This window comes from Wenyingzhuangia heitensis, from assembly GCF_011762155.1.
GTDB lineage: Bacteria > Bacteroidota > Bacteroidia > Flavobacteriales > Flavobacteriaceae > Wenyingzhuangia > Wenyingzhuangia heitensis.
In genome coordinates, this window is sequence record NZ_JAASQL010000001.1 from 403,701 (window position 1) to 1,326,446 (window position 922,746).

Annotated in this window: 776 protein-coding genes, 14 tRNA genes, 7 pseudogenes and 1 riboswitch (2 of these 798 running past the window's edge); of the genes and pseudogenes, 442 read left to right on the forward strand and 355 right to left on the reverse strand. The window is 31.6% G+C overall.

What is annotated here, in order from left to right; all coding sequences use genetic code 11:
- The 12 genes from FHR24_RS01695 to FHR24_RS01750 form a co-directional block, all read left to right on the forward strand.
- Positions 1-910: the 3' end of a TonB-dependent receptor gene (locus tag FHR24_RS01695; RefSeq protein WP_243846487.1), read on the forward strand. 2,360 nt of this gene lie to the left of the window's left edge; only the last 910 of its 3,270 coding nucleotides appear in the window; its start codon lies off the left edge, out of view; the stop codon is at positions 908-910.
- A gap of 11 nt (positions 911-921) precedes the next feature.
- Positions 922-2,391 (forward strand): RagB/SusD family nutrient uptake outer membrane protein, encoded by a 1,470-nt coding sequence (locus FHR24_RS01700; RefSeq protein ID WP_167182956.1) that lies wholly within the window; start codon positions 922-924, stop codon positions 2,389-2,391.
- A gap of 54 nt (positions 2,392-2,445) precedes the next feature.
- Positions 2,446-3,129 carry an RNA polymerase sigma factor gene (locus FHR24_RS01705; RefSeq protein WP_167182959.1) on the forward strand — a complete coding sequence of 228 codons (684 nt, stop codon included), beginning with the start codon at positions 2,446-2,448 and terminating at the stop codon, positions 3,127-3,129.
- A 153-nt stretch (positions 3,130-3,282) separates the two neighbouring features.
- Positions 3,283-3,936 (forward strand): RNA polymerase sigma factor, encoded by a 654-nt coding sequence (locus FHR24_RS01710; RefSeq protein WP_167182962.1) that lies wholly within the window; start codon positions 3,283-3,285, stop codon positions 3,934-3,936.
- A 136-nt stretch (positions 3,937-4,072) separates the two neighbouring features.
- Positions 4,073-5,257: a FecR family protein gene (locus FHR24_RS01715; protein ID WP_167182965.1), complete on the forward strand. Its 1,185-nt coding sequence runs from the start codon at positions 4,073-4,075 to the stop codon at positions 5,255-5,257.
- Positions 5,258-5,385: 128 nt separating this feature from the next.
- Entirely contained in the window at positions 5,386-8,754 is a 3,369-nt protein-coding gene (locus FHR24_RS01720) for a TonB-dependent receptor (protein WP_167182980.1), read from the forward strand.
- Positions 8,755-8,769: 15 nt separating this feature from the next.
- Complete coding sequence (locus FHR24_RS01725) at positions 8,770-10,269, forward strand: RagB/SusD family nutrient uptake outer membrane protein (RefSeq protein ID WP_167182983.1); 1,500 nt, start codon at positions 8,770-8,772, stop codon at positions 10,267-10,269.
- A gap of 182 nt (positions 10,270-10,451) precedes the next feature.
- Complete coding sequence (locus FHR24_RS01730; protein ID WP_167182986.1) at positions 10,452-11,528, forward strand: FecR family protein; 1,077 nt, start codon at positions 10,452-10,454, stop codon at positions 11,526-11,528.
- Between the two features lie 131 nt (positions 11,529-11,659).
- The gene (locus tag FHR24_RS01735; RefSeq protein WP_167182989.1) at positions 11,660-15,013 is read left to right on the forward strand and encodes a TonB-dependent receptor; all 3,354 of its coding nucleotides are present in this window, start codon (positions 11,660-11,662) and stop codon (positions 15,011-15,013) included.
- An 11-nt stretch (positions 15,014-15,024) separates the two neighbouring features.
- Entirely contained in the window at positions 15,025-16,509 is a 1,485-nt protein-coding gene (locus FHR24_RS01740) for a RagB/SusD family nutrient uptake outer membrane protein (RefSeq protein WP_167182992.1), read from the forward strand.
- A 252-nt stretch (positions 16,510-16,761) separates the two neighbouring features.
- On the forward strand, positions 16,762-19,908 hold the full coding sequence (locus FHR24_RS01745) for a TonB-dependent receptor (RefSeq protein ID WP_167182995.1): 3,147 nt from the start codon (positions 16,762-16,764) through the stop codon (positions 19,906-19,908).
- Positions 19,909-19,937: 29 nt separating this feature from the next.
- A complete protein-coding gene (locus FHR24_RS01750) occupies positions 19,938-20,981 on the forward strand; it encodes an alkaline phosphatase D family protein (protein WP_167182998.1) in 1,044 nt (347 codons plus the stop codon).
- An 86-nt stretch (positions 20,982-21,067) separates the two neighbouring features.
- On the opposite strand, the gene FHR24_RS01755 is transcribed toward FHR24_RS01750, so the two are convergent.
- On the reverse strand, positions 21,068-21,682 hold the full coding sequence (locus FHR24_RS01755; protein WP_167183001.1) for a Crp/Fnr family transcriptional regulator: 615 nt from the start codon (positions 21,680-21,682) through the stop codon (positions 21,068-21,070).
- Between the two features lie 159 nt (positions 21,683-21,841).
- Between FHR24_RS01755 and FHR24_RS01760 the strand changes: the two genes are divergently transcribed.
- The 7 genes from FHR24_RS01760 to FHR24_RS01790 all read left to right on the forward strand — a co-directional run bounded on the left by FHR24_RS01760 (position 21,842) and on the right by FHR24_RS01790 (position 35,653).
- Complete coding sequence (locus FHR24_RS01760; protein WP_167183004.1) at positions 21,842-25,726, forward strand: hybrid sensor histidine kinase/response regulator transcription factor; 3,885 nt, start codon at positions 21,842-21,844, stop codon at positions 25,724-25,726.
- Positions 25,727-25,883: 157 nt separating this feature from the next.
- Complete coding sequence (locus FHR24_RS01765; RefSeq protein WP_208412270.1) at positions 25,884-26,945, forward strand: 6-bladed beta-propeller; 1,062 nt, start codon at positions 25,884-25,886, stop codon at positions 26,943-26,945.
- Positions 26,946-26,950: 5 nt separating this feature from the next.
- Positions 26,951-29,263, forward strand: coding sequence for a PSD1 and planctomycete cytochrome C domain-containing protein (locus FHR24_RS01770; protein ID WP_167183007.1), 2,313 nt, complete (start codon positions 26,951-26,953; stop codon positions 29,261-29,263).
- A gap of 6 nt (positions 29,264-29,269) precedes the next feature.
- Entirely contained in the window at positions 29,270-30,724 is a 1,455-nt protein-coding gene (locus tag FHR24_RS01775; protein ID WP_167183010.1) for a DUF1501 domain-containing protein, read from the forward strand.
- Positions 30,725-30,726: 2 nt separating this feature from the next.
- Positions 30,727-32,820 carry a c-type cytochrome domain-containing protein gene (locus FHR24_RS01780; protein ID WP_167183013.1) on the forward strand — a complete coding sequence of 698 codons (2,094 nt, stop codon included), beginning with the start codon at positions 30,727-30,729 and terminating at the stop codon, positions 32,818-32,820.
- 99 nt (positions 32,821-32,919) lie between these two features.
- Complete coding sequence (locus FHR24_RS01785) at positions 32,920-34,080, forward strand: carboxypeptidase-like regulatory domain-containing protein (RefSeq protein ID WP_167183017.1); 1,161 nt, start codon at positions 32,920-32,922, stop codon at positions 34,078-34,080.
- Between the two features lie 175 nt (positions 34,081-34,255).
- Positions 34,256-35,653: a transcriptional regulator gene (locus tag FHR24_RS01790; protein WP_167183019.1), complete on the forward strand. Its 1,398-nt coding sequence runs from the start codon at positions 34,256-34,258 to the stop codon at positions 35,651-35,653.
- Between the two features lie 238 nt (positions 35,654-35,891).
- Here the strand turns inward: FHR24_RS01790 and FHR24_RS01795 are convergent, their stop codons facing one another.
- Both FHR24_RS01795 and FHR24_RS01800 read right to left on the reverse strand, forming a co-directional pair.
- Positions 35,892-38,471, reverse strand: a complete 2,580-nt coding sequence (locus FHR24_RS01795; protein ID WP_167183022.1) for a glycoside hydrolase family 3 C-terminal domain-containing protein — start codon at positions 38,469-38,471, stop codon at positions 35,892-35,894.
- 131 nt (positions 38,472-38,602) lie between these two features.
- Positions 38,603-39,370, reverse strand: a complete 768-nt coding sequence (locus tag FHR24_RS01800) for a TatD family hydrolase (RefSeq protein ID WP_167186875.1) — start codon at positions 39,368-39,370, stop codon at positions 38,603-38,605.
- A 410-nt stretch (positions 39,371-39,780) separates the two neighbouring features.
- Here FHR24_RS01800 and FHR24_RS01805 point away from each other — a divergent pair, with 410 nt between their 5' ends.
- Positions 39,781-40,770: a glycoside hydrolase family 113 gene (locus FHR24_RS01805; RefSeq protein WP_167183025.1), complete on the forward strand. Its 990-nt coding sequence runs from the start codon at positions 39,781-39,783 to the stop codon at positions 40,768-40,770.
- 1 nt (position 40,771) lies between these two features.
- Here the strand turns inward: FHR24_RS01805 and FHR24_RS01810 are convergent, their stop codons facing one another.
- From FHR24_RS01810 to FHR24_RS01840, 7 genes are all read right to left on the reverse strand, one after another.
- Positions 40,772-42,064, reverse strand: a complete 1,293-nt coding sequence (locus tag FHR24_RS01810; protein ID WP_167183027.1) for a voltage-gated chloride channel family protein — start codon at positions 42,062-42,064, stop codon at positions 40,772-40,774.
- Between the two features lie 9 nt (positions 42,065-42,073).
- A complete protein-coding gene (locus tag FHR24_RS01815; protein ID WP_167183029.1) occupies positions 42,074-42,586 on the reverse strand; it encodes a DUF3575 domain-containing protein in 513 nt (170 codons plus the stop codon).
- A 57-nt stretch (positions 42,587-42,643) separates the two neighbouring features.
- A complete protein-coding gene (locus FHR24_RS01820) occupies positions 42,644-45,985 on the reverse strand; it encodes a hypothetical protein (protein ID WP_167183030.1) in 3,342 nt (1,113 codons plus the stop codon).
- 131 nt (positions 45,986-46,116) lie between these two features.
- Positions 46,117-47,094: a polyprenyl synthetase family protein gene (locus FHR24_RS01825; protein WP_167183032.1), complete on the reverse strand. Its 978-nt coding sequence runs from the start codon at positions 47,092-47,094 to the stop codon at positions 46,117-46,119.
- Between the two features lie 43 nt (positions 47,095-47,137).
- Positions 47,138-47,629, reverse strand: coding sequence for a 5-(carboxyamino)imidazole ribonucleotide mutase (gene purE / locus FHR24_RS01830; RefSeq protein ID WP_167183034.1), 492 nt, complete (start codon positions 47,627-47,629; stop codon positions 47,138-47,140).
- Between the two features lie 34 nt (positions 47,630-47,663).
- A complete protein-coding gene (locus tag FHR24_RS01835) occupies positions 47,664-48,812 on the reverse strand; it encodes a 5-(carboxyamino)imidazole ribonucleotide synthase (RefSeq protein WP_167183036.1) in 1,149 nt (382 codons plus the stop codon).
- 49 nt (positions 48,813-48,861) lie between these two features.
- A complete protein-coding gene (locus FHR24_RS01840) occupies positions 48,862-49,314 on the reverse strand; it encodes a hypothetical protein (protein ID WP_167183038.1) in 453 nt (150 codons plus the stop codon).
- A gap of 133 nt (positions 49,315-49,447) precedes the next feature.
- On the opposite strand from FHR24_RS01840, the gene greA reads away from it, so the two are divergent.
- On the forward strand, positions 49,448-49,921 hold the full coding sequence (greA, locus tag FHR24_RS01845; RefSeq protein WP_167183040.1) for a transcription elongation factor GreA: 474 nt from the start codon (positions 49,448-49,450) through the stop codon (positions 49,919-49,921).
- Positions 49,922-50,104: 183 nt separating this feature from the next.
- Positions 50,105-51,169, forward strand: coding sequence for a UDP-N-acetylglucosamine--N-acetylmuramyl-(pentapeptide) pyrophosphoryl-undecaprenol N-acetylglucosamine transferase (locus FHR24_RS01850; protein ID WP_167183043.1), 1,065 nt, complete (start codon positions 50,105-50,107; stop codon positions 51,167-51,169).
- On the opposite strand, the gene FHR24_RS01855 is transcribed toward FHR24_RS01850, so the two are convergent.
- Together FHR24_RS01855 and FHR24_RS01860 are read right to left on the reverse strand one after the other, a co-directional pair.
- Positions 51,150-52,184 carry a sensor histidine kinase gene (locus FHR24_RS01855; RefSeq protein ID WP_167183046.1) on the reverse strand — a complete coding sequence of 345 codons (1,035 nt, stop codon included), beginning with the start codon at positions 52,182-52,184 and terminating at the stop codon, positions 51,150-51,152. The genes FHR24_RS01850 and FHR24_RS01855 overlap by 20 nt on opposite strands.
- Positions 52,174-52,866, reverse strand: coding sequence for a response regulator transcription factor (locus FHR24_RS01860; RefSeq protein WP_167183049.1), 693 nt, complete (start codon positions 52,864-52,866; stop codon positions 52,174-52,176). Before FHR24_RS01860 ends, FHR24_RS01855 begins: the two co-directional genes overlap by 11 nt.
- A gap of 203 nt (positions 52,867-53,069) precedes the next feature.
- Between FHR24_RS01860 and FHR24_RS01865 the strand changes: the two genes are divergently transcribed.
- The 4 genes from FHR24_RS01865 to FHR24_RS01880 all read left to right on the forward strand — a co-directional run bounded on the left by FHR24_RS01865 (position 53,070) and on the right by FHR24_RS01880 (position 58,546).
- A complete protein-coding gene (locus FHR24_RS01865) occupies positions 53,070-55,853 on the forward strand; it encodes a TonB-dependent receptor (protein ID WP_167183052.1) in 2,784 nt (927 codons plus the stop codon).
- A gap of 191 nt (positions 55,854-56,044) precedes the next feature.
- Positions 56,045-57,145, forward strand: coding sequence for a hypothetical protein (locus FHR24_RS01870; protein ID WP_167183054.1), 1,101 nt, complete (start codon positions 56,045-56,047; stop codon positions 57,143-57,145).
- 118 nt (positions 57,146-57,263) lie between these two features.
- Positions 57,264-57,968, forward strand: coding sequence for a 3'-5' exonuclease (locus tag FHR24_RS01875; protein ID WP_167183057.1), 705 nt, complete (start codon positions 57,264-57,266; stop codon positions 57,966-57,968).
- A 191-nt stretch (positions 57,969-58,159) separates the two neighbouring features.
- A complete protein-coding gene (locus FHR24_RS01880) occupies positions 58,160-58,546 on the forward strand; it encodes an HIT family protein (RefSeq protein WP_167183060.1) in 387 nt (128 codons plus the stop codon).
- 58 nt (positions 58,547-58,604) lie between these two features.
- Here FHR24_RS01880 and FHR24_RS01885 read toward each other — a convergent pair whose 3' ends face one another.
- Genes FHR24_RS01885 through mutS form a run of 4 tightly spaced genes read right to left on the reverse strand, consistent with a single transcriptional unit; the run spans position 58,605 to position 63,404 of the window.
- Complete coding sequence (locus FHR24_RS01885; protein WP_243846488.1) at positions 58,605-59,714, reverse strand: sensor histidine kinase; 1,110 nt, start codon at positions 59,712-59,714, stop codon at positions 58,605-58,607.
- 35 nt (positions 59,715-59,749) lie between these two features.
- The gene (locus FHR24_RS01890; protein ID WP_167183063.1) at positions 59,750-60,211 is read right to left on the reverse strand and encodes an RNA methyltransferase; all 462 of its coding nucleotides are present in this window, start codon (positions 60,209-60,211) and stop codon (positions 59,750-59,752) included.
- Entirely contained in the window at positions 60,201-60,821 is a 621-nt protein-coding gene (locus FHR24_RS01895; protein WP_167183065.1) for a trimeric intracellular cation channel family protein, read from the reverse strand. Before FHR24_RS01895 ends, FHR24_RS01890 begins: the two co-directional genes overlap by 11 nt.
- Positions 60,822-60,827: 6 nt before the next feature.
- The gene (gene mutS / locus FHR24_RS01900) at positions 60,828-63,404 is read right to left on the reverse strand and encodes a DNA mismatch repair protein MutS (protein WP_208412310.1); all 2,577 of its coding nucleotides are present in this window, start codon (positions 63,402-63,404) and stop codon (positions 60,828-60,830) included.
- A 184-nt stretch (positions 63,405-63,588) separates the two neighbouring features.
- Here mutS and FHR24_RS01905 point away from each other — a divergent pair, with 184 nt between their 5' ends.
- Together FHR24_RS01905 and FHR24_RS01910 are read left to right on the forward strand one after the other, a co-directional pair.
- The gene (locus FHR24_RS01905) at positions 63,589-64,119 is read left to right on the forward strand and encodes an RNA methyltransferase (RefSeq protein WP_167183071.1); all 531 of its coding nucleotides are present in this window, start codon (positions 63,589-63,591) and stop codon (positions 64,117-64,119) included.
- Positions 64,120-64,151: 32 nt separating this feature from the next.
- Positions 64,152-64,889: an SGNH/GDSL hydrolase family protein gene (locus FHR24_RS01910; RefSeq protein ID WP_167183073.1), complete on the forward strand. Its 738-nt coding sequence runs from the start codon at positions 64,152-64,154 to the stop codon at positions 64,887-64,889.
- Here FHR24_RS01910 and FHR24_RS01915 read toward each other — a convergent pair.
- The 4 genes and pseudogenes from FHR24_RS01915 to FHR24_RS01930 all read right to left on the reverse strand — a co-directional run bounded on the left by FHR24_RS01915 (position 64,886) and on the right by FHR24_RS01930 (position 67,727).
- Positions 64,886-66,142 (reverse strand): outer membrane beta-barrel protein, encoded by a 1,257-nt coding sequence (locus FHR24_RS01915; protein ID WP_167183075.1) that lies wholly within the window; start codon positions 66,140-66,142, stop codon positions 64,886-64,888. The two genes, FHR24_RS01910 and FHR24_RS01915, sit on opposite strands and share 4 nt — an antisense overlap.
- A 2-nt stretch (positions 66,143-66,144) precedes the next feature.
- A pseudogene (locus FHR24_RS01920) lies at positions 66,145-66,686 on the reverse strand (RNA polymerase sigma factor).
- A 39-nt stretch (positions 66,687-66,725) separates the two neighbouring features.
- Positions 66,726-67,157 (reverse strand): hypothetical protein, encoded by a 432-nt coding sequence (locus FHR24_RS01925; RefSeq protein ID WP_167183077.1) that lies wholly within the window; start codon positions 67,155-67,157, stop codon positions 66,726-66,728.
- A 93-nt stretch (positions 67,158-67,250) separates the two neighbouring features.
- Entirely contained in the window at positions 67,251-67,727 is a 477-nt protein-coding gene (locus tag FHR24_RS01930) for a hypothetical protein (protein WP_167183079.1), read from the reverse strand.
- Between the two features lie 76 nt (positions 67,728-67,803).
- Here FHR24_RS01930 and FHR24_RS01935 point away from each other — a divergent pair, with 76 nt between their 5' ends.
- Positions 67,804-68,301, forward strand: a complete 498-nt coding sequence (locus tag FHR24_RS01935) for a DUF456 domain-containing protein (RefSeq protein ID WP_167183081.1) — start codon at positions 67,804-67,806, stop codon at positions 68,299-68,301.
- A 154-nt stretch (positions 68,302-68,455) separates the two neighbouring features.
- Here the strand turns inward: FHR24_RS01935 and FHR24_RS01940 are convergent, their stop codons facing one another.
- From FHR24_RS01940 to mfd, 6 genes are all read right to left on the reverse strand, one after another.
- A complete protein-coding gene (locus FHR24_RS01940) occupies positions 68,456-69,748 on the reverse strand; it encodes an aminopeptidase P family protein (RefSeq protein WP_167183083.1) in 1,293 nt (430 codons plus the stop codon).
- A 59-nt stretch (positions 69,749-69,807) separates the two neighbouring features.
- Entirely contained in the window at positions 69,808-70,524 is a 717-nt protein-coding gene (locus tag FHR24_RS01945; RefSeq protein ID WP_208412271.1) for a GNA1162 family protein, read from the reverse strand.
- Positions 70,511-70,879, reverse strand: coding sequence for a DUF4810 domain-containing protein (locus FHR24_RS01950; RefSeq protein WP_167183084.1), 369 nt, complete (start codon positions 70,877-70,879; stop codon positions 70,511-70,513). Before FHR24_RS01950 ends, FHR24_RS01945 begins: the two co-directional genes overlap by 14 nt.
- A 13-nt stretch (positions 70,880-70,892) precedes the next feature.
- Positions 70,893-71,258: a hypothetical protein gene (locus FHR24_RS01955; RefSeq protein WP_167183086.1), complete on the reverse strand. Its 366-nt coding sequence runs from the start codon at positions 71,256-71,258 to the stop codon at positions 70,893-70,895.
- Between the two features lie 6 nt (positions 71,259-71,264).
- Positions 71,265-72,197, reverse strand: coding sequence for a CsgG/HfaB family protein (locus FHR24_RS01960; protein ID WP_167183088.1), 933 nt, complete (start codon positions 72,195-72,197; stop codon positions 71,265-71,267).
- A 72-nt stretch (positions 72,198-72,269) separates the two neighbouring features.
- Positions 72,270-75,602, reverse strand: coding sequence for a transcription-repair coupling factor (mfd, locus tag FHR24_RS01965; RefSeq protein ID WP_167183091.1), 3,333 nt, complete (start codon positions 75,600-75,602; stop codon positions 72,270-72,272).
- Positions 75,603-75,739: 137 nt separating this feature from the next.
- Between mfd and FHR24_RS01970 the strand changes: the two genes are divergently transcribed.
- From FHR24_RS01970 to FHR24_RS01985, 4 genes are all read left to right on the forward strand, one after another.
- Positions 75,740-76,570, forward strand: a complete 831-nt coding sequence (locus FHR24_RS01970; RefSeq protein ID WP_167183094.1) for a helix-turn-helix transcriptional regulator — start codon at positions 75,740-75,742, stop codon at positions 76,568-76,570.
- Between the two features lie 113 nt (positions 76,571-76,683).
- Positions 76,684-77,052, forward strand: a complete 369-nt coding sequence (locus tag FHR24_RS01975; RefSeq protein WP_167183096.1) for a hypothetical protein — start codon at positions 76,684-76,686, stop codon at positions 77,050-77,052.
- Positions 77,053-77,206: 154 nt separating this feature from the next.
- Positions 77,207-77,584, forward strand: coding sequence for a SpoIIAA family protein (locus FHR24_RS01980; protein ID WP_167183099.1), 378 nt, complete (start codon positions 77,207-77,209; stop codon positions 77,582-77,584).
- Between the two features lie 122 nt (positions 77,585-77,706).
- Positions 77,707-78,495 (forward strand): alpha/beta fold hydrolase, encoded by a 789-nt coding sequence (locus FHR24_RS01985; protein WP_167183102.1) that lies wholly within the window; start codon positions 77,707-77,709, stop codon positions 78,493-78,495.
- A 36-nt stretch (positions 78,496-78,531) separates the two neighbouring features.
- Here FHR24_RS01985 and FHR24_RS01990 read toward each other — a convergent pair whose 3' ends face one another.
- On the reverse strand, positions 78,532-79,191 hold the full coding sequence (locus tag FHR24_RS01990) for a 3-keto-disaccharide hydrolase (RefSeq protein WP_167183104.1): 660 nt from the start codon (positions 79,189-79,191) through the stop codon (positions 78,532-78,534).
- Positions 79,192-79,276: 85 nt separating this feature from the next.
- Here FHR24_RS01990 and FHR24_RS01995 point away from each other — a divergent pair, with 85 nt between their 5' ends.
- Positions 79,277-80,545 (forward strand): ABC transporter ATP-binding protein, encoded by a 1,269-nt coding sequence (locus tag FHR24_RS01995; protein ID WP_167183107.1) that lies wholly within the window; start codon positions 79,277-79,279, stop codon positions 80,543-80,545.
- Between the two features lie 124 nt (positions 80,546-80,669).
- Here FHR24_RS01995 and thiL read toward each other — a convergent pair whose 3' ends face one another.
- Positions 80,670-81,734: a thiamine-phosphate kinase gene (thiL, locus tag FHR24_RS02000; RefSeq protein ID WP_167183110.1), complete on the reverse strand. Its 1,065-nt coding sequence runs from the start codon at positions 81,732-81,734 to the stop codon at positions 80,670-80,672.
- A gap of 191 nt (positions 81,735-81,925) precedes the next feature.
- On the opposite strand from thiL, the gene FHR24_RS02005 reads away from it, so the two are divergent.
- The 6 genes from FHR24_RS02005 to FHR24_RS02030 all read left to right on the forward strand — a co-directional run bounded on the left by FHR24_RS02005 (position 81,926) and on the right by FHR24_RS02030 (position 88,337).
- Positions 81,926-82,255: a HesB/IscA family protein gene (locus tag FHR24_RS02005; RefSeq protein ID WP_167183113.1), complete on the forward strand. Its 330-nt coding sequence runs from the start codon at positions 81,926-81,928 to the stop codon at positions 82,253-82,255.
- A gap of 92 nt (positions 82,256-82,347) precedes the next feature.
- On the forward strand, positions 82,348-83,796 hold the full coding sequence (gene sufB / locus FHR24_RS02010) for a Fe-S cluster assembly protein SufB (protein WP_167183116.1): 1,449 nt from the start codon (positions 82,348-82,350) through the stop codon (positions 83,794-83,796).
- A 152-nt stretch (positions 83,797-83,948) separates the two neighbouring features.
- A complete protein-coding gene (gene sufC / locus FHR24_RS02015) occupies positions 83,949-84,689 on the forward strand; it encodes a Fe-S cluster assembly ATPase SufC (RefSeq protein ID WP_167183118.1) in 741 nt (246 codons plus the stop codon).
- A gap of 66 nt (positions 84,690-84,755) precedes the next feature.
- Positions 84,756-86,066: a Fe-S cluster assembly protein SufD gene (gene sufD, locus FHR24_RS02020; RefSeq protein WP_167183120.1), complete on the forward strand. Its 1,311-nt coding sequence runs from the start codon at positions 84,756-84,758 to the stop codon at positions 86,064-86,066.
- 93 nt (positions 86,067-86,159) lie between these two features.
- Positions 86,160-87,377: a NupC/NupG family nucleoside CNT transporter gene (locus FHR24_RS02025; protein WP_167183122.1), complete on the forward strand. Its 1,218-nt coding sequence runs from the start codon at positions 86,160-86,162 to the stop codon at positions 87,375-87,377.
- Positions 87,378-87,473: 96 nt separating this feature from the next.
- Entirely contained in the window at positions 87,474-88,337 is an 864-nt protein-coding gene (locus tag FHR24_RS02030) for a hypothetical protein (RefSeq protein WP_167183124.1), read from the forward strand.
- Positions 88,338-88,417: 80 nt separating this feature from the next.
- Here the strand turns inward: FHR24_RS02030 and rpmA are convergent, their stop codons facing one another.
- Positions 88,418-88,690 (reverse strand): 50S ribosomal protein L27, encoded by a 273-nt coding sequence (gene rpmA, locus FHR24_RS02035; protein ID WP_167183126.1) that lies wholly within the window; start codon positions 88,688-88,690, stop codon positions 88,418-88,420.
- A 58-nt stretch (positions 88,691-88,748) separates the two neighbouring features.
- Positions 88,749-89,057, reverse strand: a pseudogene (gene rplU, locus FHR24_RS02040) (50S ribosomal protein L21); the annotation flags it as partial.
- A 261-nt stretch (positions 89,058-89,318) separates the two neighbouring features.
- Between rplU and FHR24_RS02045 the strand changes: the two are divergent.
- Complete coding sequence (locus FHR24_RS02045; protein WP_167183130.1) at positions 89,319-89,777, forward strand: heavy-metal-associated domain-containing protein; 459 nt, start codon at positions 89,319-89,321, stop codon at positions 89,775-89,777.
- A 101-nt stretch (positions 89,778-89,878) separates the two neighbouring features.
- Complete coding sequence (locus tag FHR24_RS02050) at positions 89,879-90,913, forward strand: COX15/CtaA family protein (protein WP_167183133.1); 1,035 nt, start codon at positions 89,879-89,881, stop codon at positions 90,911-90,913.
- Here the strand turns inward: FHR24_RS02050 and gldD are convergent.
- Genes gldD through mutY form a run of 4 tightly spaced genes read right to left on the reverse strand, consistent with a single transcriptional unit; the run spans position 90,910 to position 94,272 of the window.
- Positions 90,910-91,458: a gliding motility lipoprotein GldD gene (gene gldD, locus FHR24_RS02055; RefSeq protein WP_167183136.1), complete on the reverse strand. Its 549-nt coding sequence runs from the start codon at positions 91,456-91,458 to the stop codon at positions 90,910-90,912. The two genes, FHR24_RS02050 and gldD, sit on opposite strands and share 4 nt — an antisense overlap.
- A gap of 14 nt (positions 91,459-91,472) precedes the next feature.
- A complete protein-coding gene (gene gldE, locus FHR24_RS02060) occupies positions 91,473-92,783 on the reverse strand; it encodes a gliding motility-associated protein GldE (RefSeq protein WP_167183139.1) in 1,311 nt (436 codons plus the stop codon).
- 11 nt (positions 92,784-92,794) lie between these two features.
- Positions 92,795-93,202, reverse strand: a complete 408-nt coding sequence (locus tag FHR24_RS02065; protein WP_167183142.1) for a single-stranded DNA-binding protein — start codon at positions 93,200-93,202, stop codon at positions 92,795-92,797.
- A gap of 35 nt (positions 93,203-93,237) precedes the next feature.
- Positions 93,238-94,272 (reverse strand): A/G-specific adenine glycosylase, encoded by a 1,035-nt coding sequence (mutY, locus tag FHR24_RS02070; protein WP_167183145.1) that lies wholly within the window; start codon positions 94,270-94,272, stop codon positions 93,238-93,240.
- 136 nt (positions 94,273-94,408) lie between these two features.
- Here mutY and FHR24_RS02075 point away from each other — a divergent pair, with 136 nt between their 5' ends.
- Both FHR24_RS02075 and FHR24_RS02080 read left to right on the forward strand, forming a co-directional pair.
- Positions 94,409-94,699, forward strand: a complete 291-nt coding sequence (locus FHR24_RS02075) for an HU family DNA-binding protein (RefSeq protein ID WP_010136136.1) — start codon at positions 94,409-94,411, stop codon at positions 94,697-94,699.
- A 297-nt stretch (positions 94,700-94,996) separates the two neighbouring features.
- Positions 94,997-96,526, forward strand: a complete 1,530-nt coding sequence (locus FHR24_RS02080; RefSeq protein ID WP_167183147.1) for an Rne/Rng family ribonuclease — start codon at positions 94,997-94,999, stop codon at positions 96,524-96,526.
- A gap of 49 nt (positions 96,527-96,575) precedes the next feature.
- Here FHR24_RS02080 and FHR24_RS02085 read toward each other — a convergent pair whose 3' ends face one another.
- Positions 96,576-98,801: a patatin-like phospholipase family protein gene (locus FHR24_RS02085; protein ID WP_167183150.1), complete on the reverse strand. Its 2,226-nt coding sequence runs from the start codon at positions 98,799-98,801 to the stop codon at positions 96,576-96,578.
- Positions 98,802-98,813: 12 nt separating this feature from the next.
- Positions 98,814-100,607 carry an excinuclease ABC subunit UvrC gene (gene uvrC, locus FHR24_RS02090; protein WP_167183153.1) on the reverse strand — a complete coding sequence of 598 codons (1,794 nt, stop codon included), beginning with the start codon at positions 100,605-100,607 and terminating at the stop codon, positions 98,814-98,816.
- A gap of 256 nt (positions 100,608-100,863) precedes the next feature.
- On the opposite strand from uvrC, the gene tyrS reads away from it, so the two are divergent.
- Entirely contained in the window at positions 100,864-102,162 is a 1,299-nt protein-coding gene (tyrS, locus tag FHR24_RS02095) for a tyrosine--tRNA ligase (RefSeq protein ID WP_167183156.1), read from the forward strand.
- Positions 102,163-102,231: 69 nt separating this feature from the next.
- On the opposite strand, the gene FHR24_RS02100 is transcribed toward tyrS, so the two are convergent.
- Together FHR24_RS02100 and FHR24_RS02105 are read right to left on the reverse strand one after the other, a co-directional pair.
- On the reverse strand, positions 102,232-102,675 hold the full coding sequence (locus FHR24_RS02100; RefSeq protein WP_167183159.1) for a YHS domain-containing (seleno)protein: 444 nt from the start codon (positions 102,673-102,675) through the stop codon (positions 102,232-102,234).
- A 70-nt stretch (positions 102,676-102,745) separates the two neighbouring features.
- Complete coding sequence (locus tag FHR24_RS02105) at positions 102,746-103,720, reverse strand: acyl transferase (protein ID WP_167183162.1); 975 nt, start codon at positions 103,718-103,720, stop codon at positions 102,746-102,748.
- Positions 103,721-103,801: 81 nt separating this feature from the next.
- On the opposite strand from FHR24_RS02105, the gene FHR24_RS02110 reads away from it, so the two are divergent.
- On the forward strand, positions 103,802-104,683 hold the full coding sequence (locus FHR24_RS02110) for a septum formation inhibitor Maf (RefSeq protein ID WP_167183165.1): 882 nt from the start codon (positions 103,802-103,804) through the stop codon (positions 104,681-104,683).
- 115 nt (positions 104,684-104,798) lie between these two features.
- Here the strand turns inward: FHR24_RS02110 and FHR24_RS02115 are convergent, their stop codons facing one another.
- Together FHR24_RS02115 and purN are read right to left on the reverse strand one after the other, a co-directional pair.
- Positions 104,799-105,437 (reverse strand): ribonuclease H1 domain-containing protein, encoded by a 639-nt coding sequence (locus tag FHR24_RS02115; protein ID WP_167183168.1) that lies wholly within the window; start codon positions 105,435-105,437, stop codon positions 104,799-104,801.
- A gap of 7 nt (positions 105,438-105,444) precedes the next feature.
- On the reverse strand, positions 105,445-106,008 hold the full coding sequence (purN, locus tag FHR24_RS02120) for a phosphoribosylglycinamide formyltransferase (RefSeq protein ID WP_167183172.1): 564 nt from the start codon (positions 106,006-106,008) through the stop codon (positions 105,445-105,447).
- Between the two features lie 180 nt (positions 106,009-106,188).
- Between purN and FHR24_RS02125 the strand changes: the two genes are divergently transcribed.
- From FHR24_RS02125 to pyk, 5 genes are all read left to right on the forward strand, one after another.
- Positions 106,189-106,422, forward strand: a complete 234-nt coding sequence (locus tag FHR24_RS02125; RefSeq protein ID WP_068828135.1) for an acyl carrier protein — start codon at positions 106,189-106,191, stop codon at positions 106,420-106,422.
- 18 nt (positions 106,423-106,440) lie between these two features.
- Positions 106,441-107,694, forward strand: a complete 1,254-nt coding sequence (gene fabF, locus FHR24_RS02130; RefSeq protein ID WP_167183175.1) for a beta-ketoacyl-ACP synthase II — start codon at positions 106,441-106,443, stop codon at positions 107,692-107,694.
- Positions 107,695-107,699: 5 nt separating this feature from the next.
- The gene (rnc, locus tag FHR24_RS02135; protein WP_167183178.1) at positions 107,700-108,440 is read left to right on the forward strand and encodes a ribonuclease III; all 741 of its coding nucleotides are present in this window, start codon (positions 107,700-107,702) and stop codon (positions 108,438-108,440) included.
- A gap of 92 nt (positions 108,441-108,532) precedes the next feature.
- A complete protein-coding gene (locus FHR24_RS02140; RefSeq protein ID WP_167183180.1) occupies positions 108,533-109,018 on the forward strand; it encodes an IPExxxVDY family protein in 486 nt (161 codons plus the stop codon).
- Between the two features lie 3 nt (positions 109,019-109,021).
- Positions 109,022-110,479, forward strand: a complete 1,458-nt coding sequence (gene pyk, locus FHR24_RS02145) for a pyruvate kinase (protein ID WP_167183183.1) — start codon at positions 109,022-109,024, stop codon at positions 110,477-110,479.
- A 58-nt stretch (positions 110,480-110,537) separates the two neighbouring features.
- Here pyk and FHR24_RS02150 read toward each other — a convergent pair whose 3' ends face one another.
- From FHR24_RS02150 to FHR24_RS02165, 4 genes are all read right to left on the reverse strand, one after another.
- Complete coding sequence (locus FHR24_RS02150; RefSeq protein WP_167183186.1) at positions 110,538-111,326, reverse strand: energy transducer TonB; 789 nt, start codon at positions 111,324-111,326, stop codon at positions 110,538-110,540.
- A gap of 101 nt (positions 111,327-111,427) precedes the next feature.
- Positions 111,428-112,978: a glucose-6-phosphate isomerase gene (pgi, locus tag FHR24_RS02155; RefSeq protein ID WP_167183188.1), complete on the reverse strand. Its 1,551-nt coding sequence runs from the start codon at positions 112,976-112,978 to the stop codon at positions 111,428-111,430.
- A 17-nt stretch (positions 112,979-112,995) separates the two neighbouring features.
- Positions 112,996-114,231 carry a peptidoglycan DD-metalloendopeptidase family protein gene (locus FHR24_RS02160; protein ID WP_167183191.1) on the reverse strand — a complete coding sequence of 412 codons (1,236 nt, stop codon included), beginning with the start codon at positions 114,229-114,231 and terminating at the stop codon, positions 112,996-112,998.
- Between the two features lie 48 nt (positions 114,232-114,279).
- Positions 114,280-115,032, reverse strand: a complete 753-nt coding sequence (locus FHR24_RS02165; protein WP_167183194.1) for a DUF3108 domain-containing protein — start codon at positions 115,030-115,032, stop codon at positions 114,280-114,282.
- A 107-nt stretch (positions 115,033-115,139) separates the two neighbouring features.
- Between FHR24_RS02165 and FHR24_RS02170 the strand changes: the two genes are divergently transcribed.
- From FHR24_RS02170 to FHR24_RS02195, 6 genes are all read left to right on the forward strand, one after another.
- Positions 115,140-116,393, forward strand: a complete 1,254-nt coding sequence (locus FHR24_RS02170) for a 3-deoxy-D-manno-octulosonic acid transferase (RefSeq protein WP_167183197.1) — start codon at positions 115,140-115,142, stop codon at positions 116,391-116,393.
- On the forward strand, positions 116,383-116,787 hold the full coding sequence (locus FHR24_RS02175) for a hypothetical protein (RefSeq protein ID WP_167183200.1): 405 nt from the start codon (positions 116,383-116,385) through the stop codon (positions 116,785-116,787). Before FHR24_RS02170 ends, FHR24_RS02175 begins: the two co-directional genes overlap by 11 nt.
- A 76-nt stretch (positions 116,788-116,863) precedes the next feature.
- Positions 116,864-120,583, forward strand: a complete 3,720-nt coding sequence (locus tag FHR24_RS02180; RefSeq protein WP_167183203.1) for an AraC family transcriptional regulator — start codon at positions 116,864-116,866, stop codon at positions 120,581-120,583.
- 175 nt (positions 120,584-120,758) lie between these two features.
- The gene (locus FHR24_RS02185) at positions 120,759-123,836 is read left to right on the forward strand and encodes a SusC/RagA family TonB-linked outer membrane protein (RefSeq protein ID WP_167183206.1); all 3,078 of its coding nucleotides are present in this window, start codon (positions 120,759-120,761) and stop codon (positions 123,834-123,836) included.
- 21 nt (positions 123,837-123,857) lie between these two features.
- Positions 123,858-125,447 (forward strand): RagB/SusD family nutrient uptake outer membrane protein, encoded by a 1,590-nt coding sequence (locus FHR24_RS02190; protein ID WP_167183208.1) that lies wholly within the window; start codon positions 123,858-123,860, stop codon positions 125,445-125,447.
- Positions 125,448-125,513: 66 nt separating this feature from the next.
- Positions 125,514-127,313: an alkaline phosphatase gene (locus FHR24_RS02195; RefSeq protein ID WP_167183211.1), complete on the forward strand. Its 1,800-nt coding sequence runs from the start codon at positions 125,514-125,516 to the stop codon at positions 127,311-127,313.
- 76 nt (positions 127,314-127,389) lie between these two features.
- Here the strand turns inward: FHR24_RS02195 and FHR24_RS02200 are convergent, their stop codons facing one another.
- From FHR24_RS02200 to FHR24_RS02210, 3 genes are all read right to left on the reverse strand, one after another.
- Positions 127,390-128,082 carry a haloacid dehalogenase type II gene (locus FHR24_RS02200; RefSeq protein WP_167183214.1) on the reverse strand — a complete coding sequence of 231 codons (693 nt, stop codon included), beginning with the start codon at positions 128,080-128,082 and terminating at the stop codon, positions 127,390-127,392.
- A 63-nt stretch (positions 128,083-128,145) separates the two neighbouring features.
- On the reverse strand, positions 128,146-128,700 hold the full coding sequence (locus tag FHR24_RS02205) for a carboxymuconolactone decarboxylase family protein (RefSeq protein WP_167183217.1): 555 nt from the start codon (positions 128,698-128,700) through the stop codon (positions 128,146-128,148).
- Between the two features lie 75 nt (positions 128,701-128,775).
- Positions 128,776-129,339 carry a TetR/AcrR family transcriptional regulator gene (locus FHR24_RS02210; protein WP_167183220.1) on the reverse strand — a complete coding sequence of 188 codons (564 nt, stop codon included), beginning with the start codon at positions 129,337-129,339 and terminating at the stop codon, positions 128,776-128,778.
- A gap of 322 nt (positions 129,340-129,661) precedes the next feature.
- Between FHR24_RS02210 and FHR24_RS02215 the strand changes: the two genes are divergently transcribed.
- The 14 genes from FHR24_RS02215 (at position 129,662) to FHR24_RS02280 (ending at position 151,182) form a co-directional block, all read left to right on the forward strand.
- Complete coding sequence (locus FHR24_RS02215) at positions 129,662-131,926, forward strand: NADP-dependent malic enzyme (RefSeq protein ID WP_167183223.1); 2,265 nt, start codon at positions 129,662-129,664, stop codon at positions 131,924-131,926.
- A 5-nt stretch (positions 131,927-131,931) separates the two neighbouring features.
- Complete coding sequence (ruvA, locus tag FHR24_RS02220) at positions 131,932-132,513, forward strand: Holliday junction branch migration protein RuvA (RefSeq protein ID WP_167183226.1); 582 nt, start codon at positions 131,932-131,934, stop codon at positions 132,511-132,513.
- Between the two features lie 5 nt (positions 132,514-132,518).
- Entirely contained in the window at positions 132,519-139,541 is a 7,023-nt protein-coding gene (gene sov / locus FHR24_RS02225; protein WP_167183229.1) for a T9SS outer membrane translocon Sov/SprA, read from the forward strand.
- Between the two features lie 11 nt (positions 139,542-139,552).
- The gene (gcvH, locus tag FHR24_RS02230; protein WP_167183232.1) at positions 139,553-139,933 is read left to right on the forward strand and encodes a glycine cleavage system protein GcvH; all 381 of its coding nucleotides are present in this window, start codon (positions 139,553-139,555) and stop codon (positions 139,931-139,933) included.
- Positions 139,899-140,285 (forward strand): VanZ family protein, encoded by a 387-nt coding sequence (locus FHR24_RS02235; RefSeq protein ID WP_167183235.1) that lies wholly within the window; start codon positions 139,899-139,901, stop codon positions 140,283-140,285. Before gcvH ends, FHR24_RS02235 begins: the two co-directional genes overlap by 35 nt.
- A gap of 50 nt (positions 140,286-140,335) precedes the next feature.
- Entirely contained in the window at positions 140,336-141,067 is a 732-nt protein-coding gene (locus FHR24_RS02240; protein WP_167183238.1) for an energy transducer TonB, read from the forward strand.
- A 323-nt stretch (positions 141,068-141,390) separates the two neighbouring features.
- Entirely contained in the window at positions 141,391-142,422 is a 1,032-nt protein-coding gene (gene trhO / locus FHR24_RS02245; RefSeq protein ID WP_167183241.1) for an oxygen-dependent tRNA uridine(34) hydroxylase TrhO, read from the forward strand.
- A gap of 171 nt (positions 142,423-142,593) precedes the next feature.
- Positions 142,594-144,129, forward strand: a complete 1,536-nt coding sequence (locus FHR24_RS02250) for a PSP1 domain-containing protein (protein WP_167183244.1) — start codon at positions 142,594-142,596, stop codon at positions 144,127-144,129.
- Positions 144,122-144,604, forward strand: coding sequence for a gliding motility lipoprotein GldH (locus FHR24_RS02255; protein WP_167183246.1), 483 nt, complete (start codon positions 144,122-144,124; stop codon positions 144,602-144,604). The genes FHR24_RS02250 and FHR24_RS02255 overlap by 8 nt, the downstream gene beginning before the upstream one ends.
- A gap of 12 nt (positions 144,605-144,616) precedes the next feature.
- The gene (locus FHR24_RS02260; protein WP_167183249.1) at positions 144,617-146,908 is read left to right on the forward strand and encodes a transglycosylase domain-containing protein; all 2,292 of its coding nucleotides are present in this window, start codon (positions 144,617-144,619) and stop codon (positions 146,906-146,908) included.
- Between the two features lie 11 nt (positions 146,909-146,919).
- Positions 146,920-147,684 carry an exodeoxyribonuclease III gene (locus tag FHR24_RS02265; RefSeq protein ID WP_167183252.1) on the forward strand — a complete coding sequence of 255 codons (765 nt, stop codon included), beginning with the start codon at positions 146,920-146,922 and terminating at the stop codon, positions 147,682-147,684.
- Positions 147,685-147,693: 9 nt separating this feature from the next.
- The gene (locus tag FHR24_RS02270; protein ID WP_167183255.1) at positions 147,694-148,641 is read left to right on the forward strand and encodes an OmpA/MotB family protein; all 948 of its coding nucleotides are present in this window, start codon (positions 147,694-147,696) and stop codon (positions 148,639-148,641) included.
- A gap of 19 nt (positions 148,642-148,660) precedes the next feature.
- Positions 148,661-150,166 (forward strand): transglycosylase SLT domain-containing protein, encoded by a 1,506-nt coding sequence (locus tag FHR24_RS02275; protein ID WP_167183258.1) that lies wholly within the window; start codon positions 148,661-148,663, stop codon positions 150,164-150,166.
- A 5-nt stretch (positions 150,167-150,171) separates the two neighbouring features.
- Complete coding sequence (locus FHR24_RS02280; RefSeq protein WP_167183262.1) at positions 150,172-151,182, forward strand: DUF4837 family protein; 1,011 nt, start codon at positions 150,172-150,174, stop codon at positions 151,180-151,182.
- Here the strand turns inward: FHR24_RS02280 and FHR24_RS02285 are convergent.
- Complete coding sequence (locus FHR24_RS02285; protein ID WP_167183265.1) at positions 151,172-152,110, reverse strand: ABC transporter ATP-binding protein; 939 nt, start codon at positions 152,108-152,110, stop codon at positions 151,172-151,174. The two genes, FHR24_RS02280 and FHR24_RS02285, sit on opposite strands and share 11 nt — an antisense overlap.
- A gap of 141 nt (positions 152,111-152,251) precedes the next feature.
- Between FHR24_RS02285 and FHR24_RS02290 the strand changes: the two genes are divergently transcribed.
- A complete protein-coding gene (locus FHR24_RS02290) occupies positions 152,252-153,613 on the forward strand; it encodes a hypothetical protein (RefSeq protein ID WP_167183268.1) in 1,362 nt (453 codons plus the stop codon).
- Between the two features lie 68 nt (positions 153,614-153,681).
- Here FHR24_RS02290 and trxA read toward each other — a convergent pair whose 3' ends face one another.
- Positions 153,682-154,041, reverse strand: coding sequence for a thioredoxin (trxA, locus tag FHR24_RS02295; RefSeq protein WP_167183272.1), 360 nt, complete (start codon positions 154,039-154,041; stop codon positions 153,682-153,684).
- Positions 154,042-154,286: 245 nt separating this feature from the next.
- Positions 154,287-156,374 (reverse strand): glutamine--tRNA ligase/YqeY domain fusion protein, encoded by a 2,088-nt coding sequence (locus tag FHR24_RS02300; RefSeq protein ID WP_167183275.1) that lies wholly within the window; start codon positions 156,372-156,374, stop codon positions 154,287-154,289.
- Positions 156,375-156,606: 232 nt separating this feature from the next.
- Between FHR24_RS02300 and FHR24_RS02305 the strand changes: the two genes are divergently transcribed.
- The 33 genes and pseudogenes from FHR24_RS02305 (at position 156,607) to FHR24_RS02470 (ending at position 189,603) form a co-directional block, all read left to right on the forward strand.
- Positions 156,607-157,074, forward strand: coding sequence for a (2Fe-2S)-binding protein (locus tag FHR24_RS02305; RefSeq protein WP_167183278.1), 468 nt, complete (start codon positions 156,607-156,609; stop codon positions 157,072-157,074).
- Positions 157,075-159,213, forward strand: coding sequence for a xanthine dehydrogenase family protein molybdopterin-binding subunit (locus tag FHR24_RS02310; RefSeq protein ID WP_167183281.1), 2,139 nt, complete (start codon positions 157,075-157,077; stop codon positions 159,211-159,213). It begins immediately after the preceding gene.
- A gap of 7 nt (positions 159,214-159,220) precedes the next feature.
- Complete coding sequence (locus FHR24_RS02315; protein WP_167183284.1) at positions 159,221-160,198, forward strand: XdhC family protein; 978 nt, start codon at positions 159,221-159,223, stop codon at positions 160,196-160,198.
- A gap of 31 nt (positions 160,199-160,229) precedes the next feature.
- The gene (locus FHR24_RS02320; RefSeq protein WP_167183287.1) at positions 160,230-160,835 is read left to right on the forward strand and encodes a nucleotidyltransferase family protein; all 606 of its coding nucleotides are present in this window, start codon (positions 160,230-160,232) and stop codon (positions 160,833-160,835) included.
- Positions 160,836-160,859: 24 nt separating this feature from the next.
- On the forward strand, positions 160,860-161,216 hold the full coding sequence (folB, locus tag FHR24_RS02325) for a dihydroneopterin aldolase (protein ID WP_167183290.1): 357 nt from the start codon (positions 160,860-160,862) through the stop codon (positions 161,214-161,216).
- A gap of 69 nt (positions 161,217-161,285) precedes the next feature.
- A tRNA-Cys gene (locus FHR24_RS02330) sits at positions 161,286-161,356 on the forward strand.
- Between the two features lie 265 nt (positions 161,357-161,621).
- Entirely contained in the window at positions 161,622-162,416 is a 795-nt protein-coding gene (locus FHR24_RS02335) for an HAD-IIB family hydrolase (protein ID WP_167183293.1), read from the forward strand.
- A complete protein-coding gene (locus FHR24_RS02340; protein ID WP_167183296.1) occupies positions 162,409-163,560 on the forward strand; it encodes a glycerate kinase type-2 family protein in 1,152 nt (383 codons plus the stop codon). The genes FHR24_RS02335 and FHR24_RS02340 overlap by 8 nt, the downstream gene beginning before the upstream one ends.
- An 8-nt stretch (positions 163,561-163,568) precedes the next feature.
- Positions 163,569-164,780 carry a glycosyltransferase family protein gene (locus FHR24_RS02345; RefSeq protein WP_167183299.1) on the forward strand — a complete coding sequence of 404 codons (1,212 nt, stop codon included), beginning with the start codon at positions 163,569-163,571 and terminating at the stop codon, positions 164,778-164,780.
- On the forward strand, positions 164,780-166,504 hold the full coding sequence (locus tag FHR24_RS02350) for a sugar phosphorylase (RefSeq protein WP_167183302.1): 1,725 nt from the start codon (positions 164,780-164,782) through the stop codon (positions 166,502-166,504). Before FHR24_RS02345 ends, FHR24_RS02350 begins: the two co-directional genes overlap by 1 nt.
- 84 nt (positions 166,505-166,588) lie before the next feature.
- Complete coding sequence (locus tag FHR24_RS02355; protein ID WP_167183305.1) at positions 166,589-167,452, forward strand: MBL fold metallo-hydrolase; 864 nt, start codon at positions 166,589-166,591, stop codon at positions 167,450-167,452.
- Complete coding sequence (locus FHR24_RS02360) at positions 167,449-169,107, forward strand: S8 family peptidase (protein ID WP_167183308.1); 1,659 nt, start codon at positions 167,449-167,451, stop codon at positions 169,105-169,107. Before FHR24_RS02355 ends, FHR24_RS02360 begins: the two co-directional genes overlap by 4 nt.
- Before the next feature lie 61 nt (positions 169,108-169,168).
- Positions 169,169-170,995, forward strand: coding sequence for a M1 family metallopeptidase (locus FHR24_RS02365; protein WP_167183311.1), 1,827 nt, complete (start codon positions 169,169-169,171; stop codon positions 170,993-170,995).
- Between the two features lie 49 nt (positions 170,996-171,044).
- Positions 171,045-171,998 carry an NAD(P)H-dependent flavin oxidoreductase gene (locus FHR24_RS02370; RefSeq protein WP_167183314.1) on the forward strand — a complete coding sequence of 318 codons (954 nt, stop codon included), beginning with the start codon at positions 171,045-171,047 and terminating at the stop codon, positions 171,996-171,998.
- A 72-nt stretch (positions 171,999-172,070) separates the two neighbouring features.
- Positions 172,071-174,218 carry a type IX secretion system periplasmic lipoprotein PorW/SprE gene (gene porW, locus FHR24_RS02375; protein WP_208412272.1) on the forward strand — a complete coding sequence of 716 codons (2,148 nt, stop codon included), beginning with the start codon at positions 172,071-172,073 and terminating at the stop codon, positions 174,216-174,218.
- 30 nt (positions 174,219-174,248) lie between these two features.
- The gene (locus FHR24_RS02380) at positions 174,249-174,695 is read left to right on the forward strand and encodes a bactofilin family protein (protein WP_167183320.1); all 447 of its coding nucleotides are present in this window, start codon (positions 174,249-174,251) and stop codon (positions 174,693-174,695) included.
- A 34-nt stretch (positions 174,696-174,729) separates the two neighbouring features.
- A complete protein-coding gene (locus tag FHR24_RS15770) occupies positions 174,730-174,876 on the forward strand; it encodes an AtpZ/AtpI family protein (protein WP_394352391.1) in 147 nt (48 codons plus the stop codon).
- Between the two features lie 4 nt (positions 174,877-174,880).
- The gene (locus FHR24_RS02390) at positions 174,881-175,294 is read left to right on the forward strand and encodes a DUF6168 family protein (protein WP_167183325.1); all 414 of its coding nucleotides are present in this window, start codon (positions 174,881-174,883) and stop codon (positions 175,292-175,294) included.
- Positions 175,295-175,395: 101 nt separating this feature from the next.
- Positions 175,396-176,553 (forward strand): F0F1 ATP synthase subunit A, encoded by a 1,158-nt coding sequence (gene atpB, locus FHR24_RS02395; RefSeq protein WP_243846490.1) that lies wholly within the window; start codon positions 175,396-175,398, stop codon positions 176,551-176,553.
- A gap of 41 nt (positions 176,554-176,594) precedes the next feature.
- The gene (locus tag FHR24_RS02400; protein ID WP_167183328.1) at positions 176,595-176,783 is read left to right on the forward strand and encodes an ATP synthase F0 subunit C; all 189 of its coding nucleotides are present in this window, start codon (positions 176,595-176,597) and stop codon (positions 176,781-176,783) included.
- Between the two features lie 98 nt (positions 176,784-176,881).
- Entirely contained in the window at positions 176,882-177,382 is a 501-nt protein-coding gene (locus FHR24_RS02405) for a F0F1 ATP synthase subunit B (RefSeq protein ID WP_167183331.1), read from the forward strand.
- Between the two features lie 8 nt (positions 177,383-177,390).
- Entirely contained in the window at positions 177,391-177,945 is a 555-nt protein-coding gene (gene atpH / locus FHR24_RS02410; protein ID WP_167183334.1) for an ATP synthase F1 subunit delta, read from the forward strand.
- A 26-nt stretch (positions 177,946-177,971) separates the two neighbouring features.
- Positions 177,972-179,546, forward strand: coding sequence for a F0F1 ATP synthase subunit alpha (gene atpA, locus FHR24_RS02415; RefSeq protein WP_167183337.1), 1,575 nt, complete (start codon positions 177,972-177,974; stop codon positions 179,544-179,546).
- A gap of 101 nt (positions 179,547-179,647) precedes the next feature.
- On the forward strand, positions 179,648-180,508 hold the full coding sequence (atpG, locus tag FHR24_RS02420) for an ATP synthase F1 subunit gamma (protein WP_167183341.1): 861 nt from the start codon (positions 179,648-179,650) through the stop codon (positions 180,506-180,508).
- Between the two features lie 377 nt (positions 180,509-180,885).
- Positions 180,886-181,488, forward strand: coding sequence for a phage tail protein (locus FHR24_RS02425; protein ID WP_167183344.1), 603 nt, complete (start codon positions 180,886-180,888; stop codon positions 181,486-181,488).
- Positions 181,489-181,572: 84 nt separating this feature from the next.
- Entirely contained in the window at positions 181,573-182,454 is an 882-nt protein-coding gene (locus FHR24_RS02430; RefSeq protein WP_167183347.1) for a T9SS type A sorting domain-containing protein, read from the forward strand.
- A 95-nt stretch (positions 182,455-182,549) separates the two neighbouring features.
- Positions 182,550-183,275 carry a metallophosphoesterase gene (locus FHR24_RS02435; RefSeq protein ID WP_167183350.1) on the forward strand — a complete coding sequence of 242 codons (726 nt, stop codon included), beginning with the start codon at positions 182,550-182,552 and terminating at the stop codon, positions 183,273-183,275.
- Between the two features lie 75 nt (positions 183,276-183,350).
- Positions 183,351-183,560: a DUF6341 family protein gene (locus FHR24_RS02440; protein ID WP_167183353.1), complete on the forward strand. Its 210-nt coding sequence runs from the start codon at positions 183,351-183,353 to the stop codon at positions 183,558-183,560.
- 9 nt (positions 183,561-183,569) lie between these two features.
- Positions 183,570-184,241 carry a tRNA (guanosine(46)-N7)-methyltransferase TrmB gene (gene trmB, locus FHR24_RS02445; RefSeq protein ID WP_167183356.1) on the forward strand — a complete coding sequence of 224 codons (672 nt, stop codon included), beginning with the start codon at positions 183,570-183,572 and terminating at the stop codon, positions 184,239-184,241.
- A 48-nt stretch (positions 184,242-184,289) separates the two neighbouring features.
- Positions 184,290-184,622: an MGMT family protein gene (locus tag FHR24_RS02450; RefSeq protein WP_167183359.1), complete on the forward strand. Its 333-nt coding sequence runs from the start codon at positions 184,290-184,292 to the stop codon at positions 184,620-184,622.
- A 156-nt stretch (positions 184,623-184,778) separates the two neighbouring features.
- A pseudogene (locus FHR24_RS15630) lies at positions 184,779-186,023 on the forward strand (DUF4331 family protein).
- A gap of 84 nt (positions 186,024-186,107) precedes the next feature.
- The gene (locus FHR24_RS02465; protein ID WP_167183367.1) at positions 186,108-187,394 is read left to right on the forward strand and encodes a tetratricopeptide repeat protein; all 1,287 of its coding nucleotides are present in this window, start codon (positions 186,108-186,110) and stop codon (positions 187,392-187,394) included.
- 4 nt (positions 187,395-187,398) lie between these two features.
- Positions 187,399-189,603: a TonB-dependent receptor gene (locus tag FHR24_RS02470; protein ID WP_167183370.1), complete on the forward strand. Its 2,205-nt coding sequence runs from the start codon at positions 187,399-187,401 to the stop codon at positions 189,601-189,603.
- Positions 189,604-189,761: 158 nt separating this feature from the next.
- On the opposite strand, the gene FHR24_RS02475 is transcribed toward FHR24_RS02470, so the two are convergent.
- On the reverse strand, positions 189,762-190,568 hold the full coding sequence (locus FHR24_RS02475) for an anti-sigma factor (RefSeq protein WP_167183373.1): 807 nt from the start codon (positions 190,566-190,568) through the stop codon (positions 189,762-189,764).
- 4 nt (positions 190,569-190,572) lie between these two features.
- A complete protein-coding gene (locus tag FHR24_RS02480; RefSeq protein WP_167183376.1) occupies positions 190,573-191,103 on the reverse strand; it encodes an RNA polymerase sigma factor in 531 nt (176 codons plus the stop codon).
- A 167-nt stretch (positions 191,104-191,270) separates the two neighbouring features.
- Between FHR24_RS02480 and FHR24_RS02485 the strand changes: the two genes are divergently transcribed.
- Complete coding sequence (locus FHR24_RS02485) at positions 191,271-192,413, forward strand: Mrp/NBP35 family ATP-binding protein (RefSeq protein WP_167183379.1); 1,143 nt, start codon at positions 191,271-191,273, stop codon at positions 192,411-192,413.
- A 33-nt stretch (positions 192,414-192,446) separates the two neighbouring features.
- Positions 192,447-192,683 (forward strand): NifU family protein, encoded by a 237-nt coding sequence (locus FHR24_RS02490; RefSeq protein WP_167183381.1) that lies wholly within the window; start codon positions 192,447-192,449, stop codon positions 192,681-192,683.
- A 162-nt stretch (positions 192,684-192,845) separates the two neighbouring features.
- On the opposite strand, the gene FHR24_RS02495 is transcribed toward FHR24_RS02490, so the two are convergent.
- Together FHR24_RS02495 and FHR24_RS02500 are read right to left on the reverse strand one after the other, a co-directional pair.
- On the reverse strand, positions 192,846-194,711 hold the full coding sequence (locus FHR24_RS02495; protein ID WP_167183384.1) for an ABC-F family ATP-binding cassette domain-containing protein: 1,866 nt from the start codon (positions 194,709-194,711) through the stop codon (positions 192,846-192,848).
- 118 nt (positions 194,712-194,829) lie between these two features.
- On the reverse strand, positions 194,830-195,636 hold the full coding sequence (locus FHR24_RS02500) for a hypothetical protein (RefSeq protein WP_167183387.1): 807 nt from the start codon (positions 195,634-195,636) through the stop codon (positions 194,830-194,832).
- Positions 195,637-195,844: 208 nt separating this feature from the next.
- Here FHR24_RS02500 and FHR24_RS02505 point away from each other — a divergent pair, with 208 nt between their 5' ends.
- The 3 genes from FHR24_RS02505 to FHR24_RS02515 are packed head-to-tail and all read left to right on the forward strand — an operon-like array spanning position 195,845 to position 199,614.
- Positions 195,845-197,527 carry an ABC transporter ATP-binding protein gene (locus tag FHR24_RS02505; protein ID WP_167183390.1) on the forward strand — a complete coding sequence of 561 codons (1,683 nt, stop codon included), beginning with the start codon at positions 195,845-195,847 and terminating at the stop codon, positions 197,525-197,527.
- Positions 197,528-197,576: 49 nt separating this feature from the next.
- Positions 197,577-198,389 carry a DUF4292 domain-containing protein gene (locus FHR24_RS02510; protein ID WP_167183393.1) on the forward strand — a complete coding sequence of 271 codons (813 nt, stop codon included), beginning with the start codon at positions 197,577-197,579 and terminating at the stop codon, positions 198,387-198,389.
- Positions 198,382-199,614: a murein hydrolase activator EnvC family protein gene (locus FHR24_RS02515; protein WP_167183396.1), complete on the forward strand. Its 1,233-nt coding sequence runs from the start codon at positions 198,382-198,384 to the stop codon at positions 199,612-199,614. The genes FHR24_RS02510 and FHR24_RS02515 overlap by 8 nt, the downstream gene beginning before the upstream one ends.
- 1 nt (position 199,615) lies before the next feature.
- Here FHR24_RS02515 and FHR24_RS02520 read toward each other — a convergent pair whose 3' ends face one another.
- Positions 199,616-200,125 carry an acyl-CoA thioesterase gene (locus tag FHR24_RS02520; protein WP_167183399.1) on the reverse strand — a complete coding sequence of 170 codons (510 nt, stop codon included), beginning with the start codon at positions 200,123-200,125 and terminating at the stop codon, positions 199,616-199,618.
- Positions 200,126-200,174: 49 nt separating this feature from the next.
- Positions 200,175-201,065, reverse strand: a complete 891-nt coding sequence (locus tag FHR24_RS02525; RefSeq protein WP_167183402.1) for an SPOR domain-containing protein — start codon at positions 201,063-201,065, stop codon at positions 200,175-200,177.
- A 93-nt stretch (positions 201,066-201,158) separates the two neighbouring features.
- Here FHR24_RS02525 and dprA point away from each other — a divergent pair, with 93 nt between their 5' ends.
- Positions 201,159-202,262, forward strand: coding sequence for a DNA-processing protein DprA (dprA, locus tag FHR24_RS02530; protein WP_167183404.1), 1,104 nt, complete (start codon positions 201,159-201,161; stop codon positions 202,260-202,262).
- On the opposite strand, the gene FHR24_RS02535 is transcribed toward dprA, so the two are convergent.
- Genes FHR24_RS02535 through FHR24_RS02545 form a run of 3 tightly spaced genes read right to left on the reverse strand, consistent with a single transcriptional unit; the run spans position 202,249 to position 205,038 of the window.
- Positions 202,249-203,121, reverse strand: coding sequence for a DMT family transporter (locus FHR24_RS02535; protein ID WP_167183407.1), 873 nt, complete (start codon positions 203,119-203,121; stop codon positions 202,249-202,251). The genes dprA and FHR24_RS02535 overlap by 14 nt on opposite strands.
- Before the next feature lie 5 nt (positions 203,122-203,126).
- Positions 203,127-203,561 carry a dUTP diphosphatase gene (gene dut / locus FHR24_RS02540; protein WP_167183410.1) on the reverse strand — a complete coding sequence of 145 codons (435 nt, stop codon included), beginning with the start codon at positions 203,559-203,561 and terminating at the stop codon, positions 203,127-203,129.
- A 34-nt stretch (positions 203,562-203,595) separates the two neighbouring features.
- On the reverse strand, positions 203,596-205,038 hold the full coding sequence (locus FHR24_RS02545; protein ID WP_167183413.1) for an oligosaccharide flippase family protein: 1,443 nt from the start codon (positions 205,036-205,038) through the stop codon (positions 203,596-203,598).
- 61 nt (positions 205,039-205,099) lie between these two features.
- Between FHR24_RS02545 and FHR24_RS02550 the strand changes: the two genes are divergently transcribed.
- The 3 genes from FHR24_RS02550 to FHR24_RS02560 are packed head-to-tail and all read left to right on the forward strand — an operon-like array spanning position 205,100 to position 206,988.
- Positions 205,100-205,792, forward strand: a complete 693-nt coding sequence (locus FHR24_RS02550; protein ID WP_167183416.1) for a DUF6973 domain-containing protein — start codon at positions 205,100-205,102, stop codon at positions 205,790-205,792.
- On the forward strand, positions 205,789-206,217 hold the full coding sequence (locus tag FHR24_RS02555) for a hypothetical protein (RefSeq protein ID WP_167183419.1): 429 nt from the start codon (positions 205,789-205,791) through the stop codon (positions 206,215-206,217). The genes FHR24_RS02550 and FHR24_RS02555 overlap by 4 nt, the downstream gene beginning before the upstream one ends.
- A gap of 9 nt (positions 206,218-206,226) precedes the next feature.
- The gene (locus FHR24_RS02560; protein ID WP_167183422.1) at positions 206,227-206,988 is read left to right on the forward strand and encodes a lysophospholipid acyltransferase family protein; all 762 of its coding nucleotides are present in this window, start codon (positions 206,227-206,229) and stop codon (positions 206,986-206,988) included.
- A 131-nt stretch (positions 206,989-207,119) separates the two neighbouring features.
- On the opposite strand, the gene FHR24_RS02565 is transcribed toward FHR24_RS02560, so the two are convergent.
- Genes FHR24_RS02565 through FHR24_RS02575 form a run of 3 tightly spaced genes read right to left on the reverse strand, consistent with a single transcriptional unit; the run spans position 207,120 to position 210,580 of the window.
- Complete coding sequence (locus FHR24_RS02565) at positions 207,120-208,655, reverse strand: RagB/SusD family nutrient uptake outer membrane protein (RefSeq protein ID WP_167183425.1); 1,536 nt, start codon at positions 208,653-208,655, stop codon at positions 207,120-207,122.
- A 21-nt stretch (positions 208,656-208,676) separates the two neighbouring features.
- Positions 208,677-209,450: an amidohydrolase gene (locus tag FHR24_RS02570; RefSeq protein WP_167183428.1), complete on the reverse strand. Its 774-nt coding sequence runs from the start codon at positions 209,448-209,450 to the stop codon at positions 208,677-208,679.
- Positions 209,435-210,580 (reverse strand): methionine aminotransferase, encoded by a 1,146-nt coding sequence (locus tag FHR24_RS02575; protein WP_167183431.1) that lies wholly within the window; start codon positions 210,578-210,580, stop codon positions 209,435-209,437. Before FHR24_RS02575 ends, FHR24_RS02570 begins: the two co-directional genes overlap by 16 nt.
- Positions 210,581-210,697: 117 nt before the next feature.
- On the opposite strand from FHR24_RS02575, the gene FHR24_RS02580 reads away from it, so the two are divergent.
- Positions 210,698-211,693 (forward strand): NAD(P)H-dependent glycerol-3-phosphate dehydrogenase, encoded by a 996-nt coding sequence (locus tag FHR24_RS02580; RefSeq protein WP_167183433.1) that lies wholly within the window; start codon positions 210,698-210,700, stop codon positions 211,691-211,693.
- Between the two features lie 58 nt (positions 211,694-211,751).
- Here FHR24_RS02580 and FHR24_RS02585 read toward each other — a convergent pair whose 3' ends face one another.
- From FHR24_RS02585 to FHR24_RS02605, 5 genes are all read right to left on the reverse strand, one after another.
- On the reverse strand, positions 211,752-212,156 hold the full coding sequence (locus FHR24_RS02585; RefSeq protein ID WP_167183436.1) for a hypothetical protein: 405 nt from the start codon (positions 212,154-212,156) through the stop codon (positions 211,752-211,754).
- A 96-nt stretch (positions 212,157-212,252) separates the two neighbouring features.
- Positions 212,253-212,993, reverse strand: coding sequence for an SDR family NAD(P)-dependent oxidoreductase (locus FHR24_RS02590; RefSeq protein WP_167183439.1), 741 nt, complete (start codon positions 212,991-212,993; stop codon positions 212,253-212,255).
- Positions 212,994-213,067: 74 nt separating this feature from the next.
- Positions 213,068-213,634: a Crp/Fnr family transcriptional regulator gene (locus FHR24_RS02595; protein WP_167183442.1), complete on the reverse strand. Its 567-nt coding sequence runs from the start codon at positions 213,632-213,634 to the stop codon at positions 213,068-213,070.
- A gap of 49 nt (positions 213,635-213,683) precedes the next feature.
- The gene (pheS, locus tag FHR24_RS02600) at positions 213,684-214,703 is read right to left on the reverse strand and encodes a phenylalanine--tRNA ligase subunit alpha (protein WP_167183445.1); all 1,020 of its coding nucleotides are present in this window, start codon (positions 214,701-214,703) and stop codon (positions 213,684-213,686) included.
- Between the two features lie 119 nt (positions 214,704-214,822).
- Positions 214,823-216,127, reverse strand: a complete 1,305-nt coding sequence (locus FHR24_RS02605) for an HTTM domain-containing protein (protein WP_167183448.1) — start codon at positions 216,125-216,127, stop codon at positions 214,823-214,825.
- Between the two features lie 70 nt (positions 216,128-216,197).
- Here FHR24_RS02605 and gdhA point away from each other — a divergent pair, with 70 nt between their 5' ends.
- From gdhA to FHR24_RS02635, 6 genes are all read left to right on the forward strand, one after another.
- Positions 216,198-217,541, forward strand: a complete 1,344-nt coding sequence (gene gdhA, locus FHR24_RS02610; RefSeq protein ID WP_167183451.1) for an NADP-specific glutamate dehydrogenase — start codon at positions 216,198-216,200, stop codon at positions 217,539-217,541.
- A gap of 157 nt (positions 217,542-217,698) precedes the next feature.
- On the forward strand, positions 217,699-218,925 hold the full coding sequence (locus tag FHR24_RS02615; protein ID WP_167183454.1) for a T9SS type A sorting domain-containing protein: 1,227 nt from the start codon (positions 217,699-217,701) through the stop codon (positions 218,923-218,925).
- Positions 218,926-219,015: 90 nt separating this feature from the next.
- Positions 219,016-220,107 (forward strand): DNA polymerase IV, encoded by a 1,092-nt coding sequence (gene dinB, locus FHR24_RS02620; RefSeq protein WP_317166171.1) that lies wholly within the window; start codon positions 219,016-219,018, stop codon positions 220,105-220,107.
- 103 nt (positions 220,108-220,210) lie between these two features.
- Positions 220,211-221,860 carry a DUF1800 family protein gene (locus tag FHR24_RS02625; RefSeq protein WP_167183457.1) on the forward strand — a complete coding sequence of 550 codons (1,650 nt, stop codon included), beginning with the start codon at positions 220,211-220,213 and terminating at the stop codon, positions 221,858-221,860.
- Positions 221,861-221,872: 12 nt separating this feature from the next.
- On the forward strand, positions 221,873-223,510 hold the full coding sequence (locus FHR24_RS02630) for a DUF1501 domain-containing protein (RefSeq protein WP_167183460.1): 1,638 nt from the start codon (positions 221,873-221,875) through the stop codon (positions 223,508-223,510).
- A gap of 69 nt (positions 223,511-223,579) precedes the next feature.
- Positions 223,580-224,023, forward strand: coding sequence for a 3-oxoacyl-ACP synthase (locus FHR24_RS02635; protein ID WP_167183463.1), 444 nt, complete (start codon positions 223,580-223,582; stop codon positions 224,021-224,023).
- A gap of 64 nt (positions 224,024-224,087) precedes the next feature.
- On the opposite strand, the gene FHR24_RS02640 is transcribed toward FHR24_RS02635, so the two are convergent.
- Together FHR24_RS02640 and FHR24_RS02645 are read right to left on the reverse strand one after the other, a co-directional pair.
- On the reverse strand, positions 224,088-225,425 hold the full coding sequence (locus FHR24_RS02640) for a DEAD/DEAH box helicase (protein WP_167183466.1): 1,338 nt from the start codon (positions 225,423-225,425) through the stop codon (positions 224,088-224,090).
- 66 nt (positions 225,426-225,491) lie between these two features.
- Complete coding sequence (locus FHR24_RS02645; RefSeq protein ID WP_167183470.1) at positions 225,492-226,100, reverse strand: hypothetical protein; 609 nt, start codon at positions 226,098-226,100, stop codon at positions 225,492-225,494.
- 137 nt (positions 226,101-226,237) lie between these two features.
- Here FHR24_RS02645 and clpP point away from each other — a divergent pair, with 137 nt between their 5' ends.
- Together clpP and clpX are read left to right on the forward strand one after the other, a co-directional pair.
- On the forward strand, positions 226,238-226,897 hold the full coding sequence (gene clpP / locus FHR24_RS02650; RefSeq protein ID WP_167183473.1) for an ATP-dependent Clp endopeptidase proteolytic subunit ClpP: 660 nt from the start codon (positions 226,238-226,240) through the stop codon (positions 226,895-226,897).
- A gap of 36 nt (positions 226,898-226,933) precedes the next feature.
- Positions 226,934-228,166: an ATP-dependent Clp protease ATP-binding subunit ClpX gene (clpX, locus tag FHR24_RS02655; RefSeq protein WP_167183476.1), complete on the forward strand. Its 1,233-nt coding sequence runs from the start codon at positions 226,934-226,936 to the stop codon at positions 228,164-228,166.
- Between the two features lie 57 nt (positions 228,167-228,223).
- Here clpX and FHR24_RS02660 read toward each other — a convergent pair whose 3' ends face one another.
- Positions 228,224-229,336 carry an acyloxyacyl hydrolase gene (locus tag FHR24_RS02660; RefSeq protein WP_167183480.1) on the reverse strand — a complete coding sequence of 371 codons (1,113 nt, stop codon included), beginning with the start codon at positions 229,334-229,336 and terminating at the stop codon, positions 228,224-228,226.
- Between the two features lie 193 nt (positions 229,337-229,529).
- Between FHR24_RS02660 and FHR24_RS02665 the strand changes: the two genes are divergently transcribed.
- From FHR24_RS02665 to FHR24_RS02690, 6 genes are all read left to right on the forward strand, one after another.
- The gene (locus FHR24_RS02665) at positions 229,530-230,984 is read left to right on the forward strand and encodes a hypothetical protein (protein WP_167183483.1); all 1,455 of its coding nucleotides are present in this window, start codon (positions 229,530-229,532) and stop codon (positions 230,982-230,984) included.
- 140 nt (positions 230,985-231,124) lie between these two features.
- Positions 231,125-233,203 carry a DNA primase gene (dnaG, locus tag FHR24_RS02670; RefSeq protein WP_167183486.1) on the forward strand — a complete coding sequence of 693 codons (2,079 nt, stop codon included), beginning with the start codon at positions 231,125-231,127 and terminating at the stop codon, positions 233,201-233,203.
- Positions 233,204-233,272: 69 nt separating this feature from the next.
- Positions 233,273-233,734 (forward strand): mechanosensitive ion channel domain-containing protein, encoded by a 462-nt coding sequence (locus FHR24_RS02675; protein ID WP_243846491.1) that lies wholly within the window; start codon positions 233,273-233,275, stop codon positions 233,732-233,734.
- Between the two features lie 31 nt (positions 233,735-233,765).
- Complete coding sequence (locus tag FHR24_RS02680; RefSeq protein WP_167183492.1) at positions 233,766-234,875, forward strand: glycosyltransferase; 1,110 nt, start codon at positions 233,766-233,768, stop codon at positions 234,873-234,875.
- On the forward strand, positions 234,872-236,155 hold the full coding sequence (locus tag FHR24_RS02685; protein ID WP_167183494.1) for a polysaccharide deacetylase family protein: 1,284 nt from the start codon (positions 234,872-234,874) through the stop codon (positions 236,153-236,155). The genes FHR24_RS02680 and FHR24_RS02685 overlap by 4 nt, the downstream gene beginning before the upstream one ends.
- 6 nt (positions 236,156-236,161) lie before the next feature.
- Entirely contained in the window at positions 236,162-237,268 is a 1,107-nt protein-coding gene (locus FHR24_RS02690) for a glycosyltransferase family 4 protein (RefSeq protein ID WP_167183496.1), read from the forward strand.
- On the opposite strand, the gene FHR24_RS02695 is transcribed toward FHR24_RS02690, so the two are convergent.
- On the reverse strand, positions 237,265-237,954 hold the full coding sequence (locus FHR24_RS02695; protein ID WP_167183498.1) for a cell division ATP-binding protein FtsE: 690 nt from the start codon (positions 237,952-237,954) through the stop codon (positions 237,265-237,267). The two genes, FHR24_RS02690 and FHR24_RS02695, sit on opposite strands and share 4 nt — an antisense overlap.
- A 161-nt stretch (positions 237,955-238,115) precedes the next feature.
- Between FHR24_RS02695 and FHR24_RS02700 the strand changes: the two genes are divergently transcribed.
- From FHR24_RS02700 to FHR24_RS02715, 4 genes are read left to right on the forward strand one after another with little or no spacing between them, the layout of a single operon-like run.
- A complete protein-coding gene (locus FHR24_RS02700) occupies positions 238,116-241,142 on the forward strand; it encodes a tetratricopeptide repeat protein (RefSeq protein WP_167183500.1) in 3,027 nt (1,008 codons plus the stop codon).
- Between the two features lies 1 nt (position 241,143).
- Positions 241,144-242,820 carry a TonB-dependent receptor gene (locus FHR24_RS02705; protein ID WP_167183502.1) on the forward strand — a complete coding sequence of 559 codons (1,677 nt, stop codon included), beginning with the start codon at positions 241,144-241,146 and terminating at the stop codon, positions 242,818-242,820.
- A 2-nt stretch (positions 242,821-242,822) separates the two neighbouring features.
- Positions 242,823-244,166, forward strand: a complete 1,344-nt coding sequence (locus FHR24_RS02710; RefSeq protein ID WP_167183504.1) for a deoxyguanosinetriphosphate triphosphohydrolase — start codon at positions 242,823-242,825, stop codon at positions 244,164-244,166.
- Positions 244,167-244,205: 39 nt separating this feature from the next.
- Positions 244,206-246,935: a T9SS type A sorting domain-containing protein gene (locus tag FHR24_RS02715; protein ID WP_167183506.1), complete on the forward strand. Its 2,730-nt coding sequence runs from the start codon at positions 244,206-244,208 to the stop codon at positions 246,933-246,935.
- On the opposite strand, the gene FHR24_RS02720 is transcribed toward FHR24_RS02715, so the two are convergent.
- Both FHR24_RS02720 and FHR24_RS02725 read right to left on the reverse strand, forming a co-directional pair.
- On the reverse strand, positions 246,932-248,029 hold the full coding sequence (locus FHR24_RS02720; RefSeq protein ID WP_167183509.1) for a DUF3078 domain-containing protein: 1,098 nt from the start codon (positions 248,027-248,029) through the stop codon (positions 246,932-246,934). The genes FHR24_RS02715 and FHR24_RS02720 overlap by 4 nt on opposite strands.
- Positions 248,029-249,804: a 1-deoxy-D-xylulose-5-phosphate synthase gene (locus tag FHR24_RS02725; RefSeq protein ID WP_167183512.1), complete on the reverse strand. Its 1,776-nt coding sequence runs from the start codon at positions 249,802-249,804 to the stop codon at positions 248,029-248,031. Before FHR24_RS02725 ends, FHR24_RS02720 begins: the two co-directional genes overlap by 1 nt.
- Positions 249,805-249,891: 87 nt before the next feature.
- Here FHR24_RS02725 and FHR24_RS02730 point away from each other — a divergent pair, with 87 nt between their 5' ends.
- Positions 249,892-250,341 carry a nucleoside deaminase gene (locus FHR24_RS02730; RefSeq protein ID WP_167183515.1) on the forward strand — a complete coding sequence of 150 codons (450 nt, stop codon included), beginning with the start codon at positions 249,892-249,894 and terminating at the stop codon, positions 250,339-250,341.
- Position 250,342: 1 nt separating this feature from the next.
- Here the strand turns inward: FHR24_RS02730 and FHR24_RS02735 are convergent, their stop codons facing one another.
- A complete protein-coding gene (locus FHR24_RS02735) occupies positions 250,343-250,573 on the reverse strand; it encodes a hypothetical protein (RefSeq protein ID WP_167183518.1) in 231 nt (76 codons plus the stop codon).
- A 63-nt stretch (positions 250,574-250,636) separates the two neighbouring features.
- On the opposite strand from FHR24_RS02735, the gene glpQ reads away from it, so the two are divergent.
- Complete coding sequence (gene glpQ, locus FHR24_RS02740; RefSeq protein ID WP_208412273.1) at positions 250,637-251,647, forward strand: glycerophosphodiester phosphodiesterase; 1,011 nt, start codon at positions 250,637-250,639, stop codon at positions 251,645-251,647.
- Here the strand turns inward: glpQ and FHR24_RS02745 are convergent.
- The 6 genes from FHR24_RS02745 to FHR24_RS02770 form a co-directional block, all read right to left on the reverse strand.
- Positions 251,628-253,427, reverse strand: a complete 1,800-nt coding sequence (locus FHR24_RS02745; RefSeq protein WP_167183521.1) for a chloride channel protein — start codon at positions 253,425-253,427, stop codon at positions 251,628-251,630. The genes glpQ and FHR24_RS02745 overlap by 20 nt on opposite strands.
- A gap of 279 nt (positions 253,428-253,706) precedes the next feature.
- Entirely contained in the window at positions 253,707-254,225 is a 519-nt protein-coding gene (locus tag FHR24_RS02750) for a ferritin (RefSeq protein WP_167183524.1), read from the reverse strand.
- Between the two features lie 118 nt (positions 254,226-254,343).
- Complete coding sequence (gene aspS, locus FHR24_RS02755; protein ID WP_167183527.1) at positions 254,344-256,101, reverse strand: aspartate--tRNA ligase; 1,758 nt, start codon at positions 256,099-256,101, stop codon at positions 254,344-254,346.
- Positions 256,102-256,216: 115 nt separating this feature from the next.
- Entirely contained in the window at positions 256,217-256,630 is a 414-nt protein-coding gene (mscL, locus tag FHR24_RS02760; RefSeq protein WP_167183530.1) for a large-conductance mechanosensitive channel protein MscL, read from the reverse strand.
- Positions 256,631-256,671: 41 nt separating this feature from the next.
- A complete protein-coding gene (alr, locus tag FHR24_RS02765; RefSeq protein WP_167183533.1) occupies positions 256,672-257,778 on the reverse strand; it encodes an alanine racemase in 1,107 nt (368 codons plus the stop codon).
- A 1-nt stretch (position 257,779) separates the two neighbouring features.
- Entirely contained in the window at positions 257,780-258,358 is a 579-nt protein-coding gene (locus FHR24_RS02770; protein ID WP_167183536.1) for a thymidine kinase, read from the reverse strand.
- Between the two features lie 117 nt (positions 258,359-258,475).
- Here FHR24_RS02770 and FHR24_RS02775 point away from each other — a divergent pair, with 117 nt between their 5' ends.
- Positions 258,476-259,225, forward strand: coding sequence for a hypothetical protein (locus FHR24_RS02775; protein WP_167183539.1), 750 nt, complete (start codon positions 258,476-258,478; stop codon positions 259,223-259,225).
- A 1-nt stretch (position 259,226) separates the two neighbouring features.
- Positions 259,227-259,835, forward strand: a complete 609-nt coding sequence (locus tag FHR24_RS02780) for a DUF4254 domain-containing protein (RefSeq protein ID WP_167183542.1) — start codon at positions 259,227-259,229, stop codon at positions 259,833-259,835.
- 33 nt (positions 259,836-259,868) lie between these two features.
- On the opposite strand, the gene FHR24_RS02785 is transcribed toward FHR24_RS02780, so the two are convergent.
- On the reverse strand, positions 259,869-260,216 hold the full coding sequence (locus FHR24_RS02785; protein WP_167183545.1) for an arsenate reductase family protein: 348 nt from the start codon (positions 260,214-260,216) through the stop codon (positions 259,869-259,871).
- Positions 260,217-260,270: 54 nt separating this feature from the next.
- On the opposite strand from FHR24_RS02785, the gene FHR24_RS02790 reads away from it, so the two are divergent.
- Positions 260,271-260,735, forward strand: a complete 465-nt coding sequence (locus tag FHR24_RS02790; protein ID WP_167183548.1) for a DinB family protein — start codon at positions 260,271-260,273, stop codon at positions 260,733-260,735.
- Positions 260,736-260,751: 16 nt separating this feature from the next.
- On the opposite strand, the gene FHR24_RS02795 is transcribed toward FHR24_RS02790, so the two are convergent.
- The 3 genes from FHR24_RS02795 to FHR24_RS02805 are packed head-to-tail and all read right to left on the reverse strand — an operon-like array spanning position 260,752 to position 264,010.
- Entirely contained in the window at positions 260,752-261,651 is a 900-nt protein-coding gene (locus FHR24_RS02795) for a hypothetical protein (RefSeq protein WP_167183550.1), read from the reverse strand.
- A 57-nt stretch (positions 261,652-261,708) separates the two neighbouring features.
- Positions 261,709-263,289, reverse strand: a complete 1,581-nt coding sequence (locus tag FHR24_RS02800) for an Ig-like domain-containing protein (protein WP_167183553.1) — start codon at positions 263,287-263,289, stop codon at positions 261,709-261,711.
- 34 nt (positions 263,290-263,323) lie between these two features.
- Complete coding sequence (locus tag FHR24_RS02805) at positions 263,324-264,010, reverse strand: ComF family protein (protein WP_167183556.1); 687 nt, start codon at positions 264,008-264,010, stop codon at positions 263,324-263,326.
- Positions 264,011-264,078: 68 nt separating this feature from the next.
- Here FHR24_RS02805 and FHR24_RS02810 point away from each other — a divergent pair, with 68 nt between their 5' ends.
- A complete protein-coding gene (locus tag FHR24_RS02810) occupies positions 264,079-264,990 on the forward strand; it encodes a hypothetical protein (protein ID WP_167183559.1) in 912 nt (303 codons plus the stop codon).
- Between the two features lie 63 nt (positions 264,991-265,053).
- Positions 265,054-266,598, forward strand: coding sequence for a glycine--tRNA ligase (locus tag FHR24_RS02815; protein WP_167183562.1), 1,545 nt, complete (start codon positions 265,054-265,056; stop codon positions 266,596-266,598).
- Between the two features lie 84 nt (positions 266,599-266,682).
- On the opposite strand, the gene arsB is transcribed toward FHR24_RS02815, so the two are convergent.
- The 8 genes from arsB to FHR24_RS02855 all read right to left on the reverse strand — a co-directional run bounded on the left by arsB (position 266,683) and on the right by FHR24_RS02855 (position 274,683).
- Positions 266,683-267,732 carry an ACR3 family arsenite efflux transporter gene (gene arsB / locus FHR24_RS02820; RefSeq protein ID WP_167183565.1) on the reverse strand — a complete coding sequence of 350 codons (1,050 nt, stop codon included), beginning with the start codon at positions 267,730-267,732 and terminating at the stop codon, positions 266,683-266,685.
- A gap of 1 nt (position 267,733) precedes the next feature.
- The gene (locus FHR24_RS02825) at positions 267,734-268,366 is read right to left on the reverse strand and encodes an arsenate-mycothiol transferase ArsC (RefSeq protein ID WP_167183568.1); all 633 of its coding nucleotides are present in this window, start codon (positions 268,364-268,366) and stop codon (positions 267,734-267,736) included.
- A 25-nt stretch (positions 268,367-268,391) separates the two neighbouring features.
- Positions 268,392-268,859: a DUF6428 family protein gene (locus tag FHR24_RS02830; protein ID WP_167183571.1), complete on the reverse strand. Its 468-nt coding sequence runs from the start codon at positions 268,857-268,859 to the stop codon at positions 268,392-268,394.
- A 45-nt stretch (positions 268,860-268,904) separates the two neighbouring features.
- Positions 268,905-269,234, reverse strand: a complete 330-nt coding sequence (locus FHR24_RS02835; protein WP_167183575.1) for an ArsR/SmtB family transcription factor — start codon at positions 269,232-269,234, stop codon at positions 268,905-268,907.
- Positions 269,235-269,320: 86 nt separating this feature from the next.
- Complete coding sequence (locus FHR24_RS02840) at positions 269,321-269,917, reverse strand: lipoprotein signal peptidase (protein ID WP_167183578.1); 597 nt, start codon at positions 269,915-269,917, stop codon at positions 269,321-269,323.
- A 79-nt stretch (positions 269,918-269,996) separates the two neighbouring features.
- A complete protein-coding gene (locus FHR24_RS02845) occupies positions 269,997-270,383 on the reverse strand; it encodes a TraR/DksA family transcriptional regulator (protein WP_167183581.1) in 387 nt (128 codons plus the stop codon).
- A 5-nt stretch (positions 270,384-270,388) separates the two neighbouring features.
- Positions 270,389-273,793, reverse strand: a complete 3,405-nt coding sequence (gene ileS / locus FHR24_RS02850; RefSeq protein WP_167183584.1) for an isoleucine--tRNA ligase — start codon at positions 273,791-273,793, stop codon at positions 270,389-270,391.
- Between the two features lie 146 nt (positions 273,794-273,939).
- Positions 273,940-274,683: a TerB family tellurite resistance protein gene (locus tag FHR24_RS02855; protein ID WP_167183586.1), complete on the reverse strand. Its 744-nt coding sequence runs from the start codon at positions 274,681-274,683 to the stop codon at positions 273,940-273,942.
- Between the two features lie 216 nt (positions 274,684-274,899).
- On the opposite strand from FHR24_RS02855, the gene FHR24_RS02860 reads away from it, so the two are divergent.
- On the forward strand, positions 274,900-275,313 hold the full coding sequence (locus tag FHR24_RS02860; RefSeq protein ID WP_167183589.1) for a BrxA/BrxB family bacilliredoxin: 414 nt from the start codon (positions 274,900-274,902) through the stop codon (positions 275,311-275,313).
- 77 nt (positions 275,314-275,390) lie between these two features.
- Here FHR24_RS02860 and FHR24_RS02865 read toward each other — a convergent pair whose 3' ends face one another.
- The gene (locus FHR24_RS02865) at positions 275,391-276,929 is read right to left on the reverse strand and encodes a hypothetical protein (protein WP_167183592.1); all 1,539 of its coding nucleotides are present in this window, start codon (positions 276,927-276,929) and stop codon (positions 275,391-275,393) included.
- A 241-nt stretch (positions 276,930-277,170) separates the two neighbouring features.
- Here FHR24_RS02865 and FHR24_RS02870 point away from each other — a divergent pair.
- Positions 277,171-277,342 (forward strand): annotated as a pseudogene (locus FHR24_RS02870) (BrxA/BrxB family bacilliredoxin); the annotation flags it as partial.
- Between the two features lie 489 nt (positions 277,343-277,831).
- Here FHR24_RS02870 and FHR24_RS02875 read toward each other — a convergent pair.
- The 3 genes from FHR24_RS02875 to FHR24_RS02885 are packed head-to-tail and all read right to left on the reverse strand — an operon-like array spanning position 277,832 to position 279,915.
- Positions 277,832-278,521, reverse strand: coding sequence for an RluA family pseudouridine synthase (locus FHR24_RS02875; RefSeq protein ID WP_167183595.1), 690 nt, complete (start codon positions 278,519-278,521; stop codon positions 277,832-277,834).
- 12 nt (positions 278,522-278,533) lie between these two features.
- Positions 278,534-279,148, reverse strand: a complete 615-nt coding sequence (yihA, locus tag FHR24_RS02880; protein WP_167183598.1) for a ribosome biogenesis GTP-binding protein YihA/YsxC — start codon at positions 279,146-279,148, stop codon at positions 278,534-278,536.
- On the reverse strand, positions 279,148-279,915 hold the full coding sequence (locus FHR24_RS02885) for an alpha/beta fold hydrolase (RefSeq protein WP_167183601.1): 768 nt from the start codon (positions 279,913-279,915) through the stop codon (positions 279,148-279,150). Before FHR24_RS02885 ends, yihA begins: the two co-directional genes overlap by 1 nt.
- A gap of 221 nt (positions 279,916-280,136) precedes the next feature.
- Between FHR24_RS02885 and mraZ the strand changes: the two genes are divergently transcribed.
- The 14 genes from mraZ (at position 280,137) to FHR24_RS02955 (ending at position 296,294) form a co-directional block, all read left to right on the forward strand.
- Positions 280,137-280,610, forward strand: a complete 474-nt coding sequence (gene mraZ, locus FHR24_RS02890; RefSeq protein ID WP_167183604.1) for a division/cell wall cluster transcriptional repressor MraZ — start codon at positions 280,137-280,139, stop codon at positions 280,608-280,610.
- Positions 280,597-281,499: a 16S rRNA (cytosine(1402)-N(4))-methyltransferase RsmH gene (gene rsmH, locus FHR24_RS02895; protein WP_167183607.1), complete on the forward strand. Its 903-nt coding sequence runs from the start codon at positions 280,597-280,599 to the stop codon at positions 281,497-281,499. Before mraZ ends, rsmH begins: the two co-directional genes overlap by 14 nt.
- Complete coding sequence (locus FHR24_RS02900) at positions 281,496-281,822, forward strand: FtsL-like putative cell division protein (RefSeq protein ID WP_167183610.1); 327 nt, start codon at positions 281,496-281,498, stop codon at positions 281,820-281,822. Before rsmH ends, FHR24_RS02900 begins: the two co-directional genes overlap by 4 nt.
- A 7-nt stretch (positions 281,823-281,829) precedes the next feature.
- On the forward strand, positions 281,830-283,824 hold the full coding sequence (locus FHR24_RS02905) for a penicillin-binding protein (protein WP_167183613.1): 1,995 nt from the start codon (positions 281,830-281,832) through the stop codon (positions 283,822-283,824).
- A gap of 1 nt (position 283,825) precedes the next feature.
- Positions 283,826-285,292 carry a UDP-N-acetylmuramoyl-L-alanyl-D-glutamate--2,6-diaminopimelate ligase gene (locus tag FHR24_RS02910; protein ID WP_167183616.1) on the forward strand — a complete coding sequence of 489 codons (1,467 nt, stop codon included), beginning with the start codon at positions 283,826-283,828 and terminating at the stop codon, positions 285,290-285,292.
- The gene (gene mraY / locus FHR24_RS02915; protein WP_167183619.1) at positions 285,292-286,506 is read left to right on the forward strand and encodes a phospho-N-acetylmuramoyl-pentapeptide-transferase; all 1,215 of its coding nucleotides are present in this window, start codon (positions 285,292-285,294) and stop codon (positions 286,504-286,506) included. The genes FHR24_RS02910 and mraY overlap by 1 nt, the downstream gene beginning before the upstream one ends.
- Positions 286,507-287,841, forward strand: a complete 1,335-nt coding sequence (gene murD / locus FHR24_RS02920; protein WP_167183622.1) for a UDP-N-acetylmuramoyl-L-alanine--D-glutamate ligase — start codon at positions 286,507-286,509, stop codon at positions 287,839-287,841.
- Positions 287,842-287,853: 12 nt separating this feature from the next.
- Positions 287,854-289,062, forward strand: a complete 1,209-nt coding sequence (locus tag FHR24_RS02925) for an FtsW/RodA/SpoVE family cell cycle protein (RefSeq protein ID WP_167186893.1) — start codon at positions 287,854-287,856, stop codon at positions 289,060-289,062.
- Between the two features lie 6 nt (positions 289,063-289,068).
- Positions 289,069-290,166: an undecaprenyldiphospho-muramoylpentapeptide beta-N-acetylglucosaminyltransferase gene (murG, locus tag FHR24_RS02930; protein WP_167183625.1), complete on the forward strand. Its 1,098-nt coding sequence runs from the start codon at positions 289,069-289,071 to the stop codon at positions 290,164-290,166.
- Positions 290,157-291,503: a UDP-N-acetylmuramate--L-alanine ligase gene (murC, locus tag FHR24_RS02935; protein ID WP_167183628.1), complete on the forward strand. Its 1,347-nt coding sequence runs from the start codon at positions 290,157-290,159 to the stop codon at positions 291,501-291,503. The genes murG and murC overlap by 10 nt, the downstream gene beginning before the upstream one ends.
- A gap of 83 nt (positions 291,504-291,586) precedes the next feature.
- Entirely contained in the window at positions 291,587-292,216 is a 630-nt protein-coding gene (locus FHR24_RS02940) for a cell division protein FtsQ/DivIB (protein ID WP_167183631.1), read from the forward strand.
- Between the two features lie 6 nt (positions 292,217-292,222).
- The gene (gene ftsA, locus FHR24_RS02945) at positions 292,223-293,581 is read left to right on the forward strand and encodes a cell division protein FtsA (RefSeq protein ID WP_167183634.1); all 1,359 of its coding nucleotides are present in this window, start codon (positions 292,223-292,225) and stop codon (positions 293,579-293,581) included.
- Between the two features lie 25 nt (positions 293,582-293,606).
- The gene (gene ftsZ / locus FHR24_RS02950) at positions 293,607-295,754 is read left to right on the forward strand and encodes a cell division protein FtsZ (RefSeq protein ID WP_167183637.1); all 2,148 of its coding nucleotides are present in this window, start codon (positions 293,607-293,609) and stop codon (positions 295,752-295,754) included.
- A 90-nt stretch (positions 295,755-295,844) separates the two neighbouring features.
- Positions 295,845-296,294 carry a GatB/YqeY domain-containing protein gene (locus FHR24_RS02955; protein WP_167183640.1) on the forward strand — a complete coding sequence of 150 codons (450 nt, stop codon included), beginning with the start codon at positions 295,845-295,847 and terminating at the stop codon, positions 296,292-296,294.
- 62 nt (positions 296,295-296,356) lie between these two features.
- Here the strand turns inward: FHR24_RS02955 and FHR24_RS02960 are convergent, their stop codons facing one another.
- Both FHR24_RS02960 and FHR24_RS02965 read right to left on the reverse strand, forming a co-directional pair.
- The gene (locus FHR24_RS02960; protein WP_167183643.1) at positions 296,357-296,758 is read right to left on the reverse strand and encodes an acyl-CoA thioesterase; all 402 of its coding nucleotides are present in this window, start codon (positions 296,756-296,758) and stop codon (positions 296,357-296,359) included.
- Positions 296,759-296,845: 87 nt separating this feature from the next.
- Positions 296,846-297,892, reverse strand: a complete 1,047-nt coding sequence (locus tag FHR24_RS02965) for a LacI family DNA-binding transcriptional regulator (RefSeq protein WP_167183646.1) — start codon at positions 297,890-297,892, stop codon at positions 296,846-296,848.
- Positions 297,893-298,006: 114 nt separating this feature from the next.
- On the opposite strand from FHR24_RS02965, the gene FHR24_RS02970 reads away from it, so the two are divergent.
- Positions 298,007-299,050, forward strand: a complete 1,044-nt coding sequence (locus FHR24_RS02970) for an NAD(P)/FAD-dependent oxidoreductase (RefSeq protein WP_167183649.1) — start codon at positions 298,007-298,009, stop codon at positions 299,048-299,050.
- Between the two features lie 57 nt (positions 299,051-299,107).
- Positions 299,108-299,467, forward strand: coding sequence for an SPOR domain-containing protein (locus FHR24_RS02975; protein WP_167183651.1), 360 nt, complete (start codon positions 299,108-299,110; stop codon positions 299,465-299,467).
- On the opposite strand, the gene FHR24_RS02980 is transcribed toward FHR24_RS02975, so the two are convergent.
- On the reverse strand, positions 299,462-299,851 hold the full coding sequence (locus FHR24_RS02980) for a DUF983 domain-containing protein (protein ID WP_167183653.1): 390 nt from the start codon (positions 299,849-299,851) through the stop codon (positions 299,462-299,464). The genes FHR24_RS02975 and FHR24_RS02980 overlap by 6 nt on opposite strands.
- 119 nt (positions 299,852-299,970) lie before the next feature.
- Between FHR24_RS02980 and FHR24_RS02985 the strand changes: the two genes are divergently transcribed.
- The 4 genes from FHR24_RS02985 to FHR24_RS03000 all read left to right on the forward strand — a co-directional run bounded on the left by FHR24_RS02985 (position 299,971) and on the right by FHR24_RS03000 (position 305,169).
- Positions 299,971-301,890 (forward strand): ABC-F family ATP-binding cassette domain-containing protein, encoded by a 1,920-nt coding sequence (locus tag FHR24_RS02985; protein ID WP_167183655.1) that lies wholly within the window; start codon positions 299,971-299,973, stop codon positions 301,888-301,890.
- Between the two features lie 146 nt (positions 301,891-302,036).
- Positions 302,037-302,954 (forward strand): 1-aminocyclopropane-1-carboxylate deaminase/D-cysteine desulfhydrase, encoded by a 918-nt coding sequence (locus FHR24_RS02990; protein ID WP_167183657.1) that lies wholly within the window; start codon positions 302,037-302,039, stop codon positions 302,952-302,954.
- A complete protein-coding gene (locus FHR24_RS02995; RefSeq protein ID WP_167183659.1) occupies positions 302,951-303,985 on the forward strand; it encodes a glucosaminidase domain-containing protein in 1,035 nt (344 codons plus the stop codon). Before FHR24_RS02990 ends, FHR24_RS02995 begins: the two co-directional genes overlap by 4 nt.
- A gap of 227 nt (positions 303,986-304,212) precedes the next feature.
- Positions 304,213-305,169 (forward strand): hypothetical protein, encoded by a 957-nt coding sequence (locus FHR24_RS03000; protein ID WP_167183661.1) that lies wholly within the window; start codon positions 304,213-304,215, stop codon positions 305,167-305,169.
- A gap of 57 nt (positions 305,170-305,226) precedes the next feature.
- Here FHR24_RS03000 and FHR24_RS03005 read toward each other — a convergent pair whose 3' ends face one another.
- Positions 305,227-305,673, reverse strand: a complete 447-nt coding sequence (locus FHR24_RS03005) for a hypothetical protein (protein WP_167183664.1) — start codon at positions 305,671-305,673, stop codon at positions 305,227-305,229.
- A gap of 133 nt (positions 305,674-305,806) precedes the next feature.
- Between FHR24_RS03005 and FHR24_RS03010 the strand changes: the two genes are divergently transcribed.
- The 19 genes from FHR24_RS03010 (at position 305,807) to FHR24_RS03100 (ending at position 328,041) form a co-directional block, all read left to right on the forward strand.
- Positions 305,807-307,843: a YgiQ family radical SAM protein gene (locus tag FHR24_RS03010; RefSeq protein ID WP_167183667.1), complete on the forward strand. Its 2,037-nt coding sequence runs from the start codon at positions 305,807-305,809 to the stop codon at positions 307,841-307,843.
- A gap of 263 nt (positions 307,844-308,106) precedes the next feature.
- The gene (locus FHR24_RS03015) at positions 308,107-309,723 is read left to right on the forward strand and encodes a mechanosensitive ion channel family protein (RefSeq protein ID WP_167183670.1); all 1,617 of its coding nucleotides are present in this window, start codon (positions 308,107-308,109) and stop codon (positions 309,721-309,723) included.
- A 440-nt stretch (positions 309,724-310,163) separates the two neighbouring features.
- Positions 310,164-310,778 carry a GNAT family N-acetyltransferase gene (locus tag FHR24_RS03020; protein ID WP_167183673.1) on the forward strand — a complete coding sequence of 205 codons (615 nt, stop codon included), beginning with the start codon at positions 310,164-310,166 and terminating at the stop codon, positions 310,776-310,778.
- A 191-nt stretch (positions 310,779-310,969) separates the two neighbouring features.
- Positions 310,970-312,166 carry an argininosuccinate synthase gene (locus FHR24_RS03025; RefSeq protein WP_167183676.1) on the forward strand — a complete coding sequence of 399 codons (1,197 nt, stop codon included), beginning with the start codon at positions 310,970-310,972 and terminating at the stop codon, positions 312,164-312,166.
- A gap of 74 nt (positions 312,167-312,240) precedes the next feature.
- Positions 312,241-313,218: an N-acetyl-gamma-glutamyl-phosphate reductase gene (argC, locus tag FHR24_RS03030; RefSeq protein ID WP_167183679.1), complete on the forward strand. Its 978-nt coding sequence runs from the start codon at positions 312,241-312,243 to the stop codon at positions 313,216-313,218.
- An 87-nt stretch (positions 313,219-313,305) separates the two neighbouring features.
- Entirely contained in the window at positions 313,306-314,433 is a 1,128-nt protein-coding gene (locus FHR24_RS03035; protein ID WP_167183682.1) for an aspartate aminotransferase family protein, read from the forward strand.
- A 187-nt stretch (positions 314,434-314,620) separates the two neighbouring features.
- Positions 314,621-315,580: an N-acetylornithine carbamoyltransferase gene (locus tag FHR24_RS03040; protein ID WP_167183684.1), complete on the forward strand. Its 960-nt coding sequence runs from the start codon at positions 314,621-314,623 to the stop codon at positions 315,578-315,580.
- A 114-nt stretch (positions 315,581-315,694) separates the two neighbouring features.
- Positions 315,695-316,477, forward strand: coding sequence for an acetylglutamate kinase (gene argB / locus FHR24_RS03045; protein WP_167183686.1), 783 nt, complete (start codon positions 315,695-315,697; stop codon positions 316,475-316,477).
- Positions 316,478-317,472: 995 nt separating this feature from the next.
- Positions 317,473-318,534 (forward strand): M20 family metallo-hydrolase, encoded by a 1,062-nt coding sequence (locus FHR24_RS03050; RefSeq protein WP_167183689.1) that lies wholly within the window; start codon positions 317,473-317,475, stop codon positions 318,532-318,534.
- A gap of 60 nt (positions 318,535-318,594) precedes the next feature.
- The gene (argH, locus tag FHR24_RS03055; protein WP_167183692.1) at positions 318,595-319,875 is read left to right on the forward strand and encodes an argininosuccinate lyase; all 1,281 of its coding nucleotides are present in this window, start codon (positions 318,595-318,597) and stop codon (positions 319,873-319,875) included.
- Positions 319,876-320,062: 187 nt separating this feature from the next.
- Positions 320,063-321,097, forward strand: coding sequence for a helix-turn-helix domain-containing protein (locus tag FHR24_RS03060; protein WP_167183694.1), 1,035 nt, complete (start codon positions 320,063-320,065; stop codon positions 321,095-321,097).
- 80 nt (positions 321,098-321,177) lie between these two features.
- Entirely contained in the window at positions 321,178-322,503 is a 1,326-nt protein-coding gene (locus tag FHR24_RS03065; protein ID WP_167183697.1) for a sensor histidine kinase, read from the forward strand.
- Positions 322,500-323,141 carry a response regulator gene (locus FHR24_RS03070; RefSeq protein WP_167183700.1) on the forward strand — a complete coding sequence of 214 codons (642 nt, stop codon included), beginning with the start codon at positions 322,500-322,502 and terminating at the stop codon, positions 323,139-323,141. Before FHR24_RS03065 ends, FHR24_RS03070 begins: the two co-directional genes overlap by 4 nt.
- Before the next feature lie 142 nt (positions 323,142-323,283).
- Positions 323,284-324,033 (forward strand): hypothetical protein, encoded by a 750-nt coding sequence (locus FHR24_RS03075; protein ID WP_167183703.1) that lies wholly within the window; start codon positions 323,284-323,286, stop codon positions 324,031-324,033.
- A 13-nt stretch (positions 324,034-324,046) separates the two neighbouring features.
- Positions 324,047-324,493, forward strand: a complete 447-nt coding sequence (locus FHR24_RS03080; RefSeq protein WP_167183706.1) for a hypothetical protein — start codon at positions 324,047-324,049, stop codon at positions 324,491-324,493.
- Between the two features lie 6 nt (positions 324,494-324,499).
- A complete protein-coding gene (locus tag FHR24_RS03085) occupies positions 324,500-325,306 on the forward strand; it encodes a hypothetical protein (RefSeq protein WP_167183709.1) in 807 nt (268 codons plus the stop codon).
- An 18-nt stretch (positions 325,307-325,324) separates the two neighbouring features.
- Positions 325,325-326,380 carry a hypothetical protein gene (locus FHR24_RS03090; protein WP_167183712.1) on the forward strand — a complete coding sequence of 352 codons (1,056 nt, stop codon included), beginning with the start codon at positions 325,325-325,327 and terminating at the stop codon, positions 326,378-326,380.
- Positions 326,381-326,401: 21 nt separating this feature from the next.
- Complete coding sequence (locus tag FHR24_RS03095; protein WP_167183715.1) at positions 326,402-326,560, forward strand: AraC family transcriptional regulator; 159 nt, start codon at positions 326,402-326,404, stop codon at positions 326,558-326,560.
- A gap of 101 nt (positions 326,561-326,661) precedes the next feature.
- Positions 326,662-328,041 carry an NHL repeat-containing protein gene (locus FHR24_RS03100; RefSeq protein ID WP_167183718.1) on the forward strand — a complete coding sequence of 460 codons (1,380 nt, stop codon included), beginning with the start codon at positions 326,662-326,664 and terminating at the stop codon, positions 328,039-328,041.
- 138 nt (positions 328,042-328,179) lie between these two features.
- On the opposite strand, the gene FHR24_RS03105 is transcribed toward FHR24_RS03100, so the two are convergent.
- The 3 genes from FHR24_RS03105 to FHR24_RS03115 form a co-directional block, all read right to left on the reverse strand.
- Positions 328,180-328,389 carry a CDGSH iron-sulfur domain-containing protein gene (locus tag FHR24_RS03105; protein WP_167183720.1) on the reverse strand — a complete coding sequence of 70 codons (210 nt, stop codon included), beginning with the start codon at positions 328,387-328,389 and terminating at the stop codon, positions 328,180-328,182.
- A gap of 62 nt (positions 328,390-328,451) precedes the next feature.
- Entirely contained in the window at positions 328,452-328,673 is a 222-nt protein-coding gene (locus FHR24_RS03110; protein WP_167183723.1) for a CDGSH iron-sulfur domain-containing protein, read from the reverse strand.
- Positions 328,673-329,671, reverse strand: a complete 999-nt coding sequence (locus tag FHR24_RS03115; protein ID WP_167183726.1) for a Gfo/Idh/MocA family protein — start codon at positions 329,669-329,671, stop codon at positions 328,673-328,675. Before FHR24_RS03115 ends, FHR24_RS03110 begins: the two co-directional genes overlap by 1 nt.
- A 144-nt stretch (positions 329,672-329,815) precedes the next feature.
- Here FHR24_RS03115 and FHR24_RS03120 point away from each other — a divergent pair, with 144 nt between their 5' ends.
- The 4 genes from FHR24_RS03120 to FHR24_RS03135 all read left to right on the forward strand — a co-directional run bounded on the left by FHR24_RS03120 (position 329,816) and on the right by FHR24_RS03135 (position 333,287).
- Positions 329,816-330,367: a YbhB/YbcL family Raf kinase inhibitor-like protein gene (locus tag FHR24_RS03120; protein WP_167183729.1), complete on the forward strand. Its 552-nt coding sequence runs from the start codon at positions 329,816-329,818 to the stop codon at positions 330,365-330,367.
- A gap of 131 nt (positions 330,368-330,498) precedes the next feature.
- The gene (locus FHR24_RS03125) at positions 330,499-331,302 is read left to right on the forward strand and encodes a sce7726 family protein (protein ID WP_208412275.1); all 804 of its coding nucleotides are present in this window, start codon (positions 330,499-330,501) and stop codon (positions 331,300-331,302) included.
- A complete protein-coding gene (locus tag FHR24_RS03130) occupies positions 331,284-332,231 on the forward strand; it encodes a sce7725 family protein (RefSeq protein WP_167183735.1) in 948 nt (315 codons plus the stop codon). Before FHR24_RS03125 ends, FHR24_RS03130 begins: the two co-directional genes overlap by 19 nt.
- Before the next feature lie 3 nt (positions 332,232-332,234).
- Positions 332,235-333,287: an RES domain-containing protein gene (locus tag FHR24_RS03135; protein WP_167183738.1), complete on the forward strand. Its 1,053-nt coding sequence runs from the start codon at positions 332,235-332,237 to the stop codon at positions 333,285-333,287.
- Positions 333,288-333,352: 65 nt separating this feature from the next.
- Here the strand turns inward: FHR24_RS03135 and lpdA are convergent, their stop codons facing one another.
- From lpdA to FHR24_RS03200, 13 genes are all read right to left on the reverse strand, one after another.
- The gene (gene lpdA, locus FHR24_RS03140; RefSeq protein ID WP_167183741.1) at positions 333,353-334,756 is read right to left on the reverse strand and encodes a dihydrolipoyl dehydrogenase; all 1,404 of its coding nucleotides are present in this window, start codon (positions 334,754-334,756) and stop codon (positions 333,353-333,355) included.
- A 109-nt stretch (positions 334,757-334,865) separates the two neighbouring features.
- Positions 334,866-335,336, reverse strand: a complete 471-nt coding sequence (locus tag FHR24_RS03145) for a CPBP family intramembrane glutamic endopeptidase (protein WP_167183744.1) — start codon at positions 335,334-335,336, stop codon at positions 334,866-334,868.
- 184 nt (positions 335,337-335,520) lie between these two features.
- Positions 335,521-335,949 (reverse strand): DUF6146 family protein, encoded by a 429-nt coding sequence (locus tag FHR24_RS03150; RefSeq protein ID WP_167183747.1) that lies wholly within the window; start codon positions 335,947-335,949, stop codon positions 335,521-335,523.
- A 71-nt stretch (positions 335,950-336,020) separates the two neighbouring features.
- Positions 336,021-336,797: a DUF2490 domain-containing protein gene (locus FHR24_RS03155; RefSeq protein ID WP_167183750.1), complete on the reverse strand. Its 777-nt coding sequence runs from the start codon at positions 336,795-336,797 to the stop codon at positions 336,021-336,023.
- A gap of 5 nt (positions 336,798-336,802) precedes the next feature.
- Positions 336,803-337,246, reverse strand: a complete 444-nt coding sequence (locus FHR24_RS03160) for a PepSY-like domain-containing protein (RefSeq protein WP_167183753.1) — start codon at positions 337,244-337,246, stop codon at positions 336,803-336,805.
- A gap of 65 nt (positions 337,247-337,311) precedes the next feature.
- A complete protein-coding gene (gene porY, locus FHR24_RS03165) occupies positions 337,312-338,598 on the reverse strand; it encodes a PorY family sensor histidine kinase (protein ID WP_167183756.1) in 1,287 nt (428 codons plus the stop codon).
- Positions 338,585-339,271 (reverse strand): response regulator transcription factor, encoded by a 687-nt coding sequence (locus FHR24_RS03170; protein ID WP_167183759.1) that lies wholly within the window; start codon positions 339,269-339,271, stop codon positions 338,585-338,587. Before FHR24_RS03170 ends, porY begins: the two co-directional genes overlap by 14 nt.
- Before the next feature lie 136 nt (positions 339,272-339,407).
- On the reverse strand, positions 339,408-341,453 hold the full coding sequence (locus FHR24_RS03175; protein WP_167183762.1) for a M3 family metallopeptidase: 2,046 nt from the start codon (positions 341,451-341,453) through the stop codon (positions 339,408-339,410).
- A gap of 6 nt (positions 341,454-341,459) precedes the next feature.
- Positions 341,460-342,821, reverse strand: coding sequence for a DUF58 domain-containing protein (locus tag FHR24_RS03180; protein ID WP_167183765.1), 1,362 nt, complete (start codon positions 342,819-342,821; stop codon positions 341,460-341,462).
- 4 nt (positions 342,822-342,825) lie between these two features.
- Positions 342,826-343,800, reverse strand: a complete 975-nt coding sequence (locus tag FHR24_RS03185; RefSeq protein WP_167183768.1) for an AAA family ATPase — start codon at positions 343,798-343,800, stop codon at positions 342,826-342,828.
- Positions 343,788-345,029 carry a hypothetical protein gene (locus FHR24_RS03190; RefSeq protein ID WP_167183772.1) on the reverse strand — a complete coding sequence of 414 codons (1,242 nt, stop codon included), beginning with the start codon at positions 345,027-345,029 and terminating at the stop codon, positions 343,788-343,790. Before FHR24_RS03190 ends, FHR24_RS03185 begins: the two co-directional genes overlap by 13 nt.
- Positions 345,029-345,721 carry a hypothetical protein gene (locus FHR24_RS03195; protein ID WP_167183776.1) on the reverse strand — a complete coding sequence of 231 codons (693 nt, stop codon included), beginning with the start codon at positions 345,719-345,721 and terminating at the stop codon, positions 345,029-345,031. The genes FHR24_RS03190 and FHR24_RS03195 overlap by 1 nt, the downstream gene beginning before the upstream one ends.
- Entirely contained in the window at positions 345,718-346,695 is a 978-nt protein-coding gene (locus FHR24_RS03200; RefSeq protein ID WP_167183777.1) for a stage II sporulation protein M, read from the reverse strand. Before FHR24_RS03200 ends, FHR24_RS03195 begins: the two co-directional genes overlap by 4 nt.
- A 23-nt stretch (positions 346,696-346,718) precedes the next feature.
- On the opposite strand from FHR24_RS03200, the gene FHR24_RS03205 reads away from it, so the two are divergent.
- Complete coding sequence (locus tag FHR24_RS03205) at positions 346,719-347,468, forward strand: RDD family protein (RefSeq protein ID WP_167183779.1); 750 nt, start codon at positions 346,719-346,721, stop codon at positions 347,466-347,468.
- Between the two features lie 50 nt (positions 347,469-347,518).
- On the opposite strand, the gene FHR24_RS03210 is transcribed toward FHR24_RS03205, so the two are convergent.
- Complete coding sequence (locus FHR24_RS03210) at positions 347,519-347,908, reverse strand: DUF805 domain-containing protein (RefSeq protein WP_167183781.1); 390 nt, start codon at positions 347,906-347,908, stop codon at positions 347,519-347,521.
- A gap of 287 nt (positions 347,909-348,195) precedes the next feature.
- Here FHR24_RS03210 and FHR24_RS03215 point away from each other — a divergent pair, with 287 nt between their 5' ends.
- The 7 genes from FHR24_RS03215 to trpA all read left to right on the forward strand — a co-directional run bounded on the left by FHR24_RS03215 (position 348,196) and on the right by trpA (position 354,944).
- Entirely contained in the window at positions 348,196-349,590 is a 1,395-nt protein-coding gene (locus FHR24_RS03215) for an anthranilate synthase component I family protein (protein ID WP_167183783.1), read from the forward strand.
- A gap of 88 nt (positions 349,591-349,678) precedes the next feature.
- The gene (locus tag FHR24_RS03220) at positions 349,679-350,266 is read left to right on the forward strand and encodes an anthranilate synthase component II (RefSeq protein ID WP_167183785.1); all 588 of its coding nucleotides are present in this window, start codon (positions 349,679-349,681) and stop codon (positions 350,264-350,266) included.
- A 24-nt stretch (positions 350,267-350,290) separates the two neighbouring features.
- On the forward strand, positions 350,291-351,280 hold the full coding sequence (trpD, locus tag FHR24_RS03225) for an anthranilate phosphoribosyltransferase (protein ID WP_167183787.1): 990 nt from the start codon (positions 350,291-350,293) through the stop codon (positions 351,278-351,280).
- A 53-nt stretch (positions 351,281-351,333) separates the two neighbouring features.
- Positions 351,334-352,116: an indole-3-glycerol phosphate synthase TrpC gene (gene trpC / locus FHR24_RS03230; RefSeq protein WP_167183789.1), complete on the forward strand. Its 783-nt coding sequence runs from the start codon at positions 351,334-351,336 to the stop codon at positions 352,114-352,116.
- A 77-nt stretch (positions 352,117-352,193) separates the two neighbouring features.
- Entirely contained in the window at positions 352,194-352,811 is a 618-nt protein-coding gene (locus tag FHR24_RS03235) for a phosphoribosylanthranilate isomerase (protein WP_449441502.1), read from the forward strand.
- Positions 352,812-352,981: 170 nt separating this feature from the next.
- A complete protein-coding gene (gene trpB, locus FHR24_RS03240) occupies positions 352,982-354,187 on the forward strand; it encodes a tryptophan synthase subunit beta (RefSeq protein ID WP_167183793.1) in 1,206 nt (401 codons plus the stop codon).
- Positions 354,180-354,944, forward strand: a complete 765-nt coding sequence (trpA, locus tag FHR24_RS03245; RefSeq protein ID WP_167183795.1) for a tryptophan synthase subunit alpha — start codon at positions 354,180-354,182, stop codon at positions 354,942-354,944. The genes trpB and trpA overlap by 8 nt, the downstream gene beginning before the upstream one ends.
- Before the next feature lie 74 nt (positions 354,945-355,018).
- On the opposite strand, the gene FHR24_RS03250 is transcribed toward trpA, so the two are convergent.
- The 6 genes from FHR24_RS03250 to FHR24_RS03275 all read right to left on the reverse strand — a co-directional run bounded on the left by FHR24_RS03250 (position 355,019) and on the right by FHR24_RS03275 (position 360,721).
- On the reverse strand, positions 355,019-355,645 hold the full coding sequence (locus FHR24_RS03250) for a carbonic anhydrase (protein ID WP_167183797.1): 627 nt from the start codon (positions 355,643-355,645) through the stop codon (positions 355,019-355,021).
- 135 nt (positions 355,646-355,780) lie between these two features.
- A complete protein-coding gene (locus FHR24_RS03255) occupies positions 355,781-356,410 on the reverse strand; it encodes a carbonic anhydrase family protein (protein WP_167183799.1) in 630 nt (209 codons plus the stop codon).
- Between the two features lie 64 nt (positions 356,411-356,474).
- On the reverse strand, positions 356,475-357,992 hold the full coding sequence (locus FHR24_RS03260) for a SulP family inorganic anion transporter (RefSeq protein WP_167183801.1): 1,518 nt from the start codon (positions 357,990-357,992) through the stop codon (positions 356,475-356,477).
- 98 nt (positions 357,993-358,090) lie between these two features.
- A complete protein-coding gene (locus tag FHR24_RS03265) occupies positions 358,091-358,423 on the reverse strand; it encodes a hypothetical protein (protein ID WP_167183803.1) in 333 nt (110 codons plus the stop codon).
- A 12-nt stretch (positions 358,424-358,435) separates the two neighbouring features.
- Positions 358,436-359,710: a serine--tRNA ligase gene (gene serS / locus FHR24_RS03270; protein WP_167183805.1), complete on the reverse strand. Its 1,275-nt coding sequence runs from the start codon at positions 359,708-359,710 to the stop codon at positions 358,436-358,438.
- Between the two features lie 63 nt (positions 359,711-359,773).
- Positions 359,774-360,721: a bifunctional riboflavin kinase/FAD synthetase gene (locus tag FHR24_RS03275; RefSeq protein WP_167183807.1), complete on the reverse strand. Its 948-nt coding sequence runs from the start codon at positions 360,719-360,721 to the stop codon at positions 359,774-359,776.
- 156 nt (positions 360,722-360,877) lie between these two features.
- Here FHR24_RS03275 and FHR24_RS03280 point away from each other — a divergent pair, with 156 nt between their 5' ends.
- From FHR24_RS03280 to FHR24_RS03295, 4 genes are all read left to right on the forward strand, one after another.
- A complete protein-coding gene (locus FHR24_RS03280; protein ID WP_167183810.1) occupies positions 360,878-363,808 on the forward strand; it encodes a TonB-dependent receptor plug domain-containing protein in 2,931 nt (976 codons plus the stop codon).
- Between the two features lie 175 nt (positions 363,809-363,983).
- Positions 363,984-365,492: a F0F1 ATP synthase subunit beta gene (gene atpD, locus FHR24_RS03285; RefSeq protein WP_167183813.1), complete on the forward strand. Its 1,509-nt coding sequence runs from the start codon at positions 363,984-363,986 to the stop codon at positions 365,490-365,492.
- A gap of 98 nt (positions 365,493-365,590) precedes the next feature.
- A complete protein-coding gene (locus FHR24_RS03290; protein WP_167183816.1) occupies positions 365,591-365,884 on the forward strand; it encodes a FoF1 ATP synthase subunit delta/epsilon in 294 nt (97 codons plus the stop codon).
- Between the two features lie 397 nt (positions 365,885-366,281).
- Positions 366,282-367,883: an OmpA family protein gene (locus tag FHR24_RS03295; RefSeq protein WP_167183819.1), complete on the forward strand. Its 1,602-nt coding sequence runs from the start codon at positions 366,282-366,284 to the stop codon at positions 367,881-367,883.
- 426 nt (positions 367,884-368,309) lie between these two features.
- Here FHR24_RS03295 and FHR24_RS03300 read toward each other — a convergent pair whose 3' ends face one another.
- From FHR24_RS03300 to FHR24_RS03330, 7 genes are all read right to left on the reverse strand, one after another.
- Complete coding sequence (locus FHR24_RS03300; RefSeq protein ID WP_167183822.1) at positions 368,310-369,479, reverse strand: class I SAM-dependent methyltransferase; 1,170 nt, start codon at positions 369,477-369,479, stop codon at positions 368,310-368,312.
- Between the two features lies 1 nt (position 369,480).
- A complete protein-coding gene (locus tag FHR24_RS03305) occupies positions 369,481-370,563 on the reverse strand; it encodes an AI-2E family transporter (RefSeq protein WP_167183825.1) in 1,083 nt (360 codons plus the stop codon).
- Positions 370,544-371,143, reverse strand: a complete 600-nt coding sequence (locus FHR24_RS03310) for an acyl carrier protein phosphodiesterase (RefSeq protein ID WP_167183828.1) — start codon at positions 371,141-371,143, stop codon at positions 370,544-370,546. The genes FHR24_RS03305 and FHR24_RS03310 overlap by 20 nt, the downstream gene beginning before the upstream one ends.
- A gap of 85 nt (positions 371,144-371,228) precedes the next feature.
- Complete coding sequence (gene dnaN, locus FHR24_RS03315; protein WP_167183831.1) at positions 371,229-372,347, reverse strand: DNA polymerase III subunit beta; 1,119 nt, start codon at positions 372,345-372,347, stop codon at positions 371,229-371,231.
- Positions 372,348-372,460: 113 nt separating this feature from the next.
- Complete coding sequence (gene gldG, locus FHR24_RS03320) at positions 372,461-374,089, reverse strand: gliding motility-associated ABC transporter substrate-binding protein GldG (protein WP_167183833.1); 1,629 nt, start codon at positions 374,087-374,089, stop codon at positions 372,461-372,463.
- On the reverse strand, positions 374,082-374,801 hold the full coding sequence (locus tag FHR24_RS03325; protein WP_167183835.1) for an ABC transporter permease subunit: 720 nt from the start codon (positions 374,799-374,801) through the stop codon (positions 374,082-374,084). Before FHR24_RS03325 ends, gldG begins: the two co-directional genes overlap by 8 nt.
- A 16-nt stretch (positions 374,802-374,817) precedes the next feature.
- A complete protein-coding gene (locus FHR24_RS03330) occupies positions 374,818-375,642 on the reverse strand; it encodes an SAM hydrolase/SAM-dependent halogenase family protein (RefSeq protein WP_167183837.1) in 825 nt (274 codons plus the stop codon).
- Positions 375,643-375,750: 108 nt separating this feature from the next.
- Between FHR24_RS03330 and FHR24_RS03335 the strand changes: the two genes are divergently transcribed.
- The gene (locus FHR24_RS03335; RefSeq protein ID WP_167183839.1) at positions 375,751-376,698 is read left to right on the forward strand and encodes a PhoH family protein; all 948 of its coding nucleotides are present in this window, start codon (positions 375,751-375,753) and stop codon (positions 376,696-376,698) included.
- Positions 376,699-376,812: 114 nt separating this feature from the next.
- Positions 376,813-377,760, forward strand: coding sequence for a phosphoribosylaminoimidazolesuccinocarboxamide synthase (locus FHR24_RS03340; protein ID WP_167183841.1), 948 nt, complete (start codon positions 376,813-376,815; stop codon positions 377,758-377,760).
- A gap of 64 nt (positions 377,761-377,824) precedes the next feature.
- Here the strand turns inward: FHR24_RS03340 and FHR24_RS03345 are convergent, their stop codons facing one another.
- The 3 genes from FHR24_RS03345 to FHR24_RS03355 all read right to left on the reverse strand — a co-directional run bounded on the left by FHR24_RS03345 (position 377,825) and on the right by FHR24_RS03355 (position 382,188).
- Entirely contained in the window at positions 377,825-380,410 is a 2,586-nt protein-coding gene (locus FHR24_RS03345; RefSeq protein ID WP_167183843.1) for a T9SS type A sorting domain-containing protein, read from the reverse strand.
- A gap of 141 nt (positions 380,411-380,551) precedes the next feature.
- Positions 380,552-381,421: a hypothetical protein gene (locus FHR24_RS03350; protein WP_167183844.1), complete on the reverse strand. Its 870-nt coding sequence runs from the start codon at positions 381,419-381,421 to the stop codon at positions 380,552-380,554.
- Between the two features lie 23 nt (positions 381,422-381,444).
- Positions 381,445-382,188, reverse strand: coding sequence for a hypothetical protein (locus FHR24_RS03355; protein ID WP_167183847.1), 744 nt, complete (start codon positions 382,186-382,188; stop codon positions 381,445-381,447).
- A gap of 225 nt (positions 382,189-382,413) precedes the next feature.
- On the opposite strand from FHR24_RS03355, the gene FHR24_RS03360 reads away from it, so the two are divergent.
- A complete protein-coding gene (locus FHR24_RS03360) occupies positions 382,414-383,970 on the forward strand; it encodes a helix-turn-helix domain-containing protein (RefSeq protein WP_167183850.1) in 1,557 nt (518 codons plus the stop codon).
- 39 nt (positions 383,971-384,009) lie between these two features.
- Here the strand turns inward: FHR24_RS03360 and FHR24_RS03365 are convergent, their stop codons facing one another.
- Positions 384,010-384,654: an NAD(P)H-binding protein gene (locus FHR24_RS03365; protein WP_167183853.1), complete on the reverse strand. Its 645-nt coding sequence runs from the start codon at positions 384,652-384,654 to the stop codon at positions 384,010-384,012.
- Between the two features lie 209 nt (positions 384,655-384,863).
- On the opposite strand from FHR24_RS03365, the gene FHR24_RS03370 reads away from it, so the two are divergent.
- Positions 384,864-385,703: a helix-turn-helix domain-containing protein gene (locus FHR24_RS03370; RefSeq protein ID WP_167183856.1), complete on the forward strand. Its 840-nt coding sequence runs from the start codon at positions 384,864-384,866 to the stop codon at positions 385,701-385,703.
- Here FHR24_RS03370 and FHR24_RS03375 read toward each other — a convergent pair.
- Positions 385,700-386,578 (reverse strand): bile acid:sodium symporter family protein, encoded by an 879-nt coding sequence (locus tag FHR24_RS03375; protein ID WP_167183859.1) that lies wholly within the window; start codon positions 386,576-386,578, stop codon positions 385,700-385,702. The two genes, FHR24_RS03370 and FHR24_RS03375, sit on opposite strands and share 4 nt — an antisense overlap.
- 166 nt (positions 386,579-386,744) lie before the next feature.
- Here FHR24_RS03375 and FHR24_RS03380 point away from each other — a divergent pair, with 166 nt between their 5' ends.
- Entirely contained in the window at positions 386,745-387,293 is a 549-nt protein-coding gene (locus FHR24_RS03380) for a carboxymuconolactone decarboxylase family protein (RefSeq protein WP_167183862.1), read from the forward strand.
- 109 nt (positions 387,294-387,402) lie between these two features.
- Positions 387,403-387,771: a hypothetical protein gene (locus FHR24_RS03385; protein WP_167183865.1), complete on the forward strand. Its 369-nt coding sequence runs from the start codon at positions 387,403-387,405 to the stop codon at positions 387,769-387,771.
- A 68-nt stretch (positions 387,772-387,839) separates the two neighbouring features.
- Here FHR24_RS03385 and FHR24_RS03390 read toward each other — a convergent pair whose 3' ends face one another.
- The 5 genes from FHR24_RS03390 to FHR24_RS03410 form a co-directional block, all read right to left on the reverse strand.
- Positions 387,840-388,559: an HvfC/BufC N-terminal domain-containing protein gene (locus FHR24_RS03390; RefSeq protein WP_167183867.1), complete on the reverse strand. Its 720-nt coding sequence runs from the start codon at positions 388,557-388,559 to the stop codon at positions 387,840-387,842.
- On the reverse strand, positions 388,546-389,376 hold the full coding sequence (locus FHR24_RS03395) for an HvfB family MNIO-type RiPP peptide maturase (protein WP_167183871.1): 831 nt from the start codon (positions 389,374-389,376) through the stop codon (positions 388,546-388,548). Before FHR24_RS03395 ends, FHR24_RS03390 begins: the two co-directional genes overlap by 14 nt.
- A gap of 68 nt (positions 389,377-389,444) precedes the next feature.
- The gene (locus tag FHR24_RS03400) at positions 389,445-389,870 is read right to left on the reverse strand and encodes a hypothetical protein (RefSeq protein ID WP_167183874.1); all 426 of its coding nucleotides are present in this window, start codon (positions 389,868-389,870) and stop codon (positions 389,445-389,447) included.
- A 21-nt stretch (positions 389,871-389,891) separates the two neighbouring features.
- On the reverse strand, positions 389,892-391,610 hold the full coding sequence (locus tag FHR24_RS03405) for a DUF255 domain-containing protein (RefSeq protein WP_167183877.1): 1,719 nt from the start codon (positions 391,608-391,610) through the stop codon (positions 389,892-389,894).
- A gap of 141 nt (positions 391,611-391,751) precedes the next feature.
- Positions 391,752-393,278, reverse strand: a complete 1,527-nt coding sequence (locus tag FHR24_RS03410; protein ID WP_167183880.1) for a carbon-nitrogen hydrolase family protein — start codon at positions 393,276-393,278, stop codon at positions 391,752-391,754.
- 218 nt (positions 393,279-393,496) lie between these two features.
- Here FHR24_RS03410 and rpoN point away from each other — a divergent pair, with 218 nt between their 5' ends.
- Together rpoN and FHR24_RS03420 are read left to right on the forward strand one after the other, a co-directional pair.
- Positions 393,497-394,951 carry an RNA polymerase factor sigma-54 gene (gene rpoN, locus FHR24_RS03415; protein WP_167183883.1) on the forward strand — a complete coding sequence of 485 codons (1,455 nt, stop codon included), beginning with the start codon at positions 393,497-393,499 and terminating at the stop codon, positions 394,949-394,951.
- 2 nt (positions 394,952-394,953) lie between these two features.
- Positions 394,954-395,553, forward strand: a complete 600-nt coding sequence (locus tag FHR24_RS03420) for a hypothetical protein (protein WP_167183886.1) — start codon at positions 394,954-394,956, stop codon at positions 395,551-395,553.
- Here the strand turns inward: FHR24_RS03420 and FHR24_RS03425 are convergent.
- Positions 395,548-396,222 carry a porin family protein gene (locus FHR24_RS03425; protein ID WP_167183889.1) on the reverse strand — a complete coding sequence of 225 codons (675 nt, stop codon included), beginning with the start codon at positions 396,220-396,222 and terminating at the stop codon, positions 395,548-395,550. The genes FHR24_RS03420 and FHR24_RS03425 overlap by 6 nt on opposite strands.
- Positions 396,223-396,867 carry a 16S rRNA (guanine(527)-N(7))-methyltransferase RsmG gene (gene rsmG / locus FHR24_RS03430; protein ID WP_167183892.1) on the reverse strand — a complete coding sequence of 215 codons (645 nt, stop codon included), beginning with the start codon at positions 396,865-396,867 and terminating at the stop codon, positions 396,223-396,225.
- A gap of 171 nt (positions 396,868-397,038) precedes the next feature.
- Between rsmG and FHR24_RS03435 the strand changes: the two genes are divergently transcribed.
- Positions 397,039-398,130, forward strand: coding sequence for a fatty acid desaturase family protein (locus FHR24_RS03435; protein ID WP_167183895.1), 1,092 nt, complete (start codon positions 397,039-397,041; stop codon positions 398,128-398,130).
- Positions 398,131-398,154: 24 nt separating this feature from the next.
- Positions 398,155-399,342: a pyridoxal phosphate-dependent aminotransferase gene (locus FHR24_RS03440; protein WP_208412276.1), complete on the forward strand. Its 1,188-nt coding sequence runs from the start codon at positions 398,155-398,157 to the stop codon at positions 399,340-399,342.
- 128 nt (positions 399,343-399,470) lie between these two features.
- Here FHR24_RS03440 and FHR24_RS03445 read toward each other — a convergent pair whose 3' ends face one another.
- From FHR24_RS03445 to FHR24_RS03460, 4 genes are all read right to left on the reverse strand, one after another.
- Positions 399,471-400,685, reverse strand: coding sequence for a porin (locus FHR24_RS03445; RefSeq protein ID WP_167183898.1), 1,215 nt, complete (start codon positions 400,683-400,685; stop codon positions 399,471-399,473).
- 176 nt (positions 400,686-400,861) lie between these two features.
- Positions 400,862-403,111, reverse strand: coding sequence for an inorganic phosphate transporter (locus tag FHR24_RS03450; RefSeq protein WP_167183901.1), 2,250 nt, complete (start codon positions 403,109-403,111; stop codon positions 400,862-400,864).
- Positions 403,112-403,229: 118 nt separating this feature from the next.
- The gene (gene tsaB / locus FHR24_RS03455) at positions 403,230-403,904 is read right to left on the reverse strand and encodes a tRNA (adenosine(37)-N6)-threonylcarbamoyltransferase complex dimerization subunit type 1 TsaB (protein ID WP_167183904.1); all 675 of its coding nucleotides are present in this window, start codon (positions 403,902-403,904) and stop codon (positions 403,230-403,232) included.
- Positions 403,905-403,947: 43 nt separating this feature from the next.
- Positions 403,948-404,997 (reverse strand): endonuclease/exonuclease/phosphatase family protein, encoded by a 1,050-nt coding sequence (locus FHR24_RS03460; protein ID WP_167183907.1) that lies wholly within the window; start codon positions 404,995-404,997, stop codon positions 403,948-403,950.
- Between the two features lie 55 nt (positions 404,998-405,052).
- Here FHR24_RS03460 and FHR24_RS03465 point away from each other — a divergent pair, with 55 nt between their 5' ends.
- From FHR24_RS03465 to FHR24_RS03475, 3 genes are all read left to right on the forward strand, one after another.
- Positions 405,053-407,611, forward strand: coding sequence for a porin family protein (locus FHR24_RS03465; protein ID WP_167183910.1), 2,559 nt, complete (start codon positions 405,053-405,055; stop codon positions 407,609-407,611).
- Positions 407,612-407,620: 9 nt separating this feature from the next.
- The gene (locus FHR24_RS03470; protein WP_167183913.1) at positions 407,621-409,537 is read left to right on the forward strand and encodes a DUF5689 domain-containing protein; all 1,917 of its coding nucleotides are present in this window, start codon (positions 407,621-407,623) and stop codon (positions 409,535-409,537) included.
- Between the two features lie 67 nt (positions 409,538-409,604).
- The gene (locus FHR24_RS03475) at positions 409,605-410,159 is read left to right on the forward strand and encodes a thioredoxin family protein (protein ID WP_167183916.1); all 555 of its coding nucleotides are present in this window, start codon (positions 409,605-409,607) and stop codon (positions 410,157-410,159) included.
- 66 nt (positions 410,160-410,225) lie between these two features.
- On the opposite strand, the gene FHR24_RS03480 is transcribed toward FHR24_RS03475, so the two are convergent.
- From FHR24_RS03480 to lepA, 5 genes are all read right to left on the reverse strand, one after another.
- Positions 410,226-412,622, reverse strand: coding sequence for a glycoside hydrolase family 31 protein (locus FHR24_RS03480; RefSeq protein ID WP_167183919.1), 2,397 nt, complete (start codon positions 412,620-412,622; stop codon positions 410,226-410,228).
- Positions 412,623-412,825: 203 nt separating this feature from the next.
- Positions 412,826-414,736, reverse strand: a complete 1,911-nt coding sequence (glgB, locus tag FHR24_RS03485) for a 1,4-alpha-glucan branching protein GlgB (protein ID WP_167183923.1) — start codon at positions 414,734-414,736, stop codon at positions 412,826-412,828.
- Positions 414,737-414,806: 70 nt separating this feature from the next.
- Entirely contained in the window at positions 414,807-416,078 is a 1,272-nt protein-coding gene (locus FHR24_RS03490) for a glucose-1-phosphate adenylyltransferase (RefSeq protein ID WP_167183926.1), read from the reverse strand.
- Between the two features lie 5 nt (positions 416,079-416,083).
- Complete coding sequence (locus FHR24_RS03495; RefSeq protein WP_167183929.1) at positions 416,084-417,502, reverse strand: glycogen synthase; 1,419 nt, start codon at positions 417,500-417,502, stop codon at positions 416,084-416,086.
- A gap of 169 nt (positions 417,503-417,671) precedes the next feature.
- A complete protein-coding gene (gene lepA / locus FHR24_RS03500) occupies positions 417,672-419,468 on the reverse strand; it encodes a translation elongation factor 4 (protein ID WP_167183932.1) in 1,797 nt (598 codons plus the stop codon).
- A 140-nt stretch (positions 419,469-419,608) separates the two neighbouring features.
- On the opposite strand from lepA, the gene FHR24_RS03505 reads away from it, so the two are divergent.
- From FHR24_RS03505 to FHR24_RS03545, 9 genes are all read left to right on the forward strand, one after another.
- A complete protein-coding gene (locus FHR24_RS03505; RefSeq protein WP_167183935.1) occupies positions 419,609-420,133 on the forward strand; it encodes a DUF2911 domain-containing protein in 525 nt (174 codons plus the stop codon).
- 154 nt (positions 420,134-420,287) lie between these two features.
- Positions 420,288-421,064 carry a T9SS type A sorting domain-containing protein gene (locus tag FHR24_RS03510; RefSeq protein ID WP_167183938.1) on the forward strand — a complete coding sequence of 259 codons (777 nt, stop codon included), beginning with the start codon at positions 420,288-420,290 and terminating at the stop codon, positions 421,062-421,064.
- Between the two features lie 167 nt (positions 421,065-421,231).
- On the forward strand, positions 421,232-424,273 hold the full coding sequence (locus FHR24_RS03515) for a leucine--tRNA ligase (RefSeq protein ID WP_167183941.1): 3,042 nt from the start codon (positions 421,232-421,234) through the stop codon (positions 424,271-424,273).
- 116 nt (positions 424,274-424,389) lie between these two features.
- Positions 424,390-425,835, forward strand: coding sequence for a sensor histidine kinase (locus FHR24_RS03520; protein ID WP_243846492.1), 1,446 nt, complete (start codon positions 424,390-424,392; stop codon positions 425,833-425,835).
- A 72-nt stretch (positions 425,836-425,907) separates the two neighbouring features.
- Complete coding sequence (locus FHR24_RS03525; RefSeq protein ID WP_167183944.1) at positions 425,908-427,443, forward strand: ThuA domain-containing protein; 1,536 nt, start codon at positions 425,908-425,910, stop codon at positions 427,441-427,443.
- Positions 427,444-427,509: 66 nt separating this feature from the next.
- The gene (locus FHR24_RS03530; protein WP_167183947.1) at positions 427,510-428,283 is read left to right on the forward strand and encodes an enoyl-CoA hydratase/isomerase family protein; all 774 of its coding nucleotides are present in this window, start codon (positions 427,510-427,512) and stop codon (positions 428,281-428,283) included.
- Between the two features lie 33 nt (positions 428,284-428,316).
- Positions 428,317-428,631 (forward strand): DUF4286 family protein, encoded by a 315-nt coding sequence (locus tag FHR24_RS03535; RefSeq protein WP_167183950.1) that lies wholly within the window; start codon positions 428,317-428,319, stop codon positions 428,629-428,631.
- A gap of 168 nt (positions 428,632-428,799) precedes the next feature.
- Positions 428,800-430,410: a sulfatase gene (locus FHR24_RS03540; protein WP_167183953.1), complete on the forward strand. Its 1,611-nt coding sequence runs from the start codon at positions 428,800-428,802 to the stop codon at positions 430,408-430,410.
- A gap of 143 nt (positions 430,411-430,553) precedes the next feature.
- Positions 430,554-430,805, forward strand: coding sequence for a hypothetical protein (locus FHR24_RS03545; protein WP_167183956.1), 252 nt, complete (start codon positions 430,554-430,556; stop codon positions 430,803-430,805).
- 149 nt (positions 430,806-430,954) lie between these two features.
- On the opposite strand, the gene FHR24_RS03550 is transcribed toward FHR24_RS03545, so the two are convergent.
- From FHR24_RS03550 to FHR24_RS03565, 4 genes are all read right to left on the reverse strand, one after another.
- A complete protein-coding gene (locus FHR24_RS03550; protein WP_167183959.1) occupies positions 430,955-432,634 on the reverse strand; it encodes a hypothetical protein in 1,680 nt (559 codons plus the stop codon).
- Positions 432,635-432,649: 15 nt separating this feature from the next.
- Positions 432,650-434,389: a RagB/SusD family nutrient uptake outer membrane protein gene (locus tag FHR24_RS03555; RefSeq protein WP_167183962.1), complete on the reverse strand. Its 1,740-nt coding sequence runs from the start codon at positions 434,387-434,389 to the stop codon at positions 432,650-432,652.
- A 12-nt stretch (positions 434,390-434,401) separates the two neighbouring features.
- Entirely contained in the window at positions 434,402-437,479 is a 3,078-nt protein-coding gene (locus FHR24_RS03560) for a SusC/RagA family TonB-linked outer membrane protein (RefSeq protein WP_243846493.1), read from the reverse strand.
- 835 nt (positions 437,480-438,314) lie between these two features.
- Positions 438,315-438,509, reverse strand: coding sequence for a hypothetical protein (locus FHR24_RS03565; RefSeq protein WP_167183965.1), 195 nt, complete (start codon positions 438,507-438,509; stop codon positions 438,315-438,317).
- Positions 438,510-439,012: 503 nt separating this feature from the next.
- Here FHR24_RS03565 and FHR24_RS03570 point away from each other — a divergent pair.
- Positions 439,013-440,302, forward strand: coding sequence for a T9SS type A sorting domain-containing protein (locus FHR24_RS03570; RefSeq protein ID WP_167183968.1), 1,290 nt, complete (start codon positions 439,013-439,015; stop codon positions 440,300-440,302).
- A 67-nt stretch (positions 440,303-440,369) separates the two neighbouring features.
- Here the strand turns inward: FHR24_RS03570 and ilvA are convergent, their stop codons facing one another.
- The 5 genes from ilvA to ilvD all read right to left on the reverse strand — a co-directional run bounded on the left by ilvA (position 440,370) and on the right by ilvD (position 447,312).
- Positions 440,370-441,611: a threonine ammonia-lyase IlvA gene (gene ilvA / locus FHR24_RS03575; RefSeq protein ID WP_167183971.1), complete on the reverse strand. Its 1,242-nt coding sequence runs from the start codon at positions 441,609-441,611 to the stop codon at positions 440,370-440,372.
- A 79-nt stretch (positions 441,612-441,690) separates the two neighbouring features.
- Complete coding sequence (ilvC, locus tag FHR24_RS03580) at positions 441,691-443,166, reverse strand: ketol-acid reductoisomerase (RefSeq protein WP_167183974.1); 1,476 nt, start codon at positions 443,164-443,166, stop codon at positions 441,691-441,693.
- A 118-nt stretch (positions 443,167-443,284) separates the two neighbouring features.
- Positions 443,285-443,809, reverse strand: coding sequence for an acetolactate synthase small subunit (gene ilvN, locus FHR24_RS03585; RefSeq protein ID WP_167183977.1), 525 nt, complete (start codon positions 443,807-443,809; stop codon positions 443,285-443,287).
- A gap of 44 nt (positions 443,810-443,853) precedes the next feature.
- Positions 443,854-445,551, reverse strand: a complete 1,698-nt coding sequence (gene ilvB, locus FHR24_RS03590) for a biosynthetic-type acetolactate synthase large subunit (RefSeq protein WP_167183981.1) — start codon at positions 445,549-445,551, stop codon at positions 443,854-443,856.
- 81 nt (positions 445,552-445,632) lie between these two features.
- Positions 445,633-447,312 (reverse strand): dihydroxy-acid dehydratase, encoded by a 1,680-nt coding sequence (ilvD, locus tag FHR24_RS03595; protein WP_167183984.1) that lies wholly within the window; start codon positions 447,310-447,312, stop codon positions 445,633-445,635.
- Positions 447,313-447,662: 350 nt separating this feature from the next.
- Between ilvD and FHR24_RS03600 the strand changes: the two genes are divergently transcribed.
- Entirely contained in the window at positions 447,663-448,952 is a 1,290-nt protein-coding gene (locus FHR24_RS03600) for a citrate synthase (protein ID WP_167183987.1), read from the forward strand.
- A gap of 128 nt (positions 448,953-449,080) precedes the next feature.
- Here FHR24_RS03600 and accD read toward each other — a convergent pair whose 3' ends face one another.
- The 3 genes from accD to tamL all read right to left on the reverse strand — a co-directional run bounded on the left by accD (position 449,081) and on the right by tamL (position 453,674).
- A complete protein-coding gene (gene accD / locus FHR24_RS03605) occupies positions 449,081-449,947 on the reverse strand; it encodes an acetyl-CoA carboxylase, carboxyltransferase subunit beta (RefSeq protein WP_167183990.1) in 867 nt (288 codons plus the stop codon).
- A gap of 103 nt (positions 449,948-450,050) precedes the next feature.
- Positions 450,051-451,118 carry a class II fructose-bisphosphate aldolase gene (gene fbaA, locus FHR24_RS03610; protein ID WP_167183992.1) on the reverse strand — a complete coding sequence of 356 codons (1,068 nt, stop codon included), beginning with the start codon at positions 451,116-451,118 and terminating at the stop codon, positions 450,051-450,053.
- A gap of 99 nt (positions 451,119-451,217) precedes the next feature.
- Entirely contained in the window at positions 451,218-453,674 is a 2,457-nt protein-coding gene (gene tamL / locus FHR24_RS03615) for a translocation and assembly module lipoprotein TamL (protein WP_167183996.1), read from the reverse strand.
- 132 nt (positions 453,675-453,806) lie between these two features.
- On the opposite strand from tamL, the gene FHR24_RS03620 reads away from it, so the two are divergent.
- Positions 453,807-454,550, forward strand: coding sequence for a TrmH family RNA methyltransferase (locus FHR24_RS03620; protein WP_167183999.1), 744 nt, complete (start codon positions 453,807-453,809; stop codon positions 454,548-454,550).
- Here the strand turns inward: FHR24_RS03620 and porT are convergent.
- The 5 genes from porT to FHR24_RS03645 form a co-directional block, all read right to left on the reverse strand.
- Entirely contained in the window at positions 454,531-455,178 is a 648-nt protein-coding gene (gene porT, locus FHR24_RS03625) for a type IX secretion/gliding motility protein PorT/SprT (RefSeq protein WP_167184002.1), read from the reverse strand. The two genes, FHR24_RS03620 and porT, sit on opposite strands and share 20 nt — an antisense overlap.
- Complete coding sequence (gene ubiE / locus FHR24_RS03630; RefSeq protein ID WP_167184005.1) at positions 455,178-455,906, reverse strand: bifunctional demethylmenaquinone methyltransferase/2-methoxy-6-polyprenyl-1,4-benzoquinol methylase UbiE; 729 nt, start codon at positions 455,904-455,906, stop codon at positions 455,178-455,180. Before ubiE ends, porT begins: the two co-directional genes overlap by 1 nt.
- A 9-nt stretch (positions 455,907-455,915) precedes the next feature.
- The gene (locus FHR24_RS03635) at positions 455,916-456,809 is read right to left on the reverse strand and encodes a NifU family protein (protein WP_167184008.1); all 894 of its coding nucleotides are present in this window, start codon (positions 456,807-456,809) and stop codon (positions 455,916-455,918) included.
- A gap of 96 nt (positions 456,810-456,905) precedes the next feature.
- Positions 456,906-458,306, reverse strand: a complete 1,401-nt coding sequence (locus tag FHR24_RS03640; protein WP_167184011.1) for an OmpP1/FadL family transporter — start codon at positions 458,304-458,306, stop codon at positions 456,906-456,908.
- 15 nt (positions 458,307-458,321) lie between these two features.
- On the reverse strand, positions 458,322-459,194 hold the full coding sequence (locus tag FHR24_RS03645; RefSeq protein ID WP_167184014.1) for a hypothetical protein: 873 nt from the start codon (positions 459,192-459,194) through the stop codon (positions 458,322-458,324).
- A 113-nt stretch (positions 459,195-459,307) separates the two neighbouring features.
- On the opposite strand from FHR24_RS03645, the gene proS reads away from it, so the two are divergent.
- The 46 genes from proS (at position 459,308) to FHR24_RS03875 (ending at position 505,897) form a co-directional block, all read left to right on the forward strand.
- A complete protein-coding gene (gene proS / locus FHR24_RS03650; RefSeq protein WP_167184017.1) occupies positions 459,308-460,786 on the forward strand; it encodes a proline--tRNA ligase in 1,479 nt (492 codons plus the stop codon).
- A 107-nt stretch (positions 460,787-460,893) separates the two neighbouring features.
- Positions 460,894-460,965, forward strand: a tRNA-Glu gene (locus tag FHR24_RS03655).
- A 32-nt stretch (positions 460,966-460,997) separates the two neighbouring features.
- A complete protein-coding gene (rpsT, locus tag FHR24_RS03660) occupies positions 460,998-461,249 on the forward strand; it encodes a 30S ribosomal protein S20 (RefSeq protein ID WP_167184020.1) in 252 nt (83 codons plus the stop codon).
- Positions 461,250-461,262: 13 nt separating this feature from the next.
- Positions 461,263-461,334 (forward strand) — tRNA-Glu (locus FHR24_RS03665).
- 88 nt (positions 461,335-461,422) lie between these two features.
- Positions 461,423-462,481, forward strand: a complete 1,059-nt coding sequence (locus tag FHR24_RS03670) for an anhydro-N-acetylmuramic acid kinase (protein WP_167184023.1) — start codon at positions 461,423-461,425, stop codon at positions 462,479-462,481.
- A gap of 225 nt (positions 462,482-462,706) precedes the next feature.
- Positions 462,707-464,173, forward strand: coding sequence for a sodium/proton antiporter NhaB (gene nhaB / locus FHR24_RS03675; RefSeq protein WP_167184026.1), 1,467 nt, complete (start codon positions 462,707-462,709; stop codon positions 464,171-464,173).
- A 108-nt stretch (positions 464,174-464,281) separates the two neighbouring features.
- Positions 464,282-464,965 (forward strand): MotA/TolQ/ExbB proton channel family protein, encoded by a 684-nt coding sequence (locus FHR24_RS03680; protein ID WP_167184029.1) that lies wholly within the window; start codon positions 464,282-464,284, stop codon positions 464,963-464,965.
- Positions 464,966-465,088: 123 nt separating this feature from the next.
- Positions 465,089-465,481 carry an ExbD/TolR family protein gene (locus FHR24_RS03685; protein ID WP_167184032.1) on the forward strand — a complete coding sequence of 131 codons (393 nt, stop codon included), beginning with the start codon at positions 465,089-465,091 and terminating at the stop codon, positions 465,479-465,481.
- Between the two features lie 4 nt (positions 465,482-465,485).
- Positions 465,486-466,319, forward strand: coding sequence for an energy transducer TonB (locus tag FHR24_RS03690; RefSeq protein WP_167184035.1), 834 nt, complete (start codon positions 465,486-465,488; stop codon positions 466,317-466,319).
- 2 nt (positions 466,320-466,321) lie between these two features.
- The gene (locus tag FHR24_RS03695; RefSeq protein ID WP_167184038.1) at positions 466,322-467,593 is read left to right on the forward strand and encodes a bifunctional folylpolyglutamate synthase/dihydrofolate synthase; all 1,272 of its coding nucleotides are present in this window, start codon (positions 466,322-466,324) and stop codon (positions 467,591-467,593) included.
- A 212-nt stretch (positions 467,594-467,805) separates the two neighbouring features.
- The gene (locus tag FHR24_RS03700) at positions 467,806-468,834 is read left to right on the forward strand and encodes an NAD-dependent epimerase (RefSeq protein WP_167184041.1); all 1,029 of its coding nucleotides are present in this window, start codon (positions 467,806-467,808) and stop codon (positions 468,832-468,834) included.
- 9 nt (positions 468,835-468,843) lie between these two features.
- Entirely contained in the window at positions 468,844-469,866 is a 1,023-nt protein-coding gene (locus FHR24_RS03705; protein ID WP_167184045.1) for a mannose-1-phosphate guanylyltransferase, read from the forward strand.
- Between the two features lie 57 nt (positions 469,867-469,923).
- Positions 469,924-470,001: transfer RNA gene (locus FHR24_RS03710), tRNA-Val, on the forward strand.
- A 31-nt stretch (positions 470,002-470,032) separates the two neighbouring features.
- A tRNA-Val gene (locus FHR24_RS03715) sits at positions 470,033-470,107 on the forward strand.
- A 110-nt stretch (positions 470,108-470,217) separates the two neighbouring features.
- Entirely contained in the window at positions 470,218-471,186 is a 969-nt protein-coding gene (locus FHR24_RS03720; RefSeq protein ID WP_167184048.1) for a Gfo/Idh/MocA family protein, read from the forward strand.
- A 66-nt stretch (positions 471,187-471,252) separates the two neighbouring features.
- Positions 471,253-472,536, forward strand: a complete 1,284-nt coding sequence (locus FHR24_RS03725; RefSeq protein ID WP_167184051.1) for a nucleotide sugar dehydrogenase — start codon at positions 471,253-471,255, stop codon at positions 472,534-472,536.
- Between the two features lie 86 nt (positions 472,537-472,622).
- The gene (locus FHR24_RS03730) at positions 472,623-473,948 is read left to right on the forward strand and encodes a UDP-glucose dehydrogenase family protein (RefSeq protein WP_167184054.1); all 1,326 of its coding nucleotides are present in this window, start codon (positions 472,623-472,625) and stop codon (positions 473,946-473,948) included.
- 93 nt (positions 473,949-474,041) lie between these two features.
- Positions 474,042-474,989 (forward strand): GDP-L-fucose synthase family protein, encoded by a 948-nt coding sequence (locus tag FHR24_RS03735; RefSeq protein ID WP_167184057.1) that lies wholly within the window; start codon positions 474,042-474,044, stop codon positions 474,987-474,989.
- A gap of 213 nt (positions 474,990-475,202) precedes the next feature.
- Complete coding sequence (gene gmd / locus FHR24_RS03740; protein ID WP_167184060.1) at positions 475,203-476,378, forward strand: GDP-mannose 4,6-dehydratase; 1,176 nt, start codon at positions 475,203-475,205, stop codon at positions 476,376-476,378.
- Between the two features lie 11 nt (positions 476,379-476,389).
- Positions 476,390-477,334 carry an ATP-grasp fold amidoligase family protein gene (locus tag FHR24_RS03745; RefSeq protein WP_167184063.1) on the forward strand — a complete coding sequence of 315 codons (945 nt, stop codon included), beginning with the start codon at positions 476,390-476,392 and terminating at the stop codon, positions 477,332-477,334.
- A gap of 2 nt (positions 477,335-477,336) precedes the next feature.
- On the forward strand, positions 477,337-478,752 hold the full coding sequence (locus FHR24_RS03750) for a lipopolysaccharide biosynthesis protein (protein WP_167184065.1): 1,416 nt from the start codon (positions 477,337-477,339) through the stop codon (positions 478,750-478,752).
- 2 nt (positions 478,753-478,754) lie between these two features.
- Positions 478,755-479,798 (forward strand): glycosyltransferase, encoded by a 1,044-nt coding sequence (locus tag FHR24_RS03755; protein ID WP_167184068.1) that lies wholly within the window; start codon positions 478,755-478,757, stop codon positions 479,796-479,798.
- Between the two features lie 2 nt (positions 479,799-479,800).
- Entirely contained in the window at positions 479,801-480,943 is a 1,143-nt protein-coding gene (locus FHR24_RS03760) for a glycosyltransferase (protein ID WP_167184071.1), read from the forward strand.
- A 2-nt stretch (positions 480,944-480,945) separates the two neighbouring features.
- Complete coding sequence (locus FHR24_RS03765; protein ID WP_167184074.1) at positions 480,946-482,124, forward strand: glycosyltransferase family protein; 1,179 nt, start codon at positions 480,946-480,948, stop codon at positions 482,122-482,124.
- Positions 482,125-483,234, forward strand: a complete 1,110-nt coding sequence (locus FHR24_RS03770; protein WP_167184077.1) for an EpsG family protein — start codon at positions 482,125-482,127, stop codon at positions 483,232-483,234.
- A 9-nt stretch (positions 483,235-483,243) separates the two neighbouring features.
- Entirely contained in the window at positions 483,244-484,359 is a 1,116-nt protein-coding gene (locus tag FHR24_RS03775; protein ID WP_208412277.1) for a glycosyltransferase, read from the forward strand.
- 12 nt (positions 484,360-484,371) lie between these two features.
- On the forward strand, positions 484,372-484,935 hold the full coding sequence (locus FHR24_RS03780; RefSeq protein WP_167184080.1) for an LbetaH domain-containing protein: 564 nt from the start codon (positions 484,372-484,374) through the stop codon (positions 484,933-484,935).
- A 1-nt stretch (position 484,936) separates the two neighbouring features.
- Positions 484,937-485,899, forward strand: coding sequence for an NAD-dependent epimerase/dehydratase family protein (locus FHR24_RS03785; protein ID WP_167184083.1), 963 nt, complete (start codon positions 484,937-484,939; stop codon positions 485,897-485,899).
- Positions 485,900-486,646: a glycosyltransferase family 2 protein gene (locus FHR24_RS03790; RefSeq protein WP_167184086.1), complete on the forward strand. Its 747-nt coding sequence runs from the start codon at positions 485,900-485,902 to the stop codon at positions 486,644-486,646.
- A gap of 4 nt (positions 486,647-486,650) precedes the next feature.
- On the forward strand, positions 486,651-487,580 hold the full coding sequence (locus FHR24_RS03795) for an NAD-dependent epimerase/dehydratase family protein (protein WP_167184089.1): 930 nt from the start codon (positions 486,651-486,653) through the stop codon (positions 487,578-487,580).
- Between the two features lie 115 nt (positions 487,581-487,695).
- Positions 487,696-488,040 carry a four helix bundle protein gene (locus FHR24_RS03800; protein WP_167184092.1) on the forward strand — a complete coding sequence of 115 codons (345 nt, stop codon included), beginning with the start codon at positions 487,696-487,698 and terminating at the stop codon, positions 488,038-488,040.
- Positions 488,041-488,152: 112 nt separating this feature from the next.
- On the forward strand, positions 488,153-489,109 hold the full coding sequence (locus tag FHR24_RS03805) for an MraY family glycosyltransferase (protein WP_167184095.1): 957 nt from the start codon (positions 488,153-488,155) through the stop codon (positions 489,107-489,109).
- Positions 489,110-490,342 (forward strand): oligosaccharide flippase family protein, encoded by a 1,233-nt coding sequence (locus FHR24_RS03810; protein ID WP_167184098.1) that lies wholly within the window; start codon positions 489,110-489,112, stop codon positions 490,340-490,342.
- Between the two features lies 1 nt (position 490,343).
- Positions 490,344-491,705 (forward strand): O-antigen polymerase, encoded by a 1,362-nt coding sequence (locus tag FHR24_RS03815; protein ID WP_167184101.1) that lies wholly within the window; start codon positions 490,344-490,346, stop codon positions 491,703-491,705.
- Between the two features lie 3 nt (positions 491,706-491,708).
- On the forward strand, positions 491,709-492,836 hold the full coding sequence (locus FHR24_RS03820) for a glycosyltransferase family 4 protein (RefSeq protein WP_167184105.1): 1,128 nt from the start codon (positions 491,709-491,711) through the stop codon (positions 492,834-492,836).
- A gap of 156 nt (positions 492,837-492,992) precedes the next feature.
- The gene (locus FHR24_RS03825; protein WP_167184108.1) at positions 492,993-494,882 is read left to right on the forward strand and encodes a polysaccharide biosynthesis protein; all 1,890 of its coding nucleotides are present in this window, start codon (positions 492,993-492,995) and stop codon (positions 494,880-494,882) included.
- 1 nt (position 494,883) lies between these two features.
- Positions 494,884-495,666 carry a polysaccharide biosynthesis/export family protein gene (locus FHR24_RS03830; RefSeq protein WP_167184111.1) on the forward strand — a complete coding sequence of 261 codons (783 nt, stop codon included), beginning with the start codon at positions 494,884-494,886 and terminating at the stop codon, positions 495,664-495,666.
- A gap of 12 nt (positions 495,667-495,678) precedes the next feature.
- Entirely contained in the window at positions 495,679-498,039 is a 2,361-nt protein-coding gene (locus FHR24_RS03835; protein WP_167184114.1) for a GumC family protein, read from the forward strand.
- A gap of 111 nt (positions 498,040-498,150) precedes the next feature.
- Positions 498,151-498,227: transfer RNA gene (locus FHR24_RS03840), tRNA-Thr, on the forward strand.
- 677 nt (positions 498,228-498,904) lie between these two features.
- Positions 498,905-499,720 carry a prephenate dehydratase gene (locus FHR24_RS03845; RefSeq protein ID WP_167184117.1) on the forward strand — a complete coding sequence of 272 codons (816 nt, stop codon included), beginning with the start codon at positions 498,905-498,907 and terminating at the stop codon, positions 499,718-499,720.
- 2 nt (positions 499,721-499,722) lie between these two features.
- Entirely contained in the window at positions 499,723-500,871 is a 1,149-nt protein-coding gene (locus FHR24_RS03850; protein ID WP_167186908.1) for a pyridoxal phosphate-dependent aminotransferase, read from the forward strand.
- Positions 500,872-500,910: 39 nt separating this feature from the next.
- Positions 500,911-501,759 (forward strand): prephenate dehydrogenase, encoded by an 849-nt coding sequence (locus FHR24_RS03855; RefSeq protein WP_167184120.1) that lies wholly within the window; start codon positions 500,911-500,913, stop codon positions 501,757-501,759.
- Between the two features lie 19 nt (positions 501,760-501,778).
- Positions 501,779-502,861 carry a bifunctional 3-deoxy-7-phosphoheptulonate synthase/chorismate mutase type II gene (locus FHR24_RS03860; RefSeq protein WP_167184123.1) on the forward strand — a complete coding sequence of 361 codons (1,083 nt, stop codon included), beginning with the start codon at positions 501,779-501,781 and terminating at the stop codon, positions 502,859-502,861.
- A 120-nt stretch (positions 502,862-502,981) separates the two neighbouring features.
- The gene (gene rsgA / locus FHR24_RS03865) at positions 502,982-503,920 is read left to right on the forward strand and encodes a ribosome small subunit-dependent GTPase A (RefSeq protein WP_167184126.1); all 939 of its coding nucleotides are present in this window, start codon (positions 502,982-502,984) and stop codon (positions 503,918-503,920) included.
- Positions 503,920-504,372 (forward strand): D-aminoacyl-tRNA deacylase, encoded by a 453-nt coding sequence (dtd, locus tag FHR24_RS03870; RefSeq protein WP_167184129.1) that lies wholly within the window; start codon positions 503,920-503,922, stop codon positions 504,370-504,372. Before rsgA ends, dtd begins: the two co-directional genes overlap by 1 nt.
- Before the next feature lies 1 nt (position 504,373).
- Positions 504,374-505,897 carry a hypothetical protein gene (locus FHR24_RS03875; protein ID WP_167184132.1) on the forward strand — a complete coding sequence of 508 codons (1,524 nt, stop codon included), beginning with the start codon at positions 504,374-504,376 and terminating at the stop codon, positions 505,895-505,897.
- A 6-nt stretch (positions 505,898-505,903) separates the two neighbouring features.
- Here the strand turns inward: FHR24_RS03875 and FHR24_RS03880 are convergent, their stop codons facing one another.
- Positions 505,904-507,865: a putative porin gene (locus FHR24_RS03880; RefSeq protein ID WP_208412279.1), complete on the reverse strand. Its 1,962-nt coding sequence runs from the start codon at positions 507,863-507,865 to the stop codon at positions 505,904-505,906.
- A 155-nt stretch (positions 507,866-508,020) separates the two neighbouring features.
- Between FHR24_RS03880 and FHR24_RS03885 the strand changes: the two genes are divergently transcribed.
- The gene (locus FHR24_RS03885) at positions 508,021-508,671 is read left to right on the forward strand and encodes a ribonuclease HII (protein ID WP_167184138.1); all 651 of its coding nucleotides are present in this window, start codon (positions 508,021-508,023) and stop codon (positions 508,669-508,671) included.
- On the opposite strand, the gene lipB is transcribed toward FHR24_RS03885, so the two are convergent.
- The gene (gene lipB, locus FHR24_RS03890) at positions 508,619-509,323 is read right to left on the reverse strand and encodes a lipoyl(octanoyl) transferase LipB (protein WP_167186911.1); all 705 of its coding nucleotides are present in this window, start codon (positions 509,321-509,323) and stop codon (positions 508,619-508,621) included. The genes FHR24_RS03885 and lipB overlap by 53 nt on opposite strands.
- Before the next feature lie 82 nt (positions 509,324-509,405).
- Here lipB and gldA point away from each other — a divergent pair, with 82 nt between their 5' ends.
- Positions 509,406-510,299, forward strand: coding sequence for a gliding motility-associated ABC transporter ATP-binding subunit GldA (gene gldA / locus FHR24_RS03895; RefSeq protein ID WP_167184141.1), 894 nt, complete (start codon positions 509,406-509,408; stop codon positions 510,297-510,299).
- Here gldA and FHR24_RS03900 read toward each other — a convergent pair.
- Positions 510,292-510,645, reverse strand: a complete 354-nt coding sequence (locus tag FHR24_RS03900) for a DUF4870 domain-containing protein (protein ID WP_167184144.1) — start codon at positions 510,643-510,645, stop codon at positions 510,292-510,294. The two genes, gldA and FHR24_RS03900, sit on opposite strands and share 8 nt — an antisense overlap.
- 55 nt (positions 510,646-510,700) lie before the next feature.
- Here FHR24_RS03900 and FHR24_RS03905 point away from each other — a divergent pair, with 55 nt between their 5' ends.
- A complete protein-coding gene (locus FHR24_RS03905; protein WP_167184147.1) occupies positions 510,701-511,168 on the forward strand; it encodes a DUF4442 domain-containing protein in 468 nt (155 codons plus the stop codon).
- Here FHR24_RS03905 and FHR24_RS03910 read toward each other — a convergent pair.
- From FHR24_RS03910 to FHR24_RS03960, 11 genes are all read right to left on the reverse strand, one after another.
- Positions 511,158-511,835 (reverse strand): DUF4369 domain-containing protein, encoded by a 678-nt coding sequence (locus FHR24_RS03910; protein WP_167184150.1) that lies wholly within the window; start codon positions 511,833-511,835, stop codon positions 511,158-511,160. The two genes, FHR24_RS03905 and FHR24_RS03910, sit on opposite strands and share 11 nt — an antisense overlap.
- Before the next feature lie 84 nt (positions 511,836-511,919).
- Entirely contained in the window at positions 511,920-513,605 is a 1,686-nt protein-coding gene (locus tag FHR24_RS03915) for a solute:sodium symporter family transporter (protein ID WP_167184153.1), read from the reverse strand.
- A gap of 153 nt (positions 513,606-513,758) precedes the next feature.
- The gene (locus FHR24_RS03920; protein WP_167184156.1) at positions 513,759-514,568 is read right to left on the reverse strand and encodes an HAD family hydrolase; all 810 of its coding nucleotides are present in this window, start codon (positions 514,566-514,568) and stop codon (positions 513,759-513,761) included.
- A 152-nt stretch (positions 514,569-514,720) separates the two neighbouring features.
- Entirely contained in the window at positions 514,721-516,631 is a 1,911-nt protein-coding gene (htpG, locus tag FHR24_RS03925; protein ID WP_167184159.1) for a molecular chaperone HtpG, read from the reverse strand.
- Between the two features lie 142 nt (positions 516,632-516,773).
- Positions 516,774-519,158: a TonB-dependent receptor domain-containing protein gene (locus FHR24_RS03930; protein WP_167184162.1), complete on the reverse strand. Its 2,385-nt coding sequence runs from the start codon at positions 519,156-519,158 to the stop codon at positions 516,774-516,776.
- Between the two features lie 21 nt (positions 519,159-519,179).
- A complete protein-coding gene (locus FHR24_RS03935; RefSeq protein WP_167184165.1) occupies positions 519,180-519,665 on the reverse strand; it encodes a dihydrofolate reductase in 486 nt (161 codons plus the stop codon).
- A gap of 62 nt (positions 519,666-519,727) precedes the next feature.
- Positions 519,728-520,699 (reverse strand): hypothetical protein, encoded by a 972-nt coding sequence (locus FHR24_RS03940; protein ID WP_167184167.1) that lies wholly within the window; start codon positions 520,697-520,699, stop codon positions 519,728-519,730.
- 74 nt (positions 520,700-520,773) lie between these two features.
- A complete protein-coding gene (locus FHR24_RS03945) occupies positions 520,774-521,598 on the reverse strand; it encodes a thymidylate synthase (RefSeq protein ID WP_167184170.1) in 825 nt (274 codons plus the stop codon).
- A gap of 93 nt (positions 521,599-521,691) precedes the next feature.
- Positions 521,692-522,324, reverse strand: a complete 633-nt coding sequence (locus FHR24_RS03950) for a bifunctional nuclease family protein (RefSeq protein ID WP_167184173.1) — start codon at positions 522,322-522,324, stop codon at positions 521,692-521,694.
- A gap of 17 nt (positions 522,325-522,341) precedes the next feature.
- Entirely contained in the window at positions 522,342-523,304 is a 963-nt protein-coding gene (locus FHR24_RS03955) for an electron transfer flavoprotein subunit alpha/FixB family protein (RefSeq protein ID WP_167184176.1), read from the reverse strand.
- A 46-nt stretch (positions 523,305-523,350) separates the two neighbouring features.
- Positions 523,351-524,097 carry an electron transfer flavoprotein subunit beta/FixA family protein gene (locus FHR24_RS03960; RefSeq protein ID WP_167184178.1) on the reverse strand — a complete coding sequence of 249 codons (747 nt, stop codon included), beginning with the start codon at positions 524,095-524,097 and terminating at the stop codon, positions 523,351-523,353.
- Positions 524,098-524,239: 142 nt separating this feature from the next.
- Here FHR24_RS03960 and FHR24_RS03965 point away from each other — a divergent pair, with 142 nt between their 5' ends.
- From FHR24_RS03965 to FHR24_RS03975, 3 genes are all read left to right on the forward strand, one after another.
- A complete protein-coding gene (locus tag FHR24_RS03965; protein WP_167184180.1) occupies positions 524,240-525,220 on the forward strand; it encodes a pyruvate dehydrogenase complex E1 component subunit beta in 981 nt (326 codons plus the stop codon).
- Between the two features lie 72 nt (positions 525,221-525,292).
- On the forward strand, positions 525,293-527,812 hold the full coding sequence (locus FHR24_RS03970) for a DUF5686 family protein (RefSeq protein WP_167184182.1): 2,520 nt from the start codon (positions 525,293-525,295) through the stop codon (positions 527,810-527,812).
- A 70-nt stretch (positions 527,813-527,882) separates the two neighbouring features.
- Positions 527,883-528,797 carry a manganese-dependent inorganic pyrophosphatase gene (locus tag FHR24_RS03975; RefSeq protein WP_167184184.1) on the forward strand — a complete coding sequence of 305 codons (915 nt, stop codon included), beginning with the start codon at positions 527,883-527,885 and terminating at the stop codon, positions 528,795-528,797.
- Between the two features lie 80 nt (positions 528,798-528,877).
- On the opposite strand, the gene FHR24_RS03980 is transcribed toward FHR24_RS03975, so the two are convergent.
- Positions 528,878-529,492 (reverse strand): deoxynucleoside kinase, encoded by a 615-nt coding sequence (locus tag FHR24_RS03980; RefSeq protein WP_167184186.1) that lies wholly within the window; start codon positions 529,490-529,492, stop codon positions 528,878-528,880.
- A 150-nt stretch (positions 529,493-529,642) separates the two neighbouring features.
- Here FHR24_RS03980 and FHR24_RS03985 point away from each other — a divergent pair, with 150 nt between their 5' ends.
- Entirely contained in the window at positions 529,643-531,133 is a 1,491-nt protein-coding gene (locus tag FHR24_RS03985) for a hypothetical protein (protein ID WP_167184188.1), read from the forward strand.
- 4 nt (positions 531,134-531,137) lie between these two features.
- Here FHR24_RS03985 and FHR24_RS03990 read toward each other — a convergent pair whose 3' ends face one another.
- From FHR24_RS03990 to metK, 4 genes are all read right to left on the reverse strand, one after another.
- The gene (locus tag FHR24_RS03990; protein WP_167184190.1) at positions 531,138-531,851 is read right to left on the reverse strand and encodes a hypothetical protein; all 714 of its coding nucleotides are present in this window, start codon (positions 531,849-531,851) and stop codon (positions 531,138-531,140) included.
- Positions 531,852-531,866: 15 nt separating this feature from the next.
- Positions 531,867-535,196 carry a proline dehydrogenase family protein gene (locus FHR24_RS03995; protein WP_167184193.1) on the reverse strand — a complete coding sequence of 1,110 codons (3,330 nt, stop codon included), beginning with the start codon at positions 535,194-535,196 and terminating at the stop codon, positions 531,867-531,869.
- Between the two features lie 178 nt (positions 535,197-535,374).
- A complete protein-coding gene (locus tag FHR24_RS04000) occupies positions 535,375-538,200 on the reverse strand; it encodes a hypothetical protein (protein ID WP_167184196.1) in 2,826 nt (941 codons plus the stop codon).
- 171 nt (positions 538,201-538,371) lie between these two features.
- Positions 538,372-539,625: a methionine adenosyltransferase gene (metK, locus tag FHR24_RS04005; protein WP_167184199.1), complete on the reverse strand. Its 1,254-nt coding sequence runs from the start codon at positions 539,623-539,625 to the stop codon at positions 538,372-538,374.
- A 307-nt stretch (positions 539,626-539,932) separates the two neighbouring features.
- Between metK and FHR24_RS04010 the strand changes: the two genes are divergently transcribed.
- A complete protein-coding gene (locus tag FHR24_RS04010; RefSeq protein WP_167184202.1) occupies positions 539,933-541,207 on the forward strand; it encodes an O-acetylhomoserine aminocarboxypropyltransferase/cysteine synthase family protein in 1,275 nt (424 codons plus the stop codon).
- Positions 541,208-541,271: 64 nt separating this feature from the next.
- Here the strand turns inward: FHR24_RS04010 and FHR24_RS04015 are convergent, their stop codons facing one another.
- Positions 541,272-542,030 (reverse strand): DUF6503 family protein, encoded by a 759-nt coding sequence (locus FHR24_RS04015; protein WP_167184204.1) that lies wholly within the window; start codon positions 542,028-542,030, stop codon positions 541,272-541,274.
- Positions 542,031-542,166: 136 nt separating this feature from the next.
- Between FHR24_RS04015 and FHR24_RS04020 the strand changes: the two genes are divergently transcribed.
- From FHR24_RS04020 to FHR24_RS04065, 10 genes are all read left to right on the forward strand, one after another.
- Positions 542,167-542,736, forward strand: a complete 570-nt coding sequence (locus FHR24_RS04020) for an RNA polymerase sigma factor (protein WP_208412280.1) — start codon at positions 542,167-542,169, stop codon at positions 542,734-542,736.
- Between the two features lie 147 nt (positions 542,737-542,883).
- Complete coding sequence (locus FHR24_RS04025; RefSeq protein WP_167184210.1) at positions 542,884-543,792, forward strand: FecR family protein; 909 nt, start codon at positions 542,884-542,886, stop codon at positions 543,790-543,792.
- A 78-nt stretch (positions 543,793-543,870) separates the two neighbouring features.
- Entirely contained in the window at positions 543,871-547,356 is a 3,486-nt protein-coding gene (locus FHR24_RS04030; RefSeq protein ID WP_167184213.1) for a SusC/RagA family TonB-linked outer membrane protein, read from the forward strand.
- A gap of 11 nt (positions 547,357-547,367) precedes the next feature.
- Positions 547,368-548,855 (forward strand): SusD/RagB family nutrient-binding outer membrane lipoprotein, encoded by a 1,488-nt coding sequence (locus FHR24_RS04035; RefSeq protein ID WP_167184214.1) that lies wholly within the window; start codon positions 547,368-547,370, stop codon positions 548,853-548,855.
- A gap of 7 nt (positions 548,856-548,862) precedes the next feature.
- Positions 548,863-550,275, forward strand: a complete 1,413-nt coding sequence (locus FHR24_RS04040; RefSeq protein WP_167184216.1) for a purple acid phosphatase family protein — start codon at positions 548,863-548,865, stop codon at positions 550,273-550,275.
- A gap of 82 nt (positions 550,276-550,357) precedes the next feature.
- Complete coding sequence (locus tag FHR24_RS04045; protein WP_167184218.1) at positions 550,358-551,224, forward strand: glycerophosphodiester phosphodiesterase family protein; 867 nt, start codon at positions 550,358-550,360, stop codon at positions 551,222-551,224.
- Positions 551,225-551,373: 149 nt separating this feature from the next.
- A riboswitch (SAM riboswitch) is annotated at positions 551,374-551,496 on the forward strand.
- Between the two features lie 105 nt (positions 551,497-551,601).
- Positions 551,602-552,576 carry an alpha/beta fold hydrolase gene (locus tag FHR24_RS04050; protein ID WP_167184220.1) on the forward strand — a complete coding sequence of 325 codons (975 nt, stop codon included), beginning with the start codon at positions 551,602-551,604 and terminating at the stop codon, positions 552,574-552,576.
- A gap of 42 nt (positions 552,577-552,618) precedes the next feature.
- A complete protein-coding gene (thrA, locus tag FHR24_RS04055) occupies positions 552,619-555,045 on the forward strand; it encodes a bifunctional aspartate kinase/homoserine dehydrogenase I (protein ID WP_167184222.1) in 2,427 nt (808 codons plus the stop codon).
- Positions 555,046-555,205: 160 nt separating this feature from the next.
- Positions 555,206-556,378, forward strand: a complete 1,173-nt coding sequence (locus FHR24_RS04060) for a trans-sulfuration enzyme family protein (protein WP_167184224.1) — start codon at positions 555,206-555,208, stop codon at positions 556,376-556,378.
- A 286-nt stretch (positions 556,379-556,664) separates the two neighbouring features.
- Positions 556,665-557,381, forward strand: coding sequence for a 3-ketoacyl-ACP reductase (locus FHR24_RS04065; protein WP_167184226.1), 717 nt, complete (start codon positions 556,665-556,667; stop codon positions 557,379-557,381).
- Between the two features lie 70 nt (positions 557,382-557,451).
- Here FHR24_RS04065 and FHR24_RS04070 read toward each other — a convergent pair whose 3' ends face one another.
- Positions 557,452-558,042 (reverse strand): DUF975 family protein, encoded by a 591-nt coding sequence (locus FHR24_RS04070; RefSeq protein ID WP_167184227.1) that lies wholly within the window; start codon positions 558,040-558,042, stop codon positions 557,452-557,454.
- Between the two features lie 130 nt (positions 558,043-558,172).
- Between FHR24_RS04070 and FHR24_RS04075 the strand changes: the two genes are divergently transcribed.
- Positions 558,173-559,285 (forward strand): DegT/DnrJ/EryC1/StrS family aminotransferase, encoded by a 1,113-nt coding sequence (locus FHR24_RS04075; protein WP_167184229.1) that lies wholly within the window; start codon positions 558,173-558,175, stop codon positions 559,283-559,285.
- Here the strand turns inward: FHR24_RS04075 and FHR24_RS04080 are convergent.
- From FHR24_RS04080 to FHR24_RS04185, 22 genes are all read right to left on the reverse strand, one after another.
- Positions 559,282-560,262, reverse strand: coding sequence for a magnesium and cobalt transport protein CorA (locus FHR24_RS04080; RefSeq protein ID WP_167184231.1), 981 nt, complete (start codon positions 560,260-560,262; stop codon positions 559,282-559,284). The genes FHR24_RS04075 and FHR24_RS04080 overlap by 4 nt on opposite strands.
- The gene (locus FHR24_RS04085) at positions 560,262-561,092 is read right to left on the reverse strand and encodes a mechanosensitive ion channel family protein (protein ID WP_167184233.1); all 831 of its coding nucleotides are present in this window, start codon (positions 561,090-561,092) and stop codon (positions 560,262-560,264) included. The genes FHR24_RS04080 and FHR24_RS04085 overlap by 1 nt, the downstream gene beginning before the upstream one ends.
- 63 nt (positions 561,093-561,155) lie before the next feature.
- Entirely contained in the window at positions 561,156-562,166 is a 1,011-nt protein-coding gene (moaA, locus tag FHR24_RS04090) for a GTP 3',8-cyclase MoaA (protein WP_167186914.1), read from the reverse strand.
- A gap of 52 nt (positions 562,167-562,218) precedes the next feature.
- Positions 562,219-563,127, reverse strand: a complete 909-nt coding sequence (moaCB, locus tag FHR24_RS04095) for a bifunctional molybdenum cofactor biosynthesis protein MoaC/MoaB (protein WP_167184235.1) — start codon at positions 563,125-563,127, stop codon at positions 562,219-562,221.
- Between the two features lie 27 nt (positions 563,128-563,154).
- Positions 563,155-563,517, reverse strand: a complete 363-nt coding sequence (locus FHR24_RS04100) for a four helix bundle protein (protein WP_167184237.1) — start codon at positions 563,515-563,517, stop codon at positions 563,155-563,157.
- Between the two features lie 40 nt (positions 563,518-563,557).
- Positions 563,558-563,992, reverse strand: a complete 435-nt coding sequence (locus FHR24_RS04105) for a molybdenum cofactor biosynthesis protein MoaE (protein ID WP_167184240.1) — start codon at positions 563,990-563,992, stop codon at positions 563,558-563,560.
- A gap of 39 nt (positions 563,993-564,031) precedes the next feature.
- Positions 564,032-564,274: a MoaD/ThiS family protein gene (locus FHR24_RS04110; RefSeq protein ID WP_167184242.1), complete on the reverse strand. Its 243-nt coding sequence runs from the start codon at positions 564,272-564,274 to the stop codon at positions 564,032-564,034.
- Positions 564,268-564,837: a molybdenum cofactor guanylyltransferase gene (gene mobA / locus FHR24_RS04115; protein WP_167184245.1), complete on the reverse strand. Its 570-nt coding sequence runs from the start codon at positions 564,835-564,837 to the stop codon at positions 564,268-564,270. Before mobA ends, FHR24_RS04110 begins: the two co-directional genes overlap by 7 nt.
- 12 nt (positions 564,838-564,849) lie before the next feature.
- Positions 564,850-566,043, reverse strand: a complete 1,194-nt coding sequence (locus FHR24_RS04120; protein WP_167184248.1) for a molybdopterin molybdotransferase MoeA — start codon at positions 566,041-566,043, stop codon at positions 564,850-564,852.
- Positions 566,044-566,083: 40 nt separating this feature from the next.
- A complete protein-coding gene (locus FHR24_RS04125; protein ID WP_167184251.1) occupies positions 566,084-567,520 on the reverse strand; it encodes a rubredoxin in 1,437 nt (478 codons plus the stop codon).
- 4 nt (positions 567,521-567,524) lie between these two features.
- Entirely contained in the window at positions 567,525-571,055 is a 3,531-nt protein-coding gene (locus FHR24_RS04130; RefSeq protein WP_167184254.1) for a nitrate reductase, read from the reverse strand.
- Between the two features lie 141 nt (positions 571,056-571,196).
- Positions 571,197-571,910, reverse strand: a complete 714-nt coding sequence (locus FHR24_RS04135) for a cytochrome c3 family protein (protein ID WP_167184257.1) — start codon at positions 571,908-571,910, stop codon at positions 571,197-571,199.
- A 2-nt stretch (positions 571,911-571,912) separates the two neighbouring features.
- Positions 571,913-572,938 (reverse strand): ferredoxin--NADP reductase, encoded by a 1,026-nt coding sequence (locus FHR24_RS04140; RefSeq protein ID WP_167184260.1) that lies wholly within the window; start codon positions 572,936-572,938, stop codon positions 571,913-571,915.
- A 17-nt stretch (positions 572,939-572,955) separates the two neighbouring features.
- Positions 572,956-573,435: a hypothetical protein gene (locus FHR24_RS04145; RefSeq protein ID WP_167184263.1), complete on the reverse strand. Its 480-nt coding sequence runs from the start codon at positions 573,433-573,435 to the stop codon at positions 572,956-572,958.
- Positions 573,436-573,443: 8 nt separating this feature from the next.
- On the reverse strand, positions 573,444-574,262 hold the full coding sequence (locus FHR24_RS04150; protein ID WP_167184267.1) for a c-type heme family protein: 819 nt from the start codon (positions 574,260-574,262) through the stop codon (positions 573,444-573,446).
- Positions 574,263-574,285: 23 nt separating this feature from the next.
- Complete coding sequence (locus FHR24_RS04155; RefSeq protein ID WP_208412282.1) at positions 574,286-574,771, reverse strand: globin family protein; 486 nt, start codon at positions 574,769-574,771, stop codon at positions 574,286-574,288.
- A gap of 234 nt (positions 574,772-575,005) precedes the next feature.
- Positions 575,006-576,196 carry a hypothetical protein gene (locus FHR24_RS04160; RefSeq protein WP_167184269.1) on the reverse strand — a complete coding sequence of 397 codons (1,191 nt, stop codon included), beginning with the start codon at positions 576,194-576,196 and terminating at the stop codon, positions 575,006-575,008.
- An 80-nt stretch (positions 576,197-576,276) separates the two neighbouring features.
- Complete coding sequence (locus tag FHR24_RS04165) at positions 576,277-577,089, reverse strand: ABC transporter ATP-binding protein (protein ID WP_167184272.1); 813 nt, start codon at positions 577,087-577,089, stop codon at positions 576,277-576,279.
- Between the two features lie 12 nt (positions 577,090-577,101).
- Positions 577,102-577,953 carry an ABC transporter ATP-binding protein gene (locus FHR24_RS04170; RefSeq protein WP_208412283.1) on the reverse strand — a complete coding sequence of 284 codons (852 nt, stop codon included), beginning with the start codon at positions 577,951-577,953 and terminating at the stop codon, positions 577,102-577,104.
- A gap of 20 nt (positions 577,954-577,973) precedes the next feature.
- Positions 577,974-579,071, reverse strand: a complete 1,098-nt coding sequence (locus FHR24_RS04175) for an ABC transporter permease (protein ID WP_167184275.1) — start codon at positions 579,069-579,071, stop codon at positions 577,974-577,976.
- Positions 579,072-579,172: 101 nt separating this feature from the next.
- Complete coding sequence (locus FHR24_RS04180; protein WP_167184278.1) at positions 579,173-580,546, reverse strand: CmpA/NrtA family ABC transporter substrate-binding protein; 1,374 nt, start codon at positions 580,544-580,546, stop codon at positions 579,173-579,175.
- 166 nt (positions 580,547-580,712) lie between these two features.
- Positions 580,713-581,426: a Crp/Fnr family transcriptional regulator gene (locus FHR24_RS04185; protein ID WP_167184281.1), complete on the reverse strand. Its 714-nt coding sequence runs from the start codon at positions 581,424-581,426 to the stop codon at positions 580,713-580,715.
- A 104-nt stretch (positions 581,427-581,530) separates the two neighbouring features.
- On the opposite strand from FHR24_RS04185, the gene nirB reads away from it, so the two are divergent.
- The 12 genes from nirB to FHR24_RS04245 all read left to right on the forward strand — a co-directional run bounded on the left by nirB (position 581,531) and on the right by FHR24_RS04245 (position 593,568).
- Complete coding sequence (gene nirB, locus FHR24_RS04190; protein ID WP_167184284.1) at positions 581,531-584,044, forward strand: nitrite reductase large subunit NirB; 2,514 nt, start codon at positions 581,531-581,533, stop codon at positions 584,042-584,044.
- A 50-nt stretch (positions 584,045-584,094) separates the two neighbouring features.
- Positions 584,095-584,469: a nitrite reductase small subunit NirD gene (gene nirD / locus FHR24_RS04195; protein WP_167184288.1), complete on the forward strand. Its 375-nt coding sequence runs from the start codon at positions 584,095-584,097 to the stop codon at positions 584,467-584,469.
- 131 nt (positions 584,470-584,600) lie between these two features.
- Positions 584,601-585,014 (forward strand): RrF2 family transcriptional regulator, encoded by a 414-nt coding sequence (locus FHR24_RS04200; protein ID WP_167184291.1) that lies wholly within the window; start codon positions 584,601-584,603, stop codon positions 585,012-585,014.
- A 2-nt stretch (positions 585,015-585,016) separates the two neighbouring features.
- Entirely contained in the window at positions 585,017-585,226 is a 210-nt protein-coding gene (locus FHR24_RS04205; RefSeq protein WP_167184293.1) for a putative signal transducing protein, read from the forward strand.
- A gap of 194 nt (positions 585,227-585,420) precedes the next feature.
- Entirely contained in the window at positions 585,421-585,684 is a 264-nt protein-coding gene (locus FHR24_RS04210) for a DUF2061 domain-containing protein (RefSeq protein ID WP_167184296.1), read from the forward strand.
- Positions 585,677-586,306: a phosphoadenosine phosphosulfate reductase domain-containing protein gene (locus FHR24_RS04215; RefSeq protein WP_167184298.1), complete on the forward strand. Its 630-nt coding sequence runs from the start codon at positions 585,677-585,679 to the stop codon at positions 586,304-586,306. The genes FHR24_RS04210 and FHR24_RS04215 overlap by 8 nt, the downstream gene beginning before the upstream one ends.
- A 129-nt stretch (positions 586,307-586,435) precedes the next feature.
- A complete protein-coding gene (cysD, locus tag FHR24_RS04220; RefSeq protein WP_167184301.1) occupies positions 586,436-587,335 on the forward strand; it encodes a sulfate adenylyltransferase subunit CysD in 900 nt (299 codons plus the stop codon).
- Positions 587,336-587,449: 114 nt separating this feature from the next.
- Positions 587,450-588,691, forward strand: coding sequence for a sulfate adenylyltransferase subunit 1 (locus FHR24_RS04225; protein ID WP_167184304.1), 1,242 nt, complete (start codon positions 587,450-587,452; stop codon positions 588,689-588,691).
- Between the two features lie 140 nt (positions 588,692-588,831).
- Positions 588,832-590,934 (forward strand): HEPN domain-containing protein, encoded by a 2,103-nt coding sequence (locus tag FHR24_RS04230; protein WP_167184307.1) that lies wholly within the window; start codon positions 588,832-588,834, stop codon positions 590,932-590,934.
- A 143-nt stretch (positions 590,935-591,077) separates the two neighbouring features.
- The gene (gene cobA / locus FHR24_RS04235) at positions 591,078-591,836 is read left to right on the forward strand and encodes a uroporphyrinogen-III C-methyltransferase (protein WP_167184310.1); all 759 of its coding nucleotides are present in this window, start codon (positions 591,078-591,080) and stop codon (positions 591,834-591,836) included.
- Positions 591,836-592,435 carry a precorrin-2 dehydrogenase/sirohydrochlorin ferrochelatase family protein gene (locus FHR24_RS04240; RefSeq protein ID WP_167184313.1) on the forward strand — a complete coding sequence of 200 codons (600 nt, stop codon included), beginning with the start codon at positions 591,836-591,838 and terminating at the stop codon, positions 592,433-592,435. Before cobA ends, FHR24_RS04240 begins: the two co-directional genes overlap by 1 nt.
- Positions 592,436-592,515: 80 nt before the next feature.
- Positions 592,516-593,568 carry an NAD(P)/FAD-dependent oxidoreductase gene (locus tag FHR24_RS04245; RefSeq protein ID WP_167184315.1) on the forward strand — a complete coding sequence of 351 codons (1,053 nt, stop codon included), beginning with the start codon at positions 592,516-592,518 and terminating at the stop codon, positions 593,566-593,568.
- Positions 593,569-593,631: 63 nt separating this feature from the next.
- Here FHR24_RS04245 and FHR24_RS04250 read toward each other — a convergent pair whose 3' ends face one another.
- Positions 593,632-594,210 carry an NAD(P)H-dependent oxidoreductase gene (locus FHR24_RS04250; protein ID WP_167184318.1) on the reverse strand — a complete coding sequence of 193 codons (579 nt, stop codon included), beginning with the start codon at positions 594,208-594,210 and terminating at the stop codon, positions 593,632-593,634.
- Between the two features lie 58 nt (positions 594,211-594,268).
- A complete protein-coding gene (locus FHR24_RS04255) occupies positions 594,269-594,835 on the reverse strand; it encodes a Crp/Fnr family transcriptional regulator (RefSeq protein ID WP_167184321.1) in 567 nt (188 codons plus the stop codon).
- Positions 594,836-594,967: 132 nt separating this feature from the next.
- Between FHR24_RS04255 and FHR24_RS04260 the strand changes: the two genes are divergently transcribed.
- Positions 594,968-595,294: a 2Fe-2S iron-sulfur cluster-binding protein gene (locus FHR24_RS04260; RefSeq protein ID WP_167184324.1), complete on the forward strand. Its 327-nt coding sequence runs from the start codon at positions 594,968-594,970 to the stop codon at positions 595,292-595,294.
- 183 nt (positions 595,295-595,477) lie between these two features.
- Complete coding sequence (gene dusB, locus FHR24_RS04265; RefSeq protein ID WP_167184327.1) at positions 595,478-596,488, forward strand: tRNA dihydrouridine synthase DusB; 1,011 nt, start codon at positions 595,478-595,480, stop codon at positions 596,486-596,488.
- Between the two features lie 121 nt (positions 596,489-596,609).
- On the opposite strand, the gene FHR24_RS04270 is transcribed toward dusB, so the two are convergent.
- Positions 596,610-597,806 carry an ABC transporter permease gene (locus FHR24_RS04270; RefSeq protein ID WP_167184330.1) on the reverse strand — a complete coding sequence of 399 codons (1,197 nt, stop codon included), beginning with the start codon at positions 597,804-597,806 and terminating at the stop codon, positions 596,610-596,612.
- A 4-nt stretch (positions 597,807-597,810) separates the two neighbouring features.
- On the reverse strand, positions 597,811-598,206 hold the full coding sequence (gene rbfA, locus FHR24_RS04275; protein WP_167184332.1) for a 30S ribosome-binding factor RbfA: 396 nt from the start codon (positions 598,204-598,206) through the stop codon (positions 597,811-597,813).
- 160 nt (positions 598,207-598,366) lie between these two features.
- Here rbfA and FHR24_RS04280 point away from each other — a divergent pair, with 160 nt between their 5' ends.
- The 5 genes from FHR24_RS04280 to FHR24_RS04300 all read left to right on the forward strand — a co-directional run bounded on the left by FHR24_RS04280 (position 598,367) and on the right by FHR24_RS04300 (position 602,426).
- Positions 598,367-599,245: a cell division protein FtsX gene (locus FHR24_RS04280; protein ID WP_167184335.1), complete on the forward strand. Its 879-nt coding sequence runs from the start codon at positions 598,367-598,369 to the stop codon at positions 599,243-599,245.
- A 4-nt stretch (positions 599,246-599,249) separates the two neighbouring features.
- The gene (locus FHR24_RS04285; protein ID WP_167184338.1) at positions 599,250-599,489 is read left to right on the forward strand and encodes a DUF3098 domain-containing protein; all 240 of its coding nucleotides are present in this window, start codon (positions 599,250-599,252) and stop codon (positions 599,487-599,489) included.
- 1 nt (position 599,490) lies between these two features.
- Positions 599,491-600,285 carry an undecaprenyl-diphosphate phosphatase gene (locus tag FHR24_RS04290; protein WP_167184341.1) on the forward strand — a complete coding sequence of 265 codons (795 nt, stop codon included), beginning with the start codon at positions 599,491-599,493 and terminating at the stop codon, positions 600,283-600,285.
- On the forward strand, positions 600,286-600,996 hold the full coding sequence (truB, locus tag FHR24_RS04295) for a tRNA pseudouridine(55) synthase TruB (RefSeq protein ID WP_167184344.1): 711 nt from the start codon (positions 600,286-600,288) through the stop codon (positions 600,994-600,996).
- Positions 600,997-601,091: 95 nt separating this feature from the next.
- On the forward strand, positions 601,092-602,426 hold the full coding sequence (locus FHR24_RS04300; RefSeq protein WP_167184347.1) for a hypothetical protein: 1,335 nt from the start codon (positions 601,092-601,094) through the stop codon (positions 602,424-602,426).
- A 3-nt stretch (positions 602,427-602,429) separates the two neighbouring features.
- Here the strand turns inward: FHR24_RS04300 and FHR24_RS04305 are convergent, their stop codons facing one another.
- Together FHR24_RS04305 and FHR24_RS04310 are read right to left on the reverse strand one after the other, a co-directional pair.
- Positions 602,430-602,906, reverse strand: coding sequence for an ABC transporter ATPase (locus FHR24_RS04305; RefSeq protein WP_167184350.1), 477 nt, complete (start codon positions 602,904-602,906; stop codon positions 602,430-602,432).
- A gap of 82 nt (positions 602,907-602,988) precedes the next feature.
- Complete coding sequence (locus FHR24_RS04310; RefSeq protein WP_167184353.1) at positions 602,989-603,597, reverse strand: thioredoxin family protein; 609 nt, start codon at positions 603,595-603,597, stop codon at positions 602,989-602,991.
- Positions 603,598-603,682: 85 nt separating this feature from the next.
- On the opposite strand from FHR24_RS04310, the gene FHR24_RS04315 reads away from it, so the two are divergent.
- On the forward strand, positions 603,683-604,240 hold the full coding sequence (locus FHR24_RS04315) for a hypothetical protein (protein WP_167184356.1): 558 nt from the start codon (positions 603,683-603,685) through the stop codon (positions 604,238-604,240).
- A 3-nt stretch (positions 604,241-604,243) separates the two neighbouring features.
- On the opposite strand, the gene FHR24_RS04320 is transcribed toward FHR24_RS04315, so the two are convergent.
- The 5 genes from FHR24_RS04320 to FHR24_RS04340 form a co-directional block, all read right to left on the reverse strand.
- Positions 604,244-604,729, reverse strand: a complete 486-nt coding sequence (locus FHR24_RS04320) for a regulatory protein RecX (RefSeq protein ID WP_167184358.1) — start codon at positions 604,727-604,729, stop codon at positions 604,244-604,246.
- 231 nt (positions 604,730-604,960) lie between these two features.
- The gene (locus tag FHR24_RS04325; protein WP_167184360.1) at positions 604,961-608,407 is read right to left on the reverse strand and encodes an efflux RND transporter permease subunit; all 3,447 of its coding nucleotides are present in this window, start codon (positions 608,405-608,407) and stop codon (positions 604,961-604,963) included.
- A gap of 6 nt (positions 608,408-608,413) precedes the next feature.
- The gene (locus FHR24_RS04330) at positions 608,414-609,550 is read right to left on the reverse strand and encodes an efflux RND transporter periplasmic adaptor subunit (protein ID WP_167184363.1); all 1,137 of its coding nucleotides are present in this window, start codon (positions 609,548-609,550) and stop codon (positions 608,414-608,416) included.
- A gap of 16 nt (positions 609,551-609,566) precedes the next feature.
- Positions 609,567-610,901, reverse strand: a complete 1,335-nt coding sequence (locus FHR24_RS04335) for a TolC family protein (protein WP_167184366.1) — start codon at positions 610,899-610,901, stop codon at positions 609,567-609,569.
- A 7-nt stretch (positions 610,902-610,908) separates the two neighbouring features.
- Positions 610,909-611,508 (reverse strand): TetR/AcrR family transcriptional regulator, encoded by a 600-nt coding sequence (locus FHR24_RS04340; RefSeq protein ID WP_167184369.1) that lies wholly within the window; start codon positions 611,506-611,508, stop codon positions 610,909-610,911.
- A 134-nt stretch (positions 611,509-611,642) separates the two neighbouring features.
- Here FHR24_RS04340 and FHR24_RS04345 point away from each other — a divergent pair, with 134 nt between their 5' ends.
- The 15 genes from FHR24_RS04345 to FHR24_RS04415 all read left to right on the forward strand — a co-directional run bounded on the left by FHR24_RS04345 (position 611,643) and on the right by FHR24_RS04415 (position 627,706).
- Entirely contained in the window at positions 611,643-612,614 is a 972-nt protein-coding gene (locus tag FHR24_RS04345; RefSeq protein WP_167184372.1) for a polyprenyl synthetase family protein, read from the forward strand.
- A gap of 61 nt (positions 612,615-612,675) precedes the next feature.
- A tRNA-Ile gene (locus FHR24_RS04350) sits at positions 612,676-612,749 on the forward strand.
- A gap of 164 nt (positions 612,750-612,913) precedes the next feature.
- Positions 612,914-613,738 carry a hypothetical protein gene (locus FHR24_RS04355; protein WP_167184375.1) on the forward strand — a complete coding sequence of 275 codons (825 nt, stop codon included), beginning with the start codon at positions 612,914-612,916 and terminating at the stop codon, positions 613,736-613,738.
- A 126-nt stretch (positions 613,739-613,864) separates the two neighbouring features.
- Positions 613,865-614,134 carry a helix-turn-helix domain-containing protein gene (locus FHR24_RS04360; protein WP_243846495.1) on the forward strand — a complete coding sequence of 90 codons (270 nt, stop codon included), beginning with the start codon at positions 613,865-613,867 and terminating at the stop codon, positions 614,132-614,134.
- A gap of 99 nt (positions 614,135-614,233) precedes the next feature.
- Entirely contained in the window at positions 614,234-615,412 is a 1,179-nt protein-coding gene (locus FHR24_RS04365; protein ID WP_167184381.1) for a VapE domain-containing protein, read from the forward strand.
- Between the two features lie 215 nt (positions 615,413-615,627).
- Complete coding sequence (locus FHR24_RS04370; RefSeq protein ID WP_167184383.1) at positions 615,628-616,476, forward strand: toprim domain-containing protein; 849 nt, start codon at positions 615,628-615,630, stop codon at positions 616,474-616,476.
- Between the two features lie 223 nt (positions 616,477-616,699).
- Positions 616,700-617,005, forward strand: coding sequence for a plasmid mobilization protein (locus FHR24_RS04375; RefSeq protein WP_167184386.1), 306 nt, complete (start codon positions 616,700-616,702; stop codon positions 617,003-617,005).
- Positions 616,983-618,491, forward strand: coding sequence for a relaxase/mobilization nuclease domain-containing protein (locus FHR24_RS04380; RefSeq protein ID WP_167184389.1), 1,509 nt, complete (start codon positions 616,983-616,985; stop codon positions 618,489-618,491). Before FHR24_RS04375 ends, FHR24_RS04380 begins: the two co-directional genes overlap by 23 nt.
- Positions 618,492-618,682: 191 nt before the next feature.
- Positions 618,683-618,859, forward strand: a complete 177-nt coding sequence (locus FHR24_RS04385; protein ID WP_167184392.1) for a hypothetical protein — start codon at positions 618,683-618,685, stop codon at positions 618,857-618,859.
- On the forward strand, positions 618,852-622,157 hold the full coding sequence (locus FHR24_RS04390) for a hypothetical protein (RefSeq protein WP_167184395.1): 3,306 nt from the start codon (positions 618,852-618,854) through the stop codon (positions 622,155-622,157). The genes FHR24_RS04385 and FHR24_RS04390 overlap by 8 nt, the downstream gene beginning before the upstream one ends.
- A 192-nt stretch (positions 622,158-622,349) precedes the next feature.
- Entirely contained in the window at positions 622,350-625,370 is a 3,021-nt protein-coding gene (locus FHR24_RS04395) for a reverse transcriptase domain-containing protein (protein ID WP_167184398.1), read from the forward strand.
- A gap of 376 nt (positions 625,371-625,746) precedes the next feature.
- Positions 625,747-626,043: a hypothetical protein gene (locus tag FHR24_RS04400; protein WP_167184401.1), complete on the forward strand. Its 297-nt coding sequence runs from the start codon at positions 625,747-625,749 to the stop codon at positions 626,041-626,043.
- Positions 626,044-626,045: 2 nt separating this feature from the next.
- On the forward strand, positions 626,046-626,528 hold the full coding sequence (locus FHR24_RS04405; RefSeq protein WP_167184404.1) for a hypothetical protein: 483 nt from the start codon (positions 626,046-626,048) through the stop codon (positions 626,526-626,528).
- On the forward strand, positions 626,528-627,079 hold the full coding sequence (locus tag FHR24_RS04410; RefSeq protein ID WP_167184408.1) for a hypothetical protein: 552 nt from the start codon (positions 626,528-626,530) through the stop codon (positions 627,077-627,079). The genes FHR24_RS04405 and FHR24_RS04410 overlap by 1 nt, the downstream gene beginning before the upstream one ends.
- Complete coding sequence (locus tag FHR24_RS04415) at positions 627,080-627,706, forward strand: metallophosphatase domain-containing protein (protein WP_167184411.1); 627 nt, start codon at positions 627,080-627,082, stop codon at positions 627,704-627,706.
- Between the two features lie 277 nt (positions 627,707-627,983).
- On the opposite strand, the gene FHR24_RS04420 is transcribed toward FHR24_RS04415, so the two are convergent.
- Complete coding sequence (locus FHR24_RS04420) at positions 627,984-629,210, reverse strand: site-specific integrase (protein WP_167184414.1); 1,227 nt, start codon at positions 629,208-629,210, stop codon at positions 627,984-627,986.
- Between the two features lie 311 nt (positions 629,211-629,521).
- A complete protein-coding gene (locus FHR24_RS04425; protein ID WP_167184417.1) occupies positions 629,522-630,625 on the reverse strand; it encodes a Fic family protein in 1,104 nt (367 codons plus the stop codon).
- Between the two features lie 427 nt (positions 630,626-631,052).
- Between FHR24_RS04425 and FHR24_RS04430 the strand changes: the two genes are divergently transcribed.
- Genes FHR24_RS04430 through FHR24_RS04440 form a run of 3 tightly spaced genes read left to right on the forward strand, consistent with a single transcriptional unit; the run spans position 631,053 to position 635,910 of the window.
- The gene (locus FHR24_RS04430; RefSeq protein ID WP_208412284.1) at positions 631,053-633,440 is read left to right on the forward strand and encodes a TonB-dependent receptor; all 2,388 of its coding nucleotides are present in this window, start codon (positions 631,053-631,055) and stop codon (positions 633,438-633,440) included.
- An 11-nt stretch (positions 633,441-633,451) separates the two neighbouring features.
- A complete protein-coding gene (locus tag FHR24_RS04435; RefSeq protein WP_167184420.1) occupies positions 633,452-634,681 on the forward strand; it encodes a DUF4374 domain-containing protein in 1,230 nt (409 codons plus the stop codon).
- Between the two features lie 59 nt (positions 634,682-634,740).
- Complete coding sequence (locus tag FHR24_RS04440; RefSeq protein WP_167184423.1) at positions 634,741-635,910, forward strand: PepSY-associated TM helix domain-containing protein; 1,170 nt, start codon at positions 634,741-634,743, stop codon at positions 635,908-635,910.
- A 1-nt stretch (position 635,911) separates the two neighbouring features.
- On the opposite strand, the gene FHR24_RS15710 is transcribed toward FHR24_RS04440, so the two are convergent.
- Positions 635,912-636,043, reverse strand: coding sequence for a hypothetical protein (locus tag FHR24_RS15710; protein ID WP_262886519.1), 132 nt, complete (start codon positions 636,041-636,043; stop codon positions 635,912-635,914).
- Between the two features lie 138 nt (positions 636,044-636,181).
- Between FHR24_RS15710 and FHR24_RS04445 the strand changes: the two genes are divergently transcribed.
- From FHR24_RS04445 to FHR24_RS04505, 13 genes and pseudogenes are all read left to right on the forward strand, one after another.
- Entirely contained in the window at positions 636,182-638,608 is a 2,427-nt protein-coding gene (locus tag FHR24_RS04445; RefSeq protein WP_167184425.1) for a TonB-dependent receptor, read from the forward strand.
- Positions 638,609-638,611: 3 nt separating this feature from the next.
- Positions 638,612-639,901, forward strand: a complete 1,290-nt coding sequence (locus FHR24_RS04450) for a PepSY-associated TM helix domain-containing protein (protein ID WP_167184428.1) — start codon at positions 638,612-638,614, stop codon at positions 639,899-639,901.
- Between the two features lie 264 nt (positions 639,902-640,165).
- A complete protein-coding gene (locus FHR24_RS04455; protein ID WP_167184431.1) occupies positions 640,166-641,758 on the forward strand; it encodes a type I restriction-modification system subunit M in 1,593 nt (530 codons plus the stop codon).
- The gene (locus tag FHR24_RS04460) at positions 641,751-643,169 is read left to right on the forward strand and encodes a restriction endonuclease subunit S (RefSeq protein ID WP_167184434.1); all 1,419 of its coding nucleotides are present in this window, start codon (positions 641,751-641,753) and stop codon (positions 643,167-643,169) included. Before FHR24_RS04455 ends, FHR24_RS04460 begins: the two co-directional genes overlap by 8 nt.
- 46 nt (positions 643,170-643,215) lie before the next feature.
- Positions 643,216-644,970 carry an ATP-dependent nuclease gene (locus tag FHR24_RS04465; RefSeq protein ID WP_167184437.1) on the forward strand — a complete coding sequence of 585 codons (1,755 nt, stop codon included), beginning with the start codon at positions 643,216-643,218 and terminating at the stop codon, positions 644,968-644,970.
- Positions 644,971-645,035: 65 nt separating this feature from the next.
- Entirely contained in the window at positions 645,036-645,761 is a 726-nt protein-coding gene (locus tag FHR24_RS04470) for a type IV toxin-antitoxin system AbiEi family antitoxin domain-containing protein (RefSeq protein ID WP_167184440.1), read from the forward strand.
- A gap of 7 nt (positions 645,762-645,768) precedes the next feature.
- On the forward strand, positions 645,769-647,277 hold the full coding sequence (locus FHR24_RS04475; protein WP_167184442.1) for an ATP-binding protein: 1,509 nt from the start codon (positions 645,769-645,771) through the stop codon (positions 647,275-647,277).
- 3 nt (positions 647,278-647,280) lie between these two features.
- The gene (locus tag FHR24_RS04480; RefSeq protein ID WP_167184445.1) at positions 647,281-650,433 is read left to right on the forward strand and encodes a type I restriction endonuclease subunit R; all 3,153 of its coding nucleotides are present in this window, start codon (positions 647,281-647,283) and stop codon (positions 650,431-650,433) included.
- 236 nt (positions 650,434-650,669) lie between these two features.
- Entirely contained in the window at positions 650,670-651,233 is a 564-nt protein-coding gene (locus FHR24_RS04485; RefSeq protein ID WP_167184448.1) for a Crp/Fnr family transcriptional regulator, read from the forward strand.
- Positions 651,234-651,403: 170 nt separating this feature from the next.
- Positions 651,404-651,793, forward strand: coding sequence for a RidA family protein (locus tag FHR24_RS04490; RefSeq protein WP_243846528.1), 390 nt, complete (start codon positions 651,404-651,406; stop codon positions 651,791-651,793).
- Between the two features lie 181 nt (positions 651,794-651,974).
- Positions 651,975-652,300: pseudogene (locus tag FHR24_RS04495) on the forward strand (transposase); the annotation flags it as partial.
- 225 nt (positions 652,301-652,525) lie between these two features.
- Positions 652,526-654,838: a TonB-dependent receptor gene (locus FHR24_RS04500; protein ID WP_167184453.1), complete on the forward strand. Its 2,313-nt coding sequence runs from the start codon at positions 652,526-652,528 to the stop codon at positions 654,836-654,838.
- Between the two features lie 21 nt (positions 654,839-654,859).
- The gene (locus FHR24_RS04505) at positions 654,860-656,074 is read left to right on the forward strand and encodes a DUF4374 domain-containing protein (RefSeq protein WP_167184456.1); all 1,215 of its coding nucleotides are present in this window, start codon (positions 654,860-654,862) and stop codon (positions 656,072-656,074) included.
- A gap of 78 nt (positions 656,075-656,152) precedes the next feature.
- Here FHR24_RS04505 and FHR24_RS04510 read toward each other — a convergent pair whose 3' ends face one another.
- The 4 genes from FHR24_RS04510 to FHR24_RS04525 are packed head-to-tail and all read right to left on the reverse strand — an operon-like array spanning position 656,153 to position 662,581.
- The gene (locus tag FHR24_RS04510) at positions 656,153-657,337 is read right to left on the reverse strand and encodes an MFS transporter (RefSeq protein WP_167184459.1); all 1,185 of its coding nucleotides are present in this window, start codon (positions 657,335-657,337) and stop codon (positions 656,153-656,155) included.
- A complete protein-coding gene (locus tag FHR24_RS04515; protein WP_167184462.1) occupies positions 657,330-658,658 on the reverse strand; it encodes a lysine N(6)-hydroxylase/L-ornithine N(5)-oxygenase family protein in 1,329 nt (442 codons plus the stop codon). Before FHR24_RS04515 ends, FHR24_RS04510 begins: the two co-directional genes overlap by 8 nt.
- 4 nt (positions 658,659-658,662) lie before the next feature.
- Positions 658,663-661,101 carry a GNAT family N-acetyltransferase gene (locus tag FHR24_RS04520; RefSeq protein WP_167184465.1) on the reverse strand — a complete coding sequence of 813 codons (2,439 nt, stop codon included), beginning with the start codon at positions 661,099-661,101 and terminating at the stop codon, positions 658,663-658,665.
- A complete protein-coding gene (locus FHR24_RS04525; protein WP_167184469.1) occupies positions 661,085-662,581 on the reverse strand; it encodes a pyridoxal phosphate-dependent decarboxylase family protein in 1,497 nt (498 codons plus the stop codon). Before FHR24_RS04525 ends, FHR24_RS04520 begins: the two co-directional genes overlap by 17 nt.
- Before the next feature lie 699 nt (positions 662,582-663,280).
- Here FHR24_RS04525 and FHR24_RS04530 point away from each other — a divergent pair.
- From FHR24_RS04530 to FHR24_RS04545, 4 genes are all read left to right on the forward strand, one after another.
- Positions 663,281-663,751: a hypothetical protein gene (locus FHR24_RS04530; RefSeq protein WP_167184472.1), complete on the forward strand. Its 471-nt coding sequence runs from the start codon at positions 663,281-663,283 to the stop codon at positions 663,749-663,751.
- A gap of 80 nt (positions 663,752-663,831) precedes the next feature.
- On the forward strand, positions 663,832-664,047 hold the full coding sequence (locus tag FHR24_RS04535) for a beta-barrel fold lipoprotein (RefSeq protein WP_167184475.1): 216 nt from the start codon (positions 663,832-663,834) through the stop codon (positions 664,045-664,047).
- Positions 664,023-664,316: a hypothetical protein gene (locus FHR24_RS04540; RefSeq protein WP_167184478.1), complete on the forward strand. Its 294-nt coding sequence runs from the start codon at positions 664,023-664,025 to the stop codon at positions 664,314-664,316. Before FHR24_RS04535 ends, FHR24_RS04540 begins: the two co-directional genes overlap by 25 nt.
- 47 nt (positions 664,317-664,363) lie before the next feature.
- Positions 664,364-664,936, forward strand: a complete 573-nt coding sequence (locus FHR24_RS04545; protein WP_167184481.1) for a hypothetical protein — start codon at positions 664,364-664,366, stop codon at positions 664,934-664,936.
- 138 nt (positions 664,937-665,074) lie between these two features.
- On the opposite strand, the gene FHR24_RS04550 is transcribed toward FHR24_RS04545, so the two are convergent.
- Both FHR24_RS04550 and FHR24_RS15640 read right to left on the reverse strand, forming a co-directional pair.
- Positions 665,075-666,064, reverse strand: coding sequence for a tyrosine-type recombinase/integrase (locus FHR24_RS04550; protein WP_243846529.1), 990 nt, complete (start codon positions 666,062-666,064; stop codon positions 665,075-665,077).
- A 48-nt stretch (positions 666,065-666,112) separates the two neighbouring features.
- Positions 666,113-666,235, reverse strand: a pseudogene (locus tag FHR24_RS15640) (site-specific integrase); the annotation flags it as partial.
- Positions 666,236-666,739: 504 nt separating this feature from the next.
- Between FHR24_RS15640 and FHR24_RS04555 the strand changes: the two are divergent.
- From FHR24_RS04555 to FHR24_RS04570, 4 genes are all read left to right on the forward strand, one after another.
- A complete protein-coding gene (locus FHR24_RS04555; protein WP_167184484.1) occupies positions 666,740-667,057 on the forward strand; it encodes an Hpt domain-containing protein in 318 nt (105 codons plus the stop codon).
- Between the two features lies 1 nt (position 667,058).
- Positions 667,059-667,784 carry a LytR/AlgR family response regulator transcription factor gene (locus tag FHR24_RS04560; RefSeq protein WP_167184487.1) on the forward strand — a complete coding sequence of 242 codons (726 nt, stop codon included), beginning with the start codon at positions 667,059-667,061 and terminating at the stop codon, positions 667,782-667,784.
- Positions 667,785-667,895: 111 nt separating this feature from the next.
- Positions 667,896-668,072, forward strand: coding sequence for a hypothetical protein (locus FHR24_RS04565; RefSeq protein WP_167184489.1), 177 nt, complete (start codon positions 667,896-667,898; stop codon positions 668,070-668,072).
- 211 nt (positions 668,073-668,283) lie between these two features.
- Positions 668,284-668,484: a hypothetical protein gene (locus tag FHR24_RS04570; protein ID WP_167184492.1), complete on the forward strand. Its 201-nt coding sequence runs from the start codon at positions 668,284-668,286 to the stop codon at positions 668,482-668,484.
- A gap of 37 nt (positions 668,485-668,521) precedes the next feature.
- Here the strand turns inward: FHR24_RS04570 and FHR24_RS04575 are convergent, their stop codons facing one another.
- A complete protein-coding gene (locus FHR24_RS04575) occupies positions 668,522-669,112 on the reverse strand; it encodes a riboflavin synthase (protein ID WP_167184495.1) in 591 nt (196 codons plus the stop codon).
- A 50-nt stretch (positions 669,113-669,162) separates the two neighbouring features.
- Between FHR24_RS04575 and pdxA the strand changes: the two genes are divergently transcribed.
- The 13 genes from pdxA to FHR24_RS04640 all read left to right on the forward strand — a co-directional run bounded on the left by pdxA (position 669,163) and on the right by FHR24_RS04640 (position 679,604).
- Positions 669,163-670,203, forward strand: a complete 1,041-nt coding sequence (pdxA, locus tag FHR24_RS04580) for a 4-hydroxythreonine-4-phosphate dehydrogenase PdxA (RefSeq protein ID WP_167184498.1) — start codon at positions 669,163-669,165, stop codon at positions 670,201-670,203.
- 69 nt (positions 670,204-670,272) lie between these two features.
- On the forward strand, positions 670,273-670,797 hold the full coding sequence (locus FHR24_RS04585) for a YceD family protein (protein WP_167184501.1): 525 nt from the start codon (positions 670,273-670,275) through the stop codon (positions 670,795-670,797).
- A gap of 12 nt (positions 670,798-670,809) precedes the next feature.
- Entirely contained in the window at positions 670,810-671,004 is a 195-nt protein-coding gene (gene rpmF, locus FHR24_RS04590) for a 50S ribosomal protein L32 (RefSeq protein ID WP_010135057.1), read from the forward strand.
- 169 nt (positions 671,005-671,173) lie between these two features.
- Complete coding sequence (locus tag FHR24_RS04595; RefSeq protein ID WP_167184504.1) at positions 671,174-672,169, forward strand: beta-ketoacyl-ACP synthase III; 996 nt, start codon at positions 671,174-671,176, stop codon at positions 672,167-672,169.
- Between the two features lie 45 nt (positions 672,170-672,214).
- Positions 672,215-672,697, forward strand: a complete 483-nt coding sequence (accB, locus tag FHR24_RS04600) for an acetyl-CoA carboxylase biotin carboxyl carrier protein (RefSeq protein ID WP_167184507.1) — start codon at positions 672,215-672,217, stop codon at positions 672,695-672,697.
- A 47-nt stretch (positions 672,698-672,744) separates the two neighbouring features.
- Positions 672,745-674,091 (forward strand): acetyl-CoA carboxylase biotin carboxylase subunit, encoded by a 1,347-nt coding sequence (gene accC, locus FHR24_RS04605; RefSeq protein ID WP_167184510.1) that lies wholly within the window; start codon positions 672,745-672,747, stop codon positions 674,089-674,091.
- A gap of 71 nt (positions 674,092-674,162) precedes the next feature.
- Positions 674,163-675,122: an asparaginase domain-containing protein gene (locus tag FHR24_RS04610; RefSeq protein WP_167184513.1), complete on the forward strand. Its 960-nt coding sequence runs from the start codon at positions 674,163-674,165 to the stop codon at positions 675,120-675,122.
- Positions 675,123-675,226: 104 nt separating this feature from the next.
- On the forward strand, positions 675,227-676,039 hold the full coding sequence (locus tag FHR24_RS04615; protein ID WP_167184516.1) for a MotA/TolQ/ExbB proton channel family protein: 813 nt from the start codon (positions 675,227-675,229) through the stop codon (positions 676,037-676,039).
- Positions 676,040-676,047: 8 nt separating this feature from the next.
- Positions 676,048-676,488, forward strand: a complete 441-nt coding sequence (locus FHR24_RS04620; RefSeq protein ID WP_167184519.1) for a hypothetical protein — start codon at positions 676,048-676,050, stop codon at positions 676,486-676,488.
- Between the two features lie 10 nt (positions 676,489-676,498).
- Positions 676,499-677,116, forward strand: coding sequence for an ExbD/TolR family protein (locus tag FHR24_RS04625; protein ID WP_167184522.1), 618 nt, complete (start codon positions 676,499-676,501; stop codon positions 677,114-677,116).
- Between the two features lie 7 nt (positions 677,117-677,123).
- Positions 677,124-677,597, forward strand: a complete 474-nt coding sequence (locus FHR24_RS04630) for an ExbD/TolR family protein (RefSeq protein ID WP_167184525.1) — start codon at positions 677,124-677,126, stop codon at positions 677,595-677,597.
- A gap of 159 nt (positions 677,598-677,756) precedes the next feature.
- Positions 677,757-679,049, forward strand: a complete 1,293-nt coding sequence (eno, locus tag FHR24_RS04635; protein ID WP_167184528.1) for a phosphopyruvate hydratase — start codon at positions 677,757-677,759, stop codon at positions 679,047-679,049.
- 75 nt (positions 679,050-679,124) lie between these two features.
- Positions 679,125-679,604, forward strand: a complete 480-nt coding sequence (locus tag FHR24_RS04640; protein WP_167184531.1) for a GNAT family N-acetyltransferase — start codon at positions 679,125-679,127, stop codon at positions 679,602-679,604.
- A gap of 22 nt (positions 679,605-679,626) precedes the next feature.
- On the opposite strand, the gene FHR24_RS04645 is transcribed toward FHR24_RS04640, so the two are convergent.
- From FHR24_RS04645 to FHR24_RS04720, 16 genes are all read right to left on the reverse strand, one after another.
- Entirely contained in the window at positions 679,627-680,256 is a 630-nt protein-coding gene (locus FHR24_RS04645; protein WP_243846498.1) for a 2OG-Fe(II) oxygenase, read from the reverse strand.
- 138 nt (positions 680,257-680,394) lie between these two features.
- The gene (locus FHR24_RS04650) at positions 680,395-681,003 is read right to left on the reverse strand and encodes a superoxide dismutase (RefSeq protein WP_167184534.1); all 609 of its coding nucleotides are present in this window, start codon (positions 681,001-681,003) and stop codon (positions 680,395-680,397) included.
- A gap of 86 nt (positions 681,004-681,089) precedes the next feature.
- A complete protein-coding gene (locus FHR24_RS04655) occupies positions 681,090-681,503 on the reverse strand; it encodes a DUF523 domain-containing protein (RefSeq protein WP_167184536.1) in 414 nt (137 codons plus the stop codon).
- Positions 681,500-682,837, reverse strand: coding sequence for a glycosyltransferase 87 family protein (locus tag FHR24_RS04660; protein ID WP_243846499.1), 1,338 nt, complete (start codon positions 682,835-682,837; stop codon positions 681,500-681,502). Before FHR24_RS04660 ends, FHR24_RS04655 begins: the two co-directional genes overlap by 4 nt.
- 48 nt (positions 682,838-682,885) lie before the next feature.
- Positions 682,886-684,502, reverse strand: a complete 1,617-nt coding sequence (locus tag FHR24_RS04665; protein WP_167184539.1) for a cellulose synthase family protein — start codon at positions 684,500-684,502, stop codon at positions 682,886-682,888.
- The gene (locus FHR24_RS04670) at positions 684,502-685,194 is read right to left on the reverse strand and encodes a glycosyltransferase family 2 protein (RefSeq protein WP_167184542.1); all 693 of its coding nucleotides are present in this window, start codon (positions 685,192-685,194) and stop codon (positions 684,502-684,504) included. Before FHR24_RS04670 ends, FHR24_RS04665 begins: the two co-directional genes overlap by 1 nt.
- Positions 685,187-686,053: a toxin-antitoxin system YwqK family antitoxin gene (locus FHR24_RS04675; protein WP_167184572.1), complete on the reverse strand. Its 867-nt coding sequence runs from the start codon at positions 686,051-686,053 to the stop codon at positions 685,187-685,189. The genes FHR24_RS04670 and FHR24_RS04675 overlap by 8 nt, the downstream gene beginning before the upstream one ends.
- Entirely contained in the window at positions 686,046-687,662 is a 1,617-nt protein-coding gene (locus tag FHR24_RS04680) for a 4Fe-4S binding protein (protein WP_167184575.1), read from the reverse strand. Before FHR24_RS04680 ends, FHR24_RS04675 begins: the two co-directional genes overlap by 8 nt.
- Positions 687,663-687,695: 33 nt before the next feature.
- On the reverse strand, positions 687,696-689,027 hold the full coding sequence (locus tag FHR24_RS04685; protein ID WP_167184578.1) for an NAD(P)/FAD-dependent oxidoreductase: 1,332 nt from the start codon (positions 689,025-689,027) through the stop codon (positions 687,696-687,698).
- A gap of 159 nt (positions 689,028-689,186) precedes the next feature.
- Positions 689,187-690,155 carry an arsenosugar biosynthesis arsenite methyltransferase ArsM gene (arsM, locus tag FHR24_RS04690; protein ID WP_167184581.1) on the reverse strand — a complete coding sequence of 323 codons (969 nt, stop codon included), beginning with the start codon at positions 690,153-690,155 and terminating at the stop codon, positions 689,187-689,189.
- A 1-nt stretch (position 690,156) separates the two neighbouring features.
- Positions 690,157-690,972, reverse strand: a complete 816-nt coding sequence (locus FHR24_RS04695) for a purine-nucleoside phosphorylase (protein ID WP_167184584.1) — start codon at positions 690,970-690,972, stop codon at positions 690,157-690,159.
- Between the two features lies 1 nt (position 690,973).
- Positions 690,974-691,582, reverse strand: a complete 609-nt coding sequence (locus FHR24_RS04700) for a TIGR04282 family arsenosugar biosynthesis glycosyltransferase (RefSeq protein WP_167184587.1) — start codon at positions 691,580-691,582, stop codon at positions 690,974-690,976.
- A 38-nt stretch (positions 691,583-691,620) separates the two neighbouring features.
- Positions 691,621-692,673: an arsenosugar biosynthesis radical SAM (seleno)protein ArsS gene (arsS, locus tag FHR24_RS04705; protein ID WP_167184590.1), complete on the reverse strand. Its 1,053-nt coding sequence runs from the start codon at positions 692,671-692,673 to the stop codon at positions 691,621-691,623.
- Positions 692,674-692,764: 91 nt separating this feature from the next.
- The gene (locus FHR24_RS04710) at positions 692,765-693,100 is read right to left on the reverse strand and encodes an arsenosugar biosynthesis-associated peroxidase-like protein (RefSeq protein ID WP_167184593.1); all 336 of its coding nucleotides are present in this window, start codon (positions 693,098-693,100) and stop codon (positions 692,765-692,767) included.
- Between the two features lie 4 nt (positions 693,101-693,104).
- Positions 693,105-693,815 carry a DUF547 domain-containing protein gene (locus tag FHR24_RS04715; RefSeq protein ID WP_167184596.1) on the reverse strand — a complete coding sequence of 237 codons (711 nt, stop codon included), beginning with the start codon at positions 693,813-693,815 and terminating at the stop codon, positions 693,105-693,107.
- Positions 693,816-693,864: 49 nt separating this feature from the next.
- Positions 693,865-694,560 carry a queuosine precursor transporter gene (locus FHR24_RS04720; protein WP_167184599.1) on the reverse strand — a complete coding sequence of 232 codons (696 nt, stop codon included), beginning with the start codon at positions 694,558-694,560 and terminating at the stop codon, positions 693,865-693,867.
- A 107-nt stretch (positions 694,561-694,667) separates the two neighbouring features.
- On the opposite strand from FHR24_RS04720, the gene fabD reads away from it, so the two are divergent.
- The gene (gene fabD / locus FHR24_RS04725) at positions 694,668-695,552 is read left to right on the forward strand and encodes an ACP S-malonyltransferase (RefSeq protein ID WP_167184602.1); all 885 of its coding nucleotides are present in this window, start codon (positions 694,668-694,670) and stop codon (positions 695,550-695,552) included.
- A 55-nt stretch (positions 695,553-695,607) separates the two neighbouring features.
- On the opposite strand, the gene FHR24_RS04730 is transcribed toward fabD, so the two are convergent.
- The 5 genes from FHR24_RS04730 to FHR24_RS04750 form a co-directional block, all read right to left on the reverse strand.
- Positions 695,608-696,111 (reverse strand): cupin domain-containing protein, encoded by a 504-nt coding sequence (locus FHR24_RS04730; protein WP_167184605.1) that lies wholly within the window; start codon positions 696,109-696,111, stop codon positions 695,608-695,610.
- Between the two features lie 6 nt (positions 696,112-696,117).
- A complete protein-coding gene (locus FHR24_RS04735) occupies positions 696,118-696,576 on the reverse strand; it encodes an AraC family transcriptional regulator (RefSeq protein WP_167184608.1) in 459 nt (152 codons plus the stop codon).
- Positions 696,577-696,582: 6 nt separating this feature from the next.
- Complete coding sequence (locus FHR24_RS04740; RefSeq protein WP_167184611.1) at positions 696,583-696,996, reverse strand: MFS transporter; 414 nt, start codon at positions 696,994-696,996, stop codon at positions 696,583-696,585.
- A gap of 76 nt (positions 696,997-697,072) precedes the next feature.
- On the reverse strand, positions 697,073-698,086 hold the full coding sequence (gene galE / locus FHR24_RS04745) for a UDP-glucose 4-epimerase GalE (protein WP_167184614.1): 1,014 nt from the start codon (positions 698,084-698,086) through the stop codon (positions 697,073-697,075).
- A 1-nt stretch (position 698,087) separates the two neighbouring features.
- Positions 698,088-699,224 carry a DegT/DnrJ/EryC1/StrS family aminotransferase gene (locus FHR24_RS04750; protein WP_167184618.1) on the reverse strand — a complete coding sequence of 379 codons (1,137 nt, stop codon included), beginning with the start codon at positions 699,222-699,224 and terminating at the stop codon, positions 698,088-698,090.
- Positions 699,225-699,329: 105 nt separating this feature from the next.
- Between FHR24_RS04750 and FHR24_RS04755 the strand changes: the two genes are divergently transcribed.
- Both FHR24_RS04755 and FHR24_RS04760 read left to right on the forward strand, forming a co-directional pair.
- Positions 699,330-701,693 carry a penicillin acylase family protein gene (locus FHR24_RS04755; RefSeq protein WP_167184621.1) on the forward strand — a complete coding sequence of 788 codons (2,364 nt, stop codon included), beginning with the start codon at positions 699,330-699,332 and terminating at the stop codon, positions 701,691-701,693.
- A 7-nt stretch (positions 701,694-701,700) separates the two neighbouring features.
- Positions 701,701-702,693 carry an SMP-30/gluconolactonase/LRE family protein gene (locus tag FHR24_RS04760; protein ID WP_167184624.1) on the forward strand — a complete coding sequence of 331 codons (993 nt, stop codon included), beginning with the start codon at positions 701,701-701,703 and terminating at the stop codon, positions 702,691-702,693.
- Positions 702,694-702,744: 51 nt separating this feature from the next.
- Here FHR24_RS04760 and cysM read toward each other — a convergent pair whose 3' ends face one another.
- The 8 genes from cysM to panB all read right to left on the reverse strand — a co-directional run bounded on the left by cysM (position 702,745) and on the right by panB (position 709,534).
- On the reverse strand, positions 702,745-703,629 hold the full coding sequence (gene cysM / locus FHR24_RS04765) for a cysteine synthase CysM (protein ID WP_208412285.1): 885 nt from the start codon (positions 703,627-703,629) through the stop codon (positions 702,745-702,747).
- A gap of 7 nt (positions 703,630-703,636) precedes the next feature.
- Positions 703,637-704,464, reverse strand: coding sequence for a phosphatase PAP2 family protein (locus FHR24_RS04770; RefSeq protein WP_167184627.1), 828 nt, complete (start codon positions 704,462-704,464; stop codon positions 703,637-703,639).
- A 2-nt stretch (positions 704,465-704,466) separates the two neighbouring features.
- Entirely contained in the window at positions 704,467-705,309 is an 843-nt protein-coding gene (locus FHR24_RS04775) for a phosphatase PAP2 family protein (protein WP_167184632.1), read from the reverse strand.
- Positions 705,310-705,315: 6 nt separating this feature from the next.
- The gene (gene epsC, locus FHR24_RS04780; RefSeq protein WP_167184636.1) at positions 705,316-706,092 is read right to left on the reverse strand and encodes a serine O-acetyltransferase EpsC; all 777 of its coding nucleotides are present in this window, start codon (positions 706,090-706,092) and stop codon (positions 705,316-705,318) included.
- 30 nt (positions 706,093-706,122) lie between these two features.
- The gene (locus FHR24_RS04785) at positions 706,123-707,073 is read right to left on the reverse strand and encodes a 2-hydroxyacid dehydrogenase (protein WP_167184640.1); all 951 of its coding nucleotides are present in this window, start codon (positions 707,071-707,073) and stop codon (positions 706,123-706,125) included.
- A 64-nt stretch (positions 707,074-707,137) separates the two neighbouring features.
- Entirely contained in the window at positions 707,138-708,013 is an 876-nt protein-coding gene (locus FHR24_RS04790) for a hypothetical protein (RefSeq protein ID WP_167184643.1), read from the reverse strand.
- A gap of 165 nt (positions 708,014-708,178) precedes the next feature.
- Positions 708,179-708,676 (reverse strand): hypothetical protein, encoded by a 498-nt coding sequence (locus FHR24_RS04795; protein ID WP_167184646.1) that lies wholly within the window; start codon positions 708,674-708,676, stop codon positions 708,179-708,181.
- Between the two features lie 39 nt (positions 708,677-708,715).
- Positions 708,716-709,534, reverse strand: a complete 819-nt coding sequence (gene panB, locus FHR24_RS04800) for a 3-methyl-2-oxobutanoate hydroxymethyltransferase (RefSeq protein WP_167184649.1) — start codon at positions 709,532-709,534, stop codon at positions 708,716-708,718.
- Between the two features lie 159 nt (positions 709,535-709,693).
- On the opposite strand from panB, the gene FHR24_RS04805 reads away from it, so the two are divergent.
- The 4 genes from FHR24_RS04805 (at position 709,694) to recJ (ending at position 712,994) form a co-directional block, all read left to right on the forward strand.
- Positions 709,694-710,266, forward strand: coding sequence for a sigma-70 family RNA polymerase sigma factor (locus FHR24_RS04805; RefSeq protein ID WP_167184652.1), 573 nt, complete (start codon positions 709,694-709,696; stop codon positions 710,264-710,266).
- Between the two features lie 8 nt (positions 710,267-710,274).
- Entirely contained in the window at positions 710,275-710,541 is a 267-nt protein-coding gene (locus FHR24_RS04810) for a hypothetical protein (protein WP_167184655.1), read from the forward strand.
- 1 nt (position 710,542) lies between these two features.
- The gene (locus tag FHR24_RS04815) at positions 710,543-711,184 is read left to right on the forward strand and encodes an O-methyltransferase (protein ID WP_167184658.1); all 642 of its coding nucleotides are present in this window, start codon (positions 710,543-710,545) and stop codon (positions 711,182-711,184) included.
- Between the two features lie 85 nt (positions 711,185-711,269).
- Positions 711,270-712,994, forward strand: a complete 1,725-nt coding sequence (recJ, locus tag FHR24_RS04820; protein ID WP_167184661.1) for a single-stranded-DNA-specific exonuclease RecJ — start codon at positions 711,270-711,272, stop codon at positions 712,992-712,994.
- A gap of 53 nt (positions 712,995-713,047) precedes the next feature.
- Here recJ and FHR24_RS04825 read toward each other — a convergent pair whose 3' ends face one another.
- Positions 713,048-716,704: a metallophosphoesterase gene (locus FHR24_RS04825; protein WP_167184664.1), complete on the reverse strand. Its 3,657-nt coding sequence runs from the start codon at positions 716,702-716,704 to the stop codon at positions 713,048-713,050.
- A gap of 72 nt (positions 716,705-716,776) precedes the next feature.
- Between FHR24_RS04825 and FHR24_RS04830 the strand changes: the two genes are divergently transcribed.
- On the forward strand, positions 716,777-717,988 hold the full coding sequence (locus tag FHR24_RS04830) for a Pycsar system effector family protein (RefSeq protein ID WP_167184667.1): 1,212 nt from the start codon (positions 716,777-716,779) through the stop codon (positions 717,986-717,988).
- Here FHR24_RS04830 and FHR24_RS04835 read toward each other — a convergent pair.
- The 8 genes from FHR24_RS04835 to FHR24_RS04870 form a co-directional block, all read right to left on the reverse strand.
- Positions 717,985-720,363, reverse strand: coding sequence for a GAF domain-containing protein (locus tag FHR24_RS04835; RefSeq protein WP_167184671.1), 2,379 nt, complete (start codon positions 720,361-720,363; stop codon positions 717,985-717,987). The genes FHR24_RS04830 and FHR24_RS04835 overlap by 4 nt on opposite strands.
- Positions 720,364-720,431: 68 nt before the next feature.
- The gene (gene der, locus FHR24_RS04840; protein WP_167184674.1) at positions 720,432-721,748 is read right to left on the reverse strand and encodes a ribosome biogenesis GTPase Der; all 1,317 of its coding nucleotides are present in this window, start codon (positions 721,746-721,748) and stop codon (positions 720,432-720,434) included.
- Between the two features lie 67 nt (positions 721,749-721,815).
- On the reverse strand, positions 721,816-722,394 hold the full coding sequence (locus FHR24_RS04845; protein ID WP_167184677.1) for a Crp/Fnr family transcriptional regulator: 579 nt from the start codon (positions 722,392-722,394) through the stop codon (positions 721,816-721,818).
- A 116-nt stretch (positions 722,395-722,510) separates the two neighbouring features.
- Complete coding sequence (locus tag FHR24_RS04850; protein ID WP_167184680.1) at positions 722,511-723,098, reverse strand: Crp/Fnr family transcriptional regulator; 588 nt, start codon at positions 723,096-723,098, stop codon at positions 722,511-722,513.
- A gap of 117 nt (positions 723,099-723,215) precedes the next feature.
- A complete protein-coding gene (locus FHR24_RS04855) occupies positions 723,216-724,466 on the reverse strand; it encodes a glutamate-5-semialdehyde dehydrogenase (protein WP_167184684.1) in 1,251 nt (416 codons plus the stop codon).
- Position 724,467: 1 nt separating this feature from the next.
- Positions 724,468-725,544 carry a glutamate 5-kinase gene (proB, locus tag FHR24_RS04860; RefSeq protein WP_167184687.1) on the reverse strand — a complete coding sequence of 359 codons (1,077 nt, stop codon included), beginning with the start codon at positions 725,542-725,544 and terminating at the stop codon, positions 724,468-724,470.
- Between the two features lie 182 nt (positions 725,545-725,726).
- Positions 725,727-726,920 (reverse strand): DUF1501 domain-containing protein, encoded by a 1,194-nt coding sequence (locus FHR24_RS04865; protein ID WP_167184690.1) that lies wholly within the window; start codon positions 726,918-726,920, stop codon positions 725,727-725,729.
- Positions 726,921-726,932: 12 nt separating this feature from the next.
- A complete protein-coding gene (locus FHR24_RS04870; protein ID WP_167184693.1) occupies positions 726,933-728,303 on the reverse strand; it encodes a DUF1800 domain-containing protein in 1,371 nt (456 codons plus the stop codon).
- Positions 728,304-728,578: 275 nt separating this feature from the next.
- Here FHR24_RS04870 and FHR24_RS04875 point away from each other — a divergent pair.
- From FHR24_RS04875 to FHR24_RS04890, 4 genes are all read left to right on the forward strand, one after another.
- Positions 728,579-728,651 (forward strand) — tRNA-Met (locus tag FHR24_RS04875).
- A gap of 325 nt (positions 728,652-728,976) precedes the next feature.
- A complete protein-coding gene (locus FHR24_RS04880) occupies positions 728,977-732,066 on the forward strand; it encodes a SusC/RagA family TonB-linked outer membrane protein (protein ID WP_167184696.1) in 3,090 nt (1,029 codons plus the stop codon).
- 30 nt (positions 732,067-732,096) lie between these two features.
- Entirely contained in the window at positions 732,097-733,929 is a 1,833-nt protein-coding gene (locus tag FHR24_RS04885) for a RagB/SusD family nutrient uptake outer membrane protein (protein WP_167184699.1), read from the forward strand.
- Between the two features lie 41 nt (positions 733,930-733,970).
- A complete protein-coding gene (locus FHR24_RS04890) occupies positions 733,971-735,590 on the forward strand; it encodes a hypothetical protein (RefSeq protein ID WP_167184702.1) in 1,620 nt (539 codons plus the stop codon).
- Positions 735,591-736,085: 495 nt separating this feature from the next.
- On the opposite strand, the gene FHR24_RS04895 is transcribed toward FHR24_RS04890, so the two are convergent.
- Complete coding sequence (locus FHR24_RS04895; protein ID WP_167184705.1) at positions 736,086-740,309, reverse strand: hybrid sensor histidine kinase/response regulator transcription factor; 4,224 nt, start codon at positions 740,307-740,309, stop codon at positions 736,086-736,088.
- 198 nt (positions 740,310-740,507) lie between these two features.
- On the opposite strand from FHR24_RS04895, the pseudogene FHR24_RS15645 reads away from it, so the two are divergent.
- Both FHR24_RS15645 and nrdD read left to right on the forward strand, forming a co-directional pair.
- Positions 740,508-740,849: pseudogene (locus FHR24_RS15645) on the forward strand (4Fe-4S cluster-binding domain-containing protein); the annotation flags it as partial.
- A 63-nt stretch (positions 740,850-740,912) separates the two neighbouring features.
- Positions 740,913-742,742, forward strand: a complete 1,830-nt coding sequence (gene nrdD, locus FHR24_RS04900) for an anaerobic ribonucleoside-triphosphate reductase (RefSeq protein ID WP_317166188.1) — start codon at positions 740,913-740,915, stop codon at positions 742,740-742,742.
- Positions 742,743-742,814: 72 nt separating this feature from the next.
- Here nrdD and FHR24_RS04905 read toward each other — a convergent pair whose 3' ends face one another.
- Positions 742,815-743,261 carry an RrF2 family transcriptional regulator gene (locus FHR24_RS04905; protein WP_167184711.1) on the reverse strand — a complete coding sequence of 149 codons (447 nt, stop codon included), beginning with the start codon at positions 743,259-743,261 and terminating at the stop codon, positions 742,815-742,817.
- 130 nt (positions 743,262-743,391) lie between these two features.
- Here FHR24_RS04905 and FHR24_RS04910 point away from each other — a divergent pair.
- Positions 743,392-743,464, forward strand: a tRNA-Met gene (locus FHR24_RS04910).
- Positions 743,465-743,575: 111 nt separating this feature from the next.
- Here FHR24_RS04910 and FHR24_RS04915 read toward each other — a convergent pair.
- The 3 genes from FHR24_RS04915 to FHR24_RS04925 form a co-directional block, all read right to left on the reverse strand.
- Positions 743,576-746,209 carry a TonB-dependent receptor gene (locus FHR24_RS04915; RefSeq protein ID WP_167184714.1) on the reverse strand — a complete coding sequence of 878 codons (2,634 nt, stop codon included), beginning with the start codon at positions 746,207-746,209 and terminating at the stop codon, positions 743,576-743,578.
- A gap of 90 nt (positions 746,210-746,299) precedes the next feature.
- A complete protein-coding gene (locus tag FHR24_RS04920; protein ID WP_167184717.1) occupies positions 746,300-747,262 on the reverse strand; it encodes a MauE/DoxX family redox-associated membrane protein in 963 nt (320 codons plus the stop codon).
- A gap of 4 nt (positions 747,263-747,266) precedes the next feature.
- Complete coding sequence (locus FHR24_RS04925; protein ID WP_167184720.1) at positions 747,267-747,803, reverse strand: DUF1599 domain-containing protein; 537 nt, start codon at positions 747,801-747,803, stop codon at positions 747,267-747,269.
- A gap of 90 nt (positions 747,804-747,893) precedes the next feature.
- On the opposite strand from FHR24_RS04925, the gene folP reads away from it, so the two are divergent.
- Positions 747,894-748,733, forward strand: a complete 840-nt coding sequence (folP, locus tag FHR24_RS04930; protein WP_243846500.1) for a dihydropteroate synthase — start codon at positions 747,894-747,896, stop codon at positions 748,731-748,733.
- Here the strand turns inward: folP and FHR24_RS04935 are convergent.
- The 5 genes from FHR24_RS04935 to pyrR form a co-directional block, all read right to left on the reverse strand.
- Positions 748,730-749,308: an HPP family protein gene (locus FHR24_RS04935; RefSeq protein WP_167184725.1), complete on the reverse strand. Its 579-nt coding sequence runs from the start codon at positions 749,306-749,308 to the stop codon at positions 748,730-748,732. The genes folP and FHR24_RS04935 overlap by 4 nt on opposite strands.
- Positions 749,309-749,420: 112 nt before the next feature.
- Positions 749,421-750,335, reverse strand: coding sequence for a ribonuclease Z (locus FHR24_RS04940; protein WP_167184730.1), 915 nt, complete (start codon positions 750,333-750,335; stop codon positions 749,421-749,423).
- Position 750,336: 1 nt separating this feature from the next.
- Complete coding sequence (locus FHR24_RS04945; RefSeq protein WP_167184733.1) at positions 750,337-750,663, reverse strand: hypothetical protein; 327 nt, start codon at positions 750,661-750,663, stop codon at positions 750,337-750,339.
- 5 nt (positions 750,664-750,668) lie between these two features.
- Positions 750,669-751,598, reverse strand: a complete 930-nt coding sequence (locus FHR24_RS04950) for an aspartate carbamoyltransferase catalytic subunit (protein ID WP_167184736.1) — start codon at positions 751,596-751,598, stop codon at positions 750,669-750,671.
- On the reverse strand, positions 751,599-752,147 hold the full coding sequence (pyrR, locus tag FHR24_RS04955; protein ID WP_167184739.1) for a bifunctional pyr operon transcriptional regulator/uracil phosphoribosyltransferase PyrR: 549 nt from the start codon (positions 752,145-752,147) through the stop codon (positions 751,599-751,601).
- Between the two features lie 173 nt (positions 752,148-752,320).
- Here pyrR and FHR24_RS04960 point away from each other — a divergent pair, with 173 nt between their 5' ends.
- The 8 genes from FHR24_RS04960 to FHR24_RS04995 all read left to right on the forward strand — a co-directional run bounded on the left by FHR24_RS04960 (position 752,321) and on the right by FHR24_RS04995 (position 760,671).
- A complete protein-coding gene (locus tag FHR24_RS04960) occupies positions 752,321-753,661 on the forward strand; it encodes a tetratricopeptide repeat protein (RefSeq protein WP_243846501.1) in 1,341 nt (446 codons plus the stop codon).
- A gap of 32 nt (positions 753,662-753,693) precedes the next feature.
- On the forward strand, positions 753,694-754,617 hold the full coding sequence (locus FHR24_RS04965) for a DUF368 domain-containing protein (RefSeq protein ID WP_167184746.1): 924 nt from the start codon (positions 753,694-753,696) through the stop codon (positions 754,615-754,617).
- Positions 754,618-754,619: 2 nt separating this feature from the next.
- Positions 754,620-755,624 (forward strand): DUF368 domain-containing protein, encoded by a 1,005-nt coding sequence (locus tag FHR24_RS04970; RefSeq protein ID WP_167184750.1) that lies wholly within the window; start codon positions 754,620-754,622, stop codon positions 755,622-755,624.
- A 2-nt stretch (positions 755,625-755,626) separates the two neighbouring features.
- On the forward strand, positions 755,627-756,370 hold the full coding sequence (locus FHR24_RS04975) for a shikimate dehydrogenase family protein (RefSeq protein WP_167184753.1): 744 nt from the start codon (positions 755,627-755,629) through the stop codon (positions 756,368-756,370).
- Between the two features lie 95 nt (positions 756,371-756,465).
- Positions 756,466-756,855, forward strand: a complete 390-nt coding sequence (locus FHR24_RS04980; RefSeq protein ID WP_167184756.1) for a hypothetical protein — start codon at positions 756,466-756,468, stop codon at positions 756,853-756,855.
- A gap of 22 nt (positions 756,856-756,877) precedes the next feature.
- Positions 756,878-757,465: a penicillin-binding protein activator LpoB gene (locus FHR24_RS04985; RefSeq protein ID WP_167184759.1), complete on the forward strand. Its 588-nt coding sequence runs from the start codon at positions 756,878-756,880 to the stop codon at positions 757,463-757,465.
- A 65-nt stretch (positions 757,466-757,530) separates the two neighbouring features.
- Complete coding sequence (locus tag FHR24_RS04990) at positions 757,531-758,922, forward strand: COG3014 family protein (protein WP_167184761.1); 1,392 nt, start codon at positions 757,531-757,533, stop codon at positions 758,920-758,922.
- A gap of 42 nt (positions 758,923-758,964) precedes the next feature.
- Positions 758,965-760,671 (forward strand): DUF349 domain-containing protein, encoded by a 1,707-nt coding sequence (locus tag FHR24_RS04995; RefSeq protein WP_167184764.1) that lies wholly within the window; start codon positions 758,965-758,967, stop codon positions 760,669-760,671.
- Between the two features lie 33 nt (positions 760,672-760,704).
- On the opposite strand, the gene FHR24_RS05000 is transcribed toward FHR24_RS04995, so the two are convergent.
- From FHR24_RS05000 to FHR24_RS05050, 11 genes are all read right to left on the reverse strand, one after another.
- Positions 760,705-761,283, reverse strand: coding sequence for a Crp/Fnr family transcriptional regulator (locus tag FHR24_RS05000; protein ID WP_167184768.1), 579 nt, complete (start codon positions 761,281-761,283; stop codon positions 760,705-760,707).
- A gap of 66 nt (positions 761,284-761,349) precedes the next feature.
- A complete protein-coding gene (locus FHR24_RS05005; RefSeq protein WP_167184771.1) occupies positions 761,350-761,664 on the reverse strand; it encodes a DUF6122 family protein in 315 nt (104 codons plus the stop codon).
- On the reverse strand, positions 761,651-762,283 hold the full coding sequence (locus FHR24_RS05010; protein ID WP_167184774.1) for a WbqC family protein: 633 nt from the start codon (positions 762,281-762,283) through the stop codon (positions 761,651-761,653). The genes FHR24_RS05005 and FHR24_RS05010 overlap by 14 nt, the downstream gene beginning before the upstream one ends.
- 1 nt (position 762,284) lies before the next feature.
- Entirely contained in the window at positions 762,285-763,838 is a 1,554-nt protein-coding gene (gene lepB, locus FHR24_RS05015; protein ID WP_167184777.1) for a signal peptidase I, read from the reverse strand.
- Positions 763,839-763,854: 16 nt separating this feature from the next.
- Entirely contained in the window at positions 763,855-764,556 is a 702-nt protein-coding gene (gene dapB, locus FHR24_RS05020; protein ID WP_167184780.1) for a 4-hydroxy-tetrahydrodipicolinate reductase, read from the reverse strand.
- 2 nt (positions 764,557-764,558) lie between these two features.
- Entirely contained in the window at positions 764,559-765,131 is a 573-nt protein-coding gene (locus tag FHR24_RS05025) for a DUF5683 domain-containing protein (protein WP_208412286.1), read from the reverse strand.
- A 36-nt stretch (positions 765,132-765,167) separates the two neighbouring features.
- On the reverse strand, positions 765,168-765,746 hold the full coding sequence (locus tag FHR24_RS05030; protein ID WP_167184783.1) for a DUF5683 domain-containing protein: 579 nt from the start codon (positions 765,744-765,746) through the stop codon (positions 765,168-765,170).
- Complete coding sequence (locus FHR24_RS05035; protein WP_167184786.1) at positions 765,739-766,632, reverse strand: ParB/RepB/Spo0J family partition protein; 894 nt, start codon at positions 766,630-766,632, stop codon at positions 765,739-765,741. The genes FHR24_RS05030 and FHR24_RS05035 overlap by 8 nt, the downstream gene beginning before the upstream one ends.
- Before the next feature lie 4 nt (positions 766,633-766,636).
- Positions 766,637-767,398 (reverse strand): ParA family protein, encoded by a 762-nt coding sequence (locus tag FHR24_RS05040; protein ID WP_167184789.1) that lies wholly within the window; start codon positions 767,396-767,398, stop codon positions 766,637-766,639.
- A gap of 118 nt (positions 767,399-767,516) precedes the next feature.
- Positions 767,517-768,974 (reverse strand): aminoacyl-histidine dipeptidase, encoded by a 1,458-nt coding sequence (locus tag FHR24_RS05045; RefSeq protein ID WP_167184792.1) that lies wholly within the window; start codon positions 768,972-768,974, stop codon positions 767,517-767,519.
- A complete protein-coding gene (locus FHR24_RS05050; protein WP_167184795.1) occupies positions 768,974-769,603 on the reverse strand; it encodes an NAD(P)H-dependent oxidoreductase in 630 nt (209 codons plus the stop codon). Before FHR24_RS05050 ends, FHR24_RS05045 begins: the two co-directional genes overlap by 1 nt.
- Positions 769,604-769,680: 77 nt before the next feature.
- Here FHR24_RS05050 and FHR24_RS05055 point away from each other — a divergent pair, with 77 nt between their 5' ends.
- Positions 769,681-770,973, forward strand: coding sequence for a DUF2851 family protein (locus FHR24_RS05055; RefSeq protein WP_167184798.1), 1,293 nt, complete (start codon positions 769,681-769,683; stop codon positions 770,971-770,973).
- Here FHR24_RS05055 and FHR24_RS05060 read toward each other — a convergent pair.
- The 6 genes from FHR24_RS05060 to FHR24_RS05085 form a co-directional block, all read right to left on the reverse strand.
- The gene (locus tag FHR24_RS05060) at positions 770,960-771,772 is read right to left on the reverse strand and encodes a metallophosphoesterase (protein ID WP_167184800.1); all 813 of its coding nucleotides are present in this window, start codon (positions 771,770-771,772) and stop codon (positions 770,960-770,962) included. The genes FHR24_RS05055 and FHR24_RS05060 overlap by 14 nt on opposite strands.
- Positions 771,773-771,813: 41 nt before the next feature.
- Complete coding sequence (locus tag FHR24_RS05065) at positions 771,814-774,270, reverse strand: alpha-ketoacid dehydrogenase subunit alpha/beta (RefSeq protein WP_167184803.1); 2,457 nt, start codon at positions 774,268-774,270, stop codon at positions 771,814-771,816.
- Between the two features lie 83 nt (positions 774,271-774,353).
- Entirely contained in the window at positions 774,354-777,092 is a 2,739-nt protein-coding gene (locus tag FHR24_RS05070) for a M1 family metallopeptidase (RefSeq protein WP_167184805.1), read from the reverse strand.
- Positions 777,093-777,160: 68 nt separating this feature from the next.
- The gene (locus FHR24_RS05075) at positions 777,161-777,883 is read right to left on the reverse strand and encodes an LOG family protein (RefSeq protein ID WP_167184808.1); all 723 of its coding nucleotides are present in this window, start codon (positions 777,881-777,883) and stop codon (positions 777,161-777,163) included.
- Positions 777,884-777,936: 53 nt separating this feature from the next.
- Entirely contained in the window at positions 777,937-780,756 is a 2,820-nt protein-coding gene (gene uvrA, locus FHR24_RS05080) for an excinuclease ABC subunit UvrA (RefSeq protein WP_167184811.1), read from the reverse strand.
- Positions 780,757-780,828: 72 nt separating this feature from the next.
- The gene (locus FHR24_RS05085) at positions 780,829-781,425 is read right to left on the reverse strand and encodes an NAD(P)H-dependent oxidoreductase (protein WP_167184814.1); all 597 of its coding nucleotides are present in this window, start codon (positions 781,423-781,425) and stop codon (positions 780,829-780,831) included.
- A 94-nt stretch (positions 781,426-781,519) separates the two neighbouring features.
- On the opposite strand from FHR24_RS05085, the gene FHR24_RS05090 reads away from it, so the two are divergent.
- On the forward strand, positions 781,520-782,419 hold the full coding sequence (locus tag FHR24_RS05090; RefSeq protein ID WP_167184817.1) for a LysR family transcriptional regulator: 900 nt from the start codon (positions 781,520-781,522) through the stop codon (positions 782,417-782,419).
- 66 nt (positions 782,420-782,485) lie between these two features.
- On the opposite strand, the gene FHR24_RS05095 is transcribed toward FHR24_RS05090, so the two are convergent.
- The 8 genes from FHR24_RS05095 to FHR24_RS05130 all read right to left on the reverse strand — a co-directional run bounded on the left by FHR24_RS05095 (position 782,486) and on the right by FHR24_RS05130 (position 792,592).
- Positions 782,486-782,782 carry a hypothetical protein gene (locus tag FHR24_RS05095; RefSeq protein WP_167184820.1) on the reverse strand — a complete coding sequence of 99 codons (297 nt, stop codon included), beginning with the start codon at positions 782,780-782,782 and terminating at the stop codon, positions 782,486-782,488.
- A 116-nt stretch (positions 782,783-782,898) separates the two neighbouring features.
- A complete protein-coding gene (locus tag FHR24_RS05100) occupies positions 782,899-783,498 on the reverse strand; it encodes an alpha-ketoglutarate-dependent dioxygenase AlkB family protein (RefSeq protein ID WP_167184823.1) in 600 nt (199 codons plus the stop codon).
- Positions 783,498-784,334: a methylated-DNA--[protein]-cysteine S-methyltransferase gene (locus FHR24_RS05105; RefSeq protein ID WP_167184826.1), complete on the reverse strand. Its 837-nt coding sequence runs from the start codon at positions 784,332-784,334 to the stop codon at positions 783,498-783,500. The genes FHR24_RS05100 and FHR24_RS05105 overlap by 1 nt, the downstream gene beginning before the upstream one ends.
- A 96-nt stretch (positions 784,335-784,430) precedes the next feature.
- Positions 784,431-785,150 carry an N-formylglutamate amidohydrolase gene (locus FHR24_RS05110; protein ID WP_167184828.1) on the reverse strand — a complete coding sequence of 240 codons (720 nt, stop codon included), beginning with the start codon at positions 785,148-785,150 and terminating at the stop codon, positions 784,431-784,433.
- A gap of 3 nt (positions 785,151-785,153) precedes the next feature.
- On the reverse strand, positions 785,154-786,380 hold the full coding sequence (locus FHR24_RS05115; protein WP_167184829.1) for a glutamate-cysteine ligase family protein: 1,227 nt from the start codon (positions 786,378-786,380) through the stop codon (positions 785,154-785,156).
- A 1-nt stretch (position 786,381) separates the two neighbouring features.
- On the reverse strand, positions 786,382-787,830 hold the full coding sequence (locus FHR24_RS05120) for a RimK family protein (RefSeq protein WP_167184831.1): 1,449 nt from the start codon (positions 787,828-787,830) through the stop codon (positions 786,382-786,384).
- Positions 787,831-787,930: 100 nt separating this feature from the next.
- Positions 787,931-789,130, reverse strand: a complete 1,200-nt coding sequence (locus FHR24_RS05125; protein ID WP_167184833.1) for a hybrid sensor histidine kinase/response regulator — start codon at positions 789,128-789,130, stop codon at positions 787,931-787,933.
- Positions 789,131-789,166: 36 nt separating this feature from the next.
- Positions 789,167-792,592 (reverse strand): ATP-binding protein, encoded by a 3,426-nt coding sequence (locus tag FHR24_RS05130; RefSeq protein ID WP_167184835.1) that lies wholly within the window; start codon positions 792,590-792,592, stop codon positions 789,167-789,169.
- A 165-nt stretch (positions 792,593-792,757) separates the two neighbouring features.
- Here FHR24_RS05130 and FHR24_RS05135 point away from each other — a divergent pair, with 165 nt between their 5' ends.
- On the forward strand, positions 792,758-793,120 hold the full coding sequence (locus tag FHR24_RS05135; protein WP_167184837.1) for a methylglyoxal synthase: 363 nt from the start codon (positions 792,758-792,760) through the stop codon (positions 793,118-793,120).
- Between the two features lie 96 nt (positions 793,121-793,216).
- On the opposite strand, the gene FHR24_RS05140 is transcribed toward FHR24_RS05135, so the two are convergent.
- From FHR24_RS05140 to truA, 5 genes are all read right to left on the reverse strand, one after another.
- Positions 793,217-794,086 carry a LamG domain-containing protein gene (locus FHR24_RS05140; RefSeq protein WP_167184839.1) on the reverse strand — a complete coding sequence of 290 codons (870 nt, stop codon included), beginning with the start codon at positions 794,084-794,086 and terminating at the stop codon, positions 793,217-793,219.
- A gap of 125 nt (positions 794,087-794,211) precedes the next feature.
- On the reverse strand, positions 794,212-796,482 hold the full coding sequence (locus FHR24_RS05145) for a transglycosylase domain-containing protein (protein ID WP_167184842.1): 2,271 nt from the start codon (positions 796,480-796,482) through the stop codon (positions 794,212-794,214).
- A gap of 9 nt (positions 796,483-796,491) precedes the next feature.
- On the reverse strand, positions 796,492-796,872 hold the full coding sequence (locus FHR24_RS05150) for a RidA family protein (RefSeq protein WP_167184845.1): 381 nt from the start codon (positions 796,870-796,872) through the stop codon (positions 796,492-796,494).
- Positions 796,873-796,875: 3 nt separating this feature from the next.
- Positions 796,876-798,645, reverse strand: a complete 1,770-nt coding sequence (locus FHR24_RS05155; RefSeq protein ID WP_167184848.1) for an ABC transporter ATP-binding protein — start codon at positions 798,643-798,645, stop codon at positions 796,876-796,878.
- Positions 798,632-799,384 (reverse strand): tRNA pseudouridine(38-40) synthase TruA, encoded by a 753-nt coding sequence (gene truA, locus FHR24_RS05160; RefSeq protein WP_167184851.1) that lies wholly within the window; start codon positions 799,382-799,384, stop codon positions 798,632-798,634. Before truA ends, FHR24_RS05155 begins: the two co-directional genes overlap by 14 nt.
- A 226-nt stretch (positions 799,385-799,610) precedes the next feature.
- Between truA and FHR24_RS05165 the strand changes: the two genes are divergently transcribed.
- Positions 799,611-800,189, forward strand: a complete 579-nt coding sequence (locus FHR24_RS05165; RefSeq protein WP_167184854.1) for a Crp/Fnr family transcriptional regulator — start codon at positions 799,611-799,613, stop codon at positions 800,187-800,189.
- Here FHR24_RS05165 and FHR24_RS05170 read toward each other — a convergent pair.
- Positions 800,186-800,800, reverse strand: coding sequence for a hypothetical protein (locus FHR24_RS05170; RefSeq protein ID WP_167184857.1), 615 nt, complete (start codon positions 800,798-800,800; stop codon positions 800,186-800,188). The two genes, FHR24_RS05165 and FHR24_RS05170, sit on opposite strands and share 4 nt — an antisense overlap.
- A gap of 170 nt (positions 800,801-800,970) precedes the next feature.
- Here FHR24_RS05170 and FHR24_RS05175 point away from each other — a divergent pair, with 170 nt between their 5' ends.
- Entirely contained in the window at positions 800,971-801,465 is a 495-nt protein-coding gene (locus FHR24_RS05175; RefSeq protein ID WP_167184861.1) for a metallophosphoesterase family protein, read from the forward strand.
- Here the strand turns inward: FHR24_RS05175 and FHR24_RS05180 are convergent.
- Together FHR24_RS05180 and FHR24_RS05185 are read right to left on the reverse strand one after the other, a co-directional pair.
- Entirely contained in the window at positions 801,462-803,237 is a 1,776-nt protein-coding gene (locus FHR24_RS05180; RefSeq protein ID WP_167184864.1) for an AMP-dependent synthetase/ligase, read from the reverse strand. The two genes, FHR24_RS05175 and FHR24_RS05180, sit on opposite strands and share 4 nt — an antisense overlap.
- A gap of 56 nt (positions 803,238-803,293) precedes the next feature.
- On the reverse strand, positions 803,294-804,238 hold the full coding sequence (locus tag FHR24_RS05185) for a LysR substrate-binding domain-containing protein (RefSeq protein WP_167184867.1): 945 nt from the start codon (positions 804,236-804,238) through the stop codon (positions 803,294-803,296).
- A 116-nt stretch (positions 804,239-804,354) separates the two neighbouring features.
- Between FHR24_RS05185 and FHR24_RS05190 the strand changes: the two genes are divergently transcribed.
- On the forward strand, positions 804,355-804,825 hold the full coding sequence (locus tag FHR24_RS05190; RefSeq protein ID WP_167184870.1) for a Dps family protein: 471 nt from the start codon (positions 804,355-804,357) through the stop codon (positions 804,823-804,825).
- 74 nt (positions 804,826-804,899) lie between these two features.
- Here FHR24_RS05190 and FHR24_RS05195 read toward each other — a convergent pair whose 3' ends face one another.
- The 6 genes from FHR24_RS05195 to FHR24_RS05220 all read right to left on the reverse strand — a co-directional run bounded on the left by FHR24_RS05195 (position 804,900) and on the right by FHR24_RS05220 (position 808,952).
- Complete coding sequence (locus tag FHR24_RS05195) at positions 804,900-805,871, reverse strand: transketolase family protein (RefSeq protein WP_167184873.1); 972 nt, start codon at positions 805,869-805,871, stop codon at positions 804,900-804,902.
- 64 nt (positions 805,872-805,935) lie between these two features.
- A complete protein-coding gene (locus tag FHR24_RS05200) occupies positions 805,936-806,511 on the reverse strand; it encodes a Maf family nucleotide pyrophosphatase (protein ID WP_167184876.1) in 576 nt (191 codons plus the stop codon).
- Between the two features lie 10 nt (positions 806,512-806,521).
- Positions 806,522-807,370 (reverse strand): geranylgeranylglycerol-phosphate geranylgeranyltransferase, encoded by an 849-nt coding sequence (locus FHR24_RS05205; RefSeq protein ID WP_167184879.1) that lies wholly within the window; start codon positions 807,368-807,370, stop codon positions 806,522-806,524.
- Positions 807,370-807,825 carry an SsrA-binding protein SmpB gene (gene smpB / locus FHR24_RS05210; protein WP_167184882.1) on the reverse strand — a complete coding sequence of 152 codons (456 nt, stop codon included), beginning with the start codon at positions 807,823-807,825 and terminating at the stop codon, positions 807,370-807,372. The genes FHR24_RS05205 and smpB overlap by 1 nt, the downstream gene beginning before the upstream one ends.
- 9 nt (positions 807,826-807,834) lie before the next feature.
- Positions 807,835-808,275, reverse strand: a complete 441-nt coding sequence (locus FHR24_RS05215) for an outer membrane insertion C- signal (RefSeq protein ID WP_167184885.1) — start codon at positions 808,273-808,275, stop codon at positions 807,835-807,837.
- Between the two features lie 38 nt (positions 808,276-808,313).
- Positions 808,314-808,952 (reverse strand): nitroreductase family protein, encoded by a 639-nt coding sequence (locus tag FHR24_RS05220; protein ID WP_167184888.1) that lies wholly within the window; start codon positions 808,950-808,952, stop codon positions 808,314-808,316.
- 264 nt (positions 808,953-809,216) lie between these two features.
- Between FHR24_RS05220 and FHR24_RS05225 the strand changes: the two genes are divergently transcribed.
- Entirely contained in the window at positions 809,217-810,605 is a 1,389-nt protein-coding gene (locus FHR24_RS05225; protein ID WP_167184890.1) for an MFS transporter, read from the forward strand.
- Positions 810,606-811,209: 604 nt separating this feature from the next.
- Positions 811,210-812,841: an ABC-F family ATP-binding cassette domain-containing protein gene (locus tag FHR24_RS05230; protein WP_167184893.1), complete on the forward strand. Its 1,632-nt coding sequence runs from the start codon at positions 811,210-811,212 to the stop codon at positions 812,839-812,841.
- Positions 812,842-812,903: 62 nt separating this feature from the next.
- Here the strand turns inward: FHR24_RS05230 and FHR24_RS05235 are convergent, their stop codons facing one another.
- From FHR24_RS05235 to clpB, 10 genes are all read right to left on the reverse strand, one after another.
- The gene (locus FHR24_RS05235) at positions 812,904-818,210 is read right to left on the reverse strand and encodes a GEVED domain-containing protein (protein ID WP_167184896.1); all 5,307 of its coding nucleotides are present in this window, start codon (positions 818,208-818,210) and stop codon (positions 812,904-812,906) included.
- A 351-nt stretch (positions 818,211-818,561) separates the two neighbouring features.
- A complete protein-coding gene (locus tag FHR24_RS05240; protein ID WP_167184899.1) occupies positions 818,562-820,064 on the reverse strand; it encodes a flotillin family protein in 1,503 nt (500 codons plus the stop codon).
- A 4-nt stretch (positions 820,065-820,068) separates the two neighbouring features.
- On the reverse strand, positions 820,069-820,635 hold the full coding sequence (locus FHR24_RS05245) for a serine protease (RefSeq protein WP_167184902.1): 567 nt from the start codon (positions 820,633-820,635) through the stop codon (positions 820,069-820,071).
- 212 nt (positions 820,636-820,847) lie between these two features.
- Positions 820,848-823,100 carry an FdhF/YdeP family oxidoreductase gene (locus FHR24_RS05250; protein WP_167184905.1) on the reverse strand — a complete coding sequence of 751 codons (2,253 nt, stop codon included), beginning with the start codon at positions 823,098-823,100 and terminating at the stop codon, positions 820,848-820,850.
- Between the two features lie 208 nt (positions 823,101-823,308).
- On the reverse strand, positions 823,309-825,183 hold the full coding sequence (locus tag FHR24_RS05255; protein WP_167184908.1) for a hypothetical protein: 1,875 nt from the start codon (positions 825,181-825,183) through the stop codon (positions 823,309-823,311).
- Positions 825,184-825,203: 20 nt separating this feature from the next.
- Positions 825,204-826,403, reverse strand: a complete 1,200-nt coding sequence (locus tag FHR24_RS05260; RefSeq protein ID WP_167184911.1) for a hypothetical protein — start codon at positions 826,401-826,403, stop codon at positions 825,204-825,206.
- 504 nt (positions 826,404-826,907) lie between these two features.
- A complete protein-coding gene (locus FHR24_RS05265) occupies positions 826,908-827,969 on the reverse strand; it encodes a flavin monoamine oxidase family protein (protein WP_167184914.1) in 1,062 nt (353 codons plus the stop codon).
- Positions 827,970-828,076: 107 nt separating this feature from the next.
- Positions 828,077-828,715, reverse strand: a complete 639-nt coding sequence (locus FHR24_RS05270) for a peroxiredoxin (RefSeq protein ID WP_167184917.1) — start codon at positions 828,713-828,715, stop codon at positions 828,077-828,079.
- A gap of 22 nt (positions 828,716-828,737) precedes the next feature.
- Positions 828,738-829,073 (reverse strand): gamma-glutamylcyclotransferase family protein, encoded by a 336-nt coding sequence (locus tag FHR24_RS05275; RefSeq protein WP_167184920.1) that lies wholly within the window; start codon positions 829,071-829,073, stop codon positions 828,738-828,740.
- Between the two features lie 105 nt (positions 829,074-829,178).
- Positions 829,179-831,767, reverse strand: a complete 2,589-nt coding sequence (gene clpB / locus FHR24_RS05280; protein WP_167184922.1) for an ATP-dependent chaperone ClpB — start codon at positions 831,765-831,767, stop codon at positions 829,179-829,181.
- Between the two features lie 250 nt (positions 831,768-832,017).
- Between clpB and ytxJ the strand changes: the two genes are divergently transcribed.
- Entirely contained in the window at positions 832,018-832,389 is a 372-nt protein-coding gene (gene ytxJ / locus FHR24_RS05285; RefSeq protein WP_167184925.1) for a bacillithiol system redox-active protein YtxJ, read from the forward strand.
- Positions 832,390-832,509: 120 nt separating this feature from the next.
- On the forward strand, positions 832,510-832,881 hold the full coding sequence (locus FHR24_RS05290) for a toxin-antitoxin system YwqK family antitoxin (protein ID WP_167184928.1): 372 nt from the start codon (positions 832,510-832,512) through the stop codon (positions 832,879-832,881).
- Positions 832,882-832,927: 46 nt separating this feature from the next.
- On the opposite strand, the gene FHR24_RS05295 is transcribed toward FHR24_RS05290, so the two are convergent.
- From FHR24_RS05295 to FHR24_RS05305, 3 genes are all read right to left on the reverse strand, one after another.
- Positions 832,928-833,131: a hypothetical protein gene (locus FHR24_RS05295; RefSeq protein WP_167184931.1), complete on the reverse strand. Its 204-nt coding sequence runs from the start codon at positions 833,129-833,131 to the stop codon at positions 832,928-832,930.
- A gap of 101 nt (positions 833,132-833,232) precedes the next feature.
- On the reverse strand, positions 833,233-834,033 hold the full coding sequence (locus tag FHR24_RS05300) for a Cof-type HAD-IIB family hydrolase (RefSeq protein ID WP_167184934.1): 801 nt from the start codon (positions 834,031-834,033) through the stop codon (positions 833,233-833,235).
- Between the two features lie 19 nt (positions 834,034-834,052).
- Positions 834,053-835,216, reverse strand: a complete 1,164-nt coding sequence (locus FHR24_RS05305) for a hypothetical protein (RefSeq protein WP_167184937.1) — start codon at positions 835,214-835,216, stop codon at positions 834,053-834,055.
- A gap of 249 nt (positions 835,217-835,465) precedes the next feature.
- On the opposite strand from FHR24_RS05305, the gene glyA reads away from it, so the two are divergent.
- Both glyA and FHR24_RS05315 read left to right on the forward strand, forming a co-directional pair.
- Positions 835,466-836,740 (forward strand): serine hydroxymethyltransferase, encoded by a 1,275-nt coding sequence (glyA, locus tag FHR24_RS05310; protein WP_167184940.1) that lies wholly within the window; start codon positions 835,466-835,468, stop codon positions 836,738-836,740.
- Between the two features lie 110 nt (positions 836,741-836,850).
- Complete coding sequence (locus FHR24_RS05315; RefSeq protein ID WP_243846502.1) at positions 836,851-837,978, forward strand: MBL fold metallo-hydrolase; 1,128 nt, start codon at positions 836,851-836,853, stop codon at positions 837,976-837,978.
- 83 nt (positions 837,979-838,061) lie between these two features.
- On the opposite strand, the gene FHR24_RS05320 is transcribed toward FHR24_RS05315, so the two are convergent.
- The 4 genes from FHR24_RS05320 to FHR24_RS05335 form a co-directional block, all read right to left on the reverse strand.
- Positions 838,062-841,142: a VPS10 domain-containing protein gene (locus FHR24_RS05320; protein ID WP_167184944.1), complete on the reverse strand. Its 3,081-nt coding sequence runs from the start codon at positions 841,140-841,142 to the stop codon at positions 838,062-838,064.
- A gap of 218 nt (positions 841,143-841,360) precedes the next feature.
- A complete protein-coding gene (locus tag FHR24_RS05325) occupies positions 841,361-841,528 on the reverse strand; it encodes a hypothetical protein (RefSeq protein ID WP_167184947.1) in 168 nt (55 codons plus the stop codon).
- A 60-nt stretch (positions 841,529-841,588) separates the two neighbouring features.
- Positions 841,589-841,750: a hypothetical protein gene (locus tag FHR24_RS05330; protein WP_167184950.1), complete on the reverse strand. Its 162-nt coding sequence runs from the start codon at positions 841,748-841,750 to the stop codon at positions 841,589-841,591.
- A gap of 50 nt (positions 841,751-841,800) precedes the next feature.
- Positions 841,801-841,995, reverse strand: a complete 195-nt coding sequence (locus FHR24_RS05335) for a hypothetical protein (RefSeq protein ID WP_167184953.1) — start codon at positions 841,993-841,995, stop codon at positions 841,801-841,803.
- A 195-nt stretch (positions 841,996-842,190) separates the two neighbouring features.
- Here FHR24_RS05335 and FHR24_RS05340 point away from each other — a divergent pair, with 195 nt between their 5' ends.
- Positions 842,191-842,817: a Crp/Fnr family transcriptional regulator gene (locus FHR24_RS05340; protein ID WP_167184956.1), complete on the forward strand. Its 627-nt coding sequence runs from the start codon at positions 842,191-842,193 to the stop codon at positions 842,815-842,817.
- 58 nt (positions 842,818-842,875) lie between these two features.
- On the opposite strand, the gene serB is transcribed toward FHR24_RS05340, so the two are convergent.
- Complete coding sequence (gene serB / locus FHR24_RS05345) at positions 842,876-844,105, reverse strand: phosphoserine phosphatase SerB (RefSeq protein WP_167184959.1); 1,230 nt, start codon at positions 844,103-844,105, stop codon at positions 842,876-842,878.
- Positions 844,106-844,251: 146 nt separating this feature from the next.
- Here serB and FHR24_RS05350 point away from each other — a divergent pair, with 146 nt between their 5' ends.
- The 11 genes from FHR24_RS05350 (at position 844,252) to bglX (ending at position 866,487) form a co-directional block, all read left to right on the forward strand.
- On the forward strand, positions 844,252-845,973 hold the full coding sequence (locus tag FHR24_RS05350) for a SulP family inorganic anion transporter (RefSeq protein ID WP_167184962.1): 1,722 nt from the start codon (positions 844,252-844,254) through the stop codon (positions 845,971-845,973).
- 68 nt (positions 845,974-846,041) lie between these two features.
- Positions 846,042-847,448, forward strand: a complete 1,407-nt coding sequence (locus FHR24_RS05355; RefSeq protein ID WP_167184965.1) for an MBL fold metallo-hydrolase — start codon at positions 846,042-846,044, stop codon at positions 847,446-847,448.
- A gap of 3 nt (positions 847,449-847,451) precedes the next feature.
- Complete coding sequence (locus FHR24_RS05360; RefSeq protein ID WP_167184968.1) at positions 847,452-847,832, forward strand: rhodanese-like domain-containing protein; 381 nt, start codon at positions 847,452-847,454, stop codon at positions 847,830-847,832.
- Between the two features lie 256 nt (positions 847,833-848,088).
- Complete coding sequence (locus FHR24_RS05365) at positions 848,089-850,548, forward strand: T9SS type A sorting domain-containing protein (RefSeq protein ID WP_167184971.1); 2,460 nt, start codon at positions 848,089-848,091, stop codon at positions 850,546-850,548.
- A gap of 331 nt (positions 850,549-850,879) precedes the next feature.
- On the forward strand, positions 850,880-853,357 hold the full coding sequence (locus FHR24_RS05370; protein ID WP_167184974.1) for a T9SS type A sorting domain-containing protein: 2,478 nt from the start codon (positions 850,880-850,882) through the stop codon (positions 853,355-853,357).
- A gap of 94 nt (positions 853,358-853,451) precedes the next feature.
- Entirely contained in the window at positions 853,452-856,235 is a 2,784-nt protein-coding gene (locus FHR24_RS05375; protein WP_167184977.1) for a helix-turn-helix and ligand-binding sensor domain-containing protein, read from the forward strand.
- Positions 856,236-856,594: 359 nt separating this feature from the next.
- Entirely contained in the window at positions 856,595-859,762 is a 3,168-nt protein-coding gene (locus FHR24_RS05380) for a SusC/RagA family TonB-linked outer membrane protein (RefSeq protein WP_167184981.1), read from the forward strand.
- 9 nt (positions 859,763-859,771) lie between these two features.
- Positions 859,772-861,343 (forward strand): RagB/SusD family nutrient uptake outer membrane protein, encoded by a 1,572-nt coding sequence (locus tag FHR24_RS05385; protein WP_167184984.1) that lies wholly within the window; start codon positions 859,772-859,774, stop codon positions 861,341-861,343.
- A gap of 43 nt (positions 861,344-861,386) precedes the next feature.
- The gene (locus FHR24_RS05390) at positions 861,387-862,841 is read left to right on the forward strand and encodes a hypothetical protein (RefSeq protein WP_167184988.1); all 1,455 of its coding nucleotides are present in this window, start codon (positions 861,387-861,389) and stop codon (positions 862,839-862,841) included.
- A 458-nt stretch (positions 862,842-863,299) separates the two neighbouring features.
- Positions 863,300-864,154, forward strand: a complete 855-nt coding sequence (locus FHR24_RS05395) for a glycoside hydrolase family 16 protein (RefSeq protein ID WP_167184991.1) — start codon at positions 863,300-863,302, stop codon at positions 864,152-864,154.
- Positions 864,155-864,207: 53 nt separating this feature from the next.
- Positions 864,208-866,487, forward strand: a complete 2,280-nt coding sequence (gene bglX / locus FHR24_RS05400) for a beta-glucosidase BglX (protein WP_167184994.1) — start codon at positions 864,208-864,210, stop codon at positions 866,485-866,487.
- Between the two features lie 38 nt (positions 866,488-866,525).
- Here bglX and FHR24_RS05405 read toward each other — a convergent pair whose 3' ends face one another.
- Both FHR24_RS05405 and FHR24_RS05410 read right to left on the reverse strand, forming a co-directional pair.
- Positions 866,526-868,208: an RluA family pseudouridine synthase gene (locus tag FHR24_RS05405; RefSeq protein ID WP_167184997.1), complete on the reverse strand. Its 1,683-nt coding sequence runs from the start codon at positions 868,206-868,208 to the stop codon at positions 866,526-866,528.
- Between the two features lie 38 nt (positions 868,209-868,246).
- On the reverse strand, positions 868,247-869,104 hold the full coding sequence (locus FHR24_RS05410; protein WP_167185000.1) for a sterol desaturase family protein: 858 nt from the start codon (positions 869,102-869,104) through the stop codon (positions 868,247-868,249).
- Positions 869,105-869,194: 90 nt separating this feature from the next.
- Between FHR24_RS05410 and FHR24_RS05415 the strand changes: the two genes are divergently transcribed.
- Positions 869,195-869,743 carry a YeeE/YedE family protein gene (locus FHR24_RS05415; protein WP_167185003.1) on the forward strand — a complete coding sequence of 183 codons (549 nt, stop codon included), beginning with the start codon at positions 869,195-869,197 and terminating at the stop codon, positions 869,741-869,743.
- Between the two features lie 10 nt (positions 869,744-869,753).
- The gene (locus tag FHR24_RS05420; protein WP_167185008.1) at positions 869,754-870,167 is read left to right on the forward strand and encodes a DUF6691 family protein; all 414 of its coding nucleotides are present in this window, start codon (positions 869,754-869,756) and stop codon (positions 870,165-870,167) included.
- Between the two features lie 52 nt (positions 870,168-870,219).
- Here FHR24_RS05420 and FHR24_RS05425 read toward each other — a convergent pair whose 3' ends face one another.
- Genes FHR24_RS05425 through FHR24_RS05435 form a run of 3 tightly spaced genes read right to left on the reverse strand, consistent with a single transcriptional unit; the run spans position 870,220 to position 872,657 of the window.
- Complete coding sequence (locus tag FHR24_RS05425) at positions 870,220-871,095, reverse strand: alpha/beta hydrolase (protein WP_243846503.1); 876 nt, start codon at positions 871,093-871,095, stop codon at positions 870,220-870,222.
- 1 nt (position 871,096) lies between these two features.
- Complete coding sequence (locus FHR24_RS05430) at positions 871,097-871,987, reverse strand: alpha/beta hydrolase (RefSeq protein WP_167185014.1); 891 nt, start codon at positions 871,985-871,987, stop codon at positions 871,097-871,099.
- Between the two features lie 4 nt (positions 871,988-871,991).
- Complete coding sequence (locus FHR24_RS05435; RefSeq protein WP_167185017.1) at positions 871,992-872,657, reverse strand: NUDIX hydrolase; 666 nt, start codon at positions 872,655-872,657, stop codon at positions 871,992-871,994.
- A 153-nt stretch (positions 872,658-872,810) separates the two neighbouring features.
- On the opposite strand from FHR24_RS05435, the gene FHR24_RS05440 reads away from it, so the two are divergent.
- The 4 genes from FHR24_RS05440 (at position 872,811) to fsa (ending at position 877,813) form a co-directional block, all read left to right on the forward strand.
- Positions 872,811-874,298, forward strand: a complete 1,488-nt coding sequence (locus tag FHR24_RS05440) for a xylulokinase (protein WP_167185020.1) — start codon at positions 872,811-872,813, stop codon at positions 874,296-874,298.
- Positions 874,299-874,308: 10 nt separating this feature from the next.
- Positions 874,309-875,640: a xylose isomerase gene (gene xylA, locus FHR24_RS05445; protein WP_167185023.1), complete on the forward strand. Its 1,332-nt coding sequence runs from the start codon at positions 874,309-874,311 to the stop codon at positions 875,638-875,640.
- Between the two features lie 75 nt (positions 875,641-875,715).
- Positions 875,716-877,137, forward strand: a complete 1,422-nt coding sequence (gene xylE, locus FHR24_RS05450; RefSeq protein WP_167185026.1) for a D-xylose transporter XylE — start codon at positions 875,716-875,718, stop codon at positions 877,135-877,137.
- Positions 877,138-877,162: 25 nt separating this feature from the next.
- Positions 877,163-877,813 (forward strand): fructose-6-phosphate aldolase, encoded by a 651-nt coding sequence (gene fsa, locus FHR24_RS05455; protein ID WP_167185029.1) that lies wholly within the window; start codon positions 877,163-877,165, stop codon positions 877,811-877,813.
- A gap of 93 nt (positions 877,814-877,906) precedes the next feature.
- Here the strand turns inward: fsa and rlmF are convergent, their stop codons facing one another.
- From rlmF to FHR24_RS05480, 5 genes are all read right to left on the reverse strand, one after another.
- Positions 877,907-878,752 carry a 23S rRNA (adenine(1618)-N(6))-methyltransferase RlmF gene (gene rlmF / locus FHR24_RS05460; protein ID WP_167185033.1) on the reverse strand — a complete coding sequence of 282 codons (846 nt, stop codon included), beginning with the start codon at positions 878,750-878,752 and terminating at the stop codon, positions 877,907-877,909.
- A gap of 145 nt (positions 878,753-878,897) precedes the next feature.
- On the reverse strand, positions 878,898-879,719 hold the full coding sequence (locus FHR24_RS05465; RefSeq protein WP_167185035.1) for a DUF1853 family protein: 822 nt from the start codon (positions 879,717-879,719) through the stop codon (positions 878,898-878,900).
- A 123-nt stretch (positions 879,720-879,842) separates the two neighbouring features.
- Complete coding sequence (locus FHR24_RS05470; RefSeq protein WP_167185038.1) at positions 879,843-880,529, reverse strand: SIR2 family NAD-dependent protein deacylase; 687 nt, start codon at positions 880,527-880,529, stop codon at positions 879,843-879,845.
- A gap of 7 nt (positions 880,530-880,536) precedes the next feature.
- Positions 880,537-881,703 carry a cation:proton antiporter gene (locus tag FHR24_RS05475; protein WP_167185041.1) on the reverse strand — a complete coding sequence of 389 codons (1,167 nt, stop codon included), beginning with the start codon at positions 881,701-881,703 and terminating at the stop codon, positions 880,537-880,539.
- A 78-nt stretch (positions 881,704-881,781) separates the two neighbouring features.
- Positions 881,782-882,792, reverse strand: coding sequence for a helix-turn-helix domain-containing protein (locus FHR24_RS05480; protein WP_167185044.1), 1,011 nt, complete (start codon positions 882,790-882,792; stop codon positions 881,782-881,784).
- A 106-nt stretch (positions 882,793-882,898) separates the two neighbouring features.
- On the opposite strand from FHR24_RS05480, the gene FHR24_RS05485 reads away from it, so the two are divergent.
- Together FHR24_RS05485 and FHR24_RS05490 are read left to right on the forward strand one after the other, a co-directional pair.
- Complete coding sequence (locus FHR24_RS05485) at positions 882,899-885,265, forward strand: TonB-dependent receptor (RefSeq protein ID WP_167185047.1); 2,367 nt, start codon at positions 882,899-882,901, stop codon at positions 885,263-885,265.
- Between the two features lie 73 nt (positions 885,266-885,338).
- Entirely contained in the window at positions 885,339-886,394 is a 1,056-nt protein-coding gene (locus FHR24_RS05490; protein WP_167185050.1) for an alpha/beta hydrolase, read from the forward strand.
- 39 nt (positions 886,395-886,433) lie between these two features.
- Here FHR24_RS05490 and FHR24_RS05495 read toward each other — a convergent pair whose 3' ends face one another.
- Positions 886,434-888,548, reverse strand: coding sequence for a helix-hairpin-helix domain-containing protein (locus FHR24_RS05495; RefSeq protein WP_167185053.1), 2,115 nt, complete (start codon positions 888,546-888,548; stop codon positions 886,434-886,436).
- Between the two features lie 111 nt (positions 888,549-888,659).
- Between FHR24_RS05495 and FHR24_RS05500 the strand changes: the two genes are divergently transcribed.
- The 25 genes from FHR24_RS05500 (at position 888,660) to FHR24_RS05620 (ending at position 910,419) form a co-directional block, all read left to right on the forward strand.
- Entirely contained in the window at positions 888,660-888,887 is a 228-nt protein-coding gene (locus tag FHR24_RS05500; RefSeq protein WP_167185057.1) for a PspC domain-containing protein, read from the forward strand.
- A gap of 6 nt (positions 888,888-888,893) precedes the next feature.
- Entirely contained in the window at positions 888,894-889,886 is a 993-nt protein-coding gene (locus FHR24_RS05505) for a potassium channel family protein (RefSeq protein WP_167185060.1), read from the forward strand.
- 4 nt (positions 889,887-889,890) lie between these two features.
- Positions 889,891-891,489 (forward strand): alanine/glycine:cation symporter family protein, encoded by a 1,599-nt coding sequence (locus tag FHR24_RS05510; RefSeq protein ID WP_167185063.1) that lies wholly within the window; start codon positions 889,891-889,893, stop codon positions 891,487-891,489.
- A 17-nt stretch (positions 891,490-891,506) separates the two neighbouring features.
- Positions 891,507-892,358, forward strand: coding sequence for a ComEA family DNA-binding protein (locus FHR24_RS05515; protein ID WP_167185065.1), 852 nt, complete (start codon positions 891,507-891,509; stop codon positions 892,356-892,358).
- 22 nt (positions 892,359-892,380) lie between these two features.
- The gene (locus FHR24_RS05520) at positions 892,381-893,520 is read left to right on the forward strand and encodes an acyl-CoA dehydrogenase family protein (RefSeq protein WP_167185068.1); all 1,140 of its coding nucleotides are present in this window, start codon (positions 892,381-892,383) and stop codon (positions 893,518-893,520) included.
- Between the two features lie 96 nt (positions 893,521-893,616).
- Positions 893,617-893,814, forward strand: a complete 198-nt coding sequence (gene rpsU / locus FHR24_RS05525) for a 30S ribosomal protein S21 (RefSeq protein WP_167185071.1) — start codon at positions 893,617-893,619, stop codon at positions 893,812-893,814.
- 77 nt (positions 893,815-893,891) lie between these two features.
- On the forward strand, positions 893,892-894,788 hold the full coding sequence (locus FHR24_RS05530; RefSeq protein ID WP_167185074.1) for a tyrosine-type recombinase/integrase: 897 nt from the start codon (positions 893,892-893,894) through the stop codon (positions 894,786-894,788).
- Between the two features lie 5 nt (positions 894,789-894,793).
- Positions 894,794-895,099, forward strand: coding sequence for a ribosome hibernation-promoting factor, HPF/YfiA family (gene hpf, locus FHR24_RS05535; protein WP_167185077.1), 306 nt, complete (start codon positions 894,794-894,796; stop codon positions 895,097-895,099).
- Between the two features lie 107 nt (positions 895,100-895,206).
- Positions 895,207-895,280: transfer RNA gene (locus FHR24_RS05540), tRNA-Thr, on the forward strand.
- Positions 895,281-895,316: 36 nt separating this feature from the next.
- Positions 895,317-895,398 (forward strand) — tRNA-Tyr (locus FHR24_RS05545).
- 51 nt (positions 895,399-895,449) lie between these two features.
- Positions 895,450-895,522: transfer RNA gene (locus FHR24_RS05550), tRNA-Gly, on the forward strand.
- Positions 895,523-895,537: 15 nt separating this feature from the next.
- Positions 895,538-895,610: transfer RNA gene (locus FHR24_RS05555), tRNA-Thr, on the forward strand.
- Positions 895,611-895,684: 74 nt separating this feature from the next.
- Entirely contained in the window at positions 895,685-896,869 is a 1,185-nt protein-coding gene (gene tuf / locus FHR24_RS05560; protein WP_167185080.1) for an elongation factor Tu, read from the forward strand.
- A 46-nt stretch (positions 896,870-896,915) separates the two neighbouring features.
- Positions 896,916-896,988 (forward strand) — tRNA-Trp (locus FHR24_RS05565).
- Between the two features lie 128 nt (positions 896,989-897,116).
- Positions 897,117-897,308 carry a preprotein translocase subunit SecE gene (secE, locus tag FHR24_RS05570; protein WP_167185083.1) on the forward strand — a complete coding sequence of 64 codons (192 nt, stop codon included), beginning with the start codon at positions 897,117-897,119 and terminating at the stop codon, positions 897,306-897,308.
- 9 nt (positions 897,309-897,317) lie between these two features.
- Positions 897,318-897,872, forward strand: a complete 555-nt coding sequence (gene nusG / locus FHR24_RS05575) for a transcription termination/antitermination protein NusG (RefSeq protein ID WP_167185086.1) — start codon at positions 897,318-897,320, stop codon at positions 897,870-897,872.
- A gap of 80 nt (positions 897,873-897,952) precedes the next feature.
- Entirely contained in the window at positions 897,953-898,390 is a 438-nt protein-coding gene (gene rplK / locus FHR24_RS05580; RefSeq protein ID WP_167185091.1) for a 50S ribosomal protein L11, read from the forward strand.
- Positions 898,391-898,408: 18 nt separating this feature from the next.
- Complete coding sequence (gene rplA / locus FHR24_RS05585) at positions 898,409-899,098, forward strand: 50S ribosomal protein L1 (protein ID WP_167185093.1); 690 nt, start codon at positions 898,409-898,411, stop codon at positions 899,096-899,098.
- A 23-nt stretch (positions 899,099-899,121) separates the two neighbouring features.
- Positions 899,122-899,658, forward strand: a complete 537-nt coding sequence (rplJ, locus tag FHR24_RS05590) for a 50S ribosomal protein L10 (protein WP_167185096.1) — start codon at positions 899,122-899,124, stop codon at positions 899,656-899,658.
- A gap of 64 nt (positions 899,659-899,722) precedes the next feature.
- On the forward strand, positions 899,723-900,091 hold the full coding sequence (rplL, locus tag FHR24_RS05595; protein WP_167185099.1) for a 50S ribosomal protein L7/L12: 369 nt from the start codon (positions 899,723-899,725) through the stop codon (positions 900,089-900,091).
- Between the two features lie 152 nt (positions 900,092-900,243).
- Positions 900,244-904,056, forward strand: a complete 3,813-nt coding sequence (gene rpoB, locus FHR24_RS05600; RefSeq protein WP_167185102.1) for a DNA-directed RNA polymerase subunit beta — start codon at positions 900,244-900,246, stop codon at positions 904,054-904,056.
- A gap of 88 nt (positions 904,057-904,144) precedes the next feature.
- Positions 904,145-908,437, forward strand: a complete 4,293-nt coding sequence (rpoC, locus tag FHR24_RS05605; RefSeq protein ID WP_167185106.1) for a DNA-directed RNA polymerase subunit beta' — start codon at positions 904,145-904,147, stop codon at positions 908,435-908,437.
- Between the two features lie 100 nt (positions 908,438-908,537).
- On the forward strand, positions 908,538-908,849 hold the full coding sequence (locus FHR24_RS05610) for a DUF3467 domain-containing protein (protein ID WP_167185109.1): 312 nt from the start codon (positions 908,538-908,540) through the stop codon (positions 908,847-908,849).
- Positions 908,836-909,375 carry a phosphatase PAP2 family protein gene (locus FHR24_RS05615; protein WP_243846504.1) on the forward strand — a complete coding sequence of 180 codons (540 nt, stop codon included), beginning with the start codon at positions 908,836-908,838 and terminating at the stop codon, positions 909,373-909,375. The genes FHR24_RS05610 and FHR24_RS05615 overlap by 14 nt, the downstream gene beginning before the upstream one ends.
- A 6-nt stretch (positions 909,376-909,381) precedes the next feature.
- Complete coding sequence (locus FHR24_RS05620) at positions 909,382-910,419, forward strand: glycoside hydrolase family 5 protein (RefSeq protein WP_167185112.1); 1,038 nt, start codon at positions 909,382-909,384, stop codon at positions 910,417-910,419.
- Here FHR24_RS05620 and FHR24_RS05625 read toward each other — a convergent pair.
- From FHR24_RS05625 to FHR24_RS05655, 7 genes are all read right to left on the reverse strand, one after another.
- Positions 910,399-911,949: a hypothetical protein gene (locus tag FHR24_RS05625; RefSeq protein WP_167185115.1), complete on the reverse strand. Its 1,551-nt coding sequence runs from the start codon at positions 911,947-911,949 to the stop codon at positions 910,399-910,401. The two genes, FHR24_RS05620 and FHR24_RS05625, sit on opposite strands and share 21 nt — an antisense overlap.
- Positions 911,949-913,805 (reverse strand): glycosyltransferase family 2 protein, encoded by a 1,857-nt coding sequence (locus FHR24_RS05630; RefSeq protein WP_167185118.1) that lies wholly within the window; start codon positions 913,803-913,805, stop codon positions 911,949-911,951. The genes FHR24_RS05625 and FHR24_RS05630 overlap by 1 nt, the downstream gene beginning before the upstream one ends.
- A gap of 6 nt (positions 913,806-913,811) precedes the next feature.
- Positions 913,812-914,633 (reverse strand): hypothetical protein, encoded by an 822-nt coding sequence (locus tag FHR24_RS05635; protein ID WP_167185121.1) that lies wholly within the window; start codon positions 914,631-914,633, stop codon positions 913,812-913,814.
- Positions 914,623-916,668, reverse strand: a complete 2,046-nt coding sequence (locus FHR24_RS05640) for a cellulose biosynthesis cyclic di-GMP-binding regulatory protein BcsB (RefSeq protein ID WP_167185125.1) — start codon at positions 916,666-916,668, stop codon at positions 914,623-914,625. Before FHR24_RS05640 ends, FHR24_RS05635 begins: the two co-directional genes overlap by 11 nt.
- Positions 916,669-916,670: 2 nt before the next feature.
- A complete protein-coding gene (locus tag FHR24_RS05645; protein ID WP_167185128.1) occupies positions 916,671-917,954 on the reverse strand; it encodes a hypothetical protein in 1,284 nt (427 codons plus the stop codon).
- Positions 917,955-918,269: 315 nt separating this feature from the next.
- Positions 918,270-920,159 carry a membrane protein insertase YidC gene (yidC, locus tag FHR24_RS05650; protein ID WP_167185130.1) on the reverse strand — a complete coding sequence of 630 codons (1,890 nt, stop codon included), beginning with the start codon at positions 920,157-920,159 and terminating at the stop codon, positions 918,270-918,272.
- 66 nt (positions 920,160-920,225) lie between these two features.
- Positions 920,226-921,842, reverse strand: coding sequence for a CTP synthase (locus FHR24_RS05655; RefSeq protein WP_167185134.1), 1,617 nt, complete (start codon positions 921,840-921,842; stop codon positions 920,226-920,228).
- Positions 921,843-922,145: 303 nt separating this feature from the next.
- Here FHR24_RS05655 and rpmH point away from each other — a divergent pair, with 303 nt between their 5' ends.
- The gene (rpmH, locus tag FHR24_RS05660) at positions 922,146-922,304 is read left to right on the forward strand and encodes a 50S ribosomal protein L34 (protein WP_167185137.1); all 159 of its coding nucleotides are present in this window, start codon (positions 922,146-922,148) and stop codon (positions 922,302-922,304) included.
- A 122-nt stretch (positions 922,305-922,426) separates the two neighbouring features.
- Positions 922,427-922,746: the 5' portion of a carbamoyl-phosphate synthase large subunit gene (gene carB / locus FHR24_RS05665; RefSeq protein ID WP_167185140.1), read on the forward strand. It continues 2,536 nt past the right edge of the window; 320 of the gene's 2,856 nt are visible here — the first part of the coding sequence; the start codon lies at positions 922,427-922,429; the stop codon falls past the right edge of the window.

Consider the following 922,746-nt stretch of genomic DNA (forward strand, 5'->3'; position numbering starts at 1 on the left):
GCCAGTATTACAAACTTCAGGTAATCAGCAAAATGGATTTGCAAATGCGGGTAATATAGAGAACAAAGGGTTAGAATTAACAGCTAATTATAAAAAAACAATCAACGATTTTTCTTTTAGTGTAGGGGGAAACATTGCGTTTATCAAAAATAAGGTATTAAAGCTAGCGAATGATGGAATTCTAACATCAGGGCAACAAGCTAAAGATTTTAACCGTACAGAGGTAGGGCAACCTATCGCTTCTTTTTATGGTTATGAAATGATTGGAATTTTTCAAAACCAAGATGAGGTAGACAATAGTGCGATACTTCCTAACACACAACCGGGTGATGTTAAGTATAGAGATTTAAACGAAGACGGAGTGATTGATGACGATGATAGAAAATACATCGGTTCTCCATTTGCAGATTTTACTTATGGATTAAATCTAGATATGTCTTATAAGCAATTTGATTTTTCTGCATTTTTTCAAGGAAGCCAAGGAAATAAAATTTTTAATAGAAGTATTTATTGGTTAGAAGGAGATTTAGGTTCTAATTTATCTACAAACATGTTAAACAGATGGACTGGAGAAGGAACTTCTAACTCTGTACCAAGAGCAACATTTAAAAATGTAGGTGTAAATATGCCTTTATCCTCAAGTAGATATGTTCAAGATGGTTCTTATTTAAGATTAAAAAATATAGAACTAGGATATACGATTCCAAAAGATCTAACAGAAAAAATAGCAGTTAGTAAATTAAGATTATACGTTGCTGCTCAAAACTTAATCACTTTTACCCAATACAATGGCTTAGATCCAGAGGTAGGTGTAGATGCCGCATCTAATGATCCTTTAGATATTGGAATTGATAGAGGACGTTACCCTTCTACAAGAACCATTTCTGTGGGAGCTAATATTAACTTTTAAAAAATAAGATAATGATAGTAGATAATAAAATGATAAAATACATTAAAAATTGCTGTTTGTTACTTGCCTTAAGTTTGGTGTCTTGTAGTGATTATTTAGAGGAAAATATATATGGAGAACCTCTTTTAGAAAGTTTTTACAAAACTCCTGTAGATGCAGAGCAAGCTGTAATAGCAGCTTATACTCCTATGAGAGAAATGTATGGAAGAGAAAATTTTGGAGCCTCTACCTCTAACGATTTGTTGTTTGGAGACATTGGTACTGATGATATTTTAAAGGGTGGAGCAAGAGCTAGCGATGGTGCTCAGTTGTACGAAAAAGAATTGTACAACCTAACATCTTCAAATGCATCAGCAGAAAATATTTGGAAAATAAATTTTAAGGGAATTTACTTCTCAAATTTAGTACTAGAAAAAGTACCAAATATTGTTTTTGAAGATGAAGTAAGAAAAAAAGAAATTATAGCAGAAGCGTATTTTTTAAGGGCTTACTATTATTTTGATTTGGTGAATACGTTTGGAGGAGTTCCTTTAATTACAGAGCCTTTAGAAGTAGGAGAGTATAATGTGCCTAGAACTACACAAGATGCTATTTATACATTGATAGAAGATGATTTAAAAGCAGCAATACCCAATTTACCATCAAGATTTGATAAAGGAGCTGATTACTTAGGTCATGCCGATAAAGGAGCTGCATTGGGGTTAATGATGCGTGTGTCTTTGTATCAAAATAAAATGGGACAGGTTAAAACTTATGGAGATCAGTTGTTTTCATTGTCTTATGAATTAGAAGATGATTACAGTTCTATTTTTAATTCTGTAGGAGAATGGGGGTCAGGTTCTATATTTGAAGTGAATTACACTACAAGTGCTGATAATTTAGGGGGAAGAATGCCTCATATGATGGCACCAAGGAGTAAAGGAGGAATTGGTTTTGGACAAGTAAAAGAGGATTTAAGAAATGAGTTTGAAGTAAATGATCCTAGATTAGATGCTTCTTTTTACAACGTAACAGGAGGTTATGGAACTGAATGGTTTGTTAAAAAATATGCAATAGCTCCTTATACAGATTATGCAAAACCATCTGTAGGAGGAAAAGGGAACACAGCAAATAATATTAGAATTATAAGATTGTCAGATGCTTATTTAATGTATGCAGAGGCTATTTATAATACAGATCCTACAACCGCTGTAACGTATGTAAACAAAGTTAGAAAACGTGCTAGAGGTACAAATCCAGTTACGGTTGTGCCAGATTTAGCAGCAACACTTAGTGGACAACCTTTGTTAGATGCCATATATCACGAAAGACGTGTAGAATTAGCGGGAGAAGGTTTTAGGTTTCATGATTTAATTAGAACAAATAGAGCAGAAACAATTTTAGCTTCTTTAGGATTTCAAAAAAACAAACATGAAATAATGCCAATTCCATTGTCACAAATATCCTTATCACAAGGAGTATTAACCCAAAATAATTATTAAAATATAGTTTTTAATTTAGTTAGTTTTTAAAACCCGATCAGTAAAAAATACTGATTGGGTTTTTTTGTTACCTTAGCTTACGGCTTTTTTACTACTTTTTTAAAAGCACTTAATTCTAAAATAAATCACGAATTGCAAAACAACAAATCATCAAAACCTTCTATAGATCAAAATCAATTGTGGTTAGATTTTGTAAAAGGAGATAGCAATGCCTTAGGTAAGCTGTATGATTTGTATATAGATAATTTAGTTGGGTACGGAATTAAAATTTGTGGAGATAAGTCTTATACAATGGACTGTATACACGATCTTTTTGTGGATCTGTACAAATATCAAAGTAAGCTAAGTACTACTAGCGATGTGCAATTTTATTTATACTTAGCTTTAAAAAGGAAAATAAATAAAAAGTACAAAAAAAAGGAAGTCTTTTTAGATCCAGAAGCGTATCAAAAAGTGGTCTATACTAAAGAATATACAAAGTCTAATGAGGAGTCTATTATAGATAGAGAAGCTTATGAAGAAAAAATATTGAATCTAGAGAATGCTGTGTCTAAACTTACCAAAACACAGCAAAAAGGAATTTCCCTAAGGTTTAAAGAAGAAAAATCTTACGAGGAAATAGCTCAAGCTTTACAGGTCTCTGTAGCCTCTGCCAGAACCATTGTTTACAGGGCTATAAAAGCTTTAAGGGAGTCTTCATTACCGATTGTGTTGTTGTTAATTTTATCATTGTTGTAGTTTTTATAAACGCTATATATTGTAAAACTAGTTTGTTGTTTAGAAGTGACAACAAACTAGTTTTTGATATTTTTTTTATTAAATAGTTAAATCAACTTGTCTTTTTTCTAACTTTATTCAAAAAAATCTTATCATATTAAGTAATTGTCAAAAATGGGAGATTTAAAAAAAACAGCTTTGGAAAGCTTTCCTTCTAATAAATTTGAAAGAAAATCTTTAATGTATAATAAGGTTGATGGTGATTTAGCTTTATGGCAAGAGTTTCAATTAGGAAGTGAAGTTGCATTTGCAAAAATTTATAAAGACAATGTTGATAAGCTGTATGGTTATGGTTTAAAGATTATTTATGATAAAAACACTGTAAAAGATGCAATTCAAGATCTTTTTATAGATTTGTGGGATACCAAAGAAAAATTATCTGCAGTAAAGTCTATCAAAGCATATTTGTATACGAGTTTAAGAAGAAAGCTCATTAAAGAACATACAAAACATAAAAAAAGGTATAGTACCAATAGAGATATTGAATCTATAGAAAATGAATTAGAGTTTGTAGAATTTAGTTTGGTAGAAAAAAAACTTTTTGATTCTGAAAGAAAATCTTTAAAAGAAGGTTTAGATTCTTTAAAACCTCAGCAAAGAGAAATTATTTATTTAAAATATTACAGTCGTCTTAGTTATCAGGAAATTATGGAAATTATGTCTTTAGATAAAAAGCAGGCATACAATTTACTATCTAGAACATTAAAATCTTTAAAAGATATTTTACTGTTTTTTGTTTTGTTTTTTGTTTGCTATATGTTTAGTTAAGTGGCTGTTTTGTTGTGTTTTTAGTGTGTGTATGGGGTTTTAAATGATTTTTTGAAAAAAAAATCATTTTTTTTATGAGTAAAATATAAAAAAACATCTCTTTGTTAATATAGGCACAAAACTATTCCGTTAATAAATGAAGTACAATAACTATTCCATAGAAGATTTTGCAAGCGATACTTATTTTCAAATATGGGTATTTGAGGGTGATTTAATGGCTAATAAGTTTTGGTCAGATTGGATGGTGAGTCATCCAGAGAAAAAAGAAATAATTGCAGATGCTCGTAAGTTAGTTTTACTAATGGGACATGATGAAGATAAACTATCAAAAGAAGATTTTGATAAAATGTGGAAGTATATTGTTTTGCAAAGGGATCTTAAAAAAGTAGAGCCTAAAAATCATAAATCTTTTTTATTAAAAATAGCAGCTGTATTTGTAGGGCTTTTTACATTAAGCTACGCGGTTTATTACTTTAAGCCTTTTCTAAATAAAGAACAACTAGTTGCAAATGTTGATACAGAGGCTAGAATAACTTTAGAGTTAGAAGATGGTAGTGTTGTGTATTTAGATGAAATGAATTCTGAAACAATAAATAATAAAACGAAGGCTATTGCGAGCAATAGTAATAGTTTGTCTTATAAGAGTACTAAAAATAATGAGGTAGAAAAATTGGTTTACAATAAAATTACAGTACCCTACGGAAAAAAATTTGAGTTAGAATTGTCGGATGGTTCTCGTGTTACTTTAAATGCAGGAACTCAACTAAAATATCCAATTCGATTTTTAAAAGATCAACCTAGAAATGTGTATTTAGAAGGAGAAGCTTTTTTTGAAGTGGCTAAAGACAAAAAAAATGCTTTTACCGTTGTTACTGATAAAATGAATACACGAGTATATGGAACTAAGTTTAATGTTTCCTGTTATAAAAATGAAAATAAAATAGCTACAGTTTTGGTAGAAGGTAGCGTGGGTGTTTATAAAAAAAATGGAGGGGATAAAAACAAGCCTCTTCTTATTAAACCGGGCTACAAAGCTTTGTATAGTGAAAAAAATATAGAAGTTACCAAGGTTGATATTTCTAAATATATTGCATGGACTCACAATGAAATGGTCTTTTTAAATGATTCTTTTGATGTTATTATAAAAAGATTAGAAAGAAAATACAATGTTAAAATTCAAAATGAATACAGTCTTTTAAGTGCAAAAAAATTCACAGGAGTTTTTAAAGATGAATCGTTAGAATCAATATTAAAAATATTTAAAGAGCACACACCATTTAATTATAAAGTAGAAAAAAATACAGTAACAATAACTAAGTAAATTATTAACTAATTAAATATTAAAGTAATAAATGAGTCCGTAAAAAATAAAGAATCGAAAGGTGCTCGAACACCTTTCGATAGAAAAAAGATTTAAGTCCGATTAATAAACAAAAATCATTCAAAATTATGAAAAAAAAATACAATTTAAGAGGGCATTGTCATGCCTTTTTAAAATTCGATTTGAAAATGAAATTCTCCCTTCTTTTTTTATTAATAACCATATTTCAAATACAAGCAAAAACAAGTTACTCTCAAGGTAAAAAAATTACTATTGAAGAAAAATCAGCAACTATTTTACAAGTAATAAAAAAAATAGAAAAGACAACTGATTACAACTTTTTTTATAGTAAAGAAGAGATTGATATGGCTAGTAAAGTAACCATATTCGCTTATGATGAAGCTATTGAAAAGGTTTTAAGTAAAGTTTTTTTAAATACGGAGATCAATTTTAAAGTTTTAGAAAAACAAATTGTTCTGACAAAAAAGAAATTGATAAAAAACGTCTTAGCCCAAGAAATAAGTATAAAAGGAAATGTAACTGATGAGTTTGGAATGCCTGTACCAGGAGCCAATGTAGTTGTAAAAGGTACAACTAAAGGGACTATTACAGATTTTGATGGGAACTTTCAGTTAACCATAAGCGATACTAATGCAATATTGGTTTTTTCTTATGTAGGTTATAAAGACAAAGAAGTAGCTGTAAATAATCAAACAGTTGTAAATGTTGTCTTACAACAAGATGTTAGTGAGCTAGAGTCTGTGGTATTGGTAGGATACGGAAAAGAAAGTAGAAATGAGGTAACAGGAGCCGTAATGAGTATAAAATCGGATGATGTTGTAACACAAGGAACAAATACAATTACAAGATCTTTACAGGGTAAAGTAGCTGGTGTGCAAGTAGAGTCTGCTGGAGGAAATCCTGGGTCTGGGATGAGAATTTTAATTAGAGGAACGGGTTCTTTAGGTAATAATGATCCATTGTACATTGTAGATGGAGTACAGGTTTCAGATATTAATAATATTGCTCCTACAGACATTGCTTCTATGAATATTTTGAAAGATGCATCTGCAGCAGCAATTTATGGGTCTAGAGCAGCAAATGGAGTCGTTATAATTACAACAAAATCAGGAAAAAAAGGAGAAACTAAAATTAATCTAACGGCTTATACAGGGGTTCAAAAAGTAACTAAAAAATTAGATGTTTTAAATGCTGAACAGTGGGCTAATGTTAACAACTTAGCGCACACAAACGCTGGCTTAGCTACACTAAATTTAGCACAAAATCCTAATAGTTTAGGAAAAGGTACAGATTGGCAGAATGAAATTTATAGAATAGCACCAACTCAAAATTATAGTTTAAATATAAGTGGAGGAGGTGAAAACTACAATTATAGTTTGTCAGGAAGTTATTTAACACAAAAAGGAATTGTAATTAATACAGATTACAATAGAGCAAATTTAAGGTTTAAATCAGAAGTCACAAAAGGAAGGTTTAAGATTGGAGAAACTGTTATAATTTCTAATGGAAAAACTACAGGTGTTTTAGATGGTTGGGGACAAGGACAAGGTGGTAATTCAGCAGGATCTGCCGCCAAAATGATTCCAGTATTTAATGTACATGATACAAATGCAATTGGTGGTTTTGCAGGTGCAGAAGGTCCTGTTGTTACGGTCATAAATCCTGTAGCACAATCAAGCTTGATAAAACCAGAAGAAACTGAAAAAAGAACAGTAATTAATGCATATTTAGAAGCCTCAATAATAAAAGGATTAACCTATAAGTTTAATGTAGGTTATACAAATGAGAATACTTACAATTACTACTATGTACCACCCTATGAAATAGGTACGTTCTTTACCAATTTAGATGCAGATTTAAAAGAGACAAGAAATGAAACAAACACTGCATTGTTAGAACATACACTAGCGTACGAAACTAAAGTAGGAAAAAGTAGCATAAAAGGTTTATTAGGGTACACATATCAAAATACAAAGTTTAGAGGTTTGTTTGGGTCAAAAAGCGGTATGCCAGAAGGAGTAAAGGTGTTAGATGCAGGAACAACTAATATCCAATCAGGAAGTAATGCGAATGAAAATGTATTAATCTCTTATTTTGGAAGATTAATGTATGCTTATGATAATAGATATGTGGTAACGGGTATTTTACGTAGAGATGGTTCTTCAAGATTTGGAAAAAGTAATAGATATGGATATTTTCCATCTTTATCAGGAGCGTGGAATATTTCTAACGAAGACTTTTTTAATAAAAAAGGTGCTTTAAATAGTGCTAAATTTAGAGTGAGTTATGGTGTCTTAGGAAGTCAAAATTTTGCGAATTACACATATAGTCCTGTAATTAACTTAAATGCAAATTATGTAATGGGGCAAAATCAACAATTGTGGCCTGGAGCAATTCAAACAGCATTTGCCTCTCCAGATATTAAATGGGAAGTATCTAAAACATTAAACTTTGGTACAGATGTTGGCTTCTTTGATAACAAATTAAAAGTAATTGCAGATTATTTTATAAAAAAGAACTCAGATATTATTCTAAGAGTTCCAATTCCGTTATCAACAGGAGCTAGTGGGAGCAGCCCTTATGTGAATGCGGGTAACATTACAAATAAAGGGGTAGAAATATCAGCTTCATTTGCCAATACCGTAAATGATTTCAGTTATGAATTTAATGGATCTATTACAGCTATTAAAAATAGGGTAGATAATTTAGGTACAGGAACACAGCAAATATTTGGAGGAACAGCAACTATACATGATGCTCAAACAACCATTACGCAAGCAGGAGGTCCTGTAGGTGCTTTTCACCTAATTAAAGAAGAGGGGCTGTTTCAAACGCAACAAGAAATAGATAACTATACCAAAGATGGGAATTTAATTCAGCCAAATGCAAAACCAGGAGATATTAAATTTCAAGATTATAATAACGATGGTAAAATAGACCAAAACGATAGACAGTATTTAGGAAGTCCAACTCCTGATTTTTCTTTTGGTTTTGGTGGGAATTTTGCTTGGAAAGGTTTTGATATGAAATTATATTTTCAAGGAACTCATGGAAATAAAATTTACAATGGTTTAAGACAAGATTTAGAGGGAATGGATGCTGAATATAATTATGCAACATCTACTTTAAATGCATGGACTCCTACCAATACAAATACAAGTATGCCAAGGGCAGTCATAAATGATCCTAACAGAAATGACCAAACATCTAGCAGGTTTTTAGAAGATGGTTCTTATCTAAGATTTAAAACATTTCAATTAGGATATAGCTTTTCCGATTCTGTTTTAAAAAATTTAGGATTGAATAATTTAAGATTGTACGTAAGTGCCGATAATATTTTTACAATAACTAAATACAAAGGCTTTAATCCAGATTTAGGAGGTACAGGTTCTGTATTGGATAGAGGAGTAGATTTTGGATCGTTAGCTTATCCATTATCAAGTACTTTTTTAACAGGAGTTCAATTGTCATTTTAATTAAAAACCAAATAGATGAAAAATTATATATATATAGTAGCGTTTGTCATGTTATTAGGGGCATGTACAGATGAATTAGAGCAGATAAATCCAAATGTAATTACACAAGATAATTTTTGGGAAACAGAGGATGACGTTTTATTAGGGCTAGCAGCTACCTACAAAACTTTTAAAAGTAAAAACACAGGTCTTTATAATAATAATGGAATGCCTATAATGAATGGACGTGGAGATGATTTTTACATCCGTAATGATGTAGCAGATTTTTATAAGTTATCTACGTTTGTTAATGCTTCAACAAATGCTAAGGTAACTAATACTTTTGAAGGGTTTTATATGGGGGTTTTTAGGGCGAACCAAATTATAGAGAATATACCTAATATTGAAGGGCTTGATGATTTAGAAAAAAAAACTTATATAGCAGAGGCTAAGTTTTTACGAGCCTTAAATTATTTTTATTTGGTTATTAACTTTGGAGATGTGGCCATTGTTACTAATTTGCCAACGTCTAAAGATGATTATTTTAAAAAACAAAGTCCAGAGGCCGAAGTTTGGATTCAAATAGAAAATGATTTTAAAGATGCCAAAGAAGGGTTACCTGTTTCTTATTCTTCGGATTGGTTAGGTAGGGCTACTAAAGGTGCTGCTATAGGTTTTTTAGGGAAAACATATTTATTTCAAGAAAAATGGGAAGAAGCAGAAAATGAATTTTCAATATTAATAGATGCAAATGGAAATTCAAAAGCTCCATACGCTTATGATTTATTAGCAGATTATGAACAGAATTTTGAAAAAGAATATGATAACAATATGGAATCATTATTCGAAATTCAATTTCAGAATGTAGGAGGTACAAATATTGGTCAGAACGAGAATGCAAATGAATCTCAAGGTAGTGTTTCAGGACAATTTTTTGCTCCTGCAGAAGTAGGAGGGTGGTTTGAAGGTTTTCCTACCAATAAAATGTTTGATGAATTTCAATTGGAAAAAACGGTTACAAATGATTTTGATCCACGAATGTATGCATCTATAATGTGGGATTATCCTGGAGCAGTTTTTTATAATAAACCATTTTCAGAATTTACTTTGCAATTTGGTTATAGTTCTATGATAAAAAAATATCAAAATTGGCAGGACAGTAATGAAGGAATTAAAATTTCTGAAATTAATGAAAAAGCTCTACGTTTTTCTGATATCTTGTTAATGCAGGCAGAAGCAGTAACTATGCAGAATAAAGAAAATGAAGCTTATCCTTATGTGACCAGAGTTAGGGATAGAGCCAATTTAGCACCTTTAGCTGTTGGAAAAACAAAAACAGAAATGATGGAAGAAATTAGACATCAAAGAATGATTGAGTTTTTTAGAGAAGGACAGCGTTTTTACGATTTAAAAAGATGGGGGCTTTTAGAGCAGGAAATTCTAGACAGTGATAAAGTGGGTAAAGAGTTTTATAACAGCTCTAAAGAGTATTTTCCTATTCCTCAAAATGAAATTAACACCAATCTTAATTGGTAGAATAGAGTAGTAGTTTAGTTAGTTTTTACCCGTTTAGTAATTGTAATTACTAAACGGGTTTTTCATTATTATAAAAAAAAAGTTATTTTTTTTGTCTATATCACAATAGGTTTGTGCTTTTGGTATATATAAGTCATGTTTTGTGTTGTTTTAAATAACATGATATTATTCAAAATATAGATATGAAAGAGTCAAACAAATATAAAGAACAGCTAATTTCTGAAATAGAAAAGCAGTTGTTAAAGAAAAGGATTTTTACTTCAATTAGAAGATTAAAAATTAAAAAACAAGTGTATCGTTGGGGCATAGCTGCTTCTGTAGCAGTGTTAATAGGAACGGGTTTCTATTTGCAAAATAAAGTGGCAACCGATAATAGCACTCAAAAATTGGCAATACTTTCTAATGCCGAAAATATTCTACCAACAGACAAAACAACCTTAATTCTAGAAAAAGGAAAAGATCTTATAATTGATGGTGATAGTAGTTCTATAGCTTATTCTAATACAGGAGAAGAGGTAAGTATTGCCAATCAAAGAACGGTTGTTCAAGAAAAAACTAAGACAACAAATAAAGAAAAATTAAACACACTTGTAGTTCCTTACGGAAAAAGAACAGAGTTGCTACTTTCTGATGGTAGTAAGGTGTGGTTAAACTCAGGGTCTAAACTAATTTATCCTGTACAATTTAACGATGCAAAAAGAGAGGTTTACTTAATCGGAGAAGCTGTTTTTGATGTAAGTCATGATGCCAATCGTCCGTTTAAAGTATTGTCTAAAAATCAGGAAATAGAAGTTTTAGGAACCGTGTTTAACGTAAGCAGTTACCCAGATGATAACATAAACTTTGTGGTGCTTAAAGAAGGAAGTGTAAAAGTATCTCATGAAAATACAGACAAAGGTTTTTTTGCTCCTAAAAAGAAAAGCATGATTATAAAACCAGGTACTATGAGTAAAATACATGTACAAACAGGTAAAGTAATTGCTAAAGAGGTAAATGTGCAACAATATTTTGCATGGAAAGAAGGACTGTTAATTCTTAAAAAGAACAGACTACACTATATCATAAAAAAACTAGCAAGATATTATAACATCAAAATAGAGTTAGAAGATAAGTTAATTGGTCAAGAAACTTTTTCGGGAGCTTTAAACTTATCAGATAGTTTAGAAGAGGTTTTAGATATTTTAAATAAAAGTATCAATACGCATTATAAAGTTACAGATACCAATACCATAAAATTAATGTTTAACCCAAAAAAATAAAAAATGAAATAAAACGAACTAAAAGTACTAACCAAAAAAAGAATCCAGAAGATGCGGGAACATCCTCTGGAAGTTGAATAGCATATCGTTTATACAACGATAGTATTACTAATTAATTGAAAATTAAAATTATGAATAAAATCTTTTATCGACTAGATAAACAGCATGAAAGTATGTTTACTAGTGTCGAATGGAAAATTATGAGAGTATTTATATTATTTATTGTAATTGGCTTAGGGTCTGTGTATGCAAACATTCCTTACTCTCAAGAAAAAATTGACTTAGATGTTAAAAACATTTCGCTAGAAAATCTTTTTAAAGAAATTCAGGGCAAGAGTAAATATGTCTTTTTCTACAAAGATGAAATTATAGATGAGAATGTTAAAATTACTCTACAGTTAAAAAATGCTGAGTTGCAAGAGGTTTTAAATCAGTCTTTTAAAAAAACAAACCTAGACTATGTAGTTGCCGATAGACAGGTAATTGTAAAAGAAAAAGAAATTGTAAAAGTAAAACTAGATCAACAACAAGTAGCCATTAAAGGTACCGTAACCGATGAGTTTGGAATGCCAATCCCTGGAGCCAATGTTGTGGTTAAAGGAACCACCAAAGGAACCATTACCGATTTTGATGGAAATTATCAGTTAAATATTAGTGATAAGAATGCAATATTGGTTTTTTCTTACGTAGGTTATAAAGACAAAGAAGTAGCTGTAGATAACCAAACCGTAGTAAATGTTGTTTTACAGCAAGATGTAAGCGAGCTAGATGCTGTGGTAATGGTAGGTTATGGATCTGTAAAAAAATCGGATGTTACGGGTGCGGTTGCCTCTGTTTCAACTGAAGAAATTAGTAAAACACAAAACACTTCTATTGCACAAGCTATACAAGGTAGAGCAGCAGGGGTTACAGTTTCTAAAACCTCAGGAGCACCAGGAGCTAATCCAACAGTTAGAATTAGAGGAGTAGGAACGGTAAACAATGCAGATCCTTTGTATGTGGTAGATGGAATTCCGATCAATGATATTTCTAGTATTAATATGGAGGATGCAAAATCTATAGAGGTTTTAAAAGATGCATCTGCTACTGCTATTTACGGATCTAGAGGTGCAAATGGAGTGGTTTTAATAACAACCAAAACAGGTAAAAAAGGAGCACCTACCATTAGTTATAGAACCTATGTAGGAGTTCAGAACAGAATAGACAATTTGGATGTGTTAAACGCAGAACAATGGGCTACAATGTATAATGAAGGTTTGGCCAATGATGGAAGTCCTTTAGATCCTGACTTGCTAAATCCATCATCTTTAACTTCTCAGAATTGGAAAGATTTAGCTTATAGAACAGGAATTCAGCAAAACCATCAGCTGTCATTTTCTGGAGGTACAGATAAATCTAGTTACTACGTTTCTTTTGGATATATAGATCAAAAAGGAGTTGTAAAAGAATCTTCTTATGAGAGAACTAATTTTAGAGTGAATAATACCTATCAAATAAAACCTAAGGTTAAAATAGGTCATAATATTCAATATGCCAATGCAAAAAAAGAATCCGTACAAGAGTTTGGAAACTCAACAAGTAGGGCAGCCTTTTTAGGGTATTTAAATGATCCTGTATCTCCTATATACAATGCAGATGGTTCTTATGCAGCCTCTCAATACAACTCCATTGTAGGAAACCCTTTAGCTTTAATTGAGTATGGAACAACTCCAACAACAAACGAAAGCTTTTTAGGAAACCTATTTTTAGAGGCGGATATTGTAAAAGGATTAACGTTTAAGTCTAACTTAGGTTTACAGATAAATAATACCAAAGTAGACAGGTTTGTGCCTGCTTATTTTGTTTCTGGAGTTGCAAATGCCCCTTTAAGTACGTATACTTTAAACAGGAATGAGAATAGAGTTTTTATCTTATCAAATACATTAAACTACAATACTACCATTGCAAAAAAACACAATGTTAATGTCTTGTTAGGACAAGAAATTCAAGAGTTGAACTCTAACAATGTAAACACAAGTCGTAACGGAATTCCAGAAAGTGTTGCCAATCCTACGTTAGAAGCAGGAGATGTGTCTACAGCTGCTGCAACAGGAACCATTTCAGAATCTAAGTTATTATCATTCTTCGGAAGATTTAATTACAACTACGATGATCGTTATTTAATAACGGGTACTTACAGAATGGATGGATCTTCTCGTTTTGGAGCTAATAACCGATGGGCACAGTTCCCTTCTTTAGCATTAGGGTGGAATATTCATAAAGAAGATTTTTATGACATTGATTTTATGAATCAATTAAAATTTCGTGCAGGTTGGGGAGAAACAGGAAATCAAAACATTCCAAATACAGCCATCTACAATACATTAAATATCGGAACAAATTATGTGTACGGATCGGATCAAGCTACTTCTTTAGGAGTTGCTCCTTTAACTCCAGGAAATGCTGATTTAAAATGGGAAACTACCATTACTAAAAACATAGGTTTAGATTTTGCTTTTTTGAATAACTCAATCACATTTACAGCAGATTATTTTATAAAGAATACTACAGATATGTTAATGCCTACTCCTATTTTAATTTCATCAGGATATATTAATAGTCCTTATACAAATGCGGGTGATATTGAAAATAAGGGATTAGAGTTTACTGCAAATTACAAGAAAATAATCAATGATTTTTCTTTTAACGTAGGAGGAAACATCTCTTTTATTAAAAACAAGGTAGTAAAATTAGCTACAGACGGAAGTATTATTCAAACAGGAACGGCTCAAAGTGGGTTGAACAATTTAAGTAGAACCGAGGCAGGACATTCGTTAGCTTCTTTTTATGGATATGAAATGATTGGTTTGTTCCAAAATCAAGATGAAATAGATAATTATGCAAGTTTGCCTAATGTTCAACCAGGAGATGTTAAGTATAGAGATGTAAATAATGATGGTGTAATTGATGATGATGACAGAAAGTATATAGGTTCTCCGTTACCAAAATTTACGTACGGAATTAATTTAGACATGAATTACAAACAATTTGATTTTACAGCCTTTTTTCAGGGAAGCTATGGAAACAAAATATTTAATGCGAGTGATTATGATTTAAAAGGAGATTTATCTACAAACTTAAACACAAGTATGCTAAATAGATGGACGGGAGAGGGAACATCAAACTCCATTCCTAGAGCTACATTTACCAATTTATCAAGCAACTCTATTGTATCAAGTAGATTTGTACAAGACGGTTCTTATTTACGATTAAAAAATGTTCAATTAGGATATTCTTTACCTAAATCTTTTTTAAAGAAAACGTCTATTACCAAGTTACGTATGTATGCTTCAGCTCAAAACTTAATCACCTTTACAGATTATGATGGTTTAGATCCCGAAGTAGGTGTAGATGGATCAACGGGTAGTCCTTTAGATATCGGGATTGATAGAGGTAGATATCCTTCTGTGAGAACACTTTCTTTAGGATTTGATATTAACTTTTAAAAATGACGAAGATGAAAAAAATAGATATTAGAAATAAAAGGAGTTTATCTTGTTTAGTAATTGTTTTATTACTGACGGTTACATCATGTAGTGATGATTACTTAGATGTAGATGCTTATGGTAAACCTGTAACAGAAAATTTTTACAAGACTCCAGAAGATATGGATCAAGCGTTAGGAGCTGCTTATTATCCAATGAGTGAACAGTATACATCGTATCAACAAGTTTGGTCTTCAGATTTGTTTATGGGAGATATAGGAACAGATGACCATTTAAAAGGAGGCCTTAAGTTAGGAGATGTTCCTTTTTTATTACAAAAGCAACAATTTAACCTAACTCCCTCTAATCCTTATTTAGAAGCTAGATGGAGAATACAGTTTAATGGAATTTTATATGCCAATTTAATTTTAGATAAAATAGATGCGGTTGAGTTTGACGATGCTGAAAGAAAAAAAGAACTTAAAGCAGAGGCTTATTTCTTACGAGCTTACTATTATTTTTATTTGGTGAATTTTTATGGAGGAGTTCCGTTGTACGACACAGCTTTATCATTTGATGAAGTGAACCTTGCAAGAGCAACTGAAGAAGAAACGTATGCTTTTATAGAAGAAGATCTTAAAAAAGCAATACAAGATTTACCTTCTAGATTTGATAAAGGAAGTGAGTATTTAGGGCATGCAGATAAAGGAGCAGCCTTAGGTTTAATGATGCGTGTTTCTTTGTACCAAAACAAAATGGATCAGGTAAAAACTTATGGAGAACAATTGTTTATGATCCCTTATGATTTGGTTGATTTAACGTCAATTTTTCAGCCAGAAGGTGAGTGGAATACTGAATCTATTTTTGAGATTAATTATTCTTCTAACACAAGTAAATTAGGAACTAGTGTGCCTAAGCAAATGATGCCAAGAACTCCAGAGGATAAAGGATTTGGTTTTTCACAAATTAAGGAGGACTTAATTAATGCTTATGAGACAGGAGATCCTAGATTAGATGCTTACTATTATTCAATTTCAGACTCTAGTATATATGGTACAGGTTGGTACAACAGAAAATATTCTTGGGCTCCTTTTAGCAACTATCAAAAGCCAACGGTAGGAGGGCTTTTAAATAGTGAGGAAAATGTTCGTGTAATAAGATTGGCTGATGCTTATTTAATGTATGCAGAGGCTATTTATACCACAAACCCAACAACGGCTATAGAGTATGTAAATAGAGTTAGAACACGAGCTAGAGAAAATGGAGGAGCAGGAAATTTAATCCCAGCAGATTTACCATTAACCTTAACAGGAGATACTTTGCGTGATGCTATTTACAAAGAAAGACGTTTAGAATTAGCGGGAGAAGGTTTAAGGTTTTACGATTTGTTAAGAACAGGAAGAGCAAGCACTGTGTTAAGTGGTTTAGGATTTCAGTCTGGCAAAAATGAGGTAATGCCTATACCTTATTCACAAATCCAATTGTCTAAAGGTGTGTTAACACAAAATAATTATTAGAAAATAGTAGTAGTTTTTATAGTTTAGTTAGTTTCTTAAGCTCAATCAAATTTAAAAATTTGGTTGGGCTTAAGTGTTTTTATAGAGTCGTTTACGTGGGTTTTTTGCCTTTTTAACAAGCGCTCGTTTCAGGTTTTTAATGTTATAAAAACCTAAATAGAACGTTAAGTTTGGCAAGGTGTTAAATATTAACATCCGGTTTGTTTAGATGATAAATAGTTTTGTCGCATCAAAACAAACAAACACATTAAAATGAAAACTTTTAAAATTATTACGGTCTTAGTTGCAGTACTCTTTGGAACTGTAAAGACGTATTCACAATCGACCAATGCATCGATCAAAGGTAAATTTACCGATGCTACTGGGGATCCTTTAATGGGAGTTACCGTTCTTATAGAAAACACTTCTACAGGTTTTAAAACCGCAACGAGCTCTAACATGGAGGGGGATTTTATTTTACAACAGTTGCCATTAGGAGGTCCTTATGTTTTTAATGCTTCTTATATTGGTTTTACCAGTGTAACTCGTAACGATTTGGAATTAAATCAAAATGATGAGATTACCTTAAAAATTAAGATGGAAGAAAACATCAACAATTTAGAAGCGGTAGTTTTAAAAAGTGATGGAATTTCTAAACGTATCAAACAATTAGGAGCTTCTACAAAAATTAGCAGTCAGCAAATTAAAAACCTACCTGCAGAAGGAAGAAACTTTACAAGATTAACTAGCTTGTCTCCATTACAAGGAGGAGGTTCCTTAAACTTAGGAGGTCAAAGAAGTACGTCTACCAACGTAACTATAGATGGTGCCAATGCAAGAAATACCTTAACTGCGGGAGAGGTAGGTAGAGGACCCTTTACCATTTCTCAAGAAGCCATTAGAGAATTTGAAGTTTCTACCAACGATTATACAGTAACTCAAGGTCGTCAGAGTGGAGGTTCTTTAAACGCAGTAACCAAATCGGGTACTAACGAGTTTCATGGGAGTGCATTTTCTTATTACAGAGCAGATGCTTTACAGAGTAAGTACAACATTAGAGGACAAGATAGAACAGCAGATTTTTATACTTTACAAACAGGTGTAAGCTTAGGAGGTCCTATTATTAAAGATAAATTGCACTTTTTTGCAACGTACGAAAGACAAGATGCTGGTAGTCCTGTAACAATTGCAGACATTCAGTCTGAAGATGATGAAAATAATTATGGAATTACTCAAGAAAACTTAGATAGATTTTTAGACATTGCTAGAACGCAATATGGAGTGAGTAACGAGCAACAAGTAGGTCAGTTTGATAGAGAAACGACAGCAAACAACTTATTTGTAAGGTTAGATTGGCAAATTAATGACAAGCACACTTTAACGCTTAGAAACTTGTTTAACAAGTACAGTAGTCCTATGAATACTAGTGACAATTCTGATTTTGAAATAGCAGAAACTTGGTCTGATTTTGAATCACATGAAAACAGTACTTTGTTGTCTTTGCGTTCTAAATTTTCAAAAGATGTAACTAACGAATTTAAATTGCAATATCAACATGCAGAACGTGGATATTTACCAAGTTCTCAGTTACCAAGTGCTAACATTCCACGTGCTATTGTAGATGTAACATCAGACTTGCCAAACGGAAACACAAGATCTAGAACTGTTCAATTAGGAGGACAACGTTATTCCCCAGAAACTAACTTAGAGAAACAAGTTCACATTGCCAATACCACTTACTTAAATAAAGATAAAGTAAACTTTACGTTTGGAACAGATAACACAATTACTTATTTAGAAACTTTATTGTCTAACGAGCAAAACGGTCGTTTCTTTTTTGATTCTTTAGATGATTTTGAAAACGGTGTCGCAAGTCGTTATGCTAGAGAAGTACCTTTAAACGGTGTTGCTCCAGTGGTAGAACAGACTGTGTATGATTTGTCTTTGTTTGCAGAAGCAGATTTTAACATTCATAAAGATGTAAACGTAATTGCAGGTTTGCGTTGGGATGCAACTATTTTTTCAGAAGCAGGAGAATTTAATCCCGTGGTATATGAAGAGTTAGGTATTAGAACAGACAACCAACCAACGGATTTTAACAACATTCAGCCAAGGTTACAGTTTACTTGGAATGTTAACGGAAATGACAAAGATATTTTAAAGCTTGGAGGAGGAGTTTTTTCTTCACAACCCCATTATTATGCACAAGTAAACAACATTCAAAATAGCGGAATGTTGTTAGGAGCTATTGATGTATCAGGAGCAAATGTACCAACACCAGATTTTGAAGCTTATAGACAAAATCCATCAACAGTACCAGGAGTACCAGCAGGTGAAACTCCATTTTCTACGATTAATGCAGTGAGTGATGATTTTGAAGTGCCAACTACTTACAAAGCCAACTTAAACTATACACACTTTTTTGACAACGGTATGTTTTTAGGAGTAAATGCTTTGTTAAGCCACACTACAAACAATTATACATATCAAGAAGCCAACTTAAAGGAGCAACCTGAATTTACAACTCCAGAAGGAAGAGATGTTTTTGTACCCGCAAATACCATCGGTGCAAACGGAAGTATAGACTGGAAAAACTCTAGAAAGTCGGATAAGGTAGGTAGAGCTTTGTTATTAACATCTGATGGGATTTTAGATCAAACAGCTTTAATTATTAATGGAGGAGCAGAAATAGGAAAAGATGGATATGTAAATGCAAGTGTAACTTTTAACAAAACCAAAGACAATTCTTCTTATAACTGTTGTGTAGCCAATACATCTACTTTTTTACCTGTAAAGGGAGATCCTAGAGATTTAAATTACGGATATTCTGACAATCATTTTGATACCAAAGTAATTGTTAACGGAGCAACGCCAACTTGGCAAGGGTTTAAATTAGGAGTTACAGCTATTGGTACAGGAGGATCTAGATATTCTTTTAAGGTAGATAACACAACAAGTGTGAATGGAGATTACAACTTAAGTAATGATATTGCTTATATCTATGATCCTAAAGACCCAAATACTCCAGCAGAAATTGTAGAAGCTTACAATCAAATTTTAAATGATCCTGAAACACCAAAAGAATACAAAGAGTATTTAAAGAATAGCTACGGAGGATTTGCAGAAAGAAACGGAGGTAAAAATCCATTCTATTTTACGGTAGATGTACGTTTGACCAAAGATATTAAATTGTACAAAAAACACAACTTACAATTGTCTGCAGACGTATTTAACTTTGCGAATTTGTTAAATAAAGATTGGGGAGTAAGTCACAATTATGGTAATAGAGAATTGATGAAAGTAAATGGATTTAACCAAGCAACAAACTCTTACTCTTATGATGTGCAAACTGGGGCTGGTACAGAGCCAATAGGAGGTACACCTTGGAGATTACAAATTGGAGCTAAGTACTCTTTCTAATTTATTAAATCATTAAAAAAACAAATAAAATGAAAAAAAATATACTTGTATTACTGTTTGCAGTTTCTATTGTATCCTGTAAAAGCACAAATAATTCAAAGAACAGTTCATCAGAGAATTCAATAGAACGTCCAGAAACTACAACTAGTGATTTTACATTAACGTTTGGATCGTGTAATAAATCTAATAAAACCAATGTTTTGTGGGATGATGTAGTCAGCTTAAATCCGGATGTATGGATTTGGGGAGGAGACAATATTTATGGAGATTCTGAGGACATGAACAAAATAAAATCTGATTACGAATTGCAACACCAACAAAATGGATATGCAGAAGTAGTAAAAAGCACCAAGGTGATTGGTACTTGGGACGATCATGATTTTGGGAAAAATGATGCGGGTGTAGAATTTCCTAAAAAGAAAGAAAGCCAACAATTGATGTTAGACTTTTTTGGAGTAGCTAAAAATTCTCCTAGAAGAACACAAGAAGGGGTGTATTATTCAGAAATTTTTAAAACAAACAAAGGAAGTATCAATGTAATTTTATTAGATACTCGTTATTTTAGAACGGGAATCTCAAAGGCTGAAATTAACGGTTCTCAAGAAGGAAGAACTTTATTAGGAGTTGAACAATGGGAATGGTTACAAAATGAGTTACACAATTCTAACGCAGATTTTAATGTAATTGTAAGTAGTATTCAGACTATTGCCAAAGATCATCCTTATGAAAAATGGGCAAACTTTCCGAATGATAGAGAAAAGTTGTTAAACATGATTGCAACATCAAAAGCAAACAATGTAATCTTGTTATCTGGAGATCGTCATATTTCTGAGTTCTCTAAGTTGGAGCGTGAAGGAATTGCTTATCCATTAATTGATTTTACTTCTAGTGGATTGACTCATGCAAGTTTTAACTTTAAAGGAGAGCCTAATACGTTAAGAGAAGGAGAAGTGGTACACACACTTAGTTTTGGTGTTTTAGAATTTGACTTTGATCATAAAAAAGTAACCATGCAAATGCGTGGAGATCATAACGAGGTTCAACAAGAAATTGTGCAAGTATATCCGTTATAAAAATTATATAAAATAAGTTTTAGATTTTTTCAAGTTTTTTAAATTAAAAGGGCATTTCAATTACTGAAATGCCCTTTTTTAATTAATTACAATTTTTCAAGAGCGTTGGCAATCGATTGTCTTGTGGTTCCTATTAAATCTCCTAGGTCTTTTTGAGTTAACAAATCAAACAAAGTATATTCATCTCCCACGTAATCGTGAACTTTGTCATCAAAATAAGTTTTAAGATAACGTAGTTTCTCTAAGGTTCCTTTTTCGTTAGACATTTTTACTTTTTTCTCTGCATTACACCAACGCTTTACTAAATAACGGATAAACCAATCGGTAAGTATCGGGTCCTCAACAATGGCTTTTTTGATAAAATCTATGTCATATACTCTAATTTTACAATCTATAATGGTTTTAGAGTATTCGTAAAATTGTTTGTTTTGTAGGTATTCAAAATTCCCAAAAAAATCTTTGTCACCAATTACTTCATAAATAAAAGGTTTTCCGTCTTGGCTATAAGTTCCAAGTTTTACAGCACCTCTTACAATTTCGTATATTTTTCTAGATCTATAAATGGCTTTGTATACATGGTTACCTTTTAAAATGATAGTTTCGGTAACATAAGTATCTATATCTGGATAGTTTTCTTTTAAATGTTCGTAAACATTAAAGTTGGCAAACTTTTTAATAGTGGCAGAATGTAAATTGATCATGTTTTTTTGTGTAAATAGGAAGCACAATTTATTTGTTTTATATTACCTGTAGCTTAGTTTAATATTAAAGCTATAATATGTTTTGTGTAAAAAAACAGGAATTACATAATCCTATTTTTTAATTTATATTTACAAATCAACCTTTCTTTGAGCTAACTAATGAAAAAACAATTCTTTTTACTTTTTATAATTTTTTGTTTTTCTTTTAAAGGAAATTCTCAGGTTACCCATAAAAATTATAAAATTACTCGTTTTGAATTGCCAACTCAAACAAGAACGACAGATATTTTACAAGATAAATATGGCTTTGTATGGATAGCTACTATAAATGGATTATGGAGGTATGATGGAGGTAGTTTTAAAAGTTATGTAAAGAACGAGTTGGATGAGACTAGTATTACAGACAATCATATTTCTTGTTTGTTTGAAGATTCTAAAGGAGATTTATGGGTAGGGACTTACGGAGGAGGTTTGTTAAAATATAGCAGAGAGTGCGATTGTTTTGAGCGTTTTATTCAGGATGCAAACAATCCAAAAAGTCTTAGTTTTAACGAGATTAAACTAGTTTTTGAAACTTCTGACGGTTATTTTTTTGTGGGAACCGATGGTGGAGGTCTAAATTTATTTAATAGAGAAACCAAAGAATTTACGTATTACCAGCACAATCCAAAGGATAAAAATTCTTTAAGCCATAACAATGTGTTGTCTTTAGAAGAAAGTAAAAAAGGAGAGTTAATTATTGGTACTTGGAGAGGGTTGAATAAACTGAATTATAAAACAGGAAAAATTACAAGACTTTTGTCCCAAGACAAAAGTTATCATTTTATAAAAAAACACAATAAGTTGTACCTGTTTCAAAACGGTAGTTTAAAAGAATTAAATGCAAATAATCACCAATTAAAAAAAATTAAACCCACTATTTCTGGAGTAAAAGATGCTGCTATAGATAAGGATTTTAACTTATGGCTTATTCACAAAGATAATGTGCTTATTACAGATTCGTATTCTAATCCTCAAAAAGAAATTTCTTTAGAGCAGGTTTTTAAAACTCCGTATTATTTACATAAAATAGCGATTTGTAAAGAAACAGAGAATATGTGGTTGTTAGATTACCGAGGATGGTTTTTTAAAGTGGAAAAAAATCCCGTTATTTTTAAACCTTTTTTAAACGTAGGATCTAATTTTAAAATCCATCAAACCAAAAAAAATTACTGGGTTGTAAAATGGAAAACTGTTTTTGTTTATGACAAAGAATCTTTAAAACTTGTTAAAAAAATTCCGGATTTTGGAAACAACTTACTTGTAGATTATTCTCTAGATACTAAAAGTATTTGGGCAGCAGATGATAATTTTTATTATAATTTTTCATCAGAAGGAGAACTTTTGCTTAAAAAGTCTAGAAACTCTAACGGAACTTATGCCTTAAAATATACGAGCAATCACAAGTTGTGGGTAGGAGAAATTTTAGGAGCAAAAATGTATGATCTTACTAATTTTAAAGAAACTGAATTTAAAAGTGATCCTGAAAATAAAAAAGGAATAGGGTATTTTCATAGATCAAGAGTTATTTTAGAAGACAGCAATCAACAAGTATGGCTAGGAACTAATGGAGATGGTTTAAAAAAATATTTGCCTAAAACCCATACGTTCAAACATTACAGGCATAAAATAGGAGACGTACAAACGTTAAGCAACAATTTTATCAATACACTTTACGAAGATAAAAATCAAGTTTTGTGGATTGGGACAGCTTCTGGGTTGTGCAAGTTAAATTTAAAAAACAATCAAATAACACAATACAATAAAGGAGTATTAAAAGACAAAATTATAAATATTATTGTTCAAGATGTAGATGAAAATTTATGGATTGGAACGACTGATGGTTTGATTAAATTTAATGAAACTAAAAACGAAGTCAGAATTATTAACGAGCAAGATGGGTTGATTTCTAACCATATACTTAACTCAGGAATGTTGTTAAGTAACGGGAATATTGTAATGTCTACCAGTAAAGGAGCAATGGTTTTTAACCCTAAACGGGTAAAATCTAGTTCTGTAGAACCCCTTGTTTATTTGTCTAAGTTGTGGGTTAATAATCAGTTAGTCAAATCAAACAGTAATTATATAAAAGAAAATATTGAGACTGTAAACTTGTTAAATCTAGATTATACAGATGATAAGTTTGAAATTGAATTTCAGGTAATTCACTTTAGCAACAACCAAAGATGTAATTATGCCTATAAACTAGAAGGGTACGATACCGATTGGACTATTGTAAACAAAAATTCTAGAGCAACCTATACCAATATTCCGTCTGGAAAATATACTTTTTTGGTAAAGGCAAGTAATGAAGATGGTGTTTGGAATGATAAAATAAAAGAATTAAAAATTACGGTAGCTCCTCCTTTTTGGGATTTACTTTGGGTTCGTGTTTTAGGAATTATTCTCTTTTTTGTGTTGTTGATAATAGTTGTAAAATGGTTTATCAACAAAGAAAAAACAAGATCTAAGTTTGAAATAGAAAAAGAACGCATTCGTCAGTTTGAAGAAGTAGCACAAATGAAACTACGATTTTTCACCAATGTTTCTCACGAACTCCGCACACCGTTAACGCTAATTACAGCTCCGTTAAATAAGTTTTCAGAAAAAGGAATTCTTCCAGATAACAAGGTGCTACAAATGATGAACAGAAACAGCAATAGGTTGTTAGAACTCATCAACCAAATATTAGATTTTAGAAAACTAGAAAACAAACAGCAACTAAAAATTACCGAAGTAAAAGACGAACTATTGTTTCAGAATATTTATGATGCTTATGTGTATTGGGCTAAAGAAAAACACATCACTTTTAAAAAAGAAATCAAAAAACAGCAAGTCTCTTCTGTCTTTTTTGATGTAGACGTAGTTCAAAAAATTACATCAAACTTAATATCTAATGCCTTAAAATATACTCCTGATTACGGAAAAGTAATCTTTAAAATTTGTTATCAACAATCAAATAAAAACTTAGAAGAAGAAATTAATTTGGTGCTAGAAGTTATAGATAATGGACAGGGGATTGAAGAGAAGTATCAGCAAAAAGTATTTGAAAGGTATTTTCAATTAGATCAAGATGATCATAAAATTCACGGTTCTGGAATTGGTTTGTCTTTGTGTGCCGAGTTAGTTGCTTTACACGGAGGAACTATTTCTTTAGAAAGCAAGGTAAATCAGGGTTCTCATTTTAAAGTAGAAATTCCTGTGGGTAAAATATTGGCAACAGCTTCTAAAAAGACAGAAGATATTCCATTAGAAACAGAAATAGACAAAGAGGTAGTTTTGGTGATAGAAGATCATCAGGATATTAGAGAATATTTGTGTGCCGAGCTAGAAACCGATTATAAAGTTATTGCGGCTAAAGATGGTAAAGAAGGTTTGTTAAAAGCTACAGAACACATTCCTAATATGATTATTAGCGATGTAATGATGCCGTCTGTAAACGGAATTCAATTGGCACAACAATTAAAAACAAACGATTTAACATCTCACATTCCTATTTTGTTTTTAACCGCCAAAACCGGAATGGACAACAAATTATTAGGACTTAGTTCTGGTGGGCATGATTATATAGAAAAGCCTTTTAACATTACAGAAGTGTTGTTAAAGGTTAAAAATATTTTAAAAGCCAGACAAGATTTAATTGTTAAAAACCCAGAAATTATTTCTAAAAATGATGAGGTGGCTCAAGATCATTTTTTAATAAAAGTAAACACTTTAATAGATAAAAATTTAGAAAACACAGATTTTAATATCGATGTTTTGTGTGGAGAATTGGCTGTAAGTCGATCTCAATTGTATCGTAAAATTCAATCCTTAACAGGAAAATCCATCATAGAATACATTAATTTTTACAAACTTTCGGTGGCTTTGGAATTGTTAAAACAAGGAGAGTTAAACGTAAAACAAGTTGCCTTTTCTGTAGGTTTTGATGATAGTAGATACTTTAGTAGAGTCTTTAAAAATCAATTTGGAAATCCGCCTTCATTTTATATACCTAAAAACTAATCTATTGTATATTGAGTAAAATACTTCCGTATAAAATATATTTATCTCAATAAAACAAGGGTGTTTGTGTAAAAAATGCACCTATTTAAACAATATGTCCACAAGTTTGTAATGCTTTGTGATTAAGTTTGAGAACATAATTTCACTCAAATTTATCATGGACAACAGTCGTAGACAATTTATAAAAAACACCACTTTGTTGGGAGTAGGTTTGGCCGCTACCTCTTCTTACGGATTAACCATTATCAACCATAAATCCAAGTTATCAGAAACTATTATTGGGCATGGAGATTTTAAATATCGTGTGCATAAAGAATGGGGAAATTTAAACCCGTTAAATACTCCGGTTAAAAATTGTCACGAAATGGTTATGGATTCCAAAGGGAGATTGATTATGATTACAGACCATGTACAAAACAATATTATTGTGTACGATAAATCTGGAAAGTTATTAACCTCTTGGACTCATAAAATGTATCGTGGTCATGGGCTTTCTATTTTTAATGAAGGTGGAGAAGATGTTTTGTTTATTACAGACAACAGTGGAAAAATTATAAAAACAACCATTGATGGAAAGGTAATTATGGAATTGCCAAATCCAAAAGAAATAGGGATTTATACTGATAAGCAAAAATACACACCTACCGAAACTGCCGTAGCTCCCAATGGAGATATTTATGTGGCAGACGGTTATGGTTCTGATTTTATTCTTCAGTTTGATAAAAATGGAGAATTCATCAGAAAGTTTGGAGGAAAAGGACATCAAGATGAAAAACTAAACAACGCACATGGTGTGGCTATAGATGCTAGAGATCCAAACAATATTACCTTATTGTGTACTTCTAGAGTGCAAAATTCTTTTAAACGTTTTACACTAGATGGAAAATATTTAGAAACCATTTTCTTACCAGGAGCTTATGTTTGTCGTCCTGTTATTGATGATGAAAATTTATATTCAGGAGCATGTTGGTCTAGACTTAAATATTTAGAAAGAGTTCCCAATTCTGGTTTTGTCACCATTTTAGACAAAAACAACAAAGTTGTATCTAACCCAGGAGGAACCAAACCCAAATACAAGCACGGAGAATTGCAGCTAATGTTGCAAGAAACACCGTTGTTTAATCATTGCCATGATGTGTGTATAGACAATGATAAAAATATTTATGTATGTCAATGGAATGCAAACAAAACCTATCCGATCAAACTAGAAAGAGTATAACAGTTATGAAAAAATTAGTTTTCTTTTTTGGAATTATCGCATTGCTGATTTCTTGTAAAAAGCAGGTAGGTTATAGCAAATTGGCTCAAAAGAAAGTGCCCAAAGTGGTAGATTATAATTTTGATGTACGTCCTATTTTATCAGACAAATGTTTTAGTTGTCATGGACCCGATGCAAAAAAACGTTTTGCCGATTTAAGATTAGACACACAAGAGGGGGCGTATAGTACTTTAAAAAAAGATGCCAATTCTTTTGTAATTGTGCCAAATAAACCAGATAAATCTACGGTCTATCATAGAATTATTACACAAGACACTACTCAAATAATGCCTCCTTTAAATTCTAATTTAAAGTTGAGTGAGTATGAAAAAAAAATTGTTAAAAAATGGATAGAACAAGGTGCAAAATACGATACGCACTGGGGATTTAAAAAAGTAGAAAAACCAGCTTTGCCAGAGCTTGAAACTAAAGACTGGGCAAACAACGAAATAGATTATTTTGTTGCAAAAAAATTAGAAGACAACAACTTACAACCTAACAGTCAGGCAGACAAAGAGCGTTTGTTAAAACGTGTTGCTTTTGATATTACAGGGTTACCACCTAGTTTAGAAATGCAAAATCGTTTTTTAAACGATACGTCTAAAGATGCTTATGAAAAAATTGTAGATGAATTGTTGGCTAGTGAACATTATGGAGAAAAAATGGCTGGTCCTTGGATGGATGTGGCTCGTTATGCAGATTCTCACGGATATCAAGATGATGAATTAAGAACTATGTGGCCTTGGAGAGACTGGGTAATTTATGCGTTTAATAAAAATTATAGCTATAAAAAGTTTGTAACCTACCAATTGGCAGGAGATATGTTGCCTACAAAAAATGTAGAAGCTTTATTAGCATCTGGGTTTAATAGAAATCACAAATTAAATCAGGAAGGTGGAATTATTAAAGAAGAGGCTAGAATTGAAAACGTAACCGATAGAACCAATACGTTTGGAAAAGCATTTTTAGGGATGACTTTTGAATGTGCAAAATGTCACGATCATAAATACGATCCTATCTCTCAAAAAAACTATTTTGAAACTTTTGCCTTTTTTGATAAAGTTCCGTTTAGAGAAGGAAAAGGTTCTACTGTAGGTAAATTGTTTGCAGAAAAACCACTGTTAAAAATAACAGATTCATTAGTTAAAAATAAACTTTCTTTTATTAATAAAACACCTCAGGTAGATATAGAAGTAATGGTAATGAAAGATGTGCCAGAACTTAGAAAAACACAGTTGTTAAACAGAGGAGCATACGATGATAAAAGAGAGGTGGTAGAAAGCTCTACACCTAATGCTATTTTACCTTTTGACGAAACCAAATACCAACGAGATAGATTGGGATTAACAAAATGGTTGTTTGATGAAAATAACCCGTTAACAAGCAGAGTGTATGTAAACCGAATTTGGCAAGATATTTTTGGAAAAGGAATTGTAAAAACATCGGGAGATTTTGGAATGCAAGGAGAGTTACCTACACATGCCAATTTATTAAACTGGCTGTCTGCAGATTTTATGGAACACAATTGGGATATTAAATATTTGATTAAAAAAATAGTGACTTCTGCAACTTACAAACAATCATCAGTAATAACCAAAGAAAAATTAGCGATAGACCCAGACAATAAATTGTTGGCAAGAAGTAGTAGAAATAGATTTACTACAGAAATGATTCGTGATCATGTACTAGCTTCTAGCGGATTGCTGTATAGAGATATTGGAGGAAGAAGTGTACGTGTATATCAACCCGATGGACTCTGGGAGGTATCCACAGCAGGTAGAGGACATTTAACCTCTTATATACAAGACAAAGGAGATTTATTGTACAAAAGAGGTTTGTATGTTTTTGTAAAAAGAACCTCATTACCCCCTGTACAAACTGTTTTTGATGGTACTGCAAGAGATCAATGTGAGGTAAGAAGACTATCTACGTCTACACCTTTACAGGCTTTAATTAACTTAAATGACCCTACTATTTTAGAAGCTTCTAGAGTCTTGTCAGAAAAATTATCACAAGAAAAAGGAACTACTTCAGAAAAAATATTAAAAGCTTTTAGAACCATAGTTTGTAGAACTATAAAAAAAGAAGAAAAAGAAATTTTGGTAAATTATTTTGCAACACAACAAGATTATTTTAAAGAGCATCCAAACAAAGCAAAAGAGTTTATTGAAGTTGGAGAGTATCCTGCTTTAAAAAATAGAGATACGATACAAGTGGCTACTTTAATGCAAGTAATTCACACAATTTATAATATGGAAGAAACCATTGTTAAAAGTTAAACCATTATGGCTAAAGAATTTTTTGAACATCAGTTAAATATCAATAGAAGACATTTTTTATCTAAAGCAGCTTTGGGAATGGGAGGTTTGGCTTTGGGGTCTTTATTAGCACCCAAGCTCTTTACAGGGCAAAAAGAAGATATAAATGAAGTTCCTGTAGGGTTAAGACATTTTGCCCCAAAAGCAAAAAGAGTTATTTTCTTAGTACAAAATGGAGCTCCTTCTCAATTAGAAACCTTTGATTACAAACCCAAGCTAGAAGAAATGTTTGGGCAAAATTTACCAGATTCTGTTAGAGGGGAACAACGTTTAACGGGAATGACAGCCAATCAAAAAGAGTTTCCGTTAGTGGGGTCTCATTATAAATTTGATAGACATGGAAAAAGCGGAGCTTATGTAAGTGAACTGTTGCCTAACATAGCTAAAATTACAGACGATTTGTGTATTGTAAAAAGTATGCATACAGATGCTATTAATCACGATCCTGCTTTAACATTTTTACAAACAGGATCACAAGTAGGGAGTAGACCTAGTATGGGTTCTTGGTTAAGTTATGGCTTGGGAAGTGAGAATAAAAATTTACCCTCTTTTTGTGTGTTGCTATCCAAAGGAAAAGGAAATGGACAAGGGGTGTATTCTAAACTTTGGTCTAACGGGTTTTTAGACAGCACACACCAAGGAGTACAGTTAAGTGCTAGTGAAGATCCTATTTTGTATTTAAACAATCCTAAAGGGATGGATGGTCAAAACAGAAGAAAAATGTTAGATCATTTAGGACAGTTAAATGAGTTGAGTTACAAAGAGTTTGGTGATCCAGAAATTCATTCTAAAATTCAACAATATGAGTTGGCTTACCGTATGCAAACTGCTGTTCCAGAGGTTACAGACATTTCTAAAGAGCCAGAAAGTATTAAAGAATTGTATGGTGCTGATTGTAACATACCTGGAACCTATGCAGCAAATTGTTTGTTGGCTAGAAAGTTATCAGAATCTGGAGTTCGTTTTGTGCAGCTGTATCACCAAGGATGGGATCAACATAACAATTTAGTGGGAGCTATTAAAAATCAAGCAAAAGATGTAGACCAAGCTTCTGCTGCTTTAATTACCGACTTAAAACAACGTGGTTTGTTAGATGAAACCTTAGTCATTTGGGGAGGTGAGTTTGGAAGGACTAATTATTGTCAGGGAAAATTAACGCAAAAAAATTACGGAAGAGATCATCATCCAAGATGTTTTAGCATGTTTATGGCCGGTGGTGGTATTAAAGCGGGAACCGTATATGGTGAAACCGATGAATTAGGATATAATATTGTAGAAAACCCTGTTCATATTCACGATTTACATGCAACTATTATGCACTTAATGGGCTTAGATCATGAGCGATTAACGTATAAGCATTTAGGAAGAAGATTTAGATTGACAGATGTACACGGAAACGTGGTTAAAGATATTATTTCGTAAGGATGAAGAACAAAACAAAATATGTATTACAGTTATTGTTTGTATTACACGTGTTTTTAGGATTTTTATTAGTTTTTGAAAATGCTGTACAAGTGCCTTACTGGGTACAGCCTTTAGGAAGAATGCACCCTATTATATTGCATTTTCCGGTAGCTTTTATTGGTTTGTTGGTGTTGTTTACCTTCGCTAAAAAAAGCACTGAAAAGGAAACGTATCAGAAAATACATTATCAATTATTACTACTTACTGCTTTTACTACCGTAATCGCAACCATTATGGGGTTTTTACTTTCTTTAGAAGGGTATGAGTCAGACTTAATGCAATTGCACAAATGGTTAGGAGTTGCACTTAGTTTTTACATGTATTTGTTAGTTTCAATTTATTCTAAAAAAGTATACACACCTTTGTTATACATGGGTTTGGTATTGGTGGTTTTTGTTGGACATTATGGTGCTGGACTAACACACGGAAGTACTTTTATAACAGAGCCTTTACAGGTTGAAGAGGAGGTAAACGAAAATAGTTCTGTGTACGCAGCCCACATTCAGCCTATTTTAAACAATAAATGTAAAAGTTGTCACAATGCAGAAAAACCAAAAGGAGGTTTAGATGTAACGAGTATTGAGGCTATTAAAAAAGGAGGAAAGCACGGAGATTTGTGGTTAGCTCATCAGCCAGAAAAGAGTGTGTTTTTAAAAAGAGTTTTGTTGCCGTTATCTCATAAAAAACACATGGCTCCAGATGGGAAACCTCAGCTAACAAAAGAAGAAATAGGATTGATTTCTTTGTGGATTCATCAAGGGATTAATGATACAATTCGTTTAGCTGACTTAAAAGAAACAGACACTTTAAAACAATTGATTAAAACAAAGTGGACAACAAAAGAAACGACTCCTAGTTATGATTTTTCTTTTGCAGATGATCAAGTCATCAATCATTTAAGTACTTCTCCTTATATAAGTATTCATACAAAGTCTGTAAATTCTCCTGCTTTAGATATAACCGTTTATGGAGGTGCAGCGTATAACACTAAGTTTTTAGAGGATTTAATTCCTGTAAAAGAGCAAATGGTTTCTTTAAACACATCTAATTTGGCAGTTACAGATAAAGATGTAAGTGTAATAAAAGAATTTAAAAACTTAGAAGTTTTAATATTAAACAATACAAATATTACGAATAAGGCGATTGTTGATTTAAAAAGCTTAAAAAATTTAACCAAATTATCTGTTTGTGGAACTCAGCTAGATGGCAAAGCTATAGAGGATTTAAAAGACTTAAAAAGTTTAAATACATTGTGTATTTGGGGAACTAAAATCACTAAAAAAGACACTCAAAAATTATTGACATATTTACCTAATTTAAACATTGAAAGAGGAGTGAAAAATTCCGATAAAAAAGGGATTGTAGCTCCTCCTAAAATTATTGGGAAAGAAAACGTAAAACAAAACGGAGACGTAATTTATTTAAAACATTTAGATCACAACGCGATTGTTAAATACAGTTTAGGTAAGGAAGTAAACAAAGATTCTGAAACTTATAAAGATGGAATTGTTATTGATTTTAAAGATAAAAATGCAGTTGTTATAAAAGCAAGAGCCTATAAAGAAGGAAAAAATCCGAGTGATGAAATTAAATTTAAAGTCTTTAAAAACAGTATTAAGATAAATTCTTTAACCACTAATTTTCCTAATGAAATGGCCGATTACTTTGGAAATGGAGAAACATTACTTATAGATAATTATTTAGCACAAGGTACTGTTACAAATCAAGGGTGGGTTTCTTACCTTCCTAAAGAAACATTGGTTGCTGTTTTAGATGTAAAAGATAATACTCAAAAAATAAGCGAATTGGTTTTATACTGTGGTACATTTTATAGATTTAGGTTTAATTGTTTAAATGCTGTAAAAGTGTGGGGGAGTAATACTAAAGAAAATTGGAAATTGTTAGATAAGATCACCTATCCTGTTAAGAAAAAATTTGACAATCAGTTTCAGATAAGATTAAAGTTAAAGAATACAAATTATTCTTATTATAAAGTAGAGGTTGCTATTGGAAAATCTAAAAAATTATTTATTTCTCAGGCTTTTTTGTATTAAAATGTGGTTTTTGGTGTTTTATGTTTAATAAAACAGCGTTTGTGTTGTGATAATTGTTGTTTTAGCCTTAGTTTTGTAACTAAACTAAGGCTAAAACAAATGAAAACTAAATTATTAATACTATGGATACTTTTGTCGTGTTCTGTTTTTTCTCAAGAGAAGAAAATTGGAATTACAGGAAAAGTAGTTGACGGAACCGATTTTGGAGTTGCTTTTACTTCAGTAACTATTAGCTCTACCTATATTGGTACAGTTTGTAATGACGAGGGAGAATTTGGATTAATAGTATCGGAAAAACATATAAAAGATACGTTAGAAATTTCTACCATTGGATTTAAAACATTAAAAGTCCCTATTAAAGATTACTTAGCTCAGCAAGAAAAAAAGATTGTACTTAAAGAGGATGTGGTGAGTTTAGATGAGGTTCAAATTTTGTCACCAGAGAAGTATGTGGATCTAGCTAGAAAAGCCATCAAAAAAACAACACTAAGAAAAACACATCAGTTAAATATTTTATATCGTAGATTTTCTACAGAAAACCATACTTCTAGGTTTTTGGTAGAACATTATATTAAGGCTTTAGATAGAGGAATGGGTTCTTATCAGTTAGACAAAAAAGTGATTAGCGAGATTAGAAAGTCTGGAGATTACCGTTTTCTTAAAAAGAAACAAAGTTACCACGCCATAGATGTAATGATTAATAGACATCCTATTAGAACAGGTGAGTATAGAAATGGTTACGAATGGAAAAAGACAGGAGGAACTACCTACGATGGTGAGGACATTATAATTTTAGAAGGAAAGCATAAAAAAAATAAATGGAAAAAAATCACATTATATGTAGGGTTAGACAATTATGGAATTTATAAAATAGAAACTTCAGATTTAGATGCTGTTTATTTGTATAAAAAACATAAAAATGGAAAATTATTTTTAAGCTACCATAACAGAGAGTGGAAAAGTGATATGAGAATTACCGACGTACAGAAAAAGTTACTAAAGATTAACAAAAATAAAATTGAGGTTTCTTATAGGCACGAGGCTATGGTACTAAATATAGAAACCGATAGAAAGAAAATGGATGTAGAGGGTACCGCAATTGGTAACAAAGATATGGGGGATTATGAATTGCCCTACAACCCTGCTTTTTGGAAAGAATTAAACATGCCACCAGAATCTACTTTTTATAAAAAATCTGTAAAAGAGCTAGAATCTATATACAAAGTAAGCTTAGAGGATCAATATAAAAATGCAAATTAATACAAGTAAAAGCTGTCTGTTAAAGGCAGCTTTTTTAATTTAGGACTCTTTTATAAAACAAAATAAAATAGAGTTTACTCAGTAAATAGACATGTATAAAACATTTTTTATAATCATTTTTATCAGCTTATTTAGTCTGATTTCTTTTTCACAAGAAAGCAAACAAGATAGTTTGTTGAAAAAAATTGAGATAGATTTAAAATATTCTAAGCAATTAATAACCATAGCCAATTATCCAGAGGCTTATGATAAAATTTGGGATGCTTTAATTGCCTCAGATTCTTTAAAAAATCCTGTAATAAAGTACAAGGCTTATCAAAATCTGTCTTTGTTGTATTCTATTTTTTATAAAAATAAAAAAGCTATTTCGGCTATAGATTCTATGTTTTTGTACGCTTATAAAAGTAATGTCTTAAAAAATATTAATATAAAATCTGACTTATATTACACCGCAGCATTAACGTATAGAATGAACGAAAACTATTCGGAAGCTAAGCGAAATTTAGACATAAGTGAACATTTACTCGATTCTATAAACTCAACTTTTAACAGAAAAATTTATGTGTTAACAGAAAAAGCTCACATGTATACTTTAACCAATAAGTATGAGGAGTCTGAAAAAATATTAACTAAAATTTTAAAAGAAATTTCTGAGGGGCACAATTATGCCTCTATTATTTATTCTATGTTGGGAGATTTGTATGTTAAAAAAAATGAGAGCTTAAAGGCGTTAACGTTTTATAATAAAAGTCTAAAAATTATTTCAAAACAACACAAACGCATTGGTCTTCAGGTGAGTTTGTTAGAAAAAGCAGCTAAAATTAATCATCAGCTAGAGAATTATAAATTGGCTTACCAGCAAGTAAATGAGTCTAAGGTTTTGGGGGATAGTTTATTTGGAAGTCAAAGTATCCAAAACAAACAACTTTTTGAAATTAAAGATTCTTATAGAAATACCCTGGTAAAAAATAACAAAATTAAAAAAGAGCAAGAATTAAAATTGATAAAAGCAGAAAAAGAGAAATTGAATTTACAGTTAATTTTTTCTGTTGTTTTGGTTGTAATTACAATTTTGGTATCCTTTTTTGGAATCAGATTGACTCGAAAAAAAATGGTTGTAGAAAAAAAATTACTTACCGAAAGAGCCAACGCAGAACTTGAAATAAAGAAAAAAGAGTTGGCAGTTACAGCTTTACAGTTGATAGAAAAAGACAAACTGTTAGAAGAAATTAAAAAAGGATTAGAAGAAATTAAAAGAGACAAAGATGACACTTTTGTAGAACAGATAAAAAGTACGATTAACGTAAATTCTGCCAAAACATGGGAGGAGTTTGAGACTAGATTTATACAGGTAAATAACTCTTTTTACGAGTCTTTAGGACAAAAACATACCAATCTTAGTAGAAATGAATTAAAACTATGTGCTTTGGTAAAATTGAATTTCTCTACCAAAGAAATGTCACAGTTATTAGGAGTGTCTGCAGATAGTGTAAACAAAGCACGTTATAGATTACGAAAAAAATTAGAGCTAAAAAGAGATGATAATTTGGTTACCTATATCAATAGTATTTAAGCATCTCGACTCGATGCCTCGATTTAAAATTAACATTTCGGGTGTTCGAGCGGAGTTGAGAACCTAAATATTTCTTATTACAAAAAGTTTTAATATCTAAAAGAGCTGCATCTTTTCCAAAATATAGGGCTTACTCCATAAGATAAATCACATAAAAAAACCTCAGACAATTCTATATTGTCTGAGGTTTGTCTTTTAGTTATAAATACACGAATATATGTATAAATAAATCTCTGGATTATTTAGAGGTATCTATAATTTTAGAAATCACAAATGGCTTCACCTTTCCAGGAGGAATTATCTTAATAGATTCATGCTCTACAGTACCACTTCTTGTTTTAATTCTTAAACGCACTGGCTGACCATATTCTGGAGGAATAGGAATTTTAATAGCAAGGTTACGTTGTTTGTTTAAAATAGTATAGGTTCCAATAGAATTTCCAGACATAAAGGTTTCTATCACTGCTTCTTTAGTTGCAAATTTAAAGTTTAGTTCAGCATTCCAAGTATTTACATAAAAACCAGGATCAACAAATGTAATCTCATATTCTATCCATTTAGAAGTGTCTTCTTCTTTAATGTTAGTTGTGTTTTTATTAGCTTGATTTTTATATAAGTAGTCCCAGCTTCTTCCGTGTTTGTTCACATCAAAATTATAGAACGCACTTTTTTGTCCTACTTTAATTTCTGGAATAGCTCCTGCTTTAACCTGAATGGTTTTTGTAGTGCTAATATTGTCACTAGAGTTTCCAACCAAAATTTCAAAAGTTCCTTTTTCTACCTTTAGTTTTCCTTTTTTAGAATTGTAGTAAGCAAATGCTTCGTAAGGTATTTTAATTTCTACTTTGTTAGATTTTCCTGGAGCTACAGACACACGTTTAAAACCTTTTAAAGCTTTTATAGGTGTTTTTTTAGAGCTTTTTAAGTTTCTAATGTATACTTGAACTACTTCATCTCCATTTACAGCTCCTGTATTTGTTACATTTGCTGTTACAGTAATAAACTCATCAGCTTTTAATTTTTTCTTATCTATAGCAATAGCATCAATTTTAAATTGAGTGTAACTTAATCCATATCCAAAAGGGTATAAAGGCTCTCCTTTAAAATACATATAAGTTCTGTTACCTCCAGCAATTTTATAATTGTGAAAATCAGGTAAATCGTTGTCAGATTGGTACCAGGTAGCATTTAATTTTCCACCAGGGTTTACATCACCAAATAATACTTTAGCCAACGCAGTTCCTTGCTCTTGTCCGTTTGGCCAAGCACATACAATTCCGGGTATGTTTTTTTGTTCCCAAGTAATAGCAGTAGGTCCACTAGGAACTAAAACTAAAATCACATTTTTATTTACTGCTTGTACCGCTTTAATTAATTTGTGTTGATTTCCTGGTAGTTTTATAGAGGTTCTATCTGTGTTTTCGGTAGAGGTGGTCTCATCATTACCAACTACTAAAATTACTTGTTCCGATTTTTTAGCAAGCTCTACAGCTTCGGCAATTTTTTTAGCATCGTCGTCCTTTGCAGTTACCTCACAACCTTGAGCAAAACTTACAGTAGCATTGGTATAAGCTTTTATTCCGTCTAACGGACTAATTTTACTTTTAGGATGTCCAGAATATATTCCCATCCAACATCTGTTGGCAAAAGGACCAATCATAGCAATGCTTTGGATGTCCTTTTTTAAAGGAAGTACCTTTTCGTTTTTTAACAAAACAATAGACTCTTCTGCGGCTTTTAAAGCCAATGCTTTGTGGGTGTCACACTCTAAAACACTTTCAGGGATTTTAGAATATGGGTTTAGTTTAGCATCGTCAAAATCACCTGTCATAAAACGCAATCTTAACAATCTACTTACAGCAATGTCTAGGTCTTTTTCGGTAAGTAAACCTTGTTCTAGTGCCTTTGGTAAAGCATTTACCATTGGAGCATTTCTTACGTTGTTTCTAAAACATTCTTGATCTACTCCTGCTTTAATAGCCATGGCAGCTGCTTCGGGTTGCGTTTTTGCATATTTCATACGTTTTTCTAATCCTTGTACGGCTGCCCAATCTGCAATTACATACCCTTTAAAACCCCATTCGTTACGCAAAACACCGTTTACCAACCAATCGTGTGCAGAACAAGGAATTCCGTTCAATCCATTCAAAGCAGTCATAATTCCGGTAGCTTGTTCATCAACAATACAAGCTTTGTAAGCAGGAAAATAGTATTCATATAAATCCTTTTTTCCAATGTTAGAATGTATTATTTCTCTTTTAGTTTCAACATTATTAGCCACATAGTGTTTTACTGTAGTTACGGTTTTTACATAGTTAGGGTCGTTACCTTGCATTCCTCTAACATACATACGTGCTATTTCAGACATTAAAAAAGGATCTTCACTGTAACATTCTCCATTACGTCCCCATCTAGGATCACGAGCCATGTTAACGGTAGGAGAAAACATCATCACTTCTTTTTTACCCATGTTTTTTAAAGCTCTTGCTTCGTTAGAAATAGCAGTAGCTACATCAAACATTAAATCGGGGTTCCAGGTAGCACCCATGGCAATGTTTTGTGGAAACTGAGTAGCGTTCCAACCAATTATACCATGTAAAGCTTCTCCATACCATTCAAAAGATGGAATTCCTAATCTTTTAATTTCTGGAATTCTAGATCCGCAGTAACTAATTTTTTCTTCCAAAGTCATTTTAGAGATTAAATCTTCAACTCGGTCGTTTACATTTGCTTTTGGGTCTTTCCATGTTTGAGCATTGATGGTCAAAACACTTGTAAGAAAGTAAACAAAACAAATAATTGTCTTAAAATATTTCATAGAATAAATGTGTTAATAATTATTCTTTAAAAGTAGTTTTAAGTCTATAGAGAATTAAAAAAAGGGTATGGACATAATAAGGACAAGTCCTGTTTTAAAGGATTTGTGGTAGGTTTTAGGATAGAATTACATCAAACTCCAAAAACATCTTTGCTATTCTGTGTCGTAATTTCTGCAATTTCTGTTAAAGATTTTTGATAAATAGTAGCTAGTTTTTCGGCCACGTTTACCGTGTACATAGATTCGTTTCGTTTTCCTCTAAAAGGAGTAGGAGCTAAATAAGGTGCATCGGTTTCTAGTACAATATGTTGTAAAGGAATCTCCGTTAAAAATTTGTCTATTTTACCATTCTTAAAAGTAGATACTCCACCAATCCCTAATTTTAAATTGTAACCAATGGCTTTTTTAGCATCTTCTAAAGTTCCCGTAAAACAATGAAAAATCCCGAATAACTTTTCTGATTTTTCTTCTTCTAAAATTTCAAAAACTTCAGTAAAAGCATTTCTACAATGTATGTTAATTGGCAGGCCTAGTTCTTTTGCCCATTGCACTTGGGTTTTAAAGGCTTCTTTTTGTTGATGGATGTAAGTAGCATCCCAATACAAATCAATACCAATTTCTCCCACAGCCACAAACTTTCCTGTTTCTAACCATTCTCTAGCAATGGCAAGTTCTTCTTTATAGTTTTCTTTAATGTGAGTAGGGTGTACACCCATCATTAAATGTACATTTTCAGGAAAAGCCTCAGACACTTTAAACATACTTTGGGTGTATTCAGAATCTACAGACGGAATAAACATACGTTCTACACCCGCATCAATCGCTCGCTGAATCATGTCATTTCTGTCTTCATCAAATTGTTCGCTATTTAAATGGGTGTGGGTGTCTGTAAAAATCATCAATCTAAAGTTTGGCACAAATATAAGTATCCATTTGTTTTTAGCGGTATGCTTAAAACGAAATAAGTGTTGAGAACGATTTTTATCATAAAAAGCATTCCCCTTCGCAGTACTTCTCGATACACCAATTGTTTTCACGTTGTTACAACAATCGTCACTCGAAGTGACATTTCTTATTGTCACTTCAAGCAGCGACAGCATATCAAGAATTCTTATTGTCACTTCGAGTAATTTTGAGAAGCAAAGCGCAACAAAATTGTATCGAGAAGTAGTTGTTTTAAAAACACATTTGTTACTTCAAATAATTTAAGGGCACAATAAATTGGATTAAGAAGTATATCTTCTTTTTCAACAAGAAAGACACTATATTAGATAACACTATTTTATAAAAAACACATTTCATAAAAATCATGAACCTCTTTAAAAAGCATCTCTTTCTAATTCTTGCATTATTCACATTAGTGTCATGTTCTCAGCAAAAAATAAACGGAGTTAGTTTGGTGTCGCCTCCAAAACCTGTAGATGAATTGGCAATGTCTGGTGTAAAAAAGATCAATGCCAATTGGGTGGCAATTATTCCTTTTGCGTTTTGTAATAATAGTTCCCCAAATGTATATTACAATCAAAACCGTCAATGGTGGGGAGAAAAATCAGAAGGAGTTTTAGGATTGATTCACCTAGCCAAACAACAAGGATTAAAAGTGTTTTTAAAACCTCATGTTTGGTATCGTAAAAGTTGGATTGGAGATTTTACGTTAGAAAAAGAACAAGATTGGAAAACTTGGGAAAAAGAATACACTGCCTATATTGTAAGCTTTGCAAAAATGGCTCAGGAACAGCAAGTAGATTTGTTTTGTGTGGGAACAGAATTAAAGCAAGTCACTTTACAAAGACCGTTCTTCTTTAAAAAATTAATCAACAAAGTAAGGCAAGTGTATAAAGGGAACATTACCTATGCTGCCAATTGGGACAATGTAGAGGCAATAAACTTTTGGAGAGATTTAGATTATATAGGAGTAGATGCATATTACTCTTTGTCTGATAAAAAACAACCTACTATAGATGAGTTGCTTGCAGCTTGGCAACCCATAAAACAAGAATTACATCAACTAAGTAAAACCAATAACAAACCTATTTTGTTTACAGAATATGGTTTTGAAAGTTCTGATTATAACACCAAAGAAACTTGGGGGAGTAACGGTAAATATGCGATAAATCAGCAAGCACAAGCAAATGCTTATCAATCTTTGTACAACTCTTTTTATAATGAAAATTGGTTTGCAGGAGGGTTTTTATGGAAATGGCACCTAACAGAAAGAACAATGAGGAATAAAGACAAAGCGTTTACACCACAAGGAAAAAAAGTAGCAAAAATTATAAGAAAGCAATTTAAAAAATAAACTAATCTCTATGTATTTTTCCTAGTAAACTACCTTCTTCAGTTGTGTATTTATTGGTTTTAGAGGTTCCAACTATTTGTGAGGTGTAAATTCCTGTGTGACCCGAAAATACATAAGCAGTTACACAAGCAATGGCTATATAAACTCCGCTATCCATTCCAAACAATTCAATTCCCATTAAGGTACAAGCAATAGGGGTGTTGGTAGCTCCAGAAAACACGGCTACAAAACCCATTCCGGCCAACAAACCAATAGGCAAAGGAAAAAAGAAAGCCATAGCACTACCCAAAGTAGCCCCAATAAAAAATAAAGGAGTTACCTCTCCACCCTTAAAACCAAAGGCAATACAAAAAGTGGTTAAAATTAGTTTTAGGGCAAAATCGTAGCCATTCATACTTGTGGTAAAAGACTCTAAAATGGTAGGGATTCCTAATCCTATGTATTTAGTTCCTATAAAATAAACCAATATAGCAATTGCAAATCCACCTACAACAGGTCTAAGTGGTGGGTATTTTATGTGTTTAGAAAATTGTGCAAAAAAGTGAACACCTTTTGAAAAAAAAGTGCTGACGATTCCAAAAATAATTCCAGCAAGTACACACCAAAAAAAGTTAATAAGGGTAAGTTTAGGAACCAAATTAACAATATAATTTGTATGTGGTACATGTAAGTAATGTGCTACTTCTCTTGATACAGAATTAGACACAACCGCCACTAACAAACAAGGTAAAATGGCATTATATTTAATTTTACCAATTAACAAAACTTCTAAAGCAAACACTGCACCAGCTAGCGGAGTTCCAAACAAACCTGCAAAACCACTACTAATACCCATTAAGATGATAATTCGTCTGTCGTGTTTGTTCATTTTTAACCAGCCCGAAAATTGATCGGCAATGGCACCACCAATTTGTACAGCGGTTCCTTCACGTCCTACAGAAGCTCCAAACAAATGGGAGACTACGGTTCCTATAAAAATAAGTGGAGCCATTTTAAAGGGAATAATATCTTTAGGAATGTTTAATTCTTCTAACAATTGATTGTTTCCTTTGGCAACAGATTGTCCGTAATAATGGTACAAAAGACCTACAATTAAACCACCAATAGGCAATAACCAAATAATGACTTTGTGTGCTTCTCTATAATTTGTAGACCAATTTAAAGAAGCTAATAAAGCAGCAGAAGCCACACCTACCAACGCACCAATAACCAAAGACAACACCAACCATTTTAAAAATTCTTTTAGAATAGTTGGGTATTCAGAGATGGAATATTGTTTGCGTATAACATTCATAATTGGAATTTAGAATTGTTTTCCTACACTAATTCCAAATCTTGGCACAAATTGACGAGATACTTTAGCGTTGAATAAATTTCTACCTATACCAGCGTTAAATTCAAAAACATATCCGTTTTTAGACACGTGCTTGGCACCAGCTCCTAGTCCTAAGGCAAAGTCAGAATAGTTTTTAGATTCTTCTACAACAAGACCGTTTTCTGTTTTTTCATCGGTTTCACCAAAATTTAAGCTACCAAACAATTCTCCAAAAACATCAAAACCATTGCTAGTAGTTATGTATTGACGAAAGTATGGAGTGATTTGAAAATCTTCGTTATATCTAAACTTAGTGTCTTTGTCTTCAAAGTTTATAAAGACAGACAAACCAATAGAAGCCTCATCATTTAGTTGTTTTTCATAAGATACATCCAAAGTTCTCATGACCAAAATATCTAATAAATCTAGTTTTATTTGACTGTTTTGAGCGTTTGCACCCATCGCAATAAACAAGGTAAAAATGAATACTATTTTTTTCATACTAATTTGTGTTTTACACCCCAAAAATAGGGCATTTCTATGAGCTTGCCTAATGTTTTAAAAGTTAGCTCTTAATTGTACACTACCTACGTGAATAGTGTTGGTACTTGTATTTTTTCGTCCATTGTAATTTATACTTAGGTCTAACAATTGTGTTAGTTTTCTCTGAATAATTAAAGACCATGTATAGTTTCTATTAGGTTCTAAACCTTCTAAAATTCTGTAAGATGCAGGGGTGTTAATAGCTCCTTTATAGTTGTTTTCTATAATGTTAATACTTGCTAAAACAGATCCTTTACCTAGGTTGTTATAATTGTAATTCAATCCAAAATCATGACTTATTAACGCTTCTTCTCCTATTTTATTTTTTTCGTTTCTGTAGGTGTAAGTTGCTTTTAAGGTAGAAAATTCATCTTTTAAAAAATCAACAGAGGGATTTAACGTATAGGAAGCAAGATTAAAATTTCTGCTGCTATAAGATTGGCTTGTGTTTTCAATATTTTTAGTTCTTAACACCGTTCCTAGCACCCAAGAACTCTGTGTGTTGTGTTGAAAGTTTAATTCGTGAGATTCTTGTGTTGCTGTTTCAATATCTGATGAGGTATTTTGTGTGTTTTGATTGTTTTGGTACGTGTAGGTAGTGCTGTAATTTTGCAAACCTCTGTTAAAATAGAAACTAGTAAATACGTTTTGTTGCAGGGCTACTACATTTTTATTGTTTGTGTTAAAAGGATTTATGTTAAAAGCTTTTCCTTGTTTTAATTGATCTTTATTGATAAGTATACTTGACTGATTGGAAAAATGAGATAACAATTGTAACCATTTAGAGGTATGATTTTGGTATTGCATAAAATTGATAAAAATAGATTGACTTAGTTTTGCTTTTTGAGTGGCAACCCTGTTGGTGTTGGGCAAAATTACTCTTAAATAATTTGCCTGATCTGTAAATTGAGCAACTTCAAATTCATCAAAATCTTTTTTCCCGTTGTTGTTTAAATCTCCCAGGTAATAATAATATCCTTGACCGGGTTCTGTTTCTATGTAGGTAAAATTTTGTTGTAACGTATTTCCAGAACTGGTTTCATAAACCGTTGATAAACGGATAATATCTTTAAATAATTGTTGGTTATAAAGTGTTCTTGCATTCATAATATCAACATCTTCAAAAAAGAGATGATTTACTTTTCTGTAATTGATAAAGGTGTGTAGTGAGGCCTGTTTGTTTTTTATAATTTGACTTTCTATGCTGTAGTTGTGCGTGTTTTGTACTCGCTCGAGTCGATTTGTTTTTACACTGTCTATTTTTACCAAAGAATAGCTAAATTTAGTGTATACTTTTGTAGAGTCTCCCACACCAAAATCTGCTCCTATGGCACTATATTTCTGACTCTGTATAGAATCTAATAGTTGAGTTTTTTTGTTTTTTTGATGATTGTTTTCATAATCTAACAAACCAGTTACCCATATTTTTTTTAAACGATACTTTAAAGAAGAATGGTGTCTAATAAACGTTCCTTTTTCTAAGATGTTTTTACTATTAACAAAACTGTTTTCTGTTTTTAAACTCAATTTTTTTACAGAGTTAAAGGTGTTCAATGCATTTTTTAAACCCGTAAAATCAGCACCAAAACTTAGGTATTCATTGTTTAACACAAACTGATGTTGTTCGTCTTTTTGTAGGGTAAAAGCATTTCTTAAATAAGATTGATTTCCTAAAAAATTAGGAGTCAAATTTACGTCTATATTCCAATCTCTATTAAATTCAGCATTGTACAAACCTTCTATGTTGTTAAAGTTTTTTTGCACAAAATCTACATCAAGTAAATTATAGCTTTTCCAATCTTTGTCGCTTATTTGTTGTTGCCAAGCTAAGGTGGTTGCAATTCCTTTGTTTTGCTTGTCATCTATAGTAGAAAACAAATTTTGATCGTTATCACTATAGGCTAATTCTGCATTTATAAATGACTTTTTATTAATTTTATAAGAGGTGTTTACCACCGCCATTTGTGTTTTGGTAGGAGCAAATAACTGTGTAATTGGGCTGTAATTACCTTGAGAAATTCCGTTTATAGGAGCAATATACTCATAAATAGAACCTGTCGCAACGGTTTCACTAAGTATATAATCTCCTTGATTATTGCCCACAAAACTAAAAATCACATTGTATAGTGTTTCGTTTTCATTGCTACTTTGTATAAAATTACCGTCTTCATTTTTTAGATATTGAATTCTATTTTCGTCGTAATTACTTGTTTGTGCGCTAGGAGCCACCATATTGGCAGGATTGTTACCTGCTTGCTGTAGTGTTTGTTTTTGAACATCACTTAAATTTTGCTGAATGGGTTGGTTTTTTACATCGTTCTCATTGTAAAAATAAGTTCCAATACTAAATTTTTCGGTTTCATATTTTACACCATCATGTGTTACAAATCGGTTGTAGTTCTGATCGCTATACTGATAATCTACAATAATTCTTTGTGACGAGTTAATGGGGAAAGTGGGGTTAAAAGTTATTTCTGATAAATTGTAATCTATAGTATAATCGTACTGTTCTCCTCTTTTAAGGGTAACACCGTTTACGTAGATAGTTTCGCTGTTAGATATAATAACAATGTTTTGTTCTCCGTTAACTCCTAATAACCTGTAGGGTCCTTGGTTTCCTTCTTGCGTGGTAATGTTTTGAGTGTTAAATCGTCCTTTTGCCAATGCTCCAGAAGCGGTAATGGTTGTTTTTTGATCTCCATTGTCTAATACAACATCTAACTTAGCTCCGTTAATCTTTTTGGTAAAATTTAAAAAGTAACTGTCATGATTGGTTAAATCTACATCTCCTGCTTTTAAATTCCAGGTGTCTGTAAACAATTCAATAAACACTCTATCAAATTCGTTGATGTTTTGTGATACTCCGTTTTCTTGAATGGGTACATTAGAGTCTTTAATGCTGGCTCTAATCTTTAAGTTTTCTGATAGGTTTCCTGTGATTTGTAAATCCAATCCAGAATTTAATACAGATCCTTGATTGTTTCCCACTGTAATTCCTCTAGTAATGTTTCCGTAAGTGTTAATACCTCCAAAAAAATCTTTTTTGCTGTATTCTTTTTTTAAAGAATAGGTTTGAGCTTGTGGAGTTGCTTTAGAAATGATTAATTTTTTGTCAAAAGGACTGTAGGTTTGTGTTAAAAATGTAGGGTAGTTAAAATAGCTTACTGTTATTTGTTGAGGTTGTTGCGTGTTAAAAAACAATTGTCCCTTAGCGTAGTTAACATTGTATTTATTGGATGAAATAAGTTGACCTTTTTGATTTTTAATTTCAAAATTAACGGGACTTATGGCAACGTTTTCTAGCTGAATGGTGTCTTTACTAGTTGTCAGTCTTTTAGATACACGGTTTTTGTTCACTATTTGCCCATAGGAGCTATAGAAACAAGTAAAAATAAGAAGTAAGTATACTACTTTCATTCGCTAACAAACGTGTGTAGAACTAATTTAGTGAATGATCTTTTAAAAAGGATAGTTATTAAGTGGAATGGTTATTTTTTACGTTCTACTACGTAATCAATCATGGTTTGTAAAGATTCCTTGTATTCTGATTCTGGATACGTGTTTAATATTTCTAATGCTAAGTTTTTGTACTCGTGCATTTTGGTAATAGTGTATTCTAGTCCGTTATTGTCTTTTACAAACTGAATAACTTCTTTAACTCTTTTTTTATCGGTGTTGTGATTTTTAACAGAATTGATGATCCATTTTCTATCCTTATCGCTACAGTTGTTTAAGGTATAAATTAAAGGAAGTGTCATTTTTTGTTCTTTAATGTCAATTCCTGTAGGTTTTCCTATTTGTTCGTCAGAGTAATCAAACAAATCATCTTTTATCTGGAAAGCAATTCCAATATACTCTCCAAAGGTTCTCATTCTTTCTACCTCTTCCTTTGCTGCTCCTACGGATGCTGCTCCAATACCACAGCAAGCTGCAATTAAGGTAGCTGTTTTTTGTCTGATAATTTCAAAATAAACCTCCTCGGTAATGTCTAAACGTCTGGCTTTTTCTATTTGTAAAAGCTCTCCTTCACTCATTTCTCTTACCGCAATAGAAATCAGTTTTAAAATATCAAAATCATCATTATCTATGCTAAGTAACAATCCTTTAGATAATAAAAAATCACCTACTAAAACAGCAATTTTATTTTTCCAAAGCGCATTGATCGAAAAGAATCCTCTGCGTTTGTTACTATCATCCACAACATCATCGTGTACTAAAGTAGCTGTGTGAATCAATTCAATAATAGAAGCGCCACGATAGGTACGTTCGTTAAAATTTCCATTAGAAACCATTTTGGCGACTAAAAAAACAAACATAGGTCGCATTTGTTTTCCTTTTCTGCGAACAATGTAATGGGTAATACGATTTAACAACGGCACTTTGGTTGCCATGGCTTCTTTGAATTTGTTTTCAAAGGCAGCCATTTCTTGATGTATGGGTTGTTGAATACGTTCTGTTATTTTCATTCCTAATGGATCAGTTTAGAGCTATAAACTTACTTAAAAAAGTTTATTGTTGAGCAGCTTTTACACGTTCTGCAGCTTCTATTACTTTAGTTTTTAAACTTTCTTTATAAGCAACAATTATATCTAATACAGTGCTGTTTGTTGCTCCAATAATTTGAGCTGCTAAAATTCCAGCATTTTTAGCTCCGTTTAAAGCTACAGTAGCTACAGGAACTCCCCCTGGCATTTGTAAAATAGAAAGTACAGAATCCCAACCATCTATAGAATTGCTAGATTTTACGGGTACTCCAATAACGGGTAACGGACTCATACTAGCTACCATTCCTGGTAAGTGAGCAGCACCACCAGCACCAGCAATAATTACAGAAATTCCTCTTTTGTGTGCGTTGTTAGAAAAATCTACTAATTTTTCTGGAGTTCTATGTGCAGATACAATATCTACTTCTGTTTCAATTTCAAATTCTTTTAAAATATCTATGGCTTGTTGCATAATTGGTAAATCTGAATCAGATCCCATAACGATAGCTACTTTCATAATTTTATTTTTATATAGATTTAGTTAAAGAGGTTTATTTGCTAATTACTTTAACAGTATTTTTTACCAATTCTGCTGTTTTACGAGCCACATTAATATCTTTATTCACAATGGTAACGTGTCCCATTTTACGGAAAGGTTTGGTTATTTTTTTACCGTATAAGTGTGGGGTTACTCCGTCTATTTTTAAAATGTCTTCTATTTTTTCGTAGACTACTTCACCTTCATATCCTTCGGCACCTACTAAGTTTACCATAATACCTGCTAATTTGCTATCGGTATTTCCTAAAGGTAAATTTAAAACAGTACGCAAGTGTTGTTCAAATTGACTGGTGTGAGATGCCTCAATACTATAATGCCCACTATTGTGTGTTCTTGGTGCAACTTCGTTTATAATGATGTCATCATTTTCTGTTTGAAACATTTCTACTGCTAATAAACCAACATGTTTAAAAGCATCGGCAACATCCATCGCTACTCTACGAGCTTTGGCGGCAACAGCATCACTAATACGGGCAGGACAAATTACATATTCTACTTGATTGGCTTCAGGATGAAATTCCATTTCTACCACAGGATATGTTTTTACTTTTCCGTTAGCATTTCTGGCTACAATTACAGCCAATTCGTTTTTAAACGGAATTAAATCTTCTGTAATACATTCTGTATCTGGCAAGTTGTTGATGTCTGCAACAGAACGAACAATTTTTACTCCCATTCCGTCGTATCCAAATTGTGCAGATTTCCATACAAAAGGAAAGTCTGTTAAGTTGGCTGCTTTTAATTCTGATAGAGAATTAAAACGTTGATGTGGAGAAGTTGGAATCTTATTTTTTTTGTAAAAATCTTTTTGTTTTCCTTTGTGTTGAATGGTTTCTATAACACTAGGTTGTGGGTATACTTTTACACCTTCTTGTTCTAATTGGTAAAGTGCTTTAATGTTTACGTGCTCTATTTCTATGGTAAGCACATCTACTTTTTTACCAAATTTATAGACATCGTTATAGTCTAATAAATTTCCTATAAAAAACTCGTTACAATAAGGGGCACAAGGAGCATCTTTAGAACTGTCTAATATGCAGGTGTGTACATCAAATTTTTGAGTTTCTGCTAAAAGCATTCTTCCTAATTGACCTCCACCAAGTACTCCTAATTTAAAGTTAGAAGAAAAATAATTTTCCATGTAAGTGTATTTGGTCGCAAAAGTACAAATAAAAGCGTTAATCTACCTTTTAAAAATTGGTGATTCTAACAGATCCATTTTCTAAAAAGGCACTATATTCTCTTAAATAATAGGTTTTTTCGCTATCACCTTCTCCTATAGTTACTCCAGTTATCTGTTGTGTAAAAGTAATATCATCATTAGCACAATTGGCACAAGACATTTCACCTGTTCCATTTTCAATGGTCATAGGAACTTGGCATTCATTTGGGTTTACGTATGGACATCCCAGATCAAATGCTCTAAATGTATTCCCGTCAATATTAAAAACTATAACGCCCATAAATCCTTGTCCAGCTTCTATATGATAATTCCCTATTCCAGATAGAGATATAAAAGAGGGGGTTGAGATACTAAAATTTACATTTGTATTGGGCACCATTGTGTTTTGTTGGTTAAAACCTTGGTTGGTGCAAGCTGTAAGTATTAAAAGAGTAAAAAAGAAAATGATATTTTTAATCATGGGGATATTTTCTATAAAATTTAGGAGGTAAAGATACAGAAATTTTTAGCTATCAATAATTTCTTTATATTTGTATAGGTCTCATTTCCAAAAGTGGTAATGAGATTTTTTGTGTTATAAAAATTTAGAGAAGATGAGCGAAGTATCATATTATTCAGAAGAAGGACTTAAAAAACTAAAGGGAGAGTTAGAATTTTTAGAGCAAGTAGAACGTCCTAGGGTAACTAACGAAATTGCAGAAGCAAGAGATAAAGGAGATTTAAGTGAAAATGCAGAATACCACGCAGCCAAAGAAGAGCAGTCTTTGTTGGAATTTAAAATAGCTAAATTAAAAAACGTGGTTGCAAATGCTCGTGTATTAGATGAGTCTCAGTTAGATACTTCTAAAATTTTAATACATTCTAAGGTAAAGCTTAAGAATATTGCCAATGGTATGGAGTTTAATTATCAGTTAGTAGCAGATTCGGAAACGGATATTCGCAATGGTAAGCTATCAGTAAATTCTCCTATAGGAAAAGGTTTATTAGGGTACAAGAAAGGTGAGGTTGCTGAAATTCAGGCTCCAAATGGAGTAATGAAATTTGAAATTATTGAAATTTCTAGATAGATTTCTAACGAAATTAAGAATTACTTAGGTTCTTAAAAACAGAGTTTTTAAGTCTATGTACAATAAAAATTAAGAGCATAAATTATTTTTTATGCTCTTAATTTTTATCTTTTTTTAAACAAAAAACAGCTATACAAATAAAGAAAGTTAAGTAATCATGTTTTTCTTTTTGTATTTTTAAATATGCAAAATCAAAAGGTTCCTAACAGAGTTATAGTGGCTCCATTAAATTGGGGGTGGGGACATGCAACACGTTGTATTCCTATTATAAAAGAACTTATAAATTTAGGGATTAAGCCTGTAGTGGCATCTGATGGTCAGGCTCTTGTTTTTTTGCAAAAAGAATTTCCAGAGATTGAATTTTTAGAACTACCGTCCTATAACATTCGTTATGGAAAACAGTTTAAATGGTCTATGTTTTTAAATATTCCTGCTATTTTAAGAGGGGTTTACAAAGAACATCAAGCGATTAAGGTATATATAAAAGCTCATAAAAATTCTTTGTTAGGTATGATATCAGACAATAGATTAGGGGTTTTTTCTAAACATCTTCCTTCGGTTTATATAACTCATCAATTAAGTGTTAAAGCGGGTGTAGGCTCTTTTTTTGTAAATAAATTCCATCATTATTTTATTAAAAAACATAAGGAATGTTGGGTTCCGGATGAAGAGAATAGTCTTTTGTCTGGAGCTTTGTCTAGATCTTTAAAAATTAAGATTCATTATATAGGAGTATTGTCGCGGTTTAAAAAACAAGAAATTCCTGTTGCGTATGAGTTGCTGATATTATTGTCTGGAATTGAATATCAAAGAAATGAATTAGAGTTAAAAATAAATAAGGCTTTATTGACTTATAAAAAACCTGTTTTGGTAGTTAGGGGAACTTTTGAACCATGTAAATATATGTATCCTAAAAATTGTACCGTGGTTAATTATTTACTGTCTAAAGATTTAGAAACGGCATTAAATAGTAGTCGTAGGGTTGTGTCTAGATCTGGTTACAGTTCGGTAATGGATTTGGCTACATTAAACAAAGAGGTTTTGTTTGTGCCTACTCCGGGGCAAACTGAGCAAGAGTATTTGGCTAGTTATTTAAAAGAAAGTGGATTGGCTAGTTTTTGTACTCAAAAGGAATTTGATGTTGAATTTTTACAATATAAAAAAACTGCTCAGTGGCCTGTGTTAACATCCAATGAGCAGTCTTTGTCTCTATGTATAAAAACTTTTTTTAACCTTTCTCTAGTGTAAAGTAAAAAGTGGAACCCTGTCCAATGGTGCTTTCAACATCTATAGTTTGCTCGTGTGCTTCTATAATATGTTTTACAATAGACAACCCTAAACCAGATCCTCCTTGGTCTCTAGACCTACTTTTTTCTACTCTATAAAAACGTTCAAACAAACGTTCTACATCTTCTTGTTTTACGCCTTCACCATTATCGGTTACGTTAATGGCTATTTTTTCATCATCTACATATTCTATAGAAACAATGGTGGTTCCTCCTATTTTTCCGTATTTAATAGAGTTCATAACTAAGTTGATTAGTACTTGTTCTATTTTGGCTTCATCTGCCAATACAAATTCAGGAATGTCGTAAAATTTATCAAGCCTTAATTTAATACTTCGCTTTTTAGCTTGCATTTCTAACAAATCAAACACTTTTTGAATAACTTTGATAATGTTAAACGTGTCTATTTTAAGTTTTAAATCGTTGGTTTCTAGTTTTGTAATCATGTCTAGGTCACCTACAATTTCACTTAATCTTGTGATGGCTAAGTTGGCTCTTTTTAAATATTTTTCTCTAATTTCTACATCTTCGGCAGCTCCCTCTATTAGTGTAAGTAAATAGCCTTGTACGGTAAATAAAGGAGTCTTAAGTTCGTGAGCTACGTTTCCTAAAAAGTCTCGTCTATAGTTTTCTCTAAAATTAAGTTTTTTAATTTCTTGTTTCTTTTTATAGGTATACTTTAAAATATCTCTAGCTAAAAAATCAAACTCATCAGCATTAATATTCGCGATTCTTCTTTTTTTAAGAGAGGTTACTTGTTTGTATATTTTATCTATTCTAAAGTTTATGTAGGTTTCTACTCCGTTGTTTATTATAATAATAAGGACTACAAAAAGTACAGCCGATAGAATTATAAAAACTTTGGTAGGGAGTATTACGTCTGTAAAGTACATAAACATTAATAGTACTACGTTTATACAACCAATAAGTATAAGTACGATGGCTATAGAAAAAAAGAAAAAGTTTTTAATCTTCATTTAATATAAACTTATATCCAACACCTTTAACTGTTTTAAAGTGATCGTCTCCAATTTTTTCTCTTAATTTTCTAATGTGAACATCAATAGTTCTATCTCCTACAACCACATCACTACCCCAAACTTTTTTCATAATGTTTTCACGGTTAAAAACTTTACCGGGTTTAGATGTTAACAAAGAAAACAATTCAAACTCTTTACGAGGTAAAATAATCTTCTCGTTGTCTTTAATCACTAAGTATTCGTCTCTATCTATAACAATACCTCCTAAATCGGTTGTGTTGTTGCTTTCTCCATCTTCTTTTAATCTTCTTAATAAAGATTTAATCTTGCTGGTTAAAACTTTAGGTTTAATTGGTTTGGTAATGTAGTCATCTGCCCCTGCATCAAACCCAGCTACCTGGCTATAATCTTCTCCTCTGGCAGTAAAGAAAGAGATAATTACATTCCCTAATTCTGGAATTTCTCTAATTTTTTCACAAGCTTCAACACCGTCCATTTCTGGCATCATTACATCTAATAAAATTAAGTGTGGTTGTATCTTTTTTGCTTGACTTACAGCTTCTAAGCCGTTGCTTGCTGTGTATATATCGTATCCTTCTTTTTTAAGGTTGTAACCTACAATTTCTAAAATATCTGGTTCATCGTCTACCAAAAGAATTTTAATCTGATTTTTCTCCATTATGTCTTGAATTAGTCGGTGCAAATTTATGATTTTCTAATATACAAAAGAGTTTCTTAACAATGATTTAATACTGTGGCGTAGTTAACATAATATACAAAACCTCTTAACGCTATGTTAACACAAAGGTAATGGTAGCTTAGGCTCTTTAAGGTATTTATTATAGATTTTTGCACCGCTTTTAAACAAATATAGCATTGATAATGAGAAATTTATTAGTTACATTTTTTACTTTAATGACCGTGTTTACGTACGCACAGTCTAAAGGGACAATTTCAGGATTAGTACAAGACAAAGATATGGACTTGGAGCCATTACCATTTGTAAGTGTTTATGTAGAAGGTAATACAAGTTTAGGTACTACTACAGACTTTGATGGAGTTTACCGTTTGCAATTAAAACCTGGTGTCTATACCGTGGTTTATGATTTTGTTGGTTACAAATCTGTAAAAAAACAAATAGTTGTTAAAGGAGGAGCTTCTCAAAAAATTACGGTTGTTATGGAATCTGTTGCCGATGCTTTAGATGCAGTGGTTTTAACGGCTGTTACTAACAAACAGAGTGAGGCAGCGTTAGTAGATGTTCAAAGAGAAGCTGTTGAAATTGTTACTGCAATTGGATCAGATGAAATGTCAAAAAAAGGTGTAAGCGATGTGGCTGCTGCAGTTACTAAGGCAGCAGGAGTTACTAAGCAAGAAGGAGGTTCTGGTAGTATCTTTGTTAGAGGTTTAGGGGATCGTTATAACGTTACTACTTTAAACGGATTACCACTACCGTCTAATAATCCATCTAATAAAAATATAAGTTTAGATATCTTTTCTACTGACATTGTTGAATATGTAGGGATTAGCAAAACATTTGAATCTCAAAATTATGCTGATTTTGGAGGTGCAAATATTGATATCAATTCAAAAAAATTCTCAGGAAGCCCTTATGTGAAATTAGGATTAGGAGCTGGAGTAAATTCAAATGTTTTAGGAGAAAGTTCTTTTTATTTACAAGATGGACCAAGTTATTTTGGTTTTGCTACAGGTGAAGCATCTTCTACTCCTTTTAATCCGAGTAGCTATGGAACAAGTTGGGATAGAAAAAAATCAACAAATAATGTGTTAAACAATAGTTTGTCTCTTTCAGGTGGTAGAAAATTTGACTTAGGAAATGCTGGTAAAATAAGTGCTTTTTTAACAGCTTCATTTGATAATGATAGTAAGTTTATTGAAGGTATTAGTAGAAGCAGTGTAACTGCTCAAGGGGATAAAAATTCAGATTTTTATAAAAAAGCTTATAAATATAGTACCAACTCTACTTTAATGGGTACGGCTGATTATAAAATAAACTCAACAAACTCTATTTTGTTTACAACATTGTTTTTGAATTCTTCATCGCAGCAATATGCAGAGTACCAGGGTGAAAATCAAAATTTTGATGGTGGGGCTCCTGGGGCAAATGATTTAAGTGGTTTTATTAAGAGAAGTACTTTTGATAAAACTCAATTAATAGTAAATCAGTTAGTAGGTAAACACAATGTTAATGATCAATTGGATGTTAATTGGGCTTTAGGATATAGTCTTTTAAATAATGAAATTCCAGATCGTATGCAGAATACTTTTATTCCTGCAAGAGATGGTTCTGATGATTATACTTTTTTCTCGAATGGTGGAATTAACAATCACCGTTACTACCAGAACTTAGATGAAAATGAATTTTCTAGTAATATAGCTGTTTCATATCGTTTTAGTAAAGATGAAGACGATGCGTATAAAGGAAAAATAACTTTAGGGTATGCAAATAGATTTAAGTCAGTAGAGTTTAATTCAAACCAATATTCTTTTCAACCATTGAATGATAGATATGTGTTTTCAGAAGATCTAATTCATAATGTAGATCAAATTTTTGAAGCAACTCCTTTTTCTACATCAGCAGGTGATAAAGTTAGTCTGTTGGAACAAGAGTATAGCGGTGATCTATTTGTAAACTCTATATTTACAAATTTACAATATAAATTATCAAAAAAATTAACAGCTATCTTAGGAGTAAGATTTGAGTCTGTAAATCAAAACGTGTCTTTTTCAAACTCCACAATACCAGATGGAGATGAATCTGAATTTAATGCTTTTAAGGTTTTACCTAGTTTGATTTCTAAATATAAAATTAACGATAAACAAAACGTGAAATTAGCATTTAGTCAAACTTATACTTTACCTCAGTTTAAAGAAAAAGTAGCTTTGCCTTATGAAGAGGTAACTCAAGTTTATCAAGGGAATCCTGATTTATATGAGTCTACTAATTATAACTTAGACTTAGGATGGGAGCTGTTCCCTGGTAATGCAGAGTTGTTATCTGTGACCACTTTTGGTAAAATAATTCAAAATCCTATTAATGAGGTTTTTGTGAATTCTGCATCGGGAGATATTAGTTATGTAAATAGTGGAGAGCAAGCGTTAGCTGTTGGTGTTGAGCTTGAGTTAAAGAAAAATATTTTTGTTATTGAGAGTAAAGATATGTTGCAAACAAAGTTATCTTATGGTTTAAATGCTTCATATATATATACGGATCAAGATTTGGATGCAGACAAAGTAAGTAGTGAAAATGATTTTGGAGCAAGTTTTACGTTTGAGAATTCTAAGTTAGCGGGTGCTTCTGATATTTTAGCAAATGCTGATGTTAGTTTTTTTCAAGAGTTTTCTGACAATAAAGACATAACAGCAACGGTTTCTTATTCTTATTTTTCAGATAAATTGGCCGTAATTGGAACTAGAAATAGAGGTAATTATATTGATAAAGCTGTAAATAAATTAGATTTTATTGCAAAAGCAAGTTTATCAAAACAATTAAAACTAGGACTTTCTTTTAAGAATATTTTAAATCCTAAATATGAAAGAATACAGGCACAAAGTGAGGTAGAGGGTAGAAATAACCCAGATGTAGTTATTAGCTCATATAAGCTAGGGTCTAGTTTAAGCGTCTCTTTAGGGTATACATTCTAATAGGAAAGTAAATCTTAAACTAAAAAGCCATACTTATAAAATAAGTATGGCTTTTTAGTTAACAAAAAGTTCACAAATCAAAAGTATACTTAACAAGAACTTAATAAGTTCTTAACTTATTAAAATAAACAGTTGTTCTTTCTTTGTATCAACAAAATTTGAAACAAAAACATAACAAAATTTTTATTAAAATGAAAAAATCAATTTTATCAATTTTAGCAATTGCTACTTTAGTTTTTACAAGTTGTTCAAGTGACAATGGAGATGATAACAAAAAGAGTTCTTTTGTGTTAACAGCTAGTGATTTAAAAGGGGATATTACAGATGGAACTGTAACTTTAAAAGCTTCTGATGAATATACGTTAACAGGAGCCTTAGTTGTTAGATCTGGTGCTTCTTTAAAAATTCCTGCAGGAACTACTATTAAGTCTTCTGCTACTGCAAGTGCACAATCTTTATATATTGCTGTTGAAAGAGGAGCTAAAATCTTTATCGAAGGAGAAGCAAATAATCCAGTGGTAATGACTTCAGGTAAATCGTCTCCATCTCAAAGTGACTGGGGAGGATTAGTAATTTGTGGTGATGGAATAACAAATGTAGGAACTGATGCTACTTCTGAAGTTGCAAGTTTAAAGTATGGAGGAGCTAATAATAACGATTCTTCAGGATCTATAGAGTTCTTAAAGATTTCTTACACAGGAGCTAATAACGGTTCTGATAAAGAATTTAATGGAGTTTCTTTCTTTGCTGTTGGTTCTGGAACTGTAGTAGAAAACATATACACTTTTGAAAGTGGAGATGATGGAATCGAATTCTTTGGAGGTGCTGTAGCTGCAACTAACTTAAGAATTGAAAACTCTTATGATGATTCTTTAGATTTTGCTGATGGATTTGTAGGTTCTGTAACTAATGTATACATCAAAGGTGTTACTAAAGCTGGAATTGAAGGTTCTAACAATGGAGAAGATACTGCTGCTTTACCATTAACAGATGCTAAAATTAGTAATGTATCAATTATTAAAGGAGAAGGTTTTGGAGCATCTGAACAAGCAATTAACTTAAAAGAAGGTACTGGTAAACAAGCTTACACTAACTTATTTGCTGAAGGTACTGCTAGTTTTGCTAAAATTTCTAGTGATAGTAATACTACTGCAAGAATTGCAGCTGGAGATGTAAAAGTTAACGGAAGTGCGTTTGTTTCAGCAAATAATACTATTGCTGATTATGTTTCAACTGAAACTGGAGCTGGAAACGGAGCTACTGTACCAACTTGGGCTACTAAAATTCAATAATTTTTTATGATTGTTTAAATCAATCTAAAATATAAAACCCCACCTTTATGAGGTGGGGTTTTTGCATTTTGTCTGTTTTTGTCTTGGTCAATAAAATTGTATTTTTAAAAGAAAAAAGATGAATACAAAAATTGAAAAAGAAAATATTCTGTTCTTAGATATAGAAACAGTGCCTTTATATGCTACTTTTAACCAAGCACCCGAACTAGAACAAGAATTATTTGCTGCCAAAACAACTTACAAAAGAGGAGAAGAATATACTCCCGAAGAGTTTTACGATCGAGCAGGTATTTGGGCAGAGTTTGGTAAAATAGTCTGTATCTCGGTTGGCTATTTTGTAAACCAGCAATTAAGAATCACCTCATTTGCATCAGACAACGAAAAGGAATTGCTTACCGAGTTTAAAAATTTATTAGAAAGCTATTTTAACAAGCCTAATCATATTTTGTGTGGTCATAATGCCAAAGAGTTTGATTTTCCTTTTATAGCGCGTAGAATGATTATTTTAGACATTGCTTTGCCTAACTCATTAAACCTTGCAGGAAAAAAACCATGGGAAATACCACATTTAGATACGTTGGAAATGTGGAAGTTTGGAGATTACAAACATTATACATCCTTAAAACTATTAACTTATATTTTAGGAGTTCCCAGTCCCAAAGGAGATATAGATGGTAGCCAAGTAGGAAACGTATATTACAACGACAAAGACTTGCCAAGAATTGTACGCTATTGCGAACAAGATGTTTTGGCACTAGCTAGGGTGTATTTAAGGTTTACGCATGACAAAGTTGTTACCGATGAAGATGTTGTTTTTGTTTAGTACTTGTATTAAGGTTAAGTTTGATGATTTTATTTTTTGCGATAAATAATAACTAAATTTTATCAATATGCTTATCTTCATTTTTTATTTAGTGCTACCTGATTTCTTGTTTTTTAAGATTTAAACAAATAATAAAATCTAAATAAATTAGAGGTGTAGAACTTGGTCATTATAGATTTAATATTAAAGACATGAGTATTTTTACAAAGATTATTAAAGGGGAAATTCCCTCTTATAAAATTGCAGAAAACGAAGATTTTTTTGTGTTTCTAGACATCAACCCAAATGCAGAAGGACATACGTTGGTAGTTCCTAAACAAGAAGTAGATAAGCTGTTTGACTTGGATGATGAATTGTACGCAAAACTATTTAACTATTCTAAAACCATTGCAGCGGCTATAGAAAAAGCAGTGCCTTGTAACAGAGTAGGTTTATCTGTAATAGGCTTGGAGGTTCCGCACGTACATGTGCACTTAGTACCTTTAAACCAAATGGCAGATGCCACTTTTGAAAAAAAAGTAAAATTAACCGAAGAAGAATTTAAAGCATTGGCAGTAAAAATTGCAAGTTATTTGTAATTCTTAAATCCTGCTTTAGAATATATAAAACCTCCATCATTTTATGATGGAGGTTTTGTTATTTAGGAATCTTAATTAAAAAAGTGGTTCCTGTGTGTTTTTGAGACTGCTTTACAAATACTTTTCCATTGTGATATTTGGTAATAATTCTTTTGGTTAAAGAAAGTCCCAATCCCCAACCACGTTCTTTGGTGGTAAAGCCAGGTTCGAATATTTTTTTCTGCAAGTTTTTTGGAATTCCTTTTCCTGTATCTGTAATTAAAATTTGTATTTCGTTAGAAGTATCTCGTAACTGAATGTCTATGTTTCCTTTACCAGACATGGCATCAATAGCGTTTTTAATAATGTTTTCTAACACCCATCCAAATAAGTCTTTGTTTAGTTTTACAGATAGTTTATTGTTTGGTTTGTTGTAGTTAAAAACTACATTTTTAGAGCTTCTAGATTTAAAATAAGCAATAGTATCTTCTATAATTAAAGATGGATTGTGGATGTTTAGAATAGGTTCTGATCCTATTTTAGAAAATCTATTAGCAATAATATTTAAATGTTCTACATCTTTCTGAATTTCATCTACGTAGGTTTGATCAATGTTTTCGCTTCTAAGAATTTCTACCCAGCCTAATAGAGAAGAAAGGGGAGTTCCTATTTGGTGTGCTGTTTCCTTAGCCATACCACTCCATAGCTTGTTTTTATCAGAAATAGACGAAGCATTAAATACATTGTAAATAATTAAAAGAAAAATAACAAAGATAAAAGCCAGTGCTAGTGGGTAAAATCTTAATCTGTTTAAAATCTCAGAATTGGAATAATAGATATACTGATTTTTATCTTTAGAGATGTTTATTTCTATAGGGAGATGAACTTTTTTCATTTCCTCTAATCGTTTAGAAAGAACTTTTTGTTTGTTATTTTCTTTATAAGGAATGTTTTGGTCTAATAAAATGGTGCCTTCAACATCGGTAACAATCATAGGAATAGAATTGTTGTTTTCTATAATTTTTACCAATAAGCTAATATCTTCATTGTTGGTGGCTTTGTTAAACTGCACATAAGCTTCTGCCAATATTTCCATTTTAATTTCTTCCTGCTTTTGAAAGCTATTAAAAAAGATATAGGTGTACCATAAAATAACGCTAATTATTCCAGTGGCAAGAACCAAAAGCATTTGCTTTGATTTTATAAATTGAAAAACAAGTTTCATTATAGGTTTATAGGTGTTTTAGCTCCTCTATCATACATAACAATGCTCCCAGCAACAGCTACATTTAGGCTTAAGGTTGATTTAAATTTAACTAAAAAATGTGATTTATCAATAGCTTCTTTAGACAAACCGTGATCCTCAGCACCTAATAAATAAACGCATCTTTTTGGATGCTCAAACGTTTCTAACGGAACCGATTTTTCATCTAATTCTACACCTACAAGTACAGCGCTTTTAGGAATGTGTTTGTAAAACTCTTCAAAACTATCATAATGAAAATAAGGCATGGCACCAACAGCTTTGTGCGTATCACAAGCTTGTTTAGCGTATCGATTGCCAATGGTGTAAATAAAACTAGCCCCCATGTTTTGAGCAGATCTCCATAAAACCCCCAAATTTTCGGGAGTTTTTCCGTTGTATATTCCAATACCAAAATATCCTTGTTCTAAATTATTGATCATGTTTTTTTTTGTAAATAGTGGGTAACGATACTTTAAAATATACAGCTGCTAATCTAATTAGAATGGTAAAAATAACAGGAATAATTTGTGAGTATGGATTGGGTATATTTAATTTAAGTAATAATAAATAAAGAAATCCTCCTAAAATACTAGCGGTGGCATAAATTTCTTTTTTAAAAATAACGGGAATTCTATTTACCATTACATCACGTAAAACTCCACCAAAAACACCTGTTACAGTTCCTAATAAAATACAAATAGAATTATCTAATTGGTTTTGTAAGCCAATTTGCACACCTGTTATGGTAAATAAACCCAGACCTAAAGCATCGTAAAAAAACATAGGTTTAGAAAAAAAATCTAATCTATTTTTTAAGACCATAGCCAAAATAGCACCTGCAAGTACGGCATAAAGCATAGAGGTGTTGTAGAGCCAAAAAACTTCTTTGGCTAATAAAATATCTCTTAAAGTTCCTCCTCCAACAGCCGTAATAAAAGCAACAATTAAGACTCCAAAAGGGTCTAATCTTTTTTTAATGGCAATTAATGCCCCCGAAATGGCAAAAACAAAAGATCCAGAAACGTTTATGTATTCAATAATAGTGATCATTTAAGTTTATTTACCAGTTAACATTCGTTTAATTTCGTTTAATTTCATCAACGCTTCTACAGGAGTTAAGTTATTAATGTCTGTGGCTAAAATTTCTTCTTTAATACCGTCTAACAAGGGGTCGTCTAATTGAAAAAAGCTCAATTGAAAATCTTCTTCTTGAGTTGCGTTTTCTATTTTTGCTTTGTTGTTTTCTAGTCCGTGACTTTTCTCCAATTGTGTTAGCATTTTGTTGGCTCTGTGAATTACCGCTTGTGGCATTCCGGCTAGTTTTGCTACATGAATACCAAAACTATGCTCACTACCTCCTGGGGTTAATTTACGCAAGAAAATAACTTTGTCTTTTAGTTCTTTTACAGAAACATTAAAGTTTTTGATTCTAGCAAAGGTGCTAGACATATCGTTTAGTTCGTGATAATGTGTGGCGAATAATGTTTTTGCCTGACTAGGGTGTTCGTGTAAATATTCTGCAATAGCCCATGCAATAGAAATTCCATCATAGGTACTGGTTCCTCTACCAATTTCGTCTAATAAAATCAAACTTCGTTCGGATACGTTGTTTAGAATACTAGCGGTTTCGTTCATTTCTACCATAAAAGTAGATTCTCCCATAGAAATGTTATCACTAGCTCCTACACGTGTAAATATTTTGTCAACCACACCAATTCTGGCTTGTTGTGCAGGTACATAACTCCCCATTTGTGCTAACAAAACAATCAATGCTGTTTGTCTTAATATGGCCGATTTACCCGACATGTTAGGTCCGGTAATCATAATAATTTGTTGCTGATTTCTGTTTAAAACAATATCATTGGCAATGTATTCTTCTCCAAAAGCCAGTTGTTTTTCTATTACAGGATGACGACCGTTTTTAATTTCTATTTCGGTAGTTTCATCAATACTAGGTCTTACGTAACTATTATTAATTGCTAAGGTGGCAAAACCACACAAACAATCTAACTGAGCAATTAAATTTGCGTTTAGCTGAATGGGTTGTATGTAGTCTGTTAAAAACTGGATTAATTTAGAAAATAATTGTTGTTCTAATTGTGCAATTTTTTCTTCGGCTCCTAAAATTTTAGTTTCATATTCTTTTAATTCTTCGGTAATGTAACGTTCTGCATTTACCAAGGTTTGTTTACGAATCCAATCATCTGGAACTTTGTCTTTATGGGTGTTTCTAACTTCTATATAATAACCAAAAACGTTGTTAAATGCTATTTTTAAGGTTGTAATTCCGGTACGTTCTATTTCTCTTTTTAGTAAATTGTCTAAATACTGTTTTCCCGAATTAGAAATGTTTCTTAATTCGTCTAATTCATCAGAAACACCTGTAGCAATTGCATTCCCTTTGTTAATGCTTACGGGAGCATCGTTTACTAAAGTAGTGGCAATTTTTTGTCTAAGTAAAGTACAATCTTGTAATTGTTCTCCAATGGCTTTTAAAGTGATGTTATCGCTTTCTTCTGCTGCTTTTTTGATGGGAATAATAGCATCTAAAGATTGTTTTAAGTAGGTTACTTCTCTAGGGTTTATTTTTCCGGTAGCTACTTTAGAGATTAAACGTTCTATGTCGCTAATTTGCTTAATTTGATATTCGGTAGTTTTGTAAAATTCATCGTGATTCATAAAGTAATTCACTACTTCATGTCTCTTGGTAATTTGAGTCGCTTCTTTTAAAGGCAAAGCCAACCAGCGTTTTAGCAAACGAGCTCCCATAGGAGAGTTGGTTTGGTCTATAATGCTTAAAAGAGTGACAGCGTTTTCGTTGGTAGAATGATACAATTCTAAGTTACGAATGGTAAAACGATCCATCCAAACGTAATCATTTTCATGTACGCGTTGAATACTTGTAATATGGTTTAGTTGATTGTGTTGTGTTTCTGATAAATAATATAAAATCGCTCCAGAAGAAATTACTCCTTCTGACAAGTTTTCTACTCCATATCCTTTTAAAGAATTTACTTTAAAGTGATTCAATAAATTTTCGGTGGCAAATTCTATCTGAAAAACCCAATCGTCTAAATAAAAAGTATGAAATCTATCTCCAAACGTATCTTTAAATATTACTTTGTTTTTCTTTTCGACTAAAATTTCGCTAGGGGCAAAGTTTTGTAATAATTTATCAATGTAGCTTTCATCTCCCTGAGCCGCTAAAAATTCTCCTGTAGAAATATCTAAAAAAGAAACTCCCATGTTTTTTTTTCCAAAATGTACAGCCGCTAAAAAATTGTTGTTTTTAGACTGTAGTACTTCATCATTTAAGGCTACTCCTGGGGTAACCAATTCTGTAACACCACGTTTTACAATAGTTTTGGTCATTTTAGGATCCTCTAACTGGTCGCAAATAGCCACACGTAAGCCCGATTTTACCAATTTAGGTAAATAAGTATTTAAAGAATGATGTGGGAATCCTGCCAAAGCTGTTTCAGAATCGCTGCCTGCACCACGCTTGGTTAGGGTAATATTTAAAACTTGTGCGGCTTTAATGGCATCGGTACCAAAAGTTTCGTAAAAGTCACCAACTCTAAACAACAACATAGCATCTGGGTATTTTGTTTTAATACCGTTGTATTGCTTCATTAAAGGAGTCTCTTTTTTTACTTTGGTTTTAGCCACAATGATGATTTTTTTGGATTCTTAGCGAAATTAAATTTTTTAAAGAAACTGATGAAAGATACACGTAAAAGTTATTAAGGTTCTATTGACAATTTGTACAATTTTATCAGAAATTACCCTAATTTTGAAACTTCTTAAATTTAAAGCAATGCGTAAACTTAAAAACAGCGAATTAAATAGATTAGATGTAGAAGCTTTTAAAACGACTAAAAAAACACCTTTGATTGTTGTTTTAGACAATATTAGAAGTTTAAATAATATTGGATCTGTATTTAGAACTAGCGATGCCTTTGCGATTGAAAAAATTTATTTATGTGGAATTACGGCAATCCCTCCTAATAAAGAAATTCATAAAACAGCTTTGGGTGCTACGGAATCTGTTGCGTGGGAATATGTAGAAGACACATTAAGTTTGATTGAAAAATTAAAAGCAGACGGAATTGTAACTGCGGCTATAGAGCAAGCAGAAAACAGTGTAAAACTGCAAGATTTTACTGTTAATTCTACAGAAAAGTATGCTATTGTAATGGGTAACGAGGTAAAAGGAGTACAGCAAGAAGTAATAAATGCTTGTGATTATTGCATAGAAATTCCTCAATTTGGAACCAAACATTCTTTAAATATATCGGTAACTACAGGGGTTGTACTTTGGGATTTGTTTAAACAGTTTCAGTTTTAAAACCTTTTTGCTGTTTTATTCGTACCTAAGGTATGAGAAAATATATTTACTTTTTAGCGATAGGTTGTTCTTTGTGTTTGTTTGGATGTGATAAAGAATCTAACGAAATAGATGTTTTAATAGAAAATCCAATAGAGCCTGAGAGTCCAATAGATATTGAGGAGAATTCTGATTTTATTTATAAACTCCTTTCTTTAGGAGATAGCTATACCATTGGAGAAAGTGTGTGTACAACTTGCCGTTTTCCGGAGCAATTAAAGTCTAAAATAGAAGAAAATAGCAATGCAACGGTAAATTTAAAAATAATTGCCAGAACTGGCTGGACCACTACAGATTTAAAAAGCAATATAAATTTAAGCCTTGCAACAGATTACGATTTTGTAACCTTGTTGATTGGGGTGAATAATCAGTTTCAGGGAATTGATTTTGAAGTGTATAAACAAGAATTTCCTGAGTTAGTACATATAGCAATAAAAGCAGCAAAAGGGAATATAAATAATTTGGTGGTGGTTTCTATACCCGATTATGCATTTACTCCATTTGGAGGAGGAGATGTTACTATTACAAAAGAAATAGAAAAATACAATCAGTTTGCGAAAGCGTATTGTTTAAACAATAATATTGAGTTTTTAAACATTACAGATATTACACAGCAAGGATTTAGTCAGCCAAGTTTAGTTGCGAGTGATGGATTACATCCGTCAGAGTTGGCTTATCAAAAAGTAATAGAAAGGTTGTATCCGTTGTTTTTACAAAAAGTTACAAACTAAAATTTGTAGTTGATTCCTGAAGAAACTCCCAGTAAATAAGGATTGTTGTTAGAGCTGTTAAATGTTTGTGTCTGAATTTTTAGAGAAGGAGCAAGATTTAAAAACCATTTTTTCGAAAAATGATATTCAAAATCAGTTCCAATATTAAAACTAAAATTAAGACTGTTTAAGTTGTTGGCTTCTCCTTCAGATAAAATAAATTGATCTTGTTGAACCTCTACTTTATTTTCTGTTAAAAACAACGTACTAAGTCCGCCCACTGCATAAATGGTAAATTTACGAGCTTCAATAAGTTTAAAGTCAATTTCTACAGGAATTTCTATATAGCCAATAGTTTGTTTTAGTTCGCTGTTGGGATTATTTACAAAACTAAGTGCCGATAAATTCTCAGAGTCAGAAGACCTACTTTCTTCTAATAAAGGAGTACCATCTCTGGAGATTTGTTGTGTAGAGTTTGCAAAAGAAGAGTTTGCCTGAATTCCAGAAACTAAATTTCCGGAGGTAGTTTGTAGTAGGTTAATTCTATGAATTCCTGTTTTTATTCTTAATTTGTCAGAAGCATTGTAAGCAATGTTAAGACCAAAAGCGGTAGACATTTCTCCTGTTTTTTCGGCATTGTCTAATCTTGAATCTACAGGAGAATCGTTAGAAAATGCACCGTAGTAATATTGAGAAATCACAGGAGCAATGCTCCATCCCTTTTTTGTTGATTTTTGTTTTTTAATGCTTTTAATTGTTTTTTCTTCTAATTTTTTTTTGGGGACTAAAATAGTTTTGTTTTGTAAATTAGTAGTAAGTACCTTTTTTGGTTTGCTGTTTTTGCTATGTGGATTGGTTTCTGTTTTTTGATTGAAAGCGATGGTGTTATCTAATTTTTGTAGCTTGGCATTTTTGCTACTAGTCACTGTTTTCTTTTTAAAAGATTGATGTTTAACTTTTTTTTTTGTTTTTTGTAAAAAGGCTAAGGTGTTGGTATTCAGTAATGAATCTTTTTTGGTAGATAAAGGAGTGCTAGCTTGTTTTAAATAAGCGTGATTGTAAATAGGTTGTGTTGCGTTTTGTTTTATAATAAAAAAGCCTAAAAGTAGTAATGCCGCAATGGCTCCAGAGGTCCAGTACCAAACAAATCCTTTAGTAGCGTTTTGTTGAGCTACTAAAGAACCTTCAATTTTAGACCATACAGCAGCACTAGGATTTATTTCTAAATCCCTTAGCTTTTCTTGATACAACCTTTCTATGTTTTTAGGTTCCATACTTAAAAATTGTTTTGATTTTGTTGTGCTCCATTTTCGAGTTCTTTCTTTAGAATTGCTTTAGCTCTAGACAAATTAGATTTAGAGGTTCCTACAGAAATAGCTAACATGTTGGCTATTTCTTTATGAGAATATCCATCTAAAACATAGAGGTTAAAAACCAATCTGTGTATCTATTGGGTAGTTTTTGAATACTTTGTAGAAGTGTTTCTAAATCTAAGTTGTCATCATTTATTTCTACAGTTATTTCGTCCTTAATTTCCTCATTTATCAAAGGAAAAACTTTGTCTTTTCTGTATTTTTCTAGAGCTGTATTTATTACAATTCTTTTCATCCATCCTTCAAAAGATCCTTGGTGTTTAAATTGGTCTATTTTTTGTAAAATAGTTAAAAACCCATCATGCAAATTATCTTCTGCCTCTTGTTTGTTATTTGAGTATTTATAGGATACAGCATAAAGTTTAGCAGCAAATAATTTGTACAAACTAGCTTGGGCTTTGGAGTTGTTTTGCTGACACTGCTTTATGATTTTTTTTAAATGCATGTTTAGTTGCTGGCTAAGTAGTTTTTTTAATTCTAAAACTTATTCTACTTCACCTTCCTCAATAACTCTTACAATTTTTTCCTCATAAATGGATTCGTTGTCATCATTTACCCCTTTGTAAAGTTTAAAAATATAATCCTCTTTTTGATTGGCAGTTATTTTATAAACTTGTTCCTCTTCTATTGTAGCCTGATTACAATTAGAGTCTTCATCAACATAAGCAACTATAGCCATAGTTTTTATAGAGTCATTCTCTTTATTAGCTACATAATACAGGTTGTTATAATAGTAACAGCTGTTGGGTAAAGTGTATTTTAAGGTAATATCATATTGTTCGTTGTAGTTTAAACTGTCTGGAATAATTAGTTCATCCACAGAAATGTATTCGTGATGAAAATTTGGTAATTCCTGATCGTTGGAACAAGACACAAGACTATAAAATAGTAGGGATACAATTAATAAATGTTTCATAAGTAACGTGTTTTTAAAATTCTCTTACCCCATAGATGTTAAAAAGATAAAAAGGTTGCTTGTAAAATTTTAAAAAAAAATATGGATAAAAAATTAATGGGATTGTATAACTAGCGGTAGCGTGTAAGTACTTGTAATTGGAATTCCTCTTTTTTGAGCAGGAGCAATACTAGGTAATTCATGAATAATTTCTTGAATATTGATAGACAACTTAGGAAACACAAGTAAAAGAGAATCTTTGGCTTTAATGCGATTAAAAATAAATTGTCCTTTTTGATTAATGCTAAAATGAATAAAAACAGTGTCTATGATATTTTTGTCTGTTTTGAAATGTAGATTTTGAACACGTTGATTGATTTTTTTATACATTGTTTTTTCAAAGCAAATTTTATTTTCTTCAAAACTTAACAAAGCTTCGCAGTCTTTAAATTGAGGGAACTGATCTACTTGAGTAAAATCGATAGGATCTTGTTTTTCCACATTCCCTTTACATAAAATAGAGGCTACTGAGCATATTTTCTGGCAAGAGAAAAGAGATAGGGTTAAAAGAATGGCAATCAGTTTGTTCATAGTGTAAACCTGTGTCGGGTCAAAAATACATTTTTTTAGGAAGATTGCTGTATATTGCTTTAAAAGAAAGGCTTTTATGGATTATATATTGTTGTTTTTTGGTTTTGTATTGGTCGTTGGAGGGATTATTGGTTCCTTTTTGCCAATTGTACCAGGTCCTCCTACAGGTTGGTTGGGTTTATTACTATTAAATTTAACAGATAAAATAACTGCTGATTGGACATTTTTAGGGATAACGTTTACAGTTGCTTTGGTTGTTTTTATGTTAGATTATGTGATTCCGGCTATAACCACTAAAAAATTTGGAGGAAGTAAATATGGAGTTTGGGGTTCTACTATTGGTTTAATTGTAGGCTTACTGTTTACTCCAGTAGGAATGATTTTAGGTTTGTTCCTGGGTGCTTTTATAGGAGAACTCATTAATGATACTAAGGATGTAAAAAAAGCAATAAAAGCTTCTTTAGGTTCTGTGTTAGGTTTCTTTTTATCTACCGGAATTAAATTTGTAGTAAGTCTGGTGTTTTTAGGGTATTTTATAAAAATAGTGATAGCATATAAAACCAGCTTCTTTTAAAGATGAGTACAAACAAAAAAAGCAACCCGTAAAAGGGAAGCTTTCCATTGGTAATTAAACCTAAAACTACAAATGTAGTTCTACAACAACAGTACAAATGTACTTTAAAAAAAATCAATATAAAAATTACCGTATTTAATATGCAAAGTAATTTTTAACAATTCATAATTTCTTCAATTTCTTCAACCTCAATAGGGATGTTAGCCATTAAATTAATAGGATCTCCATTTTTTTGAACGACAATATCATCTTCTAAACGAATTCCCAATTTTTCTTTAGGAATGTAAATTCCAGGTTCTACGGTTAGCACCATGTTCGTTTTCATTTCGTTTTCAAAATTACCGTAATCATGGGTGTCTAAACCTAAATGATGAGAGGTGCCATGCATAAAGTATTTTTTATAAGCAGGTTTTTCTTTGGTTTGGTTTTGAAGATCTACTTTGTTTAATAGTTTTAAAGTAATTAGTTCAGCAGTCATTAATTCTCCAACTTCTGTATTATAATCTTTCCATTGTAGGCCTTCTCTAATTATTTTTGTAGCCTGATTTTTTACATTTAAAACAGCTTGGTACACTGCTTTTTGTCTGTCTGTAAAACGACCGTTAGCGGGAATCGTTCTTGTTAAATCGCTAGAGTAATTTGCGTATTCCGCAGCAACATCCATTAAAATTAAGTCGCCACTTTTACATTGTTTGTTGTTTTCTATATAATGTAATACACAAGCACTGTAACCAGAAGCTACAATAGGGGTGTAGGCAAATCCTTTAGAACGATTTCTCAAAAATTCGTGCATCAATTCGGCTTCAATTTCATATTCCCACACGTTGGGTTTTACAAAATTTAAAACACGCTGAAATCCCTTTTGGGTAATGTTACAAGCGTGTTGAATTAAGGCAATTTCTATGTCTGATTTTATGCCTCTTAATTGAAATAAAATATCAAAAGAAGAAAGGTAATTGTGTCTTGGGTAATCGTTTTTTAATGTTGCAATAAATCGATCTTCACGAGTTTGCATGTATCTTGGTGCTCTCTTATGATGATTTTCATTAATATAAATGTTTTTTGCTGTAGGAATTAACTCTTTTAAAACCGTTTCCATTTCATCAAGCCAATAGACTGTAGCAATTCCAGAAACATGGGTTGCTTGTTGCTTGCTTAACTTTTCACCCTCCCAAATGGCAATTAATTCACTTGTTTCTTTTACAAACAAAATTTCTTTGTGGTTTGGGTTTATAGCGTTAGGAAATAAAACCAATACAGATTCTTCTTGATCTACTCCGCTTAAATAAAACAAATCTCTATGCTGATGAAATGGCAATGTGCTGTCTGCACCCGTTACAAAAATATCGTTAGCATTAAAAAACGCAATGGAATTTGGTTCCATTTTTTCAGTAAAACGTTTTCTGTTTTCTATAAATAATTGTGGGTTGATTGGATGGTATTTCATAAAAGTAAAGGTAAAATAAAAGCACAAAAAAACCTCTTCGGTAAGGAAGAGGTTTTTTGTTAAAATGAATTTTGTTTACGTTTGTAATCAAGAGGAATAGTTTTACTTTGATTGTCTTTAACAGTAACTTGTTCACTGCCGTCTTTTAGATAATTGTAATGATACTTTCCTTTAGGTAAACTTTCTAAAGTATAAAGGTTTGTTGCTCTAGCTACGTTCACATATTTTGTTTTAGAAGTGTTTATTGCAGTAGCGGCAATGCTTATTAAAGCACCCGCTAATCCACCTCCGCTAACATTTATTGATGTGTTAACAGAAATATCTCCTCTTCTATGATAAAGAATATTAGAATTTTTTGAAGATTTAATTGTGTATTCTATATCAACATTAATCTTACCTCCAATATGATTTTTTTTCCAGTCATGGATCGTTGTAAACAATATTAAATCAGCACCAAAAGATTCTTTAAAAATGCTTAAATCATCTCTATCTACAAATAACTCAGAATCATAAGCACTTTCTTTTTTTAAAACGTCCATCATTAAAAACTGAGGAAAAACATAATAACCGTCCTCTGCAATTTCATGGTTAAGAGTGCTGTAGAAATATTCTTTAGCTTCTACATGAGTAGATTTGTTAATAGGCGGCATTATAAGTACACTAACTGCTTTTTCGTTGTATAGGTCTTTATATGCTTCAGACTTTAAGTTAGTTGCAGCACAACTTGATAAAATAATTACACTAATAAATATGTATAAATATTTAACTATTTTCATCTTCTAATTTTTTTAATATTCTGTCAATAAATAATTTAGATTCTGGATATAATACTATCTCCTGCTTAAACATTTTAATTGCATCCTCTCTATTTCCTTTTTTTAGTAAAAAATAGCCGTAATCAGCACATATACCAGGAGCAACTTTAGATTTAATATCTCTTTTAAATCTAGGTGTTCCTTCAATTAACTCTTTAAGTGTAGCTTCAAATTTGGCTAAGGATTCTTCGTCTAAACTTTTTAAATAATCATAACTGTTCTGGTCATAATTATTCCATATGTAAAGATTCTTAGGAGTAGTACATGAAGCTATTAAAAGGGGTATAATCCCTATATAAAATAGTTTTTTTAGCATTTTTTATTTTTATTTATGGTAACACAATTGTTCTAACCTCTTGATTGTTTAAAAAAAGGATTTTTTCATATATTTTCTTTTCTTGATAAAAAACGGATATTTTGCTTTTTCCTGTAGGGACTGAAAAAACTTTCCCTTTAGATGCTTTTTTTAGTTTTTCTTTTTCAATCTTCTCGTCAGGGATTTCATCTCCTCTATTATAGGGTTTTGCATAAAAGGTATCTCCATTATTTATTTTAACATCAACTACCTGATAATTGGTGGTAGTTTCTTTAAAAACCAAAAAAGATTGATTTTCAATTCCTTTGGAAGATGTTACCGAATAGGTAGAACAACCAACAGCTAACACGGCTACTATTATTAACAATAATTTTTTCATAACATTTTATTTAATCTCTAAAACTTCATAAGTATTCAATAGGTCTTTGTTTATTGAACCTGAAACTAAGTTTACAATTGAAAATTCGCCTTCAGATTCACCTCCAGTAAAAGTAACTTCTATTTCGGCAACTTTTTTTCCAGGTAATTGAATCATTAAACCAGTTTGTGGATTTTTTAATTTTTTTCCAATAGAATTCACATTAAACCTCATTCCAGCTTTCAAATTCTGGCTTTTCCCACCAGAAATAATAATCCCGTTTTCATCATAAGAAAGTATGTATGATTTCCAAGGTCTGTCAGAGCAATTATTAATTATGTTTTCTACTAATTTTGAAATTGCTGTAGAAATAGCTTTATCTGCTAAAGAAGAATCATATCCTGCATGTTTCCCTAGGCCCATTACGTTTTTTGTGGTGGTTGATGCCTCTCCTTTTGCCTCTTCAGAGTAAATTATTTGTCCTGTACTTGCATCAATAAGTCTTAGACTGACTCCAGCTTCTACTATTTGAGATTTTGAATTCGAAAAAACATCAACATCTCCTATGTGCTTCCTACCATATTCAGTAACTGAACCTACTATTATGTAATCTGCCCCAATTTTCTGGAAATTTTGATTGTATTCATTTTCCTTTAAAACTAAATCTAAACTTTCTCTTTCCAAGAGAATAAACTTTCCGCTAGATGTTAGTTTGGTGCTTAATATATCTAAAGCTTGTTTTCCTATTGGATCGTTTTTTTTATCATAAAACAAACCTTTAGCATATTGGGTTTCGTTAGAGAAACGAGCGATAGCTACTTTTCGTTTTAAAAATTGTTGATCTATATTATTGAGTTCTACTGATTGCTGTGCGTTAATAGCAGGAGTTTGTATTATTTTTTGAGACGTGTTACAGCTTATAATTATTAGAAAGCATATTGAGTAAAATATCTTTTTCATTTAATAGTTTTTAATTATGCCGAAAAATAATTAAAACTGATAAATAACAAACCTGTGTCATTACTCAGTTTTTTATATATTCCTCAACACTTCTAAAGCTTTCTTAATACTATCAATTCTAATAAAAGTAATTAGCAATTTAAGACCTGTTTTAGTTTCTTTCTCTTTCATAACACACATTTTAGAGTTGTTTTGCACATATTTTAAAACATTGGTAAAGGCTTGTGTGGTGTAATATTCGCTTTGTTGATTGGAGACAAAATACCCAATCATGCGTTTTTGCTTTAAGACCAATTTCTCAATTCCTAATTTTTTAGCCAACCATTTTATTCTCACAGAGTCTAACAAATCTACAACCTGAGTTGGTATTTCTCCAAAACGGTCTGTTAAGTGTTTTTCAAATTCTTGTAGTTGAATTTCTTCGGTTAATTCTCCTAGTTTTTTGTACAAGGTCAATCGTTCTGAAATGGAGTTTACATAATCATCTGGGAATAAAATTTCAAAATCGGTGTCTATTTGTATGTCAGACACAAATTCTTTTTCTCCTTTTTCTTCCTCGTTGTACAAGTCTTTAAACTCGTTTTCTTTTAATTCTTTAACAGCTTCTTCTAATATTTTTTGATACGTATCAAAACCAATGTCTGTAATAAATCCGCTTTGTTCTCCTCCTAATAAATCTCCTGCTCCACGAATTTCTAAATCCTTCATAGCAATATTAATTCCGCTACCTAACTCGCTAAACATTTCTAAGGCTTGTATACGTTTACGGGCATCTTCGGTCATCATATGGTAAGGCGGACATATAAAATAACAAAATGCTTTTTTGTTAGAACGACCTACACGACCACGCATTTGGTGTAAATCAGACAATCCAAAGTTATTGGCATGGTTGATAAAAATGGTATTGGCATTAGGAACATCTAATCCAGATTCTATAATAGTGGTGGCTACTAAAATGTCAAAAGCACCTTCCATAAAGTTTACCATTACTTCTTCTAGCTTTCTACCTTCTAACTGCCCGTGTCCAATTCCAATTTTTGCATCTGGAACCAAACGTTGTAGCATTCCGGCTACTTCTTTAATATTGTCTACTCGGTTGTGAATAAAGAAAATTTGACCTCCTCTAGAAATTTCATACATCACGGCATCTCTAATAGTTTCTTCGCTAAAACTAATTACGTTTGTTTCTATGGGATGGCGATTAGGTGGTGGAGTTGCAATTACCGATAAATCTCTAGCAGCCATTAAGCTAAATTGTAGCGTACGTGGAATTGGAGTTGCGGTAAGTGTTAATGTATCTACATTTTCTTTAATGGTTTTTAGTTTGTCTTTTGCGGCAACACCAAATTTTTGTTCTTCATCTATAATTAACAAACCAAGATCTTTGTATTTAATTTTATCAGAAACTAATTGATGTGTTCCTATAATAATATCTAACCTACCTTCAGCCAAATCTTCGGTAATAATTCGTTTTTGTTTAGCCGTTTTAAAACGGTTAAGGTAGTTGATGTTTACGGGTAAATCTTCCAGTCTTTTTTTAAAAGATTTAAAGTGTTGAAATGCTAAAATAGTGGTAGGGACTAGAACAGCTACTTGCTTGCTATTGTCTACCGCTTTAAAGGCTGCACGTATGGCAACTTCTGTTTTTCCAAAACCAACATCTCCACAAACCAATCGATCCATAGGTTTATCACTTTCCATGTCTGCTTTTACATCTTGGGTAGCGGTAAATTGATCTGGAGTGTCTTCGTACATAAAACTAGCTTCTAGTTCATGTTGTAAATAACTGTCAGGATCGTATCTAAATCCTATTTGGTTTTTACGTTTTGCGTACAACTGAATCAAATCAAACGCAATTTGTTTTACTCTAGTTTTGGCTTTTTGTTTGGCTTTTTTCCATGCAGGAGAACCTAGCTTGTGTACTTTAGGTTCCTTACCATCTTTACCAGTAAATTTTGATATTTTATGAAGTGAGTGAATGCTGATGTACAATACATCTGCATCTCCGTAAATTAGCTTAATCGCTTCTTGTTTTTTTCCGTTAACGTCAATTTTTTGAAGTCCACCAAATTTTCCTATACCGTGATCTATATGCGTTACAAAATCTCCAATTTCTAAATTGTTAATTTCTTGTAGGGTAACGGCTTGTTTTTTGGCAAAACCATTTTTTAGTTGAAATTTGTTATAGCGTTCAAAAATTTGATGATCTGTATAACAAGCTATTTTATGTTGATGATCTACAAAGCCTTGGTGAATTTGAAATACAATAGTTTCATATTCTATTTCTTGCTCATGTTCACTCTCGTTAAAAATATCATGAAAACGTTGCGCTTGTTTTTCGCTAGCACAAAATAAATAATTAGTATATCCTTTTGTGGTGTTTTGTTGTAGGTTTTCTATTAATAAATTAAAGTGTTTGTTAAAAGAGGGTTGTGGTTCTGTTTGTCCGTTAATAGAGGTGGTATTACTACTGTTCTGAATAGAAATTCTATTGTAGCCTTTTAGTTGTTCTTTTATTTGAATTCCATCTAAAAATAACTCGCTAGGTAAGGTGTGGTTTAGGGTTGCTGATAAGTTTTGAAAACGAGTACTTGCTTTTTCAAACAAAGTATTTAGGTCGTTTAAAAGAATGTCCATATTGTTGGTAAAAACAATACTGTTGTTGGGTATAAATTTTAAAAAGGATTCTCTTTTTTCAGAAAACTGTTTGTTTTCCACATTGGGCATTATGTGAATTTTGTTTGGTTTTCCTGTAGATAGTTGACTTTCTACATCAAAGGTTCTAATGCTGTCAATTTCATCTCCAAAAAACTCTAAACGATAAGGTTCATCATTGGCAAAAGAAAATACATCTACAATTCCACCACGAACTGCAAATTCACCTGGTTCTGTAACAAAATCAACTCTGTTAAATTTGTACTCAAACAATACCTCATTAATAAAATCTATGCTAAATTCATCTCCTGTAGTAATTTTAAAAGTGTTGCTGTTTAGGTCTTTTTTTGTAACCACTTTTTCAAACAAAGCGTTTGGGTAGGTTACAATTATAGAGGTTTTTTTTCTAGAGTTTAATCGGTTTAAAACCTCTGCACGCATTAATACATTGGCATTGTCTACATCTTCTATTTCATAAGGTCTTCGGTACGACCCTGGATAAAATAATACATCTTTGTCATTAATTAAACGCTCTAAATCATTTAGGTGATAAGCAGCAGTTTCTTTATCGTCAAAAATAAGCAAGAAGGTTTTGTCTGTTTGTTTAAAACTTTCTGAAATAAGAAAAGATAAGGAAGCACCATTAAATTTGGTTAATATATGAACGTCTTTTTCTTTAGCAACCTGATCAATAAGTTGTTGAGTAGTACTTGCGTTTTGATATTTTTCTAAGATAGATTGAATTTTCAAGACCGAAATATTTTTTGACAAATGTAGCGTTCTATAGCATTTAATAAAAATAGAATTAGAGTTCTAATCATAATTAAAAGATTTTTTGTTTGTAAATAATAAAAGGAGTTATAAATTTAAGATTCTTAAAAAATACAATGTTAGATAAAAACTACAATCATACGATTGCTTATGTAAGCACTATTAAAAACGTATTACTAGAGCAAGAATTATTACGCTGTAATACTAGTGTTTTAAAATTGTCGAGTCTTGCAGATCGGACTCATGATTGGGAAGTTTTGCCTGATGTAATTATTTTTGATGATGTGCATTTGGATAATTGGAAGGATGAATGGGAGTGCGTAAAGCAAAGTAGTTTGTTAAAAGCGATCCCTTGTTTGTTGCTAACAAATTTTACAAAAGAAGAGCAGGGGCTAATTAATTTTTTAAAAGATGGACTTTATGGTTATGTTTTTAATTCTAAAATAACTTTGTTAGTTCCTTTGTGTACGTCTGCTATAGTACAAGGGCAAAAAATAAAAAATGAACAATTAAAAGTAAATGAATTAAATAGGGTTTTAAGCACCAATTATTTAGTAATAGATGCTAAGAATACATTGTTGGATGATATTAAAAAAAAAATAGACAAGTTTATAGATAGTGAAAAACAAATGTTGCTTTCTGATGTGAAAGAATTATCTAGAAAAATTGATCAAAAAATTAAAAAAGAATATCACTATCAACTGTTTAAAATTCATTTTGAAGAAGTCCATCCTCTTTTTTATAAAAAACTATTAAAAATTGATCATACACTAACAGATTATAACCTAAAATTTTTAGCTTTTTTAAAAATGGGATTTAATAATAATGAAATCTCTTTCTTGTTAAATATATCTATAGCTGCAGTAAAAAAAACAATTCAAAGAATAAAGCCTAAATTAAAATTAAAAGGCAAAGATTCTATTAGAGAATTTGTGTTTGGCTTATAGAATTGTGTTAGGGAGACATTTGGGATACATTAGTAAAACTCTTAATTAAAGAAATAAAATTTTATTCAAAAAAAACTAGCTTTATACTATTAAGTGTAAATTAATATGTGCTGTTGGGAGAAGAAGTATCGTGGAGAGTTAAAAACAATAATAAGTTTCTAAAAGTAGATTTTTCTAATGTTAAAAGCGATGTAGCTGCAGTTTTGGTGGCAAAAAACGCTTTTAATTCCTGTATACCTTGTGAAAATAAAACTGTACGAGCTTTGGTAGTTGTAAATGGTGGTCAAATTACTCCAATGGCTATGCGAGAGATAATGGAGATGGGAAAAAATGTTCAAGACAAATTAAAAAAATCTGCTATTGTAGGAGTTGTCGGAATGTTGTCTCTGTTATTTAGAATTTACATGTCTTATACAGGTAGTAAACTCCGTTTTTTTACAGATGAGAGTGCTGCTTTAGAATATATTTTATCAGACAATTAAAATACCAATACAAAATATCTACCCCTATTTATTATGGTATTTGTGCCCAGTCTATTTTTGTAGATTGGGCTTTTTTTATAGGTTCACTATTAATATTTTTGTAAACTAAGCAAGTTTGTCCTAGGATGAAAAGGGTTTAGAATTATAAATTATTATGATTGATTACAAAGATTATTCTTATTGGGCGGTTTATAACAATGTAAAATATTTGTTAATAGATTTTAGAAATGTTACTGATGATGATTTGGGAATTCGTATTTTAAATAATGCTTATGATAAATGCTCGACTAGTCCTGATAAGAGTGTGATTATTTTAGGATTGGTTAAAGGAGCAAGATTAACTCCTTCTGCATTGCGAAAATTAATAAAAACAGGTGTTGATGTTCAGCCAAAAATAAAAAAATCTGCAGTTGTTGGTGCTGTAGGAATCATACCCTTGTTGTTTCGTGTATATATATCTTATACAGGAAGTAAAGTAAAGTTTTTTACAAGTGAGGAGGCTGCTCTAAATTATCTGTTATCAAGAACTTAAAAGTGATAATAAGATGGTTGTTAAGAGTGTTTGTCTTTTATTCTGTTTATTCAGTTACTACCTAGGCCTAATCTATTGATAGCTTATTTTTTTTATAGGTCTACTATTAATATTTTTGTAGTATGAGCACATTTATTACCTACAAAAATACTCCAATACACTATACCCAATCTGGTAAAGGAACTACAATTGTTTTATTACATGGTTTTTTAGAAAATGTTACTATGTGGCAAAGTTTAGAAAAGATATTAAACATTAAATTTAGAGTAGTTTGTATAGATTTATTGGGGCACGGACAAACAGAAAGTTTAGGTTATGTGCACACAATGACAGAAATGGCAGAGGCTGTAAAAGCAGTGTTGGATGTGTTAAATATCCGTAGATCTTTTTTTGTGGGGCATTCTATGGGTGGTTATGTGGCTTTGGCTTTTGCCGATATGTATCCCGATAATGTAAAAGGGTTGGTGTTGTTAAATTCAACTGCCAGACCAGATTCCGAAGAGAAAAAAATTGGGAGAGATAGAGCTATTGCTGTGGTAAAAGAAAATCACAAATCTTTTATTAGAACTTCTATTCCTATGTTGTTTCGTTCTAAGTGTAGAAAAATTTATGCAGATGAAATTGCAAAGGTTAAAAAAGAAGCTTTAAAAACATCAAGACAAGGTATTATAGCGGCTTTGGAAGGAATGAAGCTTAGATTGGATAGAGAGGTTCTATTGCATTTTGGACCGTATCCATCGTTGTTAATTTTAGGAAAAAAAGATCCCGTATTAAATTATAATGATTTGATAGAGCAAACACATAGCGCAAAAACGGAATTGATAGAATTAGAGAACGGGCATATGAGTTTGATAGAAGATAAAGAAAAGGCAGAGCAAGCTATTTTAAACTTTGTAAAAACTCACCTTTAATTTTTTTTGATGAGCTTTCACAAAATTTATAGGTTATTACAATTCAACTATCTGTAAGTTTTTCCATTGTACAGTTAGGTGTTCTTTAGTTCCTAATTTATTTTTAGAAATAGCATGTACTTGCAAACCAATATGACCTTTTGGGTGTGATTTATAAGCTTCTTCATCGGTTAAATCTTCTATAAGATGACCGTTAATATACGTTTTAATTTGAGCTCCTTTGGCTATTATTTTGTATTGGTTCCATTTTTCAATCTTAAAGTAATTGTGGGGATTTCTGTTTTGTGATCTCCAACCATTTCCCATAGACTCTCCATAAACATAACCAGAAACCCCATCTTTAGATTCTATTTCTACCTGAGGTCCATAAAATCTCCCTGCTGCTAATTTCCCTTCAGAAGTTTCTCTTTGTCTAGATCTAATCTGAACTCCAGAATTTAAAGCTGCATCTACTTTTACTTCAAAAGTTAATTTAAAATCACCATAGGTTTTTTTAGTAGCTAAAAAAGTATTAGGACTCTGTAATGCGGTGTGCCCTGTTATAATTCCGTCTTTGGTGGTATAGGTTGCTTTTCCTCCTTCAATAGTAAAATCATTTAAGTTTTTTTGATTGTAGAAAGGTGTTCGTTTTTGCGCAAAAAAAACGGTGTTGATGCTAAGGCATAAAAGAATGTATAGAGCAGTTCTATTTTTCATAAAATTTAGAAATTTAATTTGGTTGTTAAAATAAGATAATATTTGATAGTTTGTATCTTTAAAAATAATTTAGACTGTATAGCATATGAATCACATTGCCGTTTTTAATAAATCTACAGGGCAAACTAATTTTATTAAAAATTTATTAGCTGGGAATGAGCAGAATCTATTTCCTGAATTTAAGAATAAGAAAGGAGCTTTATTTAGTTCTTCTGTATTAGAAAAATACATTAAAGAGGAATTGCATCATGATGATTTTACGTTGACAAGTAATTGTGTAGACGGGAATGGAAATATAAGGAGTTTAACTTCTTTTTCTAGCGGTCAACAAAAAAAAATGTTATTAGATTTTTTGATTAAAAATTCTGACAATCATAAAGTTGATTTTTTAGTGTTAGACAAACCTTATGATTGTTTAGATGTAGAAAAACAAGCGGAATTATCTGAGTATTTAATCGAAATTTCAAAAACAATAACTTTAGTTCAGGTCTTTAAAATTAGAGATGAGGTTCTTCCTTTTATTGGTGAAGTTTATTTAGTAGCTGATGAATGTATTGAGTTTAAAGGAGATTTAAAAAAATACGATAGTTATTTTTTTAAGCAGCAAAAACCATATCAATTTAAAGGAGATCTTCCTGGCGGTCTGCACAAAATTGAAGTCACAAATCCGTTGGTAAAATTTACGGATGTAAATATTTTTTATGAGCAAACAAGACAAATAGTAAACAATATTAATTGGGAAATTAACAAAGGAGAGTTTTGGCATTTAAAAGGACCTAACGGAGCAGGAAAAACAAGTTTATTAACCATGATTACAGGTGACAATCCCAAAGCTTTTGGAGAAAATATTATCTTGTTTGGTAAATTAAAAGGAAGTGGAGAAACTGTTTGGGATCTTAAAAAAAAGATAGGTTATTTTTCTCCTAGTTTAACTCAGTTTTTTGGGAAATTATTTACGGTTCAGCACATGGTGTTGTCTGGTTTTTACGATTCTGTAGGGTTGTATGAAACGCCCACGGGGCATCAAATTAACGAAGCAGATAAGTGGTTAGATTTGGTAGGTTTAAAAGATAAAAAACAACATTATTTTGTGCGTTTGTCTCCAGAATTACAACGAATTGTATTAATTATTCGTGCTATGGTAAAACAACCTCCTTTGCTTATTTTAGATGAACCTACAAATGAGCTAGATGATTATGCAACGGCAATGTTAACGGCTTTTATCAACAAAATTCATAAAGAAACCAATACCGCTATTTTATATGTTTCTCATAGAATTTTACAAGGTTTGCAACCGGATAAAATATATCAATTAATTCCTACTGAAAATGGTTCTGTAGGAAAAGTACTTTAAGCCATTAAAAAAAGAAACCCTTTAGCTTAGTTAGACTAAAGGGTTTTGCTATAGCAATTGCTATAGATATGTTTTCATAGTTATTGTTAGGACACTGTTTTATGCAACAGGTCACAAAAAAAAACTATTCTTCTTTGTCTTTATCCAGTAATGCATTCCAACCTTGTGCTGTTAACGGTACAGATTGATTGGCACCACGAGTTATCAAATTCATTCCGCTATTTGCATCTGTCATATGACCAATTACAGTTAAATGCGGATTTCCTTTAATTTTGTCAAAATCACTTTGTGTAATGGTAAATAGCAACTCGTAATCTTCACCCCCGCTTAGCGCTACAGTTGTACTGTTTAAATCAAACTCTTCACAAACAGAAATTACTTGTGGGTCTAAAGGAATTTTTTCTTCGTATAAATTACACCCTACTTTAGATTGCTTACAAAGGTGTATGATTTCAGAAGATAAGCCATCAGAAATATCTATCATAGAAGTAGGTACAACATCTAAGTCGCTTAAAATTCTAACAATATCTTTTCTGGCTTCAGGTTTTAGCTGTCTTTCAATTAAATACGTATAAGCATCTAAGTCTGGTTGATTGTTTGGGTCAACTTCAAAAACTTGTTTTTCACGTTCTAATACCTGAAAACCTAAATATGCAGCTCCTAAATCTCCAGAAACTACCAGTAAATCATTTTCTTTAGCGGTATTTCTATACGTTATTTTTTTAGCATCAGAATGACCAATAGCAGTTACGCTAATTAGTAAACCGGTGGTAGATGATGTGGTGTCTCCACCAATCAAATCAATGTTATATTTTTCGCAAGCCAATAAAATTCCGCTATACAATTCTTCTACGGCTTCTAAAGGAAATCGGTTAGACAGAGCAATAGATACAGTAATTTGAGAAGCATCAGCATTCATAGCATATACGTCAGATAAATTCACCATAACAGCCTTGTATCCTAAATGTTTTAAAGGCATATAGGATAAGTTAAAATGAACACCTTCTACCAATAAATCTGTAGTTATTAAGGTTTTTAATCCGTTAGCATCCAATACCGCACAATCATCTCCTACTGCTTTTACTGTAGAGGTGTGGTTTATTTTAAAATGTTCGGTTAAGTGTTCAATCAATCCAAATTCACCCAAACTAGCGATGTCTGTTTTTTGTGGAGTTTTATCTTCTAACATTTGCTCTTACTTTGAAAGGTTTATGTATTAAAACTACTAATAGTTTATAAAGAACATTAATAGCGGTTGCAAAGATACATTTTACATTGATGAAGTCTATGGTGTAATAAATATTATTAATCAAGGCATATGATAAAAATCAGTTTTAAATTGGTAAATTTGCAGACGTTTATATTTAAACTAATAAAGTTATGATAAAAGTATCAGACATAGCAAAAAAAAAGGTAGTAGAATTAATGACCGATGATGGTTATGATGCTATCAATGATTTTGTAAGAGTAGGAGTAAAGAGTGGTGGTTGTTCTGGATTATCGTATGATTTAAAATTTGATAAAGAAGAACAAGAAGGAGATAAAGTTTTTGTAGACAATGGAGTAAAATTAATTGTTGATAAAAAAAGCTTTTTGTACCTAGTTGGAACTACTTTAGAGTATTCTGGAGGATTAAATGGAACAGGATTTGTTTTTAACAACCCTAATGCCAATAGAACTTGTGGATGCGGAGAGAGTTTCTCTTTGTAAACGCTGAACACTAAAATATTTAGAAAAAAGTGAAATAAGATAAATTTGAGAAAGTCTTAAATTTTGACGATTAAATCTTTAATTACGAAGTAATGAGTAAATATACTGAAGACGATTTAAGAGAAGAGTTAAAAACCCAAGAGTATGAATATGGATTCTATACTTATTTGGATGCTGAAACTTTTCCTAAAGGATTAAATGAAGATGTAATTCGTGCTATTTCTGCAAAAAAGGAAGAGCCAGAATGGATGACGGAATGGAGATTAGATGCTTTTCGTAAGTGGGAAGCTATGGAAGAGCCAGAGTGGGCTAACGTAACTTATGAAAAACCAAATTTTCAAGAAATTAGTTACTATTCTGCACCTAAAAAAGCAGACCCTAATAAAAGCTTAGATGATGTAGATCCTGAGTTGTTAGAAATGTATAGAAAATTAGGGATTTCTGTAGATGAACAGAAAAAACTACAAAACGTTGCTGTAGACATTGTTGTAGATTCAGTTTCTGTAGCTACTACATTTAAAAAGACTTTAAACGAAAAAGGAATTATTTTTTGTCCAATTTCTGAAGCGATAAAAGAGCATCCAGAATTGGTAAAGAAATACATGGGTTCTGTAGTTCCTAAAACAGATAACTTTTATGCAGCCTTAAATTCAGCTGTTTTTACAGATGGATCTTTTTGTTACATTCCAAAAGGAGTTACTTGTCCTATGGAATTGTCTACTTATTTTCGTATTAACGAAGGAGGAACAGGGCAATTTGAACGTACTTTGGTAGTTGCTGATGAAGGTTCTTTTGTTAGTTATTTAGAAGGATGTACTGCACCAAGTAGAGATGAAAATCAATTGCACGCAGCGGTAGTTGAGTTAGTAGCTATGGACGATGCAGAGATTAAATATTCTACAGTTCAAAACTGGTTTCCAGGAGATAAGAATGGAAAAGGAGGAGTGTTTAACTTTGTAACTAAGCGAGCGGTTTGTGAAACCAATGCAAAAGTGTCTTGGACACAAGTAGAAACAGGTTCTGCCGTAACATGGAAATATCCTTCTTGTATTTTAAAAGGAGATAATTCTACAGGTGAATTTTATTCTATTGCAGTTACTAATAATTATCAGCAAGCAGATACAGGTACTAAAATGATACACTTAGGTAAAAATACCAAGAGTACTATTATTTCTAAGGGTATTTCTGCAGGTCATTCTCACAACAGTTACCGTGGTTTGGTTAAGGTAAATTCTAAAGCCGAAAATGCTCGTAACTTTTCACAATGTGATTCTTTATTAATGGGAGATTTGTGTGGAGCACATACGTTTCCTTATATAGAGGTTAAAAATAAATCGGCACAAATAGAACACGAGGCTACAACAAGTAAAATTGGAGAAGATCAATTATTCTATTGTAACCAAAGAGGAATTGATACAGAAAAAGCCATTGCATTAATTGTAAACGGGTTTAGTAAAGATGTACTAAATAAATTACCAATGGAATTTGCTGTAGAAGCACAAAAATTATTAGAAATCAGTTTAGAAGGATCGGTAGGATAAACCGAATATTTTTTGTTAGGTGTTTTTCTTTAATAGTATAAACTATAGAAAAAAGTCATAAAGATGGATATCACTATCAAGAAACAAAAACTGATAAGAAGGGAACCAAAACATATCAAGTAGAAAAATTTCAAAAGCCAAAAGCTAGAATAATGTTAAAGATTGAAAATTTACACGCAAAAGTAGAAGATAACGATATTTTAAAGGGATTAAATATTGAAGTAAAAGCAGGAGAGGTTCATGCAATTATGGGACCTAATGGTGCCGGAAAAAGTACGTTAGCTTCTGTAGTAGCAGGAAATGAAAATTACGAAGTTACGGAAGGAACAATTTCTTTAGAAGGAGAAGATTTAGAAGATTTGTCTCCAGACGAAAGAGCTCACAAAGGTGTTTTCTTGTCATTCCAATACCCAGTAGAAATTCCGGGAGTATCTGTAACTAACTTTATCAAAACAGCTATCAATGCTAAAAGAAAAGCAAATGGTTTACAAGATATGCCAGCTGGAGAAATGTTAAAGATGATTAGAGAAAAATCTGCTTTATTAGAAATTAAAAAAGATTTCTTATCTCGTTCTTTAAACGAAGGGTTTTCTGGAGGTGAAAAGAAACGTAACGAGATTTTTCAAATGGCAATGTTAGAACCAAAACTAGCTATTTTAGATGAAACAGATTCTGGATTAGATATTGATGCTTTGCGTATTGTAGCTAACGGAGTTAACAAGTTAAAATCTAAAGACAATGCTGTAATTGTAATTACGCACTATCAACGTTTGTTAGACTACATAGTTCCAGATTTTGTACATGTTTTAGCAGATGGAAAAATCATTAAATCTGGTGGTAAAGAATTAGCTTTAGAGTTAGAAGAAAAAGGATACGATTGGTTGGTAAAATAGTATTGGTAAAATATAAAGAGATAAATTTCTCTCATCATTTTTTACAAATCACTTAAAACTTATAAAATGAGTTTACAAGATAAATTAGCAGCAGCATTTAAAGGAGATTCTAAAAATGCAACTGTAGAAAATTATAAAAAAGAAGCTTTTGAAGCCTTTTCTCAAAAAGGATTTCCTACAACTAAAGACGAAGAGTGGAAATACACTAGTTTAAGAAGTGTGTTAAAAAACGAATACGGAATTGAGTCTGCTAAGGCAACAAATATTACTCAAGACAGTATTACTCCATTTTTAGTAGCAGGTTTAGATTCTTACAAATTGGTTTTTGTAGATGGAGTCTTTCAAGCTTCGTTGTCAGATTCTATAGAAGAAGTTTCTGTAAAATTATTGTCAGAAGCTATTGAAGATGCTTCTTATCAAGAAATTTTTAAAAACAAATACAATACGCTAGCAAAAGGATTTACAAGTTTAACAGACTTAAACACTGCTTTTACTACAGAGGGTGTTGTAATTCAGGTTGCTAAAAGCAAAGCTGTTTCTAAACCTATAGAGTTAATTTATTTAGCTTCAGGAGAAACATCAGCAATGTTGTTACAGCCTAGAAATTTAATCACAGTTGGAGAAAATGCTGAGGTTAAATTTATAGAACGTCATCAGTCTGTTGCCAATGTAGCTACATTTAACAATGTAGTAACGGAGGTTTTTGTTGCAAAAAACGGAATTTTTGATTTGTATAAAATCCAAAATGACAAAGACGATGCTTCTTTAGTAGATGCAACTTTTGTCGCTCAAGAAAGAGATACAGTTGCTTCTGTGTATACATTTTCTTTTGGGGGAAATATAACAAGAAATAATTTGTCGTTTTATCAAAATGGACCTGGGTGTGATTCTATTTTAAATGGAGTTACAATTTTAGAGGGTAGTCAATTGGTAGACAGTCATACATTAGTGGCTCACAAGTCTCCAGATTGTCAATCTAATGAGACTTATAAAGGTGTTTACGGAGGAAAGTCTACAGGAGTTTTTAACGGAAAGGTAATTGTAGATCAAGCAGCACAAAGAATTAATGCGTATCAACAAAATGATTCTGTGTTAATTTCAGATGATGCAACAATCAATTCTAAACCCCAGTTAGAAATTTTTGCAGATGATGTAAAATGTTCTCACGGATGTACTATTGGGCAGTTAGACAAATCAGCTTTGTTTTATATGCAGCAAAGAGGTATTCCTGCTAAAGAGGCAGAAGCATTGTTAATGTTTGCTTTTTGTTCTGATGCGATTAAAGATGTAAAAATACCAGCGCTTAAAATAAAAATTAATCAAATGGTAGCAGATAAATTAAAAGTAAATATTCAATTTGATGAAATAGCTGAATAATCCTTTTAAAATTTAATAATTTAATAATCCCCTCAAGCAATTGAGGGGATTATTTTTTTAAGAAAATACTTACCTTGTCTGTTTAACTATTTTATGGAAAGATTTATAGGGGTAATAGGAATTATAGTTTTGTTGTTGATCGCTTTTTTATTAAGTAACAATCGAAAAAAAATTAATTATGGTATTGTTCTTAAGGGCTTTGGTCTTCAATTAATATTTGCACTTGTCATATTAAAAACACCAATAGGACTTCCGTTTTTTAAGTATTTTGACGTGGCTATTAATAAACTTTTGTCGTATGCAGATAAAGGAGGTGATTTTTTGTTCGCTTCTTTTGTAACAGGGCAGGTAGAGTCCCCTATTATTAACTTTGCAGTACGAGTTTTACCTACAATTATTTTCTTTTCTGCTTTTATGAGCTTACTCTATCATTTAGGAATTATGCAGTTTCTTATTAAAGGGATTTCTAAATTTGTACAAAAAGTATTAGGAACTAGTGGAGGAGAAACATTAAGCGTAGTTGGTAGTATTTTTGTTGGGCAAACAGAGGCTCCTTTGTTAGTGAAACCTTTTGTGAAGTCTATGACAAAATCGGAACTAATGACGGTAATGGTAGGTGGTTTTGCAACTGTAGCGGGGGGTGTAATGGCTATTTATGTAAAAATGCTAACGCATATACCTGGTATTGCAGGACATTTAATGGCGGCCTCTATTATGAGTGCTCCTGCTGCTATTATGATTGCTAAAATCATATGCCCAGAAACTGAAAAATCACTAACAACAGGTGCTGTTGTTCTAAAAGATGAAAAAAAGGATTGTAATGCAGTTGAGGCTGTTGCAGATGGTGCTATAGATGGTTTAAAACTAGCGGCTAATATTGCAGCTATGTTAATTGCTATTGTGGGTATGGTTGCTTTAGTAGATGGATTGTTAAGTTTAATAGACTTATCTCTGTCTCAGTTGTTAGGTTATATCTTTAAGCCATTGGCTTATCTAATGGGGGTTTCTTGGGATGAAGCTGGAGTTTTCGGAACTTTATTAGGTGAGAAAATTGCCTTAACGGAATTAATAGCTTACAAAGATTTAGGGGAAATGGTAAAAAATAATCAGATGTCGGCAAGAACAGCACAAATAGCAAGTTATGCCTTGTGTGGATTTGCCAATTTTGCTTCTATCGGAATTCAAATAGGGGGTATAGCTGGTATTGCACCTAATCAAAAAGGAAAGGTTGCTAAGCTTGCTTTTAAAGCTATGATTGGTGGTGCTTTGGCTAGTTGGATTACTGCTTGCATTGCAGGAATTATTTTATAAAAAAAATATTTTTTGTATGTTTCTATAAGATTGAATTAAAGTTAAGGTTTTGTTTCTTAGTGATTTATAGTTGAATTGTATTCAAAAATTTAAACTATGAAAAAGATTATTCAATTTTTAGTATTCGTATGCTCCAGTTTTATTTATGCTCAATCTTCTGGTGATATACTTTTTATTGGCTTTAATGCTGATGGTGAGAAAGATTTAGCAATCGTTGTATTAAAAGATTTAGGAGCAAACACAATTATTTATTTTACAGATAGTGAACCCAATATTTCAGGTGATGGAAATTCTGATACTGAAGGGATATTAAGGTGGGATACAGGGCTATCTTTAATTCCTGCAGGAACTGTTGTTGTTTTTACAGATGTAGATAGTGCTTCAAATCCTAGTTTTGGTAGTTCCATTGGGAATTTGACTGTTACAGATGCTGGTTTTAATATTGCTACTAGTGGAGATGCTGTATATGCAACATATGGTGATCCAGGAAATAATATGGTAACTACGTGGATTGCCGGTATTCAAAATAATAATGAAGGTTTGGAAGCTAATTTTTCTGCAACTGGATTGAGTATTACTAGTAACTTTGTTGTTATTGATAATACAGCTAGTAAAGATGGGGGTGCTTATTCTGGAGTAAGAACGAACAAAACAGTTAGTGAGTACAAAACATTAATCGTTGATGAAGAAAATTGGACTACAATGACTGATAGTACTGATGATCTTCTTCCGTTTAATAGTACTTCTTTTACCTTTCCTACTTTAGGATTAAATAATTTAACATCTAATAAAGTTATATTCTCTAATGTTTCTGGTCAAATTGTTGTGAATAAAGGTAATGTTGTTGATATTATTAATTTAATGGGACAGAAAGTTCATAACATACATTTGGTTTCTGGTGTCTATTTTGTAACAGTTAATATAAATGATGTTGTGGTGAGATATAAAGTGTTTATGTAATTTATAGACTGATTTTATATCATAAAAAAACCGAACACAAATTGTGTTCGGTTTTTTTATGATATAAACTTTGTTTACTACTATGCTTCAGCTTCTAAATGAACTGGAGTAATAGAAACATAAGATTTGTTGTTTCTTTTCTTTTGGAATTCTACAATTCCATCAACTTTTGCATGTAAAGTATGATCTTTTCCCATGTAAACGTTTTCACCTGGATTGTGAGTAGTACCTCTTTGACGTACTAAAATGTTTCCAGCTAAAGCAGCTTGACCACCAAAAATCTTTACACCTAATCGTTTCGATTCTGATTCTCTACCGTTCTTCGAACTTCCGACACCTTTCTTATGAGCCATAATATTGTGTTTTTAAGGTTATTTTTTCTTTAATAATTTAATTTAGACAGTCAAATTAAGCGTTAATAGCTTCAATTTGGATTTCAGTTAAATACTGACGGTGTCCGTTTTTCTTTTTGTAACCTTTTCTTCTTTTTTTCTTGAAAACGATTACCTTATCACCTTTTAAGTGACCTAAAACTTTAGCTTTCACTGAAGCTCCTTCTATAGCTGGGGCGCCAATAGTAACATCTCCACCATTGTCTACTAATAAAACGTTGTCAAAAGAAACTGAATCTCCTTCTTCGTTTTGCAAACGGTGAACGTATACTTTTTGGTCTTGCGCTACTTTAAACTGCTGCCCTGCTATCTCTACAATTGCGTACATACTTAAATAATTTAAAATGCTTGTTAATAAAATGGACGCAAATATACATATTATTTTTCAACAAAAGTGTTGTGAGTGATGTTTTTTTAATTATTTATGGGCTTGATTATAATATAGTTATCAGCTTGTTTTTAAATTTGAAAATTGTTGAAAACTAATACAAAGCACAAAGTAGTTAGTTGTGTTAATTAATCTGTGTGAAAATGTATTAAAGATGATTTGATAGTTTTGTATATTTGAATTGAATATAAATTAGAAATTATGAAAATTATAAGAGTTGTATTTATTGCTTTACTAGCTGTTAACTTGATAGGATGTAAGCCATCTATAAAAGAAAAGCAAACAACGGAAACCCAAGAAATCGATTTACCAGCTAAACTATTAACGGTTAGTCTTGATATTAAAGGGATGACTTGCGAAATAGGGTGTGCAAAAACTATAGAATCCAAAATATCTAAATTAGAAGGAGTAACAGAATCTAAGGTGAATTTTGAAGAAAAGAAAGGAATTTTTGTTTTTGATGCTAATAAAACATCAAAAGAAAAAATTATAAGTACTATTAATAATTTGATAGATGGGAAAATGTATTCTGCAACAGATTCTAAAGAAAGAGCGGTATGTTCTAAAGAATGTGCAGAAAAATGTAAGCATAAAGAAGATCAAAAATGTATAAAAGCTTGTGCTGAGAAGTGTGAGGAAGCTAAAAAAGAAACTAAGTAAGGTTTTCTTAAACAAGAAATAATTCAAATTAAAAGAATTAATAAAAGCTACTCTATGTGAGTAGCTTTTTTTGTATAATTTTGTTCAGCAAATATATATTTATGAATAAATCACTCATTAAAACAATTAATGTAGCTATTGTGTCCGTTTATTTAATTTTTCTTGCAGGTTCTGTTGTAAGAATGACTGGGTCTGGAATGGGGTGTCCAGATTGGCCTAAGTGTTTTGGTTATTACATTCCTCCAACTTCTCAAGATCAACTAGAGTGGAAAGGTGACACGGAGTTTAAAAAAGGAGCAATCATTATTCATAACGAGGCTTTGTATGTTGCTAAAAGTACTATTACCACAGATAATGATTTTAAGGAACATAATTGGGAGGTTTATACCAAGCACGAATATGCAGAGTTTAACGTTTATCATACTTATACAGAGTATATAAACAGGCTTAGTTCTGTTGTTGCAGGTTTTGTTTTTTTGGTTCTTTTGTGGAAAGTTACTTTTAATAAAAATAAAATAAGAGGGGTTGCTTTGTTAACATATTTAGCTTTTGTAGGGATGTTATTTGAAGCTTGGTTAGGAAAAGTGGTGGTTGATAGTTATTTAACACCTTATATAATTACAATTCATATGATTGGTGGTTTGTTGATTATTGGGCTTTTATTAAGAGCTAAGTTTTTAATCAGTTCTAAAAATTTATCTTTTGTTTATAAATACAATAAAACATTTCATTGGTTGTTGTTTAGTTTGTTGTTAATGATGATTGTTCAGATTTTATTGGGAACTCAAGTAAGACAATTTGTAGATGAGCAAGTGAAAGAATATGGTTTTGAGCAAAAGGAGTTTAGATTGTTAGATCCTAATTTTAACTTTTATTTTCATAGATCGTTTACTATTGTAGTGGTGTTGGTGAGTTCTTTTATATTCTGGTTGAATCAAAAATATATTTTAGGATACAAACAGGTGAGGTGGATATTGGCTTTTTTATTTTTTGAAGCTTTTACGGGTATACTAATGTATTATGTGCATTTTCCTTTTGGAACACAAGCCATCCATTTGCTTTCTGGAGCTTTATTGTTTGGGGTAATTATTTACAGTCTTTTTATATCTTATAGATTAAAAAGATTTGACTCTTAGTTTGTCCACTCTAAGGTTTCTATAATTTGTTGAATGTCTTTTTTAACAAAATTTATTGATGGTAAAATAGAATCATAGTTAGGCCTTATATTAAAGTATAAAGATCCACTAATAAAGTGTTTTACAGAATCTGTAGCTTGAAATTGAATTGGAGAGGCTACATTTCCTGTAATTTGAAACAACCGAGCGTATACTCTTTTTTGTTTGTTTTCAAAAGGATAGACCTCAATATGATCTGCAATTAAAGTGTGTTTGTAAGTAAGTTTTTCTGCATCTAAAACAAGTTGTTTTAGATTGTTGTTTACTGTTTGATATGTAATATTAATATCTGCCTTTAGTTGTGGGTAATGTATGTTTGACCAACTTTTATTTTCTATTGTATAAACAGCATTTTTTGATGTTTTAAATTGAAAGGGAAGGCCTGGTTCTGTTTTTTGATAGGTAGGTTTGGGATAATTTAAACTTAAATAAGCGTTTGGTTTTGGAATTGGATTTTGTTTGCAGCAAATACAACATAATACCAAGATAATTGCAAAATATTTCATGGGAAGTTTAGGGTTTAAAGAATGGCTACTTTAATTTGCTTAATTCTTTTTCTTTCTATGGCCTCTACCGTAAAAACTAAATTTTGGTAATTTACTTTTTCAAATTTACGAGGAAACTTACCTGATAATTCTAAAATTAATCCAGCTAAGGTTTCGGATTCTCCTTTGTCTTTTTCAAAACCTACTTCATCTAAACTAAGAACTTTACAGAAATCTTTTAAATTTATTTTTCCGTCAAATACATAATTATTATCGTCAATTTTAGAGTAAGATAAATCGTCATCGTCAAACTCATCGCTAATATCTCCTACAATTTCTTCTATTACATCCTCTAGAGTAACCAGTCCGCTTGTTCCTCCATATTCATCAACAACAATGGCTAGGTGATTTTTTCTTTCCTGAAAAGCAGTCAATAAATCATCTAGTTTTTTGTTTTCGGGCACAAAAAAAGGTTCTCTAACTAGGGCGAGCCAATTGAATGTTTTTTTGTGTAAGTGAGGTAGTAAATCTTTGGCATAAATTACACCTACAATTTCGTCAATATTATTATCATATACAGGGTTTCTAGAGAAACCTTTGTCTGTTATAATTTCTAAAACTTCGGTAAAATTGGCTCTTTTAGAAATGGCACAAATATCCATTCTAGGATTCATAATTTGTACAGTTTCTGTGTTTCCAAAATTTACAATTCCTTCTAAAATATTTTTTTGTTCTGCGGTAGTGTCTCGTTCGTTGGTAAGTTCTAGTGCTTGAGATAAGTCATCAACAGAAAAATTACTTTTACTACTACGTAATTGTTTTTCAATTACATTAGATAATGCGGTTAAGGGACCACTAATAAAAATAAAAAGCTTTCCTAAAATTAAGAGTACAGGACTCATTAACAGGGCAAAACTTTTGGCATTTCTGTTTGCATACACTTTAGGTAGTACTTCTCCAAAAATAAGAATTACAAAAGTGATAAGAATTACCTCTATAAAGAAACGAATATCTAACGTAAAATAATAAAGATCTAGGTTAATGCTTAGTCCTCCAAAAAACACATCACCTAAAGAAGCAAAAAGTAATACAATTAAAATGTTGATAGCATTGTTGGCTACTAAAATATTTGCAAGCAGTCTTTTGGGTCTGGAAATTAGCTGGGTTACTTTTTTAGAATTATTGGTTCCTGATGCTTCAATTTCATCTAATTCTATTTTTGTAAGTGAAAAAAAGGCAACTTCGGATCCAGAAATTAGGGCAGAACAAAGTAATAAACAAAGGGTGAATAAACAATTAATAATTGTTTCTAGTTGAAATCCGGTATTGTATATGGGCTCAGGCAATGGTTTGTGAATTAAAAGGGTAAATCATCAATAATTCCGTTGGGATTCTGTTTTTCAGAATTAGAATTAGTGTTTTTTTGTTCTGATTTTGGAGATAAAAAATTCATTTCTTGAACGTGAATTTCGTAAGTTGTTTTTTTAACACCTTCTAGCTCCCATTCGCGAGATTTAATTTTTCCTTCGCAATAAACTTTATCTCCTTTGGTTAAATGTTTTTCACATATTTCTGCAAGTTTATTTTTTACAACAATATTGTGCCACTCTACAGTGGTTGTTCTTTCGCCAGTGGTTTTGTTGGTGTATGTTTCGTTGGTTGCTAAAGAAAACCTAGCAATAGATCCACCACCCTCAAAGTAATGAATTTTCACATCATCTCCTAAGTGACCAATGAGCATAACTTTGTTAAGTGTACCAGCCATAATTAATTTATTAATAGATCAAAAATAATGAAAATTTATTTGGTTTTGTAGCTATCTAAAAATTTGTGTATCAGTTTAGGAACCGCAAAATTATCTATGTTTTCCCAATGTACACTGTTGGTTTGACTTATGTTTTGGGTGTCTACAATCCAGAATTGTGTAAATAAATGTTGATGAGATAGCTTATGTACCCAAGGTTCTGGATTAAAAAGCTTTATTGTAGATGTGTTGTAGTCTTTTAGTAATGGTTTTTTTATCAACTCTTTTTGAGTCGCAATTTCATCAAATTCTAACAAGGGAAACTGATATAAGTTTTGCCAAATACCACTACCTGTTCTTTTTTCAAGTATTGTTTGTTCTCCATTGGTAAAAACAATAAAGTTTAAATATCTATTTTTAATTTTAATCTTTTTTTCTTTAACAGGTAGGCTGCTAATCATGTTTTTTGCTTTGGCCAAACAACCGTTTTCTAACGGACAATTTTCGCAATTAGGGTTTTGAGGTTTGCAAACCATAGATCCAAAATCCATAATAGCCTGGTTGTATTCTTTTGGGTTCGCATTTATGATTAATTCTTGTGCTAATTCTTTAAAATATTTAATTCCTTTAGATGAGTTGATGGGGATGTCTATGTTAAAGTATCTAGACAAAACTCTATATACATTTCCATCAACAACTGCAGTTTTTTCATTAAAACAAATAGATGCAATAGCTGATGCTGTATAATCTCCCACACCTTTTAGCTTGATAATTTCTTTATATGTGGTAGGAAATTTTCCGTCAAGTTCATTACAAATGTATTTTGCCGAAAAATGTAAATTTCTGGCTCTGGAATAATATCCCAAACCTTGCCAATTTTTTAAAACATTATCTTCTTTTGCGTTTGCAAGATCTAAAACGGTTGGATAATGGTTTGTAAAGGTGTTGTAATAAGACAATCCTTGCTGAATTCTGGTTTGTTGTAAAATAATTTCTGAAAGCCAAACAAAGTACGGATTTGATGATTTTCGCCATGGTAAATCTCGTTTGTTGTTTAAGTACCACATTTCTAGTGTCTTATAAAATTCCATATATTTGTGCTTAGGAATGCAAACTTACAGAAAACTTAGTGTAAAATTTGATGGTTAATCTTTTTAGAATTAATTAATTATCCTATCTTTGCATCCTCAATTTTTTTCTAGAATAATATTAAAAAAGTAATAAGAAATGACGAAAGCGGATTTAGTAACGACAATTGCAGATAAATCAGGGATTGAAAAGGCTGATGTTTTAGCAACTGTTGAGGCGTTTATGGATGAAGTGAAAAATGCTTTAGAAAACGGTGATAATGTTTACTTAAGAGGATTTGGTAGTTTTGTTATCAAGACTAGAGCTGAAAAAACAGGTAGAAACATTTCTAAGAATACAACAATTAAAATTCCAGCACATAACATACCAGCATTTAAACCTGCTAAAACGTTTACAGAGGGAGTTAAAGCAAAAGTAGAAGTAAAGTAATTTACGGAAAGAACAACAAATAGATTATTAACTATCTCCAATAAAGGAGACTTTAAAATTATACATTATGCCAAGCGGTAAAAAAAGAAAAAGAGCTAAGATCTCTACGCACAAACGTAAAAAAAGATCAAGAGCAAACAGACATAAGAAAAAGTAAGTTTTAACAACTTACTTTTTCTTGTTTTTTATGGTTTCGTAAAAACCATAACACGTTCATTGACATTTAAGACATTAGTCTTAATTATCAATATACTTATTTTTAATCATGTTATTTAGGTAACATTTAAACAAATCAGGATGAAATTAGAATTAATAATTCGTTCAAATTCTTCTGATATTGATTTTGCATTACTTAGAGATGGTAGATTAATTGAGTTAAATAATGAATCTAACGATAATAAAATATCGGTAGGTGATATATTTTTAGCTAAAGCAGGAAAAGTGTTAAAAGGATTAAATGCATCTTTTGTTAACGTAGGTTACGAAAAAGATGGCTTTTTGCATTATCATGATTTAGGAGCTCAGGTAAACTCTCTAAATAGTTTTTTAAAGAAAGTAAGTACAGGTAATTACAAAGATTTTACGTTAAGCAAATTTCAATTTGAAAAAGATATTGACAAAGGAGGCAGTATTGACAAGGTTTTAAAACCAAAGCAAAACATTCTTGTTCAAATTGTAAAAGAACCCATATCTACCAAAGGACCACGAATTAGTTCTGAGTTGTCCATAGCTGGAAGATATTTAGTATTAGTCCCGTTTTCTAACAGAGTGTCTGTTTCTCAAAAGATTGAAGATCCAAAAGAAAAAGACAGGCTTAAGAAGCTGGCAAAAAGTATCAAACCCAAAGGGTTTGGACTAATTCTGCGCACAGTTGCACAGGGAAAAAAAGTTGCAGAATTAGACAAAGATTTACAAAACTCATTACAACGATGGGTAGATATGTGTGAGCGTATTCCAAATACAAACACACCTACCAAAGTTTTAAGTGAGTTAAACAGAGCATCTTCTATACTAAGAGATGTTTTAAATGATTCTTTTACAGATATTGTTGTTGATGATGAACAATTAGCAACAGAAATAAGAGATTACATTGAAGAGATAGATCCTGCAAAAGTGAGTATCGTTAAAGATTACGACGGTAACACTCCAATATTTGAAAAATACGGAATTGAAAGACAGATTAAATCTGCATTTGGAGAGACTGTATCAATGAGTAAAGGTGCTTATTTGGTTATAGAACATACCGAAGCCCTTCATGTAGTTGATGTGAATAGCGGAAACAGATCTAACAAAGCCAATACACAGCAAGACACGGCTCTTGAGGTAAACTTAATTGCAGCAACGGAAATTGCACGCCAATTGCGATTAAGAGACATGGGTGGAATTATAGTGGTTGATTTTATTGATATGAATACCAATGAAAACAGACAAAAGCTATATGAACATCTTAAAAATGAAATGGCTACGGATAGAACCAAACACAAAATATTACCTCCAAGTAAGTTTGGTTTAGTGCAAATTACTCGTCAACGTGTTCGTCCAGAAACAAACATTAAAACACGAGAACCTAATCCGAATAAAAACGGAGAAGTAGAAGCACCAATAGTGCTGGTTAGTAAGATAGATTTCGAACTAAGAAAAATCTTATCAACAAAAAAACGTAACGAAAAAATCTTTTTACATGTACATCCTTTTGTTGCTGCTTATTTAAGAAAAAGACTATGCTCTCAACAGAGAGTTTGGTTTAAAGAGCACAAAAAATGGATAAAAATAGTACCAAGAGATGCTTATATGTATTTACAATATAAGTTTTCTTTTAAACAGTAAAATCATATCAATAAAGCCCAATCAGTTATACTGATTGGGCTTTTTTTTGTTAAAACCAAAAACCAGCACTAAAGTAAATGGCACTAAATTTTTTGTTTTCTGGTGACCAAGAGTATTTAAGGTCTATTGGGCCTAGAAAAGTATCAGAACTAACTCCAATTGCATATCCTGTATTTGCGTTGGTAAAAAAAGGTTTATGCTCTAAAAACTCGATAACATCATCTGCAATTAAAGCATAGTTGGCTATAAAACTTACATAGTTTTTTTTGTAAAATCTATAGCGTAAAGAGCCCGTAGTTTTTAAAAACGAGTTGGCTTCTAATTCTGAAAATCCATACCCGTAAAAGGGGATAAAGTTGTTAATATAATTTTCTCCGTAACCTCCTAGAGAATAGTTAAAGTTATCAAGCTCTCTATGGGTAATACTTACAGCTCCATCTCCTTGAGCAAAAAAGGAAAGACGATCGGATAAAGTCCATCTACCTTCCATTAAAATTCTTAATTGAGAAAAAGGTCTAAAGTCATTGCCAAAATCTGTAGAGGATAAAAATGTTCTCCACGTTGCGTTGATTAAAACCCCTTGATCAGGAAAACTTTTTTTATCGTAGGTGTCTGCTTCAATTTTAGCTAAAAGATTTAAGTAATGACTGTCATCAAAAAATGTTCTAGAATCGTCTTTAACAGAAGCAAAATTATTGGTAAAAGATCTAATATGTTTGTGTTCTATTCCCAAAGAAAGCGCATACATATTTTTGTAATTTGCTTGGGTATATATGTAGTTGGTAAAATCTTCGTATTCAAAGTTTATTTGATTTACACCAATAAAACTATTGCTTTTAATAGTGGTTTCAAATTGATTAAATCTGGAAAGTATTCCATAACCTAAAAAATGCCCGTTGTCTATAAAATAATTAACAGCGTATCTGGTGTTGTCACCAAAAGCTAAATCGGCAGAAAGAACATCGTTGTTTAATAACAAGTGTTTGTGTGTGTAGTTTACCAATCCAGATAGATTATATAAAGGGTCGTAATGTATTCCTAGTTTTAAAAATCTAGAGTCTGGGTTTTCTGTTAATCTAATGTCTAAATCTACTACAGAATCATTTTCTTTAAAATTGTAATAAATACTTTTAAAGTTGTTTGATGTAGTTGCGTAGTTAATGTTTTGATTGAATTGTTTTAGACTTATTTTTTTATTTTTTTTAAAGTCTAGTTTTCCTCTAATGTATCTTCTAGTGTAGTTTTTTGCTCCAGAAATAGTATAGTTGTTTATCTCATATTCTTTAGAGTCTGGAATAATTTTAGAAGCAAGAGTTGTCTGGTTTTTTTGTTGACTAGCTAGTTTTTTTAGTTCCTCTATTTTTTCTTTTGCTGCTTTGTAACCCGCATCAATAATGGCTCTTTTTTTGTCAAAATCAATAATTTCAAACTCGGTAACTTCAGGATGAACATAGAGCTCTATTTTTTGAAGTTCTGCATATTCATTACCATACAACTGAAAGTTGATAATTTGATCAATCACTTTTAGAGCAGAATCTATATTTTGTTGCTTTTTTAAATTTCCTTGTACATCTACACCAATTACATAATCTACTTTTTTGGTTCTCATTAAGTCTACAGGAAAATTATTAGCAATTCCTCCATCTATTAACATAACAGAGTCTAGCTGACTTGGATTTAGTAAAGTAGGTAAAGATGCGCTAGATCTTACGGCTAACGCTAGGGATCCTGTATTTAATTCTACCTGTTTTCCTGTTTCTATATTGGTGGCTATACAAAAGAAAGGAATTGGTAGTTTTGAGAAATCAGTAATGTGATCTACATGATGAAATAATTCACTTAGAGTGTTGTATGTGTTTTGTCCTTTAGAGAGTGCAATAGGCAATCCTAACTTAAAGCCTTTAATAGGTAGAGAAAGTAAATATTTTTCGTTGTTTTTTTTATCAAAAAAAGAATTGTATTTCCTATCAATTTTGTCAGTCAACATTTTTTCAAAATCAATAGCCATTATAATAGAGTCTACTTGGCTAGCTGTGTAACCAGATGCGTATAAAGCACCTACGGCAGCACCCATACTAGTACCTCCAATATAATCTACTTGTAAATTGGCTTCTTCTATGGCTTTTAAAACACCAATATGTGCAAAACCCTTAGCACCACCACCGCTAAAAACCAATCCAATTTTTTTGGGAGTTTTAAGGGTATCAATTTCTTTTTGTTGACTAAAAACAAAAGAATGAATGAGTATAAAAAGAAGAAGAATTTTCTTTAACATAACAGGACTAAGTTACTCATTTTTATGGTAGAAATTATGTAATTTTTTGGCTCTAGCATTGCCTAAAACACTACTTAATTGCTCTACTGTTGCAGATTTTATTCTTTTGACAGATTTAAAATATTGCAATAAACTTTCTACACTTTGTTTTCCAATTCCAGGAATGGTTTCTAATTCTGAATTTAAAGCTGTATTACTTCGTCTGTTTCGGTGATGTGTAATTCCAAATCTATGTGCTTCGTTTCTTAGTTGTTGTAAAATTTTAAGTGTTTCCGATTTTTTGTCTAAATACAACGGAATAGGGTCGTCTGGAAAAAACAATTCTTCTAGCCTTTTAGCAATTCCAATAATGGCAATTTTGTTTCGCAATCCTAAAAGATCTAAACTTTTTAAGGCAGATGATAATTGTCCCTTTCCACCATCAATTAAAATTAGTTGAGGCAATGGCTGGTCTTCATCTAACAAGCGTTTGTAACGCCTATAGACGGCTTCTTCCATAGATGCAAAATCATCGGGACCTTCTACGGTTTTGATGTTAAAATGACGGTAATCTTTTTTACTTGGTTTTCCATCCCTAAAAACCACACAAGCTGCTACGGGGTGAGTTCCTTGAATGTTAGAGTTGTCAAAACATTCAATATGTTTAGGTTCTGCACTTAAGCGTAAATCCAATTTCATTTGAGCCATAATACGTTTGGTATGCCTTTCTGGATCTATAATTTGTACTTGCTTAAACTGTTCCTGTCGGTAATATTTTGCATTACGGATAGACAATTCTACCACACGTAATTTATCTCCTTGTTTAGGAACGGTTACTTTTATATTTTCTCCTACGTTGACTTTAAACGGAACTAAAATTTCTGGACTTATAGAATTGAATCGTTCACGTAATTCAACAATAGCTAGTTCTAACAATTCTTTATCGCTCTCGTCTAATTTTTTCTTCATCTCTATGGTGTGAGATTGAATAATAGATCCGTTAGATATTTTAAAGAAATTTACATAGCCAGCTGTTTCGTCAGATAAAATAGAAAACACATCCACGTTATTAATAGTAGGATTTACAATGGTAGATTTTGCCTGATAATTAGACAATAAGTCCATTTTTTCTTTAATTTTTTGAGCCTCTTCAAATTCCATGTTTTCTGCAAAACGATGCATCATTTGATGAAAAGCAACCAAAGATTGTTTAAAGTTTCCTTTAATAATATTCCTAATGGCTGTTATTTGAGTGTTGTAAGCGCTTTCAGTTTGTAAACCTTCGCAAGGACCTTTGCATTTTTTAATATGATAATCTAAGCAAACTTTAAACTTTCCTGTGTTGATGTTTTCATGACTTAAATCGAACATACAACTACGGATTTGATAGAGTTCTTTAATTAAATCTAACAAAGCATAAGCGGTTTTTACACTAGTGTAAGGGCCAAAATATTCAGATCCATCACGAATCATTTTTCTGGTGACAAATATTCTAGGAAAACGTTCTTTTTTAATACAAATCCACGGATACGTTTTGTCGTCTTTTAACAATACGTTGTATTTGGGTTTGTACTTTTTTATTAAGTTGTTTTCTAAAAGTAGTGCATCCGTTTCGGTAGCGACTACAATATGTTTGATGTCTACAATTTTAGAAACCAAAACCCGTGTTTTACCATCGTCATGTGTTTTGGTAAAATAACTACTCACCCTTTTTTTTAAGTTGATGGCTTTACCCACATAAATAATGGTTCCTTCCTTATCAAAGTATTGGTATACTCCAGGGGTAGAGGGTAGAACGGCTAGTTTAAGTTTGATATCATCTTTCACAGGGTAAATTTAAGGATTTATGAGGAGTTAAGTAACGAAGAGTTGTAGAAGTTATTGTAGTTAAGAATTTAAGGAGTGAAGAAGAAATTCTTTTTTGCATTAGGGATTGCAGTGGCATCCTTTTGTGTTTGAGAAAACCAAAAGATACAACGGAAAGCCCGACCCTGAATTTGTTTCAGGGAAATGCCCACGTAAAAATTAAGGTCATGTTGTTATTTGTAAATTGAAAAAGTATCTTTGCTCAAAATTTTTAGAAATGACTTACAACTTTGTAGAAGAATTAAAGTGGAGAGGAATGATGCACGACATTATGCCTGGGACTGAAGAGCAATTGGCAGAAGAAGTAACTGCAGGATATATTGGTTTTGATCCTACGGCAGATTCTTTACATATTGGAAGTTTAATTCCGATTATTGTATTGATGCATTTTCAGAAAGCAGGGCACAAGCCGATTGCTTTAATTGGTGGTGCAACTGGTATGATTGGAGATCCGTCTGGAAAATCTGCAGAACGTAATATGTTAGATGAGCAATCTTTGGCAGTTAATGTTGCTGGAATTAAAGGTCAGTTAGAGCGTTTTTTAGATTTTAATACCAAAGGAGAAAATGCAGCGGAATTGGTGAACAATTACGACTGGATGAAAGATTTTACTTTGTTAGATTTTGTTCGTGATATTGGAAAGCACTTAACAGTGAACTATATGATGGCTAAAGATTCTGTAAAAAAACGTTTTACAGGAGAAGATGGTGCTGATGGAATGAGTTTTACAGAGTTTACTTACCAATTGTTTCAAGGATATGATTTTGTGCACTTGTACAAAACTATGAATTGTAAATTACAAATGGGAGGTTCTGACCAATGGGGTAATATTACTACAGGAACAGAATTGGTAAGACGTACAGCGCAAGGAAAAGCGTATGCTATGACTTGCCCGTTAATTACGAAGGCTGATGGAACCAAATTTGGGAAATCTGAAGGAGGAAATATTTGGTTGGATAAAAACAGAACATCGGCATATAAATTTTACCAATATTGGTTAAATTCATCGGATGAAGATTCTGAAAACTTTATTAAGAAGTTCACCTTCTTATCTAAAGAAGAAATAGAAGCGTTAATTAAGGAACATAACGAAGCTCCACATTTACGTTTGTTGCAAAAGAAATTGGCTGAGGAAGTGACGGTAATGGTGCATTCTCAAGAAGATTTAGATAAGGCTTTAAAAGCATCGTCTATTTTATTTGGAAAATCTACTTCAGAAGATTTAAAATCTTTAGATGAGCAGACCTTCTTAGATGTATTTGAAGGAGTGCCACAAGCAGAAGTTACCAAAGCTGATTTGGATGAAGGTTTGGATATGATTGGTGCTTTGGCAGCAAAAACTAATTTCTTAAACTCTAATTCTGATGCCAGACGTGCGTTGAAAGAAAATGCAATATCTGTAAATAAAGAAAAAGTAAAAGAAGATTACAAAATTACCGAAGCAGATTTAATTGCGGGTGCTTATGTATTGTTACAAAGAGGAAAGAAAAATTATTACCTGCTACAAGTAGTTTAATATTTTTTTTAAGGTATAAAAAAAGCCTTTTGCATTTGCAAAAGGCTTTTTTGTGTTAATATATTAAGCTTATTCTTGATAAGACGACCAGTTTTTATCAGCTTGTTTTCTTAGTTTTTCAGGATTTTCTTCTGTCCATTTACTTAAAGTATTTGTTCCCCAAGAATTGTAGAACAAGTATAATTTTCCGTCTCTAATTTCAAAAGTCTTTGGATTGATGTCGTATTTAGTGTTGCTTTCTCCCAAGGCATAAGCGCACCAACCTCCGTATTGAGGAATATATTTTTTAGGATTCTTTTTAAAAGTTTCTAAATGCTGTTTGCTTACAAACTTAAATTTTGCACCATCGTGAGTGGTGGTGAATTCTTTTTCTCCCTCTTCAGCGTTGTTATCAAAATAAGAAACCACATCGTACCCTTCGGCAACATATCCTTTTTTAAGATTGTAATCTTTTTTTTGACCGTAAAAAACGGTAGTGATCAATAAGGTAAATAAAAAGGCTATCTGTTTCATAAATAGTGAGTTTTTGTTATGAAAGTGTAGTCGAATAGAAGTTTAAGAGATTACAAATGAGTTGGCTAACTTACTGTATCAACAAATTACAACCTCTAATGTCTGAGTTGTCAAATCTTCCTAAAACATCAAAAGTACCATCGTTATAAACTTTACCTAAATCTTGTGTTGCTATAAAAGAACAAGAGTTGTAGTTTGCCAAATCAATCACATTAATTCCTCCACTTTTTTCATTGGGTAATAAAGATAAGGCATCTTCGGTATCACGAATTAAAATTTTCATCCAAGGCGGACAGTTAAATTTTTGCGACTCATCAAAATAAGCCTGACTTAGCAATTCTGTCATTCCGTATTCTGAGTGAATTTTTTGCACTCCAAAACCTTTTTTAAGTTCTTCATGCAATTCTTCACGAATCATTTCTTTACGCTTTCCCTTCATTCCACCCGTTTCCATAACAACAGTGTGTTGTAACTCGCACGGATATTTCTCTATAAAATCTAATAAGGCAAAAGAAACACCAATTAGTAAGGTTTTTTTTTGTTGTTTTTCCTGCTCTTGTAGTTTGTCAAATAACTCTTTGTGGTTGTGTAAATAAAATCCGCTATTTGGGTTTTCAGATTTGTTGATAATATCTTCTACCATATAGATTAAAGAAGATCCTTTGCGTTCTAAATAAGAAGGTAATAATGCCAAAATGGTATATTCTGTAATATCTCCGTAAAACTGTTCAAAAGCGTTTAAATAGCTTTTTTCGTACAAAGAAATATTGGTTACAAAATGTTTGCTCTGACTGGTCCCTGTAGTTCCACTGCTTAAAAAAGTTTCTTGTATAGACTCACTACCACTAATAATTTGATGACTTTTAAAAAACTGAATAGGTAAAAAAGGAATCTCTTTAGGAGAAGTTATTTTTTTAGGATTGATATTTAAATACCCTATAAAATCTCTATAAACCTTACAATTCTTTGCCTGATGTTGAAAAACAGCAAGTGTTTGCTCATCAAAGCTTTGAGGTGTTGTTGCTAAAAAATCAAACTCTTCCATAGTATCAATTCTGCCACAAAAATAACTAAATTAGTGGTGTAACCTAAGTCAATTTGTCTCGACCTACTAAAAAACACAACTATGAAACATATTGTTTATTTATTCTTATTAATTGCAACTAATGTAGTTGCTCAAAAAACGGTAAAAACAAAAGTAAATCAACAGTTTAAAAATTATTGGTACAGTGGAAAGGCAGAAATAACTAGTTACATTTTAGAGCAAGAACGATATGGGGAAATTAGAAAAGGAGATGCGGTAACTATTTTTGTAACAGAACCTTTTTCTAAAAAACACAACACAAAAGCAGATCATCAAAATTCTAAAAACACAAGTGTATTAAAGCTAAACGCTACCAGAAAATTTAATACAGGAATTTACCCGTACTCTGTAATGACGAGTAGTTTTTTACCTGTTGATGAGCCTACGGCCTCGTTAAAAATTAGTTCATCAACGCAAGAATGGTGTGGGCATGAGTATATAGAGTTAAAAAATAATGATGAAGAGTTTGAAATAAACAATTCCTCTTATTTTCAAGGAGCTTCTTTTAAAAATAAAAAATTAACAAAAAATATTCTTTTAGAAGATGATATTTGGTCTAAAATAAGACTAACTCCCAATGCATTACCAAAAGGGGAATTTAAAATAATTCCAGGTTTTGTGTATTTAAGATTTTCTCACAATGAGGTAAAAGATTATCAGGCAGAAGCAAAAATTAGCAAAGGAGAAACAACTACAATATATAAATTAACGTATCCTACTTTAAACAGAGTTTTAAAAATAACTTTTGAAAACGCTTTTCCTTATAAAATAGTAGAATGGACAGATACTTATAAAAGTGGTTGGGGAGCTAAAGAAAAAATATTAACCACTAAAGCTACGTTAAAAAAGAGCATGAATGTCGCTTACTGGCAAAAAAACAGCAATGCTGATGTATATTTAAGAAAAGAATTGGGATTGGAATAATTTAGACAATCAGTGTAAATATGATTATGTATTGAATCCGCTCAATGACCTAAATTTTAAAGGCATTCGAGCAGAGTCGTGAACAAGCAATTCAAGAGGATGATAGATTCTTTTTCTATTTCCTCCCAAAATCAGCTGGAATTTCTCCCCAGACTTTGGTCTCCCATTTTAAAATAGGATTTTTAAATGTATTTTCTTGCAACCATTTTTCACCACGTTTGATCAAGTCAAACAGAAGTTTGTTTTCTGCAGAGGGCATTATTTTAGTTCTACATTGTTTGGCTTTAACCCAAGCAATGGCAGTTCTAGAATCTGAATAAATAGGCAATGTAGGTTGATTTATTTTTTGCAAATAAGCCAACCCATGCACCAAGGCTAAAAATTCGCCAATATTATTAGTCCCCTCTTTAAAAGGGCCCTGAATAAACAGTTGTTGTTTGGTTTTGGTATTTACACCTCTATATTCCATTAAGCCAGGGTTACCACTACAAGCAGCATCTACACTAATAGAAATTAAATTAGGTTGTCCTATTTTAGCTAATAACTCTTTGTCTATTACAGGTTTTTTGGTGTCTTTACCTTTGTATTCTTCATAAGTTTTGGTAAAAGCAATAGTGGCCTCTTCTTTAGAGGTAAAAGACTTATATTGTGCACCTTGGTAACCATCAATTTGTTTTTTACAGTCATTCCAACTGTTAAAAACACCTTTGGTTTTACCGTTCCACACTACATAGTATTTTTTACTTTTAGCCATAAATAACTTATTTATTAATTACTCCATCAATTACTTTAGGAAAATGTTCTTGTTCTAGTAAATGAATTTTAGCAGCAATGTCTTCTGCGGTATCTTCTGATGTTAAAGCAGTGGATGCCTGAAAAATAATAGCTCCTTCGTCATAATTTTCATTTACGTAATGAATGGTGATCCCGGTCTCTTTTTCATTATTCTCTTTTACAGCACGGTGTACGTGCATTCCGTACATTCCTTTTCCTCCATAATTGGGTAATAATGCGGGGTGTATGTTTATAATCTTATCAGGAAAAGCTTTGATAATGTTTTCAGGAACTTTTAATAAAAAACCTGCTAGAATAATAAAATCAGCTTCAACTTTTAATAAGTTTAAGAGGTCAACTTGCTCTTTCATCTCTTTATTAGAGAAAACTTTGCTCTTAATTCCGAGTTTTTTTGCTCTTTCTAGCACAAAAGCATCCTTTTTGTTGCTCAAAATGTAGGTGATTTTAACATTTTTATGGGTAGAAAAATACTGTGCAATGTTCTCTGCATTTGATCCAGATCCGGAAGCTAGAATGGCAATTTTAATCATGTTTTATTGACTTTAGAGAGGTTTTTAAATATCTTGATGTGTGTTAAGTGTGCAAAATCTTAGTACAAAGATGTGATAATTTTTTATATCTTAGTGAATATATTTTCCACAAACATTGTTCGCAGAAACAAAAGTTTTTTATTTTTGTCCCGGTTTTAAACTTAATTAAATAATAATATTATGTCAGACATTGCATCAAGAGTAAAAGCAATTATCGTTGATAAATTAGGAGTTGACGAAAACGAAGTAACTGCTGAGGCAAGCTTCACAAACGATTTAGGAGCAGATTCTTTAGATACTGTTGAATTAATTATGGAATTCGAAAAAGAATTTGATATTCAAATTCCAGACGATCAAGCTGAGAACATTGGTACAGTAGGTCAAGCAGTAAGCTTTATTGAAGCAGCAAAGTAATTAGAAAATTATCTATTTATGAAATTGAAACGAGTTGTAGTAACTGGACTTGGTGCATTGACACCAATCGGTAACAATATAGAAGAGTATTGGGATGGTTTAGTGAATGGGAAAAGCGGTGCTGCTCCTATAACACACTTTGATGCTGCCAAGTTCAAAACTCGTTTTGCATGCGAGGTGAAGAATTTTGATGTGAATGACTTTATTCACAGAAAAGAAGCTCGTAAAATGGATAAGTTTACGCAGTACGCGATGGTGGTTGCTGATGAAGCAATTGTAAACTCTAAGCTAGATGTAGAAAATGTAGATCCCGACAGAGTAGGTGTTATTTGGGGATGTGGAATTGGAGGAATTGATACTTTTGAACAACAAGTTGTTGAGTATGCAAATGGTGATGGAACACCAAAATTCAACCCGTTCTTTATTCCAAAAATGATTGCTGATATTGCACCAGGACACATATCTATAAAATATGGTTTTAGAGGGCCAAACTTTACAACAGTATCTGCATGTGCATCTTCTGCAAATGCAATTATAGATGCGTTAAACTATATTCGTTTAGGGCATGCTGATGTAATTGTTACTGGAGGTTCAGAAGCCTCTGTAACAGGAGCTGCTATGGGAGGATTTAATGCCTTGCATGCGTTGTCTCAAAGAAATGATGATCCTGCTACGGCATCTCGTCCATTTGACAAAGACCGTGACGGTTTTGTAATGGGTGAAGGTGGTGGAGCTCTTATTTTAGAAGAATATGAGCACGCTGTTGCCAGAGGAGCAAAAATATATTGTGAAGTTGCAGGAGGTGGTTTATCTGCTGATGCACATCACTTAACAGCACCACATCCAGAAGGATTGGGAGCAACCAAAGTAATGCAAAACTGTTTACAGAATGCTGGATTAACTCCAGAAGACGTAGATGCGATTAATATGCATGGGACATCAACACCTTTAGGAGATGTTGCTGAATTAAAAGCGGTTCAAAAAGTATTTGGAGAGCACGCTTATAACTTAAACATCAACTCAACAAAATCTATGACTGGTCACTTGTTAGGTGCTGCTGGAGCTATTGAAGCAATCGCTTCTGTATTGGCTATGGAGTACGGAGTGGTACCACCTACGATTAATCATGCTGTGTTAGATGAAAACATTGATCCAAAATTAAACTTAACAATTAACAAGGCTCAAAAGAGAGACGTTAAAGTTGCAATGAGTAATACTTTTGGATTTGGAGGGCACAATGCTTGTGTGTTGTTTAAAAAATTAGAAGCTTAAGACTTTTGAAGTTCTTTAAAAATATCAAAAAATCTCGTTCCACATCGGACGAGATTTTTTATACACAAATAAAAAAAATTATAGGGTTTGTTCCTAAAAATTTAGACCACTATAAAAGAGCTTTTACTCATACATCTTTACAGCTTAAAGATAAAGACGGGCATCCTGTTAATTTTGAAAGACTAGAATATTTAGGAGACTCTATGTTAGGTTCTATTATTGCCGCTTATTTGTTTAGTGAAGTACCTGAGGCTAACGAAGGATATTTAACACAAATGAGATCTAAAATAGTAAGCAGAGAACATTTAAATGAGTTGGGTAAAGATTTAGAATTGTTAGATTATTTAGATACTAGAATTTCAAAGTCTAAAATAGGAAACAATATTCATGGAAATTTATTTGAGGCTTTAATAGGAGCAATTTATTTAGATAGAGGCTATAATTATTGTGAAAAATTTATTACTAAAAAAGTAATAAATGCTTATGTAGATATACAAAAGCTTGAAGGAAAAATAACAAGTTATAAAGGAGTATTGATTGAATGGTCTCAAAAAATTAAACGAGATTTAAATTTTGAGATTTACGAAGATTCAGGAAATCAAAATGTAAAACATTTTAGTGTAAAACTATTTGTAGACAACAAAGTGGTGTCTAAAGGAAGAGCCACATCTAAAAAAAGAGCAGAAGAAATGGCTGCCAAAAGAGCTTACTTTGTGTTTCAATCTGAAATAGAAAAATTACTATAACGTTTGCGTTTTATTATTGTATAATTTAATTTTGATTGAATACTATTAACTAATTTCGTTCTTGTATTTTTACGTATAAATACGTAGTTTTTATGGCGGCTAATTTTTTAACATTCTGTGATTTTGATGAGCAAGATTACCAGTTAATCGCTGTTCATACCGTATTACAAGATTATAAACTAGCTTATTTGTTAAATAATGATTTAGGTTTTCATTTTAAGAGAACCGTTCCTGATTTGGATTATGTGATAGAGGGCAAGAAAGCTTTTTTTTCATCTTTTGAATATCAGGATAGTAAAAATTTAATAGACTGGTATTTAATCAAAAATAAGTTCAAAGTAAAAGCTCCAAAAGGCAATTCATTAGGATTGTTTCATACAGAAGAATCTTTTGCAAGTTCTTATGTATATTTACAGCCAGAAGTAAAAGAGGCTGATTTTGTGATAAAAGTACAAGGAGATATTTTAAGCACTAAGCTAAAACATCTTTTACAACAAATAAATAAATTAAATGGGGTGGTTACTGCGTATTCAGTAGACACTCATAAGTTAAACCATAAAGAATACTTAATTTTTTAAAATATGTCACAGACTAAAAAAACCAAAATTGTAGCTACATTAGGTCCTGCCTTAACGGGTAAGAAAGAAAAGCTAAGAGAATTGATGATTTCTGGAGTAAATGTATTCAGAATTAATTTTTCTCATGCAGATGAGGACGATGTTACAACTAATGTTAGATTAATTAGAGAATTAAACGAGGAATTAGATTTTAATGTTGCAATTTTAGCTGACTTACAAGGTCCAAAATTACGCGTTGGTGTAATGGCTGAAGGAGTTGAATTAGCTCCAGGTGATGTTTTTAACTTTACTACTGAAAAGGGTGAAGGAAATCAAGAAAAAGCTTTTATGACTTACCAACGTTTTCCAAAAGACGTAAAGGTTGGTGAGAAAATATTAGTAGATGATGGTAAATTATTGTTTGAAGTTACTGCTACTAATGGTATTGATTTAGTTACTACTAAAGTATTAAGAGGAGGTCCTTTAAAATCTAAAAAAGGAGTAAACTTACCTAACACAAATATCTCTTTACCTGCATTAACAGAAAAAGATATTAAAGATGCAAAATTTGCATTGAGCTTAAACGTAGATTGGATGGCTTTATCTTTTGTGCGTAACCCTGCAGATTTAGATGATATACATAAATTAATTGCAGAAAACTCTGATACTTCTGTATACAGAACTAGAGTAATCTCTAAAATTGAAAAGCCAGAAGCTTTAGAAAATATTGATGCTATTATAGCAAACACAGATGCTATTATGGTAGCTCGTGGAGATTTGGGTGTTGAAATTCCTATGTCTGAAGTACCATTGGCTCAAAAAATGTTAGTTAGAAAATGTAAAGAAGCTAAGATTCCTGTAGTAATTGCTACGCAAATGATGGAAACAATGATTGAAAACTCTGTGCCAACACGTGCTGAGGTAAATGACGTTGCAAACTCTATTATGGATGGTGCAGATGCAGTAATGTTATCTGGAGAAACTTCTGTTGGAGCGTTCCCAAACGAAGTAATTAAGGTGATGAGACAAATTATTTTAGATGTTGAAAACTCTAGTTTAATTGAAGTACCAAGAGAATCTCCAAAACCAGATACAGATTCTGATAGAGCTATTTCTAATGCTATTTGTCATCAAGCTGCTTTGGTTGCAGATGATATCAATGCAAAAGTAATTTCAACAATTACAAACTCTGGTTATACTGCTCAACAAATTTCTGCATTAAGACCAAAATCTCAAATTTTAGCATTCTCTTCAGACAGAAGAACTTTAGGGATGATGAATATTATGTGGGGGGTAAAAGGTAGATTTTACGAGCCAAACACTCCTTTCTCTACTGATATTATTAGAGATGTAAATAATATCGCTTTAGAAAGTGGATATTTACAAGAAGGGGATATTGTTGTAAACTTAACATCTACTCCAATTATGGAAAAAGGTGATGTGAATACATTACGTATTTCTAAAGTAGATTTAAGCAAATAAGAAATATATTCTTTTACTATATAAAAGCCCTGTTCTGTATAGAATAGGGCTTTCTTTTTTACTCTACTAAAAACCGAACAGGTAAGGTGTAAATTAAATTTACAGTTTTTCCATTTTGTTTTGCAGGTTTCATTTTGGGTAAATCACTGAGTACTTGCTTAATTTCTTTCTCCAATTCTGGATGTGTTTTAGTTGTTTTAATATCGGGGCTAACCTCCCCATTGTGATCTATAATAAACTGACAATCTATTTTTTGTAAGCCCACTAGGTTAAGCTTGCTAGCTAAATCAATATCAAAATTTTTCCCAAAGAATTTAGAGATCTTTTTACTAAAGCATTTTTTAGATTTTTCTCTGTCATACATATATTTTTCACAACCAGGATATACGGGAATGTTCTCTACGCTTACATAGTTTATAGTTTCGGGTTCATATTCTACTACATCATCAAAATATTCTATGTTTTTTAAATCTTCATTACTATTGGTGACGGATTTCTCTTCTTTAATCAGTGTAGTCTCTTTTACTTTTGTGTTGTTATCAACTTTTTTAACATGATTGGGATCTATAATTTTTGTAGACTTTTTTTGTTTTTCAACCTCAACAACAGGCTCTTTTAAAATAGGAGTTTCAAGCTTTTTAGGTTGTTTTTTAATCCTTTTAAATGCAATGGTTTTGGTATCATCTGTATTGTATTTAATTGTAATGTCAGATTCTTTTTTTATGGCAGCATAAGATTTATGCTCTAGAAAAGTATAAGTGATAAAAAGCGTTAAGACAAGTCCTAACAGCGTAAAGATTCCGCTGTAATGTTCTAGATTGGCTTTTGGATTTTTTTTTAGTTTCATGATCTAATCGTTTTGGTTACAAAAGTTTTACATCAATACAAGTGCCAAAAAAAAGCCTAACATTTGATTGTTAGGCTTTTATAAGATAGTGAATTCTTTTTTTATTTTAATAGCTTTTTTGCCATTTCTTTTCCTAATTCGACTCCAAACTGATCAAAGCTATAGATGTTCCAAATAATACCTTGTACAAATATTTTGTGTTCGTACATAGCAATCATTTTCCCTAAGCTATTAGGACTTAGTTTGTTTGCTGTAATACAATTACTAGGTCTGTTTCCTGTAAATACTTTAAAAGGTAATTCTACAGCGTTAGGAGCTACTCCGCTTTCTAAAACTTGTTCTTTAGTTTTTCCAAAACATAGTGCATCTTGCTGACCATAAAAGTTTGCCATTAATTTTTTATGATGATCTACTTTACCGTATAAAGATTCGTTAAATCCAATAAAATCACATGGAATTAATTTAGTACCCTGATGTACCAATTGCATAAAAGCATGTTGCATATTGGTTCCGGCAGCTCCCCAAATAATAGTTCCTGTTTGATAATCTACAGATTTACCGTTTCTGTCTACAGATTTACCGTTACTTTCCATAAACGCTTGTTGCAAGTAAGATGGCAACGTATTTAAATATTGTGTATATGGCAAAACAGCTTCACTTTCTGCTCCATAAAAGTTATTATACCAAATGCTTAATAAGGCCAAAACAACAGGAATGTTTTTATCAAAATCGGCTGTTTTAAAATGGTTGTCCATTTGATAAGCACCATTTAATAATTCAGCATAATTGTCATATCCTACAGATAAAGCAATAGACAAACCAACTGCAGACCATAAAGAAAAACGACCACCTACCCAGTTCCACATAGGGAACACGTTTTCTGATGCAATTCCAAATTCAGCAACTGCTTCTAAATTTGTAGAAACTGCAACAAAGTGTTTTGCTACGTCAGAATTGCTGGCTGTTTGTAAAAACCATTCTTTAAGAGTTACAGCATTACCTATGGTTTCTTGAGTTGTAAAAGTTTTAGACACAATTACAAATAAGGTAGTTTCTGGATTTAATTTTTTAATCACTTCAGAAACATGATCTCCATCAATGTTAGAAACAAAATGAGTGGTTAAATGGTTTTTGTAGTACTGCAATCCATCAACAACCATATTAGGTCCAAGGTCAGAACCTCCAATACCAATGTTTACAATATCTGTAATTGCTTTTCCTGTATATCCTTTCCAATTACCAGAAATTACTTTTTCTGTAAAAGCTTGGATGCTTTCTTTGGCTTTGATAACCTCTGGCATTACATTTTCTCCTTCAGAAATTACAGCGTTTCCACTATTGTTTCTTAAAGCAGTGTGTAGTACAGCTCTACCTTCTGTAGCATTTATAATTTCTCCGCCAAAATATTGTTCTATAGCATTAGACAATCCTGTTTCGTTGGCCAACGCTACTAACAAATCCATAGTTTCTTTAGAAACTCTATTTTTGGCATAGTTCAACTTTAAATCGTCTAAAGTAATGGTAAAGTTTGCATCACGATTTTTATCATTTGCAAATAATTCCTTTAGTTCTAAATCTTGAGCAGTTGTAAAATGTGCTTCTAATTTTTTCCAAGCATTGGTTGTGGTTGGGTTGATGTTTTGTAAAGACATTGTAGTATGTTTTTGGTTTAATAGGGTATGGCATCCAATTCTTTTTTAATTGGAGCTATATGAGTTAAATATTTTTGTTGAATTTCTTTCTTCATAGGTTTTGCGGCAGGAAGTTGTTCTTTTAAAGGATCTACTTGTCTATCGTTTTTCCAAAAACGGTAACATACGTGAGGTCCAGATGTATTTCCTGTCATTCCAACCCATCCAATAACATCACCTTGTTTAACGTAATCACCTACTTTTACGTTTCTTTTTTTCATGTGAAGGTATTGGGTTGTATAGGTGGCATTGTGTCTAATTTTAACGTAATTTCCATTTCCACCTCTGTACTTAGATTCAATAACTTTTCCGTTGGCAGTACTCATAATTGGACTTCCTACAGGGGCAGCAAAATCAGTTCCTAGGTGAGGCTTTATTCTACCATAAAAAGCAATTCTTCTTTTAAGGTTGTACTTAGAAGAAATTCGACTAAATTTTAAAGGAGCTTTTAAAAATGCTCTTCTTAAATTATTGGTTTCATCATCAAAATATTCCTCAATACCTGTTATAGAATCAGGTATATAGTTAAAGGCATAAAATGGTTTTCCTACATGTTCAAAATAGGCAGCTTTAATTCTACCAATTCCTACAGGTATAGTATCGTTAATGTATTTTTGTTCGAAAATAACTTTAAATCGATCGTTTTTTTGAAGTCTAAAAAAGTCAATGGTCCAAGCGTAAATATCAGACAAATCATTTGCAACAACAGGACTTATGTGTTTCTCGTCTAAAGATTGAGAAAGAGAGCTTGTAATAATTCCCGATGCTGTTTTTAATTGCGTAATAACTTTTTTCTTTACCGTTTTGGTGTAAATAGAGTCTCTAAAATCTACAATAGAATAATTTACCAAATCATGCTGATAAATAAATACCTGTGCTTTTTCGGTGGAATCTTTTGCTGCCAAAATGGTGTAGTTTTTACCCGCTCTTAGTCTTCTAACATCAAAGTCTGGTTTAATGGTGTTTGCTATTTCATATATTTTAGGTGTCCATACGTGATGTTCGTCTAAAATAGTTCCAAAAGTTTCTCCTCTTTTAATTTCGTTTTTTACAATTTTAAAATTCTCTAAACTGTAACCAAAAAACTTTTTAGAAACTTTAGGTTTTTTAACAATGGTAGGGGAATCACTCTGCTCACCGGATTTTTCTTCCTTAGATTGACAAGAATAAATAGTTAGTAAAATAAGGCTTAAAAGGGTGATTTTTTTTAACATTCTGTGTCTATATTTCTAGCTGCCAAAAGTACAATTATTTTATGAATTTTATTGAGCGTTAAAGGGATGTAATAAACCTTTGTACTCATCAATATCTGCTTTTAAAGAACCTACAGCCAAATCGGCTTGTATTCTTACAGGAATTCTGTTTTTATCTGCGGTAATCCATATGCTAAGGCTTTCCTTTTCTTTAAAAACTCTACCCGATTGTACCATGGGTCTAAAGACAAAACACTCAACGTCTCCAAACTTGGTTTTTAGGTTTTCTTTTCTAAGTTTTGTTAGCTTAAAAGGGAATTTTTTATGATCAAAAAACAAATTCATAGCAATAGATTCATCTACTTTTAAACTGTCGGGAACATTATTTCTTAAATAATAAAAAGCAGCAATCATATCTTGAACGTCTTTTGCTGCCACTCTTTTTTCTTTGTTGCGTTTATGATCTACAGTTAATACGCTATCTTTTTCAAAAAACAACTCTACATTTTTGGTGTATTTACCTTCTTTTATTTTTCTGATGGCTCTAGTTGGAAGTCCTGTTTTTTTATTAATAAAAGATTGATAATCATCTTCTACAGGAAAAACCCATCTAAGCATACCTGTTGTCCATCCTTTTCCAATTACATGCTCGTATTTTTGATTGTTTATAGTGGTCTCTTGTACTTGAATACTAGCATACCCTGCATTAATAATTCCGTAATGTATTCTAAATTTAATTTTTTCACCATCTTTATAAGCCCTGTTTTGTTGAGCGTTTACTACAAATCCAATAAAAAAAACAATATATATAAGTTGTTTCATATCTTTTTCTGTTTAGCTTCTGATAGATAATATCAAAAGACATTCCAAATTAAAAAATTAAACGTCAATATAGGTAAACACAATGCTAATTTTTTAGCTTTGCTGTTATGAGGTTTTTATACAATTTACTTATTATTATGGCTTCTTTTGTATTAAAAGGAGTTGCTTTTTTTAGCCCTAAAATCAAACTTTTTGTAGCGGGTAGAAAAAATGTTTTTGATGAAATTAAAATATCTATAGATGCTAAAAAACCTGTAGTTTGGATTCACGCAGCTTCTTTAGGAGAATTTGAGCAAGGGAGACCTGTAATTGAAGAAATAAAAAAGGAATATCCTAACTATCAAATTGTGTTGACTTTTTTTTCGCCGTCTGGTTATGAAATCAGAAAGGATTATGAATTAGTAACCACTATTTGTTATTTGCCAATGGATACTATTGGTAATGCTAAAAAGTTTTTAAAAATGGTGGAGCCAAAAGTTGCCATTTTTATAAAATATGAATTTTGGCCAAATTATTTAAACGAATTAGAGAAGCAAAACATTCCTGCTTTTTTGATTTCTGGAATTTTTAGAGAAGATCAATCGTTTTTTAAACCCTATGGTTTTTGGATGCGTAAACATTTGCAAACCATTCAGCATTTTTTTGTGCAAGATGATGTTTCTAAAACATTATTAAACTCAATAAATATTAATAAAGTTACCGTAGCAGGAGATACTCGCTTTGATAGGGTTCAAAAATTAGTAGAAGCTAATGAAAAATTACCGTTTGTAAACGACTTTAAAAACGAAGCTTATTTATTAGTAGCAGGTAGTACTTGGCCAGAAGATGAAGAACAATTGGTGAGCTACATAAACACAAAAGCATCAGACAAAGAAAAGTTTATTATTGCCCCACATAACGTTACAAAAGATGGAGTTTTAAAACTAAAAAATAGTCTTAAAAAAGAAGTGGTTTTGTATTCTGAAATGGGGAGTAAAGACATGAGCAACTATACTGTTTTTATAGTAGATACTATTGGAATTTTATCTAAAATATATGCATATGCAAATGTAGCTTATATTGGTGGAGGCTATACCAAAAGTGGAGTGCACAACACTTTAGAAGCAGCAACTTATGGATTGCCAATTGTTATTGGTCCTAATTTTAAAAAGTTTAAAGAGGTGCAAGATTTGGTTGCGTTAGAGGGTTGTGTAAGTGTTGCTAATGCTAATGAATTATCTAAAGTATTACAGATTATTTATCAAGATGCAGTAGTGAGGTTAAAAAAGTCAGGAATCACTAAAAATTATGTTGCTAAAAATTTAGGTGCTACTCAAAAAATAATGGATTCTTTATCAAAAATTTTAACGCATGAAAATTAAAATCATAGCCTTTTTATTGGCTCTTTTTTCGATGCTAATTTTTTCTGAAGGAGTTCTTTTTACAACCCTCTTTTATGTGCCTACTATTTTATGGATTTTTCCTTTTTATGTTTGGTTTTGGTTGTCTGCTTTTTATTTTAAAAATTCTTTTGGTAAACAGTTAAAGCTCTATCAAAAAATAGCAATCATTTTGCTGAATAGTTTTCTGTTATTTTCTTTTTTATACGTAGGGCTTCAGCTTTGGAAAATAAATACGGGAAATATTTTAATGTCGGATAATTCTATCTTTCAAATCAATTTAAAAAACATTTGGTTTTGGGTAATTTATCAATCTTATTTATTATTGTTTTTCTTTTCTACTTTTAAATTATTGGTTACTATAGATCAAAAATAATCATAAGAACTTAATGCTTACTTGATGTTAAAGTAATGCAATTGCTGTATTCTTGTCGGTCACTAACGACACGATTATGAAGTTCTGGATCTTTTTTTTATACTCTTTTGTTTCTTTTTTTGCTTTAGGTCAAGAAATTAAATTTAAAACATACACTACAAATCAAGGCTTATCAAACAATTCTATTTTAGATATAGAAAATGATGAAAATGGGGGGTTGTGGATTGCGACTTTAGATGGATTAAATTATTTTGATGGAAATGAATTTGTGGTTTATAAACATATTGTAAACGATAGTACTTCTATTGCAGGAAATTATATCTATGATATTAAAAAAGACAGTCAAGGTGCTATTTGGGTAAAAACTAGTCAGGGTAAAACGAGTAAGTACATTGGAAATGGATTGTTTAAAAATTTTAGTTTTAAAAACGAACCTATAAATTCAATAGGGTTGTCTACGTCTAACAACATTATAGCGTATACAAACAAAAGAACTTATGAATATTTAGACAATGTGTTTGTGGCAAAAAAAACAATTGCCCAAAAAAGTGATAATTACAACTCTTTTAGCAAAATTCTTTTAGAAAAATACCCCACTATTATAATTAACGATGTTTTAAAAGATAAAAAAGGAAATATATGGTTTGCCACCAGACGTAACGGTGTTTATATTATTCCAAACCATCACAATAATATTCAAAACAATCATATAGACCATTATATTGTTGATAAATACTCTCCTTATACTTTTAATAGCAATGAAGTAGATCGACTTCATTTAGACATGTTTAATAACGTGTGGTTGGGGCATAAAGATGGTGGTTTAAGTATGGCTTATAAAGACTCAGAGCTTATTTATTATGTAACTCCTCATCCTATAAAATACCCTCATTTACCCAATGAAACGATTAGAGCAATTACCAAAAAAAACAAAGGTCAATTGTGGTTGGGGTATTATAATAAAGGACTTTACTATTACAGTAATAAAACGGAATGTTATATAAAATACATTATTCCAGAAGCTAAAGACAATGTAAATTGGGAACGTATTAGAAGTTTATTTACAGCATCGGATGATAGTGTTTGGGCTGGATCTTATGCAGGTTTAATTCGTGTTTTTAGTAATGGGGAGTATGAATTACATAATGCAGAAACTATAAAAGAATTGCCTAATAATAGAAGTTATTCTATTTGCGAAGATGATTCCAAAAACCTATGGATTGGATGCTGGGGAGGAGTAGCAAAATTTAATTTGGTCAGAAATAAATTTGAAGTCTTTAAAGGTCAAGATACACTAAGCTCTTATCACATAAGAAATATTAAAATAGAAGGTGATGAGTTAATTTTAGCGACAGAATTTAATGGGGTTTTAGTGTTAAATACCAATAATGGAAGTCTCACAAAAATAAATACGAGTAAAGGAGTTTTAGACAATAGTATTTATTCTGTTTTAAAAGACAAAAACACCAATAATTATTGGATCGCTTCATTAGGTGGAATTACCATATACAATGCAGAAAAAGGGATTGTAAAAAACATAACAGAACAAAATGGTCTGTTTAGTCATATGGTATACGGTTTAATAGATGCAGAGGACAAGGTTTGGTTAAGTACTACCAAAGGTTTGGCATTTGTAGATAAAGCGACTTATCAAGTAACAACTATTAACCCCAATGAAGGTTGGCAAGCTCCTGAGTTTTCAGAAGGAGCGTATTATCAAGATCCAAAAGGGATGTTGTTCTTTGCAGGAGTAAATGGATTAAATTATTTTAATCCTAGTACAATTAGAGGAAAAGAATACAAGTCAAAAATTAAATTAAAAATAGACGATAATGAAAATTATGCAAAACAACTTGTAAAAAAACATAGCAATAATGACGTAAAAGTAAATGTAAGTACTATTACTTTTCCTAGTAGTCGTAAAGAGCAAATCTATTTTAAATTAGAGGGTTTTGATGTTGATTGGAGGTTGTTAGAAACACAAGTGATTGATTATCATGATTTACCTTCTGGAAATTATGAGTTTTATGTAAAATCTGTTAGAGATAATATTCCTAGTAATTCTTATTTTACACTAAAAATAGAGAAAGCGTTGTACGAAACTATAGGCTTTTATATCATAATTTCTTTACTATTTATGGTAACAGTAGTTGTTGTTTTTTGGATTAGAAATAAAAGTAATAAAAAGTTAAAAGAAAGATTAGAACAAAAAATAATAGACAGAACACAGGTTATAGAAAATCAAAAACAAGATTTATTAAAAGCAAATAAAGAATTAGACGAAAAAAACAAAGAAGTCTCTCATCAAAAAGAAAAACTATTGGAGTTACATAACAGTTTAAAAAATGAAGATTTTGAACTGGAAAAATTTAAATCTTTTGTGCTTTCAGAATTTCAAGAACCAGTATCCAAAATTATTAGAACTAGTGCCAAAATAGAAGGAGATACAAAGGCAAAAGAACAGATAATAAACCAAGCAACAAGCATGATTAATTTGTTGTCAGAATGGGATTATTTAGATCATGTAAAAGATTTGGGGGCTGTTAAAAATAGTATAGTAAACCTATTCCCTATTTTAAAAAACATTTTAGAAAATAATAAAAAATCGGCACAAAAAAATCAAGTCAACTTTATAAGCCATATAGACAAAGATATTACTTGGGTAGAAGTAGATGTTTTAAGAATAAGGTTGTTGATACAATATTTTTTAGGAGACCTTGTAAAGTATTCTGATAAAAAAAGCAAGTTAGATATAGCTTTTGTGTACCAAAACAATGCCTTAGAACTAAAGGTAATATCCAATAGCGAATTGTTAATCAGCAACTGGGATCATGTGGTTAGGTACAGTCCTTACTTTAAAGCGGTAAAAACCCTGTTAACAGATTTAAGTGGAGTTTTTAGTCTGCAAAAAGAGCAAGATTTTGTACTAAGTTTTAAAATTCCATTATTCAAAATGAATCCGGATTTTAAACAAACAGAAACTATTTCTTGGAAACACATGAACGATCAGGAATTGTTAAATAACGGAAAAAGAAATATTTTGGTGTTGTCTAATGATGAAAATGTAGACATTGTAAAGCAGTTATTAGAAGACAAACAAAGTAACTTAATATTCGAAAACTCAGTTTCGGATTTAATGTCTGCGATGCAACAAATTAATATTGATGTATTGGTATTGTACCAAACTCCTTTTACCAAACAATTAGTAGGCTTTTTTAACAAATTTAAATCTAAAGAAACCAAAAAGGAAAGCCCTTTTGTATATATATCCGAAGAAATAAGCTACACACTGCAAGAACAATCTGTAGAATATGGAATAGATGCTGTAATTCAATTGCCAGCAAGTGAGAGTTACATTAAGAAAAAAATAGCTGCACTTACACAACCTAAAGAGAATGTGGAAACTCATCAACTACAAAAAAATATTTTTCAAATTTTAACAGAAGATCAAGAGTTAGAAACAGGAAATGATAAGCTGATTAAAAAGAGTTTAGAAATTATAAAAAGGGAATTGTCCAACTCTAATTTTAATGTAGAAATGCTAATAGATCAACTGTCTATTTCTAGAGTAAAATGTTACCGTTTGTTTAAAGATATTTTAGGACAATCTCCGTCCGATGTAATTACATCTCTTAGATTTCAAAAAGCTGAATATTTGTTAAAGAACAAGAATCTAAATATTTCAGAAATTAGTTACGAATGTGGTTTTAATGACCCAAAGTATTTTGGAAAGTCCTTTAAAAAATATTTTGGTTTAAGTCCCAAAGCGTTTAAGAGTCAAAATGAAACCTTGTAAGGATTACCGTAGGATTACCTCAATGTTACCTAATTGTTAGTGTGCTAAAACACCTACTTTTTATAAGTTTTTAAAGGTGTTTTAGAAACAAAATTACCCTTTGGCCATACAAAATCACCCCTTATTCTTTAGTCCTAAAACTACTTTTGAAACAAATCATAAACTAAAATTTTAAATGAAAAAAGCTTATTTATTTTTGCTATTTGTAATAGGATGTATGTCGCATTCTATAGCGCAAGTAACTGTTAAAGGAACCGTGGTTTCTAAAGCAGATCAAATGCCAGTGCCAGGTGCATATATTGTACTTAAAGGTCAGGCAGGACAAGGAACAACAACTATTACTAATTTTGATGGACAATTTGTAATTCAATCAAAACAAAACAAAGGTGTTGTAGAAATATCTTCATTAGGGTACGAAACACAAATCATTAACTATGCAGGTGATCAAAAATTAGAGATTGTATTAGGTGATTTGGCTAGCGATTTAGATGAAATTGTATTAATTGGATACGGATCTTCTAAAAAAGGAGATTTAACATCTGCTATTGGAACGGCTAACAATGTAGGAACTATTACAAGTAGACCTGTTTCTAACTACAAAGATTTTTTACAAGGGAATATTGCAGGGGTAACTGTGTTAAGCTCTGGAGGAGATCCTACCAAAACAGCAGATATTAAAATTAGAGGTATTGGTACTTTTAATGGAGAATCTCCTTTGGTTGTTGTAGATGGAATACCTTACAATGGACCAGAAATTAATCCAAATGATATTAAATCTATTTCCGTTTTAAAAGATGCAGCTTCTGCGGCAATTTATGGAGCTCAAGCAGCATCAGGAGTTATTGTAATAGAAACAAAAAAAGGAAAAATAGGAAAACCAAGAATAGGAGTTAATTATTATACTGGAATTCAGACAGCAACTAATTTACCTACTCCATTAACGGCAAAACAACAAGCAGATGTTTACAATACAGCTGCGGACAATGCAGGGACACCAAGACAATCTGCTCACGATGCTAGTCAAAATCCTTATGGACAAGTAAACCGTACCAATTGGGTAGATGCTATTTTTAGAGATGCCAAAGTAAATAACATTAATGTTGATTTAAGTGGAGCCGGTAAAGATTTTAACTACTATACTTCTTTTGCATATAGAAATAGAGAAGGTTTGTTAGAAGGAACTAGTTCTGAAAATTACAACTTAAGAGTAAAGTCAGATTACAATTTAACAGATAAAATTACTATTGGAGAGAATGTTTATATGTCTAGAGATGAGGCTTATGGTACGGATACCGACAACCCATATTCAGGAACTATTATCAATGCAATTTACATGCCTTCTGCTTCTCCAACTCGTTATGCAGATGGAAGTTTTTCTGGAACAGCACCAGATACTGATGAATTAAGAGGTTTTGCAGGAGCATATGGTGATACTTACAATCCATTAGCGTTGTTGTTAAGACCAAACAAAAAATCACCTAGAACTTTTACAAGTATCAATGCGTATTTAAAGTACGATGTGTTAAAAGGTTTGTCTTTTAAAACCAATTATTTTTACTCTTATAGTCACGAAGAAAAGAAAGAGTTTTATGGAGTGGTTCCAGAACTAGGAAGAAGTAGTACTCAAAATTCTTTATTAGAAGAAAACAGAACCATAGGAAAGTGGATTTGGGACAACCAATTAACTTACGACGTAGCTTTTGGAAAACACAACATTAATGCAACAGCTATTTATTCTGCACAAAAAACAACTGGAGATTTTACATCTGTAAAAGGAACAGGGTTTTCATCAGAAGAAACGTACAACCAATATTTACAAAATGCAGAGGTAATTTTAAAACCTACCAACAGTCCTTTTCAAGATGCTTTAACATCTGCAATAGCTAGAGTAATGTACAACTACGGAAACAAATATTATGTATCTGCAAGTTACCGTAATGATGAATCATCAAGATTAGCAACAAAAAATCAATCAGATAACTTTAGCTCTGCTACTTTAGGGTGGAGATTGTCTAAAGAGTCTTTCTTTAATGTGGATGCAATTAACGATTTAAAATTAAGAGCATCATGGGGACAAATAGGAAATATAAAATCTGTAGACTATTATTCTTTTGATGTGCCAATTGCAAGTAGAAATATAGTGTTAGGAGACAATGCTTCTTATACATCTTCTGGTAGTTATGTTGCAAGAAACGGAAATCCAGATTTAAAATGGGAAAGAGTAGAGTCTTTAGATTTTGGTTTTGATGCTGCTTTATTAGATCATAGTCTAAATATTACGGTAGATTATTTTAAGAAAACGACCAAAGGGATGATTATTAAAGGTTTGGCAGATTTAAACCAAGGTATCAATCCTGCAGATGCAAATGGAGGACAAGTAAAAAACACAGGTTTTGAAGTGGCTGCAACTTATAAGAACAAGATTGGTGCTGTAAATTACCGAGTAAATGCAAACGCAACTTCTGTTAAAAATGAATTAGAAAATTTAAATGGATATGCAGGTATTGGACAAGTTACATATGATCATGGTGACAATGTAAGAGGAGTTTTAAAACCTTATCAAACTAGAGTAGGTGGAGAATTATATACGCCTTACTTAGTACCACATTTAGGAATTTTTCAAAACCAAGCAGAAATAGATGCGTATACCAAAGATGGAAACTTAATTCAGCCAAATGCAAAACCAGGAGATTTTAAATTTGGAGACACCAATAATGATGGTAAAATTTCTGAACAAGACAGAAAATACTACGATGCTTACCAACCTAAGTTAACCTATAATTTTGGATTGAATTTAGATTACAAAGGATTCGATTTAGGAATGATCTTTCAAGGAGTAGCAGGTGTTAAAGCTTTTAATGGGTATAAATACACAACATACAACGCTTCATTATCAGGATATAACTTAGATAATAGAGTCTTAAACGCATGGTCTCCAACAAACACAAATGCAAGTATTCCTGTGTTGTCTACAAAAGATGATAATAAAAACTTTGGGACAGCATCTAGCTGGTATTTAGAAGATGCTTCTTATCTAAGAATTAAAAACATCACTTTAGGATATACGTTTGATAAAAAAGTAATGGACAAAGTTGCAAAAGGATCTACGTTAAGACTTTATGTGTCTGGAGAGAACTTAGCCACTTTTACAGATTATTCTGGTCTAGACCCAGAAGTAGGAGGAAAAGGATTAGATGTTGCTAAATACCCAGTAGCAAGAACAGTGTCATTTGGTTTATTAATGTCATTATAATTTTAAAAAACTTAGAAAAAAATGAAAAATAAATATATAAAAATAGGAGTTGTTGCATTAGGACTAATGAGTTTTGGATTGACCTCTTGTTCAGATGATTTTACAAACTTAGCTCCAATAGGAGCTGTGTCTAATGAAAGTTTCTGGAAAACAGAAGCAGATGCAATAAAAGGTGCTAATGGTTTGTATGAATTAATGCACGATCAAGAAATGTTTGGTAGAGGTTTCTTTTGGTACATCAATGCATCAGATGATATGATTACAGGTCGTACCAAAGCTACTGCAGATGTGATTAAGAATTTTAATATTAATGGTAGTGAAGGGAGTTATACTTCTACTTGTTACGAAAAATGTTATAAAATTATTAGAAGAGCAAACGATGTTTTGTTAAATGTTTCTGACATGGAAATTAGCGAAACATTAAAGAACAGAGTATTAGGAGAGGCTTATTTTATGCGTGCTTTTGCGTACTTCTGGGTTGCACATACTTATGGTGATGATACAAACGGAGGAGTCCCTATTGTAACTGTAGATAATATGTTTGATGCAGGTGGAAGTTATGCAAGACCTGCTAGTGTAGAAGAAAACTATGCAATGATTATTGAAGATTTAAAAACAGCTGCGGATTTACTGCCTTTGTTTACAGAATATGGTGCAGAAGATTTTGGGAGACCTCACAAAGATGCTGCCTTGGCTTACATTGCCAAAACCAATTTATACTGGGCACAATACGATGCTAGTAAATATGCAGAAGTTGTTAAATATGCAGATTTGGTAACCAATTCTGGTTCTGGTAGAGCTTTGGTTGATACAGACAATCCTGCCACAGATTATAGAGAATTACACAGTCACTTAAACAACTGGGAAAGTGAATACATTTGGTCTGTAAACTCTGGAGTAGATAGAGGTAGTATTTTAACAGGAGTAATGTTAGAAAACAAAGGTTGGGGTAAATTTAACGGATGGGGATATTACACACCATCAGAAGGATTGTATAATGAGTTTGAAGCTGGAGATGTTAGAAAAGCCGTTACTATTTTAAGTTTTGGTGATGACTTTAGATATTTTGGAGAAGCTAAAAGGTACCAATCAGAGAATTCTTTATCGGGTTTTCAGTTTAACAAATACATGTATGAGTTTAGAGAAGCAGATGCTATTGGTAAAACAGTAAACACAAACGGAGACAACCCTACAACGGTTTACAATGTGCCGTTAATGCGTTATGCAGAAGTGTTGTTAATGAAAGCAGAAGCTTTAATTGCTGATGGTAAAAATGGAGATGCTCCTTTAAACTTAGTAAGACAAAGAGCTGGTTTGGCAGCAAAAACCAATGCTACTATAGATGATCTAAAACATGAAAGAAGAGTAGAATTGGCAGGAGAATTTGCTAATAGACACTTTGATTTGGTTCGTTGGGGAGATGCACAAGCGACCTACGCACAGCCAATTTACGGAAGAATTTATGATGACAGATCTAACCCAGATTCTCCATACACATCAAAAATTGTATGGCCAGCTAGAACATTTGATGCTAGCTATATGAATGTGTGGCCTATACCTACTAAGGTTATCAATTCTTCAGGAATTCCACAAAACAAAAACTGGAACTAAAAGCTTTGCTTTTTTATAAAATCGAAAAGGTGCTATTTTGGTAGCACCTTTTTTAAATATTTATTTATGTTATTATTTGTAAAAAGAAAATTCATACTAGTTGTTTTACTGCTAGTTACCGGTCTAGTAAATAGCCAAGACCACAAACATATTAGAATACAATCTCATAACGATTACCATCAAAAAACTCCATTTTGGACTGCTTTTACTAGTGGTTTAAATTTAATAGAAGCCGATGTGTTTTTAAAAAACGGACAATTGTTTGTAACGCATACAGAGGCAGAAATACGTAAAGAAAATACGTTAGAGGCTTTGTATTTAAGTCCCTTAAATCAAATAACAAGTAGTTCTGAAGATGTACACAAAGAGTTAACGTTAATGATTGATGTAAAATCGGAAGCGATTACAACTTTAGATGCGATTCAGACTTTGTTAAAAAAATATCCTCAAGTAATTCACCATCCATATGTTAAGTTTGTTATCTCAGGAAACAGGCCTAATTCAGATGTTTATCATACATATCCCGATTTTATTTCTTTTGATTATCATGAATTGGACACTTCGTTAGCGGCTAAAAATTTAGCAAAAGTAGACATGATTAGTGTTGATTTTAAAAAATATTCTGAATGGAATGGAAAAGGAAGATTAACACATACCGATTATGATAAAGTAACGGAAGTTATTAACAAGTCAGAAAAATTTAACAAACCTTTTCGTTTTTGGGGAACTCCAGATTCTAAAACAGCTTGGAGGGTTTTTTTAGAATTGGGAGTAAATGTCATCAATACAGATCAGCCTAAAAAATGTGCTACCTATGTTTCTAGTTTAAATCATAGAACGGTTCATGCAAAAATTTCCTCAAAAGTTTATCAACCTACTTATAAGTATGACAACGCTAAAGGAAAGGTTAAAAATATAATTTTGTTAATTGGAGATGGAAACGGATTGTCTCAAATATCATCTGCAACTCTAGCAAATAAAGGAGTATTAACGTTAACACAATTAAAACATATTGGGTTGATAAAAACCCAATCTGCGGATGATTTTACCACAGATTCTGCTGCTGCTGGAACCGCATTGGCAACAGGAGTAAAAACAAATAACAGAGCTATAGGTACTGATGTAAATGGAAATGCTTTAGAGAATATTACCGAGCTTTTACATAAAAAAGGATTTTCTACTGGGGTAATTACTACCGATGAAATTACAGGAGCAACTCCTTCTTCTTTTTATGCACACCAAAAAGATAGATCTCAAAAAAATGAAATAGCCAATGATTTGTTAAAGAGTAAATTAGATTTTTTTGCAGGAGGAGGATTAAAAACATTTAAAGATTTAGATGTAAAAAAATCATTTAGTATTCTAAATAATACAAGTGATTTAAATAAATCAAAAGCAAAAAGAGTAGGGTTGTTTTTGTCAGAGGGTGGAGTTTCTTCTATTATTTCGGGAAGAGGAAATATGCTGGCAGAAACGACTAAAGCAGGTTTGCAATTTTTAAAGCAAAAGAACAAACCGTTTTTTTTAATGGTAGAAGCTGCACAAATAGATAGTTTTGGTCATGCTAATAATACAGAGGGAATTGTATTAGAGGGAATAGATTTTGACAGAGCAATTACAGAAGCTATTCAATTTGCAGACAATAATAAGGGAACATTGGTAATTGTAACTGCAGATCATGAAACGTCAGGTTTTAGTGTGTCTAGCGGAAGTGTAGATGAACATAAAATAGAGGGGGGCTTTGTAACCCACGATCATACGGGGAGTATGGTGCCTGTTTTTTCTTACGGTACGGGTGCCGCAAATTTTATGGGTGTTTATGAAAACAATAAGGTTTTTGAAAAAATAATAAAGAGTTTAAAATAATTTTTTTGAGTTTTGTTTAAATAGTGTTAGCGACTCTAATTTTAATATTAGAGTCGCTATCTTTTTATATAAATAATTATTCTTTTTCTAGACTTGTTAGTTTTTCTGCAATTTTTAAAAGATCAGTCTGTACAATTTCTGGTCTTGGAGCTAGCGGATACATTTGCTGTCCGGGTCTAGCAATAAAAGAAGCTCTCCATCCTGCCCACATTGCACCTGCAACATCCCAACCGTGAGCAGCAATCATCATACAGTCTTTAGGTTGCACTCCTAGTTTTTTAGCAGCCCAATGATACACTTCGGTATCGGGTTTGTATTTTCCAAATTCTTGTACACTTAGTTTTTCATCAAAAAAATCTGTCAAACCTGCATTTTTAAACTGTGTTGCCATTCCATTACTAGAAGAATTGGTGAGAGCAACCATTTTATAACCTGCTTTTTTAAGCTTTGTTAAAGCTTGTTTTACTTCGGGGTGTGGAGGTAAATTGCTAAAGTTTTTCATCACTTCTTTTGCCTCTTTAGTATTTAATGTGATGTTGTTATTGGCAGCTACCATTTGCAAGGCTGCAGCTCCAATACTACTAAAATCTGTAAATTGTTTGCTGGCTGTGGTTGCTAAAGAATAGTGTAACATGGTGCTAAACCAGAGTGGAAGTAAATCTTCTCTACCTCCTAAAACGGTTCCTACACTTTTTTTCATGCTACTTAAATCTAATAGAGATTCATTTACATCAAAAAATAAAACTTTGGGTCTTTTGTTGTTTATCATTTTTTAGGTTTTTAGGTAAAATTAAAAAGGATTGTTTGTTAACAAACAATCCTTTTTAAATAATTATGAATTTTTAGACCAAGCAAATTTTTCAAAAGCTGCATCTACAGGAGTGTTAGCAATATGGTTGGTATAGTTACTAATTACTTTTTGAGACAGTCCTAAAATAATTTCTAATACTTGTCTTTCTCCGTATCCAGCAGCATAAAATGTTTCTAAATCTTCTTGAGTTACATGACCTCTGTTTCTCACAATAGTTAATGTCATGGTACGTAACGCTTCTAGTTTTGCATCAGCAAGAGGAGTTTCGTTACGTAAAGCATCAATAATTTCATCCTCTACTTTCATCATTTTTGCAATACCTGTATGTGCAGGTACACAGTAATGACAAGCGTGTTCTACATTAATGGTTTGCCAAACTACGGTTAACTCATCGTTGTTAAAAGAGGATGCAGCAAACAATTCGTGCAATACTTGGTATCCTTCTAAAATTCCAGGAGCACCTGCTAATACACCGTGCAAACCAGGAATCATTCCATACGCTTTTTGAGATTTTTCTAAAAAGGGTTTGCTTTCTTGTGGTGCAGATTCTGAATTGTGAACTTTTAATGTTGTCATAATGTTTGATTTTTTAATGAATTCTATTTTAAATTTAATATCTAAGCAAATGCTTAGTTTTGTTGTAAAAAAAAGTTACAGCTTTAAAAAAGTAACTTCTATAATGTTTTTTAATTGTTGTTGATTAAAAACTTTGGAGGCAATGGAAAGTCCTAAAAGACTGTTCATTAAATAATCCGCATGTTTTTCTATCGTTGTGTTTTCAATTAAGTCGTCTTGTTTTAGATTGCTTACAAACAAATCTCTAATTTCATTGGCAAAATTTTTCAATTCTACCATAATTGTAGCATCTGTCTCTTCTTTAATTTCGTTTACAGAGTTGGTCACCAAGCAACCTTTAAATAAAGAATCTTCTTTAGAGAATTCTAAAAAATCATAAAAATATTGTTCAATACCTGCAACTCCATTGTTAGACTTTTTTAATTTGTCTTTAATGCTGTTTACTTTGGTTTTGTAACATTTAATACTTTCTAAAAACACCCCTTGTTTGTTTTTAAAACTAGCGTAAATAGAAAACTGATTGATCCCCATTTCTTTTTCCAACATACGTACAGAAGTAGCTTCATAACCGTTCCTCCAAAAAAGCCCCATTGCTTTTTCAATCACTTCTTGTTCGTTATATTGTTTTTTACGTGCCATCGTTTTTAAATACATTACAAATCTAAGCAATAGCTTAGTAATAAAAAAATGATCGTTGATTTTTTGTGTTTACAATCAAATAATAGAAGAATATTCGACCAGCTAAAATATATGGTTTTCCAAAAATCATTACTTAAATAAGTAGTTGTTTTCTGTTTTTGATAAGATTTTCAATGAAATAAAAACAGTAGAAACGGATTCTGATTCCATTATTTGCAAAAAAAATCAGTAAAAGGCCATTTTGGTTTCGGTATTGTCAAAAAAAATCTATTCTTTTTGCTCAGTGGATACAAATGGTATCTTTGTTACATAATTATTGAATATGAGTTACACAAAAAAAGAATTAGAAGCTTTAGAATATCACGAAAAGCCACAGCCAGGTAAAATTAAAGTAGTACCTACCAAAAGGTATGCTACACAAAGAGACTTAGCGTTGGCTTATTCTCCAGGAGTTGCGGTACCTTGTTTGGCTATCGAAAAAAATCCAGAAGATGCGTATAAATACACTTCTAAAGGAAACTTAGTTGCTGTAATTTCTAACGGAACAGCTGTTTTAGGGTTAGGAAATATTGGTGCTTTGGCAGGGAAACCCGTAATGGAAGGTAAAGGTTTGTTGTTTAAAATTTTTGCTGATATTGATGTTTTTGATATTGAAGTAGATACAACAGATGTTGATAAATTTATAGAGACAGTTAAAATGATTGCTCCTACTTTTGGAGGTATAAATCTAGAAGATATTAAAGCTCCTGAAGCTTTTGAGATTGAAAGAAGATTAAAAGAGGAGTTAGATATTCCCGTAATGCATGATGATCAACACGGAACTGCAATTATTTCTGCTGCTGCGTTAAAAAATGCTGTGGAAATTGCAGAAAAAGACATTACTAAAGTAAGAGTAGTTGTAAATGGAGCAGGAGCAGCAGCCATATCTTGTACCAAGCTTTACAAAGCTTTAGGAGTAGCTCCAGAAAACATTTTAATGTGTGATAGTAAGGGAGTTATTAGCACGAAGCGTGAAGATTTAAATGAGCAAAAACAAGAATTTGCTGTAAATACAGAATTCACCACTTTAGAAGAAGCTATTAACGGAGCAGATGTGTTTATTGGTTTGTCTGTGGCAGGAGCTTTAACACCAGAAATGTTAAAGACCATGGCACCAGACCCAATTGTATTTGCTATGGCCAACCCAACACCTGAAATAGATTATGATGTTGCGGTTGCAACACGTAAAGATGTTATTATGGCTACAGGTCGTTCAGATTATCCTAACCAAGTAAATAACGTTTTAGGTTTTCCATTTATTTTTAGAGGAGCTTTAGATGTTAGAGCAACGGGAATTAATGAAGAAATGAAAATGGCAGCTGTACATGCTTTGGCAGATATGGCTAAAAAGAATGTTCCAGAGCAAGTAAACATTGTATACGGAGAAAAGAATTTACAATATGGAAGAGAATATATTATTCCTAAACCATTTGATCCTAGATTAATTCACGAATTGCCACCAGCAATTGCAAAAGCGGCAATGGATAGTGGTATTGCTAAAAAACCAATTAAAGATTGGGATGCATATACACAAGAACTAATGGAACGTTCTGGTTCTGGTAGTAAGTTTGAGCGTATGTTGGTTTCTCGTTCTCAAAAAGATCCTAAACGTGTTGTGTTTCCAGAAGCAGAACATTTAAATGTATTAAAAGCAGCTCAGATAGTTTCTGACGAGGGAATTGCAAGACCAATTTTACTAGGAAATGTAGAGTTGATTAAAGCTTTAAAAGAAGAAATTGGTTTTGAAGCTGAGGTGGAAATTATTGATCCTAAAAGCGATGAGTATGCAGACAAAGTAAATGTATATGCAGAAAAGTATTGGGCAAAACGTCAACGTAAAGGTATTCGTTTGTTAGATGCTCAAAAGCATATGATTACACGTAACTATTTTGCTGCCATGATGGTGAATGAAGGAGAGGCTGATGCCATGGTATCAGGATATTCTAGAAACTATCCATCTACTGTAAAACCAATTTTTGAAACGATTGGAAAAAGACCAGGAGCTTCAAGAATTGCAGCAGCCAATATAATGATTACTGAAAAAGGTCCTTTAATTTTTACGGATACAACAGTAAATATTGAGCCTAGTTCTGAAGTTTTAGCAAACATTGCAGAGTTGGCTAGTGGAATGGCAAAAATATTTGCAATTGAACCTCATATAGCCATGCTTTCTTATACGAACTTTGGAGGTGTAGAAAGTGCAGGAGTCGCTAAAGTACAAAAGGCAGTAGAAATTTTAAAGGCAGAAAGACCCGATTTAAATGTAGACGGACCAATACAAGCCGACTTTGCTTTGAATCATGATTTGTTAGAAAAACAGTTTTCTTTTTCTGATTTGGTTGGAAGTGAAACAAATACATTTATTTTTCCTAGTTTAGAGGCTGCAAATATTTCTTATAAAATGATTAAGGAATTAACAGATGCTACTTCAATTGGACCTGTATTAATGGGACTTAATAAGCCTGCACACGTAGTCCAGTTAGGTGCAAGTGTAGAAGAAATTGTAAACATTACTGCCGTTGCGGTAATAGATGCTCAAAATCAATAAAATAAATGATTACCCATTTAAAAGGTAAATTAGTTGAAAAAAATCCTACCTATGCCATTGTGGAATGCAGTGGTGTAGGTTATTTTTTAAATATATCCTTAAATACCTATTCTCAAATTCCAGACAGTGAGCTAGTCACTCTTTATACACAGTTAATTGTAAAAGAGGATTCGCATACTTTGTATGGATTTACCTCTACCTTAGAAAGAGAAATTTTTAAATTATTAATATCTGTTTCAGGTATAGGACCAAGTATTGCAAGAACCATGCTATCTTCTTTAACTACAGAAGAAATACAAAAAGCGTTGGTTACAGAAAATGTTGCGGTTATACAAGGGGTAAAAGGAATTGGGATAAAAACAGCTCAAAAAGTAATTATTGAGTTAAAAGATAAGATCGTAAAAACTTACGATATGGAAGAAACTTCTGCTTTGGTAAACAATAGTGCGAAAGAAGAAGCGTTATCTGCATTAGAAGTTTTAGGTTTTGTGAAAAGACAAGCAGAAAAAGTAGTAACTTCAATTTTAAAAGAAACACCTGATTTAAGTGTTGAAAAACTAATCAAACTAGCGCTAAAAAAACTATAACTAACTTGAGAAAGTATTTTCTAATAATTGTATTATTACTTTTTGTTGTACCTATTGGGTATGGTCAAGAAAAGGAAACTGATACGCTTAATTCAGTAGAAATACCTCGTACATTTTCGTTTGATAACAATACAGATGGGGTTTTGTATTTAAAAAATCCGACAGAAAAAAAAATAGAATACGATCCTACTATTGGTCGTTATATTGTTAGAGAAACGATAGGTAAATCTAGCTTTACAACTCCTACCTATTTAACAGAAGAGGAGTATAAAGAATATCGACTAAAACAAGACGTTCAAGATTATTTTAAAGCAAAAACTGCTGCTATAGAGGGTAGAAAAAAAGATGCAGAAGAGGCTCAAAAAGATTTGTTGCCTACTATGTATGTAAACAATAAGTTTTTTGAAACCTTGTTTGGAGGTACCGAAATTAAAATGGTACCACGTGGTTCTGTAACCATGCGCTTTGGTGTTTTATATCAAAATATAGAAAATCCATTGTTGTCTGAAGAAAACAGAAGTAGTTTTACACCCGAGTTCGATCAACAAATTAGAGCTAATTTATCGGCAAAAGTAGGAGAACGTTTAACGGCAGATATCAATTATGATACACAATCTACATTTTCATTTCAAAACCAATTAAAACTAGATTTTGAACCTGGAGAAGATGATTTGATTCGAAAATTAGAAGTAGGTAATATCAACATGGATATTAAAAATAACCTAATTACAGGATCACAAAGTTTGTTTGGAGTAAAAGCACAATTACAATTTGGAGCCACTACTGTAACAGGAGTTTTTTCGCAACAACAATCACAAGCTAAAAATATTATTGCAGAAGGAGGTTCTGCACTTACGGAGTTTGAATTAAGAACTACACAATATGATAATAATAGACACTTTTTTATAGCCCAATATTTTAGAAATAATTACAACACGGCTTTAGCAGAATTGCCTTTAATTAATTCGGCAGTACAAATTACCAAGTTAGAGGTTTGGGTAACCAACAGAAATACCAACACCCAAGATGTACGAAATATTGTTGGTTTGGTTGATTTAGGAGAATCTGGAACAGATAAGTATGACAACACACAATCTAATATTACCAACAATACAGTAACAGCAACTCCTGTAAATACTCAGTTTATTCCAGACAACAAAGCCAATAGTTTAAATCAATACATAGGGACTGATAAAACACAATTAAGAGAGGTAGAAAATGTTCCATCTGCATTATCAGGTTTTGAGCAAGGGAGAGAATATGCTGTTGTGGAAAATGCCAGAAAATTAAGTGCTAGCGAATTTACATACAATCAACAACTAGGATTTATTTCTTTAAACTCTAGATTAAATGATGGAGATGTGTTGGCTGTTGCTTTTGAATATACTTATAGAGGAGAAGCTTACAGAGTGGGAGAATTATCTACAGACGGGGTAGAAAGTGATAAAAATATAGTTGTAAAATTGATAAGGCCTCAGTTGATAAACACAGAAGATATTGTGTTTAATTTATTAATGAAGAACGTATATAGTATTGGAGCTTACAATTTAGAAAAAGAAGGCTTTCAGTTTAATTTATTGTATAGAGATGATGCGACTGGGCAGGCTACAAACAATTTGTTAGGATCTCAAGAAGATGATATTAAAACAAGAACTATTTTAAATTTAACCAATTTAGATAGGTTAGATGCTAATAATAATTTAACTAGAAATGTATTAAATAAAGGCTATGCCAAAGGAGATGGTTTTTTTGATTATATAGAAGGGTTAACGGTAAATTCAAATAACGGATCTATTATTTTTCCTGTTATAGAGCCTTTTGGTAGAGATTTAGAAAGTTTATTAACCAATCCATCAGATATAGATAAATACGTTTTTAACGAACTATATACCAAAACCGCATCGGTAGCCGAAAATGATTATCAGAAAAAAGATAAGTTTTTGGTACAGGGGCAATACACATCTAGCACAAGCGATGGAATTTCTTTAGGAGCGTTTAATGTGCCAAGAGGATCGGTTACGGTAACAGCGGGTGGAATTGTATTGGTAGAGGGAGTAGATTATACGGTGGATTATTTTGCGGGAAAAGTAAAAATCATCAACCCGTCTATAGAATCTTCTGGACAAGCAATTAATGTTTCTTTAGAAAATAATACCTTTTTTAATCAACAGCAAAAAACGTTTGTAGGAGTAGATGTAGAACATAAATTTAGCGATCAATTTGTATTGGGAGCTACTTATTTAAATATAAAAGAACAACCTATAAGTAATAAAGTTCAGTTGGGACAAGACCCGGTGAACAACTCCATGTACGGATTAAATTTAAATTATAGCTCTGAAGTTCCTGTACTAACAGATTGGGTAAATTATTTGCCAAATATAGATACAGATGCACCTTCTACTATTTCTGTTAGAGGAGACTTTGCGTATTTAAGACCTAACACACCATCTACTATAGATATTGGTGGAGAAGCAACTACATATTTAGATGATTTTGAAGGAGCTCAAATTCCTATCAACTTAGGAACGGCTCAAAATTGGTCTTTATCTAGTGCTCCTGTAAATTTTGATGGAAGAGATTTTGGAGCAAGTAATAATAATAGTGTAGAGTATGGTAAAAAGCGTGCAAAATTAGCTTGGTATACTATTGATCAATTGTTTTATACAGGTTCAAGTTTAAAACCTCAAAATATAGATCCAGATGAATTGTCTAGAGCTGAGGTAAGACCCGTGCAGAGTGAAGAATTATTCCCAGAAAGAAATTTAGATGTTACACAAAGAACCAACTTACAAACGTTTGATTTAAGTTATTATCCTAACGAGCGTGGTCCTTATAATTACACAGCTGTTACAAATCCATCGGAACCTAGTCAACTAACAAATCCATCAGAAAAATGGGCGGGAATTACAAGAGGAATGGTGGTTACAGATTTTCAGAGATCTAACATACAATATGTAGAATTCTGGATGCAAGATCCTTATGATAGTTATAGTATTAGTAATAATGAGGGAATTGTTACCAACTCTAATCCTGTTAACCAAAAAGGAACTGTTTATTTAAACTTGGGAAGTATTTCTGAAGATATTTTAAAAGACAATAGAAAAGTTTTTGAAAATGGATTGCCAGAAGATGGTACTACCTCAACTGGAATAGACCAAACTAATGTGGCTAATGTACCTACAGAAAAATCATTGTTATATGCCTTTGATCAGGGAGATGAAACAAGACGTAATCAAGATGTTGGGTATGATGGAATGAGTGATGCTGAGGAAAAAACCAGATTTCCAGATCTAGCTTCTTTAGAAGATCCATCATCAGATAATTTTCGTTTTTTTAGAAGTACAGAGCATGATAATAACAATGCCTCTATTTTAAAAAGATATAAAGATTATAACAACACACAAGGGAACTCTCCCACGGCTGCGTTAAGTACGGAGTCTTATCCTACATCGGCTACTAACAATCCAGATGTTGAAGATGCAGATAGAGATCAAACTATGAATACCATAGATTCTTATTGGCAGTATAAGGTAGATGTGTCTCAAAATAACTTAAATAAAACGACCAATGAGTTTATTGTTGACGAAAGAACTACGAGTGTTACTTTAGAAAATAATACAGAAAAACAGTTTAAATGGTATTTGTTTAGAGTTCCTATCAATTCTGGAGAATCTATTGGTGGAATTAATAGTTTTCAGTCCATTCGTTTTATGCGTATGTTTTTAACCGATTTTGAAATTCCGGTGACCTTGCGTTTTGCAGATTTTCAAATAGTGAGAGGAGATTGGAGAATTTACGATCAAATTATTGACGAGAACGATAATTTAACAGAAAGACCTACAGGAGCCACCGAAGATTTATTAGAGACAGGAACAGTAAACATAGAAGAGAATGAAAATAGAATCCCTGTTAACTACATATTACCACCCACTATTAGTAGAGAGGCTTTACAGGGAACTTCTAATGTATTGCAGCAAAATGAACAATCTTTAACAGTAACGGTAGATAAGCTACAACAAAACAGTACGGTTGGAGTTTATAAAAATATAAACGTAGATATGCGAATGTATAAGCGTTTAAAAATGTTTATACATGCAGAGGAATTGTTACAGAATACTGTATCTGATAAGGATTTAGTAGCAGTTATAAGATTAGGAAGTGATACCAATGACAACTATTATCAAATAGAAGTGCCGTTAAATGTTACAGATATTCCTAATTTTGGAGCAAGTAATGCCTTAAATGCTAGAGCTGTTTGGCCTGAAGAAAATGATTTAGATATATCATTATTAGATTTAACCAATGTAAAAATAGATAGAGATAAGGTAGGTCAGTCTGTGACTGAAATTTATCCAGAACAGTCAGCTATAGATAATTCTCAAACGGTTCTTAGAGTAAAAGGTAATCCAAATTTATCTAATGTTAGAACCATCTTTTTGGGAATTAAAAACGTGGATGCAACTCAAAAATCTGCAGAAATTTGGTTTAACGAATTAAGAATGTCTGGTTTTGATAATGAAGGTGGATGGGCTACAAAAATATCTGCCGATGCAACAATTGCAGACTTTGCTAAGGTTGCTGTAAATGGAGCATATCAATCTATTGGTTTTGGTAGCATAGATCAAAGTGTAAATGAAAGAAGTCAAGAAGAAATAAAAAGTTATAGTATAAACACAAGTGTGAATGTAGGGCAATTGTTACCAAATAATTGGAATGTAAGAATTCCTGTAAATTACACTGTTTCTGAAGAAATAAGAACTCCAAAATACGATCCAAAATACGAAGACGTTTTAGCAACAACAGCCAAAGAACAGGGAGTGGCTGCAGAAAGTATAGACATTACAACCAAGCGTAGGAGCATTAGTTTGATTAACGTAAAAAAGGAAAGGTCTGAGGTGAGCGAAAGAAAACCTCAGATTTATGACATAGAAAACTTTAGTGTATCCTATACATATAGCGATGCAACTAACGAAAGTTACGTGGTAGAAAAAGACATTAGTCAGAGCGTGAATGCTGCTGCTAATTATGCCTTTAAGTTTAAACAGATAGAAGTAAGACCTTTAGAAAACATTCCGTTTTTAAAGAGCAAGAGCTTAAGTTTGTTAAGAGATTTTAATTTTAATTTACTACCTACGGATATTGCTGTAAATAGTTCTATTAAAAGAAATTATAGTGAATACAAAACCAGAGATTTATTAGAAACAGCAGGGTTAGAAATTCCAACATTAAAGCAGCGTAATTTTATGTTTGATTGGGATTATAGAATTGGCTATAAATTAACAGATGCCATCAATTTAAGTTTTAACGCAAGCAATAATTATATTTACGATACGTTTGAGCAAGACGTACAAACAGAAGAAGAGTTAGATCAAATAGATTTGTATTCTAACTTTTTTAATGTAGGTAGACCCAATAATTATACTCAAAATATAACTGCTACCTATAAAATTCCAATAGATAAACTTCCGTTGTTAAGTTTTGTAAATGCGGATTATTCTTACACAGGTAATTTTAATTGGAGAGCTTCGTCACCAGATTTTGTTGAAAAAGTAGGGAATACAATTCAAAATGGAAATACACATAACGTATCTGCCAATTTAAATTTTTCTAAACTATATACAGAAATAGGACTGAAAAAATTATTTAGGTCATCGTCTGCTAAAAAGAAAATGCCAACACCAGGTAGGTCTAAGAAAAAATCGGGAACCGTTGGTGATTTTGTTTATGGAGTATTAAGTTCTATTAAAACAGGTAGATTTAGTTACAACAAAAATAGAAGTAGTTCTTTAGATGGATATAAACCAGAAATAGGCTTTTTAGGAAGAAATAAATACAACGGAAGTTATGCTCCAAGTTTAGGGTATGTGTTTGGTCAGCAAACAAATGTATTGCAAAACGCAGTAGAAAATGGTTGGCTGTTAGGTAGGTCTGGAGCAGAAGATGATGTGCTTTATAACAAAAATTACATGCAATCAGAATTGACCAGTTTAAGTTATGATATCACATTAAAACCAATTCAGGACTTAAATATCCAGTTAACAGGAAGTAGAAGTTATTCAGACACAGAGCAACAACAAATAGATTATGTTACAGGAAGTAGTAAAATAGAAAATTCTCAAATCAATAAATCGGGAAATTATAATATTTCATATTCATTAATAAAAACAGCAATGGGAAGTGATCCAGATGCTTTGTTTGATGAATTTGTAAGAAATAGAGCTAAAATAGTAACACAAATACATCCTGGTGGAGATTCTAATTCTGAACAAGCTTTAAATAGTCAAGAAGTGTTAATTCATTCCTTTTTAGCAGCTTATAGCGGAACAGATGTGGTAACCTCTGATAAAACTATTTTTAAGAAAATGCCAATTCCAAACTGGAACATTACTTATAGAGGTTTAATGCGATTGGATTTTATCAAAAAGAACTTTAGTAATTTCACACTATCACATGGTTATAACTCATCATATACCATTAGTAATTTTTCTAACAACTTAAATACAGATACGTCAAATCCTTATCAGTCAGATTTAATATACTCCGGAATTACCTTAATAGATGCGTTTTCTCCATTGATAAAATTAGATGTAAAATTTAAAAGTTCTCTATCGTTTAGAGGAACCATCAATACAAATAGAACATTATCTTTAAACTTAAATAACACTACTCTTTCCGAAATTACAGGAAATGAATATGTGTTTGGTCTGGGATACAGGTTTAAAGATGTGAAAATTAAAACTCGTTTTTTAAGAAAACAAAGAACTTTAAAAGGAGACATTAATATAAAAGCAGATGTGTCTTATAAAACAGATGTAACCAACGTAAGAAGTATAGATACTCAGACAAGTCAACCTGTGGGAGGACAAAATTTATTCGGACTTAAATTGGCAGCAGATTATAATTTAAGTCGTAATTTTACAGCATCCTTGTATTATGATCAAAATGTAGCTAGTTATGCAATATCAACATTGTATCCAAGGCAATCAATAAATGCAGGATTAAGTTTAGTATATAACCTAGGAAACTAAAAAAATAAAAGATGAATTTTCCAGAAGAATTAAAGTACACCAAAGATCACGAGTGGGTAAAAGTAGAAGGTGATGTAGTTGTAATTGGTATTACAGATTTTGCTCAAAGTGAATTGGGTGATATTGTTTATGTAGATGTAGATACCTTAGATGAAACAGTAGAAGAAAATGAAGTGTTTGGTTCTGTAGAAGCGGTAAAAACAGTTTCTGACTTATTTATGCCTATTAGTGGAGAGGTAATTGAGTTTAACCAAGGTTTAGAAGATGAACCAGAAGCTGTAAACGAAGATCCATATGGAAAAGGATGGATGATAAAAGTAAAAGCAGACAATATAGAAGATGCGCAAAATTTATTAGATGCTACAGCATATAAAAAACTTATTGGAGCGTAATAGCTTATTAGTAGCTATTGCAAGTAGTTTTCTAATATTGGTGTTAAGTTTAATAAGTATGGACGGAGTTCCAAACTTTAAATATAACAACACCGATAAGTTTGAACATGCATTTGCATATGCATTTATGTCATTTTTTTGGATGCTATCTTGTCAATTAGGCAAAATAAAATTAAGTTTTCTGCATTTAATTGTGATTATTATCCTGTATGGTATAATAATTGAAGTTTTACAAATGAGTATAACTGTAAGTAGAACAGGCGATTTGCTTGATGTTGTAGCGAATTCTATAGGAGTAATTTTAGGCTATGTTATTTTAAGATTACTTCGTCGTTTATATTTGCAAGTCTAATTCTAATTTCGTTATTTTAGCAAACTAAAATTCAATTGAACTGAATAAAAATGGAAGTTAAAAAGAATCCCAAATCTAATCTTGAAAATTTTAGTAAGGTATTTACTTTGCTGGGATTGGTTTTAGCGCTGTATATAGTCTACGTGGCTATTGAGCATAAAACCTACGACAGGGTTGTAGAAGAACTACAATCGGTAACCTTACAATCTGATGATGTGGAAGACATGGTCTTGACTCAAATCAAACCACCATCTGCACCGCCACCACCGCCACCGCCACCGCCGCCACCGCCGTCTCCGGAGAAATTTGAGAAGGTAGAGGATGACGTTGAAATTGAAGAAGTAGTGATACAAACTACGGAGGCAGAGGTAGACGACATTGTTGAAATTGAGCAAATTGAGTATAGTGATGAAGCCGAAGAGGTAACATACGAAGATGTACCTTTTGCAGCCATTCAAAATCCGGCAATTTTCCCAGGATGTGAAAAAGCAAAAGACAAGAAAGCTTGTTTTAGTGAAAAAGTAAATAAACACATTAGTAAGAATTTTGATACTGGTTTAGCTGATGAATTAGGACTTTCAGGAGTACAAAGATTAGCAGCCATGTTTAAAATTGATGTAAACGGAAAAGTTTCGGAAGTTAGAGTAAGATCTAAAAGTCCAGAATTGCAAAAAGAATTTGAGAAGGCTTTAAAGTCATTGCCTCAAATGGTTCCGGCAAGTCAAAACGGTAGAAAAGTAAACTTATTATTTGCATTACCTCTAGTATTTAGAGTTGAGTAGTAATAAAAAGCTTAAAAAATATTTAAAGAGTGTAGCAAGATTTGTTACACTCTTTTTTTGTTTTAACTATGAATTTAAATTTGGTGAAAATTATATTAAATAAGTATTCATGTTTTTTTATTTTGGCATGAGGTTTGCTCTTAGTATAAAAGATTTAAATTTAATTTAGATTATAGTTTTTCATAGTTTTAGTTTATAAACTCCTTGTAAAAGTTAGTTGCTTTTATAAGGAGTTTTGTTTTATATAGAATTGCGTACTACATTAAGTTGATAAGTATTTGCTATCTTTGCAAAATAATAATGTTTAACTAAATTGATATAGCATGCAACTGTATAATAAGTTAAGCGCAGAAGAACGTGCGCAACTAATTGATGAGGCGGGTAAAGACCGTTTAACTATTTCTTTTTACCAATATTATCATATTGGAAATCCTCAAGTTTTTAGAGATCACTTATTTATAGAGTGGGATAAAATAGATGTTTTAGGAAGGACCTATGTAGCAAAAGAAGGGATTAATGCCCAAGTTTCTGTTCCTGCAGATAGGTTTAACGAGTTTAAAGCACATTTAGATAGTATTTCATTTTTAAAAGATATAAGGTTAAATGTTGCTGTTGAACAAGACAATAAATCATTTTTAAAATTAAAAGTGAAGGTTAGGGATAAAATTGTAGCTGATGGTTTAAATGATAATCTGTTTGATGTAACTAATAAAGGAGTGCATTTAGATGCAGAAGAGTTTAATAAGTTATTAGCAGATCCTAATACTATTTGTGTGGATATGCGTAATCATTACGAAAGTGAAATTGGTCACTTTGATGGAGCTATTACTCCGGATGTAGACACCTTTAGAGATTCATTGGATATTATTGAAGAAGATTTAAAAGATCATAAAGAGGATAAAAACCTACTAATGTATTGTACAGGAGGAATCCGTTGCGAAAAAGCAAGTGCCTATTACAAATACAAAGGTTTTCAAAATGTATTTCAGTTAGAAGGAGGAATTATTGAATACACCCGTCAAGTAAACGAGAAAGGATTAGAAAATAAATTTAAAGGAAAGAACTTTGTTTTTGATCATAGAAAATCTGAAAGAATATCTGACGATGTAATTTCTAACTGTCACCAATGTGGAGAGTTTTGTGATACACATGTAAATTGTGCGAATGAAGCTTGCCACTTATTATTTATTCAGTGTGATGCTTGCAAAGAAAAAATGGAGGAATGTTGTTCTGATTCTTGTAAAGAAATAAACACATTGTCTTTTGAAGAACAAAAAGAATTGCGAAAAGGACAATCCAATAGCAACAAAATATTTAAAAAAGGACGTTCGGAAGTTTTAAAGTTTAAAAAATAAGAAGCTCTTTTCTAAAAGGTAAAATGTTTGATTTATGGATAGTCTAGTTTTGTGCTTTACTTTCTGTTATTTTAATTATATCTTTAAAAATTAATAGAAAAAAATTAGGCAAATACTAATTTTTGATGAATTACGAATCTTACACAATTGTGTGATAATATATAAAAATATATGAGCTGTACTAGTTGCTCAACTAAAGAAGGTGGTGTGCCAAATGGCTGTAAAAGCAATGGGAGTTGTGGTACCGGAAGTTGCGATAAATTAACTGTTTTTGATTGGCTATCTAATATGGAACTGCCAACAGGTCAAAAACCATTTGATATTGTAGAAATCCGTTTTAAAAACGGTAGAAAACATTTTTATAAAAACGAGAAAAATTTTCAACTTACTATAGGAGAAGTTGTTGCTGTAGAAGGGAATCCAGGACATGATATTGGAACCATTTCTTTAACAGGAGAATTGGTTAAAATTCAAATGAAAAAGAAAAAGGTAGAAATTGATAGCGAAGAAGTAAAAAAGATTTACAGAAAAGCGACCCTTAAAGATATTGAAACTTGGGAAGAAGCCAGAAATAGAGAAATTGAAACTCAAAAAAAAGGAAGAGAAATTATTATTAAGCTAGGTCTTAAAATGAAACTTTCGGATGTTGAGTATCAGGGAGATGGAAATAAAGCTACTTTTTATTATACAGCAGATGATCGAGTAGATTTTCGTCAATTAATTAGAGAATTGGCTTCGGCATTTTCTATTAGAGTAGAAATGAAACAAGTAGGGCTACGTCAAGAAGCAGCTCGTTTAGGAGGAGTAGGTTCTTGTGGTAGAGAGTTGTGTTGTTCTACTTGGCTAACAGATTTTAGAAAAGTAAATACAGCTGCAGCTAGATATCAACAACTTTCATTAAACCCACAAAAACTAGCAGGTCAATGTGGTAAATTAAAATGTTGTTTAAACTATGAGTTAGATACTTACTTAGATGCTTTAAAGAGTTTTCCTGCCCAAAACGTAGTTTTAAAAACAGAAAAAGGATTAGGGATTTTTATTAAAATGGATATTTTTAAAGAAGTATTATGGTATACTTATAAAGAAAATAAATCCAAATGGTTTAAATTAACTTTGGCTCAAGTTCAAGAAATTATTCAAGAAAACAAACAAGGAAATTCAGTTGATGGATTAGAAGAGTTTGATGCTGAGAATATTGAAGAAACTAAAATTGATTTTGAAAATGTTGTAGGTCAAGACAGTTTAACTCGTTTTGATGAACCAAAGCGTAAAAACAATAGAAGAAACAATCGTTCTAAAAATAAACCAAGAACTAATACAGCTCCACAAAAGCAGAACCCTACAGTTAAAACAAACACTACTAATACTCCCGAGGCAAAACAGCCTAGTAAAGAAGGAGGGAATAGACCTGTAAGAAAACCAAATAATAGAAGAAGACCTAACAAGCCAGATAGTAATAATCCTGCACAAAAAGCAAATCCAAATGCTAAAACTGTAGAGCAACAACCAGCTAAAGAAGGAGCTAATACAAATAAACCAAGGCCTAAAAGAAGACCTCAAAGACCAAAACCACAAAATAAACAAGGAGGGAGTCAGGATGGACAAGCGAAATCTGAAAACGGACAAGCAAACAAGCCTAGAAGAAGAAACAATAATAACAGAAGAAGACCAAACAAACCAAATAATGGGCCTGCTAAAAGTGAATAAACTTCTTTTTTGTGTTGTATTGATACTATCTATTTCTTGTGATCGTTATAAGAAATATGATTCTTATCAAACCCTAAAAAACGGAACTTGGCAAGCTAAAGATTCGGTAGTTTTTAAAGCAGATATAAAGGATACCATCCAATCACATCATGTGTTTTTAAATGTTCGTACAGACAATAATTATCAGTATAGAAATTTGTTTGTAATTTCTAAAGTTACTTTGCCTAGCAAAATTGTAATTCAAGATACATTGGAATATGAAATGGCAGATGCTTTTGGAAATTGGCTAGGAGATGGACTTACAGATGTTAAAAATAACAAACTGTTTTTTTTAGAAGATTACATTTTTCCCGAAAGAGGAACCTATCAATTTGAGTTTTTTCAGGCAATGAGAAAAAGAGGTGAAATTGATGGGGTTCCAAAGCTTTTTGGTGTTATAGATGTGGGATTAAGAATTGAAGAATCAACAAAATAAGACATAGAAATAATGAATAAGAAAAAAGAATCAAAACCCAATTACAAATCTTATGTAAAGATTTTTTGGGCACTGTTTTCATTTTCAGTATTAAGTGTGTTTGCCATATTTTTATTGGTAAATATGGGAGCTTTTGGAAAATTGCCCACGTTTGAAGAGTTAGAAAGTCCAGAAAAAAACTTTGCTACAGAAATTATTTCTTCAGACGGAGTTACACTAGGTAAGTATTACAAAGAAAACAGAACTCCTGTTAAGTTTCAAGATTTGCCACAAAACTTAGTAACAGCTTTAATTGCTACAGAAGACGAACGTTTTTATGAGCATTCTGGAATTGATTTTTACAGTTTGGCAAGAGCTATAGCCAAACTAGGTAGAGATGGTGGAGGAAGTACCATTACACAACAATTGGCAAAACAATTGTTTACAGAAAATTACGGGACTAGAAATATAGTGAAACGTGTTGGTCAAAAATTAAAAGAATGGGTAATTGCTGTTAAGTTAGAAAAACAATATACCAAGAACGAAATTATTACCATGTACCTTAACAAGTACGATTTTTTATACAACGCAATTGGTATTCGTTCAGCATCAAGAATATACTTTAACAAAGAGCCTAAAGAGCTAACGTTAGAAGAGTCTGCTATTTTGGTGGGAATGGCTAAAAATCCATCGTTATACAATCCTAGAAGATTTCCTACCAACGCTAAAAATAGAAGAGCAACTGTTTTTGGTCAATTAGAAAGAAATGGACTAATTACTGTAAAAGAAAAAGATTCATTAAATGATTTACCTATTAAAATTGATTATACTCCAGAAGGACATAGTGATGGATATGCGACTTATTTTAGAGAGTACTTAAGAGATTATTTAAAAAAGTGGATCAAACAAAACCCTAAGCCAGACGGAAGTTATTACAATATTTATAGAGATGGATTAAAGATTTTTGTAACCCTAGATTCTAAAATGCAGGCTTATGCAGAGCAAGCAGTTACAGAGCACATGTCTAACTTGCAACGTATCTTTTTTAAAGAACAAAAAAGAAATCCTACAGCTCCTTTTTACGACATTGATAAAAGCCAAGTAGAAGCCATTTTGTTTAGAGCTATTAGGACTAGTGATAGATATAAAACTTTAAAAGAGAAAGGATTGAGTAAAAAAGAGATCCTTATAAATTTTAAAGAAAAACGAAAAATGGAGGTTTTTGATTGGAAAAAAGGAAGTAAAGACACGGTAATGTCTCCTTATGATTCTATCAAATATTACAAATCATTTTTGCGTTCAGGGTTGTTAGCGGTAGAGCCACAAACAGGACATATAAAAGCTTGGGTAGGAGGTATCAATCACAAATACTTTAAATACGATCATGTAAAGCAAGGGAAACGTCAGGTAGGTTCTACTTTTAAACCTTTTGTATATGCATCAGCAATCAATCAATTTAGAATTTCTCCTTGCGAAAAATATCCAAATACACCCTTTACTATTCCAAAAGGAAAGTATGATTTGTTAGAAGATTGGACTCCTAAAAATGCAGGTGATGAGTACGGAGGAGAGTTAACGTTAAAACAAGCGTTGGCAAAATCTATAAACGTAATTACGGCAAGAATGATTGATAGAGTTGGGCCAGAAACCGTAGTTCAATTGGCAAAAAAATCTGGAATAACCTCAAATATACCACCATATCCATCTATAGCATTGGGAACAATAGATGCTAGTTTGTATGATATGGTTGGAGCTTATGCCATGTTTGCTAACAAAGGATTTAGAGTAAATCAGACTATGGTAATGCGTATTGAAGATAAAAACGGAAGTGTTTTACAACGTTTTGTTCCTCAGTCTGAAGAAGTAATGAGTGAAGAAGCTGCTTATGCAGTGTTGGATTTACTAAAAGGAGTAACTATGGAAGGATCTGGAGTAAGGCTACGTGGTAAATGGGGAAAATACCCAGAGAATGTTGCTACAGGATATCCATATCAATTTACCAATCCAATAGCAGGAAAAACAGGAACAACACAAAACCAATCTGATGGTTGGTTTATGGGAGTAGTGCCTAATTTAGCAGTAGGAGTTTGGACAGGAGGAGAAGAAAGATCTACACACTTTGCTGGAATTACCTATGGACAAGGAGCAAGTATGTCTTTACCTACATGGGCTTTATTTATGAAAAAATGTTATGCAGATGAATCTTTAAATATTAGTCAAGAAGATTTTGAACAACCCGAAGACTTTGGTATAGCAATTGATTGTAATTCGTCCGTTGATGAAGACGGAGAAAGCTCTTTAATAGAAACAAATCCTGACTTTTAAGAAACTTAGATATGAAAATTATATCCTATAATGTAAATGGAATTAGAGCTGCCTTAAAAAAAGGCTTTTTGGAATGGTTAGAAGTTGCCAACCCAGATATTTTATGCTTGCAAGAGACCAAAGCACACAAAGAACAATTAGATCTTAGTGTATTTGAAAACTTAGGATATAAATACAATTATTGGTTTTCGGCACAAAAAAAAGGATACAGTAGTGTAGCCATATTGTGTAAAGAAGAACCAAACCATGTGGAATACGGAACGGGAATAGAATCTATGGATTTTGAAGGTAGAAATTTACGTGTAGATTATGATACCTTTTCTGTAATGAGTTTGTATTTACCATCTGGAACCAACGATGCTCGTTTAGATTTTAAATTCACTTTTATGGATGAGTTTTTGGAATATGTAACGGAGTTGCGCAAAGAAGTTCCCAATTTAATTATTTGTGGAGATTATAATATTTGTCATACAGAAATAGATATTCACAATCCTAAACAGAACAAAAATACATCAGGATTTTTACCAGTAGAAAGAGAATGGCTAAGCAAATTTATAGACAGTGGTTTTATAGATAGTTTTAGACATTTTAACAAAGAACCACATCATTATTCTTGGTGGAGCTATAGAGCCAACTCTAGAAATAATAATAAAGGATGGAGGATTGATTACCATATGGTAACTCAAAATTTACAAGATAGATTAGAAAGAGCTTATATCTTGCCAGAAGCAAAACATTCAGACCATTGCCCAATAGTTGTAGAAATATCTAAATAAATTCATCAGATGAAAAAAATTTTATTTACCGTTTTAACTCTTACTGTTTTAACAAGTTGTGTAACCAAAAAACAGTTTACAGAATTATCAGATAAGTACGATAGATTAAGAGATACAAGTTCAGATTTAGTGACTCAAAATGATGAGTTAATCAAAGATAAATTTGGAATGTCCAAAGAGTTAAGAGATTTAAAACAAGAACAATTATATTACAACAATCAATCAAAAAAATTAAATGATGAGATTGATGCAATCATGGGTAGATATAATAAACTTCAAGAATCTTATGATGACTTGTCTACAAATAGTTCCTCAACAATTAACTCTAAAATAAACGAAAATCAAACACTTTTATCGGAGTTAGAAACTAAAGAAAATAAATTACTGCAAGAAGAAGCTAAATTGACAAAATTAAAAGCAGCTTTAGATTCTAGATCACAAAGAATTACCGATTTAGAGGCTTTAATTGCGAGTAAAGAAGCAGCAATGCAAAAATTAAAAAGTGCCATTAGTGAAGCCTTGGTTAGTTTTGAGGGTAAAGGATTAACTGTTGAAAATAGAGATGGAAAAATTTATGTTTCTATGGAAAACAAACTGTTATTCCAATCTGGTAGATGGGATGTAGGTGTAAACGGAAAACCTGCTGTAGTGGAATTGGCAAAAGTATTAGAAAAAAATCCTACCATTAATGTGTTGATTGAAGGACATACAGATAACGATCCTTACCATGGTGGTGTTATTAAAGATAACTGGGATTTATCTGTAAAAAGAGCGACTGCAATTGTTAGAATTTTACAAGATCAAAATGTATCTCCAAAGCAAATTACTGCTGCAGGTCGTAGTGAATATATTCCTGTTGCAGCGAATACAACAGATGCTGGGAAAGCCAAAAATAGAAGAATAGAAATAGTGTTATCTCCTAATTTAGATGAGGTTACAAAATTATTAAACGAGTAGTATTTTAATGGGTAGATTGATGAAGTTAGGTTTTGTAATAGTATTGTTAAGTAGTTCTGTATTTGCTCAAAAAGAGATAGATAGTTTGGCAAATGTCAATCAGGAGATAGCCGTAACGGTTCAAGAATATAAAGATGCTATTGCAAGTGAGGAAATAGAAAAAATAGACCGCCTTTGGATGGAGAACTTATATAAATCTTCTTTGTCAGACAGTTTATTTGAAAATTTAACGCCTGTAGAAGATGATCGTTTTTTATCAGAAGATTTATCTACAGATACATTAAAATATAGATTAACTCGTTTGAACGAGAAAACTCCTTTTCATATTGAATACAATATTGAGTTGGAAAGAATGATCAAAAGTTATTTAAAGTATAGAAAGAAATACTATCCACAAATGATGGCCAGAGCGGAATATTATTTTCCGTTTTTTGAAGAACAATTAGCTCAATACGAAATTCCGTTAGAAATTAAATACTTAGCCATTGTAGAATCTGCATTAAAACCTAGAGCAAAATCTAGAGTGGGAGCAACAGGGTTATGGCAGTTTATGTATCAAACGGGTAAAATGTTTAATTTAAAAGTAAGTTCTTATGTAGATGAAAGACAAGATCCTGTAAAATCTACAAAAGCAGCTTGTAAATATCTAGAACAGTTGTATCATAGTTTTAACGATTGGGATTTAGCATTGGCAGCTTATAATTCGGGTCCAGGAAATGTTTCTAAAGCTATTAGAAGATCTGGAAACAGAACTAATTATTGGAATATTAGACCTTTTTTACCAAAGGAAACAGCGGGTTACTTGCCTGCCTTTTATGCGACTATGTATATTTTTGAATATGCTAAAGAACACAATATTTATAAAGAACAACCTAGAATTCATCAATTTGAAGTTGATAGTATTCAGGTAAAACAATTGCTAACGTTTCAGCAAGTAAATGATATGGTGGGAACGGATATAGAATTGTTAGAATTTTTAAATCCATCATATAAGCTAAATATTGTGCCTTATGTGAAAGGTAGAAATTACAAATTAGCATTGCCTTTAAAAGATGCTTTGGCTTTTGTAGACAATGAAGATAAGGTGTATGAATATGCAACAGCTCAGGCAAATGAAAGAGAAAAACCATTGCCTCAGTATTTCGAAATGAGTCAACGTATACGTTACCGAGTAAAATCTGGAGATTATTTAGGATTAATAGCAGAGAGACATGGAGTTTATGTAAGAGATCTTAAAAAATGGAATACCTTAAGATCTACTAATTTAAAAGTGGGGCAGTACTTAACTATTTACCCTAAAAGATTAAACTACACGGTTGCCAAACCAAAACCTGTTAAAAAAATAACCAAAATAGAAGTTCCTAAAAAAGGAACAAAAACATATCATACGGTGGTAAATGGAGATAGCCTTTGGGATATTTCTAAAAAATACAATGTAACAGTTACAGCAGTAAGATCTTGGAATAATCTTTGGGGGAGTAATAATTTAAAACTAGGAAACCAATTGGTTATCTATGAAATGTAAACACTATGAAAAAAATAATTACTTTTTTAGCATTCGTTTTATTAATTGCCTGTGGAGGTAAAGAAGGAAAAGAAAAACAAGATAATAGTTATATGATTCCTGAATCTACGGGTAGAATTAATCATATTATTGTAGTTGTAGAACCTCAACATTGGAAAGGTAAAATCGGAAAAGCTTTTAAAGAGTTAATAGCAGAGCCTATGATAGGTTTGCCACAGCCCGAATTTCAATTTAACATATCTACCATTCCACCAAAAGCATTTAACAAAATGTTTCAGCATAGTAGAAATTTATTGGTGTTGCAATTATCCGATAAAGAAACTTTTAGAACCACAAAAGATAAGTATGCTAAACCACAAACTATTGTAGAATTAAAAGCAGCTACTGTTGATGAATTGGTTGCTTTAATAGCTTCTAAAGGTCCAGAAATGATTGATGTTTTTAAAAATGAAGATATTAAGACCATACAGAAAGAAAACAGAAAAAATAAAATTGCAACTAAAATAAAAGCCTTATCTGGTTTGGGAGTAAAAATGGATATTCCTAACAAGTATAGAGTGGTTATGGATACTCTAAATTCTTTTATGTGGATGAGAAGTCACATATCTGGAGGAATTGCCAATGGAGATCAAACCAATAATTTACTTGCTTATGAAGCACCTATGTTTGATGACAGCAAGCCTGTTTTAGAGCAGATAATCAAAAATAGAGATAGAGTTGGTAAAGCATACATTAGAGGTAATAATGTAGATAAAATGTACATGATTACCGAAGCTGCTAGAACTCCTGTAGTAAAAGAAATAAGAATAGATGGTAAAAAAGCTTATGAAACCCGAGGTACTTGGGAGGTGTTTGGAGCATTTAACGCAGGGCCGTTTTTAAACTATTCTATTATAGATAAAAAGAATAATAGAGTAGTGGTTGTAGAAGGTTTTAACTATGCTCCATCTGTAAACAAGCGTGATTTTATGTTTGAGTTAGAAGCAGTTTTAAAAACAACAACTATTAAAGACTAATATTTAGTAAAGTTCCTTTGGTATGTTCTTTATGGCTAGCTATAATTATTTGTTGCTGATGGAATTTTACTTCTATTAGATAAAAAGAACCTTTAAAATAACTGTTTAAAACGGTTGCTTTTAGATCTGATTTTTCTACAATTTTAAGCTGCTCAGGATACAGAACAGCAGTCCCTTTTTTCTGAATATTAAGTAGTTTGTATGGAATTTCATTCACTTCGTTAAAAAAGGAAGCAACATAAACCGAATTGGGGGTTTCATAAATTTCTTTTGGAGTTCCACTAGCAATAATGTTAGTATTTCTAATAATATGGATGGTGTCTGCAAAAGAAAGCGCATCTGTACTATCGTGAGTAGCAACAATACAAGATATTTTTTGTGCTTTTAAATAGGTAAACAAACGTCTTCTTAAATTGTTTTTTCTAAAATTATCAATATGACTAAAAGGTTCATCTAGTAATAAAATTTTAGGCTCTTTGGCTAAAACTCTGGCAATGGCAACACGTTGTTTTTGTCCGCCACTTAGGTTTTTTACTTTTGTATTGGCAAAATCGCTCATGTCTACCACCTCTAATAATTCTTTTACTCTGGCCTGTTTTTTTTCCTTGTAAATGTTAGATAAAAATTCACCTACATTTTCTGCAGCAGTGGTAAAAGGCATCAAACTAAAATCTTGAGCCAAATATTTCATAAACGGATGCCCTGGAATAATATTAAATTTAGGTCCCAATAATTTTTTATCCCCATAAAAAATAGTTCCTTCTTTAAGATCCATCAATCCATAAATGATTTCAAGCAAGGTGCTTTTTCCACAACCACTTTCTCCCAAAAGTGCTACATATTCTCCTTGCTTTACATTAAAATTGATATTTTTAAGTATCGATTTGCCTTTGGTGTAAGCATAAGAAACATTCTGAATAGCTAGCATATAAATAACTTTAGCTTGCAAATATAAGATTTCTAGTTCGACGGAATTCTAGAATAGAAAAAAGTGGAAACATAAAAATAACCTTGTGGTTATTATAATTTTTTTTAGTTTTAACATATGTTAAAACTAAACACGATAACTATGAAAACTACAATCAGAATTGTTTTATTAGCAATTATTTTTGTTCAATTTGGATATGCTCAAGATGAGTTTGAAAGTTCTTTTGATAAAGAAAATACTTTGGCAGCTAACCTTGGAGTTACTACCATTGGAGAACAAACGTTTATTGGATTTAGAGTCCAACCAGAATTTTCTATAGGTAAATTTGGATTAGGATTAGATGTTCCTTTGTTGTTTAATGCCGAAAATGGTGAACTAAGAACTGAGGAGTTTAATAATGGTGTTGGAGTATTAAGAATGGTTCGTTACTTGCGTTACGGGCAAAAGAAAAAAGATGCGGTGTATGTAAAACTAGGAGATATGACTGGGGAACAACTTGGTTTTGGTTCACTTGTGGGTAATTATAGCAATGCCATTTCTTTTGAAAGACGTAAGGTTGGTATTAGTGCTGATTTAATTTTTAAAAAGACAATTGGGTTAGAGGCTATATACAGTGATGTTAATTTTGATGGAACTCAAAAATTATTAGCCTTAAGACCTTATTACAAGCCCTTGGCAAAAACCAGTATTCCTATTTTAAAAACATTAGAGTTGGGAGTTAGTTATGTGTCTGATAAAGATAATTTTGAAGAAGATACAGAGGCAGGTGTTACTAGCACAACTACGTTTACAAGAGATGGAAATAGTGCTGTTGGAGTAGATGTTGGTGTCACTTTATTAAAAAATGCGTTGTTAAAATTAACCTGGGATGCACAATATGCTAAGCTACATGAAAACGATGCTTTGGCAGACAATGTTGTTAACAATCCTACAAATTATAATGGAACTACTTATGATGATGGTAGTGGATTTGCTACAGGAGTAGAAGCTCAATTTAGATTTGTAGCCAACGTGTTTCATTTAAATGCCAGAATAGAAAGACAATGGTATGGAGAAAACTACATTCCACAGTTTTTTAACTTTGCTTATGAAATTAACAAAGATGCTAGATTAACTGAATTGGTGGGAGCAGAAAAATCTCAAGGTATTTATGGTCGTTTAGGAAGTGAAATTTTAGGATTGGTAAAGATTGAAGGAGAATTAATTTTACCAGACGATTTAGAAAACAGTAATAGAGGAGCCATTGTTGGATTAAATTTACAAACCAAAGAAATTGCAAATTTTAGAGCTAGAGGTAAATATGTAAAAGGACAATTGTCTGATTTAGGAGATACTTTTAAATTTGATTCTAGAGCGTTGGCAAATATTTTAGTAACTTATAGAATTAATAAGTTTTTAGAAGCAGGTGTAGATTACCAATGGACCTATGCAGAAAAAGAGGATGGTACTTTTGGAACCGTAAATCAAGTTAGACCTTATGTAGGTGTCAATATTAAAATATAATACAAACATAAAATTCAAAAAAAAGCCTCACAACTGTGAGGCTTTTTTTGTTTTAATATTGTTGATGATTATTTTTCAACTTTTAACACAGTCTTTATCAATTCTTCAAATTGCTGCTTAGGCAAAGCACCTTGAGCCATTTGTGGTTTTTCTCCTTTAGGGCAAAATAACAAAGAAGGAATAGAGCGAATTCCAAATGCACCTGCCAATTCTTGTTCAGCTTCCGTGTCTACTTTGTAAATATTTATTTTACCATCGTATTCTTTTTCTAATTGTTCTAAAACAGGAGCAACTGCTTTACAAGGTCCACACCAGTCGGCATAAAAATCAATAATAGCAGGAACATCACCAGCAAATTCCCATTCTTGTGATTTTTCAAAATCAAATACTTTTTCTAAAAAATCTTGTTTTGTAATTGTTTGTATCATTGTTGTTGTTTTTAGGTTTTCTATTTCAAATTTACTTGTTATTAAGTCGATGATTAGTAACAAAAATTACAAAGCAATTGTCACTAGATAAATAGTTCTTACGTCTGTAAAAATTATTGAAATGCAATAAAAATAAATTTTGTATCGAGCAGGGAATTATAAACACAAGTCGTTTTCGACACTTATTTTACTAAATAAACTAGCACTGATAAATAGCTTTATCGGTGCTATTTTTTGTTTAAAGTTTATGTTAAAGCCTTTTCTATAATCTCTTTAATAAAAGGACTTTTTTCTTCGGCTAAAATAGTTTCTAGCAAGGTTTTGTTTTCTAGCAACAATTCAGCATCAGTAATGGTAATGTTAATAGCTTCTAGTTTTATAGAACCATTCTTCATCCCTAAAGATTTGGCTATAAAAGCTTTCTCTTCAGGAGATGTTATGCCTGTAAATTTAAGGGTTAATAAACCAGCCAATACATCTTTGTTGGCAATAGCATCGTTTAGTTTGGTAGCTAACACTTCTTTATTTACCTGTGTTGCCAAAGGTTCAATTTCTGATAGAATCGAATTTCTATCATCATTATTACGAGCTTTTAAATGTTTACCTGCTAAAACAATAATAGTATCATAAGAAGCATCGTTTGCAGGAGCAGCCGTTTTCTTTTCTTCTTTAGCCCAAGAATCTGTCAGTCCAACGGTACGGTTAAATATCAATTGGTTAGAAGTACTATTTGTATCTGCACAAAAATACCCTTTACGTTGAAATTGAAATCTGTCTCCTGGTTTAGACGTTAACAAACTTGGTTCAACTAAAGCAGTAATGGTTTTTAAAGAGTTTGGGTTGATAAATTGTTTAAAATCTATGTCTTTATGACTGTCAGGAGCTTCATCCTTAAACAAACGATCGTACAAACGCACTTGTGTTTTTACAGCGTGTTTACTACTTACCCAGTGAATGGTTCCTTTTACTCTACGTTGACTAGCTTCGGTTCCAGATCCAGATCTAGAGTCTAAATCGGCTGTACAATGAACAACAGTAATGTTTCCGTTTTCGTCTTTTTCAACCGAATCAGCTTTGATAATATATGCATTTTTTAAACGAACTTCTCCACCAATTTTTAATCTAAAGAATTTTTTATTGGCTTGTTCTCTAAAATCTTCTCTTTCTATAAACAGCTCTTTAGAAAAAGGAACTTCTCTTTCTCCTGCGGTTTCATCCTCAGGGTTGTTTTCTGCAATTAAGATTTCCTCTTTGTCAGCAGGATAATTATCAATTATCAATTTTATAGGATCTAAAACAGCCATTACACGTGGGGCTGTTTTATTTAATTCATCTTTAATACAAAACTCTAACAAAGCAACATCTGTTACGTTGTCTCTTTTAGAAATTCCGGCAATTTCGCTAAATTTTCTTATAGAATTAGGAGTATAACCTCTACGTCTTAGTCCAGAAATGGTAGGCATACGAGGATCATCCCATCCAGATACCATATTTTCTTGAACCAATTGTAGTAATTTACGTTTGCTCATTACGGTATAACTAATGTTTCTACGCGCAAATTCACGTTGTTTAGGCTGTGTGTTGTCAGTAGTAGCTACTTGTGCTAAATACCATTCGTATAAATCTCTATGACTCTTAAATTCTAATGTACACAAAGAGTGTGTAACTTGTTCTAAGTAATCAGATTCACCATGAGTCCAATCATACATAGGATAAATAACCCAATCGTTTCCAGTTCTGTGGTGAGCTTTTTTAAGCACACGATACATAATAGGATCACGCATATGCATGTTGTTATGCTGCATGTCTATTTTAGCACGTAAAATAGCTTCCCCTTCATTAAATCCACCATTCTTCATTTTTTCAAATAAAGCTAGATTTTCATCAATAGGAGTATCTCTGTAAGGACCCGCAACACCAGGCTCTGTAGGAGTTCCTTTTTGCTTGGCAATTTCTTCGGATGATTGTAAGTCTACATAAGCATTACCTGCTTTAATAATCTCTACAGTCCAATCATATAATTGTTGAAAATAGTCAGAAGAATACAATTCCTTATCCCACTTAAAACCTAACCAAGCTACATCACGCTTAATAGCATCAACATATTCTTGCTCTTCTTTGGCAGGGTTGGTGTCGTCAAAACGCAAGTTTACAGGAGCGTTGTATTTTTCTCCCAATCCAAAGTTTAAGCAAATAGAAGCAGCATGCCCAATGTGTAAATATCCATTTGGTTCTGGTGGAAAACGGAATCTAAGATTCTTTGGATCCAATCCATTAGCCAAATCTTCTTCTATAATTTGTTCTATAAAATTCAATGATTTTTTTTCTACCATTTCAACAAAAATAATCAGTTATTAAGTCTGCAAATTTACAGAAAACTGAACAAATACGATGATATTATAGTTTGAAGTTGAAATATGTTAAAAAGTTGTCTATATACGATTTATCTAAGAACATATGATTTTATAATTTAACCATCTGAGAATGTTGTATTGGTATTAAAATTGTTCTTTTAGTGATGAACGTTTAAAGGCATTCCATTTTATTAAATTTAAAACAACAATTATGCAATTTAAGTTAACAGTAAATAATAAAGTATATAAGGTTGATGTGGATCAAGACACTCCGCTACTTTGGGTGTTAAGAGACCATTTACATTTGGTTGGTACTAAATTTGGTTGTGGAATTGGTCAGTGTGGAGCGTGCTCTGTGCATCTAAATGGAACTGTTATTCGTAGTTGTTTGTTTCCTGTAATTGCGGTGGGTGATTCTAAAATTACCACTATAGAAGGTTTGTCTGATCAAAATAACCATCCTGTACAAATTGCATGGAGAGATATAGATGTACCACAATGTGGCTACTGTCAAGCAGGACAAATTATGGCAGCTTCTTCTTTTTTAGCAGAAAATAAAAACCCTACTAAAAATGAAATTAAAGATGCTATGCACGGAAATATTTGTAGATGTGCTACCTATAAAAGAATTGAAAAAGCGGTAGAAAAAGCTGTTGAAATCACTCAAAAAACTAAATAAATGAAAACATTAAAAAATAAAATGGACAGAAAAACCTTTATAAAGGTGTCTTTGCTTTCAGGAACAGGAATTATTTTTGGAGTTAATTATTTACAGGCAAGTGATATAAGTTCTAAAATGCCCAACGATCTAGAGTCTTTAAACTACAATAATTTTAATGCTTATATACAAATAGCCAACAATGGAATGGTGACTATTTATGCACCAAATCCAGAAATTGGGCAAGGTGTAAAAACATCTATGCCTATGATTGTGGCAGAAGAGTTAGATGTTGTTTGGGAAAATGTAAGTGTAAAACAAGCCAATTTGGATACTGCTAATTTTAAAAGGCAAGTAGCAGGAGGAAGTCAATCTATTCGTTATTCTTGGATGCATTTAAGAGAAGCAGGTGCCACGGCAAGACAAATGTTGATAAACGCTGCTGCTATAGAGTGGAATGTGAATGCGAGTGATTGTAAAACAAATAGTGGATTTGTAATTCATCCTAACGGAAAAAAAATAGGATATGGAGATTTGGTTGTAAAAGCAGCCAAATTAGAAGTGCCAACTAAAGTCACTTTAAAAGAACCAAAATACTTTAAAATTATAGGAAAACAAGCCAGGAATGTTGATAATTTTAAAATAACCCAAGGAGATTCTTTGTACGGAATGGATTATTTTGAAGAGGGAATGGTGTATGCTTCTATTATTCATCCGCCAGCATTTGGGCAAAAACTAATCAATATAGATGATTCGGAAGCTTTAAAAGTAAAAGGAGTTTTAGAGGTAATTCGTATTGGGAACAATATAGCTGTAATTGCAACCGATACTTGGGCTGCGTTTAAAGGTAAAAAGCAAGTAACCGCAACTTATGACGAGGTAAATAAAAAAGAAGATTCCAATTATTTTGATGCTCAAATGGACAAAGCTTTTGAGTCTGGGGAGTTTAAAAAAATAAGAGAAGATGGTAATGTCTTAGAGGCTTTTAGCAAAGCAGACAAAGTAGTAGAAAGAGTTTACGAAGCTCCTTTCTTAGCGCACAATACCATGGAGCCTATGAACTTTTTTGCTAACGTAACTCCTAGTAAAATTGAATTAAAAGGACCTATACAAACTCCAGAAGGAACAGCTAATCAGGTTGCTAGAATTTTAAAAAGAGAGGTGAGTGAGGTAACTTTAGAAATGTGTAGAATTGGTGGTGGTTTTGGTAGAAGATTAAAAGGAGATTATGTGATAGAAGCTGCATTAATTTCTGATAAAATTAAAAAACCGGTAAAATTAGTTTATACTAGAGAAGATGATATGACAGCAGGTTTGTATAGGCCTAAAGTAAAATATAAAATCAAGGCAGCTATAAAAAACGGAAAAGTTACAGGGTATCATTTACAAGAGGCTTCTGTAAATGCAACGGTTAATAAAATGCGAGCAGATTTTTTTCCATCAGGTGCTGTTGATAATTTATTAATAGAAACTCATAGAATAAAAAGTAAGGTAACTTGTTTTGCTTGGCGAGCTCCTATTTGTAATATATTGGCTTTTGCAGAACAAAGCTTTTTTGATGAATTAGCTATAGAATTAAATACTAGCCCTGTTCAATTACGATTAGATTTGTTGGAAAATGCTAAAAATCACAAGGATAAAAACATGCAATATTCTCCTGATAGAATGCAAGCGGTGATTAAAAAAGTAGTGGCGGATGCTAATTTTGGAACCTCTAAAAAAGGAGTATACCAAGGATTTAGTGCTTACTACAGTCACAATTCTCATGTAGCTCAAATTGCTGAGGTAGAAATTAAAGACCATCAACCTGTGGTAACCAAAGTATATTGTGCAGTAGATTGCGGAATTGTAGTGAATCCTTTAGGTGCACAAGCACAAGCAGAAGGTGGAATTATAGACGGAATAGGACATGCTATGTATAGCGAACAAATTGTAGAAAAGGGAGTGGCACAAAACACCAATTTTCATCAATATAGATTGATTCGTTTAAAAGAAGCTCCAGAAATTCACGTTTCATTTATAAAAAGTGATGAAGCTCCAACAGGTATGGGAGAGCCTACTTTACCACCAGCACCCGCTGCATTGGCAAATGCAATTTATGCAGCTACGGGAAATAGATTAAGAAAACATCCATTTGTAACCAATGGGTTAAATAGTTAGATATTTCATGACTCATGAATTTAAACAAATAATTACAGCTTATTCACAAGCAAAATCACTTTCTAAAAGTACAGTGTTAGCTACTTTAGTGTCGGTTAATGGTTCATCTTATAGAAAAGAAGGTGTGCGAATGTTAATTCACCAAAATCAACAAATTGTTGGAGCTGTAAGTGGTGGTTGTGTAGAAAAAGAAGTGGTTCGTCAATCAGAATCGGTATTTGCAACAGGCCAATCTAAGCTGATGAGTTATGATGGTCGTTACCGTTTAGGTTGTGAAGGAACGTTGTATTTGTTGTTAGAGAAATTAGAGATTGAAGATGAGGTGCTTGTTAAAATTCAAGAATCGTTTGTAAATAGAACATCTTTTGAATTGGTTACTTTTTATGGTGATGAATTTTCTGAAGAAGGAAGAACAATTATTCAGTTTGAAGACGAAGAATATCCAATATCAAACGTTAAAAAAGGAACTGATTTTTTTAATTGTTTTCGTCAAAAAATGGAACCTATATTTCAATTGTATATCATAGGTATAGAGCACGATGCAAACAGTTTAAGTCAGCAAGCTTCTTTTTTAGGTTGGGAAGTTACGGTTGTAAATACGGGTAAAATATTAAAATCTATTGATAAGTTTATTGGAACTAAAAAGATTATCAATTTGGAAGAAGAAAAAGAGATAGACTTGTTGATTGATGATGAAACGGCAATTGTATTGATGAATCATAATTATGCAAAAGATTTATTGTTTTTAAAAAGTATAAAAAACAAGAGGCCTGTGTATATAGGTTTGTTGGGAGCTAAAAAAAGAAAAGAGCAATTGTTAAATGCTTTAATTGAAGAGGATTTAGATGTTTCTGAAGAATTTTTAGCACTTATTCATGGCCCAACAGGATTGGATATAGGATCTGTAACTCCACAAGAAATTGCGGTTTCTATTGTTTCTGAGATTATTTTAACAATCAAAAAGAAATCAGTAAAATGTTTATAAAAAAGGAATACTTGTAACGTGTCTGTGTAAAATGATAGAAAATACGGCTTTTTTAATTTTGGCAGCAGGAGCTTCAAAAAGAATGGGAACTCCCAAGCAATTGTTGTCTTTTAAAACCGATGTTTTGTTAACCCATGCCATTAAGCAGGTGTTGCAAGTTTCTACAGAAAATGTATTTGTTGTGTTGGGAGCAAATTATAAATCTATCTTAAAAAAAATAAGAAGCCTTTCTGTTAATGTAATAGAACATAAAGAATGGGAAAAGGGAATTGGGAGTTCTATTGCTTTTGGAGTGTCTCAAATTCAACAAACAAATAAATACAAAAGAGTAATGCTCTTGTTGGCAGATCAGCCAAATATTAAAGCCGATGATCTTCAACAAATTTTAAGACATCATTTTAATAATAAAAATAAAATTACGGTAACAGCTTGTTATAATTACACGGGAGTTCCTGTTGTTTTTGAGCATTATTTTTTTAAAGAATTAACTTTGTTGTCTAGTGATAACGGAGCAAAATCAATATTGAAAAAATATGAATCTATTGTTTCTGATTTTTTAATAGAGAAAGAAATTGTGGATATAGATACTCCTGAGGATTATGATAAAATGTTAAAAAGTTTAAAACCTTTGTTATAGATTTGTGTTTCCAAAAGACAAGAAATGGGAATTATTAGAGTTCAGAATATTAGAATATACAGCAATCACGGATGTTTAGAAGAAGAAGCTAAAATTGGTTCTCACTACCGAGTAGATGTTGCTGTAAAAGCAGATTTAAGCACGTCTGCAATATCTGATAAATTAGCAGATACAGTAGATTATGTGCATATTAATAAAATAGTAGAAGAAGAGGTGTTGCAACGTTCAGAATTGTTAGAGCATGTGGTAGAAAGAGTGTTGGTAAGACTGCTAAAAGAAATTACATTAATTGAAGAAGCAACTGTGGCTTTGTCTAAATTAAATCCACCAATTGGAGGGGATGTAGCTGCGGTAACTATAGAAATGACAAAAAAAAGATAAGAGGTTAAAAAAAATAGAAAAGTGTATTGTAGAATGTACATTTTTATATAAATTTGCAATCCTAATTAGGGTGTTGTGGCCGAGTGGCTAGGCCCTGGTCTGCAAAACCAGTTACAGCGGTTCGAATCCGCTCGACACCTCTAAGTAAAACCATCACTTTTTAGTGATGGTTTTTTGTTTTTAGACCTATTTCTTAATGCGTTTTTTCTAGTTGAATAATAATAATGAATTGTCACGTTTACGCAAATCTCATTCTAAATCCTGTTTTTTGGCAGGACTAATTGTTTCATAATGTCTTAGCTTTATACTTTAAGTCAAGTCAAAAAGCAATTTTTTTGCTTTTAATAAGAATCTGGGACTGTTTTTTAAAATAGGATTCTTATTTAATGTTTTTGAACATCAATTATGAAGACAGTTATATTTACAGATTTAGACGGAACTTTTTTAAACCACGATGATTATTCTTTTGAGGCATCGTCAGAGGCTTTAGCGTGTATTTTTAAAAAAGAAATTCCGTTAATATTTACCACAAGTAAAACAAAAATAGAAGTTGAATTGTTGCAACAAAAAGTAGCTATTAAAGAACCTTTTATTGTAGAAAATGGAGCAGCTTTGTTTATTCCTAAAAACTACAAAGGGTTTGATTTTTCTTTTTTAACTGCCTTTGAAGATTATTATGTTCTACAATTAGGAGTTGCATATTCACAAGTTTTAAAATTTTACAATGCTTGTAAAAAGCAGTTTGGAATGTTGGGTTTTAGTGATATGACAGATGATGAGGTTGTAAAATATACAGGACTACCTCTAGAAAGTGCAAAATTATCTAAGATTAGAGATTTTACAGAACCTTTTGTTTTAAAGGAAGAAGCTGCGCTAGATATTTTGGAAAAACTAGCTTCAGAAAATGAATTAAAAATTACCAAAGGAGGACGATTTTATCATTTAATAGGAAAAAATCAAGACAAAGGGAAAGCGGTTGAAAAGTGCGCAGAAATTTTTGAGAAGATATACAAAGAAAAAGTAAAATCTATAGGATTGGGAGATGGACAAAACGATGTGCCCTTGCTAAATAGTGTAGATGTACCCATTGCCATTCAAAATCATAAAGGAGAATATATAAGTTTAACAAATTCCGATTTGCAGAAATCTAGTTTTAAAGGAGCTAAGGGTTGGAATGAAATGGTGCTAAAAAATGTATAAAAAAGAATTAGAAAAAATATATAACAAAGCTTTGCGAAAAGTAAAAGCAGTTTCTTTAATAAAAGACAACGTATCTGTTCTGGAAAATGTAATTACTCTTGTAGGGAATGATTATGTGCTTAACAACAATTCTCGTTTTTTTGTTTTTGGAGTAGGAAAAGCTGCTTTTGATATGGCAAAAGAATGCGAAGCTATTTTAAAAGATAAAATTGCAGGAGGAGTCGTTATTTCTACTTCTGTAGGAAAATTAAAATACGCAAAACACTTTACGTCTACGCATCCGTTAGTGTCTGATAAAAGTATAGAAGCAGCAGAAATGTTGATCAATGGAGTGTCGGAATTAACAGAGAATGATGTCTTTGTTTTCCTATTGTCTGGTGGAGCTTCTGCTATGATAGAAAAACCGATTAACGGATTAACTTTAGATGATTTTACTAAAATATCGGCAGCTCTTTTAACATCGGGAATAGATATAAAAGCTTTAAATACTGTTCGAAAATCAATTTCTGAAATCAAAGGAGGAAAACTAGCCAATTATATAAAAGCAAAAGGTGAAGTGTTGGTGTTGAGTGATGTAATTGGAGACGATTTACATACGATTGGTTCAGCACCAATGAACAATGGAAAGTTTCCACATCATATTATTGGGAATAATGAAATTGCTTTACAAGAAGCAAAAATGTATATGAACTCTAAGGTAGAAAAAACAGAAATTATAACAACTACTTTAGAAATGAGTTCAGAAAAAGCAACTGAATTTATATGTGATGAAATTAAAAAATACGATGAACAATACAATAGTTTTTGTTTGCTGTTTGGTGGTGAAACCACAACTGTGGTGACAGGAGATGGTTACGGAGGTAGAAATCAGGAATTAGCATTAAGATTATTGCTTAGTGATTGTATTAACCAAAAAATAACAGTTTTAAGTGCAGGTAGCGATGGTATTGATGGACGATCAAAAGCGACAGGTGCTTTTGTAGATTATGATATTTATGAATTGATAAAAAAGAAAAAACTAGATCCACAAGCATCCTTAAAAAATAGTGATAGCAATACTTTTTTTAAAGAATTAGGGTACGATTTTGTTACAGGAATATCGGGTACCAATGTGATGGATTTTATAATAATTATAAAAAAATAAAGAAAAGTATGGCAGATTTTTTTCAGAATGGAGTGATTACAACACTTCAAAACTTAGGAGATAGAACATTAGAAGATTTAGAAAGCGAATTAGAAGGTTTTAGCAAAAGAAGAGGAATGTTGTTAATGTTACCTGCACTGTATTCTGAGTTTGAAACTCCTGCAATGCACAATATTATAGAGGAGTTAAAAAGTGTAAAATATTTATATAAAATTATTTTAGGGTTAGATCAAGCTACAAAAGAGCAGTTTGAAGAGGTTAAGGAGCTAATGTCTGTTTTGCCTTGTAAAGTAGATGTTTTGTGGAACGATGGCCCTAAAATTCAAGAACTGTATGCCGATTTAACAGCAGAGGGGTTTCCAGGTTTACAAACGCCAGGAAAAGGAAGAAACGTTTGGACAATGATTGGTTATGCTTTGGCAGATAAAGATGCTTATGCCTTTGCGTTACACGATTGTGATATTGTAAATTACAGTAGAGAAATACCTGCTAGATTGTTTTACCCTATTGTACACCCTGCTTTAGATTTTGAATTTAACAAAGGATTTTACTCTAGAGTAACTAACAAACTACACGGTAGAGCAACTCGATTGTTGTATACACCTTTGGTGAATTCTTTAGCTAAAGTATACGGAGAAAGTAAATATTTAGATTATATGGGGAGTTTTAGATACTCATTGTCTGGAGAGTTTTCTTTTATAAGATCTTTAGCTAGAGGTATTGGGATTTCTCCTACTTGGGGGTTAGAAGTTTCTACGTTAAGTGAAGTGTATAAAAACACCTCTAACAAAAGAATTTGTCAAACGGAGATTATGGAAACCTATGAGCATAAACATCAAGATTTGGGAGATCAAGCTTCGGGTTCTGGAATTTATAAAATGTCTAAAGATATTGCCAAAACGTTGTTTAGAGTTTTAGCCCAAGAAGGGATTGTGTTTTCTGAAGCCTCTTTTAAAACTTTGTTGGCTACTTATTTTCAAGAATCTAGATTTGAGATTTCTAAATACAACGCTTTAAGTAAACTAAATGCATTAGAGTATACCAGAGAAAAAGAAATAAAAGCAGTAGAAGCTTTTCAGAATGCTATAAAAGAAGCTGCTTCTGAATTTTATGAAGATCCTATGGGAACACATTCGTTATCCTCATGGATTACCGTAAGATCTGTAATGCCAGACTTTTCTGAAAAATTTGTGAACTACGTTAAAAAAGACAATGAGTAATGAAACATATTTCCGACAAAGACCACACAATAAATAAGCGATTACATAAATTATATCCGCCAGAAGTAGCAGATAGAGCTGTAGATAGTATTATCGATTTAATTTTTAAATACAAATCTAGAATACAATCAAAACCGTATCAATTAAGCGAAAAAGATGTGATTTTAATTACCTACGGAGATCAGGTAAACAAAGATTATGAACCCTCTTTACAAACTTTAAAAGGGTTTATGGACAAGCATTTAAAAGGAATTATAAATTCGGTGCACATTTTGCCTTTTTACCCATACTCTTCTGATGACGGATTTTCTGTAGTGAATTACGGGGCGGTAGATCCTAAAATGGGTTCGTGGAGAGAAATTGAACAAATTAGTGGAGATTATAGATTAATGGTTGATGGAGTAATCAATCATATTTCTCAGTTTTCAGATTGGTTCAAAGCTTTTTTAGCAGATGATCCTTATTTTCAAGATTTTTTTACAGAAGTAGACCCTTCTGTAGATTTAAGCAAAGTGGTAAGACCCAGAGCATTGCCTTTGTTAAGCGAGTTTACAGATGCTAACGGAAAAATTAGACACGTTTGGACTACGTTTAGCAAAGATCAGGTTGATTTGAATTACAAAAGTCATCGGGTTTTAAGAAACGTATTAGATGCCCTGTTTTATTATGTAGAAAAAGGAGCAACGTTAATAAGATTAGATGCCATTGCTTTTATTTGGAAAGAAATAGGAACAGAATGTGTGCATTTAGAACAAACGCATGAGCTGATTCAGCTAATGAGAGAAGTGCTACATGAGGTAGCTCCAGAAGTAATTATAATTACCGAAACCAACGTACCGCATCACGAAAACGTATCTTATTTTGGTAGTGGATCAGATGAGGCTCAAATGGTGTATAATTTTGCATTGCCACCTTTATTGGTACATTCCATTTTAAATAAAAATACTGAAACGTTAATGGGCTGGGCAAAAACCTTAACCTTGCCTAGCGATAAAGTTTGCTTTTTTAATTTTACAGCCAGTCACGATGGAATAGGGTTAAGACCTGTAAAAGGAATTTTAACAGATGCTGAGGTAAATTATGTGGGTGATGTTGTGAAAAGTCACGGAGGATTGGTGTCTTACAAAACAGATGCTGATGGAAGTCAAAGTCCATATGAGCTAAATTGTAGTTATATGGATGCTTTAACTCACCCTGATGAAGAGGACGAAATTCGTTACAAACGTATGTTTTTAGCACAAGTAACGGTGTTAGCTATGCCAGGAGTTCCTGGGGTTTATTTTCATTCTTTGGTAGGTTCTAGAAATTATCATGATGGAGTAAAACACTCCGGAGTAAACAGAACTATTAATAGAGAAAAATACCATATAGATTGGTTAGAAAAAGAATTAGGAACTCAAGGATCTTTGTCTAAAAAAATGTTAGATAGTTATAAGCGTATCATCTCTATTCGTGTAAATGAACCTGCGTTCAATCCTTTTGGGAAATTTGAGTTTTTAGATTTAGGAACCTCACTTTTTGTGGTAGATCAACATTGTATGCATCAAAAAGAGAGAATTGTAGCCCTACATAACTTTTCGGACACAAATATTACTTGTGAATTGCCAGAAACGATAGCATTTCCGTTAACCAATATTTTAATATCTGGTTCAGAATCAAAAATAACAAGTTCTTCTATCACTTTAGAGCCTTTTCAAATACTTTGGTTAAAAGGAGAATTATAGTTTTTTTCTTTTTCTGTTATATTTTAATAAAATCAAACCTCTTTCTAAAGTCATTTTATATCTTTAATATCAAATTGATTTAAGATGACTTTATACCCAATAGAATCGGGAAACTTTAAGTTAGATGGAGGAGCTATGTTTGGTGTAGTACCTAAAGCTATTTGGCAACGAACCAATCCGGCAGATGCTACAAATAGAATAGATGTTGGAATGCGTTCTTTGTTGATAGAAGATGGAGAACGATTGATTTTAATTGATACCGGTTTAGGGGACAAACAAGATGACAAATTCTTTAGTCATATTAGCCCTTGGGGAGATTTTACCACAGATATTTCTTTAGCAAAATACGGTTTTCATAGAGATGATATTACCGATGTTTTTTTAACACACCTGCATTTTGACCATGTTGGTGGAGCTATTCAATGGAACAAAGACAGAACGTTTTTAGAACCGGCATTTAAAAATGCTACGTTTTGGTCCAATGCCAATCATTGGCAATGGGCTGTACAACCCAACGCAAGAGAAAAAGCTTCTTTTTTATCAGAAAACATAGTGCCAATAGAAGAAAGTGGGCAGTTAAAATTTGTGGCAATTAATGGTGAACAAAAATTACAAACATCAGAATTGGGGTTTGGCATATTTTTAGCAGATGGTCACACAGAAAAACAAATGATTCCGATGATTGATTACAAAGGAAAAAAAGTTGTTTTTATGGCAGATTTATTGCCAACAATAGGTCATGTTCCTTTGCCTTATGTAATGGGGTATGATACTAGGCCTTTGTTGACATTGTCGGAAAAAGAATTATTTTTGAAAGAAGCTGCAGATAATGAATACTTGCTGTTTATGCAGCACGATGCACATCATGAAATATGTACAGTCCATCAAACAGAAAAAGGAATAAGATTAAAAGAAACATATACATTTAAAGAAATATTTAATTCATGAAATTAACAAGATATACAGCCGTTGTAGCGTTAGGAGTATTTGTAGTAAGTTGTAGCTCTATTCATAATATTGCGATTCCAGAAGGGAAAAGTGCAGCCATAAACATACCTGCTAAAAAGGTTTTTGCAGAGCAAGAGTTAAACACATGGTCACATTCAGATTTAGCAACGGATTCTATTCCAGGTATGAGTATAGAAAAAGCCTATGAATTTTTACAAAATAAAAAATCAGTTCCTGTAATTGTAGCGGTTACAGATTCAGGATCCGATATTACTCATGAAGATTTAAAAAGCAAGGTTTGGGTAAACAAAAAAGAAATAGCTGGCAACGGTAAAGACGATGATAAAAATGGATTTATTGATGATGTTCATGGATGGAACTTTTTAGGGTCTACCTATGATGAGACTTTAGAGATTACTAGATTGTACAGATCTTTAAAACCTAAATACGAGGGAAAAACATCTGTAGATATTAAGAAAAAAGATACTGAGGCTTATTTGGCTTTTAAAGCCTTGGAAGAAGATTATGAAAATAATTTAGCCGAAGCTAAAAAAGGACAAGAGCAATATATGCAATATCAAGGTATGCTAAAAGATACGGATGTTGCGATGCAAAATTTAACAGGTAAAAAAGAATATACCTTAGAAGACATAAAAGGGGCTACTTCTACATTTGATTTGGTAAATTCTAAAAAAGAAATGGCTATCCGAATTTTAGAAAGCGGAAGTACTATTGAAGAGCAGATAGAGCAATTAGAACCTGCTGTAGAATATTATACTTCTAAAGTTAATACCTATTACAATTTAGAGTTTGATGGTAGAGCTGCATTAAATGATGATGCTTATTCTATGAAAACAAAAGTATACGGGGATAACAATGTAAAAGACCAGGCAGAAGATGAAATTCACGGAACACATGTTTCTGGGATTATTTTAGCTGATAGAAATAACAGTTTAGGAGTACAAGGAGTTGCCGAAAATGCTTTGTTAATGGCGGTAAGAGTTGTGCCAAACGGAGATGAATATGACAAAGATGTGGCTTTGGGAATTAGATATGCGGTAGACAATGGAGCAAAAGTAATTAATACAAGTTTTGGAAAAGGATATTCTCCAAATGCAGAATGGGTATATGATGCGATTAAATACGCAGCTAAAAACGATGTGTTGATTGTAAATGCAGCTGGAAATGATGCTCAGAATATTGACGAAAAAGCGAGCTATCCAAAAGATGTAGATGATGCAGAAGAAATTTCTGACAATTTTTTAACCATCGGTGCATTGACTCGTTTTTATGACGAAAAATTATTAGCAGATTTTACCAACTATGGTAAAAAGAGTGTAGATGTTTTTGCACCAGGACACGATATTTACAATACCGTTCCAGGGAATGAATACAAAAAATTAAGCGGAACATCAATGGCATCTCCTGCAACAGCGGGTGTAGCAGCATTAATTAGATCTTATTACCCAGAATTATCGGCAAGTCAAGTAAAACATATTATTATGAATTCGGGTACGTTGGTAAATATGGAGGTTTTATTGCCAGGAGGAGCAGGAAAAAAAGTAAAATTATCAGAGATTTCTAGAAGTGGGAGAATGGTAAATGCATACAATGCTGTAAAAATGGCAGAAGCAATTGTGAATCAAAAAAAGTAAGTAAAAAATTTATAAATTATATACCAGCCTTTTTTAGGCTGGTATTTTTATTTAAAAGATGATGAAAAAAATAATATTCTTTTTGGGAATGTTGTCAATTACAGTAAATGCACAGTACTGGCAACAAAAAACAGATTATAAAATGGATGTTGATATGGATGTAGAAACCTATCAATACAAAGGAAAACAGGAGATTACGTACAGAAATAATTCCCCAGAAACCATCACAAAAGTTTACTATCATTTGTATAACAATGCTTTTCAGCCAGGGAGTGCTATGGATGTAAAAATCCAAAATATGAAAGATCCAGATCCTAGAGTGATGATAAATATAGGGACTGAAGAGGCTCCAGTAAATAAAAGTAAAATAGCATTGCTAAAGCCAGAAGAGCAAGGGTTTATAAAAGTCTTAAAACTAACGCAAAAAGGAGAGCTTTTAAAATATTATGTAGAAGGAACGGTTTTAGAAGTAGCGTTGGCAAAACCTATAAAAGCAGGACGTAAAACCAGCTTAGAAATGGAGTTTGAAGGTCAAATTCCGTTACAAGTAAGAAGGTCTGGTAGAGATAATAAAGAAGGTGTGGCTTTGTCTATGACACAATGGTATCCAAAATTAGCTGCTTACGATCAAGAAGGATGGCATGCAAATCCGTACTTGGGAGCGGAGTTTTATGCAGATTGGGGAGATTATGAAGTAAATATCTCTATAGATAAAGAGTATACCATTGGAGGTTCTGGGTATTTGCAAAATCCGAATGAAGTAGGACATGGGTACGAAACATCTAAAGACAAATTAGAACAAAAAATAGAAAACGGAAAAATTACTTGGGAGTTTAAAGCACCAAATGTTCACGATTTTTCTTGGGCTGCAGATGCAGATTACAAACATTTAAAACATCAAGTAGCAAACGGACCCGAAGTTCATTTTTTATACAAAAACACACTAGATGGAGATAGAAAAGCCTCTTGGGAAAAATTACCTAAAGTTATGGATCAGTTGTTTGCTTTTTACAAAGAACAAGTAGGAGCTTATCCTTACAAACAATATACGGTAGTTCAAGGAGGAGACGGAGGTATGGAATATGCAATGTGTACTTTAATTACGGGAGATAGAGATTATAGAAGCTTGGTAGGTGTAGTTGCTCACGAATTGGCACATTCTTGGTTTCAGTTTTTATTAGCGAGTAACGAGACCAAACATGCTTGGATGGATGAAGGATTCACTACCTACATATCTACATTAATAGAGCATCAATTGTTTAATGATGATAAAGGTGCTTTTGAAAAAATGTATGCTAGTTATGTAAAGTTGATAGGATACGGAATAGAAGAACCTTTAACAACTTATGGTGATTCTTTTGATTATAATTATGGATATGGAGTGTCTTCTTATAACAAAGGAGCTTTGTTTCTAGATCAATTAGAATATATAATAGGAAAAGATGCATTAAAAAATACGTTAAGAAATTATTTTAAAGCCTATAGTTTTAAACATCCAACACCAGAAAACTTTATGAGAGTAGCAGAAAAAAGCTCAGGATTGGAATTGGATTGGTATTTAAATTATTGGACAGAGACGACGGCTACTATAGATTATGAAATTTTCCCTCCTTTAACAGATAAAATTACAATCCATAGAAAAGGAAAAATGCCTATGCCAATAGAAGTAACGGTAACTTATGAAGATGATAGTACAGAAGGATTTTACATTCCTTTGGATATTATGAGAGGTGAAAAAAAACAAGAAGTGACTGTTTTGGCAGATTGGTCTTGGATAAAACCTACCTATAGTTTTTCTGTTGCGAAACCAATAAAAAAAGTGGAGCTTGATCAAGATCATCAAATGGTAGATGTAAACAGAGAAAATAATGTGTGGAATAAAAATTAACATTCGTCAAATTAAAAGAGTACCTTAATCACCCACTAGAAACAATAAAATGCCTCAGTCAAAAACATTACAACAAATATTAAATATAGAGTTGCCTTTTTTGGTAGCTCCCATGTTTTTGGTGTCTAACACAGCTATGGTAATTGCAGCAATGCAAAAAGGAGGAGCAGGATGTATTCCGGCTTTAAATTACAGAAGAATTAGTGAATTAAAAGAGGCTATAAGAGAAATGAAAGCTCATAAACCTAGTCATGGGGCTTTTGGAATTAATATTATAGTAAACCCATCAAACTTAAAATACAGAGAACAATTAAAAGCATGTTGTGATGAAGGTGTAGATTTTATTATTACTTCATTAGGAAGTCCTAGAGAGGTGATTGTAAAAGCGAGAAGGGCTAAGATTAAAGTTTTTTGTGATGTAGTAAATTTAGAGCATGCAAAAAAAGCAGAGGCTTTGGGTTGTGATGCTTTAATTGCCGTAAATAACAGAGCCGGAGGACATAGAGGAGCATTAGATCCAGAGAGCTTAATTAAAGAGTTGGTTAGTAATACAAGTTTACCTGTAATATCTGCAGGAGGAATTGGATCTAAGCAAGACTTATATGAGGTGTTGTCTTATGGAGCGGCAGGAGCATCTATAGGGAGTCCATTTATAGCATCGGAAGAGTCTCAGGTTTCAGAAGCGTACAAAAGTGCATGTGTTTCTTATGGAGCCAAAGATATTGTAATGACTAAAAAAATATCGGGAACACCTTGTACGGTTATCAATACACCTTATGTACAAAAAGTAGGTTTGGATGAAACTTGGATAGAAAAAAAACTTCACAGATATCGTTTCTTGAAAAAGTGGATTAAGTTACTAAGATATTTAAAAGGAACACAAGATGTGGTTTGTTCTGCTAAAGAAGTTACTTATAAAAATGTTTGGGTTGCTGGCCCAAGTATTGAAGATACTCATAAAATTGAGCCTATTTCTAAAATTATAGATAGATTTATTCTGTAAGCACAATCCCTTTGCTATTAGAACGTTATATTTGTGACTTAAGAAAATTCATATTTTTAGACTTAAACTTTTGTGAAGCACTATTTTTTATACATATCTGCATTTCTTTTGTTGGCCTGTAGTACTCGTAAAGATAAATTTGTTAATAGACAATATCATGCTTTAGTTACAAAATACAACGTGGTTTACAACGGAAAACTGGCTTTTAAAAAAGGGTTAGAAAAAGTAGAAAACACCTATCAAGACAATTTTAATGAGATTCTTCCTATTGAGCCTTTTAGTTTTTACGCAGATCAAGAAGTAGATGGAGATGCCCAGCCTATTGGTCAAGTAGATTTTGAACGTGCTGAAGAAAAAGCGGTAAAAGCAATTCAGAAACATTCTATGTTAATAGGAGGAGAGGAGAGAAATTCTCAAATAGATGAGGCTTATTTATTATTGGCTAAATCTAGGTATTATACCAAAAGATTTGGACCTGCTTTAGAATCTTTTGAATACATTATAAAAAATTATCCAAGCGCTAGTTTAATTTACGAGACTGTAGTTTGGAGAGCTAAGGCAAATATCCATTTAGACAATGCTGATTTTGGTAAAAGAGCTTTAAAAAGATTGTTGACTTCTTCAAAAATATCTCCTAAAATAAGACAACAGGCTGAGGTGGGAGTAATTATGGCTTATCAAAAAACACCAGATAGTTTAGATCAAATAACAACCCATTTAGAAGCAGCTTTGGAAGCTTTAGATAAAGGAACTACAGCCTCTAGAGTTGCATTTACATTAGGTCAAGTTTATAGAAAACAAGGACAGATTGAAAAGTCTGATAAAGCTTTTGATAAGGTTATAAATACCCAAGGAGGATTGTATAAGTTTAAAGTGCAGGCTAGGTTAGAAAAAATCAACAATCATATAGAAGACTATACAACACAAGAGTTTTTAGATGAGGTTAATCACTTAATTAGTGTGACTAAAAATAGACCTTATTTAGGTGCTTTATTATATGAAAAAGGACTGATTTATCAAGCTTCAGATTCAATTATATTGGCAAAACAGTTTTTTACAGAATCTGTACAAAGTCCTAAAAGTGATGTAAGTCAGAAAGTGTTGAGTTATGAAAAATTAGGAGATTTATCGTATGACTTAAAAAAGTACGAATCAGCAAAATCGTACTACGATACTTTAATTAATGTTGCTCAAAATAAAAAATCTAGACGTGTAATTAGAATAAAAAGAAAATCTAGCAGTTTAGAAAAAATTGTAAACATTCAGAAAGAGGCAAAAGTGAATGATAGTTTGTTGAAAATAGCAAGCATGAACAATGTTGATTTAAACACTTACTTTGAAAATTACATTCAGAAAATACAAGAACAAGAAAAACAAACCAGACTAAGGGAATTAAAGCTATTGGCTGGTCAAAATAATATTGGATTTGCAGATAAAACAGATTGGTATTTTTACAATAGTACAGAAAGAATAAAAGGAAAGACTGCGTTTAAGGAAATGTGGAATTTAAATCTTAAAAAACAAAATTGGTACGCAGTATCTTTAGGGATTAAGAATGACGTAGATGAAGGAACAAAGCCTTTAGAAGAAGAAAAAACACCATCAGAAAATAAATATAAAGTAGCATTTTATACTAGTACAATAAATAGGGATCCACAGTTTTTAGATAGTATTACAAAAAGTAGAAATCTAAACTATTACGAATTAGGAAATGCATATTACAGTCAGTTAGCAGAAAACAATTTGGCAATAGAAAAATTAGAAACTTTAATTTTATTTGATCCTAAAAATGATTTAAAAATAGGAGCCTATTATAAATTGTATAAAATATATAAAGAATCTGATGATTTTACAAAGGCTAATTTGTACAAACAAAAATTGTTGCAAGAATACCCTAGTTCATCATTTACAAAATTGGCAAACAATAACAATGAAGTTGATGTAGCTAAAGAAGCAGCAGATTCTTATATTACTTGTTACGAGACTATTTATGAATTGTATAAGTTAAATTCTATAGAAGCTGCAAAAGAAGAAATAGATGTAGCGCTTATTAAATATGGAGAAACTGATTTGGCACCAAAATATGCTTTGTTAAATGCATATTTAATAGCAAAGCAACAGGGGAAAGAAGCCTTTGAAAAAGAATTGAAAGATTTAAGCTTTAGATATCCTAATTCTACTGAGGCAGAAAAAGCAAAAGAGCTATTAAATAAGAAATAATTAACTTTGAAAGAATAAATTTAAGAGGATATGTTTGGTTCAGACAAAAAGAAAGCACAGAGCATGCAAGAGAATTCAACAATGGAGAGAAATAGGATTTCAAAGAAATCAGTATTTAAAGGAAGTATTACTTCACAAGGAGATTTTAGAATTGATGGTACTGTTGAAGGAGATTTAACAACTACAGGAAAGGTGATAATTGGTCCTGATGGGAAAGTGTACGGAAAAGTAAGATGTGTAAATGCTGATATAGAAGGTTATTTTGAAGGACATTTAGAAGTTAAAAATTCTTTATGCTTAAAGCCGTCAGCAAAAGTGGCAGGTGATATTTTTATGGAAAGTTTAACCGTAGAGCCAGGAGCTATTTTTAATGCTAATTGTAGAATGTTAAGTACTATAAAAGAGTTAAACCCAGCAACAAGTGAACAACCAAAAGAAGCAAAAGAAAGAGAACACAACGTTTCGGAAATTTCTTAAATTTTCTGGAATCGGGGTACAGTTGGGGGTAATGATGTTTTTAGCATCTAAGCTAGGAAATTTAGTTGATGAATATTATCAATTTAAAAAACCATGGATTACTCTTTTGTTCATTATACTAGCTCTTGTTATTTTTGTGATGAATTTAATGAGGCAATTAAACAAACTTAATAACGAATAATTTAATGATTAAGAATCATACCAAAGGTTTTGCTATTTTAATAGTAATAAACCTTTTTGCATTTCTAGTGCACAGTTTTTTTAAAAACGACAATCTAATAGATCCGATAATTACGGTGGTTAATTTGCCAATCTCATATGGGGTTAATGCTGTCTTATCAATTTTATTATGCTCTAGCATATTGTTGTTAAGCAAAATATATGAAAGTCAAATAGGCTTTATTTTTTTAGGATTAAGTGTTGTAAAAATGCTTATTTTATACTTAGGATTAAATCCTACGAATAAATTAGGAGAGGTAAGCACACCAGATGCAATAGCATTCTTTGTTCCGTTTGGTTTAAATTTAATTATGGAGCAGATATTTATAGTAAAACTCTTAAAAATAAATGATTTAACTAAAAATTTTAAAAAGGATTAAACTTTTTGAATTTTGTGCAAAACAATGTTGAAAACTTCTATATATTTTAAATTATTGTTTACATTTGCACAAATTTTGAAACAATCCTTATTCACGAGAGAATGATAGTAAAATTGAACTTAAAGTTTTTAGTGGTGTTAATGTTAACATTAACAACGTTTACAAGTCAGGCAAACGATGATCAGCATCATGCAGATGCACACCAAACAGAAGCTGTACAGCATGAAAATGCTGAGCATGTTTCATCTCACAACTCTCACACTAGTGGAGCAAATGATGGAATTAGTACTCCAGAAGAGATTACTGCTTATTCTCAACATCACTTAGCAGATGCTCACGACTTTGTGTTTTTTTCTGATGAAAAAACAGGTCACCACTATGGATTTCCTTTACCAGTAATTTTGGTAGATAACGGATTGAAAATATTTATGTCTTCAGAATTTCACCACGGTGAAGCTGTAGTTAGCAAAGGAAACGCACACTATGTTTTACAACATGGAAAAGTATACAGTTCAGATGCTGAAGGTAATTTATTAGAAGATGAACACGGTCATCACGTACATCCTTTAGATATTTCTATTACTAAAAATGTATTGTCTATTTTAGTAATATCAATCTTAATGTTGTTGTTATTTATTAGCTTGGCTAATGGGTATAAAAAAGGACCAATTCCTACAGGTTTTGCTAGAGTTTTAGAGCCTTTAGTAGTTTTTGTAAGAGATGAAATAGCAAGACCTAATATTGGAGAAAAGAAATACCGTAAATTTATGGGATTCTTATTAACTGTATTCTTCTTTATTTGGATTACCAACTTATTAGGATTAACACCTTTAGGAATTAACGTAACAGGGAATATTGCAGTAACAGTTTGTTTGGCATTATTTACTTTCTTTATTGTTCAGTTTAGTGGAACAAAAGATTATTGGAAACACATATTTTGGATGCCAGGAGTACCGGTTCCAATGAAAATTGTATTAGCTCCTATTGAGATTTTAGGAATGTTTACAAAACCATTCTCATTATTAATTCGTTTGTTTGCAAATATTACTGCAGGTCACACCGTTGTAATGGGATTAATAGCTTTGGTTTACACAGGTAAAGCCATGTTAGGAACAGGTGGTAGTATTGGGGTATCGTTGTTATTAACGTTATTTATCAATGTTATCGAAATATTGGTTGCGTTTTTACAAGCCTACATTTTTACAATGTTATCATCATTGTTTATTGGTATGGCTGTAGAGGAACACGATCATCATTAAGAATAAATTTTTTGTTTAATTATTATAAATCAATTTAAGTTATGTACAATTTAGTAGGAGCAGGTTTAATCGTTATTGGAGCAGGTTTAGGTTTAGGTAAAATTGGTGGTTCAGCAATGGATGCTATTGCACGTCAACCAGAAGCAGCTAACAAGATTCAAACTGCAATGATTATTATTGGTGCATTATTAGAAGGTTTAGCATTTGGTGCTTTAATCTTAGGAAAATAATCACTAAGAAGATTTTAAAGACTATTTGTAACGGTTGGTTGCAAATAGTCTTTTTAAACAAAAAACAAAAAACAAACTATATTAAATATTTTACATAGATGGATAAGTTAATTAACGATTTTTCATTTGGTTTATTTTTCTGGGTAGCAATTATATTTGTTATCTTAATTGTTTTAATGCGTAAGTTTGCATGGAAACCTATTTTAGAAGCTTTAAACGAGAGAGAAGAAGGGATTTCTAATGCTTTAGAGGCAGCAGAAAATGCAAAGAAAGAATTACAAGCTTTAAATGCAGATAACGAAAGAATCTTAAAAGAAGCTAGAGCAGAAAGAGACACTATGTTAAAAGAAGCTCGTGAAATTAAAGACAAGATTGTTGCAGATGCAAAACAAGAAGCAAATGAGCAATCTGCAACTATTATTTCTAATGCAAAACAAGCGATTGAGGTAGAAAAACAAGCAGCATTGGCTGAGTTAAAATCTCAAATTGCAGGAATTTCTATTAGCATTGCAAAAAAGGTGATCAAAAGTGAATTAGCTTCTGAGAAAAGCCAATTAGAGTTGGTAGAAAAATCTTTAAAAGAAGTTACTTTAAACTAATATAAAGAATGAGTACAAGAGCAGCATTACGTTACGCAAAAGCGATCTTAAATCTTGCCAAAACTGATAATAGTGAATCAGCAGTATATGCAGATATGCAGTTGATAGAAGCTACAATTCAGGGAAGTAATGATTTAAAAGTGTTGTTAAAGAGTCCCATTATTAAAGTAAGCGATAAAGTGAATGCTTTAGAAGCTGTTTTTGGGAAACAAATTAACAACTACTCTTTAGGATTGATTAAGCTTTTAGCAAACAACAAACGATTAAACGTTTTAGAAGCAGTAGCAAGTGATTATCAAATTATTTATGACCACTTAAAATCTATTGAAGTTGCTAAAGTAACTACAGCTGTTCCTTTAACGGCAGCATTAGAAGCACAAGTTATTGCTAAAGTAAAAGAATTAACTGGACACGAAACAACACTAACAAACGATATAGATCCTGAAATTATAGGTGGATTTATTTTAAGAGTTGGAGACATTCAGTACGATGCTAGTATAGCAAAAAGTTTGAGAGAGTTAGAAAGAAGTTTTGACGATAGTCACTACGAAGCAAAAATTTAAAAAATTACATCAAATAATAAATAAAGATGGCAGCAATAAAACCAGCTGAAGTATCAGCAATTTTACAAGAGCAGCTAACGAATTTTGAAGCAACAGGTTCTTTAAATGAAGTTGGTACTGTATTACAAATTGGAGATGGTATTGCACGTGTATACGGATTAGCGAATGTGCAGTATGGAGAATTAGTAGAGTTTGAATCAGGTTTACAAGGAATTGTATTAAACTTAGAAGAAGATAATGCAGGTGTTGTATTATTAGGTGCTTCTTCAGAAGTTTCAGAAGGTTCTGTAGTAAAAAGAACTGAAAAAATTGCTTCTATCAAAGTAGGTGAAGGAATTGTAGGTCGTGTTGTTGATACCTTAGGGAATCCTATCGATGGTAAAGGACCAATTACAGGTGAAACTTTTGAAATGCCTTTAGAGCGTAAAGCTCCTGGGGTTATTTTTAGAGAGCCAGTAACAGAACCTTTACAAACAGGTATTAAATCTATTGATGCAATGATCCCTGTAGGTCGTGGTCAACGTGAGTTGATTATTGGTGACCGTCAAACAGGTAAATCTACAGTTGCTTTAGATACAATCTTAAATCAAAAAGAATTTTACGATGCTGGAGTACCCGTTTATTGTATTTATGTAGCTATCGGTCAAAAAGCTTCTACAGTTGCTTTAATTGTAAACTTATTAGAAGAAAAAGGAGCGTTAGCATACACTACTGTTGTAGCTGCAAGTGCTTCTGAGCCTGCTCCAATGCAAGTATATGCTCCGTTTGCAGGTGCTGCAATTGGTGAATACTTTAGAGATACTGGTAGACCCGCTTTAATTGTATTTGATGATTTATCTAAACAAGCTGTTGCTTACCGTGAGGTATCTTTATTATTAAGAAGACCACCGGGACGTGAAGCATACCCTGGAGATGTATTCTTTTTACATTCTAGATTGTTAGAACGTGCTGCAAAAGTGATCAACAACGATGAGATTGCTGCAAAAATGAACGATGTGCCAGCTTCATTAGTTGGGAAAATTAAAGGAGGTGGATCTTTAACTGCATTGCCAATTATTGAAACACAGGCAGGAGATGTATCAGCATATATTCCTACGAACGTAATTTCTATTACAGATGGTCAAATCTTCTTAGATGGAGATTTATTTAACTCTGGAGTTCGTCCTGCAATTAATGTTGGTATTTCTGTATCACGTGTAGGAGGTAACGCACAGGTTAAATCTATGAAAAAAGTATCAGGTACTTTAAAATTAGATCAAGCTCAGTTCCGTGAATTAGAAGCATTTGCTAAGTTTGGTTCTGATTTAGATTCAGCTACTTTATCTGTAATTGAAAAAGGACAACGTAACGTAGAAATTTTAAAGCAAGCTCAAAACGATCCTTATACAGTAGAAGATCAAATTGCAATTATTTATGCAGGAACTAAGAATTTATTAAAAGCAGTTCCTGTAAAAAAGGTGAAAGAATTTGAAGCTGACTATATTGATTTCTTAAACGCAAAACACAGAGATGTGTTAGATTCATTAAAGTCTGGTAAATTAGAGCAATCTTCTTTAGACGTTTTAGAAAGTGTAGCTGCAGAAATCTCAGCAAAATATTAATTAATAAAAAGTATCTAGTATAAAGTTGTAAAAACTTTGTACTAGATATATTATTATAAATAAGTCTTAGTACTTTGTACTAATTACTGAATACTATAAGAATGGCAAACTTAAAAGAAATTAGAAACAGAATTACTTCTATTGGTTCGACAATGAAAATTACGAGCGCAATGAAGATGGTATCTGCTGCAAAGTTAAAAAAAGCACAGGATGCAATTACTGCCATGCGACCATATGCTGATAAATTAACTGAATTGTTACAAAACTTAAGTGCTACTTTAGATAGTAACAATGGAGGTACCTATGCAGAGCAAAGAGAGGTTTCTAAAGTTTTATTGGTAGTAGTTTCTTCTAACAGAGGTTTGTGTGGAGGTTTTAATACATCTATTATCAAAAAAACAGATCGTGTTATTTCTGAAAAATACCAAGGAAAAGACATTACTCTATATACAATAGGTAAAAAAGCAAATGACATTTTATCTAAAAAGTACAATGTAATAAAAAATAACATTGAGATTTTTGATAATTTAACATTTGACAATGTTACTGTAATTGCAGAAGAGTTAATGGATTTATTCTCTAAAGGAGATTATGATAAAATAGAAATTGTATATAACGTGTTTAAAAATGCTGCAACTCAAGTAGCTACATTAGAACAATTTTTGCCAATACAACCTATAGAGATTGAAGGAAATACATCTGCAGATTATATTTTTGAACCTACTAAGGAAGAAATTGTAGAAGCATTGATCCCAAAATCTTTAAAAACTCAATTGTACAAAGCAATTAGAGATTCTTATGCAGCAGAACATGGTGCTCGTATGACAGCAATGCATAAAGCAACAGACAATGCAAAAGATTTAAGAAACGATTTATTGTTAACATACAACAAAGCTCGTCAAGCAGCAATTACAGGAGAAATCTTAGAAATTGTTGGTGGAGCAGAAGCTTTAAACAATTAAGCTGAGGCAACGAAGCTAAATTTACTATCTGCGAAGCTTTAAACAATTAAGCTAAATTTATAATATATAAAAACCGATAACATTAAGTTATCGGTTTTTTTGTGCCGTTTCTAGATGGATTTATTAAAATTCCTTTTCAAAAATTAACAAATTAAAGTTTTACTGTGTCTATACGCAGGTAGTAAATAAATATTATTTTATTAACATATGTTTGTTTTTTGTTTTTTACTTTTAGCATACTATGAAAAATAAAATTGTTCGTAATCTTTTACCAGTAGTTAAAAGTGAAACGGTTTTATTGAATGCTGAGTTTTAGAAAGTGTGATTTATTACACTTGAAAATTGAAACATTTATTAATAATAAAATTTTAATTACTATGGAACCATTTATTGGACAAATTATGATGTTTGGAGGGAACTTTGCTCCAAAATATTGGGCATTCTGCGATGGCCAAATATTATCAATCTCAGATCATCAAGCCTTATATTCACTTCTAGGTAATGCTTATGGAGGAGATGGTAGAACAACTTTTGCTTTACCAGATTTAAGAGGGAGAGTAACAGTACATCCTGGATCCGGCCCTGGTTTAACTACTAAAAAACTAGGACAAAGCGATGGTCTAGAGGCAACTGTTATTAACATAAACAATATGCCTAATCATAGTCATAATGCAAGCTTTACACAAACATCTGGAGAGGTGTCTGCAGTGGGATCCATTCCTGTAAACAATGAAGATGGTAATGCTGATTCTTCAGATCCTTCTTCTGGGGTATTTGCATATGCTAGTGGAGATATGTACACTTCAGAACCTGCAAATGCAAATAACCCAGGAAATATAAGTGTTACAGGAAGTGCTAAAGTTACAGGAAATGTAGTGGTAGATCCTCAAGGGAATCAAGAACCGTTTAATAACATGCAACCTTTCTTAGCAATTAATTACATTATTGCTCTAGAAGGAATTTACCCATCAAGAAGTTAAATTTTAGTTAATTGTTACAAAACGTAAAGTTAATTAGATTGCTCTGTGTTTTAAATTATATAATTTTGATAAAAAAATAATACTATGAAAAAAATTACTTATTTATTTTATTTACTACTGTCAATAAATGCTATTGCACAAGACAAAAATGGAAGTATAGATGCTGCCGGTGATATTATGGTTATTGCTTATGATAACAGTGGTGATGATGGACTTGCTTTTCTATTACTAGATGATGCACCAAATGGAACAGAGATCCGTTTTACAGATGAGGAGTGGGAAACAAATCAGTTTAATTCTCCTACAGGTGAGGGAGATTTATTGTGGTCTAACACAGGAGCTAAGATCAATGCAGGAACTGTAATTATTATAGATAATGCAAACGGGACAGGTATAACTGTTAATTTAGGAACTATTGTAGAAAGTGATTCTGGTTACACGCATTCTAATGGAGATCAGGTAATTGCATTTACAGGAACCAGATCAACTCCAGGTACTTTTTTAACCTTTCATGGAGATGAAAACAGTGTCACTGCCAATCCTCCTGAAGATGCAACGTTAGCAGGAACAGGTTTAACAGCAGGTGTTAATGCGCTGCCTCTACCAGATGCTGTTGGTTATTATACAGGAATTACAGACTTTAATGGTTCAATTACTGAAGTATCAGCAGCCATTGCAAACAGTTCTAATTGGACTATTTCGGCTTTTGCTTTTCCGACTAATGTACAAACAGAGTTTACTGGTACAGCTTTTGGCTCAACTTTAACCACTAGTAATTTAGATACTATAAAAACAAGTATTTCTGTTGTTGGAGATAAATTTGTAAGTAATGATGCTAGTTTAACTATACAGGTTTACAATACCCTAGGACAAAAAATAACTAACGAATCTTTGTCCAAAGGAATTTACATTTTAAGAATTATAAATACCAAAGGAGAAGTTGTTTCCTTAAAAAAAGCAATATAAAACAAATACATAATTATTATATATAAAACCGATAACATTAAGTTGTCGGTTTTTTTGTGCGTAATACCTATATTTAGACTTTAATTTTTTTAGAAATGGAAAGAACACTAGTTATTGGAGATGTACACGGAGGTTTTAAGGCTTTAGAACAAGTTTTAGAAAGAGCAAGCGTAACTACAAAAGATACACTTATCTTTTTAGGAGATTATGTAGATGGGTGGAGTGAAGCTTTTGAAGTATTGAATTTGTTAATCAGTTTAAAAGCATCACACAATTGTGTGTTTTTAAAAGGAAACCACGATGAGCTTTTTTACGATTGGCTAACAAAGGGTAAAGACAATCCCAATTGGTTGCACCATGGTGGGCAAGCTACTATAAACTCTTACAAAGACAGACCTTATAACTTTATTCAAATTCATACTCATTTTTTAGAAAACTTAGAAAACTATCATTTAGACTCTAAAAATAGATTGTTTTTACATGCAGGATTTACCAATGTAAAAGGAATAGAGCAAGAGCATTTTACCAAAATGTTTTATTGGGACAGATCTTTATGGGAAACTGCTTTGGCTTGTAGAAATTTAGATAAGAGTGATGAATTTTATCCTGAAAGGTTAACTATTTATTCAGAAGTATACATTGGTCACACTCCCTTGTCTAGAATAAATAAAGACAAACCCTATTGTGCAGCTGGAGTTTGGAATGTAGATACCGGAGCTGCTTTTACCAATCCGTTAACTATTATGGATGTAGATACCAAAGAATTTTGGCAAAGCGATGCGTTACCCACTTTATATCCAAATGAAAAAGGTAGAAATTAATATAAAAAAAGCTTTTCAGATTTTTAATCTGATTACTTTTATTACTTTTGCAAGGCTAATAAAAATATAACTATTATGACAGCATTAAACATCTTTAACACTATTGATGATTTATTTACAAACGGTTTGTTTGCACCCTTTAAAGCTTTACGTTTTAGTGGATCTTGGTGGGGATCAAACGCTTTAAACTTTGTATTTATAATTATAGGTTTGGTATACTTTGCTTATTGGATGAAAGAATCTAAAAGATTTAAAGATACAAATACAGAAGATTCATCAAAATAAGAAACTAGATTGGGAAGTAAAAATAAGTTAAAACGTTTTAATGAAAATGAAACGTTTGACAACGTAATACAGCCAACTAGAGAAGAAGTTGTATCAGGTTTTAAATATCAAGGAAAGTGGAATACATTCTTTAAAAACGACAATCCTATAGTTTTAGAACTAGGTTGTGGTAAAGGAGAATATACAGTTGCCTTGGCACAAAGAAACCCGAACGTTAATTATATTGGTATAGATATTAAAGGAGCTCGTTTTTGGAGAGGTGCCAAAACAGCTACCGAAGAAAACATGCCTAATGTAGCTTTTATTCGTACTCAAATAGAATTGGTTGATTATATTTTTGCTGAAAATGAAGTAAGTGAAATTTGGATTACTTTTCCAGATCCACAAATAAAGTACAAACGTACCAAACACCGTATGACAGGGAATGCTTTCTTAAAAAGATATCATAAGATATTAAATAACGAAGGAATTATGCATCTAAAAACTGATAGCGAGTTTATGCACGGCTATACCATCGGTTTGTTACACGGACAGGGTCAAGAAATTTTGTATGCAAACCACGATGTTTACAGACAAGAAGGAGCTCCTAAAGATGTAACCGAAGTACAAACTTATTACGAAAGTCAATACTTAGAAGTAGGTAAAGCCATTACCTATTTAAAGTTTAAATTAACATATTAAAAAAAACCTCTGTATACAGAGGTTTTTTTGTTTTATACATGATTCTTTTTGAGTTCAAATAATCAAGATTTTTTTAAGAGAGTACATCAAGTAGCTACACTAATACCCGTAGGTAGAGTAACTTCTTACGGAGCTATTGCTCAATACTTAGGAACAAAGTCATCTGCCAGAGTGGTAGGATGGGCAATGAATGCTGCACATGGCGATTTGTCTATTCCTGCACACAGAGTGGTAAATAGAGTAGGCTTATTAAGCGGAAAACATCATTTTGAAGGAACCAACTTAATGCAACAACTTTTAGAGAATGAGGGAGTAGTTGTAAAAGAGAACAAAATTCAAAATTTTAAAGAAATTTACTGGGATCCATGTAAAGAATTGTAAAAATAAAATTTTATATAAATAAATAACCCACTAGTAAACAGATGTTTATTGGTGGGTTTTGTTTTTTGTTAAAAAAAATAAAACTTTTTTAAAACCGTATAGAACTTTCTCTCGTACATAATTGTGTAAACGTTTTAATAACTAAAAAATACAATTATGAAGACAAGTAAAATTTTATTGGGGCTAGCAACTATAGCTTTAGTGTCTGGAGCAATTATAGCGGCAGACCATATTGATGCTCCAGACGTAAAAGGAGGTACAAGTGATATTACAGATTTTTATGCTTTTGAGGGAGCAAGTGCTAGCAATTTGGTTTTTGTAGCAAATGTGCAAGGATTAATTTCTCCAGAAAACTCAGCATCAGCAAAATTTGACAAAGATGTAATGGTAGAAATTAATATTGATACTGATGGGGATAATATTGAAGATTTAGTAATTCAGGCTGTGCCAAACGGAAATAACATGGATGTTTATGGACCTGCTGTGCCAAATGAAACTGGAGGAGTAAGTACTATGTTAGATGCTAAATTTAAAAGTAGTGTAGCCGTTACTACTTATGGAACTACACAAATTGCTGCAACTGTAAACGCAAGTTTGGTATCAGGAGTAAAAGCATTTGCAGGTTTAAGAGACGATCCTTTCTTTATGGATTTTGCTAAGTATACTGAAATTATTGGAGGAACAGCAACAAGTTTTGACAATCCAGGAGCAGATACTTTTGCAGAAAGCAATGTGTTATCTGTAGTAGTAGAAGTACCAAAAACTATGATTGGTGGTACAGGAACAATCAATACTTGGGTAACTACAAAAAGAAAACAATAATAACATTTAAAAATTAAGATTATGATACGCAAAATAACAACCATAGCATGTATGTTACTAATCGCAGCAGTTTCTGTAAACTGTTCTAACGATGATGACAATAACGATATTAAGAACGAAACGAAAGCAATGTACGTTTTAGAAGATCAAATGGGGAGGCCAGCTATAAACACAGTATTTGTAGCCACGGAAGACAAAGATGATTTTAACACAACCATTCCATCGGAGCAAGGAGCCAAATACGCAAGTAAGTTCAAAACAAATTTAGAAGCTTTAAGTCCGGCTTTTAATGAATCTACAGACACAAACGCTTTGGGGCAAGATGCAACAGCATTTACAACTTTATTAGCGACAGATGTATTAAATGTAAGTTTAGATGGTAAAACATCTTTTTACGATGGTAGTGATGGTACTTTATTAACTGGTAGAAACTTAACTGATGATGTAATTACTACAGAGTTATTATTAATTTTTGGAGGAGAAGACTTTGATGAAAACCCAACTTTATCTGATGACCATGTTGATGCAAATGATAAAGAGTTCTTGACTGAATTCCCTTATTTAGCTTCTCCTTGGTAAGCAGTTTTTTTAAAAATAAATAAATAAATGCTGGTTTGTCCAGCATTTATTTATCAATCATTCACTTTTTAATCCCCCTTTAAAATGAAGTATCTAAACAAAACAATAGCTATTGCTAGTATAGCTATACTAACCGTTTCTTGTTCAAAAAACAGCAACAACGTAGTACAACTAAAAGACATAAAAACATATTTAAGAGTTCAGCCAGATAAAGAACTGATTAAAACACAAAAAAACATTGCGTTCTGGAGTAGAAAACTAGAAGCAACTCCATCTCAATTTCCATACAAGGTTCAGTTAGCAGGTTTAGAAAATCAATTATTTTCTAAAACCGGATCTATAGAACATTTAAAAAATGCTGAATACTTTTTGCTAGATGCTATCAATAAAACAGGACATAAAAATTCTGGATATTTAAGAGCCTTAGCCAAAAACTACATTTCTCAACATCAGTTTAAAAAAGCATTAGACTTATTGCAAAAGGCAGAAGTAAATGGAGATAAAAAACAAGAAACAATTAAAATGTTGTTTGATGTAAATCTAGAATTAGGAAATGATGAAACAGCAGAAGCTTATCTAAGAAAAATAGAAAATAAACGTTCTTTTGATTATTTAATTAGAATTGCCAAATGGCAAGATCATATTGGTCATTTAGATGCTACCATTTCTTATATGGAAGAGGCATTGGCTGTGGTTACAGAAAAAGAATACAAAGGCTTAGAGTTGTGGTGTATTACCAATTTAGCTGATTATTACGGACATTACGGAGATATTCAAAAATCTTATGAATATTATTTAAAAGCTTTAGAATTAAACCCACATAATTATTACTCACTAAAAAAAATAGCATGGATTTCTTTTTCTAATGATAGAAATATACAAGAAGCCAAAGCAATTTTATCCTTTTTAGACAAAAACTATCAAGGAGTAGATGTAGATTTATTAGTTTATGAAATTGCTTTGTATGAAAATAATCAGGTAGAAAATAGTTATAATTCTTATTGGTCTCAAGTACAAAATTCGGCTTATGGAGATATGTATAATGCTTATAATTTTGATATTTTTGTACATCAAAAAAAATACGAACAAGCCTATCAAATTGCATTAAAAGAAGTAGAAAATAGACCTACAGTAAGTTCTTATTCTATGTTGGCATTAGCATTAACATATGTAGATAAACCATTGGTTGGATTGGAAATTATTAACACAAAAAATGTTTTAAAATCTTATGAGCCTTTGGTATTGTTAAGAGTGGCTAAAGTATACGAGCTTAATGGTAAAGCAGATAAAGTTGCTCCTATAAAACAAGAATTGCTAGGGGCATATTTTGAACTAGGGCCTGTAAAAATAATGGAAGTACAAAAATTGTAAAAGAATGAAAAATGTAATTTATATAGCATTGTTTTGGGTAACAAGTATTGCTGTGGGACAAACAGTAAAGGGAGTTGTTGCCAATCAAAATAAAACTCCTGTGGAGTATATGTTTGTGGTCAATCAAAAAACACAAGAACATGCACATACTAATTTTAAAGGAGAGTTTAGGTTAGCAAATACTTATGTTGGAGATACTATTATATTTCAAAAAATAGGATTTAACCCTAAAAAAATAGTATGTACTAGTGCAATTGTCAATGTACAAGTAACTACACAAAGCATTGCTTTAGAGCAAGTAGTATTAACTAGTGGAGTAAGTGCATCTAGCGTAATAACAGCAATAGATGTAGAAACAAATCCTGTGAAATCAGCACAAGAATTATTAACCAAAGTACCTGGTTTAATTATTGGTCAGCATGCAGGAGGTGGTAAGGCCGAACAAATTTTTTACAGAGGTTTTGATATAGATCACGGAACAGATTTACAGGTAAATGTAGACGGTTTACCTGTAAATATGGTGTCTCATGCACATGGACAAGGATACGCAGATCTGCATTTCGTAATTCCAGAAACCATTAAAAATTTAGATTTTAAAGCAGGGACTTACAATGCAAAACAAGGAAATTTTGCAACTACAGGAACGGTAAATATTAGTAGTAAAGAAAGGTTAAGTGATAATAGAATCAAGTTAGAAGTAGGAGATTTTAATTCTCAACGTTTGCTTTTTATGAATCAGTTTATCAATAAAACAAACGAATCTGCATATGTTGCTACCGAATACATTAAATCTGACGGACCTTTTGAAAGTCCTCAAAATTTTAAAAGATTTAACATAAACAGTAAATACATTAAAAGAATAGAAGATACGCAATTGGCTTTTACATTTTCTCATTTTGAAAGTAATTGGAATGCATCGGGACAAATACCCGAAAGGGCTGTAAATAACGGAAGTATTTCTCGTTTTGGAGCTATTGATGATACTGAAGGAGGAGAAACTGCAAGAACTAATATTGCTTTGGCAATTACCAATTCTTATTCAGATAATTCGGAATTAAAACACTTGTTATATTATACCAATTACCAATTTGATTTGTATTCTAATTTTACTTTTTTCTTAGAAAATCCTGTAGATGGAGATCAAATTCATCAAAAAGAAAACAGAGCTATTTTTGGGTATCAGTCAGATTATAAAAAGCAATTAAACATTGCAAATAAAGAAATTTTATTTTCTGCTGGGTTAGGAGTTAGAGCCGATAAAGTAAAAGATAATCAGTTGTCTAGTACCAAAAATAAAACAGAAATTTTAGAAAGAATTCAGTACGGAGATGTAAATGAAACAAACTTTTTTGGATACGTTAGTGGAGATATAGAGCTAGGAAAATGGAATATAATACCAGCTCTTAGAGTTGATTATTTTTCTTTCGGATACCAAGATTTTTTATCAACAGATAACAAACTAAAAGAACAGACTAGTGCTGTAGTAAGTCCAAAACTAAGCGTATTGTATACACCTGTAAATAGTTTTCAGGCTTATGTAAAATTAGGGCAAGGTTTTCATACCAACGACAGTCGTTTGGTGTTGAATTCTTTAGGAAATGACATTCCTAAAGCTTACACAACAGATGTTGGTTTTGTATGGAGAGCAGATCCTAAAGTTTTAATTGGATTGGGTGCTTGGGCAATGTATTCAGAACAAGAATTTGTATATGTAGGAGATGCTGGAGTGGTAGAGCCTAATGGAGCATCAGAAAGGGTGGGACTTTCTTTAAACACAAGATTGCAGCCTACACGTAACCTGTTTGTTAATTTTGATGCCAATTATACACATGCAAGATTTGCAAATGAACCTAATGGAGAAGATTACGTTCCCTTAGCTCCAAGCTTTACCTTAAAAGGAGGGATTACCTATAAAAAAGACAAAGGTTTTTACGGAGGGATAGACTTTTTACATTTAACGGATAGACCAGCAAATGAAGATAATTCTATTGTTGCTGATGGGTATACTTTAACCAATTTAAATGCAGGTTATAGATGGAATAAAGTAGAATTGGGAATTCAAATTCAGAATTTATTTGATGTAGAATGGAACGAAACTCAGTTTGCTACTGAATCTAAATTGGCAAACGAAACAAATTCAGTAGAAGAAATTCATTTTACTCCAGGTACACCATTGTTTGTTAAAAGTAGCATTACTTATAAATTTTAGTTGATTCATTTTTTGTTTAAGGTGAATGTTGGGCTATCTGGGGGGATAGCCCTTCTTTTATTTCTAGTGTATTTAAACAGAAAATATAGTTATGACATAAAATCAAAAAGACCCTCTATTTGTAGCGGGTCTTTTTGGTTTTATGTATTTGTAATTAGTTAAGATACATTTGTTAATCCAAGGGTATATAACTGTTCTAACGTTGGAGATTTACTACCACCAGCTGGTTCTAATGTAATTCCAAAAGCTTCAGATTTATTAGTATTACTTACTTTAATATATCTATTTCCTTTATTATAAGCATCCATCGTTCCTAAACTAGTTGGAGTTAATGGGTTTAAAGTTAAAGACCATAGTTGATATACTTTTCCTGCAGGTGCAGGAGGCAATCCGTTTAAATCTACATACATTTCGTTGGTGTTTTTATCCCAATAAACCTGTGCATAACTTTCTGGAGAAACTGTTTGACCAGCTAAATTTACTTTTAATGTTTCTGATGATGATAAAAACGCAATTACCTCATCTCTAGTCGTAAGGTCAATATTTTTTGCAATTAAATCACCTTGCAGCGTTGCCCTCTGCTCGTCTAAAATTTCGTTACCAGCAATTTGTTTGGTTAAATTTTTCTTTAAATCAGTATTGTTGGTGTATAGGCTAATAATTCCAATAGTTAGTAGTACACTAGCAGCCCAACCCATATAACTATACCATTTAATGGGGATTACTTTGGTTTGAGGTCCGTTAACAGCATTCATCAATTTAGTAAAAGGATATGCTTTTAAGGTTTCTTTTTTACTTAGTTCAGCCACCTTTATAACAGTGTATTCTATGTTTTTAATATGTTCTTTTAGTTCTGGATATTGCTGTATGTTGGCATACACCTCATAACTGTCTTCTCTGTTAAGGGTACCTGCCACATATAGTTCAAGTATTCCAGACTCTATATATTCATTTATATTTATCATAACCCTATCTATTAATACTTAATTTTAAACTGCTTAAACAACTTCTACTTCTTGTTTTTACGGTTCCTAACGGAATGTCTAACTCTTCAGAAGTTTCTTTTTGTGTATAACCTTTGTAAAAAATTAAGTCGATTATTTTTCTACACTTTTCAGACAGTTTTTTTACTTTGTCAATTAGTGTTTTTTCTTCGTCGCTAACCTCTCTGTCTTCTGGTTCTGATATATTTACGAAAATATCTATGCTTTGGTTCTTTTTCTGAAGTTTATAATCTTTAGACCTAGTTTTATCTATGGCTGCGTTTCTAGATATGTTTAACAACCAAGTAAAAAATCGACCACGTTTAGGTGAGTAACTTTCTATATTGTCCCAAACTTTTAAAAAAACTTCTTGCAACACATCTTTAGACAAATCTTCGTCTTGTAAAATAGTATCAATAACACCTAACATACTTTTGTTATACATTTCATATAATTTCTGGTAGGCAAGTACATCTTTCTCTTCCTGAAATTTTTTAACTAGATTGTCTATATCCATATAGAATTGTGTAAGAATTAGATGTTGAAATTAGTAAGAAAAAAGTAGCTAAGCTAACAAGAGTTACAAATATGTGTAAGATTTTAATTAAAAGCAGACAATAGGAGGTATGTTATTATAAATAAAGTGAAATAGCGTATCTTTACACACCAAATAAAAAGGGTAAAATGAGTATTACAAAATCAGATATAAAAGCAGTATTAGAAACCATTACAGCTCCTGGAGAGGGAAAAAGTTTGATGGAAAATAACAACGTTACCAACATTAATATTTTTGGTGATGAAGTTATGGTGGATGTTAACATTAGCAATCCAACATTACAAGCAAAAAAGAAAACCGAAACTGAAATTGAAAAAGCAATTGTAGCAAAATATTCAACGGCAAAAGTAAAGGTAAACTTAACAGTAGAAGCTAAAAAGAAGGAAGAAGCTCCTAAGTCAAATCCTAATTTAATTAAAGGAGAAAAAATTCCAGGAATCCAAAATATTATCGCCATTGCTTCAGGTAAAGGAGGAGTAGGGAAATCTACTGTAACGGCTAATATGGCGGTTACATTACAAAAAATGGGATTTAAAGTGGGAGTTTTAGATGCCGATGTATACGGTCCTTCTATGCATATTATGTTTGATGTTGCCAAAGCAAAACCTATTTCTGTAAATGTAGACGGACGATCTAAAATGAAGCCTGTTGAGAATTATGGAATTAAACTATTGTCTCTAGGTTTTTTTACCAATCCTAACGAAGCCGTCATTTGGAGAGGGCCAATGGCCTCTAAAGCATTAAATCAAATGATTTTTGATGCAGATTGGGGAGAACTAGACTTCTTGTTAATTGATTTACCACCAGGAACAGGAGATATTCACTTATCTATTGTGCAAGCTTTACCAATTACGGGAGCTGTGGTAGTTAGTACTCCACAAAATATTGCTTTAGCCGATGCTAAGAAAGGAGTGGCTATGTTTCAACAAAAAAACATCAATGTTCCTGTATTGGGAATTGTAGAGAATATGAGTTATTTTACTCCTGCAGAATTGCCAGAAAACAAATATTATATTTTTGGAGAAAACGGAGCTAAACACTTAGCAGAAGATATAGAAACTGCCTTTTTAGGAGAGGTTCCTTTGGTACAAAGTATTAGAGAAGCAGGAGACGTAGGTCACCCTGTAGCATTGCAAGAAGGAACACCACAAGAAGTAGCTTTTAAAGAAATTACTAAGAATATGGCAGCAGAGTTGGTAAAACGTAACAAAGATTTACCACCTACTGAAGTTGTTAAAATTACAACTATGAGCGGTTGTTCAACAAAATAATAATAGTATATTTAAGACTTAAATAAGTAAATGATGAACGCAGAAGAGTTACAACAAAATGTAGAAAATGCTTTAGATGAAATCCGTCCTTTTTTAGAATCTGATGGGGGAAATATATCTTTAGTATCTATTGAAGATAATATTGTGAAAGTAAAGTTAGAAGGTGCTTGTGTGGGTTGTAACGTAAATCAGATGACCTTAAAAAATGGAGTAGAAGCTACAGTTAAAAAACATGCTCCACAAATACAAAGTGTGATTGATATTAGCTAAAAGCTATATTCTTAATAAAAATAAAAAATCCCTAATTGAATTTTCAATTAGGGATTTTTTATTTAGTTCTCGACTCCGCTCGAACACCTTTAGTAACTAAGAGGCTTGTTATGGGGCATCGAGCGGAGTCGAGATGTATGTAATAATTTCTGAAGTATTATTTTACCCCTCTAATTTTTCACTCAATTCAAACCAACGCATTTCTTTAAACTCAATATCATCAATAATTTTTTGTAGTTCTAAAGATTTTTTATCAATAGCATCACCTTCTATTTTACCTTCAGCAAATTCTGCTTCTATCGCTTCTTTTTTACGGTTTAGTTTGGCAATATCGCTTTCTAGGTTAATGTATTCTTTGTTTTCAGAATAGCTTAGTTTGGCAGGTGTTTTTGTTTTTTCTTTAACAGCTTCAATTTTAGTAGGAACAATTTCTTGTTGTTCGCTGTTGTCAGAACTTTCATAAGCTCTAAAGTCTGAATAATTTCCAGGAAAGTTTTCAATCACTCCATTTCCTCTAAATACAAATAAAGAATCTACAATTTTATCCATAAAATAACGGTCGTGAGAGACTACAACTAAATTTCCAGGATAATCTAACATAAAACTTTCTAATACGTTTAGCGTTACAATGTCTAAATCGTTGGTCGGCTCATCTAAAATTAAAAAGTTAGGATTCTGAATTAAAACCGTACACAAGTACAAACGTTTACGTTCTCCTCCACTTAGTTTTTCTACAAAATCGTATTGTTTCTTTTTGTCGAACAAGAAACGTTCTAACAATTGACTTGCGGATATTTTATGTCCTTTGGCTAGCGGAATAAATTCACCAAATTCTTTAATAACCTCAATTACTTTTTGACCCTCTTTTACTTGTATTCCAGACTGATGGTAGTATCCAAACTTAATCGTTTCTCCTACTACTACTTTACCGGCATCTACAGGTGTATTTCCAGTTAATACATTTAAGAAAGAAGATTTACCTGTTCCGTTTTTACCAATAATTCCAATACGTTCTCCACGGTTAAAATTATAATCAAACTGATCTAACATGACCATGTCTTCCCAAGCTTTAGAAACTTTGTGAAATTCGACAATTTTGTTCCCTAAACGTTCCATGTTAATTTCTAACTGAACTTTGTGTTCAGATCTTCTTGCTCTGGCTTTTTCTTTAATTACATAAAAATCATCCTGACGAGATTTAGATTTAGTGGTACGTGCCTTTGGCTGTCGTCTCATCCAATCTAATTCTTTTTTAAATAAGTTTTTAGCTTTGGCTTGTACGGTTTGTTCAAGCTCTATACGTTCTTCTTTTTTTTCTAAATAATAAGAGTAGTTTCCTTTATAACTGTACAACTGTCCGTTGTCCATTTCTATAATTTCGTTACACACGCGTTCTAAAAAGTAACGGTCGTGAGTAACCATAAACAAGGTTATTTTTTCTTTGGCAAAGAAAGATTCTAACCACTCAATCATTTCTAAATCTAAGTGGTTGGTAGGCTCATCTAAAATTAAGACATCAGGTTTGCTAATTAAAACGGTAGCCAATGCCAAACGTTTACGTTGTCCTCCAGAAAGACCACTTACTTTAAGTTGTAGGTTTTCTAACTTTAGTTTGGTTAAAATTTGTTTGTATTGTGTTTCAAAATCCCATGCGTTGTATTGGTCCATCATGTCAAAAGCCAATTGATATCTTTCGGCATCATCTGGGTTTTCAATGGCTTTTTCGTATTCTTGTACAATTTTAAGCACCTTACTGTCCGATGCAAAAATTACTTCTTCTACGGTTTGATTTTCATCAAAAGCATCTTCTTGAGACAGATAAGAAACATGTAAGTCTTTACGGGTTACTACTTGTCCAGTATCCGGAATATCATTTCCTGCAATAATTTCTAACAAGCGGGTTTTACCAGTTCCGTTTTTGGCAACAAAAGCAATTTTTTGGTCTTTGTTAATTCCAAATGATAAGTTTTCAAACAATACGCGTTCTCCAAAAGCCTTGGAAACGTTTTCTATAGATAGATAATTCACACAAAAATATTTTGTGCAAAAGTAGGGGAATATATTGAGAGTTGTATTTGTTATTTTAGATATTAAATTATATCCAAATAACTTTTAGTATTAGTAGTTATTTTAAAATGAGGTAAGTTTACCATGCTTGTTGAAACGTTTTTTCGTGTATGTATAGATCTTTTACTAATTTATTGATTCCTGTATTTTTAAAAATATTCATCACTTTTTTGGGCCAAGTTTCTCTAAAGTTAAAAGAGTTAGGTCTACCACCAATGGTGTAAATAAATTTTTCGTTTAGTTTGGGGTCAAATAAAACATGAATTCCGTGTAAAGCTACTTGTTCATCTAACAAAGTCCGAGCTTCATTATAGGCTTTAATACGGCTAGTGTGAGAAATAAATCGGGATACAAAATCTTCTACATTTTTAAGATTTGCTTTGGTCATTTCATCAGGATGATTGATTAAAAACTCAAGATTTTGTGTCGTTCCTGCAATGCTATCAGGTCGATAATCTTTTTTTAAAGAAGGAGGTCTTTCTTCCCATACAATGTTGGCTTTAGGTATTTTTTTTAATCGACTTTTATCTAGAATAGGTGTTTGTGTGGTAATGTCTTTTGGCATGGTTAAGGCAGGTAATTCAGCATCACTACCTACAGCATTTAAACTTAAAAAGTTACCGGTAATTCTACCAATGTATCCATTTCCCCAACCAGATTCTAAAGAAATAATACTTAATACAGCAGCGGGGGGAACTTTGTGTTGTATACACAACTCTGTAACAGGTAATGCCAAACGTTGGTATAGCTTTGCTACATGGCTATATTTTCTATATCTGTAACCTGTAACTGATTTTTTGACAGGACCTACTGCTTTTTTTAGTTTAACAATTGGTGCTTTTTTAGGAACAGACGTTTTGTTTTTTTGTTGTGTGGTAAGATCCAAACAGAAAAAATAAAATAGGGCAAGTGCTCCAAAAATAAAAAAATATCTTTTACGGTTGTACATAGGTTGATTTAGTAACTATAAAATCAAATATATATAAATATTATTTGAGATAATTCTAGAGTTTGTCTTTTAAAAAATTAGAACTAGAATTAAAACCATCCACATAGTTTTGTTAATTTTAAAAATTCAATTCTTAATGCAAACCATGAATCCAATTCTTAGCATACATAATTTAAGTATCTCGTTTCAAAATCAGAATAAAGCGAATCGGGTAGTTCACAATGTGAGTTTTGAGATTATGCCCAATCAAATTGTGGGAGTCGTGGGAGAATCGGGAAGTGGAAAATCGGTAACTTCTATGGCTATAATGGGCTTGTTACCCAAGCAAATTTCTAAAGTAACGGGAACAGTTTTGTATCAGAAAATTTCTTTATTAGAGTTAGAAGCTAATCAACTAAGAAAAATTGTAGGAAAAGAGATTAGTATGATTTTTCAGGAACCGATGACCTCTTTAAATCCTAGTTTAACTTGTGGAGAACAGGTGTCAGAAGTGCTAGAAATCCATACCCAATTATCAACAAAAGAAATAGAAGCTGAGGTTTTACAGTTGTTTGAGAAAGTAAAATTACCTAGAGCAAAAAAAATGCTAAATCAATATCCGCATGAGCTGTCTGGAGGGCAAAAACAACGAGTAATGATTGCCATGGCTATTGCTTGTAAACCTAAGTTACTAATTGCTGATGAGCCCACAACAGCTTTAGATGTTAGAGTGCAAGATGAAATTGTATTGCTATTAAAAGAACTACAGCAAGAAACGGGAATGAGTATTTTGTTTATTACTCATGACTTGGCTTTAATAGCTGAAATAGCCAATAAGGTGGTGGTGATGCAAAAAGGGAAAGTGGTAGAGCAAGGCAATGTGGAACAAGTATTTTTACAGCCGAAAGAAATTTATACCAAAGCGTTAATTAATGCCAAACCAAAACTAAATGTCAGATTAAAAGAGTTGCCATCGGTAGCAAGTTATATAGATCATAATTTTAAAGAAGAGGTTTATTCTACAAAAGATAGAGCAGAATTTCATCAACAGATTTATAGCAAAAAACCATTGTTAGAAATTAAAAATTTAAAAACGTATTACACCTCTAAAAATAACTGGTTTGCTACACCCAATGTAGTAAAGGGAGTAGATGATGTTAGTTTTAAAGTTTACGAAGGAGAAACGGTGGGGTTGGTAGGAGAATCTGGTAGCGGAAAAAGTACCATAGGAAGAACTATTTTAGGATTAGAAAAAGCTACGGCAGGAGAAATTTGGTACAAAGGTGTAAACTTAATCACGCTTTCAAATTCGCAAAGAAAAAAATACAGACAAGAAATTCAGTTAATTTTTCAAGACCCCTATTCTTCTTTAAACCCAACTCTAAAAATAGGAGAGGCTATTTTGGAGCCGATGGTAAAACATAAGGTTTTGGAAAATAATACAAAACGAAAAGAATACATTTATCGGTTGTTAGAAAAAGTGGGTTTGGAAAAAGAACACTATTCTAGATATCCACATGAGTTTTCTGGAGGGCAAAGACAACGTGTAGGAATTGCTAGAGCATTAGCATTGCAGCCCAAATTAATTATATGTGACGAGTCTGTTTCTGCTCTAGATGTTTCTGTACAAGCACAGGTTTTAAACCTGTTAAACAAACTAAAAAAAGAATTTGATTTTACGTACTTATTTATTTCTCATGACCTCTCTATTGTTAAATTTATGTCCGATCAATTGATTGTTTTAAATCAAGGAAAAATAGAAGAAATTGGAGATGCAGATATTATTTACAATCAGCCACAAAAAGAATATACAAAAGCATTAATTGATGCCATTCCTAAAGGGATTTGATTCTGTGATTCCTACGAATAAATTGTATATTGCATCAAAAAATAAACGTATGCAGTTTAGGTTATTGGCAGTGTGTTTACTGCTTTTTTTGGTTTCTTGTAATTCTACGCAAACGCTAGAGCCTATTAAGGTTGACATACCTAGAATTAGAGAGTCTAAATTAATAAAGAAATATCAGGCAAATTCTTTTGAAGATTCTGGAATTAAAACAGTTAAGATTGATGCTAAAATGTCTTATAAAATTGGAGACTCTTCTCATAAATTAGGACTTAAATTTAGAATAGCCAAAGGAGAAAAAATCTGGATGAGTGCTGATTTTTTAGGAATTCCTGTGGTTAAAATGTTGATAGAAAAAGACAGTGTTCACTATTATAATAAATTTGATAAGACTTATTTTGAGGGATCTTTTGAGTTTATAAAAGAGTTAATTGGGGTAAATGTTAACTATGGAGTTCTAGAAAAACTATTTATGGGAGATATGATTTTAAACATAGCTTCTAAAAAATATAATGTAGATATTCATGACAATGCCTACTTTTTTTATGACACCAAAAATGAAGGTTATTATATAGAGGGTGCTTTGTATCCTTTTACCTTTAAAACAAAATCTCAAGTAATAGAACAAGTTTTAAGCCTGAATAAGTTTGCAGCCTATTACAAAACCCACCAAATGGTAAATGAGTTTTTGTTTCCTAAAGTTGTAGAGCTTCAGGCAAATAACAAAGGTAAGATAACCGTTATTTCTATGATTTATAAAGATGTAACTTTTGATGAAACGCTTTCTTTCCCATATAGAATTCCTAAGGATTGTGACAAAGAAATTCAGTTAAAATCTAAAAAAGAGACAAAAGTAGATGAGTAAAAAATTCTTCCTTTTTTTTAGTATTTTAATTTTAACCATTACTTTTTCTTTTGGACAATCTGCCAAACAAAAAGAGTTAGAAAAAAAAAGAGCACTGTTGCAACAAGAAATTGCAAGAGTAAATAAGTTGTTGTTTAGTACTCAAAAAGAAGGAAAAAACTTACTAAGTAATTTAGAAGACATCAATAAAAAAATTCAGGTACGAACAGATTTAATTAAAGCTATTACTGCAGAAGCTAATTATTTAGAACACCTGATTGTGAAAAATGAAAAAACTAGAAGAAAATTAGAAGAAGAGCTAGTTGCTCTAAAAAAGGATTATGCAGAAATGATTTTAAAATCTTATCAAAGTAAATCCGAACAAAGTAAATTGATGTTTTTATTATCTTCTGAAGATTTTTTTCAAGGATACAAACGTTTTAGGTATATGCAACAATATGCCAACTTTAGAAAAAAACAAGGAGACTCTATTGTTGCTAAAACAGAAAAAATTGCTGATTTAACCAGAGAATTACAAGGTCAAAAAAAGCAAAAAGAAACTTTAGTAACAAAACATAAAAGAGAGGCTGATAAAATAAAAACTGAACAAAAAAGTCAGGAGTTATTGGTTAAAAAAATTAAATCTAAAGAAAGAATTTATATTTCAGAGATTAAGAAAAAGCAACAGCAGGAAAGAGATATAGAAAAGGAAATTGAACGTGTAATTAGAGAAGCTATTGCGGCATCTAACAAATCTAAAAACCCTACTAGTAAGCCAGATGTAAATGCCAAGTCATCAGGTTTTGCGTTAACACCAGAAGGAAAGGCTTTGGCTACTCGTTTTGAAGAAAATAGAGGAAAGTTACCTTGGCCAGTAACCGAAGGAGTAGTGACTAGAAATTACGGAGTAATTCCACATCCTACTTTAAGTGGTATAAAAATAGATAGTAAGGGAATACATATTACGACTAAAAAAAACGCATCAGCTAGAGCAGTCTTTAAAGGGACGGTATTAGCAATACAATCTGTTAGTGGTCGTAATGCAGTGTATATACAACATGGTAATTACATTTCTTTGTATAATAACTTAGATAGAGTATATGTAACCAAAGGGCAAGAGGTAGTTTTAAAACAATCTTTAGGAACTGTATTTACAGATAAAGTAACAGGAAAAACAACTTTAAAATTCCAAATTTGGAAAGATACCAATAGACAAAATCCAACGTATTGGTTGGCTAGAATGTAAACTATTCAAACAAAGATTTTAACTCTAAAGCATCTTGGGGTTTTAACTTACCAGCCACCACTAAACTTAATTGTTTTCTTTGCAATGCATTTTTAAAACGCATTTTTTCTAATTTGGTTTCTGGGATTATTTCTGGAACTCTATGTGGTTTTCCATGTTCGTCTACAGCCACAAAAGTATAAATAGCCTCGTTTACTTTGGTGCGCTCTCCAGAGTTTCTGTCTTCTAAAAAAACATCGGCAATTACCTCCATAGAGGAGTTAAAAGCTCTAGAAACTTTAGCTTCAATAGTCATCATACTTCCTAATGGAATTACTTTACCAAAAGATACATTGTTTACTGAAACGGTAACACAAATAGAATTAGAATGTCTTTGGGCAGCAATACAACAAATTCTATCTACGCGTGCTAAAAGCTCTCCACCAAATAGACCGTTTAGGGCATTGGTGTCGCTAGGTAAAATAATATCGGTACTAATTGCTAAAGAGGCAGATGATGTTTTGGCTTTCATAAAATAATGAGTTATAAACTTAGGTAGGCCTAAATATAGGTTTTATAGTTTATTCATTCACAAATAACCAAGCATGTTTGTTGTCAACTTTTCTAATCTTGTTTAAAGTATTGATAGCTTCTCTTTTATTGTTAAAAGATTGGTAACTTACTTGTGTCAATCCCCATTTGTTTAAGCCAATAATACTAGATTTGTATCCTTTTTTGTTTAAAAGGCTTACTTTTTTTACAGCATTGGTTTCATCTTTAAAAGCACCTGCAATAATATGATACTTATAACGAACTGCTTCTACTTCTTTTTTCTCAACGTTTAATGTTATAGAAGGTAAAGGAGTTAGAATATTAAAAGATGCTTGCTGAATTTGATGAGTGATTTCTTGCTGAGCTACAATTTCTTGTTGATTGGCAAGGTTACTAATATAGGTGTTTGCTCCAATAAATAGACCTGTAGCAATTGCAGCTGCAGCTATATATTTTGTATAAGATTTTTTACGAATTACTTCTTGTTGTGGAGTGATAATTGTATTTCTTAAAACGTAATTCGCATCCACATCACTTAAACCAAAAGAAGAGGTTAGGTAATTTATTTTATCAATTGGTTCAAAAGATAATTGATTGTTGATAAAAGTAAATTGACCAATGTTTTGTAGTAAAAGGGGAGCGTTTTGTAAATCTTGCTTCCAATTTTCTACTGTTTTTTGAATAATTTGTACAGATTCATCATAAGTAACATTCAAAGACGTAGCAACATGATTAACCAATAAACCATCATTTTGTTGAAGGTTAACATTAAAAGAAATGTTTTTGCTAGGAGGTGTAAATATTTGATTTTCAGAATCTAATTGACTAGCCAAAGTGTTGCTAACAAATCCTCCAAAGTTGGGAACCATTACACACTCATATCTGTATAGTAAATCGCTTATGTATTTTGATAACTGCATAGCACAAAAATATCAAAAAAATAATTAGGTTCAAGACTAGATTTCTCTTTTTTGATAGAAACATTTTTGTAACTTATTAGAAAAATATTGCGTATGGATATTGAAGAGCTTCAATATGCTTTAGCACTACAAGATACCAAAGGTGTTGGAAGTGTTACTGCTAAAAAATTGATTGCTATATATGGTAGTGCTGTAGAATTATACAAAGCACATCAGCGAAAAGAGATTAGAGATAATGTTAACCAAAAAGTTTTTGATAGATTATTCCGTTCTACCTCTGTAGATAAAGCAAAAAAAGAAATTGATAGAGCTTTAAGTAGAGGAATTAATTGCATTTATTATAAAAGTAAAGAGTATCCAAAAGAGTTGTTAAACTGTTCCGATGCTCCCGTTATTCTATTTAAAGATGGGGATGATAATTGCAATGAATATAAAAGGGTTATAAGTGTAGTAGGAACAAGAAATATTACGTCTTATGGTAGGGATTTTTGTAAAGAATTATTATTGTCTTTAAAAGGATACAATCCTTTAATTGTAAGTGGTTATGCTTTTGGAATAGATATATGTGCACATTTAGAAGCGTTAGAAAATGGTTTGTCTACGTTAGCCGTAATGGCTCATGGTTTTGGATCTGTTTACCCTAAAGAACATAAAAAATATTACAGGGAAGTAAAGGAAAGTGGTGGGTTTTTGTCTGAATTTGGTTTTGATGAGCCGCCTTATAGAGAAAATTTTTTAAAGAGAAATAGAATTGTAGCAGGTATGAGTCAGGCAACAATAGTTGTAGAATCTGCTGCAAAAGGAGGTGCTTTGGTTACGGCAGATATAGCAAATTCTTATAATAAAGATGTTTTTGCTCTACCGGGTAGGTCTACAGATGTTTATAGCAAAGGATGTAATAATTTAATCAAACAACACAAAGCCGCTTTAATAACGTCTGGAGAAGATTTAATAGAACAGTTAGGTTGGATATCTAAAATAGATACTAGTGTAAAAGCAATTCAGCCTCAATTATTTTTAGATTTAGAAGGAGGCGAAAAAGAAGTGTACGAAATGTTAGAAATATCTTCTTTATATATGGATGAGATTTCTAGATTAAGTGGCATTCCAATTTACAAAATATCTAACATTGTTTTTCAGTTAGAAATAAAAGGATTGGTACAAGTGTTGCCTGGTAAAATGATTAAGAGGATTTAACTTTTTTAGAAATTAAACTCTCTAATATTACGGCAGAAACAATAATACTACCCCCAATTAAGGTGGAAATTGTAGGTTGTTCATTTAAGAATAAATAAGCTAATATTACTACATATACAGGTTGTATACAACTTAATAGTGAAGCCGTAGTTGCCGAAAAATATTTAAAAGTTTTTACATAATAAGTGTGACCAATAGCGGTAGTAAAAGCTCCTAGAAATATTAAATAGGGGAGTAGATTAGTGTAATGAGTAACCTTAAAGTCTAATAAGAATAAAAGAGGGCTTAATAAAAGAGCCACCCATCCATTTTGATAAAACATTAACATACTAGCATCGTAAGTAGCTACGTGTTTTTTCATTAAAATATTTCTTGTGGCAAAAAATACTGCAGAAATAATTCCAAAAAAGATTCCTAAACTAGTTTGATTTCCAAAGTTAAATTCAGGAGTTAGTACATAGAGCCCTAAAAGAACAACCAAGGCAAGTAATAAATGTTTTGGATTGAATTTTGTCTTTAAAATAAACGGTTCTAACAAGGTGGTGAAAATAGGGAATGTAAATAAAGAGATCACTCCCAGACCAGCTCCAGCTAGTTGAAGTGCATAAAAATAAGTAATCCAATGGCCTCCTTGTAAAATAGCACAAAAAATAAAAGAACCTGTGTCTTTTTTGTAATTATAAATAAGAGAGACTCCTTTAATTTTTACATAAATAGCAAGGGTGATAAATGCAAAAAAGCATCTGGACCAAATACCTATTTCAGGAGGTAGAGAGATATAGTTCCCTAAAGGAGCAGCACCCGCAATAATTATTAGAGCTATGTTTAGCTCTAGAATATTTTTAAGTTCTTTTTTCATGGAATTTATTTAGTACCTGTACTTCCAAATCCACCTGCTCCTCTATCAGTTGTATTTAGTTCATTTACCTCTAACCATTCAGCTTGCTTGTGCTTGGCAATTACCAATTGAGCAACTCGTTCACCATCTGTTACCTCAAAAATTTCGTTAGATAGATTTACTAAAATCACTCCAATTTCACCCCTGTAATCTGCATCTACAGTTCCAGGAGAGTTTAATACGGTAATTCCTTTTTTGGCAGCCAAACCACTTCTAGGTCTTACTTGCGCTTCGTACCCTTGTGGTAATGCAATAAATAAACCTGTTTTAACAATAGTTCGTTCTAAAGGTTTTAAAAAGATACTTTCGGTTATGTTTGCTTTTAGATCCAAACCAGCAGCTCCTGTGGTTTCATATTGTGGTAAAGCGTGTTTAGATTTATTGATGATTTGGACTTTCATACTAAAGAGATTTTGTGCAAAAGTAACTTTTTATTTAGCGGTTGACCAATCTTTGTTTTATGAATTTTTGTTGGCTAAAATATAAGAAGACTAGAGTGATAATAATAAATAAAGTATTGACCATAAAATCTCCTCTAAAAAAGTAAAAAGAGACAAAACTAAGTGCGGTTGTAAATAAAAACAATCCAATTATCTTAAATACTTGGTAAGGAGTTTTATAATGTTTTTGACCATATAGATAAGAAGTTATCATCATAACAGCATATACTCCAAAAGTAACCCATGCAGCTCCCATATAACCAAATATAGGTACCAGTGTGACTAAGCCTGTAATAGTTAAAACTCCTCCTAAAATCGAAAAATACATAGCGTATTTTGTTTGTCCTGTGTTTTTATACCAAACAGAAAGATTGTTGTATATACCTAACAATAAGTTCGCTAATAAAATAACAGGAACAATAGCTAAGGTTTCAAAATACTCAGGTTGTTTTAATAACAAACTAGCAAAAAAATCAATATAAGAAACTATGAATAAAACAATTAAAGAACCTAAAATGGTAAACCATTCTAAAATTAAGGCATAAGTTGTTTTTGCGTTTTTCTGTTTAGCAATATTAAAAAAGAAGGGCTCTGCACCTAGTTTAAATGCTGTAATAAATAAAGACATAAAAACTCCCAATTTATAAGTTCCTGCATAAGCACCCGCAATACTTTCATTTAAATATCTAGGGAGTATTAATTTGTCAAGATTCTCATTCGTTATATAAGCAATTCCAGCAATTAAAATAGGCCAGCTATAGTGTAACATTTTTTTTAATAATGTAAAATTTAACTGTATTCTAAAGGTTGAAAACAGAGGGAGTAATAGTATAAAAATAAATCCACTTGCAATTAAATTTGCTAAAAATATGTACCCCACCTGAGAAGAGTTATTGAATAAATTAAAGTTGTTTAGATAGCCATGCGTTGGTAAATACCACAAAAATAAAATGTTTAAAATGGCATATACAGTAATATTTAATGTTTTAAAAATAGCATAGTTAAGCGCTTTGTTTTTTACTCTTAAATAAGCAAAAGGAATTACCACAAGGGTATCTAACAAAGCTGTAATAATTAAGATTTTAAAATGACTGGTTTCGCTAAATTCTAATATGGGAGCAATAGTGTCTGCCAAAAAAAATAGTGGAGTTAATAAAAGGATGGCTACCAATGCTATTATAGAAAAAGTAGTGTTTAGTACTTGTGCTTTGTCCTTTTCTGCATTAAAAAACTTAAAAAATGTAGTCTCCATTCCAAAAGTAAGCAAAACATTAAAGTAAGCAGCCCAAACGTAATACTCGGTATTTGTATTAAAGTCGGCAGTGCTTGGTAAGATTTTTGTGTGTAGTGCCACAAGAAACACATTAATAGCTTTTGGTAAAACGGCAGCAATACCATAGACCAACGTATTTTTTATAAAAGATTTTAATGTGCTCAAATTATAAATTTATAGCACAAATATATTCTATTTTTGCAGAAAAAAATGAAAGCAAGAAGTTATGAAAGTTAAAATATTTAGATCTGTTTTATTGTTAGCACTTTTGTTTACAACGGTTGCTTCTAGTCAATCTTCTAAAAAAGCATTTAAAAAATTAAGTTCTGCAGAAAAGTGCTGGGTCATTTTTCATCCGTTTAAGGCTAAAAGGGCTTACAGGGTTACCAAAGAGGTGAAGCAAGTAGTAGATTCTATTTTACATACTCAGAACATGGGAAATCATCATGCTGGAAACCAATTAGATGCATTTAAACACGCGTTTTGGATGTGGAGTTTGGCAGAAGAAATAGGGTGGAGATCGGCTAAAAGTTTAGGAGATCAACATGAAAAAGGAAATTATCAATTTTTTAAAGAACACAAATTAGAAGATAGAACAACTCCAGACAAGGTAAGTGGAGACATGGATTTACACAACAATTCTATAGGAATTAAATTGTATAAATTGTACAAAAAGCAACATTTGTCTCAAAAAGAACGAATAGAAAAAGTAAAAGAAGCAGTACTGAGAGGTGAAATGAGAATGATTTATCAGACACATTCTGGTAAATATTTAAACGCTAATGGGTATTTAATACCCAAAAAAGAATATTACGGTGTTTGGGACAACGCAAAATGTTTGGTTCCATCAACCTCTATCTTTTTAATGGCTGATAATAAATCTAAATCATTAAATTTGCCACAAAACATTAAACAATGAGAACAGTACATTCAATTTTAGCAGCTTTTGTATTAATTGCCTTAGCTATGGTAGTTTTTAATGCTATAATGAGTTTAAAAAGAAATGAACAATTTAAAGCTGGAGACAGAAAATTAGGTTTAATCGCTTTAATTTTAACTCACACCCAGTTAATTATTGGTTTAATTACCTATTACGTTTCTCCTTGGTACACCTTATTAAAAGGGATTGGAATGGGAAATGCTATGAAAAATGCAGAGTTGCGTTTAATGAGTGTAGAGCATCCTTTAATGATGATTATTGCCATTGTATTAGTAACTGTTGGTTGGTCTAAGCATAAAAAAGCAACGGAAGATGTAGCAAAATATAAATCTTTTATTATTTTTTACGGATTGGCATTGTTGGTTATCTTGTCAAGAATTCCTTGGGGTCAGTGGTTTCAATAAACTAATTTTATGGCAAAGCATAAAAAAATGCCATTAGCTAAAAGTCTATTGGCATATCCTTTATCAGTATTATTTTATTTAATGTATACGTTGATTTTGTGCGTATTTCATCCTATTCAATGGATTGCTCTAAAACTAGGAGGATATAATACTCATAAAAAAGTAGTAGATGTGTTAAATTTTTGCTTGATAGCATCACTTTATATTTTAGGAACTCGTGTGAAATTTATCAATACGTATAAATTTGATACTTCAGTGCCTACTATTATAGTATCTAATCATCAAAGTTCTCACGAAATATCTCCATTAGGTTGGTTTTTTAGAGATTTACATCCAAAGTATGTTTCTAAAAAAGAATTAGGAAAAGGAATTCCTAGTGTTTCTTTTAATCTAAAACACGGAGGGTCTGCATTAATAGATAGAAAAGACGGAAGACAAGCACTATCTGCAATAGGTGCATTTGCAAAATATTTAGAAAAACATAAAAGAGCTGGAGTTATTTTTCCGGAAGGAACAAGAAGTCGAGACGGACAACCTAGACGTTTTTCTGAAAATGGATTGAAGGTTTTAACCAAATTTGCTCCATCAGCAACGGTAATACCAGTAACCATAAACAACTCTTGGAAATTGTGGGAATATGGTCAGTTTCCTATGAATATTGGTGTGAGAATGACAATAGAAGTTCATCAGCCTATAAAAGTTTCAGAGACTTCTTTTGATGAATTGTTTAAAGAGGTTGAGCAAAAAGTAAAGAGTAAAATTATTTCATAAGAAATTTATTAAGATCAATTTGAATGCTTTTAAGGTGCGAAAAAGTGTATCAAGGATTAGCTTAAAATTCAAATTGACGAAATTTAATATAAACATAAAAGAGCCTCTAGTTTTTAGAGGCTCTTTTGTGTTTAATAACCTATATTCTGTTTAGCATTTACATTTAATTCAATCTCAGATTTGGGTATGGGTAAAATTAGTTGATAATTTTCAATATTAAGTTCATCTATAGCTTTGTTAAAAGCTTTTAGAATGTAGAATCTGTTTCCGTCTAATTGTAGTTCATTCTGATATTGTTTAAAGATAGTTTTAGACAATTCACTCTTACTTATTGTTGGTGAAATAATAGGTTGCTGAGATCTGGTTCGTAATTTATCTAGGTATTCAATAGCCTTTGTAACGTTGTTTGTTTGATTGTAACATTCTGAAAGCATTAGCAAAACTTCGGAATATCTGGAAATGTTTAAGCTCTGAATGCTTAGGTTGTAGTTGTTGTTAAGTGAATTGATGATAGCTGAATTGGTGTTTGATGAACTAAAATTAAAACCATAGCTATAAAGCAGTTCAGAAGTTTTTGGAGTTTTAACAGAGTTAGATAAACTGTATTTGTTTTCGGATACTATTGTCTCTAGAATGTCAATAGTTTTCTGATATTCGTTTTGCATAAAATAGATTCTACTTAATAAAACTTTAGCAAAGTCTGTTGTTATTCTATTTTCTGATTTTGTAAAGTTAGAAGGTAAATATTGTATAGAAAACTCTAAGTCTTTAGTGATTTGTGCTGTAATTTCGTTAGTGTTTTTATATTCAAGCTCAGGAATATTAGTAATGGTCTTTAACAGCATAGGTCCGTTTCCAAACCAATTGATAATAGCTGAATAAGCATAAGCTCTTAAAGCATAGGCCTCAGCAAGTTTACTGTTTAGTTTGTTAGGGTGGTCTTTGTAAGTTAGAGCACTAACCTCTGCTAACCTATTAGCCCAATGGATTGTGCTATAGATACTTTGCCAAAATTTGTCTAAATCGATGTTGGTAGATTTGACTGTGTGACTGTTTAAATCGGTTTTGGAACCAAATGGTTTTTCCGTTATTTGATTTGTGTAAAAAGAGTCAAATAAAAATTGATATTGTAAAAATATAGGAAGTTCTTTAGTATAAATCTCGGTTAAGAGTGCTTCAATATCTTCATCTTCCATGTCAGATAGTGAGGTGTTAGAATATACAAGGACATCTTCTAACGTAATTGAGTCTAACAGCAAGCTGTCTTGGGTATTATTATTGGCTATAATTACCGCATTAAGTTTTGCAGATATTTTATGAATAGAGTCTTTTTGAATGGTGATAAGACCACTTTTGCTAGAGTATGTCTTATTACTTAAAGTATACTGTATAACAGCTGATTTTTGATTTACCACAGTGTTAAAAGAAACTATTTTATAATCTCCTTGTAATGTATCATTCGTTTCTAATAGTAAAGTATCGTTTGCTCTTACCACACTAAATAAATAAGTGTGGTCAATTGTTTTTTCTATAAAAAAATCAGTTCCTGATAGAACAAGGAGTTTTACCTCTGTTTCAGTTTCGTCTATTTTTGTGTTTAATTCTTCTTTAGTGCAACTAAGAGTAATTACTACAATTAAACACAGTGCTAAAAAATAACTTTTCATTCTCTTTTTAGCGTAAAACTATCAATTTTTAATTTCAAATTCATCTTTGTTTTCTAAAAATCTAAATTGGTTTCTAGCTTTGGTAATTGTTTCTTTGTAGAGTGTAATTTGCCTCATAACAGGTTGGTTTTTGCAATGAGTAAGTAATTCTCCCAAGGGGCCAATAACCTGAGAATCTCCTTGATACGTTAGATTGTTGCCATCAGTTCCTAATCTATTTACAGCCACCACATAGCACATGTTTTCTATGGCTCTTGCTGTTAAAAGTGAGTTCCATGCAAAGGCTCTTTTGGCAGGCCAATTGGCAACATAAACAGCAATTTCGTAATTGTCTGTATTACGAGACCAAACTGGAAATCGCAAATCGTAGCAAATAAAAGGTTTTATCTTAAAGGCCTTGTAGTTTATTGTTGTAAATGTGTTTCCAGCGGTGTACACATTGTCTTCTTTACCATAAGTAAATAAATGCTTTTTGTTGTAAATGGTTTCAATTCCGTTGGGAGTTACAAATACAAATCGGTTAAAATATTGGTTGTTTTCTTCTATACTTAAAGATCCGCAAATAGCACAGTTTAATTCTTTGGCTTTGGCAAGCATCCAAGAAACAGAAAGTCCATTCATAGGCTCTGCAATTTTGGTAGGCTCCATGCTAAAACCTGTGCTAAACATTTCAGGTAGCACAATTAAATCAGTAGTAATGTTAGCCAACTGTTTGTCTAAATAATCAATAGTTGCTTTGCTGTCCATCCAATTAATATCAGTTTGAACGAGCGTAATGTTTAGTTGATCTTGCATAATATTTCGGTAGCTTTTATAATGGTTTCATCTGTTTTAGCAAAACAGAATCTAAGAACTTTTTCGTCTAAATTATCAACGTTAAATACAGAAACAGGTATAGTGGCTATTTTAAATTCTTTGACCAATCTTTTGGCAAAATCCACATCGTTTTCTTGAGTAATTTTATCATATTTTAACAATTGAAAGTAGGTTCCTTTAGACGGGACATAAGTAAAGTTAGAGTTTTTAATTCCCTCTAGAAACAAATCTCTTTTGTTCTGGTAAAATTGATTCAAATATGAATAATTGCTTTCATCTTTAACAAACGTAGCAAATGCTTTTTGAGTGGGTGTGTTAATGCTGTATATATTAAATTCGTGTACTTTTATAAATTCATCCATTAAATATTTTGGGGCTGCGCAGTAACCAATTTTCCAACCTGTGTTGTGAAATGTTTTTCCAAAAGAAGCAATCACAAAACTTTGTGCTTTTAAAATGGGATATTTACAAGCACTTTGATGTGGGTGTCCATCATAAGTCATGTGCTCATAAACTTCATCACTAATTACAATAATATTGGTGTTGGTAATAAGGTATTGCAAAGCCATCATATCATTATTAGTAAACAAAGTACCTGTTGGGTTTAAAGGAGTGTTTAAAATAATCATTTTTGTTTTTGATGTTATTTTAGAAGCCACTTCTTGCCAATTCACTTTATAATCAGGATAGTTTAATTGAATCAATACAGGAAGACCACCGTTTAATTTTACCACGGGTTCGTAACTATCAAATGCAGGTTTAAAAATAATTACTTCATCATTTTTATTCACAAAACAGGTAATAGCATTAAACAAAGCTTCGGTTGCACCTGCGGTAATGGTAATTTCGTTTTGAGGATTGTAATTGGTTTGATATAAGTTTTCTATTTTCTGAGCAATCACTTCTCGCAATTCAATGTCTCCACGCATATGTGCGTACTGATTGTGTCCATTTGACATGGCTTGACTAACCAAATGTTGTAAAATTGTTGAGGTTTCAAAATTTGGAAAGCCCTGAGACAAATTAATGGCATTGTGTTTATTGGCTAAGCCACTCATGGTTGTAAAAATACTTTCTGGTAAATTGGGTAGTTTAGAATTGATAGTCAACGTACTAGTTTTTTATTTACGATAAAAATAAGCATTGATTTGTGATTTAAATGCAAATTAAGGGTTAATTCCATAGAGAAGTCTTATTTTTGAGCGAATTGAAAAGTTTGATTTTTAATGAAAAAAGATACTAAAGTAGCAGTTTTTGGAGGAGGTAGCTGGGCAACAGCTATTGTTAAAATGTTGTGCGAAAAAGTAGATTTAGTCGGTTGGTATATGCGTAATACCACTGCTATAGAGTATATTAAAGAACACAATCACAACCCAAATTATTTAACATCTGTAGAGTTTAGAACAGAGCAACTTTTTCTTTCTGAGGATATTAATGAGTTGGCTGCTTATGCAGATATTATCATTTTTGCCATTCCCTCTGCTTTTTTAAATACAGAGCTATCTAAATTAACAGTTTCTTTAGCTGATAAAATGGTGTTTTCTGCGATTAAAGGAATTGTGCCAGAAACAGGTTTAATTGTTGGGGAACATTTACATGAGAAGTTTGAAATTCCGTTTGACAATATAGGTGTAATTGCAGGTCCTTGTCATGCAGAAGAAGTGGCTATGGAGCGTTTATCTTACTTAACGGTTGCTTGTCAAGATGAGTCTAAAGCAAAAGATTTGGCAGATTGTTTAACGTCTGATTATATTTTTTGTAAAACATCTGATGATATTATAGGTACTGAATATGCAGCGATGCTAAAAAATATTTATGCCATTGCTGCAGGAATTGCACATGGTTTAGGGTATGGAGATAATTATCAGGCGGTTTTAATGTCTAACGCGGTTAGAGAAATGAAGCGTTATATTAGAAAAGTTCATAAAATGAAACGTAATATTAACAATTCTGCTTATTTAGGAGATTTGTTAGTTACAGGATATTCTACTTTTAGTAGAAACCGAATGTTTGGAAATATGATTGGTAAAGGATACACTGTAAAATCTGCCATGATGGAAATGAAAATGGTGGCTGAAGGTTATTATGCTGTAAAATCTGCTTATGAAATTAATCAGATAAATGGGGCTAGAACCCCTATTATAGATACTGTTTATAGTGTGGTTTACGAAGGAAAAAGTCCTAGAAAACACTTTAAAATGCTATCAGAAAAGTTAGATTAAAACAAAGACCGAAGAAGAAAAATTCATTTCCTTTTCGGTCTTTTTTCTTTATAAAGTTTTATTTACTAATAATCCCTTCTTTAGTTCCCATTTGTTTAATAACACGCAAAGCACCTTCTTTAATGGTGTTTTTTTCAAACTCAAACTTTTTTTCGTACATCGTGTTTCTTACAAAAAAAGTAGTATTAAAAAAATTGGTCAGTTTGAATAAATCAGGTTGAATCAATTCAATTTTAGCAAAAGATTTAGCAGGTAACTGTTTAAGTGTTTTACGCATTACAGAAGTTTCTATCAATTTATCTTCGTCATAACCTTTAGATACAATTAAAATCATTTCTAAATCTTCTTCTTTGTCGTTTATCAAATAAACATTCCAATCTTCACATTGAAACTCATCGTTGTATTCTTTTACAACGGCCATAAAAACGTTTTCTAATTCCGGAATTTGAATATCTTTTTTCATAAGTCTGATAAATTAATAAAGCAATACTTTATAAGTAAAATTGAAATGTAAAAATACTGAATATTAAAGTACTGCTTTTATAAAATAGATAGCTTTTTAATCAAAACCTCCCGATACCCCTATTTTTTGTCCTGTAATCCATTCTGAGTTATCCGAGCCCAAGAAAATTGCTGCATTTGCAGTGTCTTTAGTAGTTCCCAATCTTCCTAAGGGAATTTGATTTGTTATAAAATCTCCCATTTCAGATCCTTTAATCTTATTTCCTTCTGTGTGTGTAGGTCCTGGTAAAATAGCATTTACTCTAATTTTTTTTGGTGCTAATTCTTTTGCCAAAGTTGTTGTAATAGCATCCACAGCTCCTTTAGTCGCACTATATAAAACAGTCATGGGTGTTGCTTTAACAGTAGCAATAGAACTAATATTTATAATGCTTCCTCCGTTTGGATTGAAGTGATTTAAGGCTTGTTGACTGGTGAATAAAACACTTAATAGATTTGCGTTTATCTGTCTATAAAATTCATTTTCCTGAATCATTTCAAAAGGTTCAAAATGATAAACTCCAGCATTGTTTACTAGTATATCTATTTTTCCAAAATGCTTTTCGGTTTCAGATAATAATATTTTTATTTCGTCTATTTTAGAAACATCTGCTTTGATTGATTTAGCAATTCCGTTAGCAATTGTAATTTCATTAACTAAATTTTGCGCAGCCACTTCACCTGATAAATAGTTGACAATAACCTTTGCTCCATTTTTAGCATAACACCTTGCTATTTCTGCTCCTATTCCTTTTGAGGCTCCTGTAATAAGTGCAGTCTTTCCTTTTAAACTTTTCATCTATTTTGTTTTAATTATGATGGGATAAAACTAATAGAAGAAAAAAAGATAAGTTTTGCTATATGGCAAAAAAGCTATTTTTTAGATTTAATTCTGCTTAGTGTGTATTGTGAAATTCCTAAATGAAGTGCAATTTCGTTTTGAGAAACTTGCTGAATAATTTCGGGTTGACGTTGTCGTAGTTTCTTATATTTAGTTGTTGCATCATCAATAAGCATTTCTGATTTAAACTTCATTTTTTCGAGTAAAGCTCTTTCTTTTAAGATGCTGATTATTTTTGAAAAACTAAAAATTTCCTTTTCAAAATAATCATAATCAATATTGGTAATGGTAATTATTTCTGAAGGAATTAAAGAGATAATATCTTCTTCTGAATTAGTCTTGTTAGAAAAGCTGTCTATATCAACAGCAAAATGACCACTTGTAATAAAGTAAGGAATGTATGAATTTCCTTTCTCATCTGTTTTTACAACTTTAAAAATTCCACTTTTTACAAAGCTTAGTTTTTTACAAATTTTACCATTGTAACTATGGATTGTGTTTTTATCAATAGTCTGAATAAACAAACGTTCTCTTAACAAATTTATATCTTGATTTGTTAAGGGGTATACAGAATTAAAAAGAGCAATTAAGTGTTCCAAGAATTGATTGTATTAAAAAAGAGCTCATAAGGAGCTCTTTTGAATATTTTTAGTTGATACTTTTAAATTGTTCTAAGAAACGAACATCGTTTTCGTAAAACATTCTAATATCTGGAATTTGATATAACAACATCGCAATACGTTCTATTCCCATTCCAAAAGCGTAACCACTATATTTTGTAGGATCTATATTTGCGTTTTTTAATACGTTAGGGTCTACCATTCCACATCCCATAATTTCTAACCAACCTGTACCTTTGGTAATTTTATAGTCAGTTTCAGTTTCTAATCCCCAATAAATATCTACTTCTGCACTTGGTTCTGTAAAAGGAAAGTAAGATGGTCTTAAACGAATTTTAGATTTACCAAACATTTCTTGAGTAAAATATAAAAGTGTTTGTTTTAAATCGGCAAAAGAAACATCCGTATCAATATACAAGCCTTCTACTTGATGAAAAATACAGTGGGCACGAGCCGATATATCTTCATTTCTAAACACTCTACCTGGAGATAAAGTTCTAATAGGAGGAGTGTTATTTTCCATATATCTTGTTTGTACAGATGAAGTATGTGTACGTAACAAAATATCTGGGTTTTGTTCTATAAAAAACGTGTCTTGCATATCTCTTGCAGGATGGTATTCTGGCAAGTTTAATGCGGTAAAGTTATGCCAATCATCCTCTATTTCTGGACCTTCAGAAACGGTAAAACCAATTCTAGAAAACACATCAATAATTTGATTTTTTACAATAGAAATAGGATGACGAGAACCTAAACTTAAAGGTTCTGCAGGTCTTGTTAAATCGTTTAAACTGTTTTTGTTAAGATTTGCATCCTCTAAAACTTCTTTTAATTCGTTAACTTTTCCTTCGGCAGCATTTTTAAAAGTATTTAGTGCTTGACCAAATTCTTTTTTCTGATCGTTGGCAACATTTTTAAATTCAGTAAAAAGGTCATTTAAAATTCCTTTTTTACCAATGTATTTAATTCTAAATGCTTCAAGTTCCTCTTTAGTAGTGGCCTTAAAATCATTTACTTCACCAATCAGCTCTTTAACTTTATCTAACATAATTGTTATTCAGAAATTAGATTGCAAATTTAACAAACTATTTGGAGTAATGCTTTATTTGCATAGACTTTTATGCAAAAGCTAACAATTATGAATAGCGATGTTTTGGTTAGAAAAAATTACCATCCTTTAAAAGGAAGAATCCAAGGTTGATGTTTGAAATAATTCCATGAAGTATTTGCTAAATCAACGTTAGGATCTATAAATTGCTGTAGAGGTCTCCCGTTTAAGCTTTTTTTACTAACGGCATAAACGCGTATGTTGTTTCCTTTTTTTTGTGCCTCATGTTTTAAGTATTGAGCGTATTGCCAAATAACATCAGGATGTGTATTTAGCAATCTTTTTTGTTTACTTGTTAAAATATTAGGTCTATGGTAATAGGTACTGTTGTTTGTTGTGTTTACTATTTTGTAATGTATTGTTCCAGTGGCAGATCTTAACATCATTCTCCAGCTCATTTTATGACCTTGCTCTGTCCAAAACGTATTTCCTTTTATAAGATGTTGTCTAAGTGGTAAAAACAGTTGAATTAATACATAAATCAATATTAAATAGTTGATTTTGGAGTTGTTTAATTTAGTTTTTATCTCGTTAAAATATTCTTTTTTAGGGAAAAATAATTGTTGAATTCTTTTAGCAGGAAAAAAGAACAAAGCAAAAGAAATACTTAAATAAGGAAAAACACCTACTTGAAATACAATGGAATTAAAACTGTGAAAAAGAATTGAAATAAGGAGGCCTAAAATTCTAGTTCGTTTGTAAATAAGCAAGGGAATAATTAATAAATCATATAAAAAACCACCATAAGCAATCCCCATATAAAACCATTCTTGAGAAAAATATTTACCTATAATAGGAAAAGATGTTTTGGATTCTAGTACAATTTGTGGAAATGTACCATCCAGCCAATCTGGATATAATTTTGCAATGGCTCCAAAAAAGTAAACACAGCTTATCTGAAAAATTAATAAAAACTTACACCAATAAGGCATATAGTTTTTTAACAAAACTCTATTTTTTCTTACATCCAAAGAAGCATAATTATTAGCGGGTAACACACACATAATTAAACAAAGTAGAATCATTAAGTAATAATGATTGTTGTAAGAGATTTTATGAGATAAATAACAATAAGACCATAGAATAGTATAGGTAATTATAGAGAATTTATAAAAATATCCTAATAAAACTCCCAGTCCCATTATTCCCATAAATACATATAAATAATACATTCCCATTCCGTCTAACGGTTCAATCCATTCCAATCCTATGTAACTAAAATGAATAGTTGGTTCTATGTATGTTTTCTGAATCCATCCTGTAAAAATGGAACCCCAAGCCTCTAAAGTTAAGACCAAACCAAAAATAATTCTAAAAACAACTAAAGAGCTATTGTCTATTTTTTTTGATAGAAAAGATAACATAGATTGTAAGGTTTTTATGAGTAAATTGTACTAAACAAATATATTTTTATATTTAGTTAAAACTACAAAAATGGATAAAAGAGTTAAAGACTTTATGAATGAAGTAAAAACTAGAAATGGTCATGAGCCAGAGTTTTTACAAGCTGTACAAGAAGTTGCAGAGACTGTAATTCCTTATATATACGAGCATGATATTTATTTTGGAAAAAAAATACTTTCTAGAATAGCAGAACCCGAAAGACTAATTTCTTTTAGAGTTTCTTGGGTAGATGATTCTGGAGAAATACAAATAAACAGAGGATATAGAGTTCAAATGAATTCTGCCATTGGTCCTTACAAAGGTGGGTTGCGTTTTCACCCAACGGTAAACCAAAGTGTATTAAAGTTTTTAGCATTTGAACAAGTTTTTAAAAACTCACTAACCACATTGCCAATGGGAGGTGGTAAAGGAGGTTCTGATTTTGACCCTAAAGGAAAGTCAGATGATGAAATTATGCGTTTTTGCCATGCTTTTATGAGTGAATTATTTCGTCATATTGGTCATGATACAGATGTACCTGCTGGAGATATTGGAGTTGGAGCTAGAGAGGTGGGGTATTTGTTTGGAATGTATAAAAAACTAAAAAATGAATTTACAGGAGTGTTAACTGGAAAAGGACTGTCTTGGGGTGGTTCACAAATTAGACCGGAAGCAACAGGGTATGGAGCAGTGTATTTTGCAGAATCTATGCTTAAAACCATTGGGAAAAGTATTGATGAAAAGACAATTGTAATATCAGGTTCTGGAAACGTAGCGCAATACGCTGTTGAAAAATGTATTCAGTTAGGAGGTAAGGTAGTAACTATGTCAGATTCTTCAGGATATATATATGATAAGGATGGAATTACACAAGAAAAATTAAATTTTATCAAAGAGTTAAAAAATGTAAAGAGAGGAAGAATTTCTGAATATATAAAAGAATATACGACAGCGGAATATTTTGATGGAGAAAAACCATGGCAAGTAACTTGTCAGTTGGCTTTTCCTTGTGCAACACAAAATGAATTGTTAATACAAGATGCTGAATCTTTAGTAGGTAATGGGTGTATTTGTGTTACCGAAGGGGCTAATATGCCTTGTGATATTAATGCGGTGGAAGTTTTTCATAAAGCAAAAATTTTGTTTGCTCCAGGTAAAGCTTCTAATGCAGGTGGAGTAGCAACTTCTGGTTTGGAAATGACACAAAATGCATTGCGTTACAAATGGACAAGAGAAGAAGTAGATAACAAGTTGAAAGAAATTATGAAAGATATTCATGAGTCTTGTCAGCAGTATGGAGCTGAAAAAGATGGTTATATTAATTATGTAAAAGGAGCTAATATTGCTGGGTTTGTTAAAGTTGCAGATGCCATGTTAGCTCAAGGTGTGATTTAAATCTGTAAGCGCTGTAGTGGAAATGTATGGTTGTAAATGGTTTTAAATAAGCTAAATAGGTCTGTTTAAAACCATTTGTGTTTTGTTTAAAACCATATGAGAATATGTTTTTTTTAGTGTTTATGTAGTTTTAGGAAACTAATTAAATTTACAGAACATGATTAAAAAATTATCTTTAATGGTTGCTTTTGCAGCAACATTATTTTCGTACGGACAAGCAGCTGATACTGCTACTTTTACAAGAAGCACAACAGCTTCAGATATTAACAACTTGGTGATTTCTACCAATGGATTTTTTTTAGAGAAACAGTCTGATGGAATGGGAGGATTTACATATACCCCTGTTACTTATACTGTTACTTGTGTAACAGATTTTAGAACTTTAGGTGCAGGAAATGAACCAGAATATAAGAGCTCATGGTTTCCTATTAAAGACAACGTAGACCAAAGTGAGAATGCATTTGCAGCTCAAAATGGTTTAAAAACAGATAATGTTACAAGTACTAGTTTGGACATGAATCCAAATGATAGTAATAATATGACCTTAAGAACCAGAGTTTGGACTTATGATAAATTAGATGTTTTAACACCTGCTAAGGCTGTTGTAGGAACAGGATATTCTTTAAGAACTAGTGCAAATGCCGATACAGGTAATACTCTGACTATTGAAAAGTCTGGTATTCCTAATATTAATAATTTTGAAGTTGTAGCTGCTTATTATCCTGCAAATTATGTTGCTATTACCAATGAGCAGACAGCTTTTACAAGTGTTACTAGAGGAGAAACTTTTACAATGTCTTTTGATTATACGGCTAATACAAATATTTCAGGTTTAAGATATAGAATCTTATTAATTCACCCTGCAGGGGCTGATCCTGTAGCTGATCCTTATGCCAATGCAACTATTGATGATGTTACGGTACCAGATATTACAGTTACAGGTACAGAAGAAAACCAAACAGGAACAGTTACTTTTGACTTTCCAGCAGAAACAACATTAGGTGGATTAAATGTAGGAACAACTGCAGCAGACGGAGAAGGTAAACACAAATTAGATGGTGCTAATTATTACGGTTTACAAAAGTATAACGGAACAGGTTGGGATTTTATTTCTTATGGATTAGAATTTCCTGTGATTGAAGCAGCTACTTTGTCTGCGGGTAATTTTAACAAACAAGGTTTGGGTATTTACCAAGATTTAGAGAATGGAATTATTACAATTTCTGATGTATCGGGATTTGAAACTATTTATTTAAGAAATGTTTTAGGACAAAACGTTAGAACTTTTAAAGCTCAAAATAGATTAGACATTTCTTCATTGCCTTCAGGTATTTATTTTTTACAAACAAATACAGGATTAAGACAAAAAATTGTTAAAAACTAAAATGTAGTTTTTATTAAGTATATAAAACTCCTTTGGCTTTTCCAAAGGAGTTTTTTTTTTGATGTAAAAAGGAGTGTGTATCTTTAACAGGTGAAAACTTTAATATCTAAACATCGCAAAATTATTCATGTAGATATGGATGCTTTTTATGCATCTGTAGCACAGCTAGACAATCCTGAATTAAAAGGAAAACCAGTAGCTGTTGGTGGTGATGGTAGAAGAGGTGTGATTGCAGCAGCAAGTTATGAGGCAAGAAAGTTTGGAGTAAAATCTGCCATGGCAGGATCGTTGGCTAAAAAACTATGTCCCGACCTTATCTTTGTAACAACTGATTTTACACGATACAAAGAGATCTCAAATCAGGTTAGAGAAATTTTTTACGAGTACACAGATTTGGTAGAGCCTTTGTCTTTAGATGAGGCTTATTTAGATGTTACCATCAATAAAAAAAAGATGCAATCTGCTACTTTGATTGCTGAAGAAATAAGAAAGAAAATTTTTAAGAAAACAGGCTTAAACGCATCGGCCGGAATTGCCCCTAATAAGTTTGTAGCCAAAATAGCTTCGGATATAAACAAGCCTAATGGACAAAAAACCATCACACCAACTGAAGTAATTCCATTTTTAGAAACCTTGCAAATCCGTAAGTTTTATGGGGTAGGAAAAGTAACTACTCAAAAAATGTATCAATTGGGTATTTTTACTGGTGCAGATTTAAAAAATAAAACGTTTGTATTTTTAGAAGAACACTTTAAAAGTTCTGCGGAACATTACTATAATATCGTAAGAGGAATTCACAACAGTCCGGTTCGTTCATCTAGAACAAGAAAATCTATAGGTGCAGAACATACCTATTTAGAAAATCTAACATCAGAAGTTTATATTCTTAAAAAACTAGAAATCTTATCCATAGAAATAGAAAAGAGATTGTTAAAAGCCAATGTTAAAGGAAGAACTATTACCTTAAAAATAAAGTATAGTGATTTTACTCAAACTACTCGTAGTAAAACATTAGAGGGTTTTATTGATGGTCAATTGGATATTTTTAAGATAGTTAAAGAACTGTTGTTTCAAGAAAAGTTGGGTAATTCTGTTCGGCTTTTAGGAATCTCTATCAATAATTTAAACAATCAAGAGGTTGAAAAAAAACATCAATATATTCAGTTAAAGTTAGACTTTTAGCTTTTTTGTTGTTGATATGGTTTTTAAATGTCGTATAATTTGAGTATTTGTTATTTTATTTAGTTTTTGTTGTAGATTTATTAATCATCAGTAATTACTAATTATGAGTTCCATCCAACCTTTAGAGTCTGTATTAGGAAAAATAAGAGCCAAGCATCTTTTAAAAAGAGCATGCTATAATGTAACTAAATCTAGAATAGAAGAGTTTAGTGCTTACACTGTGGATCAAGCTTTGTATCAATTAACAAACACACATACCAAAAAATTAGAGCAACCTATTAATTACGAGACAGGTAACCCTTGGATTGATGAAGCAGAGGCAGATGCGGATAGTGTTGTGGCTTATAAGTTAATGGAAGGAACCATTGCTTGGTGGTTAGATGAGGCTAAAGAAGATAAAACGGTGCGATCTAGAATGGCTTACTTTCTGTTTAGTTTTTTATCTATAGATTCTGATGTTGCAAAGTTTAATAGAGGTGTTTTTTACGATTATTTACGATTGTTAGATAGGTATTGTTTGGGAGATATAAAGGAATTATTATATCAAATAACGATCACTAATTTAATGCTTCATTATTTAGATAATAATGAGAACACAAAGACAAACCCTAATGAAAATTATGCTAGAGAAGTGTTAGAGCTTTTTACCATTGGTAAAGGACCTGTTGCAGGTATAGGAGATTATACCCATTATACAGAAGATGATATTGTTACAGCTGCAAGATTGCTAACAGGTTGGGTTACTAATTACAATAAAAGAGATGTAACCAATCACGGAGGAGATAATGGAGGAATTCCTACAGGAAAACCAGTGAGTAATAAACACGATTTTACAGAGAAAAAATTTTCTACTCGTTTTGGAAATAGAGTTATAGCGGCTTATGATACTAATGGAAAAACAAATGCTCAGAAAGAAGCTAGAATGAAAGAGGAGTTGGTTGAATTTTTTGATATGATTTTTGATCAAGAAGAAACCGCTAAATATATATGTAGAAGAATGTATAGATACTTTGTGTCGGGTAAAATAACTACAGAAATAGAAAACGATATTATTATTCCTTTAGCAAATACGTTTAGAGTTAATTATAACTTGATAGAACCTATTACTCAGTTGTTAAAAAGTAAGCATTTTTACGATGAAGATGATGCTGAAATTGGTGATGAAATTATTGGAGGAATGATAAAATCTCCACTAGAACTAGCCTTACAAACATTAACATTGGTAAATTATCCTGTTCCAGATCCGGTGTCTGAAAGTGAATTCCATTATCTGTTTTTTTATCAAAGAGAATTGGTTAGAGATTTTTTGCAATTATCAAGTCAAAAACCATTTAGTCCACCTTCTGTAGCTGGTTTTCCTGCTATGTATGAAGCTCCTGTTTATGATAAATTTTGGTTCAATTCTACCACCATAATCCCACGATATAATTTAGGGCAATTGCTCTTAAATAAAAATCAAACAAAAGTAGATTTTAAAGTAACAAGATTTGTAGAAGAAAACATAAGCAATCCATCTGATGTTACGGTATTGATACCGGAACTGATAACGTTACTTTTTTCTAAAGCTGTTAACAATGATAGAATCAATTATTTTACCAATGAAATACTTTTAGATAACGGCTCCTTGTCTGCAGGAATGTGGACAAGAGAGTGGAATAACTATATGTCTACAGGAAACGATTTAGGAACAGAAGGAGCACTTGTTCCTTTGTTTAAGGCTTTGTTATGGTCTCAAGAGTATCAGACTAATTAAAGATAAGATGTCATGAATAGAAGAAAATTTTTACAATTATCAACACTAAGTTCTACAGGAGCTATGTTGCTAAACGGACATCAGGTAAATGCGTTTTCGCAAACAGATTTGGTAAACTCAATTCCAGCTTCTGTTGTTGATGGAAGAACTATAGTATTGGTTCAATTAACAGGAGGAAATGATGGATTAAATACTGTAATACCACAAAGCCAATATGATGAATATGCTAGATTAAGACCTACAATTCGATTGAAAGAATCTGGAACAGGAGCCGCTATCCCTTTAGATAGCAGTTTAGACGATGCTCAAAAATTATTAATTCATCCATCTTGTACAGGTTTAAAATCTTTGTATGATGAGGGGAAATTAAATGTGATTCATTCTGTAGGGTATCCTCAATTAAACAAATCTCACTTTGCATCAAGAGCCTTAATGTTTCAAGGTGGGGATGGAACTCCAGAAAATTCTACCAAAACAGATGGCTGGATGGCAAGATTTTTAAACTCTGCTTATGATTATACACAATATCAAGATCCGTTAGGAATCCAATTAGGAAGTCAAAAACCCTCTTTAGGATTTCAATCTAGTCATGAACATAAAGTAGATTTAAACTTAGCAGGACAAGATGTTTCTGGTTATTACAACGTAGTTTCTAATATAGGAAATCCAGTACCCGAAATTCCAGAATCAGATTATGGAGATGCATTGTCTTATATTTCTAATATAGAGAGTGGAATTAACACATATTCGCAGAGAATTAGCGAGGTTTTTAATTTGGGTTTGTCTAAAAGAAATGCAGAAAGTACAGTAAATTATCCGTCGAACAATAAATTAGCAGATCAATTAAAAACAGTTGCTACATTAATAAGAGGAGGTTCTAAAACCAAAGTGTTTTTAGTATCGTATGATGGGTTTGATACACATGGAAGTCAAGTGCAAAGTCAAACAGAAACACACAAGGGAAAGCACGCAGATTTGTTAAAATCAGTAGGAGATGCCCTTAAGTTTTTTCAGGACGATTTAAAAATGTTAGGGATTGAAGATAAAGTGGTTTCAGCAACGTTTACAGAGTTTGGTAGAAAGCCTGCTGAAAACGGAAATTTAGGAACGGATCACGGAAATTTAGGGCCTATGTTTGTAATTGGTAAACATGTAAAGGGAGGTGTAACAGGAACTAATTTAGATTTATCTGAAGTGACTGAACATTACGATCAAACTATAATGCAGCATGATTATAGGCAGGTGTTTACCAGTATTATTAGTGGGTATTTAGGAGCTACAGATAAAATATTAACAGATACAGAGTTTGGAGAATTTAGTGCTAAAAAATTAAATTTAATTGAAGAATCTCAAAAGACAGATGGTAGTTTGTCTGTAGATGATGTTTTAAAAGATAAATTAATATCACTATCCGAAAATCCGGTTTCTTCATCATTTACAATTAGTTATGTAAGTAGTAGGTTTTTTAGGGGTAAAATAGAATTAAAAAGTATAGCAGGAAGTTCTGTTTTTTCTTTGGTTCAAGATTTTGCTCCCCGACTTAATAGAGTTCCGGTAAATATTACCCATGTTGTTTCCGGAGTATACATATTGGTTTTGTATGACGAGGATCATCAAAGTTTTTACAGACAAAAAATCATTAAACAATAATGATTAGCTTTATGCGATACAAAAATCATCTTAATTTATAAGGTGGTTTTTTGTTGTAAATAGATCTATATGGATAAAAAGCAGTTGATCACATTGTGTTTAGATATTGTTAACGGCAAGTTATTGGATGTTCAAAATGCAATTGACGGGTATAAAATAGACTTAATGTCTGAAACTAAAAGTTCTGCAGGAGATAAGCATGAAACAGGTAGAGCAATGTTACAGTTAGAAATGGAAAAGCTAGGGCAACAACATCAGACTATATTGATGCAGAAAGAGGTTCTTTCTAAAATACAGGTAGCAGTGTCTACTAAAATTGCACTGGGGAGCTTGGTTGTTTTTAATGGTATTTATTATTTTATTGCTACTAGTATTGGACAAGTAAAGTATAGCAAAAAAACAGTGATGGTTGTGTCTGTAAATTCACCCATTGGGGTTTTGTTATTGGGAAAAGAAAAGGGAAGCAAATTGGTTTTTAATGGAAAACGGTTTGTTGTTCAAGACGTTTTGTAAATATTCAAAGGGGATCAAAATATTAAATTTTGATCCCCTTTGAGCGGTTTTATAAAGGACTTAATTATTTTTTGGGTCTTCTACGTTGAGGTTTTTTGTATTTTTTAGCTATTTCTCTACGATAGCTACCTCCTTGGTTTGTTTTGCTGTTCTTTTCAGATTTTTCGTGGAATGCAGGTCCAGGAGCAAATTCTTTAGATCCTAGTTTTTGATAAAGAGTAATGTCTTCTTTTTCAACTTCTTCTTCTAGTAATTTGCTTTCAATAAAAACTTCGTCAGGCATTCCGTATTTTGGAATTTCATAATCCATTAAGGTTTCTATTTCTTCTAGTATTTCAGCATTTTTTTCTGTAATAAAAGAAATTGCAAAACCTTCATTTTCTGCACGTCCTGTTCTACCAATTCGGTGCATATAAGCTTCTGCTTCTTTAGGCAGGTCAAAGTTAATTACGTGTGTAACTCCAGGAATATCCATTCCCCTAGACAATACATCGGTAGTAATTAAAACACGATGTTTTCCTTCTTTAAAGTTTTCTACAGAACGCAAACGGTAGTTTTGTGTTTTGTTAGAGTGAATTAAAGCAAAACTATCTTCAGGATATTCTGCCATACCTTGAATTTCATTAAAGACTAAATCTGCTAAATATTTATGCTTGATAAAAACCAAAACACGAGACATTTCCTCGTCTTCTTGTAATAAATGGTTTAATAAGTTTATTTTGGTGTAGAAGTTAGGCACTTCAAAGGCCATTTGCTCTATGTTTTCAAGTCTTGTTCCCGATGCTGCAGACTCTACATTAATTGGGTTTTGAAAAAACTCTCCAATCAATTCAGACACTTCATCGGTCATGGTTGCAGAAAATAAAATAGCTTGTTTCTTTTTAGGAACCAAATCAATAATGTCAATTAACTGTAGTCTAAAACCAAGGTTAAAAATTTCATCAACTTCATCAATTACTAATTTCTGAATAAACTTTAATTTTAACGCTCCAGCCATTCCTAAATCAATAACACGTCTAGGAGTAGATACTAAAATATCTAATCCGTTGTGAATCATTTCTTTTTGTTTGTTGATGTTAGCACCTCCGTAAATCCCTCCATATCTTACGTTTAAGTAAGTAGTTAGTTTGTCTAAAGCATCTAAAACTTGTACAACTAGTTCACGAGTAGGAACCACAATTAAGACTCTAGGGTGTTTTTGTTCCGAAAACGGCAACATGCGTAAAATAGGCATTAGGTAGGCAAAAGTTTTACCTGTTCCTGTTTGTGCAATACCAACAACATCTCTACCAGACATAATACACGGGAATGCATCTTGTTGTATTTTGGTAGGTTCAGTATAACCTAAATTGGCTATAGCGTTACGTAATTGGTTGTTAAGATTTAAATTTTCAAAAGACATAGTTCCTAAATTTCTAGCTGCAAAGATACGCAATCAAGACTAAGGAATAAGTTTATTGTAGAAAGCTTATTTTTCTTTCTTCCAATTCTTGTTCAATTCATCTTGTAGCTTTCGGCTTACTTCTTGAAAACGTTTTAAAGATGTTTTTTTATGGGTTTCAAATTCTGCTTCTACTCCTTTTAAGGCTGAAACAGCTTTGGTAGTAATACTTAAGTTTTGTTTGTATTTAAAAATAAAGAAACCTAATAGAATTAATAAGACACTATAAGTTATAGCAATTATAATAGTGAAAATAGATTTTTGCACAGGCAAACCAAAAACAGATCTGCTGTCTTTTAGATCAATAGCAGTAGCTAAATCTTGCTGAGTGTTTGCTAGTTCTTCTTTAAGTTTAGTAATTTCTAGATTGTTTGTTTTGATGGTTTTGACCTTGTCTGTAATAATGCTTTTTTGAGAACTTAAAGAATCTAAAACGTTTTGCTTTAATTTTTGGTATTTATTTATAGAGATTACCTTGTATTCTTGATATTTGGTAGAAGTTCTGTATAAATAATCAAATTGACTGGTCATGCTTTTGTCTACTTCTTCTGTAGTATCCTCTACTTCTGTGTTTGCATTTTGTGCATAGCAAATGGGAGTGATAATCAATAAGAAAAAATAAAATAAACTTTTCATAACTAGTTGTTTTAGATAAAGGGTTTTACAAAGGTAGTAATTTCATCAAATATAAGGCCAATTGACAAATTTATGGATATGTTAATTCAACTTTACTTTAGTATATTTACCTTTGTAACCTATAAGAACATATATATATGAATTACGGAAAGGAATTTGAAAAGTACGCTACTAAACATCACGGTATTAGTAGTACACATTACGATAAAATAGTTAGTTCTGTAACTCCATACATTATGGAAGAACGTCAGTTGAATATTACTCAAATGGATGTTTTTTCTCGTTTAATGATGGATAGAATTATCTTTTTAGGAACAGGAATTAACGATCAGGTAGCAAATATTATTCAAGCACAGTTATTGTTCTTAGAATCTGTAGATGCTACTAAAGATATTTCTATTTACATAAACTCACCAGGAGGTGGAGTGTATGCAGGATTAGGAATTTATGATACGATGCAGTTTATAAAGCCAGATGTAGCAACTATTTGTACAGGAATGGCAGCAAGTATGGGAGCTGTTTTAATGTGTGCAGGAGCAGAAGGAAAACGATCTGCGTTGCCACACTCTAGAGTTATGATTCACCAACCTTTAGGTGGAGCACAAGGGCAGGCTACAGATATGGAAATTACTGTAAGAGAAATCAACAAATTAAAACAAGAATTATACACAATTATCTCAAATCATTCTGGTCAATCTTTCGAAAAAGTTTCTGCGGATTCTGACAGAGATTACTGGATGAAAGCAGAAGAAGCTAAGGCTTACGGAATGGTAGATGAAATTCTTGCAAGAAAATAAAAGCCAAAGCAATTTAAAGCTTAAAGCATAAAAGAAATGTCAAAAGAAGGAATGGAGTGCTCGTTTTGTGGGCGTAAGAAGGAAGAAACAAACTTATTAATTGCAGGGGTTGATGCACATATTTGTGACAGCTGTGTAGCGCAGGCTCATGGAATTTTGTCTGAAGAAATTACCGAAGAATCTGGAGAAAAGAATTCTGATTTGGTTGTGAAAAAACCAAAGGAAATTAAAGAGTTTTTAGATCAGTATATTATTGGACAAGATCAAACTAAAAAAACCATGGCGGTTGCAGTTTACAATCATTACAAAAGATTAACGCAGCCAGACACATTAGAACAAGAAGTAGAAATAGAAAAAAGTAACATGATTTTGGTAGGAGATACCGGAACAGGAAAAACATTAATTGCAAAAACCATTGCAAAAATGTTAAATGTACCTTTTTCTATTGTAGATGCTACTGTACTAACTCAAGCAGGTTATGTAGGGGAAGATGTAGAGAGTATTTTAAGTAGATTGTTGCAGGCTGCAGATTATGATGTTGAAAGTGCAGAACGCGGAATTGTGTTTATTGATGAAATAGATAAAATTGCTCGTAAAGGAGACAATCCTTCTATTACTCGTGATGTTTCTGGAGAAGGAGTGCAACAAGCATTGCTTAAATTACTAGAAGGAACTGTTGTGAATGTAGCTCCTAAAGGAGGACGTAAACACCCTGATCAAAAATTTGTAGAGGTTAATACTAAAGATATTTTATTTATTGCAGGTGGAGCTTTTGCAGGAATTCAACGTAACATTAGCAAACGTTTAAACAGACAAGCTGTTGGTTTTGGAGCTTCTTTAAGTGAAGATAGAGTAGATGAAAAAAACTTGTTGAAATATATTATTCCAACAGATTTAAAGAATTTTGGATTGATTCCAGAAATTATAGGTCGTTTGCCTGTGTTAAGTTATATGAATCCATTAGATGCTACAGCGTTGCGTGCTATTTTAACAGAGCCTAAAAACTCGTTGATAAAACAATACACTAAGCTTTTTCAAATGGATGGTATAGAGTTTACCTTAACGGAAGAAGCGTTGGAATACATAGTAGAAAAAGCTATTGAATATAAATTGGGAGCAAGAGGATTACGTTCTTTATGTGAAGCAATTTTTACAGATGCTATGTTTGAAATGCCAAGTTCTGAAGAAACTTCATTTGAAGTTACTAAAGAGTATGCAGAAAGTAAATTAAGTAGAAATATGCTTACCCAATTAAAAGCGGTATCATAGTATACTACTTACAAAAAAATAAAAAGGGCTACAGTACTGTAGCCCTTTTTTGATGTCTTAAAATTTATAACCTAAACCAATTTCTGGATGATCTAGAATGTGAAATTTATGAGATTTTAAAGAAAGTCTAATAAATAATTTTTTGTAAAAGTTATAGGCTAGGTTAGCACTTGTGTAAAAATAATTTTTATCAACTTTATCATATAAAAAAACATAGGCTCCTTCTTGTAAAGAAATACTTAGTTTGTTATAGTTAAAAGATTGTGAAATATAAACTCCTGTTTGTAAGTTATCTAATAAAGAAGATTCCTTGTTTAAGTAGAGCAAGCTAGGTTTTACAGAGGGATCCCAATATATATTTGTTCCAATACCCAAACTAAACATTTTTGTTAAAGACCTTCTTAATTCTGTAGATAGTGAATGAACAATGTAGTATGATGAATTAAAATTACTTCTTTTTCCGCCAATTCCTAAATAAACAAGTAAGTCGTTATGTTTGCTGTGGGGTGGTGTAGGAGTCTGTTTTTTAGCAATTCTAGGCTGCAATACATAACTTAATCCGGCATAGGCGGTAATGTTGTTTAAACCTAAGTTTGGTTTTTTTGTATTACCGTTAGAAATATGATCAAAGGAAATACCACTGTTTAGTTCCATTCTTTTACTTATTAAATAAGTAATTCCTGTTCTTAGGTTTGTGTGAAAGTTGTAATGATTACTTGTTGCTGGATTTTCGGGATTTAAAACGGGATCTGTAATAGTATTTAAATAACTAAAACCCATTCCAATTCTACCAAATACAGAAAAATTGTTTTTAGAAAATAATTTAATTTTAATAAAAGGGACTACTGCAATTTCATGACCAAATACTTGATTGTTTCCTAGCGATGAATAAAACAAAGAAATTCCATATTCAGGATAATTATAGAGTTGTTCCCATTCATTATTTCCAATAGTCTCTTTTATGAGTCCTATTTCAAAAGCCTGAATCGTTTGATTGGTTATAGATCTTACAGGTTCTTCATCCATATTAGAGCCTACCTGAGCATTAAAAAAAACTTTAATATTTCCTATAGAAGTTTTCTGACCAAAGGAGGTAGAAATACATGAGAGATAGATGATAAATCCAAACGTACATAAAAAATAGTGAAGGAATACAGAACTTTTGCTCATGTTTATTTTATAAAAATAATCACAAAAATACATTATTATATTCGTCCTTTTATTTTAGGAACTAAGGAATTTTGTGACTTGTGTCTTAGAATATTTAAGGTAGCTTGTTTTAAAATAATGCTAAATTTTTTATTATTAGAACAATATTAATTAACAATTGTTTATTTTTAACGCATTAAACTATGAAAATGTTATGAAAAAAAACAAAATTAATCCGCTATTTTTAGTGGTATGTGTACTTGTGTGCCTTCAGGCCTGTAAGCCAAGTAAAAAAGAAGTCAAAAGTAATTATCAAAATGTAAAAATTAGTGTTTGTGACCCTGTAAGTAGTTGGTTTCCTCACTTAAACACAAAAGAACCATTAGAGGGGGTAACAAGTGTTTTTGCAACACCCCAAAAAGCAACTAATCTAGTTTTTCATCAATGGTCTTGGCAAAAATTTTTATGGTTAACCAAACCTACGTCAGTAACAGACAAGACTCCTCTTTTTTTAGAAAATAAAAATGAAATTATTCAAGTAACGGATTTAATGATGGATACTATCAATATTCCTGTAAATGCTAAAGTGGTTTTGTTTTATGATGAGCAAGCTTGTTCTAATGGAGTGTTGCAAACCAATTCAAAATTTAAGTCAGATACCAATACTAAAATAGATACTATTATGTATTCTATTTATTCAAGTAAAATTATGTTAGATGCTGCTAAAGTATTTAAAACTAAAATTTTAAAAGATTCTTTGTTTGATAATGATTTTGTGTTTCCTGTAGGTTCATTAGAGTTAAAGGTTTCTTGGGTAGCAACATCTGCTATTCCAAAAAGTCAATTGGGTGAATATTACACTACACAAGCTGCATATATTAAAGCAGATAAGACTTATGGCTATAAAGAAGTAGCAATGTTAGGAATGCATGTTGTGGGAGTTGTAGAAAATCATCCAGAATTTATATGGGCAACTTTTCAGCATAATGATTTAGCTCCTTTGTATGATTGGGAAGATGATATTGCAGAGGAAAGTTTTAATACATTACTTTACAAAGGAGATAAACCATCAACTTTGGATGGGATTACTTGGGATTCTAAAAAGAATAACGCATTAAAGCCTATAGCAGCATATGAATTATTTAAGTATGGAGTGCCAGTTAATAACGGAGGAGGTTTTATGGAAACATCACAAGAAGAACCATCTAATTTTAACAATATAAAAAGTATTAATATATGTGTGTCGGAAGCTTTTAAACGTCAAAATAACAACGATGTTTGGGCAAATTATTTTTACAATGGTTCTCTTTGGATTGATACAGATGAATACGCTACAACAAAAGAGCAGGCTAAGAAAATTGTAGAATTAGGAGATTCTATAGCTTCGGCTAAACCAGGGGCTTTGGCAAGAGGTTCTGTTAATTGTGCCAATGTTACTATGGAAACTTATACACAAACATTTGAGAATGAAATATCGGAGATAGCTGTAGATAATTTAGCCAATTGTTTTTCGTGTCACAGTGCAACAAACTTTTCAACAAAAGCAAATTCGCCCTTGTATCTAAGTCATTTGTTTGGAGGCTATTTAAAAGCAAGCCAAGGATTAACACCTGATGAAATTGAACAGTTGAAAGAAACAGAACATTTTTTAAAATTTGTTAAAAAATAGTATAATATTTTACTTGATGTAAAAGAGTCCTCTTGTCAATAAGAGGACTCTTTTTTGTGTTTAGAACTTCATTTTTTCCAGAGGTTTCAAAACCAAATACGATAATTTCTTTGTTATCTTTGTTAAAAAATAATTAGAAGTTGATATCTAGAGAAACCATAGATCTTGTTTTTGAAACCGCCCGTGTAGAGGAGGTAATTGGAGAGTTTGTAACTTTAAAAAAATCGGGAAGTAGTTACAAAGGATTGTCTCCTTTTGTAGATGAAAAATCTCCTTCTTTTATGGTATCTCCTGTAAAGGGAATTTGGAAAGATTTTAGTACAGGTAAAGGAGGAAATGCAATTTCTTTTTTAATGGAGCATGAACATTATTCGTATCCAGAAGCAATTCGTTACCTAGCGGATAAGTACAATATTGTTATTGAAGAGACAGAACAAACCAACGAGCAAAAAGAAGCTGCAGACGAACGTGAAAGTATGTATTTAGTGTCTAAATATGCACAAGACTATTTTCATAAAACCATGTTAAATACCCAGAAAGGAAAAGCAATTGGGTTAAGTTATTTTAAAGAACGTGGTTTTACTAGCGAAATGATAGAAACGTTTCAGTTAGGATATTGTTTAGATGATTGGACCGCGTTTACAGATACCGCTTTAAAAAACGGATATGATTTACAGTATTTAGAAAGCACAGGTTTGACCATAGTAAAAGAAGGAGGGAAACAATTTGATCGATTTAAAGGTCGTGTAATGTTTCCTATTCACAGTATGAGTGGTAGGGTGTTAGGGTTTGGGGGTAGGATTTTAACCAATGATAAAAAAGCAGCTAAATATTTAAACTCTCCAGAAAGTGATATTTACCACAAGAGTAGAATTTTATATGGATTGTATCAAGCTAAAAAAACAATATCTAAAGAAGATAACTGTTATTTAGTAGAGGGATATACAGATGTGATTTCTATGTATCAAAAAGGAATTACCAATGTTGTAGCTTCATCAGGGACGGCATTAACACCAGATCAAATACGGTTGGTAAAAAGATTAACTCCTAATATGACAGTTCTTTTTGATGGAGATGCTGCAGGGTTAAGAGCATCAGTCCGTGGTATAGATTTAATTTTGGAGCAGGGAATGAACGTAAAGGTAGTTACGTTTCCAGATGGTGATGATCCCGATTCTTTTTCTAAGAAAAAATCAACAGAAGAATTAAAAGAATACTTAGAAAATAATCAACAAGATTTTATCAGTTTTAAAGTTTCTTTATTACTAGAAGAGGCAAAAGATGATCCGATTAAGAAAGCTGGGTTAATTCGTGATATTGTAATGAGTATTTCTAAAATACCAGACAGTATTAAACAAGAAGTTTACATTCAAGAATGTTCTAGATTAATGGATATTTCGGAAACTGTTTTGTTTAATGAGTTGGCTCAAATGTTAGACAAGCACGCTAGAGATGCAGAGCGTAAGCCTAGTTCTACTAGACCTAAAATGACAATTGCTTCTTCTGCTAATAAATCTTCAAAATCATCCTCTGGAGGAGATATGCCAGACGATGCTGCTTTTAATGAAATGATGATGGCTCAAGAAGTAGGAATGAATACTTCTAAAGGGAAAACATCTGGACAAAAAGGAACGACTCCTAAAACGATTAATACCTTAGATTTGTATGAACGTGAAATTATTAAAATTTTATTGTTGTACGGAAATCACGAGGTAACTTTTGTAGATTGGGTAGAGGATCATGATAAAAGAGGAAAAGTAATTATGGTAAAAGAAGAGTATACCAATACGGTTGCTCATGAGTTGTATTTACAATTACAAGATGATGAAATAGAATTTACAAATCCTTTGTTTCAGAAAATATACAAAGAAATTACCTATCAAATTAGTGAAAAAGAAAAACTAGCGTTAGAGCGTTTGACGAGTCATGAAAATCAAGAAATAGCTCAAGAAGTAACCAATATTTTAATGGATGATGAGCATTATATTTTAAGTGATTGGGAGTCTAAAGAAATAGAAGTAACTCAAAAAACAGATGTGTTACAAAAATTAGTTCAAGATGCAATTCTAAACTTAAGAAGAGTTTTAATAGAATTAAAGGTGAAGGAATTAATGCAAGAGGTAAGTGTTGAAGAGAAAAGATTAGAAGCGTTACAGGATGTGATGAGTTATACGCAGCTAAAAACCTTACTGTTCGAAAAACTACATAGAGTATTATAAATTATAGAAATGGAAAATTTAAACGAATATAAATATCAATTATTACTAACGCTTGTTATAGTAATAGTAATGTCAACAATAATTTTTTCTATCAAAAGAGCTATTAAAAAATTTAGCTTTGTAAAAGCGATAGATGTAAACAGAAGGAAAATAATTTTTATTCTTACTTATCTAGTCGTCTATATTCTTTTTGGAGCTTTGTTAGCTGTTGTTTGGGGAGTAGATTTTAATAGGTTGTCTATTTTTATATCCTCTATATTAGCTGTTTTAGGAGTTGGTTTTTTTGCTCAATGGTCTTTGCTGTCTAATTTAACAGCAAGTGTTATTTTATTTTTTAATCATCCAGTAAGAATAGGAAGTAGAATTAGAATTTTAGATAAAGATTTTGAGCTTATTGGTGAAGTAAAAGACATTACAGGCTTCTATTTTTTTATGAAAACCGATAAGGGAGAAATTATTACATTTCCTAACTCTTTAATTATGCAAAAAGGAATAGAAATTTTAAAAGATGAAGAAAGTCCTCAAGCGTAATTTTAGTATATTTCCTTTTAAAATTATTTAATTGAAAACAATCATAGTTTCTGTAACAAATGACTTGGTAACCGATCAGCGAGTACATAAAGTTTGTACTACGTTACAAGAAATGGGCTTTTCAATTCACTTAGTAGGGAGAAAGTTAAAACAAAGTTTGCCTTTACAAAGATCCTATAAAACAACTAGAATGAAGCTGCTTTTTACCAAAGGTCCTTTGTTTTATGCAGAATATAATTTACGACTATTTATGTTGCTGTTGTTCGCAAAAAAAAATGTGTTATTGGCAAATGATTTAGATACATTATTTCCTAATTTTTTAGTTTCTAGATTAACAAACAAACCTATAGTTTACGATAGTCATGAGTTGTTTACAGAAGTGCCAGAATTAATTAATAGACCAAAAGTTCAAAAAATTTGGTTAACTATAGAGCAGTTTATCTTTCCAAAGCTAAAAGATGTTTTTACGGTAAATAGTTTAATTGCGACCATTTATAAAGACAGGTATAGTGTTTCTGTAAAAATATTAAGAAATATAGCTCCTATGTTTCGGTTCTCAGAAATAGATAAGGTTTTTGTAGAAAAAGTAAAAGGAACTTCTAAAATGATTATTCTACAAGGGGCAGGTATTAATGTTGATAGAGGTGGTGAAGAAGCTGTAGAAATGATGCGTTATTTAGATAATGTTGTTTTATATGTAATTGGTAGTGGTGATGTTTTTCCTATCCTTAAAGATTTAGTCAAAAAATACAAGCTAGAAAATAAAGTGTTTTTGTTAGGGAGAAGACCTTATGATGAGTTGATGCAATACACTAAAATAGCTGATTTAGGATTGTCTTTAGATAAAAATACTAATTTAAATTATGAGTATAGTTTGCCCAATAAAGTGTTTGATTACATTCAGGCAGAAACTCCTTTGTTAGTTTCTAACAGAAGGGTGGTTGCTAAATTAGTAGTCGATGAAAATATAGGAAAGGTAATTGACTACCATAGTCCTAAAATGATGGCAGATAAGGTTCAAGAAATGTTGTTTTCGGATGAGTATTTAACTTGGAAAGCAAATTTAAAAACAGCAGCCCAAAAATATAATTGGGAAAAAGAATCAAAAGTAATTAAAGAAGTCTATTCTAAATTTTTATGATACTAGTATATTCAGATAGTCTTAGCAGTAGACTTATATATATATTAAATGTAGTGTTTAAATATGTATTAGGGGTAAATTATAAAACTACGGTTTCTTTAATTGATTTTGAAAATTACAAAGGACCAAAAATTAATTATTCTAAAAAGAATCTAGAAAATAGTGTTAGAATAATTCCGGTAAAGTTTTTGTTTCAAAACTCAATTCAACAACAAAATCTAGATGTTAATTGGATTGATGAGGTTCCATATTTTTTTAAAACTAAAGACGGACAGTATGATGTTTTAGCATCGTGTTTTTGGATGATAACTAGATATGAAGAATATTTGCCCTTTACCCCAGATCATCATAATAGGTTTAAGGCAGAAGATAGTTTAGCCTATAAACAAGGTTTTTTAAAAATACCAGTAGTAAATGTTTGGGTTCAAGAACTACAACAAAAACTAAATATAGAATTTCCAAATTTTATATTTCCACAAAGGCATTTTTCTACCTTAAATACATTAGATATTGATACGGCTTATTTTTCTAAAGGAAAAGGCTTTTTTTATTTTGTAGGAGGGTTTTTAAAAGATATTATAAAAAAAAGAAAAGAAAATATAGAAGTTAAGTGGTCTTATTTAAAAACCCAAAAAGATGTTTATGATACGTATGATTTTATAGAATCGGTTTCTAAAAATATAAAAACCCACTACTTTTTTTTGTTAGGAAATAAATCAGAGTTTGATTCTAGTGTAAAGCATACTAGAAAATGTTTAAAAAAACTGATTCAACAAAAAGCTAAAAATCATTCAGTAGGAATACACCCTTCTTATGTGTCCAATCAAAAACCAGAGTTAATTTCTAAAGAAATAAAAAGGTTAGAGAAGCTTGTTGGAAATAAAATAACCAGTAGCAGACAGCATTTTTTAAAATTAGAGTTTCCTAAAACGTATGAGAATTTAATTAAAAATGGAGTTAGAGTAGATTATTCTATGGGATTTGCAAGTCAAGTAGGTTTTAGAGCAGGTATTTGTAATGCGTATCCGTTTTACAATCTAAAAACAGAAACCCAAGAGTCTTTTTGGATTGTTCCTTTTCAAGTAATGGATGGAACTTTAAATCAATATTTACAACTATCACCCAACAAAGCCATAGATGAAATTAAAGAACTAATTGATCAAGTTAAAAAAGTAGATGGTTTGTTTGTTTCCTTATGGCATAATTCGTCTTTGTCAGAAAAATTTGGTTGGCAGGGTTGGAGAAAAGTGTATCAAGAAATGTTACTTTTATTAAAATAAATATTGATGATTAAAACAATTCAAATTGTTTCTTTTGATGTGCCATACCCTCCTAACTACGGAGGGGTTATAGATGTTTTTTATAAGATAAAAGCATTTGAAAGTTTAGGGGTAGATGTAATTTTACACACATTTGAATATGGTAGAGGGCAACAAACTGAATTAGAAAAATACTGCAAAGAGGTTTATTATTATCCAAGAAAATCATTTTTAAAATCGTTTTTATCAACGACTCCATTTATTGTAAAAACTAGAGATAATATTTTACTGAAGCAGAGATTGCTTGGAAATAAATTCCCTGTTCTTTTTGAGGGGTTGCATTCTGTTTCGGGCTTAGAAAAATTAGTGAATGTTGGAGTTAAAACCATTGTGCGAGCTCATAATATAGAGCATAATTACTATAAAGGTTTGGCTAAAAGTGAGTCTAATTTCTTTAAAAAAGTTTTTTTTAAAATAGAAGCATATAAACTTAAAAATTATGAATCTATTTTAAATAAAGCAGATGTTGTTTTAAGTATATCTCCAATTGAGCAGGATTATTTTTTTAAAAAATATGGTTCTAAATCTAATTATATTCCTGTGTTTTTTCAATGTGAATTTAAGGATTTACAACCTGAACAAAATATTGTTTTGTGGCATGGAGACTTGAGAGTTAGTGATAATATAAAAGCTGCATTATTAGCAATTGAAGTTGTTAAAAATACCAAGTATAAATTAATAATAGCAAGTAGTACCGTTGGTAAAAAAATTAAACATGCTTGTAGGGAGTATGATAATGTTGAGTTAAATACTTTAAGGAAAGAAAATGAACTAGAAAGGTTATTGGCTTCTGCCAAAATAAATTTATTGTTCACATTTCAGGCAACAGGAATTAAATTAAAATTACTAAATGCGTTAACCAATAGTAGGTTTGTTATAGCCAATTCTAAAATGATAGAAAATACAGATTTAGAGAATTTATGCTTTAAGGCAGATACGATAGAGTCTGTTATAAAGGAACTAAATTTACTTGATAGTTCTTCATTTTTAAACGAAGATAGGGAAAAAAGAAAAACCGTCTTAAATACTTTTAAAGCAGAACACAATGCTCAAAAAATTATAGATCTTCTTTAACTATTTTGTTGTTGGTGGGCTACTTCAAACACCTCTCCGTTTTCTACTTTAAACGTACGTTGCGGATATTTTAAAATTAACGAATAATCGTGAGTTGCCATTAAGATGGTTTTTCCACTTTTGTGAATTTCATTCAACAACTCCATAACCTCCATAGATGTTTTAGGGTCTAGGTTTCCGGTAGGTTCATCCGCAATAATTAGTTCAGGGTCGTTTAACATAGCTCTGGCAATAGCGATACGTTGTTGTTCTCCTCCAGAAATTTGATATGGCATTTTATAGCCTTTTTCCTGCAAACCAACTTTTCCTAAAACTTCATTTATTTTGGTATCCATCAAAGTTTTGTCTTTCCACCCTGTGGCTTTTAATACAAAAAGTAAGTTGTCGTGTATACTACGATCATTTAATAATTTAAAATATTGAAACACAATTCCTATTTTTCGTCTTAAAAACGGAATTTGTTTTTCTTTTAAGCTAGGTAAATCAAAATCTACCACTTCACCCAAGCCGCTAGTCAAAGGTAAATCACCATAGAGTATTTTTAACAAACTACTCTTTCCACTTCCTGTTTTACCAATTAAGTAAAAGAATTCTCCAGGCATAATTTCAAAGTCCACGTTCTTTAAAATCAGAATATTGTCCTGAAAAATATTGGTATCTTTTAACTGTAAAACCGGTTGAGACATAATGATGATTGTTTTTACAAACATATTTAAAAATCTATGAAACTTAAAATAATCATCTAGATAAGAATTGAAATAGAGTCTTTCAAATAAATAGGCAATGTTTCCGTTAATTCACAGGGATATTATTTATTTTTAATCATTGAAAATTTAGGTCTAGATATATGAAGAAACAATTTTTGCTATCTTTAACAGTAGTGTTTACGGTGGCTTTATCCGGTATGGCACAAAACAGCTATCAATCAACATCGTCTTTAAAGTGGTATACAAAAGCAGTTCAGGCTTTTGATAACAACCATTATGCGTTGGCTAAAGAATATTTTAAAGAAGTTCAGGAGTTAGAAACTCAAGAAAGTATTGCTTTAGAAAAATATAAACTATTAACAGCGTTGGAATTAAATGAAAAAAATGCTGGAAAACACACAGAGTTGTATTTAAATAAACATCCAAACTCTATTGATAAAACAGCTTTAATTTTGGCTTTGTCTAATTATTATTTTGCCAACAAACAAAATGAAAAAGCATTAGAGTGGTTTCAAAAAATAGATGTTAAAGCATTAACCAATAAACAAGAAACCAATTACAATTACAAATTGGCTTTTGCCAATTACAAAACTAAAAATTACACAAAGGCTAAGGAATATTTGTTGCCTATTTCTAAAAGTGGAGCTTATCAAAACGAAGCACATTATTATTTAGGAAGCATTGGTGTACAAAACAAAGATTATGCATCTGCAAGTTTTCATTTTGATAAAATTAAAAACATCAAAAAATACCATAGAGAGGCTTCTTACCAATTGTTGATTGTCTCTTATCAGCAAAAAAAGTATGAAGAGGTAATTCGTTTAGGAGAACGTTATTACGAAGAAACCTCTGGAATAGAACAATCTGAAACTGCTAAAATTATAGGAGAATCGTATTTTTATTTAGGGAATTATAACAAAGCAATTGATTATTTAACGCAATACAAAGGAAGGCAAAGAAGATTAACAGAGGTTGATTATTACTTTTTAGGATATGCTTATTATAAGCTAAAAGAATATGACAAAGCGATTGAAAACTTTAATAAAATTACCGATGAAAAAAGTGGTGTTTCTCAAAATGCACATTACCATTTGGGAGATTGTTATTTAAAGAAGAATCAAAAAACACAAGCTTTAAATGCGTTTAAAAATGCATCAGAAATGGAGTTTGATGTTACTGTACAGCAAGATGCTTTTTTAAATTACGCAAAGTTAAGTTATGAGATAGGGAATCCTTACCAAAGTAGTTCTGAGGTGTTACAAGCTTTTGTAGATAAATATCCAAATGCAGAACAAGCAAGTGCTATAGAAGGATTAATTGTAAATGCATATTTACAATTAAAAGATTTTAAAGGAGCATTGGCTTATTACAATTCGCAAAGATTGGTGAAAGATGCTCAATATCAAGAATTATTGTTAGAAAGAGGTTTTGAATTGTATAACGAAAATAAAATACAAGAGGCATTATCTTATTTTTCAAAAGCATCAGAACTGTACAACAACAAAACAATAACCAATAGAGCATTGTTTTGGAAAGCAGAAATGTTGTCGGAATTAAACAACTATAAAGAAGCAGATTATTATTACACATCTTTTGTAAAAGAGACCAATAATAAAAAATTGTCTGAATATGCTGATGGAGTTTATGGCTTGGCTTATGCGTTATTTCATCAAAAAAAATACAACGATGCGTTGAATTATTTTACTGAATACACAAAGATATCTAACAATACAATCAAAAAGAGAAATGCAGTGTTAAGAATTGCAGATTGTCATTTTGTAAACAAAACATATTGGAGTGCTTTAGAAAATTACAATCAAGTAATTAAAGCCAACCAAAGTCAGGTAGATTATGCTATGCATCAAAAAGCATTGGCATATGGGTTTTTAGGCAAAAATGAGCAAAAGAAAGCAACGCTAAAAGAAATTCAGACCCAATTTACACGTTCGGCTTATTTAGACGATTCTTATTATCAGTTAGGAAACATGTTGGTAAATCAGAATAAAAACAAAGAAGCAATTGAGGTGTTTGACGAATTGATTAAAAAATATCCAAAGAGTCCGTTGGTCGTAAAAGCAAAACTTAAAAAAGGAATTGTGTTGTTTAATTCTAACGAGAATCAAGAGTCTGTTACCGTTTTAAGAGATTTAGTATCTAACTATCCAGGAACAGGAGAAGCGGTTCAGGCAGTAAAAATGGCAGAACAAGTTTATAAAGAAATGGACAAAGTAGATGAGTATGCTGCGTGGGTTAAAAAATTAGAATTTGTAAACATATCCGATCAAGATATTGATAGATCTATGTTTGAGGCTGCAGAGAACAAATATCTAGCAAATGATTTAAAAGCAGCCATTACAAGTTCTAAAAAATATTTAATCAATTTTCCTCAAGGTATTCATGCACTAACGGTTCACTTTTATTTGGCACAAGCCTATTTTAATTCAGGCAATAAAGAAAATGCCGTTCCAGAGTATAAAGAGGTTTTAAAAGTAAATGCAAATGAATATACAGAGGTTGCACTAAATAGATTATCTCAAATTTACTTAGAAAAAGAGGAGTGGGAGTTGGCAAGTACGTTGTTGCTACAAATAGAAACAGATGCTATTAATACTCAAAATGTAGTGTATGCTCAAAGTAATTTGATGAAGTTTTATTACAAAGAAAACAAATTTGCAAAGGCTTTAGATTATACTAAAAAGGTGTTAGGAAATAACAAAAGTTCTGAACAAGCAGTGGCAGATGCCTATGTTTATGGAGCTAGAAGCGCAATTGAATTAGATGATTTTACAAAGGCTAAAAACTACTATAAAGAACTAGAAAACATAGGGAAAGGGAGTGTAAAAGCAGAAGCAAATTATTACAAAGCATTTTTCTTAAACAAAGATAAAAGTTATCAAAAATCGAATGAGCAAATTCAGATTTTAGCTAGTAAATACCAGGCTTATAGATTTTGGGGAGTTAAAGGATTGTTGTTAATGGCACAAAATTTTCATGCATTAAAAGATGATTTTCAAGCTAATTTTATTTTAAATAATATTATTAGCAATGTAAAAGAATATGATGATTTGGTAGAAGAAGCAAAGGAGTTGTTACAAGAATACAAACCCCAAAATGCTGAAGAGGAATTAAAAGGAGAAACACAAAACAATGCTACAAACAACATTTAAGATGAAAAAGCAATGGATACTAATCGCTCTGTTTTTAGGAGCTGTACATATATATGCGCAAACAAAAGAAGACAATATTAAAAAAGAAGATGTAGTTGTAGAGTTCTCTTTTAACCCAACACTAACCGATGTATTTAAACTAAAAACGGTTCCAAACGGACAAGAAGAATTTGCCAAACAAAAAATTGAATATACGATTAATCCAAAGCAAGTTCCTTCAGATTTTGTGCCTATCACCAAACAAGCGGCTTATGTAAATATAGATGATCCTAAGCCTAAAAATTATAGAAGTTATTTATACGGAGCATTAGGTTTGTATGGAAATGGAGAAATTGAAGTAATGCTTAGGCCTAATGCCGTAAATGGATACACGTACGGAATAGATTTTTCTAGTTATAATAGTCAAAACGGAATAGATAATGAACGTGTAGATAACGGACAATGGAAATCTAATATTGATTTGTTTTTAGCAAAAAATAATAAAAAATACAATTGGAAAACCGAAGCTAATTTTGAAAGAAATAGAATTCATTGGTATGGTTTAGATGCCGGTATTCCAGAAGTAGATTATCAAAATCAAGATGTAGAACAAGTGTATAATTCACTAACTTTTTCTGGAATTATAGATTATAAAAATGCAAAAGTTAAAAGTTTATCACCCTCTATAAATTTCTTTTCTGATGGATTTGAAAGTTCTGAAATAGACCTTAATGTAGCTGCTGTTTTAAACAAATCGATGTTTAAAGATTATATAGAAGCTACCGTGAATTTTGAATATTTAAATGGAAGTTTTGGCCAAACGTATTTAGACAATACCAATATTAATTATAGCTTTTTTAACTTAGGAGTTACTCCCTCTTATAATTATCAAGCAGATAACTTTCAGTTAAATGTAGCATTGGGTTTATTTGTAAACTCTAATACAGAAGCATCAACCTCTAAATTCTGGATATTACCAAGTATTCAAGCAGATGTAAATCTAATCAAGGATATTATGATTTTACATGGAGGAATTAGAAGTAATTTAGATCAAAATAGTTACGAAAGCCTTGCAAGTAAAAATCCTTTTATAGCACCATCGGCAGTTATTAAAACAACGGCAACTCCTGTAGATGTATTTGTAGGTTTAGACGGAAAGTTAACCAAAACCATTTCTTATAGTACAGAAGCTAGTTATAAGCAGGTAAAAAACAAAGCCTTGTTTGTGCATTATAATAGTGAGGATACAGTAACTCAACCTTTTCAATTAGGAAATAGTTTTGCTGTAATTTATGATGATGTAAGTGTTTTTTCTTTAAAAGGAGCTATAGAAATGATGTTTTCTAAACAGCTAACAGGTGGAGTGTTGGCAACAGTTAACAGTTACAGTCCAGACGTGCAAGCAGAAGCTTGGAACTTGCCAAACATGACTATAGAAACCTATGCAAACTACACACATAATAAGTGGTTTGGACAAGTAGGAGTAAATATTATAGATGGTAGAGATGATTTGGTAGAAGGACAACCTACTAAATTAGATGGGTTTTTAGACCTAAATGTAAAAGGTGGATACAAAATTAACAAAAGATTAAATGCACATGTAAACATTTACAATTTGTTAGATAACAACTACCAATCTTACACAAATTATCAAGTTCAAGGGTTTCAGTTAGTAGCTGGACTTTCATTTAAATTTTAAACATGCACTGGGAACAATTATTATCACTTAAGAGAGCGGGAGATACCAACGGTAGATTTAGAAAAGACCAAGACGAAACAAGATTAGGATTTGAAGTAGATTTTGATAGAATTGTATTTTCATCAGCATTTAGAAGTTTGCAAGACAAAACACAAGTAATTCCATTATCGGATACTGATTTTGTACACACGCGTTTAACACATAGTATGGAGGTGTCTGTAGTAGGACGTTCTTTGGGAAGAGTGGTAGGGAAACAGTTGCTAGAAAAACATCCGTATTTAAAAGAATTAGGATATACTTTTAACGATTTTGGAGCCATTGTAGCAGCAGCAGCTTTGTCTCACGATATTGGAAATCCTCCTTTTGGACATAGTGGAGAAAAATCTATTGGAGAATATTTTAATTCAGGTGCTGGTCAAAAATACAAAGAAGATTTAAGCAAAAAAGAATGGCAAGATTTAATTGATTTTGAAGGAAATGCCAATGGATTTAAAATTCTAACGCAAGATGGTACTGGCGTAAAAGACGGACTTAGATTGTCTTATGCAACTCTAGGAACTTTTATGAAATACCCTAAAGAGTCTTTGCCTAAAAAAGCGACCAAACATATTGTAGACAAAAAGTTTGGTTTTTTTCAATCGGAAAAAGATAAGTTTAAAGACGTAGCAGAAACCTTAGGATTAAAAGTAATGAGATCGGGTGATGATATTGCTTATTACAGGCATCCGTTGGCTTATCTGGTAGAGGCTGCAGATGATATTTGCTATACTATTATAGATTTTGAGGATGGAATTAACTTAGGGTTGGTAGATGAAGAGTTTGCTTTAGAATATATGATTAAGTTAGTTCAAGATAAAATAGATACCAAAAAATACCATTCTTTAGGTTTAAAAAAAGACAGAGTTAGTTATTTAAGAGCTTTGGCAATTAGTACTTTAATAGAGCAAGCAGCAACTATTTTTATAGAAAATGAAGAAGCTATATTAAATGGAACTTTTGAGAAATCGTTATTAGACAAGTGCAAATACGAAGCGCAAATAAATGATATCATCAAATTAAGTGTAGATAAAATTTACAATAGTAGAAGTGTAATAGAAAAAGAAGTGGCGGGTTACAAGGTAATTGCAGATTTGTTAGATGTATTTATCAATGCTGTAAATCATTCTTACAACTCTAAAGCTTCTAATTATGACAAGCTAATTTTAATGATGTTACCGCAAGAATTTAAAAACCCATCAGATAGTTTATACGTACGTATTATGAATGTTTGTTCTTATATAGCAGGAATGTCAGACAGTTATGCTATTTTAGTTCATAAAAAAATTAGTGGGGTAATTGTGTCTTAACTTGTTTAAGTTACAATACACTCCAATAATACACTATCTATGAGAAAATTATTACGCTACTTATTTCCTTTTTTACTTTGTTTATTAGTTGTTATTGTACTTTATGATAAACTTCATGTTTCTAAAAAAGAATTTCAGGAGTTGGTTAAGAATCACCCTAGACAAGAACGGTTAAAGTTGACCAAAAGAGATAGAAAAAAAATGGGAATTCCTCCCAATAAGTATTTTGATCAGCAATATTTATTGGAGATGGATCCGGTGACAGGAAAAACATATCCAGAAAATTTAGAAGCTATAAGAACTCAAAACAAAGGAAATCAACGTTTTTCTGCCGTTCCTGGACAAAATGAAGAAATGGCTTGGGAAGAAAGGGGACCTAATAATATAGGAGGGAGAACAAGAGTTGTTTTTTACGACCCTAATGATGTTTCAGGAAAACGTGTTTTTGCAGGAGGAGTTTCAGGTGGTTTGTGGGTAAACAACGATATTTCTAACGTAAACTCTATGTGGGTTCAGGTAGGTATAGATGAAAATTTATCAGTTTCTTGTTATGCTATAGATCCTAACAATTCTAATACTTGGTATGTGGGTACTGGTGAAGCTTATACAGGTGATGATGGTGTGGGAAATGGAATTTGGATTACAACTAATGGGGGTAATACTTGGTCTAAGTTTTTAGGACCCGATTTAAGTGTGTCCGAAATACAAAGAGTGTATTATGTAAATCAAATTTTAACATGGAACAACAATGGTACTACAGAATTGTTTTTTTCTTTAGATGGGCAGTATGACGTGGATCCTGTAGGGTACCAAGCATCCGGCTGGTGGAAAGTAAATGGAAGTTCCATGAATAGAATTTCTTTTAATACGACAGACGATAGTCCTTCTCCCTATGTTTTTAGTGATGTAGAGGTAGCGGCTGATAATTCTATATGGGTAGCCACAAAAGACAACCTTTTTGGAGACGGAGGAGGAAAAGTTTTTAGAACAACAGATGGTGAAAACTTTACAGAAAAATATTCTTTTACAAATGGAGGTAGAGTAGAGTTGGCTGTTTCTAAACAAAATGCAAATACAATTTATGCTTTAGCCTCTACCAATAATAGTACAAGTGTAGATTTGGTAAAAACAACCAATGGTACTTTTTTTGAATCAATAGCTAGGCCTAATGATACGGATACAGAGATTTCTTCAAATGATTTTGCAAGAAATCAAGGGTTTTATAATTTAACACTAGAAGTAGATCCGACCAATGATGCTGTTTTGTATGCAGGAGGAATAGATTTGTTTCGTTCTATAAACTCAGGAACTACTTGGTCACAAATTTCTAAATGGTCCAATAATAATAATCTAAAGAATTTAAATGTTTCTCAGGTACATGCAGATCATCATGCTGTAACATTTAACCCTACAGACAATAACAAAGTTGTTTTTGCAAATGATGGAGGTATTTATTACAGCTCCAATGCAAGTATAGCTGCCAATAGTACAACAGCTATACAGAGTAGAAATAGTGGATATAATATTACTCAGTTTTATTCAGGGGCTATTAGTCAAGATAAAAACAACGAGATGTTGTTAGGGGGGGCACAAGATAACGGATCTTTACTAGGGTATACAAGTACAAGTCCTTTAAGCTTTAATGTAAATACAGGAACAAATACTTTTGTAGATATTTATGGAGGTGATGGTATTGAAACTTTTATTGACAAAGATGGAGCTTATTTAATAGTATCTTATGTATATAATGTTTATGCAGCTTATCCTATTCCTTTTGCTGATTCAGATGATTTAATTGAAATTTCTGACGATCAGGATTCTGGAAGTTTTGTGAATATTGCTGATTTAGATGATAATTTAGATATATTATACGCAGATGGAACTTCTGGTAGTAATGAAAAAATACATAGATATACGAACTTACTAGGGACTCCTCAAAAACAAACATTTACCAATTTTAATTTATTTGAATCTCCTACAGCCATAAAGGTATCTCCATATACAACCAACGCATCAACAGTATTTATAGGGACGGAAGGAGGAACTATTTTAAAAGTTACTAATTTTAATACAAGCAACCCTACTTGGGAAAATATTGATGCTAATGGTACTATTAATACAGGTTCTGTTTCTAGCATTGACTTTGGAGCGAATGAGAATGAAGTTCTAGTAACATTACATAACTATGGAGTTAATAATATTTATTACTCTTCTAATGGAGGGGAAACATGGTTGGAAAAAGATGGAGATTTTCCTGATATTCCTGTAAAGGCAATAAAGGTGAACCCTGGTGATAAAAATGAAGTAATTATAGGAACCAATGCAGGGGTTTGGAGAACAGCCAACTTTTTATCAGAAAGTCCAAGCTGGGTGCAGTCACAAAACGGAATGTCTAGTGTAAAAGTTACTAGCTTTAATATGCGTACTTCTGATAATACTGTATTAGCAGCTACTTATGGTAGAGGTTTGTTTACAGGTAGTTTTGGAGAATCGTTAGGTTTTACAGATAATAAAAGCTTAGAAAACAAAGTGATTTTAAATACAAATTTAATTGAAAATCAACTATTAGAGTTAGAATTGTCTGATATAGATGTTGTTTTTGATCTTTTTATTGTTACAATAAATGGAGATACGATAGCACAGCATAAAGTAAACCCAACAAATGGAAGTTTCCAAAGTATTTCGGTTCCTTTTCAAGCAGGTGTGTACTTGGTAAAAATTTATTGTGATGGAAAAAGCTTTACTAGAAAAATAGTAATAGCAAATTAGAAAGCATAAGTAACACCAACTCCTAAAATTTGTTTTAACTGTAGTTTAGGTCCTAGTAATGTTCCATCGGTTTGAAGTATTTTGGCATCGTCATCATACAATAAATGCGAGCTGATGGAAGAACTTATAAATTGATTGACTTTCATATCAATATTAATTTCTATGTCACTATCTACATTTCCAAACTTGTTTAAATAATCAGAGTAGAAAGAACTTTTTAAACCAAAATTGATGTTTTTCATAATAGGGGTTTTATATTCTATACGAATTAAAGTTCCAAATTCTGAATTGATATTTTGACCTGCTTTGATAATTTCACCTTGATCATTTTTAACCGCAGGTTCAACACCAAAAGCTCCTTTATCTGCCAGTTTTTGATCTAATACAAAAGTAACCTGATTGGTTAAAGGAGATAAATGAAATTTAAAGTTGTCATCTTCATCAGTATACACAGCACCTACTCCTAAACGCATTCTGGCAGGGGCAAAAAAGTTTGAAATGACAGTAGTTCTGTCGTTTCCTTTGTATCCTTTTCCAAATTGAGTGGTCAGGTTAAATTCACCAGAATAATACCACTTAGATTCAATCTCAGTTTTATATCCAATACTCGATTTTAAATCAATAACATCATCTGTTTTTTGAGAATATTCAGAACCGTTTTCCTTACTAATACCATACTTAAATAATACAGCGTTTTTCCAAAAGAGTTGTCCTTTTTTATAATTATAGTCTCCTTTAAAAGAAATAATTCCAGCAATGGTATTGTTTCCCCCTTTTGTCCAGTTTAAAAAAGAAGTTTGGGTAAGCAATAGCCCTGGTTTATGAGTTAGTTTCCAATAATTGGGTTTTACACTTTCTTTTAAGATTTGTTTTATAGTATCTCTTTTCTCGGTTTTGGCTACACGAATAGAGTCTTTTCTTTTTTTTGTAAAAACTTTTTTTATGGCAGTAATAGCTTTTGGTGTAGGGATTGTATCGTTATAAAAAGAGATAGTACTATAGCTTTTAAAACTAAAAAGAAGCGAAAACAATACGGTTATAAGAGTATTATTTTTGGTGGTTAAAAAACTAGAGAGATAATATATAATAGCCATTATAAGGTAGATAAAATTGTGTTTAAAATTGATGCTTCGTCAATTTTTGCTAATGTTTTTAATTCTTGTGTTTTGCCATGTTCTATAAAAGAATCTCCAATACCACACATTTTAACTTTTGTAGTGTAGTTGTTTTTCAATACAAACTCACCTATAGCAGATCCAAATCCACCATTAATAACTCCATCTTCATAGGTAAGTAGGGTATCGTATGTTCTGCAAATATCGTGCAATAATTTTATGTCTAACGGTTTAATAAACTGCATATTGTAATGTCCTACCTGTTCTTTTTTGTAAACAGGTAATTTATCTACGGCAAAATTAACAATATTCCCAAGGGTACCAATACTTAAGACTGCAGTTACTGTTCCTTTCTTAAGGGTTTTTGCCTTACCCATCTTAATTTTTTCAAAAGGTTGTTTCCAGTCTATTATTTCACCTATTCCTCTAGGGTATCTTATGGCAATGGGAAGATTTAGTCCTAGTTGAGCTGTATACATTATGTTTCTTAAATCTAACTCATTCATAGGAGCGTAAATAAGCAAATTGGGTATGCATCTTAAAAAGGCAATATCAAAAACTCCGTGATGTGTAGCTCCATCATTTCCAACCAAACCTGCCCTGTCTAAACAAAAAATAACAGGTAGTTTTTGAATAGCCACATCGTGAATTACTTGATCGTATGCTCTTTGTAAAAAGGTTGAATAAATATTACAAAAAGGAATCAATCCTTCTTTAGCCATTCCTGCTGCTAATGTAACTGCGTGTTGTTCTGCAATACCAACATCAAAAGCTCTGTTAGGCATTTTTGCAATCATATATTTTAGAGAACTTCCTGTGGGCATTGCGGGTGTAATTCCAACAATTTTATCATTTTGTTCTGCCAATTCTATCATGGTATGTCCAAAAACATCTTGATATTTTAGCGGACTATTTTCTGTTTTAATGGTGATTCTATCTCCTGTCTGTGCATCAAATTTACCAGGAGCATGGTAGGTAATTTGATCTTCTTCTGCTTTTTTTAAACCTTTTCCTTTGGTGGTAACAATATGTAGGAATTTTGGTCCCTCAACATTTTTCAATCTATTTAATTCGCTTATTAATTTAGATAAGTCATGTCCGTTTACAGGTCCCGAATAATCAAAATTTAAAGCTTCAAAAATATTATCTCTGTTAAGTTCTTTACCGTTTTTGGTTTGTGTTAAATAATCCTTTAATGCTCCAATACTAGGGTCAATACCAATAGCATTGTCATTTAAAACCACCAATAAATTGGCATTGGTAACTCCTGCGTGATTTAGGGCTTCAAAAGCCATTCCAGAAGCAATAGAAGCATCTCCAATAACTGCAATGTGTTGTTGTGTTTTGTTTCCCAGAATTTGAGCAGCCATTGCCATTCCCAAAGCAGCAGAAATGGAGGTTGAAGAATGTCCTGTTCCAAAAGCATCAAACTCACTTTCAAAAATATTAGGAAAACCAGAAATACCGTTTAAACGTCTATTAGTTTCAAAATTTTCTCTTCGTCCGGTTAGTATTTTATGACCATAAGCTTGGTGTCCTACATCCCAAATTAGTTTGTCTTTTGGAGCGTTAAAAACATAATGCAAAGCAATGGTTAGTTCTACAACTCCCAAACTTGCTCCCAAGTGACCTTCTTTGGTAGATACAATATTGATGATAAAATGTCTTAATTCCTGTGCTAATTGTTCTAGCTCTAGAATAGAAAGACCTTTTAAGTCTTGGGGAGAGTTTATGGTGTTTAGAATATTTTTCACGAGTACAAAATTACAATTTTGAGATTTATCCTTGTAATTTATCTGTTAATAAAGTAGTTTAGTTTTTTACATTTTAGTGTTGTTATTATGATGGATCCTTTTGATGATGAATTTTTTATGAAAAAAGCCCTGGACGAAGCCTATTTTGCCTTTGAAAAAGGAGAAGTTCCGGTAGGTGCAGTTATTGTAATGAACAATCAAATTATTGCTAGAGGACACAATTTAACAGAACAGTTAAATGATGTAACTGCTCACGCAGAAATGCAAGCTTTTACGGCAGCATCTAACTTTTTAGGGGGGAAATATTTACAAGAGTGTACCTTGTATGTTACTTTAGAACCTTGCCAAATGTGTGCAGGTGCAAGTTATTGGACTCAAATAGGTAAAATTGTTTATGGTGCATCAGACATGCAAAGAGGCTATTCTAAGCTTAAAACTTTATTGCACCCAAAAACAAAAGCAATTTCTGGAGTTAGAGAAGACGAGTGTAGTCAGATTTTAAAAGATTTCTTTTTGTCTAAACGAAACAATAATTAAATTAATCTTCAATTCTACTAGCGTTAGGATCATTATGTTTTAAAGAATATTTGGTTAAATCTTTACCATTGTACCTGTGATAAATAAATAAAGGCATTAATACCAGTGTAAGAATTATCACTCCAAACCCTATAAATTTTGGGCTTTTAGGATTGTCTGTCAAAAATAAATAAGCACCAACGCTCCATAAAACAAAAACAATCGCCAATAATATTTTTAATAATATCTTCATATAGGTAATCTTATAATAGTTGTAAAATTAGCTAATTTGAGATAAATTTTTAGAATATTATTTATGAAGTTACCTATTAAAATTCACACTGTTTATTTTCTTATTTTAGGAGTGTTGTTATCATGTAAACAACCCGTAAAAAAATCTGATATGTTAATTATAGCACACCGAGGAGCTTCTGGTTATTTACCAGAACACACCTTGCCAGCCAAAGCATTGGCTTATGGTATGTTGCCCGATTTTATAGAACAAGATGTTGTCTTGTCTAAAGATAATGTTCCTGTAATAATACACGATATTCATTTAGAAACAACTACAAATGTTGCAGAGGTTTATGCAGATAGAGTTAGAGAAGACGGAAAATTTTATGTGATAGATTTTACCTGGGCAGAGTTGCAAACACTAAATGTGTCAGAAAGATTTAACACAAAAACCAAGCAAGCAATTTATAAAGATAGGTTTCCAATACATAAATCACATTTTAAACTGCATACCTTAGCTGATGAGATTGAATTGATTCAAGGCTTAAATAAATCAATGAGAAAAGATATTGGAGTTTATGTAGAAATTAAAGAGCCTCAATTTCATAGAAATGAAGGAAAAGATATTTCTAAAATAGTTTTAACTACGTTGTCTAATTACGGATATTCTACCCTAAAAGATAATTGTATATTACAGTGTTTTGATGCTGTAGAACTACAAAAAATTAGAAAGAAATACAATTCAAATTTATTTTTAGTACAGTTATTTGATTCCGAATATTATGAGGGTATCCATCAACAGATGAGTTTAGAAGCAATTGTAAATAATATTGCAAAATATGCTAATGGAATTGGACCTTCTTACAGAGAATTAATCAATAAGAAAATTAAAATTTCTGGTTTCGAGAATTTGGTAGATTATGCACATCAACAAAATTTAAAAGTACATGCTTTTACTTTTAGAGCTGATGCTTTAGGAGGCAAGTCTACCTTTAACGAAGTTTTTAAAATAGCAGAAGATTTAAATTTGGATGGGATTTTTACAGACCATCCAGACCAAGCAATTTCATATTTTAAGAAAAAGAATCACTAGCCATAATTAATTTTCGTCTATAAGAGTTCAACAATCTAGATTTAGAGATAAATCCAAGATATTTATCGTCTTTAATTACAGGTAAATTCCATGCAGATGTAATTTTAAATTTCTCCATAATCTCTTCCATAGAGTCATTGTCATAATCAATAACTTCTGCTGGAGTGATCATTAAATCGGATACGACGGTACATTCATACAATTCGGTATTAAACATAATAGGACGAATGTCATCCATGTGTAAAACTCCAATTAATTCTTTTTCGTGATTTACAACGGGAAAGTTATTTCTTTTGGATTTTACAATTGCCTTATGTACCAATTGACCTAAAGTCATATTTGGTTTTGTAATGATAAAATCTTTTTCAACCACTTTGTCAATATCCATCATCATTAACACATTTTTGTCTTTGTCATGTGTCATTAACTGCCCTTTTTTTGCTAATTCTGATGTGTATATGTTGTGTGGAATAAACTTTTTGGTGATTAAAAATGAAATAGATGATACAATCATTAAGGGGATAAACAAATCATATCCTCCTGTAATTTCTGCGATTAAAAAAATTGCCGTCAATGGAGCATGTAAAACACCTGCCATTAAACCAGCCATACCTACCATAGCAAAATTACTTTGCGATACAGAATGTGCCACAATTTTGGCATGATTTACAACGGTTGCCACTACGTATCCGGTTACACTTCCAATAAACAGAGTAGGAGCAAAAACTCCTCCAATTCCACCAGCACCAAAAGTAAGAGCCATTGCAATTACTTTAAAAATTATCAATCCTACTAAAAGACCAATAATCATCCAAATGGTATCTGCTTGTGTATTAAATATGTTGTTTTTTAGAATGTGAGAAGCATCTCCTCTAAGAACTGCGTTAATAGTTTCAAATCCTTCTCCAAATAAAGGTGGAATAAAATAAACAATCACACCAATTAAACTACCTCCTAATAATAATTTATACCAAGGGTTGTCAATTTTTTTAAAAAAATCGTGTGACCAAAAATAAACTTTGGTAAAGTAAATGGATATTAAAGAACATCCCAACCCTAAAATAATATAAAAGATTACATCATTTAAATGAAAACTATCTTTAATTTCAAAGTGTAATAAAACTTCATCACCTAAGAAAAAATAAGAAGTTAAAACAGCAGAAATAGAAGCCAGTAACAAAGGAATCATAGAGACCATTGTTAGTTCTAAACTAAAGATTTCTACAGCAAAAACAATAGCAGCAATAGGAGCTTTAAAAATAGAAGCCATGGCTCCTGCAGCAGCACAACCTACTAACAGTGTTCTAGATCTTTGGTCTAAATGAAACACTCTAGCAAAGTTAGATCCTAGGGCAGAACCTGTAGCAACGGTAGGTCCTTCTAATCCTACAGAACCCCCAAAACCAACGGTAAGAGGAGCAGTAATAACGGAAGCCCACATTTGGTAACGATGCATGATGGATTCCCTTTTAGAAATGGCATACAAAGTTGCGGGAATTCCATGCCCAATTTTTTTTCTAATTATATATTTTACAACTAATAGAGTAAGAGATAAACCTACAATTGGAAAGATAAAGTAAAACCCAATGTGTATGTCTTTGATGAATCCTGTTTTAAGAAATTCAAAAATAAAGTGAGTTAAGTTTTTAAGAGTAACAGCACCAATACCAGCTAACAAACCAACAATAGTACTTAATATATAAAGAAAGTTTTCTTGAGAAATATGTTTGTATTTCCAAATCAAAAACTGATTTAATAAACTCCTTTTTCTTTGAGGCATACCTATAATTTTTTCGGATGGCTAAGGTAGTGTTTATTAGTAGAATAAAATCAAACTAGCTTAAGCTTGTACAGGACATTTTTTACAATGGTCTTTGCCCTTTTTTTTATATTTTTTGCAACATTTTTTCTTTTTGTCTTTTGCCAAATAAGCAAAACAACATCCAGTGTATTCTGGTGTTACAACCTCTTTAGTTACCTTATTAAACATGATTTGCACTGATTAACTATCTTAAAATCAGTGCAAATATAATGTTTATTTTAAATAAATCTAAATTAACTATTCGTTTTTAGCATTTATTTCTGTTTGTGCAACAATACTTTCTATGTCTTTGTCAAATAAATAGGTACCACTTTTATCGTCCCCAATAATTTTTAATTTATCAAGTATGGTTCTTGCCAAAGCCTCTTCTTCGGCTTGCTCTGCTACATACCATTGTAAAAAGTTATGAACAGTGTAGTTTTTTTCTTCTAAGGTTTGAAATACCAAATGATTGATGCTTTCTGTTACAGTTTCTTCACTTTCTAAGAAAAAAGTAAAAAGTTCGTGTAAATCTTTAAAAGTATCTTTAGGAGCATCTAAGCTAGGAATACTCGCTTTACCTCCACGTTCGTTTACAAACTTTACTAGTTTTAGCATGTGAACTCTTTCTTCTTCAGATTGATTGTAAAAGAATCCTGCAACACCATTATACCCTATAACCTCTGCCCATGTTGCCATAGCTAAGTATTTCATAGATGCGTTTGCTTCTAATTGTATTTGTGTGTTTAAAGCACCTTCTATAGTTTCTGATAACATATTTTTTATTTTAGTTGTTTTTTTTAAAAAACTCTTTAAACAATTAAAAATCTTGTTAAAGAAGTAAATTGATTAAAGAGCTATGGTAAAATTAAGGAACTCTAAGCTGTATTACAACTTATGCCTTTGGAATGGTTACATTTATATTTAAATCAGATAAAACTTCTGCGGTAACTTCTGCAGGAGCATTGATCATTACGTCTCTACCAGAATTGTTTTTTGGAAATGCAATAAAATCTCTAATTGTTTCTTGTCCTCCTAATATGGCAACTAATCTATCTAGACCAAAAGCCAATCCCCCGTGTGGTGGTGCACCATATTCAAAAGCATTCATTAAGAAACCAAATTGTTCTTTTGCTTCTTCTGGAGTAAATCCTAAATGTTTAAACATTAAAGCCTGTGTTTCTTTGTCGTGAATTCTAATAGATCCTCCTCCAATCTCGTTTCCATTTAATACTAAGTCATAAGCATTGGCTCTTACTTTACCAGGATCTGTGTCTAATAAAGGCATGTCTTCTGGTTTTGGGCTTGTAAATGGGTGGTGCATTGCGTGGAATCTTTCAGATTCTTCATCCCATTCTAACAAAGGAAAATCTACAACCCACAAAGGAGCAAATTCGGTTGGTTTTCTTAAGCCTAAACGTTCCGCCAATTCCATACGTAATGCAGAAAGTTGTGCTCTTGTTTTGTTAGCAGGACCAGATAATACACAAATTAAATCTCCGGCTTTAGCTCCTGTCGCTTTTGCCCAAGCAGCTAAGTCTTCTTGATTGTAGAATTTGTCTACAGATGATTTAAAGGTTCCGTCTTCGTTACATTTTACATACACCATTCCTAACGCACCTACCTGAGGACGTTTTACCCATTCTATTAATTTGTCTATTTCTTTACGAGTGTAATTAGCAGCTCCTGGTACGGCAATACCTACCACCAATTCAGCATCGTTAAAAACTTTAAATTCTTTTTGTTGAGCTACACTGTTTAATTCTCCAAATTCCATTCCAAAACGGATGTCTGGTTTGTCATTACCATACGTTTTCATAGCATGTTCATAGGTCATTCTTGGAAAATCTCCTATGGTTATATTATTTACTTTTTGTAGTAAATGACGAGTCATACCTTCAAAAATATTTAAGATATCTTCTTGATCTACAAAAGCCAATTCACAGTCAATTTGTGTAAATTCGGGTTGTCTGTCTGCACGTAAATCTTCATCACGAAAACACTTTACGATTTGAAAGTATTTATCCATTCCACCTACCATTAACAATTGCTTAAAGGTTTGTGGAGATTGTGGCAATGCGTAAAATTCTCCTTGATTCATACGAGAAGGCACCACAAAGTCTCTAGCACCTTCTGGGGTTGATTTAATTAAATAAGGAGTTTCTACTTCTATAAAATCTTGATTAGATAAGTAATTACGTACTTCTTGTGCAACTTTACTTCTAAAGATTAAGTTATTTTTTACAGGGTTTCTTCTAATATCTAAATATCTGTATTTCATACGGATATCTTCACCACCATCAGTTTCATCTTCAATTGTAAAAGGAGGTAAGTTGGCTTCGTTAAGAATGATTAATTCTTTGACCAAAACTTCTATTTCTCCAGTTGGAATGTTTTTGTTTTTTGCTTCACGCTCGATAACAGTTCCTTTTACTTGAATCACAAATTCTCTACCTAACGTTTTTGCTTTGTCAAGAATTTCTTTTGCAGTTCTATCTTCGTCAAAAATAAGTTGAGTAATTCCATATCTATCACGTAAATCTACCCATACCATAAATCCTTTGTCTCTAGATTTTTGAACCCATCCGGCTAGAGTAACCTCTTGGTTTGCGTTTTCGATTCTTAATTCTCCGTTCGTGTGACTTCTATACATTTTAATACTTATTTTTAAAGTTGCAAATGTACTTTTTTAATTTGAGGTCTCTAAACAAAAAAAGCTATTCAATGTTAAATTGAATAGCTTTTAAGTTTTAGAAATGGATTAAGATTTATTTTTTAGCTAATAAATCTCTAATTTCTACTAATAAATCTTCTTGAGATGGTCCTTTAGGAGCTTCTACTTTTGGTTCTTCTTTTTTCTTAGTTTTTTCGTAAGCTTTTACAATCATGAAAATAACAAACCCAATAATTATAAAATCAATAATAGCCTGTACAAAGTTACCGTACGTCATAACGGCAGCACCAGCTTCTTGTGCTTCTTTAAATGTTTCATATTCTCCTGTTCCAAGAACAAAAAATAAATCGTTTACATTTTTACCTCCCATTAGCAATCCAACAACAGGCATAATAACGTCTTTTACCAAAGAACTTACAATAGCTTTAAAAGCACCACCAATAATTACTGCTGTAGCTAAGGCAACAATATCACCTTTCATTAAAAACGCTTTAAAATCTTTTAACATAATTTTTTATAATTTATAGTTTAGAATGACAATATAATAAATTAGTGTTTGATCTTTCTTTTTATTCGTTGAGAGATAGCGGTTAGTATTTCGTAGGAGATCGTATTGCAGATGGATGCAAACTGTTCTACCGTTTTTTGATTGTCAAAAATAATGACTGGATCTCCTTCTTTACAATTTATATGAGTAACATTCACTAAAATCATGTCCATGCAAACGTTTCCTGATGTGTATGCTTTTTGTCCGTTAATGGTAACATATCCTCTTCCGCAACCTAAGGGTCTAGAGAATCCATCAGCATGACCGATAGGAATTATAGCTATTTTTTCTTCTTTTTGAGCCGTGAAAGCTCTGTTGTAACTAACATTGTCTCCTTTTTGAACGACTCTGATTTGAGAAATAACAGATTTTAATGTAGCTACATTTTTAAGTTTATCGGTTTCTTTTGCATCATTTCCAAACCCGTACAAACCAATTCCTAGTCTAACCATATCAAAATGAGCGTTTTGGTAATTAATGACTCCAGAAGTATTACTCATATGAACCGTAAAAGAATTAGTTAATTTTAAGCGTAGTTGTGTAATAATATTATTAAAAGTAAAAATTTGTTTTTGAGTAAATTCTTGTTCATTTAAATCTTCGCTAGCTGCAATGTGAGAAAAAGCAGAGGCAACTTTAATGTTTTTATTGTGCTGAATTAAACCAATTAATTCGTCAAGTTCATCTCCATTAAACCCCAAACGATTTAAACCAGAGTTAAATTTTAAATGAATAGGATATTCTTTTAAATTTTGTTCTTTGGCAAATTCTAGAAACCTGTTTAATGTGTAAAGTGAGTAAATATTAGGTTCTAGATTATAGTCTATCAATAACTTATAATTATCAGGCTGTGCATGTAATACTAATATAGGCTTTGTAATGCTGTTTTCTCTTAATAAAATTCCTTCGTTTGCGTAGGCAACCCCAAAATAATCAACTCCTTCTTTTTCTAATTCACTGGCTATATTACTAGGTTCTAATCCGTAGGCAAAAGCTTTTACAACTGCCAATATTTTAGTATTGTTAGCTGTTTTGCCTTTTAAATATTGATAATTGTGTTTTAAAGCAGATAAATCAATTTCTAGTTCAGTTACATGTTTGTTTTCCATACTAACTGTTTTTTGCTTTGTAATAAGCAGCTCTGCTTAGTGGCTCGTAGGCTTCGTTTTCTCCCAGCATTACTTGTTTGTTGTTCGTTCCTTTTCTGTGACTATAGTGGGCTAGATTTCCTGTTTTTGTGCAAATAGCATGCACTTTAGTTACGTACTCTGCAGTAGCCATTAAATTAGGCATTGGTCCAAAAGGATTCCCTTTAAAGTCCATGTCTAAACCTGCTACAATTACTCTAATTCCTTTATTGGCCAAATCGTTACAAACACTTACAATCTCGTCGTCAAAAAACTGAGCTTCATCAATACCGACTACATCTACATCATTGGCTAGTAGACGAATATTTGCAGCAGCAGGGACAGGTGTAGATTGGATGTAGTTTTCGTTGTGAGAAACTACATTTTCTTCATCATATCTAGTATCTATAGCAGGTTTAAATATTTCTATTTTTTGCTTGGCAATTTGAGCACGTCTAAGTCTTCTGATTAGTTCTTCTGTTTTACCAGAGAACATAGATCCACAAATAACTTCAATCCAACCAAATTGCTCTTTATGGTTTACGGTGTTTTCAAGAAACATTTTGTAATTTTAACGGTGTTAGTATTTACCTAATATGCTTATTTTAGCAGCTAGATAAGTAGAACAAATTTATCAAATAAAAACGAACCTCTCGAACCTAAATTTATCAAAATAACAATGCAGAAAAAATTAGAAGGAGAATTAATGAGTTTGGCTCATAGTATTCTAAAATTAAGAAAAGGAGATGATGTTGTTTTGTTAAAAGACAAAGCATATCAAGTATACGAGAAACTAGCTGTTTTAGCGTATATAGAAGGATATGTAAAAGAGACACCGCAGAATATAAAAAGTGTAGAGGAGTTGGTAAACGAAACTTTTGAGAAGCCTAAAGAAACAGACGTAATTGTAGCAAAAGAGGTTGAGAAAAAATTGATAAAACAAATTGTTTCTGAAGAAGTTTATGTAGAAGAAACAATTACTGTAGAAGAAACTAAAGTAAATTTAGAAGAAGAGGAAATGGTTGAAAAAGAACCTGTAGATTTATTTTCTCCTGTTGATGTAGTTTCTGATTCATCTGAAAATTTAAAAAGTTCTTTAGCAAAGGAGTTTGAAAACACAGTTTCTTTAGATGTAGCTACTGATATTTTTGAAAATGCAGAAAGAATAGCTCCTAAAAAATCTATTAACGAAGCAATTATGCAACAAAAGAATTTGCAAATTGATTTAAATGATAGAATTGCATTTGTAAAAAACTTATTTGAAGATAGTCAAGAAGATTTTAATAGAGTAGTTTCGCAGTTAAATACAATGAGTTCTGAAAAAGAAGCGTTATCCTTCCTGAAAATGATAAAAAAGGATTATAATTGGGATGGAAAAGAAATTTATGAAGAACGATTCCTTTTGTTAATAGAAAGAAAATTTAATTAAGATGAGTTTAAAAGCACAAGATTTTAATAAAATATTTGATGCAGTGATAGCAAAATATCACGTAGTGGATGATGTAGATCAGCCGTTTGAAAATGTATATGAAGCAAGTACGTTAGAGCATTTATTATATAGAAAATGCTGGATAGATACAGTACAATGGCATTATGAAGATATTATTCGTTTGCCAGAAATTGATCCTATTGAAGCTTTGGCTTTAAAAAGAAGAATTGATGCTTCTAACCAAGACAGAACTGATATGGTGGAGTATGTAGATAGTTATTTTTTGCAAAAATATAATGATGTACAAGCTAAAGATAAGGCTAAGATAAATTCTGAAAGTCCTGCATGGGCAATTGATAGACTATCAATTTTGGCTTTAAAAATTTATCATATGAATGAAGAAGCAACTCGTAAATCTGCTTCGGAAAGTCATAAAGTCTCTTGTCAAAAAAAGTTAGCTATTTTATTGGAACAAAGAGTAGATTTGTCTACAGCTATTGATGATTTAATCAGAGATATAGAAAATGGTGATAAATACATGAAGGTTTACAAACAAATGAAAATGTATAATGACGATGAATTAAATCCGATGTTGTACAACAAGAAATAAAATAAAAAAACCGAGACAAGTGTCTCGGTTTTTTTATGCATTTTTTGCGATTAATTCTTCTACTGTTTTTTTGCTATTCCCAACAAAAATCTCATCATCTACAATAGCTACGGGTCTTTTTAAAAAAGTATATTCTGATAAAATTAACTCTTTGTATTCTGCTTCGGATATGTTTTTATCTTTCAATCCTTGTTCTTTGTAAAGTCTAGCTCTTTTATTAAATAAAGCTTCATAAGAATTGGTAAATGCATACATTTCTTGTAGTTGTTCTTTGTCTACAGGACTGCTTTTAATTTCTTGTATTTCAAATCCATCAAGGTTAATTTGTTTTAAAATTCTTTTACAAGTATCGCAAGTTTTTAAGTGGTATATTTTTTTCATAAGTGTATTGTCTGTTCTATCTTTACAAGCATCAAAAGTATAAAAAACAAACAAATGAGTATTACAAAACAAGTTGATGTTTTAATAAAAGGTAGAGCTTTAATGCTAAAAGCGGTAGGAGAATATTCTATAGAACAGGTAAATAAAATTCCAGAAGGTTTTTCTAATAATATTGGTTGGAATCTAGGACATTTAGTAGTTACTCAACAATTGTTGTGTTATAAAATGGCTGGGCAAAAAACAATTGTTTCTGATGAAATGATTGATAGATATAGAAAAGGAACTGCTCCTAATGGTTATATCATCAATCAAGAAGAATGGAATATGATTAAAGAGTTGTTTGTGTTGTTGCCTAATAAACTAGAAGACGATTATAAAAAAGGATTATTTACTTCTTATAATGAATATAAAACTAGTGTAAACGTATTATTAGATAGTATTGAAAAAGCTATTGATTTTAATAACTTTCACGAAGGGATACATTTAGGAGTATTGTTAAGTTTAAGAAAACTAGTTTGATAACTAGTTTTCTTTTTTAGAATAAATGATAAATAATACCTACACTAATTACGGTGTTGTAATCGTTAAACTTATCTCCATCAACTCCTTGTGAACTAAAAGAGTTACTGTCTTTTAAATCTGGATTTACGGCATCTATCCTGTCAGATAAATAATAGTTTATTTTCATTTCTGTAACCAAATCAACCTCTCTGCTTAGTTTGTATCTAGTTCCTATAGCTGCTGTTGCAGATAGTACTAAACCTTTAATACCTTTTACAGTTTCTCCAAGGATATAATTATCTGGAAATCCCCCAGATTTTGCAGAGGAACTACCCGCGTTATTAGTTAGTGCCTCTTGGTCGTAACTAGGTGTAGAGTTAACATAATTTGCTCCAAAACCTAAAGCAATGTATGGATTCATTTTGTTACGTTGTCTGTATTTGTTAAATCTGTGTAAATACGAAGTAATGTCTCTAAAATAAAACTCTAGTTGTGTTCCAAATGTAATAATAGAGGTTTTACTAGTTAATCTAGCTAATAATATGTTGTTAGGTGTTTTAGAGTAATCTTTCTCACCAGCAGTATTTGTTGTGTATAATAATTCTTTACCAGTTCCTACTCCATAGTTATTAAAAGATCCATATGAATACCCAAAATTGGATTTTAGGATTAATCTTTTAACAAAGATACTTGAGTCATACCTTCTAGGTAGTAAGTGTACTGAATGTGTTGCGTTTATACTAAGTCCGTTTATGGTAATAAGACCGTTCGCAGGTCCATTGGGTTCAAAATCTGCTTGAAAGTTAGAGAATCCAATATTTCCACCAATTTCATGTTGGTACAGAACCGTTTTTCTTTTCCTTCTATTCCATTGCGCGTTAACATCTGCATATGAAAGTGCTAGTATAACTATTAATAGGTAAATATTTTTCAATTCTATTGAATTTATCAGGGTTACGAGGTCAAAAGTATAAAAAAATATTGAGCTTTGTTAGTCTACTGAGATATTTTCGTTTATTTCTGAATTAGCCCTTAAATTGATGATTTTAGGAAAGTTATAGATGATTTCGGGTTGAGTTTGAGTGTTAAAATTACCGTTATCAAACTGATTGTTTTTGTTAAAATCTTTAATAATTCTGACACGATATTCTTTAGGTTCTAATTTTGTGAAGGAAATCTTAGTTGAACTGTTTGTTATTTGGGTTGACTTGTATTTTGACTTGGTGTTATACAATTCAACAATCAAATTAATATTATTAGGATTGCTAATATCTAAAATAATATCACCGTATTCTTCACTGTCTTGAGTACTGAAATTTATTTTTTTATAGTGGTTTTTAGTGTCAAAAAAATCGGTAAATGCATGATCTTTTAAAATTAATGAATAATTTTTGTTTGTTTCTCTCTCAAAATCTATCCATAATTGATGTTTTTTGTTGTCTGAGATTACTTTATAGCTTACCGGTATAGAATCACTTTCAAATAATTGAATACTATCGTTGTTTACAAAATTAACAGGGTTGTTGGTGCTGAATTTTAAAGAATCATTAGGATGTAAAACACTTTTAATTAGACTTTGTAATTCTAAAGAGTCCTTTTTTAGTTCTCTTAATTTATAAGTGTAGTTTTCTATCAAGGTGTCTTGTTCAACTTTTATGTATAAACTATCTGTAACCAATTCTTTAAACCAAATATATAAAGAGTCTTTTGTGGGTTGTTTGCTAATTAGATAATTGTTAGGAGTTGTTCCTTTAATTTGTATGGAAGGAATTTTGTTACCTTGATAACCAATAATTAATTGATTTCCTGATGTTTGTTTAGGGCTATATATTCTATTGTCCTTAAGTTCTTTAAATAAAATAAAATCAATGGAGTCTATAGGAGTGTTTAAGTCAATGGAGTGGTCTATAAAACCAATGCGTTCAATTCCTTTATCATATTTATAATTATTGTTTTTGTCTTCTAAAGCAATTACTTTATAATTGGCTTCTGATAAATTTTCTAATTGATAAATATTGCTTTTTAATGTATTCGTTAAATAGTTAGGTGTGTAATTTCCAATTAAAGTATCGTTTGCATTTTTATATGCCATAATACTAATGTTTTCAACTTCTTCTTCATCTAGTGGATCTATAATTTTTCCAGCCACACTTAAGGAGTCTAAAAAAGTACCTGTACTAAATACATAAGAAAATCGACCTAATTCATTTCCTTCATTATTATCTACTATGCTATTACCAAAGTTAATGGTATAGGTAGTATTTGGAGCTAAGCTATCTAAAAATTCAATAGTTATTTTTTTAGAAACACCAGATAAAGGTTTAATCTCAGGTTTTTTCTCCATAGGGGGAGAAATAATTAGTTGGGAGTTTAATTTTTCAAATTTGATGTATTCGTCAAACAAAATCACAATCTTTTGTTGTTTAAAAGAAGTGGTTTTGTTCATCGGTTTGGCAATAGCCATAACTGGTGGAATACTGTCTTTTGGACCCCCGTCGGGACTTCCCATTCTTGCACAACTTGATGTTTTTAGTGCTAAGATTACGATAATAAATACTAGTAGTTTTCTCATAATTTGTTTTACAAAGAAACTATTTTTTAACCTATTATACTACACAAGCTATCGTAATAATAGAGATGTTAACATTGTATGCCTTTTTTAAAGTGTTTATGCAGGCTAACAAAGTAGCACCTGTGGTTAAAACATCATCTACAATTAAAACATTCAAATAATTTAGATTGTGTTTGGGGTTTGCTTTAAAAATATGTTTTACACTATTGTGTCTTTCTTCTTTACTTTGTTTTGTTTGAGACTTGTTGTGAACAATTTTTAACAAACCATCAGGAATATATGTGGCGTTTAAAGACTTGGCTATGGTTTTACCAAATGTTTCTACTTGATTGTATCCTCTTAGTTTCTTTTTTTTAGGGTGTAATGGAACGGGTATTACCAAATCAATATTAGAAAATCTAGAGGTGTTTTGCAGTTCGTGAATTAAGGTTTTAGCAGCATCTGTACCAAAATTCTGGAGACCTCTATATTTTAAAGATTTTAATAAAGTTTGTATTGGGCTGTCTTTGTAGTAAAAATATAAAGAGCTGGCCTGATGGATTTCTACTCGTCCCCAAAATAATTTTTCTAATGGGTTGTTATTGTAATTTGTAAAATTGGTATGACTTAGTTGTAAACTACAAGGTAAACACAAGAATTTTTGATTTTTGTGAGTAATTGTTTTACAATGTAAACATCTATAGGGAACAAATAAATCTCTTAAATTTTTCAGAAGATTCATAGCTTTTATTCTAAAAATAAACAATATTTTTAAAATACTTTATGTGAACTTTTAAAATATATCACTCTATGAAAAAAAGTAAAGAAATAATTATAGTTGTTCTAGTATTAATTTTAATAGGAATTACGTTTTATGTCTATAAAATCAACAAAGAAAACAATAGTTACAAACAAGATATTTTAACTGAAAAAATAGCTTTAGAAAAAGACTTAGAATTAACGATCAAAGATTTAACAGCAAATCAGCAACAAAATATAGCTATTACTAAAGATTTTAATCAAGCCAATGATAAGTTAAAACGGATTAGAACACAGTTAGAGAAATCTAAAAAAGACGTAACAGATTTAAAAAATAAACTGTCAACTTCAGAAGAAAACAGTTTTGTGGCTTTGCAAACTTTAAGATCTGCTCTAGAAGGTGTTAAAGTAAATAATAAACTTTTGTTTAAAAGTTTAGACTCTATAAAAACGTTAAATGATAGTTTGATGGTTACTATTGCAGTAACCAAATCCGAATTAAATGCAGAAAAATTACAGAGTAAAGAATTGTCTTTAAAATTATCTGAGGCAACCAAGATTCAAATTGCTAAAGTTGAAGTTTTTGCAGTTGAAGAAAAAAAATCTGGAGAGTTTAAAACAACAAATCGTTATAAAAAAGCCAATGGAATTCAGGTAAACTATAATGTGTTAAACAATAAGGCTTTAATTAATTTAGAGTGTGATGTTTTTTATGTATTAAAAAATTCGGAAGGTCTAATTGTAAAATCAAACGGAGAGTTTTTATACAATGGAGTACTTAAAAAATTTACTGATGGAACTCGTTTAATTTTAAATGGAGAAACCATGCCTATTAGCGATATTATTTCTTTACAAAATGTTTCTTTGGATAAAGGAACGTATACTTTAGAGTTTTATAGTAATGATGGTTTGTTAGCTAAAGAGTCTATTGAGCTAAAAAGTGGTTTTTTAGGAGTTTTTTAAATAAAACAAGCAGTTTTTAGAACAGAATAATTATAATACAAAAAGCTTTTATATTTTTGCGCAATGGCAAAACAAGAAGATCAATTTAAGAAGGTTATTTCTCATGCTAAAGAGTACGGATACGTATTTCAATCTAGTGAGATTTATGATGGGTTGAGTGCAGTATATGATTACGCACAAAACGGGGTAGAATTAAAGAAAAATTTACGTGAGTACTGGTGGAAAGCCATGGTACAAATGCACGATAATATTGTAGGATTAGATGCTGCAATTTTTATGCATCCAACCACTTGGAAAGCTTCTGGCCATGTAGATGCCTTTAACGATCCTTTAATAGATAATAAAGATTCTAAAAAAAGATATAGAGCAGATGTTTTAATAGAAGACTACGTAGCTAAATATGATGATAAAATAGAAAAAGAAGTTAAAAAAGCAGAAAAACGTTTTGGAGACTCTTTTGATAAAGCACAATTTTTAGAGACCAACCCTAGAGTTTTAGATTACAAAGCAAAAGGGGCTGCAATTTTAGCAAGAATGGGATCTTCTTTGGAAAAAGAAGACCTAGCAGATGTAAAAGCTTTGATAGAGGAATTAGGAATTGCATGTCCTTTATCTGGTTCTAAAAACTGGACAGATGTTAAGCAGTTTAACTTAATGTTTGGTACCAAGTTAGGTGCCTCTGCAGAACATGCTACAGATTTATACTTACGTCCAGAAACGGCACAAGGTATTTTTGTGAATTTCTTGAACGTGCAAAAAACAGGAAGAATGAAAATTCCTTTTGGTATTGCACAAACCGGTAAAGCTTTCCGTAATGAGATTGTGGCTCGTCAGTTTATTTTTCGTCAACGTGAGTTTGAACAAATGGAAATGCAATTTTTTGTACGTCCTGGAACTCAAAAACAATGGTACGAGACTTGGAAAGAATCTCGTTTAAATTGGCATTTGTCTTTAGGGTTAGGAATGGATAATTACCGTTTTCACGATCATGATAAATTAGCGCATTATGCAGATGCTGCTGCAGATATTGAGTTTAAATTTCCATTTGGATTTAAAGAATTAGAAGGGATTCATTCTCGTACAGATTTCGATTTAAAAGCACATCAAGAACATTCGGGTAAAAAAATACAATATTTTGATAATGAAATCAATGAAAGCTATACACCATATGTAGTAGAAACTTCTGTTGGTTTAGATCGATTGTTTTTAGCTGTTTTTTCTAATTCTTTACAAGAAGAAACGTTAGAGGATGGAAGTTCTAGAACCGTATTAAAATTACCATCGGTAGTAGCTCCTTTTAAAGCGGCTATTTTACCATTGGTTAAAAAAGATGGATTACCAGAAATTGCCAAAGAAATTTTTGATTCTTTAAAGTTTGACTTTAACGTTACTTATGATGAAAAAGATGCAATTGGTAAACGTTACCGTCGTCAGGATGCAAACGGAACTCCATTTTGTATTGCCGTAGATTATGAAAGTAAAGAGGATAATATGGTAACCATTCGCCATAGAGATACTATGGAACAAAAACGTGTTGCTATTGCAGATTTAAAATCTATTATTGATGCAGAAGTAAACATGGGAGTTTGGTTAAACAAAGCAAAATAAGTTTACATAAAACGTATTTTTTAAATAATAAAAAAAGGTGAGCATTAGCTCACCTTTTTTTTATGGTCTCTATTTTTAAGTTGTTTAGCTTGTTATTTTTGGAAAATACTTTTTTCTTAACCAAAAAGAAACTTTAACCAATAAAATAAGAGCAGGTACCTCTACCAAAGGACCTATAACTCCTGCAAATGCCTGTCCTGAATTTAATCCGAAAACTGCAATAGCAACTGCAATTGCTAATTCAAAGTTGTTTCCTGCTGCTGTAAATGCAACGGAAGTTGTTTTGTCATAATCAGCACCTGTCGCTTTGGTAAAAAAGAATCCAATGATGAACATTAGTGTGAAGTAAATTAGTAAGGGAACTGCAATAATTAACACATCCATTGGTATTTCAACAATCAATTCTCCTTTTAAAGAAAACATGACTACAATGGTAAATAATAATGCAATTAAAGTCATAGGAGATACTGTTGGAATAAACTTAGTAGTATACCATTCCTCTCCTTTTAATTTTACAAAAATGAATCTACTGGCAATTCCTAACAAAAATGGCAGTCCTAAATAAATAGCAACACTTTCTGCAATAGTTCCTACAGATATATCTACAATGGCACCTTCAAACCCAAAATACGGAGGGAGTACGGTAATAAATAACCATGCATAAAAACTGTAGGCAAATACCTGAAAAATACTATTTAAAGCAACTAGTCCTGCACCGTATTCACTGCTACCATCAGCAAGATCGTTCCAAACCAATACCATAGCAATACAACGAGCCAAACCAATTAAAATCAATCCCACCATATATTCTGGGTAATCTCTTAAAAATGTAATTGCCAAAACAAACATTAATACTGGACCAATAATCCAGTTAAGAATTAATGAGATAGAAAGTATCTTAGTGTCTCTAAATACTTTTGGTAACAAAGAATAATCAACTTTAGCCAAAGGCGGATACATCATTAAAATCAATCCAATAGCAATGGGAATATTTGTTGTTCCGCTATTTAGCGAGTTGATAATATTTGGAAAACTTGGAAAGATATTTCCAATACCAACACCAATAGCCATGGCTATAAAAATCCAAAGGGTTAAGTTTTTGTCTAGAAAACTTAATTTTTTTGTTTGTGACATGTTATGATTGAATTTGTGAGAATACGTAAAACATTTCAGTTGCTATTTGCAAGCTTCTTTCGTTGTATTTTTCTGTTTGCTGTGGAGTATTATCAAAAGCCTTTGGATCTTCAAAAGTAATAGGAATACGTTTTTCTGCTCCGGCAATAAACGGACAACCTCCATCTGCTTGAGAACAGGTCATTATAGCTGCAAACTCTGATGTAGGGTTAAAAGTAGCATCTAACTTTTTAGAAAATCCAATAATTGGATGTTCGTTATTTGCATATTTAATACTGTAAATAGGATTGTCTGTTTCTGATATTTTCTCAATTTCAAAACCATTGTTCTGTAACGTTTCTGCTACTTTAGGAAAAAGAGCCGTACTTTCTGTACCACCAGAGTAACAAAATACATTTTTAATACCAAAATGAGCAGCAGCTGCTTGAGCCCAGACTTGAGATAAGTGACTTCTTCTGGAGTTGTGAGTGCAAATAAAATTGATACGAATGTCTTGTTTGTCGTTTGCTTTAGACTGAATAAAATCCACTAAAGGTTGTAATACTTCTTTACGTTCTGTTGTAATAGTCTTTGGTTGTAAACCTTTTAAGGTTTCTTCAATTTTAACAAATACATTTGGTTTTGTAGCGATCATTTTTTTTAGTTTTAAGATATTATAATTAACAGCAACCCCCTCCTGGTGTACAGCTAGATGCGTTACCTGCGGCTATAGGAGTTAATTTTTGTTCTGGTTCTGGAATTCCACAGCTGTCTTTTGCCAAACAGTCTGTTTGTTTAGAGGTTAATAAAAAGTTTGTACCGTTAAAGTCCAATCCAAATTTACCGATGGTTTCTGCTTGGTATTCTACTTCAATTTCTAAATCTTCTATTCCCAAAGCTTTTTCAGAAAGCTCAATAATGTTTAATAATTTTTCTGGGTGCAATCTGTGATCATAATCATCAGCATTCCAAAGTTGAAAGTTGGCAACCTCCTCTTTACGGATAGTTCCTCCACAATCAATAAAATTTTTGGTTACTTTTCCTACTTCAGTTACATGAAAGTGATTAGGAACCAATTCTCCGTTTGGCAATTCAAAAGCGATAGTTTCTAATCTGTTTAACTCTTTTTTTACTTGTGATAATTTCATAATATTTATATATTGCGTTTTTACGATTAATGAATTCAAATTTTTTTAACAGCAATTTTCTTTTGCGGTATCTTGATTTAAAAACTCAAACATAGTTTCCTTCATACCAGACCAATTTTTGCTGTCTATACAATAACAAACACTTGTTCCCTCAATGTTCCCTTTAATTAAACCTAAGTTTTTTAATTCTTTTAAATGTTGGGAGATAGTAGGTTGAGCCAATCCAATTTCATGTACTAAATCTCCACAAACACAAGAATTTATTTTAAACAAATGTTGTAGAATAGCAACTCTAGCAGGATGACCAAATGCTTTTGCAAAAAGAGCCAATTCATTTTGTTCATCTGTAAATATTTCTGATTTAATCAATCCCATGTTTAATTGTTTTGTATATTGCAATATTACGATTAATAATTAAACTGAAAGAAAAAAAGGTTTTAATTTTTTAAAGAATAAAGAGTTTATTTTTTTGGAAAAATAGTTTTACTAAAAAACAATAAAATCATAACACCAATAGAAATAGCTGAGTCTGCTATGTTAAAAATAGCATTAAAAAAAGTAAAGAATTTTCCTCCTAATCCAGGAACCCATTCAGGTAATATTCCTTGCCAAATAGGGAAGTATAACATGTCTACAACTTTACCATGAAAAAGAGTTCCGTAGGCTTGTGAAGTTGTGAAATTAGCAACTTGTCCGTAAGAATCATTAAAAATAATTCCGTAAAAAACAGAGTCGATTATGTTTCCTAAAGCCCCACAAAAAATTAAAGAAATAGAAATAATTAATAGGTTGTGACTTTTGTCTCTAATAGAATTACGCAACCAAATACCAATACCCACAATAGCACATAAGCGAAATAAGGTAAGAATAAGTTTTCCAGTTTTACCTCCTAACTCAGTTCCCCAAGCAGCTCCATTGTTTTCAATAAAATGAATTCTAAACCAATCAAAAACATAAATTTCTTCTCCTAATTGAAAATTTGTTTTAATGTATATTTTACTAATCTGATCTATTAACAAGACAAGTACAATTAATAAAATGGATTTTTTTGCGTTCATAGGAAATTTAAAAAGAAAAGTTTGCAACCGAAATTACAAACTTTTATTATATGGCAATGTAAAGAACAAGGTTCTTTTTTTATTTTCTTTCTGCGTTTTTGGCATCAATACTTAACGTAGCATGTGGCACCAATCTTAAACGTTGCTTTTGGATTAATTTTCCTGTAGCACGGCAAATTCCGTAGGTTTTATTTTCAATACGTAACAACGCATTTTTTAAATCACGAATAAACTTTTCTTGACGAATAGCCAACTGAACGTTTGCTTCTTTAGACATCGTTTCAGAACCTTCTTCAAACGCTTTAAATTGAGGAGAAGTATCGTCTGTATTGTTAGAACTTCCGTTTTTGTAAGAGCTTTGTAAGATCTCTAAATCTTTTTTAGCCTTCTCAATTTTATTTAAAATAATCTCTTTAAATTCTGCTAAATCAGCATCACTGTATACTACTTTTTCATCTGTTGCCATAACACTTAGATTTTATGTATAAATATTTTACTTTTAATATCGTCAAATTCAATTTCTAAACCATCTTTTAGTTCAGTTACAAATTCTAACTCGTTCGTTAATGTTTCGCTCTTGATATACTCTTTGTTAGAATCTACCGCTTTTTGTAAAGTTTCATTATGGGTAATAGATAACTTAATTTTATCAGTAACCTCTAAACCAGAATCTTTTCTTAAATTCTGAATTCTATTGACTAGTTCTCTAGCAACACCTTCATTTCTTAATTCATCAGATATAGTTACATCTAAGGCAACTGTTAAGCCTCCTTGATTTATAACCAACCAACCTTCAATATCTTGAGAGCTAATCTCTACTTCATTAAGCGTTAAATCTACTAAATTTTCTTCAATCTTAACAGTAATTTTACCTTCACGCTCCAATTTAGCGATGTCTTCTTGCGTAAATTTTTGAATTTCAGTACCTACCAATCTCATGTTTTTTCCAAAACGTGGTCCTAAAACTTTAAAATTAGGTTTGATATTCTTTACCAACACTCCAGAGGCATCGTCTAATAATTCAATATCTTTAATATTTACTTCTGATAAAATTAAATTTTTAACAGCTTCAATATCTTCTCTTTGCTGATTGTCTAGTACAGGAATCATGATTTTTTGTAACGGTTGACGTACTTTGATCATTTCCTTTTTACGTAAAGACAATACCATAGATGATATTTGTTGCGCTTTTTGCATTTTACGCTCTAAGTCACTGTCAATAGCAGTTTTATCTGCTTTTGAAAACTCGGCCAAATGTACAGATTCAAAAGTTTCTGTTTGTGTTGCTTTGGTTAAATCTTTGTAAAGATTATCCATAAAGAAAGGGGCTACAGGAGCTCCTAATTTAGCAACAGTTAACATACAAGTATAAAGTGTTTGGTAAGCGGATATTTTATCTGTTCCATAGTCGCCTTTCCAGAATCTTCTTCTGCTTAAACGTACAAACCAGTTAGATAAGTTTTCGGTTACAAAATTTTGAATTTCACGAGTAGCTTTGGTTGCTTCGTACTCGTTATAAAACTTATCAACTTTTAAAATTAACGTATTTAGTTCTGATAAAATCCAACGGTCAATTTCTGGTCTGTCTTCTAATTTAATATCTGCTTCAGCATATTTAAATCCATCAATATTAGCGTACAAAGTAAAGAAAGAATAGGTGTTGTATAAAGTTCCAAAGAATTTACGTCTCACTTCATCAATTCCATCTAAATCAAACTTAAGGTTGTCCCAAGGGTTTGCGTTAGAAATCATATACCAACGTGTCGCATCGGGTCCATATTGATCCATAGTTTCAAATGGGTTGATTCCGTTTCCTAAACGTTTAGACATTTTTTTACCATGCTTGTCTAAAACCAATCCGTTAGAAACTACATTTTTATAAGCTACATTGTCAAAAACCATGGTGCTAATTGCGTGTAGGGTATAAAACCATCCACGAGTTTGATCTACTCCTTCAGCAATAAAGTCAGCAGGATAGAACTCTCTATTGTCAATTAATTCCTTGTTTTCAAAAGGATAATGTTGTTGTGCATACGGCATAGCACCAGAATCAAACCAAACGTCAATAAGGTCTGCTTCACGCTTCATAGGTTGTCCTTTAGGAGAAACTAAGGTAATGGCATCTACTACATTTTTATGTAGATCGATGGTGTCATAATTTTCCTCAGACATATTTCCAGATTCAAAAGCATCAAAACTAGTTGGGTTTTCAATTCCGGCAACTCTTGCTTTTTCAATTTCTTGTTTTAATTCTTCTACAGAACTAATTAAAATTTCTTCCGTTCCGTCTTCGGTTCTCCAAATAGGTAATGGAATTCCCCAATAACGAGAACGAGATAGGTTCCAATCATTTGCATTTTTTAACCAGTTCCCAAAACGACCGGTTCCTGTAGATTCAGGTTTCCAATTAATGGTTTCGTTTAACTCGTGCATACGGTCTTTTACTTCCGTTACTTTTATAAACCAAGAATCTAAGGGATAGTATAAAATAGGTTTGTCTGTTCTCCAACAATGTGGATAACTGTGCTTGTATTTTTCTACAACAAACGCTTTGTTTTCTTCTTTTAACTGAATAGCAATTTCTACATCAATGGATCTTTCTGGAGCTTCACCATCGTTATAATATTCATTTTTCACATATTTTCCTGCATGAGGAGCTACGTGTTTTGTAAATTTTCCTTGCAAGTCTACCAACGGAACAGGGTTCTCATTGTCGTCCAAAACCAACATAGGTGGTACTTCTGGACTTGCATTTTTAGCTACAAAAGCATCATCTGCACCAAAAGTAGGAGCGGTGTGTACAATACCAGTACCATCTTCTGTAGTTACAAAATCTCCAGCAATCACTCTAAACGCATTTTCTGGATTTTCGTATGGCAATGCCCAAGGTAACAATTGTTCGTATTTAATTCCGACCAAATCTTTCCCTATAAAAGTTTCTCCAACTAAGAAAGGAATCTTTTTGTCTCCTTGTTTGTAGGCCTCTAATTCTTCTTTTGTTTCAACCTCAATAAACTTTTTTCCAAATTGTTTTCCAACTAAGTTTTTTGCTAATAAAACGTTGATAGATTCAAAGGTGTATTGATTGTAAGAACTTACCAATACATACTCTATTTTAGACCCCACTGTTAAAGCGGTGTTACTTGGTAAAGTCCAAGGAGTAGTTGTCCATGCTAATAAATGTACTTCTGCTAGAGTTTGTAAACTAGCGGGTAAGGTTTCTTTTATAGCTTTAAACTGAGCAACAATAGTAGTGTCTGTAACATCTTGGTACGCTCCCGGCTGATTAATTTCGTGAGAACTTAATCCTGTACCTGCTTTAGGAGAGTAAGGCTGAATAGTATACCCTTTATAGAGTAAATCCTTTTTGTAGATCTGACCTAACAACCACCAAACAGTTTCCATGTATTTAGACTTGTAGGTTACATATGGATCTTCCATATCTACCCAATAACCAATACGCTCTGTTAAGTCATTCCAAATATCTGTATATTTCATCACTGCTTTTTTACAAGCAATATTGTATTCTTCTATGGTAATTTTGGTTCCAATATCTTCTTTGGTAATTCCCAATTCCTTTTCAACACCTAATTCAACTGGTAGACCGTGCGTATCCCAACCTGCTTTACGTTGTACTTTAAAACCTTTCATAGTTTTAAAACGAGGGTATACATCTTTAATAGTTCTTCCTAAAACGTGGTGAATTCCTGGCAATCCGTTAGCCGATGGAGGTCCTTCAAAAAACACGTAGGGTTCTTGCCCTTCTCTAGCATCAATACTTTTCTGAAAGATGTTGTTTTCTTGCCAAAACTTTAATGTTTCTGCAGCAATATTTGTTAAACTTAAGCCTTTGTGTTCTTTAAAATTTGCACTCATGGTATTGGGTCTTCAATTTGGATTGCGAAAATACGGTTTTAATTGATGAATCACAATAGGATTTTTCCTTGTATTTGAGCTTTTTAAGCAATAAAAAAGGGATGTATTGTAACAATACATCCCTTTTAGTGGTTTGGAAGGATTAATTAAATTCCTCTTTCTTTTTTGATGGTTTCGTATGCTTCTTGAATTTTCTGAAATTTTTCTTGCGCTCCCTTTAAATGTTCTTCTCCTAAATGGGCTAACTTATCAGGATGATGTTCTTTGACCAATCTACGGTACGCTTTTTTAAGTTCATCATTAGTAGCTGTTTTTTCTACTTCTAATATTTGGTAAGCTGATTCAGAGTTATCATAAAACATCGCTTTTATAGAATTGAAATTTGCTTGGCTAATGTATAGATAGTTCGCAATAGACTGAATGGTTTGTATTTCAATATCGGCTACATGTCCATCAGATTTTGCAATGGCAAACAAGAAATGAATTAACTGAGAGCGAGATTCAGCTGTCATGTGATTTCTTATTTGTGTACAAACTTCTTGGGTAGATAAAGTGGTGTCGTTAATAATTCCTTTAAATAATTTAAAAGCATTATTCGCTCTGTCTTTTCCATACATCTGCACAAAATAAGTACGAACGTAATCTAATTCTTTTTGTAATATTTTCCCATCGGCTTTAATAACAATAGCAGCTAAAAAAAGCAAGCTAATTTCAAAATCTCCAGCCTGAGTTGTTTTGTTGGTGTAAGTATTGTTGTTGGTTTGAAATTCAGAATAATCAGAAGTAGCTCCTTTTAGAGCCGATACAATTAAGTAACCTAAGGCAGCACCAATAGGTCCACCGGCAGCCCATCCAATTCCTGCTCCAATCCAGCTTGCAAATTTTTTCATTTGTATGTTTTTGTATTAAAGTACTAAGTAAAACAAGAATCTTGCCTTAAATAGAATCGGAAGATTTGTCAGTGATACTACGTAGTACTAATTTTAATTTTTGTTAAGAATTGATAATGTGTCAGACTGTAAGGTTTTGGAATATTTATTGTCTAAATTTGCATATCGATTCTGAATTCAGAATTGTTATTATAGAATTTTAAAAAGTATATAGATATGTATCCACAAGAATTAACGGCTCCAATGGAAGCTCAATTAGTACAAGCAGGAGTAGAGGCTTTAAAATCTCCAGCAGATGTTGAATCATTTATTGCAAAAGAAGGAACTGCTTTAGTAGTAGTAAATTCAGTTTGTGGTTGTGCTGCAGGAACTGCAAGACCAGGAGTAATTGCTTCTTTACAAAATGCAAAATTACCAACAAGCTTAGGGACTGTATTTGCAGGAGTTGATGCTCCAGCAGTACAAAAGGCTAGAGAATTTATGATTCCTTTTCCTCCGTCTTCACCAGCGGTTGCATTGTTTAAAGATGGACAATTGGTACATATGTTAGAGCGTCATCACATTGAAGGGCATTCTGCTGAGGCAATTGCAGCAAACTTGTCTGGAGCTTATGATGAGTATTGTGCTTAATCTTTAGTTTTTTATCAAAATAAAACCCTCTAATGATTTGTCACTAGAGGGTTTTATTTTGATAGTAATAAGGGGTTCTAAAAGAAACTACCGCTTACAGTTCCAATTTGTCCAATTGCAGGGCTGTTGCATTTTGCAGGAGTATTGTGTAGGATGTTTGTTCCACTCCCTCCTGTAAAGCTTCCGTTGACTGTAATTTTGTAGTTTCCGTTTCCTACACCTTGGGTGTTGTCAAACTTTAAACCTAAAGCAGGTCCGTAGTACTCAAAACCGTTGGGCATACCTGTATTTGTAGGTCTTTTAATCGTATTTGTTATTGTGTTACAAGAGTAGAATTTTAAGAAACCTTGTTTTAATTTAGCTTTATTTCCAGAACCTTTGTTTGCTCTAACATTTCCAAAAGTAGCATTTTGAAAACTTCCATTTTTTAAGTTTCCTATTTGGTTTTTTATGTAAGGTGTTAAATTTCCGTTAATTGAAGCATCTGTAATTCTTATTGCCCATTGTGTTCCGTTAGCTCTTCTGTATGCGTTCCCAATAAATTTTTGATTGTTGGCTACTCCAGAAATTTGATTAGAAATAAAGTTTGTAAACTGAGTTCTTTGAGATGCAGTGTATGTTTTATTTTTATCAAATACTTCAATAAACCCATGTTCAATTCTTACAGCAAATGCACATCCTGTAGATGTGATTTTTTTTGCTGTAACTTTTCCGTTTTGAGTAAAGTGAGGAGATAGCATTAATGGACATATACCGTCTGTACAGGTAATATCGTCTGCAAATATTCTAAACATACCAAACTTTTTACTAGGGGTTTTGATAACATCATTTTTCATAGACCTGTCATCAGTCTCAAGTCTTAAAGTAACACCACCTTGGCAGTCTAAATCTTTAAATAAAATTTGATCTGCTGAGTATCCTTGAATTAAACCATATCCAGTATGTGCTCCTGTTTGTCTAATTTTTTGGATAATTCCTTGTTTGGCAAATGGTTGATTATCTTGATTTGCATTGGCAACATAATTTAATAAAATAGAAGCCAAAGAGGTTCTTCTGTCTTTAATAGTGAAGTTAAATAATTTAAAGTCAGTAACTCTTCCTATTCTTACTGCGGCCATGTTTTTGTTTAGGTTTGCTAGTGCAGATAAATCAATCGTAAATCCTCCTCCTACACCAGAAATACTAGTATTGGTAACTCTTGCTCCTTTGGCAGAGGTACCAATATTAAAAATACGTCTAACATTGTTGTTTGTAGGTTTTATAACAGTACCTGCTGCAATTTGTAAATGAATACCAGATTTTAAATTTACTTCACCCCAAGTATAGTTTTTACGAGGAATCTTAATTATTTTTTGTCCACTAGTATTTCTAATCAACGTGTTTAGTTGAGTACTTGTGGTTCCTGTAAAGTTTACACTTGCGTTACCAGTACCTGTAAAATACGAGTTAGTGTTGTATGCTCTAGGGGTTCCAAATTTGTCTTCAGTTCCAAGATCAAAACTTGTTTCTTTTAGGTTGTAAGTTTCTTGTTCTATTTCATTAGAGCAAGATAAGCCGGATGCTAAAATAAGTGCGAACCCAGCTGTTTTTAACTTTGTTTTTATTTGTGATTTCATTGACTTTTGGTTTAGTGAATACCTAAAAAAAAAAGGTCTTAACTAGTATTTTAGAGCTTTAATTTCTTTTGGTTTTCATTAGTTTATGGTTTAAAACTACGTGGTTTTATTGATAGTATTTTGTTTATGTTAAAACAAGGTTGTTTTTTGTAAGGATAATGTTGTTTTTATCTTGTTTAATTATGTTTTTGATAGTTTATGAGGGTGTTGTGCAGGGATTTGTTAATTTATTTAATGTGTGGCTGTTCAAAAAGCAAGTGAGTTTGTGATTTCTTTTCCTCCATCATCACTAGCGGTTACATTGTTTAAAGATGGTCAATTGATACATATGTTAGAGCGTGATCACATTGAGGGGGGCTGCTGAAGCAATTGCAGAAAACTTGTTTGGAGCTTATGATGATTACTGTGCTTAATATTTTGATATAAAATAAGATTTGAAAGCCTGATTTTGTATCAGGCTTTTTTATTTTTGGAGAAAAAAGTTATGAAAAGAAATGTCTTAATTGTTTCTTTTTGTTTAGTAACATTACTTGCTTTTGGGCAAAGCAATAAAAACAAAAAGAGAAATTTAAGTAAAAGTTTAAAAGAGAGTAAAGATGTTGTTTTGGTTTCTACTAATTTAGAAATAGGAGAAAATAGTTCTTTTTTATACATTAAAAGACACTATTGCTTATGTACCCAAACTAATTATACCTAGTTTATCGGTGTCTACTGATTTGAGTGATCATACTAAAAAGAAGAAGAAAAGAAAGAGAGAAAAGAAAAACAATAATTCTTGGTTTCATAATCAATTTCATCAGAATATGTTACAGCAACAGCAGTCTCATCATAATCAAGTGATGCAGCAACAAATACAAAGTGTTCAACGTAATGTAATGGGGATCCCTTAATTATTAGGAGTTTTAACTTTCACAAGCTTTCCAAATAACATCATTAGGAACTGGAGCTGTTAAAGTGATAGGCTCTTTTTTTACAGGATGAATAAAAGAAATTTTACGAGCGTGTAAATGAATACTTCCGTCTTTATTACTTCTTTTAGCACCGTATTTTAAATCTCCTTTAATGGTGCATCCTATAGAAGAAAGTTGAACTCTTATTTGGTGGTGCCTTCCTGTTTCTAGTTCAATTTTTAACAATTGAAAATTATTTAACTTTTTAAGAATTTGATAATGTAATATTGCGTGTTTTGCCCCTTGAGTAGTGGGTTGGCAAATATTAGATTTGTTGTTCTTTGGGTTTTTTATCAAATAATGAGATAAAGTCTGTTTTACAGGAATATCAATTTTGTTTACAACGGCCCAATAAGTTTTGTCTATTTTTTTATCTCTTAAAGCTTTGTTCAGTCGTTCTAAAGCTTTAGACGTTTTTGCGAAAATTACAATTCCAGATGTAGGTCTGTCTAGTCTGTGTACAACTCCTAAATAAACATTTCCGGGTTTGTTTTCATTCTCTTTTATGTATTCTTTAACAACATCGCTTAAAGGCTTGTCTCCTGTTTTATCTCCTTGTGTAATGTCTCCAGAACGCTTGTTGATGACAACAATATGATTGTCTTCAAAAAGAATTTGCAAGTTTTTTTTTGTAGAATGCATAACCAATGCTAGTTATAGGTTTCCTGCATAAAAATCATTATTGATGGTCTCAATAAAGTTTAAAATATCATTTTTACCATTTTTGTTGGCAGATGATGAAGTAAAATATGTAGGGAAATATTCAAATCTATCTTTTAACATAGCTGCTTCGTACTTGGCTATGTTTTGAGTAATTGCTTTTGGCTTTAGCTTGTCTGTTTTGGTAAAGATAATTGCAAAAGGAATTTCATTTTCTGCTAAAAATTCCATAAAATCTACATCAATTTTTTGTGGAGTATGACGAGAGTCTACCAATACAAATGTGCAAACTAATTCTTTGCGTTGTTTAAAATAATCGGTAATAAAACTTTGAAATTCTTTTTTAGTTGTTTTAGATACACGAGCATATCCATACCCTGGTAAATCGACCAAAAACCAATTTTTATTTATCTTAAAGTGATTGATTAATTGTGTTTTTCCTGGGGTACCCGAAGTTTTTGCAAGTTTATTTCTTCCTGTAAGCATATTAATTAAAGAAGATTTACCAACGTTAGATCTTCCAATAAAAGCGTATTCAGGAAGTTTTTCTGTAGGACATTTAGAGACCTCAGAATTACTTATAATAAATTCGGCAGATTTAATCTGCATTATTTTATGTTGTTTTTGTCAAACCAAGCATTTACTGTTTCGTTAAATAAAAGTGGATGTTCCATCATAGGGGCATGACCACATTTATCAATCCAAAATAATTCAGAATTTGGCATTAATTGATTGAATTCATTTGCTACGTCTGGTGGTGTAACATTGTCTTGTTTTCCCCAAACTAAACAAGTAGGCACTTTCATGTTTGGTAAGTCCTTAGCCATATTGTGTCTAATCGCACTTTTTGCCAAGGCTAAAATTCTAATCGCACAATTTCTATCGTTTACAATTTCAAATAAATCATCAACCATTTTTTTTGTAGCTGTTTTAGGGTCGTAAAATACTGCTTCTGTTTTGGCTTTAATATATTCATAATCCCCTCTTTTAGGGTAAGTGTCTCCCATTGCGTTTTCATACAATCCAGAGCTACCTGTAAGTACAAGAGAGTCTACCAATTCGGGGAATGCTTTTGTAATATACAAAGAAACATGACCACCTAATGAGTTCCCTAGTAAAGTAGCGTTAGGAACGTTTTTAAATTCCATAAAACTCTTTACAAACTTAGCTAAATTCTTAACGTTTGTCTTAATTATAGGTAATGTATATATAGGTAATTCAGGTACTAATACTCTGTATCCGTTTTTAGAAAAGTGTTTTACCACACCCGCAAAATCATCAAGAGTCCCCATTAAACCGTGTAAAACGATAATTGTCTTACCTTCTCCAGCTTCAATGTATTTAAACTCTCCCTCCGTTTTAACGTTATATTCCATGCTTATTTTCTAGGCTTAGGTTTGGCACAAATGTAAACTTTTTTTGACAAAAAAACACGAATTGTTAAATATAGCTGTTTTCTAGAAAATAGAGTTCTTAACTAGTTGATATTTAAAATGTAAGGATTTAGGTGCTTTGTGGGAAAACTTATCAACAATGTGGGGTAAAGTGGTAAAAAGTGGTAAAATATTTTATATTTTTGAAAAATAGAATAGAATAGGTGGAAGCATTAATAGGAACATACGAATGTAAAACAGACACGAAAGGTCGTGTGATGCTTGCTGCTGGGTTGAAAAAACAGTTGAAAGGTGTTGTGTATGAGGGGTTTGTGTTAAAGCGTTCTGTGTTTCAGCCTTGTTTGGAACTATATCCTATTAAAGAGTGGAACAAGGTAATGGGGCAAGTGGGGAAACTAAATCGTTTTGTAAAAAAGAACAATGATTTTATCCGATTGTTTACCGCGGGGGTTAAAAATGTTGAATTAGATGCTTCTGGTAGATTGTTATTGCCAAAAGATTTGTTGGCTTATTCTAAAATAAAAAAAGAAGTGGTGTTGTCATCGGCAGTGTCAATTATAGAGATATGGGATAAAGAATTGTATGAGAATGCAATCAATGGTGCTTTAGATGATTTTGCTGAATTGGCAGAACAAGTAATGGGCGGTTTAAATACAGAAGAAGATGAGTTATCATAATCCGGTGTTGTTAAAAGAAAGTGTAGATGCTTTAGAGATAAAGTCTGATGGAGTGTATGTGGATGTGACTTTTGGTGGCGGTGGTCATTCTAGGGAGATTTTGTCTCGTTTGGGTGAGAACGGAAAATTGTTTGCTTTTGATCAAGATCCTGATGCGCATGAAAATGCTTTGGATGATGAGCGTTTTACCTTAATTCCTCAGAATTTTAGATATATTCAGCGTTTTTTAAGGTTCTATGGGGCTAAAAAAGTAGATGGTGTTTTGGGTGATTTTGGAGTGTCTTCTCATCAGTTTGATCAAGCAGAAAGAGGATTTTCAACTCGTTTTAATGCGCAATTAGACATGCGTATGGATCAAAAAGCTGAAGTAAGTGCTTCTCATATTATAAACAAGTATTCTCAAGAAGATCTAGCAAACTTATTGTTTCAATACGGAGAGTTAAGAAATGGTAGAGCAATGGCTAAGGTAATTGTAGAGGCTAGGGTGGATAATAAAATAGAAACAAGCTTTGAGTTGAAGGAAGTGTTAGCTTCTTTTTTGCCAAAAGCTAAAGAGCATAAAATTTTAGCTCAAATATTTCAAGCCTTAAGAATAGAGGTGAATCAAGAATTAGAGGTGTTGAAAGAATTTTTAACTCAAATTCCAGATGTCTTAACAGAAGACGGAAGGTTGAGTGTGATCTCGTATCATTCTTTAGAAGATAGATTGGTGAAGAGATTTATTCAGAAAGGAATGTTTGAGGGAGAACCTGAAAAAGATTTTTATGGAAACTTTAGTGTGCCTATGGAAAAAGTAGGTGGTTTAATAGTGCCTACTAAAGAAGAAATTAAAATTAATAACAGGGCACGAAGCGCAAAATTAAGAATAGCAAAGCTTAAAAACGGATGATAGGAGTTGGTGAGTTTGTGTCAGGAATATTAAAGGGGGATTTTTTAGTTAAAAATGATTCTTTTAAAAACTGGAAAGTAATTTTTGTGGTTTTAGGAATGTCTATAGTTATGATTACGTGTGCACATAGTACTGATGAAAAGGTAATAAAAATAGCCTATTTAACTAAAAAAATAAGAGTACTAAAAGCTGAATATGTTGATAGCGCTACTAAGGTAACTCACTTAAGAATGGAGTCAACCATAAAAGAAAAAGTAGAAAACCAGGGGTTGGAGGCCTCAGAAGAACCTCCTGTAAAAATTGTTGTGAAAATACCTAAATAAAATAAAGTTGAGTACCACAAAAAAAAGCATTGTAGACAGATTGGGCTGGTTAGTAGTATTGCTAACTGTGCTTTTTGTTGTTTTAGCGGTACGTGTAGGTTTTATTCAATCTGTAGAGGGAGCTCGTTATCGTAAAATTTCTGCGCAACGTACTATTAAAACAGATACGGTTTTTGCTAACAGAGGAAATATTTACGCAACTAGTGGAGATTTGTTGGCGACAACCATGTCTAAATATACCGTAAGATTGGATTTGGTATCTGTTAAAAATGATGTATTTGAAAAAAACATCAATGCTTTAAGTGATTCATTATCTGTTTTGTTTGGAAAGCCATCATCTCATTACAACCAATATTTAAGAACAGCTAAAAGACGTAAAAATCGTTATTTGTTTTTGGCTAGAGATTTAGGGTATATAGATTATGCTAGGTTAAAAACGTTTCCAATTTTAAAATTAGGTCAATATAGAGGAGGGGTAATTACAGAGCAAAGAAACGTAAGAGCAAGACCTTTAGGGGAGATGGGGGTGAGAACCATTGGGTATGCAGATTATAGAGGAAATGTAGGAGTAGAAGGAGCTTATATAAAATATTTGAGAGAACAACACGGTTGGCGAAAAAAACAAAAAATTGCCAAAGGACAGTGGAAACCAATCAACGATAAAAATGAACAGGAGCCACAAGATGGAAGTGATGTCATTACAACGATTGATGTAAATATTCAAGATGTAGCTCATCATGCTTTGTTACAGCAATTAGAAACTTTTGAAGCAGATCATGGTTGTGTAGTGGTAATGGAGACCAAAACCGGTGAGGTTAGAGCCATTGCTAATTTAGGTAGAAATGGAGTTAACGGAGGATATTACGAGAAAAGAAATTACGCAATTTACGAAGCGCAAGAGCCAGGGTCTACCTTTAAGTTGGCTAGTTTGTTAGTTGGTTTAGAAGATAAAAAAGTGGATACAGGTGATGTAGTGGATACAGAAAAAGGAAGGATTAAAGTATATGGAAGAAGTATTATTGATTCTCATAGAGGTGGGTACGGAAAAATATCTTTGGCTAGAGCTATAGAGGTTTCTTCAAATGTTGGGATTGCTAAAATGGTGATGGAATCTTATAATAACAATCCTCAAAAATTTGTAGACGGAATTAATAAGTTAGGTTTTGGTAAAAAAATAGGAGTACCTATTAAAGGAGAAGGAAAACCATTTATTCCAGATCCTAAATATGTAAAAAGAGGAGATCCTAAAAGTTGGAATGGTCTTTCTTTGCCTTGGATGGCTTGGGGATATGGAGTAAAAGTTACAGCATTGCAGTTGATTACTTTTTACAACGCTATTGCAAATGATGGTGTAATGGTAAAGCCAAAGTTTATTAAAGAATTAAGAAATAACGGAGAAGTTGAAAAATCTTTTGACCCTGTAGTTTTAAATTCCAAAATAGCTTCCAAAGAAACAATAGATAAATTACAAGAAATTTTAAAAAATGTTGTCGTTAGAGGGACTGGAGAAAAATTATATTCTCCAAACTTTTCAATGGCAGGTAAAACAGGGACTTGTCAAACCGAGTACTGGACAGATAATACGCAGTATGTTTCTTCATTTGCAGGTTTTTTTCCAGCTGAAAATCCAAAGTATTCTTGCATTGTGGTGGTAAATAAACCTAATAAAAGAAAAGGTTATTATGGAGCAACCGTTGCAGCTCCTGTGTTTAAAGCAATTGCTCAGAAAATTTATACAAGCGAATTACAAGAGCAATCAGTTTTGTTAGACACTCCTGTTTTGGCTAGGGTAGAGGAGTCTAATCATCAGTTTCAAAAAGAAAATATAAGCACAGAAAATAAAATGCCAAACGTAAACGGTATGCCTGTTATGGATGCTGTTTCGGTGTTAGAGAATAAAGGATTAAAAGTGGCACTTAATGGAGATTTAGGTTTTGTTAAAAAACAATCTATAAGACAAGGGGTTGCTATTAAAAAAGGACAACAAGTAGTATTGTACTAAAATGGAATTAAATAAAATTTTACATAAGGTAAAAATAGAAGCTTCTAAAAACTGGAATCAACAGTTGTTGGGGGTCTCTGCTATTGCTTTTGATTCTAGAAAAGTAGTGAAAGATACTTTGTTTGTAGCTCAAAAAGGAGTGCATGTAGATGGGCATCAATATATAGAAAAAGCAATTTCTTTAGGAGCAAGTGTTATTGTTTGTGAGGAAATGCCTGAAATAATAAATAGGGTTACGGTGTTTATAGTTGTAAAAAATGCAAATATAGCCTTGGCTCAATTGGCTGCTAATTTTTATGAACATCCCTCAGAAAAAATAAAATTAGTAGGGGTTACAGGTACCAATGGTAAAACTACAGTAGCTAGTTTGTTGTGTCAATTGTTTCAGTTACTAGGTTATAAGACAGGGTTATTGTCTACGGTAAAAATTATTATAGATCAAGAAGTATTACCTGCTACACATACGACTCCAGATTCATTGGCGATCAATCAATTTATGGCTAAAATGGTAGCGGCTGGTGTAGAATATTGTTTTATGGAAGTAAGTTCTCACGGAATTCATCAGTCTAGAACCTACGGATTAGATTTTAATGGTGGAGTTTTTACCAATATCACACATGATCATTTAGATTATCATAAAACATTTAGTGAGTATAGAGATGTAAAAAAATCTTTTTTTGATGAGCTGTCTAAGCATGCATTTGCCATTACAAATCTAGATGACAAGAACGGAAATATAATGTTGCAAAATAGCAAGGCAACAAAAAAATCATATTCACAAAAAACGTTAGCAGATTATAAAGTAAAAATTCTTGAAAAAAGTTTTTCTGGAATGTTATTACAAATCAATAATCAAGAAGTTTGGGTGCAGTTAGTAGGTGGTTTTAATGCATCAAACCTAGTTGCTATATATGGAGTAGCGAAAGAGTTAGGTGTGGATGATTTGGAATTGTTAACGGGATTAAGTCAATTAAAAAGTGTAGATGGTCGTTTTCAATATCAAGTATCTAGTACGGGAATTGTAAGTGTGGTAGATTATGCACACACTCCAGATGCTTTAAAAAATATATTAAGTACGATTAAAGATGTAGCTCAGCCAGGAGTAAGTATTATTACGGTAGTAGGTTGTGGAGGTGATAGAGATAAAACCAAAAGACCTATAATGGCAGCGATTTCGGCAGAACTAAGTATGCAGGTTATTTTAACATCAGACAATCCAAGAACAGAAAATCCTATAACAATTTTAGAGGATATGGAGGCTGGTATTAAAGATGAGTATGCTTCTAAAGTTTTGGTAATTGAAGATAGAAGACAGGCAATAAAAACAGCTTGTAAGTTGGCAAAAAAGAACGATGTGGTTTTAGTGGCTGGAAAAGGACACGAAACCTATCAGGAAATTAACGGAGAGCGAACTTATTTTAATGATAAAGAAACACTAATAGAAACCTTTGAAATACTAAAGAAATAATGTTGTATTACTTATTCGATTTTTTAGAAAATGAATATCAATTAACCGGAGCTAGTTTGTTTCAGTTTATCACATTCCGTTCTGCGTTGGCATTTATGGTTTCATTATTACTGTCTACTATTTATGGTAAAAGATTAATCAACTATTTAAGAAAACAGCAAATAGGAGAAACTGTTAGAGATTTAGGTTTAGAAGGACAAGTGCAAAAAGCAGGTACACCTACTATGGGTGGACTTATTATTATTTTGGCAACCTTAATTCCGGTGTTTTTGTTTGCTAAGCTAGATAATATTTATGTAATTATTCTAATAATTACCACATTGTGGATGGGAGTTATTGGTTTTATTGATGATTATATTAAAGTCTTTAAAAAAGACAAAGAAGGACTAAAAGGAAAGTTTAAAGTTTTAGGTCAGGTTGGTTTAGGGTTGTTTGTAGGGGTTATGTTTTACTTCCATCCCTCAGTAACTATGAAATCTGAATTGCCATTTTCTGAAAAGATAGCCAATACACATTTGTTTGGAGAGGCTCATAAATCGGTAAAAACAACTATTCCTTTTTTAAAAGGAAATGAATTTGATTACACAGCCGTTTTAGGCTGGTTGGGTGATAATGCAGCAGATTATGCTTGGCTTATTTTTATACCTGTTGTAATCTTTATTGTAACTGGGGTTTCTAACGGAGCTAATTTAACAGACGGAATTGATGGTTTGGCTGCAGGAACATCTACTATTATTGTGGCTGTTTTAGGAGTCTTTGCTTGGGTGTCTGGTAACATTATTTTCTCAGATTATTTAAACGTAATGTACATTCCAAACTCTGGAGAAATGACCGTTTATATCAGTGCTTTTGCAGGTGGGTTGATAGGTTTTTTATGGTACAATACTTATCCTGCTCAAGTATTTATGGGAGATACGGGTAGTTTAACTATTGGTGGAATTATAGCGGTAATTGCTATTGCGGTTCGTAAAGAATTACTAATCCCTATTTTAGCAGGAATCTTTTTTGCAGAAAATTTATCTGTAGTCTTACAAGTTGGATGGTTTAAGTACACAAAAAAGAAATTTGGAGAAGGTAGAAGGATTTTTAAAATGGCTCCATTGCATCATCACTATCAAAAGAAAGGATATCACGAAAGTAAAATAGTAGCTAGGTTTTTAATTATAGGAATCTTGTTGGCAGTATTGTCTGTTGTTACATTAAAAATGAGATAAATGAAGAGAGTTGTTGTTCTAGGAGCAGGAGAGAGCGGTGTAGGGGCAGCCATTTTAGCTAAAAAGTTAGGAATGGATGTTTTTGTATCTGACAAATCTGTGATTAAAGAAAAATACTTAAAGCAATTAAAGAAAGAAGGAATTGCTTTTGAGTCTGGACAACATACACATGGTTTGATTTTGAATGCTAATGTGGTAGTGAAAAGCCCGGGAATTCCAGATCATATTCCATTTATAAAAAATATTAAAGAAGCCGGAATTTCAATCATCTCAGAAATTGAGTTTGCAGCACAGCATAGTACTGCTAAGGTAATTGGAATTACAGGTTCAAACGGAAAAACAACCACTACCATGCTAACGCATCACTTGTTAAAACAAGCAGGTTATAATGTTGGAATTGGTGGGAATATAGGAGAAAGTTATGCGGAGCAAGTAGCCAATCAAAATTTTGATAAATACGTATTGGAGTTAAGTAGTTTTCAGTTGGATGGAATTGAGTTATTTAGACCTCATATTGCCATGATAACAAATATAACTCCAGATCATTTGGATAGATATGAATATGATTTTGATAAATACATAGATTCAAAATTTAGAATAACCAAAAATCAAAAAGCATCTGATTATTTAATTTATGATGCCGATGACCCTGTGATTGTGGAGGGGATAAAAAAACACAGTCCAAAGGCTCAACTAGTGCCCTTCTCGTTACAAACAAAACAAGAATTTGGAGCTTATGTTGACCAAAAGGATATAGTCATTAATATTAGAAAAAAAGAATTAAGAATGAGCATTTCAAAATTATCATTACAAGGTAAACACAATACTAAAAATGCCATGGCAGCTACGTTAGCATCGCAATTGTTAAAAGCTAGAAAACAAACTATTTTAGAGTCTCTTGAGAATTTTGAGGGAGCAGAACATAGATTAGAACACGTATTAAAAGTAAACGGAGTAGAATATATTAACGATTCTAAAGCGACCAATGTAAATGCTACGTTTTATGCATTAGAGTGTATGAATAATCCAACTGTTTGGATTGTAGGTGGGGTGGATAAAGGAAACGATTATGCAGAGTTGTATCCCTTAGTAAGAGAAAAAGTAAAAGCAATTATTTGTTTGGGATTAGACAATACTAAAATTAAAGCTGCATTTGGTAGCATTGTAGATTTTATAGAGGAAGTAGAAAGTGCAGATGCTGCTGTAAAAATTGCTTACAAATTAGCAGATAAAGGAGAAACTGTATTACTATCTCCTGCTTGTGCTAGTTTTGATCTGTTTGAAAGTTATGAGGATAGAGGTCGTAAATTTAAAGATGCTGTAAGAAACTTATAAAAAATGAAGTTTATACGTTACATAAAATCATACATAAAAGGTGACCTATTTATATGGGCATTGGTTGCTGTATTGGCATTGTTTTCATTTATGCCTGTTTATAGTGCAAGTACCAATTTAGTATATGTAGCGGGAAATGGTACTACTATTGGTATTTTAATCAAGCATGCAGTGTTGCTGTTAATGGGGTTTGGAATTATGTTTTTTATTCATAGAGTTCCTTACCGATATTTTAGTGGAGTTTCTGTAGTTATGATTCCTATCGTAATTGTATTATTAATCGTAACACTAGCACAGGGGACCACAATTGGTGGAGCCAATGCAGCTAGATGGATTCGTATTCCAATAATTGGAGTTGGTTTTCAAACATCTACTTTGGCAGGTTTGGTGATTATGGTGTATACGGCCAGGTATTTGGCTAAAAACAAAGATGTAGATATCAGTTTTAAAGAAAGTTTGTTAAAGCTTTGGGTACCTATAGCCTTGGTGTTAATGTTTATTTTACCTGCCAATTTTTCAACCACGGCAATTGTTTTTTTAATGGTACTGATGGTTTGTTTTGTAGGCGGATATCCAATGAAGTATTTAGCAGGGATTGTAGGTGCTGGAGTTTTAGTATTGATGTTGTTTGTGTTAGCCGCAAAAGCTTTCCCAGGTTTAATGCCTAACAGAGTGGATACTTGGATAAGTAGAATAGATGCGTTTTCGGATTCGGAATCGAAAGAAGGATATCAGGTGGAAAATGCAAAAATAGCTATAGCCACAGGAGGTTTAACAGGAAAAGGACCTGGTAAAAGTGTTCAGAAAAATTTTTTACCGCAATCTTCTTCCGATTTTATTTTTGCCATTATTGTAGAGGAGTATGGGTTAATGGGGGCTTGTGTTGTTTTGCTGGCTTACTTTATGTTAACGTTTAGAATGTATGTAGCAACTAAAAAAGCAGGAACTGTTTTTGGAAAGCTGTTAGTGGTTGGAGTAGGATTTCCTATTGTGTTTCAGTCGGTGATTAATATGATGGTTGCAACCAATTTAGGGCCTGTAACAGGGCAAACTTTACCGCTAATAAGTAGTGGAGGGACTTCTATTTGGATGACCTGTTTAGCAGTAGGTATGGTGTTAAGTGTTACAGCTTCTGCAAATGTTACTGAAGAGGAATTAGGAGCGCAAAGTGAAGATCCGTTAGAGAGTTTATATCCAAATGAACAATTAGAAGAAGTATAACAGAATATGAGTAAAATAAAAAAAATATTAATTAGTGGAGGGGGAACAGGTGGTCACATCTATCCTGCCATAGCTATTGCTAACGAATTAAAAAATCGTTATCCCACGGCTGAATTTTTATTTGTTGGAGCTCAAGATAAAATGGAAATGGAAAAAGTTCCACAAGCAGGATATAAAATTAAAGGTTTGTGGATTGCAGGTTTGCAAAGAACTTTAAGTTTTAAAAATTTACTTTTTCCTATTAAATTAGTTCATAGTGTTTTAAAAGCAAAGGCTATTGTTCGTGCTTTTAAACCTGATATTACTATAGGAACAGGTGGTTTTGCAAGCGGTCCTACGTTATATGTAGCTGCTAAAAAAGGAATACCAACGTTAATACAAGAGCAAAATTCTTATGCAGGAATTACAAACAAATTATTGTCTAAAAAAGTAGATAAAGTTTGTGTTGCTTATGAAGGATTGGAAAGCTTTTTTCCTGCGAATAAAATAATTTTCACAGGGAATCCTGTAAGACAAGACTTATTAACCATTTCTTCTAAAAGAGAATTGGGAATTCAGCATTTTAATTTAGATACAGCTAAAAAAACATTGTTGGTTTTAGGTGGTAGTTTAGGGGCAAGAGCCATCAATCAAATTATAGAGACCAATTTAAGAGATTTGTTAAATAACGAGTTGCAAATTATTTGGCAAACAGGTAAGTTTTATATAGAAGAATATAAAAAACACAATAGTTTAAAAGGGGTGCAGACACATGCATACCTTTCGCAAATGGATTTGGCTTATGCTGCAGCCGATATAATTGTGTCAAGAGCAGGAGCAAGTTCAGTATCAGAATTATGTATTGTAGGAAAACCTGTACTGTTTATTCCGTCTCCTAATGTAGCAGAAGATCATCAGACAAAAAACGCAGCAGCTATTGTAAATAAAAATGCAGCTATTCTATTAAAAGAAACAGAAAAAGAACATTTTATGACTAAAATAAAATGTTTGCTTCAAAAAGAAGAAAAGACAAATCAATTGTCAGAAAATATAAAAGCATTGGCTAAGCCAGATGCAACAGTTAGAATTGTAGAAGAAATTGAAAAAATAGTCAAGTGGAATTAAAAGATATACAGAACATCTATTTTGTGGGGATTGGGGGTATTGGAATGAGTGCCATTGCTAGCTATTTTGTAAAAAACGGTAAGCAGGTAGCGGGTTATGACAAAACACCATCTTTAGTTACAGAAGCTTTAGAGGCACAAGGTGTGACTATTACTTTTGTAGATGATGTTGCTACTATTAACAAGACTTTTTTAAATGCAAAAGAAACGTTGGTGGTGTATACACCTGCAATTCCTAAAGACAGTAAGATATTGGCTTATTTTGAAGAGCACAATTTTACAGTAATAAAGCGTGCGGCTATTTTAGGAGAAATTACTAAAAATACTATTTGTTACGCAGTAGCAGGTACGCATGGTAAAACCACAACATCTTCTATATTAGGACATATTATGCATGTGTGTAATACGGGAGCAACTTCTTTTTTAGGAGGGATTACAGAGAATTACAATTCAAATCTAATTTTAGGAGGTGATAAAATATCGGTTGTAGAGGCAGATGAGTTTGATCGTTCGTTCTTGCAATTGTCTCCAAACGTAGCTTGTATCACTAATATGGATGCCGATCATTTAGATATTTATGGAGAAAAAGAAGCTTTAGAAACCTCTTTTAAAGAGTTTGCTGCCAAAGTAACAGATTTACTTATTGTAAAAAAAGGATTGCCTGTTGATGGTTTGACTTATGGTGTTGAAGAGGAGGCAGATTATCAGGCTTTAAACGTAAAAATAGAAAATGGATCTTTTGTGTTTGACGTGAAAACACCTAATGGTTTTGTAGAAAATGTAATTTTTCATTTGCCAGGAAGACACAATGTCTCTAATGCATTGGTATCTATTGCGATGGCAGAAAAACATGGGCTGTCTTTAGAAGATATAAAAGAATCTTTAGCAACATATAGTGGAGTTAAAAGACGATTTTCTTATAAAATAAAAGAACAAGATTTTGTGTTGATTGATGATTATGCTCATCACCCAACAGAAATAGCGGCTGTAGAAAGTGCGGTTAGAGAAATGTATCCAGGGCAAAAAATATTGGTGATTTTTCAGCCTCATTTATTTTCTAGAACACGCGATTTTATAGATGATTTTGCTAATAGTTTGTCAAAGTTTGATGAAGTAGTACTGTTAGATATTTATCCAGCAAGAGAATTGCCTATTCAAGGTGTAAATTCTACTTGGTTATTGGAGAAAATCAGTAATAATAACAGATCTTTGCAGGCCAAAAAAGAAGTAATAAATACAGTAAAAAACACAGATGCTACTGTGGTAGTTATGTTGGGGGCAGGAGATATAGGGGTGTTGGTAGAACAAGTAACCAAAGAATTATTATTAGCGCAATGAAAAAATATTTTGTTTACATAAAAACAGTTTTGCTTCTACTTATTGTAGGGCTTGTTTTGGGTTTTACATCCAAAAGAAATGCTATGCGATCTGTTTCTGATGTAGCAATTACGTTTAGTAATGAAGACAATTTATTCTTAACACATCAAATGGTTAATAACTTGTTAATACAAAAAGGTAAGCATGTTGAAAATCAACCTAAAACCTTAATAAATTTACAAGAACTAGAAAATCTAGTGCAGGCACACCCAATGGTCTCATCTGCACAGGTTTCTGTAGGAGTTATAGGAGATTTAAAAGTAAGTGTAAAGCAAAGAAAGCCGTTGGCAAGAATGTATAACACGCAGAATGTGGTTTATTTAGATGCTAAAGGTTTAGAAATGCCTTTGTCTAGCAATTATTCAGCAAGAGTTCCTGTTATCAATAATAAAAATGGTTTTATCAAACCAAAGGAAGTGTTTCCGTTAATTCAGAAAATTGACTCAGACGATTTTTTGAAAAAATTAGTGGTTTCAGTTCAAAAAGATAAAGAAGGATATTGGTTTCAAACTCGTTACAATCAACAAAAAGTATTGTTAGGAGATTTGAATAAAATAAATCAAAAATTAAAAAAACTAAAAGTGTTTTACAGCTATATGGAAAAAGATAGTTTGTCTAGCACGTTTAAAAAAATAGATTTACAGTACAACAATCAAGTTGTTTGCTCAAAATAAGTAAGGATGGAAAATAACCGTATTGCTATAGGATTAGATATTGGAACCACTAAAATTGCTGCCATGATTGGTCGTGAAAACGAGTATGGTAAAATTGAAGTTTTAGGTATAGGAAAAGCAAAAAGTCTAGGGGTAAAACGTGGTGTTGTTAATAATATTACACAAACAATTCAATCAATTCAGCAAGCCGTTGAAGAGGCCGAAAATGTTTCGGGATTAAAAATTGATACGGTTACTGTAGGTATTGCGGGACATCATATCAGAAGTATTCATCACAGTGATTATATTACTAGACCTGATGCAGAAGAGGTGATTGATGAACAGGATATAGAAAATTTAATAAACCAAGTACATAAATTGGTTATGTTGCCTGGTGAGGAAATTATTCATGTATTACCACAAGAATTTAAGATCGATAGTCAATCGGATGTTACAGAACCTATAGGAATGTACGGAGGTAGATTAGAAGCTAATTTTCATGTAGTTGTTGGACAAGTTTCTCAGATTAAAAATATAGGTAGATGTGTGACAAGTTCTGGTTTAGGATTGTCTGCCATTACGTTAGAACCTTTAGCATCTGCAGAAGCAGTGTTAAATGATGAGGAAAAAGAAGCAGGAGTTGCTTTGATAGATATAGGAGGCGGAACTACCGATTTGGCCATTTTTAAAGATGGAATTATTCGCCATACAGCTGTTATTCCTTTTGGAGGAAACGTAATTACAGAAGACATTAAAGAGGGTTTTTCTATTATAGAAAAACAGGCAGAATTGTTAAAAGTAAAATTTGGGTCTGCTTGGCCAGGAGAGAACAAAGACAATGAAATTGTATCAATTCCAGGACTAAGAGGTAGAGAGCCTAAAGAAATTACTTTAAAAAGTTTGTCTCAAGTAATTCACGCAAGAGTTACAGAAATTATAGAGCAAGTGTACTTAGAGATTAAAAACTATGGACATGACACTCAAAACGGAAAATTAATTGCAGGAATAGTGTTGACAGGAGGAGGGTCTCAGGTAAAACATTTAAAGCAATTGGTAGAATATATTACAGGAATGGATACAAGAATAGGGTATCCTAATGAGCATTTAGCAGGAGGGTCTGATGAAGCTTTGTCGAGTCCAATATTTGCAACCACAGTAGGTTTGTTAATGAAAGGATTGGAAAAGTTACCAGAAGAAACAAAAGAAGAAGTTGTAGAAACACCTGTGTTTGAAACAGTAGAGCCTAAGCAAGAAGAAGTAATAGAGGAGGAAGTTATTGAGGAGCCTAAGGTAACTGAACAAGAAAAAGAAGTGCCTAAAAAGAAAAAATCATGGTTAGATAAATTTACCTCTAACTTAAAAGATTTTTTAAACGAAGCAGAATAAAAATTGACCCATAAATCCCATAATTATGAGTGATACACCATTTAACAACGTGGCTTTTGATATGCCAAAATCTCAATCTAATTCTATTAAAGTAATAGGAGTTGGAGGAGGTGGAAGCAACGCAGTAAACCACATGTTTACCCAAGATATTAAAGGAGTAGATTTTGTGATCTGTAATACAGATGCACAAGCCCTACAAAATAGTCCTGTGCCTAATAAAATTCAATTAGGAGTTAGTTTAACTTCTGGGTTGGGGGCTGGAGCAAATCCAGATGTTGGAGAAAAAGCAGCAGAAGAAAGTATTGAAGAAATTAAAAAAGTACTGACTTCTCAAACAAAAATGGTATTTATTACTGCTGGTATGGGAGGTGGTACTGGTACAGGTGCAGCTCCAATTATTGCTGGTATTGCTAAAAAAATGGATATTTTAACGGTTGGGATTGTTACCATGCCGTTTCAGTTTGAAGGTAGAATGCGTTCTAAACAAGCGCAAAAAGGAGTTGATGAATTAAGAGATAATGTAGATTCTTTAATTGTTATTAATAACAACAAGCTAAGAGAGGTCTATGGTAATTTAGGTTTTAAAGCAGGTTTTTCTAAAGCTGATGAGGTTTTGTCTACAGCATCTAGAGGGATTGCAGAAGTAATTACACATCACTACAAACAAAATATAGATTTACACGATGCCAAAACAGTACTGTCTAACAGTGGTACTGCTATTATGGGGTCTGCAAAAGAAGTAGGAGAGGATAGAGCTCAAAATGCAATTAGAAAAGCATTAGATTCTCCGTTGCTGAATGATAACAAAATTAGAGGAGCCAAAAACGTATTGTTATTAATCGTTTCTGGAACTGAAGAGGTTACTTTGGATGAAATAGGAGAGATTAACGATTTTATTCAAGAGGAAGCAGGATACGAAGCCAACATTATTATGGGGGTGGGTGAAGATGATGATTTAGGAGATGCTATTGCTGTAACAGTTGTAGCTACTGGTTTTGCAATAGATCAACAAAGAGATATTACCAATACAGAGGTTAAAAAAGTATATCATACTTTAAATACAGAGCAAACGGCTCATTATAATTTTGAGGAAGAACAATCTGTGGTAAGACCAAGAATGACTCGTATTATTGACGAACCTATTGTAGAAGAAAAAAAGGTAGTTCATCAGTTGTTAGAAGAGGAAGAACCAGAAGTTTTTGCAGTTCCCAAAAAACAACTAGAAAAAGAATTGATTCCAACAACATCGGCAATAGAGCAAATAGATGTTGTTTTTGATGAGGTGAAACCCGTTGTAGAAAATATAATAGAGGAAGAAATATCTGAAGATGATTTTATTATTAATGATGTAACTCCAGATTTGTTTTCTGTAATAGAAGAAGAGCCAAAAGCAAAAGTAAATGTATTTGACTTGCCTGTAGAACAAGCTGTAGAGGTTAAAAACGAAGTAATTGATGTTTTTGATTTACCCGTTGTAGATGCAGAAGAAGTTAAGACTGAGGCCGTAGCAAAGGAAGTTGAAGAAGAGGTATTTAATATTTTTGAATTACCTGTTATAGATGCTGAAGAAATTGTATTTGAGAAAAAAGAAGAAGCTCCTAAAAGAACTGTTTTTGTATTAGAAGAAGAGGAAGAAGAAACAATTAATGAAATTAAAGTTGTTGAGGCTAAGAAAATTGAGCGTGAACCCGAGGTGAAAGTAGAAGCGACAGCAAACGGAGGTAAAAAGTACACGTTAGAAAATTTTGACATTCAACCTACAATAAGTAAGTCATCTTCTTTACAAATTGATAGAAAAGTGGCTGAGATTAAAGTAAATGAACCCGAAGAAATTAAATTTGAGGTAAGAGAAAAATCTGTAGCCAAAACAGAAGTAGAAGAAGATTGTGATGAGAAAGTATCTCCTTTAAATGTGACTATATCTGAATTGCAAAAGAGTGCAGAAAAGAGAAAGAGTACATTTAAAAAATACAGTCATCGTTTTAAAAATGCTGCTTTTAACGAAGATTTAATCGATGATATTGAAAAAGAGCCAGCTTATAAAAGATTAGGAGTAGAGTTGCATAGCAAGCAAGATGTTGATAAAATATCTAGAACTTCTATAGATGTGTCTAACGATAATGAAGTAACAATTAGAAAAAACAATTCTTTTTTACATGACAATGTAGATTAGTAAAACAGATAACAAGTACATGAAACCCAATCCTATTAGATTGGGTTTTTTTAATACTTTTGTATTTAAATCACCTAAAAATAGAATAAAATGAGTTTATCAAAAGATATTATGGTTAAAATGAAAGAAGCCATGAAAGCTAAAGATACTGTTGCATTAGAATCTTTAAGAGCAGTGAAATCTGCTATTTTATTAGCACAAACAGAAAACGGTGCTAAAGAAGAGTTAACAGAAGATACGGAGCTTAAAATTTTACAAAAATTGGTAAAACAACGTAAAGATTCGGCAGTTTTATATACTGAGCAAGGAAGAGCAGATTTAGCAGAGCCAGAATTGGCTCAGGCTGAAGTGATTTCTCAGTTTTTACCTGCGCAAATGACAGAAGATGAGTTGAAAGCTGCTTTGACAAAGTTGATTTCTGAAACAGGAGCTTCGTCTATAAAAGATATGGGAAGATTAATGGGAGTTGCCTCTAAAGAGTTTGCTGGTAAGGCAGATGGAAAAGCAATTTCAGTGGTAATTAAACAACTATTGTCTTAATAAAGAGGTAGTATGTTGCTATAAAAAAACCGACTCATATGAGTCGGTTTTTTTATGGGTTTTTAATTTGTACTTTCGGCTTTTAATCTGTCTTTTACAAATTCAATTTCTGTTTTTCCGTGTGGTTTGGGTTTGCCATCATCTCCTAGGTTTACCATAATAATATTATCAACTTTAATAATGGTTTCTCTAGTCATTTTATTTCTAACTTCGCAATTTAATACTAATGATGATTTTCCAAATTTAACAACTTCAATACCTATTTCTATAATATCACCTTGTTTGGCAGAACTTAAAAAATTAATTTCTGACATAAATTTGGTAACTACTTTGTTGTTTTCAAGTTGTATTATAGAATACAAAGCAGCTTCTTCATCAATCCAAGCTAATAATTTACCTCCAAATAAGGTTCCGTTGGCATTTAAATCTTCGGGTTTTACCCATTTTCTAGTGTGAAATCTCATAGGCTTTAATATTTGTTATAAAGGTACTATTTGGTGTAATAAATACCTATTAGAAATGATAGATTAAAACTGTTTAGGTATATGGATTTACTTATAGTTAAGTTTTAAGAAAGATTTGGTAGAGTTTCTCATAACCAAATCTGTTTTGATAATTTTAGTTTCGTAATCAGGGTTTTCTATATCTTCTTCAATTCTCTGAATTAAAAGTTTTGCAGCTTTAGCTCCCATTTTTTCTCCATGCTGGCTAATTGTAGTCATTTGCGGACTAGCATGTCTAGCTAAAATTCCGTTAGAAAATGCAATTACAGAAAAATTACCTGGAATACTGTATCCAAGTTTTTGAGCTACTTTTTGTATAGCAATACCTGTAGCTTCGTTTGTTGTAATTACCCCATCAATTTGGTTGTTTTCTAACATAGGAGTTAGTGCTCTTTCGTATTCTTTGTAGTTGATTTCTGTTAAATCAACCATAATATCTTTGTTTGCAGGAAGTTTAAATTCTTCCAAAGCTTTTAAATATCCTTTTTTCCTTTTTTTAGTACTTGTTAATTTATTGTTGGTAGATATAAAAGCAATGTTAGTACAGCCTGTGTTTTTTAAGTGTTCTACAGCATTAAAGGTTGCTTTATGATCTTTGATCATTACTTTGTCACAGTCTAGTTCTTTAGGAATTCTATCAAACATAACAATAGGAAAACCTTCATCTAACACATCTTGAAAATGAGAATATTCTTTGTTAATGCTTGTTTCTAAAGCAGGAGATATTATAAATCCATCAATACTACCATTAGATAGCATTTCTAAAATTTCTATTTCTTTACTTGTTTTTTCGTTAGAAACGCAAGTAATAATTTTGTAACCAAGTTCGTTTGCAACTTGTTCTATTCCATTAAAAACTTGTGCATAAATGTATTTAAGCATGTTAGGAATTAAAACGGCAATGGTTTTTGTTTTTTTGTTTTTTAAACTTAACGCATTAAAATTGGGTTTGTAATTAAACTCTTTGGCATATGCTTGAATACGTTTTTTGGTTGTCTCTGCTATTTCGTGACTGTCATTCAGTGCTTTAGAAACAGTAGAGATGGAAACGCTTAGCTCTTTAGCTATGTCTTTAATTGTAAGTTTTTTCTTCATAAAGTTTATATCGCAAAAAAATAGTGAGTTTGTAGATTCCGAAAGCAAATATACTCATAATTAATAAGTTGTATTTTAATATCTATCAATTTCTTAAAATTGTAAATTTGCAGCATGCAAGTAGATTATATTATTGTTGGTTTTGGTTTGGCTGGAATGGCTATGTCAAAAGAATTAGAAGATCACGGACATTCTTTTGTGGTGTTAGATAACGCTTCACAAGTTTCATCGCGAGTAGCGGCAGGAGTTTTTAATCCTGTAATTTTAAAACGATTTACGCCTGTGTGGAATGCCGATGAGCAATTGGATAATTTATTTCCTTTTTATACCGATATCAGTAAAAGATTAGGGGGGGAGTATCTTACTTTTTTTGAAACATTAAAGGTGTTTAAGTCTATAGAAGATCAGAACAATTGGTTTATGGCTTGCGATAATCCTTTGTTAGAAAAATACATGAATCCTAAAATTATTAAAGAGGAAGTAAACGGAATTCATTATTTTGAAGGCTTTGGACAGGTAAAAGGAACGGGACGAGTTTTGGTTACAAAAGTGTTAGATGATTATATAGATTATTTAAAAAATAAAGATCAGTTTTTAGAGATTCCTTTTCTACACGATGAATTAGAAATTAATCAGGATACAATTAATTATAAAGATATTACTGCCAAAAAAATAATTTTTGCCGAAGGATATGGTTTAAAAGAGAATCCCTTTTTTAATCATTTGCCATTAACAGGAACCAAAGGAGAAATGTTATTTATAAAAGCTCCCGAGTTAAAATTAACACAACAAATAAAATCAGCATTATTTGTATTGCCTGTAGGAGATGATATCTATTGGATTGGAGCAACTTTTAATTGGAACGACAAAACGTTAGATGCTACAGAAAAAGGAAAAGCAGAGCTGTTAGAAAAATTAAACACAATGATTGATGTTCCTTATCAAGTTATAAATCAGTTTGGGGGGATTAGACCTACCGTTAAAGATAGAAGACCTTTGGTAGGAAAACATTCAATACACAAAAACTTAATTGTATTCAACGGAATGGGAACTCGTGGAGTGATGATTGCTCCAACGGTTGCAAAACAACTATATCAATATTTGGAAAATAACAAATCGCTACCTAAAGAAATTGATATAGAAAGATTTAAATCATAAAGAGATTTTTATCTTTATACAAAAAAAAAGATGTTGTTAATTACACAAAAAATAATCATGAGGAGTTTCTTACTAGCAATTACTGTTTTTGTGATGAGTTGTTCTTCCAAAAAAGAAGAAACACCAGTTGCTAAAGTAAATGTTGCTGTGTCTAAAAAAGAGACTGTAAAAGAACAATTTATAGATACAGTTTTTTATGCTGTACAAATAGGTGCCTATAAGGACTTTAATGTTGAATTTAGTTCTGATATTATTAAAATTTCCGAAAACGGATTAAATCACTATGTATTAGGAAGTTTAAAAACGAAAAGTGAAGCGGATCGATTTTTAGAAATATTAATAGATTTAGGTGTTAAAGATGCTTTTGTTGTTAAGCTTAGCAATCATAAAATTGTTGAGAAATTTTATGAATTATAAAACTCTATCTTTTGGATCTTTAGCGTATTTAATAAATAAGTGAATCCAAATTACTCTAGATAATCTTAAGCTCCAAGGGGCTAATAAAAACAATCCTATAGCAATAGTTACTAGGCTTTCTCGCATAGTTAAACCAAAAAGCACAACACTAATTACATAAATAGCCACCGCTACAGCAACACTTAGTCCATACCCCACATACATAGCTCCGTAAAAAAAAGAAGGTTCCCTCATGTATTTTAAATTACAATTTGGGCAATGAGTTTTAGTTTGAGTGGTTTTTAAAACATTAAAAGAAAATTTGTTTTCAAAGAACTCACCTTCTCTACACTGTGGGCATTTAGATGTAAAAATGCTATATAGTTTGCTTTTATTTGTAGACATGGTCTATTTTATTTATGGTATTTTTGCAATGTATTTAGAATAAAACAAATGCAGTACAGGATCTAATATTACAACAAATATAGTTCCAATTTTACATATATAAGCAACAAAAGTTACATATGGTTAATGTTCACAATTTAACGGTTACATTTAATGGTACAGATCTTTTTTCGGGAATTACTTTTAAGTTAGAAAAAGGAAATAGAGTAGGTTTGGTAGGGAAAAATGGAGCAGGAAAATCTACTTTATTAAAGGTGTTATCTAAAGATATACCTAGCGATGGTGGTACTTTGGCCTTTGATAAAGATATACAAATAGGTTTTTTACGTCAGGATATAGATTTTATTCCAGGTAGAACTATTTTAGAAGAAGCCTATCAAGCCTTTGAAGAAATTAAGCAGATAGAAGTTGAATTAGAAAAAATTAACAATGAGTTAGCAGAAAGAACAGATTACGAAAGTGACTACTACGTAAACTTAATGCATGATTTAGAAGAAAAAACAACTCGTTACGAATTGTTAGGAGGATATAATTACCAAGGAGAAACCGAAAAAATATTACAAGGACTAGGTTTTAATAGAGAAGATTTTGGAAAGCTAACAGATACATTTTCTGGAGGATGGAGAATGCGTATTGAGTTGGCAAAACTATTATTACAACAAAACGATATTTTATTATTGGATGAACCAACCAACCACTTAGATATAGAGTCTATTATTTGGTTAGAAAATTTTTTAAGAGGATATGCAGGAGCTGTTGTGTTGGTTTCTCACGATAAAATGTTTTTAGACAATGTAACCAATAGAACCATAGAAATTTCTTTGGGACAAATTTACGATTACAAAAAACCGTATTCTCAGTTCTTATTGCTCAGAGATGAGATTCGTGAAAAGCAATTACAAGCTCAAAAAAATCAGGAAAAAGAAATAAAAGCAAAAGAGGAATTGATAGAGAGATTCCGCTACAAAGCAACCAAAGCTAATTTAGCACAATCGCTAATAAAACAGTTGGATAAAGTACAGCGTATAGAGGTAGACGGAGAAGACAATGCAGTAATGAATGTTCGTTTTCCGTTGTCCAAAGAGCCAGGGAAAATTGTGGTAGAGGCAGAAAATGTGTCTAAAAGTTACGGAAACAAACATGTGTTGGCTAATGTTGATATGATGATTGAGCGTGGTTCTAAAATTGCTTTTGTGGGGCAAAATGGACAGGGGAAATCTACTTTAGCAAAAATGATGGTAGGGGATACAGACTATAAGGGAAACTTAAAATTAGGACACAACGTAGAGATAGGATATTTTGCGCAAAATCAAGCAGAGCATTTAGATGGTGAAATTACCTTGTTAGAAACCATGGAAAATGCTGCGAATGATGGAAACCGAGCTAAAGTAAGAACAATGCTAGGTTCTTTTTTGTTTAGTGGAGATGATGCAGAAAAAAAAGTAAAAGTATTATCTGGAGGTGAAAGAAATAGATTGGCATTGTGTAAAATGTTATTGGAGCCATTTAATGTATTAATTATGGATGAGCCTACTAACCACTTAGATATTGCTTCTAAAAATGTGTTAAAAAAAGCCTTAGAAAACTTTGAAGGTACTCTGATTTTAGTTTCTCACGATAGAGATTTTTTACAAGGTTTAACCCAAAAAGTATTCTACTTTAAAGACAAGTTAATTAAAGAGTATTTAGGAGATTTAGATTATTTTTTAGAAGAACATAAGTTAGAAGATATGCGTGCTGCCGAAATGAAAACGGTGGTAGAAACGGAGAAACCAATAGAAAAAAAATCAGGAAGACTAAGTAGAGAGGAAGAAAAAGAACTTAAGAAAATTAAGAACAGATTTAGCAAGGTAGAAAGATCTATTGCTGATTTGGAAAATGAAATCAAAAAGATGGATGATCAGTTAGCAGAAAATTATGAAAAGCATGCTGCTGATGGGACTTTTTTTGAAAAATACCAAGCTAAAAAAGACGAGTTAGATAATTTAACAGAAGAATTGTTTGAGCTAGATGATGAAATATCGTCTAAAGAATCGTAAGCTTCTCGATACACCCTGAAACGAGTTTAGGGCACTCGAAGTGACAATGTGAAAATAATGTCAGGTCGAGTTTTTTATGAAGTGTAACGAAATAAAAAGTATCGAGAACTTGTTGATTGTTAAAAATACAATACAAAAAGTAATTAATGACATCAGAAAACATACAAATCATTTTACCTTTATTGCAAAAGCAAGAAGTAGAGCTGTATGTAAAAAGAGAAGATTTATTGCATCCTTTTATTTCTGGGAATAAATTCAGAAAATTAACATACAATCTACAAGAGGCTAAAAAACAAAAAAAAGAATACCTTCTTACTTTTGGAGGAGCATATTCCAATCATATTTTGGCAACGGCTGCTGCAGGAAAAGAATTTGGTTTTAAAACTGTGGGAGTGATTCGTGGAGAAGAACTAGAAATTGATTTGCAAAAAACATTTTCTAAAAATGCTACGTTAAAAAAAGCTAGTGAATTTGGAATGGAGTTTTTGTTTGTTTCTAGATCAGAATACAATCAAAAAAAAGAAATTACGTTTTTAGATAAGTTACAAATTAAATATCCCAATAGTTATTTGGTTCCAGAAGGAGGAACCAACTCTTTGGCAATAAAAGGCTGTGAAGAAATATTAACAACTAATGATACGCGTTTTACACATATTTGTTGCGCAATGGGAACAGGCGGTACGGTTACAGGTCTTATAAATAGTAGTTTAAAACATCAAAATATTTTAGTATTTCCATCGTTAAAAGGTAATTGGGTTGCGGATGAAATAAATAGTTTAAAACCTAACAAAAAAAATTGGAAGGTGATTTTAGATTATCATTTTGGAGGCTATGGAAAAGTATCCGATGAATTAATTACATTTATTAACCAGTTTAAAAAACAAACATCAATTCCTTTAGATCCTATTTATACAGGAAAAATGATGTTCGGTTTGTTAGATATGGTTCAACAAACTCAATTTAAAAAAGGAAGTAAAATTTTAGCAATACACACAGGTGGGCTTCAGGGAATTGAAGGGATGAATGTGTTGTTAAAACAAAAAAATAAAGAAATTATTCAATGAGAAAAATTATAGTTTGTGTGCTTACTTGTTTAGTGGTGGCTTGTGGTTCTAGTAAAAAAGTAACGGAAAACAGCAGTGCTAAAAATGTAAACACTCGTCAAGAAGTTATGGTAGAGCCTAGTAAAGAGGCTTTAAAAGAAGTGAAAAAAGCAGTTACAGAAACTAAAAAAGATGCGAATAGTTACTTAAACGAAACTACGCTGGCTTATGTAGAACACTATGCTCCGTTAGCTATGGACGAGATGAGGAAGTTTAAAATTCCGGCAAGTATTACGCTAGCTCAAGGTATTTTAGAATCTGGAAGCGGAAAAAGTCAACTATCAGCAAAATCTAACAATCATTTCGGAATAAAATGCCATACAGGTTGGAAAGGAGCAAAAGTATATCATGATGATGATGCAAAAGGAGAATGCTTTAGAAAATATCAGTTCCCGGCAACTTCTTATCAAGATCATTCTTTGTTTTTAACCACTCGCTTTAGATATGCAAGTTTATTTCGTTTAAAAAAAGATGATTATAAGGCTTGGGCAAAAGGTTTAAAAAAAGCAGGATATGCTACAGATCCAAAATATCCAGATAAACTGATTTCTTTTATAGAAAAATATGAGTTGTATAAGTATGATAGAATGGTGTTAAAAGGAAAGATAGACACGGATCATTTAACAGAAAAGGTAGAGGTTGCAGAGATTGTAAAAGATTTTAAAGAAGAGTCTAAAAGACGAAAAAAACTAAATAGAAAGGGAGTTCATACTGTAAAAGAGGATGATACTTTATATTCTATTTCTCAGAAATATGGAATTTCTATAGAAGAAATTAAGGTGCTAAATAACTTAGACAGTAATGTTATTCATCAAGGTGATGAGTTAAAGTTAAGAAGCGATGCTAAAAGAGATAGTTACCATATTGTAGAAAAAAAAGAAACCCTTTATTCTATATCTAAAGAATACGGTGTTACGGTAGAAGAATTAAAACAAATGAATGGTTTAAAAGACAATACACTGTCTATAGGTCAGGAGTTAAGAGTAGATTAAATATATACTGCTAGTTATTGTCTATTTTTTAAGATGTCTGTTGTTTAAAAATAAATTCTATTCAAAAACTCAACTAGATTAATTTCAAAATCATTTGTTGCACTTATTAATTGCTATATATGTAGTTAATGTGTGGTTAGAATTTAATCATGCGTGTTGTTAAAAGTTTAATTTTGATGTTAGTTTTATGGTATATTAATAATTAAACTAATCAAAAGCCGAAAAAAATGAGAATTAAACTACATCCGTTTGTGTATCTTATAATGTTTATTGTCTTGTTTAGTTGTGCATCAAATTCTGAAGATGAATTTGTACCACCGTCTAAAGTAGAAGAATGTGATAAGGTATGTGATGCTGGATTTACATTGAATGAAGAAACTTGCGAGTGTGAAGAAAATCCTGTTGAGGAATGTGATAAGGTCTGTGATGCTGGATTTACTTTGGATAAAGAAACTTGTGAGTGTGAAGAGATTCCGGATTTGACAGAAGGTATAAAATATGGAGATAATTACATTGTTTTTCAACCTGAAATTACCAAATCTAATTTAGATACATGGAAGCTAAGAACTATAGGAGGTGATGGGTATTATCCAGAAAATGTAAACGCGAATATAAAAGATACTGATTTGCCTGCAATAGAGAATAGTTACTTAGAATTTACAGGAAATAATCTAAATGGAGGAACTCCCACATCACCTTTAAAATACACGTTTGTGTGTCCTAAAACTACCAAATACCGATTGGTGATGAGAATGTTGCAACCCTTAGAATCTTGTACTATAGGGTCTAGTCATTGTGCAGATAACGGGTATGTTAAAGGAGATAAAAGAAATGACTGTTGGGTTAAGTTAGAAGGAGATTTTACTTCGGGAAACCATATTGTAACCGAGGACTTAAAGAAAACTAAAAAGTTTTGGGGTAGAGGAGTAAGAAAATGGGGATCTTGTCATATGATAGAAGCACACAATAAAGAAGGTAAAGGAGTTAATGCTAAGGCTCTGTATAATTTAAAAGAAGGAGAAGTGTATGCATTTACCATTGCCGGACGTGCCCAAGGTTGTAGTTTAGACTATGTAATGTTTTATGAAGAAACATTAGAAACATCTTTAAATTTAACTATAGAAAATCATACAGATATAGCACTTGAGTTTCCAGAAGTTTACAGACCTAATACCAATAAGTAACTAGGTTAATAGCAAAATAAAAGGTCGACTATTGAATAATAGTCGACCTTTTATTTTTTAAGCTTCTTTTTGATGGTGCTTTCTTTTAAATCCTTCTTTTCTAGCATGTCTCATTTTCATTTTATGATCGTGTTTCTTTTGCATTCTTGTCCAAGTTACATATTGGTCTTTGTCTAAAATGTCTTTCATTAATTTATTTAATTTAGCTTGTTCATCTAAGTGAGACATTGCTAAATTGTATTTTTCGTCAGAAGATAAATCTTTACGACTCTCTTTGTTTGCTTTTCTGTCAGCCATCTTTTTTTCCATTTCACGAACATTAACAGTTATAATAGGAGTAATTTTAGTTACTTGTTTTTCTGATAAGTCCAAAGCAACAGTCATTTTTTTAACCATTAATTGTGTTTTTTGTTCTGCTGTAAAATCATTTTTTAAATGATGTCTTTTTTGAGCACTAATAGAAAGTGTAATAAGAAGTGCGAATAATAAGCTTACTTGTTTCATAATAAAATATTTTTAATTGTTATACTACTTTGACCTACATAGTATTAAATAGTTTTTAAACTCTGTAATTATATTTAATAACTACTGTTTTGTAGTTTGGTGACATTTAACTTTTTCCCCGTATCTTTGCATTATGGAACAAGAGTTAAGATTATCAAGCTGGTTGCCAACCACTAAAAAAGAATGTAAAATTAGAGGTTGGGATGAATTAGATGTCATTCTATTTAGTGGAGATGCTTATGTAGATCATCCATCATTTGGACCTGCAGTTATTGGTCGTTTGTTAGAAAGCTACGGATTGCGTGTTGCTATTGTTCCACAGCCAAGTGTTAATGACAACCTACAGGATTTTGAAAAATTAGGAAAACCAAGACTGTTTTTTGGAGTTACGTCTGGTGTTATGGATTCTATGGTGAGTAATTATACTGCTAGCAAACGCAAAAGAGATAAAGATGCGTATACTCCTAACGGAGATATTGGTTTTAGACCTGATTATGCTACCATTGTATATTCCAAAATTTTAAAAGAAAAATACCCAGATACTCCAGTTTTAATAGGAGGGATAGAAGCTTCTTTAAGAAGAGTTACACATTACGATTTTTGGTCAGATAAATTAAAACCAAGTATTTTAAAAGAATCTGGAGCAGATATTTTAGTATACGGAATGGGAGAACAACCATTAAAAGAGATTGTTACTCTAATGCAAAAAGGAGTGCCTTTTAGTTCTTTAAGAACCATTAAACAAACCGCTTATTTGCAGTCTAAAAATGAGCCTTTACAAAAAAATAAAAATTGGGTTGATAAAAGACTAAGTTCTCACGAAGCTTGTTTGGCAGACAAAAAAACGTTTGCAGCCAATTTTAAAGTGGTAGAGCAAGAGTCTAATAAAACGTATGGAGGTAGAATTTTACAAAACATAGAAGAAGATGTTTTGGTGATCAATCCACCATACCCAACTATGTTGGAAAAAGAGATTGATGCTTCTTTTGATTTGCCTTATACACGTTTGCCACATCCTAAATACAACAAACGTGGACCAATCCCTGCGTTTGAAATGATTAAGTTCTCAATCAATACACACAGAGGGTGTTTTGGTGGATGTAGTTTTTGTACCATATCTGCACATCAAGGAAAGTTTATAGCAAGCAGAAGTAAAGAATCTATTTTAAAAGAAGTAGATCAGGTAGCAAATATGCCAGATTTTAAAGGGTATTTGTCAGATATTGGAGGTCCATCGGCCAACATGTATCAAATGAAAGGAAAGGTGCAAGAAATTTGCGACAAGTGTGTAGCTCCATCTTGTATTAATCCTGTTATTTGCTCTAATTTAGATACTTCACATGCGGCGATGACCGATTTATATCAGTCGGTAGATAAACATCCTAAAGTTAAAAAATCATTTATAGGGTCTGGGATTCGTTACGATATGTTAGTGCCAGATTTTAATAAAAATGCAGATCCAAAAGAATTAGAAGATTATACAGAAGAGGTAATTACCAATCATGTATCGGGTCGTTTAAAAGTAGCACCAGAGCATACATCAGACAAGGTGTTAAAGCTAATGCGTAAACCTTCATTTTCTAACTTTCACGATTTTAAAAAGATATTTGATAAAATCAACCTACGTAAAAAATTGAATTTACAGTTGATTCCTTATTTTATTTCAAGTCATCCTCAGTCTGAATTAGAAGACATGGCGAATATGGCTGCAGAAACTAAAGATATGGGATTTCAGTTAGAGCAAGTACAAGGATTCACACCCACTCCTATGACAGTAGCTACGGTTATTTACTATAGTGGTTACCATCCTTATACTTTAGAAAAAATGGACACCCCTAAAACGGCTCAAGAAAAAGAAGAACAACACCGTTTTTTCTTTTGGTATAAAAAAGAAAATCAAGCTTGGATTCGCAAATCTTTAACCAAAATAGGAAGGTCAGATTTGTTGAATAAATTATTGCCTACAGGAGGGAAAACAGGTTATAAAAAAGATTTTAAAGCTAAAAATACTTTTGATGATACCGTGGATGTACCAAAAGGAATTAGGACTAAAAACTCTAAGCCTACTAGAGGAAAAAGAAATCAGGATGGTTTTGTAAGTGTTTTAGACAAGAATAAAAAAACAGAAGAACCTTACAGAAAACGAAAACCTAAGAAAAGAAGAAGATAAAAAAAGTGCTTTGTGTAAAATACATAAAGCACTTTTTTTGATTTTTTTTTAAATTGAATTAAACCTTTTAAAACTGTTTTAGTCTTAATAGTGATTGCAAATTTTTTTGGTTAGTAAATTTGTAATTTTTTAATCATACTCAAGATAATTGATTAAAGATTTGGTTAGTTTAGGGCTCCTAGCATTATATGTTAGGAGCTTTTTTTTGTTTTAATAAAAAGCAAATAGCTATTTTTGAGTTTATAAAATTAGACTTGTTTATTATGAAAAAAATAGTACTGTTTTTGGTGTTGTTATCTGCATCATTATTTGGCCAAACATCCGATGATGTAAAAGTAGATTTATCGAGTCCTTATAAAACAATTTTTACACACTTACATTTTTTACAAGCGGATAGTTACGATGAAACCAAAGCTGCTCAAACAATTTATGGAGAGTCTGTAGAGAAATCTATAGAAATAGCTGTAAAAATTAAGCAGGTTTTAGATGGTAAAGGATTAAAGGTGGATATGAAATCTTTACCGACCAATTCAAAATATCAAGATACTATTTCTAAGGTAGAAATCAGAAATCAGTATATTTTGTTTCCTAAACAATTACCTGAAATTTATTTAGAAAAAATTAACGGGAAATGGTACTACAGTCAAGATACCAAAGAACAAATTTTTGCAGTTTACAAACAAGTTTTTCCTGTTGGTACAGAATTTATCAAAAGTATAATTCCTAACGTTGGTCATGAAACCTTTTTAACTATTGAGTTATGGCAGTATGTAGGAATCTTGTTTTTTATTGTTGTAGGAGTATTGTTGTTTTGGGTTTTAAATAAATTAATCTTTTTTATATTAAAAAGAATAGAAAGCTTTTTTATGCGTTTTGCACACGATTCTTTAAGTAAAACGTTAGATAAATTATCTAGACCTGCAGCTTTGTTAATTGTGTTTTATTTAATAGAGGTTTATATAGCCGTGTTACAATTTAATATAGATGTTAACTCTTTTTTAATTAAAGGTCTAGAAATAGGACAAATTGTTTTATGGATTTATGTTTTTTTAGAAATTGTAAGTGTACTTATAGAAGTGTATGTTTCTTATACGTCAAGAACCGAAAGTAAGTTAGATGATCAATTAGCACCTATTTTAAGCAGGTTGTTAAAAGTGATTGTTGTTTTTGTAGGGATTCTAAAAATGTTAACCATTTTTGGAGTAAATACAACAACAGTTATAGCAGGTGCATCTATAGGAGGTTTGGCCGTTGCGTTGGCATCACAAGATACAGTTAAGAATTTAATAGGTACGTTTATGATTTTCTTAGACAAACCTTTTCAAATTGGAGATTGGATAGAAGGTGGTGGTGTAGAAGGAACCGTAGAAGAGGTTGGTTTTAGATCTACCAGAATTAGAGCTGTAGATACATCTGTATACACAATTCCTAACAGTAAATTATCAGAAATTGTAATTAATAACAAGGGATTAAGACAATATAGAAGATACCAAACCAAATTAGGAATTAGATATGATACTCCTCCAGAGTTGATTGAAGCTTTTGTAATTGGAGTTCGGAAAATTATAGAGTTACATCCAGAGACATTAACAAAATCCTACAATGTTGAGTTTGTCGGTTTTGGAGATTCTGCTTTAGAAATTTTAGTAAATACATATTTCTTATCTTTAGAATGGGGGGTAGAACAATCTTCTAAGCACAGGTTACACATGACCATTTTAAAATTAGCTTCAGATTTAGGAGTAGATTTTGCATTTCCTTCTCAAACGGTGATGATTGAACAATTTCCGGAAAAGAAAGAGTTAAATGGAAGTTATGAAACAAATGCAGAAAAAATAAATCAAATTCTAAAAGATATAGAAAACGGCTTTGCTAATTAGATTGTTTTTTTGGTTTAAATTTACGGAATTAATAAAAAAATATATTTATATTTGAGTATGTTTGAAATAAATGAATTTTGTTTTGTTAAAGTCATTGTTTCGTAATTAATTGATTTAATTATATTCATGTTGATTATTTTTTCGCTGTTGAGCTGGTTACTCAACAGCGATTTTTTTTGCAATTGTTTTTTTAGGAATAGCAATGATTATTTTCTCTATATTAATTTATAATTGTATTTTTGCATCCTATTTTTATGAACAACTATGCATCAGGCAGTTAATATATTATTTTCATATGCTTCAGGTATTATTACCTGTAGTACTGCTATTGTGTTTATTCGTAGGCGACGAATTAGGGAATAGCCTGTTGTAACAGGGTATTCAAATCTTTTTAACACTAATTAATATCTAAATACGAAACCAAAAATTAAAACACAATAATGAAAATTATAACTGCTAACAAATCACATTTTAAATACGCTGACATTATTTGCGATACCATTGAGACCTCTGCAAGAGTAAGAGGAACAGGTATTGCAAAAAGAACCCCAGAGTATATTAAAAAGAAATTAGAAAGTGGTGATGCTGTTATTGCATTAGACGGAGTAAAGTTTGCAGGTTTTTGTTATATAGAAACGTGGGAAAATAAATCTTATGTTGTGCATTCTGGTTTAATTGTACATCCCGATTATAGAAATCAAGGATTGGCAAAAAGAATTAAATCTAAAATTTTTGAATACTCTAAAGAAAAATATCCAGAGGCTAAAATATTTGGAATTACAACTGGTTTGGCTGTAATGAAAATTAATTATGAGTTGGGATATAAGCCTGTTACTTTTTCAGAGCTTACTAGAGATGAGGCTTTTTGGAACGGATGTAGGTCTTGTAAAAACTTTGATATTTTAGAACGCAACGAGCGTAAAATGTGTTTGTGTACAGGTATGTTACATGATCCCAAAGAAGTGGAGCGTAAAAAAATAACCAAAGAACCAAGTTGGGAGTTTAAAGCAAAATTGGCCAAGTTAAAAGATAAAATCTTTCATAAAAAAGACTAGTTTTTGTTTAAAAAAATGAATTCTATTCAGGATTCGTGTTTTCAGTTGTTAATTTTTAATGTTTCATTCACATTCCGTATTTTTGCGGACTGAATATTAAATCATTACCATATAAGGTAGTTTTGGTTGTTAAGTATTGTTAGGATAAAAGTTCTTAACTATGCTTTAGCACCTTTTAAAATATAAATATCATGGATAAAGTAGTATTGGCATATAGTGGAGGTTTAGACACTTCGTATTGTGTAAAATATTTAATCAACGAGTTAAAGTTAGAAGTACATTCAGTTTTGGTAAATACAGGTGGTTTTACCAAAGAAGAATTAGCTACTGTTGAGAAAAAAGCTTACGAAATGGGAGTAACCTCTCACGAGAACAAAGATATTTTAGAAAAATACTATGACAAAGCCATTAAGTATATGGTATATGGAAACGTATTAAAAAATAATACCTATCCATTATCAGTATCGGCAGAACGTGTTTTTCAATCTATAGAAGTTGTAAAATACGCAAAGTCTATAGGGGCAAAATACATCGCACATGGTTCTACAGGAGCAGGAAATGACCAAGTTCGTTTTGATATGATTTTTCAAACCATTGCACCAGAAATAGAAATTATTACACCTATCCGTGATTTAAAATTATCTCGTCAAACAGAAATTGATTATCTAAAATCTCACGGAGTAGACATGAACTGGGAAAAATCTAAATATTCTGTAAATAAAGGGATTTGGGGAACATCAGTTGGTGGAGTAGAGACCTTAAAATCTCAAAAAGCATTACCTAGCGAAGCGTATCCAAGTCAATTACAACGTAACGATGAGGAAGAAGTAACTTTAACTTTTGAAAAAGGACAGTTAGTTGCTTTTAATGGAGTTAAAGATACTCCAGTAAACAATATTTTAAAGTTAGAAGCTATTGCAACTAAGTTTGCCATTGGTAGAGACATTCACGTGGGAGATACTATTGTTGGGATTAAAGGACGTGTTGGTTTTGAAGCTGCGGCTGCTACTGTGATTATTAAAGCACATCACTTATTAGAAAAACATACGTTGTCTAAAGCACAACAAATTACCAAAGAAGGTTTGGCTACTACTTACGGAACATTTTTTCACGATGGTCAGTATTTAGAACCTTTAATGCGTAACATAGAGCAGTTTTTAGAAGATTCTCAAAAAACGGTTTCGGGTGATGTATATGTAACGCTAAGACCTTATCACTTTATTGTAACAGGAATAGATTCTAAGTACGATTTAATGGCTTCTGGATTTGCAGATTACGGTGAAGAAAACAATGCTTGGTCTAGTCAAGATGCCAAAGGATTTATTAAGATATACGGAATGCAAAACAAAATCTTTTACCACGTAAATAAAGATTTGTTAGAGGCATAACAAATTAGTTGATGTTTAAAAGTTGTTAGGTGATCGAGCGTAGTCGAGATCATATAACTTTAAAAACTAAAAAAATGATAAAAACAGGAATAGTAGGAGGAGCTGGTTATACAGCAGGAGAGTTGATCAGATTGATTATGAATCATCCTGAGTTGACTTTAGATTTTGTGTACAGTACTTCTAATGCTGGAAATAAATTATATAAAGTTCACGCGGATTTATTGGGTGATACGGAACAAGATTTTACAGATACCATCAATCCTGATGTAGATGTATTGTTCTTGTGTTTAGGACACGGAAATTCAACAGCATTTTTACAAAATAATACATTTTCAGACAGTACAAAAATCATCGATTTAAGTAATGATTTCCGTTTGAATGCAGATGCAAATTTTGAAGGGAAAGATTTTGTATACGGATTGCCAGAAGTAAGTAAAGAAGAGATTAAAAAAGCAAAATACATTGCAAACCCTGGTTGTTTTGCTACTTGTATTCAGTTTGCCTTATTGCCATTAGCAAAAGCTAAAAAATTAGGAAACGATATTCACATCAACGCAACTACGGGAGCAACAGGAGCTGGAGTTTCTCCAACGGCTACGTCTCATTTTCCGTGGAGAGATAATAACTTTTCGGTGTACAAACCTTTTACACACCAACATTTAGGTGAAATTGGTGAGACTTTAGAAATGTTACAAGGTTCTAAGGCGGGTGATTTGTTCTTTATTCCAAATAGAGGAAATTTTAGTCGTGGAATTTTTGCATCAATTTACACCAAGTTTGACGGAACTTTAGAGGAGGCCAAAGAAATATATACTCAGTTTTATGCAGATGCACCTTTTGTACATATTACAGATGTGCCTGTAAGCATGAAACAAGTAGTGAACACAAACAAATGTGCCATTTCCTTAATCAAACACGGAGACAATTTGTTGATTTATTCAGCCATTGACAACTTGTTAAAAGGAGCTTCAGGACAAGCCATTCAGAACTTAAACTTAATGTATGGTTTTGAAGAAACGCTAGGACTGAACTTAAAAGGAAGTGCTTTTTAGCCACATCGTGGCATTTATAGATCATCGAGCGGAGTCGAGGTGATAAACGCTAATAGCTATTGCTAAAGGCCAAAAGCTAATAAAAAAATGAAATTATTTGACGTTTACCCATTATACAACGTAACTCCTGTAAAAGCAGAAGGGGCTTATGTTTGGGACAAAGAGGGAGATAAATATTTAGACTTGTATGGAGGTCACGGAGTGATTTCTATTGGTCATACACATCCACATTATAAGGCAACTTTAGAAAATCAATTAAGTAAAATTGCTTTCTATTCTAATGCGATTCAGAATCCATTACAACAAGAGTTGGCAGATAAACTTGGAGAATTGTCTGGTTGTGCAGATACGCATGAATTGTTTTTGTGTTCTACAGGAGCAGAAGCCAATGAAAATGCCATTAAAGTAGCTTCTTTTTACAATAAAAAGTCAAGAGTAATTGCTTTTAAAAATGGATTTCATGGACGTACTTCTGCAGCAGTTTCGGTAACAGACAATCCAAAAATTATTGCTCCGGTAAACGCACACAACCCTGTGACTATTTTACCGTTGAATGATGTTGAGTTGGTAAAATCTGAAATAGCTAAAGGCGATGTAACCGCTGTAATTGTGGAGCCTATTCAAGGAGTAGGAGGATTAGATCAGCCAACCACTGAGTTTTTACAAGCAGTAAGAAAAATCACCAAAGAAAATAACGTGTGTCTTATTTTAGATGAGGTTCAGTCTGGTTACGGACGTTCAGGAAAATTCTTTGCACACCAACACCACGGAGTTCAAGCAGATATTATTCCAATGGCAAAAGGAATGGGGAATGGTTTTCCTATTGGTGGAGTGTTAATCGCGAAGCATATTGAATCTTGGTACGGAATGTTAGGAACTACTTTTGGAGGTTCTCATTTAGCTTGTGCAGCAGGAATTGCAGTGCTTGATGTGATGAAGCAAGAAAATTTAATGCAAAATGTACAAGAAATCAACACTTATTTTAAAGAACAGGTTGCTGATTTACCAAATGTAAAACAAATTAAAGGACAAGGATTAATGCTTGGTTTAGAGTTGACTTACGAGGTTGCTGAACTACGTAAGAAATTAATCTACGATTATAAAATATTTACAGGAGGAGCTAGTAACAAAAACTTGTTACGTATTTTACCTCCTTTAAATGTAACTAAAACAGATATTGATGTGTTTATTAAAGCACTAAAAGAATTGTTGTAAAAGTCAGTTCTCGATACGATTTTTTATGTAACAATATTATTAAAATTTAAAAGTCACACTAAACTATTAGTGTGGCTTTTTTGATGAAGATTAGTTCGTATATCAAGTACTCGTTTTTCCATTTCAAATTCCGTAATTTTGAGATTCATTTATAGAATATTTTAAGATTCAAAGAATCCACATTTATATGAAACATTACACTTCCATCCACGATTTATCATCGATTAAAGAAACGGTAAAAGAAGCCATTGCTTTAAAAAAGAATCCATTACAAGACCAAGCTTTAGGGAAAAATAAAACTATTGGATTGTTGTTTTTTAACAACAGTTTAAGAACACGTTTAAGTACACAAAAGGCTGCGTTAAACTTAGGAATGGAACCTATTGTAATGAATTTTGGTGCCGAAGGTTGGCAGTTGGAATTTGAAGATGGTCGTATTATGGATCAAGGAAAATCCGAGCACGTAAAAGAAGCGGCTGAGGTAATTTCTCAATACTGCGATATTATTGCCATTCGTGCTTTTGCTGGTTTAGAAGACAAAGAAAAAGACGAAGCAGAAGAAGTATTGTCTGCTTTTATAAAATATGCTACGGTTCCTATTTTAAATATGGAGTCCTCGGTTGGGCATCCTTTACAAGCCTTGGCAGATGCCATTACGATTGAAGAATACAAACCTAAAAAAGAAAAATTAAAAGTAGTGTTGTCATGGGCACCACATCCACGTGCGTTGCCACATGCAGTAGGGAATTCTTTTGCAGAAATGATTTTGGCTCACGAAGATGATTTTGATTTTGTAATTACACATCCCAAAGGATATGAATTAAATCCGGAGAGAACTAAAGGAGCAACTATTGAATACGATCAGAAAAAAGCCTTTGAAGGTGCAGATTTTATTTATACTAAAAACTGGTCTTCTTATAACGATTACGGAAAAGTAGCCAATACAGATAGCTCTTGGACCATTACTGGAGATAAGATGGCAGTAACAGACAATGCAAAATTTATGCACTGTTTACCGGTTCGTAGAAATGTAATTGTGGCAGATGAGGTGATAGATTCTGAAAATTCTATTGTCATCAAACAAGCAAACAACAGAACCTATTCTGCGCAAATTGTATTAAAGAAAATATTAGAAAATTTAAAATAAGGTCATCGAGCGGAGTCGAGATGTTTTGTTCTCGACTCCGCTCGAACACCGAATTAATCTAATTTATTTCGAATGTTTTTCGAAATGAAGTCTAGGGAAATGTATTAAGAAAAGATGAGTAAACAAAAATTAACCATCGTAAAAGTAGGAGGAAACGTAATTAACAATCCAGAAGAATTGAAACGTTTTTTAACGGATTTTGCTACTTTAGAAGGAAATAAAATATTAGTTCACGGAGGAGGAAAACGTGCCACGCAATTGGCGGGTGATTTAGGAATTGAGGCTAAAATGATCAATGGTCGTAGAGTGACGGATGAAGCAACCATTGAAATTGTAACCATGGTTTATGCAGGCTTACTAAACAAAAACATTGTAGTTGCGTTACAAAGTGAAAATTGCAATGCTTTAGGATTGTCTGGTGCAGATGGAAATTCTATTCAGGCACATAAAAGAATTGTAGTTGATGTAGACTACGGTTTTGCAGGAGATGTAGATGGAATTAATGCAGGGAATATTGCAACGTTTATTAAAGGAGGAATGACTCCCGTTTTTTGTGCCATTACACACGATGGAAAAGGACAATTGTTAAACACAAACGCAGATACCATTGCAAGTACGATAGCTGTGGGAATGTCAACTTTATATGATGTTTCTTTAGTGTACACTTTTGAAAAAAACGGAGTGTTGACTTCTATTGATGATGATGACTCTGTGATTACGGATATCAACTCAGAAAAATATAGCCAGTTAAAAGCAGACGGAATTATTGCAGATGGAATGTTGCCAAAAATGGAAAATTGTTTCAATGCTTTGCAACAAGGAGTTTCAGAAGTAATTATAGGAAATCCAACGGTAATTAAAAATAAAGAACAGTTGTTTACAACTTTGACTTTATAAGATAATTTGTTCTTGACTCCACTCGAACACCTTTTGATAATGTTTAATATCAGTGGTAATCGAGCGGAGTCGAGATGTAAATAGTAGTTTGAAATAAAAGTTCTCGATACAAATTCAAACCACTACGTTAACTGAATTCACTCGAACTGACAAAGCAAATATAGAATGTCACTTCGAGTAATTTTGAGGAACGAAAAATTGTATCGAGAAGTATGTTAAATATATTATTGACTCCTAACGAATACCTAAGATCATCAATGGGAGTCGAGATGTAAATAGTAGTTTGAAATAAAAGTTCTCGATACAAATTCAAACCACTACGTTCATTGAATTTACTCGAACTGACAAAGCAAATATAGAATGTCACTTCGAGTAATTTTGAGGAACGAAAAATTGTATCGAGAAGTATGTTAAATATATTATTGACTCCTAACGAATACCTAAGATCATCAATGGGAGTCGCGATGAAAGTAGTTTGAAATAAAAAGTTCTCGATACAAATTCAAACCACTACGTTCATTGAATTTACTCGAACTGACAAAGCAAATATAGAATGTCACTTCGAGTAATTTTTGAGGAACGAAAAAAATGTATCGAGAAGTATGTTAAATATATTATTGACTCCTAACGAATACCTAAGATCATCAATGGGAGTCGCGATGTAAATAGTAGTTTGAAATAAAAGTCCTCGATACAAATTCAAACGACTACGTTAACTGAATTCACTCGAACTGACAAAACAAATATAGAATGTCACTTCAAGTAATTTTGAGGAACGAAAAATTGTATCGAGAAGTATGTTAAATATATTATTGACTCCTAACGAATACCTAAGATCATCAATGGGAGTCGCGATGAAAGTAGTTTGAAATAAAAAGTTCTCGATACAAATTCAAACCACTACGTTAACTGAATTCACTCGAACTGACAAAGCAAATATAGAATGTCACTTCGAGTAATTTTGAGGAACGAAAAATTGTATCGAGAAGTATATTATGATAGAAACACTACAAAAAGATGCATTAGCATTATTACAAACATTAATAACAACACAATCTTTTTCAAAAGAAGAAGAACCCACAGCAGAGATTTTATCGAATTGGTTGATAGAAAGAGGTGTTGAAGTTAAACGTGATTTGAATAATGTTTGGGCAACCAATAAATATTTTGCTGAAAGCAAACCAACGATTTTATTAAATTCTCATCACGATACAGTAAAACCAAACCAGGCATATACCCGTGATCCTTTTGAAGCAAAAATTGAAGGTGATAAATTATATGGACTAGGTTCTAACGATGCTGGAGGTTGTTTGGTAGGCTTACTATCGACATTTGTATACTTCTACGATAAAAAAGAGTTAAAATACAATTTTGTGATGGCTGCCACTGCTGAGGAAGAAATTTCCGGGGAAAACGGAATTGCTTATATGCAAAACATTATGCCTAAAATAGATGTAGCGATTGTGGGAGAACCTACCTTGTTAGATTTAGCCATTGCAGAAAAAGGTTTGGTGGTCTTTGATGGAAAAGTAACAGGTACTCCAGGGCATGCTGCACATATTCCAAATCATCAGAATCCAATATTTAAAGCGTTAAAGGATTTAGAGTGGATTAATTCTTACAAGTTTCCAAAAGTATCAGACTTTTTGGGAGAAGTAAAAATGACCGTTTCTCAAATCAATGCGGGAGCTCAACACAATGTCGTACCCTCAGAATTAACTTTTGTGGTAGACTGTAGGGTAACCGATCAATATACCAATGCAGAAATTGCTGAGATTATTGCTGTAAATACAGAATGTGAGGTAATTCCTCGTTCATTAAGATTAAACTCATCTTCTTTAGATCCAAATCACGAATTGGTAAAAGCAGGAATAGCTTTAGGAAAAAAGACTTATGGTTCTCCAACGTTGTCAGATCAATGTAGATTAACTTGTCAATCTGTAAAATTAGGGCCTGGAGATTCTTTACGCTCTCATTCAGCTGATGAATTTATATATGTAAAAGAAGTGTATGATGGAGTCTCTTTTTATATTGATTTACTATCAAAAGTGGTTTAACTTAACTTTTTACAATCAAACTCAAAAAACTATCTTTGCCATCACATAAAAACAACCATTATGAAACTTTGGGACAAAGGGTATGCAACCGACAAAAAGATTGACATTTTTACGGTAGGAAATGATAGAGAATTAGATTTACAATTGGCTAAGTACGATGTACTTGGAAACATTGCACAATCTAGAATGTTAAACTCTATTGGTACCATTACAGATACTGAGTTAGAAGGTTTGGTAGCCGAGTTAAACAATATTTTAAAAACGGTTGAAGATGGTACTTTTACTATTGAGGACTCTTTTGAAGATGTACATTCTAAGGTAGAGTGGTTGTTAACAGAAAAGTTAGGAGATGCTGGTAAAAAAATTCACACAGCACGTTCTCGTAACGATCAGGTTTTATTAGATGTGCATTTGTATTCTAAAGATGCTATTTTGGAATTAAAAGATTGGGCTAAAAAGTTGTTTGATTTGTTAATTGAATTGGCAGAGAAATATAAAAATCATTTATTACCTGGATATACACATTTACAAGTAGCCATGCCATCATCTTTTGGAATGTGGTTTTCTGCCTATGCAGAAAGTTTGATAGATGATGTATACTTTTTGGATGCTGCATATAAAGTGGCAGATCAAAATCCGTTGGGTTCTGCAGCAGGTTACGGCTCTTCTTTTCCTATTGATAGAGAAATGACAACTAAAGAATTAGGATTTGATACTTTAAAAGTAAATTCTGTAGCCGCACAAATGGGACGTGGTAAATTAGAAAAATCTATTTCTTTTGCCATTGCAAGTTTGTCTGCAACTTTGGCAAAAATGAGTATGGATATTTGTTTGTACATGTCTCAGAACTTTGGTTTTGTAACCTTTCCGGATGAATTAACGACAGGTTCTAGTATTATGCCACACAAAAAAAATCCAGATGTTTTTGAATTGATTCGTGGAAAATGTAACAAGTTACAAGCATTACCTTATGAATTAACATTGATTACAAATAATTTACCTAGTGGATATCATAGAGATTTACAGTTGGTAAAAGAAGGATTGATTCCGTCTGTATCTACTTTAAAATCTTGTTTAGATATGATGGTTTTCTCTTTAGAAAATATCATCATTACAGAAAATATTGTAGAGGATGATAAGTACAAATACATATTTAGTGTAGAAGAAGTAAACGCATTGGTACAAGCAGGAACTCCGTTTAGAGATGCTTATAAAATTGTAGGAGCTAAAATTCAGAATGGTGAGTTTAAACCAAATTTAAATGTAAATCATACACATATTGGTTCTGTAGGAAACCTTAGATTAGATTTAATTAAAGAAAAAATGGAGGCTAATTATTAGTCTATCTCATAATTGTTAAAAGCCACCTGTCGAAAGGTGGCTTTTTTATTTACTAAAAAATAATATTTTAGTATTTGCTAACAAACTTACTAGAGCAATGCTTTATTTAAATATTATAGTTTTTCTACAGGTCTTGTTCTTTTTTGGAATTTTATTTTTTAAAAATTCTAATTATTTAAACAAGATTTTGGCCGCAATTATTTTAATACCTGGCTTAAATTTTTTGTCTAATGCCTTAAATATAATTGGAGTATTGCCAACTAATTGCTTTGGTGTTTTATTTTTTACAACTCTTACTACTGCTTTGTTTTTTGCACCGTTGGTTTTTTATTACATACACTTAATGTGTGCCAAAACGTTAAAAAAGTGGTTTTTTCTATTTGGAATTACGGCCTGTATAGTACTTTATAATATATATCTTTCTGTTGATTTTTTTATGTTAAGCAATACAGAAAAAGACATCTATATAGAAGGATTAAAAAACGAAAACTTTCCGATAGGAGTTATAGTTTCTAATTTGATGTTTATACTTATGCAACAAATATATTTTACCGTTGCAGCTGTAAAAGTCTATAGGTTTAGGAGAGAATTAAAAAACGTTTTTTCTTATAAAAGCAATGTGAAAATAGAATTTACCCAAAAACTAATTGTTGTTATTTGGCTGTTAAATTTAGCGACATTAGTTCTATATGCAACTATTCCAATGCATATTGTAGAGTTTGTGGTATTACCATTTGTTTTATTTTTTATCAATAGCTTTTTAGTGTATTATGCTTTTCAAAATCAAGTGATTTTTGAAGAAAACACGTATACCACTTTTTTAAAAGATATTAAATTGATGAGTAAAGTAGCCAAAATAAAAACTACAGAAACTTCCGTAGAAAATTTAGGAGCTACAATTAAAGAATTTTTAACAACACATAAATCTTATTTACAAAAAGAATATACTGTTTTTGACTTGGCAAAAGACTTAAAAAAACCACAGAGAGTTGTCTCAAATACAATTAATAAAGAGATAGGAAAAAGCTTTTCTGATTTGATTAATGACTATCGTGTAGAAGAATCTAAATTTCTTTTGGTCGAAAAATCAAAAGATTTAACTATAGATGCAATTGCTGAACTTTCGGGATTTAAAAGTAGAGCAACTTTTTATAGAGCTTTTAAAGAAAGAACAAATTTAACACCTGTGCAATATGTAAAGCAGTTTAAATCTGTCTCATAATCCGTTTATGAGATATAAATAACCCTATAAACAAAAGGGGAGTGACCATTGTTAAATACATTTACACACAACTGTGTTTTATGGATTTTACAAAACTTCTTAGTCACCCTAACGAGAATGGAATATTAGAATTTGTACTAGGAATTTTATTTATTTTATCAATCTATCATTTGTTCTTGTTTTTTCAGAACAAAGACAAAGCTTACCTATATTATTCGTTATATACTTTTTTAACCATTTTTGGTTATGTCTGTTTGGCAAAAAACAATGTCACTGCATTAATAATAGCTCCTGTTAAAAATGAGTTAGCAAAGTTTGATGTCTATTCTAAATTTCTATACAATGCCATGTATTTTGTTTTTGCATTTGAGTTTGTAGGTGTTAGAAAAAAATCAAAAAAGTGGACACAATACATTTTTTATCCGTTAATTTTTATTGTAAGTGTGGGTACTATGGCTCAAATAGTCTCTTTAATAACGGATAACAACATTTATATTTTTAAGACTTTTCACGTCTTTTTTATACCCGCCATATTTGTTCCTACAATTATAGGTTATGTGGCTTTGTTTAAGTTTTCTTTTATAGGTAAGAACTATATAATTTGGGGTTCGTTTATTTTGTTTGTCAGTTCTATGACAGGGGTTTTGTTACATCATGTTTTAGGAGGAGATGAAACCAACGAAATACGATTTACTGTTTTTTATATAGGTTTAATCTTAGAAAACATCTGTTTTTCATTAGCTATTGGTTACAAACATAAATTGGTGTTAGAGCAAAATCAAAAGAGAGAGAAATCGTATTTGCAAAAAATGTTAAATAGTCAAGAGGAAGAAAGAATTCGTATTGCTAAAGAGTTACACGATGGAATTGTTCAAAAAATAGGAACTGTTATTTTATGTATGAGAAATAATGAAGCCGAGATATCTGAAGAAAAAATCAATAAAATAGCATCTGAATTAAGTATTGTAAATCAAGATTTAAGGAATGTTTCGCATAGAATGATGCCTAAAGCATTAACAGATTTAGGATTAAAATCTGCTTTAGAAGATTTGTTAGAGTCTAGTTTAGAGTATACAGGAATGACGTTTGAGTTTACGGAATTTAATATCACAGGAAGGTTTTCTGCCAAAATAGAACATAATTTATATAGAATGTCTCAAGAATTACTTCAGAATATTATCAAACATAGTCAAGCCAAAAGAGTGTCTTTTTTACTCATAAAAAATAAAAAAAATGTATTGTTAAAAGTAGAAGATGATGGAGTTGGTTTTAATGTTTTTAGCTTAAAACATGGTGTAGGTTTAGATAATATAAATACAAGAGCAGCTTTGTTACAGGGAACGGTAGAAGTGGAGTCTGCTAAAAATAAAGGAACTATTATAACTATTAAAATCCCGTTACAATGATAAAAGTGTTAGTAGCAGATGATCATCCTTTAATGGCACAAGGAATTAAAAATAGTCTACACACCGCTACAAATTTACAAGTAGTGGGAGTGGTGGCTAATGGTAAAGAAGCAATTGACTTTATAGAACAAAACAATGTAGATGTTTTATTGTTAGATATTGAAATGCCTAAAATGAACGGAATAGATTGTGCAAAATATATTTTAAAAAATAAATTACCTGCCCAAATTATAATGCTGTCTATGTATCAAGAAAAATCAATTATAAAAATGTTGTTTGAACTTGGTGTACATGGGTATTTGTTAAAAACGTCTACATCATCTGTTCTAATAGATGTAATTACAGAAGTGAGTTGTGGAGAAAGAATATTTGATCAAAATTTATCGAATCAAAAAACTCCAGAATCAGAAGTGTTATACAAAGCAAATCAGAATAAATTAATACTACAAGATCTTTCTAAAAGAGAATTAGAGGTGTTAAAAGAACTGTCCAAAGGGTTGACGAATAAAGAAGTTGGCGAGGTGTTGTTTATCAGCCCAAGAACCGTAGATACCCACAGAACTAATTTAATGAAAAAGTTAAAAGTACATAATGTAGCTGGACTTATTAGGTTTACCTACGAAATGGACTTGCACTAAATTACGGTAAACACCCTATTTACAATTTTTGTTTTATGTTTTTACTTTGATGAATAAAATGATTTCATCATGAAAAATATAAACTCTAAGGATCAAGAAATTATTATTTCAGGTCAAATTCTAGGAGTATAAAATTATAGCTATGATAAATAATTCTTGTACAAAACTAACCTTGCTACTGTTCTTATGTATTTCTTCATTAAAAACAAATGCACAATTGTCTAATTCTTTTTATGATGACAATTCAGTATGGCAGGTTTCTGCAATTTATGCCAAAGCAGAAAACACTTGGAGTGATAAAACTTATGATAGGTATGTGGCCATGTATTCTGCGGATTTATCATTTTATAAGTCAAATTTTAAAGCAGGAGGTTTTCAAAGAAGTTATCGCACTAAATTAAGCGATTTTGTGCCACAATTAATATCTCCACTGTTTAAAGAAAGTAGAGATCAATTGTTTAATAAATCCGGATTACCCGTGCTAACCAGTTTAATGGGCTGGTACAATTTTGGTTGGGCTGTCGTATCCAAAGATCATGTACAGTTTTCGGTAGGTGGCCATTTAGGAGGATATACACATGGTATTGAACTAGAGTCTCAAGATGAAAACAACATAGGTGATAGTTACCCTTTTTTATCTGGTGGTCCAGCGGTATTTTTAGACATAAACCTACTTTTTGGTTTAGAATTACATTATGAAGGGGCTTATGCTTTCTCATATATGTTAGATCCTGATAAAACTGTTCCCGATGGAGAAACTCCTACTTTTTTAAATCAAAATTTACAGTTGAGAAAAAATAGATGGTTTTTGTCTTTTGAATTGGTTAACGGATTGGTAGAAATAGGAAATAGTATTCAGCGTTCACAAATAGGAATAGGTGTTGGCTTTTAAAAATTTAATAAAAATGAAATACATTTTAAGAATAAGTTTAGTGTTCATATTAGGATTATCGTCATGTATTATGGAGCATGACAATGAACCAGAGTGCGGCGATAAAAACGGTAGAATTAGAGATGAATGTGCTAAAGTATCTAGTGATATAGATTCGTATAAAACAGATAGTGAGACTTATGAAACCATAAAATTAGTCTTCGTTTTAGGAACTGGAACCTATGATTTACTGCTAACAGATACAGATGAGTTAATTAAAAAGAACATTTATAAATCTAATGCTACATTAAGGTTTAGTGGTTTTGAATCTCAAACAAGTTTAACTATTTATATTTCAAAGGTAGATAGAACTAATGGACGAGTTATTTCAGGGAATTTTGAATTTAAGGGTACTTATGCAGAAAATTTTCAATCTACTCCAATAGAAATAAACGGAGAGTTTAATAATGTAAATTTTTAAAAATAAATGATAAAACTACACATTCAATTTTTATTGATCATAACTTTTCTTACTACAAATATATATTCACAAAGGGTTAATTATAAAGTAACGGCTGATGATCCAGATATTATATCTGAACGCTATATAAATGTTGATTTAGTTCCTTTAAGTATGAATTTTGACATTACAGAATTTTCTGTAGCATTAGGAGCTAGTGGATTTTGGAAACTTACAGACCAAATTAAAGCAGAAGGTTTGTTTAATGTTAATGTATTAAATCTTAACGGTAGTGGAGGTGTAAATACTGAGTTAGGTGTTTTTTACAGTTTAAAAAAAACTTATATAAAAGAGGATCTTGATATACTTTTAAAAAGTCGTTTAGTAAGTGGGGGTAGGGTAGAAAACACACTTTTAAATGTTAAAGGGACCTATAGGAATGAATATGGGGCAAGAGGTGGATTGTATCAAAAATCAGCAGGTTTTCTTATTGAAGATGGAGATATAGAATCAAACTATAGTTTGTTTGGAACTTACATTGGTTTTCAAAAAATTAAACAAGTTTTTGTGGAGATTGAGACTGATGGAAGAAAATATTCAAACAGTGGTAGAACAAGATATTATATAGACTTACTTCTAGTAGGAGGTCGTGTGTCAGACAATGCTTATACAGAAGATATTTCCTCTATTGGTTATAGAGGAGGATTTGAATGGATGCTTAGACCCCAAAAAGAAGGTTGGTTTAAGCAAGTATTTGGTGTAGAAATAGGTAAGAAACCTGTTACAGGTTGGTATATGACAATGAATTATAAAATAACAGTATTTAAAGAATAATATACAAAACGGTAAATTATGAAAAAATTAATAGCAATCCTTTTATTAGCAACCCTAAGCATTAATGCTCAAGATATAGGGAAAGTAAAAATTAAAAAAGAAAAATTTGGAACCTTCGGTCTACGTAATTTCAAAAAAGCTCCTAAACGTTTATTTATCAACTCTTTTAATGTTGGGGTAGAAATATTTAGAGAAAATTATGCTTTTAAAAGAAAAGGTAATTTTTTAAAAACAGGAAATGCAGAAGCAAATGCAGCTGTTGGAATTACAGGTCTTATAAAAGAAGATTTTCAAAGAGAAATAGACAGAGTTTATCAAGATTTTATACAAGATTTTAAAGACAAAGGCATAGAAATAATTACCGCTGAAGAAGTTAAAGGGCTAAAGTTTTTTGAAGGGTATGAATCTGCCAAAGGTCCTTATATCATCAATTCTAGTACGCCAGGAATATTAACAGGTTGCCCTACAGGACACACACAGTTTTACCAAGCTAAAAAAAGTGGTAAGGTTAAAAAAAGTTTTATGGGAGAAGGGTTTAAAAATCCTAAATTATCTGATGAATTAGAGGATGCTTTGGTATTAGATGTAAATCTTTATTTAATGTTTGCTTCAGCAAAAAGTAAAAAGGGAATTGTTTCTGCAAAATCTGAAATCTTAATAAACCCTAGGTTGGCAGATTCTGAAATGATTGTAAATAAGAAAAAGAAAACAAAATTAGGGATATTTGGTAGTGTAGGTTTTAAAGGAGCTGCTAAAACTTACCAGCTGGCCACAAATTATACCATAGGATCTGGAAAAAAAGGATTGTATTTTGAGGCTCAATATCAAAGTGTTCTTGATGAATCTATAGAAATAAATGGAATTTTAAAGAAACAAACCTTTAAAGCCAAAGCTTACCAAGATGTACAAATAGGAGAAAGAAATAGTTTTTTAGATGAATTAAAGGATGTTTCAGTGAAAAATGCAATTTGGTTAAATGTTGATAGCAAAAAATATGTAGAAGGAATGTATAACGCTTGTCATGCTTTTTTATCTGAAAATAACAAAGTTCTATTTGATAAAATGGAATTATAGTGTTTGGTTTTATGTGTTTTTTTGAAAAAAGAACATAGTAATGCAAAACACAAAGAATTAACCATAGATGCCATTTCTAAATTGTCTGGTTTTAAAAGCAGAACTACTTTTTATAGCGTATTTAAAAACAAGACAAATAAAACCGATGCAGTATATAAAAGGCTTCAAGATGTCTCATGAGCTGTTTATGAGATAAGTTAAGTGCTAATATAAATATAGAACAACTTTTAGCTCAATAGTTTTGTAAGTGAAATTATTGTTATAATTAAAACCTCAATAAAATGTTAAAATCAATCAAATTACTAAGTTTATTTTTACTCTTAATCTTATCCTCTTGTAGTAAAGAAGATTCAGCAATGGAAAGCGAATCACTTACTGATGCTCAAGAAGAGTTTATCGCTTTATTAAAAACAAATTACCCTACTCAGATAGTGAATTTTAATACAGATACCGCATTAATAGGTGGTCCTTTTGTAGAAAATCAAAAATTAACACTTACATTTTCTAGTTCAGGAATGTTGTTTATAGATACTGATCCTGATAAAAACGATGGAGATGAAATAGAACTACCTAGTTTTGATATTGATGGTAAGGAGTATGTATGGAAAGATACCTCAAGTGATTTGTCATACAGACTGTCTTTAAAAACAGATAATACTATTAATGAAGTGAATGTTTTTAAAACATCAAATAATAATTTTTATGCATCATTAAAAGAGGTTGTTAAAATAGATGAAATTGATATTAAAACGGGGTTAATAGGAGGTTCTATTTTAGATGGAGAATTAAATTTAAGTAAAACCGTATCTACTTTTGTAGGAAAAAAAGGTGTTGTAGGGTACTCAGATGGTATAGGTGAAGAAGCTTCATTTACAAACCCGTTAGGAATTACAACCGATGGAGATAATTTATATGTAGTAGAACAAGCAAAATCTACCACGCAGTTAAACTTTAACATAAGAAAAATAAATATAGAAACTAAAGAGGTAACTACACTTGTAACAATAGGGGGGGTACTGCCATCAACAACAGGTATTACAAATGATGGAACTTATATTTATATTGCTTCAAATAAATCAGTGACTAAAATAAAAATTTTAGATGGTACAGTAACTACCTTAGCTACTTTTGATGAATTTGTAAAAGGAGTAACTTTTTACAATAAAAAATTATACGTTACTAAAGAGGAAACCAGTACAATTTATGAAATGGATGCTAGTACAGGAACTTTTACAAAACATACTGTTATTGGTATTTCTACAAGATTAAATGGAATTACTACTGATGGTAATTTTTTATACGTTGCAAGTTCTGCTTCGGATTCCGTATATAAAATTGATATGACAACATATTCGGCAGTAACTCTTGGAACAGCTGGGCTTAATGTTGAGGCAGTTGCTACAGATGGTGTATATGTTTATACGGCAAGTCCTAGTTATGGAACTCTCAAGAAAATTAACATTGCAACAGGAGCAACTACACTTCTGTTTAATACTGTTGGATATGTGGATGGACCTTTTGTAGAAGGAAATTTTAGTCAACAAGGTAGTTTTGGTAATCCAACAGGTATTACTTCAGATGGGGAGAATTTATACATTTCAGAAGGAATGAGTCCGATACCAGGTGGAAACAAAAATAATGCGATTCGTAAAATAGAATAACACATAGGTATATAAGAATTCTATTTCTGAGGTTTTTAAACGCAGATATAAAGTAGCTATTTAATAGAGTAGTATATATTATAATGAATAAGAGAAAGAGTTAAAACTCCCAACTTATTTTTAAGTTGGGATTTTTTATTAGTTGGCATGTGAACCGTCACAATAAGGTTTGTTTTGGCTTTTTCCGCAACCACACAAAGCAACATCCCCATCTTTTTCTGCAGTAAAAAGAATTGGTTTTCCTCCACCTTTAGTTGCATGTGCACTATCGCAAAAAGGCATTACTTGTGAATGACCACAGGTACAGTATTTATACGTTTTTCCTTTTTTTAGTTCTATTACAGGCATAAATTTATTTGTTTTAGTTGTTGGTTAAAACTATATAAAAATGCTTTAAGATAGAATCTAAATTAGTGAGACCCGTCACAATAAGGAGCTGTTTTTGTACTGCCACAAGTACATAAAAATGTTTTTTCGTTTTGGGTTACTTTAAATAATAAGGGCTTATAGGTAGTTCCTTTATGAGTTCCATCACAATAAGGTTTGATTTCACTCTGGTTACAGGTACAATAAGCATAAGCTTTGTCTTTTATTAAATAACAAGCTTTGGGTGTGGGGATTGGTTTTTTCATTAGTGATTAATTTCTATCCATTTTTGCTCTTTTCCACTTTTAAATAATTGGTCTATCACAATCATATTATCCAAAGCATCTTGTAAAGATGTAGGAACTTCAGTATTGTTAAGAATGGCCAAAGAAAAAGCATCTCCTTGCAAGGTATATTGATTGCATTTTTTAAAAACAATTTCTTTGTGTTCTGAGGTGTTTGCAATTACAATTTTACTTTCATCATCTTTGGATGGAATAAAAGAATGTGGAATCTCAATCGCTCCTTCTGTTCCAATAATCTCTGCATATTCTCTTTTTAAAAGTTGTGTGGAGCACGTAAATGTAGCTGTTCCTTTAGGGAATTGTAAAATAGCAGAAACTAAATAATCTGTTTTAAGTACAGGATCGTAATTTATATTTGCGAGTACTTTTATAGGTTCTTCTTCAAACAAAAATCTAGAGAGTGAAACACAATAACATCCAACATCTAACAAGCTACCACCACCCACTTCTGGTTTATTTCTAATGTTTGTAGGGTCTACATTGTAATAAGTAAATGTGCTGTGAATATTTTTTAAATCACCAATAGTCCCTTTTTTAATGTGTTCTTTAACAACATTCCAACGCGGATGAAAGCGATACATAAATCCTTCCATCACTTTAAGTTTAGGATATTGTTGCGTTTGCTCTAACAATTGTTTGGCTTGTTTTGCATTTAAGCCGATGGGTTTTTCACACAAAACATGTTTGCCTGCTTTTAAAGCTTTTAAAATCCATTCTACATGCAAGTGATTGGGTAGCGGAATGTATACTGCTTCAATAGTAGGATCGTTTAACAATTCATCATAGCTTCCGTAAGCTGTACCAATGTTTAAGTCTTTGGCTATTTCTATTGCATTTTCAAGATTTCTAGAAGCAATTGCTTTGATTTCGGAATACGTTCCTAATTGCATGGCGGGTATTACTTTTTTAACAGCAATATTAGCGGTGCTTAAAACTCCCCAAGTTATTTTTTTAGACATAATGATGATCTTTTGTATAAATGAAACTAGTATAAAGGTAAAATTAAAAAAACGTTTTGGCAGGATCTACTTGTGATTATAAAACTACATTTTCTGTTTTTTAATGTTGAATTGTTAACTTTAACAAAACTAAAAATGAATCACATGAAAAATAAAAAGTATCAATTAAGTTTACTATTGTTAATGATAGCAAATACCTTATTCGCTCAAAAAACATTTACATTAAGTAGTAAAACAATTGGTGGTCAGGCTACGGTTACACAAGAGTTTAATGGTTTTGGATGCACAGGTAAAAATGAATCACCACAATTGTCTTGGGAAAATGCTCCCGAGGGAACTAAGAGTTTTGCAGTAACCATTTATGATAAAGATGCTCCTACCGGAAGTGGTTGGTGGCACTGGTTAGTATTTGATATTCCTACAGATATAAATGAATTGGTTAGCAATGCTGGAAATGTTTCTTTAAAATTAGCTCCTGAAAATTCCGTGCAAAGTATTACCAATTATGGAGTTTCTGGTTATGGAGGTCCTTGTCCGCCAAAAGGGCACGGATTGCATCAATATGTACTAACTGTTTATGCTTTAAAAACTGAAAAATTAGGACTTAAATCTACGACCAATCCAGCCATAGTTGGTTATAATATAAATGCCAATACCATAGCAAAAGCTAGTTTGGTTATGTATTACGAAAAGTAAAAACCATTAATGATTCTTGAACTTTTAAATTTTTGTAATTTTGTTGAATAATGATTATTGATAAAAATATAGAGTCTTTAAGGAGTTTGTCTCAATTGTTTTCAACTGCCAATTTTAAAAAAATTGTTAGAATGAAAGATTATGAGAATACTTTTTCTAGAATTGAAAAACACGTAAGATTTACTAAACATGTTACTAACCTTGAGTTGTTTGAAGGGGTCTATAATCAATTATTAACATCGTATAGAAATGAATATATATATAAAAATGTCTTAATTAATAAAAAGTTAATTCAGAAATATAGTTTAGAAAACACTATTGTTTTAGATGAATTTAAAATAGGAAATTCGATTGCGGATTTTGTGTTATTAAATGGAAATGCAAGGGTTTTTGAGATTAAAACAGAACTGGATAGTCTTAATAAATTGGAGAAACAGATTAATGATTATTATTCTTTTGCTACAGAGGTTTATATAGTAACAAGTTCTAAGCATATTCAAAAAATAGTTGAAGCTTATAAAGATTCTACTATTGGAATAATAGAATTAACTAAAAGAAATAGTTTAAAGGAAATTAAATCTGCTCAAAACTATTCAAAAGAGTTAGATTATTCGGTAATATTTAAATCTTTAAGAAAAAACGAGTATATTAATGTCTTGAAGGATAACTTCATAAAAATACCTAGTGTGCCAAATACTCTTTTTTTTAAGGAGTGCTATAGACTTTCAAGAAAAATTGATATCATTGATTTTCAAAGATCAGCAATCAAGGTATTAAAAGAAAGAAATATAAAGTGTCCAGAGTTATTAAAAGAAAAAAAAGTACCTGCTTTTTTAAAGCATATTTGTTATTCTTTAAATTTTTCTAAATTAGAATATGAGGAATTAAACTCCTTTCTAAATAAAACAAGTGTAAAATGTATTTCCCGTATTTAAGAGGTAAACAGTTTGAGTTGATAGCATTAAGAGAATTAGCACCGCTAATGTCAATTAATAGCAATAAGATATCACCAATAATTGAACCTGTAAAAGATTCGAGTACACTTAAATCTACACTAAAAAAATTAATCAAGTCACAGGTTAATTTTAACTATATTATAAATCCTAGAGTTGGTAGTTTACAAAACTCTCCTGATACTCCAGAAAGAATACTTAATATATTAAAAGAGCAGTTGGATGGTTACTCTAACTTTCAGTTAGCAGTTATAGTAGATAAACATACTGAACATAACTTATTGGTCATGTTAGATTTTCTTAATAATTTAAATCTTGATTATAAAGGAATTACTTTTATACATACTTCACAAATACAAGAAAGTTCTTTAGAATATTTAAACAAGCAAGTCAATATAAAATACAATGTTATCTATTTTGAAAAAACAAGTAGGAGATATTACAGAGAATTTAACAATGTGACTAGAGTTAGCTTAGATGACTATTTTGAAAAGTTAGATAGAAATTCAGATTATTTAAATACTATAGATGATGATTTTTCTGAAGAGTTTAAATATTATAAAACAGATGGGTTTATTGGATTTAGTGATTTTTTAACAATAGGAGATGTTTATTCTGAATCTGGTTTTTTACCTAGAGCGGTTGTTATTCATTTAACATATAGAGAAAATGATAAAATTAAAATTCGTCATTTTACTTCAGAGTCAAATCAAGACTCTTCAGATATTGGAGGAAAGTTTGCCGAAGCATTAGAAAAGTTAGTAACATGGTGTGAGCAAACTAACATTACAGAAACTCAAGGTATTAAAATATTTAAGGACTTATATAAGGATGGACATTTCCCTGGTTTAGGAAGCATTAAAAAAATATCGACAATTAATCATATTGAATTAATTATTAAGAATATTTAAAAAATGAATTGTTGTGTAAACTGTTTTACAAGTTCTTATTTAACTAACATTATTAAATCTAATAAAGAATTTGGTAATTGTGAGTTTTGTGGTTCTGTAGATGTAAACATATTTTCAACTAAAAGGCTATTGTATTTTTTTAGGAATATTATTAATTTGTATGAGGTTGATAAAGAGTCTAAAGTTTCTTTATGGGATTCAATAAATGAAGATTTTACTGTTTTAGAAGATAATTGTACAACTAACAGTGAGAAATTATTTAAATCAATTGTAATTGATGAGAGTGAAGAGTTTTCTGATTTAATGAGTAATAACGTTTCTTTTCGTTCAAAAAAGGTTTTAGATGTAAAGTCTAGTGAAATTCATACAATTTGGGATAGATTTAAAGAAGAAATAAAATTTAAAAATAGGTTTCATATAAATGAAGAGAACTTAATTAATCTAGAAGAATTAAGAATAATTTTTAAAGGAGAAACATTTAAAAAAACAATTGAAAAAGGAGAAAGTTTTTATAGATGTAGAATTTCAAGCAAAGTTGGATATAAGTGTGGAGAAATGTGGAATCCACCTAGTAAATTTGCTTCAAGTGGTAGAGCAAACCCCAAAGGTATTTCTTACTTATATTTAGGGAGTAATATTGAAACTACTCTGTATGAAACAAGGGCTAGTTTGTATGATTATGTAACCGTAGGAGAGTTTAGGTTAAAAGAAGATGTAAATATTTTAGATTTAAGAACACCAGAATATGATATAATTCCCTGGTCTGAAAACGATTCTTTAGAGTCATTTATTATATATGGGGTTTTTATTAAAACTTTACAAAAAGAAATATCGCTACCTATAAGAAAACAAGATAAAGAATTAGATTATATTCCAACTCAGTATATATCAGAATATATAAAGTCCTTAGGGTTTGATGGAGTAGAATATCAAAGTTCGTTAGATTCTTCTGGATACAATTTAGCTATATTCAATCCACAAAAATTTGAATGTATAAAAACGAATGTTTATGATATCCATAAAATAAGTTTAGATTACAAAGAAGTAAAAAATTAACCCATAAAAAATCCCTCTTGATATTTTTCAAGAGGGATTTTTTTATAAATAAGTGGTGGTAGCTATTATGCGTGTATTGCTCTGTCTCCAGTAGCAGCTAAACAAGCTTCTCTAATAGCTTCTGTATACGTTGGGTGTGCGTGAGACATTCTAGCAACATCTTCTGCAGATGCTCTAAATTCCATCGCAACTACAGCCTCTGCAATCATATCTGCAGCACGAGCACCAATCATGTGTACTCCTAAAATTTCATCAGTAGTAGCATCTGCTAATACCTTAATAACTCCATCAGTATCCATACTTGCTCTTGCTCTACCCAAAGCTCTCATGTTAAAAGAACCCGCTTTGTATGCAATTCCTTCTTCTTTTAATTGTTCTTCTGTTTTACCAACTGCAGCAACTTCTGGCCAAGTATAAACAACACCTGGAATTAAGTTGTAATTAATATGTGGTTTTTCACCTGCAATCAATTCAGCAACCATAGTTCCTTCTTCTTCTGCTTTGTGAGCCAACATGGCACCTTTAACTACATCACCAATAGCATAAATGTTTTCTATGTTGGTTTGTAAATGATCGTTGGTTTCTATTTGTCCTCTTTGAGTTGTTTTAATTCCGATATTATTCAATCCTAATCCTGTTGTAAAAGGAATACGACCTACAGAAATTAAAGAGTAATCTCCTTCAAAAACAACTTCTTCTCCTTTTTTGTTGTCAGCAGTAACTTTAACTCCATCACCGGTATTGGTTACAGAAGTTACTTTATGGCTTACAAAAAATTTAAGTCCTTGTTTTTTTAATGATTTTTGCAATTCTTTAGACAACATTGCATCCATTCCTGGAACAATTTTAGGCATGTATTCTATTACAGAAACTTCTGCACCTAATCGTTTGTAAACTTGTCCTAATTCCAATCCAATAACTCCACCACCAATCACGATTAAGTGTTTAGGTACTTCTTTTAATTTTAAAGCTTCGGTAGAGGTAATCACTCTTTCCTTATCAATATTGATAAAAGGTAAAGAACCAGGTTTAGATCCTGTAGCGATAATGGTTTTTGCAGATTCAATTTTTTCTACAGAACCATCATTTTTATGAATATTAATGTGAGTTGTGTCAAAAAATTCTCCACGACCTTCGTAAACATCAATTTTATTTTTGTCCATTAAAAAATCAATTCCAGAACAGGTTTGAGAAACTACTTCTGCTTTACGAGTAATCATTTGCTCAAAATTTAAAGAGACATTGTCTACACCAATTCCGTGTTTTTCAAAATGAGTTAAGGCATCGTGATAGTGGTGAGACGAATCTAATAAAGCTTTAGAAGGAATACATCCTACGTTTAAACAAGTACCTCCTAAAGTGCTGTACTTTTCTATAATAGCAGTTTTTAATCCTAATTGTGCGCAACGTATAGCTGCTACATATCCTCCGGGTCCAGAACCGATTACGGTTACATCGTACTTGTTCATGAAAATTGTTTTTTCTTGTGTGTAACAAAAGTAAATAAAACCAAGCTAGTGTTTTAGTCAAAAATCATCAAATAACGTTTTTCTGCTTTTTGTTGATTTTTTAAAAATATCAAATAGGAAACCCAATCATTTTACCCATACCCACGGTAAATAACCAAGATCCATAAATAAGATGTTCTACACTTACCCAGAACATAGATTTTGTTTTGTGGTAGGTGTAGGCAAAAATATAACCACCAATAAGCGTGATCAATAATACCAAAGGACTGTTAAACATTAAGTGTGCAATAGAAAATACCAGTGCGTTGGTGATAAAAAAAGTGTGTTTGTTTTTAAATAAAAATCGATAGCGTTTAAAGTAAAAAACTCTGTAAATAAACTCTTGCGGGAGCACTGAAAAAAAGGTGTAAATAAAAATCATTCTAACCCACAAAGTAGTTTGTGTTAGCACGGGTTTAAAAAGTAAATCTGCATCCATATACAAAACATATAAAACGGTAACAAAGGCAACCACTAACAAACGAAGAGTAGCGTTTAACCAAAAGCTTTTAGGTTTGATTTGTTTTCTTTTTTTAAACAAACTTTTTCTGTGTTTGTAACTTAAAAAAATGAGGTAACACAAAATAAAAGGAGCAAAGCTTAACCTAATTTTTAATGGAATGGAGTTGAGTCCTAAAAAAATAGGATAGAAAACAAATAAGAACGAAAATTCTATGATTCTTTTTTGAGTACGACTCGGTTGTTTGTAAGAGGCAATAAGTTTGCTAACCATTAGATAAGTTTTGACGATACTTTTGTTGGAAATAAACAAAGTAATTATACAACAGATAATTTACTTCGTATCCATAATTTATAGTAGAGTCGTAATTAATTTGCATAGTATACAAATCTCTGTAGGAAGCTGATGGATTGGAGGCTTTTATATTCCAATTGGTCACAAAAAGATTGTTTTTAATTTCTAAATAACCTTGAGAATAATAACCTCTTTGTTTGGCATTGCTCAATAACCAAGTATTAAAACCGGGATCTATAATAATAATTTTGTAATCAGCATCTTTGTTAACAATGGCAATGGTATCCGTAACACTAATGTCTTTTTGAGTCTGCTGAGGTTTGTTTTTAAGAGAACTACAGTGGAATGCAGTTACAATGAGAATTAGAAAAACAGAAATTTTTAAACAGTGAGATTTCATAAAAAATCATTTTACTTAAAAATACAAAAAAAGAGCTGTTTGATCTAACCAGACAAACAGCTCTTAATTTTTTAGATATGAAATAGATTGTTAAGCGTAATATCAATAGCTAAATAATGAGTGTCTTTAGAAAATTGTGTTCCTAATAAATTATTCATATAACCTATATTAAAGGTGGTTTTTTGTTTGGGGAATAACATCGAATAATATAAAGAAAATCTACTTTCGTGATATTCTAACGAACTCCATTTTTCAGTTTTACTTGTCGCAAATAACAATTCTGTAGTAAAAATTATCTTTTGTCTAGCGCTTAAAGATTTACTAAGCTTTCCTGCAATCCTAGATCTAAATTGAAATGATTCATGATAGGGAGTAAAATCACTATTATAAAACCAACGAAATTCAGGTCTATAGGTCAAAGAAAAATCTAATTGACGGATTTTTGTTAAATAAGAAAAACGTGCGTAAGTCCTTATTTCTTGCCTAGACAAAGATTTATCTCTATCATAAGGAGCAGTTAAATGGTAAAAATTTTGCCATCTATAACTCAAAGCTCCAGAATATTTCCAATGTTCTTTAAAATGATGACTAATTTCCTGATTTACAACATAAAGAGCACTTTTGTTAAAAGGGTTCGTGTCATCAATAGTACTAGAGGAACTGTGACCAATGTAAGTGGTTGAAGATGCTGTTTTACTCTTGTTTAGGTTTTGTTTAAGTCCCAATGCAAACCAACTAACGGTATTTACATCTTTACCCAAACCTGGAGGTGTAATTTGAGAAAAACAAGTTAGGTTTAAACAAAACAGAAAAAGAACGGTGGTTGTTTTAAAATTAAAATATTTCATTGTTTTTAATTTCTATTTTTACTTAAAATTTCTCCGTTTTGATCGATGACAATTTCCCAGTTATCTTTTAAAAGAGCGTTTACATCCATTTTGTAATGCGTTTTATTGTAGGCAACAACACGCTCTACATCGTTTATGTAATAACCTTTAAAATCAATATTGATTTTGTTCTGAATTTTTTCAGGCAATTCTTTTTTAGAAATATCTTCTTTGTGTTTTACAATTTCCCCAGTGGCACTATACCATATTTCATGGTCTTTATTCCAATTAGTTTCAAATTCTACTTCGTAATTGGTTCCTTTTCTTTCCCATTCTACATCCCTAGCTTTAGGATATTTAAGATTAAAATTGTTTAAAATAACAGAAGGAATTTCGCTAGTGAATAGATCTTGAGCTTGTGTAAAACCAAATGTTAATAGCGTTGTGGCAATTAATACTGAATGTTTCATTTTGTGTATGATTTTTAAATTATACAACAAAGAAATAACTGAATTATGGAAAGAATTGGGAATTGTTAACGAATGGTAAAGTTTATGTTAAAACAATGTGAGTTTTTTTTAAAAGAATAAACAATTGAAAAACCATATAAATCTGAAATTGCCTTTACAATAGCCAATCCTAAGCCAGAACCATCTGTTTTGTTAGTAGATTTATGAAAGCGATTAAAAATTTGATTAGCATCTAAAGATTTGTTTATACCTGTATTTTTTATGGTAAAAGAATTGGTGTCAATAAAGATTTCAATAGAGCCATTATTGGTATTATGAATAATAGCATTTTTAATTAAATTAGAAACAACAATATTGGCCAAAGCAATGTCTATTTCTATAGATAATTGAGCCGTTTCTTTACAAGAAATAGAAATGTTTTTATACGAAGAAAAATCCTGTAAATGCTCTAAAATGTCATGTGTAGTTTTGTTTATATTAACGACTTTGTTGTTAAAAAAATGTTTGTTGTCTATTTTAGACAATAGCAATAAAGATTTATTTAGTTGAACAAGTTTTTGGATGGTTTTAAAAACATCAGAAACCGTATTTGCTTGCTCTTTGTTAAGTTGTTCATCTTCTAACAGCAACTCTAATTTGTTGGTGGTAATAGCCAAGGGAGTCTGCAGCTCATGTGAGGCATTTCCTATAAATTGTTTTTGTTGTTCAAAAACTGCTAAATTTTGTTCAAGTAACGTATTTACAGCTTTTTGCAAATCCATAAACTCCTTTGTTTCTGTTGTTATTTTGGGGAGTTTTTGGGTGTTTCCTAATTTGTAAATTTTTAACTGATTTAAAAAACTATAAAAAGGATGCCATAATTTTTTAAGCATAATATTGTTAATTAATATAATACTTAAAACCAAAAATAAATAGAGTACCACAATGTCATACAGTAATTCTTTAATTAAATCGTCTTCTTCTACCATAGAGTTGGCAACGTTTAACAAATAGTAATTGTGGTCAATTTTAAAGGCAGTTGTTAGCATTCTAACAGGTTCAGACTCGGGTACTTCATCATCAAAATCTTGCATGTACAATAACGTGTCTTTGTACTGGTCTTTAATTGTAAAAGCTTCTTTTTTGTTTATTTTATGAATGGTGAAAAAACTTTCATCAAAGTAAGTTTTTGTTAAGATAGTAGGATCTTTTTTAGCATTCTGAATGATGATTCTTTTGTAGTTTTCTAAGCCTTCATCAATACTTTTTTTTATCTCTTGCAACATGTTTAAATAAAAAACAACTGCCCATAATGTAATAATAATAAGTATAGAGCCAGAAAGGTATTTAAGAGATTGATTAAGAAGCTTCATTTTCTACTATTTTATACCCTACTCCATAAACAGCTTCAAATTTTATTTGAGCATTAGATTCTTGTAGTTTTTTTCGGATGTTTTTTATTTGATAATAAATAAAATCAAAATTATCTGCTTGGTCTATATGGTCTCCCCACACGTGTTCTGCCAATGCTGTTTTGGTGATTAATCTGTTTTTATTAAGGTAAAAATAAGTAAGAATATCAAATTCCTTTCTGTTTAAAGGGATGTTTTTATCATCAACAGTAAGCAACCTTTCATCTAGATCTAATTGTGTGTTGCAAAACTGAAGAATGTTTTTCCCGTCTAAATTATTTCTGCGAAGTACAACTTTAATACGGGCATTTAATTCTGCCAAATGAAAAGGCTTTGTTAAATAATCATCGGCTCCTAATTCTAATCCTGTTAGCTTGTCTTCTAAAGAATCTTTTGCTGATATGATAATTACATGTTTGCCTTTTCCTGCTTTTTTTAATTGAGATAAAATATCTAATCCACTTCCGTTAGGCAACATAATGTCTAACAAAATACAATCGTAATTGTAGACAAATACCTTGTCTATAGCCGTATTGTAATCTGATGCAGTTTCTACCAAAAACTGTTCTTTTTCTAAAGAATTCTTAATGTTTTCTAGCAATTCAGGTTCGTCTTCAATAATTAAAATTTTCATGCTTTAAAGTTGATGTTGAAATCTGGAAAGAAATGGGAATTAGTTTATAAACTGTGAATTTAACTATTTTTAAAGTAAAAGAGCTGTTTGATCTAACCAGACAAACAGCTCTTTTAAATTTATACAAATGAATTTTTTACAACAATCCAGCTCTTTTTAGCAAAGCATCTGGTTTAGGTTCGTGACCTCTAAATTTTTTGTACAAGTCCATTGGGTTTTGTGTTCCTCCTTGGCTTAATACAAAGTCTTTAAATTTTGTAGCGGTATCTCTGTTAAAAATTCCAGTTTCTTTAAAATATTCAAAAGCATCTGCATCTAAAACTTCTGCCCATTTGTAAGAATAATATCCTGCTGAATACCCTCCTTGAAAAATGTGAGAAAATGCGGTGCTCATACAGTTTTCTGGAACATCAGGGTATAATTGTGTGCTTTTAAATGCTTCTGATTCAAATTCTTTTACACTTGTTATTACGTTGTCGCTGTCAAAACTATTCGGACTTAGTCCGTGCCATGCCATGTCTAAGATTCCAAAGCTTACTTGTCTAAAAGTTTGCAAACCTTCTAAGAAGTTAGAAGCCTTTTTAATTTTTAAAATTAATTCATTAGGAATTACTTTTCCTGTTTTGTAATGTTTGGCAAATAACTCTAAAGCTTCTTGTTCAAAACACCAGTTTTCCATTACCTGGCTAGGTAATTCTACAAAATCCCAAGAAACAGAAGTTCCCGATAAAGAAGGGTATGTCGTGTTGGCTAACATTCCGTGCAAGGCATGTCCAAACTCATGAAACAAAGTAGTAACCTCATTAAAAGTTAACAAGCTAGGCTTTGTTTCTGTAGGTTTGGTAAAGTTACAAACAATAGAAATGTGTGGTCTAGAATTTTGGTCGTCTAAAATCCACTGACTCTTGTATCCTGTTTTCCAAGCTCCATTTCTTTTTCCAGGTCTAGGATGAAAATCTGCATAATAAACGGCTATAAACTCTCCGTTTTCGTTGGTTACTTCGTAGGTTTTAACATCCTTATGATATTTTTCTATGTTGTTTACCTCTTTAAATAGCAATCCGTATAAGCGTTTTGCAATTTCAAAAGAGCCGTTGATAACATTTTCTAATTGAAAATAAGGTTTTAAAATTTCTTCGTCAAAATCAAATAATTCTTGTTTTAGTTTTTCGCTATAGTAAGAACCATCCCATTTTTGAAGTAAGTCAATTCCGTCTTTTTTTGCAAATTCGCTTAGTTGATTAAATTGCTCCGTTGCTTTAGGTTTTGCTTTTTGTAACATGTTCTCTAAAAATGATGTTACTTTTTCTGCGGACTCTGCCATACGCTCCTCTAGAACAAAATGAGCATGACTGTTATAACCTAATAATTGAGCTCTTTTAGCACGCAATTCAACTATTTTTAAAACAATTTTTTCGTTGTTGTATTTGTTGTCTTGAAATCCTTTTTTACCTGCTGCAATGGCTATTTTTTTTCTAAGTTCTCTATTATCTGCATAGGTAATAAAAGGAATATAACTAGGGAAATCTAAGGTGAAAACCCAACCTTCTTTGTTTTTTTCTTTTGCCGTTTGTGCGGCATCTTCTATAGTGCCTTCTGGCAATCCGCTTAAATCTTGCTCATTAGTAATGTGCAATTCAAAATTTTGAGTTTCTGCCAATACATTTTCTCCAAAAGTTAACGATAATTGAGAAAGTTCAGTATCTATAGCTCTTAATTTTTCTTTGTCAGCATCATTTAAATTGGCACCGTTTCTAGAAAATCCTTTGTATTTTTTTTCTAACAACATCAACTCTTCTGGCGTTAAGTCTAAAGATTTACGTTGGTTGTAAACCTCTTTTACACGATTAAATAGCGCTGTATTTAAACTAACATCGTTAGAAAAAGCGGTTAGAATAGGGGAAACCTTTTGTGCAATTTTTTGCATTTCATCATTGGTTTCTGCCGAATTTAAGTTGAAGAAAATAGAAGAAATTCTACTTAATTTTGCTCCCGAAAAATCTAAGGCTTTAATAGTGTTGTTAAAAGTAGGAGCATCGTTGTTGTTGGTAATATCATCAATCTCTTGTTTTGCTTCTTTAATACCTTGTTCAAAAGCAGGTAAATAATGTTCGTTTTTTATTTGCTCAAACGGAGCAGTTCCGTAAGGTGTGTTAAATTTTTGTAAAAGTGGGTTGGTCATAATATTTTAGATTAATCCTTTAGATTTAATTTCTATATACTTGTTAATAGTGTCTATGGTTAAGTTTTGGGGAGTTGTTAAAATAGAATTCACTCCGTATTTGCTTAGTTCTAAGATCATTAACTCTTTGTCGTAAATAAATTTTTCTGCAACAGTTTTCTGTATCACTTCTTGTTCTGTACTTACTGTTCTATTCGCAAGTTCCATAATTTCTGTGTTTTTAAAGAAAACAACAATTAGTAAGTGAGTTTTATTAATAGCTCTTAAATAATTCATTTGTCTTTCCAACGCATCCATACTATCAAAATTAGTATAGAGTAACAGTAAACTACGTTGTCTTATGTGTTGTTTAACAGCACTGTATAAAACACCAAAATCTGTTTCTTCGTAATTTGTTTTTACATTGTAGAGAGCTTCCAAAATCATACCCAATTGATGATTTCTTCTTTCTGCTGACACATAGTCATTTATGTTTTTAGAAAAAGAAAACAAACCTGCTTTGTCTTGTTTTTGGATCACAACATTGCTAACAATTAACGATGCGTTTATGGCATAATCTAAAAGACTTAATCCGTTAAAAGGCATTTTCATGGTTCTACCTCTGTCTATAAGCATGTATACGTTTTGTGCTTTTTCGTCTACAAACTGATTGACCATTAATTGATTTTTTTTGGCGGTAGCTTTCCAATTAATGTCTTTAATATTGTCTCCTTGTACGTATTCTTTTATTTGTTCAAACTCAAAAGAATTTCCTATTCGTCTTACTTTTTTGACCCCATAGGCAGAAGATAAACTGTTGATGGTTTTTAAATCGAATTGTTTTAGTTTTAAAAAGGAAGGATAAGTCTTGGTTGTTGTTTCTTTTTCTAAAGTATATTTTTTGGTGACTAAGTTTAAGATCGATTTTACAAAAACATGCGTGTTTCCAAAAAGATATTGCCCTCTTTGAGTAGGAACTAAATCGTAGGGAAAGATTTTGGTGCTTTGGCCTTCTATTTTAGCATTGATAGAAAAATTTCTTATTTGAAATTGTGCAGGAATCTCATCAATAATCTGAATAAAAACAGGAATGGTGTACTTGTTTTTTAACTCAATACGAATGATGTTTTTATCTCCGTTAGATAATTTTTCGGGAATTGTTCTAGTAACTTCAATTCCGTATCTGTTTTTAAAAAGAAGAAAAATATCAAAACAAACTACTCCAACAAATACAGCAAGCAGCAATTGACCAAAGAGAAATAGTTCTTTGATAAAAAAGCTAAGCACAAACAAAACCACATGTCCCAACAAAATGTAAAAAAACAAAGGGTTGAGGTAAATGCTTTGGTAAGCTTTTATTAGTTTGTTTATAATAGAGGATTTTGGCATAAAGTTAACTTGGTATTTCGGTAGATTGAATACTATCGTTAATAATTTGTGCAGCCGTAATTCCTTCCATTTCTCGTTCTGGAGTAACAATTACTCTATGTTGTAATACCGGAACTGCCACTTGTTTAATGTCTTCTGGCGTAACAAAATCTCTTCCGTTAATAGCAGCAAATGCTTTAGAGGCTTTTAACAAAGCAATAGAAGCTCTAGGCGATGCTCCCAAATACAAAAAGGAATTGCTACGTGTACTTACCACAATATCTGCAATGTATTGTATTAATTTAGGTTCTACAATTACTTGTTTTGTTAGTTGCTGATACGCGATAATTTGTTCTTTGCTAATGCTTGCGGTCACTGCATCTAACTTAGGTTGTGTGGCTTGATGTTCTCTATTTAGAATTTCAACTTCATCGGTAACGTTAGGATAGTCTACCGTAATTTTAAACAAAAAACGGTCTAATTGAGCCTCTGGTAAACGGTACGTTCCTTCTTGGTCTACAGGGTTTTGAGTGGCTACTACAAAATAAGGAGATTCCAGATCGTATTTAATTCCGTCTATGGTTACCTGTTGTTCTTCCATAACCTCAAACAAAGCAGCCTGTGTTTTTGCGGGAGCTCTGTTAATTTCATCAATTAAAATCAGGTTAGAAAAAATAGGCCCTTTTTTAAATTCAAATTCCGATTTTTTCAAATCAAAAATAGAAGTTCCTAATACATCCGATGGCATTAAATCTGGTGTAAACTGAATTCTTTGATAGCCAATAGCTAAGGTTTTTGCTAATAATTTTGCAGTTATTGTTTTGGCAACCCCAGGCACACCTTCTATAAGTACATGACCTTCACATAATAAAGCGGTTAATAACAAATTAACCATATCTTTTTGTCCCACAATTACTTTAGATATTTCTTGTTTAATGGTGGTTATTCCTTGGTGTAACTCCGTTAAATCTATACGGTTGCTAAATTCTAATTCTTCCATGCGTTTGTCTTTTTATTAAAGTCTTCTATTTCTTTATTTAATTTTTTTAATAAGGTAATAGATGAACTATTTCTTTGTTTAAGTACGTTTATAAAACGAATTAATTCTTTTGTTTTTTGTGCATCATACCCCGATTTTAGACTTAATTGTTTGGCCAGTTTTTCGTTGGTATTGTCTGTGATGATATTGTGTTTTTGACGAATGTTTTTGTAGAAAATATTTATTTTCTGTACAATCATAGGCTGAAAGTTGTCAGCCTCTTCGTAAAGTGTAGCAATGGTTTCTACAAAATCTAAACTGGTATTTCTAACCTTTGGGATTATCGGTATTATTTTTTGTTTTCTCTTGGCATTGATCAGAAGAAATAAAGCAATAGCCACCAAAATTAAAATCCATGCAAAGTATAATTCTTTTTGTTTTTTGATAAAACGCAAAGGACTGTTTGCTAAATCTGGGTCTCCTTTAAAATTGCTTTCAAAATAAATGGTTTGTGTGTTTGTATTTGCTGTTGTAACTTTTTTAGGCAAATAAGATAAAACCTGATTTATATAGTCCGTATTTGGTATTGCAAGCAAATGGTAATTGGTAAAAACATCAGGCTGTGTATAGAGGTAAAAAAATCCTTTTTTATAAGGTATTTCTATAAAGTTGCTAAAAGTATTCACCACACTGTCTTTGGTTGTATAGCTAACTTTTCCTAAAGATTTTACAGGGATACTGTCTTTAAAATAGGTTTGAGAGTATTTAAGTTTTGTAGCTATTTTTAGAGTGTCTGTAGTATTGTTTAGGTATAGTTTTAAATAAGGAGTATTGATGGAGTTTTTAGATTTTTTACTTTTTAAAATACCCAAACTATCCAATAAAGTTTTAGAAAATTCATTGGCACTTACAAAAGCAATATTTCCGTTACCAATAAATTTTAGTAGTTTTTTAGTAGATATTTTGTCCGGAAAAAAGCCCTCATCAATATTAATATAAATATTGTTTTGTTTCTTTTTTGTTAGTGGGTTTTGTTCCGTATACTCATAAAAAGTTTTTTTAATGGTCACTATTTTATGGTTTTTAAAAACAGCAGGTAGTTGTTTGTAAAACACTTCCAAATCAAACGGATTTGAGTTGCTTTCGTTGTACGTTTTCTCCCAAATTATTTTTTTGGGAGTAATACTATCTAGTATAATAACCAAGACTACAAGTACAATTCCTAGAATAATAAATCCTTTTTTCTTCATTATTTTAGTTGATTTAGTAATTGTTGGTAGCTAGATTCAATTTTTTCAAAAGCTTCTTTATCAATCATAAATTCACCATACCAAATATAATTGTAGTAGTAAGAAACACTTTTAAAGTTTTGAAAATAGGGAGTGTTTTCTGTTTCTAATTGGTAATCACTATTGGTTTTAAGGTTGCTTAACTCTATAATTTCTTGTTCTGATAATTTTTGCAATACCCATAAATAATAATACTTAACAGCCAATCTGTAATTATTGTTGTCTACAGATTCTTTGACCAAAAGATTAAAATCAGACAATTCAATTTCTTCTATTTCTGTTTGATAGGTTAGAGAGTTGTTTTTAGATTTTTTAAAAATCCAATTTCCTTCTTTGTAAAAAATCATACGAGCAATTATGTATATAGCTGCAATAATAATAAGTGTGTAAAACACCAATTTAACGTAGTAAAATTCTTTGCTATTAATGCCTAATAAGTTGTAGATACTGTATAAAAATTGAGCTAACCACATTTTTAGTTTTAAAAAAAACGGAGGTTCTTGATCTTGATAAATATAATCTTTAGAAGTAAAAGCTTCTTTGTAGTTGTCTGGAATTTTTCTTTCTACTCTAACAATGGTATCATTTGCTGCTTTCATCACAAAAACACAAACAAATAAAAATAGAGTTGTAATGCGTTGTGTTATTTTCATACTAAAGTAAAATCTGAAGTTACTTTTTTGGCAATTTTAAAAGGATAAATTAAAAAGTAATAAGCAATAATACTTAAGGTTCCTAAAATAATGACCAAAGCTAAAAAGGTGGGCATGCTATTTCCGTATCTAGACACAAAGCCTTCTAAAAAACCAGCAGCAATGGTAAAAGGAAATGTAGCAATCATAATTTTAATTCCGTTTCGCATTCCCTTTTTAAAAGAGTCTACTCTTGTTAAAGTGTTAGGAAATAAAATACTAGCTCCTAAAATTAAACCAACAGCACCTTCTATTACAATAGCAAAAATTTCCATAGCACCGTGAATCCAAATTCCTTTTATACTTTGTAATAAAACACCTTGTTCTGCAAAAAAGTACTGAAAAGCTCCTAGCATAATTCCGTTTTGTAACAATACATAAGCAGTTCCTATGCCTCCAGTAACTCCTAAAACAAATGCTTTTAAACCTACATATAAATTATTAAATGTAATTCCTATAAAACTTCCCCAGTTAGATCCCGATTTGTAAACAGCTGTAGGGTTTCCGTTTTTAATGTTTTCTAAAGTTTCGTTTACATACCCATCAGATAATATCAAACGTACAAAACTGTCATCGTAAATTGCAGAAATAAGCCCAATGGCTACAGACAAACCAAAAATAACAAACGAATAGTAAATGTATTTTTTATAACTGTAAAGTAATAAGGGAACATCAATCATAAAAAAGTGCAACAATCTGTTTTTATCTTCCTTTTTAGATTTGTATATTTTCTGAAAAGCTAAAATGGTTAAATGATTTAGATAGACTACTAATTTGCTTTTTTTGTAGTAGGTTTGAGCAAAAGCTAAATCGTTAATTAGATGCAAATAAAGTTTAGACAGTTCCTCTGGATGTGCAATGTTTTTTTCGTTGATTGCACTTTCAAAACGCAACCATTTTTCTTTATTTTGTTTAATAAATGCAATCTCTCTCATAGGGTATCAAATTACTAGATTTAATGGCAGAAATACAAATTACAACTACCCAAAATGTAAACTTAGATTTTAAAACGGCTGAGTTAAATCACAGGATTTTCGCTTGGTTTATAGATGTGATGATAAAATCTGCCTACATAGCAGTCTTGGCTTATATTTTATTTGGAATTTTAAAGCTAGGAAAATATATAAACTCACCAGATTATTGGTCGGTAATGGCGGTAGGAATTGTCTTTTTAATTCCTGTTATTTTTTACACACTAGCTCTAGAAACCTTATTAAATGGACAGACTATAGGTAAAAAAATTCTAAAGATTAAAGTTTTAAAAATAGATGGTTACCAAACTGGCTTTATAGATTTTTTTATAAGATGGGTAATGCGTATTGTAGATGTAAATATGTTTTCGGGTTTTTTAGCGTTAATTCTTATAGGAAGTACTAAAAAATCTCAACGTTTAGGAGGAATAGCCTCTGGAACCGCGGTAGTGAGTCTTAGGAATAAGATAGATATAAGTCACACTATTGTAGAAGAAAACATTCAAACAAATTATCAACCTACCTATTCTTCGGTTGTTAAATTATCAGACAATGATGTAAGAATTATTAAAGAACATTACCTAAGAGCCAAAGCTAAAAACGACCAAGAAATATTGTTAAAGCTTAAGGAAAAAATAATAGGAGTTACCAATCAACAACCCGTAGATAACCAAACTAGTATAGAATTTATAGATATAGTTATTAAAGATTATAACTACTACACACAAAACATGTAAATAAAAAAGCCTTTTTATTGTTTTATAAAGAGGCTTTTTTTAGGAGTTTTTTATACTTGTGCCACTCCAATATCGTCCAATTCATCGGTAGGGTTTTTAGGATCTACACCATATTGGTTAGGACCTTTGTCTCCTTCTTTGGCAAGTACTACAATAAGCCATATCATCCCAACTAAAGGGATCAATGCAATAAACATAAACCATCCACTTTTGTTAACATCATGTAGTCTTCTAATACTAACACCAATACCAGGTAATAATACAGCTAGTCCGTACATAGTAGCAATATACCCTATAATGCTATTTCCTGTAGTTAAAGCGATTCCTTGTAGTCCCCAACTAATAAGTATGTTAAATAAAAAGAACATCCAGTATTCTTTTCTTCTTGCTCTTCCATTAAAATCAGCGTACTGTTTTAAAACTTTTAAGTACCAATCCATTATTTATATCGTTTAAATTTATTGTGAAATTAGTAAAAAGCATCAAATATTAAGACTGTGATTTTTTGCAAGTACTCTTATATTTTTAAGAGATAAGAAATAGAATCTAAATTATTTGCAAATTCAAAAATCTATGCTAAATTTGTCTCAATGAAATTAGATATAAAAAATACTTGGTGGTGGCACTCTCTTAATTAATTAAGCGTGAGTATTATTGTGTATTTTTAATAAAATAAATATATAAAGGCTTATCTCACGATAAGCCTTTTTTTATAGCGTATAAACCTATGAACAAATTACAATTTAAGACAGTTATTAAGCAGCAGATGGCCGATACGGTTACTCCTGTTGGATTATACTTAAGATTTAGAGATCGTTTTGCAAACACCGTTTTGTTAGAAGGGTCAGATTATCATTCTAAAGAAGACAGTTACACATTTATAGGTGTAGATCCTTTGGTTCATATAAAAGCAGAAAACGATTCTTTAAGTTTAATTTATAGAGATGAGGTGTTAAGCAATGCTCCATTACAAAGAAACTTTCACGAGGTTTTTCAATATTATTCTGATTTAATTCAGACAGATTCTCCAGACCAATACAAAGCCTTTAACGGATTGTATGGATATACCACCTACGATGCTGTTCAGTATTTTGAAAATATCAAATTACAAGCTAAGCAAGCAGAATCTGCCATTCCTTTTTTACATTATAGTTTTTTTAGATACGTAATTGCTATCAATCATTTTAACGATGAAATGATTATTATAGAAAACGTGCCAGAGGGTGAAGAATCTAATATTGATGAGGTTGTTAGTATTGTAAACAATCCAACCTATCAAACACAAAGTTTTTCTTACGATGAAACTAGCGAAACATCTAGTTGTACAGATGAAGAGTTTAAAGAATACGTAAGAAAAGGAAAAGCGCACTGTAAACGTGGAGATGTTTTTCAGATAGTATTGTCTAGACAGTTTCAGCAAAAATACAAAGGAGATGATTTTAACTTGTACAGAGCATTACGCTCTATCAATCCATCCCCATATTTGTTTTATTTTGATTATGGTAGTTTCCGTTTGATGGGATCGTCACCAGAAGCACAAATTAAAGTACAAAAAGGAGTTGCAACAATCAACCCAATTGCAGGAACATTTAGAAGAACGGGAAATGCAAAAGAAGATCATTTATTAGGAGAACAATTATCTAATGATAAAAAAGAAACAGCAGAACATGTAATGTTGGTAGACTTAGCTCGTAACGATTTAAGTAAACATGCCGATAACGTGACTGTAGAGGTTTTTAAAGAAGTGCAATATTTTAGTCATGTAATTCACTTAGTATCTACTGTTGAAGGAAATATTAAAGGAAATCCATTAAAAATTGTAGGAGATACATTTCCCGCAGGAACTTTAAGTGGTGCTCCAAAGTACAAAGCCATGCAGCTAATAGATACTTATGAAGCTCAAAGCAGAGGTTTTTATGGTGGAGCAGTAGGTGTAATTGGTTTAACAGGAGAAGTAAATTTAGCCATTGCCATTCGTTCTTTTGTTAGTAAAAGCAATACGTTGTACTACCAAGCAGGTGCTGGTATTGTAATGGAATCTACAGAAGAAGGAGAGTTACAAGAAGTGAACAACAAATTAGCAGCATTAAAGAAAGCTTTGGTGTTGGCAGAAAAAATATAAATTAGTAATGAGTAGATAGTACAAAGTACAAAATTAGCGTAGCTACTGTACTTAATGCTTAATACTCAGTACTCAGTACTATACAAATATGAAAATATTAATATTAGATAATTACGATTCTTTTACCTACAACTTAGTGCATATGGTAGAAGAAATTACAGGAGAGACACCAGATGTTTTTAGAAACGATGAAATTCCTTTAGAGGTTGTTGGAGAGTACGATATTATTATGTTATCTCCAGGGCCAGGAGTTCCTGATGAAGCAGGAATTTTAAAAGAAGTAATTGCTGAGTATGCGGGTAAAAAACCAATTTTTGGAGTTTGTTTAGGCTTACAGGCAATTACCGAAGTATTTGGAGGTAAAATTATCAACATGGATAACGTGTTTCATGGAGTAGCTACCGAAATGAAAGTAATTGATGAAAATGCATTAATTTTTAAGCAATTGCCACAGTTTTTCTCAGCAGCCAGATATCATTCTTGGATTGCTGATCCTGCTACAATGCCTAGCGATTTAAAAGTAACCTGTGTAGATGAAGACGGTGGAGTAATGGCTATAGAACACAAAAAATTTAACATTACAGCTGTACAATTTCATCCAGAATCTATATTAACACCCGATGGTGAAATTATGGTTCGTGAATTTATAGAGAATGCAAAAAAGAACTTATCATAGTTTATAAAAGCTTAAAATAACAAGATGAAGAAAATATTAGCAAGATTATTTGAATTCGAAAAATTAAATCAACAAGAAGCAAAAGACATTTTAATTAGAATAGCGAATAAAGAATTTAACAATTCTCAAATAGCTTCTTTTTTAACCGTGTTTTTAATGCGACCTATTACTGTTGATGAATTGACAGGGTTTAGAGAAGCCTTGTTAGAATTGGCTCTAAAAGTAGATTTGTCAGAATTTAATACCATCGATTTGTGTGGAACGGGAGGAGACGGAAAAAACACGTTTAATATTTCTACATTAACTTCTTTTATAGTAGCAGGTACAGGTAATAAAGTTGCCAAACATGGGAATTACGGAGTGTCTTCAGCCTCCGGATCTTCAAATATGTTAGAGCATTTGGGGTATCAATTTACGAATAATGAGAGTGTTTTAAAAAATCAGTTAGACAAAGCTAATATTTGTTTTTTACATGCTCCTTTATTTCATCCTGCCATGGCTGCTGTTGGGCCAGTAAGAAAAGAAATGGGGGTAAAAACATTTTTTAACATACTAGGGCCTTTGGTAAACCCAAGTATGCCACAAAACCAATTGGTAGGTGTTTTTAATTTACAAGTAGGTAGACTTTATAAAAATATTTTAAGCAAAACATCAGAAAATTTTGCAGTAGTACATGCCTTAGATGGTTATGATGAAATATCATTAACAGGGCCTTTTAAAATTTATACCAAAGAAAATGAGGAGATTTTAAAACCAGCAGATTTTCATCTAGAACAAATTCAACAATCTGATATTTACGGTGGAAATTCAGTGCCAGAAGCGGCAGAGATTTTTATCAATATTTTAGATGGAAAAGGTACAGAAGCACAGAATAATGTGGTTTTAACCAATACCGCATTTGCGCTAAGAACTTTTGATCCTGCTAAATCTTTTAAAGAAGCTTTTGCACAAGCTCAAGATAGTTTAATGGGAGGTAAGGCAAAAGAAAGTTTAAAAACATTGATAGAATTATAATATAAATGTCAAAAGGCTAAAAGCAAATTGCCAAAGCCAAAAGCAAGAATAAAATGACCATATTAGAGAAAATAGTAGCCTACAAAAAGAAAGAAGTAGCAAAGATTAAAGCAGAGGTTGAGGTAAAGAAATTGGTAGAAAGTCCAAACTTTAAAAGAACACCTCTTTCTTTAAAAAAATCATTGTTAGAAATTGGATCTACAGGAATAATTGCAGAGTTTAAAAGACAATCTCCTTCTAAAGGAATTATAAACGATAAAGCAGATATTTTAGACGTAACCAACGGATATTTGGATGCCAATGTTGCTGCACAATCTATTTTAACAGATACACACTTTTTTGGGGGTACTATGGTAGATTTAATGAAAGCACGTAGCATAAACGAGGTAAAGCCAATTCTTAGAAAAGATTTTATTGTAGATGCTTTTCAAATTGTAGAAGCAAAAGCCATTGGAGCAGACGTTATTTTATTAATAGCTGCTTGTTTAACCAAAGAAGAATTAAAAAATTACGGTCAGTTAGCTACAGATTTGGGAATGGATGTATTGTATGAGATTCACACCCAAGAGGAGTTAGATAAAATTGATGCGAACGATAAAATCATTGGAATTAACAACAGAAACTTAAATACGTTTAAGGTAGATTTAGAGCACTCTATAGAGTTGGCTTCTAAAATTCCAGATACTTGTATCAAAGTTTCAGAAAGCGGAATTAGCGATCCTAAAATTATTATGGGATTAAAACAATATGGTTTTCAAGGGTTTTTAATTGGAGAAAACTTTATGAAAACAGACAATCCTGGTCAAGCTTGTAAAGAGTTTATTGGGCAAATGTAAATTTTAGTACAAAGTATAAGAATAGCGTGTCTACAGTGCTTACAACTTAATACTCTGTGTTTATTACTAGAAAAAGAATGAAAATCAAAGTTTGTGGAATGAAAATCGAGGAAAATATAAAAGCTGTAGCTGGATTACAACCAGACTATATGGGTTTTATATTTTATCCAAAATCGCCTAGAAATTTTAAAGGGGAGATTCCTGAGATTGATGAAAATATCAAAAAAACAGGAGTATTTGTAAATGCCTCTATTGATTTTATTTTAGAAAAAGTAAAAGAACATAGTTTTAAAGCCGTTCAGTTACATGGATCAGAGTCTGTAGCCTATTGTCAAGAATTAATAAGTCATGATTTAGATATTGAGTTATTTAAAGTCTTTTCAATTAAAGACGAATTTGATTTTTCTGTGCTAAAAAATTACGAACCTTTTGTAAATTACTTCTTGTTTGATACCAAGGGGAAAGATAAGGGAGGAAACGGTTATACGTTTGATTGGTCTGTACTAAAACAATATCCATCAACCAAACCATTTATTTTAAGTGGGGGTATTGGTGTTGATGAAATAGAAAAAGTAAAAGAAATTTTAAAAACAGATTTGCCTATTTATGCACTAGATATTAATAGCAAATTTGAAATTGAACCCGGTTTAAAAGACGTAGAGTTGTTGCAACAGTTTTTTAAGGAAATACACTAGGTTGTCGCATTTTAACTCCGCTTGATGACTAAGGGTAGCTTGAGAAATTAAGTGTTTGAGCGAGCTTGAGAACAAATGTAGATAGAAAATAAAAAAGATAGATTCGTTTTTTCGTGTCATGTTTAAATTGACAAACATTTACACGTATTAACAAATAAACATAAAATAAAATGTCAGAATTTCAAGTAGATAAAAACGGATATTACGGACAGTTTGGAGGGGCTTATATTCCTGAATTGTTATATCCTAATGTAAAAGAATTAGAAGATAATTATTTAGATATTATCAATTCTGATGCTTTTCAAAAAGAGTATTTGTATTTGTTAAAACAATATGTGGGGAGGCCTACACCGTTGTATTATGCTCCCAATTTATCAACTAAATATGGAGCTCACATTTATTTAAAAAGAGAAGATTTAAATCATACAGGAGCGCACAAGGTAAACAATACTATTGGCCAGATTTTAATAGCCAAACACTTAGGTAAAAAAAGAATTATAGCAGAAACAGGAGCGGGTCAACACGGTGTGGCTACGGCAACAGTTTGTGCGTTAATGAATTTGGAGTGTATTGTGTTTATGGGAGAGGTAGACATCAAACGTCAGGCTCCAAACGTAGCACGTATGAAAATGTTAGGAGCAAAAGTTGTGCCTGCAACTAGTGGTTCTAAAACGTTAAAAGATGCAACCAATGAAGCGATTCGTGATTGGATTCAGCATCCAGAAGAAACTTACTATTTAATAGGATCTGTGGTGGGGCCACATCCATATCCAGATATGGTAGCACGTTTACAAGCTATTATATCCGAAGAAATAAAATGGCAGTTAAAAGAGCAAACAGGAAAAGAAAACCCAGATACCATTATTGCATGTGTTGGAGGAGGCTCTAATGCTGCAGGAGCGTTTTATCATTATATGGATGATAAAGATGTTGATTTAGTAGCGGTAGAAGCTGCAGGTTTAGGGGTGAATTCAGGCGAAAGTGCAGCTACTTCTCAATTAGGTCAAGTAGGGGTTATTCATGGTTCTAAAACCATTTTAATGCAAGATGAGTACGGGCAAATAGTAGAGCCTTATTCAATTTCTGCGGGGTTAGATTATCCTGGAGTTGGACCTTTACATGCACATTTGTTTCAATCAAAAAGAGGAACTTTTTTAAATGCAACAGATCAAGAAGCGTTAGATGCTGCTTTTGAGTTGACAAAACTAGAAGGAATTATTCCAGCTTTAGAAACTTCACATGCACTGGCAGTTTTAGGAAAAATGAAATTAGATAAAGATCAAGTTGTTGTTATCAATTTATCGGGTAGAGGAGACAAAGATTTAGAAACATATATTACTGAATTGGATAAAAGAGAAGCTAGAGGAAATGAGTAAATTAACTAAACTATTCAAAGAGAAACCAAACAGATTGTGTTCTGTTTATTTTACATCAGGATATCCACAATTGAATGATACAGTAACTGTAATTAAAGGATTAGAGGCTGCCGGAGTAGATTTTCTAGAAGTAGGCTTGCCATATTCAGATCCTATGGCTGATGGTCCTACGATTCAGGAAAGCAGTTCTATTGCTTTAAAAAACGGAATCAATTTAGATGTTATTTTTAATCAATTAGAAACAATTAAAGAGGACGTAAATATTCCATTAATTGCCATGGGATATTTTAATCAAGTGGTTCGTTATGGAGCAGAAAGATTTTGTGAAAAATGTCAATTAGTAGGTATAGAAACGTTGGTTTTACCAGATATGCCTATGATTGAGTATGAAACTACCTACAAAGCATTGTTTGCTAAATACGGATTGTCTAACGTGTTTTTAATTACTCCACAAACATCTGAAGAGCGTATTAAAAAGATTGATGACATGACAGATGCTTTTATTTATGTAGTGGCATCATCATCTATTACAGGGGCAAAGGGTAGTATTTCTACAGCTCAAATAGATTATTTTAATAGAATTAAGTCGTACAATTTAAAAAGTACCTTAATTGCAGGTTTTGGTATTTCTAGCAGAGAAACATTTGATACGGTTTGCGAACATGTAAACGGAGCTATTATAGGTTCTGCATTTGTAAAACATGTAGGTGTTAATGGAGTTGATGAAATTGATGCTTTTGTAAAAGCTATTATCTAAAATGGATTAGATTAAACCATACAGAATAAACGTAAAACAAAACCCCAAGGAATATTTTTCTTGGGGTTTGTTTTTTAATCTAAATGATAGATTTGCATAATATCTTCTAGGTATTTTTCAAAATCTATTTTTAAATCGATTAGTTTTCCTGTATGAATATTAAAAACCCAACCATGTACTATTAAACCTCTGTCTCTAAATGCTTTTTGTACGGCAGCCGTTTTTATTAAATTAACACATTGTTCTTTAACATTTAATTCAACAAGTCTATTGTATCTTTTTTCTTCAGATTCTATAGCGTTAAGCTCTTTTGAGTGAATTCTATACACATCTCTAATGTTTCTTAACCAGGGATTTAAAATTCCTAAGTCGGAAGATTGCATTGCCGCTTTTACCCCTCCGCAACCATAATGTCCGCACACAACAACGTGCTTAACTTTAAGATGGTCTACGGCATAATTAATTACAGACATTGCATTTAAATCAATACTAATAACCATGTTGGCAATGTTTCTATGTACAAAAACTTCTCCAGGTTTAGCACCCATTAATTCTTCTGCGGTAGCACGACTGTCTGAGCAGCCTATGTATAAGAATTCTGGCGATTGACCCTTTGCTAATTTTTTAAAATAGTCTTTGTCAATAGATAATTTTTCTTGTATCCATTTTTCGTTATTATCAAATACTTTATGTAAATCCATGTTTGTTAACTTTTAGAGCTGTTTTAGTCAGGTTTAAATATGATAGAATTGAGTCTGATTAGCAATTGTAAGATAGTTATTATCATAAAAAAAAGAGGCCATTTGGCCTCTTTTTAAAACTCTTTAATTTGATACTTAATCTAAAAATGACACAGAGCCATCACTAACGTTGTACATCGCTCCAACAATCATAATTTCTCCTGCTTGCTCCATTGCAGACAGTACATCACTTTCGTTTCTAATTCTTTCAATAGTAAGTTCTACGTTTTTAGCAGAAACATTGTCTACAAATTCTAAATTTGAAGATTTTCTTAAGCTATCTTCTTTAGGTTCTGTTACTGAGTTTACAGCAGGTTTAATGTTGTTAAGCATTGCTGTTAGGTTTCCTAATTTAGCATTGTCACAAGCTCCTTTAATGGCTCCGCAACTTGTGTGACCTAGAACAACAACTAGTTTTGTTCCTGCTAATTTACACGCAAACTCCATAGAACCTAAAATGTCTTGGTTTACAAAGTTACCAGCAATTCTTATGCTAAAAATATCTCCTAATCCTTGGTCAAATACCAATTCTGCAGAAACTCTAGAATCTATACAGCTTAAGATGGTTGCAAAAGGAAATTGCCCTTCGCTAGTATCGTTAACTTGTTCTAGTAAGTTTCTGTGCGCTTTTAAATTATCTTGAAATCTTTGGTTTCCCTCTTGTAAAAATTGTAATGACTTTTCTGGAGTCATTGTAGACTGTGTTTCTTTTGTATGTGCTTTCATTTTTTATATTTTATATTGTTAGTGCTATAAATACGTATACTTATATACTATCATTGTTTTTTAATTACGATTTTATAACAGTTAAATGTGGTAGAGGTTTATCGTGCTTATGCAGGTTTGTATCTAAATCTATTAACGTTAATTCTATTTCTTTATTTGCTGCTTTAATGGCAAAATCTTGAATGATTTCAATAATATCCAAATGTATAAATTGTGTTTTAGTTGCATTGATGGTTACCTTACTTTTTTGAGGGATTTTGTCTAATACTTTTAAAACAGAAGCTTTGTTTAAAAAAGTAACATCTTCAGATAATTCAATATTATAAGATCCAGTATCTCCGTCTTTAGAGTGCTCCAAGAAATAGGGGATTTTGTAATTATTTCTTAAAATAATAAAAATAGCCACGGCAATACCTAAACCAATACCCATTAATAAATCGGTAGCTACAATACCCACAATAGTTACTACAAAGGGAATAAATTGATCTAATCCTTCTTGATACATTTTTTTAAAGGTAGAAGGGTTTGCTAATTTGTAACCTACAATTAATAGAATAGCGGCTAATGTTGCTAATGGAATTTTGTTAAGTAACGTAGGGATTAATAAAATACTAATAAGCAATAACAGTCCATGGAATATAGTCGCTGTTTTTGTTTGTCCACCTGCCTGTTGATTGGCAGAACTACGTACAATAACTTGTGTTACTGGCAAACCACCAATAAGACCTGCACACATATTTCCAACACCTTGTGCGATTAATTCTTTATTAGTAGATGTAGTTCTTTTCTTCGGGTCTTGCTTGTCTGATGCTTCTACACAAAGCAAAGTTTCTAAACTAGCTACAACAGCAATTACAATTGCTGTTTTGTAGACAGCAGCTGAGGTTAATCCTTTGGCAAAATCAGGAAAGGTAAAGTTGTTGAAAAATTCCTGAGGACTAGTTGCTACTGGAATTTTAACTAAAAAATCTGAACTAATAGGGAATACAAAAATTTGTAATAATATACCAACTGTAACCGCTAACAATGCACCAGGAATAATAGCCAAAAAGCTAATTTTTTGAATAAATTTTGTTTGCCAAATCAATAAAATAGCTAAAGAAATTGCGGTAATAATGGCTACGTTAAAGGTAATTCCTGTTTTAATAGCTTCAAAATTAGCAGCACCTAAAGCGTTAGGTATTTGTTTATAAAAAATTAAAATACCAATACCTGCTAACATTCCTTTAATTACTGATGAAGGAAAGTAATAGGCAATAATACCAGCTTTTAAAACTCCCATAAGTAATTGTAGCAATCCCGCCAAAATTACACTAACTAAAAATATTTCAAAACCACCAAGATCTGTTATTGCATTTAAAACAATAACGGCCAGTCCTGCTGCGGGTCCACTTACTCCTAAAGCAGAGTTACTAAGAGAACCTACAACAACACCTCCAATAATTCCACTAATAATTCCAGAGTATAAAGGAGCACCAGATGCTAAAGCAATTCCTAAACATAAAGGAAGTGCTACTAAAAAAACTACAATACTTGCAGGAAAATCTTTAGATAGATTTTTTTTAAAACTTGATAAATTCATATAGTTTCATTTAAAAATGGATAATAAATATACTGCCTAGTTTACATGTGTAATTAGACAATATAATAGTAACAACACTTAGACTGTTACTATGTTAATTAAACTAAAAATGAAAGATCGGGTGGTGGAGTATGAACCTTTAAGTAAGGTAGCGTAATTTTTAATGGAGAGTAAAAAATACAACTTAAACGAATAGAGTTGTAGTTCTCTTCTGACGAATCTTGAAAAGAGCTATATTTAGTATATACTTCTTTTCCTGCTTTAGATTCTTTTTCGTGAGATTCTTCTTCTAAAAGTTGTTGTGATGTTGTTTTTTTAGCCATGTCAATAGAATCAATGGCAGCTTTTAAAGAAGGAGCAAACACAACAGAAAAAACCATGCATAGCATTACCATGATGTTTAATAAGTTGTATTTCTGCTGTGTTTGCATTCTTTGTAAATATTAATTTATAAAATCAAATCCTGTATAAGGTACTAAAACTTCAGGTATTTTAATTCCGTCAGCCGTTTGATAGTTTTCTAAAATAGCAGCCAATACTCTTGGTAAAGCCAGGGAACTACCGTTCAAAGTATGTGCCAATGTGCTTTTACCCTCTGCGTTTTTATATCTTAGTTTTAAACGATTTGCTTGAAAAGTTTCAAAGTTAGATACAGAGCTGATTTCTAGCCATCTGTCTTGTCCTGCAGAAAATACTTCAAAGTCATACGTTAAGCTAGATGTAAAGCCTAAATCTCCTCCGCATAAATTTAAAATACGATAAGGTAACTCTAATTCGGCTAAAATCACTTTAATATGATCGACCATACCATCCAAAGCAGTAGCAGAACGGTCTGGGTGTTCTATTCTAATAATTTCTACTTTGTCAAACTGATGTAGTCTGTTTAAACCACGTACATGTGCTCCGTAAGAACCAGCTTCACGTCTAAAACATGGAGTGTAACCTGTTAAACAAATAGGAAAATCCTCTTCTTTTAAAAGTTCATCTCTAAAAATATTAGTCATTGGTACTTCTCCTGTAGGGATCAAGTATAAATCATCTATAGTAGAGTGATACATTTGTCCCTCTTTGTCGGGTAATTGACCTGTTCCCATTCCAGAAGCCTCATTTACCAAATGTGGTACTTGAGTTTCTTCGTAACCTGCAGCAGTATTTTTATCTAAAAAATAATTGATTAAAGCACGTTGCAAACGAGCACCCTTACCACGGTATACAGGAAAACCAGCTCCTGTAATTTTATTACCCAATTCAAAATCAATTAAATTGTATTTTTTAGCCAATTCCCAGTGTGGCAATTTGTTTTCGTTTAAAGTAGGAATGGTACCTTCTTCAAATATAGTTTCATTATCGTCTTCAGAACTTCCTGAAGGAACTATTTGATTCGGGATATTTGGGATGCTATATAGTAAATTTAATAAATTGCTTTCTGCAGTATTAAATTGTTCTTGTAATTCTTTGGATTCTGTTTTTAATTTTCCAGATTTCTCTTTTAATAAATTGGCTTTTTGAGTTTCTCCAGACTTATAAAGCATTCCAATTTCTTTATTTAAATTGTTGGAGGTTGCTAAAATGGTATCTAACTGAACTTGAACACTTCTTTTTAATTCGTCTGTAGCTAAAACATCATTAATAATAGCTTCTGCGTTTTTAAAGTTACGTTTAGCCAAACCAACTAATACGCTTTCTTTGTTTTCTCTAATAAAAGGGACTTGTAACATACCTGTGAAATTATTTGCGACAAAGTTAAACTTTCCGTTGAAACACAGAAATAATCTTAGTGTTTAAGATGTTTTGTTTTTTAACATTGATTGAATGTAGATTAGGCTGTTTTTTTTGTCTACAGCAAGTTGATTTTTAAGGTTTTGGATGGAGTGAAATTTTTCTTCATCTCTTAAAAAATGTAAAAATTCTATTCTAATGTCTTCTCCATATATATTAAAGTCAAAATTAAAAAGATGTGCTTCTATCGTTTTGTCTTTTCCGTTAACAGTAGGTCTATTGCCTATGTTTAACATTCCGTAATACAATTCATCTTTGTGAATGGCCTTAATTACATAAACCCCGTTTTTGGGAGTCAATTTGTAGGTTTCCGAAATTTCTATATTGGCGGTTGGGTAGCCTATCGTGTTTCCTAATTGTTGACCTTTTACAACAATACCGTTCACAAAAAAAGGTTTGGTTAGGTATTGGTTTGCAATTTCTATTTCTCCTGTTTGTAACGCTGTTCTAATTTTGGTAGAACTAACTGCGGTGTTGTTAATGTCTTGAGCCTTGATTTCTTTAATTTTAAAATCAAAAGTATGACTGTAGTCTGTTAGTTGGTCAAAATCCCCTTCTCTGTTTTTTCCAAATCTATGATCATAACCAATAACTAATTCTTTAACATTTAATTTGGTCACTAAAACATCTCTAACAAAATCAAAAGCTGTAAGGTTAGAAAAATCTCTATCAAAAGGCTGAATAACTAAATAGTCTAGGTCTGTGTTAGATAAAATAGCAATGCGTTCATCAATAGTGTTAATTAATCGAATAGAATTATCCGATTGCACCACCATTCTTGGATGAGGAAAAAAAGTAAGTAATACAGACTTTAGACCTTTTGATTTGGCAGCTTTAAATAGTTGATCTAAAATTTTTCTATGACCAACATGTACTCCATCAAAAGTCCCAATAGTAACAACTGTAGCTGTGTTTTCAGGAAAATTATTATAGTTGTGAATTACTTCCAATTGCTATGTATTTATTCACAAAAATAGGAATAGTATTTTTAAATAATTTGATGACAGCACAGAAATAATTAAGGAATTATATAAAAAACAAAACAATTTATTAGCATTTGTTTATTTTTTGTATTTTGTAGAGTGAACAACTATATTCTTATTTATATGAAAATCAAACTAACAACTATTTTTTTCGTTCTATTTAGCATAGGCCTTTATGCACAACATACCGTAGTGGTTAAAGGTCGGGTTCTAGATAAGCGAGATAAAGCCACAATTAACATGGCTACGGTCAAGGTTTTGGGAACTTCTTTGAATACAATTGTAGATGGTAATGGGGATTTTGTATTAGAATTAAAACAATCTCCTCCTATTAAGATTACAATACAGGCAATAGGCTATAAAGATTATAATTATGTAATTACAGCTAAAGAAGAGGAATTAACGGTTTTGTTAGAAGAGGACATCACAAGTTTAGATGCTATTGTATTATCGGCTTCTAGAACACCAGAACGTGTTTTTGAATCTCCAGTGTCTGTAGAAAGAATGGGCTTAACGGCAATAGAAAACACAACATCACCTAGCTTTTATGATGGATTAGAAAACATGAAAGGGGTAGATGTAAGCACAGGAGGGCTAACCTTTAAATCGATAAATACAAGAGGTTTTGCTGCTATAGGAAACACCCGTTTTGTACAGTTAGTAGATGGAATGGATAATTCTTCGCCAGGTTTAAACTTTCCGCTAGGGAATTTAATAGGATTAAATGAATTAGATGTGCAATCAGTAGAATTATTGCCAGGGGCTTCTTCGGCTCTGTATGGTGCCAATGCCTTTAATGGAATTATGTTTATGACAAGTAAAAGTCCTTTTACACACGAGGGAACAAGTGTTTACGGAAAAACAGGAGTGACCAATTCTGAAAACACAGGAGTGAATGAATTTGTAGATGTGGGGATTAGAGTTGCAAAAAAAATAAATGACAGATTTGCAATTAAGTTTACTTCTTCATTGCTAAAAGGAACCGATTGGTTTGCCTCCGATTCTAGGAATATAAATAAAGACGGAAAGGTTATAGACGGGAATCGTAGTAATACTTTAAACTATAATGGAATAAATATTTATGGAGATGAGTTTACAAATCCAACGGATGTTGGTTTTGGGTTTGCCTCTAGAACAGGATATGCAGAACAGGATTTAATCAATTCTGATACGGATAGTTTTAGAGCTTCCTTTTCAGCACATTTTAAACCCATCAAAAATAATGATGATACTGAAGTGATTTTGAGTAGTAAATTTGGTACAGGAAATACTATTTATCAAGGAGCAAGCAGGTACGCTTTAAGAAACTTTATTATGCACCAACATAAACTAGAAATTCAATCTAAGCATTTAATGATTAGAAGTTATGTAACTCTAGAAAATGCTGGAGACTCTTATGATATTCGTTTTGCGGGAGTTAACACTTTACGTGCAGAAAACTCTGCTGTAAAAGCATACAATCAAGTAAATGGAACAAGTTTGTCTGTAGATGAGTTGTGGTTTGGTACATACGGAAATGCTATGGCTGGAAACGTATCTGGTGTTTCTGGAGGAGATATTGTAGCTGCAAGAGCCGCTGCTGATGCTTCTTTTAGAACAGATCCTAATAGTGCTGAGTTTAGGGCTATCTTTAATTCAGTTATAAATAATTCAGATTTAACACAAGGAGCAAAGTTTGTAGATAGTTCTAAATTATGGCATTCTGATATTAATTATAATTTTAAAGAGTTGATAGATTTTGCAGAAGTACAAATAGGAGCTTCTGCACGTAGGTATGATTTAAATTCTGAGGGGACTATTTTTACAGATACAAAAACAGAAAATATTACTTATGATGAGTTTGGAATATATACACAACTACAAAGAAAGTTTTTAGAAGATAGGTTAAAATTAACAGGTTCCTTACGTTTTGACAAGGCTCAAAATTTTAATGGAAACTTTTCTCCAAGAGCTTCTGTTTCTTATAATGTAGATAGTGAAAGAAATCATAATATAAGAGCTTCTTTTCAAACAGGATTTAGAAATCCAACGACTCAAGATCAATATATTGGGCTGTATTTAGGAAATACCATCTTAATTGGTTCTGCAAACGACAATCCACAACGATATAATAGAGAATTTAGTGTAAGTTCACAAGCAGGACAGTTTGCAGCAGGCGGAACTAGTATAAATTTTAATGGGTTGCAAGGATATACAAATTCATTTACAAGGTCATCTGTAGAGCTTTTTGCAGATGAAGTGGAAAAAAGAGCTACAGAAATTGTGGTGAATTCAGGAGGAACTACCTCAGTTAGCGATGCGAAACAACAGGCAGCTGCAGAGAAATCAGGATTGTTAACACAATCTAATGTAGATTATATAGAGCCAGAGCAAGTAAAATCTTATGAGTTTGGGTATAGGGGTAGATTGTCAAAAAATACAGTTTTAGATTTTAGTGCATATTACAATCAATATAAAAACTTTATAGCCTTAATAACAACGGTGGCTCCTTTGTATGGTGATGTTTCGGCAGGTGTTACTTTGGCAGAATTACAAAGTTCTGATCCTATAAATAATTCAAAACTATTGTTAAATGCAATTTCAGAAGGAGAATATACTCCCACTACATTGTATTCTAATACAGATGCAGATGTAGCATCCTATGGTATAAATATTGGGATTGAAACCAAAATTATAGGGAATTATGATTTTGGAGTAAATTATGCATATGCAAAACAAGATTTTAATCAAGCAGATGATCCTGATTTTGAAACAGGGTTTAACACTCCAGAACATAAAGTAAAAATGTCTTTAGGCAATAAGGATATATATAAAGGACTCGGTTTTGGTTTAAATGTACGTTGGCAAGACAAGTTCTACTGGCAATCTAGTTTTGTAGATGCTCAAATTAATGCAAGAACGTTGGTAGATTTACAGTTTATGTACAATATTATTCACTGGAATTCTAAAATAAAAGTAGGGGGAGCAAATATATTTGGAAATGAATATGAATCTGCTCCAGGATCAGGAACAGTAGGTTCTCAATTTTATGGATCTTGGACCTATAATTTTTAAATTTTTCAAACTAATAGTCAGTAGATTGAATTAAATTACATTATAATTAAAAACACGTCTATTTTTTTATAAAATGAGTTGTGTGCAATGATAAAAAAATTATCTTTGCACACACTTAAATACGTGAAATCATTTAAGGAAAAACTAGAAATTAAATTCTTTTAATAGTATAAAAATGTCTAAAACAACAGGTAAAATCGCTCAAATTATTGGACCAGTAATTGATGTTGCTTTCGAAACTGGGACTAAGCTTCCAAAAATTTACGATTCTTTAATCATCAACCGAAAGGACGGTAAAGTATTAGTGTTAGAGGTTGAACAACACATTGGTGAAAATACAGTAAGATGTATTGCGATGGATTCTTCTGATGGATTGTCAAGAGGTCAAGAAGTAATAGTAACTGGTGAGCCAATTAAAGTTCCTGTTGGAAATAATATATATGGGCGTTTGTTTAACGTATCTGGAGATCCTATTGATGGATTGCAAGATTTACCAAAAGATGGTGCAAATGGATTGCCAATTCACCGTGCTGCTCCTAGATTTGAAGACTTATCTGTGTCTACAGAGGTTTTGTTTACAGGGATTAAAGTGATCGATTTAATTGAGCCTTACGCAAAAGGAGGTAAGATTGGATTGTTTGGTGGTGCTGGAGTAGGTAAAACAGTATTGATTCAGGAATTAATCAACAACATTGCAAAAGGTCACGGAGGTTTATCTGTGTTTGCAGGAGTTGGAGAAAGAACGCGTGAAGGAAATGACTTGATGCGTGAAATGATTGAAGCTGGAATTATTTCTTATGGAGAGGCTTTTGAGCACTCTATGGAAGAAGGTGGATGGGATCTTGAAAAGATTGACCACGAAAAAATGAAAGAATCTAAAGTAACGTTTGTATTTGGACAAATGAATGAACCACCAGGTGCACGTGCTCGTGTAGCTTTATCTGGTTTAACAATTGCTGAATATTTCCGTGACGGAGCTGGAGATGGACAAGGAAAAGACGTGTTATTCTTTGTTGATAATATTTTCCGTTTTACACAAGCAGGATCTGAAGTATCTGCTTTATTAGGACGTATGCCATCAGCAGTAGGATACCAACCAACATTAGCAACTGAAATGGGAGCTATGCAGGAACGTATTACATCTACAAAAACAGGATCTATTACATCTGTACAAGCAGTATATGTACCTGCAGATGATTTAACAGACCCTGCACCAGCAACAACGTTTGCTCACTTAGATGCAACTACAGTATTATCTCGTAAAATTGCAGAATTAGGTATTTACCCAGCGGTAGATCCATTAGATTCTACATCAAGAATTTTAACAGCAGAAATTTTAGGTAAAGATCACTATGACTGTGCTCAGAACGTAAAAGAGTTGTTACAACGTTATAAAGAATTACAAGATATTATTGCCATTTTAGGAATGGAAGAATTATCTGAAGAAGATAAATTAGTGGTTCACAGAGCACGTAGAGCACAACGTTTCTTGTCTCAACCTTTCCACGTTGCAGAGCAGTTTACAGGTATTCCAGGAGTATTAGTAGATGTTAAAGACACCATTAAAGGATTTAACATGATTATGAATGGAGAGTTAGATCAATATCCAGAAGCAGCTTTTAACTTAAAAGGATCAATTCAAGAAGCAATTGATGCAGGAGAGAAAATGTTAGCAGAAGCATAGTCAATAAATAATTTGCAACGAGCAATTAACAATATGTTTTAATTGACCATTTGTAAAGTATTGAACATTGCTAATTATTAATTGTTAATTGATAAAAAATGTATTTAGAAATAGTATCACCAGAAGCTGTATTGTTTTCATCAGAAGTAGATTCTGTATTAGTTCCTGGAGTGCAAGGAGAGTTTCAAATGTTGAATAATCACGCAGCTATCGTTTCTGTTTTAGGAAAAGGTATTGTTAAAATTCACGTACATACTCAAGAGCATTTAGAGTTTGATGAATTGTCTGGAATGGTAGAAACCGAAAATGATGATGATAAAATCTTAACACTAAAAATTAAGAGTGGAACTGTTGAAATGAAAGACAATAAAGTAACGATTTTAGCAGATTAAAACTCTCAAAATAAAATAATAAAAAACGCTATCTATATTCTAGATAGCGTTTTTTATTTTAGAAACTATATTATGAATTTTAGTAAAAATAAGCACACATCTTTATAGAAAAACGAATACCATAAAATGACTAGAATTAAAGCTGTTAACTTTTTTGCTTATGGAAATATTATTTTTAGAATGCTGTTATTTAATTAAATAATAGGTTTAATTGTGTTTTTAAAGAGAAAAAACCACTTAATTTATTATTAATGTTTTTTTATTGTTATTTATTAAGAATATATTAAAATTTTATATAAAAACTAACACTAGTTATTTTATATGGTTTAAATGATGTAATTTTGTGACACCTCCCCATACCCGTTTAATGTGTAGTTGATTGATAAATAAGGCAATGATGAGGTTTTTTTATGTTTTAGTATTTTTAGTAAGTTCTGTTTTTTCTCAAAAAAAGAACGACAATCTGTTGTATAGGTTACAAGAGTACAAGCTCCGAAACTTGCCTATAAATACATCTTCTATAGACTTTGGAGTTAATTTTTTTAATGATAGTACAATTATCTTTTCAAGTACGAAAGAAATTGATCCTTTAAAGAAACATAATAAAAATCCATATTTAGAATTATATCAGGCGAATATAAGTCCAGTCAATGAGATAAGAAGCTTAGAGAAATTCTCTATGGATCTTCATTCAGATTTTCATGAAGCTAATTTTGCTTTCACAAAAGATGGAAAATACGTTTATTTTACTAGTGGAGATCAAAATAAAGGAAAAGGGGTTAGAGAAATTAATCAAAAAAATATAGTTGAGCTTTTTGGAGCTGATATTTCTAATGGTGTAATTACAAATATTAAACTATTATACTTTAATAATAATAGATATTCAGTAGGTCATCCCTTTTTATCTAAAGATGAAAAAACATTGTATTTTATGTCTGATAGACCAGAAGGATATGGGGGTACTGATTTGTATAAAGTAGATATTTTAGGTTATAATAGATATGGTAATATTAAAAATTTAGGTCCAAAAATAAATAGTCCAGCCAATGAACTATACCCTTTTGTTGATGTTGACGATGTATTGTATTTTTCTTCTGATAAAGAAGGAGGTAAAGGTGGTTTGGATGTCTATGGTATTTCTTTAAAAGATACTCTACAGAATGTTTTTCATTTGCCAGCTCCTGTGAACTCTAATAAAGATGATTTTGCTTTTGTATTGTCTAAATCAAACTTAGGTTTTGTTTCTTCTAATAGAGAAGGTGGTTTAGGAGAGGATGATATTTATAAGTTAAAATTAAAATGGTTGCAATATATACAAGGTACTGTTGAAAATGTTGCTACAACAGAGCCTGTTTCAGATTCAAAAGTCTCTATTTATAAAAACAATCAAAAAGTAGATGAAATTATAACTGATTCTATAGGGCAATTCCAGTCAAATATTAAAGTAGGTGCTAATGAAACTTATATGGTAAAAGTAGAAAGGAGAAATCATTTGGCGGATTCTACTATAGTTAAAACTCCTGAAATTAGATACTTTTCAAACAATATAGCATTCAACTTAACAAGAACAGCACCAGATGAAATTGTAATTAAAGAAACGGTTAAAACAGATAAGAGTGTTGAAGAAAATGTAGTACCAGATTTAGAGTTTGAACCTATCTATTTTGACTTTGATAAATTTAATATTGACAAAGACTCTGAATTGGTTTTAGATAGTCTGGTTGATACTTTAAATAAATATCCAAACATTATGATTGAAGTCGATTCTTACACAGATGCAGAAGGTGAAGTATCATGGAATCAAATGCTATCTGATAAACGTGCTAAATCTACAACAGATTATCTAATTTTAAAAGGAATATCTGCAGATAGAATAAAAGCGACAGGACATGGAGAAAGTAAATTGATTAATAAATGTGGTGTAGGTATTATATGTACCAAAGCAGAAAAGAAACTAAATAGACGAACAGAGTTTAGAGTGGTTCTTATAGAAAAATAATAAATTTAAATAATTAAAAAATAAAAGAGGGATTCTAATTAAGAGTTCCTCTCTTATAATTTATATAAATGATGAACAATATTATTTTACTTAATTATGATATACATAGTTTAGTTTATCTTTTTTTAAAGACAATGTAATTCTGTTTGAAATCACATTTTATTAACATTTGTAGTGTTTTTTATTCTTAAATTTGATTGCTGAAAAGAAAAAAATACTAAGATGAAAAAAGACACGATTTATTTATCCTATGAAAATATTTGTGCAACAATTTTTACTATTGCAATTGTACTATTTATTTTTTTAATTAAAAATGAAGAAATTTATTCATTAAGAAAAAAAGACATAGTAAATAAGTTTGATAATAAAAGCTTAAAAAAATCAAATAAAGATTACAATATAGTTTTTAAGACAAAATAAGAGGTTTTACTTCTTACAAAGAAGAACAATTTGTTCTTCTTTTTTGTTGGTGGTAAAAAACAAATAAATATCTCCACCTTCTTTAATTCCTGTTTTTTTACGAATTGTAGCTACACTTTCTCTAAAGTTCCGAGTTGTAATATTGGCTTTTTTACTAGGTAGTTTTTTTAAGAGTTGTTTTTTGTTGTAAGGCAGTACCTCCACAATTTTAAAAGCTCTACCAGAAAAATCAATCAACTCATTAGAAGTGTATAAGTGAGAGTGCTTGTGTAGTTTTTTTATTTTAAAAACTTCAGAAACAGCCTCAAATCCACCAGACTTTAAAATAGCGCTATTGGGTTCGTAAATATATTTTAGTGGCTCAGATAGCTCCGTATTGTATTCTTTTTGATAAATAAAGTTAAAATGATCTATAGTGTTTTGAATGTTGACAGCGTTAATTTTAATAGTTCCTTGATATCCTTTTTCTACATGTACCAAAACTTCTTTAACTTCATTCTGTAGCGCAATAATAAAAACTTCTTTTACAAAGCTCAGTTCGTTTATACAGCTAGTAATGTCAATTAGAGGGGAGTTTTTAATGAGGATATTATGACTCTTTTCTACCAAAGCATCCAAATGTTTAGGAATGTTAGGCAAGCAATCTTGTAGTAAAAAAACTTTCCCTTTTACATTGTTTCTGCGAGATGGATCTACATAAATCCAATCGTAGGTTTTGTGGTTGTCTAAAATATATTGAACACCATCACCCTGAATACATTCTATGTTTTTAGTCCCTAATTCTTGTAGGTTGTGCTTTACAATTTTGGAAAGTTCTGAGTTTAACTCACAGTGTGTAACTTGTTTAAAATGTTTAGAAAACGAAACACAATCAATTCCGTAACCTCCAGTAATATCTATAATAGAATCCCCTTTTATTAAATTGCTTTTATAGTTTGCAGTTGCTTCGGATGAGGTTTGTTCTATGTTTAGTTTATTGGGGTAATAAATGTCTTTTGTTAAAAACCAAGTGGGGAGTTTTTTTTCACACTTCTTTTTTGCTTCTATTTGCTCTATAATCTCTATTGTAGAAATAGATGGAAATGGAGAGCCTTTTAAAACCAATTTAGTAATGTCGGTTTTAAGGTTTTGGTTGATGAAATCTTGGACTTCAGGTAAAAGAATAGAAGGATTCAAGTTAAAAATCTTTGGTTAGTAGTTTTACCGCTTTGTATTTGTTAAAAAATTCTTTTGCAATTACTTTAATAGCTGTGTATGCAGGAATAGAAACAACCATTCCGATGATTCCAAACAAGCTTCCAAAAATCATAATAACTAAGAAAATTTCTAGAGGATGTGATTTGACACTTTTTGAGAAAATTAAAGGCTGACTTACAAAATTATCAATTAATTGAGCCGCAAAATAACCTCCCATTATGTATAGAGTATTGGGTAAAATTTGTGTTTGAAAATCTAAATCTAAATTGTTAGTTGTTGCCAAAACAAACATTACAATTCCACCAATTAAAGGGCCTATGTAGGGGATTAAATTGAATAAGGCACATAGAAAAGCAATAATAATAGCGTTTTCAATGCTAAAAACACTAAGTACAATGCTGTAGATGGCAAACAAAACAGAGATTTGAATAATTAAACCAATAAAGTATCTAGACAATAAATCCTTAATAGTTTCTAAAGACCTAGCTGCGTGAAAAACATGTTCTTTTGGAATAAAGGCATAAGTTCCTCTGGACAGAATTTTAGCATCTAGCATAAAGAAAAAAGAGATAAATAATACTGAGAAAAGCCCCATGCTAAAAGATCCTATTTTACTTAAAATAACATTTAGAATATTAGGGATGTTTTTAAGACTAGGTAAAAAATCTATATTTTTTGTTTTTTCTAAAATATCAATATTATGAAACAGTAAATAATCATTTACTTCTGTGCTAAGTCTTTCTATGTTGCTTTTAAATTCATCAGAATTTAAAAGAGCTATATTCTCACTTTGTTTGCTAATTAATGGGGTAAAAGCATTAAAAATAAGAAAGGTAAATATGCTGTAAACAATAATAGAAATTAAAACAGCCAGCGTATTGTTTAATTTTAATTTTTGTGTTAAAAATTGTATCCCAGGTCTAGATATTAAAGCCAATACAGCAGATATAATTATATAAACTATGATAGTTTGTATCTGAATAAAAAACCACACTAAAGCTACAATACCAGTTAAAATAGCGATGGTTCTTAGTAGTCCGTTACTAATTGTTTTTGCGGTCATAATTTAGTAAGTATTGTTGGCTAAAAATCTGCAATTCTTCAAAAAAAGCAGTAAAATCTTGTTCAAAAATAGCGTAATTATTTTTAAGGTCTACAACAGCTTCATTCATCATAGAAATTCCTTTGGTTCTTACATTCATGTCGTGAAGAATACTAGTAATTCCAGGAATTGTTCGATACATATACAGCCAGTTTTGCTGAGTCATATAGGGAAGTAAATACTGTGTTTTTTCTGGTAAAATAGCGTAGTTGTCTTTAAGGGTTTGATACACTCCTTGACTAAAATTTTGCAAAGGAATTTCTGAATATAAGAGCCAATTTTTAGCTAGAAAATGATCGTAAATTAGGTCTATAATCACCCCTTTGTACAACCTGTATTTTGGGTCTAATCTTCTTTTGCTTTGTCTAAAAATAGAATGTTCATCTGTAAAGGTATCAATAGCTCTGTGCATTTTAATACCAAATTTAATGCCTTCAGAAAAATGATGAAATTTATTTCCTCGAATGCTATCTGCAATAAAATTACCGATCATAATTTCTTTATCAACACCTGCTAGATATAAGTGGGCAAGAAAATTCATAAACGGTAAGTTTTTATAAGTAAAGATAAATAAAAAGCGTTCCACAAAAAATGTGAAACGCTTTTTTTATATTGTTGAGAGAATGTTAGTTACTTAACATTACAGGCATTACTAACATGGTAATTTCTTCTCCTTCTTCGGTACCATCCGCTGGAGTTAAAATTCCGGCACGGTTAGGTAAAGACATTTCTAACTGTACGTTGTCTGATGATAAGTTGTTTAACATTTCTGTTAAAAAACGAGAGTTGAATCCAATTTCTAAATCATCGCCTTGATAGTCACAATTTAAACGTTCGTTGGCTTTGTTAGAAAAATCAATATCTTCTGCAGATATATTTAATTCTGTTCCTGCCATTTTTAGACGAATTTGATGTGTTGTTTTGCTAGAGAAAATAGATACACGCTTTGTAGAGTTTAAAAAAGAACCTCTAGAAATAGTTAATTTATTTGGGTTTTCTTTAGGAATTACCGCGTTGTAATTTGGGTATTTTCCATCAATTAGTCTACAGATTAAATCTACATTGTCAAACGTAAACTTAGCGTTAGATTCGTTATAAGATATAGATACTTCTGCATCCGATGTTGCTAAAATTCCTTTTAAAATGTTTAAAGGTTTTTTAGGCATAATAAACTCAGCAACTTCATCTGCTTGTACATCTGTTCTAGTGTATTTTACCAATTTGTGAGCATCTGTAGCAACAAACGTTAAATTGTCTGTTCCAAACTGAAAAAATACTCCACTCATTACAGGTCTCAAATCATCGTTACCTGTCGCAAATATGGTTTTAGAAATTGCGTTAGCCAATACATTTGCAGGCACTATTGTGTTGCTTGGGTTTTCTAAAGCGACTGCTTTAGGAAATTCGCTCCCATCAAAATAAGGCATTCCGTAGTTTCCTTGTTCCGATGTGATTTCTACTTCGTTACTTCCTTCAATCTTAAATGTTAAAGGTTGATTAGGCAACGTTTTTAAAGTATCTAACAATATTCTTGATGGAACAGCAATAGCTCCTTCACTGTCAGATTGTACTTCAATTGTAGTAGACATGGTAGTCTCTAAATCCGAAGCAGATATTTTTAGTTCGTTTTCGCTTAATTCAAATAAGAAATTATCTAAAATAGGTAAGGTATTACTTGTGCTAATAACACCACTTAGAACTTGCAATTGCTTTAACAACTGAGAGCTAGATACTATAAATTTCATAGGTTATGTTGTATGTAATTATACATTATTCGTGATAGCTAATATAGTATGAAAACGGAATGTTTACAACAAATGTTTTAAACATAATTAATCAAACTGTTAATAACCTTTGTTTAATATTTAGATTTTCTATAATAAAAAATAAGCACACCAAAAACGGCCACCATCACTAAAGGAATTAGGGTGTTTATCAACTGCCATTTGGTTTTTTCTTGAAGTGCTTTAGGCTGATTAATGGTGTCTAAAGTAATTTGTTTGGCTCGTAATTGTATCAATCCAGAATCGTTTAATAAATAGTGAATTGTGTTTATTAAAAACTCTTTATTTGCATAATACATATTGTTCCATTTGTCTAAACCTAACTCTAAAGGTTTTCCTTTGCTTATATGATTAGTGCTTATATCTCCATCAGCAATTACAACCATTTTTCCTTGGTGCCCGTTGCTAATAAAGTTGTTTTTATAAGGTTTGATCCTGTTTTTATAGGCTGATGAAAAATGACCTTCTAGCAATATTCCTAAAATTTTAGAACCTGAATTAAAAGAGGTAACGTCCGAACTTTGTGCAATACTAGCAAGCTCTACATAATTAGGTACCGCTGTTGTTTTGCTAAATGTAGAACTTTGTAATAAAATAGTTTTATGAATGTTGGTGTTTAGAGTGTCTATGCTATTTGTAAACTCTAATTTAACATCTCCAATATTTTTGTTAATTACGTGTTTGTTGTTTGTTTTTATGACTGGATAATAATCCCACAAAAATTCATCAAACTGAGTTTTGTTACCAACATTACCTACTGCTAAAGGAATTTTAGCAGCATATAAATCACGAACCAAATGTTTCTGAATTCGAATTCCATAATTAAATAAATAATCAGTTAAATTTAAATCACGTTGGTAAGCCAATACTTTTCCATTTTGCATTAAGCTGTCTTTTGGAGTGTGAACCATATCTAGCATCCAAAGAGATTTTCCTCCGTTAGTCGTAAATTGATCTAGGGTGAATTTTTCGGCTTCTGTAAACGCTTCTGTTGGTTTGCTAATAATTAACAAATCAAAATCCTGTAATTGTTTTAAGGTTTTTTGTGGTTGTTTGGTAACAGAATCTAACGTAAACGGAGCTAAAAAATAATTTTCTCCCAAAGTTTTTAAAAAGTCATATTGATAAATATCTTCTAACTCTCCATTTCCTTTAAGAATGGCAATTTTTTGTTTTTTGTGAGCTGTAACTTTCTGAATTCCGCTAGCAAAAGCAAATTCTAAATTCTGAATAGAGTTTTCTATTTGTGTGTTTTCATTATTAAAAGATGAGTTTTTTAACAAGTTAACAGCAGTGGTGTTTTTACCACATTTTACAATCGCCCAAGGAAAAATAATGCTTTCAGATACTTTTCCATCTTCTTGAACTGTTAATCTACTAGGGGTTAAACCTTGTTTTATTAGTTTTTCTTGATTGTTCTTTGGATCAATAAAACGGTAATGAATGTGTTGGTTTTTAGAGGTTATTTCTTTTAAAAAGTAATTTGTTTCTTTACTTAATCTTTCAAAATCAAAAGGCAAATCACCAGTTAAATAAACGTTGATGTAAATGTCTTTATTAAGGTTTTTTAAAAGTTGTTGGGTGGGAGTAGAAATAGAGTATTTCTGATCTTTGGTAAAATCCCATCTGTAACTAATTTGATGAATTAGGAATTGAGTAAGCCCAAACAAAGCAAGTAAAATAAGGTGTTTTTTCTTAATCATGGTCTAACTGTAGTTTGGTAAGTCCTAAAAATAGAAACGTAATGCTTAAAAAATAAAACACATCTGTAAGATCTATAACTCCGCGTGTTAAACTTTCAAAATGTTGAGGAATTCCAAAAGTATTCCATCCAAAATTAGAAGTTTCTGATAAGTTTTCTAAAGCAGAAAATACAAAATACAAAACTACATTAATTAATAAGCTAAGTATAAAAGCTGTAATGTTGTTTTTGGTGTAAATAGAGCTAAATAAACCAATAGAAATATAACTAGAGGCTAATAAAATTAAACCGATATAAGACGTAAAGGTGCTTCCTAGATCTATGTTTCCTAATGGGTTTCCTAATTGATAAGTACTGTAAACAAACAAAAGTGTTGGTAATAGAGCAATAATAAGAATGGTTAAATATCCCAAAAACTTACCCATTATAATTTTAAAATTAGAGATAGGTAATGTTTTTAAAATTTCTATAGTTCCATTGCTAAATTCATCAGCAAAACTTTTCATGGTAATTGCCGGAATCAAAAAAGCAAAAATCCAAGAGCTGTTATTAAAAAAAGCGTTAATATTAGCAAATCCAGTATAAATAATATTGCTATAGCCTTTAAATACCCAAAGTAGTAAAGCATTTATTACTAAAAAAGAGGCAATAATTAAATACCCTACAGGGTTGCTAAAAAACGATTGTAGTTCTTTATTAAAAATAGCTTTCATTAAGCGTTGTTCGTTTTTAAAATTCTATACTAATACTGCTTCTGTAATCTAAACCTAAAAGAGTAGAGGCACCACCAACAGTTTGCAAATTGCTTTTGTAAATGGCAATTTCTAAATAATTTCCAGAATTAAACAAAGCCATTTTGGTTCCTGGAGCATTTCTTTGGTGAGTTGGTAGTTCAAAATTAACAATATCACTGTATTTACTGTGAACTTTTTTAAAGGTATACCTACCTACAGAAATAACACAATCTCTTCCTTTACCAACAGTATTAAAAAGTTCTTTGGTAATATTTGTAATAACATTACCATAATTATCAATGTAAATAACAGACCCTAAAATTTTATTTTCAGAAATGGTTTGTGGTTGCAGTTCTACGGTCTTTTTAATTTCAGTCATTGGTTTTCCAATAACTTCTAAAGTTCCTCCTCTGGCAATATGACAAGCTACATTTACAAATACATCTAATACAGAAAAGCTAGTTTCTACCCGATCGTGAATGTTTATTTCTACTATTTTTGTAGGATTAATTTCCGAGGCAATTAAAGACATAATACCATTGTTAGGACAAACAAAATAATGATCGTCTAACAACAAAGCAATGTGTTTGTTTTCTGGAGTCATTTCAGAATCTACACCTATTATATGAATACTTCCTTTTGGAAAACTTCTGTATGCATTTTTTAAAATGTAAGCAGTTTCTGTAATGTTAAACGGAGATATTTCGTGAGAAATATCTACAATGGTTGTTTCTGGTAATAAATTATAAATGGCTCCTTTTACTGCCGACACAAAATGGTCTTTTCTTCCGAAATCAGTAGTTAGGGTGATGAATGCCATAAATGGAAATTATGTTAGCGTTTTTTGTGAATTATTCTAAGCAAATTTACAGAATTGTAAATGATAATTATGTACTTTGTAGCTGCAATTTATAAACAGATTTAAAGCTTGAACGAACGTTTAATTACCCTAGAGGAAATCAACCCAATAGACTTTTTTGGGCCTAATAATTCTCATGTCAATCTGATTAAATCTTATTATCCTAAATTAAAATTGGTGGTAAGAGGAAATCAAATAAAAGCATATGGAGAGGCTATTTTATTAGATGAATTTGAAAAAAGAATAGAAGTATTGGTAAATTATTTAGCTAAATACAATAAGCTAGATGAAACCAGTATAGAGCAACTCTTACTGTCTTCTCAAATAGAATTGCAAAAACAACGTGCTAAAGATGATGTATTGGTGCATGGTGTGGGAGGGAATTTAATAAAACCCCAAACAGACAACCAACGCAATATGGTAAAGGCAATGGCAACTAACGATATGTTGTTTGCTGTTGGGCCTGCAGGTACAGGAAAAACTTACACGGCCGTTGCAATGGCAGTTAGAGCTTTAAAAGAAAAAGAAGTTAAAAAAATAATTTTAACAAGACCAGCAGTAGAGTCTGGAGAAAACTTAGGTTTTTTACCTGGTGATATGAAAGAAAAGTTAGATCCGTATATGCAACCTTTATACGATGCTTTGCGTGATATGATTCCTGCAGAACGTTTGGCATCTCATATGGAAAAAGGAATCATACAAATTGCTCCTTTGGCTTTTATGCGTGGTAGAACGTTAGACAATGCTTTTGTGATTTTAGATGAAGCACAAAATACCACTCATAGTCAAATGAAAATGTTTTTGACGAGAATGGGAAAAAGAGCCAAGTTTGTGATTAATGGTGATCCAGGTCAAATAGATTTACCAAGAAAACAAGTATCCGGACTAAAAGAAGCTTTATTGGCTTTAAAAGAGGTAAAAGGAATTGCGCAAGTTCATTTAGACGGTAAAGATGTTATTCGTCACCGTTTGGTTAAAGAAATTATTACAGCCTATAAAAGTATAGAAATAGATTAAATAACTTTATAGAAGCGAGTAAGAACATCCTTGCTCTTTTTTATAAAGTCTAGATACTTGACTGTAGCTACTTCGGTCAAAAAAAAGTATTTTTGCAACAAATTAAATTCCCAGATGAGTAACACAATTAACGATACCAATTTTAATTTTCCTGGTCAAACAGCAATTTATAAAGGAAAAGTTCGTGAAGTTTATACTGTAAACAAAAAACTAGTAATGATTGCTTCAGACAGACTTTCTGCGTTTGATGTAATTATGCCAAAACAAATTCCTTATAAAGGGCAGATCTTAAATCAGATTGCAGCTAAAATGTTAGAAGCAACCAAAGATATTTGTCCAAACTGGGTATTGGGAACTCCAGATCCAAACGTAACTGTTGGGTACGCTTGCGAACCTTTTAAAGTAGAAATGGTAGTACGTGGTTATTGTACAGGGCATGCTTGGAGAACTTATGCTAGTGGAGAAAGAGTATTGTGTGGAATTACCATGCCAGAAGGAATGAAAGAGAATGATAAATTCCCAGCTCCAATTATTACTCCAACAACCAAGGCTGATTTAGGAGATCATGATGAAGATATTTCTAGAGAAGCAATTTTGGTAAATGGAATTGTATCAGAAGAAGATTACAAACAGTTAGAGGCTTATACATTGGCTTTGTTTGCAAAAGGAACAGAATTGGCTGCAGAAAGAGGGTTGATTTTAGTAGATACTAAATATGAGTTTGGAAAAACTTCGGAGGGTAAAATTGTGGTGATTGATGAAATTCATACGCCAGATTCTTCTCGTTATTTTTATGCAGATGGATATCAAGAAAGACAAGATAAAGGAGAGTCTCAAAAGCAATTGTCTAAAGAGTTTGTTCGTCAATGGTTGATAGAAAATGGTTTTCAAGGAAAAGAAGGGCAACAAATCCCTGAATTAACAGAAGAAAAAATAGAAGAAATCTCTAACAGATACATTGAATTGTACGAGCAAATTACAGGAGAGAATTTTGTAAAAGCAGACATATCTAATGTCTTAGAAAGAATAGACAAAAATGTTACTGACTTTTTAAAAGCCTAACTTTTGTTCAAAAAAAATAAAAGCCTCAAACAACTAGTTTGAGGCTTTTTTTAGAACCTGTTTTTTAGTTTTTAATCACTTTTAGTACCGTAGGTTTGTTACTTATAATTTTTACAAAATAAACTCCTGATGGTTGATTTTTTATACTTAACGGAATTTGACCATTTGTGATGGTACATGTTTTAGATTGAATTAATTGAGATTGTACATTGTAAATCTCTACAGGAACTTCTCCATTACTAACAGGAATTATTAGGTTAAATTCTCCGTGAGTTGGATTAGGGCTCGCTATTGTGTTGTTGTAATAATCTATAGATTTAATAGCAAGACCTTCACAATTTGGTTCCGAACTTATTTTAACTAAATCTCCTTGATTTACTTGAATATCAATAGAGGTTGATGAGGTTTCTAACACCAATTCATTATTTACAGAAATGCTATAAGGAGGTGTTCCGTTACTAATTTCAATATGATAAGTTCCGTTGCTTTTTAAAGAGGATTCTATGCTAATACTAGAGCTTTTTTCTATTCTAACCATAAAACATTGTTCATCGGTTTCTCCTTGCAAGGAGATACATAGGTTATAATTGTCAGGTTCAATATTTTCCAGTGTAATTTCTTTGGTAAAGGCAGTAGTTTGTCCGTTAAACGTTACGTTATAGTTTTTAGAAATATCTGCTGAAATAATAATTTTACCATTGTTTTCGTTGGGGCAGGTTTCTGAGTAAGAGGTAATCGTGAATTGTGAGTCAAAAATACTCCAAAGTGCATCCTCTCCTGTATCTTCAATAGCGTTGATACCTGCAGTCCATCTAGTTCCTCCACGTTCATAGGCACCAATATCTGGGTTTACCCCTTTATAGGGTTTTGTAAATCCAGAAATAATAGGAGCTTGGTCTATCAAATCACTTCCTGCTGCAGGCATAAAATTTTGATTGTCTGCATTCTCAAAAGGAGAAGTAGCAAAAATAGGACTGTTCTGAATGTCGAATTCGCTAGCTCCATTTCCTGTATGCCAAGTCCCATTACTAGCATAATTGTTGTATATTTTGTTATTAGATTGTGGATAACCATTTACCCAAGAATCCATAGCTGTTTGTGTATTCCAAATGGTATTGTGGTAAAAATCTAAATTTGTATTGTTCCAGTTTACCTGATAACCACTCCAAGATACATTCCAAACCACGTTATGGTGTACCGTATACCCCTTACTGTCGTTGTCTAAGTAAATACCAGCAGCCTTGGCAGGATCTCCCGCACTGTGTGAATAATCTGGAGCTGTAGCATCGTGAAACCAGTTGTGGTGAATTTCATTGTTTTTAAGATTATTGTTTCCTACAGTGTAAAAAACACCAGAATCGCTATTTATTTTTTGACTTGCAGAAACATCATTGTAAGCAATTTCACAGTTAGATCCTGCCACATACATTCCGTCTCTACCTGCGTTAAAAATAGTGTTTTTTAGAACTTTCATATTGTCCCCACTTGTTCTTATGGGAGATGCATGTATTCCTACATAATCTATATTGCTAATGGTGTTTCCTTCCACAGTACAATTGTCTGCAGCCCACCCAGAAATTACAATTCCACTAACAGAACTGTGGTTGATAGTACATCCTTTGATAAGTGTATTGTCTCCTAGAACTTCAATAGCCGCTTCTCCAACTTGTGCAGAGGTGTTGGTTAAATCATCATGTCCTTCGCTACCGTGTGTTATGGTACAGTTTAGAATTTGATTGTTATCTGCATTGTTGTTTATGGTGATACTTCCTCCAAAAATGTGGAGTCTTTCTAGTTTGATGTAATCCCCAGACAACTCAATAGCAATTTTTCGGGTTGCATATTCAACAGTGTCATCTGCAGGAATAGAACCATCAGCAGTTTGTAAATAGAGGGTGTTGGTGTTAGCATCATAATACCATTCTCTAGCATAATCCAAAGCCTCTAGTTTGTTAAATAAGTACATTTGTCCCCTCTTATTATTAGGATAATCTCTCCAAGTGGTAGGGTTGTGTATGCTAAAAGGCCATTTGTTAATGTCAACTTCAGTAAAATCTATTCTTGTGGTAGAACTAGAAGTAATCCCTCTTGTCCAACTTGCTCCAGAATGGGCTCCTAAATAATAAACCATACCACCAGACCAATCTATATTAGGAATATTATCAGCATTAAAATAAGTACCATTTCCATCTGTTACAGGGGTACAATCCACTGTCCAGCGATTGTTGTCTGTGTTGTTTGGCCATCTTGCCAAATCCATAAATTCTTGGTTATGATATACAGCACGAAATCTACTTGCAATAGACATGTTTATATTGGTTTTGTAAATATTACCATTGTGTAATTGCCAATTGTTTATTTTAGAGGTTGCTTTAATTTCTACATGTTCACCGTCAGCAGCTTTAAAGGTTAAGTAGTTGCTGGCAGTTCCGTTTTTAGTAATGTTAAATTCATCCTTATAAACTCCTGCTCTAATAATACATACATCACCTGCAGACATTACAGAAATGGCTTTGCTAAAAGTTTTATAGGGATTGGTGATAGAACCATTATTGCTATCGTTCCCGTTAGTAGCCACATAAATGTCTTTGGCAAAGCCTAAGGAGGTGAACAAGAAAGCAATAAATAGAAATTGTAGTTTTTTTATCATTACAAAATTATATTAAACAATGTGTTGCTAATTTATTGATTCATTGATGATTGTTGTAGTAGATATCTTGCTTTTTGTAGAACAAATAAACTATTTAAGGCGATTATTTGGTTTTATTCTTTTGTAAGGGTGTTGAATACTCTAGATTTTATCACCTAAAAATTTTTGAAATTTACTAGGACTTCCATCCGCATCACCAGTTAATAAGTAATAAATCATACCTGCATCCGAAATGTCAGCTCTTTTTTCTTTGTGTTTTTTCATACTTGTCCAAATCCATGCAATGTCTTTATTTGGGTGATTTTTTAACCAATCCCAAACCGACCAATCATGGTTAGAACTCCATCCTTCTGTGGGAATATTTTTCTTGTTTTGATCTTTGATTCGTTTAAATTTTAATTTATTTCCGCTCAAATTAATCACATCCTCAATCGTGTGATGATCGGGTCTTCTTAAATGATGATCATTGTAATTGCTGTGTGATAAAATATAGACATGAGACAAAGCTTCTGAATGTCCTTCTTTTATAGTTTGTTGAACGGCTTGGTACAAAAACTCAGAGGGACCCATGTTGATAAAAAACAAAGGGTTGTTTGGTGTTGATATTTCCAGTTGTTTTTTTAAATGAGTAATGGCTTCTTTTTTTTGAATTCCTACATCAAAAAATAGATTTGGGTTATAGTTCCATCTTTTTATAGACCCATCTACACCTTCTTTCATATAGTTTCTAACTGTGGTGTGTGGCGGAGAAGGCATAAAGTTGTTGTACGAAAAATGAACCAATTTATCTTGCAATTTTAGTTTAGCCAACATTGCCAAAGCAGCAGGAGTAGCTCCCCAATCGTCTGGATCTGCATAGTTATAAGTACCTGTGTATTCTAAATCGGGTTGCGCGTTTCCATCGGCACTACACGCAATTCTATTGTTGTTGTATTTTTTAAACTGTGCATTTGTTGTAAAAGACAGACAATATATAGATAGAATTACTAGTGGTAAAAAAAATGTTTTCATGAATGATATAAGTTAGGAGTAAATTAATCGCAAGTACTAGTTTCTGTTAAATCTTTAGATGTTTCTGCGACAACATCATTATCTAAGCCAGTAGATAAGATAATTTTATCTAGTTGAAAATGTTTAGATCGTGCGCAAATATTTAATGTGTATTCTCCTGCTTCCGGAAAATCAACGGTCATCCATGAGCTAGATTTTGGGTTGTGTAAATCGAGAGCACCCCCAAAGGCAAACTCACCATCTTTAGCACTTCTACTTACAAATTTTTCGTAATGTTCTAAGGTAACAGGTTGTTGATTAACATAGGCACGACCTAAATCTCCCGGAAAATAAATCCATACATCATTAGCTAAATCTCCAGAGGCTTCTTCGGGTGGTTGTCTCATAAACCATTTAACTCTATATCCTGCTTTTGCAGGTACATAAAATTTCACACTAATTTCGTGTGTTAAATTGGGACTATTGTAATTATTTGCTCCAGTATATTCAATGTATTTTCCTCCAGATGCTTTTTCATCTGCTACGACTCCCCATTTTCCTTGCAATTCAAAACTCTCTCCTTCTAAAATTAGCAATCCATCTTTTGTAGTAATATTACAAGCTGTTGGAGTTTCGTTATCACCATTATCGTCGTCATCATTGTCTTCGTTGTTTTCGTCAATTGGAGCTTCTTCTGTGGGAGGAATAAAATTGTCTTCAGAAGCATCATCGGTACAAGAAATTAATAAACTAAAAATTACGATTGGTAAAAAAAGAAGTTTTTTCATGGTTGTCTAGTGTTTTTTAAGTGTTGCTATGTTTAGTTAGAATATTTTATAATATTAAAAATGTAATATTTAGTTGTTTTTATTGCGATATTGTCACAAATCTATCATTTAGATTGGTAAAAAGTATTGTCTAGTACTATACAATAACTTTACAGTTGCTTTAGTTGTTTTAAATAGGAATATTATAATCCTTTAGAGTTTGTAAAATTGGTTACATTGCTTACTATGAAAAAAATATTTTGTTTATATGTTTTGGGGATTGTTTATTTCTTGAATAGTTATGGAGCAAATCTTGGTATTGTTAATGACTTTCAATTTATTGAAGAACAAAATAAGGATACGATAGCTCTTGGTAAAAACAACAAAACTGATCTGGTTCAATTCCATTTAGAAGCGGCTGATGTACATAAAAATAAAGGGATGTATGCGGTTGCTTATGAGCATTTGTGGGAAGCTTTACTATTAGCAAAAGCAGAAAATAATTATAGAGGAATAGCAGCAATTCATAACGAGCTAGGTATGTTGTATGGTATTTATAATAAAGAAGATAAGGCGATAGAACATAAGATATTAACGTTAAAATATATAAAGAAAGATACGGTAGAGGGGAGGCGTAAATCAAATAATTTAAGAAAAGCTTATTATAGTCTGGCAGTGCAGTATAGGAAGGCAAAAAACTATGATAAGAGTACTGTGTATTTAGATTCTTGTTTATACGTAGAAAGAAATATTCCTGATAGAATGGATCGTAATGCTTATGTTTTTGCAGAAAAAGGAAATTTACATTTGTTGCAAAATAATTTAAAAGAAGCCGAGCTTTTTTTAATAAGAGCAAAACAGTTGTTGGAAGAAGAAAATAGACATTATTTGGTTGTAGTGTATTCTTTTTTGGGTGATTTGTATACAAAAAAAAACGAGGTTACTAAGGCTCTTTATTACTATGAAAAAAGCCTGAATGCAATATTGGTTACAAATTCGCATACAGATTTAAAAACCGATATTTTGCAAAAAATAGCCTCTATTTATAAAAAACAAAATAAAGTTGATAAAGCCTATTACTACCTAGAACAATCTACTAAAATAGGAGATAGTTTATTTGGTATGCGAAACAAAAATAACAGTGATCTTTTTGAAATTAAAAATAAATACAAAGAGGCATTGGTAAAAAAAGATGCATATATAAATCAACAAGAAGATGTTATTGAAAAGAAAAAACAAATTCAGATCCGATTGATTTTTGCTATCGCAATTATTCTATTTATTTTAATTGTTTTGATATTACTTTTTTATCATAAAGCAAAGGTTAAAAGATTAAAAGCTGAAAAAGAAAAGGTTGCTTTAGAAATTAAGCACGACAAAGAAAAAATAAATGTTGTACTAGAGAGCAAGAGTAAAGAGTTAACCGTTTCTGCCTTACAACTAATAGAAAAAGATAAAAATATAGAAACTTTACTGGAGGCTTTAAAGTTAAATGCTCCCGACACTTATAGAAAAATACATAAAGAAATAGTAAGAGGAAATAAAGATTTATGGGAGAGTTTTAATTTGCGATTTACAGAGGTAAACACAGATTTTTACAAACGATTAAGAGATAAACATGATGAGCTAACACCAACAGAACAAAAACACTGTGCTTTAATTAAATTAAAATTTGATAGTAAAGAGATGGCTAAGCTACTTAATATATCTGTAAATAGTGTTCATATATCTAGACATAGAATTCGTAAAAAAATAGGCCTTGAAAGAGGAGAAGATTTAAGTAATTATATTTCTAGTATATAAAAATAACAGCCCAAGAGTTAACTCTTGGGCTGTTAATAATTATGAAAGCAAGCTCTGTATTGCTTTTTTTATTGGAGTTTCACCGCTGTGTAAAGTGATAACTTTGTGGTGTGTAGCTTTGTTGTTTAAAACTTCTAATAAGGTGCTAGCTACATCTTGTATAGAGTTTTCTCCTGGGTGTTTAATGTTCACTTCTATTTTTCCAGTTCCTTCCTTTTCTGTTAAGGCACTTGGTTGTACTATGGTATAGTTTAAACCACTATTTTTAACCAGCCATTCATCAGAATAATGTTTGGCTATATAATAATCTTTTAGTTGGTCAAAACCTTCTTGTTTCCATTTGTCTGTTTCTAAAGAGAATACAGAGCTAAGCATAATATATTGTTGTGCGTTTTTGTTTTTTGCAAGTTGCATGGTTTTAACAGCTCCATGTAAATCTATTTCTAATAAGTTTTGAGCTCTAGATCCAGCAACAAAATAGACAGCATCCAAAGTATTGGGAGTAATTTCTTGCATGTCTTTAAGTTCGCCTGTTAAATTTAAATTTATTTGAGTGTAATTTTTGTTTATAAAAAGCAGTTCATCTTGTCTAGTGGTTCCTATTACTTCATGTTGGTTGTCTAATAATTTTTCTGTTAAAATTTTACCAACTCTACCGCTTGCTCCTATTACTAATATTTTCATGTATCTGTTCTTTTAAAATTAAATAATAAATTTTTGTTAGAATAAATAATCCTATTTACTTTATAAATAAAGATTCAAAAAGGATACCAGAGCATAGGTGATTAAGTTGATTGTAATCAATCAATAAAAACTATTTTAATAGATAGGTTAAGGTAAAATGTTAACTCTCTTATTTTTTACGACCAAAAAAAAACGAAACTAAAACACAAATGGCACTACAAAATATTAATACTTATAGTTATAAAGATATTTTTTCTTTAAGTACCGTAAGCTTTGAAACTGCTTGTGTATTCAATCAGCCAGAACAGGTAGATACTTATAGTATTTATTGGATAAAAAAAGGAAGTGGTTTTTACAATATAGATTTTAAAAGATATGAGTTTAAAGATAATGTGTTGTTTTTTTTATCTCCAGGCCAAGTTTTTAATGTAGTATCTGAAAGTATAAAAGAAGCTTATAAAATTAGTTTTGTAAAAGATTTTTATTGCATTCAAACTCATGATAAAGCAGTAGCTTGTAATGGAGTTTTGTTTAATAATGTGTATGATACACCTTATGTAAAGCCTTGTGAAAAAGATACACAGAAACTAAGTTTTATCTTAGAAAGCCTAGAAGAAGAGTTTCAAAAAAATGAGGTTGCACAATATGATATGTTACAAGCTTATTTAAAACAATTTATTATACTATCTGTTAGAATTTTAAAAGAATTAACTCCTTTTAAAACCGATATAGAAACCAAGTTGTTTAAAGATTTTAGTTTACTTGTAGAGCAAAATTTTAAAAAAATGCATACGGTTTCTGAGTATGCAGAGCGTTTAGCTTTGTCTCCAAAATCATTGACTAAAAATTTTAAGAGAGTAGGAGCAGAATCTCCAAGTGATTTTATAAAAAACAGAATTGTACTAGAAGCTAAACGTCAATTAATTTATACAGATGTACCTGTTAAAGAAATAGCGTATAATTTAGGGTATAATGATGCCGCTTATTTTACTCGCTTTTTTACCAAGGCAGAAAACAAATCACCCTTACAGTTTAGAAAAGAATATTAACGTAAAGAAGCTTTTGTTTTGTTACGTTTGTTAATAATCCACATTAAAAGTGCACCTGTTATATACATCCAAATAGAGTAAGCAGCAGTGGGAATAGCCATTTCTATGTTGTTTAATACAGTGGTTGCTACAACAATACCTAGTGTTGCATTCTGAATTCCTCCGTCTACCCCTACAGAAATAGAATCTTTATCTTCTAGATTGAATAATTTTGGAATTAAAAAACCAAAACCAATAATACTAAGGTTTAACACAAGGGTTACTAGTCCTACAGCTTTTAGAGCGCTACTTACTTTCTCAAAATTAGAAGCTATAAGACCTATCAATATAAGAGCAAATATAATAGTAGAAGCAATTTTCATTGGTTTTATCATTTTAGAAGCAAAGGTGGGTTTGTATTTTAAAATTATCATACCTAAAGAAATAGGAATAATAGTGATGGTCGTAATTTGAAAAATAGTATGTGTAATTGGTAGTTGTATGTTAGACTCTGTTTGTGTGTTAAAATATGCTAGTGCAAAAGAAGTTAAAAGGTGGATAGATAAAATACCTGTAAAACTAGTAACGGCAGTTAATGTTACAGATAATGCTAAATTTCCGTTACATACTTGGGTGATAATGTTGCTGGTCGCCCCTCCTGGACAGGCTGCTAAAATAATAAGACCTACAGCTAATGTATCACTTAGGTTAAAAGCCAGAGCTAAAATAAAAGCAAGTAAGGGTAAAAGAATAATTTGATTAAAAAGACCAATAAGAACAGCTTTAGGTTGTTTAAAAATTAGGGTAAAATCTTTTAGAGTTAAAGACATTCCCATGCCTAACATAATAATAGAAAGAGATAAAGGTAAAAATACTTTTAGTAGTAAATCAGCCATATTGTAGAATATAATTAGGGGGTTATATTGTTACAAACTTAAGTTTTTTAAGGGGGACAGCAATCCAAGTGCTAGGAACTTTTGTCCATTTTTATAGGAAGGTATCGGTTGCATCTTTGTAGTGTCAATAAGACATAACAATATAACAACATAAAATATAAAAATTATGAGCACAAAAATTAAAACATTAAATCCGGAAACAACAACAGGAGAAGCAAAAGAATTATTTAATGCAGTAGAAAAAAAATTAGGGTTTATTCCTAATTTAATTAAAGTGTTTGGAAATTCTCCAGCTACATTAAAAAGTTATTTGTCTTTAGGTGAATTAACGGCAAGCGGAAACTTTAGTAATAAATTTAGAGAACAATTGGCTTTGGCAGTTGCAGAAGAAAACTCTTGTAATTACTGTTTGTCTGCACACACAGCTATTGGTAAATTAAATGGGCTAAGTAAAGAACAAATAATTGATAGTAGAAAAGGGCAAGCAGAAGATATTAAACAACAAGCTGGTTTGCAGTTTGCACAAGAAGTTACTGTTAAAAGAGGTGTTGTTTCTGTAGAGGCTTTACAGGCTGTAAAAGAAGCAGGTTATACTGATGAGGATATTTTAGAGATTGTATTAAATGTGGTGTCTAATACATTAACAAATTATGTGAATCATATTGCAGATACAGAAATTGATTTTCCTGTAGTAAAAGCTGGAGACTTAGTTTAAAAAAAATCAAGATGTCCAAGTGCTAGGAACCTTTGTCCATTTTTAAAGAAGGGAGTCCGTTGCATCTTTGTATCAGAATCAAAAATAAATCATTTAAAATAATTAGAACATGAAAAATTTAGTAGTAGGGTTGTTAGTTGTAGTAGGAGCTATATTTACAGCAAATGCGCAAAGTAAAGAAGTTAAAACAGTAGCTTTAGAGCAAACAAAAGGAGAGTTTACTCAAAAATCAATTACCTTATCAGAAGGGACTTATGTATTTGAAATCGCAAATCACAAAGTAGGAAAAGATGTAGGTTTTGTATTGGCTCCTAAAGGAAAAACAGACGAGGCAAATCATATTAAAAATGCTTACGTTACTTCGCTTGTAAAAAACAACACAACAGGGCATTCTAAAGAGGTGAAATTGGAAAAAGGAGAATATGTTTATTTCTGTCCTTTAAATCCAACTCCGCAATATACATTAGTAGTTAAGTAATTAGTTAGCTATGTTTAAGATGTAAAAAGCAGTAACAATTAATTTAGTTACTGCTTTTTTAAATAAAGTTAGCTAGTGAATATTAGTTTTGTAGATGTAGCCTTATTTATAAAGTCTAAAAAAGCTGTTTCAATAATTTCATCTTGGGCATATTTTTTTAAAATTTCTTTAATCTGAATATCTGTTAATGGTTTTTTTGATAAACATTCAATTACGTCAACAAAAGGAATAGAAAGGTTGGTAAATTGTACATTTCCTGTGTCTGGATCTCTATGCATACAAATAAAATAAGTTCCTTTGTCGTCTTTGGTTATTGTATTTGCATTTTTTAAATGGACAGGGTAATTTACCATCATCATATCCATTTCTGGATTTAACACATAGGTTTCAGGAGGTGCTTTATGGTGTGGAATGTCAGGCATCATAAAGACTTCTACTTCTAACCACTCAAAGGTTAATAAGTTTTCTAAAAAAGGATATTGCTTCGTTAGTATAAGTTCAGTTTCTAGAATGTAGTTTTTAAATTCTTCTGGCATCATCCATATTTGTGGACTTTGTATGTTGTAGTAGCTAAAAAACCGATGCACCAATAATTCCCAATCTTTGGGGTCTAGTAATTTTTGAGTAAGCGGGTATGCTGTTTCTAAACTATCTAACACGTTGTTAAAAACCAAACGTCTGTAATGGGTTAAGTTTTTTTGTACAGCACCCTCTATAGTTACAGAATTTCCTGTTCTACAATAAGTGGCTAATTTACTTTGGTGTTGATGTGTTTTAGCTAGTAACATGAGCTGTGTGTTTTAAACTATTTGTTTTAATATTTTGTAACTGACTCATTTCTTGTTGTAAAATTTCCAATTCTGGAATGTTAAAATCACGTTCTAACAATACAGGTACATCTCTATCTAATTGTTGCATGGCAAAACCAAATAAGTCGTAAACAGGGTCAATAATATTTTCTCCATGTGTGTCAATTATCAAATCTTCTGATACTTGAGTGTGACCTGCCATGTGTATGTATTTAACTCTTTCTAAATCTAAGTTTGCTAAAAACTCTTTAGCGTTGTACTGATGATTGAAACTATTTACATAAATATTGTTTACATCTAATAAAAGGTTGCAATCTGCTTCTTTAATAACGTTGTTAATAAACTCCAATTCTGTCATTTCTGCAGCAATAGGAGAGTAGTAACTCACTATTTCTATGGCAATTTTTCTTTCTAAAATATCTTGAGCCAAAGCAATGTTTTTGGCAACGTGTTTTACCGCATCAGCAGTAAAAGGGATGGGTAACAAATCAAACAAATGGGCATTGTCACATTTAGAAAAACTTAAATGTTCTGAATACTCCACGGTATTGGTATCGTCTAGAAATTTTTTGATTTGTTTTACAAAATCAACATCAATTCCTTCTGGACTTCCTACAGATAAAGATAGGCCGTGAGCAAAAAGAGGATGTTTTTCCAAAGCTTTGTCCAAAAGCTTTTTATAATACCCACCAACATTCATCCAGTTTTCTGGAGCCACTTCTATAAAAGAAGGTGTTAAAACGTTGTTGCTTGCAAAATCTTCTGCAAAGTCTTTTCTGTATCCTATTCCTACCATATTTTCTGATTTAAAATAGATGAGTCAAAATTATTTTGACTCATCTATAAAGTTATTAAGAGAGGTGCTTATTTTTTCTCACCACACTTTGCATCTTTCGCTTTTGCTTCACCACATTTAGCATCCTTTGCTTTTGCCTCTCCGCACTTTGCGTCTTTCGCTTTTGCTTCTCCACATTTAGCATCCTTTGCTTTTGCCTCTCCGCACTTTGCATCTTTCGCTTTTGCTTCTCCACACTTTGCATCTTTGGTCTTTTTCTCACCACATTTAGCATCTGTAGTTTTCTTTTCGCCACAAGCTCCTTGAATAGATTTTAATCCATCAACAGCAGAAGATAAAAGGTTTGTAGATGTTGATAATAATTGAGTACGTACTTGTCCTCCTGTTCCTAAATAGTCAACAGATAATGTTTTTGCAGTTGCATCTGTAGTTGATACTAAAGCTCCTGCAACTAAGGTTCCTGTTAATAATGAATTCTTTGTGAAATTTTTCATGTGATTTGATTTTAATGATTATTAATTATTTTTATAAAATTCTTTTTTGAGTTCCTCCTCCGAGTATATGGGTGTTGAGCAGTAGTTTGATGTACAACTAAACAGTACGTTTTCTTTAAAACTTTTAATTAGGTTTTGCTTTTCAGTAGGCAACTCATTTAGTTTTCCTACATAAACAAGACTGTAAAAAGGAGTTATACTTTGTAAGTAATAATTGAAATGGTTTCCCTTTTCTGTGTTTAAATACACATATTGATTGGGCTCTGTTGCCAGCTCCTTTTGTAGCAATAACAAAGATGCTTCTGAGTAGTAATTTTTAGCTAAAACATCTGCCGTTAAAAATTTATAAGTGTGCTTAGCAATGTTGATGTATTCCTTATTATGGGTATAATGTCCATACCAATTAAAAATTCTAGCTAGACTAATATTTTCTTCCTTTAAAGGTTGTGTTGTTAATCCGTTATTCCCTGTAAAGCTTATAAAAGATCCGTTTTGTAGTAAAAACTTATTTTTTAGTTGTAAACACAAGGCTTTTAATTCTTGTTTGGCTTTGGTGTTGTTGATGTCGTTTTTAATAAGATTGATGAAGAAATGAGCCATTGCGATTTGATCTTTTAAACTACTAACAGTACTCTGCTTACTTCCGTGTGTGTATAAACCATTTCTGTTTTTACGTTGGTACAAGCCGTTTTCTATCGTTTTAACCTTGTTTAAATATTTTTTGTTTTGAGTTCCGTTGTACATTCTTAACAAAGCGGAACCTATAGTTGCATTGTTGTCTGTAAACGTGTTCTTATCTATGTTAGGAATTCCTAACTTTCTTCTTTCAGTATTGTTTAAAGCAAAATATGCTCCTGCGTGTCTTCCTTGTATCAAATCTGCATCTTGCGCATTGCTGTACAATCCGTTTTTGTTAGCTAAAAATGTATCTATATAGTGAACAATGTTTTTTGCTTGTTTTAGCGAGTTTTCATCGTTGTAATAGGTGTAATGCTGTAAAAATATGTTGATATATCTGGCTTGAATAGATAGCAGTTTTTCAAAATGAACATGTTCCCAATCGTTGTGTGTGGAGTACTGATACATACCTCCCCAAACAGGATCACTTAATTTTTTAGCTCCTTTTACACTGTTTTTAATCCAAGTGTTTAGGGTTAGATTTTTACGATCTAACAAGGCTTTTTCAAACGTGGCATATTCAATATATTTTTGTGCTTGATTAAATCCGCCTACCTCAATATCTAAAGATTTTATAAAGTTGTTTTCTAAGGTTGCTACTAAATTATTATTTGTGTTTTTAGTATTATTGATGGTGGTTAAATCAACAGATGTTTGTTCAGGAGATGGATCTTTAATAATGGCTTTTAACAATCTTAAAAAGTTTTCTGGAGCCATATATCCTGCTCTTTTTACCACATCTTCTCCTTTTGCATTGATAAAAATGGTTGCAGGCCATCCGTAATCTTTATACCTGTTAGATAATTCTGGATTTGCATCTTGGTCAGCCTCAACAGTAATAAAGTGCTTGTTTATATAAGTAACAACCTCCTGGTTTGTGTAAGTGTTGTTTTTCATTACGTGGCACCAATGACACCAGTTTGCTTTTAAGTTTAGTAAAATAATTTTATTTTCTGCTTTGGCTCTTGTAAAAGTTGCAGCATTTAACTCCTGCCATTCTATTGTGTTGACAAAAGAAATGTGAAAGATGAATAAGAATAAAATGGTACTAAAAACCTTCATGGTGATTCCGTTTGCAATATCTACGAGAAAGAAATCAAGATGGTTTTGTTTTTTAAAAAAATATAGAATAAAAAAATCCGATAATTGTGAAATTATCGGATGAGTTATTGTAATACAGTGTTTTATGGTTGTTTGTCTTTTTTATTTTCTTTTCAATTCATACACATCTGTTCTTCTATCTTTTAAGTTTCTAACACTACCATGTTGATTTAGTTCCTTTAAAAGGCTCAAATCTACATCTGCAATTAAAATCATTTCTGTGTTAGGAGTGGCTTCTGCTTTAATTCCATTGCTAGGAAAAGCAAAATCACAAGGAGTAAACACCATAGATTGTGCGTATTGAATGTCCATGTTTTCTACATTAGGCAAGTTTCCTACACTACCCGCAATGGCAACGTAACATTCGTTTTCTATAGCTCTTGCTTGGGCACAATGTCTTACTCTAGAATATCCGTTTTGAGTATCTGTTAAGAAAGGAACAAATAAAATATCCATTCCGTCATCGGCTAATATTCTGCTTAATTCTGGAAATTCAGAATCGTAACAAATCAAAACTCCAACTTTACCACAATCGGTATCAAAGGTTTGTATTTTGTTTCCTCCTTGCATTCCCCAAACTTTTTCTTCATCTGGAGTTACGTGTATTTTTTCGTAACGTTCTATAGATCCATCACGTTTGCATAAATATCCAACATTGTACAATTTCTCGTCTCTAATTTCGGGCATACTACCCGTAATAATATTAATGTTGTAAGAAATAGACAATTCAGAAAATTTTTGAACAATTTCTTTGGTATGCTTAGCTAGTTCTCTAATAGCTTTAGCAACAGGTAAGTGATTGTTGCCTGCCATTAAAGGAGCGTTAAAAAATTCTGGAAACAAAGCAAAGTCCGAACGATATCCCGAAACAGCATCTATAAAATATTCAGCTTGTTTCATCATATCATCTAAACTATCATAAGGTCTCATTTGCCATTGGATCAATCCAATTCTAACAACTTCTTTGTTTTGAGTTGCAATTTTTTTAGGTTTTTGGTAGTAAATATTGTCCCATTCTAACAATACAGCAAAGTCGTTAGAACCTGCATCTCCCTCTAAATATCCTTTGATAATTTTAGAAGGATGAAAATCATTAGAAATCTGAAAGTTCAACACAGGATCGTGAATTTCTTTCATTTTTACTTTTTCTATATAAGCCTTAGGGCTTAATTTGTCAGCATATTTATGGTAATTGGGAATTCTACCTCCAAAAGCAATTCCTTTTAAGTTTAAGTTTTCACACAATTCTTTTCGGTAATCATACAAACGTCTCCCCAAACGTAAACCTCTAAATTCAGGTCTAATAAACACCTCAATACCATACAACATATCCCCTTTGTTGGTGTGGGAGTTAAACGTATAGTCTTCTGTAATTTCGCTGTATGTATGGTCGTCAGAAAACGTTTCGTAATCCACAATAATAGACAATGCACAACCTGCAATGTGTCCATTTACTTTAATTACAACCTGTCCTTCTTTAAATTTACTGATTAGTGTTTTTATATGGTGTTCATCCCAATAAGAGTTTTCAAGATCATGATAAACTTCTATCATGGCTTGTTTTAATTCTTGATAATCTTTAATATCAAGATATTTTAATTCAATAGTGTCTATTTCTTTAATGTCCATTTGTTAAATATACAATTCCATAAGCCTTAGGTGGCTAAGTGGAATTTCTTGATTAAAAGTAATTAATTTTTTGATGATTTTATCAATAAAAATAAAAATGTGGAAGAATATAGGAAAATATTTTTTAATTCGGCATAAAATTTGATTAGTGGATTGCTTGTTTCTAACAAATACTTTACTTACCTTAGTTTTATAGGTTATAAGAACACCCAATTCAGATGCTAAAACAAAGCTTAAATTTAAAATTATCTCAAAAATTATCTCCTCAACAAATTCAGTTGATGAAAATGATTCAATTGCCTACTCAAGCTTTTGAACAGAGACTAAAACAAGAGATTGAAGAAAATCCTGCTTTAGAGTCTGGAAAAGAAAAAGAAGAGGATTACGAAGATTCTTATGATGATTATGCAGAAGAAGGAAATGAATCTATTTCTGCCGATGATATTAATATAGATGAGTATTTAAGCGATGATGACATTCCTAGTTATAAACTGCAAGCCAATAATTATTCTGCCGATGATGAGGATAGAGATGTACCTTATGCAGGAGGATTAAGTTTTCACCAGTCGTTAATCAATCAGCTAAATACCTTTACGCTTTCTGATGAAGAGTATGCAATTGCAGAATTTTTAGTAGGAAGTATTAATGACAATGGATATTTAAGAAGAGAAACCTTAGATATTGTTGATGATTTAGCATTTACCCAAAATATTTTTACAGAAGAAGGTAAAGTAGAAGATATTTTATATGATGTGGTTCAGAAATTAGAACCCTTAGGAGTTGGAGCAAGAGATTTAAAAGAATGTTTAATTATTCAGCTAGAAGGAAAAAGACCAACTAGAGCTGTAGAATTGGCTATTCAAATATTAGATCAGGCATTTGACCCTTTTGTGAAAAAACACTACGAAAAGTTATTGCATAAGTTTGAAATTACACAAGACGAACTTAAAGAAGCAATTAAAGAAATAGAAAAATTAAACCCTAAACCCGGAAGTTCTATTGTAGGAAATTCTAAAATTGTAGAACAAATTGTTCCTGATTTTACCATTAGAGTTGCTGATGGGGAGGTAGAGTTGTTGTTAAATTCTAGAAATGCACCGGAACTGCATGTTTCTAGGGAATATAATAACATGTTAAAAGGATATCAAGAGGCAAAAACAAAAACCAAATCTCAAAAAGATGCTGTTTTGTTTATCAAGCAAAAGTTAGATTCTGCCAAATGGTTTATAGATGCTATTAAACAAAGGCAACAGACTTTAATGGTAACAATGAGTTGTATTATAGACATCCAAAGAGAATACTTGTTAACAGGGGATGAAAGCAAGTTAAGACCCATGATTTTAAAAGATGTTGCCGAGAAAATTAACATGGACATTTCTACAGTGTCTCGTGTTGCCAATAGTAAATATGCATCTACACCTTACGGAACTAAGTTGGTGAAAGAGTTTTTCTCAGAGTCAATGAAAAATGATCAGGGAGAAGATGTTTCTACAAGAGAAATTAAAAGTATTTTAAAAACAGTGGTGGCAGAAGAGGATAAGAAAAAACCGTTAACAGACGATAAATTATCGGCACATTTGAAAGAAAAAGGTTATTTAATAGCGCGTAGAACAGTCGCTAAATATAGAGAGCAATTAGATATTCCGGTTGCCCGATTAAGAAAAGAAATGTAAGTATGGATAAATTTTATAAAGTAATTTCATACATTCTTCATCCTGTTTTTTTACCATCTATAGCAACAGGTATTTATTTGTCAGTTTTACCATTGCCTTTATCATCTGCTCAAAAATATTTAGTCTTTTTTATTGTTTTAGGGAGTACTTTGGTAGTGCCTCTAGCTACTTTATTTTTATTAAGGTTGGTAGGGATTGTAAAAACCAATCAGGCAGAAACCATACAAGAAAGAAAAATTCCTGTTCTATTAATGATTGCAAATTATTTGTTTTTAGCGTATGCACTGCAAGAAATATGGCAATTGAGAGAGTTAATTATCTTGGCTTATGCTACCGCCGTGGGATTAATTGTAACTAGTTTTATGTTTTATACTAAAACAAAAATTAGCCTACATATGTTAGGGTTGGCCGGTTTGTTAGGCTTTACACTTATTTATGGGGAAAATTACGAATATGCTAATAAAACAATAGCGTTAATTGTGGCTTTGTTAGGGGGGCTGGCTACTGCCAGACTACAGCTAAAAGCCCATAATATTAAAGAAATCATATGGGGGATTTCCCTAGGATTATTATTGCCTATAGTGTTGAGCTACTTTTTATAGGATATAAAATAGCACTCCAATTTTTAATTGATTAAAGCTAAGTTTTTGGTCGTCAATAGTTCTTACAGAATCTTTAAAAGGAGATTTTAGATAGTATTTAAGATGAAGATTCCAGGTGCCTAAACCAATAGAGGTGTAAACGGTATAGTTAATTTTAGTTAAATCCTCTAAATCAGAATACGTCACGGTTTTTGATCCTACGTTAAATTCTGTTTTACTACTAATGTTATAAACAGCAGAAGCCCCAGTATAAATTCTCCAAAAGCTATTATTCGTAGGGGTTGAAGTTCTCCATCTAAACTCAAAAGGAATTTCTATATTATGGGATTGATATTTGTAGCTACTAAAATCATTGCTAATAGCATAATCAAAGTTAGTTCCGTTGGGAGTAGCGGTAATATTAGGTCTTAGAATGTCGTAACTATAGCCAATACCTATTCCTAAACCAATGTTTCTTTTTTTATTTAGAGGCATGTCTTTTATAAAACCTGCATCAAAACTATAAGGGACACCATTGTTGTTAATCCCCTTGTTGTAGGTAACGAAACTATTGTATTGTACTCCTATATATAGCTGATCTTCATAGTATTTTTCATCAGCATACAGTTTATCTTGAGCAGTCAAAATAAGAGGAGTGATGAAAAATAATATAAAAGAAAAAAGTTTCATTTAACGAGTGGGCTTAAATTTTAAAGGCAAATGGACTACTTTTTTGGTTTCAAAAAAGTCTTCTTCAAAATAGTTAGGCAAATCATATAGAGTAACACTCGCAAATTCTTTTAACTCCTCTGTTAAATCACCTCCTTTTAAATATAGAATTCCGTTTTTAAGTGTGTGGTTTTGTTTTTTTGCACATTTCTTTTTTACCCATTTTACAAAATCGGGCATGGCGGTTACGGCTCTACTTACCACAAAATCAAATTCACCTTTTACTTTTTCTGCTCGCATATGTTCTGCAGTTAAGTTGGTTAGTCCAATTCCTTCGGCAACTCCATTTACGACTTTAATTTTTTTACCAATAGAATCTACTAATAAAAACTCTGTTTCTGGAAATAAAATGGCTAGCGGTATTCCTGGGAATCCACCTCCTGTACCTACGTCTAAAATTCTAGCTCCGGGTTTAAAAGGTTGTACTTTTGCTATTCCTAAAGAATGCAATACGTGTCTAATGTATAACTCATCAATATCTTTTCTAGAAATTACGTTTATTTGAGCATTCCACTCTTTGTATAAACTTTCTAATTTGGTAAATTGAGCTATCTGATTTTCTGTTAAATCAGGAAAATATTTTAAAATTATATCTACTGTAATCATACAAGGCAAAAGTAATTTATTTCGTTTGAAAATGGATTAGGAATCTTATTATTTGATTAAATGTTCTTTACATATATTAGAAAAGCGTTTAAAACTTAAATTTCTTGTGTCAATATTAAATTATTGTGAATAAAAAATGGTTATTTTTGTAGACTGAATATATAAGAATAAATGCGACAAATAAGTTTTTCTAAAGATCAAAACAAATTGTTTTTTAAAACTCTAAATCAAAGAGTTAATAAATACTTTAGGGATAACAACCTAAAGCGCACAGGGAATTGGTTGCTTTATATCAAGGCCGTATTAATGTTTTCGTTACTGTTTGTGCCTTATTTTTTACTGTTGTTGGTTCCTATGAATACTATTATGCAAATTATTATGTGTGTAATTATGGGCTTAGGAATGGCTGGTGTAGGTATGAACGTGATGCACGATAGCAATCATGGTTCTTTTTCTAGTAAATGGTGGGTAAATCAGTTATTAGGAAACAGTATTTATATTTTGGCAGGGAATGTTTATAACTGGAAAGTACAACACAATTTATTACATCATACCTATACAAATATAGAAGGAGTTGATGAGGATATAGATATACAAGGAGTGATTAGATTGTCTAAACATGCAAAATGGAAACCGTTTCATAAATATCAAAAAGTTTATGCCTTTTTTTTATACGGATTGTTGACAATTCAATGGGCATTGGTGGTAGATTTTAGGCAAACTCCCAAATACATAAAGCATGGTCTAAGTGCAGAGGGAGAGTTGAATCCCAAAAAAGAATGGGCTTTACTAATCATGACAAAAATAGTGTATTATCTGTTTTGGTTGGTGTTACCAATGTTGGTGTTGCCTATAACTTGGTATGTATGGTTTATAGGTTTCTTTATAATGCATTATGTAGCAGGATTTATTTTAAGTGTTGTTTTTCAACTAGCTCACATTACAGATTCTGTTGAGGTAATATCGCCAGAAGAGTTAGAAAAAGAAGAAAGAAGTTGGGCGGCACATCAATTGTTAGAAACTGCAAATTTTGCTACCAAAAATAAGTTTGTTTCTTTCTTTTTAGGAGGTTTAAACTTTCAGATAGAACATCATATTTTTCCAACCATTTCACACGTACATTATAAAGATTTGGCAAAAATAGTAAAGAAAACAGCATCAGAATTTCAATTACCGTATTACGAATATGAAACAATGAAAGAAGCATTGTCAGCACATATCAATCAATTGATTATTTTAGGAAAACAACCCCAGTTGGGATAACAACTATATATACTTACAATTAAAATGGAACAACATTTATCAGACAGAATTACAGGTCTACCAGCATCTGCTACTTTAGCAATGGCTGCCAAAGCAAGAGAGTTAAAAGCAGCAGGAAAAGACATTATTAGTTTAAGTTTAGGAGAGCCAGACTTTAATACACCAGAATATATTAAAGATGCAGCTATACAAGCAATTAATGATAACTATAACTCTTACAGTCCTGTAGATGGTTATGCAGATTTAAAAGAAGCAATTTCTTTAAAATTTAAGAGAGATAATAATTTAGATTACAAACCAAGCCAAATTGTTGTTTCTACAGGAGCTAAACAGTCTTTAGCAAACATTACTCAAGTATTATTAAATCCAGGAGATGAGGTTTTATTACCTGCACCATATTGGGTTTCTTATTCGGCATTAGGTATTTTAGGAGGAGCTACTTACAAAGAAATTCCATCTACTATAGATACAGATTTTAAAATTACACCAGCACAATTAGAAGCTGCTATTACACCAAAAACAAAATTGGTTTTCTTTAACTCGCCAAACAACCCTAGTGGAACTGTTTATACAGAAGAAGATTACAAAGCATTGGCTGCAGTTTTAGAGAAATATCCAACTATTTTTATTATTTCTGATGAAATTTATGAGCACATTAACTATGGTACTCCAAACTTTAGTATTGCTTGTATTCCATCTATGTATGATAGAACAATTACCGTAAACGGATTGGCAAAAGCATTTGCAATGACTGGTTGGAGAATTGGTTACATTGGTGCTCCAGAGTGGATTGCGAAGGCTTGTACCAAAATGCAAGGGCAAATTACATCTGGAACAAACTGTATCGCTCAAAGAGCTGCTATTACAGCATTAACAGAGCCTGTTTCTAGAATTGGTTATATGGTAGAAGAGTTCCAAAAACGTAGAGATATGATGTTGGAATTATTAGGAGCTATTGAAGGATTTAAATTAAATGTTCCTAAAGGAGCTTTCTATATTTTCCCTGATGTATCTGCTTTCTTTGGAAAAACATTTAAAGGAAAGACTATTGAAACAGCAGCTGACTTTTCTATGTTGTTGTTAGAAGAAGCTAATGTAGCAACTGTGTCTGGAGAATCTTTTGGAGCTCCAACATGTATTCGTATTTCTTACGCAGCATCAGAAGCTCAATTAAAAGAAGCTGTGGCTAGAATTAAAGCAGTATTAGCTTAATAAGCACTTTTTTTAGCATATATAATAAAACCGCTCTTGTTCACAAGAGCGGTTTTTTGTTGTTAAGATATTTTAGGATATAGAAACTGTATATGTTTCTCAGGTAAGAACTTTGGTAGGTTTCTAACTTAAAAATGGACTTCAAATTGAAGTCTTAATTGTAGTCCTTCAGGCATGGAATCAACCGTTGTGTAACTTAAATCTGTTTGCACTTTTAATTTATGTCCTACAATATATTTTGAAACTCCTAAGGTATATTGCTCAGTGGTGTTTCCTATGCCTTTATAGTCTATTTGTGTGTATCTAGTAGCTATTTCGTAATTGTTATTAAATAAATAACCTGTAGCTAAATTGTATGCTTTTCCTGTTTTAACAGGATTTGTACCTATTGTAGTGTCATCAGCATTTCTGTATGCAAATTCTCCCATAGCGGAATAGCCATTGTGTTTATACATAAAATCAACAAAAGTTGTGTTTACATCTGTCATAGTAAACACGTGGTCTTCTGCACTACCACTATCATCAATTAAGTCTATAATACTACCTTGACTACCTCTTTGTCTAGAAGCTCTATCGTTATGGTTGTAGGTAGCACCGATAGCTAATTTTGGAATAGGCTCTCTTTTTAAATCACTTCCTTTATAGTCTCCTTTACTAATAAAAGCACCAAATGGTAAAACTTCTATTCTACTAGTGTATTGTTGTCCTCCAACATTTCCTGTGGTGATATTTCTTCCTTCTCCTTGGGTGATGGCAAAAATTTCTCTAATTAATAATTGTTTCCCTATAATGTGATTGTTTCTTAATTGAAACCCCATATCTCTGTCTAAGGTAAATTCTTTGTTTAGTAAAGATCTATCTACCAATTGCATATTTGCTGACGAAATAACACGTTCACGGTTACCAGGCAGTTTTGTTTGCCCAGCCCATAATTCTAAATTTTTATAGAAGTTCCATTTTAGAACGGCATCAAGAATTAGTTTAGAGCCTGACTTGGTGTACACTGAAGCAGATCCGACATCGTTGTTGGACATTCCCAATTCAATTTTGTATTTAACTTTTGGGGAAAGGACAAAACCATCAAACTTTAAACGGTACCTTCTTACTTTAGTGTCGGTTTTAAAATTGTTTTGAGTAAAATTAAATTGATTATTTATGTCTGTCTCTAAGCCAACAGAAGTAAGGTATTGCATTCTTAATCCTAACTTCATACTCCAGGTACTGTCTTTAGAGATCGTATTAAAAATTCCTTTACCAAAAGTGTTTTTTCCTATTTCTTGAGCGTTTAATTTTGCTATTGATAGGATTAGAGTAATCAGTATTACCGTATTCGCTTTATTCATATAAAAAGTAAATAAAGGAGCAAATGTATGTTAATTTAATGTTAACACAAAGAAGATAGTTTTTTTATAGAAAACTAATTTTACTGGGTTTTAAGTGTTGTGCATGATTAATTTAATGCAAAATAAAAGCCCTCTTAGTTTTACTAAGAGGGCTTTGTTAATGTATGTGTTACGTACTATTTTTCAATACCAGCAGTAATGTCGCTGTACAATTCAGACAGGTTGATTAAAGCGTTGACTAAATCTTTAGATTCCATAATAATACTCAAGTGTAAAGTTGTATTTTTAGCACTTGTTTCTACGGTTCTAATTCTATTAATTTGTTTTTCTATAGAGTCAGAAACATTATCTAATAAAGTTTGTTTTTTCTCTATAGTTGTAGAAATATTTTCAAATTCATGACTTTCTAGTATCTGAATAATTTCTTGTAAAACATCCTCTAAACCTTTCATGATAAACTTTAGATCTTTAATCTGTTCTTTGTTTAAAGGTTTATGATTGTTGTTTACGTGCTTGTAACTTACTTTAGATATGTAAGATATAGATTGAGAAATATCTTCTAAATATCCTAATACCATAATGTAAAACTGACTAGCTTCTACAGAGCTTTTTTCTAGAGATTTAATAAAATAGAAAACGTCATTTCTAAGTTGTTCAATTTCTTCGTTTAATTTGGTAACGTGTTTGTCGTTCTTTTTAAGCTTGTCTAAATTTTGATCGGCTAAGTTAACAACTACATTATTGTATAATTTTTGAACTCTATTTAATACTTGAACAATGTGTCCTGTACTTTCGTTAATAACACCGTTAATAGAGTTAATGTTGTCTTTTCTAATTATTTTTTTAGCAGCTAATTCTTTTTCTTTTTTAGAGTGATTTATGTAGTTTTTACCCATTAATAGTAAAACAACTAATAATAAAACAGCTACCATTACAGGTCCTCCTAAATTAATTAAAAAGGCTACAATTGCAGCAAAAGTAAAAGCTACCAAAGCGGTTAAAAACCATCCTCCAATAACACTTAAAACTCCTGCAATTCTATATACAGCACTTTCTCTTCCCCAAGCTCTATCGGCCAAAGAGGTACCCATTGCTACCATAAATGTTACATATGTGGTAGATAAAGGAAGTTTTAAAGAAGTCCCTACAGAAATTAAAATTCCTGCAACTACTAAGTTGATAGAAGCACGAATCATGTCAAAAGCAGGCACTTCAATGCTTTTTTCTTTAGATAAGTGTATTACCGGTCTTTCAAACCTAGTGTTTATATAGCTTTGAGTAGATTTAGGAATAAGAAAGTTAAAACCATTATTAATTAAGATACCAAATCTTACAACCCCTCTAGAAACTGGATTGGGTTGAAATTTTTCATGACCATCTCCTTGACGAGAAAGGTTGACTCCTGTTTCTATTACTTTTTTAGCTTTTTTAGAAAACCATAAGGTAATTACCATAATGGTTCCTGCTAAAATTAAAAGCATTGGATTGGCAGGTACTTTTTTAGCTAAAAACCCCATAGAAAATTCAGTATCTGGTACTCCAGATGCAGCCCAAGTTTCAAAAGAATTCCAAGCGGCAATAGGTACTCCTACAAAGTTTACCAAATCGTTTCCAGAGAATGCCATGGCTAAAGAAAAGGTTCCTACTCCAATAATAACTTTTAAAATATTTACTTTAAAAAGACTAATCAGTAATTGAGAAATTAAAGACCAAACTACAGCTCCAATTAATAGTATTTCTAAAGTATTTCCATCAATTAAATGTTCTATATCACCATAAAAAGGAGTTCCTTTTAATCCTTTCACAAAAATAAAATAGGTGATAGATGTAATTGCCAACCCTCCAAAAATAGCATTTACATAAGATTTTTTTTGATCTAATCTAAAGGTGTAAACAACTCTAGAGAAAAATTGCACGATAGCACCAACAGTAAAAGCAATAACGACGGATAGTAGTATTCCAAAAATAATTAAGACTGCCTTTTCGTGATTTATATAGCTCCAAATATCTGCAATAGATTGATTGTCGTTTTTAGAAATTTTAACCAAAGACATGGTAACAGCAGCACCTAAAAGTTCAAACACAATAGATACTGTGGTAGATGTTGGCATTCCTAAAGTGTTAAAAATATCTAATAATAATATGTCTGTAATCATTACAGCCATAAAAATGTACATAATTTCATTAAAATAAAATTGACTAGGTACAAAGATTCCTTTTCTGGCAACCTCCATCATTCCGCTAGACGTTACTGCTCCAATTAGAACTCCAACACTGGCAATAATCATGATGTTTTTAGGTGTAATAGCCTTAGAACCAATAGCCGAATTTAAAAAGTTAACTGCATCGTTACTAACACCCACAACCAAGTCAACAGCAGCTAAAACAGCTAGGGCAATAATCATTAAAAAATAAATGTTTTCCATCTTGTAACTTAAAAAAAATTTTGCTCGAAATTAGTGAAAAAAGAGCCCAACAAACGTTAATAAAATGTTACTAAATAACTTTTGTACAAAGTGTATTGTACTTGTTTTTAGAGTTTTGTTACTTCTTTTTTTGAGGAGTAACGATAAAATCTTTTAAATAAAAAGGTTCAAAATAAGCAGTGTCTTCAAATAAATTGTTATTGAACTGATTTTCGGATAGTTGTGACATTTCTTTTGCCGATGGGAATTTAGAAGCAATAAAATTTGCATTGTCATGTATTATAATTTCTTTACACTTTTCGGCACCATCACCTAAAAAATAAACAGGTTGATCGTTTAAAATTTCTTGAAATGAATTTTCGTCAATAATTTGAGCTTCAACAGCTCTCGTTTTTTGATAGTTTGTGTTGTATATAGCACTATATACTTCCAATCTTCTAGCATCAATCATAGGTACAACTACTCCGTGTTCTATGGTAATTGTTTTGGCTAAACATTTTAAAGTATCTACAGCTATTAATGGTAAGTTGGCAGCGTATGCTAATCCTTTTGCGGTTGAAACTCCTATTCTTAGTCCTGTATAAGAACCAGGTCCTTTTCCTACAGCTATGGCATCTAAGTTCGCTATTTTTAGATTTTGTTCTTTTAAAAGTTCTTCAATAAAAACATGAAGTTTTTCTGCATGAGAATAATCTCCGTTGTTCTCTTCTTTTAAAGCAATACAAATACCATCTTTAGAAAGCCCCACGGAGCAATTTTTGGTGGATGTTTCTATATTTAGAATAAAGGCCATACAAAATTAATTTTCTAACAAATATACTTTAGAAACTTAAGAATTATTCATTTTCTTTTAAAAGATAACTGTATACAGGATAATGGTCACTATAACCACCTAAGTAAGTTCCTCCTGAAAAACTTCTTTTAGGGCTTCCTTTGTATTTACCTGTTTGCAAAGTCATATAGGTAGGGTTGTAGATTCCTGCTTTGTAAAAACGAAAACTACTATAATCTTTTTTATGAGTGATAAAACTTTCGCTAAAAATAATCTGATCAAACAAAAATAAATCCCCTCTGTATACTAACGTATTAAATCCATCTTTAAACATTTTTTCAAAAGGATTATAGAGTTCCTGTTCTTTTAGTTTTTTCTTAGATATTTTGGTGTTTAGTACTTTTTTAAAACTTCTGTCTGTAGGGCTGTCATTAAAATCTCCCATTATAATTATTTTTGCTTTAGAATCTTCAATCTGTATTTTTTCTACATAATCTTTTACTCTTTTGGCAACACGTTCTCTTAAAATGCTACTCTTTTTAGCTCCACCTCTTCTAGATGGCCAGTGATTTACCAATACATGAATTTTATCATTTAACAAATAACCTGTAGACCATAAAATATCTCTAGTATAAACTTTATAGCCTTCTTTGTATAAATTGGCAGGAATGGCTTCGTTGTACAAAGGTTTGTAGGTGTCTTTATTGTATAACAAAGCAGTATCAATCCCTCTTTTATCAGGAGATTCGTAATGTACAATTCCGTAATTGTAATTGCTCAATGGAGGAGTGGCAATTAAATCTTCTACCACAGCTCTGTTTTCTACCTCTACAATACCTATTAAAGAAGGAGGTAAATTGTTTTGTTCTTTTCCTATTTCACACAGTATGTTAGAGAGTTTAGATAGCTTGTCTTTATAAATAAAAGTTCTATTAGATTTTATTTCCATCATAGGACTTAACTCGTCCATTTTGTTAGGATTGTCAATGGTATCAAATAAATTTTCTAAGTTGTAAAAAGCGATAGTTTGTACAATATAAGATTTTTGTGAATGGCAATTCTGATAAAAAATTAGAATGAGTAAGATAGTTATCTTGTTGGTATTTAGTCTCATAGTTTTTCTTTTTCAATTTTTTCTCTTAAATTAAGAAGAAAAAATTGAAAAAGAAATGTTACAAGCAATTATGACTTTGTACGCATGTGTTTTTGTATGCGAATTATATGCACAAGATTCTATTAAATCTTCTAAAGAGATAAAAGATGTTTTTAGTATTGTGAATTTGTCTGATGATGATTTAAATGATGAAAGTGGAGAGGTAGCTAATATTTCTGGAATTTTTTCTGCTTCGGATGATATTTATTTAAATACTATTGGTTTTGAGTTTCAAGGAGTGTATTACAATGCTAGAGGTTTAGGGGCTGATCAAGTTACCTTTCTGTTAAACGGAGTCAATCAAAATAGGTTGTATGATGATAGACCTGCTTGGAGTAATTGGGGAGGGGTAGATGGAATTTATAGAACGCAAGAATTAACGGAGCCTTTGGGAGCTTCGGAAAAAAGTTTTGGTAGAGCTTTGGGAGTTACTTCATTGTCAACAAGAGCATCTGTTTACAGAGCAGGAACTAGGGTTGCTTATGCTCGTTCAGACAGATCTTATCAAAATAAAGCCTCAGTAAATCATGCAGGAAGTTTGCCTAATAATTGGTTTTATGTGGTGTCTGCTAGTAGACGTTGGGGAAATGAAGGGTATAGAGAAGGAACTTTTTACGATGCCAATTCTTTAATGCTAAGTGTTGAGAAATATCTAAACAATTATCATAGTTTAAATGTTAGTTTATTATATACTCCCAATAGAAGAGGGGTTGCGGGATCTTATACTCAAGAGGTTTTTAATTTAAAAGACGATAGTTACAACGGAAATTGGGGATATCAAAACGGAAAAAAAAGAAATGCAAGAGTTAAAACTGTAGAGGAGCCTTTGTTGTTGTTTACCCACACGTATAAAAAATCGGATGTGTTTAGATGGGAAAACTCTTTGCTGTTACAAAAAGGAACCACGGGATATTCTAGAATAGATTACAACGGAGGTGCCAATCCAGATGCTGCTTATTATCAAAAACTACCTAGTTATTGGTTGTCTAGAAATACGGTTGATTTTGAAAACGTATACAGGTATCAGCAAGCATTTGTAAATGATGGTCAATTAGATTGGGATTTTTTATACGAAGCCAATGCAGAGAAAAATGCTGCAGGAGAAAATGCTGCCTACGTTTTGTATGATGACAAAAGAGACGAAAGTAGAATTCAGTTCAACTCTAATATTACTCAAAAAATTAACGAAGCTTGGCAGTTAAACGCAAGTGTGGATTATAGAAATACGGTATCAGAAAATTATGCAGAGGTACTAGACCTATTAGGAGGTAATGGTTATTTAGACGTGGCTAGTTTTACTTTGGTGCAAAGTGATTTAAACAATCCTAACCGAGTTGTTACAGAAGGAGATCGTTTTAAATACAACTACAAAGTAAATAGTAGCAATGTTAGTGGTTTTGTGCAAACCAAATGGAAAGGTAAAAAGGTAGAATTGTTACAAGCTTTAGGACTTTCTTATGCAACCCACCAAAGAGAAGGGGTGTACAATTACGAGAATTATACAGATGCAGAGGGATTGAGTAAAGAGGTAGATTTGTTGGCTTTTCAAGGAAAGATAAATGCTTTGTATAAGTTTTCGGGTCGTAATTTGGTAGATTTTAAATCGGCCTATATACAAAAATCACCTAGCGTAAAACAAGTGTTTCCTAATGCTAGAGTGAGCAATGCGACTTTAGATAATTTAGAAACCGAAAATTTATTCACCAACTCCCTAAGTTACATTCGCAGAGGTTTAAATTACAATATCAAACTTACAGGGTTTTACAATTTGCAAAGCAACGTAACAGAAACAGGTTTTTATTTTGCAGAAGGTTTTGGAACGGATGCAGATGATACAGAAACCAATGCGGGAGAATTGTTAGATGAAAATAGTTTGTTTGTACAAGAGGTGTTAAACGGAGCAAAAAAGAAATATATAGGACTAGAGCTAGGAACTTCTTATGATATAAGCTCATCTATTAAGCTAATAGGAGTTATGGGGATAGGCGATTATAGTTATGCAAACAATCCTAACCTTCTCTTTTTTACAGAAGATGATACTAGTGCTCAAAATTTAGGTTTTGTAAATGGAGAAAAAGATTTAGGAGCAGCAAACATCAAAGGAAAAAAATTATCATCGGGACCACAGCAAGCTTTTTCTTTAAAATTAGCTTATACAGATCCTAGTTATTGGAGAATTAATGTGAGTGTCAATCACTTTAGAAATAATTATGTAGACATTGCTCCTATAAGATATACCAGCAATTTTGTCAATGAAATTAATGGAGATCCTATAAAAAATTTAGATCAAAATTTAGTTTCGCTATTTAGAAAGCAAGAACAGTTAAAAAACTTTACTCTAGTTAATTTATCTGGAGGAAAATCTTGGCGATTAAATACAGGTTATTTAAGTGTGTTTTGGACTGTTCAAAATGTATTAGGAATAGATTATCAAACGGGTGGTTTTTCTAGTAGTAGAGCAGCTAATTATAGCGAACAATTAAATGAATACAATAGAGAAGAACCTCTTTTTGGAAGTCGATATTTTGTAGGGAACGGAAGAACTTTTTTTACGGGGATTTACTATTCTTTTTAAACTAACATCATGATAAAATATGCATACTTTTTAATAGGAATAATACTAGTGTCTTGTATTGATGATATGGATCATAATAAGATAGATACAACCATTCAGACTCCAGATATTAGTAACAAAACCGAAATTACTTTTCAGGAATTGTTTGATTTGCATAGCGATGCTATAGGGAAAGACACCATTGTAACAGGTTATGTAGTGTCATCAGATAAAGAAGGGAATTTTTACAAAGAAATTTACGTGCAAAATACTCCGGGTGTATCAGACTTAGGAACGGTTAACCCGAGAATGGGGATGAGAGTTCGTGTAGGATTGACCACCACTAGTACCAAGTATGCCAAAGGAAGAAAAATCATCGTCAACCTAGAGGGATTGAAAAAAACAACGAGTGATGATGTGTTAACTATAGGGCAGCCAAGCAATACCTATATTAAAGATATTATAGAGTTTGAACTGGATGCTCATATTTTTAAAACGGAAGATTTGGTAACTATTGAGCCCAAAACAGTATTGATTGAAAATTTAGCAAAAAAGGATTTAAATACATTTATTAAAATTGAAGATCTACATTTTGTACAAACAGACATAGGACTTCCGTATGCGGGGTTGCCTACGGATGATTATGATGGAAAAAGAACGCTGGTGTATTGTGAGCAATTTAGAAAAGATGAAATGATTTTAGAAACCAGTAATTTTGCAGATTTTGCTGAAAAAGAAATTCCAAATACGCAGTTAAACGCAACAGGTATTTATACCATTAATTTTGACAATGAGACTGTTTTGGTGTTGAATCAATTTAAGGATATAGAAGAAAATGGTACTTATATAGGTTGTAGTACAAGCAATCCTACTATTTTAATTACAGAAATTGCAGATCCTAAAAATGCATCTTTTTCTAGGTATGTAGAATTGTACAATGCAGAAAATACAGACATAGCTTTAGAGGGGTGGCAATTAAACAGATTTGTAAACGGAGGCACAGAATCTATAATCTCTTTAAACGGATTGACGATTCCAGCCAAAGGATTTGTAATTATTGCAAATGATGAAGAAAGTACCGAAACCAACTTAAATTTTGAGGATTCTTTTGGTTTTACTGCAGATTTGGTGGATAGTAGATTAGACGGAAATGGAGATGATGCCTATACATTAACCAATGAAACAGGAACGGTAGTTGATGTTTTTGGAGTTACCACAGAAGATGGTACGGACAGTAATTGGGAGTATGAAGATGGACGAGTTTATAGGAATATAGACGTTATACAACCAAATGAAGTGTTTACTATAGAGGAGTGGTCTGTGTTTAAAGACAACAAAAACGCACCGATAGATTTTAGTCCAAAGGAAAGAAAAGAGGATGAGGTTGCTTACGTTCCCGATGTAGTAGTCACAGAAACAGCTCCGTTGTTAATTACTGAAGTTGCAGATCCTAAAGAGGAAACCAAAGCGAGGTTTGTAGAAATATACAACCCAACGGATAATGAGGTGAGTTTGAAAGATTGGACATTGATTAGATACAATTATACAAGCACCAAAAACACAAAAGAGTTGGCTGCATTGCCCATATCGTTAACAGAGCTAACAATCCTTGCCAAAGGATTTGTGATTGTAACGAGAGATAAAGCGGTGTTTGCTAGTTATTTTGGGGCTACAGCAGATATAGAGGCTTCTAACTTAGATGGAAATGGAGATGATGCGTATGAATTAATAGATCCTTTTGATACGCTTATTGATGCGTATGGAGATGCTAATGCAGACGGTTCTAGTTCTATTTGGGAGTATACGGATGGAATAGCAATTAGAAAAAGAGAAATTGATGAGCCTAATTCAGAATCTATAGAATCAGAATGGGAAATTGTAAATGGAGATATGTGGTCGAAATTAGAATTTAATTATAATCCTAGAAAAAGGTGGATAGAAGAGTAATAAGAACGATTTATAGATTTTAGTCCAAAAAGGCGTTAGTTTTTTATCTTTGATAAAAAATGAAAGTATGGCATTAACACCTTCAAATAAATTAAGTAAAGGAACCAAAGCCCCCAATTTTACACTACCTAATGTAGTTACGGGGAATGCTGTTTCTTTAGAGGAGATAAAAGGAAAAAAAGGAACTGTAGTATTGTTTATCTGTAATCATTGCCCTTTTGTAATTCACATAAATCCGTTATTGGTTGCATTGGCAAATGAGTATCAGGCAAAGGGAATAGGTTTTGTGGCTATCAGTAGTAATGATGTAGAAAACTATCCACAAGATGCTCCTGATTTAATGAAAATTCATGCAGAGGAAAATAACTATTCTTTTCCGTATTTGTATGATGAAACTCAGCAAGTGGCAAAAGAATACGATGCTGCCTGCACTCCAGATGTATATGTATTTGATAAAGAATTGAAATTATATTATCACGGACAATTAGACAATTCTAGGCCTGGTAATGGAATTCCATCAACAGGAAATAATATTAAAAGCATATTAGAAAATCTAGGGCAAGCTAAGCTGTATTTGGGAGAAGAAAAACCAAGTGTAGGGTGTGGTATTAAGTGGAAGTAGTACAAGATAGGTTATAAAAAAACCGAGCAATATTGCTCGGTTTTTTAAGTTTATATCTTTTAAAAATTATCCAATAACTTGTATTTGGTTAAAATCTTTGGTTACTTCAAAAGTTCTGTGATTTAATTTAAGCTCTTCTAAACTAATCTCTTCGCTATCAACTTTAATAGTTTTAATATTAAAAGGTAATCCTATTAAATTAATTTTAAAGGTTTCATAACCTGTAATAAAAGTTCCAGATTTATGTTGCTTAATGGTCAATTTATCTTCTTTACCTGTTAATGTAAAATGTCTTAAAGAATATCTTCCTTTAGTGTAGTCATACCCATCATTAGCATCTTCAAAAACATCAGAAACTTCTTTTCCGTTTTTAAAGTAAACATCTAAAGTAAGTTGTTCAATTTCTATTTCACCAACATATTGTTGAACAGGCCATAGCGGAATTATAGCTCCTTCTTTTACAAAAATAGGCATGCTGTCTAGATTTGCATCTACCCATTTTTCATCACCTCCTTCAATTAACTCGTGAGTCCAGTAATTAAACCAGTTTCCTCTAGGGATATACATTCTACGACCTTTAGAGTTTGGTTCTCCAATAGGACACGCTAAAATGTGCTCCCCACAAAGAAATTCATCCGTTCTGTGGTGTGTTTGTGTATCTTCTTGATCGTATAAAATCAAAGATTTTAACATTGGAATTCCTTCTTCTATATACTTGTAAAAAGTAGTATATAAGTATGGTAACAATTGGTATCGTAGTTCAATAAATTTACGTACAACATCAGTTACCTCTTGACCAAATGTCCAAGGTTCTTGATCTCCGTGATCTCCAGAAGAATGCGTTCTACAAAATGGATGAAAGATTCCTAGCTGAATCCAACGAGCATACAATTCTCCATTTGGTTGTTGTGCAAATCCTCCAATATCCGATCCTACAAAAGAGAATCCAGACATAGCCATTCTTTGTGCTTGTACATTGGCAATCCATAAATGCTCCCAGGTAGCCATGTTGTCTCCTAACCAAGTAGAAGTGTAACGTTGAGTTCCAGAATAGGCAGAACGAGTAATAACAAAAGGTCTTAAAGGATAATTGTATTTTTTTAATCCCATATAAGTGGCCTTGGCCATTTGCATTCCGTACACGTTATGTGCTTTTCTATGAGAACATGGGTTTCCGTCATAATCATGTCTAACATCATTAGGGAAAGATTTACCTGGAACGTCCATTACAGCAGGTTCGTTCATGTCATTCCACACTCCTTTTACTCCAATATCTTCAATTAAACCTTGGAATAGTGTAGCCCACCACTCTCTAACTTCTTCTTTGGTAAAGTCTGGAAAGTAACATTCTCCAGGCCATACTTTTCCTTTCATATAAGGACCATCTGCTCTTCTACAGAAATAATCTTTTTCAAGTCCTTCTTTAAATACATCGTATTCTAAATCAATTTTAATACCCGGGTCAATAATAACCACGGTTTTAAATCCATCGTCAGACAATTCTTTCACCATTCTTTTTGGTTCTGGAAAATATTCTTTACTCCAAGTAAAACAACGGAAACCTTCCATGTAATCAATATCTAAATAGATGGCATCACAAGGTATTTTTAGATCTCTAAATTTTTGAGTAATTTCTTTTACGTTAGATTCTGGATAATAACTCCATTTACACTGATGGTAACCTAAAGCCCATAATGGTGGTAACTCTGGAGTACCTGTTAAGTTGGTGTAAGAAGCAACAACATCTTGCATTTTAGGTCCGTAAATAAAGTAGTAATTCATTTCACCACCTTCTGCCCAAAAACTAGTTACATTCCTCCTTTCAGAACAAAAATCAAAATGAGATCTAAAAGAGTTGTCAAAAAAGACACCGTATGCTTTTTTATTTTGAATGGCTGTATAAAAAGGAATAGCCTTGTAAATAGGGTCTGTGTAACGTCCAAAAGCATAAGAGTCTGTAGCCCAGTTTTGAAACCTACGTCCTTTTAAGTTGGTGTGTTCTGGTTTGTCTCCTAATCCATAAAAGCTTTCTCCGTTAGGAGAGTTTTTGGTCATTTTTACAATGTTACCTCCTAACTCATAGCTTTCTTCCCAGTGAAAACCTAATTCGTCTTCGCTAATTAAAGTTTGGTCAACAGCATCGTAAATACGTGTTTTAAGATCTGTTTTAGCGATGTAACATATAAGTTTAGAAGTAGTAATTATGTACTTTTCTAAATCTTCAGTAATCTCTAATTTATTGTAACCTCTTACTGCATCTTTTGATATTGCGTATGAAAAATCATTTTCAAACTTAGCACCAGTTGCGTATCTAAAACGGAACATACTATCTCTTAAGATAGTCATTTGTAAAATAACTCCGTTCTCACAGCTAAAATATAGAGTGTCAACATCCTTTTTGAAATCTATTATTTTAGCAGGGAATGCATTCCCTTTGTATTCTATTTGTTCGTTTAAAATCATAAATGTCAGTAGTTTATTTCTAGTTTGTACAATCGAAAATATAAAAAAAACTTTGGATAACCTTTACCCTATTTTTTTTTTGTGGATTCTTATTGTGTGCTTCTTTTTTTTTATTCATATCTCAGTAAATAAGCTTTATTACTGAGGTTTATATAATATTGATAAAGCCCTTAAAATTTGATTTTAAGGGCTTTGAGTTTGTGTTATTCAAATTTAAATACAATCATAGATAAAGGAGGTAAGGTTACTTCTGCAGAATAATCTTTCCAGTTCCAAGGTTTGTTAGAAATGGTGATTTTCTTGTTGTTTTTCACGTCACTTCCTCCATATTTTTTTAAGTCGGAATTAAAAATTTCTTTTAATTTTCCACTTTTATGTACTCCAATTAAGTAATTCTCTTGTGGAGTAGGTGTGTTATTGCAAACAATAACCAAATCGTTTTTAGAATCGTGACCTTTTCTAATGTAGCTTAAAATAGATTTTTCTCCATCTTCATGGTTGATCCATTCGAATCCTTCTTGAGAAAAACTTTTTTCAAATAATGCGGGAGTCTCTTTTAAAAATGTGTTTAAATCTTTCATATAGGTTTGTACACCTTTATGCCCCTTGTCTTCTAATAAATGCCAGTCTAGACTTTTAGCATAACTCCATTCATTTTCTTGACCAAATTCAGCTCCCATAAACAATAGGTTTCCTCCAGGATGAGAGTACATGTACCCATATAGTAAACGTAAGTTGGCTAATTTTTGCCACTTATCTCCAGGCATTCTATTTATGATAGAACCTTTACCGTATACAACCTCGTCATGAGATAATGGTAGCATGTATCTTTCTGTAAAAGCATAGGCCATGCTAAAAGTAATTTCGTTATGATGGTGTTTTCTGTATAAAGGATCTTTTTTAAAGTAGCCTAAAGTATCGTGCATCCAACCCATCATCCATTTCATACCAAAACCTAGACCTCCGTGTTCTACTTCTCTGGTTACTCCAGAAAAAGCAGTAGACTCTTCAGCAATAGTTTGTATTCCTGGAAAACTTTGATACACTTCTTGGTTGAAATCTTGTAAAAATGAAATAGCTTCTAAATTTTCATTACCTCCAAATTGGTTAGGCTCCCATTCACCATCTTCTCTAGAATAATCTAAATACAACATAGAGGCTACGGCATCTACACGTAAACCATCAATGTGGTATTTGTCTAGCCAAAAACAAGCATTAGAAATTAAAAATGAACGAACCTCGTTTCTTCCATAATTAAAAATTAAACTTTTCCAGTCTTTATGGTATCCTTTTCTTTTGTCGGGGTGTTCGTATAAATGAGATCCATCAAAAAAGCCTAAACCATGCGCATCTGATGGGAAGTGAGAAGGTACCCAGTCTAGAATTACTCCAATATCGTTTTTATGAAATTCGTCAATTAAATTCATGAATTCTTTAGGATGTCCAAATCTACAACTTGGTGCAAAATAACCTGTTAATTGGTATCCCCAAGATTGATCAAAAGGATATTCCATAATAGGCATAAACTCCACGTGTGTAAAGTTCATTTCTTTAACATATTTGACCAATTCGGTTGAAGCCTCCCAGTAACTTAAAGATCTATTGTCTTCTACATTTTTCATCCAAGACTCAAAATGAACTTCGTAAACAGAATAAGGCTTGTCTAGTCCGTTTTTGTCTTTTCTGTATTTCATCCAGTTGTCATCTTGCCACTCATAACCTTCTAAATCATAAGTAACAGATGCTGTTTTAGGCGGGTGTTCTGTGTGATAACCATAAGGGTCACATTTCTCTGTAACAATTCCATTGTTATTAGAGTGTATTTTGTATTTGTAAACTTCACCTGTTTTTACATGCGGAATAAAACCTTCCCATATACCAGAGCTATCCCATCTTACATTTAAAACATGTTCGCTATCATTCCAATAGTTAAAATCTCCAACAACAGAAATTCTGTTTGCAGTAGGTGCCCATACAGCAAAGTACATTCCATCTACACCATCTACTGTTGCAGGGTGGGCTCCAAATTTTTCGTACAATCTATAGTGTTTTCCTGATTTAAAGAGGTATATGTCAAAGTCTGTAAATAGACTATAAGGCTTTACATGATTCATGTGCTATGTATTATGAGTTTAAAAGGACACCCAAGTAGAAGTACTTGGGTGAACATGTGTGGTTTTGTAATTAAATAATGCTGGTACCACTTGGTACTACAACACCGTTTTTAATGACAACAATACCGTTTCTTACCGTGTATAAATCTGTTTCGGTGTCTTCTAAGTGGTCACCTCCGTTAATTTTAACATCGTTTCCTATAGAGGAGTTTTTATCTATAATACAGTTGTTGATATAACAACGTTCTCCAATTCCTTTTAAAGGGATGTTGTTGTAAACTTTATGAGCAATTTCTGTAGCTCCTTCATATTTGTCGTTCCCCATTACATAGCAGTTAGATATAGTGGTTCCAACACCAATTCTTGCACGAATACCTATAATGGTTCTTTGAATTCTACTAGCGTTTATAATTCCACCTTCTGCAATTAATGTTTTTTCTAGTGTGGTTCCAGATATTTTTGTAGGAGGTAAAAATCTTGGGCGAGTTAATACATTATTGTCGTTGTCAAACAAATCAAACTGAGGAATGTCGTCTGTTAAACCTAAGTTGGCTTCAAAAAAAGAACCAATAGTACCAATATCTGTCCAGTATCCTTCGTATTGATAGCTAACAACTTTATGTGTTTTTATAGTAGCAGGAATAATTTCTCCTCCAAAATCCATAGTTTCTTTGTCGCACATTAACTCTTTAAGTAAGCTGCGATTAAAAATATAGATCCCCATAGATGCTAAATAATCTCTTCCTTGAGATTTCATTTCATCAGTTACGTCAGATTTCCAGTCTTTTAATTCTTCATGAGCTGGTTTTTCTACAAAAGAAACAATGTTTTCGTTTTCGTCTGTTTTTAAAATTCCAAATCCAGTAGCATCATCAGCATTTACGGGTAAAGTTGCAATAGAGATTTCTGCATTGCTTTTTTCGTGATTTTTAACCATTTCGTTAAAATCCATTTGATACAATTGATCTCCAGATAAGATTAAAGCATAGTCCCATTCATATGCTAAAAAATGTTGCATAGATTGTCTTACAGCATCTGCAGTTCCTTGAAACCATCCATCATTTTCTGGGGTTTGTTCTGCTGCTAAAATATCTACAAAAGCACCTGAAAAGTTACCGAAAGTATAAGTGTTCTTAATATGCTTATTTAAAGATGCAGAATTGAACTGTGTTAATACGAAAATTCTATTAATTTCAGAATGTAAACAGTTAGAAATCGGTATATCTACTAACCTGTACTTTCCTGCTATAGGCACAGCTGGCTTAGACCTTGTAGATGTTAGGGGTTTTAATCTAGATCCTTGTCCTCCTCCTAAAATGATTCCTAATACTTTCTTCTTCATAATTATTATTGTGCTATAAGGTTATATAATTCGATATATTCATTTGCTGAGTTTTCCCATGAATTGTCAATTTTCATGATTTCTTTTCTAATACGTTTAAATTCTGCAGTATTGTTATATAATTTATTAGCTCTTGTAATAGCTAAAGCAACATCGTCTACGGTTACGTGTTCGTGTCTAATTCCAAAACCTCCTTTTTCGCCAATATCTTTTACGGTATCTTTTAGTCCTCCAGTAGTTCTTACTACAGGAATAGTCCCATATCTTAATGCGTATAATTGATTTAAACCACAAGGTTCAAAACGAGATGGCATAATTAAAAAATCGGCACCTGCATAAATTAGGTGAGACAACTCTTCGTCATAACCTATAAAGGTGTTGTATCTACCTTGGTATTTGTCTTTTAGTTCGTTTAATAAATATTCTGCATGAGGATCTCCAGAACCTAAAACCAATCCGTTTATATCATTAGCATCTAAGGCTCTGTCAAAAATACCCGCCATAATATCGGCTCCTTTTTGGTACACCAATCTACCTATAAAAGCAACCAAAGGCTTTTCTGGATCTAAATCAAACTTTTCGCAAATAAGTTGTTTGTTTGCTTTTTTTCCTGCTTCTACTGTTCTAACAGTAAAGTTTTTGGCAATCATTTTGTCTGAAGAAGGGTTCCAGACATCGGTATCAATACCATTTATAATTCCAACAGATTTTTCTCTTTCGGTATCAAATAACCAATCCAGTCCAGTGGCAGCATAAGGCAATTCATTCATGTAGTTTGGAGAAACAGTTGTGTATCTCCAACATGCTTTGATTGCTGCGGCCATAGGGTTTATAGCATAATCCCATTCTAAAACACCCGATTGTTCTAAATTGTATTCAGGTAAGTATTCTAGTTTTTCAAAAGAAAACTCTCCTTGGTATTGCGCATTGTGAATTGTGAAAACCGTAGGCACGCTTCGCATAGATTGATATTTTATGCACTGTGTTAGCATAAAAGGGATTAAACCTGTGTGATGGTCATGACAGTGGATCACTTTGGGTGCGTTTTCAAATTGTAAAATCCAATCTAAAACTACTTTCTGAAAAGCAATAAAACGTTCTGTGTCATCTTCGTAACCATATACATTTTCTCGGTCTAATAAACCTTCAATTTGTACTTGGTATAAATGATATCCTAGCTCTTTAAAACTATTTTCTACTCTGTATACTTTTGCTTTGTATTTATTCTTAGCTAAGCTTACTTTGCATCTAAAATCAGTTTTGTATTTAGTTTCTTTGGCATACTTGTTGTCATAAAAAGGCATAACAACTGCAGCTTCATATCCTAAATTGGTTTGATATTTAGGAAGTGCTCCTACTACGTCTGCAAGACCGCCTACTTTTGCTGCTGGATAACATTCGGCACTTACGTGTATTACTTTCATATTGATTGTTTTAATTCACCCCTTAAACTTAATAAAAATATTCGTTAACAAATATTAATACTAAGATAAATTGATAAAAAAACAGTAGGGTATGTACGGGTTGTTTAGGTGGTTTTAGGCAGGTTTTTAAGTAAAAAAAAACGACCTTACAGAGTAAGGTCGTTGGTTATTAGTCGTTTAGTTTTAAAACAGCCATAAAAGCTTCTTGTGGTATTTCTACATTACCAACTTGTCTCATGCGTTTTTTTCCTTTCTTTTGTTTTTCTAAAAGTTTACGTTTTCTAGAAATATCTCCTCCGTAACACTTAGCTGTTACATCTTTTCGTAAGGCTTTTGTGGTTTCTCTCGATATAATTTTTGCACCAATAGCAGCCTGAATTGGAATATCAAATTGTTGACGAGGAATTAATTCTTTTAATTTTTCACACATTTTTTTACCAATATGGTATGCGTTATCCGCATGCAATAAGGCAGAAAGTGCATCTACAGAGTCTCCGTTTAATAAAATATCTACTTTAACCAATTTAGAAGTTCTCATTCCAATTGGATAATAATCAAAAGAAGCATACCCTTTAGATACTGTTTTTAAACGATCGTAGAAGTCAAAAACAATTTCTGCTAGAGGCATATCAAAAATCAATTCAACTCTTTGTGGAGTTAAATAAGTTTGATTTACAATTTCTCCACGTTTTTCTATACATAATCCCATTACCTGTCCTACAAAGTCAGATTTTGTAATAATAGAAGCTTTAATATAAGGTTCTTCAACTCTGTCCATACTAGAAGGGTCTGGTAAGTCGGTTGGGTTGTTTACTAATATTTGTACGTCTGGATTTTTTTTGGTGTATGCAAAGTAGGATACGTTGGGAACTGTGGTGATTACAGTCATATCAAACTCACGTTCTAAACGCTCTTGAATAATTTCCATGTGTAACATTCCTAAAAATCCACAACGGAAACCAAAACCTAAGGCTGCAGAACTCTCTGGAGCAAAAACCAAAGAAGCATCATTTAATTGAAGTTTTTCCATAGAAGCTCTTAGTTCCTCGTAATCCTCAGTGTCTACAGGATAAATACCTGCATATACCATTGGTTTTACGTTTTCAAAACCTTCAATTTTACTTTCGGTAGGGTTTATAAGGCTTGTAATGGTATCTCCAACTTTTACTTCTGATGCCGTTTTAATACCTGTAATTAAGTATCCTACGTCTCCTGTTTTTATTTCTTGTTTAGGAGTTTGTTTTAAATTTAAAGTTCCTACCTCATCGGCAAAGTAATCTTTACCAGTAGCCATAAATTTAATTTTTTGACCTTTTTTTATAGAGCCATCAATAATTCTAAAATAAGTTTCTACACCTCTATATGAGTTGTAAACAGAATCAAAAATTAATGCTTTTAAAGGAGCTTCAGGATTTCCTATTGGAGCAGGAACTTTATCAATAATAGCTTTTAAAATATTATCTACACCAAAACCTGTTTTTCCACTTGCGTGAATTACATCTTCAAAATCACAACCTAGTAAATCTACAATATCATCAGTAACTTCTTCAGGATTGGCACTAGGTAGATCCACTTTGTTAAGAATGGGAATTATTTCTAAGTCGTTTTCTAAAGCTAAGTATAGGTTAGAAATAGTTTGAGCTTGTATGCTTTGTGCAGCATCTACAATTAACAGAGCACCCTCACAGGCAGCAATAGATCTAGATACTTCATAAGAAAAATCTACGTGTCCTGGTGTGTCAATTAAGTTTAAAATATAATCTTCACCTTCGTGTGTATAATTCATTTGAATGGCATGAGACTTAATGGTAATACCACGTTCTCTTTCCAAATCCATATTGTCTAATAATTGTGCTTGCTCTTCTCTTTGAGTAACAGCACCCGTAAAACTTAATAACCTGTCGGCTAATGTGCTTTTACCGTGATCAATATGTGCAATAATGCAAAAGTTTCTTATGTTCTTCATCTATCCTAATTACTAGCTTGTTCAACGCACAAATATAGGGTATTCAATCGGGATAATAATCGCATAAAATAAATTACTTATTTAAAGTAAGGACTGTTGTATATTAGCTACAAAATGTGAATTATTAAAAACAATAGTATATGAAAAAAGTAGTTGTATTCTTTGCAATGGTTTTATGTGGGTTTACCGTAAGTGCCCAAAATTTTAAAGGTTTAGATGTAAGTCCAATGGATGCAATCTCTTATCCGCTTAGCTATAAAACATCAGATAAAGTGGTGAAAATTATTTACAGTAGACCTCAGTTAAAAGGAAGAACTGTTGATGCTTTGGCTAAAAACGGAAAAGTTTGGAGAGTGGGGGCTAATGAGGCTACAGAGGTTATTTTTTATAATGATGTTGTTTTTGGTGGTAAAAAAGTAAAAGCAGGAACGTATTCTTTGTTTGCGATTCCTGATGAAAAAGAATGGACAATTATATTAAATAATGATCTAAATGTATGGGGAGCATATTCTTACAGTCAAGAAAAAGATGTATTAAGAGTAACAGCTAAAACCTCTAAAAATGAAGAAAGCATTGAGGCTTTTACCATGGCTTTTGATAAAGAAATGAATTTGTATATTGCTTGGGGGACTACGTTAGTTACGTTGCCTATGAGTGAAAAATAGATTAAAATATTTAAGATAAGTGTAAAAAACAGCAAATCATATGGTTTGCTGTTTTTTTTATGCCTATATAGTGTATTTTTTTGCTGCAATAGTGTGTTTTTAGAGGTGAGGTATTTGTTAATTTTGAAGTCTAACACTTTTAAACTATAATATTATGATTAAAAAATTACTTTTTACAGTAGCTTTAGCTACAATGACATTTGCTGCGAATGCACAATATTCTGAAGGTTTTGAAGGTGCGTCTCCAAATGTTGGTGCCCAAAACGCAGGGAGTACAGATAATATAGCTTATAGTGTGGTTAGTTATCCTAGTGGAACTACTGGGGGAGATAATTCCACTAAAGTTTTGGAGGTTGTAGAAGGTGTTGGAGCAAAGGCTTGGCATTTTGCTTTTATAACTCCGTCTCCTGCTTTTGATCCAGCCAACGGAAATTATGTTTCTTTAAATTTTATGCCAGGTGAACTTGGTGCAGGAACTTTTACTTTAGGTTTAAAAGAAGGTTCTAATGATACGCAAACCTTTAACGCAAGTTATAATGCAACAAGTACTACAGAATGGATTAAATTAGAGTTTGATATTTCTGGGTATATAGGGGGGAATGCAACTAGAATTGAGTTTGATCACGACAATGGAGTAACAGCAACAGTGCAACCAAGAACCTTGTATATTGATGCTGTCGTACAAACATCATCTCCGACACTTTCTTCAACAGTTACTAAAAAAGATATTTCTTCTAATATTTCTCCAAACCCAGTAAGTAATGTGTTAAACGTTGCTGTAGAAGGAGCAGAAACTTATAAATTAGTAAATGTTTTAGGACAAACCGTTTTAACACAAGCTGCAACAGGAACTATTAATGTCTCTGGTTTACCTGCTGGTGTTTATGTGTTGGTAACTGAAAAAGGAACCGCTAAAGTAATTGTTGAGTAAGTCTATATCAATAATTTTTTAATTTTTAAAAGAGACAGTCATTACAAAATGGCTGTCTTTTTTTATGGAATTCAACCACATAAAATCATCAGAACCCCTTTTCTAACTTTTTCTACGCTCAGTCAAACAAAACTCTTAAATTTGGCACTTTAATTCTAAGAACAATCATGGAGTATAATTTTAACGAGATAGAAGCCAAATGGCAAAAGTATTGGGCAGACAACCAAACTTTTAAAGCAGAAAACACTTCTGAAAAACCTAAGTTTTATGTATTGGATATGTTTCCGTATCCATCGGGAGCAGGGTTACATGTTGGACATCCGTTAGGGTATATTGCTTCAGATATTTTTGCACGTTACAAACGTCACAAGGGGTTTAATGTATTGCATCCGCAAGGGTATGATTCTTTTGGATTGCCGGCAGAGCAATATGCCATTCAAACAGGACAACATCCTGCTGTGACTACCGAAACGAATATCAATACCTATAGAAAACAATTAGATAAAATTGGTTTTTCTTTTGATTGGTCTCGAGAAATTAGAACCTCTACACCCGAATATTACAAGCACACACAATGGATTTTTACCGAATTATTCAACGCCTGGTATAATAAAGAAGCAGACAAAGCAGAAAAGATAGAAACTTTAGTGGCTTTGTTTGAAGCCAACGGAACAGCAAAGGTAAATGCCGTTTGTGACGAAGAAGTTGAACAGTTTACAGCTTTAGAATGGAACGCTTTCTCAAGCAAAGAACAAGAGCAAGTTTTAGCCCAATATAGATTGACGTATTTGTCCGAAACAGAAGTAAACTGGTGTGCAGCACTGGGAACGGTTTTGGCAAATGATGAAATCATCAACGGATTGTCAGAACGTGGAGGACATCCTGTAGAACGTAAAAAAATGATGCAATGGTCTATGCGTATTGCAGCTTATGCACAACGTTTGTTAGATGGATTAAACACCATTGATTGGCCACAGCCTTTAAAAGATTCTCAAACCAATTGGATTGGTCGTTCTCAAGGAGCATCGGTTACGTTTAACGTTGCTGGGTCTTTGAGCGGAGACGAGAAGCCAAAAACGATTGAAGTATTTACAACCAGACCCGATACCATTTTTGGAGTAACGTTTATGACTTTGGCTCCAGAACACGAGTTGGTGTCACAAATTGTAACAGATGAACAAAAGGAAACGGTAGAAGCGTATATAACAGCTACAGCAAAACGTTCTGAACGTGATAGAATGGCCGATGTAAAAACCATTTCTGGAGCGTTTACAGGAGCCTATGCCGTTCATCCATTTACTGGAGAAAACATTCCTATTTGGATTGGAGATTATGTATTGGCAAGTTATGGAACAGGAGCTGTAATGGCGGTTCCATGTGGAGATCAGCGTGATTATGATTTTGCCAAGCATTTTAATATTGAAATCAAAAATATTTTTGAAGGAATTGATGTTTCTGAAAAAGCTTGTGAAGATAAAACAGCTAAAATAGCCAATTCTGATTTCTTGTCTGGTTTGAACGTAAAGAAAGCAACCAAGCTGGCTATTTACGAACTAGAAAAGGCGGGTGTTGGACAAGGAAAAATAAACTATAGATTAAGAGATGCAGTGTTTAGCCGTCAACGTTATTGGGGAGAGCCTTTTCCTGTGTATTATAAAGATGGAATGCCTCAAATGATTGATGCAGCTCATTTACCAATTTTATTGCCAGAGGTAGAAAAGTATTTGCCAACAGAAGATGGTCAGCCTCCATTAGGAAATGCTGAGGTTTGGGCTTGGGATACAGAAACAAGTACTGTTGTTAGCAATGACAAAATAGATGACAAAACCGTATTTCCTTTAGAGCTAAACACCATGCCAGGTTGGGCAGGTTCTTCTTGGTACTTTAATCGTTATATGGATGCTAACAATCCAAACGAGTTTGCGAGTAAAGATGCATTGGACTATTGGAAAGAAGTGGATTTGTATTTAGGAGGATCGGAACACGCAACAGGTCATTTATTATATGCTCGTTTTTGGCAAAAGTTTTTGTTCGATTTGAATTATGTTCCTGTTGATGAGTTTGCTAAAAAACTAATCAATCAGGGAATGATTACAGGAACGAGTGCTTTTGTGTATAGAGTGAAACCTCATGCTGGTTTGTTTAGTAAGGAATTAGAGGGGGATAAAGAAAAATATGATTTATTTTATGATAGATTACCTCAAGTATTTCATAGTCGTCAATTAATTGATAAGTATTATTCGGTAGAAAAAAAGAGTGATTTTTCAAATGATAAATTTTCTGAAATTAAAAAATTCTACCAGACATATAATGAGGATAATTTAGATTTGAATTGTATTAGTTTAGAATTTCAACCTATTCATACAGATGTTTCTTTTGTAGATACACAAAACGAATTAGATATTGAAGCGTTTAGAAATTGGAGAGAAGAATATAAAAAAGCTATATTCATTTCCGAATCAGGAAAAGTCCTTTCCCCTGGAGAGGATTTAGGAGAGGAAAAATACATTGTTGGTCGTGAAGTAGAAAAAATGTCTAAATCTAAATACAATGTGGTCAATCCAGATAGTATTTGTGAAGAGTATGGAGCAGATAGTTTGCGTTTGTTCGAAATGTTCTTAGGGCCTTTAGAGCAATCTAAACCTTGGAATACTTCAGGGATTTCAGGATCACACTCGTTCTTAAAAAAAATGTGGAGATTGTATGCCAATGCGAATGATTTTAAAGGAGTAGAAGGCGAGCCATCAAAAGACGAATTAAAAGTATTGCACAAAACCATCAAAAAGGTAGAAGAAGATATAGAGAATTTCTCTTTCAATACTTCGGTAAGTACCTTTATGATTGCAGTGAATGAACTTGGGGCTTTAAAATGTAACAAGAAAGAAATTTTAGAACCTTTATTGGTGTTAATTTCTCCATACGCACCTCATATTACCGAAGAGTTGTGGTCTAAGTTAGGAAATACAGAATCTATAGCAACGGCTCCGTTCCCTGTTTTTGAACCAAGTCATTTGGTAGAAAGTGCGAAAGAATATCCTGTTTCTTTTAACGGAAAAATGAGATTTAAATTAGAATTGCCACTAGATTTATCAAAAGACGAAATTGAGAAAATTGTAATGGAGCATGAAAAAACCCAAGCACAATTGCAAGGAAGAACTCCTAAGAAAGTAATTGTAGTACCGGGTAAAATTATCAATATTGTAGGATAGTTTTCACTATAACAACAAAAAAGACGATACATCAGTATCGTCTTTTTTGTTTATAGAAGCCATATTAATTAACTTGGCTTAGCTTTTGATTGTTCAACAAAGAAGAATCATTTTATATGAAAATAATGAACAAAGTTTCTTTACGAATAAGAATATTTTTAGCCATGCTACTTTTGGTAGGGTTGGCCTCTGTGTTAATTGCCGTAGTAACGGTAAAGCAATACAAACAACAAACCAAAGAGTATTATTATTCTCGTTTTGATAGAAAAGAAAGAGCCGCACAAAAAAATATAAATTACGAGCTAGAGAATACTATTTATCCGGCTGCACAGCAGTTTTTAGGATTTATATTTAGAGAACGTATTTATGAGATTGCAACGGTGCATAAGATGAAAATGAGTATTTATGATTTAAATGGTCAATTGCAAATAAACTCTTACGAACCTTGGTTTAGAATTTTTAAAGAAAAAATTCATCCTAATGTAATAACAACTTTAAAAAAAACAGATAAGTTTGAAGAGTCTGTGCCTTTGGAAAGTGGTAAAATTTCTCAATTAGCATATTCTTATATCCACGATAGAAACTTAAATAAAGTAGGGATTTTAAAAGTAGAATACGTTCAAGATAATACACAGGAAGAAGAACAATTAAATTTTTTCTTAAACCGATTGTTTTTGGTTTATGGAGTTATGATGTTATTAGCTGTTGTGTTTGCTTATTTTTTATCTAGTTATATTACTAGATCTTTACAGTCTATTTCTGATAAAATTCAGGAAACAAAGTTGTTAAAGAATAATAAAAAAATTGATGCAGCTGGAACTACCTCAGAGATTGCTTCTATTGTAGAGGCGTATAATAATATGATTGATGAGTTGGAAAAAAGTGCCGAAAAATTAGCTAAAAGTGAAAGAGAACAAGCTTGGCGAGAAATGGCCAAACAAGTTGCACATGAAATTAAAAACCCGTTAACACCAATGAAATTAACGGTGCAAAGTTTTGAAAGAACATTTGATCCTAATGAAGAGGGGATTAGAGAAAAGGTTAAAGACTATGCGCAAATGCTAACACAGCAAATAGATGTAATGTCTTCTATCGCAACTTCATTTTCTGATTTTGCCAGAATGCCACAGAAAAATATAGAGAATATAGACTTGGTAACAGTGGTAAAATCATCTATTGATATTTTTTATGAAAATCATATTGAGTTCTATACAGATAAAGATGAGATTCATTTAAATTTAGATAAAAATCAAATTACCAGAGTTTTAAACAACTTGGTTAAAAATGCAATTCAGGCAACAGAACATATAGAGAATGCTAAAATTGAAGTGATTTTAGAAAATAAAGCTACTCAAGTTATTTTATATGTAAAAGACAATGGAAAAGGAATTGCCGAGGCTGATAAAGAATTAATTTTTGAACCTAAATTTACCACAAAAAGTAGTGGTATGGGCTTAGGACTGCCAATGGTTAAAAATATTGTAGAAGCCTACGGAGGTACAGTAACTTTTGAATCTATTTTAAATCAAGGTACTATGTTTAGAATCACATTGCCTAAATAATTAATAAGTTTGTTTTTAAAACTAAGTTGTTAAATTTGCATATATTCGTTAAATACATGTAAAATCATAAAAATGTTTAAAAAATTAATCTTATTAGTAGTGTTTATGTTGGTAAACGTTGTTTATTCACAAGAAATATCAATTCTTGTTTTTTCCAAAACTGCAGGATTTAGACATAAATCTATAGAGTCAGGAAAACAAGCAGTACAAAAATTAGCCGTTAAAAACAATTGGAAAGTTGTTTATTCAGAAGATTCAAATTTATTTAATGATCAAGATTTATCAAAATTTGATATCTTATTTTTCTTAAACACTACAGGAGATATTTTAAATGAGTCGCAGCAAAATGCGATGAAATCTTTTTTTGCAAAAGGAAAAGGTTTTGTAGGAACCCATTCTGCTACAGACACAGAAAAGGACTGGCCTTGGTATGTAGATATGTTGGGAGCAACCTTTAAAAGTCATCCCAAACAACAAAAAGCAACGTTACATATAAACAAAGAACACGGTCATCAAGCGGTAGCGCATTTAAACAACAAAGAAGAGTTTTTTGATGAATGGTACAATTTTAAAGATCCTGTAGCCAAACACGTAAATGTACTAGCTACTTTAGATGAAAGTACGTACTCTGGTAAACAAATGGGAATGGTACATCCTATTACTTGGTACCATCATTACGATGGAGGTAGAGTTTTTTACACAGGTTTAGGACATACCAATGCAGCATATTCTGATGAACGTATTGTAAAACAAATAGAAGAAGGAATTAAGTGGGCTGCAAAAATAACAGACGTAAACACATTAACAAATAAGTGGACAAATTTGCTAAAAGGAGATCCGTATAAAAATTGGGACGTTTTTATGGGAGTACCTCATAATTCTGTAAAAGGTTTGCCAAATGTAGATCCTAAAAGTAACGGAATGAAAGGAGAGCCTTTGGGACTTAATAAGGATCCTAAAAAAGTGTTTAATTTTGTCAAAGAAAAAAAGGACAAACATTCGGTTCACATAACAGGAGAAATATATGGAGCATTAACCTCTAAACAAGAATATGAAAACTACCATTTAAAATTAAAAGTAAAATGGGGAGAGCAAAAGTGGGCTCCTAGACTAGATGCTAAGAGAGACAATGGTTTGCTATATCATTGTACAGGGCCATTTAGACAATTTTGGAATGTTTGGATGCGTTGTCAAGAATTACAAATTCAGGAAACAGATATGGGAGATTATTATGCTTTGGGAGGTGCTACTAGTGATGTTCCCACGGTTACTGTAGAAGAAAACGGAAAACCTAAAAAAGTATACGGAATTGATGGAGAATTAAAAGCAGGGAGTTCCAAACGTTCTTTTGACAACGAAAAAAAACATGGGAAATGGAACACCATCGAGTTGATTACCTATAACGGAACTAGTTTGCACATTGTAAACGGAAAAGTGGTGATGGCTTTATTCAATTCTAGACACCACGTAAAAGGAATGGGAACATCCCCGCTAACTAGAGGTAGAATTCAATTTCAATCCGAAGGAGCAGAAATTTATTACAAGGATATTTTAATAAAAAGCATCAACGGAATTCCTAAAAAATACAATAAATATTTAAATCAATAGAAAAGTAAAAAAGCAACCTAATTTTAGGTTGCTTTTTTTTATCTTAAACATATAAACAAAACCATTATGTCAGATAGTAAAGAAGTGAGTATTAGTATAGAAAATAAAATAGCTTTTATAACTATTAATGCTCCTAAAACACTAAATGCTTTAAACAGAAAAATTATCAAAGAAATTCATCAGCATTTATACAATATAAAGTATGATAATGATGTTAGAGTAGTAATAATTACAGGTGCTGGAGAAAAAGCATTTGTGGCAGGTGCAAATATTAAAGAGTTTGCTTCCTTCTCTAAAAAAGAAGGACAAGAGTTGGCACAGTCTGGACACGATTTATTATTTAATAAAATTGCTAATTTTTCAAAACCAGTAATTGCTGCCGTTAATGGTTATGCTTTAGGGGGAGGATTAGAGTTAGCTATGGCATGTCATATGCGTGTTGCTTCAGAAAATGCCAAACTAGGCCAGCCAGAAGTAAGTTTGGGTTTGATTCCAGGTTATGGAGGTACACAAAGACTAACTCAGTTAATAGGAAAAGGAAAAGCTTTTGAAATGATTTTAACAGGTCAAATGATATCTGCTAAAGAAGGCTTAAGTTTAGGTTTACTAAACTATGTAGTTTCTCTAGAGGAACTAATGCCAAAAGCAATAGAGATTGCAAGTAAAACAATAGAGAACTCTCCAGCTGCTATTAAAAAAAGTATCAAGGCAATAAATGCTGTATTTGGAAATATAGGGTTACAAAACGAGGTGGAGCTTTTTGGTCAATGTTTTGGAACGGATGAATTTAAAGAAGGAACACAGGCATTTTTAGAAAAAAGAAAGCCAAACTTTAAGTAGGCTTAGTTAACTTTGCAGTTCTAAAAATTATTCATGTATATATACAACGTAACCACAAATATAGAGTTAGCAATAGAGCAAGAATGGCTTTCGTACATAAAGAACACTCACATACCAGCAATGATTGCTACAGGATGTTTTACAGGAGCTAAGCTAACCCGAGTAATGATACAAGAAGAACAAGGAGGAAAAACATTTTCTATTCAGTATGCAGTAAAAGATAAAGAGACTTTTAAAGGATATTATGTGGCCTATGCAGCAGATATGAATGCTACTTTAGATAAATTATTTAAAGGAAATTATGTTTCTTTTCAAACGGAATTAGAAGTTATAGAAGATTATTACTAGACTACCTTATGTGATAAAATAGTGTTGATATAGGCTAATAATGGTCAAATAAGACTACTTTTTATTTATTTACTTTGTTTGTTGACTTTCTATAATATTAATATTTAGTGGAGAGTAACATATCAAATTTATAGTTTTTACTATTATATAAATAAAAAAATATTCTAAATGAAACATCTACTTCATCTACTTGTATTCGCTTTTGTGTTTGTTGCTCATGCGCAAAATAAAAAACCAAATATATTATTTATAGCGGTTGATGATTTAAAAACCGAATTGGGCTGTTATGGTTCAGAAACGGTAAAATCACCTAATATCGATAAATTATCTAGTGAGGGTGTGCAATTTAATAGAGCCTACTGTCAACAGGCTATTTGTGGTCCATCAAGAGCAAGTATTATGACAGGGGCTAGACCAGAAACCATTAATGTAATTGATTTGTTTCAAGACTTTAGAGAAAATCGTCCTAGCATTGTTACCATTCCTCAGCACTTTAAAGAAAACGGATATGAAACCGTGTATACAGGAAAAATATTTCATGGACAATACACAGATGATCAAATGTCATGGTCTAGAAAAGCTACAAAGGCCAAAAGAAATACAAATGCTCCTAGAACTAAAGGAGGATATGCTTTAAAGAAAAATCAGGATATTTACATAGAGAACAAAAAAGCTTTAGAAAAAAAATACGGAGAAAAAATTATTCGTGAAAATTGGTTAGCTAAAGGGCCAGATACTGAATGTGCAGATGTTCCAGATGATACTTATGAAGATGGTTATAACACTCAAACAGCCATTACTACTTTATCGGAATTAATAAAAAATGATAAGCCTTGGTTTTTAGGTTTAGGATTTAAAAAGCCTCATTTAGATTGGATTGCTCCCCAAAAGTATTGGGATTTGTACGATGAAAATAACATTCCTATAGCAACTCAAATAAATCCACCAAAAGATGGAGCTGCTGTTGGATTGTCTGAGTCTTTAGAAGTTAGAGTAGGAGCAAATATGCCTAAAACTGAAGTTTTTTCACCAGAATTACAACGTCATTTACGTCACGGATATTATGCTTGCGTAAGTTACATAGATGCACAAATAGGTAAAATGGTTCAGGCTTTAAAAGACACAAAACAATATGATAATACAATTATTGTTTTGTGGTCAGATCATGGTTTTAATTTAGGCGAAATGGGATACTGGGGAAAAGCAACCAATTATGAAGTAGCTACAAAAGTTCCGTTTATAATAGTTGCTCCTGGAGTTTCAGACAAAGTAAAAGGGCAAAAGTCCAATGCTTTGGTCGAATTGATAGATGTGTTCCCTACGTTGTGTGATTTGGCAGGTTTAAAAAAAACAGAACACCTAGAAGGGAATAGTTTGGTAAAGTTGTTAAAAAAACCAAGTGCTAGTGGAGCAAAAGCGGCTTTTAGTGTGTTTCCATCCCCAGCCTTAAGAGAGTGGGCAGCAAGACCATTTACGCCACCTTTTCGTACCACTTTTTTTATGCCTTTAATTGATAAGATTGAAGCAAAGATTGAAAAACAAATGGGAGATAAGTGGAATAGAGATACTTTTGAGCGTTTTGTAATGGGATATGCCATGAGAACAGATAAATATAGGCTAGTGGTTTGGAAAGATAGAAGAAAGCCTAAGGAAGAGCCTTTGTATGTAGAGTTGTATGATCACAAAAATGACCCGATAGAATCTGTAAACATTGCAAAATACAATGCTAAATTGGTTGCAAAATTAACCAAACAGTTAAATGCAGAAATTTATAACTAACAGTAGTTACTCTATTTATCATAAAAAAAGGCAAAGAATTTAGATTCTTTGCCTTTTTTTATGATAAATTGATTGCAGTTTTTTAATTTATAGAACTACGCAACCTTTTAAAGAAAGAGAACTCTTAATAGAAAGGTTGTAGTATGAAAATACGAATATTTGTTTTAGCGATGATTTTGTTTGCTTGTGAAGGGCATAATAAAATAGAAATGCTACCAATATGTAAGGTGCATACCCCTCTAGAAGAACTAATTTGGTTACAAGATTTTATTAAAAAATCTGGAGAGTATGAGTATTATATGACAGCAAAATATAAGGGAAATAGGGTGTTTTATTATGGGGATTGCAACCCTCTTGTTAATTATCAATCGGTGGTTTACAATTGTAAAGGGTAAAGTATAGGACTAACCAACAATTTGTATGAACAATTGTTGGAGGTTAAAGTTATTTGGCAACCTATAGATTCTAAATGTGATTTAAGTAATTAATTAAAAAAGGGAAAGCTATTTTACTTCCCCTTTTTTTAAATCTCTTTACGTGTTAATTAAGGTCTAGGATTTAATCGAACCCATGAGAAACTATCAAAGTAAATAGTTTGAGGTCCTGTAGCATTTGGATTGTCAATAGTTTCAAATCGAAGATCAATTTTAGTTCCCGATGCGATGTCATCTACAGTAATGGATTGTTCAATTTTTACCCACTTGTTTTTTTCTACACCTTCTAAAGACCAATCTTTATTTTGAAGTAAGGTAGATCCAGATTTTAGCTGAGTTTTAATAACGTTAATATTGTTTGAGTCATCTGTGTCAGCATCTTTTATAAACACCATATAAGTCATTAAATACGTTCCTGCATTAAGTCCGTTTGGTTTTGTCAAATCCAATCCTAACAAACTTATATTTGATAATTCGTCTACTTTAAATCTCATACTAGCTTCTCCTTCATAAGCTTTTTCAAGTGTTCTAGAAAAAATAGGTGCTATTTCTGTTCCATTTCCATTTCCTATAAAATAGTTTTTGCAAAATCCTTTTTTCCAGTTCGCGTTTTCATTTTCAAAACCGGCAATATCTTGTACAAAAATACTAGCTCCTGTATCTTGTTTTACTTCTAAAGGTCCAAAATTTTCTAAAACTCGACCATCAACAGAAGTTACATTTCCGTCTGTAAAAGAGATTTCAATTGTATCTGTATTATAGATAGTTTCTGCTAATTCTAGGTCTACCACAGAGCTATCATCTGAGTTGATAGAAACACTGGATACAGGTATGTTTACATCAAAACTAGCAGCAGTATTGGTTACATGAACTGTAAATTTAGAGGCTTGTGCAATGACAGATTCAATTTCTCCAGTAACACTAAATGAAATGATACCGTTGTTTAACGTTACGTTACCATCAATCACAAAAGGTTTGCTAGATGGGATTACTTTAATAAGTACAGGAATTAGTTTTTCAGCGGTATAAGTAGGTACATCTGAACCACTTCTTTTACTTTCCATATAGGCAGTATATTCTCCGGGTTTGTTGTAACGTATATTTGCAATTTCTTTAGTAGACTCCTCAGGTTTTCCCCCATCTGTATACCACGTTCTTGCAGTTGATCTTCCTGTAGTGGTTATATCTGTAAAAACAACTTCTTCTCCTGCTTCAATGGTAATTACTTGCCAGTCAGCTTTGCTTTCTATAGTAGGTTCTTCATCTTCATTTAAAGAAAAAACATCTTCTAACACAGGGTTTTCAGGATCGGTAACATCATAGGTCGATAATTTTAGAGCAGGTTTAATTCTGTCAAAAACATCAATAGTAAAAGTTTGTTCTGCTACCCATTGGTCTTCTATAAGCGTAGTTCCTTCTAGTTCTTCTTCATAGGTGTTTTTAAGAATAATGGTTTGTAAACCTGCTTGGCTAAAAATCACATTAACTTTAGTGTCACTTATCGTGTTTCCGGTGTTTGGAATAATGTAAGGAGTAAAATCTTCAATAGCTCTGTTTAAATCTCCTTTAATAAATTTTGCTGTTTCTGGAATGGTAAATAAATTAGTACTTGGATTTTTAGATAAGTCTAACAAAGTAATGTAGTCTTCAATACCTAAGGTATAGTCAGCTTCTTCAAATCCACTACTAGTATACCATAAAAAAGAGGAATGGTCAGTGCTTAAGTCTGGATCGTGAGTACAACTGATAAAAGTTGTAATAGAGATGAATAATAAGAATAGTTTTTTCATGTGTTTAAGCTTTTATTATTTTAAAGAACCTTGATTGTATAAGGTTTCAGAAATAGGCAATGGTAAATAATCGTGTAAGTTGGAATTGTAATTAGCGGCTGCTTCATCAAATTCATTAATAGTGATAGTGGCATCTGTTGGGTCTGGGCTAGTTCCTATTTGAAGCAAAGATTTATTTCGGTTAGTTCCTGCTTGTGTTACATAGTTGTCTAAATAATACTCTTGATTAGCTAAAGAATTAAAACGTTGTCCTAAAACCCCCCATCTTCTTAAATCAATAGATCTTTGTGCGTATCCTTCATTACACAATTCCAAAGGTCTTTCTTTATACATTAAGTGTTCCATTAAAGATTCTTCAGTATAAACAACTTCGTCAAAATCATAAGAGCTTCCATCGCTAGGCCCTAAAAGCACCAATCCCCATCGTCTTCTAATTTTGTTGATGTATGTTAAAGCATCTGTAATGTTTCCAGTTTTAATTTGACATTCGGCATACATCAAATACACGTCGGCTAGTCTATATAATACTAAGTTTTTACCAGATTTCCACGCGGTTTCTAAAATGTTATTTTCACTTGTTACAATATCGTGATTTGTAAGTTTTTTAAAATATGAAAAGGTGGTACCTGCAAAAGAGGTCAATACATTGGCGGTGGTTCCATAATATTCTGATTGTTCATCATTAACTACAGCAACCATTTGTGCAGCTCTTAAAGATACATTTCTAAGTTTGACACCTCCGCTACCATCACTAACATAGTTTCTAGAATCGTTAGAGTCTAATTCTTCAGCAGAGTATTCATAAGTTAACCAGGCTGTAGGCACCATAAAAGAACCTCCTTTGGCAACTGTTGGTGCAGCATATCTAGCAAAGCGGTTAAAGAAACTTTCTTCATCAAAAGTACCATCTTGTTGTTGGTGATCTTGTGAATAGTTAATTTCAAAAATAGATTCATCATTAAAATCTCCAGCACTTGTGAATAATAGGCTTACATCATCTCCCTCTAATAATTTGTATTTGTAATCATTATTGGTAATAACATCTAATAAATAGGTTTTAGCCAAAGGGTATTCTTCTGTATACAAATAGCTTTTACCTAAAATGGTTGCGGCTGTACCTGCAGTTACTCTAGATTTGTCTTCAAAAGTTGGAGGTAAGTTGTTGTATGCATAGATTAAATCTTTTCTGTAAAACTCAATAACTTCTTGAGAGCTAGATACGGATTTAGAAAAATCAGTAATGGTAACAGGAATCTTATCTCTAATAATTACTTTACCATTATTATAATTAGAGTTTAAGTAAAAATGCATCAAACCTCTAAAAAAGCGAGCTTGTCCCATTTGTTCTTTCCATCCGTCTTGCTCTTTAAATTCTTGTCCCATACTGTTTAAACCCGCAATTACTTGGTTGGCTCTCCAGATAACTTGGTACATAGCATCCCAGCTTTTTTCATAATCTTTAACGCTGTTGTTGTAGGTTTTTCTGTACCAAGGCAATGCATTTTGATAGGGATTATCTCTGTCTTTTGGGTAAGCAATATCACTTCTCCAAGATTCAAAATCTACCGAGATTAGGTAATTGTTAAGCAATGCTCCATATACGGATGTAAGGTTTGCGTTAGATTCTTCTAAATTACTCCAATAGAGTTCTGCTGAAATGGTATTCGGATTTGTTTCTTCTAAAAAATCTTCGGAACAAGATGTGTTTATCAAAGTAAATAATGTACAGCTGATGTATAATAGTATTTTTTTCATGATTTTTTAGCGTTAAAATTTAAGGTTAAGTCCTACAGTGTATAAGGCTGTTAAAGGATATCTAGCTCTGTCTAGTCCTCTAGTGGCTACATTTCCTCCTACTTCTGGATTGTACCCTGAATAGTTGGTAAAGGTTAAAGCGTTTTGTGCAGAAACATAAAATCGAGCATTGGTAATTCCCAATTGTTGATTCACCTTTTTAGGCAAATTGTATCCTAGTGTAACTAGTTTTAATCTTAAGTAATCTCCATTTTCTAGCCAATAATCAGTATTTCCTCTGTAGTTATAAGATCCACTTTTATTGTCTCCGTTGTTTAAAGGAATATTGGTGTTTTGATTTTGTGGTGTCCACATATCTATCAATCCTTTGTGGTTTCCTACGGCATAGGCTGCTGCTTTAGTTCCGTTTAAAATTTCGGATCCTACGGTTCCGTACCAATTCATGGCCAAATCAAAGTTTTGATATGTCCATTTAAGATTGAAACCAAATTCAAATTCAGGCAAACCACTACCCATATAATGTCTGTCTTCATCTGTAATATCACCATCTTTATTGTAATCTACATATACCAAATCTCCCAATTGAGCATCTGATCTTGATGGGAATTGTTTGTACTCGTCTAGTTGTTCTTGAGTTTTAATAATTCCATTAGTTTCCATTAAAAAATAAGATCCAGCTTCGTACCCTTTTGCAATGGCCGTGGTAATTGCTTGTGGGTCTCCGTTAATTAAAGAGGAATTAGAATTGTATATAATATTGGTGTCACCAGACATTTTGGTGATCTTATTTTTATTTGTTGTAAAAGTCGCATTTACGTCTAACCTACTTTTACCAATTCTTTCTCTATATTTTGTGGCTAATTCTAGTCCTGAATTAGTCATGTTTCCAACATTTAAAGTAATAGTTGGGTCGTAATATGCTCCTGTAGAACCGGGTAGTCTAACAGGAAATAACATGTCTTTTTTTTGGGTATTGTAGTAGTCTGCAGTAAATATGATTTTGTTTTTAAGAAAACCAACATCAATACCTATGTTTTGCTGAATAGATGTTTCCCATTTTACATTAGCATTAGCATAAGATCTAATAGCAGTTCCGTAGGATGGTGAATTGTCATTACCATCAAAAATATAATCACTACCAAAAGCAATGTTAGAAGTGTATTCATAGGGATTAAAACTTTCGTTTCCTACGGTACCGCTACTAATTCTCAATCTAAAGTTATTGATTGTTTTTTTTGCATCTTGCCAAAAATCTTCATCAGAAATATTCCAAGCGAAAGAAGTAGAAGGAAAAATCCCCCATCTGTAGTTTTGTGAAAATTTAGAAGAACCATCTCTTCTTATTAGGGCTGATAGTAAATATTTTCCTTTGTAGTTGTATTGAACTCTACCCAATAAACCTACAATTTTAGAGGTGTAATTAAATCCAGAGTAAGCATCGGGGTTGATACTAGCACCATTTAACACATCTACATTATTGTTAATAATTCCTTGCTTGTAGGCTGTAAATTGTTTTTGATCGGTTTGATTGATAGATGAGGTTGCTAAAAGGCGAATATTATGGTCTCCAATTTTTTTAGTGTAGTTTAAGATAGCTTCTGCAGTATAGTTCGTTCTGCGTGTGTTAGATGCAGTAACAGAACTACGTGTAGGGTCTTTACTACTAACATCATCATCAATATCAACTTCTGTATACTGAGGAGAAAATTGATTTTGATTTTGATTTAAAATTGTTCCTCCAATACGTGTGGTTATGTCTAAGGCATTTGTGATTTTTCTTGTAATATTTAAACTGGTGTTGATACGATCTGTATCCGTAGTATTTGTACGAGATAAAGCTTGTGCAAAATTATTAACATTAGATCTTCCCAACTGATCTGTGTATACAACATCGTCATTAGGATTTACTTTAGGGTAATATGCAGGGTATCTAATAGCACTTACAACCAAACCTGTGCTAACTCTATTGTTAACTTCAGTAGTAACAGCAAGACTTCCGTTTATTTGCCAATTATCAGTTTTGTAAGTTGTGCTAATTCTACCGTTGTACCTTTTAAATCCAGAATTAATTAAAGCTCCTTCTTGATCGTAATAACCACCTACTAAATTGTATGAAAAATCTTTAGTTCCTCCTGATACATTTAAGGTGTATTGTTGAGTTTGTGCACCATTAATAAGGATCAAATCATCAAATCGGTTGTCGTTATTTAACCAATCAGGGTTTCTTAAAGGTCCTGGAATTCCTATGTCGGGTGTTCCTAAATTGTATTTGGTCAATTCATAAGATATTCTTTCTTGTGCATTCATTAAAGGAACTACATCTCCTAAATACTGAAAACTATTAGAAGCGTTTAAACTAATACTCATAGCTCCTTCTTTTCCTTGTTTTGTTGTAATTAAGATTACCCCAGCGGCTCCTCTAGTACCATAAACTGCTGTAGAGGCTGCATCTTTTAAAATATCTATTGTTTCTATTTCATTAGGGCTTAATCTAGGGTCTCCTTCTTGTGGAATACCATCTACAACAAACAAAGGAGTGTTGTTTCCGCTTAACGATGTAATTCCTCTAATTTGTATGCTAGCACTTTCTCCTGGTTCTCCACTAGGAGCAGTGATGTTTACTCCAGATACTTGTCCTTGAAGACTAGAGGCAATGTCTTGATTCACAAAACCCTCTATGCTTTCTGCCTTCACTTGGGAAACGGCTCCTGTAATTTCTTTTTTCTTTACACTACCATACCCAATTACAACTACTTCGTCTAAATCTTCTACGCTGGGTAATAGCGCTACGTTAATTTTAGTCGATGTGATTTTTACATTTTTAGAAATCATTCCTACGTAATTAAAAATCAAAATATCTCCTATAGAAGCTTTAATAGAGTAGTTCCCATCAAAATCTGTAAAGACACCACTGTTTGAGTCTTTAATCAGAACACTAGCTCCTAGAAGTGGGGTTTTGTCAGATAAGTTGGTTACGGTACCTTGAATCATTTTCTTTTGTGCAACAATGTGCATGGTACAAGAGAACAGAAATATTCCCAATAACAGGAGTGTTCTGTTGGAGTGTAGTTTTTTTAGATAGTGTTTCATTTATGATAGTTTATGATGTTTTTAGAAGTTTTACAGAGTAAAATTATGTGATTCGTAATTTTAACTACTTTTTAATGATAAAACTCAAATACAAAGAAAGTTGTTTTTATTTTATATTCTTTTGTGCATTTTTGCCATTAGCAGTATTTTTTTGCTTTTTTGTGGGTTTTTTACAATCAATACTAGTATCAATTTCTTGTTTTCTAATTTTTTATCGTTTTCAGTGTAAAAATAACTGTGCTTTGTTGCCAGTGATGTAAAGATGAATTTAAGGCAGTTTAAGTGTTTTATATTGTTTTACTCTCACAGATTAAAACCATATAAAATTATAATGTACTTAATATATCTATTAAATATATTATAGTTTGAACAGGAGATTTTTTATTATTTGAGACTTATTTAAAGAAATGTTTTTCTGCTTGAGTGATCTTGTTTTGGTCCAAAAAGTAATTGAATCAGATGATAAAGTTAATACCTATGGTTTTCTAGAGATACAAATCAATATATTAGATATGAATTAAAACAAATTAGAAATTCTTATAGAACAATCTTTAATAAAGTAAGGAGTAAAAATATTGTTGGTGAAGGGAACTAACAATAGCAAAATCTTTAAAATAATGTATTCAAGTTTAATTGAAAAGAGTCTGTTATTTTTGAAATTCTGATAACTTTAGAGGAATAAAGTTGATTTAATATAGAAGAAAAATTACGAAAGTAGATTCTAGTAAATCTTAAAAGAATAAGATAATAGAGGGGTTTATTTAAGACAAACAAAAAGAGAGACCGTTTTAATAGTCTCTCTTTTTGTTTGTAATATGTGTAATAATTTTAAAAATTATTCTTGAGTGTTTTCTACACTTGCTTCTTTAGCTGCATCAGCTTCATAAGTAGCTTTCATATTTTCTTCATATTTTTTTGATACCTCTTCAGCAGTCATGTCATCGAATTCTAGTAGAACATCCTCTGTACAAGAGGTTAAACAAACCGACACAACAACGGCAGTAAAAAGTCCTTTTAATAAATTTTTCATAGCATTTAATTTATTTAGTTCATAGTAACTTTTGTTTTTAGAGTTTAAACTTTCATAGCAATTTTTTAAACTCTAAACAAAATTTGTTTTTGTTTCATACAGTAAATATACAAAACTATTTAAGATAAACAATGTTGAATGGTGTTTTTTTAACGTTTAATGGTTTTTTTTAGTCGTTTAACTGTTTATGTAGGTGTTTGAATGAGAATTAAAGGAGGTAATCTTTATTAAAACCTAAGCCTTTGGTGGAATTTGAATGTTTTTATTTTAGGTGCAATTTTTTTGTAGACGAGTTGGGGATAAAAAATATCTTTTGAAGAATAGAGGAAATTAGGAATGATAGCTGTTTTATCGGTCTTAAAGTATATGAATCTTATGTTTAAGTGCTAAAAATTATAAAATTATTAATTTATGCTAAAATAGAGTTGTTAAGAGTAAAAACAGAGTTGCTTAAGTTGGTAGGGGTGTCTTATTTTTGATAAATAACTAAATATTAATTAATTATGATGAAAAAAATACACAAATTTGGTTTAATAGCTGTTGTGATTGTTTTAACAGTGTTTTCTGCAAATGCACAACAAGGACCAACGATTTATGATTTTGCTGGGGGGGCACAAAGCTGGGTAAAAGGTTATGGAACAGGTACTGTAGATCATGATCCAATAGAGGGAGTTTCAAGTGACGGTGCATTAACTCTTGAGAGATTAGGAAATAATAATGCGAACATTAGAAGGGGACAAGGTGGAGATGATACTTTCATTGTCCTAGATAGAGGTGTTTATAGTTATATTAAAATTGTATATAAGAATCAAACTAAAGCTACTGAGTTAAAAATAGCAGGAACGTCTAGAGATGCTGGAACTACTGGAGAAGGTAGTAGTTTTAGTACTATTTCCAAATTTGATTTAGTAATTGAATCTGAAAATTATAACACGGCTTATATTGACATATCTAGTATTCCTGCTGGTCATGAGGTAACCAGATTAGATATGCAAGTGAGAAGAAATTCTCCAGATGATACAGGCGATAAAATATTTTTTGATGAAATTGAGTTTATAGCTTCTTTACCGGTAACTACTTCTGCTTTTATCGTAGATCCTAATTTTGAAGATCCTCTAAATGACTTAGCTACTTTAACAGATAATACTTTTCTAACTAGAGAGATTTCTAATGACGAAGCTCATGGTGGGGATAGCTCTTTAAAATTTATGGCCTCTGGTGATGCTGATAAATCAGTATTTTCTTTTTTTACTACGTATGGTGATTTAGGACAAGTTTATCCTGTAGGAAGTACTATTGAAATAAAAATGTGGGTAAAGACAAATAGAACTGAAGGACTTTTAATTCAAGCCAAAACTAAAAACACAAATGGAGGAGGTTCGATTAGTGCTCAGCCACAAGATAACCAAACAACAACTAATTTAGTTGGAGCTTGGGAAGAACTTACATTTACAATGACGGCTAATGATGCATTTGATGCGGCCAACTTTAGATTTGCATTCATTTTTAATAATGATGCTTCAGATGTTAATACAGGAGATGTTATTTATGTTGATGACTTAAGTGCTACAGTAACAGCACCTACTTTGTCTAGTAAAAAAAATACCTTAGAAGGAGTAAATGTTTCTTCTTCTAACGGAGTTATCAATGTTTCGGCTCCAGATAATAGTGAGGTTTCAATTTACTCTATTACGGGAACTAAAGTTGTAAATAAAGCTTTGGCGAGTGGCGTTTACATTGTGAAGGTTGTTAATAACGGAAAACAATACATTAAAAAAGTAATTGTTGAGTAAGTAAGAAGATTATCATAAAGAGAAAATCGCTTTTAGGGAATTTCCTTAAAAGCGATTTTTATGAATGTTAAATCATATAATTATACAATTCAGGTTTTTTGTTTAAATATTCTCCATAGAAACCTTTGTCTTTCATTCTTGTTATTAAAGGTTCAAAATCTTCTTTGTTTTTTAATTCAATACCCACAACAGCAGAAGCTGTACTTCTACTATTTTTTTTTGTGTATTCAAAATGAACAATATCATCGGTTTCAGACAAAACGTTTCCAACAAATTCTTTAAGAGCACCAGCACGTTGTGGAAAACGGACAATAAAATAATGCTTTAAGCCATCAAATAACAAAGCACGTTCTTTCATTTCTTCCATACGAGTAATATCGTTATTACCACCACTAACAATACAAACTACATTTTTACCTTTAATAGCTTCTTTGTAGTGGTCTAATGCACTAACAGATAAAGCTCCAGCAGGTTCTGCTACAATCGCATTTTCATTGTACAGTTTTAAAATAGTTTTACAGATATGGCCTTCGTCAATTAAAGTAACATCACTTAAGTATTCTTTACAAATAGGATAGGTATTGTCTCCCATTTTTTGAACAGCAGCCCCATCAACAAACTTATCTATGTTTTCTATTTTTGTATTAACTCCTTTTTCCAAAGATGTTTTTAAAGAAGGAGCTCCTTTAGGTTCTAACCCTATAATTTTGGTAGTAGGGCTTAGGTTTTTAAATACGGTAATTACTCCAGAGGCCAATCCTCCTCCTCCTACAGGTAAAAATAAATAATCAATAGGCTTGTTAATAGCATCCAAAATTTCTAAACCTACTGTTCCTTGTCCAGACATTACATCCCAATCATTAAATGGATGTACATACGTAGCATTGTGTTCTTTTTGATAAGCTTCTGCCGCTTTAGAGCTCTCATCAAAGGTGTCTCCAATTAGCTGAATGGTAGTGTAATCACCTCCAAACATTTTAACTTGAGAAATTTTTTGTTTGGGAGTAGTAACGGGCATAAAAATAGTACCCTTTACTTTTAAATTATTACAAGCAAAGGCAACTCCTTGTGCGTGGTTACCAGCACTTGCACAAACAACACCATTGTTTAATTCTTCTTTAGATAAATTTTTAATTCTATTATAAGCTCCTCTAATCTTGTAGGAACGTACTTGTTGTAAGTCTTCTCTTTTAAAATAAATAGTAGCATCAAACAACTTAGAATAATTATCCATATAAGATAGGGGAGTAGTTTGTACAATTCCCTTAATATTCATTTGTGCTTTTAAGATGGATTCTAGCGTTACCATAAAGTAAATTTGTGTGTAATATAAAAATAAAAAAGCCGTTGCAATTGCAACGGCTTTTGGAATGTATTAAAATTCGTTATTAAGAAACGATTTTTTTCATTGCAGTCATTGCTTCACGTAATTCTTCACCAATAATTTCTACATCATGTTCGCGAATCTCTCTGTTTACAGCAATTAATTCAGCGTTATCAACACCGTTGTTAGCAGCTCCAAACGGTCTACCAACTAAATTGCTAGGTGCGTTTTTAACATACTCAGCAATTAAAGGCTTACATGCATGGTCAAATAAGTAACATCCGTATTCAGCAGTATCAGAAATTACACGGTTCATTTCAGCCAACTTCATTCTTGCAATAGTGTTTGCAATTAATGGAGTTTCGTGTAAAGATTCGTAGTATGCAGATTCGTCAATAATTCCAGATTCTACCATTGCTTCAAAAGCTAATTCTACACCAGCTTTTACCATAGCAACCATTAAAGTTCCGTTGTCGTAATATTCTTGCTCAGAAATTTCGAAATCTCCTGCTGGAGTTTTTTCAAAGTTAGTTTCTCCTGTAGCAGCTCTCCAAGTTAATAAGTTAACATCATCGTTAGCCCAGTCTTCCATCATTGTTTTAGAAAAATGACCAGAGATAATATCATCCATGTGCTTTTGGAATAATGGTCTCATAATGTCTTTCAACTCTTCCGAAACTTTAAAAGCTTCAATTTTAGCTGGGTTAGACAATCTATCCATCATGTTAGTAATACCACCGTATTTTAAACCTTCAGTAATAGTTTCCCATCCGTATTGAATTAATTTAGAAGCATATCCTGCATCTATTCCTTCAGCTACCATTTTGTCGAAACATAAGATAGATCCAGTTTGTAACAATCCACATAAGATAGTTTGCTCTCCCATTAAGTCAGACTTAACTTCGGCAACAAATGAAGATTTTAAGACACCAGCAGTGTGTCCTCCTGTACCAACAGCATACGCTTTAGCGTAATCCCATCCTTTTCCTTGAGGATCATTCTCAGGGTGTACAGCAATTAAAGTAGGTACTCCAAATCCTCTTTTGAATTCTTCACGTACTTCAGATCCTGGAGACTTAGGTGCTACCATGATCACTGTAATATCTTTACGAACTTGCATTCCTTCTTCTACGATGTTAAAACCGTGAGAGTAAGATAAACAAGAGTCTTTTTTCATTAAGGGCATAACCGCAGTTACAACAGCAGTGTGTTGTTTGTCTGGAGTTAAGTTGATTAATAAATCAGCAGTAGGAATCATCTCTTCGTAAGTTCCTACAGCAAAGTTATTTTCAGTAGCGTTTAAAAAAGATTGTCTCTTTTCTGCGATTGCAGCTGGTCTTAAAGTATAAGATACATCTAATCCAGAATCACGCATGTTTAACCCTTGGTTTAATCCTTGAGCACCACATCCGATGATTACTATTTTCTTACCTTTTAAAGCTTCAACTCCATTGCTGAACTCGCTTCTGTCCATAAATTCACACTGTCCTAATTGCTCTAATTGCTCTCTTAAAGAAAGTGTGTTAAAATAATTTGCCATTTTGCTTTTATTTTGATTCTAATTGTTTACTTGTTATTTCGCTAAAAATGAGCTTGATGGCATTAAAATACCCTCAAGCTCAAAATTAATTTTTATGCGTTGCCAAATTTAGTGATTTCTATTGAACTATCTCACCTAAAATTTTACGAATATTCATAGCTTCTTTTGAGATTGCAACTCTACCTGAACGAACAAATTGAGCGATTCCAAAAGGTGCAAATGCATTGTAAATAGCATCTATTTCGTGTTTTCTACCCGCTTTTTCTATTATAAAAAACGTTTTGTTTACCGTAACAATGTTCATATTGTTTTCTTTGATAATGTTTTGAATCTGAGGATTCTCAAACAACAAATCAGATTTAAACTTAAACATAGCTGTTTCTGTAAAGATAATTTCATCGTCTGTATGGTAATAAGCTTGAATTACCTCTACCTGCTTTTCTAACTGACCAATAATTTTCTTTACAGCTTCTTCTGTCATATTTACAACCACAATAAATCTTGAAACATTTTCAATTTCTGAAGCAGAAACCGTTAAGCTTTCTATATTGATGTGCCTTTTAACAAAGATGGTCGAAATTCTATTTAACAACCCTAAGTTGTTTTCAGAATAAACGGATATGGTATATAATTTTTTTTCCATGTCTTAATTGATTAAAAATTGAAAATGTTAAAATTCAATTTTAGTTATTCTAATCTTACATCAGATACACTTGCTCCTGTAGGTACCATTGGGAATACATTGTCTTCTTTTTCTACCATTACTTCTAAAAAGTAAGAGGTTTCACAAGCAATCATTTCATCAATAGCTCCTTGTAAATCTTCACGTTTTACTACTTTTTTAGCAGGAATACTATAGGCTTCGGCTAGCTTTACAAAATCAGGATTGATCATTTCTGTAGAAGCATAACGTTTGTCAAAAAATAATTGTTGCCATTGACGTACCATTCCTAAAAACTCGTTGTTTAGTACTACAATTTTAACCGCAGTTCCTGTTTGTAAAATAGTTCCTAATTCTTGACAAGTCATTTGGTAACCACCATCTCCAATTATTGCAACCACATGTCTGTCTGGAGCTCCCATTTTAGCTCCAATAGAAGCAGGTAAAGCAAATCCCATAGTTCCCAATCCTCCAGAGGTTACATTACTTCTGGTGTGGGTAAAGTTGGCGTAACGTACAGCCATCATTTGGTGTTGTCCTACATCAGAAACAATAACAGCATCATCGTTTGTTGCTTTATTAATTCCTTGTAATACTTCTCCCATAGTCAACCCTTCTTTAGTTGGGTTTAATTGACCATTGATAACTTTGTCAAATTCTATTTTGTCAAAATCTCTAAACTCTTGTAACCAAGCGCTATGTTCTTTGGGTTCTATAAATTCTAAAACTTTTGCCAAGGTATCTTTTGAGTCTCCTAAAACAGCCACTGTTGTTTTAACATTTTTGTCTATTTCTGCAGGGTCAATATCAAAGTGCACAACTTTTGCTTGTTTTGCATATTTGCTTAAATCACCCGTAACACGATCGTCAAATCTCATACCTACGGCAATCAATACATCACATTCGTTGGTTAATTTATTAGGTCCATAGTGTCCGTGCATTCCTACCATTCCTACATTTAAAGGGTGGTTGGTTGCTAAGGCAGACAAACCTAAAACAGTCCAGGCAGATGGAATACCAGATTTTTCTACAAAATCTTTAAATTCTTGTTCTGCACCTCCTAAAATAACTCCTTGACCAAAAATAATCATAGGTTTTTTAGCTGTGTTTATTAATGCGGCAGCTTCTTTAACCTTTTCTATATTTGTTTCTGGTACGGGCTTGTAACTTCTTACAGCGGTACATTTTTCGTAGCTATAATCTAATTCACTTAACTGAGCATCTTTAGTAATATCAATTAAAACAGGTCCTGGTCTTCCAGATTTAGCGATGTAAAATGCTTTAGAGATAGCAGCGGGAATATCTTCAGCTTTGGTTACCTGAACATTCCATTTAGTAATGGGGGATGAGATACTAATAATATCTGTTTCTTGAAAAGCATCCGTTCCTAATAAATGAGAAGCTACTTGTCCTGTAATACATACTAAAGGAGTAGAATCTATTTGGGCATCTGCAATACCAGTGATTAAATTAGTAGCTCCAGGTCCTGATGTAGCTAATGCAACACCGACTTTACCAGAAGTTCTTGCATAACCTTGTGCTGCATGTGTAGCACCTTGTTCATGTCTAGTTAATACGTGATGTAATTGATCTTGGTATTTATACAATTCATCATAGATAGGCATAATAGCTCCACCTGGGTATCCGTATGCAATATCTACACCTTCTGCAAGAAGACTTTTTACAACGGCTTCTGCACCAATGATTCTTTCTGTTTTTTTCATACTCGTAATAGTATACAGTACAAAGTATTAAGTACAAAGTTTAATGCTAATTTCTTTGTACTTAGTACTGGGTACTAAAATTTAATATTTATCTGTAACACACCCTTCAGAAGCTGAAGCTACTGATTTAGCGTATTTAAATAAGATTCCTTTATTGTGTTTTAAAGCAGGTTGCTTCCATAATTCTTTACGTTTTGCTATTTCTTCTTCAGATACTTGCAACGTAATAGAATTGTCTTCTGCACTAATAGAAATAGTATCTCCTGTTTCTACCAATCCAATTAATCCACCTGTTTGTGCTTCTGGCGTTATGTGACCAACAACAAACCCGTGGGTTCCTCCAGAAAAACGACCATCTGTAATTAAGGCTACTGATTTTCCTAAACCAGCTCCCGTAATTAATGAGGTTGGTTTTAACATTTCTGGCATACCAGGTCCTCCTTTTGGTCCAACATAACGAATAACGACGACATCTCCTCTTTCTACCTCTCCGTTAGATATTCCTGTGTTAGCTGCTTGTTCACCATTGTAAACCACTGCTTTTCCTTCAAATTTTAATCCTTCGTTTCCAGATATTTTGGCAACAGCTCCTTCTTCAGCAAGGTTACCGTATAAAATTTGTAAGTTTCCAGATGATTTTAAGGCTTTGTCTTTTGGGAAAATCACATCTTGATCTTCAAATTCCATCGCTTTTACATCCGCTAAATTTTCGGCTAAAGTTTTACCTGTTACTGTAATACAATCACCGTGTAAGAAACCTTGCTCCAATAAATATTTCATAATAGCAGGAGTTCCTCCAATTCCGTGAACATCTTCCATTAAATATTTTCCAGATGGCTTTAAATCTGCAATTAATGGAGTTCTGTCAGAAACTCTTTGGAAATCTTCTAAAGTGAATTCAATATCAGCTGCATAAGCTATAGCTAAATAATGCAATACTGCATTGGTAGATCCACCTAGTGCATTTACAATAGCAATAGCATTTTCGATAGATTTTTTTGTAACAATATCTCTAGGTTTTAAATCTAGTTCTAATAATTTTTTCATAGCCTGTGCAGTACGCTCAGCTTCTGATAGTTTATTAGGGTTTTCTGCTGGAATAGATGAGTTGTAAGGCAAAGCCAATCCCATACATTCTATAGATGATGCCATAGTGTTAGCGGTATACATACCTCCACATGCACCTGCACCTGGAATAGATGCTTTGATGATTTCTCTATATTCTTTTTCGTCAATTTCTCCTGCAACTTTTTGACCCAAAGCTTCAAAAGCAGATACAATGTTTAACTTACGCCCTTTGTATTTACCAGAAGCAATAGTTCCACCATAAACCATAATTGATGGACGGTTTAAACGAAGCATGGCAATAATAGCACCTGGCATATTTTTATCACATCCTACAACACCAATCAAGCCATCATAGCTCTGAGCATTTACTACAGTTTCCATAGAGTCTGCAATAATATCTCTAGATGCTAAAGAATAATTCATACCAGACGTTCCCATAGAAATACCATCACTTACACCAATGGTGTTAAAGGTTAATCCTACTTGCTCGTTAAGATTCGCATATTTTTTAATTTCTTGAGCTAACTTATTTAAATGCATGTTACATGGATTACCATCATAACCAGTACTTGCAATACCAATTTGAGGTTTGTTCATGTCTTCATCTGTCAATCCAACTGCATATAGCATAGCTTGTGATGCTGGTTGAGAAGGATCTTGAGTAAGTCTTTTACTGTGTTTATTTAATGCCATTTTAAGAGGTCTTTTTTTTCTGAATTTACTTAACAATACACAAAATTAGAATAGTAATTCAAGTTTAAAAAAGCAACCTAAAAAAGTTACGTTGTTCAGAGGTTTGTTTTTTGTGTAAACATCTGTAATAGTGGTGTTTGGTTTTTTTATTTAATGATGTTAATCTTGTTTTTATGTTTTCTAATTATATATTTAACAACATGATAAATGTTGTGGATTCTAACAGAAAACTATATTGTTGTTAAACTACGTATTTTTACGTAGTTTAATTAAGTATTTATTTCTTTTATTAATACTTAATTATTTGTAGATTTGTGAAATTCAAAAAAATGAGGAAATAACATTTATATATGTCAAACACAGCAATATTAGAAATAGAAGGAAAAAAATATGAGTTCCCGATTGAAAAAGGTTCGGAGAACGAATTGGCAATTGATATCAAACAGTTGCGAGGAGTAACTGGTGGTGTTACTACAATTGATCCAGGTTTTAAGAACACGGGATCATGTAAAAGTGCTATTACTTTCTTAGATGGTGAAAAAGGTATTTTACGTTATAGAGGGTATGCTATTGAGGATTTAGCTGAGAAAGCTTCTTTCTTGGAAGTTTCTTATTTGTTGATTTTTGGAGAATTACCTACTCAGGTAGAGTTGGATAAGTTTGAACAAGATATTAAAAATGAATCTTTAGTAGATGAAGATATTCATAAAATTTTAGATGCTTTTCCAAAGAATGCACATCCAATGGGAGTGTTGTCATCATTAACAAGTGCTTTGACAGCATTTAATCCAAGGTCTGTAGAGATTACGTCTAAAGAAGATATGTATCATGCCATTACTATGTTGATGGGGAAATTTCCTGTGTTAGTATCTTGGTGTATGCGTAAAATGAAAGGGGAGCCTTTAGATTACGGAGATATCGACTTAGGTTACGAGGAGAGTTTTGCTAAAATGATGTTTAAGAGACCTAATCAAGAATATAAGTGTAATAAAACAATTATTAATGCTTTAGATAAGTTGTTGATTTTACATGCAGATCACGAACAAAACTGTTCTACCTCTACAGTAAGAATTGTTGGTTCTTCTCATGCTGGTTTATTTGCATCTATATCTGCAGGTATTTCTGCTTTATGGGGGCCTTTACATGGTGGAGCGAATCAAGCGGTTATTGAAATGTTGGAAGCTATTAAAAATGATGGTGGAGACTTTGAAAAATACATTACAAAAGCAAAAGATAAAAGTGATCCTTTCCGTTTGATGGGATTTGGGCATAGAGTTTATAAAAACTTTGATCCTAGAGCGAAGATTATTAAAGTTGCTGCAGAAGAAGTATTAGCAGATTTAGGTATTGAAGATCCTGTGTTAGATGTGGCTAGAGGTTTGTCTGAAGCAGCATTAAATGATGAGTATTTTAAATCTAGAAACTTATATCCAAACGTAGATTTCTATTCAGGTATTATTTACCGTGCATTAGGGATTCCTGTGGAAATGTTTACTGTTTTGTTTGCAATGGGACGTTTGCCAGGTTGGATTGCTCAATGGAAAGAAATGAGAGAAAATAAAGAGCCTATTGGTCGTCCTCGTCAATTGTATGTAGGTGAGCCATTAAGAGCTTATTCAGAAATTAAAGATAGAAAATAAGCTGTTTTTAGTTTATAATTAACAAATCCCCTTTATTATTAATAATAAAGGGGATTTTGGTTTTTAGTATAAAAAAAGGATCATTGTTGTAAATGATCCTTTTCTATGTTTTATAAAACAAAAATGTGCTATGCTTTGGTTCTAATTTTAGAGTTAGAAATTAAATCTAAGTATAAGTTGATTTGTTTTTTTAAGTTTTTACGTTCGTATATCGCATCTAAAAATCCATGTTCTAATAAAAATTCTGAACGTTGGAATCCTTCTGGTAAATCTTGGCCAGTAGTATCTCTAACGACACGGGGTCCTGCAAAGGCAACTAGTGCGTTAGGTTCTGCAATATTAATATCTCCTAGCATTGCGTAAGATGCAGTTGTACCTCCTGTTGTGGGATCTGTACATAAAGATATATAAGGAATTTTAGCTTCTGCTAACTGTGTTAATTTTGCAGAAGTTTTAACCAATTGCATTAAAGACAAAGGGGCTTCTTGCATACGTGCACCACCAGATTTAGAAACCATTAAAAAGGGTACTTTATTTTCTCTGGCATAATCAATAGCTCTGGCAATTTTTTCACCTACTACAGATCCCATAGAACCTCCAATAAACGCAAAATCCATAGCTGCAATAACTAAAGGTTTTCCATAAGAATTACCAACAGCTGTTCTTACAGCATCTTTTAGTTTTGTTTTTGCTTGTGCATCTTTTATTCTTTCAGGATAAGGTTTGGTATCCTCAAATCCTAAAGAGTCAACAGAACTTAAATTTTCATTTAACTCTGTGTACTTATTATCGTCAAATAATATTTCAAAATATTCGTTACTCCCTATTCTTACATGGTATCCGTCTTCTGGGCTAACATATAAGTTCACTTTTAATTCATCAGTGTCAATAATTTTTCCACTAGGAGTTTTGTACCATAAACCTTTAGGTACATCTTTCTTTGCTTCTGTAGGGGTTTGAATTCCTTTATCACTTCTTTTAAACCAAGCTGTCATAATTATTCATTTTAATAGTAGGGCAATTTACTAAAAAAAATAGAGAAACTGTATAAAAACAGTTCCTCTATTAAGTGTTATAAAAAAGTTATAATCTGATTGATTATAAAGTGTTTACGTTGTTTAAGTCTGTAAAAGCTTTAATTAAACGAGCTTTTAAAGTCTCTTCACCTTTACGTAACCAAACTCTTGGGTCGTAGTATTTCTTGTTAGGTGCATCAGCTCCAGATGGGTTACCAATTTGAGAAGCTAAATAGTCTGCGTTTGCAGCAAAATAGTCTCTAATTCCTTCCATAAAAGCATATTGTAAATCAGTATCAATATTCATTTTAATAGCTCCGTATCCAATAGCTTCTCTAATTTCTTCAACAGAAGATCCAGAACCACCGTGGAAAACAAAATCAATAGGGTTGTGTCCTAATCCGTGTTTCTTTTCGATGAATTTTTGAGAGTTATCTAAAATTTTTGGAGTTAATTTTACGTTTCCTGGCTTGTAAACACCGTGTACGTTTCCAAAAGCAGCAGCTACGGTAAATCTAGGAGAAACTTCTGATAATTGCTCGTAAGAGTAATTTACTTCTTCTGGTTGTGTGTATAATTTAGATTCATCAACATCAGAGTTGTCAACACCATCTTCTTCACCTCCAGTGATTCCTAATTCAATTTCTAAAGTCATTCCCATTTTATCCATACGAGCTAAATACTCTTTACAGATAGCAATGTTTTCTTCTAATGGCTCTTCAGATAAATCAATCATGTGAGAAGAGAACAAAGGTGCTCCAGTTTCAGCAAAGTGCTTTTCAGATGCATCTAATAAACCATCAATCCAAGGTAATAATTTTTTAGCAGCGTGGTCTGTATGTAAAATTACAGGTACTCCGTAAGCTACAGCTAATTCATGTACATGTTTTGCTCCAGCAACACTTCCGGCAATAGCAGCTTTTTGATCTGTATTGTCTAATCCTTTACCTGCATTAAAAACACCACCTCCGTTAGAAAATTGAATAATTACTGGTGAGTTTAATTCTTTAGCAGTTTCTAAAACTGTGTTAATTGTATTGTTACCTGTTACGTTAACAGCTGGCAATGCAAATTGTTTTTCTTTAGCTAATCTAAAAATCTCTTGAACTGCATCTCCTGTAGCAACTCCTGGTTTGATATTGTAACTCATTATATAATTGATTTAATTGAATTAATGACAACAAAAATAGGCATTTTTAAGGGAAATAATAGGAGGGTGTGTACTTCTTTATACGAAAACGATATCGTACTAGAAAGGATAGTTGATACCGATGTTTAATACGGATTCGTTTAATCGGTAGTTAGATAGCCATTTGTTTTCGTCTAAATAAGGTTCAAAAGTCTTAAAGGCTAAATCTAATCGTAATACTAAAAAGTTAAAATCATATCGTATACCAAAGCCTGTTCCTAAGGCTATGTTTTCTAAAGATTTAAAACTGTCAAAAATTTCATCGTCAGATGCTGCAGAAGAGCTAGGTAAATTCCAAATATTACCTGCATCGGCAAAAACGGCTCCGTGAATACTATTGATAATTTTAAAACGATATTCTAAACTAGAAAGTATTTTAAGGTTACCAATGTTAAATTCTAATCCAGAGTTAGAGCTTCCAGGACCTAATTCATAAGTTTTCCAAGCTCTAATATCGTTAGATCCTCCAGCAAAATAACTAGTGATAAAAGGAATGTCTTTGTTTTTTCCTGTGGGAATTGCAATCCCGACAAAGGTTCTAAATGCTAGTGAATTGTTAATGGATTTACTCCAGAATTTTCGATAATCAATATCTATTTTCACAAATTCTGAAATAGGAATTTTCTCAAATATTTTTTGATTGTTTTCTTCTTTTAAAAAGAAACTATTTACATTACCAGAAGAGCTTATTTTGGTTTTAAAAAAGTTGTAATTAGTGTCCGATAAACCTCGTCTACTGTTGTGTTCAAAAGAATAGGAGGTTGCAGGAATAATATTGTTACTGGTAATGATATCTTCTCTTTTGGCAATATTTTTTAATGTGGTATATTCTTCTGGATTGCTACTAGCAAAACTATTAGGAACGTTGTTAAGAAAGCTAGAAGCGTTATTTATAGTTAAGTTGTAATTAGGGTCTATTAAAGGTTTGATTTCAGAAATTTTTCTAAACTCAGAACTATAAATATCAAAGTAAGATTCAGGGTTTAAATTGTTAATAAACTGCAAATTTAACAATTCTATATTGTGTGTGTTTTTGCTAGAGGATTTCCATGTGTAGTTTATAACACCACTTACTTTTTGTTTGTCTAATCCAATGTTTTTCTGAAAACTAGTACCAATGGTTACCTTGGTTTTAGGAGTCATAGTTCTAGGGATGATGTTACTTATAAAAGGAAAAATAAAACGAGGAAATTCCAAAGAAATATCAACCCCTACTTCATATGCATTAAAGCTTGCAGAGTCTTCTCCACTAACTTTAGTGGCAGTGTCAAAAATACTTCCTTGTAAAGAAAGTTGAAAAATTTCAGCTCCTTTAAATAAGTTTCTATTGATAAAACTAAATCCACCAGAAAGACCTAATTGTTTAATGTTAGAGTGAATAATTTCGGTATTAATTCCTACTCCATATTTTTTTTGAGGTGTTAATACAATAGTGGTTGTCAGTTTGTTGTTGGCTAATTCTTTATGTGATATTTTAATAGATTTGAAATTATTTAAAGATCTTAAGTGGTCTCTTGTTAGCTCAACATTTTGATCACTATACACTTGGTTGGGTTCTATAAATATAGAATTGCTTAGTGTTTTTGTCTTGTGTTTTAGTTTGTTGTGTGCGTAAAAATCTATAAAGTTGTAACTCTTTTTAATGTCATAAGGGCTGTTTCTTGTTTGGTAGCTATAATCAGTATAAACATTGACCTTTTGAATGGTTTGTATTTTGGTAGGCAATTCAATAATCTCGTTTCCTTTTTTTATTTTTCGATTATCGATATGAATTTCTACAGGTGTAATATTATTGCTAGCTAAAGTGTCTATTTCTCTAAAACTAACCAATCCCTCGCTAAAATGATAAAACCCGTTGTTTCTTAAAGTAGTGGTTATTTTAGAAACAGTATTTTTAAAATTTTCTAAATGATATTGTTGTCCTTTTTCTAGGGGCAATCTATTTAAGTTTTGGTTTAAAGTTTCTTTAACTGAGGCAGAGCTAATTTGATAATTAATGTCTCCTATATAAAAAGGGCTGTTTTTGGTAATGTTATAAATAACGTTGGCTTTTTTAACATCGTTTATAACGGTTGTTTTAACCACAGCATTAAAATAACCATTGTTAAAAAAATGAGTTCTTAGGTTTTGTTCTGTTTGTTTTGTTTTTGAGGAGTTTAAAATAACGGGAGCTTCCCCTTTGGCTAAGAACCAATCATTAAGTTTTTTTCTTTTGTTTAGTAGTTTTAATGTTTGCTTTTTTGATAAAATTTTATCTCCTAGATTATTTCTATCTACAAACGCTTTCATTTTTTCTTGATGAATAGAATCGTAGTTAACATCTCCTATATTGTATATGTGAATCCCTAAAGGAATTCCTAAAACAGTATTGTTAGGTCTCTGAATTAAATAAGAGGTGATGTCTAGATCAGAAGTTTTGTTGCCATCAATTTTAATGGTGTTTTGATCTAGTAGTTGCTCATTTTTTTTAACGTACTTGGTCGTGTTACAAGCAGTAAGTATAATACTGAGTAACAAATAAGGGGTAATTTTAAAAAAGTGTGATTTCAAAAAACAACTATTTTTTTTTCAAAAATAAGCATTAAATAGGTGACTGAGTAATGCTTATTGATTTTTAGTATTAAATTTGATTTTTAAATAAATTACACTATGCCGATTTCTAAAAATCAAATCAAATTAATAACGAGTTTACAGCAAAAAAAGTATAGAACAAAAGAAGGTCTTTTTGTGGCAGAGGGCATTAAAGTGGTGGGTGAATTTTTAAAATCGGATTTTCATTTACATAGTTTGTATTGTACGGATGATGTTTTAGAAATGTATAAATCTTATCAGCCTACCATAATTTCGGAAATGGAATTAAGGAAGATAAGCGTTCTAAAATCTCCTAATAAAATAGTCGCACTTTTTAGCATTCCAGAAACTCCTTTGTTAGAGGATTCTGGTTTAAAAGTAATGTTGGATGAAATTAATGACCCTGGTAATTTAGGAACTATTATTAGATTGTGCGATTGGTTTGGAGTAAAAGAATTGATTTGTAGTAATACTACGGTAGATTGTTACAATACTAAAGTTGTGCAGTCTACCATGGGGTCTTTAACTAGGGTAGTGGTAAAATATGTAGACTTAGTGGACTATATAAAAAATGCTAAACAATCTTTTTATGTAACCGACATGGAAGGGCAAAGTGTGTATGGTGCTAAATTACCAGAAGATGGAGTTGTGATTATGGGGAACGAGGCAAATGGTGTAAGTGCTGAAGTAGAAGCTTTGGTACAGAAAAAAATAACCATTCCTAGGTTTGGAGAAATTCAGCAAACCGAAAGCTTAAATGTAGCAACAGCTACTGCAATTATTTTAAATGAATTTAGAAGAGCTACTGGAAAGTTAGGGTAAGTAATATTGCTCTAGATTTTAAACTATTCAAGCTGTTTTTAGCCGTAGTTCCTAGTCCTTTGTATTCATTATTAAATCCGTATATACCTCTAATAGAAGGAGAGAATTTAAAGTAAGGAAAATAGAAATGAGTCCCTAAAGCAATTTCTCCCATAAAATTGTGTTTTGTTAAAACAAAATCATTAGGCTTTGCTCCTCCATCTCCAATATTTTTTTCAGCTGTAAAATTATAATTATAAGAAATTCCTGTAGAAAAATAAGCGCTTACATTGTTAATTCTTTGGGTTGTGAATTTAAATGAGATGGGTAGATGAAAATGTGTGGTTGGCATTTGAATGGTTTCATTTGCCAAAGTAAGTTTATTGGTGCTGCTTAATACTCCGGGTTCTGCTATTACGCTTATGTAGTTGTTTAAGTGTAAATCTGCCAATACACCTAATTGAAAACCTACACCAGGGGTAATGGATGCATTACTTGCTTTTATAGCGTAGCCTTTGTAATGTAGTCCTAAGTAATAACCATATCGAAGAGGTTTATTATCAAAGTTTTCTAATTGCGTAATTTTTTCTTTTTGTGCATAACTAAATGTACAAGTTAAAAAAAGAAAGAAGGCAATAAGACGTATCATTATTTGGTAGCTTTATAAATGGTAGATACTCCAAAAGTAACAGGAATATCTTGAACATTGTTAAATCCGTTATTTTTTAATATTGTGTTAAAAGCTTCTCCATAAGGAAAAGAGTTTGCGGATTCTGATAAATAAGAATAAGCAATTTTGTCTTTAGAAAATAATCTACCTACCAAAGGTAAAATTACTTTACTGTGAAATTGATATCCTTGTTTAAAAGGAAATTGCGTGGGTACTGATGTCTCTAAAACAATAAAAATCCCCTCTGGTTTTAAAACTCTGTGTATTTCCTGAAGCCCTTTGTTTAAATGTTCAAAGTTCCTAACACCATAAGAAACGGTAATGGCATCAAAAAAATTGTCTTCATAAGGAATGTTTTCAGAATCTCCTAATACTAATTCTATGGTGTTTTCTAATCCTAAGGTTTTAACTTTTTCTTTTCCTACTTCTAACATTCCTGCAGAAATATCCAAACCAACAACTTTTGCGGTGGGAATGGCTTTACTTTCCATAATAGCCAAATCTCCTGTACCAGTAGCAATATCTAGTATTTTTTCAGGATTTGTAGCTTTTACAAGTGCGACTACTTTTTTTCTCCATTTCACATCAATTCCAAAAGTTATGACTCTGTTTAAGCCGTCATAATTTCCAGAAATATTGTCAAACATATTTGCTACCTGGTCTTTTTTGGTAGCGTTAGAGTCTTTGTAAGGTTTAATGGTAGACATAAATAAGGATTAACCGTTGGCAGCAATTACGCTGTTTATTTTATTAGGTAGCATTTCTTTTAACATGGTTTCTATTCCATTTTTTAAAGTAATAGTAGAAGATGGACATCCGCTACAAGCTCCTTGTAAAATTACATAAACATCTTTGGTGTTTTCATCGTAATTCTGAAAAACAATATTTCCTCCATCATTAGCAACAGCAGGTTTAACATGCTCTTCTAAAATATTTGCTATTTCTAAAGAAACTCCTTCTAGGTTTTCTATAGGAGTAGCTTCAATTTCTACTTTTGCTTTTTCAATAGAAGTATCAATAATGGTTTTTCCTGATTGAATATACTCTTTTAAGAAACTTCTTAATTGTGTGTTTATTTCTCCCCATTCTATCATCTCATTTTTGGTGATAGAAACATAGTTCTCAGAAATATATACTTCTTTTACAAAAGGGAATTCGAATAAAACTTGAGCTAGAGGAGAATTTTTAGTTTCTTCTGCAGATTTGTATTCATTGTCGTCTGGAGTTAACATTTTGTTACAACCAAATTTCATTACCATTGGGTTTGGTGTGCTTTCTGCATACACTTCAATAGCTACTTTTCTAGTTTCAGCTTTGTCGGTAACAATGGTGTTTCCTTCGTTTAAGTAGATTTCAATTAATTCTTTAATATCATTCTGAATATCACTCCATTCAACAATATCGTATTTTTCTATAGCGATAAAATTAGCACTGATAAAAATTTTACTGACAAAAGGAAGTTTAAATAACTCTTGAGATACAGGAGATTCTTTAGCTTCGTCAATGTTATTAAACTGATAACTACCTCCTTGGGTGATTTGATTGTTGCTAACAAACTTAACAATGGAAGGATTGTTAGTTCCTTCTATATTTATTTTATGTGTACTCATATCTCAAAAAAATTTGTACAAAAGTAGGGTATTTATATTTAATTACGGTCTAAATTTATAGGTTGCTCTTAGAGATAACTACTCTAAATAATCAACTTAAAAAATGTAAGTGTAGGTGATACTTAAATTGGTGTTTTTGTTGTCTATAGTGGCAGGATTTGCTTTGTCACCATCGTATAAATCATATTCATTATTTTGTTTGGTTGCTCTATATGCTAAATCCAAAATAGAGTTTCCAAAGCGATAGCCTGCTCCTAAAGATCCAGAATATTTATTCCCAAGTCTAATAATATCAACATAGTTAGGGTCTAAATTTTCTTTAAATGGGCTTTGTTCATATCCTGCACCACCTCTAAGGTTTAAGTTTCCTAAACGGATTTCTGCTCCAATAACAATATTATTTGTGTTTTGTAAGGCATTTGTAAAGTATTGATTATCGTCTTTAAACTCTGGTAAGCCATCTAGGTTTAAAGAATTGTAAACTTTATAGGTGTAATCAATATTTATAAAACCTAGTTTGCCCAAAACCACTGCAGCACTGGCTGTTAATTTGCTAGGGGTTGATAAACTGTATTCTAGGTAAGAGTTATCTCTATAAGGGTCTGCAGCATTTATTCCTTTGTCAGGGATGTTAGCAATTAACTCTGTAACATCATATTCTTCTAAAACATTGTAATACCAAGTAGGAGAGGCTATGGAAAGCCCTAACCTAAGTTGATGTATTGGTTTTAGTATAACACCTGCATTGATGGAAAAACCATCTGCTGTTTGAGAATTATTTTGAATAGACAATCCGTCTAGTAAATAACCTGTATTGTCTTCGTTTAATTCGTTAAGTTCTGTGGTTTGATAAAGACTTAAACTATGAAAGTTTAGACCTAATCCTAAATAAACATGCTCGTTGTATTGACCTGCCAAACTAAAGCTAAATTTAGAGGATTTACCGTCTATTAAGTTGTGCAAGCTTTGACTTTGTGCGTTTTCAAAATGTTCTGAAGTGTCTAGATCTTCGTTTTCGTGATAACCAGGAGCATTGGGGTGTCTGTAAAAACTGGCATAACCTCCATTTCCTTCAAAATAATCTCTTGTGTAAAAATTATTGGTTCGTTGGTAATTAACAGAGAAAACAACTTTTCTCCATCCACTGTAAGAGTTTATATCATTAAAAACAAAGGCACCTCCAATTTGGTCTAGGTTAAAATCAGAAGATTTGTTTTGTGTGCTACTGCCATAGTAATTGTTAGAGTTTTTGTAATTATGAACACCTCCGGTAATACTAAATTGACCGTGATTAAAGATCGCGGCTCCAGCTGGATTTTTTTGTGTAGCGCTTAAATCTCCACCAACAGCTCCCATAGCTCCGTTTAATCCTACGAATCTAGCGGTACCTATAGTGCTTTCTGATGAAAATAAGACTCCTAAATCTGTATAGTTTAAGGATTGTGCCTGAGTACCCGTAAAGGTGATAATGGCTAGTATGTATAAAATATTTTTCATGTCTTAAGAGTGTTTTTATCTCCTTCTAGAGCTATTGCTGTTAGACCTGTATGAAGAAGAACTTCTGCTATTTGAACTGGAAGAAGAGCTAGAGTTGTTGTAATAACGACTGTTAGAGGTGTTACTGCTGCTCTTGTAGTTAGAGTTGTTTACAGACGGTGTTTTAATTGATGAATTGTTGTTTGACGAAGAAGATCTTCTGTAGCTTTTTGTAGGCTGACTATTGTTACTGCTGTTGTTATTGTAATAACGACTTCTTGACGAATTTTGAGTATTGTTACTATTGTTGTTATTATTATAATATCTGCTATTGTTGCTAGATGAACGATAGGTGTTGCTGTTGTTTCTTCTACTTTGCGGCTGTCTATAACGATTGTTACTACCATTGTGGTAATAATAATACGATTGATAATAAGGATTTCCGTATCCGTATCCATAATAAGGGTAGTTCCAAGAAGAGTTGTAGTTATAACCAAATCCCCAAGACCAATTGTTGTACCCGTAATAATTATTCCATCCCCAGGAGTTGTTCCATCTATTTTGATGTCTCCAATAAGGATCGTTCCAATTACTGGTTCCCCAATAAGGATCGTAAGAGTTTACATAAACATTTATATTCTGATTATTGGGTTCTGAGTAGTGTGTTATTTCTTTTTCTGTCTTAGGCTGAACATTAGGTTCGCTGTTATCTAAAACAATAGAGTTAAGTCCGTTTACACGATTCATTTCGTCACTAAAAACAGTATTGGGTCTGTGTTCGGGTGTTTCGTAAATACCGTCTGTATATGGGTAGTTTTGATAAAATGTACAAGATGAAAAAAGAAGTGATAAGACCCCTATGAATATATACAAGCGCTTGTTGGTATGTAGAAAGTTAGGTATCTTCATAATACTTGTTATTTTATTGTTGAACAATGCAAAAAATAGTAGTTTTGCGAACCAACCTTGATGAGGTTTAGTTATAGTATTAAAATTACAATTTTTGTGCCAAATAAATAGATATGGGGTCTAAGTTAACAAGTAGGAGTACTGATTACTCAAAGTGGTATAACGAGTTGGTAGTAAAAGCCGATTTAGCTGAAAATTCAGCAGTTAGAGGGTGTATGGTTATCAAACCCTATGGTTATGCTATTTGGGAAAAGATGCAAAATGAATTGGACAAGATGTTTAAGGAAACAGGTCATGAAAATGCTTATTTTCCGTTATTTGTTCCTAAAAGTTTGTTTGAAGCTGAAGAGAAAAATGCCGAAGGATTTGCAAAAGAATGTGCTGTGGTTACTCATTACAGGTTAAAAACAGATCCGGATAATCCAGGGAAATTAATTGTAGATCCAAACGCAAAATTAGAAGAAGAACTAGTTGTTCGTCCTACTAGTGAGGCTATTATATGGAATACGTATAGAGGTTGGGTGCAGTCTTACAGAGATTTGCCAATTAAAGTAAACCAATGGGCAAATGTGGTGCGTTGGGAAATGAGAACAAGATTGTTTTTAAGAACAGCTGAGTTTTTATGGCAAGAAGGGCACACGGCACATGCAACCAAGCAAGAAGCTTTAGAAGAAACTTTACAAATGCAAGAAGTATATGCAGATTTTGCAGAAAATTTTATGGCAATGCCTGTTGTAAAAGGAGTAAAGTCTGAAAGTGAAAGATTTGCAGGAGCAGATGATACATATACTATTGAAGCATTAATGCAAGATGGAAAAGCATTGCAAGCAGGAACATCTCACTTTTTAGGGCAAAATTTTGCCAAAGCGTTTGATGTAAAATATACATCTAAAGAAGGAAAGCAAGAGCATGTTTGGTCAACGTCGTGGGGAGTATCTACACGTTTAATAGGTGGGCTAATCATGACTCATTCAGATGATTTAGGTTTGGTGCTGCCTCCCAAGTTAGCTCCTATCCAAGTAGCTATTGTGCCTATTTATAGAACTGAAGAGCAACTAGAGGCAATTTCTGTTAAGGTGAATGAAATTTCATCACAGCTAAAAGCAAAAGGAATTTCTGTCAAGTTTGATGATAGAGATACATATAAGCCAGGGTGGAAGTTTGCAGAATACGAATTAAAAGGAGTTCCTGTAAGAGTTGCAATAGGGGCAAGAGATTTAGAAAATGGAACGCTAGAAATAGCTCGTAGAGATACCTTAGAGAAAAAAAGCTATCAGCAAGAAGAAGCTGTAGAGGTAATAGAAGCTTTACTGCATGAAATACAAGAGAATCTATTAACCAAAGCATTGGGTTACAGAAAAGAACACACTACTGTAGTAGACTCTTTTGAAGAGTTTAAAGAGGTTATAGAAAATAAAGGTGGTTTTGTATCTGCGCACTGGGACGGTACAGAAGAGACAGAAGATAAGATAAAAGAGATTACCAAAGCGACTATACGTTGTATTCCTTTAGATACTAAAGAAGAAGAGGGGGTTTGTGTGTTTACGGGTAAGCCTTCAAATAAGCGTGTTTTGTTTGCAAAAGCCTACTAGTAAAAAAACTTTAATTTTTTTTGTGAAAAACTTTGTGGAATTGTAAAACGTGTGTATATTTGCAACCGCTAAAGCAAAAAGCAATAGCTTTTAGATTAAGCAATAATGGTCCGTTCGTCTAGGGGTTAGGACGCATGGTTTTCATCCATGTAACAGGGGTTCGATTCCCCTACGGACTACAATTTTTTAGAATAAGATAACACATAATAAGATGGCAAATCACAAGTCAGCATTAAAGAGAATAAGAAGTAATAGCGCTAAGCAGGTAAGAAATAAATACCAGCACAAGACGACTAGAAACGCTGTTAGAGTTTTACGTAGTACTACAGATAAGACAGAAGCTGAAGGGCAGTTGTCTAAAGTTGTAGCTATGTTACAAAAGTTAGCTAAAAATAACATTATTCACAAGAATAAAGCAGCTAACATTCAGTCTAAGTTAACTAAGCACGTAGCTTCTTTATAAGAAACAAAATAATGGTCCGTTCGTCTAGGGGTTAGGACGCATGGTTTTCATCCATGTAACAGGGGTTCGATTCCCCTACGGACTACAAAAGCCTTACTGGTATTCAGTAAGGCTTTTTTCGCGTTCTATAAAGTTTCAGTTTTTAATGGTAATTTTGTACTATTGTTTTTAGAATGAATAAGAATCAAAATATGTATATAATAGCACTCATGTCTGGAACTTCTTTGGATGGAGTAGATTTAGTATATGTTCGTTTTGATGAGTTGAATGATTTCAAAATTATGGAATCAGAAACGATACCTTATTCTGATTACTGGATTAGTCAGTTAAAAAATATAGCCTCCATTCCTAAAGGAAATCAACAGCTCTTGACTTTAGATGTTGAATTAGGGGTTTATTTTGCGAATCTTATAGGTTCTTTTATAGAATCAAAAAACATATCTAAGATAAATTTGATTGCTTCTCATGGACATACCGTTCATCATCAGCCAGAAAAAGGATATACCTTACAAATAGGTTGTGGTAAAGAAATTCATAATAAGACAAGTATAAAAACGGTTTACGATTTTAGAACTCAAGATATTGCTCTAGGAGGACAAGGGGCTCCGTTGGTTCCAGTGGGAGATCAATTGCTGTTTTTGCAATATGATTACTGTTTAAATTTAGGCGGTTTTTCTAATGTGTCTTTTGAGGAGTGTGGAGAAAGAAAAGCTTTTGATATTTGTCCGGTAAATATTGTGTTGAATTATTATGCAAACCAATTAGGTTTTCCGTTCGATGACAAAGGGGTGTTGTCTAAAAAAGGGAAGATCAATAGAGAGTTGTTAAGGGAGTTAAATGAATTAGATTTTTACAAATTACTGATTCCAAAATCATTAGGTGTTGAGTTTGTTAAGAAAGAAATTGTTCCTTTAATTTTAAAATATAATTTAATTGAAATAGATGTTTTACGCACTTTTGTAGAACATATTGCCATTCAGATTTCTGAAAAACTAAAAAAAGGAACGGTGTTGGTAACGGGAGGTGGAGCTTATCATGAGTTTTTGTTAAACAGAGTACGTCAGTTAAATTCTAATCTAACTTTAATAGTACCAGAATCTAAAATAGTAGAGTATAAAGAAGCGTTAATTTTTGCTTTGTTAGGTAAATTAAGAGTGGAGTCTAAAATAAATTGTTTGTCTAGTGTAACAGGGGCTAAAAGAAATCATTCATCTGGGGTTGTTTTTGGGTAGAACAAAGTATCTTTTTCTTTCTGTTCTTTTGAAAAAATAATAATTACATGTTTTGTTATTGAATTAAATAACTATTAAAATTATTGTTAAATATTTATAAAATTAATTCAGCTTTGTTAAATTATTGTTGTTTTATGATATTTACTGAATTTTTAACAAGTATAAATACCTACTAAAACTATTAAAATACTATTTTAGCTACCAAATTTTTTAAAATAAAATACGATGAAATATTTTTTAGGCTCTAGTCCAAAATGGTTCAAGCTTGTAATGATCTTTTTCTTATTGATCAATATTCCACTTTCAATTTACTTTCCAACTGTAGGAGCGTGGTTGTTTATAGTAGAGTTTATTTTTACATTGGCAATGGCATTAAAATGTTATCCATTACAGTCTGGAGGTTTGTTAGCAATTGAAATTATTGTGTTAGGATTAACATCACCAGAAAATGCGTATCACGAAGTAGATCAAAATTTAGAGGTAGTACTACTGTTAGTTTTTATGGTGGCGGGTATCTATTTTATGAAACCTTTGTTGATGTATATCTTTAGTAAAATATTCACTAAAATAAAATCAAAAGTTGTGTTGTCATTGTTGTTCGTGTTTTTATCAGCAATACTATCTGCCTTTTTAGATGCATTAACCGTAACAGCTGTTTTAATTAGTGTGGCAGTAGGTTTTTATGGTATTTATCATAAAATACACTCAACTTCGGGAACAGATTATAATGATGATGGAGTTATTGATAGAAAAGAATTAAGTGGTGAGACCTTAGAACAATTCAGAAGCTTTTTAAGAAGTTTGATTATGCACGGTGTTGTGGGAACAGCATTAGGAGGTGTTTGTACATTGGTAGGAGAACCTCAAAACTTGTTGATTGGTGAAAGAATGGGATGGGATTTTATTGAGTTTTTCTTAAAAATGGCTCCTATTACAATTCCTGTATTGGTTTGTGGTTTGTTAACTACAGTAGTTTTAGAATTAACAGGGTCTTTTGGATTTGGGGCTAAATTACCTAAAATTGCAGATCAAATTATACAAGGATATACGGCTGAAGAAGATGCTAAAAGAACAGCAAAAGAGAAATATGCTTTAAAAGTTCAGGGAATTGCGGCTTTATTATTAATTGCAGGTCTGGCTTTACATTTAGCTCCTGTAGGTTTTATAGGGTTGGCATTAATTATTTTACAAACTGCTTTTATGGGAATTACAGAAGAGCACCAGTTAGGGCATGCTTTTGAAGAAGCATTACCGTTTACAGGTTTGTTGGTAGTCTTTTTTGTGGTGGTCGCTATGATTCACGATCAACATTTGTTTTCTCCAATAATCCATTGGGCATTACAACAAAGCCCAGAGTCTCAACCAGGCTTGTTTTACATAGCAAACGGAGTGTTGTCTGCTATTAGTGACAACGTATTTGTAGCAACTGTTTATATTGGAGAAGTACAAGCAGCGTTTAAATCTGGAGCAATTGATAGAGAACATTTTGAACATTTGGCAATTGCAATTAACACAGGTACTAACTTACCAAGTGTAGCAACTCCAAATGGACAAGCAGCTTTCTTATTTTTATTAACTTCTGCATTAGCACCATTAATCAATTTATCGTACGGAACTATGGTAAAAATGGCATTGCCTTATACAATTGTATTAGGTGGTGTTGGTTATATTATGGTAAGAGTTATTTTGTAAGTTAAAAAACACACAAACAAAAAAAGGAACCTTTTAAGGTTCCTTTTTTTGTTTGTAGTTGTGCAATAATAAATTGTATTTTCGTTACATAAATTAAGAGTTTATATTATGGTTCAAAATCAAGCTGAAGTTTTACCTGTTGCTGAGGTAAGTCAAGAAAAAACATTGTCTATTCTAGATTTAATTATAGATGGTGGTGTAGGTGGTCAAATTATCATGGGGATTTTATTCTTGTTGTTAATTGTGGCAGTCTATATATATGTAGAGCGTTTTTTAGCAATAAAAGCAGCTAGTAAAGAAGATAAAAACTTTATGAATCAAATAAAAGAGCAAATAAGTATTGGGAATATTGATGGAGCTAAAAGTTTGTGTTCTAAAACAGATACACCAGTGTCAAATTTAATTCAGAAAGGAATTTCTAGAATAGGAAAACCTTTAGAAGATATTAATACGGCAATAGAAAATGCTGGAAAACTAGAAGTGTATAAGCTAGAAAAAAACGTAAGTGTGTTAGCAACCATTTCTGGAGCTGCTCCAATGATTGGTTTCTTGGGAACTGTAATCGGGATGATTGTTTCGATTCATGAAATTGCAAATGCTGGAGGTCAGATAGATATCAAAATGTTATCAGATGGTTTGTATACAGCTATGACTACTACAGTAGGTGGTTTAATTGTTGGAATCATTTCTTATATAACATACAATCACTTAGTGGTAAAAACAGATAAAGTAGTGTATCAAATGGAGGCTAAAACGGTTGAGTTTTTAGATCTACTAAATGAGCCTATGTAACTATGTAAGTTTAAAATAGATTTTTGAAACCTAGTCAAAAATCCTTAGTAAGGAAAAATGTTAGGAGTGGAAATGTTTGAGCAATTTTAGTTGCATTAAAAAATGGAGTAAAAAGTATAAGTAATGAATATCAGAAGTAGAAATAAAGTAAGTGCTGACTTTAATATGTCGTCTATGACAGATATTGTTTTCTTACTGTTGATTTTTTTTATGTTGGCTTCCACTTTAGTTACGGTAAATGCTATTGATGTTTTATTGCCTAAAGCGGGAGGAAAAACAGAAAATAAAGGAGTGATTTCTGTATCTATTACCAAAGATGGGGCTTATTATGTAGATGCAGATCAAGTGGAATTCAATCAGTTGGAAAATACGTTGTTGACAAAATTTTCGTCTAAAAACGAAGGAACATTGGTGATAAGAGGAGATCATGAATCTGCTTATAAAAATATTATGAGTGTAATTGATATTGCCAATAGAAATAAAATCAAAATGATTTTAGCAGTAAAAGGTCAGTAACGGTATGATTTTTAAAACTACATATGAGAAAAAAGCAGCAATTGTGACTACTGTGTTCACTGCGGTTGTATTGTTTCTGTTGTTTTTTTGTGGATTGCGATATTTAGATCCGCCAGAAGAATATGGAGTGGCTATTAATTTTGGAACTTCTGATTTTGGATCTGGAGAGCCTAAGTTAAATGAAAGCATAAAATCTAGTCCTGTAAAAGAACAAGCAAGTCCTAAACAAGAGATATCAAAGCAAAGCAACAAGCCACAAGAAAAGGTAATTACCCAAGCAACGGAAGAGGCTCCGGTTGTAAAAGCTACCAAAGAAGTTAAAGAAGTAACTCCTAAGGTGGTAGAAAAAACAAAGGTTCCTAAAAAAACAATTGAAAAAGAAGTTGCTAAAAAACCAGTACCTACACAAGAAACTCAAAATGCATTAAACAATCTGTTTGGAAAAAAATCAGAAGGTAAAGTGGCAGAAAGCGAAGGAGATGATAAGGTGAGTGGTGTAAAAGGTTCTGAATCTGGAGATCCTAACAGTACTAAGTATTATGGGAATGATGGATTGGGAGGTGATGGAAATTACTTGTTAAAAGGAAGACGAGTTTTGGATACACCCAAAAGAAAGCCAGATTGTAATGAAGAAGGAGTGGTTGTGGTTAGAATAGAGGTAGATGTAAATGGAAAAGTGATTGTTGCAGTGCCTGGTGTAAAAGGAACCACAAATAATAGTCCGTGTTTGTTAGAACCTGCAAAAAAAGCTGCTTTGGCGACCAAATGGAACCCCGATGGAAATGCACCTAACAAACAAGTAGGGTTAATACGTTATAAATTTATTCTTTCTGAATAAGTATGAATTATCAAGAAACTTTAGATTGGTTATTTCACCAATTGCCAATGTATCAAAAAATGGGTGCAAAGGCTTATAAAAAAGATTTATCAAATACACTTTTATTGATGGATTATTTAGGGAGTCCTGAAAAAAACATCAAAGCAATTCACGTAGCAGGTACCAACGGAAAAGGATCTACCAGTCATATGTTAGCCTCTATACTCCAGGAGCAAGGCTATAAAACAGGTTTGTATACTTCTCCACATTTGATAGACTTTAGAGAGCGTATCAAAATAAATGGAGTAGAGATAGAAGAGTCTTATGTTGTAGAGTTTGTTAAAAAACACAAAGCTTTTTTTGAGAAAAATTCTTTATCGTTTTTTGAAATGACAGTGGGTTTGTCTTTTGAATATTTTAAAGATACCAAAACCGATTTTGTGGTTTTAGAAACAGGCTTAGGAGGTCGATTAGATTCTACCAACGTTGTAGATCCTGTAGTTGCAGTAATTACCAATATTGGTTTAGATCATACCCAATTTTTGGGAGAGACTTTACCGTTAATAGCTGCAGAAAAAGGAGGTATTATAAAACAAAACAAACCTGTTGTGATTGGGGAATATCATTCCGAAACATTTCCTGTTTTTGAGGGAATAGCAAATCAAAAAAAAGCACCCTTGTACAAAGCTTTTGATTTAGAATCAGTTGATTACAAGTCTGACTTAAAAGGAGACTATCAAAAATACAATCTAAAAACAGTGGTGCAAGCGGTAAAAGTATTGCAAGGTTTAGGTGTGTCTATATCAGAAAACGCGATCAAACAAGGTCTGTTAAAAGTTATAGAAAACACAGGTCTGTTGGGTAGGTATCAAACTATACAAGAAAATCCAAAAATTATATGTGATACGGGACATAATAAAGAAGGGATTGCTTTAGTAGTGGAGCAATTATTAAAAGAAAATTATGATCAATTATATATTGTTTTTGGGGTGGTTGATGATAAAGATTTAAAATCAGTATTGCCTTTGTTGCCTAAAAATGCAAGTTATTATTTTACAAAACCTTCTATAGCAAGAGGGTTAAATGAAGAAATACTAAAAGAAAAGGCAAACGACTTTTCTTTACAAGGAAATACATATGAATCTGTAGAAAAAGCGATGGAAAATGCAATGAAAATAGCCAGTCCTAAGGATGTGATTTATGTGGGAGGAAGTACTTTTATGGTGGCAGATTATTTACTTTCGATAACCGAGAAACGAACATCGAATACCGACCATCGAATAACCGATAACTGAGAAACGACCATCGAACATCGAAGATCGAGAAACGACCATCGAATAACCGATAACTGAGAAACGAACACCGAGCATCGAGCATCGAGAAACGAACAACGAACAACGAACAACGAACATCGAACATCGAATTTAACCAAAAGCTAAAGTTAAAAAGGAATCGCTAAAAAACAATATTATATATTTGTCAATCAAAACTTAGAATACAATTCATTATGAAAATTTTAGTTACGGGAGCAGCGGGTTTTATAGGGTTTCATTTATCCACACTATTGTTAAGTAGAGGGCATCAGGTAGTAGGTATTGATAATATCAACGATTATTACGATGTAAATCTTAAATATGCTAGGTTAGCTGAGTTAGGAATTGCTCAACAAGAGGCTTCTGTGTTTGGAAATCAAGTTGCTTCAGCTAAGCATTCAGAATTTAACTTTTTAAGGATAAATTTAGAAGACAGAGAAGCTATTAACGAACTTTTTGAAGCTGAAAAATTTGACGTGATTTGTAATTTAGCTGCACAGGCAGGTGTGCGTTATAGTATAGAAAATCCACATGCTTATGTGGATAGTAATATTGTAGGGTATGTAAATTTATTAGAAGCGTGTAGAAATACCAAAGTGAAACATTTAGTCTATGCGAGTAGTTCTAGTGTATATGGCTTAAATTCTAAAATTCCATTTTCTACCCAAGACACTGTCGATACACCAATTAGTTTATATGCGGCTTCTAAAAAAAGCAACGAGTTAATGGCTCATACATATTCTCATTTATTTGGATTTGCAACGACTGGATTAAGATTTTTTACAGTGTATGGACCTTGGGGAAGACCAGATATGGCAGCTTATTTATTTGCAGAAGGAATCAGAAATGACAAACCGATAAAAGTGTTCAATCACGGAAAAATGGAACGTGATTTTACCTATGTAGGAGATATTGTTCAAGGGGTGATGAGAATTATTGAAGGGGAAGTAGAGACGAGAGCAAAAAACAAGGAGTTGTATAAGGTTTACAATATTGGAAATAACAATTCGGTGAAATTAACGGATTATATAGCTAATATTGAAAAAAATCTAGGGAAAGAAGCAGAGAAAATAATGATGGACATGCAGCCAGGAGATGTAGCCAAAACATGGGCAGATGTTTCTGAACTAATCAAAGATTACAACTATCAACCAAAAACGACTGTAAAAGAAGGAGTGAAAAAATTTATAGACTGGTATAAAATTTACAACAATATAAAATAAAAAAAAACTATGGGGAAAGTAATAAACGTTGTTTTAAGTGGTGGAGTAGGTTCAAGATTATGGCCTATTTCTAGAAAAAAAAGTCCAAAACAATTTTTGCAAATCTTTGAAGAAAAGTCATTGTTTCAATACACGGTGTTAAGAAATAAAGCGCTTGTAGATGATTATATGTTGGTGACGAATGAGACTCAGTTAAAAATTGCAAATGAACAGTCTAAAGAATTAGGACTTACAATTACTAAAAAAATTGTAGAATCAGTAGGAAGAAATACAGCACCAGCAATTACCTTGGCAGCGTTAAGTTTAGAGCCGGAGGATATCATGTTTATCACACCATCAGATCATATGATTGGTGATGAGCAAGAATATAAGTTAGCGGTAAACAATGCGATTAGATTGGCTAAAGAAGGGAGTATTGCCACTTTTGGAATTCAGCCATTAAAACCAGAAACAGGTTATGGGTATATAGAATATGATGGAGAGGATGTGAAATCTTTTAGGGAAAAACCAAATCAAGATTTAGCAATAAAATACATAAGATCTGGAAATTTTTGTTGGAATAGTGGAATGTTTTGTTTTAAAGCATCAGTATTTTTAGAGGAAATTAAAAAATACCAACCAGCTATTTATGAAGCATCTGTGATGGCTTATGAGCAAAGTAAAGAGGGCTATGTAAAAAAAGAGTACATGGAGAAAATACCTGAAGATAGTATTGATTTTGCAGTCTTAGAAAAGTCAAAAATTATCAAAATGGTAAAATCTCATTTTATTTGGTCAGATTTAGGTTCTTTTGATTCTTTAATTTCGTATGCCAAAGATTTTCACAATGATGAATTGTTTGAAATGGTAAAAGGAGAGAATATTGTAAACTCATACGCTATGTGTTCTAAACCTGTGTATGCTACAAGAGGGATCGATCATATTGTTTTAATAGAAGCAGAAGATTGTATTTTGTTGATTACTAAGGATAAAAGTGAAGAAGTAAAACAAATAAGGGAATATGCAGGATGTGCAAACGAAAATTTATTGTAATTTTTTAAAAAATATTAGTTTTTATCTGGAATAAAGTCTTATATTTGCACCCGCTAAGGGCAATTAGCTCAGTTGGTTCAGAGCACCTCGTTTACACCGAGGGGGTCGGGGGTTCGAATCCCTCATTGCCCACCAAAGGTTTCCTTAATACCTTGTAAAAAAATTAGGGCAATTAGCTCAGTTGGTTCAGAGCACCTCGTTTACACCGAGGGGGTCGGGGGTTCGAATCCCTCATTGCCCACAAAAGTCCACTTCTATGAAGTGGGCTTTTTTCTTTCCCAAAGGTTTGAGTTCTCCTATTCGTTTTTCTATATTTGGTAGCTGTAGAAGATAATTACTACGGATAGATATATGAAGAATTTTGCATTGTTAGGAGCGGCAGGTTATATAGCTCCAAGACACTTAAAAGCAATAAAAGAAACCGGAAATCAACTGGTCGCTGCATTGGATAAAAACGACAGCGTGGGGATTATAGATTCTTATTTTCCAGAAGCTTCTTTTTTTGTGGAATTTGAAAGGTTTGATAGACATGTAGAAAAGTTGAAAAGAGAAAATCAAATCAAATTAGATTATGTAAGTATTTGTACGCCTAATTACTTACACGATGCCCATATTAGAATGGCTCTAAGGTCCGGAGCAAATGCTATTTGTGAAAAACCATTGGTGTTAAATCCTTGGAATATAGATGCGTTGCAGGCTATAGAAAAAGAAACTGGAAATAAAATCTATACCATACTTCAATTAAGACATCATCAAGCTATTTTAGATTTAAAAAAGAAGGTAGAGTGTGCTTCAGAAGAAAAAATATTTGATGTAGATTTAACATACTTAACGTCTAGAGGAAAGTGGTATTATGCTTCCTGGAAAGGTGATGTTTCCAAATCAGGAGGAATCGCTTCTAATATAGGGGTGCACTTTTTTGATATGTTAGCTTGGGTTTTTGGTGATTTACAGGAGAACATAGTGTATGAGCATAGTCACGATAGAGCATCTGGCTATTTAAGATTTAAAAAAGCCAAAGTAAAATGGTTTTTGTCTATAAACGATCAAGTATTGCCAGAAGAAGTTAAAAACAAAGGGCAACGAACATATCGTTCTATTACTGTGGATGGTGATGAAGTTGAGTTTAGTGGTGGGTTTACAGAATTGCACACAGAAAGCTATAAAGCTATATTACAAGGAAGAGGTTTTGGTTTAGAAGATGCTAAAAACTCTATTCAGATTGTACATGAAATTAGAAACGCACAATTTCAAAAGCCAGAAGAAGAAAAAGTTCATCCAATGTTTTTTTTACCAAAAACATTACATCCTTTTGCTTAAAATTAAAGAATACTTAACTTATGTTTATGAGTTTTAGTATATATTTGTCACTCGAAAAAAAAGAATATGAAAATAGGTGTCATTGGTTTAGGGTATGTAGGATTGCCATTAGCTAGACTCTTTGCAACAAAATATAATACCGTAGGTTTTGATATTAATAAATTAAGAGTTGCAGAGTTGCAGCAAGGAATAGATGTTACACTAGAGGTAGATAAAGAGACATTGTCCTCAGTTATAACAAGTATTCCGTTACCACAAAACGCATCCAATGGATTATTTTGCACAACAAGTGTAAAAGAGTTAGAGGGATGTGATTTTTATATTATAACCGTACCAACTCCTGTAGATAAGAATAATAGACCTGTATTAACACCTTTGATAAAAGCTAGTGAAGTGGTAGGAAGTGTGCTTAAGAAAGGAGATATAGTGGTGTATGAGTCTACTGTGTATCCGGGTGCTACAGAAGAAGATTGTATTCCTGTGTTAGAAAAAGTATCGGGATTAAAATACAACCAAGATTTCTTTGCTGGGTATTCGCCAGAAAGAATCAATCCAGGAGATAAAAAACATACAGTTGATAAAATTTTAAAAGTAACCTCTGGTTCTACTCCTGAAATAGGAGTTAAAGTTGATGAAATTTACAAATCAGTAATCTCAGCAGGAACTCATTTGGCACCTACCATTAAAGTGGCAGAGGCCGCTAAAGTGATAGAAAACTCTCAAAGAGATATCAATATCGCTTTTGTAAACGAGTTGTCTAAAATCTTTAACCTAATGGGAATTGATACATCTGATGTGTTAAAAGCAGCAAGTACAAAATGGAATTTCTTGCCTTTTAAACCTGGTTTGGTAGGTGGACATTGTATAGGAGTGGATCCTTATTATTTAGCACAAAAAGCACAAGAGTTTGGATACCATCCTGAGATTATTTTAGCAGGAAGACGTATGAATGATAGTATGGGGAGCTATGTAGCTGCTCAGGTAACTAAATTAATGATTCAGAATGATTTAAAAGTTAAAAATGCTCAAGTGTTGGTGTTGGGAATTACTTTTAAAGAAAATTGCCCTGATGTAAGAAATACAAAGGTGGTTGATGTTGTTAAAGAGTTAAAGGACTATGGAATGCAAGTAGATGTATGTGACCCTTTGGCAGATCCATCAGAGGTGTATAGGGAATACAAAATCCAGTCAGAAAAAGAAATCTCTAAAAAGAAATATCATGCTATAGTACTAGCTGTTGCTCATCAAGAGTTGTTAGATTTAGACCTTAATAGTTTTTTACAAAAAAACGGGGTTGTTTACGATGTAAAAGGAGTGTTAGATAAAGGTATTGTAAGTGGTAAATTGTAAATCTGTTTTTTAAGTTACCAAAAGAAATTAAATAAAAATATTCAAAATTTTAAAACGATTTTGAAAACTGAAAATAAAAGAAGAATATGAACATTACAGTAGTAGGGACAGGGTATGTAGGTCTAGTTACAGGAACTTGTTTTTCTGAAATGGGAAATAAAGTAACATGTATTGATATTGATCAAAAAAAAGTAGAGGCTTTAAAAAATGGAATTATTCCAATTTATGAACCAGGGCTAGAACCTTTGGTTAAAAAAAATGTGGAACTAGGGAATTTAAGTTTTAGTACTGCTATCAAAGATGGATTAAATAATTCTGAAGTTGCTTTTATTGCTGTAGGTACACCTATGGGAGATGATGGTTCTGCAGATTTAAAATATGTATTAGCAGTAGCAAAACAAATAGGAGAAGAAATGACCAAACCATTAGTAGTCATTGACAAATCTACAGTACCCATTGGAACTGCAGATAAAGTAAAAGCAACCATTCAAAAAGCATTGGATGCAAGGGGAGTCGTTATTGAGTTTCATGTAGTTTCTAATCCAGAATTTTTAAAAGAAGGAGCTGCTGTTAATGATTTTATGAAACCTGATAGAGTCGTAGTAGGAGCAGAGTCTGAAAATGCTTTTAAAGTAATGAGAAAGCTGTATGCTACATTTACCCACAATCACGATCGTTTGATAGAGATGGATGTTCGTTCTGCTGAAATGACAAAATATGCAGCCAATGCCATGTTAGCTACTAAGATTTCTTTTATGAATGAAATTGCAAACATTTGTGAGAGAGTGGGAGCAGATGCTAATAAAGTGAGAATTGGAATTGGATCAGATAACAGAATAGGATATAGTTTTATTTATCCTGGGGCTGGTTACGGAGGGTCTTGTTTTCCTAAAGATGTAAAAGCATTAAAGAAAATTGCAGAGGAAAACGGATACAAAGCAAAGTTAATCACTTCGGTAGAAGATGTCAACGATGCTCAAAAATTTGTGATTTCTAACAAGGTAATTGCAAAATTTGGAGAAGACTTATCTGGATTGACTTTTGGAGTATGGGGACTATCTTTTAAGCCAGGAACAGATGATATGCGTGAAGCACCATCCATTTATGTAATAAAAGAATTGGTAAAGCGTGGAGCAAAAGTAAAAGCATACGATCCCAAAGCCATGCACGAGGCACAAGAGTTTTATTTAAAAGGAGTAGAGAGTCTAGAATATGTGTCTTCTAAATACAAAGCTTTAGAAAATGCAGATGCAATGATTTTATTAACAGAATGGAAAGAGTTTAGATCTCCAGATTTTATGGAAATAAAATCGTTACTAAAACAACCTGTTTTGTTTGATGGAAGAAATCAATATGGAGTGTTTGAAATTGAAAAAGAAGGGTTTGAATATTATCAAATAGGAAAAGCGTAGTTTATCGACCACCGGAAAACGAACACCGAGAATCGAAAAACGAATAAAATCAGAAAAAAGAGTTGTTAGAGGTATATATATAAAATAAGGAGAATGGATAAAAATAGTAAAATATATATTGCAGGTCACAGAGGAATGGTGGGGAGTGCGGTACAAAGAATCTTAGAACAAGAAGGGTATACCAATATTATAGGCAAAACAAGTAAGGAATTAGACTTAAAAGATGCTGTTGCAGTTAAAGAATTTTTTGAATCTGAAAAACCAGATGTGGTCATAGATGCTGCTGCAAGAGTTGGAGGTATTTTAGCCAATAATGAATATCCGTATCAATTTTTAATGGAAAACATGCAGATCCAGAATAATTTAATTGATCAATCTTTAAAGTCCAATGTAGCGAAGTTTATTTTTTTAGGAAGTTCTTGTATTTATCCAAAATTTGCTCCACAGCCTTTAAAAGAAGAATATTTATTAACAGATTCTTTAGAGCCTACCAATGAGTGGTATGCAGTGGCAAAAATAACAGGAGTTAAAGCTTGTGAAGCTATAAGAAAACAATTTAAGAAAGACTTTGTTTCTTTAATGCCTACAAATTTATATGGTACACATGATAATTTTGATTTAAAAACATCACATGTGTTACCAGCTATGCTTCGTAAATTTCACGAAGCAAAGAAAAATAATGAGCCTGTTGAATTATGGGGAAGTGGAACTCCTATGAGAGAGTTTTTATTTGTAGACGATATGGCAAAATCGGTAGTATTTGCCTTAGAAAATGTATTGCCAGAGCATTTGTACAATGTTGGAACGGGAGAAGATTTAACTATTAAAGAATTAGCTGAAACGATTCAGAAAGTAGTAGGGCACACGGGAAAAATTGTTTGGGATAGCTCTAAACCTGATGGAACTCCAAGAAAACTAATGGACATTTCTAAAATGCACCAATTAGGATGGAAACATCAAGTAGATTTAGAACAAGGAATTAAAAAAACCTACCAATGGTTTTTACAAAATATAGAGAATTTTAAAGAAGTAAAAATATAATAGTAAAACGACCATCGGCCAACGAGAATCGAAAAGCGACCATCGAATACCGAATACCGAACCTCGAAAACCGACAATCGAGAACCGAACATCGAAAACAGACAATCGAAAACAGACAATCGGAAAACGGTCATCGAACACCGAGAACCGAACACCGAGAACCGAACCTCGAAAACCGAACACCGAAACCCGAACATCAAAAATAAAAAAAATATGAAAGTAGCATTAATCACAGGAATCACAGGACAAGATGGGTCTTATTTGGCAGAGTTATTATTAGAAAAAGGATATATGGTACACGGTATTAAAAGAAGATCTTCTTTGTTTAATACTGATAGAATAGACCATTTATACCAAGATCCGCACGATCCAGACCTAAGATTAAAGTTGCATTATGGAGATTTAACAGACTCTATGAATTTGACTCGTATCATACAAGAATGTCAACCTGATGAAATTTACAATTTAGGAGCGATGTCTCATGTAGCAGTTTCTTTTGATACTCCTGAATATGTTGGGAATGTTGATGGTTTAGGAACGTTAAGAATTTTAGAGGCTGTAAGAATTTTAGGTTTAGAAAAGAAAACAAGAATTTATCAAGCATCTACTTCAGAATTATTTGGAGGAATGCCAGAAAATAAAAATGAGAGAGGTTTTTATGATGAAAACTCTCCATTGTATCCTCGTTCACCCTATGGAGTTGCTAAAATTTACGGTTTTTGGATTACGAAGAACTACCGTGAAGCGTACGACATGTTTGCGTGTAATGGTTTGTTATTCAATCACGAATCTCCAAGAAGAGGTGAGACTTTTGTAACTAGAAAAATTACAAGAGCTGTAGCTAAAATAGCCTTAGGATTACAAGAAAAAGTATACCTAGGGAATTTAGAAGCAAAGCGTGACTGGGGGCATGCCAAGGATTACGTAAGAATGATGTGGATGATTTTACAAGCAGACAAAGCCGAAGATTGGGTAATTGCTACAGGAGAAACCACAACAGTACGTGATTTTGTTCGTATGGCATTTAGTGAGGTTGGAATTGAAATTGAGTTTAAAGGAGAAGGAGTAGATGAAAAGGGGTGTATCAAAAGCATCGATAAAGAAAAATACGAGGCTGCTACAGGAATGAGTACCGACGATCGAACAACGAACAACGAACAATCAATGATAGGAAAAGAAGTTTTATCTGTAGATCCTTCGTATTTCCGCCCTACAGAAGTTGATTTGTTAATTGGAGACCCTTCTAAAGCAAAAAACAAATTAGGATGGGTTCCAGAGCATGACTTAGCTTCTTTGGTAAAAGATATGATGCAAGGGGATGTTGCAATCATGAGAAAAGATGTAGACTTGTTAAAAGCCGGACATGAGATTTTAAAACAGGCGGAGTAAATTTAAATTGTATGTTTAAAAGTTATATCAGAAAAATATTAAGTTTAATAGCAGATACAAAACTACGTAAGTTTATTGCACGTACAGCATATTGGTGTCGTACACGAATAGTGTCTGATAAGACCTATATAGAGAAAATGTTTAAGCAAAAGATGGGCTATGACTTAGATTTAAAAAATCCTATAACTTTAAACGAAAAGCTACAATGGTTAAAACTATACGATCGTACAGAGTTACATACTATATGTGCTGATAAATTATTGGTAAGAGATTATGTTAAAAAAGAAATAGGAGAAGAATACATAATTCCTCTTTTATTTTTCACAGACAATCCTGAAGAAATTACTTATGATGATTTATCTACGGAGCCATTTATTGTAAAAGCAAATAATAGCAGTGGTGAAGTTCTTAAGTTTAGAAATAGAGATGAGGTAGACTTACCGTCTTTAAAGCTAAAACTAAAAAGTTGGTTAGGGAGTAATTATTATTACTACACTAAAGAGTGGCAATATAAAAACATTAAACCATTTATTTTATTTGAAAAATTATTGATTGAAAAATCATTTATTGAATCAATAGAAGACTTTAAGGTTCATTGTTTTATGTCTGAACCTAAAATAATATCGACAGATATAGGAAGAGGAACAGATAATCATATTAGAAATTGGTATAACACTGATTGGAATCTTGAGCCGTTTAATTGGTCATCCAATTATGAAGGAGTTCTTAGAGCAAAAACAGACAGGAATACAGTTATTAAAAAGCCCAAGAACCTTGATAAAATGATTGAATTTTCAAGATTATTAGCCAAGCCGTTTAAGTATGTAAGGATAGATTGGTATGAGGTTAATGGACATTTGTTTTTTGGAGAAATTACGTTTCACCACGCTTCTGGTTTTAGACCTATAGAACCAAAAGAGTATGATGAAAAATTTGGAGATATGGTAAAGTTATAAAGATGTCAGTAAAAATAGCTTTTTTGTGGAGTGCTGTTGGTAAAGTAGGACAGTTTATAATCACGTTTATTTCAAGTGTATTAATAGCTAGAATTTTATCTCCAAATGATTATGGATTGATAGGAGTACTAACCGTTTTTACTGTTATTTCTACCCTTTTAATAGATAGTGGATTTAAAGATGTTTTGATTTTAAATGCGAAAAAAAATACAGAATTAGAATATTCTACTGTTTTTTTTGTGAATGCGTCAATGTCTTTATGTCTTTATGTCTGTTTGTTTTTTTTAGCACCACATATAGCAAACTACTTCGATAGTCAGCTTTTGAAACCCTTATCACGAATTTTATTTATTTCATTAATTATCAATGGTTTTACGATTGTTCCATTAACCATATTAACACTTAATTTAAATTTTAAACTAATCTCTCTTGTTGAAGTTGTGAGTATTGTATTGTCTTCTCTATTAGGTCTGTTAATGGCATATAATGATTATGGTGTATGGGCATTGGTTTATCCTTTATTGATTTCATCATTATGTAGAACAATTGGATTTTGGCTGTTTGCCAAATGGGTGCCTACTTTTCAGTTTGATTTTGTTTTTTTTATGGATAAAATTAAATTTTGTTCTAAATTAATATTAATTCGTCTGATGACAGCTATTTCAACAAATTTTATACCTGTAATTGTAGGTAAAATATATAATTTGAGAGAAGTTGGATTTTTTAATAGAGCGAATAATTTACAAACAATGCCGAATAATATTATTGTAGCTACTATAAATGAAGTAAGTTATCCTATGTTGTCAAAGTTAGAGTTAGATTTGAGAGTTCAAAAATTTAAAGAAATACTAAAATTATCGTCAATGATAACATTTCCTATTACAGTAGCATTAATGATGATGGCAAAACCATTAATTATTGTCTTATTAACTGATAAATGGAGTGATTCAATACCAATGTTAGAGGTGTTAAGTTTGTTAATTGCAATTTCTTTACTAAGTTTTATTAACAATTCTATGATAAAAATACAAGGGAATATAAATACGCTTTTTTGGATTTCTTTATTGAAGAATATTGGAACAATTATATTACTTATTTTATTTAAAGATTATGGAATTATGACATTGTGTTATGTATATGTAGGAGTATCTTATGGTGTACATATTTATTATATGTATGTATCGAGTAAAATAACGAATTATACTTTAGCAAATCAATTAACAGATTTATTACCCTCTCTTTTAGCCGCGATATGTATGGGAGGTGTAATGTGTTTTATAAAGATTATGAATATAAATTCTTACTTAGTTTTGTTGATAATGCAAAGTATCTTAGGTTTTGTTTTTTTGTTAGGAGTGTATTGGTTTTTCTTTAAAAAGGAAAAAGAAATGTTTATTTCAATGATTAAGAACAGATAAACATGCAAGAAAAAGAATTGGTAAGTATTATAATGGCTATATATAAAGAGCCTGTTGCTTTTGTAAAACAAGCGATAGATTCTGTATTACAACAAACCTATAAAAATATAGAAGTTATAATTATTAATGACAACCCTAATGATGTAGTGTTGGATAAACTAGTACATAGTTATACGGATATTAGAATAGAATATACTAGAAATAGCAAAAATATAGGTCTGGCTAAATCTTTAAACAAAGCAATAGAATTAAGTAAGGGAGATTACATTGCTAGAATGGATGCAGATGATATTTCATTTTTAGATAGACTAGAAAAACAAATAACATTTTTAAATAATAACCCTATAATTGATGTAGTAGGAAGCCCAGCTCTGTTGATTGATGAACAAGGCATAGAAAAAGGATTGTTTAAAGTTCCCACAACAACAGAACAAGTAAAAATTTCTGCATTATTTGGAGTTCCTTTTGTACATCCTACAGTAATGTTTACTAAAAGAGTTTTTAAAGAATTTAAGTTCTTATACAATCCAGATTTTACTACGGCTCAAGATTTTGAATTATGGTCTAGGTTAGTACACCAGTTAAATGGGGCTAATTTAGTAGAACCACTTTTGTATTATAGAGAAAGTGATCAACAGTTGTCTAAAAATAGAGTGGTAGAGCAAACTGTGTTTTTTACGAAAGCATTAACATCTCAACTAACCAAATTAGGAGTTGTTCTTACGGATAAAGAATTGACTTTGTTAGGAAGGATGAGTAGAAATAAAAAACAAGAAACATTTTCTCTTTCTGAAGTTTTGGAACTAAGAAGGGTACTCCAAAATATTTATAATACAATACCTAATTACAGTAATTATAATAAAAAGTTACTACGAAAACAATTGTTTGTAAATCTGTCTTTAACAATCTTTTATTTTAAAGGAAACAGACTACTGTTCCATAGAGAAATAAAACGATTTATGATGTTTTTAAATGTAAGTTTTATTGAAAAAATATTGTTTACAGGTTTTATGGTAAAAATATTCTTGTTAACAATAAAAAAGTAAAAATGAAAAACAAGAACATTGCTATTTATTTACACGATTACTCTCGCTTAGGAGGAGTAGAAAGAGTGACTTCTAATTTGTCTAATCTTTTAACAAATAATAATATAGAGGTTAAGGCAATTTTGTCATTACAGCAATCAAATTCAGTTCCTAAAATTAAATTTAATAAAGATGTTGATATTTTTGTTTTTGAAGAAACATCTACAAAAACCTCAACATTTCAAGCTAAAATAACCACTTATATAAATTCAAATAAAATAAGTCATTTAATAGTGCAAGTTCAAGACTTAGAAGAAGCATATGGTCTTGTAAATACTACTAAAACTACAAATTGTAAAATAATTCCTGTTTTACACAATTCACCTTTCCTTTATACAAAATGGTATTTTCCTAATAAATTTAGTTCTATCAAGTCTTTTTTAAGGGCTTTAAAAATGACTTTTTATTGGAAACCTTTAAATTTATCTTTTTTTGATAAAATAATTAAAGAAACAGGGAGATTTGTGTGTGTAAGTCACAAGGCAAAAAATGAACTAAAAGAAATAACAAAAAATAACAATGTATTGGCAATTCACAATCCTTTACATTTTAGTGAAAAATATATATTTAAGGATTCAGATAAAAAAAATAAGATACTTTATGTAGGGAGGCTGAGTCAAGAAAAGTCGCCTATGCAAATGGTTCAACTATGGGAAAGATTATCTAAAAAACATGTAGATTGGTCTTTTACAGTTTTAGGAGATGGAGAAGAACTCCCTAAGATGAAAAACTATGTTAAAGCACACAACATACAAAATATAGAACTTTTGGGTAGTGTTCAAAATGTAGAATCTTATATGTGTGAGAGTAAAATATCAATTTTAATGTCTTATTATGAGGGACTACCTACCTCTTTATTAGAAGCAAGTTTTTACAACAATGCTTTGGTTGGATATAACGGAGACGGTGGTACATCTGATATTATTGAACATAATAAAAATGGTTTTATACATGAAATTGAAGATATAGAATCGGTAGAGAAATCTCTTGATAATTTAATAAAAAATGAGAGTTTATTACAAGGAATGATGCAAGCTTCAAAAAAGAATCTAGAAAATTTTTCAGATAAAGTAATTTTAGAAAGTTGGAAAAAACTATTAAAATAAGCATGAGTAGCAAGCAAAAAATAATAGTAGTTGATAGCTTTTCTGTCAATAATTTTCACGAAACGTTTAACAGTGCTTTTTTATTGGCACTGAAATTATCAAGTAAAAAAAAAATAACTTATTACGCATCCAATAGTGCGATAATAGCGATTAAAAATTTAGTAAAAAACAACATACTTACGGAAGAATTAAAAAATGTAGATTTTTTATCCCTAAAACTATACAAGGGAACAAATTCTATAGCTATTTTTTTTAGGTATTTTTTAAGTTCTTTTATAAACTTAAAAAAACTATTATTTTCATCAAAAGAAGATACGTTGATTTTTACACTTTTAAATCCCTTTTTTGTTTGGCCATTGCAATTATTATTGTTGTTTGTACATAGAAAGGTATTTGTAATTTGTCATGGTGAGTTAGAGTTACCTATTAAAAAAAGTGCGATCTATAAACCTACGTATTTCTACAAAAAATTAATACATAGCTTTTTAAGCTCTCGTAAAATAAACAAACAATTAAAATTAATTGTATTAGGTGATAATATAAAACAATACCTGTTAACGCTATACCCTAATTTAAAACAAGAGCAATTAAAGGTAATAGACCATCCGTCTATTTTTAAACAAGAAAAAAACAAACAAGAAATAAGAAGCACCAATAAATTAATTATAGGTACTGTAGGTGCGGTATCTATGGAAAAAGGTTTTACTAAATTAGTAGAATTGTCTAATTTAATTAATAAAGAACGTGTATGCATACACGTAGTAGGCTCTTACCATTTTAATATAGACAATTATAAAAACATACATTTTGTTTCTAAAAACGGTTTGCAGCTACCAACACAAACCTATAAAGAAGGAATTAATAGATTAGATTTTGTTTTGTTCTTGTTTCATAAAAATAGCTATAAGTTAACGGTAAGTGGAGCTGTTTTTGATGCAATTAATTTAAACAAACCTATCATAGCTATTAAAAATAGTTATTTTGAATCTATTTTTAATTTATATGGTCCCATAGGCTATTTGTGCAATGATGTAAGTGAAATACAGCAAATAATAGATAATTTAAATAAGGACAATGATTATAAAGAGCAATACGTTAAATTTACAAACAACATACATAAATTAAAAGAACACTACAGTTATAAAAGTATAGCTTTACAACTTCATAAACTAAATTTATAAATGTACCTATACGTTATATTTTTTACAATAGCAATCTTTGCGTTGGTAGAAGCAAATTTTGGGGATCGTTCAAAAAAGTTTAAAAATGTTTTTTTACTACTAATGGGACTTCTTTTTTCTTTATCTTTTTTAAGATGGGAGAGAGGTACAGACTGGAAAAGTTATTATTTTCATTTTATTAGAATTAAAAATTGGGATACAAATGTTGAATTTGAGTTTTTATTTAGTAAGCTATATAAGTTTGTGAAATTAACGTTAAATGGTGATTATACTGTCTTTTTAATATGTTGTGCAATTATTATATACTATACAAATTATAAAACCATTTTAAAGTATGCAAAGTATCCAATAACAACGCTTTTGGTTTGGTATTCTTTTACTTTTGGAGGAATTTTTTTTACCAGACAATTAATTGCCATTTCTATAGTTTTTTATAGTATACAATTTATAATACAAAAACAAAGGTTGTATTTTTTGGGTGCGGTGTTTATAGCTATGCTATTTCATAGAACTGCTATTGTTTTTGCATTGGCATACATAGTATATTTTTTAAATTTTTCAAGAAAAAAAATATTGCTAACTCTTGGTGTTTTTTGTGTGTTAGGATTGTTTTTTTCTACAGGAGTTTTGTCTAGCATAGGTAGTCTATTAGGAGGCTTTTTTGAGCAAAGAATAACCGCATATACAAAAATAGGAACTTCTAGTTCTTTTGGCTCTAATTATAGCCCATTACAAACCTTAGTTAGAGGTTCTGTCTATAGGTTGGCAATTATATTATACGTGCTGATTTTTTATTTTGATTCTTATAAAAAAGATGTTTTTTTCAGAGGGGTATTTAATTTATACGTAGTAGGATGTTTGTTGTTTTTTGTCATGGCACCATTATCCCCCACGTTAATAAGACTTTCTTTGTACTTTGAAGCTTTTCAGGTATTTATATTTCCTTATTTTATTTTTACCAAAAAACAAAAAACAATTAGGGTGTTTGGTATGTGTCTATTAATCTTTTATTTACTATTTCGTTTTTATGGTGTAATACAAACCTATAAAGATTTATACGTTCCTTATAAGTCAATTTTTAACAAATCACTACCTGTTAAGGTGTATTAATAAAGTTTTATGATCAAAGTAAATCAAGTTATTAGCAATATAGATAAAAACTCAGGGGGGACTGCAACTTACCTACAAGGGCTATCAAATGCTTTATCAAATAAAGGTATAAGTTTAACCATTACAACATTACAATCTAATAGTCCTTTAAAGTTAGATGATAAAATTGATGTAAAATTTTATCATAAAAATAAAAAAGATGACATCTCAGAAAATAGAAACTATGATGTTGTTCATATAAATGGGATATGGGAGTTTTTTATTCATAAAATGGTGAGGTTAACCCTCAAAAATAAAACTCCATATATAATATCACCACATGGAATGTTAGAGGAGTGGTCTTTAAACCAGGGTAAATTAAAGAAAAAAATAGCACTATGGTTATTTCAAAAAAAAGATTTATCAAATGCTGCCTGTATTCATGTAACAGCTCTTTCAGAAAAGGAGAGTGTTCGCAGGTTGGGTATAAATAATCCAACTGCAGTTATTCCGAATGGTATAGCTGTTTCGGAATTTCCTAAAGACCCATATATAGGAAATAAAAATAAAAAAACATTCTTATTTTTATCTAGAATACATCCAAAAAAAGGGATTGAGTTTTTAATTCAAGCTTTTGCAGAATTAAAACATTCTGCAAAAGAAGATTGGATAATTAAAATTATAGGTAATGGAGATAATGAATATATAGAAAGTTTAAACAATAAAATAATAGCAGAAAATCTTTCTGAAAGTGTAGTAATATTACCACCAATATTCGATACCGTAAAAAAAATAGAAGTTTTTAGAAAGGCAGATGTTTTTGTATTGCCAACGTTTAGCGAAAACTTTGGAATTGTAATAGCAGAGGCTCTAGCTAGTTATACGCCTGTAATAACAACGAAAGGAACTCCTTGGGAAGATTTACATAAAAATAGTTGTGGGTGGTGGATTGATATTGGTGTTGAACCTTTAAAAAAAGCATTGGAAGAAGTTTTAAATTCTGATGAAGAAGTGTTAAAACAAATGGGTCGCAATGGTAGAAAACTAGTTGAAGAGCAGTATTCAATAGAGACTGTGGCTAACAATACATTAGAGATGTATAAGTGGGTGGCAAACAAGATAGAAAAACCAAAGTTTATAAATTAAAAATTTAAAATAATGGAATCAAATAATATTACTTATCAGGATTTAAAAAACTATAAATATGATTTAAAAAGAGAACGTTCAGTTTATTTTATACAATTATATAAAATTATTGATTTACTACTTATTAAAACCACTCCAAAGTTTTTACATTCTTGGAGAGTTTTTATATATAGAATGTTTGGAGCATCTATAGGAGAAGGTGTTAAAATAAGTGCTTCAGCAAAGCTACTTTACCCATGGAATATTACAATAGGAAATCATTGTTGGATTGGTGATAACGTTGAGTTATACAGCGTTGATAAAATTATAATTGGTAATAATGTTGCATTTGCTCATAATATATTTGTAGCAACAGCTGCGCATGATGTAAATAAAATATTATTTCCCACTATCAAAAAAAGAATTGTAATTAAAGATGAAGCATGGATTTCTAGTAATGTTTTTATCAATATGGGGGTTACCTTAAATAAAGGAGTTGTTGTTGGTTCAGCTTCAGTTGTGACCAAAGATTTACCAGAGGGGTATATTTGTGTAGGTAACCCTGCTAAGCCGTTAAAAGAAAGAAAAACAAAATAAAATGAAGAGAAAAATATTAATAACGGGCGGGTCTGGATTTATTGGCACTAATCTAGTTCAGTATTTTTTAGATAAAGAATTTGAAGTTTTAAATATTGATGTTAAAGAGCCGAAGAAAACAGAGCATTTCAAACATTGGGTTAATATTGATATTACTAACTTTGAGTTACTACAAAAAGAAATAATATCCTTTGATCCTAAATATTTTGTTCATTTAGCTGCCCGTACAGATTTAGATGGTACTACTTTAGATGATTATAGCGCAAACAATATAGGTGTTGAAAATATAATGAAAATAGTAAAGCAGTTAGATAAGTTAGAAAAAATAATCATAACTTCTTCTATGCTTGTTTGTAAGGCTAACTATCATCCTAAAGATCAGCATGATTTTGCTCCAACAACTGTATATGGAGAAAGTAAAGTACAAACAGAAAAAATAGTATGGTCTAATACACCAGTTTGTGACTGGGCTATAATCAGACCTACATCCATATGGGGTCCTTGGTTTGATGTTCCTTACAAAAACTTTTTTGATATGGTAATAGCTAAGAAATATTTTCATATTGGAAATAAGAGTTGTACAAAAACATATGGTTATGTAGAAAATGCAGTTTATCAAATAGAACAAATGCTTTTTTCAGAAACAAATAGTGATTTAAATAAAGTATTTTATATAGGTGATTATGATCCTACAAATATTGAGGTTTGGGCAAATGAAATCTCAAGTGAATTAGGGTTTTCAGTAAAAAAGATTCCTTTTTCTTTAATTAAAGGAGTTGCCTTTTTTGGAGATTTTTTAAAAGCTTTTAAAGTTAATTTTCCAATGACTTCATTTAGATTAAAAAATATGACAACAAATAATATTGTTGATTTGTCTAATACTCAGGTGATAGCACCAAAATTACCAATTACAAGACAAGTAGGAATTGTGAAAACTTTAAAATGGATAAATAATAATAAATAAATGAAAATATCCATCATAACCGTTTGTTACAATAGTGAAGCGACTATTGAAAAAACATTAAAATCTGTAGAAAGTCAAAGTTACCCTAACGTAGAATATATAGTGGTAGACGGAAATTCTAAAGATAATACCGTGCAACTTATTCAGCAATACAACTCTATAATAACCAAATGGGTATCAGAACCAGATAAAGGATTGTATGATGCTATGAACAAGGGTATTGAAATGGCTACTGGAGATTTGGTGGGGATTTTAAATTCAGACGACACTTTTTACGATGAAATGGTTTTACAACAAGTAGCCAACTTTCATAAACAAAATAATATTCAAGCATCTGTAGGGAATATTACTCAGCATAATGAAGAGGGAAAAACCGTAAGAAAATACAGTGCTGCCAACTGGAATCCTGAAAAATTAAGAATAGGGTTTATGCCTGCGCATCCCGCTCTCTTTATAAAAAGAGAATTGTTTGATAAATATGGGAAGTATGCCTTAGATTTTAAAATTGGTGCTGACTATGAGCTAATTACTAGATTTTTTTTAAAAGAAAAAATATCTTGGAAATATTCGGAAATCACTACTACTGCTATGCTAATAGGGGGAGTAAGTAGTTCGGGGTATGAGAGCTATAAATTAATAACCAAAGAAATAGCCAAAGCATTAAATAGAAATAATATTTCTTTTTCGTACACAAAGATTTTTTTAAGAGGATTTTGGAAGTTGGTAAGTTTTTTAAAGAAAAAATAAAGAAATGATTGTCTTAATTACAGGGAATACAGGTTTTGTAGGTCAAAACTTAACAACGTATTTAGAAAACAAAAATAGATGTCAAATAAAAGGGGTTTCTAGAAGTGATAAAAACAACCAAACAATAACATACCAAGATTTATCAATAGAAGGGTGGAATAAAACTTCTGTTTTAGTCCATTTAGCAGGAAAAGCTCACGACTTAAAAAAAACATCTGAAGATCAAGAATATTTTACAGTAAACACAGAATTAACTAAAAAACTATTCAATCAATTTTTAGAAAGTACCTGCGAAACGTTTATTTACATGAGTTCTGTAAAAGCAGTAGCAGATACAGTAGAGGGAACATTAACAGAAGAGGTTGATCCTAATCCAATAACGGTGTATGGACAATCTAAACAACAAGCAGAAGCTTATATATTAGCGCAAACGTTACCAAAAGGAAAACGAGTTTATATATTAAGACCTTGTATGATTCATGGTCCTGGGAACAAGGGAAATTTAAATGTACTATATAGTTTTGTGTCTAAAGGAATTCCGTACCCTTTTGGAGCTTATGAGAATCAACGTTCATTTTTATCGGTAGAAAATTTATGTTTTGTGATTCAAGAATTAATCAACAATAAAGAGATACCTAGCGGTGTATACAATATAGCGGATGACGAATCATTATCTACAGTGGATTTAGTGAAAATTATTGGAGAAGCAATAGAAAAGTCTTCAAAAATATGGAACATATCTAAAGGAATGGTAAAAGTAATAGCCAAAATAGGAGATATCATACCTATTCCTGTAAATTCGGAACGCTTAGATAAATTAACAGAAAATTATGTGGTAAGTAATGTGAAAATTAAAAAAGCAATAGGCAAAGAATTTCCTGTAACAACAAAACAAGGAATTGTGAAAACAATACAATCATTTAAAACCCAATAACCGAAACCAGACCACCGAAAAACGAACCTAGAGCACCGAAACCCGAACATCGAATAACGATCATCGGAAAACGAACCTCGAGCACCGAAACCCGATCATCGGAAAACGAAATACTATGGAATCAAAATTAGAAGTTTGGAAATTATCACACGAATTGACACTGGAAGTATATAAAATTTCAAGTAAATTTCCGTCTTCTGAAAGATATGGTTTGACAAGTCAAATAAGAAGAAGTTCTAGTAGCGTTCCAACAAATATAGTAGAAGGACAAGGGAGGCAATATAAAAAAGAATACATTCAGTTTTTATACATAGCAAAAGGTTCTTTGGAGGAAACAAATTATCAATTATTTCTGGCTAGAGACATAACATATATAACAGATGACAAATATGATGAATTAGAGAAAATGTGCATAAGGATTAAAATGATGTTGTATAAGTTGATCAAATCACTAAAATAATAACCGATCACCGATCACCGGAAAACGATCATCGGAAAACGAAACCCAAAACCCAAAACCCGAACATCGATCATCGGAAAACGACCATCGAAAAACGAAAAACGAAAAATAAATGTATCTAATTATCTTTTTAATTTTAGCAATGTCGTCTCTAGTGTATTTAAAACTAGCAGAAAAATTTAATATTATAGACAAACCCAATCAAAGAAGTTCTCATACAGTTCCAACTATAAGAGGAGGGGGGATTTTATTTGTTTTTGCATTTTTAATATATCAAATACAAGTTGAATTTCAAGAAATATATTTATTGCTAGGGGTGTTAATAGTGGCTGTGGTTAGTTTTATTGACGATATGATAACCTTAAGCTCTAGGGTAAGATTTCCTTTTCAGTTAATAGCAATTGCATTGGTAGTGTTTCAAATAGGGATCTTTAACGAATCAATTTGGTTGGCAGCATTGATAATTTTTGCTGGAACAGGCTATATTAATTTTTCTAATTTTATGGACGGAATTAATGGAATTACGGGCTTGTATAGTTTGGCTGTATTAATAGGTGTTTATCTTTTAAATTTAATATCACCAGTAATAGAGTTAGATTTAATTCGTTATGAAATAATTGCAATTTTAGTATTTGGCTATTACAATTTTAGAAAAAAAGCTCGTTTTTTTGCAGGGGATATTGGTAGTATCGCTATTGCTCTGATACTTTTATACATGGTAATGTCTATGGTCTATAAACTAAACTCACCTTTGTACTTGTTGCTTTTAGTGGTGTTTGGATCGGATGCGTTTTTAACCATGGTATATAGAGCTATCATAAAAGAAAAAATAACCGATCCTCACAGACATCATATTTATCAAAAATTAGTAGATAGAACGCAGTTAAGTCATTTACAAGTAGCGGGTTTATATGCGGTACTTCAGCTTATAATTATTGGAGTAGTGTTTTTAGTGTTACCTTATTCAACACAGATACATTACACAGCAACAATAGGAGTTATAGTTATAATGATAGCGGTCTATGTAATTAGCTTTCAGAAATTAGAAAAGGTAAAAGAGCTTAAATAAATGCTAAAAGCAACAAAGGCACTTCATCATATTGTAGGAAACATAACAGCCCTATTCTCATTAAAAGTAATAGATTTAGGTTTAAGTTTATGGTTAATTCCTTATCTAATAGTTAAAGTGGGTTTGTATAACTATGGGGTTTATGCATTTGCAATGTCTTTAGTATTGTTTTTTGAAAATATTTTAAATTATGGGTTTCATTTGTCTACAGTAAGAGAATTGTCTAAGTATAAAGACAATCACAATAGAGTTGAGCAAATAGTGAATCAAGTAATTTCCGTAAAGTTGTTCTTAGTGATCTTATTAGGTGTTCTTTTTATTCTTTTAAGTTTTACCATTCCAGAGTTTTCGAAACATATAAACCTGTATCTCTTTAGTTCGTTGTTATTGTTAAGTGGTTTCTTTTCTTTGCGATGGTTTTTTATGGGAATAGAAAAAATGAAGTTTATCACATTTATTCACTTAGCTGCAACGCTTATTTTTGTAACACTATCATTGGTGTATATAAAAAAAGCAACAGATTATAGTAAAATACCTTTGTATGAAGCTATAGGAGGGGTAGTGACAAATATATTTTCTTTTGTTTGGGTTTTAAAAACACAGAAAATAAAAATAAAGCTATTAAGTATAAAAGAGATTATTAAGTATTTAAAACTAGAGTTCAGTTCTTTTATCAACTTATTAGTGCCATCAACCTTTGGAGTATTTATTGTGTTTTTATCAGGCCTTTTGGGAATGCCTTTTTATGTTGGACTTACCCAAATAGGAGTGAAATTTACTGCTGCATTTACCACCTTAAATACAATTTTAACTAACGTTTTTTATCCTTTGGTAAATAGAAAAGAGATATTTAAGAGGGCTACAAAAAAAATATTAATAGGATCAGGTTCTGTGCTGAGTTTGGTAATGTTTGTTGTAGGGGAATATTTGATAAAATGCTGGTTACATTTTGAGAACGGAGAAATGGAAGAAAATATGATTCGTATTGTTAAATTTTTAAGCCCTATTCCATTTTTGGCAGCTATAGTGTCTAGTTATGGGGTTAATGATTTATTAACACGTTATAAAGACAAACAGTTTGGCTTTATAACAATAACCACTAGTTTAATAATGTTAACAATGGCAGTTATATTAATTCCTATATATCCAATAATAGGGGCAGCTTTAGCTTTTGTGATTGCGAGATTTGTATATGCTATTTTATCCTATTACTTTTCCACCCAAATTGAATAAAATGAAAAAAAACATAGGTTTAATAACTAGTAATAAAATGTTTTTATTACTAGCTTTTTTTACGGCTGTGTTTGCATACACAAACAATGGAGAAAGATACAATAGCATAATACTTACTGTTTTTTTATTAACGGGCTTAGGAGCGTTGTATGGCTTGTTTTTATCTATAGATAAAAAAGCAATTTCTATAAATAAAACCTATTGTTTATTTCATTATTTCTTTTTTTCTTTAGCTCCAATAATTCAATTTAAAAATAGTTCAACATTTCATTTTAAGGGATATATAGAAGATGCTGCATATCTAAAATCTGGTCAAGTTGTTTTAATTTCGTTAGTTACATATTTATGGGTTTATAAATGGTTGTACAGTATTAAAATTAAGTATTCAAACCCTTTGTCCTCTAATAATAACTCGCAAAGTTTTAAGACCATAAACCATAAAAAATTAATTGTTTTTAGTTACTTATTAGCATTTATCTCTATTGTGTTTTATTTGTACTTATTAAAGTTTAAATGGGATCTGTTAATTTATAGGCCTTTTTCTTATGATTTAAAAAACAATACAAATCTTGGATTAGTAGGCTATTCTTTGTTACTAATAGTGAGATTAATTCCTTTTATTGTTTTAATGAATTATATTCTATTAGGATTTAAAAAAAACAAATATGCTTTTGGTTTATTAGTTTTCGTATTGTTTTCTTGTTTTCCAACAGCTTTGTCAAGAGGAATATTAGCAATTATATATATTCCTTTAGTAGTAATATATATGCCAATATTATCAAAAAAAAACTATTATATTGGAATGTACTGTTTAGGGATATTAGTTGTGTTTCCATTATTTAATATGGTTAGAGATCTAAGGACAGTTGGACTTAGGGTTAGTTATAAACTGTTTGATACAGGACATTTTGATGCTTTTCAGAATTTTACCTTGTTGTTAAGAGAGAAAATAATAACAAACGGAGAGCAATTGTTAACCAGTGTGCTTTTTTTTGTACAAGAAAATACTTGGCCTAATAAACCTCCAGGAACAGGTCATTTAATGGGAGAAAAATTATATTTTGAATATTTAAATATATCAATGCCTTGGATTGGTGAGGGGTATGCCAATTTTGGTTATTTTGGTGTTTTTGCTTTTATTTTTATTATAGCAATTGTAAATGTGTTTTTAGATAGGTGTAAATTAAAGAACAAGTGGATAAACTTCTATTTTTATATGTTTTTAGGTTATGAATTTTATTTATTAAGAGGTGATTTATGGAGTGCATCTAAAATATTTGTAAGTTTTACCTTAGCTATTGTTTTGGTGTCTGTAACGAACAGTTTATGGATGAATATATCAAAAGGGAAAATAAAGGGGTAGTATATGAGTAAACAAAAGGTAGTATTAATTGTTATAAATGTAGATTGGTTGTTTTTATTGCATCGGTTGGCAATAGCTACGGCATTAAAAAAAGAAGGTTGGAGAGTTATTGTTGCTGCTAAAAATACAGGAAAAGGAGAGGAGATAGAAAAAAAAGGTTTTGAATATATTGATATAAATATATCTCGTTCAGGAACAAACCTTATAAAGGAATTTGTAGCTTTTTTTAATCTTTTTTTTATCTATAAAAAACTACAGCCTGATGTCGTATATCAGATAACGATGAAGCCGGTAATATATGGATCTTTAATTTCTAGAATTCTCAATATAGCAACTATTAATGCAATAAGCGGTTTGGGATATAATTTTACAGATCAACGAAAAAGTTTAGTACAAACTTTAATGACAAAGATGATGTCATTAGGTTTTAATAAAAGAAATAATAGCTTGATTTTTGAGAACCCAGAAGATTGTTCTGAGTTAAAAAAAATAGGAATTATTAAAAAACATAATAGAGTCACTATTATTAAAGGAATAGGGGTGAATCTAGAAGAGTTTAAGCCTTTAAAAAATACAGAATTAGAGAAAGTAATAATATTGCTGCCCACAAGAATGTTATGGGATAAAGGAGTAAAGGAGTTTATAGAAGCTGCTATCTTATTAAAAGAAGAGTATATAAATAAAGCAAGTTTTATTCTTTGTGGTCGGCTTGATTATCAAAATAAACAAGGAGTGCCTAAAGAATACTTAATTAAAAATCAATTTAAGGGATATTTGGAGTGGTTAGGAAATCAGACAGATATGGTGACTCAATACCAAAGAGCAGATGTTGTTGTGTTACCTTCTTATAGAGAGGGACTACCAGTGGTGTTGATGGAAGCTTGTGCAATGGGAAAGCCTATAGTAACAACAAACGCGATAGGTTGTAAAGATTGTGTAGATGATGGTGAAAACGGTTATAAAGTCAATGTGAAATCGATACAGGAACTAGCTAAAGCAATCCGATATTTGATAGACAATCCTAAAGAAAGAGAAAAAATGGGAAAAGCATCTAGATTAAAAGCAGAAAAAGAATTTGATAGGAAATTTGTAATAGAAAAGCATTTAAAGTTATTTCATGAATTTATATAGGAGACTCCTTCAATTAATTGTTTATTAACTTTTATTTAAACAAAAACTTTGTGTTTTTAATACCTTTGATAAAAATAACAACATTCATTTAGTAATTTGTAGATTCTATAATAAACAAAGGTTAATAAGTGGGAATGAAGTTATATATTTGTCTTTATGAAAAAATACGTAGTAGCTAAAATTAGTAAAAATATACCTAGGTCGCTAGTGCTATTGATAGATTTATCAATAGTGGCCGTTAATTTTATATTTTCTTACTTTATATTAAATGAATTTTCTTCAGATTTAGATTTGATGAAGCCTTTTATTCAATTGCCATACGTAATTGTAATAACTTTAATAAGTTTTATCACTTTAGGGTCTTATAAAGGAGTGATTAGACATACAGGATTAAGAGATACGATTAGCATATACTCAAGTGTGAGTTTGTTAGCTCTATTGTTATTAATCGCAAATTATATCATTATCAAGTTTGATTATTCCCCAATATATGTATTGACAATTTCAAATATCATTGTACTGTTTTTATTAAATACAATTGCCTTAATTACAAGTAGGTTTTTGTTTAAATTTGTGTTTAAATCATTGTTGAAGAGGTCTTTAGATACGGTAAATGTGATCGTGTATGGAGCTGGTGAACTAGGTACAATTGTATATTCAACTTTAGAGAAAGAAAATACACAGAGAAGTAAAGTACGTTGTTTTATTGATGATGATCCTCGAAAAAGAGGAAATAAAATAGATAGAATTGACATACATAGCAATGCCCATGTAGATAAAGAATATGTTGAGTCTAGAGAAATAAAGGAGGTAATTATAGCCATAAAAAACCTGTCACAAGCAAAGTTGTTGGAAATTTCGGATAAGTTTTTAGCTATGGGTTTAAAAGTAAAAATGGTGCCACCTGTAGCGAATTGGGTAGGGAGTGATTTACAATTAAATCAAATTAAAGAAATTAATATAGAAGATTTATTAAATAGAACACCTATACAAATAGAAAATCCGTTAATAGAAAAAGAAGTAAGTGGAAAGGTGATCTTAGTTACGGGTGCAGCAGGTTCTATAGGATCCGAAATTGTACGCCAGTTAACAAACTATAAATGCAAAGAGGTTGTTTTAGTAGATCAGGCAGAATCTTGTTTGTATGATGTGGAACAAGATTTAAAAAGAAAACAAAAAACAAATTTAACCTGTTATGTGAGTGATGTAAGGGATAAAGGAATGATGAATAAAATATTTATGACACATCAACCCAATATTGTCTTTCACGCAGCAGCCTATAAACATGTTCCTTTAATGGAAGCAAATCCATACGAAGCTGTTAAAATTAATATTGGAGGAACTAAAATTATTGCCGATTTTTCATGTAAATACAACGTTGATAAATTTGTGATGGTGTCAACAGACAAGGCTGTTAACCCTACAAATGTAATGGGGGCAACAAAAAGAGTTGCTGAAATGTATATTGGTTCTAAAAATAAAATAGGGAACTGCACAAAATTTATTACGACAAGATTTGGGAATGTATTGGGTTCAAACGGTTCAGTAATTCCATTATTTAAAAGACAAATAGCAGAAGGGGGACCAATTACATTAACACACCCAGATATTACTAGGTATTTTATGACAATACCTGAGGCATGTCAGCTAGTAATTGAGGCTGGATCTATGGGATGTGGAGGTGAGATATTTATTTTTGATATGGGTAAGTCAGTGAGAATTATGGATTTGGCGAAAAGAATGATTAAGTTGTCAGGGCTTGAGTATCCTTCAGATATAGATATTAAAATAACAGGATTACGTCCTGGGGAAAAATTATATGAAGAATTGTTAAATGACGGAGAAAATACCTTACCAACGCATCATAACAAAATCATGATAAGCAAGTCTGAAGATTTTGACTATGAGGAAAAAATAAAGTGTATTGAGTTTTTAATCAAAGAAAATAACCCCGAAGATTTTTTAAGTGTGGTATCAAATATTAAAAAAATAGTGCCAGAATTCATATCGAATAATTCTATCTTTGAAAATCTTGATAAAAAATAAAATGAAAAAAATAAAAAAGTTAGGTGTAAGCATATTAATGTTGTTAATTGTCTCTTGTGCTTCAAGAAGAGATGTGATTTATTTACAAGATTTAAAAGAGGGAAATAATCAAGATACAGAAGTTTTTAAAAACTCCTTTAGTGCTCCAAAATTTAAAACTGATGATAGATTAACAATCAATGTTTCGTCAATAAACCCAGAGGCGGCAAGACCTTTTAATTTATCTGTAGCGTCTTTTAATACAGGAGGAGTTCAAGCAACAAGTCAACAACAGCAACAATCTTATTTGGTAGATCAAAAAGGAGATATAAATTTTCCACAGCTTGGAAAAATAAATGTATTAGGACAAACAAGAATAAGTCTAGAGGTTTTTCTAGAAAAAAAAATAAAACCATTTTTACCAGATGTAAAGGTCAATGTTCAACTAGTCAATTTTAGAGTATCTATTTTAGGGGAGGTTAAGACTCCTGGTGAATATATAATCAATAGAGACAAGATATCAATTCTCCAAGTAATTGCATTGGCAGGAGACTTAACTATACATGGGAAAAGAGATGATATTAAGTTGATTAGAGAAGAACAAGGAGGAATTAAACATTACAATATTGATCTTAGATCGAAGGATGTAATAAATTCTCCTGCATATTTTTTGCAACAGAATGACATAGTATACATTTCTCCAAACAAACCACAGGTAAATGCATCTGCTAGTTCACCTACAGCTTCATACATTATTTCAGCAACAGGATTATTGATTACAATTATTTCTCTTTTAACAAGATAAGACAGACAGATTATGGAAAACAATTTAGGGAATAATTATGCAAAACAAGGAGAGTCTATCAATATTAGAGCTGAGATTGAAAAATATTTAATCCATTGGAAATGGTTTTTGTTATCTGTATGTATATGTGTTGGTCTAGCTGTTTTTTACGCAAAATCAAAAGTCAATATATACAAAACAAATACAAGTGTTTTAGTAAAAGAAGAGGGAGGAGCATCAGAATTACAGGCTTTTCAAGATTTAGCATCGCTTGGTGGGGGAGTTAAAAATAATGTGTCTGATGAGGTAGAAGTTTTGAAATCCAGAACCTTGGCAAATGCTTATGTTAGAAAGTTGGAACTTAATTTCACGATGTATCAACAAAGAGGTTTGAAAAACGTAGAGTTGTTTAATAATAGGCCATTGAGTCTTAGAGTGTTGTCTGATAAAGAAATATTCTATCAATTAGATACAATTGTAGAGTTGACAATAATTAATGATAAAGAATTTGAATATAAAATAGAGGGAGGGGATGAATTTACGAGACTAGGTTTTGGAGAAAAAATGAATATAGGGGACTATGAGTTTTTGTTAGTACCTACTTTTCAAAAGTATAGTGATAAAAATAATAACTTTTATCAGGTAGTATTTGAAAATAGCAACTATATAGTTGATAAATTTCAAAAAAAAGTTTCTGTAGTAGAAATGGACAATGCTAATATTATAACAGTTGAAATTGAATATCCTATAAAAGATAAAGCAGAGTTAGTTTTAAATACCATGATAGATCTGTACAACCAGATGTCTATCGAAGATAAAAATTTGGTAGGTCAAAAAACAGATGATTTTATAACAAAAAGACTTCAAGTAATAAAGTCCGAGCTTGATGAGGTGGATAAAATGGAAGAAGTTTATAAGTCTGAAAAACAAATTACAGATATAGGGGTTCAGTCTAAGGTATTTGTAGATGCAAAATCAGAGAATGAACTAGAAGTTTTTAGTAAAGAAACAGAACTAAGAATGGTTGAGTTTATGCTCGAAGATATAGAGAAATCAAAAGAAGATTTTCAACTACTACCAACAAACATAGGAGTGAAGGATAATTTATCTCTAAATGCTTCTGTAGCTAAGTACAACGATTTGTTGTTAGAGAGAAATAGGTTGTTAAGAAATTCATCTAGTTCAAATCCAGTAGTTCAAAACTTAAATTCAGAATTACTTAATTCTAGACAAAATATTACTGCATCTTTAAAAAATATAAAAAAACAACTTGAGATTACTATAGCTTCATTAAGTACTGTAGAGAGAAAATTTGAAGAAAGAATTTCTAGCCTACCTAAACAAGCCAGAGAATATAGAACAATACTTAGAAGGCAGAGTATTATTGCTAATTTGTATTCTTATTTATTACAAAAGAAAGAAGAAAATGAAATATCGATGGCAGTAACACTTTCTAATGCTAAAGTAATTGATCGTGCATATAGTACAATAAACCCCGTTGCTCCTAAAAAACCAATTATTGCTTTAGTAGGTTTAATTTTAGGACTTATAATTCCTTTTGGAGTAATATATATAAGTGATTTGCTTGATACAAAATTCCATACCAAAGGAGATTTAAAAGGAGTGGTTTCTGTACCATTATTGGGAGACATTCCTTTTGACAATACAGAGGAAAAAGTAGTCATAAAAAAAGGAAGCAGGACAAGTACAGCGGAGGCTTTTAGATTGTTAAGAACCAATTTAGACTTTATGCTAACACCTGTAGAGTCTAAATCTAAAATTATATTTGTGACTTCCACTATTTCTGGAGAAGGGAAAACGTTTGTTTCTGTAAACACAGCAGCTTCATTAGCTCTAACGGGAAAAAAAGTGTTGTTGATGGGAATGGACTTAAGAGCTCCAAAAATCACCCAATATTTAGGATTGCCGAATAGAAATGGTGTGACAAATTACATTATAGACAAAGAGGCTGTTTTATCTGAAATGTTAATTAAACTACCTGGTTTTGATAATTTAGACTTATTAAGTTCGGGGGTAGTACCTCCAAATCCAGCAGAATTGTTGTTAAGTACTAAAATAGCTGAAATGTTTACTGAGCTGAAAAAAATGTATGATTATGTTATTGTAGATACAGCTCCTGTTAATTTAGTAACAGATACACTAATGCTAAGTAAACATGCAGATATGTTTTTATATGTTTCTAGAGCTAATTATTTAGACAAACGTATGTTAGAAGTGCCTGAAAGATTGTATCAAGAAAAACGTTTACCAAATATGGCTATTTTGATAAATGGCTTAGATCACAGTAGAGGATACGGATACGGTTATGGAGGATATGGATATCCTGCAGAAGAAAGTCATAAAAACTTTTTTCAGAAAATATTTAAAAAATAAAAGTTAAAAACCTCATTTTCAATGAGGTTTTTTTATGTGAAAAAAAAAGATTACTTTTTTAAATAAAATGTTTGCTGAATTGTAAAAAGAGACTATATTTGCACCCGCAACGCCGATATAGCTCAGCTGGCTAGAGCAGCTGATTTGTAATCAGCAGGTCGTAGGTTCGAGTCCTATTATCGGCTCCAAAGAGACAACATTAGTTGTCTCTTTTTTTTTGTCTTATGTTTAGCTTAGTAAGAATTGTCAGTTTTAGTAAACTCTAAAAAGTATCCAAAGACTTTAGTATTGATTTCAATTTTAAAAAAGAATAATTACAATGTCACTTCGAGTGACTTTCTGAAATAAAATGCAAGAAATTTGTATTGAGAAGTCATGCTTTAGATAGAATAGTTTTTTAAAAAGACATTAATTTCAACATCACTTTTGTGAGTTCTTAAAAAAACACAAGAAATCCCATAGCTTCGGCAGTATCTAGAAGTTGTAACTTTGCACAGAGTAATTTGTTGTTTTCAAAGTCCATTAACTTTAATGTCACTTCGAGTGAATTTCTGAAATAAAATGTAAGAAATTTGTATCGAGAAGTTGTTTTAGTAGCCATCATCTTTTTTTAATTTGTAAAGTCAGGTAGGGTTTCTGTGGGGCTAAGCTGTCTAATTAATCTTTTTTTAAATAATACTTGCGATTATAGATATAATTTATACATTTGCTGTATCAATAAGAATTATGAATTTATTTAACACTTACGGATTTTATTATTTTTTCTTTTTTACAAAAGAAGAGAGACTTTTCGTGTGTTAATAATATATAAATAGCATTGCAAAAAGTCTCGATATATCGAGGCTTTTTTTTTGCCATAGAAATTATGAAAATAGCCATTCAAGGGATCAAAGGATCTTACCACCATATTGTTGCCGAAAATTATTTTGGGGAAGCTATAGAGTTAGCCGAATGTATGACTTTTGCTGAAATGCCAGACAAAGTGATTAACGGGGAGGTGGATTTTGCAGTGATGGCAATAGAAAATTCTATTGCAGGGGCTATTTTACCAAATTATGCCTTAATAGATGAGGCTGATTTAGCAATTGTTGGAGAGTATTACTTAGAAATTAATCACAATTTAATGGGCTTAAAAGGTCAAAAAATTGAAGAAATTAAAAAAGTGCACTCACATCCTATGGCTTTATTACAGTGTAGAAGTTTTTTTAAAAACTACCCTCACATCAAATTGATTGAAGACGTAGATACGGCTGATGTGGCAAAAAGAATTCAAGAAAATCAATTAAAAAAAGTAGGAGCCATTGCAAGTGCCAAAGCAGCTGAAATATATGATTTAGAGTTGATAGCAGAAGAAATTCAGACCATAAAAAAGAACTTTACAAGATTTGTGATTGTACAAAGCAAAGAACGTTTAAACAACGTAAATGCAACGAAAGCTTCTTTAAAATTTGTATTAAAACACGAGAGTGGTTCGCTGGGAGAAGTGTTGATATTGTTGGCAAATCACAAGGTAAACTTGTCAAAAATTCAATCATTACCCATTATAGATAGACCTTGGGAATATGCTTTTTTTGCAGATTTAGTTTTTGAAGATTATCAAGAGTATAAAAATGCAATGGCAGATATAAGAAATAAGGTGTCTAGTTTAAAAATATTAGGAGAATATAAAGACAATAAGTAATGATTGTTTCAGGAGCAAATAGATTAGATGAGGTAAAGGAATACTACTTTTCAAAAAAATTAAGAGAAGTGGCGAGTTTAAAAGCCGACGGAAAACCAATTATTAGTTTGGGAATTGGAAGTCCAGATTTAGACCCGGACGAACAGGTGAAGATAGCTTTAACAACGGCTATGGAAGAACCTATGGCTCATGCGTATCAAGGATATCAAGGGATTCCTGAGTTAAGAAAGGCAATGGCTTCTTTTTACCAATCTAATTTTAAGGTAGCATTAAATCCGAGCACGGAAATTTTACCATTAATGGGGTCTAAAGAAGGAATTATGCACGTTTCTATGGCTTTTTTAAACCCAGGAGACAAAGTGTTAATTCCAAACCCAGGATATCCAACTTATACATCAGTTACAAAGTTGGTGGGAGCAACTCCTGTTTTTTACGATTTGTTAGAAGAAAACAATTGGTTGCCAAATTTTAAAGCTTTAGAAAGTCAAGACCTATCAAAAGTAAAAATAATGTGGGTAAATTATCCACATATGCCAACAGGAGCAATTGCTAAAGATAATATGTATAAGGAATTAATTGCATTTGCAAAAAGAAATAAAATCTTGTTGGTGAATGACAATCCATATAGTTTTGTTTTAAATGACCATCCAGAGAGTATATTAAGTTATGAAGGAGCAAAAGAAGTGGCTCTAGAGTTAAACTCTTTAAGTAAAAGTTTTAACATGGCAGGTTGGCGAGTAGGGATGTTTGTGGGGGCACAAGAATACTTAACTCAAATATTAAAAGTAAAGAGCAATATGGATTCGGGTATGTTTTACGGAATTCAAAAAGGAGCTATAGAAGCACTTCATTTGTCTAAAGATTGGTTTAAAAGTATAAACGAACACTATATCAAAAGAAGAGAAATAGTTTATAAAATATTAGACAATTTAAATTGTGTGTACAATACAAGTCATGTAGGAATGTTTGTTTGGGCAAAATTACCATCAGGAATTACATCAGAACAAATGACAGATAAAATGTTGTACGAAAAAGATGTGTTTATTACTCCAGGAACTGTATTTGGAAGTAATGGAGAAGGATACATAAGATTATCATTATGTGTTTCTGAAGAAAATTTAGAACAGGTTTTGGCAAGAGTAAAAGCATAGGTAAAGTATAGATAAGGTATAGATAGAGTTGTAATAAGTATGTTAGTAACAGTTATAGGTTTAGGGTTGATAGGAGGTTCTTTAGCATTAGAGTTAAAGAAACGCTTAGGCTATACGGTTTATGGAGTAGATGTAAATACGGCCAATGCCCAAAAAGCTATAGATTTAGGTATCGTTGATCGTATTATTACCATAGAAGAGGTTGGACTTAGTGATATTGTTGTGCTAGCAGTGCCTGTTAACTACTTGCCAGAACTAGCTAATAAGGTGTTAAATTTTATTAAAAAGGATGCTATCGTGTTTGATATGGGCTCTACCAAAGAGAAACTATGTAAAACAGTTGAAAATCACGAAAAAAGGAGTAATTTTGTGGCCGTTCATCCAATAGCAGGTACAGAACATTCTGGCCCCGAAGCAGCTATCTATAATTTGTTCGATCATAAGGTTAATATTATCTGTGATAAAGAATTGAGTAGCGAAACAGCTGTTGCTAAAGTTTTAAATATTTTTAATGCTTTACAAATGAGAACTATATTTCTGAATAGTATAGAGCACGACAAGCATATTGCTTACGTATCTCACTTATCGCACATTAGTTCTTTTATGTTAGGAAAAACAGTTTTAGAGAAAGAAAAAAACGAAAAGAACATTTTTGATATGGCAGGTTCTGGATTTGAATCTACCGTTCGTTTGGCCAAAAGTTCTCCGAATATGTGGTCGCCAATTTTTATAGAAAATAAAGAGAATATATTAAGTTCTTTAAATGAATATATTGATAATTTAATAACATTTAAGAATTTAATTTTAGAAGAAAATAGCTCAGGTTTGCAGCAAACAATGAAAGAGACAAACCATATAAAAGAAGTATTAAAAGGAATTCAAAAATAAAAAGTATATAATTACTAAGATGGAAAATAACAAAGAATTTAGAACGTGGTTGGATGATATGAAATTAGATCATCCTCTAGTAATTGCTGGACCGTGTAGTGCAGAAACTGAAGAGCAAGTGTTAAAAATTGCTCATGAATTAAAAAATACAGATGCAACTGTATTTAGAGCAGGTGTTTGGAAGCCAAGAACTAGACCAGGAGGTTTTGAAGGTGTTGGTGCTGTAGCTTTACCTTGGTTAAAAAAGGTAAAAGAACAAACAGGATTATTAACTGCAGTTGAGGTAGCAAACGTTGCCCACGTAAAATTAGCTTTAGAAGCTGATATTGATATCTTGTGGTTAGGAGCTCGTACTACAGTAAACCCATTTGCTGTACAAGAAGTTGCTGATGCATTAGAAGGTACAGACAAAATTGTTTTAATTAAAAACCCAATCAACCCAGATTTAGCTTTATGGTTAGGTGGTGTTGAGCGTTTGTACAAAGCAAATATTAAAAACTTAGGAGTTATTCACAGAGGATTCTCTTCTTACAAAAAAACTCGTTACAGAAATGTTCCTCAATGGCAATTACCAATTGAGTTAAAACGTCAGTATCCAGATTTACCAATTATTAACGATCCTTCTCACATTTGTGGAAACAGAACAGGTATTCAAGAGATTTCTCAAATCGCTTTAGACTTAAACTTTGAAGGTTTAATGATTGAAACACACATTACTCCAGATGAAGCTTGGTCTGATGCTGCACAGCAAATTACTCCAGCTCGTTTGGTAGAAATTATGAACGATTTAAGAGTTCGTACTCCAAAAGCAGAAGGTGAAGCTTTAGATCAATTAGAGCAGTTAAGAGCTGAGATTGATGTGATCGATAATCATATTATTGATACTTTAGCTGAGCGTATGAAAGTTGCTGAGCAAATTGGTGAAGTAAAAAAAGCAAAGAACATTTCTGTTTTACAGGATGCTCGTTGGGGTGAAATCTTAAAATCAGTTGCTGCAATTGGAGCTAAAGCTGGATTAAGTGAAGATTTTGTTGAAGGAGTTTTTAAAGCTATTCATCAAGAATCTATTAACAAACAAGAAGCAATTGTAACATCTAAGTAATTAGAAATACAATTTATAAATAATAAAAAAGGAACAGATGTATATCTGTTCCTTTTTTTATTGCGTTAATTTTTTAGGATAGTTAGAGGATAACTAACTACTATCAACTATTTTTACCGTATGAATGGAATCGTTACAAAATCTACAGGTAGTTGGTATTCAGTAAGAACACAAGATGGAGAAATCCATCAATGTAGAATTCCTGGTAAGTTTAGAATGAAGGGAATTAAAAGTACCAACCCAATAGCAGTGGGTGATGAGGTTGTGTTTGAATTAGAGCCTAATAAAGATACCGGTGTTGTTAAAGAAATAAAAGAGCGTAGAAACTTTATTGTTCGTAAGTCTGTAAACTTATCAAAACAAACACATATTATAGCTTCTAATATTGATATTGCTTTTTTAGTTGTAACGTTACACAATCCTGAAACCACAACTACATTTATTGATCGATTTTTAGCTACTGCAGAAGCGTATAGCATTCAATCTATTCTATTATTTAATAAAGTAGATACCCATGACGAAGAAATGGATGAGTATAGAGAAGCTTTTCAATATATTTATACAAGTATAGGGTATGAATGTATTGATGTATCTGCCAAAGAAAAATACAATTTAGAGCTGGTTAAAAAAATAATGCAAGACAAAGTAAGCTTATTTGCAGGTCATTCTGGTGTGGGTAAATCTACCTTGGTAAATGCATTGGAACCTAGTTTAAATTTAAAAACAAAAGAAATTTCAGAACAACATCAGCAAGGACAGCACACAACTACATTTGCCGAAATGCACCCTTTGTCTTTTGGTGGCTATATTATAGATACTCCAGGAATTAGAGGTTTTGGAGTTGTCGATTTTGATAAGTATGAAGTAACGGATTATTTTCCTGAATTTTTCGAATTAAAATCGGGTTGTAAATTTAACAATTGCACTCATGTTGATGAGCCTAAATGTGCTGTAAAAGCGGCTTTAGAACAAGGATTAGTTTCTGAAACTAGGTATGAAAGTTATCTTCAATTGTTAAGAGAAGAAGAAGAACATTATAGACAAGATATTTTTAAATAATGAAAGTTGTTATACAGAGAGTAAGTAGTGCATCGGTTACAATTAATGAGCAAAAGGTAGCTAGTATTTCTAAAGGTTTATTGATTTTGGTAGGAATTGTACCAGATGATACTCAGGAAGATATAGAATGGTTGTGTCAAAAAATAATCAAACTAAGAATTTTTGGAGATGAAAATGATTTAATGAATTTATCATTATTAGATGTTGATGGAGAGATTATTGTTGTAAGTCAATTTACTTTATATGCACTTACCAAAAAAGGGAATAGACCTAGTTATATAAAAGCAGCAAGGCCTGAAATTGCAATTCCGCTATACCAAAGCTTTAAAACTAGATTAAATGAGTTGTTGCAAAAAGAAATTCAATCAGGAGAGTTTGGGGCAAATATGAAGGTTAAATTGATAAATGATGGACCAATAACGATTATTATAGATTCTAAAAATAGAGAATAGCATGAAAAATCTATTATTAGTTTTATTTGTACTTAGCAATGTTGTGTTTTCTCAAAATAATTATTTGGTAGAAAAATTAAATTCTAGGATTCGTTTTTCTGGTGATATTGTAAAAATGAATGACGAACCTAATATTGGTTTTATAGGTCATGGTTATGAGGTTTTTGGTTTGTTGCCACAAAAAGAGAATGTATATTTTGGAGTAAACTCATACTCCGCTTTAACAGGAATCCGTTCAGGGTTTATTGTTTTTGGAGTTTCTGGAGGAGTCCAAAAAAATCTATTTTCAGATTGGTTAGATTACGATTTGGGTTTGTTTTTAGGTGGAGGTGGTGGTAGTGGTGCTCCAGATGGAGGCGGTTTAATGGTAAGACCACATCTAGATTTACAAGCTAAAATTAGCGATAAATTATCTTTAAGAGCAGGTGTGTCTGCTGTAAAATTTCCAAGTGGAGAAATTAATAGTTTTCATATTAACGTTGGAGCAGTTATACATACTCATACTTATGTGACTCATAATACAAGCTCATCGTATAAAGAAAATTCAAATTCTATTTTTAAAGATATTGATATCAGTATGTTGTCTATGAATTTGTTTAACTATTCAAAAGGACCATTAAAAACAGATTTTGAAGTGGATAAAAGTGCACCGGTAATTTCTTTGTTGGGAGTAATGCTAAAAAGTCATCAAGAAAATAATTTATATGGAATTGTAAAGGTGGGTGGAGCTTTTATAGGTGAAGTAGATGGTTTTATGATGTTGCTTTCTGGAATAGGATATGAATTACCGGTAAACAAATGGCTAATGTTAGATGCAAAAGCATTAGTTGGAGGAGCTGGTGGTGGAGCAGTACAATTTGGTGGTGGTTTAGCTACACAAATAGAAGCCGGAATAGGTGTAAATATATCCGACTATTTATTTCAGGTAAATCTAGGGAATACCTATGCTCCTAATGGAAATTTTCAATCAAACCATTTAGATGTTTCTGTAGGGAAAAAGTTTGGTTTGTATTCAAATAGCAGCAATGATAAGATTACAGTTGTAAATAAAAATGATGTTGAAAAAGAAGATTTTAGTTTTTCTACGTTTAATAGAGTTTATGTTTCTAGTGGGGAAATTGACAAAATAGGAAGGGAATACGATCGTGTTTTTAATTTGATAGGTTTTGAAGTAGAGAAAAATATAAATAAAAATTTTAGTTTGATTGCTGCCACAGTTTGGGCTTATCAAGGGAATTATGGTGCCTATGCTGAAGGTTGGTTAGGATTGCAATATTATTATAGCTTAGCTAAAAATTGGAAAATAACTACCAAAACTCTTTTAGGAGCTGGAGGTGGAGGTAATATTAATTTAGGAAGTGGAATGGCATATCAATATGCATTGGGAGTTCAGAAAAAAATAAATACTCGCTGGAGTTTTATTGCTAATCTAGGGCAGATAAGACCTGTTTCTAAAGGTAATTTTACACCTGTTTTGGTTGATTTAGGGTTAAAAATAAATATAAGTCAACTAGTAAAAAAATAACTCTATTTAATTCCAGAAATTCCAAACCAATCCTAATCTCAGGGTTAAATCATTGGTAGGTTGACTAGGAGAAGCAAAGTAGTTTTTACCCGTTACACTAGCCGATATATTTTCAACTTTAAAATAGATTCTAGTTCTTCTAACTTGTCCGTTTACAAAAGCACCTAAAGTAGGATAACCTCCAATTTTGGTAGTATTTTGTATGTAAAACTCATTTAAAACAGGATTCAGTTCGTTTGCATAATATTTAGTAAAATATTTAAAAGAAACTCCAATTTGTGCTAGCAAAGGTTTTCCTTTAAAAAAGTAATCTTGATAGTATAAAAGGTTTCTCGTTACTAGGTCTGGAACTCTAAAAGCTTCGCTACCTTGGGTTACTTTTTGCAATAGAATACTGTTGTTTAAGTGAATTTTTTTCCATTTAAATTCATTACTCAGTTTTACTTTTACATAATCAATAGTTTGATTGTACTGAGAAGCAACACTGTTGGTGTTAAAGTAAGTGTAGTTTTTTAACTGATGTAAGTAAACATCTGCATTGATCCATTTTGTTTTAATATTTCCGTAAAGTATTCTAGAAATTTCGTTTTCAAAACTAGTAACATTGTCCCAGTTTAGGTTACTAAAGTTAGATTGAAATAATGTGGTGTTGCTGTTTGGAGCAGATGTTTTTAGTTGCAAACCTCCTTGAACCAAAGTGTTGTCTTTTAGTTTAAATCCTGCATTTATATGAATATTACTTCCCAAGTTTCCACCGTTTAAAACTTGTTCACCATAGGCGTTTAAAAATATACCTTTGTACTTACTGTTCCAAGTAGCTCCAAAGCTAGTATAGTCTAAATTATTTTCTTTAGAAATGGTTTTGGTATCTACGGTTTTAAGAGCATCATAAATTTGAGAAGTATTGTATACAGTACCAAAAACCTTAAAGTTACCCAATACCCAAGGTGAATTAAACTTTATATAGACTTGGTTTTTAGAAGTATTAAATTCTGTTTTGTCATTGGTAACATCATCAGTTCTAGTTCCGTAAATACTCGGAGTATTGTCAAAATAATCTGTGTCAGTAGATTTAAATTCGTATTTTCTATTTTCTATACTTATAGAATGCCCTAGCTTTAAATTGGTTAAGTTTTGATGCAGAGAATCTTTCGAGTTTAAAATTCGTAATTCGTGTTCGTAATAATAACGAGAGGTTTTAAAAAAACTTTCAGAATCGTATAAGTTTACATCTACTCTTCCCCTAGAACTAAAATCTGGATTGTCATCCATAAATTCAGTAATAGAGTTGGTTGTCAATCCTCTATTTTCTTGATTGTCTAATTTTTGGGTGATGATATGCAATCTAAATTGATATCTTTTTTTGGGGTTGTAATAAGTGTAAGCAACTCTAAAATTTACATGACTTGCTCTAGAATTTTGATAATCACCGATAGATCTTAACCCTTTATAACCTATAGAAAAATTTTGATGTTTTCCAAAATTCGTGGTAAATGTGCTGTTTAAAATCTGTCCATCAAATCCAGATCTGTAGTATAAAATAGTACTAGGGGTGGGAACATGGTAATATTTCATGTCTTCTACCTCATAATAATTATAAAGTTTAGCGGTAACTCCTAGGTTTGGAGTAATTTGATTGTTGATCAAATCATATCCAAGTTTGTTATAAGTTTGTCCTTGATTGGCAAAACCTACCCATTCAAAATCGTCTTGTTGCGTATAATTATGTCTAAAATATTTGTGAATATTTAAGGTTGTATCAATTTGAATGGTATCATAAGCTTGTGTAATTATTTTATAATCTACATACCTACCTCCATACATGTTTTTAATACTGTCTAGCGGAACATTCTCTTTATCTTGTTTTTTATTGATGACAATATCACGTTCTACAACCCCTATTTTTTCTTGAGAAAAAAGGGTGTTAAAGGCACTAAGAATCATCCAAAGGAATAGACTTTTTTTCATATTCAATAATTGCAAGGCAAAGGTAATTTTTTTAAACGAATTAGATTCATTAATATTGGGTGTATAGTATGGATTTAAGAATGTACTATTTATATATTTTATTAGTTTTACACTAGTTTCTTTATTAATTTTCTTTTTAATCAACAACCAAAAACATGCCATTAGCTATTAATTTTTCGGGAAATAAATTAGAAGCAGGTACCGATGAAGCTGGTAGAGGCTGTTTATCTGGTCCTGTAGTAGCTGCAGCTGTTATATTGCCAGAAGATTTTGAAAATCCGTTGTTAAATGATTCTAAAAAATTATCAGAAAAACAACGAAAACTATTATTGCCAATTATAGAAAAAGAAGCGATTGCTTTTGGTGTTGCTTTTGTATATCAACAAGAAATTGATGAAATAAATATTTTACAAGCATCTATTACGGCCATGCATCGTTCTTTAGATAAATTAAAGGTGCAACCTGAATTTATTATTGTTGATGGAAATAAATTTAGATCTTATAAAAACATTCCGAGTGAAACCATTGTAAAAGGAGATGGGAAATATTTATCTATAGCAGCAGCATCTGTTTTGGCAAAAACATATCGTGATTTATATATGGAAAAAATTCACGACGAGTTTCCTGAATACAATTGGAAAAAAAATAAAGGATATCCTACAAAAGAACACAGACAAGCTATTAAAGAAATAGGAAGTTGTGCACATCATAGACATACGTTTAAGTTGTTGCCAGAAGAGCAGTTAGATTTGTTTAAACAGAAACCAGCTCCCATTCAAAAAGTGAAGCAAGGTGTTTTAAAATAGTTTGTTGCACTTCGTTTATATTTATTTTTTCACCTAGTTCAGCCTCCATAGAAGTTACTGCTTTTCCTTTAATTCCACATGGAATAATGTTGTCAAAATAACCCAAATCTACATTTACGTTTAAGGCAAAACCGTGCATGGTAACCCAACGACTACTTCGTACTCCTAGTGCACATATTTTTCTAGCAAACGGAGTTCCAACATCTAACCAAACACCTGTCTCACCCTTGCTTCTTTCAGATTTTAAACCATAATCTGCTAAAGTTAAAATAACGGCTTCTTCTAAAAATCGGAGGTATTTGTGAATGTCTGTAAAAAAATTATCTAAGTCTATAATAGGATAACCTACAATTTGGCCAGGTCCATGATACGTAATGTCTCCACCGCGATTGCTTTTATAAAACGTAGCATTTTTTTCTGTAAGTTGTTTTTCGGTAAGTAATAAATTTGATAAATCTCCACTTTTACCCAAAGTGTATACGTGCGGATGTTCTACAAATAAAAAATGGTTTTTGGTAGGTGTTGTCGTTTCGTTTCTACGATTATCCATTTTAGTTTGAATAATTGCTTGAAACAACTCATCTTGATAATCCCAAGTTTCTTTGTATCCTTTTTTGCCTATGTTTTGGTAAGTAACTTGTTTGTTTTTCATTGCTGCTAATTTCTGAATATTCATTGAATAATGCATTACTAATTTTATAGAATTACTACTTTAGCATTTTAAAAGGAGATAAATGTCTATTAAAGTAGTTGAGGTTTCTAAAAAATATAAGAATCAAATAGCGGTAAATTCGCTAAGCTTTGAGATTAAAAAAGGTGAAATTGTTGGTTTTTTAGGTCCAAATGGTGCAGGAAAATCTACGTTAATAAAAATGTTAACAGGATATATAACGCCAACTAAAGGGGCTCTTTATATAGAAGAAGATTTAGTGCAACCTAATATAAAAACTACAAATAAAAATATAGGTTACTTGCCAGAGCACAATCCGTTATACAAAGAAATGTATGTAAAAGAGTATTTAACTTTTATAGCTCATATTCATAAAGTAAGTAAACATAGAATTAATGAAGTAATTGAGCAAACGGGTTTGATTACTGAGGCAACTAAAAAAATTCATCAACTATCTAAAGGGTATCAGCAAAGAGTTGGAATAGCAGCAGCTATTATTCACAACCCATCTGTATTAATTTTAGACGAACCTACTACGGGATTAGATCCTAATCAGATTATAGAAATTAGGCAATTAATTAAAGAGTTAGGAAGAGATAAAACAATTTTGTTTTCAACTCACATTATGCAAGAAGTAGAGGCTATTTGTGATAGAGTTATTATTATCAATAAAGGAGACTTAAAGGTAGATGCCAATTTATCTGAATTAAAATCTGGGCAAGAACAAACTATTCAGGTAGAATTTGATTATAAAATAGAAGAACAGTTTGTAAAAAGGATAAAGGATTTAATAACATATACAAATTACCATGACACCAAATGGGAGTTTGTATTTAGCGTTCAAGATGACAAAAGACCTGATATTTTTGATTTTGCACAAGAGCAAGGTTTAAAAATTTTACAAATGAACACAAAGAATAAAACTTTAGAATCTTTATTTGCAGAGCTTACTAAATAATTTCCCAACTTATGGGGTATTTGTACAATTGTCCGTTACTAGCTGTTATGGTAGCCATAATGATAAAATAGACATATAATAAACCAAAAACAATGGCTAAAGGAGCTACAAGAAAAGCACCAATACCTATGGTGAAAAATATAAATAATGCTGCTCCAATCCCTAGAATAATTACTGATAGTTGAAAGTTTATAGCGGCTCTACCATGTTCTTTTATAAAAAAGCTATCTTCTTTTTTTAATACCCAAATTAGCAAAGGAACAACTAGAGGCAATGCACCATTTAAAAAACCAGATAAATGTAAAATCATTGCTAAAACTCTTTCCGTTTTGGTGTCTATATACATTGGTGTGTGTTTTATATAATTAATTATGTATCTTAATGTTGTTATTAAATTTACAATGAAACTTTCAGCAAAACAACTTAATCGATTTATAATATTTAAACTGCCCTCTGCTTATTTGTGTGGAGTTAGAGTATTGATGTTAACTCATCAGCAATGTAATACAAGAGTTAGGTTTAAATGGATCAATCAAAACCCGTTTAAATCTATTTATTTTGCAGTTTTAGCTATGGCAGCAGAATTGTCTACAGGTGCATTGGTGTTAAAAAATGTATATAATACTACATATAAGTTCTCAACGTTAGTAGTTGGTATGAATGCTCAGTTTTATAAAAAAGCAGTCGGTAAAATTACTTTTATTTGTGATGATACTAGGGAATTAGAACATAGTATTAACAAAGCTATTGAAAGTAAAGAAGGGGTCACTTTTTTACTTTCAACTAAAGGAATAGATGAAATGGGTGATGAGGTTGCTAAATTTGAATTTAACTGGAGTATAAAAATTAAAAAAAATCTTATTGAATAAGTTCTTTTAGTTGTTTTCCGTATTTACTGTGTTTTATTTCTGGAGTTAAGGCTTCGTAAATTTTTTGTTTTAATTTAGGAGTTGCTTGTTCCATTCTATGACAAGCAATAAAAGGAGATATGGCTTTATCGTTATATGCAATTGCAAAATTGGCAGAAAATAAATAAAGTCTTTTTAAGTTATTTAGTCTTTTAAGTTCAATTTCTTCAACACTTTTAGTGTCTCCATATTTTAGGGCTTCAAATTTATCTTTAATCAAATCTAAGTTAATGTCGTTAAATTTTTTAGCATATTCATCATGCTTATCTAGTATTTCTTGCAAAGATGATCCAGATATTTTACGGTTGATGTAAAACTTATTTAAAGACGTTTCTATATGAATAGTACCTTCTTCTCCAAAGAAAGTTATTTGTTTAGTATTTAACTTGTCTAGAGAGATAATGTATAGTTCTGGTTCATTAATTGTGTTTGTAAATGTAAATTCTTCAGTAGCATCTGTAATGTTTACAGAATCTACAACTACAATTTTTTTATCTTCAAATTTTTCTAAATAAATAGTCCCTTTCTTCAGCCCTAAAATTTGACATTTTACAGTGAAATTATCTTTAGATTTAGAACCACAGCTAACAACTAAAGCACTTAGAGCAATCCAAATAATTTTTCTCATAATTAAATTAGAATAAGTAACCCCACTACTTTGGGTAGTGGGGTTACAAATATATATTTTTAAGTCTAAAATAGTATCAATCTATTAACTAAAGTATGCATATGTAGCAATAACAATAACAGTTACGATAATACTTACTGGTTTTAAGTATTTCCAAGGTGTAATGTCTACTTGTTCTGTGTATTGTTGTACAAAATCTTCACTACGTGGTTTAAATTTACCAATTACTAACATAATTGCAGCATTTAATACAAATAAGATAGCTACTACGTGTAAAAAGTGAGGATACGTTCCACCATCACTAATTACCATTGGCTTGATGATAAATTGACTAATAGCATATAAAACAACTCCAGAAACTAAACCAATTTTAGCGGCAATAGCAGGAACACGTTTAGTTGTGTAACCCACAATAATAATAGTAAAGATTGGAATAGAGTAACATCCGTTAATTTCTTGTAAGTAGTTAAATAAACCACCTTTAGCATAAATTAAGAAAGGAGCAATACATGCACCACCAATTGCTAAAAAGATACCAAAAGCTTGCCCCATTTTTACCACTTTAGCTTCAGAAGCTTCTGTGTTAATGTGTGCTTTGTAAATATCCAATCCAAAAATGGTTACTGATGAGTTTAAAGCTCCGTTAAAAGAACTTAAAATCGCACCAAATAATACAGCTGCAAAGAAACCTACCATACTAGCGGGTAATACTTGTTTCACTAACAAAGGATATGCTTGATCTTTTAAGATTCCGTTACCTCCAGCAAAATATTCAAAAGACTCTGGGTGTTGAGACATGTAAAAAGCAATAATACCAGGTAAAACTAACATTAAAGGTCCTAATATTTTTAAGAAAGAAGCTATTAATAAACCTTTTTGTCCTTCTGCTAAATTTTTAGCACCTAAAGCTCTTTGTATAATTGCTTGGTTTGTTCCCCAGTAAAACATTTGTACCAACATTAAACCTGTAAAAATAGTAGCAAATGGCACAGAAGCTTCTGGTCCACCAATAGCATTAAATTTCCCTGGGAATTCTGTTGTTAAGTTACTTATTCCTGTTCCAATTGAACCGTCTCCAATAGCTAATAATCCAAAAACAGGAATAGCCAAACCTCCAATTAATAATCCTATAGCGTTTATAGAGTCTGATACTGCTACGGCTTTTAATCCTCCAAATACAGCATAAATAACTCCAATAAATCCAATGGTAAACACAGTAGGCCATAAAGCCATAAAGTCATATTCTCTTTGTAAACTTGCTAATTCAGCAGGGTTTAGAGTACTTGCTACATCTGCAGGAATTACCAATCCTAAAGCTTGAGGTACATCAAACATAGTATTTACAGCCAATGCTCCAGAATACAATACAATAGGTAATAAAATAAATACATATCCAGAAAGGAATAATGCAGATACCCAAGTTTTGGTCATTTTATCATATCTAGTTTCTAAAAACTGAGGAACTGTTGTTATACCACCTTTTAAGTATCTAGGTAATAAAAACATTGCAGTAAGAACCATAGCAATTGCTGCTAGTGTTTCCCATGCCATTACTACAACTCCTTCTTCAAAAGCAGCACCATTTAGTCCAACAATTTGTTCTGTAGAAAGGTTTGTTAATAATAATGATCCTGCAATTACAGGTCCAGTTAAACTTCTTCCTCCTAAAAAATATCCATCTGAAGAGTTTACATTTTTTCTAGTTGCTAGCCAAGCGATCAAGGCTACCAAAAGGGTAAAACCAAGAAATGAAGCTATTGATAAAATCATATATTTAAGTATTTAATTAAGTTAATTTTTAACGAGCGACAAATTAGTAATTTTAGGATTATTCTAGTGCGATTAATTTAGTTTTTTATGTTTTTGGTTAAATTATTAACGAATAGAAACTTTTACTATACGCACAAGTACAAACTCTTTTAATTATATATATTTTAGAATGGCTTTTGCCACCCCATCTTTTTTGTTAGCATCGGTAACAGCATCAGCAATAACTAACACCTCTTCTTTTGCATTGGACACAGCAACTCCTAATTTTACGGCTTTTAACATTTCAATATCGTTGTAGTTGTCTCCAAAAGCAATACAGTTGTCTAAGGTTAGTTTTGGATATTTACAAGCTAGTAATTCTTCTATTCCGGTAAGTTTAGATATGTTTTTGTTAGCAATTTCTATATAAGTGTCTTTAGAGCGGTATAAGTGTAGTTTGTCTCCGTGTAATTTTCCTAATTCAGAAAACAAAAAATCCATATGTTCTTTGTCTCCCATACACATTACTTTATGAGCTCCTTTTCCTTCTTCTGTCCATAATTTAATTACGTCTTTGGTGGGGTTTACTATAGGAGTAACTTTGGTGTTGTTTTCTTCTCTTAAAGCCCAAAAATCCATTTCGGGAACATACCAGTCATTATTGTTGTATAAACTAATATGAAATTTATTTTCTTTGTTTAATTCTGCAATATCTTCTAAAATGGTTGGTGCAATAGAAATGTCATCTACAATTTCACCGTCAACCAAAACCAATCCTCCGTTGTAGCAAATCATAGGAAGTCCTTCAATACCCAAATCATTTTGTAAATGTGTCATGGCACTTGGCATTCTTGACGAGATTAAAATAAAAGGAATGTTTTTAGAACTTATTCGGGCTACTTGTTCTTTTAACATTTCGGAAACTTCTCGTTCTGAATTTAATAAAGTTCCATCAATATCTGTAAAGGCTATTTTAATTTCCATCAGTAAGGTTTTGAGATGTAGCAAAAATAGGTTTTTGAATGCAAAATATATGAAGAATAGTAAGGTAAAGAGTATTTTTATAAAAAAAACAGCCTTTCTTTATTTAAAGAAAGGCTGTTTAATGATTTTTGATTTATAAGATCAAAAATATATTACTTAATCAACTCATAACTACGTTTTATAAAGTCTGTTAAGTCTTTACCATGTAATAAGTTTTGAGATAACTTAGCCAAATCAAAAGCTTGAGAAATTAAAGCTTTCTGTTTGTCTTCATCTGCATTTAAAATATCAGAAACTAACTCGTTGTTTGTATTTACTACCAAGTTGTACATTTCTGGCATGTTTTCCATTCCAAACATTCCACCACCACCAGTAGCACTCATTTCTTTCATTCTACGCATAAATTCTGGTACGGTAATTAAGAAAGGAGAAGCGTTAGAGTCCATTGCTTCTAATTGAACTGTATAGTTTTCTTTAGGAACAGATGCTTCTATAATTGGTTTTAATTTGTCTTTTTCTTCGTCAGATAATTTAGAAATTACGTTGTCGTCTTTCTTGATTAAATTATCAACATGATCAGAATCTACACGTACAAAAGTTACATTCTCGTTTGTGCTTTCTAATTTTTGAATTAAGTGAGATACAATAGGAGAGTCTAATAACAATACTTTGTATCCTTTGTCATTTGCAGACTGAATAAACCCGTGTTGAGCTTCTTTATTAGCCGCATATAAAACAACTAATTTTCCGTCTTTATCTGTTTGAGCATCTTTTAATTGCTCTTTAATTTCTTCAATAGTTAAGTAACCACCATCTGTAGTTGGGTACAAAGCAAATTTATTAGCTTTATCAAAGAATTTTTCGTCAGATAACATTCCGTACTCAATAATTACTTTAATATCGTCCCAATAACCTTCAAAAGCTTGACGGTCTTTTTTGTAGATAGAACTTAATTTATCTGCAATTTTTTTAGTAATGTATCCAGAAATCTTTTTAACGGCACCATCTGCCTGTAAGTAAGAACGAGATACGTTTAATGGAATGTCTGGAGAGTCTATAACTCCTTTTAACATTTGTAAAAAGTCAGGAACAATTCCTTCTACATTGTCTGTTACAAATACTTGGTTTTGGTACAATTGGATTTTATCCTTTTGCATATCCATGTTTTTAGACAACTTAGGGAAGTATAAAATACCGGTTAAGTTAAATGGATAATCCACGTTTAAATGAATGTTAAACAAAGGCTCTTCAAATTGTGTTGGATACAATTCTCTATAGAAATTTTTGTAATCATCTCCTTGTAAATCCGCAGGTTTTTTAGTCCAAGCTGGAGCCGTGTTGTTGATGATGTTGTCTACATCTATTTGTTGATGTGGTTCTTTTTCCTCTGTACCATCTTCTTTTTTAATTGTTTTTGGTTCAAAGTTAGGATCGTTTACCTTTTTAGTTCCAAATTTAATTTGCACTTGGTTAAAACGATTGTATTTAGATAACAATTCAGAAATTTTAGACTCTTCTAAAAAGTCTAAAGAATCTTCTGCAATGTGCAACACAATTTCAGTTCCTCTTTCTGTTTTTTCAACTTGTTCTAATTCATAGTTTGGAGAACCATCACAAGACCATTTTACTGCGGGTGCATCTTTGTAAGATTTTGTAATTAATTCTACTTTTTCTGCCACCATAAATGCAGAGTAGAATCCCAATCCAAAGTGACCAATAATTCCAGAATCTTCTACTTTGTCTTTGTATTTTTCAATAAACTCTTCAGCTCCAGAAAATGCAATTTGATTGATGTATTTTTCTACTTCATCTTCTGTCATTCCTAAACCTTGATCGATAATATGAAGTTTTTTTCCTTCTTTATCAATCTTTACTTCAAGTTTAGCATCTCCCAATTCAACTCCTTCAGCTTCACCAATAGTGATTAAGTGTTGTAATTTTAACGTTGCATCTGTTCCGTTAGAAATCAACTCACGTAAAAATATTTCGTGATCTGAGTATAAGAACTTCTTAATTAACGGAAAGATATTTTCTACCGATACATTAATGTTTCCTTTAGCCATAATAATATGTTTTGATTATTTGTTTAAACTTTGTGTTTGGTTTAAGACAAATAGAATACCAAAATTATTAAAATGACAGGATGGCAGAAATTGTGTTTTGTGTTTGGAAGTATAAAAAAATAATCGAGAATTTTAATTAGAACTAAAAGACTCCGCCACCACCAACATCACTGTCTTCTCCTGGTCTTTTAGGCTTTTGTTTTTGTTTAAATTGATTTCCAAAATTATAAGTAAAGCCAAGAGTAATATTTTGGCTTTCCCAATTAAATTCCCCTTTTTGAGAAATAGGATTTTCAATATCAAACTTAGCTCTAAACGAATTAAAAACATCTGAAAATCCTAAAGAAAAGGTTCCGTTGTTGTTTAATACTTTGTAACTAGCTCCTAAGTTGGTCATAAACATAGGTTTTCTAATACGTTGAATATTTTCATTTCTACCTCTATACATTTGATTCATTTGTAGGCTTAACTTTTTACCAACAATAAATTTATTGCTAATTCTAAAATTAAACAGCACATTGTCTACAGAGGTGATTTGGTTGTTTACAATTCCTTGTTGTTGTTGATAATACAAATCTGTACTACCATTAAAGTTCCACCAAGACGTAAATTTTAAATAGGCTGCCAATTCTATACCGTAATTGTCAGCAGTATCAAAATTATCATAAGACAATAAAATTCTATCTTCTACTTGGGTGTCTTCACTCATGTTTCTACTGATAAAATCATTAATTCTTCTGTAAAAACCAGTTAAAGAAACATTACCTCCCTTTACCTTTCTGCTATATCTAAACTCAACAGAGTTGGTGAATTGTTGTTGTAATTTGGGGTTTCCTTGAGATATTAATAAGGGGGTTCCCCAGGTTCTAATTGGGTTTAATTGTTTTATAGAGGGTCTGTCTACTCTACGGCTATAGCTAGCTTGTAATTGGTCTTTTTTGGTGAGCTCGTATGTAGCAAAAAAAGATGGATATACAGAAAATATGTCATCTGTAACTAAATCATTTTGATTGTCTACATCTGCATTAAAGGTTGCTTCTAAATCATAAAACTCTGCTCTAACACCCGCCTGTAATCCTAACTTTCCTATTTGCTGACGGTAGTTAACGTATCCTGCATAAATTTTTCTGTTTACGTCAAAATCATTAAATCCTTTGGTGGTTAAGTCATCTTGTGAGTTATTTACCAATTGAGTAGATAGATTAGATTTTTCGTTGATCCAATTTCTAAAATCTAACCCTGTTTCTATAAAAATAGATTCGTTAATAGGTTTGGCATAATCTAAATTTACAATCCATCTTTTAGATTCAGAATCAATTATTTCAGTGTAATTGTATTCTTGGTTGTCTGAAGGTTTTAAAAAATCAATCCAATCACTATCCTCTGGAGATTTATTAATGTTATACGAAACTCCAAAATCTAAGGTATGCTTTTTATCTTCAAATTTTTTATGAAGACTAGCATCGTAAGTTTGTGATCTCGGTTTTCTGTTTAAATCAAAAACACTGTTATTGGTTAAATCTCCTGTAACTACATCAGTAATTTTGGTATTGTTTCTGTAATCTAGTTCGTTAAAATTTTGAACGGTAAATAAAGAGATACTTGTTTTTTTATCAAGATCAATATCAGAGCCAAACTTTACAAAATGATTGTTTCTGTTATTTAATCCATAGGTTTTTTGTTCATTATCATTTCTGGTAATAGTTCCTTTAATATCGTCTTGTCCACCTCTAAAGTTGTAGTTGGCAAAAAAATTGACATTTTTTACTTTGTAATTAAAATTTCCTCCAGCATTTCCTCTAAAATTACGACCATATGTTCCAGAAGTATTTACGCTTCCGTTAAATCCACTTCTGTTATCTTTTACCAATTCTATATTAATGATTCCACTGTTTCCTTCTGGACTATATTTGGCAGACGGATTGGTAATTAATTCGATGTTTTTAATAGCATTGGCAGGCAATTGTTTGATCAATTGATCTGTAGGGATGTTGGTCGGTTTACCATCTATTAATACTTTTACATTGCTGTTTCCTCTTAAAGATAATTCCCCTGTTTGTTGGTCTACAGCTACAGATTGTACATTGTTTAACACACTAGCAGCATCGGTACCTACGTTGGTTAAATCTTTCCCCACTTTAATAACTAATCGGTCAATCTTTTGTTCAATACTAGTGGTTTCTGCTCTTATTACAACTGCATCTAATGCCTGAATGTCTTCTTCTAAATATATTTTACCTAAATCTAAACGTTGCTTGTTTGCAAAAGAAATATCTTGCTGATAAGGTTTGTATCCAATAGCTTGTACTACTAAATTGTATTTCGCTTTGGTAAGGTTTTTAGCTAAAAAAGCCCCGTTTTCATCTGCTAAACTTGTTTTGGTTTCTTGTGAGTTTTTTATGTAAATGGTGACAAAAGGAACGGATTCCTGGGTGTTTTTGTTAATAATTGTACCAAATAGCTGTTTTTGCTGAGAAAAACTAAACTGAAATACGAGTAGTGAAATAAAGAATATGAATTTATTCATAAGGGGTTTAAAATCTAAGGATTAGTTTCTTTTAGTATATTTAACAAAACTGTAGTCGTATTTGTTTTTATCATCTGACAGAAAATGTTCTCTATTTATTTCTTTCCAAATAGCAGTATCTATTTTAGGAAAATATACATCGGCATCAAAAGATTGATGAACTTCACAGATATCTAAAACATCTACCAAGTTTATTGCCTGGTTGTAAATTTGTGCACCTCCAATAATGTATGCATTACTGTCTTGATCAGCAATTTTAATAGCGTTCTCTAGAGAATCTGTTACAATACATCCTTTAGCAGTGTAGTTTTTGTTTTTAGTGATAATAACAGTAGTCCTATTTGGTAATGGTGTTCCTATAGATTCATAAGTGTTTCTTCCCATTATAATATAATGTCCTGAGGTAACTTTTTTAAATCTTTTTAAGTCGGCAGGTAAATGCCAAATTAAATCGTTGTTTTTTCCCAGTTCGTTATTTTCTCCTATAGCAGCAATAAGTGTTGTCATTTTAAAATTTTAATCAGATTTTTAAAAGTGATGTATTATAAAATAATAATATTTAGTCCTTTTTAGAACCCTACTTTATAAATTAATTTATGTTGTTTTTTTTGATATTCAATCGCAACAAATTCTTTCATTAATTCTTCCACAGTAGCTTTGTCAAATCGTCTTTGGTAGTAGAATTTCTTAAAATCATTGTTATTACGAATGATGTTTTTTATACTAGTAGGAAAGTTATATCCATAATAATCGTTTTTTCCATTTAGCTTTGCAGGTAAAGATGCTTTGGGTAAGCTCATAATAGCTTTGTAAAAAGATTCTAACAAATCTTTATTTTGAGACTCTACCATGGCAGCTGCTACTTTTCCTGTTTTGTCTATAATAAATTTGGGAAGTATTTCGTGATTGTTGTCAATATCTAAACTAGAAACAAAGCTTAAATCTATATGATTGTACAGATAGTTGGTAATGTACATATAATTGCATTTGTTTAAGTTGTGATAATTAACTTCATCACTACACAGCTCATAAATAGGAGGGATATAACCAATAGCTCTGGTGTTAGATTTTACGACTGGAATTCCATTTAAATTTTGAATAACTACCAATGAATATTTATACTTAGGATCAAAGTTTTGAATCTTTAAAGATTCAAAACTCAATTTCTTAAATGTTTTTTTTAATTGTTTGTCTAGTTTTAAAGAAGAGGTGTTAGTTACAATACTTGTTAGTCTTTTGTATTTGTCTAAGGTAAATTCAACATAAATATTTTTTCTCCATTCTTTAAATTCAACAGCTTTAAGAGCACTCCTAGAAATGTGTTTTTTAAAGTGAGTTGTTATTGGGTTTTGATAGCTAGAAATAGCTTCTACTTTCTGAATAAGATTGGCTTCTACTTTTTTGTAATGCTCAATGCTATCATTTTGCTGAAAAGGAAGAGTAATTTCTGTTTTATTTTGGGGTACACTAGCCTGCTGATTACTTTTACATGCTGTAAAAACAATCAGACAAAAGAACGCCAATAACCCATATTTTTGCATTTTCCAAAAATTTAAGGGCAAAAGTACTTAAAAATTAACAGAACAAAGTTGAGCTATGTGAGAATATGACAACTTTATACAGAAACTTTTCCTCTAATCGTTGGGTGTGGTTCGTAGTTTACTAAAGAGAAATCTTCAAAGGTAAAATCAAAAATATTTTTCACCTCTGGGTTTAAAATCATTTTAGGTAATGGTTTAGGCTCTCTAGTTAACTGTAAATCTATTTGTTCAAAATGATTATTGTAAATATGAGCATCTCCAAAAGTATGAACAAACTCTCCCGCTTCTAAACCTGTTACTTGTGCAATCATTAAAACCAATAATGCATAAGAGGCAATGTTAAAAGGAACTCCTAAAAAGGCATCTGCACTACGTTGGTATAGTTGACAAGATAACTGTCCATCTGCAACGTAAAATTGAAAAAAAGCATGGCAAGGAGGTAAAGCAGCTTTATTGTTTGCTACGTTTTCCGAAAAAGAAACCGTGGTGTTGGGCAGTACACTTGGGTTCCAAGCAGAGATTAACATACGTCTACTGTTTGGATTTGTTTTGATAGTTTCTATAACCTCAGAAATTTGGTCAATTTCTTCACTGTTCCAATTTCTCCATTGGTGGCCATATACAGGACCTAAATTTCCATTTTCATCAGCCCAAGCATCCCATATTTTTACACCATTTTCTTTTAAATAACTAATATTAGTGTCTCCTTTTAAGAACCACAGCAATTCGTGAATAATAGATTTTAAATGAAGTTTTTTGGTAGTTACCATAGGAAATCCTTCAGATAAATCAAAACGCATTTGATAGCCAAAAACACTTTTAGTACCTGTACCTGTACGGTCTCCTTTTTGTACTCCGTTTTCTTTAATATGTTTTATAAAATCTAAATATTGTTTCATAGGTATGGAATGTAGCGATGCTGTAAATTTAAAAAAAAGTCGATACGCTTAGTATCGACTTTTTTAATTTTATTAAGATTTGTTTGTTAACAACTATCTCTTGTTTAATTCGTCTCTAATGCTAGCTGCAGTTTCGTAATCTTCTTTAGCAATAGCGGTGTTTAATCTTTTTTCTAAATCCTGAATAGAATGAGCGCTATAGTCAATCTCTTTTTCGCTAGTTTCAGAACTATTTAGTAAATTAGATAATTCATCATCGGTACTTTCAAAAAGATCATCAGATTCTTTTTCATCCTCCTCTGTAAAATCTTCTTGTTTTAGTATAATTCCAGCTCTTTCTAAAATTTCTTGATAGGTGTAAATAGGAGCATTAAAACGAATTGCCAAAGCAATAGCATCAGAAGTTCTGGCATCAAATGTTTTTTCTTCATTTCCTTGCAGGCAAATCATTTTAGAAAAAAAGACTCCATCTACTAATTTGTGAATTATTATTTGTTTTACAATAACTCCATAAGATTCGGCAAAATTTTTAAACAAGTCATGGGTTAAGGGTCTTGGAGGTGTAATTTCACTTTCTAAAGCAATAGCAATAGATTGTGCTTCAAAAGCTCCAATAACTATGGGTAATGTTCTTTCTCCATCTATCTCATTTAACACAAGGGCATAAGCACCTGTTTGTGTTTGACTATAAGATATACCACGTATGTCTAATTGTACTAAACTCATTCTATCATTTTACGGGTTTAAGCATTTTCTGCTTTAAATGCTTTTAATTTTTCAATCAATGTAGGTACTACTTCAAAAGCATCTCCAACAATACCATAGTCTGCAGCTTTAAAAAAAGGAGCTTCGGGGTCTGTGTTAATAACTACTTTTGTTTTAGAAGCATTTACTCCTGCTAAATGTTGAATAGCTCCAGAAATAGCAACGGCAATATATAAATTGGCTGCTACGGGTTTTCCTGTTTGTCCTACGTGCTCAGCATGTGGTCTCCATCCCATATCAGATACCGGTTTAGAACAGGCTGTTGCTGCACCTAAAACATCTGCTAAATCTTCAATCATTTTAAAGTTAGCAGCTTCTTTTAGACCTCTACCTCCAGAAACTACTATATCAGCATCTGCAATGGCAATTTTACCAGAGGCTTTTTCTACTGTTACAGATGAAATAGTTGAAGTAGTAAGTGTTGGTGTAAATTCTTCTACACTTCCTTCTGATTTGTTTTCTACAATTCCAAAAGAGTTTTTAGCCAAACCAATTACTTTTATTTCTGATGTAATTACCGTATTTCCAAACGCTTTGCTAGAAAACGTTTTTCTTTTTACTGTAAAAGGAGCAGTGTTACTAGGTGTTGCTACTGCGTTTGATACATAACCTGCTTTTAATTGAGCAGCAACTAAAGGTGCTAAATAAGTTCCGTTAGAATTGTTACTAATCACAACAGCTGTACTGTTATTATCTTGTGCAGATTGGGTAATAATACCTGCATATATTTTTGCGTTAAAAGTAGCTAAGGTATCGTTGTTGATACTTAATACTTTATTGGCTCCATAGGTGTTAACTTCCTCTGGATTGTTAGCGTTAATGGTAAGAACAGTTAAAGTTGTACTTAATTGATCTGCCACTGCTTTGGCATAAGAAACAGCTTCTAAAGCTGCTTTTTTATATTTTCCTTCACTAGCATCAGCGAATACTAATACAGACATATGCGTATGTTTTTAGTTGCTCTATATTAAGAGCTTAGGTTTTTAATTAAATTACTTTAGCCTCGTTGTGTAACAAATTGATTAATTCGTCAATATTGTTAGCATCTACCATTTTACAAGCTCCTTTTTCAGCAGGTTTTTCAAAACTGCTTATTTGGGTAGTTGTTGTAGCATCGGTACCAGAAATAACCGTTAAAGGTTTTTTACGAGCCATCATAATTCCTCTCATGTTGGGTATTTTCAGATCCTTTTCTTCAACCAATCCTTTTTGTCCAGCAATGATTAAAGGTAGTGTAGCAGATAATTTTTCAATACCACCATCTATTTCTCTAGAAGCTTGTGCATTGTTTCCGTCAACTTCTAAATCTATACAAGCATTAATATAATCAATATCTAAGAAAGAAGCAAGCAAACCAGGAACCATAGCTCCGTTGTAATCTATAGATTCTTTTCCCATTAAAACTAAATCATAGTTTTCTTTTTTATACAATTCAGCCAATTGTTGAGCCACAAAAAAACCATCAGTAGGTTGTGCATCAATTCTAATAGCTTCATCTGCCCCTATAGCCAAAGCTTTTCTAAGGGTAGGTTCTGTGGTGGCATTTCCTACGTTTACCACAGTCACTTTTGCTCCTTGTTTCTCTTGAAACCAGATCGCTCTTGTTAAAGCAAATTCATCATAAGGATTTATAACAAATTGTACTCCATTTGTATCAAATTCTGTCGAATCATTCGAGAAATTGATTTTAGAAGTAGTATCAGGAACGTGACTTATACAAACTAATATTTTCATATTGAGAAGTTTATCTATTTATATATATTTCTAAATAAGTAGAAGCTAATGTAATTTATTTTTTGTAAATATTTTGCTATAATATTAGAAAATATGGGAGGGTTTTTGTTATTTTTGTGAACGTTTAAATAAAATAGAATACATGAAAACTATACAATTTAGAGAGGCAATTTGCGAAGCGATGACTGAGGAAATGCGTTCTGATGAAAGCATTTACTTAATTGGTGAAGAGGTTGCTGAATATAACGGAGCTTATAAAGCTTCTAAAGGAATGTTAGATGAATTTGGTGAAAAACGTGTAATTGATGCACCGATTGCTGAATTAGGATTTGGTGGTATTGCCGTTGGATCTACTATGACAGGTAACAGACCGATTGTAGAGTACATGACATTTAACTTTGCGTTGGTTGGTATCGATCAGATTATCAACAATGCCGCTAAAATTAGACAAATGTCTGGTGGACAATTCCCTTGTCCTATTGTGTTTAGAGGTCCTACGGCTTCTGCTGGACAATTAGGAGCTACACACTCACAGGCTTTTGAAAACTGGTTTGCAAACACTCCAGGATTAAAAGTAGTAGTGCCTTCTAACCCTTACGATGCAAAAGGATTGCTAAAAGCAGCAATTAGAGATAACGATCCTGTTATTTTTATGGAATCTGAGCAAATGTATGGAGATAAAGGTGAAGTGCCAGAAGGTGAATACATTATCCCTTTAGGAGTTGCAGATATTAAAAGAAAAGGAACAGATGTAACAGTCGTTTCTTTTGGTAAAATTATCAAAGAAGCGTACAAAGCAGCTGAAACTTTAGAAAAAGAAGGGATTTCTATTGAAATTATAGATTTACGTACAGTTCGTCCAATGGATACTAAGGCGATTATAGAATCTGTTAAAAAAACTAATCGATTGGTAATTTTAGAAGAGGCTTGGCCATTTGGTTCAGTAGCTACTGAAATTGCATACAGAGTACAAGAGCAAGCATTTGATTATTTAGATGCTCCAATTCAAAGAATTAATACAGCAGATACACCTGCAGCATATTCTCCGGTTTTAATGGAAGAATGGTTGCCAAATGCCCAGGATGTTATAGATGCTGTTAAGGCAACATTATATGTTAAGTAAATACTGCTTAACAACATAAAATTTTATAAATTCCTTTCTTATTTTTGAGAAAGGAATTTTTGTATTTAAGATATGCTAAAACAAACACTTTTACTGTTTACTTTATTTATAACCACCATTGTTTTGAGTCAAACCAAAATAAAAGGTGTGGTGGTAGATGTTGATGGAAACCCATTGCCATTTGCTAGTGTAATATTTAAAAATTCAACAGAAGGAACTATTACCGATGAAGATGGAGATTTTTATTTATCATCTCCTAAAACGTATACAGAATTACAAGCTAGTTTTGTTGGGTTTGATAAGATAACACTACCTATAGAAAAGCAAAATCAAGTATTTAAAATAACTTTAAAAGAAAGTGCAAGTCAACTACAGACAGTTGTAATTTATACGGGTAGAGTTCAAAAAAAAGGGAACCCAGCTATTGCTTTGCTAGAAAAGGTATGGGCAAAAAAACGTAACAATGGATTTAAAATGTTTAAATCTTTTGATTATAAAAAATATGAAAAAATACAGTTCGATTTAAATAATATAGATTCTTCATTTACAGAACAAAAAGTGTTTAAAGGATTGGAGTTTATTTTTAAAGAGATAGACACTTCTAGAGTCTCTGGGAAAAACTTTTTACCTGTGTATATTAATGAATCTGTATATAATGTATACGGAAAAAACAAAGGGAATGATGAGTTGGTAAGAGAAGATTTAGTGGCGAACAAAAACTCCGGAATTGGTGCCGGAGCAGGAGTTACCACCTATATTAAAGATCTGTATGTAGATTATAATATATACGATGATTACATTCGTTTGTTTGGTAAAAGTTTTGCAAGTCCTGTAGGTAAACCAGGGGTGAATACCTATAATTATGTATTGTCTGATAGTGCGACTATAGACGGAAAATGGTGTTTTAATATAGTGTATTATCCCATACGTAAAAACGAATTAACTTTTAAAGGTGATATGTGGATTGCCGATACCACCTTTGCTGTTAAAGACATAAATATGCAAGTCTCTAGAAGTGCCAATTTAAACTGGGTAAAAGAGGTGTATTTAGAGCAAGATTTTAAAGTTTTAAATGATTCTACCATTCTACCAGAAAGAGATTATATGTTGGCAGATTTTAGCTTGCGAAAGAAAAAAACCTCTATGGGAGTTTTTGGAAAAAGGACAACGTATTATGATGCTTACAAATTTAACAACACTAAAAATGATGGTTTTTACAAAGTGAAATCAGATATTTTTGAAGACAGTATTTACAATGCAAATGAAAACTACTGGAAGGAAAATAGGTTAGAGAAGTTAGACAAGAATGAAGAAGGTGTTTATACAATGTTAGATACTTTAAAAACCGTTCCTAAATTTAAACGGATATATAACTTAGGAGTTATTTTAGCTACAGGTTATGTAGAATTTCCAAACTTTGATTATGGTCCTGTGTTTTCAACTTTTGACTTTAATGATGTTGAAGGAATTAGGGTTAGAGTAGGGGGAAGAACCTATTTTGGAATTAACGATATGTGGAGACTACAAGGATATACCGCATATGGTTTTGGAGATCATAGGTTTAAATATGGAGTGTCTTATAAATACATGTTTAACAAACAAAAAAGATTGATTTTTGGGGCAGGTAGAAGAGATGATGTAGAACAAACAGGAGCAGGGTTAACCGTAAGTAATGATGTGTTGGGAAGGAGTTTTGCCAGTTCAGGTTTGTTTTCTAGTGGAGCTTCTAACTTGTTAACAGATATTCAGTTGTCTAATGTTTTCTTTAGTGCAGAACCTGTAGATAATATTAATTTTGAGGTGAGTTTTGTAAATCGACATTTAAAATCGGCTTCCACAGCTTTTAGTATGGCTTATATAGATGAAGCAGGAAATATAAAAAACAAAACAAGAGAAACAGAAATTGGTTTTTCTGTAAAATATACTCCTAAAAGAAAGGTGTTTGGTAATGGGGTAGAACGCAAAGAGGTAAATGATAATTATCCTGTATTTTATCTAAGTTATGCAAACGGTTTAGGTGGGTTTTTAAGTAGTGACTTTGATTATCATAAATTTCAGTTGTATTATAAGCAACCCTTTTATTTAGGACTACTAGGTAAAACAACAACAACTGTAGAGCTTGGTAAAACTTATGGAAAAGCTTCTTTAGGTTTGTTAAATGTAGTACCAGGAAATCAATCTTTCTTTAATATTCAAAATACTTTTGGCTTGTTAAATTATTATGAGTTTGTAACAGATACCTATGCATCTATGCATTTTGAACATAATTTTAATGGACGAATTTTTGGTAAAATTCCTTTTTTAAGAAAATTGAATTTAAGAGAGGTTGTAGGTGTTAAAGGAATTTACGGTAGTATTTCTCAAGATAATGTAACGATGAATGCTCCAGCATTAAACTCACTACCTTCTTTACAAGGAATAACCATTAACACAAAAACGGTTGCTCCTAGTGAAGTGTATTATGAATACAATGCAGCAATCGCAAATATTTTTAAATTATTTAGAATGGATTTCTTTTGGAGAGGTAGTTACTTAGACCGACCAGGAGCAAATAAATTTGGAGTTAAAGGTTCTTTTGGATTTACTTTTTAACTTTCTTTTTATTTGTATTTTTGTTTCTGAAAAATAAAACTTTTCTTAGAAAAACGATAAAAATAAAATCATGGCATTAAAAATTTTTGGACACAGATCTCCAGATACAGATGCAACAGCATCAGCAATTGTTTGGGCTTGGTATTTAAGTCAACAAGGAATTGAATCCACCCCATATGTGTTAGGAACTCCTAATACCGAAGCACTTTTTGTATTAAAACATTGGGGGTATAATGTGCCTGAAATTTTAACTTCAGTTTCTGCGGAAGACGAGGTTGTTATTGTAGATACCAATAATCCTGAGGAATTGTTTGACAATATTAATGAAACTGGAGTTGTTCAAATTATAGATCATCATAAATTGGTGGGAGGGATTCAAACAGCAGCTCCTATAGATATCACTATTAAGCCGTTAGCATCTACAGCATCAGTTATGTATTTAATGATGGGAGTTGATGAGGTTTCTGATTTGCCAAATGAAATTGCAGGATTAATGCTTTCTTGTATTATATCGGATACTTTGGAATTTCGTAGTCCAACCACTACGGAAGATGACAAAGCAATGGCTCAGCACTTAGCTCATAAATTAGACATAGATATAAATGAATATGCTACAAAAATGTTTGAAGCAAAATCTGATATATCTGTTTTTTCTGATGAGGAATTGATCAAGATGGATAGTAAAAAATACGAAGCAAGCGGAAATAAATATCGTGTTTCTGTATTAGAAACGACAGCTCCAAATATTATTTTAGATAGAAAAGACAGTATTTTAGCTACAATGGAACAAGTAAAAGCTAGAGAGGAGTTAGATGATGTTTTGTTGTTTGTTATAGATATTTTAAAGGAAGAGGCTACTTTGTTTGTTCCTAATAATGCTGTTAAAATTATTGCAGAAACTAAGTTTAATGCAATTGTAAATGGAGATTTGGTCGTGTTGCCAGGAGTGGTATCTCGTAAAAAACAAATTATACCGGTATTGTAATAATTACAAGCTCTAAATATGGAGCAATTTATACTATAAAAAAACTCAGCCAATTGGCTGAGTTTTTTTATGGATTGTCTTTAAAACAAACCGTGTATTTGTGCATCAATTCTATCAATAATTTCACCCAAATCTTCAGGGTTACTTACATAATCAAGATTGTCAATATCTATAATTAATTTTGGACCTTTGTCATAGGTACTAATCCAAGCTTCATAACGTTCGTTTAATCTACTTAAATAATCAATATTAATAGAGCTTTCATACTCACGTCCACGTTTGTGTATTTGTCCCACTAGTGTCTTAATATCAGCTCTTAGGTACACTAATAAGTCTGGTGGAGTAACTAAATTCTCCATCAATTCAAACAGTTTACTGTAATTCTGAAAATCTCTATTGGTAAGCAAGCCCATTGCGTGTAGGTTGGGAGCAAATATTTTGGCATCTTCATAAATAGTTCTGTCCTGAATAATGTCTTTACCGCTTTGCTGAATTTTTAGAATTTGTTCAAACCTACTGTTTAAAAAATAAACCTGTAAATTAAAAGACCAACGTTCCATTTCGTTGTAAAAGTCATCTAAGTAAGGGTTGTCTTCTACACTTTCAAAATGAGCATCCCATTGGTAATGTTTTGCTAACAATTGTGTTAGTGTGGTTTTTCCAGCTCCAATATTTCCAGCAATAGCTATGTGCATAGGTTCAGAATTTGAAGTCTAAAAATAGTTATTTTTCGGGAATACCCATTGTTTATAAATTATCTTAATTAAAAATATATTTTAGATAAGATTTTTTGGGTAGCAAACGGATGGTTGTTAACTTGTTGTTTGTTGTGTAAACTATAAATTATGAAGAAAAATAAATTTATTTTGGTGTTGTTGGTTTCTGTTGTAGGGCTGTTTTACATAGTACAAATTGGTGTTAATTATTTTTTAAAAAATAAGTTTTCTGAATTGATAGAGCAGCAAGAACTAAAGGTGAATTATACTGATTTAGATTATAATATATTTTTTAACGAACTACAGGTTAAGGAACTTAAAATAAGTAGTAATGTAAAAAAAAACGATCATATTAGTGTGGCTAAGATTCAATTAAATGGGTTTTGTTGGCTGGGCTTGATGTTTAAAAAACAACTCATTTTCTCTAAACTACTTATTACATCTCCCAAGGTTGATTATAGCCAGTTAGAAGACAAAAACGCATCAGCTAAAAAGTTTAGTTTGGGTAAAATAGCAGCTGTAATAATTGATGAAATAGAGATTGAAAATGCGGATTTGATGTTTAATACGAAAACAAAAAAAACATCGGGGATTTTTAATTTGGTTTTAAAAGAGTTTACGTTAAATAAAGAGACAATTACTGATGAGATTCCTTTTCAGTTTGAAAAATCAATCTATACAATTACTAATTTTTATACGGATTTGTCTGACTTGGAATTGTTAAAGTTTAAAGAGTTAAAAGGACAGGATGGCGAGGTTGTGTTGAGTGAAATGTGTATTAAGTCTAAAGATTCAAAAGATGAGTTTTCGAAAAAAATACTTGAAGAAAAGGAACATTTAGATCTGTTCTTTGAAAAAATAAAAATTGAGGAATTTTTTGTAAAATTCAACAATCATCAACAAAAAATAGGAGCTAAAAAGGTGGAGTTGTGTAAGCCTAAACTTCAGTTTTATAGAGATAAGCGTGTTCCTGATAATACTCAAAGAAAAGCTTTGTATAGTGAATCTATTACCAAACTTAAAACAGTTCTTGATTTTCCTATAATAGAAATTAAAGATGGATTGGTGGTGTATGAAATGTTAATGGATGAGGGCGATGAAATAGGAAGTTTGGTTTTTGATAAGATAAATGGAGAGCTAAACGTATCTAGTGCAAAAGGAAAAGAGCAGTTAAGGTTGGAGACTCAATCCTTGTTTATGAAAAAATCGCCTTTTTCCTTATCTATAAATTTTACAGATATAGAACACGATGTTTTTGTAAGCAAAGGAGTGCTTAAAAATTTTAAAACCGATTACATAAATCCATTTTTATATAAGATTTTAAACACGGAATTAGAAGGTGAGATAGAGGAATTGTATTTTACTATTAGTGGCAATAATACAGTAGCAACAGGGGATGTTAAAATGAAATATGACAATTTAAAATTACGCATTAATAAATATAATTTTGTAAAAAGAACAGTACATGTATTGGGTAATTTAATTTTAAAAAATAGCTCTAACAAAGAACCAGAAAAATTTAGAGAAGGAATTATAAAAGAAGAAAGAGAGCCCACAAAATCGATGTTTAATTTTTTATGGATAAGTTTAAGAACGGGGATTGTAGATGTTGTTTCTTAAAAAATTAAGGTTGTGTTAGAAATGTTTTGTAGATGCTGTTGTCTTTAAAATAATAGAAAATATTGTTTTGGACTTCAAAAGAAACAATGGATTTTGGAGTGTTGGTAATTTCCGATTTTTCTTTATAAAGTTTGTTGTTTTTTAACACATATAAATTACGCATAGAAATAGAAAGCTGTGTGTCTTTTAATGGTGTAGAAGTTATTTTTCTAGCTACAAAATTATAAGTTTCTAGCTGGTTGTTTGTATTTGTTATAATGGCTTTGTTTAGGTCTCCTTTAAGCTGTGTTATTTTAGAGGTAATGAGAATAGAACGAATCTCTATTTTTTGAGTTTTTAAGTTGTAAACACTAATTGTTTTATGAATATTGTTGTATGTCCATATCTTATTTTCTCCGGCACTGGCTATTAAATCAGTACCAAAAGGAACTTGATATTCGGCAATAAAATTAAGCTTATTGTCTATAGATATTACTTTATTAAATAATTTATAAAGCAATAATACTTGTAAAGGATTACTGATGTCAACCACATCAGGAGTACCATATTTTATGTTTTTATAATCGTTGTTTAAACTGCTTTTGTGCAACGCACTGTTTTGCAAATAATAGTAGTTTTCATAAATATCTACACCTACAAAATCATCTACGTTTTTTACCAATGCATTTTGACAAAAGCAGTTTAAAGAACAAAAGAATAGAAAAGTAAAAAGTTTCATATTCTCAAATATAAACTAATAAACTTTAGGTTTTTCATTGGGGTTGTATTCAATCCCCATTAAGTTTCCGTATCGGTGATAATTGTGCGAATAACTTTGTTCTATCAAATAATTCAGTAATTCAATACGTCCACTATTTCTAGGTTCATCTTTGTAAACATGTATGGCATTTTGATGACATCTAATTAAAAAATGATCAGACAATACACCCAATGCTCTTACACAAGTAAAGTCTTTAGGATGATGTTTTAAAGCATTTCCACAAGTGTCTTTAATTATTGGAATATTTAAAAATTCAGCAATATATTCAACTTTGTCAATATGTTTTTGTGGAGTATGTACATCATATAACAACAAAATCTCTTTGTAAGGAGTGTAGCTGCAAATATTGTATTGACCACGTAGGTTTACGTAATCTATTTTTTTACGAAACAATTCATTATGCCATTTTTTATAATCTTTTTTCCAATCTGTAGTTTTAGATTTAATATTGGTGAATTGTAATACATAGTTCACTCCACCCGCTTTCATTCCAGGTCCAAAACAAGAAGCTTTAATCCCTCCAAAAGGCTGTCTTTGTACAATCGCTCCTGTGGTAGATCTATTTACGTATTTATTACCTGCTTCTATGTTGTCATTCCAATATTCAATTTCATGATTGTCTAAAGATTCTATTCCTGCTGTTAAACCATAAGCGACCTTATTTGCAATTTCAACAGCATCTTTTAAATTATTGGCTTTTAATACGGATAGTATAGGGCCAAATAATTCATTTTGATAAGGATAATCATCTGTAGTTACATTCCAAATAACTCCTGGAGATAACATATGATTTCCATTTAATCTAGGTTTTACTAACCATTGATCGTCTGGGGTATTTTGAATTACGTGTTTTAGTTTTTCGGAGATAGGGACTGCTAATGGTCCAATTTCTGTAGAAAAATCCCAAGGATTACCAAAAATTTTACTTGTAGTAGCATCTTTTAATAAGGCTTTAAATTCTTTGTCGTTAAAAACATCTTCGGTCAAAATTAACAAAGAAGTAGCAGAACATTTTTGACCTGCATTTCCAAACGCTGATTGTACAATATTAATGGCTGCTTGTTCTTTATCGGCTAAACTAGTTACAATTGTATTGTTTTTACCACCTGTTTCTGCATATAAATTTAACTGCGGATTTCTTTCTAGTAAAAAGTGAGCAGTTTCTGTACCTCCTGTTAAAATTACAGCATCAAATATATTTCCTGTGCTTAAAAAATCATCTAAAATAGCTTCTTCACAAGGTAAAAAGTACAAAGCATCTTTAGGAATACCGGCTTCCCATAAACATTTGGAAATTAAATATGCACAAGCGGATGCGTTGGTTGATGGTTTTAGAATCACTTTTTTTCCAGCAGCTAAAGAAGCCAATGCTCCACCAATAGGAATGGCAATAGGGAAATTCCAAGGAGATAATACTAAATTGACTCCTTCATCTTCGCTTGTAAATTCTTTGGCAATGTCTAGACTGCTTTCTGCGTAAAAATTAGCAAAGTCAATAGCTTCAGAAACCTCTACATCTACTTCTTTTATTGTTTTTCCTAATTCTGCTACAGCAACACCAATTAAGTCTGCTCTGTTTTTTTCAATTTCTAAAGCTGCTTTTTTTAGCAAATTAGCTCTTTTTTCTACAGAATAATTTTGCCATTCAGAGGGAGTGTCAATGGCTTTTTGATAATCTTCTTTCACGGCCATTTCGTAATCCCAAGGCGGGGTTCCAGACCAGTTATTTACTTTAATGGTATACCTTTCGTTATTCTCTAATATCCCAACTACTGGAATTGTTTTTCCAATTATATTTTCAGGATTTTTCCAGTCTTCTTTAATTTTTTGAGCCCAAGCAATGTTTTGAGGTAAATTCCAATCTGTGTTTGGCACATTATGAAATTCTTGCATTGCTGCTTTTGGAATTTGCTTATTTCTATCTTGTTTTCTGTTAGGAGTTGTGTTTAAAGTGTCAATTAAAGAAATAGAGGTTAAAAATTCATCTTTTAACATGTTCCATTTCTCGGAACCTACTTTTAAGTCATACCCTTCTTTTAAAAAGTTTCCATCTTGGGTACCTTCATCTAACCTTCGTACCAAATAGGCAATGGCTGCATTGTATTGATTTTCTTTTACCGTTGGTGTGTATAGTAATAAGTGTACTTTTTCTTCTAACAAATTAGCAACGGTTTGGTTAGCCATTCCTTCTAACATTTCAAAATCTACACAATCTTCTAATTTGTGTTCTTTAACCAATTGCAAAGCAAAGGAAATGTCAAAAATATTGTGAGATGCAACACCAACATTTACTACTCTAGCAGATTGTGGCGTTAACATTTCGGATAATATTTTTTTGTAATTGGCATCCGTTTCGGGTTTGGTGCTGTAGGTTGCCAATGGCCAATCTTCAATAGATGCTTCGGTCATTTCCATTTCCATATTAGCCCCTTTTACCAATCTTACTTTTACAGAGGAACCACCGTTGTTTACACGTTCGTTGGCCCAAGTATATAATTTTCGGTAATAGTGAATCATTTCGGGAATGTAAGCTTGTAATACAATTCCAGCTCTAATGTTTTTATATTTGGGTAAAGACAATGTTTTGATAAATACATCAAAAGTAATTTCTAAATCTTTGTATTCTTCCATGTCCAAATTCACAAATTTTTGAACACCTGTTTCTTTTTCAATTTTTAAAATTTCATCATAAAACATGGCCAATCTGGTAGATAATTTATCTACGGTGTCTTGATGAGCAAGGGATGAAATTTGTGAAAAAATAGTAGAAATTTTAATAGAGATATAATTAACGTCTTTACGATTTAACAAGGTTAAATAACCTAAAATTCTCTTTTGTGCTTCATCTTCTCCTATTAGAGCTTCTCCTATTAAGTTTACGTTTAAGGTAATGTTTTGTTCTTTTCTTTTTTGGGTGTGTTTATTAAACTTATTACTGTTAATAAAAAAGACAACATCACTAGAAGTGGCCTGAATTTTTTTAAGCATAATAGCCACACTTATAGAAGGGATGATTTTACCTACTATGATAAAACTTTTTAACAATGTGTTTTCTATTGGTGTAAAAAGAGCTTCGTAATTTTGATGTGTTTTTAATAAATGAATTACATGATCTGCTACTTTTTTATAATTCTTAGATCTAAAAGCAACATCCATCATTTGGATTAAAAAATGTTTGGATTCGGGAATTTCAATAATTGTTTTTAACCGATCTGCAAAAGGATTGCTTTCTGTTGCTTTGTTAGGGTCTTTGTTTTCTAACTTTTCTGCTAATTGTAATATTTCTGTTGTGTTTGTTTTCATAAGCTGCATATTACTAATTATTGAATATTTTTTTGTTGACAGAGAACAACTTAAGAAAATTTATGCTGAATTTTAAGGAACTGTATTAAAAATATAGCAAAATAAAAAGCCTGCTATTATATAGCAGACTTTGATATGTTTTTAGAATGTGAAAAATGTTTTTTACCCAAATTTAATATTAAAATTTTTCTTTTAATTCTATATCTATAAATCTAAATAAACCACAAGGGATGTCAATTATAGTGGTTTTTTGGGTTGTTTTAAATTCTTTTTTATCTAATACATCTGTTATTTTTACGGGAGAAACTGTGTGAAAATTAACTGTAGCTTTTCTGTTATCAGGGTTAATATATCCTCCATCTATCAGTGTCAGTCTAATATGTTTGTCATCGGTTTGTGCAGCAACCCAAGCTACGTTTTCGCCTGTTACGGTTAATGGTAACTTTTTTGCACTGTTTTTTATATCTGCTTCTATTTTTTTGTAGTATTCATCTGCTTTGTAGGTTTGCTTTCCATCAGCAGAATAGTAATAATCACCATCTGTAATGTATTCTTTTATAATGTTTTTATACAAAGGATGTAAATGATTTTTTAAAGCTCCACGGGGTGCATTAGTGTCAGCAAAAATACCTTTTTGTGGTGGTGTTATAATAACCAAACCAGAGTTATAAGGTGCTAAAAAATTTAAACGTCTATCTTTTACTCCAGCAGCATAGCTAGAAAAATCCCAAGGAGTAACAGCAGCACCAGGCCAAGTACCGTTCATACGACTAAATACATATTTGTTTTCCGTTTCTTTTTTTTCATCATAAAATGTAGTCCATTTTACATTAGCTCCTTCGTTCATGTATCGTTCTGATGGATTTTTCATCCCGATATGTATTGGAGAAAAACTAACTATTTCTTCTGGTTTAGGTAAGTAAATAGCACCTTTAGCAATCAAATCATAAAAAACACTCATATAGTCTTGATCTACCGCAAAGTTGTTTAAAAACTTAGCACCGTAAGAGGTATGAAAAATTAACATTCTAAGAAAATGATTAGGAAGTCTTTGGTAGCCTATTTCACGAGAACGATCAAAACTAGCATTGTCCATAATTGCACGAGTTCCCCAATTATTTACAGCCCCACTTGTCCATAAACCAACTCTTCCTGCAAGACTTAATTCCATAGTTTTATCTGTAGTTTCTTCCATAGATGGAACAAAAACATTGGCATATTTACCAGAAATTAAATCGGACCAAATAGGTAGATATGCATGACCTAGCCAAAACACATTTTTAGATCTTATAAATAAGTTAAGATTTTTGTCTTGTCCGTAGGTTGCTAATGGAGATATTAAATGTTCTGCAACGTATTTGAAAGGTTCTCCATGTCCTTCCATTTCAGGATAAATCAATACTGTTTTCTTTCCATTAGCATAATTAACTAAGTTTTTTAGAGTGCTAGGACTATAGTAAAAAGGATCGTTTCCATGACCTCCCCATGTTGCTAATCCTTTTGAGTTATACTCGGGTTCTAAAAGGTTTAAAACTTGTTGCTGAGTAAGGGTGTATTTTTTTCTTTTATCTCTGCTATCTCTAACCTCTGTGTTAGAAATAGTATCTCTATTCCAGCTTTCTGAAGATTGCACTTTAGTCATGTGTTTACCTCCTAAGAAAACAGGACTGTTGTAGTTTTTAGTAATATTATCAGCTATTTTTTTAGACAAGGGTGTGTTTAAAACCTCTGTCATAAAATATAAAGGAAGTGGTTTTCTCTCGTGTTTAGGTGCTTTAAATTTTGCTAATTCATTTTTAATATTAGTAGTATTTTTTAAAATATTTTCTATTTTTCCAGTAGGTTTAAAATTGGTATATGCTTTTTTCCATTTAGAATCTTTTGTGTTTAAAATATGAACACAACTACCACCACTTTGAATACTGGCCAAAATAATGTTTCCGTATTCATCGCTACATATGTCATTAAAAGCATATTTAATACTTAAGTTTTCAGCTTTATTATAATCTAAATCTTGATTTAATAAAAACACATTATTTCCTGCTAATACAAAAAGTTGAGATTTTTTTGGAGTATTTAATTGTACTGCTTGTGTGATTAGGTAGCCTGTGGCTAATCTTTTTTTAACAGGGTGTATGGTGAATTTATTTGTAGCTTCATTATAAAGAGAAAAACCAGCATCGTTAGTATGCGCAGAGGTTCCTAAGAAAATTTCTTTAATTCCATCGTTATTTAAATCTATTTCTCTAAAGTCACCTAAAACTCTTTCAGATTTAACTTTTACTTTTTTAAAAGGCTGGTTTGCTAATGGTTCGAAAAAATACAATGTACCATTTACATTCATTTGATTATTTGTTCCATGTATAACAAGAGCTTGACTTCCATCAGCTTTTTGATAAGGACGAATAAAATTGGCGGTGCTTATGTTTTTTTTAGGGATAATTGCAGGGAATTTTGTCCACGGTTTTTCTACAGAAAAAGTAGATGTTGGTGTTTTTTTAATAAGTGTTCCTGTGGCAGAAAGGTAGTAGATGTTTGTGTCAAAATTACTACAAACAATATAAGGGGTTTTGTTTGCGTGTATAACTGTAACGGCATACATGGGGGTGTCATTTGGCTTAAATTCCCATAACTTTTTTCCTTTACTATTTAAACAATAAACAGTACCGTTTGCATTGGCTACTAAAATTTCATCAATCCCATCACCTGTAATATCATCACACCACAAATCATGATTCATAATTCCTAATCCTAGATTGTTTTCCCATAAAATTTTACCATCATATGAGACAGCTATTACTATTCCTTCGTAACTAGACCCAATAATATAGTTGTCTTTTTTGTTTTTTGCTACTCTCACCTTTAAAATAGTATGCTTGGTGTCGATACTTTTTAGGGCAGTTTCTTTTTTTGGAGGAGTACTATTATGTAGTGTTCCAAAACTATTTAGACTGTTAAGGAATAAAATAAGAAGTAGGCTAAATAGTTTTTTTTGAATTTTCATTTTATAGAAAGGATTGAGATAATTTGCCTAATAAGGTACTTAAGTTATGGGTTTTGAATTAATTACATATTGATAATAACAAGTAGTATATTGATGTTTTTTGTTGAGGTTTATAAAAAAGAAAAGCCTGCTATATATATAGCAGGCTTTGGTATGTTTTTAGAATGTAAACTATAGTTTAAAAGCTTGTTTTACTTTTTCTACGTAGTCTAGTTTTTCCCAAGTAAATGTTTCTACTTCTATTTCTTTGGTTCCTTCATAAGGAGATTCAAAGACTACAGTTTTAACTTCTGGAGTACGTCCCATGTGTCCGTAAGCAGCAGTTTCTGTATAAATAGGATTACGTAATTTTAATCTTTCTTCAATAGCAAAAGGTCTCATATCAAAAATAGAAGTAACTATTTCGGCAATTTGTCCATCTGTTAAATCAATCTTACTAGTTCCGTAAGTGTTTACAAAAATCCCCATAGGCTCTACCACTCCAATAGCATAAGAAACCTGAACTAAAATTTCTGTGGCAACACCAGCCGCTACTAAGTTCTTAGCAATATGACGAGTTGCATATGCTGCAGAACGGTCTACTTTACTAGGATCTTTTCCAGAAAAAGCACCACCACCATGGGCACCTTTACCACCGTAAGTATCTACAATAATTTTACGACCTGTTAAACCAGCATCTCCGTGAGGACCCCCTATTACAAATTTTCCTGTTGGGTTAATATGGAATTTGATATCATCACCAAATAAAGTTTGAACTTCTTGGCTAAAAGTTGCTTTTACTCTAGGTACTAATATGTTAATAATATCCGATTTGATTTTAGCTAACATAGTTTCGTCTTCATCAAAATCATCATGTTGTGTAGAAACTACAATCGCATCAATACGTTCAGGAACGTTGTTGTCAGAATACTGTAAAGTTACCTGTGCTTTAGCATCTGGACGTAAGTAAGGAATCTCTATTAATTCTCTACGTAAAGCAGCTAATTCTTTTAATAAACGATGAGAAATTTCTAAAGCCAAAGGCATAAAGTTTTCTGTTTCGTTAGTTGCATAACCAAACATCATTCCTTGGTCACCTGCTCCTTGTTCTTCTTTACTCGCTCTATCAACTCCTTGGTTAATGTCCTGAGATTGTTCGTGAATAGCAGATAATACACCACAAGAATTTCCATCAAATTGGTATTCTCCTTTGGTATATCCTATTTTGTTGATGGTATCTCTAGCAATTTTTTGTACATCTAAATACGCTTTAGATTTTACTTCTCCTGCCAATACAACCTGACCTGTAGTCACTAATGTTTCACATGCTACTTTAGAATCAGCATCATATGCTAAAAAATGATCAATTAAAGCATCAGAAATTTGATCTGCAATTTTATCTGGATGTCCTTCTGAAACAGACTCCGATGTAAATAAATATGACATATCTATTTGTGTTTATGATTTTTAATATTCAGTGTGCTGAGTGCCTTGGTCGGCTAAAGGAGTAGAAGATTACTGCTTTAGCACTTTTTTGTTTACAGATAAATAATGTTTACTGTAAAAGAGGTGGCAATCAGTTCAAATCTTTCCCCTTTGATGAGTACAAAATTATAAAAAAGAAATGGAATAGAAACTTTTAAAACGTCCTTTTATTTTTTAATTGATGATTTATCACAGCTATTATATGTGATGAAAATGTGTTTTTTATATATTTGTTAGCAGTATAAATAGAAACTATATAAAATATATTATGGATATTCAAAGATTAGAAACGGCTGCCTTACATGCAGGGCACGATGTTACAAATACTCAAGGAACAAGAGCTGTACCGATTTACCAAACATCATCTTATGTGTTTAACAATACAGAACATGCTGCCAATTTATTTGGATTAAAAGAATTAGGATTTATATATACTCGCTTAAACAATCCAACCAATCAAATTTTACAAGAGCGTTTAGCAGCTGTAGAAGGGGGAGTTGGAGCCGTTGTTTTTGCATCAGGAACTGCAGCTATTGCCACAGGGTTGATGACCTTGTTAAGAGCTGGAGACCATATTGTGGCTTCTAGTAGTTTGTATGGAGGAACTTTTACTTTGTTAAATGTTACCTTACCAAGATTGGGAATTACAACTACATTTGTAGATGCATCTAACCCAGAAGAATTTAAAGCGGCTGTGCAAGACAATACACGTGCGTTTTTTGTAGAGTCTTTAGGAAATCCAAAATTAGATGTATTGGACCTAGAAGCAATTGCAGAACAAGCAAAAGCTGCTGAGGTTCCTTTTATTGTTGATAATACTGTGGCATCTCCAGCGTTGTTAAATCCTATTAAACACGGAGCAAACTTGGTAATTCACTCATTAACAAAATATATTGGAGGACAAGGAAACTCTTTAGGAGGAGCAATTGTGGATGCTGGAACATTTAACTGGGCAAACGGAAAATTCCCTGAATTTACTGAGCCATCTGCAGGATACCACGGTTTGGTATATCATGAAGCTTTAGGAGCTGCTGCATTTACTTTTAAATTAATCTTAGAAGGATTGCGTGATTTTGGTGGAGCGTTAAGTCCAACCAATGCATTTAACATTATTCAAGGTTTAGAAACGTTGCCGGTAAGAATTAAGCAACATTCTGCCAATGCTTTAGAGTTAGCCACTTGGTTAGAGGCTAGAGATGAAGTAGCTTGGGTAAATTATCCTGGTTTAGAAAGTAGCAAGTATCACGAATTGGCTAAAAAATACTTGCCAAACGGACAAAGTGGTTTGTTAACCTTTGGTTTAAAAGGTGGTTTTGAAGCCGCTAAAAAGTTTACAGATGCTACTAAAATATTTTCTTTGTTAGCTAATATTGGAGATACTAAATCTTTAATTATTCACCCAGCAAGTACTACTCACCAACAATTAAGTGTAGAAGATCAGGCAGGAGCAGGAGTTACTCAAGATTTAATTCGTTTGTCTGTAGGATTAGAAAATGTAGAAGATTTAAAAACAGATATTACCAATGCATTTTCAGCCTTGTAATTTACAATCTATATAATATAAAAACTCGTTTTTGATAAAGATCAGAAACGAGTTTTTTTATGTTTTACCTAATAGCGGTAATATTTGTGATGTTTATTCTAGAAACTTCTTTTAATTGTTCTGTTTCATAAAGAGAAGGTAATTCTGTCATTTTAGTTTCAAAAGGAGCTTTGTAGTTAATGTAATCCTGAAATAAAATTCCATCAACATTTCTAGTATTGTAGGCACTTCTAAATCTAATTCCACCACCGTTTACTTCGTATTTATAAGCTATATATTCAACCGTGTTTGTTTGGTTGTTTATCCAGTAGTAAAAAATATCTTGATGATCTTCACCACCACCATTTTCATCAAAAGTAACTTTAACGGTGTGGTATTTTTTGTTTTTAATAGTTATTGTATCAATATAAGTTTTATGTACGGCTGCATCATTTAATTTATAAGGAAGCAAACTAAAATACAAGACAGAGTTTAAAGCTGCAGAATAGCTATTCCTTTTTTTAGGAGACAATTCTATAAGTTGACCTTGCTGGTAACGGGAGAAGTTTCCGTTTTCTAAAACATCTAAAATCTCTTTATTTTTTAAGGTGTATTTAAATTCATCGCCTTTGTGAGTAAAAGAATATTCTTTCCCTCTAAAATCAAAAGAATAAGAGGCTGTTTTATACAAATCACCTCCGTGTGCTGCAATGGCTTTGTTAACTATCTCTTCTCCTTTTTTTATGTTTTTAGGAGTGTTAGTTATTTGTGGTTGTTTTTTGGGTTGACATGCAATAATGGTGATGAATAAACATGTTATTGAAAGTGTTTTTATAAATTTCATTTGATTCGTTTTTTAGGTAGTCAATAAAAAGTGAGATAACTAACTCAGATTTAAAAAAAAGACGGTTGTTTTGTCTAACAATTTTTACATAATAGTAATCCTGTTTTCACATTTAGAATAAACAATTGTCCTTTCTTTGTTTGCAAAAGTATTTTTAATCTTGACGACCAACGAAGAATTTTTGCTAGAAGAACTCCAGAAAGGTAGCCAAGCAGCTTTAAACAAACTCTATCAATTATACTGGAAAAGACTGTATGCTTTTGCATATAAATTTTCTGGTGGAGACGAGTCAACCTCAGAACGTGTGGTTCAAGATGTTTTTATTTATATATGGGAAAACAGGAATTCTCTTAATATTCATAACCTAAAGAGCTATCTTTTTCAGGCAGTAAAATATCAATTATTTAGCTATTATAACCAGCAAAACAACCAACAAACAATATACTTAGAAGAGCAGTTTGAGGAGTTTGTATTAGAATCGGTTGCTGATCAAAATAATGAGGCCATTTTTGAGCTTTTAAATCAGGCGATAGCATCTTTACCAGAACGAAGAAAAGAAATTGTTCAGCTAACTAAAATAAAAGGTTTGAGCATTGCTGAGGTTGCAGAGCAATTAGATATTGCTCCACAAACAGTAAAGAATCAATTATTAATAGCGATGAATCATTTAAAATCCGTTTTTAAAAAAGGAGGAGAAGAAGTATAGTTTTTCTTGTGTTTTTTTTTGAGATAATGTTTTGGTAACATATTGGTAACTTTTGTCAATAGTACCAAAATAGCGTTTCTTTTACTTACTGATGAACAAATTAGTAATATCCATTTAGTGAAAAAGAAGAAACACATATTAAAAAAGATGGCTGACGGTTTTTTTAAAGGTAGCTTATCTATAAAAGAACAACAGTTAATGAATGATTTTGCTAAAGATCAATTCAATAAATCTGAAGAAAAACTACCTAAACACGTCGACTCAGAAGAGCTTTCTAAGCAGATATGGAAACAAATTGAAAAAGAAACCCGTCAACAATTATGGTTTGGTTTTTCAAGAAAAATGGTCTACACAGCTGCCGCTTGTGTTGTAGGGATTTTATTAATTCCTGTAGGGTTTTATAACTATACCTATAGAACAATTGAGTTTAAAACGGGGCAACAAATAGATTCTTTAAGTCTACCCGATGGTTCTAAAGTGTATTTGGCAACTAACAGTATATTTCAATATCCAGCTAAATTTAGTAAGAATAAAAGAGAGGTCTCTTTAATTAATGGAGCTGCATTTTTTAAAGTAAAACGAAATGTTGTTAAGCCATTTCAAGTAGCATCAAACGATGTGCTAACAACTGTTTTGGGTACTTCATTTTTAATAAACTCACACAAAAATTGTACAGCAGTATCAGTTGCAACGGGAAAAGTAAGAGTGTCAAAAAACAAGTATTCAGTTGATTTGATTCCTTTTGAAAAAGCAATTGCAAAAAACAAAACGATAAATAAAGTAAAAGAGAGTAATTCAAATTTTAAAAATTGGATGCTATCCGAAGTATATTTTAAAAATGCTACTCTAGAAGAAGTGGTAAAGTTTTTAGCAGTAAAATTTCAAGTAAATACAGAGTTTTCTAATGTTCAAATCGCAAGTCAAAAACTAAATTTTAAAATCCAACAGCAAACACCATTAAAAGAAATAGTAAGCAATCTAAAATTTATTACTCAATTAAATTACAAACTATATGATGAAAAACTGATAATTAGCAAAAACACAGAAACAAAATAAAAAAAAATCCACAGTTGCTCCAACAACCATGGATCTAAAAATGTATTGACAATCTCAAAATAATTAATCAACACAAAAATGAAAATTTATAAAAACTTTATGATGAAACGCACGACTATATTGATGTTAGCGTTTTCATTATTAAAAAGTTATGCTTACGGTAATAATCCCGTAAATGTAACAATTAAACAGCAATCTATAACATTAAAGCAATTTTTTTCGGAGTTAGAAACTCAAACTTCATATACCTTTAATTACGGAGAAGATATTTTAAACGATCAAAAAACATACGATGTAAAGTATACAAATAAAAAGGTTGAAACAGCTGTAAAAGATATTTCGGCACGTGCTAATTTAACATACAAATTAAGTAATCGTGTGTTTTTAATTCGTAAAAATAATAATATACAAGAAAAATATCAACAAAGTGAGCTTAGAGGTTTGGTTGTTGATAAAGAAACTTCAGAGCCTTTAATTGGTGTTTCTATAGTAGTATCTGGAAGTAATAATGGCTTAATGACTGATTTTTCGGGACAATTTGTTGTTAAAAATATAGACTATCCTGTAACTATTACGATTAGTTATTTAGGCTATAAAACAATTTCTAAAACATTTAACAAACCAGAGTCTAATCTTGTTATTTCTTTAGAACCCTCTAGTGAAATGTTAGATGCAGTTGTGGTAACTGCTTTAGGAATTTCTAGAAAAGAAAAAAGTTTAGGGTATTCTGTAGGAAAGGTAGCAGGAGAATCTGTAACAGAGACCAAGCGTGCAAATTTGTCAAATGCACTTTCGGCTAAAATGCCAGGGGTGCAAGTTACCAATGTAAGTTCAGATCCAGCTTCATCATCTTTAATTACCATTCGTGGAGAATCTTCTATTAGCGGAGACAACCAACCTTTGTTTGTTGTAGATGGAATTCCAGTAAGTTCTAACAATCGTAATGCAGATTCTTCAGGAGGTGCATATGTAGATTATGGAAATACAGCTATGGATATTAGCCCAGACGATGTTCAAGATATTACAGTATTAAAAGGTGCAGCAGCTGCTTTGTATGGTTCTAGAGCTGCAAATGGGGTCATTTTAATTACTACCAAAAACGGAAAAAATAAAAAACAAGGAATAGGAGTGAGTTACAATGCTTCTATTAAATTTGATACTCCTTGGTTGTTTCCTGAGTTTCAAAATGAATTTGCTGCGGGTTCTGATATTATGGCAGTAAATGGAGATGGAGTGCCAATTGCAACAGGAGCTGCAAGTTGGGGGCCACGTATTACTCCAGGAGCAATGGCGGTTCAAAATTATCCCGGAGGAGAGACTAGAGTTGGAGAGTTAAAAGCTTATCCAGATAGACATAAAGATTTTTATGAAGTAGGTCAAACCTTAACAAATAATGTGTCTGTAACAGGAAATTATGATAAAGGTAGTTTTAGATTGTCTTATAACAATTTACAAAACACGGGTATTGTACCAAATACGGATTATAAAAAAAATAGTTACAACCTAAACACAACTTATAAAATTAAAGATAATTTGTCGGTGTCTGCTATGGCAAATTTTAGTGTTGCAGAAAGTGATAACAGACCTGGTCAAGGAAAAAGTGATGATGACAATACTACGGAAGTGGTGTACAGGTTAACACCAAATACAAATGTTAATGATTATCGTTCTTATTGGGAAGATGGTTTAGACGGTTTGCAGCAAAAAGAATTAGAAGGTGCAGACAACCCATTTTTTACAGCTTACGAACAGTTAAACGAATTTAAAAGAACTCGTTTGTTTGGAAAGTTACAACTGAATTATAAAATAAACCCAACAATGAGTTTGCAATTGCGTTCAGGAATTGATACTTACCAAGAGCAACGTGTAACTAAAAGAGCATTTAGCAGTAACGAATTTCCTACAGGAGCTTATGGAAATAACATTATTGGTTTTACAGAAACAAATGTAGATGCCTTGTTTACTTACACACCTAAGTTAGATGAAATGTTTGATTTAACAGTGTCTTTAGGAGTAAATAGAATGGATCAAAACCAATATTATAACAAAGCAAATACTAGAAAATTAGAAATACCTAATTACTATAATATTTCTAATGCAGCAGCAGGAACTGTAAATAACACAGATGGTATTAGTAAAAAAAGAATAAACAGTCTTTACTCTTTGGCTTCTTTATCTTTTGATGATATGCTTTTCTTGGATTTGTCTGCAAGAAATGATTGGTCTAGTACCTTGCCAGAAGAACACAACTCTTATTTCTATCCTGCAGCTTCTTTAAGTTTTTTATTTTCTGATGCTTTTAATATGAAATCAAATGTGTTTTCTTTTGGAAAATTAAGGTTAAGTTGGTCCGAAGTTGGAAATGATACGTCTCCTTATCAGTTAACCAATACTTATGGATTTAGCGATTGGGGAGATTTAAAATTAGCTAGTAATTCTCAGAACTTAAAGAATAATAATTTAAAACCTGAAAAAACCAGAAACTTAGAAGTTGGTTTTGATGTACGTTGGTTTAAAAATAGATTGGGGTTAGATGTGGCTTTGTATAAGAGTAATACGTATAATCAAATTATTAATTTACCAATTGCAATTAGCTCTGGAGGAACATCAAAAGTAATCAATGCTGGAGAAATTCAGAACCAAGGTGTTGAGGTAGCTTTGCATGCAATCCCTTTAAAAACTCAAGATTTTAAGTGGATGTTAAATGCAAATTTCAGTAAAAACAAAAACAAAGTAATTTCATTACATCAAGATATAGAAAGTTATCAAGTAGCTTCTACTACAGGAATTTATCAATTGTTAGAAGTTGGTGGTTCTATGGGAGATTTTTACGATAAAAGAACACCGCTTACGGTTAAAGAAGGAGAGCATGCTGGTAGATATATTTTAGAAGACGGTATGTTTATTAGAGACAATACTTGGACAAAAACAGGGAGTAGGAATCCAGATTTTACGGTAGGTTTTACCAACACACTTACTTACAAAAACTTTAGAATGAATTTTACTTTAGACTGGAGACAAGGAGGACAGTTTTACAACTACACGGCTAAAAATTTAATGTCAGATGGTCGTACAACCTTTACTACTCAATTTAGAGATGCACAGTCTGGAGGGGTTTCTTTTGTACAAGACGGACAAACGCGTGTAGATGGTGGTATTATACCAGGAATAGTAGCTAACGGAGACGGAACTTATAGCGAAAACACTGTTGCTTTGGCCTCGGAACCTTATTATGGAGAATTATGGGATTATGAAGAGTTTCATATGTCTACAGCAACATATGTAAAACTTCGTGAAATGAGTATTGGTTATACATTTAACAAGTTAAAACCTTTTGATCGTCTAAGTATAGATTTAATTGGTAATGATTTGTTAAGCTGGTTTGCCTATAAAATTAAACGTAACAGAGATGGTTACATTACAGGGGATTATGATAAAGGATACGATCCAGAAACACAAAATTATTTGTCGAATAGTGGTTCTTTAGGAATCACGCAAGGTGTAGCTGCATGGCAACTTCCTGCAACTCGTAGTTTTGGTATAAAACTTAGTGCTAACTTTTAATTATAAAAATCATGTTTAAAAATATATATTATTTAGTTACAGCTAGTATTTTACTTTTTAGCTGTACTAACGACTTTGAAGAAATAAATGACAACCCAAACGCTCCAGTAAATGTGGATGCTCCTTATTTGTTAAGTTCTGTAGTTTTAAATACTGCCTACGATTTAACAAGTGAAAACATGAAAGGACTAATGGGGATTCCATGTAGATATATTACTAGGGCAGACAATAGCGTTAGAGATAATTTTAAATGGGACGAAGAAAATTGGGATTATGTGTTTAAGGTTTTAATTGATAATGAAGATTTATTAAACAAAGCAATTAACGAGAATAATATGCATTTACAAGCGGTTGCTTTAATAGTAAAAGGGTATTTGTTTGGAACGTTAACAGATGGGTATGGACAGGTTCCGTTTAAGGACGCTTTGAATGCAGAAAATGAAGATTACACTGCAGTTTATAGTAATCAGGAAACAATTTATAACGCTGTTTTAGATTATTTTGATCAGGCAAATACTTTGTTAAGCCAAGAGGGGATTTTAGTACAATTTAAAGATTTTGATCCTATGTTTGGTGGAGATGCTTTAAAATGGAGAAAATTGGCAAATTCTTTAAGATTAAGATATTTATTAAGATTGTCTAATAAAAAGAGCGATGCTGTTTCACAAATTCAGACTCTTGTAAATAACAGTACAGAATACCCATTAATTTTAAATAATGAGGACAATGCTAAAGTTCCATATTTGGGAGTTAAAGATTCAGACTCGTCACCATTTGGTTCTTTTGATGGAGATTTTGAAAAAAGAAGACCTAGTAAAGTTTTAGTTGATTTTCTTTTAGAACGTAATGATCCAAGATTGCCTGTGTGGATTCGTGAAGTAGCAGATCCAGCTGCAGGAACCATTACCAATGATGCTTATGTAGGTTTACCATTAGCAACTTCTGGTTTGCCAACGTATAATGGAACTACAAATTATGAAAAATATGAAACTAGCAATATGTCTGAGTTCAATGCTGTATTTCATGATGATGAAAATGAGTTGTTTGCAGCTGTAATTTTTCAGGCAAGTGAAATGTATTTCAATTTGGCAGAATTGGTGTTAAATCACGGTTTAACTTATGAGGGTAAAACAGTAGAAGCGTTGTATTTAAAAGGTATTGAGACTTCTATGGAGCAATATCAAGTTGCTACAAAAGCAACAGCTGATAGTTATTACTCTCAGGCAAAAGTTTCGTACAACGGAACCTTGGAGCAAATTATGGAGCAAAAATGGGTGAGTTTAATTTTTGTTGGTGGTGCAGAGGCTTGGTTTGATCATAGAAGAACAGGATTTCCAGATTTTCCTATAGGGTCTATGGCTATAGAAGATTCGTTTCCTACTCGTTTACCATATCCTGCATCGGAAGGAAGTTACAATGCCGAAAATTACCAAAATGCTATTGATGCCCAAGGTTGGGCAAATGATGATAATTATGAATTAATGTGGTTATTAAAATAATAAATACATGAAATTAGTCATAAAATTAACAGGTATTGCAGCTCTAGTTTTCTGGAGCTGTACTACTAAAAAAGAAAGTAGTCCTACACATGCACATAGTGAAGGAGAGCACTATCATCATAATGTGTATAAAGCACAAGATTCGGTGTTGAATCATAAGTTGATTTTTCCAAGTAAAGTGCCAGATCGTGTAATATTGCATTTAACGGAACATCCAGAAAATAGTATTGCTGTTAACTGGAGAACAAATGCTCAAGTTACAGAAGGATTTATTCAAATTGCTGTTGCTACTGATGGACCAGAATTTAGACAAAACGGAATAAAAAGGGTAAAAGCAGATACAGAGTATTTTCAAAATCAAAGTAAAAAAAACAATGAACCTTTGGTGGTTGCTAATTATCATTCTGTAAAAGTCGAAGGCTTACAACCCAATACCATTTATGCTTATCGCGTTGGAAATGGAGGAGAAGACAGTCGTTTATGGAGTGAATGGTACCATACAACTACAGCTTCTAATTTGGCTAATAAGGCTTTTAGTTTTATCTATTTTGGAGATGCACAAAATGAGGTGAAGTCTATGTGGAGCCGTTTAATTCGTAGTTCATATCAACTGTTTCCTAAGGTAGATTTTATGTTGCATGCAGGAGACCTAATCAATAGTAGGGACAGTAATTTAGAATGGGGAGAATGGTTTCATGCAGGAAGTTTTATTCATGCAACAGTGCCAAGTGTTATGACCCCAGGAAATCATGAATATCGTAATGAAGTTTTAACGCCATTGTGGAGACCCCAATTTAATTTGCCTAAAAATGGTCCTTTAAAAGAGGTGGAAGAGACTACGTATGTTATCGATTATCAAGATTTAAAATTAATTTCATTAGATGCTGTTTCTTTTGATGATAAGGAGCACTCTAGAAATGCACAGGTAAAATGGTTAGATTCAATATTGTCTACAAATACCAAAAAATGGACAGCTTTGTTTTTACACTACCCTGTTCTATCGGTTGCAAAAAAACGAGATGAGGACAATTTATTAATGAAAAAAGCATTGCAACCTGTTATAGAAAAATATCAACTAGATTTAGTTTTAACAGGGCACGATCATACTTATGCACGTGGTTCTGTAAAGAATATTCCTACAGGTATTACAGGGGTTTATGAAACAGGTACGGTGTATGCGGTTTCTGTAAGTGGTCCTAAAATGTACGAGTCTGAAGATAAAAAATGGATGGATAGACGAGGAGAAAACATCCAGTTGTTTCAAATTATAAGTATTGAAAATGACATTTTAAATTATAAAGCATTTACACCTATTGGAAACATATATGATGCTTTTGAAATGACAAAAGTTAACGGAAAAAAACAGGTGAGAAATAAAATTCCCAAAACACAAGAACGTTTAAAAAAAGATTTTAAATAAACAATATTAAAACCATCCTTGCTTCTTCTCATTTGTTTTTAATTGGAGGTTGAAGGGTGGTTTAAAAATAATTGGATTAGACATGAATAACAGAATAATAAGGAAAGCCTGTTTAGGGCTGGTTTTCTTTTTAATACAGCAATTTTCGGTTGTTGCACAACAAACCCAAGCCAGTAAAATTCTGGATGATTTTTACAATCATCCAGAATATAAGTTAGTAGCTGCGCATAGAGGTGCACATCAAAATTACCCTGAAAATTCTATTCCATCTATAGAAGAAGCCATCCGTTTAGGAGTAGATATTATTGAGTTAGATATTAGAGAAACCAAAGATCATCACTTGGTGTTAATGCATGATTCAACAATTGATAGAACCACTACAGGGAAAGGAAAAATAAAAGACCTTACTTGGGAGGAGTTAAAAAAAGAACGTTTGTTGTTTAACGGAGTTCCAACAAATGAAACTGTTCCTTCTTTTAAGGATGCTCTAGATGCAATTAAAGATAAAATTGTGATGGATGTAGATTTTAAATTAGAGCGTAAAAGAGCATTCAAAAAAGCATATAAAATTATTCAAACAAAAAAATGCCAAGATCAAGTGCTTTTCTTTATTTCTGATAGGAAAAAAATTAAAATGGGTTTAGAGTTAGATTCTACAATAGCTATTTTACCACGTGCTCACAGTTATAAACAAGTGAGAAAAATGCTGAAAAAGGAAAGTATAAAAGTAGTACACATAGATTTTTCTTTTTATAAAGAAGATTGGACAAAAGATTTAACAAGGAAAGGTTATAGAATTTGGGCAAATGCCCTAGGGAAATATGATAACCTACAGGTTAAGAATCAAACAGGATATACAGAACTAAATAAAAAACACATTAATATTATACAAACAGATTATCCTAAAGAATTATTATATTTTTTGAAAAATAAAGGATTACATAGATAAGTGTTATGGTATTTTGTCTACGTTAAATAGTAAGAATAAGGGATGCATAAAGTTGTTTCCCTTTTTTACGTATTAAAATGACTTTGGAATTAAATTGGTAATCCATAATATAATTTATAACTTTGCCACAGCTCATTATGTATTGAAGTATGTTATCATGAAAGGTAGAGGGAATAGACCCGTTGAAGCCTTAGCAACCCTTTTTAGCGAAAAACTAAATTTCTTAAAATGAAGGTGCTACGTTCTACCAACGTTTGTTGGATAGATAACCCAAGAGCAATTCTCTTACAAAATCAAGATAACTTACAAAGACTACACAATTTCATTCTACATTTGTTTAGAATAGAAACGGATGAGTTTTAAATGATTTTAAGACATTGAACAAAAGTTTACAACATAGAACCCTAAAAGATTACACTACATTGGTAGGTGTGTATTATGCGAGCTTAGAACTTTCTTATGAAGTTTTTGGACAGCCACTACACACAGCTCCTATTATTTTGGTAAATCATGCATTAACAGGAAATTCCGATGTTGCAGGAGAGCATACCGGTTGGTGGAAAGGAATTGTATCTAAAGGAAATTTAGTAGACACAGATAAGTATACCATTCTTTCTATTAATATTCCTGGAAATGGATATGATAACAAACCCGAGAATTTAATTGACGATGTAAAAAGTTTTACCGCTAGAGATGTTGCTCAATTGTTTGGATTGTTATTACAAGATTTAGAAATAACTAAATTACATTCTATTTTAGCAGGTTCTTTAGGTGGTGGAATTGCTTGGGAAATGGCTGTGTTATTTCCAAATTTAGCAGAATATATCATTCCAATAGCATCAGACTGGAAAGCTACCGATTGGATTTTGGCTCACAACAAGGTACAGGAACAAATTTTGGTGAATTCTAAAAAACCAGTACACGATGCCCGTATGATGGCGATGTTGTTTTATAGAACAGCCGCTTCTTTTAAAGAAAAATTTAACCGAACGCAAAATGAGGCTTTGGGAATTTCTAATGTAGAAAGTTGGTTGTTACATCACGGATATAAATTAGAACAAAGGTTTGAATTAAAAGCTTATCAGATGGTAAATCATTTGTTAAGCACGTTAGATATTACCGAAGGAAGAGGAACTTTTGAAGAAGTTGCCAAAATTATCAATGCTAAAATTATTCAGATAGGAATAGATTCTGATTTCTTTTTTGTGCCTGAAGAAAATAGAGAAACACATCAATTGTTAACGCAAGCTGGAGTTTCATCGGTATATAAAGAAATAAAGTCGATTCATGGTCATGATGGATTTTTAGTAGAAGATGAGCAGTTAAAAGTATTGTTAAAAGATGTGTTTTAAGTAATTACACACTTTAACCCATAAACAAATAAACCTCAAGAAATGAAAGTATTAAAGTTTGGAGGAAAATCACTAGCTAACGGAGAAGGAATACAAAGCGTTATTTCTATTCTTTTAAATAAAATACAAAACAAACAAGAAATGGTAATTGTAGTTTCTGCAAGAGGAACTGCAACAGATGATTTGTTAGATTTGTTAGAGAGTGCAAAAAAAGGAGAAGATTATCAGGTTGCTTTTGAGATTTTTAAAAATTATCAAAAAGAACCATTGCCAACAATTGATTTTTCTGAAGAGTTTACTTTTCTAGAAAAAATATTTGAGGGAGTTCATTTGTTAGAAGATTACAGTCCCAAAATAAAAGACTTGGTAACTGCTTATGGAGAATTGTTGTCTGGTAAAATGATAACGGCTCTATTAGTAAACCAAAATATAAATGCTCAGTACACAGATTCTAGAAGTTTATTTAAAACAGATAATGTATACGGAGCTGCAACTTTGTTAGAAGAAATTACAGAAGAAAATGCTAAAAAGTATTTTTCAAGTATAAACTTATCGACTACGATTCCTGTAGTTACAGGATTTGTAGGAGCAAGTCTAGATGGAGAAACCACAACTATTGGATTAAATGGAAGTAATTATTCAGCATCTTTAATAGCAGGCTATTTAAATGCAGAAGAATTAGAGAATTACACTATTGTAAGTGGAATTTATACGGCCAATCCTAATTTGGTTTCCAATGCACAAAAAATAAATCACTTGTCTTTTAATGAGGCAAATGAATTGGCAAATTTGGGTGATAATGTGTTAGATGCAAAAGCGATTATTCCTTTGGTAAAAAAGAACATTTCTTTGCGTATTTTAAATACGTTTGAGCCAGAAAGTCAAGGAACTTTAATCAACGCAGAGCAAACATCTAAAAACGGAATTAGAGCTATTTCTGTGCAAGAAAATATGGCTTTGGTAAGTTTAGAAGGTAGAGGTTTGTTAGGTAAAGTAGGGATCGATGCTCGTTTGTTTACCGCTTTGCAAAAAGAAAATGTAAGTGTGGGGATTATATCTCAAGGTTCCTCAGAACGTGGTATTAGTTTTGTGGTAAGTGGAACCGATGCTCACAAGGCCAAAGATGCTTTAGGAAATGAATTTAATTTGGATTTTTTGAGTAATGATATCAATAAAATTACGATTACAAGAGGAGTTGCTGTGGTGTCTATTTTAGGGAACTCTTTAAGTTCCTTTAAAACAAGTTATACAGCATTGGTTAATAACAATATAAAACCGTTACTAATTAATAATACGGTTACAGGTAATAACGTTTGTTTGGTGATAGATAATAAAGAGTTAAGAAAAGCAGTAAATGTAATGCATGGAGAGATTTTTGGAATTGCCAAAAAAATAAATGTAGCTGTTTTTGGAGTTGGTTTGGTTGGGGGTACGCTAATTAAGCAAATTTTAGAGAGTAAAAAGAATATTTTAAAACGTAAAGGAATAGACTTAAATGTTTTTGCAGTAGCAAACTCTAAAAAAGTTTATTTTAATGCGGATGGAATAGAAAAAACTTGGAAACAAGATTTAAAAGAAAACGGAATTCCATACAAAGGCATAGAAGCGATTGTTAAATATGCAAAAGAAAACCATTTAGGAAACTTAATTGCTGTTGATAATTCTGCCAGTGCAGGAATGACAGAAAATTATATTCCGTTGATAGAAAATGGATTTAACTTGGTGTCTTCTAATAAAATAGGAAATACAAAATCGTTAGCGTTTTACAACGATTTGCGTTTGGCTTTGCTACAAAACAGAAAACAATATTTGTACGAAACCAATGTAGGAGCAGGTTTGCCTTTAATTGATACCATTAAATTGATGCACGCATCAGGAGAAAATATTACCAGAATTAAAGGAGTTTTCTCGGGGACATTAAGTTATTTGTTTAATAATTTTTCTGCCAAAGATGTACAATTTAGCGAAGTGTTAAACCAAGCTGCAGAGCAAGGGTTTACAGAGCCAGATCCTAGAGAAGATTTAAACGGAAATGATGTAGGTAGAAAACTATTGATTTTAGCCCGTGAATTGGATTTAGAAAACGAGTTTGAAGATGTGCAAATTCACAATTTAATTCCAGAACCTTTAAGAGAAGGAGATACCGCTTCTTTTTTAAGTCAGTTGACTGAATTGGATCCTGTTTATCAAGAAATAAAAGATAAACAAGAACCAAATCACGTATTGCGTTATATTGGAGATTTACATGGGGATTTAGCTTCTGATAAAGGAGTTCTAGAGGTAAAATTAGTTTCAGTACCTAGTAATTCTGCTTTAGGGCAAGTAAAAGGAGCAGATTCTATTTTTGAAATTTATACGGAGTCTTATGGAGATCAACCTGTAGTTATTCAAGGAGCAGGAGCAGGAGCTAACGTAACTGCCCGTGGTGTGTTTGGAGATATTATGAGATTGACAGATTTAGAACTGTAGTTCTAATTAGTACAAAGTACTGAGTAATCAGTATTAAGTTTTTAACAACTCAAGAGTTGGTACTGTACTTTATACTGCCTACTTGTTACTAAAATTATTTACGCAAAGTTGATAAGTCTCAGTACTTAATACTTTGTACTCATTACTAAAGTAAATGAAAATGAACGAAAAAAAGAATTTTGAAACCCTAGCGGTAAGAACCCAAACAGAAACTACTCAGTTTTCTGAGCATTCTGTGCCTTTATATTTAACATCAGGTTTTGTTTTTGAGGATGCAGAAGAAATGAGAGCTTCTTTTGCAGAGGAAAAGCAACGTGATTTGTACAGTAGATACAGCAACCCGAACGTAAATGAGTTTGTAGACAAAATTTGTTTGATGGAAGGAGCAGAAGCTGGTTTTGCTTTTGCAAGTGGAATGGCAGCTATTTTTTCTACGTTTGGAGCCTTGTTAAGTGCAGGAGATCATGTGGTTTCTTGTCGTTCGGTATTTGGAGCTACGCATGGTTTGTTTACCAAATATTTTCCAAAATGGAACATTCAATCTTCTTATTTTGATGTAAATGATGTTGAAAATGTAGAAAAGTTAATTCAGCCCAATACCAAATTTATTTATGCAGAAACTCCAACAAACCCAGGAGTAGATGTGTTGGATTTAGAAGTGTTGAGTAAGATTGCGAAAAAACATGGAATTCTATTAATTATTGATAATTGTTTTGCAACTCCTTATTTGCAACAGCCTATAAAGTTTGGGGCCGATTTGGTCATTCACTCAGCAACCAAATTAATAGACGGACAAGGAAGAGTATTAGGAGGAATTACGGTAGGTAACAAAGACTTGATCCGTGAAATTTATTTATTCTCGCGTTTAACAGGACCTTCGTTAAGTGCTTTTAATGCTTGGGTGTTGTCTAAATCTTTAGAAACATTGGCGGTTAGAGCCGATAGACAATGTGACAATGCATTAAAGTTAGCAGAGTTTTTAGAAAGTCATCCTAAGGTAAAATGGGTGAAATATCCATTTTTAAAATCACACCCTCAGTACGAAATTGCTATTAAGCAAATGAAATTAGGAGGAACTATTGTTGCTTTTGAGGTAGAAGGTGGAGTTGATGGTGGAAGAAACTTTTTTGACAATATAAAAATGTGTTCTTTGTCTGCCAATTTAGGAGATACTAGAACTATTGTAACACATCCTGCAAGTACCACACATGCAAAAGTAGAACCAGAGGTTAAGTTAGCTGTAGGTATTACAGATGGTATGGTGCGTTGTTCTTTAGGTTTAGAACATATAGACGATATTATTGCAGATATAAAACAAGCTTTAGAGGCTTAAAAATTTAAAACCGAGTTTGTATAAACTCGGTTTTTTTTATGTGTTTATTTTTGCATTAGGGATAGAGCTATTTGTTTGAGCTCTTTTAGATGCTGAACTTTTTTCAGTATCTAAAAAGCGAGTAGTGAAAGCCCGACCTATTTTAAATTGGAACAAAGTGGAAAATTAAAATAGGTAATGCCCTAATAACACGACTTTACAATGGTGTAAAAACAGCGAAAAAAATAGATGTTAAGATTGCAGTTTGATAAATTGCTTGTTAAATTTGAAATAAAAAATAAGAGACATGATAAGTTTAAAAGGTAAAAATGCATTAATTACAGGTGCAGGTAAGGGAATTGGGAAAGCAATAGCATTGGCTTTGGCTGCAGAGGGTGTAAACGTAGCTTTGTTGGCAAGAACAGAGAGCGATTTGTTAGAGGTTGCCAAAGAGGTTAGAGCTTTGGGAGTAAAAGCAATAACGGTAGTTACAGATGTGGCTTCTATAGAATCTGTAAACAAGGCCTCTGGAGCGGTGTTTAACCAGTTTGATACCATTGATATTTTAATTAACAATGCGGGTGTTGGTGGTTTTGCTAAGTTTTTAGAAATGGAAGTGAAAAAATGGGAACAAATTATTCAGGTAAATTTAATGGGAACTTATTATGTAACCAGAGCATTTTTACCTCAAATGATTGAGAGAAATACAGGAGACATTATTAATATATCTTCTACAGCAGGTTTAAGAGGTGCAGCGGTAACAAGTGCTTATAGTGCATCTAAATTTGCAGTGTTAGGGTTGACAGAATCTTTAATGCAAGAGGTAAGAAAAAATAACATTAGAGTAACTGCGTTAACTCCTAGTACCACAGCTACAGATATGGCTATTGATATGGATTTAACGGATGGAAATCCTGAAACGGTGATGCAACCAGTAGATATTGCTGAGTTGATTGTAGCGCAATTAAAATTGAATAGAAGAGTGTTTGTAAAAGATGCAGGTATTTGGTCTACAAATCCTTAAGAATTAAATTATTGGAACAAAAAATCCCATCATTTTTATGATGGGATTTTTTGTTTTAGTTGTTATGGAATTAATTGTTCACTTCAATTCCTATTTCTTGTAACGGATCTGTTTTTAAATCTTCATAAAATTTAGCATTGGTAACGTACATGTAGGGAACTAACCAAAGAAAACCAATACCCAAAGTTAAGATACATAATAAAGACCATCCCATAAAACGTAGAGTAAGTCTAAAGTATTTCATTTTATAGCCATCCATCATTTCTTGACTTTTTTTCATGGCTTGCTGCGGACTTAATTCAGGTTCGTCTATCATAATAAAATAGGTCATAGCATACGAAAAAGCTTTGATGATTCCAGGAATTATAAATAGTAATGCCCACAAGAACACATTTAGTAAAATTAATAGATAGGCAATTAATCCATCAACAAATCTATTAAACCCCTGAAAAATTTGTTCTATTTTAAGTTCTTTGCCTCTACTTATGTTTAAAGAAAATAAGGCAAGTCCTAAGGCAAAAGGTCCTGCAATAACAATAGCCGCATAAGAACCAACAGATATAATAATTGTATAAATAAGAAAAGTAATAATGGCAATCCCCCAATTATTTTCTAAAGATTTTCTTGCCGATTGCATTAAAGTTGTATTTTCTGTAGCCATTTTTTTAGTTTAAAATTTAAAGAGCGAAAATTAATTATAATAATTGAGAAATTGATGAACATGGGTTTTAAATACAACTGTGTTTATTATCACATTTGCTTTTTTACTACCTTAGCTAAAAACCTAGTCGTTGAAAGAAAAAATATACCTATCTCCTCCAGATTTAAGAGGAAATGAGCAAAAATTAATACAAGACGTTATTACAAGTAATTGGATTGCTCCTTTGGGGCCTATGCTAGATTTGTTTGAAGAGAAATTGTTAGACTCTGTAAATTCTACTTATGCCGTAGCATTAAACTCTGCAACGTCTGCTATTCATTTAGGTTTGCAGGTTTTAGGAATTTCTAAAGGAGATAAGGTTTTGTGCCCCACATTTACATTTGTAGCTTCTGTAAACCCCATTACCTATTTAGGAGCTACTCCTGTTTTTGTAGATGCTGAGGTAGATACTTGGAATGTATGTCCTGTTTTGTTAGAAAAAGCCATTAAAGAGGAAATTAAAAAAGGAGATAAGCCTAAGGCAATGGTGTTGGTTCACGGTTATGGAACTCCTGCAAAATTAAAAGAAATTTTAGCTATTGTAAAAAAATATGACTTGTTGATTTTAGAAGATGCAGCTTCTGCTTTGGGAGCTACTTGTGATAAAAAAAGTGTGGGTACTTTTGGAGATGTTGGTGTGTATTCTTTTAATGGAAATAAAATTATAACTACGTCTGGTGGAGGGATGTTGGTGTCTAATAACAAAAAATATATAGACAAAGCAAAATATTTAGCGAGTCAAGCAAAAGAAAATACTCCAGATTATCAACATAATTTTATTGGATATAACTATAGATTGAGCAATGTTTTAGCAGCTATTGGTTTGGCTCAATTAGATGTGTTACCCAAATTTTTAGAAATTAGAAAACAGAATTACTTATATTATAAAGAAGCTTTAAAAGAAATAAGCATTACTTTTTTAGAACCTGAAAACAATACTGAAAGTAATTATTGGCTAACGTGTGTTTTGTTTGAATCTAATATTTTAAAAGAAAAAGTAAGACTTGCTTTGGAGGTTGAAAATATAGAGAGTAGATCTTTATGGAAACCCATGCATCAACAAACAATTTACAACACAGCTTCTTTTTACAGTAACGGAATTAGTGATGATTTGTTTAATAGAGGATTGTGTTTGCCTAGTGGTTCTTCTTTAACAGAAAAACAGTTAGATAGAGTCTGTCAAGTGATTTTAGCACAATTCTAAAACCACTTTTTCTTTTTAAATAAATAAATAGATACTAAGGTTACAATTAGCATAACACCTAACAAAATAAAATATCCGTATTCTGTGTCTAGTTCAGGAATGTTTTTAAAATTCATTCCATAAATACCTGCTAAAAAAGTTAGGGGAATAAAAATCACAGAAAAAATAGTCAAGGTTTTCATAACTTCATTTAGTCTGTGTCCTTGAATACTAAAAATCATATTGATTTTACTCTCTAACTCTTGTAAATCAAAATCTATGGTGTTGATTAAGTTATTGACCTGTGTGTTTAATTCGCTATAGAATTTTTTATTTACTTTTTGTTGTTCTGTTTTTTCTAGTTTGGTAATAATATCTCTTAAACTGTTTGCCGCTCTTTTAAAAGTAATAATAGTATTCTTTTCTTTTTCTACATTTTGCGTAAACTCAGGAGTTGGTTTTACATCACTGGTTTCATTTAATATAGTCATAGAATCAGAAATATCATCATAAGTGTCTTCATAATTGTCGATGATAGATTCTAAAATTAAAAATAATAAATAATCTGTTTTTTTAGATCTAACAATTCCTTTGTTTTCTCTGATTCGCTCTCTAATCCATTCAAAATAATCTCCTTTTTGCTCCTGAATACTCCATAAATAATGTGGAGTTAGGATAAAAAACATTTGTTCTGTATCAAAGTTTTCGGTTTCGGTTTTTAACACTTTAATAGCTACAAAAATAACATTGTCTAATTCTAAAACTTTGTTAGGATGTTTGTCATTGCTAATTAATTTTAACAAAAAATCATCTAAAGCTGTAGAAGAAATAATCTGTTTAAACTCTTTAGTATGGTAGGTTCCATAGGTGTTTAACCAAAAAATAGACTTGTCTTTACTGTTAAAGTGAATATCATCAATATTTGTGATAGGATCACAGTTGTAAATTTCTTTAGAGTAATTAATTAAAGAAGTGCTGTTTAAAAAAGTATTTCTCATTAGGCTTCTTTTATAACGTGAAGATCCAATTGGTTAAAAGGAACTGTAATGTTGTTTTCTTTAAATGCTTTGGCAATGTTTATTCTAATTTCGCTTTTTATTCTTTCGGCTGCAAATATATTTCTTGTATAAAATAACAGAGTAAAATCTAAAGAAGAAGCTCCAAAATCTGAAAAACGAACATCTGTCTCTTGCTCCTTTATAATTTCTGTATGTTGATTGGCACAGTCTTTTAAGGTTTTAATCACTAAGTCTATATCGGAGCCATAAGCTACTCCAACTTTTACTGTAAATAATGTTTTGGTTTCGTGATGACTCCAGTTGATTACTTTGTTTGTGGTAATTAAAGAGTTTGGAATAATTACAGAAATATCAAAACGATTGATGGCTTTAGAAGTTCTTAGTCCAATTTCTTGAATCCTAACAATATCTCCATCTACTTCTAAAATATCGCCAACTCTAGTAGTTCCTTCAAATAATAAAATTAATCCAGAAATAAAATCATTAAACGTTTGTTGCAACCCTAAACCAATACCTACTAATAGGGCTGCTGAACCTGCTAGAATTAATTTTACATCAATACTTAAACTTTCTAACATAAACACAATAGAGAGTGTCCAAAAAAAGTAGGCACTTATTTGCACCATTGCGTAGGTGTTAGAGTGGTTGTCGTTTAATGTGTTTCTTTTTTTTATAAGTTTAGAAACAACCCAAAGAATAATTTTGGTAAAGATAAAAATGAGAGCTACCAGTAAAAGATTGTAGATTTTTATAGTATGTTCTCCTATAGAGAGTAAATTAATATCTAAAAAATGACCAATTGAATTCATTTAAATTGTTTTTGATAAATGTATAAAAAAGGAATGTTAAAACAGAAAAGTAATTTAGATTATCTATCCGCCAATAGCAATCATACTACGGTTGTTTAGTCGTAGGTTGTCTGATGTGAATTTGTCTTGTGTATCCATTCCTCCACGTACTTTCTTTTTAGATTGTACGGCAATATTTATAGGTTTTTCTATACTGCCACCAGCTCTTAAGGTTTCTAATAAGTTAGTTTCGCCTCCAGAAAACAAACAGTTTTTAAGCATTCCGTTGGCGGTTAGTCTAATTCTATTACAGCTGTCACAAAACGGATTGGTAACGGTACTGATTACGGCAAAGCTACCCGTTGCTCCTTTTATTTGGTAGTTTTTAGAGGTGTCGTTTGGGGCATCTTGGAGTTTGATAATATGATCATTTCCAAAATGGTTTGTTGCCATTTGAGTAATTGTTTCTAAAGAAACTAATTTGTCTAAATTCCATTTGTTTCCATCAAAAGGCATAAACTCAATAAAACGTAAGTTTAAGTTGTTGTAACGAGTGTATTCAATAAAATCAATAATTTCATCATCATTGGTTTCCTTCATCAAAACACAATTCAGTTTTACTTTAAAAAAAGGATCATTGGTAAATAGTTGAATGTTGTTCATTACCTTTTCAAAATCTTTTCTTCTAGTGATAGAATTAAATTTAGTAGGATTTAAAGAATCAATACTAATGTTTATTTTTTGAAGATTACATTCCTTAAAAATGGCTATATATTTGTCAATTAAAACTCCGTTGGTTGTTATAGATAATTCTACAGGTAAGGTGGCTAATTTTTTTAAAACAATTTCAACATCTTTTCTAACCAAAGGCTCTCCACCTGTAATTCTTATTTTAGTTACTCCAAGATCTACAAACTTTTTAGCAACCGTATAAATTTCATCATAGGTCATAATATGACTTTTTGGAGATAATTGTATTCCTTGTGCAGGCATACAATAAGTACATCTAAAATTGCATCTTTCTGTAATAGAAATACGCAAGTAGGTGTGTTCTCTTTCAAACTTATCGACTAATATGTTGCTTTTTGTATTGATACGCTTTTTTATTTTTTGTTGATGAGCTTTATTGATTTAATCCCTATTGAAATTAATGTCTTTCTCCTTTTAATACTCCATAGATATGTAAAATAGCTGGAAAAATAGCTTCCATAGATTCTTCTGCTCCTTTGGTAGACCCTGGTAATGCAATCACCAATGTGTTGTTAATTACACCTGCTACACTTCTAGATAACATTGCATAGGGGGTTCTTTCTTGTCCGTAACTTCTAATGGCCTCTTCTATTCCTGGAATTCTTCTTTCTAGCAAAGGAAGTAACGCTTCTGGAGTCACATCTCTTTTAGACAACCCTGTTCCTCCGGTATATATAATCAAGTCAAAATCTTTTTGACTGTTGGTAATCGCTTTGTCTTGAATGATTTCTTTTTCATCAGGAATAATAGTGTATTCACCAATACTCACTTCGCATTCCTTTAGTTTTTTTATAATTGCTTTTCCAGCCTTGTCTTCTTTAGTCCCTGCAGAAATAGTATCAGAACACACAATAACAGAGGCTTTTAAACCAGCTCCGTTTTTTTTGTGAAATGTAGATTTGCCTCCTCTTTTTTCTAACAATTTAATGCTTCCTATTTCCACATTTTTGTCAATAGGTTTTAACATATCATACATGTTTAAAGCAATAACACTTGCTCCATGCATAGCTTCAACTTCAACCCCTGTTTTGTAAATAGTTTTAACCGTCATTAAAATGGTGATTTCCAAACCATTTATGTTGTATTCTACTCCTGTAAATTCAATAGGTAACGGATGGCAGTCAGGTAATAAATACGGAGTTTGTTTAATTCCCAACAATCCCGCAGCTCTACTCATTTCAAAAACATCTCCTTTAGGAACCGTTTTGTTGTTAAGGGCATCTATGGTTTCTTGTTTGCTAACTTTTACAATTGCTTGCGCTGTAGCGGTTCTAAGAGTATTGTTTTTGTGTGTAATGTCTACCATATTCTTTGTGTGTATTCGTGGAATGGTTTAGTTGTTTAGTTGAGTTTTACGTAATGCATTAATTTTATTAGAGATCATTTCTATAAGAGCTCTTATATTTTCATACTTCTGAATAGTGATATAATCTAATTCATACGCTATGATAATTTGATTTAAAACTTCAATTAAAGAACTATAGGCTATTGTGGAAAAATTAGCTTTGTCTTTGTTCGTTTTTCTTGAGCTTCCTTCTGCCAAATTAGATGATACTGAAATAGATGCTCTTCTTAGTTGAGATGATAATCCATAAGTTTCAGATTTAGGAAAATCGTTAGTGATCTTGTAAATCTCTTTGACCAATTCTTTAGAATCTTGCCAAACAATTAATTTTTCAAAGGAAAATTTATGCATATTTAACACCTAATCGATTAAACAAAAAACAAATAAACAACTAGTTGTTTACTTTCCACTGATGTGTCTCGTCTTCAAAAATTTCTTTGCCAAAAATAGGGCTTTCTGCTTTTATAACTTCTACTAAATGTTCCATAGCTTTAATTGCTTGTTTTCTTCTTGGTGACGATACAAAAACAAACAAACAAATTTCTCCTGCTTTTACGGCACCTAAACTGTGGTAAATGTGCATGCAGGTTAAATCGAATTTGTCAAAAGTAGCTTCTCTAATTTCGTCAAATTTAGTATTGGCCATTTCTTCATAAGCAGTGTATTCTATTGCAGTCACAGTTTTTCCATCAATTTCATCGGCTCTTACTTGTCCTAAAAAAATATCATGAGCACCAATGGTGGTTTTGGTTTGGTGTTTTGCTATTGAATTTGCAATAAAATCTGGAGTGATAGCTCCTTTTATAAATACATTTTTTTTCTTCATAATCCTTTAGCTAAATTTAAAGATGAGTCACAAATATAATCAACCTCCTGCAAATGGAGGTAAAAAAGCAAGTTCATCTCCGTTGTTTAAACGTTGTTTTTTGTCTGCAATTTTCTGATTTTGGGCAATGTTGTAGGTGCTGTTTTGTAACGTAGGATATTTAACCAAAACTATGTTTTCTAAATCTTGAATAGTAGTTGTGTCTGTAGAAATGTTAATGGTTTCTTGGGTGAGTTTGGTAGACTCTACCAACATTCCAAAATATTTAATAGTTACTAGCATATATTGTGTCTCTCTAAGTCTTTAGGTGTGTTTATATTTACAATTTTATCTTTAATATGATCAGGAGTTACAAGTGTTTTATCATCTAACTGTTTTATAACAAAACGTAACTTCTGAATTTTATTTTTTAAAGCTAGTTTAAAAATTCCTAAACATTTTCTATTGTATAGAGCTGTTAAAGGAGTTGTTCTAGAGTTGCAAATGTATTGAACAATATCGTATTTATTATTTCTGTGTTCTAGTAAAGGTTTAAAAACATCAATATCTACTTTGGGAGCATCGCAACTTATAATAAGGCTATAATCCGTTTTGCTTTCTTTTAGTCCTGTGTAAACCGCTGCAACAGGACCGTAGTCTTGTACGTTGTCCGAAATTCTTTTGACTCCGAATTGGTCGTAACTTTCTTGATTGCTAACAATAATAATTTCATCAACAATAGGTCTTAAGTTATTGATGATATGTTGAGTAAATGTTATGTCATTAAGTAATAAAGTTCCTTTATCGGTACCCATTCGTGAGCTTTTTCCTCCTGCTAGAATTATTCCTGTAATGTTTTTTTGCATAACAATTTAGTTTTAATCAATAATATATGTGGTCACAATTTGGTTTTTAGAAATGGTTCCTACACCTTCTTCTAAGTAAATTAAAGCGTTAGCATTGGCAAAAGTATTAAGCATGGCAGAACTTTGGCTTCCTAAAATTTCTACTTCTTTTCCTGTAACTTTTGCTTTTAAAAACTCTCCTCTAATTCCTTTTTTGATGTATTCGTTTTGTAGTGTTAAGCGTACTGTTTGTTTTTTGTAATTGGGGTTTCCTATAAACTTTTGCAAAGCAGTTTCTATATAAATATAATAACAAGTAAGTGCCGATGCAGGGTTGCCTGGTAATGCAAAAATGTTGGCGTTTCCGTTTGTTCCGTAAAATAAAGGCTTACCTGGTTTTTGTTTGATTTTATAAAAATGTTGTTGGGTGTTTAGTTCTAAAAGAGCTTTTCCAACAAAATCATAATCACCTACAGATATACCTCCAGAGATTAATACAAAATCACTTTGTAGAATGGCTTTTTGTAAACTGTCTTTGGTTGCGTTATAATTGTCTTTTACTTTTAAAATGGTAATGTTATCAATTCCTTTTTTTAACAAAGCAGCTTGTAGCATAATGGCATTGCTCTCATAAATTTGTCCAAATTCTAAGGAGGTTCCAGCCTCAGCTAATTCGTTTCCAGTTACTACAATGGTAAAAGTTGGCTTTTTGTAAATATCAACCGTTGTAATTCCCAAAGTGGCTAAAAATCCTATAGCTGCAGGGTTTAATTTTTCTCCTTTTCTAAGAGCTGTTTCGTTCTGTTTGATTTGTTCTCCTGTTAAACGAATGTTTTTGTTTGGAGTTAAAACATCATCAATTAGCAAAATATTATTTTTTACCGATGTGTTTTCTTGCATAATAACCGCATTGGCATTGGTTGGAGTAGGGGCTCCAGTAAAAATTCTTACCGCCTGACCAGCTTGTAAGGTTCTGTTATTGTTGTCTCCTGCTTTAATTTCATCTACCAAAATAAAATTATTCTGATGATTGTCATCATATAAAACCGCATAACCATCCATAGCAGATTGGTTAAACGGTGGCATGTTTATAGGAGAAAAAACATCTTTTGCTAAAAATAAATCTAAAGCATTTAAGAGCAATTTACGAGTAGGTGCACTCACATGTGTGTGTGTGTGTACCAGCTCAATTGCTTCTGTTATGCTTACCATATAATTATTGTCCATATACTCTAAAAATAAGAGACTAAAATTAGGGTTTATTCTTTTAAAGCATTGCTTCTATAAATTCTTTTTTAGGAGCCTCGCATAAACTACAAACATAGTCTGCAGGCAATTCGTTAAAAGAAGTTCCTGCTTTTATGTTCGCTTCTTCGTCTCCAATAGTTTCGTCATAAACTGTCATACAGTTTTTACATTGATGAATTTGATGTTTGGAAAGTCCTGTATCTTTGTTTTCTTTTGGTTTTGCTACATTTTCTGCACTTGTGTCTAGTTGATCAAAATACAATTGACTCAGTTTCATTAACAAACCAGGTAGTTCAATTTCTTCTACATTTTGTGCATACTGAATATATTCTCCTGTGTTAGGGTCAAAGTTTTTACAGTATAAAACATTGTAAGAATTAATGGTTTCAAACTCATTTGCTATTTTAGGTGATGGATTTTTTTCTATAATCATAGAAGTAAAATATCTAGGAGATTCACTTCTTTCATGATAGCCAATGGTTAATCCATAAGTACTAATATCATTCTGATCAAAAGATTTTACAATAAAACGTTTTAATTTTAAGGCTTCTGAATCGTTTACAGGTAAATGCCAGTTTAATTCTAAAGAGGAGTGACGAACGTTAATACCTCTTTGACCTAAAAACTTTTCTAGCATAAATTTGTATTCCTTTTCAATCCCTTTTACAATAAAAGATTTCCAAGGAGTAATACAAATTCTACTAATTTTATAATCCATACAAAAATCACAAAATTCTTCTAAAAATTGAATGTCGTATTTGTTGTTTCTCCAATACAGTCCTAGCCAATATTGATTAATCCCCATCTTATTCATTCCTTCATAATAAGGGAACGGTCTAAAAGGAATAGACAAAGGTTCTGAAATTACTTTGTTGTTAGAGTCTACCAATTCGTTTACACGGTTGTATAAATCTTGAATGTTATCAAAGTTTTGATATTCTTCTTCTACCGCTTTTGCTACTTTAGAAATGTTCCATGTGTAGACTAAAACAGGGTAAGATGTGTGTTTGTCCCAGCCAGGTAAATTTAAGTTTAAATACCAGTAATCTTCATTTTTAGAAGCAATAAAATTTAATTGTCCGTTGTAAATAGGAACTAAATTTTGTTGTGGATCTACAATGTTTATTTTTAAAGAAGGATTGTATTTAAATTCTTCGTGTAAATACAAATAAGTAGTGGCACTTAACCAAGATGTTTGTGGAAATACATCAGCACAAACATAAGAGGAGACAATGTTTTGAAACTTAAGACTCTCTTCTATATCTTGTTTAAACTGTGGGAAATAGGTTTTTAATAAATGTTCTTGATTTTGCTGAACAGGTAGTAAAATATCTTGCCTAGATCCAAAACTAATAGTTTTTAAGTTGAGTGCTTTTGCTAACTGAATTACTTGTTTTAATTCGTTAGGTGATATAACTCCTCCTTTTATAAATATTCTTTTTAATGTTTCTACCATCTTGTTAAGCATTAATAGTCATTAATTCCTCTTTTAAAATATCTCTAACTTCGGGTTTACAACTTCCGCAACCCAAACCAGCACCTGTGGTTTTACAAAGCTCAGCAAAGTCTGTACAACCACCTGCAATTTTTTGTTTTAAGTTTCCATCTCCAACTTGACTACAAGAACAAACTAATTTTCCTATAACGGGTTCTCCGCCACCGCTACCACGTAATAATTCGTCACGTTTGTCAGACAGTTCTACTCGATCTTCTATCAAAGCTTTAAACTCTGCAAATTCTTTTTTATCTCCCATTAAAACGGCACCTACCAAAATATCGTCTTTTACCACACATTTTTTATAATAGCGTTTGCGTTCATCGGTTAAAATAATTTGTTCGTAAGATTTGTCTCCTTTAGGAACTTCTATGTTACCAATGCTACACAGGTCTAGGTTTTCAAATTTTAGGATATTCATCAATACAGAACCATCATAAACACTTCCTAAATCTCCTAAAATAAATTTAGCAGCAATATCTGCTTGTTGTTCTGCGGCAGAGGTAATTCCAAAAAGCCATCCGTTGTATTGTGCAATTTCTCCTAAAGCAAAAATAGCAGGATCACTAGATTGTAAATGTTGATTAACTTCTACACCTCTACCACAATTTAATTTAATAGCTCTACCTAATTCAACATTCGGAATGGTACCAATAGCATATACAATTGCATTGGTTTTTATTATTTTTCCTGTTTTTAAACGAACTTCTAATTCGGTTTCTTTTTCAGTTTCAAAAACAGTATCTACTTCGTTATTGTAATGAACTTGGATTCCTCTTTCGGCAACATCTTGCCCTAATAATCTACTAGATATTAAATCTAATTGACGTTCCATTAGTCTGTTGGCACGTTGTATAATACTGGACTGAATGTTAATTTTAGAAAGCGATGCAGCTAGTTCTAATCCTAACAGACCTCCACCTACAATAGTTACGTGTTGTTCTTTTTCTGGCAATCCTGTTTTTGCCAAATGAGATTTTAAATCGTCAGCATCTTTTTTGGTACGCATGGTAAAAGCACCAGGCATGTCTAGTCTAAAATCTTTAGGAACAAAAGCTCTACTTCCTGTAGCCATAATTAAAATATCATAAGCGTGTGTTTTTCCGTTGCTATCTACAATGGTTTTTGCTTCTCTATTTATTTTGGTAATGCTACAGTTTGCGTGAAGCGAAACTTTTAATTTTTCTAATTCACCTTGTTTTATTTTTTGTAATTGTTCCCAAGTCATTTCTTCGTTAATGTATTCGGGTAACATTACTCTGTTGTAAAATGGATAGGGTTCTAAAGAGAATACATCCAATTCATCTTCTGTATTGTGTTCTCTGTAGGTTTGTATAAATCTATACGATGCAGAACCAGCACCAATTAAACATATTTTTTGTTTTTCTTTTTTAAACTTTGTTACTTGTGCAACAGCGTGTTTAAAATCGGGTTCGCTAGATATAGGATCAATTAATTCATTGGTTAAATTATTGGCTCTACCAAAATCATTGTCAGATATTTTACCAAAATGCATTGGCATAAAAATAGCTCCTTTTCTAATATCTTTATTAATAACAGCTTTTACTCTAGTAGTTCCTCTGTTATTTTTAACAACCACAATGGTTCCCTCTTCTATATTTCTTTCTTTTGCATCGTCTGGATGTATTTCTACATAAGGACCATCAATATGGGTTAGCAAACGTTTTACTTTTCCTGTTTTGGTACGTGTGTGCCATTGGTCACGAATTCTACCAGTATTTAAAATTAACGGAAACTCTTCTGTGGGTTGTTCCGATTGATTGTAAATGTGTTGAGGAACATTAAAGTTTGCTTTTCCATCTGGAGTATAAAACTTTTTATCTGTAAATAATCGTGAAGTTCCTTGGCTGTCTTCGTTTGGAAATGGCCATTGTACCGTTCCTAATTCTTTTAATTTTTGATAAGATAAACCAGAAATATCAATATTAGTTCCTTTGGTCATCCTACAGTATTCCTGATAAACTTCTTCGGTGTTATTATAATCAAAACCTCTGTAGTTCATCGCTTGTGCAAATCTCCATAAAATTTCAGCATCTGGTAAAGCTTCTGCTGGAGGTTCAATTCCTTTTTCTAGGTAAGAAATTCTACGTTCGGAATTAGACATGGTTCCCTCTTTTTCTAACCAACCCGCAGCGGGTAATAACAAATCGGCAAATTTGGTAGTTTCTGCGTTGTGAGAAATATCTTGAACTACTACAAATTTAGCTTTTTTTAGAGCTCTTTCTATTTTGTTAGAATTGGGTAAACTTACCACAGGGTTGGTGCAAATAATCCAAATAGCTTTTAAATCTCCTTTGTCTAAGGCATCAAACATTTTGGTAGCTGTGTAACCCGGTTTTGGGTTGATGGGATTGCTTCCCCAAAAATCTGAAACTTCTTTTCTGTGTTCTGGATTGTTTAAGTCTTTGTGTACAGCTAACAAGTTTGCCATTCCTCCAACTTCACGACCTCCCATTGCATTAGGTTGTCCTGTTAAAGAAAAAGGTCCAGAACCAGGTTTACCAATTTGTCCGGTTACCAAAGAAATATTTAATAACGATACATTTTTATCTACTCCAATAATACTTTGGTTTAGTCCCATAGTCCACATGCTTATCAATCCTTTGGAATTTCCTATGTATTTGGCAGCTAATTTAATTTCATCAGCAGGAATATCACAAATTTTAGCAGCTTCTTCTAAAGAGGTTTCAAAGACTTGTTTTTTTACATCTTCAAAATTATTGGTGTGATTTAAAATAAAATCCAAATCAATTTTATCTGTTTCAATCAATTCACGAACAATGGCATTGTTTAAAATAACATCGGTTCCTTGTTGAATTTGCAAATGTAAATCTGCAATAGCAGCAGTTTGTGTTTTACGTGGGTCTACCACAATAAACTTAGTATCTGGATTGGCTTCTTTATGAGCTTCTAATCTTCTGTATAAAATTGGGTGGCACCAAGCAGGATTTGCTCCTGTAATTAAAAAAGTATCGGCCAATTCAATATCAGCATAGGCAATAGGAACAGAATCTTCACCTAGTGCTTTTTTATATCCCACTACTGCAGAACTCATACATAACCTAGAGTTGGTATCTATATTGTTGGTTCCTATAAAACCTTTGGTTAGTTTGTTAACTAAGTAGTATTCTTCGGTTAAACATTGTCCAGATACGTAAAAACCAACACTGTCTGGTCCGTGTTTTTTAATAATGGATTTAAAAACCGCAGCAGCTCTTTCAAAAGCGGTATCCCAAGAAACTCTTTTTAATGGATGATTTTTACTCCATTTCATTTCAGGATATAAAATACGATCGGTAGTGTCTTGTGCAACATAATGGAGATTCATCCCTTTAGAACAAAGCATTCCTTTGTTTACAGGATGTTCTGTGTCTCCTGTAACTTTTAAAGTTCCGTTATTATCTTTATTAACTATAATTCCACAACCGACTCCACAGTAAGAACAAGTTGTTTTGTATGATTTATTTGCAGACATTGGTTTCTGGTTTAGAAGCTACTAGTCGCAAAGATATAAAAAATACGTATATATTAAGTATATATACGTAGTTTTATCCGTAAATCTTATCAATAAGTTTTTAAAGAATAATAATGGGAGGTTTCTGATTTTTAAAAGGCTTTATTTTTTAAGATATTTTTTGATCCATTCTTGTTCTGATAGAGCTTTAAATTTTTTGATTCCTTTGTAAGGATCGTCTCCTCCTTTAAAGTAAGCCTTAATTTTTTTCAGGGGAATAGTATCTTTCATTAAAAGAGCAGCTTCTGCTTGATGATTTCCGTGAAAATCATGACATTGTAAGCAGGTTGTCCATAGCCCTTTTTTGAACAATTCTGAATGAGGAACGTCTATAGGGTCGTCTTTAATTTTGGTATCGCTGTGGCAGTTTATACAATAGTTGCCTTGTGTTAAACTAACTCTAATTCCGTTGTGTTCGTTATGGCACGTAGCACAATTAGTAGCATCAATTTTTTGAATGGCTTTTAGGTGTTTAGGTTCTAAAAAACGATGTGTAGGATGTCTGTCATTATCTCTATCGTGACAAGAAAGACATTTTTTGGTGTTTACAGGAAGAGATCCAAATTCTACCATTTTTTTTCGTAATCCAAGTGCGTGTTCAGAATTGGATTGAATTTGTTGTAGCCAATTTCCTCTAGCATCTGCATGACAGGTGTTGCAAGAAAATCCTTCATGACCAGTATTCATAGGGCCAATGCTTAGGTATTCTTCTGCGGGTTTTACAAATAGCAAGCATAAAATAGCAGTAATAGCTATTGTAGTACCAATTAGTATTCCAAAAAATTGTCTTTTTCTAAGCGGATTAATTTCAAACATAATTAGGCGATTTTAATCGTTACATTTTCGCTATTAGGATACGTAATACAGGTTAAAACCTCTCCATCGTTTACTTGTTCATCACTAAGTAGATGGCCTTTACTCATAATAGTTTCTCCATCTATACAATTGCCTTTGCAGGTACTACACATTCCTGATCTACAAGAATAGGGAAGAGGTATGTTTTTAGACATGGCTTGTTGTAGTATGGTTTTGTTACCGGGTACTTCTAGTTGATACGTTTCTTTGTTGTAGTGAATGGTTACGTTACTAACCAAGTTTTTTCTATCTATTTTAATGGTAGGAGCTTTAAAAGCCTCTAGCATTATTTGTTTTCTTTCAACACCTTTATTTTTTAGGATCTGAACGGTGTTGTCCATAAAACCTGTTGGGCCACACATCATGTATTTGTGATTGCTAAAAGTTAGGTTGTATTTGTTAAAAATGATTTCTAGAATTTCTTGTGTTAAAAAACCGGTATGATGTTTAGGGTCTAGATTCTCGCTAAGAATATGCTCTACATATAGTTGATTAGCGTTTTCTTGTTCTAATTTTTTTAACTCATTGTAAAAAATAATATTCTCCTTGTCGTGATTCGCATAAATCAAAAGTATTTTAGATTTAGGCTCTTTGGCTATTACGGATTTTAGAATTGAATACACAGGAGTGATACCGCTACCAGCTCCAAAAAGGATATATTGTGTACTGTTTTCTTTATTAGGGGTAATGTTAAAAGTTCCCATCGCAATATCTACCTTTACTTTGTCTCCAACTTTTAATACATTATTTATGTAGTTAGAAACGTAGCCGCTCTTTACTTTTTTTACTGTAATTTTTAGGTCTTTGTCTGTGTCTGGGCTACTGCTAAAAGAATAGGCTCTTTTTACGGTGTCTTTTCCTATTTTAAAATCTAACATGATGAATTGACCAGGTAAATATTTAATCTTTCTAAAAAAATTACCATTTTTAAAACACACAGTTACTGCTTCTGGAGTTTCTTTAATTATATGTGTTACTTTTAATATCATTGTTGTAGTTCCTGCGGTTATTTGTAGTAAAATACAGTTCCTATATGAAGAAATAGAATTACTGTAATAAGCATAGATAGGCTTACATGTGCTATCATCCATCCTTTAAAAATCCACTCTTTATGAGATTTTATCACATCAAGGTTAATGGTGCCAAGTAGCATATTTGCAAAAAAGACATAGCTTAATAGAGCTAGGTATCCGTATCCGTAACTTGTTGCGTGTATGTAGAATAGTATAGGACTAAAAGCTCCTATCCATTTGTGAATTTTGGTGAATGTTACAGCGTGTTTTTTTAGTTTGGTAATAATTCTAGTAAACGTTAAAAACCATTGAAAGGCTATAAATAACGCTATAGCAAACCCACTCCATCTTTTAAATAATTCTTGAGATTGGAGATTTTCTAAAAAAGGTATTTTTAAGCCAAGTATATCCTGTAGAATGTAGCTACAGAATAATACTAGACTTATAAAAGTTATAGCTTTTTGATTTTTCAAGATGTTTCTTATTTCATTAATGAAGACATGGTAATGTAGGCAGATAGTTTTCTTACACTATCAATAAATACTTCTGGTGCAGGTAGGTATTTACCATTTGATGGCCATTTTTTTCCAACTTCTGGTTTCTCACTTTCTTTAAAGTTCTTAATTTCCTCTAAGTAATCGTTGTAAACAGCAGTAGTACCATCTCTATAAGCTTTTAAAACACTCATTGCTTCGGTGTAGCTTAGTGAATCTGCCGGATATTGCCAAGTGGTTGTTCCCATAACATCTCCTAATTTCCAGTCGGTTTTAGTCGTTTTTGGGTGTTTGTTATGGCAGCTTACACAGGCTGGTGCTCCTGCAACATCTGCAAACATAGCGGTGTATAGTTTTGTGTCTTCGTCAAAAAAATGTTTAGGTTTTCTGTTTTCCTTAATATCTTTATATAAATCGGCTTGTTTACCTTCTAATTGGTTAGATGCGTTAATAGGGAAATCAGAACTTAAATAAAGTCCTAAAGGAACATCTCCTTTGCGAATGTCGTTAGCAATACCTCTTAAAAATAAAGCGGGTAATGGACCTGCTTCTACTTTTTCATCTTGCCAATCTTCGTCAAATTTAAAACCTTGTTTTTTACCACCTCCTACAATTGCTTTGGTGTAAAGAGTTCTTGTTATGTCGTTTTCATGGGCTACCATCGTTAAAACATCCGCTACAGAAAAAGATTTTTTTTCAGAGTTGGTTGATGATGTTTCCTCGGGTACACCTCCACAGGAAATAAGGATTAAAGACAGTGTTATAAAAGAGAATAATTTTTTTAAAAGGAATATAAAGGTTTTCATGTTGATTATTTTTAGGGTTAAGTTTAATAAGCTGCTTCTATCATTACAGATGCCATTAGTCCGTAAACATCGGTCCAAGCTTGTTTAACTTCTGGGGTAAAATCATCTCCCAAACCAACGGCTAAAGTACCAATTAATGCGGCTCCAACAGTGTCATAATGTGATTTTTCAACACGATAAGCAATGTGTCTTTTTCCTAAGTCTTGTAATACAGGAATTAAGGCTTCAATGTTAGAGAGTCCTGCAACTGCGGCAGAAAGCATTGTCATTAATTTGTTTCCTTGTTCTTTCATTTTGTCTTTGTCAGCAGCGGGAAACATAGGTTTAAGTTTAGGGTCTAATTCAAACAATTTTGAATAAAAAATATCTGCTGCTGTGGCTGCAATCGGTTTTACGGCTTCAAAAGAAACTTGAACCAATTCTATGGTTTTTGCGGGGATAATTTCTTCTTTTTCAGCTACGGTTTCTGTCTTCTTTTTGCCAAATAATTTGGATAAAAATGAGCTCATAATTTTAGGGTTTTAGTTTGTTGATTTTTCTTTTTTAAAAATAAGATGAAACTTTCGTTTAAAGACTGTTAATCAGTTGTGTATCTGTTGTTTTATGATGGCTTTGTAAATGTGTTTTGTCAGTTTAAAAAATGATCAAAACTCTTGTGTTTACAGGTCTTTACGAAAAAAGCCCGAACAAAATGCTCGGGCTTTTAACACTGAATAATTAAGGCTTAAGGATTCCTTAATTTTTTATAAAAATTTTGGTTTAATTACTAACATAAGCCAAGCCCAGTTTTGAGAGTCTTTTGCTCCTGAAACTGCATCTGGTTCAAAAAATTGAGAATAACCTCCTACTAGAGAATATCCTTTAAATTTTTTGGCAACAACTAAATCTAATTCTGTTCCTAAATTGTCTTTTCCTAGGGATTCTTCAGAAAAGTGGTGTCCTTTTACTTTTACAGCATATCCTTTAATATTTGTAGCAATTCCTAAGTTTAAATCTACCAATCCACCAGCGTTTGCATGGTTTCCTACGTAAAATCTATCCATCAAGCCATTAAATGCGTGGTTGGTTCCGTACAAAGGAAAGAATGCAGCGGAATCATCTTTTTTTCCCGAGATAAATTCGGCTCCAGCGCTAATACTTGTTTTTTCGGTGGCTTTAATACTTGCATCTAAACTAGCTAAGTAAGCTCCTTTAACATCTAAATCTCCAATTCTTTTACCATCCTGAATATAAGCGTTAGCTTTTAAGGTAACAATGTCAATTTTATAATCAGCGTGTAAACCAGCTGTTAATAATGTTGATTTGTTTTCTGTAGCGGCTTGGTATGTGTTTGCTAAAATTAACGCGCTTATGTTAAAGTTGTTGTATTTTTTGTTAGCGTGAACAAAGGCCATTTCTCTATATGAAAATAAAGAAGCGGTATCGTAAATAGAACTGTCAGGAGTGTTTAAAGCACCACCAATATTTAAAGAGTATCCTTCTTTGTTGTATTTAAAAACACCTGCATCGTGAGTTCTTGCTTGTTGTGCCCAACCAAGTCCTCCTAAAATTCTTTGATCATCATAAGATAAAGGTTGGCGACCAATTTTAAAAGTTGAGGTTTCGCTTAATTTAATGTCTGCCCAAGCTTCTTGTACTCTAAAGTTTCCGTTTCCAGTTGCTGATATTTGAGGACGATCTCCAAACTTGAATACTTCTTGAATCCCTAAGTAGGTTGTGTAACTTTCTGTTTTGTAAGTTGCGTTTAAAGCTGCTCTAACACTTGTAGAAACATAACCATCTGTTCCTGTTGCTGCTGTTTTAGATTGTCCGTGACCAAACCATTCTGAACGGGGTCTAAATTCTCCTTCTAAAGAAAAGCTTGGGGTTTCTTGTGCGTTTGCAATTGCTGTAAATGCAAAAGTAGCAGCTAATAATGATTTAGTTAATTTCATAATTATAAATATTTAAGTTATTTGTTTTGTTGCTAATATTAAGGTTGTTGATTTTTAATTCAAATGATTTACATCATGTTTTAGTGTTCTAAAAAGTCAATCAAATGTTTTCTGTATTTATAGTAATCATCATGTTCTAAGATTGCTTTACGTGTTCTAGGTCTTTCAAATTCAATAGGTAAAACATCTCCAATTTTTGCTCTGGGTCCACTCGTCATCATTACGACTCTGTCTGCTAAGAAAATAGCTTCATCCACATCGTGAGTAATCATAACGGCTGTAATTTTTTCTTTGTTCCAAACATCAATCAATACATCTTGTAATTGACCTCTGGTTAAAGAATCTAACATTCCAAAAGGTTCGTCTAATAATAGTACTTTAGGTTTAATAGCAAAAGCCCTTGCAATACCTACACGCTGTTGTTCTCCTTGGGAAATATCTGAAGCTCTTTTGTGAAAAGAACTTTCCATTCCTACTTTGTGTAGATAGTATTTACAGATGTCTTCCTTTTGCTTTTTACTAGCATGAGGATATACTTTTTTTACACCTAGCATTACGTTTTCCATTGTGGTTAACCATGGCATTAAGCTTGGTGCTTGAAAAATAACACCTCTATCAGGTCCTGGTCCTTTTATGCTAGTTCCTAGTACGGAAATTTTTCCACCAGAAATTTCATTCAAACCAGCCATCATAGAAAGCATGGTTGTTTTTCCGCAACCAGAGTGACCAATAATGGTGATGAATTCTTCTTTTTTAATTTGAAGGTTTAGGTTTTCTAAAACCACATAATCACCTTTGGGTGTTGGGTATACTTTTTTTAAGTCTATTAAATCTAGCATTACTTCGTTAGAAGGAAAGCGTTCTATTTTAGGGTTGTTGGTAATAAGAGTCATAGTTACAGTTTTTTAATTAGCATCCCATCTAAAGTCTTTTGGCTGAATTTCTGGCAACTCATAAGTTGCTGTGCTTTCTGCTGCTTGGGCATCACCTAAATTCATTAAATATTCAATAATCTGATTACGAGTTTTTTTGTATTCAGGATCATCGTTTAATGCTGTTTTATTTCTGGGTCTTTCTATGTTTACTTTAAATTCTGGTCCTAAAGTAGCTTTAGGTCCTGGCTTTAATGGAATAATTCTATCAGCCATGTAAAGTGCTTCGTCAACATCGTTGGTAATTAATAAAGCCGTGCGCTTGTTTCTTTCCCAAATTTTAAGAATTTCATCTTGTAAATTTCCACGAGTTAAAGCATCTAGCGCTCCAAGAGGTTCGTCCATAATAATCATTTCAGGATCCATGGCCAATGCTCTGGCTACAGAAACACGTTGTCTCATTCCTCCGGAAAGTTCTTTAGGTCTTTTGTTGGTAGCGTGTGTTAGTCCTACCATTTCTATATATTCTTTTACTCTAACGTCTTTTTCTTTTTTAGAAGCTTTTGGAAATGCTTCTTGGATTGCCATATCTATATTTTGATAAACCGTTAGCCAAGGTAGTAGTGAGTAGTTTTGAAAAATAACTCCACGTTCGTGACTTGTGTCTTCTACAGTGTTTCCTTTAAAAATAACTTTACCTTCTGTTGGTTTTAACAGACCATTAATTAGGTTGACTAAGGTTGTTTTTCCACTTCCTGAAAAGCCAACAATAGCTACAAACTCTCCTTCTTCAATAGTTAGGTTGATATTGTCAAGAATCTCTCCTTTGTCTTCCTTTGCAGGATTGTAGGTTTTATAGATGTTTTTTAGTTCTAATATTGCCATAATATTGTGTTTAAGGATTCTTAAATTGTTTCTTTTTCGAATGAAATCAAGTTTTGAATAAATAACATGATTCTATCTAGAGCGAAACCAATCATACCAATAATAAACATGGCTACAATAATTTTTGAGTTAGAATCCATGGCTCCATTTTGAAACTCTTCCCAGACAAATGATCCTAATCCTGGTGATTGTGCTAATAGTTCTATAGCAATTAATACCATCCAGGCTACAGATAAAGTAATACGTAATCCTGTAAAAATTAAAGGTAAAGATGCAGGTAGTATCACTTTAAATATTTTTTGCATTGGTCTTAGTCTTAATATTTTTGCTACGTTTATATAATCTGTGTTAACAGAGGCAACTCCCATTGCTGTGTTTACTAATGTTGCCCACATAGAACAAAGTCCTACAGAAATAAATGAGATGATAAACGCGCTATCTCCTTCTGAGTTTTTAGTCAATGTTTTTACAATCATAAAAACTAATAACAGCCATACAACGGGAGATACAGGTTTAAGAATTTGAATAACCCAGTTAATAGAACCTCTTAAGGTGGAACTCAGTCCAATTACAATTCCAATAGGAACAGCAATAAATAAAGCCAATAAAAAACCTGCAAATACAGTTTTTAAACTTGTTTTGATTTGATCTACAAATGAAGGTCTACCTGTGTAGGTAATAATTGATTTTCCTTGTTTTACACGTTTTTTATTCAATTCAAAAGTCTTTTCTTTAAAAGCTTTTTTATCAGCAGCAATTGTTTTGTGGTCTTTTAAAAGTGTTAAATAAGAAGCGTACACCTGAGCAGGTGAGGGTAGTGTGTTTGGCTGACAGCTAGGGTCTCCAGACTCCATACATTCTTTTACTTTTTGAGCTTCTGCTTCTCCTTGACTTTTTAACGTTGCTTCAATCTTATAATCAGCTTCTATATTGTACAAAGCTGTTGATCCTAATTGCCAAAGTCCTACAAAAATGAAAACGGATGCTATAGGAGCAACTATTTTTCTAAATACTTCTTTGATGTTTTTTTTAGGTTCTTCTTTGTTGATTAAACGTATTAATGGTTCTAAAAAACCAAGTCCAATAAACTTAATTACTCTGATGATTGAATCTTTCATGATGTATTGTGTTTTCCTTAATGTGCTCTTAAATATTCAGTAGTTTTAAAATAAGGAGCGCTAAGAGTTAGTGCTCCTTATTTTGTAATCTTTTAAGTAGATTAGTCTTTGTTACCAATTTTAAATGAATTGATGTATCCTATTGGATCTTTACCATCATATTTGTTACCATCAATAAAATCTGTAGTTGCAGGTTTGTAACCGTCTGTTGCAGGAATGTCCGTTGCAGGTATTTTACCTTCTGTAACTAAAATATCTGCTGCTTTTTTCCAGATATCAGGTCTGTAAATTTTAGCGGCTGTTTCAGCATACCATTCAGCTGATTTAGTTTCAGGAATTTGTCCCCATCTTCTCATTTGAGTTAAGAACCAAACTGCATCAGAATAAAATGGATAAGTTGCGTTGTAACGGTAGAATACGTTAAAATCAGGCATTTCACGTTTGTCACCTTTTTCAAATTCAAACGTACCAGTCATAGAGTTTGCAAGTACTGTTTCATCTGCTCCAACATATTGTGGCATAGATAATATTTTTACTGCTTCGGTTCTGTTTCCTGGAGCATCTAGCCATTGTCCTGCTCTAATTAATGCTTTGGTTACAGCAACAGTGGTGTTTGGATATTTTTCTGTAAATTCTTTCGTCATTACAAATACTTTTTCTGGATTGTTTTTCCAAATATCGTAGTTGGTAGTAACTGGTACACCAATTCCTTTAGCAACTGCTTGTTGGTTCCAAGGTTCACCTACACAATATCCATAAATAGTTCCTGCTTCTAATGTAGCTGGCATTTGTGGTGGAGGAGTTACAGATAACAATACTTCAGCATCAATTTGACCTTGAATATTGTCTGCAGAATACATACCGGGTTTAATTCCGGCAGCAGCTAACCAATATCTAATTTCGTAGTTGTGTGTAGATACAGGAAAAACCATTCCCATTTTAAAAGGCTTACCTTCGTTTTTGTATTGGGTAATAACCGGTTTTAATGCATCAGCACTGATAGGGTGAATTGGTTTTCCGTTTTCGTCCTTTTTAACGTGTGGTTTCATTCCTTCCCATACTTTGTTAGATACGGTAATTCCGTTTCCGTTTAAGTCCATAGAAAAAGCCGTTACTAATTCTGCCTGACGACCGAACCCTGCTCCTGCGGCAATAGGTTGTCCTGCTAACATGTGAGATCCGTCTAATTGACCATCAATAACTCTGTCTAAAATATTTTTCCAGTTAGATTGTGCTTCTACAGAAACAAATAAACCTTCGTCTTCAAAAAAACCTTTCTCTTTTGCAATTGCTAAAGGAGCCATATCGGTTAGTTTGATGAATCCAAATGTTAATTGTGGTTTTTCAATTTCTAAACTAGTAACAGCAGGTGTGGTTGTTTCTACTGTTTTAGTTTCTTTTTTCTTTCCTCCACAAGATGCTAACATAATAGCAGCTGCAAACAGTGTAGAAGCTTTTAAAAATGTAATTTTCATATTAAGTGATTTTAGTTAATTACGTATTGATACTTACTTTTAGCAAAGATATGTACGTAGTTTAATTACGTAGTTGTTGAATAGACACGTTAATATGAGTTTTTAGGCATAAAAAAAACTGCCTATAGGCAGTTTTTTGTTGATTGTATTGAGGGTTACGTAGTTTTTAACTATCTAAGAAGAAGTTGTGTTCAGAGATTTCCTTCTTTAGTTTACTGATATTTAATATTTTAATTATTTTTGATTTCGTGTATATTAAATTTTCTTTCTTAAGGGCAGATAGAATACGTATTACTTGTTCGTCTGTTGTACCTGCGTAATCTGCTAGTTCTTTTCTAGATAGTTCTAATCCTAAAGTACCGTCTTCAGAGTTTCCAAACTTTCTATATATGTATAATAGCATGTCTATAACTTTTTCCCTTACCGTCATCTGAGACATTGTCTTTACTTTGGTTTCACTACGGTTAAGTTCTTCGGCATAAAAATGCATAAAATCAAAAGTTACTTTTGGTTCTGCTAAAAGTATTTCTTTTAGTAGAGCTGTAGAAAAGTTACATAGTATAGTGTCTTCAATAGCTGTGGCTCCTATCTTGTAGGTTTCTCCCATTCCAAAACCTCTATGGCCAATAACCTCACTGTCTTTAGATAGTCTTAGTATTTGTTCTTTTCCGTTGTAACCTGTTTTTATCACTTTTACTTTTCCGCTGTATATAAAATAGAGTCCGTTTACAGGAGCACCTTCCATAATAAACTGTCTAGATTTTTTACACTGTATAGTGTGTTTCTGATTGGTGATATCGGAATTTAGGTTGTTTATATGTACTAAGTTTTTTTTAATTAAGCACTTTTCGTTTGTGCATTCTGAACAGCTGTAATTCATGTTTCTACGTATTTAAAGAACAAATATACTTATTAATTTTGTTAATCTAAGTATTACTACGTATATTTGCCATGTAGTACAAAGTAAAACAAACTTATTTATATATGAAAACAATTTTAGTAATAGGTAACGGAATGGTAGGTTATAAGTTTTGTGAAAAGCTTATGGCTAAGAGTGAAAGTGATAATTATAAAGTAATTGTCTTTGGTGAAGAGCCAAGGCCTGCTTATGATAGAGTTCACTTAAGTGAGTATTTTGCAGATCAGAATGCGGAGCGTTTGAGTATGGCTCCTAGATCTTGGTACGAGGAAAATAATATTGAATTAATTACGAATGAACGTGTAACTGATGTTCATAGAGCAAGTAAAACAATTACAACTATTAATGATAAGGAGTATATTTATGATTACTTAGTGTTAGCAACAGGGTCTTCAGCTTTTGTTCCTCCTATTCCAGGAGTAGAAAAAGAGGGGGTGTTTGTATATAGAACCATTGAGGATTTAGATGCTACCATGGCTTATGTGGCAAAAATTAAAAGTCAAAAACCAGATGGTAAGGCTGCTATTTTAGGAGGTGGGTTGTTAGGGTTAGAAGCTGGTAAGGCTATTATAGATATGGGACTTGAAACTTCTGTAGTGGAGTTTGCTCCTAGATTAATGCCGAGGCAGTTGGATAATGAAGCTAGTCAGGTTTTACAAAATAAATTAGAAGCTTTAGGGATTGATATTCTTTTAAATAAAGGAACTCAAAATATAGAAGGAGATAAGGCAATTACAGGGATGAAGTTTTCTGAAAACGAAACATTGCCTGTTGATATGTTGTTGGTTTCGGCAGGAATTCGTCCTAGAGATGAATTGGCTAAAACTTGTGGGTTGGAAGTGGGAACTCGTGGGGGGATTTTGGTAACAAATAACATGAAAACTTCTGATGATAGTATTTATGCTATTGGAGAATGTGCTTTGTTAAACCAGATGATATATGGTTTGGTAGCTCCTGGGTACGATATGGCAGGTGTTGCGGTTGATAATATATTAGGAGATGAAGCGTTAATGCCAAGTGCAATAGATATGTCTACCAAATTAAAATTAAGTGGTATTGATGTTGCTAGTTTTGGTGATGCTTTAAACGAAGCGAAAGAAAGCGAATCTATTGTTTATGAAAATAAATTTCAAGGGATTTATAAAAAGATAAATGTTTCTAAAGATGGTAAAAAATTACTAGGAGGGATTTTAGTTGGTGATGCAAGTGATTATAATATGTTGCACCAAATTTTCTTAAACGGAATGGCTATTCCAGAAAATCCTGAAGATTTAATTTTAGGAGCTAGAGGTGGAGAAGAAGCTAGTTTTGGTTCTGCTCTAGATTTACCAGATTCTGCAGTGGTTTGTTCTTGTGAAGCTGTTACAAAAGGGCAAATTTGTTGCTCTGTTACAGAAGATGGTAATGAAGATCTTGCAAGTGTTGTTGCTGCTACCAAAGCAACTACAGGTTGTGGTGGGTGTAAGCCAATGGTAACAGATTTAGTTACAGAGACATTAAAGTCTATGGGGAAGGTTGTAAAAGATGTTATTTGTGATCACTTTCAATATTCTAGACAAGAATTGTATTCTATTCTAAAAGTAAAAAAGGTTACTTCTTTTGATGAGGCTTTAGATGCTTGTGGAGAAGGAAAAGGATGTGAGCTTTGTCAGCCAGCTGTTTCTTCTATTTTAGCAAGTTTATACAATCATACTCCAAATAAAGAAGACGTTTCTCAAGACTCCAATGATAAGTTCTTAGCAAATATTCAAAGAAATGGAACCTATTCAGTTGTGCCAAGAATTGCTGGAGGAGAAGTTACACCAGAACAATTAATTGTTTTAGGTCAAATAGGAAAAAAATATAATTTATATACTAAGATTACAGGAGGGGCAAGAATCGATTTCTTTGGTGCTGAACTAAATGATTTACCTGCAATTTGGACAGAGTTAATTGCAGAAGGTTTTGAATCGGGGCATGCTTATGGTAAATCTTTACGTACTGTTAAGTCTTGTGTAGGGTCTACATGGTGTCGTTATGGTATGGATGAGTCTATTACTTTCGCTATTGAGTTAGAAAACAGATACAAAGGATTGCGCTCGCCTCATAAAATTAAAGGTGGTGTTTCTGGTTGTATTCGTGAATGTGCAGAGGCTAGAGGAAAGGATTTTGGAATTATTGCTGTAGAAGGAGGTTGGAACTTATATGTGTGTGGTAATGGTGGAGCTACGCCTAGGCATGCTGAGTTATTAGCTGAGCAAATAGATAACGAAACTGTAGTAAAATACTTAGATAGATTCTTAATTTATTATATAGAAACAGCAGCACCATTAATGCGTACTGCGGCTTGGTTAGATAAACTAGAAGGGGGTATTGAACAACTTAAAAAAGTTGTTGTAGAAGATAGCCTAGGGATTAATGCTGAGTTGGAGGCTCAAATGGATTTATTGGTAGATGCTTATGAATGTGAGTGGAAACAAGTAGTGGAAAGTGATACAATGAAAGATCGTTTCTCTCACTTTGTAAACTCAGACGATAGAGATGATAACATAGCATTTGTGCCAATGAGAGATCAAAAAATGCCAGAACTTTGGAAGTAATTTCTTTATAATAACTAAGAGTATTTTAAAATTTAAATTCGAGAAACATTATGGATACATTACAATCTAAATATAAAACGGTAAAAGTAGATGAGGTAAAAGAGTGGTTTAAAGCTGCTCCGATAAGTGCTTTTTCTGTAAATGGTGGGGCATGTGTTAAATATAAAGACCTACAAATTGCAGTGTTTAATTTTGAGAGATTTAATAATTGGTATGCATGCCAAAATTTATCGCCAGCAAAAAACGAAATGGTGTTGTCAAGAGGGATGTTGGGAGATCATAAAGGGGTTCCAAAAATTGCTTGTCCATTGTTGAAAAATACATTTTCATTAGAAACAGGTGAGAATTTAAATGGGGATTTAGAACCTATTGCAATTTATCCTGTAAAAATTAAAGACGGATTCGTCTATATCGGTACTCATTAGTAAAATGTATTTTTATTAATAAGTTTGTTTTATACTCAACTAAGCTCGATGGTCACATCGGGCTTTTTTATTGTTTTTTTAAGAATTATATTTAAATCTACTATGTCAGTAGGATTTGTATATTTGTTTTTATGTTATCAAAGAAAACAAAATACGGTATTAAGGCTTTGACTTATTTGGCTAAAACAAATAAAAATTGCCCTGTCCAGATTTCAGAAATTGCAGAGAGTGAAAACATATCTGTTAAGTTTTTAGAAAGAATTCTTTTGGAATTAAGAAAAGCTGGAGTGTTAGATTCTAAAAAAGGAAAAGGAGGAGGTTATTTTTTGGCTCGTTTGCCAAAAGATATCCTAATGACAGATATTATTCGTACTTTAGAAGGCCCCATTGCTATGGTTCCTTGTGTTTCTTTAAATTTTTATAAGAAGTGTGATGATTGCCCTGATGAAACTGTTTGTGCGGTTAATAAATTAATGATTCAGGTTAGAGATAGTTCTTTAGCAGTGTTTAGAAATAATTCTTTAGAAGATTTAATCACTTATTAATTATGTCATACGTTAAAGTGTTTTCAGGTAGTTTGGTAGAAGTAGAGCATATAAAACAATTGTTGCAAGAAAAAGGAATTGAACCTGTAATAAAAGATAATAATCATTCTGCCTCTATGGCTGGTTTTGGTGCTGTAATGCCAAATTTTCAAGAACTTTTTGTTCACTCTGATGAACAAGCTGTCGTTCTTGGTTTTTTAAAAACTCTCTAAGCTTACTATTTACTTTGTCAATTTTTTAACTAGCTAGAGCTCTTGCTCAGTAGTTTTGTTCAGTACCCTACTAAATTTGTAGATTTTTATTTTTTTTATTGTGTGCATGTAATTAAAACTATATCTTTGCGACCTACTTATTGTTATTTCCTACTTATTGAGTGGGGTAATAAGTGAAAAGAATAAAAAGAAGAATGATAACAGAAAAGATTTTAGGGAATAAATCAGATGCTAGCTTTAAAGAGTCTACGTCATCAGATAAGCCAATTCGTAGTGTTGTAAAAGCAGTGAGTTGGAGAGTAGTGGGAACATTAGATACTTTATTGGTATCTTGGTATGCTACCGGAAATCTTTCAATGGCATCATCAATAGCTTCTATTGATTTTGTAACAAAAATGATATTATACTTTTTTCATGAACGTGCGTGGAACGCAATAAAATGGGGTAAAAATGAGTAAGAAATTCACAGATGAGCAAGTCGCTCAATTCAATCAAGAGTTAGAAGGAAAATCTCCTGCACAAATTATAGCATGGGCTATAATTCACGCTAAAAAACCAGTAATTACAACCAATTTTAGACCTTATGAAGGAGCAATTCTTCACGCGGTTACAAATGTGAAACCAGGTATTGATGTTGTTTGGTGTGATACAGGTTACAATACTCGTAATACATACAAGCACGCAGAGGAGTTGATTAAATTATTGGATTTAAATATAGATTTATATGTGCCAAAACAAACATCTTCTCATAGAGATGCTGTTATGGGAATTCCACAAATAGACGATCCAATGCACAAGGTGTTTACAGAACAAGTAAAGTTAGAGCCGTTTAAAAGAGCAATGGATGCTCATCAACCAGATGTTTGGTTTACTAATTTAAGAAAAGGACAAACTGCTTTTAGAGATTCTATTAGTATTGTGTCTCAAGGAGCAGATGGAATATTAAAAGTAAGTCCGTTTTACAATTATTCTGACGAGCAATTAGATGCTTATTTAGAAGAAAATAAGATCCCAAACGAGCACAAATATTTTGATCCTACTAAAGTTTTAGGAAATAGAGAGTGCGGATTGCATGCTTAATTAGTACTGAGTACAAAATATTAAGTAGTAAGAATTAAAGCTTTGATGTTTAGGCATCAATAAAAATATAAAACATACGTAGCAGTTGTAGTCTTAGTACTCTGTACTAACTACTAAATACTAAAATAAATGAACGATTTAAGAGTAAATACATTAGAAAGTGAAGCAATCTATATCTTAAGAGAGGTGGCAGCACAATTTGAAAAACCAGTGTTGTTATTTTCTGGAGGTAAAGATTCTATTACTTTGGTAAGATTGGCTCAAAAAGCTTTCTGGCCAGCTAAAATTCCTTTTCCTTTTTTACATGTAGACACAGGACATAACTTTCCAGAAACGATTGAGTTTAGAGATCGTTTGGCAAAAGAATTAGGGATTGAGTTGATTGTACGTAATGTACAAGACAATATAGATTCTGGTAAAGTGGTTGAAGAAACAGGAAAGTATGCTTCTCGTAACATGTTACAAACCGAAACATTGTTAGATGCAATTGAGGAGTTTGGTTTTGATGCAGCTATTGGAGGTGCACGTAGAGATGAAGAAAAGGCACGTGCAAAAGAACGTATTTTTTCAGTTCGTTCTGATTTTGGAGAATGGGATGAAAAAAACCAACGTCCAGAATTATTCGATTTATTAAACGGTAAAATTGAATTAGGACAAAACGTACGTTGTTTTCCTATTTCTAACTGGACAGAATTAGATGTTTGGTCTTATATAGAAAGAGAAGAAATTGAAATTCCATCAATTTACTTTGCACACAAACGTAACGTGTTTTTAAGAGATGGAATGATTTGGTCTGCAGAAGATGATGTTGTGTTCCGTGCAGAAGATGAAGAAGTAAAAGAAATGATGGTTCGTTTTAGAACTGTAGGAGATATGAGCTGTACAGCAGCTGTATTGTCTGATGCTGTTTCTATAGGTAAAGTTGTTCAAGAAATTAGAGATTCTTCTATCTCAGAACGTGGTGCTCGTATAGATGATAAACGTTCTGAAGCAGCCATGGAAAAACGTAAACAACAAGGGTACTTTTAATAGTACAAAGTAGTTCGTACAAAGTACATAGATAAAAGAATTAAAAAACACAGAAAGTACACGAAGTCACTGAAACTTAATACTCAGTACTCAGTACTTAATACTATAAGTAAAATGGAAGTTTTAAAAATAGCAACAGCAGGAAGTGTAGATGATGGAAAAAGTACGTTGATAGGACGTATTTTATACGATACACGTTCTTTAACAGACGATAAATTAGAAGCAATTGAGCGCACTAGTAAGCAAAAAGGATTTGATTATTTAGATTTTTCTTTAGCTACAGATGGTTTGGTTGCAGAAAGAGAGCAAGGAATTACAATTGATGTAGCGCATATTTACTTTTCTACTGCCAAGAAAAGTTACATTATTGCAGATACTCCAGGACACGTAGAATATACTCGTAACATGGTTACTGGTGCTTCTACATCACAAGCAGCTATTATTTTAGTAGATGCTCGTAACGGAGTTATAGAACAAACATATCGTCACTTTTTTATCAATAACTTGTTAAAAGTGAAAGATATTATTGTAGCAGTGAACAAAATGGATTTGGTGGATTTTGCTCAAGATAATTTTGATGCAATTAAAGCTGAAATTACAGCTTTGGCAAAAAGAGCAGGTTCTACTCAAAACATTACTTTTATTCCAGTATCTGCTTTGCAAGGAGATAATGTAGTAAATAGATCAGAAAACACACCTTGGTATACAGGTACTACATTGTTAGAACATTTTGAGAAATTAGAAGCTCAAGATGTTTACGAAGAATCTGTAGCACGTTTGCCAGTTCAAACAGTAGTTCGTCCTAAAACAGATGAGTTTCATGATTTTAGAGGGTATGCTGGTAAATTGTATGGAGGTAATTTAGCTGTAGGTGATGAGGTAACAGTATTGCCATCAAAAACAGCTTCTAAAGTAAAAGATATTTACTTTTTTGATAAAAAGTATAAAGTTGCAGAAAGAGGAACTTCTATCAATGTAACTTTAGAGAATGATATCAATATTTCTCGAGGAGATATTATTGTAAAATCATCAGAGTTGCCAAAAGAAACAAAAGCATTAAATGCTAAGATTTGTTGGATGGATAGTACTAATTTAGTTGTTGGTAAAAAATATTTATTACAACAAGGTGCAAATGTAATTGCTGCAAAAGTAGCTTCTATAGATGCTGTAATTGCTACAGATTTTTCAGGAGAAGCAGCAGCTACAGAATTAAAAATTAATGAGATAGGAAAAGTATCTTTTAAGTTAGCTAAAACATTGTTTTACGACACATATGAAGTTAACAAAACAACAGGATCTTTTATTTTAATAGACCCTCAAACAAATAATACATCGGGAGCTGGATTTATACAATAAATAGTACAGAGTATAAAGTTTACTCGTTGAGAAGTAAATATTAATAAAATATGATTTAAAGTTAGAGTTTTAATTTGTGTAGTAAGATTATCTTAATACTCAGTACTCTATACTTAATACTAAAAACAAAGTTTTTGACCATGCAAAGTTTTAGATCAGAAATAGAAAATCCTATTGTTCAAAAAGATATTATTGAATTAGGAGATAAAATTCAACAGTTTTACGATGGTAAAATTGATGAAGAAAAATTTAGAAGTTTACGTTTAGCTCGTGGTGTATACGGTCAACGTCAGTTTGGTGTACAAATGATTCGTATTAAATTACCATACGGTAAAGTAACTTCAGATCAATTATTAAGAATTTGTAACGTTTCAGAAGAATATTCAAGAGGACGTTTGCATATTACCACTCGTCAAGACATTCAAATTCACTATGTGAGTTTAGATAGAACTCCTGAGTTGTGGGCAGAATTAGAAAAAAGTGATATTACTTTGCGTGAAGCTTGTGGTAACGCAGTACGTAACGTAACCGCATCACCAGATGCAGGAATCAATCCAGAGGAACCATTTGATGTAACTCCTTATGCAGATGCTGTATTTAAATTTTTCTTGCGTAACCCAATCTGTCAAGAATTAGGACGTAAGTTTAAAGTTTCTTTCTCATCAGCAGAAGATGACACCGCGTTGTCTTACATGCATGATATAGGTTTTATTGCAAAAATTAAAGTTATTGATGGTAAACTTGTTTTAGGATTTAAAGTAATGTTAGCAGGAGGATTAGGTTCTCAGCCTCGTTTAGCAGATGTAGCTTTTGATTTCTTAGAAGCAGATAAAATTATTCCTTATATGGAATCTATTTTACGTGTTTTTGATAGGTACGGAGAGCGTTCTAAAAGAGCAAAAGCTCGTCTAAAATTCTTGGTAAAAGATTTAGGTTTAGAAGCTTTTAATGAAATAGTTGCTAAAGAGCAATTGGCATTATCTAATCAAACGGTTGCTATTGTAACAGAAGGATTTAATAACAATCCAGATGTATCTAAAATTACAGCTCCAGAAGTAGTTATTGATGATGTTGCAGGATATGAAGCTTGGAAAGCAAACAATGTATTTGCACAAAAACAAGATGGGTTATTTGCGATTGGAATTAAAGTAAATATTGGAGATTTTTACTTGCCAGAAGCAAGAGCTTTGGCTGCATTAATTAAAGAATACGCAGCAGATGAATTAAGATTCACGCTACGTCAAAATATATTAGTTCGTCACGTACGTGAGGATTTATTACCATTCTTTTATACAAAATTAAAGGAATTAGGATTTACTGAATTAGGTTATGAAGCAATTGCTGATATTACAGCATGTCCTGGTACAGATACTTGTAACTTAGGAATTGCATCTTCTACAGGAGCAGCGGTTGAATTAGAGAAAGTATTAAGAGCAGAATACCCTGAGTTTGCAACAGAATCAGATTTGGTGATTAAGATTTCTGGATGTATGAACGCTTGTGGACAACACAACTTGTGTAATATTGGTTTTCAAGGAATGTCTGTTAAAGCAGGTAAGTATGTCGCTCCAGCTTTACAAGTATTATTAGGTGGTGGAACTTTAGGTGATGGTGCTGCTAGAATTGCAGATAAAGTAATTAAAGTACCGTCTAAAAGAGGTCCAGAAGCTTTAAGATTGATCTTAAATGATTATATAGAAAATTCTGGAGGAGTAGATTTTATTGAATACTACGAATCTAGAGGAGGACAAAAATATTTCTACGATTTCTTAAAACCATTATCTACTACAGATGATTTAGTAGAATCTGATTTTATAGATTGGGGGAACGAGGAAAAGTACGAGAAAGCAGTTGGTACAGGAGAGTGTGCTGGTGTTGTTATTGATTTAGTAGCTACTTTGTTGTACGATTCTAAGGAGAAATTAAACAATGCTAAAGAGGCTTTAGAAGGTGGAAAATTAAGTGATGCTATTTATTTTGCATATAGCTCAATTGTACACACAGCTAAAGCAATTTTAACAGCAGAGGGAACAAAAACAAATACGCACAATAAAATTATTTCTGATTTTAATGAAATTTTTGTTCAAGGAGGAAAAATTGATTTAGGAACTGATTTTGAATCGTTCATCTATCAAATTAACCAAAATGCACAATCAGAAGAATTTGCAAAATCTTACATTGCTGATGCAGAAAAATTCTTTGGATTGATTGAAGCATACAGACAAGCTGAATTAGCAGAATAAATATTAAGAATTTAAGTAGTTAAGAAGTTAGAGTTTGCTATCGCAAACAGAAGTTAAGAATTTTAAGTGTATAAAGCTGAATTCTGAACTCCTAAACAGCAGAGCTGTTGCTAACTCCTTAACTCCTTAACTACCTAAAAGGTATGAGTAAAGGAAAGTTAACATTAGTAGGAGCAGGACCTGGAGATCCAGAATTAATTACACTAAAAGGAGTAAGAGCTCTTAACGAAGCTGATGTTGTTTTGTATGATGCTTTGGCTAATGAAGAGTTATTAAAGCATGCACCCAATGCAGAAAAAATCTTTGTGGGTAAACGAAGAGGAATGCATAAGTTCATTCAAGAAAAAATTCAAGAACTAATTGTAGAACATGCTGTTCAGGGAAAACACGTAGTAAGACTTAAAGGAGGAGATCCTTTTATTTTTGGACGTGGAGCCGAAGAGTTAAAATATGTTCTAGAAAAAGGGATTGATTTTGAAATTGTGTCAGGAGTTACCTCTGCGATTGCAGCACCTGCTAGTTATGGAATTTCATTAACCCAAAGAGGAGTCAATGAAAGTTTTAGAGTGATAACAGGAACTACTTCAGAAGTAGAGTTAAGTGAAGATGTAGAAGCAGCAGCAAAATCTAACGTAACCATTGTTGTATTGATGGGGATGAGTAAGCTAGAAAAAATTGTGAATGCTTTTATAGCATTGGGCAAAACTGAAATTCCTGTAGCTATTATAGAAAATGGGACAAAAAATATTGAGCGTTTAGCTGTGGGTAACATCTCTACTATTTTAGAAATTATCAATCAAAAAGGATTAACGAATCCGTCTATGATTGTAATAGGTAAAACGGTAAAAGAAAGTGAAGTGTTATATACATACTTGTTGAATAAAAAAGGACAATCTTTATAATGGAAAAAAATCAATTATATCCCGTTTTTTTAAAAGTAACAGCATTAAATGTATTAGTTGTTGGTGGAGGAAACGTAGCGTTAGAGAAAATATCTTTTATGCTAAAATCTAGTCCAGATGCAAAAATCACAATGATTTCTCCAATGTACAGAGAAGAAACTATTGAGAAAGCTGACAATGCAGCTAATGTGCGTAGAATACTTGGTAAGTATGATGCGAGTATGCTAGAGGGTAAACATATAGTTATTGCAACTACAGATATACCTGCTGTAAACTTAAAAGTTTATAACGACTGTAAAGAGCGTTCTATTTTGGTGAATTTGGCGGATAATCCTCCATATTGTGATTTTTATATGGGAGGAATTGTAACCAAGGGAAATGTTAAAATTGGTATTTCTACCAACGGAAAATCTCCTACTATGGCAAAACGATTACGTCAGTTTTTTGAATCTGTATTGCCAGAAAATATAGATGATTTGGCAGAATATTTAAATAAGTATAGAGATACCATCAAAGGAAATTTTGAAGAGAAAGTAGAAAAGATGAACGAATTTACCAAAGGATTGGTGGGAGACGTTAAAAACAAGATAAAAGAGTAAAAAAATAATGATTGATCGGAAATTTATTCCGAATTTTACAACCGTTATTTAAAACGATAATAAATAAAAAAAGTAAGATAATGATTAAAACAGATATCTTAATCATCGGAGCAGGACCAGTGGGTATGTTTACGGTTTTCGAAGCAGGATTGTTAAAGTTACGTTGTCATTTAATTGATGCATTGGCACAACCAGGAGGACAATGTTCGGAGATATATCCAAAGAAGCCTATTTATGATATTCCTGCGTATCCAGAAGTGTTAGCAGGAGATTTAATAGATAATTTAGCAGAACAAATTAAGCCATTTGAACCAGGTTATACCTTAGGTGAAAGAGCGCAAACTATTGAAAAGCTAGAAGACGGAACCTTTAAGGTTGTAACCAATAAAGGAACAGAGCATTATGCTCCAACTGTATTTATTGCTGGAGGTTTAGGTTCTTTTGAACCACGTAAACCACCTATTAAAGAATTGGTAGATTTTGAAGATAAAGGAGTTGAATACATTATCCGTGATCCAGAATTATATCGTGATAAACGTGTTGTGATTTCTGGAGGTGGAGATTCAGCTTTAGACTGGGCTATTTTCTTGTCTGATGTAGCTAGTGAAGTATCTTTAGTACACCGTAGAAATGATTTCCGTGGAGCTTTAGATTCAGTAGAAAAAGTGGTTGAATTGTCTAAATCAGGTAAAATTAACTTAATTACAGAAGCTGAGGTAAAAGGAATTAATGGTGAAGGAAAAGTTGAGTCTGTGTTAATTAAGCATAAACACGATGGTGATATTGTAAAAGAATGTGATCATTTTATTCCATTGTTTGGATTGTCTCCTAAATTAGGACCTATTGCAGACTGGGGATTAGAGATTGAGAAAAATGCGATTGTAGTAAACAACGCATTAGATTATTCTACAAATATTCCTGGTATTTTTGCCATTGGAGATGTAAACACCTATCCTGGTAAATTGAAATTAATCCTATGTGGTTTTCACGAAGCTACTATTGCAGTTCAATACGCATATAATATTATCAACCCTGGTAAACGTTATGTAATGAAGTACACTACTGTAAATGGTGTTGAAGGATTTGATGGAGAAAAGAAAGAAGCTAAAAAAGCAGCAGTAATTAAAATCTAATTACTTTCTATATAAAATAAAAAAACGCTTAAAGCTAACTGCTTTAAGCGTTTTTTTATGGAATTATATTTGTTTATAACCTAGGTTTTCAGCCTTATTTAGCCAACTATTTAATTTGTTTGGTTTTGCGGTTTTTACATTTTCAAAATAAGTAACTTTTTTAGTTTTGATGCCACAAAAAGCCAATGTTGATTTTTTTAATTGGTTGATACTAGGTCTACCATAACCCCACCTGTAATACCAACTAGGTTGGTCTAAAGTAGTGATGATATGAGCTGTTTTACCTGCTAAAAGTTTTTCCCATTTGATAGAGTTTTCTATGTAGTTAAATGCAAATCCAGGTAAAAATAATCGATCAATAAAAGCTTTAGTTACGGCAGGTAAACCTCCCCACCATACAGGATGAATCCATACTAAATGATCTGCCCATTTAATAATATTCCATGCAGCAAGTAAATCAGGTTCTAGTATTGTTCTTTGTTGGTAACCTTGTTTTAAGTTTGGATTAAAATTTAAATCAGAAATAGTGATTTCTTTTACTTCCGCTTTAGATTTTAGTGCTCCTTTTTTGTAACGAGAAGAAATTTCAAAATTTAAAGATTCTTTATTTGGATGTCCATTAATAATTACAATTTTTTTCATTTTATATCTGTTTTCAACAAAAGTAAAATGAATGTATTTCTAGTTTTAGGACATTTGTCTAAAAGGTAACTTCTTTTCTAATTCTACTTAAATGTCTTTGTGTAATACCAAGGTAAGAGGCTAAATAATGCAGGGGAATCTGTTGAATATATTCTGGTTGATCTAAAAGTAATTGATTGTACTTTTGTAAAGCACTTTTACTTTGTAGTTGAAAAATACGTTGTTCTAATTCTAAGTACTCTTCCTCAGCAATTGTTTTAGAAAATAAGAGCCATTTGTAATTTTCTTTACCTAGCTCCTCTAGTTTGTTTTTGTCAATTACTAGTATTTCAGCATCACAAATAGCTTGTATGCTTTCTTGGCTAGTATTGTTACTTATAAAAGCAGAGTAAGCAGTCATTAATTTGTGAGGAAATCTAAAGCAACAACTAGTGTTTTCTCCATTTTGTGAAGAAGTAAAAGATCTAAAAACTCCATTGTTTACATAGGCTACTTTGTTACATGTAGCACCTTGTTTTACAAAAAAATCATTCTTTTTTACTTGCTTTACTTCAAAGTGTTTGATAAAGTTTTGAATTTCTGTATCTGTAAAAATCTTATAACTTTTAAAATAATCTTCTATCATAACAACAAACTTAATAAGATTTTTACCAGGATGCTTATCTTTTAATTATTCTCTAATATTTTTATTAATTAAGGTTTAGGTTGTATCTTTGCACCTCAATTTTAGCAACATAGTTAATTAAAATTCAGTACAATGTCTGATATTACCATTAAGATTAAAGATAGAGAAGGAGTAGTTCATGAGTTACAAGCCCCAACGGATATGGCAATGAACATTATGGAACTTTGTAAAGCTTACGAATTACCTGTAGAAGGAACTTGCGGTGGTATGGCAATGTGTGCTTCTTGTCAGTGTTATATTTTGTCTGACCATGAATTGCCAGAAAAACAAGATGCTGAAGAAGATATGTTAGATCAAGCATTTTACGTGGAAGATAATAGTCGTTTAGGGTGTCAGTTAGCCATAACAGAAGATTTAGATGGTTTAGAGATTGAATTAGCTCCAGAAAGCGAAGTTTAATTTTTTATAAATATAGCTATAAAAGTTCTCCAAAATATGGGGAACTTTTTCTGTTTAAATCAATAAAGTATTAGTTATAATTAAAATAAGACTCACAATAACCCTTTTGTATTTGTAAATTGGTTATTATTAAAATAGTATCTTTGCAATCCAAATTTTTTGGAAGCTAAAAATTAGTGTATTATGGTTAAAATTGGTGATATAGAACTGTGTGACTTTCCTTTGTTGTTAGCACCTATGGAAGATGTTAGTGATCCTCCTTTTAGAGCTTTGTGTAAAGAACAAGGAGCAGATTTGGTGTATACAGAATTTATATCATCCGAAGGATTGATTCGTGATGCGGCTAAAAGTGTGAAAAAACTGGATATCTATGAAAAAGAACGTCCTGTTGGAATTCAGATTTTTGGAGCTAATTTAGAGTCTATGTTGCGTACCGTAGAAATTGTAGAACAATCTAAACCAGATATTATTGATATCAATTTTGGATGTCCTGTAAAAAAAGTAGTGAGCAAAGGTGCTGGTGCTGGTATTTTAAAAGATATAGATTTAATGGTTTCTTTAACCAAAGAAATGGTAAAACATACCCATTTACCTGTTACGGTTAAAACTCGTTTGGGGTGGGATGATAGTTCTATTATGATTGAAGAGGTAGCAGAACGTTTGCAAGATGTGGGGTGTGCAGCCATTTCAATTCATGGTCGTACCAGAGCACAAATGTATAAAGGGAATGCAGATTGGACTAGAATTGCAGCTGTAAAAAACAATCAACGTATGCATATTCCTGTGTTTGGAAATGGAGATGTAAACACACCAGAAAGAGCGATTGAAATGAGGGATGAATACGGTCTAGACGGTTGTATGATTGGTAGAGCATCTATAGGAAATCCTTGGTTTTTTAAAGAAGTAAAACATTTTATGGCTACAGGTGAGCATTTGCCAGTAGCTTCTATTACAGATAGAGTAGAGGTGGCACGCAGACACTTAGAAATGGAAATTGCCTGGAAAGAAAGTGAAATACAAGCCGTAATGGAAACTAGAAGACATTATGCTAATTATTTTAAGGGGATTAAAAACTTTAAGGAGTATAGAATTCGTTTGGTAACAGAAGATTCTGCACAGGGAGTTTATAATATAATGAATGAGATTGTTGATCGTTTTGGAAATGTTTCTCAAGAACGTTTAATGCAGAAATAAATTTTAGATCTCGCTCTACTTCGTCTCAGCTTTGTACAGGCTACTTGATGATCTATTAGGGATTCAGGCAGAGTTGAGAACAAGTTTCTGAATACTGTGTGTTTTACACTAATGAATGAATCTATCTTCTTTTTATAAATTTATCAGAAATTCTACCACTAGCCAATAAACTAGCCAAAGCTCCAAAAATAACAATAGTACAACAAACTACGGTTACATTTTGCCATTCAAAAGCAATAGGATAAGCAATGCTAGGAGTAATCATAATTAGCTCAAAATTAAGTTGAAGAAAAACCAAACCAATTCCAAAAATCAATCCAATAAACATTCCCGCTAAGTTTAATAGAAATCCGTAAATAGCAAAAATACGTCTTACTTTTTTTAGAGGAGCTCCCATGTTTACAAGAGTTTTTATATCCTTCTTTTTGTCAACAATTACCATAATAATGGTTCCGCTAGTGTTAGACAATACCATTACAACTACCAATAAAGAAACTAAATAAGCAATTAGTTTTTCGGAATTTAAAATTTTGTAAAAAGAACTATTCAATTCTTCTCTTTTAGAAACAGAGTAGTTTGTAAGTTTGTTTTTTAAGTAGTTTAAGGTATTCTTAGAGTTTTTAGCATGCACTTTAATGTCAATATAACTAACCTCATTCGCTTGTTTATTAAGCAGTTCTTGTGATAGTGATATGGGAACGTAAACGTATTTGTTATCTTCTTGATTTTGATTAGAGATGACACCAATTACTTGTGGATTTATATTTTTAAAAGCATTTTTAGGATCAGTAATATAGCCTTTACCTGCTTTAGGAACATAGGTAAGTAATCTATCGGTATAAACATTTAAGTCTAATTCTCTAGTTAGTCTAAAACCAGCCACACAACTATTAGTACTGTTATTAGAAAACCATTCTCCTACCATAATAGACGAGTCTACAGGAGTTACTTTGTTAAATAAACTGTCTACTCCTTTAATAAAAGCAATAGCTTCTTTGTCTTTGTTTTTAAAAAAAGCGCGTTCTTCTAATACCTTTGTGTAAGTTATAGAGTCAGGGCTGTTAGCAAGTGTGTTGATGAAATTAGTATCTACCAAAAAAGATTTTCCTTGATTGGGAGTAATTCTAATATCGGGTGTATTTGTGTCTAAAATACTAAGGCTATAATCTTTAATTCCAGAAAAGACGGAAAGAACAATAAAAAGAGCCATGGTTCCTGCTATTACTCCCATACAAGCTAAAATGGTAACAATATTTATAATATTATTACCGCTTTTAGATTTTAAATATCGTTGGGCAATGTATAGCGGAAATCTCAAATGCTTAAGATTTTTTTCTTTTGTCTAAAATTTCAGGGTTGTGAATTGGGTTCACATCTTTTCCTTTTAAAGAAGCATCAATATTTTCTATATAGTCTAAAGAATCATCACCAAAAAATAACAAGTTTGGCATTCTTCTTAATTGATGTTTGGTACGTTGAGCCAATTCGTGACGAATAGAAACTGTGTTTTCTGTAACCGCTTTTAAAATAACATCTCTTTTGTCTGATGGAAATACACTTAAGTAAGCTTTTGCTTGCCCTAAATCTGCAGTAACATTTACTTTAGATACAGATATAATAACTCCACGCAATCCATTTCTAGCATCGGCCTGTAAAACTTCTGCTAAATCTTTTTGAATTACCCCAGCAATTTTCTTTTGTCTATTTGTTTCTTCCATAGTGCAAAGATACAATTATGAATCACGATTTTACAATTACAAATTAAGAAATCTTCAATTAACAAGTTTATCCTTCAATACTTACTTCTTTATACTGATAACAAAATTTTTAATACTCATTTTTTGATAGTACCTTGCAGACAAAATTTGAAATTAACGTATGTCTAAATCTTTTGAAAAATATCAGAAAAGACGATTGCTTGCATCGTACCTATCTGTAGTGTTAAGCATTACAATGGTATTGTTAATGGTAGGTTTTTTAGGCTTAACCGTTTTAAAATATAGAAATTTAAGCGGTTATTTTAAAGAAAAAGTATCGGTTACCTTGTATCTAAAAAACAATATAAAAGATACTGATAAAAAAGGTTTGGAAACTTTTTTAAAAGAAAAAGAATACGTTAACAAAGTAAATTTTGTATCTAAAAAACAGGCAGCAGAAGAATTTAGTAAAGATATAGGAGAAGATTTTTTAACTTTTTTAGGAGATAACCCTTTAAAAAGCTATTACGAAATTGGTTTAAAAGCAGATTTTGTGAATCCTGCTCAGCTTGTTTATATATCTAAAGAATTAGAAAAAAATGCATTTATAGATGAGGTTGCTTATGATGCTCCCTTGATAGATTTGTTAACTAAAAACATTAAAAGTATAGGGTTTTGGTTAATGGTTGGAGCTTCTGTTTTAGCCTTTATAGCCATTTTACTACTTAATAGCTCTATAAGATTGTCTATTTATTCTAAAAGATTTACCATAAAAACCATGCAAATGGTAGGAGCAACCAAATCTTTTATTCGCAAACCGTTTATATGGTCTAGCGTACGTTTAGGTTTGATTGGAGCTTTTTTAGCATCGGCAATTTTGATAGGTTTTTGTTACAAAGTAAATGATAAATTACCCGCTTTGGCTTTGTTAGAAGATAAACAAGTTTTAGTATTGGTAGTAGGAGGTGTATTTACAGTAGCATTATTTATTACAGCGTTTAGTTCGTTTTTAGCAACACAACGTTTTTTAAGATTAAAAACAGATCAACTTTATTTTTAAGGGTATGAAAGGAAAATTTGCATCCGAATTTGTATTTGGAAAGAAAAACTATCAATTAATGATAGTAGGATTGATAGTGATAGGATTAGGTTTTATTTTAATGTCTGGTGGAGGTTCTGATAATCCAGAAGTTTTTAACGAAGCCATTTATAATTTTAGAAGAATAAGATTAGCACCTACGTTGGTCTTAATTGGTTTTGGAATAGAAATTTGGGCAATTTTAGCAAAACCATCAAATAAATAACATGGGATTATTAGAGGCAATTATTTTAGGTATTGTTCAGGGATTGACAGAGTTTTTACCGGTATCGTCTAGCGGACATTTAGAGTTGGTAAAATATATTTTAGGCGATAATTCCGTTCCTGAAGAAAGTTTAACATACACTGTAGTGTTACATTTTGCTACTGCATTAAGTACTTTGGTTATTTTTAGAAAAGAAGTTTTTCAGATTTTAAAAGGACTATTTCAATTTAAGATAAATGATGAGTTTTGGTTCTGTTTAAAAATTGTGTTATCTATGATACCAGCAGTCGTAATAGGATTGCTTTTTGAGAAAGAACTAGAATCCTTTTTTGGAGGAAAAATTTTATTTGTAGGAGCCATGTTGTTAGTAACAGCATTGTTGCTATTGTTGGCAGATAGAGCCAAAACAACTAATAAAGAAGTTTCTGTTTTTGGATCTGTAATTATTGGTCTTTCCCAAGCTATTGCTATGTTACCAGGTATTTCTAGATCTGGAGCTACCATTTCTACCTCAGTACTTTTAGGGATTGATAGAAATAAAGCAGCAAGATTTTCTTTTTTAATGGTAGTGCCTTTAATTTTAGGTAAAATAGCCAAAGATCTTTTAGGAGGAGATATTCAATTTGCATCAGAAGAAATAGTTCCTATGGGAGCAGGTTTTGCAGCTGCATTTATAGCAGGTTTAGTTGCTTGCCAATGGATGATTACCTTGGTTAAAAAAAGCAAATTGATTTATTTTTCAATTTACTGTGCTGTTGTTGGTGTTATTGCTATTACTTATACATTTTTTGCATAAATGAAAACATTAGAGGAATACAAAGAAGGGCAGGTCTTGTTAATAGATAAACCTTTACATTGGACATCATTTCAGGTAGTAAATAAGCTACGTTGGGTGATTAAACAACAGTTTAAAATTAAAAATATAAAAGTAGGTCATGCAGGTACTTTAGATCCGTTAGCAACCGGCTTGTTAATATTGTGTACAGGTAAGTTTACCAAGCAAATAGAAACCTATCAGGCACAACATAAAGAATATACAGGGACTATTACCTTAGGAGGAACTACACCTAGTTATGACTTGGAAACGGAGGTTGATAAAACCTATCCTACAGATCATATTACCGAAGAAATGATTCGTGACACAACTCAGCAGTTTGTTGGAGAAATTGATCAAAAACCACCTATTTTTTCTGCAATTAAAAAAGAAGGAAAACGATTGTATGAATTGGCTAGAGAAGGTAAAACAACTGAGATAAAAGCCAGAAAAATTACCATTTCAGCTTTTGAAATTACCAATATAGATTTTCCTAACGTACACTTTAGAGTAGCTTGTAGCAAAGGAACTTATATTCGTTCTTTGGCATATGATTTTGGATTCGCATTGCAATCAGGTTCTCATTTATCTGCGTTGCGTAGAACTAAAATTGGTGATTTTCATGTAGATGATGCCATTTCTGTAAATCAATTTTTACAAGATTTTGGATTGGATCCTTTAGAAGAAAAGTAATCAATAGAACAGATAAAAGCTAAGAGGGATGTTATTTTAAACATTCCTCTTTTTTATTTGCATTGTTTTTTTATTTTTAAGATAAAAAACAAGCTATGAAAATTCTTTATTTTTTAGCAACTATTCTAGTTGCTATTTCATCTAGTGCGCAAAAAATAAAAACTAAAGAGATAAAAGAAAGATTGTCTGGAGTTTCTAAAACAAAAAGAGAATATTCTGTATTACATTCTGATAAAACTATAAAACATGGTTTTTATAAAGAGTATTATAAAAAAACAGCAGTTGTTAGTGGTGAATACAAGCTAAATAAAAAAGAGGGAACTTGGATTTACAAAGATCCTGAAGAGAATTATCTCCAAAAAGGAGCTTTTAATAATGGAAAAAAGGTAGGGGAATGGGTTTTGTATTATGATGGTAAACTAAGAAAAAAAGAGGTTTTTAACGAAAACAATAGGCTAGATAGTTTGTTTGTTTACAATGATAATAATCAAGTTAAAGAGAGTTTTTATTACAATAATGCCAAACAGTTAAGTTTTAAAAGAGCTGATATTGGTTTAGGTTTTATAAAAGAAGAAATAAAAAAAGATAAAGATAATTATACGGTTAAGTTTTATTATCCGAGTGGAGAGTTGCTTCAGGAAAAAAAGTTTAAAGATAAAAAGCTAGTATATGTGTCAGATTTTTATAGAACCAACGGTAGGGTTTTAATTTCCTCTTTAATGAAAAATGGAAATGGAGTGTTGTTAAGTTTGTTTTTAGATAAACTATTAGAAAAGAAATATATAAGTAAAGTCTCGGTAACTTATAAAGACGGTATTCCTAATGGTGATTATAAAGAATATGATACTAAAGGAAAAGTCTTAGTATCAGGAACTTTGCTTGGTAAGACAGGCATAGGAGAATGGAAAACTTGGTCTAAAAAACTCAACAGCTATACTGTAAGGAATTATAAAAAAAATGCTAAAAAAAAGTTTAATGTTAATATAGTAGATTTTAGCAATACGGTTTTAGAAATTCCTTTTGCAGCTTCTTCAGATCCTGTAAAATTGATGGAAAATAGAAAAAAGAATAATGCAGATTATCACAAAAAAGAATTTACTTATCTTGTTAATGAGTGTTTATCTAGGAATTTAAACACAAGTAAGATTGCATATTATATGCCAGAAAATGATGATGGAGTTTATAAAATTGCTGTTATGTTTAGAATAAATACGTTGGGAGAAGTCTCAGGTTTTAAAGTTAGATCTTCCTCTAAAAAACCAGAAGTAAAACAAGAAGTTATAAAAGCATTAGAAAAATTACCTGTGCTTATCCCTGCTTCCAAAGAGGGTAGAGTGGTAAATTTACTATTTTCACAACCTATTGTTTTTAGAACCAAAAAGGCTGTAGACCCTTTTGCAGATGTCAATCAACAAAGTAATAGATTTTAGGAGTTAAAACATCCTACTATACCAAGTGTCTTCTGCTGGCAATTCCCAGTCAGATTCTAACTCCTTTTTGGTATTAATTAAATTATCAAAAACAATGGTGTTTGTGTTTACACTTTTGTTTTTGATTAGTTTTTTAAACTCTTTAACATCTTTGTACTGCACGTATTCTCCTTGTTTAAAACAAACATTTAATTTGTCTAGCAATTCAATTTCATGTTCTAGCTGAAGTTTAAAAATAAAAGTAACCAACTCATCAATAATTAAGGTAGTAATGGGTTTGTTTTGATTGATGGCTATAATAATAAAACGTTGATATTTTATTTGATAACCAGCATCAATTTCATGTTTTGATACCCATTGGTTAACAAAATCATCAACTTTTGTATTGATTTCTTCTAAAAGTTCTGGGTGAAACTTTTTGTTACTAGGATATAAAAAAACTTTAGCGTTGTTTTCAAGTTCATTAAAATCTACTAACATGAAATGGAGTTTAGTTTCCACAAATATATTAGCAATCCATTAAATAACTTCATTTTTTTTAAAATACTTATTACTTCATAAATTATAATAAGTTTTTTAAAAGATTGTTTAAATCGTTTAACGTATCTGCACCTTTGTCTTTATTGTACCAAACCTGTAAATTTTGTTTAAAAGTAGCATCTAAACCACCGTGCTCTTTTTTGTAATTATTTACCATTTGAGTTGCTGTAGTAGGTCTTGGTCCCCAGTCTGCTATTACTTTATTGTTTGTGTCTAAGATTATTAATTTAGGAATAGCTTGGTTTCCGTTGGTTAAAAATTGATTCATTAAACTAGAATTCTCATCACGATAAGCAATTTTTAAATCAATGTTTTTAGACTGTTCTGCTATTTTGTAGATTACAGGAACAGTTTGGGCAGCATCACCACACCAACTTTCTGTAAGTACTAAAAATGTTATTTTAGAAGTTAAAGAGTTAATTGTAGCTATAATTTCATCGTTTACTTTTTGTGTTTTTGTCAAACGTTTTAGTCTAGCATGGTTTAGTTTGGTATAATTACTTAACTCATCAGACTGTGAGTTTCCAGAACTTTTACCATTTAGCACCAACTGATTTTGTTGTTCTAAATAATCAATATAACTAAAAGAATTTTTTAGGGCTGTATTTATAGCTTCTGTTTGCGTACTCATGTCTTTTAAATGTTTTACAAAAAGTTAGACGTTATTGTTGTTTGTACTTACAGCTAATTAATCAAGTTCTTATATATTTGTTGTTATGAAACAGAGTTTATTAGCCATTATTATTGTTATTGTAACATTATCGTGTAAAAATGATAATAGCAAGCAAGAAACAGAAGCCGCTGTGGTGTCTGATGAAAAGTATTTTAATGCAAAAGATGAAGTAATGCTTTTTGATAGTATTGCTGTTGCAGAGGTTGTTTATAAAGACTCTATAGCTACTTGGAAAGGGTATTTTAAAGTGCAAGAAAATTTAAAGAAATTTAAAAAAACGAGCCCTAATGAGGTCTTGGGAGCTTCGGATGAATTTGTAAAAGATGTACAATTAATGCGAGATTCTATTACAATACCTATATTAAGAGAAAGAGGGATGAGGGCTAGAATTAATGCATTGTACAACCAAGCTTTAAGGTTGCAAGAAATGAAGAGTATACCTGCAATTACAGTGCCTGAGGTGACCAAACAAACGCAAGGACTGTTCTCTATTTTTAGAATGATTAATTATAAAGTTAATGCCATTTATGAACAGGTTAATTTTGAAAAAGATTTGGTGAAAGATGATTTTTTCTTTTCTAAAATTGATTCTATTCACTAACTTTTAGGAGTTAAATTGGTGTAGGTTTTCGTAAACCAAATTAGATTCGTATCCTTTTCTGAGTAAAAAATCGGCAACTTTTTTTTTCTTTTTATAAAAATTACTCTCTTTGGTGTTGTTCCATTTTTGGGAGATCAAATAATTTAAGGTTTCTAGATATGCACCGTCTTCAATTTCTTTTAAAGCTGTTTTTATATTATAGGCAGAAATGTTTCTAAATTTTAGTTCTTGAGTAATTCTTACTTTTCCGTATTTTTTTATTCTAAATTTTCCTCTGGCAAAGCTTTTGGCAAAGCGTTCTTCGTTTAAAAAGTTGTGTTCCATTAAATGAAGAATGATCACTTCACAAGCCTGAGGAATCATATCCATTTTATAGAGTTTTTCTTCTACTTCTTTATGACAACGGTCTTGGTATACACAATAATTTTCTAAAGCTCTTTTTGCTTGGTCTACAGTGTATGTTTTGTTTGTTTGTTTAGAAAAATCCATAGGGCAAAATTAGTGATTATTTTAAGAGAGTTTGCCTGTTCTTTAAAGTGATTGTTGCGTTAAGGATTGAGAGGTGTGTTTGAGCTCTTTTAAAGAAATGAGTGAAAACAAAATTTGTTTAAAAAGCGAGTAACGAAAGCCTGACCCTAAAATTTTTTAGGGTAACGCCCAGAAAAAAAAGCTGTTTGATATGTATCAAACAGCTTTTTAAAAATATGAATAAGGACTAAATTATTTATTCTTTATTCTAACTTTTACTTTATGTAACAAGTAAAACATTACAGGTACAATAACTAAGGTAAGGAAGGTTGCAAAGGTCAATCCAAAAATAACTGTCCAGGCTAAAGGTCCCCAGAAAATTACGTTATCACCACCTACATATATGTGAGCATTTCCCTCATTAAACAATCCAAAAAAGTCAATGTTAAGACCTTGTGCCAATGGAATTAAACCAATAACGGTTGTAATAGCAGTTAAGATTACGGGTCTTAAACGTGCTTTACCCCCTTGTACAATTGCATCAAAAGCATCTTGTACACTAATAACATGATCTTCAGGAAGATTTAATTCTTCTGCTTTTCTATCAAATAACAATTGTGTGTAATCTAACAATACTACACCGTTGTTCACCACAATACCTGCTAAGGATATAATTCCCATCATGGTCATCATAATTACAAAACTCATGTTGGCTCCAATAATTCCAAAGAATACTCCTGTAAAACTTAAAAGGATAGCAAACATAATAATAGCAGGTTTGGTAACAGAACTAAATTGGAATACTAAGATAAAGGCAATCAATCCTAAACCAGTTAGCAATGCTCCCATTAAGAAAGACATTTGTTTGTTTTGTTCTTCTATTTGACCTGTAAAATCAAAAGTAACAGAATCAGGAGCATCAAAATCTGCCATTTCTGCCACAATTTGATTTACAACTGCTTGAGCATCTGTATAACCAGGAGCTAGAGCAGAATATACAACCACTGTTCTTTTACCATTTTTGTGTTTAATAGCACTAAAAGACGAAGTGTTTTTACGAGTAGTTACTACCGATACAGGTACTTCTTTTATTTGACCATCTATTTGACTACGAAAAGTAATGTATTGGTTAAAGATGGCACTTGTGTTTGTTTTATCTTTTTCGTTAAAACGTACATAAATATCATAATCCTCTCCATTTTCTTTATAAACTCCAGCTTTTTCTCCAAAAATAGATCTACGCAATTGGTTGGCAACCAAAGCAACAGGAACTCCTAATGCTCCAGCTTTTTTACGATCCACTTCTACCTCTATAGCAGGCTTCTGTTTGTTTACATCTACTTTTAATTCATCTACTCCAGGAACATTTTTTTCTGCAATAAAACGTTGCATTTTATTAGCTACAGAAATTAATTCCTGGTAGTCTTCTCCTTGAATTTCTATATTGATAGGATATCCTGCAGGAGGTCCTACAGATTCTTTTTCTACAGAAATAGACAAACCTGGATATTTGTTTTTTAAAGCTAGTTGTACTTTAATACGTAATTCTTCAGAATCTAATCCTCTACGGAATTTAAATTCTCTTAAAGAGGCTGTTATTTTACCACGGTGAGGCATTTCTGTAGTACCACTATCTGTTTGAGGGTTACCAGCACCCATTCCTACTTGAGAAACAGCAGATTCTACCATAAAATTATAATCTCCGTCTTGATACAATTCATCGTTAAGAACTTTAAATACGTCTTTTTCAATCTCTTTGGTAATAGCGTTGGTTTTTTCAATATCTGTTCCTTCAGGATACTCTAGGTATACTAAAATTTGATTGGGTTTGTTGTCTGGAAAAAATTCTACTTTTGTTCTTCCTGATCCTACCGATGCTCCAAAGACAATGAATGAAGCAATTAATAAGACAAACGTTCCTATTAAAAATACATAAGGTTTCCAACCGGTTAAGGCAAAACGTAAAAATTTCTCATAAGTGTTTTCAAACCAAGTCAGTGCTTTTTCTTGAAACCAAATAGCAATACCTTTGATAAAATATTTATATGCCCAAAACAAAGCAATGGTTACCAGCATAACACTACCTAAACCTTTGTAGGCTCCTCCAAACAATAAAATAGGGATTCCTAAGACTCCTAAAATAAGAGTTAAACGAATCAATTGTTTGGTAGACAATATTCTTTGATCGATACTCATAAATTGAGAGACCAAAACTGAGTTGAAAAACAAGGCAACAAATAAAGAAGAACCTAAAACGATGGATAAAGTAATAGGGAAATACTTCATGAATTGTCCCATAACTCCAGGCCATAACCCTAAAGGTACAAATGCCGCAACAGTTGTTAATGTAGAAATAATAATAGGGAAAGCAATTTCTCCAATTCCTTTTTTAGCAGCTTCTATTCTGGTCATACCTTCATCTTCCATTAAACGGAAAACATTTTCTACAACCACAATTCCGTTATCTACCAACATTCCAAGTCCCATAATCATTCCAAAAAGAATCATGGTATTCATGGTGTATCCAAAAGCTTCAATCAACATAAAGGACATAAACATAGACATTGGAATGGCAAAACCAACAAACAATGCATTTCTAAATCCTAGGAAAAACATTAATACAATTACAACTAATAAAATACCAAAGATAATGTTGTTGACCAATTCATCTACTTGGTTTAATGTTTTAGAAGATTGATCGTTAGAAATGGTAATGGTTAAATCTGATGGCAATCTTTTTTCTTGAACAAGAGCCAAAGCTTCTTTTACTTGTTCTGTTGCTGCCACCATGTTGGTACCACTTCGCTTTTTAACATCTAACATTACCACATTGTGTCCCCATTCACGAGCATAGGTTGTTTTTTCTTCTTCTTGAAATTTTACAGTTGCAATGTCATTTAAGTGAACAATTCCATCTTGTGTTTTAATAACAAAGTCTTTTAAGTCCTCGGGGTTTTCAATTTCTCCTAAAACACGAATGGTTCTTCGCTGACCACTACTAATTAAGTTTCCGGCAGAAGTAGTAACATTTTCTTGTCTAATGGCATTTAAAACATCATCAAAACTAATTTGAGCAGCCATCATTTTGTAAATATCAACAGCAACTTCTACTTCTTTTTCTTGAGCTCCTCTAATATCAGCAGCTTTAATTTCTTGAACTTCTTCAACTTTGTCCTGAATAAGTTCTGCATATTCCTTTAACTTTTCTACAGGATAATCACCGGAAATGTTAATATTCATAATAGGAGTTTCTTCTGCAATATTTAAATCAAATACTGCGGGATCTACTTTAGCTCCATTAAAAGTTGGCCAATCTTCACCAGCAACAACACCATCTACCTCGTCTTTAACTTTGGTTTTGGCTTGTTCTACGGTTACTTTTTCGTTAAACTCAATAATAATAATTCCAACATCTTCTTGAGATGTAGAAGTAATTTCGGTTACGTTACTAATACCTTCTAATTCGTCTTCTAACGGATCAATAATTAAACGCTCTATATCTTCTGCAGTACTTCCAGGATAGATTGCGTTTACATATATTTTAGTTTCCTTAATTTCTGGAAAATTTTCACGAGGTAAATTGTTGTATGCAGACAACCCGAGAATAAACATAAGCGCTATCAATACATACATGGTAGTCTTGTTGTTTATGGCCCATGATGATAGCACAAATTCTTTTATGGTCTTGTTTGTGTTCATAATTTTTTACTTAATAATTGAAACTTCTTGGTTGTCTTTTACAGATCTAGCACCTTCTACAATAATCTCATCTCCTGCTGATAATCCTGACAAAATTTCGATTTCATCTCCTTGTGTTTTTCCAATTTCTACAAAAGTTCTTTTTGCAATGGCAGATTTTCCTTTTCTTTGGATGGTATAAATGTATTCTTTGTTGTCTTCGTTCTCAGAAATAATACTTTGAGGTATTAAAAATGCTTTTTCATTATGATAGTCATTGATGTGTAATTTAACTGTCATGTTTGGTTTGGCATCAACATTTTTAGGAACATTCATTTCTACTCTAAAGTTTCTGCTTGCTGGGTTGATAAAGTTACCAGCTTGCGTAATTTTTGTTTCAGTAGAAGTATTTAATACAGGAAAAAAAGCTTTTACCATTTTACCTTCGTTAACAGAAGTGATATACGTTTCTGGTATTTGAGCAGTAATTGTCATATTATTTAAATTAACAATTCTAGCAATTGGAGTAGTTCCAGGGCTAACCAAAGATCCTTCTTCTGTAATAATTTCATCAATAACTCCGCTAAAAGGAGCTCTTACGTTTACTTTATCTAACTGAGCTTGTAGTTGTGCTACTTGGTTTTTTCCTGCCAAATAGTTTGCTTTTGACTGTAAAAACTGAATTTCAGAACCAATTTTTTGATCCCATAAACGTTTTTGTCTGTCAAAAGTAGTTTGAGACAAATCTGCAGAGGCTTGTGCTTGTGCTAATTGACTTTTTAGTCCAGCATCATCAATAATTGCAATAATTTGTCCTTTAGTTACCTTTTGTCCTTCTTTAACCAAAAGCTCTTTTAGGTTTCCGCTAAATTCTGGTTGAATCAAAATGTTTTGTTTTGTTTCAACATTACCTTGTACTTCAAAAGTGTGATAAAAGTCTGTAGCTTTTATTTTAGAGGTAGAAACTAAGGCTAATTTTTTAACGGTATCTAATTTAGAAATAGCCGTTTCTAAACTTTGTATTTCTGCCAATAAAGAAATTCTTTTTGCTTTGATTTCTTTTAAATCAGAAGAAGCAATAATATCTGCAGTAGAAGTGGTTTTTGATTGACATGCTACTAATAGAATAGTTGCTATTCCGGTAAGGGTTAATATTTTTTTCATGATTTTATATAGTTGTCTATTTTGTTAATGATTCTAATTCTGCTTTTTTATTGATAACATTTACCATTGCTTGTAAATATTCTTGTTGACTGCTGTATAGTTGAATTTGAGCTTGTCTTAAATCAAAACTACTCGCAATTCCTTCTGTGTACTTAGTGTTGTTTTTATCTTCTATTCTTTCTGCCAACTTTAGGTTTTTTTCTTTGTTTTTTAGCGTATTTATGGCCAATTCTAACTCTATAGATGCATTTTTAATGTTGATAGAAGTTTGCATTTTAGTTTCTTCTAACTTGTTTTGAGAAATTTCCCAATCTATTTTGGCTTGCTTTTTTTTGGCTTTGTCTCTAAAAGAAGAAAAAATAGGAATATCTAGGGTTAAACCAACTGTACCAATGGTGTACCAATCGTTATTTGTGATATCTGTAAATGAATCTCCAAATCCTAAGGAGTTTAAATTAGCAAATCCAGATAAAGAAGGTAATAAACGTGCTCTTTCATATTGGTATAACAATCGTTTAGATTCTACATCATTTTGTGCTATTTTATAATCAATATTCTGGTTTATAGAGATATCACCTGAAAAGAAAGAGAGATTATCTGTTTCATTTGCAGATAAATGATCTAAAGAATCAGTTGTGATTACCTTTTGATTGTCATCCACTCCCATTAATAATTTTAATAAGGACAACGAAACTTCACGAATACTTTTTAATCGAGTTGCATTGTTTTCTAAATCATTTAATGTGATTTCTAGTTGCTCAAGCGTTTCTTCTTCAATCAACCCATTTTTTAACATCATTTTTGTTTCAGAAACATTCTCTAGTAAATCGTTAATGTTTTTTTCTGTTATTTTAATACTTTCTTGTACTAAAAGATGATTGCTGTAAGCATCTGTTACTGCTTTTGTAATTTCATTAGTCGTTTTAGATTTTGCGTTTTTTGAGATTTCTAAAAAAACTTTAGCAGACTTTAATCCAACTAAGTAAGTACCATCAAAAATTAATTGAGAGTATGTAATAGTTGGAGATAATTGCTGTTTAGGGAATAAAAATCGCAACGGATTGTCGTTACCACCTTCACTAAAAACGTCTGGTAAAAGAAGATTGTTGGTGTACTCTACTTTTCCACTAAATTGAGGCAATCCAATAGCTGTAGTCTCCCATTTTTGCCATTTTGCTTTTTCAATTTCTAAGTCAGAGTTTTTAATTTGTCTGTTGTGTTGCACTGCATATAGAATTGCCTCTTGCAAGGAATATTCAGTTTTAGCTACCTTTTTTTCTTGCGCTTTAAGCTGCAAAGGTGCTGTTAAATATGCGAGAAAGCACATTAAAATAATTAAGGGTTTTTTCATAGTTGATTTATTTGCTGTTTATTATTTGTTCTAATGTTTCTAATCCTTTTGTAGATGATATGGCTCTTGTATGGTATTCTAAATACTCGGTCATAAGTTGCTGCTTGTTAAAGTTTTTTTCAGGAAAAGTATCTGTATCTTTAATACCCATTAATCCTGTAAAATAAATTCGGGTTGTAAATTCAATATTTATATTTGGTCTATAAAGCCCTTGATCTATTCCTCTTGTTAAATTTTCCTCAACACAACTTTGCATTACTTCAAAATGTTTCTTTTTCATTTTAAAATAGATGTCTGGAAAAAATTTTTGAAGCTGAAACTGAGAGGATGTCTTTTCGTCTTTCATATTTACATAAACAAAATCTTTAATCTCAAATAGTTCAATAATAGAGTTTTGCTTTTTGCAACAAATAGAATTAATTCCACTGCATACATTGTTAAAAACAAAGAAAGTACTTTCTTCTACTAATTTCTTTTTGGTAGAAAAATGCGTGTATAGTGTTTTTTTAGAAATGGCTAATTCGTTAGAAATATCATCCATAGTAACACTTTTAAACCCTAAGGATAAAAACATTTGTGATGCTTTTTCAATTATTTTACATTTCATGTTGTGTTTTTTAGGGCACAAATATACACAAGGAAACTTAAGAAACAAATAAAGTTTCCTTAGTTTAATATAAAGTTTAAGTTAGGTTTTTGTAAAGTGGAGTATTGTTTTACTTTTACTAAAAAATAAGACCATTGGATTTAACCATTTTTAGAACATCGTTTATAGCTTTTTTAGAAAAAGAAGTTAAAGTAAAAGAGCCTCAAAACTTATATAGCCCTATAGATTATATCCTACAATTAGGAGGGAAACGAGTTAGACCTTTGTTGGTTTTGATGAGTGTAAATGCTTTTAATAAAGATTTTAATAAAGGTTTACATGCTGCTTTAGCGGTAGAGATGTTTCATAATTTCACACTGTTACATGATGATATTATGGATGCTGCTCCTTTGCGAAGAGGGAAACCTACGGTACACGAAAAATGGGATGTAAACACAGCGATACTGTCTGGAGATGCCATGATGATTTTAGCCAATCAGTATTTAGAGGTTTATGAGGCAGATGTGTATAAAAAATTAATGCAATTGTTTCAACAAACAGCTTTAGAGGTATGTGAAGGTCAACAATTTGATATGGATTTTGAGAACAGAGATAATGTATCTATTCCAGAATATATAGAGATGATCCGTTTAAAAACTTCAGTTTTAGTTGCTGCGGCTCTAAAAATGGGAGCGATTATTGCAAATTCCTCTGATGCCGATGCAAATGCCATGTATGAATATGGGTTAAATTTAGGTTTGGCTTTTCAATTACAAGATGATTATTTAGATGCTTTTGGAGATCCTAAAACATTTGGAAAACAGATAGGAGGGGATATTATTGAAAATAAAAAAACATTTTTGGTGTTAAAGGCTCAGGAGTCTTTAAAAGGAGAAGATTTGGATTTATTTGCCAAACTTTACACAACAAATACTGTTTCGACCGAAGAAAAAATAGCATCTGTAAAGGATTTGTTCGAGAAAAGTGGAGCAGTTGCTGCTATTAAAAAAGAAATAAAAGAATATACACTTAAAGCTTTTGGGGTTTTAGAGCCTGTAACTATTACTGAAGTAACTAAAAATCAATTAATTGATTTTGGAAATTACTTAATGGGGAGAGAAGTATAATTATAAACTCAAAAAAATATTTGTGAGATTGTAAAAATATACTATTTTTGCCCTCGCTTTAGGTCTCATAGCTCAGCTGGTTAGAGCACCTGACTCATAATCAGGTGGTCCTAGGTTCGAGTCCTAGTGGGACCACTACTTAAAGCCAAGCCTTTACAGAAATGTAAAGGCTTTTTTGTTTTCATCAGTACAACATATGTACAACAATTTGTCTACTTTACAAAGATAACAAACTTTTCATATTATTTCATTTAGCTATATTTTTTAATATTTTTATCATAAAATCTAATACTACTATTATGGTAAATGCAATAGATCAATCTTGTTTTTTTATAGATCGACAAATGGAAATTTTAGGGAATATAACTTTATCTAAAAAAGCTTCGTATATCCTAGCACCAATGCTCCCTATTAGTTCATTTGTAATTTTCTCGTATTTATTTATTGTTACCAGTTGGCTTTTTGTGTTTTTTATGATTGCTTCTTTATTTGTGGCTTATAGGTTAACTGTAGCTTCTATAAACCTATTAAGTGGTCAAAATACATTTGTAGTATCTAATACTCTTCATATTCTGAGACGGTCTATAAGAAGATGTAATGTAGATGTTGATAAAGAGGCTCATGCTTTTTTTAAATCGAGAAAATTTTTAGAAATAAGATTACAGGATGTTAAGACGTCAAAAAAAGCAGAAAGCACTTTCAAAATTAAGTCATTTAGTAAAGCAAAGTTGAATTTGATAGAGAATAGCTATAGTTTTTTGACTGATTTATATTTAGCGGAAGAAATAATTAGTCCTGAGAGTACATTACAGGATTTTATAAATGTAATAAGGCAAGCATCATCAAAAGATAAAAAAACGAAAGGGTCAATACTAAAGCTGAATCTACAATCAGATCAATGTTATGTGTTTTTAGAAAACATGTTTATTCCATTGGTAAATAAGATTACAGGAGTAAAAGTTACACCAAAATGGATATGTCATTTGTTTTACTATCATAAAAGTAATAAATATAAACCCTTGAATTATGACTCAATTACGAAATCAGATCGAAAAAAAAGTACTAATATCCAAAAAGCTAAATACAACAATGTATTAGATCTTATAAATAAGTCAGTTTTGTGAAATTATTATAATAGTGTGTTAAATAAATGTCGGTTGACCGACAAACCTCCGTTTCATCTACCTGCATTCTATTAGTTTAGCCTCATAATTTTAAAAATAATAATTATTATGACACCGCTAAAACTTATGCAAGAAATTAAAGAAATTAAAGTGATGATTAATAAAGGGAGTCACTTTCAAAAAGAAATTTTCACTAAAAAAAATCTAATGGATTACACTTCTTTCTCAGAAAGTACAATCCACAAGCTTAGCGCTAAAAAATTAATACCCCATTATAAACCCACTAATGGTGCTTTATTCTTTGATAGACTAGAAATAGTTGAATGGATTAGACAGCATAAAGTTTATTCTGACGAGGAAGTCTTATCTAGATTTTCAGATCAGTTAAAAAAATAAAGCGTTCAAAAACCCACTTTTTGAACGCCTTAATATTTTTTATGTAACTCTAACTGAGTGTATGCAAATATATGCATTATACTCATTCAACAATTTTTTATGGAAAAAAGAAATGCGTATGATGTATCATCACGTAAAGATTCTGTGTATGATAAAATTCACGAAGAAATAACTAAGTATTTTAATGTTAAATTTAATGAAATAGCACTTGAGTATGAAATCTTTGATAAAAGCTCAGGTGATAAGGTTGAGTTTAATGAGTCCTCTATATTGATACATCTTCATAGAGAAAAAATAAATGTAAGTCCTCACGTATTTAAAACATACTTAAAATCACATTTTGTTAAACGTATTAACCCTTTAATAGAATATTTTGAAAGCTTACCATCATGGGATAGTGAGGATTATATTAAAAAATATGCAAGCTATATAAACACTGATGATAACGAATTGTTTTATTATCATCTTCTTAAATGGGCTATCCGTGCAGTAAAAACTGTGTTTATTGATGAAGCCATCAATAAACATGTACTGGTGCTAGAGGGAGGTCAGAGCTTTGGAAAGTCGTATTATTTAAATTATTTATGTCCACCTAGGCTTTTTAAGTATTTATATACAAATATTGGTGTAGCAAAAGATGATCGTATAAAATTAGCCAAGGCTTTTATCATAAATATAGAAGAGCTGGATATAATGGGCAAATATGACATTAATTCGATTAAAGCATTTATAAGTCAAGTTTCAATAAATGAACGTCTACCCTATGGCGATAAATCAACTTTGTTATACAGAATTTGCTCTTTTTTAGCTTCAACAAATAGAGCTGAATTTTTATGTGATGACTCTGGATCTGTTAGATGGATAATTTTTAGTGTACTTGAAAAAATAGATTTTTCATACAGTAAAGAGTTTAATATCGATGATTTTTGGTCGCAAGCATACCATATTTATAAAAACGAGAAAGATTTTAAATCCGATTTGACATCTAAAGAGATACAGATTAACGAATCTAGGAATGAACGTTTTACTATACAGACGATAGAGCATGAATATATATTAAAATATTATTCAGTTAGTAAAGATCTTATAGATTTTAGAACGCCTACTGAGATTGTAACTGAGCTACAAGTTATGGGGCAAAAATTGAATGTGCAAAAAATAGGATCAGCTTTAAAAAAATATGGATTTGATCGAGTAAAGCATTCAAAACGACAAGTCTATGGCTATTTGGCTAAGACTAAATTTAAAGAAACTCCTTGGGGTTTTACTGATGTTTAATAAAATATAAATGTACTTACCTAGTTACCTAATGTACTATAAGTTTTTGAATTTCAGCTAGTTGTTTAGGTAGGTAACTGTTAAAAACTATTAATTTACTTACCTAAGTAGGTAACATAGGTAACTATATAAATCAATCCACCTATGTCTTAATGTGTTAATAATTAGTTTGTAAACAGTTTAAGGTAACTAGGTAGGCTTAAAATGAAATTAGAGTGAACGATATAGCAAAATTGAGAAATATTCCAATATTTCATGTTTTAAAAAGATTAAATATTGAAGCCAATGAAAAGAAAAAAGAACAATTTTGGTTTAAAGCTCCTTGGAGAAATGAACGTACAGCTTCTGTGAAGTGTGAATTTAATTTGTTTTTTGATTTTGGTGAAGAGTATAAGGGAAACACTATAGATTTTGTAATGAAGTATTTTTCTATAGATTTTATAAAAGCTGTCAAATGGTTACGGAATGAGGATTTTGTTTTTTCTTTTGACCCGCCAAAACAGAAATCTATTTCAGAGGTAAATAAAACAAAATCTTATTGTATCGATCGAGTCCAACCCTTACAAAATAAAATATTATTAGATTATTTAAACACTAGGAAATTGAATATTGAAGTTTGTAAAAGGTATCTCGTTGAAGTGTATTACAGAGTGAATGAAAAAAAATATTTTGGCGTAGGTTTTAAGACAAATAAAGATTCCTATGAAATCCGTAATAAGTATGCAAAATTAGCACTAGGAAAGAAATGGTTTACTTGGATTAATAATGGACATAAGTCAGTTATTGTTTTAGAGTCTTGGTCGGATCTAATTTCGCTATTGACGTTATATCCTAAAAGTGATAGTTCGAAAGATTTTATTGTTTTAAATTCTTTGTCAATGCTTTCAAAAATTGATAAAGTAATAAAGAATTATTCACAAGTTTTTTTGGCTTTTGATAATGATGTTGCGGGTTCTAAAGGATCAGAGAAGTGTTTACAGAAATATAAGAATAGTAAAGATATTAGATACCTGTATTCAGAGTCAAAAGACTTGAATGATCATTTAATTTCTCAAAGAAAATGATTGAAGTCGATAAATTTATAATTGCTAAAAATGCTAAAGCTTAAAATGTATTAGAAGCAATATAACTCAATGAATTTATGCGATGTTTATTTAGCAAGCGGTGTATTTTGTGGGTACACTTTTAAACTACGTTAAAATGTACCCACAAAATACAGCTTGCTCTACGAGGTTGATTTTTTTAACGCTATCGCTAAAAATCCTAGATATTATTAAAAAATAAATAATGCAAAAGAATAAAAAGAAAGATGAATTCTTAAAGTTTAGAATTACTGAAAAAGAGAAAAAAATAATACAAGAAAGATCAAGAAAGTATGGTAAAAATGTTAGTGATTTTTCCAGATTTATGCTGGTCAACGGAGAGGTGATTTGTATCACTTTAGAAGATAGAAGAATACTAGCTGGGTTAGCCAACAATGTCAATCAGCTTGTAAAATTGTTTCATCAAACAAAAAGTGAACCTAGCACCCTTGTTCAAGAATTACAAGCAACATTAAAACACTTAAAAAATGCCTATAGGAGAAGCACATAAAAGTGGCAGTAGTTTTACAGGATTAGCTGAATATATTTTAGCTCAAGGAATTTACAAGTATCAAAATAACGAAAAGAAACCTGAAATAATTTTTAGAAACCATGTGTATTCTTCAAATTATTTAGAGTTAGGTAGTGAATTTAGAGATTTAGCTAAAGAGAATTCAAGAGTAACCAAACCTGTCATGCATTTGACCGTTAATTTTAAAAACTCAGATAATATTTCAAATGATAATCAAAAAAAGTTTGTTCAAAAAATTATATATGAAATGGGAGTTCGACAAGACAATCACCAGTTTTTGGTTGTAAAACATAATGATAAACACCCTCATTATCACATTGAAATAAATAGAGTTGGATTTGATGGAATTACATTATCTGATAGTAATTCAAAATTGCGTATTGGAACTGCATGTGATAAGGTTGAAAAGGAGATGGGACTTGATAATTACCTTCATAAAACGAGAGCTTTTGTTTACGATGAAAAGACTAAAACTTATGTGAAAAATCCAAATCGTAGTAAAGGTCAAGAAGTAGCTATTATAAAGACAACTAGAAATAGACAAGTTGGCATTCAAGAGAAAAAGGATTTTATCCAGATTCAAACTTTAAAAGCTCTAGATAATATTAAGGTGAATTCTTTAGATTTATTAGAGGAAGAGTTAAAAAAGAGAAATATTACTTTTCAATATTCAATCAATAAAAAAGATCAGGTTGCTGTTTCATTTCAATATAAAGGTTTAGCAGTAAAAGGGAGTAAAATCAGTTTAAAAGGAAGCCTTATAAAAAAACAATTGTTAGCTAATCAAAAGACGAATCATCAATTAAAAGAGAAAAAAGAACATGTTAATATTCTTAAAGAGATATATCCTAACTTGGTTAAAAGTGTAGAACAAATAGTACAAGAGTACAATTCAGGTAAAATTCCAAATATTAACTCTCTTTTTAAAAAAAACGGAATCATATTTAACAGCAAAGGTGATATTGAATATAAGAGTTTGACTTTAAGTGCTGTAATGATAAAGCAGTTTGAAAAGGATTTTAATTTGAAACTTAAAAGAGCGCAGAAAGTATATGAAACCAAATTTAAAGAATACCAAAACTTGCAAAAGATGGAGGTTAAAAAAAGTTTTTTAGGCATTTTAAATTCGAAACAAAAACAATTTAATAAAGAGTTAAAAAACAAAAAGGATCAAACTAAAGAGCCATCATTAGAAGTAGGGATTAAAATCAATAATTTCATAAAACTTATTGATGAAGGTTTTAAAAACACCTATGAAAAAGTGTCTGCTGAAAAAGTTGTTAGATATGTTATGTATTCATTAGATGGGCATATCAAGTTAAAGATGGCGGAGAATTTAAAATTAGAAAAAAAGAATGCTTTAGCTATTGAGAAAAAAGAACAGCATAAAAATACAAGTATAATACGTTCAAAGTCTAAAAAAGATGATTTAGAGCCTAGTACAAGAAAAGGGCTGAGTAGATAGTTTTAAATGAATACCGTGATAACCTTTTGTTAATTTTAGGTTTAGATATTTTACTTGACTTAAAATGTAATATTTTTAGCTATTGAAAAGGGCTTGTTTAAATAGGAAAATTCCAATGTTAATAAGTTTAAAATAACACTATTAATTTTAAAGATGTGAATTTGTAAGTTTATATAAAAATGTTAGATAATATGAAAGTTGATTATAAATGGTTAATAGGAGCGGTACTGATTCCAATAATAATTTTTGTTATTAATTATTTTAAGAAGCAAAACAAAGAGAAAACAACATTTAAGAATAGTAAAAATTTTAACACAGGGAAAATTAAAACGACCAAAGGAAATGTAAGGATAGGTGACGATGGTTAAGAACTTTAACACAGGTAAAATATTTAGTCTTTTAGGTGATATTCATATTGGAGATAACTCAAAGAATCTTATCACTCAAAGTTTACAAAAACAGATTAAAACTATTGAAGATTTATTAAATCAATATAAGGTTAAAACCTCATTAGAATTGTTAAATGATCTTGAAAAATCTACAAAAAGTATTGCTGAAAGTCCTGAAAAGAATAGTATTTTAAGTAAAGTATACTACTTAAAAGGTTTTTGTAAACATTCTATTCATCAATATCAGTTTACAGAAGGTTGTAAGGATTTTATTAAAGCTTATAATTATGATAATAAAGAATTATGTGTAAAAGAAAATGCATCAATACACTATTATAATTTAGAGAATGAAGAAAAATCCATAGATATAAGTAATGATATTTTAAAAATAGACGAATATAATTTAACAGCTAATTTTGTTAAATTTATTTATAGTGATGATAAACAAAAATACTTGAAATTATTACCACCTGTTGTATTTAATGATTATGTCTATCAAGTTTCAGTAGTTTATTATTTAATAATTAAGAGGTTAGTTTGTTTTAAGTCAGATATTTATAAGTATTTTCCAGGTTTTAAGATATCTACTAAACAATTAAAAGGTATTAATTTTTATAATAAGAGTGTATGGTTTATTAATACAGAAATCACATTAAACTTTTTTTTTAAAGAGAACCCAATTAAACTAAAGGATTATAATTTCCATAATAAAGATAATTACGAGTTTAAAGAACTTACATCTCAGTTAGATGAGATTCATAATGAGTTTGATAAAACAGAATTATCTGACGAAATTTTAAATTTTAAATTCTTCAAATATTATTTGAATTCAGATATTAACTATAATAAGTTCAATTCAGTTTATAAAAAACTTAGAGATATTGATTTTATCTACACTAAATTCTTCTGTTCATATTTGACAACTATAAATAAGCCAGAAAAAATTAGAAGTGTTTTATTAAAATACAATAGAGAGAAGAACTATGAGTTTTATTTATTTGAAATTTATATGTTTTACATAAATAATTTTGATGATTTTTTAGATAAAATATTATTACAAAAATTGTTTGATTCTTTTGAAATAGTTGATAGTGAGAAAGGTATAGACGTTGTTTCATATATCTTTCCAGTTATAAATCATGTATTTAAGGAAAGGTACGATGATTATAAAATCATTTTTTTAGGTAAAGTATTCAATGATAAACATGAAAAAAAAATTTTAGAAGTTTTTTTAGAAGTTTTTTTTGAAAATAAATCTATTCAACATGTAGATGATGTTACTGATCTTTTAAAGGATGATATGCTTAAAAAGATTTATAAGTTAAAATTATTAGATGGTTTAAGACATTCTGGTTTTTTAGAAATTGTATATGAAGAGTTAAAACAAGAAGTATACTTAAAAGAAATATCACCTGAATTAGAATTATATATTATAACTATAAATGATTTAATTAATGAAAACGAAGATTTAAGTAAAGACTACGTATCTGAGTTACTACCATTATTGAGTAAATGGAGAAAATCATACACATACTTAAATAGAACAATATTTAACATTGAATTTGAATTATTAAATTCAAAGAATGATTGGGATGAATTATTAGATGTTACTGAGTCATTGTATAAAATATTACCCAAAGACGTTAATGTATTATCCAACTACTTATTAGCATTGGACAAAACAAATGATTTAACTACTTTAAAAAAAGTATTGAGTAAGTTTTCATTTAAAATTAACAATGAAGCTATTGGGCTTAATATTATTATTTTATGCTTAAAGCGTAAGTTTTTTATAGACAAAGCACTAAGGTTAGTATACGTGCTAGCTAGTAATGAAGATAATATTGATGCAAGGAAGTTTTATTTTCATTCGTCAAATTTATTTCCAGAAGGTTTTTTTAAAAATTATGAAAAAGTGTTTAAAGGGACGTTTATTCTATATGAATATGATGACAGAGATTTACACCTATTAAAAATTAATAATTACAATAGAAAAATAATTGGAAAAAAGATAGGAGATTCAATAAAAATGGACTCTTATACTGATGCAAAAAAAGAAATTAAGATAAAAAAAATAATTAATTCTGAATTAGCTTTATTTCATGAAATTCAATTAGAAAGTTCAAAGCCTTATAATAATTTAGGCATGGAGTCTATAGAAATAGAAAATAATGATATTGTTCAAACGTTAATTGATAAATTTGGAAAAGTTGGTTCTAAGAGACAAGAAGAAATAGAAGGTATACTAGAAAAATATAAAAAATGGAATGTTGGTTTATCTGAAATATCCGTGTCTGTTTTTAATAACGATATAGTTGAAGCATACGAAGATTTAAAAAAAGATGAAGAACTAGGGATGTTTGTTTTTCCAGATACATTATATCCAAAGATAAATGTAGATCAATCATATAAATATATTCTTGATTTTAGTTCTGTTTTGCTTTTTGAAGATTTGTATGAAAATTATGGAGTTGTATATAAAGAAACTTTTTTAGTCTCTTATTATGTAATTGAATGTTTAAAAGAATTACTATATGATATTGAAACCAAACCTAAATCTTTTTTAATAGCTAACATAACAGAAAAAGGTATAAGAAATACACAATTACCTGAAGATTATTATGAAAACAAGTTGATTAAAATCAAGGGAATACTGTCTTGGATTGATACGAATTGTACGATTGATTATGTACAAGAAAAATTAAATATTAAAAAAGATGTTTCTAAAGGACTAGCCATAATTTATAAGCTCTTCTTTGATAATATTTTTATGAGTATAAGAGATAAACACATCGTGGTTTCAAGTGATTCTTTTTACTTTAGAAACAATGTATCTGTTAATATAATTAATCCATTATCCTTTATTAAAAACAATAATTATTATGATGATTTTGACCATTACTTAATAAAGAACAATCATATTGGTGTCGTTATTAGTAAAAAATGTTTTTTAAATGAATTAAAAAATAGCATTGAGGGTAATCAGAATTATTTAAACAATTGTTTGAAAAACATAAGTTTCTTTTATGGTTTAGAAATTATAGATAACCTAATTGAGTATTTTAAATTAATCATGGAATCTAAAAACTTAGATACTGAAGAGAAGAAAGGTTACTGTTTTAAAATTTTAAAACACTTATATTCTGAAGTTAATATAGAAACTAGCGAAAAAATAAACTTTTTTTTATTAATGAAACTAAAAGAAGAAGGTTTTAAAGAAATTGACTTTTTTAAGACGATAACTGCAAATTTATCAAAATGGTATTCTGTACAATAAATGTACTCATTACTATTTTTATAAGCCCATATTAAATTATTATTCATAATTTAATATGGGCTTATAAACTAGCTACAACAAATATACAGGCACAAGAGTGTGTGATGATATATAATAAATAAAAACTATAATATGATACAATACATTTAGTACTCCTTTGTATATTTAGCTATAAAACTGCTAAAAATTAAAATGAAAAAATATACATTAAAAGAAATTGAAAAAGTATTTAGAAAATTAAAAAGCTATTCATATTACGATAATTTCTTTCTTTATTTAAGAGAAAGACTAGCTTCTTTTGAAACTAATGAAAATTTTGAATCAAGATTAAAAGACTTAGTTGATTTTTTAAATTTAAATAATGAAATTGAAAAATCAGACTATTTTAATGGGCTTCTAAGTAATATTGATTTTGTAGTTATTCCCAAAAAGTTTAAGCATGATAAAATTGAAGACCCAGAAGATTTTATAATTACAAATAAATTTTCTAGTAACCATTACGAGGTTGAATCTTGTAATTATCTAATTGATGCACCAATAGAGATACATCTTATTTCGTTATTATGGATACTAAATGAAGGCGTTAACTTAAATGATACATATAAAAAAAACAATTACGCATATGCTTTAGAATTAGATGATTCTAAAAGCAAAGTAGTAAATGGTCTACGTTTATTTAAACCTTATTTTGAACAATATCAGAAGTGGAGAGATAGTGCTATCAATAAAGCCCAAAATTTTATAGAAGAAGGAACAGATATACTTATGATTAGTGTTGATGTGAAGCAATATTTTTACAACATTAATTTAACTGAAAAGTTACCAAATTTTAAAAAAGATCTGAGAAAAGGTTCTACTAAAAAGGGGTTACCCATGACAAATATGCTTTTAAAAATCCATGAAGCTTATCAATTAAAGTTAAAAGGTAATATACCTAGTAATATTAATTATGATAATTGTATTCCAATTGGATTATTGTCGTCAGGTATAATAGGTAATTGGTTTTTAAAAGATTTAGATCTTAAAATAACAGATAATCTATCTCCAGTATATTATGGTAGATATGTTGATGATATTATTATTGTTTTATCAAATGCATCAGTTAATGAAAATGAACCAAAACCAAAATCAGCAATCTTAAAAAAGTTTTTTGTAGATCGAGATATACTTAAAAACGAAGAAGAAAATATTAATGTTTATAGCTATTCTGAAGATGAAAATATAAAACTACAAAAAGATAAAACTACTGTGTATGCATTTGATAGTAAAGAATCACATGCAGTATTAGAAAAGTTTAAAAAAAATATAGAAAAAAATAGTAGTGCTTTCTGGTTTTTGCCAGATGAAGAAAATGCAGATGAAGATTTTGATGATAATGTATATGAATTAACCTATTCAGATACCACTAATAAATTGAGAAGTATTAGTGAAATTAAACAAAGTAAATATGGTGCCTCAATTTATTTAGCAAAAAAAATAAAATTAGCATTATTATCCGATGATAAGAAAGATTTAAAAACAACCAAACAAATATTGACCTTTTTTAAGGGTCGTATAAATTTAGAATTTAATTCAATTTGGGAAAAGGCACTTACTTATTTTATAATTCAAAACAATACCAAAGCTTTTATAGCTTTTATTAATGAGACTCATAATTCAATAAAGAAAATAAAAGTAACTGAATTAGATAAATCTTGTAGTATAGATAAGCTACAACAAGGCCAATATAGTTATTTACTCAACTCAATAGCATTATCTTTATGTATAAACCCAAAGTTTTTAAATAAAGACATAGAATCACATATTGAACGTTTAGAAAATAAAATACTTACAATAGAAAGTTTAAATCAAATAATACTAAATTATAAAAAAACAAATCTCTTTAGACATTATTTTGTGATTCAACCTTTATTAAATTTTTCAATTTTTAATTTAGAAACTAATTTATTAAAATTTGACATTCAAAACTATAAAGATATTAAGCTATTAAATGAAAAATTTAAATACGCACCTAGATATATCTATTTACATGAAATAGTACATTATTTATCTTTTCAAAAATTATATAATTCTTCACAAAATATTAATGAAGTAAATAATACTGTATTAATAGAAGATTTGTTTTTAAAAGAAGTGAATTATAAAGATGAGAACGAAAACACTATAAACTACTCATCCAATAAAGTTTTAGATGATGCGTTGAAACTATATTATAAATTCAACTATGAATTAAGGAATTCGGGTGTTTTTAATCAATTGGAATTTGATAGTATTAAATCTGCATATTTTAAAAATACGCGAAAAAAAAATCATGCTGACACAATCAAATATGATGAAGTTTCATGTAGTAATAAACAACAAAAAGATACTGTTAGAATAGCTATCGCTAATATGATAGTTAAAGAAGAAAATATAAAAGCATCTTTATTTTATAAACCTATTTTATCAACGGAAAGGAGAAAAAATTTTATTGATATTTTAAATCAAGCAGAAAATTGTAAGACTGAATTTTTAGTGCTTCCTGAGGTTAGTATTCCGTATCAATGGTTACCCTTAATAGCAGATGAATCAAGAAGAAAACAAAGAGTAATTATTGGAGGTTTAGAGCATATTAGGATCAATAATGTATGTTATAATATTATGGTTACTTGTTTGCCTGTTGAAAGAAATGGAATCAAAGATGTAATTACTGTTTTTCGTTTAAAGAATCACTATTCGCCTCATGAATCTAAGTCAATTAGAAATCAAAATAAAATTGTTCCAATTCCCTCTCCATACACGTATAATAAGTTTATATGGAAAAATATTCATTTTAGTGTGTACAACTGTTATGAATTAGCCGATATAACTCATCGTTCTGTTTTTCGTTCAGAAGTAGATTTATTATTTGCTTCTGAATATAATAGAGATATTAATTATTTCTCGAATATTACGGAAACGATTAGTCGTGATGTACACTGTTATTTTGTACAGGTCAATAGTTCTGACTTTGGAGATTCTAGAATTACCAAACCTTCAAGAACTGAAATTAAAGATATTATTAGATTAAAAGGAGGTATTAATTCTGTTGTATTATATGATGAAATCAATTTAACAGAATTAAGAGAGTTTCAGAAAACACATATAGATGGTCAAAAAACTATTAAATTCAAAAATACACCTCCAAATTATAAACATAGTAAAGCAGAAGATAGAATTAATCAAAAATTTTAATCACAGGTAAAGTAAAGCTTCTATTTTAATAGTCAACAAGCAACTCAGTCAAATTTATAAGATACTTTTCAAACTTTAAAAAAAAACTAACAAAAAATTAAGTTGTCAAAACTTCATCTCAATAAATTATTTAGGATTTTAAAAATAATTTTTAACACTTAGTTTTTTGTTCGTAATTTTACAAATAGAAAATATTAAAATACAAAGCGTATAGCTTTTGATTTGGTTTTAGAAACCCGCCAGGTTTATAGTCCACCACAATCGAAGTTAAGACGCCCACGTTTTGCGTGGGCTGTTCTTATTTTGGTGGATGAGCTTCTGGCGGGGCTTCTAAGACTAATAAGAGACAGTTCCACGCTTTTTTTATACGTGAAAAATGAAAAAGAACCGCCAGTTTAATCTCAAAGAAATCCTAACTACTCAGTTTGGATTTACATCAGTAGACATAGATAGATATCAAACTATTTTAAATGATCAATCTAAGATTGAAACATTAAAAAATTCTGTTTTATATGTGCTTTCCAAACCTCAATTTTTTAAAACACAAGAACATAAGCGTAATACACTACTAAAAAAATGTAGAGAATTGGCTTATGAAGTTAATATGCATAATACAACTTCTATTAGTGATTTTATTCAAAAGAATTTAAGAAATAATAACCAAAATAAATAATTATGAAAAAGAGAGTATTAAGTATGCTATTCATAGCGATGACTATGATAGCTTGTTCAAGTGATGATTCTTCAAATATTGAAAATGATGTAGGAAAAGAAATTGTTTTAAAATCTGAGAAAAATAATTTTGAGGTTATTTATACTCAAAAAGGAGATTTAGATGAATCAATAATGATTTTTAGTATTTCAGGTGTAGATAAAGGTTTCATATCATCAAATGTAGTTGATAAATCTGATAATAAAAATTTAGGTAATCCAGCTTTAATAAATATGCATGAAAGAGAAGAAGGATCTCATTCATATAGTTTAAAAGATAAAGTTGAGAGTATACTTGTTAATTATTCTGCATTAGTAAATGATGACGCCAAAAAGGACTTAGAAATAAATGTAAAGGTTTTTAAGGATGGAAAAGAAGTTTTTAATCAAGATGAAAAAATAGAAATAGGAAAAACGATAACTTCTAAATCTTACACAATAGAATAATGAAAAAAATAATTTTAACCACAGCATTAGTCTTTATTTCAATAGTAGGTTTTTCTCAGGAAATAACAGCTAAAAACAATACTATTGATGTTATAACGTCAATTAAAAACACTAACAATAGCTTAGTTTTAAACGGAGAGTATAAATTAACCATTGGAAATGATATTCTTATATATTTACCATCGAGTGAAGATTTTTTATTTGTAAAAAAGAAGAAATCTTTATTGAGTGCAAAATTAGCAGGTAAACTTGCAGGAATAGTTGAATCTGGAGCAATGGTAGCTTTAGGAACAAATACTACTAGTATAGAAGGATTAACCAAAACAATTAAAGTAATTAATACAGCTCAAACAGTACAGTATGGTGCAGATGCATTAGAAAAAATTAATGCTTTAGATATTTCTAAAAAGGCTAAAAAAATAGCAGGTAGAAAAGCTGAAGTTTTAGGATGGGATGCAACCAATAATATAATTGAAGTTAAGATTGGTATAAAGAAATATGAAGTACATTTACAAGAGGCTATTGTTACTAAAGAAATAAAATTGATATAATTGAAGATAGTATTCATTTCAGATACACATGGTAGACACAATTATGTAAAACTACCTGAAGGTGATATTCTTATACATTCGGGAGATTTAACATCACGAGGTGATATTTTTGAGATAGCTCATTTTATTTCTTGGTTAAACAAACTTACTTTTAAGCATATTATATTCATAGCAGGAAATCATGATTTCTATCTTGAGAAACACAGTATTGATGATTTTAAAGATTTCTTACCTAATAACGCTATTTATTTAAATGATTCAGGTTGTGAAATAGAGGGAGTAAAGTTTTGGGGTTCACCAATTCAACCTGAGTTTTTAAACTGGGCTTTTAATAGAGAAAGAGGGGTTGATATAAAAAAGCATTGGGATTTAATTCCAAATGACACAGATGTACTAATTACTCATGGGTCTCCTTATGGTATTTTAGACCAAACTGTAAGAGGTGACAAAATAGGTTGTGAAGATTTACTAAAAAAGGTTTTAGAAATTAGGCCTAAAATTCATGCTTTTGGACATATTCATGAAGCTTACGGTATCAAAAATATTAATGAAACAACTTTTGTAAATGCTAGTTTACTGAATGAGAGGTATCGTTATACAAACGATCCTATTGTTTTAGAAGTTTGATAAATTCTAAGTGTACAATATTTTACAATTGACTAAAAGTACAGTTGTGAAAAGAGTATTTGAAGAAGTATAAATAACTAAAGAAAGACATTATCGCTTTAAGGGGGTAGGTTTTAAAAACTCAGAATTGATTTTCAATCCTGAGTTTTTTCTATTTTATCAAACTTTCATCAACCATACATAAGTTTAATAATATCGTAGTAATGTTTGATGCGAATTTATATATTTTGCTTATGTATGGTTGACGAAAAACTAACTGTATATTCATTAATGTATGTTATATAATATTTTCAAAAGCTGTGTCTAATTCCTCAGTACAAAAATCTTCTAAATACGTTTCAGTAGTTTTAATAGATTGATGTCCTAGAGCTTGTTTAATCATAACAGTACTCAATCCTTTTTTTAAAGACAAAGTTGCAAATGTATGTCTAGCAGTGTAAAAATTAACTTTTGTTTTAATACCACAGTCAAGTGAAATAGTTTTGAGTAGTTTCCCATAGTGATTTAGCACACTTTTTTTTCTCATCTTTAATTCTTCTTCAGTATAAAGATTTATGTCTTTTTTTAAAATTGGCAAGATATAGTCAGTATTATATGGACGATAAGCTTTAAAGTAATTTATTATTTTTTTTGTGTGGTCATTATTTGGAATTTTTACATTTAGATTTACTTTCGTCTTATTTCTAGTATAGGAAAAGTTACTGAATTCTATATCGTCCCATTTTAATTCAGCTAAATCAGTAAAGTTCATTCCACGACAATAGAAACTAAGTAAATATGCATAAAGAGCTTTAGTACCTTCTTTTTTAGTTGAAAATTCATAATCTAGGAGTAGTTGTAGGTCGTGTTTGCTTAAAGCTCTTTTTATTTTACTAGATTTTAATTTGGATATTCTATAATCTTTGAATGGATATGCTTCACTTGATACAGCTTGGGATTTAATACCATCGTTGTATACTGCTCTAATATTACGCATATAAACTCCAATACCACCATCATGACAATCGTTAGCACGTAAATAACCTTCAAAATCTATTAGAAATGAGTAATTAATGTTCGTAAATGGATAATCCATTACTTTGGGATTAAATCTTAGGAGTGCAGAAATAGTATCGTTATATGAATCTCTTGAACTAATTTTCCCTGCTTCAAGAAACTGATCTTTTCGTTTTTTGAAGTACGGTATGAAGTTTAATTTTTCAATTTCTTTGGGTCTAAATAATGAATCAAAAATGTCTAAAGTAAATTCAGATTCATCTTCAAGCATTATATCGACTATCTTAGATGCTTTTTGCCTTATGGATGTTAATACACGATTTGATTGAAGGTGGTTTTCGTATTTAGAGTTAAATTCACTTGTTTTTTCATTCCAAAATTTAGGTAATGTGTTATAGGGAGTTTTGTAAAATTTAGATTTCCTATTTATTGTTATTCTTAGATTAATAGGGTAAGTTCCGTTGCTTAATTTTGTCTTTTTTAGAATAATTTTGATACTTGCTTTCATTGAAATATTTTAAAGTTTAACATGCGTACAACAAATGCAAACATTTAGTGAAACGTGATGAAACAAAAATATTTTTAAAAACCCCTAAGCACTTGATTTTTAGTGGTTTTGAAGCTATATGCAATTAAATGCAAATATTGTTTATCTGACTCATAATCAGGGGGTCCATGGTTCGAGCCCATGTGGGACCACTACTTAAAGCCTAAAACCCCAGTTTTTACTGGGGTTTTTTATTTTAGGGTGTCAAATAAGGTGTCAGTTATTTTAATTGCTTTAAATAGATCATATGTCACTGACAAGATTACTGTTTTTTACATGTCAATTTGATATGATGTATTTCTTCCTTTTCCAAATACTTTAAACACTCCTAACTCTAACAATCCTTGTAAGTCTCTAGTAGCTGTAGGTTTAGATGTTTTAGTGATGGCTATGTATTTTTTAGCAGTCATACCACCTTCAAAACCATCAATTCCTTCTTCTAACATTCTACGGATTACTTTTAATTGTCTTTCATTTAGTTTTGATCCATATAGATCAAATAGTCTTGCTTTTTTGAGTGTAAAATCAATAAGTACCTCCGATACACCAAGTGCTTTTAAAATTATATCTATAAAGTACTGAAGCCATTCTGTAATATCATTACTTCTTTGCCCTACTTCTAGAGCTTTGTAATAATCATTTTTATATTCTTCAATACTGGTAGAAAGACTTAGTAGTAAAGGTGAGTTTAAAGTTTGCAAAAGTGCTTTTTCGGCAATAGCTCTTCCAATTCTTCCGTTTCCATCTTCAAACGGATGTATGCTCTCAAAATAGAGATGAGCTATGGCAGATCTAATGGGAGCGTGCTTTATTGCTTTAGTTCCGTTTGGAGCTGTGTCATTAAACCAAGTAATGAACTGATCCATTTCTTTAGGAATATCTTTTGATGCAGGAGCTTCAAAATGTATTTTTTCTTTCCCCATGGCTCCAGAAACTACTTGCATAGGTTCGACATGATCCCTCCAAGCTCCAATACGAATATTCTGATCATGAGATAATAATTGTTTATGCCAATTAAATAGTAGGTTTTTAGTTAATGGTTCTTTATAACTGTTCTGAACATCTGTTACAAGTGATCCGATACCTTTTGCTCTAAGATCTTTTACGTTTTCGTAGGTAGTATTTAATTTTAAATTGTTTCGTACTGATGACATAACGTCTTTTCTACTTAGATACTCTCCTTCAATTTCAGAGGTTTTGATAGCTTCTGAGACTAGAATATCTATTAGAGTTTGGATATGGTACTCCTTGGGAATTGCTTTTATAATACCTTGTATGCGGCCTGTTTTTTCGGCAAAAATATACAGGTTATCTTCTAGTATAGTTTTATCATAACTAAATTTAGTCCAGTCTTTTTGTTGCCAATTATATTTCATGAGCCGATTATATCTTTTATTTGGCTCAAATATACTAAAAAAAATGAGCCGATTTAATGTTTTTATCGGCTCGTGCCTTATTCAAGGATTAAGATATAGTGTGTTTAGTGAAAGAGAAAAGTTTGATAAAACTACCTACCTACCCACCCTTTTTAATATTAGTTGTTTGTTATTCAGGTTTTTAAATGGGTAGGTGTTTCCCCTCATACTTCTTAAAACTAAAATTTTTAGAGATGGAAATAGGTTTGTTTGTATACGCAGGTTTGTCTATGGTAAAAGAACTAATGTAGATTTCATCAATTAAAGGTTAATAAAATAGACAATGAGTGTAAAATAATATTTATATATAATAAGTCTAAATAGTTTTTGTTCATTGTTTTTTTGTTTTACTTTTGCGGAAATTATAATCAATCTAAATAAAAACTCTGTGTTTAAATCTCGTTATAATATTACAAGTATTTTAAATGTGCTATGTTTTTTTGCTTTATTTATAAGCAATGCACAGACAAAATCAACAATTACAGGAAAGATAACTTCTGAGAGTGGAAAGGCATTAGAGGGGGTTACTATTGTTGTTAAAAATGAATATAAGGGAACGGTAACCAATACAAACGGAGAGTTTGTTTTAGATAATGTAGGTAATGGAAATCACATTGTTCAGGCTAGTTTCTTAGGATATACTACTCAAGAAAAAAACATCAATATTGCTTCTACAAACTACAACATTGATATTGTTTTAAAAACTGAACTTTTAGAAATGAATGCTGTTGAGTTAACAGGAAAATCTAAAATCCGAAAAATTAATGAACAGTCCTATTCTGTAACATCTGTATCTACTAAAAATTTACTAAACAGTTCCTCAGATGCTAAACAAATTTTAGACCGTGTACCTGGAGTTCGTATTCTACAAGAAGGAGGTTTAGGATCTAACTTGTCATTTTCACTAAATGGTTTTAAAGGAAATCAAATCAAATTTTTTCTTGATGGTGTGCCTATGGATAATTTTGGAGCTTCTTTTAATCTTAGCAGTATTCCTGTGAACACTATTGAAAGAATTGATGTGTACAAAGGTGTTGTGCCTGTTTGGTTAGGAACCGATGCTTTGGGAGGAGCTATAAATATTATTACCAATCAATCACATAATTTTTTAGACACTTCTTATTCTTATGGTTCCTTTAACACGCACAAAGCTTCTGTTAATGGAGCTTATACAAACCCCAAAAACGGATTTACATTTAGAGGAAATTTAAATTATAATTATTCTGACAATGATTATAAAGTTTTAGCAGATATAAAAGATGTGAATGGAAATATATTAGAAACGGCTAATGTTAAACGTTTTCATGACAGATACAGATCTGTTACAGCAAGAATGGTGGCAGGTGTTGTAAATAAAAAGTTTGCAGATCAATTATTATTAGAAGTAATTGCTTCCGGAGATGACAATCAAATACAAAATGGAGCTACCATGGCTAGGGTGTATGGAGTCATTACACAAGAAAGTAAGTCTATTATTAATGGATTAAAATATAAAAAGAAAGATCTTTTTGTAGAAGGGCTGGATGTTAGTTTAAATTCAGCATACAATATAAACACAATAAAAACTATAGATACTTTAACGGGTAAAGTGTATAATTGGTATGGGGAACAAATAAATAGCAACTCTCAGACCGATGGTGAAAAAGGGGCACCTGTTAGTGATTTAAAGTTTGATAATACTGAATTCACCAATCAACTAAATATAGGGTATTTAGTTAATAAACATCATTCACTATCTTTTAATCATGCTTATCAGTATTTTAATAGAAAAGAGTTTGACAGTAAAAACCCAGCAAAACAAGCCTACTTTTTCCCTAAATCACTTTATAAAAATGTATTAGGGTTGGCCTATAAATATGACTTTAATCAAAAATGGAATACTACATTATTTGGAAAAGCTTATTTGTTAAAGGTAAATTCGTCCAAAGAAGAAGGCACAAATTCTGAAACCTATATTAAAAACACAATACTTAAAAACAATATTGGGTACGGAGTTGCATCATCTTACTTTTTACTTCCTAATTTACAGTTAAAAATATCATATGAACATACCTATAGAATGCCGCTTCCTGATGAGATTTTTGGAGATGGATTGCTTATAAATTCTAGCGAAAATTTAGGGCCAGAACAAAGTGATAACTTTAATTTTAATGTAGGATATAACTTTAATGTCGCTCCTAATCATCATTTAGATATTAAAAGCACATTTGTGTATAGAAATGCTAAGGATTTAATTTATGAAAAGGTAACTGTTTCTAGTCCTCAAACAAACTTTGAAAATTTGGCAGAGGCAAGGACTATAGGAATAGAAGGAAATATAAACTATAAGTGGAAAGATTTTTTTAACCTAGGAGCTAATGTAACGTATCAAAATATTACAGATCAGGCAGACCAAACTTATAGCGATTACTCTGGATATCAAGAAAACTTTAACAAAGGAGCTCGTTTACCTAACACTCCATACTTTTTTGGAAATGTAAACGCTGGATTTAATTTTAAAGATGTTCTTTACAAAGAAACATCCTTAAATTTAAACTACTACCTGGCTTTTGTTAATGAGTATTATTTAGGCTGGGCTAGATATGGAAATGCAGATGACAAAGCAACCATTCCTCAACAATTATCACACAATTTTGAAATTGCATACAGTTTAAAAAATAACAAATACAATATCTCTTTTGAATGTCGTAACCTTACAGATGAGATATTATACGATAAATATAGGTTACAGAAACCAGGAAGAGCTTTTTACTTAAAGCTAAGATATTCCTTATAAATCAATTCAATATGAAGTTCGCAAACGTTAAACTTAATTTAGCATCACTTTTTCTAAGTGCTGCAACTATTTTTTCTTTATCATCATGTAGTGATGATGATAACAATAATATCAGTTCATCAGACAATCCATATGCACTTTCTTTAGCAATTCAAGGAAGTGACAATAGTTTTACTTATTATACAGTTCCTTTTGCTGATGTAATGACAGGAACATTAAGTGCTGCTGGGCAGGGAATTGAACAGCCTGGTTATTACGATTTTACAAAAATTGACAATACTATTTACAGCTTAGGTGGTTTGGATGATGTAAATGTGGTAGCTATTACTCAAAACGAAGACAGTAGTTTAAACCAAGTAGGAGATGTTTCTTTTTCTACTGCAATTGCTGATATAGTAAAGGGAGATGATAACACATTAATATCTGTAAGTATGAGATCTTCATCTGACCTTATTACTTTTCGTAAGTTCAATCCAAATACTGTTGCTGTAAACGGTACTGTAGATGTTAATGTTTCAGATGTTATGGAGGTTACTGACGTAACTGGACCAAATTATTCTGGTATGGTGGTTAGTGGAGATCACCTATTTTTAAGTTACTATGTTTCTAATTCTGAAACTTATAATACTGATAATACAGAACAAGCAGAAATAGCTGTTTTTTCTTATCCTGAATTAGAGTTTGAAAAAGTGATTACTGATAATCGTGTAGGGCCTATTGGTGGATTTAATACAAGAACTGGTTTAATTAAAGATGAGTCAGGGAATATTTATGCTTTGTCTCACTCTAACCCTGCAAACGGATATAGTCAAAGTACTAAACCAGGAGGAGTTCTAAAAATTAATGCAGGAGAAACGGAGTTTGATGATGACTACTTTTTAGATATTCCAGCATTAACAGATGGTAAACAAGCTTCTCATTTAAAGTACTTAGGAAACGGAAAAGTATTTGCAGAAATTAATATGGCTGATAGAGATAATCAAGAAAAATGGTCAGATGGGCCTTTACAATCTGCGGTTATTGATTTAGAAACATCATCAGTTAACTTTATTAATAATGTACCTGAACATAAAGGAGATGGTAGAAGAATAGCTGCTTTGCAAGAAGGACAATATGTATATTTATGTATTCCTGTTACAGATGATGGTATATATGTTTATAAAATGGATACAGAAAATTATACTGCTGAAAAAGGAGCGAAAGTTGAAGCTAATTTTATAGCTGGATTCTTTAAGTTTTAATATCTAAAAAAAATAAAATGTCAGTCTACAATAAAATAGACTGACATTTTTCTGTTTATATGGGGAATAAAGTATCTAAGAAAAAGAAAGGTAAAAGTTCATTTAGAAAAATAAATGACTGGTTACATCTTTGGTTAGGATTGACTTCTGGAATTATAGTGTTTATTGTTAGCATTACAGGTTGTTTTTATGCTTTTCAGCAAGAAATTAATGATGTGTTGGAGCCATGGCGATTTGTGGAAAAACAAAACGCTGATTTTGTGCCTCCAAGTCAGTTAATAGATACGGCTAAAGTATACATGCCTAATCAACAACCTTCTGGTTTAACCTATAGTGATGCAGAGGGAGCAGCAGCTATTGGTTTTGTTTCTAGAGCTAATGGTGTAAGAAGTTTTACAGCTATTTTTATAAACCCATATACAGGAAAGTTTATAAAAAAACAACAACTTTCAGGTTCAGGGGAGTTTGATTTCTTTCGTTTTATTATTGATGGACATCGTACTTTGTGGTTACCTCGTAATATTGGAAGACCTGTTGTAGGAATTGCTACTTTAATTTTTGTTTTTTTAATGATTAGTGGCTTAATTATGTGGTGGCCAAAAAACTTAAAAAAAGCAAATCGTAATAAAAGTTTTAAGATAAAATGGAAAGCAAGTTTTAGACGTGTAAATTATGATTTACATAATGTGTTAGGGTTTTACAGTTTGATATTAGGACTAATGATTGCCGTAACAGGCTTGGTTTGGAGTTTTGAATGGTTTGCAGATTCTTTATACTACGTTACTTCTGTAGGTGATGAAAGACCAGAACATGAACATCCACATTCTGATGTAAACTACAAAGATCTTATTGTTAATGACAGTGTTTCTTCTTTAGATAAAGCTTGGTACTTAACTCGTGAAGAAGAAATGAATGCTCAAGGTTTTTATATGACACCTGTTTTAAAAGATGAGGATGATGCCATTGAAATTATTGCTTATCAAGATAAAGGAGCTTATTACAATAGAAATGAATATTATTACGATCAATATACTTTAAAGCCACTTAGAATGAAAGGAGATCGTTATACCGAAGCTAATTTTGCAGATCAATTAACCATGTTAAATTACGACATCCATATTGGAGCAGTTTTAGGTTTTCCTGGTAAAATATTAGCTTTTTTTATTAGTTTAATCTGTGCTAGTTTACCCATTACAGGTTTTATTATTTGGCTAAAGAAAAAGAAATAATTTATTTTAATTTCCCCTCATATCTTTCAAAACTAAAATTTTTAGCCATGGAAATAGGTTTGTGTGTACACGCAGGTTTGTCTATGGTAAATGAACTAATGTAGGTTTCGTTAATTAAAAAGTCCCAAGACATACTTACTTAAATATGATCTTCATTTTTTAACATAACAGAGTGTTGAGATTATTGTTATATATATGTGTATATAATTTTATTATTTTTATTTGGTATAAATAAAAATACCGTGTAGTTTTGCCGAAAAATATATATAAAATGAAAAACTATTATTATTTATTAACCCTGTTATGTTTTATAACAGGAAGTGTTAATGCTCAAATTTCTATAGAAGGAGAGGTAACAAATACAGAAGGAGATCCAATTCTAGGAGCAAATGTCCTGCTTACTGAAGCTAATGGTACTATGACAAATAATGAAGGTACTTATAGATTTACTAATGTAAAAATTGGTGAATATGTATTAAAAGTTTCTTTTTTAGGATTTAAACCTCAAGAGAAAAAAATTTTAGTAAAACAAAACAAAGACATGAAGTTCGATTTTGTATTAACTACTTCTAGTGAACAATTACAGGAGGTTGAGATTACTGGTAGAAAAGAAAAATCATACAAAAATAATGTTACTTTTGCAGCAACAAAAACAGCAACAGCTATTAAGGATATTCCTCAAGCGGTTAGTTATGTAACCAAAGAAGTATTTGCAGATCAACAGGCATATCGTGTTAATGACATTGTAAAAAATATTAGTGGAGTAAATACTTATTCTTATTATGATGATTTTACTTTTAGAGGATTTAGGTCAGGAGATACTTATATAAATGGATTACGTGTTGTGGGTTTATTTGGTCCAGAGCCTTTATTGGCAAATATAGAACGTGTAGAGGTTATTAAAGGACCCGCTTCTGCAATGTTTGGAAACTCAATTCCTGGAGGAATTATGAACAGGGTTACCAAAAAACCTTTAACCAAAGAAAGTAAAGCCATCAATTTTACGCTTGGTAGCTTTAATACACTACGAACTACTGCTGATTTTACAGGAGCTATTAATGAAAAGAAAACACTTCTGTATAGATTAAATTTAGCGTACGAGAATTCAGATTCTTTTAGAAACATACAAGAATATAAATCATATGTTATAGCTCCCTCTATTTCGTTTTTACCTACAAGTAAAACAAGAATAAACTTTGATTTAGTAATTACAAATTTTGACGGAAAATTAGATAGAGGTCAACCTATTTTTGGAGCAACTTCTGGAAGCGATATTTATGCAACTCCAATCTCATTTGCCATTGGGGCAACCAATGATTATCATCAAAGTGATGTTGTGTATTCAACACTTTCTTTAAGCCATCAGTTTTCAGATAAATTATCGTTTAATGCCTCTTATATTAAATATCTTTTTGATGAGGATTTACAAGAACATCGTACTTCAAATCAATTTGCTATAGATGGTAGCGGAAATTCTATTCCTACTTCTATGGGAATGATGGTTATTAAAAGACAAGGACAAACAATTGCAGATAATCTTTCTTCTTATTTTGTGTATAAAGAAAATACTGGAACTTTAGAACATAAAATTGTAGCGGGAGTAGATTATAACCAACAAAAAAGTCCAATAGGAAATGCTCAGTCTATTGCTAGCGGATATCTTTTACAAGGAGGAGGAGCCTCTAGTAGTGCTGCCGATTTTTCTAATTTTCAGTTAGACGCTAATGGAAATCCTATACCTAATGTTCCTCATTTTGATTTGCAAACACCAACTTACAGTATAGCCCAGTTTAATGATTATATCTATGATGAGAGTGTAACAAATCCTACTAAATATTTTACATATGGTTTTTATGTCCAAGATCAAATAAAATGGAATAAGTTCCAGTTGTTGTTGGGAGGGAGACAAGAGTATTATAATGATATTGAAAATTATGATCAAACAAATGAAAAAGTAACAACACAACACAAGTTTTTACCAAGAGTAGGTATGGTGTATGCTGCTACCTCTAATATTAATGTGTATGGAACTTATACAGAGAGTTTTCAGCCACAAGGAGTAGCGTCTTTAAATAATCCACAAGCAGGAGGACCTTTTGATCCTGTAAACGCTTTTATGTTAGAAACAGGAGCTAAAGGAGAGTTTTTTAATAAACGCTTGTCTGCCAATCTTGCTTTATATTTTATAGAGAACAATAATATTTTGGTAAATGCGAATGATACTAGTAATCCAGATTTATTAATACAAAGAGGACAGGAGCAGTCTAAAGGGGTTGAGTTGGATGTTAATGGTCGCATTTTACCAAATTTAAGTATTACAGCTAATTATGCTTATAATGAGGCTATTATAACAGAAAGTGATAATGCAAGTGAAGTGGGAGAATACAAAGAAAATGCTCCCTTACATCAAGGAGGAATTTTCGGGAAATATACTTTTATAGGTGGTCAGTTTAAAGGAATTGGTCTTACGCTAGGAAGTAATTTTGTAGGTAAGAGAAATACAAGAGAGGCTACGTTGCAATTACCTTCTTATATGGTAGTAGATGCAGGAGTCTCTTACAAGGTAGATAAATTTAATATTCAGTGTCTGGTCAATAATATAGGTGATAAAACACACTGGGTTGGTGGTTATAGTTATACGAGATTGTACCCTGGTAAACCAAGGAATTTTTTATTAAGTGTGGGATATACTTTTTAGTAAATGATAAAAATTAAAAAAAAAATATTTTATAAGATTCATAGTTGGATTGGAATAAAGCTTAGTGTTTTGTTTTTTATTGTGTGTTTTTCAGGAACTTTAGCAACATTAAGTCATGAGATGGATTGGTTGTTTAATCCAGAAATGAGAGCAATACCACAAAAAGAATATGCTTCACGAAATTTAATTGTAAATAATTTTAAAAAGGAATATCCAGAAGCAAATATCCAATATTGGATGCGTTCTAATGAGCCTTATTTATGTGATATAATTTATAAAAAAGAAAATAATAAAATAAGTTATGTATTTGCAAACCAATATACAGGGGCTATACAAGGAGAGTCTTCTTTAACCATACAACGTTTTTTTAGAGATTTACATTATTTTTTATTTATACCATTTCAGGTTGGTAATTTTTTAGTCTTGTTTTTTGGTTTTTTATTGCTTATTTCTTTAATAACAGCTTTATGTTTTTATAGCAAATGGTGGAGAAAATTATTTGAGTTGCAAACTAAAAAAGGAGCTTTAGTGTTTTTCAGAAGTCTCCATCGTTTGGTAGGTTTATGGTCTATACCATTTACTTTATTGTTTTCAATTACAGGTATATGGTATTTTCTGGAACGAGCTAATGTTGCAGGAATTCGTAAAAAAGCAAATCCAAGAGTAGGAATATTAGAAGTAACAAAAAAGCCTAGTATTAAAAACCTAGAATTAAGTTTAGATTATGATAAAGCAATTCTTTTAGCTAAAATGGAAATTCCAGATTTAGTACCTGGTAATATTTATGTTCCTCAAGATCAAGATGATATTTTAGGGATTGTTGGGACTAGTACAGAGCCGTTAGTTCGTCAAAGAGCTAATAGAGTTTATTTAAATCCTAGTGATTATAGTATTGTTTATGTTCAAAAAGCAAAAGATATTAATACGGTTATGTGGATTAATGATATTGCAGATCCCTTACATTTTGGTTACTGGGGAGGTTTGGTAACCAAGGTGATTTGGTTTGTGTTTGGTTTGGGAATTTCTTCATTGGTTCTTTCGGGGATATGGATTACATTAAAACGTAAAGCGATTAGAAAAAAACAATTGCATAAGCCGGTTATGGGATTATGGAAATATATAAATTGGGTTGTTTATGGAGTTTTGTTATCTTTTATGTACGTTACTTTAATACAAAAGTATCAGGCCTTGTTTAAACCATTGTTTATTATAAGTTTAGGGTGGTTCATAATAATTGGTTTGACATATTATATTTTTGTCTACCGTATTAGTAAACTCGTAAATAGAATTTAAACTTAAAAAAGGGGAGTGATTTAAAAATCATTCCCCCTTTTTTAATCGCTATAAATTTTATAAAGATATTGTTATGTTTAGATCTGGTAAACCTAACATATATACATGTGGTGTATCTGCACTTGTTTTTATGCACTCTATGCACACATACCTACGGTTTTTATGAAAAGGAATTAAAAAGCATTCAACTATATCAAATGACTTTGTATATTTAATGTTTTAACAATTGTTATACATACTTTACATAAACAACACAACATATAAATGGCTAAAACATCGGTAGCTAAAAAGCAAAAATCTATAGAAGAAACACTGTGGGATTCTGCAAATAAATTAAGAGGAACGGTAGAGAGTTCTGAATACAAACACGTGGTTTTAGGATTGATATTCTTAAAATTTTCTAGTGATAAGTTTGAAGAGAAAAAACAAGAACTCATTGCACAAGGACATGAAAAATATATAGACATGGCTCCTTTTTACAACAAAGACAATGTGTTTTATTTGCCAGAACAAGCTAGATGGTCTTATGTAATGGCCAATGCCAAGCAAGATGATATTGCCTTAAAAATAGACACCGCTTTACACACTGTAGAAAAAAACAATCCAAGTTTAAAAGGTGCTTTGCCAGATAATTATTTTTCTCGTTTAAACTTAGACATTAGCAAACTGGCTGCTTTGTTAGACACCATTAACAATATAGATACGATTGCTGATAAAGAAAATGATGTGGTTGGGCGAGTGTACGAATACTTTTTAGGAAAGTTTGCTGCTACCGAAGGAAAAGGAGGTGGAGAATTTTACACGCCTAAATGTGTGGTTAAATTATTGGCAGAAATGTTAGAGCCTTACAAAGGTAAAATATACGATCCTGCTTGTGGTTCTGGTGGAATGTTTGTGCAATCTATAAAGTTTGTAGAAAACCATAACGGAAACACCAAAGACATTTCTATTTACGGACAAGAATATACGGCTACTACCTATAAACTAGCCAAAATGAACTTAGCCATTCGTGGAATTAACGGAAATTTAGGAGAAGTACCTGCCGATACTTTTTTTAAAGATCAACATCCAGATTTAAAAGCAGATTATATTATGGCCAATCCGCCTTTTAATCAAAAGGATTGGAGAGCTAGTAATGAGTTAACCGATGATCCTCGTTGGCAAGGGTATGAAGTACCTCCTACAGGAAACGCAAATTATGCTTGGATTTTAAACATGGTTTCTAAACTATCTGCCAACGGAACTGCTGGTTTTGTATTGGCAAATGGTGCTATGAGTAGCAATACTTCTGGAGAAGGAGCCTTGCGTAAAAAAATGATAGAAAACGATTTGGTAGATTGTATGATTGCTTTGCCAGGACAATTGTTTTATACCACTCAAATTCCTGTTTGTTTGTGGTTTATGACCAAGAATAAGACATCCACAGGCTCAGCTCAAGGAAACGGAAACGATTTTAGAGATAGACAAGGAGAAACTTTGTTTATAGATGCTCGTAACATGGGAACCATGGTAGACCGTACACACAAAGAGTTAACTACAGATGATATTGCAGAAATTACCAAAACGTATCATACTTGGAGAAATAAACCTGTCATGTCCAGTGATGCTGAGAGTAACGAAGTATTGTACCAAGACATATTGGGCTTTTGTAAAAGTGCCACTTTACAAGACATTATAAAAAATGATTATGTATTAACTCCAGGGCGTTACGTAGGTGTAGCCGAAGAAATAGGCGATGGCATTCCGTTTGAAACCAAAATGGGATCATTGACCCGTTTGTTATTTAAGCAAATGGAACAAAGCCAAACCCTAGACCAAGCCATTAAAGACAATTTAAAAATGTTGGGGTATGAGTAAGGAATGGAAAGAGGTTGCGATAGAAAATATTGGAGAGGTTATAGGAGGAGGAACTCCTTCTTCTAAGATTGAAGAGTACTGGGGAGGAAATATATCATGGATTACTCCTAAAGATTTATCAGGATACAATTTTAAAAGAATTTCAAAAGGTAGCAGAAGTATAACAGATTTAGGATTGCTAAAATCAAGTGCAAGATTATTGCCTAAGAATACAGTGCTAATTACTAGTAGAGCTCCGATAGGTTATGTGGCTATTGCAGACAAAGAAGTGTCCACTAATCAAGGATTTAAGAGTGTGATTTTAAAAAGTAATTATGATACAAATTTTATATATTATTTAATTAAAAAAAATGTTCCTGCTTTAGAAGCGGTATCTAGCGGTTCTACTTTTAAAGAGATTTCAGGGAATTCATTAAAGAAATTAAAGTTTAAAATCCCACCACTAGCAGAGCAAAAAGCCATTGCTAAAATTTTAGGAGATTTAGATGCCAAAATAGAGTTGAATAGAAAAATGAACGAAACTTTAGAGAACATGGCACAAGCCCTGTTCCAAAGTTGGTTTGTAGATTTTGATCCTGTAATAGACAATGCTCTTGCCAAAGGAAATCCCATTCCAGAACCTTTACAAGCCAAGGCAGAAATTCGTAAAAAAATAAGGTCAGAGGTTGGAATCCTCCCGGAGTCACAAAAAAACATTCAAAAAAATACAGAGCTTGCCGAAGTATTTCCAAGCACTTTTGTGTTTAACGATACTTTAGGAAAGTGGATTCCTGAAGGGTGGGAGGTGAAAACGATTAATGATGTTACTACTTTAATTATTGACCATCGAGGTAAAACTCCAAAAAAATTAGGAGGAGATTGGGTGGAAAATGGTCATCCTGCAATTTCTGCTAAAAATATCAAAAAAGGGAATTTGATAAGACCTGATATGATAAGGTATGTTGATGAAGAAATGTATGAGAAATGGATGAAAGATGAAGTAGAAAAAGGAGATATAATCATTACGTCTGAAGCTCCAATGGGTGAAATGTTTCTTATATCTGATAAAACAAAATATTGTCTTAGTCAAAGATTGTATTGTATTAGAGCTAATGAAACTGATTCAACTTCTTCTTTTTTATATTATTGGTTACAGAGTGATATTGCAAAAGGAGATTTAGAAGGTAGGTGTACAGGGACAACAGTTACAGGAATTAAACAGTCAGAGTTAAGAAAGGTTTCAGTGATGTCTCCTGATATATTGATTTTACAAGAGTTTGAGGATAAATTAAGTCCTTTTTTAGAAAGAAAGAATTTATTACAAAAACAAACAGAAACGCTCATTCAACAAAGAGAGGTGTTGTTGCCACAGTTAATATCGGGTAAAGTTAAAGTACCACAAAGTTTGGTGCAGCAAATGAAAGAAGAATAAAAAAAGAAAAAGTTTAAGAAAAAATAAAACTGCTAAAAATAAGAAAATGAGAATAATATCGTTTGCTGTAAATAATTTTAGAGGATTATCGGGAGGATTAGAGCAAAATAAAATAGAGTTTCAAGACTCTAATACTATTTTTATATTGGGTCAAAACAATGTAGGGAAATCAAGTTTTTTAAAAGCTTATGAATATTTCTATAAAAATACATCACTGTTGATAGATGACTTGTATAGACAAGATATAGAAAATAAAATAGAGTTTGAGTTAAGTTTAATGTTGGACGATTTTGACTTCGAAAAAGATGCTATTAAGAAGAAAGCTGAGGGATTAAAATTATGGCTGAATGAAAAGAAGATATTAAAAATAAAGAAAACGATATCTTTTAAAAAATCAGGAGCAAAGTATATTCCAGAAAAGCCAATAAATTATACATGGGACTATAATACAAGTGACTGGATTGAGAAAAACTATGGAGGTATAGGTTTGGATTCTGTATTTCAGAACGCATTACCTACACCTATTTTTATAAAAGCAATGCCATCTGAAGAAGAGATAGAGAAGGTCATAAATGAGATTTTATCAGCAAAGGCAAACGTTAATTTAAAAGATAAAGAAAGACAGGAGCTAAAAGAAGCTCAAGAAAAAATAAAAGAACTACAAGACAAATTATACAACCCTGTTTCTATTGAGGCTTATAAGCAAGAAGTTAATTCTCATTTTCAAGAACTTTTTCCTGAAACAAAAATAGAACTAACAGAAAAAGATAAGGTAAAATGGACGGAAAATGCTTTAGGGAAAAAATTTTCTATAGAATTTGAGCATAATAATAGTAAGGGAGATAGGGATGAGTCTATACCTGGTACTTATGATAAGGTAGGTCATGGTACTGTTAGATCTGCTATTTTTTCTTTGTTGTTAATGAAAGATATTGCAGAAGAGTTTGAGAGGGTGGAAAACAGGAAGGACTACATTGTTTTGTTTGAGGAGCCAGAATTATTTCTTCATCCAAAATTAATGAAACAATTAAGATCTCTAATTTATAAAGTTAGTGAATCGACTTCTCCGTATCAAATATTGTGTGCTTCTCATTCTCCACAAATGATTGATATCACAAAAGAGAAATCATCTTTAGTAAGGATGGTGAAATTAGATTCTGGTAGCAGATTGTTTCAAATTAATGATCGTTTTTTAAAAGAATCAAAAGAAATAAGTACAAAACAAGAATTAAAGCAGGAAATGAATGAATTGCTTCGATTCAATCCATTTATTTGTGAATCATTTTATTCTGATGAAGTTATTTTAATTGAAGGGCCAACTGAAGAAATAATACTTAGAGGATATCTTACAGAAAATGAAATTAACAAAGATATTTTTATTGTTAATTGTGGAACAGTAAATAATATACCTTTTTACCAAAAGATTTTTTCTAAGTTTTTTATTAAATATCACGTTATCTGTGATTCAGATTCAGCGGTTAATAAAGGTACAGATACTCATAATTTACCAATTTTTGAGTCAGGTATTCAAAAGTCTATTTACGAGCAGTTTAAGTTAGATAAAACTAAAGAAGGGTATGAGTCAGGGTTGTTAAATATTCACTATACTACTTTTGAACCTGCTCATCAAGATGTTTCCATTTCTGATGATTTAAAGTTGCCAGATACATATCTTGAGTCTGATGGGAAACCTTATAATGCAAATAGATATTGGAAAGAAGTTTTGTCGGTTAATTTAGATAATCCAAATATTGATTCAGTTCCGATTATTAGGTTTATGAAAGAAATTGTTTTAAACTAATAAATGTCCAGTTTTTTAATTAAAAAACTGGACATTCTATTTATATTTGAAATAGAATATAGCATATGAAAACTACTGATTACATTGTAGGTACCATCAATAAGTTTCCTAAAGGATATGTGTTTACCTATGAGGATTTTCTGCCTGAGGTAAAAAGTAAAGAAGCTACCATAAAGTCTTTAAATAGAATGGCTAGTAGTGGCAAAATAGCCAAATTGTCTAAGGGGAAGTATTATAAGCCAGAACAAACAGTGTTTGGTACTTTGCCTCCTGAACAATATCAGATTGTAAAAGATTTGCTAGAGGTAAACAACAAAACTATAGGTTATTTAACAGGTTTAAGTATCTATCATCAACTAGGGTTAACCACGCAAATAAGCAATACCATACAAATAGGTAAAAATGAAGTAAGACCTGCTTTTCAAAGAGATCGCTATAAGATTGCATTTATACGTCAAAAAAATACCATCACTAAAGACAGTATTCCTCATTTACAACTTTTAGATGCTATAAAGTATGTAAAGAAAATACCAGATACCACAGTAGCAAAAGCTTGTGTTCGGTTTATGGCTATCTTAAAAGAAAAATCAAAAGAAGAACTAAAAACAATTGTGCGGTTGTCTTTAAAATATCCACCTTCTACCAGGGCATTATTAGGAGCTTTGTTGCAAGAAATAGGAGCTGGTACTTATTTAGAAAGTTTACAAAACTCTTTAAATCAAATAACAAAGTATAAAATAGAAGGAGTCAATCAGGTAGTAAGCTCCGCAAATAACTGGAATATAGAATAATATATTAATGAAAGAACAGCATAACATAGAATTTAAACAAAAATGGCACGATGATTATTTAAAAACCATTGTAGCTTTTTCTAACACCCATGGAGGAATTTTATATGTTGGTAAGAATGATGATGGAAATGTTGTAGGGTTAGAAGAGTCTAAAAAGTTGTTAGAAAGTATTCCCCAAAAAATTCAGAATAGTTTAGGATTTTTATGTGAAGTAAATTTGCTGTCAGAAGGGGATTTATCTTTCATAGAAATTATCGCTTCAGCTTCAGAAATCCCTATTTCATTAAGAGGTAGATATTATTATAGATCAGGGAGTACTACTAAGGAAATGGTAGGAGCTCAGTTAAATGAGTTTCTCTTAAAAAAGTCAGGAAAAACTTGGGATAGCATAGAAGAGCCAAAAGCCACTTTAGACCATATAAGTCCTAGTGCTTTAGTTGCTTTTAAAGAAGATGCAAAGCAGATTGCTAGAATCCCTAATACAGTTAAATTAACAGATAAGGAACTGTTAGAGAAGCTAAGATTGTATACTCTTGACGGATACTTGACCAGAGCTGCTATAGTGCTATTTGGAAAAGATCCTAATATTTTTTATCCTAATTTAAAAATAAAAGTAGGAAGGTTTGGAAAGAATGATGCTACGCTAGTCCATGAAGATGTGATTGAAGGAAATTTAATAGAAGCTATTGCTAGCACCATTTCTGTTTTAGAAACTAAATATTTAATTAGAAAAATAAGTTACCAAGGAGTTGATAGAATTGAAACAGGAGAATATCCATCTATAGCTATTAGAGAAAGTTTGTTAAACGCATTGGTACATCGTAATTATTTTAATCCTATGGTTCATATTAGTGTGTATGATGATAAGATGATGTTTCAGAACCAAGGGAGTTTACCCGAAGGATTTTCAATCACATCTTTAAAAGAAAAACATTCATCTGTTCTTAAGAATCCTATGATTGCAGATGTTTGTCACAAGGCAGGATATATTGAATCATGGGGGACAGGAACGCTAAAAATATTTGAAAGTTGTAAAGAAGCACAATTGCCAGAACCTGTTTTTGAAGAAAAGGATGGAGGTGTTTATGTAACTATTTTTAAAAGTAACCAAGAAGGTAACGAAGAAAGTAACCAAGAAGGTAATATAGGTGATGCTATTAAAGAAAAATTTAGCTCTTTGAGAGACAACATACATGCAGAACCTAGCCAAAATATTGCTTTTTTAACTAAACATAGTTCGGAAATCTTAAACACATTTCAAGAAAGCTTTCATATAACTTCAGAAAAGCTTCAGGAAAGCTTCGGGAAAGCTTCAGAAAAACAATTGCCCAATACAGTATTAACTTTACTACTTGTTTATGTAGTGCCAGGAATTAAAGCAGAAGAGATGGGGTCTATACTCGGAGTTTCTGATAGAACGATACAGAGTTACCTTAAAAAACTGAAAGAAAATAACTTTATAAATAGAGTTGGAGGAAGAAAAGAAGGTTTTTGGGAAATAAAAAGACAACAATAGCTTATGAAATTTACAGAAGCACAATTAGAGCAAGCTTTCGTTCAGCTGTTACAAGAAAAAGAATATCCACACGTATTAGGAACTAGCCTGTTACGTGAGGAGCATGAAGTGTTGATAAAAGAAGATTTAAAACAGTTTTTAGCGGAGCAATATAAAAAAGAGGGTATTACAGCATCTGAAATAGAAAGTATTGTTAGAATGCTTACTGCATTTAGTGCTTTAGATTTGTATGATAGTAACAAAGCTATTATGAAATTGGTGTCTGATGGTTTTGCATTTAAACGTGAAGATGCTTCTAAAAAAGATGTTTGGATTTATTTGATAGATTATTCAGAAGCAAATAAAAATCAATATAAGTTTGTCAATCAATTAGAAATTGTAGGTTCAGAAAAACGCATTCCAGATGGTATTATTTACATCAACGGACTCCCTTTGGTGGTGTTTGAGTTTAAATCTGCTATTAGAGAAGAAGTTCAGTTAAAAGAAGCCTACGATCAATTAACCATTCGTTACCGTAGAGACATTCCCCAGTTGTTTAAATACAATGCTTTGTGTGTTGTTTCTGATGGAGTTAACAACAAAGTAGGTTCTTTCTTTTCTAAATATGGTTTCTTTTATGCCTGGAGATCAGAATCCGATAGACAGTTTTTTAGTTCTCAAAAAGGAGCCGAAGGATTTAATAGCATGCACAGCATGATCCATGGATTTTTTAATCAAAAGGATTTACGAAACGTCATTAAAAACTTTGTGTACCTACCAGACACCAATAAGCAGGAACAAAAAATAGTATGTCGTTATCCGCAATATTATGCAGCAAACAAACTATATCAAAATATAATCAAAGAACAAAAACCATTAGGAAGTGGTAAAGGAGGAACTTATTTTGGAGCCACAGGTTGTGGAAAAAGTTTTACCATGTTGTTTTTGGCTCGTTTGTTAATGAAAAGTACTCACTTTGCCAGTCCAACCATTATTGTAATTACAGACAGAACAGATTTAGACACTCAATTGTCAGAACAGTTCCAAAATGCCAAAGGGTATATTGGAGATCAACATATTATTAGTGTAGAAAGTAGAACTGAACTAAGAGAACGTTTGCAAGGTTTAAAAAGTGGAGGGGTGTTTTTAACCACCATTCATAAATTTACAGAAGACACAGAGCTGTTAACAGGAAGAACCAATGTAATTTGTATTTCGGACGAAGCACATAGAAGTCAAACCAACTTAAACCAAAAAGTAAGTATTACAGAAAAAGGAGTAAAAAAAACGTACGGTTTTGCTAAGTATTTACACGATTCTTTACCAAACGCTACTTATGTAGGTTTTACAGGAACACCTGTAGATGCTACGTTAGATGTGTTTGGAGATGTTGTAGATGCGTATACCATGACAGAATCTGTAAAGGATGAAATTACGGTAAGAATTGTATACGAAGGAAGAGCTGCTAAAATAGCATTGAGCAGTGGGAAGTTGAAAGAAATAGAAGATTATTACAAGGTTTGTGAAGAGGAGGGAGCTAACGAATATCAGGTAGAAGAAAGTAAAAAAGCTTCGGCGAATATGAATGCTATTTTAGGAGACCCTGATAGAATAAAAGCGTTGGCAGAAGATTTTATAAAACACTATGAAACCAGAGTACATGAAGGAAGTTCTGTAAGAGGAAAAGCAATGTTTGTGTGTAGCTCTAGACAAATAGCCTATGCTTTTTATCAAGAATTAATACAGTTAAGACCTGAATGGAAAGAAGTGAAACAAGCTCCAGAAGGAGTTGTTTTAACGGCTAATGAAAAAGAAAAAATAAAATCCATGGAGCGTGTTAAAATGGTGATGACACGAGGGAAAGATGATGTTAAAGAATTATGGGATTTATTAGGAACTAAAGAGCATAGAAAAGAGTTAGACAGACAGTTTAAAAATGAAAAGTCTAACTTTAAAATAGCCATTGTAGTAGATATGTGGTTAACGGGATTTGATGTTCCTTTTTTAGATACCATTTATATAGACAAGCCTATACAGCAACACAATTTAATTCAAACTATTTCTAGAGTAAACAGAACCTTCCAGGGCAAAGGAAAAGGTTTGGTGGTAGATTATATTGGGATTAAAAAACAAATGAACTTAGCGTTGGCTCAGTATAACAAAGCCGATAGTCAGAATTTTGAAGACATAGAAGCTTCTGTAATTGTGGTAAAAGATCATTTGGATTTATTAGGAAAGCTGTTTCATAAATTTGATGCCACAAAATATTATACAGGAATTCCATTAGAGCAATTAGATACACTGAATAAAGCAGCAGAATATGCTCAGGTTACACAAGAGGTAGAAAAACGTTTTATGTATTTGGTAAAACGATTAAAAGCAGCTTATGATATTTGTGGAGCTGGAGAAATGATTTCTGAAGAAGAAAAAGAAACCATTCATTTTTACTTGGCAGTTCGTTCTATTGTTTTTAAGTTGACTAAAGGAGAAGCTCCAGATATTTCTCAAATGAATGAGAAAGTAAGAGAAATGATAAAAGATGCGATTGCGAGTGAAGGAGTAGAAGAAATCTTTAAAATGGGAGAAGATAACAATGCTGAGTATGATATTTTTGAAGATGATTACTTAGCTAAAATAGAAAAGATTAAGTTACCCAATACCAAAATAAAACTATTGCAACAACTACTAAACAAGGCAATTAGTGATTTTAAAAAAGTGAATAAATCCAAAGGAGTTGATTTTTCTAAAAAGATGAAAATTTTGGTAGATCAGTACAATGAACGTAAAGACAATGATGTTTTACGAAGTGAGGTGTTAGAAGATTTTACCGATGAAATTATGAAGTTATTTGAAGCTTTGAAAAAGGAAAAAGAGTCTTTCAAAGATTTAGATATTGATATAGAAGAGAAAGCTTTTTACGACATTTTAGAGCAATTAGCAATAAAATATGATTTCACCTATCCTAACGACAAACTGTTACATTTAGCAAAGTTGGTAAAGAATGTAGTAGATGATAAAACCAAATATACAGATTGGAGTAAAAGAGATGATATTAAGTCAGAATTAAAAGTAGATTTAATTATTTTGTTAGCAGAAAATGATTATCCTCCTGTGGATAGAGATGAAATTTACAAAGAGATTTTTGAACAAGCAGAGAATTTTAAGAAGTATAGGTAATCGGTTTAGGTTTTATAAGGTTAGAAATAAAAGAATAAATCATTTATTTACCTAAAATTCAAAATAGAAGCCACACAGTGTTTTAAGTACTCACTTAAAACAACTGTAGAATGAAATAGTGTAAAAAGTTCAAAAAAGCATTTGGTATTAATGAGTTTAGACTCATTGATTTTCCAAGAATTTCTAATTTTGAAAAAACGAGAGTGTAAGCTTACCTAAATTAGAATTATTAATTGATGAAAGAAAAATTAAAAGAACATCTAAATAAAAAAATATCTCTTACAGATGAAGAATTTTCATTTGTCTTATCACATTTTTCATTTGAAAAACATAAAAAAAACGACTTTTTAATATATCAAGGAGAAAATGTAAGTCATTGCTATTATGTTGTTCATGGTCTTTTAAAGTTGGTTTATAATGATGGAAATGGAAAACAACATATTGTTTCATTTGCAATGGAAGATTGGTGGGAAAGTGATTTTTCGGCTTATTTTATGAAAAATAAAGCTAAAATGACATTACAATGTATTGAGGACACAATTACATTTTCTATAAGTCTTAAAAATTATCATAAACTATCAGCTGAATTACCCAAAATGCAATCTTTTTTTCTCGAAAAATCTAACTCAGGATATATTGCTTCACAAAATAGAATTCTTTCATTTTTAACCTCAAATGCAACCGAGAGATATAACCAATTACTCAAACAATATCCATTGTTAATTCAACGAGTTCCTAAATCCCTTTTAGCTTCTTATTTAGGTGTTTCTCGGGAGACACTAAGCCGACTTTCCTCTTAAAATATTTCCATTTTTATAATAGTGATGTTTGTCACGCTCTAATAATCCTAGTATTTAAATATTTGTGGTATAAATACAATACTACAATTATGAACAATAAAGTAAGATTATTAGTAATAATATTATTAACTACTATGTCAGTAATAGGACAAAACTTAAAAGAAAAACAAATGGAGAAAAGAATAATTAACCCATGGAAATGGCAGAATGAAAGAAGTTATGTGCAAGCCGTTGAAGTAATAAAGCCTGAAGGAACTTTGTATGTTTCTGGGCAAACTGCAATCGATTCTGATGGAAAATCGAGCACTGGTGATATGAAAACTCAATTAGTTAAATCCATAGAAAACTTGGAGAAAGTTATAAAGGAATCTGGATATGAATGTAAAAATATTGTGAGATTAAACATCTACACAACTTCATCTGAAGAACTTTTTACGTGCTTTGATATTTTCCAAAATTGGATAACTAAACATAACATAAAACAAACAAGTACTCTATTGGAAGTGAAAAATCTTTTTGAGACATTAAAGATTGAACTGGAAGTTACAGTAGTAAAATAATATTTAATATGATTATAAATGTTTCTATTTAGATTAAATAATAAAAAGCTAGTAAATGTTATTAAACATAGGCTTAGTTGTTCATTTTTAAGTATATATGTTGAAAATTTATTGTTATGAAATTAAAGAATAGAAATAACAGAAACCACACAGTGTTTTAAGTACTCACTTAAAACAACGTACTTTATTAGCAGATAAAGGGTATCTCTCTTCTAAATGGCAACTCAACTTATTTGATGAGTGTCATATAAAATTAGAAACTCCTATGAGAAAAAATCAACATCATTTAAAGAACAACCTTATCTCTTTAGAAAATCTAGAAAAAGAATTGAAACCTTATTTTCTCAATTGTGTGACCAATTTATGATTCACAGGAATTATGCTAAGTCTTTTGAAGGGTTCAGAACTAGGATAGTATCTAAAATTACCGCACTAACTGTGATACAGTATATTAATCATTTTATCATAGGTAGAAAGATTAATAATATTAAAAATACTATTATTTAAAATGCACTACGGGTTACACAACATAATATTTTATTACCTACAATTAATTCTATGCTTTGCATGTGAAATAGAAATTACTTGAAATAATTCACAAAATGATTATTGCTAAATCAATATAATATGTAAATTCGCATTTAATTAAATTAAGTCTAAATAAATTTAACTATGCGTTTATTTTCCAAACATGTATTATTGTTATGCTTTGTTGTCTGTAAAATAACATATGTGAATGCCCAAGATAAAATTATAAATGTTTGTGTTAACAATAAACAAGGAGAGAATTTAATAGGAGCTGTTGTGACTATTTTAGAATCTCAAAAAATATATACAACAGGTGTTGATGGTTGCTTTAGTTTCTTAAAACCAAAACAAAAAAAATATACGTTAATAGTTAATTCCTTAGGTTATGAAGAATATATAAAAGAAGTGATTTCTGACACTCACGAAACTATTGATATACGTTTGACTGAAAAGACTACAGCTTTAACCGAAATTATTGTTCATGGAAAATCAAAAGCTGAAAAACAGAGAGAACAAGCTTATGCAATAAATGTAGTAAATACAGAAATTTATAAAAATAGTAGCATTGATATAAACCAAGTGTTAAATCAAGTTCCGGGTCTTATTGTTAGGAGAGAAGGAGGTTTAGGATCTTCTTTTAACCTTTCTTTAAACGGGCTTTCAGGAAACCAAGTTAGAGTTTTTATTGATGGAATTCCTATGAATTATTTTGGAAGTTCTTTATCTCTTAATAATTTTCCAACTAATCTTATAGAATCTATAGAGGTATATAAAGGAGTGGTTCCTATCCATTTACCTTCTGATGCTTTGGGTGGAGCAATTAATGTAATTACGAAGGGGAATAAGAAGAATTATTTAGATGCATCTTACTCTTTAGGTTCTTTTAATACACATATAGCTTCAGTAAATGGGCAGTATCACAACAATAAAAATGGGTTTACAATAAAATTAAAGTCTTTTTATAATTATTCTGATAATGATTATAAAATGGATGTCTTAATACCACTTTCAGACGGTAGAATTCCATCGCAAACAACTAGTGTAAAACGATTTCACGATGCTTATACCTCTAAAATGACACAGGTTGAACTAGGTGTAAACCAACGAGCATATGCAGATGAGTTAATGTTTGGGTTTTTATTTTCAGATAATTATAAAGAGCTACAAAATATACCATTACCAGATAAGGTTATTTTTCCTTTTGGAGAAGTTTATGAGAAGAATGAAAGTTATATAAGTACCTTAAAATACAATAAAAAACAAGTAGTAAAAAACTTAGATGTTTCTTCTTTTCTAGCTCTAATAAACTCGAAAAAAAGATATGTAGACCGTAGCGATAACAAATATGATTGGTATGGAAATATAACAAACACAAGTCCATCTACAACAGGTGAATATTATAAAAAAACAGACCTTACATTAGATCAAAAAAACATCATATCAAATATTAACTTACAATACCATTTGTATAAAAACCAATTGATAACATTTAATTTGTCTTCTAATTATTATTCGGTTATAGGAAAAGATCCACTTTCTGAACAAAACCAAATTCAGTTTGGGAACCCAAGTACTACAAACAAGCAGGTTGCGGGTCTTTCTTACTCATTTAAAAATTTTAAGAGAAAATTAAACAACACCGTTTTTGTTAAAAAATACTTTTATAAAATTAAAGGTACTGAAACAGACCCTTATGGTATTGATGTAAAAAAAGTAAATAGAGAAAAAGACTATTTAGGTATAGGACTAGCAAGTACTTTTCACATTACAAAATACTCCCAAATAAAATTTTCTTTTGAAAATGCAATAAGGTTTCCTGAGAATTCTGAGATTTTAGGGAATGGGATAGAAATTTTAACGAATGTAAATTTACAGCCTGAAAGGAGCAATAATTTAAACTTAGGATACCGTACAAAAAAATATTTTCAGAATGATAACCAGCTTCATTTTGAAACTAATTTATTTTATAGAAATGCAAAAAATTACATTTATATCCGACCTGAATTGGTCTTTAAAATGTATGACAATTTAGAAAATGTACAAACCAAAGGTATTGAGTCTGAAGTTCAATATTCTTTTTTAAGAAAATATACTATTGGTGTAAATGCCACTTATTTAGACATAAGAGAAAAAAGTGAATTTTTGCCTTCAACTACTATTCCTAATACTTTTTATAACTCAAGAATACCTAACAAACCTTACTTGTTTGGAAATGTAACCTTAAGAGCTAATTTTAAAGATTTACTTCAAAAAAACGATCAATTTTCAATAACATCCCTACAGCAATATGTGTATGAATATAATTTATATTTTGATGAAATTGCAAATGATGATATTCGAAAAATACCTTCTCAATTTTCCCAAAATTTAGAATTTACCTATACAGAAAAAAGTGAACGGTACAATGTTTCATTAGCGGTTAATAACTTATTTGATTCAAAACTGACTGATAATTTTAACATGCAAAAACCAGGAATAAATTTCAATTTTAAACTGAGATATTATATCTCCAAATAACAATAATCAATAAAAATAATTATGAAAAAGCAAATTTTATCAATTGCATTTATTTTTGCAACAGTGTTATTCTCTTGTAGTAAAGACGATAATCCAGAACCAGTAGAAAACACTTCTAATTTAGCAGTATCGCTTACTTCTTCTGGAGGAGAAGCTCCTGATGCTCTCTTATCTGTAGATAATTTTATTAATGAAGAAATTTCATCAATAGGTTCAGGAATTCAACAACCAGGAGGTGTTAGAAGACTTTATTATCAGGTAGGAAAAACCATCATTAGTTCTAAATACGAAGAAGGAGGTACTGCAATAGGATATCGTTTTGTAGATGGGGAGTTAACAGAAATAGGAGAAGTAGCTGCTAACTCTGCATATCGTCTTTTTGGTAAAGCAGACGAAACAACTTTAATTGCTGTAGAAGCAGCAAAAACGGGATTAGAAAAACGTGTTTTTAATGTTATCAATACTGAAAACATGGGAATCACTAAAAGAGTAGAGACTTCAATAGAAGAAATTGAGAGTGAAAATTTAATTTCATGGCCTTCAGGAATGATTGTTAGAGGAGATAAATTATTCTTATCTTATTTTTTAGTTCATAATGAAAATTTTAGCACACCAAACTCTGATGAAGCTAGAGTTGCTGTTTACAATTATCCTGAATTAACTCTAGATAAAATAATTAGAGATGATAGAGCTGCTGATATTGGAATTTATGGAAATTTTAATGGTTTAATTACTACAGAAAACGGAGATATATATACATACTCTTCATCTTCTTACGCAAGTGGTTACAGTCCTAAGCCAACTTTAAATTCTGCTATTTTAAAAATTAAGAATAATGAGACAGACTTTGATTCTACTTATTACTTAGATTTTGAGACAATATCAGAAGGAAATAAAATAAACTTTATGCATTATGCAGGGAATAACAAAGTTATTGTAAGAATGGTAACAGATGATTCAGGTTTGTGGGCAACTTATGCACCTACTTCTAGCGCACCTGTTTGTAAAATTGCTATTGTAGATTTAATAACTAAAACAGTTACAGAAGTATCTGAGATTCCTTTACATGGAGGACAGTGGTCTACTCCCGCTACAAATTATAATGGGAAAGTTTATATGAATATTAGTGATTCTAATGGAGCATATATATATGAAATTGATCCAATAACTGCTACTGCTGTAAAAAGCCCAAGAACCATTTCAACAGAAGTTAGAGGTTTGTTTAACTTAAATTAAAAGTTATAAATTAAGTAATTAAAAAAAGTGGACAAGATTAAATCTTGTCCACTTTTTTGTTTTTATTACAATTTAAAATTAATAGGTTGCTTTTTTACAAAATAAAAAAGCAATAAAGAGTAACAAGATCATAAATAACCAAGTTATTGTAAAGTTTAAAGATGATACTAATTGTAGCCCAATGTTTAACCCTGCTAGTTTACCAATGGCTACAGAAATTGTGAAAAACCCCATATTTCTACCTTTGTTTTCAGAAGAACTAGTGTTAATAACTAAAGTGTTTAAAAAAGGAAAACCAATAGACTGTGCTAATGAAAATAATATGACAGAAAGTATTATAAATGTAGTATGGTTAGTAATTGCAAGTGATAAAAAGCTAGCACCAAATAAAAATAAACTAAGCTTTAAAATTTGTTCTTTTGCGATTCTTTTTCTTTCAAGGAAGTGGACTAATGGCATCTCAAAAAGGAAAATTAAAAGTCCATTTATGCCTATTAAGATTCCTATCCAAAACTCAGAAAATGAATATACTTGTTTATAATATAAAGGAAAAGTAGATAATAGTTGTATGTAGACAAATGTCATAATAAATGTAACTATCATATAACTAAAAAACTGTCTAGAGATCTTAAAAGACCTTTTTTGGTTTACTTTTTTTAACGTATTCGATATATTATCTCTTTTTAAATAAAGAAAAATAAAAGCTCCTGACAACAAACAAGTAACTCCATCAATAAAAAATAAACTTCTATAGCTTGTATGTATAATTAACAAGCCTCCCAAAAAGGGACCCAGTGATAAACCAAGATGAATAGAGAGTCTTAATAATGAAATAGATCTAGTTCTATTTTGACTACTACTATAAGAAAAAATAGCAACAAAAGCAGCAGGTTTTGAAAACTCTGATAGCATTGCAATTATAAAAACACCTAAGCAAAGTATATAGAATTCCGTTAGATAGCCTAACGGAATTAAAAATAAACCTGGAGAAATAAAACCAATTAATAATATGGGATAAAATCCTTTTTTATCTGACAGAATTCCTCCAAGATAAGAACCAATTACTCCTCCTAAACCAAATGAAGACAATACCCAGGCAACATCTTTTAATGAATAGTTATGTTTTGATGTTAAGTATAAAGACATGAATGGAATAACCATAGTACCAGCTCTGTTGATAAACATTGCAAATGACAAATACCATACTTCTTTAGAAAGTCCTTGAAAAGAAGAAACATAAGAGGATGCTATTTTTTTAAACATTTACTTTATTTAAAATGAAATTTTCTTTTTTATGTTGTTTAGGTGTTCCAAATTCTTGAAAAGCAATTCGGGTATCAACCTTATAAAAAGGTTTTCCTAATATCTGATTTAAAATAATAGAGTTTCTGTAAGCTGACATCCCCAAGTCGGGTGTTACAAATCCATGGGTGTTTTGCTCTGCATTTTGGACAAAAATACGTTCATCAATGTCTATGGAATAATTTCTACGAGCCTTATATTTTTCTGGAGTGTCCCATAAAATTAATTCTTTTATAGGTTTTAAAAAAGAAGGAATTGTAGATTTATATCCTGTTGCCATCACAATAAAACTAGTTTCATCTGTATAAGACTCATGGGTTTGTGTTTGCTTTAATGATAACTCAATATCTCCATTATCCATACTTAATACATCTTTAAGTTCAATACATCCTTTTATTATTACATTATCTAGATCATTTTCTACAGATTTTTCATAAAGAACATCATAAATAGCATTTATCAAATCAAAATTAATTCCTTTATAAAGGAATTTATGTTCTTGATTTAATACATTTTTTTTAGCTTGTGGTAATTCGTAAAAATAATCAACATATTCAGGGGAAGTCATTTCTAAAGTCAATTTAGAATACTCTAAGGGAGAGAAGCGCTCTGAACGAGTATACCATTCTAGCTTGAAATCATAGTTCTCTTGAGTTGTTAATAAATCCATGAAAATTTCAGCAGCACTCTGCCCGCCACCAATAATAGAGATTTTTTTCTGTTTCAAAATTTCCGATTTATGGAATAAATAGGATCCAGTATGAATACATTGATCTTTATTTAGTTTTTTAGCAAAATCAGGAATCCAAGGAGATGTTCCTACACCTAAAACAATATGTTTAGCGTAGTATGTTTCAATGTTTTTTGTTTTTTTGTTTTTTACGAGGACTTTATAATAGTTGTCAACTTTATGAATTTGTTCAACGCGATGATTGAATTTACAATTGTTTAATTGCTCTAATACCCAAATACAATATTTATTATATTCTTTTCTAAGGATGTAAAAATTCTCTCGGATGTAGAATTTATAAATACGATTATTTTCTTTTAAATAATTTAAAAAGCTAAATGGAGAAGTAGGGTCTGCTAAAGAAACAAAATCAGCTATAAAGGGAACTTGTAAATGAGCATCGTTTAGTAACATTCCAGGATGCCAATCAAAAGTGTCTTTTTGATCAAAAAATAAACTTTTTAACTTTGTTTTTTCACTTAATGCTGCTAAACCTATATTAAAAGGACCCAACCCCACACCTATGTAGTCTATTATTTTTATATTTTCCATATTATTATACTAGTTGTTGTTTGTTATTTAAAGTAGGAAATTGCTTTAAAAAATTTGTTTTTGTATTTGAAAATAGGTTAGAGTTTTTGTGAGGTTGTTTTATAGCTTTCTGAAATATAAATCCTGCTCTTTCTAAAACAATAGCCATAGCTTTAGCGTTCACATCTGGTTCTAGAATGCAGTTTTTAACATGTGGAAAACTAAATAAATAATCTGTCACAGCTTTTAAACATGTAACAGTATGCCTTTTTTCTTTTTCTTCAGTAGCTATTAAGAAATGAAAACCATAGTCAGTTGGTTTGGAGTCATAACAAGCACCTACAACATCACGTACAGCCCAATAAGGCTCGAAGGTAAAAGAAGCTTCTCCATTAACTTCTCCAATATAAGAATGTGAAAAATCCATTTCTAATAAACTGATATAAAAAGCTTCTAAATCCTTTATTTCTCCATCCATTTTCCAAAAAGTTAAAGCACGTTTTCTGTTAAACCAATTGTGAACCATTTCCAAATCTCTATCAATATCAAAAGGACGTAGTTTTATAAAGATATCTTCTTTTTCAAAATATTTTTCATAAGAATATTTTGTAGTTGAAGGATGTAGTAACTCTTTTTCATAATAAGCATACAACAAAGGATTTTTATACTCAACATGAGTAACTCCATCTACAGGATTCATAGCTTCATCTTCACCACTTAACCTAGTTAAAAGGTTACTTTTTACTTTCCAAGTTCTTCTATATAGAATAAAATTAATTATTCCTGAATCATCTTTGTTTTCCCATTTCTTAAGACGATTTGTAACCATGCTGAGCAGAATACTTTCATTTGCAAGTCCATTACTACCAAAAGTATTTACCACCCCTATAATATTACTAATCATTATATAGTTTACGTAAATAGGAGTAAGTATTTTATCTGATAGAAAAGAATGAGATTCTAAAGCTATCTTAGGAATGTGTAAAGAAGCATTTTTCAGTTTGTTTTCTCTAAAAATGATTCCTTGACTATCTCTAAAATAGACATTACAAGGATAGCCTTTTTTATCAAGTTCTACCATTGTGTTTTGACCATGTGCTTCAAAGAACATCCCAAAGTTTATATATCCATCTAGAATTCCTTCCAAATAAAATTCTAAATATAAATCAAACCATCTTTTAGATACTTCATCTATTGCAATGCCATCTTGTTTGGCTATGTATTCTATATTTTTAGTTAGTCGATTGGTGTTTCCTAAGACACCGTCTTGACATAATTCACCTAGCATAGTAACCCTCTTGTCATTAAAAACAGTTTTAATATTGTCTCTAAAGCTAGTGTTGAATCCTTTTATGACAGTACCATTATCGTGTAGAGTTACATAAGCAGGATCATGAATAATTTTAAAATGAGGGTTTGATTTTTTAAATTTTTCTCCCCATTCCGTTCTAAACAAAGCACTTACTTCACAACCTCTTAATAATTCATGATATAAATTGCAACGTTCTGAATTTGTTATTTTTACATGTAAAGATAATTTAATCATAAACTGACTGTCTTTATTATATAGGGTTCGGACAGAAGAAGTAGGGGTGTATAAGGGGCCTAGTGGGCCTATTTCTAATATTTTTTTTTCATGAATAAGTTTTTTAACAGATGCACTGTTTTTTTTTAAATAAGCAATTTCCCAAGGATGAATAGGGATTAATTTCCAGTTTAGATGCTTATCTAATATTACCTGTAGTTCGGATGATATAAAACCATTAGTACTTAATTCCTCGATAAGTTCCGTTGTAATAGCCTTTTCCCTAGCGCTATTTTCTAATACAACTGTTGGGTTGGCCAAAAAATAAATAATTTGGAATTCTGGTTTGGTTTCTGGTGAGTATTGAAATATTTCAGCATCTGTCATCCTAGATCTACTCTTAGGAACAGGGTGCATAGAGTGTCCTGTTAATAAAGCTTGTTCTGCATCTATAAAAGAGATATCGTTATTAAAAATAGTCGAAATATCGTTAGTTTTTTCATTTCTGAATTTTAAAAAATCACTCGTGTTTTTTTGACTATTTTCTAAGCTTTTGAGAAAGTCATTGGATGTGTGTAAGTTAGAAATAGTTGCTTTTTGATAATCATCGATTAACAACTTAGAAAGCTCTAGAAAATTTAGTTCATTAATCGTATTTGTATCTCTATTTTTAGTAATACAAGGGAACTTATATTGGTGTCTACCAGTTAATGAATAGTAATTCAACGAACAATATATGTCCTGATGTACAGAGTTTAATTCTATTTTCAACCATTTTGTATGCCCTCGTTTCTTAAAATAAGAAGCTAGAGTTAAATCATGTTTTGGTATTCTGAAATATTTCTGTCCTCCTTGTTTTATATCTCTTATATAACAGTTTAAAAAAGCTGTTTGAGTCATTTCAGAAGCTAGTTGTGAGTAGTTAATTTTTCTTTCCATAATTTTTTCCTTTATATATAATCATTTCAATAATATTTTTAATGTCTTCTATTTTTAATTGTGGGTTTAATATGGTAAACTTTAAGTATAAGTTTCCATTTATTTTGGTACTTGCAATACCTGCTTCTCCTGACTTGAAAAGGGTTTGTTTGATATGTAGATTAATTAAATCATGTGTTTTGTTTTCGTTAAAATCTTTTAGAATAAACCTAAAAACTACAGTGGTTAATTGTGGTTTATTAGCAATTTCAAAGCAACCATATTCATTTAATAAATTATATGCATTTTGGGTTAATTCACATATTTTTTCTAAGTAAAGCCCTACTGTTTTTTCTGTTGTTATTTTTAAAGTAAACCACATTTTTAAAGCATCAAACCTTCTTGTTGTTTGAATAGATTTATCTACTAAATTGATAAATTCAGATTCTTTTTTATTTTTTGGGTTTAAGTAATTAGCGTAATGAGAGACATATTTAAAGTTGATTTTATCTCTTGTTAAAAAAACACTTGAACAAACTGGTTGAAAAAAAGATTTATGAAAATCAATTGTTACAGAATCGGAACTTTCAATTCCTTCTAATAAATGAGATTGCTTCTTTGATACTATAAAAGAGCCTCCATAAGCTGCATCTGTATGCAACCATAGTGAGTGTTTATTGGCTATTCTTCTTAGTGTTTTTATAGGGTCAATACTTCCAAAATCTGTAGTTCCTGCTGTTGCTACAATTGCAATAGGGATATTTCCCAGTTTTTTTTCATTTTCTATTGCTAAAATTAATTTTTCAGGAGACATTTTAAAGTTACTATCTGTTTCTATAGGGATAACGGCATTATAACCCATTCCAAGAATAGCAGCACTTTTTTGGATGCTGAAATGAGATTTTTCAGAACAAAATATTCTAAATTTAGAAAGGTGATTCGAACCTCCATTTTTTTTTATATCAAGATTAAGATATTTTTCAGCGTATGAATCTCTAGCCATTAATATACCCATAAGATTGGATTGTGTTCCACCACTAGTAAAAAGTCCATCAGAAGAATTAGGCAAACCTAGTCGACTATAAATCCATTTTATTAAATCTTTTTCAATTAAGGTAGCTGAAGTACTTTGATCCCATGTTTCTACAGCTGTATTTATTGCACTAGCAATTAAATCACCTACCAATGCAGGTATTAAAACAGGACAGTTTAAATGAGCTATATAATTTGGAGAGTGAAATGAGATCGCATGTGATATATATAAATCATCAATTGCTTTTAAGGCAGTATTTATATCTAATTCTTTACTTGTTTCAACAGAGTATTTTTTCATTTTCTCTTCTAGTTCGAAAACGGTTATACCGCTGTAAAAATCATCTCTGTTTAAAAAATGCTTAATAGATTGAATTCCTTTTTCAATATTTTCTCTATAATGTTCACTGGAATTAGTGCCAAACAGATGTTTATAATCTATTTTTTGTTTAAATACTTTTTCTTTCATTTTATTTTTATTTAATCTTAATAAGATTAAACAAATGTATGTAATATTATATAGAAATTTATAATAAAATGTTAATCATGTTTTGATAACAACCTATTTGTATAGGTATATTGTTGATTATTATGTTTTTATGTTTTTATGTTTTATGAGGTAGTTGTGTTTTATATAGGTGGTAACAACCTAAAGAGGTGTTTACGAAACTAAAAAGTTGTTAATTTCCCAAAAATAATTGAAGCTATTATTCTATAAAAACATAGTTTTGTAAATAGAAAAAGAAAATTTTAAAATATAAAGCGTTTTGCTTTTGATTTGGTCTTAGAAACTCGCCAGGTTTACAACTCACCACATTCAAAAGATAAGATGCCCACGTTTTTGCGTGGGCTGTTCTTATTATGGTGAAAAGGTTTCTGGCGAGACCACTAAGACTAAATAAGATTCAGTTCCACGCTTTTTTTATACGTGAAAAATGAAAAATCGCCAGTTTAATATTCAAGAAAACTTAGTAAAAGAGTTCTGCTTTACTAAAATAGTTTCCAACAACATTCTACACATTTTAAAACATTTAGGACTCAGAAATTGTCTGAAGTTCTCCTCATGTTTTTATCAATCTGATCTTTATGAACGCACAAACTTTAGTTAGTGTGTAAACAACAGTTCAATACCTATTAATTAAAAAATAATTGCAAATAAAAATTAAAAATGAATAAAAGAAAAAGAGAAGATGCTCTAGGTTTAATGGTACTAGGTCTCTTAGGTACTAGAAGTTTAAAAAATGAAAAACCAGTTGTGAAAACAACTGAGAAAAGCAAGTTTAAATTGGTCTTTACTCAAAAAGGAGATGTACATAATTATATAGGAATCCTAGCCGTTTCAGGCATATCTGATATTGATTATGATGTTGATACATTGGAGTTGGTAGATGGAGAAGAGAATTGTGTTGGTCGCTCTAAATATATCAATATGGAAGAAAGAGAAGAGGGGAGTTATACGTTTGTTACAGATGGAAAAACCAAATCATTACAAGTGGTACTAGTAACCTCTGATGATACTCTTACAGAAGAAAGTGTTAGTTGTAACCTAACGGTATATAAAAACAATCAAGATATTTTTAATCAAGACTTTGAAGTGATACATGGCTCTGGAACTAGTCCAATGGCTCATGTTTTTTAATGTTTTAAAACTCACAACACAACATAAAAGTATCCTTGTAATAAGGATGCTGTTTAAATCAAAATATTAAATAAATAGATATGAAAAGAAAAATGATTTCAGTTGTAGTTGTTATGACTATGCTACTAACAGGATGTTCAAAAGATGATTCTGAATCCATCAATCAAGATGATACAACAGATATTGTAACTACAGAAAAAAGCATCTATAAATTGGTGTTTACTCAAACAGGAGAGGTTGAGAACTTTGCAGGAGTCCTCTTTTTTCTGGTTTGTCAGATGATGTTTACGATGTAAACACTTTAGAAGTGGTAGATGGTAAAGAAGTTTTTTTAGGCAGATCTGCTATTGTAAATATGCATGAAAGAAAAGAGGGGAGTTATACATTTCTTACTGAAGAAAAAACAAAGTCTGTACACATTATAATAACAACTTCAGGATATTCCATAACAGATGTTGGTGTTGCTTACAATATGACTGTTTATAAAAATGATGAAGAAATTTTTAACCAAGATTTTGAGGTTGTGAAAGGTTCTAGTGCAACTCCTAAATCTTATGTTTTTTAAGATCCATCAACAAACAACACAACATAAAAAATATAAAAAAAGAAAACATGAAAAAGATATTATTCACCATTACACTATTTAGTGTTTGTTCATTATTAAATGCTCAAACGATAGAAAAACAAGCTGTTAAAGAATATTTAGAAACTGTAAAAGGAGTTCGGTATGATCTTGATATAAAATACACACATTTTGAAATATCAACCATAACAGTTCAAGATAGTATTGCTATTTTAAAGAACAGTTTTGAGAAAAACAAAGCCAAGAAAATAGCTTCTTTAACCAAGTCAATTGCATCTTTAAATGAAGGAATTAAAAAGCAAGAAGGTAAAACAGGTTTAGATGCTGTAGTAGCAGGTTCTTTAAAGAAAAGATTTACTTATGATAGAGACAAACTTCAAAAAAAGTACGATGAAGTAGCTTTGTTGGAATTCAAATTATATGAACCGTATAAAACTGAAAGCCCTGAGAAAATATTAAGTAAGAAGGCAGATGTTCATTTTACTGCTATTAAGCCAGGAGAAACTGAAACATCTGCCTATACAGGTGATTTTGTTTTAAATCCAAAAGGAGATAAATGCTTAAAAAGTAAAAACATCAAAAAAATAGAAATGAATTTTTAAGGGGTAATTATAGATAACTAATTATATGTTGTGTAGTAAGACAAAAGGCAATAAAATCAAACTGATTTTATTGCCTTTTAGGTTTTTATAGCTTTTGAACAAGAGGTATAAAAAACTTTAAAATTGATTATCGCCTATTTATATAATGTTTTCAAAGGCTATATCTAATTCTTCAGTACAAAAATCTTCTAGATATGTTTCTGTAGTTTTAATGGATTGATGTCCTAAAGCTTGTTTAATCATAACAGTACTCAACCCTTTTTTTAAAGATAAAGTTGCAAATGTATGTCTAGCAGTGTAAAAATTTACTTTTGTTTTAATGCCGCAATCGAGTGAGATGGTTTTAAGTAGTTTTCCATAGTGATTTAAAACACTTTTTTTTCTCATCTTTAATTCTTCTTCAGTATAAAGATTTATATCTTTTTTTAAAATTGGCAAAATATAGTCAGTATTATATGGACGATAAGTTTTAAAGTAATTTATTATTTTTTTTGTGTAGTCATTATTTGGGATTTTTACATTTAGATTTACTTTCGTCTTGTTTCTAGTATAGGAGAAGTTACTTAAGTCTATATCATCCCATTTTAATTCAGCTAAATCAGTAAAGTTCATACCACGACAATAGAAACTAAGTAAATATGCATAAAGAGCTTTAATACCTTCTTTTTTAGTCGAAAATTCATAATCTAGGAGTAATTGTAAATCGTGTTTACTTAAAGACCTTTTTACTTTACTAGATTTTAATTTTGATATTTTATAATCTTTAAATGGATATGCTTCTTCTGATACAATTTGTGATTTAATTCCATCATTGAATACTGCTCTAATATTTCGCATATAAACTCCAATACCACCATCATGACAACCGTTAGCACGTAAATAAGATTCAAAGTCCATTAGAAAAGAGTAGTTAATATTTGTAAATGGATAATCTACTGCTTTTGGGTTATATCTTAAGAGTGCAGAAATAGTATCATTATATGAATTTCTTGAACTTATTTTCCCTGCTTCATTAAATAGATCTTTTCGCTTTTTGAAGTAAGGGATGAAATTTAATTTTTTAACATCCTTGGGTCTGAATAATGAATCAAAAACTTGTAAATTAAATTCCTGTTGATCTTCAATCATACTTCCTATTACTTTAGAAGCGTGTTGTTTGATTGAAGTTAATATTCGATTATCTTGTATATAGTTTTTATTTTTAGAGTTAAATTCACTTGTTTTTTCATTCCAGTATTTCGGTAATGTATTGTAAGGAGTTTTATAGAATTTAGATTTTCTATTAATAGTTATTCGCAAGTTAATAGGATAGGTTTCGTTGCTTAATTTTGTTTTTTTTTAAAATAATTTTGATACTAGCTTTCATTTATAAGTTTTTAAAAGTTTAACATACGTACAACATGTTCTAACATTTTATGAAACACGATGAAACAAAAATATTTTAAGTTTTATTTAAATATCTGATTTTAAGTAGTTTTGAAGCTAATTGCAATTGAATGCAAAGGCTGTTTGTCTATCTCATAATCAGGGGGTCCATGGTTCGAGCCCATGTGGGACCACTACTTAAAGCCTAAAACCATCTCAGTCCGAGATGGTTTTTTTGTAAATATATTTTACTAAAAATAACAACATAAAAAATTGATGAAAAATAAGATGAAATCTGTTGTCAATATTGTGTTTAAATGTTCAAAAGTTTTTATAAATTAGATTTTATTGTAGAGTGTGATAATCTACAAATTAAAAACATAGCATTGCCGTTATTTTGTGTACTGCATAATACATTAAACTACTCTAGAGAAATAAATGGAAACCCCAAATTTAAATTATATAAAAGAGCTGTCTGGAGGAGATGTTACTTTTGAAAAACAAATAATAGATATAGTTAAAGAAGAATTTCCAACAGAAAAAGAAGTTTATTTTAACAGTGTAAATGCTGATGATTTTGAGGCTATGATAGAAATAGTTCATAAACTAAAGCATAAAATTAGTATTTTTGGATTGACAAAGGCCTATGAGGTTGCAGTTCATTATGAGAAGAATTTAAAAGAAGGAACAAAAAAACTAAAAGAAGAGTTTGAAGAAATTTTAAAACTAATCACTTCTTATTTAGAAACAATATAGTATGGATTGCATTATTATAGATGATGAAGCAACAGCAAGGTTGGTAATTCGCCAATTATGTAAACAAGTAGATAGCTTGAACATAATTGGCGAATTTCCTGATGCGATTGAGGCGATTAAATTTTTAAATCAACAAGAGGTGGATCTAATTTTCTTAGATATTCATATGCCTGGTTTAACTGGTTTTGACTTTATTCAGACCATAAAAAATCCACCTAAAGTTGTTTTGACTACTTCTGACCCTAAATTTGCTATTGATGCATTTGAATATGAGTGTATTGTAGATTATATAGTAAAGCCTATTGTCTTGCCTCGTTTTTTAAAAGCTATTCATAAAGTAGAAAATGTTGTTTTGTCGGATGTTAAATCAAATGAAATTAAATTTTCTGAAGAGGATAAACAAGGTGTTTCTAAGGAAAAGGATTTGTATGTAAATATAGATAGAAGATTGGTGAAAATAGACATACCAAGTATTCATTTAATAGAGGCTAAAGGAGATTATATTCAAATAAAAACAGAGAATAAAAACTACATAGTACATTCTACGTTAAAAAAGATAGAAGATAAGCTACCTAATGACTTGTTTTTTAAAGTTCATAGGTCATATATTATAAATACTAAAATGATTGTTGATATTGAGGATAATAGTGTTTTAGTAAAAAAAGAAGTAATACCTGTTAGTAGATCTAACAAGCCAGAGCTCATTAGAAGGCTGAATCTTTTATAATTCTTTTTATATACTTTTAATAATTTAATTTTAGTATCTTTAGTAACCTCAAGAGCTTGTTGTGGAGTCTCTTAGTGAATTTATTTTTTTAATAACTAAAACAAAAATGCTATGAAAAAGTTGTTAGTTGTAATGTTGTTGGTAGTTGGTTCAATAAATCAGTCAATTGCATCTCCAAGACCTCCATCTCCTCCCGGAAAAGAAAAAAAGGCCCCTATTAACTCTAGTATTGTAGGTTTGTTTTTATTAGGTGTTTACTACGGAGCTAAAAAAATAAACCATTCATAGAAAAATCTTTTTATTTTTTGTTTTTCATCGAAAAAATGAAGTGGCTAAACGTCTAATTGTCTAATATTGCAGTAGTGTAGATTTATTAACATTTGTCTATATAACCATTAATTTATTAGAAATTATTTTGTTTAACAAGCTAAGGGTGTTATTTTTGACCTCGAAACAAGTTTAACATGTGTTAATTCTTATTTCCGTTACAAAGAAGACTATGAATAAAATTTTATATAAAATATTATTTGTTGTAATCATTACAGCATTTTCAACAGAAGCTATTGCAGCACCAAGACCTCCTTCTCCTCCGGGAAAGGATAAAAAGGCACCTATTGATATGGGGTTAACTCTATTGCTGTTAGCTGGTTCTGGGTTAGGGATAGTAAAGATCAAAAAAAACAAAAAAGACACTCAATAAACGAGTGTCTTTTTTGTTTATAAGAAGTAAGAGTGTCTTAAATACTATATTTAGATATGTTTTTTACATATTTTCCAATAACATCAAATTCTAAATTTACAACCGTATTTTTTTTGTAGTGTTTAAATCTTGTATGTTCAAAAGTATATGGAATAATGGCTACACTAAAAATGTTTTCTCCAGAGTTAACAACAGTTAAACTAGTTCCATCAATTGTAATAGAGCCTTTCTCTATAGTTAAGTTTCCTAAAGATTTGTCATACTCAAAGGTAAAAAACCAACTTCCGTCTTTGTTTTCTACGTTTGTGCAAGTGGCAATTTGGTCCACATGACCTTGTACAATATGTCCATCTAACCGATCTCCCAACTTCATAGCTCTTTCTAAATTTACTTCATCATTAAGATTTAGGTTGTTTAGGTTGGTCTTGTTTAAAGTTTCTTCAATAGCAGTAACAGTGTACTCATTTTTCTTAATATCTACAACCGTTAAGCAAACTCCATTATGAGCTACACTTTGGTCAACTTTTAATTCATTGGTTATTGATGATGCTATAGTAATGTGTAAATTGGTGTTTTCTGGCTTTAGTTTTTTAACAATTCCAGTAGTTTCAATTATTCCTGTAAACATTATGTATATGGTTTTAAATGACTAATTTCGTACTCCAAAAGTAATATATAATGACTGATAATCGTGTAATAAGAATTGGAATCTCTATTGGAGACTTAAATGGAATAGGAATAGAATTAATTCTAAAAACATTTGAAGATAAAAGAATGTATGAGTTGTGTACTCCTGTTATTTTTGCTTCGGACAAATCAATAGCTTATTATAAAAAAGAATTAAAATACAATTACCCAACACATAGTGTTAGAGAGTTAAGTAAAATTGAAGAAGGTAAATTGAATGTTGTAAATGTATGGAATGATGCGGTACAGATACAAGCCGGAGTGCCTACAGAAACATCTGGACAAAAAGCATTTCAATCATTAGAAGCAGCTACCAATGCCTTGCAAGAAAATATTGTAGATGTTTTACTAACAGCTCCTATAAGTAAAGATAATATTCAATCAGCTGATTTTAATTTTCCTGGTCATACAGAATATTTAGAATCTAAAATAGATGGAGATAGTTTGATGATTTTAATGTCTGATGATATTAAAATAGGGCTAGTAACAGGTCATATTCCAGTTTCTAAAGTTTCAGAAACTTTAACAAAAGAATTGATTTGTAAAAAAATAGATATTATGTATCAGTCATTAATTCAAGATTTTGGAATTAGAAGACCTAAAATAGCTGTGTTAGGGTTAAATCCACACTGTGGTGATAACGGAGTTATTGGGAATGAAGATGCAGAATTAATTCAGCCAATATTAACCGAATATCAGGAAAAAGGACAGTTGGTTTATGGTCCTTATGCTGCGGATGGTTTTTTTGGAAATCAATCGTACACTAAGTTTGATGGAGTGATTTCTATGTATCATGATCAAGGATTGGTAGGTTTTAAAGCTATCTCTTTTGGAAAAGGAGTTAATTTTACAGCAGGCTTAGAAAAGATAAGAGTCTCGCCAGACCACGGTACAGCTTTTGATTTAGCAGGGAAAGGCATTGCAAATGAGTCCTCTTTTAAAGAAGCTTTGCAGCAAGGAATTTCAATTGCTAAAAAAAGATTTGAATATCAAGAATTGAAAACGAATCCGTTAAAAATTAAAAAACAATAAATTAATTGATTAGTTTTTGAATCAATAAAATGTTTTTATATCTTTGCACGCTCAAATTGATGTTTTTATATGAAAAACCTAAATGAATTTAAGATCCCTTTTGTGGGTTTAAAGGAAGGTAAGCATCAGTTTGATTTTCAAATTGATAGAGAGTTCTTTGATGCTTTTGGATATGATGAGTTTGAACAAGTGGATTTTAAGGTAAGCCTTTGCTTAACTAAAAAAGAAACTTTACTAGAATTAGATTTTGTAGCGGATGGTAGTGTAAATGTACCTTGTGATGTTACAGGAGAAGATTTTGATTTAGAGGTAAAAGGTGATTTTTCTTTAATTGTTAAGTTTGGAGAAGCTTTTAACAATGATAATGAAGAGTTGTTAATTTTATCACATCACGCTTATCAAGTAGAGGTACAACAATATATATATGAATTGATTATATTGTCTATTCCTCAAAAAAGAATAAAACCAGGAGTATCAAGAGAAGATATTAATGCTCTAGAAGAAAAACAAGAGCAGAAGAAAGAGACAAAAAGTAAAAAAGAACAGGTCGATCCACGTTGGGATCAATTAAAACAATTATTAGATAAAAAATAAAAATTTATAGCAATGGCACATCCAAAGAGAAAAATCTCAAAAACAAGAAGAGATAAAAGAAGAACTCATTACAAAGCTGTAGCTCCTCAAGTTGCTGTAGACCCAACTACTGGAGAAGCGCACTTATACCATAGAGCACACTGGAATGAAGGAAAATTATATTACAGAGGACAAGTTGTAATTGACGCTACAGAGGCTGAAGCATAATTTTGTCTTTTAAATTATATACTGAATTGAAAACCCTCATTTTATGAGGGTTTCTTTGTTCAAACTAATGGAATAGATCAAAAAAAGGACATTTTTTACGTAACTTTTAGAAATAAATTTTATTACTTTGGCGTTCAATATTGTTTAAAGATTTCTTAACAATCAATTTATGGCAAAAATAAATGCTGCTATTACAGCTGTTGGAAAATATGTTCCAGATTATGTGTTGACTAATAAAGAGTTAGAGTCTATTGTTGATACAAACGACGAATGGATTACAACCCGTACTGGTATCAAAGAACGAAGAATTCTTAAAGATAAAGACAAACCAACATCATACTTAGCAATAAAAGCTGCCGAAAATTTAATTCAAAAAAAAGGACTAGATCCTAAAGAAATAGATTTGGTGTTAGTAGGTACAGCAACCCCTGATATGAATGTAGCTTCTACAGCAGTCTATGTTGCTACTCAAATAGGAGCTGTTAATGCATTTGGATACGATTTACAAGCTGCTTGTTCTAGTTTTTTATATGCAATGTCTACAGCGGCAGCATATATAGAATCAGGTAGGTATAAAAAAGTATTAATTATAGGTGCTGATAAAATGTCTTCAATTATTGATTACGAAGACAGAGCTACTTGTATTATATTTGGAGATGGAGCAGGTGCTGCTTTATTTGAGCCTAATGAAGAAGGTTTAGGACTACAAGACGAATACTTAAGAAGTGACGGAATTGGTCGTGAATTCTTAAAAATGGAAGCAGGAGGTTCCTTAAATCCAGCAACTCACGAAACGGTAGATAACAAACAGCACTATATTAGACAAGAAGGAAGAACTGTATTTAAATATGCAGTATCTAATATGGCAGATGCAGCCGTTAAAATTTTAGAAAGAAACAACTTGTCTAAACAAGATGTAGATTGGTTGGCAGCACACCAAGCAAATACTCGAATTATTGAGGCTACTGCAAATAGAATAGAATTAGATAAGGAAAAAGTAATGATGAATATCCAATATTATGGAAATACAACATCAGGAACTTTACCATTATTATTGGCTGATTATGAAAAACAATTAAAAAAAGGAGACAATATTGTTTTTGCTGCTTTTGGAGGAGGTTTTACATGGGGAGCTACTTATTTAAAATGGGCTTATAATTCATAAGCTAAAAACTATAACTTTAAAGAATATTTACTTAATATAACTATTATGGAATTAAAGGACATTCAGAATTTAATAAAATTCGTTGCAAAATCAGGAGCTAACGAAGTAAAATTAGAAATGGAAGATGTTAAAATCACCATTAAAACAGGTGAAGGTAAAACGGAAACTACTATTTTACAACATGCAGCACCAATGCCTATGGGAGCACCTATTGCACAAGCACCTCTAGCCGCTCCAGCCGCTGTTGAAACAACCCCTGTGTCAACAGAAGCAGCAGAAGATTCAAAATATGTAACTGTTACTTCTCCAATGATTGGAACTTTTTACAGAAAACCATCTCCAGACAAACCTTTGTTTGTTGAAGTAGGTGATACTGTACAACCAGATTCAGTTGTTTGTGTAATTGAAGCAATGAAGTTATTTAACGAAATAGAATCTGAAGTTTCAGGTAAAATAGTAAAAATATTAGTAGAGGATAGTACACCAGTTGAATTTGGACAACCATTATTCTTAGTAGACCCATCATAATTAAAGGTTACTAAGGTTTTAAGTACTAATTTTCTAAAAGAAATACTATGTTTAAAAAAATATTAATAGCCAACCGAGGTGAAATAGCTTTACGTGTAATAAGAACATGTAAAGAAATGGGAATTAAAACGGTTGCAGTATACTCTACTGCAGATCAGGATAGTTTACATGTTCGTTTTGCAGACGAAGCTGTTTGTATTGGTCCAGCTCCAAGTTCAGAATCTTACTTAAAGATGTCTAATATTATTGCAGCAGCCGAAATTACAAATGCAGATGCTATTCACCCAGGATATGGGTTTTTATCTGAAAACGCTAAGTTTTCTAAATTATGTGAAGATCACGAGATTAAATTTATTGGAGCAACTGCCGAAATGATTAATCAGATGGGAGATAAAGCAAATGCAAAATCTACAATGATAGCTGCTGGAGTACCATGTGTGCCTGGAAGTGAAGGTGTTATTGAAGACTTTGCTGAATGTGAAAAATTAGCTATAGAAACAGGATATCCAGTAATGCTTAAAGCTTCTGCCGGTGGTGGAGGTAAAGGAATGCGTGCTGTATGGAAAGCTGAGGAGCTAAGAGATGCTTGGGATTCTGCTCGTCACGAATCTAAAGCTGCTTTTGGGAATGATGATATGTATATGGAGAAGCTAATTGAAGAACCTCGTCATATCGAAATTCAAATTGTAGGAGATGCTTATGGTAAAGCATGTCATTTATCTGAAAGAGATTGTTCTGTACAAAGACGTCATCAAAAATTAACTGAAGAAACACCTTCTCCATTCATGACAGATGAGTTAAGAGAAGCTATGGGACAAGCTGCTGTTTCTGCTGCTGAATATATTAAGTACGAAGGAGCAGGTACTGTTGAATTTTTGGTAGACAAACATAGAAACTTCTACTTTATGGAAATGAATACCCGTATTCAGGTAGAACACCCTATTACGGAAGAAGTTGTTGACTACGATTTAATTAGAGAACAAATATCTGTTGCTGCTGGAATTCCAATTTCAGGAAAAAACTATTATCCAAAACTGCACTCTATCGAATGTAGAATTAATGCAGAAGATCCATTTGCTGGATTTAGACCTGCTCCAGGAAAAATAACATCTTTTCATGCACCAGGAGGACACGGAGTTCGTTTAGATACTCATGTGTATGCAGGATATACAATTCCACCAAATTATGATTCAATGATTGCTAAATTAATAACCACTGCTCAAACTAGAGGAGAGGCTATTAGTAAAATGAGGAGAGCATTAGATGAGTTTGTAATAGAAGGAGTAAAAACAACAATTCCTTTTCACAGACAGTTAATGGATCATCCAGATTATGTAGCAGGTGATTATACCACTAAGTTTATGGAAGATTTTGTGATTGAGAAACCGGTTTAAATCTTACTGAATAATAAATAAAAAAGAGAGCTATATAGCTCTCTTTTTTATTTTTGGTTAATTTTATGAATATGAAAATATTATTAATTTATACTGGAGGTACAATAGGAATGATTAAAGACAAAAAAAATCAGTCTCTAGTGCCAAATGGTGTCAAACCAATAGAAGAATTCTTAATTGAAGAAGATCTTTTACACGGAATTTCTATTAAATCAACTAAGCAAGTAATAGATTCTTCTAATTTTGGATTGAAATATTTTAATGAATTAGCCGTTATTGTAGAACAAGAATATTACAATTATGATGCTTTTTTAGTTTTGATGGGAACAGATACCATGGCATATGTAAGTTCTTTGTTAAGTTATAGCATTCAAGGTTTAAACAAGTCAATTGTTTTTACAGGTGGTCAATTGCCTTTGTTTGATAACAAATCGGATAGTAAAACAAATTTAAAAAACAGTTTATTGGCTTTAAAAGAAAATAGATTTCCTAAAGAAGTTGGAATTTATTTTCATCATAAGTGGCATAGAGCTGTTTGTACCACTAAAATAGATTCAGAAGGATACGATGCCTATATTTCTCCAAATTTTAAATCAATTGAAGGAATAAAAACAAAGAAAAAATTTAAAGTTTATAAGAAAATAGAAGCAAATATTGTTGTTATTAAGTTAATTCCGTTCGGTAATGATGCTATTTTAAAGTTGGTTTTAGAGTCAAATTCTTTTGATGGGGTTGTTTTAGAAGTCTTTGGATCGGGAAATATGCCTGAATTTAGTAAAGAAATAAGGGGTGTTTTTAAAGAAAAAATAAGTAAGGGTTTAAAAATAGTACTAGTATCCCAATGTTTAAAAGGAGGGATTACAATTGGTAGGTATGCAGCTAGTATACAGGCAAAAGAGCTTGAATTTGTGAGTGCTGGGAGTATGACAGTTGAAGCTACTGTTGCTAAAATGTTATTTTTACATGATAAAAAATTAAATATTCAAGAATATAGAAGATTTTTTGAAGAATCTGTTAGAGGAGAGACTTAAAAATGTTAAGAAGATTTAACAATATAATATTTTTTAAAGTAAACATTTTTTTGTTACTTGCTCATCGTTTATCAATTATCATTAATAGTATTAATTAAATAGAAATGAAAAAAGTTTTTAGTATCCTAGCTGTTGCAGGATTAATGTTTTTAGGAACTTCTAATGCGTTTGCACAAGAAGAAGGAGCTACCGTAGATTCTACAAGTGTAGCAGCAACTGAGAATGTTGCAAATGAGGAGCCAGCTGAAGAAGCATCTGCTCCAGTGGAAGCAACTCCAGAAAAAGAGGCAACTTTTCACCAAATTTTAAAACAACGTTTTATTGAAGGTGGTGCAGGATTCATGGGAATTGTATTAGTTGCATTAATTTTAGGATTGGCTATCGCAATCGAAAGAATTATTTATTTAAACTTAGCTACTACAAATACTAAGAAATTAGTTGCTAAAGTAGATGAAGCATTAGCTTCAGGTGGAATTGAAGCTGCTAAAGATGTTTGTAGAAATACAAAAGGTCCTATTGCTTCTATTTTTTACCAAGGTTTAGATAGATCAACAGAAGGAATTGATGCTGCTGAAAAAGCTGTTGTTGGTTACGGAGGTGTACAAATGGGATTATTAGAGAAAAACATTTCTTGGTTATCTTTATTTATTGCATTAGCACCGATGTTAGGATTTATGGGGACGGTTATTGGTATGATTGATGCATTTGATGCGATTCAAGTAGCCGGAGATATTAACCCAGCAGTAGTAGCAGGAGGTATTAAAGTAGCCTTATTAACTACAGTATTCGGATTAGTAGTAGCAATTATTTTACAAGTTTTCTATAATATTATCATTGCAAAAGTAGATAGTATAGTAAACAAAATGGAAGATGCTTCTATTTCTTTGATTGACTTATTAGTTAAATACAAAAAATAATATTCATTATGAGTAGTAAAATATCAAAAATATTAACCGTTGTGATACTTGTTATTGCAGTTATAGGAGCTGGATTATATGCTGGTGTCTTAATGGCTGAAGGTGACGATGTATATGACAGTGTAAGCCCTATTGTAGAATTTTCAGCATGGTTGTTATATGTTGCATTAGGAATTACTGTTGTATTTGCAATTGTTAATATATTTAAGAACCCAGAGGATTTAAAGAAAATTGCTATCAATGTAGCTATTTTAGGAGCTGTTTACGCAGTTGCATATGTTACAGCTTCAGATGCTGCTGTATTAGATGTACAAGGACAGATTTTAGAAGGTGGACAAGCAGGAGCAACTTCAAAATTAATCAGTACAATTATTAACTACAGTGTATACTTAGGAGTAATTGCAATTGGAGCTGTAGGGGCAGGAGCCGTTAAAACAGCAATTAAATAATTAACTAGATATGGCAAAAAGAGATATACCAGAAATCAATGCAGGTTCTATGGCAGATATTGCTTTCTTGCTGCTTATCTTTTTCTTGGTAACAACTACTATGGATACCGATTCAGGTGTTTTTAGAAAGTTACCAGAAATTCAACCAGAAAATACTGAAGCTCCACCTGTTAAGGAGAAGAATATTTTAGAAGTAAACATCAACCGTTTTGATAAATTATTAGTTGATGATGAGGAAGTTACAATTAAAGATGTACGTCAATTAGCTATCGATTTTATCGATAATGGAGGAGGTACATACGAAGGAAAAACATGTGATTACTGTGAAGGTAAAAAAGATGAATCATCATCTGACCATCCAGGAAAAGCAATTATTTCTGTACAAACTGCTCAAACTACTTCGTATGGTATGTATATTTCAGTTCAAAATGAATTGTTAGCTGCATATACAGAGTTAAGAAATAGATACGCAAAAAAGTATACAACCGGTAAATATCAAGGACTTTCTTATACTGACTTATTGAATATTCAAAAAGCAGATAAAGAAAATGCAGACGTAAAAGTTGCATTGGATAAAATTAAGAAAGCATACCCAGAGATTTTATCAGATGCTGAACCTATAAAATAATAAGCAGATGTCTAAGTTTGGAAAAAAGAAAAAAGATGTGCCAGCAGTAAACACTGCGGCATTACCAGATATTGTATTTATGCTTTTGTTTTTCTTCATGGTTGCTACAACTATGCGTGAAACAACGCTTTTAATTAAACCACCAAAATTGCCAAGTGCAACTGAAGTAAAAAAATTAGAGCACAAAAGCTTAGTGAGTACAATATATGTTGGAAAAGCCAAGAACGCATCTGAAGGTAAAGGAGATAAGATTCAGTTAAATGATAAAATTTCTACAGTAAATGATGTGACCAACTTTATTTACTCAGAAAGAGATAAACATGATGCTGAAGAGCAAAAAGCAATGGTAACATCTATCAAAGCAGATGTTAAAACAAATGTTGGTACTGTATCAGATATCAAACATGAGTTGCGAACAATTAACGCATTAAAAATTAGCTACTCTTCTGGAACTGGAGATGTATCAAATAACTTTAACTAATAAAAAAAGCAGTGTGTAAAACACTGCTTTTTTTATATAAAAACACTAGAATAAATTAACGAATAGGTTTTCGAAACTTATTTTTTTTATTCTATTTTGCATTTACATTGTTACGTATATTGCACATCGAAAACATAATAATAATTAAAATCTAAATATATGAGCGTTATAGTTAACATTCACGCAAGACAAATTTTTGACTCAAGAGGTAACCCAACTGTAGAAGTAGATGTAGTTACTGAAAATGGTGTTTTAGGTAGAGCTATTGTTCCTTCTGGAGCATCTACTGGAGAGCACGAAGCTGTAGAATTAAGAGATGGTGGTTCTGACTTTATGGGGAAAGGTGTTTTAAACGCAGTTAATAACGTTAACACAACTCTTGCAGAAGAATTAATTGGATTTTCTGTTTTCGAACAAAATGCTATTGATAAAGCAATGATCGATTTAGACGGTACTCCAAACAAAGCTAAATTAGGTGCTAACGCTATTTTAGGTGTTTCTTTAGCAGTTGCTAAAGCAGCAGCTAACGAATTAGACATGCCTTTATACCGCTACGTAGGTGGAGTTTCTGCAAACACTTTACCTGTTCCAATGATGAACATTGTAAACGGTGGATCTCACTCTGATGCTCCTATTGCATTTCAAGAGTTTATGATTATGCCAGTAAAAGCTAAAAACTTTACTGAAGCATTAAAAATGGGAACTGAGATTTTCCACAATTTAGCAAAAATATTACACGGACGTAACTTATCTACTGCTGTAGGTGATGAAGGTGGATTTGCTCCAACTTTTGATGGTACTGAAGATGCAATTGAAACTGTATTATCTGCTATTGAAAAAGCTGGATACAAGCCAGGTGACGAAGTAATGTTAGCTTTAGATTGTGCTGCTGCTGAATTCTTTGAAAATGGAAAATACAACTACGCTAAATTTGAAGGTGAGAATGGTGCAGTACGTTCATCTAAAGAACAAGCTGAATACTTAGCTGAATTATCAGTTAAATACCCAATTATCTCTATTGAAGATGGTATGGATGAAAATGACTGGGAAGGATGGAAATACTTAACAGAATTAGTTGGAGACAAAGTACAATTAGTTGGTGATGATTTATTTGTTACTAATGTTGAGCGTTTGTCTACAGGTATTGAAAAAGGGATTGCAAACTCAATCTTAATTAAAGTAAACCAAATTGGTACATTAACAGAAACTATTGCAGCTGTAAACATGGCACATAATGCAGGATACACTTCTGTAATGTCTCACCGTTCTGGAGAAACTGAAGATACTACTATTGCTGATTTAGCTGTGGCATTAAACACAGGTCAAATCAAAACTGGTTCTGCTTCTCGTTCTGACCGTATGGCTAAGTACAACCAATTAATTAGAATTGAAGAGGAATTAGGGGAGGTAGCTTATTTTCCTCAAACTAAAGCTTTTAAAGTAAATAGATAAATTCTACTTATTATATAATATCAAAAGCATCTCTATTGAGATGCTTTTTTTATGTCAAATTTTTAAAATACAATGATGAATATTCTTATTAGAAAAGGAAACATTGATGATGCAAATGAAATATTTACATTAATTAATGATTTAGCAGTGTTTGAACAAGAACCAGAAGCTGTAGAAGTTACTATAGAAGATATTAAAAATGACGGTTTTGGAAATCAACCTAAGTTTGAAGTATTTATCGCAGAGCTAAATAACTCTATTGTTGGAATGGCTTTGTTTTACTATAGATATTCTACCTGGAAAGGAAAAACACTACACTTAGAAGATTTAATTGTAAAAGAAGTTAATAGAGGTAAAGGGGTCGGAAAGTTGTTATATAATCGCATTTTAAAATATGCTTTTGAACAAAAGATAAAGAGAGTAGAGTGGGCTGTGTTAGAATGGAACACTCCTGCTGTTGAATTTTATAAAAACTCTGGAGCAGAAGTGTTTGATGATTGGCGAACCGTACAAATGTCAGAAGAACAGTTGAAAAACTACATAGAGAAACTCTAGTAATTATTATTTCTAGAGTTTTTTATCCTAAAAATTGACCCAACTTAGATGGTTTTTGTAACAGCCAGCCTGTTAAACTATAACGGTTTTTATTTGATTTTAAAACACTGTGTGGAACTGTATCACTTTTAAAAATAACACACCTGCCACCAAGTGGTTCTACTAAAAAAGAAGTGTCTTCTTTGGTGTATATCTCTAACTCTCCACCATCACCTTTTTGCCAATTTTCATTTAAGTATAGAATTATAGTAATGGTTCTGTTATTTCTGTTGTTAAATTGATCTAAGTGTTTTTTATAATGACCGCCAGGAGGATAATTAGCCAAGTGGAATTCGTAACCAGATAAACTTAAAAAACAATAGCGGTTAAATAGAGCAATTACATCATCTAACAAGTTCCAAAATGTATTTATATCCGTATCTCTTGACCTATCTAGCCAAAATGTATGATCTCCTCTAATTTCTTTTATAATGGTGTTTTTATCTAAAGCACCAATACCTGCTTGTGTAAATAAGTCTAGTTTGTTTATAAAAAAGGATCTAACTTCATTATAAAGTTCTTCCTCTAAAAATTGATCTATGATGACATAGTCGTTACAAGAAAGCTCATTCATCCAGGCAAGCCATTTCTCTGTGTTGTTATTGTTATTCAATCAAATTTTAAAAAGCATGTAAATATATATAAAAATCATCTTGAATCGTTATGTATATTTTGCTTTAAAAATCAATAATAAAAAAGAAACCCCATCTTAACTATAAGATGGGGTTCTGTAATTTTAAAAAACTACTAGTTATTTAGCAACAGCGTAGTTTGCTGATACAACTTCCCAGTTAATTACATTAAAAAATGCATTGATATAATCAGGTCTTCTGTTTTGGTAGTTTAAATAGTAAGCATGTTCCCATACATCTAAACCTAAAATAGGTTGGTTACCACAAGTAACACCTGGCATTAATGGATTGTCTTGGTTTGGAGTAGAACAAACGTTTACTTCTCCACCTTTAGCAACACATAACCATGCCCATCCAGATCCAAACTGAGTAGCAGCAGCGTTAGAAAACGCATTTTTAAACTCTTCAAAAGAACCAAAAGCTTTGTTAATAGCTTCAGCTAATTCTCCTGTAGGCTCTCCACCTCCGTTTGGCGACATTACAGACCAAAATAAGTTATGGTTGTAAAATCCACCTCCGTTGTTACGAACAGCTCCGTTAGTCATATCCAATCCTCCTAAGATTTCTTCAATAGACTTTCCTTCTAAATCTGTCCCTTCAATTGCTCCGTTTAATTTAGCAGTGTAAGCTGCGTGATGTTTTCCATGGTGGATTTCCATAGTTTTTGCATCAATATTTGGTTCTAATGCATCCGTTGCATACGGTAAATTCGGTAATTCAAATGCCATTTTATAATTGTTTTAATTGATTATGTATCAAAGATAAATAACTAATTTTTTTTAAAAGAAAAATAAGAAAGTAATTTAGGGAATGTTTATAGGTCTTTTTCCGTAATCACTTTTATGTGATGTTGTTTTAATGTTTTACAAAAAATACCATCTCCATTAGTTAGTTTGCCTGTAAAAGAACCATCGTACACTTTGCCACAGCCACATGATGGAGAATTAGATTTTAAAATAGCATCTGTACATTTATTTTCTATAGTAATAGCTAAGGCTTTTTTAGCTCCTGTTGTATAAGCTTGGGTAAGATCAATTCCTTGTTGACTAATAATTTTATCTCCTTGTTGTTCTGCTGAAGTTCTAGGAGTGGACAATCCACCTAACTCTTCGGGACAAACAGCAATTGCTTTTCCTTCTTTGATTAGTTGAATAATTTTTGAATTGGATTTTGATTTGCCATCAAACCTACATGCTATTCCCGCCAAACAAGCACTGACTACTTTCATAGATTTTTTTTACGATTAAATTTCCACTGAAATAGTTCTGCGAATAAATATCCAAAGACCAAAATATATTCTAAACCGACCAACCAAAGGTTTTCTTTATAGCTACTGTTTACATAAGCACTATAGCTTAAAATAACAACAAAAGACCATATAACAGGAAAACTGTATTTGGTAAACAAACTTAAAAATAGCGGAATGGCTATATACCATGGATGCACAATACTAGATAAAAAGTAATAAGAACAAATAACCCACAACATACTGGTGATTAAGGTTTGTTTAAGATTATTTTTTCTTAAGAAAGATAATAATAATGTAATTGTAATAATTATAAATGGAGTTGTTTTTCCTACAGATTGAATAATATTGTACCCTTTTATGCGGTATCCTATTTCTCTAACAATATAATAAAGGCTAGCGTTGAATTCGAAATTTTGAAAATACAATTCAATACTAGACATAAAGTTGCTATACAATTCTTTGCTCGCAAACGGAAGAAACAGTAGTATGTTTACCAATGCTACAATACATCCGTAGATAAAAAGTTTTTTGAAACCCAACTTTTTATAAAACACAGGTAAAAAAATTAACGGAATTAATTTTATAGAAATAGCTCCTGCAAATAAAATAGCTGATAGGTGTTTTTTTTGTTTGAATAAAAAATACAAACTAGCGCTTAAAAAAGCAATCATCATTCCTTCATAATGCAGGTTTCCTGTTAGCTCTATAAGAATAAAAGGGTTGATAAAATAGACTAAAATTTTACGAGTATTGAGTTTTAATTCTTTTAAAATTTTTATTCCAAAAAACAGAGTAATGACATCAGATAGAATTAATGTGATTCTCATAACTGTTGTACTGATAAGTAAATGACTATCAGAAAAAATAGCAGGAATGGTAAATGCAAATTGATTCAAAGGTGGATAACAGGTATAATGACTTCCATTCATTGAGCCCATTCCTTGGTATAAATTAGAGCCGTTAATAATTAGATTAGGGTTGTTTTTCGGTAAAATTAAATAAGGATTAATTCCATTAAACAAAGCTCTTCCATCCCATAAAAATCGATAAAAGTCATCAGATAAGTTTGGAATAGCGACTAAAAATAAAACTCTAAACAATACACCTAAGTATATAAGTGTTTTAAAATTTAGTTGACTGTGATTGTATAATAGATAGAAACAAACAAACAAAAAACTATACAAGCTTAAAACTTGAGAAAAGTTGGTTCTTAACGTTTGATATGCAAATAAATAATAGGCTATACAGGAAAACAAAATGACCAACAAACTTAAGTTGTTGGTCATTTTATAATTATTTAGAAAAGAGGTCATAAGGTTATTTTAAAACATATATGTCGATATAAACATTTGAAAGTTACATTAAACTTTTGAAAACACAGATTTATAAAAGATAAATCCAAAACCTAGAAACAACATAATATGAAAGCCCATTAAACCGCTATCAAAAGGCATGTACCATTCATTAGCACTAAATAATGTTTTAGTATTAAACGTGTAATTTGTGTTTTCATCGTTTTTACCAATGTAACGAACCAACCAAGCGCTTACAATTCCAAAGAAAAAGTAAATACACAAGATACCTTCATAGACTACATTTTTAGAGGGTTTTTTGCGCATGTATTTATTTTTTTTCCAGCCATCTATAGATTTTATATTAAACTTTGGAGTTCTAACAAAATCACTTCTTTTACGTCTATGCCCTTCTATAACAGCACCTGTATTGTTTAAAGATAAGCCCATAGCTACACTAAAAAAAGTAAAAAAAGTTCGGGTGTATTGTATAAAACTTTTAAATCCACTTTTTTGTTGCACATTTTTATACATATACCAATAACAGATAAAAAAGATAATGGTGCTAATGGCAAAAAAGCTCATTGCTATAAAGTACCCTTTAAAATCTGAAAAATAATTTTTAATATATAGCATTGGCACACTTAGTACACCTACTATAAATACGTTTAAAAACATGGTACTATTTAAAAGGTGAAGTACACAATGTGCTTTTGTTTTAAAAGATAAATTAGAGGTAATAATTTTACGAAACATTTTTTGAAAGTTCTCCGCCCCACCTTTATTCCATCTAAATTGTTGAGATCTTGCAGCGCTAATTACTACAGGCAATTCTGCGGGAGTCTCTACATCTATTAAATATTTAAATTGCCAACCTTTTAGTTGTGCACGGTAACTTAAGTCTAAATCTTCGGTTAAGGTATCTCCTTCCCAATTTCCAGCTTCGTAAATACATTCTTTTCTCCAAACACCGGCTGTACCGTTAAAGTTTATAAAGTGGCCTTTAGAGTTTCTACCCATTTGCTCTAAGGTAAAATGAGCATCTAAAGCAAAAGCTTGTATTTTTGTTAATAAAGAATAGTTACGGTTAATATGCCCCCAACGTGTTTGTACAACTCCAATTTTAGCATCCTTAAAATAAGGAATGGTTTTATGTAACCAATCACTTTCTGGTAAAAAATCAGAATCAAAAATGGCGATAAATTCCCCTTTAGCAATAGCCAATCCTTCTTTTAAAGCTCCGGCTTTAAAACCTTGTCTGTTGGTTCTAGTAATGTGAACAATATCTAAGCCAGTAGCAGCTAATTTTTCTATTCTTTCTTTGGTTTTTATAACTGTTTCGTCTGTAGAATCATCTAAAACCTGAATTTCTAGTTTTTCTCTAGGGTATTCTAATAAAGCAATATTTTTTAACAATCGCTTCATTACATATTTTTCATTAAATACAGGAAGTTGAATTGTTACATATGGAACTTCATCAGGATTTTGTAAATTAAACAGAGGACATTTTTCGTTTTTTTTAGAACGATTGGCCTTTAAGTAATTAAACAATAGATTTAATTGTGCTAAGGCATAAAAGAATACCATAACCAAAGATGTAATGTAAATAACTAAAAGAATACAGCTAATTGCATAAAGAACGTTATCTGTAGGTTTTGAAACTAAGAATAATAAATTGTTAACCATTATTTTAAACTATATTTAAAGATCCAGCTTAGGATTTTAATTCCGGCAAAGATAGTTCCTTTTATGGTACCTGACACCTTAGAAACTCCTATTCTTTCTCTATATTTTACAGGTACTTCTGTGTAGTTAAATTTGTGTTTTACGGCTTTTAATTGCATTTCTACTGTCCAACCGTAGGTTTTGTCAGTCATGTTTAAGGCCAATAGTTTGTTGTATTTTATAGCTCTAAAAGGGCCTAGATCTGTAAAATTTGCTTTAAAAAATAATTTCATTAAAAATGTAGCCAACCAGTTTCCAAATACTTGTTGGGGTGTCATAGAGTTTTTAGCTCTTTGAGAGTTGTTTCTAGATCCTATTACCAAATCCATATTGTCTTTTAAAATAGGCTGAATAACCTCTGTAATTTGTTCTGGATAATCAGAATAATCACCATCTAAAAACACAATAATATCGGGGTGTAAGTTGTTAGTCGCAATATATTCCATTCCTGTTAAACAAGCATATCCATATCCCATTCTAGATTCTAATAAAACAGTAGCACCTGCATTTGCTGCAACTTGTGCGGTAGTATCTGTAGAATTGTTGTTTACAACAATTACTTCATCAATTAAATGTTTAGGAATATCGTTTACAACATTCGCAATAGACTGCTCTTCGTTATAAGCAGGAATAATAACAATAATTTTAGTCATTTAGTTTTTTATAATCTTTTCTAAAAGAACTCCAAGTGTTCCATTCTTTAACTTTTATTCCTTCTTTAAAATAGCTTCCTTTTACAATTTTGTTCTTATCGTAATAGACACAATATCCGTTTTGTTTGTCTTTTTTTAATTCACATTTGTGAGACAAAATTCCATTTTTTTTGAAAAAAGACCACCATTTGCTTTTTTTATCTTTGATAAAATCTCCTTGTGCTAATAAAATTCCTTCGTTAGAGTAAAAGTGCCAATATCCTTCTTTTAATCCGTCTTTAAAGGTTCCACAGGATTTTAAAATATGCTGATCGGAGTAATATTTCCAATACTTTTGTTTTTGATGATTTTGGTATATACCCTCAGACTCCAAAGTTCCGTTTTTATAATAATATTTAGCAGTATAGTTTTGACTATTATTAAGATATCTTTTTTGTAGAAAAAGATATCCTTTTTTATAATAGAGCCAATTATTTGTGGGCTTGTTTAAATGATAATCTCCCACAGAATCTAAACGATTGTGAGTTGAAAATTTCCATGTTTTTTCTTTTAAATCATCAATATAATATCCTTTAGCAATACAACTATCTTTAAAATATTCTAGATTATAACCATTTTTCACATTGTTTTTATACCAGCCTTCGGATGTTATTTTTCCGGGACTTCTATAATTTCTTTGGTAATAATTGGTAGAATCCTTGTAAAATGTTTTCCAATATTTTGTAGGTAAATGGTGTAGTGTATACCATTGGTGATGTAACATTCCGTTTTTAAAATATTCCTGATGCAAAACTTCCTTTTGCTGTGTAAAAACAACAAAAGGAAGTAGAAAAAGTATATGTGAAAAATGTTTAATCATTCTTTTTGGTCATACTTAACAAATCGATATCGTTACCTAAAAGTACATCATTAACTTCGGTTCTAGAGCTTCCTGTATCGTCTCCATTTTCTAGTTTTAAAACTCCACGGGGGCAAACAGCAGAACATACTCCACAACCTACACAAGAAGAGCGTACAATATTTTGTCCTTTTTGTGCATAAGAACGTACGTCAATACCTTGTTCGCAATACGTAGAACAATTTCCGCAAGAAATACATTGTCCTCCGTTGGTGGTAATTCTAAATCTAGATTTAAAACGTTGTACCAATCCTAAATAAGCAGCTAACGGACAACCAAAACGACACCAAACTCGGTTTCCTAGAATAGGATAAAACCCTGTTCCTATAACTCCCGAAAAGATAGATCCTATAAAAAATCCGTACCAAGTTTGTACATCATATACAGATATTCCCCAAAATAGTTCTTTCCAACTAGGTATTTCTGCAAAGTAAACATATAAGGTTAAAGCGGTCATAATAGTAGCAAAGACCAAGACACCATGAATTAACCAACGTTCTATTTTCCAAGAAAATAAAGATTTATCGGACAATTGTCTATAAGGGTCTCCTAAAGTTTCGGCCAAACCACCACAACCACAAACCCAAGAGCAATACCATCTTTTTCCATAAAAATAAACCATTACAGGTACTATAACTGCTGTTAGCACAATTCCCCAAACTAACATAAAAACACCTAAATTTCCACTATTTATCAAGGTGTTTAAATTCCAATCAAAAAAGAAAGTGTAGTTTAAAGGCCAAGCATTTTTAAAATCGAACCAAGGTTTGTTAAAAGCGACTAATATTTCTGGAATTAAAAAAGCAAAAGCAACTTGAAAGAACAAAACAACCCCTGTTCTAATCATTTGGTATTTGTTATGACGATATTTGATAAACATTCTAACAGCAAAAACAGTCATTACGGAACAGTACATAAATCCGTATAAAAACCACTGACTTGCAGAATTTCCGTTTAAAGCTTTACTAATTCCATTAACCGCCAAAATAGGATTGACAATTAAGTTTGGGAAAAAATATAAAAAGATGTAAAAACTAACAAAAAAGAAGGCAGTAAGCAAACCAATAATACCTCTATTAGTAGCGCTGTGCTGAAAAAGTCCATTGTTTTTAATTCCAGCGGGTCCTAGCAATTTATAGTCAGGAATAAAAACGAGTAATCCTCCAATAATAGCGAGTCCAAAAGTTAAGAAAAACCACAAAAAAGTATTATTAATAAACCAACCTGTTGCAGATTTTCTTACCAACGGATAAATATATTCTTTAGAAGTTTTACTCCATTTTATATGAATAATTTTATTCCACTCTATTTCTTGTTGTTCTTTAAGATATTTATTAGAAATCTTTGCATTTTTAAGAATGATGTTAGATAAATCCCAAGCACTCATTTCTTTATTTACAATCTCATTTTTAGTGTTTTCTATAAATATTTCACTTTTTATTCCTTTACTTTCAATCCAACTATGGTAAGTGTCTGGAGTAACTTTATAGGTTCCTGTAAAAATACTACCTATAAAAAAGGCAAAGCCTAAAAAGGTGATAATATATCCTATATTTTTAATTGTTTTCATTTTTGTATATGATAAAATTAGATGATGTTTTAACTAGGCTTTCTGAAAAATTCTTTTCCAACTTTTCTTTTTGGTGACCAAACTTGTTCCGTTTTCTATATTAAACTTTTGAATAATTTCACTTTCGTGTTGTGCATAAAATTCAGGGTCAAAATTGGCATCTTTTAAATGCTCTAAAACATGTTCTATAGTGCGTTTTTCTGTTAACCACTTGTCAAAAACATTGTGTCTCATTCTAATTCCAAAGTTGTTAATTCCTATAAATTCTTTGGTGTTTTTATCATAATTAATGTGAATAGATTTTTTACCATCTTTATGTTCCCAATAAAAACGAGCTTCATTTTCTCTAGGTTTTGCCCAAATCCACCCATAAGTTTGATATTCTATGTCTAAAAATTTAGCAGAATTAAACCAATGTCCAGGTTGATATGTACTAGGTGTTCCGCAAATAGTTCTAGCTACGGTTTCTCCCATCATTCTACCTGTATACCAAACAGCCTCTATAGGTCTGCGTTCCCCAATGGCTTGGTGCTGTTGGGCACAATCTCCAATAGCATATATGTTAGGAATATTAGTTTCTAGTTGTCTGTTTACCAAAACACCTCTGTCTAATTCTATTCCAGAATCTTTTAAAAAATTTACATTAGGACTTACACCTGCTGTTAAGCCCACTAAATTACATTCAATAGTTTCTCCTTTATCTGTTGTTATGGCTTTAACTCTTCCATGTTCATCACCTAAAATTTCTACTAAATTGGTTTCTAAACGCAAATCTATATGATGTTCTTTAATGTGTCTGTTAATCATTTCTGATTCTTGTGCAGGTAACACACCATTCCAAAAACTAGCTTCTCTAACCAAAAAAGTAACAGGAATATTTTTAGAGGCTAACATCTCAGCCATTTCAATACCAATCAATCCTCCACCAACTATTACAGCTCTTTTACAATCTTTAGCATATTCAGTAATCGTATCTAAATCTTGTTTAGAGTACATTCCTGTTACAGCCTTTAGGTCTTGACCAGGCCAACCAAACTTGTTTGGTTTAGATCCTGTTGCAATAATTAAATCGTCATAACTTAAAGTTTCTCCATTGTCTAGTTTTAAGGTTTTAGTATTAATGTCAACATTATTTACATAAGACTGAACCAAATCTATCCTGTTTTTTTTCCAAAACCAGTTTTCGTAGGGTTGAGTGTGTTCAAACTTCATATGTCCCATAAAAACATACATCAATGCTGTTCTAGAAAAAAAGTATTTAGTTTCTCCAGAGATGATGGTAATTTTATGATCAGATTTTTTTCGGATGTGTCTTGCTGCTGTTATTCCAGCAACTCCATTACCAATAATAACAATGTTTTTCATGGGATGATGTTTGAGTTGAATAGGTCGATTGATAGAAAAGAACTTAACAATTTAGCGTTAATTTAAAATCAATATGTATTAAATGCTGATTGTAAGTTTTTTAGAAAAGTTAAAAAAAAAGCACGACTTGTGTCGTGCTTTTATAGAGTATTGTGTTTTTTAACAACATCCTCCACCATCGTAATGAAAAGTAGATTCTGAAAAGTAAATATCATCTCTACCCAAATCTTTTAAAGCTTGTGCTGTTTTATCACAAATAGCTAAAGGTTGATTTTTTAATAAAGTATGTCCTAAACCATCATCAAAAAAGTCTTCATCACCATAGTAAATAGCAGCTTTACCTGTAAATATACAAGGACCATCTTCTGGCATAGGATCTTTAATAGCAGCTACTTCAATAGATTCAATATATATCAATTTATCTGTAGGATAATTTTTAGGATCTAAAATACGATAAGGTTTTCTAGCTCTAATTTCAATGGTTCCAAAACCTGCATCTGTTAATGCTTTTACATAATCTGCAATAGACAAACTTCCACTTAAACACAAAGCACGTAAACGTTCGTCGTTACGTAAAGTATCATTCATTGGTTGTTCACAAGTTGGGTCGCTCATCACCAATTTTCCGTGTGGTTTTAAAACACGATACATTTCAGCAATCGCTTTCTTTAAATCATCAGATTTAAAAATGTTAAACAAGCAGTTTTGTGCTGCTACATCAATAGAGTTGTCTTCTACCGGTAATGCCATTGCATCTCCTTTGCGTAAATCCACAAAATCGCTTTTAAACCAATCGTTTTGCTCTTCTGCAACTTTAAAGTTTTTAGCAGAAGCATCTAACATTTCGTCTACCACGTCAATACCAATAACACCTTGTTTTTGACGAGAAAAATATGCGAATTGTAACAATTCCATTCCGCCACCAACACCTACATATAATATTTTTGGACTACGAGATAAATCGCGAGCATGAACTGTAGAACCACAACCGTAGTTCATTTCTTGCATAATTTTAGGAATGGTTAAGCCTGGTAATTCCCAAATAGGGTTGGTTGTACAACACAAGCCTACATCAGGGGTAAGAGCAGCTTCTTTATATACGTTTTTTGTGGTTTCTAAATAACTCATTTTATAATGTTTTAAGTAATTCTTTAAAAAGAATGGTTAATTGGGGTTCTGCTTTGGCAGCCATTTCAAAAATTTCGGGAATGTTGATAGGCTTTAAGTTATCAGGATCACATTCATCTGTTAACACAGAAATTGCAACACAAGGCAATGCTAGTTGATTGGCAACAATTACTTCGGGAACTGTACTCATACCTACAGCATCGGCACCAATGGTTTTTAAATAACGATATTCTGCTCTAGTTTCTAATTGAGGTCCTACTACAGAAGCGTATACCCCTTTATGAAGATTGATATTGTTAATATGAGCAATTTCTTCAATTTTGGTGTTTAAATTTTTATGGTAAGGAGCAGACATATCTACAAAAATATTTCCAAAATCTTTAGCGTTTTTAAAGGCTAGTGGAGAACCACCTTGTAGATTAATATGATCATCTATTAACATTAACTCTCCTTTATTAAAGCCTAGATTAACTGCTCCAGCAGCATTGGTTATTAACAACTGCTCAATACCTAATGCTTGCATAACTCTAACTCCGTAGGTAATTTCGTTAAAACTATAACCTTCATAAGCATGAAAACGACCGCTCATTACAACTACGTTCTTGTCTTCTATAGTTCCAAAAATTAATTTACCTGCATGAGATTCTAAAGTAGCTGTTACAAAATGTGGAATATCTTCGTAATTAATAACTCTTTGAATATCAATTTCATCTACTAATTTGGCCAAACCTGTACCCAAAATAATTCCTGTTTCTGGAATTGTAATTCCTTGTTTGTGTATAAAATTGACACTTTCTTGAATATGCTCTAAAGTCATTTTATTTATAATTTTTTACATGATGATACAATGCTGAATCTTCTTCAATATCTTCTAAATAGTCAATATCATTTAGTTCGTCTAATAAAAAAATTTCTTCATTTTCTAAATTAATCAAAGTATCTCTTAGTACAGAGTCTGTCCCCCATTGTTTGTTGGTAAAAAGATCGGTTCTAGGTTCGTTTAACCCTAGTAAATAATAACCACCATCTTCTGCTGGACCAATTACGGTTTGTTGTTTTACTTGTTCAAAAGCATCTTCTAAAATCTCGGTAGATAGTTCTTCTATATCACTACCAATAATTACAATTTCTAAATAATTAGCTCCAAAACCTTTAAAAGCTGCTTGTTGCATTTTGTTTCCTAAATCTCCTTCTGCCTGAATCATTTTCATAAAGTTTCCTTCATCCCAAATGTCTTCAAATTCAATTTCATCGGTATAGAAAACCCATTTGTCAACTTCTAAATCTTTGGTAATATGGTGGGTATGTGTTAGTAAATCTTTATAAACAGCCAAGGCAACTTCATCAGAAGTCTCTTTAGCCAAACGTGTTTTTACTTTTCCTAATTCGGGCTTGCGTATAAATATAATTAAGAGTTGATCGCTCATTTTATGCTATATGTTAATTTATTGAGTTGTTTTTTTTTCTAATCGCTAATTGTACCTTGACAACTACTACCTGCACCAGCTGTACATCCGTAACAATGCTGAGAGACTACAATCTGTCTTTTACTTAAAGCATCTACATCAAATTCAGAAATATGTTTTCCTTTGGTAGCTACTTTTAAATCTAATTGTTGGTTAAAATCACAATCATATAAATCTCCATTCCAATCTATAGAAATGGTGTTTTTACACATTACATTTTCTACAGCAGATGGATTGTAAGCATCTACTAATTCGTCCATATAATCTTCATAATTTTCAGATGCTACTAAAAATTCTAAAAACCTACTGATTGGTAAATTGGTGATAGAAAATAGTTGATTAAAGGTAATGTTAAAATCTTCTTTTAAGGCAGTTTTAAATTCTTGCTCTAATTCTGCTTGATTTCCAGGTAAAAAAGCTCCTGACGGATTGTAAACCAAGTCTAATTTTAGTCCGCTTCCTTTTATTCCATAACCTACTTTATTTAATTCCATTAAAGCTTTTATAGAGGCATCAAAAACTCCGTTACCACGTTGTTTATCTGTTTTTCCTCTTTTGTAAAATGGCAAAGAAGAAACTACATGCACATTGTGTTTTTTAAAAAACTGTGGCATGTCGTAATATTTTTTATTGGCTCTAAGAATGGTTAAGTTAGAACGTACAATAAAATCTTGCACCCCAATTTTGCTAGCTTCTTCTACAAACCATCTAAAATTAGGATTCATTTCTGGTGCACCACCTGTTAAATCTAAAGTTGTAGCTCCAGATTCTTTTAGCTTATTTAAACAAAGCTGCATGGTTTCAGTAGTCATAATTTCTTTACGATCTGGACCAGCATCTACATGGCAATGCGCACAAACTTGATTACACATATATCCTAAATTTACCTGAAATATTTCAAGTTTATTAGGTTTTATGGGATATTGGTTGCTTTCAGAAACTTTTTGTTTAAAAGTAGGCAGTTCTCCATTGGCAAAAACTCCACTGTTAAACAATGCCAATTGGTTTTTAGGATCTGCTAAGCTATCTTTTCTTTTTGCGAGTGATTTCATGTTCTTAGTACTAAGTATTAAGCATAGAGTACAGAGTTTTTTAAGAGTACGTTTTCTTCGTACTTAAAACTTTGTACTTCATACTAAAAAATTACATAGATAGTTTATCGTATTTCTTCATCATTTGTACGCTGTGAACCAACGTTGCTCCAGATTTTATGGCAGCAGCTACATGTACAGCTTCCATCATCTCTTCACGCTCTAAACCACGTTTTAAACCATCACTTGTATAAGCATCAATACAATAAGCACATTGTACGGTGTGTGAGACTGCCAAGGCAATTAAAGATTTTTCACGAGCAGTTAAGGCACCGTCTTCAAAAACTTTACCGTAGTATTCAAAAAATTTATCTCCTAATTCTTGATCCCACTCGCTAATTTTTCCAAAATCTTTTAAATCCTTTGGATCGTAATATGTTTTTTGCATGACTTTATTTTTGATTGTTTAATGCCCAATTGTATTCTTTGTACACAATTTTTGCATCCTTATTTATTTTGATGTGACTGTATTGATTGATAAAAGTAATCAAATCTGTTTTTTGAGTAAAATCATCTTGAAACCAATTAAAAATTTGTGACAATTCCACGATATCAGAACTTAGATTATTTCTGTTTTTATCGTTTATAAAATCAGTCATTCCTTGAGTTAAAAGCTCATTGATGTTTTTTTCTGTAAAGGCTTTGTTTGGCAAAACAGGACAAGATATAGATGCACAATTTACACCAACATGAATAAGAGGATCTTTGTACTGTTCTCTTAAAATTTGATGTTCAATATGATTTAGTGTATATTTTTTTCCTCCAACTTTGGCAAAAGAAATTTCCCAAGCATTTTTATCTTGTTGTTTGATGTTGGTAATAGATTGCAAAGGATAATTGTCTAAAATTAAACGGATGGTATACGCATTATAAGCATTGATCCAAAAAGATTTGGTTTTATTTACAGACCAAGATGTTTTAGGAGTTGTGTTGTTTACATATGCTAAATAAGAATTTAGTTGAGATTTGTCTTTTGCAAAACCATCATAATCTACCAATCCATTTTTATCTACATGTTTTTGTAGCAAATTATTCCATATTTCAGTTTGAGCCTGTAGTGCAAAACTGATGAATAAAGCAAAAATTAAAGAAACAGGTTTCATAAAAGAGGGTTTGTATCTGTAGCTTTTAGTTGAAAATTTTTAGACATCATTACAAAACAAGCGTTGTAATTTCTTCATTTGTTTTTAAGTTGAATTTCTTTTTTATGTAAAAAACAATGGCATAGAGTAGTGGAGTGTCTAAAATGGCTATGATTACTTTAAATAAAAATCCGCTAATCACCAAAGGGACAAAAGAGTTCCAGCTAAGTACGTTAAACAAACAAAGCAAACCTACCACCAAACTAGTGTCTATAAATTGAGAAGTAAAAGTTGAAAAATTGTTACGCAACCACAAATGTTTTCCTTGTGTGTAATTTTTCCAAAAATGATAAATTTTAATATCTACAAATTGTGCTGTTAAATAAGCAAGCATAGAAGCCAATACTCCTAAAGGAGACAAGCCAAAAACACGGGTAAAAACAGCATCATTAACAGGAGAAGTAGCAATGGCAGGAACATAATTAGCCAGAGCAATAATAGACATAGAAAATACTGAAGCAAAAATTCCGGCAATCACCACTTGATTGGCTTTTCGTTTTCCATAAATTTCCGAAATGGTATCGGTAATTAAAAAAGTAATAGGGTAAGGAAGAATTCCCACAGAAATTTCAAAACGATACCAACCGAAAGGTTCCCAATAAAAGAATTTTTGAAAAATTAAGTTAGAAACTACTAAAGAAGTAATAAAAAGTGTGGCTAAAATTAAATATATAACAGAGGCTTGTTTTTCTTTGGATGAGATCATATAAAAGGTCATTATAAATTCAAAACTAGAACTCTTTTGGCTAATAAACACGGGATTAGTCCTTTTTTACTATTTTTGCCCCACAAAATTTAGAAAAACTAATTTTTATGAAAGCATATGTATTTCCTGGACAAGGAGCACAGTTTACAGGAATGGGGAAAGATTTGTACGATAACTCACCATTGGCTAAGGAATTGTTTGAACAAGCAAATGAGATTTTAGGATTTGAAATCACTAAAATAATGTTTGAAGGTTCTGCAGAAGATTTAAAACAAACCAACGTAACTCAGCCAGCTGTATTTTTACATTCAGTAATTCTGGCAAAAGTTTTAGGAGATGATTTTAAAGCAGATATGGTTGCTGGACACTCTTTAGGAGAATTGTCTGCTTTGGTAGCTAACGGAACTTTGTCTTTTGAAGATGGATTAAAATTAGTAGCGAAACGTGCTGATGCTATGCAAAAAGCATGCGATTCTGTACCAGGAACGATGGCAGCAATTTTAGGATTAGAAGATGCTGTAGTAGAAGAAATTTGTGCTGTAATTAAGGGAGATGTAGTAGCTGCAAACTTTAATTGTCCTGGACAATTGGTGATTTCTGGAGAATTAGAAGCGGTAAAAGCAGCTTGTGAATTGGCAACAGAAAAAGGAGCACGTAGAGCATTGTTATTACCTGTTGGAGGAGCATTCCATTCCCCATTAATGGCACCTGCAAAAGAAGAATTGGCAGCTGCAATAGAGGCAACACAATTTAACCAACCCTCTTGCCCTGTGTATCAAAATGTTGTGGCTAAAGCAGTTACAAATCCTAGTGAAATTAAAGAAAATTTAATAGCTCAATTAACAGGAGCTGTAAAATGGACACAGTGTGCACAAGCTATGATTGCTGATGGAGCAACTGAAGTTATTGAAGTTGGACCTGGAAAAGTATTACAAGGTTTGTTTGCAAAAATAGATAGATCTGTTGCTAGAAGTAGTGCAGAATTAGTATAGACTACAAAGTATTTAAGATAAAAAAAATCTCTTCTAGTTTTAGAAGAGATTTTTTTTACGAATTTGTTAAGGTTGATATGATTTCTTGATGTTCTGGAAATAGAGATATTAATTCGGCTCTTTTAGCCAGTGTAAAATCATCAAAATCAAAACCAGGAGAAACCGTACAACCAACCAAAGTATAGTTGTCTTTATTTTCTACCGTAGCACCAAACCAATAATTGGCAGGAACTACGTGTTGAAACTGTTGCTTATTTAATACATCACTCCCCAATACAACAGAAGTATATTCTCCTCTTGGAGATATTTGATGAATCCTTACAGGACTTCCTTCGTGAAAATGCCAAATTTCATCTTGATTGATTTTATGAAAAGCTGAAAAACTGTTAGATTTTAATAAAAAATAAATACTAGTTCCATAAGCTCTGTTTCCATTAAACTCCATAGATAAATGATGGCTAATTATTATTCCGTCACTTCTATAAGTTTCCTTAAAATAACCTCCTTCAGGATGTTCTGATAGGTTTAATTCTTTAATCAATAAATCGGCTCTGTTCATTTGTGTTTAGAATATTGGAATGTATAAAGTAACATCGCATTTTTGTTCAGAATGTTGCCTGTAATCGTTGTTATATATTTCGTAAGGAGCTACATAAGAGGGTTTGTGTCCGTTTTTATGCATCCATTGGTAAAGTTGACTCCAAGCATTTTGAAATTCTTCTAAAGAAATGGTAAAACTTCCAGCAATGGCTTTATGTTTTGGGATTGTTGTTTTACTGATTAAAGAATCTTGTTCTATAGATGCAGAAGTCTTAAAACCAATACTCATTCTAACTTTGTTAGGGGCTGTATTGGTAAAACTATCATGAAAAATTCTACCTATTTTAGAATTCTCATCCTCTAAAAGTTGTAATGGAGTTCCCCAAGCAATTAGTTTGTTAAAAGTAGATTCTAAATTATCTACACCTGTATGAGGTAGGAATAGAAAATTAGTTGCCGAAATTTCTTTAATTTCTACATTCATAGTTATTTAATCAATATGTTTTAAATCGCGTTTTATTTTACTTTCTATAGGTCTTAGTAAAAGAATGTAAACAATTAAAATAATTCCTAAGGTGATGAATGTTGGTTTTAAAATAATAAGGAAAAAAGCTGCTCCTTCTAAAATTGCCCATCTCATCACTGAAGCAGCTTGATAAGGTTCTAATTTTTCTTCAAAAGAAAGGGAATTATCTATTTTTTGAAGCTTTATACGAAATAATACCGAGCTAATAATAACGGCTGCTAAAGGAATAATTGCATAAATAATGGAGTCTTTGGTAATGTGAGGTAGCTTGGTTATTTGGTCTAGAGATGTAATGTGTCCTAATACATAATACCCAACGCTAACTCCTAATACAATAGCAAGATGTATGATCTTTATTGTTTTTAATTTCTGTTCCATATTTTTTTGGTTTAAATATAACAAAAAACCCTTTCTATAAACTAGAAAGGGTTTTAATATGATTAGCGTAGGCTATTTATTTTTGTTTTAACTGCCATTCCCAAGCAGATTTTAAAGCGGTCTCTAAGCTAAGCTCAGTTTTCCAGTTTAATTCTTTGTTGGCAATAGTAGTATCTGCGTAAGCTGCTGTAATATCTCCAGCTCTACGATCTACAATTTTGTAGTTTAATTTTAAGCTGTTTGCTGTTTCAAAAGCATTGATAACTTCTAACACAGAACTTCCTGTTCCTGTTCCAACATTAAAGTATTCAAACTTTTCTTTGTTGTTGTTATCAATTAAACGTTGTAAGGCAGCAATGTGTGCTTTTGCCAAATCTACTACGTGAATATAATCTCTTACCGCAGTTCCATCAGGAGTATCATAATCATCACCAAAAACAGATAATTCTGCACGTAAACCAGCTGCTGTTTGTGTAATAAATGGAATTAAGTTTTGAGGAACTCCAATTGGCAATTCTCCAATTTTTGTAGTTGGGTGAGCACCTACGGGATTAAAGTAGCGTAAGGCTATGGCTTTAAAGTCGTGAGCTTTGGTTGCATCTTCAATAATTTCTTCACCAATTTGTTTGGTGTTTCCGTATACAGATTCTGCTTTTTTAACAGGAGCTTTTTCTGTAATAGGTAATTCATCTGCTTGACCATATACAGTACATGAAGAAGAGAAAATAAAGTTGTCTAACTTTCTATCTCTCATTTCTTGTAATAAATAGACTAAAGAACCTAGGTTGTTTTCATAATAATCCAAAGGCTTGTGCATGCTTTCTCCAACTGCTTTAAAAGCTGCAAAGTGAATAATACCATCAATTTGGTATTTGTCAAAAAACGCTTTTACATCAGCCTTAATTCTTAAATCAATTTGTTCAAAAACTGGTTTTGTTCCAGTAATTTCTGTAATCTGATCTAAAACTTTAATGGTTGTGTTTGATAAATCATCAATCACTACCACATCAAATCCTGCATTCTGTAATTCCACTACGGTATGAGATCCAATGAATCCTAAACCTCCGGTAACTAGTATTTGCTTAGCCATGTTAATATGTATTATTTAAATATTTAAGTATTGCGTTTGTTATAAACTCTAGTTGTTCTGTTTCTAGAGCGGTATGCATGGGTAAAGATATTACTTGTTCAATCAATCTATTTGTATTGGCAAAGTTATCTTCTATAACGTTTTCATTGTAATACGCTTTTTGACTATGTAAGGCCACAGGATAATAAATGGCATTGGGAATGTTTAGTTCCTTTAAATATTCATGTAATTCATCTCTTTTTCCTGCTCCTATTTTTAAAGTATATTGATGAAATACGTGTGTAGAAAAAGAAGAGGTGATTGGAGTTGTGATTAACTCGCAATTTTTAAAAGCATTATTGTAATAAGTAGCTGCTTTTTGTCTGGCTTTGTTATAAGTGTCTAAAAAAGGAAGTTTTGTATCTAAAATAGCAGCTTGAATGCTATCTAATCTAGAGTTTACACCTACCACATCATAATAATATCTTTTATACATTCCGTGGTTTACAATTCCTTTTAGTTTGTGAGCCAATTCATCATTGTTGGTAAAAATAGCACCACCATCTCCATAACAACCTAAGTTTTTAGATGGGAAAAAAGACGTGGTTCCTATGGTTCCCATAGTTCCTGCTTTTTTGCTAGTTCCATCACTAAAAATATACTCAGCTCCTAAAGCTTGTGCAGTATCTTCTATCACATGCAAATTGTGTTCTTTGGCTATTTCTAAAATAGCTTCCATATTGGCACATTGACCAAATAGATGGACGGGAATAATGGCTTTTGTTTTTGGAGTGATGGCTTTTTTTAATGCCGTAATACTCATATTAAAAGTATCTTCTTCTACATCTATTAAAACAGAAGTTAATCCTAAAAGTTGAATAACTTCTACGGTAGCAGCAAAGGTAAAGTCTACCGTAATTACTTCATCATCTGGTTTTAACTCCAAAGCCATTAAAGCAATTTGCAGAGCATCGGTTCCGTTGGCACAAGGAATTACGTGATTTGTATTTAAGTATGTGGCTAAATTATTTTTAAAAGAAGCTACTTGTGGTCCGTTAATAAAAGTAGAATTGTTTAAAACTTCCTGAATAGAAGCATCAACTTGTTCTTTAATATCTAGGTATTGACTGTTTAGGTCAACCATTTGTAATTTCTTCATTTTTTTAGATAGGTTGAGTAACAAATTAACAAAAATTAAGCGATTTTTCCTAAGTCTAAGAAACTAGAATCTTTATATTTAATGGCGTTTAAAATTAAATGAACAATGAAAATTTTTAAAAGAATTTTATGGGCAATTCTTTCCATTGCTATTTTGTTGGTATTAGGTGTTTATCTATACTTAGAAAACTTAAAACCCGTTTATAAAGGAACAGTTAAAATTGATGGATTGACAGATACTGAGGTCTATTTTGATACTATTGGTGTGCCTCATATTTTTGCAGAAACAGAACAAAATGCCATGATGGCTTTGGGGTATGTACACGCACAAGACCGTTTGTGGCAAATGGAATTGTTACGAAGAATTGCAGCAGGAAGATTGTCAGAAGTTTTAGGACCAGACTTGGTGGAGTTGGACGTGTTTTTTTCTTCTTTGGGAATTGATGAAACTATCAACAAACAAGTAATTGCTTTAGATAAAAATCCGAAAGTAAAAAAGTTAGTAAAGGCATATTTAAAAGGAGTAAATTCTTATATAGATAATGAAACGACTCCTTTAGAATTTACACTTTTAGGTATTGATAAAGAACATTACACGGTAAAAGATATGTATTATGTAACAGCTTACATGGCTTTTAATTTTGCACATGCTTTTAAAGTAGATCCTTTGTTAACGTATATTCAATCAACGTACGGAAAAGAATACTTAAAAGATTTGGCTATTGATGTTGATGAACGTACGGTATATCAAGAAAATTACAATGGAGAAACACAGCAAGCTTTAGCAAATGTTACAACACTTCTTAAAAAGATACCTTTTCCACAGTTTATAGGGAGCAATGCTTGGGTATTGTCACCACAAAAAACAAGTACAGGCAAAGTGTTGTTTGAAAACGATCCGCATATTGGTTATGCACAACCAGGTGTTTGGTATCAGGCACACATAAAAACTCCAAATTACGAACGCTATGGTTTTTATTTAGGTTTAATGCCTTTTCCGTTATTGTCTCACAATAGAGATTATGCTTTGGGAATGACCATGTTTGAAAATGATGATATGGATTTTTATACTTTACAAAATCATCCTACAGATAGTACAAAATACAAAACCTCTACAGGAACACATACTTATAAATATATTGATAAGGTGATTAAAATTAAAGGAGGGGCAGAAAAGAAAATACAAATTAAAAAAACAACTTTAGGGACTGTTTTTAATAGCCAGCTACCAACGTTAGACTCCGTAAACCCAATAGCGGTACAATGGGTGTTTAATGAAAAACCCAATACAGTGCTGCAAACTTCTTATGGAATAAATCACGCAAAAAGTTTAGAAGATTTTGAAAGCAGTTTAAGAGGTTTTTCATCTCCAGGGCTAAATTTTGTGTACGGAGATAAGAATGATAATATTGGATTGTGGTCGGTAGGGCAGTTGTATCAATTTGATAAACCTGTAAATACTCGTTTTATTTTAAATGGAATGGATTCTATTCATACCCAAAAAACATGGATTGATTTTGATAAAAATCCAAAAGCAGTAAATCCATCAAAAGGATACGTAATTACATCTAACACACAACCCCAAGCTGTAGAAGGAGAATTGTATCAAGGATATTATTTGTCTGAAGATAGGGCTGTAGCGATTCACAAAAAAATAGAAGAAAAAGAAAAATTAACAGTAAGCGATGTGCTAAGTTTAACAACAAGTCATACAAACACAGTGGTGTTAAACAACATAAAAGCAATGATAAAAGGATTGGAAATTAAAAAATTTAGTCCTTATGAATTGTTGGTGTTAGACAGATTGATAAAATGGAAAGGAGATCACGGACTGTTAAATGTGGGACCTACTATTTACAATAAATTAAATTTTAAATTGTTAAAATATACTTTTAAAGATGAGTTGGGAGATGTGTTTTTTAAAGAATACGTAGATTCTCATTTAAGCAAAAGGACTCAAAATAAATACATACACAATCCAAATTCTATTTGGTGGGATGATGTTACTACCCCACAAAAAGAAACTTTTAAAACAATAGTGATGAAAAGTTTTAAAGAATCGGTGGTTGAGTTAAAGGCACAATTAGGAGAAAATGTAGACGAATGGCATTGGAAAAAAGTACACACCGTTACTCATGAACATGCTTTGGCTAAAATGGATGTCTTAAAAAAAATATTGAATGTTGCTAAAACTCCAATTGTAGGAGGAAATGAAACCATTAATAATACCATGTTTGATTATACTGAAGATGGATTGTATGCTTCTAATGCAGGGCCTTCTTCTCGTAGAGTTATCGATTTTTCGGATGTAGAAAATTCTTATGGAGTAGTGCCTACAGGACAATCCGGAGTTTTTAACAGTCCGTACTATAGCAATCAAGCAGCTACTTACAATTCAGGTAAATATTTTAAAATGTTGATGAATGAAACTGAAATTAAAAAAAGTGAGAACTTGTTAATTTTTGAATAAATAAAATATGAGATATAGAAAAGAGTTTGTTATTTTTTTAGTGATTTGTGTTCACTCTTTGTTTGCACAAAAACAAGAATATGCCACAATAGGATACTTAGAAAGTTTTGGAACTGCATTTGATAAAATAGTTCCATTAAATTCCAAAATAGAAATTATTTCTAAAGGACATGTATGGACAGAAGGACCTGTATGGATACCTGTATTAAATGCATTGTTGTTTTCTGATGTTCCTAAAAATATAGCCTATAAATGGACAGAAAAAGAAGGAACTGTGCCTTTTTTATATCCTAGTGGATTTACAGGAAATCCCGATAGTAAAAGAGTAAAAGGTTCTAATGGAATGTTTTTAAATAATAAAGGACTTTTAATTTTGTGTCAAACAGGAGATAGAAAAATAGCTTCTTTAGAGATTAGTAAAGAACTTAAGCAATCTAATTTTAAAACAATTACAGATAATTTTAAAGGGAAAAAATACAATAGTACTAATGATTTGGTGGTAGACTCTAAAGGAAATATTTATTTTACAGATCCTAATTTTGGATTAAATCTAAAAAATAAAGAGATTAAATTTTCTGGAGTTTACAAAGTTAATGTTGCAGGAAATGTAACGTTGATAACATCAAAATACCCAACCCCTAATGGAATCATTTTATCTCCCGATGAAAAAACACTATACATAAGCAACTCTAAACCCGCAAAATTAATAGCTATAGATCTTTTAAAAGAAGGAGCTTTTGCTAAAGAACGTATTCTTTTTGATGCAGAAGATTTGTGGAAAAAAAGTATAGCAAAACAAAGACCAGATGGAATGGCTATCCATAAAAGTGGAACTATTTTTATGACGGGGCCAGACGGGGTTTTGTTAATTAGTCCCAAAGGAAAACATTTAGGAACTATAAAAACGGATAGAAAAACCTCTAATTGTACGTTTAATAAAGAGCAATCAATTTTATATATAACTTGCGATGATTTTGTACTAAGAATTGCCTTAAACTAAAAAAGAGCCAATAATTTATTGGCTCTTTTTTAGTTTATAGATATGTAAGAATTAATCAAATAAATCAGAAGATAAATAACGATCTCCACGGTCGCAAATAATAGCAACAATAGTTCCGCTGTCTAATGTTTCTGCTAGTTTAACAGCTGTTGCTACAGAACCACCAGAACTCATTCCAGCAAAAATTCCTTCTTCTTTGGCCAAACGTTTGGTCATGGTTCTAGCATCTGCTTCCGAAACTTCCATAACGGTGTCTACTTTAGAACGATCAAATATTTTTGGTAAATACTCTTCTGGCCATTTTCTAATTCCAGGAATCTGAGATCCATCAGCAGGATGGGCACCTACAATTTGTATGTTAGGATTTTGTTCTTTTAAAAATGTAGAGGTTCCCATAATAGTTCCTGTTGTTCCCATGGCAGACACAAAGTGAGTCACTTTTCCATCGGTATCTCTCCATATTTCGGGTCCTGTGGTGTTGTAATGTGCTTTCCAGTTGTCATCATTCGCAAATTGGTTTAGCATAATGTATCCTCCTTGCGCTACTTTTTCATCAGCATAATCTCTAGAGCCTATAATTCCTGTTTTAGCTGATGTTAAGGTTACTTTAGCTCCATAAGCTCTCATGGTTTGCACACGTTCTGCAGTAGAGTTTTCTGGCAAAACCAATTCAATATTTATATTTAGTAATTGAGCAATCATGGCCAAAGCAATTCCGGTATTACCACTAGTTGCTTCAATTAGTTTGTCTCCATCTTTAATTTCACCTCTATCCAAAGCACCTTTAATCATGTAGTAAGCAGCACGATCTTTTACACTTCCTCCTGGATTATTTCCTTCTAATTTTAATAATAATTTTACGTTGGGGTTTTTTACCAAATTGGTAGTTTCTACCAATGGAGTATTTCCAATATATTCTAATAATTTGTGATACATAATAGGTTTAATTAAAAGTGTAACTAAGGTTTAAAGAACCCAAACCTGGTCTTAATTTCCAAAACTGAGTTAATTTTTGTTCTTTCTTACCCTCATAAATTTCAGTTAAATAGTTGTCTAGATAATTAACCGTTAAAATACCTAAAGTGGTTCCTAGAGCCACATCAGAAAGCCAGTGTGATTCTGCCCAAACTCTAGAAATGGGTACAATAGCACCAGCTGAATACAATCCTACTTTTATCCAAGTATTGTCTATTTGTCTAGCAATGGAATGTACAAAAACCATTGATACTATAGAATGACCCGATGGAAATGCATGGTATTGTTTGTCTAAAGTAAAAGGATCTAAAGTATTATAATTTCCAACTCTAGGTCTTGCTCTACCCGCAATTACTTTTATAATGGTTTGTAAAGAACCTGCTGCTAAAACAGAAGTAAACATTAAAGCCCCTGTTTTTCTTATTTTATTGTTTTTAGTAATCAATCCAGTAGCGTAAATTCCTCCAGAAAAAGCAAAAGCATTTACGTGTCCTCCAAATCCATCTCCAAATTTTTTAATAGCACTAGGAATGTGGGGCTCATGTCTTTTAGCCATTTTTTCTGTATAACTATCAATTAAGGTAAGTGCAGCAAAACCACCTATTACGGCACCAGCACCTATGTAGTCTTTTTTCTTCCATCGTAAAGGAGAAGTGTAAAAACGACCAATCCCCTTTAAGGTAGAATTAACATCACTTTTAATTGTGTTTAGAGTCGTCTCTTCTGTTTCAATTGTTTCTTGACTGTAAGCTGTATGAGCGAAGCATATAAGAAAAAAAATAAATAATTTTTTCATAATTAGTTAAAAGTATAGCTAAGTTTAAAATTTGTTAATCCAGCATCTAGTTTCCAGGTGTTGGTTAGTTTTTTACCAGAATCTTCACCTTCGTATATTTTAGTTAAATATCTATCCAAACTATCTACGGTAATAAAACCGATAAAAGTTCCCAAAGCCACATCGGAAAACCAGTGAGCACCATCCCATAATCTAGAAATAGGAGTAATAGCTCCAACTGCATAAACACCTGCTTTTCCCCAAGGATTGTCTATTTGTCTGGCAATACTGTGTGCAAATACGGTAGCCACTACAGAGTGTCCTGACGGAAAAGAGTGATAGGCTGCTAATGGTGTAAAAGGTTTATAGGCTCTAGATCCTACACCTGCAGATGGCCTAGCTCTCCCCACCATAGTTTTGATGGTGGTTTGCAAAAAACCGGCTGCAGCAATGGATGACATTAATAAGATTCCTGTTTTTTTTACTTTATTTTTTTTAGCAAAGTGTCCGTAAGCATATAATCCTCCAGAAAACACAACAGCATTGATAGGGCCACCAAACCAATCTCCAAATTCTCTTACAGGAGTAGGAACATCATCTCTTAGGTCTGTAAATAGAGGGTGAATATCTTCATCAACAAAAGTTAAAGCAGCATAGGTTCCTAAAACCAATCCCACTTGTACTAGTTGTGGCTTTTTCCATTTAAATGGAGTTGTGTAAAAATGAGCAATTCCTTGCCAAGTATGTCTAAAATCATCTTTAACAGATTGTTCCTCCACAACACTTTCTAAAGATTTTTGGGAATAACAATTGGTGGTAAAGGCCAATAAAAAAAGTGTGAGAGCAAGTTGAAAATTCTTTGTCATGTTTTATTATCTAGATTTTATATTTGCTTGAATGGTATTGTAAACTACAGAGTTGCTAGGTACCGATTTGGTTACCCAAACGTTTCCTCCAATAATTGAATTTTCTCCCACGATAGTTTCTCCCCCTAAGATAGTTGCATTTGCATAGATGCATACGTTAGATTTTACGGTAGGATGTCTTTTGGTGTCTTGTTTGTCTTTACTAACGCTTAAAGCTCCTAAAGTAACTCCTTGATAAATTTTAACATTGGGTTCTATAATACAAGTTTCTCCAATAACAATTCCCGTAGCATGGTCTATAAATACAGGGGCATAAATAGTAGCACCAGGGTGAATATCTGTTCCGGTTAAACGATGTGCATATTCACTCATTAGCCTAGCAAAAAGATACAGTTTTTGATTGTATATTTCATGACTTAATCTGTGTATGGCGATGGCATAAAATCCAGGATAAGCAAAGTAAATCTCTTCTACTCTTCTTGCAGCCGGATCAGACTCCATAAAATAGGTAGCATCTTTGTTTAGATCTTTTAAAATAGAGGGGAGTTTTTCTGCAAAAACAATCCAAGCTTTGTCGCAAATCTCCTGAGTAGAAGCACATGAAATTTTAGCTGCTTTTTTAAATAAAAGTTCTAATTCTTTAAAGCCGTTGGCTAAATCTATACTGTCATCAAATAAAACACTAAAAATTTTTTGAGTAAAATCTTCAACACTCGTTTTTACACTATAGTTCAAATCGGTGTTTTGTTTAATGTTTTGTAGTTGTTCTATTATTTGTTTCATGCTAAAGTTGTCTAAGCATAAAAGTAAACATTACAATTCTTTAATAAAAAATTGTTGCTGTATCTTTTGAGTGATTGTTTTTGCGAGTTTGTATTTAGATTCTATCGTCCAACCTGCAATGTGTGGAGAGAGTAAAACGTTGTCTGCCTGAATTAAATATTCAAACGCTTTTGGAAGTTGATTGTTTTCAAAAAGGTTTTCAAAAGATAATTTTTCGTATTCCAAAACATCTAAACAAGCTCCTGCTATTTTTTTAGAGATTAAAGCAGCTACCAAATCATTAGTAACAATAGCAGTTCCTCTAGCTGTATTGATGATATAAAAAGGTTTTTTAAATCCGTTGATAAAATCAGCATCAATCATTTTAAAAGATTGCTCGTTGTGTGGAGTATGGATGCTTAACACATCGGTTTTTTGTTGTAGTTCTTGCAAAGAAACTTGTGTGCAATTTTCATCGCCTACATTTTCTTTTAAATCGTAACAAAGTACAGTACAGTCAAAACCTTTAAGTTTTTTAGCAAAGGCTTTTCCCATGTTTCCGTAACCAATTAATCCAATTGTTTTTCCTTCTAGCTCTAAACCTCTATTGGCTTCTCGTAGCCATTGACCTTGTCTAATTTCTAAATCGGCTTTTTTTAAGTTGTTAAACAAACTTAAAATCATACCCAAAGCATGTTCTCCAACAGCATTGCTATTTCCTTCGGGAGCAGCTATTAGAGCAATACCTTTACTTGTTGCATACTCACAATCTATACTTTCTAATCCCGCACCCACACGTGCAATAAATTTTAAATTACTGGCAGCATCTATAAACGTTTTGTCTATTTTAAAACGACTACGGATTACAATACCATCGTAATTGACAATTTTAGCCTCTATTTCTGTTTTGGATGAGGTATAATCTTCGTGGTTTATACAACCAAATAAAGTTAAATCTTCTTGTAGTACAGGATGATTGGAGTCTATGTGAAGTATTTTCATAATTAGATATTATGCAGAGGGGTTTTGTTGTTTACAAATGGCTAAATTAAAATAGTTGTCTGATTTAGTAATCACATTCTTCTTTAGTTTTTTCAAGATATTTTAAACTTTTATCAGTAAACTCATAACCACTATTGGTTGTTGTATCTGATGAGTTGTTATGATAACTAATAGTTTTTGTAGTATATTTTCTGTAATTGTTTTCAGATTCTGAAATACCTCTTAAATCGATAAAAGGCAAGTTTTTTAAAGGGTTTGGATAACTATCATAATTTTCAAATTTTTGAATTGTATGGTGGCTTGTTTCAGAGTTATCTTCTGTATTTATAGAAGTACTGAATGTTCTTATTTCAGCTAAATTATTATTTAGGTATTTATACTCTTTTTTACTGCTAGAAGTGTAACTTATACTAGAAGTTTGTTTAACGTACGTTTTTACTGTTGTATGAATACGATTTTGATTATCATAGGTAATATTTTCAGTAGCGTAAAGTTTTTTGTTAGAACCGAAATAGTGGTGAATGATATTGACTTTTTTAGTAGTGTTTAGGTATTCATATATATAATAAGAGTTTTTGGCATATAATTTATTAAGCCTACCTGAATTATCATAAATTAAACTATCAGTTGATTCATAGTTTAATTGATTAGGAGAGTAGTATGTGGGAGAAGAATTTTTATAAGCTGCATAGTTATACTTTACTCTTTTTTCTAACTGATTCTTTTTGTTATAAAAATAACGAGTTTGATAGAGGGTTGTGTCTTTGTAATTAATGTTTTCACTTGTTGATGGATTAAAAATAATATCTGAATTTTCAGAAATTATTTTTTTTAGAAATATACCATCACTAAAAATGATTCTGCATTTTCCATTATTGAGATCATTACTTTTAGAACAACTAATTAAGATTAAAGCTATAATTGTAATATAAGTTTTCATAAATAAATTATTTACTAAGTTTTTGTATAGCTTTAAAATGTGAATTTTTAAATAAAGTGTTTAAAGTAAAATTAAAAAGAATCAACTGATTTAAGTAAATAAAAATTAGAAAAAAGAGAGTTGATATTAAGAAAATGTTGTTTTGTGTTTTTAATCAAAATTTTATTAAAAACAAGGTTTGTCGCTATAATTGTTTGAGTTGTGATCAATAGTGAATTTGAATTCTTTATGATCTTTTACTCTAATATATTTTACATAATCCCATATTCCAGAATGCGTTAAAATATATTGTCCGTTTAGCTTGTCGTCAATTATTTCGTTATAGTATTTAATGATTGTTGGATGTGCTCCTCCTTTGATAAATTCTTCCTTTAGATAAGTAAGAGCTATAGATGTTTTTTGTCTTTTGTACTTTACATCAGTAGCTTTATTGTTGTTAAATTTAATCCAAATTTTTAAATCTTTAATATCATCGGAATTGTAGCATATATAATGTTCTTTAGATGCTATTGTTGTGTTTTCTGAAGGTTTATTTGTGGTGAAACTTTCTTCTTTATGTTCAACACTTTCTGTAATTGTAGTTTTAGGACTTTCTTTTTTCTCTTCTTTACAAGAAGCTAGTAGCAATATGTTTATTAGAAGTAGTTTAAAGAATGTTTTCATGATGGAATTTTTTTGAACAATATTAAAATCTAATTTGTATTAATATTGTTCTTTTTCATTAGGAAAATCTACCGATTTCACATCTTTTGTGTATTGTTCTACGGCATTACTCATATCATCATATAAGTTTAAATACCTGCGTAAAAAACGAGGATGAAATTCGTGAGTCATTCCAAACATATCGTGTGTAACCAATACTTGTCCATCTACAGCAGCACCTGCTCCAATTCCAATTACAGGAATGGTTAAACTTTGGGCTACTTTTTGGGCTAATTTTGCGGGTATTTTTTCTAATACCAAAGCAAAACAACCTTTAGATTCTAAAAATTTAGCATCCGCTATTAATTTTTCAGCTTCTTCTTCTTCTTTAGCTCTAACTGTATAAGTTCCAAATTGGTAAATAGATTGTGGAGTTAATCCTAAATGTCCCATTACAGGAATTCCTGCCTGAATAATTCTAGACAAAGCATTTTCTATTTCTACACCGCCTTCTACTTTTACAGCATGTGCTCCAGATTCTTTCATAATTCTAATAGCAGAACGCAAAGCTTCTTTAGAGTCTGATTGATAACTACCAAAAGGAATGTCTACAACTACCAAGCTTCTTTTGGTAGCTCTAACCACACTACTTGCATGGTAAATCATTTGATCTAAAGTAATAGGCAAGGTAGTTTCGTGACCTGCCATTACGTTAGAGGCAGAATCTCCCACTAAAATTACATCTACACCAGCAGTGTCAATAATTTTAGCCATGGTAAAATCATAAGCCGTAAGCATAGAGATTTTTTCTCCATTACTTTTCATTTTAATTAACGTGTTGGTGGTAATTCTCTTGTATTCTTTTTTTATTGCAGACATAATTTTAATAGAATCTAAAAAATTTAGTGTGTAAAATTACTCTTTTTTAAGGAAATAGAATCATTAAATTATAGATTACTATATTTAGATTCCAGAGTGTAAAATGGCACATTTGTTGAGAAAAACCATATCTTTATCACGTAAAACCTACAAGGGAACATGTCAGAAGAAACTAAAATACATACACTAGATCCAGATAAATGGATAGACTCTTATGCGGACTATTTGTTTAATTACACAATTGCTAGGGTAAGTGATGCTGAAAAGGCCAAAGACTTAGTACAAGAAACGTTTTTTGCGGGTCTAAAATCTATGAAAAATTTTGAAGGTAAAGCAAGTGAAAGAACTTGGTTAATTTCAATCTTAAAAAGAAAGATTATAGATCATTATCGTAAAACAAATTCTAAGAAAGGGAAGGCCGAAGTTCGTATGAACTTTTACAGTGATGGTGAAAGAGATGGGGATTGGCTAGAAGAAAGAGTTCCACAAGAGTGGAATGGAGGTGCGGATGCTGAAATGGAATCTGAAGAATTAGGTGCAGCTTTACAGGCTTGTATAGAAAAGTTACCAGAAAAATATAGAATGGTTTTTGAAATGAAAACAATTCAGGGGTTTGATACAGAAGATATTTGTAATGAGTTGGACATAACCTCGTCTAATCTTTGGGTTATCATCCATAGAGCCAGAACTCAATTAAGAAAGTGTATGGAAGATAACTGGTTTAAAAAGTAAGGATGGCCATGGGAAAAATTAAAATTACATGTAAAGAAGCTACTGCAATTTGTACAAAAGCACAATATGGAGAAGCGAGTCTTTTAGATAAAATAAAATTAAATCTACATTTTGTGTATTGCAAAACGTGTAGGTTATTTAGTAGACAAAACTCAGAGTTGTCTGATATATGTGCCTTGGCAAAAAAATACCAAGAGTCACATAAGTGTTGTTTAAGTGCAGAGGATAAAGAAAGACTAAAAGCACAAATTAAAGAATTAGACAAAGAAAAATAAGATGCACTTTTTACCAGAAGGGATTGATCAGTATGCCGTAAATCATTCTCAGCAAGAGCCAGAACTTTTACAAGATTTAAATACAGAAACTTGGCAAACCGTATTAAATCCACGTATGCTAAGTGGTACCTACCAAGGGAGGTTGTTGTCTATATTAGCCAAACTAATCAATCCTAAGAATATTTTAGAAATAGGAACTTATACAGGGTATTCTGCTCTTTGTATGTGTGAAGGAATACAATCTACAGGAGTATTACATACTATAGATAAAAATGAAGAGTTGTTTGATTTGCAACGCAAGTATTTTGATTTGTCACCATGGGGAGCACAAATGCATCAACATGTAGGAAATGCAATAGATATTATTCCTAACATTGATGAAAAATTTGATTTGGTTTTTATTGATGCTGACAAAGCTAACTATTCCAATTATTTTGATTTAATTATTGATAAAATGAATCCGGGAGGAGTTATTTTATCAGACAATGTTTTATGGAGCGGAAAAGTAGTGCAAGAATTAGATCCTAAAGATATAGATACCAGAGAACTATTACATTACAATAAAAAAGTAAATCAAGATTCTAGAGTAGAAACAATATTATTACCTATTAGAGACGGATTGACCATTACAAGAGTAAAATAATTACTTTAATTACTATTTGTGTCTTTAAAATGCATAGTTATATTATAAATTAGCAAATTAGAACTAATTTAGACAACTACATGTTATGCGTTGGAAAACCAAAAACTTACCAAATATAGAAACTGTAAATAGTTTGGCTACTTCTTTAGGGGTAGATAAAACTATTGCGCTTCTTTTGGTACAACGTGGAGTTGATACTTTTGACAAAGCCAAAGAATATTTTAGACCTAGCCTAAAAACACTACACAATCCTTTTTTAATGAAAGGAATGGATAAGGCAGTAGAACGAGTTTTTAAAGCCATAGAAGCAGAAGAAACCATTATGGTTTTTGGAGATTATGATGTAGATGGTACTACAGCTGTAGCTTTAATGTCGTCTTATTTACTGACTATTTATCCTAATGTGGTAACTTATATTCCGGATAGGTATAAAGAAGGGTACGGAATTTCATACCAAGGAATTGATTTTGCAGAGGACAATGATATTTCTTTAATTATTGCTTTGGATTGTGGTATTAAAGCCATTGATAAAGTTGCCTATGCAAAAGAAAAAAACATCGATTTTATTATTTGTGATCATCACAGACCAGGAGCCACGGTTCCAGATGCAGTTGCTGTTTTAGATCCTAAACAAATAGATTGTAAGTATCCTTATGATGAACTTTCGGGATGCGGAGTCGGTTTTAAATTGATACAAGCCATTGCAGAAACTTTAGAAGAACCTTTTGAAACACTGCATCCGTATTTAGATTTATTGGCTGTTAGTATTGCAGCAGATATTGTTCCTATGGATGGAGAGAATAGAGTATTGGCTTATCACGGGTTAAAAGTGATAAATTCCAATCCAAGACCTGGTATAAAAGCAATATTAAATCAAATAAACAAAACAGAACTAACCATTACCGATGTTGTTTTTATTATTGCTCCTAGAATTAACGCAGCGGGTAGAATGAAACAAGGAATTCATGCTGTTGAGTTGTTAACTGAACAGAATGAAAATTTAGCCAAAAAATTTGCAGAAGAAATAGATAAATACAACGCAGATAGAAAAGAATTAGATAAAAAAATTACGTATGAAGCTATTGAACAAATTAGAGAAAATAATGAAGAGCAAAACAGCACGAATGTTGTTTTTTGTGAAACTTGGCATAAAGGTGTTATTGGTATTGTGGCTTCAAGAGTTATAGAAACTTATTACAAACCTACGTTGGTTTTTACCAAAAGCGGGAACAAGTTAGCTGCATCTGCTCGTTCTGTAAAAGGATTTGATGTTTACAATGCGCTAGAAGCTTGTTCTGAACACATAGAACAATTTGGAGGGCATAAATATGCTGCAGGACTTACTTTGTTGCCAGAAAATTACAAAGCTTTTAAAGCTTGTTTTGAAAAAGTAGTAAAAGAAACACTTCCTGTTGAATTAACTTCTCCAGAAATTACCATTGATGCTGAGGTTGATTTGGTAGACTTAACACCAAAGTTTTTTAGAATTTTATCTCAATTTGCTCCTTTTGGTCCTGTGAATATGAAACCTGTTTTTAAGGCTACAGGTTTAAGAGATAATGGTTATGGTAAACGAATTGGTAAAGTAGAAAATGAAGAAGATTTTCCAGAACATTTGCGATTAAATATTGTTTATGGAGCAGATAAAAAAACATACAATGCCATTGGTTTTAGTATGGGAGATAAACTAGAAGAAATTAACAACTCTGAAACTTTTGAAGCTGCTTTTACCTTAGAAGAAAACAACTGGAATGGTTACTCTTCTTTACAATTAATGTTAAAAGATATAAGGTGTGAGGAAGTAAATTAAAATACTTCTTCTTGTTTTTTTTAGTTGATTTTAGAACAAATGTAATTTAGTTATTACCAATTCACTCCAACTCCAAAGGTAAATCTAGCTCCTTCTTTACTGTTAAATAAATTAAAGTTGGCTTTGGTAACTCCAGGAATACTTACCCAAAAACTACCACCATAAGCATTGTGCCAACGGTCTGATGTTTCTGAAGGTAACCAAACTCTACCGTAATCATAGCCTGCAGAAACTCCATAAGTTATAGGTAAAACAGCAGTTTTAACTCTGTTTATAGTGTATCTAATATCGGTATTTTGGCTGTAAGCTCTTTTTCCTGCAAAACGTTCGTTTCTAAAACCTCTTAATCCATTATTACCTCCAATAAATGCAGCTTGATACAGTTGAAATTGATTTCCTAAGTTAAATTGAGAACGAATCTTACTAGCAATTATCCATTTTTTATTAGAAGACAATGGGTGTAAAATTCCCAAACTAGTTTTTATAAATCCTAAAGAGGAATCTTTAGATAAATTATAATCCCATCCAGAATTTAGATTAAAAGAAAAACCTAAAGTGGGTAAAGTGGTGCTGTCATAATTTTGATAACTAAAATTGGTATTAGCCCCTATAAAGTTTTGTTCGTCAAAATTAATAGGTAACGTATTTAGGTATCTGTTGGTAATTTCTTCAATTTCATAAATTTTAAAAGGAATGCTAAATTTAAAATTAGCTCCTCTTAAATTATCCCAAACAAAACCAGGTTCAAATTTTTTAATTTCTGTTTTTACTCGGTTATAATTTAGTCCTTTGTCGTTGTCAATATTTATAGTGTTATTTCCAAACCCAAAAAAGTTGTTGCTAAAATTAGAACTGGTAAAACGAGTGTTAAAAAACACATTCCAATGGTTGTAATAAGTAGCAAATTCACTAGAGTGTGTAATGTCAAAACCGGTAGTTGCACTGTAATATTTTACGGCTAAGCTGTGTTTGTTAGTAAAAGGTTGTTGATTAAAACCATAATGTGCTACGGTAATACTAGCTCCAAAATTAACACCATCATCAGGGTTGTATGCAATTAAAGGTAAAAGTGTTTGCGTGTTGTCCTTTACTTTTCTGTACTGATAAGTGTTCTTATTGTATTGGTCTGTTAAGTGTTTTTTTACTTTTCCGTGAAAGGTATTGTTTTTACTTTTAAAATCGTGAACAACAATGTTTTTAGCATTTTCTACAGTGTACGTGTCGTTGTTTTGTCCACCAATCAATCGGATTTTGGGACTGTGTTTAGATACGTTTTTTATCTGATATTTATCGTCATCATCTAAACCATACACCCAAATTTCTTTGGTGTTCTTGTTGTTAAAGCTTCTTGTAAAATGCAAATCTTCTTTTTCATCATCTTTAAGATTGTACACGCTAATGGTTGTCTTGTATTTATCGGCAGTAATATCAAACCATTCATCTTTATCTGTACCTTTAATAATTGCAAATTTCTCTAGTGTTTTTCTGTATTCTGAAGCAATTTCTTCTACATGATCTCGTCTGTATTTTAAAACAGATTTTATTTGCTCAATGTTTTTGTTTTGTACTGCTTTGGGTAGTTTATTAAAGGCATCGTCTATAATTTTATCGGTTAAATTATTTTTAATAAACGTGGCTTGTTGGTTCCAAATAGTAAAGTCATCTTCTTGTAATAAAGAGACATCAATAGGATAGGGTTCATCATTAAATTTAAAAAGATTTCTAATGTCTTTTTTGTATGTCTGCATTAATTTAATAGGATCTATTATAGTGGTTATTGTGGTTAATAAAAGTCCATCGTAATTAGAAAAAGCCTGATCTCTATCTCTAGGAATGGGTCTAAATATTTTGTGTTTGTTGTCTTTAAAAACAGCCCATCTCCATTGGTCTACATGTCTGTCCCAATCTCCTAATATCATATCAAACAAACGAGCAGTTACATAATTTTTTTCATCAAGTTTGTGGTTTTTACTTTCTCGTAATTCAGCAAACAAATCATCTGTACTTATAATATCATCAGGTTTACCAAAAGAAGCTAAATCGGTATGTCCGTCTTCGGGTCTTTCTTCAATCATGTACAAAGCATCACCAAATTCATCGTCAAAAGGGCGTATAGCATCTTGTTTAGGTACGTAAAATAATTTAGGATTGGTGTGATACACTCCTATGGGATCTGATAAATCACCAATAATAAATGGAGTATAAGGATGTGCCGACGTATAAAAGTCATACAAAATATTTTCTGTATAAGTATCTTCCATGTCGTTGGCTATATAGTCATTCTGAAAAGCAACGGTTTGTAAAAAACGAACGGCACTCTTTTTTAATGCACGCATTACATATTGTTTTCCGTCAGGATTTACCAAACGTAAGGATTTGGATTGATGGCCACCTCCTTTTTTTACCAAAGTAAGTCCGCCGTAAAGTGTGTCTAAAAGAACTGTTTTTGCATTAACCAATTTGCTGTATTCATTTCTGTAATGATTTCCCCAAATAAATTGATAAGCTTTATTTTTGTCAGTTTGATTTTTGTTGTAAATAAAAGCATCTACATAAGCAGGTGTGTTTTCTAAATTATATTTCTTATCAGTTTTCTTTTTAGAAGCAGGAAAAATTTCTGTTTCAAAAACAGTTTGATTGTCACTTTTAAAAGCAACAGTCACTTGCTTTTGTTTAGAGATACTTAATTTAGCATATCCATTTTGTCCAAAAGTAAAGCCTTTATTTTTACCTAAATATGTAGGAGAACTTTTAGAACCTGCACCACTAATAATTTGTGGCATTCCGTTTTTAAACAAGTATTGTAAGTTGTGGTCATGACCAGATACAAAAATTAGCCTATCATGTTCTTTGGCTAAAGTACTTACTCTTTGTACTAACTCATTGTATTTAGAGCCTTGTAGGTCTTGCGGATTTAAACCACTAGATTTTCTAATAGTTTGTGCAAGAGTTCCCAAACCAGGTAAGGGAATTTTATTGTTTATTGGAAAAATATTTTGATGAACAGAAGATTGTCCACCATGTGTACCTCTAGAAACTACAGGGTGGTGAATGGCAATTAAGGTTACTTTTTCCTGACTTTTATTAATTAATCCTTCTAGTTCTACAAAAAACTTATCTCTTGTTTTAATTTCATCACATTTATCATTCATTTCTGGGTGATGATTCCAATTTGTAATATACCATTGAGAATCTATTACAATTACATCTACATTTTTGTTTAAATGAACGACTTCTAAAGGACAACCGTTTTCTGGTAAAAAAGTGTTTTTTCCTAAAGCTTTTTCTACTAGTTTTTCTTGTGTTTTTAATCCGTCTAAACCATAATACCAATCGTGATTACCCGGAATAAAAATAGTTTGTCCTTTGTAGTTTTTTAAAATATTTAATTGAGAATTTAAACGATCAACCTGATCTTTATTGTCTTTGTTAGAAACTCCTTTAGGGTATACATTATCTCCTAAAAAAATAAGACTACTATTTTTACCTTCTTTTTTTAATTCTTGTTCAAGGTTTTGTAGCGTTTTATTTCCGCTAGGACTGTTACCAGCATCACCAATTAAGTAGATGTTACTTTGTTCTTTTATAGATACCTTATTATTATCCCAGTTTTTAAATTGTGAAGAAATTTGCTTCTTGTGTGTGGCACAATTGGTTAGGGTTAAAAAGGCTAGAATTAAAAGGTAATTTTGTAGAGAAATAAATTTCATTTTTAATTTGATGTAATGATAAACTAAAATAAACTTATTTTTAATAAATTTGGTAAAAACAGTGTTAAAAGTATGAACTCATCGATGGTTGAATCTGTAGAATTATATGTTGTTAATTATTTAAAACATAATTTACCTGCGGGTACTATTTATCACAGTATATCTCATACGCAAGATGTTGTAGATGCTGTTAAAACTTTAGCAAAAGAAGAAAAGATATCAGAAGAAGATAGCGAATGCGTTTTAATTGCTGCTTGGTTTCATGATGTTGGATACATAAGGGGTGGAGAAAATCACGAAGATGCTAGTATTTCTGAAGCAATATCGTTTTTAAAAGATCATAAATTTTATTCAGAAGGTATAGATAAGGTTGTAGGTTGTATTAAGGCTACACAAATGCCACAAGCTCCCAAAAGTGCTATTGAAAAAATTATATGTGATGCAGATTTGTTTCATGTTGCGACTACTTCTTTTGAGGACAATAGCAAACTGTTAAGAGCCGAATGGGAGTTGTTGGAAGGGAAAACGATGACTGATGTAGAATGGTATCAATGTAATTCTGAGTTTTTAAGAGGTCATAAGTTTTATACCAATTTTGCATTTAGAAACTGGAGTGCAATGAAAGCTATAAATTTGGCTGGTAACGAAAAAAAGTTAAAAAAAGCAGTACAAAAAGAGGATGATGCTATTCTGAAAAGAGAGGAAAAAAAAGCAAAGAATAAAGAGAAAAATACTCCAGGTAAAGCAGATAAAACGATAGAAACCATGTACAGGGTTACATTGCGTAACCATATTAAGTTAAGTGATATTGCAGATACTAAAGCCAATATTTTATTGAGTGTAAATGCGATAATATTATCTTTAGCTTTGTCTAATTTATTTCCAAAATTAGACAAAGCAGACAATCATTATTTAATAGCACCTACATTAATATTTTTATTAACAGCTGTAGTTTCAATGGTTTTTGCTATTATTTCTACAAGACCCAAAGTAACATCAGGCACGTTTACACAAGAGGATATTGATAATAAAAAAGTGAATTTATTGTTTTTTGGAAATTTTCATAAAATGCCATTACAGGTTTTTGATGATGGAATATTTACTTTGATGGAAGATAAAGAATACTTGTACAAATCTTTAAATAAAGATTTGTACTTTTTAGGTATTGTATTGGCTAGAAAATATAGATTGTTAAGAATAACATATTCTATTTTTATGACAGGAATTATTGCTTCGGTAGTTGCGTTTGGAATTGCTTTTTACAATTTAGGATTAGGAATTTAATCACTAATAATTTTTGTAATCTCCATTAGTTTTTGAAAAGAGATTTCATCTTTACTGGCTTTGTTATAATTAATAGCCACTCTAATTGCCTTTAAACCAGAGACTCCTTGCAGATCTTCAATGTCTAAAAATTCTATTTCATTTAAAAAATACTCTTGTTTTCTTAAATACTCAATATATCTAAGATATTCATCTAGATCGTGTTCGTGAGTATATACAATTGCTATTTTTCCTGGTTGAGTTAGTCTTTCTGTGGTGTCTTTAATATAAGATTTGTCTATTCTTTTTTTAATTATTTCGTAGCGCATGTTATAGGCACCATCTACATCAAATTTTTTCTCATCCATTCTAAATTTAATATCTAGAGGCACAGAATGGACTAAAATTAAAGAAGTAACCTGAAGACTGATTTCTGGATGTTCTATGTCTATATCTCTAGCAATGTACTCCAATTCACATTGTTGCTGTAGTTGCCAAAGTCTAAGATTTTGTATGTATATAGGATGAAATTCTTTGGTGTTTGTAATACTATCTCCTATGTACATATTATAATCTAGCCCATCTGTTTTAAAGCGCTCAAAATAATGTGGATAAAACTTTTGTGCTTCTTTTTGAGAAAGGTCTAAGTATTTAGCCAAACTAGAATTAAGGTGCGTGATAAAATCTTCGTAAGCTCTTCGTTTTTTATAAACAATATTTAAGTTAGGATCTATTTCACTTTCATAGGATACAATCAGTGATTTAAACTCGGGTTTTGTTTTTTTAATATGATTTAGTATTGGATAAATATCCTTTTTAAGTAAATCAGTAATTATTAATTCATCAGTAGTTTTTATTCCATCAACAATAGAACTTAATGTGTTTTCTAAGCGATATATAATTTCTTTATAAACAAGTAGACTTTCTTTGTTGTAAATTTTATCAAATAATTGAATGGTACTTTTTATTTGCGTTGATAAATCTTCTTGTATTGCCTTGTTACGTGCATCAGAAGATCCTTTTACGTCACATTGACCATACAATGGGTATACATTTTTAAAAGAGATGTTTTTTAACTTAGAGTTGCTGTTTGTAGACGGTGATATAAATTCATCTGCAGCATTGTAAAACTTCCACTTTACACTTGGGTGTATAGTTGTATAGTTTTCTTGAATAATGGATTCTAATAAATTCTGATGTTCATCAATAGAACGTTCTACCGTAATGCTTAAAACGGGTAAAATATCTTTAAGTTTAGATGCATTTATAGAGTTTAGTTCATATTTAGTAGGCGAACCTAGTTCTAAAATAGCCATAAAAGAGTTACTCAACTCTATAGGAACTAAAATAATACTTTGCAGTTTGTTGCCTCTTACAGTTTTGTAAAACTCATTTTCTCCCATTTTGTCTTTGTAACTTTCAAGGTCTGGGATGGTAGTGGTTAAAGAGGTGTTAAAAACTCTGTCTACAATTCCATTACAAAAATGGTGTTCTGGATCTGTGCAAATATCTTTAGCTATTAAACTATGATTTTGGTTGTGTCTTATAAAATTAGAATGACTTTCTCTGTCTTTATTGTAAATAGAAATCCCTAGTTTAAGATCGGGTAAATTAAACAATTGTCTAATTTGTTTTTCTAATTTGTGTAGGCTACTAATATTTCTTTTGATGAAAGTGTTTTTTATTTTAGAAATAACTTCATCTTGGGTTACATCAAAAAGGTTGATCATTCCAAAACCTTTAAAAATATAAGAGTTTGGTGGAAATTTTTCTTTCCAAATATCAATATTCTCAAAATTACTTAATAAAATTTTTATGTCTTCTTCAGTAATTTCTGGAGCCGCATCAGTTTTTATGATAGATGCAAAATCTGCGTTGTATAGCGCTCTATAACTTTTTACTGTATTGGTTCTTTTGTCAGGAATATCATAGAAAAAAGGACGTTTAAAGTCTATGTGATAGTTGTATAAATAAGATAAGATGTATAGACAAGTCATAATATACATATTTTGATTGTCAAAGTTTCTGACATCAAAAACGTAATCATCACCAGCATTGTCGATAATGTTTCTAAACCTTTTAGAAAGCATAAACGACGTCATATCAAAAGGTATAGAAGCTGCTTTAATTTCGTTACTCTGTAACAAACCGGGAAACAAAATAGATAGTAGTTTCTGAATTTGATTTTCGTAAGTGTGTAATAAAGAAAAGTCTGTAAAACCATCTCTTAGTAATGGATATTTATTCATCTCCTCTAATAATTGAGAAGCAGAGTCGTAAAAAATATCCGTTTTATCAAGGCAGATTTCTTCTAAGTACGAATAAATTTTTTCAAAACTTATATGTATCTTAATAGGTAATTCTTTGTCTTCTATAGGGCTTTTTAAAATGTACATACGTTTCTGTATAATCTATAGTGAAGATACAAATATTTGGTCGTAATGCCTATGTGTACCTAACAGGGTTATTTTTGTCTAAAGTATATGGTAATTGGAACTCCTTTAAAATCGTAGATTTCCCTCATTTTGTTTTCTAAAAAACGTTTGTAAGGCTCTCTAATATATTGCGGTAAGTTGGCAAAAAACGCAAATTGTGGAGTAGGTGTAGGCAACTGCATACAGTACTTAATTTTAACATATTTACCTTTGACAGCAGGAGGTGGATAGTTTTGAATTAACTCTAGCATAGTTTCATTTAACTTACTAGTTGCAATCTTGTTACTTCTACTTTTATGAACATCTACGGCAGTTTCTAGAGCTTTAAGTAAACGTTGTTTTGTTATTGTAGATGTAAAAACAATAGGCACATCTGTAAAAGGAGCTATTTCTCGGCGAATCATTTCTTCGCACTTTTTCATGGTATTGGTTTCTTTGTCTAACAAATCCCATTTGTTTACTAAAATAACAATTCCTTTACGGTTTTTTTGAGCCAACCAAAATATGTTTTGATCTTGTCCTTCAAAACCACGGGTGGCATCTACCATAAGAATAGCAACATCACAATGTTCTATAGCTCTTACCGCTCTCATTACAGAGTAAAACTCAATATCTTCTTTAACTTTAGACTTTTTACGAATACCAGCGGTATCTACTAATTTAAAGTCAAATCCAAATTTATTATAAACAGTATCTATGGTGTCTCTAGTAGTACCTGCAATGTTGGTTACAATATTTCTGTCTTTTCCTGTCAGAGCATTTATAAATGATGATTTTCCTGCGTTAGGTCTTCCTACAACAGCAAATTTAGGCAATTCATCCTCTGGGTTAATTTCTTCGTCTTCGTTGTTTTCGGGCATCTCTTTAACCAAAGCATCTAAAAGTTCACCTGTTCCACCACCGTTTATAGATGATATAGTATAAAACTCTCCTAGTCCTAAGTTGTAAAATTCAAAAGAATCTGCATCACGCATAGCATTGTCAACCTTGTTGATGGCTAAAAAGATAGGTTTTTTACTTTTTCTTAATAAACCAGCAACGGCTTCATCTAATGGAGTAACACCAGAAGTAACGTCTACCACAAAAACAATAATATCACACTCTTCTAGAGCAAGAACTACTTGTTTTCTAATTTCTCCTTCAAAAATATCGTCAGATCCTTCAACATATCCTCCGGTATCAATTAAAGAAAACTCTTTTCCATTCCAATCACTTTTACCGTAATGACGGTCTCTAGTAACACCACTAACATTATCTACAATGGCTTCTCTACGTTGTATTAATCTATTAAACAACGTTGATTTACCTACATTAGGTCTTCCTACAATGGCTACAATACTATTCATAAAATGAAAATTTTGTGCAAAGATACGTAAAAAGGATGGTTATAAAAGGAAAGGAGTTGAAAGAGCGTTAATCTTTAAATTTTTTCTTAACTCTACTTAAGGATTCTGGTTTAACACCTAAATAACTAGCAATGTGATATAGGGGAACTCTGTCTAATATCATAGGTTTATTTTCCATCATATCTACATAAAGTTCTTCTATGGTCATTGTTTTTTTTATCTCTTCTCTCTCTAATAGTTTAGCATAGCTAGCTAAATAAAAGTTTAAAGTAGATTTTGTAAACACTGGACATTGTGTAAAAATTACTTCAAAAGCATCTTGAGAAATAGATATTACATCTGTTTTTTCTAATGCTTGTGCAGATATTGTAGAGGGTAAACTGTTAATGATTTGATGATATTCTCCAACCCACCAATCATCAAAAGCAAAAAATCGATTGTATTCGTTGTTTTTTCGATCTTTGATAAATACTCTAACACAACCCTTTACAATGTAAAAAGCAGAGGTTTTTGTATCGTTTTTTTTAAATAAAAACTCCTTCTTTTTAAAAGATTGAGGAGTTATTAGTTTTGTTAAAATATCAATTTCTTCTTGGGGTAAAATGATATTTCTTTTCTTGTAATATTCAATAATTTTAACAAGCATTACATTTTGTTTTGGGGTTTAGTAATACTTTTTCATAGAAAGCAGGGCAAAGTTACTAAATAGTAATGAATTAGCAAGTATCTGTTGTGTTGTTTAATGTGTATATTAACAGATGATTAGCTTTTGGTTAAATTCATTTGTTTTCGGATTCTACTTAAAGATTCCGGTTTAATATTCAAATATGCTGCAATATGGAAAAGGGGAATTCTTTTTTCTATTCCGGGGTGATTTTGTAATAAGGTTTCATAGTTTTCTAAAGCTGATAAACTTCTTTTTTTCTTTTCGTTTTTGGCTAAAGAATATTTTTCAGCAGCAGAAATTTCGCGTAATACGCTAGCTGCAGTAGGACATTTTTTTATTAAAAGCTCACAATCTTTTTTTGTAAAAGTTAATAAATTAGTATCCTCTATTGCTTGTACACTACATAAAGCTGGTTTTTCATGTAATAATTCATACAAATCTACCATCCACCAATTTTGATAAGCAAACCTTCTTATGTAGTCTACTCCTTTGGCATCGGTGTAGTATTCTCTTAAAATACCATCTAATACAAAAGCTCCGTGTTTGGGAGTTTTACCTTCTATATATAAAAACTCTCCTTTTAGAATAGTTGTTGGTTTTACTAAATTGATTAATATTTCTATTTCAGATTGAGGTATTTCATGGGTTTGTGAAAAAAAATCAATTATTCTGCTCGAAATCATAGTTTGTTTGGGGGATTTTAAACTAAAAAAAATAGTTATCTAATAATAAGTTAATTAGATAACTATTTCAAAGGTAATATTTTTAAGTCATATTAACTATTTAGAGTTAATAGAATGTTAAGAGCGAGTTTGACCGTTACCTTTAACAACCCACTTATATGAGGTAATTTCTTCTAGTGCCATAGGTCCTCTAGCGTGTAGTTTTTGTGTACTAATCCCTATTTCTGCTCCTAAACCAAATTGAGCACCATCTGTGTATGCGGTAGAAGCATTTGCGTAAACAGCTGCTGCATCTACAATATTTAAATATTTAGCAATGGTTTCTGCATTTTCAGAAATAATAGCTTCACTGTGTTTAGAGCTGTATTTTGCAATATGATCTAAAGCACTATCCATATTAGCTACTGTTTTTATAGCCATTTTGTTTGCTAAAAATTCAGTTCCAAAGTGTGAATCATCAGCTTTGTTTAATAGTTCTTTTGGATAGTTTGTTAATTTTTCAAATGCTTTTTCATCTGCATACACCACTGTGCCTTTAGTAGCTAACTCAGATGTTAATGTGTTTAAATTATCTAATTGAGATTCGTGAATTAACAAACAATCTAATGCATTACAAACACTAACTCTTCTTGTTTTTGCATTGGCAATAATGGCAGTTCCTTTGGCAATATCTCCATCTTTATCAAAATAAGTATGTACAATACCAGCTCCTGTTTCAATAACAGGTACTTTTGCATTTTCTCTTACATAGTTAATTAGTCCTTGACTTCCTCTAGGAATAATAATGTCTACATATTCTACAGCATTTAACATTTCTGTAGTAGCGCTTCTATCTGCAGGTAATAAAGTAACAACGTTAGTGTTTACATTGTGAGCTTTTAAAACTTCTTTGATAATGTTTACAATAGCGATGTTAGAAAATTCAGCATCGGATCCTCCTTTTAAAATACAAGCATTTTTGGTTTTAAAACATAAAGAAAATACGTCAAAAGATACGTTTGGACGAGCTTCGTATATAACACCAATAACTCCAATAGGCACCCTAACTTTAGAAATGTCTAATCCGTTTTCTAAAATTTTGTTTTCAATTACTTTTCCAACAGGGCTTTCTAGTTTAGATACGTTTTTAATATCTCCTGCAATACCTTCAATTCTTTCAGCATTTAATAACAAACGATCGTATTTAGGATCGTTTTTATCCATACGGTCTAAATCTTTTTGATTGGCATCTAATATAGCCGTTGTGTTTGCAATTGCTTTGTTAGAAATTTCTACCAATATCTGATTGATAGTTTCGTTAGATAATTCTATTAATGTTCTACTCGCATTTCTTGAATTTTGAAATGTCTGTTCTAATTTTAATTCCATTTTACTTTATAGTTAAGTAATTATAGTGCACTAATGCGGGTTGGTTGTGTTGTTTTTGTAAAACAAGGGCTTTCTCTGCACCATAAGAAGCTTTTCCGTAACCTATTTCGTTGCCTTCTAAATCTAGAATGGTAACAATGTCTCCTTTTTTAAAGGCTCCTTCTATTTTTTCAATTCCAACGGGTAGTAAACTATTTGCTTGGTTATTTAACAAAGCATTGTAGGCACCTTTATTTATAAAAATTTTTCCTTTAGAAAAAGTTCCAGAATTGGTGATCCATTTTTTGACAGCCGTTTTATTTTTATCAAAATGAGCTTTAAAAAAAGTTCCTGCTTCTCTTTTTAAAAGTTGAGCAGTAATATTGGGAGTTGTTCCGTTTCCTATAGATACGTTTACTCCTAGGGCTGCAATTTTAATTGCAGTATTTACTTTGGTAAGCATCCCACCTCTACCAAATTCAGATTTTTCTTCGCTAATAGCGTTGTCCAAATCTATTTCTTCGTTGTCAAAGTCTCTAATTAACAGAGCATCTGGTTTTGATGGATGGTCCGTGAAAATACCATCTACATTGCTTAGAATTAACAATTCGTCTGCTTGAATCATACTTGCTACTAAACCAGAAATTTCATCATTGTCTGTAAACATTAATTCGGTTACAGACACCACATCATTCTCATTAATAATAGGTGTAATGTCACATTTTAGCAAAGCTTCTACACAATTGGTCATATTCAAATAATGTTCTCTTGTGCTAAAAGATTCTTTGGTAATTAATACTTGTGAACAAATTAACTGATGATTTGTGAAATATTGGTTGTATAAATTCATCAACGCTATTTGACCTACAGATGCTAGTACCTGTCTTTTACTAATAGCATCTAAAGAACTGGGGACTTCAATTTTAGATCTACCAGCAGCAACGGCACCCGATGATACCAATACAACTTGATGTCCTTCCTTTTTTAGGAAAGCAACTTGCTCTACAATATGTTTAATACGTTCTTCATTAGGAGCACCTGATGGTAACGTTAATACATTAGAGCCTATTTTAATTAAAATCTTTTTAGATGTTTTCATTAATCCATGCTACTAGCTTTGTTTAAAAGCTAAATATGATACTGCAAAAGTCGTGTTTTTTTAATGACTTTACAAGTTGATAGATATCAATAAAAATAGAAGTTTTTGCTGGTTAATTAGTGTTGAGTTATAAGTTTTATGAAAGCAAAAGGACAAGTAAAATATACTTATCCTTTTTGTGTTTAAATAAAGTTTAGGTTTTCAAAAGATTTGCCTAGTATTTTTTTAGGATCGGCTTCTAACCATTTTTCTAAAACAGTAGAATAGACTTGTCTAAAATCTACTTCATATTTAATATCTCCATTGTTGTCTAAGTTGGCAAGATTTGGAGTGTTGTTATAAATGCCGGGTTTTTTTAAGTTTTCTGTTAATACAAACAAATTATTGGCAGCTCCGTGATCGGTTCCCATTCCTGCATTTTCTTCTACACGTCTTCCAAATTCAGAAAACACCATAATTAAAGTGTCTTTAAAAGTATCGTTTTGTTTTAGATCATTAACAAAATTTTCCAAACCGTTAGAAAGTACGCTCATCAGTCTTTTGTGTTTGTAGGGTTGAGATACGTGCGTGTCAAAACCTCCCATAGATACGTAGTACACTTTTGTTTCTAAATGAGAGTTTATATAAGTAGCGGTAGTTGCCAATTGCTTTTCAAAAGAATTGCTGTTGTATTTGGTGTTTGATTTATATGTTTTTGATTTTTCGTGAATATAAGTTGCAGATGATTCTGCTTGAATCATTTGTTTGTATAAATATCCTAAGTTTTCTTCATTTAAATGTTCGTCTAAATGATGTTTGTTTGCTATTTTTTTTAAGAAAGGATCACTTGCATTTCTATGCAATAATTTTGGGTCAAAAGCCGCAATACCGCTTTTGTCTTTTCCTTTTAAGGCTAAAGATAGTTTATTGTCTACATCAATAGCCATGTGTGATTCTAATTTATATGCATCAATATAATTACCTATCCAACCTGTAGATTTGTATTCGTTAGCATCTGTGGCAGTTTGCCAAATATCTGCAGATCTAAAATGAGATCTAACAGGATTTGGGTATCCTACGTTATTAATAATACTAACATAACCTTTATCGTATAGATTTTTTAAAGGAGACATGTAGTTTGGTAAACCAACATCTCCATTTAAGCGTAATAGCTCTTTTTTAGGAATAGCTAACTTGGGTCTTTTACGGTAGTAAATGTCATTATTGTAAGGAATCACGGTGTTTAAACCATCGTTTCCACCAGATAATTGAATAACAACTAGTTTTTTGTGGCCTAGTTTGTTTTTAGGAATTTTTTCAAAAGCTTGTAAAAAACTGGGTACAAATAACATTCCACTAGCTAAGGAACTATTAATGATAAAATCTCTTCTTTTCATGATAAATTCGTTTTAGCACATTTGATATTCTGGAATAGACATAATAGCAATGCAGAAATCTTTTGTGGAGTTGTTAATTAGTGGATTTATAATTTCTTGAGTTTGTTTGTTTAGTTTGGTGCCCAAGAGTGCATCTTGCCAATCTTTATTTTTGGTGCCTATTGTTTTGTAATCAAAAGCTTGCCAGTCTAGCGTAGTAAAAATAAAATAAGCTTTGTTCTTTTTTCGTTTATTGATTGTTTCAAAATCATCTTCAAAAGCAGATTCTGGTTCTAGTTCAATTTGTTTTTGTTGTGCAATAGATGATGCTAGTTTTAAACGCAACATAATGGTATTGGCATCAATCCATTGTTTGTCTCCAGGCCACCCTGCAACATTAGGTGGGTACAATAGCTTTTGTCCTAAATTAAATTGTAGATATTGAAAATAGCGCTCTCTTTTAAATTCATAAGGAATTACGTTGTGAATACTAACCAATAGTTCTACAGGTGATTTTATTTTAACGCCAATATTTTCATCATCATAAAACCAATCAGCAGTAAGTACAAATTTCATTAAATCTGCTATTTCGTAATTTTTACGAAATACTTTAGCCATTTTTTTTATGTGTTTTTGGTTGGGTTTAGGGTTTACAAATTCTTTATATATTTTTTCAGATATAAATAAAGAACATTGTTCTTGTTCTAAAATTATATTTATAATGTCAGTACCATCAAAATCCCCAGTTTTTCCTAAAAACGTTTTAGATTCAAAATCGTGAAATTTAGATTTAAAAGTAAAGCCATTTTTGCTAGAAAACCATCCTGTAAAAGCCCTTGCAGATTCTTTAATATCTTTTTCTGTATAATTTCCAACTCCCAAAGTAAACAACTCCATTAGTTCTCTGGCATAATTCTCATTGGGGTGTTTTTTTTTATTTTGTTGATTGTTTAAGTAGCGAATCATCATTGGGTTTTTAGATATGGCTACAACAAAATCTTTAAAATTACCTAAAGCGTGTTTTTCAATTACGCTTAAATATTCAATGGTTTGTATAGTAGAGTTACTAGAACATACAAAATGATTTGCCCAAAACAATCTCATCTTATCATGTAGTAATGTTTCAGAAGTATATAGTTGATCAAACCATTTTACGTTTAGTTTATTTAGTAAACGACGATTTTCTTTCTGTTGTAGTTTTCGTCTTTCGTTTTTATCTTCTATTGATAAACCTACTTTCTCTATACTAGAAACGTCAACTTTAATAGACTTCCTCTTTTTAGATTTTTTAAAAAGAAGTTTTACGTTTTCTTCGGTACTTAATTTGTTTAATTTTTGAACCTCCTTGGGTAGTATTCCAAATCCTACACGATTGTATAAATGTATTAAGTGATGGTTTTTCATGAGAGAGGTTTTAGGGATTGTGTTATGTATGACTTGTTTTGTTGTGATAAGTTTAAAGCAGAAATGTTTTTTTTGGGGAATGTACATGTTTTTTTGAATTTAGATGTCTAGTTTTTTGTCTAGACACCTTTTTGTTTAGTGGGTGTAGTAAGTAAATAAATAATTTTTAATTATCTGTAAGGTAGAGTGTTGGGAGTTTTATGTGGTTTTTATGTATTTTATTCTGTAGAATCCTTGTGCAAAGTCCTTATATGTGCTATATTTGCACTCGAAATCGCGGGATAGAGCAGTAGGTAGCTCGTCGGGCTCATAACCCGAAGGTCACTGGTTCGAGTCCAGTTCCCGCTACAAAGAAACCCTCAGCATATATGTTGAGGGTTTTTCTTTTTTCTATAATATAGACTTCTATGTTTCCTTTGTAGCTAGTATTACATTTCTGTAATAACATTTACTACATCTTATTTTAATTTAATATTAAAAATACTGTAACTTCTTAAAATATTTTTTTGTTGTAAAACAGAGAATTATTTTGAATAATATATGTGTAAAGCTCTGTTTTGTTGAGTATTTAATATAGTATTCTACATTTGGTGCGTTGATTTGTTAATGTGTTGCCCTTCTCAGGATAGAAATTATTCAACTTTGTAATCATAATATAAATTAACTTAAACTTATGAAATTCAAATTATTTGACAACTTAAAAACTAAGAGCGTACTGTTTGTACTCCTTAGTGTTTTTAGTTTCAGTTTTATGCATGCACAATCGAAGAAAGTTTCTGGAAACGTTAGTTCGATTGATGGGCCTGCAATTGGAGCGACTGTTAGTGTAAAGAGTACAGGTAGATTAACCGTAACAGATTTTGATGGGAATTTTGAAATTGATGTTAAAAATAATGATGTTTTAGTGGTAGATTATATGGGGTACACTAAAAAGGAAGTTCCTGTAAAAGGGAAAACCATTGTTAAGATTGAGTTAAAGCAAGATGCTGCTCAGTTAGAAGAAGTGGTTGTAGTTGGGTATGGTACTCAAAAGAAGAAAGAGGTTACTGGTGCTGTTGCAAATGTAAAAGCTGAGGTAATTGAAAGAACGGCAACGGCAGATTTAGGTTCTGCTATTCAAGGACAAATTGCGGGTGTAAATGTTGTTGCTACTTCTGGTGAACCAGGAGAAGAATCTAATATTCAAATTCGTGGTGTAAATTCTATTTTAGGTAACAACAGGCCTTTGTATGTAGTTGATGGAATTCCTTATGAAGATGATCCTAAATTGAGTATGAATGAAATTGAAAGTATTGATGTGTTAAAAGATGGTGCATCTGCTGCAATTTATGGTACTCGTGGTGCTGCGGGGGTAATTTTAATTACGACCAAAAAGGCAAGAGAAGGACAGATGAATGTAAGGTTGAATAGTTATTTTGGTGTTCAAAAAATCACGTCTAGCACACCTATTTTAGATAGAAACCAAAGATTGTTTGTAGAGCATTTAGAAGGAGAAGCTTTAAAAGGAACTAGATTTGGTAACACTTGGACAGTGATAGAGCGTTCTCCTCATTATTTAACAAACGATACTAACTTATTCGATTTGATTGAGAATGATTATGCAACAATTCAAAATCATAACTTAAGTATTTCTGGAGGAAAAAATGGTTTATCATATAATGTAAACGGTAGTTTTTTTAGTCAAGAAGGGGTGTTGTGGAATTCTCAGTACGATCGTTTTAACTTAAGATCTAATACCTCTTATAAAAAAGGTAAGTGGGATATTAAATCAGGAATTTCTTTTAGAGTAGAAGATAATAAGATTTCTCCTTGGGGGTTAATTCAAGATGCTATTAAATACAGCCCATTACAACCAGAATTGGTTACTGATGCAAGTGTTTTAGAAAATCTTGGAGATGATAACGAAGCTCAGAACGTATCTTACTTAGGGCAAAAGTTAAATCAAAAAAATGATAGAGTTAATCATTACTTTGATGTTAATATAAATGCTACCTATAACATTTCTGATAATTTAAAATTCACCACTAGAGGAGCTGTTAGTTATAACAACGGAACCCAAGTTACAGTAAACCCTGAGTTTATTGCTATTAAAGATGATGGTACAAAAATTCAAAATACACAATCAAGTGTAACGAATACAAGTACTTTACAGACTAAGAAAACAATAGATGGTTTCTTAAATTATAAAAAGAGTATTGGTAGTCATAATGTAAACTTTACATTGGCATATTCTGCAGAACAATATGAGTATTCACAATTTTTAGCTCGTAAGTTTGATTTGTTTAACAATGAGATTACTGTGTTAAATAATGCTTTACAAGATGAAGCTTATGTAGAGTCGGGAACAAACCAATGGACACAGGACAGAAGAAATACAATTATTGGTAGTTTGGCAAGAGTTCAATATAACTATAAAGGAAAGTATTTAGTTAATGCATTTGTGCGTAGAGATGGATCTTCAAGATTTAGAGCTGAACCTTATGCAATTTTCCCTTCTGTTAGTTTAGGATGGAATGTTCATGATGAATACTTTTGGTCACCAATTAAAAGATATATCTCTCAGTTTAAAGTTAGAGCCAGTAGAGGTACAACAGGGAATAATGGTGCACCAGATTATGCGTTTGCTCCAGTAATTCAGTTAAGTAGAGATTATGTGTTTGGAGGTGATGGTGGAGAAGTTTTATACAATGGGGCAACTCAAGAGACCTTTGCAGATCCTAATTTAAAATGGGAAACTTCTATATCACAAAACCTTGGGGTTGATATGGCTTTTTTATCAAACAAGTTAACAATGAATTTAGACTTGTATAGAACTAACAAAGAAGATATGTTACTTCCAGTATTAGTGCCAACTTCAGCAGGAGGAGGTTCTGCAGATGAAACGGTTGTAAGAAATGTAGGAGATATGACCAATCAGGGTATAGAATTGGCGGTAAACTATAGACATAAAGGTAAGTTCTCTTGGAATACAGGATTAACATTTACCAAAAATGAGAATGAGGTAACAAAAATGGATGAAAGTAATCCTGTTATTTATTTTGATGATAGTACTATTTCAGGTCACTCAAACGATCAAGATTTAACGACATTGGTTAGAGAAGGGTATGAGGCAGGAGCTTTTTTCTTACACGAAACTAATGGAGTTATCCAAACACAAGAACAATTACTTGCTTATCAGCAAATAGATCCTAATGCTTTAATGGGAGATTTAATTTATGTAGATGAAAACGGTGATGGAAAAATTACTATTGATGATAGAACTTATGCAGGAAGTGGAGTTCCTGAATTTGAAATAGGATGGAATTTTAATGCATACTACAAAGGTTTTGATATGGCTATGCAGTGGTATGGTGCTTTTGGAGGTGAAATATTAAATGGTAACAAAGCTTTGGCTTACAAGTCACAAAATCATCAAGATTTATTATATCAATGGTCATCATTTAACACAGATTCAAATATACCAGTATATAGAACAGCTACACACAATAACTACCGTGGACACACTGATTATTGGTTAGAAGATGGAAGTTATTTAAGATTACGTAACATCACTGTAGGGTATACAATTCCTAAAAAGAAGACACAAAAAATGGGGGTTAACAAGTTAAGGTTCTATTTAGCTGCTCAAAACTTATTAACGTTAACTAAATATACTGGATATGATCCTGAAGTAGGAGGAAATGGATTGAGTACTAGAGGTATTGATAAAGGTAGATATCCTGTAACAGGGCAGGTAAGAGCTGGTATTCAATTAGAATTTTAATCTATTAAAAAATCTAAAAACATGAAAGTAATGAAAAAAATAATATATATAAAGTTAGCCTTCTTTAGTGTGTTGGCGTTAACTTTTACCAGTTGTCAAGATGATTTTCTTATAGAAGACAATCCTAATCAGCCATCTACAACAACGTTCTGGCAAACAATAGACGATTTAGAATTTGGATTAACAGGAGCTTATAAAGATTTTGCGAGTGCCAATAACATCCGAATGACAGATGACATGTTGCGAAGTGATTTGGCATGGGGTAGTGGTTTTCAAAGACCTACAAACTCTAATGAATACTATTTACAAATTTTTAACGAAGCATCTACGATTCCAAACCAGAAATGGCATCAAAATTACAGCACAATATTTTCAGCAAATCAAGTAATAGATGCTTATGACAGATTAAAAGGAACTTTTAATTCTGAATCTGATGAAGAAAGAGCGGCTTATATTTATGCAGAAGCTAGATTTTTAAGAGGGTATATGTACTTTTTATTATACAATTCTTTTAATGGAGGTGCGGTGCCAATTCATGACAAAGCATATGACACACCAGAAAAAATGGCTCAGCCAATTCAACCAGCAGAAAAAGTAAGAGCATTTTTGGAAGCAGATTTAGAATATGCTTCTAAAAGCCTACCAATATCTTGGAATGATGGTCATAAAGGTAGGGTAACAGCTGGTGCTGCGGTAGCATTATTAGGGCAGACAGCTATGTATCACGGAGAGTTTACAACAGCTTCTGATTACTTTGATAAAGTAATTAATGATTATGGTTATGCTTTAACAGAAGATATAGGAAGTAACTTTACAACTAGAGATGAGTTGAATGAAGAGTCTATTTTAGAAGTAGTATATTCTATGGATTTTAAAGATAATTTAAATCAGTGGGATGGTAGAGATGTTGCTAATACTGCTTATCATAAAGGATTAACAGGAGTAAACGGATGGTGGAATGCAGTTGCTGCTAACTGGTTAATTTTAGAGTATAGAAACGATCCAATAGATACTAAAGATTCTAGAAATATAATTACTGAAGACGATGGTAACGGTAACATTACTCAAAGATTTAGATCTTTCAGTCCAAGAACATCACAGTCTGTTGCATTGGTAGATGAATTGGATACTCCATATTATGCAAATTCAAATCCAGCAAAAGGAGATTTACCAGGACAAGTAACAATTTTTAATGTTAAAATGACTTGTTTTTTCCGTAAACATACTAACTGGGATTTAGGAGCTGTGAATGAAGATGCTTTATCTCCAGGAAAAGTACGTTCGGCAATTAATGAAAGATTAATTCGTTTGGGTGAGATTTATTTACAATACGCAGAGTGTCAAATAGAATTAGGAAATGTTGATGAAGCTTTAAAATACATTAACAAAGTGAGAAGACGTGCAGGTGTAAAATTATTGGGGCTTGATGGTACAGGTGAGTTTCCTAATAATGATCACAATAATATTGCTTATGATGGAGCTTCTTTAATGGAACATTTAAGGTTTAAAGAATATCCTTTAGAATTGGCATGTGAAGGTGACGGTGATAGAAATATTGATTTAAGAAGATGGGCAGAGTATGGTACTTATGTAATTCCAAATTTAAAGAAAACAAGATTTGAAGAGTTGGCTGCTAAGAGATATAAAGCTAATGACTATGAGGTAACTATGGCTGATGGAGTAAAAGTGACTAGATGGGGTTCTATTGTACAAGAGTTGCCAGTTGGAGATCCAGATATTGATTCAAACTGGAATGAGTTTCAAGAAGCAGCTATAAATTATAATGAAACAAAAGCATATTGGCCAGTTCCTAACTCAGAAATAATTTCTAATGGTAACCTATATAACATCGTTTCAGAATAAAACTTCTTCCGTAATAAAATATTGAACTAAAATTTTTATAAATGAAAAATAAAATAAAATTAACATTAATAGCGCTTTCCACATTTATAGTGGGATGTACTACTGGGGGATACGATTCTCCAGATGATTTTTCGGATGTAGGTTTTTACACATCTGAAGGAACTTCACAAATATTAGAAAAGAATATATATGACTATATGACATTTGCTGATTTGTCATTAGGTGAAGTTAAGCATGCTTGGACAATACAAACAGGAAATGCCTTTTTAAAAGGACCTATTGAGCGTGTACCTAATAATATTGAGTCTTTAATTATTAATGATGGAGATACAGTTTCTAATGCTAAAACGGTAAGTGTTTTATTTAGAAAGTCTGGATTGCAAAAAGTTAGATTGTATAATGAATTTAGAGATTCAGTCGCTTTTAGAGGACACAGAAATGGTGAGGATTATGAAATGGCATCAGTTCAAGTTGGTAATAAGTGGGTAATTGATACTACTTTTGTAGTAAAGGTTTATGATACTATTATAGCTGAATTAGAAGTAAGACAAGATGGGGTTGTAGTAAATCATAAATCTACAGATACTATTTATGTAGAAGCTGGTGGTTCTTTAAACTTTATAGATAAAACAACCATTGGTGAGCCTACTGGACGTAATTTCTTTGTAAGAAGACCTACTGTAGAAGGAGATCCAAATAGTGGTCAAAACGTAGCATATAGTGCTGCGGAAGATGCTACTATGTTATTAAAGAAATTAGGAGTTTTTGAAGGAGGAATAACAGCTAATAGAACAGGAGAAACTACTCCTGGAGATTCGGATACGTATGTTTTCCCAGCACCAATAAAGGTAATACCTTCAACACAACCTTTTCAGTTAACGGGTAACGTTATAGAGTTAGAGAATGAAACAATTAGAATTCCGTTTAATGGAGAATTTGTTGAAGCTACAGGTAAGGAATCATTCTTTGAGGTTAAGGTAAATGGAGTTGTTTTTGATATTGAAAGTGTAACTGTAAACGAAGCAGATGCTACTTTCTTAGATATTAAATTAGTAGAACCTATTTACAGACCAGATGTAATTACCGTTACAATGAAAGAAGGAAGCGGTTTAGTGTCTACAGATACAAGAGAGCCAATAACTTTTACCGATGAGACAGTTCAAATGCACAATGTAAACCTAATTCATTCGGATATTTCTGGATTAGAAACTGGAATGGGATGGAAGGCTTTAACAGCAACAGATCCAATAACAGTAACAAGATCTGACGAAGTAGCTGCTACAGGTACTTACAGTTTAAAAGTTAATATGGATCCAGGAATTGAGTGGTATTTTGTTACAGCAAAATTACCTGCTGGTTTAGTATTAGATAATACTAAAACTTATAAATTTAGTTATAAGGTTTATGTAGATGCTTCTACAACAGTTAGACCAGGAACCACAGGGTTCTTTTTGTTACCAGATTGGGGACAAAAATTATGGGGGAATGTAAGAGATGTAAATATGTTTCCAGAAGGTGTTTGGAAAGAAAGATCAATTGAAATTAGCCCAGATTCGTTAGAAGAAGTTAGGTTAAGATTTGGATCAGGAGGAGATACAACTACCGATGCAATAATTTATATGGATGATTTCTTTTTACAAGAGATAGAAACTAGACCATAGTTAAACTGCTAACTATTAATATTAAACTCCACTTAACTTTTAAGTGGAGTTTTTTATTGGATTTTACTAAAGTATATAGTACAATTAAAAATTAATAGAGCATATATATTACTATAAAAACAATGAAATATTGATGGTCAGTTTTTTAATAAACGCTAGTGTTTAAAAGGATGTTTAATCTAGTTTTATAAGAGTATCTATAGGTTGTTGTTGTTTAATTGTAAGAAAATCAATTTATAAGGCTTTAAGTGGTGTTTTTATTTCTAGCAGATGAGTTATTAAAAGGAGCATACATGTATAGTTGTAATTCAAAGTTATTACTCGTAAAGTACAAATGTTTTAGGATGTTATTAATAAAAAACATATAGGTGAATTAAAACTACTTTATAAAGAGAGTGTTTTAAGAGTTAGGTAGATAGGTATTTATCGTATAAAAAGAGAGGAGTGTATTTCTAATTAGAAATGCACTCCTCCTTTTTTTGGTTTATAGATTAACTACAATAAATCATCAACAGAAATATTATCACTATTACCTTTTTTCTTGTTTAAATAATCACTTGGCTTGGCTCCAAATTGTTTTTTAAAGCACTTAGAAAAATAAGAAGCTGTACTAAAGCCTGTTTTGTACATTACTTCTTTTACGGGTAAATCAGTAGAATCAAAGAGTTGCATGGCTCTTTTTAAACGGATACTTCTGATGAATTCACTAGAAGATAAACCTGTAATTTCTTTTAATTTTAAATATAAGTTACTTCTACTTTGTCCAATTTCGTTAACCAACATTTCTACACTAAACTCTGTATTAGACATGTGCTTGTCTATAATTTCAATTACTTGTTTTAAGAACCTTTCATCTGCAGAGGTTACGGTTACTTCTGCTGGTTTTAAGTTTACTTCTCTGTTAAAACGTTTTCTTAGCAACGCTCTCTTTTTAGTAATGTTTTTAAGTTTCAGATTTAAAACTTCCATGTCAAATGGTTTTCTAATATAATCATCAGCACCATTTTTTAAACCTTGTAATTCAATTTCTTGAGATAATTTGGCTGATAAAATAAGAATAGGAATATGACTAGTAGTTACTGTTGTTTTTAGTTTTTCACACAGTTCCATACCATCCATAATATGCATTACCAAGTCTGTAATAATTACGTTAGGTATAATTTTAATTGCGGTTTCAAAACCTTGTAAACCATTTTCGGCTTCGTAGATTTTATATTCATCTTCTAGAGAGTGTCTAATAAATGTCCTAATATCTTCATTATCATCTACAATTAATAGAATAGGAAGCTCATTAGTACGATTGTTAGATAAGGTCTGATCTGTTACATCATCACTAACATCAATAGCAAAAGATTCCATTTCTGAGGATCTTGTATTGTAATCACCGTCTGTATCTTCTTTACAAACAATAGATGGATTGTCTGAATAAGCTTCTTTTTGTGTTGGTAAGGTGATGATAAATTCTGTTCCTTTTCCTTTTTCACTAATTACCTCAATATTTCCTTGGTGTAACTCTACTAAGTTTTTGGTAAATGCCAATCCAATTCCAATTCCTGTAGGATTGTTTTCGTTTTTGTCTTTTTTGGTATAATATCTTTCAAAAATATTTTTCATTTGATGTTGGGCAATTCCAATACCAGAATCAATTACTTTAATAATTACCTGATCGTTTTCATGTAAAACAAAAACATTAATACTTCCGTCTTTAGGGGTAAACTTATAAGCATTTGATAGTAAGTTATTGATGATTTTTTCAATAGCATCATGATCAAACCAACTGTATATGTTTTGTTCTGGGGTGTGTAAATTAAAGTTAATGTTCTTTTTATGTACCAAAAACTGAAATGGTTCTGCTACTTCTTGTATAAAGTTTACAATGTTACTATTTCTCATAACCAAAGTTGTTTTTCCTTGGTTCATTTTTCTAAAGTCTAGTAATTGATTTACAAGTCTTAATAGATAGTTGGTGTTTTTTTGAATTAGTTTTAGTTGTTCTTCGTGAGTTTCAGGTTTAATTTGCAATCCTTTTTTTTGTAAAAAGTCTAAAGGTCCTTTTATAAGAGTTAGTGGGGTTCTAAACTCATGAGAAATATTTGTGAAAAACTCCAGTTTTAAATTCTGAAGTTCGTCTTGTTTGTTCTTTTCTATTACTTCTAGTTCAGAAAGGTGTTTTTGTTCTGCACGAGCAATTATATTTTTCCAAAAAAGGAAAAGAATTAAAGAAATAAGCAAACAGTACAATACATAGGCTGTAGTTGTTTTCCAAAAAGGTGGAGTAATTATAATCTTTATTTCTTCTTTAGATTCTTCCCAAATACCATCGTTGTTAGATGCTTTTATTCTTAATGTATATTTTCCTGGAGCTAAGTTTGTATAAGTAGCAAACCTTTTTTTAGAGGTTGTATAAATCCATTTTGTATCAAAACCATCTAATCTGTAAGCAAATTTATTCTTTTCTGGAGCAGAATAGTGTAGGGCTGCAAATTCAAAAGAAAAACTATTTTCGTTATGTTTTAATTCTAATAAATCTGTTTCGTGAATCATTTTGTTAAAAAGAACTCTACCATTAAATTCTTGTCCTCTATGAACGGGTTGATTAGATATAGAGAATTGAGTAATAACAGCTTTGGCTTTATAGGGGTTGTCTATAATTGTTTTAGGATAAAAAACATTGAATCCGTTGATACCTCCAAAAACTAGTTCTCCATTTTTTCTTTTAATAGCTGCCAATTCTTGAAACTCGTTGGCTTGTAAACCATCATTAACATCGTAGTTTTTAAAAATACCTTCTTCGGGCTTAAATCTAGATAATCCTTTGTTTGTAGATATCCACATATTGTTAGCACTGTCTTCTAAAATACCTTTAATTACATTGTTAGCTAATCCATCATCTTCTGAATAATTAGTAAACTCTGCAATATTTTGATTTAAAGGAGTAATTAGCTTGTTAATACCACCTCCTAAAGTTCCTATCCATAGTTCATGATTGCTAGATTCTGTAATTTCTAAGATGTAATTGTGGCTAATAGATGTTTTGTCGGTAGGAATGTTTTTATAATTTATAAATTTTGGGTTTAAAGCATTGATCTGAGATTTAGGTAATTTACTTAAACCATCTGCTGTACCAAACCATATGTTATGCTCACTATCTTCGTAAATTTTTCTAATAATATTGTTAGATAATCCATCCGAATTGTTTTCGTTGTGAACAAGATTGTCTTTTATATAACCACTTCCATCTGGTTTTTTTAGCCATCTATGTAAACCATTGTTGTAAGTACCAATCCATAAATTTTGACTACTGTCCTCAAGTATAGAAAATACACTATTTGTAATTTCGGAGACTTCTTTTATATCATTTTTAGTTATTTTGGTTAAATCTTTAACTTTAGATAAGTCTAATTCATACAATCCAGGATTTGATTCTGTTCCAAACAATATTTTGTTTTGACTTTTTAGTTTAGTAATCACAAAACACTTTCTAAAGTTATTTATTTTTATAAAACTTTGATAGTTACTGTTTTTTAAAGCAATGTTTACACCTCCGCCTTCTGTACCAATCCATAGGTTTTGCTGTTCATCTTCGTAAAAAGCTCTAACATTGTCGTAACTAAGACTTTTAGGGTCTAGATTGTTTTTTATTACTCTAAATCCTTTTCTGGAGGTATCTATTTTATTAATCCCACCTCCTTGAGTACCTATCCATATAATTCCTGTTTTATCTATATGAATAGATTTAATTACATTCTTGCTAATGCTTTTGTCGTTTTTAGGATTGTATAAATAATGATAGTCTTTTACAGGATATCTATTTTTATCATTGTTTTTGTAGGTGACTAAACCATAGTTGCTACCAGCCCAAATATTATTGTTTTTATCTACTACAACTACACTTATAAAACCTGAATATAATTGTTTTACTTTTTTTAATGTAGGCTTAGATCTATACACATATAAACCCATACCAGAACCAATAAGTAATTTTCCAAACTGATCTTCAATAATAGAATTAACAGGTCCATAAGGCAAACCTATTTGTTCGTTTATACATTTAAAGTAAATTTCTCCCATAGAATCACGAGAGAGCATAAAAAATCCTTTAGAAGAACCTACCCAAATTTGATTTTGTTTGTCTTGATAAATAGAATAAATACTACTCATATAAAGACTACTGTTTATTTTACCATTTACTAAATTATAGGAAGTAAATTTTAATGGTTTTTGTTTGTTTTTTAAACTAGCAACATTAAGTCCGTTAGCGGTCCCTACCCAAAGATTGTCTTTGTTGTCTATAAAAATGGAATTGACATAATCACTAGATAAACTATTTGGATCATTTTTATCGTGCTTTATATGATGAAATTCTCCGGTAGATTTATCAAAAAAATCAACACCTTTACCAGTAGTACCAATCCATAAATTGTCATCTTTATCACTTATGATTTTGTAAATTAAATTACTTCCAATAGATTTTTTATTGTTAATGTTAGGTTTGTATGTTGTAAAATCATAGCCATCAAATTTGTTTAACCCATCATGAGTTCCAAACCACATAAATCCTTTTTTATCTTGGTGGATGGTGTTAATATCACTCTGAGATAAACCGTTTCTAGTCGTAATTCTATCAAAGTTATATGGGGCTTGTGCCCATATGTTTGTAACACAGGTAAGTAGTAGTAAAAGTAATGCTAATGAATTATTTTTTGGTTTTAAATGCATAACAGTTGGTTTGTTCCTAATTAATCAAATGTAACTATTATTGTTATAATTTTCGCATTTATAAGTTCTATGATGTGCTGTTTTCATCATTTGTTCTAATCTTTAGTGTTTATAACTTTTTTAATAAGTTTAAAAATTAAATTTAAAAAGTAGATATTATATGTATTACTTTTATAAAAGATAAAAATATCTTTTTATATGAATTTTTATAAAGTTGACATTGCTCTTCAAGAAGTACCAGGAGAAATAAGTATTTGTTTTTCTATTTCAGGATGTCCGCTACGGTGTAACGGATGTCATTCTCCGTTTTTGTTAAAAAAAGAAAATGGAGTTTTGCTAACCAAAAAAAAATATTTTGAATTATTAAATAGATATAAAAATTATGCTTCTTGTGTTTTGTTTATGGGGGGAGAATGGGAAAAAAAAGAATTGATAAAGAGATTAAAACAAGCTAAGAAAAAAGGGTACAAAACATGTTTGTATACGGGGTTGAGAAAAGTAGACAATAAAATTTTAAGTTATTTGGATTGGGTGAAAACAGGGGAGTGGATTACAGAAAAAGGAGGCTTAGATTGTGTAGAAACCAATCAGAAATTTACAGAAGTGGCTACAGGAAAATTATGGAATGTATTATTTCAAAAAAAAAAAAATATGATCAGATTAACAGAACAACAAATAGCTCAAAAAATTAATTTTATCAATCAATATCTGTATTCAGAAAATGCAGCCGATGGTTCTAAAGTAGATGCGAATGCAAATGTTACTTCAAAAAACATTGCTACAATGGAAGCAGAACTAAATAAGGATATCAATATTCAGGTAAACAGAGCTTTAATTAAAAGTAAAATAGAAACTCTTTTTGGGAAAGATTTAGCAAATGAATATGAAAGGCAAATAGAGAATCATGAAATTTATGTACATGATGAAACCTCCTTAAAACCTTATTGTGTTTCTATAAGCATGTATCCTTTTTTATTGGATGGATTAACCAAATTAGGAGGAGAAAGCCGAGCTCCTAAACATTTAGAAAGTTATTGTGGAGAGTTTGTAAATCTGGTTTTTGCAGTAAGCTCTCAGTTTGCAGGAGCTTTGGCTACGGTAGAATTTTTATTATATTTTGATCATTTTGCAGCAATAGATTATGGAGGAAATTATTTAGATGATGCTACAGGAACAGTAAAAAATCATTTGCAACATGTGGTGTATGCTGTTAATCAACCAGCAGCAGCAAGAGGATATCAATCTGTGTTTTGGAACATATCTTTATATGATGAATATTATTTTAATAGCATGTTTGGCGAATTTGTTTTTCCAGATATGCAAAAACCTAGTTGGGATAGATTAAAAAAATTACAAACCTTTTTTATGACCTGGTTTAACAAAGAAAGAACAAAAGCTGTTCTAACTTTTCCGGTAGTAACTGCAGCCATGTTAGTTGAAAACGGAATGCCTAAAGATGCAGAATTTACTCAAATGTGTGCTAAGGAATTAAGTGAAGGAAATTCCTTTTTTATATATCAGTCAGAAAATGCAGACAGTTTAGCATCTTGTTGTCGATTAAGGAATGAAATTACGGATCATACTTTTAGTTATTCTTTAGGAGCAGGAGGTGTTGCTACAGGTTCTATAAATGTAATTACCTTAAATATGAATCGATTGATTCAGCACAAAAAAGACATCAGAAAAGAAGTGAAAAAAATTCATAAATATCAAGTAGCTTATAGAAAATTGATGGACGAGTATTGTGAAGCTGGTTTATTGCCTGTTTACAATTCGGGATTTATTTCTTTGGATAAGCAGTTTTTAACTATAGGAATTAATGGAATGGTAGAAGCTGCCGAAAGTTTAGGGATTAAAGCTCAGGATACCCCAAACTACAAAGCATTTATAAATAATTATTTGAAAGCAATTTTTAATGAAAACAAAAATGCAAAAGATGAATGGGGATATTTATTTAATACAGAATTTGTACCTGCTGAAAATTTAGGAGTTAAAAATGCAAAATGGGACCAACAAGATGGGTTGGAGGTTTATAGAGATTGTTACAATTCTTATTTTTATGCAGTAGATGACGAAGCCTTAAACACCTTAGATAAAATTATGCTTCATGGTAAAGAATACATTCAGTACTTAGACGGTGGCTCTGCATTGCATTTAAACTTAGAAGAAACATTATCGAAAGAAGGATTTGTTAAATTAATAGGGGCTACAGCAAGGGCAGGTTGCAATTATTTTTGTTTTAATATTAAAATAACCGTTTGTAATGAATGTAATTATATAGATAAAAGAACTTTGTACTCTTGTTCTAGTTGTGGCTCTACCAATATAGATCATGCAACAAGAGTAATAGGTTATCTTAAAAAAGTATCAAATTTTAGTTCCGATAGACAAAAAGAACATGCATTAAGATATTATCACAAAGAAAAAGCGTGAGTAGTTGCACGTAAGTTGTTTTAGTTGCTAGCTGTGTTTTTAATTTTTGTTCGAATTAAAAACACAGCTTTTTTATTTTTCTAAAAGTTTAAGAGATAATAATGTTCCTTCAGTTTCTATTTCTCCTTTTAACTGTTCAATTGTTTTTTGTCTAAAATCTACTAAAATTTCATTTTTAAAAGGCTTTACTATGTGGTGTACTGGACAAGGATATTTATCGCTACAAAGACTAAGTCCTAAAAAACATTGGTCAAATTTATCTGTACCATCAATATTAACAACAATGTCCCATAGTTTTATTTGTAAATCTTTTTCAGACAAATAAAACCCACCACCAGGTCCTTTGGTAGACGAAACCAACTTATGTGTACTAAGTTGTTGTAATAATTTGGCTAAAAAGGGTTGTGGAGTTTGTAGTTCTTCGGCTATTTTTTTAATTCCTATCTTTTTATCTTTATTAGAGTTGATTGCTAGAAATAATATAGCTCTAATAGCGTATTTACAAGCTTTAGAAAGCATAAGAGTAAGATTGATTGTTTAGTCAAAGGTAAGAATATCAAGTGTTAAGTAATAATTAAAAAGAGATTAAATATTTTATTTAAAATAGTTTGTGAGAACTATATATATGACGTATATTTGCAATCCAAATCGCGGGATAGAGCAGTAGGTAGCTCGTCGGGCTCATAACCCGAAGGTCACTGGTTCGAGTCCAGTTCCCGCTACTACAAAAGACACTTCATAATTGAAGTGTCTTTTTTGCTTTTAGGAGCTTTTTTAAAATAAAAACAGCCTTAGTTCTCACTAAAGCTGTTTTTATTTTAAAATGCAGGTGTTTAATTCTTAAAAATATATTTAAAACTTAGCATTGCGTATTGTTGCAATGCATCATATGTGTAGGTAGAGTTTCTACTTTCTGATAGATTTCTATTGGTGTTGTTGTATTGATTTAAAATATTAAATACAGTAAGTTTTATTTTTGCTTTGTTAGGAACAATGCTGTAATTAGCTGTAATATTCCAAACTAAAGATTCCCTTCCGTAACTTTTTTCAAATTTTGGGTTTAGATTGTATTGAAGTTGGTTAAAGATTGTAAATCTTTTAGGAGCAAATGTAGTTACGTTTAAACCAAAAGTGTGTTGAGTGTTAGATTGGTCTTTAATAGCATCATTGTTATAATCTGTATTGTCTAAAAACAGTCTGTAGTAGGGCGAAACTTCAAACAAATCATTATAATTAAACTCTGTGTATAACGAAGGAGAGAATCGATAATAACTACTCTGAAAAGCCACGTTGTTTACAAAGTGAGCGTTTTTTCCTATTGAGCTATACCATTTTAATTTAAGATTGTAAAATAAAGGTGTTTTTTTAAAGTCTTTAGAAATACTACCATTAATTGTAAACATGTTGTTCTCGCTATTGTTTACAAACGTTTTGGTGGTAATTAAATCCTCGTCAATAATAGATTTGTTTATAATTTTATCTTGTACTGTGGTGTAGCTAAACCTATTAAAGAAATAAATTTTGTTTTTTCTGTTGTAAAAACGAATGTTTAAACTAAGTAAATGCTCTAATTCTCTGTCTAAATCTGGGTTACCAATCGTTATTTTGGTGGGGTTTGTATTGTCTGTAATAGTTAATAATTCAGAATATCTAGGAACAATACTTTTGGTTCTGTAATTTGCGTTAAAAATTAATCCGTTTTTGGTTTTATAGCGTGCTTTTGATGAATATAAAAAATCTTTAAAATCTCTAACCAAACCAATACCTCTGTTAAACTCCTGATTGTCTAATTCAGTATTTAAATGGCTAACTCTAAAATTATAATAGAAATTATTTTTTTTGTAGATATAAGAAAGTTCATGCTGTAGTTTTTTAACATTAATTTCCTGATCATAACTTAAACTAGAATTAAAATTTGTGCTATTGTTGTTGGTTTGATCAACATCTAAAACATCTTGTAAAGTTTCTTGTTTTTCATTTCTATTCTCAATTTCATATTCTATTACGTGGTTGCCACCAAGTCTTTGTCCATATTTAAAGCTATTTCCTATTCGCGTATCTTGTCTGTCATAATCTGTTAATTGATTTCTTAAAACAGTTCTTGGATTGTTTTTGAAAAAGTTAGTTTCAGACTGATTTACATTGTTATTTTGATAAGAATTTGCTGTGGTAAAAATTTTATAGGTAGCGTAAGAGTTTAGCTTTTCAAACTTATAAATAGCACTTATAGATGAATTTAAAGATTTTGCTTTCTGTGTTTGATGTAATTGAGAATTATTGTTGTTAATCAATTCATTAGCTTCATTTTTAGTTTCGCTGTCATTATTTCTAGAGTACTCACGATCTTTAGAAAAAAATCTAGCATTGGTAATTAATCTAAAGTTATCAAAAATAGAATTAATTAGTTTTAAGTTTCCTCTGTGTATTTGTTGGTTTGTTGTTTGGTCTGAATTTTCTACACTATAATTTAATGTAGAGGGTAATAAAATGGTATTATCTGTTCTAACTCCTTTGTCATATTTGGTGTCAGAAAACATATAATCAACGTTAATTCTATCACCATTTATAAATTTATCAGAGTAATTAGACCCTACGTTACTTTCTGTTTTTATGGCTTTAGATTTGTCTAGCGAACTGGCATCATCATCATCTCCGTAGCTAAAATTATTTTTATTAACGTTGTTGCTAAATGCCAATACGGTTAATAAAGATTTTTTATACATTCTGTTTACCACACCATTTAATTCATAACGATCATCGGTTCCGTATCCGCCAGTAACATTTCCAAAAATGTTTCCATTGTCTTTTTTCTTTAAGGTAATGTTTATGGTTTTTGTTTCTTCACTGTTTATACTTCCTGTAAAGTTTTCTTCATCACTTCGAGTGTTGGTAATTTCAATTTTATCAATAACATCTTTAGATAAAATTTTCATTGCTACTTGAGGGTTGTCACTAAAAAAAGGTTCTCCGTTTACCAAAATTTTAGTAACGTCTACACCGTTTACTTGTATGCTTCCATCTTCATTGTCTATAGAAACACCGGGTAGTTTTTTTAATAAATCTTCGGCAACAGCATCTTCTCTAGTTTTAAAAGAGGATGCATTGTATTGTATGGTGTCTTGTTTAATTAATACAGGTGGTGTAGCTGTAATAACTACCTCGTTTAAGCTTTCTGCGGCTTCTTGTAATATAATTTGACCTACACTAATATTGTTGCTAGCGGCAATTTTTTCTTTATATGTAGTGTATCCTATGTAGGTAATTACTAGAGAGATATCAGTTTCTTTTTTTAAATCTCCTTCTATTTCAAACGCTCCGTTTTCATCTGTAAATCCGTATCCTAATAATCGGTTGTTTTTAGTAGATTCTATCTGAACGGTAGCAAATTCAATAGGTTCTTTAGTGGTTTCGTCTATAATTGTTCCTTTTATCTCTATTTCTTGTGCATAGTTAATAAAGCTCCACATTATGAAGATAATGTAAAGGAACCTTCTAGAAAAATTAGTCATGTTTATTTAAAGTTTAAACTAAGACTTGTAAAGTTGCTGAAAGTTTAATTAAAAATTAGATTTATCTATATTCTTCCAATGAAATTTCGAAATTACTGTTGCGTTCTCTAAAATAAGAATTCCAGGGTTGGCTCTCATCATGGTTTTTAAGGTTGTTCCATCACAAAACAAAATGTCAAAAGGAGGTTTTTGTTCTTGTTTAGTTTTTGTAACCAAATCAGATCCGCTACTAGAAAGCGCATAAACAATGTATCCTTTCTGTGTTGCTTTGGTCGCAAATTCTTTTAGTGTTTTCCATGATTGTTTTTCTGTAGCCTCTAATTTATTCATAACTATTAAAATAGCTTTAGGAGCATTTAAAACAGTCTCGGTTAAATCATCTGTTTCAGATTCTAAAAAGAAATCATGCACAGGTGGAATTTCTCCATCCTCTTTATATTCCATTCCTTCTTTAATGTTTTTACCTACTGCATAGGCTCTAAAATCAATAAGAGGTAAAGAGCTTAGGGCTTGGTATATAATATAAAAAGAGGCAAACCACGCAATAAATAATATCCATTTGTTAATGGTTTTGTTAAATAAAGGCAGAATATGTTTTTGTTGTAGTAGCATCCATATAATTAGAGCTATAAAAACCACATTTTTATAAAACGTTTCCCACGGACTCAAGGTAATGGCATCACCAAAGCAACCACAATCTGTTACTTTATCATAAAAAGCAGAATACCATGTTAAAAACAAAAATAATGTGGTAATACTAAACAGGCTCCAAAGTGTTAACTTGGTTTTGTAGCCAAGCAGAATAGCAATTCCTAAAAGTAATTCTATTACAATTAAAAGAATGGCAAAAGGTAGTGCGTAGGGAATTAAAAACTCTAAGTTTAAAACATCAACTCCAAAATATTCTTCAAATTTATAAGCAGATCCTAAAGGGTCTACTAGTTTTACAAAACCAGAAAAAATAAATAGGGCTCCTATAAGTATTCTAAATAATTGGGTGATGAATTTCATAGTATTAAAAAGTTAAGTGGATCATTGCAAAAACAGAATAGTTAATCATATCTTGGTAATTGGCATCAATTCCTTCAGAAACCAATGTTTTTCCTTGGTTGTCTTCAATTTGTTTCACCCTTAATAATTTTTGTAAAATTAAATCCGTCAAAGAACTTACTCTCATATCTCTCCAGGCTTCACCATAATCGTGATTCTTGTTTAGCATTAGTTCTTTGGTAATTTTTATATGTTTTTCATACAATTCTACAGCTTCTAGTGTGTTTAAATCTGGCTGATCTGCAATTCCTTTTTCAATCTGAATTAAAGCCATAATGCAGTAGTTGATAATTCCTATAAATTCAGAAACTTCACCTTCATCAACTTTTCTTACCTCGTTTTCTTGCAGTTGTCTAATGCGTTGTGCTTTTATAAAAATCTGATCTGTTAAACTAGGCAATCTCAAAATTCTCCAAGCGCTCCCATAATCACTCATTTTTTTAGAAAATAAGCTCTGGCAATCGTTAATAATTTTATCGTATTGTTTGGAAGTATTAGACATAATGTGTGTTTTTTCTGTAATTTCGATATCGGAAACGAATTTAATAAACAATTATGAGTTTCCGTCTATCTATAAAACAAAAGTATTTTAATGCAAAGAACTCTCAATTGTAAAGGAAAAATTATTGATTTGTCTGTTCCCAAAGTAATGGGGATTTTAAATATTACCCCTGATTCTTTTTTTGATGGAGGGAAATATAAAAATGAAAAAGAAATTTTAGACCAAGTAGCTAGTATGTTACAAGCTGGAGCTACTTTTATAGACGTAGGTGCTTACTCTTCAAGACCAGGGGCAAAGCATATCACCGAAGAAGAGGAATTGCATAGAATTGTTCCTGTGGTAGTGCTACTAGTTGCTAATTTTTCTGATATCTTAATATCTGTTGATACTTTTAGAAGTAAGGTCGCAAAAAAATGTATTGAGGCTGGTGCGTGTATGATCAACGATATTTCTGGAGGAGATTTAGACGATGCTATGTTTACAACCGTTGCAGAACTACAAGTTCCTTATATTATTATGCACATGCAAGGAAATCCGCAAACCATGCAAAAAGCCCCAGTGTATAAAAATGTAGTAACAGAAGTGTTTTATGAGTTGTCTAAAAAAATAGAAATATTAAATAAATTACACGTACACGATGTTATTTTAGATGTTGGTTTTGGCTTTGGAAAAAGTGTGGCTCATAATTTTGAATTACTTAAAAACTTAGACTATTTTCAAGAAATGAACTTGTCCGTATTAACGGGAGTTTCTAGAAAATCTATGTTATACAAACCATTACATATAAATCCAGAACAAGCATTAAATGCAACAACTATTGCCAACACTATTGCGGTACAAAAAGGGACACAAATTTTACGTGTACACGATGTAAAAGAGGCTGTTGAGGTAATTACAATTTTGGAATTAATCAACAAAGAAATTCTTTAGTCTATGTTGCGTATTCTTTTGATGAATTTACTTTGTTTAGGGTAAACTCTATTTTTGGTAATATTATTAAATAATAAGGCTGTAAATAATAAAATTAAACAACCAGAAAGAACTGGAGATAACACGTAGAAAAATCCTAAACTAATAATTTTTTTAGAACCAATAATAGCGATTAAAGCAGTTGCACCTCCTGGCGGATGTAGCGTTTTTGTTATTTGCATAGCAACAATAGAGAGACTAACGGCTAATGGGGCTGCTAACCAAAAAATATCTCCCACTGTTTTGTAAACACAGACACCAATAAGAGCTGAAATTACATGACCTCCAATTAAATTTCGGGGTTGTGCCAAAGGGCTATATATAGCACCATAAACCAATACACTAGAAGCTCCAAAAGAACCAATTAAAAAAATACTGGCTGTTTTGTCTAAATAAAAAGTTTGTATAAAAGCAATGCATGCAATTCCTACAAAAGAACCCACAAAAGACCAAAAATGCTCTTTTTTATCTACAAATGTTTCTTTATATATTACATATTTAGTAATTCTTAAACTTTTATTAAACTGTTTTTTCATAGGTTTTTTTATGTTGTCAGAAACAGGTTTCAAACATAAGAAAACTATTTAAAATAAAGTTTTTTTTGTTAGCAAAAGACCAAGGATTCTCAGTAATAATGTTTTGAAGTGTTTAAATAATAAACACTTTTCCGCTTTCAGCCAATTCTACATTTTCAAACTCAGTCAGAGCTTCTAATCTAAATTGGTTTAGGTCTTTGTATCTACTAGAATAATGACCTAAAATTAATTTATGAACCTCTGCTTGTTTGGCAACACTTCCTGCTTCTTTGGCAGTACTGTGTTTTGTGCGTTCGGTTAAGTTTTTTTTATCTTCTAAAAAAGTAGATTCGTGATATAATAAACTTGCTCCTTTTATAATAGGTACAATGTCTGGCTTGTAAGCGGTATCGCTACAAAAAGCATAGCTATGTGCTGTTTTTGGAGGTAGTGTTAAATCATCGTTTTCTAATACAGTTCCGTCTTGTTTTGTAAAATCTTTGCCGTTTTTTAGGTTGTGATAATCACAAATTTCTATTTCTGGCTCATGGATAATATTTTCCATGTTTAATTTTCTTTGTCCTTCTTTTTCTTGAAACAAAAAACCATTAGTATAAACTCTATGGTCTAAAGGAATAGTGGTAACACTTATTTTTTTGTCCTCAAAAATTATTTGAGACTCTGTGCTATTTAATTCATGAAAAAGCAAAGGGAAAGAAGTCCAAGATTTGGATAGTTTTAATTGTAAAGTAATAATTTCTTTAATCCCTTTAGGTCCGTAAATATGTAGTTCTGTTCTACGGTCTAACAATCCAAATGTAGAAATTAAACCTACCAAACCAAAAAAGTGATCTCCGTGTAAATGGGAGATAAAAATATGTTTAATTTTTGCAAAAGGAACTTTATGTTGTCGTAACAAAACTTGCGTTCCTTCTCCACAGTCAATTAAAATATGTCTTTCGTTTATTTTTAAATATTGAGCAGTAGGATGCGCATTGGTTCTTGGTGTGGCTGAGTGACAGCCTAATATGGTGAGTTGGATCCCCATATTAAAATCCTAGATCTCTAGTCATTTCATCCATGTCAATAATATCCTCAGCTTCTGTTAAAGTAGGTACAACGTTTAGTTCTTCCTCAAAGGCATCGGCATCAAAATTAACGGCTATAATAGCAAAAGATAAATTGTTTTCTGCTTGTGTTTCTGCATATTTTTCTAAAGACTGAATGTCTTCTTCAGTAACTTTTATGTTAGAAAAATCTAGAACAATATTTTGATCTTTAAAATCACCAAAGACGTTAGATAGCTCTTGTTTAAAAGCATCAAAAGAAGTTTTGGCAGTTAAAAGTGTGTGTTTTTCGGATGAGGTTATGTTCATCTGTCTTATTTTTTAATTTGAGTAGCTAATAAATAAATACAAGCCATTCTTACGGCAACACCGTTTTCTACTTGATTTAAAATAATAGCTTGGTCTGAATCTGCTACATCAGAAGTAATTTCTACCCCACGGTTAATAGGACCTGGGTGCATAATAGTAACTTCTGAGTTTAGTGAATTTAGTAATTTTTTATCAACTCCATACAATTGCGTATATTCTCTAGTAGATGGAAAATATTTAATGTCCATACGTTCGTTTTGTACACGTAACATATTGGCAACATCTGCCCACTCTAAGGCTTTTCTTAAATTGGTTTCTACAGTTACTCCTAAGCTTTCAATATATTTAGGAATTAAAGTGACAGGTCCACAAACTTTAACTTCTGCCCCCTGTAGTTTTAAAGCATAAATATTAGATAATGCCACACGAGAGTGTAAAATATCTCCTACAATTACTACTTTTTTACCCGCAACATCTCCTAATTTTTCTCTAATAGAAAAAGAATCTAACAAAGCTTGTGTAGGGTGTTCGTGAGTACCGTCTCCTGCATTAATTATTTTGGTATTCACATGTTTTGCTAAAAATTCATGTGCTCCCACATCTGGGTGTCTCATTACAATAATATCTACTTTCATAGATAAAATATTGTTCACAGTATCAATTAGTGTTTCTCCTTTTTTTACGGATGAACCCGAAGCTGAAAAGTTAATCACATCTGCGGACAAACGTTTTTCTGCCAATTCAAAAGATAATTTAGTTCTAGTACTGTTTTCAAAAAATAAATTGGCAATGGTAATATCTCTTAGTGAAGGTACTTTTTTGATAGGTCTGTTAATCACTTCTTTAAAATGATCGGCAGTTTCAAAAATTAAATCGATATCTTCTTTTATTAGGTGTTTAATTCCTAATAAGTTTGGAACACTTAACGTCTTCATCTACTTGTCTTTCTTGTTAATAATATACACGGCATCTTTGGTGGTGTCATCGCTCCAACTTACCAATACTTTTTCTTCGTTAATAACATCTACAGTAGCACCTTTATAGTCGGGCTGAATAGGTAAATGTCTACTAAAACGTCTGTCTACCAAGACCAAAAGTTCTACTTCTGCAGGTCTTCCGTAGGATTGTATTGCCGTTAAAGCAGCATTGATACTTCTTCCAGAGAACAAAACATCATCAATAAACACTACTTTTTGATCTTCTACTAAAAAATCAATTTCGGTAGAGTTTGCGTTTAAAGGTTCGTCTCTACGTCTAAAATCATCTCGGTAAAAAGTAATGTCTAGTTTTCCCAATTTAATGTCTTTAACTCCGTAATCATTGGTAAGAATAGAAGCTATTCTTTCTGAAAAATAAGTTCCTCTAGGTTGTAATCCTATTAAGACAGTGTTAGAAAAATCACCATGGTTTTCAATTAATTGACAAGCCAATCTTTGAAGTATGATTTGAATTTTTTTTGAGTTTAGAAGTATTTTGTCACTCATAAGGTCTAAGTAAATTAGTAGTACAAATATAGTTTTTTTGTTGATTAATTTGTTAAAAACATTTGGGATACCTACCTTATATAAACAGACTTTCTGCTTACTTTTATATTAGGTAAAAAGGTTTGCGCTACTAAAATTAATAAAACATGATGTCATTATCTAAATTTGAGGAAATGCTAAAGACAAATGATGTGTATTTTTTTGATACTACTGAATTTGAGGAGATTATCCATTATTATTTAGATGAAGGAAATACTTCTATGGCTAAAAAAGCCGTTTTTTTAGCACTAGAACAGCATCCAGATTCTGCAGATATTAAATTAATTCAGGCAGAAATAATGGTGTTTGAAGATAAATTAGACCAAGCAAGAGCGTTGTTAGATAATTTAATGGCTATTTATCCTTCTAATGAAGAGGTATATATTCAAATTGCCAACTTATTGTCTAAAAAAGACAATCACAAAGAAGCGATTAAGTACTTAGAAATTGCAAAGAAGTATACAGATGATTTGGCTGATGTTTCTTCTTTGTTAGGGATGGAGTATTTGTATTTGGATGATTATCAGAAGTCTAGAACTCATTTTTCGGTTTGTTTAGATGCTGATTTAGAAGATTATCAAGCTCTTTATAATATCATTTATTGTTATGAAATGGAATCTGCTCACAAAGAAGCCATTGCTTTTTTAGATGATTATATTAATAAAAATCCATATTGCGAAGTTGCTTGGCACCAAATAGGAAGACAATATTTTGTGTTAAAAGAATACAAAAAAGCATTAAAATCTTTTGATTATGCTGTCATAATAGACGAATCTTTTATTGGTGGTTATATAGAAAAAGCTAAGACTTTAGAAAAATTACAACGTTTTGATGAGGCCATCAAAAATTACCAAATAACTTTAGACTTAGATGATCCAACTGCTTATGCTTATTTAAGAATAGGAGAGTGCTATAAAAAGAAAGGAAATGCGACAAAAGCTATTTACTTTTATAAAAAAGCACTGCATGAAGATCCTTTGTTAGATAAATGCTGGATGTTATTATCGGTAATTAGTAGCGAAGAAAAAAGCTACGACAAAGCTTTACATTATTTAAATAAGGCAATTGCCCTAGACGAGACCAATGTGGAGTATTTAAGATTTCAGGCAGATATAAATCTTAAACTTAATTTTTATGAGGAGGCAGCAGAGTCTTTAGAAAATTGTATAGAGTTAGGAGAGTCTGGTGTTGATGTGTGGGTAACCTTAGCCGATATTTGGGTATTGATAGGTGAATATGAAACCGCTTTACTTACTTTGGTAAAAGCAAAAAGACAACACACAAATTTTTCGGAAATAGAGTATAGGTTGGCTTGTCTGTTTTATACAACAGATAGAAAAAAAGAAGCTTATTTACATTTAAAAACAGCTTTAACATTAGATTTTGATTATCACTTAGTTATAAAAGATTTATATCCTGTAGTTTTTAAAGATTTAAAAGTTAAAAGAATGGTTTCAAACTTTTTGGAGAACTAGTTTTAAAATTTATTTTTGCCAAAACACTTTTAATGAAAAGATCACTTAAAGATTATGCTGTTATTTCTCTAAAAGGAATGGCAATGGGAGCTGCCGATGTTGTTCCAGGAGTTTCAGGAGGTACCATTGCTTTTATTTCTGGAATTTATGAGGAGCTGCTAACCACGATAAGCAATATAAATTTATCGTTGTTAAAAACATTAAAAGAAAAGGGACTAAAAGAAACTTGGAAACAAGCGAATGCTAATTTTTTATTAGCACTATTGTTAGGTGTTGCTATTAGCGTAGTTTCTTTGGCAAAAGGAATTTCTTTTTTATTGAGCACTAAACCTATTATGGTTTGGTCTTTCTTTTTTGGGTTAGTGTTGGCAAGTATTTTTTATGTGGGTAAGCAAATTAAAAAGTGGAGAATTCAAGAGATTGTAGCTTTGCTTATAGCTTGTGTTGTAGCCTATTCTATAACTGTTGCCAAGCCTTTGGTAAATGATGAAGCTTCTTATCTGTTTTTGTTTTTAGCAGGAGCCCTGGCTATTTGTGCCATGATTTTGCCGGGTATTTCAGGAGCTTTTATTTTGGTGTTGTTAGGAGCCTATGAAGCTATTCTTACCGCGGTTCATTCAAGAGACTTACAAGCCATTGCTGTTGTTGGTATAGGTTGTGTTGTTGGTCTATTAAGTTTTTCTAGAGTGTTAAAATGGTTGTTTAACCACTATAAAGATGTAACCTTAGCAGGATTAACAGGGTTTATATTAGGTTCTTTAAACAAAATATGGCCTTGGAAAGAAACATTAACGACTAGAATTAATTCTAAGGGAATAAAAGTACCTGTTTTACAAAATAGTATTTTACCTACAAATTACAATGGAGAAGCACAATTAACAATAGCTATTGGATTGGCAATTATTGGTTTTTTATTGATTTTTGGTTTAGAAAAATTAGCAAGTCATAAATCATAAACATGTTTCCAAAAGGAAGTTTATTATATAATCTTGTGCTCTTTATCAAAGGAATTTTGATGGGGGTTGCAAACAAAGTGCCTGGAGTTTCTGGTGGAGCCGTGGCTTATGTCTTAGATTTTTATAATGAACTAATTTATTCTTTTCAAAAAATTAACAACAAAGCAGTTGCATTGCTTTTTAAAAGAGGAATTAAAAGCTTTTTAACGTATATAAATGCTAGGTTTTTAATCTTTATAGTTGGTGGAATAGTATTTAGTTATTTTACGGTGTCTAAATTGTTAGACTATTTTTTAGTGAATTACGAATTAGATGTATGGTCTCTATTTTTTGGAATGATTATAGGTTCTGGAATTTACTTGATTAAAAGATATAAAGGTTGGGAGCTAAAAAGTTATGTGTCTTTGTGCATAGGAATAACAATAGGAATTGCCATTAATTTTATAGAACCTAGTACCGAAAATCACAATCTTTGGTTTGTGTTTTTGTGTGGAATTATAGGTGTTTCTGGTATGACAATTCCAGGTTTATCGGGTTCTTATATTTTAATGTTAATGGGCAATTATGTGTTCTTGTTAGTAGATACTGTTAATATTCTATCGAACGTAATTCTGTCATTAATAGTTGGAGATTTTTCTACTTTACAAGATCCCACACATCAAGAGTATTTAGCAATTATTGGCGTTTTTACCTTGGGCTCTATTTTTGGATTGATATTTTTTTCACAAATATTAGCTTTTGTATTAGTCAAGTGGGGTAAAATTGTAAATGCATTAATTATAGGTTTTATTATAGGCTCTTTAGGAACGGTATGGCCATGGAAAAATAAGTTATATGCTCATTATAATGGGCAAGTTGTTTTAGATAAATTTCATAACAAAATAATTATTGGTTTTGATAAGTTTATGCCAGACCTTGCACTACAGCAAAATAGGATGGCTATAGGTTTTGTTATTATAGGTATTACCATAGTGCTTGGAATAGAGCGTTTACAAAAAATAAATTAAGTATGAGTAAAGTTACATTTGGATTGGTAGGAAAAAATATATCGTATTCTTTTTCTAGAGGCTATTTTACAGAAAAATTTAAAAAGGAAGGAATTGAAAATCATCACTATATCAATTTTGATTTACAAGATATTTCAGTTTTAAAAAAGGTAATAGAGATAAAAGAAAATGGATTAAAAGGGTTAAACGTAACGATACCTTATAAGCAAGAAGTACAACAGTTTTTAACTTCTTTAGACAAAGATGCCGAGGAAATAGGAGCTGTAAATACCATTAAATTAAATGATGATGGCACTGTTGTAGGATACAATACAGATGTGTATGGGTTTCAAAAATCAATAGAACCTTTTATAAAACTACATCATACAAAAGCTTTAATTTTAGGAACAGGAGGTGCATCAAAAGCAGTGGCTTATGCGTTTAAAAAGTTAGGAGTAGCCTATAAGTTTGTATCTAGAACAGCAACAGATACTGTTTTTGGGTATCACCAGTTAAGTCAAGAAATAGTAGAAGAGTATACCGTAATTGTAAATTGTTCTCCGTTAGGAACCGCACCAGAAGTAGAACTAAAGCCAGAGATACCTTACCAGTTTATCAATAGCAATCATTTGTTGTTTGATTTGATTTACAATCCATCAGAAACTACATTTTTACGTTTGGGAAGAGAGCAAGGAGCAGCTACCAAAAATGGGTTGCAAATGTTAGAGCTTCAGGCAGAAAAATCTTGGGCAATTTGGAATAGCTAATCATATGCAAACGTAGGTTTTTGTTAATGTTTGTTAAAAAAAGTTTGGTATAATTTTGGTAACTTAGTTTAGTATATCATTTTAAATATATCATTATGAGAAATTTAATACTTTTATTTGGTCTGTTGTTTTCTGTAGTAGCATATTCACAAAACGAATCAGATCAAAATCCTAATTATAAAGCTGCTTACGAACAATATGTAAATGTTGCAAATGATTATGTAAGTAAACAAGGAACTACAGTACAACAAACCTATGTAGCCATAGATCCTATGGAAGAAAAAAGAATTCGTAAAAAAATACACAAAGATCATAGAGCAATGCGATCTTTATGGAAGCATGAAGAACGTATGGAACGTGCTAAAAACACTCGTTACTATAGCACTTCTTACCCTGTTAGAACTTCTTTTTATGGTGGAATTAGTTATCCGTTTTATAGAAGTCGTTTTGGAATTCAGTTTCCAATTCATGGTCGTAGATATTAAATAAAAACAAATCAAAATAAAAATGAAAAAAAGAGTTTTAATAGCAATGTTAAGTGTTGTTGGGTTTTTAACAATTACATCTTGTTCTAGAAAAATAACTAGAGTTGCTACCGACGAACAAATAGATATTAGCGGAAGGTGGAATGATACAGATGCAAGATTATCTGCAGAGGCTTTAAGCTCTCAAATTGTTATGGGAGATTGGATTAACGAATACAAAGTGACAACAGGTAAAAAACCAGCTGTGATTGTAGGTTTGGTTAGAAACAAATCTCATGAACACATAGATGCAGAATTGTTTACTATTGAAGTAGAAAAAGCGTTGGTAAAATATCAGAAAGCAAAAGTGGTACAAGGTGGTGAAATGAGAAATGAACTAAGAGCTGAAAGAGCAGATCAACAAACAAACTCTTCTGTGTCTACCATGAAAAAATTTGGTTTAGAAACCGGAGCAGATTTTATGTTACAAGGGACTATAAATTCCGTTGTAGATGCTCTTAAAAAACAAAAAGTAGTATATTATCAAGTAGATTTAGTGTTAACTAATATTCAAACCAACGAAAAAGTCTGGTTTGGGGATAAGAAAATTAAGAAATTTATAAAAAACTAAGATTAATTAAAATTTAAAAACTGTTTAGTGTTTAGCTAAGCAGTTTTTTGTTTTTTCTGAATTTTATGAAACATAAAAAACGCATTACTTTTGCCCTTTATATGTTACTTGTTTTAAGTAGCATAAGTTGTGCTACCTACCATTCTTTATCTGAAAAATATCAAGAAGAAATAGTGAGTGGTGAGTATGCTGATGCAATTGTAAGTATTGATAAAAATAAGTTTTTAAACAAACACAGAAATGAATTATTACTGTATTTAGAAAAAGGAAAAGTAGCTTATTTAAATAAAGACTATACATTAAGTAATGAGTTTTTTAACAAAGCAGATATATTAATAGAGGAGGAAAAGAAAAATTTAGCAGCTGGAGTATTGGGAGTACTTACCAATCCTGAAAAAACTCCGTATAGAGCAGAAGATTTTGAAAAAGTAAGCATTCATTACTACAAAGCGTTGAATTATATTTTTTTAAATTTATATGACGATGCTTTGGTAGAAGCAAAACGAATTAATTTAGAACTTCAGAAAATAAATGATTCTTACCCAGCGGGTAAAAAAAACAGATATACGACAGATGCTTTTGCCTTAAACTTACAAGGAATGCTATATGAGGCAACAGGTAATTTAAACGATGCTTTTATTTCGTATAGAAATGCATTGGAACTTTATGTTACTAATAAAGGGAGTTATTTTGGAGTAACAATTCCCAAACAGTTAAAACAAGACGTAATTAATACAGCTCATTTACTAGGTTTTACAGATGAGGAAATTAGATACAGCAATCAGTTTGGGTTAAAATATATCCAAAAGACTAAGAGTTATGGAGAGGTAATAGTGTTTTGGGAAAACGGATTAGTGCCTTATAAATCTCAATCCTATTTTACTTTTGTAGCGTTGCCAGGTAGTAATAATGGCTTTGTGAATTTTAGTAATAGTGAGCTAGGGGTTAGTTTTCCTGTTCCTACCAATAGTAATACTACTAGTGTTTTAAATATAGCATTTCCAAAGTATCAGAATAGAGGTTTGTATTTTACTAATGGAAGAGCATTAATTAATAATAGTGATATAAAATATAATTTTGAATTGATAGAAGATTATAAAACTATCGCTTTTAAAACCCTGAAAGACAGAACAGCAAGAGAAATAGGCAAAATAGCACTTAGAGTAGCAGCTAAAAAAGTGTCAGAAAGTATTGTGAGTAATCAAAACCAAGGTTTAGGAGCATTGGTCAGTATTTTTAATGCTGTTACCGAAAAAACAGATACTCGTAATTGGCAAACACTGCCCAACCAAATACAATATAGTAGGGTTCCTTTAGATCAAATAGATAATAAATTACAAATTGAAGTGAAAACACCACAAGGAATATCACTTAGAAAGGAATTTAACGTTAAGGCAACAAATAATATTCAGTTTTTAAACTATATTACTCCTCAAATAATATTGTCTAATAAATAGTATTTTTTAGCTTTAACAAATTAAACAATTACAACAATAGAAATGGATAAAGAAATTCAATCAGTAGATTATAAAACAATGTCGTTAGAGGCTTTAGTGGAAAGATTGAAAACAATTCTTAAAGAAAAACCAGTACAAGACATAAAAGAGGAAGCAAATGCAATAAGAGCTTCTTTTTATTTGCAGTATAATGAACAGGTAGAAAAAGCCAAACAAGCTTTTATAGAAGAAGGAGGTAATGAAATAGATTTTGAATATTCACAACCTATACAGGTTGAATTTAAAAGTTTATGGAAAACATATATAGAAAGTAAAAATGCTCACCACTTAAAACTAGCTCAAAACCTAAAAGATAATTTAGTTAAAAGAGAAGCTGTTATAGAAGGGGTTAAGTTATTAATTGAAAAAAATGATGTTTCTAGTTCTTACAAAGAATTTCAGCAATTACAAGCAGATTGGAAAGAAATAGGAGCTGTTTCCTCAGAAAAATACCAAGAAACTTGGGGGAATTATCATTTATATATAGAACAGTTTTACGATTTGTTACACTTAAATAATGATTTAAGATCTATTGATTTTAAACATAATTTAGAAGCAAAACAACAAATTATTGTAAAAGCAAAACAATTGTTAGAGCATGATGATATACAATTTGCTTTTAATGAATTACAAGTTTTACATAAAATTTGGAAAGAAGATACAGGGCCTGTAGCCAAGGAGTTTAGAGAAGCTATTTGGCAAGAATTTTCTGAAATTACCAATGCTATTCACAATAAAAAAACCATTCACTTTGAAGCTTTAAGAAGAGAAGAGGATGAAAATTATGTGAAAAAAATTGATAAAATTAAAGAATTAGAAAGTTTTGATTTTAGTAAAAACAAAACTTTTGGAGATTGGAAAAAAAGTATTGATGCTTTTGAAGTTTTAAAAGATGAGTTTTTAGCTATTGGTAAAATACCTAAAAACAAAACACATCAATTATGGGAAGCATTCAAATCATCTACCAAAGCTTTTAACACAGCAAAAAACGATTTTTTTAAAGAAAGTAAAAAACAGCACAACGAAGCTTTGGCTAAAAAAAGAGCCTTAATTGATGAAGCTATACAATGGAAAGATTCTAACGATTTGGTAAATGCAACAGAAGCTTTTAAAAGGATTCAGGCTGCATGGAAAAGAGTTGGTTTTGTTCCTAGAAAACAAGCTGATGCTTTGTGGAATGAGTTTAAAGCTATTTGTGATGCTTATTTTGATCGACTAAATACGGTTAAAAAAGAAGGAACACCAGAGCAACAAGATAATTATAACAGTAAAGTAAAGTTTTTAGAAGTAATATCTGCTGCAGAAATTACTACAGAAAATATTAATGATATTGTAAAAACTTGGGTGCAAATTGGAGTTGTACCACCACAAAAAAATAATATAGATCAAGATATTCAGACTTTATTGTTAAAATCTTCTAGTGCTTTTCCTGAAGATTTAACAGAAGCTGATTTTTTAAAGTATAAAATTAAAGTAGCTTATTGGTCTGCTTTAGAAAGCAAAAAGCTTTACGATGAGCAAAACAATCTTAAAAAAGAAGTTGACATTGTAAATAAGGACTTAAAACAATTAGAAAATAATTTGGGATTTGTTTCCGGAGGAAAAAAAGGAAATCCTTTATTAGATATGGTCATGCAGTCTATAGAAAAAGAAAAGAGCAAACTAAAACTAGCCAAAAAGAAATTAAAATATTTAAGATCTATTCAATAAAAAAAAGAGAAGCTTTAAAGCTTCTCTTTTTTTTTACTCTGTTAATAATTTTTTTCTAATTCTACTTAGCTGAATAGGAGTGATTCCTAAATGTGAAGCTATGTGATATTGAGGAATTAGTTGATCAATATTTTTAATTCGCTTGCGTAAAATTAAATACCTTTCTGTAGCATCTTTAGATAGAACATCTATAAGAGCCCCTTCAAGTTTAGTATATTCAATTTCTAAGGCCCTGTACATAAACTCACTAAATTCAACGCTCTCTTGTCTAAATTTAGTAAGATCATCTTCTTTAACCTCTACAATTAAACAATCGGTTAAACATTGACAAGCAATTTTTGCGGGAGATTTATCAATTGCCGATTTTAAAGAAGTGGCCATACTCCCAGAACAAGAAATAGATTTGTTTATTTCCTGTGAATCTGAGGATTCTTTCATATAAGTTCTAGTTACTCCGTTTAGGATAAAAAAAACTTTTTCGTTTACGTTGCCAAGTTTGCATAGGTGGTCTCCTGACTTGTAGGGGACTACGGAGGATATACTCAGTAGTTTTTGAAAATCTTCATTAGACAGTGGGTAGATGTCTTTGATGAAATTTATTAATATTTCCATTAATGTATGTTGTTAAAGGTGATACTATTCCTAACAAATGTAAGTATTTATTAGGAGAAAAAATATTTATTTAAGTGAACAATCTGTTAAATCTGTAAGCAAATGAAAAAGAAGTCCAATAGCAATCAATCTTGTTTTTTTGGGTATTAGTAGTATAAAATATAAAATAATTACAGGAAAACTGTGTAAAGGGTGAAAACCAACACTACATCTATTAGAATCAAATATTGGAGATGCTAATAAATGATCTAAATCTATTAACATAGTACTTATTAAAATAAGCCAATTTTTTTTCCATTCTTTCGGATTGTACAAATAAGCTATAATTCCAGGAGCTAAAAAATGTAATCCATAATGAATAAGAAATTTAAGAGATATCATTACTTAAATTTAGTTTCTCAAGATAAGTAATTGCGTTAGGTCCTTCCATAAAAATAAGATCTATAATACTTAAATTAGGAAGAAATCCGTGTTTGTCATCAAATACTTGAATGTATCTATCAAACTTAATACCAAGTTCTTTTTTTAAAGTAATCCAATCTCTTAAGTCGATTTTTGTACTATTTATTAAATATTCTTTGGTGGTAGTTATTTCTGTTTTTTCTTGTAAAGCATCCATTACAAAATGGTGACAAGCCATATGTAAATCCGCTAAGTATTTATATTTTTTTTCAAATATAGTTATTAAATCATGTTCGTAATATTCAAAAAAAGGAGAAGAACTATAGGCTGATTGTAAAGATCTTAAATGTAATTTTTGCCAGTCCTCTGCATAGTTTATTTCTATGTTAGGAGTTATGGTTTTAGCTTCTTTACTTTTAGTCACAGGAACATTTAGCAATAACTTTCCGTTGGCTGCATATATATAACAACGAGTTCTATAAGTTTGTTTGGTAAAATGATCGTGTAGCTCAAAAGTAGTGCTAGCAGATTGTATAATAGCAGCGTACTGTGCTATTGGAGCAAAATACGCTGGCTGAACAACGATGTTTTTTGACATGTTATTTTTTTCTTCTTTTGTAAACTTCTTTTCCTAGGTAATACAATCCTAAAAACACAATAAAATAGATGAAATAAGATTTAGGTGTACCTTCTCCATGTACAGTTGTAAACATTCTTTCCCAACGTATTTTTTTGTTGATAGCACTTTCGTTTTGATCCAAACTCATCCAAATAAATACAGGTTTACCTACTACGTGATCAAAAGGAGTAAATCCCCAATAACGAGCATCTAAAGAACGTTGTCGGTTGTCTCCCATCATCCAATAGTAATCTTGCTGAATGGTATATGTGTTTGTTTTTATATTGTTAATATATATATCACCATTGTCTTTTATTTCAAATTTATTACGCTCGTATTCAGATATAATTCTTTTATAAAAAGGAAGAGTTTGTTTGTTTAAGGTCACGACATCTCCTTTAGCAGGAATGTAAATAGGTCCATAGTTATCTTGACTCCAAGCATATTGAGGGTCGTGAGGGAATACTACAGGGTCATAATTCCCTTTAGGGTCTATGCTTCTTTTGATAGAAATTACTTTAGGATCATTTTTCATTAACAAAGCATGTTCTTTGTCTAAGTTGATGAAATATTTGGTTCTTTCTCTATTTAAAACCGAAGCCTCGTCTGGATTTACATTGTAAGTATGTACAATCTCATCTCTACTAAAAGGTTTGTTGGTGTCTACATAATAGTTAAACTGTGGTTTAGCTCTATCTGGCAAAACAGTTTGTTTTCCATTAATAAACACATAACCATTTCTAACCTCTAAACTATCACCAGGAATTCCCACAGATCGTTTTACATAGTTGGTTTTTTTATCAACAGGTTTGTAGGTGAATTTACCAGAGTGATCTCCCCACATTAATGCAAGTGTATCCGATGGCCAGTTAAAAACTACAATTTCATTTCTTTTTATTTTCTGAAAACCAGGTAATCTAAAATAAGGTAATTCAATTCCTTTAATATAAGAACGTAGTCCTGTACCTGGAATAGAATCGTGAACCATTGGTAAGGCAAGCGGACTAATAGGAGTTTTAGCTCCGTAATGAAATTTACTTACAAATAGAAAATCTCCAATTAATAAGGATTTTTCTAAAGAAGAAGTAGGAATGGTAAAAGGTTGCATAATATAAGTATGCACAAATGTTGCTGCTGCTACAGCAAAAGTAATAGAACTTACCCATTCTCCTGTTTTACTAGGTGGTTTAATACTTCTATTTTCGTTGTATTTTAAATCCTCAAAAACTACATAGCTTAAATAAAAATTATAAAATCCTAAAGATAATATAGCCAGCCAAGTATCTTTGGTATCAAATTTTCTAAAACTTCTTGCAATTTCTACCCATATTACTGGAAAAATCAATAAGTTAATTACAGGAATAAATAAAATAAATACCCACCATTTAGGACGTTTTATAATATCCATTAATACCACAGCATTGTATACAGGAATAGCTGCTTGCCATGCTTGTTTACCTGCTTTTTTATATAATTTATAAGTACCTAGAAAATGTAATACTTGTATTGTTAAAAAGAATAAAATCCAATTCATGTTTTTTGTTTTGTAATTATAAACCTAGTACGTCTCTCATAGAGAAAACTCCTTTTTTATCTACCAACCATTCAGCAGCTATAACAGCACCTAAAGCAAAACCTTGTCTGTTGTGTGCGGTGTGTTTAATTTCAATACTATCTACTTCAGATGTGTAATCAACAGTATGTGTACCCGGAACCTCTGGGCTACGAATAGCTTTGATAGGAATATTTACTTCCTCAGTAGCTTTATCAACCTCCCAACCTTTGTATTTGGTGTGTTCTATAACACTTTCAGCCAAGGTGATTGCAGTTCCGCTAGGTTCGTCTAATTTTTGTTTGTGATGAATTTCTTCCATAGTCACATTATATTGTGAAAGGTTTTTCATCATTTTAGCCAATTGATCATTCAACTCAAAAAAGATATTAACCCCTAAACTATAATTAGAAGCATATATAAAACCTCCTTTTTTCTCATTGCACAAAGCAACCATATTGTCATAATCTGACAACCAACCTGTGGTTCCCGATACGACTGGTACTCCGTTGTTAAAACAGTTAGAAATATTATTAACAGCTACATTAGGAACACTAAAATCAATAGCAACATCGGCTAATGTAATATCATATTCTTTTGTGTTTTCATCTACAATTACTACGATTTCATGTCCTCTACTAACAGCTATTTTTTCAATAGTCTGTCCCATCTTTCCATATCCTAATAATGCTATTTTCATGTTTAAAAATTTAGATTTAAAGACAACCCTACGTAATTTTTTTGTGATGAAGGTTCTTGCATCAACTTAGGGTCGAATGTTATATTGTCTGATATATTAAATTGTAACAAATGCGCATCTATACTAGCTTCTAATATTTGTAACGCGTACAAACCTACAAAAGTTAATAAAGAAGTATCTCTGTTTTTTCTCAAAATTTGTTGAGCACTTTCTAAACTTTCAGTAGAAAACGTATTGATAAACTCATCTGTTTGACCAGCTTGTCTTTGTTTAAATGCTTTTCGGTATCTTTTATAAGATCTGTTGTTTATACTATAGTAATACAAACTACTAGCTAAGGCTCCATATACAATCGGTATTTTCCAATAACGACCATTGTATGCCTGTCCAAGTCCAGGAACAATAGCTGAATAAAATGCTGCTTTGGCCGGAGACAACGGATTAAAACTTTCTGTGTCTTCTAAAAAAGCTTTACTGTCCATAGACAAATTACCTTCGTTTTTTTCTTGACTAAAAGAAGAAAAATGAAAGAAGAAAAGAGTTAGTATAAGTGCTATAAAATAAGGATTATTCATTTGATTTCTTACTTGTTAGGTATTGTTATTAATGCTTTAAAAATCAAGGTTTAAAGAAAGTGCAATATAATCCTTATTTGTAGAAGTTTCATTTTCTATATTTGGAAATATAGAAATATTATGAGTTGTATTAAACTGTAGTAAATGAGCATCAATGCTAGCTTCTATAATTTGTAAGGCATACAATCCTATAAAAAAGAATAGAGAAATATCTCTATTTCTGCGCAATCCCTTTTGTGCGTTTTCTAATGTTTCTGTGGTTTTAAAATTTGTTGATATGCTAAATTCATCAACCTTACCCGCTTGTCTTTGTTTGTAGGCTTTCCTATATCTGTTATATGTTTTTTGTTCTCTAAAGTAGTAATACGTCGGGATGGCTAAGGCTCCGTATACAATCGGTATTTTCCAATAACGACCGTTATATGCTTGCCCAAGCCCGGGAATAATAGCAGAGTAAAATGCAGCTTTAGAGGGCGATAGTGCATTGTAACTCTCTTGATCATCTAAAAAAGCTTTACTGTCCATAGATAAATTACCTTCGTTTTTTTCTTGACTAAAAGAAGAAAAATGAAAGAAAAGAGCTATTAATATGATTATGAAAGAACGATTATTCACCTAAGTTTAAAATGGCTTTAATTTGATTAAATTCTTCTTCGGAGTTAAAAGAGATAGATATTTTTCCTTTTCCTTTGTCATTAGCAGTAATAGCCACTTTTTGACCAAAAAAACGATTGAAAGTTTGTTCGTTGTTTTTTACAAAGTTAGGAACAACAGGAAGTGTCTTAGTGGCTTTGTTCTGTTTTAGTTGAGAAACTAAAGCTTCGGTTTGTCTTACAGACAATCCATCTTTTAAAATTTTTTCATAAATCTCTAATTGCTTTAGACTGTTGTCTAAATTAATCAAAGCTCTACCGTGTCCCATACTAACAAAACCATCTCTCATTCCTGTTTGAATGATTGGATCTAATTTTAACAAGCGTAAATAATTGGTAACTGTAGATCTTTTTTTACCTACACGACCACCTAATTCTTCTTGAGTTAAGTTAATTTCGTCTATTAAACGTTGATATGATAAGGCAACTTCTATAGGGTCTAAGTTTTTACGTTGAATATTTTCTACCAAGGCCATTTCTAGCATTTCTTGGTCATTAGCTAAACGTATGTATGCAGGAATTGTTGCATTACCAATTAATTTAGAGGCTCTAAATCTTCTTTCTCCAGATACCAACTGAAATTTATCGTTATCTAAACGTCTAACCGTAATTGGCTGAATAACGCCTAAAATTTTAATAGATTCTCCTAATTCACGTAAAGCTTCTTCATCAAAAAAAGTTCTAGGCTGAAAAGGATTGACCTCTATTTGTTCTAGTTCTAATTCAATAATGCTTCCTATAATTTCAGTAGCTTTTTCATGATTAGCACTGCGAACGCTCATGTCGTTTTCTTTCAATAAAGCAGAAAGACCTCTACCTAAAGCTTGTTTTTTTGTTGCTTTTGCCATATGTTTAATTCTTTGTAATCACTTCGTGAGCTAAGTTAATATAGTTTACGGCACCTCTACTTGTGGCATCATAAGCAATAATACTTTCTCCATAACTTGGAGCTTCTCCTAAACGAATATTACGTTGTATAATGGTTTCAAAAACCATATCACTAAAGTGTTTTTTAACCTCTTCTACTACCTGATTTGATAATCTTAATCTAGAATCGTACATAGTTAGTAAAAGCCCTTCTATATCTAAAGAAGCGTTGTGTATTTTCTGAACACTTTTAATGGTGTTTAATAATTTTCCTAATCCTTCCAACGCAAAATATTCACACTGAATAGGAATAATTACTGAATCTGCTGCTGTTAATGAATTTAAGGTGATTAACCCTAAAGACGGAGCACAATCAATAATAATAAAATCATACAGGTCTTTAATTGGTTTTAAAACCTCTCTTAACATGTATTCTCTATTTTCTTTGTCTACCAATTCAATTTCAATAGCAACCAAATCAATATGAGCTGGAATAATATCTACGTTTGGCGAATTGGTTTTTATAATAGCTTCTTGTGCAGTACAAGTATGCTCTAAAATTTCATAAGTCCCTTTTTCAACAGTTTCTATGTCTATACCTAAACCAGAGGTTGCATTCGCTTGTGGATCGGCATCAATAATCAAAACCTTTTTTTCCAATACACCTAGTGAGGCTGCTAAATTTACAGAAGTTGTTGTTTTTCCAACTCCTCCTTTTTGATTAGCAATGGCAATAATTTTTCCCATGAATACATGTAGTTTATGTTGCTTGTAAAAGTACAATTAATTGTGTGTAACTAAAAGTTAAGATATTAACAATTATAATACCAAAGAATGTGTTCTTTTTAAGGATTTTGTTAAATTATTATGCTTTTTCTGGGATGTTTTTTAAGATTTCCTTTAAAAATTTCCAAAACTTTTGAGTGGATACAATACTTGCTCTTTCGTCAGGAGAGTGAGCTCCTCTAATTGTAGGCCCAAAAGAGACCATTTCCATAGCAGGGTACCATTTTCCTATAATTCCACACTCTAAGCCTGCATGACAGGCATTTACATTAGGTTCTGCTTTAAATAATTTTTGATATATAGAGGTCATAACCCCTAGAATACTAGCATTAGGGTTGGGCTGCCAACCAGGATAAGTTCCATCGGTACTAACTGTAAAGCCACCTAAGTTAAAAGTTGCAGTTAGTTGATTTACCAAATCTTGTTTTTCAGTATCTATAGAAGATCTTGTTAAACAAGCGATGGTAATTATTCCATTATCAACTTTCACAGAAGCAAGATTGTTAGAGGTTGCTACCAAATCTAAAATAGCAGCATCCATTGTGTAAACTCCGTTGTGGCAAGCGTATAACGTGTTGATTAAGTTTAATTGAGTTGTTGTGTCTAATCTCGTATCACTATTTTTAGTAGAAAGTAGTTCTATAGATAGTTGCTCTTCTTTTACTCGCCATTCTTTTAGAATGCTGTTGGTAATTGTATTAAAAATTTCTTTTGTGTTTTTAGAGTTTTCTATAGCAATTACACAAACTGCTTCTCTTGGAATTGCGTTTCTAAGACTTCCTCCTTTTAAAGAAATTAATTCAAATTTGAGTTCTTTTTGCAACTCAAATAATACTCTTGTGATTAGTTTATTTGCGTTTCCTAATCCTTTGTGAATTTCAATTCCGGAATGACCACCTTTTAATCCGTTTACTGTAATTTGATAACAACTACTATTTGTAGATATTGGAGTAGGAGTGTAGTTTTTTGTAGCAGTAACATCTATACCACCAGCACAACCAATGGTAATTTCATCATCTTCTTCAGTATCTAAATTCAGTAAAATATCTCCAGAAATAAAGCCACGCTGTAGTTCAAAAGCACCTGTCATTCCTGTTTCTTCGTCTATAGTAAATAAGGCTTCAAGTTCGGGGTGTTGAATCGTATTGTCTGCTAATAAGCTCATAATTGCAGCCACTCCCAAACCGTTGTCTGCCCCAAGAGTAGTGCCCTTTGCTTTTACCCAATCACCATCTACATACATGTCAATTCCTTGGTTTTCAAAATCAAAAACAGTGTTGTTGTTTTTTTGATGCACCATGTCTAAATGTGATTGTAAAGTCACCTTTTTTCTGTTCTCAAATCCAACAGAAGCAGGTTTTTTTATGACTACATTTAAAGCGTTGTCTTGTTTGGTTTCTAAACCTAATTGTTGACCAAAAGAAACCATAAAATTAGATATGGCTTGCTCTTTTTTTGATGCTCTAGGAATTGCGTTAATAGCACTAAAGTGTTTCCAAATTTCTTTAGGTTCTATGTGTGACAAGGTATTGTTCATTATAATTCTATAATAATTTCTGATAATGGTTTTCTTATCTTTTTTTCTTTGGCCATAAAATCGTCATCTGCTCTAAAACCAACGGGTAATAACAATGCCGATTTTAAGTTTTTGTCAGCCAAGTTTAAGGTTTCATCCACTTTGGCGGGAATAAATCCTTCCATAGGGCAAGAGTCAATTTTTTCTAAAGCACAGACAGTTAGTAAATTTCCCAAGGCAATGTAAGTCTGTTTGGCAAAAGAGATATGTTTATTTTCAGTACTCTTTTCATCAAAATCTTTGATTAAAAAATCTCTAAAAGGTTTGATGACATCTTCAGGAGTTTGTCTTTCTGAAACTACTCTATCAAAATAATTAGCTACATCTTTACCATCATAATTGTCCGGATAACACAAAATAAGTAAGTGAGAAGCATCTACTACCTGACTTTGGTTAAAAGCATTGGGTAGCAACTTTTCTCTAAGTTTTTTATCTTCTACAATAACCAAACTTAAGGTTTGTAATCCATAAGAAGTAGCTGTTAAATTAAAAGCTTCCTTTAAGGTTTGCAATTGTTCTTTTGATAGTTTTTTAGTGGTATCAAATTTTTTGGTTGCATATCGCCATTTAAGGCTTTCTATTATATTCATGTGAAAAATCTTGTGTGTTGGCAAAAATAAGGTATTTATTTTTTAACTTACTGTATTCAACCAGATTCTACAACGCTATGAAAGAGTCTTTATTACATTTAGTTTGGGAACAGCAACTGTTTAAAACGGTTGATTTGTTAACCACTGATGAACAAACTTTAAAAATACATAAGAAAGGAATTTTAAATCATTTACAAGGACCCGATTTTGGGAATGCAGTGGTTGAGATTGGTGGCCAAAAATGGGCAGGTACTATAGAGATTCATGTAAAATCTTCTGATTGGTATGTACATCAACATCAAGAAGATATTAATTACCAAAACGTAATTTTACATGTAGTGTATGAGCATGATGTAGAAATTTTTGATAAACACAGTAATAGTATTCCCACTTTAGAATTAAAAAAACAGATGGACTCTGATGTTTTAGAGAATTACAAATTGTTGATAGGGAATTCTAAGCAATGGATTTTTTGCGAATCGAAATTAAAAGATTTTGATACTTTTAAATTATCAGGATGGTTAGAGCGTTTGTATGTAGAAAGGTTAGAGCGTAAAGTAGGTGAAATAGAAAGAGTGTTTTTAAAAACAAATAAAGACTGGGAAGCTGCTTTGTTTTTGTTGATGGCAAAATATTTTGGAGGAAATGTAAATGGAGAAATTTTTTTAAACGCTTTTTCTCAGGTTGATTATACTATTGTAAGAAAACAAATAGCAAATAAAACAACAACTTCGTTTTTATTTGGACTGGTTGGTCTCTTAGCACAGAAAAGTGTTGAAGATGGGTATTATGAGTTATTGAAAAAAGAATTTACGTTTCAGAAACAAAAACATCAATTAGGAAACTTACAGTTGGCTAGACTTAATTTTTATGGTTGTAGACCACCTAATTTTCCTACCATTAGATTGGCTCAGTTGATTGCTTTCTACGAAAAACATAAAACGGTATTTGCGAGTATTTTAAATCTAGATGGAAATTTAAAAAGTTATCATGAATTTTTTACAATTAAAATGGAAACCTATTGGCAATTGCATTATAATTTTGATAAGCCCTCTAAAAAATCTTCAAAACAAATTAGTAAAGCATTTGTCAATTTATTGTTGATGAATGTAGTGGTTCCAATGTTGTTTTTTTATGCAAAAAACCAAGGAAAAGATACAAGTTTTTTATTGGATTTGATGTATGAAATCCCTGTTGAAAAGAATAGTGTCATTTCTAAATTTAATCAATTAGGAGTTAAGACCAATGCTGCTTTGCAAACCCAAGCATTGTTAACACTTAAAAAAGAATATTGTGATAAAGAGCGTTGCTCGGAATGTGTTGTTGGAATTTATTTACTTAAAAAGAGAAATAATTTTAAATATCCATAACCACCATTTCTGCTCTAGCACCAAATCTAATAGGGAGCATACTTGTTCCAACTCCTTTAGAAATATACATTTTAGGATCTGAGTCTTTATACCAGCCTTTTAAATAGTTTCCGCTTCCTGGTGGTTTAAAAGGGACAAATCCTAAAAAGGTAATTTGTCCTCCATGGGTATGACCTGATAGTACTAGGTCTATAGTTAAGTTTCCTTTTTGTTGAGCTATAACATCCCTATGTTCTGGGCAATGAGATAGAACAATAGTAGTGTCTGAAGGTTCTTTATTTATAATGGCTTTCTTAAAATCAGCATTTCCTCCTATAAAATCATCAATACCTATAATAGAAATTCTACGATTTTTTATAGTAAGAGTTTTATTTTGATTGATTAACAAATCACAGTTATTTTTTAGAAACGTATGTTTTAGTTTGTTTAAATCAACATTGCCCCAATATTCCCAATTCCCTGTAATTGCATATTTAGGAATAGCATAATCGATTAGATTTAAGAACGTATTTAGAGAGTCTATTTTTTCAGTTTTATCTACAGAATCTCCAGTAATAAATAATAAATCGGGTTTTAGGATGTTGATTTTTTTTGCAATGGATTTATGAAAATATTTTAAAGAGTTAAAATGTAAATCAGATATTTGAATAATTTTTATTTTATTACTTTCCGATTTTGAAATGTCAAAATAATTCCAATCAATTACATATTTTTCAAACCAAAAAGTATCTAAAAATAGACAGCCTAGGGTAGATAAAATTCCAGTTTTTATAAAAGTTCTCCTAGTTAGTTTTTTCACTATCAAATAATAAGTTGATTAACAATGCTACAAGAATGTTTTTAGTACAACTTAGGGAATTTACTAGGGTTTGCTTCATGAAAAACAGCATATACTTTTTCAAACACATCATCGTGAGACGGTTTAGAAAAATAATCACCATCGCTACCATAAGCAGGTCTGTGCTCTTGTGCAGAAATACAAATAGGCTTGCTGTCTAAATGTTGATAGGCATTTTGTTCATCTACCACTTTTTGTAAAATATAAGCAGATGCACCTCCAGGAACATCTTCATCAATAATAGCCAAACGGTTTGTTTTAGAAACGCTGTAAGAAATATTGTGATCTAAATCAAAAGGCATTAAACTTTGGACATCTATCACTTCTGCATTAATTCCTACTTGTGCCAATTCTCGTTGTGCAACTTCCATTACAATTTTTAAGGTAGAGCCATAAGAAACTAAAGTGATATCTGTACCTTCTTTAATGGTTTCAGAATACCCTATAGGTGTTAAAAATTCACCTAAATTATTTGGTTTTTCTTCTTTTAAACGATACCCGTTTAGATTTTCTATCACAATGGCAGGTTCATCTGTTTGTAACAAAGAGTTGTAAAAACCAGCTGCTTTGGTCATGTTTCTAGGGACCAATAAATGCATTCCTCTTAAACAACTTAATATTAAAGCCATTGGAGACCCAGAATGCCAAATACCTTCTAGTCTGTGTCCTCGGGTTCTAACAATTAAAGGAGCTGTTTGTTTACCGTAAGTTCTGTAACGTAAACAAGCTAAATCATCGCTTAGCGTTTGTACAGCATATAAAATATAATCTAAGTATTGAATTTCTGCAATAGGACGTAATCCACGTAAGGCCATTCCAATACCTTGCCCCATAATAGTAGCTTCTCTAATACCAGTATCAGCAACACGTAACTCTCCGTATTTGTCTTGTAAACTTTCTAATCCTTGGTTTACATCTCCAATTTTACCTGCATCTTCACCAAAAATAAATAGATTATCGTGTTTTTTTAGAAGTGCATCAAAGTTGTCACGAATAATAATTCTAGCATCTACAATTTCTTTTGTATCTGCATAAGTAGGTAGCTTTTCTGTGATAGAAGAAGCTCCTTTTCCAAAATCGTTTAATAATTTAGAACTGTACTTTTCTTGAGCAATAGGTAAGTTTTTGTGCATCCAATTTTGCAACAGTGCTTTACTTGGAATGTTTTCTTCTCTTATATAGCTCAGTATTTTTCTTGCAGCACCAAAAATATCTTTACGGTGTACTTCTGCTAAATCTTCTAAGTCGTTTTTAAATTTTAAAACAAAGTTTTTGTTAGTACTTTCATCGGCTACTTTGTTTAAAATAGTAAGTAAGGTTTGTTGTTCTTCTTTTAAGGGTTTGATGAATGCTTGCCATGCAATTCTTTTAGCAGCAGAAACTTCTTGTCTTGCTTTTTTCTCTATGGCAATTAATTCGTCTTCACTTTTAACCAATCTTAAATCAGAATCGTCTTCAGACAAATCAAAATCTAAAATCCATTCACGCATTTTTTTAATACAATCAAAATCTTTTTCCCATTGCAAACGTTCTGCACTTTTGTAACGTTCGTGAGAACCTGAAGTTGAATGTCCTTGTGGTTGTGTAACCTCATCTACGTGAATCATTACAGGAACATGTTCTTCTCTTGCTATTTGAGAGGCTTTTGTATAGGCTTCTATTAAGCTAGAATAATCCCAACCTTTTACGTTAAATATTTCAATTCCTTTAGTGTTATCGTCTCTTTGAAAACCTTTTAAAACTTCGGATATGTTTTCTTTTGTTGTGTGGTGTTTTTGGTGTACTGAGATTCCGTATTCATCATCCCAAATACTAGCAACCATAGGAATTTGTAAAACCCCAGCAGCGTTTATAGCTTCAAAAAAGTGTCCTTCACTTGTACTTGCATTTCCAATAGTTCCCCAGGCAACTTCGTTTCCTTTTTTACTAAACTTTTCGTAACCTGTTTGTACTGTTTTTTCTTGTCTATACAGTTTAGAAGCATAAGCCAAACCTACCAATCTAGGCATTTGTGCAGCGGTACAAGAAACATCAGATGCGGTATTGTATTGTTCTGTTAAGTTTTTCCAGTCTCCATTTTCATCTAAACTATGTGAGGCAAAATGACCTCCCATTTGTCTACCTGCAGCAAAGGGTTCGTGTTTAATATCTGTATGTGCATACAAACCAGCAAAAAACTGTTGAGGTGTTAATTCTCCTAGAGCTAACATAAAAGTTTGGTCACGGTAATATCCTGATCTCCAGTCTCCTTTTTCAAATGCTTTTGCCATGGCAATTTGAGGTAATTCTTTACCGTCTCCAAAAATTCCGAACTTCGCTTTTCCTGTTAATACTTCTTTTCTTCCCAATAAACTACATTCACGGCTAAGTACAGCTATGTAATAATCATTAAGAATTTCTTCTTTAAACTGATTAAATGTAAGTTCTTGTTCTTTTTTTGAATCAATAGTAATAGGCATAGTTTATCACAATTTATAGAGGGTAAAGTTAATCAATTATGATGGGATATTAAAAAGTAAGATAAGTTAGCTATTAACAATTGTTAAAACAGCTGTTGTTTTAAGAATTTTATGATAGGTTGTGCTTTTAGGGTAACTACAAAACGAACGTTGTTTATGTAGTTATCTTGTTGTGTAACAAAGCCTTCCTTGTTGTATATGGGTAAGTAAAATTCTAAAATATTTGGAATAAAATTCAATCTAACTCCAGTTTCGTAATCAAAAAAAGCAGATGAATTTCGGTTTTTCAACAATGAAACATTGTTAAATACTTCTACCCATCTTATAATTCCGACACTTGTGTTAATACTTGTTAACCATTGGTTTGCAAATCCTGGGTTGTTTTGAGAGACAAATCCTCCTTGAGATTTAAAATACTGCTGACTTAAAATTCCGCTAGTTTCAGAACGTCCTAAATAGGGAAGTTCAAACAAATAATCGTTTGCTGTGTGTTGATTTATGCTAAAATAATCGCTAGAGGTATTGTTGGTGATAAATGCACCTCCGTAAAATCTAAATTCTATAGGTCTTTTTTGATTGGTTAAGTGTCTGTATCTAAAATCTACATTTAATTTAGAAAATTTGGTAGCAATCTCAGTATTTACGTTTAATTGATAATTGTGAATTAGCTTATTCATTTTAAATAAATAATCTAATTTGAATAAATGATAATCATCTTCGTCTGTTTTTTGAGTTCCTGCTGCTACTTCTTTGTCAATAACTAAAAAACGAGCGGTTATTTTATTGGTTCCTAACGCTCTAAAATCTTTTTGTTTAAAGCTAATTGAAAAATAAGGAGCTACGGTATTGTAATTCAATTCAGGAGCGTAATGATAGTTGCTTCCTGTAACTCCAAAATTGGTTTGATAGATAATTGTGTTTTCTGGAAATACAGAATAATCAACATTAAAACCACCTGTTAAACTATTACTAGCTGTACTGTAGGTCGGTTTTAATGCATATTCTAAATTTTGATGTAAAAAGGCTTTGTTCTGTACACTTACTCCTAAAATAAAACCATCGTAATAATTATAATCGCCTTCAGGCTTTAAAAAAACTTGATTTTTTCTGGGGTTATTTAAATCTTTAAGTAAGCTAATTTGTATAGGTCGTTCAAATAATTTAGGTTTTTTATTGTCCCAGTTGTTACGGTAATTTATTTCTGGATAAATGTTTTCGTAGTTTAAAACTATTTTATCTAGACTGTCGTTTTTTATGTTAATTTTTTTGATGTCTTTAAAACCATCAACCCAAGTTTTACTTTTAATTGTTTTGCCTTTTAAACCATAAACCAATACAGGGGTGGTAATACTTCTTTTGTTTTTAATGGTAATATCTACGCTGTCTTTTTTAAAATTAGTATCTATAATTTTATGGTCAATTTTCTTTTTGGTGTTGATCCATTCTTTTTGAAACCAACTAATATCTTTATCTGTATTGCTTTGTAAGGTTGCTAAAAAATCTTTAGAATGAATGCTTTTTCCTCTGTTGTTACTGATGAATGTATAGATACTATTATCTAATATTTCTTCTCCTATGTATTCTTTTAAGTATAAAAAACCAATTCCAGATTTGTAAGGAGAAACTACTTTTTTATTGTAGTTAGAGAGCTTGTTGTAGGGAGTGTCTAAATCTTGATCTAAATTTTCTCTGGCAGTAATTTGATTGACCATGTTAAATTTATTATTAAAACTCTGTTTGGCAATATTCATAGATTTAATTCCCCAAACGTTAGACAATCTTCCTAATAATTTGGCATTAGGATGGTATAAGTTCATGTATTTTGTAAACAAGTAAATTTCTAAACCTTCGGCAAACCAATAATCTTCATTTTTATTTACGTTTACAATTTGCTCTACATATTGACTAACTAAAGCTTTAAAAAATTCAGCTTCCCATTTAAATTCACTTTTAAAAGGGTGCAGCTGACGAGGTAAATATTTAAGTTCATATATAGGATTTTGATTGTAAATCTTTTGATCAACTATAATTTTTGTATGTGGCAAATAACTAAGATGGTCATTTAAAAAAAACATCATTTGTTGCATTCTCATTTTTTGAGTTGCCATGGGGATTTTATTGCTAATAAAGTTGGTTACTATTTTGGCAGGATAGGTGGGGACTTCTAAATAAGAACGTAGTAAAGCAATGCTTAAGTTGGTGTGTGTAATTCCTTTCCCGTTAAGTAAATAAGTGGTGGTGGTATTCCCTGTTGTTTTTTGCTTGTGAAAATTACTGTGAATATTATAACCAATTGGGGTGGTAAATTCTATACTATAATTTGTGGGTAATTTGTACTGATAATTTAAATTTTGATGTGAGTCTAATTGCCATTTATCTGTATAAATAGCAGGAGTAATGTGCCAATCTTCTAAATAAAAATCGATTCCCTTTTTACCACTACCTGTAAATTTAGCATTGGGAATTTTAAGGGTATAATTTAAGTCTAATTTAGTGCTGTCATTTGGGTATAGTGGATGGCTAAGATTCACAAAAATTAAATCTTGTAAATGATGTGGAGAATGAAAACTTGTTTCTTGTTGATTGGATTTAATAAAATGAACTATGCTATAACCTCTGTCTTCTTTTTTTGAGAAATAAAAATCTGTTTTGTAATCTTCTAACAGTCTTTTGGCTAAAGGAGTATTGTCATTTTTATAGCTATTTCCCCAATTCCTAAGTACAATTTGATGTAAAGTATCTTTACTGTGATTGTAGTAGGTTATTTTTTGCTGTATTTCTAAAATACTTTTGTCTGGAACTAATTTAGCTTTTATGGTCAATTGGTTATTTTGACTATAAAAGCTAAGGCTGATTAAAAAAATAAATAATCGTAAAATTAGTTTCAATTCTAGAAATTTGGTTTTAGTTTATACTTGTTGTAAAAATTATTTAAATGTTCAATAGCCTCGTCTGGAGTGTCTACCAATCTAAATAAATTTAAATCATCTGGGCTTACTGTTTTGTATTCTTCTATCAAACGTTCTTTAATCCAATCTAACAATCCTTTCCAGTAATTTTTACCGACAAGAACAATTGGAAAACGACCAATTTTTTTAGTTTGTATTAAAGTAATGGCTTCAAAGAGTTCATCCAAAGTACCAAATCCTCCTGGCATAACTACAAAACCTTGTGAATATTTTACAAACATTACTTTGCGTACAAAAAAGTAATCAAAGTCTACACTTTTGTCTCTATCTATCCAAGGGTTGTTGTTTTGTTCAAAAGGCAATTCAATATTTAATCCTACAGAGGTTCCTTTACCTCTATGAGCTCCTTTGTTACCTGCTTCCATAATTCCGGGACCTCCACCAGTAATAACTCCAAACCCATTTTGTGTTAATTTGTAGGCAATTTCTTCGGCTAGTATGTAGTTAGGGTCGTTAGGTTTGGTTCTGGCAGATCCAAAAATACTTACGCAAGGTCCTATTTTAGCCATAGTTTCAAAACCATTGACCATTTCAGACATAATTTTAAATACAGCCCAAGAATCGTTGCTTTTTATTTCGTTCCAATTCTTTTGACCAAGTTTATTGTATATTTTATCTTCTTCTATTCGTTCCTTTTCTGTCATAATTACGTGAGTTTTTCTTTTTTACTTACGTTAATATACAAAAATAACAAAGGTTAAAGTTCTTTTTTTAAGAATATAGCAGTGTAACTTTTTTTGTTTTTAGCAACTTCTTCAGGGGTTCCTTTGCAAACAATAGTTCCTCCACCTTTACCACCTTCGGGACCAATATCAATAATATAATCAGCTAGTTTAATTACATCCATATTGTGTTCTATAATTAAAACAGAATTTCCTTTGTCTACCAATTTCTGAATTACATTCATTAAAACTCGAATGTCCTCAAAATGCAATCCTGTGGTAGGTTCGTCTAAAATATAAAAAGTATTACCGGTATCTCTTTTAGAGAGTTCTGCAGCTAATTTTATTCTTTGTGCCTCACCTCCAGATAGTGTTGTAGATTGTTGTCCGAGTGTAATGTACCCCAAGCCAACTTCTTTAATTGTTTTTATTTTACGATGTATTTTAGGGATCTGATCAAAAAAGTCAACAGCTTCATTAATGGTCATTTCTAAAATATCTGAAATAGATTTTCCTTTGTATCTAATTTCTAATGTTTCTCTGTTAAAACGTTTTCCCTGACAAGTTTCACATTCTACATGTACATCGGGCAAAAAGTTCATTTCTATCACTCGCATTCCGCCACCTTCACAAGTTTCACATCTACCTCCTTTTACGTTAAAGGAAAAACGACCAGGTTTGTAACCACGAATCATAGCTTCGGGTGTTTTGGCAAATAAACTTCTTATTTCATCAAATGTTTTGGTATAGGTTGCTGGGTTAGAACGTGGTGTTCTACCAATTGGAGACTGGTCTATATCTATAATTTTATCTACATGTTCTAAACCTTCTATGCTCTTATAAGGCTGAGGTTTTTTAACACCATTGTAAATATGTGCATTTAAAATTGGGTACAAAGTTCCGTTTACCAAGGTAGATTTACCACTACCCGAAACACCTGTTACACAGACCAATTTTCCTAATGGAAAATGAGCAGTTACATTTTTTAAATTGTTTCCTGTAGCTCCTTTTAAAACGAGTTCTTTCCCGTTTCCTTCTCTACGTTTTTTAGGAACGCTAATTTCTTTTCTACCTGTTAAGTAATCTGCAGTTAGGGTTTCTACTTTAGAGAATAAATCATAAGAACCTTGACTTACAATTTGCCCACCATGTATTCCTGCACCAGGACCAATATCTATTACGTGGTCGGCACGTTCCATAATATCTTTATCGTGTTCAACAACCAAAACAGAGTTTCCCACATCTCTTAATTGCTCTAAAGAGTGAATTAATTTTTCGTTGTCTCGTTGATGTAATCCAATACTAGGTTCGTCTAAAATATACAATACACCTACTAATTGAGAACCAATTTGAGTGGCCAAACGGATACGTTGTGCTTCTCCTCCCGATAATGATTTAGAGGTTCTGTTTAGGGATAAATAATCCAATCCTACGTCTAATAAAAACTGAATTCTAGTTCTTATTTCTTTGGTTATTTCTGATCCAATGATTTTTTGTTTGTGGCTAAGTTTGTTGTCAATTTTAGAGAACCAATCTGCCAATTCGCTAATATCCATAGCGGTGATGTTCCCTAAATCGTAGCCATCAATTTTAAAATATAAAGATTCTTTACGTAAACGACTTCCGTTGCATTCGCTACAAACAACATCATTCATAAAATCTTTTGCCCAACGTTGTATGCTTTTAGAATCTGTGTTTTGATGTTGACTTTCTATAAAAGAAAGAATTCCTTCAAAGTCTATTTGATAGGTTTTGGTAACTCCTGCAGCTTTTGCTTTTACATTAATAGTTTCTTTTCCTCCGTTAAGAATTATGTGTAAAGCTTCTTCTGGGATTTTAGAAATAGGATCGTCTAAATTAAATTGATAGGCACTTGCAATACTTTGAATTTGTTTAAAAATCCAAGTATTTTTTTGAGCTCCTAAAGGAATAATCCCTCCGTTTTTTATAGAGATACTATCATCGGGAATTACTTTTTTTAATTGAATTTCTGCTACATGACCCAAACCGTTACATTTTGGACAAGCTCCCTTAGGAGAGTTAAAAGAAAAAGAGTTAGGTTCTGGTAATGGATAAGAAATTCCGGAAGTAGGACACATTAAAGCTCTACTAAAATATCTAGGTTTTTTCTCGTTAAATTTCATCACCATTAACACACCATCACCTGCGTACATGGCTGTCTTTATGGTTTCTTCTAAGCGTTTTTCTTGTTCAGTGGTAATTACCAATCTATCAATAACAATTTCAATATCGTGTGTTTTGTATCGATCTAGCTTCATGCCTTTGGTAATGTCTACAATAGCACCATCTACCCGAACCTTGGTGAATCCTTGTTTGGTAATTTGCTCAAACAATTCTCTGTAATGCCCTTTTCTAGATTTAATAACGGGAGCTAAGATAAGTGTTTTTTCACTATCAAAATCCTGTAAAATTAATTCTTTGATTTGTTCATCCGAATAACTTACCATTTTTTCGTTGGTATTGTAAGAATATGCATCGGCAACACGAGCGTATAACAAACGTAAAAAATCGTAGATCTCTGTAATGGTTCCCACGGTAGAACGTGGACTTTTATTGGTGGTTTTTTGTTCTATGGCAATTACGGGAGACAATCCATCAATTTTGTCTACATCAGGTCTTTCCAATCCGCCTAAAAATTGACGAGCATAAGCAGAAAAAGTTTCTATATATCTACGTTGTCCTTCTGCATAAATAGTATCAAAAGCTAAAGAAGATTTTCCGCTACCACTTAAACCTGTAATTACTACTAGTTTGTCTCGTGGTATTTTAACATCAATGTCTTTTAGGTTGTGTGCTCTAGCTCCTAATACTTCTATAAATTCGTTGGTTGCCATATGTTTTTTACAAAAACACGAAGTTACCATTTTTTACTAGGATTTTAGAAAGGGTAGGTCTAATTTAAATAATTAGAATTGAGGTGTTACTTTGTTTAAAAAAAGGTTGTAATTCTTTAACTCTAAGGGAACATCTGCATTTTTTTCCATATCGTAAAAATGGTGTGATGCTAGTAATTCCATACCTGCAAAAGCATTCATTTTATGAAAACCGAATAAGATGCCTTGGTCTACACTTTTTTGATCAAAAAATTCATTTTTTAATGTAAATGCTGTTTTAGGAGCGTTCCAACTAGTGGTTACAATATATTTTTTAGATTGCATTAAACCACCAGTACCATAGTTAATTTCTGGATTTTTTCTACTTCTACCATCGCTCTCATAAATTCCGTTTTGATGACCTGCAGTAAATACACGGTCTATGTATTCTTTAAATCCAAAAGGAATTTGAAACCACCAAATAGGAGTGTGGTATATGATGATGTCTGCCCATTTAAATTTTTCAACTTCCTCCATAGGATCATAAGTATCACCTACTTGAGTTTTTTTTACTTGAAAATCCTTTAAATTGTTAAAATAAGAGTTGGTTTGCTGAAAAAGAGTTTTGTTAAATTTTCCTCCAGAATGTGCAAAAGGATGTCCTCCGTTAATGATAAAAATATTTTTCATTTTTTGTTTGATTAAATTTTTATCAAAATTAAAACGATAATAAGTATTGTAAAAATAATACAAATAATACATTTGTATTATAATATTTATAGCTATGGTGAGTTTAGAATGGTACAGAACTTTTAAAGAAATTTATGAAAATGGAACACTAACCAAAGCAGCTGCTGCTTTGTACACCTCTCAGCCGGGAGTTAGTGTGCATTTAAATGCTTTAGAGGCTTATACAGGACAAAAATTATTTAAACGTACGTCTAGAAAAATGATTCCGACCGAAGAAGGAAAGTTTTTATATGAATATATTATTGATGCGGTTAAACAATTAGAAATTGCAGAACAACACTTTAAAAAAAGTACCCAAAAAAAGAAGCCCTCTGTTCATATTGGTATGTGTTCAGAAATGTTTCAGCATGTAATAGAATCAGAAATATCTAAATTAAATTTTAATCTAGTTGCAAAATTTGGAATGCATGGTGACTTGATTAAGGATTTAAACAATGGAATTTTAGACTTGGTAATCACTCCAAAAACACAAAGTGATAAAAAATCATTAGTAGAATATATTCCTTTTTCAAAAGAAAAAATAATTTTAATAGCAGGCATACATACAGATACTACTAGTATTAATCTGTTGCTAAAGCAAAAGAATTGGAAAGGTTTAGAAGAAGAGTTGCAGAAAAAAACATGGTATAGCGCTTCTAATGAAATGGAACATTTTAGACGTTTTTGGTTTGAAAACTTTAAGAGACGGCCAGCCTTTAAACCTAATTTTATACTGCCTAATATAAGTTCCATTATAAGATGCTTAAGTAACAAAAGTGGGTACGCTTTGGTTCCAGATTTTTTATGTGATGAAGCGATTAAGAATAATCAGATAAAGTTAATTTGGGAAGGAACGGTGAATACAGAAAACACGTTGTATTTTGCAACAAGAACAGATTTACAACATAAAGAAGAAGTTGATGTTCTTCAGGAATTATTTAAACAGAAAATGTAACAACTTATAAAAAAAGGAGAAACTTATTAAGTTTCTCCTTTGGAAATTTACAGTGTAAAATGCAAATTATTTTTTCCAGTACTGGTTCATTGCTTTTGTTTTTTCTTTACCAATAGCAGCTCTTAATTTTTTACCAGCTTCTTGTTTAATTTCTTTAACTTTTGCCTTTTTAGCAACAGCATCTAAATCACTTTCTTTAACTTCTTTTAAAGCCGTAGTTTTTTCTTTTTGAATTTCCATTGCTTTGGTCATTTCTACTTCGGTCAAATTAGCTGCTTCTAAAGCTCCTTTAAAAGATTTTTTTTCTTGAGCACTCATTGTTACGGTTAACAATAATGCAAATACAAATAATAATTTTTTCATTTTATGATGTTTTTATGTTTGTACTACAACAATAAGTAATTATACTGATAACACCTAGTAGATATGTTTTTAACAAGGAAAATTATGGTTTGTTTAAAATGTTAGAGAGTTGATTTTTAGTTTTTTATGTTTCTAAAGGTAAGATTAATTCTAGGAGATTTTACTAAAGTGGTTACAGGTAGTTTGTGTACCCAATAATTTTGTGTAGTACCTGCCATCACTAATAAACTTCCTTTTTCTAATATTATAGATGTTGTTTGTTTGGATATTTTGTGTTTAAAAGAAAATTTTCTATCTGCACCAAAACTAAGAGAAGCAATGGTGGGGTTTTGTCCCAAAGCTTTTTCATTGTCAGCATGCCAATTCATGGTTTCACTTCCGTTATGATATAAATTTAACAAACAAGCATTAAAAGAAGTATTGCATTTTTCTTCGGCTATTTTTTTAAGTTCTAAGAGTTCTTTGGTCCAAGGCAGTGCTTTTTTTATAGTGTTAGAATATCCGTAAAAAAAAGAAGTATCTCCGTAAAGGGCAACTTTTCTATTGGTTATAATATGTTTTCCAAAAATAAGAGCTTCGTCGTTTTTCCAAGCAATGGATTTTAATAACGTTTGATAATAGCTTTTAGAGTTTGCTAAATTGATAACATTAGGGTAGTAATAAACTTCTCCATCAAAAGGTAAGAGATTTGTAGGTTTGTTGTTAAATAAATCCATTAGTCCAAATGAGTTTTTGAAGATTCCCAACCTATAATTGCTGACTTTCTGATGGTTCCCCACATATAATTTCCTATAATTCCGCTAGCTCTAATAACTCTGTGGCAGGGAATTAAAAATGCAATAGGATTGTTGCCAATGGCAGTTCCTACAGCTCTTGAGGCTTTTGGACTGTTAATTTGATGTGCAATGTTTCCATAAGTTTCTAATTTTCCTACAGGAATTGTAAGTAAAGCCTCCCATACTTTTAGTTGAAAAGGAGTTCCTTTTAGGTGTAGTAGTAAAGGGGAGTTTTGTTTTTCTAGGGTGTTAAAAACTTGTAGTGCTTTAATTTGTAAAGGGTGTTCTTTGTCTAAATATGAAGCGTTACTAAAAGTGGTTTTTAGTTTTTTTATAGCATCTTTAGGCTCATCAATAAAAGAAATACTACAGATTCCTTTTACTGTATTTGCAATAAGTATGGTTCCAAAAAGGGTAGGGTAGTGTTTGTAGTAAATAGTTAAGTTTTGACCGTTGTTTTTGTATTCACCTGGAGTCATTCCTTCAATATTTACAAATAAATCATGTAGTCTACTAGTACTAGATAATCCAATTTGATGTGCTGTTGTAAACAATGTTTGTTTGGGTGCCAATAATAATTGTTTGGCATGTTGTATACTAATGTATTGCAAAAACTTTTTAGGACTCACACCTGCCCATTCAGTAAAAATTTTTTGTAAATGAAACGGACTAATGTTTACAGCCTTAGCCAACTCGTCTAAACTAGGTTGTGTAGTTGCATTTTTTTGCAAATAAGTAATGGCCTTGGCAATTGAGTGGTAGTGTGTCTGTTCCATAAAATATAGAACAAAGGTAGGTTTCCTTTTTTACTTCTAAAATCCGATTCTTGTGAAACTAAAAAAGATGAAACTTTTATAGTTTCATCTTTAGGCTTATAATTTATATTTATTGTTTTCAATATTTGTTTGTTGCTCTATAATTTGTTTGATAGATTTATAAATCACTTTTTTTAAATCTTCATTTATTTTGTTCTGAAATGAAAATTTTTGGTTGATTTCTATTTCTATTCCTACATAGTTTTTAGAAAATTGTTTTCTTAAAGTTTTAGTAAATCCATCACTAATACCTTTGTACGGATAGTTACAGCGTATATTTAGCTCTGGAGCTCTCTTTTTTAATTCAGCTTTTAATAATTGTGCTATTTTTTTTTCGTGTATTGATGAAGGGTCATATAACAAACCAATATCACATTTTCTGGTTACTCCGTTAAAAACAGGAGTAAAACTATGTACGGATATATGAAAAATACAATGTTTAGAATGTATTAAACTTTCTATTTGCTGAATTACCTTGTCTCTATAAATAAGATAATATTGTTGTATTAAAAGTTGTTTTTCTTTTTTGTCTAGTTTTTTTGTAAACTCAGAAAACAGCATCGGATGATGTAAAGATCTATTAAGTTCTATAAATAGTCTGCTAATTTCATTGCTTTTATGAAATACGGCTAAAGGCCTTAAATACTTAAAAAGATCTAAGGCACCCTTGTCATAAGCTCTATGAGTTTGTAAAACTAATTCTTGACTTAGAAAAAGAGAATCATAGGCTAATGGAATTTTATTTCCACCGTGTTCGCAAGTTAAAAGTAGTTTCATGTTTTAGGTATCAAATAAAACGTTTTGTTGTAAACAGTCTGCTAATTTTGTGTAAACTTTTTGAATATTTTTTTCAGAAAGGTCTGACTTTAACGAATTTTCTATACGTGTAGCTAAGGTTCCTTTTTCTAAAATTATTTCAATAGCAGATTGGTAGTTTTTAGGAATTTGATTGGCTACTGTTTTGTATAAATATTTCCATACATTTTTAACCGTTTCTGTTTTTGTGATTCCTAATTCTTTTAAATAATCTGTATTAGTAATAATTGAATTTTCTCCTTGTTTTATACAAGTGTTTAAAATTGAAGCTAATTCTTTTTCGTGCCATTTTTTTTGAGAAGTTAAAGAGGTATAAGGTGTTGTTACCAATACTTTTAAAACCTGAGTCACCAATATGGCAATGGCAATATCTGCTTTAGGACATTCTTGAATATCAATAACTCTAATCTCAATTGCATTTCTATCAAAGCGAGCAATGGCACCTCTAGAGTTTACAAAATAATGATCTAATATTTTTTCTTTATCAAAAGGCTCTATGGCTTTTTTGATGGGGTCAAAAATAGAAACTTCATACTCATTTCTACTAAAAGCTTGTTCTGGAATTACGCTACCTGCAATAATTGGGATTTCTTTTTGATTGTATTTATAGCTTTCTAATCTACTGTCTTTAAAACCGGTAAAATTACCGTCTAATACAGGAGAGCTGGCACACAAACCGGGTAAAATAGGTAGTAAAATACGAATAGCTGCATGTAGTTTTTCAAACTCAGCATCGTTATAAAAAGGCAGGTTAATGTGCATGCTTTGTAAGTTGCTCCATCCGTGACCTTTGCAGTTAAAAATGGTGTTATACAACTCATAAATTTCGTTAGAGCCGTGTTCCCAAAGTTTTGTTTCCGTAAAAGGATCCATTAGCGGGTGACAAGCAGTTCCTAATAATTTACTGTCTGTTTCTGTTAATAAGTGGTTAATCTCAATAATGTTTTTATGAAAATCAATATCTAATCCTGTTAAATCTGCAACAGGATTTTGAGTTTTAATTTCTACAACATGCGCTACCAATTCGTTACTCCAACCAATGGTTCCGTTGTTAATATCATCAACCAAAGTTCCATTTTTTGCCGTTAATAAATCGGCTACTTTTGGGGCTACTTTAAAGGTAGAATTGTTAATTAACATGTATTCAAGTTCAATTCCGTAAACTTCAAATAATTTATATTTTGTTTTCATCTTATGATAAAACTCTAGTTTTAAAAGCTTCTAATATGGTTGTGTAAATTAAATCTCCGTAATATTCATCTTCTACACCTACATCAATGTTTGGATTGTCATTAATTTCAATCACCATAGGTTGATTGTTTACTATTTTTATATCGATACCATATAAGCCTAAGCCCATAATTTTGGCAGATTTTAAAGCTATGTTTACTACTTTTTTAGGAACTTTTTCTATAGGGAAACAATCAGAATCTCCATCTTGTTCTTTCTTTTTTTTAGCATTCCAGTTGTAAATTTGCCAATGGTCTTTAGCCATAAAATACCTGCAAGCATAAAATACTTTTCCGTCTAGTACACCAATTCTCCAATCGTAGCTAGAGGGACAAAATTCTTGTGCTATAATCAAATCAGATTCTTGTAACATTAATTGGGTAAGCTCTTTGTATTCTTGTTCTGTTTTGGCTTTTTTTACACCAAAAGAAAATGTCGAATCGGGAGTTTTTAACACACAAGGCAAACCAATTTCTTGCAACACTTCTTCTTGATTGTTAACGTGAATAATACGGGTTTTAGGAGTGTTGATGTTTGCATTTTGCAAAGCTTCTGCCATATACACTTTGTTGCAACATTTTAAAATTGCATCTGGATAGTCTATAATAGCAATATCTTGCTGTTGTGCTTTGCGGGCAAAGGTATAGGCCTCATTATTCACCTCGGTACTTTGTCTAATAAATAAAGCATCAAAAGAGCTTAGTCTAGACAGGTCTTTAGGTTCAATAATTTCGGTATAAATTTTTAGCTTCTCAGCAATTTCCATAAACTTTTTTAAAGCTTTAGAATTGCTAGGGGGTGCAGGGTCGTTTTTGTTAACTAAAATAGCCAAATCAAAATCGTGTTTAACTTGTTTGGGTTGGTCGTATCTTTTTTTAGAGAAATATTGACTAGCAAATTCTTGAGCTAACTCTATGTGAGCTGCTGGAATTTCTGCTTCTGTAATAGCTTTGATGTTATGCACATGCCATTTGTAATCAAAATTAAAAGTGATTCTTAAAAACGGAATCTGAAAATGTTTGTAAAACAAGGCACTAAGTTCTTTGTATTTTTGAGCTACGTTTTGTCCAAAATAAATACTGAGTGTAAAGTTTTGAGATTTGATGGATTTTAAACTTTGTTGGATAATTTCATCAAACTCATCGGATACTATTTTAACCAATTCTAACTTATCTAAATCTACCAAATTTTTAACGGTTGGAGATACACGATGTCCTCTGGCTTCTGCCAATAGAGATACGTAATATCCTTTAGATTGGTAACTGTAATCTTTACATAAATTAAAGATTCTTCCTTTTTTTAATAAAGAATAAGTTGGGTTGGTAAGGTAATCTTGCGAAGAAATAACTGTAATGTCATCAGCTAAAAAAAGCCATTTTTCAGGTTGATTTACAACTAAATACTTGTTCATTTAAAGGTTTTCATTTGTGTTAAATTTTGGATTAAATGTATATGAAAAATAAATACAAAAATGAAAAATAATATTTTTTTTTAGCCTTTAAAAATAATGGTTAAGAAGTAATTGTCTGTTTTTTATTTTGAAAGGTTAGTTTAACTGTTGCTCCTTTTGTTTTGTTGTTTATTACGGTAATGTCTGCATTGTGTACATCAATAATTAGTTTAACCAAAGCCAAACCAAGTCCTTTGTTATTGTCTACATGCTCTTTTCCCGATGCAAAAAGTTTGTATAAATTGGCAAGTGCATAATCGCTAAAACCATCACCTTCATCAATTATAGAACAAATAATTTTATCCTCTGTGTTTTCAATGTTAATGGTAATGTTTGTGTTTTCGTGCGAGTGTTTTATTGCATTTTCTAAAATATTGTCTAAACAATATAAAATAAGTTGAGGGTCTCCGTGAATATAAGTGTCTGGTTGATTTTCGTTAATAAAAAGTTGTTGATTTTTAGCTCTTAACATTTTATCGACTTTAATTTTTAAAATTCCTAAAATTTCTTTTAGTGGAATATTTACTCCTTTTAAAAACTGGTTGCTTGTTCTTAATTCTGTAATTCTTAAACTTAGTTTAGAAAAAGACAGTAATCTGTTGGCAGAAACATCTAACAAGTTAACAAATTCAATTAATTCTGATGATTTTAGTTTGTCTTTTAAAACATTAATAAATCCCATAATTCCGTTTAATGGGGTGTTTATTTCATGACTAATAATGGTTAAAAACTCATTTTTGGCAATGTCTAAAGTTTCTAGTTCTTTATTTGCTTGTTGTAATTTTTGATTGGCATCTTTTACTTCTAAAGTTCTGCTTTTAATTTCATCTTCTAGCCAAGTGTTCACATTTTTTAATTGATCTTGACTTTGTTTTAGTTCCAAATGTGTTTTAACTCTTTGTAGTAGCTCTCTAGCGTTAAAAGGTTTGGTTACATAATCTTGTCCGCCTACTTCAAAACCTTTTATAATTTGGTTTTCTTCTGTCATGGCTGTTAAAAAAATGACGGGTATTTTTTTTAGGTGCTCTATTTTTCTAATTTCTAAGCAAGCCTCAAATCCATCCATTACAGGCATGTTTACATCTAAAAGAATCAAATCAAAATCTTTTGTTTTTTTTAGAGTGTCTACAGCTTTTTGGCCATCTGTAGCTACTCCAATAATATAATTTTGATCTTTTAACAAGCTACCTAGCACTTGTATGTTTTTTTGTTGATCGTCAACAATTAATATTTTGGGGGTTTTGGGTTTGCAAATAAACATAGCTTGTCGTAAAAGGGGGTATTAAATTTTTAGTACTTAGTCTATATAAGATTTCAGTTTTTTTATTTTATTGGGTAGTTGTTTTAACGTAAAAATTAAATCATCAAATTCAAAATTTTCTGCGTGTAGACAAATCGTTTTAGAAAAATCTATCATCAGTTTATTATTGTGTTTTTTAGATGTATCAAGAAGCTCTTTTCCAAAATCTTCCATCTCATTTATAATATTGTTCTCTAATAGAGGTGCTAATTGGGGTAAAAGGTTAGACTCTAATTTTTGTATAAAAATAGGAAGTACTTCTATTTCTTTTTGATTTATTGGATAATCATCCGTTTTGGTGGGTTGAATTACACTTGTGTCTATATATGTTAAATATTTTTTAGTTTTTGTAAAAAAGAGTTGAATATCTAAAGGCTTTATAATATACTCATCAAAACATTGTTTTAGTTTTTCTTTTTCCAGATCACTTTTGATAGATGCAGTAATGGCAAATATGGGAATGTTTTTAGTTTTTTTGTTTTGTTTAATAGCCATAGCAGCATCATATCCATTTAAAACAGGCATACGCAAATCCATAAAAATAATGTCAGGAATTATTTCTGTAGCAATATCAATAGCTTGTTGTCCGTTTTTAGCTTGATAAAGTTCTAGGTTTGGGGAGTTGTAAAATAAATCTAAAATTAAATCTCTATTTTCTTTTACATCATCAACAACTAAAAGTTTTGCGTTGCTAAATAATAAATTTGAACTATCAAAAACGGTTTCTGTTTCTTCAATATCATCATAAGAAACTTCTATATTGGGTAGTTTAACGGTAAAAGAAGTTCCTTTGTTTAAACTACTTTCTAAGCTAATAACCCCATTCATAGCTTTGATTAGTTTTGTGGTAATGGATAGTCCTAATCCTGTACCTCCATATTTAATAATGTTCTGACCTCTTTTTTGAATAAAAGGTTGGAATATTAATTTTTGTTCATTTTCAGGAATTCCAATTCCGGTGTCCTTAACGGTAATATTTAAGGTGATTTGATTTTTGTTTAATGGTTCTTCTGTAGCTGTAATAAATAGTTGAACCCCTCCTTTTTCTGTGAATTTTATAGCGTTGCTTAATAGATTAAATAGAACTTGCCTTATTCTTACTTTGTCTAAAATTAGTATTGGTGGGAGTTGTGGACTTGTGATTACGTCAAAGTAGATGTTTTTTTTCTCTATTTTTTGAGAAAAGATATCTTTTATTTGTTGACTAATTTTTCTAAGATTTACAGGGGTTGAGTTAAACTCTATTTTACCAGCTTCAATTTTAGATAGGTCAAGAATGTCATTAATAATTCTTAATAAGTTTTTACTACTTGAGTGTATCGTTTTTATTTGAGATAATTGTCTGTTGTCTTTTATAGTCGAAGAAAGTTGTTCTGAAAACCCAATAATAGCATTCATAGGGGTTCTAATTTCATGACTCATATTGGCTAAAAATTCACTTTTAGCTTTGTTGGCATCTTCGGCAGCATTTTTAGCATTTGTAATTTCTTCTTCAGCTTTTTTTAGTAAAGAAATATCTTGAATAGTTCCTATTAGTTTTTTGGGAGTATTCTCATCGGTAAAGCTTTCTATTTTTCCTTTAAGATGAAACCATAAGTATTTATTTTGATGTGTGATTATTCTGCAATTAAAACTGAATTTTCCTTTTTTATTTGTAAACAGAATGTTTAAATGTTCTCTTACTTTTTTAATATCATCAGAATGTACCTTGCTTAATAACCATTTAAAAGTATTTTCTTTTTCGTTAGTTTTATATCCTAATTTTTTATAGAGTAAAGAACTTGCTTTTAGTTTGTCTGTTTTATAATTCCATTCCCACCAAGCATACCCTCCTGTTAAAAATGCATTTTCTAATCGGTTTTTGCTTTTTTTAAGCTTTTCTCTGTTTTTAGAAATAGCTAGGTTTGCATTTTTAAGCTCTTTAGTTCTTGCTATTACACGCTGTTCTAGGTCATTATTAAGTGTGATAATTTCTTTTTCTTTTTCTTTTAGATCTGTAATATCTGTTCCAATAAAAATTACTTTTTCAGTTTTATTGTCTTTTCCAGACAGAATTGGTTTTATGTGAATTGTTTGCCAATTTTCTTTATTAGGAATATAAGAATTGACAACTTCTACCGTTAACTGAGTTTTGTTTTTAATAGCATTTTCTATTTTAGCAATGGGGTTAAGGGGGTTGTTTTTATCTATAATAGAATCTTTATAATTTTTACCCGTTATTTGAGTTAATGGTTTTTGTAATAGTTGTTCAAAAGCAGGATTAATCCATTCTATTTTACCATTAAGGTCTGTGATTAACATACAATTGTTACTGTTTTTAACTACAGAAGCTAGTTTTTTTATTTCTTTCTGTCCTAGCTGTTCTTTTAGTTGTAAATAAGAAAACAACCAGGAACAGCATAAAATAAGTATAAAAAGAACAAAAACAGGAATGTAAAAGAGCGATAAAACATCAGTTTTTAAAGCTGTTATTTGTTGATTAGAAATAAAGCTTACAACTTTCCAATAATCATCACTAGCAAAATATTTAGTACGTTCTCCTTTGCTTATAATTTTATTAAAATTTAATGTAGAAAAAGTAGTAATCCCTTCTTTAGAAATACTTTGTCCTTGCTCTTTGTTGTTTATAATTGCCCAAGAATTTGGGTGTTTATTAGAAAATGTTTTATCTAACATATCCGGAAACATAAAGCCCCAATTGTCTTTTTTGTTTGGAGACATTAGAAAAAATCCATTTTTGTCTAATAAATAAAACTCCCCTTTATGGGCTTTGTTTAGTTTGGTTATTCGTTTTTCTAAAGGAGTTCCTAGATAGGATGCAATTAAAATTCCAGAATATTTATTATCACAACCATATATTTTACTTCCTACACGTAAAACTTGTTTGATAGGTTTTTCTATAAGTCCGTTCTCTATGTTTAAATCAAACCTAGAAAAATAAATGTCTTCATTTTTTAATTCAGAAATTTCTTTAAAATAATACCTGTCAGATTTATCTTGTAATAAAGAGTCTGGTTTAAATTTAGGAAATCCTTTTTTGTAATCACACCTTAAAACTTCATTACCGTTAATATCTAATAATCTAATTTGGTCATATATTTTTTTTCTTTTGATAAATTGATAGATTTCCGTTTTTAAATTTTCGATTGATTTTTTATTATTACAGGAAGCAAAATTACTAGTAGATATTAAATCACTAAGCAATAAAACATCTCTTTGCACAAAAACAAAATCATTTTTAATTTCGTTTACCTGTAGTAAAAGTTTTCCTTCTTCTTTGTTTTTTAATTGATCCATTTCAATAGATACTTTATTGGTGTAAAAGAAGTAAGAAATAGCAAATAAAATAATTGTAAACAAAAAAGATAATTTGATAAATTTTGAAAACAACAAAGTAGTTTTTAGTTTTCTAGGGGTATTCATTAGTGTAATTTTAATAGATAGTTTAGTTGTAGCTTTTGAGTAAGGTACAAAAGAAAAAGAGGTTTTTTAAAATTAACAGTGAATTTTAGAACTTAAGAAATTGAAGTTTTTTTAGAAATATATTTAGACAAGAATTTAATATATTGCATAGATAAAAATATAGATATGGAGATAGCAATTATTGCTCACGATGGAAAAAAAGCAGATATGGTTCAGTTTTTAATGGAACACAAAGATTTATTACAAGCCAAAGGAATTAGCTTAATATCTACAGGAACAACAGGCTCTAAAGTTGAGGCTGCTGGATTAACGGTTCATAGATTTTTATCGGGGCCTTTAGGAGGAGATGCTCAAATTGCAGCAAGAGTGGCAGAAGGAAAAACAGGAATGGTTATTTTTTTTAGAGATCCTTTAGAAAAGCACCCACACGAACCAGATATTTTTATGTTAATGCGTTTGTGTGATGTGTACAATGTGCCTTTGGCAACAAACCCAGCAACAGCTACATTGTTAATAAAGTCTGTATAATAAAGTGTTTATAAAAGATAAAAAGACTGCCTAATTGATTTAGGTAGTCTTTTAGTTTTAGCGTTTTAATTTTTTGAATATAAAATTAGAATATATTTATTTCAGTTTCCAAGTTCTAACCCAATCATACTGCGTTGTTCTTTGTTCCCAGGTACCACTTTCTACCAATCCACCATCGTCTGGTAAAGGATTCCAATCATACGTTTCTATAGCCATTTGTAAAAAAGCAGGCATGTCCCATTCTACAGTTGGGTTTAGGGTGTATTTATATTCACCGTCTAAAAAACATAAAATTTCTGTAGGACTTTTCCACCATGCTCCGTATACATAAAAACGTTCATGATTTTTTGTAGGTGTGTAGACCATTTTTTGATCTCTTTCACTTTTAGGGTGACAGTTTGTTTTTCTGTGAATTGCATTAGAATGGAAAATACCATCCCAGTTTTTAGCCCATGAGTGTGTTTTTTCGGTCAATCTACCCACACATTCTTGTATGTCTAATTCTTCTTTTTTCTCACAGTCGTATTTAGACATTAACCAAAAAGTAGAAGACATAACTGTTGCGTTGGCTTTCATTTTTGTTTCAAAATACCATCCTACTTTACCAGGATATAAAGATCTTACAATAGCTCCTTGGTGTGTAAATGTTTTTCCTTTTTTACGAACTACTTTGTCTAGCTTGCTAACGGTTACATTCATTTTACCGTCTTTAACCACTACATTTTCTGCTCTAAATAATGCAGGTGCACGACCGTCCCAATTCCAATCATTTCCAATAGGGTTGTCTTGCCATTTTTTATGATTTAATTTGGAACCTTTAAATTCATCAGACATATTTTTAACCTTTACCCATTTTTTTTCAGTAGGTTTTGGGTCTTGTCCGTTGGTAAAATAAGGAGTTTTTTGAGCAAAATTGTTTAGCGTAATTAGCAAACAAATAAGAAAAGTTGTTTTAAAGTGCTTCATGTTAGTTCTTAAAAAAGTTATAAGACTAAAATAAGAGAGATACATTTTAAAGCAGGGGTTAAATGTTTTATAAAGTATTATAAATGATGAATATAGGATGTGTACAGTAATTGTTGATATCTAAACTATTCAATACTGTCTTTGTCTTTTTTTCTTCCAAACAAACGAGTAAAAAAGTTTCCTTTTTTCTTTTTGGTTTTTTCGTTTTTATCAAAAATGTCAAAGAATTTCTCTATGGTGTTTTCTTCTCTGTAAAACTCACAATCACAGTCTTTTATAATATCGTCATCAAACTTAGGGAATTTAGCAGCTAAGGTTCTGTTTACTTTTTTGTCTATGTATTTGTGACTTGCTATTTTACCGACGATAGGCAAGGCTGCAACTGAACCTCCTCCAATTCTAGAAGGTAAATGTATGCTAGGATATTTGCATCCCACCCAAGCACCAATAACAATATCTGCATTAAAACCAATAAACCAAGAATCGCTATAGTCTTGAGAAGTTCCTGTTTTTCCTGCCCAATCTCCGTGGGTAGTATAACTTGTTTTTAATCGAATAGCAGTTCCGTTGTCTACCACACCTTTTAACAAATATTGCATGGTTTCTAAAGTTTTATGACTTAAAACAGGTTCTTGCTTTTTGTTTGTTGCTTTGTGTTGGTAGATAATGTTACCCTGATGATCTTTTATAGTACTAATATAATAAGGCTCTACATTGTTAGATCTGGTAGCAAAAGGAACATAAGCATGCACCATTTTTTGCAAAGAAAAACTGTTGGTTCCTAAAGCTGTAGATGGGTTTGGATTCAACTCTTTGTCTAACCCTAAAGCATTTGCGGTTTCTTGCAATTTGCTATGTCCCACATCAAAATAAGTAGCTACCGTAGGAATGTTTACACTTTTAGCCAAAGCACCTACCATACTGTAATACCCACCGTTGGTATGATCGTAATTTTGTGGTTTCCAGTTATCGTAATCTGTATATGTTTTTTCTTCGTTGTTAATCCAATCACAAGGTTTGTTTCCTTTTTCTAAAGCAGCCGCATATACAATGGGTTTAAAGGTAGAAGCAGATTGATGTTCACTGGTGATTAAATTATAAGGTAAATATTCAAAATTATTTCCTCCTACATATATTTGAATAGCTCCAGTTTTAGGACTTACTCCATAAATTGCAGCGTTGATCATTTTTAAATAATGACTAATAGAGTCTAAAGCAGAATATTTGTGCTCTTTCTCTTCCCAATCAAACACAGCGGTTAATCGTTTTTCTTTAGAACGTAATTTTAAATCGTTCTCCGAAATTCCTTTGTTTTTTAACGTTTTGTATTCTTTAGTTTGATGCCATTCTGACTGTATTAATTGCTGAATCTCTTTTTTGTGTTTTAAAATGTTCCAATAAGAATCCATTGATTTTTGCAGCTTTTTTAAATGCTCTTCTCTAGCCTTTAAAGCTTGCGTTTGCAATTCCGCATGCAGTGTGGTTTCTATTATCAATCCATCTTTTTCTACATTCCAAGCAGTTCCGTCTTCTTTTAGAGTGTTGTTAAGCAATTCTGTGGCTTTGTTTTTTACATGGTATAAAAAATAACCGTTAGGATTGTGGTTGATAATGTTGGTATAAGCCGTACTGATGTCTTTTCTGCTAGAGGTGTCATATTCTTCTTCAGAAATAAAATCAGCTTTTAACATCTGATGTAAAACAACATTTCTTCTACGCAATGCATTTTCTGGATGCTTGTTAGGGTTGTAGTATGAATTTGCTTTTAACATTCCTACCAAAATAGCAGATTGCTCTAAAGAAAGTTTATCTGTAGAAACAGAAAAATAACGTTGAGCGGCAGATTCTATTCCGTATACATTTTCACCAAAAGGAACGGTGTTAAAATACAATGTTAAAATTTCGCTTTTAGAGTAAATGTTTTCTAATCTGTTGGCTAAAATGGCTTCTTTGGTTTTGTTGACCGGCATAGAAAGCACAGAAAAATCTTTTCTTTTAAAGATGTTTTTAGCCAATTGTTGTGATATGGTACTACCGCCACCTGCAGATTGATTTCCTAGAATAATTGTTTTTACAATAACTCTAAGCAAAGCTGTTTTATCAATTCCTTTGTGCTGATAAAAACGACTGTCTTCTGTAGCTATTAAAGCATTGATTAAATGTTTGGGAAGTTGATTGTAGGTAACATTGGTTCTATTGGTTAAAAAGAATTTCCCAATAATTTTAGCATCGCTACTATAAACTACACTGGCTTGTGCTTGTTTTATTTCTGTTAATTCTTTTTTGTTGGCAATAGGGCCAAAACCTCCTATGTAGACCAGTCCAATAAACAAGCCAAGTAATACAACTCCAAGAATACCAAGTTTAAATAGAAAACGAAAAAGCCAACGGATCATGTGTTAGTTTTATAAATGAGCAATGATAGAAATTTCGATGTTTACATTTTTAGGTAGCTTGGCTACTTGTACACATTCGCGAGCAGGAGCCGTATCTTCGTTAAAATAACTGGCGTATACTTTATTGATTTCTGCAAAATCATCCATATTTGTTATAAAGATAGAGGCTTTAATTACGTTTTCAAAAGTAGCACCAGCTTCTAACAAAATGGCATGAATGTTTTTCATTACCTGATGAGTTTCATCAACAATATTGTTGGTCACAACATCACCCGTTTTTGGATTGATAGCTATTTGTCCAGAAGCATATAAAATTCCGTTTACAGAAATGGCTTGGTTGTAAGGCCCTAAAGGAGCAGGTGCATTGGTTGTTTGGTAAATCTTTTTCATAAATTAAGCTATTTGTTGATTCGAAAATTGTTTGTCGTGTAAGTTTTTGTAATACCCATCTGCAATGTGTATCAATTCCTGATGTGTACCTTGTTCAACAATATTCCCTTTGTCTAATACAATAATTTTATCGGCATTTTTTATGGTTGCTAACCTGTGTGCAATAACAATACTCGTTCTTCCTTCGGTAATTTTATCAATAGCAAACTGAATCATTTGTTCTGAATGTGAATCTATAGAGGAAGTAGCTTCGTCTAAAATTAAAATACTTGGGTTAGATACATAGGCTCTTAAAAAGGCAATCAACTGTCTTTGTCCAGAAGAAAGCATAATACCACGTTCTTTAACATTGTATTCAAAACCACCAGGCAAACTTTCAATAAACTTAGAAATACCTATTTGAGAAGCAGCATCTTTTATCTCATCCATAGAAATTTCTTCTTTTTGTAAACCAATATTATTGTAAATACTGTCTGAAAACAAAAATACATCTTGTAGCACAATGGCAATTTCATTTCTCAAAAAGTTTAAATCGTATTCCTTTACAGAAGTTCCGTCTACTTTAATAGAACCACTATCTACATCATAAAAACGATTGATTAAATTGATAATGGTAGATTTTCCTGCTCCTGTAGCACCAACAATAGCTACGGTTTCTCCTTGTTTTACTTCAAAAGAAACACCATTTAAAATAGGTTCGTTTTTAATATAACTAAAAACTACATTTTTAAAACTAATGGCTCCTTTTATGGCTTTAGGCTGGTGGGTTCCTTGTGTGTCTATATGGCTTTGGGTATCCATAATTTCAAAGACTCTGTCTCCGGCAACCATTCCCATTTGTAAAGTTGTAAACTTATCGGCAATTTGTCTTAGGGGTCTAAATAACATTTCTGTCATCATAATAAAACCTACAATTTCTCCTTGAGTCACATTTCCGTCAATGGCTAATTCTTTACCCCCAAACCAAACTAATAAACCAATCGCTATAGAGGATAAAACTTCGGCAACAGGATAAAAAATAGAAAAATACCAAACTGTTTTTATGTGAGCAGATCTATGTTTTTTATTGATTTCTTGAAATTTATCATGTTCAATTCTTTCTCTATTAAAGAGTTGAACAATTTTCATTCCTGTAACTCTTTCTTGTACAAAACCATTTAGGTTAGCTACTTGAACTCTAACTTCTTGAAAAGCGGTTTTAATTGCTTTTTGAAAAATTTTGGTAGCATAAATTAAAATGGGCAAAACAACAAAGGCAATTAAGGCCAATTTCCAGTTAATGTAAAGCATCATTATAGCGACAAAAATCATTTTTAGAATGTCGTTTACAATCATAAACAAACCTTGGCTAAAAAACTGAGCTATGGTTTCAACATCAGAAACCACTCTAGTTACCATTTTACCTACCGATGAATTGTTGAAATAAGCCATGTTAAAAGAGAGTACATGTTTAAACAATTTGGTTCTAATATCTTTAATTACATTTTGCCCCAATAAATTGGCTAGATAGATAAAGATAAGTTGAAAGAAAACTTCGGCAATTAAGGCTGCCAAAATAATAATAACAAGAGTTAAAAAACCTTCTTCTGTTTTGGTGTACACATAATTATCTATGGCATTAATAATTAAATAAGGTCGTAAAGCACCTATTCCTGCTAATAGAACAGAAGAGATTCCAGAAAAAATAAATAAAGATTTGTACGCTGAGGCATAGCTCATAATACGACTAAAGACAGAAAGGTCGAATACGTTTGTTTTTTTATTTGATGCCATTTTTTATAGTGTCTGGGTATGTTATTTCGGTTAAAAAAAGTCCGTGTGCAGGTGCCGAAGCTCCAGCATTTGTTCTGTTTTTACTTTCTATAATTGTTTTAATTTCTTCGGAGTTTATTTTTCCTAAGCCTACATTAAATAAAGTACCTACAATAGCTCTAACCATGTTACGCAAAAAACGATCTGCAGAAATGTGAAAAACCAATTGGTTTCCATTTAAAATCCATTCTGCTTTGTAAATGTCGCAGTTGTATGTTCTTACATCTGTTTTAGATCTAGAAAAACATTTAAAATCAGTATAGTCTAGCAAATAACTTGCCGATTTGTTCATCGCATCAATATTTAATTTTTTATTGATTTGCCACTCAATATCCGTCGTAAAAGGACTTTTTCCTAACAATATTTTGTACTCGTAACTTCTTTTGGTTGCATCAAAACGGGTGTGTGCATCTTTGTGTACTTTAAATAATTGATGAAACACAATATCATCTGGCAATAAAGAATTGATTTTGTAACAATAAACTTCTGAAACTAAATCTAAATCAATATCAAAATGAATAAACATTTGAGAGGCATGAACACCTGCATCTGTTCTACCTGCAGCCACTACTTCTGTAGGGGTTCTTAAAATGGTAGTTAGTGTTTTTTGTACCACTTCTTGCACACTAATTGCATTGGGTTGAATTTGCCATCCGTGGTAATTTTTCCCTAAATAAGAAAGTTCTGCAAAGTACCTCAATTGCTCGTTTTTTTAGAATATAAAGGTATTGAATTAAGAGATTACAATCAACACAATATGTGGTTGATGTTGATGTAGGTTTTAAAGAGAATTGTTAGGAAATTTATGTAGATTTTAAAATAGATAAATACATTATATTTAGCTTTAAAACAGACTAAATATTTTTATTAGTTTGTTTTGGGAGGGTTGTAACTAGTTTTAATGATATAAAAATTAAAGAAAAATTATGGAAAATACTTTGGTAGAATTAATGTCAAATTTTATTAATCTTACGGATGATGAAAAACAAGGAATTAAAGAGGCTTTTCCTATTAAAACATTTGCTAAAGATATTTTTTTGTTAAAAGAAGGACAGGTAGCAAAAGATGCTTTTTTGGTTATTAAAGGATGTGTGAGGGAATATTCTATTGAAGATGGAGAAGAGGTTACCTCTGGTTTTTATACAGAGTTTCAGTCTGCTGTTAATTTTGATAGTATGGCAAATAGCAAACCCTCAAAATATTGCTTTGCTTGTACAGAAGATACAATTGTTGCTGTTATGAATGCTGAAAAAGAAAATGCTTTGTATAAAAAATTTCCTCGTTTTGGAGAAGTATGTAGAGTAGAAATGGAAAAAATGCTAGGAGCAAGTCAAGAAGAATTTTTAACGTTTAAAAAAGCCACCCCAAAAGAACGTTACTTGAATTTATTAAAAAATAGACCCGATTTAATAAACAGAGTACCTCAATACCAATTAGCAAGTTATCTTGGGGTAAAGCCTGAAACACTTAGTAGAATTCGAAAAAGAGTTTCTATGAGTGATTAAAAATTGAATCCGAAGTTAAGACTCGGTTCAAAAATATGCTTTGGAGCACCATTTTCTATAGCTGAAAAATCTGTAGGATAATTCGTGTCTATAGGCCAGTATTTTAAAGCCAATGCAGGTTCTAAATACCAACGTTTGTTAAAAAACTCTAAACGATAACCTGCTGCTAATTGAAGGTATAATTGAAATCCTTTTTGAATTTGATCGTTATCACTATTGTAATATTGTTTTACAAAAGGAGTTGCTTGTACAGTGGTAAATGCTCCTTTCCAAATAAAACGTTGGTATCCAAAACCAATTCCCAAAGCTCTTACGTAGCCAGGGTAAAATTCTTTGGAATTTCCATAAGTTCCTAAGGGTTCCGAATATTTCCAAGTATTAAACTCTATAAAAATTCTATCTTTTTTGGTCAATCTATTTCCATAGGTTAGCAAGTAGTAATTAGGAGAGTCTTCTAATAAATTACCCAACATAAAAAAAGAGGATCCTATACTGTGTTTGTATTTAATTGGAGCCTCTATATGCGGCAATGTATTTTTTGTAGAGTTTTTGTTTTGAGCTTTAACTAATGCAAAAGTTAGCAGTACTGTAATTAATAAAGTAGTTTTCATATTTATAGTTAGATGATTTTATATGACAAATTTATGTTCTTACTAAAACTTGTTCATTGACTATCGTCAAGAAATAAAAACACTGGGGTTATAGTATTAAAAACTTATTTTTCTAGTTATTAGAGTGCGATACAAGTGTTAAATACAGGAAAATTATCGATTTTTGTACTATGAAAATATTATTACTTTCTGATACCCATAGTTATATAGATGAAGCTGTTTTAAAATATGTACAACAAGCCGATGAGGTTTGGCATGTGGGAGATATTGGATCCATTGCAGTTACCGATAAAATTAAAGAATTAAAACCTTTAAGGGCTGTATATGGCAATATTGACGGGACGGAGGCAAGGGCAGAGTTTCCTTTAGACAACAGGTTTACGGTTGCGGGCTTAGATGTTTGGATGACTCATATTGGAGGATATCCTAATAAGTACAATGTTAGAATTAAAATGCAGATAAAAGAAAACCCACCAAAATTATTTATTAGTGGGCATTCACATATTTTAAAAGTACAATATGACCATAAGTTGAGTTTACTACATATGAATCCTGGTGCAGTGGGTAAGCATGGTTTTCATCAAGTAAGAACTATGCTAAGGTTCCAAATTATTAAAGGAGAGGTTTCTAATCTAGAAGTAGTAGAACTAGGAAAAAGAGCTTAATTATTTCTATATATTTTATCATATAAATCTTTGTAAATCTCTAAGATAATTTTTCGTTTTACTTTCATAGTAGGTGTTAAATGACCTCCATTTATACTCCATTCATCAGGAGTAAGTTCAAATCTTTTTATTTGTTCCCATTTTCCAAATTTGGTGTTACAGAGTGTAATTTCTTGTTGTATTCTGTCTATTACTTGTGGACAATTTACCAAATCTTTGTGTGTTTTTATATTTGGGATTCCTTTAATAGCACACCAGTCTCTAACGTAGTCAAAGTTTATTTGTATTAGAGCAGCAGGCATTTTCTCGCCTTCACCAATTACCATTATTTGATCTATAAAGCGAGATAATTTTAGTTCACTCTCTAATAAATTAGGAACAATATATTTACCTCCAGAGGTTTTAAAAATTTCTTTTTTACGATCGGTTATTTTTAAAAATCCATCAGCATCTATTTCTCCAATATCTCCTGTGCAAAAATAATCACCAATCATTACCTCTTTGGTTTTTTCAGGATCTTTATAATACCCCATCATTACGTTAGGTCCTTTTACTAATATTTCTCCGTCTTCGGCAATTTTAATTTCTACATTTTTTATAGGTTTTCCTACTGTGCCAGCCTTAAACTCTTTGTTTATAATTTCGTTTACAGCAATTACAGGAGAAGTCTCGGTAAGCCCATATCCTTCTAAAATAGGCATTTTGGCAGCTGCAAAAACTCTAGCTATTCTAGGTTGCAAAGCAGCACTCCCCGATACCATAAAATCTAAATTACCTCCTAAAGCTTCTTTCCATTTATTTAAAATTAATTTTTGTGCAATTTTTAATTGTAAAGTAAAGAACCAACTTTCGTTTGTATAAGGTTCGTGTTTTAAAGCTATGTTTATTGCCCAGTAAAACAAAGCTTTTTTAAGACCTGTTAGTTCACCTCCTTTGGCATAAATCTTATCGTAAATTTTTTCAAATAACCTAGGTACTCCAGTAATAATATTAGGTTTAATTTCTTTTAGATTATCGCTAATAGTATCCATAGATTCTGCAAAGTAGATTTGAATACTGTTACGCTGGTATAGGTATAAAATCATACGTTCAAAAACATGGCAAACTGGTAAAAAACTCAGAGCTTTGGTACCTATGTTAGACTTTGGTAGTCTGTCAGAGCTGTCTATGGTATTGGATATTAGGTTGTTGTGACTTAGCATTACTCCCTTAGGTCTTCCTGTGGTTCCAGAGGTGTATATAATGGTTGCTAAGTCAGTACTTTTAATACTTTTTTTAATATTTTCTAGTTGTTCATCATTGGTTGCTTTTTCTCCAATACTTAAAAGTTCTTTCCAGTTTTTAACGGTATCAATTTCGTCAAAACTATAAACCTCTTGTAATTTAGTATTGGCTTTAATAGCGTTTATTTTGTCTAAAACTTCTTGATCAGAAACAAAACAGTAAATAGCTCCTGAATGATTTAAAATATATTCATAATCTTTGGCAGATATAGTAGGGTATACAGGTACATTTTGAGCTCCTGTTTGTAATATAGCGATATCTAAAATATTCCATTCTGTTCTGTTGGTGGTCGATATAATTGCTATTTTATCATCCTTTTTTATACCAAGCTCTAACAAACCTTTAGACACAAGAGTATATTTTTTTATATATTCTTGTGTAGATGTAGAAACCCATTTTCCTTTATATTTAGTGTTAAAAGCCTTTTCTAAGGGTTGATTTTCTAATTGATAAAGAGGGAAATCAAATATTCTAGTAACTGATTGCATACAAATAATTTTGGTATCTATTAAATTAGTGATTTTATTTTAGTTTTTTAGCAACGTTATTTCTTTAATTTTAAAGGACTGATAATATCTACATTACTAAAAGCAATTACACCACGTAAAATTCCTGAAATTTCATCTTTTAAAGCGTTGATGATTTGTAGTTTTAATCCTGATTTATGATAAATAAGACTCACTTCTCTTGCAGGATGAGGTTGTTCAAATTCACGAATTAATTTTTTATCCTCTTCTTTTAAATCTAAAGAATGCAAATAGGGTAACAATGTCATCCCTAATCCTTCTTTAGTAAGTTTTATTAAAGTATCAAAACTACCGCTTTGCAAAGCGAATTTCTTTTTGTTTTTATGTCCTAATGTGCTACAAATATTTAAGACACTTTCTTTAAAACAATGCCCATCTTCTAACAATAGCAAATCTTCAATATTTAAGTCATTAGGGTGTAAAAATTTTTGTTCATACAATCTATGATTTTTATTTACCAATCCAATAAAAGGTTCGTAATAAATGGGAGCTTCAATAATAGCATCGTTATTTAGTGGAGTGGCAGCTATGGCAGCATCCAAATGGCCGTCAGATAATTTTTGAACAATTTCTGCCGTGGTTAATTCGTAAATAACCAACTCTACTTTTGGATATCTTTTATTAAAGTTTTTTAAAAACAAGGGAAGTAAACTAGGCATAATAGTGGGGATAATTCCTAGTTTAAACTCTCCACCAATATATCCTTTTTCTTGTTCTACAATATCGTTAATACGATTGCTTTCGTTTACAATTGTTTTGGATTGAGCTACAATTTTTTTACCAACTTCAGTTAATTCTATGGGTTTTTTATTTCTGTTAAATATTTGTACCCCAAGTTGTTCTTCTAGCTTGTGTATTTGCATACTTAATGTTGGCTGAGTAACAAAACAATACTCAGATGCTGTGGTAAAATTTTTGTGTTCAGCAACTGCTAAAACGTACTTTAATTGGGTGATTGTCATTGTTAATTTTTTTTAGTATCAATACTATCTATAAAGATATTAAATTAATCAATTATAGTTATTGAGATGTGTTATAAATTCTAGATATCTTTATAATGGATTTAAAAATCAATAACATGAAAAATACAGTAGTAGGAGTAGACAATGCTAATTCGGTTAAAGTTGCAGAGAAATTAAATGAACTATTGGCAAATTATCAAATACATTATCAAAATTTAAGAGGTTTGCATTGGAATATCAAAGGGAAAAACTTTTTTCAATTGCATGTGAAATTTGAAGAGTATTATGTGGATTCTCAACTTAAAATAGATGAGATTGCAGAAAGAATTTTAACATTAGCTGGTGTGCCATTACATACATTTACTGATTATTTAGAGGTTTCTAAAATTGAAGTTGGAAAAAATATATCTAATGATGTAGAGGCTGTAAAATTAGTAGTAGCAGGATATAATCAATTGTTAGAGTTAGAAAGAGAAATTTTAAATCTATCGGATGATGTAGATGATGAAGGAACTAACTCTATGATGAGTGACTTTATTAGCGAGCAAGAAAAAACACTATGGATGTTAAACTCTTGGTTAGGATAATAAGACATAGTTTTACATAAATAAAAAAGGCTTCTGAATTTCAGAAGCCTTTTTTAATTGTATGTTTTTAAGAACTAGGTTCTTTTAATTGCTTTTTGAGCAGCAGCAACTATGGCAGCAGCGTTTAATCCGTACTTGTCCATTAATTGAGCAGGAGTTCCAGATTCTCCAAAAGTATCGTTGGTTGCCACAAATTCTTGTGGAGCAGGGTTGTTTAAAGCTAATGTTCTAGCAACACTTTCTCCTAAACCTCCTAAAAAGTTATGTTCTTCAGCGGTAACAACACATCCTGTTTTACCAACAGATTTTAAAATTAACTCTTCGTCTAAAGGTTTAATTGTATGTATGTTAATTACTTCAGCAGAAATTCCTAATTCTTCTAATTGTTCTGATGCTTGTAAAGCTTCCCAAACTAAGTGACCTGTAGCAACAATTGTTACGTCAGTTCCCTCTGTCATTTGAATACCTTTACCTATCACAAATTTATTTTCGTGTTCTGTGTCTGTAAACTTAGGCATGTAAATAGGCACTACTGGTCTACCAAAACGTAAATATACAGGACCTTCATACTCTGCAATAGCAACAGTAGCTGCTTCTGTTTGGTTGTAATCACAAGTGTTAATTACGGTCATACCAGGTAACATTTTCATCAAACCTAAATCTTCTAAAATTTGGTGAGTTGCTCCATCTTCTCCTAAGGTTAATCCTGCGTGAGAAGCACATATTTTTACATTCTTATCAGAATAAGCAATAGATTGTCTAATTTGATCGTATACACGACCTGTAGAGAAACCAGCAAAAGTTCCTGTAAAAGGAATTTTTCCACCAATAGTTAAACCAGCAGCAATTCCCATCATGTTAGCTTCTGCAATACCAATTTGGAAAAATCTTTCAGGGTTTTCTTTAATAAATTCATTCATTTTTAATGAACCAATTAAATCAGCACATAGGGCAACAACATTAGGATTTGTTCTTCCTAAATGCGCTAATCCAGCACCAAAACCTGAACGGGTATCTTTTTTTTCTGTGTAAGTGTATTTTTTCATTTTACAGTTCTAACATTAATTGTGGGCAAAAGTAATAATTTTATATGGTTGAAAGTATATAAAACTAGAAGTTTTTAAGTTCCTTATATAACTTCTGTACAGGTAGTCCTACTACATTGGCATAACTCCCCTCAATTTTAGCAACTCCTATCAATCCTATCCACTCTTGAATTCCGTAACTTCCTGCTTTATCAAAAGGTTTGTAGTTGTTTACGTAAAAATTAATTTCGTCTTTTGATAATTTGCTAAAATAGACTTGAGTTTTGTCTGTAATTATTTTTGTTTTTTTTGTGGTAGCCAAACAAATAGAGGTAATTACTTGATGATTGTTGTTAGAAAGTTCCTCTAACATTTTAACAGCTTCTGCTTTGTCTTTGGGTTTTTCTAAAGCTTTGTTGTTAGACCACACTATGGTGTCTGCTGTTATTAACAGCTCATTATCTTTTAGTTGTATAGCATTAGATTTAAACTCTGCTAAAAACTCTGTAATTTGTTCTGCTTTAAAATGATGAGGGTAAATTTCTTGACTATCAATAAATTTAACCTCAAAAGGGATGTTTAATTCTTTTAAAAACTGTTGTCTTCTAGGGGATTTAGATCCTAATATAATTTTGTATTTGTTTAATATATCTGTAAGCATATAGTTTTGTTTATGTAAAAAATACTGCTAAAATTCCACAAGCTATAATTAATTTAAGAATTCTACTAATTTTAGAAATTTGATTTTTTTTATAGGGAAATTTAAGCTGTTGATAGCAGTAGGCAAGGGGAATGATTAAGAAAAAGGAAATGAATATTTTTAAATAAATAGAGTTAGATAAATATAAAACAATAAGTAAAGAGCTAAACGTAATTCCCATAAGGAATTTGCAAAGTAAGACTGTATATTTGGTTCCTATTGCGATAGGTAATGTGTTTAATTTTGCTTTTTTATCGCCTTTTACATCTTCTATATCTTTTACTACTTCTCTTATTAAATTTAAGATAAAAGCAAAATAAGATAGAGCATATATGGTTTGTGTTTGGTATTTGTTGCTTGGTATAATCAATAAAAAAAAGAGAATTGAAAATCCGGTTAAACTTGCAATTAAAAAATTGCCAAGAAAAGGAATCCCTTTTGCTTTTTTACTATAGATGTATAATAGTAAAATTGAAAAAATACCATAACAAAATAATGCAATATTTTGTAAATAATAACATGCAAATGTTCCAAATAATAAACCAAGTGTATTAAAAACAATATAAAGTAAAAAGGAGTTTTTAGCAGAAATTATTTTACTTACAATTTGTTTGTTGGGTTTGTTTATTTGATCTGTGGTAATGTCAAAATAATCATTAATAATATTACCAGCTGCAGCCAAACAAAAAGTGCATATAATATAAAGAAATACAGTAAAAGATAATTGAGCGTAGGAGTACAATAAGCAAACAATAAAAACTTGACTAATGCTTATTAGTAATAAGTTTTTAATCCTGATTAATTGAAAACCTACCCACATTAGTAACTTTTCTTTATTCTATCTAAAGAAATTTTGTTGTCACGGTCTTTAATAGTTTGTCTTTTATCGTACAGTTTTTTACCCTTACAAAGACCAATTTCTAATTTAGCATAACCTTTGTCTGTTAAAAACATTTTTAAAGGAATAATAGTTAAACCAGCATTGTTTACTTCCTTGTTTAGCTTTTTTAGTTCTTTTTTGTTTAATAAAAGCTTTCTAGAGCTTTTGGGCTTGTGGTTGTATGCATTCCCATATAAGTATTCTTCAATAAACATATTAATGGCAAATAGCTCTCCATTATCGTTAAATTCACAAAAGCTATCTGTAATTCTAGCTTTGCTTAATCTAATCGATTTAATTTCGGTTCCTGTCAATACAATTCCAGCAACATATTTGTCTAGAATCTCATATTCAAACCTAGCTCTTTTGTTTTGTATGTTTATTCTCTTTTGCATAAATAGCTGTTATAATTCGTTAATTCTGTAACGAATATTAAAACCAAACTGAAGAATCTCTAAAGATGTTTTGGTGATTATGTTTACTTGTGGTCTCCAATCTAATCCTAGAGTAATAGGGGCTTTTTTGAATAAATATTCAATACCAGCTTCTCCGTTAACTCCTAGTATAAAAGGATCTCCTACAAAGGTAGACAAACCAGTTCCAAAATAATATTGAAAATTTAAATTTGCTAATTTTATGTCATCTATTTTAAAATCATATAATAAATTAGCACCAATACCTTCTCCAAAAGTAATATCTCCGTGTAATCGGGTATGATCTTCAAAATTTACAATACCATCAATGGCTACACTATTGTCTCCAAAACTCCCCAAACGAATTCCTATTTCTTGTGCACTAGCTGTAGTTGCTATAATAAATAGAAGTATTGCGGTTATTTTTTTCATTTCCTAAATTTTTTAGTCAAGCAAAAATACAAAGAATACTATATATTTATAAAACTTGAGTAGTCTTTATTTTCACCCTGTTTGTTTCTCCATGCTCCTGTTACTTGTTTTGTGTTTTCTGTGTTTATGTCTTTAAACAAAAAGATACTACCTAATAGTTGTTCTGAGGTTGGAATGTGTAAAAGTTTTTTAAAATCATCATTTCTTAACGTTCCCCCGCTAGACCAATAATTTTCAAATTCTTTTTCTGTGGCAGCCAATAATAAATTCTGAATAGCAGCACTTGTGGCAGCAATATGTTCTATGTTTTTTTGATTAAATTCTAGTTCCTTGTTTTCAGAAGGTTCTGGAATCCAGGTTGCTTGTATCAAAGCGGTAGCGCTATGTAGCATTTGTATAATTTTTCCACCTTCTATATTATTATCTGTATAATATTTAGCCAAATCTCTACAGGCTTTAGTATTTAAAATATAAAACCTCCATGGAGCTAAAGATTTTAATGTGTGATTTTTTAAGGATGAAGCGTTTGCTGGGTAGTGAAAAGGAGCTTTTCCGGCTAAAGTGATCATTTCCTCAATATCTTTATTTAATTCTTCTGATAACGTTATCTCTAATGGAGTGTCGCTTAATATTTTTAAGGTTCTGCGTTTTAATAGGATGTTTTTAAATAAGCTCATGGTATAAAACAATTTTTTTAATGTGATATAGGATGTGTTTTTTTATGAAATTATACAGTAATCAATAAAACTGCCAAACTACAGTTTTTAATAGGTTTAAAAGCAGTTATTTTTTTGACATTTAGCATGATTTGATTTTTATTTTATTTTTTGATTAAAAATAAATCAAAAACATAGTTTCTATTTGTTAAATACACGTATTTTTGCACGTATAAATACGTAGTTATGTACGTAGTTTTAAAATTGAATTAAAAAGATAAAAATATGTCAACTTCACAGAAAGCTACAAAGTTAGAATTATTCAATTTAAAGAGTAAACCTATTCAAACATTTTGGATAACTTCAATTGCTTTTTTTATGTGTTTTTTCTCTTGGTTTGGTATCGTTCCTTTTATGCCTCAAGTAGTAAAAGAATTGGGATTAACTCCAGATCAAAAATGGAATTCGATTATTTTAGCAGTAACAGGTACTGTTTTTGCACGATTATTAATAGGTAAGTTGTGTGATAAATACGGGCCTAGATTGTGTTATACCTGGTTGCTTGCTGTAGGTTCTATTCCTGTTATATGTATAGGTTTGGTACAAACACCTTTGCAGTTTTTAATATGTAGATTGTTTATTGGTTTTATTGGAGCCTCTTTTGTTATTACCCAATTTCATACCTCTATTATGTTTGCTCCAAACATTGTAGGAACCGCCAACGCAACATCTGCTGGTTGGGGTAATTTAGGAGGTGGGGCTAACCGTTTAGGAATGCCTTTAATTGCAGCAGCAGTAATAAGTTTTGGTGTTGCAGAAACAGAAGCATGGAGGTATTCTATGATTGTTGCTGGTGTTGTCTGTTTCTTAATGGGGATTGTATATTACTATTGTACGCAAGATACCCCTCAAGGAAATTTTAAAGAATTAAAGGCCTCTGGTAAAATGCCTGAGTTAAAAAAGGATGAAGCAGGGTTTGGTGCAGCTGTTAAAGATTACAGAGTTTGGATCTTATTTTTAGTATATGCCGCATGTTTTGGAATGGAATTAACGGTATATGGTACAATGGATGATTATTTACAAAACACCTTTCAGTTAGAACGTGTTACTGCAGGTAACTTGGTTTTGTCTTTTGCTTTAATGAATATATTTGCAAGAACTTTAGGAGGCTTTTTTGGAGATAAGTTTGGAAAATTAAAAGGACTTAAAGGCCGTGTATTGTTTTTGACAGTTATACTTACTATAGAAGGGTTAATGTTAGCAACATTTTCTACAGTAGATAATTTTATAGTTGCATTTATATTTTTAATTTGTTTCAGCTTGTCAGTTCAAATGGCAGAAGGAGCAACGTTTTCGGTTGTTCCGTTTATCAATAAAAAAGCTATAGGTTCTATTAGCGGAATTGTAGGGGCAGGGGGAAATGTAGGTGCTTTTTTAGCAGCAATTCTTTTAAAATCAAAATCTGCAGTAGCAGAAAAAGAGGCCATTGCAGGTACATCAGGAGCAAGTGAAGAAATAATTAAAGCAGCCCAGTCAGCAGCATCATCAGAGGCTGTAGCTAGTGGGTATTTTATAATAGGAATATTAGTTGTTATAACAGCAATCGTTTCGTTAACCATTAAGTTTTCAGAGGAAGATGAAAAAGCTGTTGTTTTAGAGGCTAAAACGGTATAATTTAATTACGTATTTTTAAAACCATCACTCCCCTTAATAATAAATTGTTAAGGGGATTTGTTATAAAATCATACTGTATATTAAGTTTGTTTTGTTTCTGTTAATCAGTGAATTGTGTTTTTAAAATAAATTTAAAAAATACGTTTATAACTTTGGTTTGAATATAATTATTACGTAGTTTTGTGATTAAGTATACGTAGTTTGTTTACGTATATTCAAAGGTTCTGCAAAACGTAGTGTTTTCTAATAATTGACAAAGTCATAATATAAGAATTGGGAGGTTTTTTAAAAGATGTTTGTTATGCTAATTGTAAGTGTACTATTATGTTTTAATAGTATTATTAGGTTGAAATAATTTTTAGAATTGGCATTTATAAGTTTTATCTACATATGAAAGTACTTTCGAATTGTAGAATCTTTTTTTAGTATGTATTATTTTATCTCTTGGGTAAGGAGATAGTTTTAATAGTTTCTAGTTATTACTTGCCATTTCATTAGTCAGTTATGGCAAGTTTTTAAATTGTTTTACGTATAAAATTGAGGTTCTCTAAACGGTTGTTAAGGGAACCTTTTTTTGTATTTTTGTGCTTTTAAAAAAACTTTTATGATTTCTGTAGATAATTTAGCAGTAGAGTTTAGTGGACATACACTTTTTAGTGATGTTTCTTTTGTGATAAATGAAAATGATAAAATTGCCTTAATGGGTAAAAATGGAGCAGGAAAGTCTACTATGATGAAAATTATAGCAGGAATGCAAACTCCTACTCGTGGTGCAATACGTTGTCCTAAAGATACGGTGATTGCTTATTTGCCACAGCATTTGCTAATGGATGATGATTGTACTGTGTTGCAAGAGGCTTCTAAAGCTTTTGATGAGGTTTTTTCTATGAAAGCAGAAATGGAATCGTTAAACAAGCAATTAGAAATAAGAACTGATTATGAGTCTGATGAGTACATGAAAATTATTGAACGTGTTTCAGATTTAGGAGAAAAATTTTATGCGTTAGAAGATGTTAATTATGAAGCAGAAGTAGAGGTTGCTTTAAAGGGGTTAGGTTTTACTAAACAAGATTTTACTAGACCTACATCTGAATTTAGTGGAGGTTGGAGAATGCGTATTGAACTGGCTAAAATTTTATTAAAAAAGCCAGATTTAATATTGCTAGATGAACCTACCAACCACGTAGATATTGAGTCTGTTATTTGGCTAGAAGATTTTTTATTAAACAAAGCAAAAGCAGTAATTGTAATTTCTCACGATAAAGCTTTTGTAGATAATATTACCAATAGAACATTAGAGGTTTCTATGGGGAAAGTATACGATTACAAAGCAAATTATTCTCATTATTTAGAGCTGCGTAAAGAACGTAGAGCCAATCAGCAAAAAGCTTATGACGAGCAACAAAAAACAATTGCAGATAACAAATTGTATATAGAACGTTTTAAGGGAACTTATTCTAAGGCATCTTCTGTAGCTTCAAGAAAGCGAATGCTAGAAAAAATGGAAATTATAGAGGTTGATGAAGTAGATACTTCGTCACTTAGATTGCGTTTTCCACCTTCACCACGTTCGGGAGATTATCCTGTTAAGGTAGAAAATATGAGTAAATCTTACGGAGATCATGTTATTTTTAAAGAGGCTAATATGGCTATTGCCAGAGGAGAAAAAGTAAGTTTTGTGGGACAAAACGGACAAGGGAAATCTACCATGATTAAAGCAATTATGGGGCAAATAGATTTTGAGGGTTCTTGTGGATTAGGTCACAATGCAAAAGTTGGATATTTTGCACAAAACGAAGCTTCGTTATTAGATAACGATATCTCTATTTTTGAAACAGTAGATAATGTTGCTGTGGGGGATATTAGAACTCAAATAAAAAATATCTTAGGAGCTTTTATGTTTAAAGGTGATGATATTGAGAAAAAAGTAGGAGTGTTATCTGGGGGAGAAAAAACTCGTTTGGCAATGGTGAAACTTTTACTAGAACCAGTAAATGTTTTAATATTAGATGAGCCTACTAACCACTTAGATTTACGATCAAAAGATGTAATTAAAGAAGCATTACAAAACTTTGATGGAACTTTAATTTTAGTTTCTCACGATAGAGATTTCTTAAAAGGATTGTCAGAAAAAGTGTACGAGTTTAAAGAACAAAGAGTAGTAGAGCATTTTGAAACTATTGATGCTTTTTTAGAAAGAAATAAAGTAGAGAATTTAAAAGAAATGAATTCTTAAATCCTTTTACAATGTAAAATAAAAAAGCTCCCAATTGGGAGCTTTTTTTATGTCTTTATTATTTATTTAAGAAATAACTTTCTAGTAAGTATTCCTTGATCCGTTTTTATTTGAAGTATATAAATACTGCTAGGAATATTATCTGTAGCTAGATTAATATCTTGTGGATTGTTAATAACATTCCAATTTTCTAATTTTTGTCCAACCAAATTATACAATTCAACAGATTCTATAATTAAGCTACTTTGGTTTTTAATATTAATTTGATGATTGTCGCTAGTTATAAGAATAGATTTTCCTTCTTGCTCTGTAACACTTAAGTTTTCAGCTTCTTTAAACACTAAAGAAAATCTATCTGTATAAACTTGTGGTGTTAAGTTTAAAACTGCTTTCCCGTTAGTTAGGCTTTGTGTTGTGTTAGTCTCTTTGTCTAATAAATAAACTTCTCTATCCACATTTTGCCATTCATCCATATCAATAGTTACGGTACCTGTATATCCTAATTCTAATTGAATAGGAACTTCTAGGTTTTCATTAATACTAGGTACACCAGCAATCACATATTTGTTATTGTCGTTAGGAAATTTCCAGCTTATATCAGTAGAACCTTCGTTGTAAGATATAGCATCGTATCCTGGTTCATAAGCAAAAGTTGTGTTTTTGTCAAAAGAAACTCCAATCTGTCTGTGTAATTTTATTTTTTCTTCGTTTTCAAAATCCATTCCTAGTTTTATAATAGGCTTGTTGCTAATTTCGTTGTCACTAGCTGTATTGGTTTGAGACAAATATTGTTGAGAATTTGTTCTGAAAAATACAGAGTTTGCTCCTTCTGTAATATATTCTCTCTGGCTATTGTTAAATGTTATGGTTCCACCATTACTGTCACCTGACACAAAAAATCCTTGACCTACAGTGATATAGGGTTTAGGTTCTTTGTATAATCCATCTCCTACGTGAGGAGTATCAGCACCAGTATCGTTTGCTGAATAATTATCTGCAGAAACTCCTAAGTCTATAGTTCTAGTTGCGTAACCTCCAACGTATCCACCGTAATAATGCCCGTTAGTACCTGTTTCGTCTTCACCAACATGTTCCCAAAAATATAAAGTACCATCAATAGAGTTGATATTATCCTCAATAAACTTTTTTACGCTAATAGCTGACGGGTAAGGGTTCCCTACCAAATAGGTTTCTTGACCACCAACAGAAGTTGTTAATGTACCGTCATTTGGAACACCAACAAAGGTGTAGTTTTGGACAATACCAGGACCTTTAAACGTGTACCCATCTGTTTGTTTTATAGTTCCCTTAGCCCCTTTAGTTACATAGTTTGATACGTTAGCCTCGTTACTTGCATAGGTGTAGATCCATTCCTGAGCAATACTTATAGGAGTGGTTGCACTTCCATCTTCTTCATTAATAAAGTTAATGTTTAATGGGGTAGAGTCTGCAGATGTTGGTGTTGTACCATCTTTCATAACACCGCTTACTGTGTAGGTTGTTCCTCCAGAATTGGTTACCGGTGATGAAAAATAATTAAATCTATATACACTTGCAGTTGTAGAATTTTGGTCAACATACATTTTACCGGACCCACTAACTTTTTTCGCATTAGTGTGGGTTTGTATTAATTGAGAGTTCCCTTTTAACCTAATTTCAGCACCTGAGTTTAGGGTTAAGTTGTTGGTAATAATTAAAGCATTGTTGTCTATAGTTAATTTATTACCAGTTTCAACAGTTAATGTTTTTGCAGTAAAATTAGAGCTTGAATACTCGTAGTTTTCGTTAATGGTTACGGTTCTAGATTTGTCTGGAAACCCATTACTCCATGCATTACCAGTTCTACTAGTTGATCCAAAATTATGAACTCCTAATCTAATATTGCTTGTTGCATTGGCATTGTCAATTTCAGATCTTATAGGTGCATTAGGATGCCTTTGTGGACCTCCAGTAGCTAATACCTGATAAGGGTTTAAAGCATCATCTACAAACTTTGTCCATTCACTAGCGGTATAAGTGGAATTATAGGTTGCTATGTTGTCATTTCTTACGTAAGAAGTATTGTCTAGCATTCCAGAAATTACATCAAATCTATTCTCCCATGCAATGGTTCCTGTTTCACTAGTTATAATTAGAATATCGTTCCCATTATTAAAATCTGTAATATCGTTATTTGTAATAGGTGTTTCGTTAATATTTCCTAATACGGAGTTACTACTTTTAATAATTACAGATTGTCCTGTGTTTAATGCTCTGTTAACTGTATAGGTTGCAGCAGGAGCTATTCCTGTTTGATTTCCACTTGTGTTTTTATATAGCGCTACTATAATTGTATTAGAGCTAATTTTATTGATACTGTTGTTGGTTATTTCTATCCATCTTTCTGTAGTTGAGTTATGATAAACTTGCGTAATCATTGCAGATTCAAAATCAGCAACATCTCTAGGGTTTATAAAAACATCATAATCTTCAATTTCACCATTACTATATAGAAAATCACAAGCAGATGTAGGTAAACTTTCGTTTTGAAGCATTGCTACACGCATTCTACTTTTACCGGTAGCCGCATTGGTAGGAATAGGTACATTGCTGAAAGTTTCTGTAACCGTAGTACTAGAACTACTTGTTATTGTTTTACTAAAGATAAGTTCTGTAGTATTGTCAAAAACACCATCACTATTATAATCTATCCATATAATACATCCTGTATCTGTACCATCTGCCTTTCTTTTGTAGGTTAAAGAACCAGATAAAGTACCGCCAGCCTCTATAGTAAGCGTAGTGTTAGCGTAATGAGTGTAATAATCTACAGAACTATTAGTGTTTTGGTTTATATCTCCAATATTTACATTACTAATATAGTAGGTAGAGCTGTTACTAAGGTTAACATCAGAAGTACAGTAAATAAGTGCAACTGTTGTAAATGTTACAGAGCTAGAGTAGGTTGCACAAGAAGCATCTGTGCTAACTTGCACTTCATATTCTGTATTATTGTCTAAGTTAGATAGGGTTACATTTGTGTTTTCGGTAGTTGTTTCTAGCCAAGACCCAGTACCATTATACCTATATCTAATTTTAAAAGGACCAGAGTCTGCAGAGTTCCAATCTATTTTAGCAGTTGTTTTAGTCACATTTGTTATAGATATGTTTGTGGGAACAGACGGAATTGTAATGTTAACTGTTTGTGTGCTTGAAACGATACTTTCCCCGTTGTCAAATGACCAAGTAATGGTGTAAGTACCTGGATAGTAGAATGTAGTGTTGTCTGATGTTGTAGCTGTTATTTCTTGATTACATGAATAGTTCATGATAGGTGTGGTTGCTGTGTAAGAGCAATATGCATTTATATCGTTTAATACTGGGGCCTCAAAAGAGCCAGCATATCCACTTATATTTACAGTTGTAGTACATGTGTCAGTTAATCCATCAGAATCTGTTACGGTTAAGGTAACTGTGTTAGGTCCCAAATTATCACATGTAAAAGTAGTGGTGTCTAAAGATAAAGTTAAATCTCCAGGAGTGTCATAATCATCAAAAGAGTTGTTGTTTATTTGAGCAGGTGTAATTATTGCATTACCAGATACGTCTAAATTGATATTTAATGAACCGATACAAGAAGCGGTTGGAGCAGTAGCAAGAGGTTTGATGTTAATTGTATAATCTTCAATCTCTCCAGATTGATATTTATCAGAACAAGGATCTGCATCACTACGTGCTATTAATACTCTCATTCTTGTAGAGGTGGCTACAGCATTATTAGGAACGGTAAATGTAACGGTTCTATTATATGCTTCAGCAGGTTGATCTCCTGAGTATGAGGCAATTTCTTCATTACTTCCTGAGAATTGTCCATCATTGTTATAGTCTATCCATACCTTAAATACATGTTCATTATTGGCTGGTACGTGATATCCTAAAACTAAGGTATAAGTGTTCCCTGCTCTTAAGGTAGTGGATTGTGTATCATAATATGTGTATTGATTAGCGTAATCACTTTGTGCTGTTGTATTGTCTATGTCACCTAATGTAACGTTGGTAATATAGTGCACGTTGTTATTATAGTTAGCTGGGTTACAAAATACAATTTCATCAGTTTCAAAAGTAATTGATGAAGTATAGTCAACTGTACAATCTTGATTTACTTTTACTTGAACCTCGTAAAGGGTGTTGTCGTCTAAACCTGTTAGAGTAATACTTTTGTTACTAGTTGTTTTTTCTGCCCAATTATTGGTTGTTCCTGATATTCTATATCTTACTTTGTAATTCTCGGTTCCTGAATAGTTCCAGCTAATGGTAGCAGAATCTGTTGTTGCATTAGAATACGTTACGTTGGTAGGCAAAGTAGGAGAGATTATTTTAACATTTTGATTGCTATATACAGTTTCTCCATTATTGGTAAATGCCCATAAAATCACATAATCTCCAGCAGAATTAAAATAAGTAGGATTGCTTGTAGTACCTGTTATTGTGGTTCCGCATTGGTAATTCATTACAGGGGCAATTGCAGTATATTCACAATATGCTTCAACATCTTCTAAAACTGGGGGTTGGTAAACACCGCTATAAGTATTTACAGTAACAGTTGCAGTACATGTATCTGTTAGTCCCGCACTATCTGTTACTGTTAGTGTTACTGTGTTAGCCCCTAAGTCATCACAATTAAAAGTTGTTTTGTTTAAACTATAATTTAAAGGTATGCTATTGTTGTCGTCTTCTGTATCTATAGAGTTATTGTTTATTTGACTAGGAGTAATGGTTGCGTTACCACCTGAGTCTAAATTTACAGTTATGTTTTGACAATTAGCTACGGGGGCAGTATTGGGATTTGTAATATTGATATTATAATCTTCATATTCACCAGCTCTGTAATCATCGACTCCTTGTGGTGTTGGAACGACTTCGGGATCTGGGTTGTTATCACCTGGTAAAGCATGAGAAACTACTACTCTCATTCTAGAAGAGGCAATTGTAGCTCCATTAGGTACAGTAAAAGTAAAAGACGAGGTATATGGGTTTGTATTGTTATTAGTACTCTTGTAGGAATAAACTTCTTCAAGATTATCTTCAAAATCCCCGTCATTGTTATAGTCAACCCAAACCTTTACATAATACTCATTCCATTCAGCTATATAGGTTACATACCCTGTATAAGTAGCTCCTTGATTTAAGTCAGTAGATTGATTATAATATGTATATGACCCTGTAGTACCATTAGAGCTATTATTAATATCCTCCAATTCAAGATTAGTAATGTGATAAATACCATAGGCGTTTGGGGGACTAGGGTCTGTATAAGTCTGTGAATATCCTTTTTGAAACATACAGAATGTAAGAACTGTAAGTAACAATATATAGTAGTTTTGTTTCATATTATCAATAATTTTTTAATCTAAATAGTTTAAAATAAATTATATACGTAAATTATTCTATTGTGGTTTTTTACAAATAATTTTTTGCAAAATTACAAATAGAAATTTTATATCTATGGTTTAAATAGACAAAGCAAAGATAAATTATTGTTACATAACAAATGTTAAAATTCGATAAATAGCAACCCTCATATTTAATTTTATAAATATGAGGGTTTTTAGAGGTGAACTGGACTTGAAGTTAAGTCTAAGTTGTGCTTATCAACAAAGCTTTGTAAGTTGTAAAACTACAATAGGTTTAAGTTGTATAGAAATTAAAATTTAGGTTTTAATGTTTTCTTAAAAGGAGTCTTACTCTTTTGATAAATTCGCATCATTATTGGTGTTTTCTTTGTCTTTTTTTAAATAATCAGGTAAATCTAGTCCAGCCATATTAAATAATTCATTTAAAGGAGGGACAGATTTCATCATTCCAGACACAAAATTAGCAGTAGATCCGTTTCCATCGGCATTATTTCCTGAATCCCAAACTGTTATTTTATCAATTTTAATATTCTTAACAGCCTCAACTTGGGTCTTTACCAATTCGGGCAGTTTTTCGATTAATAGTAGTTGAAATGCCTTTGATGGGTCTCCTCCGGCAGCACTTACTACTTCTTTATATCCTTCTGCTTGTTTGGTAAGTATTTCAAATAAACCTTTAGCTTCTGCTTCCATTTTAGCATAAATGGCATCAGCCTCACCTTTGGCTTGTTCTCTAATGGTTTCTGCTTGTGCTTGTGCTTCAATAATAGCTCTTTTTTTAGCAATTTCTGCGGGTACCAATATGTTTGCGTTTTGAGTAGATCTTTCTCTTTCGGCACGAGCTGTTTCTGCTTGTTGTTCTGCTACATAAGATTCTTCTAAGGCTTTGGCAGATTGTACTTTTTCTGAAGCTGATGCAATACGTAATGCTTCTGCTTCTTTTTCTCTTCTTGATGCTTCGGATTGTGCGATAGAAATTCTAGCTTCATTTTCTCCTTTTATAGCAATCGCATTTGCTTCAGATGTTTTTACACGAGTATCTCTTTCTGCTTCTGCTCTACCAATAGATTCGTCTTTAGAGGCAGATGCAATGCTAATTTCTTTGTCTTTTTTAGTGATGGCAATTTTAACATCTCTGTCTCTATGGGTTTCTGCAATCTGAGTATCTTTTTCTCTATCAGCTAATGCTTTTCCTGTAGCTCCTATCTTTTCTTGTTCTGCAACACTAATAATAGCTTCGTTTATTGCTTTAGCAGCAGCTTCTTTTCCTAGAGCTTCAATATACCCAGATTCATCTTTAATATCTGTAACGTTAACGTTGATTAGTTTTAAACCAATTTTCTTTAATTCACTATCTACGTTTTTAGATATGTTCTCTAAAAATTTATCTCTATCAGAGTTGATTTCCTCAATAGACATGGTTGCAATTACCAAACGCAATTGTCCAAATAAAATATCTTTTGCTAATTCCTGAATTTGATCATGTGTTAAGCCAAGTAATCTTTCTGCAGCCGTATTCATGCTATCTGTTTCTGTAGAAATAGCAATAGTAAATCTACAAGGAACGTCTACTCTAATGTTTTGTTTGCTTAATGCGTTGGTTAAATTTGCCTCTATAGAAATAGGTTTTAAGTCTAAATAGGCATAGTCTTGTATTACGGGCCAAATAAATGCACCACCACCATGTACACACTTAGCAGAGGTTCCTCCAGTTCTACCATAAATAACTAAAATTTTGTCCGATGGACATCTTTTGTATCTAGCAATTAAGGCTGTAATAGTTACAAATAATACAACTGCAGCTACAATAAAAATAAAAATAGGTTCCATAAAGTTAAATTGATTCGACGATTAAAATGTTTTGATTGATAATTTGAGTTATTTTAACAGTACTACCACTGTTAATCCTTTCTTGGTAAGTCATAGCTTCTAACTCTCTGTAAGAACCATTTACACTAATTAATACTTTTCCTTTTCCTGTTTTTTTTTCAGGTATGGGAGTATATACTTCTGCCGTTTTGTTAAGTGTTTGTGTAATTTTAAAAGTATTGTCTTCGGCTAATTTTGTAATTTGTTTGATGACAATAAAGAATAAAAACACAAAAAACAAGCCAACAGTTACACTTAAAATATAGAGATAATTTGTGTTTGTAATTTGTTTAAAAAAAGAGATTCCTGTCCAGCTAAACCCTAGTAAAAAGTTGATTAAGTTTCTAAAAGAAAAGAATTGAAATGGAGCGTTAGTACCATCTAGGTCTCCATCAAAATCAGTATCAATTCCATCAGATGCATCAGTACCCATAAACGTTAGAATTGTTTGTATAATAAATACAATACTTGTGGGAATTGCGATGTACCAAAATAGTTGTAGTACAGGATCTAAGCTTTTTAAAAACTCCATAACATATTTTTTTGAAATATATGTTATTCATCAATTATTTAGGTGCTGGCTTTACTGCGTTTATACGTAGTTTTTAAAAAATAAAAAATCCTTGTATTTCTACAAGGATTTTTCGGGGTCAAACTAAAACTTCAAAAATGATTAACTTACTATTGTAAATATAATTCTATTCTTTAATAATAAGTTGATTAGGTTACTGTGTGTTTCCGTAGTTATTTTTTTATTTTTACTTTAATAGATTTTGAAGAAGGTGTATGGCTAGAATGTGCTATTAAATCAATAGGAACTAGTGGATTAGATTCTGGATAATAAGTCGCAACACACCCTTTAGGAATATCATAAGGAACTACAGAAAAACCATCAACTTGTCTGTTCATATTATTGTAGTTGTTGTACAGTGTTACCTTATCTCCTTTTTTTAAGTTGTTTTTAGCAACATCTTCTCTGTTCATAAAAACAACCATTCTGCCGTTATATATTCCACGGTATCTATCATCTAAACCGTAAATAGTGGTGTTAAATTGATCGTGGCTTCTGGTGGTCATCATAATATATTCATCAGAAGCAGGAGCTATATTTCCTAATTGGTTTACTGTAAAGTTTGCTTTTTTGTTAGGAGTGGTAAAATTTCCTGTTCTAGATCCGTTAGGCAATTCAAAACCAATAGGTTGTTTTACTCGCTCGTTAAAGTTTTCAAAACCTTCAATAGTTTTGTCTATTAAGTCTCTAATATTATTATAATCATCCGTTAAAAAGTCCCAATCTACCTTACTGTTTTTTAACGTAGCTTTGGCAATATTGGCAACAATAACGGGTTCACTTTCTACTTCTTTAGAGGGAGGAGTTAATACTCCTTTGCTACTGTGTACAACTCCCATAGAGTTTTCTACGGTAATAAATTGAGCTTTACCGTTTTTTTCAAATTTATCTGTTCTACCCATAGATGGCAGAATTAAAGCTGTTTTTCCAGGGGTTAAGTGAGATCTATTTAATTTGGTAGAAATATGAGCGGTAAGATTACAGTTTTGCAAAGCCTGTGTGGTGTAATTCGTATCTGGTGCTGCCGATAAAAAGTTACCTCCCATACCAATAAACACTTTTACATTTTTATGATACATGGCAGTAATAGCTTCTACTACAGAGTATCCGTGTTCTTTTGGAGGAGTAAAACCAAAATTCTCACTAATTTTATCTAATAAGGCTTTGCTAGGTTTTTCTGCAATTCCCATAGTTCTGTCTCCTTGTACATTACTATGTCCACGTACTGGGCATGTACCGGCTCCTTCTTTGGCAATACTACCTTTCATTAAAAGCAGGTTTACAACTTCCTGAATATTATCAACACCGTTTACATGCTGTGTTAATCCCATTCCCCAACAAGCAATAATTTTTTGATTGTTGGCTAATAGTTCTACAACTGCATCAATTTCTTGTGTTGTAATTCCTGTTTTGTTGATAAGACTCTCTAAGTTATAGCTTAAAATTTCTTCTTTAAATTCTTTAAATCCAGCGGTTTTATTGTTGATAAAATCTTGATCTAAAATTTCAGGCTTATTTTCTGATAATTTAAAAAGTTTGAACATAATGGCTTTTAGCAAAGCCACATCTTCATTAATTTTTATTTGTAAATAATAATCAGCAATATCTACACCACTACCAATAACACCTGTAGCGTTTTGTGGATTTTTAAAATTGATTAGTCCAGCTTCTTTTAGTGGGTTGATAGCTATAACCTTGGCACCGTTCTTTTTTGCTTTTTCTAAACAAGCCAACATTCTAGGGTGATTGGTTGCAGGGTTTTGACCAAAAATTAAAATAACTTCAGCCTTGTATAAATCATCTAAAGTAACAGAGCCTTTACCAATTCCTACGGTTTTAGACAAAGCCACTCCGCTAGATTCGTGACACATATTAGAGCAGTCTGGTAAATTATTAGTACCATACATTCTAACAAATAACTGGTATAAAAAAGCGGCCTCATTACTCGTTCTACCCGAAGTGTAAAAAGCTGCTTCGTTTGGATTGTTTAGATTGTTTAATTCTTGCCCAATAATTTTATTAGCCTCTTTCCAAGAAATAGGAGAGTAATGAGTGTCATTTTCTCTAAGAATCATAGGATGTGTTAATCGACCCTGTTGTCCTAGCCAATAATCACTTTGGTTTTGTAGATCTTGTACACTATGTTTTGCGAAAAAAGCAGGATCTGCTTTTTTTTCCATTGCTTCTTCTGCAATTGCCTTTACACCGTTTTCACAAAACTCTCCTAATTTAGATCTGTGAGATGGATCTGGCCAAGCACATCCAGGACAATCAATTCCTTCTTTTTGATTTAATTTACTTAATACGTTTAAAGAATTTTTAACAGACATTCTGCTAAAAATTTGTTGTAAAGAAATAAAAACGGCTTTTACACCAGCAGCACTTTTAGCTTGTTCCTTTATGGTTACTTCTTTTTGTTGTTTCATTAGGTTGTTTTAAAGTAAATTAATCTTTAGGGAAGATTAAAAATGAAGATACAATTTTAAGACTATTTATGAATATCTATTTATACGCTATTGATTAAATATTAAACAGAGTTAACTTTTTTAAGTGATGGAATGATTTTTTATTTAAAGGTTCAAATTAAAAAAAGGGACTGTGAAAGTCCCTTTTTTACTAAGTTTTATTTTGATCTTAACTCTTAGGAGTGTGAATATAATCAAAATAATCTGTAAGTAGTTTCACTTTTCCAGGAGACATATCTCTGGTAATAGGCATTAATAATGTTGTGTTTTCATAAGGCTTAGAAACACGTTGTTTAATTACTTGATATACTTGTTGACTTATTAAAACTTCATTGTTTAAAGGTAAACGCATAGACATAGCAGGAAAAACAATATAATAATAACGTAAGACTTCTGAGTATACAAAATCCCAAGTGAATTTTTGAGTTTCTGGTAGTGTAGAATAATCATCATTAGGATACGTTCTAACAACCATGTAGTAATTGGCAGACTCTGCTCCGTTTATTGTTAAAGAAACCTGTTTTAAACCTGCCTGAATCCAGTTGGTGTTTAATTGAAAGGCTTTAGCTTCTGATGCTTTAATTATTGTTGAGCCTTTGTATGTATTGGTGTTTGCATCTAAAAGTGTGAAATTAATGGGGTTCCCAGATTTATCGCTAAAACCAACATTCATTTCTGTGTATTGGTTAAATGCAGCAGCCAGTTGTCCACTGTCAGAAAAAACAATATCAACATGTAAATCTTCTGTAACTTGTTGTCCTTGTTTGGTAATGTTAAAATTTAGGTTTTTAGTTTCGTTAGGATTTATATAAATTCCTCTATCATCACTAATAATTCTATAGGTTTGCTCACAAGCATACGTAGCTGTTATAGAGTTATCTGTGTTTAATGCTACCAATAACAAATCCCCTTGATGGAATTGCTCAATTTGAGTGTCATTTAGAACAATATCAACCAAACCACCACTAGTGTAATAGGTTGTATGGTTGTATGGAATTTTACATATTACAGAAGTTTTTCCACTGTTTTTAACGGCTAAATATAAATTACCAGGATCAGCTGTAGGACTCATCGTACTTAAATCATCTCTTTTAGCTCTTGGTTTTGGCTTTATAAAAGTACTCGCCATGTTTAAAGATAAAACTTTATCTGTTAATTGTACATAAGTGTCTGCTGAGCAAATATTAGAATTGTTACTAGCATCAGATTTTAATATTCTCCCTGGTAAACAAGTAGCAGCTTCATCATCATTCCAAATCCCTATAGAACCAATAGTGTAACCTAATACGGGATTTATAGGTGCATTTCCTTGTTCATACTCTGATATAATTGCCTGTCTTGAATAAATGGTCATCACTTCAAACATGGTAAATACAACGGTAATTCCTTTTGCTTTTTTAGCTTCTTCTACAAGTGCTGTAATTTGTGGGTTTGATGTATCGTATTCCCAATCTTGATTGTATTCAAAAGAGAGTTGCCAGCAGGTATTTGCAATTCCAAAACCAGGCGGTTGTATGTTTATAGATTTTGCTTGAAAATTTCCTTCTTGTGTGGCTGTATTAATGGTTTGTAAAGATCTAGTATAACATTTTGTGTTTTCGTGAATTCTTAGAATAGGATTTTCGTTACCTCCAATTTGCAAGCCTCCTACTAGAATTTGAGTGCAAGATGTTCCTGTAGCATCTACATCAACCATAATTGGAGAACCTACTGGAGTTTTACTTTGATTGGCAGGATCTAAGGAACCCAATAAATAAATTCCTTGATCTATAATGTTTCCTGTTTCTTGAATATTGTTAGGAGTTCCAAAAGAAGAAATTTTAGCGTTGTTGAACTTGGTCACATAATCTCCATAATAATTCCATCCAGGATTTGCTTTTAAGTTTTGAACAGCTTGTTCATCTGTAAGGTTGCTTAATAATGGAGATAACATTGCTTTAACAGGATCTACCATAAATTGATTCACATCATCATTATTAGCGGTACAAACATTGGTAGAGATTCCTCCCCAAAAGTTAATTCTATAACTGTTTAAATAAGACATATTGCAATTTTTTAGATTAATTAGTTAGAACTTTGCGCTTCTAAGAATAAGAAACTATAATCAGTTTTTATGTTGTTAAAGCTAGCAGTGCTATGGCAACCCATACAGCTACTATTTTGCTGAATGTAAGTTTCCATGGTGGTGTTTGCAGAAATATTTGGTGTGGGTGTTCCTTGTGGATTTCCTGGGTCGTTAGGATCGGCAGGCCATTGCATTGTAATTAATTGATAGTTTTTCCAAACAGTTCCTTGTAGTAGTTTTTGCCATTTTGTATTTGTGTTTTGTGCAGATACAGGTATGGGAGTTGTTCTTACAACTTGAGAAGCAAAATTAGGTTTAGCACTGTTTGCTGGCTGTTCTTTGTTTTCGGGGCATTTATTTGTTGGACATTCTGGGTTGTAATACGAAAAGTGTTTGCTTTGATTTGTTGTATTAACTGTAGGAGCATTGTTTGTGTGTTCAAAAGTAGCCCATACCCACTGAGGAGAATTTTTAGATTTGTAAATAATATGCAAGCCAACAAGTCCTACTGTAGCTGTTCCTATATTTTCAATATCTGCCTCGCAGGTAAAAAACTCTGACTGGGTATCGTTATTCCCCATAATTTTCCATGCTGATTTTACTTCCATGCTTTCAGAATCCATATTCATGTTAGTGTTTAGCTTAGCAAGGTTGGCAGCATCATAATATTGATGATTATATATAAAATCAAATTCTGTTTGATTCATATATTTTTCATAATAGGTGTATTGCAAATTTTGATCTACCAAAGGTCCACCTACTGCTTGAGCAGTTGAAGACAAACGTTCTTTTATGGTAGGATCAACTTTAGAAATTGTTGATAATTTTAATTTTTTAGTATAATCCGTATTCCATGGAGCTGGTTTTTGCCCATTGGGAAGAAAAATACTTTCTGAGGTTCTAAAGGTTTGCCACACTACAGTTCCTGAATCACCTATTTTTTTAGAAGAATTTGCAACCCCTCTTTTTGAGGTGTCTGCAGGCCAGTTAAGAGCTACAAACATTTGCCAGGCATAATTGTCAAAATTAGCTTGAGTTCTTGTTTTAGGATCGTTAGTAGGAAAGGTAGCTTGTAATTCTACATTTGTACTTGTTTTTTCTGAGAGTTCAGAATATCGGGCTGGTTCTTCAGAAATAGCCTTGGAGGCCATAAATATAAATACGGCACATCCTAAGATCATAAAGCTTAACTTTTTCATAGTTTTTTTAGTTTTTGTTATTGGTGTTTAGGTCATTGTTGTTTTTAGGACTAAAAGCAATCTTTATTTTTTGCGAAAAGAGATTGCTTTTTGATGATATACGATATTGGCTGTTTTGTAAAAAAAAACAACCAATAAAAAATGTGTAAGGGAAAATAATAGGAGAGAAGATACCAATTACTAGAGGAGCTAGTATTGTTATGGTAATCTGTTTTAAAAAGAGTGTTTATATTTTTAAATAATATAAATACCATCAGTATAGACACTAATGACATAACATGCCAAATTAGTGTAGTTAGAATTTCTTTTATCATAGCAACATAAATATAATATTAAAAAATTATATGAAGCTAAATAATTAAAGATATTAAAACTAGTCTCTTAGGTTGTGTGTTTTAATTGGTGTAGTTGATAAAGAAAGGCTTTTAAATACTTGTATTTAGTCAAAACAACAACATTTTTTTTGTTTTATTGATGGTTTTTGGAATTTAAATTGTTGTTGGTTTAGGTGGTTAATAATTCAAAAATTCTTTGAGCACTTCTCACAGCACCTTCCATATAGCCAAAATAACTTATAGAGGTTTCTGTACCTGCAATCCACAATTTATGATTGTAATAAGATTTTTGAAAAGCATGATCACCATTGTTTTGATGAGGTAATACCAAATCATCATATTCCGTAGAAGTGTATTTTTCACTTTTCCAAACCATTTCTTCATAGGTAAGAAAATCTCTTACTTGTTTTCCATAATACTTTTCTAACTGTAATAAAGCCAATTCACAACGTTCTTCTTTGGTTGTTTTGTGATATACTCCGTTAAAAAAACCTTTTAAGGCGTAAAGATTGTCTTGTTGGTTTGAGTGATCGTACATTTCTGGTATAGGGCCAACATTGCTAAAAATAGTTCCGCTTAAATTATGCTCTCTCCAAAAGGGAGTTTTAAAAGTGAATCCAATTTTTATGGATTCTCCCATCCAGGTATGTGTGTTTTTGGCTGTTTGATAAAAATTATTTTCTAATTTAGGATCAAAAGTAATGGTGTTTGTTAGTAAGTGAGGAGGAAGGGTTGATATTACTACATTACCAATATAATTTTGATTGGTTGTTTTTACAATCACTCGATCATCTTCATGTAGAATGGTAGTAACTTCTTGATCTATAATTAGATCATCCTTGTTAATGTGTTGTGCTAGTTTTTGAATTAATTGTTCTGTTCCTCCGGTTAGCCTATAGCTAGGTTCTTGATTTTTAGGGAGCTGTACAATTTGTGGGGGACTTGTAGAAATGGGTTCGTAAACGGCAGTTGTTCCTAAAACTTGTTCAAACAAAGTAAGGTTTAGTTCTTTTAATAAACTTAAAACGTTTGTATGTTGTTTGGCAAACCAAGTGGCTCCTAATTCTATAGGAGCATTGTTAGGCGTTTCTTTTGTGTAAATTCTTCCTCCGATACGATTTTGAGCTTCAATAATTTTAAACTTACAATTTGTTTTGCTTAAGTAGTAGCCAAGTGTTAGCCCTGTTAAACCTGCTCCAATAATTATAATTTCTTTATTGCTGTTATTCATCTTATTTGTTTCTAGTAAATAGGTCTACAAACTATTATTTTCTTACAGAAGAACAAAACTCCATGAAGTATAAATTCATGGAGTTTTGTTTTTTAAGGAAATACTTATTATAAGTTTGGTTGTGGAGTCATTCTTAAATAAGGTTTAACCTCTTTGTGTCCTTTAGGAAATAACTCAGGAATGTCTTCGTTTTTAACTGCAGGAGTTATTACGACATCCTCTCCATTTTTCCAGTTAGCTGGAGTAGCAACTTTATGGTAAGCTGTTAATTGTAAAGAATCAATAACTCTTAATATTTCGTCAAAGTTTCTTCCTGTTGATGCAGGGTATACAATAATCAATTTTACTTTTTTGTCTGGATCAATAATAAATACAGAACGTACTGTTAATGTGCTATCTGCGTTTGGATGAATCATATCGTATAAGTCAGATACTTTTTTGTCCTCATCTGCAATAATTGGAAAATTAACAATTGTATTTTGAGTTTCGTTAATGTCTTTAATCCATCCGTGATGAGATTCTACACCATCTACACTTAATGCTGCTACTTTTACATTTCTTTTAGAAAACTCTTCGGTGTATTTTGCCACAGTTCCTAATTCTGTAGTACAAACAGGAGTGTAGTCTGATGGATGTGAAAATAAAACACCCCAACTGTCTCCTAACCATTCGTGAAAATTAATATCACCTTCTGTTGTTTGTGCTGTAAAGTCTGGTGCAATGTCACCTAATCTTAATGTGCTCATAATTCTTTTTTTATTAATTGTTTTATGTATTGGCTACATATATCCAAGCTTTTTTACCTGAATTAAATGTAGCTTCTATTCTTTTGTAATCAGACACTTCATAAGCATCTGCTTGTTGTAATTCTTCGTCAGTGATTTCAAAAATCATACCTTTTATTTCATCAATTGTGTTGCTGGAAATTTTAGCTATGGGATGGTATTCTTTTCCACTTTTAGTAATAACATCTATGTCGGTAATTTGTAGTTTGCCTAACACATATCCTTTTAAAGAGTCATTATATCCTGTTAAAAGTCGTCCAAAAGATTCTAGCTGTACCTTTTTAAATTGTAGTGTTCCGTAAGAAAATAATAAGTGCATTCTTTTTATTTAATAGGATTAAAGTTAATGTTTTAATTGCTTTTTTGGATTGATTTTTATCAATAAAAAAAGGGGAGTTAGATGTTTTCTAACTCCCCTTTAGAATTATAAATTCTTAAAAAATAATTTGTCATCAATAGCATCTAATTCTACAGAACTTTGATTACTGATGTTTCCAGCTAAAATCTCTTTAGACAAAAGATTTAAGACTTCTTTTTGAATTACACGTTTTACAGGTCTAGCACCAAATTCAGGATCATATCCTTTTTGTGCCAATGCTAATTTTGCATGATCTGTAGCGGTTAATGTAATTTCTTTGTTGGCTAACAAATGTGTTAATCCTTTTAAGTGAATTTCTACAATTTGAGAAATTTCTTTTAGGTTTAACGGAGTAAACATTACAATTTCATCAATACGGTTGATAAATTCGGGTCTTACAATTTGTTTTAAATTTTGTAAAACATCTACTTTTGCTTGTTCTGCAATAGTTTCTCTGTTTTGTTCTGTTGCTTTTTCAAAACGGTCTTTAATAATTTCTGCTCCCATATTAGAAGTCATAATTATAATCGTGTTTTTAAAATCTGCAATACGTCCTTTATTGTCTGTCAATCTACCATCATCTAACACTTGTAATAAAATATTAAAAGTATCAGGGTGTGCTTTTTCAATCTCATCTAATAATACAACAGAATATGGCTTACGTCTTACGGCTTCGGTTAATTGTCCACCTTCATCATAACCTACATATCCTGGAGGTGCCCCCACTAATCTACTTACAGAATGACGTTCTTGGTATTCACTCATGTCTATACGAGTTAATGCGTTTTCGTCATCAAATAAATATTCAGCCAAGGCTTTTGCTAATTCGGTTTTACCTACTCCAGTTGTTCCTAAAAACAAGAAACTTCCCAAAGGTTTTTTAACATCTTGCAATCCAGCTCTAGAACGTCTAACGGCATCAGAAACAGCTTCAATAGCATCTTGTTGTCCCACAACTCTTAAATGCAGCTCGTCTTCTAGTTTTAATAATTTTTCACGTTCGCTTTGTAGCATTTTTAGCACCGGTACTCCTGTCCATTTGGCTACAATTTCTGCAATATCATCTTCAGTAACTTCTTCTTTAACCAAAGAGTTTCCTTGGTTGTTAGCCAATTCTTTTTGTGCTTTTTCTAATCTTTCTTGAGCTTCTTTAATTTTACCATAACGCAATTCTGCCACCAAACCATAGTTTCCGTCTCGTTCTGCCTGACTTGCTTCTTGTTTGTATTGATCAATTTCATCTTTTACGGTTTGCACATTATCTACAATGTCTTTTTCCGATTTCCATTGCGTATAAATACTATCTCTTTTTTCTTTAATATTGGCTAATTCTTTACGTAAAATGGCTAGTTTTTTTTCGTCTTTTTCACGTTTAATAGCTTCAATTTCAATTTCTAATTGCATTACTTTTCTGTCTAAAGCATCTAGTTCTTCGGGTTTAGAGTTGATTTCCATACGCATTTTTGCAGCAGCCTCATCCATTAAATCGATGGCTTTGTCTGGTAAAAAACGAGAAGTAATATAACGCTGACTTAATTCTACAGCGGCAATAATTGCACTGTCTTTAATTTGAATTTTATGATGAGCTTCGTACTTTTCTTTAATACCACGCAAAATTGAAATAGCACTTTCGGTATCGGGTTCATTAACAACTACTTTTTGAAAACGTCTTTCTAAAGCTTTGTCTTTTTCAAAGTATTTTTGATACTCGTCTAACGTTGTTGCACCAATTGCTCTTAACTCTCCACGAGCCAAAGCGGGTTTTAAAATATTTGCAGCATCCATAGCACCTTCACCACCACCAGCACCTACTAAGGTGTGAATTTCATCAATAAACAAAACAATGTCTCCTTCTGCAGAAGTTACTTCTTTTACCACAGATTTTAAACGTTCTTCAAATTCACCTTTGTATTTTGCTCCAGCAATTAAAGCACCCATGTCTAAAGAAAACACATGTTTGTCTTTTAAGTTTTCGGGAACATCTCCTTTTACAATACGTTGAGCCAAACCTTCGGCAATTGCAGTTTTACCTACTCCGGGTTCTCCAACTAACATAGGGTTGTTTTTGGTTCTACGTGATAAAATTTGTAAAATTCTACGAATCTCCTCATCACGACCAATTACAGGATCTAATTTACCCGTACTAGCTAGTTTGTTTAAATCTTTTGCATATTTGTTTAAGGCATTGTAAGTTTCTTCTGCACTTTGAGAAGTTACTTTCTGACCTTTTCTAATTTCATCAATAGCAGATTTTAGGCCTTTTTCGGTAACACCTTGGTCTTTTAAAAGTTGACTAACGGTGTCTTTATTATTTAACAGAGCCAATAATAAATGTTCTATAGATACGTATTCATCGCTCATTTTTTTAGCAATAATATTTGCATCTGCTAGTGTTTTTGCACTTGTTGAAGACAATCCAATTTGTCCGCCCGTTACTTTTGGGAAACTTTGTAATGTGTTGTCTAATATTTGTGGTAATAAAGAAACATTAACTTGTAATTTTTTTAATATAAAAGGAGTTACATGCTCATCTACTTCTAAAATGGCTTTAAAAATATGAGTGTTCTCTATTTGTTGGTGTTCCAATCCTTGTGCAATTTGTTGTGCTTGTTGTACAACTTCTTGCGACTTTATGGTGTAATTGTTAAAGTTCATAATTGTTGGTTTTAAGGATTTTTAAATTCTTTTTTGCTAGCTTTTATTTATGAGGTTATAGCAATTGTTATTCCTTTGGTTTGAAACGGAATAATTGTCTTGTAATTAGACAGTTTGTCTGTGTATATTGATGGTTTTAAGACTTTTTGTCTTGTTTGTAAGCTGTTTGTATTACAACGACTGATTTTACTAATAAATAGTAAAAGAAGCAATATATTTGCTTTAGTATATAATTATAATAAGATAGTGTATGGGATTTTTTGACAAAATATTGGGAAGTAAATCAGAAGGTGGAGAAAAAGCATCAAAAGTAAATTGGAATGAATTAACAACAGTCGATCAATTGAACGATGTTGTAGAGGCTTCTAAGCAGAATAAAGTTGTTATTTTTAAACACAGTACACGTTGTAGTATTAGTGCAAGTGTGTTAAATAAGTTTGAAAAACAAATAGGAGAGGAGTATACGTTGTACTTTTTAGATTTAATAGCACACAGAGACATTTCTGCTGCAATAGCAGATAAATTCAAAGTTGTTCACCAATCTCCACAAGCAATTGTGTTAGAAAACGGTGAAGTAACTCAGCAAGATTCACATTACGGAATTTTAGAATTAACATTGTAATGTGTTTTAAATCAGTTTTTTAGCTGTTTTTAGGTTTCTAATGTTAATTTAATGTTAATTTAATGTTGTTCAATTGTAAAATAGTTGTATCTTTGTCTTATCAACATAAATACAACTATTATGAAAACTACATTATTAATATTATCATTATTCGTTGGACTGGTTACATACGGTCAAAAAGACAATGTAAAAGTTCAAAAACAAGGAGATTTATATGAAGTAACACTTTTCCATGAAAATGGATTGGTATCACAAACTGGATTTATTACTGCGGATAAAAAATTACATGGAACATGGAAGTCTTTTGACAATAAAGGTCAAAAAGTATCTATGGGACATTACGAGAATGGAAAAAAAGCTGGAAGATGGTTTTTCTGGAAAAACAATACAGAAGCTTTAACACAAGTAGACTTTGGATCTGATTACAGAATTGCAAGTGTTTATGAGTGGAAAGGAAATTCTCAGTTAGCAGACAATGAAAGCGAAGACTAAAAATTTTCTTAAATAAAATAAAAGCCACTCAATTGAGTGGCTTTTTTTATGCAACACTTTCTGTAGTGTTTTCTTCTGAAACTCCTGGGGTAATGCAAACTGTTTTGTCTAGTCCTTTTAAATAGGCATAAAAGGTACTACATCTTGCACAGTTTAATAATTCAACAAAAAACAATAGTTTCAGAAACTTCTTTTTGCGTTTTTTAGAACGCAGTGTTGAGTTACAACACGGACAGATTCTTTTTTTCATCGTATTCGTTTTTTGATTTATAGTTTATAAAATTATGTAAAAAAATAGCCAATCAACTTGATTTTAGTTAATTGGCTGTCAGTTTTGTTGTTTTTTAGGTACTATAAAATATATTTTTCTATTACTTCTGCCACTCCATCATTATTGTTAGAGGCTACAATAACATCTGCTTTGTGTCTTAATTCAGGAGTAACATTTTCTACCCAAACACCTAGGCCGGCAAATTCAACCATGGTTAAATCATTACCTGCGTTCCCTACCGCAATAGTTTCTTCTTGTTTAATTCCTAATTGTTGTATTAGTCTGTTTAGCGTTGCTGCTTTGTCTATTCCTTGGGGCATAACTTCTAAAAAGAAAGGTTTAGATCTAGCAATACTAAGATCTGGTCTTACTTTTTTTAGGTTAGTTTCTATTGTTTTTAAATAAGTAGGTTCTTCTAATAATAAACATTTTACACAGTTTTGGGTAACGCTTTCTTTTAAATTAGTGACCTTATGATACGGCATACCTGTTAAGTTTTTTTCTACATCTATGTATTCAGAATCTTGAGTTCCTATAATAGCTCCGTTATAGTATGTAATAAAAGCAGTATTGTTAGCCTGGCTGTAGTCATATAGTTGATGAATGTCTTTAACTTTTAGCGTTTGTTCAAAAATACACTCTTCTGTAGTCATATTTATAATTTGACCTCCGTTAAAAGAGATAATATAAGAATTGTATTTATCTAGCTCTAATTCTTTTGCAAAGTTAGTCATAGCAGGAGTTGGTCTTCCTGAAGCTAAAACTACATATACACCTTTTTCTTGTGCAGCTTTAATGGCTTTTTTATTTCTGATTGATATAGTGTGATCATCCGTTAGCAAGGTGTCGTCCATATCCAATACAATCATTTTGTAGTTCATTTATTATAGTTTAAAAGAATTAGAAGTTTTGGTTTGTAATAATACTTTGTAATTGACGTTTTACATCATTACTAGTGTCTAAAATCATTTGATTATTTGTAGGAAACGGAATTTTTTTATTAGAAAGCCAGTTTAAATGTATGTCTGTTAATGCTCTTTGATCTCCTTTTTGACTTGCATAATAATGCTCAAAAATAAATTCACTATTTAAAGGAATACTAGACAATGTTTGTTGATTGTCAAACCTTAAAAAACGAGCTGTTGCTTTAATAGTACAATTTTTGCTTTGTAAAAACTGATGAAAAGTACTTGTTACTTTTACCAATTTGTCTTTTTTAACATCGTTTCCGTCTTTGTCCTTTTTTACATTTCCCTTTTCATCTAAAACATATTCTTTACCATCTACTATTTCTTTTTCTTGTACCAATAAGGTTTCTTTAATACGTTCTGGACTCAAGTTTATTTGATTATAGGTTACTTCCATCACATAATCATAAGTGGTGTTTTCGTCAAAAGAGTTTAGATAATTAATCCAATAATTATCTAAATTGTAGTCGCTTAAATCTAAAATAGTATTAGCTAATTGTTTAGGAATTACTTTTCCAGTTTTGTTTTTAAATGCTACCAGCACATAATCTGTTCCTTTGGTTTTTGAGTTGTTTATAAGTTGCGGAACATCTTTGTAGTTAGAGTTAATACTTTGTAGGTACTTAAAATCTTCATGAGCTTCTCTAATAAATTGCTTGTTTTTACTGATTAGTTTATCATTGGCTTTGTAATACAAATAATCAGATAAGCTGTCTCTTACGCTTAAAGTCTGATTTGTATAATTATCAAATTTAAAAGTAAATCCATCTATAGGCATTAACGGACGAATTTTGTTTTGTCTATTTTCTAAATGTAACAACGTATTAAACTTTTGTTCTAAACTTTCAGGATTTGTGTCTTGACTTAAATAATCAAGAGTACGTTTGTCTTTTGCAACAGCTTTTTGATAAGATTCAAATAATAACTGATGAAAATCAGGAGCTTTTTTTCCGTATCTGTTACTTTGTAAATAAGTTAAAGCCTGTTCAATAGCTTGGTCATAGTTTCCTTGAGCTAAATGTTTTTGAGAAGTTTTTAATCCTGAGCAGCTTACTATAAAAAGGAATAGAAAAAAATAAGGTAGTTTTTTTATCATAGGAATGTTTTTTTTAGATAAGCCAAATTTTGAGCCAAACTTTATACGTGGACTTTTAGCGGTAATTGTTTCTTTGTTAACGAATGCAAAAGTAAAATTTTCTGTTTTGTATTGATAAAAAAATAGAATAAAGGATAGCTTTCTGAATAGAAGAATTTTATAGTAATATATTCTTAGTACTTTTAGTAAAGCATGAATAAATATTTCTTATTTTTGCAATTCATTTTCAACCTCAAAAACACCTAGAATATGAAACGTGATCAAATCATTTTTGATTTAATTCAAGACGAAAAAGAAAGACAATTAAAAGGAATTGAATTGATTGCTTCTGAAAACTTTGTTAGTGAACAAGTGATGGAAGCGCAAGGTTCTGTTTTAACAAATAAATATGCTGAAGGATATCCAGGTAAAAGATACTATGGAGGATGTGAAGTAGTAGATATTGTTGAACAATTAGCTATAGATAGAGCAAAAGAATTATATGGAGCAGCATACGTAAACGTACAGCCTCACTCAGGTTCACAAGCAAATGCAGCGGTTTATTTTTCTGTATTAGAGCCAGGAGATAAAATTTTAGGTTTTGATTTATCTCACGGTGGTCACTTAACACACGGTTCTCCGGTAAACTTTTCAGGAAAAATTTACAAAGCAGTTCATTATGGTGTAGATAAAGAAACGGAGGTTTTAAACTACGATAACATTATGGAAATCGCAAAAGCGGAAAAACCAAAAATGATTATTGCAGGAGCATCATCTTACTCTAGAGATATTGATTTTGCTAAGTTTAGAGAAATTGCAGATGCCGTTGGAGCTTATTTGTTAGCAGATATTTCTCACCCATCCGGAATGATTGCAAAAGGAATCTTAAACGATCCAATGCCTCACTGTCACTTTGTAACAACAACGACTCACAAGACTTTAAGAGGTCCTAGAGGAGGAATGATTATGATGGGTCAGGATTTTGACAACAAAGACGGTATTACTTTAAAAAACGGAAGTTTAAAGAAAATGTCTGCTATTATTAACAGTTCTGTATTCCCAGGAATGCAAGGTGGACCGTTAGAGCATGTTATTGCTGCCAAAGCTATCGCTTTAGGAGAAGCATTACAAGATGAATATTTACACTACCAAGTTCAGGTTAAAAAGAACGCAGCTAGATTGGCAAAAGAATTAGTGGCTAAAGATTATAAAATTATTTCTGGAGGTACAGACAATCACTGTATGTTAATAGATTTAAGAAATAAAAATCTATCTGGTAAAGATGCTGAGCAAGCATTGGTAAAAGCAGATATTACAGTGAACAAGAACATGGTTCCTTATGATACTCGTTCTCCATTTGTAACTTCTGGTATCCGTTTAGGAGCTTCTGCAGTAACTACTCGTGGTTTAAAAGAAGACGATATGGCCGTGGTTGCCAACTTTATTGATGAAGTAATTAACAACTTTGAAAACGAAGAAGTTTTAGAAGGAATTGCTAATAAAGTAAACGACTTTATGCAAGACAGACCTTTGTTTCAATGGTAATTCATAAAGAATAAAAATACATCTATGTAAATAGGTATATTCAAAACCAGAGAAGTAAACTTCTCTGGTTTTTTGTTTTTTAATGAAAACTACTAAATCAATTTAAATAAATGATAAAGAAAATAATGATAACAATCTTACTAATTATAGGTTTCCTAATTGTAGCATATATAGCATTTAATAAATTTTATCCAAGTTTTGGAGGAGATGTTTCTGAAGAAGCACAATTGATTTATAAACAATCAAAACAATTTAAAGATGGAAAATTTCAGAATACAAATCCAGTTCCTGAAAAATTAAGTTTTTCTGAAAACATAAAATTAGCCTATACTTTTTTTACCACAAAAGTACCTAACAGTCGTCCTGCTAAAAATTTAAAAGTTGATAAATTAGAAGCAAATGAAGTGGCAAATTACAAAGGAGAAACAAGATTGGTTTGGTTTGGACATTCTGCTTTTTTATTGCAAATAGATGGGAAAAATATATTAATAGACCCTATGTTTGGAAAAGTAGCAGCCCCACATCCGTTGTTGGGAGGAGATCGTTTTAATAGCGATTTTCCTTTAGATATTGATAAATTACCAGAGATAGATGCTGTTGTTTTTTCTCATGATCATTACGATCATTTAGATTATGAATCGGTTTTAAAAATAAAACACAAAACAAATCATTTTTATACACCTTTAGGAGTGGGCACACACTTAAAAGCTTGGGGAATTGATGAAACCAAAATAACTGAAATGGATTGGTGGCAAGAAGTTAATTTTAAAGAATTGAATTTAGTTTGTACCCCTGCACAACATTTTTCTGGAAGAAAACTGAGTAACGGACAAAGTACTTTGTGGAGCTCTTGGGTAATTCAATCAAAAAAAGAGAATATTTATTTTAGTGGAGATAGTGGTTATGCCAATCATTTTAAAGAAATAGGAAATAAGTATGGTCCTTTTGATTTGGCGATGATGGAATGTGGACAGTATAATGAGATGTGGTCAGACATTCATATGATGCCCGAAGAAACTGCACAGGCAGGAATAGATGTGCAAGCAAAAAAAATAATACCAATTCATTGGGCAGGTTTTAAATTAGCATTACACACATGGACAGATCCTGTAGAGCGTGTTCAATTAAAAGCCAAAGAGTTAAACCTAAAAGTGATTACTCCCAAAATAGGAGAGCCAATTATAGTAAAAGATTCAATTAGTAAATATGCCAATTGGTGGAAAAATATTGAAGAATAAAAAAAGAGGTTCATTTTGTAAAATGAACCTCTTTTTTTAAGTTATGTCTTGTCTTAATATATTGATAGGCTTACCTATTAGGATTAGTTTTTAAAAATTTTAGCAGCTTGGGTTATATATGAGTTTTGACAAAAAATAATATAGACTCCTTTTTGCAAATTAGGAATGGTAAAATTTACCTGATTATTTATTAGAGAGTGTGTTTGGTTGTAGATTAAAGCTCCTACTGTAGAATGTATTTTTACTTCTAAAGAATCATCATTATTGCTGTTGGGTAACGCAATGTTTATTGTATTTACAAACGGATTAGGCGAAATAGTAACATTGGTAGTAGAGTTGATATTTGGAGTAGAAAGATTGGGTTCTTCTTTTATAACAACTGTTGAATAGTCTGAGTATCTTCCATTAACAGCAGTTGCCCAAATTTTAACATTACCTTTTTTTATTGGAGTAACCAATCCGCTCTGATTTACGGTTGCTACAGAAGGATTTTCTGACTTCCAGATAATTGTTTCACGATCAAATTCGTGTTGGATAATTTGTGCTGATAATTGAATTTTTCCACCGCTGTTGTATTCTACTGCGTTGGGAGTAACATCAATAACTTGAATGTTTTCACCATCTTTAATTTTACCTTTGTAAAAACCACTACCTAGCGTAGCCATCCATATTTCTGATGGATTTTTTAGATCAAAACGGATGTCTTCTATGTGGTTAGGAGAAGCAATATTAGTGTTATTCTTTTCCCAAGTTAATCCTCTGTTTTTACTGTAATATACTCCAGGGTTTAATGCCAAATGTTCTACGGTAACGGTTAGTAAATTGGAATCATACGGAGAAACATCGATATGCTCTGCACCATCATAATTAAAAATTTGATTCCAATTTTCGCCAAAATTATCCGTATACCAAACACCATTACCATTACCTCTATAGCCTGTGGTAATATACATTCTGTTGGTGTGATCAAATACAATTTTGTTGACTCCCTCTATAGAAGAAGGTGTGTTTATTTTAGTCCAGCTTTCACCTCTGTTGGTTGAGTGATATAAGCCACCATTTGCTAGTGGAATAATTTGACTGAATGTGCTTTTTTCTGCTGCTACAAATAAAGATTGCTTAGAGTCATCTCTTGGATCAAAAGCAATATCTTCTACTCTAACAGGACTTGGCAGGCCGTTGTTTCTTGTAGAAAAAGTTTTACCATAATCATCAGAATAATAAAACCCTCCCATGCTTTGTTTGGATGCTGTTTTAATATCGGTAATACCAAAGTATAAATGTTTATTATCTATAGGGTCTACAGTTAGTGCGTTGGTGTAAAAATCATCTCCCCAAGCGTTGGTTGCTGGTGTGGCAACACCGTAGTTAGACCAAGTTAGACCTCCATCAGTACTTCTAAAAATATTTTGTTTTTCAGCTTGTCTGCTAGAGGTACCATAAATAGTTTGTGCATCATAAGGATCAAAAGCTATAGTGATTACGGTTTGTTGTGCACTTTTTATATATTTTAAAGCTTGTCTATTATCAGGACTATCGTTGGTAGGAATCCAGACTCTATGTTCACCAGAACCTAAAATAGCGGTTTCGTAACGCTGATCTTGTGCAATATCTAAAGCGGGTAAATTACTATTTCCGTGTCCTATAATATTTCCGTTAGCGGTATAATCTTCATCAACTTGTTGCCAACTAACTCCGTTATCTGTACTTAACATGGTACTGTGATCAGAAATAATCATTACACTACCATCAACTCCTACATCTAATCCACGCATAGAACGCAAAGCATAATTATTTCCAGATTGCTGGTGAGGTGATGAATGTCCTACCGTCATATTTTCATGATATGGATTGCCTCTAGAAGTCCAATAATCTTTGTCAGCTTCCCATACATGTTCGTAAAGTCTTGCTGTGTTAGTCCATTTAGTACCATCATTACTAGTGGTCCATAATCTACCTGGTACAATAGAGTTTGCTGTTTGTGGATCTGCAAAACCAATATACAAAGCACCATCCCTACTAGGGTCTGTACTTATCATGTTAAAAATTTGTAGAGCTTGGGTTGGTAAAGTGGGATAGGTTGTTTTTGCCTCAGATTCAGAAATCTCAAACCATGCCGAAATGTATTTGTAATAATTTGCAGCAGTACCTCCTGTAAGTTGATTGATATCTAATCCTAAATTCCCTGTAATATTTGTCCAAGTAGTTCCGTTATCGTTAGATTTAAAAATTCCTCCTGTACAGTTTGTTGTATTACCATTGGGGATGTACTGTGTCTGGTCTATTGCGTATAACGTAAATTTGTTTGTAGTTGTATTGTAGTAAAAATCCATGTCCATAATAATTTCATTGTCTAGTTGACCAGATGAGATATTTGTCCAAGTAGTTCCTCCATTATTAGAGCGATACAAGCCATAGTTAGAAGAAGCAAAAACTTGTTGTGAGTTGTTAGGATTCACAATAATTCTACCTATTTGTGCCTTTGTGTTTATACCAGAATTAACCAAAGTCCAGCTAGCACCTGCATTGGTAGTTCTCCATAATTTACCTTCGTTGGTTGCAGAGAGTCCGTGAGGGGCAGCAGCAGTAATTTGTTGGTAGCAAGACAACCATTCTTGACCTCTAACATTAGAACCACCGCCTACAAACCAAATATTTTTATCATTAGGATCTATTGCCAAAGAAGCAACTTTTTTTTCCCAACCACTTTTATCATATCCATTACTATCTTGTTTGTACCAAGGACAATGCGTTATGTTTGTCCAAGTTTTTCCTAAATCAGTAGTTTTCCATAACCTAGAGGATTCTATAGCTAATCCAAAATTGGTATCACTGGGAGAATAATACAAATCTCTTATGTGGTAAAAATCTCCATTTCCATCGTAATCTTTAATACTTTCCCACTGTTGTCCGTTGTTGTTAGATTGATAAATATTCCACATGTCAGGACATTCAACTACCAATCCGGGAATGGTAGGGTGGTATCTAATTAAATTGGCAAAACCAGCATTACCTGGTCCTACTTGATTCCAAATAATTGAGTTTTCTGAAACCACAGGTTCATTTTGTAGGCGGTTGAAAAAGCTAGATGCAGTTTCTTGACTGGTGGACAAAAAAGGAATTATAAAAATAAAAAGTACAAAATTTAGTTTTTTGTATGTCATTTTTGAAGGTTTAAAGATTTTCTAAATAGTTATAATTCTATCTAGAGCTAACAATCAAAAATAAAGAGGATTTAAAAAAGAAAGGAAAAGAGGAAGCTTAATGAATAGTACAAATGATTAACTTTTTATAAAAAAAGGTTTTATTTGTTTAGATTTGTTCAGTTTATTTGTTGTTTGTTTGGTTAAAACCTAAAAAGTAGAGTCTTTTGTTAAAGACTCTACTTTTTAGGTTTTAAGGTTTCTATTTTTTGTTGATGGTAAAGTTTACCTGTGTCTTTTGTGTAGTCTGTGTCTTGAAAAATACCACAAGATGTATTGGCTCTAACCAAAGATCTGTTATTTTGTAATTTAGATAATGCCTCTATGTCTTTGCTTAAATACTTCATGGTTTCTTTTTATAATGAGTCATTATTTATAACGTAAACTTACACAAAAAGAAATAGGTTTTAACTACAAGATAAAGATCGTACTCCTAATCCAGATTCTTTTACAAGAAAAATATTGTAGTCAGAAGTTTTAAAAATACCATCTGATAAAGAACGATTTACTAAAGAAGTATTACTTACTTTTTTAGAAGAGGTTTCAATGCTTTTGTTTAAATAGCTCATAATTGTATATATTTAAAAGGTTGTTATTTTTAGTCAGAATACATCTTAAATTAAATAAAAAGATAATTTAATGACTCTGTTTCTACTTTAGAAGAGTCCGTTTTTTTATTTTGAAGTGTGTTTTTTACAGCAGGACTATTAAAGTCATGGTTTTGAAATATTCCACATGATGTTGAACGATTTACTAATGATTTTTCATTAGATCTTTTACCAATTTCTTCGATGTTTTTGTTTAAATACTTCATAATTTTGAATTTTAAATATTAGTAATATTCCATATAGTAAAGCTATAAAAGACTGACAGTAAACTAACTGTGTTTTAACAGGTTGGTTTCATCTTTTTATCACAGGGTAACTTAATTTTTATATGTTTTTTAGTCTGGTTTAGGCATTTCTAGTATATATTTTGATATTTTTAATAATCTAGTTAAATAACGAATATGATTACAGAGTTAGAATTACATTATGGGTATCTTTTTGAAAAAGAATTATTGCAAGAAATTAGTAACGTAGGAACCATTAAAGAAGTAAAAGCAGGTACTACGTTAATGAATATTGGGCAATACATAAAATCTATGCCTTTGTTAATTGATGGAGCTATTAAGATTTTAAGAGAAGATGATGAAGGAGATGAATTGCTTTTGTATTTTTTAGAAAAGGGCGATACTTGTGCTATGACGATGAGTTGCTGTACAGGAAATAAAAAAAGTGAAATAAAAGCAGTTACAGAATTAGATACAAAGCTACTTATGGTTCCTGTAGAAAAGATGGATGAATGGATAGGGAAATATAAAAGTTGGAGAAACTTTGTGTTAAATAGTTATCATAATAGGTTGATGGAGATGTTAGAAGCGATAGATAATATTGCTTTTAAAAAAATGGACGAACGTCTGTTAAAATATTTAAAAGATAAAGTAGCTGTTACGGGAAGTACTACAATAAAAAGTACACATCAAGAAATAGCATATGAACTGCATACCTCTAGAGTTGTTATTAGTAGATTGTTAAAAAAGTTAGAACAACAAGGAATTATAGAATTACACAGGAATTCTTTAAACGTTTTGTAACAAAAAACTCTCTTAAAATAATTAAGAGAGTTTTTTGTTTATAATATTACAATCTGTTTTACATCAAATCAATATGTCTATCATGGTAACCTAGTAAATACAATACACCATCTAATCCTAAACTAGAAATAGAGCTTTCTGCACTTTCTTTTACTTTAGGTTTTGCATGAAAAGCAATTCCTAAACCTGCTAGATTTAACATGGGTAAATCGTTAGCACCATCACCAACAGCAATTGTTTGATTAATATGAATTCCTTCTTTTTTTGCAATTGCTTTTAAAAATTCAGCTTTTTTATTACCATCAACAATTTCACCTACATACCCACCGGTTAAAGCACCGTCTTTAATTTCTAGTTGATTAGCGTGTACATAATCAATACCTAATTCTTTTTGTAAATAATGAGCAAAATAGGTAAATCCACCTGATAAAATAGCGGTTTTAAATCCGTAGTATTTTAAAGCTTTAAACAAACGATGAGCACCTTTGGTAATAGGTAAATTAACGGCAACCTCTCGTAAAACATCTTCACTTAAACCTTCTAACATAGCCATACGTTTCTTAAAACTAGTGTTAAAATCAATTTCGCCACGCATTGCAGATTCTGTAATTGCAGAAACTTCTTCACCTACACCAGCTAACTCAGCCAATTTATCAATAACTTCTGCTTGTATCAAAGTAGAATCCATATCAAAACAAACCAAACGTCTATTTCTACGGTAAATATTATCTTCTTGAAAAGATAAATCCACATTTAAGTTTCTAGAAATTTCCATGAATTTTGAAGTCATGGCTTCTTTGTTTTTAACTTCACCTCTTACAGATAATTGAATACAAGAACGAGGTTGTTCATTGTTTTCTATTAAAGAAGTTCTACCTGTTAAACGCTTAATAGAATCAATATTTAAGTCTTCCTCTGCCATTACTCTTGTAACGGCAGATACTTGTGCAGCTGCCAAAGTTTCTCCTAAAATAGTAACAATATAACGAGGCTTTCCTTGTGCTTTTACCCAGTTTTCGTAATCATCTATAGAGATAGGGATAAACTTCACCTTTATATCAAGTTCATAAGCTTTAAATAATAAATCTTTTAAAACAGGAGCAGAGTCGTTTCCTGCAGGAACTTCAAATAACAATCCTAAAGATAAAGTATCGTGAATATCTGCCTGACCGATATCTAAAATATTAGCCTTGTATTGTGCTAAAACAGAGGTTAAACCCGCTGTAACTCCAGGTTTGTCTTGTCCTGAAACTTTTAATAAGATGACTTCTTTTTGCGCATTTGCCATAGGGAAGTAGTGTTTGTTTTAAAAGTGTAAAAATGCCCAATCTAGCTGATATACACAAAGTAATCTGCATAATTTTTTAGTGTAACTTTTGTTACTGTGAATGGGGTATAATCAACTTAGTTTTGTAGCTATATTTAAAACTCTTTATGAAACAATATTTCCCTATTTTAAATTGGTTGCCTAATTATAAAAGAGCATTTATTTATGGTGATGTTGTTGCGGGTATTACTGTAGGTATTTTGTTAATACCACAAGGAATGGCCTATGCTATGATTGCAGGTTTACCTCCTGTTTTTGGATTGTATGCTGCTTTAATGCCACAGGTAATTTATGCTATAATGGGAACTTCTAGACAGTTGTCTGTAGGTCCCGTAGCTATGGATTCTTTATTGGTAGCCGCAAGTTTAGGAACTTTAAGTGTTACAGGAATAGAGAATTATATTGCAATGGCAATATTTTTGTCCTTATTTATGGGAGTTTTTCAGTTGTTGCTAGGAGTTTTAAGATTGGGTTTTTTAGTTAATTTTTTATCAAAACCTGTAATTAGTGGTTTTACATCGGCAGCGGCTATTGTAATAGGATTAAGTCAGTTAAAACATTTTTTAGGAATTTCTATACATGGGAGTTCTAAATTACATTTGTTATTAACAGAAGTTTTTATACATCTGTCAGAAACACAATTAATAACCTTATTGATTAGCTTTTTGGGAATAGTAGTAATTGTATTGTTAAAAAAATATTTACCTAAGATACCATCAGCATTGGTTGTGGTTGTTTTAGGAACATTTGCTGTTTATTTTTTTGATTTGCATCTGCTAGGAGTTAAAATTGTGGGAAACATTCCTAAAGGATTGCCTTCTTTTAAATTTCCGAGCCTTCAAAATATTCCATTTTCAGAATTAACACCTTTGGCATTAACCTTAGCGTTGGTTGCTTATATGGAGGCCATTTCGGTCTCTAAATCTTTAGAAGAGAATGAAGAAAATTATCATGTAGATGCCAATCAAGAATTGGTAGCTTTAGGAACTTCTAATATTATAGGTTCATTGTTTCAATCATATCCTACCACAGGAGGTTTTTCTAGAACAGCCGTAAACAATCAGGCAGGGGGAAATACAGGTTTTTCTAGCATTGTAAGTGCTTTGGTTATAGGGTTGACATTGTTGTTTTTAACTCCTTTGTTTTATTATCTACCTAGTGCCGTTTTAGCTTCTATGATTATGGTGGCAGTTTATAAATTAATCGATTTTAAATTACCATTTCAATTGTGGAACCAAAATAGAGATGAGTTTTTTTTATTGATAGCTACTTTTATCATTACGCTGTTTGTAGGTATTACACAAGGAATTTTAATTGGGATTTTAGCATCATTGGTAGTAATGATTTACAGAACCTCACAACCACATATTGCTGTGTTGGCAAGAATAGATGGTAGTAATTATTTTAAGAATATAGAAAGGTTTAATGAGCAAGTAAAACATAGAGATGATTTGCTAATTATACGTTTTGATGCTCAGCTATTTTTTGGAAATAAAGATTTTTTTAAGAAAAAATTAGAGGCATTAATCCACCAAAAAAAGAAAACATTAAAAGCTGTTATTCTTAATGCGGAATCTATTAGCTATATAGATAGCAGTGCTAATGCAATGTTGATAAAATATATAGAACAATTAAAAGGGCAAAATATTCAATTTTTTATTACAGGAGCTATTGGTCCTACTAGAGATGTTTTGTTTAACAATGGACTGATAGCAGTTTTAGGGAAGGAAAGTTTATTTGTACGAACTTATGAAGCTGTAGATTGTTTTGACGGGATTATTTGTAAAGATGATTTGCAAAACAAAATATGCCAGCAAACAGTAAAATAGAGTATAACTTATGTTACTGTAGTTAAGTAAAAACCAACGTATTTTTGAAATACAAAAAAGTAGAAAAAATGAAAATAGAACAAATTTATACAGGGTGTTTGGCTCAAGGAGCTTATTATATAGAAAGTAATGGAGAGGTAGCAATTATAGATCCGTTAAGAGAGGTACAACCTTACATTGATATGGCTACCAAAAACAACGCTAGCATTACGTATATTTTTGAAACTCATTTTCATGCAGATTTTGTAAGCGGACATGTAACATTATCAAAAAAAACAGGAGCACCTATTGTGTATGGTCCTAATGCAAATCCAACTTTTGATGCAATTATAGCAAAAGATCAGCAAGAATTTAAAGTGGGAAATGTAACTCTTGTTACTTTGCACACACCGGGGCATACTATGGAATCTACCACTTATTTGTTAAAGGATGAAAATGGAGAAGATTATGCTTTGTTTACAGGAGATACTTTGTTTTTAGGAGATGTAGGTAGACCAGATTTAGCTCAAAAAGCAGCAGACATGACTCAAGACCAACTAGCCGCAACTTTGTATAAAAGTTTACGAACTAAAATAATGCCGTTGTCCAATGATTTAATTATTTATCCAGGACATGGAGCAGGTTCTGCTTGTGGAAAAAACTTAAGTAAAGAAACCAAAGGAACTTTAGGAGATCAAAAAAAGAATAATTATGCGTTAAGAGCAGATATGACCGAAGCTGAGTTTGTAAAAGAAGTAACAGAAGGTTTGTTGCCTCCTCCACAATATTTTCCTTTAAATGTTAAAATGAACAAAGAGGGGTATGAAGATATTGCTGAAGTAATAAAACAAGGTACACATGGGCTGTCTCCAGAAGAATTAGAACAATTGGCAAACGAAGCAGGTGCTTTGGTATTGGATGTTAGGTCTCAAGAAGAATTTGCAAAAGGACACATTCCTCAATCTATATTTATAGGTATTGATGGTAGTTTTGCTCCATGGGTTGGTGCTTTAATAGGTGATGTAAAGCAACCAATTGTATTGGTAATTCCAGAAGGTAGAGAAGAAGAAACTATTACAAGATTGTCTCGTGTAGGTTTTGACAATACTTTAGGATATTTAAAAGGCGGATTTAAAACTTGGGTACAATCAGGAAGAGAATATGATATGGTTCGTCAAATAACGGCAGCTGCCTTAGAAACAATTATAAATAAAGAAACTCCAGTTTTTGATGTACGAAAAAACAGTGAATTTTTATCGGAAAGAATAGAGGCTGCAAAAAATACTCCTTTAGATGATTTAAACAATCATTTAAATGAATTTCCATCAGAAGAAAACTTTTATATCCACTGTGCAGGAGGTTATAGAAGTATGATTGCTGCTTCTATTTTAAAAAGTAGAGGAATTCATAATTTTGTAGATATTGCAGGTGGTTTTGCAAAAATTAAAGAATCTACAATTCCTAAAACGGCATATGTTTGCCCGTCAACATTATAAAAGATGAAACAAATAATTTATATCATTATAGCGGCTATTATAGTTGTATGGTTTGTATTTCAAAAATTTAAAGAACATCAATTAAAAGAAAGTAGATTGTCTGTTATAGAGTTTAAAAAAGCTTTGAGGCAAGATAAAATTCAGATTGTTGATGTAAGAACCGTAAAAGAATTTAATACAGGCCATATTAAGAATGCAATAAATATAAATGTATTGTCTCAAAATAAATTTAAAGAACAAATAGAAACTTTAGATAAAAATAAACCAACCTATATTTATTGTCGTTCTGGTAAAAGGAGTTTAAAAGCTCTAGACCAAATGTTAAATAGCGGTTTTGTAAATATTTACGATTTAAAAGGAGGATATATAGAATGGTTAAAATAATCACTTTATTAATAATTTGATTTTTTTTAACCTATTTCTTTAAGTTTTTTGTTTTTTTTTAATGTGTTTTTTGAAGTATGTTTGGTTTTTGGTAGGAGTGACAACTAGATGTAAACTGTACAAATTGGATATAAATAGCTGAAATTGCTTTAAATCAGAGTTTCGTGTTTATTAAAAATATACTCAAAACCATTTGTGTCTAATAAGTGAGTTGTTGTTTGCTAGTTTTATAAAACTAACCAAACAAACATCTAAAATGAAAAACAACTACCTATCTTTTTTTAAGAGAAGAATAGCATTTTGTATCATGCTATTTAGCACAATACTGTCTTTTGCCGCAGAAATACACGTTTCCAAAACGGGTGTAAATGCACCTACAGGAAGAGGAGCTTCTTCTAATCCTTATAAAACCATTAGCTATGTTTTTGATAACAATTTAATTAGTAATGGAGATATAGTGGTTATTCATGCAGGAGTGTATAGAGAAACAGTAGTTGTAAATACAAGCGGAGTTACAATTAAACCTTTTGAAGATGACAAGGTAACCATTTCTGGAGCCAATTGGTATGGAGATACTAGCTGGCAAGCAGACGGTAGCAGACCTGGAGTTTTTAAAATGACCTTGAATAAAAATGAAGTTGAAACTGATTTTACTCAATTATTTGTAGACGGTGTACATCAACAAATAGCAAGATTTCCCAACAATACAACAGCTGTTAAAAACTATATTTCTGGTAGTAATAAAGAAATGATGAATCCATTGGATCAAAAAAGTGGTTTTGCAGTGTTGTTAAATGCAAGCAAACCAGCAGGAACCAATGCAACAGGTCAAGTAACTTTTTCTTGGCATGATGGAACTCCTAAATTACCAAATGTAACTTTTACCAACGAAGCCATTGTAAGAGGGTTTATTGGAAAATTGAGAAATAATATTTTTTCATACTCTCAAGATGGAGGACAGGTTACTAGAGCAAGTGGGAATAATGATAGAATGGTGACTTTTAAATCTTTTAATGAGCAAGGGAATTCATGGGGAAAAACAGATGCTTATTCAGCACCAGAAGGTTTTGGATACATTATGGATTTATCGGTGTTAGATTATGAAGGAGAATGGTTTTACAAACAAACAGAAAACACTTTATATTATAAGCCTGTAGGAGGAACCGTAACTGGAAAAAACTTTGAGGTTAAAAAAAGAAAATATGCATTAAAGGTAGAAGCCAATAACGTAACTATTGAAAAAATACATGTTAAAGCGGCTACTATGGAGGTTAAAAATGCACAAAACTTAACCGTTAGCAATTGCAGTTTTACGTATTTATTTCCATACCATTACAGAAGAACTTATGGTGTTTTAAAAGAAGGGATTGTGTTAGGTAATGCAGACAATACTACTTTTGAAAGTTGTTATATTGGCCATACTTGGGGAAGCGGAATTGTTGTAGAACCAGGATCTGATAATACTGTTATAAACAATTCTATTATAGAAGATATTGGTTGGATGGGACAATTTACCGTGTCGTTATTAAATAACGGAAACAATACACAAATTACAAACAATACGTTTGGTAGAGCTTCTCGTTTTCATATTAGAACCACAGAATCAGTTTACACAAAAATTACAGATAATGATTTTTATGAAGCTATGGCTATGGGAGAAGATGCAGGGTCTATTATGTTTACAAGTACTGGTAAATCAGCACAGTTAAATATGAACGGAACCTTAATTGCTTGGAATAGAATTCATGATTTAAGAGGAATTCCAGCCTATGATACTACACCAATATACAAAAGGCAAAAAGTTGTTGCGTTGTATTTAGAAGATGTAGACAATTATACTGTACATCATAATATAGTTTACAATATAAAAGGGGATACTTATACAAGTAAAAGATTACAAAGTGATGGAGTGACACCTGAGTATACAGAAAGTAAAGGTGATGTTATGTACTTAGGTCCTAGAAACAGAAACCTAACAAGAAAAATGTATTACTACAACAATACAGCTTGGAACTACGATAATTTTTTAACTTTTTGGCAACATGATGGTGGAGGTGTAAACGATTTACAATACAAAAACAATATTTTAATGAGCGGAAAACCTAGTTTGGTAGGTAGTATTTCTGAAACTAGTTTGTATAACTTTTCACAAGCGATAGCAGTAGCTCCTTTAAATTATAATGTAACTACAGAACAAATTAAATACGTAAGCAGTGCAGCAGATCATTATCAAGATGCTGCTAACGGAAATTTTAGATTAAAATCTAGTTCGACATACAATTCTGGAGGTGTCACAATTGCTAATATTACTTCAGAAACAGATCCTACAATTGGAGCGTGGGAAGGAAGTAACAATTGGTGGAAAGAAAGAGTTTTTAATGCAGGGTCAAATTTAACCAATGCATCTTTTGATAGTTTGGCAAACCCAAATAGTGGTTTGAGTGTTGATGATTTTAAGGATTTTGACAAGCAGTTGGAGGTATATCCTAACCCGTTTAAAGATCAATTAAATATTGTTTTTGGAACCGATGTTAAAGATGCAACTGAAGTATTGATAACTATTGTAAGTTTTAATGGTAGTGTAGTATTGTCTCAAAAAATGAAGGTAGCACAAGGGATAGAAAATTCTATAAATACTTCTTTTTTAGCTTCTGGAATTTATTTGTTAGAAATTAAATATAAGGGAGGGATAATCTTTAAAAAAATAATGAAATAATTTTTTTAAAATTCAGTTTCAACTAGGTTCGTTATATTTCTTGTGTGATAGATAAATGTTATTGTTTGTTTTTTGTTGTTTTAGGTGATATATAGATAATTTTATAGTTGTTTTTGTAAAGATATTTTAAATTAATTGTCTTTTTATTAATATATGTTGTTTTGGGTTTGTGTTCTAAACTAGACATCAACTCTACAAAGGATACAATATTGCGTATTAACAGATAAAAAAAGGCTTTGGAGTTTACATAAATTATACTCTAGACATGTGTAGCTAATAAATTAAGAGTTGTTTGCTAGTTTTAGCAAACTAATCAAAATAAATAGTTACAATGAATTACAACTACCATGTGTTTTTTAAGAAAAAATTACCCTTATATGTATTACTCTTTATTAGTTTTATTTCTTTTTCAGCTAATATCCATGTAGCAAAAACGGGAACTGATGCTTTAACAGATAGAGGAACTTCATCGGCTCCCTATAAAACAATTAACTATGTGTTTAATAATGGTTTAATTAGCCCAGGTGATCATTTAGTATTGCATGAGGGAGTTTATAGAGAAACCATTATAGCAACAGTTAATAACATTACTATTAGACCCAAAGATGGAGATAAAGTAATTGTTTCTGGTGCCAATTGGTATGGAGATTCTAGTTGGAGTGACACGGACGGTGATGGAATTTTTGAATTAGCTTTAAGTACAAATCAGGTTGAAACTAAGTTTACACAACTTATAGTAGAGGGACAGCATAAACAAATTGCAAGATTTCCTAACAATACCTCTGCTTATAAAAATTATATTATTGGTTCTAACCGAGAAATGATGGATCCTAGAGATCAAAGTACTGGTTTTGCAGTATTGTTAAACGGAAGTAAACCTGCAGGAGTAAATCAAACAGGTCAAATAACTTTTTCTTGGCATAACGGAACTCCTAAACTGCCAGATGTAACATTTACAAATGAAGCTATTGTAAGAGGTTTTATAGGAAAGTTGAGAAACAATATTTTTTCATACTCTCAAGACGGGGGACAAGTTACAAGAGCTCCTGGAGGCAATGATAGAATGGTTACTTTTAAATCGTTAAATACTCAAGGAAATGTTTGGGGAGGAGATGCTGCGGTAGGTCAACCTGAAGGTTTTGGTTATGTAATGGATTTATCTGTATTAGACTATGAGGGAGAGTGGTTCTGGAAAAAAACAGAAAATAAAATGTATTACAAGCCTGAGGGAGGAACCGTTTCTGGTAAAAATTTCGAAATTCAAAGAAGACAATATGTATTAAAAGTACAAGCAAATAATGTTACTGTAGAAAATATAAATTTTAAAGTAGGAGAGGTTGAGCTAAAAAATGCAAATGCAACAACAATAAGCAATTGCTCATTTACTTATTTATCACCTTATCAATACAGAAGAACATATGGTTCTTTTAGACAAGGGATTTTATTAAACAATGCAGATAACACTACTTTTGATAGTTGTTATATTGGGCATACTTGGGGAAGTGGAATTATTATTTTAAAAGGTTCCGATAACTCTATTGTTAATAATTGTTACATAGAGGATATTGGATGGATGGGACAGTTTACCATTGCTGTAGAAAATAATGGTAACAATACCCAGATAACTAAAAACACATTTGGAAAAGCATCACGTTTTCATATAAGAACTACAGAGTCTGTATACGCAAAAATTGTAGATAATGATTTTTATGGAGCTATGTCTTTAGGAGAAGATGCAGGAGCTATTATGTTTACCAGTACAGGAAAATCAGAGGCTTTAAATATGCAAGGCACTGTAATAGCGTGGAATAAAATTCATGGAATGAAAGGAATTCCTGCTTATGATCCGCAAGATTATAGTAATAAAAAATACCTGATTTCCTTTTATTTAGAGGACTCTGAGAATTATACAGTACATCATAATTTAACGTATGATAATAATGATGAATATACAAGTGTAAGGTTAGATGGTAGTGGAAACCCTGAAAGTACAAGAAATATTAATGCGGTGGCTTATATGGGACCAAGAACTAAAACATTAACCCGAAAAATGAATTATTACAACAATACTTTTTGGGACTATAGTCGTTTTATTAGTTTTTGGCAAACAGGAGGAGGTGTTAATTCCTTAGAAATGAAAAATAACTTGTATGTAAATGACAAAGAAAATTATATTGATGCAGGTGCAGGACAAGCAAATAAATTATATAAGTCCGATTTTTATGAGTTTACACAAGCTGCTGATGATGCTCCTTATAATGTAAGTATTGTAAGTGCTAAAAATAGAGCTGTTTCAGAAACAAATCCGGGAGCACATTATGTAGATGCAGTAAATGGAAATCTTAGATTGATATTAGGTTCCACATACAATAATGGAGGTGATGTTATTTCTGGAATTACTACAGAAGCAAATCCAACTATTGGAGCTTGGGAAGGAGAGGCAAATTGGCAAAAAGAGAGAGTTTTTAATGCAGGGTCAAGTTTAACCAATGCATCTTTTGATAGTTTGGCAAATCCTAGTAATAGTGGTTTAAATATTGATGATTTAAAAGAGGCTAAACAACAAATTAGTGTATCTCCTAACCCGTTTAAAAATCAATTAGGGATTACTTTAGGTACAGAGATTAAAGCAGGTGCTGAGGTGCTTATAACAATTCTTGATTTTAATGGTAGTGTTGTCTTTTCTCAAAAAATTAAAGCAAAAAAAGAAACAGAAAATTATATAAATACTACTTTTTTAGCTTCGGGAGTTTACCTTTTAGAAATCAAATACAAAGAAGGAAGAGTGCTAAAAAAAATAATAAAGTAGCATTTAAAAGGAAAATTTAGATTAAATATTAAAAAGAGCTATACTATATAGCTCTTTTTTTATATTTTAATATTTCTTCTAAATACTTATACAAATGCGTGTTTTTATTTTCTTCTTTTTAGTGTTTACTACAATTTCTTTTTCGCAAGAGTTGCCTCCAATTAGTATTTATACGGCTAAAGATTATCATGCAGAAAATCAAAATTGGTCTATTACACAAGGGAAGAATAAACATGTTTATGTAGCAAATAATAAAGGACTATTAGAGTTTGATGGTGCTGTTTGGAGCTTGTATCCTACACCCAACGAGACTATTTTAAGAGCTATTAATGTAATTGATGATAAAATATTTGGGGGATTTTACAATGGTTTTGGTTATTGGCAAAAAAATATAAAAGGAGCTCTAGTTTATACTTCATTATCCGATGAAATTGAGTTGTTAGAAGATGAACAATTTTGGAAAATAGAAGAAGTAGAGGGGTGGGTTATTTTTCAATCCTTGCAAAGAATTTATTTGTATAATTTAAAAACAAATAAATACAAGTTAATAGAATCGTCAACACAAATACTACACATGTATTTGGTAGATAACATATTGTATTATCAGGAATTAAACAAAGGAATTTATAAATTAGAAAAAGGGATTCCTAAGTTGGTCTCTAATTCAGAAAAAATATTAAAAAGTATTGTTGTTGGCTTGCATACTATAAACGGATCGTTGGTTTGTGTTACAAATAATAATGGAGTTTTTAAGTTAGAAAAGGAACAATTAATAGCTTGGAATCCTGAAATAAATAAGCAAATAGAATCCTATACGATTTACAGTAGTTGTAAATTAAAAAATGGCAACTTAGTATTGGGAACTATATCTAATGGGGTATTTATAGTTCATCAAAAAGAGGGAATTACACTTTGTATTAATCAAAAAAAAGGACTGGGTAACAATACTGTTTTAAGTTTGTTTGAGGATGCCGAACAGAATATTTGGTTAGGTTTAGATGATGGAGTAAATGTGATAGATATGAATACTCCGTTTAAAGTTTATAAAGACTTAAATGGAATTATTGGTACCGTATACACATCGGTAGTTTATCAGGATAGAATTTATTTAGGTACCAATCAGGGATTGTTTAGTAAAAAATACAATTCTAAAGAAGATTTTAAAATGTTACCCAAAACAGGGGGACAGGTATGGGAATTAAAAATAATAGAAGATACTCTTTTTTGTGGACACAACTCTGGAACTTATCTGGTAAAAAACAATAGAGTAGAATTGATAAGTGAAATTGCAGGAACGTGGAACATAAAACCTTTGTCCTCGTCTACCTTTTTACAAGGGAACTATTCAGGATTGTATGTGTTTCAAAAAGTAAACGGAAAGTGGGGGTTGAAAAATAAAATAAAAGGATTTAATATTTCTAGTAGGTCTTTTGAGTTTTTAAATGATCATACCATTTTTGTGAATCACGAATATAAAGGAATTTATAAACTAACGGTAGATAAAGAATTAACCCAAGTTTCTAATATCTCTATTATTGGCAATATTTCTAAAGGATTACATTCTTCTTTAATAAAATATAAAGATCATATTTTATATTCCTATAAAGAGGGAGTGTATCAATACAATACAGAAAAATCAATTTTTCTAAAAGATAGTATTTTGTCTAGTCTTTGGTCTTCTAAAAACTATATTTCAGGAGTTTTAATAAAAACAGATGCAAAAGATAAACTATGGGGGTTTTCCAAAAAAGAAGTAATTTGTATAGAACAAGGAGGATTAACTTCTAAACCAATTGTTACCAGAATATCCATTCCTTTAAAATTAAGAAAAGGAGCTACTGGATTTGAAAACATTAGTTATTTACCTAATCAAAAATACTTATTAGGAAACTCTAATGGGTATATAACTTTAGAGCCTAACAATACAAGTCAACAACAAGATTATAAAGTTCAAGTTAATCAAATAAAAAACGGATCCTTTAATCAGCAGTTTGCCAATGTTCATTTAAAAGATGAAATTAGTTTTGAGAATAAGAACAACAATTTTGAGTTTTATTGTAGTGTTCCTGTGTTTAATGACTATACTCAAGTAGAATATCAATACAAATTAAAAGGACTAAGTAATCTTTGGAGTCCGTGGTCTAACGATAGTAAAATTCTATTAAAAAACATTCCATTTGGATCTTATAAATTATCTATCAGAGCTAAGGTAGATGGTATTTTAACAAATAATATAGAAAACTATTCTTTTAAAATTAAAATGCCCTGGTATATTTCTACACCAATGCTACTTTTATATGTAATTGTAATGGTTTTATTTTCTGTTTTTATGCACACTATGTATAATAGAAGATACAACAAACAGAGAAAAAAATTATTGATAGAAAAACAAAGAGAATTAGAATTTCATAAATTAGAAAATGAAAAAAGGTTAACACTTTTAGAGAATGAAAAGCTTGAAGAAGATTTTGAATTAAAAAGTAAAGAGTTAGCAGGTTCTACTATGAATATTATTAAGAAGAATGAACTCTTAAACACGATTAAGGAAGAGTTGTTAAAAGGAGAGCAAAAAAACATTAACAATGTTGTGAAAATTATTGATAAAAGTTTAAATAATGTTGATGACTGGAAGTTATTTGAAGAAGCTTTTAATAATGCGGACAAAGATTTTGTGAAAAAAATTAAAAATCTTCATCCTGTATTAACTTCTAATGATTTAAGATTGTGTGCTTATTTAAGACTAAACCTTTCTTCTAAAGAAATTGCTCCATTGTTAAATATATCGCCTAAAAGTATAGAGGTTAAAAGATATAGATTAAGAAAAAAGATGAACTTATCTGGAGATCAAAATTTAACCGATTACATATTGGCTATATAGCCTTTAAATTTATATAATTAAGAAAAAGCCTTCCTTTTTAGAAATAAAAAGGAAGGCTTTTTCTTTGGTAGATGTATTGTTTATACAATACATCTGTTTTCTTTTTAGCGGTTGTCTTTCTTTAAAGAGTTGTTTTGTATGTGTTTTATGAGTGTTTTATACACTACACTATTGTATAATACCACTACAGTACCACTACAAAATTAAAAAAGAGACTTTTTTTAACTATAACAACCCTTTGCAAACCCTACTAGTAGGTAAATAAAACATGTTGTATGTTTTTTGTAGGGGCTTGTTTTATTAAATTATCATTTAATAGCTGTTAAATTTGTGATAAATGCAATTTTAATACTATAAACATGAAAAAACTCATTTACTTGATTCCATTATTAATGATATCGTTCTTTTCTTACTCTCAAGAGAAAAATGTAGTTGGAATTATTACTGATTTAAAAACGGGAGACGTTTTACCAGGTGTTAGTGTACTAGTAAAAGGGACAACAAAAGGTACTTACTCTAATTTTGATGGAGAGTACAAACTTTCTAATATAACTAACGGTCAAATTTTAAAAATAAGTTATTTAGGATATACTCCTCAAGAAATAACTGTTGCCTCAAGTAATTTAGATATACAGTTAGAGGAGGACATAGAATCTTTATCAGAAGTAGTGGTAATTGGTTACGGAACTCAAAAAAAGAAAGAAGTAACAGGAGCTGTTTCGGTAGTAAATGCTGAAGTAATAGAAGCCTTAAACCCTACAAGGGTAGAGCAGGCTTTGCAAGGACAAGTTTCTGGTGTTAATATTACTTCAACATCAGGTGCTCCTGGTAGCGGAATGAATATTAGAATTAGAGGAGTTTCTACAAACGGTGATAGTAGACCTTTAATATTAGTAGATGGAAACCCTATTACAGATTTGTCTGTAATTAATCCAAATGATATTAAAAGTGTAAATGTATTAAAAGATGCAACGGCAGGTATTTATGGAGTACGTGCTGCTAACGGAGTTATTTTAATAGAGACCAAAACAGGTAGTAAAAAAAGTGATCTAAAATTTAATTTAACAGCTAACTATAGTTTACAGCAAACAAGTAACGAGTTAGATTTATTAGATGCTAAAGGTTTGGCAGCTTATGTTAATGAGGCTACCGGAACGGATAGATATTTTATCCATCCTACTACAGGTTTGGTATACGACACAAATGTTAGTGCTGTTAATGCATTGCCAAACACAGATTGGCAAAATGAGGTGTTTGAGTTAGCTCCATCTTATGATGTAAATCTTACAGCTAGTGGAGGTACAGAAAAATTAGCGTATTCTTTTGGGACATCTTTTTTATCACAAGACGGAATTGTAGGGGGAGACAAATCTAACTACAACAGGTTTACAGCTAGAACCAATCTTCAATATGATGTTACTGATAAATTAAAATTAGCGGCAACAGCTATTTACACACGTTCGCAAAAAAACAAATTACAAGAAGGTGGAATTGGAGCGGTATTATACAACGCTATAAATGCAGATCCTTTTACATTACCCGTAGATCCAACTCCTTTGGCAGATGTAGGTTTTGAAGAACTTAGAAATGGATATGGTATTGTACAAACAGGAGCGATAGAGGTGTCAAACCCTTTGTCTCAAATGGCGAGCACGTATGACACGGATATTATCAATAAAATAAGTCCAACAATTTCAGCAGAATATAGTTTTACAGATCATTTGTCAGTAAAAAGTAAATATTTAATGAACCATGCTACGGTAGATATTGAAACTTTTAGACCTCTTGTGTTTATGGGGCAAAACAAATCTTTAAGTAGAATTAATAATAATGAATATGTAGAAAACGTAGATACTTTTGACGATTATACTTGGAATAACATAATCACGTACCAAAATACATTTAATGATGTTCACAACTTAACAGTGCTTTTAGGTCATGAAATGGTGGAGTTTAGAGGTAAGTATAAAGGGCAAACAGGAATTGGTTTAAAAAATGGAGACAATACATACGAACAAGCAAGTATTGCAAATTCAGAAACTGTAAACCCGCGTTACCAGCCTGCAGATATTGAATCTGGTGCTAACCAATTTAAAAACAGATTGCAATCTGTTTTTACAAGACTACAGTACAATTACAAAGAAAAATACTTGGTATCTGCAGTTTTTCGTAGAGATGCCTCTTCAAAATTTAACAAAGGGAATAACGTAGGGTATTTCCCATCAATATCCTTAGGATGGAATTTATCAGACGAAGCATTTTTAAAGGATCATAAAAACATAAGTTCTTTAAAATTAAGAGGAAGTTATGGTACTATTGGTAACGATAGAATAGACGGAGATTTTCCTTACGTAGGTTTGTTAGACGGAGAAGGAACGTATAGTACTAATGAAGAAGATGAAATATCTGATTTATTAGTGGGAGTTGCCGAAGGTAAATTAGGAAATCCATCTTTAAAATGGGAAACTACAACCACTGCAAACTTTGGTATAGACTTATCCTTGTTAAAAAATAGATTAACGTTTACTGCAGATGTATTTAAAAAAGTAACGGATGATTTATTGATTAGTGCAGAATCATCTGCCTTAACAGGAGTTGCAGGAATTGGTTCTAGTGCACCGTTCATCAATGCAGGTTCTGTAGAAAATTCAGGAGTAGAGTTCTTAGTTTCTTATAGAGACCAGTTGTCTAAAGATTTTAAGTTTAATGCTAGTTTAAACTTTGCAACCCTTAAAAACGAAGTTACTTATGTAGGAAACTTAGCTGGTTTTGAACAAGGAGGTGCTTTTGGTGTAGGTACAGGTATTGTTCCATCTCGTATGGAAGCAGGTCATGCTTTGGGGTATTTCTACGGATATAAAACCAATGGAATTTATCAAAATCAAGCAGAAATAGATGCTTTAAACGCAAATGCACCAGACAATGAGTACCATTCTGGAGCAGGAGTTGGAGATTTAAAATTTGTAGATACCAACGGAGATGGTGTTATTTCTGAAGAAGACAAAACAGATATTGGAGACCCTATTGCAGATTTAACAGCAGGTTTAAACTTAGGGTTTACCTACAAAAACATAGATTTTAGTGCATCAGCTATCGGTTCTTTTGGAAACGAAATGGTTAGAGATTATGAACGTTTAAATTTATTGGCAAATAAAAGCACAAGAGTTTTAGATAGATGGACACCTACAAACCCAAGTAATACAGTTCCTAGAGCTACTACAGGGGCTTCTATCAACACAGATTTGTTTTCAGATTATTATGTAGAAGATGCTTCGTATATCAGAATTCAGAACGTACAAATAGGTTACAATTTTGATAAAAAAATACTAGAAAAAATTGGAGTAGATAGAGCAAGGTTGTTTTTGTCTGCAAATAATCTACACACATTTACAGATTATTCAGGATACGATCCTTCTGCTTCTGGATCAGGGACAGACGGAAAAGGAGATCCTATTGGAGCTGGAATAGACAGAGGTTTTTACCCTGTTGCAACAACATACATTTTGGGACTTAACTTAACTTTTTAAAGAATTACCATGAAAATAGATAAACTAAAAAAATACAGTAAAATTCTAACGTTAAGCGTAATGTTTGGTTATACGTTAGTGGGTTGTGATGATTTTATAAATGATTTAGAACCTGTAGGTGCAGTCTCAGATGAATACTTTAATTCAGAAGAAGAATATGAAAAAGCACTAATAGGTGCTTACGACATGTTACAGTCTACCTATGTAAACATATTAACAGTTGCAGGAGCTGCAGATGATATTATTGTAGGTGGAGATGCAAACAATTACGATCAGCCTACTTTACAAAGAATAGATAAAATGGATCAAACTCCAGCAGACAACAACCAATTAAGAGATGTTTGGAAGTTTATGTACGCAGCAATGGGTAGAGCTAATTATGTGTTAGAGTTTCAAGATAAAACTGCATTTGAAGGAAGAGATGAAATTATAGCACAAGCATATTTTTTAAGAGCCTATTTTACTTTTGAATTGGCAAAATTCTTTGGAGATATTCCTTTGGCGGTAGAAGAAAGAGATGGTGTTGCTAGAATTCAGGATAAAAGAATTAGAATTGGTGAACAATATGATGTAAACCGTATAGGAAGCATTGCACAAGTATATGCTTTGATAGAGGAAGATTTAAAAGAAGCTATTTTAAACTTACCCGTAACTCAAAATGAAAAATATGAAATTACCAAAGGAGCTGCTCAAGCTTTGTTAGGTAAAGTGTATTTGTATCACGGTACGTTTGATAATACTCAGTTTGAAAACGCAGTAAATCAATTAAATACAGTAATTAATAGTGGAGAATATACACTAGCAGATATTTCAACTTTATTCGAAAAAAGCGGAGAGAACGGAGTGGAATCTGTTTTTGAAGTTCAGTACACAAGTATTGAAGGTGCAGGTTGGGATTGTATCCAATGTAGTGAGGGAAATTATTTACCACAAAACAATGCTCCAAGAGATTTTACAGGAGCTACTTACAAAGCAGGTTGGGGATTTAGTTTGCCAACACAACAATTATACAATGCTTTTGAAAATGGAGATTTAAGAAGAGATGTAACCATTTTAGCACCCGCAGCAGGAGAGTATACGGCTAGTAGAGAAAACACGGGTTATTTTTCTAAAAAATACCTTCCTACACAAGCTAATGAAAGTACAAGAGCCGGTTCAGACCCTTTAAACTACGATAATAATTACAGAGCTATTCGTTATGCAGATGTATTACTAATGGCTGCTGAGGCAGAGGTGCAAAGCAATGGATCCACAGGAAATGCTATTACTTATTTAAACCAAGTGAGAGCAAGAGCGTTTGGGAACAATACTCATGATTATCCTTTTAATGGAGAATCTAATTTGTTAGAGGCAATTTATGCAGAAAGACGTGTTGAATTGGCAGGAGAAGGACACCGATTTTTTGATTTGGTAAGAACAGGAAAAGCCAGTGCCGCTTTTGCAAGTTACAATGCGACCAAACCAAACGAATTTGGAGAAATTACTTTTGAGGAAAACAAAAATGAAGTGTTTCCTATTCCTTTAGTTGAATTAGAATTGGCAAATGCCGTAACTACTTGGGGACAAAATCCAAACTATTAAGAATACAGATTAAGATTAAAATATAAACTTAAAAATTAAAATTATGAATTTATTTAAAAAAGGAATTAGTGCTTTGCTTTGTGCAGGACTTATAGTGTCATGTAGTACCAATGATGAAGATTCAATCGCTTCTGGATCTGCCATTGCAAATTTAGATTTTACAATTACATCCTCCGGTTTAGGGAATATAGTAAGTGTTACACCTTCAGCAACTGGAGCAGCTTCTTACTCCGTTGATTTTGGAACAGATGCTACAGATGATGTGTTGGCAACTGTTGGACCTAAAGTTAGTTATACTTATCCATCGGTAGCAACTAGTTACGACATTACAGTAACAGCATCTGCAACAGGAGTAGAGAGTGTTTCTAAAACAACTTCTTACACAGTAGTTTTAGAACAATCGGACATTGTAGGTAGATGGGTGTTGTTGCATGAGGCAGGAGCTTTAGCAGTAGGACCTAATTTAGAAGGTGTAGGTACTTGGTGGGCAAATGATCTTGCAACTGTAAAAACAAGAAGCTGTTTGTTTGATGATATTTACGAATTTAAAGCAGACAATTCTTTTAACAATATTATAGGAGATGCTACTTGGTTAGAAGGATCTTGGGAAAGTGTTGAAACAGAAAGCTGCGGTACAGCAATATCTCCTTTTGACGGAAGTATAACTACAGCAACTTGGTCTCACGATCCAACTGCAGAAACAGTAACCATTAGTGGTTTGGGAGCATTCTTAGGAGTATCTAAAGTTCATAATAGTGGAGAACTTACAGACCCAGCAGGTGCTAAAGAAAGTATTACGTATAGTGGAGTGACTTTTTCTGAAGATAAAAATACAATGACTTTACATATCCAGTATGATGGAGCGGGTAATACTTGGCAATTTAAATTTGCTAAAGAAGGTACAGCAGGAGCTGTATTACCAGAAATAGATAGTGATAATGATGGTGTAAACGATGCAGATGATGCGTGTCCAAATATTGCAGGAACAAACAACGGATGTCCTGATGTAACCGATGTAACAACTGTAGCAGCAACTCCAACGGCTTCTAACGTAGCTTCTATTTATAGTGATGCTTATACGAGTGTTGCCAATGTGAATGTAAACCCAGGTTGGGGACAAGCAACTAAATTTGCGGAAATTGAGCCTGAAACAGGAAACAGTGTTCTTCAATATTCTTTCTTAGACTATCAAGGGACTACGTTTGATGCCATTAATATTTCTTCTTATACACACATTCATTTAGATGTACATTCTTCTGAAATTGACAAGTTAAATATTACGTTAATCAATACAGCAGATGCTAGTGGAACTACTTTTGAAGTGGGAGTTGATAACGTATTAACAAGTGGAGAATGGACTTCTATAGACATTCCGTTGGCAGACTTTGTAGGGTTAACTGCAAGTGGAGCCATAGATCAATTAAAGTATGGAGTGTCTGAAGATGGTACTGCAACAGGAGCTTCTTCTTTCCATGTAGATAACATCTATTTATACTAATAGCATACGTTTTTTACAATGATTTAATTTTAAAAGCGGTTAAATGTTTTTAACCGCTTTTATAAAATTTAAAAAAAGTTATGGGGATGTCAATTACACAAATGTTGTTCTTTTTTCTTGTCCTATTAGATGTAAAAAGCAATCAAACAATTACAAAAAAAACAGAAGTATTTTTAGATAAATAGACTCGTTTGTATTTAACGACTCCAGTAAAATTCTGAAAATTTTAAGATACAAATCTGTAATTAAAGTTTTCAGAATATATAAGTGAGTTAGAGCTAGAAAGGCAAGTAATCAATACAAAATTGCATATGTAAATAAGCTAATGTTTGAAAGGATTCACAGTATTGGAAAAGGGATCATTGATCAAATTAAAATAGAACTGGTTTTAGAATTGTGTAAATACATAAAATAACTTTTAAGAGTAAAGAATAATAATCAACAAAAAAAAGAATCACATGAAACGTAAACATATTTGGATAAAATGTCTTTTGTTAATATCTCTATCTGCTATAGGGTGTGGAGGAGAAGACAGTATAAGTAGTCAAGAAACGGGTAATCTTAACTGTTTAGGAACGATAGAAGGTGCCGTTGCAACAGGAAATAATGATGTGCTTGTATGGTCGGATGAATTTAATGAAGATGGTTCTCCGTGTACAGAAAATTGGACCTATGATATAGGTAACAGTGGCTGGGGTAACAATGAAGTGCAATATTACACCAGAGATAATGCGGTGGTGACTAACGGAGTTTTAAAAATTACAGCTAAAAAAGAAACCTACAGAGGAGCTCCTTATACTTCTGCCCGAATAAAAACACAAGACAGATTTAGCTTTACCTATGGTAAGGTTGAGGTTCGTGCAAAATTACCCTACGGTTTAGGTACTTGGCCTGCCATATGGATGTTGGGAGAGAATATTTCTACAGTTAGTTGGCCGGCATGTGGTGAAATAGATATTATGGAGCGTGCAGGAACCAGTTCAGAAAATTTAAAAATTACCACAAGTGCCATTCACAATCCATCGGGTTATGGAAACACTCCTTATGTGGGAGAAAATGAACCTAAAGAAGATTTGTCTACAGAGTTTCATGTGTATGGAATTAATTGGACACAAGATAAAATTGAATTTATGGTAGATGATGTTGTGCATTACACCTATCAACCTACAGCTAAAGATGGAGCTAATTGGCCTTTTGATAAACCTCAGTTTGTGATTTTAAATGTAGCCATGGGGGGAACCTTAGGAGGAAGTATAGATTCAAATTTTACAGAGTCGGCTATGGAGATTGATTATGTAAGAGTTTATCAATAAGAGAGTTAATATAAGATGATTTTGTTAGTGTTATCATCATAAATAATAAGTATATGAAAAAAATTATTATAAGTATATGCATCTTAGCATCTTTGGTAGCTGTGTTCTCATTTAGTAATGATGAAGAAAACAATTATATGGATACAAATTTGTCTGTAGATAAAAGAACTGAAGCTTTACTTTCTAAAATGACTTTAGAGGAAAAAATTGGGCAAATGAATCAATACAATGGTTTTTGGAATGTAACAGGTCCTACTCCAATTCAAGGAGATGCCGCCAAAAAGTATAAAGATTTACGCAAAGGATTTGTAGGTTCTATGTTAAATGTAAGAGGGGTTAAAGAAGTAAGGGCTGTTCAAAAAATAGCAGTAGAAGAGTCTAGACTGGGAATTCCTTTAATTATTGGTTTTGATGTAATTCACGGGTACAAAACATTAAGCCCAATTCCGTTGGCAGAAGCCGCAAGTTGGGATTTAGAAGCTATTAAAAAATCATCGGAAATGGCTGCGTTAGAGGCATCGGCTGCAGGAATCAATTGGACATTTGCTCCTATGGTAGATGTGTCTAGAGATGCTCGTTGGGGTCGTGTAATGGAAGGTGCAGGTGAAGATCCGTATTTAGGAAGTAAAATAGCAAAAGCAAGAATTGTAGGTTTTCAAGGAACAGATTTATCTAAAGAGAATACCATTTTGGCTACGGCTAAACATTTTGCAGGGTATGGTTTTGCAGAGTCAGGAAGAGATTATAATACGGTAGATGTAGGAACATCAACATTACATAATATAATATTACCTCCTTTTAAAGCTTCTGTTGATGCGGGTGTTAGAACATTTATGAATTCTTTTAATGAATTAAACGGAATCCCTGCTACAGGAAATTCTTATTTGCAAAGAGATTTGTTAAAAGGAGAATGGGAGTTTGACGGTTTTGTAATATCAGATTGGGGATCTTTGGTAGAAATGATTGCGCACGGGCATGCAAAAGATTTAAAACATGCAGCAGAAATTGCAGCAAATGCAGGATCTGATATGGATATGGAATCGAATGCTTATGTGCACCATTTGGCTAGTTTGGTAAAAGAAGGAAAAGTAAAAGAAAGTGTAGTTGATGATGCTGTTAGACGAATTTTAAAAGTAAAGTTTGAATTAGGTTTGTTTGAAGATCCTTATCGTTATTGTGATGAGCAAAGAGAGCAAAATATAATGGGAAGTAAAGAAATATTAGATGCTTCTTTAGACTTAGCAAAAAAATCAATTGTATTACTTAAGAATGAAAAACATTTATTGCCTTTAAAAAAACAAGGTCAAAATATAGCTGTAATTGGGGCTTTGGCAAATGACAAAACAAGTCCATTAGGTAGTTGGAGAATTGCAGCAAAAGACAATTCAGCAGTTTCTGTATTAGAAGGTTTAAGTACTTATAATGGAAATAAGATTATGTATGCCAAAGGAGCTGATGTTGCTTTGGGAACTCCAAATTTTATTACTGAAGTAAAAATTAATCAAACAGATAAAAGTGAATTTGAAAATGCAAAACAAGTGGCTAAAAATGCCGATGTGGTTGTGATGGTTTTAGGAGAACATGGTTTTCAGAGTGGAGAAGGAAGAAGTAGAGTTGATCTTGGTTTGCCAGGAGTCCAGCAAGAGTTGTTAGAGGAAATTCACAAAATCAATAAAAATATTGTTTTGGTTTTAAACAACGGTAGACCATTAACACTAGGTTGGGCAGATGCTCATATACCTACAATTTTAGAGTGTTGGCAATTAGGAACTCAAAGTGGTTTGGCTATTGCTCAAGTATTGTATGGGGATTATAATCCTAGTGGAAAGTTACCTATGAGTTTCCCAAGACATGTTGGTCAGTTGCCTTTGTACTACAATTATAAAAACACGGGAAGACCCACTTTACCTGGGAAGGATGTGGTTTTTTGGTCTCATTTTCAAGATGAACAAAACAGTGCCTTGTATCCTTTTGGGCACGGATTAAGTTATACACAGTTTGAATACGAAAACTTAAAAGTAAGTCATAAAAATAAGGAAGTACATGTAAAAGTTGAGGTGAAAAACATAGGAGATGTAAAAGGAAAAGAGGTGGTGCAATTGTATACTAGAGATTTAGTAGCAAGTGTAACCAGACCTGTAAAAGAATTAAAAGGCTTTGAGTTAATTGAGTTAGCTGCAGGTGAAGAAAAAATAATTGAGTTTGTATTAACGGATAAAGAACTTGGATTTTATGATAACAACGGAGTTTTTATAGTTGAACCAGGAGAATTTAAGTTGTTTGTAGGAGGAAGTTCTAAAACAGTAATAGAAACCAGTTTTGAGATACAATAAAAGTTAAATATGCCCCTATATTTATGTGAGGCTGAATATTAAAAGTCAGCCTCAATTTGTACTGTTATTTCTTTTTGAGTAATAGGATGACGGAAAGTAATAGACTCTGCATGTAAGTGGAGTCTATTTTGTTTTTTACCATACAAATCATCACCAACAATAGCTGTGTTTAAACCTAGTTGATGAGAGGCATGTACTCTTAGTTGATGTGTTCTACCCGTGACAGGATAAAAGTAAACTTTTGTCTTTCCATTTTTTTTGTCAATAATTTCCCACTTTGTTCTTGCCGATTTTCCATGTTCAAAACAAACCAATTGCCTGGGTCTGTCATCAATATCTAAACGCAAAGGCAAATCTATAAAACCTTCTTCTTTTTCAGGAATACCGTCTAACAACGCAACATAACGTTTGTTTACTTGTCTTTTAATAAATTGACGTTGTATATGTTGATGAATTTCTTTGGTTTTGGCAATTACCATCAACCCAGAAGTAGACATGTCTAATCTGTGTACAATTAAAGGTCCTGTTGCATTGGGAAATTTTTGTTTCATGCGCAAATACACGGAATCATGAATGGTTTTTCCCGGAACCGATAAAAATTCAGCAGGTTTGTTAACAACGACTAAATAATCATCTTCAAAAACAGTAGTAATTTCTTTTCCAATAGCTGGATTGGTTAATAAAGGATTTTCATCCATTTCCATTCCGTCAAGCATATGTCCCAAAATAGGTTTGCATTTTCCTTGACAAGCAGGATAGTAATTTCCGTGTTTTCTAATTTCAGATTTAGGACTATCTCCCCACCAAAATTCTGCCATACAAATAGGTGTTAACTTGTTAATAAAAGCATATTGTAATAGTTTAGGAGCAGCACATTCTCCCGCTCCTGCAGGAGGAGTTTCAAAAACACCTTGTTTAAAAATATCTAGTAGATCTTGTTCTTCTCCTTTTTGATTTAAGAATTTATATTGATGAAATAAATAGTGTTGTAGCGCGTTAGATTTTTCTTTTCTAAGCGTTTTTAAATCCTGTATTTTGTGTTTAAAAGTAGCTACTTGGTTTTGTAGTTCTTTTATTTTTTCTTCAAAAGATAAGGTGAGTTTTTTAAGTTTAGTTTTGGCAGCTACACTTTTTTTAGCCAATTTTTCTAAAAGAATTTGGTAGTCGTTTGTAGACAATGTTTGTTCAGCTTGTAAACGTTCTTCTTTTCTTTCTTTTTTTGCTTTTATCATAAAAGCTCTTAACTCCCCAATTTCTTTAATAGATTTTTTTAGGGTTTGCTCTAGTTTGTTTTTATATAAAATATAATCAGTATTGTTTTCTAAAGCTTCTATTTGTGCATTGATGTTGTTTAATGCTATCTCTTCTTTTAAAAAATGACTGTTTTTAGATAACATATCAAACACAGGAGGAACAAAATAAGAGTGGTTGTTGGTTCCTGCTAATTTTCCAGAAAAGGCACTAATAAATCCAATGTCACCTTTTTGGTTTTTAACAACCAAAACACCAAACATTTTACCAATCGGTTTTTCGTTTAAAAGATTGTTTTCTGTAAAAGGATGTTGCCACTCTTGTTGATGGGTAATATAATCTTGTACTTGTTTTGCAGCTAATTCACACAAAGGATGTGTTTCGTAATAAAACGGGTAGGTGAATTTTTTTGGCAGTGCGATGTTAGAAATATCACTGTTAAAAGAATGAAAAAAATGGAGTGCAGACATCTGTACAAATAATTAGATGACAAAGATACTTAATGTATTTAGTTCTTAAAGCCTACCCACAATTGTTTCCAAAAAGTTGAAGGCACTTTATCATCTCCTTTAAAACCTAGTAGTTCATTTTTATCCACTTTAGGAATGTAATTTGTTCTAAAAATATAATCCCAAAGGCTTAAACTAATTCCAAAATTAACTCCATATTTTTTGTCTTTTGGCAAATGGTAAGCATGATGATACAAATGCATTACAGGGTTGTTAAATATATATTTTAAAGGTCCCCAAGTAATGTTTAAGTTAGAATGGTTTAAATGTCCAATGCTAATGGCAATAAAATGGACTAGATAAGCTTGTTCAGGTTCAAAACCACCAAGCAGCATAATAGCCAATGTTTTTAGAGGCTTGTAGAGTATGTTTTCTATCCAATGATAACGCAAATGCGCTGCAAATCCCATTTCTTTTACACTGTGGTGTACTTGATGAAAACTCCACAAAGCATCAAACCGATGTAGCATGACATGTGTAAACCATTGAAAAAAATCACTCAATACAAAAAAGATCAAAAGCTGTGTAAAAGGAGCTAAGTTTTTAAGGTCTACAACTGCCAGAGAATTGGTGCTCAAACCTACAAAGGCCAACAGATTACTAAAAATAGCGTAAAACCCACTGATAAAAATGCTAAACAAAAAGAAGTTAAAAAACATGTAAAATCCATCTAGCCAAAAGTCTTGTCTAAAAATAGATTGTTGTTTTCTCCAAGGGAATAAAATCTCTAAACTCCATACTATTAAAGAAATAAGAATGAGTCCCCAAAAATAATTTTCATACCAATTTGTTTGAAAGCTAATCATTTGGTACAACCAAGACAAGGTATTGATAAAGCTATTGAGAAATGTATTCATACTATAAATAATTTTGGCTGTAACAATTGTTACCTATGTATTGGTCGTGTTAAATTATCTTTGCTTAAAAATAATAATTAAAAATAGAGAATGGAATTAATATTACAACCTTGGCCATGGTATGTTTCTGGAACATTAATAGCGCTAGTTTTGTTTTTGTTGTTAATGATGGGAGATAGTTTTGGAATGTCATCTAATTTAAGAACCTTGTGTACCTTATGTGGAGCAGGAAAAAAAACAGACTTTTTTAACTTTGATTGGAAAACTCAAAAATGGAATCTATTAGTAATGATAGGAGCTGTAATTGGTGGTTTTATAGGAGCTAATTTGTTGTCTTCAGGTTCTGGTGTGGCTATTAATCCAGCAACTATAGATCAGTTACAAGATATTGGAATTACCAGTTCTGGTAGATCTTATCTACCGGTAGAAATTTTTCAAGTTTTTAGCATTAAAAATATAGTTTTACTGGCCGTGGGTGGTTTTTTAGTGGGATTTGGTGCTAGGTATGCTGGCGGATGTACATCTGGTCATGCAATTTCTGGGTTGAGTAATTTACAGTTACCTTCCTTAATAGCAGTTATCGGTTTTTTTATAGGAGGACTTGTTATGATTCACTTCTTATTCCCAATCATTTTTTAAAAATTAAGACATGAAAAATAGTATATATATAGGTATTGGTATTTTGTTTGGAATTACCATGTACAAATCCGAAGCAGCTTCTTGGTTTAGAATTTACGAAATGTTTAATTTTCAAGCCTTCCATATGTATGGAATTATTGGAGTAGCTGTTGTTTTAGGATTGATTACAACTCAACTTATTAAAAAATATAAGGTAAAAAGTTTTTACAACGTACCAATTGTTATAAATGACAAAGAAAAATCTGTAAAAAGATATTTGTTTGGCGGAATTATTTTTGGGTTAGGTTGGGCATTAGCAGGAGCTTGTCCTGGTCCTATGTTTACTTTGGTCGGAGCAGGTTTTTATAGTTTGCTTATTGTGATAGGATCAGCTGTTTTAGGAACTTTTATCTACGGAAAATTAAAAGATAAGCTACCACATTAGATAGGTGATGCACACAAAAAAAAGAGGTTTCTAAATTTAGAAACCTCTTTTTTTATTGAACTGTTTCAATCAGTTTTTCACTTACAGCCCAATCATAAAAACGTTCTATCCATGTATCTGAAGGTAGATTTTGAGTAGTCATTCCAAAACCATGTTTTCCTTTTGCATACATATGTAGTTCTGCATCTTTGTTGTTTTCTTTGTAAGAAGTATATAAATCAATACTACCTGTAGCTAGTTTTAAAGGGTCATTACTTGCACAAACAATAAATAATGGTGGAGCATCTTGTTTAGGTTCTTGTACAGGATATTCACTAGTCCAAGGATAAATAGGAGCTATAAAGTTAGGTCTGTTTTTTTCGGTATAATTATAACCAACACCCATGGTAACCGCACCACCTGCAGAAAATCCCATCACCCCAATTTTATTAGGGTTTACAGAAAGTTTTTTAGCATTGTTTCTAGCATAAGTAATTGCATTTAAAGCATCATCAATAGAAGCCGGAAATAATTTTTGATGAATTTCTTTTTTTTGTTGATAGCTAATTCTGTTTTTCTTTTTAAAATCAGCAAAGTCTTTTCCTTTTTTGGTAGGTTTTAATCTATATTTTAAAACAACGGCAGTGACTCCTTTTTTAACCAACCAATCTGCCACCATAGTACCTTCTGTTAAAATACTATTAATAGTCATTCCACCACCAGGAAGTATAATTACCGCAGTACCTGTGTTAATCTCTTTTTTGGGTTTAAAAATTTGAATACTTGGTTTAGAAATATTTGCAACTCTAGGAATGTCTGTTACATAAGTAACTTCTTTTCCTTTCCAGATAAGTCCTTCTACTTTTTTATAAGGCAATTTTACAATTTCTTGTGCCTGAGCAAATAAGGTAAATAAGACAAAAACAAAAATTAACTTTTTTAACATCATTTTATTTTTTTAAAGTGATTAGTTTTTCATTTACTCCCCAGTCATAAAAACGTTCTATCCAAGTATCTGAAGGTAGTTCCAAAGATTTCATTCCAAAACCATGACCACCTTTTGCATACATGTGCAATTCGGCATTTAAGTCTAGCTCTTTCCACGATTTATATATATGAACACTTCCCATAGCTAACTGTAAAGGATCGTTACTAGCACAAACTATAAATATAGGAGGAGAATCTTTTTGTGGTTTTTGTACAGGGTATTTAGCGGTCCACGGATACACAGGAACTAAAAAGTTAGGCCTGTTTTTCTGCGTATAATTATAAGCAACTCCCATAGTAACTGCACCACCTGCTGAGAAGCCCATAAATCCAATTTTATTAGGATTTATTCCGTAGTTAGTAGTATGTTTTCGTAAATAAGAAATTGCTGTTAAACCATCTTGAATAGCATAAGGAATTACTTTATTTACATGGTTTTGAATCTTTTCAGGGGTTTGTTTCCTTAGCTTTTTATAATCTTCAATGGCATCGTTACTTTCAGACGGAACTAGCCTGTATTTTAAGACGACTGCTGTAATTCCTTTTGAGGTTAGCCATTCAGCAACTTTTTTTCCTTCGTTTAACATGCTAAGCGCATATAAAGCACCTCCAGGAGCAATAATTATGGCAGTTCCATTTCTTAATTCTTTTTTAGGATGATAAATATCTATACTTGGTTCTGATACATTGGTAATTACATCAGAGTTCCAGTTTTTAGAAAAATAATGATGTTCTTTTCCTGTCCAAGTTACATCGTTAGCTTTTGTAAAAGGAAGTTTTAACGTTTCTACTTTTTGAGCAAAAAGAGAAAGAGTACAAAAAAATATAAAAGATAAAATAGTGGGTTTAAACATGGCTTTATAATTTAAAGTAGAAGCCTTCTTCTTTTAATTGTTGATACATTTTTTCATCAAACTTATAAAGTATGGCGGGTTTGTGAGCCACATTTTTTTGTTTTTTTCCTGTGTCTATCAACAGTTTCATCTGGTTTAACTTGGTTCTAAAATTTCGTTTGTTCAATTCTATTTGTAGAATAGCTTCGTAAACTTGTTGTAGGTTTGTTAAACTAAATTCTTCAGGTAATAAGTTAAAGCCAATTGGTTCATATCGGACTCTTCTTTTTAGCTTTTTGTGAGCAGATTCTATAATCCTTTGGTGATCAAAAGCGAGTTCAGGCAATTTATCTACATCACACCATTCTAGTTTTTCGGCAGTATAACCTGCTGTTGGAGAATAATTTTCAATGTTAATTAACGCATAGTAGCTAATGGTGATAACTCTTTTTCCTGGGTATCTATCCACTCTACCAAAAGCCTGAATTTGTTCTAAAAAGATATTATCTAGATCCGTAATTTTTTTTAAGGTATTTTCTGCACTTCCATAAATACTTGTTTTTTCATCTAAAAAATCACCAGGTAAAGCCATTAGCCCTTTAGAAGGATCGTTTTTTCTTTTGATCAACAAGACTTTTAAGGTTTCGTGTTGAAATCCAAAAATTACACAGTCTACAGAAGTTTCTACCATATTACTATTAATGTTTTTGCGAATTTATTGATAGTATCATAAATAAACTAACTTTTTGTTTGAAATACAATAGCAACTAATTATATTTGCTTAGTTTGGGATTAAAACTAAGTCTCTTTTTTAAGAGGTACAACTATATTTAAATAAATTTTTATGTTATCAATTGGATACGATTTAGGAAGTTCATCAGTAAAAGCTGTTTTATTTGATACCAATACCAAAGAGGTAAAGGCAGCTGCTAGTTACCCAGAAAGAGAAATGGTAATTGATGCTCCTCAAGAAAATTGGGCAGAGCAAAACCCAGAAGATTGGTGGCAAAATATAGAAAAGGTAACTAATAAATTATTTGAAAAAACAACAAATAAAAGAGCAGATGTTGTAGCCATTGGTATTGCTTATCAAATGCATGGTTTGGTTACTTTAACAAATAAAGGAGAGGTGGTAAGACCTGCTATTATTTGGTGCGACAGTAGAGCTGTAGCTATTGGAAATAAAGCTTTTAAAGAAATTGGAGAAACTGTTTGTTTAGAAACAATGTTAAATTCTCCAGGAAATTTTACAGCATCTAAATTGGCTTGGGTAAAAGAGAACGAACCTGAATTATACAATACTATTGATAAGATAATGTTACCAGGGGATTATATAGCTTATAGATTCACAAATACCATAACTACTACAAACACAGGCTTATCTGAAGGAGTTTTATGGGACTTTAAAAAAGAAGCACTAAACAGTACGTTGGTAGATTATTTTGGGTTTGATGAAAAATTATTTCCAGAAGTAAAACCTGTGTTTGCAGAGCAAGGAAAAATAACGGCTAAAATGGCAGAAAAGTTTGGTTTTAGTCCAGAGGCTGTAGTTGCTTACAGAGCTGGAGACCAACCAAATAACGCATTTTCTTTAAATGTATTAAATCCGGGAGAAATTGCTGCTACAGGTGGTACTTCTGGGGTTGTGTACGGTGTGGTAGATCAATTAAAATACGATGAAAAACAACGTGTTAATACATTTGCTCACATTAACCATACAGCAGAAGAAAGAAAGTTAGGCGTTTTATTGTGTATTAACGGAACTGGAAGTGCTTATGCTTGGTTGCGTAACAATTTAGCTGCAGATATGGATTATTTTGAGTTAGAAAAATTGGCACAAAGTGTACCTGTAGGAGCGAATGCCTTAACTTTTTTACCTTTTGGAAATGGAGCAGAACGCATGTTGGCAAATAAAATAATAGGAGCTCAGTTTGATGGTTTGAATTTTACCAAACACAAATTGGGAGATATGGTAAGAGCGTGTTTAGAAGGAATTGCTTTTTCTTTTGTGTATGGAATTGCTGGAATGAAAGAATTAGGTTTGGAACCTAGTGTTATAAAAGTGGGGAATGATAATATGTTTCAATCAGAAACTTTTGCAACAACCATTGCCACATTAACAGGAGCAGAAATTCAAGTAAAAGAATCATCAGGAGCTGTAGGTGCTGCAATTGGAGCAGGTTATGGAGCAGGAAAAATAAATAATTTGCAAGATGCATTTGCCAAAGAAAATATCATCAAAACGTATACGGCAGATATTTCTAAAAAAGAAGCATATCAAGTAGCTTATACCAAGTGGGTAAGTTTGTTAGAATCAAAATTAAAATCATAAATAATACATTATGCCAAAATTAACAGTAGGAAGTAAAGAATACTTCAAAGGAATTGGAGAGATTAAGTTTGAGGGAAAAGATTCAAAAAATCCTTTAGCTTATAAATATTACAACCCAGACCAAGTAGTTGCTGGAAAAACAATGAGAGAGCATTTTAAGTTTTCTATTGCTTATTGGCATACCTTCTGTGGACAAGGTTCTGATCCTTTTGGACCAGGAACACAAAATTTTGAATGGGATCAAAATGCAGATCCTATGCAAGCAGCCAAAGACAAAGCAGATGCTGCTTTTGAATTTATTACCAAAATGGGATTTGATTACTACTGTTTTCACGATTTTGACTTGGTACAAGAAGGAGCAACTTTTGAAGAGTCTGAAGCTCGTTTGAAAGAAATTGTAGCTTACTTAAAAGAAAAGCAAGCAGCAAGTGGTGTAAAATTATTATGGGGAACGGCTAACTGTTTTTCTAACCCACGTTATATGAATGGGGCTGCTACCAATCCTAATTTTGATGTTGTTGCAAGAGCAGGAGCACAAATTAAATTGGCTTTAGATGCTACAATGGAATTAAAAGGTGAGAACTATGTATTCTGGGGAGGACGTGAAGGTTACATGTCTTTATTAAATACAGATATGGGACGTGAATTAAATCACATGGGACAATTCTTAGGATTGGCAAAAGATTATGCACGTGGAAAAGGATTCAAAGGAAACTTTTTTATTGAGCCTAAGCCAATGGAACCAACTAAACACCAGTATGATTTTGATGCAGCAACCGTTGTTGGTTTCTTAAACAAGCATAACTTACAGGACGATTTTAAAATTAATTTAGAAGTAAACCACGCAACTTTAGCAAGTCACACCATGCAACATGAAATGGATGTAGCGGCACAAGCAGGTATGTTAGGTAGTATTGATGCCAACCGTGGAGATTACCAAAACGGATGGGATACAGATCAGTTCCCAAACAACATTCAAGAAACTGCAGAAGCTATGTTGGTGTTTTTAGAAGCAGGAGGATTGCAAGGAGGTGGAGTAAACTTTGATGCAAAAATTAGAAGAAACTCTACAGATTTAGAAGATATTTTCTTAGCACACATTGGTGGTGCAGATACCTTTGCAAGAGGGTTATTGGTAGCTGAGAAAATTATGCAAGAATCAGATTACAAAGCGTTGAGAGAAAAGCGTTATAGCTCTTTTGACAGTGGTAAAGGAAAAGAATTTGAAGAAGGAAAATTATCTTTTGAAGATTTATACAGCATTGCCAAAGAAAACGGAGAGTTACCTAGCATTAGTGGGAAACAAGAGTTGTTTGAAAATATCATCAACCAGAACATTTAAATAAATATCCCGAATGCCTGTAAATATTACAGGTATTCGGTTTTTTAGACATTATTAATGTAATACGATCATTTAATGAAAACATCAAATTCAACATATTTATTAAAGCTAACATTGGTTGCTACTTTAGGTGGGCTTTTGTTTGGTTATGATACGGCTGTTATTTCCGGTACGGTTAGTTCTTTAGAACACTTTTTTGTATTGCCTTTTGGTTTGGAAGAATCTGCAGCAAATTCAAGATTAGGAATGTTAGTTTCTAGTGCTTTAATAGGGTGTATTATAGGAGGGCTTACAGGAGGTGTTGTTAGTAAAAAATTAGGTCGTAAAAACGGTTTAATTCTAGCTGCAGTTTTATTTCTGCTATCTGCTGTAGGATCTTCTATGCCAGAAATGTTAATAAGACCTATTGGAGAAGGAGATCATACTTTTATGTACATTTTTATTGTATATAGAATTATAGGAGGTATTGGAGTAGGATTGGCATCTATGTTATCACCGTTATATATTGCAGAAATTGCTCCCGCTAAAATTAGAGGTAAATTGGTATCTATGAATCAGTTTGCAATTATATTTGGTATGTTGATTGTTTATTTTGTGAATTATTATATTGCTTCTCAGGGAGATGATTCTTGGTTAAATACCATTGGTTGGAGATGGATGTTTGCCTCTGAAACAATTCCTGCTATTTTATTTTTAATCTTTTTGTTTACGGTTCCAGATACTCCTAGGTCTTTGGTAATGAAAGAACAACCAGAAAAAGCATTAGATGTTTTAATAAAAGTAAATGGAGAAGAACAAGCAAAATTAATTTTAGAAGATATTAAAGGAACTACAGATCATACGTCTGGAAAATTATTCTCTTTTGGAATTGCAGTAATTATTATTGGAGTTTTAATTTCTATTTTTCAACAATTTGTAGGAATTAATGTAGTATTGTACTACGCTCCAGAAATTTTTAAAAGTATGGGGTCAGGAACCGATACGGCTTTGCTACAAACAATTATTGTTGGAGGTGTAAATTTAGTATTTACAATTTTAGCAATTCAAACAGTAGATAAATTGGGAAGAAAACCATTAATGATTATTGGAGCTTTAGGTATGGCAATTGCTATGTTTGCTTTGGGTGGAGCTTTCTTTAGTCATTCTGTAGGAAGTTTTGCATTAATTTGTATGTTGGTATATGTAGCAAGTTTTGCAATGAGTTGGGGACCTGTAACATGGGTATTGCTTTCAGAAATTTTTCCAAATAAAATTAGAGGAAAAGCTTTGGCAGTAGCTGTAGCAGCACAGTGGGTTTCTAATTATTTAGTATCGTGGACATTTCCTATGATGGATAAGAATTCTTATTTGTTAGAAAAATTCAATCATGGTTTTGCATATTGGATTTATGGTGTTATGGGAGTATTAGCGACTTACATGATTTGGAAATTTGTTCCAGAAACTAAAGGTAAAACGTTAGAAGAAATGGAGAAAATTTGGGATAAAAAGAAAAAATAATTAACAGTAAATAAAATAGTAAAACATGAAATTTTTTATAGACACAGCTAATCTTGATCAAATTAAAGAAGCACAAGCATTAGGAGTATTAGATGGTGTAACTACCAATCCATCATTAATGGCAAAAGAAGGTATTTCTGGGGCTGAAAACATTTTACAACATTACCGTGATATTTGCGATGCAGTAGATGGTGATGTAAGTGCTGAGGTACTTTCTGTTGATTTTGACAGTATGGTAAAAGAAGGAGAAGCTTTGGCAGCTTTAAACCCACAAATTGTAGTAAAATTACCTATGATTAAAGACGGGATTAAAGCATGTAAATACTTTTCTAGTAAAGGAATTAAAACAAACGTAACGTTAGTGTTTTCTGTAGGACAAGCTTTGTTGGCTGCAAAAGCAGGAGCAACGTATGTATCTCCATTTATTGGACGTTTAGACGATATTTCTACAGATGGATTGCACTTGGTACAAGAAATTAGAGAAGTATATGATAATTACGGTTTTGAAACTGAAATTTTAGCAGCTTCTGTAAGACACACTATGCATATTGTAGACTGTGCTAAGATTGGTGCAGATGTTATGACAGGACCTTTATCTGCTATTGAAGGATTGATGAGACACCCTTTAACAGATAGTGGTTTGGCTACTTTTTTAGAAGCAGCAAAAAAAATGTAACATATAAGTTATAATACTATTTAAAGGCTCTCTTTTCTTTCTGAAAAGGGAGCTTTTTTTTTGAAAAATCAACAAAAAAATAGATAATATGTTTTAAAATCTCCAAGCAACAAACCTACTTTGTTTGTTTCCTTGTTGCATGTCTACAATTTTTACTTCTGTAGGTTTTGTTTTGTTAATAGCTCTTTTTATGTTTTTTAAATTTTCTTTTTGAGAAACCAAAGAGGTAAACCAGCCCACTTGTGTTTTAAACAACACACTTTCTTCGGCCATTTTTTTTACAAAAGCTTCTTCACCACCTTTGTACCATAATTCGTTAGATTTCCCTCCAAAGTTTAAGGTTTCTGCTTCTTCCAGTTGTAAGTTTTTAACTTTTCTTTTGTTTTTTTGATCGGCATCAAAAGAATTTTTAAAGAACGGAGGGTTGCAAACTACCACATCAAAAAAATCATTGGGCTGAATAATGTTATTTAATATGGAGTTTTTAAATTGTTGATGTCTAACATCAATAGAATTTAAAAGACTGTTGTTTTGAATAATGTTTTTAGCGTTGCTAATAGAATCTTTATCCACTTCACTAGCTGTGCATTTCCAATTAAAATGGCAAGTTCCTAATATTGGATAAATTAAGTTAGCACCCGTTCCAATGTCTAACAAGGTAATTTCTTCTTGAGGTTCTAATAAATCTGCTACGTGTAATAAATAATCTAATCTGCCAGGAATGGGAGGACATAAATTAGTTTCTGGAATGTCCCAAAACGTCAATTGATAGTGATGCTTTAATAAAGCTTTGTTTAACTCTCTTACTGCTGTTTTATCAGCAAATTTTAATGTTTTGTTTCCGTATTCATTTACAAAGACATGCTTTTTCAAATTAGGGTTTGCTTGGCAAAGTTCGTCAAAATTATAATCTTCTTGAAAAGGATTTTTTTGGTGCATGTTATATAAATTTGATGCAAAGATACAATCTAATGATTATAAATGTTAAAGGTGTTCGAGCGGAGTCGAGAACTGTACATCTCTTCCGAGATTTCGGAACGCTTGATGACCCTAATTTAGGGCAACGATATATAATATAAAGAGCTTATCTCTCCCAAAACGTAATAAAAATACGTTCATAAATATCATCACGTTTTATCCAAACTAATGGACTGTGCTGTACAGCAATTTGTTCCAAAATAATTGGTTTTGCTTCTGTAAGAGAAATCCAATCTTTATTGTATTTTGGATCTATTAACCAATCTTGTTTTATAGGAACATGATACAAAGCTAAAGGAGACAAATCTTCAATTTCTTTGTAACTGATGTAATATCCTTTGATACAATTGTTGTTAATATATGGAAATAGGTGATTTTTTAAATTGAAGGGAATATACAATTGTGCTTTAAAATGTACAGATTGCTGAATTTCATCAATAGGAATTGCTAAGCTGTTCAATAGTTTTTGAGTTACCTGATGGTACAGTTTAGGAAATTGTTTTTCCTTTAATTTATCAAGTTTTTTAACAAAGGAATCTCTTAAGTTGGGACCTATCCAACGATCTATTTCATGAGGGATATCTGTTTTGTACAAGTAGAATTTACAAGTCAATTCAATATGGTGAATACCATTAGGTGTATTGCAAATAAAATCCAATTCTCCAATGGTTTGGTGTTTGTTTATTTGTAACTGTAGGTTGTTTGCCAGTGGTGTATAATTTGGCAATGCTTCTAAATTTTTCTGATAAAAAACTTCTACCAATTTTCCTAGTCTATGATGTTTGGTAGTATCAATAGCTGATAGGTCTAGAGTTTTAGAAAAAGGAATATCTATTTGTGGATAATCAAAAAAGGAATTTTCTAACCACAAATTGGGTTGTTCTTTAAATCCTTGGTATTGATATGTTAGCTTTTCTAAATCAGTCAAAGTGATAGTCTACGTGTTTTTATTTTATGTGAAATAGTTTTTGACTCCGCTCGAACACCATATCATAGTAATTTTATATTCTACTCAAATAGAAATGGTCATAGAGCGGAGTCGGGATTCAATTTACAAAGCTTTTAAATATTGTTCTAAAATTGTTACTCCGTTTACCGCCGATTCTTGTATATAAGTATAATGATTAGGAACGTTAATTTCATCAACCTTAGGATCTATAATAAATACATTTGCATTTTGCGGAACGTTGTAAATTAATCCTGCTGCAGGATAGACTTGTAGACTGGTTCCTATAATTATAAAAATATCAGCAGTTTCGCAAACATCGGCTGCTGTTTCTAACATAGGAACTTCTTCTCCAAACCAAACAATATTAGGTCTTAGCTGGTGTCCGTCTGGGCAAAAATCACCCAATTGAATTTCATCGCCACCAATATCTTTAACATAACTAGGGTTGTTAAAACTTTTTACTTCAGATAATTTTCCGTGTAAATGGACTACATTTTTACTGCCTGCACGTTCGTGCAAATTATCTACATTTTGAGTAATGATTGTTATATTGTATTGCTCTTGTAGAGAAGCTAAGTAAGTGTGTGCTCTGTTGGGAATAACTGTAGTAGCTTGTTTTCTGCGTTGGTTGTAAAACTCTAAAACCAATGCAGGATTTCTGTACCAACCCTCAATAGAGGCAACATCCATCACATCGTGATTTTCCCACAATCCGTTATGATCTCTAAAGGTCTTAATGCCACTTTCTGCACTAATTCCAGCCCCAGTAAGTACAACTACATTTTTCATGTTTTAATTATTTTAACTTTAATACTTTTTTGGTAATTACAATCCAAAACGGACTCATTAATAGGGTTAGAGCAGTAATAATAATAGTAAGCTGATAGGTGAATTCTGTAATTATATTGGCAAAATAAGCAGTAGAAATTAAGACAAAACTTAATTCACCAATTTGTGCTAACATAGCACCACCATAGATACTTCTTTTCCAGTTTTTTTCAAAATATTGAAGAATAAAGGCATTGATAAACGTATTGGAAATATATACGGTAAGTAGTAAAATACTAATGATAATCCAATGAGTCAAAATAAATTTAGCATCTATTAACATTCCAATAGAAACAAAAAATAATGCCACAAAAATAATTCTAAAAGAGTTTAAACTATCGTGAAACCATTGGGTAGATTTGGCTGAATTTACCACCATACCTGCTACAAAAGCACCTAAAGCCGCAGATAGACCAAAAAGAGAGGTAAGTAATGCAAAACCAAAACAAATACTAAAGGCAAAAAAGACTTGTAGTTCGTGATCGCTTTCAAAAGATTTGCTAAAAGGAATGGTGATTTCTTGTTTTTTTAAAATCCAAACAATTCCTACAATTAATAAAATCCCACCTACTGCTTGTAAAATAATTTCTGAAGTTTCTGGTTTTGTTCCTCCTAAATAATTTGCTGCTATTAACATGGGTACAATTAAAATATCTTGCATTAACAAAATACTAATAATATTTTCTCCTAAGTTAGAGTTACTCTCATTATTGTCTTGGAGTAATTTTATAATTACGGCAGAACTGCTTAAGCTAATTACAAATCCTAAAATTATAATTCGGTTTAACTGCCAATTAAAAAAATAACCAATGCTAGCTACAATAAGGATACTGGCTAATATTTGGAGCAAAGTACCAAAAACGGCTACTTTCCATTTTTTTATAAAATTGGGGAGGTTAATTTCCATTCCAATAAAAAAGAGGATTAAAATCAAACCAAACTCTCCTAAACTCTCAATCAATTCGGTGTTGGTAATAATTTTAAAACCGTGTTTTCCTAATAGAACTCCAGCTAAAATATAGGCAATTACATAAGGTTGTTTGTAGTGTCTTAACACAGCACCCAATAATATAACCACGAAACCAATAAGTACAAAAAGTAAAATGTTAGGGTTGGAACCAGAGAGTAAAAGCATGCTAGTTATTTTTAAACTAAGATACTAGTTGTATTTTAATTATGATTTAAAATTTAGCGTTCTGCCTGTTTATTTCTATCAGTTTTTAGAACATACAACTTTTAAACTGCTAGGTAGGTAATTGTGTTTTTTTTTAAAGGCAGCAGTAAAGTGTTGTGGATTTTTATAACCTACTTCATAAGCAGTTTCGGCAATAGTATAACCTTGATTGGTAATTAAATTTTTTGCTTTTTCCATTCTTAATTCTGTTACATATGTAAAAATTGGCTGATTAAAAACGAGCTTAAAGTTTTGTTTTAACTTACATTGGTTGATTCCTGTAAGTTTTGACAATTCTGAAATAGTAGGAGGTTTTTTTAAATTCTCTTTTAAAAGGACTTCTGCATTTAAAATTTTTGCATAATCGTCTTTGTTTAAAAAAGCTTTTTGATTGTTTTTTTTATGCTGAATTTCATCAAAAAATAAAGTTAAAATTTCTATAGTTTTGGATTCTAAATAAGCTTTTTTTAGGCCTCCTTTGTAATTACAATTGATAATTTTATCAATTATAAGATGGAGCTGAGGAGTAATAGGTTTGCTTTGTTCCCACATTAAAAAAGGACTGTTGTTTTCTAATGCAATTCCAAATTCTGAACTAGCATCTTTAAAAGAAGCACCAAATACCTTTTTTAAATATGCTTTGGTAAAAATAATCTCTAAGGTTTTTCTATGGGTACTATCATACCTTAAGGTTCCTTTTACTTTAGGCAAATAGAAAAAATTATAATGACCGTTGGGAATTGTTACCGGAACGCTTAGTGTATTTTTAGGAGTGTATTTGCTACTGCCTTCAATTTCAAAATGCATTTTTAAAAATGGAAAACTATGTTCTACTTCTATGATAAAAGGGGGAGTAATTTGCTCATTTCTAATGCTAATTTTAATACCGTCTAAAATAATTTCTTTGGTGTTTACATTTAATGTAGCATTACTATATTTTATGTCTTTTTCATTTAAATCTAGAGAGCGCAACCCTAACGGATGTTTTTTGGTCAACGTTTTTTCTGTAAAAGAATCACTTTTTAAAATAGACTTCATAATACTACTCATTACGGCTTTATTAATACTCTTTACGTTGCTTACATTTTCTTTAGTTAAAATATATTTGCGATCATTAATTTAAACTAAATCTAAATAACAAAATTAGAGTAATATTATGAGTTTATCAAAAAAAATAGGAACAATAGTTTTCTTGTTTCTCTCGGTTGTAGTAAATGCACAACAAAAAAAAGGAAGTGTGTATGGCGAGATACAAACATCAGACAATGAGCCAGCTGCATTTATAAATGTAATTGTAAAACCAATTAATGTTGGGACTATAACAAATGCGGATGGTAGTTATAAACTTCAAAATTTACCGTACGGTAATTATATATTGGAGTTTTCTTTAATGGGTATGCAAAAAAAGAGTACTACTATTTTAGTAAATGCTGCTAATGTTAAGGTTGAAGATATACAGTTAAGTGAGAATCAACAAAAATTAGAAGAGGTTGTAGTTGTGGCTCAAAGATTAAATCAGTTTGCAGAAAAAGAATCTGAGTACGTGTCTAGAGTTCCGTTAAAGAATATTAACAACCCACAATCTTACTCTGTGGTAACAGGAGCTTTAATAAATGAGCAAGTAGCTACAGATTTAAAATCTACTTTTAAAAGTATTACAGGTGGTGGTTATGTAGAGTCTAACGATGGTAATGTAAGTGTGTTCTTAAGAGGGTTTAGGTCTGATGTACATTTAAGAAATGGAGGAGTAGCTTGGGTAAAAGCACCATTAGATCCTCAGAATATAGAAAGAATAGAACTAATAAAAGGACCTGCTGGATTGTTGTATGGAGCCAATGTAAATAACATTGCAAACTATGGAGGTGTGGTAAACAAAGTAACCAAGCAAGCCTACTACGGAAAAAAATTAGACGTAGAATATATTACAGGAAGTTGGGATTTAAACAGAGCAACTTTAGATTATAACACAGTTGTAGACAAAGATGAAAAAGTGTTTTTTAGATTAAATGGAGCCTACCATTCAGAAAATAGTTTTCAAGATCAAGGTATTGTTAGAGAGGCTATGCTTGCTCCTGCGTTAACCGTAAATGTATCAGAAAAATTAACAGTTAAAGCTAATTTAGAGTACAATCAAAGCAAAAGAAATTTAAATTTTGCTAGAGGAGTCTCAGGAGGTTTAATTACTGATGATGTAAATAGTTGGGATGATTTAAATTGGGATTACAATACAAATTACGGAGCAAACGAAATGGCTGGAGTTTTTGAATCTACAGTGTTTCAAGTAAATTTAGATTACAAAATTTCAGACACTTGGAACTCTAAAACTACCTTTACAAATGCCAATTTGTTTACAGATGCTAATTATTTAAGATTGGTAATGGAAGATGCAACTACGGTAGGTAGATATTACTTGCAATTAGATCCTAGAGAGTCTGGAAATTCACACCTACAACAAGATTTTGTAAATGTAATTGAAAGAGAAAATATTGCAAATAAATTGGTAACAGGAGTTAGTTACTTAAAAAATTATGACGATACTCAAAGAACGGGAGTGTGGAATTCTGTGGGTGCTGTAGATATTAACAATCCTGCTATTCCTGGCTTAACCAATGAGCAGTTTGAAGCTTCTATTACGGATCAAACAAAAAATAAAACAGTTACAAAGTTTAAAACTCTTGGTTTTTATGCTTTTGATGCCATTACTATTAATAAAGAACTAACGGTAACAGCAGGTTTGCGTTTTGATCGTTTTATGGCAGACAACACAGTTTCTAACGGAGTTGAATTGACAAACGGATACAATCAAAATGCATTGAGTACCAAATTGGGTGTTGTTTATAATCCTTTTAATAACAAAGCTTCTTTATTTGTAAACTATATGGATGGATTGTCTAACAATGCACCATCAGACAACGGAGCAGGAGAAATTAAAAATTGGGATGCAGAGCGTGCAAGTCAATGGGAAGTGGGAACTAAGTTGAACTTTTTTGATGGGAAATTAAAGAGTACCATTAGTTACTACAACATTAATATAGACAACGATATTATTGTTGATGCAAATGGAATAAGTAGTCAAGAGGGGAAAACATTAAGTAAAGGTTTTGAAATAGATGTTATTGCTAATCCTTTTCCAGGATTTAACATCGTGGCGGGGTATACTAAAAACAATGCAACTTTAGAAAAAGTTAATGCAGGTAGCGAAAGCCAATTAGGAAATAGCCTAAGTTATACTCCAGAAACTGTTTGGAACTTTTGGTTAAGTCACCAAATATTAAAAGGAACTGCAAGAGGGTTAGGTTTTGGAGTAGGAGCTAATCACATGAGCGAAATTTACAACAGTACTGCTAATAACTTTGCTTCTGATGCTTTTACAACTGTAGATGCTACCATTTTTTACAAAAAAGAAAAGTATAAAATTAGTGTAAAAGCAGACAATATTTTTGATAAAGAATATTACAATGGTTACGGAATTCCACAAAAACCATTCAACTTTAGAGTAGGATTAGCATATAGCATTTTTTAAATTTTACTAAACTAACCAAAAAGAAAATGTATGTAAATACGTTTTCTTTTTGGTTTTAAACTTTGATGAACACATGAAACACAAGATTTTTTATTTATTAGTAGGTTTTTTTTCGGTTGTTTCTTACGCACAAGAAATTAATATAGGAAAAGTTAAAAAGATACAATCTAAAGCTCTTGGTCAAGAAAGAGAATACTGGGTTTCTATACCAGAACATTATAATGATGAAAAATACAAAGACCAACATTACCCGGTAATTTATTTGTTAGACGGAGAAAAATACTTTCACGTCGTATCGGGTATCGTAAAAAACATGTCCAGTGGATATTATCCATTAATGCCAGAAAGTATTGTAGTTGCTATTAAAAATATTGATAGATCTAGGGATCTAACTCCAACAGAGGTGTCTAGTTTGTCTTATAAATCTGGAGGAGCTTCTAAATTTCAGGCTTTTATAGAGCAGGAACTAATTCCAGAAATTGAGAAACAGTACAAAACTTTAGATTATAAAATACTTGTAGGACATTCTTTTGGAGGCTTGTACACCTTAAATACCTTGTTTAAAAATCCAAAAGCTTTCAATGCTTATTTGGCTATAGATCCAAGTCTTTGGTGGGATAATAATGTGCTTGTTAACAAACTAGATGCTGTGTTAAAAACAACCAATTTTAAAGGGAATACCTTGTTTGTAGCAGATGCAAATTCTATAGGAAGTCAAAAAAAACCTAGCCAACAACATTATGCACATGCTAAGGCAAAAAAAGAGGCTATCAAATTGATAGATACAACAGTACCTAAAAACCTAAATTATCAAATAAAACATTATAAAGAAGAAGATCATGGTTCGGTAGTGTTGCCTGCTTTTATAGATGGATTTCGTTCTGTTTTTAAAGGATTTAGGGTTGATGTAAAAGCATTAATGAAAGATCCACCTCTACTAAAAACACAATATGATGTATTATCTAGTAGATTAGGAGTTGAATTTAAACCACAAAGTGTTTATATAGACAAAGTGGTAGATTTGTGTATAAAAAGAGGGGGAGAAGAAAATGCCAAAATCTTACATCAAATAAATATGGATTTGTATCCAGAAAATAGTTTTCTGAAAAATAAACTCAAAAAAGAGTAAAAGAAAACAGAAAGGATTCTTAAAATCCTTTCTGTTTTTTTAAAACTTCATAGTCAAACCAATTCTTTTCTGATCTAAATCTAGTTGTATCACTTTTATGTTTACTACTTGGTTCAATTGTAAAACATCATTAGGTGATGAGATAAATTTATCGGTGATTTGAGAAATATGAACCAAGCCATTTTCTTTAATCCCTAAATCTATAAAAGCACCAAAATTGGTAATATTACTAACTTGGCCTTGTAAAATCATTCCCTCGTGTAAATGATTGATATTGGTAATGTTTTCATCAAAGGTTAATTGATCTTCTTGATTTCTTGGATCTTGATTTGGTTTTGCCAATTCGTTTAACAAATCGGTTAAGGCTAAAACTCCAATTTTATTTTGTAACTGCTCATCATCAACTAAAGTTAAAACTTCTTTGTTTCCAATTAAATCATTACTATTTACTTTTAGCTGTTTTGCTATTTGACTAACCTCTTTATAAAGCTCTGGATGAATTCCTGTATTGTCTAAAGGTTGATCGCCTTGCAAACGTAAAAAACCAGCACATTGCTCAAAAGCTTTGTTTCCTAATCTAGGAATTTTTTTTAGCTGATTGATATTGGTAAACTTTCCGTTTTCGGTTCTGTAATCCACAATGTTTTGAGCCAAAGCAGGACCAATTCCCGAGATGTATTGTAGCAAATATTTACTAGCGGTGTTTAGCTGAACTCCAATTTTATTCACACATCTTTCTACAATATGATCTAATTCGGATTTTAACAAACTTTGATCTACATCGTGTTGGTATTGACCTACACCAATAGATTTAGGATCAATTTTAACCAGCTCTGCCAAAGGATCCATCAATCGTCTACCAATACTTACAGAACCACGAACCGTAATATCATGATTTGGAAATTCCTCTCTTCCAATTTCAGAAGCAGAGTAAACTGAAGCTCCATTCTCGTTCACTAAATAAATAGCAACATCTGCAGTAAAAGAAATAGATTTTACCAATGTTTCTGTTTCTCTACCTGCCGTACCGTTTCCTATAGCAATGGCTTCTATACGGTGTTTTTTTACCAAAGAACTAAGAGTATCTTTGCTTTTAATTTCTTGTTTTTGTGGAGGATGAGGATAGATAATAGTATCTGCTAACAAATCTCCTTGTTCATTTAAACAAACTACTTTACAGCCTGTTTTAAAACCAGGATCTATGGCCAATACTCTTTTTTTTCCAACAGGACTAGCCAATAACAATTGTTCTAAGTTTTTAGAAAACACGTTTACAGCATCTATGTCTGCTTTTTGTTTTATTTCTTTAAGAAGTTCTTTTTCTAAAGCAGGTTTTAAATTTTTGGTATAAGTGGTTGCAATTGCTTGTTGTAACAATTTACTCGCTTTATTGTTTCCTTTTATAAAGTTTTTTTCTAGCTGAGTAATTGCAGTGGTTTTATCTACAGATATTCCAGAACTTAACAAACCTTCATCGGTAGCTCTTAAAATAGCCAATATTCTATGCGATGGTACTCTTGTTGCTTTTTGTTCAAACTCAAAATAGGTTTTATACGTTTGTGCTTCTTGTTCTTTTCCTTTTTTTAGCTTACTAAACAACATTCCTTCTCTGGTAAATAATCTTCTTAGCTGATTTCTACTATAACTGTGTTCTGTAATCCATTCGCTAACAATATCCAAAGCACCAGAAATAGCTTCTTCTTCGTTTTTAATTGCTCCTTTTACAAAACGGATTGCATTTACATCGCTTCCACTCTGAGACATAATAATTTTAGCCAAACCTTCTAATCCGTTTTCTTTAGCAACACTTGCTTTTGTTTTTCTTTTGGTTTTATAAGGCAAAAACAAATCTTCCAACTCTTTTTTATCCCAAGAGTTTTCAATTCTATTTAATAACGTTGTGTCGTTTATTTGTTGATTGTTAAGCGTATCTAATATGTGTGCTTTTCTTTTGATGATTTCATCTACTAATACCGATTGTTTTTGGATGTTAAAAATTTCAAAATCCTCTAAACCACCCGTTTGGTCTTTTCTATAGCGAGCTATAAACGGAATGGTAGCTCCCTCATTTAAAAAATTTAAAATGGTGTTTACCTTTCCTTCAGATATATTTGTAAGCTTTGCAACTTGTAAAGCATTATCAATATTTGTCATCTTTTTGCTATTTATTGGAGGGTAAATATAGTTTTTATCCTTTATAATCTAGAAACTTAATTGTTATAAGTAGAGGCATTTTATTAACTTGCAGCATATTGATTTTTTAGGATGAATTTAATTAATAAAATCCGCTATTTTTTTGAAAGACATGGTTTTGATGTTTCTTCAAGATTGGCAGACAGATTAGGAATGAGAACCGCCAATGTGCGGTTGTTCTTTGTGTATATATCATTTGTTACTTTAGGAGTATCTTTTGGTATTTATTTAACGCTGGCTTTTTTATTAAAACTAAAAGATATGATAAGGACAAAAAGGACCTCTGTGTTTGATTTATAGAACTGTATGCTAAACAAAATATATAAAGGTTTATTTTTATTTGCTATTGTTCTTGCTATAGGGACAGTAGTTTTCTTTTGGGCATTTAACTATTCTTTGTTAGATGCTTTTTTTATGACCATTATTACCATTACAACCGTTGGATTTGGAGAGGTACAGCCTTTAGACAGTGGAGGTAAACTTTTTACTATTTTATTGCTGTTAATGAGTATTGGAGTGTATGGTTATTTGGTAACGGTTATTTCAGATTTTTTTTCAAACAATGTACTTATGGAAGCTTTTCGAATTAAAAAAGAGTTAAAAGAAATTGCCAAATTAGAAGGGCATACAATTATTTGTGGTTTTGGTAGAAACGGAAGACAATCTTACGAAAAACTAAAAAAATTTAACAAAACATGTGTGGTTATAGAGCAAAAGGAAGAGTTTATCGAAAATCCAATCTATCATGATGTTCAATTTGTAAAAGGAGATGCTACTAGTGATGACGTATTAAGAAATGCAGGAATAGAAAAAGCTTCCCATTTAATAGCTGCATTACCATCAGATGCTAATAATGTGTATATTGTGCTGTCATCAAGACAGTTAAATGCTACCTTAGATATTGTAAGTAGAGCAAATGATGAAAACGCTACTGAGAAATTAAAAATAGCAGGAGCAAATCATGTGATTATGCCCGATAAATTAGGGGGAGATCATATGGCTTCTCTATTGGTAACTCCAGATTTGGTAGAGTTTGTAAATAGAATAAATATGGAGGGAGATTCTAATGCCAATCTAGAAGAAATTGGAGTAGATGAATTGCCTCCAGAATATATGATGAAATCTATTCAAGATTTAGACGTTCGCAGAAATTCTGGTTGCAACGTTATTGGTTTTATTACAGAAGATGATGAGTATATTGTAAATCCATCTTCTAAAATGATTTTAAAGCCACACTGTAAACTAATTGTTTTAGGTAGACCTGAGCAAATTAAAAAATTTAAAGAAATTTATGAGTAAAAAAATGAAACAACTATTAAGTCTAATTACATTACTAATTCCAACAATCACCTTTGCCTCTATAGATGAAGTGATAGAAGAAAATTTTCAACCTGTTTCACACGCAGTAACTCAAGTAGTTTTCTACTCTGTTCCTATAGGTCCTAAAAACGTACCCATAGTGTTGATTGTTTTGTTGTTAGGTGCTTTGTTTTTTACGCTCTATTTTAAATTTGCTAACATTCGTTTGTTGGGAGTCGCTATTAAAGCAACTAAAGGAACTTATGATGAATTAGATCATGCATATGAAGAAGGAGAAAGTATAGAAAAGATTATAGATGTTGCTGAATCTGACAAAAAAAGAAAAATCACACCAGTAGTGGGGGAAGTAACCCATTTTCAAGCGTTAACAGCAGCATTGTCTGCAACAGTAGGTTTGGGGAATATAGCAGGGGTTGCAGTGGCAATTGCTTTAGGTGGACCTGGTGCAATTATCTGGATGATTCTAGCCGGTTTTTTAGGAATGTCAACAAAGTTAGTAGAAGCAACCTTGGGTGTTAAATATCGTGAAGTAGGAGCTGATGGAAAGATTTATGGAGGTCCTATGTATTATCTTAAAAAAGGATTGAAAGAAAAGAACTTAGCTGGCTTAGGAAAGGTTTTAGCTGTAATGTATGCCATTTTTGTAGTTGGTGGTTCTTTTGGAGGAGGAAACATGTTTCAGTCCAATCAAGCTACTGCTCAGTTTATGTCTTTAACAGGTTTAGAGTCTGGTTTTGCTTTTGGATTGGTTTTGGCAGCTTTGGTTGGAGTTGTGATTATTGGTGGAATTAAAAGAATAGGTAAAGTAACCGAAAAAATTGTTCCTTTTATGGGAATTCTATTTGTAGGAGCATCTTTGGTGATTATTTTTAAAAATTATGATATGATTCCTAATGCTGCTGTTCAAATTTGGCAAGGTGCTTTTGGAAACAATGCTTTGTTAGGTGGAGTAGTAGGGGTTATGATTGTTGGTTTTCAAAGAGCGGCTTTTTCTAATGAGGCAGGTGTAGGTTCTGCATCTATTGCACATGCTGCGGTAAAAACTAAATTTCCTGCAAGTGAAGGTATTGTGGCTAGTATTGGGCCTTTTGTAGATACCGTAGTTATATGTACCATGACAGCCCTGGTAATTGTTATAACCAATTTAAAAAACAATTTATTTGAATACGCGAACTTAGAAGGTAGTAATGTAATTATGAATGGAACAGGTCAAAAATTAGGAGGTGTAGATTTAACTTCTGCTGCTTTTGACTCAGCAATTCCTCATTTTTCTATAGTATTAACCATTGCTGTTATTTTGTTTGCCTTTTCAACTATGTTATCTTGGTCTTATTACGGAATTCAAGGGTGGAGTTATTTGTTTGGAAAAAGTAAATTAGCAGACACTACATATAAAGTACTATTTTTATTTATCATTATCGTAGGAGCATCATCTAGTTTAAATTCAGTAGTAGAATTTTCAGATTCTATGATTTTTGCCATGGTGTTTCCAAATGTTTTAGGGTTGATGATATTAGCTCCAAAAGCAAAACATGAAATTAAACGTTATTTAACGGCTATAAAGCACAAAGTAGAAGATTAAAAACATCTCCTTAATATATGAAGAATTTTAAATCCCATTTCAGTTATTCAAAAGATCAACGAAATGGGATTTTGTTTTTAATTGTATTAGTGTTATCCATCCAAACTTTTATCTATTGTTTTGAGTTTAAAAATGAATCAGATTCCGAAATAAGTCCCGTATCAGAAAATATACAAAAACAGTTAGATAGTTTATTGCTACAGACAAATAAAACGTATGTTTTAAAACCCTTTAATCCTAATTATTTAACAGACTATAAAGCTTATCAATTAGGAATGTCTGTAGAAGAAATAGATAGATTGTTAAATTTTAGGAAAACAGAAAAATATATCAATTCTGTAGCCGATTTCAAAAAAGTTACACATGTTTCAGATTCTTTATTGAATACAATAGCACCTTATTTTAAATTTCCAGACTGGGTGCTTAAAAACAAGTTGCAAAAGAAAAAGGTTCTTGTTCAAAAAATCATCATCAAAGATATTAATAAAGCTACGGTTAAAGAACTAGATAAGATAAAAGGAATAGGTGAGAAAAGAGCAAATACAATTCTAAGTTATAGAGATAAATTACAAGGATTTAGTTTTATAGCCCAGTTAGATGAGGTTTGGGGATTGACAGATGAAGTTTTAGTTAATTTAAAAAAGGAATTTCAAGTATTGTCAAATCCTATCATTATTAAATTAAATGTAAATACAGCCTCTGCTGGTGAACTGAATAAGATTGTTTATATAAATTATAAACAAGCAAAATCAATCGTAGAGTATAGAAAAGAAGTCGCTGAAATTCAGAATTTAGCAGAGTTAAAAACAATAAGCAATTTTCCGGTGGACAAGTTTGACTTAATAAGTTTATATTTGCACGCTCAATAAAACAACTAAAACTTTTTTTTGAATGAATTTCGAGACGAATGAAACCCAAAAAATGATAGCGGAATCTATTAAAGATTTTGCTAAAATTCATATTACACCAAATATTTATAAATGGGATGAGTCTCAAGTTTTTCCTGTAGCACTTTTTAAGTTGTTAGGAGAAATGGGATTTATGGGAGTTTTAGTTCCAGAAGCTTATGGAGGTTCTGGGTTAAGCTATCACGAATACATTACGGTAATAGAAGAAATATCTAAGGTAGATCCGTCTATAGGTTTGTCTGTCGCTGCGCATAATTCATTATGTACAGGGCATATTTTACAGTTTGGTAACGAGGATCAAAAAGCAAAATGGTTGCCAAAATTAGCTTCAGGAGAGTGGATTGGTGCTTGGGGGTTAACCGAGCATAACACAGGTTCTGATGCTGGAGGAATGAGTACTACAGCTGTTTTAGATGGGGATGAATATGTGTTAAACGGAGCCAAAAATTTTATTACACATGCCATTAGTGGAGATATTGCGGTAGTGATAGTCAGAACAGGTGAAAAAGGAGATTCTCACGGAATGACTGCTTTTGTTATAGAAAAAGGAACTTCTGGTTTTACTTCTGGTAAAAAAGAAGATAAACTAGGAATGCGAGCTTCAGAAACAGCAGAGTTAGTTTTTGATAATTGTAGAGTGCCAAAAGAAAATGTTTTGGGAGAAGTAGGTGATGGCTTTATTCAGTCTATGAAAATTTTAGATGGAGGTAGAATCTCTATTGCAGCTTTGTCTTTAGGAATCGCTAAAGGAGCTTATGAAGCCGCTTTAAAATACTCAAAAGAAAGAGTTCAATTTGGGAAACCAATTTCTTCTTTTCAAGGAGTTTCTTTTAAATTGGCAGATATGGCTACAGAAATAGAAGCTTCTGAATTATTAACTCACAAAGCAGCAGCTAAAAAAGAATTAGGAGAAAAAATGACTACTATTGGAGCTATGGCTAAAATGTTTGCTTCAGAAACATGTGTAAAAGTGGCTAATGAAGCAGTCCAAATTCATGGTGGTTATGGATACACAAAAGAGTTTCCTGTAGAAAAATTTTATAGAGATAGTAAGTTGTGTACAATTGGTGAAGGAACCACTGAAATACAAAAAGTAGTGATTTCTAGAAATATTTTAAAATAAAGAGTTTATCTCGTTATTTAAAACTATCTTTGCAATCCAAAATTAGAAATTAAAAAACTTAAAATATATCACGACGATGAAAGGAGGTGCCTCAGTATGTTAATCATTCCAGTAAAAGACGGAGAAAATATCGATAGAGCTTTAAAGCGTTTCAAAAGAAAATTCGACCGTACAAAAACAATGAAAACTTTACGTGAACGTCAGCAGTTTAATAAACCATCTGTAGTCAATCGTAAACAAAGAATTAAAGCTTCTTATGTTCAGCGTTTAAGAACAAACGAAGAACAAGCTTAATAAGCTTTTTTAAAAATTAAAACCCTGTGAAATTCACAGGGTTTTTTTTGTACCTTCAAATTAAATAAATGTTACTGATGGAGTTGCTAACCAAATTTATAGATTATCTTTCTTTAGAGAAAAACTACTCAAAACACACAATTACAGCATATCAAAAAGATATACAGGATTTTTTTTCGTATTTGGAAGAGGAATATCAAATTGTAAATAGTAGAGAAGTAGAGTATTTGTATATAAGATCTTGGATTGTTTTTTTACACCAACAAAACATTACAAACAGATCTGTAAACAGAAAAATAACAGCCTTAAAAAGTTTTTATGTTTTTTTGCTGAAAATAGAAGAAGTAGATAAAAATCCTTTGTCAAATCAAAAAAGCTTAAAAACAGCTAAAAAAGTAATCATTCCATTTAGCGAAAGAGAAGTAGAGGAGGCTCTGTTGGTTCAAAATGATTCTTATACAGTCTACGAGCAAAAAAGAAATAAGTTAATTATTCATTTTTTATATGGTACTGGAATTAGGCAGTCAGAAATAATCGGACTAAAATTAAAAGATGTAGATGTTAAAGAGAAAACAATTAAAGTCTTAGGGAAAAGAAACAAAGAACGTATTGTTCCTGTTTATAAAGAGATTATAGATAATATAGAAGATTATTTATTAGAGCGAGATAAGTTACCTTTTTTTGAAACATATTTTTTTGTAACAAAAAAGGGAGGTAAAATGTACAATGCTCTTGTGTATCGAGTTATAAATTCTTATTTTAGTAAGGTCTCCACTAAACAAAAAAAAAGTCCACATGTGCTAAGGCATTCTTATGCAACGGATTTGGTTAATAATGGTGCAGACTTGAATTCAGTTAAAGAGTTGCTAGGACACTCAAGTTTAGCTGCTACACAGGTTTACACCCATAATAGTTTAGACAAATTGAAACAAGTGTATAATCAGGCACATCCTAGAAGTGCTAAAAAAAAGTAGATCGTATGAAAGTAAATGTTCAATCAGTAAATTTTACAGCAGACAAAGATTTAGTAGTGTTTGTAAATAAAAAAGTAGAGAGCTTAGAAAAATATCATGACAAGATTGTAGATGGAGAAGTGTTTTTAAAAGTTCAACAGACTAGTGAGAAAGAGAATAAAGTAACTGAATTAAAGTTGAATATTCCTGGACATGATTTAATGGTTAAAAAAGAAGCTAAAACATTTGAAGAAGGGATCAGTTTGTGCTCAGATTCGATGAAAAGACAGCTTATGAAAATAAAAGAAAAGGAAAGAGAGCTTCAACATTAAAATAAAAAGAAAATATTTCGTTTTTTTTTTGGATGATATCTAAAACTTTATAAATTTGCAGTCCGTTAAGATAGCGGGCTGCTTTTTTATGCAGCAACTATTTAAAAGCCGATATAGCTCAGCTGGCTAGAGCAGCTGATTTGTAATCAGCAGGTCGTAGGTTCGAGTCCTATTATCGGCTCAAGATAAAGAAAGCGTTCTTTAAAATTATTGGATTGGTGAGATACTCAAGTGGCCAACGAGGGCGGACTGTAAATCCGCTGACTATGTCTTCGAAGGTTCGAATCCTTCTCTCACCACAAACTAGGGCTTAAGCAAATTAAGTTCTTTCTGATGTAAGTCAGTAAAACGCGAAAGTAGCTCAGTTGGTAGAGCGTCAGCCTTCCAAGCTGAATGTCGCCGGTTCGAACCCGGTCTTTCGCTCAAATTTAAATCCATGCCGGTGTAGCTCAGTTGGTAGAGCGCATCCTTGGTAGGGATGAGGTCACCGGTTCAAATCCGGTCATTGGCTCAATAAGGATTGAAAAAGAATTAAAAAGTTTAAAATAAACACTAATATATAACTAAGAATTAAAATTAATAATCATGGCAAAGGAAACATTTGACCGTTCGAAACCGCACTTAAATATCGGTACAATCGGACACGTTGACCACGGTAAAACTACTTTAACAGCTGCTATTACAACTGTATTGGCTTCAAAAGGTCTTTCAGAATTAAGAGATTTCGCTTCAATTGATAATGCTCCTGTAGAAAAAGAAAGAGGTATTACTATTAACACTTCTCACGTAGAGTATTCTACAGCTAACCGTCACTACGCTCACGTTGACTGTCCTGGTCACGCGGATTACGTAAAGAACATGGTAACTGGAGCTGCTCAAATGGATGGTGCTATCTTAGTAGTTGCTGCTACTGATGGACCAATGCCACAAACTCGTGAACACATCTTATTAGGTCGTCAGGTTGGTATTCCACGTATCGTTGTTTTCTTAAACAAAGTTGATATGGTTGATGATGAAGAGTTATTAGAGTTAGTTGACATGGAAGTTCGTGAATTATTATCTTTCTACGACTATGATGGTGATAACACTCCAGTAATTCAAGGATCTGCTTTAGGAGGTTTGAATAACGAGCCTAAATGGGTTGATTCTATTATGGAATTAATGGCTGCTGTTGATGAGTGGATTGAAGAGCCAGTTCGTGAGGTTGAGAAAGATTTCTTAATGCCTATCGAAGATGTATTCTCTATTACAGGTCGTGGTACTGTTGCTACAGGACGTATCGAGACTGGTGTTGCAAACACTGCTGATAACGTTGATATCATTGGTATGGGAGCTGAGAAATTAGCATCTACAATTACTGGAGTTGAAATGTTCCGTAAGATTTTAGATAGAGGTGAAGCTGGAGATAACGTAGGTATCTTATTAAGAGGTATTGCTAAAGAAGATATCAAAAGAGGAATGGTAATCTGTAAGCCAGGTTCTGTAACTCCACACGATAAATTTAAAGCTGAGGTTTATATCTTGAAAAAAGAAGAAGGTGGACGTCATACTCCATTCCATAACAACTACCGTCCACAGTTTTACGTACGTACAACTGATGTAACAGGTACTATTAACTTACCTGATGGTGTTGAAATGGTAATGCCAGGAGATAACTTAACTATTACTGTAGATTTACACTCTCCAATTGCAATGAATATTGGATTACGTTTCGCTATCCGTGAAGGAGGTAGAACTGTAGGAGCTGGTCAGGTAACTGAAATCTTATAGTCAATAGACTAAAATAAAGGAGCTTGTTTTTACAAGCTCCATATTTACGGGCGTAGCTCAGTTGGTAGAGCACTGGTCTCCAAAACCAGGTGTCGGGAGTTCGAGTCTCTCCGCCCGTGCAAACAAAAACAAAGGAATTATATTTTATATAATTCCTTTTTTTAACAAACAAGTTTAAAAAAAGATATAAAATTATTCGTGTATTGAATAATTTTATATCTTTGCACGACTTTTTAAGAGAATAAAAATGAATATTATTAATTACATAAAATCATCGTTTATTGAGTTGAAAGATGAAATGACGTGGGTGTCTAAAGAAGAAGCTCAGAAATCTACTGTTGTTGTAGCTATTTTTACAATACTATTTGCAATAACTGTATTTTTAGTGGATCAATTTTTTCAAACAGGTCTAGAGTGGTTTTTTAATATTTTAAAGTAAAAGTAAGTTATGGCTGATTCTGTAAAGAAGTGGTATGTAGTAAGGGCTATAGGTGGTCAAGAAAACAAGGTAAAGAACTATATAGAGAATGAAATTTCTCGTTTAGGATTGTCTGATTATGTTGATCAAGTTTTAGTGCCAACAGAAAAAGTTGTACAAGTTCGTAACGGTAAAAAATCTACTAGAGAAAGAGTATATTTTCCAGGTTACATAATGGTTGAAGCTAATTTAGCAGGTGAAGTACCCCATGTTATAAAAGCAGTAACGGGAGTTATAGGCTTTTTAGGAGAAACAAAAGGAGGGGATCCTGTTCCTATGAGACAAAGTGAAATTAATAGAATGTTAGGTAAGGTTGACGAATTAACAGTACAACAAGATCACAACATGGCTATTCCTTACGTACTAGGAGAAACTGTTAAAGTAATTGATGGTCCTTTTAATGGATTTGATGGTACTATTGAAGCTATTCACGAAGAGAAGAGAAAACTTGAAGTTATGGTTAAAATCTTTGGACGTAAAACGCCGCTGGAATTAAACTATATGCAAGTAGACAAAATATCATAAATAACAAAAGAATGTTACAAATTAATTTTGTGTTTGCTTCCAAACTATAACACAGGGTTTAATTTAATTTTATATTAAAAATGGCAAAAGAAGTAAGTAAGATTGTAAAATTACAGGTAAAAGGAGGGCAAGCAAATCCTTCACCACCAGTAGGTCCTGCTTTAGGTGCTGCCGGAGTTAACATTATGGAGTTCTGTAAGCAGTTTAATGCTAGAACTCAAGACAAACAAGGAAAAGTATTACCAGTAGCAATTACTGTGTATTCTGATAAATCTTTCGAGTTTGTTGTGAAAACTCCACCAGCTGCAGTTCAAATTTTAGAAGCTGCTAAAATCAAAAGTGGATCTGGAGAACCTAACCGTAAAAAAGTTGCAAGTATTACTTGGGACCAGGTTAAGGCGATAGCAGAGGACAAAATGCCCGATTTAAATGCTTTTAGCGTAGAATCAGGAATGAAGATGATTGCAGGTACTGCAAGATCAATGGGTATAACTGTAAGTGGAGACGCTCCGTTTTAAATAATAAACTAAGAAAAAATGGCAAAATTAACAAAAAAGCAAAAGGAAGCTAAAGCTAAGATTGACAGTTCTAAAGTTTATTCTTTGAATGAAGCATCGTCACTAGTTAAAGAAATCACATCTGCAAATTTTGATGCATCTGTAGATTTAGCTATCCGTTTAGGAGTAGATCCTAGAAAAGCAAATCAAATGGTACGTGGAGTAGTTACTTTACCTCACGGAACAGGAAAAGACGTTAAAGTATTAGCATTAGTAACTCCAGATAAAGAAGCTGAGGCACAAGAAGCCGGAGCAGATTACGTTGGGTTAGATGAGTACTTAGCGAAAATTAAATCAGGTTGGACAGACGTTGATGTTATCATCACAATGCCATCTTGTATGGGTAAATTAGGACCGTTAGGTCGTGTTTTAGGACCAAGAGGATTAATGCCTAACCCTAAGACAGGTACCGTTACTATGGATATTGCTAAGGCAGTAAAAGAAGTAAAAGCGGGTAAGATTGATTTTAAAGTTGATAAGACTGGAATTGTACATGCTGCAATTGGAAAGGTTTCTTTTGATGCCGACAAAATTTCTGAAAACGCTAACGAATTAATACAAACAATAATTAAGTTAAAGCCAACTGCGGCTAAAGGAACTTACATTAAGAGTGCATTTATCTCTTCTACACAGTCTCCATCAGTTCAGTTAGATCTTAAATCGCTTTAATTAGCTGTTAAAACTCATAAACAATGACAAGAGAAGAAAAATTTCAAGTAATTGAAGATTTAACAAGCCAATTAGCAGAGAATACAGTAATCTATTTAGCTGATATTTCAGGATTAGATGCTGCAACAACTTCTAACTTAAGAAGAGCTTGTTACAAACAAGATATTAAATTATCTGTAGTTAAAAATACATTGTTAGAAAAGGCAATGGAAAAGTCTGATAAGGACTTTGGTGATTTACCATCAACATTAAAAGGTAATACTTCTGTGTTTTACGCTACAGTGGCAAATGCTCCTGCTAAAGTAATTCAAGATTTCTTAAAGAAATCTAAAGGAGAGAAACCATTATTGAAAGGTGCATTCATAGCTGATGAAGTTTATGTTGGTGCTGATCAATTACCTGCTTTAGTAGCAATTAAATCTAAAGAGGAATTAATTGGTGATATCATTACTATCTTACAGTCTCCTATTAAAAACGTTGTTTCAGCGTTAACAAACGAGGAACGTCCTGATAGAGCTGGTGAAACTGTAGAAGCATCTACAGAGGAAGCAGCAGAATAATTACGCGCACAAATAAATTATTATAATACAACACGTTTTTAAATAAACGAAAAAAAGAATCAAAATGGCAGAATTAAAAGATTTCGCAGAACAATTAGTTAACTTAACAGTTAAAGAAGTAAATGAATTAGCTACTATCTTAAAAGATGAGTACGGTATCGAACCAGCTGCTGCTGTAGTTGTAGGTGGTGCTGCTGGAGGTGGTGAAGCTGCTGAAGAAAAAACTGAATTTGACGTTGTTTTAACTGAAGCTGGTGCTTCTAAATTAAAAGTAGTTAAAGCTGTTAAAGAATTAACTGGTTTAGGTTTGAAAGAAGCTAAAGAATTAGTTGATGGTGTACCATCAAATATTAAAGAAGCTGTTTCTAAAGAAGAAGCTGAAGGAATTAAAGCTTCTTTAGAAGAAGTTGGAGCTTCTGTAGAATTGAAATAATTTTTACTCTACAAAACCTTATAGGTTTAGGTCTTTCCCTTTGGGTTAGACCTAAACCATTTTTTGCGTTTAAATAGTTCCTTATTTAACGCAACTAAAAAAAAGCTTAAAAAAAGAAAAAGAATTATTAATTCATTTAAATTTTTTCACCTTTGGCAACGAAAAATAATACAAGAGTTAACTTTGCTTCAGCCAAACTAAGTACAGAATATCCGGACTTTTTAGATATTCAGATTAAGTCTTTCCAAGACTTTTTCCAGTTGAAAACTAAGGCTGACGAAAGAAGCGATGAAGGTTTGTATAAAACCTTTATGGACAATTTTCCAATTACTGACACACGTAACAACTTTGTGTTAGAATTTTTAGACTACTTTGTAGATCCCCCTAGATACTCTTTAGAAGAGTGTATAGAACGTGGATTAACTTATAGTTTACCCTTAAAAGCTAGATTGAAATTATATTGTACAGATCCTGAACATGAGGATTTTGAGACAATTGTACAAGATGTATATTTAGGAACTATTCCTTATATGACAAACTCTGGTACTTTTATAATTAACGGAGCTGAACGTGTTATTGTATCTCAGTTACACCGTTCTCCAGGGGTTTTCTTTGGACAATCTTTCCATGCAAACGGTACAAAATTATATTCAGCAAGAGTAATTCCTTTTAAAGGATCTTGGATAGAATTTGCGACCGATATCAATCAAGTAATGTATGCTTATATTGATAGAAAGAAAAAATTACCAGTAACTACTTTATTCCGTGCAATTGGATTTGAGAGAGATAAGGACATTTTAGAAATTTTTGACCTTGCAGAAGAGGTTAAAGTATCTAAGTCTGGATTAAAGAAAGTACTAGGAAGAAAATTAGCAGCTCGTGTATTAAGAACATGGTTTGAAGACTTTGTTGATGAAGATACAGGGGAAGTTGTTTCTATAGAGCGTAACGAGATTGTTTTTGATCGTGATACTATTTTAGAAAAAGAACATGTTGATGAAATTGTAGATACAGGAGTAAAAACAATTTTATTACACAGACAAGATAATCAAAGTGGAGATTATGCAATTATCCACAACACATTACAAAAAGATCCTACCAACTCTGAAAAAGAAGCAGTAGAGCATATCTATAGACAATTACGTAATGCTGAGCCGCCAGATGAGGAAACTGCAAGAGGAATTATTGAAAAATTATTCTTTTCTGAGCAACGTTACAACTTAGGTGAAGTAGGACGTTTTAGAATGAACAAAAAGTTAGGACTTAACGAATCTTTAGATGCTAAAGTTTTAACTAAAAACGATATTATCACTATTATCAAGAACTTAATTGAGTTGGTAAACTCAAAAGCAGAGATTGATGATATTGACCACTTATCTAACAGACGTGTACGTACAGTAGGTGAACAATTAGCTGCTCAGTTTGGAGTTGGTTTGTCTCGTATGGCTCGTACTATTAGAGAACGTATGAATGTACGTGATAACGAGGTTTTTACACCGATTGACTTGATTAACGCGAAGACTTTATCTTCTGTAATCAACTCTTTCTTTGGAACTAACCAGTTGTCTCAGTTTATGGATCAAACAAACCCATTAGCAGAGATTACTCACAAACGTAGATTATCTGCTTTAGGACCTGGAGGTTTATCTAGAGAAAGAGCAGGATTTGAGGTACGTGATGTTCACTATACTCACTATGGTCGTTTGTGTCCTATTGAAACTCCTGAAGGTCCAAACATTGGATTGATTTCATCTTTAGCAGTATATGCAAAAGTGAATAATTTAGGATTTATAGAAACAGCATACCACAAAGTAGATGAAGGAAAAGTTAACATAGTTGATGCTCCTACCTACTTAAGTGCTGAGGAAGAAGAAGGAATGAAGTTTGCACAATCAAACATTGATATTGCAGATGACGGACAAATTAATTTAGAGAAAGTGATTGCTCGTGAAGAGGCTGATTATCCAGTTGTAACTCCACAAGATATTGACTTTATGGATGTATCTCCAAACCAGATTGCATCTATTTCTGCTTCATTAATTCCTTTCTTAGAACATGATGATGCGAACCGTGCTTTGATGGGATCTAACATGATGAGACAGGCCGTACCATTATTACGTCCTGAAGCTCCTATTGTTGGAACAGGTTTAGAGCGTAGAGTTGCTAAAGATTCAAGAATCTTAATCAACGCACAAGGAACAGGAGAAGTTATTTATGTAGATGCTAACAAGATTACCATCCGTTATGAAAGAACTGAGGAGGAAGCTTCTGTAAGTTTTGATTCAAGCGAAATTACATATGACTTAATCAAATTTAGAAAAACAAACCAAGGAACTTCGATCAACCTAAAACCAATTGTAAAAGTTGGAGATACCGTTGAAGAAGGACAAGTATTGTGTGAAGGTTATGCGACTCAAAAAGGTGAATTAGCCTTAGGACGTAACATGAAAGTAGCCTTTATGCCTTGGCAAGGATATAACTTTGAGGATGCGATTGTGATTTCTGAAAAAGTGGTAAGAGAAGATATTTTTACATCTATCCACATTGATGAATATTCATTAGACGTAAGAGATACAAAGTTAGGTGCTGAAGAGTTAACAAACGATATTCCTAACGTTTCAGAAGAGGCTACAAAAGACTTAGATGAAAACGGAATGATTCGTATTGGAGCAGAAGTAAAGCCTGGAGATATCTTAATTGGTAAGATTACACCAAAAGGAGAATCTGATCCTACACCAGAAGAAAAATTATTACGTGCTATTTTTGGAGACAAAGCAGGTGACGTAAAAGATGCTTCTTTAAAAGCTTCTCCATCATTAAGAGGAGTTGTAATTGGTAAAAAGTTATTTAAGAAGGCTGTTAAAGATAAATCTAAGAGAGTTAGAGATAAAGAGCAGATTGAAGCTTTAGAAGCACAATATACTCATGACTTTGAATCTTTAAAAGATAATTTAATTGAAAAATTATTTGCTTTAATTTCAGGAAAAACATCTCAAGGTGTTCAGAATGATTTAGGAGAAGAAGTTTTCCCTAAAGGTAAAAAGTATACTTTAAAAATGTTGAACTCTGTTACAGACTTTACACATTTAACAAAAGGTGCTTGGACTACTGATGATCACTTAAACAATTTAGTAGCAGAATTAATTCACAATTATAAAATTAAAGTTAGTGATTTACAAGGAGCACTAAGACGTAAGAAATTCTCTATTACTATTGGAGATGAATTACCAGCAGGTGTTTTAAAACTAGCTAAAATTTATATTGCTAAAAAACGTAAATTAAAAGTTGGAGATAAGATGGCAGGTCGTCACGGTAACAAAGGTATTGTTGCTCGTATTGTACGTCAAGAAGAAATGCCATTTTTAGAAGACGGAACACCAGTAGACATCGTATTGAACCCATTAGGGGTACCATCTCGTATGAACATTGGACAGATTTATGAAACTGTATTAGGATGGGCAGGACAAAAATTAGATCAAACATATGCAACACCAATTTTTGATGGTGCAAAATTAGATCAAATTAATGAATTGACAGACGAAGCAGGAATTCCAAGATTTGGACATACTTATTTATATGATGGTGGAACTGGAGAACGTTTTGATCAACCTGCAACAGTAGGGGTGATTTACATGATTAAGTTAGGTCACATGATTGATGATAAGATGCACGCACGTTCTATTGGACCATACTCATTAATTACACAACAACCATTAGGAGGTAAAGCTCAATTTGGAGGTCAACGTTTTGGAGAGATGGAAGTATGGGCATTAGAAGCCTATGGAGCATCTAGTATTTTACGTGAAATCTTAACGGTTAAGTCTGATGATGTTATTGGTAGAGCTAAAACTTACGAAGCTATCGTAAAAGGAGAGCCTATGCCAGAACCAGGTTTACCAGAATCATTCAACGTGTTAATGCACGAATTGAAAGGTTTAGGATTAGACGTAAGATTAGAAGAATAGTATTTAAGATAGCTGTTGCTTAGGCAACAGCTATTATATACACCTTTAAACAGGTTAATTTATAAACAATTCGAATCCATTATATATCATGGCAAGAAATAACGATAAAAACCCTACACAAAAGAAATTTGAAAAAATTTCTATTGGTTTAGCATCACCAGAGTCTATTTTAGAGGCTTCTCATGGAGAGGTGTTAAAACCAGAAACAATAAACTACCGTACACATAAACCAGAAAGAGATGGTTTATTTTGTGAACGTATCTTTGGACCTATCAAGGATTACGAATGTGCTTGTGGAAAATACAAGAGAATTCGTTACAAAGGTATTGTATGTGATCGTTGTGGTGTAGAAGTAACAGAAAAGAAAGTACGTAGAGATAGAGTAGGTCACATTAACTTAGTGGTGCCTATTGCTCATATTTGGTACTTTAGATCATTACCTAATAAAATGGGGTACCTTTTAGGATTGCCTTCTAAAAAGTTAGATATGATTATTTACTACGAAAGATACGTAGTAATTCAACCAGGTAATGCAACTCAATTAGACGGAACTCCATTACAAAAAATGGATTTCTTAACAGAAGAGGAGTATTTAGATATTTTAGAAACAGTTCCTTTAGAAAATAGATATTTGGATGATAACGATCCAAATAAATTTATTGCTAAAATGGGAGCAGAGTGTTTAATTGAGTTATTAGATCGTATAGATTTAGAAACTTTATCTTATGAATTAAGACACAAAGCAAACACAGAAACGTCTAAACAACGTAAAACAGAGGCTTTAAAGCGTTTGAATGTTGTTGAAGCTTTCCGTGAATCTCAAAAGAACAGAGATAACAACCCGTCTTGGATGATCTTAAAGGCAATTCCGGTGATTCCACCAGAATTACGTCCTTTAGTTCCTTTAGATGGAGGTCGTTTTGCTACTTCTGATTTAAATGATTTATACCGTCGTGTAATCATCCGTAACAACCGTTTAAAGCGTTTGGTAGAAATTCAGGCTCCTGAAGTTATTTTACGTAACGAAAAACGTATGTTACAAGAATCTGTAGATTCATTATTTGATAACACACGTAAATCATCAGCAGTAAAAACAGAATCTAACAGACCTTTAAAATCTTTATCAGATTCATTAAAAGGTAAGCAAGGACGTTTCCGTCAAAACTTGTTAGGTAAACGTGTAGATTATTCTGCTCGTTCGGTAATTGTTGTAGGACCTACTTTAAGTTTATCTGAATGTGGTATTCCTAAAGACATGGCAGCTGAATTATACAAACCATTTATCATCCGTAAGTTGATTGAGCGTGGAGTTGTAAAAACAGTGAAATCTGCAAAGAAAATAATAGACAAAAAGGAGCCTGTAGTTTGGGATATTTTAGAAAATGTAATTAAAGGACACCCGGTATTATTAAACCGTGCCCCTACGTTACACCGTCTAGGAATCCAAGCTTTTCAGCCTAAATTAATCGAAGGAAAAGCAATTCAGTTACACCCATTAGTTTGTTCGGCATTTAACGCCGATTTTGATGGGGATCAAATGGCTGTTCACTTGCCATTAGGACCTGAAGCTATTTTAGAAGCTCAAATGTTATTGTTAGGTTCTCACTCTATTTTGAACCCTGCAAACGGTGCTCCTATTACAGTACCTTCTCAGGATATGGTATTAGGTCTATATTACATGACCAAATTACGTGTTACTGATGAAAAGTATACTGTAAAAGGTCAAGGGTTAACTTTTTATTCTCCAGAGGAAGTAACAATTGCTTTTAACGAAAAAGCGATTGACTTAAATGCTGGAATCAAAGTTAGAACTCAAGATATTGATGAAAACGGAAACCAAGTAACTAGAATTATAGAAACTACTGTTGGTAGAGTGTTATTTAACGAACACGTACCGGCAGAAGCAGGATATATTAACGAAGTATTAACTAAGAAATCTTTAAGAGGAATTATTGCTAAAGTTTTAAAAAGAACTGATATTCCTACAACAGGTGAATTCTTAGATAATATTAAGAATATGGGATTCAAATTTGCCTTTAGAGGTGGTTTGTCATTCTCATTAGGGGATATTATTATTCCAGCAGAAAAACAGCAAATGATTGCTGATGCCAATGTAGAAGTGGATGTAATTATCCAAAACTATAACATGGGTATGTTAACAAACAAAGAACGTTATAACCAGGTAATTGATATTTGGGGTTCTACAAACAATCAATTGACAGAATTGTCTATGAAACGTTTGAGAGAAGACCAACAAGGATTTAACTCGGTATTTATGATGCTTGATTCTGGAGCCCGTGGTTCTAAAGAGCAAATTCGTCAGTTAACAGGTATGCGTGGATTAATGGCAAAGCCTAAAAAATCTACTTCATCAGGAGGAGAAATTATTGAAAACCCAATTTTATCTAACTTTAAGGAAGGTTTATCAATTTTAGAATACTTTATCTCTACGCACGGTGCCCGTAAAGGTTTGGCCGATACAGCCTTAAAAACTGCCGATGCTGGTTACTTAACACGTCGTTTAGTTGATGTTGCACAAGATGTAATTGTTAACGAATTTGATTGTGGTACATTAAGAGGATTGGAAGTATCTGCATTAAAGAAAAATGATGAGATTGTAGAAGCATTACATGAGCGTATTGTAGGTCGTGTTGCTTTACATGATATAAAAGATCCTGTAAAACATGAAGTTTTAGTTCCTGCAGGAGCTGAAATTACGGAAGAGTTAGCAATTATAGTAGAAGCTTCTGGTTTAGATACAGTAGAAGTTCGTTCTCCATTAACATGTGAAACGAAGAGAGGTATCTGTTCTAAGTGTTACGGACAATCAATGTCTACACGTAACATGGTTCAAATTGGAGAGTCTGTAGGAGTTATTGCAGCACAATCTGTTGGAGAACCTGGTACACAGTTAACGTTACGTACTTTCCACGTTGGAGGGGTAGCGGGTAACATTTCTGAAGACAACAAATTAACTGCTAAATTTAGTGGTAAATTAGTTATTGATGATTTGGTAACTGTTCCTGGTAAAAATCCACAAGGAGAAGCTGTAGAAATTGTAATTTCTAGAACTGCTGAAGCTAAAATTATAGATGAAAAAATAGGAACTGTTTTAAGTAACACAGTAATTCCTTATGGTTCTTACATTTTTGTAAATGGACAAACATCAATTAATAAAGGAGATGCAATTTGTCAATGGGATCCATTTAACGGAGTTATTGTTTCTGAATTTGGAGGTAAAATTGCCTTTGAAGATTTAGAGCAAGGAATTAACTTCTCTGTAGAAATTGATGAACAAACAGGTTTCCAAGAAAAAGTAATTATTGAATCTAAAGACAAGAAGAAAATTCCTGCTTTATTAATTCAAGATGCTGATGGAAATACACAACGTTCTTACTCTTTACCTTTAGGTGCTCACTTAATGGTAAGTGATGGAGAAGAAATTGAAATGGGTAAAACGTTAGTTAAGATTCCACGTAAGTCTGGTAAAGCAGGGGATATTACAGGAGGTTTACCGCGTGTAACAGAATTATTTGAAGCACGTAACCCATCTAACCCGGCAGTAGTTGCTGAAACAGATGGTGTGGTTTCTTTTGGAAAAATTAAGCGTGGTAATCGTGAGATTATCGTAGAGTCTAAGTTTGGAGATATTAAGAAATACTTAATTAAGTTATCTAGCCAAATATTGGTGCAAGAGAATGATTACGTAAAAGCAGGAATGCCTTTATCTGATGGTTCTGTAACTCCTGAAGATATTTTAAGAATACAAGGACCTTCTAAAGTACAAGAGTATATTGTAAATGAAATACAAGAAGTTTACCGTTTACAAGGGGTAAGAATTAATGATAAACATTACGAAGTTATTGTAAGACAAATGATGCGTAAAGTTAGAATTATTGATTCTGGAGATACTTTATTCTTAGAAAATTCATTGGTTCATAAAAATGACTTTATAGAGAAAAATGATGAGATTTATGGTATGAAAGTAGTTGAAGAGGCTGGTGCTTCTGATACTTTTAAAGCAGGTCAAATTATTACAGCTCGTCAATTAAGAGATGAAAACTCTAGATTAAAGCGTGAAGATAGAGCAGAAGTAGAAGCAAGAGATGCTAGACCAGCAACGGCAGAGCAAATCTTACAAGGTATTACTAGAGCTTCTTTACAGACTAAATCATTTATCTCTGCAGCATCGTTCCAGGAAACAACAAAAGTGTTGAATGAAGCAGCTGTTAATGGTAAAATAGATTATTTAGAAGGATTAAAAGAAAACGTTATTGTTGGTAAAAAGATTCCTGCCGGTACCGGTATGAGATCTTATAACAACATTATTGTTGGTCCTAAAGAAGAAATAGAGCAAAGTATTGGTGCTACCGAAGAGTAGATACCTATCTTTTTAAAATAAAGAAACGGATTCCTTTTGGAATCCGTTTTTTTTTGTTGAAAAATTAATCCTATTTTAGAGCTTCAATAATTAATACAATATGGCAGAGACTAAAAATAAAGACGGAAATATAAACATAGAGCTTTCACCAGAAATAGCAGAAGGGACTTATTCTAACTTGGCAATTATTAATCACTCTAATTCAGAGTTTGTATTAGATTTTGTGAATATTATGCCTGGTATTCCCAAAGCAAAAGTAAAATCCAGAATTATTTTAACACCCCAACACGCAAAAAGGTTAGCACAAGCTTTGATTGAAAATATCAATAAATTTGAAGTGCAAGTGGGTGAAATTAAAGAATTTGAACAACAAGATTATCCTATAAATTTTGGTCCTATTGGAGAAGCATAAACAATTGTACGTTTTAGTACTAGTTCTCGTACTTAGCTTTAGAACACAAGCTCAATCTACTATAGAAAAAATTGGAGATTATGGCTTGTATTCTATGCCAATTATAGCATTAAGTAGTACTATTATAGAAAAAGATTTAAAAGGAACCTTTATGTTTGGTAAAGGATTTGTTTTAAATACGGTCCTAACATTAGGATTGAAAGAAGTTGTAAAAAAAGAAAGGCCTAATGATGAAGATTTAAACTCATTTCCTTCAGGTCATACCTCTGTTACTTTTCAGAGCGCTGCTTTTATGCAAAAAAGATATGGGTGGAAATATGGAATTCCGGCTTATACAATTGCTGCCTATACTGGTTTTAGTAGAGTGTATGCAGATAAACATTTTGTAGAAGATGTTGCTGTTGGAGCTGTTATAGGTATAATTTCTTCCTATATTTTTACTAAAAAGAGGTCGTTAAATACTACTAGTTTCTCTTTTGATAAACAAGGGAAAGACTTTTACCTTAGCTATAGTTATCAATTTTAACATAAAATGAAATCAATCTTCTTTTTTATTATGCTATTTGTCCAATGTTTAGATGTGTATGCACAGAACAATAGGACTACTTTAATAGGAGTTAATATTACAGATTATCAGAAAGGGACTAGAAATTTAAAAAAAATTAATACCTATAAAATAAAAAAGAAAATTAAAGAACTTTATAAGAAGGGAATTGTAGATATACGTTTGCCTTTTTCATTTTATAAAAATTTAGATTCAAAACATAGAATTTCTAAGAGTTTTAAGAAAAAAATAAAAAGTTTAGTAAAATATACTGAGAACAAGAAAATTAATCTAATACTCTGTAATTTTGATGAAAAATTTACAATGTCTACTTATAAGTCTAAAGAAAAAGATCTAATAGTTAATTGGATAGATTTAATAGATTATATTTTTAAATACGATACATATACACAATATGAGTTATTAAATGAGCCTAAATTATACCCTAACGAATGGTGGGAGTTTGCCAGTTATATGGTTTCTGAAATAAATACGAGATACCCTGATAAAAAAATTATTATAGGAGCTACAAATTATAATAGTATTTACGAACTGTCTAGATTAAAACCTTTACCGTTTCGCAATATTGTTTATAGTTTTCATTTTTATGAACCTTTTATTTTTACACACCAAGGGGCAAGTTGGATTAATAGTCAAAATGCAACAATTGGTATTCCTTATCCTTATTCAACAAATACAATGCCTTTGCTACATACAGATGCTTATGGTACAGATGGAGTAGTAAATTATAAGGATTATGATTTAACAGGGAACAAAAAAGCTTTATTACAAAAAATAGGAATTATATATTATTGGTCAAAGCAATACAATGTTCCTTTATTGTGTTCTGAATTTGGAGTAATAGAAAAAGCCAATAATCTAGATAAATGTAATTATTTAATAGATTTAAAAGATGTTTTAGAAACCTATAATATTAAAGGTTACGTTTGGGAACATGAGGGTAACTTTGGGATGATGACTAAAGAGTACAATTTTTATAAATGTTTAGGATTTACGAACTTTTAAAATTTGATAATATTTGCTTTCATAAATAATGTGGTTTAATAAAGCTGCATTTTCTTTAATATAATAAGCTAGTATATCTTTAGAATACAAAGGTGAATTTTCTTTAGAAATAATAATGTAGTCTGCATGTTTTGCTGGTTTTTTTAATGCTTTTGTAAAGTCATCAGAAAGGTTCTCTAAAAAGTGATGTGTGTTATTGTCAAAAGTAATAATTGGATAAAAAACAGAGTTGTCGCACAAAATAGTACTGTTTAAAGGAATGGAATTTAATATAAAGATAGCACCTCTTTTGTTTAATTCTAAAATCTCATTGGTTTCATTTTTGGTAACTGAGGTAAAAAAGTTTTTTTCTTGTATAGAAATAGAGCTTTTAAAATAATGAAACTCACCATATATCATTCCAATAAAGAACAAGCTATATATTGTAAGTTTTAAGTTTTTAGATTTTAATGTGTTTTGTTTGTAAAAAGTAAGAAAAGAAGCAATTGCTATAATATGAAAAACAACTAAAAAATTTAAATTTATCATTTCAATTTTTTGTTCCCTCATTAATAGAATTAAAATAACAGGAATAATGGCTAAAATAACAACTTTAATACTTTGTTTTATATCAATAACAAACTCTAAACAATAAAATGCCGAAATAAGTAAAATTATTTTAATAACTGCAAAACTATTTACTGCGTTTAGACTGTATTCTAAATTACCCAAAGTACTTGTTAAGTTATTAATATTGTTATTGTTCCAACCGGATGTGTTATTTATTAAAAAGAAAAAAAAATCATCTCCATATAAGTTGTTGATCATTAGGTAAATAAGAAATACGCTAATGGGCAAAAAGGAAATGATTAGGACCATTGAAATAAAGTTAGATATAAATAACTTTTGAGAGTTTTTGTCTTTAGAAATCCTAATTAAATCCAAAATAAAACCAGAATCTTTGTCGTGAAAATTTTTAACGGTAAATATAAATAGCAAGGGGATTAACATTAGAACAATCCACAATAACTTATAATCTAAAAATGGAATAAAGCTAATAGCAATACTACAAAGTGTTAAATAATAGATGGAATAATTTTTAACATAATTAAATAACATGTAAAATAAATAAAAATAGATAATTATATATACATAAAAAGAAGTTCCTGATGTGGCAGCATAAATAAAAATAGGACTTGTTAAAAGGTATATAAATACAATTATACTAAATAGAACATTAGTTTGTTTTGCTATGGTGCGTACAATAAATGTGTTTAAAAAAGAGGTAAAAAGTATTGAAGCATAAAAAGGTGCATCTAAGCTATTGATAAAACTAAAAGGATAGGCTAAAATATGAGTCAAGATTGGATAAGAAAAGAAAAACTTTTTTACCAAATCTATATCTGGATTTTTTAGCATTAAAAAGTTATGACTAACATAAAGAGGCTCAAAGTTTAAATAGCCGTCATTACGAATAATAGTTAAAAACAGTCCATAAATAACCGTGTAGCTAAAAAAAATGATTAGGTATTTTATACGATTCGTTTTCATTAGGATTCTTTAGTTGTTTTGGTTAATCCGTGATTGGTTTTCTCCCAATAAAAAGGTTTTGTGATTAATTGTATTAATCCTTTATAAGCAGATATTGAGTGCATAATCCAATAAATAGGATTGGTAATAGCATATAGGATTAAGGAGTATGATTTTCTTTTAAAAATCGCAATCATGTTCATGTAAATCATGATAATATTACCTATAGAGAAACTTATAATAGCAATAATAATAAGCCATTCTGGAAAGAAAAAGCCAATCCATTCACTTTTAAAAACATAATATAAAATGATAAACAGTAACAACACAGGGTAAGATAAAAAAGTAAAAACGGTTCCTCCAATAAAAAAATTAAAACCTAAAAAAGCTTTAAGTCCAACGGTTTTGTACAATTTAATAGGGTTGCGCATGTGTACTAAATATGTTTGCATATATCCTTTAATCCATCTAGAACGTTGTCTTATCCAATTATAAAAATCATTATTAGCTTCTTCGTTAGTAGTAGAATTTAATACAGTAATTTTATAGTTTTTGGCATAAGAACGCAAACCTAAATCAGCATCTTCAGTTACATTAAAACCATCCCAACCACCTAATTCCCTTAGTTTGTCTAATTTAAAATGATTACTAGTACCTCCTAACGGAATTGGAATTTTTAATTTATCTAAACCGGGCAACATATAATCAAACCAATAAGAATATTCTAGGGTAAACATTTTGGTTAAATAGTTTTCAGTTTTGTTAAAATAGTTTAAAGCGCATTGTATGGCAATGTATTCTTTAGGTATTTTATCAAACAAAACACAAACTTGTTTTAGTTGATCTTTATCTGGAATATCTTCAGCATCATAAATAGTTAAGTATTTTCCTTTAGAAAAGTAAAGTCCGTAGTTACAGGCTTTAGGTTTTGTTTTGGGCATCGCATAAGGAATAACAATAGGCTCAAAAATAGTAGGGAAAACTAAATCTTTTACTGCATTAGTGGTTACTTCATCATCAGATTCTATTAACAGTTTAACATCTAACTTATCTTTAGGGTAATCTAAGTTTTTTAGGTTTAAGGCCAGTTTATAGATAACTTCAGATTCTTTAAATACAGGAAGAAGAATAGTATAGATTGGAAGGTCATCATCATTTATTTTAGTAACTTCTTCGGGGGTTATTTTACTTTCTAACTCTACTTTAGAGCCTGCAATAGTTAAAATAAACTTAAATAGGATAGAGCTAAAAAGGAAAAGATTGATAAAAACATTTACACATACAATAGATGTTTTAGGATAAAAGAATAAAAATAGCAACGCGATAATCCCCATAATCCCTAAAAAGACTACTTGTTTATACGTAAAAGTTTCTATAGCAGAACTTTCTGGATCTTGATCGTATAGGTTAAAAACAGCTTTGTATAAAATATCATCTCCATACTTAACGTGTAGTGCTTTTAAAATATCTAAATCTTCGGCAATGTGAACTTTATAAATTTGCAAGCCTAATTTGTCTGCTATTGAATAAACATTGTTAGTGTCTGATGGGTCTGAAACAATAACCTCTACATCTCCATTATTGTTTTTAAGAGGAAAAGCAATGGCATTTAAAAAATAATATAAATCTTCTTTACAGGCATCAAAATAAGTGAAATTGTTTAATGTATTAAAATCAAATTGATAGAACTCTATGTTATTTTTTAATAGTTGTTTTTTGTAGTTACCTCTAGAAATAAAACCATAGTCTAAAGCTATTTTTAAAAAAGATTTATCAAGTTTTTTAGACAGTTCAATAACTTTTTTATGACTGGTAACATCTAATAGGTTAGAGTCTAAAAATAACTGTTTTCTATATATGTATTGGTCGTTAACCATTTGGTTTTATAATTTGATGATTCCAAAAACTTGAAATCCTTTTCCTACAGAAATATTTCTGTTAAACACATCATGAAATAATCCTCCGTATATACTAATACTGTTCGTAAAGTCATAACCTATATTAATACTTGTTTTAATCATATCAAAATTGCTAGCAAACTGTACATTGTTTACAGAGAATGACTTATTATCACTTCTTGATAATAACAGGTCTAACTCTCCCAAAACAATAATTTTTGGAAAAACTCTATAACCTTGACTAGCATACAATTTATATTGTATAGGTAATGATGGAAAAAAGTACCGAATTCCGGCTTCTATTTTATGAAAGTTTTTATTAACATCTAACCATGTAAAATTACCTGCATAATGAATTTTAACCTCGGTGCTATACAAATTATAACCAACAAAAGGTTGTGTTTTGTTTTGATAAGCCGGTATGTAAACGGAGGCAGAGGCCATTAAATAATGATTGTTAATTTTTTTTAAATGCATTCTAAGTCCAAGTTCAATGTCACCAAACTCTGTACTTTTTTGAGAAACACTATCATCGTCATATTTACTTATAAAATAAGGAATATTACCAAATAGGTTTAGTTTGTAGTCGTTAAGTGGTATAGAAAAGTAGATTTTAGGATTGTAATTTTTATACATTCCATTGTTTCCAAATTCTGATTTATCACCATTAGAGTTTCTAAACTGATTGGTGTTATAATTACCAAAGTAAGGAGATATTAAAATTTCTCCTTTTTGTTGCTGCCAAGGGTTTTGACTATAACAATAGGATGAAATTAAAAAAAAGACTATGTATAATCTAATCATCATCTCTAATACTTTTTTTAGATTCTTGTGATTTTTGATAAATATAAATAACAAGAAAGATTAAAAAGATAGTTAACATTAAAACTATGATTAAGCCATAGTTGTCCCAAAAATTATCAAAAATATCTTGAATGTAACTTTTATCTTCTGTGACAACATTATTTCTTAAATCAAAAAAATAGGAGTCTTTACCGTCCGCAATAATTATGTTTCCAGTGTTAATAGCTGTTTGCTCTCTAATATTTACAATTAAAGATTTTAAGGTTTTTTTGTTATTATTTTTAGGTGTGTTTATAAGCATAACAGGATTGTTATTGGCATAAAACAACTGATTAAAACCTAGGTTTTTATTATAGGTAATATTAAAGAAAGGGTCTATGGTTTCTGATCTATATTCTACTTTTGAATTATTAAATTTTACGTAAAGATTTTTATCATAAACAGTATTAAACTTTTCGTAGTTACTACTAATTATAATTTTAGAAGATTCATCATTATCAATAATGTCTTTTAGGTTTGCTTTTTTTACAGGGGGGTATATAAAGCCTTCTAAACCTGCCTCTCCTGGATTTATAATATCAATTAATTCAGCAAGTCCATCTACCAATCCAATATTATTTTCTACATCTGTGTAAATATGTATAGGTTTAGATTGAAAATTTTCGGGAAATTTGGTAAAAGATAATGAACTAGAGCTTTCATAACCAATAGGTTTAAAATAAGATTTACCTGTATCTACTTGTGCATAAAAAACAGACTTAGCACCACAAATACCATCTTTAGGAAGGTAATAGAATTCATAATTGAAAACGTTTTCTTGCAACATAGCAATGTCACTAAATTCAAAATTAATGTCTAACTCTCCTGAATTGTTTAGTTTGTAAGTGTTGATTAGTCTTTCATTAAAAAATAGGTTAAAATAAGCTTCGTCATCACCACTCAATGGTTTGTATTTACCTGTTATTTTTACCATCATTTTTTTTACATTAGATCCAAAGTAAGATCTAGGGAGATTTATTTTAGTTACTAAATTACCAACACCTTTAATTATTCTTGGATCCGCATCTAATTCATTAAAATAAACAGGCTCATATTCTTTTCTTGTAGGTGTAGATGATAAAGTGTTTTTTTGACTTACTAACAACTCATCAGTATAAGCTGTGTTTATTAAGTTTTTTTGTAGTAAAAATGTAGCTGCTTTGGTATAAGCTTCTTTAGTGGAACCTGTAATTATTAAGTTTTGTCTTATATAATTTCGAGTTGTTTTTTTATCTAGTAAAGAGTCTCTATATATTTTAACAAGTCCGTTATTTTTATCTTTAATTGTAATATTACTACCAATTTCTTTTTGTAATTGCTCCAGAGGCATTAACAACAAAGATCTATCTATTTGCTTAGACTGTGTTGAGTCTATTTTTTTCACGGTTAATTTAGTCCCATATATTCTTTCAAAATAAAACTTTATATATGAGGCTAACTGAACATCTTGTAAACTGGCATTTTTAGCAAGTACAATACTGTTTAAAACAGGAGCAATGTTACTTATTTTAGTATATATGGTAGCAGTTTTGTCTTCTATATTATACATGCTTAAATAACTGTCTTCGGTAGCTTTTATCCAATAACCGTTATCTGAGTAATTTTCACAAGATTCACCTTTAATAATCAAATCACTTTTAATATCTAATTTTAAAAAATCGGATTTGATATACTTTTTTAGTATGGGAATATCAAACGTAATTATTTCTTTGTCTTTTACAACGTATTTACTCAGTATAGGAATATCTCCTAAATATATGGTTATATAGCTGTTTTCAAAATCAATTACATGAGATCTTTTTAGTTCTAAATGAATAAAACTTTTTTCTGGGCTAAATTGCTTATTAACCTTAAAATAAAAAGATTTTGAAGCTCTTCTTCCTGTAATTACGGTTTCTACTTCATATCCATAATCCTTAAAACTTTTTTGAGTTTGCTGAGAAAAAATGGAAGATGTAAATAAAATGATAAAGCTTAAAAAAGTAAATAATTTTTTCATAGTTAAAGGGAATTGTTGTGTTTTTTAAATTGAATAATGAATTTAAGTCCCATTTGCTCAGAAGAACCATATTTAAAATCAGCATTCATTTCTTCAATCAATAGTTTTATAAATTTTAAGTCGTTTTTGGGATTGCCATACAAAACATCTGTTTCTATCTCTTTAGGTGTGGCTACACTACTATTGGTTTGTATTTGTAAAATAGTTTTTTTATTGGTTGATGTTAGTTCAAAAAATAAATTTTGATGGTTATTTATATGATTTATAATATATAATATAAGGCTATGTAAAGCAAAGTTTAATGCGTTTGTATTGGCATTTACAAGCATATGTTGACTGCTTGTTTGTATATGAGTGATTGTGTGTTTTTCTAGAAAAGAATTATTAAACTGTTGTATATGTTGGTTTAAATATTCTACCAAATTTAGGGGTTCTAACTCTAATCCATAATCAAAAACGATACTATTAATATTGTATTTGTCTAATAGAATTGTGCTTTTTAGATATAAATCGTTAACGTCTTGTGTAAGCGTTGAGTTTACATTTGGCACGTTTTCTTGTGAAATAGTTTTATTTTTTAGTTCTTTAATATTGTATTTAAAGGCATCAATAACTTGCTTGTACTTATCTATTAATATTTCATTTTTTTTATGAGATAATCGTATTTGGTTTTTGGCTTCAAGTAACTGAGATGTTACCTCCTCAATTCTACTTTCATATTCAATTTGTATTAAAAGAGATTCTTTAACCATCTCTTTTTTTACTTTAGGAAAGTAAGAGCTAATAAGTACTATAGTAAAAAACAAAAAGCCTCCATTGTTTAATATGTTATTAAAGTCTTGTATAATGGAAAAATAAGAGAAAAGAAAAAAAGTAATAGATAAAATTCCAAAATAGAATAAACTATTTATAGAATCCCATATAATGTAAGAGTTTATGCTAACTATTACAATAATTAAAAGATTAATGTAAATTATTCTGGCAGTTCCTTGTTCTTGCCCTAAAAGAAACAAACATAAAAAAGTAAAAATAAAAAGAATGATGTGTAATAATAACTCTTGACTTATATTTATTTTATCTTTTATTTTAGTTAGCGTATACAAAGAAGTTATAATGATTGCTTTGGCTAATAAAAAATTAATCCATAGTCTGTGAATAAATAAATAATCAACAAAAATAGAAAAAAATAAAACAATAAGTATTCCCCATAAAATAGTATCAACCCTTTGGTTTAACTCATCTTTTAAATATTCTTGAAGCTTAAGCTTTATGATTAAATTTTCCAAATGTAATGGTTATAGGGGTTAATTAACGATACTATCAAATATAACAATTGAATTTTTTAAAAAATAATTATTTGTTCAGTTTAATCGTAATTTAATACATACGTAATTATTTTTTTTTGGTTTTAATTTTTTTTTTAAAATATTATCAGTCTTGTTTTATAACCTATTTAATAATTTTATAGTAATGATATCAATACTTATAAAAGTACTTGTGGTTAATAAAAACAGCTAATATTTAGTAGATCATTGTAATTAAAACAAAAACCATCAAAGTGATTTTACTTTGATGGTTTTTTATGCTTAGAAAGTAAAAAATTACTTCTTTTTCTTTTTTTGTTGAACAGCTTGTTGTGCCTGTGCTTGTTTCATAGCATCATCTAAACGCTGTTTAAACTTGCTTTGTTTCTTAGGCTTTTTTCTGTTTTCGTGAATTTTAGCTAATATTTTTTCCTCGTCAATTACATAGTTCTTAATAACAAACATAATTGTTAAGGTTAGCAAGTTAGATATAAAGTAGTATAAACTTAATCCAGAAGCGTAATTGTTAAAGAAAAACAACATCATTAATGGAGAAAAGTACATCATCATTTTCATCATTTTTTGCATATCCGGCATTCCTTCTTGTGCAGGTTGTTGCATGCTCATTTGCTGACCTTGGTTCATTCTCATATAAAAGAAAATAGCAACAGAAGCTAATACAGGAAACAAACTAAAGTGATTTCCATAAAAACTAGATAGTAAAGGAATATTGGTAGACCATTCAAAAACACTGTCATAAGAAGCTAAATCATCAGCCCATAAAAAAGGTTGTTGTCTTAATTTTATTTCTGATGGAAAGAAACGAAACAAAGCAAAGAATACTGGCATTTGTAATAAAGCAGGAATACAACCAGCCATCATATTTACACCAGATTTACGTTGCAATGCCATAATTTCTGATTGACGTTTCATTTGGTTGTCTTTTCCAGGGAATTTTGCGTTGATGGCATCCATTTCTGGTTTTAAAACTTTCATTTTAGCACTAGAAACATAAGATTTATAAACTAAAGGAGACATTAATAAACGAACAACTAAAGTCATTAAAATAATCACCAATCCGTAGTTGCTAATAAATTCGCTAAGTAGGTTAAAAATTGGAATAAAAACGACTTTGTTAATCCATCCAAAAATTCCCCAACCTAAGTTCATTACATTTTCAATTCCTTTGTCATAAGAAGCTAATTGTTCGTGAATATTAGGACCAATATAAAAACTCATATTATATGCCAAAGCACCATTTGCTAATTTTAAAGGAGCAACAGTACTAAATTTTTTAGTAGCTATGGTATCTACCAAAACATCGTTTACTAAAGACTCAGAAGTTAATTCTGCTTTTTCAAAAGGAGTGTTTGTGGTTAAAATAGTAGAGAAAAAATGTTGTTTGTATCCAATCCAATCTACGTTTTCTTCAATTTCATCATCCTTAGAACCTACAGATAAATCATCAAATTTTCCATCTTCTTTTTCGTAATGTAGAGCCGTCATTTGGTTTTCGTACTTGATACTTTTTTCTTGACGTTTAGCAGTTAAATCCCACTCTAAATTGATTTTGTTATTGCTGTTAATAACGTTTTCCAATCCAACAGATCTTACAGAAAAATCTAACATATAGTCGTTAGGTTTTAACTCATATCTATATTCTAAATAGTTATTGTTTGCTGTTTTTAATTTAAAAGAAGCTACTTGGTTTTTTCCGTTTTTGTTAGTAGATGGAGAAAAAATTAAATCTTTAGTATTTATGATTTTATTTTCAAACGTACCAAAGTTAATGTTAAAACTAGCGTTAGCATCTTTTATTAAAAACAAAGGAGCTTGGTTATAAGTGGTATAATTTTTTAATTGTGCTTCTACAATTTGTCCACCTTTGTTTGCTATAACAAGTTTCAAAACCTCGTTTTCTAAGGTAGTTGTTCCGTTTTCTTTTGTACCGTTGGCAACAGCATAAGCAAATTCGCCATATTTTTTTACAGCTTGTGCATTTGCCAAAGAGTCTGTTACTACAGTAATTTCATTGTTGTTTTCTGGAACATTAACAACATTTTCTATTTGCGCTTCTTCTTTAACAGGAGCTTTGTCTTTTTGAGTCATAGTATACCATACTAATACGGCACCTATTAATGCAAAACCAATAATTTGGCTAATGTCTAATTTCTTTTTTTCTTCCATTTTGATAAAAAATAGAAGTCTGTCATTCTTAATTTAAATGACAGACTTGCTTTGTGATTGTATATTTTATTTTGATTGTAAATACTCTAAACTTGCGTTAACAAAATCCTTAAATAAAGGATGAGGATTTAATACGGTACTTTTGTATTCTGGATGATATTGTACAGCAACAAACCAAGGGTGCGATGGAATTTCTACTACTTCTACCAACCCTGTTTTAGGATTTAATCCAGTAGCTTTCATTCCGGCAGCTTCTATTTGTTCTTTAAACTCACTGTTAAATTCGTATCTATGACGGTGTCTTTCAGAAATTAATTCTTTACCATATGCATTGTATGCTTTAGAATCTGGGGTTAATTGACAATCCCAGGCACCCAAACGCATGGTTCCTCCCATATCTGTAATATTCTTTTGATCTTCCATTAGGTTAATCACTGGATATTTTACATCGGGTACCATTTCTGTAGAGTTTGCTTTTTTAAGACCTAATACATTTCTAGAAAATTCAATAACGGCCATTTGCATTCCCAAACAAATTCCCATAAAAGGAATATTGTTTTCACGAGCATAGCGTATGGTTTCAATTTTTCCTTCTGTTCCTCTGTTTCCAAAACCGGGAGCAACCATAATACCACCTAATCCGTGCATTTTTCTAGCAATGTTGTCTTTGGTAATATCTTCGGAATGAATCCATTCTACTTTTACTTTAATTCTTTGAGAAGAACCAGCATGAATAAAAGCTTCGGCAATAGACTTATATGCATCTTGTAATTCAACATATTTACCAATAACTCCAATTTTTACTTTGTGTAAAGGGTTCTTGTGTTTTTCAATAAATTTATTCCACTCAATTAACTTCGGTTCTTTGGTGTTGATTAAATCTAATTTTTTTAAAACAACTCTATCTAAACCTTCGTGTAACATTAAGTTAGGAACATCGTAAATAGTTTCTGCATCTAAAGAAGAAATTACATCTTCTTTTTGAACATTACAGAACAAAGCTAATTTACGTTTGATGTCTTCTGAAATAAAATGTTCTGATCTACACACTAAAATATCTGGGTTCAAGCCATTTTGCATCATCATTTTTACAGAATGTTGCGTAGGTTTTGTTTTTAATTCTCCGGCAGCAGCCAAGTAAGGAATCAAGGTTAGGTGTACTACTACAGAATTGTGTTCTCCTAACTCCCAAGTTAATTGACGAACAGATTCTACATAAGGCAAAGATTCTATATCGCCTACAGTTCCTCCTAATTCAGTAATAACAACATCGTATTCTCCAGTTTCTCCTAGAATTTGAATACGTTCTTTAATCTCATTGGTAATATGAGGAACTACTTGAACTGTCTTTCCTAAAAATTCACCTTTACGTTCTTTGTCTATTACAGATTGATATACTCTACCTGTAGTAACATTGTTAGCCTGCGAAGTTCTAACATCTAAAAAACGTTCGTAATGTCCTAAATCTAAATCGGTTTCTGCACCATCATCAGTTACAAAACATTCACCGTGTTCATAAGGGTTTAGGGTCCCTGGATCAATGTTAATATATGGATCGAATTTTTGAATTGTAACTCTGTATCCTCTTTCTTGTAAAAGCTTAGCTAAAGATGCAGCAATTATTCCTTTACCTAAAGACGAAGTAACACCACCGGTTACAAAAACATATTTCGTATTTGTCATTGTATTTTGTTTGTGCAAAAGTACAAACTTCTGTAGAAATATAGGTAAGTTTTGTTTGTACTTTTTTAGCCTTTATATAAGTATCTGATTCTCCTTTTTATAAATAATTAAATTGACTAAAAACCAACAAAATTAAAGTTGTTAAATTTTAGAAAAACATAAGTTGAAAAAAAATATTCAATTTTAAATAAAAAACATTTGCAGTTTTTAAATAATCGCATATATTTGCATTCGCTAAAGAAAACTCCATGGTTTTCAAAACTAGCTAAAGCATTAAAATAAACGACGTAAGATATAATTAAAATGAAAAGAACGTTTCAACCATCAAACAGAAAAAGAAGAAACAAGCACGGTTTCAGAGAAAGAATGGCTTCAGCTAACGGACGTAAAGTTTTAGCTAGAAGAAGAGCAAAAGGTAGAGCAAGCACAACAGTTTCTTCGTCTCCAAGACATAAGAAATAATGATGCTTTCATTATAATATAATAGGTGTTACTTTTAAGTAACACCTTTTTTTTGAATTTTTTTTTAAAATGTAGTTCAATAAAAGATAATCAGATTGTTATCTTTACCCAAAATAAAGAGTATGCCAAAAAATCCTAAAATCAAATCAGTTTTAATTATCGGTTCAGGTCCCATAGTAATTGGTCAAGCTTGTGAGTTTGATTATTCTGGGTCTCAATCTATCCGTTCATTAAAAGAAGAAGGAATTGAAGTAACTTTAATCAATTCTAACCCTGCAACTATTATGACAGACCCGTCATTAGCAGATAACGTTTACTTAAAGCCCTTAACAACAAATTCTATTAGAGAAATTTTAACTGCGCATCCTAATATTGATGCAGTTTTACCTACCATGGGTGGTCAAACAGCATTAAACTTGTGTATAGAAGCTGATGAAAAAGG

Bases quoted from the DNA above. Each gene is read 5' to 3' on its own strand.
- lepA (WP_167183932.1), bottom strand. From the start codon at position 419,468: ATGAAGAACATAAGAAACTTTTGCATTATTGCACATATTGATCACGGT.
- FHR24_RS03465 (WP_167183910.1), top strand. From the start codon at position 405,053: ATGTTACAAGCAATTATGACTTTGTACGCATGTGTTTTTGTATGCGAA.
- FHR24_RS02340 (WP_167183296.1), top strand. From the start codon at position 162,409: ATGTATAAAAAAGAATTAGAAAAAATATATAACAAAGCTTTGCGAAAA.
- thrA (WP_167184222.1), top strand. From the start codon at position 552,619: ATGAAAGTATTAAAGTTTGGAGGAAAATCACTAGCTAACGGAGAAGGA.
- FHR24_RS03695 (WP_167184038.1), top strand. From the start codon at position 466,322: ATGAATTATCAAGAAACTTTAGATTGGTTATTTCACCAATTGCCAATG.
- dnaN (WP_167183831.1), bottom strand. From the start codon at position 372,347: ATGAAATTTATAGTATCTAGCTCTCAGTTGTTAAAGCAATTGCAAGTT.
- trhO (WP_167183241.1), top strand. From the start codon at position 141,391: ATGCAACTGTATAATAAGTTAAGCGCAGAAGAACGTGCGCAACTAATT.
- rpoN (WP_167183883.1), top strand. From the start codon at position 393,497: ATGCTAAAACAAAGCTTAAATTTAAAATTATCTCAAAAATTATCTCCT.
- FHR24_RS01765 (WP_208412270.1), top strand. From the start codon at position 25,884: ATGGACAACAGTCGTAGACAATTTATAAAAAACACCACTTTGTTGGGA.
- FHR24_RS03780 (WP_167184080.1), top strand. From the start codon at position 484,372: ATGGAATCAAATAATATTACTTATCAGGATTTAAAAAACTATAAATAT.
- rpoC (WP_167185106.1), top strand. From the start codon at position 904,145: ATGGCAAGAAATAACGATAAAAACCCTACACAAAAGAAATTTGAAAAA.
- FHR24_RS02965 (WP_167183646.1), bottom strand. From the start codon at position 297,892: ATGAAGAAAAAACTTACAATTAAAGACATAGCTAAAGAGCTAAGCGTT.
- FHR24_RS04770 (WP_167184627.1), bottom strand. From the start codon at position 704,464: ATGAAAAAATTATTTATTTTTTTTCTTATATGCTTCGCTCATACAGCT.
- alr (WP_167183533.1), bottom strand. From the start codon at position 257,778: ATGGAAAACAAACATGTAACTGAACTAGAAATTGATTTATCTGCTTTA.
- FHR24_RS03260 (WP_167183801.1), bottom strand. From the start codon at position 357,992: ATGAATTTATCAAGTTTTAAAAAAAATCTATCTAAAGATTTTCCTGCA.
- FHR24_RS03800 (WP_167184092.1), top strand. From the start codon at position 487,696: ATGGAATCAAAATTAGAAGTTTGGAAATTATCACACGAATTGACACTG.
- FHR24_RS04445 (WP_167184425.1), top strand. From the start codon at position 636,182: ATGAAAAACTATTATTATTTATTAACCCTGTTATGTTTTATAACAGGA.
- FHR24_RS03435 (WP_167183895.1), top strand. From the start codon at position 397,039: ATGCGACAAATAAGTTTTTCTAAAGATCAAAACAAATTGTTTTTTAAA.
- trxA (WP_167183272.1), bottom strand. From the start codon at position 154,041: ATGATACAAACAATTACAAAACAAGATTTTTTAGAAAAAGTATTTGAT.
- FHR24_RS05255 (WP_167184908.1), bottom strand. From the start codon at position 825,183: ATGTCTTATTTAAACAGTTATAGAATTAACTTTTGGGGAGGAATCTCT.
- FHR24_RS04405 (WP_167184404.1), top strand. From the start codon at position 626,046: ATGAAAAAGAGAGTATTAAGTATGCTATTCATAGCGATGACTATGATA.
- FHR24_RS05315 (WP_243846502.1), top strand. From the start codon at position 836,851: ATGATAAAGAAAATAATGATAACAATCTTACTAATTATAGGTTTCCTA.
- dprA (WP_167183404.1), top strand. From the start codon at position 201,159: ATGGATATTGAAGAGCTTCAATATGCTTTAGCACTACAAGATACCAAA.
- FHR24_RS04830 (WP_167184667.1), top strand. From the start codon at position 716,777: ATGAACTCATCGATGGTTGAATCTGTAGAATTATATGTTGTTAATTAT.
- FHR24_RS04915 (WP_167184714.1), bottom strand. From the start codon at position 746,209: ATGTGGAGCTTTATTAACTATGCACAAGAAATAGAGATAAAAGGAACA.
- FHR24_RS03195 (WP_167183776.1), bottom strand. From the start codon at position 345,721: ATGAAAATAACACAACGCATTACAACTCTATTTTTATTTGTTTGTGTT.
- FHR24_RS04855 (WP_167184684.1), bottom strand. From the start codon at position 724,466: ATGGAATTAAAATTAGAACAGACATTTCAAAATTCAAGAAATGCGAGT.
- FHR24_RS04305 (WP_167184350.1), bottom strand. From the start codon at position 602,906: ATGTTAGTAGATTTTAATGAACTTGAAAACAACGCTAAAGTTTTTTTA.
- FHR24_RS05425 (WP_243846503.1), bottom strand. From the start codon at position 871,095: ATGATGTTAAAAAAGTTAATTTTTGTTTTTGTCTTATTTACCTTATTT.
- FHR24_RS04520 (WP_167184465.1), bottom strand. From the start codon at position 661,101: ATGGAAAGAAAAATTAACTACTCACAACTAGCTTCTGAAATGACTCAA.
- FHR24_RS02975 (WP_167183651.1), top strand. From the start codon at position 299,108: ATGAGGAGTTTCTTACTAGCAATTACTGTTTTTGTGATGAGTTGTTCT.
- FHR24_RS05480 (WP_167185044.1), bottom strand. From the start codon at position 882,792: ATGAGTAGTATTATGAAGTCTATTTTAAAAAGTGATTCTTTTACAGAA.
- FHR24_RS02270 (WP_167183255.1), top strand. From the start codon at position 147,694: ATGAAAAAAATTTTATTTACCGTTTTAACTCTTACTGTTTTAACAAGT.
- FHR24_RS05420 (WP_167185008.1), top strand. From the start codon at position 869,754: ATGAAAAATAGTATATATATAGGTATTGGTATTTTGTTTGGAATTACC.
- pheS (WP_167183445.1), bottom strand. From the start codon at position 214,703: ATGTTAGATAAAGTTAAAGAGCTGATTGGTGAAGTAAATGATTTTAAG.
- FHR24_RS03995 (WP_167184193.1), bottom strand. From the start codon at position 535,196: ATGAAAACAAACACAACAGAAATATTACAATTAGCAGAAAAGTTAGAA.
- FHR24_RS04365 (WP_167184381.1), top strand. From the start codon at position 614,234: ATGGAAAAAAGAAATGCGTATGATGTATCATCACGTAAAGATTCTGTG.
- htpG (WP_167184159.1), bottom strand. From the start codon at position 516,631: ATGGCTAAAGGAAACATTAATGTATCGGTAGAAAATATCTTTCCGTTA.
- FHR24_RS03720 (WP_167184048.1), top strand. From the start codon at position 470,218: ATGAAGAATTTTGCATTGTTAGGAGCGGCAGGTTATATAGCTCCAAGA.
- FHR24_RS04290 (WP_167184341.1), top strand. From the start codon at position 599,491: ATGGGATTATTAGAGGCAATTATTTTAGGTATTGTTCAGGGATTGACA.
- FHR24_RS02300 (WP_167183275.1), bottom strand. From the start codon at position 156,374: ATGGTAGAAAAAAAATCATTGAATTTTATAGAACAAATTATAGAAGAA.
- FHR24_RS04425 (WP_167184417.1), bottom strand. From the start codon at position 630,625: ATGAAATATAATTGGCAACAAAAAGACTGGACTAAATTTAGTTATGAT.
- FHR24_RS05230 (WP_167184893.1), top strand. From the start codon at position 811,210: ATGATTTCTGTAGATAATTTAGCAGTAGAGTTTAGTGGACATACACTT.
- FHR24_RS04885 (WP_167184699.1), top strand. From the start codon at position 732,097: ATGAAAAAAATAATATATATAAAGTTAGCCTTCTTTAGTGTGTTGGCG.
- FHR24_RS04060 (WP_167184224.1), top strand. From the start codon at position 555,206: ATGAACGAAAAAAAGAATTTTGAAACCCTAGCGGTAAGAACCCAAACA.
- FHR24_RS04175 (WP_167184275.1), bottom strand. From the start codon at position 579,071: ATGAAAGATTCAATCATCAGAGTAATTAAGTTTATTGGACTTGGTTTT.
- FHR24_RS04375 (WP_167184386.1), top strand. From the start codon at position 616,700: ATGCAAAAGAATAAAAAGAAAGATGAATTCTTAAAGTTTAGAATTACT.
- FHR24_RS03445 (WP_167183898.1), bottom strand. From the start codon at position 400,685: ATGAATAAAGCGAATACGGTAATACTGATTACTCTAATCCTATCAATA.
- FHR24_RS01755 (WP_167183001.1), bottom strand. From the start codon at position 21,682: ATGATCAATTTACATTCTGCCACTATTAAAAAGTTTGCCAACTTTAAT.
- FHR24_RS03185 (WP_167183768.1), bottom strand. From the start codon at position 343,800: ATGGAAGAATTAGAATTTAGCAACCGTATAGATTTAACGGAGTTACAC.
- FHR24_RS02165 (WP_167183194.1), bottom strand. From the start codon at position 115,032: ATGAAACAACTTATATATATTGTTTTTTTTATTGGATTTGTAGTAAAC.
- FHR24_RS02335 (WP_167183293.1), top strand. From the start codon at position 161,622: ATGAAGACAGTTATATTTACAGATTTAGACGGAACTTTTTTAAACCAC.
- FHR24_RS03370 (WP_167183856.1), top strand. From the start codon at position 384,864: ATGGCACTACAAAATATTAATACTTATAGTTATAAAGATATTTTTTCT.
- arsM (WP_167184581.1), bottom strand. From the start codon at position 690,155: ATGAGTTATTTAGAAACCACAAAAAACGTATATAAAGAAGCTGCTCTT.
- nhaB (WP_167184026.1), top strand. From the start codon at position 462,707: ATGAAATATTTTTTAGGCTCTAGTCCAAAATGGTTCAAGCTTGTAATG.
- FHR24_RS03640 (WP_167184011.1), bottom strand. From the start codon at position 458,306: ATGAAAAATATTTTATACATACTAGCCATTATCACCTTTACGGGTACT.
- FHR24_RS04525 (WP_167184469.1), bottom strand. From the start codon at position 662,581: ATGAAAGAAAAAGTATTTAAACAAAAAATAGATTATAAACATCTGTTT.
- fsa (WP_167185029.1), top strand. From the start codon at position 877,163: ATGAAATTTTTTATAGACACAGCTAATCTTGATCAAATTAAAGAAGCA.
- FHR24_RS05140 (WP_167184839.1), bottom strand. From the start codon at position 794,086: ATGAAGCACTTTAAAACAACTTTTCTTATTTGTTTGCTAATTACGCTA.
- FHR24_RS04790 (WP_167184643.1), bottom strand. From the start codon at position 708,013: ATGAAAACTTATATTACAATTATAGCTTTAATCTTAATTAGTTGTTCT.
- FHR24_RS04155 (WP_208412282.1), bottom strand. From the start codon at position 574,771: ATGAGCTCATTTTTATCCAAATTATTTGGCAAAAAGAAGACAGAAACC.
- FHR24_RS02695 (WP_167183498.1), bottom strand. From the start codon at position 237,954: ATGTCTCAACCGGTTTTACAGTTAAAAGATACCAATATTTTTCAGGAC.
- FHR24_RS05110 (WP_167184828.1), bottom strand. From the start codon at position 785,150: ATGAAACTACTTTTAACTTGCGAACACGGTGGAAATAAAATTCCATTA.
- FHR24_RS04940 (WP_167184730.1), bottom strand. From the start codon at position 750,335: ATGGGGATCCAACTCACCATATTAGGCTGTCACTCAGCCACACCAAGA.
- FHR24_RS01980 (WP_167183099.1), top strand. From the start codon at position 77,207: ATGATTGATTACAAAGATTATTCTTATTGGGCGGTTTATAACAATGTA.
- FHR24_RS03920 (WP_167184156.1), bottom strand. From the start codon at position 514,568: ATGGAAATTAAAATAGCCTTTACAGATATTGATGGAACTTTATTAAAT.
- FHR24_RS04330 (WP_167184363.1), bottom strand. From the start codon at position 609,550: ATGAAAAAAATATTAACCCTTACCGGAATAGCAACTATTCTATTAGTA.
- FHR24_RS03560 (WP_243846493.1), bottom strand. From the start codon at position 437,479: ATGAAACACTATCTAAAAAAACTACACTCCAACAGAACACTCCTGTTA.
- ilvD (WP_167183984.1), bottom strand. From the start codon at position 447,312: ATGGCATTAAATAAACACAGTAAAAGACTTACTCAAGATCCTTCTCAA.
- FHR24_RS03000 (WP_167183661.1), top strand. From the start codon at position 304,213: ATGAGAATTAAACTACATCCGTTTGTGTATCTTATAATGTTTATTGTC.
- FHR24_RS02435 (WP_167183350.1), top strand. From the start codon at position 182,550: ATGGAAAGAACACTAGTTATTGGAGATGTACACGGAGGTTTTAAGGCT.
- FHR24_RS05510 (WP_167185063.1), top strand. From the start codon at position 889,891: ATGAAACAACTATTAAGTCTAATTACATTACTAATTCCAACAATCACC.
- FHR24_RS03635 (WP_167184008.1), bottom strand. From the start codon at position 456,809: ATGAGTACACATAAAATAAATATAGAAGGAACTAACAATCCTTCCATT.
- FHR24_RS04505 (WP_167184456.1), top strand. From the start codon at position 654,860: ATGAAAAAGCAAATTTTATCAATTGCATTTATTTTTGCAACAGTGTTA.
- cysM (WP_208412285.1), bottom strand. From the start codon at position 703,629: ATGTATCACAAATTATTAGAATATATTGGAAATACTCCATTGGTAGAA.
- rlmF (WP_167185033.1), bottom strand. From the start codon at position 878,752: ATGCACCAAAAAAATCCTTTTCAAGAAGATTATAATTTTGACGAACTT.
- FHR24_RS03545 (WP_167183956.1), top strand. From the start codon at position 430,554: ATGAAAATACGAATATTTGTTTTAGCGATGATTTTGTTTGCTTGTGAA.
- FHR24_RS04620 (WP_167184519.1), top strand. From the start codon at position 676,048: ATGAGTAGTAAAATATCAAAAATATTAACCGTTGTGATACTTGTTATT.
- FHR24_RS05055 (WP_167184798.1), top strand. From the start codon at position 769,681: ATGAAAGAGTCTTTATTACATTTAGTTTGGGAACAGCAACTGTTTAAA.
- trpB (WP_167183793.1), top strand. From the start codon at position 352,982: ATGTCAGAATTTCAAGTAGATAAAAACGGATATTACGGACAGTTTGGA.
- FHR24_RS05085 (WP_167184814.1), bottom strand. From the start codon at position 781,425: ATGAAAAATATTTTTATCATTAACGGAGGACATCCTTTTGCACATTCT.
- FHR24_RS04260 (WP_167184324.1), top strand. From the start codon at position 594,968: ATGTCTGATATTACCATTAAGATTAAAGATAGAGAAGGAGTAGTTCAT.
- FHR24_RS03190 (WP_167183772.1), bottom strand. From the start codon at position 345,029: ATGAAGAAAAAAGGATTTATTATTCTAGGAATTGTACTTGTAGTCTTG.
- FHR24_RS04000 (WP_167184196.1), bottom strand. From the start codon at position 538,200: ATGAAAATTCAAAAAAAACTATTTAGCCTACTTCTTATTTTATTCCTT.
- ruvA (WP_167183226.1), top strand. From the start codon at position 131,932: ATGATTACCCATTTAAAAGGTAAATTAGTTGAAAAAAATCCTACCTAT.
- FHR24_RS04815 (WP_167184658.1), top strand. From the start codon at position 710,543: ATGCACTTTTTACCAGAAGGGATTGATCAGTATGCCGTAAATCATTCT.
- FHR24_RS05050 (WP_167184795.1), bottom strand. From the start codon at position 769,603: ATGAATATAATAGAAAGCCTTAAATGGCGATATGCAACCAAAAAATTT.
- FHR24_RS02750 (WP_167183524.1), bottom strand. From the start codon at position 254,225: ATGTTATCAGAAACTATAGAAGGTGCTTTAAACACACAAATACAATTA.
- FHR24_RS03385 (WP_167183865.1), top strand. From the start codon at position 387,403: ATGAAAAATTTAGTAGTAGGGTTGTTAGTTGTAGTAGGAGCTATATTT.
- FHR24_RS04680 (WP_167184575.1), bottom strand. From the start codon at position 687,662: ATGAAAACAATTAAAAATATAGGATATATTATCACCTTTTTAGGCTTT.
- FHR24_RS01895 (WP_167183065.1), bottom strand. From the start codon at position 60,821: ATGATCACTATTATTGAATACATAAACGTTTCTGGATCTTTTGTTTTT.
- FHR24_RS04655 (WP_167184536.1), bottom strand. From the start codon at position 681,503: ATGAAAGTAGTCAGTGCTTGTTTGGCGGGAATAGCATGTAGGTTTGAT.
- FHR24_RS05620 (WP_167185112.1), top strand. From the start codon at position 909,382: ATGAAATCAATCTTCTTTTTTATTATGCTATTTGTCCAATGTTTAGAT.
- FHR24_RS05275 (WP_167184920.1), bottom strand. From the start codon at position 829,073: ATGCACTTATTATTTTCTTACGGAACACTACAATTTAAAAAGGTACAG.
- FHR24_RS02805 (WP_167183556.1), bottom strand. From the start codon at position 264,010: ATGAATCTTCTGAAAAATTTAAGAGATTTATTTGTTCCCTATAGATGT.
- pgi (WP_167183188.1), bottom strand. From the start codon at position 112,978: ATGTCTTTACAAAACATCAACCCAACCACAACCAATGCTTGGAAAAAA.
- purE (WP_167183034.1), bottom strand. From the start codon at position 47,629: ATGAAAGTAGCTATCGTTATGGGATCTGATTCAGATTTACCAATTATG.
- FHR24_RS03835 (WP_167184114.1), top strand. From the start codon at position 495,679: ATGGAAAACAATTTAGGGAATAATTATGCAAAACAAGGAGAGTCTATC.
- thiL (WP_167183110.1), bottom strand. From the start codon at position 81,734: ATGTTAGAAGATAAAACTCCACAAAAAACAGACATCGCTAGTTTGGGT.
- yihA (WP_167183598.1), bottom strand. From the start codon at position 279,148: ATGCAGATTAAATCTGCCGAATTTATTATAAGTAATTCTGAGGTCTCT.
- FHR24_RS04980 (WP_167184756.1), top strand. From the start codon at position 756,466: ATGAGAAATTTAATACTTTTATTTGGTCTGTTGTTTTCTGTAGTAGCA.
- FHR24_RS03510 (WP_167183938.1), top strand. From the start codon at position 420,288: ATGATTAAAAAATTACTTTTTACAGTAGCTTTAGCTACAATGACATTT.
- FHR24_RS04585 (WP_167184501.1), top strand. From the start codon at position 670,273: ATGAAAAACCTAAATGAATTTAAGATCCCTTTTGTGGGTTTAAAGGAA.
- FHR24_RS05435 (WP_167185017.1), bottom strand. From the start codon at position 872,657: ATGGTAGAAACTTCTGTAGACTGTGTAATTTTTGGATTTCAACACGAA.
- FHR24_RS05000 (WP_167184768.1), bottom strand. From the start codon at position 761,283: ATGGAAATATTAATAAATTTCATCAAAGACATCTACCCACTGTCTAAT.
- FHR24_RS02390 (WP_167183325.1), top strand. From the start codon at position 174,881: ATGATTAAGAATCATACCAAAGGTTTTGCTATTTTAATAGTAATAAAC.
- FHR24_RS05065 (WP_167184803.1), bottom strand. From the start codon at position 774,270: ATGCCTATTACTATTGATTCAAAAAAAGAACAAGAACTTACATTTAAT.
- FHR24_RS03490 (WP_167183926.1), bottom strand. From the start codon at position 416,078: ATGAAGAAGAAAGTATTAGGAATCATTTTAGGAGGAGGACAAGGATCT.
- FHR24_RS04105 (WP_167184240.1), bottom strand. From the start codon at position 563,992: ATGAAGAAAAAAAATGTATTTATAAAAGGAGCTATCACTCCAGATTTT.
- FHR24_RS03830 (WP_167184111.1), top strand. From the start codon at position 494,884: ATGAAAAAAATAAAAAAGTTAGGTGTAAGCATATTAATGTTGTTAATT.
- FHR24_RS03440 (WP_208412276.1), top strand. From the start codon at position 398,155: ATGGAACAACATTTATCAGACAGAATTACAGGTCTACCAGCATCTGCT.
- FHR24_RS02085 (WP_167183150.1), bottom strand. From the start codon at position 98,801: ATGTTAAAGAAAATTCTTCTTCTTTTTATACTCATTCATTCTTTTGTT.
- serS (WP_167183805.1), bottom strand. From the start codon at position 359,710: ATGTTACAAGTCCCTTTTATTAGAGAAAACAAAGAAAGCGTATTAGTT.
- FHR24_RS03535 (WP_167183950.1), top strand. From the start codon at position 428,317: ATGTATATATACAACGTAACCACAAATATAGAGTTAGCAATAGAGCAA.
- gldG (WP_167183833.1), bottom strand. From the start codon at position 374,089: ATGATTAAGAAAAAACACCTTATTTTACTTGCTTTGTTTGGGCTTACT.
- FHR24_RS02855 (WP_167183586.1), bottom strand. From the start codon at position 274,683: ATGAAAAAATTTGCAAGCTGGATTGGAGCAGGAATTGGATGGGCTGCC.
- nusG (WP_167185086.1), top strand. From the start codon at position 897,318: ATGGCTGATTCTGTAAAGAAGTGGTATGTAGTAAGGGCTATAGGTGGT.
- FHR24_RS01910 (WP_167183073.1), top strand. From the start codon at position 64,152: ATGAGAAAATATATTTACTTTTTAGCGATAGGTTGTTCTTTGTGTTTG.
- FHR24_RS05495 (WP_167185053.1), bottom strand. From the start codon at position 888,548: ATGACAAATATTGATAATGCTTTACAAGTTGCAAAGCTTACAAATATA.
- FHR24_RS03875 (WP_167184132.1), top strand. From the start codon at position 504,374: ATGAAAAATCTATTATTAGTTTTATTTGTACTTAGCAATGTTGTGTTT.
- FHR24_RS04865 (WP_167184690.1), bottom strand. From the start codon at position 726,920: ATGAAAAGAAGAGATTTTATCATTAATAGTTCCTTAGCTAGTGGAATG.
- FHR24_RS04465 (WP_167184437.1), top strand. From the start codon at position 643,216: ATGAGAATAATATCGTTTGCTGTAAATAATTTTAGAGGATTATCGGGA.
- FHR24_RS04070 (WP_167184227.1), bottom strand. From the start codon at position 558,042: ATGGCTACAGAAAATACAACTTTAATGCAATCGGCAAGAAAATCTTTA.
- FHR24_RS03765 (WP_167184074.1), top strand. From the start codon at position 480,946: ATGAGTAGCAAGCAAAAAATAATAGTAGTTGATAGCTTTTCTGTCAAT.
- FHR24_RS04135 (WP_167184257.1), bottom strand. From the start codon at position 571,910: ATGTTTGAAATTAATCCGCTTAGAAAAAGACAATTTTTTGGAATACTA.
- FHR24_RS05410 (WP_167185000.1), bottom strand. From the start codon at position 869,104: ATGAATACATTTCTCAATAGCTTTATCAATACCTTGTCTTGGTTGTAC.
- FHR24_RS01800 (WP_167186875.1), bottom strand. From the start codon at position 39,370: ATGATTTTTACAGACACCCACACCCATTTAAATAGCGAACAATTTGAT.
- rplA (WP_167185093.1), top strand. From the start codon at position 898,409: ATGGCAAAATTAACAAAAAAGCAAAAGGAAGCTAAAGCTAAGATTGAC.
- FHR24_RS02955 (WP_167183640.1), top strand. From the start codon at position 295,845: ATGAGTTTATCAAAAGATATTATGGTTAAAATGAAAGAAGCCATGAAA.
- FHR24_RS05350 (WP_167184962.1), top strand. From the start codon at position 844,252: ATGAAACAATATTTCCCTATTTTAAATTGGTTGCCTAATTATAAAAGA.
- FHR24_RS02525 (WP_167183402.1), bottom strand. From the start codon at position 201,065: ATGCAGTTATCAAAATACATAAGCGATTTACTATACAGATATGAGTGT.
- FHR24_RS03295 (WP_167183819.1), top strand. From the start codon at position 366,282: ATGAGGTTTTTTTATGTTTTAGTATTTTTAGTAAGTTCTGTTTTTTCT.
- FHR24_RS04250 (WP_167184318.1), bottom strand. From the start codon at position 594,210: ATGAAAAAAATTGTAATTATTAATGGACATCCAAATAAAGAATCTTTA.
- FHR24_RS03125 (WP_208412275.1), top strand. From the start codon at position 330,499: ATGAAAGATTATGAGAATACTTTTTCTAGAATTGAAAAACACGTAAGA.
- FHR24_RS02205 (WP_167183217.1), bottom strand. From the start codon at position 128,700: ATGACAACATTAAAAGTTCACAATTCAGAATCTGCACCACAAGAAAGC.
- rsgA (WP_167184126.1), top strand. From the start codon at position 502,982: ATGAATGGAATCGTTACAAAATCTACAGGTAGTTGGTATTCAGTAAGA.
- FHR24_RS03015 (WP_167183670.1), top strand. From the start codon at position 308,107: ATGAAAAAAATAGTACTGTTTTTGGTGTTGTTATCTGCATCATTATTT.
- FHR24_RS04625 (WP_167184522.1), top strand. From the start codon at position 676,499: ATGGCAAAAAGAGATATACCAGAAATCAATGCAGGTTCTATGGCAGAT.
- FHR24_RS05250 (WP_167184905.1), bottom strand. From the start codon at position 823,100: ATGAAACAACAAAAAGAAGTAACCATAAAGGAACAAGCTAAAAGTGCT.
- FHR24_RS04700 (WP_167184587.1), bottom strand. From the start codon at position 691,582: ATGAGCGATCAACTCTTAATTATATTTATACGCAAGCCCGAATTAGGA.
- porT (WP_167184002.1), bottom strand. From the start codon at position 455,178: ATGATACGTCTTATTGCCTTCTTTCTTTTTTTAACTTGTACATTTAGT.
- rplK (WP_167185091.1), top strand. From the start codon at position 897,953: ATGGCAAAAGAAGTAAGTAAGATTGTAAAATTACAGGTAAAAGGAGGG.
- glgB (WP_167183923.1), bottom strand. From the start codon at position 414,736: ATGAATCATGTAAAGCCTTATAGTCTATTTACAGACTTTGACATATAC.
- ftsA (WP_167183634.1), top strand. From the start codon at position 292,223: ATGGAAAATAACCGTATTGCTATAGGATTAGATATTGGAACCACTAAA.
- FHR24_RS04845 (WP_167184677.1), bottom strand. From the start codon at position 722,394: ATGCTTGTTAAAATTATTGAATATTACAAGAAAAGAAATATCATTTTA.
- gdhA (WP_167183451.1), top strand. From the start codon at position 216,198: ATGGATAAAAGAGTTAAAGACTTTATGAATGAAGTAAAAACTAGAAAT.
- FHR24_RS02075 (WP_010136136.1), top strand. From the start codon at position 94,409: ATGACGAAAGCGGATTTAGTAACGACAATTGCAGATAAATCAGGGATT.
- FHR24_RS02305 (WP_167183278.1), top strand. From the start codon at position 156,607: ATGCAATTTAAGTTAACAGTAAATAATAAAGTATATAAGGTTGATGTG.
- FHR24_RS03235 (WP_449441502.1), top strand. From the start codon at position 352,194: ATGAAAATCAAAGTTTGTGGAATGAAAATCGAGGAAAATATAAAAGCT.
- FHR24_RS02170 (WP_167183197.1), top strand. From the start codon at position 115,140: ATGAGGTTTTTATACAATTTACTTATTATTATGGCTTCTTTTGTATTA.
- FHR24_RS03525 (WP_167183944.1), top strand. From the start codon at position 425,908: ATGTTTAAAAAATTAATCTTATTAGTAGTGTTTATGTTGGTAAACGTT.
- pyrR (WP_167184739.1), bottom strand. From the start codon at position 752,147: ATGAGTGACAAAATACTTCTAAACTCAAAAAAAATTCAAATCATACTT.
- FHR24_RS01940 (WP_167183083.1), bottom strand. From the start codon at position 69,748: ATGAAATACCATCCAATCAACCCACAATTATTTATAGAAAACAGAAAA.
- fabD (WP_167184602.1), top strand. From the start codon at position 694,668: ATGAAAGCATATGTATTTCCTGGACAAGGAGCACAGTTTACAGGAATG.
- FHR24_RS04355 (WP_167184375.1), top strand. From the start codon at position 612,914: ATGGTAAATGCAATAGATCAATCTTGTTTTTTTATAGATCGACAAATG.
- FHR24_RS01930 (WP_167183079.1), bottom strand. From the start codon at position 67,727: ATGAACAAACTGATTGCCATTCTTTTAACCCTATCTCTTTTCTCTTGC.
- rpsU (WP_167185071.1), top strand. From the start codon at position 893,617: ATGTTAATCATTCCAGTAAAAGACGGAGAAAATATCGATAGAGCTTTA.
- FHR24_RS05090 (WP_167184817.1), top strand. From the start codon at position 781,520: ATGGTGAGTTTAGAATGGTACAGAACTTTTAAAGAAATTTATGAAAAT.
- FHR24_RS03365 (WP_167183853.1), bottom strand. From the start codon at position 384,654: ATGAAAATATTAGTAATAGGAGCAAGCGGTAGAGTTGGTAAAATTTTA.
- FHR24_RS05520 (WP_167185068.1), top strand. From the start codon at position 892,381: ATGAATTTCGAGACGAATGAAACCCAAAAAATGATAGCGGAATCTATT.
- FHR24_RS04255 (WP_167184321.1), bottom strand. From the start codon at position 594,835: ATGATAGAAGATTATTTTAAAAGTTATAAGATTTTTACAGATACAGAA.
- aspS (WP_167183527.1), bottom strand. From the start codon at position 256,101: ATGTATAGAAGTCACACGAACGGAGAATTAAGAATCGAAAACGCAAAC.
- FHR24_RS04925 (WP_167184720.1), bottom strand. From the start codon at position 747,803: ATGTCTAATACTTCCAAACAATACGATAAAATTATTAACGATTGCCAG.
- FHR24_RS02830 (WP_167183571.1), bottom strand. From the start codon at position 268,859: ATGAAATTATCACAAGTAAAAAAAGAGTTAAACAGATTAGAAACTATC.
- FHR24_RS02285 (WP_167183265.1), bottom strand. From the start codon at position 152,110: ATGCTAGCTATTCAGAATGTTTCTTATGCTTACACCAAAGGCAAATCG.
- FHR24_RS02580 (WP_167183433.1), top strand. From the start codon at position 210,698: ATGAAAAAAGATACTAAAGTAGCAGTTTTTGGAGGAGGTAGCTGGGCA.
- FHR24_RS05640 (WP_167185125.1), bottom strand. From the start codon at position 916,668: ATGAAAAAATTATTTACTTTTTTAAGCTTTATCATTTTATTTACATCT.
- FHR24_RS05305 (WP_167184937.1), bottom strand. From the start codon at position 835,216: ATGATAAAAAAACTACCTTATTTTTTTCTATTCCTTTTTATAGTAAGC.
- FHR24_RS01850 (WP_167183043.1), top strand. From the start codon at position 50,105: ATGCAAAATCAAAAGGTTCCTAACAGAGTTATAGTGGCTCCATTAAAT.
- FHR24_RS05295 (WP_167184931.1), bottom strand. From the start codon at position 833,131: ATGAAAAAAAGAATCTGTCCGTGTTGTAACTCAACACTGCGTTCTAAA.
- FHR24_RS03860 (WP_167184123.1), top strand. From the start codon at position 501,779: ATGGAAAATAACAAAGAATTTAGAACGTGGTTGGATGATATGAAATTA.
- FHR24_RS03475 (WP_167183916.1), top strand. From the start codon at position 409,605: ATGGCATTAACACCTTCAAATAAATTAAGTAAAGGAACCAAAGCCCCC.
- FHR24_RS03400 (WP_167183874.1), bottom strand. From the start codon at position 389,870: ATGAAAAATTTCACAAAGAATTCATTATTAACAGGAACCTTAGTTGCA.
- FHR24_RS03255 (WP_167183799.1), bottom strand. From the start codon at position 356,410: ATGAAAGCACATACAAAAGAAACACAGTCTACAATGACTCCAGAAAAG.
- FHR24_RS01770 (WP_167183007.1), top strand. From the start codon at position 26,951: ATGAAAAAATTAGTTTTCTTTTTTGGAATTATCGCATTGCTGATTTCT.
- FHR24_RS04935 (WP_167184725.1), bottom strand. From the start codon at position 749,308: ATGAAAAAACAGTTTAATAAAAGTTTAAGAATTACTAAATATGTAATA.
- FHR24_RS01960 (WP_167183088.1), bottom strand. From the start codon at position 72,197: ATGAAAAAGATATTTTACTCAATATGCTTTCTAATAATTATAAGCTGT.
- FHR24_RS02480 (WP_167183376.1), bottom strand. From the start codon at position 191,103: ATGGATATAGACAATCTAGTTAAAAAATTTCAGGAAGAGAAAGATGTA.
- FHR24_RS02730 (WP_167183515.1), top strand. From the start codon at position 249,892: ATGATGGATCCTTTTGATGATGAATTTTTTATGAAAAAAGCCCTGGAC.
- FHR24_RS03200 (WP_167183777.1), bottom strand. From the start codon at position 346,695: ATGAGAGAGATTGCATTTATTAAACAAAATAAAGAAAAATGGTTGCGT.
- FHR24_RS03745 (WP_167184063.1), top strand. From the start codon at position 476,390: ATGTTTAAAAGTTATATCAGAAAAATATTAAGTTTAATAGCAGATACA.
- FHR24_RS04240 (WP_167184313.1), top strand. From the start codon at position 591,836: ATGGAAAAAAATCAATTATATCCCGTTTTTTTAAAAGTAACAGCATTA.
- FHR24_RS03210 (WP_167183781.1), bottom strand. From the start codon at position 347,908: ATGGATTGGTACTTAAAAGTTTTAAAACAGTACGCTGATTTTAATGGA.
- FHR24_RS05470 (WP_167185038.1), bottom strand. From the start codon at position 880,529: ATGAAAAATGTAGTTGTACTTACTGGGGCTGGAATTAGTGCAGAAAGT.
- FHR24_RS05225 (WP_167184890.1), top strand. From the start codon at position 809,217: ATGTCAACTTCACAGAAAGCTACAAAGTTAGAATTATTCAATTTAAAG.
- FHR24_RS02045 (WP_167183130.1), top strand. From the start codon at position 89,319: ATGAAAATTATAAGAGTTGTATTTATTGCTTTACTAGCTGTTAACTTG.
- FHR24_RS02985 (WP_167183655.1), top strand. From the start codon at position 299,971: ATGGTTAATGTTCACAATTTAACGGTTACATTTAATGGTACAGATCTT.
- FHR24_RS02505 (WP_167183390.1), top strand. From the start codon at position 195,845: ATGAATCCAATTCTTAGCATACATAATTTAAGTATCTCGTTTCAAAAT.
- FHR24_RS03130 (WP_167183735.1), top strand. From the start codon at position 331,284: ATGTATTTCCCGTATTTAAGAGGTAAACAGTTTGAGTTGATAGCATTA.
- FHR24_RS05025 (WP_208412286.1), bottom strand. From the start codon at position 765,131: ATGAATAATCCTTATTTTATAGCACTTATACTAACTCTTTTCTTCTTT.
- FHR24_RS05355 (WP_167184965.1), top strand. From the start codon at position 846,042: ATGAAAATAGAACAAATTTATACAGGGTGTTTGGCTCAAGGAGCTTAT.
- FHR24_RS01735 (WP_167182989.1), top strand. From the start codon at position 11,660: ATGAATAAAATCTTTTATCGACTAGATAAACAGCATGAAAGTATGTTT.
- lpdA (WP_167183741.1), bottom strand. From the start codon at position 334,756: ATGAACAAGTACGATGTAACCGTAATCGGTTCTGGACCCGGAGGATAT.
- FHR24_RS03450 (WP_167183901.1), bottom strand. From the start codon at position 403,111: ATGGAAAACATTTATTTTTTAATGATTATTGCCCTAGCTGTTTTAGCT.
- mraY (WP_167183619.1), top strand. From the start codon at position 285,292: ATGTTGTATTACTTATTCGATTTTTTAGAAAATGAATATCAATTAACC.
- FHR24_RS01825 (WP_167183032.1), bottom strand. From the start codon at position 47,094: ATGAAAATAACAGAACGTATTCAACAACCCATACATCAAGAAATGGCT.
- FHR24_RS04960 (WP_243846501.1), top strand. From the start codon at position 752,321: ATGCTAAAGACAAATGATGTGTATTTTTTTGATACTACTGAATTTGAG.
- FHR24_RS01870 (WP_167183054.1), top strand. From the start codon at position 56,045: ATGAAAAAATCAATTTTATCAATTTTAGCAATTGCTACTTTAGTTTTT.
- FHR24_RS04730 (WP_167184605.1), bottom strand. From the start codon at position 696,111: ATGAACAGAGCCGATTTATTGATTAAAGAATTAAACCTATCAGAACAT.
- FHR24_RS04975 (WP_167184753.1), top strand. From the start codon at position 755,627: ATGAGTAAAGTTACATTTGGATTGGTAGGAAAAAATATATCGTATTCT.
- FHR24_RS03065 (WP_167183697.1), top strand. From the start codon at position 321,178: ATGGATTTTACAAAACTTCTTAGTCACCCTAACGAGAATGGAATATTA.
- FHR24_RS04785 (WP_167184640.1), bottom strand. From the start codon at position 707,073: ATGAAAATACTTCACATAGACTCCAATCATCCTGTACTACAAGAAGAT.
- FHR24_RS02630 (WP_167183460.1), top strand. From the start codon at position 221,873: ATGAATAGAAGAAAATTTTTACAATTATCAACACTAAGTTCTACAGGA.
- ytxJ (WP_167184925.1), top strand. From the start codon at position 832,018: ATGGGATTTTTTGACAAAATATTGGGAAGTAAATCAGAAGGTGGAGAA.
- FHR24_RS04015 (WP_167184204.1), bottom strand. From the start codon at position 542,030: ATGAAATTTATAAAAACACTTTCAATAACATGTTTATTCATCACCATT.
- FHR24_RS03935 (WP_167184165.1), bottom strand. From the start codon at position 519,665: ATGACAACACTTATTGCTGCTATAGGAGAAAATAACGAACTGGGAAAA.
- FHR24_RS04140 (WP_167184260.1), bottom strand. From the start codon at position 572,938: ATGATATTAAAAGTAACACATATAATTAAAGAAACTCCAGAAGCAGTA.
- FHR24_RS03685 (WP_167184032.1), top strand. From the start codon at position 465,089: ATGAATATCAGAAGTAGAAATAAAGTAAGTGCTGACTTTAATATGTCG.
- FHR24_RS04325 (WP_167184360.1), bottom strand. From the start codon at position 608,407: ATGAACACAAACAAGACCATAAAAGAATTTGTGCTATCATCATGGGCC.
- FHR24_RS05235 (WP_167184896.1), bottom strand. From the start codon at position 818,210: ATGAAACAAAACTACTATATATTGTTACTTACAGTTCTTACATTCTGT.
- FHR24_RS01990 (WP_167183104.1), bottom strand. From the start codon at position 79,191: ATGAAAAATAGAACTGCTCTATACATTCTTTTATGCCTTAGCATCAAC.
- FHR24_RS03470 (WP_167183913.1), top strand. From the start codon at position 407,621: ATGATAAAATATGCATACTTTTTAATAGGAATAATACTAGTGTCTTGT.
- FHR24_RS02825 (WP_167183568.1), bottom strand. From the start codon at position 268,366: ATGATCGCTACAAAACCAAATGTATTTGTTAAAATTGAAGAAACCTTA.
- FHR24_RS03325 (WP_167183835.1), bottom strand. From the start codon at position 374,801: ATGAAAGCTATTTTTAATAAAGAACTACAATCGTTTTTTAGCAACCCT.
- cysD (WP_167184301.1), top strand. From the start codon at position 586,436: ATGAACGATTTAAGAGTAAATACATTAGAAAGTGAAGCAATCTATATC.
- FHR24_RS03310 (WP_167183828.1), bottom strand. From the start codon at position 371,143: ATGAATTTTCTTGCCCACTTATATCTAGCAGGTGTTGATAAAGAAATT.
- FHR24_RS03730 (WP_167184054.1), top strand. From the start codon at position 472,623: ATGAACATTACAGTAGTAGGGACAGGGTATGTAGGTCTAGTTACAGGA.
- hpf (WP_167185077.1), top strand. From the start codon at position 894,794: ATGAAAGTAAATGTTCAATCAGTAAATTTTACAGCAGACAAAGATTTA.
- FHR24_RS01815 (WP_167183029.1), bottom strand. From the start codon at position 42,586: ATGAAAAAAATAGTATTCATTTTTACCTTGTTTATTGCGATGGGTGCA.
- lepB (WP_167184777.1), bottom strand. From the start codon at position 763,838: ATGAATTGGATTTTATTCTTTTTAACAATACAAGTATTACATTTTCTA.
- FHR24_RS04835 (WP_167184671.1), bottom strand. From the start codon at position 720,363: ATGTACATTTTAAAAAGCCCTATAGAAGACAAAGAATTACCTATTAAG.
- FHR24_RS15710 (WP_262886519.1), bottom strand. From the start codon at position 636,043: ATGTCTTGGGACTTTTTAATTAACGAAACCTACATTAGTTCATTTACC.
- FHR24_RS04385 (WP_167184392.1), top strand. From the start codon at position 618,683: ATGAAAGTTGATTATAAATGGTTAATAGGAGCGGTACTGATTCCAATA.
- FHR24_RS04085 (WP_167184233.1), bottom strand. From the start codon at position 561,092: ATGAATTCAATTGGTCATTTTTTAGATATTAATTTACTCTCTATAGGA.
- sufD (WP_167183120.1), top strand. From the start codon at position 84,756: ATGAGTTTACAAGATAAATTAGCAGCAGCATTTAAAGGAGATTCTAAA.
- FHR24_RS03600 (WP_167183987.1), top strand. From the start codon at position 447,663: ATGTCAAACACAGCAATATTAGAAATAGAAGGAAAAAAATATGAGTTC.
- FHR24_RS04555 (WP_167184484.1), top strand. From the start codon at position 666,740: ATGGAAACCCCAAATTTAAATTATATAAAAGAGCTGTCTGGAGGAGAT.
- FHR24_RS03880 (WP_208412279.1), bottom strand. From the start codon at position 507,865: ATGAAAAAAAGTCTATTCCTTTGGATGATTCTTAGTGCCTTTAACACC.
- atpA (WP_167183337.1), top strand. From the start codon at position 177,972: ATGGCAGCAATAAAACCAGCTGAAGTATCAGCAATTTTACAAGAGCAG.
- FHR24_RS03120 (WP_167183729.1), top strand. From the start codon at position 329,816: ATGAAAAATAAAAAGTATCAATTAAGTTTACTATTGTTAATGATAGCA.
- mutS (WP_208412310.1), bottom strand. From the start codon at position 63,404: ATGAAGCAATACAACGGTATTAAAACAAAATACCCAGATGCTATGTTG.
- nirB (WP_167184284.1), top strand. From the start codon at position 581,531: ATGAAAACAATTTTAGTAATAGGTAACGGAATGGTAGGTTATAAGTTT.
- FHR24_RS05105 (WP_167184826.1), bottom strand. From the start codon at position 784,334: ATGGAACAGACACACTACCACTCAATTGCCAAGGCCATTACTTATTTG.
- FHR24_RS02550 (WP_167183416.1), top strand. From the start codon at position 205,100: ATGAAAGTTAAAATATTTAGATCTGTTTTATTGTTAGCACTTTTGTTT.
- FHR24_RS04205 (WP_167184293.1), top strand. From the start codon at position 585,017: ATGTCATACGTTAAAGTGTTTTCAGGTAGTTTGGTAGAAGTAGAGCAT.
- FHR24_RS04380 (WP_167184389.1), top strand. From the start codon at position 616,983: ATGCCTATAGGAGAAGCACATAAAAGTGGCAGTAGTTTTACAGGATTA.
- FHR24_RS03180 (WP_167183765.1), bottom strand. From the start codon at position 342,821: ATGCCAAAATCCTCTATTATAAACAAACTAATAAAAGCTTACCAAAGC.
- purN (WP_167183172.1), bottom strand. From the start codon at position 106,008: ATGATTAAAATTGCCATTCTAGCTTCCGGATCTGGATCAAATGCAGAG.
- sufC (WP_167183118.1), top strand. From the start codon at position 83,949: ATGTTAAAGATTGAAAATTTACACGCAAAAGTAGAAGATAACGATATT.
- FHR24_RS01995 (WP_167183107.1), top strand. From the start codon at position 79,277: ATGAATCACATTGCCGTTTTTAATAAATCTACAGGGCAAACTAATTTT.
- rplL (WP_167185099.1), top strand. From the start codon at position 899,723: ATGGCAGAATTAAAAGATTTCGCAGAACAATTAGTTAACTTAACAGTT.
- FHR24_RS04185 (WP_167184281.1), bottom strand. From the start codon at position 581,426: ATGAATTACAGCTGTTCAGAATGCACAAACGAAAAGTGCTTAATTAAA.
- FHR24_RS05125 (WP_167184833.1), bottom strand. From the start codon at position 789,130: ATGTTTATTTGCAAACCCAAAACCCCCAAAATATTAATTGTTGACGAT.
- FHR24_RS05335 (WP_167184953.1), bottom strand. From the start codon at position 841,995: ATGAAGTATTTAAACAAAAACATCGAAGAAATTGGTAAAAGATCTAAT.
- FHR24_RS03905 (WP_167184147.1), top strand. From the start codon at position 510,701: ATGAAACTTTCAGCAAAACAACTTAATCGATTTATAATATTTAAACTG.
- FHR24_RS03215 (WP_167183783.1), top strand. From the start codon at position 348,196: ATGAACAAATTACAATTTAAGACAGTTATTAAGCAGCAGATGGCCGAT.
- FHR24_RS04130 (WP_167184254.1), bottom strand. From the start codon at position 571,055: ATGTCTGCAAATAAATCATACAAAACAACTTGTTCTTACTGTGGAGTC.
- FHR24_RS04870 (WP_167184693.1), bottom strand. From the start codon at position 728,303: ATGAAAAACCATCACTTAATACATTTATACAATCGTGTAGGATTTGGA.
- FHR24_RS02555 (WP_167183419.1), top strand. From the start codon at position 205,789: ATGAGAACAGTACATTCAATTTTAGCAGCTTTTGTATTAATTGCCTTA.
- FHR24_RS04280 (WP_167184335.1), top strand. From the start codon at position 598,367: ATGTCTAAATCTTTTGAAAAATATCAGAAAAGACGATTGCTTGCATCG.
- FHR24_RS05270 (WP_167184917.1), bottom strand. From the start codon at position 828,715: ATGAGCACATTAAGATTAGGTGACATTGCACCAGACTTTACAGCACAA.
- FHR24_RS04825 (WP_167184664.1), bottom strand. From the start codon at position 716,704: ATGAAATTTATTTCTCTACAAAATTACCTTTTAATTCTAGCCTTTTTA.
- FHR24_RS01730 (WP_167182986.1), top strand. From the start codon at position 10,452: ATGAAAGAGTCAAACAAATATAAAGAACAGCTAATTTCTGAAATAGAA.
- FHR24_RS03345 (WP_167183843.1), bottom strand. From the start codon at position 380,410: ATGATAAAAAAACTACAATTTCTATTTATTGCTTTCTTGTTCACCTCC.
- FHR24_RS02475 (WP_167183373.1), bottom strand. From the start codon at position 190,568: ATGATAAATATAAATGAATATATAGAGTCTGGAATACTTGAACTATAT.
- FHR24_RS03810 (WP_167184098.1), top strand. From the start codon at position 489,110: ATGCTAAAAGCAACAAAGGCACTTCATCATATTGTAGGAAACATAACA.
- xylA (WP_167185023.1), top strand. From the start codon at position 874,309: ATGCCAAAATTAACAGTAGGAAGTAAAGAATACTTCAAAGGAATTGGA.
- FHR24_RS02310 (WP_167183281.1), top strand. From the start codon at position 157,075: ATGAAAACATTAAAAAATAAAATGGACAGAAAAACCTTTATAAAGGTG.
- FHR24_RS02875 (WP_167183595.1), bottom strand. From the start codon at position 278,521: ATGCATTCTACAAAAAAAAACTTGCAAATTCTTTTTGAAGACAATCAT.
- FHR24_RS04340 (WP_167184369.1), bottom strand. From the start codon at position 611,508: ATGAAATGTAAAATAATTGAAAAAGCATCACAAATGTTTTTATCCTTA.
- FHR24_RS03090 (WP_167183712.1), top strand. From the start codon at position 325,325: ATGAAAAAATTAATAGCAATCCTTTTATTAGCAACCCTAAGCATTAAT.
- FHR24_RS01835 (WP_167183036.1), bottom strand. From the start codon at position 48,812: ATGGAAAATTATTTTTCTTCTAACTTTAAATTAGGAGTACTTGGTGGA.
- FHR24_RS05530 (WP_167185074.1), top strand. From the start codon at position 893,892: ATGGAGTTGCTAACCAAATTTATAGATTATCTTTCTTTAGAGAAAAAC.
- yidC (WP_167185130.1), bottom strand. From the start codon at position 920,159: ATGGAAGAAAAAAAGAAATTAGACATTAGCCAAATTATTGGTTTTGCA.
- FHR24_RS04315 (WP_167184356.1), top strand. From the start codon at position 603,683: ATGAAACAGAGTTTATTAGCCATTATTATTGTTATTGTAACATTATCG.
- FHR24_RS04640 (WP_167184531.1), top strand. From the start codon at position 679,125: ATGAATATTCTTATTAGAAAAGGAAACATTGATGATGCAAATGAAATA.
- FHR24_RS02490 (WP_167183381.1), top strand. From the start codon at position 192,447: ATGAACGCAGAAGAGTTACAACAAAATGTAGAAAATGCTTTAGATGAA.
- FHR24_RS03915 (WP_167184153.1), bottom strand. From the start codon at position 513,605: ATGATTTTATCAATAGCTTCATTTCTTGGTTTTACCCTTTTGGTAGCC.
- FHR24_RS04715 (WP_167184596.1), bottom strand. From the start codon at position 693,815: ATGAAACCTGTTTCTTTAATTTTTGCTTTATTCATCAGTTTTGCACTA.
- FHR24_RS02775 (WP_167183539.1), top strand. From the start codon at position 258,476: ATGCAGAAAAAATTAGAAGGAGAATTAATGAGTTTGGCTCATAGTATT.
- FHR24_RS04810 (WP_167184655.1), top strand. From the start codon at position 710,275: ATGGGAAAAATTAAAATTACATGTAAAGAAGCTACTGCAATTTGTACA.
- glpQ (WP_208412273.1), top strand. From the start codon at position 250,637: ATGAAGTTACCTATTAAAATTCACACTGTTTATTTTCTTATTTTAGGA.
- FHR24_RS02290 (WP_167183268.1), top strand. From the start codon at position 152,252: ATGAAAACTACAATCAGAATTGTTTTATTAGCAATTATTTTTGTTCAA.
- FHR24_RS03900 (WP_167184144.1), bottom strand. From the start codon at position 510,645: ATGTATATAGACACCAAAACGGAAAGAGTTTTAGCAATGATTTTACAT.
- FHR24_RS04710 (WP_167184593.1), bottom strand. From the start codon at position 693,100: ATGCAAAAAACATATTACGATCCAAAGGATTTAAAAGATTTTGGAAAA.
- FHR24_RS01880 (WP_167183060.1), top strand. From the start codon at position 58,160: ATGAGTATTTTTACAAAGATTATTAAAGGGGAAATTCCCTCTTATAAA.
- FHR24_RS04165 (WP_167184272.1), bottom strand. From the start codon at position 577,089: ATGACTCTTATTACCAACAACCCTAAAATAGAACGCTTTCCTTCTAAC.
- FHR24_RS01855 (WP_167183046.1), bottom strand. From the start codon at position 52,184: ATGAAGATTAAAAACTTTTTCTTTTTTTCTATAGCCATCGTACTTATA.
- FHR24_RS03330 (WP_167183837.1), bottom strand. From the start codon at position 375,642: ATGGCATTCATCACCCTAACTACTGATTTCGGAAGAAAAGACCATTTT.
- FHR24_RS02910 (WP_167183616.1), top strand. From the start codon at position 283,826: ATGGAATTAAATAAAATTTTACATAAGGTAAAAATAGAAGCTTCTAAA.
- FHR24_RS05485 (WP_167185047.1), top strand. From the start codon at position 882,899: ATGAGTTTATCAAAAAAAATAGGAACAATAGTTTTCTTGTTTCTCTCG.
- FHR24_RS03825 (WP_167184108.1), top strand. From the start codon at position 492,993: ATGAAAAAATACGTAGTAGCTAAAATTAGTAAAAATATACCTAGGTCG.
- FHR24_RS04965 (WP_167184746.1), top strand. From the start codon at position 753,694: ATGAAAAGATCACTTAAAGATTATGCTGTTATTTCTCTAAAAGGAATG.
- FHR24_RS02810 (WP_167183559.1), top strand. From the start codon at position 264,079: ATGAAAAAAAGTAAAGAAATAATTATAGTTGTTCTAGTATTAATTTTA.
- FHR24_RS03290 (WP_167183816.1), top strand. From the start codon at position 365,591: ATGTATTTAGAAATAGTATCACCAGAAGCTGTATTGTTTTCATCAGAA.
- dapB (WP_167184780.1), bottom strand. From the start codon at position 764,556: ATGAAAATAGCATTATTAGGATATGGAAAGATGGGACAGACTATTGAA.
- FHR24_RS01905 (WP_167183071.1), top strand. From the start codon at position 63,589: ATGCGTAAACTTAAAAACAGCGAATTAAATAGATTAGATGTAGAAGCT.
- argH (WP_167183692.1), top strand. From the start codon at position 318,595: ATGAAACTTTGGGACAAAGGGTATGCAACCGACAAAAAGATTGACATT.
- panB (WP_167184649.1), bottom strand. From the start codon at position 709,534: ATGTCTGCAATAAAAAAAGAATACAAGAGAATTACCACCAACACGTTA.
- FHR24_RS05360 (WP_167184968.1), top strand. From the start codon at position 847,452: ATGAAACAAATAATTTATATCATTATAGCGGCTATTATAGTTGTATGG.
- FHR24_RS05120 (WP_167184831.1), bottom strand. From the start codon at position 787,830: ATGAACAAGTATTTAGTTGTAAATCAACCTGAAAAATGGCTTTTTTTA.
- FHR24_RS01890 (WP_167183063.1), bottom strand. From the start codon at position 60,211: ATGATCAATAATTTAGAACAAGGATATTTTGGTATTGGAATATACAAC.
- FHR24_RS03010 (WP_167183667.1), top strand. From the start codon at position 305,807: ATGGAACAAGAGTTAAGATTATCAAGCTGGTTGCCAACCACTAAAAAA.
- FHR24_RS03570 (WP_167183968.1), top strand. From the start codon at position 439,013: ATGATGAAAAAAATACACAAATTTGGTTTAATAGCTGTTGTGATTGTT.
- ubiE (WP_167184005.1), bottom strand. From the start codon at position 455,906: ATGTCTACCATTAAACCTTACAAAGACTCTAACGCTACCAAAAAAGAC.
- FHR24_RS03265 (WP_167183803.1), bottom strand. From the start codon at position 358,423: ATGCAAACACAGCAGAAATACAACTTATTAAACATCATGGTAATGCTA.
- FHR24_RS05625 (WP_167185115.1), bottom strand. From the start codon at position 911,949: ATGAAAACGAATCGTATAAAATACCTAATCATTTTTTTTAGCTACACG.
- FHR24_RS02960 (WP_167183643.1), bottom strand. From the start codon at position 296,758: ATGAGATTTCACACTAGAAAATGGGTAAAACCCGAAGATTTAAATGCC.
- FHR24_RS05200 (WP_167184876.1), bottom strand. From the start codon at position 806,511: ATGCTTACAGATATATTAAACAAATACAAAATTATATTAGGATCTAAA.
- FHR24_RS05005 (WP_167184771.1), bottom strand. From the start codon at position 761,664: ATGATATCTCTTAAATTTCTTATTCATTATGGATTACATTTTTTAGCT.
- FHR24_RS03785 (WP_167184083.1), top strand. From the start codon at position 484,937: ATGAAGAGAAAAATATTAATAACGGGCGGGTCTGGATTTATTGGCACT.
- FHR24_RS04530 (WP_167184472.1), top strand. From the start codon at position 663,281: ATGAATAAAAGAAAAAGAGAAGATGCTCTAGGTTTAATGGTACTAGGT.
- FHR24_RS03005 (WP_167183664.1), bottom strand. From the start codon at position 305,673: ATGAAACAAGTAAGCTTATTATTCGCACTTCTTATTACACTTTCTATT.
- FHR24_RS03705 (WP_167184045.1), top strand. From the start codon at position 468,844: ATGGGGAAAGTAATAAACGTTGTTTTAAGTGGTGGAGTAGGTTCAAGA.
- FHR24_RS04390 (WP_167184395.1), top strand. From the start codon at position 618,852: ATGGTTAAGAACTTTAACACAGGTAAAATATTTAGTCTTTTAGGTGAT.
- FHR24_RS04795 (WP_167184646.1), bottom strand. From the start codon at position 708,676: ATGAAAACATTCTTTAAACTACTTCTAATAAACATATTGCTACTAGCT.
- FHR24_RS01885 (WP_243846488.1), bottom strand. From the start codon at position 59,714: ATGCTTTTGGTTCTTGCCACTGGAATAATTAGCGTTATTTTATGGTAC.
- FHR24_RS03950 (WP_167184173.1), bottom strand. From the start codon at position 522,324: ATGAGTTTAGTACAATTAGACATACGTGGTATATCTTATAGTCAAACA.
- FHR24_RS03645 (WP_167184014.1), bottom strand. From the start codon at position 459,194: ATGAAGATACCTAACTTTCTACATACCAACAAGCGCTTGTATATATTC.
- der (WP_167184674.1), bottom strand. From the start codon at position 721,748: ATGAATAGTATTGTAGCCATTGTAGGAAGACCTAATGTAGGTAAATCA.
- FHR24_RS03770 (WP_167184077.1), top strand. From the start codon at position 482,125: ATGTACCTATACGTTATATTTTTTACAATAGCAATCTTTGCGTTGGTA.
- FHR24_RS03040 (WP_167183684.1), top strand. From the start codon at position 314,621: ATGAAACATTACACTTCCATCCACGATTTATCATCGATTAAAGAAACG.
- FHR24_RS04230 (WP_167184307.1), top strand. From the start codon at position 588,832: ATGCAAAGTTTTAGATCAGAAATAGAAAATCCTATTGTTCAAAAAGAT.
- FHR24_RS03250 (WP_167183797.1), bottom strand. From the start codon at position 355,645: ATGGATTTACATAAAGTATTTGATAATAACGAAAAATGGATACAAGAA.
- FHR24_RS03420 (WP_167183886.1), top strand. From the start codon at position 394,954: ATGGATAAATTTTATAAAGTAATTTCATACATTCTTCATCCTGTTTTT.
- FHR24_RS02815 (WP_167183562.1), top strand. From the start codon at position 265,054: ATGGCAAAACAAGAAGATCAATTTAAGAAGGTTATTTCTCATGCTAAA.
- FHR24_RS02865 (WP_167183592.1), bottom strand. From the start codon at position 276,929: ATGAAATCACAAATAAAAACAAAGTTAAAAACAGCTGGGTTCGCACTT.
- FHR24_RS05260 (WP_167184911.1), bottom strand. From the start codon at position 826,403: ATGAAAAAGTTAAGCTTTATGATCTTAGGATGTGCCGTATTTATATTT.
- FHR24_RS05170 (WP_167184857.1), bottom strand. From the start codon at position 800,800: ATGAAAACTACTTTATTAATTACAGTACTGCTAACTTTTGCATTAGTT.
- FHR24_RS02685 (WP_167183494.1), top strand. From the start codon at position 234,872: ATGATACTAGTATATTCAGATAGTCTTAGCAGTAGACTTATATATATA.
- FHR24_RS04615 (WP_167184516.1), top strand. From the start codon at position 675,227: ATGAAAAAAGTTTTTAGTATCCTAGCTGTTGCAGGATTAATGTTTTTA.
- trpC (WP_167183789.1), top strand. From the start codon at position 351,334: ATGACCATATTAGAGAAAATAGTAGCCTACAAAAAGAAAGAAGTAGCA.
- FHR24_RS05100 (WP_167184823.1), bottom strand. From the start codon at position 783,498: ATGGATTTATTTAACAACAAACCTACAAATCTCTTACCTTTTGATGGA.
- tuf (WP_167185080.1), top strand. From the start codon at position 895,685: ATGGCAAAGGAAACATTTGACCGTTCGAAACCGCACTTAAATATCGGT.
- recJ (WP_167184661.1), top strand. From the start codon at position 711,270: ATGCGTTGGAAAACCAAAAACTTACCAAATATAGAAACTGTAAATAGT.
- FHR24_RS05145 (WP_167184842.1), bottom strand. From the start codon at position 796,482: ATGATCCGTTGGCTTTTTCGTTTTCTATTTAAACTTGGTATTCTTGGA.
- FHR24_RS02185 (WP_167183206.1), top strand. From the start codon at position 120,759: ATGAAAAAAGCTTATTTATTTTTGCTATTTGTAATAGGATGTATGTCG.
- FHR24_RS03480 (WP_167183919.1), bottom strand. From the start codon at position 412,622: ATGATTTTAAACGAACAAATAGAATACAAAGGGAATGCATTCCCTGCT.
- FHR24_RS01745 (WP_167182995.1), top strand. From the start codon at position 16,762: ATGAAAACTTTTAAAATTATTACGGTCTTAGTTGCAGTACTCTTTGGA.
- FHR24_RS03160 (WP_167183753.1), bottom strand. From the start codon at position 337,246: ATGAAACATTCAGTATTAATTGCCACAACGCTATTAACATTTGGTTTT.
- FHR24_RS01840 (WP_167183038.1), bottom strand. From the start codon at position 49,314: ATGATTAAAAATATCATTTTCTTTTTTACTCTTTTAATACTTACAGCT.
- galE (WP_167184614.1), bottom strand. From the start codon at position 698,086: ATGGCTAAGCAAATACTAGTTACCGGAGGTTTAGGATTCATTGGATCT.
- FHR24_RS02590 (WP_167183439.1), bottom strand. From the start codon at position 212,993: ATGAAAAGTTTAAAAGGAAAGACTGCACTTATTACAGGAGCCTCAAAA.
- FHR24_RS03530 (WP_167183947.1), top strand. From the start codon at position 427,510: ATGTCAGATAGTAAAGAAGTGAGTATTAGTATAGAAAATAAAATAGCT.
- accB (WP_167184507.1), top strand. From the start codon at position 672,215: ATGGAATTAAAGGACATTCAGAATTTAATAAAATTCGTTGCAAAATCA.
- FHR24_RS01985 (WP_167183102.1), top strand. From the start codon at position 77,707: ATGAGCACATTTATTACCTACAAAAATACTCCAATACACTATACCCAA.
- rpmA (WP_167183126.1), bottom strand. From the start codon at position 88,690: ATGGCTCATAAGAAAGGTGTCGGAAGTTCGAAGAACGGTAGAGAATCA.
- FHR24_RS03960 (WP_167184178.1), bottom strand. From the start codon at position 524,097: ATGAAAATATTAGTTTGTATAAGTCACGTTCCTGATACTACTTCTAAA.
- clpX (WP_167183476.1), top strand. From the start codon at position 226,934: ATGTCAAAAGAAGGAATGGAGTGCTCGTTTTGTGGGCGTAAGAAGGAA.
- FHR24_RS02715 (WP_167183506.1), top strand. From the start codon at position 244,206: ATGAGAAAATTATTACGCTACTTATTTCCTTTTTTACTTTGTTTATTA.
- FHR24_RS03855 (WP_167184120.1), top strand. From the start codon at position 500,911: ATGTTAGTAACAGTTATAGGTTTAGGGTTGATAGGAGGTTCTTTAGCA.
- FHR24_RS04685 (WP_167184578.1), bottom strand. From the start codon at position 689,027: ATGAAAAACATTGTTATTATTGGTAATGGAGTTGCTGGAATAACAGCA.
- proS (WP_167184017.1), top strand. From the start codon at position 459,308: ATGGGGTCTAAGTTAACAAGTAGGAGTACTGATTACTCAAAGTGGTAT.
- FHR24_RS03110 (WP_167183723.1), bottom strand. From the start codon at position 328,673: ATGAAAAAACCAATCCCCACACCCAAAGCTTGTTATTTAATAAAAGAC.
- FHR24_RS04565 (WP_167184489.1), top strand. From the start codon at position 667,896: ATGAAAAAGTTGTTAGTTGTAATGTTGTTGGTAGTTGGTTCAATAAAT.
- FHR24_RS02350 (WP_167183302.1), top strand. From the start codon at position 164,780: ATGAAACATATTTCCGACAAAGACCACACAATAAATAAGCGATTACAT.
- FHR24_RS03735 (WP_167184057.1), top strand. From the start codon at position 474,042: ATGGATAAAAATAGTAAAATATATATTGCAGGTCACAGAGGAATGGTG.
- FHR24_RS02625 (WP_167183457.1), top strand. From the start codon at position 220,211: ATGAGTTCCATCCAACCTTTAGAGTCTGTATTAGGAAAAATAAGAGCC.
- FHR24_RS03930 (WP_167184162.1), bottom strand. From the start codon at position 519,158: ATGAATAAATTCATATTCTTTATTTCACTACTCGTATTTCAGTTTAGT.
- ilvB (WP_167183981.1), bottom strand. From the start codon at position 445,551: ATGAAAAAAACAGAAAGAATCATTGGTGCAGAAGCCGTTGTAAAAAGT.
- eno (WP_167184528.1), top strand. From the start codon at position 677,757: ATGAGCGTTATAGTTAACATTCACGCAAGACAAATTTTTGACTCAAGA.
- accD (WP_167183990.1), bottom strand. From the start codon at position 449,947: ATGACAGCTTGGTTTAAAAGAAGTGATAAAGGAATTCAAACCCCTACA.
- FHR24_RS03565 (WP_167183965.1), bottom strand. From the start codon at position 438,509: ATGAAAAATTTATTAAAAGGACTTTTTACTGCCGTTGTTGTGTCGGTT.
- FHR24_RS03965 (WP_167184180.1), top strand. From the start codon at position 524,240: ATGAAAACTATACAATTTAGAGAGGCAATTTGCGAAGCGATGACTGAG.
- atpB (WP_243846490.1), top strand. From the start codon at position 175,396: ATGATAGTAAAATTGAACTTAAAGTTTTTAGTGGTGTTAATGTTAACA.
- FHR24_RS05390 (WP_167184988.1), top strand. From the start codon at position 861,387: ATGAATTTATTTAAAAAAGGAATTAGTGCTTTGCTTTGTGCAGGACTT.
- FHR24_RS04490 (WP_243846528.1), top strand. From the start codon at position 651,404: ATGGAGAAAAGAATAATTAACCCATGGAAATGGCAGAATGAAAGAAGT.
- FHR24_RS02995 (WP_167183659.1), top strand. From the start codon at position 302,951: ATGAGAAAAATTATAGTTTGTGTGCTTACTTGTTTAGTGGTGGCTTGT.
- lipB (WP_167186911.1), bottom strand. From the start codon at position 509,323: ATGAAAAACAAACAAGTTACTTACCAAAACATAGGCAAAAAAGGATAC.
- cobA (WP_167184310.1), top strand. From the start codon at position 591,078: ATGAGTAAAGGAAAGTTAACATTAGTAGGAGCAGGACCTGGAGATCCA.
- FHR24_RS05405 (WP_167184997.1), bottom strand. From the start codon at position 868,208: ATGTCTGCACTCCATTTTTTTCATTCTTTTAACAGTGATATTTCTAAC.
- FHR24_RS02940 (WP_167183631.1), top strand. From the start codon at position 291,587: ATGCGATCTGTTTCTGATGTAGCAATTACGTTTAGTAATGAAGACAAT.
- FHR24_RS04805 (WP_167184652.1), top strand. From the start codon at position 709,694: ATGTCAGAAGAAACTAAAATACATACACTAGATCCAGATAAATGGATA.
- FHR24_RS04740 (WP_167184611.1), bottom strand. From the start codon at position 696,996: ATGGAACAGAAATTAAAAACAATAAAGATCATACATCTTGCTATTGTA.
- FHR24_RS03305 (WP_167183825.1), bottom strand. From the start codon at position 370,563: ATGACCGCAAAAACAATTAGTAACGGACTACTAAGAACCATCGCTATT.
- FHR24_RS03425 (WP_167183889.1), bottom strand. From the start codon at position 396,222: ATGAAACTTTTTTCTTTTATATTATTTTTCATCACTCCTCTTATTTTG.
- FHR24_RS05380 (WP_167184981.1), top strand. From the start codon at position 856,595: ATGAAAAAACTCATTTACTTGATTCCATTATTAATGATATCGTTCTTT.
- FHR24_RS03495 (WP_167183929.1), bottom strand. From the start codon at position 417,502: ATGAAAGTAATACACGTAAGTGCCGAATGTTATCCAGCAGCAAAAGTA.
- atpH (WP_167183334.1), top strand. From the start codon at position 177,391: ATGAGTACAAGAGCAGCATTACGTTACGCAAAAGCGATCTTAAATCTT.
- FHR24_RS03990 (WP_167184190.1), bottom strand. From the start codon at position 531,851: ATGAAACTTTTTACTTTTCTATTCTTTTGTTCTTTAAACTGCTTTTGT.
- rsmH (WP_167183607.1), top strand. From the start codon at position 280,597: ATGAGTTATCATAATCCGGTGTTGTTAAAAGAAAGTGTAGATGCTTTA.
- dusB (WP_167184327.1), top strand. From the start codon at position 595,478: ATGGTTAAAATTGGTGATATAGAACTGTGTGACTTTCCTTTGTTGTTA.
- nirD (WP_167184288.1), top strand. From the start codon at position 584,095: ATGGATACATTACAATCTAAATATAAAACGGTAAAAGTAGATGAGGTA.
- FHR24_RS04200 (WP_167184291.1), top strand. From the start codon at position 584,601: ATGTTATCAAAGAAAACAAAATACGGTATTAAGGCTTTGACTTATTTG.
- FHR24_RS02990 (WP_167183657.1), top strand. From the start codon at position 302,037: ATGACATCAGAAAACATACAAATCATTTTACCTTTATTGCAAAAGCAA.
- FHR24_RS05205 (WP_167184879.1), bottom strand. From the start codon at position 807,370: ATGTGGGTAGGTTTTCAATTAATCAGGATTAAAAACTTATTACTAATA.
- FHR24_RS04895 (WP_167184705.1), bottom strand. From the start codon at position 740,309: ATGCATTTAAAACCAAAAAATAATTCATTAGCATTACTTTTACTACTA.
- FHR24_RS02720 (WP_167183509.1), bottom strand. From the start codon at position 248,029: ATGGCTATTATATATTATCTCTCTAGTTTTTTAACCACCAAAAATAAT.
- FHR24_RS02510 (WP_167183393.1), top strand. From the start codon at position 197,577: ATGCAGTTTAGGTTATTGGCAGTGTGTTTACTGCTTTTTTTGGTTTCT.
- FHR24_RS02235 (WP_167183235.1), top strand. From the start codon at position 139,899: ATGCTACAGCATATAAAAAACTTATTGGAGCGTAATAGCTTATTAGTA.
- FHR24_RS02640 (WP_167183466.1), bottom strand. From the start codon at position 225,425: ATGTCTTTTGAAAATTTAAATCTTAACAACCAATTACGTAACGCTATA.
- FHR24_RS04475 (WP_167184442.1), top strand. From the start codon at position 645,769: ATGAAAGAACAGCATAACATAGAATTTAAACAAAAATGGCACGATGAT.
- FHR24_RS01700 (WP_167182956.1), top strand. From the start codon at position 922: ATGATAGTAGATAATAAAATGATAAAATACATTAAAAATTGCTGTTTG.
- argC (WP_167183679.1), top strand. From the start codon at position 312,241: ATGATAAAAACAGGAATAGTAGGAGGAGCTGGTTATACAGCAGGAGAG.
- FHR24_RS04990 (WP_167184761.1), top strand. From the start codon at position 757,531: ATGAAACATAAAAAACGCATTACTTTTGCCCTTTATATGTTACTTGTT.
- FHR24_RS02400 (WP_167183328.1), top strand. From the start codon at position 176,595: ATGTACAATTTAGTAGGAGCAGGTTTAATCGTTATTGGAGCAGGTTTA.
- FHR24_RS03970 (WP_167184182.1), top strand. From the start codon at position 525,293: ATGCTAAAACAAACACTTTTACTGTTTACTTTATTTATAACCACCATT.
- FHR24_RS01720 (WP_167182980.1), top strand. From the start codon at position 5,386: ATGAAAAAAAAATACAATTTAAGAGGGCATTGTCATGCCTTTTTAAAA.
- FHR24_RS03395 (WP_167183871.1), bottom strand. From the start codon at position 389,376: ATGGTAGGAATAGGATACAGAAAAGACTTTGCAGAAGATTTTGCAAGC.
- FHR24_RS05075 (WP_167184808.1), bottom strand. From the start codon at position 777,883: ATGACAGAAAAGGAACGAATAGAAGAAGATAAAATATACAATAAACTT.
- FHR24_RS03820 (WP_167184105.1), top strand. From the start codon at position 491,709: ATGAGTAAACAAAAGGTAGTATTAATTGTTATAAATGTAGATTGGTTG.
- FHR24_RS04880 (WP_167184696.1), top strand. From the start codon at position 728,977: ATGAAATTCAAATTATTTGACAACTTAAAAACTAAGAGCGTACTGTTT.
- dtd (WP_167184129.1), top strand. From the start codon at position 503,920: ATGAAAGTTGTTATACAGAGAGTAAGTAGTGCATCGGTTACAATTAAT.
- FHR24_RS03550 (WP_167183959.1), bottom strand. From the start codon at position 432,634: ATGAAAAAACTATTCTTATTATTCATCTCTATTACAACTTTTATCAGT.
- FHR24_RS04510 (WP_167184459.1), bottom strand. From the start codon at position 657,337: ATGTTTAAAAAAATAGCATCCTCTTATGTTTCTTCTTTTCAAGGACTT.
- FHR24_RS05610 (WP_167185109.1), top strand. From the start codon at position 908,538: ATGGCAGAGACTAAAAATAAAGACGGAAATATAAACATAGAGCTTTCA.
- FHR24_RS03205 (WP_167183779.1), top strand. From the start codon at position 346,719: ATGGCAGAAATACAAATTACAACTACCCAAAATGTAAACTTAGATTTT.
- FHR24_RS04750 (WP_167184618.1), bottom strand. From the start codon at position 699,224: ATGAAGAAATTACAAATGGTTGACCTAAACAGTCAATACCTAGATATT.
- FHR24_RS04245 (WP_167184315.1), top strand. From the start codon at position 592,516: ATGATTAAAACAGATATCTTAATCATCGGAGCAGGACCAGTGGGTATG.
- FHR24_RS03380 (WP_167183862.1), top strand. From the start codon at position 386,745: ATGAGCACAAAAATTAAAACATTAAATCCGGAAACAACAACAGGAGAA.
- FHR24_RS03945 (WP_167184170.1), bottom strand. From the start codon at position 521,598: ATGAAACAATATTTAGATTTTATAAAACATATTAAAGAAAACGGAGTA.
- FHR24_RS04995 (WP_167184764.1), top strand. From the start codon at position 758,965: ATGGATAAAGAAATTCAATCAGTAGATTATAAAACAATGTCGTTAGAG.
- FHR24_RS05340 (WP_167184956.1), top strand. From the start codon at position 842,191: ATGATTACAGAGTTAGAATTACATTATGGGTATCTTTTTGAAAAAGAA.
- FHR24_RS04435 (WP_167184420.1), top strand. From the start codon at position 633,452: ATGAAGTTCGCAAACGTTAAACTTAATTTAGCATCACTTTTTCTAAGT.
- moaCB (WP_167184235.1), bottom strand. From the start codon at position 563,127: ATGGTAGACATTACACACAAAAACAATACTCTTAGAACCGCTACAGCG.
- FHR24_RS02005 (WP_167183113.1), top strand. From the start codon at position 81,926: ATGATAAAAGTATCAGACATAGCAAAAAAAAAGGTAGTAGAATTAATG.
- clpP (WP_167183473.1), top strand. From the start codon at position 226,238: ATGAATTACGGAAAGGAATTTGAAAAGTACGCTACTAAACATCACGGT.
- serB (WP_167184959.1), bottom strand. From the start codon at position 844,105: ATGGCAAATGCGCAAAAAGAAGTCATCTTATTAAAAGTTTCAGGACAA.
- FHR24_RS04850 (WP_167184680.1), bottom strand. From the start codon at position 723,098: ATGATTTCGAGCAGAATAATTGATTTTTTTTCACAAACCCATGAAATA.
- FHR24_RS05180 (WP_167184864.1), bottom strand. From the start codon at position 803,237: ATGCAATCAGTTACTAGAATATTTGATTTCCCTCTTTATCAATTAGAA.
- gldA (WP_167184141.1), top strand. From the start codon at position 509,406: ATGTCTATTAAAGTAGTTGAGGTTTCTAAAAAATATAAGAATCAAATA.
- FHR24_RS04945 (WP_167184733.1), bottom strand. From the start codon at position 750,663: ATGAACATAACCTCATCCGAAAAACACACACTTTTAACTGCCAAAACT.
- FHR24_RS04545 (WP_167184481.1), top strand. From the start codon at position 664,364: ATGAAAAAGATATTATTCACCATTACACTATTTAGTGTTTGTTCATTA.
- accC (WP_167184510.1), top strand. From the start codon at position 672,745: ATGTTTAAAAAAATATTAATAGCCAACCGAGGTGAAATAGCTTTACGT.
- FHR24_RS05265 (WP_167184914.1), bottom strand. From the start codon at position 827,969: ATGAATAACAGCAATAAAGAAATTATAATTATTGGAGCAGGTTTAACA.
- FHR24_RS05045 (WP_167184792.1), bottom strand. From the start codon at position 768,974: ATGAACAATACCTTGTCACACATAGAACCTAAAGAAATTTGGAAACAC.
- rsmG (WP_167183892.1), bottom strand. From the start codon at position 396,867: ATGATTACAGTAGATATAATTTTAAAATATTTTCCTGATTTAACAGAA.
- FHR24_RS02260 (WP_167183249.1), top strand. From the start codon at position 144,617: ATGAATAAGAAAAAAGAATCAAAACCCAATTACAAATCTTATGTAAAG.
- FHR24_RS04775 (WP_167184632.1), bottom strand. From the start codon at position 705,309: ATGACAAAGAATTTTCAACTTGCTCTCACACTTTTTTTATTGGCCTTT.
- FHR24_RS04360 (WP_243846495.1), top strand. From the start codon at position 613,865: ATGCAAGAAATTAAAGAAATTAAAGTGATGATTAATAAAGGGAGTCAC.
- FHR24_RS02675 (WP_243846491.1), top strand. From the start codon at position 233,273: ATGTCAACAATAATTTTTTCTATCAAAAGAGCTATTAAAAAATTTAGC.
- FHR24_RS03075 (WP_167183703.1), top strand. From the start codon at position 323,284: ATGATAAATAATTCTTGTACAAAACTAACCTTGCTACTGTTCTTATGT.
- rbfA (WP_167184332.1), bottom strand. From the start codon at position 598,206: ATGGAAGAAACAAATAGACAAAAGAAAATTGCTGGGGTAATTCAAAAA.
- FHR24_RS04480 (WP_167184445.1), top strand. From the start codon at position 647,281: ATGAAATTTACAGAAGCACAATTAGAGCAAGCTTTCGTTCAGCTGTTA.
- FHR24_RS03700 (WP_167184041.1), top strand. From the start codon at position 467,806: ATGAAAATTTTAGTTACGGGAGCAGCGGGTTTTATAGGGTTTCATTTA.
- smpB (WP_167184882.1), bottom strand. From the start codon at position 807,825: ATGCAAAAGAGAATAAACATACAAAACAAAAGAGCTAGGTTTGAATAT.
- FHR24_RS04210 (WP_167184296.1), top strand. From the start codon at position 585,421: ATGATAACAGAAAAGATTTTAGGGAATAAATCAGATGCTAGCTTTAAA.
- FHR24_RS03150 (WP_167183747.1), bottom strand. From the start codon at position 335,949: ATGAAATCTCACTGTTTAAAAATTTCTGTTTTTCTAATTCTCATTGTA.
- FHR24_RS03845 (WP_167184117.1), top strand. From the start codon at position 498,905: ATGAAAATAGCCATTCAAGGGATCAAAGGATCTTACCACCATATTGTT.
- FHR24_RS04570 (WP_167184492.1), top strand. From the start codon at position 668,284: ATGAATAAAATTTTATATAAAATATTATTTGTTGTAATCATTACAGCA.
- FHR24_RS04535 (WP_167184475.1), top strand. From the start codon at position 663,832: ATGAAAAGAAAAATGATTTCAGTTGTAGTTGTTATGACTATGCTACTA.
- FHR24_RS03795 (WP_167184089.1), top strand. From the start codon at position 486,651: ATGATTGTCTTAATTACAGGGAATACAGGTTTTGTAGGTCAAAACTTA.
- FHR24_RS03680 (WP_167184029.1), top strand. From the start codon at position 464,282: ATGGTTCAAAATCAAGCTGAAGTTTTACCTGTTGCTGAGGTAAGTCAA.
- FHR24_RS04040 (WP_167184216.1), top strand. From the start codon at position 548,863: ATGAAATTAGTCATAAAATTAACAGGTATTGCAGCTCTAGTTTTCTGG.
- FHR24_RS03360 (WP_167183850.1), top strand. From the start codon at position 382,414: ATGAAAAAAATATTTTGTTTATATGTTTTGGGGATTGTTTATTTCTTG.
- mscL (WP_167183530.1), bottom strand. From the start codon at position 256,630: ATGTTAAAAGATTTTAAAGCGTTTTTAATGAAAGGTGATATTGTTGCC.
- FHR24_RS02110 (WP_167183165.1), top strand. From the start codon at position 103,802: ATGAAACATATTGTTTATTTATTCTTATTAATTGCAACTAATGTAGTT.
- FHR24_RS02180 (WP_167183203.1), top strand. From the start codon at position 116,864: ATGAAGTTCTGGATCTTTTTTTTATACTCTTTTGTTTCTTTTTTTGCT.
- FHR24_RS03280 (WP_167183810.1), top strand. From the start codon at position 360,878: ATGAAAATCAAACTAACAACTATTTTTTTCGTTCTATTTAGCATAGGC.
- FHR24_RS02770 (WP_167183536.1), bottom strand. From the start codon at position 258,358: ATGTTTCTTGAAAACACCGTAAACCATAAAGAGCAATTTGGTTGGATT.
- FHR24_RS02885 (WP_167183601.1), bottom strand. From the start codon at position 279,915: ATGGAATATAACGTTAAAACGGAGGGAGAGTTTAAATACATTGAAGCT.
- FHR24_RS02565 (WP_167183425.1), bottom strand. From the start codon at position 208,655: ATGAAAAGTTATTTTTTAGCACTGTGTTTAATTGTAGTAATTACTCTT.
- FHR24_RS01915 (WP_167183075.1), bottom strand. From the start codon at position 66,142: ATGGAACCTAAAAACATAGAAAGGTTGTATCAAGAAAAGCTAAGGGAT.
- FHR24_RS05215 (WP_167184885.1), bottom strand. From the start codon at position 808,275: ATGAAAAAAATAACCGCAATACTTCTATTTATTATAGCAACTACAGCT.
- FHR24_RS02370 (WP_167183314.1), top strand. From the start codon at position 171,045: ATGCCTCAGTCAAAAACATTACAACAAATATTAAATATAGAGTTGCCT.
- FHR24_RS01775 (WP_167183010.1), top strand. From the start codon at position 29,270: ATGGCTAAAGAATTTTTTGAACATCAGTTAAATATCAATAGAAGACAT.
- FHR24_RS04440 (WP_167184423.1), top strand. From the start codon at position 634,741: ATGGGGAATAAAGTATCTAAGAAAAAGAAAGGTAAAAGTTCATTTAGA.
- FHR24_RS05300 (WP_167184934.1), bottom strand. From the start codon at position 834,033: ATGAACTACAAAATGATTGTATTGGATATGGACGACACCTTGCTAACG.
- FHR24_RS03035 (WP_167183682.1), top strand. From the start codon at position 313,306: ATGAAATTATTTGACGTTTACCCATTATACAACGTAACTCCTGTAAAA.
- FHR24_RS05415 (WP_167185003.1), top strand. From the start codon at position 869,195: ATGGAATTAATATTACAACCTTGGCCATGGTATGTTTCTGGAACATTA.
- rpsT (WP_167184020.1), top strand. From the start codon at position 460,998: ATGGCAAATCACAAGTCAGCATTAAAGAGAATAAGAAGTAATAGCGCT.
- FHR24_RS01760 (WP_167183004.1), top strand. From the start codon at position 21,842: ATGAAAAAACAATTCTTTTTACTTTTTATAATTTTTTGTTTTTCTTTT.
- FHR24_RS15770 (WP_394352391.1), top strand. From the start codon at position 174,730: ATGTTTTTAGCATCTAAGCTAGGAAATTTAGTTGATGAATATTATCAA.
- FHR24_RS04485 (WP_167184448.1), top strand. From the start codon at position 650,670: ATGAAAGAAAAATTAAAAGAACATCTAAATAAAAAAATATCTCTTACA.
- mutY (WP_167183145.1), bottom strand. From the start codon at position 94,272: ATGGAATTTTATAAGACACTAGAAATGTGGTACTTAAACAACAAACGA.
- FHR24_RS02980 (WP_167183653.1), bottom strand. From the start codon at position 299,851: ATGTCTACAAATAAAAGCAAACTATATAGCATTTTTACATCTAAATGC.
- FHR24_RS05475 (WP_167185041.1), bottom strand. From the start codon at position 881,703: ATGCTTTTACTCTCTGGTTCCAACCCTAACATTTTACTTTTTGTACTT.
- ftsZ (WP_167183637.1), top strand. From the start codon at position 293,607: ATGAGTGATACACCATTTAACAACGTGGCTTTTGATATGCCAAAATCT.
- FHR24_RS01710 (WP_167182962.1), top strand. From the start codon at position 3,283: ATGGGAGATTTAAAAAAAACAGCTTTGGAAAGCTTTCCTTCTAATAAA.
- FHR24_RS05165 (WP_167184854.1), top strand. From the start codon at position 799,611: ATGGAAAATACTTTGGTAGAATTAATGTCAAATTTTATTAATCTTACG.
- FHR24_RS05175 (WP_167184861.1), top strand. From the start codon at position 800,971: ATGAAAATATTATTACTTTCTGATACCCATAGTTATATAGATGAAGCT.
- FHR24_RS03775 (WP_208412277.1), top strand. From the start codon at position 483,244: ATGATCAAAGTAAATCAAGTTATTAGCAATATAGATAAAAACTCAGGG.
- gldD (WP_167183136.1), bottom strand. From the start codon at position 91,458: ATGAAATATTTTGCAATTATCTTGGTATTATGTTGTATTTGCTGCAAA.
- FHR24_RS03080 (WP_167183706.1), top strand. From the start codon at position 324,047: ATGAAATACATTTTAAGAATAAGTTTAGTGTTCATATTAGGATTATCG.
- FHR24_RS03505 (WP_167183935.1), top strand. From the start codon at position 419,609: ATGAAAAAAGTAGTTGTATTCTTTGCAATGGTTTTATGTGGGTTTACC.
- FHR24_RS03980 (WP_167184186.1), bottom strand. From the start codon at position 529,492: ATGCACATAGCTATTGCTGGAAATATTGGAGCTGGAAAAACCACACTA.
- FHR24_RS05010 (WP_167184774.1), bottom strand. From the start codon at position 762,283: ATGTCAAAAAACATCGTTGTTCAGCCAGCGTATTTTGCTCCAATAGCA.
- FHR24_RS02380 (WP_167183320.1), top strand. From the start codon at position 174,249: ATGTTTGGTTCAGACAAAAAGAAAGCACAGAGCATGCAAGAGAATTCA.
- FHR24_RS05195 (WP_167184873.1), bottom strand. From the start codon at position 805,871: ATGAAAAAATACACTTACACAGAAAAAAAAGATACCCGTTCAGGTTTT.
- FHR24_RS02665 (WP_167183483.1), top strand. From the start codon at position 229,530: ATGAAAAAAAACAAAATTAATCCGCTATTTTTAGTGGTATGTGTACTT.
- FHR24_RS05370 (WP_167184974.1), top strand. From the start codon at position 850,880: ATGAATTACAACTACCATGTGTTTTTTAAGAAAAAATTACCCTTATAT.
- FHR24_RS04045 (WP_167184218.1), top strand. From the start codon at position 550,358: ATGAATAACAGAATAATAAGGAAAGCCTGTTTAGGGCTGGTTTTCTTT.
- FHR24_RS03350 (WP_167183844.1), bottom strand. From the start codon at position 381,421: ATGAAAACATTTTTTTTACCACTAGTAATTCTATCTATATATTGTCTG.
- FHR24_RS02605 (WP_167183448.1), bottom strand. From the start codon at position 216,127: ATGTTATCTTTTCTATCAAAAAAAATAGACAATAGCTCTTTAGTTGTT.
- truB (WP_167184344.1), top strand. From the start codon at position 600,286: ATGAAAACATTAGAGGAATACAAAGAAGGGCAGGTCTTGTTAATAGAT.
- FHR24_RS02840 (WP_167183578.1), bottom strand. From the start codon at position 269,917: ATGAACGCAAAAAAATCCATTTTATTAATTGTACTTGTCTTGTTAATA.
- FHR24_RS02320 (WP_167183287.1), top strand. From the start codon at position 160,230: ATGATAGAAAATACGGCTTTTTTAATTTTGGCAGCAGGAGCTTCAAAA.
- FHR24_RS03390 (WP_167183867.1), bottom strand. From the start codon at position 388,559: ATGTTACTAGCTAAAACACATCAACACCAAAGTAAATTAGCCACTTAT.
- FHR24_RS05365 (WP_167184971.1), top strand. From the start codon at position 848,089: ATGAAAAACAACTACCTATCTTTTTTTAAGAGAAGAATAGCATTTTGT.
- FHR24_RS04225 (WP_167184304.1), top strand. From the start codon at position 587,450: ATGGAAGTTTTAAAAATAGCAACAGCAGGAAGTGTAGATGATGGAAAA.
- FHR24_RS04110 (WP_167184242.1), bottom strand. From the start codon at position 564,274: ATGCTAGTAACTATTAAATATTTTGGAATGTTGGTAGAGTCTACCAAA.
- FHR24_RS04160 (WP_167184269.1), bottom strand. From the start codon at position 576,196: ATGAAATTAACTAAATCATTATTAGCTGCTACTTTTGCATTTACAGCA.
- dut (WP_167183410.1), bottom strand. From the start codon at position 203,561: ATGAAAGTCCAAATCATCAATAAATCTAAACACGCTTTACCACAATAT.
- FHR24_RS02195 (WP_167183211.1), top strand. From the start codon at position 125,514: ATGTTATTATTTGTAAAAAGAAAATTCATACTAGTTGTTTTACTGCTA.
- greA (WP_167183040.1), top strand. From the start codon at position 49,448: ATGAGCGAAGTATCATATTATTCAGAAGAAGGACTTAAAAAACTAAAG.
- FHR24_RS02210 (WP_167183220.1), bottom strand. From the start codon at position 129,339: ATGGCACGTAAAAAACAATATAACGAACAAGAAGTGATTGAAAAAGCA.
- FHR24_RS03985 (WP_167184188.1), top strand. From the start codon at position 529,643: ATGAAGAAAAATAAATTTATTTTGGTGTTGTTGGTTTCTGTTGTAGGG.
- FHR24_RS02115 (WP_167183168.1), bottom strand. From the start codon at position 105,437: ATGGCTAAAAGTAAAAAATACTATGTAGTGTGGAACGGTAAAACCAAA.
- FHR24_RS05375 (WP_167184977.1), top strand. From the start codon at position 853,452: ATGCGTGTTTTTATTTTCTTCTTTTTAGTGTTTACTACAATTTCTTTT.
- FHR24_RS02790 (WP_167183548.1), top strand. From the start codon at position 260,271: ATGAGTATTACAAAACAAGTTGATGTTTTAATAAAAGGTAGAGCTTTA.
- FHR24_RS02190 (WP_167183208.1), top strand. From the start codon at position 123,858: ATGAAAAATAAATATATAAAAATAGGAGTTGTTGCATTAGGACTAATG.
- folB (WP_167183290.1), top strand. From the start codon at position 160,860: ATGGGAATTATTAGAGTTCAGAATATTAGAATATACAGCAATCACGGA.
- FHR24_RS02175 (WP_167183200.1), top strand. From the start codon at position 116,383: ATGAAAATTAAAATCATAGCCTTTTTATTGGCTCTTTTTTCGATGCTA.
- proB (WP_167184687.1), bottom strand. From the start codon at position 725,544: ATGAAAACATCTAAAAAGATTTTAATTAAAATAGGCTCTAATGTATTA.
- FHR24_RS02845 (WP_167183581.1), bottom strand. From the start codon at position 270,383: ATGGCAACAGATGAAAAAGTAGTATACAGTGATGCTGATTTAGCAGAA.
- tsaB (WP_167183904.1), bottom strand. From the start codon at position 403,904: ATGGCCTTTATTCTAAATATAGAAACATCCACCAAAAATTGCTCCGTG.
- bglX (WP_167184994.1), top strand. From the start codon at position 864,208: ATGAAAAAAATTATTATAAGTATATGCATCTTAGCATCTTTGGTAGCT.
- FHR24_RS04320 (WP_167184358.1), bottom strand. From the start codon at position 604,729: ATGGATTTTTCTAAACAAACAAACAAAACATACACTGTAGACCAAGCA.
- FHR24_RS01945 (WP_208412271.1), bottom strand. From the start codon at position 70,524: ATGAAAATAGTTAAATATTTATACATATTTATTAGTGTAATTATTTTA.
- rpmH (WP_167185137.1), top strand. From the start codon at position 922,146: ATGAAAAGAACGTTTCAACCATCAAACAGAAAAAGAAGAAACAAGCAC.
- FHR24_RS03790 (WP_167184086.1), top strand. From the start codon at position 485,900: ATGAAAATATCCATCATAACCGTTTGTTACAATAGTGAAGCGACTATT.
- FHR24_RS03100 (WP_167183718.1), top strand. From the start codon at position 326,662: ATGTTAAAATCAATCAAATTACTAAGTTTATTTTTACTCTTAATCTTA.
- FHR24_RS05240 (WP_167184899.1), bottom strand. From the start codon at position 820,064: ATGGAACCTATTTTTATTTTTATTGTAGCTGCAGTTGTATTATTTGTA.
- FHR24_RS03155 (WP_167183750.1), bottom strand. From the start codon at position 336,797: ATGAAATATTTTAATTTTAAAACAACCACCGTTCTTTTTCTGTTTTGT.
- FHR24_RS05385 (WP_167184984.1), top strand. From the start codon at position 859,772: ATGAAAATAGATAAACTAAAAAAATACAGTAAAATTCTAACGTTAAGC.
- FHR24_RS04985 (WP_167184759.1), top strand. From the start codon at position 756,878: ATGAAAAAAAGAGTTTTAATAGCAATGTTAAGTGTTGTTGGGTTTTTA.
- FHR24_RS02425 (WP_167183344.1), top strand. From the start codon at position 180,886: ATGGAACCATTTATTGGACAAATTATGATGTTTGGAGGGAACTTTGCT.
- atpG (WP_167183341.1), top strand. From the start codon at position 179,648: ATGGCAAACTTAAAAGAAATTAGAAACAGAATTACTTCTATTGGTTCG.
- FHR24_RS04760 (WP_167184624.1), top strand. From the start codon at position 701,701: ATGAGATATAGAAAAGAGTTTGTTATTTTTTTAGTGATTTGTGTTCAC.
- FHR24_RS02645 (WP_167183470.1), bottom strand. From the start codon at position 226,100: ATGAAAAGTTTATTTTATTTTTTCTTATTGATTATCACTCCCATTTGC.
- FHR24_RS02570 (WP_167183428.1), bottom strand. From the start codon at position 209,450: ATGCAAGATCAACTAAACATTACGCTCGTTCAAACTGATATTAATTGG.
- ilvA (WP_167183971.1), bottom strand. From the start codon at position 441,611: ATGGTAACGCTAGAATCCATCTTAAAAGCACAAATGAATATTAAGGGA.
- FHR24_RS01715 (WP_167182965.1), top strand. From the start codon at position 4,073: ATGAAGTACAATAACTATTCCATAGAAGATTTTGCAAGCGATACTTAT.
- FHR24_RS02710 (WP_167183504.1), top strand. From the start codon at position 242,823: ATGCACTGGGAACAATTATTATCACTTAAGAGAGCGGGAGATACCAAC.
- FHR24_RS05635 (WP_167185121.1), bottom strand. From the start codon at position 914,633: ATGATGATTAGATTATACATAGTCTTTTTTTTAATTTCATCCTATTGT.
- FHR24_RS05130 (WP_167184835.1), bottom strand. From the start codon at position 792,592: ATGAATACCCCTAGAAAACTAAAAACTACTTTGTTGTTTTCAAAATTT.
- FHR24_RS03375 (WP_167183859.1), bottom strand. From the start codon at position 386,578: ATGGCTGATTTACTACTAAAAGTATTTTTACCTTTATCTCTTTCTATT.
- trpA (WP_167183795.1), top strand. From the start codon at position 354,180: ATGAGTAAATTAACTAAACTATTCAAAGAGAAACCAAACAGATTGTGT.
- secE (WP_167185083.1), top strand. From the start codon at position 897,117: ATGAATATTATTAATTACATAAAATCATCGTTTATTGAGTTGAAAGAT.
- FHR24_RS04735 (WP_167184608.1), bottom strand. From the start codon at position 696,576: ATGAATGTAGAAATTAAAGAAATTTCGGCAACTAATTTTCTATTCCTA.
- ileS (WP_167183584.1), bottom strand. From the start codon at position 273,793: ATGAGTGCAAATTTTAAAGAACACAAAGGCTTAAGTTTAACAAATATT.
- FHR24_RS02440 (WP_167183353.1), top strand. From the start codon at position 183,351: ATGACAGCATTAAACATCTTTAACACTATTGATGATTTATTTACAAAC.
- FHR24_RS03555 (WP_167183962.1), bottom strand. From the start codon at position 434,389: ATGAAAAAAATACTATTATACATCAGCTGTACATTATTTACTTTGATA.
- FHR24_RS03460 (WP_167183907.1), bottom strand. From the start codon at position 404,997: ATGAGACTAAATACCAACAAGATAACTATCTTACTCATTCTAATTTTT.
- FHR24_RS04630 (WP_167184525.1), top strand. From the start codon at position 677,124: ATGTCTAAGTTTGGAAAAAAGAAAAAAGATGTGCCAGCAGTAAACACT.
- FHR24_RS03515 (WP_167183941.1), top strand. From the start codon at position 421,232: ATGGAGTATAATTTTAACGAGATAGAAGCCAAATGGCAAAAGTATTGG.
- FHR24_RS02835 (WP_167183575.1), bottom strand. From the start codon at position 269,234: ATGGGATTGATTAAATCAGAAATATTTACAGATGAACAAAATGAATTG.
- FHR24_RS02240 (WP_167183238.1), top strand. From the start codon at position 140,336: ATGGAAGTTAAAAAGAATCCCAAATCTAATCTTGAAAATTTTAGTAAG.
- FHR24_RS04970 (WP_167184750.1), top strand. From the start codon at position 754,620: ATGTTTCCAAAAGGAAGTTTATTATATAATCTTGTGCTCTTTATCAAA.
- FHR24_RS03105 (WP_167183720.1), bottom strand. From the start codon at position 328,389: ATGCCTGTAATAGAACTAAAAAAAGGAAAAACGTATAAATACTGTACC.
- FHR24_RS03975 (WP_167184184.1), top strand. From the start codon at position 527,883: ATGGCATTAAAAATTTTTGGACACAGATCTCCAGATACAGATGCAACA.
- FHR24_RS02200 (WP_167183214.1), bottom strand. From the start codon at position 128,082: ATGATAAACAACAAAAGACCCAAAGTTTTATTTTTTGATGTAAATGAA.
- FHR24_RS02265 (WP_167183252.1), top strand. From the start codon at position 146,920: ATGAAAATTATATCCTATAATGTAAATGGAATTAGAGCTGCCTTAAAA.
- FHR24_RS05185 (WP_167184867.1), bottom strand. From the start codon at position 804,238: ATGACAATCACCCAATTAAAGTACGTTTTAGCAGTTGCTGAACACAAA.
- FHR24_RS05430 (WP_167185014.1), bottom strand. From the start codon at position 871,987: ATGTTTAAACCCACTATTTTATCTTTTATATTTTTTTGTACTCTTTCT.
- FHR24_RS03940 (WP_167184167.1), bottom strand. From the start codon at position 520,699: ATGCAAAAATATGGGTTATTGGCGTTCTTTTGTCTGATTGTTTTTACA.
- FHR24_RS01950 (WP_167183084.1), bottom strand. From the start codon at position 70,879: ATGCTAAAAAAACTATTTTATATAGGGATTATACCCCTTTTAATAGCT.
- FHR24_RS03885 (WP_167184138.1), top strand. From the start codon at position 508,021: ATGCCATTAGCTATTAATTTTTCGGGAAATAAATTAGAAGCAGGTACC.
- FHR24_RS04285 (WP_167184338.1), top strand. From the start codon at position 599,250: ATGAAAGGAAAATTTGCATCCGAATTTGTATTTGGAAAGAAAAACTAT.
- FHR24_RS02515 (WP_167183396.1), top strand. From the start codon at position 198,382: ATGAGTAAAAAATTCTTCCTTTTTTTTAGTATTTTAATTTTAACCATT.
- gmd (WP_167184060.1), top strand. From the start codon at position 475,203: ATGAAAGTAGCATTAATCACAGGAATCACAGGACAAGATGGGTCTTAT.
- FHR24_RS04300 (WP_167184347.1), top strand. From the start codon at position 601,092: ATGAAAATTCTTTATTTTTTAGCAACTATTCTAGTTGCTATTTCATCT.
- FHR24_RS03805 (WP_167184095.1), top strand. From the start codon at position 488,153: ATGTATCTAATTATCTTTTTAATTTTAGCAATGTCGTCTCTAGTGTAT.
- FHR24_RS04395 (WP_167184398.1), top strand. From the start codon at position 622,350: ATGAAAAAATATACATTAAAAGAAATTGAAAAAGTATTTAGAAAATTA.
- FHR24_RS04180 (WP_167184278.1), bottom strand. From the start codon at position 580,546: ATGAAAATTACATTTTTAAAAGCTTCTACACTGTTTGCAGCTGCTATT.
- FHR24_RS02100 (WP_167183159.1), bottom strand. From the start codon at position 102,675: ATGAAACAGATAGCCTTTTTATTTACCTTATTGATCACTACCGTTTTT.
- FHR24_RS04450 (WP_167184428.1), top strand. From the start codon at position 638,612: ATGATAAAAATTAAAAAAAAAATATTTTATAAGATTCATAGTTGGATT.
- mobA (WP_167184245.1), bottom strand. From the start codon at position 564,837: ATGCAAAAAAACATTACAGGAATAATTCTAGCAGGAGGAAAAAGCTCA.
- FHR24_RS05490 (WP_167185050.1), top strand. From the start codon at position 885,339: ATGAAACACAAGATTTTTTATTTATTAGTAGGTTTTTTTTCGGTTGTT.
- FHR24_RS05655 (WP_167185134.1), bottom strand. From the start codon at position 921,842: ATGACAAATACGAAATATGTTTTTGTAACCGGTGGTGTTACTTCGTCT.
- FHR24_RS05150 (WP_167184845.1), bottom strand. From the start codon at position 796,872: ATGAAAAAGATTTACCAAACAACCAATGCACCTGCTCCTTTAGGGCCT.
- FHR24_RS03540 (WP_167183953.1), top strand. From the start codon at position 428,800: ATGAAACATCTACTTCATCTACTTGTATTCGCTTTTGTGTTTGTTGCT.
- ilvC (WP_167183974.1), bottom strand. From the start codon at position 443,166: ATGGCAAATTATTTTAACACACTTTCTTTAAGAGAGCAATTAGAGCAA.
- FHR24_RS03410 (WP_167183880.1), bottom strand. From the start codon at position 393,278: ATGGACATTAAAGAAATAGACACTATTGAATTAAAATATCTTGATATT.
- FHR24_RS04950 (WP_167184736.1), bottom strand. From the start codon at position 751,598: ATGAAGACGTTAAGTGTTCCAAACTTATTAGGAATTAAACACCTAATA.
- FHR24_RS02705 (WP_167183502.1), top strand. From the start codon at position 241,144: ATGAAAAAGCAATGGATACTAATCGCTCTGTTTTTAGGAGCTGTACAT.
- FHR24_RS03670 (WP_167184023.1), top strand. From the start codon at position 461,423: ATGAATAAGAATCAAAATATGTATATAATAGCACTCATGTCTGGAACT.
- FHR24_RS05155 (WP_167184848.1), bottom strand. From the start codon at position 798,645: ATGGCATCAAATAAAAAAACAAACGTATTCGACCTTTCTGTCTTTAGT.
- FHR24_RS04335 (WP_167184366.1), bottom strand. From the start codon at position 610,901: ATGAAAAAACCCTTAATTATTTTAATGTGCTTTCTCGCATATTTAACA.
- FHR24_RS02485 (WP_167183379.1), top strand. From the start codon at position 191,271: ATGAGTATTACAAAATCAGATATAAAAGCAGTATTAGAAACCATTACA.
- tyrS (WP_167183156.1), top strand. From the start codon at position 100,864: ATGACTTACAACTTTGTAGAAGAATTAAAGTGGAGAGGAATGATGCAC.
- FHR24_RS01780 (WP_167183013.1), top strand. From the start codon at position 30,727: ATGAAGAACAAAACAAAATATGTATTACAGTTATTGTTTGTATTACAC.
- arsB (WP_167183565.1), bottom strand. From the start codon at position 267,732: ATGTCACAAACAAAAAAATTAAGTTTTCTAGACAAAAACTTAACCCTT.
- FHR24_RS02365 (WP_167183311.1), top strand. From the start codon at position 169,169: ATGAAAAAAATAATATTCTTTTTGGGAATGTTGTCAATTACAGTAAAT.
- FHR24_RS02150 (WP_167183186.1), bottom strand. From the start codon at position 111,326: ATGAAACTAAAAAAAAATCCAAAAGCCAATCTAGAACATTACAGCGGA.
- trpD (WP_167183787.1), top strand. From the start codon at position 350,291: ATGAAGAAAATATTAGCAAGATTATTTGAATTCGAAAAATTAAATCAA.
- FHR24_RS04080 (WP_167184231.1), bottom strand. From the start codon at position 560,262: ATGAGAAATACTTTTTTAAACAGCACTTCTTTAATTAATTACTCTAAA.
- FHR24_RS03170 (WP_167183759.1), bottom strand. From the start codon at position 339,271: ATGAAAATTTTAATTATTGAAGACGAACCTGAATTGCTAGAAAACATT.
- FHR24_RS02535 (WP_167183407.1), bottom strand. From the start codon at position 203,121: ATGAAAAAAGAACTTAAAAATATTCTAGAGCTAAACATAGCTCTAATA.
- FHR24_RS02080 (WP_167183147.1), top strand. From the start codon at position 94,997: ATGAAATTAGAATTAATAATTCGTTCAAATTCTTCTGATATTGATTTT.
- FHR24_RS02660 (WP_167183480.1), bottom strand. From the start codon at position 229,336: ATGAGCAAAAGTTCTGTATTCCTTCACTATTTTTTATGTACGTTTGGA.
- FHR24_RS02160 (WP_167183191.1), bottom strand. From the start codon at position 114,231: ATGTTAAAAAAAATCACCCTTTTAAGCCTTATTTTACTAACTATTTAT.
- FHR24_RS02585 (WP_167183436.1), bottom strand. From the start codon at position 212,156: ATGAAAAAAGATATTCAAATTCCGGAATTAGAAAACGTTTTTATGGCC.
- FHR24_RS02050 (WP_167183133.1), top strand. From the start codon at position 89,879: ATGAATAAATCACTCATTAAAACAATTAATGTAGCTATTGTGTCCGTT.
- FHR24_RS05220 (WP_167184888.1), bottom strand. From the start codon at position 808,952: ATGAGCTTATTTAAAAACATCCTATTAAAACGCAGAACCTTAAAAATA.
- FHR24_RS02635 (WP_167183463.1), top strand. From the start codon at position 223,580: ATGGATAAAAAGCAGTTGATCACATTGTGTTTAGATATTGTTAACGGC.
- FHR24_RS02405 (WP_167183331.1), top strand. From the start codon at position 176,882: ATGGATAAGTTAATTAACGATTTTTCATTTGGTTTATTTTTCTGGGTA.
- FHR24_RS04455 (WP_167184431.1), top strand. From the start codon at position 640,166: ATGGCTAAAACATCGGTAGCTAAAAAGCAAAAATCTATAGAAGAAACA.
- FHR24_RS03690 (WP_167184035.1), top strand. From the start codon at position 465,486: ATGATTTTTAAAACTACATATGAGAAAAAAGCAGCAATTGTGACTACT.
- FHR24_RS02780 (WP_167183542.1), top strand. From the start codon at position 259,227: ATGAGTTTAAAAGCACAAGATTTTAATAAAATATTTGATGCAGTGATA.
- FHR24_RS02280 (WP_167183262.1), top strand. From the start codon at position 150,172: ATGAAAAAAATAATTACTTTTTTAGCATTCGTTTTATTAATTGCCTGT.
- FHR24_RS02355 (WP_167183305.1), top strand. From the start codon at position 166,589: ATGACTTTATACCCAATAGAATCGGGAAACTTTAAGTTAGATGGAGGA.
- pyk (WP_167183183.1), top strand. From the start codon at position 109,022: ATGTCACAGACTAAAAAAACCAAAATTGTAGCTACATTAGGTCCTGCC.
- FHR24_RS02105 (WP_167183162.1), bottom strand. From the start codon at position 103,720: ATGGAAGAGTTTGATTTTTTAGCAACAACACCTCAAAGCTTTGATGAG.
- FHR24_RS02700 (WP_167183500.1), top strand. From the start codon at position 238,116: ATGAAGAAACAATTTTTGCTATCTTTAACAGTAGTGTTTACGGTGGCT.
- FHR24_RS02560 (WP_167183422.1), top strand. From the start codon at position 206,227: ATGGCAAAGCATAAAAAAATGCCATTAGCTAAAAGTCTATTGGCATAT.
- FHR24_RS03750 (WP_167184065.1), top strand. From the start codon at position 477,337: ATGTCAGTAAAAATAGCTTTTTTGTGGAGTGCTGTTGGTAAAGTAGGA.
- FHR24_RS04665 (WP_167184539.1), bottom strand. From the start codon at position 684,502: ATGGTTAACAATTTATTATTCTTAGTTTCAAAACCTACAGATAACGTT.
- rplJ (WP_167185096.1), top strand. From the start codon at position 899,122: ATGACAAGAGAAGAAAAATTTCAAGTAATTGAAGATTTAACAAGCCAA.
- FHR24_RS04215 (WP_167184298.1), top strand. From the start codon at position 585,677: ATGAGTAAGAAATTCACAGATGAGCAAGTCGCTCAATTCAATCAAGAG.
- FHR24_RS05290 (WP_167184928.1), top strand. From the start codon at position 832,510: ATGAAAACTACATTATTAATATTATCATTATTCGTTGGACTGGTTACA.
- FHR24_RS05440 (WP_167185020.1), top strand. From the start codon at position 872,811: ATGTTATCAATTGGATACGATTTAGGAAGTTCATCAGTAAAAGCTGTT.
- FHR24_RS04100 (WP_167184237.1), bottom strand. From the start codon at position 563,517: ATGCATAAATTTTCCTTTGAAAAATTAATTGTTTGGCAAGATTCTAAA.
- FHR24_RS04595 (WP_167184504.1), top strand. From the start codon at position 671,174: ATGGCAAAAATAAATGCTGCTATTACAGCTGTTGGAAAATATGTTCCA.
- arsS (WP_167184590.1), bottom strand. From the start codon at position 692,673: ATGAAATCACTCGCAAAAAGAAAAGATAGCTTAGCAGATCCTAAAAAC.
- FHR24_RS02745 (WP_167183521.1), bottom strand. From the start codon at position 253,427: ATGCCTCAAAGAAAAAGGAGTTTATTAAATCAGTTTTTGATTTGGAAA.
- FHR24_RS05505 (WP_167185060.1), top strand. From the start codon at position 888,894: ATGCTAAACAAAATATATAAAGGTTTATTTTTATTTGCTATTGTTCTT.
- FHR24_RS01805 (WP_167183025.1), top strand. From the start codon at position 39,781: ATGAACCTCTTTAAAAAGCATCTCTTTCTAATTCTTGCATTATTCACA.
- uvrA (WP_167184811.1), bottom strand. From the start codon at position 780,756: ATGGCAACCAACGAATTTATAGAAGTATTAGGAGCTAGAGCACACAAC.
- FHR24_RS01875 (WP_167183057.1), top strand. From the start codon at position 57,264: ATGAATACAAAAATTGAAAAAGAAAATATTCTGTTCTTAGATATAGAA.
- FHR24_RS02315 (WP_167183284.1), top strand. From the start codon at position 159,221: ATGACTCATGAATTTAAACAAATAATTACAGCTTATTCACAAGCAAAA.
- FHR24_RS03760 (WP_167184071.1), top strand. From the start codon at position 479,801: ATGAAAAACAAGAACATTGCTATTTATTTACACGATTACTCTCGCTTA.
- murD (WP_167183622.1), top strand. From the start codon at position 286,507: ATGAAGAGAGTTGTTGTTCTAGGAGCAGGAGAGAGCGGTGTAGGGGCA.
- FHR24_RS05500 (WP_167185057.1), top strand. From the start codon at position 888,660: ATGAATTTAATTAATAAAATCCGCTATTTTTTTGAAAGACATGGTTTT.
- FHR24_RS02345 (WP_167183299.1), top strand. From the start codon at position 163,569: ATGGCAGATTTTTTTCAGAATGGAGTGATTACAACACTTCAAAACTTA.
- FHR24_RS03020 (WP_167183673.1), top strand. From the start codon at position 310,164: ATGAAAATTATAACTGCTAACAAATCACATTTTAAATACGCTGACATT.
- FHR24_RS02690 (WP_167183496.1), top strand. From the start codon at position 236,162: ATGATTAAAACAATTCAAATTGTTTCTTTTGATGTGCCATACCCTCCT.
- FHR24_RS01925 (WP_167183077.1), bottom strand. From the start codon at position 67,157: ATGAAACATTTATTAATTGTATCCCTACTATTTTATAGTCTTGTGTCT.
- FHR24_RS02970 (WP_167183649.1), top strand. From the start codon at position 298,007: ATGCAAGTAGATTATATTATTGTTGGTTTTGGTTTGGCTGGAATGGCT.
- FHR24_RS04755 (WP_167184621.1), top strand. From the start codon at position 699,330: ATGAAAATTTTTAAAAGAATTTTATGGGCAATTCTTTCCATTGCTATT.
- fabF (WP_167183175.1), top strand. From the start codon at position 106,441: ATGAAATTGAAACGAGTTGTAGTAACTGGACTTGGTGCATTGACACCA.
- FHR24_RS03135 (WP_167183738.1), top strand. From the start codon at position 332,235: ATGAATTGTTGTGTAAACTGTTTTACAAGTTCTTATTTAACTAACATT.
- FHR24_RS01795 (WP_167183022.1), bottom strand. From the start codon at position 38,471: ATGAAATATTTTAAGACAATTATTTGTTTTGTTTACTTTCTTACAAGT.
- FHR24_RS03815 (WP_167184101.1), top strand. From the start codon at position 490,344: ATGAAAAAAAACATAGGTTTAATAACTAGTAATAAAATGTTTTTATTA.
- FHR24_RS04400 (WP_167184401.1), top strand. From the start codon at position 625,747: ATGAAAAAGAACCGCCAGTTTAATCTCAAAGAAATCCTAACTACTCAG.
- FHR24_RS03175 (WP_167183762.1), bottom strand. From the start codon at position 341,453: ATGACCAACCCACTTTTACAAAAATTTAACACACCTTACGGAACTGCT.
- FHR24_RS04660 (WP_243846499.1), bottom strand. From the start codon at position 682,837: ATGACCTCTTTTCTAAATAATTATAAAATGACCAACAACTTAAGTTTG.
- FHR24_RS04550 (WP_243846529.1), bottom strand. From the start codon at position 666,064: ATGATTGAAGATCAACAGGAATTTAATTTACAAGTTTTTGATTCATTA.
- FHR24_RS02275 (WP_167183258.1), top strand. From the start codon at position 148,661: ATGAAGTTAGGTTTTGTAATAGTATTGTTAAGTAGTTCTGTATTTGCT.
- FHR24_RS02615 (WP_167183454.1), top strand. From the start codon at position 217,699: ATGATTAAAAAATTATCTTTAATGGTTGCTTTTGCAGCAACATTATTT.
- ilvN (WP_167183977.1), bottom strand. From the start codon at position 443,809: ATGGAAAAAAAATTATATACCATATCCGTTTATTCTGAAAACAACTTA.
- FHR24_RS03755 (WP_167184068.1), top strand. From the start codon at position 478,755: ATGCAAGAAAAAGAATTGGTAAGTATTATAATGGCTATATATAAAGAG.
- FHR24_RS03115 (WP_167183726.1), bottom strand. From the start codon at position 329,671: ATGTCTAAAAAAATAACTTGGGGAGTTTTAAGCACCGCTAATATTGCT.
- gcvH (WP_167183232.1), top strand. From the start codon at position 139,553: ATGAATTTTCCAGAAGAATTAAAGTACACCAAAGATCACGAGTGGGTA.
- FHR24_RS01860 (WP_167183049.1), bottom strand. From the start codon at position 52,866: ATGGAGAAAAATCAGATTAAAATTCTTTTGGTAGACGATGAACCAGAT.
- FHR24_RS02065 (WP_167183142.1), bottom strand. From the start codon at position 93,202: ATGGCTGGTACACTTAACAAAGTTATGCTCATTGGTCACTTAGGAGAT.
- FHR24_RS04170 (WP_208412283.1), bottom strand. From the start codon at position 577,953: ATGGCAATATTAGAACTAAAAAACATCTATAAAACCTACAATCCTGCA.
- FHR24_RS04420 (WP_167184414.1), bottom strand. From the start codon at position 629,210: ATGAAAGCAAGTATCAAAATTATTCTAAAAAAGACAAAATTAAGCAAC.
- FHR24_RS04410 (WP_167184408.1), top strand. From the start codon at position 626,528: ATGAAAAAAATAATTTTAACCACAGCATTAGTCTTTATTTCAATAGTA.
- FHR24_RS04035 (WP_167184214.1), top strand. From the start codon at position 547,368: ATGTTTAAAAATATATATTATTTAGTTACAGCTAGTATTTTACTTTTT.
- FHR24_RS03620 (WP_167183999.1), top strand. From the start codon at position 453,807: ATGCCGATTTCTAAAAATCAAATCAAATTAATAACGAGTTTACAGCAA.
- FHR24_RS05035 (WP_167184786.1), bottom strand. From the start codon at position 766,632: ATGGCAAAAGCAACAAAAAAACAAGCTTTAGGTAGAGGTCTTTCTGCT.
- glyA (WP_167184940.1), top strand. From the start codon at position 835,466: ATGAAACGTGATCAAATCATTTTTGATTTAATTCAAGACGAAAAAGAA.
- FHR24_RS01810 (WP_167183027.1), bottom strand. From the start codon at position 42,064: ATGAATGTTATACGCAAACAATATTCCATCTCTGAATACCCAACTATT.
- FHR24_RS04920 (WP_167184717.1), bottom strand. From the start codon at position 747,262: ATGAAATTCATCACCCAATTATTTAGAATACTTATAGGAGCCCTATTT.
- FHR24_RS02735 (WP_167183518.1), bottom strand. From the start codon at position 250,573: ATGAAGATATTATTAAAAATATTATTGGCGATTGTTTTTGTTTTATGG.
- argB (WP_167183686.1), top strand. From the start codon at position 315,695: ATGAGTAAACAAAAATTAACCATCGTAAAAGTAGGAGGAAACGTAATT.
- FHR24_RS04030 (WP_167184213.1), top strand. From the start codon at position 543,871: ATGAAAATTTATAAAAACTTTATGATGAAACGCACGACTATATTGATG.
- FHR24_RS01740 (WP_167182992.1), top strand. From the start codon at position 15,025: ATGAAAAAAATAGATATTAGAAATAAAAGGAGTTTATCTTGTTTAGTA.
- FHR24_RS04575 (WP_167184495.1), bottom strand. From the start codon at position 669,112: ATGTTTACAGGAATAATTGAAACTACTGGAATTGTTAAAAAACTAAAG.
- FHR24_RS01955 (WP_167183086.1), bottom strand. From the start codon at position 71,258: ATGAAAAAATTATTGTTAATAATAGTAGCCGTGTTAGCTGTTGGTTGT.
- sufB (WP_167183116.1), top strand. From the start codon at position 82,348: ATGAGTAAATATACTGAAGACGATTTAAGAGAAGAGTTAAAAACCCAA.
- FHR24_RS02125 (WP_068828135.1), top strand. From the start codon at position 106,189: ATGTCAGACATTGCATCAAGAGTAAAAGCAATTATCGTTGATAAATTA.
- FHR24_RS03070 (WP_167183700.1), top strand. From the start codon at position 322,500: ATGATAAAAGTGTTAGTAGCAGATGATCATCCTTTAATGGCACAAGGA.
- FHR24_RS02140 (WP_167183180.1), top strand. From the start codon at position 108,533: ATGGCGGCTAATTTTTTAACATTCTGTGATTTTGATGAGCAAGATTAC.
- FHR24_RS02430 (WP_167183347.1), top strand. From the start codon at position 181,573: ATGAAAAAAATTACTTATTTATTTTATTTACTACTGTCAATAAATGCT.
- FHR24_RS04025 (WP_167184210.1), top strand. From the start codon at position 542,884: ATGGCTGACGGTTTTTTTAAAGGTAGCTTATCTATAAAAGAACAACAG.
- folP (WP_243846500.1), top strand. From the start codon at position 747,894: ATGCAAAGAACTCTCAATTGTAAAGGAAAAATTATTGATTTGTCTGTT.
- FHR24_RS05395 (WP_167184991.1), top strand. From the start codon at position 863,300: ATGAAACGTAAACATATTTGGATAAAATGTCTTTTGTTAATATCTCTA.
- FHR24_RS04890 (WP_167184702.1), top strand. From the start codon at position 733,971: ATGAAAAATAAAATAAAATTAACATTAATAGCGCTTTCCACATTTATA.
- FHR24_RS02465 (WP_167183367.1), top strand. From the start codon at position 186,108: ATGAAGTATCTAAACAAAACAATAGCTATTGCTAGTATAGCTATACTA.
- FHR24_RS04120 (WP_167184248.1), bottom strand. From the start codon at position 566,043: ATGGACAATAATTATATGGTAAGCATAACAGAAGCAATTGAGCTGGTA.
- FHR24_RS03520 (WP_243846492.1), top strand. From the start codon at position 424,390: ATGAAAATAATGAACAAAGTTTCTTTACGAATAAGAATATTTTTAGCC.
- FHR24_RS03405 (WP_167183877.1), bottom strand. From the start codon at position 391,610: ATGAAGGTTTTTAGTACCATTTTATTCTTATTCATCTTTCACATTTCT.
- FHR24_RS05330 (WP_167184950.1), bottom strand. From the start codon at position 841,750: ATGAGCTATTTAAACAAAAGCATTGAAACCTCTTCTAAAAAAGTAAGT.
- FHR24_RS03085 (WP_167183709.1), top strand. From the start codon at position 324,500: ATGATAAAACTACACATTCAATTTTTATTGATCATAACTTTTCTTACT.
- FHR24_RS04675 (WP_167184572.1), bottom strand. From the start codon at position 686,053: ATGATTAAACATTTTTCACATATACTTTTTCTACTTCCTTTTGTTGTT.
- FHR24_RS04515 (WP_167184462.1), bottom strand. From the start codon at position 658,658: ATGGAAAATATAAAAATAATAGACTACATAGGTGTGGGGTTGGGTCCT.
- FHR24_RS05115 (WP_167184829.1), bottom strand. From the start codon at position 786,380: ATGAAAACAAAATATAAATTATTTGAAGTTTACGGAATTGAACTTGAA.
- atpD (WP_167183813.1), top strand. From the start codon at position 363,984: ATGTCTAAAACAACAGGTAAAATCGCTCAAATTATTGGACCAGTAATT.
- FHR24_RS02250 (WP_167183244.1), top strand. From the start codon at position 142,594: ATGAGCTGTACTAGTTGCTCAACTAAAGAAGGTGGTGTGCCAAATGGC.
- FHR24_RS02030 (WP_167183124.1), top strand. From the start codon at position 87,474: ATGAAAAAGATTATTCAATTTTTAGTATTCGTATGCTCCAGTTTTATT.
- FHR24_RS04695 (WP_167184584.1), bottom strand. From the start codon at position 690,972: ATGACTTTAGAGCATATTCAAGAAAGTGTCAATTTTATACACAAACAA.
- epsC (WP_167184636.1), bottom strand. From the start codon at position 706,092: ATGAAACAAATAATAGAACAACTACAAAACATTAAACAAAACACCGAT.
- FHR24_RS04650 (WP_167184534.1), bottom strand. From the start codon at position 681,003: ATGGCATTTGAATTACCGAATTTACCGTATGCAACGGATGCATTAGAA.
- FHR24_RS04470 (WP_167184440.1), top strand. From the start codon at position 645,036: ATGAAAACTACTGATTACATTGTAGGTACCATCAATAAGTTTCCTAAA.
- FHR24_RS04010 (WP_167184202.1), top strand. From the start codon at position 539,933: ATGGATATTCAAAGATTAGAAACGGCTGCCTTACATGCAGGGCACGAT.
- FHR24_RS01935 (WP_167183081.1), top strand. From the start codon at position 67,804: ATGGATTATATATTGTTGTTTTTTGGTTTTGTATTGGTCGTTGGAGGG.
- FHR24_RS05630 (WP_167185118.1), bottom strand. From the start codon at position 913,805: ATGGTTAACGACCAATACATATATAGAAAACAGTTATTTTTAGACTCT.
- FHR24_RS04310 (WP_167184353.1), bottom strand. From the start codon at position 603,597: ATGAGTACGCAAACAGAAGCTATAAATACAGCCCTAAAAAATTCTTTT.
- FHR24_RS05325 (WP_167184947.1), bottom strand. From the start codon at position 841,528: ATGAAGTATTTAAGCAAAGACATAGAGGCATTATCTAAATTACAAAAT.
- FHR24_RS03955 (WP_167184176.1), bottom strand. From the start codon at position 523,304: ATGTCTGTATTAGTATTCGCTGATGCTAGTGAAGGAAAATATAAAAAA.
- fbaA (WP_167183992.1), bottom strand. From the start codon at position 451,118: ATGAGTTACAATATCAAACCAGGAGTTGCTACAGGAGATGCAGTTCAA.
- FHR24_RS04560 (WP_167184487.1), top strand. From the start codon at position 667,059: ATGGATTGCATTATTATAGATGATGAAGCAACAGCAAGGTTGGTAATT.
- FHR24_RS04610 (WP_167184513.1), top strand. From the start codon at position 674,163: ATGAAAATATTATTAATTTATACTGGAGGTACAATAGGAATGATTAAA.
- FHR24_RS05040 (WP_167184789.1), bottom strand. From the start codon at position 767,398: ATGGGAAAAATTATTGCCATTGCTAATCAAAAAGGAGGAGTTGGAAAA.
- FHR24_RS03025 (WP_167183676.1), top strand. From the start codon at position 310,970: ATGGATAAAGTAGTATTGGCATATAGTGGAGGTTTAGACACTTCGTAT.
- FHR24_RS03725 (WP_167184051.1), top strand. From the start codon at position 471,253: ATGAAAATAGGTGTCATTGGTTTAGGGTATGTAGGATTGCCATTAGCT.
- xylE (WP_167185026.1), top strand. From the start codon at position 875,716: ATGAAAACATCAAATTCAACATATTTATTAAAGCTAACATTGGTTGCT.
- FHR24_RS02215 (WP_167183223.1), top strand. From the start codon at position 129,662: ATGAGTTACACAAAAAAAGAATTAGAAGCTTTAGAATATCACGAAAAG.
- FHR24_RS04065 (WP_167184226.1), top strand. From the start codon at position 556,665: ATGATAAGTTTAAAAGGTAAAAATGCATTAATTACAGGTGCAGGTAAG.
- FHR24_RS01785 (WP_167183017.1), top strand. From the start codon at position 32,920: ATGAAAACTAAATTATTAATACTATGGATACTTTTGTCGTGTTCTGTT.
- FHR24_RS02360 (WP_167183308.1), top strand. From the start codon at position 167,449: ATGAAATTAACAAGATATACAGCCGTTGTAGCGTTAGGAGTATTTGTA.
- FHR24_RS03910 (WP_167184150.1), bottom strand. From the start codon at position 511,835: ATGAGAAAAATTATTTGGATTGCTCTAAGTGCTTTAGTTGTTAGCTGT.
- FHR24_RS05515 (WP_167185065.1), top strand. From the start codon at position 891,507: ATGAAGAATTTTAAATCCCATTTCAGTTATTCAAAAGATCAACGAAAT.
- FHR24_RS05320 (WP_167184944.1), bottom strand. From the start codon at position 841,142: ATGACATACAAAAAACTAAATTTTGTACTTTTTATTTTTATAATTCCT.
- FHR24_RS04905 (WP_167184711.1), bottom strand. From the start codon at position 743,261: ATGCTTTCTAAAGCTTGTAAATACGCTATTAGAGCTATATTATTTCTA.
- FHR24_RS03340 (WP_167183841.1), top strand. From the start codon at position 376,813: ATGAGTAACACAATTAACGATACCAATTTTAATTTTCCTGGTCAAACA.
- FHR24_RS03220 (WP_167183785.1), top strand. From the start codon at position 349,679: ATGAAAATATTAATATTAGATAATTACGATTCTTTTACCTACAACTTA.
- clpB (WP_167184922.1), bottom strand. From the start codon at position 831,767: ATGAACTTTAACAATTACACCATAAAGTCGCAAGAAGTTGTACAACAA.
- FHR24_RS02470 (WP_167183370.1), top strand. From the start codon at position 187,399: ATGAAAAATGTAATTTATATAGCATTGTTTTGGGTAACAAGTATTGCT.
- FHR24_RS02785 (WP_167183545.1), bottom strand. From the start codon at position 260,216: ATGAAAAAAATATACCACTTAAAAACTTGCGATACTTGTAAAAGAATT.
- pdxA (WP_167184498.1), top strand. From the start codon at position 669,163: ATGACTGATAATCGTGTAATAAGAATTGGAATCTCTATTGGAGACTTA.
- rpmF (WP_010135057.1), top strand. From the start codon at position 670,810: ATGGCACATCCAAAGAGAAAAATCTCAAAAACAAGAAGAGATAAAAGA.
- metK (WP_167184199.1), bottom strand. From the start codon at position 539,625: ATGTCATATTTATTTACATCGGAGTCTGTTTCAGAAGGACATCCAGAT.
- FHR24_RS05245 (WP_167184902.1), bottom strand. From the start codon at position 820,635: ATGGAGTTTTTAAAAAGCTTAGATCCTGTACTACAACTATTTTGGTAC.
- FHR24_RS02800 (WP_167183553.1), bottom strand. From the start codon at position 263,289: ATGAGAAAACTACTAGTATTTATTATCGTAATCTTAGCACTAAAAACA.
- murG (WP_167183625.1), top strand. From the start codon at position 289,069: ATGAGTAAAATAAAAAAAATATTAATTAGTGGAGGGGGAACAGGTGGT.
- FHR24_RS04720 (WP_167184599.1), bottom strand. From the start codon at position 694,560: ATGATCTCATCCAAAGAAAAACAAGCCTCTGTTATATATTTAATTTTA.
- FHR24_RS01725 (WP_167182983.1), top strand. From the start codon at position 8,770: ATGAAAAATTATATATATATAGTAGCGTTTGTCATGTTATTAGGGGCA.
- FHR24_RS02860 (WP_167183589.1), top strand. From the start codon at position 274,900: ATGTATCCACAAGAATTAACGGCTCCAATGGAAGCTCAATTAGTACAA.
- porY (WP_167183756.1), bottom strand. From the start codon at position 338,598: ATGAAGCTTCTTAATCAATCTCTTAAATACCTTTCTGGCTCTATACTT.
- FHR24_RS01970 (WP_167183094.1), top strand. From the start codon at position 75,740: ATGTTAGATAAAAACTACAATCATACGATTGCTTATGTAAGCACTATT.
- FHR24_RS02900 (WP_167183610.1), top strand. From the start codon at position 281,496: ATGATAGGAGTTGGTGAGTTTGTGTCAGGAATATTAAAGGGGGATTTT.
- FHR24_RS05190 (WP_167184870.1), top strand. From the start codon at position 804,355: ATGAAAAATACAGTAGTAGGAGTAGACAATGCTAATTCGGTTAAAGTT.
- FHR24_RS02025 (WP_167183122.1), top strand. From the start codon at position 86,160: ATGGAAAGATTTATAGGGGTAATAGGAATTATAGTTTTGTTGTTGATC.
- FHR24_RS01865 (WP_167183052.1), top strand. From the start codon at position 53,070: ATGAGAAATTTATTAGTTACATTTTTTACTTTAATGACCGTGTTTACG.
- FHR24_RS02520 (WP_167183399.1), bottom strand. From the start codon at position 200,125: ATGAAAGCCAAAACATCATCTGCCTCTTTAGCAATTAGTACCGATATT.
- FHR24_RS04670 (WP_167184542.1), bottom strand. From the start codon at position 685,194: ATGACTAAAATTATTGTTATTATTCCTGCTTATAACGAAGAGCAGTCT.
- FHR24_RS01750 (WP_167182998.1), top strand. From the start codon at position 19,938: ATGAAAAAAAATATACTTGTATTACTGTTTGCAGTTTCTATTGTATCC.
- FHR24_RS03050 (WP_167183689.1), top strand. From the start codon at position 317,473: ATGATAGAAACACTACAAAAAGATGCATTAGCATTATTACAAACATTA.
- FHR24_RS03355 (WP_167183847.1), bottom strand. From the start codon at position 382,188: ATGAAAAAACTTCTTTTTTTACCAATCGTAATTTTTAGTTTATTAATT.
- FHR24_RS05095 (WP_167184820.1), bottom strand. From the start codon at position 782,782: ATGAAAAAATTATTATTTGTATTTGCATTATTGTTAACCGTAACAATG.
- FHR24_RS05135 (WP_167184837.1), top strand. From the start codon at position 792,758: ATGGAGATAGCAATTATTGCTCACGATGGAAAAAAAGCAGATATGGTT.
- FHR24_RS04460 (WP_167184434.1), top strand. From the start codon at position 641,751: ATGAGTAAGGAATGGAAAGAGGTTGCGATAGAAAATATTGGAGAGGTT.
- FHR24_RS04125 (WP_167184251.1), bottom strand. From the start codon at position 567,520: ATGGTAGAAACATTAAAAAGAATATTTATAAAAGGAGGAGTTATATCA.
- FHR24_RS04150 (WP_167184267.1), bottom strand. From the start codon at position 574,262: ATGAAAACCTTTATATTCCTTTTAAAAAAATTATTCTCTTTTATAACA.